Origin of the sequence: Kocuria rosea, from assembly GCF_006094695.1 — a bacterium.
Taxonomy (GTDB): Bacteria; Actinomycetota; Actinomycetes; order Actinomycetales; family Micrococcaceae; genus Kocuria; species Kocuria rosea.
This window is the reverse complement of record NZ_CP035103.1, coordinates 3,009,420-3,913,252: the sequence shown is the minus strand read 5'-3', so window position 1 is coordinate 3,913,252 and position 903,833 is coordinate 3,009,420. Positions and strand designations below refer to the sequence as shown.

At 73.1% G+C, this 903,833-nt stretch carries 799 protein-coding genes, 7 tRNA genes, 6 rRNA genes, 9 pseudogenes and 2 riboswitches (1 of these 823 only partly in view); of the genes and pseudogenes, 457 read left to right on the top strand and 364 right to left on the bottom strand.

The window, feature by feature from the left end; translation table 11 throughout:
- The first annotated feature begins 146 nt into the window (after positions 1-146).
- The 3 genes from dnaB to EQG70_RS18375 all read left to right on the top strand — a co-directional run bounded on the left by dnaB (position 147) and on the right by EQG70_RS18375 (position 4,793).
- The gene (gene dnaB, locus EQG70_RS17850; protein ID WP_109244488.1) at positions 147-2,747 is read left to right on the top strand and encodes a replicative DNA helicase; all 2,601 of its coding nucleotides are present in this window, start codon (positions 147-149) and stop codon (positions 2,745-2,747) included.
- A gap of 172 nt (positions 2,748-2,919) precedes the next feature.
- Entirely contained in the window at positions 2,920-3,660 is a 741-nt protein-coding gene (locus EQG70_RS17845; RefSeq protein ID WP_109269046.1) for an alpha/beta fold hydrolase, read from the top strand.
- A 185-nt stretch (positions 3,661-3,845) separates the two neighbouring features.
- Entirely contained in the window at positions 3,846-4,793 is a 948-nt protein-coding gene (locus EQG70_RS18375; RefSeq protein ID WP_017835039.1) for a helix-turn-helix transcriptional regulator, read from the top strand.
- Positions 4,794-4,971: 178 nt separating this feature from the next.
- Here the strand turns inward: EQG70_RS18375 and EQG70_RS17835 are convergent, their stop codons facing one another.
- Together EQG70_RS17835 and EQG70_RS17830 are read right to left on the bottom strand one after the other, a co-directional pair.
- Positions 4,972-5,178 (bottom strand): tautomerase family protein, encoded by a 207-nt coding sequence (locus EQG70_RS17835; protein WP_017835038.1) that lies wholly within the window; start codon positions 5,176-5,178, stop codon positions 4,972-4,974.
- A 66-nt stretch (positions 5,179-5,244) separates the two neighbouring features.
- Complete coding sequence (locus tag EQG70_RS17830) at positions 5,245-6,279, bottom strand: LacI family DNA-binding transcriptional regulator (RefSeq protein WP_017835037.1); 1,035 nt, start codon at positions 6,277-6,279, stop codon at positions 5,245-5,247.
- A gap of 188 nt (positions 6,280-6,467) precedes the next feature.
- Here EQG70_RS17830 and EQG70_RS17825 point away from each other — a divergent pair, with 188 nt between their 5' ends.
- From EQG70_RS17825 to EQG70_RS17815, 3 genes are all read left to right on the top strand, one after another.
- On the top strand, positions 6,468-7,436 hold the full coding sequence (locus tag EQG70_RS17825) for a dihydrodipicolinate synthase family protein (RefSeq protein WP_017835036.1): 969 nt from the start codon (positions 6,468-6,470) through the stop codon (positions 7,434-7,436).
- Positions 7,437-7,474: 38 nt separating this feature from the next.
- Complete coding sequence (locus tag EQG70_RS17820; protein ID WP_031283852.1) at positions 7,475-8,779, top strand: Nramp family divalent metal transporter; 1,305 nt, start codon at positions 7,475-7,477, stop codon at positions 8,777-8,779.
- A 192-nt stretch (positions 8,780-8,971) separates the two neighbouring features.
- Positions 8,972-9,685 (top strand): sulfite exporter TauE/SafE family protein, encoded by a 714-nt coding sequence (locus tag EQG70_RS17815; RefSeq protein ID WP_167508935.1) that lies wholly within the window; start codon positions 8,972-8,974, stop codon positions 9,683-9,685.
- A 149-nt stretch (positions 9,686-9,834) separates the two neighbouring features.
- On the opposite strand, the gene EQG70_RS17810 is transcribed toward EQG70_RS17815, so the two are convergent.
- A complete protein-coding gene (locus EQG70_RS17810) occupies positions 9,835-10,287 on the bottom strand; it encodes a hypothetical protein (protein ID WP_017835033.1) in 453 nt (150 codons plus the stop codon).
- A 259-nt stretch (positions 10,288-10,546) separates the two neighbouring features.
- Between EQG70_RS17810 and EQG70_RS17805 the strand changes: the two genes are divergently transcribed.
- Together EQG70_RS17805 and EQG70_RS17800 are read left to right on the top strand one after the other, a co-directional pair.
- Positions 10,547-11,584 carry a zinc-dependent alcohol dehydrogenase family protein gene (locus EQG70_RS17805; RefSeq protein WP_109269048.1) on the top strand — a complete coding sequence of 346 codons (1,038 nt, stop codon included), beginning with the start codon at positions 10,547-10,549 and terminating at the stop codon, positions 11,582-11,584.
- A gap of 567 nt (positions 11,585-12,151) precedes the next feature.
- The gene (locus EQG70_RS17800; RefSeq protein WP_232035214.1) at positions 12,152-12,889 is read left to right on the top strand and encodes a gamma-glutamyl-gamma-aminobutyrate hydrolase family protein; all 738 of its coding nucleotides are present in this window, start codon (positions 12,152-12,154) and stop codon (positions 12,887-12,889) included.
- A 118-nt stretch (positions 12,890-13,007) separates the two neighbouring features.
- Here the strand turns inward: EQG70_RS17800 and EQG70_RS17795 are convergent, their stop codons facing one another.
- The gene (locus tag EQG70_RS17795) at positions 13,008-13,727 is read right to left on the bottom strand and encodes an alpha/beta hydrolase (protein WP_109269050.1); all 720 of its coding nucleotides are present in this window, start codon (positions 13,725-13,727) and stop codon (positions 13,008-13,010) included.
- A 207-nt stretch (positions 13,728-13,934) separates the two neighbouring features.
- On the opposite strand from EQG70_RS17795, the gene EQG70_RS17790 reads away from it, so the two are divergent.
- A complete protein-coding gene (locus EQG70_RS17790) occupies positions 13,935-15,029 on the top strand; it encodes a DUF808 domain-containing protein (RefSeq protein WP_109269051.1) in 1,095 nt (364 codons plus the stop codon).
- 21 nt (positions 15,030-15,050) lie between these two features.
- Here the strand turns inward: EQG70_RS17790 and EQG70_RS17785 are convergent, their stop codons facing one another.
- Together EQG70_RS17785 and EQG70_RS17780 are read right to left on the bottom strand one after the other, a co-directional pair.
- Entirely contained in the window at positions 15,051-17,039 is a 1,989-nt protein-coding gene (locus EQG70_RS17785; protein WP_095650067.1) for a vWA domain-containing protein, read from the bottom strand.
- Positions 17,040-17,109: 70 nt separating this feature from the next.
- Complete coding sequence (locus EQG70_RS17780; RefSeq protein WP_035924417.1) at positions 17,110-18,525, bottom strand: magnesium chelatase ATPase subunit I; 1,416 nt, start codon at positions 18,523-18,525, stop codon at positions 17,110-17,112.
- Positions 18,526-18,655: 130 nt separating this feature from the next.
- On the opposite strand from EQG70_RS17780, the gene EQG70_RS17775 reads away from it, so the two are divergent.
- Both EQG70_RS17775 and EQG70_RS17770 read left to right on the top strand, forming a co-directional pair.
- Positions 18,656-19,300 (top strand): MSMEG_4193 family putative phosphomutase, encoded by a 645-nt coding sequence (locus EQG70_RS17775; protein WP_017835026.1) that lies wholly within the window; start codon positions 18,656-18,658, stop codon positions 19,298-19,300.
- A gap of 10 nt (positions 19,301-19,310) precedes the next feature.
- A complete protein-coding gene (locus EQG70_RS17770) occupies positions 19,311-20,006 on the top strand; it encodes an SCO1664 family protein (RefSeq protein ID WP_109269052.1) in 696 nt (231 codons plus the stop codon).
- On the opposite strand, the gene EQG70_RS17765 is transcribed toward EQG70_RS17770, so the two are convergent.
- On the bottom strand, positions 20,003-20,977 hold the full coding sequence (locus tag EQG70_RS17765) for a helix-turn-helix transcriptional regulator (protein WP_109269053.1): 975 nt from the start codon (positions 20,975-20,977) through the stop codon (positions 20,003-20,005). The genes EQG70_RS17770 and EQG70_RS17765 overlap by 4 nt on opposite strands.
- 5 nt (positions 20,978-20,982) lie before the next feature.
- Positions 20,983-21,942 (bottom strand): AraC family transcriptional regulator, encoded by a 960-nt coding sequence (locus EQG70_RS17760; protein WP_109244481.1) that lies wholly within the window; start codon positions 21,940-21,942, stop codon positions 20,983-20,985.
- Positions 21,943-22,173: 231 nt separating this feature from the next.
- Between EQG70_RS17760 and EQG70_RS17755 the strand changes: the two genes are divergently transcribed.
- On the top strand, positions 22,174-23,862 hold the full coding sequence (locus tag EQG70_RS17755) for an ABC-F family ATP-binding cassette domain-containing protein (RefSeq protein WP_109244482.1): 1,689 nt from the start codon (positions 22,174-22,176) through the stop codon (positions 23,860-23,862).
- A gap of 17 nt (positions 23,863-23,879) precedes the next feature.
- Here EQG70_RS17755 and EQG70_RS17750 read toward each other — a convergent pair whose 3' ends face one another.
- Positions 23,880-24,764 carry a serine hydrolase gene (locus EQG70_RS17750; protein ID WP_126346733.1) on the bottom strand — a complete coding sequence of 295 codons (885 nt, stop codon included), beginning with the start codon at positions 24,762-24,764 and terminating at the stop codon, positions 23,880-23,882.
- Between the two features lie 196 nt (positions 24,765-24,960).
- Between EQG70_RS17750 and EQG70_RS17745 the strand changes: the two genes are divergently transcribed.
- The 7 genes from EQG70_RS17745 (at position 24,961) to EQG70_RS17715 (ending at position 30,964) form a co-directional block, all read left to right on the top strand.
- A complete protein-coding gene (locus tag EQG70_RS17745) occupies positions 24,961-25,224 on the top strand; it encodes a hypothetical protein (RefSeq protein WP_109244484.1) in 264 nt (87 codons plus the stop codon).
- A 49-nt stretch (positions 25,225-25,273) separates the two neighbouring features.
- On the top strand, positions 25,274-25,954 hold the full coding sequence (locus EQG70_RS17740) for a YqjF family protein (RefSeq protein WP_109244485.1): 681 nt from the start codon (positions 25,274-25,276) through the stop codon (positions 25,952-25,954).
- 256 nt (positions 25,955-26,210) lie between these two features.
- A complete protein-coding gene (locus EQG70_RS17735) occupies positions 26,211-26,573 on the top strand; it encodes a hypothetical protein (RefSeq protein WP_109244486.1) in 363 nt (120 codons plus the stop codon).
- A gap of 237 nt (positions 26,574-26,810) precedes the next feature.
- Complete coding sequence (locus tag EQG70_RS17730) at positions 26,811-27,224, top strand: hypothetical protein (protein ID WP_126346732.1); 414 nt, start codon at positions 26,811-26,813, stop codon at positions 27,222-27,224.
- Positions 27,225-27,312: 88 nt separating this feature from the next.
- The gene (locus tag EQG70_RS17725) at positions 27,313-27,531 is read left to right on the top strand and encodes a hypothetical protein (RefSeq protein WP_109243967.1); all 219 of its coding nucleotides are present in this window, start codon (positions 27,313-27,315) and stop codon (positions 27,529-27,531) included.
- Positions 27,528-28,358 carry an FAD:protein FMN transferase gene (locus tag EQG70_RS17720; RefSeq protein WP_109269054.1) on the top strand — a complete coding sequence of 277 codons (831 nt, stop codon included), beginning with the start codon at positions 27,528-27,530 and terminating at the stop codon, positions 28,356-28,358. Before EQG70_RS17725 ends, EQG70_RS17720 begins: the two co-directional genes overlap by 4 nt.
- A 101-nt stretch (positions 28,359-28,459) precedes the next feature.
- Positions 28,460-30,964: an ATP-binding cassette domain-containing protein gene (locus EQG70_RS17715; RefSeq protein WP_109269121.1), complete on the top strand. Its 2,505-nt coding sequence runs from the start codon at positions 28,460-28,462 to the stop codon at positions 30,962-30,964.
- Between the two features lie 56 nt (positions 30,965-31,020).
- On the opposite strand, the gene EQG70_RS17710 is transcribed toward EQG70_RS17715, so the two are convergent.
- From EQG70_RS17710 to EQG70_RS17695, 4 genes are all read right to left on the bottom strand, one after another.
- A complete protein-coding gene (locus EQG70_RS17710) occupies positions 31,021-31,212 on the bottom strand; it encodes an antitoxin (RefSeq protein WP_306413708.1) in 192 nt (63 codons plus the stop codon).
- Between the two features lie 146 nt (positions 31,213-31,358).
- Positions 31,359-31,874: a nucleoside deaminase gene (locus tag EQG70_RS17705; RefSeq protein ID WP_109269055.1), complete on the bottom strand. Its 516-nt coding sequence runs from the start codon at positions 31,872-31,874 to the stop codon at positions 31,359-31,361.
- Between the two features lie 29 nt (positions 31,875-31,903).
- Positions 31,904-32,665 carry a YoaK family protein gene (locus EQG70_RS17700; RefSeq protein ID WP_017835012.1) on the bottom strand — a complete coding sequence of 254 codons (762 nt, stop codon included), beginning with the start codon at positions 32,663-32,665 and terminating at the stop codon, positions 31,904-31,906.
- A gap of 51 nt (positions 32,666-32,716) precedes the next feature.
- Entirely contained in the window at positions 32,717-33,445 is a 729-nt protein-coding gene (locus tag EQG70_RS17695; protein WP_051063850.1) for a FadR/GntR family transcriptional regulator, read from the bottom strand.
- 124 nt (positions 33,446-33,569) lie between these two features.
- Between EQG70_RS17695 and EQG70_RS17690 the strand changes: the two genes are divergently transcribed.
- The 6 genes from EQG70_RS17690 (at position 33,570) to EQG70_RS17665 (ending at position 40,405) form a co-directional block, all read left to right on the top strand.
- On the top strand, positions 33,570-34,949 hold the full coding sequence (locus EQG70_RS17690; protein ID WP_109221560.1) for a GntP family permease: 1,380 nt from the start codon (positions 33,570-33,572) through the stop codon (positions 34,947-34,949).
- A gap of 8 nt (positions 34,950-34,957) precedes the next feature.
- Positions 34,958-35,725, top strand: a complete 768-nt coding sequence (locus tag EQG70_RS17685; protein ID WP_109221559.1) for a glucose 1-dehydrogenase — start codon at positions 34,958-34,960, stop codon at positions 35,723-35,725.
- Positions 35,726-35,807: 82 nt separating this feature from the next.
- The gene (locus EQG70_RS17680; protein ID WP_109269056.1) at positions 35,808-36,830 is read left to right on the top strand and encodes a zinc-binding dehydrogenase; all 1,023 of its coding nucleotides are present in this window, start codon (positions 35,808-35,810) and stop codon (positions 36,828-36,830) included.
- On the top strand, positions 36,830-38,377 hold the full coding sequence (locus EQG70_RS17675; protein WP_109269057.1) for a gluconokinase: 1,548 nt from the start codon (positions 36,830-36,832) through the stop codon (positions 38,375-38,377). The genes EQG70_RS17680 and EQG70_RS17675 overlap by 1 nt, the downstream gene beginning before the upstream one ends.
- A 188-nt stretch (positions 38,378-38,565) precedes the next feature.
- Positions 38,566-39,981, top strand: coding sequence for an FAD-binding oxidoreductase (locus EQG70_RS17670; protein WP_232035213.1), 1,416 nt, complete (start codon positions 38,566-38,568; stop codon positions 39,979-39,981).
- A gap of 61 nt (positions 39,982-40,042) precedes the next feature.
- Positions 40,043-40,405 (top strand): antitoxin, encoded by a 363-nt coding sequence (locus EQG70_RS17665; RefSeq protein ID WP_035924449.1) that lies wholly within the window; start codon positions 40,043-40,045, stop codon positions 40,403-40,405.
- A gap of 112 nt (positions 40,406-40,517) precedes the next feature.
- On the opposite strand, the gene EQG70_RS17660 is transcribed toward EQG70_RS17665, so the two are convergent.
- The 3 genes from EQG70_RS17660 to EQG70_RS17650 form a co-directional block, all read right to left on the bottom strand.
- Positions 40,518-41,354, bottom strand: coding sequence for an alpha/beta fold hydrolase (locus EQG70_RS17660; RefSeq protein ID WP_017835004.1), 837 nt, complete (start codon positions 41,352-41,354; stop codon positions 40,518-40,520).
- 132 nt (positions 41,355-41,486) lie between these two features.
- Complete coding sequence (locus EQG70_RS17655) at positions 41,487-42,191, bottom strand: class F sortase (RefSeq protein ID WP_035924455.1); 705 nt, start codon at positions 42,189-42,191, stop codon at positions 41,487-41,489.
- Positions 42,192-42,212: 21 nt separating this feature from the next.
- Positions 42,213-42,983, bottom strand: coding sequence for a hypothetical protein (locus EQG70_RS17650; protein WP_017835002.1), 771 nt, complete (start codon positions 42,981-42,983; stop codon positions 42,213-42,215).
- Positions 42,984-43,276: 293 nt separating this feature from the next.
- Between EQG70_RS17650 and sigK the strand changes: the two genes are divergently transcribed.
- The 3 genes from sigK to EQG70_RS17635 all read left to right on the top strand — a co-directional run bounded on the left by sigK (position 43,277) and on the right by EQG70_RS17635 (position 46,705).
- On the top strand, positions 43,277-43,885 hold the full coding sequence (gene sigK, locus EQG70_RS17645) for an ECF RNA polymerase sigma factor SigK (RefSeq protein WP_158279186.1): 609 nt from the start codon (positions 43,277-43,279) through the stop codon (positions 43,883-43,885).
- Positions 43,882-44,664 (top strand): anti-sigma factor, encoded by a 783-nt coding sequence (locus EQG70_RS17640; protein ID WP_138976499.1) that lies wholly within the window; start codon positions 43,882-43,884, stop codon positions 44,662-44,664. The genes sigK and EQG70_RS17640 overlap by 4 nt, the downstream gene beginning before the upstream one ends.
- 1,087 nt (positions 44,665-45,751) lie before the next feature.
- A complete protein-coding gene (locus tag EQG70_RS17635) occupies positions 45,752-46,705 on the top strand; it encodes a PI-PLC domain-containing protein (protein WP_109269061.1) in 954 nt (317 codons plus the stop codon).
- A 52-nt stretch (positions 46,706-46,757) separates the two neighbouring features.
- Here EQG70_RS17635 and EQG70_RS18240 read toward each other — a convergent pair whose 3' ends face one another.
- The gene (locus EQG70_RS18240) at positions 46,758-46,916 is read right to left on the bottom strand and encodes a hypothetical protein (RefSeq protein ID WP_154676755.1); all 159 of its coding nucleotides are present in this window, start codon (positions 46,914-46,916) and stop codon (positions 46,758-46,760) included.
- Positions 46,917-46,995: 79 nt separating this feature from the next.
- Positions 46,996-47,634, bottom strand: coding sequence for a hypothetical protein (locus tag EQG70_RS17630; protein ID WP_017834996.1), 639 nt, complete (start codon positions 47,632-47,634; stop codon positions 46,996-46,998).
- Between the two features lie 163 nt (positions 47,635-47,797).
- On the opposite strand from EQG70_RS17630, the gene EQG70_RS17625 reads away from it, so the two are divergent.
- The 3 genes from EQG70_RS17625 (at position 47,798) to EQG70_RS17615 (ending at position 49,740) form a co-directional block, all read left to right on the top strand.
- The gene (locus tag EQG70_RS17625) at positions 47,798-48,934 is read left to right on the top strand and encodes a Gfo/Idh/MocA family protein (RefSeq protein ID WP_017834995.1); all 1,137 of its coding nucleotides are present in this window, start codon (positions 47,798-47,800) and stop codon (positions 48,932-48,934) included.
- A 63-nt stretch (positions 48,935-48,997) separates the two neighbouring features.
- Positions 48,998-49,342 (top strand): nuclear transport factor 2 family protein, encoded by a 345-nt coding sequence (locus EQG70_RS17620; RefSeq protein WP_017834994.1) that lies wholly within the window; start codon positions 48,998-49,000, stop codon positions 49,340-49,342.
- A 35-nt stretch (positions 49,343-49,377) separates the two neighbouring features.
- Positions 49,378-49,740, top strand: coding sequence for a YciI family protein (locus EQG70_RS17615; protein WP_017834993.1), 363 nt, complete (start codon positions 49,378-49,380; stop codon positions 49,738-49,740).
- 22 nt (positions 49,741-49,762) lie between these two features.
- Here EQG70_RS17615 and EQG70_RS17610 read toward each other — a convergent pair whose 3' ends face one another.
- Complete coding sequence (locus tag EQG70_RS17610) at positions 49,763-50,647, bottom strand: hypothetical protein (RefSeq protein ID WP_109269062.1); 885 nt, start codon at positions 50,645-50,647, stop codon at positions 49,763-49,765.
- 147 nt (positions 50,648-50,794) lie between these two features.
- Between EQG70_RS17610 and EQG70_RS17605 the strand changes: the two genes are divergently transcribed.
- The 5 genes from EQG70_RS17605 (at position 50,795) to EQG70_RS18235 (ending at position 54,249) form a co-directional block, all read left to right on the top strand.
- Positions 50,795-51,343, top strand: coding sequence for a CueP family metal-binding protein (locus tag EQG70_RS17605; protein WP_109269063.1), 549 nt, complete (start codon positions 50,795-50,797; stop codon positions 51,341-51,343).
- A 26-nt stretch (positions 51,344-51,369) separates the two neighbouring features.
- Positions 51,370-52,281, top strand: coding sequence for an alpha/beta hydrolase (locus tag EQG70_RS17600; protein ID WP_052132782.1), 912 nt, complete (start codon positions 51,370-51,372; stop codon positions 52,279-52,281).
- 58 nt (positions 52,282-52,339) lie between these two features.
- Positions 52,340-53,437, top strand: coding sequence for an FAD-dependent oxidoreductase (locus tag EQG70_RS17595; protein WP_109269064.1), 1,098 nt, complete (start codon positions 52,340-52,342; stop codon positions 53,435-53,437).
- A gap of 25 nt (positions 53,438-53,462) precedes the next feature.
- Positions 53,463-54,038: an NADPH-dependent FMN reductase gene (locus EQG70_RS17590; protein WP_109221548.1), complete on the top strand. Its 576-nt coding sequence runs from the start codon at positions 53,463-53,465 to the stop codon at positions 54,036-54,038.
- Positions 54,039-54,108: 70 nt separating this feature from the next.
- Positions 54,109-54,249: a hypothetical protein gene (locus tag EQG70_RS18235; protein ID WP_017834987.1), complete on the top strand. Its 141-nt coding sequence runs from the start codon at positions 54,109-54,111 to the stop codon at positions 54,247-54,249.
- 16 nt (positions 54,250-54,265) lie between these two features.
- Here EQG70_RS18235 and EQG70_RS17585 read toward each other — a convergent pair whose 3' ends face one another.
- Together EQG70_RS17585 and EQG70_RS17580 are read right to left on the bottom strand one after the other, a co-directional pair.
- Positions 54,266-54,571 carry a hypothetical protein gene (locus tag EQG70_RS17585; protein WP_017834986.1) on the bottom strand — a complete coding sequence of 102 codons (306 nt, stop codon included), beginning with the start codon at positions 54,569-54,571 and terminating at the stop codon, positions 54,266-54,268.
- Positions 54,572-54,642: 71 nt separating this feature from the next.
- Positions 54,643-55,140: a DedA family protein gene (locus EQG70_RS17580; protein ID WP_109269065.1), complete on the bottom strand. Its 498-nt coding sequence runs from the start codon at positions 55,138-55,140 to the stop codon at positions 54,643-54,645.
- 190 nt (positions 55,141-55,330) lie between these two features.
- On the opposite strand from EQG70_RS17580, the gene EQG70_RS17575 reads away from it, so the two are divergent.
- A complete protein-coding gene (locus tag EQG70_RS17575; RefSeq protein WP_109243981.1) occupies positions 55,331-55,726 on the top strand; it encodes a hypothetical protein in 396 nt (131 codons plus the stop codon).
- 10 nt (positions 55,727-55,736) lie between these two features.
- On the opposite strand, the gene EQG70_RS17570 is transcribed toward EQG70_RS17575, so the two are convergent.
- Positions 55,737-56,333 (bottom strand): LysE/ArgO family amino acid transporter, encoded by a 597-nt coding sequence (locus EQG70_RS17570; RefSeq protein WP_031283834.1) that lies wholly within the window; start codon positions 56,331-56,333, stop codon positions 55,737-55,739.
- Between the two features lie 70 nt (positions 56,334-56,403).
- Between EQG70_RS17570 and EQG70_RS17565 the strand changes: the two genes are divergently transcribed.
- A complete protein-coding gene (locus tag EQG70_RS17565) occupies positions 56,404-57,291 on the top strand; it encodes a LysR family transcriptional regulator ArgP (protein ID WP_017834981.1) in 888 nt (295 codons plus the stop codon).
- Between the two features lie 19 nt (positions 57,292-57,310).
- Here EQG70_RS17565 and EQG70_RS17560 read toward each other — a convergent pair whose 3' ends face one another.
- The gene (locus tag EQG70_RS17560) at positions 57,311-58,261 is read right to left on the bottom strand and encodes a fumarylacetoacetate hydrolase family protein (protein ID WP_109269066.1); all 951 of its coding nucleotides are present in this window, start codon (positions 58,259-58,261) and stop codon (positions 57,311-57,313) included.
- A gap of 3 nt (positions 58,262-58,264) precedes the next feature.
- Positions 58,265-59,284 carry a VOC family protein gene (locus EQG70_RS17555; RefSeq protein WP_109244066.1) on the bottom strand — a complete coding sequence of 340 codons (1,020 nt, stop codon included), beginning with the start codon at positions 59,282-59,284 and terminating at the stop codon, positions 58,265-58,267.
- Between the two features lie 262 nt (positions 59,285-59,546).
- On the opposite strand from EQG70_RS17555, the gene EQG70_RS17550 reads away from it, so the two are divergent.
- A complete protein-coding gene (locus EQG70_RS17550; protein WP_109269067.1) occupies positions 59,547-60,356 on the top strand; it encodes an SDR family NAD(P)-dependent oxidoreductase in 810 nt (269 codons plus the stop codon).
- 57 nt (positions 60,357-60,413) lie between these two features.
- On the opposite strand, the gene EQG70_RS17545 is transcribed toward EQG70_RS17550, so the two are convergent.
- Genes EQG70_RS17545 through EQG70_RS17525 form a run of 5 tightly spaced genes read right to left on the bottom strand, consistent with a single transcriptional unit; the run spans position 60,414 to position 65,596 of the window.
- Positions 60,414-61,364 (bottom strand): LysR family transcriptional regulator, encoded by a 951-nt coding sequence (locus EQG70_RS17545; RefSeq protein ID WP_017834977.1) that lies wholly within the window; start codon positions 61,362-61,364, stop codon positions 60,414-60,416.
- 28 nt (positions 61,365-61,392) lie between these two features.
- Positions 61,393-62,406, bottom strand: coding sequence for a fumarylacetoacetate hydrolase family protein (locus tag EQG70_RS17540; protein WP_109269068.1), 1,014 nt, complete (start codon positions 62,404-62,406; stop codon positions 61,393-61,395).
- 10 nt (positions 62,407-62,416) lie between these two features.
- Positions 62,417-63,463 carry an amidohydrolase family protein gene (locus tag EQG70_RS17535; protein WP_109269069.1) on the bottom strand — a complete coding sequence of 349 codons (1,047 nt, stop codon included), beginning with the start codon at positions 63,461-63,463 and terminating at the stop codon, positions 62,417-62,419.
- On the bottom strand, positions 63,460-64,584 hold the full coding sequence (locus tag EQG70_RS17530) for an FAD-dependent monooxygenase (protein WP_109243985.1): 1,125 nt from the start codon (positions 64,582-64,584) through the stop codon (positions 63,460-63,462). The genes EQG70_RS17535 and EQG70_RS17530 overlap by 4 nt, the downstream gene beginning before the upstream one ends.
- A gap of 52 nt (positions 64,585-64,636) precedes the next feature.
- Entirely contained in the window at positions 64,637-65,596 is a 960-nt protein-coding gene (locus tag EQG70_RS17525; RefSeq protein ID WP_232035359.1) for a cyclase family protein, read from the bottom strand.
- Positions 65,597-66,035: 439 nt separating this feature from the next.
- Between EQG70_RS17525 and EQG70_RS17520 the strand changes: the two genes are divergently transcribed.
- A complete protein-coding gene (locus EQG70_RS17520) occupies positions 66,036-67,241 on the top strand; it encodes an MFS transporter (protein WP_109269070.1) in 1,206 nt (401 codons plus the stop codon).
- Between the two features lie 154 nt (positions 67,242-67,395).
- On the opposite strand, the gene EQG70_RS17515 is transcribed toward EQG70_RS17520, so the two are convergent.
- Positions 67,396-70,170 (bottom strand): cation-translocating P-type ATPase, encoded by a 2,775-nt coding sequence (locus EQG70_RS17515; RefSeq protein ID WP_109269071.1) that lies wholly within the window; start codon positions 70,168-70,170, stop codon positions 67,396-67,398.
- A gap of 255 nt (positions 70,171-70,425) precedes the next feature.
- Here EQG70_RS17515 and EQG70_RS17510 point away from each other — a divergent pair, with 255 nt between their 5' ends.
- Entirely contained in the window at positions 70,426-71,571 is a 1,146-nt protein-coding gene (locus tag EQG70_RS17510; protein ID WP_109269072.1) for an AI-2E family transporter, read from the top strand.
- A 34-nt stretch (positions 71,572-71,605) separates the two neighbouring features.
- On the opposite strand, the gene EQG70_RS17505 is transcribed toward EQG70_RS17510, so the two are convergent.
- Positions 71,606-72,451, bottom strand: a complete 846-nt coding sequence (locus EQG70_RS17505; RefSeq protein WP_244296607.1) for a GmrSD restriction endonuclease domain-containing protein — start codon at positions 72,449-72,451, stop codon at positions 71,606-71,608.
- A gap of 92 nt (positions 72,452-72,543) precedes the next feature.
- Here EQG70_RS17505 and EQG70_RS17500 point away from each other — a divergent pair, with 92 nt between their 5' ends.
- A complete protein-coding gene (locus EQG70_RS17500; protein WP_017834968.1) occupies positions 72,544-73,245 on the top strand; it encodes a Pr6Pr family membrane protein in 702 nt (233 codons plus the stop codon).
- An 85-nt stretch (positions 73,246-73,330) separates the two neighbouring features.
- Here EQG70_RS17500 and EQG70_RS17495 read toward each other — a convergent pair whose 3' ends face one another.
- Both EQG70_RS17495 and EQG70_RS17490 read right to left on the bottom strand, forming a co-directional pair.
- Complete coding sequence (locus tag EQG70_RS17495) at positions 73,331-75,589, bottom strand: esterase-like activity of phytase family protein (RefSeq protein ID WP_109269074.1); 2,259 nt, start codon at positions 75,587-75,589, stop codon at positions 73,331-73,333.
- A 167-nt stretch (positions 75,590-75,756) separates the two neighbouring features.
- Positions 75,757-76,788: a zinc metalloprotease gene (locus EQG70_RS17490; protein ID WP_241975650.1), complete on the bottom strand. Its 1,032-nt coding sequence runs from the start codon at positions 76,786-76,788 to the stop codon at positions 75,757-75,759.
- Between the two features lie 164 nt (positions 76,789-76,952).
- On the opposite strand from EQG70_RS17490, the gene EQG70_RS17485 reads away from it, so the two are divergent.
- From EQG70_RS17485 to EQG70_RS17425, 13 genes are all read left to right on the top strand, one after another.
- Complete coding sequence (locus EQG70_RS17485) at positions 76,953-77,648, top strand: dienelactone hydrolase family protein (protein ID WP_109269075.1); 696 nt, start codon at positions 76,953-76,955, stop codon at positions 77,646-77,648.
- A 215-nt stretch (positions 77,649-77,863) separates the two neighbouring features.
- The gene (locus EQG70_RS17480; RefSeq protein ID WP_109269076.1) at positions 77,864-78,424 is read left to right on the top strand and encodes a TasA family protein; all 561 of its coding nucleotides are present in this window, start codon (positions 77,864-77,866) and stop codon (positions 78,422-78,424) included.
- Positions 78,425-78,512: 88 nt separating this feature from the next.
- Positions 78,513-79,145 (top strand): signal peptidase I, encoded by a 633-nt coding sequence (locus EQG70_RS17475; protein ID WP_244296605.1) that lies wholly within the window; start codon positions 78,513-78,515, stop codon positions 79,143-79,145.
- A 172-nt stretch (positions 79,146-79,317) separates the two neighbouring features.
- Positions 79,318-80,823 (top strand): Ig-like domain-containing protein, encoded by a 1,506-nt coding sequence (locus EQG70_RS17470; RefSeq protein WP_109269078.1) that lies wholly within the window; start codon positions 79,318-79,320, stop codon positions 80,821-80,823.
- Positions 80,823-81,203, top strand: a complete 381-nt coding sequence (locus EQG70_RS17465; protein WP_109269079.1) for a hypothetical protein — start codon at positions 80,823-80,825, stop codon at positions 81,201-81,203. Before EQG70_RS17470 ends, EQG70_RS17465 begins: the two co-directional genes overlap by 1 nt.
- 19 nt (positions 81,204-81,222) lie before the next feature.
- Positions 81,223-81,924 (top strand): response regulator transcription factor, encoded by a 702-nt coding sequence (locus EQG70_RS17460; RefSeq protein ID WP_109269080.1) that lies wholly within the window; start codon positions 81,223-81,225, stop codon positions 81,922-81,924.
- Complete coding sequence (locus tag EQG70_RS17455; RefSeq protein ID WP_109269081.1) at positions 81,917-83,155, top strand: sensor histidine kinase; 1,239 nt, start codon at positions 81,917-81,919, stop codon at positions 83,153-83,155. Before EQG70_RS17460 ends, EQG70_RS17455 begins: the two co-directional genes overlap by 8 nt.
- A gap of 100 nt (positions 83,156-83,255) precedes the next feature.
- Positions 83,256-83,444, top strand: coding sequence for a hypothetical protein (locus tag EQG70_RS17450; protein ID WP_109269082.1), 189 nt, complete (start codon positions 83,256-83,258; stop codon positions 83,442-83,444).
- Positions 83,445-83,491: 47 nt separating this feature from the next.
- The gene (locus tag EQG70_RS17445; protein ID WP_109269083.1) at positions 83,492-84,109 is read left to right on the top strand and encodes a maleylpyruvate isomerase family mycothiol-dependent enzyme; all 618 of its coding nucleotides are present in this window, start codon (positions 83,492-83,494) and stop codon (positions 84,107-84,109) included.
- 145 nt (positions 84,110-84,254) lie between these two features.
- Positions 84,255-85,661 (top strand): extracellular solute-binding protein, encoded by a 1,407-nt coding sequence (locus EQG70_RS17440; protein ID WP_165440208.1) that lies wholly within the window; start codon positions 84,255-84,257, stop codon positions 85,659-85,661.
- A complete protein-coding gene (locus EQG70_RS17435; RefSeq protein WP_207307482.1) occupies positions 85,658-86,608 on the top strand; it encodes a carbohydrate ABC transporter permease in 951 nt (316 codons plus the stop codon). Before EQG70_RS17440 ends, EQG70_RS17435 begins: the two co-directional genes overlap by 4 nt.
- A 28-nt stretch (positions 86,609-86,636) precedes the next feature.
- Positions 86,637-87,524, top strand: coding sequence for a carbohydrate ABC transporter permease (locus tag EQG70_RS17430; protein ID WP_109269085.1), 888 nt, complete (start codon positions 86,637-86,639; stop codon positions 87,522-87,524).
- Positions 87,521-88,864 carry a glycoside hydrolase family 32 protein gene (locus tag EQG70_RS17425; protein WP_109269086.1) on the top strand — a complete coding sequence of 448 codons (1,344 nt, stop codon included), beginning with the start codon at positions 87,521-87,523 and terminating at the stop codon, positions 88,862-88,864. Before EQG70_RS17430 ends, EQG70_RS17425 begins: the two co-directional genes overlap by 4 nt.
- Here the strand turns inward: EQG70_RS17425 and EQG70_RS17420 are convergent.
- The 7 genes from EQG70_RS17420 to EQG70_RS17395 form a co-directional block, all read right to left on the bottom strand.
- Positions 88,830-89,855 (bottom strand): LacI family DNA-binding transcriptional regulator, encoded by a 1,026-nt coding sequence (locus EQG70_RS17420; RefSeq protein WP_109269087.1) that lies wholly within the window; start codon positions 89,853-89,855, stop codon positions 88,830-88,832. The two genes, EQG70_RS17425 and EQG70_RS17420, sit on opposite strands and share 35 nt — an antisense overlap.
- An 85-nt stretch (positions 89,856-89,940) precedes the next feature.
- On the bottom strand, positions 89,941-91,290 hold the full coding sequence (locus tag EQG70_RS17415) for an SLC5/6 family protein (protein WP_109269088.1): 1,350 nt from the start codon (positions 91,288-91,290) through the stop codon (positions 89,941-89,943).
- Between the two features lie 213 nt (positions 91,291-91,503).
- The gene (locus tag EQG70_RS18230; RefSeq protein ID WP_017834952.1) at positions 91,504-91,668 is read right to left on the bottom strand and encodes a hypothetical protein; all 165 of its coding nucleotides are present in this window, start codon (positions 91,666-91,668) and stop codon (positions 91,504-91,506) included.
- Between the two features lie 312 nt (positions 91,669-91,980).
- Positions 91,981-92,817 (bottom strand): hypothetical protein, encoded by an 837-nt coding sequence (locus EQG70_RS17410; RefSeq protein ID WP_109269089.1) that lies wholly within the window; start codon positions 92,815-92,817, stop codon positions 91,981-91,983.
- A 148-nt stretch (positions 92,818-92,965) separates the two neighbouring features.
- Complete coding sequence (locus EQG70_RS17405; RefSeq protein ID WP_136340986.1) at positions 92,966-93,655, bottom strand: VC0807 family protein; 690 nt, start codon at positions 93,653-93,655, stop codon at positions 92,966-92,968.
- Between the two features lie 145 nt (positions 93,656-93,800).
- The gene (locus tag EQG70_RS17400; protein ID WP_109269090.1) at positions 93,801-94,421 is read right to left on the bottom strand and encodes a TetR/AcrR family transcriptional regulator; all 621 of its coding nucleotides are present in this window, start codon (positions 94,419-94,421) and stop codon (positions 93,801-93,803) included.
- A gap of 78 nt (positions 94,422-94,499) precedes the next feature.
- On the bottom strand, positions 94,500-95,351 hold the full coding sequence (locus EQG70_RS17395; protein WP_161976639.1) for a helix-turn-helix domain-containing protein: 852 nt from the start codon (positions 95,349-95,351) through the stop codon (positions 94,500-94,502).
- An 88-nt stretch (positions 95,352-95,439) separates the two neighbouring features.
- Between EQG70_RS17395 and EQG70_RS17390 the strand changes: the two genes are divergently transcribed.
- Together EQG70_RS17390 and EQG70_RS17385 are read left to right on the top strand one after the other, a co-directional pair.
- A complete protein-coding gene (locus tag EQG70_RS17390) occupies positions 95,440-96,024 on the top strand; it encodes a dihydrofolate reductase family protein (RefSeq protein ID WP_109269124.1) in 585 nt (194 codons plus the stop codon).
- A gap of 76 nt (positions 96,025-96,100) precedes the next feature.
- Complete coding sequence (locus EQG70_RS17385; RefSeq protein WP_109269092.1) at positions 96,101-96,472, top strand: VOC family protein; 372 nt, start codon at positions 96,101-96,103, stop codon at positions 96,470-96,472.
- A 35-nt stretch (positions 96,473-96,507) separates the two neighbouring features.
- On the opposite strand, the gene EQG70_RS17380 is transcribed toward EQG70_RS17385, so the two are convergent.
- Positions 96,508-97,128 carry a hypothetical protein gene (locus tag EQG70_RS17380; protein ID WP_109269093.1) on the bottom strand — a complete coding sequence of 207 codons (621 nt, stop codon included), beginning with the start codon at positions 97,126-97,128 and terminating at the stop codon, positions 96,508-96,510.
- Between the two features lie 102 nt (positions 97,129-97,230).
- Between EQG70_RS17380 and EQG70_RS17375 the strand changes: the two genes are divergently transcribed.
- On the top strand, positions 97,231-98,217 hold the full coding sequence (locus tag EQG70_RS17375) for a GlxA family transcriptional regulator (RefSeq protein ID WP_167508934.1): 987 nt from the start codon (positions 97,231-97,233) through the stop codon (positions 98,215-98,217).
- 35 nt (positions 98,218-98,252) lie between these two features.
- Here EQG70_RS17375 and EQG70_RS17370 read toward each other — a convergent pair whose 3' ends face one another.
- Positions 98,253-98,843 (bottom strand): GNAT family N-acetyltransferase, encoded by a 591-nt coding sequence (locus tag EQG70_RS17370; RefSeq protein ID WP_109244010.1) that lies wholly within the window; start codon positions 98,841-98,843, stop codon positions 98,253-98,255.
- A 192-nt stretch (positions 98,844-99,035) separates the two neighbouring features.
- On the opposite strand from EQG70_RS17370, the gene EQG70_RS17365 reads away from it, so the two are divergent.
- Positions 99,036-99,908, top strand: a complete 873-nt coding sequence (locus EQG70_RS17365) for an NAD(P)H-binding protein (RefSeq protein ID WP_109269095.1) — start codon at positions 99,036-99,038, stop codon at positions 99,906-99,908.
- A 34-nt stretch (positions 99,909-99,942) separates the two neighbouring features.
- On the opposite strand, the gene EQG70_RS17360 is transcribed toward EQG70_RS17365, so the two are convergent.
- Positions 99,943-100,533 (bottom strand): dihydrofolate reductase family protein, encoded by a 591-nt coding sequence (locus EQG70_RS17360; protein WP_109269096.1) that lies wholly within the window; start codon positions 100,531-100,533, stop codon positions 99,943-99,945.
- Between the two features lie 104 nt (positions 100,534-100,637).
- The gene (locus EQG70_RS17355) at positions 100,638-101,498 is read right to left on the bottom strand and encodes a phosphotransferase family protein (protein ID WP_109269097.1); all 861 of its coding nucleotides are present in this window, start codon (positions 101,496-101,498) and stop codon (positions 100,638-100,640) included.
- A 414-nt stretch (positions 101,499-101,912) separates the two neighbouring features.
- Here EQG70_RS17355 and EQG70_RS17350 point away from each other — a divergent pair, with 414 nt between their 5' ends.
- Together EQG70_RS17350 and EQG70_RS17345 are read left to right on the top strand one after the other, a co-directional pair.
- Positions 101,913-102,290, top strand: a complete 378-nt coding sequence (locus EQG70_RS17350; protein WP_109221529.1) for a TIR domain-containing protein — start codon at positions 101,913-101,915, stop codon at positions 102,288-102,290.
- 70 nt (positions 102,291-102,360) lie between these two features.
- Complete coding sequence (locus tag EQG70_RS17345; RefSeq protein WP_109269098.1) at positions 102,361-103,389, top strand: FAD-dependent monooxygenase; 1,029 nt, start codon at positions 102,361-102,363, stop codon at positions 103,387-103,389.
- 31 nt (positions 103,390-103,420) lie between these two features.
- Here the strand turns inward: EQG70_RS17345 and EQG70_RS17340 are convergent, their stop codons facing one another.
- Entirely contained in the window at positions 103,421-103,924 is a 504-nt protein-coding gene (locus EQG70_RS17340; RefSeq protein ID WP_095650125.1) for an SRPBCC family protein, read from the bottom strand.
- A gap of 293 nt (positions 103,925-104,217) precedes the next feature.
- Here EQG70_RS17340 and EQG70_RS17335 point away from each other — a divergent pair, with 293 nt between their 5' ends.
- Positions 104,218-105,168: an intradiol ring-cleavage dioxygenase gene (locus EQG70_RS17335; RefSeq protein WP_109269099.1), complete on the top strand. Its 951-nt coding sequence runs from the start codon at positions 104,218-104,220 to the stop codon at positions 105,166-105,168.
- A gap of 47 nt (positions 105,169-105,215) precedes the next feature.
- On the opposite strand, the gene EQG70_RS17330 is transcribed toward EQG70_RS17335, so the two are convergent.
- From EQG70_RS17330 to EQG70_RS17310, 5 genes are all read right to left on the bottom strand, one after another.
- Entirely contained in the window at positions 105,216-105,542 is a 327-nt protein-coding gene (locus EQG70_RS17330; RefSeq protein WP_109269100.1) for a GYD domain-containing protein, read from the bottom strand.
- Between the two features lie 155 nt (positions 105,543-105,697).
- On the bottom strand, positions 105,698-106,126 hold the full coding sequence (locus tag EQG70_RS17325; RefSeq protein WP_109269101.1) for a DUF1801 domain-containing protein: 429 nt from the start codon (positions 106,124-106,126) through the stop codon (positions 105,698-105,700).
- Between the two features lie 601 nt (positions 106,127-106,727).
- A complete protein-coding gene (locus tag EQG70_RS18370; protein ID WP_208746228.1) occupies positions 106,728-107,885 on the bottom strand; it encodes a thermonuclease family protein in 1,158 nt (385 codons plus the stop codon).
- Between the two features lie 327 nt (positions 107,886-108,212).
- A complete protein-coding gene (locus EQG70_RS17315) occupies positions 108,213-108,695 on the bottom strand; it encodes a hypothetical protein (RefSeq protein WP_109269102.1) in 483 nt (160 codons plus the stop codon).
- A 7-nt stretch (positions 108,696-108,702) separates the two neighbouring features.
- Complete coding sequence (locus tag EQG70_RS17310; RefSeq protein WP_109269103.1) at positions 108,703-109,449, bottom strand: hypothetical protein; 747 nt, start codon at positions 109,447-109,449, stop codon at positions 108,703-108,705.
- Positions 109,450-109,885: 436 nt separating this feature from the next.
- On the opposite strand from EQG70_RS17310, the gene EQG70_RS17305 reads away from it, so the two are divergent.
- Together EQG70_RS17305 and EQG70_RS17300 are read left to right on the top strand one after the other, a co-directional pair.
- Positions 109,886-110,650 (top strand): nuclease-related domain-containing protein, encoded by a 765-nt coding sequence (locus tag EQG70_RS17305; RefSeq protein WP_244296603.1) that lies wholly within the window; start codon positions 109,886-109,888, stop codon positions 110,648-110,650.
- Positions 110,651-110,831: 181 nt separating this feature from the next.
- Positions 110,832-111,101, top strand: a complete 270-nt coding sequence (locus EQG70_RS17300) for a hypothetical protein (protein ID WP_244296601.1) — start codon at positions 110,832-110,834, stop codon at positions 111,099-111,101.
- A 155-nt stretch (positions 111,102-111,256) separates the two neighbouring features.
- On the opposite strand, the gene EQG70_RS17295 is transcribed toward EQG70_RS17300, so the two are convergent.
- Together EQG70_RS17295 and EQG70_RS17290 are read right to left on the bottom strand one after the other, a co-directional pair.
- Positions 111,257-111,559 carry a hypothetical protein gene (locus EQG70_RS17295; RefSeq protein ID WP_109269104.1) on the bottom strand — a complete coding sequence of 101 codons (303 nt, stop codon included), beginning with the start codon at positions 111,557-111,559 and terminating at the stop codon, positions 111,257-111,259.
- A gap of 236 nt (positions 111,560-111,795) precedes the next feature.
- Positions 111,796-112,746 (bottom strand): helix-turn-helix domain-containing protein, encoded by a 951-nt coding sequence (locus EQG70_RS17290; RefSeq protein WP_109269105.1) that lies wholly within the window; start codon positions 112,744-112,746, stop codon positions 111,796-111,798.
- A 134-nt stretch (positions 112,747-112,880) separates the two neighbouring features.
- Between EQG70_RS17290 and EQG70_RS17285 the strand changes: the two genes are divergently transcribed.
- Positions 112,881-113,663 (top strand): SDR family oxidoreductase, encoded by a 783-nt coding sequence (locus EQG70_RS17285; RefSeq protein WP_109269106.1) that lies wholly within the window; start codon positions 112,881-112,883, stop codon positions 113,661-113,663.
- Between the two features lie 93 nt (positions 113,664-113,756).
- Here the strand turns inward: EQG70_RS17285 and EQG70_RS17280 are convergent, their stop codons facing one another.
- The 5 genes and pseudogenes from EQG70_RS17280 to EQG70_RS17260 form a co-directional block, all read right to left on the bottom strand.
- Positions 113,757-114,716, bottom strand: coding sequence for a 2-hydroxyacid dehydrogenase (locus EQG70_RS17280; protein WP_109269107.1), 960 nt, complete (start codon positions 114,714-114,716; stop codon positions 113,757-113,759).
- The gene (locus EQG70_RS17275; RefSeq protein WP_109269108.1) at positions 114,713-115,912 is read right to left on the bottom strand and encodes a pyridoxal phosphate-dependent aminotransferase; all 1,200 of its coding nucleotides are present in this window, start codon (positions 115,910-115,912) and stop codon (positions 114,713-114,715) included. Before EQG70_RS17275 ends, EQG70_RS17280 begins: the two co-directional genes overlap by 4 nt.
- Before the next feature lie 219 nt (positions 115,913-116,131).
- Positions 116,132-116,527 (bottom strand): annotated as a pseudogene (locus EQG70_RS17270) (NlpC/P60 family protein); the annotation flags it as partial.
- Between the two features lie 110 nt (positions 116,528-116,637).
- Positions 116,638-116,823: riboswitch (cyclic di-AMP (ydaO/yuaA leader) on the bottom strand.
- A gap of 554 nt (positions 116,824-117,377) precedes the next feature.
- A complete protein-coding gene (locus EQG70_RS17265) occupies positions 117,378-118,163 on the bottom strand; it encodes a TIGR03084 family metal-binding protein (RefSeq protein WP_109269110.1) in 786 nt (261 codons plus the stop codon).
- A 130-nt stretch (positions 118,164-118,293) separates the two neighbouring features.
- Positions 118,294-120,657 (bottom strand): HelD family protein, encoded by a 2,364-nt coding sequence (locus EQG70_RS17260; RefSeq protein ID WP_138976498.1) that lies wholly within the window; start codon positions 120,655-120,657, stop codon positions 118,294-118,296.
- A 132-nt stretch (positions 120,658-120,789) separates the two neighbouring features.
- On the opposite strand from EQG70_RS17260, the gene EQG70_RS17255 reads away from it, so the two are divergent.
- The 3 genes and pseudogenes from EQG70_RS17255 to EQG70_RS18940 all read left to right on the top strand — a co-directional run.
- Positions 120,790-121,050, top strand: coding sequence for a hypothetical protein (locus tag EQG70_RS17255; protein WP_138976497.1), 261 nt, complete (start codon positions 120,790-120,792; stop codon positions 121,048-121,050).
- Positions 121,051-121,065: 15 nt separating this feature from the next.
- Positions 121,066-121,377: a hypothetical protein gene (locus EQG70_RS17250; protein ID WP_109269113.1), complete on the top strand. Its 312-nt coding sequence runs from the start codon at positions 121,066-121,068 to the stop codon at positions 121,375-121,377.
- Between the two features lie 141 nt (positions 121,378-121,518).
- Positions 121,519-122,573, top strand: a pseudogene (locus tag EQG70_RS18940) (IS630 family transposase); the annotation flags it as partial.
- A gap of 50 nt (positions 122,574-122,623) precedes the next feature.
- On the opposite strand, the gene EQG70_RS17240 reads toward EQG70_RS18940, so the two are convergent.
- Positions 122,624-123,814: a hypothetical protein gene (locus EQG70_RS17240; RefSeq protein ID WP_138976496.1), complete on the bottom strand. Its 1,191-nt coding sequence runs from the start codon at positions 123,812-123,814 to the stop codon at positions 122,624-122,626.
- The gene (locus tag EQG70_RS17235) at positions 123,811-124,365 is read right to left on the bottom strand and encodes a DUF4365 domain-containing protein (RefSeq protein ID WP_167508933.1); all 555 of its coding nucleotides are present in this window, start codon (positions 124,363-124,365) and stop codon (positions 123,811-123,813) included. The genes EQG70_RS17240 and EQG70_RS17235 overlap by 4 nt, the downstream gene beginning before the upstream one ends.
- A gap of 197 nt (positions 124,366-124,562) precedes the next feature.
- On the opposite strand from EQG70_RS17235, the gene EQG70_RS18225 reads away from it, so the two are divergent.
- The 14 genes from EQG70_RS18225 to istB all read left to right on the top strand — a co-directional run bounded on the left by EQG70_RS18225 (position 124,563) and on the right by istB (position 146,907).
- On the top strand, positions 124,563-125,024 hold the full coding sequence (locus tag EQG70_RS18225; RefSeq protein ID WP_167508932.1) for a hypothetical protein: 462 nt from the start codon (positions 124,563-124,565) through the stop codon (positions 125,022-125,024).
- Positions 124,976-125,458, top strand: coding sequence for an McrB family protein (locus EQG70_RS18220; protein ID WP_167508931.1), 483 nt, complete (start codon positions 124,976-124,978; stop codon positions 125,456-125,458). The genes EQG70_RS18225 and EQG70_RS18220 overlap by 49 nt, the downstream gene beginning before the upstream one ends.
- Positions 125,419-125,703 carry a hypothetical protein gene (locus tag EQG70_RS17225; RefSeq protein ID WP_138976495.1) on the top strand — a complete coding sequence of 95 codons (285 nt, stop codon included), beginning with the start codon at positions 125,419-125,421 and terminating at the stop codon, positions 125,701-125,703. Before EQG70_RS18220 ends, EQG70_RS17225 begins: the two co-directional genes overlap by 40 nt.
- A complete protein-coding gene (locus tag EQG70_RS17220) occupies positions 125,687-126,844 on the top strand; it encodes an McrC family protein (protein WP_109269116.1) in 1,158 nt (385 codons plus the stop codon). The genes EQG70_RS17225 and EQG70_RS17220 overlap by 17 nt, the downstream gene beginning before the upstream one ends.
- A gap of 319 nt (positions 126,845-127,163) precedes the next feature.
- Complete coding sequence (locus tag EQG70_RS17215) at positions 127,164-128,114, top strand: hypothetical protein (protein ID WP_138976494.1); 951 nt, start codon at positions 127,164-127,166, stop codon at positions 128,112-128,114.
- A gap of 691 nt (positions 128,115-128,805) precedes the next feature.
- Positions 128,806-132,012 (top strand): DISARM system SNF2-like helicase DrmD, encoded by a 3,207-nt coding sequence (gene drmD, locus EQG70_RS17210; RefSeq protein ID WP_244296594.1) that lies wholly within the window; start codon positions 128,806-128,808, stop codon positions 132,010-132,012.
- Entirely contained in the window at positions 132,012-136,052 is a 4,041-nt protein-coding gene (locus tag EQG70_RS17205) for an Eco57I restriction-modification methylase domain-containing protein (RefSeq protein ID WP_109269119.1), read from the top strand. Before drmD ends, EQG70_RS17205 begins: the two co-directional genes overlap by 1 nt.
- Before the next feature lie 128 nt (positions 136,053-136,180).
- A complete protein-coding gene (drmA, locus tag EQG70_RS17200) occupies positions 136,181-139,771 on the top strand; it encodes a DISARM system helicase DrmA (RefSeq protein WP_341873661.1) in 3,591 nt (1,196 codons plus the stop codon).
- Complete coding sequence (locus EQG70_RS17195) at positions 139,768-140,172, top strand: hypothetical protein (protein ID WP_244296592.1); 405 nt, start codon at positions 139,768-139,770, stop codon at positions 140,170-140,172. The genes drmA and EQG70_RS17195 overlap by 4 nt, the downstream gene beginning before the upstream one ends.
- A gap of 65 nt (positions 140,173-140,237) precedes the next feature.
- On the top strand, positions 140,238-141,248 hold the full coding sequence (locus EQG70_RS17190) for an IS481 family transposase (RefSeq protein WP_126346240.1): 1,011 nt from the start codon (positions 140,238-140,240) through the stop codon (positions 141,246-141,248).
- Between the two features lie 50 nt (positions 141,249-141,298).
- Complete coding sequence (gene drmB, locus EQG70_RS17185; RefSeq protein WP_244296590.1) at positions 141,299-142,912, top strand: DUF1998 domain-containing protein; 1,614 nt, start codon at positions 141,299-141,301, stop codon at positions 142,910-142,912.
- Positions 142,884-143,666, top strand: coding sequence for a DISARM system phospholipase D-like protein DrmC (drmC, locus tag EQG70_RS17180; RefSeq protein ID WP_244296588.1), 783 nt, complete (start codon positions 142,884-142,886; stop codon positions 143,664-143,666). Before drmB ends, drmC begins: the two co-directional genes overlap by 29 nt.
- 860 nt (positions 143,667-144,526) lie before the next feature.
- Positions 144,527-146,125 carry an IS21 family transposase gene (gene istA / locus EQG70_RS17175; RefSeq protein ID WP_208746193.1) on the top strand — a complete coding sequence of 533 codons (1,599 nt, stop codon included), beginning with the start codon at positions 144,527-144,529 and terminating at the stop codon, positions 146,123-146,125.
- Positions 146,122-146,907 carry an IS21-like element helper ATPase IstB gene (istB, locus tag EQG70_RS17170; protein WP_109269538.1) on the top strand — a complete coding sequence of 262 codons (786 nt, stop codon included), beginning with the start codon at positions 146,122-146,124 and terminating at the stop codon, positions 146,905-146,907. Before istA ends, istB begins: the two co-directional genes overlap by 4 nt.
- 216 nt (positions 146,908-147,123) lie before the next feature.
- On the opposite strand, the pseudogene EQG70_RS17165 reads toward istB, so the two are convergent.
- Positions 147,124-147,604, bottom strand: a pseudogene (locus EQG70_RS17165) (transposase); the annotation flags it as partial.
- A 53-nt stretch (positions 147,605-147,657) separates the two neighbouring features.
- Here EQG70_RS17165 and EQG70_RS18665 point away from each other — a divergent pair.
- Positions 147,658-147,759: pseudogene (locus EQG70_RS18665) on the top strand (hypothetical protein); the annotation flags it as partial.
- A gap of 252 nt (positions 147,760-148,011) precedes the next feature.
- A complete protein-coding gene (locus EQG70_RS18660; protein ID WP_408669335.1) occupies positions 148,012-149,238 on the top strand; it encodes an IS30 family transposase in 1,227 nt (408 codons plus the stop codon).
- A 35-nt stretch (positions 149,239-149,273) separates the two neighbouring features.
- On the opposite strand, the pseudogene EQG70_RS18655 reads toward EQG70_RS18660, so the two are convergent.
- Positions 149,274-149,968 (bottom strand): annotated as a pseudogene (locus EQG70_RS18655) (transposase); the annotation flags it as partial.
- Between the two features lie 291 nt (positions 149,969-150,259).
- Between EQG70_RS18655 and EQG70_RS17145 the strand changes: the two are divergent.
- The 3 genes from EQG70_RS17145 to EQG70_RS17135 are packed head-to-tail and all read left to right on the top strand — an operon-like array spanning position 150,260 to position 156,533.
- Positions 150,260-151,471: a DUF6361 family protein gene (locus EQG70_RS17145; RefSeq protein ID WP_138976492.1), complete on the top strand. Its 1,212-nt coding sequence runs from the start codon at positions 150,260-150,262 to the stop codon at positions 151,469-151,471.
- Positions 151,468-153,336 carry a phospholipase D family protein gene (locus EQG70_RS17140; RefSeq protein WP_109268449.1) on the top strand — a complete coding sequence of 623 codons (1,869 nt, stop codon included), beginning with the start codon at positions 151,468-151,470 and terminating at the stop codon, positions 153,334-153,336. Before EQG70_RS17145 ends, EQG70_RS17140 begins: the two co-directional genes overlap by 4 nt.
- 23 nt (positions 153,337-153,359) lie before the next feature.
- Positions 153,360-156,533 (top strand): C-terminal helicase domain-containing protein, encoded by a 3,174-nt coding sequence (locus EQG70_RS17135; RefSeq protein WP_109268448.1) that lies wholly within the window; start codon positions 153,360-153,362, stop codon positions 156,531-156,533.
- Positions 156,534-156,636: 103 nt separating this feature from the next.
- On the opposite strand, the gene EQG70_RS17130 is transcribed toward EQG70_RS17135, so the two are convergent.
- The 4 genes from EQG70_RS17130 to EQG70_RS17115 all read right to left on the bottom strand — a co-directional run bounded on the left by EQG70_RS17130 (position 156,637) and on the right by EQG70_RS17115 (position 159,628).
- A complete protein-coding gene (locus EQG70_RS17130; protein ID WP_138976491.1) occupies positions 156,637-157,641 on the bottom strand; it encodes a hypothetical protein in 1,005 nt (334 codons plus the stop codon).
- Between the two features lie 544 nt (positions 157,642-158,185).
- Entirely contained in the window at positions 158,186-158,908 is a 723-nt protein-coding gene (locus tag EQG70_RS17125) for an EcsC family protein (protein WP_109268446.1), read from the bottom strand.
- A 55-nt stretch (positions 158,909-158,963) separates the two neighbouring features.
- The gene (locus EQG70_RS17120) at positions 158,964-159,338 is read right to left on the bottom strand and encodes a hypothetical protein (RefSeq protein WP_138976490.1); all 375 of its coding nucleotides are present in this window, start codon (positions 159,336-159,338) and stop codon (positions 158,964-158,966) included.
- On the bottom strand, positions 159,335-159,628 hold the full coding sequence (locus EQG70_RS17115) for a hypothetical protein (RefSeq protein WP_109268444.1): 294 nt from the start codon (positions 159,626-159,628) through the stop codon (positions 159,335-159,337). Before EQG70_RS17115 ends, EQG70_RS17120 begins: the two co-directional genes overlap by 4 nt.
- Before the next feature lie 247 nt (positions 159,629-159,875).
- Here EQG70_RS17115 and EQG70_RS17110 point away from each other — a divergent pair, with 247 nt between their 5' ends.
- Positions 159,876-160,361 (top strand): hypothetical protein, encoded by a 486-nt coding sequence (locus EQG70_RS17110; protein ID WP_109268443.1) that lies wholly within the window; start codon positions 159,876-159,878, stop codon positions 160,359-160,361.
- Positions 160,362-160,523: 162 nt separating this feature from the next.
- On the opposite strand, the gene EQG70_RS17105 is transcribed toward EQG70_RS17110, so the two are convergent.
- The 4 genes from EQG70_RS17105 to EQG70_RS17090 form a co-directional block, all read right to left on the bottom strand.
- Positions 160,524-161,291, bottom strand: coding sequence for a hypothetical protein (locus EQG70_RS17105; protein ID WP_109268442.1), 768 nt, complete (start codon positions 161,289-161,291; stop codon positions 160,524-160,526).
- The gene (locus EQG70_RS17100; protein ID WP_109268441.1) at positions 161,291-161,578 is read right to left on the bottom strand and encodes a hypothetical protein; all 288 of its coding nucleotides are present in this window, start codon (positions 161,576-161,578) and stop codon (positions 161,291-161,293) included. The genes EQG70_RS17105 and EQG70_RS17100 overlap by 1 nt, the downstream gene beginning before the upstream one ends.
- Positions 161,579-161,586: 8 nt before the next feature.
- Positions 161,587-163,047 (bottom strand): MFS transporter, encoded by a 1,461-nt coding sequence (locus EQG70_RS17095; protein ID WP_138976489.1) that lies wholly within the window; start codon positions 163,045-163,047, stop codon positions 161,587-161,589.
- A gap of 151 nt (positions 163,048-163,198) precedes the next feature.
- Entirely contained in the window at positions 163,199-164,260 is a 1,062-nt protein-coding gene (locus tag EQG70_RS17090) for an OmpA family protein (RefSeq protein ID WP_167508930.1), read from the bottom strand.
- A 1,032-nt stretch (positions 164,261-165,292) separates the two neighbouring features.
- Here EQG70_RS17090 and EQG70_RS17085 point away from each other — a divergent pair.
- From EQG70_RS17085 to EQG70_RS17075, 3 genes are all read left to right on the top strand, one after another.
- Positions 165,293-165,964, top strand: coding sequence for a DNA alkylation repair protein (locus EQG70_RS17085; protein WP_109268438.1), 672 nt, complete (start codon positions 165,293-165,295; stop codon positions 165,962-165,964).
- Positions 165,965-166,201: 237 nt separating this feature from the next.
- The gene (locus EQG70_RS17080; protein ID WP_109268437.1) at positions 166,202-167,491 is read left to right on the top strand and encodes a Glu/Leu/Phe/Val family dehydrogenase; all 1,290 of its coding nucleotides are present in this window, start codon (positions 166,202-166,204) and stop codon (positions 167,489-167,491) included.
- Positions 167,492-167,638: 147 nt separating this feature from the next.
- Positions 167,639-168,856 carry an MFS transporter gene (locus EQG70_RS17075; protein WP_109268436.1) on the top strand — a complete coding sequence of 406 codons (1,218 nt, stop codon included), beginning with the start codon at positions 167,639-167,641 and terminating at the stop codon, positions 168,854-168,856.
- Here the strand turns inward: EQG70_RS17075 and EQG70_RS17070 are convergent.
- Positions 168,851-169,399, bottom strand: a complete 549-nt coding sequence (locus EQG70_RS17070) for a hypothetical protein (RefSeq protein WP_109268435.1) — start codon at positions 169,397-169,399, stop codon at positions 168,851-168,853. The genes EQG70_RS17075 and EQG70_RS17070 overlap by 6 nt on opposite strands.
- 163 nt (positions 169,400-169,562) lie before the next feature.
- Between EQG70_RS17070 and EQG70_RS17065 the strand changes: the two genes are divergently transcribed.
- Positions 169,563-170,132, top strand: coding sequence for a dihydrofolate reductase family protein (locus EQG70_RS17065; protein ID WP_109268434.1), 570 nt, complete (start codon positions 169,563-169,565; stop codon positions 170,130-170,132).
- Between the two features lie 11 nt (positions 170,133-170,143).
- Here EQG70_RS17065 and EQG70_RS17060 read toward each other — a convergent pair whose 3' ends face one another.
- Together EQG70_RS17060 and EQG70_RS17055 are read right to left on the bottom strand one after the other, a co-directional pair.
- The gene (locus tag EQG70_RS17060; RefSeq protein ID WP_109268433.1) at positions 170,144-172,780 is read right to left on the bottom strand and encodes an AAA family ATPase; all 2,637 of its coding nucleotides are present in this window, start codon (positions 172,778-172,780) and stop codon (positions 170,144-170,146) included.
- Positions 172,777-173,916 (bottom strand): metallophosphoesterase family protein, encoded by a 1,140-nt coding sequence (locus tag EQG70_RS17055; RefSeq protein ID WP_109268432.1) that lies wholly within the window; start codon positions 173,914-173,916, stop codon positions 172,777-172,779. Before EQG70_RS17055 ends, EQG70_RS17060 begins: the two co-directional genes overlap by 4 nt.
- Before the next feature lie 106 nt (positions 173,917-174,022).
- On the opposite strand from EQG70_RS17055, the gene EQG70_RS17050 reads away from it, so the two are divergent.
- The 4 genes from EQG70_RS17050 to EQG70_RS17035 all read left to right on the top strand — a co-directional run bounded on the left by EQG70_RS17050 (position 174,023) and on the right by EQG70_RS17035 (position 177,050).
- The gene (locus EQG70_RS17050) at positions 174,023-174,676 is read left to right on the top strand and encodes a maleylpyruvate isomerase family mycothiol-dependent enzyme (RefSeq protein ID WP_109268431.1); all 654 of its coding nucleotides are present in this window, start codon (positions 174,023-174,025) and stop codon (positions 174,674-174,676) included.
- A gap of 206 nt (positions 174,677-174,882) precedes the next feature.
- Positions 174,883-175,521: an HD domain-containing protein gene (locus EQG70_RS17045; RefSeq protein WP_109268430.1), complete on the top strand. Its 639-nt coding sequence runs from the start codon at positions 174,883-174,885 to the stop codon at positions 175,519-175,521.
- Positions 175,518-176,534 (top strand): GlxA family transcriptional regulator, encoded by a 1,017-nt coding sequence (locus EQG70_RS17040; RefSeq protein ID WP_232035205.1) that lies wholly within the window; start codon positions 175,518-175,520, stop codon positions 176,532-176,534. The genes EQG70_RS17045 and EQG70_RS17040 overlap by 4 nt, the downstream gene beginning before the upstream one ends.
- Before the next feature lie 105 nt (positions 176,535-176,639).
- Positions 176,640-177,050, top strand: coding sequence for a VOC family protein (locus tag EQG70_RS17035; protein ID WP_167508928.1), 411 nt, complete (start codon positions 176,640-176,642; stop codon positions 177,048-177,050).
- Positions 177,051-177,221: 171 nt separating this feature from the next.
- Here the strand turns inward: EQG70_RS17035 and EQG70_RS17030 are convergent, their stop codons facing one another.
- Positions 177,222-178,289, bottom strand: a complete 1,068-nt coding sequence (locus tag EQG70_RS17030; protein ID WP_167508927.1) for a GAF domain-containing protein — start codon at positions 178,287-178,289, stop codon at positions 177,222-177,224.
- A gap of 197 nt (positions 178,290-178,486) precedes the next feature.
- Here EQG70_RS17030 and EQG70_RS17025 point away from each other — a divergent pair, with 197 nt between their 5' ends.
- Together EQG70_RS17025 and EQG70_RS18650 are read left to right on the top strand one after the other, a co-directional pair.
- A complete protein-coding gene (locus EQG70_RS17025; protein WP_109268427.1) occupies positions 178,487-180,295 on the top strand; it encodes a flavin-containing monooxygenase in 1,809 nt (602 codons plus the stop codon).
- A 275-nt stretch (positions 180,296-180,570) separates the two neighbouring features.
- The gene (locus EQG70_RS18650) at positions 180,571-181,506 is read left to right on the top strand and encodes a helix-turn-helix domain-containing protein (protein WP_109268426.1); all 936 of its coding nucleotides are present in this window, start codon (positions 180,571-180,573) and stop codon (positions 181,504-181,506) included.
- A gap of 16 nt (positions 181,507-181,522) precedes the next feature.
- Here the strand turns inward: EQG70_RS18650 and EQG70_RS17015 are convergent, their stop codons facing one another.
- The 7 genes from EQG70_RS17015 to EQG70_RS16985 all read right to left on the bottom strand — a co-directional run bounded on the left by EQG70_RS17015 (position 181,523) and on the right by EQG70_RS16985 (position 187,944).
- The gene (locus EQG70_RS17015) at positions 181,523-182,344 is read right to left on the bottom strand and encodes a hypothetical protein (RefSeq protein WP_109268425.1); all 822 of its coding nucleotides are present in this window, start codon (positions 182,342-182,344) and stop codon (positions 181,523-181,525) included.
- A 72-nt stretch (positions 182,345-182,416) separates the two neighbouring features.
- Positions 182,417-183,874: an amidohydrolase family protein gene (locus EQG70_RS17010; RefSeq protein WP_208746224.1), complete on the bottom strand. Its 1,458-nt coding sequence runs from the start codon at positions 183,872-183,874 to the stop codon at positions 182,417-182,419.
- Between the two features lie 86 nt (positions 183,875-183,960).
- Complete coding sequence (locus tag EQG70_RS17005) at positions 183,961-184,491, bottom strand: DoxX family protein (protein WP_109268424.1); 531 nt, start codon at positions 184,489-184,491, stop codon at positions 183,961-183,963.
- A 25-nt stretch (positions 184,492-184,516) separates the two neighbouring features.
- A complete protein-coding gene (locus EQG70_RS17000) occupies positions 184,517-184,882 on the bottom strand; it encodes a hypothetical protein (RefSeq protein WP_109268423.1) in 366 nt (121 codons plus the stop codon).
- Complete coding sequence (locus EQG70_RS16995; RefSeq protein WP_109268422.1) at positions 184,879-185,883, bottom strand: DODA-type extradiol aromatic ring-opening family dioxygenase; 1,005 nt, start codon at positions 185,881-185,883, stop codon at positions 184,879-184,881. Before EQG70_RS16995 ends, EQG70_RS17000 begins: the two co-directional genes overlap by 4 nt.
- Before the next feature lie 34 nt (positions 185,884-185,917).
- On the bottom strand, positions 185,918-186,736 hold the full coding sequence (locus EQG70_RS16990; protein WP_109268421.1) for a citryl-CoA lyase: 819 nt from the start codon (positions 186,734-186,736) through the stop codon (positions 185,918-185,920).
- On the bottom strand, positions 186,733-187,944 hold the full coding sequence (locus EQG70_RS16985) for a CaiB/BaiF CoA transferase family protein (RefSeq protein WP_232035204.1): 1,212 nt from the start codon (positions 187,942-187,944) through the stop codon (positions 186,733-186,735). Before EQG70_RS16985 ends, EQG70_RS16990 begins: the two co-directional genes overlap by 4 nt.
- Positions 187,945-188,139: 195 nt before the next feature.
- Here EQG70_RS16985 and EQG70_RS16980 point away from each other — a divergent pair, with 195 nt between their 5' ends.
- Positions 188,140-188,934, top strand: a complete 795-nt coding sequence (locus EQG70_RS16980) for an IclR family transcriptional regulator domain-containing protein (RefSeq protein ID WP_109268419.1) — start codon at positions 188,140-188,142, stop codon at positions 188,932-188,934.
- Positions 188,935-188,956: 22 nt separating this feature from the next.
- On the opposite strand, the gene EQG70_RS16975 is transcribed toward EQG70_RS16980, so the two are convergent.
- Positions 188,957-189,520, bottom strand: coding sequence for a GIY-YIG nuclease family protein (locus EQG70_RS16975; RefSeq protein WP_109268418.1), 564 nt, complete (start codon positions 189,518-189,520; stop codon positions 188,957-188,959).
- Between the two features lie 170 nt (positions 189,521-189,690).
- Between EQG70_RS16975 and EQG70_RS16970 the strand changes: the two genes are divergently transcribed.
- Positions 189,691-190,053 carry a PadR family transcriptional regulator gene (locus EQG70_RS16970; protein WP_109268417.1) on the top strand — a complete coding sequence of 121 codons (363 nt, stop codon included), beginning with the start codon at positions 189,691-189,693 and terminating at the stop codon, positions 190,051-190,053.
- On the top strand, positions 190,053-191,402 hold the full coding sequence (locus EQG70_RS16965; RefSeq protein ID WP_109268469.1) for a permease prefix domain 1-containing protein: 1,350 nt from the start codon (positions 190,053-190,055) through the stop codon (positions 191,400-191,402). Before EQG70_RS16970 ends, EQG70_RS16965 begins: the two co-directional genes overlap by 1 nt.
- A gap of 378 nt (positions 191,403-191,780) precedes the next feature.
- On the opposite strand, the gene EQG70_RS16960 is transcribed toward EQG70_RS16965, so the two are convergent.
- Complete coding sequence (locus EQG70_RS16960; protein ID WP_017834879.1) at positions 191,781-192,782, bottom strand: LacI family DNA-binding transcriptional regulator; 1,002 nt, start codon at positions 192,780-192,782, stop codon at positions 191,781-191,783.
- A 185-nt stretch (positions 192,783-192,967) separates the two neighbouring features.
- On the opposite strand from EQG70_RS16960, the gene EQG70_RS16955 reads away from it, so the two are divergent.
- From EQG70_RS16955 to EQG70_RS16925, 7 genes are all read left to right on the top strand, one after another.
- Positions 192,968-193,936 (top strand): asparaginase, encoded by a 969-nt coding sequence (locus EQG70_RS16955; RefSeq protein WP_109268416.1) that lies wholly within the window; start codon positions 192,968-192,970, stop codon positions 193,934-193,936.
- 28 nt (positions 193,937-193,964) lie between these two features.
- Positions 193,965-194,852, top strand: coding sequence for a polysaccharide deacetylase family protein (locus tag EQG70_RS16950; RefSeq protein WP_109268415.1), 888 nt, complete (start codon positions 193,965-193,967; stop codon positions 194,850-194,852).
- A gap of 26 nt (positions 194,853-194,878) precedes the next feature.
- Complete coding sequence (locus tag EQG70_RS16945; protein ID WP_109268414.1) at positions 194,879-196,219, top strand: MFS transporter; 1,341 nt, start codon at positions 194,879-194,881, stop codon at positions 196,217-196,219.
- Positions 196,216-196,995 carry an SDR family NAD(P)-dependent oxidoreductase gene (locus EQG70_RS16940; RefSeq protein WP_095650179.1) on the top strand — a complete coding sequence of 260 codons (780 nt, stop codon included), beginning with the start codon at positions 196,216-196,218 and terminating at the stop codon, positions 196,993-196,995. Before EQG70_RS16945 ends, EQG70_RS16940 begins: the two co-directional genes overlap by 4 nt.
- A gap of 20 nt (positions 196,996-197,015) precedes the next feature.
- Positions 197,016-197,768, top strand: a complete 753-nt coding sequence (locus tag EQG70_RS16935) for an SDR family NAD(P)-dependent oxidoreductase (protein WP_035923584.1) — start codon at positions 197,016-197,018, stop codon at positions 197,766-197,768.
- 62 nt (positions 197,769-197,830) lie between these two features.
- Positions 197,831-198,151, top strand: coding sequence for a hypothetical protein (locus tag EQG70_RS16930; protein WP_109268413.1), 321 nt, complete (start codon positions 197,831-197,833; stop codon positions 198,149-198,151).
- Positions 198,152-198,210: 59 nt separating this feature from the next.
- Positions 198,211-199,311, top strand: coding sequence for an oxidoreductase (locus EQG70_RS16925; protein ID WP_109268412.1), 1,101 nt, complete (start codon positions 198,211-198,213; stop codon positions 199,309-199,311).
- Positions 199,312-199,377: 66 nt separating this feature from the next.
- On the opposite strand, the gene EQG70_RS16920 is transcribed toward EQG70_RS16925, so the two are convergent.
- The 5 genes from EQG70_RS16920 to EQG70_RS16900 all read right to left on the bottom strand — a co-directional run bounded on the left by EQG70_RS16920 (position 199,378) and on the right by EQG70_RS16900 (position 203,745).
- Positions 199,378-200,343 carry a 5-oxoprolinase subunit C family protein gene (locus EQG70_RS16920; RefSeq protein ID WP_109268411.1) on the bottom strand — a complete coding sequence of 322 codons (966 nt, stop codon included), beginning with the start codon at positions 200,341-200,343 and terminating at the stop codon, positions 199,378-199,380.
- On the bottom strand, positions 200,327-201,235 hold the full coding sequence (locus tag EQG70_RS16915) for a 5-oxoprolinase subunit B family protein (protein ID WP_109268468.1): 909 nt from the start codon (positions 201,233-201,235) through the stop codon (positions 200,327-200,329). The genes EQG70_RS16920 and EQG70_RS16915 overlap by 17 nt, the downstream gene beginning before the upstream one ends.
- The gene (locus EQG70_RS16910; RefSeq protein WP_109268410.1) at positions 201,232-202,656 is read right to left on the bottom strand and encodes an acetyl-CoA carboxylase biotin carboxylase subunit; all 1,425 of its coding nucleotides are present in this window, start codon (positions 202,654-202,656) and stop codon (positions 201,232-201,234) included. Before EQG70_RS16910 ends, EQG70_RS16915 begins: the two co-directional genes overlap by 4 nt.
- Before the next feature lie 3 nt (positions 202,657-202,659).
- A complete protein-coding gene (locus EQG70_RS16905) occupies positions 202,660-202,899 on the bottom strand; it encodes an acetyl-CoA carboxylase (protein WP_017834473.1) in 240 nt (79 codons plus the stop codon).
- A 90-nt stretch (positions 202,900-202,989) separates the two neighbouring features.
- A complete protein-coding gene (locus EQG70_RS16900) occupies positions 202,990-203,745 on the bottom strand; it encodes a 5-oxoprolinase subunit PxpA (protein WP_167508926.1) in 756 nt (251 codons plus the stop codon).
- A gap of 280 nt (positions 203,746-204,025) precedes the next feature.
- Here EQG70_RS16900 and cspE point away from each other — a divergent pair, with 280 nt between their 5' ends.
- The 6 genes from cspE to EQG70_RS16870 all read left to right on the top strand — a co-directional run bounded on the left by cspE (position 204,026) and on the right by EQG70_RS16870 (position 208,390).
- The gene (gene cspE, locus EQG70_RS16895; protein ID WP_035923571.1) at positions 204,026-204,232 is read left to right on the top strand and encodes a transcription antiterminator/RNA stability regulator CspE; all 207 of its coding nucleotides are present in this window, start codon (positions 204,026-204,028) and stop codon (positions 204,230-204,232) included.
- A gap of 188 nt (positions 204,233-204,420) precedes the next feature.
- Positions 204,421-205,332, top strand: coding sequence for a phosphotransferase (locus EQG70_RS16890; RefSeq protein WP_109268408.1), 912 nt, complete (start codon positions 204,421-204,423; stop codon positions 205,330-205,332).
- Positions 205,333-205,400: 68 nt separating this feature from the next.
- Complete coding sequence (gene nagB, locus EQG70_RS16885) at positions 205,401-206,201, top strand: glucosamine-6-phosphate deaminase (RefSeq protein ID WP_052132706.1); 801 nt, start codon at positions 205,401-205,403, stop codon at positions 206,199-206,201.
- A 176-nt stretch (positions 206,202-206,377) separates the two neighbouring features.
- A complete protein-coding gene (locus EQG70_RS16880) occupies positions 206,378-206,902 on the top strand; it encodes an excalibur calcium-binding domain-containing protein (RefSeq protein WP_109268407.1) in 525 nt (174 codons plus the stop codon).
- Positions 206,903-206,930: 28 nt separating this feature from the next.
- On the top strand, positions 206,931-207,617 hold the full coding sequence (locus EQG70_RS16875) for a class F sortase (RefSeq protein WP_109268406.1): 687 nt from the start codon (positions 206,931-206,933) through the stop codon (positions 207,615-207,617).
- A gap of 203 nt (positions 207,618-207,820) precedes the next feature.
- Positions 207,821-208,390, top strand: coding sequence for a hypothetical protein (locus EQG70_RS16870; protein ID WP_109268405.1), 570 nt, complete (start codon positions 207,821-207,823; stop codon positions 208,388-208,390).
- Positions 208,391-208,490: 100 nt separating this feature from the next.
- Here the strand turns inward: EQG70_RS16870 and EQG70_RS16865 are convergent, their stop codons facing one another.
- On the bottom strand, positions 208,491-209,696 hold the full coding sequence (locus EQG70_RS16865; RefSeq protein WP_244296586.1) for an MFS transporter: 1,206 nt from the start codon (positions 209,694-209,696) through the stop codon (positions 208,491-208,493).
- A gap of 133 nt (positions 209,697-209,829) precedes the next feature.
- Complete coding sequence (locus EQG70_RS16860) at positions 209,830-211,332, bottom strand: GntP family permease (RefSeq protein WP_035923564.1); 1,503 nt, start codon at positions 211,330-211,332, stop codon at positions 209,830-209,832.
- Between the two features lie 188 nt (positions 211,333-211,520).
- Here EQG70_RS16860 and EQG70_RS16855 point away from each other — a divergent pair, with 188 nt between their 5' ends.
- Together EQG70_RS16855 and EQG70_RS16850 are read left to right on the top strand one after the other, a co-directional pair.
- Positions 211,521-212,282, top strand: a complete 762-nt coding sequence (locus EQG70_RS16855) for a FadR/GntR family transcriptional regulator (RefSeq protein ID WP_109268404.1) — start codon at positions 211,521-211,523, stop codon at positions 212,280-212,282.
- 1 nt (position 212,283) lies between these two features.
- Complete coding sequence (locus tag EQG70_RS16850) at positions 212,284-213,060, top strand: SDR family NAD(P)-dependent oxidoreductase (protein ID WP_035923560.1); 777 nt, start codon at positions 212,284-212,286, stop codon at positions 213,058-213,060.
- 133 nt (positions 213,061-213,193) lie between these two features.
- On the opposite strand, the gene EQG70_RS16845 is transcribed toward EQG70_RS16850, so the two are convergent.
- Positions 213,194-214,177: an aldo/keto reductase gene (locus EQG70_RS16845; RefSeq protein ID WP_095650194.1), complete on the bottom strand. Its 984-nt coding sequence runs from the start codon at positions 214,175-214,177 to the stop codon at positions 213,194-213,196.
- Positions 214,178-214,367: 190 nt separating this feature from the next.
- Here EQG70_RS16845 and EQG70_RS16840 point away from each other — a divergent pair, with 190 nt between their 5' ends.
- The 8 genes from EQG70_RS16840 to EQG70_RS16805 all read left to right on the top strand — a co-directional run bounded on the left by EQG70_RS16840 (position 214,368) and on the right by EQG70_RS16805 (position 224,674).
- The gene (locus tag EQG70_RS16840) at positions 214,368-215,408 is read left to right on the top strand and encodes a LacI family DNA-binding transcriptional regulator (RefSeq protein WP_109244179.1); all 1,041 of its coding nucleotides are present in this window, start codon (positions 214,368-214,370) and stop codon (positions 215,406-215,408) included.
- 171 nt (positions 215,409-215,579) lie between these two features.
- Positions 215,580-217,268, top strand: coding sequence for a ribulokinase (gene araB, locus EQG70_RS16835; protein WP_109268403.1), 1,689 nt, complete (start codon positions 215,580-215,582; stop codon positions 217,266-217,268).
- Positions 217,265-218,017: an L-ribulose-5-phosphate 4-epimerase gene (locus tag EQG70_RS16830; RefSeq protein ID WP_095650197.1), complete on the top strand. Its 753-nt coding sequence runs from the start codon at positions 217,265-217,267 to the stop codon at positions 218,015-218,017. Before araB ends, EQG70_RS16830 begins: the two co-directional genes overlap by 4 nt.
- Complete coding sequence (gene araA, locus EQG70_RS16825; RefSeq protein WP_109268402.1) at positions 217,992-219,506, top strand: L-arabinose isomerase; 1,515 nt, start codon at positions 217,992-217,994, stop codon at positions 219,504-219,506. The genes EQG70_RS16830 and araA overlap by 26 nt, the downstream gene beginning before the upstream one ends.
- A gap of 137 nt (positions 219,507-219,643) precedes the next feature.
- A complete protein-coding gene (gene chvE, locus EQG70_RS16820; RefSeq protein ID WP_095650199.1) occupies positions 219,644-220,762 on the top strand; it encodes a multiple monosaccharide ABC transporter substrate-binding protein in 1,119 nt (372 codons plus the stop codon).
- Positions 220,763-220,844: 82 nt separating this feature from the next.
- Positions 220,845-222,374, top strand: a complete 1,530-nt coding sequence (gene mmsA / locus EQG70_RS16815; protein ID WP_017833604.1) for a multiple monosaccharide ABC transporter ATP-binding protein — start codon at positions 220,845-220,847, stop codon at positions 222,372-222,374.
- A 93-nt stretch (positions 222,375-222,467) separates the two neighbouring features.
- Positions 222,468-223,631 (top strand): multiple monosaccharide ABC transporter permease, encoded by a 1,164-nt coding sequence (gene mmsB, locus EQG70_RS16810; protein ID WP_095650319.1) that lies wholly within the window; start codon positions 222,468-222,470, stop codon positions 223,629-223,631.
- Positions 223,628-224,674: an aldose epimerase family protein gene (locus tag EQG70_RS16805; RefSeq protein WP_109268401.1), complete on the top strand. Its 1,047-nt coding sequence runs from the start codon at positions 223,628-223,630 to the stop codon at positions 224,672-224,674. The genes mmsB and EQG70_RS16805 overlap by 4 nt, the downstream gene beginning before the upstream one ends.
- Before the next feature lie 213 nt (positions 224,675-224,887).
- Here EQG70_RS16805 and EQG70_RS16800 read toward each other — a convergent pair whose 3' ends face one another.
- The 4 genes from EQG70_RS16800 to EQG70_RS16785 all read right to left on the bottom strand — a co-directional run bounded on the left by EQG70_RS16800 (position 224,888) and on the right by EQG70_RS16785 (position 229,219).
- Positions 224,888-225,736 (bottom strand): formate/nitrite transporter family protein, encoded by an 849-nt coding sequence (locus tag EQG70_RS16800; protein WP_017833601.1) that lies wholly within the window; start codon positions 225,734-225,736, stop codon positions 224,888-224,890.
- A 185-nt stretch (positions 225,737-225,921) separates the two neighbouring features.
- On the bottom strand, positions 225,922-226,863 hold the full coding sequence (locus EQG70_RS16795; protein ID WP_017833600.1) for a sugar phosphate isomerase/epimerase family protein: 942 nt from the start codon (positions 226,861-226,863) through the stop codon (positions 225,922-225,924).
- An 89-nt stretch (positions 226,864-226,952) separates the two neighbouring features.
- A complete protein-coding gene (locus EQG70_RS16790; protein ID WP_017833599.1) occupies positions 226,953-227,729 on the bottom strand; it encodes an SDR family NAD(P)-dependent oxidoreductase in 777 nt (258 codons plus the stop codon).
- Positions 227,730-227,794: 65 nt separating this feature from the next.
- Positions 227,795-229,219, bottom strand: coding sequence for a GntP family permease (locus EQG70_RS16785; RefSeq protein WP_017833598.1), 1,425 nt, complete (start codon positions 229,217-229,219; stop codon positions 227,795-227,797).
- Positions 229,220-229,425: 206 nt separating this feature from the next.
- Between EQG70_RS16785 and EQG70_RS16780 the strand changes: the two genes are divergently transcribed.
- The 5 genes from EQG70_RS16780 (at position 229,426) to EQG70_RS16760 (ending at position 234,424) form a co-directional block, all read left to right on the top strand.
- Entirely contained in the window at positions 229,426-230,139 is a 714-nt protein-coding gene (locus EQG70_RS16780; protein WP_017833597.1) for a GntR family transcriptional regulator, read from the top strand.
- 177 nt (positions 230,140-230,316) lie between these two features.
- Positions 230,317-231,312: a 3-hydroxyacyl-CoA dehydrogenase family protein gene (locus tag EQG70_RS16775; RefSeq protein ID WP_109268466.1), complete on the top strand. Its 996-nt coding sequence runs from the start codon at positions 230,317-230,319 to the stop codon at positions 231,310-231,312.
- 95 nt (positions 231,313-231,407) lie between these two features.
- A complete protein-coding gene (locus EQG70_RS16770; protein ID WP_109268400.1) occupies positions 231,408-233,144 on the top strand; it encodes a dihydroxyacetone kinase family protein in 1,737 nt (578 codons plus the stop codon).
- A 9-nt stretch (positions 233,145-233,153) separates the two neighbouring features.
- A complete protein-coding gene (locus EQG70_RS16765; RefSeq protein WP_109268399.1) occupies positions 233,154-233,960 on the top strand; it encodes a triose-phosphate isomerase in 807 nt (268 codons plus the stop codon).
- Entirely contained in the window at positions 233,960-234,424 is a 465-nt protein-coding gene (locus EQG70_RS16760) for a ribose-5-phosphate isomerase (protein ID WP_017833593.1), read from the top strand. Before EQG70_RS16765 ends, EQG70_RS16760 begins: the two co-directional genes overlap by 1 nt.
- Before the next feature lie 82 nt (positions 234,425-234,506).
- Here the strand turns inward: EQG70_RS16760 and EQG70_RS16755 are convergent, their stop codons facing one another.
- A complete protein-coding gene (locus EQG70_RS16755; RefSeq protein ID WP_109268398.1) occupies positions 234,507-235,373 on the bottom strand; it encodes an alpha/beta fold hydrolase in 867 nt (288 codons plus the stop codon).
- Positions 235,374-235,507: 134 nt separating this feature from the next.
- Here EQG70_RS16755 and rocD point away from each other — a divergent pair, with 134 nt between their 5' ends.
- Positions 235,508-236,773, top strand: a complete 1,266-nt coding sequence (gene rocD, locus EQG70_RS16750) for an ornithine--oxo-acid transaminase (RefSeq protein ID WP_197723054.1) — start codon at positions 235,508-235,510, stop codon at positions 236,771-236,773.
- Positions 236,774-236,779: 6 nt separating this feature from the next.
- On the opposite strand, the gene EQG70_RS16745 is transcribed toward rocD, so the two are convergent.
- Together EQG70_RS16745 and EQG70_RS16740 are read right to left on the bottom strand one after the other, a co-directional pair.
- Positions 236,780-237,301, bottom strand: a complete 522-nt coding sequence (locus tag EQG70_RS16745) for a glutathione peroxidase (RefSeq protein ID WP_109268397.1) — start codon at positions 237,299-237,301, stop codon at positions 236,780-236,782.
- 93 nt (positions 237,302-237,394) lie between these two features.
- A complete protein-coding gene (locus EQG70_RS16740; protein WP_035923531.1) occupies positions 237,395-238,117 on the bottom strand; it encodes a GntR family transcriptional regulator in 723 nt (240 codons plus the stop codon).
- A 148-nt stretch (positions 238,118-238,265) separates the two neighbouring features.
- On the opposite strand from EQG70_RS16740, the gene EQG70_RS16735 reads away from it, so the two are divergent.
- From EQG70_RS16735 to EQG70_RS16680, 11 genes are all read left to right on the top strand, one after another.
- Positions 238,266-239,603, top strand: a complete 1,338-nt coding sequence (locus tag EQG70_RS16735; RefSeq protein WP_035923529.1) for an ABC transporter substrate-binding protein — start codon at positions 238,266-238,268, stop codon at positions 239,601-239,603.
- 54 nt (positions 239,604-239,657) lie between these two features.
- Positions 239,658-240,635, top strand: coding sequence for a carbohydrate ABC transporter permease (locus EQG70_RS16730; protein WP_109221449.1), 978 nt, complete (start codon positions 239,658-239,660; stop codon positions 240,633-240,635).
- A gap of 1 nt (position 240,636) precedes the next feature.
- The gene (locus tag EQG70_RS16725; protein ID WP_109221448.1) at positions 240,637-241,494 is read left to right on the top strand and encodes a carbohydrate ABC transporter permease; all 858 of its coding nucleotides are present in this window, start codon (positions 240,637-240,639) and stop codon (positions 241,492-241,494) included.
- 52 nt (positions 241,495-241,546) lie between these two features.
- Positions 241,547-242,335 carry a glucosamine-6-phosphate deaminase gene (nagB, locus tag EQG70_RS16720; protein WP_031283062.1) on the top strand — a complete coding sequence of 263 codons (789 nt, stop codon included), beginning with the start codon at positions 241,547-241,549 and terminating at the stop codon, positions 242,333-242,335.
- Positions 242,332-243,318, top strand: a complete 987-nt coding sequence (locus tag EQG70_RS16715) for a family 43 glycosylhydrolase (protein WP_109268396.1) — start codon at positions 242,332-242,334, stop codon at positions 243,316-243,318. The genes nagB (EQG70_RS16720) and EQG70_RS16715 overlap by 4 nt, the downstream gene beginning before the upstream one ends.
- Positions 243,315-244,202 (top strand): endonuclease/exonuclease/phosphatase family protein, encoded by an 888-nt coding sequence (locus EQG70_RS16710; RefSeq protein ID WP_109268395.1) that lies wholly within the window; start codon positions 243,315-243,317, stop codon positions 244,200-244,202. Before EQG70_RS16715 ends, EQG70_RS16710 begins: the two co-directional genes overlap by 4 nt.
- Positions 244,203-244,250: 48 nt before the next feature.
- The gene (gene nagA / locus EQG70_RS18645; protein WP_244296584.1) at positions 244,251-246,446 is read left to right on the top strand and encodes an N-acetylglucosamine-6-phosphate deacetylase; all 2,196 of its coding nucleotides are present in this window, start codon (positions 244,251-244,253) and stop codon (positions 246,444-246,446) included.
- 134 nt (positions 246,447-246,580) lie between these two features.
- On the top strand, positions 246,581-248,287 hold the full coding sequence (locus EQG70_RS16695) for a carbon starvation CstA family protein (protein WP_095650208.1): 1,707 nt from the start codon (positions 246,581-246,583) through the stop codon (positions 248,285-248,287).
- Between the two features lie 4 nt (positions 248,288-248,291).
- The gene (locus tag EQG70_RS16690) at positions 248,292-248,567 is read left to right on the top strand and encodes a cory-CC-star protein (RefSeq protein ID WP_052132674.1); all 276 of its coding nucleotides are present in this window, start codon (positions 248,292-248,294) and stop codon (positions 248,565-248,567) included.
- Positions 248,558-249,583: an ArsA family ATPase gene (locus EQG70_RS16685; RefSeq protein WP_109268394.1), complete on the top strand. Its 1,026-nt coding sequence runs from the start codon at positions 248,558-248,560 to the stop codon at positions 249,581-249,583. The genes EQG70_RS16690 and EQG70_RS16685 overlap by 10 nt, the downstream gene beginning before the upstream one ends.
- A gap of 13 nt (positions 249,584-249,596) precedes the next feature.
- Entirely contained in the window at positions 249,597-251,159 is a 1,563-nt protein-coding gene (locus EQG70_RS16680) for a molybdopterin-dependent oxidoreductase (RefSeq protein ID WP_109268393.1), read from the top strand.
- A 38-nt stretch (positions 251,160-251,197) separates the two neighbouring features.
- Here the strand turns inward: EQG70_RS16680 and EQG70_RS16675 are convergent, their stop codons facing one another.
- Together EQG70_RS16675 and EQG70_RS16670 are read right to left on the bottom strand one after the other, a co-directional pair.
- Positions 251,198-252,262, bottom strand: coding sequence for a LacI family DNA-binding transcriptional regulator (locus EQG70_RS16675; protein ID WP_244296583.1), 1,065 nt, complete (start codon positions 252,260-252,262; stop codon positions 251,198-251,200).
- The gene (locus EQG70_RS16670) at positions 252,223-253,950 is read right to left on the bottom strand and encodes a glycoside hydrolase family 13 protein (protein WP_109268391.1); all 1,728 of its coding nucleotides are present in this window, start codon (positions 253,948-253,950) and stop codon (positions 252,223-252,225) included. Before EQG70_RS16670 ends, EQG70_RS16675 begins: the two co-directional genes overlap by 40 nt.
- Positions 253,951-254,185: 235 nt before the next feature.
- On the opposite strand from EQG70_RS16670, the gene EQG70_RS16665 reads away from it, so the two are divergent.
- From EQG70_RS16665 to EQG70_RS16650, 4 genes are all read left to right on the top strand, one after another.
- Complete coding sequence (locus EQG70_RS16665; protein ID WP_109268390.1) at positions 254,186-255,415, top strand: sugar ABC transporter substrate-binding protein; 1,230 nt, start codon at positions 254,186-254,188, stop codon at positions 255,413-255,415.
- The gene (locus EQG70_RS16660; protein ID WP_017833563.1) at positions 255,415-257,046 is read left to right on the top strand and encodes an ABC transporter permease subunit; all 1,632 of its coding nucleotides are present in this window, start codon (positions 255,415-255,417) and stop codon (positions 257,044-257,046) included. The genes EQG70_RS16665 and EQG70_RS16660 overlap by 1 nt, the downstream gene beginning before the upstream one ends.
- Position 257,047: 1 nt before the next feature.
- On the top strand, positions 257,048-258,070 hold the full coding sequence (locus tag EQG70_RS16655) for a sugar ABC transporter permease (protein WP_017833562.1): 1,023 nt from the start codon (positions 257,048-257,050) through the stop codon (positions 258,068-258,070).
- 104 nt (positions 258,071-258,174) lie between these two features.
- Positions 258,175-259,191 (top strand): magnesium and cobalt transport protein CorA, encoded by a 1,017-nt coding sequence (locus EQG70_RS16650; protein WP_017833561.1) that lies wholly within the window; start codon positions 258,175-258,177, stop codon positions 259,189-259,191.
- 67 nt (positions 259,192-259,258) lie between these two features.
- Here EQG70_RS16650 and EQG70_RS16645 read toward each other — a convergent pair whose 3' ends face one another.
- Together EQG70_RS16645 and EQG70_RS16640 are read right to left on the bottom strand one after the other, a co-directional pair.
- Positions 259,259-260,068, bottom strand: coding sequence for an ABC transporter permease (locus EQG70_RS16645; RefSeq protein ID WP_017833560.1), 810 nt, complete (start codon positions 260,066-260,068; stop codon positions 259,259-259,261).
- Positions 260,065-261,108, bottom strand: a complete 1,044-nt coding sequence (locus EQG70_RS16640) for an ABC transporter ATP-binding protein (protein WP_208746222.1) — start codon at positions 261,106-261,108, stop codon at positions 260,065-260,067. Before EQG70_RS16640 ends, EQG70_RS16645 begins: the two co-directional genes overlap by 4 nt.
- Positions 261,109-261,170: 62 nt before the next feature.
- On the opposite strand from EQG70_RS16640, the gene EQG70_RS16635 reads away from it, so the two are divergent.
- Positions 261,171-262,187, top strand: coding sequence for a helix-turn-helix transcriptional regulator (locus tag EQG70_RS16635; protein WP_017833558.1), 1,017 nt, complete (start codon positions 261,171-261,173; stop codon positions 262,185-262,187).
- A 10-nt stretch (positions 262,188-262,197) separates the two neighbouring features.
- Positions 262,198-263,511 carry an MFS transporter gene (locus tag EQG70_RS16630; protein WP_306460805.1) on the top strand — a complete coding sequence of 438 codons (1,314 nt, stop codon included), beginning with the start codon at positions 262,198-262,200 and terminating at the stop codon, positions 263,509-263,511.
- A 144-nt stretch (positions 263,512-263,655) separates the two neighbouring features.
- Here EQG70_RS16630 and EQG70_RS16625 read toward each other — a convergent pair whose 3' ends face one another.
- Positions 263,656-265,098 carry a YfcC family protein gene (locus EQG70_RS16625; protein ID WP_208746220.1) on the bottom strand — a complete coding sequence of 481 codons (1,443 nt, stop codon included), beginning with the start codon at positions 265,096-265,098 and terminating at the stop codon, positions 263,656-263,658.
- A 316-nt stretch (positions 265,099-265,414) separates the two neighbouring features.
- Between EQG70_RS16625 and EQG70_RS16620 the strand changes: the two genes are divergently transcribed.
- A complete protein-coding gene (locus EQG70_RS16620; RefSeq protein WP_095650213.1) occupies positions 265,415-267,049 on the top strand; it encodes an ATP-binding cassette domain-containing protein in 1,635 nt (544 codons plus the stop codon).
- A gap of 139 nt (positions 267,050-267,188) precedes the next feature.
- Here the strand turns inward: EQG70_RS16620 and EQG70_RS18640 are convergent, their stop codons facing one another.
- On the bottom strand, positions 267,189-267,437 hold the full coding sequence (locus EQG70_RS18640; protein ID WP_244296582.1) for a hypothetical protein: 249 nt from the start codon (positions 267,435-267,437) through the stop codon (positions 267,189-267,191).
- 64 nt (positions 267,438-267,501) lie between these two features.
- Between EQG70_RS18640 and EQG70_RS18215 the strand changes: the two genes are divergently transcribed.
- Complete coding sequence (locus tag EQG70_RS18215; RefSeq protein ID WP_126349717.1) at positions 267,502-267,972, top strand: ferritin family protein; 471 nt, start codon at positions 267,502-267,504, stop codon at positions 267,970-267,972.
- 197 nt (positions 267,973-268,169) lie between these two features.
- Complete coding sequence (locus tag EQG70_RS16610) at positions 268,170-269,285, top strand: NAD(P)-dependent alcohol dehydrogenase (RefSeq protein WP_109268387.1); 1,116 nt, start codon at positions 268,170-268,172, stop codon at positions 269,283-269,285.
- Between the two features lie 49 nt (positions 269,286-269,334).
- Here EQG70_RS16610 and EQG70_RS16605 read toward each other — a convergent pair whose 3' ends face one another.
- Positions 269,335-270,009 (bottom strand): SDR family NAD(P)-dependent oxidoreductase, encoded by a 675-nt coding sequence (locus EQG70_RS16605; RefSeq protein ID WP_035923498.1) that lies wholly within the window; start codon positions 270,007-270,009, stop codon positions 269,335-269,337.
- Between the two features lie 520 nt (positions 270,010-270,529).
- Between EQG70_RS16605 and EQG70_RS16600 the strand changes: the two genes are divergently transcribed.
- Positions 270,530-271,090, top strand: a complete 561-nt coding sequence (locus EQG70_RS16600; protein WP_109268386.1) for a hypothetical protein — start codon at positions 270,530-270,532, stop codon at positions 271,088-271,090.
- Positions 271,091-271,157: 67 nt separating this feature from the next.
- On the opposite strand, the gene EQG70_RS16595 is transcribed toward EQG70_RS16600, so the two are convergent.
- From EQG70_RS16595 to EQG70_RS16580, 4 genes are all read right to left on the bottom strand, one after another.
- Positions 271,158-272,003, bottom strand: a complete 846-nt coding sequence (locus tag EQG70_RS16595; protein ID WP_244296581.1) for an IclR family transcriptional regulator — start codon at positions 272,001-272,003, stop codon at positions 271,158-271,160.
- A gap of 136 nt (positions 272,004-272,139) precedes the next feature.
- Positions 272,140-274,089 (bottom strand): BCCT family transporter, encoded by a 1,950-nt coding sequence (locus tag EQG70_RS16590; protein WP_109268385.1) that lies wholly within the window; start codon positions 274,087-274,089, stop codon positions 272,140-272,142.
- Positions 274,079-275,278, bottom strand: a complete 1,200-nt coding sequence (locus EQG70_RS16585; protein WP_035923494.1) for an aromatic ring-hydroxylating oxygenase subunit alpha — start codon at positions 275,276-275,278, stop codon at positions 274,079-274,081. The genes EQG70_RS16590 and EQG70_RS16585 overlap by 11 nt, the downstream gene beginning before the upstream one ends.
- Before the next feature lie 77 nt (positions 275,279-275,355).
- Positions 275,356-276,546 (bottom strand): NAD(P)/FAD-dependent oxidoreductase, encoded by a 1,191-nt coding sequence (locus tag EQG70_RS16580; protein WP_109268384.1) that lies wholly within the window; start codon positions 276,544-276,546, stop codon positions 275,356-275,358.
- A 351-nt stretch (positions 276,547-276,897) separates the two neighbouring features.
- Between EQG70_RS16580 and EQG70_RS16575 the strand changes: the two genes are divergently transcribed.
- The 4 genes from EQG70_RS16575 to EQG70_RS16560 all read left to right on the top strand — a co-directional run bounded on the left by EQG70_RS16575 (position 276,898) and on the right by EQG70_RS16560 (position 281,751).
- A complete protein-coding gene (locus tag EQG70_RS16575; protein WP_109268383.1) occupies positions 276,898-277,260 on the top strand; it encodes a bifunctional 3-phenylpropionate/cinnamic acid dioxygenase ferredoxin subunit in 363 nt (120 codons plus the stop codon).
- 48 nt (positions 277,261-277,308) lie between these two features.
- Positions 277,309-279,777: a GcvT family protein gene (locus EQG70_RS16570; RefSeq protein ID WP_109268382.1), complete on the top strand. Its 2,469-nt coding sequence runs from the start codon at positions 277,309-277,311 to the stop codon at positions 279,775-279,777.
- 133 nt (positions 279,778-279,910) lie between these two features.
- The gene (locus EQG70_RS16565) at positions 279,911-281,074 is read left to right on the top strand and encodes an S-(hydroxymethyl)mycothiol dehydrogenase (RefSeq protein ID WP_035923485.1); all 1,164 of its coding nucleotides are present in this window, start codon (positions 279,911-279,913) and stop codon (positions 281,072-281,074) included.
- Positions 281,071-281,751 carry an MBL fold metallo-hydrolase gene (locus tag EQG70_RS16560; protein ID WP_095650221.1) on the top strand — a complete coding sequence of 227 codons (681 nt, stop codon included), beginning with the start codon at positions 281,071-281,073 and terminating at the stop codon, positions 281,749-281,751. The genes EQG70_RS16565 and EQG70_RS16560 overlap by 4 nt, the downstream gene beginning before the upstream one ends.
- Positions 281,752-281,863: 112 nt before the next feature.
- Here the strand turns inward: EQG70_RS16560 and purU (EQG70_RS16555) are convergent, their stop codons facing one another.
- The 7 genes from purU (EQG70_RS16555) to glyA are packed head-to-tail and all read right to left on the bottom strand — an operon-like array spanning position 281,864 to position 290,573.
- The gene (gene purU, locus EQG70_RS16555; protein WP_017833543.1) at positions 281,864-282,706 is read right to left on the bottom strand and encodes a formyltetrahydrofolate deformylase; all 843 of its coding nucleotides are present in this window, start codon (positions 282,704-282,706) and stop codon (positions 281,864-281,866) included.
- A 52-nt stretch (positions 282,707-282,758) separates the two neighbouring features.
- Positions 282,759-284,162: an L-serine ammonia-lyase gene (locus tag EQG70_RS16550; protein ID WP_109268381.1), complete on the bottom strand. Its 1,404-nt coding sequence runs from the start codon at positions 284,160-284,162 to the stop codon at positions 282,759-282,761.
- Positions 284,162-284,839 (bottom strand): sarcosine oxidase subunit gamma, encoded by a 678-nt coding sequence (locus EQG70_RS16545; RefSeq protein ID WP_017833541.1) that lies wholly within the window; start codon positions 284,837-284,839, stop codon positions 284,162-284,164. The genes EQG70_RS16550 and EQG70_RS16545 overlap by 1 nt, the downstream gene beginning before the upstream one ends.
- On the bottom strand, positions 284,832-287,747 hold the full coding sequence (locus EQG70_RS16540; protein WP_208746218.1) for a sarcosine oxidase subunit alpha family protein: 2,916 nt from the start codon (positions 287,745-287,747) through the stop codon (positions 284,832-284,834). Before EQG70_RS16540 ends, EQG70_RS16545 begins: the two co-directional genes overlap by 8 nt.
- Positions 287,744-288,031, bottom strand: coding sequence for a sarcosine oxidase subunit delta (locus EQG70_RS16535; RefSeq protein WP_017833539.1), 288 nt, complete (start codon positions 288,029-288,031; stop codon positions 287,744-287,746). The genes EQG70_RS16540 and EQG70_RS16535 overlap by 4 nt, the downstream gene beginning before the upstream one ends.
- A gap of 14 nt (positions 288,032-288,045) precedes the next feature.
- Positions 288,046-289,263 (bottom strand): sarcosine oxidase subunit beta family protein, encoded by a 1,218-nt coding sequence (locus EQG70_RS16530; protein ID WP_017833538.1) that lies wholly within the window; start codon positions 289,261-289,263, stop codon positions 288,046-288,048.
- Complete coding sequence (gene glyA / locus EQG70_RS16525) at positions 289,263-290,573, bottom strand: serine hydroxymethyltransferase (RefSeq protein WP_109268380.1); 1,311 nt, start codon at positions 290,571-290,573, stop codon at positions 289,263-289,265. Before glyA ends, EQG70_RS16530 begins: the two co-directional genes overlap by 1 nt.
- 151 nt (positions 290,574-290,724) lie before the next feature.
- Here glyA and EQG70_RS16520 point away from each other — a divergent pair, with 151 nt between their 5' ends.
- From EQG70_RS16520 to EQG70_RS16500, 5 genes are all read left to right on the top strand, one after another.
- Entirely contained in the window at positions 290,725-291,384 is a 660-nt protein-coding gene (locus tag EQG70_RS16520; RefSeq protein ID WP_109268379.1) for a GntR family transcriptional regulator, read from the top strand.
- Positions 291,385-291,656: 272 nt separating this feature from the next.
- Positions 291,657-292,916, top strand: a complete 1,260-nt coding sequence (locus EQG70_RS16515) for a M24 family metallopeptidase (protein WP_109268378.1) — start codon at positions 291,657-291,659, stop codon at positions 292,914-292,916.
- A 116-nt stretch (positions 292,917-293,032) separates the two neighbouring features.
- A complete protein-coding gene (locus EQG70_RS16510) occupies positions 293,033-293,809 on the top strand; it encodes a creatininase (protein WP_035923472.1) in 777 nt (258 codons plus the stop codon).
- Between the two features lie 7 nt (positions 293,810-293,816).
- Positions 293,817-295,562: a BCCT family transporter gene (locus EQG70_RS16505; protein WP_109268377.1), complete on the top strand. Its 1,746-nt coding sequence runs from the start codon at positions 293,817-293,819 to the stop codon at positions 295,560-295,562.
- A gap of 168 nt (positions 295,563-295,730) precedes the next feature.
- Positions 295,731-296,561: an IclR family transcriptional regulator gene (locus tag EQG70_RS16500; RefSeq protein WP_081994055.1), complete on the top strand. Its 831-nt coding sequence runs from the start codon at positions 295,731-295,733 to the stop codon at positions 296,559-296,561.
- Positions 296,562-296,573: 12 nt separating this feature from the next.
- Here the strand turns inward: EQG70_RS16500 and EQG70_RS16495 are convergent, their stop codons facing one another.
- Positions 296,574-297,746, bottom strand: coding sequence for an acyl-CoA dehydrogenase family protein (locus EQG70_RS16495; RefSeq protein WP_035923467.1), 1,173 nt, complete (start codon positions 297,744-297,746; stop codon positions 296,574-296,576).
- The gene (locus EQG70_RS16490; RefSeq protein ID WP_017833132.1) at positions 297,743-298,417 is read right to left on the bottom strand and encodes a TetR/AcrR family transcriptional regulator; all 675 of its coding nucleotides are present in this window, start codon (positions 298,415-298,417) and stop codon (positions 297,743-297,745) included. The genes EQG70_RS16495 and EQG70_RS16490 overlap by 4 nt, the downstream gene beginning before the upstream one ends.
- 124 nt (positions 298,418-298,541) lie before the next feature.
- On the opposite strand from EQG70_RS16490, the gene EQG70_RS16485 reads away from it, so the two are divergent.
- From EQG70_RS16485 to EQG70_RS16455, 7 genes are all read left to right on the top strand, one after another.
- Positions 298,542-300,149, top strand: a complete 1,608-nt coding sequence (locus EQG70_RS16485; RefSeq protein ID WP_035923465.1) for a carboxyl transferase domain-containing protein — start codon at positions 298,542-298,544, stop codon at positions 300,147-300,149.
- On the top strand, positions 300,146-302,299 hold the full coding sequence (locus EQG70_RS16480) for an ATP-binding protein (protein WP_109268376.1): 2,154 nt from the start codon (positions 300,146-300,148) through the stop codon (positions 302,297-302,299). The genes EQG70_RS16485 and EQG70_RS16480 overlap by 4 nt, the downstream gene beginning before the upstream one ends.
- The gene (locus EQG70_RS16475; protein ID WP_035923460.1) at positions 302,296-303,456 is read left to right on the top strand and encodes an acyl-CoA dehydrogenase family protein; all 1,161 of its coding nucleotides are present in this window, start codon (positions 302,296-302,298) and stop codon (positions 303,454-303,456) included. The genes EQG70_RS16480 and EQG70_RS16475 overlap by 4 nt, the downstream gene beginning before the upstream one ends.
- Positions 303,457-303,466: 10 nt before the next feature.
- On the top strand, positions 303,467-303,955 hold the full coding sequence (locus EQG70_RS16470; RefSeq protein ID WP_109268375.1) for a MaoC family dehydratase: 489 nt from the start codon (positions 303,467-303,469) through the stop codon (positions 303,953-303,955).
- A gap of 59 nt (positions 303,956-304,014) precedes the next feature.
- Entirely contained in the window at positions 304,015-304,836 is an 822-nt protein-coding gene (locus tag EQG70_RS16465; RefSeq protein ID WP_035923457.1) for an HpcH/HpaI aldolase/citrate lyase family protein, read from the top strand.
- 83 nt (positions 304,837-304,919) lie between these two features.
- Positions 304,920-305,744 carry an electron transfer flavoprotein subunit beta/FixA family protein gene (locus EQG70_RS16460; protein ID WP_172604320.1) on the top strand — a complete coding sequence of 275 codons (825 nt, stop codon included), beginning with the start codon at positions 304,920-304,922 and terminating at the stop codon, positions 305,742-305,744.
- 67 nt (positions 305,745-305,811) lie between these two features.
- Positions 305,812-306,807 (top strand): electron transfer flavoprotein subunit alpha/FixB family protein, encoded by a 996-nt coding sequence (locus EQG70_RS16455; RefSeq protein ID WP_109268374.1) that lies wholly within the window; start codon positions 305,812-305,814, stop codon positions 306,805-306,807.
- 36 nt (positions 306,808-306,843) lie between these two features.
- On the opposite strand, the gene selB is transcribed toward EQG70_RS16455, so the two are convergent.
- The 3 genes from selB to EQG70_RS16440 form a co-directional block, all read right to left on the bottom strand.
- Positions 306,844-308,634 carry a selenocysteine-specific translation elongation factor gene (selB, locus tag EQG70_RS16450; protein ID WP_208746290.1) on the bottom strand — a complete coding sequence of 597 codons (1,791 nt, stop codon included), beginning with the start codon at positions 308,632-308,634 and terminating at the stop codon, positions 306,844-306,846.
- 2 nt (positions 308,635-308,636) lie between these two features.
- A complete protein-coding gene (selA, locus tag EQG70_RS16445) occupies positions 308,637-309,974 on the bottom strand; it encodes an L-seryl-tRNA(Sec) selenium transferase (RefSeq protein WP_109243182.1) in 1,338 nt (445 codons plus the stop codon).
- A gap of 65 nt (positions 309,975-310,039) precedes the next feature.
- A tRNA-Sec gene (locus tag EQG70_RS16440) sits at positions 310,040-310,134 on the bottom strand.
- A gap of 41 nt (positions 310,135-310,175) precedes the next feature.
- Here EQG70_RS16440 and selD point away from each other — a divergent pair.
- Positions 310,176-311,195: a selenide, water dikinase SelD gene (gene selD, locus EQG70_RS16435; protein WP_017833142.1), complete on the top strand. Its 1,020-nt coding sequence runs from the start codon at positions 310,176-310,178 to the stop codon at positions 311,193-311,195.
- A gap of 27 nt (positions 311,196-311,222) precedes the next feature.
- Here selD and nrfD read toward each other — a convergent pair whose 3' ends face one another.
- From nrfD to EQG70_RS16410, 4 genes are all read right to left on the bottom strand, one after another.
- Entirely contained in the window at positions 311,223-312,314 is a 1,092-nt protein-coding gene (gene nrfD / locus EQG70_RS16430; RefSeq protein WP_017833143.1) for an NrfD/PsrC family molybdoenzyme membrane anchor subunit, read from the bottom strand.
- The gene (locus EQG70_RS16425) at positions 312,311-313,315 is read right to left on the bottom strand and encodes a 4Fe-4S dicluster domain-containing protein (RefSeq protein WP_035923449.1); all 1,005 of its coding nucleotides are present in this window, start codon (positions 313,313-313,315) and stop codon (positions 312,311-312,313) included. The genes nrfD and EQG70_RS16425 overlap by 4 nt, the downstream gene beginning before the upstream one ends.
- On the bottom strand, positions 313,315-316,680 hold the full coding sequence (gene fdh, locus EQG70_RS16420; RefSeq protein ID WP_244296579.1) for a formate dehydrogenase: 3,366 nt from the start codon (positions 316,678-316,680) through the stop codon (positions 313,315-313,317). Before fdh ends, EQG70_RS16425 begins: the two co-directional genes overlap by 1 nt.
- A gap of 102 nt (positions 316,681-316,782) precedes the next feature.
- Positions 316,783-318,024, bottom strand: a complete 1,242-nt coding sequence (locus EQG70_RS16410) for a heparan-alpha-glucosaminide N-acetyltransferase domain-containing protein (RefSeq protein ID WP_109268372.1) — start codon at positions 318,022-318,024, stop codon at positions 316,783-316,785.
- Between the two features lie 429 nt (positions 318,025-318,453).
- Here EQG70_RS16410 and EQG70_RS16405 point away from each other — a divergent pair, with 429 nt between their 5' ends.
- From EQG70_RS16405 to EQG70_RS16380, 6 genes are all read left to right on the top strand, one after another.
- A complete protein-coding gene (locus tag EQG70_RS16405) occupies positions 318,454-318,912 on the top strand; it encodes a hypothetical protein (protein WP_017833148.1) in 459 nt (152 codons plus the stop codon).
- A 279-nt stretch (positions 318,913-319,191) separates the two neighbouring features.
- Positions 319,192-320,823 (top strand): peptide ABC transporter substrate-binding protein, encoded by a 1,632-nt coding sequence (locus tag EQG70_RS16400; RefSeq protein WP_035923437.1) that lies wholly within the window; start codon positions 319,192-319,194, stop codon positions 320,821-320,823.
- A gap of 83 nt (positions 320,824-320,906) precedes the next feature.
- Positions 320,907-321,830, top strand: coding sequence for an ABC transporter permease (locus EQG70_RS16395; protein ID WP_017833150.1), 924 nt, complete (start codon positions 320,907-320,909; stop codon positions 321,828-321,830).
- Complete coding sequence (locus EQG70_RS16390; protein WP_017833151.1) at positions 321,823-322,791, top strand: ABC transporter permease; 969 nt, start codon at positions 321,823-321,825, stop codon at positions 322,789-322,791. Before EQG70_RS16395 ends, EQG70_RS16390 begins: the two co-directional genes overlap by 8 nt.
- Positions 322,788-323,846 carry an ABC transporter ATP-binding protein gene (locus EQG70_RS16385; protein ID WP_244296577.1) on the top strand — a complete coding sequence of 353 codons (1,059 nt, stop codon included), beginning with the start codon at positions 322,788-322,790 and terminating at the stop codon, positions 323,844-323,846. The genes EQG70_RS16390 and EQG70_RS16385 overlap by 4 nt, the downstream gene beginning before the upstream one ends.
- The gene (locus EQG70_RS16380; RefSeq protein WP_095650242.1) at positions 323,839-324,873 is read left to right on the top strand and encodes an ABC transporter ATP-binding protein; all 1,035 of its coding nucleotides are present in this window, start codon (positions 323,839-323,841) and stop codon (positions 324,871-324,873) included. The genes EQG70_RS16385 and EQG70_RS16380 overlap by 8 nt, the downstream gene beginning before the upstream one ends.
- Positions 324,874-324,912: 39 nt before the next feature.
- On the opposite strand, the gene EQG70_RS16375 is transcribed toward EQG70_RS16380, so the two are convergent.
- Positions 324,913-325,899 (bottom strand): DNA-3-methyladenine glycosylase family protein, encoded by a 987-nt coding sequence (locus EQG70_RS16375; RefSeq protein WP_109268369.1) that lies wholly within the window; start codon positions 325,897-325,899, stop codon positions 324,913-324,915.
- 267 nt (positions 325,900-326,166) lie between these two features.
- Here EQG70_RS16375 and EQG70_RS16370 point away from each other — a divergent pair, with 267 nt between their 5' ends.
- Complete coding sequence (locus tag EQG70_RS16370; RefSeq protein ID WP_109221638.1) at positions 326,167-327,354, top strand: NRAMP family divalent metal transporter; 1,188 nt, start codon at positions 326,167-326,169, stop codon at positions 327,352-327,354.
- Positions 327,345-328,169 carry a putative hydro-lyase gene (locus EQG70_RS16365; protein ID WP_095650244.1) on the top strand — a complete coding sequence of 275 codons (825 nt, stop codon included), beginning with the start codon at positions 327,345-327,347 and terminating at the stop codon, positions 328,167-328,169. The genes EQG70_RS16370 and EQG70_RS16365 overlap by 10 nt, the downstream gene beginning before the upstream one ends.
- Here EQG70_RS16365 and EQG70_RS16360 read toward each other — a convergent pair.
- The gene (locus tag EQG70_RS16360; RefSeq protein WP_217905330.1) at positions 328,132-328,866 is read right to left on the bottom strand and encodes a GntR family transcriptional regulator; all 735 of its coding nucleotides are present in this window, start codon (positions 328,864-328,866) and stop codon (positions 328,132-328,134) included. The two genes, EQG70_RS16365 and EQG70_RS16360, sit on opposite strands and share 38 nt — an antisense overlap.
- 112 nt (positions 328,867-328,978) lie before the next feature.
- On the opposite strand from EQG70_RS16360, the gene EQG70_RS16355 reads away from it, so the two are divergent.
- On the top strand, positions 328,979-329,941 hold the full coding sequence (locus EQG70_RS16355) for an ABC transporter substrate-binding protein (RefSeq protein ID WP_017833158.1): 963 nt from the start codon (positions 328,979-328,981) through the stop codon (positions 329,939-329,941).
- 40 nt (positions 329,942-329,981) lie between these two features.
- Here EQG70_RS16355 and EQG70_RS16350 read toward each other — a convergent pair whose 3' ends face one another.
- Genes EQG70_RS16350 through EQG70_RS16340 form a run of 3 tightly spaced genes read right to left on the bottom strand, consistent with a single transcriptional unit; the run spans position 329,982 to position 334,148 of the window.
- Positions 329,982-331,712: an acetyl/propionyl/methylcrotonyl-CoA carboxylase subunit alpha gene (locus EQG70_RS16350; protein ID WP_035923430.1), complete on the bottom strand. Its 1,731-nt coding sequence runs from the start codon at positions 331,710-331,712 to the stop codon at positions 329,982-329,984.
- A 4-nt stretch (positions 331,713-331,716) separates the two neighbouring features.
- Positions 331,717-333,387 (bottom strand): 5-oxoprolinase subunit B/C family protein, encoded by a 1,671-nt coding sequence (locus EQG70_RS16345; protein ID WP_109268368.1) that lies wholly within the window; start codon positions 333,385-333,387, stop codon positions 331,717-331,719.
- Entirely contained in the window at positions 333,384-334,148 is a 765-nt protein-coding gene (locus tag EQG70_RS16340; RefSeq protein WP_035923428.1) for a LamB/YcsF family protein, read from the bottom strand. Before EQG70_RS16340 ends, EQG70_RS16345 begins: the two co-directional genes overlap by 4 nt.
- A 206-nt stretch (positions 334,149-334,354) precedes the next feature.
- Here EQG70_RS16340 and EQG70_RS16335 point away from each other — a divergent pair, with 206 nt between their 5' ends.
- Complete coding sequence (locus tag EQG70_RS16335; RefSeq protein ID WP_109268367.1) at positions 334,355-334,861, top strand: PTS sugar transporter subunit IIA; 507 nt, start codon at positions 334,355-334,357, stop codon at positions 334,859-334,861.
- Positions 334,862-335,002: 141 nt separating this feature from the next.
- Here the strand turns inward: EQG70_RS16335 and xylB are convergent, their stop codons facing one another.
- Together xylB and xylA are read right to left on the bottom strand one after the other, a co-directional pair.
- Positions 335,003-336,427, bottom strand: a complete 1,425-nt coding sequence (gene xylB, locus EQG70_RS16330; RefSeq protein WP_109268366.1) for a xylulokinase — start codon at positions 336,425-336,427, stop codon at positions 335,003-335,005.
- A gap of 151 nt (positions 336,428-336,578) precedes the next feature.
- Positions 336,579-337,802 carry a xylose isomerase gene (xylA, locus tag EQG70_RS16325; protein WP_017833164.1) on the bottom strand — a complete coding sequence of 408 codons (1,224 nt, stop codon included), beginning with the start codon at positions 337,800-337,802 and terminating at the stop codon, positions 336,579-336,581.
- Between the two features lie 148 nt (positions 337,803-337,950).
- Between xylA and EQG70_RS16320 the strand changes: the two genes are divergently transcribed.
- Positions 337,951-339,117: an ROK family transcriptional regulator gene (locus EQG70_RS16320; RefSeq protein ID WP_109243173.1), complete on the top strand. Its 1,167-nt coding sequence runs from the start codon at positions 337,951-337,953 to the stop codon at positions 339,115-339,117.
- Between the two features lie 82 nt (positions 339,118-339,199).
- Here the strand turns inward: EQG70_RS16320 and EQG70_RS16315 are convergent, their stop codons facing one another.
- The 5 genes from EQG70_RS16315 to EQG70_RS16295 all read right to left on the bottom strand — a co-directional run bounded on the left by EQG70_RS16315 (position 339,200) and on the right by EQG70_RS16295 (position 346,018).
- The gene (locus EQG70_RS16315) at positions 339,200-340,369 is read right to left on the bottom strand and encodes an endo-1,4-beta-xylanase (protein ID WP_109268365.1); all 1,170 of its coding nucleotides are present in this window, start codon (positions 340,367-340,369) and stop codon (positions 339,200-339,202) included.
- An 88-nt stretch (positions 340,370-340,457) separates the two neighbouring features.
- On the bottom strand, positions 340,458-342,815 hold the full coding sequence (locus EQG70_RS16310; protein WP_095650249.1) for a glycoside hydrolase family 3 N-terminal domain-containing protein: 2,358 nt from the start codon (positions 342,813-342,815) through the stop codon (positions 340,458-340,460).
- A 29-nt stretch (positions 342,816-342,844) separates the two neighbouring features.
- The gene (locus EQG70_RS16305; protein ID WP_081615855.1) at positions 342,845-343,759 is read right to left on the bottom strand and encodes a carbohydrate ABC transporter permease; all 915 of its coding nucleotides are present in this window, start codon (positions 343,757-343,759) and stop codon (positions 342,845-342,847) included.
- Positions 343,760-343,763: 4 nt separating this feature from the next.
- Complete coding sequence (locus EQG70_RS16300; RefSeq protein WP_017834650.1) at positions 343,764-344,669, bottom strand: carbohydrate ABC transporter permease; 906 nt, start codon at positions 344,667-344,669, stop codon at positions 343,764-343,766.
- Positions 344,669-346,018: an extracellular solute-binding protein gene (locus EQG70_RS16295; RefSeq protein ID WP_081615857.1), complete on the bottom strand. Its 1,350-nt coding sequence runs from the start codon at positions 346,016-346,018 to the stop codon at positions 344,669-344,671. The genes EQG70_RS16300 and EQG70_RS16295 overlap by 1 nt, the downstream gene beginning before the upstream one ends.
- Before the next feature lie 192 nt (positions 346,019-346,210).
- Between EQG70_RS16295 and EQG70_RS16290 the strand changes: the two genes are divergently transcribed.
- On the top strand, positions 346,211-347,251 hold the full coding sequence (locus tag EQG70_RS16290) for a LacI family DNA-binding transcriptional regulator (protein ID WP_109268364.1): 1,041 nt from the start codon (positions 346,211-346,213) through the stop codon (positions 347,249-347,251).
- Here the strand turns inward: EQG70_RS16290 and EQG70_RS16285 are convergent.
- The 6 genes from EQG70_RS16285 to EQG70_RS16260 form a co-directional block, all read right to left on the bottom strand.
- The gene (locus tag EQG70_RS16285; protein ID WP_109268363.1) at positions 347,238-348,455 is read right to left on the bottom strand and encodes an MFS transporter; all 1,218 of its coding nucleotides are present in this window, start codon (positions 348,453-348,455) and stop codon (positions 347,238-347,240) included. The two genes, EQG70_RS16290 and EQG70_RS16285, sit on opposite strands and share 14 nt — an antisense overlap.
- A 127-nt stretch (positions 348,456-348,582) precedes the next feature.
- Entirely contained in the window at positions 348,583-349,560 is a 978-nt protein-coding gene (locus EQG70_RS16280; RefSeq protein ID WP_095650251.1) for an AEC family transporter, read from the bottom strand.
- A gap of 19 nt (positions 349,561-349,579) precedes the next feature.
- Positions 349,580-350,908, bottom strand: a complete 1,329-nt coding sequence (locus tag EQG70_RS16275) for an enolase C-terminal domain-like protein (RefSeq protein ID WP_095650252.1) — start codon at positions 350,906-350,908, stop codon at positions 349,580-349,582.
- On the bottom strand, positions 350,905-352,530 hold the full coding sequence (locus tag EQG70_RS16270) for an aldehyde dehydrogenase (NADP(+)) (RefSeq protein WP_017834656.1): 1,626 nt from the start codon (positions 352,528-352,530) through the stop codon (positions 350,905-350,907). Before EQG70_RS16270 ends, EQG70_RS16275 begins: the two co-directional genes overlap by 4 nt.
- 49 nt (positions 352,531-352,579) lie before the next feature.
- On the bottom strand, positions 352,580-353,527 hold the full coding sequence (gene kdgD, locus EQG70_RS16265) for a 5-dehydro-4-deoxyglucarate dehydratase (RefSeq protein WP_017834657.1): 948 nt from the start codon (positions 353,525-353,527) through the stop codon (positions 352,580-352,582).
- A gap of 132 nt (positions 353,528-353,659) precedes the next feature.
- Positions 353,660-354,544, bottom strand: coding sequence for a LysR family transcriptional regulator (locus EQG70_RS16260; RefSeq protein WP_095650255.1), 885 nt, complete (start codon positions 354,542-354,544; stop codon positions 353,660-353,662).
- A 163-nt stretch (positions 354,545-354,707) separates the two neighbouring features.
- On the opposite strand from EQG70_RS16260, the gene EQG70_RS16255 reads away from it, so the two are divergent.
- The 4 genes and pseudogenes from EQG70_RS16255 to EQG70_RS16240 all read left to right on the top strand — a co-directional run.
- Entirely contained in the window at positions 354,708-355,709 is a 1,002-nt protein-coding gene (locus tag EQG70_RS16255; RefSeq protein ID WP_017834659.1) for a Bug family tripartite tricarboxylate transporter substrate binding protein, read from the top strand.
- A gap of 14 nt (positions 355,710-355,723) precedes the next feature.
- A complete protein-coding gene (locus tag EQG70_RS16250) occupies positions 355,724-356,332 on the top strand; it encodes a tripartite tricarboxylate transporter TctB family protein (RefSeq protein WP_229587592.1) in 609 nt (202 codons plus the stop codon).
- Between the two features lie 39 nt (positions 356,333-356,371).
- Complete coding sequence (locus tag EQG70_RS16245; protein ID WP_017834661.1) at positions 356,372-357,925, top strand: tripartite tricarboxylate transporter permease; 1,554 nt, start codon at positions 356,372-356,374, stop codon at positions 357,923-357,925.
- Positions 357,922-358,314: pseudogene (locus tag EQG70_RS16240) on the top strand (universal stress protein); the annotation flags it as partial. The gene EQG70_RS16245 and the pseudogene EQG70_RS16240, both read left to right, overlap by 4 nt.
- Here EQG70_RS16240 and EQG70_RS16235 read toward each other — a convergent pair.
- Entirely contained in the window at positions 358,309-359,307 is a 999-nt protein-coding gene (locus EQG70_RS16235; protein ID WP_031283663.1) for a LacI family DNA-binding transcriptional regulator, read from the bottom strand. The pseudogene EQG70_RS16240 and the gene EQG70_RS16235 overlap by 6 nt on opposite strands.
- Positions 359,308-359,460: 153 nt before the next feature.
- On the opposite strand from EQG70_RS16235, the gene EQG70_RS16230 reads away from it, so the two are divergent.
- From EQG70_RS16230 to EQG70_RS16210, 5 genes are all read left to right on the top strand, one after another.
- Positions 359,461-360,663 (top strand): Gfo/Idh/MocA family protein, encoded by a 1,203-nt coding sequence (locus EQG70_RS16230; protein WP_095650257.1) that lies wholly within the window; start codon positions 359,461-359,463, stop codon positions 360,661-360,663.
- Positions 360,660-361,925, top strand: coding sequence for a dihydrodipicolinate synthase family protein (locus tag EQG70_RS16225; protein WP_109268362.1), 1,266 nt, complete (start codon positions 360,660-360,662; stop codon positions 361,923-361,925). Before EQG70_RS16230 ends, EQG70_RS16225 begins: the two co-directional genes overlap by 4 nt.
- Entirely contained in the window at positions 361,922-362,821 is a 900-nt protein-coding gene (locus EQG70_RS16220) for a sugar phosphate isomerase/epimerase family protein (protein ID WP_017834666.1), read from the top strand. Before EQG70_RS16225 ends, EQG70_RS16220 begins: the two co-directional genes overlap by 4 nt.
- A 1-nt stretch (position 362,822) precedes the next feature.
- Positions 362,823-364,043: a glycerate kinase gene (locus EQG70_RS16215; RefSeq protein ID WP_244296575.1), complete on the top strand. Its 1,221-nt coding sequence runs from the start codon at positions 362,823-362,825 to the stop codon at positions 364,041-364,043.
- A gap of 152 nt (positions 364,044-364,195) precedes the next feature.
- Entirely contained in the window at positions 364,196-365,131 is a 936-nt protein-coding gene (locus tag EQG70_RS16210; RefSeq protein ID WP_208746216.1) for a carbohydrate ABC transporter permease, read from the top strand.
- A 15-nt stretch (positions 365,132-365,146) separates the two neighbouring features.
- Here the strand turns inward: EQG70_RS16210 and EQG70_RS16205 are convergent, their stop codons facing one another.
- Positions 365,147-365,980: an IS5 family transposase gene (locus tag EQG70_RS16205; protein WP_109268361.1), complete on the bottom strand. Its 834-nt coding sequence runs from the start codon at positions 365,978-365,980 to the stop codon at positions 365,147-365,149.
- Between the two features lie 87 nt (positions 365,981-366,067).
- Between EQG70_RS16205 and EQG70_RS16200 the strand changes: the two genes are divergently transcribed.
- The 4 genes from EQG70_RS16200 to EQG70_RS16185 all read left to right on the top strand — a co-directional run bounded on the left by EQG70_RS16200 (position 366,068) and on the right by EQG70_RS16185 (position 370,548).
- Positions 366,068-367,012, top strand: coding sequence for a carbohydrate ABC transporter permease (locus EQG70_RS16200; protein ID WP_172604323.1), 945 nt, complete (start codon positions 366,068-366,070; stop codon positions 367,010-367,012).
- Between the two features lie 97 nt (positions 367,013-367,109).
- Entirely contained in the window at positions 367,110-368,498 is a 1,389-nt protein-coding gene (locus EQG70_RS16195; RefSeq protein WP_109243162.1) for a Gfo/Idh/MocA family protein, read from the top strand.
- On the top strand, positions 368,495-369,460 hold the full coding sequence (locus tag EQG70_RS16190; RefSeq protein WP_109268360.1) for an NAD-dependent epimerase/dehydratase family protein: 966 nt from the start codon (positions 368,495-368,497) through the stop codon (positions 369,458-369,460). The genes EQG70_RS16195 and EQG70_RS16190 overlap by 4 nt, the downstream gene beginning before the upstream one ends.
- A complete protein-coding gene (locus tag EQG70_RS16185; protein WP_109268359.1) occupies positions 369,457-370,548 on the top strand; it encodes a mandelate racemase/muconate lactonizing enzyme family protein in 1,092 nt (363 codons plus the stop codon). Before EQG70_RS16190 ends, EQG70_RS16185 begins: the two co-directional genes overlap by 4 nt.
- 81 nt (positions 370,549-370,629) lie before the next feature.
- On the opposite strand, the gene EQG70_RS16180 is transcribed toward EQG70_RS16185, so the two are convergent.
- From EQG70_RS16180 to EQG70_RS16165, 4 genes are all read right to left on the bottom strand, one after another.
- Positions 370,630-371,694 carry a M24 family metallopeptidase gene (locus EQG70_RS16180; RefSeq protein WP_109268358.1) on the bottom strand — a complete coding sequence of 355 codons (1,065 nt, stop codon included), beginning with the start codon at positions 371,692-371,694 and terminating at the stop codon, positions 370,630-370,632.
- Positions 371,691-373,718: a DUF6807 family protein gene (locus EQG70_RS16175; protein ID WP_109268357.1), complete on the bottom strand. Its 2,028-nt coding sequence runs from the start codon at positions 373,716-373,718 to the stop codon at positions 371,691-371,693. The genes EQG70_RS16180 and EQG70_RS16175 overlap by 4 nt, the downstream gene beginning before the upstream one ends.
- Before the next feature lie 113 nt (positions 373,719-373,831).
- A complete protein-coding gene (locus tag EQG70_RS16170; RefSeq protein ID WP_043739617.1) occupies positions 373,832-375,106 on the bottom strand; it encodes an ABC transporter substrate-binding protein in 1,275 nt (424 codons plus the stop codon).
- 148 nt (positions 375,107-375,254) lie between these two features.
- Positions 375,255-376,388, bottom strand: coding sequence for an L-talarate/galactarate dehydratase (locus tag EQG70_RS16165; RefSeq protein WP_109268356.1), 1,134 nt, complete (start codon positions 376,386-376,388; stop codon positions 375,255-375,257).
- Positions 376,389-376,602: 214 nt separating this feature from the next.
- Here EQG70_RS16165 and EQG70_RS16160 point away from each other — a divergent pair, with 214 nt between their 5' ends.
- From EQG70_RS16160 to ligM, 3 genes are read left to right on the top strand one after another with little or no spacing between them, the layout of a single operon-like run.
- Positions 376,603-377,475, top strand: a complete 873-nt coding sequence (locus EQG70_RS16160; protein WP_109268355.1) for a methylenetetrahydrofolate reductase — start codon at positions 376,603-376,605, stop codon at positions 377,473-377,475.
- A 17-nt stretch (positions 377,476-377,492) separates the two neighbouring features.
- A complete protein-coding gene (gene purU, locus EQG70_RS16155; protein ID WP_109268461.1) occupies positions 377,493-378,347 on the top strand; it encodes a formyltetrahydrofolate deformylase in 855 nt (284 codons plus the stop codon).
- Positions 378,348-378,403: 56 nt separating this feature from the next.
- Positions 378,404-379,813: a vanillate/3-O-methylgallate O-demethylase gene (gene ligM / locus EQG70_RS16150; RefSeq protein ID WP_109268354.1), complete on the top strand. Its 1,410-nt coding sequence runs from the start codon at positions 378,404-378,406 to the stop codon at positions 379,811-379,813.
- Here the strand turns inward: ligM and EQG70_RS16145 are convergent.
- Genes EQG70_RS16145 through EQG70_RS16135 form a run of 3 tightly spaced genes read right to left on the bottom strand, consistent with a single transcriptional unit; the run spans position 379,810 to position 383,059 of the window.
- Entirely contained in the window at positions 379,810-381,912 is a 2,103-nt protein-coding gene (locus EQG70_RS16145; RefSeq protein WP_109268353.1) for a bifunctional anthranilate synthase component I family protein/class IV aminotransferase, read from the bottom strand. The genes ligM and EQG70_RS16145 overlap by 4 nt on opposite strands.
- 7 nt (positions 381,913-381,919) lie before the next feature.
- Complete coding sequence (locus tag EQG70_RS16140; protein ID WP_109268352.1) at positions 381,920-382,630, bottom strand: FadR/GntR family transcriptional regulator; 711 nt, start codon at positions 382,628-382,630, stop codon at positions 381,920-381,922.
- A 45-nt stretch (positions 382,631-382,675) separates the two neighbouring features.
- Positions 382,676-383,059, bottom strand: coding sequence for an avidin-fold protein (locus EQG70_RS16135; protein ID WP_017834682.1), 384 nt, complete (start codon positions 383,057-383,059; stop codon positions 382,676-382,678).
- A gap of 136 nt (positions 383,060-383,195) precedes the next feature.
- Here EQG70_RS16135 and EQG70_RS16130 point away from each other — a divergent pair, with 136 nt between their 5' ends.
- Both EQG70_RS16130 and EQG70_RS16125 read left to right on the top strand, forming a co-directional pair.
- Complete coding sequence (locus tag EQG70_RS16130; RefSeq protein WP_017834683.1) at positions 383,196-383,516, top strand: putative quinol monooxygenase; 321 nt, start codon at positions 383,196-383,198, stop codon at positions 383,514-383,516.
- Between the two features lie 82 nt (positions 383,517-383,598).
- Complete coding sequence (locus EQG70_RS16125; protein ID WP_017834684.1) at positions 383,599-384,396, top strand: IclR family transcriptional regulator; 798 nt, start codon at positions 383,599-383,601, stop codon at positions 384,394-384,396.
- A 22-nt stretch (positions 384,397-384,418) separates the two neighbouring features.
- On the opposite strand, the gene EQG70_RS16120 is transcribed toward EQG70_RS16125, so the two are convergent.
- Together EQG70_RS16120 and EQG70_RS16115 are read right to left on the bottom strand one after the other, a co-directional pair.
- On the bottom strand, positions 384,419-386,017 hold the full coding sequence (locus tag EQG70_RS16120; RefSeq protein ID WP_109268351.1) for a GMC family oxidoreductase: 1,599 nt from the start codon (positions 386,015-386,017) through the stop codon (positions 384,419-384,421).
- Positions 386,014-386,628, bottom strand: a complete 615-nt coding sequence (locus EQG70_RS16115) for a hypothetical protein (protein ID WP_017834686.1) — start codon at positions 386,626-386,628, stop codon at positions 386,014-386,016. Before EQG70_RS16115 ends, EQG70_RS16120 begins: the two co-directional genes overlap by 4 nt.
- Positions 386,629-386,758: 130 nt before the next feature.
- Between EQG70_RS16115 and EQG70_RS16110 the strand changes: the two genes are divergently transcribed.
- On the top strand, positions 386,759-387,196 hold the full coding sequence (locus EQG70_RS16110) for a GNAT family acetyltransferase (RefSeq protein ID WP_109268350.1): 438 nt from the start codon (positions 386,759-386,761) through the stop codon (positions 387,194-387,196).
- Between the two features lie 7 nt (positions 387,197-387,203).
- Here EQG70_RS16110 and EQG70_RS16105 read toward each other — a convergent pair whose 3' ends face one another.
- A complete protein-coding gene (locus EQG70_RS16105) occupies positions 387,204-388,130 on the bottom strand; it encodes a DUF5996 family protein (RefSeq protein ID WP_095650270.1) in 927 nt (308 codons plus the stop codon).
- A 230-nt stretch (positions 388,131-388,360) separates the two neighbouring features.
- Between EQG70_RS16105 and EQG70_RS16100 the strand changes: the two genes are divergently transcribed.
- Both EQG70_RS16100 and EQG70_RS16095 read left to right on the top strand, forming a co-directional pair.
- Positions 388,361-389,821, top strand: coding sequence for an MFS transporter (locus EQG70_RS16100; protein ID WP_109268349.1), 1,461 nt, complete (start codon positions 388,361-388,363; stop codon positions 389,819-389,821).
- Positions 389,822-390,011: 190 nt separating this feature from the next.
- Positions 390,012-391,592 (top strand): alpha/beta hydrolase, encoded by a 1,581-nt coding sequence (locus EQG70_RS16095; protein WP_109268348.1) that lies wholly within the window; start codon positions 390,012-390,014, stop codon positions 391,590-391,592.
- Between the two features lie 210 nt (positions 391,593-391,802).
- Here EQG70_RS16095 and EQG70_RS16090 read toward each other — a convergent pair whose 3' ends face one another.
- Positions 391,803-392,765 (bottom strand): DMT family transporter, encoded by a 963-nt coding sequence (locus EQG70_RS16090; protein WP_109268347.1) that lies wholly within the window; start codon positions 392,763-392,765, stop codon positions 391,803-391,805.
- A 93-nt stretch (positions 392,766-392,858) separates the two neighbouring features.
- Here EQG70_RS16090 and EQG70_RS16085 point away from each other — a divergent pair, with 93 nt between their 5' ends.
- The 3 genes from EQG70_RS16085 (at position 392,859) to EQG70_RS16075 (ending at position 396,696) form a co-directional block, all read left to right on the top strand.
- The gene (locus EQG70_RS16085; RefSeq protein WP_109268346.1) at positions 392,859-394,034 is read left to right on the top strand and encodes a PQQ-dependent sugar dehydrogenase; all 1,176 of its coding nucleotides are present in this window, start codon (positions 392,859-392,861) and stop codon (positions 394,032-394,034) included.
- A gap of 186 nt (positions 394,035-394,220) precedes the next feature.
- Positions 394,221-395,402 (top strand): glycosyl hydrolase family 8, encoded by a 1,182-nt coding sequence (locus EQG70_RS18800; RefSeq protein WP_109268345.1) that lies wholly within the window; start codon positions 394,221-394,223, stop codon positions 395,400-395,402.
- Between the two features lie 118 nt (positions 395,403-395,520).
- Positions 395,521-396,696, top strand: a complete 1,176-nt coding sequence (locus tag EQG70_RS16075) for a DUF418 domain-containing protein (RefSeq protein WP_109268344.1) — start codon at positions 395,521-395,523, stop codon at positions 396,694-396,696.
- Positions 396,697-396,750: 54 nt separating this feature from the next.
- Here the strand turns inward: EQG70_RS16075 and EQG70_RS16070 are convergent, their stop codons facing one another.
- Genes EQG70_RS16070 through EQG70_RS16050 form a run of 5 tightly spaced genes read right to left on the bottom strand, consistent with a single transcriptional unit; the run spans position 396,751 to position 402,055 of the window.
- Positions 396,751-397,803 carry a siderophore-interacting protein gene (locus EQG70_RS16070; protein WP_017834695.1) on the bottom strand — a complete coding sequence of 351 codons (1,053 nt, stop codon included), beginning with the start codon at positions 397,801-397,803 and terminating at the stop codon, positions 396,751-396,753.
- On the bottom strand, positions 397,800-398,765 hold the full coding sequence (locus tag EQG70_RS16065) for an ABC transporter ATP-binding protein (protein ID WP_017834696.1): 966 nt from the start codon (positions 398,763-398,765) through the stop codon (positions 397,800-397,802). The genes EQG70_RS16070 and EQG70_RS16065 overlap by 4 nt, the downstream gene beginning before the upstream one ends.
- Positions 398,762-399,841 carry a FecCD family ABC transporter permease gene (locus EQG70_RS16060; protein WP_109268343.1) on the bottom strand — a complete coding sequence of 360 codons (1,080 nt, stop codon included), beginning with the start codon at positions 399,839-399,841 and terminating at the stop codon, positions 398,762-398,764. The genes EQG70_RS16065 and EQG70_RS16060 overlap by 4 nt, the downstream gene beginning before the upstream one ends.
- Positions 399,838-400,929 carry a FecCD family ABC transporter permease gene (locus tag EQG70_RS16055; protein ID WP_095650278.1) on the bottom strand — a complete coding sequence of 364 codons (1,092 nt, stop codon included), beginning with the start codon at positions 400,927-400,929 and terminating at the stop codon, positions 399,838-399,840. The genes EQG70_RS16060 and EQG70_RS16055 overlap by 4 nt, the downstream gene beginning before the upstream one ends.
- Before the next feature lie 13 nt (positions 400,930-400,942).
- Positions 400,943-402,055: an iron-siderophore ABC transporter substrate-binding protein gene (locus EQG70_RS16050; RefSeq protein ID WP_242630517.1), complete on the bottom strand. Its 1,113-nt coding sequence runs from the start codon at positions 402,053-402,055 to the stop codon at positions 400,943-400,945.
- Between the two features lie 207 nt (positions 402,056-402,262).
- Between EQG70_RS16050 and EQG70_RS16045 the strand changes: the two genes are divergently transcribed.
- From EQG70_RS16045 to EQG70_RS16025, 5 genes are all read left to right on the top strand, one after another.
- Entirely contained in the window at positions 402,263-403,732 is a 1,470-nt protein-coding gene (locus EQG70_RS16045) for a pyridoxal phosphate-dependent decarboxylase family protein (RefSeq protein WP_109268342.1), read from the top strand.
- Positions 403,732-405,078 carry a lysine N(6)-hydroxylase/L-ornithine N(5)-oxygenase family protein gene (locus tag EQG70_RS16040; RefSeq protein ID WP_109268341.1) on the top strand — a complete coding sequence of 449 codons (1,347 nt, stop codon included), beginning with the start codon at positions 403,732-403,734 and terminating at the stop codon, positions 405,076-405,078. Before EQG70_RS16045 ends, EQG70_RS16040 begins: the two co-directional genes overlap by 1 nt.
- The gene (locus tag EQG70_RS16035; RefSeq protein ID WP_109268340.1) at positions 405,075-407,474 is read left to right on the top strand and encodes a GNAT family N-acetyltransferase; all 2,400 of its coding nucleotides are present in this window, start codon (positions 405,075-405,077) and stop codon (positions 407,472-407,474) included. The genes EQG70_RS16040 and EQG70_RS16035 overlap by 4 nt, the downstream gene beginning before the upstream one ends.
- A 95-nt stretch (positions 407,475-407,569) precedes the next feature.
- Entirely contained in the window at positions 407,570-408,682 is a 1,113-nt protein-coding gene (locus EQG70_RS16030; protein ID WP_109268339.1) for a hypothetical protein, read from the top strand.
- Positions 408,683-408,775: 93 nt separating this feature from the next.
- A complete protein-coding gene (locus tag EQG70_RS16025) occupies positions 408,776-409,792 on the top strand; it encodes a DNA topoisomerase IB (RefSeq protein ID WP_109268459.1) in 1,017 nt (338 codons plus the stop codon).
- A gap of 43 nt (positions 409,793-409,835) precedes the next feature.
- Here the strand turns inward: EQG70_RS16025 and EQG70_RS16020 are convergent, their stop codons facing one another.
- Together EQG70_RS16020 and EQG70_RS16015 are read right to left on the bottom strand one after the other, a co-directional pair.
- On the bottom strand, positions 409,836-411,071 hold the full coding sequence (locus EQG70_RS16020; RefSeq protein ID WP_109268338.1) for an FG-GAP repeat domain-containing protein: 1,236 nt from the start codon (positions 411,069-411,071) through the stop codon (positions 409,836-409,838).
- 279 nt (positions 411,072-411,350) lie between these two features.
- Positions 411,351-411,584, bottom strand: a complete 234-nt coding sequence (locus EQG70_RS16015) for a hypothetical protein (protein WP_172604889.1) — start codon at positions 411,582-411,584, stop codon at positions 411,351-411,353.
- Positions 411,585-411,991: 407 nt separating this feature from the next.
- Here EQG70_RS16015 and EQG70_RS16010 point away from each other — a divergent pair, with 407 nt between their 5' ends.
- Positions 411,992-412,516: a DUF6544 family protein gene (locus EQG70_RS16010; RefSeq protein ID WP_341873729.1), complete on the top strand. Its 525-nt coding sequence runs from the start codon at positions 411,992-411,994 to the stop codon at positions 412,514-412,516.
- 58 nt (positions 412,517-412,574) lie between these two features.
- Here EQG70_RS16010 and EQG70_RS16005 read toward each other — a convergent pair whose 3' ends face one another.
- A complete protein-coding gene (locus tag EQG70_RS16005) occupies positions 412,575-414,161 on the bottom strand; it encodes a DUF4389 domain-containing protein (protein ID WP_109268336.1) in 1,587 nt (528 codons plus the stop codon).
- A 164-nt stretch (positions 414,162-414,325) separates the two neighbouring features.
- The gene (locus EQG70_RS16000) at positions 414,326-415,324 is read right to left on the bottom strand and encodes a zinc-dependent alcohol dehydrogenase family protein (protein WP_017834710.1); all 999 of its coding nucleotides are present in this window, start codon (positions 415,322-415,324) and stop codon (positions 414,326-414,328) included.
- A 282-nt stretch (positions 415,325-415,606) separates the two neighbouring features.
- Between EQG70_RS16000 and EQG70_RS15995 the strand changes: the two genes are divergently transcribed.
- The gene (locus EQG70_RS15995; protein WP_109268335.1) at positions 415,607-416,470 is read left to right on the top strand and encodes a VOC family protein; all 864 of its coding nucleotides are present in this window, start codon (positions 415,607-415,609) and stop codon (positions 416,468-416,470) included.
- Between the two features lie 66 nt (positions 416,471-416,536).
- Here the strand turns inward: EQG70_RS15995 and EQG70_RS15990 are convergent, their stop codons facing one another.
- Positions 416,537-416,794 carry a DUF6480 family protein gene (locus EQG70_RS15990; RefSeq protein WP_017834712.1) on the bottom strand — a complete coding sequence of 86 codons (258 nt, stop codon included), beginning with the start codon at positions 416,792-416,794 and terminating at the stop codon, positions 416,537-416,539.
- Between the two features lie 288 nt (positions 416,795-417,082).
- On the opposite strand from EQG70_RS15990, the gene EQG70_RS15985 reads away from it, so the two are divergent.
- The 4 genes from EQG70_RS15985 (at position 417,083) to EQG70_RS18795 (ending at position 422,615) form a co-directional block, all read left to right on the top strand.
- On the top strand, positions 417,083-418,777 hold the full coding sequence (locus EQG70_RS15985) for an ABC transporter substrate-binding protein (protein WP_109268334.1): 1,695 nt from the start codon (positions 417,083-417,085) through the stop codon (positions 418,775-418,777).
- Positions 418,778-418,874: 97 nt separating this feature from the next.
- Entirely contained in the window at positions 418,875-419,879 is a 1,005-nt protein-coding gene (locus EQG70_RS15980; RefSeq protein ID WP_017834714.1) for an ABC transporter permease, read from the top strand.
- Positions 419,876-420,838 (top strand): ABC transporter permease, encoded by a 963-nt coding sequence (locus tag EQG70_RS15975; RefSeq protein ID WP_017834715.1) that lies wholly within the window; start codon positions 419,876-419,878, stop codon positions 420,836-420,838. Before EQG70_RS15980 ends, EQG70_RS15975 begins: the two co-directional genes overlap by 4 nt.
- A 13-nt stretch (positions 420,839-420,851) precedes the next feature.
- On the top strand, positions 420,852-422,615 hold the full coding sequence (locus EQG70_RS18795) for a dipeptide ABC transporter ATP-binding protein (RefSeq protein ID WP_109268333.1): 1,764 nt from the start codon (positions 420,852-420,854) through the stop codon (positions 422,613-422,615).
- A gap of 20 nt (positions 422,616-422,635) precedes the next feature.
- Here the strand turns inward: EQG70_RS18795 and EQG70_RS15965 are convergent, their stop codons facing one another.
- Positions 422,636-423,007 (bottom strand): fluoride efflux transporter FluC, encoded by a 372-nt coding sequence (locus tag EQG70_RS15965; RefSeq protein ID WP_035923369.1) that lies wholly within the window; start codon positions 423,005-423,007, stop codon positions 422,636-422,638.
- Complete coding sequence (locus EQG70_RS15960; RefSeq protein ID WP_095650291.1) at positions 423,004-423,414, bottom strand: fluoride efflux transporter FluC; 411 nt, start codon at positions 423,412-423,414, stop codon at positions 423,004-423,006. The genes EQG70_RS15965 and EQG70_RS15960 overlap by 4 nt, the downstream gene beginning before the upstream one ends.
- A gap of 81 nt (positions 423,415-423,495) precedes the next feature.
- On the opposite strand from EQG70_RS15960, the gene EQG70_RS15955 reads away from it, so the two are divergent.
- Positions 423,496-424,578: an FUSC family protein gene (locus EQG70_RS15955; protein ID WP_109243135.1), complete on the top strand. Its 1,083-nt coding sequence runs from the start codon at positions 423,496-423,498 to the stop codon at positions 424,576-424,578.
- Positions 424,579-424,627: 49 nt separating this feature from the next.
- Here the strand turns inward: EQG70_RS15955 and EQG70_RS18210 are convergent, their stop codons facing one another.
- The 5 genes from EQG70_RS18210 to EQG70_RS15930 all read right to left on the bottom strand — a co-directional run bounded on the left by EQG70_RS18210 (position 424,628) and on the right by EQG70_RS15930 (position 430,574).
- Positions 424,628-425,410, bottom strand: coding sequence for a hypothetical protein (locus EQG70_RS18210; RefSeq protein ID WP_167508924.1), 783 nt, complete (start codon positions 425,408-425,410; stop codon positions 424,628-424,630).
- A gap of 418 nt (positions 425,411-425,828) precedes the next feature.
- On the bottom strand, positions 425,829-427,238 hold the full coding sequence (locus EQG70_RS15945) for an MBL fold metallo-hydrolase (RefSeq protein WP_109268331.1): 1,410 nt from the start codon (positions 427,236-427,238) through the stop codon (positions 425,829-425,831).
- A gap of 113 nt (positions 427,239-427,351) precedes the next feature.
- Positions 427,352-428,509 (bottom strand): glycosyltransferase, encoded by a 1,158-nt coding sequence (locus tag EQG70_RS15940; RefSeq protein ID WP_167508923.1) that lies wholly within the window; start codon positions 428,507-428,509, stop codon positions 427,352-427,354.
- A gap of 8 nt (positions 428,510-428,517) precedes the next feature.
- On the bottom strand, positions 428,518-429,756 hold the full coding sequence (locus EQG70_RS15935) for an NAD-dependent epimerase/dehydratase family protein (protein ID WP_109268329.1): 1,239 nt from the start codon (positions 429,754-429,756) through the stop codon (positions 428,518-428,520).
- 50 nt (positions 429,757-429,806) lie between these two features.
- Complete coding sequence (locus EQG70_RS15930) at positions 429,807-430,574, bottom strand: methyltransferase domain-containing protein (RefSeq protein WP_109268328.1); 768 nt, start codon at positions 430,572-430,574, stop codon at positions 429,807-429,809.
- A gap of 129 nt (positions 430,575-430,703) precedes the next feature.
- Here EQG70_RS15930 and EQG70_RS15925 point away from each other — a divergent pair, with 129 nt between their 5' ends.
- From EQG70_RS15925 to EQG70_RS15905, 5 genes are all read left to right on the top strand, one after another.
- Positions 430,704-431,090, top strand: a complete 387-nt coding sequence (locus EQG70_RS15925) for a hypothetical protein (protein ID WP_017834724.1) — start codon at positions 430,704-430,706, stop codon at positions 431,088-431,090.
- Between the two features lie 25 nt (positions 431,091-431,115).
- Positions 431,116-431,907, top strand: a complete 792-nt coding sequence (locus EQG70_RS15920; protein WP_109268327.1) for a nitroreductase family protein — start codon at positions 431,116-431,118, stop codon at positions 431,905-431,907.
- Positions 431,908-431,988: 81 nt separating this feature from the next.
- A complete protein-coding gene (locus tag EQG70_RS15915) occupies positions 431,989-432,345 on the top strand; it encodes a PadR family transcriptional regulator (RefSeq protein WP_031283698.1) in 357 nt (118 codons plus the stop codon).
- A gap of 5 nt (positions 432,346-432,350) precedes the next feature.
- Entirely contained in the window at positions 432,351-433,370 is a 1,020-nt protein-coding gene (locus EQG70_RS15910; protein ID WP_109268326.1) for a permease prefix domain 1-containing protein, read from the top strand.
- 319 nt (positions 433,371-433,689) lie between these two features.
- Positions 433,690-434,217 (top strand): Lrp/AsnC family transcriptional regulator, encoded by a 528-nt coding sequence (locus tag EQG70_RS15905; protein WP_043739643.1) that lies wholly within the window; start codon positions 433,690-433,692, stop codon positions 434,215-434,217.
- Here the strand turns inward: EQG70_RS15905 and EQG70_RS15900 are convergent.
- From EQG70_RS15900 to EQG70_RS15880, 5 genes are all read right to left on the bottom strand, one after another.
- Positions 434,192-434,515, bottom strand: a complete 324-nt coding sequence (locus EQG70_RS15900) for a hypothetical protein (RefSeq protein ID WP_017834729.1) — start codon at positions 434,513-434,515, stop codon at positions 434,192-434,194. The two genes, EQG70_RS15905 and EQG70_RS15900, sit on opposite strands and share 26 nt — an antisense overlap.
- 126 nt (positions 434,516-434,641) lie before the next feature.
- A complete protein-coding gene (locus tag EQG70_RS15895; RefSeq protein ID WP_017834730.1) occupies positions 434,642-435,178 on the bottom strand; it encodes a hypothetical protein in 537 nt (178 codons plus the stop codon).
- A gap of 179 nt (positions 435,179-435,357) precedes the next feature.
- Positions 435,358-436,062 carry a response regulator gene (locus EQG70_RS15890; RefSeq protein WP_109268325.1) on the bottom strand — a complete coding sequence of 235 codons (705 nt, stop codon included), beginning with the start codon at positions 436,060-436,062 and terminating at the stop codon, positions 435,358-435,360.
- Entirely contained in the window at positions 436,059-437,291 is a 1,233-nt protein-coding gene (locus tag EQG70_RS15885) for a sensor histidine kinase (RefSeq protein ID WP_138976488.1), read from the bottom strand. The genes EQG70_RS15890 and EQG70_RS15885 overlap by 4 nt, the downstream gene beginning before the upstream one ends.
- A gap of 10 nt (positions 437,292-437,301) precedes the next feature.
- Positions 437,302-437,826 carry a hypothetical protein gene (locus EQG70_RS15880; protein WP_095650302.1) on the bottom strand — a complete coding sequence of 175 codons (525 nt, stop codon included), beginning with the start codon at positions 437,824-437,826 and terminating at the stop codon, positions 437,302-437,304.
- A gap of 249 nt (positions 437,827-438,075) precedes the next feature.
- On the opposite strand from EQG70_RS15880, the gene EQG70_RS15875 reads away from it, so the two are divergent.
- On the top strand, positions 438,076-438,912 hold the full coding sequence (locus EQG70_RS15875) for an SRPBCC family protein (protein WP_109268323.1): 837 nt from the start codon (positions 438,076-438,078) through the stop codon (positions 438,910-438,912).
- A gap of 96 nt (positions 438,913-439,008) precedes the next feature.
- On the opposite strand, the gene ilvD is transcribed toward EQG70_RS15875, so the two are convergent.
- Positions 439,009-440,700 carry a dihydroxy-acid dehydratase gene (gene ilvD, locus EQG70_RS15870; protein WP_109268322.1) on the bottom strand — a complete coding sequence of 564 codons (1,692 nt, stop codon included), beginning with the start codon at positions 440,698-440,700 and terminating at the stop codon, positions 439,009-439,011.
- Between the two features lie 188 nt (positions 440,701-440,888).
- Between ilvD and EQG70_RS15865 the strand changes: the two genes are divergently transcribed.
- Positions 440,889-441,791, top strand: a complete 903-nt coding sequence (locus EQG70_RS15865; protein WP_017834736.1) for an SDR family oxidoreductase — start codon at positions 440,889-440,891, stop codon at positions 441,789-441,791.
- Positions 441,792-441,826: 35 nt separating this feature from the next.
- Positions 441,827-442,249: a ChaB family protein gene (locus tag EQG70_RS15860; protein WP_017834737.1), complete on the top strand. Its 423-nt coding sequence runs from the start codon at positions 441,827-441,829 to the stop codon at positions 442,247-442,249.
- Positions 442,250-442,262: 13 nt separating this feature from the next.
- On the opposite strand, the gene EQG70_RS15855 is transcribed toward EQG70_RS15860, so the two are convergent.
- Positions 442,263-443,015: a sulfite exporter TauE/SafE family protein gene (locus tag EQG70_RS15855; protein WP_017834738.1), complete on the bottom strand. Its 753-nt coding sequence runs from the start codon at positions 443,013-443,015 to the stop codon at positions 442,263-442,265.
- 211 nt (positions 443,016-443,226) lie between these two features.
- On the opposite strand from EQG70_RS15855, the gene EQG70_RS15850 reads away from it, so the two are divergent.
- Complete coding sequence (locus EQG70_RS15850; protein ID WP_109268321.1) at positions 443,227-444,924, top strand: RecQ family ATP-dependent DNA helicase; 1,698 nt, start codon at positions 443,227-443,229, stop codon at positions 444,922-444,924.
- A gap of 21 nt (positions 444,925-444,945) precedes the next feature.
- Here the strand turns inward: EQG70_RS15850 and EQG70_RS15845 are convergent, their stop codons facing one another.
- A complete protein-coding gene (locus EQG70_RS15845; RefSeq protein WP_017834740.1) occupies positions 444,946-445,503 on the bottom strand; it encodes a dihydrofolate reductase family protein in 558 nt (185 codons plus the stop codon).
- 193 nt (positions 445,504-445,696) lie between these two features.
- Here EQG70_RS15845 and EQG70_RS15840 point away from each other — a divergent pair, with 193 nt between their 5' ends.
- Positions 445,697-446,923, top strand: coding sequence for an FAD-dependent oxidoreductase (locus tag EQG70_RS15840; protein ID WP_109268320.1), 1,227 nt, complete (start codon positions 445,697-445,699; stop codon positions 446,921-446,923).
- Between the two features lie 33 nt (positions 446,924-446,956).
- Here the strand turns inward: EQG70_RS15840 and EQG70_RS15835 are convergent, their stop codons facing one another.
- Positions 446,957-447,502, bottom strand: a complete 546-nt coding sequence (locus EQG70_RS15835; protein WP_031283706.1) for a TetR/AcrR family transcriptional regulator — start codon at positions 447,500-447,502, stop codon at positions 446,957-446,959.
- A 122-nt stretch (positions 447,503-447,624) separates the two neighbouring features.
- Here EQG70_RS15835 and EQG70_RS15830 point away from each other — a divergent pair, with 122 nt between their 5' ends.
- From EQG70_RS15830 to fmdA, 6 genes are all read left to right on the top strand, one after another.
- Positions 447,625-449,142: an MFS transporter gene (locus tag EQG70_RS15830; protein ID WP_017834743.1), complete on the top strand. Its 1,518-nt coding sequence runs from the start codon at positions 447,625-447,627 to the stop codon at positions 449,140-449,142.
- Positions 449,143-449,253: 111 nt separating this feature from the next.
- Positions 449,254-449,778, top strand: coding sequence for a mycothiol transferase (locus tag EQG70_RS15825; protein WP_017834744.1), 525 nt, complete (start codon positions 449,254-449,256; stop codon positions 449,776-449,778).
- A gap of 184 nt (positions 449,779-449,962) precedes the next feature.
- On the top strand, positions 449,963-451,723 hold the full coding sequence (locus EQG70_RS15820; protein ID WP_109268319.1) for a M23 family metallopeptidase: 1,761 nt from the start codon (positions 449,963-449,965) through the stop codon (positions 451,721-451,723).
- A gap of 111 nt (positions 451,724-451,834) precedes the next feature.
- Complete coding sequence (locus EQG70_RS15815) at positions 451,835-453,262, top strand: FAD-binding oxidoreductase (RefSeq protein WP_109268318.1); 1,428 nt, start codon at positions 451,835-451,837, stop codon at positions 453,260-453,262.
- Between the two features lie 162 nt (positions 453,263-453,424).
- Positions 453,425-453,709 (top strand): FmdB family zinc ribbon protein, encoded by a 285-nt coding sequence (locus tag EQG70_RS15810; protein ID WP_109221354.1) that lies wholly within the window; start codon positions 453,425-453,427, stop codon positions 453,707-453,709.
- Positions 453,710-453,749: 40 nt separating this feature from the next.
- On the top strand, positions 453,750-455,003 hold the full coding sequence (gene fmdA / locus EQG70_RS15805) for a formamidase (protein WP_035923336.1): 1,254 nt from the start codon (positions 453,750-453,752) through the stop codon (positions 455,001-455,003).
- 2 nt (positions 455,004-455,005) lie between these two features.
- On the opposite strand, the gene EQG70_RS15800 is transcribed toward fmdA, so the two are convergent.
- From EQG70_RS15800 to EQG70_RS15790, 3 genes are all read right to left on the bottom strand, one after another.
- Positions 455,006-455,947 carry a serine hydrolase gene (locus EQG70_RS15800; RefSeq protein ID WP_138976487.1) on the bottom strand — a complete coding sequence of 314 codons (942 nt, stop codon included), beginning with the start codon at positions 455,945-455,947 and terminating at the stop codon, positions 455,006-455,008.
- Positions 455,948-455,999: 52 nt separating this feature from the next.
- Entirely contained in the window at positions 456,000-456,533 is a 534-nt protein-coding gene (locus tag EQG70_RS15795; protein WP_017834750.1) for an alpha/beta fold hydrolase, read from the bottom strand.
- A 73-nt stretch (positions 456,534-456,606) separates the two neighbouring features.
- Entirely contained in the window at positions 456,607-457,254 is a 648-nt protein-coding gene (locus tag EQG70_RS15790) for a maleylpyruvate isomerase family mycothiol-dependent enzyme (RefSeq protein WP_017834751.1), read from the bottom strand.
- 75 nt (positions 457,255-457,329) lie between these two features.
- On the opposite strand from EQG70_RS15790, the gene EQG70_RS15785 reads away from it, so the two are divergent.
- The 5 genes from EQG70_RS15785 to EQG70_RS15765 all read left to right on the top strand — a co-directional run bounded on the left by EQG70_RS15785 (position 457,330) and on the right by EQG70_RS15765 (position 461,414).
- Positions 457,330-457,800 carry a MarR family winged helix-turn-helix transcriptional regulator gene (locus EQG70_RS15785; protein WP_017834752.1) on the top strand — a complete coding sequence of 157 codons (471 nt, stop codon included), beginning with the start codon at positions 457,330-457,332 and terminating at the stop codon, positions 457,798-457,800.
- A gap of 115 nt (positions 457,801-457,915) precedes the next feature.
- Positions 457,916-458,923, top strand: coding sequence for a zinc-dependent alcohol dehydrogenase (locus EQG70_RS15780; protein WP_095650311.1), 1,008 nt, complete (start codon positions 457,916-457,918; stop codon positions 458,921-458,923).
- Positions 458,924-458,950: 27 nt separating this feature from the next.
- Positions 458,951-459,370 (top strand): 6-pyruvoyl trahydropterin synthase family protein, encoded by a 420-nt coding sequence (locus EQG70_RS15775; RefSeq protein ID WP_017834754.1) that lies wholly within the window; start codon positions 458,951-458,953, stop codon positions 459,368-459,370.
- Positions 459,367-460,551 carry a glycosyltransferase family 4 protein gene (locus EQG70_RS15770; RefSeq protein ID WP_208746214.1) on the top strand — a complete coding sequence of 395 codons (1,185 nt, stop codon included), beginning with the start codon at positions 459,367-459,369 and terminating at the stop codon, positions 460,549-460,551. Before EQG70_RS15775 ends, EQG70_RS15770 begins: the two co-directional genes overlap by 4 nt.
- Complete coding sequence (locus EQG70_RS15765) at positions 460,548-461,414, top strand: class I SAM-dependent methyltransferase (protein WP_109268317.1); 867 nt, start codon at positions 460,548-460,550, stop codon at positions 461,412-461,414. Before EQG70_RS15770 ends, EQG70_RS15765 begins: the two co-directional genes overlap by 4 nt.
- Here EQG70_RS15765 and EQG70_RS15760 read toward each other — a convergent pair.
- Complete coding sequence (locus EQG70_RS15760; RefSeq protein ID WP_109268316.1) at positions 461,407-462,174, bottom strand: CDP-alcohol phosphatidyltransferase family protein; 768 nt, start codon at positions 462,172-462,174, stop codon at positions 461,407-461,409. The two genes, EQG70_RS15765 and EQG70_RS15760, sit on opposite strands and share 8 nt — an antisense overlap.
- Positions 462,175-462,268: 94 nt before the next feature.
- On the opposite strand from EQG70_RS15760, the gene EQG70_RS15755 reads away from it, so the two are divergent.
- Positions 462,269-463,174: a lysylphosphatidylglycerol synthase domain-containing protein gene (locus EQG70_RS15755; protein ID WP_017834756.1), complete on the top strand. Its 906-nt coding sequence runs from the start codon at positions 462,269-462,271 to the stop codon at positions 463,172-463,174.
- 39 nt (positions 463,175-463,213) lie between these two features.
- Here EQG70_RS15755 and moaA read toward each other — a convergent pair whose 3' ends face one another.
- From moaA to EQG70_RS15735, 4 genes are read right to left on the bottom strand one after another with little or no spacing between them, the layout of a single operon-like run.
- The gene (gene moaA / locus EQG70_RS15750) at positions 463,214-464,344 is read right to left on the bottom strand and encodes a GTP 3',8-cyclase MoaA (protein WP_109268315.1); all 1,131 of its coding nucleotides are present in this window, start codon (positions 464,342-464,344) and stop codon (positions 463,214-463,216) included.
- Positions 464,341-465,195 carry a xanthine dehydrogenase accessory protein XdhC gene (gene xdhC / locus EQG70_RS15745; RefSeq protein ID WP_109268314.1) on the bottom strand — a complete coding sequence of 285 codons (855 nt, stop codon included), beginning with the start codon at positions 465,193-465,195 and terminating at the stop codon, positions 464,341-464,343. The genes moaA and xdhC overlap by 4 nt, the downstream gene beginning before the upstream one ends.
- Position 465,196: 1 nt before the next feature.
- Positions 465,197-467,581 carry a xanthine dehydrogenase molybdopterin binding subunit gene (gene xdhB / locus EQG70_RS15740; RefSeq protein ID WP_109268313.1) on the bottom strand — a complete coding sequence of 795 codons (2,385 nt, stop codon included), beginning with the start codon at positions 467,579-467,581 and terminating at the stop codon, positions 465,197-465,199.
- The gene (locus EQG70_RS15735; protein ID WP_109268312.1) at positions 467,578-469,089 is read right to left on the bottom strand and encodes a xanthine dehydrogenase small subunit; all 1,512 of its coding nucleotides are present in this window, start codon (positions 469,087-469,089) and stop codon (positions 467,578-467,580) included. Before EQG70_RS15735 ends, xdhB begins: the two co-directional genes overlap by 4 nt.
- Positions 469,090-469,488: 399 nt before the next feature.
- Between EQG70_RS15735 and EQG70_RS15730 the strand changes: the two genes are divergently transcribed.
- Both EQG70_RS15730 and EQG70_RS15725 read left to right on the top strand, forming a co-directional pair.
- A complete protein-coding gene (locus EQG70_RS15730) occupies positions 469,489-469,986 on the top strand; it encodes a nucleoside deaminase (RefSeq protein ID WP_109268311.1) in 498 nt (165 codons plus the stop codon).
- A gap of 158 nt (positions 469,987-470,144) precedes the next feature.
- A complete protein-coding gene (locus tag EQG70_RS15725; RefSeq protein WP_109243103.1) occupies positions 470,145-471,752 on the top strand; it encodes a nucleobase:cation symporter-2 family protein in 1,608 nt (535 codons plus the stop codon).
- Between the two features lie 195 nt (positions 471,753-471,947).
- Here the strand turns inward: EQG70_RS15725 and EQG70_RS15720 are convergent, their stop codons facing one another.
- The 10 genes from EQG70_RS15720 to EQG70_RS15675 all read right to left on the bottom strand — a co-directional run bounded on the left by EQG70_RS15720 (position 471,948) and on the right by EQG70_RS15675 (position 485,652).
- Positions 471,948-473,333: an 8-oxoguanine deaminase gene (locus tag EQG70_RS15720; protein ID WP_109268310.1), complete on the bottom strand. Its 1,386-nt coding sequence runs from the start codon at positions 473,331-473,333 to the stop codon at positions 471,948-471,950.
- Positions 473,334-473,537: 204 nt separating this feature from the next.
- Complete coding sequence (gene allB, locus EQG70_RS15715; protein WP_109268457.1) at positions 473,538-474,857, bottom strand: allantoinase AllB; 1,320 nt, start codon at positions 474,855-474,857, stop codon at positions 473,538-473,540.
- Positions 474,858-475,321: 464 nt separating this feature from the next.
- Positions 475,322-476,488: a glycerate kinase gene (locus EQG70_RS15710; protein ID WP_109268309.1), complete on the bottom strand. Its 1,167-nt coding sequence runs from the start codon at positions 476,486-476,488 to the stop codon at positions 475,322-475,324.
- A 32-nt stretch (positions 476,489-476,520) separates the two neighbouring features.
- Positions 476,521-478,296 carry a glyoxylate carboligase gene (gcl, locus tag EQG70_RS15705; RefSeq protein WP_031283718.1) on the bottom strand — a complete coding sequence of 592 codons (1,776 nt, stop codon included), beginning with the start codon at positions 478,294-478,296 and terminating at the stop codon, positions 476,521-476,523.
- 59 nt (positions 478,297-478,355) lie between these two features.
- Complete coding sequence (locus EQG70_RS15700; protein ID WP_017834767.1) at positions 478,356-479,240, bottom strand: 2-hydroxy-3-oxopropionate reductase; 885 nt, start codon at positions 479,238-479,240, stop codon at positions 478,356-478,358.
- 76 nt (positions 479,241-479,316) lie between these two features.
- Positions 479,317-480,123: a hydroxypyruvate isomerase family protein gene (locus EQG70_RS15695; protein ID WP_109268308.1), complete on the bottom strand. Its 807-nt coding sequence runs from the start codon at positions 480,121-480,123 to the stop codon at positions 479,317-479,319.
- 232 nt (positions 480,124-480,355) lie between these two features.
- Positions 480,356-481,177 carry a bifunctional allantoicase/(S)-ureidoglycine aminohydrolase gene (locus EQG70_RS15690; protein ID WP_017834769.1) on the bottom strand — a complete coding sequence of 274 codons (822 nt, stop codon included), beginning with the start codon at positions 481,175-481,177 and terminating at the stop codon, positions 480,356-480,358.
- Positions 481,174-482,520, bottom strand: coding sequence for a DUF6986 family protein (locus EQG70_RS15685; RefSeq protein WP_109268307.1), 1,347 nt, complete (start codon positions 482,518-482,520; stop codon positions 481,174-481,176). Before EQG70_RS15685 ends, EQG70_RS15690 begins: the two co-directional genes overlap by 4 nt.
- A complete protein-coding gene (gene aceB / locus EQG70_RS15680) occupies positions 482,517-484,145 on the bottom strand; it encodes a malate synthase A (RefSeq protein ID WP_017834771.1) in 1,629 nt (542 codons plus the stop codon). Before aceB ends, EQG70_RS15685 begins: the two co-directional genes overlap by 4 nt.
- A gap of 91 nt (positions 484,146-484,236) precedes the next feature.
- Positions 484,237-485,652, bottom strand: a complete 1,416-nt coding sequence (locus tag EQG70_RS15675; protein ID WP_109268306.1) for an NAD-dependent malic enzyme — start codon at positions 485,650-485,652, stop codon at positions 484,237-484,239.
- Positions 485,653-485,835: 183 nt separating this feature from the next.
- Between EQG70_RS15675 and EQG70_RS15670 the strand changes: the two genes are divergently transcribed.
- Positions 485,836-486,609, top strand: coding sequence for an IclR family transcriptional regulator (locus EQG70_RS15670; RefSeq protein WP_109268305.1), 774 nt, complete (start codon positions 485,836-485,838; stop codon positions 486,607-486,609).
- Between the two features lie 74 nt (positions 486,610-486,683).
- Here EQG70_RS15670 and aceE read toward each other — a convergent pair whose 3' ends face one another.
- From aceE to uraD, 5 genes are all read right to left on the bottom strand, one after another.
- On the bottom strand, positions 486,684-489,404 hold the full coding sequence (gene aceE, locus EQG70_RS15665) for a pyruvate dehydrogenase (acetyl-transferring), homodimeric type (RefSeq protein ID WP_109268304.1): 2,721 nt from the start codon (positions 489,402-489,404) through the stop codon (positions 486,684-486,686).
- Between the two features lie 140 nt (positions 489,405-489,544).
- The gene (locus tag EQG70_RS15660) at positions 489,545-491,104 is read right to left on the bottom strand and encodes a nucleobase:cation symporter-2 family protein (RefSeq protein WP_109243096.1); all 1,560 of its coding nucleotides are present in this window, start codon (positions 491,102-491,104) and stop codon (positions 489,545-489,547) included.
- 235 nt (positions 491,105-491,339) lie between these two features.
- Positions 491,340-492,251 (bottom strand): factor-independent urate hydroxylase, encoded by a 912-nt coding sequence (gene pucL, locus EQG70_RS15650; RefSeq protein ID WP_017834775.1) that lies wholly within the window; start codon positions 492,249-492,251, stop codon positions 491,340-491,342.
- Positions 492,252-492,324: 73 nt separating this feature from the next.
- Positions 492,325-492,651: a hydroxyisourate hydrolase gene (uraH, locus tag EQG70_RS15645; protein WP_017834776.1), complete on the bottom strand. Its 327-nt coding sequence runs from the start codon at positions 492,649-492,651 to the stop codon at positions 492,325-492,327.
- Positions 492,648-493,145 carry a 2-oxo-4-hydroxy-4-carboxy-5-ureidoimidazoline decarboxylase gene (gene uraD, locus EQG70_RS15640; RefSeq protein WP_017834777.1) on the bottom strand — a complete coding sequence of 166 codons (498 nt, stop codon included), beginning with the start codon at positions 493,143-493,145 and terminating at the stop codon, positions 492,648-492,650. The genes uraH and uraD overlap by 4 nt, the downstream gene beginning before the upstream one ends.
- Positions 493,146-493,347: 202 nt before the next feature.
- On the opposite strand from uraD, the gene EQG70_RS15635 reads away from it, so the two are divergent.
- The 3 genes from EQG70_RS15635 (at position 493,348) to bcp (ending at position 495,005) form a co-directional block, all read left to right on the top strand.
- Entirely contained in the window at positions 493,348-494,130 is a 783-nt protein-coding gene (locus EQG70_RS15635; protein ID WP_043739609.1) for an SDR family oxidoreductase, read from the top strand.
- A gap of 149 nt (positions 494,131-494,279) precedes the next feature.
- Positions 494,280-494,465 (top strand): hypothetical protein, encoded by a 186-nt coding sequence (locus EQG70_RS15630; protein WP_095651226.1) that lies wholly within the window; start codon positions 494,280-494,282, stop codon positions 494,463-494,465.
- A 72-nt stretch (positions 494,466-494,537) separates the two neighbouring features.
- Complete coding sequence (gene bcp, locus EQG70_RS15625; protein ID WP_109268303.1) at positions 494,538-495,005, top strand: thioredoxin-dependent thiol peroxidase; 468 nt, start codon at positions 494,538-494,540, stop codon at positions 495,003-495,005.
- Between the two features lie 29 nt (positions 495,006-495,034).
- Here bcp and EQG70_RS15620 read toward each other — a convergent pair whose 3' ends face one another.
- Positions 495,035-495,874 (bottom strand): RibD family protein, encoded by an 840-nt coding sequence (locus EQG70_RS15620; protein ID WP_109268302.1) that lies wholly within the window; start codon positions 495,872-495,874, stop codon positions 495,035-495,037.
- Positions 495,875-495,878: 4 nt separating this feature from the next.
- The gene (locus EQG70_RS15615; RefSeq protein WP_035923297.1) at positions 495,879-496,415 is read right to left on the bottom strand and encodes a hypothetical protein; all 537 of its coding nucleotides are present in this window, start codon (positions 496,413-496,415) and stop codon (positions 495,879-495,881) included.
- 170 nt (positions 496,416-496,585) lie between these two features.
- On the opposite strand from EQG70_RS15615, the gene EQG70_RS15610 reads away from it, so the two are divergent.
- From EQG70_RS15610 to EQG70_RS15600, 3 genes are read left to right on the top strand one after another with little or no spacing between them, the layout of a single operon-like run.
- The gene (locus EQG70_RS15610; protein ID WP_017834783.1) at positions 496,586-496,849 is read left to right on the top strand and encodes a DUF3072 domain-containing protein; all 264 of its coding nucleotides are present in this window, start codon (positions 496,586-496,588) and stop codon (positions 496,847-496,849) included.
- A gap of 27 nt (positions 496,850-496,876) precedes the next feature.
- Positions 496,877-497,908 (top strand): NAD-dependent epimerase/dehydratase family protein, encoded by a 1,032-nt coding sequence (locus EQG70_RS15605; RefSeq protein WP_109268301.1) that lies wholly within the window; start codon positions 496,877-496,879, stop codon positions 497,906-497,908.
- 46 nt (positions 497,909-497,954) lie between these two features.
- A complete protein-coding gene (locus EQG70_RS15600; RefSeq protein ID WP_109268456.1) occupies positions 497,955-498,563 on the top strand; it encodes an SOUL family heme-binding protein in 609 nt (202 codons plus the stop codon).
- Here EQG70_RS15600 and EQG70_RS15595 read toward each other — a convergent pair.
- From EQG70_RS15595 to urtA, 19 genes are all read right to left on the bottom strand, one after another.
- The gene (locus EQG70_RS15595) at positions 498,523-499,863 is read right to left on the bottom strand and encodes an MFS transporter (RefSeq protein WP_109268300.1); all 1,341 of its coding nucleotides are present in this window, start codon (positions 499,861-499,863) and stop codon (positions 498,523-498,525) included. The two genes, EQG70_RS15600 and EQG70_RS15595, sit on opposite strands and share 41 nt — an antisense overlap.
- A 69-nt stretch (positions 499,864-499,932) precedes the next feature.
- A complete protein-coding gene (locus EQG70_RS15590) occupies positions 499,933-500,835 on the bottom strand; it encodes a hypothetical protein (protein WP_109268299.1) in 903 nt (300 codons plus the stop codon).
- Positions 500,832-501,536, bottom strand: coding sequence for a response regulator transcription factor (locus tag EQG70_RS15585; protein WP_017834787.1), 705 nt, complete (start codon positions 501,534-501,536; stop codon positions 500,832-500,834). The genes EQG70_RS15590 and EQG70_RS15585 overlap by 4 nt, the downstream gene beginning before the upstream one ends.
- Positions 501,536-502,951 carry a sensor histidine kinase gene (locus EQG70_RS15580; RefSeq protein WP_081994023.1) on the bottom strand — a complete coding sequence of 472 codons (1,416 nt, stop codon included), beginning with the start codon at positions 502,949-502,951 and terminating at the stop codon, positions 501,536-501,538. The genes EQG70_RS15585 and EQG70_RS15580 overlap by 1 nt, the downstream gene beginning before the upstream one ends.
- 105 nt (positions 502,952-503,056) lie before the next feature.
- A complete protein-coding gene (locus tag EQG70_RS15575) occupies positions 503,057-503,530 on the bottom strand; it encodes a hypothetical protein (protein WP_017834789.1) in 474 nt (157 codons plus the stop codon).
- 136 nt (positions 503,531-503,666) lie between these two features.
- Positions 503,667-504,614 carry an alpha/beta hydrolase gene (locus tag EQG70_RS15570; RefSeq protein ID WP_167508922.1) on the bottom strand — a complete coding sequence of 316 codons (948 nt, stop codon included), beginning with the start codon at positions 504,612-504,614 and terminating at the stop codon, positions 503,667-503,669.
- 91 nt (positions 504,615-504,705) lie between these two features.
- A complete protein-coding gene (locus tag EQG70_RS15565) occupies positions 504,706-504,927 on the bottom strand; it encodes a hypothetical protein (protein ID WP_109221332.1) in 222 nt (73 codons plus the stop codon).
- A 142-nt stretch (positions 504,928-505,069) separates the two neighbouring features.
- Positions 505,070-505,954 (bottom strand): urease accessory protein UreD, encoded by an 885-nt coding sequence (locus EQG70_RS15560; RefSeq protein ID WP_017834792.1) that lies wholly within the window; start codon positions 505,952-505,954, stop codon positions 505,070-505,072.
- Positions 505,951-506,604 (bottom strand): urease accessory protein UreG, encoded by a 654-nt coding sequence (ureG, locus tag EQG70_RS15555; RefSeq protein WP_109221331.1) that lies wholly within the window; start codon positions 506,602-506,604, stop codon positions 505,951-505,953. The genes EQG70_RS15560 and ureG overlap by 4 nt, the downstream gene beginning before the upstream one ends.
- Positions 506,605-506,652: 48 nt before the next feature.
- Positions 506,653-507,375 carry an urease accessory protein UreF gene (locus EQG70_RS15550; RefSeq protein ID WP_109243091.1) on the bottom strand — a complete coding sequence of 241 codons (723 nt, stop codon included), beginning with the start codon at positions 507,373-507,375 and terminating at the stop codon, positions 506,653-506,655.
- Positions 507,356-507,844, bottom strand: a complete 489-nt coding sequence (locus EQG70_RS15545) for an urease accessory protein UreE (protein ID WP_017834795.1) — start codon at positions 507,842-507,844, stop codon at positions 507,356-507,358. The genes EQG70_RS15550 and EQG70_RS15545 overlap by 20 nt, the downstream gene beginning before the upstream one ends.
- A gap of 66 nt (positions 507,845-507,910) precedes the next feature.
- Positions 507,911-509,623: an urease subunit alpha gene (gene ureC / locus EQG70_RS15540; RefSeq protein ID WP_109243090.1), complete on the bottom strand. Its 1,713-nt coding sequence runs from the start codon at positions 509,621-509,623 to the stop codon at positions 507,911-507,913.
- Positions 509,620-509,997: an urease subunit beta gene (locus EQG70_RS15535; protein ID WP_109243089.1), complete on the bottom strand. Its 378-nt coding sequence runs from the start codon at positions 509,995-509,997 to the stop codon at positions 509,620-509,622. The genes ureC and EQG70_RS15535 overlap by 4 nt, the downstream gene beginning before the upstream one ends.
- Positions 509,998-510,028: 31 nt before the next feature.
- Complete coding sequence (locus EQG70_RS15530; protein WP_017834798.1) at positions 510,029-510,331, bottom strand: urease subunit gamma; 303 nt, start codon at positions 510,329-510,331, stop codon at positions 510,029-510,031.
- A 142-nt stretch (positions 510,332-510,473) separates the two neighbouring features.
- Complete coding sequence (locus EQG70_RS15525; protein ID WP_035923281.1) at positions 510,474-511,166, bottom strand: ATP-binding cassette domain-containing protein; 693 nt, start codon at positions 511,164-511,166, stop codon at positions 510,474-510,476.
- Positions 511,166-512,044 carry an urea ABC transporter ATP-binding protein UrtD gene (gene urtD, locus EQG70_RS15520; protein ID WP_197722654.1) on the bottom strand — a complete coding sequence of 293 codons (879 nt, stop codon included), beginning with the start codon at positions 512,042-512,044 and terminating at the stop codon, positions 511,166-511,168. The genes EQG70_RS15525 and urtD overlap by 1 nt, the downstream gene beginning before the upstream one ends.
- Positions 512,041-513,234, bottom strand: a complete 1,194-nt coding sequence (gene urtC / locus EQG70_RS15515; RefSeq protein WP_017834801.1) for an urea ABC transporter permease subunit UrtC — start codon at positions 513,232-513,234, stop codon at positions 512,041-512,043. Before urtC ends, urtD begins: the two co-directional genes overlap by 4 nt.
- A complete protein-coding gene (gene urtB / locus EQG70_RS15510) occupies positions 513,231-514,115 on the bottom strand; it encodes an urea ABC transporter permease subunit UrtB (RefSeq protein ID WP_109243088.1) in 885 nt (294 codons plus the stop codon). Before urtB ends, urtC begins: the two co-directional genes overlap by 4 nt.
- Before the next feature lie 61 nt (positions 514,116-514,176).
- Positions 514,177-515,433, bottom strand: coding sequence for an urea ABC transporter substrate-binding protein (urtA, locus tag EQG70_RS15505; protein ID WP_109243087.1), 1,257 nt, complete (start codon positions 515,431-515,433; stop codon positions 514,177-514,179).
- Positions 515,434-515,705: 272 nt separating this feature from the next.
- Here urtA and EQG70_RS15500 point away from each other — a divergent pair, with 272 nt between their 5' ends.
- Together EQG70_RS15500 and EQG70_RS15495 are read left to right on the top strand one after the other, a co-directional pair.
- Positions 515,706-516,185 carry a substrate-binding periplasmic protein gene (locus EQG70_RS15500; protein ID WP_017834804.1) on the top strand — a complete coding sequence of 160 codons (480 nt, stop codon included), beginning with the start codon at positions 515,706-515,708 and terminating at the stop codon, positions 516,183-516,185.
- Positions 516,185-517,168, top strand: a complete 984-nt coding sequence (locus EQG70_RS15495) for a cation diffusion facilitator family transporter (protein ID WP_167508921.1) — start codon at positions 516,185-516,187, stop codon at positions 517,166-517,168. Before EQG70_RS15500 ends, EQG70_RS15495 begins: the two co-directional genes overlap by 1 nt.
- Positions 517,169-517,280: 112 nt before the next feature.
- Here EQG70_RS15495 and EQG70_RS15490 read toward each other — a convergent pair whose 3' ends face one another.
- The 5 genes from EQG70_RS15490 to EQG70_RS15470 form a co-directional block, all read right to left on the bottom strand.
- Complete coding sequence (locus EQG70_RS15490; RefSeq protein ID WP_109268298.1) at positions 517,281-518,864, bottom strand: thiamine pyrophosphate-binding protein; 1,584 nt, start codon at positions 518,862-518,864, stop codon at positions 517,281-517,283.
- 85 nt (positions 518,865-518,949) lie between these two features.
- Entirely contained in the window at positions 518,950-520,371 is a 1,422-nt protein-coding gene (locus EQG70_RS15485; protein ID WP_109268297.1) for an NAD-dependent succinate-semialdehyde dehydrogenase, read from the bottom strand.
- Between the two features lie 92 nt (positions 520,372-520,463).
- Positions 520,464-521,120: a cyclase family protein gene (locus EQG70_RS15480; RefSeq protein WP_095651243.1), complete on the bottom strand. Its 657-nt coding sequence runs from the start codon at positions 521,118-521,120 to the stop codon at positions 520,464-520,466.
- A complete protein-coding gene (locus tag EQG70_RS15475) occupies positions 521,107-522,621 on the bottom strand; it encodes a purine-cytosine permease family protein (RefSeq protein ID WP_109268296.1) in 1,515 nt (504 codons plus the stop codon). The genes EQG70_RS15480 and EQG70_RS15475 overlap by 14 nt, the downstream gene beginning before the upstream one ends.
- Positions 522,618-524,078, bottom strand: coding sequence for a sodium:solute symporter family protein (locus tag EQG70_RS15470; protein WP_109268295.1), 1,461 nt, complete (start codon positions 524,076-524,078; stop codon positions 522,618-522,620). The genes EQG70_RS15475 and EQG70_RS15470 overlap by 4 nt, the downstream gene beginning before the upstream one ends.
- Before the next feature lie 179 nt (positions 524,079-524,257).
- On the opposite strand from EQG70_RS15470, the gene EQG70_RS15465 reads away from it, so the two are divergent.
- The 6 genes from EQG70_RS15465 to EQG70_RS15440 all read left to right on the top strand — a co-directional run bounded on the left by EQG70_RS15465 (position 524,258) and on the right by EQG70_RS15440 (position 530,210).
- On the top strand, positions 524,258-524,824 hold the full coding sequence (locus EQG70_RS15465; RefSeq protein WP_109268294.1) for a helix-turn-helix domain-containing protein: 567 nt from the start codon (positions 524,258-524,260) through the stop codon (positions 524,822-524,824).
- A gap of 82 nt (positions 524,825-524,906) precedes the next feature.
- Positions 524,907-525,986, top strand: a complete 1,080-nt coding sequence (gene speB / locus EQG70_RS15460) for an agmatinase (RefSeq protein ID WP_109268293.1) — start codon at positions 524,907-524,909, stop codon at positions 525,984-525,986.
- Positions 525,983-527,206, top strand: a complete 1,224-nt coding sequence (locus EQG70_RS15455) for an aminotransferase-like domain-containing protein (RefSeq protein WP_109268292.1) — start codon at positions 525,983-525,985, stop codon at positions 527,204-527,206. The genes speB and EQG70_RS15455 overlap by 4 nt, the downstream gene beginning before the upstream one ends.
- Positions 527,207-527,272: 66 nt before the next feature.
- Positions 527,273-528,052, top strand: a complete 780-nt coding sequence (locus EQG70_RS15450; protein ID WP_109268291.1) for an alpha/beta fold hydrolase — start codon at positions 527,273-527,275, stop codon at positions 528,050-528,052.
- On the top strand, positions 528,049-528,927 hold the full coding sequence (gene ygiD, locus EQG70_RS15445; protein WP_197722656.1) for a 4,5-DOPA-extradiol-dioxygenase: 879 nt from the start codon (positions 528,049-528,051) through the stop codon (positions 528,925-528,927). The genes EQG70_RS15450 and ygiD overlap by 4 nt, the downstream gene beginning before the upstream one ends.
- A 206-nt stretch (positions 528,928-529,133) precedes the next feature.
- Positions 529,134-530,210 carry a DUF2267 domain-containing protein gene (locus EQG70_RS15440; RefSeq protein ID WP_126346578.1) on the top strand — a complete coding sequence of 359 codons (1,077 nt, stop codon included), beginning with the start codon at positions 529,134-529,136 and terminating at the stop codon, positions 530,208-530,210.
- Positions 530,211-530,246: 36 nt separating this feature from the next.
- Here the strand turns inward: EQG70_RS15440 and EQG70_RS15435 are convergent, their stop codons facing one another.
- From EQG70_RS15435 to EQG70_RS15425, 3 genes are all read right to left on the bottom strand, one after another.
- A complete protein-coding gene (locus EQG70_RS15435; RefSeq protein WP_109268289.1) occupies positions 530,247-531,473 on the bottom strand; it encodes an NAD(P)/FAD-dependent oxidoreductase in 1,227 nt (408 codons plus the stop codon).
- A gap of 9 nt (positions 531,474-531,482) precedes the next feature.
- Positions 531,483-532,655, bottom strand: coding sequence for a type III polyketide synthase (locus tag EQG70_RS15430; protein WP_109268288.1), 1,173 nt, complete (start codon positions 532,653-532,655; stop codon positions 531,483-531,485).
- A gap of 93 nt (positions 532,656-532,748) precedes the next feature.
- The gene (locus tag EQG70_RS15425; protein ID WP_017834824.1) at positions 532,749-533,360 is read right to left on the bottom strand and encodes a malonic semialdehyde reductase; all 612 of its coding nucleotides are present in this window, start codon (positions 533,358-533,360) and stop codon (positions 532,749-532,751) included.
- Between the two features lie 126 nt (positions 533,361-533,486).
- Between EQG70_RS15425 and EQG70_RS15420 the strand changes: the two genes are divergently transcribed.
- The 3 genes from EQG70_RS15420 (at position 533,487) to EQG70_RS15410 (ending at position 538,136) form a co-directional block, all read left to right on the top strand.
- The gene (locus EQG70_RS15420) at positions 533,487-533,909 is read left to right on the top strand and encodes a DoxX family protein (protein WP_017834825.1); all 423 of its coding nucleotides are present in this window, start codon (positions 533,487-533,489) and stop codon (positions 533,907-533,909) included.
- Positions 533,910-534,111: 202 nt separating this feature from the next.
- Positions 534,112-535,767 (top strand): S8 family serine peptidase, encoded by a 1,656-nt coding sequence (locus EQG70_RS15415; protein WP_109268287.1) that lies wholly within the window; start codon positions 534,112-534,114, stop codon positions 535,765-535,767.
- Between the two features lie 236 nt (positions 535,768-536,003).
- The gene (locus EQG70_RS15410) at positions 536,004-538,136 is read left to right on the top strand and encodes a S8 family serine peptidase (RefSeq protein WP_109268286.1); all 2,133 of its coding nucleotides are present in this window, start codon (positions 536,004-536,006) and stop codon (positions 538,134-538,136) included.
- A gap of 26 nt (positions 538,137-538,162) precedes the next feature.
- Here EQG70_RS15410 and EQG70_RS15405 read toward each other — a convergent pair whose 3' ends face one another.
- From EQG70_RS15405 to EQG70_RS15395, 3 genes are read right to left on the bottom strand one after another with little or no spacing between them, the layout of a single operon-like run.
- Positions 538,163-538,711 (bottom strand): TspO/MBR family protein, encoded by a 549-nt coding sequence (locus tag EQG70_RS15405; protein WP_109268285.1) that lies wholly within the window; start codon positions 538,709-538,711, stop codon positions 538,163-538,165.
- A gap of 3 nt (positions 538,712-538,714) precedes the next feature.
- Positions 538,715-539,356 (bottom strand): DUF2238 domain-containing protein, encoded by a 642-nt coding sequence (locus EQG70_RS15400; RefSeq protein ID WP_109268284.1) that lies wholly within the window; start codon positions 539,354-539,356, stop codon positions 538,715-538,717.
- Positions 539,353-540,156: a glycosyltransferase family A protein gene (locus tag EQG70_RS15395; RefSeq protein ID WP_109268283.1), complete on the bottom strand. Its 804-nt coding sequence runs from the start codon at positions 540,154-540,156 to the stop codon at positions 539,353-539,355. Before EQG70_RS15395 ends, EQG70_RS15400 begins: the two co-directional genes overlap by 4 nt.
- Positions 540,157-540,194: 38 nt before the next feature.
- On the opposite strand from EQG70_RS15395, the gene EQG70_RS15390 reads away from it, so the two are divergent.
- The 5 genes from EQG70_RS15390 to EQG70_RS15370 all read left to right on the top strand — a co-directional run bounded on the left by EQG70_RS15390 (position 540,195) and on the right by EQG70_RS15370 (position 545,980).
- Positions 540,195-540,800 (top strand): MarR family winged helix-turn-helix transcriptional regulator, encoded by a 606-nt coding sequence (locus tag EQG70_RS15390; protein WP_035923226.1) that lies wholly within the window; start codon positions 540,195-540,197, stop codon positions 540,798-540,800.
- 143 nt (positions 540,801-540,943) lie between these two features.
- The gene (locus EQG70_RS15385) at positions 540,944-541,966 is read left to right on the top strand and encodes a polyprenyl synthetase family protein (RefSeq protein WP_031283749.1); all 1,023 of its coding nucleotides are present in this window, start codon (positions 540,944-540,946) and stop codon (positions 541,964-541,966) included.
- Positions 541,963-544,449, top strand: a complete 2,487-nt coding sequence (gene crtI / locus EQG70_RS15380) for a phytoene desaturase family protein (protein ID WP_109268282.1) — start codon at positions 541,963-541,965, stop codon at positions 544,447-544,449. The genes EQG70_RS15385 and crtI overlap by 4 nt, the downstream gene beginning before the upstream one ends.
- Positions 544,446-544,802: a lycopene cyclase domain-containing protein gene (locus EQG70_RS15375; protein ID WP_109268281.1), complete on the top strand. Its 357-nt coding sequence runs from the start codon at positions 544,446-544,448 to the stop codon at positions 544,800-544,802. The genes crtI and EQG70_RS15375 overlap by 4 nt, the downstream gene beginning before the upstream one ends.
- The gene (locus EQG70_RS15370) at positions 544,799-545,980 is read left to right on the top strand and encodes a prenyltransferase (protein ID WP_109268280.1); all 1,182 of its coding nucleotides are present in this window, start codon (positions 544,799-544,801) and stop codon (positions 545,978-545,980) included. The genes EQG70_RS15375 and EQG70_RS15370 overlap by 4 nt, the downstream gene beginning before the upstream one ends.
- 44 nt (positions 545,981-546,024) lie before the next feature.
- On the opposite strand, the gene EQG70_RS15365 is transcribed toward EQG70_RS15370, so the two are convergent.
- Entirely contained in the window at positions 546,025-547,458 is a 1,434-nt protein-coding gene (locus tag EQG70_RS15365) for a phytoene desaturase family protein (RefSeq protein ID WP_109243072.1), read from the bottom strand.
- Positions 547,455-548,321, bottom strand: coding sequence for a UbiA family prenyltransferase (locus tag EQG70_RS15360; RefSeq protein ID WP_017834834.1), 867 nt, complete (start codon positions 548,319-548,321; stop codon positions 547,455-547,457). Before EQG70_RS15360 ends, EQG70_RS15365 begins: the two co-directional genes overlap by 4 nt.
- Positions 548,322-548,482: 161 nt before the next feature.
- On the opposite strand from EQG70_RS15360, the gene EQG70_RS15355 reads away from it, so the two are divergent.
- From EQG70_RS15355 to EQG70_RS15350, 3 genes are all read left to right on the top strand, one after another.
- Positions 548,483-549,676: a glycosyltransferase gene (locus EQG70_RS15355; RefSeq protein WP_109221301.1), complete on the top strand. Its 1,194-nt coding sequence runs from the start codon at positions 548,483-548,485 to the stop codon at positions 549,674-549,676.
- A gap of 186 nt (positions 549,677-549,862) precedes the next feature.
- On the top strand, positions 549,863-550,024 hold the full coding sequence (locus EQG70_RS18205) for a hypothetical protein (protein ID WP_167508920.1): 162 nt from the start codon (positions 549,863-549,865) through the stop codon (positions 550,022-550,024).
- A gap of 78 nt (positions 550,025-550,102) precedes the next feature.
- Complete coding sequence (locus EQG70_RS15350; protein WP_109268279.1) at positions 550,103-551,356, top strand: alpha-hydroxy acid oxidase; 1,254 nt, start codon at positions 550,103-550,105, stop codon at positions 551,354-551,356.
- A 220-nt stretch (positions 551,357-551,576) separates the two neighbouring features.
- On the opposite strand, the gene EQG70_RS15345 is transcribed toward EQG70_RS15350, so the two are convergent.
- From EQG70_RS15345 to EQG70_RS15335, 3 genes are read right to left on the bottom strand one after another with little or no spacing between them, the layout of a single operon-like run.
- Complete coding sequence (locus EQG70_RS15345; RefSeq protein WP_109268278.1) at positions 551,577-553,094, bottom strand: dihydrolipoamide acetyltransferase family protein; 1,518 nt, start codon at positions 553,092-553,094, stop codon at positions 551,577-551,579.
- A gap of 2 nt (positions 553,095-553,096) precedes the next feature.
- Complete coding sequence (locus EQG70_RS15340) at positions 553,097-554,146, bottom strand: alpha-ketoacid dehydrogenase subunit beta (protein WP_109268277.1); 1,050 nt, start codon at positions 554,144-554,146, stop codon at positions 553,097-553,099.
- Positions 554,143-555,318, bottom strand: coding sequence for a thiamine pyrophosphate-dependent enzyme (locus EQG70_RS15335; protein ID WP_017834840.1), 1,176 nt, complete (start codon positions 555,316-555,318; stop codon positions 554,143-554,145). The genes EQG70_RS15340 and EQG70_RS15335 overlap by 4 nt, the downstream gene beginning before the upstream one ends.
- A 241-nt stretch (positions 555,319-555,559) precedes the next feature.
- Between EQG70_RS15335 and EQG70_RS15330 the strand changes: the two genes are divergently transcribed.
- The 3 genes from EQG70_RS15330 (at position 555,560) to EQG70_RS15320 (ending at position 558,809) form a co-directional block, all read left to right on the top strand.
- Entirely contained in the window at positions 555,560-556,012 is a 453-nt protein-coding gene (locus tag EQG70_RS15330; RefSeq protein ID WP_017834841.1) for an Lrp/AsnC family transcriptional regulator, read from the top strand.
- Between the two features lie 113 nt (positions 556,013-556,125).
- A riboswitch (SAM riboswitch) is annotated at positions 556,126-556,247 on the top strand.
- A gap of 37 nt (positions 556,248-556,284) precedes the next feature.
- A complete protein-coding gene (locus tag EQG70_RS15325; RefSeq protein ID WP_109268275.1) occupies positions 556,285-557,613 on the top strand; it encodes an O-acetylhomoserine aminocarboxypropyltransferase/cysteine synthase family protein in 1,329 nt (442 codons plus the stop codon).
- A gap of 8 nt (positions 557,614-557,621) precedes the next feature.
- Entirely contained in the window at positions 557,622-558,809 is a 1,188-nt protein-coding gene (locus EQG70_RS15320) for a cystathionine gamma-synthase (protein ID WP_109268274.1), read from the top strand.
- Positions 558,810-558,862: 53 nt separating this feature from the next.
- On the opposite strand, the gene EQG70_RS15315 is transcribed toward EQG70_RS15320, so the two are convergent.
- Positions 558,863-559,990, bottom strand: coding sequence for a tellurite resistance/C4-dicarboxylate transporter family protein (locus EQG70_RS15315; protein WP_232035199.1), 1,128 nt, complete (start codon positions 559,988-559,990; stop codon positions 558,863-558,865).
- A gap of 87 nt (positions 559,991-560,077) precedes the next feature.
- Between EQG70_RS15315 and EQG70_RS15310 the strand changes: the two genes are divergently transcribed.
- Positions 560,078-560,977: a sulfurtransferase gene (locus EQG70_RS15310; RefSeq protein ID WP_109268273.1), complete on the top strand. Its 900-nt coding sequence runs from the start codon at positions 560,078-560,080 to the stop codon at positions 560,975-560,977.
- Here the strand turns inward: EQG70_RS15310 and EQG70_RS15305 are convergent.
- The 3 genes from EQG70_RS15305 to EQG70_RS15295 all read right to left on the bottom strand — a co-directional run bounded on the left by EQG70_RS15305 (position 560,943) and on the right by EQG70_RS15295 (position 564,867).
- Entirely contained in the window at positions 560,943-562,514 is a 1,572-nt protein-coding gene (locus EQG70_RS15305; RefSeq protein WP_109268272.1) for an SDR family oxidoreductase, read from the bottom strand. The genes EQG70_RS15310 and EQG70_RS15305 overlap by 35 nt on opposite strands.
- Before the next feature lie 131 nt (positions 562,515-562,645).
- The gene (locus EQG70_RS15300; protein WP_017834847.1) at positions 562,646-563,761 is read right to left on the bottom strand and encodes a fatty acid desaturase family protein; all 1,116 of its coding nucleotides are present in this window, start codon (positions 563,759-563,761) and stop codon (positions 562,646-562,648) included.
- 53 nt (positions 563,762-563,814) lie between these two features.
- Complete coding sequence (locus tag EQG70_RS15295; protein WP_035923198.1) at positions 563,815-564,867, bottom strand: ferredoxin reductase; 1,053 nt, start codon at positions 564,865-564,867, stop codon at positions 563,815-563,817.
- Positions 564,868-564,970: 103 nt separating this feature from the next.
- Here EQG70_RS15295 and EQG70_RS15290 point away from each other — a divergent pair, with 103 nt between their 5' ends.
- Positions 564,971-566,179, top strand: a complete 1,209-nt coding sequence (locus tag EQG70_RS15290; protein ID WP_306460804.1) for a PucR family transcriptional regulator — start codon at positions 564,971-564,973, stop codon at positions 566,177-566,179.
- A 19-nt stretch (positions 566,180-566,198) separates the two neighbouring features.
- Here the strand turns inward: EQG70_RS15290 and EQG70_RS15285 are convergent, their stop codons facing one another.
- Positions 566,199-567,014 carry a lysophospholipid acyltransferase family protein gene (locus EQG70_RS15285; protein ID WP_109268270.1) on the bottom strand — a complete coding sequence of 272 codons (816 nt, stop codon included), beginning with the start codon at positions 567,012-567,014 and terminating at the stop codon, positions 566,199-566,201.
- A gap of 248 nt (positions 567,015-567,262) precedes the next feature.
- On the opposite strand from EQG70_RS15285, the gene EQG70_RS15280 reads away from it, so the two are divergent.
- The 7 genes from EQG70_RS15280 (at position 567,263) to EQG70_RS15250 (ending at position 572,014) form a co-directional block, all read left to right on the top strand.
- Positions 567,263-567,661 carry a DUF4870 domain-containing protein gene (locus EQG70_RS15280; RefSeq protein WP_017834851.1) on the top strand — a complete coding sequence of 133 codons (399 nt, stop codon included), beginning with the start codon at positions 567,263-567,265 and terminating at the stop codon, positions 567,659-567,661.
- 161 nt (positions 567,662-567,822) lie between these two features.
- Positions 567,823-568,107 carry a hypothetical protein gene (locus tag EQG70_RS15275; protein WP_052132646.1) on the top strand — a complete coding sequence of 95 codons (285 nt, stop codon included), beginning with the start codon at positions 567,823-567,825 and terminating at the stop codon, positions 568,105-568,107.
- A 39-nt stretch (positions 568,108-568,146) separates the two neighbouring features.
- Positions 568,147-568,719 carry a hypothetical protein gene (locus tag EQG70_RS15270; protein WP_109268269.1) on the top strand — a complete coding sequence of 191 codons (573 nt, stop codon included), beginning with the start codon at positions 568,147-568,149 and terminating at the stop codon, positions 568,717-568,719.
- Positions 568,720-568,754: 35 nt separating this feature from the next.
- Positions 568,755-569,327, top strand: coding sequence for a hypothetical protein (locus EQG70_RS15265; RefSeq protein ID WP_109268268.1), 573 nt, complete (start codon positions 568,755-568,757; stop codon positions 569,325-569,327).
- 73 nt (positions 569,328-569,400) lie between these two features.
- Entirely contained in the window at positions 569,401-569,805 is a 405-nt protein-coding gene (locus EQG70_RS15260) for a hypothetical protein (protein WP_035923187.1), read from the top strand.
- Positions 569,802-571,361: a hypothetical protein gene (locus EQG70_RS15255; protein ID WP_138976486.1), complete on the top strand. Its 1,560-nt coding sequence runs from the start codon at positions 569,802-569,804 to the stop codon at positions 571,359-571,361. Before EQG70_RS15260 ends, EQG70_RS15255 begins: the two co-directional genes overlap by 4 nt.
- Complete coding sequence (locus tag EQG70_RS15250) at positions 571,331-572,014, top strand: ABC transporter ATP-binding protein (protein WP_109268266.1); 684 nt, start codon at positions 571,331-571,333, stop codon at positions 572,012-572,014. The genes EQG70_RS15255 and EQG70_RS15250 overlap by 31 nt, the downstream gene beginning before the upstream one ends.
- On the opposite strand, the gene EQG70_RS15245 is transcribed toward EQG70_RS15250, so the two are convergent.
- Positions 571,978-572,673, bottom strand: a complete 696-nt coding sequence (locus tag EQG70_RS15245; protein WP_109268265.1) for a response regulator — start codon at positions 572,671-572,673, stop codon at positions 571,978-571,980. The two genes, EQG70_RS15250 and EQG70_RS15245, sit on opposite strands and share 37 nt — an antisense overlap.
- 182 nt (positions 572,674-572,855) lie before the next feature.
- Between EQG70_RS15245 and EQG70_RS18200 the strand changes: the two genes are divergently transcribed.
- Both EQG70_RS18200 and EQG70_RS18790 read left to right on the top strand, forming a co-directional pair.
- Positions 572,856-573,041, top strand: coding sequence for a hypothetical protein (locus EQG70_RS18200; protein ID WP_035923179.1), 186 nt, complete (start codon positions 572,856-572,858; stop codon positions 573,039-573,041).
- Between the two features lie 86 nt (positions 573,042-573,127).
- A complete protein-coding gene (locus tag EQG70_RS18790) occupies positions 573,128-574,345 on the top strand; it encodes a sensor histidine kinase (RefSeq protein WP_167508919.1) in 1,218 nt (405 codons plus the stop codon).
- On the opposite strand, the gene EQG70_RS15235 is transcribed toward EQG70_RS18790, so the two are convergent.
- Positions 574,274-575,560 carry an MFS transporter gene (locus EQG70_RS15235; RefSeq protein WP_109268264.1) on the bottom strand — a complete coding sequence of 429 codons (1,287 nt, stop codon included), beginning with the start codon at positions 575,558-575,560 and terminating at the stop codon, positions 574,274-574,276. The genes EQG70_RS18790 and EQG70_RS15235 overlap by 72 nt on opposite strands.
- Before the next feature lie 56 nt (positions 575,561-575,616).
- Between EQG70_RS15235 and EQG70_RS15230 the strand changes: the two genes are divergently transcribed.
- From EQG70_RS15230 to EQG70_RS15200, 8 genes and pseudogenes are all read left to right on the top strand, one after another.
- Positions 575,617-576,255 (top strand): DNA-3-methyladenine glycosylase I, encoded by a 639-nt coding sequence (locus EQG70_RS15230; RefSeq protein ID WP_017834861.1) that lies wholly within the window; start codon positions 575,617-575,619, stop codon positions 576,253-576,255.
- A 58-nt stretch (positions 576,256-576,313) separates the two neighbouring features.
- Positions 576,314-576,523, top strand: a complete 210-nt coding sequence (locus EQG70_RS15225; protein WP_017834862.1) for a hypothetical protein — start codon at positions 576,314-576,316, stop codon at positions 576,521-576,523.
- 4 nt (positions 576,524-576,527) lie between these two features.
- Complete coding sequence (locus EQG70_RS15220) at positions 576,528-577,361, top strand: PhzF family phenazine biosynthesis protein (RefSeq protein WP_017834863.1); 834 nt, start codon at positions 576,528-576,530, stop codon at positions 577,359-577,361.
- 37 nt (positions 577,362-577,398) lie between these two features.
- Positions 577,399-577,575, top strand: a pseudogene (locus tag EQG70_RS15215) (acyl-CoA thioesterase); the annotation flags it as partial.
- Positions 577,576-577,645: 70 nt separating this feature from the next.
- The gene (locus EQG70_RS15210; RefSeq protein WP_109243059.1) at positions 577,646-578,515 is read left to right on the top strand and encodes an SMP-30/gluconolactonase/LRE family protein; all 870 of its coding nucleotides are present in this window, start codon (positions 577,646-577,648) and stop codon (positions 578,513-578,515) included.
- Between the two features lie 5 nt (positions 578,516-578,520).
- Positions 578,521-578,694, top strand: a complete 174-nt coding sequence (locus tag EQG70_RS18195) for a hypothetical protein (RefSeq protein ID WP_167508918.1) — start codon at positions 578,521-578,523, stop codon at positions 578,692-578,694.
- Positions 578,695-578,760: 66 nt separating this feature from the next.
- On the top strand, positions 578,761-579,555 hold the full coding sequence (locus tag EQG70_RS15205) for a MerR family transcriptional regulator (protein WP_109268452.1): 795 nt from the start codon (positions 578,761-578,763) through the stop codon (positions 579,553-579,555).
- A gap of 74 nt (positions 579,556-579,629) precedes the next feature.
- Positions 579,630-580,334, top strand: a complete 705-nt coding sequence (locus EQG70_RS15200; protein WP_017834867.1) for a TetR/AcrR family transcriptional regulator — start codon at positions 579,630-579,632, stop codon at positions 580,332-580,334.
- 1 nt (position 580,335) lies between these two features.
- Here the strand turns inward: EQG70_RS15200 and EQG70_RS15195 are convergent, their stop codons facing one another.
- Complete coding sequence (locus EQG70_RS15195) at positions 580,336-580,881, bottom strand: GNAT family N-acetyltransferase (RefSeq protein ID WP_167508917.1); 546 nt, start codon at positions 580,879-580,881, stop codon at positions 580,336-580,338.
- Positions 580,882-581,012: 131 nt separating this feature from the next.
- Here EQG70_RS15195 and EQG70_RS15190 point away from each other — a divergent pair, with 131 nt between their 5' ends.
- On the top strand, positions 581,013-583,139 hold the full coding sequence (locus EQG70_RS15190; protein ID WP_109268262.1) for a 3-hydroxyacyl-CoA dehydrogenase NAD-binding domain-containing protein: 2,127 nt from the start codon (positions 581,013-581,015) through the stop codon (positions 583,137-583,139).
- A gap of 46 nt (positions 583,140-583,185) precedes the next feature.
- Positions 583,186-584,424, top strand: a complete 1,239-nt coding sequence (locus EQG70_RS15185) for an acyl-CoA dehydrogenase family protein (RefSeq protein ID WP_035923166.1) — start codon at positions 583,186-583,188, stop codon at positions 584,422-584,424.
- Positions 584,425-584,499: 75 nt separating this feature from the next.
- On the opposite strand, the gene EQG70_RS15180 is transcribed toward EQG70_RS15185, so the two are convergent.
- Positions 584,500-584,838, bottom strand: coding sequence for a hypothetical protein (locus tag EQG70_RS15180; RefSeq protein ID WP_017834871.1), 339 nt, complete (start codon positions 584,836-584,838; stop codon positions 584,500-584,502).
- 633 nt (positions 584,839-585,471) lie between these two features.
- Between EQG70_RS15180 and EQG70_RS15175 the strand changes: the two genes are divergently transcribed.
- From EQG70_RS15175 to EQG70_RS15135, 9 genes are all read left to right on the top strand, one after another.
- A 16S ribosomal RNA gene (locus EQG70_RS15175) occupies positions 585,472-586,997 on the top strand.
- Between the two features lie 599 nt (positions 586,998-587,596).
- A 23S ribosomal RNA gene (locus tag EQG70_RS15170) occupies positions 587,597-590,724 on the top strand.
- 204 nt (positions 590,725-590,928) lie between these two features.
- A 5S ribosomal RNA gene (gene rrf / locus EQG70_RS15165) occupies positions 590,929-591,045 on the top strand.
- The 16S, 23S and 5S rRNA genes sit together here, the layout of an rRNA operon.
- 153 nt (positions 591,046-591,198) lie before the next feature.
- Positions 591,199-591,795 carry a superoxide dismutase family protein gene (locus EQG70_RS15160; protein ID WP_244296571.1) on the top strand — a complete coding sequence of 199 codons (597 nt, stop codon included), beginning with the start codon at positions 591,199-591,201 and terminating at the stop codon, positions 591,793-591,795.
- A 102-nt stretch (positions 591,796-591,897) separates the two neighbouring features.
- Positions 591,898-592,710: an alpha/beta fold hydrolase gene (locus EQG70_RS15155; RefSeq protein ID WP_109268580.1), complete on the top strand. Its 813-nt coding sequence runs from the start codon at positions 591,898-591,900 to the stop codon at positions 592,708-592,710.
- Between the two features lie 164 nt (positions 592,711-592,874).
- Positions 592,875-593,813, top strand: a complete 939-nt coding sequence (locus EQG70_RS15150) for an SDR family oxidoreductase (RefSeq protein ID WP_017834107.1) — start codon at positions 592,875-592,877, stop codon at positions 593,811-593,813.
- A 136-nt stretch (positions 593,814-593,949) separates the two neighbouring features.
- Complete coding sequence (locus EQG70_RS15145) at positions 593,950-594,759, top strand: ATP synthase F0 subunit B (RefSeq protein WP_138976485.1); 810 nt, start codon at positions 593,950-593,952, stop codon at positions 594,757-594,759.
- Positions 594,756-595,229, top strand: a complete 474-nt coding sequence (locus EQG70_RS15140; RefSeq protein WP_109268582.1) for a phage holin family protein — start codon at positions 594,756-594,758, stop codon at positions 595,227-595,229. The genes EQG70_RS15145 and EQG70_RS15140 overlap by 4 nt, the downstream gene beginning before the upstream one ends.
- Positions 595,226-595,873 carry a DUF3618 domain-containing protein gene (locus EQG70_RS15135; RefSeq protein WP_109243676.1) on the top strand — a complete coding sequence of 216 codons (648 nt, stop codon included), beginning with the start codon at positions 595,226-595,228 and terminating at the stop codon, positions 595,871-595,873. The genes EQG70_RS15140 and EQG70_RS15135 overlap by 4 nt, the downstream gene beginning before the upstream one ends.
- Before the next feature lie 100 nt (positions 595,874-595,973).
- Here the strand turns inward: EQG70_RS15135 and EQG70_RS15130 are convergent, their stop codons facing one another.
- Positions 595,974-596,813 carry a GDSL-type esterase/lipase family protein gene (locus EQG70_RS15130; RefSeq protein WP_109268583.1) on the bottom strand — a complete coding sequence of 280 codons (840 nt, stop codon included), beginning with the start codon at positions 596,811-596,813 and terminating at the stop codon, positions 595,974-595,976.
- Between the two features lie 76 nt (positions 596,814-596,889).
- Positions 596,890-597,909, bottom strand: a complete 1,020-nt coding sequence (locus EQG70_RS15125) for an LLM class flavin-dependent oxidoreductase (protein ID WP_095651331.1) — start codon at positions 597,907-597,909, stop codon at positions 596,890-596,892.
- 137 nt (positions 597,910-598,046) lie between these two features.
- Between EQG70_RS15125 and EQG70_RS15120 the strand changes: the two genes are divergently transcribed.
- The 4 genes from EQG70_RS15120 to EQG70_RS15105 all read left to right on the top strand — a co-directional run bounded on the left by EQG70_RS15120 (position 598,047) and on the right by EQG70_RS15105 (position 600,927).
- Positions 598,047-598,742, top strand: a complete 696-nt coding sequence (locus EQG70_RS15120) for an alpha-ketoglutarate-dependent dioxygenase AlkB family protein (protein ID WP_109222291.1) — start codon at positions 598,047-598,049, stop codon at positions 598,740-598,742.
- A gap of 22 nt (positions 598,743-598,764) precedes the next feature.
- Positions 598,765-599,316: a flavin reductase family protein gene (locus EQG70_RS15115; protein ID WP_035930494.1), complete on the top strand. Its 552-nt coding sequence runs from the start codon at positions 598,765-598,767 to the stop codon at positions 599,314-599,316.
- A gap of 170 nt (positions 599,317-599,486) precedes the next feature.
- Complete coding sequence (locus EQG70_RS15110) at positions 599,487-600,203, top strand: flavin reductase family protein (protein ID WP_017834100.1); 717 nt, start codon at positions 599,487-599,489, stop codon at positions 600,201-600,203.
- A gap of 127 nt (positions 600,204-600,330) precedes the next feature.
- Positions 600,331-600,927 carry a YceI family protein gene (locus tag EQG70_RS15105; RefSeq protein WP_017834099.1) on the top strand — a complete coding sequence of 199 codons (597 nt, stop codon included), beginning with the start codon at positions 600,331-600,333 and terminating at the stop codon, positions 600,925-600,927.
- Between the two features lie 93 nt (positions 600,928-601,020).
- Here the strand turns inward: EQG70_RS15105 and EQG70_RS15100 are convergent, their stop codons facing one another.
- Positions 601,021-601,251 carry a hypothetical protein gene (locus EQG70_RS15100; RefSeq protein WP_126346562.1) on the bottom strand — a complete coding sequence of 77 codons (231 nt, stop codon included), beginning with the start codon at positions 601,249-601,251 and terminating at the stop codon, positions 601,021-601,023.
- Positions 601,248-601,649, bottom strand: coding sequence for a cell division protein CrgA (locus EQG70_RS18605; protein WP_017834097.1), 402 nt, complete (start codon positions 601,647-601,649; stop codon positions 601,248-601,250). The genes EQG70_RS15100 and EQG70_RS18605 overlap by 4 nt, the downstream gene beginning before the upstream one ends.
- A gap of 142 nt (positions 601,650-601,791) precedes the next feature.
- Between EQG70_RS18605 and EQG70_RS15090 the strand changes: the two genes are divergently transcribed.
- A complete protein-coding gene (locus EQG70_RS15090) occupies positions 601,792-602,430 on the top strand; it encodes an anthranilate synthase component II (protein ID WP_017834096.1) in 639 nt (212 codons plus the stop codon).
- Positions 602,431-602,452: 22 nt separating this feature from the next.
- Here the strand turns inward: EQG70_RS15090 and pknB are convergent, their stop codons facing one another.
- The 7 genes from pknB to EQG70_RS15055 are packed head-to-tail and all read right to left on the bottom strand — an operon-like array spanning position 602,453 to position 612,226.
- The gene (gene pknB, locus EQG70_RS15085; protein ID WP_035930253.1) at positions 602,453-604,495 is read right to left on the bottom strand and encodes a Stk1 family PASTA domain-containing Ser/Thr kinase; all 2,043 of its coding nucleotides are present in this window, start codon (positions 604,493-604,495) and stop codon (positions 602,453-602,455) included.
- A 3-nt stretch (positions 604,496-604,498) separates the two neighbouring features.
- Positions 604,499-606,256 (bottom strand): protein kinase domain-containing protein, encoded by a 1,758-nt coding sequence (locus EQG70_RS15080; protein WP_035930249.1) that lies wholly within the window; start codon positions 606,254-606,256, stop codon positions 604,499-604,501.
- A complete protein-coding gene (locus tag EQG70_RS15075; protein WP_017834093.1) occupies positions 606,253-607,698 on the bottom strand; it encodes a peptidoglycan D,D-transpeptidase FtsI family protein in 1,446 nt (481 codons plus the stop codon). The genes EQG70_RS15080 and EQG70_RS15075 overlap by 4 nt, the downstream gene beginning before the upstream one ends.
- Positions 607,695-609,455, bottom strand: coding sequence for an FtsW/RodA/SpoVE family cell cycle protein (locus EQG70_RS15070; protein WP_109243679.1), 1,761 nt, complete (start codon positions 609,453-609,455; stop codon positions 607,695-607,697). The genes EQG70_RS15075 and EQG70_RS15070 overlap by 4 nt, the downstream gene beginning before the upstream one ends.
- Positions 609,452-610,948 carry a PP2C family protein-serine/threonine phosphatase gene (locus EQG70_RS15065; RefSeq protein ID WP_017834091.1) on the bottom strand — a complete coding sequence of 499 codons (1,497 nt, stop codon included), beginning with the start codon at positions 610,946-610,948 and terminating at the stop codon, positions 609,452-609,454. Before EQG70_RS15065 ends, EQG70_RS15070 begins: the two co-directional genes overlap by 4 nt.
- 3 nt (positions 610,949-610,951) lie before the next feature.
- Positions 610,952-611,449, bottom strand: coding sequence for an FHA domain-containing protein FhaB/FipA (locus EQG70_RS15060; RefSeq protein ID WP_109268584.1), 498 nt, complete (start codon positions 611,447-611,449; stop codon positions 610,952-610,954).
- A complete protein-coding gene (locus tag EQG70_RS15055; RefSeq protein WP_095651319.1) occupies positions 611,450-612,226 on the bottom strand; it encodes an FhaA domain-containing protein in 777 nt (258 codons plus the stop codon).
- A gap of 172 nt (positions 612,227-612,398) precedes the next feature.
- On the opposite strand from EQG70_RS15055, the gene EQG70_RS15050 reads away from it, so the two are divergent.
- The 3 genes from EQG70_RS15050 to rraA are packed head-to-tail and all read left to right on the top strand — an operon-like array spanning position 612,399 to position 615,215.
- Positions 612,399-613,127, top strand: coding sequence for a PepSY domain-containing protein (locus EQG70_RS15050; RefSeq protein WP_109268585.1), 729 nt, complete (start codon positions 612,399-612,401; stop codon positions 613,125-613,127).
- 4 nt (positions 613,128-613,131) lie between these two features.
- Complete coding sequence (locus EQG70_RS15045) at positions 613,132-614,694, top strand: MDR family MFS transporter (protein ID WP_017834087.1); 1,563 nt, start codon at positions 613,132-613,134, stop codon at positions 614,692-614,694.
- Between the two features lie 41 nt (positions 614,695-614,735).
- Positions 614,736-615,215, top strand: coding sequence for a ribonuclease E activity regulator RraA (gene rraA, locus EQG70_RS15040; RefSeq protein ID WP_017834086.1), 480 nt, complete (start codon positions 614,736-614,738; stop codon positions 615,213-615,215).
- 26 nt (positions 615,216-615,241) lie between these two features.
- Here the strand turns inward: rraA and EQG70_RS15035 are convergent, their stop codons facing one another.
- The 4 genes from EQG70_RS15035 to EQG70_RS15020 form a co-directional block, all read right to left on the bottom strand.
- The gene (locus EQG70_RS15035) at positions 615,242-616,870 is read right to left on the bottom strand and encodes an amidohydrolase (RefSeq protein ID WP_017834085.1); all 1,629 of its coding nucleotides are present in this window, start codon (positions 616,868-616,870) and stop codon (positions 615,242-615,244) included.
- Between the two features lie 135 nt (positions 616,871-617,005).
- Positions 617,006-619,042: an NADPH-dependent 2,4-dienoyl-CoA reductase gene (locus EQG70_RS15030; protein ID WP_109268586.1), complete on the bottom strand. Its 2,037-nt coding sequence runs from the start codon at positions 619,040-619,042 to the stop codon at positions 617,006-617,008.
- A 72-nt stretch (positions 619,043-619,114) separates the two neighbouring features.
- On the bottom strand, positions 619,115-619,663 hold the full coding sequence (locus EQG70_RS15025) for a hypothetical protein (protein ID WP_017834083.1): 549 nt from the start codon (positions 619,661-619,663) through the stop codon (positions 619,115-619,117).
- 29 nt (positions 619,664-619,692) lie between these two features.
- Complete coding sequence (locus tag EQG70_RS15020) at positions 619,693-619,917, bottom strand: hypothetical protein (RefSeq protein WP_017834082.1); 225 nt, start codon at positions 619,915-619,917, stop codon at positions 619,693-619,695.
- A gap of 225 nt (positions 619,918-620,142) precedes the next feature.
- Here EQG70_RS15020 and EQG70_RS15015 point away from each other — a divergent pair, with 225 nt between their 5' ends.
- The 4 genes from EQG70_RS15015 to EQG70_RS15000 all read left to right on the top strand — a co-directional run bounded on the left by EQG70_RS15015 (position 620,143) and on the right by EQG70_RS15000 (position 623,837).
- On the top strand, positions 620,143-620,706 hold the full coding sequence (locus EQG70_RS15015) for a Dps family protein (protein ID WP_109222284.1): 564 nt from the start codon (positions 620,143-620,145) through the stop codon (positions 620,704-620,706).
- Positions 620,707-620,789: 83 nt separating this feature from the next.
- Entirely contained in the window at positions 620,790-621,557 is a 768-nt protein-coding gene (locus EQG70_RS15010) for an endonuclease/exonuclease/phosphatase family protein (RefSeq protein ID WP_109268587.1), read from the top strand.
- A gap of 307 nt (positions 621,558-621,864) precedes the next feature.
- On the top strand, positions 621,865-622,590 hold the full coding sequence (locus EQG70_RS15005) for a DUF1028 domain-containing protein (RefSeq protein WP_017834079.1): 726 nt from the start codon (positions 621,865-621,867) through the stop codon (positions 622,588-622,590).
- A gap of 47 nt (positions 622,591-622,637) precedes the next feature.
- Positions 622,638-623,837, top strand: a complete 1,200-nt coding sequence (locus tag EQG70_RS15000; protein ID WP_241975666.1) for a CapA family protein — start codon at positions 622,638-622,640, stop codon at positions 623,835-623,837.
- Between the two features lie 3 nt (positions 623,838-623,840).
- Here the strand turns inward: EQG70_RS15000 and EQG70_RS14995 are convergent, their stop codons facing one another.
- From EQG70_RS14995 to serA, 3 genes are all read right to left on the bottom strand, one after another.
- Positions 623,841-624,728, bottom strand: a complete 888-nt coding sequence (locus EQG70_RS14995) for an endonuclease/exonuclease/phosphatase family protein (RefSeq protein WP_109268588.1) — start codon at positions 624,726-624,728, stop codon at positions 623,841-623,843.
- Between the two features lie 157 nt (positions 624,729-624,885).
- Positions 624,886-627,897 (bottom strand): glycosyl hydrolase family 65 domain-containing protein, encoded by a 3,012-nt coding sequence (locus tag EQG70_RS14990; RefSeq protein ID WP_109268589.1) that lies wholly within the window; start codon positions 627,895-627,897, stop codon positions 624,886-624,888.
- Between the two features lie 50 nt (positions 627,898-627,947).
- Complete coding sequence (serA, locus tag EQG70_RS14985) at positions 627,948-629,144, bottom strand: phosphoglycerate dehydrogenase (RefSeq protein WP_017834075.1); 1,197 nt, start codon at positions 629,142-629,144, stop codon at positions 627,948-627,950.
- Positions 629,145-629,415: 271 nt separating this feature from the next.
- Between serA and EQG70_RS14980 the strand changes: the two genes are divergently transcribed.
- Complete coding sequence (locus tag EQG70_RS14980; RefSeq protein ID WP_035925786.1) at positions 629,416-630,606, top strand: M14 family zinc carboxypeptidase; 1,191 nt, start codon at positions 629,416-629,418, stop codon at positions 630,604-630,606.
- 91 nt (positions 630,607-630,697) lie between these two features.
- Here the strand turns inward: EQG70_RS14980 and EQG70_RS14975 are convergent.
- Positions 630,698-630,784 (bottom strand) — tRNA-Leu (locus tag EQG70_RS14975).
- A gap of 147 nt (positions 630,785-630,931) precedes the next feature.
- Here EQG70_RS14975 and EQG70_RS14970 point away from each other — a divergent pair.
- The gene (locus EQG70_RS14970) at positions 630,932-631,789 is read left to right on the top strand and encodes a formate/nitrite transporter family protein (protein ID WP_109268590.1); all 858 of its coding nucleotides are present in this window, start codon (positions 630,932-630,934) and stop codon (positions 631,787-631,789) included.
- A 3-nt stretch (positions 631,790-631,792) separates the two neighbouring features.
- Here EQG70_RS14970 and EQG70_RS14965 read toward each other — a convergent pair whose 3' ends face one another.
- Positions 631,793-632,575: a metal-dependent hydrolase gene (locus EQG70_RS14965; RefSeq protein WP_109222273.1), complete on the bottom strand. Its 783-nt coding sequence runs from the start codon at positions 632,573-632,575 to the stop codon at positions 631,793-631,795.
- A 181-nt stretch (positions 632,576-632,756) separates the two neighbouring features.
- Between EQG70_RS14965 and EQG70_RS14960 the strand changes: the two genes are divergently transcribed.
- A complete protein-coding gene (locus tag EQG70_RS14960; protein ID WP_109268591.1) occupies positions 632,757-633,347 on the top strand; it encodes an alpha/beta fold hydrolase in 591 nt (196 codons plus the stop codon).
- Positions 633,348-633,372: 25 nt separating this feature from the next.
- Here the strand turns inward: EQG70_RS14960 and EQG70_RS14955 are convergent, their stop codons facing one another.
- Both EQG70_RS14955 and EQG70_RS14950 read right to left on the bottom strand, forming a co-directional pair.
- The gene (locus EQG70_RS14955) at positions 633,373-633,660 is read right to left on the bottom strand and encodes a hypothetical protein (protein WP_035925795.1); all 288 of its coding nucleotides are present in this window, start codon (positions 633,658-633,660) and stop codon (positions 633,373-633,375) included.
- Between the two features lie 77 nt (positions 633,661-633,737).
- Positions 633,738-634,385 (bottom strand): S-adenosyl-L-methionine-binding protein, encoded by a 648-nt coding sequence (locus EQG70_RS14950; protein WP_109268592.1) that lies wholly within the window; start codon positions 634,383-634,385, stop codon positions 633,738-633,740.
- A 211-nt stretch (positions 634,386-634,596) separates the two neighbouring features.
- Between EQG70_RS14950 and EQG70_RS14945 the strand changes: the two genes are divergently transcribed.
- Complete coding sequence (locus EQG70_RS14945) at positions 634,597-635,070, top strand: acyl-CoA thioesterase (protein ID WP_017834068.1); 474 nt, start codon at positions 634,597-634,599, stop codon at positions 635,068-635,070.
- A gap of 24 nt (positions 635,071-635,094) precedes the next feature.
- Here the strand turns inward: EQG70_RS14945 and EQG70_RS14940 are convergent, their stop codons facing one another.
- Both EQG70_RS14940 and EQG70_RS14935 read right to left on the bottom strand, forming a co-directional pair.
- Positions 635,095-636,960, bottom strand: a complete 1,866-nt coding sequence (locus EQG70_RS14940) for a bifunctional sugar phosphate isomerase/epimerase/4-hydroxyphenylpyruvate dioxygenase family protein (RefSeq protein ID WP_109268593.1) — start codon at positions 636,958-636,960, stop codon at positions 635,095-635,097.
- Entirely contained in the window at positions 636,960-638,417 is a 1,458-nt protein-coding gene (locus EQG70_RS14935) for an MFS transporter (RefSeq protein WP_109268594.1), read from the bottom strand. Before EQG70_RS14935 ends, EQG70_RS14940 begins: the two co-directional genes overlap by 1 nt.
- Before the next feature lie 172 nt (positions 638,418-638,589).
- On the opposite strand from EQG70_RS14935, the gene EQG70_RS14930 reads away from it, so the two are divergent.
- Positions 638,590-639,360, top strand: coding sequence for an IclR family transcriptional regulator (locus EQG70_RS14930; RefSeq protein WP_167508916.1), 771 nt, complete (start codon positions 638,590-638,592; stop codon positions 639,358-639,360).
- 15 nt (positions 639,361-639,375) lie between these two features.
- On the opposite strand, the gene EQG70_RS14925 is transcribed toward EQG70_RS14930, so the two are convergent.
- Genes EQG70_RS14925 through EQG70_RS14915 form a run of 3 tightly spaced genes read right to left on the bottom strand, consistent with a single transcriptional unit; the run spans position 639,376 to position 641,319 of the window.
- Entirely contained in the window at positions 639,376-640,332 is a 957-nt protein-coding gene (locus tag EQG70_RS14925; protein WP_017834381.1) for an aldo/keto reductase, read from the bottom strand.
- Positions 640,329-641,012, bottom strand: a complete 684-nt coding sequence (locus EQG70_RS14920; RefSeq protein ID WP_109268595.1) for a tetratricopeptide repeat protein — start codon at positions 641,010-641,012, stop codon at positions 640,329-640,331. Before EQG70_RS14920 ends, EQG70_RS14925 begins: the two co-directional genes overlap by 4 nt.
- A 43-nt stretch (positions 641,013-641,055) precedes the next feature.
- The gene (locus EQG70_RS14915) at positions 641,056-641,319 is read right to left on the bottom strand and encodes a PLDc N-terminal domain-containing protein (protein WP_035925812.1); all 264 of its coding nucleotides are present in this window, start codon (positions 641,317-641,319) and stop codon (positions 641,056-641,058) included.
- 146 nt (positions 641,320-641,465) lie between these two features.
- Between EQG70_RS14915 and EQG70_RS18360 the strand changes: the two genes are divergently transcribed.
- Both EQG70_RS18360 and EQG70_RS14905 read left to right on the top strand, forming a co-directional pair.
- Positions 641,466-642,521, top strand: coding sequence for a YsnF/AvaK domain-containing protein (locus EQG70_RS18360; protein ID WP_208746212.1), 1,056 nt, complete (start codon positions 641,466-641,468; stop codon positions 642,519-642,521).
- A gap of 280 nt (positions 642,522-642,801) precedes the next feature.
- Positions 642,802-644,997 carry a catalase gene (locus EQG70_RS14905; RefSeq protein ID WP_109243697.1) on the top strand — a complete coding sequence of 732 codons (2,196 nt, stop codon included), beginning with the start codon at positions 642,802-642,804 and terminating at the stop codon, positions 644,995-644,997.
- A 52-nt stretch (positions 644,998-645,049) separates the two neighbouring features.
- Here EQG70_RS14905 and EQG70_RS14900 read toward each other — a convergent pair whose 3' ends face one another.
- Positions 645,050-646,432: a TIGR01777 family oxidoreductase gene (locus tag EQG70_RS14900; protein ID WP_095651301.1), complete on the bottom strand. Its 1,383-nt coding sequence runs from the start codon at positions 646,430-646,432 to the stop codon at positions 645,050-645,052.
- 172 nt (positions 646,433-646,604) lie between these two features.
- Here EQG70_RS14900 and EQG70_RS14895 point away from each other — a divergent pair, with 172 nt between their 5' ends.
- The 3 genes from EQG70_RS14895 to EQG70_RS14885 all read left to right on the top strand — a co-directional run bounded on the left by EQG70_RS14895 (position 646,605) and on the right by EQG70_RS14885 (position 653,692).
- Entirely contained in the window at positions 646,605-647,183 is a 579-nt protein-coding gene (locus tag EQG70_RS14895; protein WP_109268596.1) for a histidine phosphatase family protein, read from the top strand.
- A 135-nt stretch (positions 647,184-647,318) separates the two neighbouring features.
- A complete protein-coding gene (locus tag EQG70_RS14890) occupies positions 647,319-652,241 on the top strand; it encodes an NAD-glutamate dehydrogenase (RefSeq protein ID WP_017834388.1) in 4,923 nt (1,640 codons plus the stop codon).
- Positions 652,242-652,249: 8 nt separating this feature from the next.
- A complete protein-coding gene (locus EQG70_RS14885; RefSeq protein ID WP_109268597.1) occupies positions 652,250-653,692 on the top strand; it encodes a phytoene desaturase family protein in 1,443 nt (480 codons plus the stop codon).
- Between the two features lie 7 nt (positions 653,693-653,699).
- Here the strand turns inward: EQG70_RS14885 and EQG70_RS14880 are convergent, their stop codons facing one another.
- Entirely contained in the window at positions 653,700-654,308 is a 609-nt protein-coding gene (locus EQG70_RS14880) for a lytic transglycosylase domain-containing protein (protein ID WP_035925826.1), read from the bottom strand.
- An 85-nt stretch (positions 654,309-654,393) separates the two neighbouring features.
- On the bottom strand, positions 654,394-657,030 hold the full coding sequence (locus EQG70_RS14875; RefSeq protein WP_109268598.1) for a multicopper oxidase domain-containing protein: 2,637 nt from the start codon (positions 657,028-657,030) through the stop codon (positions 654,394-654,396).
- A 156-nt stretch (positions 657,031-657,186) separates the two neighbouring features.
- Here EQG70_RS14875 and EQG70_RS14870 point away from each other — a divergent pair, with 156 nt between their 5' ends.
- On the top strand, positions 657,187-657,687 hold the full coding sequence (locus EQG70_RS14870; protein ID WP_035925832.1) for a DUF456 domain-containing protein: 501 nt from the start codon (positions 657,187-657,189) through the stop codon (positions 657,685-657,687).
- Positions 657,688-657,747: 60 nt separating this feature from the next.
- Here the strand turns inward: EQG70_RS14870 and EQG70_RS14865 are convergent, their stop codons facing one another.
- From EQG70_RS14865 to EQG70_RS14840, 6 genes are all read right to left on the bottom strand, one after another.
- Positions 657,748-659,115, bottom strand: coding sequence for a molybdopterin molybdotransferase MoeA (locus EQG70_RS14865; protein WP_017834393.1), 1,368 nt, complete (start codon positions 659,113-659,115; stop codon positions 657,748-657,750).
- Entirely contained in the window at positions 659,115-659,411 is a 297-nt protein-coding gene (locus EQG70_RS14860) for a DUF6457 domain-containing protein (RefSeq protein WP_109268599.1), read from the bottom strand. Before EQG70_RS14860 ends, EQG70_RS14865 begins: the two co-directional genes overlap by 1 nt.
- 39 nt (positions 659,412-659,450) lie before the next feature.
- Positions 659,451-660,044: a molybdenum cofactor guanylyltransferase gene (mobA, locus tag EQG70_RS14855; protein ID WP_035925839.1), complete on the bottom strand. Its 594-nt coding sequence runs from the start codon at positions 660,042-660,044 to the stop codon at positions 659,451-659,453.
- Between the two features lie 4 nt (positions 660,045-660,048).
- Positions 660,049-660,318, bottom strand: coding sequence for a MoaD/ThiS family protein (locus EQG70_RS14850; RefSeq protein WP_017834396.1), 270 nt, complete (start codon positions 660,316-660,318; stop codon positions 660,049-660,051).
- Positions 660,319-660,324: 6 nt separating this feature from the next.
- Entirely contained in the window at positions 660,325-661,503 is a 1,179-nt protein-coding gene (locus tag EQG70_RS14845) for a GTP 3',8-cyclase MoaA (RefSeq protein WP_109268600.1), read from the bottom strand.
- Positions 661,504-661,615: 112 nt separating this feature from the next.
- A complete protein-coding gene (locus tag EQG70_RS14840; RefSeq protein WP_167508915.1) occupies positions 661,616-661,945 on the bottom strand; it encodes a biopolymer transporter Tol in 330 nt (109 codons plus the stop codon).
- 49 nt (positions 661,946-661,994) lie between these two features.
- Here EQG70_RS14840 and EQG70_RS14835 point away from each other — a divergent pair, with 49 nt between their 5' ends.
- Together EQG70_RS14835 and EQG70_RS14830 are read left to right on the top strand one after the other, a co-directional pair.
- Entirely contained in the window at positions 661,995-663,227 is a 1,233-nt protein-coding gene (locus EQG70_RS14835; RefSeq protein WP_109268602.1) for a molybdopterin molybdotransferase MoeA, read from the top strand.
- Between the two features lie 146 nt (positions 663,228-663,373).
- Positions 663,374-663,760: a hypothetical protein gene (locus tag EQG70_RS14830; RefSeq protein WP_017834534.1), complete on the top strand. Its 387-nt coding sequence runs from the start codon at positions 663,374-663,376 to the stop codon at positions 663,758-663,760.
- Between the two features lie 4 nt (positions 663,761-663,764).
- Here EQG70_RS14830 and EQG70_RS14825 read toward each other — a convergent pair whose 3' ends face one another.
- On the bottom strand, positions 663,765-664,610 hold the full coding sequence (locus EQG70_RS14825) for an alpha/beta fold hydrolase (RefSeq protein WP_109268603.1): 846 nt from the start codon (positions 664,608-664,610) through the stop codon (positions 663,765-663,767).
- A gap of 209 nt (positions 664,611-664,819) precedes the next feature.
- Here EQG70_RS14825 and EQG70_RS14820 point away from each other — a divergent pair, with 209 nt between their 5' ends.
- Genes EQG70_RS14820 through EQG70_RS14800 form a run of 5 tightly spaced genes read left to right on the top strand, consistent with a single transcriptional unit; the run spans position 664,820 to position 673,036 of the window.
- Positions 664,820-668,545, top strand: coding sequence for a nitrate reductase subunit alpha (locus EQG70_RS14820; protein WP_109268604.1), 3,726 nt, complete (start codon positions 664,820-664,822; stop codon positions 668,543-668,545).
- The gene (gene narH / locus EQG70_RS14815; RefSeq protein ID WP_109268605.1) at positions 668,545-670,218 is read left to right on the top strand and encodes a nitrate reductase subunit beta; all 1,674 of its coding nucleotides are present in this window, start codon (positions 668,545-668,547) and stop codon (positions 670,216-670,218) included. Before EQG70_RS14820 ends, narH begins: the two co-directional genes overlap by 1 nt.
- Positions 670,215-670,907, top strand: coding sequence for a nitrate reductase molybdenum cofactor assembly chaperone (gene narJ, locus EQG70_RS14810; RefSeq protein ID WP_017832128.1), 693 nt, complete (start codon positions 670,215-670,217; stop codon positions 670,905-670,907). Before narH ends, narJ begins: the two co-directional genes overlap by 4 nt.
- A complete protein-coding gene (gene narI / locus EQG70_RS14805) occupies positions 670,904-671,764 on the top strand; it encodes a respiratory nitrate reductase subunit gamma (RefSeq protein ID WP_017832127.1) in 861 nt (286 codons plus the stop codon). The genes narJ and narI overlap by 4 nt, the downstream gene beginning before the upstream one ends.
- Before the next feature lie 24 nt (positions 671,765-671,788).
- On the top strand, positions 671,789-673,036 hold the full coding sequence (locus EQG70_RS14800; protein ID WP_109268606.1) for an MFS transporter: 1,248 nt from the start codon (positions 671,789-671,791) through the stop codon (positions 673,034-673,036).
- 95 nt (positions 673,037-673,131) lie between these two features.
- Here EQG70_RS14800 and EQG70_RS14795 read toward each other — a convergent pair whose 3' ends face one another.
- Together EQG70_RS14795 and EQG70_RS14790 are read right to left on the bottom strand one after the other, a co-directional pair.
- Complete coding sequence (locus EQG70_RS14795) at positions 673,132-673,599, bottom strand: pyridoxamine 5'-phosphate oxidase family protein (RefSeq protein ID WP_017832125.1); 468 nt, start codon at positions 673,597-673,599, stop codon at positions 673,132-673,134.
- Positions 673,600-673,681: 82 nt separating this feature from the next.
- Entirely contained in the window at positions 673,682-674,890 is a 1,209-nt protein-coding gene (locus EQG70_RS14790) for a globin domain-containing protein (protein ID WP_035925871.1), read from the bottom strand.
- A 170-nt stretch (positions 674,891-675,060) separates the two neighbouring features.
- Between EQG70_RS14790 and moaC the strand changes: the two genes are divergently transcribed.
- From moaC to EQG70_RS14750, 8 genes are all read left to right on the top strand, one after another.
- Positions 675,061-675,558 carry a cyclic pyranopterin monophosphate synthase MoaC gene (gene moaC, locus EQG70_RS14785; protein ID WP_109268607.1) on the top strand — a complete coding sequence of 166 codons (498 nt, stop codon included), beginning with the start codon at positions 675,061-675,063 and terminating at the stop codon, positions 675,556-675,558.
- Entirely contained in the window at positions 675,555-676,094 is a 540-nt protein-coding gene (locus EQG70_RS14780) for a MogA/MoaB family molybdenum cofactor biosynthesis protein (protein WP_035925874.1), read from the top strand. The genes moaC and EQG70_RS14780 overlap by 4 nt, the downstream gene beginning before the upstream one ends.
- The gene (locus EQG70_RS14775) at positions 676,091-676,543 is read left to right on the top strand and encodes a molybdenum cofactor biosynthesis protein MoaE (RefSeq protein ID WP_035925876.1); all 453 of its coding nucleotides are present in this window, start codon (positions 676,091-676,093) and stop codon (positions 676,541-676,543) included. Before EQG70_RS14780 ends, EQG70_RS14775 begins: the two co-directional genes overlap by 4 nt.
- Positions 676,544-676,548: 5 nt before the next feature.
- Positions 676,549-677,721, top strand: a complete 1,173-nt coding sequence (gene moeB, locus EQG70_RS14770) for a molybdopterin-synthase adenylyltransferase MoeB (protein WP_109268608.1) — start codon at positions 676,549-676,551, stop codon at positions 677,719-677,721.
- Positions 677,722-677,842: 121 nt separating this feature from the next.
- The gene (locus tag EQG70_RS14765) at positions 677,843-678,904 is read left to right on the top strand and encodes an acyl-CoA dehydrogenase family protein (protein WP_126346546.1); all 1,062 of its coding nucleotides are present in this window, start codon (positions 677,843-677,845) and stop codon (positions 678,902-678,904) included.
- On the top strand, positions 678,901-680,259 hold the full coding sequence (locus EQG70_RS14760; protein ID WP_232035195.1) for a PIG-L family deacetylase: 1,359 nt from the start codon (positions 678,901-678,903) through the stop codon (positions 680,257-680,259). Before EQG70_RS14765 ends, EQG70_RS14760 begins: the two co-directional genes overlap by 4 nt.
- Positions 680,253-680,966, top strand: coding sequence for a glycosyltransferase (locus tag EQG70_RS14755; protein WP_109268611.1), 714 nt, complete (start codon positions 680,253-680,255; stop codon positions 680,964-680,966). The genes EQG70_RS14760 and EQG70_RS14755 overlap by 7 nt, the downstream gene beginning before the upstream one ends.
- 106 nt (positions 680,967-681,072) lie before the next feature.
- The gene (locus tag EQG70_RS14750) at positions 681,073-681,531 is read left to right on the top strand and encodes an SRPBCC family protein (protein ID WP_017832116.1); all 459 of its coding nucleotides are present in this window, start codon (positions 681,073-681,075) and stop codon (positions 681,529-681,531) included.
- 68 nt (positions 681,532-681,599) lie between these two features.
- Here EQG70_RS14750 and EQG70_RS14745 read toward each other — a convergent pair whose 3' ends face one another.
- The gene (locus EQG70_RS14745) at positions 681,600-682,019 is read right to left on the bottom strand and encodes a VOC family protein (RefSeq protein ID WP_035925887.1); all 420 of its coding nucleotides are present in this window, start codon (positions 682,017-682,019) and stop codon (positions 681,600-681,602) included.
- 173 nt (positions 682,020-682,192) lie between these two features.
- Between EQG70_RS14745 and EQG70_RS14740 the strand changes: the two genes are divergently transcribed.
- Entirely contained in the window at positions 682,193-683,122 is a 930-nt protein-coding gene (locus tag EQG70_RS14740) for an NADP-dependent oxidoreductase (protein ID WP_109268612.1), read from the top strand.
- 24 nt (positions 683,123-683,146) lie between these two features.
- Here EQG70_RS14740 and EQG70_RS14735 read toward each other — a convergent pair whose 3' ends face one another.
- Positions 683,147-683,818, bottom strand: a complete 672-nt coding sequence (locus EQG70_RS14735; RefSeq protein ID WP_232035194.1) for a hypothetical protein — start codon at positions 683,816-683,818, stop codon at positions 683,147-683,149.
- 172 nt (positions 683,819-683,990) lie between these two features.
- Here EQG70_RS14735 and EQG70_RS14730 point away from each other — a divergent pair, with 172 nt between their 5' ends.
- Positions 683,991-684,800 carry an SDR family oxidoreductase gene (locus tag EQG70_RS14730; protein WP_109243716.1) on the top strand — a complete coding sequence of 270 codons (810 nt, stop codon included), beginning with the start codon at positions 683,991-683,993 and terminating at the stop codon, positions 684,798-684,800.
- 66 nt (positions 684,801-684,866) lie between these two features.
- Here EQG70_RS14730 and EQG70_RS14725 read toward each other — a convergent pair whose 3' ends face one another.
- The gene (locus EQG70_RS14725; RefSeq protein WP_017832111.1) at positions 684,867-685,601 is read right to left on the bottom strand and encodes a GAF and ANTAR domain-containing protein; all 735 of its coding nucleotides are present in this window, start codon (positions 685,599-685,601) and stop codon (positions 684,867-684,869) included.
- A 226-nt stretch (positions 685,602-685,827) separates the two neighbouring features.
- Between EQG70_RS14725 and EQG70_RS14720 the strand changes: the two genes are divergently transcribed.
- Positions 685,828-687,111: a glycosyltransferase 87 family protein gene (locus tag EQG70_RS14720; RefSeq protein WP_167508914.1), complete on the top strand. Its 1,284-nt coding sequence runs from the start codon at positions 685,828-685,830 to the stop codon at positions 687,109-687,111.
- A complete protein-coding gene (locus EQG70_RS14715; RefSeq protein ID WP_017832109.1) occupies positions 687,104-688,318 on the top strand; it encodes an MFS transporter in 1,215 nt (404 codons plus the stop codon). Before EQG70_RS14720 ends, EQG70_RS14715 begins: the two co-directional genes overlap by 8 nt.
- Before the next feature lie 25 nt (positions 688,319-688,343).
- Here the strand turns inward: EQG70_RS14715 and EQG70_RS14710 are convergent, their stop codons facing one another.
- From EQG70_RS14710 to EQG70_RS14690, 5 genes are all read right to left on the bottom strand, one after another.
- On the bottom strand, positions 688,344-689,096 hold the full coding sequence (locus EQG70_RS14710) for a PIG-L deacetylase family protein (protein ID WP_017832108.1): 753 nt from the start codon (positions 689,094-689,096) through the stop codon (positions 688,344-688,346).
- A gap of 101 nt (positions 689,097-689,197) precedes the next feature.
- A complete protein-coding gene (locus EQG70_RS14705; protein WP_109268615.1) occupies positions 689,198-689,878 on the bottom strand; it encodes a signal peptidase I in 681 nt (226 codons plus the stop codon).
- Positions 689,875-690,855, bottom strand: coding sequence for a hypothetical protein (locus tag EQG70_RS14700; protein ID WP_017832106.1), 981 nt, complete (start codon positions 690,853-690,855; stop codon positions 689,875-689,877). The genes EQG70_RS14705 and EQG70_RS14700 overlap by 4 nt, the downstream gene beginning before the upstream one ends.
- Before the next feature lie 22 nt (positions 690,856-690,877).
- Complete coding sequence (locus tag EQG70_RS14695; RefSeq protein ID WP_035925896.1) at positions 690,878-691,465, bottom strand: hypothetical protein; 588 nt, start codon at positions 691,463-691,465, stop codon at positions 690,878-690,880.
- A gap of 101 nt (positions 691,466-691,566) precedes the next feature.
- Positions 691,567-692,157, bottom strand: coding sequence for an alternate-type signal peptide domain-containing protein (locus EQG70_RS14690; RefSeq protein ID WP_017832104.1), 591 nt, complete (start codon positions 692,155-692,157; stop codon positions 691,567-691,569).
- 397 nt (positions 692,158-692,554) lie between these two features.
- On the opposite strand from EQG70_RS14690, the gene fdhD reads away from it, so the two are divergent.
- The 10 genes and pseudogenes from fdhD to EQG70_RS14640 all read left to right on the top strand — a co-directional run bounded on the left by fdhD (position 692,555) and on the right by EQG70_RS14640 (position 703,914).
- A complete protein-coding gene (gene fdhD / locus EQG70_RS14685) occupies positions 692,555-693,412 on the top strand; it encodes a formate dehydrogenase accessory sulfurtransferase FdhD (protein WP_109268616.1) in 858 nt (285 codons plus the stop codon).
- Between the two features lie 40 nt (positions 693,413-693,452).
- Positions 693,453-694,187 (top strand): glutamine amidotransferase, encoded by a 735-nt coding sequence (locus EQG70_RS14680; RefSeq protein WP_017832102.1) that lies wholly within the window; start codon positions 693,453-693,455, stop codon positions 694,185-694,187.
- A gap of 173 nt (positions 694,188-694,360) precedes the next feature.
- A complete protein-coding gene (locus EQG70_RS14675) occupies positions 694,361-695,677 on the top strand; it encodes an ABC transporter substrate-binding protein (protein ID WP_017832101.1) in 1,317 nt (438 codons plus the stop codon).
- A 64-nt stretch (positions 695,678-695,741) separates the two neighbouring features.
- On the top strand, positions 695,742-696,863 hold the full coding sequence (locus EQG70_RS14670) for a carbohydrate ABC transporter permease (protein ID WP_017832100.1): 1,122 nt from the start codon (positions 695,742-695,744) through the stop codon (positions 696,861-696,863).
- Positions 696,860-697,756 (top strand): carbohydrate ABC transporter permease, encoded by an 897-nt coding sequence (locus EQG70_RS14665; protein ID WP_017832099.1) that lies wholly within the window; start codon positions 696,860-696,862, stop codon positions 697,754-697,756. Before EQG70_RS14670 ends, EQG70_RS14665 begins: the two co-directional genes overlap by 4 nt.
- Positions 697,756-699,210: a GH1 family beta-glucosidase gene (locus tag EQG70_RS14660; protein WP_017832098.1), complete on the top strand. Its 1,455-nt coding sequence runs from the start codon at positions 697,756-697,758 to the stop codon at positions 699,208-699,210. Before EQG70_RS14665 ends, EQG70_RS14660 begins: the two co-directional genes overlap by 1 nt.
- Before the next feature lie 41 nt (positions 699,211-699,251).
- Positions 699,252-700,270, top strand: a pseudogene (locus EQG70_RS14655) (LacI family DNA-binding transcriptional regulator).
- A gap of 73 nt (positions 700,271-700,343) precedes the next feature.
- A complete protein-coding gene (locus EQG70_RS14650; protein WP_043738391.1) occupies positions 700,344-701,405 on the top strand; it encodes a Gfo/Idh/MocA family protein in 1,062 nt (353 codons plus the stop codon).
- Between the two features lie 76 nt (positions 701,406-701,481).
- Positions 701,482-702,585 (top strand): CPBP family intramembrane glutamic endopeptidase, encoded by a 1,104-nt coding sequence (locus EQG70_RS14645; RefSeq protein ID WP_017832095.1) that lies wholly within the window; start codon positions 701,482-701,484, stop codon positions 702,583-702,585.
- Between the two features lie 9 nt (positions 702,586-702,594).
- On the top strand, positions 702,595-703,914 hold the full coding sequence (locus EQG70_RS14640) for a M18 family aminopeptidase (protein ID WP_035925927.1): 1,320 nt from the start codon (positions 702,595-702,597) through the stop codon (positions 703,912-703,914).
- 136 nt (positions 703,915-704,050) lie between these two features.
- Here EQG70_RS14640 and EQG70_RS14635 read toward each other — a convergent pair whose 3' ends face one another.
- Positions 704,051-705,508, bottom strand: a complete 1,458-nt coding sequence (locus EQG70_RS14635) for a glyceraldehyde-3-phosphate dehydrogenase (protein ID WP_017832093.1) — start codon at positions 705,506-705,508, stop codon at positions 704,051-704,053.
- 210 nt (positions 705,509-705,718) lie between these two features.
- On the opposite strand from EQG70_RS14635, the gene EQG70_RS14625 reads away from it, so the two are divergent.
- From EQG70_RS14625 to EQG70_RS14605, 5 genes are read left to right on the top strand one after another with little or no spacing between them, the layout of a single operon-like run.
- Positions 705,719-706,648, top strand: coding sequence for a carbohydrate kinase family protein (locus EQG70_RS14625; RefSeq protein WP_035925929.1), 930 nt, complete (start codon positions 705,719-705,721; stop codon positions 706,646-706,648).
- Positions 706,649-706,695: 47 nt separating this feature from the next.
- Positions 706,696-707,214, top strand: a complete 519-nt coding sequence (locus EQG70_RS14620) for a YbhB/YbcL family Raf kinase inhibitor-like protein (RefSeq protein ID WP_017832091.1) — start codon at positions 706,696-706,698, stop codon at positions 707,212-707,214.
- Between the two features lie 14 nt (positions 707,215-707,228).
- Positions 707,229-708,107 (top strand): HAD family hydrolase, encoded by an 879-nt coding sequence (locus EQG70_RS14615; protein WP_229587237.1) that lies wholly within the window; start codon positions 707,229-707,231, stop codon positions 708,105-708,107.
- A gap of 10 nt (positions 708,108-708,117) precedes the next feature.
- Positions 708,118-708,942 carry a glycerophosphodiester phosphodiesterase family protein gene (locus tag EQG70_RS14610; protein ID WP_109268617.1) on the top strand — a complete coding sequence of 275 codons (825 nt, stop codon included), beginning with the start codon at positions 708,118-708,120 and terminating at the stop codon, positions 708,940-708,942.
- 40 nt (positions 708,943-708,982) lie between these two features.
- Positions 708,983-710,029, top strand: a complete 1,047-nt coding sequence (locus tag EQG70_RS14605; RefSeq protein ID WP_017832088.1) for an enoyl-CoA hydratase/isomerase family protein — start codon at positions 708,983-708,985, stop codon at positions 710,027-710,029.
- Between the two features lie 24 nt (positions 710,030-710,053).
- On the opposite strand, the gene EQG70_RS14600 is transcribed toward EQG70_RS14605, so the two are convergent.
- Positions 710,054-710,632 (bottom strand): hypothetical protein, encoded by a 579-nt coding sequence (locus EQG70_RS14600; protein ID WP_017832087.1) that lies wholly within the window; start codon positions 710,630-710,632, stop codon positions 710,054-710,056.
- A 272-nt stretch (positions 710,633-710,904) separates the two neighbouring features.
- Here EQG70_RS14600 and EQG70_RS14595 point away from each other — a divergent pair, with 272 nt between their 5' ends.
- Both EQG70_RS14595 and EQG70_RS14590 read left to right on the top strand, forming a co-directional pair.
- Positions 710,905-712,260: a phosphoribosyltransferase gene (locus EQG70_RS14595; RefSeq protein ID WP_031282285.1), complete on the top strand. Its 1,356-nt coding sequence runs from the start codon at positions 710,905-710,907 to the stop codon at positions 712,258-712,260.
- The gene (locus tag EQG70_RS14590; protein WP_109268618.1) at positions 712,257-713,582 is read left to right on the top strand and encodes an erythromycin esterase family protein; all 1,326 of its coding nucleotides are present in this window, start codon (positions 712,257-712,259) and stop codon (positions 713,580-713,582) included. Before EQG70_RS14595 ends, EQG70_RS14590 begins: the two co-directional genes overlap by 4 nt.
- A gap of 20 nt (positions 713,583-713,602) precedes the next feature.
- On the opposite strand, the gene EQG70_RS14585 is transcribed toward EQG70_RS14590, so the two are convergent.
- Positions 713,603-714,121, bottom strand: a complete 519-nt coding sequence (locus EQG70_RS14585) for a hypothetical protein (protein ID WP_126346532.1) — start codon at positions 714,119-714,121, stop codon at positions 713,603-713,605.
- Between the two features lie 284 nt (positions 714,122-714,405).
- On the opposite strand from EQG70_RS14585, the gene EQG70_RS14580 reads away from it, so the two are divergent.
- The 4 genes from EQG70_RS14580 to EQG70_RS14565 all read left to right on the top strand — a co-directional run bounded on the left by EQG70_RS14580 (position 714,406) and on the right by EQG70_RS14565 (position 716,431).
- On the top strand, positions 714,406-714,822 hold the full coding sequence (locus EQG70_RS14580) for an Hsp20/alpha crystallin family protein (RefSeq protein ID WP_244296567.1): 417 nt from the start codon (positions 714,406-714,408) through the stop codon (positions 714,820-714,822).
- A gap of 158 nt (positions 714,823-714,980) precedes the next feature.
- Positions 714,981-715,412, top strand: a complete 432-nt coding sequence (locus EQG70_RS14575; RefSeq protein ID WP_017832082.1) for a universal stress protein — start codon at positions 714,981-714,983, stop codon at positions 715,410-715,412.
- A 76-nt stretch (positions 715,413-715,488) separates the two neighbouring features.
- A complete protein-coding gene (locus tag EQG70_RS14570) occupies positions 715,489-715,917 on the top strand; it encodes a universal stress protein (protein WP_017832081.1) in 429 nt (142 codons plus the stop codon).
- Between the two features lie 85 nt (positions 715,918-716,002).
- Entirely contained in the window at positions 716,003-716,431 is a 429-nt protein-coding gene (locus EQG70_RS14565; RefSeq protein ID WP_109268619.1) for a universal stress protein, read from the top strand.
- Between the two features lie 9 nt (positions 716,432-716,440).
- Here the strand turns inward: EQG70_RS14565 and EQG70_RS14560 are convergent, their stop codons facing one another.
- From EQG70_RS14560 to EQG70_RS14540, 5 genes are all read right to left on the bottom strand, one after another.
- Positions 716,441-718,330: a heavy metal translocating P-type ATPase gene (locus tag EQG70_RS14560; RefSeq protein WP_109268620.1), complete on the bottom strand. Its 1,890-nt coding sequence runs from the start codon at positions 718,328-718,330 to the stop codon at positions 716,441-716,443.
- Positions 718,327-720,744: a phosphoenolpyruvate synthase gene (gene ppsA, locus EQG70_RS14555; protein ID WP_109268621.1), complete on the bottom strand. Its 2,418-nt coding sequence runs from the start codon at positions 720,742-720,744 to the stop codon at positions 718,327-718,329. Before ppsA ends, EQG70_RS14560 begins: the two co-directional genes overlap by 4 nt.
- Position 720,745: 1 nt before the next feature.
- A complete protein-coding gene (locus EQG70_RS14550; protein ID WP_017832077.1) occupies positions 720,746-721,171 on the bottom strand; it encodes a four-helix bundle copper-binding protein in 426 nt (141 codons plus the stop codon).
- A 37-nt stretch (positions 721,172-721,208) separates the two neighbouring features.
- Complete coding sequence (locus EQG70_RS14545; protein WP_109268622.1) at positions 721,209-721,610, bottom strand: hypothetical protein; 402 nt, start codon at positions 721,608-721,610, stop codon at positions 721,209-721,211.
- Between the two features lie 149 nt (positions 721,611-721,759).
- Positions 721,760-723,118, bottom strand: coding sequence for a uracil-xanthine permease family protein (locus tag EQG70_RS14540; RefSeq protein ID WP_017832075.1), 1,359 nt, complete (start codon positions 723,116-723,118; stop codon positions 721,760-721,762).
- 182 nt (positions 723,119-723,300) lie between these two features.
- Here EQG70_RS14540 and EQG70_RS14535 point away from each other — a divergent pair, with 182 nt between their 5' ends.
- On the top strand, positions 723,301-724,362 hold the full coding sequence (locus tag EQG70_RS14535; RefSeq protein ID WP_167508913.1) for an iron-containing redox enzyme family protein: 1,062 nt from the start codon (positions 723,301-723,303) through the stop codon (positions 724,360-724,362).
- On the top strand, positions 724,359-724,670 hold the full coding sequence (locus EQG70_RS18855) for a CDGSH iron-sulfur domain-containing protein (protein WP_109222238.1): 312 nt from the start codon (positions 724,359-724,361) through the stop codon (positions 724,668-724,670). Before EQG70_RS14535 ends, EQG70_RS18855 begins: the two co-directional genes overlap by 4 nt.
- 3 nt (positions 724,671-724,673) lie before the next feature.
- Here the strand turns inward: EQG70_RS18855 and EQG70_RS14525 are convergent, their stop codons facing one another.
- From EQG70_RS14525 to EQG70_RS14505, 5 genes are all read right to left on the bottom strand, one after another.
- Positions 724,674-725,558 (bottom strand): ABC transporter permease, encoded by an 885-nt coding sequence (locus EQG70_RS14525; protein WP_081994338.1) that lies wholly within the window; start codon positions 725,556-725,558, stop codon positions 724,674-724,676.
- On the bottom strand, positions 725,555-726,736 hold the full coding sequence (locus EQG70_RS14520) for an ABC transporter substrate-binding protein (RefSeq protein ID WP_109268623.1): 1,182 nt from the start codon (positions 726,734-726,736) through the stop codon (positions 725,555-725,557). The genes EQG70_RS14525 and EQG70_RS14520 overlap by 4 nt, the downstream gene beginning before the upstream one ends.
- Positions 726,733-727,485: an ABC transporter ATP-binding protein gene (locus tag EQG70_RS14515; protein WP_241975670.1), complete on the bottom strand. Its 753-nt coding sequence runs from the start codon at positions 727,483-727,485 to the stop codon at positions 726,733-726,735. Before EQG70_RS14515 ends, EQG70_RS14520 begins: the two co-directional genes overlap by 4 nt.
- Positions 727,461-728,552, bottom strand: a complete 1,092-nt coding sequence (locus tag EQG70_RS14510; protein WP_109268624.1) for an acyl-CoA dehydrogenase family protein — start codon at positions 728,550-728,552, stop codon at positions 727,461-727,463. Before EQG70_RS14510 ends, EQG70_RS14515 begins: the two co-directional genes overlap by 25 nt.
- A 125-nt stretch (positions 728,553-728,677) precedes the next feature.
- Positions 728,678-729,211, bottom strand: a complete 534-nt coding sequence (locus EQG70_RS14505; protein WP_017832068.1) for a DUF4242 domain-containing protein — start codon at positions 729,209-729,211, stop codon at positions 728,678-728,680.
- 226 nt (positions 729,212-729,437) lie between these two features.
- Here EQG70_RS14505 and EQG70_RS14500 point away from each other — a divergent pair, with 226 nt between their 5' ends.
- Complete coding sequence (locus EQG70_RS14500) at positions 729,438-730,136, top strand: metal-dependent transcriptional regulator (protein WP_052132863.1); 699 nt, start codon at positions 729,438-729,440, stop codon at positions 730,134-730,136.
- Here EQG70_RS14500 and pgm read toward each other — a convergent pair.
- Positions 730,126-731,760 carry a phosphoglucomutase (alpha-D-glucose-1,6-bisphosphate-dependent) gene (gene pgm / locus EQG70_RS14495; protein ID WP_109268625.1) on the bottom strand — a complete coding sequence of 545 codons (1,635 nt, stop codon included), beginning with the start codon at positions 731,758-731,760 and terminating at the stop codon, positions 730,126-730,128. The genes EQG70_RS14500 and pgm overlap by 11 nt on opposite strands.
- 174 nt (positions 731,761-731,934) lie before the next feature.
- Between pgm and EQG70_RS14490 the strand changes: the two genes are divergently transcribed.
- Positions 731,935-732,126, top strand: a complete 192-nt coding sequence (locus EQG70_RS14490; protein ID WP_109268626.1) for a hypothetical protein — start codon at positions 731,935-731,937, stop codon at positions 732,124-732,126.
- Here EQG70_RS14490 and EQG70_RS14485 read toward each other — a convergent pair.
- Entirely contained in the window at positions 732,123-733,634 is a 1,512-nt protein-coding gene (locus EQG70_RS14485; RefSeq protein ID WP_109268627.1) for an amidase, read from the bottom strand. The genes EQG70_RS14490 and EQG70_RS14485 overlap by 4 nt on opposite strands.
- 139 nt (positions 733,635-733,773) lie before the next feature.
- Here EQG70_RS14485 and EQG70_RS14480 point away from each other — a divergent pair, with 139 nt between their 5' ends.
- Together EQG70_RS14480 and EQG70_RS14475 are read left to right on the top strand one after the other, a co-directional pair.
- Positions 733,774-734,202, top strand: a complete 429-nt coding sequence (locus EQG70_RS14480; RefSeq protein WP_109268628.1) for a hypothetical protein — start codon at positions 733,774-733,776, stop codon at positions 734,200-734,202.
- 268 nt (positions 734,203-734,470) lie between these two features.
- Positions 734,471-735,424 (top strand): hypothetical protein, encoded by a 954-nt coding sequence (locus EQG70_RS14475; protein ID WP_138976484.1) that lies wholly within the window; start codon positions 734,471-734,473, stop codon positions 735,422-735,424.
- 150 nt (positions 735,425-735,574) lie between these two features.
- On the opposite strand, the gene gabT is transcribed toward EQG70_RS14475, so the two are convergent.
- The 4 genes from gabT to EQG70_RS14455 all read right to left on the bottom strand — a co-directional run bounded on the left by gabT (position 735,575) and on the right by EQG70_RS14455 (position 742,009).
- Positions 735,575-736,918, bottom strand: a complete 1,344-nt coding sequence (gene gabT, locus EQG70_RS14470) for a 4-aminobutyrate--2-oxoglutarate transaminase (RefSeq protein WP_035925976.1) — start codon at positions 736,916-736,918, stop codon at positions 735,575-735,577.
- 176 nt (positions 736,919-737,094) lie between these two features.
- On the bottom strand, positions 737,095-738,633 hold the full coding sequence (locus EQG70_RS14465) for an NAD-dependent succinate-semialdehyde dehydrogenase (RefSeq protein WP_197723048.1): 1,539 nt from the start codon (positions 738,631-738,633) through the stop codon (positions 737,095-737,097).
- Between the two features lie 296 nt (positions 738,634-738,929).
- Positions 738,930-740,471, bottom strand: a complete 1,542-nt coding sequence (locus EQG70_RS14460) for a PucR family transcriptional regulator (RefSeq protein ID WP_095651063.1) — start codon at positions 740,469-740,471, stop codon at positions 738,930-738,932.
- A gap of 68 nt (positions 740,472-740,539) precedes the next feature.
- Positions 740,540-742,009 carry an APC family permease gene (locus EQG70_RS14455; protein ID WP_017832058.1) on the bottom strand — a complete coding sequence of 490 codons (1,470 nt, stop codon included), beginning with the start codon at positions 742,007-742,009 and terminating at the stop codon, positions 740,540-740,542.
- A 218-nt stretch (positions 742,010-742,227) separates the two neighbouring features.
- Between EQG70_RS14455 and EQG70_RS14450 the strand changes: the two genes are divergently transcribed.
- The 3 genes from EQG70_RS14450 (at position 742,228) to EQG70_RS14440 (ending at position 744,032) form a co-directional block, all read left to right on the top strand.
- Positions 742,228-742,563, top strand: a complete 336-nt coding sequence (locus EQG70_RS14450; RefSeq protein WP_017832057.1) for a rhodanese-like domain-containing protein — start codon at positions 742,228-742,230, stop codon at positions 742,561-742,563.
- Positions 742,560-743,561 (top strand): prephenate dehydratase, encoded by a 1,002-nt coding sequence (gene pheA, locus EQG70_RS14445; RefSeq protein ID WP_167508912.1) that lies wholly within the window; start codon positions 742,560-742,562, stop codon positions 743,559-743,561. Before EQG70_RS14450 ends, pheA begins: the two co-directional genes overlap by 4 nt.
- A gap of 144 nt (positions 743,562-743,705) precedes the next feature.
- A complete protein-coding gene (locus EQG70_RS14440; protein ID WP_017832055.1) occupies positions 743,706-744,032 on the top strand; it encodes a hypothetical protein in 327 nt (108 codons plus the stop codon).
- A gap of 27 nt (positions 744,033-744,059) precedes the next feature.
- Here the strand turns inward: EQG70_RS14440 and EQG70_RS14435 are convergent, their stop codons facing one another.
- Positions 744,060-745,001: a diacylglycerol/lipid kinase family protein gene (locus EQG70_RS14435; RefSeq protein ID WP_035925994.1), complete on the bottom strand. Its 942-nt coding sequence runs from the start codon at positions 744,999-745,001 to the stop codon at positions 744,060-744,062.
- A 160-nt stretch (positions 745,002-745,161) separates the two neighbouring features.
- Here EQG70_RS14435 and serS point away from each other — a divergent pair, with 160 nt between their 5' ends.
- Both serS and EQG70_RS14425 read left to right on the top strand, forming a co-directional pair.
- The gene (gene serS / locus EQG70_RS14430; protein WP_017832053.1) at positions 745,162-746,466 is read left to right on the top strand and encodes a serine--tRNA ligase; all 1,305 of its coding nucleotides are present in this window, start codon (positions 745,162-745,164) and stop codon (positions 746,464-746,466) included.
- Positions 746,467-746,540: 74 nt separating this feature from the next.
- Positions 746,541-747,542 (top strand): HAD family hydrolase, encoded by a 1,002-nt coding sequence (locus EQG70_RS14425; RefSeq protein WP_109268630.1) that lies wholly within the window; start codon positions 746,541-746,543, stop codon positions 747,540-747,542.
- A gap of 10 nt (positions 747,543-747,552) precedes the next feature.
- Here EQG70_RS14425 and EQG70_RS14420 read toward each other — a convergent pair whose 3' ends face one another.
- Positions 747,553-748,977 carry a dihydrolipoyl dehydrogenase family protein gene (locus tag EQG70_RS14420; RefSeq protein WP_109268631.1) on the bottom strand — a complete coding sequence of 475 codons (1,425 nt, stop codon included), beginning with the start codon at positions 748,975-748,977 and terminating at the stop codon, positions 747,553-747,555.
- Positions 748,978-749,126: 149 nt separating this feature from the next.
- Between EQG70_RS14420 and EQG70_RS14415 the strand changes: the two genes are divergently transcribed.
- From EQG70_RS14415 to EQG70_RS14400, 4 genes are read left to right on the top strand one after another with little or no spacing between them, the layout of a single operon-like run.
- Positions 749,127-749,768, top strand: a complete 642-nt coding sequence (locus EQG70_RS14415) for an ABC transporter permease (protein ID WP_017832050.1) — start codon at positions 749,127-749,129, stop codon at positions 749,766-749,768.
- 4 nt (positions 749,769-749,772) lie between these two features.
- Positions 749,773-751,002: an ABC transporter ATP-binding protein gene (locus EQG70_RS14410; protein ID WP_109268632.1), complete on the top strand. Its 1,230-nt coding sequence runs from the start codon at positions 749,773-749,775 to the stop codon at positions 751,000-751,002.
- The gene (locus EQG70_RS14405; RefSeq protein WP_229588695.1) at positions 750,999-751,811 is read left to right on the top strand and encodes an ABC transporter permease; all 813 of its coding nucleotides are present in this window, start codon (positions 750,999-751,001) and stop codon (positions 751,809-751,811) included. Before EQG70_RS14410 ends, EQG70_RS14405 begins: the two co-directional genes overlap by 4 nt.
- Positions 751,808-752,788: a glycine betaine ABC transporter substrate-binding protein gene (locus tag EQG70_RS14400; protein ID WP_109268633.1), complete on the top strand. Its 981-nt coding sequence runs from the start codon at positions 751,808-751,810 to the stop codon at positions 752,786-752,788. Before EQG70_RS14405 ends, EQG70_RS14400 begins: the two co-directional genes overlap by 4 nt.
- Here EQG70_RS14400 and EQG70_RS14395 read toward each other — a convergent pair.
- From EQG70_RS14395 to EQG70_RS14380, 4 genes are all read right to left on the bottom strand, one after another.
- The gene (locus tag EQG70_RS14395) at positions 752,746-753,408 is read right to left on the bottom strand and encodes a hypothetical protein (RefSeq protein ID WP_035926011.1); all 663 of its coding nucleotides are present in this window, start codon (positions 753,406-753,408) and stop codon (positions 752,746-752,748) included. The two genes, EQG70_RS14400 and EQG70_RS14395, sit on opposite strands and share 43 nt — an antisense overlap.
- Positions 753,409-753,460: 52 nt before the next feature.
- Entirely contained in the window at positions 753,461-754,123 is a 663-nt protein-coding gene (locus EQG70_RS14390; RefSeq protein WP_126346521.1) for a hypothetical protein, read from the bottom strand.
- A complete protein-coding gene (locus tag EQG70_RS14385) occupies positions 754,120-757,749 on the bottom strand; it encodes a TM0106 family RecB-like putative nuclease (protein ID WP_109222225.1) in 3,630 nt (1,209 codons plus the stop codon). The genes EQG70_RS14390 and EQG70_RS14385 overlap by 4 nt, the downstream gene beginning before the upstream one ends.
- A 456-nt stretch (positions 757,750-758,205) precedes the next feature.
- Positions 758,206-758,733: an inorganic diphosphatase gene (locus EQG70_RS14380; RefSeq protein WP_017832043.1), complete on the bottom strand. Its 528-nt coding sequence runs from the start codon at positions 758,731-758,733 to the stop codon at positions 758,206-758,208.
- A 234-nt stretch (positions 758,734-758,967) separates the two neighbouring features.
- Here EQG70_RS14380 and dacB point away from each other — a divergent pair, with 234 nt between their 5' ends.
- From dacB to EQG70_RS14280, 20 genes are all read left to right on the top strand, one after another.
- Positions 758,968-760,422 (top strand): D-alanyl-D-alanine carboxypeptidase/D-alanyl-D-alanine endopeptidase, encoded by a 1,455-nt coding sequence (dacB, locus tag EQG70_RS14375; RefSeq protein WP_109268635.1) that lies wholly within the window; start codon positions 758,968-758,970, stop codon positions 760,420-760,422.
- Between the two features lie 45 nt (positions 760,423-760,467).
- Positions 760,468-761,649, top strand: a complete 1,182-nt coding sequence (locus tag EQG70_RS14370) for a zinc-dependent metalloprotease (protein WP_051063702.1) — start codon at positions 760,468-760,470, stop codon at positions 761,647-761,649.
- A 126-nt stretch (positions 761,650-761,775) separates the two neighbouring features.
- Positions 761,776-762,255: a hypothetical protein gene (locus EQG70_RS14365; RefSeq protein WP_017832040.1), complete on the top strand. Its 480-nt coding sequence runs from the start codon at positions 761,776-761,778 to the stop codon at positions 762,253-762,255.
- Positions 762,252-763,367, top strand: a complete 1,116-nt coding sequence (tilS, locus tag EQG70_RS14360) for a tRNA lysidine(34) synthetase TilS (protein WP_095650868.1) — start codon at positions 762,252-762,254, stop codon at positions 763,365-763,367. Before EQG70_RS14365 ends, tilS begins: the two co-directional genes overlap by 4 nt.
- Positions 763,357-763,908 carry a hypoxanthine phosphoribosyltransferase gene (hpt, locus tag EQG70_RS14355; protein ID WP_017832038.1) on the top strand — a complete coding sequence of 184 codons (552 nt, stop codon included), beginning with the start codon at positions 763,357-763,359 and terminating at the stop codon, positions 763,906-763,908. The genes tilS and hpt overlap by 11 nt, the downstream gene beginning before the upstream one ends.
- A gap of 194 nt (positions 763,909-764,102) precedes the next feature.
- A complete protein-coding gene (ftsH, locus tag EQG70_RS14350; RefSeq protein WP_035926025.1) occupies positions 764,103-766,223 on the top strand; it encodes an ATP-dependent zinc metalloprotease FtsH in 2,121 nt (706 codons plus the stop codon).
- A 12-nt stretch (positions 766,224-766,235) separates the two neighbouring features.
- Positions 766,236-766,991 (top strand): GTP cyclohydrolase I FolE, encoded by a 756-nt coding sequence (gene folE, locus EQG70_RS14345; protein ID WP_017832036.1) that lies wholly within the window; start codon positions 766,236-766,238, stop codon positions 766,989-766,991.
- A 4-nt stretch (positions 766,992-766,995) separates the two neighbouring features.
- Complete coding sequence (folP, locus tag EQG70_RS14340; protein WP_017832035.1) at positions 766,996-767,940, top strand: dihydropteroate synthase; 945 nt, start codon at positions 766,996-766,998, stop codon at positions 767,938-767,940.
- Entirely contained in the window at positions 767,937-768,398 is a 462-nt protein-coding gene (gene folB / locus EQG70_RS14335) for a dihydroneopterin aldolase (protein ID WP_017832034.1), read from the top strand. The genes folP and folB overlap by 4 nt, the downstream gene beginning before the upstream one ends.
- 1 nt (position 768,399) lies before the next feature.
- Positions 768,400-768,930 carry a 2-amino-4-hydroxy-6-hydroxymethyldihydropteridine diphosphokinase gene (gene folK / locus EQG70_RS14330; protein ID WP_017832033.1) on the top strand — a complete coding sequence of 177 codons (531 nt, stop codon included), beginning with the start codon at positions 768,400-768,402 and terminating at the stop codon, positions 768,928-768,930.
- A gap of 12 nt (positions 768,931-768,942) precedes the next feature.
- Positions 768,943-769,512 (top strand): DUF3180 domain-containing protein, encoded by a 570-nt coding sequence (locus tag EQG70_RS14325; protein ID WP_052132870.1) that lies wholly within the window; start codon positions 768,943-768,945, stop codon positions 769,510-769,512.
- Positions 769,513-769,522: 10 nt separating this feature from the next.
- The gene (locus EQG70_RS14320) at positions 769,523-770,035 is read left to right on the top strand and encodes a PH domain-containing protein (protein ID WP_031282261.1); all 513 of its coding nucleotides are present in this window, start codon (positions 769,523-769,525) and stop codon (positions 770,033-770,035) included.
- Positions 770,032-771,558, top strand: coding sequence for a PH domain-containing protein (locus tag EQG70_RS14315; protein ID WP_126346520.1), 1,527 nt, complete (start codon positions 770,032-770,034; stop codon positions 771,556-771,558). The genes EQG70_RS14320 and EQG70_RS14315 overlap by 4 nt, the downstream gene beginning before the upstream one ends.
- Positions 771,555-772,502 (top strand): Rossmann-like and DUF2520 domain-containing protein, encoded by a 948-nt coding sequence (locus tag EQG70_RS14310; protein WP_109268637.1) that lies wholly within the window; start codon positions 771,555-771,557, stop codon positions 772,500-772,502. Before EQG70_RS14315 ends, EQG70_RS14310 begins: the two co-directional genes overlap by 4 nt.
- On the top strand, positions 772,499-773,386 hold the full coding sequence (panC, locus tag EQG70_RS14305; protein ID WP_109268638.1) for a pantoate--beta-alanine ligase: 888 nt from the start codon (positions 772,499-772,501) through the stop codon (positions 773,384-773,386). The genes EQG70_RS14310 and panC overlap by 4 nt, the downstream gene beginning before the upstream one ends.
- Positions 773,387-773,430: 44 nt before the next feature.
- Entirely contained in the window at positions 773,431-774,954 is a 1,524-nt protein-coding gene (gene lysS / locus EQG70_RS14300) for a lysine--tRNA ligase (RefSeq protein WP_109268639.1), read from the top strand.
- Positions 774,955-775,029: 75 nt separating this feature from the next.
- Positions 775,030-775,245, top strand: coding sequence for a hypothetical protein (locus tag EQG70_RS14295; RefSeq protein WP_017832026.1), 216 nt, complete (start codon positions 775,030-775,032; stop codon positions 775,243-775,245).
- A gap of 261 nt (positions 775,246-775,506) precedes the next feature.
- Positions 775,507-775,839: a histone-like nucleoid-structuring protein Lsr2 gene (locus EQG70_RS14290; RefSeq protein ID WP_017832025.1), complete on the top strand. Its 333-nt coding sequence runs from the start codon at positions 775,507-775,509 to the stop codon at positions 775,837-775,839.
- Between the two features lie 304 nt (positions 775,840-776,143).
- Positions 776,144-778,708, top strand: a complete 2,565-nt coding sequence (locus tag EQG70_RS14285; protein WP_035926045.1) for an ATP-dependent Clp protease ATP-binding subunit — start codon at positions 776,144-776,146, stop codon at positions 778,706-778,708.
- Positions 778,709-778,840: 132 nt separating this feature from the next.
- Positions 778,841-779,368: an amino-acid N-acetyltransferase gene (locus EQG70_RS14280; protein WP_017832023.1), complete on the top strand. Its 528-nt coding sequence runs from the start codon at positions 778,841-778,843 to the stop codon at positions 779,366-779,368.
- Here the strand turns inward: EQG70_RS14280 and EQG70_RS14275 are convergent.
- Positions 779,352-780,329 carry an HhH-GPD family protein gene (locus tag EQG70_RS14275; RefSeq protein ID WP_109268640.1) on the bottom strand — a complete coding sequence of 326 codons (978 nt, stop codon included), beginning with the start codon at positions 780,327-780,329 and terminating at the stop codon, positions 779,352-779,354. The genes EQG70_RS14280 and EQG70_RS14275 overlap by 17 nt on opposite strands.
- Positions 780,330-780,449: 120 nt before the next feature.
- Here EQG70_RS14275 and EQG70_RS14270 point away from each other — a divergent pair, with 120 nt between their 5' ends.
- Complete coding sequence (locus EQG70_RS14270) at positions 780,450-781,109, top strand: hypothetical protein (protein ID WP_167508911.1); 660 nt, start codon at positions 780,450-780,452, stop codon at positions 781,107-781,109.
- A gap of 16 nt (positions 781,110-781,125) precedes the next feature.
- Here the strand turns inward: EQG70_RS14270 and disA are convergent, their stop codons facing one another.
- From disA to EQG70_RS14255, 3 genes are read right to left on the bottom strand one after another with little or no spacing between them, the layout of a single operon-like run.
- Positions 781,126-782,202, bottom strand: coding sequence for a DNA integrity scanning diadenylate cyclase DisA (disA, locus tag EQG70_RS14265; RefSeq protein WP_031282255.1), 1,077 nt, complete (start codon positions 782,200-782,202; stop codon positions 781,126-781,128).
- Positions 782,203-782,209: 7 nt separating this feature from the next.
- On the bottom strand, positions 782,210-783,637 hold the full coding sequence (gene radA / locus EQG70_RS14260) for a DNA repair protein RadA (protein WP_035926054.1): 1,428 nt from the start codon (positions 783,635-783,637) through the stop codon (positions 782,210-782,212).
- A 49-nt stretch (positions 783,638-783,686) separates the two neighbouring features.
- A complete protein-coding gene (locus EQG70_RS14255) occupies positions 783,687-784,073 on the bottom strand; it encodes an ArsR/SmtB family transcription factor (RefSeq protein ID WP_017832018.1) in 387 nt (128 codons plus the stop codon).
- Positions 784,074-784,157: 84 nt separating this feature from the next.
- Between EQG70_RS14255 and arsB the strand changes: the two genes are divergently transcribed.
- The 3 genes and pseudogenes from arsB to EQG70_RS18355 all read left to right on the top strand — a co-directional run bounded on the left by arsB (position 784,158) and on the right by EQG70_RS18355 (position 786,111).
- Complete coding sequence (gene arsB, locus EQG70_RS14250; RefSeq protein ID WP_017832017.1) at positions 784,158-785,249, top strand: ACR3 family arsenite efflux transporter; 1,092 nt, start codon at positions 784,158-784,160, stop codon at positions 785,247-785,249.
- A pseudogene (locus EQG70_RS18600) lies at positions 785,227-785,616 on the top strand (arsenate-mycothiol transferase ArsC); the annotation flags it as partial. The gene arsB and the pseudogene EQG70_RS18600, both read left to right, overlap by 23 nt.
- 135 nt (positions 785,617-785,751) lie before the next feature.
- Positions 785,752-786,111, top strand: a complete 360-nt coding sequence (locus EQG70_RS18355; protein WP_232035356.1) for an arsenate reductase ArsC — start codon at positions 785,752-785,754, stop codon at positions 786,109-786,111.
- A 28-nt stretch (positions 786,112-786,139) separates the two neighbouring features.
- Here EQG70_RS18355 and EQG70_RS14240 read toward each other — a convergent pair whose 3' ends face one another.
- A complete protein-coding gene (locus EQG70_RS14240; protein WP_017832015.1) occupies positions 786,140-787,288 on the bottom strand; it encodes an FUSC family protein in 1,149 nt (382 codons plus the stop codon).
- Between the two features lie 303 nt (positions 787,289-787,591).
- Here EQG70_RS14240 and pstS (EQG70_RS14235) point away from each other — a divergent pair, with 303 nt between their 5' ends.
- The 4 genes from pstS (EQG70_RS14235) to pstB all read left to right on the top strand — a co-directional run bounded on the left by pstS (EQG70_RS14235) (position 787,592) and on the right by pstB (position 791,788).
- Positions 787,592-788,707: a phosphate ABC transporter substrate-binding protein PstS gene (pstS, locus tag EQG70_RS14235; RefSeq protein WP_035926066.1), complete on the top strand. Its 1,116-nt coding sequence runs from the start codon at positions 787,592-787,594 to the stop codon at positions 788,705-788,707.
- A 175-nt stretch (positions 788,708-788,882) separates the two neighbouring features.
- Positions 788,883-789,818, top strand: a complete 936-nt coding sequence (gene pstC, locus EQG70_RS14230; protein ID WP_017832013.1) for a phosphate ABC transporter permease subunit PstC — start codon at positions 788,883-788,885, stop codon at positions 789,816-789,818.
- Positions 789,818-790,951: a phosphate ABC transporter permease PstA gene (gene pstA, locus EQG70_RS14225; RefSeq protein ID WP_017832012.1), complete on the top strand. Its 1,134-nt coding sequence runs from the start codon at positions 789,818-789,820 to the stop codon at positions 790,949-790,951. Before pstC ends, pstA begins: the two co-directional genes overlap by 1 nt.
- A gap of 57 nt (positions 790,952-791,008) precedes the next feature.
- The gene (gene pstB, locus EQG70_RS14220) at positions 791,009-791,788 is read left to right on the top strand and encodes a phosphate ABC transporter ATP-binding protein PstB (protein ID WP_095650878.1); all 780 of its coding nucleotides are present in this window, start codon (positions 791,009-791,011) and stop codon (positions 791,786-791,788) included.
- Positions 791,789-791,927: 139 nt separating this feature from the next.
- On the opposite strand, the gene EQG70_RS14215 is transcribed toward pstB, so the two are convergent.
- From EQG70_RS14215 to glsA, 4 genes are all read right to left on the bottom strand, one after another.
- Positions 791,928-792,944 carry an inorganic phosphate transporter gene (locus EQG70_RS14215; protein WP_035926070.1) on the bottom strand — a complete coding sequence of 339 codons (1,017 nt, stop codon included), beginning with the start codon at positions 792,942-792,944 and terminating at the stop codon, positions 791,928-791,930.
- Between the two features lie 4 nt (positions 792,945-792,948).
- On the bottom strand, positions 792,949-793,563 hold the full coding sequence (locus tag EQG70_RS14210; RefSeq protein WP_095650880.1) for a DUF47 domain-containing protein: 615 nt from the start codon (positions 793,561-793,563) through the stop codon (positions 792,949-792,951).
- A gap of 291 nt (positions 793,564-793,854) precedes the next feature.
- The gene (locus EQG70_RS14205) at positions 793,855-794,499 is read right to left on the bottom strand and encodes a hypothetical protein (RefSeq protein ID WP_017832008.1); all 645 of its coding nucleotides are present in this window, start codon (positions 794,497-794,499) and stop codon (positions 793,855-793,857) included.
- Positions 794,500-794,542: 43 nt separating this feature from the next.
- Positions 794,543-796,414 carry a glutaminase A gene (gene glsA / locus EQG70_RS14200; protein ID WP_017832007.1) on the bottom strand — a complete coding sequence of 624 codons (1,872 nt, stop codon included), beginning with the start codon at positions 796,412-796,414 and terminating at the stop codon, positions 794,543-794,545.
- 134 nt (positions 796,415-796,548) lie between these two features.
- On the opposite strand from glsA, the gene EQG70_RS14195 reads away from it, so the two are divergent.
- A tRNA-Lys gene (locus EQG70_RS14195) sits at positions 796,549-796,621 on the top strand.
- Positions 796,622-796,730: 109 nt separating this feature from the next.
- Here the strand turns inward: EQG70_RS14195 and EQG70_RS14190 are convergent.
- Together EQG70_RS14190 and EQG70_RS14185 are read right to left on the bottom strand one after the other, a co-directional pair.
- Entirely contained in the window at positions 796,731-797,015 is a 285-nt protein-coding gene (locus EQG70_RS14190) for a hypothetical protein (protein WP_035926082.1), read from the bottom strand.
- A 165-nt stretch (positions 797,016-797,180) separates the two neighbouring features.
- Positions 797,181-797,435 (bottom strand): hypothetical protein, encoded by a 255-nt coding sequence (locus tag EQG70_RS14185; RefSeq protein ID WP_035926085.1) that lies wholly within the window; start codon positions 797,433-797,435, stop codon positions 797,181-797,183.
- A 162-nt stretch (positions 797,436-797,597) separates the two neighbouring features.
- On the opposite strand from EQG70_RS14185, the gene EQG70_RS14180 reads away from it, so the two are divergent.
- Entirely contained in the window at positions 797,598-797,822 is a 225-nt protein-coding gene (locus EQG70_RS14180) for a hypothetical protein (protein WP_017832004.1), read from the top strand.
- On the opposite strand, the gene EQG70_RS14175 is transcribed toward EQG70_RS14180, so the two are convergent.
- A complete protein-coding gene (locus tag EQG70_RS14175) occupies positions 797,819-798,901 on the bottom strand; it encodes an ArsO family NAD(P)H-dependent flavin-containing monooxygenase (RefSeq protein WP_109243846.1) in 1,083 nt (360 codons plus the stop codon). The two genes, EQG70_RS14180 and EQG70_RS14175, sit on opposite strands and share 4 nt — an antisense overlap.
- 23 nt (positions 798,902-798,924) lie before the next feature.
- Complete coding sequence (pstS, locus tag EQG70_RS14170) at positions 798,925-800,073, bottom strand: phosphate ABC transporter substrate-binding protein PstS (RefSeq protein ID WP_052132873.1); 1,149 nt, start codon at positions 800,071-800,073, stop codon at positions 798,925-798,927.
- Positions 800,074-800,193: 120 nt separating this feature from the next.
- On the opposite strand from pstS (EQG70_RS14170), the gene EQG70_RS14165 reads away from it, so the two are divergent.
- Positions 800,194-801,486 carry a DUF2254 domain-containing protein gene (locus EQG70_RS14165; protein ID WP_052132874.1) on the top strand — a complete coding sequence of 431 codons (1,293 nt, stop codon included), beginning with the start codon at positions 800,194-800,196 and terminating at the stop codon, positions 801,484-801,486.
- Between the two features lie 9 nt (positions 801,487-801,495).
- On the opposite strand, the gene EQG70_RS14160 is transcribed toward EQG70_RS14165, so the two are convergent.
- Positions 801,496-803,022: an MFS transporter gene (locus tag EQG70_RS14160; protein ID WP_109268642.1), complete on the bottom strand. Its 1,527-nt coding sequence runs from the start codon at positions 803,020-803,022 to the stop codon at positions 801,496-801,498.
- A 160-nt stretch (positions 803,023-803,182) separates the two neighbouring features.
- Between EQG70_RS14160 and EQG70_RS14155 the strand changes: the two genes are divergently transcribed.
- The 6 genes from EQG70_RS14155 (at position 803,183) to EQG70_RS18190 (ending at position 812,413) form a co-directional block, all read left to right on the top strand.
- Positions 803,183-804,979, top strand: a complete 1,797-nt coding sequence (locus tag EQG70_RS14155) for an AMP-binding protein (protein ID WP_109268643.1) — start codon at positions 803,183-803,185, stop codon at positions 804,977-804,979.
- Positions 804,980-805,556: 577 nt separating this feature from the next.
- A complete protein-coding gene (locus EQG70_RS14150) occupies positions 805,557-807,743 on the top strand; it encodes a RecQ family ATP-dependent DNA helicase (RefSeq protein WP_109268644.1) in 2,187 nt (728 codons plus the stop codon).
- A gap of 54 nt (positions 807,744-807,797) precedes the next feature.
- Complete coding sequence (locus EQG70_RS14145) at positions 807,798-808,913, top strand: glycosyltransferase family 2 protein (RefSeq protein WP_109268645.1); 1,116 nt, start codon at positions 807,798-807,800, stop codon at positions 808,911-808,913.
- Positions 808,914-809,413: 500 nt separating this feature from the next.
- The gene (locus EQG70_RS14140; RefSeq protein WP_109223276.1) at positions 809,414-810,661 is read left to right on the top strand and encodes an IS256 family transposase; all 1,248 of its coding nucleotides are present in this window, start codon (positions 809,414-809,416) and stop codon (positions 810,659-810,661) included.
- Between the two features lie 120 nt (positions 810,662-810,781).
- A complete protein-coding gene (locus EQG70_RS14135) occupies positions 810,782-812,140 on the top strand; it encodes a glycosyltransferase family 39 protein (protein ID WP_109269403.1) in 1,359 nt (452 codons plus the stop codon).
- Positions 812,141-812,239: 99 nt separating this feature from the next.
- On the top strand, positions 812,240-812,413 hold the full coding sequence (locus EQG70_RS18190; protein ID WP_170122266.1) for a hypothetical protein: 174 nt from the start codon (positions 812,240-812,242) through the stop codon (positions 812,411-812,413).
- Positions 812,414-812,425: 12 nt separating this feature from the next.
- Here the strand turns inward: EQG70_RS18190 and EQG70_RS14130 are convergent, their stop codons facing one another.
- Positions 812,426-813,892, bottom strand: coding sequence for a lipopolysaccharide biosynthesis protein (locus tag EQG70_RS14130; RefSeq protein ID WP_017831995.1), 1,467 nt, complete (start codon positions 813,890-813,892; stop codon positions 812,426-812,428).
- Between the two features lie 229 nt (positions 813,893-814,121).
- On the opposite strand from EQG70_RS14130, the gene EQG70_RS14125 reads away from it, so the two are divergent.
- The 4 genes from EQG70_RS14125 to EQG70_RS14110 all read left to right on the top strand — a co-directional run bounded on the left by EQG70_RS14125 (position 814,122) and on the right by EQG70_RS14110 (position 816,390).
- Positions 814,122-815,222: a glycosyltransferase gene (locus EQG70_RS14125; protein ID WP_241975672.1), complete on the top strand. Its 1,101-nt coding sequence runs from the start codon at positions 814,122-814,124 to the stop codon at positions 815,220-815,222.
- 62 nt (positions 815,223-815,284) lie between these two features.
- A tRNA-Ser gene (locus tag EQG70_RS14120) sits at positions 815,285-815,373 on the top strand.
- Positions 815,374-815,544: 171 nt separating this feature from the next.
- Entirely contained in the window at positions 815,545-815,967 is a 423-nt protein-coding gene (locus EQG70_RS14115; RefSeq protein ID WP_017831992.1) for a spore germination protein GerW family protein, read from the top strand.
- A gap of 12 nt (positions 815,968-815,979) precedes the next feature.
- Complete coding sequence (locus EQG70_RS14110) at positions 815,980-816,390, top strand: phage holin family protein (protein WP_017831991.1); 411 nt, start codon at positions 815,980-815,982, stop codon at positions 816,388-816,390.
- 13 nt (positions 816,391-816,403) lie between these two features.
- On the opposite strand, the gene EQG70_RS14105 is transcribed toward EQG70_RS14110, so the two are convergent.
- Entirely contained in the window at positions 816,404-818,521 is a 2,118-nt protein-coding gene (locus EQG70_RS14105) for a prolyl oligopeptidase family serine peptidase (protein ID WP_109269401.1), read from the bottom strand.
- 64 nt (positions 818,522-818,585) lie between these two features.
- On the opposite strand from EQG70_RS14105, the gene EQG70_RS14100 reads away from it, so the two are divergent.
- The gene (locus EQG70_RS14100; protein ID WP_051063701.1) at positions 818,586-820,550 is read left to right on the top strand and encodes an FAD/NAD(P)-binding protein; all 1,965 of its coding nucleotides are present in this window, start codon (positions 818,586-818,588) and stop codon (positions 820,548-820,550) included.
- A 40-nt stretch (positions 820,551-820,590) separates the two neighbouring features.
- Here the strand turns inward: EQG70_RS14100 and EQG70_RS14095 are convergent, their stop codons facing one another.
- The 3 genes from EQG70_RS14095 to EQG70_RS14085 form a co-directional block, all read right to left on the bottom strand.
- A complete protein-coding gene (locus tag EQG70_RS14095; RefSeq protein WP_109269400.1) occupies positions 820,591-823,218 on the bottom strand; it encodes an ExeM/NucH family extracellular endonuclease in 2,628 nt (875 codons plus the stop codon).
- 55 nt (positions 823,219-823,273) lie between these two features.
- A complete protein-coding gene (locus EQG70_RS14090; RefSeq protein ID WP_167508910.1) occupies positions 823,274-825,400 on the bottom strand; it encodes a bifunctional metallophosphatase/5'-nucleotidase in 2,127 nt (708 codons plus the stop codon).
- A gap of 148 nt (positions 825,401-825,548) precedes the next feature.
- A tRNA-Ser gene (locus EQG70_RS14085) sits at positions 825,549-825,636 on the bottom strand.
- 95 nt (positions 825,637-825,731) lie between these two features.
- On the opposite strand from EQG70_RS14085, the gene EQG70_RS14080 reads away from it, so the two are divergent.
- The 4 genes from EQG70_RS14080 (at position 825,732) to EQG70_RS14065 (ending at position 829,234) form a co-directional block, all read left to right on the top strand.
- A complete protein-coding gene (locus EQG70_RS14080; protein ID WP_167508909.1) occupies positions 825,732-827,168 on the top strand; it encodes a cryptochrome/photolyase family protein in 1,437 nt (478 codons plus the stop codon).
- 108 nt (positions 827,169-827,276) lie between these two features.
- On the top strand, positions 827,277-828,260 hold the full coding sequence (locus EQG70_RS14075; RefSeq protein ID WP_109269398.1) for an NAD(P)H-quinone oxidoreductase: 984 nt from the start codon (positions 827,277-827,279) through the stop codon (positions 828,258-828,260).
- 129 nt (positions 828,261-828,389) lie between these two features.
- Positions 828,390-828,854: a hypothetical protein gene (locus EQG70_RS14070; protein ID WP_035926120.1), complete on the top strand. Its 465-nt coding sequence runs from the start codon at positions 828,390-828,392 to the stop codon at positions 828,852-828,854.
- 59 nt (positions 828,855-828,913) lie between these two features.
- A complete protein-coding gene (locus EQG70_RS14065) occupies positions 828,914-829,234 on the top strand; it encodes a hypothetical protein (protein WP_126346511.1) in 321 nt (106 codons plus the stop codon).
- A 25-nt stretch (positions 829,235-829,259) separates the two neighbouring features.
- On the opposite strand, the gene EQG70_RS14060 is transcribed toward EQG70_RS14065, so the two are convergent.
- The 5 genes from EQG70_RS14060 to EQG70_RS14040 all read right to left on the bottom strand — a co-directional run bounded on the left by EQG70_RS14060 (position 829,260) and on the right by EQG70_RS14040 (position 833,907).
- Positions 829,260-829,898 (bottom strand): glycosyltransferase family 2 protein, encoded by a 639-nt coding sequence (locus tag EQG70_RS14060; protein WP_109269396.1) that lies wholly within the window; start codon positions 829,896-829,898, stop codon positions 829,260-829,262.
- 219 nt (positions 829,899-830,117) lie between these two features.
- Positions 830,118-830,549: an ATP-binding protein gene (locus EQG70_RS14055; protein WP_109222200.1), complete on the bottom strand. Its 432-nt coding sequence runs from the start codon at positions 830,547-830,549 to the stop codon at positions 830,118-830,120.
- On the bottom strand, positions 830,542-830,874 hold the full coding sequence (locus EQG70_RS14050) for an STAS domain-containing protein (RefSeq protein ID WP_017831980.1): 333 nt from the start codon (positions 830,872-830,874) through the stop codon (positions 830,542-830,544). Before EQG70_RS14050 ends, EQG70_RS14055 begins: the two co-directional genes overlap by 8 nt.
- Entirely contained in the window at positions 830,858-832,813 is a 1,956-nt protein-coding gene (locus EQG70_RS14045) for a glycosyltransferase family 2 protein (RefSeq protein ID WP_109269395.1), read from the bottom strand. The genes EQG70_RS14050 and EQG70_RS14045 overlap by 17 nt, the downstream gene beginning before the upstream one ends.
- On the bottom strand, positions 832,810-833,907 hold the full coding sequence (locus EQG70_RS14040; protein WP_109269394.1) for a PP2C family protein-serine/threonine phosphatase: 1,098 nt from the start codon (positions 833,905-833,907) through the stop codon (positions 832,810-832,812). The genes EQG70_RS14045 and EQG70_RS14040 overlap by 4 nt, the downstream gene beginning before the upstream one ends.
- A 78-nt stretch (positions 833,908-833,985) precedes the next feature.
- On the opposite strand from EQG70_RS14040, the gene EQG70_RS18785 reads away from it, so the two are divergent.
- Complete coding sequence (locus EQG70_RS18785) at positions 833,986-835,803, top strand: sensor histidine kinase (RefSeq protein ID WP_269149910.1); 1,818 nt, start codon at positions 833,986-833,988, stop codon at positions 835,801-835,803.
- 785 nt (positions 835,804-836,588) lie between these two features.
- Here the strand turns inward: EQG70_RS18785 and EQG70_RS14030 are convergent.
- Positions 836,589-836,661: transfer RNA gene (locus EQG70_RS14030), tRNA-Thr, on the bottom strand.
- A gap of 221 nt (positions 836,662-836,882) precedes the next feature.
- Between EQG70_RS14030 and EQG70_RS14025 the strand changes: the two genes are divergently transcribed.
- A complete protein-coding gene (locus EQG70_RS14025; protein WP_109269393.1) occupies positions 836,883-837,602 on the top strand; it encodes an HAD-IA family hydrolase in 720 nt (239 codons plus the stop codon).
- Positions 837,603-837,642: 40 nt separating this feature from the next.
- On the opposite strand, the gene EQG70_RS14020 is transcribed toward EQG70_RS14025, so the two are convergent.
- The 3 genes from EQG70_RS14020 to tmk are packed head-to-tail and all read right to left on the bottom strand — an operon-like array spanning position 837,643 to position 841,131.
- Positions 837,643-839,232 (bottom strand): alpha/beta hydrolase, encoded by a 1,590-nt coding sequence (locus tag EQG70_RS14020; RefSeq protein WP_109243831.1) that lies wholly within the window; start codon positions 839,230-839,232, stop codon positions 837,643-837,645.
- Between the two features lie 43 nt (positions 839,233-839,275).
- A complete protein-coding gene (locus EQG70_RS14015; protein WP_109269392.1) occupies positions 839,276-840,415 on the bottom strand; it encodes a DNA polymerase III subunit delta' in 1,140 nt (379 codons plus the stop codon).
- Positions 840,412-841,131 carry a dTMP kinase gene (gene tmk / locus EQG70_RS14010; protein WP_109269391.1) on the bottom strand — a complete coding sequence of 240 codons (720 nt, stop codon included), beginning with the start codon at positions 841,129-841,131 and terminating at the stop codon, positions 840,412-840,414. Before tmk ends, EQG70_RS14015 begins: the two co-directional genes overlap by 4 nt.
- Positions 841,132-841,212: 81 nt before the next feature.
- Between tmk and EQG70_RS14005 the strand changes: the two genes are divergently transcribed.
- The 3 genes from EQG70_RS14005 (at position 841,213) to EQG70_RS13995 (ending at position 843,556) form a co-directional block, all read left to right on the top strand.
- Positions 841,213-842,382 (top strand): trans-sulfuration enzyme family protein, encoded by a 1,170-nt coding sequence (locus tag EQG70_RS14005; protein WP_109269390.1) that lies wholly within the window; start codon positions 841,213-841,215, stop codon positions 842,380-842,382.
- Positions 842,383-842,392: 10 nt separating this feature from the next.
- Positions 842,393-842,707 (top strand): DUF2516 family protein, encoded by a 315-nt coding sequence (locus tag EQG70_RS14000; protein WP_229587767.1) that lies wholly within the window; start codon positions 842,393-842,395, stop codon positions 842,705-842,707.
- Positions 842,708-842,797: 90 nt separating this feature from the next.
- Positions 842,798-843,556: a phosphoglyceromutase gene (locus tag EQG70_RS13995; protein ID WP_017831968.1), complete on the top strand. Its 759-nt coding sequence runs from the start codon at positions 842,798-842,800 to the stop codon at positions 843,554-843,556.
- A 105-nt stretch (positions 843,557-843,661) separates the two neighbouring features.
- Here EQG70_RS13995 and phoU read toward each other — a convergent pair whose 3' ends face one another.
- Positions 843,662-844,360, bottom strand: coding sequence for a phosphate signaling complex protein PhoU (gene phoU / locus EQG70_RS13990; protein ID WP_017831967.1), 699 nt, complete (start codon positions 844,358-844,360; stop codon positions 843,662-843,664).
- Positions 844,361-844,580: 220 nt separating this feature from the next.
- Between phoU and EQG70_RS13985 the strand changes: the two genes are divergently transcribed.
- Both EQG70_RS13985 and EQG70_RS13980 read left to right on the top strand, forming a co-directional pair.
- Positions 844,581-845,849 carry a sensor histidine kinase gene (locus EQG70_RS13985; RefSeq protein ID WP_035926156.1) on the top strand — a complete coding sequence of 423 codons (1,269 nt, stop codon included), beginning with the start codon at positions 844,581-844,583 and terminating at the stop codon, positions 845,847-845,849.
- Positions 845,846-846,526 (top strand): response regulator transcription factor, encoded by a 681-nt coding sequence (locus tag EQG70_RS13980; RefSeq protein WP_035926161.1) that lies wholly within the window; start codon positions 845,846-845,848, stop codon positions 846,524-846,526. The genes EQG70_RS13985 and EQG70_RS13980 overlap by 4 nt, the downstream gene beginning before the upstream one ends.
- An 80-nt stretch (positions 846,527-846,606) precedes the next feature.
- On the opposite strand, the gene EQG70_RS13975 is transcribed toward EQG70_RS13980, so the two are convergent.
- Positions 846,607-847,158, bottom strand: a complete 552-nt coding sequence (locus tag EQG70_RS13975; protein ID WP_017831964.1) for a hypothetical protein — start codon at positions 847,156-847,158, stop codon at positions 846,607-846,609.
- Between the two features lie 155 nt (positions 847,159-847,313).
- Between EQG70_RS13975 and EQG70_RS13970 the strand changes: the two genes are divergently transcribed.
- The 6 genes from EQG70_RS13970 to glgX are packed head-to-tail and all read left to right on the top strand — an operon-like array spanning position 847,314 to position 853,814.
- The gene (locus EQG70_RS13970) at positions 847,314-847,796 is read left to right on the top strand and encodes a CarD family transcriptional regulator (RefSeq protein WP_017831963.1); all 483 of its coding nucleotides are present in this window, start codon (positions 847,314-847,316) and stop codon (positions 847,794-847,796) included.
- A 7-nt stretch (positions 847,797-847,803) separates the two neighbouring features.
- The gene (ispD, locus tag EQG70_RS18585) at positions 847,804-848,634 is read left to right on the top strand and encodes a 2-C-methyl-D-erythritol 4-phosphate cytidylyltransferase (RefSeq protein ID WP_244296566.1); all 831 of its coding nucleotides are present in this window, start codon (positions 847,804-847,806) and stop codon (positions 848,632-848,634) included.
- A 3-nt stretch (positions 848,635-848,637) separates the two neighbouring features.
- A complete protein-coding gene (gene ispF / locus EQG70_RS18580) occupies positions 848,638-849,129 on the top strand; it encodes a 2-C-methyl-D-erythritol 2,4-cyclodiphosphate synthase (RefSeq protein ID WP_244296565.1) in 492 nt (163 codons plus the stop codon).
- A gap of 35 nt (positions 849,130-849,164) precedes the next feature.
- Positions 849,165-850,595: a cysteine--tRNA ligase gene (cysS, locus tag EQG70_RS13960; RefSeq protein ID WP_017831960.1), complete on the top strand. Its 1,431-nt coding sequence runs from the start codon at positions 849,165-849,167 to the stop codon at positions 850,593-850,595.
- A gap of 35 nt (positions 850,596-850,630) precedes the next feature.
- The gene (gene rlmB, locus EQG70_RS13955; RefSeq protein ID WP_095650907.1) at positions 850,631-851,608 is read left to right on the top strand and encodes a 23S rRNA (guanosine(2251)-2'-O)-methyltransferase RlmB; all 978 of its coding nucleotides are present in this window, start codon (positions 850,631-850,633) and stop codon (positions 851,606-851,608) included.
- Positions 851,595-853,814, top strand: a complete 2,220-nt coding sequence (glgX, locus tag EQG70_RS13950; RefSeq protein ID WP_109243828.1) for a glycogen debranching protein GlgX — start codon at positions 851,595-851,597, stop codon at positions 853,812-853,814. Before rlmB ends, glgX begins: the two co-directional genes overlap by 14 nt.
- A 148-nt stretch (positions 853,815-853,962) precedes the next feature.
- Here the strand turns inward: glgX and glgP are convergent, their stop codons facing one another.
- A complete protein-coding gene (gene glgP, locus EQG70_RS13945) occupies positions 853,963-856,560 on the bottom strand; it encodes an alpha-glucan family phosphorylase (protein WP_109269389.1) in 2,598 nt (865 codons plus the stop codon).
- Between the two features lie 157 nt (positions 856,561-856,717).
- On the opposite strand from glgP, the gene EQG70_RS13940 reads away from it, so the two are divergent.
- The 6 genes from EQG70_RS13940 (at position 856,718) to rrf (EQG70_RS13915) (ending at position 871,201) form a co-directional block, all read left to right on the top strand.
- Entirely contained in the window at positions 856,718-859,171 is a 2,454-nt protein-coding gene (locus EQG70_RS13940) for an alpha-1,4-glucan--maltose-1-phosphate maltosyltransferase (RefSeq protein ID WP_017831956.1), read from the top strand.
- 109 nt (positions 859,172-859,280) lie between these two features.
- On the top strand, positions 859,281-861,047 hold the full coding sequence (gene treS / locus EQG70_RS13935) for a maltose alpha-D-glucosyltransferase (protein WP_017831955.1): 1,767 nt from the start codon (positions 859,281-859,283) through the stop codon (positions 861,045-861,047).
- Positions 861,048-861,100: 53 nt separating this feature from the next.
- Positions 861,101-865,039, top strand: a complete 3,939-nt coding sequence (glgB, locus tag EQG70_RS13930) for a 1,4-alpha-glucan branching protein GlgB (RefSeq protein ID WP_109269388.1) — start codon at positions 861,101-861,103, stop codon at positions 865,037-865,039.
- 575 nt (positions 865,040-865,614) lie between these two features.
- Positions 865,615-867,140 (top strand): 16S ribosomal RNA (locus tag EQG70_RS13925).
- A gap of 599 nt (positions 867,141-867,739) precedes the next feature.
- Positions 867,740-870,867: ribosomal RNA gene (locus EQG70_RS13920) — 23S ribosomal RNA — on the top strand.
- Positions 870,868-871,084: 217 nt separating this feature from the next.
- Positions 871,085-871,201 (top strand): 5S ribosomal RNA (gene rrf, locus EQG70_RS13915).
- Between the two features lie 132 nt (positions 871,202-871,333).
- Here the strand turns inward: rrf (EQG70_RS13915) and EQG70_RS13910 are convergent.
- Genes EQG70_RS13910 through EQG70_RS13900 form a run of 3 tightly spaced genes read right to left on the bottom strand, consistent with a single transcriptional unit; the run spans position 871,334 to position 874,618 of the window.
- Complete coding sequence (locus tag EQG70_RS13910) at positions 871,334-873,007, bottom strand: FAD-binding oxidoreductase (RefSeq protein WP_035930276.1); 1,674 nt, start codon at positions 873,005-873,007, stop codon at positions 871,334-871,336.
- Positions 873,008-873,047: 40 nt separating this feature from the next.
- A complete protein-coding gene (locus tag EQG70_RS13905; RefSeq protein WP_017832787.1) occupies positions 873,048-873,833 on the bottom strand; it encodes a lysophospholipid acyltransferase family protein in 786 nt (261 codons plus the stop codon).
- A complete protein-coding gene (locus EQG70_RS13900; RefSeq protein WP_031282649.1) occupies positions 873,830-874,618 on the bottom strand; it encodes an SDR family NAD(P)-dependent oxidoreductase in 789 nt (262 codons plus the stop codon). Before EQG70_RS13900 ends, EQG70_RS13905 begins: the two co-directional genes overlap by 4 nt.
- A gap of 148 nt (positions 874,619-874,766) precedes the next feature.
- Here EQG70_RS13900 and EQG70_RS13895 point away from each other — a divergent pair, with 148 nt between their 5' ends.
- Together EQG70_RS13895 and EQG70_RS13890 are read left to right on the top strand one after the other, a co-directional pair.
- The gene (locus EQG70_RS13895) at positions 874,767-877,025 is read left to right on the top strand and encodes an HAD-IB family phosphatase (protein WP_017832785.1); all 2,259 of its coding nucleotides are present in this window, start codon (positions 874,767-874,769) and stop codon (positions 877,023-877,025) included.
- Between the two features lie 36 nt (positions 877,026-877,061).
- A complete protein-coding gene (locus EQG70_RS13890) occupies positions 877,062-877,637 on the top strand; it encodes a TetR/AcrR family transcriptional regulator (protein WP_017832784.1) in 576 nt (191 codons plus the stop codon).
- Between the two features lie 22 nt (positions 877,638-877,659).
- On the opposite strand, the gene EQG70_RS13885 is transcribed toward EQG70_RS13890, so the two are convergent.
- Positions 877,660-878,862, bottom strand: coding sequence for a DUF4032 domain-containing protein (locus EQG70_RS13885; protein ID WP_095650815.1), 1,203 nt, complete (start codon positions 878,860-878,862; stop codon positions 877,660-877,662).
- Positions 878,863-879,023: 161 nt separating this feature from the next.
- Between EQG70_RS13885 and EQG70_RS13880 the strand changes: the two genes are divergently transcribed.
- Together EQG70_RS13880 and EQG70_RS13875 are read left to right on the top strand one after the other, a co-directional pair.
- Complete coding sequence (locus tag EQG70_RS13880) at positions 879,024-879,845, top strand: MurR/RpiR family transcriptional regulator (protein WP_017832782.1); 822 nt, start codon at positions 879,024-879,026, stop codon at positions 879,843-879,845.
- A gap of 168 nt (positions 879,846-880,013) precedes the next feature.
- A complete protein-coding gene (locus EQG70_RS13875) occupies positions 880,014-880,217 on the top strand; it encodes a hypothetical protein (RefSeq protein ID WP_017832781.1) in 204 nt (67 codons plus the stop codon).
- 80 nt (positions 880,218-880,297) lie between these two features.
- Here EQG70_RS13875 and EQG70_RS13870 read toward each other — a convergent pair whose 3' ends face one another.
- The 3 genes from EQG70_RS13870 to EQG70_RS13860 form a co-directional block, all read right to left on the bottom strand.
- A complete protein-coding gene (locus EQG70_RS13870; protein WP_109268847.1) occupies positions 880,298-881,437 on the bottom strand; it encodes an ABC transporter ATP-binding protein in 1,140 nt (379 codons plus the stop codon).
- A 135-nt stretch (positions 881,438-881,572) separates the two neighbouring features.
- A complete protein-coding gene (gene otsB, locus EQG70_RS13865; protein ID WP_109243224.1) occupies positions 881,573-882,379 on the bottom strand; it encodes a trehalose-phosphatase in 807 nt (268 codons plus the stop codon).
- A complete protein-coding gene (locus EQG70_RS13860; RefSeq protein WP_017832778.1) occupies positions 882,379-883,881 on the bottom strand; it encodes an alpha,alpha-trehalose-phosphate synthase (UDP-forming) in 1,503 nt (500 codons plus the stop codon). The genes otsB and EQG70_RS13860 overlap by 1 nt, the downstream gene beginning before the upstream one ends.
- Before the next feature lie 165 nt (positions 883,882-884,046).
- Here EQG70_RS13860 and EQG70_RS13855 point away from each other — a divergent pair, with 165 nt between their 5' ends.
- From EQG70_RS13855 to EQG70_RS13825, 7 genes are all read left to right on the top strand, one after another.
- Complete coding sequence (locus tag EQG70_RS13855) at positions 884,047-884,910, top strand: DsbA family protein (protein ID WP_109268846.1); 864 nt, start codon at positions 884,047-884,049, stop codon at positions 884,908-884,910.
- Between the two features lie 175 nt (positions 884,911-885,085).
- Positions 885,086-885,162: transfer RNA gene (locus EQG70_RS13850), tRNA-Thr, on the top strand.
- 444 nt (positions 885,163-885,606) lie between these two features.
- Complete coding sequence (locus EQG70_RS18185) at positions 885,607-886,254, top strand: hypothetical protein (protein WP_167508907.1); 648 nt, start codon at positions 885,607-885,609, stop codon at positions 886,252-886,254.
- A 408-nt stretch (positions 886,255-886,662) separates the two neighbouring features.
- Complete coding sequence (opgC, locus tag EQG70_RS13840) at positions 886,663-889,101, top strand: OpgC domain-containing protein (RefSeq protein WP_109268845.1); 2,439 nt, start codon at positions 886,663-886,665, stop codon at positions 889,099-889,101.
- Between the two features lie 230 nt (positions 889,102-889,331).
- Positions 889,332-890,387: a glycoside hydrolase family 26 protein gene (locus tag EQG70_RS13835; RefSeq protein ID WP_109243228.1), complete on the top strand. Its 1,056-nt coding sequence runs from the start codon at positions 889,332-889,334 to the stop codon at positions 890,385-890,387.
- A gap of 155 nt (positions 890,388-890,542) precedes the next feature.
- On the top strand, positions 890,543-891,190 hold the full coding sequence (locus EQG70_RS13830) for a hypothetical protein (RefSeq protein ID WP_109243229.1): 648 nt from the start codon (positions 890,543-890,545) through the stop codon (positions 891,188-891,190).
- Between the two features lie 20 nt (positions 891,191-891,210).
- Positions 891,211-893,403 (top strand): L,D-transpeptidase family protein, encoded by a 2,193-nt coding sequence (locus EQG70_RS13825; RefSeq protein ID WP_109268844.1) that lies wholly within the window; start codon positions 891,211-891,213, stop codon positions 893,401-893,403.
- Between the two features lie 70 nt (positions 893,404-893,473).
- Here the strand turns inward: EQG70_RS13825 and EQG70_RS13820 are convergent, their stop codons facing one another.
- From EQG70_RS13820 to EQG70_RS13805, 4 genes are all read right to left on the bottom strand, one after another.
- Positions 893,474-894,076: a TIGR03085 family metal-binding protein gene (locus EQG70_RS13820; protein WP_017832772.1), complete on the bottom strand. Its 603-nt coding sequence runs from the start codon at positions 894,074-894,076 to the stop codon at positions 893,474-893,476.
- A 102-nt stretch (positions 894,077-894,178) separates the two neighbouring features.
- Complete coding sequence (locus EQG70_RS13815) at positions 894,179-894,634, bottom strand: DUF3817 domain-containing protein (protein ID WP_017832771.1); 456 nt, start codon at positions 894,632-894,634, stop codon at positions 894,179-894,181.
- The gene (locus tag EQG70_RS13810; RefSeq protein WP_109243232.1) at positions 894,621-896,579 is read right to left on the bottom strand and encodes an ABC transporter ATP-binding protein; all 1,959 of its coding nucleotides are present in this window, start codon (positions 896,577-896,579) and stop codon (positions 894,621-894,623) included. Before EQG70_RS13810 ends, EQG70_RS13815 begins: the two co-directional genes overlap by 14 nt.
- Complete coding sequence (locus EQG70_RS13805; protein ID WP_109243233.1) at positions 896,579-898,312, bottom strand: ABC transporter ATP-binding protein; 1,734 nt, start codon at positions 898,310-898,312, stop codon at positions 896,579-896,581. Before EQG70_RS13805 ends, EQG70_RS13810 begins: the two co-directional genes overlap by 1 nt.
- Before the next feature lie 227 nt (positions 898,313-898,539).
- Here EQG70_RS13805 and EQG70_RS13800 point away from each other — a divergent pair, with 227 nt between their 5' ends.
- The 4 genes from EQG70_RS13800 to ptsP form a co-directional block, all read left to right on the top strand.
- Complete coding sequence (locus EQG70_RS13800) at positions 898,540-899,331, top strand: DeoR/GlpR family DNA-binding transcription regulator (protein ID WP_109222563.1); 792 nt, start codon at positions 898,540-898,542, stop codon at positions 899,329-899,331.
- On the top strand, positions 899,328-900,302 hold the full coding sequence (locus tag EQG70_RS13795) for a 1-phosphofructokinase family hexose kinase (RefSeq protein WP_109243234.1): 975 nt from the start codon (positions 899,328-899,330) through the stop codon (positions 900,300-900,302). The genes EQG70_RS13800 and EQG70_RS13795 overlap by 4 nt, the downstream gene beginning before the upstream one ends.
- 69 nt (positions 900,303-900,371) lie before the next feature.
- A complete protein-coding gene (locus EQG70_RS13790; RefSeq protein ID WP_095650825.1) occupies positions 900,372-902,495 on the top strand; it encodes a PTS fructose transporter subunit IIABC in 2,124 nt (707 codons plus the stop codon).
- 69 nt (positions 902,496-902,564) lie between these two features.
- Positions 902,565-903,833, top strand: the 5' portion of a protein-coding gene (ptsP, locus tag EQG70_RS13785) for a phosphoenolpyruvate--protein phosphotransferase (RefSeq protein ID WP_031282639.1). It continues 432 nt past the right edge of the window; the window shows 1,269 of its 1,701 coding nt (coding positions 1-1,269); the start codon lies at positions 902,565-902,567; the stop codon falls past the right edge of the window.

Below are 903,833 nucleotides of genomic sequence, written 5' to 3'. Positions count from 1 at the left end.
CCATGGTGTCCACGGACGGGCCCGGGCGGCAAGCGGTGTCCGCGGTCGGTGCGAGAATGGAGGGGCTGCCCGGAAGATCGGGGCGGCGTCGTCGTGTGCGCGCTCCGCTGTCCGCGGGTGCGCGGGGAGAGGTGGACCAGGTGTCGATGGTGTCGGAGCGCTCGTCCGGGAGCGACCGGGAGTACGGCCGGACCCCGCCGCAGGACAACGTCGCGGAGCAGTCCGTGCTCGGCGGGATGATGCTGTCCAAGGACGCGATCGCGGACGTGGTGGAGGTCCTGCGCGGCGTCGACTTCTACAAGCCCGCCCACGAGTCCATCTACGAGGCCGTGATCTCCCTGTACGGGCGCGGCGAGCCCGCGGACGCCATCACCGTGGCGGACGAGCTGACCAAGCGCGGCGAGATCGAGCGCGTCGGCGGTCCCGCGTACCTGCACACCCTCATCTCCTCCGTGCCCACCGCGGCCAACGCGGGCTTCTACGCCGAGATCGTGCGCGAGCGCGGCGTGCTGCGCCGGCTCGTGGAGGCCGGCACCAAGATCGTGCAGCTCGGCTACAGCTCCGACGGCGAGGTCGACGACATCGTCAACGCCGCCCAGGCCGAGATCTACCAGGTGGCCGAGCGCCGCTCCTCCGAGGACTACACGGTGCTCAAGGAGGTCATCGAGTCCACGGTCGACGAGATCGAGGCCGCCGGCTCCCGCGGCGAGGGCATGCGCGGCGTGCCCACCGGCTTCATCGAGCTCGACGAGCTGACCCAGGGATTCCAGGGCGGTCAGATGATCGTCATCGCGGCCAGGCCGGCCATGGGCAAGGCGCTCGCCCTGGACACCGCGATCCCCACACCCACGGGGTGGACCACCATGGGCGAGGTCCAGGTGGGGGACGAAGTCATCGCCGCCGACGGCACGCCGTCCCGTGTGGTCGCGGCCACCGAGGTCATGACCGAACGTCCCTGCTACCGCGTGAGCTTCGACGACGGCTCCGAGATCGTCGCCGACGAGCAGCACCAGTGGCTGACCGATACACGCTCGTCCCGGAGATCGGCCCAGGCCGCAATCGCCAATTACGGCCGGGCGAAGAACCAGCAGACCTTTGCCGCGATCCGGACGACGGCTGACATTCGTTCGACATTGCGATGCACCACCAAGGAAGCCAGGCTCAACCACAGCGTAAGGAACGTCACGGCATTGCAGTTGGCTCCACAGGAGTTGGCTGTTGGGCCGTACACGCTCGGCGCGTGGCTCGGTGACGGTCACTCGAGGGCGGCACGTATCACCAGCGCCGATGAGGAGATCCTCATGCGTGTCTCTGCGGAGGGGTACGAGCTTCATCCTGTTGCAGGGATAACTCATGCCATCGGCCTTCCTCCGGAAGAGCGGGTTCTGCATGGTCGGTGCGAAATCTGCGATCAGCCCTTCACTCACACGGACAGGAACGTCCGAACGTGCTCCAAGACTTGCGGCGGCAAGCTCAAGGGCGAGCTGGCGACCAAGGTGCGAGCCACGTGCATTGACTGCGGTGGTACCTGTACCGGAGGTCTGCGGTGCATGGTCTGTCACCAGGAAAAGGCATCTTTCCAAGGCCGCCTGCGTGCTCTGGGCGTGCTCGGCGACAAGCACATCCCCATGTCGTACCTGCGAGCCAGTGAAACTCAGCGCCGAGAACTGCTTGCTGGATTGTTGGACACCGACGGGACCGTGACCAATGCAGGATGCGTACAGTTCGCGGTGACAAACCGACGGCTGGCACAGGACGTGCGTGAACTGGTCCATTCACTGGGGTACCGATCAGGTTGGGCCGAGAAGAGAGTCAATGGGCGAAGCGAGGCCTCATCCACCGCCTATCTTCTGACGTTCTCGACGTCCGATCAGGTGTTCGGCCTGAGTCGTAAACAAATCATGCACAAGGAGCGAGACGCGCGGGCTACGCCGAAACGCTCTCAGCGCTTCATCACCTCGGTCGAGCCGATCGACTCCGTGCCGGTGCGGTGCATCGAGATCGACCATCCCTCGCACCTGTATCTGGCCGGCCGGACGTTCATCCCCACGCACAACTCGACGCTGGCCCTCGACGTCGCGCGGTCCGCGGCGATCAAGCACAACCAGACCACGGTGATCTTCTCCCTCGAGATGAGCCGCAACGAGATCGCCATGCGCCTGCTCTCCGCCGAGGCCACGCTGAACATGCAGGACCTGCGCAAGGGCCGGCTGCAGGACGAGCAGTGGGCCAAGATCGCCACCACGATGGGCAAGATGGACTCCGCTCCGCTGTTCATCGACGACTCCCCGAACATGTCCCTCATGGAGATCCGGGCGAAGTGCCGCCGGCTCAAGCAGAAGCACGATCTCAAGCTCGTGGTGCTCGACTACCTCCAGCTCATGAGCTCCGGCAAGAAGGTCGAGTCCCGCCAGCAGGAGGTCTCGGAGTTCTCCCGTGCCCTGAAGCTGCTGGCCAAGGAGCTCGAGGTCCCGGTCATCGCGCTGTCGCAGCTGAACCGTGGCTCCGAGCAGCGCCAGGACAAGAAGCCGATGGTGTCCGATCTTCGTGAAAGTGGATCCATCGAGCAGGACGCGGACATGGTGATCCTGCTGCACCGCGACGACGTCTACGACAAGGAGTCGCCGCGTGCCGGTGAGGCCGACGTGATCGTGGCCAAGCACCGCAACGGTCCCACCAAGACGATCGTGGTGGCGTTCCAGGGCCACTACTCCCGGTTCGCGAACATGGCGCACGAGGGGCTCTGACCCGCACACAGGCCGAGGAGTGCTTCCGGCTGCTCGCCTCGGGGTGCCCGCGGAGCGGCGCGGCCGTGCTGCTCCGCGGGATCGGTCCCCAACGATCGCCCAACGGACGTTGTCGGGGCTGCCGGCCGGGGGGACCATAGTGGTGTCGGATCTCGGAGACGAGGAGCCTGCCATGCCGAGCATCCACGTCGAGCACTGGGGCGCCGGTCCGCCCGTGCTGCTGGTCCACGGCAGTGTCACCGGCGGGGCGATGACCTGGGACGCCCAGCGCCCCCTGGCCCAGCACTGGCATCTGATCGTGGTGGACCGGCGCGGCTACTTCCCCAACCCGCCGGCCGAGGTCGAGGACTTCGAGGTCGACGCCGGGGACGTCGCCGAGCTGCTCACCGAGCCCATGCACCTGGTCGGGCACTCCTACGGCGGCGTCGTGGCCCTGCTGGCGGCGGCTCAGCGCCCCGGGATGGTCCGGTCCCTGACCGTCAACGAACCGCCGGCCTTTGGCCTGCTGCCCGACGACCCGATCGTGCGCGACTACGCCCGGGGGCTGCGGGAGCTGTGGGACCAGGGCCCGGCCGACCCCACCGCGTTCCTGCACGCGTTCATCGGCTACGTCGGCAGCGCCGTCACCCCGCCGAACCCGCTGCCGCCCGCGCTGCTGCAAAACGCGCAGATCCTCCGGCACGAACGCCTCACCGACGAGGCCCGGATCCCGCTGGGCGCCCTGCGGGAGGCGCCCTTTCCGAAGCTGGTCGTCTCCGGCGGTCACAGCCCGGTCTTCGACGCCGTCTGCGACGTCCTCGAGTGCGAGCTCGAGGCCCAGCGGGCCGTTGTGCCCGGTGCCGGCCACAGCGTTCAGCGCACCGGGGCGCCCTACAACGAGGTGCTCCACCGCTTCCTGGCCGCAGCGCGCTGACGCGAGAAGCAGGCATCCCGGAGGCCGGCTCCTCGTCGCCGTCCGGGGCGAACTGGGCGGCATGGGCGAGCGGGTCGTCGAAGTGTCGGGTCACAATGGTGCGGGCCCTCCGGCAGATCTGGAGAATGGTCCTTCGGAGCAGAGCCCCCGTGGGGTGGGCCCTGGGCGGGAGGCGGTGCTGACTCATGGGTGAGATGTTCCGCCACGAGCTCACGATCCTGGATCCCGAGGTGCTGCCCGCGCTCGGCGAGCGGACCGGCATGCGCTTCGGCTACAGCTCCACCGATCCGGGGTTCTCCTACCGGTTGTCGAGGGCCGGGGACGGCCAGGTCGCCCTGTCGACGGTGCACGTGGGCGGAACGATGTCCCTGTGGGGGGACACCGAGGTCTTCACGGTGGCCCACGTGCGAGGGGTCCGGTACGACTGGCAGATCCGTGCGGAGATCGGCGCCGCGGCTGCGGGCTCATCGGTGCTGTTCCGCCCCGAGCACCCGTCCCTGGTGGTGGCGCAGGACGTCGACGTGACCATGGCGCACCTGCCGGTGGACCTGGTGCAGGCCACGGCCGACACCGTCTACGGCCACGAGACCCCGGTGGACTTCAGCTCGTCCGCCCCGGTCAGCGCCCGGCTCGGCGAGTACTGGGCGGGCCTGGTGCGCCGTGGTGCCGACATGCTGGGGTCGACGGTCTTCGAGGAGCCCATGGTGCGCGCCGACCTGACCCGCCACCTGGCCGTGGGTCTGCTGGAGTGCTTCCCGCTGCTCGGGGACCGGGAGGCGCGGTACCTGTCCATGGAGGCCCAGTCCCGCCGCTACCGGATCGCGGCGCAGTTCTTCGACGACCACGCCTCGGACCCCATCACCGTGGAGGATGCCGCCCGCGCCGCCCGGACGACCACGAAGGTCCTGGTGCGGGCGTTCCGGGCCAACCATCCCCTGGGACTGACCCCGGCCCAGTATCTGCGCCGGACGCGGATGGACGCCGCCCACCGGGACCTGCAGGACGGCGACCCGGCTCGCGGGGACACCGTGAAGGGGATTGCGGCCCGATGGGGCTTCACCCATGCGGGACGCTTCGCGCAGTACTACCGGCAGCTCTACGGGACGACACCGAGCCGCACCCTGGACCGCTGAGGGCCGCCGTCGGAACGGTGGGCCCGCGCCCGGCCACTATTGGCGAGGTGATTCGCCAGTGCGAGCACTGCACGAGGGACGGCGGCTGCGGCTCTATCGCCCTCAGCGGCCGCCGGGGCACTCGTGGAGCACCTCGGCCTGGCGGGAGCCGACCACGCCGAACGACCTCATGGGCTGCTCAGGACGCAGGGGCGGAGGGGCGCTCGTCGCTCTTGAGGGTGGTCCCGACCGTCCACAGCTCCGGGTCGACCTCGTTGACCAGCACCCGGACGGAGGACAGCGGGGCGTCGAGGGTGCGCGAGACCGTCCTGGCGACCTCGCGCAGGCAGTCCTGGACCACGGCGCGGTCTCGACCCGCAACCATGTTGATGGTGACGATGGGCATGCTGTCTCCGTTCTGCAGGCTCCCGAGAGCCGGCGGTGGTGGGTTGTGCTGCCGGCCGGTGCGGCCTCAGGCAGTGCGTGCGGCAGGGGGCCGGGCGGTGGACTGGCGCGGAATGAGAGTGGGGGTGACCACTCGGCGCGGTTCGCCGAGGGCGCCGGTGCGCTGCTGGGTGAGCAGCTCCACGGCGTTGGCGGCGATCTGGTCGAAGGGCACCCGCACGGTGGTCAGGGCCACGGGCAGGCGGGCCGAGACGGGGATGTCGTTGTAGCCGACCACCGACAGATCGCCGGGCACGGACAGCCCGGCGGCCTGGGCGGCGGCCAGCACGCCGATGGCGGTGTTGTCGTTGACGGCGAAGATCGCGGTGGGCCGGTGCGCGCCGGCCAGGACGGCCCGGGCGACGGTCTCCCCGGAGTCCATGCCGAAGGTCGACTCGTGGACGAGGTAATCGACCTCGGTCAGGCCGGCCTCGGACATGGCGCGGCGGTAGCCGGCCTGCCGGGCCACGGCGGTGGAGGCGTAGGAGGGCCCGGCGACCAGGGCGATGTCCCGGTGGCCCAGATCCAGCAGATGGCGGGTGGCCAGATACCCGCCGAGCTCGTCGTCGCCGGTGGCCGAGGGACTGATGTGATCGGTGCGCAGCGCCAGGACGTGCGGCACCCCCTGCGCCCGCAGCTGGGCGGCGACGGGGTCCTCCAGGCGGGCGGTGGTCAGGATCAGCCCGTCCACGCGCTGGCGCAGCAGGGTCTCCACGGTGGCCCTCTCGGCCTCGGGCCGGTCCTCGGTGGTGGCCACCATGGCGAAACCGGCCTGGCGCGCACACGCCCGGGCGACCTCCTCGAAGAACACCGCCATCACCGTGTCCGACAGCCGCGGGACCAGGACCCCGACGGTGCCGGTGTGCTGGCGGCGCAACCCGGAGGCGTAGGCATCGGGGCGGTAGCCCAGCTCGGCCGCGGCAGCCCGGACGCGTTCGGCCGAGGGGGACTTCGAGGGCGGGTGGCGGTCGTCGAGCACCCTCGAGACCGTGGAGATGCTCACCCCGGCGACCCGGGCGACGTCACGGATCGTCACGGTGCGTGAGCCCGCCTGCTCAGTCATGCCCGTCCTGGTCCATGGCTCGGACGATACCAAAGCCCTTGGCAGGACAGGCCCTGAGGCGGGCCCGAGCGGTGGGGTCCCATGAGCTGAGTCACAGAAAGTTTCGGCGGAGGTGTTGACAGGTGTCATGAGTCACATCATAGTTGAAAACGTTCCCGCAAACGTTCTCAACCCAGAAGGAACCTCAAATGTCTCTCGATCTCCGCGGTCTCGTTCCCGCCCCCGTCACCCCGTTCACCGCCGACATGGAGGTCGACCACGACGCCGTGGCGAACCTGACCCGCTGGCTCGCCTCCGTGCCGGGCGTGAAGGGCCTGGTCTGCCTCGGCCACGCCGGGGAGGGCACCTACCTCACCGCCGAGGAGCAGGTCGACGTCATCCGCACCATGGTCGACGCCGCCGGCGAGGTGCCGATCATCGCCGGCATCACCGGCGAGGGTGACAAGGTCGCCGGCCTCGAGGCCGCCCGGGCCGCCGAGGCCGGGGCCAAGGCCGGACTGGTCTACCCCTCCCACGGCTGGCTGCGCTTCGGCTACCAGGACGGCGCCCCGCAGCAGCGCTACCGGATCATCCACGAGGAGTCCGACCTGCCGCTGATCCTCTTCCAGTACCCCGACGCCACCAAGGCCACCTACAACCTCAGGACCCAGCTCGAGATCGCCGCCCAGCCCGGGGTCTTCGCCACCAAGAACGGGGTGCGCAACATGCGCCGCTGGGACACCGAGATCCCCGTGCTGCGCAAGGAGAACCCGGAGCTGCAGATCCTCACCTGCCACGACGAGTACCTGCTGCACACCATGTTCGACGTCGACGGCGCCCTGGTCGGCTACGGCGGACTCGCCCCCGAGCCGCTGATCGAGCTGATCGCCGCGGGCAAGGCCAAGGACTACGCCGCCGCCCGGGCGCTGCACGACAAGCTGCTGCCGGTCACCAAGGCCGTCTACCACCGCGGCTCCCACATGGAGGGCACCGTGGCGCTGAAGATGGGCCTGGTCGAGCGCGGGGTGCTGCCCAACGCCGTGGTCCGTCCGCCGCTGCTGCCCCTGGCCGAGGGGGCGCGCGAGGAGATCTCCGCCGCCCTGACCTCCGCCGGGCTCATCGGTGACAACGCCCACTACACGACGACCCGCGGCTTCCAGGCCACCAGCGTGGTGTGATTTCCCAACCAGGACGGTGGAGAACGACGATGACCAGCATGACTGCTCGATCCAAGAAGTCCGCGCACTCGGTCACTCACGAGGTGACCGACTCCGAGACCCCCGCACTCGGCACTGAACCCCCCGCCCGACCCAACCGCCGATCCCGGCTGCTGGGCGCGCTGGCCCTCATGGGCCCGGGGTTCATCGTCGGGGCCTGGCAGTTCGGCCCGGGCAACCTGACCTCGGCAGTCCAGGCCGGCAGCCTCCACGGCTACGACCTGATCTGGGTCATCGCCGTCTCCACCCTCCTGATGCTCGGCTTCACCGACATGAGCGTGCGGATCGCCCTGGCCTCCGACCGCTCCCTGATCCAGATGATCAAGATGCACCTCGGCAAGATCACCGGGGTGGCCGCCGGCATCGGGGTCTTCCTGATCACCCTGATGTTCTCCGTGGGCAACGCGGTGGGCTCCGGGCTGGGGATGTCCATGGTCTTCGGCGGCTCCCCGACCCTGTGGACCCTGGCCTGCACCGTGCTCGTGGGCGTGGTGGCCTGGGCACCGAACTACTACAAGCTCTTCGAACGGGGACTGCTGGCGATCATCGCCCTGATGGCCGCCGGGTTCCTCGCCTCGGCGCTGCTCACCCAGCCCGACTGGGTCGAGGTGTCCGACGGATTCATCCCGTCCCTGCCCCCCGGAGCCGGGATGCTGCTGGTGGCCCTGGTCGGCACCAACTTCTCGATCAACGCCGCCTTCTACACCGGCTACGCCTCGAGGGAACGGGGCCTGCGCCCCGAGCAGTACAAGGCCACCACCCTGGCCGACACCATCCCCGGCATCGTCGCCCCGGGCATCATGACCATCCTGGTCATCGTGGTCGCGGCCACCGCTCTGCAGGCCACCGGCGGCACCGCCGCCACGCTGGGGGACCTGTCCAAGGTCCTGGAGCCGTTGGCCGGGCCGATCGGCACGACCGTCTTCGGCCTCGGGTTCACGGGGGCGGCGTTCTCCTCGATGATCGCCAACGCCACCGCCGGAGGCACCCTCATCTCGGACACGCTGGGCTGGGGCAACAAACTGGACCGCCACCGGGTGAAGGCCATGATCTGCGTGGTCCTGGCCTTCGGCCTGGCCGTGACCCTGCTCGCCCAGGGCTCCCCGATCCAGCTGATCATCACCGCCCAGGCGCTGACCGTGATCGTCGCCCCGCTGCTGGGCGTCCTGCTGCTGATCATGGCCACCCGCCGCGACGTGATGGGCCGCTACGCCAACCGCTGGTGGCAGACCGCCCTGGGCCTGCTCGGCCTGGCCGCGATCCTGGCCACCTGCTACCGGCTCCTCACCACGCTGATCGGCTGACCTGCACCTCCAGCCCACACGGAACGCAGAGGGCGGGAACCACACCAGTGGTTCCCGCCCTCTGCCATCGGCCCTACCCAGCGGGGGATGATCGCCGTGCAAGGCCCCGGTGGATGCACGGTTGGCCGTGATGGCCTCGTTCCACCCGGGAAAATCCGACCGACCAGCCCCGAACCGTATGAAGGTGCAGACATGAGTGGTGTGGAGCTCGTCATCATCGGCGTGGTGATCGTCCTGGCGGCCTGCCTGCAGGGGGCGATCGGATTCGGACTGGGGATGCTGGCGGCCCCGGCGATCGCTCTGGTCGATCCCTCGCTGCTGCCGGGGTCCATCGTGCTGCTCGCAGCCGGCGTCACCGTGCTCGGGGTGCTCCGGGACCGCACGGCCATCGACCTGTCCGGGACCGGGTGGGCCCTGCTCGGACGTGTCCCCGGCACGGTGATCGGTGCTGCCCTGGTGGCCTTCCTGCCCGCCCGCGGGCTGGCGTTGACGCTGGCCGGCACGGTGCTGCTGGGTGTCCTGCTGAGCATCTGGGGTTGGCGCCCCGCGCCCCGTCCCGTCACCGTCGCCGTCGCCGGGGCGGCCTCCGGGGTGCTCGGGACCGCCACGGCCATCGGGGGCCCGCCCATGGCCCTGGTGTGGCAGGGCTCCTCCACCGCACAGCTGCGCGGCACCATGAGCGCCTTCTTCCTCGTGGGAGCCCTCATGTCCCTGGTCGGCCTCGCCGCGGTCGGAGCCCTGGATCAGCACATCCTGCAGTTCGCCGCGATCCTCACCCCGGCGATGATGCTGGGGTTCGCCCTGTCAGGGCTGGTCAACAAGCGCCTGGACCGGCAACGAGTGCGCCGCGTGGCGCTGTCGGTCTCCACGCTGGGCGCGGCTCTCGTGCTGTGGAACTCCCTGTAGCGCCTGGAACGCCCACTGCTCCGCCCCGGGGACCTCGGTGACCGACATCGTGCCCGTGCTGCGCGCAACGGGCCGCCGGGCCGCGGACGGGCGCCAATGCCGCCCGGCGCGAGGTGACGATCAGAGGACGGGGCGGGAGAAGGCCTTCGTCAGCGGTCGCTCCCGAGAGCCGGGGCTTCGATGTCGAGCAGGAGCAGGTCCCACCCGCCACCGCGGTGACCGAGCCGGGCGACCATGCTCCGGTCGTCGTTCCTCCACCGCAGGGCTCCACCGGCGGTGTCCACGCGGTACCCGCACTGATCGGCGATCCACACCGACTCCTCGACGGCGCGCGCGCGACTGGCCGACCACCGTCCACGGTCGATCTCGGCCAGGGACGCCAGGGCCACGCCGGAGATCGCGACCAGGAGTCCCGACAGCGCCGGCAGGGCGGGGGTGGTGAAGGAGAGGGCCGCGCCGATCACCGCGACGAACATGATCGTCACCGGGTGGTTCCACCACGTCGGGGCCGGGGTGCGCGGGGTGTCCGCCACGCCGGCGAAGACCCGTACCGAGGGGGAGGCGGTCCGGCTCCGGCCGTAGGCGTCCAAGAACTGCTTCACACTCAACGGGGCTCCTCCGGGCACGGGCTGATGGGGAAGGCGAACAGCGAGGAGAGCGGCGGCGCGCTCCCCGGGCGGAGCCGGGATCGCTGTCACGGGCCCGACGGGGGCAGAATGCCCCAGCAGGTCGCGCCGCACGGTCAGCACACGGTGTCTCCAACGACCGGTCTACCACCACGGCGCCGAGTGACGCATCGACGAGCGCTGTCTCCTTGCTCACACCCCTGCCGGTGCCGCACGGGCGTGGGAGAGTGGGGGCATGCGCGCAGTGGTGATCGATGCTGTCCGGGGCCGGCCGGAGGTCCGTGACGTCGCCGAGCCCACGGCACCGCCCGACGGGGTGGTCGTCCGGGTGGAGGCCACGGGCCTGTGCCGCAGCGACTGGCACGCCTGGGCTGGGCACGACGAGATCGCGCTGCCCCACGTCCCCGGGCACGAGCTGGCCGGGGTGGTCGTCGCGGTGGGGGCGGGCGTGCGCCGGTGGAGCACCGGGGACCGGGTGACCGTCCCCTTCGTCTGCGGCTGCGGCCGGTGCGAGTGGTGCCGTTCCGGCAACGCGCAGGTCTGCCCCGATCAGCAGCAGCCGGGGTTCACCCACTGGGGGTCCTTCGCCGAGTACGTCGCCCTGCACGGGGCCGACACGAACCTCGTGGCCGTCCCCGAGCACGTCGACCTCGCCACCGCGGCCGCGCTGGGGTGCCGGTTCGCCACGGCGTACCGGGCCCTGGCCGACCGGGCGCGCCTCGCCGAGGGGGAGTGGGTCACCGTGCTCGGAGCCGGCGGGGTGGGGCTCAGCGTGGTGATGATCGCCCGGGCACTGGGCGGACGCGTGATCGCGGTCGACCGCAACCCGGAGGCGCTCGCCCTCGCCCGCGAGCTCGGCGCGGAGCACACGCTGCGCGCGGACGGGCGCGACGTCCCCGCGGCGGTCGCCGCCCTCACCGGCGGGGGCGGCCACGTCGCCGTCGACGCCGTGGGCAGCGAGCAGACCTGCGCCGACGCGGTCCTCAGCCTGCGCCGGCGGGGCCGGCACGTCCAGATCGGCCTGCTGCCGCCGGTCGAGGGCCATCCGCGCGTGCCGATGGCGCGGGTCATCGGCTGGGAGCTGGACCTGCTCGGCAGCCACGGCATGGCCGCGGCCGACTATCCGGCCATGATGGCGCTCATCGAGCAGGGCGCACTGCATCCCCAGAAGCTCATCGAGCGCACCATCGGGCTCGACGAGGCGGCGGCGCTGCTGCCGGTGTTCGACACCGCGACGGTCGCCGGCATGACGATGATCGATCCCGCGCTGTAGACCCGCTCGGAGGCGGCGTGCGGGCGTCCCGCCCGGCCCGAGGGAACGCCCCGGCGCGGATCCCGGGGCGCACGGGCGCGAGCGGACCGACCCCGGCGCCGGGGACCGCCCGCCGCTGCCCGGGCCCCGTCCCCGCATTCCGACAGCCGATTTTCGTGGATCGTGAAGAATCGGCAATGTTCTTCCGGAAAAGAGGGGCGCACCCCCTTCCGCCTCGGGCAGAGTGATCTGCACCACTCGGGGGACGCGAACTTCCCCGGTGCATCGCGTGAAGGGCGACCGCCGTTCACCCCGGTGTCCGCCGCTCCCATCCCGGTCGGCTCCACCGCCACCGTTCAGCTCCGCAACAACTCACCAGGTGCCCCCGAAAACGCTTCGGGCCTGAACTCCTCCTCCCTCCGACCGCCCCGGCGGCGCCGCGTGCGCCCGCCACCCGGCACGGAGCGAGGACCTCATGATCGAACAGGAGATGACAGCATGAACCGACAGGCCGTTCATCTGAATGCGCACGAGGTGACTCCCGTAGGACTGTGGAGCCTCCGTGCCAGTGCGCCCACCGTGGCGACCGTGGTGTCGCTGAACTTCCCGGGCCTCACCCCGCAGACCCGGGACCTGATGCGCCGCCGCACCCGCACCGCGCTGCAGTGCCTGGTCAACACCGGGGCCCGGCCGATCCTGGTCGACTCCAGTGCCCGGGAGCTGCCGGACCCCGCCGTCACCGCCTCCGCGGACGCGGTGCTGGTGCTCGGAGGAGGGGACGTCGACCCTGCCCTCTACGGGGCGGGCGGGCCCGTGCCCAACGGGTACGGGGTCGACCGGCGCGCCGATCTCTACACCGTGGACCTCCTCGAGCAGAGCCTCGACCGCGACGCCCCGCTGCTGGCGATCGGACGGGGGGCCCAGTTGCTCAACCTGGCCTGCGGGGGAACTCTCGTCCCTGATCCCGGCACCGGCCACGGACACCGCGGTGCGCCGGGGGACCCGGTGTGCCCCGAGGAGGAGGTCGCCCTGGAGCCCGGGAGCAGGCTGGCCGCCGTCTTCGGCGGCCGGCGGCTCACCGTCCGGTCGGGCCACCACCAGGCCATAGGGGTCGTGGCCCCCGAGCTGCGCGTCACCGCCGTGGCCGAGGACGGCGTGGTCGAGGCGACGGAGCACCTGGACCGCACCTGGGCCGTCGGGGTGCAGTGGCACCCGGAGGACTCCCACGGCTCGGCCGCGGACCGGGGGCGGCTGTTCTCCGCGTTCGTGGAGCAGGCCGGGTCCGGGCGGCGCCGCGTCCCCAGGTCGCGCGTGCTGGCCGCGTGAGCCGGTCCGTCTTCCGGTCCGCGCCGAGGAGCGCCACGCCGCGGCGCGGACCGGAGGGGCGGCGGCCGGACCCCGGGCGGGTGGGCCTGCTCGAGGGTGCGTCGGCGGCCGACAGGCCTCACCGGGCGGCGGGCGGCGTGACGTCCTCCGCCAGGCCGGCCAGCCACGCGGCGCACAGCGCCGGCCAGGCCGCGGGCTCACCGGTGCCGCCGGCCAGTCCGAGACCGTGCGGTCCGCGGGGAAAGACGTGGAGGGCGTGGGGCACGCCCCGGCGCGCCAGCGCCTGGGCCAGCAGGTAGGAGTGCTGCACGGGCACGGACGCGTCGTCGGCGGTGTGCCACACGAAGAAGGGCGGCGCGGCCCGGGTCACCAGCCGGTCGAGGGACGTGGCCGCCCGCACCTCGGCGGCGGGCCCCGGGCCCAGGAGCTCCTCCTGCGACCCCCGGTGCGTGTCGAGCTGCATGGACACCACCGGGTAGCCCAGGACCACGGCGTCGACCCGCTCGGGCCCCGAGGCCGGTGCGGTGAGCGCGGCGTGCCCGGCCAGGTGCCCGCCGGCGGAGAACCCCAGCAGGACGACCCGCCCGGCCCCGGCCGCCCTGACCCGGCGCACCTCGGCGCGCACCGCGTCCACGGGGGCGGGGTGCCTGGCGTGCACGGGATAGCGGAGGACGCCGGCGGAGAGGCCGAGGCCGCGGAGCCACTCGGCCACGGGTTCGCCCTCGTGGTCCGCGTGCCGGGCGTACCCGCCGCCGGGGAGGACGACGACGTGCGGAGCGGGCGACGGCGCGGGCGGTCGCGCCCCCGCCGGTCCGGCGGCAGGGTGAACGGGGTCCATGCGGGGTGCCTCCTGGTCGGTGCTACCTGGTCGGGGGTGGACGGTCCGGCGCCGGGCGCACGGCACCGGCTCCGCGGAACGGCAGGACATCGGTGCCCGTTCGTCCCGCGCGGGAGCATCCGGGCGTCCGAGGCCCTACTCTGTCATCATGCTGATCACCACCGCGGCTCCGCCCGCCCCTGTTGAGACCGCGCCGGAGGCCCTCCGATGAGCGGCGGTCTGATGGCCCTGCTGGACGACGTCGCCGCCCTGGCCCGCGTCACCGCCGCCTCCGTGGACGACATCGGCGCGGCGGCGGGCCGGGCGAGCATGAAGGCCGCCGGCGTCGTCGTCGACGACACCGCCGTGACCCCGCAGTACGTCCAGGACGTCTCCCCGGCCCGCGAGCTGCCCATCATCTGGCGCATCACCAAGGGCTCGCTGCGCAACAAGCTCATCTTCATCCTCCCGGTCATCCTGCTGCTGAGCCAGTTCGCGCCGTGGCTGCTCACCCCGATCCTCATGCTCGGCGGCAGCTACCTGTGCTTCGAGGGGGCCGAGAAGATCTGGTCGAAGATCTCGGGCCACGGGGCCAAGACCAAGACCCCCGTGGTCGAGAAGGGCAAGGACGCGGAGGACACGATGGTCGGGGGCGCGGTGCGCACCGACCTGATCCTCTCGGCCGAGATCATGGTCATCTCCCTCAACGAGGTGGCCGGCGAGCCGCTGCTCTCGCGGGCGGCCATCCTGGTGGTCGTGGCCATCGGCATCACCGTCCTGGTCTACGGGGTGGTGGCGCTGATCATCCGGATGGACGACTTCGGCCTGCACCTGGCCGGACGGTCCTCCCCGACCACGCAGAAGATCGGCCACGGCCTGGTGAAGGGCATGCCCGGGCTGCTCACGGTCATCTCGGTCGTGGGCACCGCCGCCATGATCTGGGTGGGCGGGCACATCGTCCTCGTCGGCCTCGACGACCTGGGCTGGCACGCCCCGTACGAGGCCGTCCACCACGTGGAGGTGCTCGTGCACGACGCCGTCCCCGGCGGTCTCGGCGCGGCGCTCGCCTGGCTCACGAACACCTTCTTCTCCGCCGTCCTGGGCCTGGCCTGGGGCGCCGTCCTGGTGCTGGTCTGGGAGCTGCTGCCCTTCGGCAAGGGCGAGCACGAGGCCGAGCACGCCGCCCACGGCGCCCACGAGGCGCAGGACGAGCACCACGGGAAGCACTCCTCGGCGGCGTCCTCGGGGGAGGAGGGCGCGGGACCGTCCGGCCCGTCCGACCCCACCCCGCCGGCCGACGGGGGCTCCACCGCGGCCCGCTGACCGGGCTCGCCGGGAGTCCGCTCAGAGATCGTCGGGGTCCCCGGCGCGGGCGTTGAGGTACTCGTCCAGGACGGCGGAGCCCAGATCCCCCGGGTCCGGCGCCACCACGCGCCCGTCGATCCGCTCGGCCATCCGCCGCAGGAACCGCTCCAGCCCCGGGTCGTCGCCGAGCCGGAAGAACGTCGCCTGGGCCCCCATGCGTCCCAGCCGGTCGAGCTCCTCGACCGTGGCGCGCAGGGTCTCCGGCTCCGTGGGCCAGGAGAACCAGCTCTCGCCGTCGGGCAGCAGGTGCGCCGTGGGCTCCCCGTCGGTGACCACGAGCAGGACGGGCTGCATCGAGGGGTGCTTGCGGAAGAACCGCGTGGCGAGCAGCAGGGCGTGGTGCAGGTTGGTGCCCTGCTCCCGCACCGGCGGCAGCCCCGTGAGCTCGTCGACCGGCAGGGCGCGGGCGTAGCGGCCGAACGCGACGATCTGCAGCTGGTCCCCCCGGAACCGGGTGGAGACGAGGTGGTGGAGCGCGAGCGCCGTGCGCTTCATGGGCACCCAGCGCCCCTCGGCGGCCATGGAGAACGAGGTGTCCACGAGGAGGACGACGGCGGCCTGCGTGCGCGCCTCGGTCTCGGCGACCTCGATGTCGCGGACGTCGAGGCGCAGCCCGCGCCGGACGTCGCCGCCCTCGGCGGCGGTGCGCCGGATCGCGTTGGTGATGGTGCGGGTGGTGTCCCACGGCTCGGCGTCCCCGAACTGCCACTCCCGGGTGGCGCCGGAGGGCTCGCCGGCCGCACCGGCGAGGCGGGTGTCGCGCTGACCGGTCCGGGAGGACAGGTTCTGCGCGGCGTCCCGCATCAGCGCCTTCCCGATCCGGCGCACGGCGCGGGGCGAGAGCCGCAGGTCCCCGTCGGCGCCGCGCTGCAGGTAGCCGCTGTCCCGCATCGCCCGCTCCAGCTCGGCGAGGGTCCGGGCCGAGACCGCGGCGTCCTCGCCCAGCTGCCGTGCGAGCGCGTCGAGGTCCATGTCGTCCAGGTTGGCGCCCCGGTGGTGCTGCGCCAGCTGCTCGGCGAGGGAGTCGAGCTCGGCGATGTCCTGGAGCACGCCCGTCCCGTCGCCGAGGCCCAGGCCGTCCTGGCCCTCGAAGCCCTCCGACCCGCCCCAGTCCTCGCCGGGGCGCAGTCCCTGCAGGTTGGCGTCGAGCCGGCCGAGCTGGTCCATCAGCTCGGGGGAGCCGAACGCCTGGGCGGAGAGCTGCATCAGCTCCTGGCGCTGCTCGGGGGACATGGAGTTGAGCATCCGCTGGGCCGCCGCCGCGCGCTGGGCCAGGGCGTCGATCAGCTCGTCGACCGACTGCGGGTTCTCGGGGAAGTGCTCCCCGTGCTTCGCCATGAAGTCCTGGAAGTCCTCCTCGGTGTCCTCGCCCCGCCCGTGCTTCTCGAGCAGCTCGTTGAGGTCCCGGAGCATCTCGGCCACGGCCTCCCGGTCGGCGTCCGTGGCGTTCTCCAGGGCCTGCTTCATCCCGGCGAAGCGCTGGTCCAGCAGCTCGCGGCCGAGGAGGTCCTTGATCTGCTCGTAGGCCTCCCGGGCGGACTCGGACTGCCAGTCGTAGGACGCGAGCTCGCTGACGGCGGCGGCCGTGGAGCTCGGCAGGCCGTCGAGCTGCATCTCCCGGAAGGAGCGGTCCATCGGGTCCATCCGGGCGTCCCGCAGGAACTGCTCGCGCTCCAGACGCAGCGCCTTGTCCAGCAGCTTCTTCGCCTCCTCGAGCGTGCCGCCCAGGCCGTGGCGCTTCAGCAGCTCGCGCCGGCGCTGCTGCAGGCGCCGGGACAGGTCGTCCAGGCCGTCGCGGCCGCGGCCGCCCCGCCGGAGGAACTCGCGCAGCGCGTGCTCCGGCGAGTACCCGGCCATGACGTCCTCGGAGACGGCCTCGAGCGCCTCGGAAAGGTCCACCGGCGGGGCCAGCGGATCGGGTCCTCCGGTGTACCGGCCGTACCTCGAGGACCGGTGGTGTGCGGGCATGACGCCCCCTCTGTGTCTTCTCTGTGTCCCGGTGCGGAACCCGGTGCGGGTCCTGGTGCCGGCCGTGCGGTCAGCCGTAGACGGTGCCGGCCTCGTCGGCGTCCTTGGAGATCTTCTGGGCGAGGTAGAGCCCCTCCAGCGCCAGCTCGATCGCGCTGGCGCGCTGGCCCGGCGTGCTCGCGCCGAGCCGCGCGGCGATCTCGTCGTAGGCGGTCGCGGCCCCGTCGTCGTCGGAGGCCGTCAGCTCGGGCAGCCCGGCGAGGAAGTCCTGGGCGGAGACGTCGTCGCCGGTGGACACGGTCGTGCGGCCGTCGAAGGCCTCCACGACCGGGCCGAGGTCGAGACCGCGGAAGCGGCCGCGGACGGTCTCGGCGGTGGCCCGGCGGAGCAGGTGGTCGAGGATCGCGCGCTCGCGGCCCTCCTCGCCGGACTCGAACTCGATCTTGCCGGCCAGGACGTCGGTGGCCGTCTCCATGTCCACCATCCGCGCGACCGCCTCCGCCTCGCCGCGGATCGTGGCGCGGCGCAGCGCCGCGGCCGCGACCGTCTCCGCGCCGGCGATGGCGAAGCGCGCCGACACCCCCGAGCGCTGGTCCACCGCGGAGGACTCCCGCAGGAGGCGGGTGAACCGGGCCAGGGTCTCCAGGATCGTGTCCGGGACCTCGGCGATCAGCTCGGCCTCCTGGCGGATCACGGCGATCTCGTCCTCCAGCTCGAGCGGGTAGTGGGTGCGGATCTCGGCGCCGAACCGGTCCTTGAGCGGCGTGATGATCCGGCCTCGGTTCGTGTAGTCCTCGGGGTTGGCCGTGGCCACCACGAGGACGTCCAGCGGCAGCCGCAGGACGTAGCCGCGGATCTGGATGTCCCGCTCCTCCATCACGTTGAGCATGGCCACCTGGATGCGCTCGGCGAGGTCGGGCAGCTCGTTGATCGCCACGATCCCGCGGTGCGAGCGGGGCACGAGCCCGTAGTGGATGGTCTCCGGGTCCCCGAGCCGCCGGCCCTCGGCCACGCGCATCGGGTCCACGTCCCCGATGAGGTCCGCCACGGACGTGTCCGGGGTGGCGAGCTTCTCGACGTAGCGCTCCGACCGGTGCCGCCAGACCACGGGCAGCTCGTCGCCCTCGAGCAGGATCCGGCGCCGCGACGCCTCGGTCAGCGGCTCCAGGGGGTGCTCGTTGAGCTCCGACCCCTCGATGGCGGGGGACCACTCGTCGAGCAGGCCGGCGAGGGTGCGCAGCAGGCGGGTCTTGCCCTGGCCGCGCTCGCCCAGCAGCACCACGTCGTGGCCGGCGAGCAGGGCCCGCTCGAGCTGCGGCAGGACCGTGCGCCCGAGCCCGTGCAGGCCCGGCCAGGGGTCACCGCCCTCGGCCAGCGTGCGCAGGAGGTTCTCGCGGATCTCCTCGCGCAGCGTCCGGTGGGTCACGCCGGCGGCGCGGAGCTCGCCGAGCGTGCGAATGTCAGGGTGATCGGTGCGATCAGTCACAGCGCCAACCTAACCCCGGCGTCAAGAGGGCGCCCCCGGGCCGGGGCCGGCGTCGTCGCAGGCGGCGCCCGACGACGACGGGCGCGGGGCCCCTGTGGCCCCGGGGCCCCCGCCAGTACGCTGGTGCATCATGGTCACTCGCAAGGCACCACGGAGCACCCTCGTCCTGCTCGTGCGGCACGGGGAGACCCCCACCACGGGCAAGGTCCTGCCGGGGCGGGCCCCCGGCCTGCACCTCTCCGAGCGCGGCCGGGCCCAGGCGGACCGGGTGGCGGAGCGGCTCGCGGGCGTGCGCGTCGACGCCGTGTACACCTCACCGCTCGAGCGCACGCGCGAGACCGCGGCGCCGACCGCGGCCCGGACCGGCCGGGAGGCCGTCGTGGAGCCGGGACTGCTCGAGTGCGACTTCGGGGAGTGGACGGGCGAGGAGCTCTCCCGCCTCTCCCGGCTCAAGGCGTGGTCGACCGTCCAGCGGGCGCCCTCGACCTTCCGCTTCCCCGGCGGCGAGAGCTTCCCGGAGATGCAGGCGCGCACCGTGGGCGCCGTGGACCGGGTGCGCGCCGCCCACGAGGGCGGGGTGGTGGTCTGCTTCTCGCACGCCGACCCCATCAAGGCGGCCCTCGCCCACGCCCTGGGCACGCACCTGGACCTGTTCCAGCGGATCGTGGTCAGCCCGTGCTCCGTCTCGGCGATCTCGTACGCGCCGGGGCAGGCGCCGGCCGTGCTCACCGTGAACTCCACGGACCAGCCGCTGGCCGGCCTGAGGGTGTCGTGAGCGGACGCTGATGGGCGAGCTCGTGCTCCTGACGGAGGGCCGGTTGGAGCTCCTCGGACTGATCCGGGAGAGCAGCAACTCGGCGCTGCTCGTCGAGGTCACGCTCGAGGAGGAGACGGCCTGGGGGATCTACAAGCCGCTCGAGGGCGAGCGGCCGCTGCTCGACTTCCGCCCCGGCCTGCACCGGCGGGAGCGCGCCGCGTACGTGCTGAGCGAGTTCCTCGGCTGGGGCATCGTCCCGCCCACCGTCCTGCGCCAGGACGGCCCGTTCGGCTCGGGGTCCCTGCAGCGGTTCGTGGAGCACGACCCGCGGCAGCACTACTTCACCCTCTACGACACCGCCCCCGACACCCACGACGCCCTGCGCCGGATCGCGCTGTTCGACCTCGTGGCCAACAACGCCGACCGCAAGGGCGGCCACGTGCTGCGGGGCGCCGACGGCCGGATCTGGGGGATCGACCACGGTCTGTGCTTCGCGGCGGCGTTCAAGCTGCGGACGGTCGTCTGGGACTTCTCCGGCGAGCCCGTGCCCGAGGACCTGCTGCGGGACATCGCCCCGCTGGCCGACGACGTCCCCGCCGAGCTCGCCGAGCTCCTCGACGCCGAGGAGGTGGCCGCGCTGCGGCGGCGGGTGCGCCGGCTCCTCGACGAGGCGGTCCTGCCGGTCGACGTCACCGGCCGCCGGATCCCCTGGCCGCTGCTCTAACGGCGCAGGGTGGCGGCCGGGTTCTCGCCGTAGGCCTGCCGGTGGCGGCGCGCGAAGTCGCCGGGGTGGTTCATGCCCCAGCGCCGGGCGATGCCGCGCACGGTGTCACCCCGGGCCGGGTCGCCCTGCACCAGGTCGTCGTGGGCGGCCACCAGCCGCAGCTCGCGCAGATAGGCCCCCGGCGTGGTCCCGGCGTGGGAGCGGAAGGCCCGGACGAGCTCCACGGTGCTCACCCCCGCGTGGCGGGCGACGTCCTCGACCGTGATCGGCGAGGACGCGGCGGCGTGCAGGAACTCGACCGCGTCCCGGTAGGCCGCCTGCTGCCCGGCGGCCGACGCGCGCCGGGCCACGGGCTCCCCGGCGAAGGCGAACGCCTCCAGGGTCGCCACCGACATCCGCCGCCGCAGATCCGCGCGCAGCAGGGGGAGGGAGGCGACCTCGGGGTCGGCCAGGACCTGCTGCGCGAACGCGAAGGTGCTCCTCCAGTGCCTCTCCCGGGCGGGGGAGTGCGGGCGCGGTCCGTGGAAGGCGACCTCGAGGGTCTCGTCCCCGTGGACCGTCCGGGCGGTCTCCCGCAGCGTGGACCGGTCGATGGTGACCGAGTCGACCAGCAGCTGGTCCACCTCGCCGCAGTACTCCTGGCCCGGCTGCAGCAGGAACACCCCGAGCCCGCTGCCCCTCCGGCCGTCGATGCTCCAGTCGACGCCCCCGGCGCGGGGCACGACGACCGAGAACATGTCGTCGAGCACCATCCGGCCGGCGATGCTGCCGCGGAAGGTGAGCCGGCCCAGTTGGAGGTCGGCGTCGCCCAGCACGTCCTGGCGGTACAGGAAGGACGACTCGTCGGTGATCGTGCCCATGCGCGCACTGGTGTAGATCTGCTGCAGCGCCTCGTTCGCCACCTCCGGGTCGGTGGTCGCCATGTGCAGGCGGATCGGCGTCCCCGGCGCCCGCTCCGTCTCCTGGGGCATCCCGGTCAGCTCCGCAGGGTGGTGGCGGGGGCCTGGCCGTGCCGGTCCCGGTAGGCGGCGGCGAAGCGGCCGCGGTGGCCGAAGCCCCAGCGCGCGGCCACCGCCTCCACGGTCGAGCCGGTCGTGGGGTCGGCGGCGAGCAGCTCCCGGTGGACGGCGTCGAGCCGGGCGTCGCGCAGGTAGGCCATCGGGGTGGTGTCCAGCTCCCGGCGGAAGGCCGCCTGGAGACCGCGCACGCTCATCCGGGCGGCGGCGGCGATGTCGGCCGGTCCGACGTCCGCGGCCACGTGCTCCTCGATGAAGGCCACCGCCCGCCGCACTCCGGCCGGAGCCGGGCGGGTCTGCCCGGTGGCCGTCCCGCTGCGGTCCAGGAAGCTCCCGGGAAAGGTGTGCAGCAGGACGGTGGCGAGGGAGCGGGCGGCCTCGGAGCGGATCAGGGGGCTGCTCATCGCCCGGGAGTCGGGCAGGAGGTCGCGGGCGAAGTGGGAGACCGTCCCGCGCCAGTACTGGGTCATGGCCGGCGACACCGGGCGGGTCCCCGTGAACTCCAGCCGGAAGCCCTCGTTCCCCAGCAGCCGCCGGGCGTGGTCCTCCACTGCGGCAGGGTCCAGGGACACGGTGGTCGCCTCGAGGTCGTCCCACCAGCTGGTGAAGGTGCGCTGCGGGAACAGGAAGGGCCCGGTGCGGGGGAAGCGGTCGCCGGCGCTGGTGGCGCTCAGCACGCCCGCCGTCACGTGGCACACCCGCAGCACGCCGGCGCCGTCCGTGCGGCCGGTGCACGAGGAGCCCTTCAGCCGGACGCGCTCGTAGGCGACAAAGTCGATCCCGGTCGAGGCCAGGGTCATGTCGAAACTGCCGTCCGGGGAGCGGCGCACGCCCCGGATGGCGAAGACCTCGTCGAGCACCGCGATGCCCTCGGCCGGGTCGCGGGTGCTGAACACGGCCCGCTGCACCTGGGAGTCCATGGTCCGCAGGCTACGCCCGACCGCCGAGGGAGTCGACCGCGGACCGCCGGCGGTCCGCCGGGACCCTTGCCCGCGGCGCCCGCCCGGGCGTACCTTGGTGGGCATGTTCCTGTCCTGATGCCCCGGCCCGCGTCCGCGGCCGGCACCGTCGATCCGAGCCCAGAGGGCTCCGCGCATCCGGTGCCGCACTCGCCCGGCGGGCCCGACCCCCAGCATCGACAGGACCGCACCGTGACCACCACCGCCCCCTCGGCGGCGACCGCCGCCCCGCACCGCCCCGCCCACCTGCGCCTGGACGGCATCGGTGTCAGCCACCCCGGCCGCCGGGTCCTCACCGACGTGTCCCTGACCGTCGCCGCCGGTGAGCGCACCGGCCTGATCGGGGAGAACGGCGCCGGCAAGACCACCCTGCTGCACGTGGCGGCCGGGCTCCTGGTGCCGGGCACGGGCACCGTGCACCGGCCGGAGCGCACCGGACTGCTGCACCAGGAGCTCGACCTCCCCGCCGCCACCACCCTGGAGCAGGTCGTCGAGCGAGCCGTCCGAGAGGTCCGCGCCCTGGAGCACCGGCTGGCAGCGCTCGCCGTCGGCATCGCCGCGGCGCCCGACGACCCCGCGACGGCGGACGCCTACGACACCGTGCTCCGGGACGCCGAGCGCCACGGGCTGTGGGCCCTCGACGCCCGCATCGAGACGGTCCTGAGTGGACTCGGACTGGCCCGGCTGCCGAGGAGCCGGGCGGTCGGGGAGCTGTCCGGCGGGCAGCGGCGCCGCCTCGCGCTCGCGGCGCTGCTGCTCGCCCGGCCCACGGCGCTGCTGCTCGACGAGCCGACGAACCACCTCGACGACGACGCCGTCGACTTCCTCGCGGCCGAGCTGGCCGGCTGGCGTGGCCCGGTGCTCCTGGCCAGCCACGACCGGTGGTTCCTGGACGAGGTGGCCACCGGGGTGGTCGACCTCGACCCCGCCCTGGGCCCCGACGAGTCCGCCGGCGGCCCGCCCCGGCAGGGCACGGCGTCCACGGGCGGCTACAGCTCCTACCTCCGGCAGCGGGAGCTCGCCCGCCGCCGCTGGGCCGAGCGCTTCGCCGCCCAGGGGCAGGAGCGGGAGCGGCTGCGGGAGATCGCCGAGGTCTCCGGCCGGGAGATCTTCCACACCACGGCCCCGAAGTCCGAGGGCCGGATCACCCGGAAGTTCTACAGCGACCGCGCCGCCAAGACCATCGGCGGCCGGGTGCGCTCGGCCCGCCACCGGCTGGCCGAGCTCGAGCGCACCGCGGTCGGCGCCCCGCCGGCACCCCTGCGCTTCGCGGGCTTCCGCCGGGGCGCGGACACCGGGGCCGACGCCGACGTCCCGCTGGTCCGGCTCACCGGGGCACATGTGGACGGACGACTGGCGCCCACCGACCTCGAGCTGCGCGCCGGGGACCGGCTGCTGGTCGAGGGCCCGAACGGCACCGGGAAGTCGACGCTGCTCGCCGTGCTGGCGGGGGAGCTGCGCGCCGACGGCGGGACCGTGGAGCGGCAGGGCCCCGTCGTCGTCGGCCGCCTGGCCCAGGACGACTCCTGGCCGGACCTGGCGTGCCCGGCCGAGGCGGCCTTCCGCTCCCGGCTGCGGGACGGCAGCGGCGCCCCGACGCTGGAGGAGCTCGGCCTCCTGCGCGCCGGCGACGCCTGCCGCCCCCTCGGGGAGCTCTCCCCCGGGCAGCGCCGGAGGGTGGCGCTCGCGGTCCTGGTCGCGGAGCCGGCCCCGCTGCTGCTCCTGGACGAGCCCACCAACCACCTGTCGCTGGCCCTGGCCGAGGAGCTCGAGCGGGCCCTGGAGGACTTCCCGGGCACGGTGGTGCTGGCCACGCACGACCGGTGGGTCCGGCGGCGCTGGCGGGGCCGGGTGCTCCGGGTGCGCTCCGGGACGGACTGACCGCCCGAACCCCCCGCCTACGGTGCCGCGGCCGGGCGGGGGGAGGTGCCGGTGTCCTCCCGCACGTACGCCTCGATCTCCGGCCCGGCGTCCCCGAACCAGGGCGCCGACTCCTCGTAGTCGGACCACCCGTCGGTCAGGACGGCGACGACGTAGTCGTGCCCGCCGAGCTCGACGATCCCGGCGTCGTGCGAGACGTCCACCAGCAGGCCGGTCTTGTGCGCGAAGCCGACGTCCGGGGAGAAGCCCGAGGAGAGGGCGTAGTCGAGGTGCTGCTCCTCGAGGAACCCGAGGAGCAGGGCGGCGGAGGGGCCGGAGAGCAGCTCACCGCGGCGCAGCCGCTCCAGGAGGGCGGCGACGTCCGCGGGAGTGGTGGTCATCGCGACGACGTCCTGCGAGCCGGTGTCGGGGTCGAAGGTCGTGGCCGTGAAGCCCTGCCCGTGCGCGAAGGTCTCGACCTGCTCCCACCCGAGCCACTGGCCCAGTGCCGCACCGGAGGCGTTGTCCGACCAGCTGATCATCACGTCGAGGGCCTGCTCGACCGTGAGGCCCAGTCCCGGCACGACGTCCGAGAGGGCGAGGGCGCCCCGGTCGGCCCGGTCGAGGACCGCATGGGCCAGGAAGAGCTTGTAGAGGCTCGCGCTCGTGAACGGGCGGTCCGCGTTGCGGGCCACGACCTCCCCGCCCTCGGGGTCGAGGAGCACGACCCCGAGTTCACCGGGCACCTCGGCGGCGAGCTCCTCCAGGTCCGCCGCCAGGCCCGCGGCGGCGGCCTCGGCCGTCGGGGCGGCGACCGGTACGGCCCCGTCCCCGTCCCCGCCGCAGGCGCCGAGGAGGAGGGCGAGGGCGAGGCCCAGCGCCGCGGCGCGGCCGGATCGGGCCCCTCGACAGCTCGTGCGCACGGTGCGCCTTTCGTTCCCGGACGGACGGGGACGCGGGCGGTTCGCCCCGGCGGCAGGCGCCGGTCCCGTTCCCGACCGTACCGGCGCCGTCCTGGATTTCCGCTGAGCATCTTCCGTCAATCCTGTCCCCTCTGTTGCACCGGTTTGGAAAGCGTGCTTACCTTTGATGCTCATGCAGAACCACGGAGGAGGGGTCATGACAGCAGCTGCGGGCGAGAGCTGGTGGCGCAGGACGCTGGCGATCGGGTTCCTGTCCGTCGCCGCCCTGGGACTCGCGGGGTGCGACGACCCCGGGTCCGGCGGCGAGGAGGGCACGGAGCAGGAGGCCCCCGCCGGAGGCGAGGAGACCGCCGAGGACGAGGCCACGGACGCCACCGAGGAGGAGAACACGACCGGGCCCATCAGCCCCACGGAGGGCGAGGGGCCCATGGAACAGGATGACGAGCAGGACGACGGCTGATCCGGCGGCTCCCTGGCCCGCGGCGCCGGGGTTGCCGCGCCCCCACCTGATGGACCAGCGCTGGGAGGACGCCGTCTTCCTGCACTGGCGGATCCCGGTGCCCGCCGCGGCGGCACGGATGCCGCCGGGCGTCCGGGCGGACGTGGTCGACGGCTCCGCCTGGGCGGGCCTCGTCGGCTTCCGGATGGAGCGGATCCGGCTCGGCGCCGCGGTGCCCCTGCCGTGGTGGGGAAGCTTCCCCGAGATCAACGTGCGCCTCTACTCCCGCGAGCCGGACGGCACGCGCGCCGTGGTGTTCCTGTCCCTCGACGCGCCACGGCTCGCGGTCGTCCTCGGCGCCCGCGCCGCCGGCCTGCCCTACGTGTGGTCGCAGTGCCGGGCCGCCGCCCCCGACGGGGCGGATCCCTCTTACGGGTACGACGTCGTCCGGCGCCGCGGACGGACGACGTCCTCCTTCGCCGTGCACCCGGACCGCGCTGCCCGCGCCGACGACGAACTGTCGCTGGAGCTCACCGCGCGGTTCGGTCTGCACAGCCGGTTCGCCGGCCGCACGGTGCACGTCCCTGTCTCGCACGAGCCGTGGCCGCTGCACCCCGCGGCGGTCGCGCACCTCGAGGACGGCCTGCTGGCCGCGGCCGGCCTCGACGTCGACGGCCCGCCCGAGTCCGTGCTGTTCTCACCGGGCGTCCGGACCCGGATCGGGCGGCCCCGGACGATGCACGGCCCCTGATCCGCCGGCCCGGCCCCGTCCGCCGGACCGCGCCTGCCCGCGCACCGTCCGCGGCCGTCCGGGCCCTCCGTCCCCCGGATCGTGCCGCCCGGCGCCCGACAGCCCCACAAGAGTGGGCAGGCCCGGAGCGCGCGGGAGGTCCAGGATGGAACCAACTCCCGCAGGAGCGACCGGGGGGACTCCGGTCGAGGTCGCTCCCGGAGCCGCTCAGCGCCGGGACCGTTCCACCGGGGGAGCCGCACGCGAAAGGCCCGCCGTGACCACTCCGCTCGTTCCCGAGCTGCCCCAGCTGCCGGACTTCTCCGGCCGGTCCTCGACCGAGCCGGGGGCCGACCGCCCCGGTCGCGCGTTCGAGCCCGCGGCCACGGGCGCCCTGCTCCTGCTCCTCGCGCTGACCGTGGTCCTGGCCGTCCTCGTCCGCGCCGTGCCCCTGGGGCCGCTGCTCACGGTGGTGCTCCTGCTGCTCGTGTCCGTCGGTGCGCTCGCGCTCGGCGCCCGGGGCGGCGGCGACCTCCCGGCGGAGCCGCCGGAGGACCCCGCCGACGGGACACCGGAGACGCAGGGGGTCTACTACTACGACCGGCACGGCCGGCCGGTGGCCATCGACGACGCGTTCTGAGCGGCGCCCCGTCCGGCGCCTCCCGGTCCGGGCCGGTGCCCGGCGGCCGCAGTGGCACCGGCACCGTGTCCGAATCGTGTCCGTCATCTTCACGCACGGTGGCCGATGCACCCTGACCTGCGCCTACGTTGGTGACGTCGCACCAGACACGGGGCCCGGGGGCGTTCGGGGGAATGCGCCGCGGGCCGGCACCAGTCGCGAAGCGCTTCTCGCTTCTCCACCGGATGGGACAGAACCATGAGAAGAACCACCAGGGCAGTCACGGCCGCCGCCTTCGCGGCAGGAATCGGTCTCGTCGCCGCCGCACCGGCGCAGGCGATGGAGATCTACGAGATCAGCGACGCCACGCGGATCGCCGAGGGGGCGGCCGTCGAGGGCACCTACAAGGTCTCGTGCACGGCGGGGAGCAACATCTTCGTCTCCCTCAGCGTGACCCAGCGGGTCTCCGAGGGGCGGATCGCCAACGGCAGCTACTTCCAGCAGTGGGTCTGCGAGGGCGGCGAGGTCGAGCTGGACTACCAGGCCGTGGCCTTCAACATGGCCTTCGACGAGGGACCGGCCGTGCTCTCCGGGTTCATCCAGGAGTGCCAGGCGGAGTTCTGCGGGACCGGCACGAACCTGCCGCTGCAGGTCATCCAGATCGCCGACTAGCGGGACCCGCGGACGGGCCCGTTCCTGCGCCGGCGTAGGAACGGGCCCGTCCCGCGTCCCCGCCTGCGCAACTCTGCCCGAAAGTCCAGTGACCGGCACCACCCCCGGTCCTATAGTCGAAGTCATCGACCGCACACCTCTCCCCCCACGCCCCCCGCAGCGGCTCGACGACCCCGCCGTCCCCGTCCTCCAGGAGGAGGCCCTCACGAGACGGCCGGCGCGCGTCGACGTCGTGAGCGGCGCCGCCCCCGCCGTGAAGGGCTACCGCACGGTCTGCCGGGAGCTCCTCGAGCGGGCCGGGCTGTGAGCGCCCCCGCCGTCGAGCTGCGTCGCCCCGAGGGCCGGTGGCACCGCCACCGGGAGCCCGTCTGGGGCACCACCGTGACCGTCGACGTCCGCGCCGGCGAGGAGGGGCTGCCCCCCGAGCCCGCCGTGCAGCACGCCCTGGACACGGCCGTGGCCAACATGCGGTGGGTCGACGCCGTCTTCTCCACCTACCGACCCGACTCGCTCGTGACGGCGCTCCGCTCCGGCCTGCTCGACGAGCGCCGGCTCAGCCGGTGGGACGCCGCCCAGGGCGCCCTCCTCGACGTGCTCCGGCGTTGCCGGGAGGCCCGGGAGCTGACCGACGGCTGCTTCGATCCGTGGGCCGTGCGCGGCGGCTTCGACCCCTCCGGCTACGTCACGGCGTGGGCCGTGGAGCGGATCGCCGACGACCTCGTCCGCGCCGGGTGCGCGAACGTCTGCGTGGAGGCCGGCGGGGACGTTGTGACCCGCGGGTCCGCCGGACCCGGGAGGCCCTGGACCGTGGGCATCCGCCACCCCGACGACGCCGGCGCGGTGACCTGGACCGTGCTGCCCGGCAACGGCGCGGTGTCGACCTCGAGCACCGCCGAGCGTCCGGCGCACATCGTCGACCCGCGCACGGGGCGGCCCGCGGCGGGCGCCCGGTCCGCGACGGTCGTCGGCCCGGACGCACGGCTCGCCGGAGTGCTGGCCACGGCCCTCGTGGTCGCCGGCCGGGACGGGGCCCGCTGGTTCGCCGGCCTGGACGAGTGGTCCGCCTGGGGCGTGGACTCCGCCCCCGCGGACACGGCCTGGTCGATCGGCCGGGAGCACCACCTGGCCCGCTGAGTCCGCCCACGGCCCCGCCGGTGGCTAGGGTGGAGGCGGTGAGCACCCACCCCGACACCGACCCGGCCCCCGACACCGTCCCCGGCACCACCCGCACCGGCATGGTCCGGGTCCGGGGAGCCTCCGAGAACAACCTGCGCCACGTGGACGTGGACGTCCCCCGCGACGCGATCGTCGCCTTCACCGGCGTCTCAGGGTCCGGGAAGTCCTCCCTGGCCTTCGGCACCATCTACGCCGAGGCGCAGCGGCGCTACCTCGAGTCCGTGGCCCCCTACGCACGGCGCCTGATCCAGCAGGGGCACAACCCCGCGGTCGAGGGAATCACCGGGCTGCCGCCCGCCGTCGCCCTGCAGCAGCGGCGCGGCGCGCCCAGCTCGCGCTCCACCGTGGGCACCCTCACCACGCTGTCCAACTCGATGCGCATGCTCTTCTCCCGGGCGGGCACCTACCCGGACTCCGCCGCGGGCAGCCTGGACTCGGACGCCTTCTCGCCCAACACCGCCGCCGGCGCGTGCCCCCGGTGCTCGGGCCTGGGCACCGTGCACGACGTCACCGAGCCCTCCCTGGTCCCGGACCCGGGGCTCAGCATCCGGGACGGGGCCGTCGCGGCGTGGCCCGGCGCGTGGCAGGGCAAGAACCTGCGCGACATCCTGAGCCACCTGGGCCACGACGTCGACGTCCCCTGGCGCGAGCTGCCGCGGGAGGAGCGCGACTGGATCCTGTTCACCGAGGAGCAGCCGGTCGTGGAGATCACCCCGCAGCGGGACCGGGTGGCGAAGCCGTACAAGGGCCGATTCTGGAGTGCGAAGAGCTACGTCCTGCACACCCTGGCGGACTCCGCGAGCCAGCAGATGCGCGAGCGCGTCCTGCAGTACGTGGTCACGGGACCCTGCCCCGCGTGCGCCGGCAGCGGCCTGCGTCCCGAGGCGCTCGCCGTGACCTTCGCGGGCCGGAGCATCGCCGAGCTCAACGGGGCGTCCCTCGGCGAGCTGGCCGAGGTGGTCCGGCCCACCGCCGCCCTGGAGCACGCCGGGACCGCCTCCCGGGCGGTGTCCTCGGGGGAGCGCAGCGAGGCCGCGGTGACCATCGCCAAGGACCTGCTCGCCCGGCTGCAGGTGCTGCTGGACCTGGGGCTGGGCTACCTGAGCCTGGACCGGTCCACGCCCACGCTCTCCCCGGGGGAGATGCAGCGGCTGCGGATCGCCACTCAGCTGCGCTCCGGGCTCTTCGGTGTGGTCTACGTGCTCGACGAGCCCTCGGCGGGCCTGCACCCGGCCGACGCCGAGCCGCTGCTGGCCGTGCTCGAGGAGCTGAAGGCCTCCGGGAACTCGGTGTTCGTGGTGGAGCACGACATGGCCGTGGTGCGGCGCTCCGACTGGGTCGTGGACGTGGGGCCCCAGGCCGGGGACCGCGGCGGCGCGGTGCTGTACAGCGGCCCCGTGCCCGGCCTGGCCGACGTGGCGGAGTCTGCCACACGCCCCTTCCTGTTCCCGGACGGCCCCCCGCACGGTTCCCCTGACGGCTCGCCTGACGATCCTCCGGGCGGCACGGCGGCGGAGCGCACGCCGCGCCCGGTCGAGCGGCGGCTGCGGCTGCGCGGCGTCACGCGCCACAACCTGGTGGACCTCGACGCGGAAATCCCCCTGGGCGTGCTGACCGCCGTCACCGGGGTCTCCGGCTCGGGCAAGTCCACGCTGGTCAGCCAGGTCCTGGCCGAGACGGTCGGCCGGCACGTGCACGGCGGGGCGGCGCCCGTCGACGCCGAGGACGACGCCGCGCCCGCCGCCGGGGCACGGGTGGGTGCCGTCGAGGGCCTGGAGCACCTGGACCGGCTGATCCGGGTGGACCAGCGGCCCATCGGCCGCACCCCGCGCTCCAACCTGGCGACCTACACGGGGCTGTTCGACGCGGTCCGCAAGCTCTACGCCGCCACCGACGAGGCGCGGGCCCGCGGCTACGGGGCCGGACGGTTCTCCTTCAACGTGACCGGCGGCCGGTGCGAGACGTGCCAGGGCGAGGGCTTCCTGGCCGTCGAGCTGCTGTTCCTGCCCGGCACCTACGGGCCCTGCCCCGACTGCCAGGGCGCCCGCTACAACCCCGAGACCCTGGAGGTGACCCACCGGGGCCGGAGCATCGCCGACGTCCTGGGCATGCGCGTGGAGACCGCCGCGGAGTTCCTCGCGGACGTCCCGGCCGCCGCGCGCAGCCTGCGCACCCTGCTCGACGTGGGGCTCGGCTACCTGCGGCTCGGCCAGCCGGCCACCGAGCTCTCCGGGGGCGAGGCGCAGCGGATCAAGCTGGCCACCGAGCTGCAGCGGGCCCGTCGCGGCCACACCCTGTACCTCCTGGACGAGCCCACCACCGGCCTGCACCCGCAGGACGTGCAGCTGCTGCTGCGCCAGCTCAACCGCCTCGTGGACGCCGGCAACACCGTGGTGGTGGTGGAGCACGCCATGGACGTGGTGGCGTCCTCGGACTGGGTGATCGACATGGGCCCGTCCGGCGGCGAGGCCGGCGGGCGGATCGTGTGCGCCGGCACCCCGGCCGAGGTCGCCGCGTGCCCGGCCAGCCGCACGGCGCCCTACCTGGCCGCAGCGCTGGCCTGACAGGCCGCGGCCCCGCGCGCCGGGAGGCGGGCGGGGCCGAGGTCAGCGGCCACGGATCAGTTCTGCTGCTGGTCCTTCTCGTCGGCGCCGAGGAAGCCGCCGGCCTTCTCCTGGGCCTGGTCCACCTGGCCCTCGTACTTGTTGCCGGTGCGCTCGTCGACGGCGTCGCCGCCCCGGTCGATGCCCTGCTGCACCTTGTCCGGGTGCTGGTCCGCAAGGTCCTTCGCCTTGTCCGCGAATCCTCCCATGTCCACCATGATCGTTCCTCTCGTCGAACGGTTCCGGCGGGCGCCGCCCACCGGAGGTACCCCTCCATCCTGGTCCCCGGACGGGGCCCCTGGCCACCCCGCGCCGAGATTGCGGCTGACGGCGACGCAGCCGGGCGCGGTGGCCGTCAGCTGCGACCTCGCGGGTCGGTCCCGGTCCTTTTCCGGGTGAGGTGCAGCCGGCGGTGCAGGTCGCGCACCGCCGGCGCCAGCTCGGGGCAGGGGCCGTCCACGGGCACCCCCGGGGCCACCTGGGTGATCGGCAGCGCCGCGACGGGGGCGGGCGGGGCGCCGAGCTCGTCCAGCCACCGTCCGAGCTGCGCCGAGGAGGAGGCGTGGACGATGCGGCCCAGCCCCACCCAGGCGTGGGCCGCCGAGCACATGGGGCAGTGCTCGCCCGAGGTGTAGACCGTGGCTGCGGAGCGCTGCTCCGGGGTCAGGTGGGCGGCCGCCCACCGGGCGATCTCGAACTCGGGGTGGCGGGTCGCGTCACCGCCGGCCACCCGGTTGCGGTCCTCGAACAGGACCTCCCCCCGCGCCGAGACCAGCACCGAGCCGAACGGCTCGTCCCCGGCGTCGAGGGCCTCGCGGGCCAGCTCCACGCAGCGTCGCAGGTGTCCGCGGTCGGTCTCCGAGATGCCCATGGGCCCAGCCTACGGGCGGGGGCGCCGGCTCACAGGAACGCGCGGGCGGGCGGGCGCCTGCGGGAGAGGTCCCGGGCCACCGGACGGTAGGCCAGGACCAGCAGCAGCAGGGCGACCGGCACCAGGAAGGAGAACCCCGCGGCCAGGTAGCCGACCGTCCCGGTCACGCCGCCCAGGAAGAACAGGCCCACGAGGGTGGTCAGGACCCGCAGCTTCCTGCGGTCCGCCCGGACCGGTTCCGGACCCGGTGTGCGGTGGGGGTAGAGCATCCTGCCGAGCTCGATCGCGATGTCGGTGACCATCCCGGTGACGTGGGTGGTGCGCACGGGGATGTCGGCGACCTTGCTGAGGAGCGCGTTCTGCATCCCCATGGTGAAGCACAGGACGGCGACGGGCACGAGGCCGCGGTGGTCGTCCTCGACGGCCTCGGCGGTCAGGCTGAACACCAGGATCAGCGCGCCCTCGAAGGCGAGCACGTTCGCGAACCGGCACCCGAGCCCGCGCCGCCGGCCCCAGGTGAAGAGCAGCGAGCACCAGATGCCGCCGAGCACGAACGCGCCCAGTCCCACCGCGCCGAGGGACAGCAGCTCCACGTCCCCGTCCACGAGGTGGTCGGCCATGGTCGCGGTCAGGCCGGTCATGTGGGAGGTGTAGAGCGCCACGGCCACGAAGCCCGCAGAGTTGAGCATGCCGGCCACGAGGATCAGCAGGCAGGCCAGGTGGAGGTCGTAACGGGGGCTCCGGCGGGGCCCCGAGACCCGGGACAGGTAGCCGGTGACGGGTGTGGCCATGCGCTCAGCCTAGGAACGGCGCGGCCCGGGCCCAGCAGACCATCGGCCAGATCAGGCGGTGTTCTCCGTCACGTCGACGACCCCCTCGAGCACCTCCACCACCACGGCGCGCGCCCGCGCCTCGGCCTCGGCCGCGTTTCCGGAGGCGACAGCGGCGGCCGTGGCCTCGTGGTCCTCGAGCGCGCCGGGGTCCGGGGAGCGGGGCATGAGCCCGAGCGCCGTGCGGCCGGAGAGCACCTCGGCCACCACGTCCTGCAGGGCGGCCAGCATCGGGTTGCCGCTCGCCTCCAGCAGCAGCGCGTGGTAGGCGGTGTCCACCTCCAGGTACTCGGGGTCGGTGCCGCGGCGTGCCTCGCCGAGCTCCCGCAGCCGGGCGGCGAGCTCCACCAGGCGCCGCCGGGTGGGCCCGTCGGCCCGGACCGCGGCCAGCCGGGCGGCCACGGGCTCGATGGCGGTCCGCAGCTCGGTCAGGCTCCGCAGCTGCTCGTCGCGCCCCGGGCCGCCGAGCCGCCACCGGATCAGCCGGGGGTCGAACGGGTTCCAGTCCCGCGGCGGGCGGACGGTGACGCCCACCCGCCGCCGGGACTCCACCATCCCCATGGACTCGAGCACGCGCACCACCTCCCGCACGAGCGTGCGGGAGACCCCGAACTCCTCCTCGAGGGCCGCGAGCGTCAGGACCGTTCCCGGCGCCCGCGCCCCGGAGGCGATGCTCTCGCCGAGCCGGTCCAGCACCCCGCTGTGCTGCTCCACCCCGTGCATGGACGCTCCGTCCGTCATGTGCGGCGCGGTCGCGCCGACCCTGTTGCCAAAAGTATGATCTTTCTGTCAGCCTAGCGTGTGTCGTGGCTCACGACGAGACCCCAGGGCCTGCCCGCAGGCACGAGATCAACGGAGAAACTCAGTGGAAGACTGGACACAGACCCTCGGCACCGCGCCGCTGCTGACGATCGCGGCAGCCGCCATCGCACTGATCCTGGTCCTGGTGATCAAGTTCAAGCTGCACGCCTTCCTCACCCTGATCCTGGTGGCGCTGCTGACGGCGTTCGCCACGGGCATCCCCACGGGGATGATCGTGGACACCGCGGTCACCGCCTTCGGCGGCACGCTCGGCTCGGTGGCCCTGCTCATCGGCCTCGGCGCCATGCTCGGCAAGCTCGTGGAGCACAGCGGCGGCGCCCGGGTGCTCGCGGACAAGCTCGTGGACATCTTCGGCGAGAAGCGCGCGCCCTTCGGGCTCGGCATCGCCTCCCTGATCATGGGCTTCCCGATCTTCTTCGACGCCGGCCTCGTGGTCATGCTGCCGATCATCTTCGCCGTCGCCCGCCGGGTGAGCGGCAACAACGTCCTCCTGTACGGCATCCCGGCCGCCGGTGCGTTCTCGGTCATGCACGTCTTCGTGCCGCCGCACCCCGGTCCCGTGGCCGCCACGGAGCTCTACGGCGCCGACCTCGGCATGGTCCTGCTCATCGGCCTGCTGCTGGCGTTCCCGCTCTGGTACGTCTCCGCGTACCTCTGGGGCAAGCGCGTGGGCACCAAGTACGTCCTCCCCGTCCCGGGCTTCTTCGGCGACGTCGACGACGACCAGCCCGCCAACCCGCCGCGAGTCGGCACCATCATCGCCCTGCTGCTGCTGCCCCTGGCGCTCATCTTCATGAACACCGGCCTGGACTTCCTGCGCGCCGCCGGCGCCGTCTCCGAGGACGCCGAGTGGTTCCAGGTGCTCTCCGCCCTCGGCGAGTCCCCGGTCGCCCTGCTGATCTCGGTCCTCGTGGCCCTGTTCGTCCTCGGCACCCGCCGCGGCGAGCACGGCACCGCCCTGGAGAAGGTCATCGACTCCTCCCTGGGCCCGGTCGCCTCCGTCATCCTCATCACCGGCGCCGGCGGCATGTTCGGCGGCATCCTGCGCGCCTCCGGCATCGGCGACGCGCTGGCGTCCTCGCTGGACGGCATCGGGCTGCCCGTCATCTTCGCGGCCTACATCATCGCCGTGGTCCTGCGCCTGGCCCAGGGCTCGGCCACCGTGGCCCTCGTCACCGCCGCCGGGCTCATGGCACCGGCCGTGGCCGCGGGCAACTTCAACTCCGTGGAGGTCGCGGCCGTGGTCCTGGCCACCGCCGCCGGCTCGGTCTTCGCCGGGCACGTCAACGACTCCGGCTTCTGGCTCGTGGGCCGGCTCATGGGCATGGACGTCAAGACCACGCTGAAGACCTGGACGGTCCAGCAGGCCCTCGAGTCCGTCCTCGGCTTCGCCATCGTCCTCGTCATCTTCTACATCGCCTGAGGCCCCGGATGCGCAACGTCTTCGACATCACCGGCCGGCTCGCCCTCGTCACCGGCTCCTCCCGGGGGCTGGGGCGGGCCCTGGCCACGGGCCTCGCCGAGGCGGGGGCCCGCGTGGTCCTGCACGGGCGCGACGCCGACGCCCTCGCCCGGGTGTGCGACGAGATCGCCGCCGGCACGGGCACCGCCCCGGTCACGGCGGCCTTCGACCTCACCGACGCCGAGGCCGTCCGGACGGGGATCGACGCGGTCCTCGCCGAGCACGGCGTCCCGGACATCCTGGTGAACAACGCCGGGATCCAGCGCCGCGCCCCCTTCGCCGAGTTCGCGGCCCAGGACTGGGAGGACATCGTCGCGGCGAACCTCTCGAGCGTGTTCCACGTGTCCCGGGCCGTGGTCCCCGGCATGCAGGAGCGCGGCTCGGGCAAGATCGTCAACATCGGCTCCGTGCAGTCGGTGCTCGCCCGGCAGACCATCGCCCCGTACTCGGCCACCAAGGGCGGGGTGGTCATGCTCACCAAGGGCATGGCCGCGGACCTCGCCCGGCACAACATCCAGGTCAACGCGATCTCGCCCGGATACTTCGCCACCGAGATGAACCAGGCGCTGATCGAGGACGAGGCGTTCAACCACTGGGTGGTCGAGCGCACCCCGGCCCGGCGCTGGGGGCAGGTCGAGGAGCTCGTGGGCACGCTGGTCTACCTGTGCTCGGACGCCTCCAGCTTCGTCTCGGGGCACAACGTCCTGGTCGACGGCGGCATGACCTCCGTCCTCTGACCCGGGTCCGCCGCACCACCCGCAGTCCCACCCGGCACGCGCCGCACCGCGGCGCCCCGGGGACGCACCAGGAGGAGAGCTCATGAGGGCCATCGTGATCCACGGCAAGGACGATCTGCGCGTCGAGGAGGTGCCCACCCCGGAGCCCGCCGAGGGGCAGGTCCGGCTCCGGATCGCCTACGGCGGGGTGTGCGGGTCGGACCTGCACTACTGGGCCGAGGGCGCCAACGGCGAGTACGTGGTCCGGGAACCCCTCGTGCCCGGGCACGAGGTCTCCGGGACGGTGGACCTGGACCCCGCCGGCGAGCTCGCCCCCGGCACCCCGGTGACGGTCCACCCGGCCACGTTCGGCACGCCCCAGCCCGGGATCGAGGACCGGCGCCACCTCTGGCCCGGCGGGGCCTACCTGGGCAGCGCCTCCACCCGGCCGCACACCCAGGGCGGGATGAGCGAGTACCTGCTGGTCCGCCGGGACATGGTCCGGGTGCTCCCGGCCGGCCTGCCGCTGCGCCGGGCCGCGCTCGCCGAGCCGCTGGCCGTGGCCCTGCACGGGCTCACCGTGGCCGGGGACGTGACCGGCCGGCGCGTGCTCGTCTCCGGGTCCGGGCCGATCGGCCTGCTCACCGCCGCGGCGGCCCTGGCCCGGGGCGCGGCCGAGGTCGTGGCCACCGACGTCCTCGAGGGCCCGCTCGAGCGGGCCCGGGCGCTCGGCGTGCACGGCACCGTCCGGGTGGGGGCCGAACAGATCCCGTCCGGGGCGTTCGACGTGGTGCTCGAGTGCTCCGGCGTGCCCGCGGCCGTGAGCCCCGCGCTGGTGGGCGCCCGCCGCGGCGGCGTCGTCGTCCAGGTGGGGATGGTGCCGGACGAGGCGCGGCCCGTGAACCTGGCCCCGCTGGTCTCCAAGGAGCTCCAGCTGCGCGGGTCCTTCCGGTTCGACGACGAGATCGACGAGGCGATCGGGCTGCTCGCCGACCGCCCCGGGATCGAGGACGTGGTCACGCACGAGTTCCCCGCCGACCGGGCCGTGGAGGCGTTCGCCACGGCCCGCGACTCCGCGGTCTCCGGCAAGGTCCTAGTGTCCCTGGCCCCCGGGGAGCCGCGCTGATGCCGGGGCCGGCCGGCACCGGGCACCCGGAGCCCGTGGTGGTGGGCGTCGACATCGGCACCACGAGCACCAAGGCCGTGGCCTTCGCCGTGGGCGGTGAGCAGCTCGCCGCCGCCTCGGCCGGCTACCCCCTGGAGGAGCCGCACCCCGGCCACGCCGTCCAGGACCCCGAGCTGATCCTGCAGGCGGTGCTGGACACCGTCCGCGCGGTGGTCGGGGAGGTCGGGGCGGAGCGCGTGGCCGGGCTGTCCTTCAGCGCCGCGATGCACAGCCTGCTCGGGCTCTCGCCCGAGGGAGAGCCCCTCACCCCGCTCGTCACCTGGGCCGACACCCGGGCCAGCATCCAGGCGGAACGGCTGCGCGCGAGCGCGGGCGGCCTCGCCCTGCACCGGCGCACGGGCACCCCGGTGCACCCCATGTCGCCGCTGCCCAAGCTCGTCTGGTTCCACGACCAGGAGCCCAAGCTGTGCGAGCGCGTCGCCTTCTGGGCCGGCATCAAGGAGTTCGTGCTGCTGCGGCTGTGCGACGCGCTCGTGGTGGACCACTCGGTGGCCTCGGCCACCGGTCTGATGAACATCCACGAGCTGGCCTGGGACGGCGAGGCCCTCGCCCACGCCGGGATCCTGCCCGAGCAGCTGCCCGAGCTGGTGCCCACCACCCACGTCCTGCCCGGGCTCACGGACGAGGGCGCCCGGGCCACGGGGCTGCCCGCCACCGTGCCCGTGGTGGTGGGGGCCAGCGACGGCCCGCTGGCCAACCTCGGCCTGGGCGCGGTCCGGCCCGGGGTGGCGGCCTGCTCGATCGGCACGAGCGGCGCGCTGCGCGTCGTCGTCGACCGTCCCGTGGTGGACCCGCTGGGACGGGTCTTCTGCTACGCCCTGACCCCGGGGCGCTGGGTGGTCGGCGGGGCGATCAACAACGGCGGCGTGGTCCTGGGCTGGGCCGGGGACGCCCTCGCCCCCGACCTGGGGGAGGAGCCGGAGGAGGAGCTGCTCGCGCTCGCGGGGAGCGTCCCGGCCGGGTCCGGGGGGCTGCTCATGCTGCCCTACCTGCTGAGCGAGCGCGCCCCGCACTGGAGCTCCCTGCCCAAGGGCGCCTACGTGGGGCTGACCCGCGCCCACCGCCGCGCACACCTGGTGCGCGCGGCCCTGGAGGGGGTGTGCCAGCAGCTCGGCCTGGTCCTGCAGTCGATGCGCTCGGCCGGTCTGGCCGTGGAGCAGATCCGCGCCACCGGCGGTTTCGCCCGCAGCCCGCTGTGGCGGCAGCTGCTCGCCGACGTCCTCGGCACGGACATCTCCTTCGCCTCGGGCCACGAGGGCTCCGGGTTCGGCGCCGCGCTGCTCGGGATGCAGGCGCTCGGGCTGATCGAGTCCGTCGACGTGGCCGCGGACCTGGTGGAGGTCGAGTCCGTGGTGCGCCCGGACCCCGCCGACGCCGCGGTCCACGCGTCCCTGCAGCCGGTGTTCGAGCAGCTCTACGAGGCCCTCGTGCCCACGTTCACGTCCCTGCGCCGGCTGGCGCCCGCCCTGCCGCTCGAGCGCGACTGACCCTCCCCGCGGCCCCGCCCCGTTCCGGCCGTGCCGTCCGGGCCGTGCCGGCCGGCGCCCCGTGACGATTCCGTGCACGCTCCGGAGGGCGCACCGGCGGGCCCGCGTGGGAGAATGGACCTGTTCTGCGGCGCCTGCGGGCCCGAGCGGCCCCGCACCGCGGATCGCCGGTGCCGAGGGGGCCCGCGATGATCTCGAGAACGGACGTGGAAGAACTCCACCGGCAGGTCCGCGGTCCGGTCCTGCTGCCGGACGAGGCCGGCTTCGCGCAGGAGGTCGCCGGCTTCAACCTGGCCGCCGTCCACCACCCGGACGCGGTGGCGGGCGTGACCGACGCCGCCGACGTGGTGGCCGTGATGCGGTGGGCCGCCGCCCACCACGAGCCCGTGGGGGTGCAGTCCACGGGCCACGGCGCGGACCAGCCCATGGAGGGCGGCGTGCTCGTCACGACCCACCGGATGCAGGAGATCGAGGTCGACCTCCGCCGCCGGACCGCTCGGATCGGCGCCGGCGTGCGGTGGCGCCGCGTGATCGACGCGGTCGCGCCCCACGGCCTCGCGGTCCTCACCGGTTCGGCCAGCGACGCCGGGGCGGTCGGCTACACCCTGGGCGGCGGGCTGCCGGTGCTCGGGCGGATCTTCGGCTTCGCCGCCGACCACCTGCTGGGCCTCGAGGTGGTGACCCCCGACGGGCGGCTTCGCCACGTGGACGCCCGGCACGAGCCGGAGCTGTTCGCCCTGCTGCGCGGGGGCAAGGGCAACCTGGGCCTCGTCACCGCGATGACCATGGGCCTCGTCCCCCTGGAGGAGCTCTACGGCGGCGGGATCTTCTACCCCGGCACCGACGCCCAGGAGGTGCTGAGCGCGTTCAGCCGGTGGGCGCCCACCCTGCCGGAGCGCGCCTCGACGTCCGTGGCCCTGCGCTGGATGCCGCACGACCCGACCGTCCCCGAGCAGCTGCACAAGCGGATGCTCGTGCACCTGCGCTTCTGCTGGGTCGGTCCGGAGGAGGAGGGCGCCCGGGTCCTCGAGCCGATGCGGGCGGTCTCCCGGCCGGTCCTGGACCTGGTGGGGCCCATGGACTACCGGGACATCGACCAGGTGCACATGGACGCCACCGAGCCGGGTCTCTACGTGCTCACCGGGGAGTTCCTGCGGGAGTTCGACGCCGCCGCGGTCATGACGCTGCTGCAGAGCGCCGGGCCCGGCAGCCGGTGCCCGCTGCCGGAGGTGGGGATCCGGCTGATGGGTGGAGCCTTCGCCCGGACCGACGGCGTCGAGGACGCGGTCTCGGGGCGGGACGCGGCGTTCTTCCTGGAGCTCATCGGCTGGCTCGCGCCCCACGTGGCCGCGGCGACGCCCCGGGCGCTGGCCGAGATCCTGCAGGCCATGGCCCCGTGGTCCACGGGCCGGGCCTTCGTGAACATGCACGGGGTTCCGGGCGGGGAGACCGAGCACGCCCGGGCGTGGTCCGAGGAGGTCTACGCCCGTCTGGTCCGGGCCAAGGCGCTCTACGACCCGGACAACCTGCTGCGCTTCCAGCACGTGGTCGGCCAGGAGCGCCGGCCTCCCGGCCTCGGCCAGCCGGCGGACAGCTCCGCGTGATGGACTGGCGGCAGCACCGCGGCGCTCCCGCGCGCGGTGACCACTCTCGGAAGGAGACGTGATGGTGAACTTCAAGGGGCTCACGGCCAAGGCCAAGCAGCTCGCCCAGCGCAACCCGGACAAGGTCGACAAGGTCCTCGACCAGGCCGGCAGCTTCGTGGACAAGCGCACCGGGCACAAGTACGAGCGCCACGTGGACACGGTCCAGCAGAAGGCCCGCCAGTTCCTCGGCGGGGGCCGCGCCCCCGGCGACCGGACCTCCGGCGGCCCGGCCACGGGCGGCCCCAGCACGGGCGGCCCGGCGACCGGCGGCCCGACCACGGGCGGCCCCGCCGCCGGCGAGCGCCCGGACGGGCAGCCGGGAGGACCGGCCGGGACCGATCGCCCCGGTGACGTGCCCGGCCACGAGGGCCCCCGCCACTGACGGTTCCCGGGCCCCGGGAACGGAGCGGACCCCGCCCGCCGCGCCTCGAGCGCACGGCAGGCGGGGTCCGTCGTCGTCCGGCGGAGGGCCGTCCCGCCGGGGGCAGGGGCGGCTACCGGGCGAGGAAGTCCAGCAGCGCCTCGTTGACCTCCGCGCCGTGGGTCCAGAGCAGCCCGTGCGGGGCGCCCTCGATCTCGACGTACTCCGCCTGCGGGAGGGCCTGGTGGAACTGCCGGCCGGTGGCGTCGATGGGCAGGATGTTGTCCGCGGTGCCGTGCACGATCAGGGCCGGCACGTCGATCTTGGGGATGTCGGCCCGGAAGTCGGTCAGCCAGGCGGGCTGGGCGGCCACCGACGCCACGGCCCCGGAGCGGGCGGCGATGTTCCGACAGGCGTCCACGACCTCCTGGCTCAGCCGGTCCGTGCCCAGGAACGTGTCCGTGTTGAAGAAGTTGCCGAAGAACTCGGCGAAGAACGCGTAGCGGTCGGCGGTCACGGCCGCGGCCAGGCCGTCGAAGACGTCCTGGGGCACGCCCGTGGGGTTGTCCTCGGTCTGCAGCAGGTACGGCTCGAGCGAGCCCAGGAAGGCCGCCTTGGCCACCCGCGAGGATCCGTAGGTCCCGAGGTAGCGCCCCACCTCCCCGGTCCCCATGGAGAAGCCCACCAGGACCACGTCGTTCAGGTCGAGGGTGCTCAGGACGGTGTCGAGGTCGGCGGCGAAGGTGTCGTAGTCGTAACCCGTCGTCGGCCGGCTCGAGCGGCCGAAGCCGCGGCGGTCGTAGGTGATCACGCGGTAGCCGGCCCCGAGCAGGGCGGCGGTCTGCTTCTCCCAGGACGAGCCGTCCAGGGGGTACCCGTGGATGAGGACGACGGGCTGACCGCTGCCGTGGTCCTCGTAGTACAGCTCGATGTCGGTGCTGTTCTCGGTGCCGACGGTGATGTGACCCATGGAGGCTCTTCCTCTCGCTGGTGCGACAGATGCAGAGAACGGCCGTTCCCTGCGCAGAAGCCTAGGGAAGGGTCGTTCTCCGCGCGAGGCCGGGGCGGTGGGCACCAGCGCTCGTTCCCAGGGCTGCGCCGCTCAGGGCACCAGGGACGCGTAGACCACGTAGTTGTCGTCGAACTCCCCGGTGGCCGGGTCGAAGCCGTCGCAGGTGATCAGCCGCAGCTCGGACCCCTCCGTGTTGCCGTAGACCTCGAGGGTGGGGAAGTCGTCCTTGCCGTACTGCTCCCCGCGGTCGACGGCGAAGACCGCCGTGGACCCGTCCTCCCGGGCCACCTCGATCGCGTCGCCGGGTTCCAGGGCCCGCAGCCCGGCGAAGACCCCGGGGCCGCCGCCGGTGGCGTTGACGTGGCCCAGCAGCACGGCCGGGCCGCGCTCGCCGGGGGTGGGGGACCCGGTGTACCAGCTCGCCGGGGAGCCGGGCCCCTCGGGCGGGACCTCGAGCGAGCCGTCCTCGCGCAGGCCCAGGTGCAGCAGCTCGGACTCGGTGCCGGTGGCCGGGACGGACAGGGAGACCGGCTCCGCCGCGCCCAGGACTGCCGGGCCGTCCGCCGGTCCGTCAGTTGCGGCGGCGCTCGGCCTCCCGTCCGCGGGCGGGGCCGACACCGCGCCCGAGGGCGCCGAGATGCTCGACGGCGAGGCGGTGCTCGAGGCCGCCGGCGCGGTGCTGCCGGCCGCCGGCGCGGTGCCGTCGTCGGACGCGGCGCAGCCGGTGGCGAGCAGGACGGCGGTCGCCGCGGAGGCCAGCAGGCCTCCGCGACGACCGGTGGTCGATCCCGTCACAGCAGGAACCGTCCCGTCGGATCAGCCGCGCGCGGCGCGACGGCGCAGGGCCCACGCGGCGCCGGCCGCGGCGGCCAGGACGCCGCCGCCGAGGGCCGCGGCCTGGGCGGTGGACCCCGTCTCCTGGGCCACGCCGGTGTCGGCGCCGCCCTCCGGCATCGCGCCCATCTGCGAGGCGGTCAGCGTGCCGCACGCGGCCGGGAGGGTCGCGGCCGCGGGCAGCGCCGGGTCGAGGTCGCTCATCTTCTCGGCGGCCGCGGCGGGCATCTTCGCCGGGTCCACGCCGTGGACCACGACGACCGCGGTGCCGTTCTGCAGGGACTCGGCGGTGGCCTCGTCCAGCTGCAGGGTCCGCTCGTAGGTGTACGCGGAGCCGCCCGGGAAGCGCTCCACGGCCAGGCCGGAGTCGGGGCTGGTGTCGCCCTCGGTGGTCAGCGAGGTGCCGATCATGCCGTAGAAGGGGTGACCCTCGGTGGTGTTGACCACGCCGTCGCCGTCCGCGTCCGCCTCCGGGCCCGGGCAGGTGCCCTGGCCGTGGATGTGGATGTGCTGGGCGTGCGGGAACGGGCCGTCCATGAACGTCTCGGCCGCGCCGCTCACGTTCATCGTGACGGTGGCCTCGGTGCCGTGGACGTCGACCATGACGTCGCCGGTGGTGCCGGAGTTGTTCAGGGTGCTCAGCGCCGCCTGGGCGGACCACATGTCGGAGTCGTGGGCGGCGGCGGGCGCGGCGGCCATGGTGAGCGCGCCGAGGGCCAGGGTGGGGACTGTGAGGAGCATGGACTTGCGCATCAGATTCTCTCCTGTGTCGTACCGGGGGGTCGTGCCGGGTGCGCACTTTCGGTGTGCGCACGGTGAGTTCGGCGCCGGAACGGGCCCGGACGGGTGCGGGGGCAGAAAAGTTTCCGGCGCGCCGGAACGGACCGCCGACCCGTCCGGTGCCGGCCCCGCGACGAACAACGGTCATGGAGACGACGAGTGTGTCGATGGCATCACATCGACCCGGTGTGGCAAGGTGCAGTGCGACACTGCTCCCGCCCGGACCCCGGGCGGGGCGCCGCTCTCCGAGTGAACAGCGAGACCGCGTGAGCCCAGGACCGACCGGCCGGAGCGGGAGAGCCGGGGCCCCGGTCCCCGTGCCCGGGCGGACCGAACAACAGGTCGAGCTGCTGCGCCGCGTGGCGGGCGGTGACGAGGACGCCTTCGCCCAGCTGTACGACGCGACGTCGTCCACGGTCCACGGACTCGTGCTGCGGCTGCTCCGCTCCCCGGAGCTCGCCGCCGAGGTGGTCCAGGAGGTCTACCTGATGGCATGGCAGCAGGCGGAGCGCTTCGACGCCGGCCGCGGCACGGTCCTGGCGTGGTTGTGCACCATGGCCCACCGCCGCGCGGTGGACCGGATCCGGCAGAGCCAGCGGGAGCGGGACCGGGACCAGCAGTACGAGGTCCGGCGGGCCGAGACGCCCTCCGACTCCACCTGGAGCGAGGTGGAGCAGTCCCTGGACTCCGAGGAGGTGCGGGCCGAGCTCGGCGGGCTCAGCCCGCTCCAGCGGGAGGCCGTCTGCCTGGTCTACTACCGGGGGTACAGTCACCGGCAGGTCGCGGAGCACCTGGACGTCCCGCTGGGCACGGCGAAGGCCAGGATCCGCGACGGACTCACCAATCTGAGATCGGCACTGGGGGTGCGGCAGTGAAGGACATCCAGGGGGACGACCGGGCCGGCGATGTCCACGCCGACGCGGCGCTCTACGCCGTGGACGCCCTCGAGCCCGGCGAGCGCGCCGCGTTCGAGCTCCATCTGCGCGGCTGCGCCGCCTGCCGGGAGGAGGTGGCCGCGTTCGGGGAGGTCGGGGCGCACCTCGCCGCCGCCGTGGCCGAGCCGCCGCCGGCGGCGCTGCGCGGGGACGTCCTCGCGGCCGTGCGCAGGACGCCCCAGGAGCGTCGGCCGGAGGAGCGGGCCGAGGACCGGGCCGACGATCAGGCCGGGGCCGCGCCCGTGTCCCTGGCGCAGCGGCGCCGGCCCCGGCGCCGCTGGCTGGCCGCCGCCGCGGCCGCCGTGCTCCTGCCGGGTGCGGCCCTGGGCGGCTGGGCCGTCGGCACGCAGACCGAGCAGCGGGAGCAGCAGCTCGTGGCCCAGGAGCAGGACCGGCAGAACCGGCTGCTGAGCGCCCCGGACGTCACCACCCGCCAGCTCGACGTGGACGGCCGGCCGGCCACCCTGGTGGTCTCGGCGCAGGCGGACGCGGCGCTGTTCGTCGCCTCCGACCTCGCCGGACCGGGGGAGGGCCGGGAGTACCAGCTGTGGCTCGTGCAGGACGAGACCCCGGTGCCGGACGTGCGCTTCGGCGGCGGACAGGTGCAGGTCTGGCTGGACGGCGACGTCGACCGGGCCGGGGCGGTGGCCATGACCGTGGAGCCCGCCGGCGGCTCCGAGACGCCCACCCTGCCGGTGCTGGCCGCCGCGGAGATCTGAGCGCGGCTCCTGCCAGAATGAGGCCATGACCGAGGCAGAACCATCCGGCGGCGGCGCGGCCCGGGCGGCCCCGGCACGCCCGTCGTGAGACCCCGGCCGGGCGGGAGGCGCCGGCACCCCCTGCGGTGGGTGCTGTCCCGGGAGCTGGTCCTCGACTGGCTGCGCTCGTTCCGCACCAGCCGCAGCGCCCTGTACTTCCGGGTCCGGAACCGCTTCTCGGACGCGCCCGTGCGGGGGGACGCGCCCGTGGTCGTGAGCCTCACGTCCTACGGGAGCCGGATCCGGGCGGTGCACCTGGCCGTCGAGTCGATGGTGCACGGCACCGTGCGCCCGCAGCGGCTGATCCTGTGGCTGCGCGAGGCCGATGTCGTGGCGGACCCGCCCCCACCGTTGGCGCGGCTGGTGCGCCGGGGCCTCGAGCTGAGGTGCACCGAGGACTGGGGCCCCCACCAGAAGTACTACCCCTGCGTCCGGTCCCGGGCGCGGCACGAGCTGCCGCTGGTCATCGCGGACGACGACGTGCTCTACGGCCCGGCGTGGCTCGAGGAGCTGCTCGCGGTCCACGCGCGGCACCCGCACGACGTGGTCGCCCACCGCACCCACCGGATCCGCCTCGGCGGAGGACGGATCCTGCCCTACGCGACATGGAGCCCCGGCGCCCCGGCGGGAGCGTCCGTCCGCACCTTCGCCACGGGCACCTCCGGCGTGCTCTACCCGCCGCACCTGCTCGACGCCCTGCGCGAGCTCGGCACCGCGTTCACCGCGTGCGCGCCGATGGCCGACGACGTGTGGCTGCACGCCGTCGCCCTGCGCCACGGGACCGGCGTCCGGCCCGTCCGGGACGGCCGCACCGCCTACCGGCCCATCCCCAGGACGCTCTTCCGGGGCCTCAGCACCCGCAATGTCCTGCGCGGAGGCAACGACATGCAGATCGCAGCCACGTATTCGGCCTCGGACGTGGAAGAGTTGGAGCGTGCACGGGTGGCCGAGGGCCCCCGAGCACGTGGACGGGCGGTTCCCCCGCTTCCCGTCCGCCGGCCGTCCCCCCACGGCCGCTGTCCGCGCTCCCATCCCCCCAGGAGTTCCCATGCCGAAGAACTACCGCCGCCCGGACTCGCCGGACCACGTCGCAGCCGACGTGCCGGCGCGCGCAGCAGGGCACTCGATCGTCTTCGACTCGCCGGCCGAACTGGCCGCCTACACCCGCCACGACCGCCTGTCCGCCGACGGGCCCCTCCTGCTCGCCCGCCGCGCCGGATTCCACCCCGACGGGCCCTGGCCCTGCTCGGCGCTCGAGTCCGCCCAGAACGTCCTGGCCACCCGGGCGCGCACCATGATCGAGATCGAGCTGCGCACCACGGTCGACGGCCGGTGCGTGGTCCTGCACGAGGCCGTCATGGGGCACGGGAGCACCGGCGCCGGCCCGGTGAGCGAGCAGTCGGCCGACTACGTGCTCAGCCAGCACCTGGTGGACAACTACGGCGAGGTCACCCGGTTCCCCATCCGGGAGGCCGGCGAGTTCCTCACCTGGGCAGTGCTGGCCGGGGCGGTGCTGTGGCTCGACGTCAAGAACGTGACCCCGGAGGCCGTCGTCGAGCTCGTCCGCACGCACCGGGCCGAGGGCCAGGTGGTGGTGAGCGTGCACGGGCTGACGGAGCTGGCCGTCTACCGCAGGATCGCCCCCGACCTCGTCTACTTCGTCCCGACCCACCCGGACGGCCTGCCCACGGTCGAGGCCGTCCGGCGGGAGGTGCCCGACCTCCGCCGGGTGATCGGCTTCGCCGGCCACTACGTCCCGGACATGGAGGAGAGCCTGCGGATGCGGAGCTGGAACGTGCCCATGCGCCTCGAGCTGCACCGCTACGACGAGAACCTGTCCGCCGACGCCCTGGACGTGCACTACTACCGCCGCGCGGTCGAGGCCGGCTTCGGGATCCTCTCCACCAGCCACTACCGCGAGGTGGCCGACCTCCTCGGCCTGTCCGCGTGGGCGCCGAAGAACGCCTCCGCCCGGGACGACCGGGGGCTGACCCGGCACTGATCCCGGGCGCTGCCGCCCTCGGCGGGGCGCCCGGGACCGTCCGTGCCGGGGATCAGTCGTCGCCCGGCGCGTCCTCGGGGGCGTCCCCCTCGGCCTGGGAGGGCTTGTTGTCGTCCGGGTCGACGGCCGACTGCACGCTCTGGTCCTCCGGCACGTCCCCCTCGGCCTGAGAGGGCTTGTTCCGGGCCGGGTCCGGGGTCGTCTCGCTCATGCCGCTCCTCGTGCGCTCAGCAGGGTGATGGTCCCGGCTCACGCTACGCCGGGCCCGGGGCCCCGACAAGAGGATCCCGCTACGCGGCCCGGCCGGCGCGGATCGCGGCGTAGAGCTGGGCGGGGATCAGCCCGGTCCGGTGGGCGCGCTCGACCGCGGCGAAGCCCTCCTCGGTCTCCTCGTACGGGAAGTGGATGAGGTCCGCCGCGAGCTCCCAGTGGTCGATCATCCCGCCCGCCCAGAGCTGGCAGATCGCCCACGGGGTGTCCGCGGAGAACGCGGGGACGTCCGGCAGGACGTACTCGTCGGCCGGCACGCGCCAGGCCTCGAGGCTGTCCAGGTCCGCCGCGAGGTCCTCGAGGGTGTCGTAGTGGCCCGCGCGGTCCGGGTCCACGGAGCCGTTCGGGTTGGCCAGCTCGACGTCGTAGCCGCCCTCGGCCGCGGCGAAAACGGTGGTGGGCCCGGGCTCCCCGCCCACGCCGGCGTCGAGGGGCAGCTGGGACGGCAGCCACTCCCACCCGTCGCCGAGCTGGTCCATCTCCAGGTCCCGGTAGGCCACCCAGCCGCGGGCGACGAGCAGCTCGTGGGCGTCGTCGTCCCAGGTGCCCTGGGCGGCGCCCTCGATGTCGACGGTGCGGGCGCCGGCCGCGGCGTGGAACTCCCGCCGCTGCTGCTTCTTCTTGGCGGCGGCCTTCTTGCGGGGCTTGCTCTTGGGCACGGATCCTCCTGACGGGCGGGGACGGACGCGTGCGCGGTCCCTCGGACCTCCCATGATCGCGCATCCGGCGGGATCCGGGGACGCCGGGCCCGCTCCGCCGGGCCGGGACCCCGCGGGGCTAGTCTGGCCGGGACCGTCCGTCCCGACCGCGAAGGATGCCCCCATGACCTCTCCCCGGACCGCCCCCTCGACGAACGGCCCCGTGCGCTACGCGGTGGTCGGGCTCGGCCAGATCTCCCAGCAGGCGTTCCTGCCCGCCATGGCCCGGGCCGGCAGCTCCGTGCTGGCGGCGCTGGTCACCGGCACCCCGGACAAGGCCCGGGAGCTCGCGGCCGAGTACGGCGTGCCCGCGTACTCCTACGAGGACTACCCCGCGCTGCTGGCCTCCGGGGACGTGGACGCGGTCTACGTGGCCACGCCCGTGTTCCGGCACCGCGAGTTCGCCGAGCCGGCGCTCGAGGCGGGCGTCCACGTGCTGGTGGAGAAGCCGATGGAGACGTCCGTGGCGGACTGCCGGGCGATGATCGACGCCGCCGCGCGCGGCGGGGCCCGGCTGATGGTCGCGTACCGGCTGCACCACGAACCCGGCACGCTCGAGCTGATCACCCGGGTCCGGGACGAGGGGCTGGTGGGCGACCCCCGGCTGTTCACCGCCGTCTTCACCCAGGACATCGACGAGGCCAACCACCGCGGGCACTCCGGGTACTGGGGCGGGCCCATCCCGGACATGGGCAGCTACCCCCTCAACGCGGTGCGCCACCTGTTCGCGGCCGAGCCCCTCGAGGTCCACGCGATGGGGGTGCGGACCCCGGGGCGCGGCTTCGACTTCGACGACACCGTGGCGGTGACGCTGCGCTTCCCCGGGCAGCGGGTGGCGCAGTTCACCATCAGCTACGCGGGCGAGGCCACCGAGCAGTTCACGGTGGTGGGCACCGGGGGCGTGGTCGCGGCGCAGCCGTGCTTCGGCTTCGGCCCCGAGGTGGGCATCAGCTGGACCGTGACCCGCGACGGGCGCAGCGAGACCCGCACCCACGACCCGGTGGAGCAGTTCGCGGGCCAGACCGAGTACTTCTCGGACTGCATCCTCACCGGCACCGATCCCGAGGCCGGCGGGGAGGAGGGGCTGATGGACATCCGGGTGCACGAGGCGGTGCTCGCCTCCCTCGAGACGGGCCGGACCGTGCGCCTGGAGCCCGCGGACCGCGCGGTGCGCCCCGTCGCGGAGCAGGCCCGGGCCCTGCCGCCCGTGGCGGAGCCCGGCGACGACGAGCTGGTGGCCCAGGTCCCGCAGAACGGCTGAGCCCCGGCGGGCGGACCGGCTCCGGTGCTTGTCCCGCACCCCGCCCGGGAGTAGCTTGCGGGCATGACCAGCAGCAGCACGGACGTCGTCCGGCGGCTCTTCGCCGCCTATCTCGCGCAGGACGAGGCGGCGGCCCGCGGGCTCGTCGGGGACGGATTCCGGTTCACGTCCCCGCAGGACGACCACATCGACCGGGCCGCGTACTTCGAGCGGTGCTTCCCCACGGCGCAGCGGGTCTCCCGGCAGGACCTGCTCCAGGTGGTCGAGGCGGAGCCCGGCCTGGTGCTCGTCCGGTACGAGTACGAGCTCCGGACCGGGGGGACCTTCCGGAACATGGAGGCGATCACCGTGCGCGACGGGCAGGTGGTGGACGCCCAGGTCTATTTCGGCGGGCCGCCGCGACCGTAGACTCCGAGGACCATCCGACGCCCAGGAGGCTCGCCATGAAGCACTACCTGCTCAGCATCGAACAGCCCGACGGCGGACCGGCGGCCCCGGAGATCCTCGAGCCCGTGATGCGGGACGTCGCCGCGTTCAACGAGGAGCTCAGGGCGGCCGGGGCGTGGGTCTTCGCCGGGGGCCTGGACCGGGCGGAGGCCTCCGTCGTCGTGCGCTTCCACGGCGAGGACGTGGTGACCACCGACGGTCCGTACGAGCGCGAAGACGAGCACGCCGGGGGCATCTGCATCGTGGCCGCCCCGGACTACGACGCCGCCATCGAGTGGGGCCGCAAGCTGGCGCAGGCGACCACGCTCCCGGTGGAGGTGCGCGAGTTCCAGGGCGAGCCGGAGGAGCATCTGGCGTAGGGCCCGCCCCGGTCCCGGCGGCTCACCGGCCGATCTGCTCGGCCTGCGCCTCCCACGCGGCGTGGGCGTCCCGGGGCCGGGCCGGCCGCCGGGTCTCCCGCAGGGCCCGGAGCGCGGCGTTGCGCTCGCGCGCCAGGAAGTCCGCGGCCGCCCGGGCGGCGGCGTCCTCGCGGACCTGGGCGCGGACGGCGGTAATGGTGCCCATGATGGCCTCGACGCCCTGCGAGCCGCCCGCCAGGTAGGCGGCCCGGACCTCCCGGTCCGGGTGGTACAGGTAGCGGTCGTCGATCTGGCCGCGGTGGGTGTCGAACTCCTCGTCGGTCAGCTCCGAGAGCATGGCGGCCACCCGGTCCAGGCGGGCCTCGACCTCCCCGTGCAGGGGCGTCCTGGCGGCGGCGTCCCGGACGGACCACAGGGCCTGGCCGTGCCGCCGGAGCCGGGTCGCGTCCCAGTCCGCGTGCGGGACCTCGGCCAGCCGGACGGCGATGAAGCTCGCGTCCCCGTGCCGCTGCTGCGGCGGCAGGACGCCGAGCTGCCAGCGGATCCACGCGGTGCGCATGTCCTCCGCGGCGGTCAGCCGGGCCTGCTCGGCGGTCCTCACGATCGACTTCCCGCTGTTCTTCCGGGGGCTCTTGCCCGGAATCCTCGCGGTGGCCCTGCAGGCCGTCCGCGCACCGGACCCGGTAGGGCTTCGCGACGTGCCGTGCAGCCGCTCCCGCGCGCGCTCCGTCAGGGAGCGGGCGAACTCCCGCACGAACATGCCGAGCAGCCACAGGACGGCCCCGGCCAGCAGGAGGAGAAGGATCGTGCCCAGGTTGACGAGGACGAACGAGACCACCGACAGGACCACCGCCCCGGCGATCAGGAGCACGATCCCGGAGACGTCGTTGTTCTCGGTGTTCTGCACGGCGGATCCTCCCGAACCCCTCACACCACTGGACATCCACTCTAGCCGCCGGGGCGGGATCTGTGACCGGTCCCACAGGAAACTCCCGGCATCCCGGGGCGGCCGCGGAGGGGCCGGCGACAGGGGCCGCCCCGATATCATGGACCCATGCGATCCGCCGTGCTGTCCGTGTCCGCCGCCGTCCTCCTCCTCGTCTCCGGCTGCGCCGGCGGGGGCTCCGAGCAGGACGACCTGCTCCGGGCGCACGGGCTCGAGGGCGCGAGCACGCAGGAGGTCGTCGAGCAGCTGGACCGCACGCACGAGGACCGCGACGCCGGGCTCGCCGGCTCCGTGACCTACGACGAGGTGGTCCTCGACGACGGCACCGCCGAGACGGCCCTGCCCATGCCGGAGGACCGCTTCTACCTGGCGGTCGCCCCGTATGCCACCACGACCCACGAGTGCTTCTTCCACAGCCTCTCCGGGTGCCAGGGCGAGCTCGTGGGCGAGGACTTCGACGTGCGGATCACCGACGGCTCCGGGGCCGTGCTCGTGGACGAGAGCGTGACCAGCTACGAGAACGGGTTCGTGGGCTTCTGGCTGCCCAAGGACATCACCGGCACGCTCGAGATCAGCTCGGAGCGGGGCCGGGCGGTCCAGGAGTTCGAGACCTCCCCGGACAGCCCGACCTGCCTCACCACCCTCCAGCTGGCCTGAGCCCGGCGCGAAGGAAGGGTGACCGGATGAGCATCAGCATGGCCCTGACCTCCCAGGCGGTCCGGCTGCGGGCGCGCCTGCAGCCGTGGACCCCGGTGGAGCAGCTGCACGGGCGCCGGTACCCGGAGCCGGCCAGGATCCCCGCCGACCTGCGGCGCTCGCACGCCGTGGAGCGCACCGAGGTGGCCGGGCGCCCGCTGCTGCGCCTGACCCCGCGCGCCGGGGCGGACGGGTCCCACCTGATCTACCTGCACGGCGGGGCGTTCGTGAACCCGCTGCTGCCGGCGCACTGGTGGATCGTCCGCGAGCTCGTGAAGGACACCGGGACCACGGTCACGGTCCCGCTGTACCGGCTGGCCCCGGAGGGCCACGTGGACGAGGGCTACGACTTCCTCGCCGCGGCCTGGGCGGACCTCGTGGCCCGGCCCGCCGCGGACCGGATCGTGGTGGCGGGGGACTCGGCCGGTGGGTGCCTGGCGATCGGGCTGGCCATGCGCCTGCGGGACGCCGGGCAGCGGATGCCCGACCACGTGGTGGGCTTCTCCCCGGCGGTGGACGTCTCCGCCACGCACCCGGCCGTGCGGGAGATCGATCCGCACGACCCCATGCTGAGCACCGACCGGGTGGTGCCCATGGCCGCGGCCTGGGCGCGGGACCGCGAGCTCACCGACCCGCTGGTCAGCCCGCTCTACGGGGACGTGGCCGGGCTGCCGCCGGTGCACGTGGTCCAGGGCGGCAAGGACATCCTGGCCGCCGACGTCCTGGCCTTCGCGCGGGACCTGGCGCGGGCAGGCAACCCGGGGAAGCTGATCTACGAGCCCGGCGCCTTCCACGTCTACGTGGGCGCCTGGTGGACGCCGGAGGCCCGGCGGGCGGTCCGGCACGTGCGCTCCCTGCTCGGGGAGCACGCCCCGGCGGCGGGGCGGGCCCAGGAATAGCTCGGCACCCCCGGCCGTTCCCTGATTGGTGATACATCAACCAAAAAGGGGAGCGGGCATGAAGGTCGTGGTCATCGGGGCGGGACAGGCCGGGCTGTCGGCGGCCCACCACCTGCGGCGCCGGGGACTGGTCCCCGAGGAGGACTTCGTGGTCCTCGACGCCAATCCCGGCCCCGGGGGAGCGTGGCGGCACCGCTGGCCCTCGCTCACCTTCGGCGGCGCCCACGGGATCCACGACCTGCCCGGGCTGCCCCTCGGGGTGCCGGACCCGGCCGAGCCGGCCTCCGCCGTCGTCGCGCGCTACTACGGCGAGTACGAGCGCCGCTTCGCGCTGCCGGTCCACCGTCCCGTCGCGGTGCGGCGGGTCGAGGCGGCGTCCGACGACGGGCTGCTCGAGGTGGTCACGGACACCGGCACCTGGCGGACGGAGCTGGTGATCAACGGCACCGGCACCTGGGACCGCCCCCACTGGCCGTACTACCCCGGGCGGGAGTCCTTCCGCGGGCGGCAGCTGCACACCCACGACTTCCGCTCGGCGGAGGAGTTCCGTGGCCGGCACGTGGTGGTCGTGGGCGGCGGCACCTCGGCCGTGCAGTTCCTGCTCCAGCTCGCCGCGGCGGGCGCCACCACCACGTGGGTCACCCGCCGGCCCCCGCGCTTCACGGACCGGGAGTTCGACCCGGACTGGGGGCGGGACGTCGAGCGCCGGGTCGACGAGCGGACCCGCGCGGGGCTGCCGACGGCCAGCGTGGTCTCGGCCACCGGGCTGCCCCGGACCGCGCAGTACCGGGCCGGGATCGAGGCCGGGATCCTCGTCTCTGCCGGGCCGCTGGGGGCGGTGACGCCGGAGGGCGTCCGGCTCGCCGACGGCCGGGAGGTGCGGGCGGACGCGATCCTGTGGGCCACCGGCTTCCGGCCCGCCCTGGACCACCTGGCACCCCTGGGGCTGCGCGAACCTGGCGGCGGCATCCGGATGGACGGGGTGCGCGTGCTCCGGGATCCGCGGGTGCTGCTGGTCGGCTACGGCGCCTCGGCCTCGACCCTCGGCGCCACCCGTGCGGGGCGGGCGGCCGCCCGCGAGGCCGTGCGGCTGCTGTCCGCGGCTCCGGCCGGGAAGCAGCGGCCCGCAGCACGTGTTGCCACTGTCAGCACCTGATCCGAGACCCTCGGGAGGGATCGCCATGGTCCGCATCGGCATCATCCTCGGCAGCACCCGGCCGAACCGCAACGGCGGGGACGTGGCCCGCTGGGTCCTCGCCCACGCCTCCGGGCGCGGCGACGCCCGGTTCGAGCTCCTCGACCTGCGCGAGCACCCCCTGCCGCACTTCGACGAGCCGGTGCCGCCCTCGGCAGGGAAGTACCAGAACGAGCACACCAGGCGGTGGGCGGCCACGATCGATCGCTTCGACGGCTTCGTGGTGGTCACCCCCGAGTACAACCACGGCGCGCCCGGGGTGCTGAAGAACGCCTTCGACTACCTCTACGCCGAGTGGAACAACAAGGCCGTGGGCTTCGTCTCCTACGGCACCGCCGGTGGTGTGCGCGCCGTGGAGCAGCTGCGGCAGGTGGCCGGGGAGTTGCAGCTGGCCGACGTGCGCCAGCAGGTGTCGCTGTCCCTGCGCACCGACTTCGAGCACTACCGCACCTTCGCCCCGGCCGAGCACCACCGGCGCTCGCTGGCCACGATGCTGGACCAGGTCGTGGCCTGGTCCACCGCCCTCGCGCCGCTGCGCGCCCCGGCGGAGGACGCCGGCTGAGCAGGGCGCCGTCGTAGTCTGGGGACACCGCGCCGATGCGGCGCACGCCATCCCGACGAAGGAGCACCCCGTGAGCGAGCAGCCCACCTCCAGCCCGGACCCCATCGAGGACGCCGCCTCCAACGACGACGCCGACATGACCACCGAGATGACCCCGATCCCGCACGAGCACGGGGACGCCAAGAACGAGGAGTCCGAGCAGCGGGACTGAGCCCGTTCCGCTGGGCTCAGGCGGCCGTTCCGAAGAGCGAGGCGCGAAGAGCGGACAGGGGCGGGGCGTGCTCGGCCAGCTCCTGGAGGTAGCCCAGGTCGTCCAGGTCGCCCAGGGCGGCCGTGAGCTCCGCGCAGGTGAGCTGGGCGTCCTCGGCGACGACCTCGAGGGCGGGGGCCTCAGCGGCCGTGACGTGCTCGGCCAGGGCGTCGAGGACGACGACGGCGTCGACGCTGACGTGCTCGTCGTGGATGGCCTCGACGAGCAGCCGCTCGGCGGCGTAGACGGGCGCGGCGAACATGTGGGGAACGGGAGACTGCATCGGTGACATCACTGCCGGAACACTACCCCCGGTTCATAAGAATTCTCTGAGACCGGACGGTGGGCCGGGGGTCACCGGGAGATCGGCAGGTCCTCGTCGCGGCGCTCGCGGCGGGCCCGGCGTCGCGCGCGGATCCTGTGGCCGAGCAGCAGGAGGAGCACAGCGACGACGACCGGCGCGACCACCCACGGCTGCTCCAGCCACGCCCAGACGACCGCCATGCCCACGGTGCCGTAGATGACACCCCAGATGAGGGTGCCCACGAGCATCGCGGGGATCCAGCGACGCAGGGGCATGCCCGTGACGGCGGTGGTGAGGATGACGGCGGTCTGCAGACCCACGGTGAGGAAGCAGGCCGGGACGGCCAGGACGCCCCAGCGGTGCACGAGGCGCTGGGCCCGCCGGTACACGGCGGTGTCCATGAGCTCGCGGACGCGGTCGGAGCGCCGGCTCCCGCCGGTGGCGGCGGCACGGCCCAGGGCGAAGATGGTGGTGGTCCGCACGACGGCCCCGGCCCAGAAGAACAGAATCGCGGCCCCGAGGGGGAGGGACTCCAGCCAGGCCTGCACCCGTTCAGTCTAGGGAGCGGGCCTGACAACCGCTGACGACAGGGTGTCACTCCGCGACGGGGTGTGCCCGCCCGGGTGGCGCGGATCCGGCCGGCAGAGGGTCTCCTCCGGTCCTGCCGTGCCGCCCGGGGGTACTCTCGCCGTACGGCCGGCCCGCTCCGGAGGCCGGAGCCCCGACCGAGGAGGACGCATGAGCGTGGAGATCGACGAGCGCGGGACCGTGACCGCCGACGGGCGCCCCGTGGACTACGCGACGGCCTACGCCTGGTGCGTCGACTCGCCCGAGACGATCACCGAGCTCGTCCACGACACGAAGGCGTTCGCCACGGTGATCGCCGCCGCCGAGCACGCCGGTCCCGAGGAGCAGGCCGAGGCCGTCCGGCAGGCTTTCGCCGCCGGGACGCCCCGGGAGCCCGGTGCCTCCTGGACCGAGGCGACGTCGGCGGAGCCGGTGGCTGAGGAGCCGGCCGCCGAGGAGCCCACGACCGAGGAGCCCACGACCGAGGAGCCGTTGACCCAGGAGCCGCCGCTTACCGGGGAGCCTGCCGCCGAGGAGTCGGTCACCGAGGAGCCGGCCGCGGGCTGAGACCGCGGGATCAGCCCCGCACCAGGTTGACGGCCAGGGCGAGCATCACCACGCCGATCACCAGGTCCACCACCCGCCAGGTGCGCGGGCTGCTGAGCACCCCGGACAGCGCCCGGGCGCCGTAGCCCAGGGCGGAGAACCACACCACGCTGCCCACCACGGCACCGAGGGCGAAGATCCACCGGGCGTCGGTTCCGTGCTGGTTGGCGAGGCTGCCCAGCAGCACCACGGTGTCGAGGTAGACGTGGGGGTTCAGGTAGGTCAGGGCCAGTGTGGTGGCGATGACCGATCCGCGGGAGCGCGGGGCCTCGGCGGTCAAGGAGGACGGCTTCAGGGCCGAGGCGAAGGACCGCACGGCCCACCACGTCAGGTAGGCGGCCCCGCCCCACCGCAGCACGTCCAGGGCCTCCGGGAACCGGGAGACCAGCGCCCCGATCCCGGCCGTGCCGCCGAGGATCAGCACCGCGTCGCTGACCGCGCACAGTGCCACCACCACCCCCACGTGCTCGCGGCGGATGCCCTGCCGCAGCACGAACGCGTTCTGCGCGCCGAGGGCGACGATCAGCGCCAGCCCGCTCATCAGCCCGGTACCCCAGATGCTCCACATGGCCTCGACGGTAGCCAGCTCTCGCGATGCAGACAAACGAAAGAATTGACGGGTGCGTTAGCTTTGCTTCATGAACTTCGAGCATCTGCGCGCCCTGACCGCGATCGTCGACGAGGGCACCTTCGAGGCCGCAGCGGACGCCCTGGGGATCACCCCGTCGGCCGTCAGCCAGCGGATCAAGGCCCTGGAGGCCTCCGTGGGCCAGGTCGTGGTGCGCCGCGGCGCGCCCTGCACTCCCACCGAGGCCGGGGCCGTGCTGCTGCGCACCGCCCGCCAGGTGCAGGTGCTCGAGGCGGAGGCCCTGCACTCCCTCGGCCACGGGGTCTCCTCCCGGACGGTGACCCCGGTGGCCGTCAACGCCGACTCCCTGGCCACCTGGTTCGTGCCCGTCCTGCAGGAGGCCGCCGGCTGGTCGGACACCACCCTGGACCTGCACGTGGAGGACCAGGACCACAGCAGCCGACTCCTGCGCCAGGGGGACGTCATCGGCGCCGTCACCGGCGACCCCGCCCCCGTGAGCGGGTGCCGGCTCGAGCGGCTGGGCTTCATGCGCTACGTCCCGGTCGCCACCCCCGCCCTGCGCCGGCGGTTCACCACCGAGGCCGGCGTCGACTGGGCGGACATGCCGGTGCTCCGGTTCAACGCCAAGGACGACCTGCAGCTGCGCGCACTGCGCGCCCGCGGCGTCGACCGGTCCCCGCCCACCCACACCGTCCCGTCCGCTGAGGGCTTCCTCGCCGCCGTCCGGGCGGGTCTGGGCTGGGGCATGCTCCCGGAGCTGCAGCTGGGCACGGACCTCGCCGACGGGTCCCTGGAGCTGCTCGAGGACCACGCGCACCACGACGTCGCCCTCTACTGGCAGAGCTGGGCCCTGGACTCCGAGCGGCTGCACCGCATCACCGAGTGCGTCCGCCGGGTCGCCCGGGAGCACCTGCGTGCCACGGCGCAGGACGGGTGAGCGATCGCCGCCGCCGCGGTCACGCGGCCCCGGCGACGCAGCGCACCGTCTGGGTGCCCAGCCCCGTGACGGTGGCCTCCATGACGTCGCCGGCGCGCAGCAGGCGTCCCCAGTGCATGCCGTTGCCGGCCGGGCTGCCGGTGAGCAGAAGATCGCCGGGCAGCAGCGGCATGGTCCGCGAGGCCGCGCTGATCAGCCGGGCGACGTCGAAGATCATGTCCGCCGTCGACTCGTCCTGCATGACCTGCCCGTTGAGCCGCAGGGTGACCCGCAGATCCTGCGGGTCCCCGACGAACTCCGCCGGCACGACGACCGGACCGGCGGGCAGGAAGCCGGGAGCGTTCTTGGAGCGGTACCAGTCCGTCCCGATCTCCGGCATGTCCTTGCGGAAGACGAGGTCCCTCGTAGTGATGTCGTTGACCACCGTGTAGCCGAAGACGTGCTCCAGCGCCTCCTCGGGGGACACCGCCTGCGCGCGCCGGCCGATGACGACCGCCAGCTCCAGCTCCCAGTCGTGCTTGTCGCTGTAGCCGGGCAGCACCAGGTCCTCGGTGGCCGAGGCCAGCGCGGTGGGCATGCCGACGAAGAAGTACGGGGTCCCCTCGGCGGCGCGGCGGTCCATCATCGCGGCCGTCTCCGCCCGGGCCTGTTCCTCGCTGCGCGGATCGTCCGGCTCCCGGTGGGCCAGGACGAGGTCGATGACGTGGGTGCGGTAGTTCGCCCCGGCCTGGACGATCTGGCGCGGTTCCACCGGCGGCAGCAGGGTCAGTTCCGCGGTGTCGGACCACGGGCCGCTCCCGTCAGCGGCCAGCGCCTCGACGGCCGGCTGCCGCTCGGCCCAGTGCTCGATCAGACCGTTGACGTCCGGGGCGAGGTCCGCCGGGAGGAACCGGACCCGGTCCCCGTCCACCAGGGCGGTGGCCGGGAGCCCGGTGTCCGGGTGCAGGAAGCGTGCGATGCCGTAGCTCACGGGTCAGCCTCGTCCCTGCACGGCGTAGGGGTTGAGCAGCTCGGCCTTCATCTCCTCGGAGGCGCCCTCCTCCGTGGCGGTGAAGCCCTCGGCGTGCGGGAAGGACTCGGTCATCGAGTGCGGCATGGCTCCGTTGCGGTAGAAGTTGTTGGAGCCCTCCGAGGGCTTCCAGGTGTTGGGCGACCAGTCCGGGACGTAGTTGCGGTAGCCCCCGGAGTTCAGCTCCACCCTCAGGTCGGAGGGCTCGCGGAAGTACAGGAAGTTCTGCTCGCCGATGCCGTGGATCGAGGGCCCGTACTCCATCGGGGTGCCGTGCTCCATCAGGACGTCGGCGGTGCGCAGGAGGTCCTCGTGGGTGTCCACCCAGAACGCGATGTGGTTGACCCGCCCGGCCCGCTCGGAGGTGTCCAGCACCACGCCGAGGTCGTGGGACTTCTCGTTGGTGGTCAGCACCGAGAACACGGTGATCGGGGCCTCGTCCAGATCGGTGAACGCCATGGTCCGGAAGCCCAGGGTCTCAGAGTACCAGGCCGCGAAACCGCGCACGTCCGAGGTCGCCACGGTGACGTGGTCCAGGAACCGGGGGGCGGCCGCGTGCAGGCTGCGCTTCTCCGGGCGGTCCGGGTAGATCGAGGCGAGCTCCGACGGCGCCGCGTACTTCTCGACGTCCCAGACCAGGCGCATGGGGTGCCCGTAGGGGCCGGTGAACTCGTAGGCCCGGCCGTAGCCGTAGCCGCCCTCGGACCAGGTGCCGGTCACGCCGGCGGCCTCCACGCGGGCGGCGGCGGCCTCCAGGGCCTCGGGGGAGGTGGTGCGCCAGGCCATCCGGGCCAGGGCGGGTTCGTGGCCGGGGACGACGACGAGGCTGTAGGTGTCGTAGTCGCCCCAGCAGCGCAGGTACACCCGGCCGCCGGCGCGGTGCACCTCGCGCATGCCGAACTTCTGCACGTAGAAGGCCGCCGAGGCCTCGACGTCGGGGCTGGTGATCTCCAGGTGGCTCAGGTGAGCCAGCAGCTTCTCCACGACGGGGAACCTTTCGTTCGAGAGGGCGGGACCGGACGCGGTCCCGAGCACCATCCTGGGAGCGGATCCTCGGTGGGGGAATCGGCGCCTGCGCATAGGAAGTATCAGCGCGGCAAATGCCCGGGCGAGGCGGGCGGCCTCTGACCTGCGGAGAGATCTGCGCCGTCGATACCAGGCATCCGTGCGGTGCAGACCCTTCGAGCGGGGGCGGCCCCAGGATGGAAGGAGCGGCAGGACGTGCCCGCACGAGCGAGGAGCAGACATGAACGGGAGGGCCTCCACCCGCGGCGCGGTCGGCCGGGGCGCCGATCTGACCGGGCGGGTCGTCGTGGTGACCGGCGCCGGCGGTGGCCAGGGGCTGGCCGAGAGCCGCCTGCTGGTCGCCGCGGGCGCGGTCGTGCTGGCGGCCGACCTGGCCCCGGAGCCCTCTCCCGGTCTGCAGCAGGTGATCGCGGAGCACGGATCCGCCCTGTCCTACATCCGTCTGGACGTCACCGCGCCCGGGGACTGGACGGTCCTGGCCCGGGGTGCGGAACGGGAGTTCGGGCGGATCGACGGTCTGGTCAACAACGCCGGCGTCACCCGCAGACCACGTCTGCTCGAGGCCACGCCGCAGGACGTCGCCGCGGTCGCCGACGTCAACGTCTCCGGACCCCTGCTGGGCATCCAGGCCTGCGTGCCGCTGATGCGCCCGGGCTCCTCGATCGTCAACGTCGGCTCCGTCGCGGCCCTGACCGGCCACTACCCGGTGGCCTACACCGCCAGCAAGTGGGCCCTGCGCGGACTGTCCGCCGCCGCGGCCACGGAGCTGGGACCCCTCGGGATCCGGGTCAACACGGTCCACCCCGGGTTCATCGACACTCCCATGACCGCCGGAGCGCATCCGGCGTTCCGGCGGGCCACGGTGGCCGAGACACCGCTGGGACGCACCGGCAGCCCGGAGGAGGTGGCCGCCGTGGTGGCCTTCCTGCTCAGCCCGTCGGCCTCCTTCGTCACCGGGGCGGAGATCCCGGTCGACGGTGGCCAGAGCTGCCACGGCGGGGCCAAGTCGATCTCCGACGCACTGCGCTGAGCCGGAGCCCCGCCCCGGGCACGCAGCCCCGGACACGCAGCTCCGGGGACGCTCGGCTCAGGAGGCCGTCACGGGCACGGGGTGGGCGGTGAACGCTCCGGGCTCCAGTTCCTGTGCGGCGCGGCGCACCAGCGAGCGCAGCCACAGGTTCGCCGGGTCCGAGGTCTGCAGGGGGTGCCAGTACATGGCCTCGACCAGTGGGACCTCCAGCTCCTCGGCGAACTCCACCACGGCGATGCGCTGGGACCGGGCGGCCCGGGCCGCCAGCATGCGCGGCACCAGTGCCACCAGGTCGGTGCCCTCGACCACGGTGGGCAGGGCCTGCAGACCGGCCACGCGGGCCGCGATCACCGGGGAGGCGCCCATCCGCTGGAAGAACTGCATCGGGGGCGTGACGATGCTGCCGCCGAACTCGCCCACCGCCTGCGGCGCGGTGGCGATGTCGTGCACCGTCAGTCCGTCCCGGGCGAGCAGCGGGTGCTCGGCGTCCATCACCAGGACGAACTCGTCCCGGAACAGCTGCCGGGAGGTGCCTGCCAGGTCGAAGCCCATGGGGCCGACCAGCAGGTCGATGTTGCTGAAGGACTCCAGTCCGGGCTTGATCCTGGCGCGGGAGGTGGGCACGAAGTCCACGGTGATGCGGGGCGCCTCCGCGGCGATGAGGGCCCGCAGGTGCCGGATCAGCACCCCGGTGACGTAGTCGGAGGCGGCGAGCACGAACGTGCGGTCGCTGACGGCCGGGTCGAAGTCCGAGCGCAGCTGCAGGGCGTCCTGGACGTCGGCCAGCGCTTGGTCGACCCGGGGGGCCAGGGCCTGGGCGAACGGCGTGAGCTCGTAGCCGCGCCCGGCTCGGACCAGCAGCTCGTCGTTGAAGTGGCGGCGCAGCCGGGAGAGCGCGGCGCTCATGGCCGGCTGGCTCAGGTGCATCCGCTCGGCGGCCCGGGAGACGTTGCGCAGCTCCAGCAGCGCCTGCAGCGAGGGCAGGAGGTTGAGGTCGACGTCCTTCATGCCCCGATTCTGCCCTGCTCCACCGGTCTCACCGGTCCACCAGGGCAGGGCCCGGAGGCGCTCCCGCGCGGGACCGGCCGCGGCGCCGGGCGCGGGCCGCAGGCACGCCGTCGCGGCGGCGCCCGATCGTGTTCTCGATCTCCCCGATGCCCTCCACGACCAGGCGCACCCGGTCGCCCTCGCGCAGCGGCGGAGGCACCAGCTCGCCGTTCCGGCCCCACAGCTCGGCCAGGCACCCGCGCCCGGAGGTGCCCGAGCCCAGCACGTCCCCGGGCACCACGAGGGAGTCCTGGGAGGCGTAGGCCACCAGCTCCGCGAAGGGCCAGCCCATGTGCGCCAGTGAGTCCGTGCCCAGTGGCTCACCGTTGACGTACGCGGTCATCGCCAGGTCCAGGAACCCCTCGGCGTCGTGACGGTGCTCGAGCTCGTCGGCGGTGACGATCCACGGGCCCAGGGTGGAGGCGAAGTCCTTGCCCTTGCACGGGCCCAGCCGCACCTTCATCTCCCGGGCCTGGACGTCGCGGGCGGACCAGTCGTTGAGGACCGTGTACCCGAAGATCATCCGGTGCGCGTCGGCGGGCTCGAGGTCCGTGCCGGTGAGCCCGTCCACGGCACCGAGGACGACAGCGACCTCGGTCTCCAGGTCCATCCGGGAGCAGCCGGCCGGCGCGGGGATCGTCTCCCCGGCGGCCCGGACGGTGTGCGGGTTGGTGAAGTAGAAGGTGGGCGCCTCGTACCACTCGTCGACCACGCCCCCGGCGCCGTCGATGCTGGCGGTGACCCCCTCGACGTGCTCCTCGAAGCTGACGAAGTCCCGCACCGTCCGGGGGGCCAGCGGCGCCAGCAGCCGCACCTCGCCCAGGGGCGGGGCGTCCCCGGGTGCGTCGGCGACGGTGCGGGCGGCCAGCTCCAGGGTGGCCTCCAGCCCTGCGTCGAACAGGTCCTGCGGGGTGGTGTCAGCGGGCAGGGCCAAGCAGCGGTCCTCGTGGACGAAGCCGGTGCGGACGGTGCCGGCGTGGGCCCAGTGGGCGATCGTGACCATGGGGTTCCTCTCAGGCGGGCAGGACGGTGGGGTGCAGGCCGAGGGCGGCGGCGTTGCCGGTCAGGATCAGCCGTTCGGCCTCCGGGTCCAGGCCCGCGGTGCGCAGGTCCTCGACCGGGGTGTCGGTGCCCATGTCGAAGGGGAAGTCCGAGCCCAGCAGGACCCGCTGCGCGCCGGCGACCCGGACGAGCTCGGCCAGCTGGCCGGGGTCGTGGGTGAGGGAGTCGAAGTAGATCTGCCGCAGGTAGGACGAGGGCGGACGGGCGCAACGCCGCGCATCGGGCCGGACCCGCCAGGCCCGGTCCGAGCGGCCGATGGCCGTGGGCAGGTAGCCGCCGCCGTGGGCGGCGAGCACGACCAGGTCCGGGTGGCGGTCCAGGACACCGGAGAAGACGAGGTGGGAAAGCGCCACGGCGTTCTCAGCCGGCTGGGAGACCGTGTTGGCCAGGTAGAACCGGTCCAGCCGCTCGTCGAGGGAGCAGCCGAAGGGGTGCAGGAAGACCAGGGCGCCCAGCCGCTCGGCCGCCGCCCAGAAGGGCTCCAGAGCGGGGTCCGAGAGCTCCACGGTCCCGGCCTGCCCGCCGTCGGGGGCGGCGCCGTAGGAGCCGATCTCCACCCCGCGCAGCCCGCACCCGGTCACGGCGTGCTCCAGGGCCTCGACCATGTGCGCGGGGTGCTGCAGGGGTGCCAGGCCCAGTCCTTTCAGCCGCTCCGGGGCCTGCGCCACGAGGTCGCGGACCGCCTCGTTGGCGCGGCGGGCGACGTCGAGGGCGTGCTCCGCCCCGAGGTGCGGGTAGTAGTGGGACGGGGACGGGGAGACGAGCTGGACGTCGACCCCGGCCCGATCCATGGCCGTCAGACGGGCGTCCAGGTCGGTGAGCAGGGGCCACCGCTCCCGGATCATCGGTCCCGAGACCGCCATCGACTCCGGCCCGTTGCGGCGGACCTCGAGCTCCTGGGCGGCGGTGGAGCCGGCCGGGTCCAGGGCGGCGGCCCGCTGCTGGAGTTCGGGCAGCAGCACGTGGGCGTGCACGTCCACCACGGGTGCCGCGCTCACACCGGCACCTTCACGGTGTCGGACACGAGCTGCATGAGCCCGGGGACGTCCCCGTCCCGCTTGCCGTCGAGCATCCACTGGCCGAGCTGGACCGAGGCGTCCACCACGGTGCGGGCCCGGGGGAGGCGGCGCTGCCAGTACCGGGTCAGCACGGCGTCCTCGAAGGCCTCGGCGCGGACGAGCTCGTCGGCGAGCACGGCGGCGTCCTCCACGGCCATGGCCGCGCCCTGGGCGATCGTGGGCGGGCAGCTGTGGGCGGCGTCGCCGAGCAGGACCACCCGTCCCCGGTGCCAGGGCCCCTCGACCAGGTGGGTGGTGAAGTGGGTGTAGTTGACGTTGGCGGTCCCGTCCAGGCTCTGCCGGATCTGCCGCCACGGCCCGCCGTAGCCGGCGGCGAGCTCGCCCATGACAGCCGGGCCGTCGGCGCCGTGGCGCTCCTGGGCGTCCTCCACGAGGTACGCGTACATGGTGTCGGGCCCGGTCGGGCAGTAGCCGGCGATGTAGGCCCGCCCCCCGTAGTACAGGTCGGTACGGATGACCTCGGCCGGGCGCGGCACGAAGGCCCGCCAGATGCCCATGCCGGTCCGGCGCGGCCGGTCCTGGATGCCGATCGCGCTCCGCACCGCGGAGTTGAGCCCGTCGGCGCCCACCAGCAGGTCGTAGCGCAGCTCCTCGCCGGAGGTGGTGCTCACGTGCACGGCGTCCTCGGTCTGCTCGAGCCCGGAGACGACGGTGCCGTAGCGGATCTCCGCGCCGGCCTTCGCGGCGCGGTCGCGCACGACGGCGGCCAGCTCGGCCCGCGGCATCCCGAGGGTCGCCGGCAGGTCCTCCCCGCCAACGCGCACGTCGTCGAGCACGGCGATCACCGTGGCCTCGGGATCCGGGGCGCGCAGCCCCAGGGTGTCGAAGGGGAAGCCCTTCTCCTGCAGCTGCGGCCAGATCCCGAGGCCGCGCAGCACGCGCAGGGCGTTGCCCTGCAGGGTGATCCCGGAGCCGAGCACGGAGGGCCCCGCGGCCTTCTCCAGGACCTCGACGTCGAGGCCGGCGTCGGCGAGCAGGGCCGCGAGGGTCAGTCCTCCGATCCCGGAGCCGACGATGCCGACCTTCTGGACTGCGGACATGGTGGTGGTCCTTCCTGGAGGGACGGTGGCCGTCGCCGGTCACCGCACGGTGCTACTTGAGGGCGATGGGATTGAGCGGGGAGCCGACCGCTCCGGTGATCGGCAGCGGCGGCGCGGACAGCAGGAACTCGTACCGGCCCTCGGCCGCGCAGTCCGCGGCGAGCTCGTCGAGGTTCCACATCTCGCCGATGAACAGGCCCATGTGGGGGATCACGATCTGGTGCAGCGGCTGGAACGCGTCGTCGAACTCGTTGGGACGCACCTCGAAGCCCCAGGTGTCGGTGGCCGCCGCCGCGACCTCACGCTCGTGCAGCCAGGGCGCGGCATCGAAGGACAGCCCCGGGGCCGGTCCGCCGGCGTAGGCGCCCCAGCCGTCGCGGCGGGTGCGGGCGTACTGGCCGGTGCGGATCAGCAGGATGTCGCCGCGTCCCACGGCCGCGGAGGCCCCCTGGGACTCGATCGTGGCCTGAAGGTGCTCGGGCGTGATCGCGAACCCGTCCGGCAGCTCCGGGTGCTCCAGGCCCAGTTCCTCCGCCAGCGCCCGGCCGACGTCGAGCAGCACGCCGCGGCTGACCACATGCGCGGCCGCGGTCTCGATGCCGGTGACCTGGTCGCCGTCCGAGGTCACCACGGAGCCGGCGCGGCGGCCGTTCCAGGCGCGGCCGCGGTCAAAGATGTGACCCAGCCCGTCCCACTGGGTGGAGCACTGCAGCGGCATCGCGATCACGTCGTCCGCCCCGCCGAAGCCGTGCGGGAAGCCCTGGTCCCCGAACTCCGCCTCCGTGCCGGTGTCGGTCATGGTGTGCACCGGGTTGGTGCGGCGCCGCCACCCGTTCTGCGGGCCGTTCGTGTCGAAGGCCTGGGCCAGCGAGAAGGTCCGGCCGGTGCGCACCAGACCGGCGGCCTCGACGCGCTTGGCGTCGTCGACGAAGTTCAGGGTGCCCAGCACGTCGTCCTCGCCCCACCGCCCCCAGTTGCTGCACCGGGCGGCCATGGCCTCGATGCTGCCCATCGCATCGCTGCGCTCCACGTGGTCTCCTCGCTCGTCCGTCGGTGCAGGTCCGCTCCTCGGTCGCTCGTCCGAGGACGTGCCACCGGGCAAGCCCCCTGTGATGCCTGTCACCCACTCTGCCCAGGAAAAGCGGGGGGCAGAAGTCACACGTCCGGATGCCACCTATCAGCCGCGTGGATAGCGGCCGGTGCGGGGGTGGAGTCGCCGCCCGTCCGTTCCCGGCGACTCCACCCCTGCGCACGGGAGCGCCCTGACGAGGGGGCATTCGCCGCGGGCATACCTGGTATCCGGACGGCGTGCTTCCCCGCGGCGGCGACCCCCGTGACAGTGAGGTGCATCACCTCCTGCCGCGGCGGGGCCTCCGCTCACCCCACCCGCTCATCCCACCCGCTCACCTCACCCGTTCATCTCACCCGCTCATCTCACAAGGGGAAGTTCCATGGACAGCGTCTCGATCGAACCCACGGCGCCGCCGGCGCCGGACACCGCCGGGCGGGCAGGCCGTCTCCCGGTGGTCCTGCTGCTGGCCGGCAGCTGCATGCCCGTGCTCGGCGCGGTGCTGCTGGCACCCGTCCTGCCCTCGATGACCCAGGCGTTCGCCGGCACGCCGGGCGTGGAGATCCTCGTTCCGGTGGTCCTCACGGTGCCCGCCCTGATGATCGCCCTGTTCGCCCCCATCGCCGGGGCCGTGGCCGACCGGGTGGGCCGCAAAACCCTGCTGCTGATCGCGATGGTGCTGTACTCCGTCTTCGGCACCATGCCGCTGTGGCTGGACTCGCTGACGGCGATCGTGGCCTCGCGGGTCGGCGTGGGCATCGCCGAGGCAGCGATCATGACCGTGTGCACCACGCTGATCACCGACTACTACACCGGCAAGCAGCGCGACAAGTACCTGGGCATGCAGGTGCTCGTGGCCTCCCTGGCCGCCACGGCGTTCTTCGCCCTGGGCGGGGCACTGGGCGCCCAGGGCTGGCGGGTGCCGTTCTGGCTCTACGCCTCCGCGGCACTGATCGCGATCCCCATGGCCCTCGTGCTCTGGGAGCCGGTCCGGAGCACGCGACAGGCGGAGTCCACGCCCGTGCCCTGGCGCCAGGTCGCGGTGCCCTCGCTGGTCACCCTCTTCGGCGGCGTCGTCTTCTACGCCCTGATCGTGCAGCTGCCCTACGTCCTCACCGATCTCGGGGTCACGGACGTGGCCGTCATCGGCGCCGGCACCGCCGTCGCGTCCCTGGCCACCGCCACCGGCGCGTTCGGCTTCCGCTTCGTCTCCGGGGCCGGCCCGGCCCGGCTGCTGCCGGTGGCGTTCGGGCTGGCCGCGGTCGGTCTGGGCGTGCTCTGGTTCGCGTCCTCGGTGCCGGTCGCGCTGGCCGGCGCGGTGGTCACCAGCGCCGGCACCGGCCTGCTCCTGCCCACCCTGCTGACCTGGGCGGTGTCGGGCCTGCGGATCGAGCAGCGGGGGCGCGGCACCGGGATCTGGACCGGTTCGCTCTACATCGGCCAGTTCGTCTCGCCGATCGTCCTGGGCGTCGCCGCGGCCGCCCTCGGCGGCCTCCCGGTGGCGCTGGGCGTGCTCGGGATCCTGGCGGCAGTGGCGGCGGTGGCCGCCGCCGTGGGGCGTCCGCAGCGGGCGGTGGCGGCGGACTGACCCGTCCGGCGCAGGGCTGACGCGGGCGGGGCCGGTGCCGGGGAGCACGGGCCCCGCCCGTTCCACGGGCCGGAGGTCCCACCGTCGAGGTGCGGGCACCACGGATCGACCGTCCGTCCCGGTCACACTCTCCCGGGCCGGCAGCTCGGCGGGGTCACACTGCGGCGGATCGCCCTGTTGCGTGGCGCGCGCCGGAGGACGGTGGGCTGCGGAACCGACGGTGTGCCCGTCCGGTGAGCTTGCGCACCTCCTCGACCCACAGCACGAGCGAGCCGACGGCCACGGCGGTGAGCCACTGGGCGGAGTCCAGGCCGGTGGTGTCGAACAGCCCCTGCAGCACCGGGGCGTGCACCACCGCGACCTGCAGCACCACGACGGCGGTCAGTGCCACCCAGATGGTGCGGTTGGTGAAGGTCTGCGCGGAGAACACCGAGCGGATCTCGGAGCGGACGTTGAACAGGTTGAAGACCTGGAAGAACACGAACGTCGTGAACCCCAGACTCGTGATCCCGGTCGTCGAGATGCCGGGGAACCACTCGCCGGCCAGCAGCAGCACGGTCAGGGTGCCGGTGGTCATCACCGCGGCGGCGAGCAGGATGCGCACCACGCGGGGCCGGGTCAGCAGCGGCTCCTGGGCGGGGCGGGGGGCGCGATGCATGACGTCGGGCTCGGTGCGTTCGACCCCCAGGGCCAGGGCTGGGGGTCCGTCCATGATGATGTTCACCCACAGGATCTGCAGGGCGGTGAACGGGGCGCCGCCGGCGATGCCCAGGACTCCGCAGATCAGGAACAGCAGCACGAAGCCCCAGGAGGTGGAGAGCTGGAAGCACACGAACTTGAGGACGTTGTCGTAGATCCCGCGTCCTTCCCGGACGGCGGCCACGATGGTGGCGAAGTTGTCGTCGGAGAGGACCATCCGGGCCGCGCCCTTGGACACGTCGGTGCCGGTGATGCCCATGGCCACCCCGATGTCGGCCTGCTTCAGGGCTGGGGCGTCATTGACCCCGTCACCGGTCATCGCGACCACCTGACCGCGCGACTGCAGCGCACGGACGAAGCGGATCTTGTGCTCGGGGGCCACCCGGGCCAGCACCCCGTAGCCGGGGGCACGATCCGCCAGCTCGGTCTCGTCCATCCCGTCGAGGGCCGCACCCGAGGCGGCCTCGCCGGGGATCCGGAGGGAGGCCGCGATGGCTGTGGCGGTGCGCAGGTGGTCGCCGGTGATCATGTGCACGGCGATGCCGGCGGCGTGGGCCACGGCGATGGCCTCGGCGGCTTCCTTGCGAGGAGGGTCCACGATGCCCACGAGGCAGTAGAGGGTCAGGTCCGTGACGAGGTCCTGCATCCGGACACCGTCGGCGGGGAGGGAACTGGTGCCGGGTGCGTCGTCGTCGAGGCGGCGCCCGGCGATCATCAGGGTGCGCAGTCCTTCTCCGGCCAGGTCCTCGACCTGAGCCAGAATGCGGGCTCGGTCCCGGTCGCTCAGGGGGCGGGGGCCTGCAGCGGTGAGGAGGGAGCCCGCCCGCTCCAGCAGCACCCCCGGGGCGCCCTTGGCGAAGATGCGGTAGTCGGCGTCCTGGACGTCGCCGATCCGGAAGCTCTGCTCGTGGAAGGTGGCCTGGAACTTGTACTCGGAGTCGAAGGGCACCTCGGCCAGACGAGGATGATTCTGGCGTGCCCCGTCGACGTCGAGGCCGCCCTTCTCGGCCAGCACCACCAGCGCGCCGTCGGTGGGGTCCCCGACCAGGGTCCCGTCGCGGACGGTGGCGTCGTTGCACAGGGCCATCGCCAGGTAGGCGTCCGGATAGCTCCCGGCCGTGGTGTCGTCGGGGCTGAGGATCCGCCCCTCGGTGGAGTAGCCCTCACCCGTGATCCGGAAGGTGCGGCCGTCGACGAGCAGCCGCCGCGCGGTCATCTCGTTGAGGGTCAGGGTGCCGGTCTTGTCCGTGGCGATGTGCGTGGTCGAGCCGAGGGTCTCCACCGCGGAGAGCTGCTTGATGATCGCGCCCCGCTTCGCCAGGCGGTTGGCGCCCATCGCCAGGGTGAACGCCACGACGGCGGTGAGGCCTTCGGGGATCGTGGCCACGGCCAGGGACACCGCGATGAGCAGCAGCTCGGTCCAGGACTGTCCGCGCACCAGCCCGAGCACGAAGACGATGCCGACGACCACGAACGCGATGATCGTCAGCAACCCGGCCAGGCGGTCGATCCGGCGCTGCAGCGGAGTGAGGCCTTCCTGGGCGGTCCCGAGGAGGCCGGCGATCGCGCCCATCTGCGTGTCCATGCCGGTGGCGGTGACCACCATGACGCCGCGACCGCGGGTGATCGCCGTGTTCATGAAGACCATGTTGGACCGGTCGCCCAGGGGCGCGTCCGGGTCGGTGAGCGGGGCCGGGTCCTTGTCCACCGGCTGGGCCTCCCCGGTCAAGGACGCCTCGGCGGCCTGCAGCCGGGCGGACTCCAGGAGTCGGCCGTCGGCCGGCACCGAGTCCCCGGCCTCCAGCAGCACGATGTCCCCCGGCACCAGCTCCGCCCGGTCCACCTGGGCCTCGCGCCCGTCGCGGCGCACCCGGGAAGTGCTCACCGACATCTTCCGCAGCGCCGCCAGCGAGCTCTCGGCCCGGGTCTCCTGCACATAGTTGAGCACCGTGTTGAACACCACGACGACCAGGATCACCACCGGGGTCTCCCACTGCCGGGAGACCACCGCGGAGACGACCGCCGCGATGACCAGCACGATCGTCATCCGATCCGAGAGCAGAGCGAGAACCTTGCGCCAGGCCGGCGCCCTGATCGCCCCGGCCAGGACGTTGGGGCCCTCCCGCTCCGCCCGCACTGCGACCTGCTCGCCCGAGAGCCCCACGGCCGGGTCCACCTCGAGCGCTTCCGCCACGGCGGCAGGACTGCGGGTGCACCAGGAGGAAGTCATGGAAACCTCATTCGCTCGACGAGGCACCCAGGCTATCGCCGAGACCGGCGGCCCTTCTCCGCCGGTCCTCGGCGCGCGGGCGCAGGGCGTTGCTGTGCGGGCACCGAGTCGGCGGGGCGGCGCGGTGACCTGTGCGGGGACGGTGGCTGCACCGGGGCACCCGGGTCTCGGACGGTCCGTGGTCCTGGTATCCACGGCTCGGTGGGCGCATTCTGAACCCAGGTCAGCAGCATGACCCGAGGGAGATCGATACCGATGACGCGTCCACGGCACTCCAACGGCTCGCGCACCCGTGACCTGTGGGCGGATCCGCTGGGGAGGGCGACCACCCGGGCCCTGCAGGGGCTGGTGCTGCTGAGTGCGGGGACGGTGGTGGTCTACGGGCTGATCCAGCTCAAGCTGCTGGTGATCCCGCTGCTGGTCGCACTGATCCTGGCCGCTGCGCTGCACCCGGTCGTGGCGCTCTTGCACAGGCGGGGCGTGCCCGGGGCGCTGGCGACCTGGATCGTGTTCCTGGCGGCGATCGTGCTCCTGGGCGGGGTGGTCACCGGCATGGTCTTCGCGGTGCGCAACGAGTGGGCGGAGCTGGTGGCCTCCGCGGTGGGCGGGCTGGAACGGCTGCGGGAGTTCATCGTGGCCGGGCCGGTGCCTGTCGGCCAGCAGGCCCTGGACGAGGCCATCACCGCGGTCGTGGACTTCATGGCCAGCCCCCAGTTCGGCGCCGGGGCGCTGCTGGGCATCTCCGCGGCCACCCAGGTGGTCACCGGGACGGTGCTGGTGGCCGTCATCCTCTACTTCTTCCTCCAGGACGGGTCCAGGATCTGGGCGTTCTTCCTGCGTCGTTTCCACGGCGAGACCCTGGAGAAGCTCCTCACCTCGGGCAGCACCACCCTGCACGTGCTGGGGGGCTATGTGCGCGGCACCGCGGTGGTGGCGCTGCTGGAGGCGGTGGTCATCGGGGCCACCCTGCTGGTGCTGGGGGTGCCCCTGGCCCTGCCCCTGTCGGTGCTGATCTTCCTGGGCGGCTTCATCCCCATCGTGGGGGCCGCCCTGATCGGGGGTGTCGCGGCTCTGGTGGCCCTGGTCGCCAACGGCCCCGTGGTGGCGCTGGTCGTCGTGGCGGTGGTGGTGGCCATCAACCAGCTCGACGGCCGGGTGCTCCAGCCGATGGTGCTGGGCCGGGCGCTGAGCCTGCACCCGCTGGTGGTGCTGCTCGCCCTGGCCGGCGGCGGGATCCTCTCCGGCATCGCCGGGGCCGTGCTGGCCGTGCCGCTGACCGCGGTGGGCTGGGCCCTGATCCAGATCTGGTTCCCCGACCCCCGCGCCCCGGAAGCGCCCGCCCGACCAGCCTCGCTCCCCGGGGCTGTGCCGCCGGACCCGCCCGCACCCACCGGCGCTTGAAGAGCGCCGCCGCGCCGCACCTCGGTTCCCGCCGTCACTCGCAGGCCAGGCCCTCGGCCCCGCCCCGGTCCAGCTCCGGCCGGTAGCCGGGCTGGTCCGAGCGCAGGGGCGCCGCACCCGCGGCGCGGACCGCGGCGCAGTCGGCGTAGTGGACCTCCTCCGCCGGTGACGGCCCCGCGGCGGTGTTCCCGGCGGGCGGGACGTCGGTGGGCACGTCCTGGTCCGGGCACCCGGCCAGCACGTCCGCCATGGCGTCCCGCTCGGGAGCCGTCACGAACAGTTCGTAGCGGGTCTTGACCGCGATCTGGGTGGCCACGTACTCGCACCGGAAGGACTCGTTCGGCGGCAGCCACCCGGCGGCGTCGGAGGCGGACTTCTCCCCGTTGGTCGGCCCGTCCACGGCCCGCAGGTTGAGCGGGTCGTTGGCCAGGGCCGTGCGCTCCTCCTGGGTGAGCCGATCGGCCCCGGAGATCCACGCGTTCTTCAGCGCCACCACGTGGTCGATCTGCACGTCGGCGGAGGTCAGCGGTCCGCGGACGAACTCGATCGTCCGCCCGGTGTAGGGGTCCTCGAGGGTCCCGGAGAGGACCCTGCACCCGTCGTCGTGGAGGACGTCACCGGTCAGGTCCCGGGCCAGGACGTCGTTGCGGGCGTCGCAGCCGTTGCCATCGGGATCGGCCCAGTCCCCGAACTGGGCGAGCCGGTCGTAGTCCTCTCCGCCGCCGGCGTTCTCGACGGGCAGTGCCGCGAGCGCCCGTGCGGCGGGGGAGGTGGCCTCCACGGCCTGCGGTGTGCAGCCGGTCAGGACGCCCAGGGCGACCGCGAGCGGGACGAGCGCCGTCTGCCGGGCACGGGGCTGCGGTGGCTCGAACCTGCGCACGGTGTTCCCTCCGCTCCGGCCGGTGGTGTCGGGACCCCTATTCTCGCAGGTCAGCCGTTCGGGGTAGATTGCGGCACCGGAGGAAGGCAGACATGAGACGGTGCTTCGCCGCGGCCCGCGTGCTGATGGGCCTGGCCCTGGTCGTGGCCGTGGCCGGGCGGCTGCAGGCGTACCTGCGGTTCTGGATCGAGCGCGGGGACCGGGCCATCGCGGTCGACGTCGCCAACTTCTTCAGCTACTTCACCATCCAGACGTCGCTGTTCCACGCCGTGGTGTTCGGGTTCGGCGCGTGGTCGCTGCTCGCCCGGCGGGGCGCCGACCCGCCGTGGTTCGGGGCCCTGCGCGCCGCGGCCACGACGTACACCGTCACCACCGGGGTGGTCTACAACGCGCTGCTGCGCGCTCTGCCGCAGGAGGCGGCCCTGGAGCAGCCGTGGGCCAACGAGGTGCTGCACACGATCGTCCCGGTCTACGCGCTGCTGGACTGGCTGCTCGCCCCGGGGCGGAGCCCGGTCCGGTGGCGGACGGTCGGCGGGATCGTGGTCTATCCGGTGCTGTGGGCCGTCTACACCCTGGTGCGGGCGCCGTTCGTGCTGGACGAGGGCACCGGCAACCCGTGGTGGTACCCCTATCCGTTCCTGGACCCGCACGAGGCGGCCGGCGGCTACGGGTCCGTGGCGGTGTGGATCGCGGTGCTCGCGGTGGCGATTACGGCGACGGCCTCGGTCCTCGTCGGGTTCTCCCGGCTTCGCACCAGGGCTCCCGCCGACGACGGGGCCGAGCGCCGCCGGTGACGGGCCGGGCCGCGCAGGGGCCGCCCGGTGCGGCCCGGGCGGCCCCTGGAACGCCGGCGTCAGGACAGGGCGCCGGAACGGGTCGTCAGGACAGGTCCTCGAGGGCCGCCGCCGCGTGGTCCGGGTGGTCGGAGAAGAGTCCGTCCATGCCGGCCTCCACGAAGGCCCTGATCTCCCCCGCCAGGTCGCCGTGCGCCCGCGGATCGGCGCCGGCGCGGTGCTCGGCGGGGAGGAAGAAGTTCTCCGCCCGGAAGGTCCAGCCGTGGACCTCGAGACCCGCGGCGTGGGCGTCGGCGATCACGGCCGTCGGCTCGCCGAGGGTGTCGTCAGTCTCCCGCGGGATCATGACGTCCTTGCAGGCGCCGAGGATGTCGGCGTAGGACGCGATCTCCGCCAGACCCTCCGCCGTCGTGAGGTCCGCGTAGCCGCGCGGATCGCCGGCGGTAGCGAGGTCGAACGGCGCGCCCGAGCAGTCGACCAGCTGGGCGAGGCGCACGTCGGTCATCCCGTCGAGCTCGCGCAGGTTGGCGGTCTCGAAGCTCTGGAGGACCACCGGGTCCGCCTCGTCGCCGTAGCCGTTGGCCTCGAGCACCTCGACCGTCCTCTCCTCCAGGGACAGGCCGATCGAGTCGAAGTACGTGGGGTGCTTGAGCTCGGGCGCGATCCCCACCGGCTCGCCGTCGCAGGTGCGCGAGCGGCGGGCGAGGTCCACGACCTCCTCGAACGTCGGGATCGGGTACAGGCCGTCGAAGGCGGTGCTGCCCGGGCGCAGCTCCGGGATGCGCTCCTCCGCGCGCAGGGTGCGCAGCTCGGCCAGCGTGAAGTCCTCGGTGAACCAGCCGGTGACCTCGGTGCCGTCGACCACCTTGGTGGTGCGCCGCTCGGCGAACTCCGGGCGGTCCTCGACGTCCGTGGTGCCGCCGATCTCGTTCTCGTGCCGCGCCACGAGCTCGCCGTCCTTCGTGGGGACGAGGTCGGGCTCGACGACGTCGGCGCACTGCGTGATGGCCAGCTGGTAGGAGGCCAGCGTGTGCTCGGGGCGGTAGCCGGAGGCGCCGCGGTGACCGATCACCTCGGGGCCCGTCCCGGCCGCGGGCTCGAGGCGCTCGCGGTCCAGCACGATGAGCTCGGTGTCGTCCGGGGTGCCCGGGACGCGGGCGTCGTTGCCCGGGTAGTTGTTGTCGTTGCCGACCAGCAGGCGGCCGTCCCGCAGCTGCAGGACCACCTCGACCGACTGCTGGGGGAAGGAGAACTGCGCGCCCACGCCGTAGGCGCCGGGGGAGGTCCCGGTGCCGATGCCGGCCGGGTTGTCGATGGCCAGCAGATCGGCCACCAGCTCCTTCTCGAGGCGACCCGAGTCCTCCGTGCGGCGGAGGTCGACGGCGTAGACGCGCTTGGTGACCGCCGCGGGGCCGTCGAGGTCGTCGCGCTCGAGGACCAGGAGCCGGTTCTGACCCGTCAGGAACGCGTCGCCCACGAGGTTGGCGTCGGTGTCCGTCTCGTAGTCCCACGTGCGGCCGGTGTACTCCCGCGTCCTCGTGTCGAACTCCAGGACCAGCCGGCGGCGCGGATCGTCGTCGTCGGCGAGGGCGCCCTCCAGGATCGGGTAGAGGTAGCGGCCGTTCCGCGAGCCCGCCATGGCCTCGAAGCCCTTGCTGGCGCCGACGGCGGGCCGCTCCCCGTCCTCGAGGTAGGGGCTCTGCGGCGACTCGAGCGTGCCCGTCCCGCCGTCGCGGACGTCGGCCAGCGGCACGGGCTCCTCGAGCACCACGCCCTCGGCGTCCACGTGCAGCAGGAAGGGCCCGAACTCCTCGCCGATCCAGAAGGTGCCGTCCAGCTGGCGGACCACGGACTCGACGTCGAAGTCGTTGCCGGTCAGCAGCCGCTCCTCGGTGTCCTCGTGCACCACGGGGAAGGGGATGCGGTGGTGCGGGTCCCGCAGCGACACGTGGTCCTGGACCTCGATCTCGCCGCTCCCGCCCTCGGCGGTCTCCCACTGCGGGGCGATGCGGTAGAGCCGCAGCAGGAAGTCGGCGGAGTTCTCCTGGTTGCCGAAGCCGTTGTCCGGCATAGCCCAGAACGTGCCGTCGCCGTTGTCGACCATGGCGGAGAAGCCGGGGATGACCTGTCCGTCGAAGGGGCCGGTGCGGCCGTTCGCCGGCGTGGCCGCCGCCCCGGAGGGCGGGCCCTCGGCGAGGTGGTCGGCGGAGAGGGTGGCGCGCTGCTCGAGCACGGGCGCGCCGGCGGGCCCGCGGCCCGGATCGCCGTTGTGGGCGAGCGCCCCCGGCGTGGAGGTGAGGAGGACGGCCGCGGCCAGTGCGGCGGCTGCTGGGACTCTGCGCATGCGCCGAGCGTAGGACCGGGGCGTGGCCGGCCGGTGGCATCCGGGGAACATGTCGGCGAACGACGCCGCGCCGCTCGTTCACCCACCGGGCGTCCGCCCACCGCGCTCCGGCCTGCGGCTCCGCTCCGGATCCGGGCACGGCGGGCGGCACGCCGGCGCGGTCCGGGTCAGAGCCGCGGCACGCACGGCCCGGCGCCCAGCTTCGCCAGGCCGGCCCGGTCCCCGGCCGAGAGCACCGTGGCCCCGCCCGCCGGGTGCATCATCTGGGTGGGGTCGTCGACGTGGGCGAGCCCCACCACGTGCGCCAGCTCGTGGATGATGGTCGCGCGGACGTGGGCCGCTCCGTCCGGGTGCTCCAGCACCGGCGCCAGACCGGGGGCGTCGAGGGCGGCCTGACCGGTGACGTAGGCGAACGGCCCCCCGGGCGCCTGCCGGGCCGTGCTGCCGCCGAGGCCCACCACGTTGCCGGCCAGCCCCGGCACCTCGGTCTCGTCGGACCACGCGATGAGCACGGGCGCCCACTGCCGGCCGTACCGGTCCGGCTGATAGGGCGCGCGCTGCTCGGCGGGCGCCTCCGTCGTCGTCCCCGCGGGGACGAACCGCAGACCGGTGGCCGCGGAGATCTCGGCGACCGCCTCCTCGACGAGCTGCCGGCCGCCCGGCGGGGCGCCGTCCGGGCGCACGACGTAGTGCACCGGACGGCACGGGTCGTAGGCGACCATCGGCTGGGCGGGGTCCGGGGAGTCCATGAAGCGGTGGCCCCCGACGTCCTCGACCACCGGGGGCGCCCCCAGCGGCGCCGGTGCTGCCCCGACCCCGGGCGGGGGCGCCGACGCGTTCGGCAGGTAGGGGCGGATGACCGGCAGCGCGTAGTCCTGGAGGAGCCCGGGCGTGAACCAGAGCATCAGCAGCACCACGACGCCCACGGCCGGGGTCGCCCGCCACGCCGTGCTGCGCCTCCGCGGCGCCCTCGCCCAGCGGCGGGCGGATGCCCTGGCCGCCCGGGCGGCGCGCCGGTCCCGGCGCCGGCGCGCGCCCGGGCCCAGCAGGGCCTCGCGCTGCTGCTCCAGCGCCTCCTCGAGCACCCACTGCGGCGTCCGTCCGCTCGGGGACCGCGGGAGGCGCGCGGCGGCGGCGTGCTCGTCGCGGGTCCGGGGCGACGCTCCCCGCTGCGGCGTGGTGCCACCGGGCTGGTGCATGGTTCCTGGCTTCTGTGCTGGATCGGGCCGTCACCCGGCCCACACTGAAGTGTACGAAAGCAAACGCCTCGGAGGATCCCGCACCTGCCCTGTGATGGGGAATCGCCTGTCCACACTCCTGCCTACACTGGCCCGACGCAGCCCCGATCCGAAGGAGCACCGCAGTGGAGACCACCCCGCACCAGAACGTCACCTTCCCCTCGGCCGGGGGCCGGGCCCACGGCTACCTGGCGCTGCCGGCCGCCGGCCGCGGTCCCGGCGTGCTCGTGATCCAGGAGTGGTGGGGGCTCACCGACCACATCCGGGACGTGGCGGACCGGCTCGCCGCCGAGGGCTTCGTGGCCCTGGCCCCCGACCTCTACGGCGGGTCCATCACCCACGACGGCGAGGAGGCCGCCGAGATGATGTCCCGGCTGCCCGAGGAGGAGGGTGTGCGGCTGCTCGCCGGCTCCGTCGACTTCCTGCTCGGCCACGAGGCCGTCACCAGCTCCACGGCGGGGGCGATCGGCTTCTGCATGGGCGGCGGGTTCGTCCTGGCACTCGCCACGGACCAGGGCGAGCGGATCGGCGCCGCGGTGCCGTTCTACGGCGTCGGCCAGGGCGTGCCGGACGCCTGCCACGGGGTGCGCGCGGCGGTGCAGGGCCACTACGGCCGCGAGGACTCGTCCTACCCGGTCGAGAAGGCGCAGGCGCTCGAGGAGCAGCTCCGCCGCGAGTCCTCCGCACCCGTGGTCGAGTTCCACTACTACGACGCCCCGCACGCCTTCCACAACGACCGGAACCGGGCGAACCACCGCCCCGACGCCGCGGCCGCGGCCTGGGAGCGCGCGGTCGCCTTCCTGCGCGAGCACGTCCGGTAGTCGACGACGAGGGCTGTCCCCCGACCCGCCCACAAGGGGAAACGTCCTGCTGCGCGGGTTGTTACCAGGATGTAGGAAACGGTGGCGCCCGGCGTCGGGTGTGGTGGAACTGGGGCTTTGCGGAGGCAAATGCGTGGCCGAGCGGTGGAACGGCGCTCCGTAGTTTTGGAGTCAACAACCCACCGCAGCGCACCACCGAACGAAGGGCTCCTCCCATGACCGCCACCGCCGTCGCCACCGTCTCCCGCCCCCGCCGCTACCGCGTCCTCGTCCCCCTCGCCGGCCTCGCCGCCGCCGCCGCGCTCGCCGTGGGCTCCGGGGCGGACTTCACCTCCAACTCGGTGAACTCCGCCAACGCCTTCAGCACCGGCTCGCTGACCCAGACGAACTCCAAGGCCAACAGTGCGGTGTTCAACCTCGACAACATGAAGCCCGGCGACACCCTCAACGGCTCGGTCACCATCACCAACTCCGGCTCCCTCGGCGCCGGCTTCAAGCTCACGGAGACCGCGACCAACGGGTTCACCACGAAGTCCAACCTCCGGCTCACGATCACCGAGTCCGGCTCCACCGCGCCGGTGTGGACCGGTACCTTCGGCGAGCTCACCGCCGCCGGCCCGCTGGTGCTGGGCGATTGGGCCCCGGGCCAGGCCAAGACGTTCGTCTTCAGCGTCACCCTCGACTCGAAGGCCGACAACACCGAGCAGGGCAAGACCGCCACGGCTACCTACAGCTGGGACGCGGTGCAGTCCGCGGGCACCACCACCGACCAGTGACCCGTCCGGCGGGGCCGGCCCTGACGGGCGGGCCCCGCCGTCCCTGCTCGACACGACCGCGGGCGTGCGCCCGCAGCAGGAGGACACCGTGCGTGCTGTGCGGATCGCGGCCCGGACCGCCTCCCGGGTGCTGCTGAACCTGGCGGCGCTCGTGGTGCTGGCCCTGGCCCTGGCCATGCTCGTGCCCGGTGCGCTGGGCTACGAGCGCTACGTCATCACCGGCGCGTCGATGTCCGGGACCTTCGAGAAGGGCACCCTGGCCATCGAGAGCGCGGTGCCGGTGGCGGACCTGGCCGTCGGCGACGTCATCACCTACCTGCCCCCGCCGGACTCCGGGCTCACCGAACTGGTCACCCACCGCATCCTCACCGTCGAGGAGTCCGAGAGCGGGCCCGTGTTCCGGACCCAGGGCGACGCCAACGCCGACGCCGACCCGTGGACCTTCCAGCTGCCCGGTCCCACCCAGGCCCGTCTGGACCACGCCGTCCCCCACCTCGGCTGGGTGTTCATCGCCCTGTCCGAACCGCAGGTCCGGCAGCTCGTCATCGGCATGCCGGCCGGGCTCATCGCCCTCCGCTGCGCGATCGAGGTCGTGCAGGTCCTGCGCCGGCCCCGGCCCCGCACCGAGACCCCCCAGCCGTCTGCCGCCACGGCGCGGAAACACCTCGACGGCCCGCCGAGACGCCCCGTCCCGGGCCGGAGGACCGCCGCCGCGGTCTGACCCGCGGCGGCACGGCATGCCGTATGCCCTGCCGCGGAGGTGTTGCCGAACTGTGGAACTGCGAACGGCCTCTGTTCCCCGGCTGTTGCCACCGGCTCTCTAGCGTGGGAACCGACCACCCGGTCCTCGCCCACACCGACCTCGACCCACGCTTCGGGAGCCACTGATCGCCATGACCGCACGAACCGCCGCGACCGCCGTTCTCGTCGTCGTGCTCGGTCTGCTCCTGGGCCTCAGCAGCACCGCCGAGTTCTCCTCCGCGTCCTTCACGAGCCGCTCGGCCAACCCGCAGGGCACCGTCCGGGCCGCCGCGGACTGGACCCCGCCCACCACGTCCCTCACCCCTCCGGGCGCAATCCTGGCGGGCTCGGTCGTCCTCACCGCGTCCGCCGCAGACGCCGAGACCGGGATCGACACCGTCGCGGTCCAGTACCGCTCGGCCTCCGGAGGCGAGTGGCGCACGGTGTGCACCACCGCCTCGGCCCCCTACCGCTGCACGTGGAGCACCCCCGGTGTCGTGGACGGCTCCTACGCGCTGCGCTCCGTGGCGACCGACCGGGCCGGGTACTCGGCGGTCTCCGCCGTGGCGACCACCGTGGTGGACAACACCGGGCCCGTCGTGACGATGATCGATCCCGGCACGCTCCTCGGCGGCACCCGGACCTTCGAGGCCACCGCGGCCGACCCCGGCACCGGTGTGCAGAAGGTGGTCCTCCAGTACGCCCCGAGCGGCTCGAGCACCTACCGGGACCTGTGCACCGCGACCGCCGCCACCTACTCCTGCCGCTACGACACCCGGCAGCTGCCCGACGGTCGCTACGACCTCCGGGCGGTCGCGACCGACCGCGCCGGCAACGCCACCACCTCCGCGGTGGTCGCGAACCGGGAGGTCGAGAACCCGGTCAGCACCGTCACCCTGGCCGCCCCGAAGACCTACCTGTCCGGCGGCACCACGCTGAGCGCCACCGCTGCCTCCACCGCGGGGGTGCAGGCGGTCCGCTTCCAGTACGCCCCCGCCGGCACGACCACCTGGAGCACGGTGTGCACCGACACCACCGCGCCGTACAGCTGCGCCTGGACCACGACCGGTGTGGCAGACGGCGCCTACGACCTCCGCGCGGTCCTGGTGGACAGCAAGGGGCGGGAGACCGCCTCGGCGTCCGTTCCCGAACGGCACGTGCTCAACACCGTGGTCCGCGGCGTGGACGTCCAGGCCGCCAACGGGGGCAGGGCCGGCACGATGGACGCCGGGGACACGATCACCTACACCTACAGCCACCTCGTGGACCTGAACACGATCAGCACCGGGTGGGACGGCAGCGCACTGGCGACCGCGCTGAACATGCAGAGCGGCTGGTTCGCCGACAGCAGCATCACCGTGGCCGGCTCCGCCCGGGCCGATTCCGTGGGCTCCGTGAACCTGGGCGCCGACTACCTCTCGGTCTCGACGAGCGCCCGGTTCGACGCCACCATGACGGCGGAGGCGGTCGTCGTCGACGGCCGTCCGCGCACGGTGCTCACCGTGACACTGGGCCAGAGGACGGGCGGCGGCACGCCGAGCACGAACAGCACGCCGACGATGGCCTGGACGCCCAGCACCGCCGTCAAGGACCTCGCCGGCAAGGCCGTGTCGTCGGCAGCGGTCAACGAGACCGGCGCCGCGGACGGGGACTTCTGATGCGCCGTCCGCGCGCCCGCCGGGCCACCGCCGTGGCCGCGGTGCTGCTCGCCGCAGTCCTCGCCGTCCAGGCCGTGCTCATCCGGGACGAGGCCGCCTACCTGAGCGTGCTGCTCTTCGCCGGTGCCGCACTGGGCGTCGTGGGCGCCGTGCGCCTCCGGCTCCGCGGCTGCTTCGCGGCCCGCTTCACCCTGGTGCTCGTGGCGGCGCTCGTGCTCTTCGGGGAGGGCCTGCTGGCGGCGCTCGGCCTGCCCGGGCTCGGTCACGCGGGCGCACGGACCGGCCTCACGGTGACGGGAACAGCGGCGATGGCGGGCGCCGTCGTCGTCCTGGTGGGCCTGCGGCCGAAACATGACGCGGGACACCGGGCAGTCCCATGAGAATGGATATGCTTTTGCAATGGTCCCCAGCATCCTCCTGGTGGAGGACGACGACGGCATCGCCCTCCCCCTGACCCGCGCCCTCGAGCGGGAGCAGTACGCCGTGGAGCGGGTGAGCACCGGCCAGGCCGCCCTCGCGAGCGCCGCCACCGGGCGGTTCCCGCTGGTGGTCCTCGACCTCGGGCTGCCGGACGGGGACGGACTGGACGTGTGCCGGCAGGCCCGCGAGGACGGCTACACCGGGGCCGTGCTCATCCTCACCGCGCGCGGCTCGGAGATCGACCGGGTGGTCGGCCTCGACGTGGGCGCCGACGACTACATGGCCAAGCCCTTCAGCCTGGCCGAGCTGCTGGCCCGCGTCCGGGCGCTGCTGCGCCGGCAGAACGGCCCGTCCACCGCTCCCGTGCCGCAGCCGCAGACCGCCCCGGGGCTGCGGGTGGACCCGCGGTCCCGGCAGGCCTTCGTGGCGGACACGGTCCTGCCGGTCACCGCCAAGGAGTTCGACGTGCTGGCCGAACTGGACGGTGTCCGCGGGGACGTGGTCACGCGGGAGCACCTCATGGACCGGGTGTGGGACGAGAACTGGTTCGGCTCCACCAAGACCCTCGACGTCACCGTGGCCCGGCTGCGGCACAAGCTGGCCGACTCCGGGGCGCCGGCCCAGATCGTCACCGTGCGCGGGATCGGCTTCCGGCTCGAGGACGGCCCGCCGGATGCGTGACCGGCTGGTCACGGCGCTCGTCGGTCTGGCGATCGCCGTGATCGTCCTGTACGGCGGCCCGCGGGCCTACATGGTGGCCGAGCAGGCGCAGACCACCGTGGTCCAGCAGACCGAGCGCTCCGCGGACCTGATCGCAGCCGTGCTCACGGAGCGCTCGCGCGGCGGTGGACCCGTCGACGAGGACCTGGACGCCCTCGTGCACGACGGGGAGGTCCTGGTCCACCGGGCTGCGGACGGCCGGGTGCTGGCGTCGGCGGGCGAGGCTGAGGGCCACGCCGCGGACGTGGTGGCGACCCGGCGGCTGCCGGACGGCAGCGCCCTGGAGCTGACCCGCTCCGGTGCGGCGGTGAGCGAGCGGATCACCGATGCCGTGATGCCGATCGTGCTCATCGGCCTGGGGGTCGTGGTCCTGGCCGTCCTCGCCGCGGTGGTGCTGGCCCGCGGGCTGGCGCGGCCCTTCCAGCAGCTGGCCGACGCCGCCCGCCGGCTGGGGGACGGGACCTTCAGCCTGCCGCCGATGGACTCCACGCTGCCCGAGGCCCGGGCCATCGGGGTGGCGCTGCAGACCAGCTCCCGGCAGCTCGAGGCCCTGCTGCACCGCGAGCGGCAGTTCGCGGCCAACGCCTCCCACCAGCTGCGGACCCCGCTCACCGCCCTGCGCCTGGAGCTCGAGGACCTCACCTACTGGCCCGAGACCGCCCCCGCGGTGTCCGAGCAGCTCGACCGGGCGCTGGGAGAGCTGGACCGGCTCAGCGGGACCGTGACCGAGCTGCTGGAGCACTCCCGCGGCCGCCGTCTGGAGCGCCCGGTGCCCGTGGACCTGGCGCTGCTCACCGCCGAGACCGCCGCGCGCTGGGACCGGCAGGCCGGTGCGGGGGGCCGCACCGTCACGGCGATGGCACCGCGTCCCGCCCGCGTCCGCACGCATCCCGGGCTGCTGCAGCAGATCCTGGACGTGCTCATCCACAACGCCCTGCGGCACGGCCGCGGAGTCGTGCGCGTACGGGCCAGGGATGCCCGCACGCACTGGGCGATCACGGTCCAGGACGAGGGGGACCGACCCGTGGACCGGGGCATCTTCGACCGCCACGTCAGCACCGGGGAGGGGGGCGAGGGCATCGGACTGACGGTCGCCGCCGAGCTCGCCGAGTCCCTCGGCGGCAGCCTCACCCTCGAGTCCGCCCCGACCACCACGTTCCTGCTGCGGCTGCCGGCGGCGCCGTCGACCTGAGCCGACGCCCAAGCACCGCCGGTCGCGGTGACAGCTCCGGCACAGCCTGCCGTGCCAGGCTCGGCCCCGGAGCACGCCCGAGACCACCCAGGGAGAACCGATGACGCAGACGACCACCCGGACCATGACGCGCACCGCGACCGCCGTGCTCACCGCGGCACTGGTCGCCCTGGCGGTGGTGCTGCAGCAGCCGGAGCCCATCACCGCGGCACTGCTCGTCGTCGTCCTCGGCACCGGCTGGGACCTGCGCCGGACCCGGGAGCTGGCCCGGGTGCGGGTCCGCCCCTGACCCCACCGCCCCGAGCACGCCGGGCGCCCGAGCACCGAGGAGTCCCCATGACCGAGATCTGGCCCGTGGTCCACGCCGAGCGCCGGGCGCTGATCCGGGACCTGGAGGACCTCCCGGCGCGGCAGTGGGCGACCCCCTCGCTGTGCCCCGGCTGGGACGTCCACGACGTCCTGGCCCACCTCGTCGACGATGCGCGGACCACGCGCCTGGGCTTCCTCCGCCGCCTCGCGGCCGCCCGCTTCGACTTCGACCGCTGCAACGCCCGCGGCGTCGCGCGGGAGCGGCGTGCCGACCCGCGGGACACCCTGGCCGCGTTCCGCGCGGTGAGCGCCCGCACCACGAGCGCGCCGGCGGCGCCGGCCACCCGGCTGGTGGAGGCGTTCGTGCACGGGGAGGACATCCGGCGCCCGCTCTCGCTCACCCGGGACCGCCCGGCCGGACCGGTCGCCGAGGCCCTGCGCCACCAGCTGCGGACCAGCACGAAGCTCGGCGGCGGGAAGGAGCGGGCGGCGGGCCTGCGGCTCGTGGCCACCGACGCCGACCTCGACGCCGGGACCGGCCCGGAGGTGCGCGGCGGCGTCCTCGCGCTGCTGCTGGCGGTGTCCGGGCGCCCGGTCGGCCCGGAGGAGCTCACCGGCCCCGGAGCGGCGGCACTCGTCTCCTGAGTGCTCGCCGTTCCGGACGGCCCCCGATGCAGTCTTGTGACGGCCCGGCACTGTGATCCTTGACACCTCGCCCCGGATGTCTCTACTCTCCTAACACGTGTCAGGAACCTGACACGTGTTAGTTCAGCAGAGTGAGGACACGCGGATGACTGCAGCGAGCAGCATGACCCGTCGCGCGCTACTGGGGGTCGGGGGCGTCGCCCTGGCCGGGGCCACCGTCGGGGCGTGGCCGCGCCTGACCGCCTCCGACATCCCCGGTCGCGGGGATGACGTCCTGACGGTGGCGATCCAGGGCACGTCCCAGGACGCCGCGAAGCGCCAGCAGCTGGTGGACGAGTTCCGGGCCGAGCACCCGGACATCCCGGTGCGGATCCAGGCCGTCCAGAGCGCCGACTGGGGCGACTTCTTCTCCAAGATCCTCACCATGGTCGCGGCCGGCCAGGCGCCGGACCTGGTGTACGTGGCCACGGAGGGCACCCAGCTGTTCGCCGACCGGCTCGCGGTGCCCCTCGACAGCTTCGTCCAGCGGGACGCCGCCACGATGGGCGAGTACTTCCGCGACGTGCACCCCAGCCTCGTCGAGGCCTTCATGTACAAGGGGAACCTGTACCAGCTGCCGCTGGAGTTCAACGCGGCCAACATGTACCTCAACACGGCGGCGCTGCGCCGGGCCGGGGCGGAGCGGCCCGCCGACGACTGGACCAAGGACGACTTCACGGGGCTCATGCGCGCCATGCAGCGCTCCAACGAGGGCTCCTTCCGCCCCTACTACTGGACGAACCGCCTGTTCGGCGGTGTGGTCCCCTGGCTCTACGCCAACGGCACCAGCTTCCTCACCGAGGAGAAGGCGCCGGGCGGCGGATGGCTGTGGAACGGCTTCTACGGGGACCACCCGGCGGGTGCCGACCGCCGCGGCGGCTACCTGTGGACGGGCTCCAACGTCCGGGACGAGCGGGTCACGGAGACGTTCGACTACCTGCGGGAGCTCGTGCAGGAGGGCCTCGGCGTGCGCCCCGAGGAGGGCGGCGGCAACGCCCTGATCGGCCTGTTCGCCTCCAACCGTGTGGGCGCCACCCCGGCCGGCGGGTACTGGGCGCAGGGGCTGAACGAGGCCGGGATGGGGCCGGAGGCCTTCGACGTGCAGTTCTTCCCGCGCTGGCGCACGCAGCGGCACCAGTTCGGCGGCGCCGGCTACGCGCTGATGAAGACCTCGGAGCGCAAGGACCAGGCGTGGGAGTGGATCAAGTTCACGGCCCGCAAGGAGTCGATGCAGCTGGCCACCCCCCACCCGAACACCACGCCGAGCCGGCGCTCCATGGTCACCGCGGACTTCTACCGCGGGGCCGGCCCGGAGCACTGGCAGGTCTTCTACGACACGCTGGACCGCTTCCCCAGCACCGGTCCCATTCCCGCCCCGCCGCAGCAGGCCGCCGTCGAGTCCGCGCTCATGAAGAACGTGGCGGTCGCCATGGGCGGCGGCGCCGGCCAGATGACCTCGGCCCTCGACCGGCTCGACACCGAACTCGCTCTCATCCTCGGGGAGGACTCATGACCACCATCGCACCGGCACCGGACGTCGCCCGCACCACGGTCTCCGCACCGGTGCCGTCGCCGCGGCGGACCCGCTCCCGGGCCGAGAGGTGGATGACCGTCGTCTTCCTGGCTCCGACCGTCATCGGGATGGGCGTCTTCACGGTGCTGCCCATCCTGGCCTCCGTGGTGCTGGCCTTCTTCCAGTGGGACATCATCTCCGCGCCCGAGTTCGTGGGGCTGCGCAACTTCACCGAGCTCGTCACGGACCGGACCGTGCGGGTCTCCTTCCTGAACACGATCGTGTTCGTGGTGGTCGCGGTGGCTCTGCAGCTGTCCCTCGCGATGACCCTGGCGGTGCTGGTGCAGGGGAAGATGCCGGCCTGGTTGCGGCTGTTCTTCCGCTCCACGTTCTTCTTCCCGCTGATCCTCTCCGCGGCCAGCGTCTCGATCTTCATGCGCTACATGTTCAACGAGCAGTTCGGCGTCGTGAACTGGCTCCTCACCAATGTCGGCCTGCCCGCCGTGCCCTGGCTGACCACCACGACCGGGGCCTCGCTCGTGGTGGTGCTCGTCTACGTGTGGCAGAACTTCGGCTTCACGTTCCTGATCCTGCTCGGCGGGATCGCGTCCATCCCCAAGGAGCTCTACGAGGCGGCCGACCTCGACGGCGCCAAGGGCTGGTCCAAGTTCCGCAACGTGACCCTGCCCCTGGTCAGCCCGACCCTCCTGGTCGCGTCCGTGACGGCGATCATCACGGCGCTGCAGGTCTTCGACCAGCCCTACGTGCTCACCCGCGGCGGCCCCGGGGACTCGACCCGCTCCGCCGTGATGGTCGTCTACCAGACGGCGTTCCAGCAGCTGGAGTTCGGCAGGGCGTCCGCCATCGGACTCGTGCTGATGGTGCTGATCATGCTCGTCACCCTGGCGCAGTTCCGCCTCTCCCGGCGCTACGTCCACTACCAGTGAGCTCTCCCGACCGACGAAGGACCACCTCATGTCTGCACCCGCTCACACCCCGTCCCGGACGGCCGGCCCCGCGCCCCGCCGTCGTCGGCGCCGGGGGCTGCCCACCCCGGGACGCGTCGCCGGCTTCCTCTTCCTGATCGTCGCCGCCGTCGCGGTCCTGGGACCCGTCATGTGGACCCTGTCGACGTCGCTGCGCAGCCCCAGCGAGGCGTTCGACCTCCCGCCCAAGTTCTTCCCGACCGATCCGGACACCACGGCCTACGCCGAGGTCGCCCGGCAGATCGACCTGGTGCGGCTCGTCCTCAACAGCGCACTGGTCACCGCCCTCATCGCCGCCGGGCAGATGCTGACGGCGGCCATGGCCGGGTACGTCTTCGCCCGCATGCGCTTCCGGGGCTCCGGGCTGATGTTCGGCGTGGTCCTGGCCACCATGATGGTCCCGGTCCAGGTGACGATCGTGCCCGTGTTCATGCTGGTCCGCGGCATGGGCCTGGCCGACACCCTCCTGGCGCTGATCATCCCGGCCATCCCCACCGCGTTCGGCACGTTCCTGATGCGCCAGTACTTCATGGGGCTGCCCAACGACTTCGCGGAGGCCGCCGCCCTGGACGGGGCGAGCCCCTGGCGGACCTTCTTCTCCATCTACGCGCCGCTGTCCCTGCCGGGCATGGCCATCGTGGGCATCCTGGCGTTCAACTACCACTGGAACGAGTTCTTCCGGCCACTCATCCTGACCATCTCGGAGCAGAACTTCACCCTCCCCCTGGGCCTCGTGTCCCTGCAGGGGAACCTGGGCACGGGCTCCATCTCCGTGGTCCTGGCCGGCGTCGTGATCTCCATGATCCCCGCACTCATCGTCTTCGTCTTCGGGCAGCGCTATCTGCGCGAGGGCCTCACCGCAGGAAGCAGCAAATGACCCTCTCTCCCAGCACCGCCTCCGCCGTCCTGCCCACCGGCCGGGCCTTCCCCCGCACCCACCCCCGGCCGGCCCGGGGCTGGCTCAACGACCCCAACGGGCTGTGCCGGGTCGACGGCACCTGGCACGTGTTCTTCCAGTACAACCCCGGCTCCGCGCGCCACGACGCCATCCAGTGGGGGCACCTGTCCTCACCGGACCTGGTGACGTGGCAGGAGGAGCCGGTGGCCCTGCGCCCGCAGCAGCACGGCCCCGACGCGTTCGGCTGCTGGTCCGGGGTGCTCACCGTCGACGAGGGGTGCCCGGTGGCGGTCTACAGCGGTGTCGAGGCCGGCGACGACCGGTCCCGGGTGACGCTGGCCACCGGCTCGGAGGACCTGCGGTCCTGGCGGCAGGAGGGCGTCACGGCGGCGGAGATGCCCGCGGACCCTGACGTCGTCGCGGTGCGCGACCCGTTCCTCTTCCGCTGGGCGGGGCGGCGGTACGCCCTCCAGGGCGCGGGGCTGGCCGACGGCCGGGCGGCGATCCTGCTCTACGACGCCGCCGACCTGGAGCACTGGACCTACCTGGGCGTGTGGCTGACCTCGGACCACCCCGTGCTCAGCGCGGACCTCGACGCCTCGATCTGGGAGTGCCCCCAGCTCTTCGAGGTGGTCGAGGGCGAGGTGTCCCGCTGGGTGCTGATCGTCTCCCGGTGGATGCGCCAGGAGGACGGGTCCGGCCGGCTCCAGGACGTGCGCTACGTCGTCGGGCGCATGGACGAGGACCCCGACGACGACGACGGGGGCCGGGCCCGGGGAGCCGCCCCCCGCTTCACCCCCGAGGCCTGTGGCGCCGTGGACACGGGGCCGGCCTTCTACGCGCCCCAGGTGCTGGCGCTGGAGGACCGCACCCTGCTGTGGGGCTGGTCGTGGGAGACGCGCCCGGAGGAGGTCAGCGACGAGGAGGGGTGGGCTGGTCTGCTCACCTGGCCGCGCGAGCTCCGCCTGGACGGCGACGTCCTCGTCCCGGCACCCGCCGCCGAGTGCGCGGGGCACCGGCGCGAGCCCCTCGAGCCGGCGTCCGCGGACGGGACGGTCGAGCTGCCGGACGCCGCCGAGCTCCGCGCCACGGGCCCGGACGCCGCCGTGCGCCTGCTGCTGCGCGGTCCCGCCGGCGAGCGCGAGGTCTGGTCGGGGCGCGCGGCGACGGTCGTGGTCGACGGCTCCCTGGTGGAGGTCTACGCGCAGGACGGGCCCTCCCACACCCTCCGGGCCTATCCGCAGGACGGCGAGACCTGGTGCGCGGCGGTCGAGCCGGGCGCGGTCACCGGGTGGGCGCTGGGCCCGTCGACGCCCTGACGATCAGCGGGCAGTCGATGCGCTCCACCGCGGGCGGGACCTCGACGCCGTGGAGCTGCTCCAGGAGCAGCTCCACGGCGCGCGCCCCGATCCGCAGGTGCGGCAGGGCTACGGTCGTCAGCGCGGGGACGAGCTGGTCGGCCACGCTCTGCTGGTCGTCGACCCCCACGAGGGAGAGGTCCTCCGGGACCCGCAGGCCGGACGCCGCCGCGCAGAGCAGCACGCCCGTGGCGGTGCGGTCGTTGGACGCGAGGACCGCCGTCGGCGGCTCGGGCAGGGCGAGCAGCCGCTGCGCCGCCCGGTAGCCGTCCTGGATCTCCCAGCCGGTCGGCTCGACCGTGAGCCGCAGGCCCTCGCGGCCGAACTCCGCGCAGGCCGCCTCGAAGCCCTGCCGGCGCAGCGGCGTGGCCGGCGAGTCGGACGTGCCGGTCAGCAGGGCGATCCGGCGGTGCCCCAGGCCGAGCACGTGCTCGGTGGCACGGCGCATCCCGGTCACCTCGTCCGGGATCACCGCGGCGAGCCGTTCCTGCGGGTCGTAGCAGTTGGCGAGCACCGCGGGGCGGTGCAGCAGCGCCACGGGCGGGTCCAGCTCCACGAGGCCGCCCGTGGCGTAGACCAGCCCGTCGACGTGCCGGTGGATCAGGGCCTCGGCGAGCTCGAGGTCGCGCCCCGGCACCCCTTCCGTGTCGGCCACGGTGAGCACGTAGCCCGCCGGGCGGGCGACGGAACCGGCGCCGCTGATGATCCGGCCGGCGAAGGGACTGGTCACGATCTCGTCGGTGATCACGCCGATGGTGTTGGTGCGCTGGCTCTGCAGGGCGACCGCCACCGCGTTCGGCACGTAGCCCAGCCGCTGCACGGCCTCCCGGATCCGCTGCTGGGCGGTGGGCGAGACGTTGCCGTCGGCGTTGTTGTTGAGGACCATCGAGACCGCGCTCCGGGAGACCCCGGCCTCGCGCGCGACATCGGCGGCAGTGGGGTTGCGGGCCATGTTCCTCCGGCGGTAGCACCGGTCTCGAACCGGGTCGGTGTGCGGCCCCCAGTCTATCGGGGACGTCCCGCCCAGGGCCGGGGGCTCAGCGGACGAGGGTGAAGAGGATGCCGCTGATGGCCACGAGCCCGGCGACGGTCACGAACACGTTGGAGAGCTGCCCCCGGTAGGGCGCCAGCGCCGGGATCCGGCGCACGGCGTACATCGGCATCAGGTACAGGATCACGGCGATGACGGGCCCGGCCAGGGACTCGATGAGGGGCAGGATGCTCGGATTGAGCACCGCGGCCGCCCACGTGGTGAGGAAGATGAAGACCGCGATCCCCCGGCGCAGCGTCCGGTCCTGCGGCTGCCGGATCCGGGCGGGGAGCATGCTGCGCACGATCCCCGCCGCGCCCTCGCTGGCGCCCAGGTAGTGGCCGAAGAACGAGGAGACGATCGCCACGACCGCCACGGCGGGGCCGAGGTAGCCGATCCAGGGGTTGTCCTGCACGTTGGCCAGGTGGGAGAGCACCGGGAGGTTGGCCTCGCGGGCCTCCTGCAGCCCGGTGGTGCCCAGGGACAGGACGCAGGACCAGACGAAGCCCATGGTGAACAGCACCAGCAGGACCGTGGTGCGGCGCAGCACGCGGGACGCCGCCGCGGGCGCGTCCGTCCCGTGCTCGCGCTGCATCGCCAGGGAGAACTGGGAGATCGCGGGGGAGTGGTTGAACGCGAACACCAGCACCGGGATGATCAGCCACACCGACAGCGTGAGCTCGCCGGCGGACGGCACCACGGCGAGGTCGCCCACCTGCCAGGTGGGGACGAGGTAGATCGTCACCCCCAGCAGGGCGAGGATCAGCGGGTAGACCAGCCACCGGGTCACCGCGAGCATGAGGCGCTGACCGGCGACCATGACCAGCATCATCAGGGCGATCAGCACCCCGGAGAGCAGCACGCGGGGCACCTGCGGCAGGCCCAGCTGGTTGACCAGCAGGCTCTCGACCGTGTTGGTGATGCCCACCCCGTAGATCAGGACGATGGGGTAGATCGCGAGGAAGTACAGGACGGTGATCACCCGCCCGGCGCCCTCCCCGAAGTAGTCGCGGGCCACGACCGTGATGTCCTCGCCCTTCCGCGGCGAGGCGCAGACGAAGCGTGCGAGGGCCCGGTGGGACAGGTAGGTCATCGGCCCGATGAGGACCGTCACCACGAGCAGCGGCCACAGGCCGCCGGCCCCCGCGTTGATCGGGAGGAAGAGGATGCCCGCGCCGATGGCGGTGCCGAACAGGCCGAGCATCCAGCCGGTGTCGACCGCGGAGGGCCGGCTCCGGGCACCGGGTGCCGTGGCCGAGCGGTCCGGGGCGGGGTTCGTGGTCGTCGGCGTGGTCGTGGGGGAGGGAACAAATTCTGCGTCGGCGGAGATCGTCCGCGGGGCAGGGGAGCGCGACATGGTGGTCCTCGCTGGGTGCACATGGGGTGGACCTCAGGGACGATACCAGCCGGACCGCGTCCCTCCGGGCCTCGGGCGGCGTCACTCCCGGGCAGCGGCACCCGCGCCCCGGAACCGCCGCCGGGACGACGACGGAGCGTCGGCCCGGCACGACCGGCGTGCCGGGCCGACGCTCCGTCGGTGGGTCAGGACCGGCACCTCGGTGCCGGCGGGTCAGTGCTGTCGCAGGGGGCGTCCCACGATCCCGGTGGACACCGCGAAGTACGCGGCCGCCGCGAACAGCAGCGTGGCCCACCCGTAGGCCTGGGACCCCAGGGCCAGGACGGCGCCGTTGGCGACGAACAGCATGACGGCCGCGACCGTCAGCCACTGCGCCACCTGATTTCCGCGAACCTCTCGAACCCCTGCCACTGTCATCCCCTTCGTCGATCGCCTCCCGCCTGCGACCGCAGCCGGGATGAGGCCAAGTTAGGTGCCTTTCGGGACATATGTCAGTCGACTTAAGTCCAGACCTCGTGGGAGCCGCGCCAACATCGGGCCTGGTCAGGGGCAACAGGCGAACATGACGAAAGATGGCGCGACCGGCTCCTCCTCCTGGACGCCGGCCGCGCCGGGAGAAGGGGCCGGCACGGGAAGGGGCGGGGACGTGGTGTCCACGTCCCCGCCCCGGTCCTTCCGGTGTGCTGCCGTCTACGGCGCCGCGGGCACCGCACCGGCGTCGGCGCCCGGCACGGCCTGCTCGGCGGCCGCGCCGGCGCCCGGCTGGACGGTGTCGGTCTGCCCGCTCTCCGACTCCTGGCCGCTCGTGTCCGGGAGGGTGCCGCCGGTCGTGGTGTCGTCCTCGGTCACCGCTCCGTCCGTGGGGGCGACCTCGCCCGGAACGACTCCACCCGGGGCCACGGTGACCTCCGCGTCGGGGACGGTCCCCTCGGCAGGGGCCACCTCGCCGGTGCCGGCGGCCGGGTCCTCGACCGGGGCGGGGGCAACGTCGCTGCGCACGGAGACCGACTCGCTGCCGGTCACGGTGCGCTGGATCGTGCCCGTGCCCCCGGAGAGCTCGGTGCCGGTGAGCGCCTGGATGCCGAAGATCGCCGCGACCGCGAGGCCGAGGACGGCGCCGGTGGAGACCAGGACGGGCTTCAGGCGCGGGCGCAGGGCGGTCCAGCGGCTGCCGGCGGCCACGGCGGTGCTGCCGTCCGACTCGGAGGAGTCCAGGCCGGGGCGGGCGAGCACGCGCTGGGCCACGGTGGTCTTCACCTTCTTCAGGCCGCGGCGGCTCTTCTCGAGCGAGGTCGAGTAGATGACGATGGCGATGCCGGAGACGATGCTGGTCAGTGCGGCGCCGAGGACGGTGCCGGCGACGCTGAGGTGGCCGCCGATCACGGACATGGTCGCGGCGGTGGCGGCGCCGGCGAGCAGGCCCGGGATGTTCAGGGCCGGGCTCTTCTTCTCGGACTGCTCCTCGGCCGGTGCCTGCGGATGGTCCTCGGCCGCGGGGGCCTCGGTGCGTGGTTTTTCCAGAGTCATGCTGTCCTGCTTCGGTTGCGGGGAAGGGGGTGCTGATCCCCGCGACGATGCTCGGGCCAGCCTTCCCCATTATCCGGACTGACCTGGGAAAGCACAGGCCGAGTGGGAACTCTCACACCTTGCGGTCCCCTGTGGGCGCAACGTGGCGTCAAAGGCCCAGGTCACCGTCCGGTCCGCTCCGGGCGCCCGGACCGCCGGGCGCCGGGGGCGGCCCGGCCGCCGTGGCCGGCGCGGCGGGCGGGCCCAGGTGCCGCCGCCCGTACGCCTTGCCGGCCTGGACGACGGCGACCAGCAGCACCAGCAGCAGCGCCGCGGCGGCGACCGGGACCGCGTCGACGGGCAGGGTGTAGGCCATGACCGCTCGGGCGCCGGTCCCGATCAGGAAGGCGGCTCCCCAGCCCGCGGTCATCGCCCGGAAGATCCGGCGGAACACCGGGTCCTGCTCCCAGCCGTGCCTCCAGCGGGTGGCGGCCTCGGCGGGCATCAGAGCCACGGTGGCGTCGAAGAGCGCGGACCGGCCGCCGGCGAGACTCGTCAGCAGCCACGCGCCCAGCAGTGCGGTGAGCCAGCCGCCCAGGGCCATCAGCAGCCGGGCGTCGGCCGTGATCAGCCCCACGGCGGTGTTGAGGGCCAGCACGGACAGGGTGAAGGCCCCGAGCCGGTCCAGCCGGCGGGTGCGGGCCGCGGCGCCCAGCACGCGCAGCAGCGGGGCGAGCCCGCCGAGCACCAGCGCCACCCAGGGCTCCGCCCCGGCCAGTCGCAGTCCGTAGTACAGGGCGAAGGGCAGGACCAGGCCTGCGCCCAGCAGTCCCACCAGCGGGTGACGCCGGCAGCTCACCGGCGTTCCGCCCGGGACCGCACCGCCGCTCGGGACCGCACCGCCGTCCGGGGCCGGCGACGGCGCAGGGTTCCGGTCCGGTGGTGTCCCGGCAGGGGGAACGGTCGGCCGCGGGATGGGGTCCGGGACGCTCACAGCGCTCTCCTCAGGGTCTCTTCCGGGTCGCGAGCCCGATCACGGAGACGAGCTCGCGGGTGTAGGTGCCCAGGTCGAAGTCCGGGTCGGTGACCAGCCGCCCGGAGGCGGTGTCGATCGCCCCGCGGACGAGGATCGCCAGGGCATGGGCGTCGAAGTCCCGGAAGGCCCCGGTCTCCTGCCCGTCGCGCAGCAGGCGCTCCAGGTGGGCCAGCACCGGGTCGGCCCCGGACGGGGTGAACCGGGGGGCGCCGTCCGGGGCGCGCAGGTTCATCACGATCTCGGTGACCGCCCGGAGGTCCGCCGGATGCCGGCCCAGGAAGGCGAGGTTCGCCTCCACGTAGGCGGTCAGCACCGCCGAGGGGTCGGTCTCGGCGTCGGTGCGGGCCGCGATGGCGGCCCCGGCGCGGCGGTAGACGTCGATCACCACCTGGGCCAGCAGCTCGTCCTTGGACGTGAAGTAGTAGGAGACCACGCCCTTGCTCACGCCGGCGCGGCGGGCGATCTCGGCCAGGGAGGCCCGCCCGTACCCGGACTCGGAGATGGCCTCGATCGCACACGCCAGGATCTGGGCCCGGCGGGCCGTCTCCGTGAAGGTCGGGGAGTCACCCGAGGCCTCGTTTGACCGCATGGTCAAAATATAGGCCGCGCGGTCAACCCAGGAAAGGGGAGGGCCGAGTGTGACGCCCCGCGGTCGGGACAGGACTCGTCACACCGTCTGAGAGGTCGGAGAGGGAAGAGGGCGTGTCCCGAGCAGGGTGAACGCAGTGGGCCGCCGTGCCCGCGCGAGGGCGAGGGGCGTCTCGCCCGCGAAGCGCCGCACCTCCCGGGTGAGGTGGCTCTGGTCCGAGAGGCCGTGCCGAGCGGCGAGCGCCCCGAGACTCCGGCTCCCCAGCTCCGCGTGCAGGCGCTCGAACCGGATGATCTGTGCTGCGACCTTGGGCGGGACCCCGGTCACCTCGTCGAAGCGCGCGCGCACGTGCCGCACGCTCCAGCCCGAGCGCCGTGCCAGATCCGCGATCCGCGCCTGTCCGCCCGTCTGCTGGAGCTCCGACCACGTCCACTCCACCAGGGCATCGGCCGGTGCCCCGGACCCGGCGAGCCGCACCAGTTCGTCGACCACGATCGCGAAACGCTGGGACCAGCCCGGCGCCTCGGCGAGCCGGTCGGGCAGGTCGTGGCCCCATCGCGGCACCAGGTCCGCCAGTGGCAGGACGTGCCCGGCGGTCTCCCGGCCCGGCACGCCCAGCAGCCGGCAGGCGCCCGGTGGGGTCAGATAGACCTGCACGGAGGCGTGCCGGTCGAAGAAGACCGTGCGCACCGGACCGGGCATCAGCCCGGCGAGGAAAGCACCGTGAACCGTCTCCGCTGCCGCCGGAAGCGCCCGGACGTGCAGCGGTGAGGTGAAGGAGATCTCCAGCACCAGGAAGCTGCCGACCGGCTGCACCCGGGACCGTCCTCCCGGCGGAGCGAGTTCGTCGAAGCCCACGATCCCCGCCACCAGCCCCCGCAGCGGAGGCGGAACGGCCTGCCGGAGGACCGTCGGTGCGGACCCGCTCACGTCTGCCCTCTGTGCCGTGCCGCTTTCTTCAAGACCCCCTCGGCCCCGGAGTTCTACCGTCGGAGGAGGACGAGGAGAGGACCCCACGATGGGCGCGCTGGTCATGATCGAGTTTCTGACGGTCGACGGAGTCATGCAAGGGCTGGGGTCACCCGGGGAGGACCCGGAGGGCGGGTTCGTGCACGGCGGCTGGGGTGCCCCCTATGCCGGGAGCGTCCATCAGGTCACCGCATCCGCGGGGTTCGCGAGGACCTCGAGCTACCTCTTCGGGCGCCGGACCTACGAGAAGATGGCCGCGTTCTGGCCCCACCAGCCGGCCGACAACCCCGTGGCCGCGCATCTGAACGCCACCCCCAAGTACGTGGCCTCCCGGACCCTGACCGAGGCCGCGTGGCCGGGGACACGGATCCTCTCGACGGACGCCGTCGACGCGGTGCGCGGGCTGAGGGCGGGCGAGGACGGGGACATCGCCGTGCTGGGCAGCGGCGTGCTCTGCCGGGAGCTGCTCGCGGAGGACCTGGTCGACGAGATCCGGCTGTTCGTCCACCCCTTGCTGCTCGGATCCGGCAAGCGGCTGTTCGGCGAGCTGCCGGTCCCACGCCGGCTCGCGCTGAGATCGGTCGCCAGGACGGACCTCGGGACCGTCGCGCTCGTCTACGGCACACGGGCGTGAGCGGCCCGTCATGATGGGGACCTGAGGCCGATCGACCTCACCTGTCCATGGGAAAGAGCTCACACAGGAGGAACTCATGATCACGAACGTCGCGGCGGCGGTGCTGTACGTCGGCGACCAGGACGAGGCCCTGGCGTTCTACCGGGACACCCTGGGATTCGACGTCGTCACGGACGCCGACATGGGCGGGGGCGCTCGCTGGATCGAGGTCAGGCCCCCCGGCGCGCAGACGTCCATCGTCCTGTCGGCGGCCTCGGCCTCCGGCAAGGATCCCGGCGAGGGCGCCCACCTGACCTTCACCGCCGACGACGTCGCGGCGACCGTGGCGGAGCTGCGCTCCAGGGGTGCCACGGTGTCCGATCCGGTCAGCGAGCCGTGGGGGACCTACGCCACCGTCGAGGCGCCGGACGGACACCGGCTGCAGTTCCACGAGCGTCCGGGCCGCTGACGACCGCCGTGCACTCCCTCCCGGTCGGCCGGGGATCATCCGGCGAGGGCGAGAGCGAGGACGCCGACCCCGAGGGCGAGGTCGAGGGCACCGCACCACTCGGCCAGCGACCGCGAGACCACCTCGTGGCGGTGCCAGTGCACCAGGTCCCACGCGGCGTGGCCGATCAGGCCGGCAGCGACCAGCACGCGCCCGGCCTCCGGGGAGAGCCAGAGCGCACCGAGTCCGAGCGCCATGAACCCGATGGCGGCGAACGGCTGCCAGCGATAGGCCCCGGGCCGCGAGAAGGTGCCCCGGACCGCGCCGACGCCGACGGCGCTCAGCACGACCGCGGTCATGGCGGCCAGTTCGACGACCGGCCCCGCCCCGGCGAGCCGGGCGGTGACCACGAGGACGACCAGGACGGCGAGCACCGGCCAGGACCAGCGGGGACGGACGAGCACGGCGATCACCACGTACCCCGTCGTCGCCAGCACCAGCACCAGCACCAGGAGCACGGCTGTGACGCTGTGCGGGTCGTCGGTGGCGAGGTTGAACGCGGCGAACGCCAGGCCGAGGATCGCGGGCCACCGCCGTGCGATCGCCCGGACGGGTCGGGGCGCCGACGATGTCGGCGCCGGAGCGGAGAGGGTTGCGGACGGAGGCCGGTGGTTCATGCCACGAGGGTAGGAGCGGCCGGACGTCACTCTTCGGGCCCGTCCTCCGCTGCGTCCGGAATCCTGGGATACTCGTCCCACACCGGGTGACAGGGGAACCTGATGGCTGATCGTGCCACGGCGGTGATCGCCTACGACGGGGCGGAGCTGCTCGACATCGCCTGCATCACCACGCCCCTGGCCCTGGCCAACATGATCGGCCGGCCGCGCGACCCCTACCGGGTGCAGGTGCTGAGCCTGCGCGGGGTCCCGATCCGCTGCGAGACCGGTCTGACCCTGCAGGCGGACGGCGCCCTCGAGCACGTGCTCGGACCGGTCGACACCATGATCGTGACGGGCGGCCTCGGCCACCACCGCGCCGCCGACGCCGAGCCCCTCCTGCGGCACGTGCGGCGCCTCGCGGCCACGAGCCGGCGGGTGGCCTCCGTGTGCACCGGCGCCAGCGTCCTGGCCGCCGCGGGGCTGCTCGACGGGCGGCGCGCCACCACGCACTGGCGCTTCGCCGCCGACCTCGCGCGCCGCTATCCGCAGGTCGAGGTCGATCCGGACCCGATCTACATCCGCGACGGGCGGATCGCCACCGCGGCCGGGGTCACCAGCGCCCTGGACCTGACCCTGTCCTTCATCGAGGACGACCACGGCGTGCCGCTGGCCCGCCAGGTGGCCCGCAACCTCGTGACCTACCTGCAGCGGCCGGGCAACCAGGCCCAGATGAGCCTGTTCACCGGCGTCTCCGGAGGAGGCAACGACGTGGTGCAGCAGGCGATCGGGTTCATCACCACCCACCTGGACGCGGACCTGTCCACCGCGGCCGTCGCCGACCGCGTCGGGGTCAGCCCCCGTCACCTCACCCGCCTCTTCGACGCGCACCTGGGTCTGCCGCCGGCCCGGTTCGTGCGGGAGGCCAGGACCGACGCCGCCGCCCGGCTGCTGGAGTCCAGCTCGTTGCCGGCGGCGGCGATCGCCCAGCGGTGCGGGTTCGGCTCCGCCGAGGCCCTGCGGCAGAGCTTCGTGGGCCGGTACGCGATCTCGCCCACCGACTACCGGGCCCGCTTCAGCCGCCCGCCCCGTGCTGCGCCCGCGTCCTGACCGCGTGGCCGGTGCGGGCCACGCTCAGGCCCCGCTCACCGCAGCGGCAGCCGCATGAGCACGCGCGGGAACCCGTTGAGGACCGAGGTGGTGTCGGCGGCCTGGGTGAAGCCGGCGCGCTCGAACATGGCGCGGGTGCCGACGTAGGCCATCGTTGTGTCGACCTTCTTGTCCCCGTTGTCCACCGGGTAGCCCTCGACGGCCGGTGCGCCGTGGCCGCGGGCGTGCTCCACGGCGCCTTCGAGCAGGGCCTGGGCCACACCCCGGCCCCGCTGGCCGCCGCGCACCCGGAAGCACCACACGGCCCAGACCGGGAGGTCGTCGACGTGGGGGATGCGCCTGCTGTGGGCGAAGGAGTGCAGCTCGGCCCGCGGGGCCACGCCGCACCAGCCGACCACCGTCCCGCCGTCGTAGGCGAGGACGCCCGGCGGGATCGGCCGGGCGCACAGCTCCTGGACCCTCTGCGCCCGTTCCCGGCCGGTCAGCGCGCGGTTCTCCTTGGAGGGGAGCCGGTAGGTGAGGCACCAGCAGACCGCCGAGTCGGGGTTGCGGGGGCCCAGGACGGTGGCGACGTCGTCGAACCTCTCGCTCGTCGCCGGTCGGATCGTGAACGCGGTGGAAGTCATGGTCGTTCCTCGCTGCTGGGCGGAGTGGCGCCGGCCGTGCTCCTCACCCTCGGGAGAGCCCGCCGTCCGGACCACCCTACGGGCGGACCACCCTCCGGCGGGTGCGGACGGCGGCGGCACCCGGTGCGCCGGGGCGGCCGGAGTCGTAGCGTGGGGGGTGCACCGGACTGCTCGAGGCAGAGGGGACCCGTCATGAGGATCGTCGTCACCACGCCCACAGGGCACGTGGGCTCCCGGGTCGTGCGGCTGCTCGTGCAGGCCGGGCAGCGGCCCACCGTGCTCGTGCGCCGCGCGTCCCGCCTGGACCCGGACCTGCGGGCCCGGTGCGAGGTGGTCGAGGGGGACCAGGGTGACCTCGCCGCCGTGTCCCGGGCCACCGCCGGGGCCGACGCCCTGTACTGGGTGAACCCGCCGACGGACGACGACGACCCCGTCGTCGGCTACGCCCGGATGGGCGAGGTCGCCGCCGCGGCGGTGGCCGGGAACGCCGTGCCGCGAGTGGTCTTCCAGAGCAGCGTCGGCGCCGAGGCCCGGCACGGGTTCGGTGAGATCGACGGCCTGGCCCGCACCGAGGAGCTGCTCGACGCCACGGGCGCGCACGTCACCCATCTGCGCTGCGGGTACTTCTTCACCAACCTGCTGCTGGATCTCGAGTCGGTGCGGTCCGGGGTGCTGAGCACCATTCTGCCGGTCGACCACCGGATGCCCTGGGTGGACCCGCGGGACATCGGGGACGTCGCCGCCGTCCGGCTGCTGGCCACCGACTGGACCGGCCGGCACACGCAGGGCGTGCACGGGCCCGAGGACCTCTCCTTCGCCGAGGCCGCCCGGGTCGTGGGGGAGGCGCTCGGGCGCCAGCTGACCGCCGTCCAGGTGGCCGAGGCCGAGGTCGCCGGGATCCTGCGCTCGGCCGGCCTCACCGACGCGCAGGTCGAGGGGGTGCTGGGGATGTCCCGGGGGCAGCGGGGTTTCACCCCGGAGAACCCGCGGGAGCCGCTCACCACCACGCCCACTCCGCTGGGCGCCTGGGCCCACGCCGTCCTCCGGCCCGCGCTCGCGGCCTGAGCCGCCCGCCGACCCCGGAGCGGTGCCCGCCGGGTCAGGACGAGGGGGCCGGGCGGCGGTCCCAGGTCAGGACCACGTGGCCGCCCTCGAACGTGCTGACGTCCGTCAGGTCGAACCGGGCGGGCGAGAACTCCCCGGCGTCGAAGGCCGGCCGCCCGGCCCCGGCGAGCACCGGGTAGAGCTTGACGACCACCCGGTCGATCTCCGGGAGCACCGCCGCGGCCAGCGACGCACCGCCGACGAGACAGACGTCGAACGGCGAGTCCTCGGCCTTGAGCGAGCGCACGAGCCCGGCCGGGTCCTCGCGCACGACCGTCACCTCCGGGGTGAGCTCCTGCTGCGTGGTCGACACGACGTACTGGCGCAGGTGCGCGTACGGACTGACCACGCCGATCGCCAGGGCCGGTTCGTAGGTGCGCCGGCCCATGACCACGGTGTCGAAGTGCCGGTGGGGCGCGTCGTCGAGGCCGAGGTGGGTGCGGACGTGGGTCGGGAGGGTTTCGGGGAACTCCTCGCCCAGCCAGGCGCCGTAGGCGTCGGAGAGCGGGAAGAAGTCGGTCTCGTCGTGCGGGCCGGCGATCCGGCCGTCGATCGAGACGCCGATGAAGTAGGTCAGTCGTCGCATGCTGCCATTCTCGGCCGGTGCACCGGGCGACGTCACGGCAGTCCCGGACGACGACGGGCGCGGTGGCGCGCGGCCGCCGCCGAGGGTCCGCTCCGGGGTCCGCTTCACCGCCCGCGCCGGACGCGGTCGAAGGTCTCCCGGGCGACCTCCCACGTGGTCTTGCCGACGTCGAAGTGGTCGGTGAGCATGTACACCCCGATCCAGCGCTGGTACGTCCAGGCGCGGTCGAGGAGCCCGGGGTCCCTCGGCCCGGTGTAGCGCTCGTGCACCGCGCGGACGAAGTCCTCGCCGTACTCGTGCAGCTCCGCGAAGTCCACGGCCGGGTCACCGACACACATGTCGCTGAAGTCGATCACGCCGAGCCGGGCGTCGTCGTCGTCCCAGAGCAGGTGCCGGCTGTAGACGTCGTTGTGGACGACCACCTCGGGGAGGTCGGCGGCGAGGAGCGCGTCGACGTCGGTCAGGATCCGCTCCACCTCGTCCAGCTCTGCCGGGGTCAGCACGGCGGGCAGGTGGACGGCGGCCGCGCTGCGGACGTCGTCCTGGTCCTCGGCCAGGAAGGACGCCGGCACCTGCTCCAGCGGCGTGCCGGGGACGGGTGCGGTGTGCAGGGCCGAGAGGAAGCCGGCCAGCTGGTCCACGAGCGCGTCGCGCGCCGTCCCGTCCAGGGAGGCCAGCACCTCCGGCTGGAGCGTGCGGCCGGGCAGGAGCGGGTACCCGGCGAACGAGCCGTCCGGCGCCACGCGGTCGTAGCGCGGGATCCGCACCGGCAGCCGCGGGGCGAGGTGGTCCAGCACCGCGATCTCCCGGCCGAGCGCCTCCGTGTACGGCGCCTCCTGCGGGAAGCGGAACACCAGGGCCTCGTCCAGGACGACGATGACGTGGTCCCAGCCCTCGGTGATCCGCCGCGCCCTCGACCACGTCAGTCCGGGGAACGCCGCGTCGATGCGCTCCAGCTCGTCCATGCCGCTCCTTCGTCGTCCTCCGGATCCGTCCGGCGCGGGCTCCTTGCGCGCGGTGGTGCCGGTGCCGAGCGCGCGGGTCACGTCGGGCCGCAGTGCTGGGCCGGCGGGCGGATTCCGGTTCGTCGCCCACCGGCCGGTCCCGTCGACCTCTCGTGCCCCGGTGCGCGGGGGTGTTCTCGGGACCGCGGTGCTCGACGGGCTCAGCCCGGGTGCGGGGCAGGCGCAGCACCATTTTCCCACCCCGCCCGCGAGCAGACCAGAGCGCACGGAGGGCGTTCGGGCCGCGCACTGCACATCGGGACATCAGAGGTCTTCATGAAGGGATGTTGCTCGGCCCCGCCCGCCGGACGGCGCCGACCGCATATGGTGCCTTGCACTAGGACAAACTTTCGATGTGGCAGGGAGTTGACGGCAATGGCGCCGAAGACTGTATTTCTGGCGTTCGCGGAGCAGGACGAGCTGTTCCGGAACCTTTTCACCGCGCAGTGGGACCGGGCCGGGGACCAGGCGCGGTTCGTGGAGCCGCCCGGGAACGGGGCGAGCGCGGACGAGTGGAAGCAGGACGTGCGGGACCGGATCCGCCGCAGCGACGGCGTGATCGCGCTGATCGGCGGCGGCACGCCGGCATCGGACGCGGCGCGGTGGCAGATCCGGTGCGCGGTGGCCGAGGACAAGCCGCTACTGGGTCTGTGGGTGGAGCCCGAGGCGCGGAAGAAGCCGGCCGAGATGGGCCCCGCCCGCTGCGAGACCTGGACGTGGGAGAACATCGGGAACTTCCTGGACCGCCTGTAGCCCGGCCGCCTGCAGCTCGACCGCCCGGGGCACGTCTCGGGACCGGGACCCGCCGACCACAGGAGGAGCCGTGCGCGGATCGGCCGTCGTCATCGGTGCGGGCATCGCCGGCCTGGCCACCGCCCGCGGCCTGCTCGGCGCGGGCTGGTCCGTCCGGGTGCTCGAGCGCTCCTCGGGCCTGCCCGGCGCCGGCACGGCGCTGGGCATGTGGCCCGAGGCGATGCGGGCCCTGGACCGACTGGGGGTGGGCGAGCAGGTCCGGGCCGCCTCCGTGGAGCAGCGGGGGGCGCGGCTCCTCCGGCCGGACGGCACCGAGATCGCCCACCTCGGCCCCGGGCGCACGGCCCGGCTGGTCCCCCGGCCGGCGCTCCTGGCGGCGTTGGCCCAGGGCCTGCCCCCGGACGTCATCGCGTGGAACGCCCCGGTGACGGACCACGGCGCCCTGCCCGCGGCCGACGTCGTCGTCGCGGCGGACGGCGTCCACAGCCCCGTCCGCGCCGCGCTCTTCGGCGTCGCCCCGCGGCCGCTGGGCACGGTCGCCCTCCGCGGCACCGTCCCGGGCCCGGCGGACGGCGTCACGGAGACCTGGGGGCCGGCGCGGCTCTTCGGGATCACCCCGCACGACGCCGAGCGCACCAACTGGTTCGCGAGCGTCCGCGCCGACGTGCTCGCCGCCGCCGCGTCCGGGCGCGACGACGCCCAGGCCCTCCAACGCCTCTACGGCGACTGGCACCCGGACGTGCGGCGCGTCCTGGCCGCCCTCGGGAACACCCCGATCGACCGGCGCACGCTGCTCGACGTGCCCCCGCTGCCGTCCTACGTCCGGGGGCACACCGTGCTCCTCGGCGACGCCGCCCACGGCATGGCCCCCAATCTCGGCCGGGGCGCCTGCGAGGCCCTCCTCGACGCGACGGCGCTCGTCGAGGCGCTGAGCGCGGCCTCCGACGTGCCCGGCGCCCTGCACCGGTACGACGCCGTACGCCGCCGGCCTACCGTCCGCACGGTGCGTCTGGCCCGTCTGGCGAACCGCGTGGGCACGGCGCGGCACGGGCTGGCCGTGCGCAACGCCGTGGTCGCCGCGGCGGCCCGCCTGAGCTGACCGGGTCAGGCGCTGGTCCCGACCCCGTCCGTCACGGTGCGGAGGACGACGACGCGGCGTCGGCCTCGGCCACGCGCTTGAGCCGCTGCAGGCTCTCCCGCAGACCCTGGCGCATCGTGGTCATCCGGTCCCGGTCCCGGCCCAGGGTGCCGATGATGAACCAGCCGATGCGGCCGACCGGGCGGGCGATCTCGTAGGACTCCGTCACTCGGGTGCCGGTGCCCTCCGGCTCGAACCGGTAGCGCCACACGAGGGTGCCGGCGAAGCGCTCGGTGCGGGCGAAGGCGAACTCCCGGCCGGGCTCGGCGGCCATGACGATCGGCGTGTTGTGCCACGGGAACCGGGAGTCGGGCGGCACCCGGTTGCGGGCCCGGAAGCGTGCGCCGACGCGGGGTCCGCCGTCGTCGAGCCAGACGACCTCGTCGACCTCGGGACTGTACTCGGGGGTGCGGGTGACGTCGGCGACGAGGTCGTAGACCGTCCGCGGCGGCGCCTCGACGTGGATGGAGTCCTCGGCGCGGCCCAGTGTCTGCATGGTGGTCCTCCGTGCGGTGTCCGAGTGACGGGGCCTGGGCACCCCGGGGGGAGCGGCGGGCCGGGTGCTCCCACGGTAGGACCCCGGTGCGCCGGGTCCGTCCGGGTGAGACCGGATCGTTGCTCGCCGCGGCTGCGTGTCGCCGGCGGAGCGCGGCCGGCGCGCTCCTCGCAGACAGAGTGTCCGCACCGGCCCATGAATCCGCACACGCGGAGCTGTGTCCCGGCTCAGCCGCGGCACAGCACCCGTTCCTAGCGTGGAGGCCGACCACGACCCGAACCGATGGAGGATCCATGGACCGCAGCACCCCGCACGAGACGGCGCTCAGCTACGAGGGCCGCCGGCTGCCGCGCCCCGAGGAGGAGGTGGTGGACCAGGGGCTGGGCTTCGACATCGGCACCCTGATGAACCGGCGGAAGGTGCTGACGGTCTTCGGTCTCGGCGCCTCGGCCTTCGGACTCGCGGCCTGCGGGGCCGGAGCGGGCGGCAGCGGCGCGAGCGCGTCGTCGTCGGCCTCCACGTCTCCTTCGCCCTCGGCCACGGCCCTGGCGGTGGACGAGATCCCGGACGAGACCGCCGGGCCCTACCCTGGGGACGGCTCCAACGGTCCCGACGTGCTCGAGCAGAGCGGGATCGTGCGCAGCGACCTGCGCTCCAGTTTCGGGGACGCCGGCGGGACCGCCGAGGGCGTGCCGATGACGCTGGAGCTGACCATCGCCGATCTCGCCAACGGCGGGGTGCCGTTCGCGGGAGTGGCCGTCTACGTCTGGCACTGCGACCGGGAGGGCCGCTACTCCATGTACAGCGAGGGCGTCACGGAGGAGAACTACCTGCGCGGGGTGCAGATCGCCGACGACGACGGGAAGGTGCGCTTCACCAGCATCTTCCCGGCCTGCTACACGGGCCGGTGGCCGCACATCCACTTCGAGGTCTACCCGGACCAGGCGTCCATCACCGACTCCACCACCGCGATCGCCACCTCGCAGGTCGCCCTGCCGAAGAACGCGTGCGACGCCGTCTACGCCACCACCGGCTACGAGTCCTCCGTCAGCAACCTGGCCCAGCTCACCCTGGCGAGCGACAACGTCTTCGGCGACGACGGCGGGGTCAGCCAGCTGGGTGCCGTCACCGGCAACGTCGCCCAGGGCTATACCGTCACCCTGACCGCCGGGGTGGACACGACCACCACGCCCACCGGCGGAGGCATGGCGGGAGGGCCGGGCGGGCCGCCCCCGTCTCGCTGAGTGATTCAGCGGTCGGTCTGCTTCTGGGGTTCCCTTGGCAGACGAGATCAGGTCCCGGGAGACCGGTACTTGATCTGCTCGGCCCGGCGCAGGGCCTCCAGTGTGTCCTCGACGCTCATGAGCACCGTGGTCTCCAGGGAGCTGAGGGCGCCACCACCGCTGATGGCCAGGACGACAGCGGCCATGGACACGTTGTCGGGCGCCTCCCACAGGTTGTAGCCGTCGTGCTCGCCGAACGCGTACCAGAACCCGTGCAGCTTCCCGCCGACGGATTCGATGTAGTCCTGGGCGGCCTGGCGACGGTCCTCCGGGTGGGCGATCAACCGCGCCCAGGTCTCCGGGGTGTAGCTGAACTTGGACAGGTAGAGCGGCATCGTCTCGTCCCCTCGTGTGGTGGTGTCCGTCCGGCCGGTTCCGATCAGGCGTGTGCTGACCGTAGGCCCCCGCACGGGCACACTCCAGGGGATCGCCCGGATCGTCGCCGGCCCGTGACTCATGTCGCCTCCGTGTCGGAGGCGGCGGCGTCCGCTCAGTCCGGGGCGCCGTCCCGAGCGCGGTCCGTCCAGGGGCCGTCGCCGAGCTTCGCGTACGAGGCGGCGACGATCTGCTCGAGGACGTCCAGGTCCACCGCGCCGAGATCCTTGAGGTAGATGCAGCCCACTCCGGTGGTGTGCGGGCCCAGGCGCGCCAGGTTCTCCCGGTGGGCGTCGACGCCGTCGTACACGTAGACCGTCGTCGCGGCCTTCCGCGCGGCGAAGCCCGCCGCGGGGGCGTCGCCCTCGTGCCCGCTCGCGTACCTGTAGTGGTACTGGCCGAAGCCCACGATGGTGCCCCACATCTCCGCCGGCTGCCCGGTGACCCGGGTGAACAGGGGGATGAGACGCTCGGCGTCCGCCCGCCGCTTCGCCGGCGTGACCCCGGCAAGGTACTCCTCGACCGGCTGACCTGTCTTCTCCACGGTGGGCTCCTCGGGGTCGCTGGGACGTCGATCGTCTCAGGCCCCAGGGTCCTCAGCCGGTCCGACACGGCAGCGCGGACTCCGCTCGCATCCTGGGCGACGAAGACGCCGGCCGGTCATCGAGGGCTCAGGCGCGGCGTCCGGGGCGTGCGGCGAAGTCGTCCGAGCGGACGAGGTCTGGTCGGAACGTTGGTCACCCTGTCGTCTTGTCCAACTTTGTCTGAACAACATTTTACAAGAGGCGGGAAAGACCGCGATTCACAGTGCGGTCACGCCTGGTCGTCGCCATCGGGCGCTTCAAGTCCGCGGGAGCAGTGGCAGAAATGCTGTCAACGACGCCGAGCACCCTGGTGCTCGGCGTCGGCAGGCCACGGCCGTGCGGTGGGTGGCGCTGACGACGGGGCCGACAGAGAGGTGCTCCTGATTTCCGACACCGACACCGGCCCCCACCCCGGACAACCCGAGGTTGAGCCTTCCAGGTCGCGTCCTCCCGAGTTAGGGTGAAAGTACTGGATCCCCCTCGCCTCTCCACGATGCGCACCCGGGGGATTTTTCATTTCGGGGTCATCACCACTTCCGTGACCAGATCCTGTCGCCGGGATCAGCAGGGCTTGAAGAACTTCCCGCCGGGCGCGTAGCAACGAGGTCCCGTGTAGCCGGGAATGTCCGCGTAGTAGCCGGGCGGGGCCTGGTTGACGATGTTGGCGCCCGGGTTCGGGGCGGGCTTCGGCGCAGGGGCGGGAGCGGGAGCGGGAGCAGGCGCCGGGTTCGGCGCGGGCGCCGGCGCGGGTGCGACCGCTCGACGGGCGGCGTCGGTCGCTGCCTGCCGTGCCGCTTCCGCCTGGCGGTCCAGCTCAGCCTGCTGGGCGGACTCCGCCTGACGGGCCGCGTCCGCCTCCGCCTGTCGTCGCTGGTCCTCGGCCGCCCTGCGCTCCGCTGCCTTGGTCTCCGCCGCGCGGCGCTGCTCAGCGGCACGTTCCTGGAGGGCCGCGACGTCCTGGCGGACGCCCGAGATCCCGCTCGTGAGCGACGGCAGGCCGACCAGATGGCGGATGTGCGGGTGCGCGTCGCCGTCGACCGCGTCGAGCGCCGCCAGGAACGCGACGGCGGCCGCGACCTCACCGGCCGCATCGGCGAGATCCGCCGGCGCGGCGTCGGCGAGCGCGCTCGTCGCCTGCTGGAGCTGTGCGGGAATGGTGCAGCCGTGGGCCGGGTCGAGCAGGCCGGTCCGCTGCTGCTCGGCCTCCGCGAAGGCCTCCTCGACGGGCGGCAGGAACCGGCCGTTCGGCGCGATGTAGAGCGGTGTGCCCAGGCCCTGGCGGGCGATCTCGGCGTTGACCAGCGTGCCGTCCTCCAGGAAGACCCCGGCCAGGGTGCGGTCGTAGCGGTCGGTGCGCTCCTGGTCGTACTCCAGGCCCACCACGGTGCCCGGCGGCAGGAGCTCCTCCAGCAGCGCGGTGGCCTCCGGGCCGAGGCACTCGACGATCTCGTTCGGGTCCTTGGTCTCCGGGGTGTCGATGTTGAGCAGCCGCACCCGCACCACCTCGCCGTCCCGCTGGACGTCGACGGTGTCGCCGTCGATCACCCGCTCCACCACGGCGCGATCGCCGCGCAGTTCCGGGGCGGCGGAGGTCTCGGTGGAGGCGGCGTTCGACGACGTCGTGTCGCTGGAGACCGCCGACCCGCCGCAGCCGGTCAGGAGCAGGAGGACGAGCGCGGAGGCGCCCAGGCGGAGAGAAGCAGAAGAGGAGGGAGCCACGGGAGTCCTGTCAGGAAAGCGTCAGTTCCCCTCCAGCCTATGGATGCATCTGCAATCACCGGGGAGGCTGGTGTCCCCAGTTCTGCGGCCGCAGGCTCAGGCGCGGTAGCAGGAGGGGACGTGGGGACGGGGCTGCCGTCGTCGGCGCGGTCCTCGACGGTGCCCGGGGAGTCAGTGATCCCGGCGGATGTTGGGGAATGTCGTTATTCCCGCCGTGCGGCCTCCTGCATCTCGGATGGTCCCCGGCACGATCTGGCCGGTGGCGTGCTCCGGCGCGAGTGCTGCGAGGGCCGCCACCGGCAATGAGGCCAGGTCTCAGCGCAGCGGCTACGGTGCCGCGGCGAACGCGGCGGCGATGTCGACCGTCACCGCGGCCGGCGGCTCCCCGCTGTCCAGGGGCACTCCATGGGTGAACTGCCGAGTGCTGTTGGCGACCTGGATCCGCGCGGTTGCCCCGTCCCGGTGCACGGAGACCAGCCGCAGATCGGGGTCGGCGTGGGAAAGGTCAGGGAGGTAAGCACCTAGGTCGTCCAGGAGTTCGCTCCACAGTTGCTGGGGGGCGGGGGTGTCCGGGTAGGTGTCGGGATCCTGCGCGGCCGGCGGGGTGATGGGTCCGGCAACCGCGCTCAGCAGCTGTGCGATGCGAATCCGCCCGGCCGTCAGCGGCACGGTCACCGACGGTCCCGTCACGCACTGCACATCGGCGGTCTCCTGGGCCAGCGTGACGCCGGTGATGAGGCTGTGGTGTTGGGCGCGTTCGACCATGGACAGCTCGTGCAGGAAGGATCCGCCGGTCACGGTCACGTCCATCAACCCCTCAGATGTTCAGAGCGTTCTTCACGAAGTCAGGGCACGCTCCTGCGTATCCCTGACAGTACGTCGTCGTCACTCCGAAGGGGCGGCCGTCACTGGTGTTGGTGCGGAAATCCACCCCCGCCATCACCGTGACCGTTCGCACCACCTTGCACGTGCGCCACCACAGGATGCCAGAGCACCTGACTTCGTTCACCGGGGTGCTGTAGTTGTACTTGGAGCCGGAGACGAACCACTTGTGCTGGGGATACTTCGTCGTAGCTCGCGCGACCCGGTAGTTGACGTTGTGGGTGTTCACGATCTTGGTGTTGATGTTGCTGCGCAACGTCACGGTCCTGCCGTCACGATCCAGCCAGCTGTAGAGCACGGGCGCGTTGGCGGCGGCCACCATCACCCGGGGAGCCGCGACTGTCGAGGCCACGAACTGCTGCTGAGACTGCAGAACGGGCTGATCCGATGGCAGAGCGGCCTCCTCCGGCAGCAGCAGTTCGGGCACCGTCTCCGGCTCCTCGAGCACCGCCTCGGCGGCCCCTTCCTCCACGCCGACCTTTTCCAGGTCAGTGGCCTCCACGGTCTCGCCGACCACCACGTCCATGTCGCCGACCACGGCGAAGGACACCTCGGCGAACTCCTGGCCGATCTCCGGTGCAGGAATCGGGGTCTCGATCCTGGTGGCGGCTGCGGGAGTGCCCAGCAGACCCACCACCAGGACGGTGGCGATCGTTCCTGTGGTGATGCTTCTGAGCCTCATGGACCACTCCTTGCGCCGGGACGACCCTGTGACCGTCGTGGATGACGCTGACGCTATCCACTGTGTTTGCAATCGACATCATCCGAAAGGAGGGGGCAGTACGACGCGGACGTGTCTCGTCGGTCGGAACATGCTGGCCTGCGCCGAAGTGCTGCGGAGCAGGGGGTCGCGCTGCTGGCGCTGATGGCGTCACACAACGGAACGAAGGCGCTGCCACTTGCCGTGTACTAAAGCAAAGACATGAGATGCAGGGAGACCTTTTCGTCCCGTTCGAAAGTTGACCATCATGACGCCCTCCGTCGACCCTGCGCTGCCACCTCCTGCGCCCATCCGCACCGCGGGATTCGCCGCCTTCGGGCTGCTCGGGCCGCCGGCGGAGGCCCGAGCCCCGATGCCGGAGTCGAGTCTGGCGAACCGACGAGCAGGCCAGGCGGTGATGGCCGAGACGCTGCGGATCCATGACGGAGATCCGCCCCGGTCGTGGTGGCGACGTCTGGCCGGAGCCAGCCCGCTCAGCGCCGACAGCCGGCCCTGGTTCCAAGGGGCGCTCGGAGAGATCGCGGTCGGGCAGATCCTCGGCCGCCTGGGCCCGGAATGGACGGTGCTCCACGCCGTTCCGGTCGGCGCCGGGGTCTCGGACATCGACCACGTGCTGATCGGCCCGGCAGGCGTGTTCACGCTCAACACGAAGAACCACGCGGGCAGAAATGTCTGGATCGGCGAGCGCGCGATCCTGGTCGACGGGCACAAGCAGCACTACCTGCCCCACGCCCGGCACGAGGCGGCCCGAGCGGCGAGGCGGCTGAGCGCGGCGGTGGGGGAGTCGGTGTCGGTCACCCCGGTGCTGGTGCTGATCGAGCCGGGAAAGCTGACGATCAAACAGCGTCCCGCCGACGTCAGAGTTGTCACCGATCGTGAGCTGCTGCGCTGGCTGAAGCGTCGTCGTCCCGTCCTGGCTCCCGAGCGGATTGCCCGGATCGCTGCCGCAGCCGTGGTTCCGGGGACCTGGCACCACCATCCCGCGCCGCCCGAGGACCCGGTCGCGCTGCAGGAGCGCTTCGCGGAGCTGCGGCACACCGTGCGGAGCGCGCGACGCCGCCGCAGGCTGTGGGGCCTCGGGATGATCTTCGGGGGCACTGCAGCCGCCGTCAGCTACGGCTCAGACCTCCTGACGGCACTGCTCAGCGCCGGACTGTCCTGAGCGGCAGGGCGGCGGACGGGCACGCAGCACGGCGCTAGTGACGAGGCGCCCTCCCGGCCTTGGTGAGCTCTGGCATGGGACATCTACTCGACCCGGTCCCACCCACGTCAAATGTCGGCGGCTTTGCGGGGGAGCCGGGTCCTCTCTTGCTGGTGGCTGTCTCGAGGCGCACAGTTCTCCTATGAGAACGACGACGCCGTTGTTCGTGGTGGCTGTGGTGATCGCGGCCCTGGCCCAGTTGGTGGTCGGGTTCTTCTACATGGCCAGCGGTCTGATGGCTCCGCTGTGGGCCATCGTGCTCCTGGGCGTGTGGTGGGTGCTCCTGACCTACGTCGGGGTGCGGCTGGTGCAGCGCCGGTCCTACCTGGTGCTCCTGGTTCCCCTGGTGGCCGTCGCGACGTGGTTCGGCGTCATGACGTTCGGGGAAGCGGTCCTCGGCTGGACTCCCTGAGACTCATCAGCCCGTGCCGCATGCGCCGCCGGAGGTTCACACCGCTGCCCGCGGTGTTCTGCGGCCGGCTGCTGTAGCGCCTTTCGGGGTAATGCCCTCGTCCGGCAGGAGGCGCTGGACCTGCCTGCCGGACGAGAGTACCTCCCAGGTGAACCTCACGAGCAGGTTGCGGGCCCGGACAGGGGCCGTGCGTTCCTCGGGATGTCGTCAACCACGGCGGCCTGCCAGGCCGACGACGCGGCGACGACGTTCGACGGACTCGCCGCGTGACCGGCGCCCACGCGCGGGGCCACGTCGCCCAGGAAGACCAGGCTGCGTCGCAGCGTGTGGACCCAGCCGTCCCAGCCGAGGTCGCGCCACGGCACCCGCTCCTCCGGGGGTGCGGCCAGGCGGCCGATCACTGTGTACACCGACAGCACAGCGGCTGCGGCCAGCACCAGGAACACGAACGAGATCATGATGAGCTCCTTGCCTGCGGTGTGCCGGCCGATCCGGCTCACCCTCACGCTGACAAGCCTCGTCGCCTGGAACCTGTTGCGCGAGTGGCAGAAATGACTGCCTCCGGTCGTTTTCTGCCAAGTCTGTCGACGCTCTGCCACGGAGTCCCGGATGAGCGGAACGCTTGTTCGAGATCGCGGCCATGACGGAGCTCGTCGGCCGCGCTCTCGCGGCCGAGGTGCTCAGCAGGCGGCGCTCAGGAGGTCGTCGCGAAGCGACGGCGGTACTGCTGCGGGCTGAGGCGGCGGATCCGGGTGAAATGGTGGCGCAGGGTGGCCGCGTTGCCGAAGCCCACGTCCGCGGCGATGCGCTCGACGGGCAGGTCGGTTTCCTCGAGGAGCTGCTCGGCCCGGTGCAGGCGCCGCGCGGTGATCCAGGCATGCGGGGTGGTGCCCGTCTCGTCGCGGAAGCGGCGGGCGAAGGTGCGCGGTGACATCGCGGCGCGCCGGGCCAGGGCGTCGACGTCGAGCGGTTCGTCGAGGTGGCCCACGATCCAGGTGAGCAGCGGGTCCAGCGTCTCGGCCCGGCGTTCGGGGACCGGGTCCTTGATGAACTGGGCCTGTCCGCCCTGGCGCTGCGGCGGCACGACCATGCGCCGTGCCACGGTGTTGGCGGCCGCCGAGCCGAACTCCTGGCGCCACAGGTGGAGGCAGGCGTCGAGACCCGCGGCGGTGCCGGCGCTGGTGAGGACGCTGCCGTCCTCCACGTAGAGGACCTCGGGCACCACGTGTGCGGCGGGGAACCGCTCGGCCAGCTCCGCGGTGTGCATCCAGTGGGTGGTGCAGCGGCGGCCGTCGAGCAGCCCGGCGGCACCCAGGATGAAGGCGCCCGAGCAGATGGACAGGAGCCGGGCGCCACGGTCGTGGGCCGCGCGCAGCGCGTGGATCACCTCGGCCGGGACCGGGATGTCCCGGGACATGGCCGGGAGGACCACGAGATCCGCCGCAGCCACCCGGTCGAGGCCGTGCTGGACCGCCACGTCGAAGCCGGCGATCGTGCGGACCGGCCGCCCATCGGGGCTGCATACAGCGAAGTCCATGACGGGCAGGCCGTCGCCCGAGCGGTCGATCGCCCAGGCCTCGCAGGCCACCCCGAGCTCGAAGGGGGAGACCTCGTCGAACACGATGACGGCCACGTTGTTGATCATGGGTCCATGCTCCCAGCGGACCGGCAGGAAGTCGACGACAGTATGAAAAGTGTCAGTCGCGACAGGAGCGGCACGCGAGGAGAATCGGTGCCAGCAGCACCGAGGCACGGACGGCGGGAAGAGGACGGTGGGCCATGGAGAGCACGGGCGAGGGCGAGCGCCGGAAGGTGACGGTCCTGGGAGCGACCGGGCAGCTGGGCGCACGGGTGGTGGCACAGCTGCGTGAGCGCGGGGTCGACGTCGTCGAGGTCTCCCGCGGGCAAGGCATCGACGTCTGTTCCGGCGAAGGCCTGGACGCCGCGTTCGAGGGGGTCTCCACCGTGGTGGACTGCCTCCACCTGGCGACACTGTCCCGCAAGCGCGCCGTCGACTTCTTCACCACCACCGCACGCAACGTGGTGGCGGCGGCACAGCAGGCAGGGGTGTCCCGGATCGTGTGCGTCACGATCCTCAACGCCCGGGAGCCCGAGGTGCACCGGTGGATGGGCTACTACGCGGGCAAGGCCGCCCAGGAGCAGACCTACCGTGCCGGGCCCGTCCCGGTCACGTTCGTGGCCTCGGCGCAGTGGTACGAACTGGCCGAGACCCTGCTGTCGCAGATGCGCATCGGCCCGCTCTCCGCGGTGCCGGGGATGCGCTCCCGGCCGCTGGCCGCCGACGAAGCCGCCGCGTTCGTCGCCGACCGTGCCCTGGAGCCCGGCGGCTCCACAACCTCCGACGACGCCGTCATCGCCGGGCCCGAGGTCCGCGACATGGCGGAACTCGCCCGTGCGATCGATCAGCACCGAGGAGGACGCCGGAAGGTGCTCCGGGTGCCGGTGCCGTTCACCGCTCTCGGCAACGGTGGCCTGCTGCCCCGCGGAGACTTCACGACCGCCCCGACCCGGTTCGAGGACTGGCTCCGCAGCACCTCGTGAGGCATGGCGGCCCGCGTCACCGCCGCGGCCGTCCTGCCGGGGACGTGGCCCCGGAATCCCACGCCACTCGAGGTGGAGCCGGCGGTCCTGCAGCTAACCGATCGGTGCAGGCGGTCGTTCACCGGCGAGCACGGCGAGCACGTTCTCGGCGGCGAGCACCGCCATCGCGGTGCGCGTCTCCACGGTGGCGGAGCCCAGGTGCGGCACCAGCACCACGTTGTCGAGCTCCAGCAACTCGGGATGCACCTGCGGCTCGTGCTCGAAGACGTCCATTCCGGCACCCGCGATCCGGCCCTCGCGCAGCGCGGACGCGAGTGCCGCTTCGTCGACGATCGGTCCGCGCGCGGTGTTCACGAGGTACGCCGAGTCCTTCATCGCCGCCAGCTGCTCGGCGCCGATCAGGTGGTGCGTGGCGTGCCCGTAGGGACAGTGCAGCGACACGACGTCGGAGACGCTCAGCAGCTCGTCGAGATCGACCCGCCGGGCGCCCAGCTCGGCGGCGAACCCGGGATCGATCTCGCTGCGCGACCGGTAGACGATCTCCATGCCGAAGGCCTTGGCCCGCCGCGCGGTCGCCTGACCGATGGCGCCCATGCCGACGACGCCGAGGGTCTTGCCCTGCAGGCTGCTGCCGAGCAGGAAGAACATGCCCCACTTCCAGTCCTGGCCGGAGCGGATGAGCCGTTCCCCCTCGCCGAGCCGGCGGGTCGCCATGAGGATCAGACCGAAGGCGATGTCGGCAGTCGCCTCCGTGAGCACACCGGGGGTGTTGGTGGGCACGACGCCCCGCTCGGTGCAGGCGGGCACGTCGATGTTGTCGTAGCCGACGGCGACGTTCGCGACCACTTGCAGCTGCGGGCCGGCGGCGTCGAGCAGCTCGGCGTCGATGCGCTCGGTGAGCAGACTCACCACGGCATCCGCCCCGGCCACCCGGCGCAGGAGCGCCTCGCGGCCGATCGGCTCCGGATCCGGCCACATCTCGACCTCGTGGGCGGCGCGGAGCTTCTCGATCGCGGCGTCGGGCACCCGTCCCGTGACGACGACCCGGCTCATGCCGTCTCGATCCACTCGCGCAGGCGGCCGAGGCCGTCGCGGATGTCGGCGACGTCGATGCCCGAGTAGGCGAGCCGGATGTACTGCCGGTCCTCGCTGGGCTGGCGCCGGCCGAAGTGCTCACGCGTGCAGAAGGAGGCGCCGGTCTGGTGCAGCGCTGCCGTGGCGAAGTCACCGACTGCCGTGTAGCCCATGCTCTCCATGGTCTGGGTGACGTCGGGGAACAGGTAGAACGTCGACTGCGGTACGGCCACGTGCATGCCGGGGATGGCGTTCACGAGCTCGCAGGCGGCATCCCGGCGCTCGCGCAGGATGTCGAGCGTCTGCTGCACGGGTTCCTGGGGGCCGCGGAGCGCTTCGATGCTGGCCCACTGCACGTAGTGGGTGGTGCACGACTCGTCGTTGGTGTTGAGGGTGCTGAGCACCTTGGCGATCTCGAGCGGTGCGACGGCGCAGCCGAGGCGCGAGCCGGTCATGGCGAACTTCTTGCTGAACGTGTAGAGGATGACGGTGCGCTCCGCCATGCCGGGGAGTGAGGCGATCGAGCTCGAGACCCCCTCGTAGCGGGTCTCGAAGTAGGCCTCGTCGGAGAGCACCCAGAGATCGTGCTCCTGGGCGAGCTGCGCGACGGCCTCGCGCTCGGCCGCGGTCGATTCGGCCGAGATGGGGTTCTGCAGGTCGTTGTAGATGATGGCGACCGTGTTCGGGGTGATCGCCGCGCGCACCTGGTCGAGGTCGATCGCGAACCCGTCCTCCGTGGGGAGGTAGCGGTACGGCACGGCCGTGCCCCCGAGGTACTCGATCTGCGACTCGTAGATCGGGAAGCCAGGGTTCGGGTAGAGCACCTCGTCGCCGGGGTTCATGACCGCCTGCAGGAACTTCGTGATGACGGGCTTGCCCCCCGTCATCACGACGACATTCTCGGGAGTGAGGCCGATGCCGCGGCGCGAGCCGATGTCCTCGGCGAGGGCCTCGCGCAGCTGCGGGATGCCGGGGCCGGGGCAGTAGCCCGTGTGGCCGTCGGCGATGGCCCGGTCCATCGCCTCGATGATGTGCGGGGCTGTCGGGATGTTGATGTCGCCGAGGTGGAAGGGGTACACGCGGTTCCCCTTCGCCGTCCAGGCGGCAGCGGCCTGGGCGACGCTGAAGGCGGTCTCGGTGCCCAGCCGTTCGAGCCGGTGCGCGAGTTGGCGCATGCTGTCCCACTCCTCGTCGAGTTGGCGATCGATCCTCCGGCGGATCCGGATCGAGCCTACGAGCCATGCATCTGGCTGTGAAGGGTGATCCGCCGATGGATCCGCACCGTGGACATCGCCGCGAGGCTTTCTGTGTCCAAGGGTCGTCCTCGTGGGACTCGGGAGTGCGGTTCCCGTCGGGACGGCCGGGAACCGCACTCCCCGCTCACGGGCGTGGGGTCAGCGCACGCGGAGGTAGACGGGACCGGAGCCGACGTTGACGGTCTGGATGACCGTCTGGTTGCCGTTCCAGCCGCCGTGGACGGCCTTGCCGCCGCCGATGTACACGGCGATGTGGGCGAAGCCCATGCCGCCGTTGGCGTAGTAGACCAGGTCGCCGGGCTGGGCCTGGGCGGCGGAGACTCGGGTGCCGAGCTTCAGGTAGGAGGCCGGCCAGCCGTGGTGGTTGATCCCGGCCGCGCGCAGGGACTTGGTGACCAGGGCGGTGCAGTCCTGGCCCACGCCGAGCTGCCTCTTGGCGGCGGCGGCGATGGTCGCGGCCTTGCCGGACTGGGACTGGATACTGACGAGCTGCTGGGGGGCTGCGGCGGGGGCCGCCTGGGCCGGGGCCACGCTGCTGAGCGCCAGGGCGCCGCCGGCGACCGTCAGGATCGCGGCGCGTCCGAGGCGGAACGAACTCTGGGCGCGGTGGCGGGGCGTGCGGGACTGGAAAATGGGCATGAGTGATGTCCTCCCTCTTGCCTGCGAGGTGAGCTGTCGGATGCGGGTGGGAGACACCCGGTCGTCAGGATGGGGGCCCTGACGACTTAACCCCTAGGTCCCGGGGGAGGGACCGTTCATGGTTCCCCCGCTTCTGCCGAGCGATATGTCTGGGGGCCCCGGGCACCGGCAGAATTCGGCGATGTGCACGGGGATACCGATCGGTGAGGCGATCGGCACGGAGAGAACACTAATCGAAAGATAACGGAAAAGTCTCGCTTTGATCACGGGCGTGTCTCGGCTTTTGTGTCGGCCGGGCAGCGCGCCTCCGCACCCACACGACGTTGCTCGGTGAGGGGCGCCGCGGGAGATCTCCAGGGAGGCTCAACTCGAGACAAAAGTGGTCTTGACCTGGGGCTCTGTATAGGTCGTGCTGGCGGGTGAGCACGCTCCTGTCATGGAGCGGGATGTCCGGTGGTGACACTCGTGTTATGGCGCGACAATTCACCGGGAAAGCTCCACGGATTCCTCGAGTGTCGCCATGAAGGGCCCTGTCCCTCCGGGCGAAAAGGACAACTTATTAGTACCTCCTATGGTCCAGCGATGAATTCACAAAAAGAAAGATCTGTGTTCGTGATGATTGTTCGGCGTGGGTCGGCTTTCGTTTCCGGGCGCGTCCGGGGAGCGTGCTCTGCATCGCGTGCCGCGTGTGCATCGGGGCGGCGCTCGAAGAGCCTTCCCGCACGTGTGCCCATTTCTCACCTGCCTACGACAGCGGGGGTCGCCCCGGGCCTGGCCGGCCGGCGAAGGCCTGGACGATGTCGAGCCAGGCGTCGGCGTCGGGGCCCTCCGCGACAAGGCTCCCGTCCTGGCGGTGCCGCCGCCGGGTGGCGAGCAGAGTGAAGTCCAGGGCCGGGCCGTGGACGCGCTGACCCGCCTCGGTCGGCCCCCAGGTCCAGGTCTCGTCCTCGTGGGTGAGCTCGACGCGGAACGGTTCGGTCGGCGGGGACAGCCGGCGCTGCCGGTAGGCGTAGTCGCGGGTGGCCACGCCCAGGTGGGCGACGTGCCGCAGCCGGTGCGAGGCGACCGGGGGAACCCCGAGGGCGTCGCGGACGTCTTGGCCGTGGGCAAAGGTCTCCATGATCCGGGCGCTGGCCATCATGGGCGCGCCCATGGGTGGGCCGATCCACGGGATGCGCTTGCCCTCCGGCACGGCGGCGAGCCGTTCGAGCACCCGGCGTCGGCTCTCCTGCCAGGACGCCAGGATCTCGGCCGGGGCACGTGTGGCGCCTTCTGCGGCGGCGCGGTCGACGACGTCGGCCTCCCCCCCGAACCGCTCCCTCAGCTGCGCGAAGACCTCCGGCTCCTCGAGGGCGGTCAGGACGGTCCGCTCCGTCCAGCTGAGGTGGGCGACCTGGTGGCGGATCGTCCACCCCTCCGCCGGCGTGGGGCGGTCCCAGTCCTCGGCGGACAGCGGCCGCAGCATCTCCTCGAGCAGGTCCCCCTCCTGGCGAAGGTCGGCCAGAAGGGCGGCGGAGTCGGGGCGGGTCATCGGCTCATCACGGTGCGGAGCTCCTTGAGGATCTTGCCGGTCGCGTTGCGCGGAAGGTCCTTGAGGAGCGCGCTTTGTGCTCTCTTGCCGATAACGCTGCTAGCGGATGAAACGAGCTGGGCCCGCGGCATCACTCGGTGTCGGTTTCCGGTCCCAGGAAGTGGTGGTACATCTCCTCGACGATGGCCTCGATCATATTGGGGCCGTAGTCCCCGTTGCCGAGGTGGGCGAACTGCTCCTGGAGATAGTTCTCGACCACGGGCTTGGCCCACGATGGCAGGGCCTCGAAACGCGCCCCCCTGTCGTTGCTCAGGTCGGGACGGACAGCAGCAGTGCTGGCTGGCGTCGTCGCGCTGTGTGCCGGTCCGGAGGGGGGGAGGTCGGTGTTCTCGCCGACCGCGGGCTCCGGGACCAAGGTGTGGTGTGGCTCGGGCACCGGCAACGCCGGGATCTCGGGGGCGATGCCACTGAGGATGTCCGGCAGACGGTCTCGTGGGACGACCATGTCGAGCAACGTGGTGCTACGAGTGATGGAGATGTAGAGGAGACGCAGGCCGTGGGGCATGTCGATGAGCCGCTGCGGGTCGACGACAATGACCGAGTCGAACTCCAGGCCCTTGGCGTCCTCCGGGGTCACCAGGTTGATGGCGCTGGACAGCTCGCCGGACGTGGACTCGGCCCAGTTGATACCGGCCTCCGTGAAGGCCTCCCGGAGAGACTCCCAGTGCTCCGGATGGGCAATGACCCCCATGAAGAAGCCCCGGCTCCGTTCCAGCACGGTCTGCGCCACTGCCGCGGCCAGGTCCGCGGACGCTGGGAACGACCACTCGGGGGAGCGCGGCGCATCGCGGAGAATCACGGGTGCCGCCACGTCGGGGGCGGCCTCACCGAGGACCGGTCGGGCCACATCGAAGACCTGCTTCGGGACGCGGTAGCCGTACTCCAGTTCGGCGATGTCCTGCGACTGGCCCATGTCGAGCCCGTGCGCCACCTCCGTCCAGGAGTCGTGGGCGTGCGGTCCCGTGGACTGGGCGAGGTCGCCCACGACGGTCATCGAGCCGAAGGACGACCGGTGCTTGAGGGCCGTCAGCTCCATGTGGCTCAGATCCTGTGCCTCGTCCACGACGATGTGCTTGTACTTCCGGTCCACGCCGTTCATCAGCACGTCCACGTAGTCGATCACCGCAAGGTCCTCGCGGGTCCACGGCTCTTCGTTCATGGACTGGCGCGCCGGCCGGTGCAGGAGCGTGAGTTCGTCGTGGCCGAACAGACCGACCTTGTTGGCCTTGGTCAGGCGTGAGATCGAATCGTAGAGGTCCCGCACGAACTGCTGCGGGCTGAGCTGCTTCCATACGCGTTCGACGGCCTGCTCCAGGGAAGCCGGGACGACCGAGTCCTGTGCCCTGCGGCCCTTCTGCGGCTCCTGGTACTCCAGGCAGTAGGACCTCAGCCGCTGCGCGAGTCGCTCTCGACCCTTGGCGTAGGGCAACTGGTCCAGACCGTCGACCAGAGTCCTGAGTGCTTCCTTGGACACCTGGATCCGCTGGAAGGAGCCCATCTCCACGGTGACTCCGTCCGCAGGGACGGTCACCCGCTGAAACAGCGCCCGTCTGACGAAGATCGCCATCCGAGGGGAGCCCTTGATCGCCGCCACGGAATGCCCGTCCGTTCCCCGACGCGACACCGTGCCCCCGAGGAGCTGCTCCAGGGACGTCTGGCGGACGTTGTCGTCCCCCAGGCCCGGAAGGACTTTCTGGATGTACCGAGTGAACGTCTGGTTGGGGCCGACGACGAGGACGTCCTGCGGGTCGATCTCCTGGTCGTAGGTGAACAGCAACCAGGAGACCCGGTGGAGGGCCACGGCGGTTTTCCCCGTCCCCGGGCCGCCCTGGACGATCAGCAACTGGTCCTTGTCCGCGCGGATCAGCTGGTCCTGCGCCGCCTGGATCGTCGAGACGATGTCCGTCATCTCGCCGGTGCGCTTTCGGCGGAGTGCCTCCAGGAGCGAATCCTCGGGGGAGTGGAACTCCGCGACCTCTTGCAGGTTCTCCAGCTGCTCCGCGATGTGCTGGAAGACCAGGTCGGAGAAGTCCTGGATGTGGTTGTCGGGGGCCGTGAAGCTGCGCCGCCAGAGCAGTCCCTGGGGATTCTGGGCTGTGGCCTGGTTGTACCGGGCGGCCACCGGCAGCTGCCAGTTGATGACCAGGAGGTTCTTCTCGGAGTCGAAGATCGGGGCCTTGCCGATGTAGAAGGATTCCCCGGTCTCGTCGACCATCCGCCCGAAGGCAATAGGCTCGCTGGCCGAGGGTACGCGGCGCTTCGAGGCCATCTGCTTAAGGGCCCGCCGTTCGGCGGCCGTGCCCCCTGTCAGCACCGCACGGGACCACCGCTCGTCGGCGGCCATCATGCAGTCGAAGGCGTGGTCGAAGTACTGCTGTTCCTTCTGGATGACGACATCCTTGTCGGCGGTCCCTGAAGAGTCGCTGTGAGCCATGATGGCGCTCCGAGTGGCTGAAATTACTGACGAGTACAGCGACAGGATAACGATGAAACCGAAATTATCGTCTCTGTGACGCGCCACGACCGGTCCACCGTCACCGGCGCACGAGATGGTGAGAATGGCACCATGGGTAACGACGACTCCGCGATGACCGGCCGATCCAGGGTGGTGCTGCCGTCCGCGCAGAAGATGTACTGGGCAGCGGACCAGTGGCGGGACCACTTGCTGGTCGACGACCGCAGCCTTTTCAGCGGCGAGCCGCTCAATGGCGCCGATGCGGCGCAGGAGCTCGTGGAGGCGTTCGTGGGGCAACACTATCTAGGCGCCGGAACCTTCTACGAGAAGCTCGAAACCCAGCTGTCCACGGTCAGCGCGGACGCGGTGTAGCTTGCCGCCGAGCTCATGTACGTCTACTACCTCATCGTCACCACTCGGGCGGCGCGGGCCAAGACGAAGCGCGACCAGATCCAGATGATCCTCGACTACCGCGATGCCGGCACCACGGATCTGCCGGACGAGTTCGCCGAGGCGCTCGCCGGTGGTGTCGCTCATCCCGGAACTGGCTACAACATGTTCCGGTGGAAGGTGTTTGCCTACCTCATCCGGGTCTACGAAACGGCGAAGAAGCTACCTTGCGCCGAGCGAACCGGCGTCTTCACGGACTGGAGTACTTTCCAGCGCTTCATGGGCGGCATCGACGACCAGTCCGTGTGAACCGACTGACGTAAGACACATAGGCAATGGTGAGATGCAGTGCTCCGCTGGCGATGAACTCTTGCCCACTCGTCGCTGGCTCTGCTCCTATTGGCCCGTCTTCGAACTGCTTGAACGCTTAAAGGGGTGGGATCATGGGTTATGGCAAATCATCCTGCGGCCCCGCTGCTGTTGCGCCAAGGCGACAGGGAGAAGCTGACCCGGCTGGTGCACTCCACTTCGGTGCGGGCGGGGCTGGCCCAGCGGGCGCGCATGGTGCTGCTGGCCGCCGACGGGGTTTCCAACACCGAGATCGCCGAGAAGGTCGGGGCCACCCGCACCACGGTGATCGCCTGGCGGACCCGCTACATCGAGGCCGGTATCGCCGGGCTGGCCGACCACGACCGGTCCGGGCGGCCGCGTCGGATCGACCACCGGGCGATCGTCACCGCCACGCTCAGGCCGCCGCCGAAGAAACTCGGCGTCACCCAATGGTCCTCCCAGCTGCTGGCGTCCCGGTTGGGAATCGACCACAGCACGGTCGCGAAGTCCTGGCACGAGTACGGGGTGGCCCCGTGGCGGGAGGGGACCTTCAAGTTCTCCACCGACCCGGAGCTGGTGGCCAAGGTCGTCGACGTGGTCGGGCTCTATCTGGCCCCGCCCGAGAACGCGGTGGTGCTGTGTGTGGACGAGAAGTCCCAGATCCAAGCCCTCGAGAGGACAGCCCGGGCCTGCCGATGCAGCCGGGCAAGCCGGCGGCGCGCACCCACGACTACGTCCGCCACGGGACGTCTACGTTGTTCGCGGCATTGGAGATCGCCACCGGCCACGTGACGGCCGTGTGCAAGTCGCGGCATCGGCGCCAGGAGTTCCTGGCCTTCCTCAAGCAGGTCGCCCGGGCCTACCCGGACCAGGAGCTGCACCTGGTGATGGACAATTACGCGGTCCACAAGACCCCCGAGGTCAAGGCGTGGCTGGCTGAGAACCCCCGATTCCAGGTGCACTTCACCCCGACCTCGGCCTCGTAGCTGAACCTGGTCGAGGTGTGGTTCGGGATCACCGAGCGCCAGGCCCTGCACCGGGCCGACGTCGCCTCGGTACCCGAGCTGAACAAGCGGATCCGGGCCTTCGTCACCGGCTGGAACGACCGCTGTCACCCATTCGTCTGGACGAAAACCAGCACCGAGATCCTCAAGAAAGCCAACCGCCCAACGACTTCAAAGACGGCGCCCTTTGGCCGCCCATCAATCCTCTGCAGTAGAGACCATCAACTGTTTATAGGAACCAATTCAAATGAGTGGACCGTTATAAATGTCCGACGCCTCGCGGAAATTTGCACGTCTCCGGTAACAAGAACTTCATATGGACCGCCGTGTGCGCGCCACGCTGCCTCATAATCTTCTTCCCCAAGGTTCAATTTGTACTTTCTATTATGCCCTTCATCACCCGCAGTGCTCATTATAGAAATGTTGCCCGCACCGAATGCACCATCCCTATGAAGATCAGTCACCTTGCCGCGAACCGTGAGGTTCTCACGAATTTCATCGGCGCGCAGGAGGGCCGAAGCGCCCTCTAGAATGTCTAGTTGCTTACGCGAAAAGGTTTTCACCTGGGGTGGCTTCTTTAATTCTCGCGACAACGGGCTTTGTGCAAGCCGGAAGGAATAGCCAACAGCCAATTCACCGGTATCGCCGATTTTGCTAAGGCCGTCCAACTCCACGGTGTTGAACCCCTTGAATCGGTCTGCGTCAATTACCGATTCTTGACCTTGAGCATGCTCGTTACTAATTTGCCATGCTCCAGCAATTACTGCGTCAATGCGATCTGATACCCGTCGCCCATATGGTGCCACATTGAATAATTCGGGCTGGGTGTCATCTTGCTCAACGATGGGCGCATTGGTATCCGCCAAAGGTAGGGCAAGATTAATTATGAAGCTACCTGGCTGTGTCGAGTACCGCGCCTCTTCCGCATATCGCTCAGCCCTTATGGGCCGCCGGGATGGTAGGACAGGGCGATTTTGATACGTCAAGGAACAAGCAGCTCCTACGAGAAGATCATGAAGGCCATCAGCAGAGTTACGCGCAAGCCCCAGTGGAGCTTCTCCACTGGGTGTATCAGGCTGGAGTCTGATTGAGATACTGTCTGATCCGCCGCATGACAGATCATCTATTACTTCTTTGCGCTGCCGTTTTTCCAGATAACTGAGGAGGTTCACTGCATCCTCGTACAGTTCTTCAAAGTCTAGGAATAAATGGTTTGCGGGAAGTAAGATTTGATACGGAGTACGCCTTGACTCGACCTCAAGCTTATCCAAATAAGCCGTAGTGGGCTTCCACAGTTCACTGTTCTTATCGAAGTCCAGGGAAACCCAACCAGTAGCCGTCAAATAATCCCTGATAGCGGACAGGCTTTTTTCGGCAGTGGGGGCGACGTAGCTATGTATGGATGAAGTCACGACTGCCCCTCCCATATATCCACAGGAGGTGCCTTAGTCGTCCGAGGCACTCCATAGGTACGCATAATGTGCCGCAATCCCTGTTCGTCCAGGCTGTTTTCCGCCGGGATGAGAACTGTCTGGCTTTCTTTATTTTCCGAGGGTGGTGCATCCTCCAACGAGATCCAGTGCGCTTTCCCCCGTAGCAGCGTCCCTTCATCGGTGAACTGAATTCTTTCATGCCGGGACGGCATGTTGACCACAACGAGAATTCTACGGACTGCGGATCTCTTACAAAGCACTCGATGAGTATCAGCGTCCAACGCATAACGAAGGTCTCCGTTATCGTTCGTCGGCACCTCAACTTCTGTCTTCACTTGAACCTTCACAGAGGGAGCGTCATAGCCGTCTATTTCGCCGTAGTGAGTAAGGGTGAGGTCAGATTTGTGGAGATCGGACCGATCTGAGGGCGCAGCACCGAGGTCGAGGGCAGTTGCGACCACTTCCACCCAAAGTTCCCCAAAGTCACCCTGGAGCCGATTGGTCAGCCCAGCCCCTGTCTCGCCAGCCATGGGACAACCATAGTCGCGAGACTTATGCGTAGCCGCATGCAACTCGCCGCAGGCCACTCGGGCGATCCCACGTGACTTCCGGTACATGCGGACATCCTTGCACCCGCGCCCGACCACCTAACCAACTGCCTCGTCAGCGCCATGGAGCAATGGGAGACAGAGGTTCTCCCTTCGACCTAGCCACGGGCGCCTCCACGGTGGGAGAGAACTACGTTCTCTACCTCGAGCGACTCGACGCGACTCGCGTTGGCCTCGGAGCGCCGGATGACCTCTGGGGTACCCGCCTCGACGTAGCTGTGCTCGCTGACCTCCTCGTGCGGACAGGTCGCACCGAGGGGTGGGAGGACACCGAGTGGCGAGCCTTCGACGCCTGGCGCACCGGCAGGACCGTCGTACTGACCACGCAGGACAGCGTTTCGGCGGCTGGGGTGGTCAGTGCGTCGGCAGAGATCCCGGCTGCGGAGGTGTCGTCGTCGAACTCGTTCGAGGACCTTACGGCCGCGCTGTCCCTGGACGAGGTGGGCGCCGAGTGGCTGGAGCAAACTCTCGAGCCGCTAAAGCTGAAGAAGCAACTGATCCTGCAGGGCCCTCCAGGCAGGGGAAGACCTACGTGGCGCGCCAGCTCGCGGAGTTCCTCGCTGGCGACCCGGAGCGGGTGACGCTCACCCAGTTCCATCCGGGGACCAGCTACGAGGACTTCATCCAGGGTCTGCGCCCGGATCCGGAGAATCCCACGTCCTTCCGGGTGGTCGACGGCCCGCTGCTCCGCATCGCGAAGGAGGCGCGGGCCCATCCGGAGGACACCTACGTCCTGCTCGTCGATGAGATCAACCGCGGCAACGTCCCGGCGGTGTTTGGAGAGCTCTATTACCTCCTCGAGTACCGCGATCAGGAGGTCACCCTGACCTACGGCCAGGACTTCAGCCTGCCGGGCAACCTCTTCCTCATCGGCACCATGAACACCGCCGACCGCTCCATCACCGCCCTAGACTCGGCGCTGCGCCGGCGCTTCTACGTCCGCGACCTGCAACCGGGCGAGACCCCGTGGACGGCATGCTCCGGAACCACCGCGCCCAGCACGACGCCGAGCTGAAGTGGCTCGCCGAACTCCTCGACCGGGCGAACGGCATCATCAAGGACAAGGACCAGCACGTCGGCCCCAGCCACTTCATGGGCCGGCAGATGGACGAGACCCGGGCCCGGCGTGCCTGGGACTACACCGTGATGCCGACCCTGCGGGAGGTCTTCTACCGCCGCCCGGAGCTCCTGGACCAGCTCGAGTTCGCAACCCTCAAGGCGGCCGTGACGCACACTGCGGGCGATGCTGCAGCTGACTGAGTGGGAGACCTCCGGGCCCCTGACCCTGACCTCCTCCCAACGGCACGTTCTGGAGACCCGCTTCGAGGCCGTTTTCCGCGCGACCGGCAAGGACGATGAGGTCACCGTACGCCCCGGCGGGGTGGTGGGCAGCGTGAGCGTCGGCGGCATCCCGATCGTGGTGCGGCCCAGGATTCCGATCGACCGGGTGCTGTTCATGACCGCCTACGCCGCGGACCCGTTCCGGTGGGAGGAGAACTGGTCGGCCATCGCCGGCGTCGACGACCTCGAGGACGGCATGGCAGCCCTCTTCGTCGCGGCGTGCCGCCGGACGCTGCAGCGCGGGCTGCTGCGCTCGTACCGGACCGTCGAGGCCAACCTCCCGATGGTCAAAGGCTGGGTGCGCTGGAACGTCCAGGCACGGCGACCGGCGCCCCTGCCCATCGCGTCCCGCTTCGAGGTGCACGATGACGACATCACGGAGAACCGGATTCTCCGCGAAGCTCTCGCGTTGCTGCGCCACAGTCGTCTGACGAACCCCGCGTTCTCGGCCGGTGTGGATCGTCTGTGGCGAAGCCTCGAGCACGCCCGACCGCTGCGAGAACCCCTCGCAGCGCTGGATGCGGTCGGCTGGACCCGCCAGAACGAGCACTGCCGCCAAGTCCTTGGCCTGGCACGGGTTGTGCTGGAGAACTGCATGGCGGACCTCGCCGGCGGTGCCGTGGGCACGGTCGGCTTCACCTTGCGTCTGCACGACGTCCTCGAGCAGTTCGTGCGCACGGCCCTCCGTGAGGTTGCCGGGTGCACGGAGATTGAGTTCCCCAACAGCTGGCGGGGCAGGGGGCTGTTCCTAGCTGAGAGTGGACAGGTCCCGTTGGTCCCGGACCTCGGGGTGCGAATCGGTGGACAGTGGCGGTTCGTGGGCGATGTGAAGTACAAGCGCGATGTCGGACCCGGCCACGAGCCTGACCTTTACCAGTTACTGGCCTATGCCACGGCAACTGGGCTGCCGGAGGCAACGTTGATCTACGCGGAGGGACCATTAGCACCTGTTGTTCACGAAGTGCGGCATGCAGGGAAACGGCTACGCTTGCGACACCTTGACCTGTCCGTTCCCCCGCCGGAAGTAATCAGACAACTCCGTAGAACAGAAGTCCGGTGAGGGCACCAGAAACATTTCCCATACTGGGAGATGTCGTCGGACAGTGACCTGCACGCTATCGTCCACTGACTCGCGCGGACGGAGCGAATGGCCTCAATGGGAAAATTCTCGAAATTGAATTAGTCCGCGATGATGACCGACGCGGAGCCGGAGCGGGTTCACGAGTTTGCCGAATTAACGCTGGTTCCGGAGAGCAGGCCGGTCACCGGTTCGGCGCGGCCGATCGTTAGGTGCCAACTGGAAAGGTTGCGAAATAAGACCGTTACTACGTCATTCTGGGGTTTTCGCGGATGAGTGGGAGTGGGTGCACAATTAAAGTGTGCCGAGCGATGGGAACACCTTTTTGCGCAAAATGGGAGATTTAGTGATGGATCAAGTACCTTACGGATACCGAACCCAACGAACCGATGTGATGCAATTGGCCGCCGATATTCGCCACTATGCTTTTGGCCATCGAATGGAATGCGAGTTGAGTGAAATTGCAGGTCGAATTGCCAAGCATCTCGACACTGGAACCCCTCCAAGGCCAGGCGGCTCCCCTCGCATTATTGTGGATCACACACGGGTAAATTTATTTGAAGCCGCTTGTCGAAGCTATCAATTTGAGCAGGACTACATAAGTGAGATTTCGCCCGCGTATAACCCATATCGCTTTGCCGTGCAAATTATTGAGGACGGGTATGGACTAGCAGTGGTCGGTGATTGGTGGGAAGTATCCTACGACAGCTTGATGTCGGAGCCCGAATTTGAGTGGTACGGATACGGCGGCCATGAGAATTATGGAAGAAATGCATTGTCCGATGCTGAGGAAGCGAGTCGACGTACTTATTGGGCCAACCTTATTGGGGGTGAGAACCTCAACAATACCGGGGTCAGCGTAGTCTTAGATATGCCCAATGATCCACGCATTAATCTAAATGACCATCTCAACATGGTTTCGGATTATCAACCATGTGTCGAGGAGCGTGCTAAAACCATTCTCGTCCCTGCAGTACTTTCTCGAGTTATCGATCGTCTACGAGATGCAGGAGAAGATTTTGTTTCCTATCGGGCCGCTCCGCTGTTCGCAGCGGCTCGTCAGGCAGCTCAAGTTTACGGAGAGGCGGTCACTGGAATTGTCGAACTCACCGATGAGAATATTGTCACATGCGCTTATCTGCCGCCTGCTCCGGTGATTGACGAGCGAGGCTTGGTCGCAGCTGTAGAGGCGGTCCTAAAAATCAATAATCGCTTGAGGTGCGAAGAGGTAAATGCGAATCCGGGTGTATGAACAATCCACTCACGAACTGGTGTCATGTCTTGCTGGTGGGAACTTCAGTTTAGGAGTTAGATTTTGATCTATTGATTGAGCATCGAAACGTAGAGTGAACTGCTTTGCGATTTTCCGGTAGGGGAGAATAAATATAGGCACACTCGCTGGTACGATTATTGTATCCTCCAACATTTAGGTGTGATTCTTGTGGGTTTAAATGTCATTTTAAATCACTTTATGCGGGCGGTTTAATCTCCATATCAGGGCGGTGTTGGCTGTGCCATGAAGATGGCATGAAGGTTTGATCGCCTATTTATGGGAATATTCAATCCATGCTTGCTAATCTTCCCTTGGTTGATTTGTGCTAATTCCAGTGTCCGTCCTGGAGTGAAAACAAGATGTTTCGCTTTTGAGGCCGTTCATGTGGCCATGGGGTGAACTGAAAACTGGGCGTATGTAATGTGGGGCCTCCTGACTCCGCAGCTTTGTCCGTGGCGTCGAGACGCGGGAAGGTAGCGCTCCCGCTTGACCGACGTAAGCATCAATTTGCCTTAGCATGAGAGCACGTCGTGGACCGAGCGATCCAACTGCGTTTGCCCCTGGTGGTTCTGGGGACGAAGGCAGCTTGCCGGACAGGCCCGCGCGCCTCCCCGCGACGTTCTGCACGTCGCGCGGACGAGGGAGAGCGGGGCGGCCGATGAGTGCCGTAGTGGAGAGCGTCATCACGGCGCCGGAAGAAACCGAAGTGCACTCTGGGAGCGGGCTCCCGCCTGTTCCTGAGCCGGGCCAGGTCGTCGAAGTGCGCGGCTCGCGATGGGCCGTTGCCGACATCCAGGTCCAAGGCCTGAACCGCAGCCCCGCGGACGAAACCGTGGCCCGGATGGAACATGTCGTCTCATTGCAGTCCCTCGACGAGGACCGTCTCGGTGAAGAACTCGACGTCGTGTGGGAGCTGGAAGTCGGCCACACCGTCGCTCCGGACCAGGGACTCCCGGAGACCATCACACCGGAAGGTTTCGACGACCCCAACACGCTGGCTGCCTTCGTGGACGCCGTGCGGTGGGGTGCCGTCACCTCCGCCGACGCCAAGGCCTATCAATCACCCTTCCGCTCCGGGGCGACCGTCGAGGCCTACCAGCTGGAGCCGCTCCGCCGAGCGCTCCAGGCGCCCCGCACCAACCTTCTGCTCGCCGATGACGTCGGTCTCGGCAAGACCATCGAAGCGGGCCTGGTGGTCCAGGAACTCCTGCTGCGCCATCGCGCCCGGTCCGTGGTCATCGTCTGCCCGCCCAGCCTGTCGCTGAAGTGGCAGGACGAGATGCGGGACAAGTTCGGTCTGGACTTCGTCATCGTCAACAGCGACCTTATGGCCGAAGTCCGCCGGACGCACGGCCTCAACGCCAACCCGTTCAACCTGTTCCCCCGGGTGATCGTCAGCATGGCTTGGCTTTCCGGCCTCCGGGCACAACGGCTCCTCCGTGACGCCTACGCCCAGGTGCGTGACGCCAACAGCGCTCGCCGCTTCGCCTTCGACATCCTCGTGGTCGACGAGGCGCACCACGTCGCCCCGGCCAGCCCGAGTGCCGCTCCCGGCAGCCGCGGTTACGCCGTCGACAGCGATCGCACGCGCACGGTCCGTGCGCTGGCCGAGAAGTGTGAGCACCGTCTCTTCCTCAGCGCCACACCTCACAACGGACACCCCGAATCCTTCACCGCTCTGCTGGAGATGATCGACAGCCGGCGCTTCAGCCGCGGGGCCACGATCGACGAGCGAGCCCTCAAGGAGGTGGCGGTCCGGCGCCTCAAGTCCGAGATCAAGGACAAGGACTTCAAGGCCCGCCAGGTCAAGACGCTTCCCTTCACCCCCGACGCGGACGAGCAGGAACGGTTCGAGAAGCTGGCGCGGATCCTGGCGGACAGCGCACGGGCCAACGGGAAGAAGTCCTCCGGTGACATCGTCGCGATGCTTCTGAAGAAACGCTTCCTGTCCAGCCCGTGGGCTTTTGCCCGCACTCTCAAGCACTACGAGGCGGCATCCGGCGTCGGGCGCTTGTCGGACCTCGACGACGAGGACTACTACGAGGAGGTCCTCGGCAGTGGTGCCTCCGACGAGGAAGAAGGCCTGTTCGACCAGCCGGAGTTCACCACGCTGAGGCAGAGCAAGAAGTCGGACCCGCTCAGCACCGCAACTTCTGCGGAGATCCGAGAGCTCACCGCCTGGGGCAGCAGCTACGAGCACCGCCCGGACTCTCGTCTGCAGGCGCTTATCGAATTCCTTGACGCCGTCTGCCGCCCCGACGGCACATGGACCAACGAACGGGTCGTGGTCTTCACCGAGTACGCCGACACCTTGGACTGGATCGTGCGCGTGCTGCAGCAGAAGGGTTACAGCGACGACGTGCTCGCCGTCATCCAGGGCTCCACCCCGGCCGAGGAGCGCGAGGACATTCGAGCCCGCTTCAGCACCGACCCCACCACCGAAGGCACCGAACAGCTTCCGCGCGTCCTGGTCGCCACGGATTCCGCCGGCGAGGGCATCGACCTCCAGGCCTACTGCCACCGACTGGTGAACTTCGACATCCCCTTCAATCCGTCCCGGCTCGAGCAGCGCATCGGCCGCGTCGACCGCTACGGACAGAAGCACACGCCCGAGATCTACCACTTCGCGCCGGCGTCGAAGTCCACGACGTACGCGGCCGACATGGACTTCATGCGCCGCATCGCCGAAAAGATCGGCAACGTCGCCCAGGACCTCGGCTCAGCTAACCAGGTCATCGACGCGGAGGTCCAGAAACACTTCACCGGCTCGAGCCGCACTCGTAAGGCGGCCAAGTCGGCGCAGGACACCGGCAACGCCATCATCACGCGCACGCTGGCCGGGGGCATGAACCTCAGCCGACAGCTCACGGAACTCTCCCAGTCCTACGCCGAGCGCAAGGTGGAGATGCACCTCACCCCCGGCAACGCCCGGCGAGTGCTGGACACTGCCCTCGCACTCACCACCCAGCCCCAGCTCGAGGAGATCGGGGACGAGCGGACTGACGCGCAGGTCTTCGCGGTCCCGACGCTCGGCCCCTCCTGGCAGACGGCCCTTCGCGGACTGGACACCCGACTCACGCCCGGACGGTGGCGTCCGATCACCTTCGACGACCAGGCCGCCGCCGATCGGGACGATCTCGTCTACGTCCACCTCGGCCACGCCCTGATGCAGAAGTCGGCGCGCCTGCTGCGCTCGGCGCTGTTCAGCACCGACTCGCAGGTCAACCGCGTCACCGCCGTGGTGGTCGACGACCTGCCGCAGTCCTGTGTGGCGGCGGTGTCCCGCCTCGTCCTCGTGGGACGTGGCGGCATCCGCCTCCACGAGGAGGTGTTCCTCACCGGTATCCGGATCGGCGGGCAGGACATCGCCGAGGCCAAGGTCGAGGACCTCCTCAACGACACGCTGGACGCAGAGAAGCTTGCGCTCGCCGATCGACCGGTGCGCGAGTATCTCGCAGAGCAGTGGAACGCCGACAACTCCTACCTCCGGGAACGACTGCGCTCGGCCATGGAGCGCCGCGCTGAACGCCATCAGCAGCGCGTCACCGCCGCGCTCGAGGAACGGCGGGACGCCGACGTTGCACGCGCCCGGGAGATCTTCCAGGCCTTCCGCCTCAATCTCACCGAGTCCCGGCAGCGTCTCGCCCGGGAAATTCAGGAAGAGGAACAGACGCTGCTGCCCGACGACCAACAGCGTCAACGACGACGGGACATGCAGGCGATGGAGCAACGACTGGCCAGCCTGGCCGAGGAAGAGCAACGCGAAGTGGACGCCATCCGGGAACGCTATGCCGAGATCAAACCGCACGTCTCCGCGGCCGCCGTGGTGTTCGCGCTGACGCCGGCGGACGCGGTGGCGGGGAAGGTGGCCCGCTGATGCTGCGCCGAATCGACCGACGCCCGCGAGACGGGGCCGAGAGCCACCGGTACTGGCTTCAGCTCGTCGACACCGACGGACCGTTCCTGTCCGTGCCCGCGCTCAAGAGCGTGTGGGGATACGGCATGCCCTCGATGGACAGTGACGTACTCGCCGTCCTCAAGCAAGCCAAACCCCTCTTCGAACGAGCTTGGGAACGATGGGACGCCCATCGCGATGACATCAGCGTTCTGAATACCTACCGCCAAGCGCAGCAGACATGGGTCGAGACGGTGCTCAGGGACGTCCTGGGCTGGGGCAATAGCTACGTCACCGACCTCGCACTACCCGCAGTCGCTGATGCTGCCTCGGGAGTGCGCTCGCCGAACCACGCCGTCACCGTCCTCCCCTCGGGGGCCCTCGTCCACGGTGAGAATGTCGGGGCGCTGGTTCTCGAGGTCGATCCCGTCGACTCCCTCCGTGCGGCCCTCGACGACGGATGGGCCGCGAGTCCGATCGACCGCATGGAAGAGCTGCTGCGCCACAGCGGGGTGCGCATCGGGGTGGTCACCGACGGACGGTGGTGGGCCATCGTCAGCGCCCGAGAATCCACGATGGTCGCCTCCGGCGTCGTCGACTCCCAGACGTGGATCGAGGAGCCGGCAACCCGCAACGCGTTCGTCGAGCTGCTGCAGCGCAAGCGGCTGCTCGGAGGCAAGCCGTCCGAGCGGCTCACCGAGTTGTTTGGAGCCTCTGTGGCGGCTGCCGAGGAGATCACAGACGCCCTTGGCGTCCAGGTCCGGAAGGCCGTGGAGCTCCTCGTTCAGGCGTTTTCAGAAGCCGGTCTTGAGGCCAAGCGCCGCGGCGATCCGGACCCCCTCCCTGAGAACCGCGGTGAGGTGTACGAGGCTGCGGTCACCGTGATGATGCGCGTGGTCTTCCTCCTCTTTGCCGAGGAACGAGGGCTCTTACCGCAAGGGCGCCTGTTCGCCATGGGCTACGGCATCAGTGACCAGTTGGACCTCCTCGATCAGCGCGCCCGGGACGAGGGCGCCGAATCGTTGGATGCCACCCATCTCACCTGGCACCGGCTCCTCGCCACCTCACAGGCCCTGTACCGGGGCGCGTCGTTCGAGGACATGCGCCTGCCTTCCTACGGCGGCTCACTTTTCGACGCCGCGCGCATGCCCTTCCTCACTGCCCGCACAGAGCGTGGAACGCTTGCCGTCACGGTGAGCGATCGTGTCATGCTCGAGATCCTTCGCTCCGTGCAGGTCACCGAGCTCAAGGGCGAGCCGGCCCGCCGGATCTCCTTCCGAGACATCGACGTCGAGCAGATCGGCTACATCTACGAGGGTCTGCTGGGCTACTCCAGCCGAGAGGTCGACCGAGTGGTCGTCGGACTTCTGGGGACTGACGGAGTGGAGCCGGAGATTCCTCTGAATGTCCTGGAGGACCTCTCCGACGGCGAGCTCGACGACACGGTGATCGCCAAGGCGATCCTCAAATGGGTCAAAGACAACCAGCCGGCGGCCAAAGCACCGACCCAGTCCAGGCTCGCCAAGGCGTTAGCCTCGGGCGACAATCAGGAGGACGCCGTGCGCGCCCTCCTGACTGTGACGGGCGCCGACGAGGAGCTCCGCACCCGATTGCGGAGCTGGATCGGCATCATCCGTCGTGATCTGCGCGGCCGTCCGGTGGTCATCGCACCCGGCGGTCTGGCGGTGGTGGAGACGCCGTCTCGGTCCACGTCCGGGGCCCACTACACACCCCGCTCCCTCGCCGAGGAAGTCGTGGAGCACGCCCTGGAGCCGCTCGTCTACTCACCGGGCCCGCACCAGACTGCTGAGCGGAACCAGTGGAAGCCTGTTTCCTCGGACAAGATCCTCGACCTTAAGGTGGCGGACATCGCCTGCGGTTCTGGGGCGTTCCTCGTGGCGGCTGCTCGTTACCTCGGCAAGCGTCTCGTCGAAGCATGGCATCGTGAGGGCGTCGCACGAGGAAGCGCTCAAAGTTTGGAGACGCACGCGGTGCGACAAATCGTGGCGAGCTGTCTCTACGGTGCCGACATCAACGAGATGGCCGTAGAGATGTGCAAGCTCTCGCTGTGGCTGGTGTCCCTGGATCCCAAACTGCCGTTCTCATTCGTCGACGACAAGGTTCTCCACGGCAATTCGTTGCTCGGTCTGACCGACGCCAAGCAGCTTGAACGCCTGCACATCGACCCGAAGGCCGCGTCCCAGAATGTCAGCTTCTACGATCTCGACGTCTCTGGAATCCTCGTCGACGCCGCTAGCCTGCGTCGCCGACTAGCCACGGAAATCGATGACTCTGATCCTCAGCGTTCGGCGGCGACGAAGCGGCGCCAATGGCGAGAATATCAGAACCTCACAGCCAAGCTTACTCGTATCGCCGATGGCGTGGTGGCTGCTGGTTTGAAGGTGGGCGGGAAGCCCGGGCGTGCGCTTAATGAAACGTATGAGAACTTGCGCATCGCTGTTGAAAGGGCATACCCCGCCATAGGAGAGTTGGCCAATTCGTCCATGCTCAACACCATCATTGCCAGCGGACTCACTCCTACGGTGACGACTGACTATGAGCGGTGGAAGCCTCTTCACTGGATTTTGTCAGTCCCAGATGTCATGGCCAGTGGAGGATTTGACGCTATCATTGGAAATCCACCATTCCTGGGTGGTCAAAAACTGACTGGCTCTATGGGAACTAATATACGAGACTGGCTCGTTAATGTGCTGGCTGAAGGCAAAAAGGGAAGCGCGGACTTTGTCGCATATTTCTTTTTGCGTGCCATGTCACTCTTGCGGGGCGGCGGAACTCTCGGCTTGATCGCAACAAATTCAATCGCCCAGGGTATCACCCGAGAAGTAGGATTGGATCGCATGGTTGCTGACGGATTCACTATAAATCGATCAATTCAAAGTCGAGCTTGGCCCGCGCGTAGCGCCAACCTTGAATTTGCAGCAGTATGGGGTATTTTTGGTGAATTATCAAGACAAGCCCATAGGGTTGCTGACGGTTTGGCGGTCAACGATATATCTACCAAGCTCGAGCCAGCGAGCAAAGTTTGCGGTGCACCGTATCGCCTGGCGGAGAATTCTTTGTTTGCTTTCCAGGGTTGCATTGTTTTAGGCAAGGGGTTTGTCCTCGGCGAAAAAGAGGCGCTTGCTTGGATCGAGGAAGACTCTCAGAATGCGGATGTACTATTCCCTTACTTAAACGGAGATGATATCAGTGCGCGCCCCGATGCTTCGGCGTCACGCTGGGTGATTGATTTTTATGATCGCTCGGAACTCGAAGCCGCAAAGTATGCTTTGCCATACCAGCGGCTTGTTGAAAAAGTCAAGGGGGAGCGGCAAGAAGTAAATCGCAGGGCGCTTCGTGAGCGTTGGTGGCAGTATGCGGAAAAACGGCCCGGGATGCGTAAGGCAATTTCTGCACTAGGGGAGGTCTTAGTAATCGCACGCGTTAGCAAGTCGGTAATGCCGATAAGAGTGCCAGCAGCGCAAATTTTGAGCGATTCGCTGACTGTGTTTGCTACTGACTCGTACCAAGACCAAGCGGTAATTTCGTCAAGTCCCCATCAAATTTGGGCTATTGCATACGGTTCCACTCTTGAAACGCGAGTCCGATATGCTGCATCTGATGTTTTTGAAACTTTTCCGCGGCCCGTACTTAGTGATCGAGTTGAGAAAGCGGGCAAAAATTTGGATGCTGAGCGTCGAAAAATTATGTTAACCCGACATTTAGGATTGACGAATCTTTACAATATGGTAAATAATCCTGCAATTACTAGCCATTCTGACGCTGATGTGGCTCGGGTCCGAGAATTGCATGTTGAAATAGATAAAAGCGTAATGGCTGCTTATGGCTGGGGAGATGTCCACCTCGACCATGGTTTCCACATCTATCGTCAAACGCAGCGTTGGACTGTCAGCCCTGCCGCGCGCGTGGAAATCCTCGATCGCCTTCTTGAAGAGAATCATCGCCGTGCTGCCGTGCGGAGCAATGTGCCGTCGCCCGTCCGGGAAGTTCTGGAGGAGTAGAACGCATGACGATATCCGTAAGTCACAAAAATGCCCAGTCCAGGGGGTGGGCAGAGCGTGCTCCCTACGAGCTCAACTTTGAACCCGACAATCGCTCATGGACGGCTCGCGAAAACCTCACAGATATCTTGGAGCGTGAACTCCTCGGCCCGGCAGGCGGGGACGAAGAAATCCTCGACGGTCCTCCGGACGTCGCCTACCTTGTCGGACGAATTGCTCCGGTGCGCTTGACCGGCGGACCGGTAGATCCTGTGGAGGAAGGATCGGAAGAGGCTGCCACGGACGTGGGTGACGCCGTGGCGGCGTCTGAGAGCCGTGGTGTTCCCGTGACGGCAGTCGACGACAGCACCGCTGACGCCGATGAGGACGACGTGGATGACGACCCTCAAAAACGTGGCCTCATGGTTCCGGCGTCCATGGGCCTGCGTTTCCAAATCCCCTTGGATTGCGCGTCCTTCACGGTCACAGCATCGTGGGGCGTCTACAAGAGCATGCCTGGCGAAGAGCCCGGCACGACACGCTACAAACGGACGCCGGTGGACATTCCCGTCGTCGTGGAGGTCGCTCAGCTCAAGGCGAGGGAGACGACGACGTTCCCGCTCATGGACGACGTGGTGTTGCGCGTCGACCAGTACGAAGAACCCGAACTCAAGCGGCGCTTGGTGGAAGTAGCGCTCTGCAACGACCGCGAGACGTCGCGGAAGATCCCCGTGGATGCGTGGCTGTACCAGACCAAGCTCTACGCGGACGTGGGGGGCGAGGATCTCTTCCTGCCAGTGCGTGACGTCTTGGAGGACGAACGGTTCGAGCGGGACACCGAGCTGCGCCGGCTGAATCTCCAGTACAGGGACCGCCTCGAATTCGCGGTCGGGCGGACCTGCTCCGTCGACTGGCACGTCGCCAAGGGATCGCGCCGCGCGACCAAGGTATGGACCACTTGGTTGCCCACCTCCGAGACCCCGCAGACCACAGCCGAGGAGATCGAGGCAGCCACCCTCGACATGACGGTGCTCGCCAAGGCCAATGTCCGTGAACTCAGGGAGGGCCTCGAACCGATCGTCACGGGCTACGCCCAGTGGCTGGATCAGCAAGGGCATCGCGTGTCCGATCTACCCCGTCATCTACGGGATGATGCATGGGAGCTCATCGAAGAGGCCGGGCAGGTGCAGGAGCAGCTCGCGGAGGGCCTTGAGCACCTGCTCAGCAATGAGGAAGCGCTGCGGTGCTTCAGGTTCATGAACGCCGTCATGGCCGATCAGCGCATCCAGACCCAGGTCGCCAGTGACCGCGCCACGGACTCCAGCGCTGGCATTTTCGACGCCCGGCAGAAGGTGCTGGCTAGGGGCCCCCTGGCTCACTCATGGCGCACGTTCCAGCTCGCCTTCATCCTCATGCAGCTGCCCCTGCTCACCGATCCGGCGTCCACCGCTCGATCGGGGGATCTGGCGAAAGCCCAGTTGTTGTTCTTCCCCACCGGTGGCGGTAAGACCGAGGCTTACTTGGGGTTGGCCGCCTATACCTTCGCCATGCGCCGTCGGCAGGGCATTGTCACGACGGCGGATGGCGAGCTCAACGGTTTGTCCGGGGTCGCCGTGCTGATGCGGTACACCCTGCGGCTGCTCACCGCCCAGCAGTTCCAGCGGGCCACAGCCCTCGTCTGCGCCGCAGAGATGGTCCGTCGGGCCGATCCTGAGGCCTGGGGCGCCGAGTCTTTCCGGATCGGCCTGTGGGTGGGCACCGATGTCAGCCCCAAGCGGTTCGACGAGGCCGAGAAGCAGGTCGCCAAGGCCAATGACAACAAGGGCGGACGCGTGACCGTCCTGCAGTTCAAGCGGTGCCCGTGGTGCGGCACCCGGATCACCGTCAGCAATGTTCGTCCCGAGAAGGCCACCCGGAGGGTCCACGTCTTCTGCGGTGACGAGTTTGCTGACTGCCCGTTCTCCGAAGGAGGTACGGCAGAGGAAGGACTTCCCGTCCTCACCGTGGACGAGGAGATCTACCGCCTCACACCTGCCTTCCTCATCGCCACCGTCGACAAATTCGCCCGATTGGCCCGTGAAGGGGAAGCGGCGTCCCTGTTCGGGTACGTCCGCAAGCACTGCGAGCGCCACGGTTACGTCCACACGGATTACCGACACTGCGAGATCCAGGACGGCAACAAGCATCCTGCGTCTCAGGACGGCGGACCGCCTGCGGCCGTCCGCGCCGTCGGTCGGCTGCGCCCACCGGATTTGATCATTCAGGACGAGCTCCATCTCATCACGGGGGCCTTGGGCACGACGGTGGGTCTCTTCGAGGTGGGCGTCGACCTCATGTGTTCCTGGCGGGATCAGAACGGCACCCCCGTGCAACCGCTGGTGGTCGCTTCCACGGCAACCGTGCGCAACGCGGCCGACCAGGTGCGGGCTCTCTATGGCCGTGATGTCACGGTGTTCCCCCCTCAGGTGCTGGACGTAGGAAACACCTTCTTCTCCACCGAGCGAGAGGTTTCGGAGGAGTATCCCGGACGTCGATATGTCGGGGTCAGCACCACGGGGGTCCGCCTCACCACGGCGGAGATCCGCGTGGCGGAGATCCTCATGGCTGCGGGCCAGTTGCTCCTGGATCGTGCGGGAGAAGTCGCCGATCCCTATCTGACGCTGGTCGGGTACTTCAACGCGACCCGTGAGCTTGCCGGCATGGCCCGGTACATGCTCGACGACGTACAGACGTTGTTGAGCGGAGGACGACGCTGGTCTTCACTGCCCCGGCGGCGGGGGACGGACTACGGCAACCTCCACCTCGCCGAGCTGACCTCCCGGGTGTCGAGCGACGACATCACCACCACGCTGGACGACATGGCAGTCGCCTTCGACCCTGCGTTCGACTCAACGAAGGGGAGGACGGAGCGTGCCGAGCTGGTCAAGGCCGCCAAGACGCCGGCCAAGCGCGACGTGAATCCGTTCGACGTCGTCCTGGCGACGTCGATGCTCCAGGTTGGTGTGGACGTCACCCGGCTCGGGCTCATGCTGATGGTGGGCCAGCCGAAGAACACCGCGGAGTACATTCAGGCCTCCTCCCGCGTGGGCCGTGACCCCGGCCGTCCGGGGCTCGTGGTGAGTCTGGGCAACTGGGCCCGTCCCCGGGACCTGGCCCACTTCGAGCAGTTCCGGCACTACCACGAGACCTTCTACGCAAAGGTGGAGGCCCTCTCGGTCACGCCGTTCTCTGCGACGTCCATGGATCGTGGACTCGACGGTGTGCTCGTCAGCGCGACTCGTGTCTTGCAGGCTGCTCGCGCAAGTGGGCTCTCCCCCGAGAAAAGCGCTGGGCAGATCGATGCGGAACAAGACGCAGTTGGCGCGCTCATCGAGGCGTTGACCGCCCGCGTGAAGCGGGCCTCGGATGAGACGTCGGCAGAAACGGCGCGCAACCGGTTGAAGAATCGACTCGACCAATGGATCAAGCGGCGGCAGTACCTGGCCCAGGAACAGAAGAATCTGGTCTACGAACGCGTCACTGATGAGGGCAAGGCCGGACCGCTCATCATCAGCGCAGAAAATGTGCGGGCACGGGACCAGTCAAAGGACGTTTCGCCGTTCGTGGTGGCCAACTCCATGCGAGAGGTGCAACCGGAGATCAATCTGCTGGTCAGCCCCATCAAGGACCGGCTGTTCGTCCGCGAAACAGAGAAGACTCCCGGCTGGCAGATGCCGAGCGGAGAAGAGGACGCCTCATGACCACCAAGCTCGTTTACGACTCTCAGCAGGAGCTCGATCCACTCGGTGACGCCGAGCAGGAAGCCGAAAAGGGAACCAAGCACAACCGCGCCAAAGTGGGCTCTGGACGCCCTTCCTCGCTGATCTACACCTACGGTCCTGGTGCGATCATGGACCTGCCCCAGTTCACGATCATGCCCGCCGGACTGGACGACTGGGACCGGATCTGGGCGCGTCGCGACGGAGTGCCGGTCATTCACGCTCCCCGTCTCCGGGACGTCGTCCGCATGATGCTCAAGTCCCCGGACGTGCAGCTCAGGCCGTTCCCGTGGCAGCCAAAGAAGATGTCCATGTCGCACGAAGGCGAAGATCTAGGTGTTGTGGGTCATGAGGTTCTTGGCGTGGGTGCGTCGATGAGATGAGGAACGGGCTCCTCGTCACAGGATGGAAGTTCCTACACCGTCCGTCCGCGCGAGAGAGCCCGTTCATGACCCACGTTAACGCACCCCTGACCCCGACCGGCCGGCTGCGCATGGTGTTGCGCCACCTCGACGACGGCATCCCCAAGGCCCACGTGGCCGCGGAGTTCCGCGTCAGCCGGCCCACCGTGGCGACCTGGGTGGCCCGCTACCTCGAGTCCGGCGAAGCCGGGCTCACCGACCGTCCCTCGACCCCGCGGCACAGCAGCACCCGCACCCCGGCGGCGGTCGTGGACCTCATCGAGCGCTGGCGCCGCAAGCACAAGTGGTCAGCGCGGCGCATCCACCGCCACCTGGTCGACCGCGCCGTGGCGATCAGCCTGCGCACCGTCGGCCGCTGGCTGCACCGGCTCGGGATCTCCCGCCTGCGCGACCTCACCCCCGCCGGCGAGAACACCCGCAGGACCCCGGGACGGATCCGCGCCGCCTGGCCCGGGCACATGGTCCACCTGGATGTGAAGAAGGTGGGCAGGATCCCCGACGGCGGCGGCTGGCGGGCCCACGGCCGCGGCTCCACCGCCGCGAAGGCGGCCAAGCGCGGGGCCGGGGCCAAGGTCGGCTACACCTACCTGCACTCGGCCGTGGACGGCTTCTCGCGGTTGGCCTACACCGAGGCCCTCGAGGACGAGAAGGCGGTGACCACCATCGGGTTCTTCTGCCGGGCGAGAGCCTTCTTCGCCGCCCACGGCATCACCCGATTGAACCGCGTCGTGACCGACAACGGCGCCAACTACCGGGCCAAGGACTTCACCCGCTGCGTGGAAGCCCTGGCCGGCCGCCACCAGCGCATCCGCCCCTACACGCCGCGGCACAACGGGAAGGTGGAGCGGTACAACCGCCTGCTGGCCGACGAGGTGCTCTACGCCCGCCCCTACGCCAGCGAGCAGGCCCGCCGGTACGCCATCGGGGTCTGGGTGAACCACTTCAACTACCATCGGCCCCATACCGCCTGCGGCGATCAGCCCCCGGCCTCACGCACCCCGGCCCGTGCCAATAACGTCATGCCCTCTTACATCTAGGTGTTCCCTCGCGGGTCTTCCCTCAGTGGTTGAGATGCACCGGGTGCGACATGCTCGCCTCCCTTCCTCAATTCGATTACAAGAACACGCATCCTTTCCGTACTGATGAAGCCCGCTTCGAGCATGCGAAGTGCACCGGTAGACCAGGGTCCGGCCCGCGCAAGGCCCGGCGACAGACGGCCGTGCCGGCCCGATATTTACTGGCTTGCATCGATGGGCACCTGGACGAATTTCCTTACAACGCCTGGGTGCACCACGGGCAGAAGTGCCCTAAAGCGGAATTTCCGGCGCTCCGGATGGTGGACCGGACCAGCGGCAAAGGCGCGTCGGCGATCATCGCATGCGAGTCGTGCCAGGCCCGGCGCCCCATGAACGAAGCGCAGGGCGAGGTCGGTGCATCAAAACTGCCCCATTGCCGCGGCCGCCACCCACACTTGGACGCTTTCGCTCCCAATTGCGAGAACAAGACCAAACTTATGCTGGTGGGGGCCTCCAACCTGTGGTTCGCTGCAACGCAGTCCATCATCGTGATGCCGGAGTCCAGCACCGAGGAAGAGGCTGAGCTAGCCGATCAGATTCGCCTTGAGATTGGGGAGGACCTGGAGGACATTGCCGACAATCTCAACTTCGTCAGGAAACTTCTGAAGAAAACATCTGTGGATGTCACGGATCTTTCGGACGATGATCTGGCGGAGGCAGTTGCCAAGGCCATGGCTCCTCCGCCGTCCGAGGAGGAACAGGACGAGAAGATCCAGACGTGGGACCCCGTCAATCTGCTCGTCCCCGAATGGAACTATCTCCTGAAGGACCCACTGGGCGATCGGCACGAAGACCGCGCCAGCGGACTCACCTTGTCCACCCGTCAACGTGGTCCCCAACTGCGTCACGAGATCACGCGAGTCCTCGCGGTCGAACGGCTCCGCAAGGTCAACGCCCTCCTCGGCTTCACCCGCATCGACGACATGGACCGGGTGGGAGACCTGCCCCGACGACTCGTGCCCCTGACCCGTACCTCAAGGCCGGCATGGACTGTCGCCACCGAAGACCGCGGTGAGGGCGTGTTCCTGCAGCTGGACGAGAACGAGGTTGAGGCATGGGAGAAGCGGATCTATGCGAGCGACACGTGGGAAGCTCATCGTGACGCCCATCGACGGAACTTCAACCGGCGCTTCTCGGAAACGGCCGCCGACGTCAACCCGGACGAGCGCCTCAAGCCGCCGCGCTACTGGCTGATTCACACCCTCGCCCACGTCCTTCTGCGTGAGATGGCAATGACATGCGGCTACTCGGCTGCGAGCCTCACCGAGCGGCTCTACGCCTGGGAAGGTGTCGAAGGCCGCCCCCCAGCCGCTGGAGTTCTCATTGCCACTACCGCCTCGGACAGTGATGGCACGCTTGGTGGACTGGTGCAGCTCAGCGAACCTGCTCGCCTCGAGCAAGTGGTGAAGGGAGCGCTGTACCGTGCCACTCGGTGCTCCTCGGACCCAGTCTGCGCGATGCGTACTCCGACGGATCCTGAGGACTTCTTGCACGGTGCCTCCTGTCACTGTTGCTCCATGGCATCCGAGACATCTTGCGAGCGAGGCAACAGGTTCCTGGACCGGCGCTTCCTCGTCAATCTCCCTGGGAGCACCCTTGGCTTCTTCGGAAATATCGACGGCTGAGAACGCGCCGGCCTTTGACCTCGGGCGCTTCCTGACCGGAACCGAGGCGAAGGAAGTGGCCGACCGCCTCGCGTCCGGTGCCACTATCACCATGGCCTTGAACGCTGTTGCACCCGGCCGGCGGGAAGTTGCCAGTGACCTGTTGAGGCGCTCAGGGCTCGGGGCCGTGGATCGCGAACGGACCGTGCTGGTCCTGCGGGCGCTGCACGGTGCACGTTCCACTGCAACTGCCGTTGAACCCCGTTGGACCATGCCTGGGCACCTGGCGCAGTCCGGCGCGTTGACGGGGTCCGTGTCTCGGCTAGTGGAACATGCTCGCACGTCTATCACGTGCTCCACGTTCAACTTCCAACGGTCATCGATACTGTGGAAGGCCTTGGGAGACGCTACCAAGCGCACAGAGCTCACCGTGCGGGTCTATCTCGATACCGGTGCAGCCGACACAGAACCTCATGAGTGGTCGCCTACGACTCAGGAGGTGGCGGATCACCTTCGCCCGGCCACCGTGCTGCGCACCAGAACATTCGACGGGACGCTGGTACGCAACCACGCCAAGTTCCTGATCATTGACCACCGATTTCTATTGGTGACCAGCGCCAATCTTTCCAAAAGTGCCGAATGGAACAACGTCGAGTTCGGGGTGTATTTGGACAATGCCAACTTGGCGGAAATGGTGGAATCTGAGATGCGAGAAGTCGAGGGCTTTCTATACGAGCTTGTACACGGTTCCGACCTCAACCCCAACCTGCAGTGACAGGAGGTCACATAAGGGTGATGACCGGGGTCAATGAACAGGCCCCGGTCATCGTATGACTGCGGGGCCTGTTCACTTACGTCTCTACTGCTCCGGCGTGCAGGTTTCCCCGGCTCCATCGTTGTCACCAGAAAATTATTCATCACGTCGTTGACGTTGATCTGGTCCTCTGGTGTAGCCAAAGAACTTTGGACCGCCTGACAGATACTCATGGCCGTCTCAACGTCCTGGGGCTTTTGAAGGTTAGTTTGCACGATAAAGGTGGACGGGTTGCCTTCCACGGGGTTCTCGCGTTTCGTGATGCTCGTAATCGTTCCCGTGTGCGGTGCTCCCCCGGAGTGGCAACGAACGTAGACAAGAGGTCACCTGACGGGTCTGCAGTCGGTTCCTGAGCCAGTGACACAGACGGGGCGGAGGACGGCTGAGTGTCGTCACTTCCACTAACCATGAGCGCGCTGCACCCGCCGAAAAGCAGTATCGCAAGAGCAATGAGCAAGAGGCATCCGCATCCCGCTTTCTTGCCAGCGGTGCTCTTTGGCGTCCCCTCGCCACGTGTCGTACTGGGCCGTTTCTTGGTCATGCAGACATCCTCCTGTGCTTGTCCCCCCGAATGGGCACCATGCCACCTTTAGGGGGCCAACTGAGCGCCGTAGGCACCACACTTCGCGCTCTGTGTCAGGTAGTGCTAGCGGACATGCCAATCTCCCTGTAGGCGGACACGTACCTCCCTGCTGACGGACAGCTGATCTCCCTGTTCTCAGCCCCGGGGCCAGGCTCGTGTCGGTCCCCATGCAGACGTCCCTCCGGGGGTTCGCTCGAGGTCTCTGACCACCTTGAGCCATCACCCGCCGGAGGGACGCATGAAGAAGTCTGACAGGGAGATCATGGAAATTCTCGAAGCATATGACGCCACCGGCTCCGCGCACTCGGCCGCGGCCCTGGCCGGGGTGGATCCGAAGACGGTCCGCCGTTACGCCGCCGCCCGGGACGCGGGCCGGCCGGTGACCGGCCCGGGCCGTCGTCCTCGGATGATCGACGCCTACCTGCCGAAGATCGAGGAGTGGGTCGAGCGCAGCCAGGGCACAGTCCGCGCCGACGTCGTCCACGCCCGCCTGGTCGCGGTGGGGTTCCCGGGGACCGAGCGCACCACCCGCCGGGCCGTGGCGCAGGTGAAGGCGGTATGGCGGGCCGGGCACCGGCGCACCTACCGGCCCTGGATCACCGAGCCGGGTCTGTGGCTGCAGTTCGACTGGGGCGAAGGCCCGAAGGTGCCCGGCGCGGACGGGGTGCCGCGGCGCACGTGGCTGTTCTGCGCCTGGCTGGCGTGGTCACGGTTCCGGGTGGTGATCCCTGTATGGGACCAGACCCTCCCGACGCTGATCGGGTGCCTGGATGCGACTCTGGCCCTCATCGGCGGGGTGCCGACCTATGTGCTCACCGACAACCCGAGAACCGTGACCGTCGATCACGTGGCCGGGGTTGCGGTGCGCCACCCGCAGATCGTGGAAGCCGGCCGGCACTACGGCACGCAGGTGCACACCTGCGTGCCGTATGACCCCGAGTCCAAGGGCGGGTCGGAGTCCACGGTGCGCATCGCCAAGGCCGATCTGGTGCCCACCGAGGCGAACCTGCGCGCAGCTTACGGCTCCTTCGCCGCACTCGAGGCCGCCTGCGCGGCGTTCTGCGCCAAGGTCAACGGGCGCACCCACCGGGAGACGGCCAAGATCCCGGAGCACGCTTTGGCCGAGGAACAACGACGGTTGCACGTGCTGCCGGCCGCCCCGCACACCACCGCCCTGGGGGTGACCCGCACGGTGGGCACCGACCAGACCATCCGGTTCGGCTCGGTGCGCTACTCCACCCCACCGGGCCTGGTCGGGGCCGAGGTGTGGGTGCGGGTCGCAGCCGAGGAGCTGGTGGTCGTCGCCGACCTCGACACCCTTCCGGTGGCCCCGGGGTGGGCGGCCGGGCGTGCCGGGCTCACCGAGGTCGCCCGCCACCGCCTCTCGACCCCGGGCAATCCGCGGATCGACCTGGCCCACTACCCCGACCACCCCCAAGACCCCACTGGTGCCCCACGCCCGCCCCGGCCACGAGCCCGCAGCGCGGCGGAGAAGGACTTCCTGGCCCTGGGCGCCGGGGCGCACACCTGGCTGATCGAGGCCTCCGCGGCCGGGGCTACCCGGATCCGGGCGAAGATGGCCGCCGCGGTTGAGCTCGCCGCCCTCATCGGGGCCGGGCCCGTGGACGCCGCCCTCGGGATCGCCGCGGCCGCCGGGCGCTTCAGCGAAGGGGATCTGACCGCGATCTGCGATCACCAGGCCACCGGGGCCACCGCCGCCGGACTCGTGGCCGCCGACGAGACCCACTCCGCCCAGCCCGGCACCGCCGCCTGGGCCACCTTCGGCGCCACCACGACAACCAGCACAACCACCACAACCGAGGAGACCGCTCGATGAACACGGCCACCACCGCCCCGGCAGCACCGCCGCTGCCCGAAGACCTCGCCGCGGTGCTCAAGCGGATGCGGATGCCCTATCTGCGCGCGGCCGCCCCCGAGGTGTTGGCCACCGCCCGTTCCCAACGGTGGGACCCCACCGAGGTCCTGCGGGTGCTGCTGGCCGAAGAGGCCCGCGGGCGTGATGAGGCCACTCGGGCCGCACGCCGCAAAGCCGCCGGACTGCCCGCCGGGAAGACCTTCGCCTCCTGGCGCGAAGCCGATTCCTCGATCCCGGTCCCGACCCAGTCGGCCCTGGCCACCCTGGAGTGGGTGGGGCGGGCGGAGAACCTCGCGATCTCGGGGCCTTCGGGCACGGGCAAGACCCATTTCGTCGAGGCCCTGGCCCATCAGGTCATCGACGCCGGGATGCGGGTCTCCTGGTTCACCCTCGAGTCGCTGACCGCCGCGATCGGCCGCGCCGGGGCGGACGGCTCGATCGGCAAGACCATCGCCCGGATCACCCGGGCCGAGCTCATCGTCGTGGACGACATCGGGATGCTGCCCTCGGGCCAGGCCGCCGCCGAGGCCTTCTACCGCCTCGTCGATGCGACTTATGAACGCCGCAGCCTCGCGGTGACCTCGAACATCCACCCGGCCGGGTTCGACACGATCATGCCCAAGACCCTGGCCACCGCCGCCGTGGACCGGCTCCTGCACCACGCCCACGTGATCATCACCGAGGGCACCTCGCTGCGGCTCACCGAGGCCACCGCCGGACGCGGGGTGGTCCCACTGAACTGACCGGCAGGGAGGTCAACTGACCGCGGACAGGGAGATCAGCTGTCCGCAGACGGGGAGATCACCTGACCGCCTACCGGGAAGTCCCGCTGACCGTTGACAGGTAGAGGTAGGAACATTGGGGGTCCCCTCGGGGAAGCACACTTGCGCATCGGTCACCCTGTGTCACTGGGGACTGCCCCGACTTTCCTTGACTCCTTGACCTGCCCCACGGTTCGCTTACCTCGTGAGGTCTGAAAATCGGGCGGGGATGGATGGTGCTTCGTAGCGTAGTTCGTGGGTGACCGGGGACTCGTAGTTCAGCTGGGAGTGACGCCGTTGGCGGTTGTAGAAGATCTTGATGTACTCGAAGATCGCGTTGGCCAGGTCGATCCGGGTGCGCCACCTCTTCCGGTTCAGCAGCTCGATCTGCATGGAGGACCAAAACGATTCCATCATCGCGTTGTCATAGCCGTCCCCGATCGTCCCGATCGAGGGCATCAGGCCCGCCTCTCGGATGCGGTGGGTGAAGGCCCAGGAGGTGAACTGCACACCGTGGTCGGCGTGCACGATCCCGCCCGGTGTGGGCCGGCGGTTCTTGATGGCCATGTCGTGGGCGTTGACCACCAGGGGGGAGTCCTGATGGTTGTCGATGGACCAGCCGACGATCGAAGCGGGAGAACGCATCCAGCACCGCGCAGCAGTAGATTTTGCCTTCTCGCGCTTGGATTCCAGCGGTCGTCGCAACACCCTGACTGATAGGGAGTGACGACGATGGGTGCTTCGTCACCACGGAAGCGAAGTCGGCAGTACAAGGCGGCCGAGAGGGCAGAGTTTTTCCGGCGTCTGGACCGAGGTGGCACGATCCGGGCGGTCGCGGCCGAGCTGGGGCTGAGCCCGGACACTTGTTACCGGTGGCGCCACGAGTCGGGGACCTCCACCGCCCGCGGGATTCCTCGGACGTACACGGCCCAGGACAAGGCGGAGTTCTTCCGCCGGCTGGCGCTGAATCCGAACGTCTCTGCGGTGGCCCGGGAACTCGGCTTCGTGCGCGTGACCTGCTACAAGTGGGCCCACCAGGCCGGGATCTTCACCGGCAAGGACGTCACCGCCCAGCGTGAGGAATTCCTGCGCCTGCGCGCCGAAGGCCTCAGTCGCGCCCAGGCCGCGGCCCGCGTCGGCGTGGACAAGCGCCGCGCCCAGGACTGGGATAAGGGCATCCGGCAGTTCTACGGCGGCCGGGTCTATCCCGACGGTCGGGTGGTGCGGTACGGGCAGGCCGGAATACTGGCAAACGTGAAGACACCGCGCACCGCGTACACGCGAGGAGTCCCGGATGACCTGCAACGGCTCGAGCGCCCAATCAGTGACCGGTATCTCAGCCTCGAAGAGCGGGAGCAGATCCACGACCTGCACGTGCGCGGGGACTCGGTCCGGGCCATCGCCCGGGTTCTGAATCGGGCGCCGTCGACGATCGGGCGGGAGTTGACCCGCAACACCGCCACCGCCGCCGGGTACCTGCCCTACGCCGCGCACCGTCTGGCCGTGGCCCGCCGGCCGCGGCCACGACAAGGAAAGCTGCAGGTCCTGGCGGTGCTGCGCGGCTACGTTGCCACGGGACTGGACCAGAAGTGGTCGCCGGAGCAGATCAGTCACCGGATGGTCATCGACTTCCCGGCCGATCCCCGGATGCGAGTCTGCACGGAGACGATCTACCAAGCGATCTACGCCCCCGACCGCACCGGGCTGACGCGTGCTGCGGCGCCGGTGCTACGTTGCCGGCGCGCCGCCCGCAGGCCACGGCGCGACCCGGCCCGACGCAGAAGCCGGTTCGTGGAACCGATGGTCCCGATCACCGACCGCCCCGCCGAAGCCGAGGACCGCACCGTGCCCGGGCACTGGGAGGGCGATCTCATCCTCGGCACACTGAGCGGATCCGCGATCGGCACCCTGGTGGAGCGCGCCACCCGCTACGTCACTCTCGTGCACCTGGCCCACGACCACACCGCCGAGACAGTCCGGGACGGGCTCATCGCCACGGTCAACCAGTGGCCACCCGGGCTGCGCCGTTCCCTGACCTGGGACCAAGGGGCGGAGATGTCCCACCACGCCAGCCTCCGCCGCGCCACCGGCATCGACGTGTTCTTCTGCGACGCCGCCAGTCCCTGGCAGCGCGGATCGAACGAGAACATGAACGGTCTGCTCAGGCAGTACTTCCCGAAAAGCACCAACCTGTCGGCGCACACCGTCGAAGATCTCCACAACGTCGCCCGGGAGCTCAACAGCCGCCCTCGGAAATCCCTCGGATGGGCCACCCCGACCGAACGACTCCGTGCTCTACTGGAACCTGGCTGAACGGCATGTGTTGCGACGACCGCTGGAATCCAAGGCGTGGGATGTTCGGTGATGTCGGTGACCCACAGCTCGTTGGGCGCCAGCCGGTGGAACTTGCGGTGCACCAGGTCATCGGCGGTGGCCACACCCTTGAGCTTCTTCACCTTGGCCGGGCCCAGTAACCCGGCGATCCCAGCGAGACTCATCAGCACGGCCACCATGTTCTCGCTGACCACCACGTCCATGCCGCGAGTGAGATCGGCGTGGACCCGGCGGGAGCCGTAGGTGCCGCGGGACGCCGTGTGCACTTCCCGGATCAGCCCCGTGAGCCACTGCCGGCGCATTGCCGTGGGCGACAGCGGCCGGTTCTTGTACTGGTAGTAGCCGGGACTGCTGACCCCGAGCAAAGGGCAGCAGACCTTGACGGGGTGCCCGGCGTCGACGACCTGGCCGATCACCGGATAAATCCTTTTGGGGCCGGACGGTCCTCCCCGAGCAGCTTCGCGGCCCGCTTGAGTATCTCGACCTCAGCCTCGAGCTGGCGAATCCGCTTCTTCGCCTTCGCCAGCTCCGCCGACTCGTGGGTGGTGAGCCCGGGCCGTTCGCCGCGGTCGATCTGGTCCTGACGGACCCAGTTGTGCAGGGCACCGGTGCTGATACCCAGCTCAGCGGCGGTGGCGGTGATGGTCTTGCCGGCACGCACGAGGGCGACGGCACGGAGACGGAACTCGGCAGGGAAGGGTCGCGGCATGGTCGGAGCCTCTCGAGGAGATGCACCGATCTTCACACCCACAGGGGTAACCAAGCCGTGGGGCAGGTCAAGGAGTCAGGTGAACCGGGGGCAGTCCCCTGCGTCGCACTGGTGGCATGTTTCGCCGCGACCACCCTTTTGGGAGGCCTTGGCGTGCTGAATATACACGCGCCTGCCGCTCCAGCGCGCCGGTGGGCAAAGCCTCTTTGCGTGTGGAATATTCATCGAGGTATTGGGTTGCGCAGAACCCTGGCTTGCCATGTTGAACGTAGCGACAGAAGGATGTGCTCCTTGACCTCTCTACTGTCCTGGCTCGACACCGATTCCCGCCAGCGTGATCAAGCCATGGCTGTCCTCGACGCGTTCCGGGACAGAACCACCGTGGACGAGCTCGGGGTCGGCAGCATCCGCGACGCCATCACCCAGCAGCTGTTCCCCGGTTCCTCGGTCCTGCACACCCGGGCCCGGTACCTGCTGTTCATCCCGTGGCTCGTCGCCGACGCCATGGCGACCAAGGACGCCGACGCGGCCGTCGCCGACCTGCGGCGGGGCGAGATCCGGCTCATCGACGTGCTGGCCGACAGCGACGACCAGCAGGGGCTGATCGGCGGGCAGGCCCGGGCCGATCTGCGGCGCATGCCGTCGGCCATGTACTGGGCGGCGCTGCGCAACTACGGCATCACCACCAGCCGCTCCTCGATCGCCGGCCTGCTCCGGGACGGCGTGGCCTTCACTGCAGAGACCCGGAGAGCGCCGCGTGAGGCCGACGACGAGCACGGGCCTGCGCTGCTCCGTCCCGGCATCGATCCCCATGCGCTCCTCCTCCGTCCGCAGGACTGGCTGCAGGGGACGAGCTTCGCCCTCGCCCCGGCCGAGGCGGACTACCTGCGCGGGCGGATCATGACCTCGCACCCGGAGAGCCTCTACGCCTGGTTCCTGCGCGAGGAGGTCGAGGTCGGGACCGCCAGGGACTTCGTTTGGGAGCACCCGCGGGCCGGCGAGTTCCCGGCCGCGATGGCCGCGTGGGTCGAGCACGGCCGAGCGTTCTCCGTGCTCAACCGCGGGGCCGTCCTGCTCTACAACCTCCAGCTCGCCGAGGCCTCCGAGGACGTGGAGCGCACCGAGCGGTACCGCGCGGACCTCCTCGAGTGGCGCGCCCTCGTCGACAGCCCTGACGGTCTGCGGAACTGGAACCTCGATGCCTTCTGGCGACTGCTCTCCGGAGGAGGTGCCCGGATCAGCCGCCCCACACGCACGTTCGTGGACCGGTGGCACGAGCTCGTCGTCTCTGGGACGGGGATCGTCGACGACGACGGCGCCCGCGAGCTCATCGCCCACCGCGAGCGCTCGCTCAAGGGCCCGCGCGCCCGACTCGTGAACCCGAGTGCACTCAACGCCTGGAGCGGCGCTTCGGCGCTGGCGCAGCTGCAGTACAACTGGCCGACCGCCCGGCGGATCCTCAACGACATCCAGGCCGGCGCCCGCGTGGAGGTCTTCGCATGAGCCTGGGACCCGAGGACCGCAAGCTCCTCACCGACGCGCTCGAGCCGCCGCCCGGCATGGAGCTGGACCGTGCCGTCACCACGACCTACTCCCTGGACCTCGTGGCCTTGCTGCTCGTACCGCTGACCTTCGCCGCGATCGACCAGCGGGGGAGCGAGGAAGGGCCTGGGGACCCGGACCAGGGCGTCGATCCCGTGGCGCTGCTGGAGTCGGTGCGCCGCTACGCGGACCGGCTGACCGTGCTCGTGCAGGCGGGCGGCATCGCGGTGCCGGCCAAGTACCGGCCGATGCTGACCTACCTGGAGAACTCCCTTCTTCAGGTGGCCGTTCCCGAGACCGGGGGAGTGTTCCACCCCAAGGTCTGGGTGCTGCGCTTCCGCGACGCCGAGGAGAACTGCGTCCACCGGGTGCTCGTGCTCAGCCGCAACCTGACCTTCGACAACTCCTGGGACACCATCCTGGTCCTCGACGAGTCCGACGACCCACGGGAGAACCTGCTGCCCGGCGGAGAGTTGGCGGACTACTTGTCCACCACCGCCTCCTGGGCCGTTGCCCCCGGACTGAGCGCCGAGCGGCGGGAGGAGTTCGCCGACCTGCACGCGTCGCTGCGCGAGGTCTCCTTCGCGGCGCCTGCCGGGTTCAAGGGCGCCGCGTGGGTCGCCCGCACGGGCGAGCGCTCCGTGCACTCCCGCTCCCTGTGGGACGACGTGACCGGCGGAGTCCACGCCCAGGACCGCGCCACCCGTGCCCTGGTGATCTCTCCCTTCCTCGACACCTCGCTCGCCGACCTCGTCGATCGGTGCGGGAAGGTCCGGCTGCTCTCTCGCGCCGAGAGCCTCGACGCCCTCGGCGATCTGGGAGACCGGGTCGAGACCTTCGTCTTGGACCCCTCGGCGGATCTGGACGCCACCGAGGAGGAGGCCAGCGAACGCAGCGCGGGACCGATGGCGGCCGGCCGGCTGGCCGGACTGCACGCCAAGATCTACTTCGTGGAACGAGGCCACAGCACCACCCTGTACGTCGGCTCGGCCAACGCCACCCGCGGCGGCTTCGGCCGCAACGCCGAGTTCGGCGTCCGGTTGATCGGACGCAAGGGGCTCATCGACGACATCTGGACCGGCGCCCACGGCAATCTCGGCCTGTCCGCGGTCTGCCAGCCCTACGACCCGAAGCCGCCGGACGAGACCGCGATCGCCCGGCAACGGGCCGAGCGGGAACTCGAGCGCTTCCACGCCGCCCTCGCCGGTGCCGGGCTGCGCCTCGACGCCGCCGAGGACGCCGACGACACGTACACGCTCGACGCCTCCCTCAGCGGCGCGGTCGATGAACCGGAGAGCGTCACGACGACCGTTCGCCTGCTCTCGCTGCCCGCCCAGGAGCGGACGCTGAGTGAGGAGCTGACGTGGACGCGCGTCGACGCCTCGCGGATCACGCCCCTGCTGTGCGTGCGCAGTCGCATCGCGGTGGGGGACGTCGTCGTCGAGCGCTCTGCGGTGCTGGTCGCGGACCTGCACGGCGCGCCGGAGGACCGGTCCGCGCGCGTGCTCGCCGAGCTGCTGAAGACTCCGGAGGACGTGCTTCGCTACCTGGCGTTCCTGCTCGGTGACGTCGCCCTCTCCCTGGCCCTGCGCTTCGGCGCCACCACGGGCGCGGCGGCCTTCTTCGGGGCCGGCGGCACCGGGCACAGCGCCGAAGTGGTCCTGTTCGAGCCCCTCATGAGGGCCGCCGTGCAGGGTAACGCCGACGCCCTCGGGCGCATCGACCGGCTCGTCGGGGAGCTCAGGACCGTGGAGGCCCTGCATCTGTTGCCGGACGGGCTGGAGGAGCTTGTCACTGTGGTCCGCGAGGCGGTGACCACTTCGTGAGCGCAGTACCGCACCGTCCCGACGTGGAACGGGAACTGAACGGGCTCAAGGACTTCCAGCGCCGCACCGTCGAGTACGCCCACCGCCGGCTGTGGGAGGACGAGGACTCCAGCCGCCGCTTCCTGGTGGCCGACGAGGTCGGCCTCGGCAAGACGCTCGTCGCACGGGGTCTCATCGCCAAGACCATCGACCACCTCTGGGAGTCGCAGGACGTCGACCGGATCGACATCGTCTACATCTGCTCCAGCCAGCAGATCGCCGCTCAGAACATCCGCACGCTGGATGTCGCCGACTACGGCATCTCCAAGGTGGATCGGTTGACGATGTTGCCCACGCAGGTGCGCAACCTCGCGGCGAACAAGGTCAACCTGCTCAGCCTCACCCCGGGCACGTCCTTCAACATCAGCCAGTCCGGCGGGCGCAGCGAGGAGCGCGTGCTGGTCCAGCACATGCTCGCCCAGGTCCTCGGCGAGCACGTGGTGGAGCGGCCGGAGTGGCTGGCCTTTTTCTGCGGGACCAAGCGGACGCAGAACTACGCGGCCGAGGTGGCAGGCTTCAACCCCGGCACTATCGACGCCGAGATTCTCGAGCGCTTCCGGCTCGCTGTTCGCCGGGACCCAGGACTGGGCCACCGGCTCGAGGAAACCGCCGCCGAGTTCTCTTCGGTGACCGGCAATCCGGACTGGCCGCTCTCGCACCGTCGCTACCGCCTGATCGGGAAGCTGCGGAGTCTGGTCGCCCAGGCCTCCGTCGACGCCCTGGAGCCGGACCTCGTGATCCTCGACGAGTTCCAGCGCTTCAAGAGCCTCCTGCACGAGGACACGGAGATGTCCGAGCTCGCCGACGCGGTCTTCAACCACGAGAGCGCCCGTGTGGTGCTGCTCTCCGCCACGCCCTACAGCATGTACTCCGTCCCGGAGGAGGGCGTGGGCGACGACCACTACGGCGACTTCCTCAAGACCTACCGCTTCCTCACCGGGGCGTCGCGCGACGCGCTCGCGGGGGAACGGGGCGACGACGGGTTCACCGCGGTCGGCTCGGTCACCGCTCTGCAGACCGGCCTCCGCAGGATGCGGGACGCGGCCCTGGCTGACGACGTGGAGGACGGCACCGCCGCCGCTGCACACGTCACCGAGCTGCTGCGCGCCGTGATGTGCCGTACCGAGCGCCTGGCGGCGTCCCCAGACCGGGACGGCATGCTCGTCGAGAAGCCGCTGCCGCCGGCCCGGCCCACGGCCGACGACGTGCGGGCCCTGCGCCGGCTGCATGAGGTCGCCCAGGAGGTCGGCAGCCACCGCGATGTCCTGGAGTACTGGCGCGTAGCACCCTACGTCCTGCAGTTCATGGACGGCTACGACCTCAAGCAGAAAGCGCTCCTGCACGTCGAGACGGACGCGACCGGCTTCGCGGAGCGGTCGCTCGCCGGCGCGCAGCGGTTGCGCGGCGAGGAGATCGAGCGCTACGCCCCGGTCGATCCCGCCAACGGCCGGCTGCGGTGGCTGCTGTCTGACCTGGACGCCTACGGCTTTGCCGACGTTCCCTGGATCCCCGCCTCCCTGCCGTACTACGCCGTGCCCGAGACCAGTCCTTTCCACCGGGCGACGACGACGGGCCTCACCAAGCGGCTGATCTTCTCCGCCTGGAACGTCGCACCGAAGTCCATCGCCGCGATGACCAGCTATCACGTGGAGCGGAAGCACCACCGGCCCGAGGATGCTCACGCCTACTCCGACCGGCACAGCTATCTGTTGCGTTGGCGGAAGTCCCCGGACGGCCGCCTCGCCAGCATGCCGCTGCTGCCGCTCGTGCTGCCGCTGACCGTCCTCGGCGCCGCAGGCGATCCCGTGGCCGCCGCCCGGGAGCTCGGCACGGCGCAGGCGCCACTGCACAACGTGCGCGCGGTAGTGCGGGCCAAGGTCGAGACTCTGCTGGCCGACCTGCCTACAGGGCATGCCGAAGGGCGGGGGAGCGAGCAGTGGTACTGGGCAGCTCCGCTGTTCCTGGAGAAGGCGCACTCCCCGGAGCTCTTCAAGATCTCGCTGGATTCGCTCAAGTGGGCCAATCATGCGGACGACGAGCGCGACGGTGGCAAGACGTCCGCACTCGCCCTGCACATCGCGCGAGCTCGTGAAATCGACGAGCATTTCCTCGCCGACCTCGGCCCGCGGCCGGACGACCTGGCCGATGTGCTGACCGACCTCGCGCTCGCCGCGCCGGCTACCGCGGCAGAGCGGGCTCTGTGTTCAGCAGTGCCCGCGTGCGTCCGGGCGGATGCGGTCTGGCGCTCGGTGCGCATCGCCCTCGGTCTGCGCACCCTGCTGGACGCCCGTACTGTGGCACCGATGCTGCGCGGCTGGGCCGGCGAGTCGGCACCGCAGTGGCGCAACGTGCTGGCGGCCTGCCTCGAGGGAAACCTCCAGGCAGTGCTGGACGAGTACTTCCACGTCCTCGACGAAGCCTCCCGGATCGGCAGCGTCGCCCCGATCGACCGGCTCCAAGCACTGACCGAGGCCCTGGTAGACGCCGCGCAGAGCGGTGGCTCCATCTCCTTCGACGAGATCGTTCCCGACGGGGACTCCCATCGAGTGGAGCGCCGACGCCTGCGGGCCGATGCCGCTGCCCGCTTCGGCCGCGTGGAGAGCGACCAGGGCGTCCGCGCGGACACCAGCCTCCGGGACGGCTTCAACTCGCCCTTCTGGCCGTTCGTGCTGGCCTCCACGAGCATCGGCCAGGAGGGCCTGGACTTCCACCGGTACTGCCACGCCGTCGTCCACTGGAACCTGCCCAACAACCCGGTGGACATGGAGCAGCGGGAGGGACGCGTGCACCGGTACAAGGGGCATGCCGTGCGCAAGAACGTGGCGAAGGAGTTCGCTGCCGCAGTGCTCGACGACAAGGCCGAGGCCAGTCCGTGGGACGCTCTTTTCGCGGCGGGAGAGCGGGCACGCCCGGACGGTGAGAGCGAGATCTACCCGTACTGGGTCTGCCAGACCGAAGGCGGAGCGAAGATCGAGCGCTACGTCCCGCAGGCGCCACTGAGCACGGAACGGATCAAGCACAAGAACCTGCTCCGCGCCCTGGGTCTCTACCGCATGGCTCTCGGTCAGCCGCGCCAGGAGGAGTTCCTGCAGGTCATCGGCAAGGACGCCGAGTCACGGGATCTGGGCTGGATGCGGTTGGACCTGGGGCCCTGCTGACCGTTTGCGAACTGCATGGTGAGACCTGACGATGCGCTCAGAATCGATAAAGCCGAGGAGAAGTTCTGTCCCGACGCCCATGAGTCACCCGTAGTCGGAATGGTTACCAATTGATGGGCTGGGTGGCTAGTGCAGGCTCGTCTCCGCCGGGGCGCACGCTGACGATGTGGGGGGCATCTGGAAGTTCGGCCACGATATAGGACACGTGGGAAACGATTGCATCGGCTTCATCATCCGTGGTCCATGCCGGCACCAGAACCTGCAACTCCCCGTAGGTCGTGGCATGGAAGGTGGTGATAAGGCTTTGGACCATGTTCGTCGGAGCGTCAGCGAACTCAGAGTAGCCATCCTCGGCCAGATAGCCGTCCTCGAGATCCTCGGCCCACCGGTCGATGTCGCCAAAGGTCATGCCGGCCGAGGGGTCGTCCGGTATGGACTCGGCGTCGAAGTTGTCCGGGAAGGCTTCGTCGGAGGCCTCGGATCCGGACGTGACCGGGGGAGGCGGGCCAACGGTCAACGACTGGAGGATAGGCAAGATCTCCTGCTGGAACCGCATGCCCTCGGCAAACTCCTGGGTCTCCGCCGCGAGATCGACCTGATCATAGGGACCCAGCTGCAGACCACCGGACAAGGACAGTAGATGAGTATTGCCCCACCGCAGTTCGAAGAGTGAGGTGTCCGCACCGGTGCCTGCAGCCAACCCATAGACCACGCCGGTGCTTGAACCGTCATGACCCGGAGTGCCCGCCACGACCGTTTGAACCGGGTTGCCGAGCCCGTCCAGGACCCCCGGAACCGACCCCTGCGGCAACACTGATTCCAGCGGAGGAGGACCAGCTGGCGCACGCCACTCTTGCACGCGAAGTGACAATGCCAGTTGCCCGTCGTCGTCGTGGATCTCCCACCCGGCGTTTTCGTATCCTCCGGTGTCCCCGGTTTCATTAGGGGTGACATTCCAGCCCGTGGGGTACCGGAAGCTCAACGAGCCGTCAGGCGTGCTGAATTCCTGACCGAGCGTCGCCGCTGCCCCACTTACTTCGTTTGCCGTCGGAGTGGTGGCTCCGAGGCTGGAAGCCGCACCCGATACATCGACGGTTGGCTCCTCCAAGATGGAGGTGGTTGCTTCCTCGGAAGCACACCCGCTCAGCGCAAAGGCAATAGCGGCAAGAACGGCGGGAAGCGAACGGCGCAAAAGGACCCCTAGGTAGGCAACCCGCCTATGTTAGTGGGCTCGACCGGGTCGGAAAGAACGTTACGGCGTTCTCCTTCCGCCCTGAATCGGATCAAGTACTGCGAATGCGGTGCGAGCGCCGAGAATGAGAAGGCGCTCTACGAGAAGACGCCCGACCGGCCCGCCGTGGCATCGGGAGTGCAGAAGAGCCGACAGTCGCCTACAGCGCCATCGTCGACGAACACACGGACGTATTCCACATCGGGGCGGCGTAACGGAGACCCGGCCCCGGTCAGCCGTCGAGAGGATGTCGTCCAGGTCCCCGATGGCCTGTTCAACGCCAGCGACTCGAGTAGTCGCAGGCGAGTTGCTCCACGACTTTGGGGTCTACCGCGGAATGGGTGATCTTGTTCTGCGCGCGGCGACCGTTGTGCCGGGTCAGCACTGAGACCGAGGGGCTGGTAGAAAGCGAATCAATCAATCAGTCGACGGGGAACATCGCTTTCGCGGTGCGGCCGACAACGCTGGTCATGGTCGCGTCCACCGCGCCGCCGATCACTCCACCGACGAGCGGTACACCCTTCGCCAAGGTAACGACCGAACGCTTCGTACCGTACTTGGCCAGGAGCATGAAACCGGCCTTCTTGTTGATCTGGTAAATCAGCGCCATGGGGAGCTTCTTGATCGCCTGAATTGCCACCTTCTCGCCGACCTTGATGCCGAATGCCTTCGCGACCTGCTGCGCGCTGGAGCCTACCGCGATCAGCGTGGCCACCGTGCTGACGTGGGGGTCCTTGGGGTCGTACCCGCGTAGGTAGGCGATTGCGGCGGCGAGACGTGCATTGATCACGAGTGCGCCGGCCATGTTTGCGGGAATGGTCACTGGCATTGTGATGAACCCCCCAAGTCCGGTCACGAAGCCGTTGACACTGGCAGCTTCGACCGACTCGAGGATCAGCCTCTTGATCACCTTCTCGATATCGTCGCGCTCGTCCGGCCTGACTGTCCTTGTCGGTTCGGCGTTGGGCTCATAGCGGCTTCCCTGGGCACGGGCCAGCCGGTTTTCCGCCCACTTGATCGACCCCGTTAGCGGACCGATATCTGTGTCGATCACTTTGCCGACCAGCTTCAGAAGCTGCTCGGACGCCTTCTCGGCGGTAGACGTCGACGTCTCCTCGGGTTCAAAGGTGGTCGTATTGGTCATCAGAATTCCTCTCCGAGATTTTGCGTGAGTGCAGCCAAGGCAAAAAGCGTGTGGTTCACGGTGTGTCCACTCCGTAGTGATCGCGGTGCTGGTCGCACTGGTCGACGCAGACGTGTTTGCGGCGCGGTTGTCGCGGGTTGACGATGTCGTGGACCCGGTAGAAGCGGTAGTAGGCGGGGATGAAAGCGATGATGGCCGGCCACATGGCGTTGAGGAGTACTCCGGCGACGGGCATGAACCAGGGTTGCGTGTAGAGCCCGCCCTGCAGGCCGACGACCATGAGCAGGAATCCGGCCGCGGATACACGCCAGGAAACTTTGTAGACGGCCCGCTCCCACGCCTTCCACGGCATTCGGTCCCCGGGTCGGTAGTCCAGACCCTTGTCCGCTAGGTATTCATCAACGGCCTGCTGTTGTGGGTCCTGGCTCATGGCCAGCCCCGGTACTCGCGGTCTCGCATCGCCACGGTGATGCGGGTTTCGTCGTCGTGCAGGCGGATCTCAGTACCGGCGTACATCGGGTTGGTCGTGTCGAGGTCCTGTTCCTGTTCCCACCTTGGGGGTGCGCTGGCCAGACCATCGGTGAGCTCAGGGGCGACCATATTCATGATCACCTGGTAGACAAGCGTCATGGTGATCGCGGCGACGATCACCGCGCCGGTGAGGAGAACAAACTCCCGGATGAGTTTTTGACCTAGCGTGCGTTGGGCGCGAGGCGACATGGAGGCCTTTCAATGGAGTAATTCCCTCATCGTAACTATCGCAAACTGTTTCTTGCTGGAAGCCGGTGCATTACGCGTCCTTCAAATCCGAGTGGGGGTATGGGCTTGTGTCCAGGGCCGGAAGCCACATACTGCGAATAGGGCGCATAAGCGGTAGCTGTCGACGCTTCGGAAACGCCGAGCATCAAGGTTCGCTTCAGGCCTGTTCGCATGCAGTCGTGCGCCCAGACGATGACATGATGACCGGATGTGGAACACGTTCTGGCCGGACTTCTGGGTGGCAATCATTGCGGCCGTGGTGGGATCTGTCCTGACCGTGGTGATCGCGCTGATCACCTATCGGCTGCAACGACGGAGCAATGAGAAGCACGCGCTACGGCTGCTGGTAGACGAGATCCACCACCGGAGGGCGTTCGCTGTGATCGCCAACGTCAGAGACGTTCCCGGCGCGCAGAGGTTGGACGACTGTCACAACGTGAACGCCAGCGTCCTGGACATCCACGATCGCATCCGCCTGGCGCGCGAGCAGGCTCGTCCGGAGTCTGGTGCCCAGAAACCCCTCTCCGACATGACGAGGGCCTGCAACCGGTACCGCCAAGCCACAGCTCACCAGCCGGACAGGTCCCTGCACGACCTCATGTCTCTCCGAAATAACTTGTGGCAGAGCATCCGGGAGATGGCGGGGGAGGTCCGAGGCGTTCGAGCCCTGGAGCCGGCGGCAGCGGCTTACTGATTGGCCCGTGATGGGGGCGGGCGTCACCACTGCGTTCGGTCATGGCGAGGGGGGTTGTCCACCACGCGGTCACGAAGTCGCGGTCCATCGTTCAGTACAGGATTGGGCGGATCGGACTGCTGCGGCAGCCGATCAGCTGCTTCCCCGACGAAACAGTCCCGGTCAGCGGCTCCCGGAAACCGAAGGGGTCAGGCGGTCCAAATTCCAGGGCAGGTGGGCCCAGCGCAGCGTGGGCTGCTGCTGGGGATGGACCTCGGTGACGGTCACCGGGAGCTGCCCACCCGCGAACCACGCATGCTTGGGCTCGTATGAGGGCATGGGCAGGTTCCCGGGATCCTTGACCGTCAGCGGCGGGGCGAAGAAGCGGCGGGTCAGCGCGCGGACGAACCCTGCACGGTGGTACGCGGCCAACCGGTCGAAGCGGGCGATCCAGGAAAAAAGGACGCCGGCCGCGGTGGAATGCAGATGCTCGCGCTGCTGGCTGAGCTCGGCGACCTCCCGTTGAAGCTGGTGCAGTTCCTCGAGGGCAGCGGCGCGGCGTTCCTTCTGCCGGTGGAGCATCTTCTCCTGCTCGCGCACGTTCTCCTGCTCGGCGGCGCTCATCGGAGCTCGGGCCACGGGGGGCTCGGCGGGAGGTTCGGGCGGGAGGTCGTCCGTGAGCAGGCGGATCTGCGCTTCGGCGGGGGCAATCCGTCGGTCGAGACCTTCCACCGCCTTGATGAGGGAGGTGTGGATCCACGCCTCGATCTCGGCGATCTCCGCTGCCATCGCGCGGGTGGCCGGGTGGTGTCCCTCGGTGTCGGGCACGGTCGTCGCAGCGCTGCGCTTGCCTGCGCGCACAGCGGATCGGCGTTGCCAGAAACCCACACGGGAGGCCATGGGCGGAGCACCCGCCAGCAGATGACCGGACGGCACCAGGAAGCGACCCATCACGCTGTCCTTTCGTTCTTGAGGTAGTAGGCCCACGACAGGTTGCAGTGGGTACAGGTTTGACCCAGCCGGCACTCGACGCACAGCTGTTCCCGCCACTGGCCCCCGCAGTGCGAGCAGCCGACGAGGTTGCCAGAGCAGGCGGGGCAGGGAGAGGTCTCGGTGTCGGGCTCATCTCCGCTGCGGGCGGCCAGCCAGCGCACGAGCAGGACGATTGCCGCCAGGAGGAGGAGCGCTGTGAGCACCAGGATCGCGGTACCCACGCCGGCTGAGAGGATGTCGTTCATGGCGGCGCTCAGCCGTTCCTGGCCATGGCGGGAGGAGCCAGCGGGTTCTCGTCCAGGTAGGTCAGGTACTCGGCCACCTTGGCCGCTGCGACCTTCTCATAGCGAACCATGTAGGTTTCCGTTGCCTCGTGGAGATGGGCGGTCACCGTGGGATCGGCCATGGCCTGCTCCAGGCCCTGGAGATAGCGCAGGAACCCCTCCCGGATCATCTCCGGCAGCGACTGCAGGTGGGCCCGGGTGCGCTGATCGATGGCCAGCTCGTTGAGCATGACGTTCTCCCGGGTGGCCCTGGCCTGCGCCTCCTCGGCTCGGAGCACGACGACCGTCTCCTGGAGGACCTGACGGCGCAGCCGCAGCCCCCTGAGGTGGCTGATGAGCTGGCCACGCTGGTGCTGCAACTGGTGCTCGGCCTCCGAGGCCTTCTTCTCGGCCTCGGCCCGCTCCGTGCTCTCGGCCTGAAGTCGGTTCAGGTCGGCTTCGCTCAGGTGCTTCCTGGAGGACGCTTTCGTGGGCCAGCGTGTCTCGAGAAGGGCGATGGCGAGGGTCAGGGCCAGGGGCAGGGCGGTCCACATCGAGTACAGCAGCGCATCGCCGAACCAGGGCAGGACGACGTCCACGACGGAACGGTCGGTAGCGTCCTCCGCCAGTTCCAGCACGTCGGGTAGGGAGGTGAGATAACGCAACCATCCCAGGGCCACGATCGTGACCACGTAGAGGGTCACCGCGATCCAGCCGACGGTTTTGCGGGAAGGTGAGGCGTTGCGGTCCAGCAGCGGGGGAATGGCGAACGAGGCGATCGCCACCGAGAGCCCGGCGACGGACAGCGCCAGCAGTTGTCCGGTCAGCTGGTCGTCGCCGAGACGCTGGGTGATCCCGTAGATGAGTCCGACCTCGCCACCCACCAGGGCGAGCCACAGGAGCGTGTACAGGTACGGGCGGCTCCAGAACCACAGTGCGACGCGACGCACCGTGTGGAACGCCGGCCGCAGGCTCTTCCGCGACTTCTTGGCGGCCTTCTGGTCCACCGGCTCGGTGGAGGACAGCATCTCGGCGAGCGGCTCATAGAGGGGGTGACCGGGGTCGTCGAGGATCGCCCGGGTCTCGTCCATCCTGCCCTCGACCTCGGCGAGCTCCTCCTCGGCGTGATGGAGCCGGCCCTGTGCCCGCACGAGATCGGCCTCGGTCCGGGCGGTGATGTCCCGAGCCGTGTACAGGTCCTCGTGCCGCTGGTCGATCGCCTTGCCCAGGGCGAAGCCCAGCCAGCTGGAGCAGCGGTGCTCGAAGGTGGTGGGAGCCTGCGACGTGAAGGAGTGCTTGTCGAAGATGCCGCGGGCGGCGTCCGTGAGACCGTCCTGGAAACAGGCGTCGGTGAACTGGGCGTGGTTGGGGCGTTCCGGGATGTCCGGCCCCGGGACGGTGCGGGACCCGGCTGAGTCGGTGCGCAACTCGTCAGGGGGAGCAATGCTCATCGTGGGGTTCCTTTCCCGATCAGGGGTCGCCGAGTTGTTGCCGAGGGCTGTCGTGGGTGTGGCTCATGGGCGCAGCCTGATCGCGCCGGAGGCCGCTCACAGCTCCGTCGCAGGGTGCTCCCTGTCCGGTGTGGTGGAAGGGGGTGTTCCGTCAGTCCTGGAGGGCTGCCGGGGAGAGTTCGGTGGAGGTGATCAGCACCCGGCGGTTCTTGGCCTGAGCTGCCTCCAGCCCCGCACTTCCGGCGACCTCAGGGGTGCGCCCGGGACAGTCGGGGCCCATACCCTGCACGTGCAGCTCCGTGCTCAGTCCGGCGCTCTTCAGCGACTCAGCGATCGTGCGCGCCCGCTGTTCGGACAGCCACTGCATCTGCTCGGTGGAGACACCCTCGGGGTTCGCCGTGCATCCCGTCACCCACAGGGACTTGGCCGAGGACGACTCCAGGGAGGAGACCAGCTCGGTCAGCGTCTGCTCCGCGGCCGCGGGGTCGACGAAGTCCGCAGTGTCGGGTTGGAAGGAGACCTGGGACTCCGGGAGAGTCACGGACACCGGCTTCGCCACCACGTCGCTGAACGTCACCGGGGTGACCTCAGGCAGGTCGCCGGACGGGGCGGTGGCCTGCACGGTGTCGTCGTGGAAGACGACCGACCCTCCACCGGCCTCGACGACTGCCGTCCAGAGCTCCTGCAGCTTGGTCCGGGCCCACACCGGCACGGTGGCCTGCGGGTCGAGGACTTGACCCATGCCCCACCAGTGCAATTCCACGCCGTCCAGGTGCGGAATGTTGCCGGCGTCCTGGAGCTGCGCCACGATCTCGGCGACGTCGGTCTGCGGTCCGAGCAGGCCGTTCTGCATGGCCAGGGGTCCGGCGGTGGATACTCCACTGTCGTAGACGTAGAGGACCTTGCGCTCGGAATCCGCAGTGGGCCGGCCGCCGAGGTCGAGAGCGCTCAGGACGTCGGACTCGCCGGAAGAGGCCTGCAGGTCCGCCAGGTTCTCGCTGAGGTCCTCCAGCCGCTTTTCCGGGGACTCCGCTCGCTGGGTCGGATTGTCGGTGTCGAGCTCGTAGATCTCGGTCTGCGCTGTCTGCGGATCCCCGTCGGCCGGGATGACGGACACCGTCATGTCACGGTCGAAACGATCCATCAACTGCTCGCGCAGTGAGGCGATGACGATCTCTGGATCGCGGCCCGACTCGTCCACGATGGATGCCATTCCCTGCCGGTCTCCGGCAATCAGCACCATCTGTCCCGCCGAAGGCACCGCCTCGGCCTCTCCGCATCCTGTGACCAGCGCTGCCGTCATCAGCAGAGCCGAAGCAGCCACCAGCCGCCTGTTCCCCATGTTCATTGCCCCTCGCTCTCGCACTACTGAATAGTAGATTGCATTTGCAATCACATGCATCTAGTGGGCGAAGACCAGTTCCATGCTTTGTCACAAACCGGCACACTCGTCCTCCCCATGCCCCCATCTGCGGCGATGCCCTCCCATCGCGCCGTCCTTCGTCGGCTCGTGAGACCCCAGAGTCGTGGTGCCGCTGTTCGACGCACACGGCCGATGCTGTGGTGGTGTCCTCCGCCCCCGGGACGCCGGCGCCGAGGATGGACATGCAAGGTGCGATGGTCGACTGTCGGATCGTGGGGCCGACGCTGGCTGAAGGACTGTCGCTACCCGGGCAGTCCCTCGATGAGCCGGGGCTCGCGCGCGGTGAGTTCGCCTCTGCGCTCGGCGTCACCAGCATCGGGTGCCGCCTGGCGCCCCCGAATTCATTGGCCCCCGCACCCAGGGTGGAGCCACGACGGGGATGTCAGGCGCGGGGCAGGCGCGCTCCTGTCGCAGCTTCAGCGCACGTCAACGGGAGCCGGGTTCCTCGCTCGAGGACGGCGGACGCTCGCTGCTCCCCGCGATCGACTCCGGGTACTGAGCGTCGCCCTCCCAAACTGTGGAGCTGTTTCCCGGGCTCCGCCAGATGCTCCGCGACGCTGGCGGGAATGTCGTATTCGGATTGGACTCGGTGATGGGCCCTCGGGCTGCTCGGCGCGGGTGGTGCCGCCCCATCGAAGTAGAGGACGGCCCCGACCGCACGCATCCTTCGGGCGGGGCGCCTCCGTCCGTCCGATGGGCGGGCCACGGGGTCCGCCTTCTCTGCACGTCGTGTACGCCGGGAAGGTCGACGGCGACGCATGCGACGGCCGGCCCGACCCACCTCCTAGGCTGGCTCTCACACGCGAGGAGCAGGAGGCCGGAATGGCCGAGACAACGGTGGCCGAGGTGATGGCCGAGCTGGCCGCGCTCGAAGATCCGAGGGCGCGCGCCGTGAACGAGCGGCACGGCGACGACCACGGGGTGAACCTCACCCAGCTGCGGGCGGTCGCGAAGCGGCTGAAGGCGCAGCAGGACCTCGCCCTCGAGCTCTGGGGAACGGGGGACACCGCGGCGAGACTGCTGGCGCTCCTGATCTGCCGACCGAAAGCCTTCGAGCGGGACGAGCTGGACGCCATGGTGCGCGAGACGCGCGTCCCCAAGGTGCACGACTGGTTCGTGAACTACGTGGTGAAGAAGAGCCCGCACGCCGAAGACCTGCGATTGGCGTGGCTGGCCGATCCGGACCCAGTCGTCGCGAGCGCCGGGTGGGCGCTGACCGCCGACCGCGTGGTGAAGAAGCCCGAGGGGCTCGACCTCGCCGGTCTGCTCGACGTCATCGAGGCGCAGATGAGGGCCGCCCCGGAGCGCCTGCAGTGGGCGATGAACACCTGCCTGGCGCAGATCGGGATCGAGCACCCCGAGCACCGAACCCGGGCTCTCGGGATCGGTGAGCGCCTGGGGGTGCTCAAGGACTATCCGACCCCGCCGAACTGCACGTCTCCGTACGCCCCCGTGTGGATCGCCGAGATGGTGCGCCGACGGGACGATCGGTAGGAGGGGCGCCGGTGCTCGTGCCGTGGCTCCCTGGAGTGCGGGGCGGGCCGGGGCGACCGGGAGTCGCCGGGTGGCGGGAGGGATTTGATAAGCGTTCCTGATGATTCATGCGCAGAATTCATCGCTGTTGTTGACGCTTCCGAAGGCTCACACTGGTGTTGTGCACGTCACACTCCGCAGCGCGGAGTCCTTCGTGCCGCGACCTCCCCTTCACTGCCTTCAGGAGAACCTGCCGCCATGACCACCGACGTGTCGTCCCTGCCCGGGATCGGTACCACCTCCCACACCGTGGGCCCACTGGTCGATGCCCAGGCGCAGCTGGCCTCCGCCGTGGCCACCCTGGACTACGAGCCCGGTCTGCACGCCCTGCTGGCGAGCCCGCGGCGGGAGATGACCGTGAGCATCCCGCTGCGCCGTGACGACGGGTCGGTGGAGGTGCTGACCGGCCACCGGGTCCAGCACAACGTCTCCCGGGGCCCGGCCAAGGGCGGGGTGCGCTACAGCCCGCAGGTCGACCTCGACGAGGTCCGTGCCCTGGCGATGTGGATGACCTGGAAGTGCGCCCTGATCGACGTCCCCTACGGCGGGGCCAAGGGCGGCATCACCGTGGACCCCCGCCGCTACTCCCGTCCCGAGATCGAACGGCTGACCCGCCGCTACACCTCCGAGATCCTGCCGATCATCGGCCCGGACAAGGACATCCCCGCCCCGGACATCGGCACGGACGAGCAGACCATGGCCTGGATGATGGACACCTTCTCGGTCTCCTCCGGCTACACCGTGCCCGGGGTGGTCACCGGCAAGCCGGTGAGCCTCGGCGGGTCCCTGGGGCGAGCCTCGGCGACCTCGGCCGGGGTGGTGCACATCGCGCTGGCCGCCCTCGAGCACGTCGGCATCACCGCGGCGCGGGCCACCGCGGCGGTGCAGGGCTTCGGGAAGGTGGGCGCCGACGCCGCCCTGTTCCTCACCGAGGCCGGGGTGAAGGTGGTGTCCGTCTCCGACCAGTACGGAGCGGTCCACCGGGCCGACGGCCTGGACATCCGCGCCCTGCAGGAGCACGTGGCCGTCATCGGCTCCGTCGTCGGCTTCCCCGGGGCCGAGACGATCCCCGGCGAGCAGCTGCTGACCCTCGAGGTGGACCTCCTGGTGCCCGCGGCGGTGGAAGGGGTGCTCACGGGGGCCAACGCCCACGAGGTCCGAGCCCGGGTCGTCGTCGAGGGCGCCAACGGTCCCACCACGGCCGAGGCCGACCGGGTCCTCGCCGAGGCCGGGGTGCTGGTGGTGCCGGACATCCTGGCCAACGCCGGGGGTGTGGTCGTCTCCTACTTCGAGTGGGTGCAGTCCAACCAGGCCTACTGGTGGTCCCGCCAGGAGGTCGACCACCGTCTCGAGCACCGCATGCTCTCCGCCTGGCACCACCTGCTCGACGTCGCCGCGGCCCGGGGCCTCACCCTGCGCGAGGCCGCGACCGTCACCGCGGTGGAGCGCGTGGCCGACGCCCACCGCACGCGGGGCCTCTACCCCTGATCGGCCGGGGACGGGCCTCCTGAGGAGTCGGGGCGGGGCGAGGGCATCCCGCCGGGGCGGAGTGGGTCCCCAGGGGTCCACCGGCGGGGCTACCGTGAGGTTGACGCGACGACATCGCGTTCCCTGGTCCGTCCCGAAAGGCCCTGCATGTTCCTCCGCTCCGGCGCCGCGCCCCGTCGTCGTCCCGTGCTGTCCGCGAAGGCGGCGTTCTGGGTGCAGGCGTCCGTGCTGGTGGTGGTCATGGCCGCCTCCAGCGCGCCCAGTCCGCTGTATCCGCTGTACCAGGACCTGTGGGGCTTCCCGCCGGTCGTGCTGACCGTCATCTTCGCCGCGTACGTGGTGTCGCTGCTCGCCGCGCTGCTCACGGTGGGGGCGCTGTCCGACCACCTGGGGCGCCGCCCGGTGCTGCTGGTCGCCCTGGTCCTGGAGATCGCCGCGATGGCGGTGTTCGTGCTGGCGGACAGCGAGGCGACCCTGGTGGTGGCCCGGCTGGTCCAGGGCGTGGCGACCGGCACGGCGACCGGCGCGCTCGGCGCCTACGTGATCGAGCTCGAACCGGAGGAGCGCCGGGGGCTGGGGACCGTGATCACCGGGGCAGGGCCGGTCCTCGGCCTGGCCGGCGGGGCGGTGGCCTCGAGCCTCATCGTCGCGGCCGCCCCGCAGATGATCGACCTCATCTTCCTCGTGCTGCTGGGACTGCTCGTGCTGCAGCTCGTGGGCACAGCACTCGGGCCCGAGACCGTGGAGCGCGCCCCCGGGGCGCTGGCCTCGCTGCGCCCGCGCGTCTCCTTCCCGCCGCAGGTGCGCCGCTCGGCGGTGTGGGTGCTGCCCGCCACGGCCGCGTGCTGGTCCCTGGGCGGGCTGATCATCTCCCTGGGGCCCAACCTGGTCCGCTCGCTGACCGGGGCGGACTCCGTGGTCCTCACGGGCCTCGTGGTCGCGGCGCTGACGGGCACCGGCGGGATCGCGATCCTGCTGTTCGGCAGGACCGCGCCGGAGCGGGTGCTCGCCGTGGGCATGAGCGTCCTGGTGGTGGGCATGGCCGCCACGATCGCCGCACTCGTCGTCGGATCCGTGGGGCTGTACTTCGCCGCCACGGTGGTGGCCGGCGTCGGCTTCGGCGCCGGCTTCCTCGGGGTGCTGCGCACGCTGCTGCCGCAGGCGGCCTCGCACGAGCGGGCGGGGCTGCTCTCGGCGATCTACGTGGTCAGCTATCTCTCTCACAGCATCCCGTCGGTGGCGGCCGGTGCCGTCGCGGGCGAGGTCGGTCTGGTGCCCACAGCGATCGGCTACGCGGGCATGGTCCTGCTGCTGGCCGTGGTCGTGCTCCTCGGCCTCCTGCGGAACCGCCCGCGCTGCTCATGACCTCCGGCGGTGGTGCAGGACGAGCAGCCGCGCGTAGCCGTCCGTGAGGTGGTCGATGAGATCCACCTTCAGGTACTCGTGCTCCGAGAGCCGGCGCACGGTGTGCAGCGAGATCCCGTCGTACTGCACGGGGTGGGGCAGCTCGCCCCGCCCACCGGGAGGCTCCACGTCCAGCCGCCACGCGTCCAGGTCCTTCTGCGGCGTGGGGTCGTGCAGCGGCGTGCGCGTCCACAGCCGGCCGTCCGTGCCGACGACCAGGCCGCGGATGACGTGCCACCCGTAGCCGCACGCGACCCGGGAGAACGCGTGGCCAATCAGGGGATAGGACCTGGCGCCGCGGGGGACGTGCACGAGCTTGGCCGGCTTCAGCCCCTCTCTGCGCAGCAAATCGCTCGCCTCGACCCCGACCTTCCGCACCTCGTCCAGGGCCCGTTCCAGGCCGGCCTCGCGTGCGCCGCGGTCGTGCGGGGTGCGGCGGCGCGGCTGCGGCTCGTGCGGTGCCCGGGCGGCAGCGCGGGTGCGCCGTTCGTCCTCGATGCTCATGCCGCCTCCTCGCGTCGGTGACCATGATTCTATGTGGTCCACCTCACGTGAGCGGTCAGAGGATTCCGTGCCTTCCGGTCCGGCTGCTGCTGCGCGATGCTGGAGTCACCCCCGGTTCCGGCGATCCGATCGACGGGTTGCAGCGACGCACAGGAGGCCTCCGATGACCCGCACCGTCTTCTACACCGCCACCACCCTGGACGGCTACCTCGCCGACGAGCAGGACTCCCTGGAGTGGCTGTTCCGGCAGGACTCCGACCCCGAGGGCCCGTTCCGCTACGACGAGTTCATCGCCGGGGTCGGGGCGGTCGTGATGGGCCGCACCACCTACGAGTGGGTCCGCGCGCACCTGCAGGCCTCCGGCGAGGACTGGCCCTACGACATGCCCACCTGGGTGGTCACCCACGCCGAGCTGCCGGGGATCGCCGGGGCCGACCTCCGCTTCGCCCAGGGAGAGGTGGCACCGATCCACGCCGCCCTCGCGGAGGCCGCCGGTGGGAAGGACATTTGGGTCGTCGGCGGCGGCGACCTGGCCGCCCAGTTCGCCGAGGCGGGACTGCTGGACCAGTTGATGGTCTCCATCGCGCCGGTCACGCTCGGGGCGGGCCGCCCCCTGTTCCCCCGCCGGTTCGACCTGGAGCTGAAGGACGTGGCCCGCAACCGCGCCTTCGTCTGCGCGACCTACCGCGTGGTGGGCCCGATGGCGCCCTCGGGCGATGGGCCGGCCTCCTGAACCCGAGGGGGTCACATCTCGATCCGGTGGGCCTCCCGCAGGTTCACGAAGCGCTCGGGGTTCGAGGTCAGCACGATCACCTGGGTCCGCTCCCCGGCGGTGGTGATGGCCGAGGCCAGCCGGCGGAGCCGCTGCGGGTCGGAGTGGCCCAGGGCGTCGTCGAGCAGCACCGGCACCCCGTCCTCCGGGTCCACGAGCAGGGCGGTGGCGAGCCGGATGAGGATCACCAGCTGCTCCTTGGCCCCGGTGGAGAGGGAGTGGAAGGGCAGCCAGTCGCCGTCGAGCTTGCGCTGCTCCACCTCCAGGGACCCGCTCACCTGGACCTCGAAGTCCGGGCCGTAGACCGACCGGCCGAGGTGCTCCACCTCGGTGCGGAACGGCTGGACGTACTGGGCGTGGGCGCGCTCGCGGTGCTCCAGCAGCGTCCGCTCCAGGAGCAGGGCGGCCTCGGCCCGCCGCTCGATCCCGGCGAGGTGGCGCCGGGCGGCCTCGAGCCGTGTCTCGGCCTGGTCGTGGGCCAGCTGCACCCGGTCCCGGCCCATGCCCTCGAGCCGGCCCGCCAGGGACTGGTGGCGGCCCCGCCGCTCGCCCAGCAGGGAATCGAGCCCCTTGATCTCGTCCGCGACGTGCTGCTGGTCGGCGAGCACCCTCTCCGCGTCGAGGCCGGCAAGGGCCGCCTCGTGCCCGTCGATCTCCGCCTGGACGGCGGCCAGTGCCTCGGCCTCCGCGGTGGCGGCGCGGTCGAGGTCTTCGTCGAGGACCTCGCGGCGGGCGTCCTCGAGCCGGGTCCGGGAGCCGGCCAGGGCGCGCTCCTGCTCGAGCGCGGCGCCCTGGAGGGAGTGCAGCGTCGTCTGGGCGGACTGCAGAGCGGACCGGGCCGCCTGGGCGGCGGCCTCGGCGCGGAGAGCGGCGTCCTCAGCGTCATTGAGGGCGGCCTCGGTTGCCTCGACCGTCTCCTGGGCGGCGCCGGCGGTCTCCGGCAGGGGAGCGTCGTCGTCCCGTCGCTCGCCGTACTGCTCGATCGCGGCGGCGAGGCGGTCGCGGTCGTCGCGCAGCCGGCTCTCGTCCTCGCCGTCGAGCAGGCGGTCGCGCTGGGCCACGGCCTCGCGCACCTGCTGCGCCAGGTCCTGCGCTGCACGCCACTCGGCGCGGGCCGCGGCGACCGACGCGGCCCCGTGCCGCGCCAGCAGCGCGGTGAACTTCTCCCGGGCCGTGCGGGCGGCGTCCCGGCGGGCCGCGATGCCCTGCTCCGGGAAGACCCGCAGCCGCCACTCGCCGGGGATCTCGACCTCGACCTCGTCCGTCACCGGCACGGTCCACGGCTCGTCCGGGGAGACCTCCTCGGTGCTGTCGCCGCGGGTGATCGGGCGGGCGCGGCCCAGGGCGGTCAGCTCCACCCGGGCGCTGCCGGCCGCCAGCTCCGCCTCGGCCTTCTCCGCCGCCCGCTCGGCCCGCTCCAGCTCGTCCAGGACGCCCTCGTCGATCTCCGTGCCGGGACGGGCCCGCAGCTCGGCCAGCTGCGCCCGGACCGCCTCGAGGGAGTCCAGGATCTCGAGCACGCGGCGGTGGCGCTCGACGTCGTCGAGGTGCTTCCGGTCCTCCCGGGCGGAGCGGTGGGCCGCCCGGGCCTCCTGCACGGCGGTCTGGGCCGCGGTCCGGCGCTCCTCGGCCTCTTCGGCGTGCTCGTGCACCGGGGCGAGCTCCTGCTCGCAGGACCGCAGCTCCTCGGCCAGCGCCGCGCTGCGCTCCTCATCGGCGGTGAGTGCGGCCACGAGCTCCGCACGGCGGGCCGAGTGCTCCCGGGCGCGGTCGAGCCCGCCCTGGGCGGCGTCCTTCCGGCGCTGGGCCTCCTGCCGCTGCCGCTGGACGGCCTCGATCTCCGCGGCGGCACGGTCCAGTTCCGCCTTCTCCGCCCGGGCCGTCCCGAGCTTCCGGCCGGTGGCGGCGATCTCCTCCGTGAGCTCGGCGAGCTCCTCTTCGACCACCGCGATGCCCCGCAGCTCCTCGGCGGCCTCCGCGGCCGCGGTCCCGGCCGCACGGCAGTCGGTCTCGGCCTGGAGGTACTTGGCGTTCTTCTTCCGCGTCGAGGTCCAGTACCTGTCGCACTCCGCGCTCACGCGCTCCAGGAGGGAGGCGACCTCGCGGTCGTCGCCCTGGGCCTGGCCGGCGTGGCACTCCAGGGCCCGGCGCAGCGCAGCGCTGTCGGTGAGGGCGTTCTGGGTCAGTCCGCCGGCCTGCATGAAGCGCAGGGCCTTCCACAGCGCGGTGTCGGCCCCGCCCCACAGCTGCTCGGCGGCGTCGTGGGCCTCGCGGCTCGTGAGCTTGTGGCCGCTCCGGGGGCCCGAGATGTACTCCAGGGTCGTGGACGGCCGCTTCAGCCACTGCTTGGTGTAGACCACGCGGGTGGTCCCGATCGAGAACTCCGCCTCCACGAGGACGGGCACGTCCCGGCCGGCGGGCTTGGCCTCGGCGATCTTCTTGTGCCGACTGCTGTCCGGAAGCTCGATCAGCGCGTCCAGGGCGTCGATCATCGAGGTCTTGCCGATCTCGTTGCGGCCGGTCAGCACCACGACCCCCGCGTCCGGGAAGACGACCTCGCGGGCGGTCACGCCGCGGAAGTTCTCCAGCCTGAGACGGTGCAGCTTCATCGGGTCGCTCCTCCCACGAGGCGGTACAGGAGCCGGAGCGCGTCCCCGGCGGCGGGTGCGTCCGCGGACTCCGAGGCCGCCAGTTCGCGCAGCTCGGTCACGGCGTCGGCGGCGTATCCGCCGACGTCCAGGTTCTCGAACTCGTGCTCGTCCGGGATCACCACCAGGTCGGTGTGCCGCTCCCACGCGTTGAGGCTCGCGAAGATCTCCGCCTGCTCCTCGAGCAGATCGTCCAGCTGCGCGGACTCGGAGAGGTTCAGGGTGCCGGTGAAGACGGTCTTGAGGATGATCCGCTCCTTCGGGGTGAGGGCGGCGAGCTCGGCCCGCAGCGTCCCGACGTCGTCGGCGCCGTCGAGCTGCCGGGTGAGGACGCGGTGCTCCCACTGGCCCACCTCGTGGGAGGTGACCTCCACGGTGCTCCCGTCCAGCGCCACCTCGAGCACGTGGCCGCGGCCGTGCTCGCGGAAGCCCGTGGACTCGTGGGTGCCGGAGTAGTGGATCGCGCCGCGGTCGTCCTCGGGCCAGCGGATGTGCCGGTCGCCCAGCGCCACGTAGTGGATCGCACCGCGGGCCAGGGCCTCGTCCAGGGGCGAGCGCCGCACGGTGACCTGGGAGGTGCGGTCCGGGTCCAGCTCGTCCAGCATCCCGTGGCCGACGACGACGCGCAGCGTCCCGTCCGGCTCCAACCCCTCGAGGGCCGGGGCGACCGAGTCCGCGTCGGGCCGCTTGCTGCGCCAAGGCGCGGCCACCAGCTCCACGCCGTCGGCGACCGGCCAGGGGCCCACCTCGTCCAGGAGCACGACGTTGTCCGGCCTCGCGCCGACGAACGAGTCCTGGGCGTAGATCGACCCCGGCCCGAGCGGGTCGTGGTTGCCGGGCAGCAGGTACACCGGCAGCCCCACCGAGCCCATGGCGTCCAAGGCGCGCCCGACGTCCCGGCGGCTGAGGTTGGCGTGCTCGAAGACGTCGCCGGCCACCACCACGAACGCGCATCCCCGGGCGCGGGCCAGCTCCCCGATGCGGCGGATCGTCTCGACCCGGTCGCCCGTGTACCGGGACTGGGCCTCGCCCTCGAGGTAGTGCCGGGTCATGCCCAGCTGCCAGTCGCTCGTGTGGAGGAATCGGATGCTCGTCATCGAGGCTCCTCGTGCGGTCGGGGGGTGCTCTCCCAGGGGTGGGTCCAGTGCCACGCTATCGGGATCGGCGGACACCGAAGGCCCCGGCACCCCGGCGTGTGCTTCGATGGGGCTCATGGAGCCGAGCAACCGGAACGACCTGTGGGCTGCCATCCACGCCGAGCGCGCGCGCCTGGCCGAGGACCTGGCCGGACTGGACGAGGCGCAGTGGGCGGCGCCGTCCCTGTGCGGGCGTTGGACCGTGGAGGACGTCGTCGCGCACCTGACCGCGGCCGCGAGCATCGGCCGGCTCCGCTGGCTCCGGAGCGTGCTGGGCGCCCGCTTCGACTTCGACCTGCACAACCAGCGCCGCCTCGAGGAGCACCGGGGCGCCACTCCGGCCGAAACGCTCCAGGGGTTCCGGGCCGTGGCCGGCAGCACCGCGGCGCCCTCCAAGGACACCGCGGCGTGGCTGGGGGAGGTCGTGGTCCACGGCCAGGACGTCCGCCGGCCGCTGGGGCTGCCGCGCACGCCGCCGGTCGGGACCGTGACCGCGGTGGCGCGGTTCTACGTGGGCAAGGACTTCGCGGTGCCCAGCCGCAGCGCCGCCCAGGGCCTCCACCTGGTGGCCACCGACGGTCCGTTCGAGTCCGGCGCCGGGCCCCTGGTCAGCGGGACCACGCTGGCGATCGTCATGGCGCTGGCCGGCCGCGCGGCGTACTGCGACGACCTGACCGGCGAGGGCATCTCGATCCTGCGGTCCCGCTGCTCGCTCGCCTGAGCGCGTTTCTCCGAGCGCGTTTCTCCGAGCGGGGGACACCGGCGGTGCCCATGGGGCGCGGGGTGGAGCCGTCCGGAATGTCCGGATCTGTGGGACGGTCGTCCGGTCGGACGCTGGGCATTCCGCCACCGGTGGGAGAGAGTGAGGAGAGGGTCGGCCGCGCGCCGGTCCCGCACGACACCACACACCCGAGCAGAGGAGACACCTTGGCCGAGACCATCGCCGGCATCACCGTTCCCGACTCCGCCCTCGTCCTAGAGACCACCGAGCTGGTCCGGCGAGCCGCCGACGAGAGCCTGTTCAACCACTCCCGCCGCGTCTTCCTCTTCGGCATGCTCAAGTCCGCCGCGCGCGGGCTCGAGGTGGACCCGGAGCTCGCCTACGTGGGCGCGATGTTCCACGACCTCGGGCTCACCGACGAGTACCGCACCCGGGACCAGCGCTTCGAGATCGACGGTGCCGCGGCGGCGCAGGCGTTCCTGCGCGACCACGGCCGCTCTGCCGAGGAGGCGCGCAACGTGTGGCTGGCGATCGCCCTGCACACCACGCCGGCCATCCCGCTGCACCTAGAGCCCGAGGTCGCTGTGGTCACCCTCGGCGTCGAGACCGACGTGCTGGGCCTGGACCTGGACCAGATCTCCGAGGAGCACCGCGCCGAGGTCGTCGCCGCGCACCCCCGGCCGGACTTCAAGAACAAGATCCTCCGCGCGTTCTACGACGGCATGGCCGACCGGCCCGAGACCACCTTCGGCACCATGAACGACGACGTGCTCGCCCACTTCGACCCCGACTTCCACCGGGAGGACTTCGTGCGCATCATCCAGGAGAACGCCTGGCCCGAGTGAGCCCGAGCGCACCGGCGGTGGGGAAGAGCGGGGCCGCGACGACCGGTTCCCGGCGGGTGGTGTTCCTCGTGTTCGACGGCGTGAAGATGCTCGACGTCGCCGGCCCGGCCGAGGTCTTCGCCGAGGCCAACACCCTGGGCGCCGACTACGCGCTGAGCTACGCCTCGCCGTCCGGGGAGCCGGTGCGCACCTCCGTCGGGGCCCTGCTGCCGGTGGACGCGCCCGTCGCCGAGCTGTCCGACGCCGACACGCTGATCGTCGCCGGCGGTGACGGCCTCGTCTCCGCGCCGCTGCCCGAGGAGCTCGTCGACGCCGTCCGCGCATCCGGAACCCGGCCCCGGCGGCTGGTCTCCATCTGCACCGGGTCCTTCGTGCTCGCCGCCGCAGGGGTGCTCTCCGGCCGGCGGGCCACCACGCACTGGCGCCACGCCGAGCTCCTGGCGCGGGCGCACCCCGACGTCCGGGTGGAGCCGGACGCGCTGTTCGTCGAGGACAACGGGGTGTTCACCTCGGCCGGGGTCTCCGCCGGCATCGACCTGGCCCTTGCCCTCGTCGAGCGGGACCACGGGCCGGAGCTCGCCCGGGACGTCGCCCGCGGCCTGGTGATGTTCATGCAGCGCCCCGGCGGCCAGTCCCAGTTCTCCGCCCCGCTGCAGGCCCCGCCCCCGCGGACACCGGTGCTGCGCGCCGCCGTCGACCGGGTCTGCGCCCAGCCCGCCCTGGACCACAGCGCCGAGGCGCTGGCCGCCGCCGTCGGTGTCAGCTCCCGCCACCTCTCCCGGCTCTTCGCCGCCGAGCTGCAGAGCACCCCGGCCAAGTTCGTGGAACGCACCCGCCTGGACCACGCCAAGGGCCTCCTGGACGCCGGGCACAGCATCGCAGAGACCGCCCGCGCCGCCGGCTTCGGCAGCACCGAGACCCTGCGCCGGACGTTCGTGGCCCGGTTCGACGTCTCGCCCAGCCAGTACCGCGCCCGCTTCGCCAGCACCGGCACTGAGGACCGGCCCCGCTGAACGGTGCCGCCCACCGTGCACCGCAACGGGGCGGTCACACCGTTGTGCCGATCGGAGGGCGGGGGGAGCATGGAGACCCGGCCCGCCGAAGCTCCAGGAGTTCCCGTGGCGTACAAGTTCTTCCCCCACATCCCCGTCGCCGACCTGGAGCGCTCGCGGTCCTTCTACCAGGCCCTGGGCTGGCGGACGGCCCCCGGCATGGCCGAGGGGCACAGCCTGATCCTGGACCTCGGGGAGGACTTCGGGGTCACGCTCGTCGAGCGGCGGTTCATGCAGCAGGCCGTCGGCGAGGACCAGGAGCTCGCGGATCCCCGCCGGACGGTGAGCGGCAGCTTCGCCCTGCTCGTCGACATCCCCGAGGAGGTCGACGCCCTGGTCGAGCGGGCGGTCGCCGCCGGCGCCACCGCGGGGCACCGCAAGGATGACAGCTACACGAGCCACCGGGTGTTCGCCGACCCGGACGGCCACCGGTGGAACATCGTGTGGGCGGACCCGATCGTGACGACCCGGGAATGAGGCCCGCTCCGGACGACGAGCCCGGACGCACCGTGGCCGGAGGTCTCAGGTCGGAGCCCCGCCCGGAGCGAGATTCACCGGATTCACCGACGTTCACAGGGGTCGTGAACGGTGCGGGGGAGCGCCGGCATCCGGCCGGTCCGGTCGGCGCCGTCGTGCCCCCGTCCCGGCTCATCCGCGCCGGTAGGCGTGGCCCATCTCGGTGTGGGACCAGCGGGTCTCGATCCGGGCGTCGCCGCTGCGCCGCACGGCCTCGGCGGTCTCCCGGTCCAGCTCGGAGCGCCACTCCTCGATGGTGAGCAGGTCGGAGGAGCGCAGCAGCGGCTGCCGGTAGATGTTCAGGGCCCGGGTCACCTCGCCCTGCTCGAGGGCGGTCCGCAGCTGCAGGACGTCGCTGGTGACGGCGGACGGATCGGCGAAGCGGTAGGGGCCGGTGGTGATCACCGCCCCGAGCCGGCGGCGGACCCGGTGGATCTCCGTGCGGACCGTGCCGGGGGTGCCGTGCTCGCCGTAGAGCTCGTAGGCCATCTCCTCGGCGCTCCACCCGCGCTCGCGCAGGCTGAGCAGCGCGAGGATCTCCGCAGAGCGCGTCGGCAGGGGGAACCAGTCCCCGCCGCCCACCCGGGCCGCGGCCGGCTCGGCGAGCAGGCGCAGCTCCAGGGGAGGCGTGCCGGTCGTGCCAGCGGGGTGCCGTGGGTCCGTCCGGGCGGCGAGCAGCGTCTCGACGACGCGCGCGGCCGAGCGGACCAGGGCCCTGGTGTCCGGGGTGGCGGTGCCCCGCGGCCCGGACAGGTCGATGACGCCGAGCACCTCCCCGCTGCCCGGGTGGCGCACCGGGGCGGACGTGCAGTCCCAGGCGCTGTGGGACCGGGCGAAGTGCTCCGTGCCCCGCAGCTCCTCCGCGGCCCCGCTGCGCAGCGCCTGGGCGATCGCGTTGGTGCCCACGCCGTGCTCGTCCCAGCCGGCGCCCTCGACGAAGCCGAGCCCGTCGGCGCGTCCCAGCGGCGAGCGTCCCCCGCGCCGCCACAGCACGGTGCCGTCGGGGCCCGTGAGGACGGCGACCCGGGCCTCGGCGGCATCACGGACGACGCCCAGGAGGTCGGCGACGACGTCGACGTGCGCCCCCAGTGGGGAGAGTGCGCGCAGCTGCTCGACCTCGTGGTCCGGGAGCACCTCCCGCGGGCCGTCCAGGTCGCGGGACATGCCCCGGGCGGCGCACCGCTCCCACGCCGAACGCACCCGTTCCGGTGTCCTCGCCGATCCGCAGCTGTCCACAGCGCGCTCCTCCGTCCTCTGCGTCCGTCCCGATGTCACGGGGCCCGTCACGGCGTCCGTCCTGATGCAACGCCGGGGAAACCCCCTCGGCCCCACAGTGGTGACACGCATCACATCGGACCCTATGCCACTGGGCGTCCGGCGTACACCGAGGAGGAACCATGACCACGATCGACACCGGCGTGGGAGCCGGCACGGACACCGCCCGCTCCTGGCTGGCCGCCCTGGAGGACGCCCTCGCGGCCGGCAACGCGGACGCCGCGGCTGAGCTGTTCGCGGAGGAGAGCTACTGGCGCGACTTCCTGGCGTTCACCTGGAACCTGAAGACACTGGAGGGCCGCGAGCAGATCTGCCGGATGCTCGCGCAGACCCTGCCGCACGTCCGGCCCTCCGGGTGGGAGGTCGAGGGCGAGCCCACCGAGGCGGACGGGGTGACGGAGTGCTGGGTGCGCTTCGAGACCTCCGCCGGCTCCGGGTGGGGCTACCTGCGGCTGCGCGACGGGAAGGCGTGGACCCTGCTGACCACCCTGCAGGACCTGCGCGGCTTCGAGGAGCAGAAGGGGCCGCGCCGGGACCGCGGGGTGGTCCACGAGATCACCCGCGAGCGCACCACCTGGCTGGAGCGGCGCCGGGCGCGGGAGGAGGCCCTCGGCCGGACGGAGCAGCCGTACTGCCTCGTCGTCGGCGGCGGCCAGGGCGGGATCGGCCTGGCCGCGCGGCTGCAGCGCCTCGGCATCCCCACGATCGTGGTGGACAAGCACGAGAAGGCCGGGGACGCCTGGCGCAACCGCTACAAGTCCCTGCACCTGCACGACCCGGTCTGGTACGACCACATGCCCTACCTGCCGTTCCCGGACGACTGGCCGGTGTTCCCTGCCAAGGACAAAGTCGCCGACTGGCTGATGCACTACGCCGACATCATGGAGCTGAACTACTGGGCGAGGACCGAGTGCCGGTCGGCCGAGTGGGACGAGCAGACCGGGACCTGGACCGTCGTCGTCGACCGCGACGGCGAGGAGGTCGTGCTGCACCCCACCCAGCTGGTCTTCGCGCTGGGCGTCTCCGGGTACCCGAGGATCCCCGACTTCCCGGGCGCCGACGTCTTCCGGGGCGCGCAGCACCACTCCTCCGCCCACGCCGGCGGCGACGACTGGGCGGGCAAGCGGGCCGTGGTCATCGGGTCCAACAACTCCGCCCACGACATCTGCGCGGACCTCTGGGAGCACGGGGCCGAGGTCACCATGGTCCAGCGCTCCTCGACCCACATCTCCCGCAGCGAGTCGCTCATGGACCTCGTCCTGAAGCCGCTCTACTCCGAGGACGCGCTGGAGGCCGGCATCACCACGGAGAAGGCGGACATGCTGTTCGCGTCCTGGCCGTACCGGGTCCTGCCGGACGTCCAGCGGCCCGCGTTCGAGGCGATGGCCGAGCGGGACCGCGAGTTCTACGACGCGCTCGAGGCGGCCGGCTTCGACCTCGACTTCGGGGAGGACGGCTCCGGGCTGTTCCTGAAGTACCTGCGCCGGGGCTCCGGGTACTACATCGACGTGGGCGCCTCGCAGCTGATCATCGACGGGCGGGTCCAGCTGGCCACCGGCCAGGTCGACCGGCTCACGGAGGACGCGGTGGTGCTCGACGACGGGACCGAGCTGCCGGCGGACCTGGTCGTCCACGCCACCGGCTACGGGTCCATGAACGAGTGGCTCGCGGACCTGATCTCCCCGGAGGTCGCCGACCGGGTGGGCAAGTGCTGGGGCTACGGCTCCGACACCACCCGGGACCCCGGGCCCTGGGAGGGCGAGCTGCGGAACATGTGGAAGCCCACCAACGTGGAGAATCTCTGGATCCACGGCGGGAACCTGCACCAGAGCAGGCACTACTCCAAGTACCTCGCCCTGCAGCTCAAGGCCCGGATGGAGGGCCTTCCCACCCCGGTGTTCGAGCTCGCGGAGTCCCACCACCCCCGGTGATGCCGGCCCGGGCGCGTTGACGGGGCGCCGGGACGGATCGACCGTTCCGGCGCCCCGTCCGCGGGCGGCCGGGACAACTCCCCGGTGGGAGGGGATTGTCCGGTGCCCCGGTCGAGGTGATGATGGAGATGGCCCGCCGCGGTCGGCCCGCGCGCTGTGGCCCAGGAAGGACATCTCATGCCTGCCCACCATCGGGCTTCTGCTCCTCTGCCCGCTCTCCCTCCGGCCGCTCCGCCGGTGACGTCCTCGGTCGGCGGCCCGCGATGAGCGGCGTCGTGCGCCACGAGGCGACGGTCACCAGTTCGGAGGCGGTGCGGGCACTGTTCCAGGACGTCGGCGTGCCCTTCTCCTTCGAGCCCATCGGCGAGGCCTTCAGCTACCAGCAGCGCCACGACGGCGACGACAGCCTCACCGTGGTCCAGCTCGACCTCGACGGCGCCTACTCCGCGTGGGGCGAGACCGAGGTGTTCTGTGCCGCGGACGTGCGCGCGGCCCGCTACGACTGGCGGACCCGCGACGAGACCGGCAGCGGGACGCGGGGGCCGGCGCTGTTCCGCCCCGGCGACCCGGTCCTCGTCGTGGGCGCCGCGGTGCGGGTCACCAACATCAACCTCGCGCCCCGGCTGCTGCAGGAGGTCGCCGAGACCGTCTACGGCACGGACGGACTGCCGGTGCGCTTCGCCTCCGTGGAGCCGGTCAGTCCTCGGCTGGGCGAGTACTGGACCCGGCTGTCACGGGTCGCCCGCGAGGCCGTGAACTCCGGCGCCTTCGACGCGGACCTCGTCCGCGCCGACCTCACCCGTCACCTGGCCGTGGCCGCCCTGGAGTGCTTCCCGCTGGCCGGGGACCCGCGGGAGCGGACCCTCTCCATGGAGGCCCAGGCCCGCCGGTACCGGATCGCGGCCCGGTTCCTCGACGACCACGCGTCCCTGCCCATCAGCGTGGAGGACGCCGCCCGTGCGGCGGGAACCACCACGCCCGCGCTCGTCCGGGCGTTCCGTGCCAACCACCCGCTGGGCCTGCACCCGCTGCAGTACCTGCGCCGGGCGCGCCTGGCGGCGGCCCACGCGGACCTGGTCGCGGGCGATCCGTCCGCGGGGGACACGGTGCGGGAGATCGCGCTGCGGTGGGGCTTCGCCCACCAGGGCCGCTTCGCGGCGGCCTACCGCCGCGTCTACGGGGTCAACCCCCGGGAGGTCCTCGACCGGTAGTGCCGGCCGGCGCGGGTCACTCCTCGAGCTTCCGGGCCTGTTCATCCCAGGCGGCGCGGGCGTCCCGGCCCGCGGTGGGGTGGTGGGTCTCCCGCAGGGCGCGGAGCGCGGCGGTGCGCTGCTGGGCCAGGGCCTCCGCGGCGGCCCTCGTGGCGGCGTCCTCGCGAGCCTGGGCCCGGGCGGCGGTCACGGCGTCCATGATGAGGTCCACACCCAGGGCGCCGCCCTCCAGGTAGGCGGTGCGGACCTGCCGGTCCGGGTGGTACAGGTACTGGTCGTTGACCTGGCCGAGGGCGGTGTCGAACTCGGCGTCCGTCAGGTCGGAGATCATGGCGACCACCCGGTCCAGGCGGGCGTCCAGCTGGTCGAGCAGGTCGTGCCGCCGGGCGCCGCGGCGCAGGGACCACAGCGCGCGGCCGTGCGTGCGGAGCCGGTCCACGTCCCAGTCCGCCTGCGGCACCACGGACAGGGTGCCCGTGAGGAGCCGGGGATCCCGGGAGTCCTCCGGCGGGGGCAGGGAGCGGAGGTGCCACGAGATCCAGGCCGTGCGCATGTTGGACGCCCCGGCCGCCCGAGCCTCCTCCACCGACGTCCGCCCGGTCTGCGGGCCGGCGAGCGGCGGCCCGGCGTCGTCGTCCTCGGGCGCGTCCTGCCCGGCGGCGCGGGTCCGGCTCGTGATGACACCGGCGCTGAGCCAGATCAGCAGGCCGAGCAGGACCAGGCCGAGGAGGGCCACCCCGCCGAGGAGCACGAACCGGAACAGGCCGACGGCGACCACAACGGCGATCAGGGCCACCACCCAGACGGCGGCTCCGCTGCTGCTCCCGGTGTTGTTCATGACGGCCCCCGAACGACCACGTGCGAGTTGGGCGCCCATTCTACCGCCGCGTCGGCTGCCGCACGGGGTCCCTCAGGTCGCCTTCGCGTGCGTGGAGGCGTCCCGGTAGTCGGTGTACATGTACGGGTTGTCCAGGATCTTGGTCTCGGGGATGTCGGGGTTCATGCCCTTCGCCCAGGCCTCCTCCCCGAGGGTCGAGCGCAGGTGCTCCACGGTCGCCTCGACCTTCGAGCGCAGGGACCGCAGGTCGACGTCGAGCAGGCGGTGCTCGTGCTTGACCGTCCGGCCGTTGACCAGGACGGTGTGCACGTCGCCGCGGCCGGCCTGCAGCGCCACGTGACCGTACGGGTTGAGCATCGGGAAGGACGCGGGTGAGGTGTCGTTCTTGATGAGCACCACGTCGGCCTTCTTCCCGGGCTCGAGGCTGCCCACCGCGTGGTCCAGGGACAGCGCGGTGGCCCCGCCGCGGGTGGCCCATTCGACGACGTGCTCGGCGCGCAGGGCTGAGTGCGTCACGGTCTCGCCGGCCTCGTGGGCGCGCAGGTGCTCGTAGGAGCGGTCGGCGCCGAGCGTGGCGCGCATCGCGACGAACAGGTCGCTGCTGAACCACACGCTCGTGTCGATGGACAGCGACATCGGGATGTCGTGCTGGCGCAGCACCCAGGACGGCGGGTAACCCTGGCCGCAGCTCTGCTCGCTCTCCGTGGAGAGGGACACGGACCCGCCCGTGGCGCCGATGCGCTGGTAGGAGTCGTGGCTGAGGGTCGCGGCGTGGACGTAGACCGTGCCGGGGGTCATGAAGCCGTGCTCGTGCATGAGCCGCACGCCGTCGTCGTTGGTGGCGCCCCAGACCCCGGCGTGCGTGGTCACGGGGAGGTCCAGTTCCCGGGCCACCTCGAAGGCGCCCTTCTCGGGGAAGGACGGGTCGCCGGTGACGTCGAAGGCCAGCTGGAACTTCAGCATGTCGGAGCGCGGGTTGCGCCGCTCCACGAAGTTCTTGAAGTCCGGGGAGGCGGTCCACTCGGCGGGTCCGGCGAAGATGTTGCCGGGGGCGAAGACGAAGCGCCCGCCGGTCCCCTCGAGCGCCTCCAGCGCGGCCTCGGCATGGTCCAGGGTGCTCAGCCCGTGGGACCAGTCCACGCTGGTGGTCACGCCCGCGTCCAGGGCGTCGTAGGCCGAGAGCAGGTTGCCCGCGGCGATGTCCTCGGGGCGGAAAGCGGTCCCGTGCTCCAGGTAGTACCAGACGAAGTACTGGGTGAGCGTCCAGTCGGCGCCGTACCCGCGCATCGCGGTCTGCCACATGTGCCGGTGCGTGTCGATCATGCCCGGCATGATCACGCCCCCGGCGGCGTCGATCTCGAAGGTGCCCTCGGGCACCTGCAGCGCGTGGCCGACGGCCTCGATGTTCTCGCCGACGACAAGGACGTCGGCGTCGGCGAGCACCCGCTTGGACGCGTCCATCGTCAGGACGGTGCCGTGGCGGAACACGACGGGCTGGCCGGGGGCGGGAGTACGGGTTTCAGCGGTCACGGTCGACTCCTAGGTGGTGGGTGCTGCGGAACGGGCGGGAAGGTCGAGGAGGGTGCGGGTGGGGTCGCCCCCGGGCTGCGGCGGGCTCACCCCGGACGAGGAGCGGGGCTGCGGCGGAGGACGACCCACAGGAAGAGCAGAGCCGCGCCTGCGGCCAGCAGGAACGCGGCCACGCCGGTCCCGGTGCCGCCGAGGAACGGGGCCAGTCCCGGCGAGACGCCGCCGAGCCACGCGTCCACGGACCAGGCGCCCGCGCCGGTGAAGGCCAGGACGAGGGCGGCCACGGCGAGCACGTACGGGTACTCGCCGCCCTTCCGGGCGTTCCAGAACGAGCCGGCGCTGAGCTGCGAGGTGGCCCCGGCCACGGCCATCGTCCCGGCCGCGGCCGCCGCCCCGAGCGGGGTGAGCGCACCGAGCAGGAGGGAGATCCCGGCCAGGGCCTCGGTGATGGAGGCCACGAGCACCATGACACGCCCCGGGCGCAGCCCCAGGGACTCGAAGGCCCCGGCCATGACCGTCAGTCCCAGGCCCTGGAACCAGCCCAGCGACTTCTGTGCGGCGTGGGCCAGGAGGACCAGGCCCAGCAGGACCCGGAGGAGCAGGATTCCCTCGTCCACGGCGACCTCGTTCCGTCCGGGCCGGCTACAGGGCGACGGACGGGTAGGTCTGCCCGGTCCAGGCCTCGAGCTTCTTCGCCCAGTCCCGCTGGTAGGACAGCGGACCCTGGTCCTGCGCCCAGTCCTCGTCGAAGAGGCCGATGAACAGGGTGAGGTAGAGGAAGAAGTGGGCGCCGTAGCCGAACAGCCACTCGTAGTCGTAGGTCTCCAGGGCGCGGCGCTCGTCCTCGGTGAAGGAGAGCCAGGTGGTCCGCTCCGCGGCATTGAGCCGGGTCCCGACCTCCGCCTCCCACGCCGTGATGGTCGCCACCGGGTCGGCCTTGTACCGGGCCACCCACGCGGGGTCGCGGTCCACGGTGTAGAGGAACTTGTTGACGTAGTACTTGCTCATGCCGAAGCGCCTTCCTTCGAGGTGTCCTGCACGGTGACCTGCGCCGTGTCGTCCGCGGTGCCGGTCGCGCTGTCCGCGGGGGCGAGGACGGGGCCGAGGACGGCCCCGGAGGACTCGGCGGCCCGCGCAGCGGCGGCGGACAGCTTTTCGGTCCTCGCCGGGTACCAGGTCATGAACATCTCCCGGGTGTGGAAGAGGTCCAGCTGGTCCACGTAGTCGGCCTCCTCGGGGCCTGCGATGCCCATCATGAGGATCAGGTCCATGAACCCGTGGGTGGCGTTGCCGGCCGCGGCCATGGACTCGTGGGTGACGTCGGCCAGGATCGCCTCGATGTTGCCGGTGGACAGCCACTCGATGGCTCGGGCGTCGAAGTCCGGGTCCGGGCCGTGCTCGCCGAACATCCGCGGCCCGCCCAGTTCCAGGGACAGGTGGCCGGTGCCGATGGCCGCGACCTTCTTGTCGGAGGGCCAGGCGTCGATGATCTTGCGGATCGCCCGTCCCAGGTCCCAGAACCGCTTCGGCGAGGGCAGGGGCGGGGCGAAGATGTTGGTGTAGATCGGCACCACCGGCAGGTCCGCCTGCGGGCGGACGGTGATGATGGGGCAGACGATGGAGTGGTCGATCTTGAGCTCGTGACTGAAGGAGAAGTCGAAGCCGGCGTCCAGCAGCCCCTGGTGCAGGTGGTTGGACAGCTGAACGTCGCCGTCGAGCAGGTACTCGGGGAGCCCGAACTCGCGCACCTCGTTGTAGAAGGTCGCGTCGTACTTCTCCTGCTTGCCGATCAGGAAGGTCGGGTAGTTGTCCAGGAAGAACTGGTGGAAGTGGTCGGCCCCGACCATCACGAGCACGTCGGGCTCGGCGGCGGTGAGGGTCTCGCGGTAGGCCTCGACCTTGCGCTGCCACTCGTCGGCCTGCGGCATCCGGTGCTCCGAGTGGTCGGTGGTGGCCCTGAGGTAGAACGGGTGGTGGGTGCTGGCCAGCACGGCCGTCAGATCAGCCATTGGTCGTCTTCTCCTGCTCGGGCGATTCGGGGTCTCAGGCGTTCGGGGCTTCGCCGGGGGCGACGTAGACGGCGTGGCGGTCCACGGTCATGTAGATGTCCTGGGCGATCGGACGGCGCTTCTCCTCGGCGATCTGGCCCAGCAGTCCGGCGGAGCGGGCCAGGAGGGCGAAGCCGCGCAACAGGTCGGTGGGCAGGCCGAGATCGGCCAGCGCCGCTCCGCAGACCCCGGCGCCGTTGAGCGGGAGGTTCCGCCCCAGGATCGGCCCGCTCATCCGCCCGATCGCCTCGAACAGCCGCAGGTGCGGGCCGCGCAGGCCCTCCTCCTGGGCGATGCCGATGAGCACCGGGGTCCGCGGGTCGCCGTCCTTGTGGTTGGGGTGGCCCAGCCCGGGCACGAACTTCCCGGCCGCCTTCTGGGCGCGGATGGCCTCGGCGGCCATGTCGTCCCAACCGGCCTCCGTGTCCGGCAGCTCGCCCTCGTGGGCGGCGAGGGTGGCGGCGAGGAACTGCCCGCAGTCCTCGGTCACGCCCAGGAAACGGGACCCGCCGCCCAGCAGGCCGGCCGCCATCGCGCCCTGGACGGAGTCCGGAGCGCTGAGGTAGGTGACCCGGGCGGTGATGGCGGTGGGGGTGAAGCCGTGGTCGGCCAGGGCCACGAGCACGGACTCGAAGACCCGCACCTCGCCCGGGGTCGGCCGGCGCATCGCCACCAGCCAGAACGCCAGCTCGCCGAAGCCGACCTTGCCCATGAGGTCCTGGGCGAGGTCCTGGCCCAGGAGCCGGATCTCCGTGGCGCTCGAGGTGCCCAGCGAGGTGGGGAAGCGCAGCGTCGGCTCGGGGTCGGGGGTCATCGGTTCTCCTCCTGGGGTCCGAGGGGCGTGGTGGCTCTCGGGCTGCTGAGCCAGGCGCGGACCTGCTCGGTGTGCTCGCCCAGCTCCGGCGGGGCGAGGTCGTAGCGCGGTGGGGTGACGGAGAACGTCACCGGGTGGCGGACGACCGGCACGGCCCGCTCGCCCTCCCCGGCGGTGACCACCGGCTCCAGGCCCAGCTCCTTGGCGTACTCCACGCCCTGCCCGATCGTGTTGATGGGTCCGTTCGGCACGCCGACCGCGTTGAGCGCGGCGAACCAGTGCTGGGCGGGGTGCTTCCGCAGCTGCTCCACCAGCAGGGGCCGCAGCTGCTCGCGGTGCGCGGTGCGGTCGCCGTTCTCGGCGAACCGCGGGTCCTCGGCCACCTCGGGGATGCCCAGCACGGTGCACAGCTTGCGGAACTGGGTGTTGTTGCCGGCGGTGACGATGAGGTCGTCGTCGGCGGTGGGCAGCGGCTCGTAGGGGAAGAGGCTGGGGTGGGCGTTGCCCATCCGCTGCGGCACCACTCCGCCGGCCACGTAGGCCGAGGTCTGGTTGACGAGCCCGCTCATCGCGGAGGCCATGAGGCTGGCCTCGAGCTGCTGGCCGAGCCCGGTGGCGTCCCGGTGGCGCAGGGCGGCGAGGACGGCGATGGTGGAGTGCAGCCCGGCCATGACGTCGAAGACGCTGATGCCCGCCCGGAACGGCGATCCGTCCGGGTCGCCCGTGAGGCTCATCAGGCCGGACATGGCCTGGACGATGAGGTCGTAGCCGGGCAGGGACGCGCCGGCCGCGGAGCCGAAGCCGCTGATCGAGCAGTAGACGACCTGAGGGTTGGTCTCCCGGACCGTGGCGTAGTCGAGGCCGAAGCGGCGCAGACCGCCGGGCTTGAAGTTCTCGATCACCACGTCGGCACGCCGGGCCAGCGCCTGGGCCGTGCTCAGGTCCTCCTCGTCCGTGAAGTCCAGGACCACGGACTTCTTGTTGCGGTTGATCGCGGAGTAGTACGTGGAGACCCCGTCGGGGCGGACCGGCGGAACCCAGGTGCGGGTGTCGTCCCCCGCGGGGCTCTCCACCTTGATCACCTCGGCGCCCAGATCGGCCAGCAGCATCGTGGCGTACGGGCCGGCCAGCACGCGGGAGAAGTCGGCGACCACGACCCCCTCCAGCGGGCGGGTCCCACCGCCTGGCCGGTCCTCTGTGCTGTTCACGAGCGCCTCCGAAACTCCCGCTGTCCGCGATGCGGATAGCTGTCCGTTGTGTTGGGGATCACTTTCACTCACATTCGGTGACATGTCAAGAGTCGGCGGAGGCGTCACCGGACGGTCGGGTGGCGGGTGCCTACACTGACTGGTGGCCGGGCCGCTCACCGGGGGCACGGCCACCACCACCGGAAGAGGGCGCACATGTCGGGACGCAGTGAGACCACGGGCTTCGTCGAGGCGCTCGCCCGCGGTCTGGACGTCATCCAGGCCTTCGGCTCCGACCACCCGCGGATGTCCTTGAGCGACGTGGCCTCCGCGACCGGGCTGGCGCGGCCCACCGCGCACCGGCTGCTGCTGACTCTCAAGGAGCTCGGGTTCGTGCGGCAGGTCGACCGGGAGTTCCAGCTCACCGTCCGCGTCGTCGACCTCGGGATGTCCTACGTGGACTCCCTGGGGCTGTGGGACATCGCGCGGCCCCACCTGGAGGCGCTCGTCGGCCGCACGGGGGAGTCCTCGTCCATGGCCCAGCTGGACGGCGCCGACATCGTCTACACCGCCCGGGTGTCCGTGCCCAAGATCATCGCCCTGCGCGTGGAGCTCGGCACGCGGTTCCCCGCCGCGGTGACCTCCCAGGGAAAGGTGCTGCTCGCCGGGCTCGAGCCCGCGGAGGTGCACGCCGCGCTCGACACGCCGTCCCGGTCCTCCGTCCGGATCGCACCGGTGGACCGCGAGCGGCTGCTCGAGGAGCTGGCGCTCGTGCGGGACAGGGGGTGGGCCGTGGCCGACGAGGAGCTCGCCCCCGGGGTCCGCTCCATCGCGGCCCCGGTGCTGGGCGAGGCCGGGCGCGTCCAATCCACCGTCAACATCACCGTCCACGCCGCGGAGACCCCGCTCGGGACGCTCACCGGCGAGTACCTGCCGCACCTGCTGCGCACCGCGGCCGCGATCTCCGCCGACTGGGCGCAGTGGCGCCGGCGCCCCCGCCGGGACGTCTGAGCGTCCGGGTGGGCTCGGGGGCTCAGGACCGCTGGGGGAGGCCCTCGCGGAAGACCCGCTTGAGCTCGGTCAGCTCCGGGCCGTGGCCGGTGCCCTCGGTGTTGAGCGCCGGCTGGTGCGCGGCGACCCAGTGCTGCTCGAGGGCGTCGACGTCGTCCTTCGTCCCGCACTCCGCCCAGCCGAGGAGCAGGTGCTCCTGCATCCACGCCGTGAGCCGCTGCTCGTGCGCCTCGTCGAGGACCACGCGGCCCCGCCCATCCACGGCGGCGCCGTCTCGCCAGGACGGGTCCCCGGGGAGGAGGGCGGAGAGCAGCGTGCGCCGCAGCGCGGAGGAGCGGGTGCGCCGCAGGTGCTGGCCGCTGATCCGCCGGTGGAGGTCGCGCCGGGCGCGGCCCACGTAGAGCAGCTCGGCCGTCCCTGACGAGTGGCGGAGCCGCGGCACCGCGGGCAGGTGCAGCCCGGCCGCCTCCGGGGTGGGGGAGCGGTCGGTGTCCAGCCACCAGGCGTAGACGCCGCGGGAGGGGCGGACCTCCGCCTCCGGCGGCGTGCTCAGTGGGAGCGCGGCGAGGCCGGGCTGCGTGCTCACGGATCACCACCTCCTCGGGGCGTTCTCTTCTGCAACTCTGCTTCGACTGTAGGCGCAGGAGGCGGTGGTGCCCACCCCGCCCGACTCGCGCCGTCGTTTCCGGCGCCGCACTTGCATACCTAGCGCTGCTAGGGTGCAATGCGTAGCACACCTAGGTATCAGGAGGCGCAGTGCGCATCGACAAGGACCTGGTCGCCGCCTCGGCCACCCCGCTCGTGCTGGGGATCCTGGCGGACGGCGACCTGTACGGCTACGCGATCCTCAAGCGCGTCAGCGAGCTCTCCGGCGGCTCCATGCAGTGGACCGACGGCATGCTCTACCCGCTGCTGCACCGGCTCGAGCGCCTCGGCCACGTGTCCTCCTCGTGGGGCACGTCCGAGGCCGGGCGCCGGCGCAAGCACTACGCGATCACGACCTCGGGCCGGGCCGCGCTCGCCGACCGGCAGGAGCAGTGGACGGTCGTGGCCGACGCGCTGCGGCAGGTGTGGCAGGCCGCTCAGCAGCCGCCCGCCACGACCGAGCGGTGGGCGTGATGGAGCTGCACGCGGAGCAGGAGGCCCAGATCGGGCGGTGGCGCGGCTGGGTCCAGCGCCGCCAGGCGATCTCCCCGGCCGACGTGGACGAGCTCGAGGACCACCTGCGCGAACAGGTCGCCGACCTGCGGGCCACCGGGCTCGACGACGACGAGGCCTTCCTCGTCGCGATCAAGCGCATGGGCAATCTCGACGCCGTCTCGCACGAGTTCGCCCGCGAGCACTCCGAGCGGCTGTGGAAGCAGCTCGTGCTCCTCCCGGAGGACGCCGAGGACGCCGGCGCGCCGCCGTGGCGGGAGCTGGGCATCGTCCTGGCGCTCGCGGTCGGGGCCGGGCTGGCGGTCAAGGCCGGCACCGCCTGGCTCGGCGACGAGGCGGTGCTGGCGCGCAACCTCGGCCTGCTCGTCCTCCCCTTCCTCGCCGGCTACTTCGCGTGGAAGCGCCGGCTCACCGCGCGCGTGGTGGCGGCGCTGCTCGTCCCGTTCGCGCTGCTGGCGGTGGTGCTCAACGTCTATCCGTTCGTCCCCGGCGGGTCCACCGAGCTGCTCGCCGCCCTGCACGCCCCGGTGGTCCTGTGGCTGTTGGCCGGGATCGCCTACACGGGCGGGAGGTGGCGCTCCGACAGCCGGCGGATGGACTTCGTCCGCTTCACCGGCGAGCTCGTGATCTACTACACGCTCCTGGCCCTGGGCGGGGCGGTACTGGTCGGGCTCACGTTCGGGGCCCTGCAGGTCCTCGGGATCGACCTGGAGCCGGTGCTGGAGGACTGGATCCTGCCGTTCGCCGTGCCCGGCGCCCTCGTGGTGGCCGCGTGGCTGGTCGAGGCCAAGCAGAACGTCGTGGAGAACATCGCCCCGGTCCTCACCCGGGTGTTCACGCCCCTGACGATCCTGATGCTGCTGTCCCTCCTGGTGGTGCTCACGGCGGCCGGCGGGCTCGTCGACGTCGACCGCGGGCTGCTGATCCTGATGGACGCGATCCTCGTGCTGGTCCTGGCGCTGCTGCTCTACTCGATCTCCGCCCGGGACCCGCTCGAGCCTCCCGGCCTCTTCGACGGCCTGCAGCTGGTGCTCGTCGTCGCGGCGCTGGCGGTGGACGCGGTGATGCTGACCGCCATGCTGACCCGGATCGCCGAGTTCGGCTCGAGCCCCAACAAGATCGCCGCGCTCGGGCTGAACCTGCTGCTGCTGGTGCACCTGGTGCGGGCCGCGTGGCTGAGCGCCGGGTGCCTGCGGGGACGCCGGCCGTTCGTGGAGCTCGAGCGCTGGCAGACGCGCTACCTGCCGGTCTACGGCGTGTGGGCCGCGGTCGTGGTGGTGGTCTTCCCGCTGGTCTTCGCCTTCGCCTGACCGGCGGGCTGCCTGACCAGCGGGCTCCGGGTTCGCACCGCGGGGCGGCTGCTGCGGGCGGAAAGGGGCCTGCGCGTCCCGGTGGCAGGGGAGTCGCCCCCCGACGACTGACCAGATGGTCCGAGGCCCGCTGCCACCAGGACGGCGGCATCATGATCGTCGTCGTGCCGGCGGCCTTGCGGCCGGTCGTCCCGACGCGATCCTCACGCGGCGGCTCAGCCCCCCGGCTGATCACCTGCGTGATGCATCAACACTAACACCGGCCTACTACCTGATCGATTCGCATTCTGTCCACAGTTGCGCCGACTTGCCCCGGAGCCCAACCCCGCACCTGACGGCCTGCTGGTCCTCCGGTCCTGCGGTGGGAGCGACCGGTGCTCAAGCGCTCGTGCGCACGACGAGCTCCGGGGGGAGCCGGACGCTCTCCACGTCCCGGCCGTCGAGAACGTCCATCAGCATCTCGAAGCCCTGCCGGCCGATGCTGTGCATGGGGGAGCGCACGGTGGTGAGCCCCACGCTGCCAGCCAGCGGCGTGTCGTTGAACCCGACGAGGGCCATGTCCTCCGGGACCGTGACCCCCTCCCGGGCGAACACGCCGAGCGCACCGATCGCCGCGAAGTCGTTGACCGCGAACACCGCCTCGGGCAGCGGCCCGACGGCCAGGATCCGGGCGGCGGCCGCGCTGCCGGCCGGGGCGTCGAAGCCGCCGGGGACCACCCGTGCCGGGTCCACCCCGAGGCCGTGCCCGGCGAGCGCGTCCAGGAAGCCGGCGCAGCGGTCGATCGAGGTCGAGGCCCGCGGATTGCCCGCGATGAGCCCGAAGGTCCTCCGGCCGGACGCGACGAGGTGCTCCGCGACCATCCGTCCCCCGGCGTAGTCGTCGCAGGTCACGGACCGGTGCCCCGGGGACCGCCGGCTCACCAGCGTGAAGGCCACGCCGCGCTCGGCGAGCTCGTCCAGGAAGGGGTCCTCGAACAGGGCGTCGCCGAAGATCAGGCCGTCGGCACGGCGGTCCAGCAGCTTCTCCGCCTTGGCGCGGTGGGCGGCGGCGTCGTCCAGGGAGTTGGAGACCACGGTGAAGTAGCCGTGCTCGGAGGCGGCCTCGTCGATGCCCTCGTACATCGTGGCCAGGACGTAGTCCTGCAGGCGGGGCACGACGACCCCGATCATGTGCGACTTGGCCGTGCGCAGCGACGCGGCGTAGGGGTTCTTGCGGTAGCCGCGCTCCTCCGCGAGCGCGAAGATCCGCTCCGTGGTGTCCGGCGAGGCCCACTTGGAGCCGAGGCCCTTGGGGTCGTTGAGCACCCGGGAGACCGTGGAGGGATTGAGGCCCAGCTCGGCCGCCAGGGCCTTCAGCGTGACCGCCGGTCGTGCGCCCATGTCCACCTCCTCGCGGCTGTTTCCACACAGTAACGGACGTTAAATTCTCGTGAATGTGTTGCGCATCACTCTAGAGGCGCTCTATGGTCGATCCCAACATCGTACGCAATCGATTGCGGCATTCGTTTGCATAGACCGTTGACGCTCCCGCGGAGCGGGACGACCCCACGGAAGGGAGGCGGCACGTGACACACATCCAGCTGCTCGGCACGGGGGGCACCATCGCGTCCCGGGGCGGCGGGTCCACGGGCTCCGTGGCCACGGACACGGCGGCCGACCTGTCCCGCAACCGGTACGGCGAGCTCACCGTCTCCGCCCGGGACGTCCTCACCACGGGCAGCTACCGGCTCACCCTGGGGGAGCTGCGGGCGATCGCCGAGGCGGCCCGGGACGCGCTGGCCGATCCGGCCAACGACGGCGTGGTGGTCACCCACGGGACCGACACCCTGGAGGAGACGGCGTTCCTGCTGGACCTGGTGCACGGCTCCCCGAAGAGCGTGGTGCTCACCGGCGCCCAGCAGCCGGCCGACAGCCCGGCCCCGGACGGCCCCCGCAACGTCGAGGAGGCGGTGCTGGCCGCCGCCTCGCCCGAGCTGCGGGGCAGCGGCGTGCTGATCTCCTTCGACGGGACGGTCCGCTCCGCCCGCGGCGCCCGGAAGGCGCACACCACCGCGAGCAGCCCCTTCCAGGGTGGCGCCGAGGTGGCGCACATGGCCGGGTCCGGGCTCGTCGTCACGGCCAGGCCGGTCCGCCGGGATCCGCTGCCGCTGCCGCCGGCGGCCTTCGACAGCACCAGGGTCGAGATCATCACGGCCCACACCGGCGCCACCCCGGACCTCTTCGACTTCGCCGTGCGCTCCGGCGCGCAGGCCGTGGTCCTCGCCGGATCGGGCGTCGGCAACGCGGGCCCCGGCTTCGCGGAGTCGGTGGCCCGTGCGGCCGGGGCCGGCTGCGCCGTGGTGCTCAGCACCCGTGCCCCGTGGGGACCCGTCGTCCCGCTCTACGGCAACGGCGGGGGCACCGACCTCGTGGCGGCCGGCGCCGTCCCCTCCGGGGACCTCAACCCGCTCCAGGCGCGCATCCTCGCCGCCCTCCTGCTCTCCCTGGGGACCTCGGCCGCCGAGTTCCCCGGGGCCTTCACCGCCCACCTCTAGAACACCACCCACCACCAGAGGAGACATCATGTCCAAGAAGATCTACGTGTCCGTCGGCATCGACGTCGACGCCGTCGGCGGCTGGCTCGGCTCCTACGGCGGCGAGGACTCCCCGGGCGACATCTCCCGCGGCCTCTTCGCCGGCGAGGTCGGCGTGCCGCGGCTGCTCCAGCTCGCCCAGCGCCGCGAGATGCCCGTGACCTGGTTCTGGCCCGGCCACTCCGTGGAGACGTTCCCGAAGGAGTTCGACGCGGTCGTCGCCGCCGGTCACGAGATCGGCGTCCACGGCTACAGCCACGAGAACCCCATCGCGATGACCCGCGAGCAGGAGACCGAGATCCTCGACTACTGCACCGACCTCATCGAGCGGCGCTCCGGGAAGAAGCCCGTCGGCTACGTGGCGCCCTGGTGGGAGTTCTCCGGGGTGACCAACGAGATCCTGCTCGATCGCGGCTTCCTCTACGACCACTCGCTCATGCACGACGACCACACCCCGTACTACGTGCGCGTCGGGGACACCTGGACCAAGATCGACTACGAGGCGGCCTCGGCCAAGGAGTGGATGAAGCCCCTGGTGCGCGGCGAGGAGACCGACCTCATCGAGATCCCCGCCTCGTGGTACCTGGACGACCTCCCGCCGATGATGTTCATCAAGTCCAGCCCGAACAGCCACGGCTTCGTGTCCCCGCGGGACATCGAGCAGCTGTGGAAGGACCAGTTCGACTGGGTCTACCGCGAGATGGACTACGCCGTCTTCCCCCTCACGATCCACCCCGACGTCTGCGGCCGCCCGCAGAACCTGCTGATGCTCGAGCGCCTCTTCGACCACATCCAGGGTCACGACGGCGTGGAGTTCGCGTTCATGGAGGACGTCGCCCGCGACTTCGCCGCCCGCAGTCCCCGCACCTCCGCCTGATCCCACCGGCACGAAGGAACATCGCCATGTCCGCTCTGCGCTCGAACCCGACGCCCTCCGGCGTCGAGCCCTGGAACGTGCCCATCACCCCGAAGGTGGTCAAGCAGGTCTCGATCGTCTGCTTCATCGCCTGGGTGGCCTCCGTCTACGACTTCACCCTCTTCGGCACGCTGCTCCCCGTGATCGCCGAGGACTTCGGCTGGTCGGTGGCCGAGTCCACCGCGATCAACACCTACGCCACGATCGGCGTGTTCCTCGTGGCCCTGGCCGTGGGCACGATCATCGACAAGATGGGCCGCAAGAAGGCGCTCATCGTGCTCATGCTCGGCGGCGCCGTGGCGTCCGGTCTCACCGGCGCCGCCATCGGCGCCGCGAGCCTGGTCATCATCCGCTCCTTCTCCGGCTTCTCCATGTCCGAGGAGGTCGTCAACGCGGTCTACCTCAACGAGATCTACAAGGAGGCCAAGAGCCGCGGCCTCATGTACTCGCTCGTCCAGGGCGGCTGGCCGGTCGGCGCGCTGGTCTCCGCGGGACTGTCGGCCCTGACGCTCCCGCTCATCGGCTGGCGCTGGAGCTTCGTCGTCGCCGCGGTGCTGTCCCTGATCGTCGTCGGCCTGGCCCTGCGCCTGCCGGAGTCCCCGACCTTCGCCGCGATGAAGGAGGTCCGGCGGCGCCGGGCCGCCGGCGACACCGCCGGTGCCCACGCGCTGGCCGACGAGCACGACCTCGAGGAGGCGGCCCACCACGCCACCGGCGTGAAGGACGTCTTCACCCCGGAGCTGCGTCGGCACACGACCTGCCTGTCCCTGGCGTGGTTCTTCAACTGGTTCGGCATCCAGGTGTTCTCCGTCCTGGGCACCACCATCCTGGTCGAGGCCAAGGGCGTCTCCTTCGACAACGCCCTCATCATCCTGGTGCTCTCCAACGCGGTGGGCTTCGTGGGCTACGTCTTCCACGGCTGGCTGGGCGACAAGATCGGCCGCAAGCCGACCGTGGTCCTCGGCTGGATCGCCGGCGGCATCGTCAGCCTGGCGATGCTGCTGGGCCCGGGCACCTCCGGCTACATCATCCCGCTGTACGCCATGACGCTGTTCTTCCTCACCGGCCCGTACGCGGCGCTGCTGTTCTACATGGGCGAGTCCTTCCCGCCACAGGTGCGCGGCATGGGGGCGAACGTGGCCCACGTGATGGCGCCGCTCGGCGGCATCGCCGGCTCCGGGCTGCTCACCATCCTGCTGACCGCAGGGGTGGACACGGCCACGGCGGCGATCATCACCGGCTCCGGCGGGCTGATCCTCTCGGCGCTGTGCATGGCCGGGACCCGCACCCTGAAGGACGCCCACCTGAAGACCACGGTGATCGCATGATCCGCGACGACGGACTCGAGGGAAAGGTCGCCGTCATCTCCGGCGGCGGCAGCGGGATCGGCCGGGCGCTGGCGGTCGCCTACGCCCGGGCCGGGGCGCACAGCGTCATCGGCTACCTTCCCTCGGACCCCCACGACGCGACGGATACCGTCCGCGCCGTGGAGGCCGCGGGCGGGCGCTGCACGGCCGTCCCCATGGACGTGCGCAGCTTCGAGGACACCGAGGAGCTCGCCCAGGCCGCGCTCGACGAGTTCGGCCGGCTGGACATCTCGGTGGCCGCGGCCGGCATCCTGCGCCGTGCCGCGCTCGCGGACATGACCGACCAGGCGTGGGACGACATGATGGCCGTCGACCTCTCCGGGGTGATGCGCGTCTTCCGCTCCTGCAGCACGCGGATGACCCGCGGCGGGGCGATGGTGGCGACGTCGTCGATCGCCGGCGGCGTCTACGGGTGGGAGGAGCACAGCCACTACGCGGCGGCGAAGTCCGGGCTCATCGGCCTGTGCCGCTCGCTGGCCGTGGAGCTCGCCCCCCGGAAGATCCGGGTCAACGCCGTCATCCCGGGGCTGATCGAGAGCCCCCAGTCCCTGGACCCGGTGAACTCGCTGGGCCGCGAGGGCCTCGACGCCGCGGGCTCGATCATCCCGTGGGGCCGCGTGGGCAACGTCGACGAGGCCGCGCGCACCATCCGCTTCCTCACCGGCGACGACTCGGCCTACGTCACGGGCCAGCAGCTGATCGTCGACGGCGGGCTCACCGTCCGCTGGCCGAGCTGAGCCCACCAGGAAAGGCAGACATGGAACAGCAACTGACCGGAAAGGTCGCCGTCGTCACCGGCGGCGGCAGCGGCATCGGCGCGGCGATCGCCCTGCTCTTCGCCCGGGAGGGCGCGGACGTGGCCGTGCTGGACCGCGACGAGCAGCACGCGGCGGCCGTCGCGGAGGAGAGCGGCAGCTTCGGCGGGCGCACCACGGCGATCGCCGTGGACGTCACCGACGGCGAGGCGGTGCAGCAGGCGATGGCACGGGTCGTCGAGGAGCTCGGCGGGATCGACGTCCTCGTCAGCGCCGCCGGCATCCTCGACGAGACGCCGCTGCTGGAGATGACCGAGGCGACGTTCGACAAGGTCCTGGCCGTGGACCTCAAGGGCGTCTTCCTGGCCGCGCGCTGGGCCGCGCCGCACATGGTGGAGCGCGGCGGCGGGCGGATCATCAACATCGCCTCCCAGCTGGGCATCAAGGGCGGCACCGGCCTGACGCACTACGTGGCGGCCAAGGCCGGGGTGATCGGCATGACGAAGGCCATGGCGCTGGAGCTCGCCGAGCACCGCATCCTCGTCAACTCGATCGCGCCCGGTCCGGTCGTGACACCGCTGATCGAGGGACTGTCCGAGGAGTGGAAGGCCGCCAAGCAAGCCGAGCTGCCCATCGGCCGCTTCGGCCAGGCCCACGAGGTGGCGCCCACCGCGCTGCTGCTGGCCTCCTCGCCCGGCGGCGACCTCTACACCGGCCAGACGCTGGGCCCCAACAGCGGCGACGTGATGCCGTAGCCGGCCCGGGAGGAGATGCCACCATGTGCGCAGGATGCCCCGGAGGGCGTGCGGTCTCGAAGGTGACCGCCTACATCAACCTCAACGGGATGAAGCAGGCCGTCCTCGCGGAGCTGCGGCGCAGCGTGGGGCGCCGCGCGAGGATCACCGTGCTCGGCGACCGGTGGGTGCTGGGCTCCCGCACGGGCGCCCAGCAGGTCTTCCCCGACGTCGAGACGCTGGCGGACGCCCTGGTCGACCAGCACCTGGTCGACCGGCGCCTGCTGCCGGACGACGGCGGCGCGGAGTTCGAGCGGATCCTCGCCGCCGGGACCCACAGCGCCCCGCCCCTGGACGCGGGGCGGCTCGTGCGGGCGCTTCTCCTCAGCGCCGACACCGTGTGAGGCTGTCAGAGGCACCCGCCGACCGAACCACCCCTGAACGACTGTCGAAGGAGACGCACATGCCGGAACTCGACCCCCTCTGGTCCCCCCTGCAGATCGGTCCCGCCGCACTGGAGAACCGCGTGGCGCTGGCGCCGATGACCCGGATCAGCGCCACGGAGGAGGGCCACGCCACCGAGCGCATGGTCTCCTACTACGAGGCCTTCGCCCGCGGCGGCTTCGGGCTGCTGATCACCGAGGGGATCTACCCCGACGCCGCCCACGGGCAGGGCTACCTGTACCAGCCCGGGATCGCCACCGACGACCAGGCCCGGGCGTGGGCCGAGGTGGTCGGCGCCGTCCACGCCGCCGGCGCGAAGATCTTCGCCCAGCTCATGCACGCGGGGTCCCAGGCCCAGGGCAACCGGTTCGTCGACTCCACGATCGGACCCTCCGCGGTGGCCCCCAAGGGCGAGCAGCTGGGCTTCTACCGCGGTGAGGGCCCGTACCCCGTGCCCGCGGAGATCACGGCGGAGCAGATGGCGGAGGTCCGGCAGGCGTTCGTGGACGCCGCGCTGCGCGCCCGTGACGCCGAGTTCGACGGCGTCGAGATCCACGGCGCCAACGGGTACCTGCTCGACCAGTTCCTCACCGACTACCTCAACCTCCGGACCGACGAGTACGGAGGATCGCCGGAGAACCGGGTGCGGTTCGCCGCCGAGGTCTGCCGGGCCGTGCGCGACGCCGTGGGGCCGGACCTGGCGGTGGGGATCCGCATCTCCCAGGCCAAGGTCAGCGACCACGACCACCGGTGGAGCGGCGGGCCCGACGAGGCCGAGGTGATCTTCTCGACCCTGGCCGCCACCGGGATCGACTTCGTCCACACCACCGAGTACCGGGCGACCGCCCCGGCGTTCGGCGACGAGGGGCCCTCGCTCGCGGCGCTGGCCAAGCAGCACTCGGGTCTGCCGGTGATCGCCAACGGGCACCTGGACGACCCGGAGACGGCCGTGTCCATGCTGGCGGACGGCACGGCCGACGTGGTCGCCCTGGGCAAGGCGGCGCTGGCCAACCGGGACTGGCCGCAGCGGGTGCGCAGCGGCCGGCCGCTCGCCGAGCTCGACGGCAGCCTGCTCGCGCCCCTGGCCGACGTCAAGGACTGGGAGCTGGAGCTCTCCTGAGCGGACGCACCGCGGCGGGCGGTGCCGGTGCGGCACCACCCGCCGCGGGCCGCGAGCCCCGGCCGCTCACAGCGCCCAGATCTCCTCCAGCCGCTCGGCCCGCTCGTGCCGCGCCTGCAGGGCCTCCTCCATGGACACCGCGCGGAACCGGGTGGCCGTGCCCGGGGCGGCGCGGGCCAGCAGGTCCATGTCCGCGGAGATCACGGTGCCCACCATGGCGTAGCCCCCGCCCGAGACCGCGTCCCGGTGCAGCACGATCGGCTGGGTGCCGCCGGGGACCTGGATGGAGCCCACGGCGTAGCCGGCGTCCACGATGTTGGAGGGGTCCGAGCCCGCCCCGAACGGCTGCCGGCGCTGGATCCACTCCACGCCGGGGCCCTCGAAGCGCAGGCCCATCCGGTCCGCCACGGGGGTGAGCTTCCACTCCTCCTCGACCAGCCGGCGCCGGCCCTCGTCGGTGAGCAGGTGGTCGTAGAGGCCCCACATGATCCGCAGCTCCAGCGACCTCCCGAAGCCCGGGCGGAGCCGCTCCGGGATCTCCTCGACCTCGGGCAGCAGGCCGGTGGGCTCGCCCACCGGCACCACGTCCCCGGCCTCCAGCTTCCGGCCGTCCAGTCCGCCCAGCCGCCCGATCGCGTAGGTGGAGCGCGAGCCGAGCACCTCCGGCACGGCGATGCCGCCGCGGACGGCCAGGTAGAACCGGGCGCCGCCGCGGAGCACGCCGAACTTCACGGCGTCCCCCGCCGCCAGCTCGATCCGCCGCCACGACGGGCGCTCCTCGCCGTTGACCAGCACGGGGAGGTCCGCGCCGGTCACGGCGATCGTCGTCGGGGCGTCCACGGTGAAGGCGGGGCCCGTGTAGGTGCACTCGAGCACGGCCTCGACCGCGGTGTTGCCGACCAGCTTGTTCGCCGCCTGCGCGGACTCCTGGTCCATGGCCCCGCCCTGCGGGATGCCCACGTGGTAGTACCCGATCCGTCCCTGGTCCTGGACGGTGGTCAGCAGTCCGGGCTGCTCAATCGTCAGCGCCATCGAGGGCCTCCAGAAGGGTGCGGTTGTAGCTGTCGGGATCGGCGAGCGCGGCTTCGACGTCGAGGGTCACGGGCGCCTGCCGGTACCGCCAGGTGCCGTCCTCGACCTGCTGCTGGATGGAGCGGTACTCGGCCTCGTCGACCGGCCGGAACTTCACGAGGTCCCCGGGCCGGAACAGGATGAGGAAGTCCCGGAAGTCGCGCAGGTGCTGCTCGGGGTCGTAGATGGGGGCGGCGGCGATGCCGAACATCTGGTAGCCGCCGGCGCCGCGCACCGAGTAGATGCACGCGAAGCACCCGCCGTGGCCCACGGTCAGCGGGGGAGTGTCGGTGCGGGGGCTGAGGTACTTGGGCACCTCGAGCTGCCGGTCCCTCGGCACGAGCTGGTACATGAACGGCAGCCCGGCCACGAAGCCCACCATGGACACCAGCCACGGGGACTCGTGGTGGCGGCGGATGAACTCGGCGGCGTCCGCGAGGCCGTTGACCTTCGCGGCGTAGTCGAGGTCGGTGCCGGAGGGGTCCTGGTGGTAGCCCTCGCGGAAGCGGGCCACGACCTCGGCGGTGTAGGGGTCCTGGTACCAGACCGGGACCTCGATGATCCGGGTCTCGGCGGTGTACTGCGTGGACTCGCGGGCCTGCCCCTCGAGCTCCTGGGTGCGGCGCTTGAGGTCCTCGGCCCGGATCACGTCCGGGTCGAAGCGCACCAGCAGGGACGCGTTGGCGGGGCAGACGTCCACCACGCCGGGCAGGTCCAGGGCGGAGAGGCCGTGCGCCACGGTGGTGGCCAGGTAGTTGGCGGTGAGGTTCATGGCCTCGTCGAACTCCACGAACAGGAACTCGTCACCGCCCCACGTGTACCGGGCGGTGGGCAGGTACAGGGTCTCGGTCATGGTGCGCTCCCCTCACTGGGAATGTCGCCGGGCTCGTCGCCGGGCTCGTCGCTGGGTGCGCCGCCGGCCCGGCCGGTCAGCAGCTCGGTCTCGATCCAGGTGGTGTGGTGCGCCACGGCCGCGAACTCCGGGTCCAGCACGAGCCGCCGCAGCAGCGGCACCGTGGTCCTGATCCCCTCCACGTGCGTGGCGACAAGGGCCGCGCCCATCCGCTGCACGGCCGTCTCCCGGTCCTCGGCGTGCACGATCAGCTTGGCCAGCAGCGAGTCGTAGTACGGGGCCACGGTGTCGCCGTTGCGCACGCCGGAGTCCACGCGGTACTCGGACCCCTCCGGCCAGTCGAGGCGGTTGATCGTGCCCGGGCTCGGCATGAACCCCTTCTCCGGGTCCTCGGCGTTGATCCGGCACTCCACGGAGTGCCCGGCGAAGGAGATGTCCTCCTGCCGCAGCTCCGTGCGCCCGGTCGAGGCGATCGTGAGCTGCTCGGCGACCAGGTCCACGCCCGTGACGAACTCCGTGACCGGGTGCTCCACCTGCAGGCGGGTGTTCATCTCGATGAACGCCGCCTCGTGCCGGACGGGGTCGTAGAGGTACTCGACCGTGCCCACCCCGGTGTAGGAGCACAGCCGGGCCAGGTTCACGGCGGAGTCCCGGATGCGCTCGCGGACCTCGTCCGGCAGGTCCGGGGCGGGGGCCTCCTCCACGATCTTCTGGGAGCGGCGCTGCAGGGAGCAGTCTCGGTCGCCCAGGTGCAGGAAGGTCTGCCCGTCGCCGAGGACCTGGACCTCCACGTGCCGGGCCCGCTCCACGAACCGCTCCAGGTACACGGTGGGGTCCCCGAAGCTCGCCCCGGCCTCGGACCGGGCGGTGTCGACGGTCCGCAGGAGGTCCTCCTCGGCGCGGACCAGGCGGATGCCGCGCCCGCCGCCACCGGCCGAGGCCTTGATGACGAGCGGGTAGCCGACCTCCCGGGCCAGCGCCAGGACGGCGTCGTCGTCGCCCTCCAGGGGCCCGTTGGACCCGGCGAGGACGGGCACCCCGGCGGCGATCGCGGCCTCCAGGGCCCGGGTCTTGTGGCCCATGAGGTCGATGACGTCGGGGGCGGGGCCCACCCACGTCAGCCCCGCTTCCTGGACGCGCCGGGCGAACGCGGCGTTCTCGGAGAGGAAGCCGTAGCCGGGGTGCACGGCGTCGCACCCGTGCTCCAGGGCCGCGGCCACGAGCGCCTCCGCGTTCAGGTAGGACTTCTGGGCCGGGGCGGGGCCCACCACGGCCACGGCGCCGGCGAGCTCCGCCGCCATGGAGTCCTGGTCCACCTCGCTCACGGCCAGCACGGTGCGCAGGCCCATCTGCTGCGCCGAGCGCAGGATCCGGACCGCGATCTCGCCCCGGTTGGCCACCAGGAGCGTGGAGATCGGCACGGCTCAGCTCTCCGCGACGACGGCGATGACGTCCCCCGGGTTGACCATGTCGCCGTCCTCCACCTCGAAGGCCTGGATCGTGCCGGCGGCGTCCGACTGGACCTCCGAGAACTGCTTCATCACCTCGATGAGACCGATGACCTGGCCGGCCTCGACCGGGTCGCCGTCCCGGACGAACGGGTCCTTGTCGGGTGAGGGGCGGCGGTAGAAGACACCGGGGAGCGGGGACTGGATCTCGGTCATGGTGCGGGTCCTTTCGGTCGGGTGGGGAGACGTGGGGTCGGCGGGCACCGGGTCCGGGTCGGAAGGCCGGGACGACGGCGGCCGGGCGGGTCAGGTGCCCGTCGCCGCGTGGGCGTCGATCGCCGCGCGGACGGCGCGGGCCACCGCGGGCGCCCCCGGGGCGTCGGAGTGCACGCAGACCGACTCGAAGCGCATCGGCAGCTCCGTGCCGTCCTCGGCCCGCACGACCCCCTCGGCCAGGGCCTGCGCCACCCGGTCCGCGGCGGCGCGCGGGTCGGTGGCGTGGGGCGTGCGCTGGATGATCAGCCCGCCCTCGGCGTTGTAGTCGAGGTCCACGTAGAGCTCGGCCACGAACGGCACGCCGCGCTCGGCGCACACGGACTCGTGGGCGGTGCCGGCCATGCCGAGCACGGGCACGCGGTAGTCGGCGGCCACCGCCGCCACCGCCTCCATGAGCGCCGGGTCCTTGGCGACCATCCCGTAGAGCGAGCCGTGCGGCTTGAGGTGGTGCAGGTCCGCCCCGTGCTGGAGCAGGAAGCCGGTGAGGGCGCCCACCTGGTAGCGGACCAGGGACTCGACCTCCTCCGGGGCGAGCACCATGGCGCGGCGGCCGAAGCCCCACTGGTCGGGCAGGGAGGGGTGGGCGCCGATCGCGACGTCGTGGGCCACGGCGGCGGCCACGGTGGCGGACATGATGTCCGGGTCCCCGGCGTGGAAGCCACAGGCGACGTTGGCGAGGTCCACGACCTGCAGCAGCTCCGGGTCGTTGCCGAAGCGGTGCAGGCCGATCCCCTCGCCCATGTCCGAGTTGACGGTGGGCCGGGTGCGGGTCTCAGGTGTGGCCATGGTCACAGCCTATGGACGCGACGCGCCCGTGGGAACGGCCTCGGGGCGATCCCCCGGCGATCTCGGGGTGTCCGCGGGGGCAGTGGGGCCCGTCACTGTGCTTTTCCCCGAACACCTGTAGAGTCATCACCAGTTGTTGAAGTTTCGTTCTTGCAGTTCAAGCAGTTCGCCCGGACATCGGGCGCAGCAGTTTTTCTGAGAAGACGTTTTGGCAGGCATCGCAACGCCCGAGCACCCCGATCGCCGGGGACGCTCCGTTTCCCAGAAAGACAGGTTCCCCATGACTACTGGCACCGTGAAGTGGTTCAACGCCGACAAGGGCTTCGGCTTCATCACCCCCGAGGACGGCTCCAAGGACGTGTTCGCGCACTTCTCCGCGATCAACTCCGGCGGATTCCGCTCCCTCGAGGAGAACCAGCGCGTCGAGTTCGAGACCCAGGACGGCCCCAAGGGCCCCCAGGCCGCGAACATCACCGTGCTTGCGTGATCACGCTCTGATCTCCTCGTGAGATCTCCGGCGCGGGGCTGAACGCCCCGGCGTCGACCTGACATCGCCACCCGGCTCCGGCCGGGTGGCGATGTTTTTTTCTGCCGGACCCCCCGCACCGGGTCCCGGGTCCGGCAGCCTGGATCGGGGTGCGCCCGAGCCGACGCAGCCGGGAGGAGGGGTGGACGATGCCCGAGGTCGAGGTGCAGCCGACGGCCGCCCAGGTGCGCCGCCTGCTGGCGGCGCAGCTGCCGCGGGAGCTCCGCGAGCTCCTGGACCAGACGCCGACCCCGGTGGCGCAGGGCTGGGACAACGTGCTGTTCCGGCTCGGCCCCGCCCACGCGGTGCGCCTGCCGGTGCGCCGCGCCGCCGTCCCGTGCCTGCTCCACGAGGTGCGGTGGACGGCCGTGGCCGGCGCACCGCTGGTCGCGCTGGGGATCGCCGTGCCCCGGCCGGTGTTCCGCGGCGTCCCCGGCGCCGGGTACCCGTGGCCCTGGGCAGTGGTCCGGTGGATCGAGGGCGAGGCCGTCGCGACCCTGCCGGTCGCCCGGCGCGGGCGGCTCGCGGAGGACCTGGCCCGGGCCCTGTCCTCGCTGCACCGGCCGGCACCCGGGGAGGCCCCGCGCAACCCCTACCGGGGCGTCCCGCTCGACGCGCGGCTCCGCGCGGCGGCCCCGTCCTGGCCGGCCGCGGCCGCGCTGCTCGGGGCGCGGCGCACCGAGCGGCTCCGCGGCGTCGTCGACGACGGCCTGCGCGCCGCCCCGTGGTCACGGCCGGCGGTCTGGCTGCACGGGGACCCGCACCCCTGGAACCTCGTGCACCGGGGCGGGCGACTGGCCGGTCTCGTCGACTTCGGGGACGTCTGCGCCGGGGACCCCGCGTCCGACCTCGCCGGCGCGTGGCTGGCCTTCGACGCGGACCAGCGCTCCGCGTTCCGCGCCGTCACGGACAGCACCGGCCGGTACGACGACGACGTGTGGCGCCGCGCCGCCGCCTGGGCCGCCCTGTACGTCGCGGCGCTGGCGGCGAGCCCCGGCGCCGGCCCGGACTTCGGTCCCGTGCTCCGGCACGCGGCCGCGCAGCTGGACCCCGGCTCCTGAACCCCGCTGGATCGCCTGCCACCGGTCCGAGGACAATGGGCCTCCCAGTGCACGAGGAGGGGCAGCTCATGGACATCGTCATCGTGCCGACCGCCGCGGACGTCGCCACGTACGCGGCCGACGTCGTCGCCGGCCGGATCGCCCAAGAGCCGGACACCGTGCTGGGGGTGGCCACCGGGTCGTCGCCGGTCGGGATCTACCGGGAGCTGGCCCGGCGCCGGGCCGAGGGATCGCTCGACCTCTCGCACCTCACGTGCTTCGCCCTCGACGAGTACGTCGGTCTCCCGCCGGAGCACCCGCGCAGCTACGCCGCGTACCTGGACCGGGAGGTCGTCCGGCCCTTCGGCCTGGCCCCGGAGCAGGTCCGGGTGCCCGACGCCTCCCGCGCCGATCTGGGCGGGGCCGCCGAGGAGTACGAGCGGGCGATCGCCGCGGCCGGCGGCATCGACCTCCAGGTCCTGGGGATCGGCACGAACGGCCACATCGGCTTCAACGAACCGATCTCGTCGCTGTCCTCCCGCACCCGCGTCGCGGCTCTATCCGCGCAGACGCGCGCCGACAACGCCCGCTTCTTCGACCGGCCCGACGACGTCCCCACCCACTGCCTCACCCAGGGGCTGGGCACGATCCTCGAGGCACGCCAGGTGCTCCTGGTCGCGCAGGGGGAGCGGAAGGCGGCGGCCGTCGCCGCGGCCGTGGAGGGTCCGGTGGCCGCCCGGTGCCCGGCGTCGGTGCTGCAGTTCCACCCCCGGACCACGCTGGTCCTCGACGAAGCCGCCGCGAGCGGGCTGACGCTCGGGGACGGCCACAGCCCTGTCCCGGACCAGGGGGATGGGCGAGGATCGGACGGTTCCGCGCCCGCGTCATGAAACTCACAGAATGCACCGCGATGCAACCAGTCAGAGCGGAAATGGCAGATTTCCGCCGGAAACCGGGCCCGCCGCGCCGCGCGGACGCCGGCATCACTATCCGACCCGTGACGTTGCAGTGGTGAACCTCCTACGATGCGCTTGCACATCAGCACTCCCAGAAGCGAGGGAACACCATGAAGAACAGTGCAGCGGGCGTGGCGGCGGCGGTGATCGGGCTCGTGGTCCTGACGGCGGGACCGGCGACGGCCGCGCCCGGTGACGCGATGGTCTTCACCGACTGCGCCACGGCCGCCGGGTACGGCGTCCACAACATCCCGGTGGGCTCCGTCAGCTACAGCACGAGCCTCGTCGACGACGACGGCGACGGCGTCGTGTGCGAGAGCGCCGAGTGGCCCTACGACCCCACCCGCATCCCCGTGGAGAACGCATCGGGGGGCTGGAGCCACACCGTCATCGACTGGGTCCCCGGCGCCGGCCCCGGGCCGGACGCCCAGCCCGGCGAGGTGCCCGGGGAAGTGCCTGCCGAGGACCCGTACACCCAGGTGGACGAGGTGCCCGTGGGCGGCGCCGACACCGGTGCCGCCGTGGACGCCGGTTCCGGAGCCCCGGTCCTCGCCGGCGGTCTGGCCCTGGCGGCGGTGGCCTCGGCGGCGGCCGCCGCGGTGGCGGTGCGCCGGCGCGGTGCCGGCCGGGCCTAGGCCGGGCCGGGCGGAGGGACCGGTCCCCGTGCCGGATCCGACCGCCGACCGCCGCAGGGGCCGCCTGGTCCCTGCGGCGGTCGTCCTCCTGCTGCTCAGCGGCTGCGCGGGCGGGTCCCCCGCGCAGCCCCCCGCCCCGTCGTCGTCGGCGGTGTCCGCCGCGCCGGCGCGGACGCCGGCGCCGGGTGCGACGGCCGCGCCCACCACACCGGCTGCCGCACCGTCCGCCGCCCCGGCGCCCGAGGCGCTGCCGCCGGTGCTGCCGGAGTCCGCGCCCGTGGCGGTGCGGATCCCCGCGGTGGGGGCCTCGTCCGAGCTGCTGCACCTGGGCCTGCGCCCGGACGGGTCGCTGGAGGTGCCGCCGACCGGCCCCGGGGCCCCGGCCTCCTGGTACACGTCCTCGCCCACGCCGGGGGAGCGGGGGCCGGCCGTCCTGCTCGGCCACGTCAACGCGACCGACGGCGGGCCCGGTGTCTTCGCGGGGCTGCGCGGGCTGGCCCCCGGCGACACCGTGGAGATCACGCGGGCGGACGGCAGCACGGCGGTGTTCGTCGTCGACCGCGGGGAGCAGCACGCCAAGAACGCCTTTCCCACACGGGCCGTCTACGGCAACACGGCCGGGGCGGAGCTGCGCCTGATCACGTGCGACGGCTACGACCCCGCCACCGGCCTGTTCGACGACAACTACGTGGTCTACGCGACCCTCGCCACCTGACCCCTCCCTTCTCCCGCGAGATGGCAGCTGCCGGCGACCGGGGGCGCCGCCGTCGCCGACACCTGCGATCTCGCGGGCCCCAGGGCGCAGGGCCCGGGGCGGGGGACACGCCTCGTCCTGAAGACGGAGGTGCGATCGCACACCGCGGGGGAGGATGGGAGGGCGCATCCTGTGCCGTTGCCGTTCCACCGAAGGAGATCCTCATGAGCAACCCCTATCCCCAGCAGCCCGAGGGCGCCCGCGGCGGCCCGCCGCAGTACCAGGCCGGCGGCGACCAGTACGGAGCCCATCAGGGCGGGCACCCCGGCGCCGCGCCCCCCGAGGTCAAGCGGCTCCTGACCCTGACCCTCGTCTCCGCGGCCGTCTACCTCCTCAACGACATCGTGGGGATCATCGTCGCGACCACCGTGGACACCACCGAGATGTACCGGGAGATGGGCCTGTCCGCCGACCAGATCGCGGCGGCCGACCAGGCCTCGGGCATCGGGCAGATCACCGGCATCGTGATGCTGGTGATCGCCCTGGGCCTGTACGCCCTCGTCTACGTGTTCCTGAAGAAGGGCAAGAACTGGGCCCGCGTCCTGGGCATCGTCCTGTCCATCCTCAGCGTGGTCGGGACGCTGATCGGCCTCCTCGGCGCGATGGCCTACGGCGGGCTGGGGATCGTCCTGCTGGTCCTCGGGCTGGTGCTGGTCGTGGTGAACGTCCTGTGGCTGGTCACCGCGTTCAAGGCCCCGGTCAAGGAGTGGTTCGCCCCGCGCCGCATGGTCTGATCCGCTCCGGCGCCCCTCGGGCGCCCGGCAGTCCCCACCGGAACGCCGCCCGGCCGCCGCGGCCGGGCGGCGTTCCGCCGTGACGGGCGGCGCGGACCGCTCAGCGGCCCGGCCCGATGACGCGGTCGCGCCCGGCGAAGAGGGCCACGACGCACAGCACCGCCATGAGACCCGCCATGAGCAGCAGCGGCGGCTCCCACCGCCCTCCGGCGTCGTAGAGGGCGCCGAAGACGGCGGGGGCGATCGCGGCCAGCGCGTAGCCCACGGACTGGGCCATCCCGGACAGAGCCGCCGCCTGGCGGTGGTCGGTGGACCGGAGGCTGAACAGGGACAGCGCGACGACGATGAGGCTGCCGCAGCCGATCGACCCGAGCACGATCCACAGCAGCGTCAGCTCAGGCGCGGCGGCCAGCCCCGCGAAGGTGGCCAGGGCCAGGGCGCTGCCCGCGAAGGCCACGGGCCGCTGGTCGCCCAGCCGGTGCATGAGCGCCCCGGTGCCCAGGCTGGCGCCCATCCCGATCAGCAGGAACAGCGCCATGTGCGTGCCCGCAGCGGTCGCCGAGACGCCGTGGCTGCGCTCGATGCTCGGCAGCCACGCCATGAGCACGTAGAACGCCACCGACTGCAGGCCCATGAACAGGGTGACCTGCCAGCCCAGCGCCGACCGCCACGGGGACCGGTAGGGGCCCAGTTCCGCCGCGGGGACCGCCGGGCCGGAGCTCCCGGTCCGCAGCCCGGGCGAGAGCACCACCAGCGCCACGACGGCCGGCACCGCCCACACCGCCAGGGCCAGGCGCCAGCCCGCCGGCCCGGAGTGGGCGATCGGGACCACCAGCGCCGAGCCGGCCGCGGCCACCGCGCCCTGGATCGACGTGTACACGCCGGTCACCTGGCTCACGCGCAGCGGGAACTCCCGCTTCACCAACGAGGGCAGCAGCACGTTGAGGAACGCGATGCCGATGCCGATCACCGCCGTGCCCACCCACACGGCGCCCTCCACCGGGGCGGAACGGCCGGCGATCCCGGCCGCGAGCAGCAGCAGCGACAGCCACAGGGCCCGGTCCAGGCCGGTCCGGGCGGCCACCGCCGGGGCCACGGGGGAGAACAGGGCGAACATGGCCAGCGGCAGCCCGGTCAGCAGCCCGGCCTGGCCCGCCGAGATGCCGAGGTCGCGGCTGATCTCCTCGAGCAGCGGCCCCACGGTCACGAAGCCGACCCGCAGGTTGACCGCGATCAGCACCACGCCGAGGAAGCCGAAGCCGAGGCGGGCTCGCCGGCCCGTGGCCGATGACGCGTTGGTGAGCACGGCACACCCTTTCAGGACGCGGGAGGGAGGATCTCCGGACAGCGTAGACGGGGCGGCGTGCCCCGGCACGCCGCCCCGTCCCGACCGGTGCTGTCCGGTCCTGTGCCGGAGACCTGTCGTCGTCCTGCCGCGGTCAGCCCAGGATGAGGTTGAGGACGAACAGCAGCGGGATGGACCCGGCCCAGACGGCGGTGGTGATCCCGGACCAGCCCTTCAGCGCGTCCGTGCCCTCCAGCCCGGTGAAGCGGGTGACCACCCAGAAGTAGGAGTCGTTGAAGTAGCTGAACACCATGGAGCCCGCCGTGCAGGCCACGGCGGCGACGACGGGGTCGATGCCCAGGGTGGTCACCAGCGGCGCCGAGACGGAGGCCGCGGTGATCATGGCCACCGTGCCGGAGCCCTGGGCGATGCGCACGAGGGTGGCGATGAGGAACGGCACGAGGAACGCGGGCAGCGGGGTGGAGGCGATGGCCTCGGCCAGGGCGTCGCCCACGCCGGAGCTGCGGAGCACCTGGCCCAGCGCGCCGCCGGCGCCCGTGATGAGCAGGATCAGACCGGCCGAGGCCGCGGCCTCGGCGAACCAGCCGTGCGCCTTGTTCCGGGGCGTCCACCGGGGCAGGAGCACGTAGAGGGCCAGGACCATGCCGATGATCAGCGCGACCACCGGGTTGCCGATGAAGGCGAACGGGACCGCCCAGGCGGAGGGCTCGTACCCGTCGCCGCCCACGACCCCCTGGGCGTTCTGGTCGATCGCGCCGGTGACCGTGTTGAGGATGATCAGCAGCAGCGGGATGACCAGCGGCAGGGATCCGACGAACGCGCCGATCCGGTGCGGCTCGGCGCCGGCCGGCGGCTCGCCGAGGTCGTGGGACGGCTCCGCGGCGGGCGCCTGAGCCGCCTCGTCGTCGAGACCGTCCCGGGGGCCGTCCTCCAGGTCCGTGCTCCCGACACGGGAGCTGCCCCCGACGCCGGCCGTGGCAACGGTGCCGTAGACGGCCTCGCGCACGTGCTCCTCGATCTTGGGCTCGAGCTGGGGGCCGATCCACTTGGCGTAGAAGACCACGACGGGCAGCAGGAGCACGGTGAAGGCCAGGCCGACGAGGATGATCGCTCCGATGTCCGCGCCGAGGATGCCGGCCACGGCCAGGGGGCCCGGGGTGGGCGGCACGAGGTGGTGGGTGAGCGTCATGCCGCAGCCCAGCGCCAGGGCGAGGGTCACGTAGCCGGCGCGCTTCACCCGGGCGATGGACCGGGCGAGCGGGTTCATGATCACGTAGCCGGAGTCGCAGAACACGGGGATCGAGACCAGGGCGCCCACGCTGCCCATCGCCCATGGCTCGCGGCCGTGGCCGAAGACGCGGAGGAAGGCGAGGGCGAGCGCGTTGGCGGCCCCCGACACCTCGAGGATCTTGCCGATGCCCACGCCGAGGCCGATCACGATGCCGATCGAGGCCAGGGTGTTGCCGAAGCCGGTGGTGATGGCCGAGACGATGTCGAGCACCGGCTGGCCCGCGACCAGACCGGTGACGAGGGCGGCGATGAGCAGCGCCACGAACGCGTCCAGGCGCGTGCGCAGCACCAGGACGATGATGGTGGCGATGCCCAGCACGAGTGCCAGGAGTAGTTGCAGATCCACGGTGATCGGCTCCTCGGGGACGTGGGACGGCCGGGCTGCTGCCCGGGCGCGGGAATTGACGAGAGCGGCGCTCCATGTGAGGCTAGTCACACATATGACGTCTGACAAGAGGCAGGTACGCGCCGTGAACCCCGATCCCGACGTGCGCACCGCTCCCCCCGTGAGGGCCGCGGCGCGGCGGCGAGCCGATGGCTAGGAAGTCGCTGGTCGAGGCCGTCGCCGAGGACCTGCTCGAGCGCATCCTCGAGGGCGAGGTGGGCGCGCACGAGGCTCTGCCCCCCGAGGCGGAGATCGCCCGGGAGTCCGACGTCAGCCGGCTCACCGTGCGCGAGGCCCTCAAGGCGCTCCAGGCGCAGAACATCGTCTACGTGCGGCGCGGCCTCGGGACCTACGTCAACCCCCCCGACGCGTGGACCGGCCTCGAGGCGATCCTGAAGGCCGCCTCCCGGGGGGCGACCTCCCACCAGGTGGCGCTGCGGCTGCTGGAGGTGCGGCGCATGGTGGAGACCGGCTCCGCGGAGCTGGCCGCCGTGCACGTCACCCCGGAGGACCTCGCCGCGATGGAGACCGCGGTCCGGGACCTCCAGCGCGCGCACGAGGCGCAGGACCTGGACGAGGTCACCCGCGCCGACATGGCCTTCCACGACGTGGTGCTCCGGGCCTCGGGCAATCCGTTCGTGTCCGTCCTGCTGGCCCAGCTCTCCCAGCTGCTCTACGCCGAGCGGCGGGCGACCTCCGCCTTCCCCGAGGTGCAGCGGCACGCCATCGAGCACCACCGGCTCGTCCTGGAGGCCATCGGCACCCGCGACCCCGAGACGGCGCGCAAGGCCATGGAGGCCCACATCGACCAGACCTACGCCGACTATGAGCACTACATCGGCGGCGGGACCGCACCCGGCGGTCCCGACCCGGCAACCGGACCCTTTCCCCACAGCACAGGAGACGACTGACATGACCGAGACCATCGCCTTCCCCGCCGAGCGCACCGCCGTGCTCACCGGCGCCGCCTCCCCGCGCGGCATCGGCCGCGCCACCGCCGACCTGCTCGCGAGCCAGGGCTGGAACGTCGCCGTCCTCGACATCGACGGCGAGGCCGCCGCGGAGGCCGCCCAGGACATCGCCGGACGGCACGGGGTGCAGGCCCTCGGGCTGCGCACGGACGTGTCCGACCAGGCCTCCGTGGACGAGTCCGTCGCACGGGTCGAGGCGGAGCTCCCGCCGATCGTGGCCCTCGTCAACCTCGCGGGCATCAGCTCGCCCACGGAGTTCATGCAGGAGACCCGGGAGGCGTGGGACCGGGTCTTCGCCATCAACATGACCGGCACGTTCATGATGACCCAGCGCGTGCTGGCCGGGATGATCGAGCGCAAGCTCGGCCGCGTGGTCAGCGTCTCCTCGATCTCCGCCCAGCGCGGCGGCGGGACCTACTCCAAGGTGGCCTACAGCGCGTCCAAGGCCGCGATCATCGGCTTCACCCGGGCCGTGGCGCGCGAGATGGGCGAGCACGGGATCACCGTGAACTGCATCGCCCCCGGTCCCGTGGACACCGACATCATGGGCGGCACGCTGAGCGACGAGCGCAAGGCGGACATGTCCAAGGACATCCTGGTGGGGCGTGTGGGCACCGTGCGGGACATGGCGGCCCTGCTCGCGTTCCTCGTGGGACAGGACGCCGGATTCATCACCGCGGCGACATACGACATCAACGGGGGGCTGCAGATCTCCTAGCCGCACCGCATTTCCCGGTCGCGGCGGCTGCCCCGGTCGTCGCCCGGAACGACGCCGGGACGGCGCCGGCTCGGCACTGCCCCGGCGTCGTCCGGCACCTCCCCGGGCTCTTCCGGGGAGGTGCCGGAGGGGCTCACCAGCGGGGGTGGATGTCCGCCCGGAAGTACGCGTCGTAGATCCTGCGGACCCCGGCGTCGATCTCCCGGCCCAGGTCCCCGGTGTCCGCCGCCGAGGCGTTGCCGCGGACCTGCTCCACGCTGCGCGCCCCGGGGATCACGGTGCTGACGCCGTCCTGGGCGATGATCCACGCGATCGCGGCCTGCGCCGTGGTCACCCCGTCCGGGAGCAGCCCGGCGAACTCGCGGACGGCCTCGAGGCCGCGCTGGAAGTCCACTCCGGAGAACGTCTCGCCGACGTCGAAGGCCTCGCCGCCGCGGTTGTAGTTGCGGTGGTCGTCGGCCGCGAACCGGGTGTCCGCCGTGTACTTCCCGGACAGCAGCCCCGAGGCCAGCGGCACCCGGGCGATGATCCCCACCCCGGCCTCCTTCGCCGCCGGCAGCACGGCGTCCAGCGGCTTGAGCCGGAAGGCGTTGAGGATGATCTGGACGGTGGCGGTGCTCCCGCGGGCGATGGCCGCGAGCGCCTCGTCGGTGCGCTCCACGCTGACGCCGTAGTGGCGGATCGCGCCCTCCTGGACCAGGGTGTCCAGGGCGTCGTAGACCTCCTGGTCGCTGTATACCGGCGTGGGCGGGCAGTGCAGCTGGACCAGGTCGAGGGTGTCGGTGCCCAGGTTCCGGCGCGAGCGGTCCACCCACTGCCGGAAGTTCGCGAGGGTGTAGTTCTCCGGGACCTGGTCCGCGCGGCGGCCCATCTTCGTGGCCACGGTGATGTCCAGGTCGGGGCGCTCGCGCAGGAACGCGCCGATGGTCTGCTCGCTGCGGCCGTCGCCGTAGACGTCGGCGGTGTCGAAGAACGTGACCCCCGACTCCACGGCGGCCTCCAGGACGGCGGTGGCCTCGGCGGGGTCGACGTCCCCCCAGTCCGCGCCCAGCTGCCACGTGCCCAGGCCCACGGTGGAGACCTTCCGTCCGGTCCTGCCGAGTGTGCGTTGCTCCATGCGTAGAATCCCGTTCCGCGATCGGTGGAGGGTCTCCCGGGGGCCCGGGGGACGGCGGCCCGGGTTCCGGGGGCGCCGGGGACCACCATGCGGTGCGACGTGTCCGCCGCGCAAGCACCGGAGGGGTGGAGGTCCCTCCCGGGGACCCCTCCACTGGGTCCGTCCGGTGCCGTGCAGTACCGTTCTGGCCATGACCGTTGAGGGTGGTGCGAACTCCGCACGGCCTCCGCGCGCCCCCAACATCCGGGACGTGGCCCGCGCGGCCGGGGTCTCCCACCAGACGGTCTCCCGGGTGATCAACGGGCACCCCGCGCTGCGCGACTCGACCCGGCAGCGGGTGCTGCAGGCCATGGAGGAGCTGCGGTTCCGGCCCAACCGGGCCGCCCGCGCCCTGGTCACGAGCGAGTCGAGGACCATCGGCGCCCTCGTCTCCTCGGGCGCCGAGTACGGCCCGTCGGCCAGCCTCCGGGCGGTCGAGACGGCGGCCGACGAGGCCGGCTACGTCGTGGACACCGCCCACATCGACCACGCGGACCGCGCCTCCATCGAGTCGGCCCTGGACCGGATGGTCGGCCACGCGGTGGAGGGGCTGGTGATCCTCGCGCCGCAGTCGCGCACACTGGAGGTGATCGAGCAGTTGTCCATCCGGATCCCGTTCGTCACCGTGCACTCCCTGCACAGCGAGGACCACCGGATGTCGGTCGACCAGCTGGCCGGGGCCCGGCTGGCCACCCGCCACCTGCTGGAGCTGGGGCACCACCGCGTGGTCCACGTCCCCGGCCCCGAGGGATGGGTCGAGACGGACGCCCGCCGCCAGGGCTACCGCGAGGAGATGACCGCCTGGGGGTTCGAGCCCGTGGTGGTCCCCGCCGGGGCGTGGACCGCGGACTCCGGCTACCGCGCAGGGCTCGGACTGCGCGGGCGCCGGGGGCTCAGCGCGGTCTTCTGCGGCAACGACCACATCGCGCTCGGTCTCGTGCACGCGTTCGCCGAGGCCGGGCTGGGCGTGCCCGGGGACGTCAGCGTGGTGGGCTTCGACGACGTCCCGGAGGCCGCGCACTTCCTGCCGCCGCTGACCACGGTGCGCCAGGACTTCCCCGAGCTGGGCCGGCGCTGCATGGCCGTGCTGCTCGCGGAGCTGCGGGGGGAGCAGCCGGTCCGGCCGGGGGACGTGGAGCCCGTGCTCGTGGTCCGCGAGTCCACGGCCGCGCCCGCCGCCGACCAGGGCTGATGGACCCCCGGCCACGCCGTTACCAAACTGTTATCAAGTGATGTGGGACACGTGCTTCCACGCTGCGGTACGTTGGCCCGAACATCAGATGTGACCGTTCACATTCCGAGGTGGGCCGGCCGGCGGCCGCCCCTTTCGGAACGTGCGGCTCGAACGACAACGAGGTCCTCCGTGAGCCAGCCCAGCCCAGATCCCACGTACGTCATCGGCGTCGACTACGGCACCCTGTCGGGGCGGGCCGTCGTCGTGCGGGTGCACGACGGCGCCGAGATGGGCTCCGCGGTGCACGAGTACGAGCACGGCGTGATGGACACCGTGCTCGCCGCCACGGGGGAGGCCCTGCCGCCCGAGTGGGCGCTGCAGGTCCCCGCCGACTACGTGGACGTCCTGCGGCACGCGGTGCCCGCCGCCGTCCGCGCCGCCGGCGTGGACCCGAGCGCCGTGGTGGGCGTGGGCACCGACTTCACCGCGTGCACCATGGTCCCCGTCCGGGCCGACGGCACGCCCCTCAACGAGCTGCCCGGCCTGGCGGGCCGCCCGCACGCCTACGTGAAGCTGTGGCGCCACCACGCCGCGCAGGGCCAGGCGGACCGCATCAACGATCTCGCGGCCCGGCGCGGAGAGCGCTGGCTGGCCCGCTACGGCGGTCTCATCTCGAGCGAGTGGGAGTTCGCCAAGGGCCTGCAGCTGCTCGAGGAGGACCCGGAGCTGTACCACCTCATGGACCACTGGGTGGAGGCCGCCGACTGGATCGTGTGGCAGCTGACGGGCAGCTACGTGCGCAACGCGTGCTCCGCCGGGTACAAGGGCATCCTGCAGGACGGCGAGTACCCCGACCGCGAGTTCCTCGGCGCCCTGAACCCCGGGTTCGCCGACTTCGCGCAGGACAAGGTCGACCACCCGATCGGGGCCCTCGGCACCGCCGCGGGAACGCTCAGCGCCCAGGCCGCGGAGTGGACGGGCCTGCCCGCCGGCATCGCCGTGGCGGTGGGCAACGTCGACGCGCACGTGAGCGCCCCCGCCGCCCGGGCCACCGCGCCGGGTCAGATGGTGGCGATCATGGGCACCTCCACCTGCCACGTCATGAGCTCCGACACCCTGCGCGAGGTCCCCGGGATGTGCGGCGTGGTGGACGGCGGGATCATCGACGGGTTCTACGGCTACGAGGCCGGGCAGTCCGGGGTGGGCGACATCTTCGGCTGGTTCACGGCCCACTTCGTGCCGGGGCGGCTCCAGGAGGAGGCCGCCGAGCGCGGGCTGAGCGTGCACGAGCTGCTCACCGAGCAGGCGAGCCGCGAACCGGTGGGCGCGCACGGGCTCCTGGCCCTGGACTGGCAGTCCGGCAACCGGTCCGTGCTCGTGGACCACGAGCTCTCCGGGCTGCTCGTCGGCCTCACCCTGGCCACCCGCCCGCACGAGGTCTACCGCGCCCTGCTGGAGGCCACCGCTTTCGGGACCCGCACGATCGTGGAGGCCTTCGCCGCCTCCGGGATCCCCGTCACCGAGTTCGTGGCGGCCGGCGGGCTGATCAAGAACGCGTTCCTCATGCAGATCTACGCCGACGTGCTCGGCATGCCGATCTCGGTGATCGGCAGCGACCAGGGCCCGGCCCTGGGCTCCGCCATCCACGCGGCCGTGGCCGCCGGCGCCTACCCGGACGTCCGGACGGCCGCCGCGGCGATGGGCCGGCTCGAGCGCAACGCCTACACCCCGAACCCCGCGCACACCGAGGCCTACTCCGTCCTCTACGAGGACTACACCGCGCTGCACGACCACTTCGGCCGCGGCGGCAGCGACGTCATGCGCCGGCTCAAGGCGCTCCGGCGCAACGCCCGTTCCACCCAGGAGGTCTCCGCGTGAACGCCCTGACGCCCGAGCTCGAGGAGCGGATCGCCCGCGTGCGGCGCGAGGTCGCGGACCTGCACGCCGAACTGGTCCGCTACGGGCTGGTGGTCTGGACGGCGGGCAACGTGTCCGGGCGGGTCCCCGGCACGGACCTCTTCGTGATCAAGCCCAGCGGGGTGAGCTACGACGACCTCGGCCCGGAGAACCAGATCCTGTGCGACCTGGACGGCCGGCCGGTCCCCGGCACCCCCGGTGCGGAGCGTTCGCCGTCCAGCGACACCGCCGCCCACGCCTACGTCTACCGGCACATGCCGGAGGTCGGGGGAGTGGTCCACACCCACTCGCCCTACGCCACGGCCTGGGCGGCCCGCGGCGAGGCCATCCCCTGCGTCCTGACGGCCATGGCGGACGAGTTCGGCGGGGAGATCCCCGTGGGGCCCTTCGCGATCATCGGCGACGACTCGATCGGCCGCGGCATCGTGGAGACCCTCTCCGGCCACCGCTCCCGCGCGGTCCTCATGCTCAGCCACGGACCGTTCACCATCGGCAAGGACGCCCGGGACGCCGTCAAGGCCGCGGCCATGCTCGAGGACGTGGCCCGCACCGTGCACCTCTCCCGCCAGCTGGGCGAGCCGCTGCCCATCGACCCCGCGCACGTCGACTCCCTGTTCGACCGCTACCAGAACGTCTACGGCCAGCAGCCCGCGGCCGTCCCCACCACCCCAGGAGCGCTCACCCGTGAATCCTCAGCCCACCGCCCTTGACCACTACGAGGTCTGGTTCCTCACCGGCAGCCAGGACCTCTACGGCGAGGACACCCTGCGCCAGGTGGCCGAGCAGTCCCGCGAGATCGTCCGCGTGCTGGGCGAGGCCGGGCTGCCCGTCGAGGTGGTCTGGAAGCCCACGCTCAAGGACGCGGACTCGATCCGCCGCACGGCCCTCGAGCTCAACGCCGCGGACGGCGTGATCGGGGCGATCGCCTGGATGCACACCTTCAGCCCCGCCAAGATGTGGATCACCGGCCTCGACGCCCTGCGCAAGCCGCTGCTCCACCTGCACACCCAGATCAACGTCGAGCTGCCGTGGGGCGAGATCGACTTCGACTTCATGAACCTCAACCAGGCCGCGCACGGCGACCGGGAGTTCGGCTACATCCAGACCCGGCTCGACGTCCCGCGCAAGACCGTGGTGGGCCACGTCTCGACCCCCGGCGTCACCGCGCAGATCGCCTCCTGGCAGCGCGCGTGCGCCGGCCGCGCGGCGGTCCAGGGGCTCAGGGTGGCCCGGTTCGGCGACAACATGCGCAACGTCGCCGTGACCGAGGGCGACAAGACGGAGGCCGAGCTGCAGTTCGGGGTCTCCGTGAACACCTGGGGCGTCAACGACCTCGTGGCCGTGGTGGACGCCCAGTCCGAGGACCGCGTGGACGAGCTCGTCGCCGAGTACGAGGAGCTCTACGACGTGGCCCCCGAGCTGCGCCGCGGCGGGGAGCGCCACGAGTCCCTGCGCTACGGGGCCCGGCAGGAGCTCGGGATGCTCCAGTTCCTGGAGGAGGGCGGCTTCGGGGCCTTCACCACGAACTTCGAGGACCTCGGCGGGCTGCGCCAGCTGCCGGGCCTCGCCGTGCAGCGGCTCATGGCCCGCGGCTACGGGTTCGGGGCGGAGGGCGACTGGAAGACGGCCCTGCTGGTGCGGGCGGCCAAGGTCATGGGCGCCGGGCTGCCCGGGGGCGCGTCCCTCATGGAGGACTACACGTACCACCTGGTGCCGGGGGAGGAAAAGATCCTCGGCGCCCACATGCTGGAGGTCTGCCCGAGCCTCACCACGGCGCGCCCCTCCCTCGAGGTGCATCCGCTGGGCATCGGCGGACGGGAGGACCCCGTGCGCCTGGTCTTCGACACCGACGCCGGCCCCGGCGTGGTCGTGGCGATGTCCGACATGCGGGACCGGTTCCGGCTCACCGCCAACACCGTGGACGTCGTGCCCCCGGACGCCCCGCTCCCGAACCTGCCCGTGGCCCGGGCCGTCTGGCGGCCGCACCCCGACCTCGCGACCTCGGCCGCGGCCTGGCTCACCGCCGGCGCCGCCCACCACACGGTCCTCAGCACCGCGGTGGGCGCCGACGTGATCCGGGACTTCGCCGACATGACCCGGACCGAGCTGCTCGTCATCGACGACACCACCACCCTGCGGGAGTTCCAGCGCGAGGTGCGGTGGAACGCGGCCTACTACCGGCTCGCCCAGAAGCTCTGAGCGGGACGACCGGGACGGCCGGAACGACCATGATGACCAGGACCCCTGACGACCACCACGAGATCTCACCAGCACCGACCTCGCTCGAACACTCCCACCACCGGGCAGTGCGGCCCGGACCGACGAAAGGCACGACCATGACCCCGAAGATCGACCTGAAGAAGACCCTCACCGGGGTGACCGCCCTGACCCTCGCCCTGGGCCTCACGGCCTGCGGCGGCAACCGCGGCGGCGGCGCGGAGGAGGGCTCCAACGAGGGCGCCAAGATCGGCGTGGCGATGCCCACGCAGCAGTCCGAGCGGTGGATCGCCGACGGCGAGAACGTCAAGGCGCAGCTCGAGGAGCTCGGCTACGAGGTGGACCTCCAGTACGCCAACGACGACATCCCCACCCAGATCTCCCAGATCGAGAACATGATCAACGGCGGGGCCAAGGCCCTGGTGATCGCCTCGATCGACGGCACCACGCTGACCAGCGTGCTCGACACGGCCGAGACCCAGGAGATCCCCGTGATCGCCTACGACCGCCTCATCAACGAGTCGGACACCGTGGACTACTACACGACCTTCGACAACTACGAGGTGGGCGTGCAGCAGGGCACGTCGCTGCTCACGGGCCTCGGGGTCCTCGACGAGAACGGCGAGCCCACCGGCGAGAAGGGCCCCTTCAACGTGGAGCTCTTCGCCGGCAGCCCCGACGACAACAACGCGACCTTCTTCTGGGACGGCGCGATGGACACCCTCAAGCCCTACCTGGACGACGGCACGCTCAACGTCCCCAGCGGCCAGACGGAGTTCGAGCAGGCCGCCATCCTGCGCTGGCTGCCGGACACCGCCCAGGACCGGATGGAGGACCTCATCACGGTGGGCGGCGGCGACCAGCTCGACGGCGTGCTCTCCCCGTACGACGGCCTCTCGATCGGCATCATCTCCGCGCTGCGCTCCGGCGGCTACTCCCAGGCCGAGCTGCCCGTGGTGACCGGCCAGGACGCCGAGGTCGGGTCCGTGAAGTCGATCGTCAACGACGAGCAGTACTCCACGATCTTCAAGGACGTCCGCGAGCTCGGCGAGCGCGCGGTGCTCATGGTGGACTCCCTGATGAAGGGCGAGGAGCCCGAGGTCAACGACGAGGAGACCTACGACAACGGCGTGAAGGTGGTCCCCGCCTACCTGCTCGAGTCGCAGATCGTCACGAAGGACAACTACCAGGAGGTCCTCGTGGACAGCGGCTACTACGAGGCGTCCGAGCTCGAGTGATCGCGACCGGCCGGGCGGCACTCCGCCGCCCGGCCGGTCCGTCCCGTCCACCCACCCACCAGCTCGAGACGAGGAGGCCCGCATGAGCGAGCACGTTCTGGAGATGCGCCGGATCAGCAAGTCCTTCCCCGGCGTCAAGGCGCTGCAGGACGTCACCCTGGCCGTCGCCCGCGGCGAGGTCCACGCGATCTGCGGGGAGAACGGCGCCGGCAAGTCCACCCTCATGAAGGTCCTGTCCGGCGTGTACCCGCACGGCACCTACGAGGGGGACATCGTCCTGGAGGGCGAGACCGTCTCCTTCCGGGACATCAAGGACAGCGAGCGCAGCGGGGTGGTCATCATCCACCAGGAGCTGGCCCTGTCCCCGTTCCTGTCCGTCGCGGAGAACATCTTCCTCGGCAACGAGCGCGCCACCCGCGGGTTCATCAACTGGAACGAGACCAACGCCAGGGCCGCCGACCTGCTCCGGCGCGTGGGCCTCGACGTGAACCCCAGCGTCCCGGCCGGGGACATCGGGGTGGGCAAGCAGCAGCTCGTGGAGATCGCGAAGGCGCTCTCCAAGGACGTGAAGCTGCTCATCCTCGACGAGCCCACGGCCGCCCTCAACGACGAGGACTCCGCGCACCTGCTGGGCCTGGTCCGCGGGCTGCGCGAGGACGGGATCACCTGCATCATCATCAGCCACAAGCTCAACGAGATCCGGGCGATCGCCGACTCCGTGACGATCCTGCGCGACGGGCAGACCATCGAGACCCTCAGCCTGCACGACGGGTCGGTCACCGAGGACCGGATCATCAAGGGCATGGTGGGCCGCGAGCTCACGAACCGGTACCCCGAGCGGGTTCCCGACATCGGCGCGGAGGTGCTCCGCGTCGAGGACTGGACCGTGCACCACCCCCGGGAGCACTCGCGGGTGGTGGTGGACAACGCGCACCTGTCCGTGCGGGCGGGCGAGATCGTGGGCATCGCCGGGCTGATGGGCGCCGGGCGCACGGAGCTGGCCATGAGCATCTTCGGGCGCAGCTACGGGTCCAACATCACCGGGCGGATGTACAAGAACGGCGAGGAGATCACGGCGCGGACGGTCAGCGAGGCGATCCGGCACGGCATCGCCTACGCCACGGAGGACCGCAAGCGCTACGGGCTCAACCTCATCGACGACATCAAGCGGAACATCTCCTCGGCGGCGCTGGGCAAGCTCACGTCCGCGGGCTGGGTCGACGGCGGGCGCGAGACGCTCGTGGCGCAGGACTACCGCACCAGCATGAACATCAAGGCGCCCTCGGTGTCCTCGATCACCGGCAAGCTCTCCGGCGGCAACCAGCAGAAGGTCGTCCTGTCCAAGTGGATGTTCGCCGACCCCGACGTGCTCATCCTCGACGAGCCCACCCGGGGCATCGACGTGGGGGCGAAGTACGAGATCTACACGATCATCAACAGGCTGGCCGCACAGGGGAAGGCGGTGCTGGTCATCTCCTCCGAGCTGCCGGAGCTGCTGGGGATCTGCGACCGGATCTACACGCTCGCCGAGGGCCGGATCACCGCCGAGGTGCCCATCGCCGAGGCCACCCCCGAACGACTCATGCAGCACATGACCAAGGAAAAGGACTGACCCATGGCTTCCACCCTCGTCGACGAGGACCGGGCTCTCGACAGCCGGGGCCCGCAGAAGGCCTCCACCGTGGCCGGCGCCGGCCGGTTCCTCATGAGCCGGCTCCGCCAGATCGGCATCTTCCTGGCCCTGCTGGTGATCGTGACGCTGTTCCAGGCCCTGACCGGCGGCGCGCTGCTGCAGCCGGACAACGTCTACAACATCATCGTCCAGAACAGCTACATCCTGCTGCTGGCGATCGGCATGGTCATGATCATCGTGGCCGGGCACATCGACCTGTCGGTCGGCTCGGTGGCCGCGTTCGTGGGCGCCATGTCCGGGATCATGATCCGGGACTGGAGCCTGCCGTGGTGGGTGGCCCTCCTCGCCGCCCTCGCGGTCGGTGCCCTCGTGGGCGCCTGGCAGGGCTTCTGGGTGGCCTACATCGGGATCCCCGCCTTCATCGTGACCCTCGCCGGCATGCTGGTCTTCCGCGGGCTGACGCAGATCGTGCTCGAGAACCAGCGGATCACCGGCTTCCCGCCGGAGTACCGCCAGCTCGGCGGCGGCTCCCTCTTCCCGGGGCTGTTCCCGCCGGCGACCAACATCCTGGACTGGACCACGGTGGGCATCGGCCTGATCGCCACGGCCATGCTCGTGCTGAGCCAGCTCCGGGGCCGGGCCAACCGGGCGAAGCTCCACCTCGAGGACGAGCCGCGCGCCTGGTTCCTCACGCGGCTGGTCTTCGGCGTCGTCGTCATCCTCGCGCTCACCTTCCTGCTGGCCAGCTCGCGCGGCGGGACGCCGATCGTGCTCGTGGTCCTCGGCGTGCTGGTGGTCGCCTACAGCGCCGTCATGAACCGGACGGTGTTCGGCCGCCACGTGTACGCCCGCGGCGGCAACCTCCAGGCAGCCCAGCTGTCCGGTGTGAACACCAAGCGCGTCGACTTCCTGCTCTTCGTCAACATGGGCGTGCTGGCCGCGCTGGCCGGGCTGGTGTTCACCGGCCGGCTCAACTCCGCCGGGCCGGGCGCCGGAAACCTGTTCGAGCTGGACGCGATCGCCGCGGCCTTCATCGGCGGCGCCGCCGTGACCGGTGGCGTGGGCACCATCATCGGCGCCATCACCGGCGGTCTGATCATGGGCGTGCTCAACAACGGCATGTCCCTCATGGGCGTGGGCATCGACTACCAGCAGTTCATCAAGGGCCTGGTGCTCCTGCTGGCGGTCGGGTTCGACGTGTTCAACAAGCGCCGCGCCTCGAACGCGCTCAAATGACCGCGCCCGCCCCGCGGTCCTTCGGGACGCTGCCCGACGGTCGGGAGGTCACCGCGCACACCCTCGCTACCCCGGGCGGGCTGAGCCTGCGCGTGCTCGACCTCGGCGCCGCGGTCCAGGCCCTGCACCTGCCCGGCCCGGCCGGGGGCCCCGGCACCAACGTGGTGCTGGGGCACCCGGACGCCGCCGGCTGCGCGGCACCCCCGGAGGCCTTCCTGGGGGCGGTGGTCGGCCGCTGCGCCAACCGGATCGCCGGGGCCCGCTTCGACCTCGACGGGACCACCGTGGAACTGGCGGCCAACGAGGGCGGCAACACCCTGCACGGCGGCCCCGACGGATTCCACCGTCGCACCTGGCGGACGGTCTCCGCGAGCCGCGACGTCCTGGTGCTGGAGCTGGTCAGCCCGGACGGTGACCAGGGCTTTCCCGGCGAGGTGGTCCTCCGGGCCCGGTACGCCGTCACGGACGACGTCCTCGCTCTGGACCTGGAGGCCCGCACCGACGCCCCGACCGTGGTCGGGCCCGCGAGCCACGTCTACCTCAACCTCGCCGGGGAGGGGTCGGGGAGGGTCGACGACCACACGCTCACCGTCGAGGCCGACCGGTACCTGCCGGTCGGCCGGGACGGGGTGCCGCTGGACGGCCTCGCCGCCGTGCGCGGGACGCCGCTGGACCTCACCGCCCCCGCCCGGCTCGGGGACCGGGTGCGGGCGGAGCACCCGCAGATCGCGGCCGTGGGCGGGATCGACCACTCCTTCCACCTGCGCGGCACCGGGCTGCGCGCCGCCGCCCGGCTGGAGCACCCGGCGAGCGGGCGGTCCGTGGAGCTGTGGACCGACCAGCCGGCCCTGCAGGTGTACACGGGCAACGCCCTGGACGGCATCATCACCGGCACCGGCGGGCGCGCCTATCCGCGGGGAGCGGGGATCGCCCTGGAGCCCCAGTACCACCCGGACTCGCCGAACCGGCCGGAGCTCTCCGACCCGGTGCTGCGCCCGGGGCAGACCTACCGCTCCCGCACCGAGTGGCGCTTCCGGTACTAGCGGCCGCCGGCCTTGTTCTCGCGCCGCTTCGCCATGATGCGGCCGAAGACCGCGGTGCCGACCATGAACAGGATCCTTCGCATGCTGGTGCTCCTTCTTCTCGCTGGGGTGCTGCTCGGATGACGTGCCCGGTCCACGCTACGGGGTGTCCCGGCAAAAGGTAAGTGAGCTGAAGAGTTTTCGGCCGAGAGCGAGCACGCCGGGGGCCCCGCGTCAGCGGGTGCGGGGGCGGTAGCCGGCGTCGTCGTTGACGTACGCGTAGTAGAAGCCGATCAGGACCCCGCCGCCCAGGAAGTTGCCCAGGAGGGCGATCCCCACGTTGGCGCCCGCGGCCCCCACGTCGAGTCCGTCCTCCAGTCCCACCACGGTGAACAGGACCGTGTTGGCCACGGAGTGCTCGAGACCCAGGAACGCGAAGAGGAAGACGGCCACGATCATGATCAGGCTCTTCATCAGGTCGTCCTTCACCAGGCCGTTGTAGACGAGCAGCATCGCCAGGTTGATGAGGAAGTTGCACAGCACCGCGCGCAGGAACAGGTCCGTCCACCCGGTGCCGCCGCTGGTGACGAACTCGAGCTTGTGCGCCACGGCGGCCTCCATCTCCGCGTGCGCGGGCCCGTCCGTGATGGTGCTGAAGCGCAGCACCACGGCCACGAGCAGCCCGCCCAGGAAGTTGCCCAGATAGCACAGCCCGAGCAGCCGCACCGCCTTGAACCACGAGGTGCGGCGGTAGTAGGCGCCGATGGAGACGATCATCATGTTGGACGTCAGGAGCTCGGACTTCGAGTAGTAGATGAAGACCAGCGCCCAGCCGAAGGTCACGGCGCCCAGCAGGCGTCCCAGGGGGCGCAGCGTCGCGTCCCCGGCGGGCACGGCGTCGAACGCGGCGACGACGGCGAAGTTCGCGGCGAACAGGACACCGATGATCATCCCGGCCATCCCGGCGCGCTGCAGGTAGCGCCGCGCCAGCTCGCCGGACATGGTCGTCTTGGTCTCCAGCGCCGCGAGGACGGTGCTGATGAACTGCTTGCCCGGGAACAGCTGCTGCGGGTCGGAGGTCATGCTCGGCGCCCGTCTCCAGAGGTGGCCGTGGACCCGGGCGGCGTCCAGGAGCCGCCCGGTGGGACCATCCTAGGCGCGGGCCCGCGCCCCCGGTCCCGGGGACCCGGCGCCGGCGCCGCCACCGGCATCGACGACGGAACGGCCCCGGTGCCGCACCGGAGCCGTTCCGTCCGTCCTGCCGGAGATCATGCCTCCGGGAGCTTGGCCGCGAGGATCCCCCGGATGTAGTCCCGGTTCATGGCCGTCACCGTGAGGCCGTCGCCGCCGTAGTGCTCCACGCACATGGGGCCGTCGAAGCCGGCCTCCAGCGCCATGCCGATGGCCTCGCGGTAGTCGATGAAGCCGAGGGCCAGCGGCGCCGGCGCCGAGGCGTAGGAACCGGTCGCGGGGTCGTGGTCCCGGAAGTAGTTCTTGAGCTGCCAGTAGTTGGTGTGGGGAAGCATCTTGGTCAGCATCTCCCGCCAGTCCTCGACCTCCCGGTGCAGGCGGACGATGTTGCCGATGTCGGGGCACAGCCCCACGTTGGTCAGGTCCACGGCGGTGACGAGCTGCACGGAGCTGTCGGCGGTGCCGAGGAAGGTGCCCTCGTACATCTCCAGCGACACGCTGACCCCACGCTCGGCGGCGTACTCGCCGAGCTCGCGGAAGCGGGCGGCGGCCTTCTCCCGGTTCTCCGGGGTCTCCTCGTCCTCGGCGCCCTCCGCGAGCCAGAACCAGGTGGCCTGCTTCTGCGGCTCGGTGAACGGGTCGTGCAGCCCCAGGCACACCATGGGCACCTCGAGGTCCGCCGCGGCGTCGATGGTCCGCTTCGTGTAGGCCATGTTCTCCCGGGCCCGGTCCTCGTCCGGGGTGATCACGCTCTTGCGGGTCACGGCGATGTCGCTGAAGGCGAGGTCGTAGGAGCGGGCCGTCTCGAGCAGCCGGCGGCGGCCGTCGGTGTCGAGGTCGGCGGGCCGGACCCAGGAGTCGGTGAGGTCGACGTGGTCGAAGCCCGCGAGGCGGACCTCGCGCAGCGTCTGCCTCCAGGCCTCGGGGCCGGCGGTGGTGCGGTCGCGGCCGTCGGCGGTGGTGCCGGTGAAGTTCAGCAGGGCGGCGCCGATCGGCCAGGTCTCGGGGGTGTGCGGCATGGTTCTCTCCTTGTCGGGCGCCTCGTCGGGCGCCGTGCTGGGTGGTGTCCGGGGTGCGCGGTGGCACCGGTGCTCGGGGCGGCGCGGGCTCACACCATGTGCTTGCCGCCGTCGATGAAGTACGAGGCGCCGTTGACGAACCCGGCCTCGTGGCTGGTCAGGAAGGCGACGAGGGCGGCCACGTCCTCCGGCTGCCCGACGCGGCCGGCGGGGATGCCCGCGGACATGGCGGACTTGCGGTCCTCGGTGAGCGCCCCGCCCATGATGTCCGTGTCGATGGGGCCCGGGACGAGCGCGTTGCAGGTGATCCCGTGCGCCCCCAGCTCCCGGGCGCCACCGCGGGTCAGACCGAGGACCGCGGCCTTCGCCGCGGCGTACCCGGTCTTCGAGAACGTCCCGCCGCCGTCGTAGGCCGTGATCGAGGACGTGTTGACGATCCGGCCGCCGTGGCCGCCCTCGACCATGCGCCGGGCCGCCGCCTGCATCATGAGCAGCGTGCCCGTGGCGTTGACGTCCATGACCCGGGTCCAGACGTCCCTCGTGAGCTCGAAGAAGGAGTGGGGGCTGGCGATGCCGGCGAGGTTCACCTCGGCGAGCACGGGCGGCAGGTGGGCGTCGATCTCCTCGAACGCGGCGTCCACGGAGGCGGGGTCGGCGACGTCGACCGGGATGCCGCGCACCGGGCTCTCCGTCCGTCCGGCGAGCTCGGCGGCGAAGGAGCGGACGCCGTCGGCGTCGACGTCCAGCACCGCCAGGGCCCACCCCTCCCGTGCCAGGCGGCGGGCGACGTGGCGGCCGATGCCGCGCTCGGCCCCGGCGCCGGTGACCACCGCCGTCCGGTGCGCGGGGAACTGTCCGTCGGTCATGAGAACTCCTTCGGGGCGATCAAATGCGGGGCGATCAGGTGCGGGGCGTGGTGTCGGTGGCCGGCTCACGCGGCCAGGGCGTAGACGACCCAGGCCAGGGCGAAGGCCATGAAGCCGATCGCGGTGCCGACCACCGACCAGGTCTTCAGCGTGGTCAGGGTGTCGAAGCCGCAGAACTTGCCGATGAGCCAGAAGCCCGAGTCGTTGACGTGCGAGAAGGTGATGGAGCCCGCCGCGATGCCGACGACGATGGCGGCCAGCCCGACGCCGGACAGGCCCAGCTCCGCGACGGCGGGCGCCATGATGGAGCCTGCCGTGGTCGCGGCCACGGTGGCCGAGCCCTGGGCCACGCGGAAGGCGATCGCCACGAGGAAGCCGGCCAGGATCACCGGGAGCCCCATCGCGTCCAGGCCGCCGGCGATGGTGCCGCCGATCCCGGTCTCGGTGAGCACCCGGCCGAAGGCGCCGCCGGCGCCCGTGATGAGGATGATCGAGCAGACCGGGGCGAGGGCGTGGTCGACCAGGTCCTCCAGGGCGCCGCCGATCGAGCCGCGGCCGCGCCGCGGCCGCAGGTACAGCAGGTACATCGCGAACAGCGTGGCGATCAGCAGCGCGATCGGGGTGTTGCCGATGAGCCGGGACAGGCGGAACAGGACGTTGTCCTCGCCCACGGACCCGCTGGCCTCCAGCGTGGTGAACAGCGTGTTGAAGAAGATCAGCACGAGCGGCAGCAGCAGGACGAAGATGATCGTCCAGAAGCCGGGCCGGGGCATGTCGTCCTCGAGCTCCACCTCGCCCAGGAGGTTCGGCACGGGCATGTCCGGGTAGCGCTTGGCGATGACCAGGCTGAGCCGGTAGCCGGCGAGGTACCACGTGGGCAGGCCGACCAGGAGCGAGACGAGCACGACCATCCCGACGTCGGCGCCCATCACCGTGGCGGCGGCGGTGGGGCCCGGGTGCGGCGGGGTGAGGGCGTGCATCATCAGGAAGGCGCCGATGGAGGGCAGCACGTAGAGCATGAAGGAACCGCCCAGACGCCGCGCCACCGTGTAGATGATCGGCAGCATCACGATGAAGCCGGCGTCGAGGAAGATCGGGAACGCGTAGAAGAGGGAGGCCACCGCCAGGGCGAGCGGGGCCCGCTTCTCCCCGAACCGCCGCAGCATCGCGTCGGCGAGCACCTGGGCGCCGCCCGAGACCTGGACCAGGCGGCCGAGCACCGCGCCGAAGCCCACGAGCAGGGCCACGTTGCCCACGGTGGTGCTGAACCCCGCGACCACCACGCCCACGACGTCGGCCACGCCGATGCCGGCGGCCAGCGCCGTGAGCAGGCTGATGATGATCAGGGAGAAGAACGCGTGGACGCGGAGCTTGATGATCAGGAAGAGCAGCGCGGCGATGGCCGCGACCGCGATGGCGAGCAGAGCCCACGTGGGCCTCTCCGCCAGGACGAGCGCGTCCGCCGTGGCGGCGGGAAGAAGGATGTGCATAGCTGAATCACCTTTGATCAGAACGCGGGCGGGCCACCCTGATGCTGTGGCGTGGACCACATTCAACGGCCATTGGCCAATACCCTATAGGATATTGGTTAACTGTCCAGTGGGTGGGGCGTTGTCAGGAGCGGTCCGGCCGCCCTCCGCGCCCGCTACTGCGTGGGACAATGCCTGTTACGGCGGACGCGAGTGAGGAAATCGGCATGGACACGACTGTTCCGGGCGGGACGTGGGTGCAGCGCAGCATCCTCGCGGACCAGGTCTACAAGGAGATCCTCGCGCGCCTCATGGACGGTGACCTGAAGTCCGGGGACCCCATCAGCATCGACGGCACGGCGCGCGCGCTGGGCGTCTCGCCGACCCCGGTCCGGGAGGCCTTGGCGCGGCTGGAGTCCACGAACATGGTGGTCCGCGCCGCGCTGCGCGGCTACCGCGTGGCACCCCTGCTCACGCACGAGGAGCTGCTGGACCTCATGGACGCGCGCCTGCTCATCGAGCCGTACAACGCCGAACTGGCGTGCGGCCGCGCGGACGCGACCTTCCTGGAGTCCCTCGAGCGGTCCATCGACGACCTCCGCGAGGCGCCGAACGGGCCCCACTTCTCCGACTACCGCTCATACTGGGAGGCGGACGAGCGCTTCCACCGGCTCATCGCGGAGCAGGCCGGCAACAAGTTCGTCCTCGGCGCCTACGAGTCCCTCGGCGGGCACGTGCACCGGTTCCGGCTCTTCAGCGGACTGGGGGTGCAGGACGCGCGGAGCGCCATCGAGGAGCACGCGCGGATCCTCCAGGCGCTGCGCCGCGGCGACCCCGCGGCCGCGCGGATCGCCATGGCCGGGCACATCTGCGGCGTGCGGGAGCGGGCCATCCACGAGCACGAGAGCGCCGGCCAGGACGCCCGGAGCGAGAGCGCCTGAGGCCCCTCCCGCACCCCTCGACACCTCCCGGTGTGGTTGACACCACACTCCGGTGCGTGGATCCTATAGGAAACACGGCGAAGACCTGATCCGGTTCCCGCGGTCGCTCGCGACCCGCGCTCCGATGCCGCCGTGTCCCACGGACAGAACATGTGCACATCAGAGGAGATGGGGATCATGGCTCAGCGCTCGGTAGCAGTAGTCGGTTCGGGATACATGGGCGGGGGCATCGCCCAGGTGCTCGCCCTCGGCGGCGCGCGGGTCGCGCTCGCCGACATCTCGCAGGAGATCGCCGAGAAGAACCTCGAGCGCCTGCTCGGGGAGGCGGAGCAGTTCGTCGCCGACGGGCTCTTCCCGGCGGACGCGGTCGAGCGCCTGCGGGAGAACCTGTGGGCCGCTCCCAGCATCGAGGAGGCCGTCGCGGACGCCTCCTACGTGGAGGAGGCCGTCCCGGAGAAGCTCGACATCAAGCACGGCACCCTGCGCCGGATCAGCGACGCCGCTCCGGCGGACGCCGTGATCGGCTCCAACACCTCCACCATCTCCATCGCCCAGCTCGCCGAGGTCGTCGAGAACCCGGGCCGCTTCCTGGGGGTGCACTTCTCCAACCCCGCGCCGTTCATCCCCGGCGTCGAGGTCATCCCGCACGCGACCACCACGCCCGAGACGGTCGCGGCGGCCCAGGAGATCGTCGAGCTGACCGGCAAGAAGTCCGCCGTGGTCAAGGACGTCACCGGTTTCGTGCTCAACCGCCTGCAGTACGCCCTCTTCCACGAGGCCGCCCAGCTGGTCGAGGAGGGCATCGCCACCGCCGAGGACGTCGACACGCTCGTGCGCACCACCTTCGGCTTCCGGCTGCCGTTCTTCGGCCCCTTCGCGATCGCGGACATGGCCGGACTGGACGTCTACTCCTTCTGCTACGCCTCCCTGCAGACCTCCTTCCCCGAGCGCTTCGCCACGCCCAAGGCCCTCCAGGACCTCGTCGACGCCGGGAAGCTCGGCACCAAGTCCGGCGCCGGCTTCCTGCAGATCCCTGCCGAGCGCTCGAACGACCTCGTCGCGTACCGCAACAAGGCGTACGTGGCCATGGGGCAGCTCCTGAACGACCTGGGCCCCAGCCCGGTCGACGAGGAGACCGCCCAGCAGGGCGGCGCGTCCGCCCCCGCCGGCTGAGCCGGCGCCACCGCACACCCCGCCGGCCGGAGCGGCGCTCGACGTCGATCGCCGCTCCGCCCGGCCACCCTTCCGAGACCACCGAGGCTGGAACGATGACTTTTCTTGTGAACGATCCTGCGGAGTTCGCGTCCGACGCGCTGCGGGGCTATGTGGCCGCCCATCCCGAGCACGTGGTGGCCGCCCACGGCGGGGTGGTGCGCGCCTCCGAGACGCCCGCGGGCCAGCCGGCGCTGGTGATCGGCGGGGGGTCGGGGCACTACCCGGCGTTCGCCGGGTGGATCGGGCCGGGGATGGGCCACGGCGCCCCGTGCGGCAACATCTTCTCCTCGCCCTCCGCCTCCCAGGTGTACTCCGTGGCGCGCTCGGCGGAGAACGGCGGGGGTGTGGTCCTGGGCTTCGGCAACTACGCCGGGGACGTGCTGCACTTCGGCCAGGCCGCGGAGAAGCTGCGCGCCGAGGGCGTGGACGTGCGGATCATCCGGGTCTCCGACGACATCGCCTCGGGCCCGGCCGAGGCCCACCGTGAGCGCCGCGGCATCGCCGGGGACCTGCCGGTGTTCAAGATCGCCGGGGCGGCGATCGAGGCCGGGGCCGATCTGGACGAGGCCGAGCGGGTGGCGTGGAAGGCCAACGACGCGACCCGGTCCTTCGGGGTGGCCTTCGAGGGCTGCACCCTGCCCGGTGCCGGCGAGGCGCTGTTCCACGTGCCGGCCGGGGAGATGGCGATCGGGCTCGGGATCCACGGCGAGCCCGGCGTGCGCGAGGTGCCGATGGGCACGGCCGACGAGGTCGCCGACCTGCTGCTCGACGGGGTGCTGGAGGAGGAGCCCGTCCGGGTCGAGGGCGGCTACCAGGGGCGGGTGGCGGTGCTCGTCAACGGTCTGGGCACGGTCAAGTACGAGGAGCTGTTCGTGGTCTACGCCCGGGTGGCCGCCCGGCTGGCCGAGAAGGGACTCACCGTGGTGGCCCCGGAGGTCGGGGAGCACGTCACCAGCCTGGACATGGCAGGGTGCTCGCTGACCGTGGTGTTCCTCGACGAGGAGCTCGAGCGCTACTGGCTGGCCCCGGCCGACACCCCGGCGTTCCGCCGGGGTGCCCCGGACACGGCCGGGCGGCCGGCGCGGACCGGGGTGCACACCCCCGGCGCGGAGGAGGTGCCCGAGGCCACCGCGGAGTCCCGGTCGGCGGCCGAGCGGGTCGTGGCGGCCCTGGCGGTGCTGGAGGCGACCGCGGCCGAGCACGAGGAGCACTTCGGCAAGCTGGACGCCATCGCCGGCGACGGCGACCACGGCCAGGGCATGGCCTACGGGACCCGGGGCGCGCTGGCGGCCGCCCGGGACGCGGCCGAGGCCGGTGCCGGGGCGCGGACCGTGCTGCTGCGCGCCGGGGATGCCTGGGCCGAGGAGGCCGGCGGCACCTCCGGTGCCCTGTGGGGCGCGGCGCTGACCGCGGCCGGCGGGGTCTTCGACGACGCCGCCGGGGCCGGGTCGGACGAGGCGGTGGCCGCCCTGGTGGCCGGGATCGACGCGGTCGTGCGGCTGGGCGGGGCCCAGCCGGGGGACAAGACCATGGTCGACGCCGCCCTGCCGTTCCGCGAGGCGCTGCTGGCCGAGTTCGAGACCTCCTCCGACCTGGCGGGCGCCACGAAGAAGGCCGCCGCCGTGGCGCGGGAGGCCGCCGAGGCCACCGCGGACATCACCGCCCGCCGCGGGCGCTCGAAGGTGCTGGGCGACAAGAGCCTGGGCACCCCGGACCCCGGGGCGCTGTCCTTCTCCGTGCTCATGGACGCCCTGGGCGATCTCTTCGCCCGGACCCCGGACGCCCGGTAGGAGGCGGTCGTGACGGTGTGGGTCGGCACGAGCTGGAAGATGAACAAGACCCTGGCCCAGGCCACGGACTGGGCCCGGGGCCTGGCCGAGGCCCTGGCCGGGCGGGACCTCGGGGACGTGCAGCCCTTCGTGATCCCCCCGGCCACGGCGATCGCCGCGGTGGCGGCGGCCCTGGCGGAGGAGCCCCGGGTGCTGGTCGGGGCGCAGAACGCGCACTGGGCCGAGGCCGGTGCCTGGACCGGGGAGGTCTCCGTGCCCCAGGTCGCCGACGCCGGGGCCCGGATCGTGGAGATCGGCCACTCCGAGCGCCGCGAGCACTTCGGCGAGACGGACGAGACCGTCCGCGCCAAGGTCGCCGCGACCCTGGCCCACGGGCTCGTCCCGCTGCTGTGCGTCGGGGAACCGGCGGAGGTGCAGGCCGCCGGCGGTTCCGGCGCGCACGTCCTCGGCCAGGTCGAGCGCGCCCTGGCCGGCCTCGAGGCCGAGCAGCTGTCCCGGGTGCTGATCGCCTACGAACCGATCTGGGCGATCGGCGAGCACGGCCGCCCGGCCACCGTCGCGGAGCTGGCCGAACCCTTCGCCGCCCTGGGTGCGCACTGGGGGTCCCGGGTGCGCGGGCTGCTCTACGGCGGGTCGGTCAACCTGGACAACGCCGCGGACCTGCTCGGCATCGACCACGTGGACGGCCTGTTCGTCGGCCGCACGGCCTGGCGGCTGGAGGGCTACCTGCGCCTGCTCGAGATCGCGCGGAGCGCTGAGGCGGCCCGCGCGAGGACCACCAACGACGAGAACGACGACAAGGAAAAGGTGAAGTGATGAGCGAGAAGAAGCTGCGGATCGTGATCGGCGGCGACGACGCCGGGTTCGACTACAAGGAGGCCCTGCGCCGGGACCTCGAGGCCGACGACCGCGTGGAGAGCGTGGTCGACGTCGGTGTCTCGAAGACCGAGAACACGGACTACCCGCACGTGGCCGTCGAGGCCGCCCGGAAGGTCGCCTCCGGGGAGGCCGACCGGGCGCTGCTGATCTGCGGCACGGGCCTGGGCGTGGCGATCTCGGCGAACAAGGTCCCCGGGATCCGGGCGGTGACCGCCCACGACTCCTACTCGGTGGAGCGCTCGGTGCTCTCCAACAACGCCCAGGTGCTGTGCATGGGCCAGCGGGTCGTCGGCCTGGAGCTGGCCCGGCGCCTGGCCAAGGAGTGGCTGGGCTACACCTTCGACACCACCAGCGCCTCGGCGGCCAAGGTCGAGGCCATCACCGGCTACGAGAACGGCTGACCGCACCCCGGCACCAGCCCCGCCGGGCCCCGGCACGGGACACCGTGCCGGGGCCCGGCGCGTGTCCGTGCCGGGGCCGCGACTACGTCCGCGCAGCACGCAGGTGCGCCAGGACGGCCGCCCCCACCTCCTCCGGCCGCTCCTCGGCGAGGAAGTGGCCTGCGTCCACGGCCCGCCCCGTGGCCCGCGGGAACTGCCGCCGCCACAGCGCGAGCGGGTCCTCCCGCGCGCCGACCCGCCCCCGGGCGCCCCACAGGACGAGGGCGGGCAGGTCCCGCTGCTCGTGCTCGTCCGCCTCGTCGATCTCCCGGTCCGGGCCGGCGGCCGCGCGGTAGTCGCGGCACCAGGCGTCGACCACGGCGGGATCCCGCGCCGCGTCCTCGTAGGCGGCGAGCGCCGCCGGGTCGAACGGGACCTGCGTGCCGCTGAGCCCCTGGAGCGTCCGGCGCACGAAGTACACGGGGTCGTGGCCGATCAGGGTCTGCGGCAGGCCCTCGCCCTGGGCGAGGAAGGCCCAGTGGTAGTACTGCAGGGCCATCCACGCGTCCATCGACCGCCACACCTCCAGGGTGGGCAGGATGTCCAGCAGGGCCACGGACGCCGCCGCGCCGGGGGCGTCGAGCGCCATCCGGTGGGCGGTCCGGGCGCCGCGGTCGTGCCCGACGACGGAGAACCGCTCGTGGCCCAGCGCCCGCATGAGCTGCACCTGGTCGGCGGCCATCGCCCGGAAGGTGTGGTCCTCGCTGCTCGTGCGCGAGCCGCCGTAGCCGCGCAGGTCGGCGGCGACCACGGTGAACTCCTCCGCCAGCACGGGGGCGAGGTGGTGCCACATGGCGTGGGTCTGCGGGAAGCCGTGCAGCAGGAGCACGGGCGGGCCGTCGCCGCGCGTGCGGGCGTGGATCGTGCCGTCGGCCACGGGGACGTCGTGGGCGGTGAAGTCGGGGAACACGGTTCCTCCTGCAGGTCGGGGACGGGCCGCGCGGCGCGGGGCCGGGACTGTAATGCGGGCCCGGCGGCGTTGTACGTGATGGGCTGGACCGCACACGCTCCAGACAACACCAGCGAGGAACCGGGAGAAACCCCATGAACCACGCCCCGACGCAGTTCGTCGACCCCGCGGCCGGCACCGGTCACGGCACGAGCACGCGGGAGCTCGTGGAGACCGCCGAGCGGTACACCGCGCGCACGTACTCCCCGCTGGACGTGGTGGCGGCCCGGGCCCAGGGCACCACCGTCACGGACGTGGAGGGCCGGGAGTACCTCGACTTCCTCGCCGGCTACTCGGCGCTGAACTTCGGCCACGGCCACCCGGCGGTCCTCGAGGCGGCCCGGACCCAGCTGGAGCGCGTGACGCTGACCAGCCGGGCCGTCCACAACGACCAGCTCGGCCCCTTCGCCCGGGAGCTGTGCGAGCTGCTCGGCCAGGACATGATGCTGCCGATGAACACCGGCGCCGAGGCCGTGGAGTCGGCGATCAAGGTCGCCCGCAAGTGGGGCTACGAGCGCAAGGGGGTGGCCCCGGGCCGGGCGCAGATCGTGGTGGCGGCGGGGAACTTCCACGGCCGCACCACCACGGTCATCAGCTTCTCCGACGACGACGAGGCGCACCGCAACTACGGCCCCTACACGCCGGGCTTCGTGACCGTCCCGTTCGGGGACCTCGCAGCCCTCGAGGCGGCCGTCACCGAGGACACCGTCGCGGTGCTGCTGGAGCCCATCCAGGGCGAGGCCGGGGTGATCGTGCCGCCGCCGGGGTACCTGCAGGGCGTGCGGCGGTGCACGGCCGAGCGCGGCGTCCTGCTCGTCGCGGACGAGATCCAGTCCGGGCTGGGCCGCACCGGCCGGACGCTGGCGTGCGAGCACGAGGACGTGGAGGCGGACCTCTACCTGCTGGGCAAGGCCCTGGGCGGGGGAGTCCTGCCGGTGTCCGCGGTGGTGGGCCGGGCGGACGTGCTCTCGGTGCTGCGGCCCGGCCAGCACGGCAGCACGTTCGGCGGGAACCCGCTGGCCGGCGCCGTCGGCCGCGCCGTCGTCGCCCTCCTCGCCACCGGGGAGCCCCAGGAGCGGGCGCGGGTCATGGGGGAGAAGCTGCACGCCGGCCTGGCGGAGCTGGCGCCGCTGGGCCTGACCGAGGTGCGCGGGCGCGGGCTGTGGGCCGGGATCGACATCGATCCGCGGCTCGGCACCGGCCGGGAGTGCTGCGAGCGGCTGGTGGCCCACGGGATCCTCGCCAAGGACACCCACGGCTCCACCATCCGGCTGAGCCCGCCGCTGGTGATCACCGACCGGGAGCTGGAGCGGGGCCTGACCGCGCTCGCGGACGTGCTGCGGGAGATGGCCGGCCGCTGATCCGCCTCAGCCCGTCCCGGCGGACTCCGTCCCGGCGGGCGCCTCCCCGTGGGCCAGCGCCGACTCGATGCTGCCGGCGAGCTGCGCCGGCGAGGTCTTCGGGGCGAAGCGGCGGATCACCCGCCCGTCCCGGCCCACGAGGAACTTGGTGAAGTTCCACTTGATGGCGTCGCCCATGATCCCGCCCCGCTCCCCGCGCAGCCACGACCACAGGGGGTGGGCGCCGGGGCCGTTGACGTCGACCTTCTCGAACATCGGGAACGTCACGCCGTAGTTGCGGCTGCAGAAGTCGGCGATCTCCTCCTCGCTGCCCGGCTCCTGGTGCCCGAACTGGTTGCAGGGGAAGCCCAGGACCACGAGCCCGTCCTGCCGGAAGTCCCGCCACAGCTGCTCGAGGCCCTCGTACTGCGGTGTGAACCCGCACTCGCTCGCGGTGTTGACCACGAGCACCACCTTCCCGGCGTACTCGGACAGCGGCTGCTCGCGCCCGTCCAGGGTGGTGGCGGTGAAGTCGTGCAGCGTGGTCATGGGAGCCTCCGGAGCGGTCGGGGACGGCGGTCTGCTCCCATTCTGCCGCCGACGCGCCGCCCGCGCCCGCGAGAGCGCCCGCGATCCCGCGGGTCAGTGCTGCGGCCCCTTCATCCGGGCCAGGAAGCGGAACCTGTCCCCGCGGAACACCGAGCGGGTCCACTCCACGGGGGAGTCGTCAGCCGTGAACCCGAGCCGGTGGATCAGCAGCAGGGGAGCCCCCATCTCGATGCCCAGGAGCCGGACGTCGTCCGGGCCGGCGAGCCGGGTCTCCACGGTGTCCTCGGCCGCCACGATGTCGATGCCGTAGTCCTGGCGCAGCGCGGTGTACAGGGAGCCGGTCCGGTCCAGGTGCGCCGCCAGGCCGGGCAGCGCTCCGGCGAGCAGGGCGACCTCGTGGGCCAGCGGCTCGCCGTTGATGAGGCGGATCCGCTCCACCCGCGCGAGCTCGGCGCCGACGGGCACGCGCAGCCGGGCCGCTGCGTCGTCGTCGGCGGCCGTGCGGCTCACGTCGAGGACCGTGGAGGAGCTCACGAGGCCCTGGGCGTCGGCGTCGTCGCTGAACGAGGTGAGCTGGCGGACGTAGGTGAACCGCGGCGGGGCCACGAAGGTCCCCCGGCCCTGGGCCCGGCCCAGCACCCCTTCCGCCACGAGCTCGCCGATGGCCTGGCGGACCGTGGTCCGGGAGGTGGCGTACTGCTCGGCGAGCGCCCGCTCCGTGGGGATGAGCGCGCCGGGGGTCGCGTCCCGCACGAGCGCCCGGAGCTGCTCCTTGAGCAGGTAGTACTTCGGGACGGCCCGCGGCTCCGCGCTCATGGGGCCAGCATATCGACCGCGCCGCCCGGTCCTGCGGGCACCGTTTCCCGAGGTGTGAGCATTGACACACAAATTGGTCTAGTCCAAGCTGGGGGAACGACAGCTGTGACGATCGCGAACACTGCGGCCGAGAGAAGGGGAACTGCTCATGAGTGCACGAACGAGGCGCCGGTCCCGGGCCGTGGTGCTGGGGACCGGCCTGTCGATGGCCGTGGTGCTGGCCGCCTGCGGCGGCGGTGGGGAGAGCGCGAGCGGCAGCGGGGAGGGCGACGGCGTGATCGAGGTCTGGGCCCACAGCGGCCAGGCGGCCGAGGCCGAGGCGCTCGAGGCCCTCGTCGCCGAGTACAACGACTCGCAGGAGGACGTCAGCGTCGAGCTGACCCTCATCCCCGAGCCGGACTACACCAGCACCGTCCAGGCGACCGCCGCGGAGGACCTGCCCGACGTGATGGAGATGGACGCCCCGACGATGGCGTCCTTCGTCTACGACCGCAAGCTCGTGCCCCTCGACGACGTGGTGTCGCAGGAGACCCTCGAGAACCGGATCGAGGGCGTGCGGGAGAGCGGCACGTACCAGGACCAGACCTACGCCGTCGGCATGTTCGACGTCGGGCTCGGGCTGTGGGGCAACCAGCAGCTCCTCGACGCCGCGGGCGTGGAGGCCCCGGCCACCGCCGACGAGGCGTGGACGGCGGAGGAGTTCGAGCAGAACCTGCAGAAGCTGGCGGAGGTCAGCCCGTCGGGCAACGCGATCGACCTGGGCGAGGCCAACGGCTTCGCCGCCGAGTGGGGAACCTTCACCACCTCCCCGGTCCTGTGGTCCAACGGCGGCACGCTGATCCGGGACGGCGCGGCGGAGGGTGTGCTCAACAGCGCCGAGAACGTGGAGGCCCTCGAGGAGTGGGCCTCGTGGAAGGAGCACACGGACCCGAACACCAGCGGCACCGCCTTCCCCGACGGGGACGTCGCCCTGACCTGGACGGGCAACTGGATGTACCCCACCTTCAGCGAAGCCCTCGGCGAGGACCTGGTCCTCATGCCCCTGCCCGACCTCGGCAACGGCACCAAGGCGGGCCACGGCTCCTGGCAGTGGGGCGTGACGCCGGCGGCCGGCGGCGACCAGGCCGCGGCCGGTGCCTTCCTCGACTTCCTGCACTCCGACGAGAGCATCGCCACGATGGTCGAGGCCAACGCGGCGGTGCCCGGCACCACGAGCGCCCTCGAGGGCAGCGAGCTCTACGGCGAGGGCGGGCCGCTGGAGCTGTTCGCGTCCAACCTGGCCTCGGCATGCAGCTCGGAGGAGGTCACCCCGGAGTGCATCGCGGTGGCGCGGCCCATCACCCCGGGCTACCCCACGGTCACGAGCTCCTACGGCAGCGCCCTCGCGGCGATCTGGGGCGGGGCGGACCCGCAGGAGGAGCTCGACAGCGCGGCGCGGGCCATCGACGCCGACTTCGAGGACAACAACGGCTACCAGGACGAGTGACCGCCGCGGCGGGGCCGCCCAGCGGCCCCGCCGCGCACCTGCGAGGAGTGCACCATGACCACCACACCGGGCCTCGCGGCCCCCGCGTCCGCCCCGGCTGACGTGCTAGAGGCTCCACCGCCCCGCAGGGGGCTCCGGCGGGACGGGCTCGCCGGGGTCCTCATGGCGGGTCCCGCCGTGCTGCTGCTCGTCCTGTTCGTCGCGGTCCCGTTCGTCGCGGCCATCGGCTTCTCCTTCCACAACGTCCGGCTCGGCGACCCGCGCGATCCCGCCTTCATGGGGCTGACCCAGTACGCCCGGATCTTCACCGACCCCGACGTGTCCAGCCGGTTCCTCAGCGCGCTGCTCCACAACCTGGTCTTCGCGGCCGTGGTGGTCCCGGTGCAGACCGCCCTCGCGCTCGCGCTGGCCCTGCTCGTGCAGAAGACCGTCCGGGGGGTCGGGATCTTCCGGTCCGTCTTCTTCCTCCCCGTCGTCTTCCCCATCGCCCTGGTGGCCCTCATCTGGCGGCTGATCCTCGCCCGCGGGGACGACGGCCTCCTCAACTCCCTGCTCGGGTTCTTCTCGGGCGGTGCCTTCGGGGCCCAGGACTGGCTGGGCTCCGAGCTCACGGCGCTGGCCTCGGTCATCGTCCTGTCGATCTGGCAGGGCGTCGGCTTCCAGATGGTGATCCTGCTGGCGGCCCTGCAGCAGGTGCCCGCCGACCTCTACGAGGCGGCCCGCCTGGACCGGGCCGGTGCGTGGCAGCGCTTCGTGCACGTCACCCTGCCCGGGATCAACACCACCCTCGTCTTCGTGGCGCTCTACACGATGATCCTGTCGCTGCGCGTGTTCGACCAGATCTACGTGCTGGCCCGCTCCGGCGGGGGGCTCAACGAGGACGCCACCCGCACCGTGATGTACGAGGCGGTGACGTCGGCGTTCGACGAGAACAACATCGGGCGCGCGAGCGCCATCTCCGTGGTGTTCTTCGTGATCGTGGTGGTCCTGTCCCTCGTCCAGCGCCGCGCCACCCGCGAACGGGAGGACTGACATGACGCAGACCGCCGCCCCCGCCGCCCGCCGCCGCAGGACGGACGTGCCCCGCTACGCGGTGCTCGTCGTCACGAGCCTCCTGTTCTTCGCCCCGGTCGCCTACATGGTGGCGGCCTCGCTGGCCCCCGCCTCCCGCACGCTCGCCGGCTTCGAGGTCTTCGACCCGCGCGAGTGGGGCCTGCACAACTACACCGGCGTGGCCTCGAGCCTGTCCTCGGACAGCACCGGCCACCTGTGGCGGTTCTTCTTCGTGTCCGTCACCGTCACGGTCTGCGTGGTGGGGCTCGGGCTGGTCGTGAACTCGATGGCGGCCTTCGCCCTGTCGCGGCTGACCTGGCGGGGCAGGAACCTGGTGCTCCTGGGCGTCCTGCTGCTGCTCATCGTCCCGTTCGAGGCCGTGGCCGTGCCCATGTTCTACCTCTACAACGACGCCCGGAACACCCTGTGGATCCAGATCGTCCCCTTCATCGGCAACGCCCTGTCGATCTTCCTCTTCTACTCGTTCTTCTCCGGCATCCCCCGCAGCATCGACGAGGCCGCGCGGATGGACGGCGCCGGGCCGCTACGGGTGTTCTGGCAGATCATCGCGCCCATGAGCAAACCCGCGTACGCGTCGGTGGCGGTGCTGACCTTCCTGACCCAGTGGGGGGCGTTCCTGTGGCCGGTGCTGATGATCTCCGAGCCGAACCTGCGCCCCCTGCCCCTCCAGATCAGCGTCTTCGCGGGCCAGCTCCCCCCGGCGTGGGGCGAGGTCATGGCCTTCGGGGTGCTCCTGGTGGTGCCCGTGATCGTCGTGTTCCTCGTCTTCCAGCGCTGGTTCATCGAAGGCGTGGCGAGCTCCGCCGTCAAGGGCTGAGCCGGACCGCCCCGGCACCGCCCACCTCCACCCGTCGTCCGGAAGGACCCCCATGCAAGTGCTCGTCCTGCCCACGGCCGGCGACGTCGACGCGCGCGCGGCGGACCTCGTCGCCGAGCAGGTCTCGCGCCGGCCGGACACCGTGCTGGGCGTGGCCACGGGCTCGTCCCCCCTGGGGGCCTACCGGGAGCTCGCCCGCCGCCAGGCCCACGGTCTGCTGGACCTCACGCGGCTCCGCTGCTTCGCCCTCGACGAGTACGTCGGGCTGCCCTCCGGGCACCCGGCCGGCTACGCCGCCGTCCTGGAGCGCGAGCTCGCCCGGCCCTTCGGCCTGCCCCCTTCCCGGGTGCAGGTCCCGGACGGCTCCCGGGGCGACCTCGGAGCGGCCTGCCGCGACTACGAGGAGGCCGTCGCCCGCGCCGGCGGCATCGACCTCCAGATCCTGGGCATCGGCGCCAACGGCCACATCGGCTTCAACGAACCGGGGTCCTCGCTGTCCTCCCGCACCCGGGTCAAGGCGCTGTCCGCGCGGACCCGTGCCGACAACGCCCGGTTCTTCGAGGCCCCCGACCACGTCCCCACCCACTGCGTGACCCAGGGGCTGGGCACGATACTCGACGCCCGCCGGGTGCTGCTCGTCGCCCAGGGCGAGCGCAAGGCCGCCGCGGTGGCCGCAGCCGTGGAGGGGCCCGTGTCCGCGATGTGCCCGGCGTCCGTCCTGCAGTTCCACCGGGCGGTCACGGTCGTGGTGGACGAGGCGGCGGCGAGCCGGCTCGTCCTGACCGACTACTACCGGTTCGTGGCCGAGGCCGAGCACCGGCTGCCCCGGGAGGAGGGATGACGTTCCGCCTCGCGGACCACTGGGTCTGGGACAGCTGGCTGGCCGACGACGGACAGGACTACCACCTGTTCTTCCTGCGGGCCAGCCGCGCCCTGCGGGACCCCGACCGGCGTCACCGCCGGGCCTCGATCGGGCACGCCGTCTCGGCCGACCTGGAGAACTGGACCCTCCTGCCGGACGCCCTCGTGGCCGGCGACGAACCGTCGTGGGACGACATGGCGACCTGGACGGGCAGCACCGTCCAGGGCCACGACGGCCGCTGGCACCTCTTCTACACCGGTGTCAGCCGCGCCGAGGACGGGCTGCGGCAGCGCATCGGATCGGCCGTCTCGGACGACCTGATCAGCTGGGAACGCACCGGTGCGGGCCCGCTCGAGGCGGACCCCCGCTGGTACGAGAAGCTCGGGGAGGGCACGTGGCCGGACGAGGCGTGGCGGGACCCCTTCGTCTTCTACGACGACGACAGCCGGCAGTGGCAGATGCTCGTGACGGCACGGGCCGCCACGGGGGACCCGGACGCCCGCGGCGTGGTCGGCCACGCCGTGAGCGACGACCTGGAGCACTGGACGGTCCGCCCCCCGCTGACCGCGCCCGCCGGCTTCGGGGAGATGGAGGTCGTCCAGTCCCAGGTCGTGGACGGGACCGCAGTGCTCATCTTCTCCTGCCTCCCGCGGCTGGCGCCCGGTATCCCGTTCTCGGAGACGAGCACCGGGACCTGGATCGCCCCCGGCGCCGGCCGGCTCGGGCCGTGGGAGCTCGAACGGAGCTCCAGCTTCTTCGTGCCCGGCGTCTACGCCGCCCAGCTGGTCCGCAGACGCGACGGCCAGTGGATCGTCTTCGGCTTCCAGAACGGGGTGGACGGCAGCTTCGTCGGCGAGATCGCGAGCCCGGTGCCCCTGGCGGACCTGCTGACGGAGGGGCGGCTCTTCCCCGTCCACGAACGACCACCCATCCCCACCCCCTGCACAAGGAGCACCTCATGATGAAGAAGCTGATGGCCGTGGGATCCGCGGCCGCCCTGCTCGTGACCGCCGGCGCGCTCGGCGCGTCCCCCGCCGCGGCGGCCCCGGGCCACGGCCCGGACCGCAGCACCGACCTCCGCGTCATGTCCTTCAACATCCACCACGGCGCGGACGGGGACGACGTGCTGGACCTCGAGCGCACCGCCGCCGTGATCGAGGCGTCGGGCGCGGAGGTGATCGGGCTGCAGGAGGTCGACGACGCCTGGTCCTCGCGCAGCGACTTCGAGGACCAGGCGGCCCGCCTCGCGGAGCTCCTGGACATGCACTACGTCTACGGCGCGAACCTGGACGCAGCGCCCGCCGAGGGGCGGACCGAGAACAGTCGGTACGGCAATGCGATCCTCAGCGAGCACCCGATCATCGACTCCGAGAACCATCTGCTGACCAGCATCGAGTACGCGGAGCAGCCCACCGAGCAGCGCGGTCTGCTGGAGGCGGTGATCAACGTGAAGGGTCACCACGTCGGGTTCTACAGCACCCACCTCGACCACCAGCGCGCCGAGCAGCGCGAGCTGCAGGCCCGGGAGATCCTGCAGATCACCGGCGAGAGCTCGCGCCCGGCGGTGGTCGTCGGGGACCTCAACGCCGAACCCGACGCCCCGGAGCTGCAGGGCTTGTTCGAGGTGTTCACGGACGTCTTCGCGGCCCTGGGCCAGGACGACGCCTACACCTTCGCTCCCGACGGCGCCCCGGTCGAGGACGCCGGCCTGCGGATCGACTACGTCCTCGTGTCCGAGGACGTGCGGCCGCGGGCCGCGCACGTGGTGCGCACCTCCGCGTCGGACCACCTGCCGATCGTCGCCGACCTCGCGATCCCGCGGTCCCCGAACGGGCTGGTCCGGTAGCCCCCCCGCCGGTTCGACGTCCCGCACCACCGGAAGGAGGAGAGGCCCTTGGTCACCGAGGACTCCCCGCGCAGGACGGTCCTCTCGGGCCGCGTGCACACGGGGCACACCGAGCACCCGGACGGTCTCGTGGTCGTCGAGGGGGATCGCGTCGTCCACGCCGGGCCGCGGTCCGGCCACCCCGGTGGCGACCCGGGGGAGCACCACGTCCTGGGCCCCGGGCAGACGGTGCTGCCGGGACTCGTGGACGTGCACTGCCACGGTGGTTTCGGCGCGGACTTCTCCTCCTCGGCGGAGGAGGAGATCCGCGCCACCCTCGAGCACGTCCACCGCCAGGGCACCACGACGCTCGTGGCCAGCCTGGTCACGGCCTCACGGGAGGACCTGCTGGGCGCCGTGCCGCTGCTGGCGGCGCTCACCGGGGAGGGGCTGATCGCCGGGATCCACCTCGAGGGCCCGTTCCTGTCCACGGCCCGGTGCGGGGCGCAGGACCCCGCATGGATGCTGGAACCGGACCTCGGGCTGGCCGCCGACCTCGTCGCCGCCGCGGCGGGGACGCTCCGGACGATGACCTTCGCCCCGGAGCTGCCCGGTTCCCGGGACCTGGCCGAGCTGCTCGTCGACCACGGCGTAGTCCCCTCCCTCGGGCACACCGACGCGGACACCGCGACCGTCGACGACGCGCTGCGCCACCTGCAGGGCCTGCTCCGCGATGCCCCCGGGGACGGCCCGCCCCGCTCGCCCACGGTGACGCACCTGTTCAACGCCATGCCCGCCATCCACCACCGGTCGCCCGGGCCGGTGCCGGCCTGTCTGCGCGCCGCGGCGCAGGGCCGGGCCGTCGTCGAGCTCATCGCGGACGGCACCCACCTGGACCCCGGCATCGTGCGGTGGGCGTTCGAGCTGGCCGGCGCGGACAGCATCGCGCTGGTCACCGACGGGATGGCCGCGACCGGGCTGACGGACGGCACCTACACGCTCGGTGCGGCGGAGGTGCGGGTGCAGGACGGGGTGGCCTCCCTGGTCTCCAACGGCTCGATCGCCGGAGGCACGGCCACGATGCTGGAGGTCCTGCGCCGGACGGTCGCGGCGGGTGTCCCCCTCGGGGACGCGCTGCGCTCGGCCACCGTGGTCCCGGCCCGCGTCCTGGGCCTGGCCGGGGAGGCCGGGAGCCTGACGGCGGGCGCGCTCGCGGACCTCCTGGTCGTGGGGGGAGGACCTCCGGCTGGAGGCCGTCATGCGCCGGGGCGAGTGGATCTCCGGGGACCCACCCCGCTGAGTCGGCCCCGGCGGCGCCGAGGTCGCAGCCGACGGCCACGCAGCCGGGCGCGGTGGCCGTCGGCTGCGACCTCGCGGGGCAGAGGCGGGGCGCGGGCGCAGGTGGGTAACGATCCCCCGGGCGGCTCCTGTGGGCCCCGGGGGCGCGGCGTACCCTGGCCGTGTCGGAAGGAGCCCGTCATGACACAGCGCAACGAAGCGTGGCCCGCCGGAACCCCCTGCTGGGCCGATCTGACCGCGTCCGATCCGGGCCGCACGCAGGACTTCTACCGTGCGGTGCTCGGCTGGGAGTACGACGAGCCGCGGCCGGAGCACGGCGGGTACCGCAACGCCCTGGTCGGCGGGAGACCCGTGGCCGGGCTCTCCCCGGCGGCCCCGGACCTGACGGGCGTCCCGCACGTGTGGCAGGTCTACCTCGCCTCGGACCGGATCGACCTCTGCGCCGAGCGGGTCCTCGCCGCGGGCGGCACCCAGCTGATGGAGCCGGTGGAGGTGGGCGGGGCCGGCCGGATGGGCGTCTGGCAGGATCCCACCGGGGCGTCCTTCGGGATGTGGCAGGCCGGGGAGCACATCGGCTTCGCCGTGCTCGACGTGCCCGGCAGCGTCGCCTGGTGCGACCTCATGACCCCCGACCACCACACCGCCCGCGACTTCTACGCCCACGTCTTCGGCTACCACTACGAGGACATCGGCGAGGACGGCGTCGCCTACGCCACGTTCACGGTGCCGCACGGGGACCGCCCGGCCGGCGGCATCGGCGGGACCGACCCCGCGGCGGAGAACGCTCCCGCGGTCTGGTCGGTCTGCTTCCAGGTCGACGACGTCGACGCGGCCGTCCAGCGGGTGCGCGACGCCGGCGGAGCGGTCATGGAGGACCCCTTCGACTTCGCGTACGGGCGGCTGGCGGTCGTGGCCGGCCCGGACCGGGAGTCCTTCGCGATCATGACCCCGGGGGAGCCGATGTAGGTCGTCGGCGCGCCCCGCTCCGCCCCCTGCGGGACCGTGGCGGAGCGTGCGCGGGCGGTCCGTGATCCCGGTCACCCGGCGGTAGCATGGTGATCCAGCGGACATCCACCCACCTCCCCAGAGATCGGAGCGACATGAACTCCATCGTCCTCGCCGTGGTCGGTGTGGCCATGATGATCCTCGGGTACATCCTGTACTCGAAGTTCGTGGCCCGCCGGATCTACCAGCTCCAGGACTCCTTCGTCACCCCCGCCCACGAGCTCGGCGACGGCGTGGACTACGTCCCCACCAACAAGTACGTGCTGTGGGGCCACCACTTCACCTCCGTGGCCGGTGCGGCCCCCATCGTCGGCCCCGCCATCGCCGTCATCTGGGGCTGGGTGCCCGCCTTCCTCTGGGTGACCCTCGGCACCGTCTTCTTCGCCGGCGTGCACGACCTCGGCGCCCTGTGGGCGTCCAACCGGCACCGTGGCAAGTCCATCGGCTCGCTGTCCGGGCAGTACATCGGCCACCGCGGCCGCAACCTGTTCCTGGTCGTGATCTTCCTCGTGCTGCTCATGGTCAACGCCGCGTTCGCCGTGGTGATCTCCAACCTGCTGGTCGGCACCCCCACCTCGGTCATCCCCACGTGGGGCGCCATCGTGGTAGCGCTGCTCATCGGCCAGGCGGTCTACCGCTACAAGTGGAACCTCGCCGTCGTGTCCGTGGTCGGCGTCGTGGCGCTCTACGCCCTCATCCTGCTCGGCGACCGCTTCCCGGTGGTCCTGCCGGAGACGGTCCTGGGCCTGCCGGCCAACGCGTTCTGGATCGTGGTGCTCTTCGTCTACGCGGGCATCGCGTCCGTGCTGCCCGTGTGGATGCTGCTGCAGCCGCGCGACTACATCAACGGCCTCCAGCTGTTCATCGCCCTGGGCATCCTCTACGGCGCCGTCCTGATCTCCGCCCCGACCGTGGTGGCGCCCGCGTTCAACACCTCCGTGCCCGAGGGCACGCCGAGCATCGTGCCGCTGCTGTTCGTGACCATCGCCTGCGGCGCGATCTCCGGGTTCCACGGGATCGTGGCCTCGGGCACGTCCTCCAAGCAGCTGGACAAGGAGACGGACGCCCGCTTCGTCGGCTACTTCGGCGCCGTGGGCGAGGGCCTGCTGGCACTCGGCGCGATCATCGCGACCACCGCCGGGTTCCGCACCCTCGCCGACTGGGAGGCCGTGTACAGCGCGTTCGGCCAGGGCGGCGTGGCCGCGTTCGTCCAGGGCGGCGCCTCGGTCGTCAACTCCGGGCTGGGCATCCCGCCGTCGCTGAGCGCGACCATCCTCGCCACGATGGCCGTGCTCTTCGCGGCCACCACGATGGACACCGGCATCCGCCTGCAGCGCTTCGTGGTGCAGGAGGCCGGGCACATCATGGGCGTCAGCATCGGCAAGGTGGTCTCCACCCTCATCGTCCTCGCGGTGGCCATGGGGCTGACCTTCAGCGCCGGCGCGGACGGCTCCGGCGGCATGCTGATCTGGCCGCTGTTCGGCACCTCCAACCAGCTGCTGGCCGGTCTGACGCTGTCGATGATCGCGGTGATCCTGCTGCGCAAGGGCCGCCCGGTCCTGCCCGTGCTGGTGCCGCTGGTGTTCCTGCTGGTGATGTCCGTCTACGCGCTGATCGTGCAGCTGGGGCAGTTCTGGGCCGCCGAGAACTGGTTCCTGCTCGTGCTCGACGTGATCATCCTGATCGCGGCCCTGTGGGTCATCGTGGAGTCCGTGGCCGCCATGAACGCGGCCCGGAAGAGCCCGCCCGAGCTGGACGAGGAGACCGTCAGCACCTCGGCCGGGGAGAACCGCTCCCTGTGAGCCGGTGAGGGCCCTCGACCGGCTGCGCTCCGTGCAGGCCCGCCTCGGTGCGGGCCTGCACGAGTTCTACGTGGCGCCCTACCGGCGCACCTTCGCCCGCGCCCAGCGCGACGAGGAGGACCTGTTCATGATGCTGGTCCTCTCCGAGGCCCTGGGCGTGCCCAACCCCGCCAGCTACTACACCGTGGAGCTGCTGCCCGTGGTCTACGACCGGTTCCACGACTGGCACCGGCGGATGGGCATGGAGCGCTCGCCCCTGGAGCACATCTCATGCTGCTAGAGCTCGCCGCCGCCCGCCGGGTCCTGTTCGTGGGCGGCAAGGGCGGCGTCGGCAAGACCGCCGTCGCCTCCGCCACCGCCCTCGCCCAGGCCCGCGCCGGCCGCCGGGTGCTCGTCGTCTCGACCGACCCCGCCCACAACCTCGGGCACCTGTGGGAGCGCCCGGTGGGTGACCGGATCACCCCGCTGGCCCGCGATCTCGGCGGCGGCGCCCTCGACGGCATCGAGGTGGACCCGGTCGCCACGACCGACGCCCACCTCGCCGCCGTGGGCGCCACCATCCGCCGGCTGATGCCCGAGCACCTCGCCGCCGAGGTCGACAAGCACATGGAGCTCGCCCGGGACTCGCCCGGCACCCACGAGTCGGCGGTGCTCGAGCGGATCGCGGAGCTCGTGGACACGGGCCTGGACGACTACGACCTCATCGTCTTCGACACCGCACCCTCCGGGCACACCGCCCGGCTCATGGCCCTGCCCGAGATCATGTCCGCCTGGACCGAGGGGCTGCTGCGGCGCCGCGGGAGGGCGGAGAAGTTCGGGGCCGCCCTGCGCGGCCTCGAGGACCGGGACGCCGCGAGCGAGAGCATCGTGGGCACCGGCCGGCCCCGGGACCCCCGCGAGGAGCGGGACCTCGAGATCCGGCGGATCCTGCTGCGCCGCCGCGAGCGCTTCGAGGCCCTGCGCGAGGTGCTGGTGGACGCCGAGCGCTGCAGCTTCGTCATCGTCCTCGCGGCCGAACGGCTGCCCGTCCTCGAGACCGCGGAGCTGCACGAGCAGCTGGTCCGCGCCGGCGTGCACGTGGGGGCCCTCGTGGTCAACAAGCGCTCCCCGGCGGACGCCGGGGACTTCCTCGCCGAGCGCCGCGCGCTGGAGGAGGTGCACGTCGCCACCCTGCGCGGCGCCCTCCCGGGCGTCCCGCTGCTGCAGGTCCCCCTGCTGCCGGGGGACGTCGTGGGCCAGGATGCGCTCGAGCGGTTCGGGGCCGCGCTCGCCCAGGCTGATCCCAGGGCCCCATGACACGCTGACGCGCATGACCTCCACCGCGGACCGTCCGGACACCGGGCGACGACGACGGGCCCCCGTCGACCTCGGCCCCTGGATCCTCGCGGGCGTCGCCGCGACCGCGCTCGCCGTGGGCCTGGCCGAGCTGCTCGCCTGGGTGACCGGGCCGGTCGGCGCGCCCCTCACGGCGGTGGGCGGGGTGATCGTGGACGCGGTCCCGGCGCCGGTCAAGGACGCGGCGATCGCCCTGTTCGGCACCGCGGACAAGCTCGTGCTGCTGCTCGTCATGGCCGCCGGACTCGTGGCGGTCGGCACGGGCATCGGGGCGGCCCAGCGCGCCAACCCGCCGATGGGCACGGTGCTGCTCGGCGTGCTGGGGCTCCTCGGGCTGCTGGCGGTGCTGACGCGGGCGGGGCCGACCGTGGCGGACACGGTCCCCGTCGTCGTCGGCACGGGGGCAGGGGCACTCTTCCTGACGGTGCTCACCCGCCGCACCGCTCCGTCCGCACAGCCCGGCGCCGCCCTCGACCGCCGCGGCTTCGTCCGGGTCTCCGCGGCCGCCGCCGTGCTGGGCGCCGCCGCCGGTGTCGCAGGACGCTGGGCGGCCGCGGCCGCGGCCCGGGCGCCCGCCGCCCGGGACCTGCTGCGGATCCCCGCCCCCGCCGTGCGGGACCCGGTCCCCGCCGGGGCCGACCTCGGCGTGGCGGACGTGGAGCCCTGGCTCACGCCCGCCGACGACTTCTACCGCATCGACACGGCCCTGTCCGTGCCGCGCATCGACGTGGACGCGTGGGAGCTGCGCATCCACGGCATGGTGGAGCGCGAGCTGACGCTGCGCTTCGACGACCTCACGGCCCGGCCGCTCCTCGAGCGGATCGTGACGCTGGCGTGCGTGTCCAACCCCGTGGGCGGCGACCTCGTGGGCAACGCGGTGTGGACCGGCGTGCCGATCCGGGACCTGCTCGCCGAGGCCGGGCCCTCCGCCGAGGCGGACATGGTGCTCTCGACCTCCGAGGACGGGTTCACGGCGAGCACCCCGCTCGAGGCCCTGACCGACCCCGGCCGGGACTCCCTGCTCGCGGTGACCATGAACGGGGAGCCGCTGCCGTTCGAGCACGGGTACCCCGTGCGGATGGTCGTGCCGGGGCTCTACGGCTACGTCTCGGCGACCAAGTGGGTCGTGGACCTCGAGGTCACCCGCTTCGACCGGGCGGAGGCGTACTGGACCTCGCGCGGCTGGACGGCCCGGGGACCGATCAAGATGTCCTCCCGCATCGAGGTGCCGGCCGAGGGCGGGCGCACGGAGGCCGGGCCCGCGGTCCTCGCCGGCACGGCCTGGGCCCAGCACACCGGGATCGCCGCCGTGCAGGTCAGCGTGGACGGGGGGCCGTGGCAGGACGCCGAGCTGGGCTCCGTGGGCACGGACGACACCTGGCGGCAGTGGGTCCTGCGCGCCGACCTCCCGGGCGGCCGGCACACCGCGCGGGTGCGGGCCGTGGACCGGGACGGGACCGTCCAGACCGCCGAGCAGGCCCCGCCCGCCCCGGACGGCGCCTCCGGGTGGCACGAGCGGACCTTCACCGTGGCCTGACCGGCCCGTCCTGCGCTCCCTCCGCGCCGACCGCCGGGTCAGGGGCGGTGGTCGGAGGCCGGGGCCGGGCCGGTGGAGGAGCGGGCGACGAAGTGGGCCGGGAAGAGCTCGTTCGACGGTTCGCGGCTCCCTCCGGCCAGGTGCTCGAGGAGCCGCTCCACAGCGCGGGTGCCCTGCTGCCGGGCGTGCTGGTCCAGGGTCGTCAGGCCGAAGGCCTCCCCGATGGGGTGGGCGTCGACGCCGATGACGGACAGGTCCCCGGGCACGGTGAGCCCGAGGTCCCGCGCCGCCAGGATCGTCCCGGCCGCCATCTCGTCGGACGAGGCGAAGATGGCGGTCGGGCGGTCGGCGGGGTCCGCCAGGAGATTCTTGGCCTGCTGGTACGCGTCGGTGAACGTGTAGTCCGCGACGAGCGACCACGCGGGTTCCACGGCCAGCCCGGCGTCCGCCATCGCCTGCTCCCAGCCGTCCCGGCGGTCGCTGGACATGGGGAAGTAGCGACTGCCCTCCTCGGCCCCGCCGAGGTGCGCGATCCGCCGGTGGCCCAGCCCGATGAGGTGCTGCGTCGCGCGGCGCCCGACGTCGAGGTCGTCGATGCTGATGGTGGGCGCCCCCACCAGCGGGCCCCCGACCCCGACGAGGGGGATGCCGGCGGCGAACATCTGCTCCGTCTCCGCCGGGTCCAGGTGCAGGGACACCGCCACGGCCGCGTCCAGGCGCTTGCGCAGCAGGAAGTCGGTCAGCACGGTCTCCCGGTAGCGGTCCCCCTCGAAGTTGTAGAGGGTCAGGTCGTACCCGGCCTCCATGAGCGCGCCGGCCACTCCTTCGAGGACGGTGGAGAAGTACCACCGGTCGACGTGGGGGAGGACCACCCCGATGTTGCGGCTCCGGCCGCTCGCCAGGCTCGAGGCGTGGTAGGACACGACGAAGCCCAGCTCCTGCGCCGCCTCGCGGACCCGGGCCCGGGCGCGGGGCGAGACGTGCCCCTTGCCGCTGAGCGCGCGGGAGACGGTCGCGGTGGACACGCCCGCCCGCGCGGCGACGTCCTGGAGCCGGGGTGGGTTCATCGTCCGGTCGTGCCGGGGTCCTCCGTCTGCAGCCATGCGCACTCCTCCGGGTCCAGGATATGCGGCGCGGAGGCCGGGGACCCGCTGCGGAGCAGGACCGGCAGGTCCGGCAGCTCGACCGGGGCGGAGCCCGTGTTCAGCAGCACCAGGACGCCGTTGTTGACGAGCCCGAGACACTCCGGGCCCGTGAGGTCCTCCGCCCACGCGAGCGAGCCCGAGCCGAGCCCGTGCTCGCGCCGCAGCGCCAGCGCGGAGCGGTAGAGGGACAGCGTGGACGCCGGGTCGTGGCGCTGCGCCTCGCGCGAGAGCTCCGCCCAGCCCTGGGGCTGCGGGAGCCAGGCCTCGCCCGTGGCGCTGTAGCCCAGGGACGCCCCGGTGCTGGTCCAGGGCAGCGGCACCCGGCAGCCGTCACGGCCGAGCCGGCTCCCGCCGGTCCGGTGGTAGGTCGGGTCCTGGCGGACGTCGTGGGGGAGGGTCGTGTGGTCCGGCAGGCCCAGCTCCTCCCCCTGGTACAGGTACACGCCGCCCGGCAGGCCGAGCATGAGCAGGGACGCGGCACGTGCCCGCCGCGTGCCCAGCACGTGGTCCGGCTGCTCGTCCTCGGGCCCGCGGCCGTCACCCGGGCGCGGGGAGTCCGCGGTCAGCGCCAGGCGGGTCGGGTGCCGCACGACGTCGTGGTTGGACAGCACCCAGGTGGTGGGGGCCCCGACCGCGTCGAACGCCTCGAGGGAGGAGGTGATGATCCGGCGCAGCTCCGCGGCGTCCCACGGCGCCGCCAGGTAGGAGAAGTTGAACGTCTGGTGCATCTGGTCGGGGCGCACCCAGTCGGCCAGGCGGTCCAGCGGGTCCACGCTCGCCTCGGCGCAGAGGATCCGCTCGCCGTCGTACTCCGCGAGCACCTCGCGCCAGCGCCGGTAGATGTCGTGGATCTGCGGCTGCCCGAACATCGGGGCGTCGGTGAACGGGTAGCCCGGGATGCTCCCCCCGTCGGCCCGCCCGTCCCAGTCCGGGAGGCCCTCCGCCTTGATGAGCGCGTGCGCCACGTCCACCCGGAAGCCGGCGACGCCGCGGTCGAGCCAGAAGCACAGCACCCGCTCGAACTCCTGGCGGACCAGCTCGTTGTCCCAGTTGAAGTCGGGCTGCGACGAGTCGAACAGGTGGAGGTACCACTGGCCGGGCTGCCCGTCGGACTCGGTCACCCGGGTCCAGGCCGGGCCCCCGAAGTGGGACTGCCAGTTGTTGGGGGGCAGCTGCCCGGACGCGCCGCGGCCGTCCCGGAAGACGAACAGGTCGCGCTCCGGGGCGTCGGGACCCGCCGCGAGGGCCTGCCGGAACAGGACGTGCTCCTGCGAGCAGTGGTTGGGCACGAGGTCGATGATCACCCGGATCGACAGGGCGTCCGCGGCCGAGACCAGTGCGTCGAAGTCCGCGAGGGTGCCGAAGGAGGGGTCGACGTCGCAGTAGTCGCTCACGTCGTAGCCGCCGTCGAGCTGCGGGGAGGGATAGAAGGGGGAGAGCCAGATCGCGTCGATGTCCAGCTCCGCCAGCTGTCCCAGCTCGGCGGTGATGCCGGCGAGGTCGCCGACACCGTCCCCGTCGAGGTCCCGGAACGAGCGGGGATACACCTGGTAGATCACCGAGGAGCGCCACCACTTCGGCTCCTGGTCGCGGTCGTGGACGGGTGTGAGGCGCAGGGACTGCAGCGCACCGTAGGTCGTGGACATGCGGTCCATCGTAGAGCGGATCCCCACAGACTGGAAGCGCTATCACATCGAGTGCATTGGCAAGGCGGGTGCTGTATCGGGTGTGGACAGCCGTGGTGGTAACGCTTACAGTAGTGAGCCAACTCACCTCCCGGGTGAAGCCCCCGGCGGCAGCAGCCCCACCGACCCGCACCACCCCCGCAGACCGACGGCCGTCGCGACCGCGCGACCACGGAAGACATCGAGGAACCCCACCATGAAACACCTCCACCGGGCGGCCTGCGCCGTCGGTGCCGTGCTCCTGCTCGCGGGGTGCTCGTCGGCGCCCACGGCCGGGGTCGCCGGCCTGGCCGGCGGGCCGGGCAGCATCAAGATCCAGGCGGGATCCGACGAGATCCCCGCCCTCCAGCAGATCGCCGAGGAATTCACCGCCGACACCGGGGTGGAGGTGGAGTTCGTCCAGCGGGAGATCAACGCGCAGGCGATCTCCAACTTCATCTCCCAGTCGCCCACGGGGCAGGCCCCCGACATCATCGTCTCGCCGCACGACAACCTCGGGCAGCTGGCGTCCAACGGCGTCGTCGTCCCCGTGGAGATGGGGGACCGGGCGGAGGACTTCACCGAGAACGCCCGGGAGGCCGTGGTCTACGACGGGGTGAGCTACGGGGTGCCGTACGCGATCGAGAACGTGGCGATGCTGCGCAACAACGAGCTCGCCGCCCAGGACCCCGCCACGTTCGACGAGCTACGGGCGATCGGTCACCGGCTCATGGAGGAGCGGGGCATCGAGTACCCCTTCACGGTGAGCCAGTCGCCCGAGGCCGGCGACCCGTACCATCTCTACGCCCTGCAGACCTCGTTCGGGGCCGAGGTGTTCGAGCGCACCGCGGAGGGGGAGTACACCGGCAACCTCACCATGGGGGGCGAGGACGGCAACGAGTTCGCCCGCTACCTGCAGGAGCTCGGAGCCTCCGGGGACCTGCGCACCTCCATGACCCCGGACATCGCCAAGGAGTCCTTCCTCAACGGCGAGTCCGCCTTCCACCTGGGCGGCCCGTGGGAGCTGACCGATGTCGAGGCCGCCGGGATGGACGTGAGCGTCCTGCCCGTGCCCCCGGCCGGGGGCGAGGAGGCCCGCCCGTTCGTGGGCGTCCAGGCGTTCTTCGTCAACGCCAACGCGCAGAACCCGATGGCGGCCCAGGACTTCGCCGCCAACTACCTCACCCGCCCCGAGGCGCAGACGGCCATGTACGAGAGCACGGGCCGGCCCCCCGCCAGCCAGGTGGCCGTCGACCGCATGCAGGGCGACCCGCTGCGCTCCGCCTACGCGGAGATCGCCGAGACGGGTCTGCCCATGCCGGCCATCCCCGAGATGGGCGCGGTGTGGAGCTTCTGGGGCACGACGCAGAACGCCGTCGTGGACGGCCGCGGGGACCCCGTGGAGCTGTGGAACCGCATGATCGACAATATCGAAGGACAGATCTGATGAGCACGCGCACCCCCATCCGGGGCGGGACCGCCGCCCCCGGAGCGACCGGCGGGGGCGCCGGCCTCGGCGCCCCCCTCGAGCTCCAGCACGCCCATTCCCGCGGATTCGGCGTGGGCTTCGTGGTCAAACTGGTCCTGATGGCGCTGATCAACGCGTTCGGCCTCTTCGGCATCCTGGCGGCCTGGGCCGCCGGCAGCTGGGGCATCCTGGCCTTCCTCGTCGTCGCCCTGATCGCAGCCGATCTCGTGTACTTCCTGCCGACCAGGAAGCTGCTGCCCGCGAAGTACCTGTTCCCCGGGCTGATCTTCCTGCTGGTGTTCCAGATCTTCGTGCTGATCTACACCGCCGCCACGGCGTTCACGAACTACGGCGACGGCCACAACGCCACGAAGGACGCGGCGATCACGCAGCTCACCACCACGTACGAGCAGAGGATCGAGGGCTCCGGGGCCTACCCGGTCACGGTGCTCGAGGGCGCCGACGGCCTGGCCCTGGCCACGGTGCGCGACGGCCAGGTGCTCGTGGGCACCACCGGCGAGCCGCTCGCGCCGCTCGAGGGGGCGACCGCCGCCGACGGGCGCGTCGCTGAGGCGCCCGGCTACGAGATCCTCGACTACGGGGGCGTCGTGGCGGCCGCCGGCGAGCTGGCGGACCTGCGGGTGCCCGTGGGCGAGCAGGAGGCCGAGGGCGTGCTGCGCACCGACGACGGCCGGACGGCCTACGCCTACGAGCCCACGCTCGTGCACGACGAGGCGGCCGACGCCATGGTCGCCGACGACGGCACCGTGTACGCGAACAACGGCGAGGGCGCGTTCGTCAGCGCCGACGGCGAGGCCCTGCGACCGGGCTGGCGGGTCTTCGTGGGCCTGGACAACTTCGGGGCGATCTTCGACCCGGAGGTCCTGGGCGGCCCGTTCGTCTCCGTGACCCTGTGGACCTTCGCCTTCGCGATCCTCTCGGTGGCGCTGACCTTCTTCCTGGGGCTGCTCCTGGCGATCCTGTTCAACGACGAGAAGCTGAGGTTCCGCAACGTCTACCGGGCCGTCATCTTCCTGCCGTACGCCTTCCCCGCCTTCCTGTCCATCCTGATCTGGGCCGGTCTGCTCAACGCGGACTTCGGCTTCGTCAACCAGGTCCTGCTGGGCGGCGCCGGGGTGCCCTGGCTCGAGAACCCCTGGCTGGCCAAGCTCTCGCTGCTGCTGGTCAACCTCTGGCTGGGCTTCCCGTACATGTTCCTCGTGACCACCGGCGCCCTGCAGGCCATCCCGGGAGAGCTCTACGAGTCGGCCGAGATGGACGGTGCGGGGCCGGTGCGCCAGTTCGGGGCGATCACCCTGCCCATGCTCATGGTGGCCGTGGGCCCGCTGCTCATCGCGTCCTTCGCCATGAACTTCAACAACTTCAACGTGATCTACCTGCTCACCGGCGGCGGTCCCCAGGACCTGGAGTCCACCACCGGGGTGGGCGCCACGGACATCCTCATCTCGTTCGTCTACAAGATCGCGTTCGCCGGCGGCACCAACGACTACGGTCTGGCCTCCGCCCTGTCCATCCTCATCTTCATCATGGTGGCCGTCATCTCCGCGCTGACGTTCCGCCGCAGCAAGGCTCTCGAGGAGATCAGCTGACATGTCCACTCCCACCGCACCCACCCCGGGCGACCGCCCCGGCCCCGACGGCACGGACCGCGCCCCCTGGGCCGCCGCCGCGGCCGCGCCGTCCGCCGGAACCCCGACCACCCTCCAGCCGACGGACACGCTGCGGCCTCCCGGCGCCGCACCCGGGGCTCCCCGGCCCCGCCGGCGCCGCCGCTCCGCCCGCGGCGGGTGGAAGCACCTCGCCGCGATCGCCGCGTGCGTCTTCGCCCTCTTCCCGCTGGTCTACGCCTTCTCGGCCTCGCTGTCCGCCTCGGGCTCCCTGCTCGGGTCCAACCAGCTGTTCTCGGACGTCACCGGCGCCAACTACACCAACCTGCTCAACGACCCGCAGAACCCCTACCTGACCTGGTTCGGGAACTCGCTGTTCGTCTCGGTCACCACGGCCGTGGGCACCGTGCTCATGGGTGCGGCCGCCGCCTACGCGTTCTCCCGGTTCCGCTTCCGCTCCCGCAAGGGCGGGCTGCTGGCACTGCTGGTCATCCAGATGTTCCCGCAGCTGCTGGCGTTCGTGGCGATCTTCCTGCTGCTGTTCGCGATCTCCGGGGTCTACCCGTTCATGGGCCTGAACTCCCGGCTGGGACTGGTGGCCGTCTACCTGGGCGGGGCGCTGGGCGCCAACACGTTCCTGATGTACGGCTTCTTCAACACCATCCCCAAGGACCTCGACGAGGCCGCGGAGATCGACGGCGCCTCGCACGCCCAGATCTACTGGACGATGATCCTGCCGCTGGTGACCCCCATCCTCGTGGTGGTCGGGATGCTGTCCTTCATCGCGTCCTTCTCGGACTTCCTGCTGGCCCAGATCGTGCTCCAGGACCCGGACAAGTACACGCTGGCCGTGGGGCTGTATCAGTTCGTCTCCGTGCAGTTCGGGGAGAACTGGGGCGTCTTCACCGCCGGGGCGATCCTGGCGGCGATCCCGGTGGTCGCGCTGTTCCTGTTCCTCCAGCGCTACATCGTCTCCGGGCTCACCGGCGGCGCCGTGAAGGGCTGACCACCCGCCCGCCACCTGCGCCGCACCCACCGGTCCGGCCCGGGGGACGGGCCCTGTCATGATGGGGCGGGACGGGCGACGGACAGAACGGGAGGTGGCACGCGGTGACGCTGGTGGACAACGTGGTGTACGTGGAGGGCCGGCGCACGTCGACCCCGGAGGACCTCGACGAGACCTACGCGGCGCTGCGCGGGCGCGGCGGGATGGCCTGGATCGGTCTCTACCGCCCCGAGCCGGCCGAGGTGCAGTCCGTGGCCGCGGAGTTCCGGCTGCACGACCTCGCGGTGGAGGACGCCCTGAAGGGCCACCAGCGCGCCAAGCTGGAGCGTTTCGGGGACACCCTCTTCGTGGTGCTGCGCCCGGCCCGCTACCTGGACGACGTGGAGAAGGTCGAGTTCGGGGAGCTGCACGTGTTCGTGGGCCGCGACTTCGTGGTCACGGTCCGCCACGCCGAGTCCCCTGACCTGGCCGCGGTCCGGCGCCGGCTGGAGGCCGCGCCGGAGCTGCTGGGCACGGGCCCGCAGGCGGTGCTGTACGGGATCCTGGACGAAGTGGTCGACGGCTACGCCCCCGTGGTCGCGGGACTCGAGAACGACATCGACGAGATCGAGGACGAGATCTTCGGCGCAGACCGGGACGTCTCCCGCCGCGTCTACGAGCTCTCCCGGGAGGTCATCGAGTTCCAGCGCGCCGTCCACCCGCTGGTGGCCATGCTGGAGGCCCTGCAGCACGGGGCGGAGAAGTACGGGCTCGACCTCGAGCTGCAGCAGCGGCTGCGGGACGTGCAGGACCACGCCATCCGGGTGGCCGAGCGCGCGGACGCGTTCCGGGTGCTCCTGCAGAACGCCCTCACGGTGCACGCGACCCTGGTGGGCCAGCGGCAGAACGACGAGATGCAGCGGCTCACCGAGTCGGCCCTGGCGCAGAGCGAGGAGGTCAAGCGGATCTCCTCCTGGGCCGCGATCCTCTTCGCCCCGACCCTGGTGGGCACGGTGTACGGGATGAACTTCGAGCACATGCCCGAGCTCGCGTGGACGCTGGGCTACCCGCTCGCGCTGCTGGCCATGCTGGGCATGGGGGTGGCCCTCTACGGGGTGTTCAAGTGGAAGCGGTGGCTCTGAGCGTCACCGGGCGACCTCCGCGGCGACCCTCCCGGCGACCTTCCCGGCGACCTTCCCGGTGGGCCCCTCAGATGCTGTTGCGCATCGCCCGGATCCCCACGGTCAGCCCCAGCGCGGCCAGCACGACCGCCGCGAGGGCCCCGGCGGCCACGGCCGGATCACCGAACTGGCCGTTGAACAGGGCCCGCTCGGCGTCGACCATGTAGGTGAGCGGGTTGAACCGCGAGAGCACCTGCATCCACCCCGGACCGGCCTCGAGCGGCAGGAGCATCCCGGAGAGCAGCATGAGCGGGAACAGCAGCCCCTGCTGCACGGTCCAGAACATCCAGTCCCGGTTCCGGGAGACGATGGCGAGGGCGTAGCTCAGCGCCCCGAGCCCCACCCCGAAGACCGCGAGGATCGCCAGGCCCACCACCATGCCGGGCAGGGACGGGCGGAAGCCGAAGAACGCGGCCACCCCGGAGAGCACCAGGGCCTGCAGGACCAGCGGCACCATCTCCTTGCACGCGCGCCCCACCATGAGCGCGGAGCGGGTCACCGGCGCCACGAGCATCCGCTCGTGCGCCCCGGACTGGATCTCGAACAGCAGGTTCGAGCCGGTCATCGCGGTGCCGAACAGCGCGATCATCACCACGATGCCCGGCACGAACCACTGGAACGCCTGGTCGAGGGGCCGCCCGGTCATCCCGCCCAGGAGCGGGCCGAAGAAGGCCAGGAACATCAGCGGCTGCATGAGCGAGAACACCAGGCTGAAGGGATCCCGGACCACGGGCCGGAGCTCGCGGACGAAGACGCTGACGGAGTCGTGGACGATCCCTGCCGGGCGGGCCCGGTCGGTGCCGCCGGGGGACTCGCGGGTGGTCGGAACGGCGGTCATCGGGGTGCTCCCACGCTCGTGGCCTCGGCGGCCGGGTCGGTCTCGGACGCGTCGGCCCGCTCCTCGCGCAGGCTCCGGCCGGTGAGCCGGAGGAAGACGTCGTCGAGGGTCGGGCGGGTCAGCTCGGCGGTCCGCACGGCGTGGCCGGCCCGGTCGAGCTCGCGCAGCAGGGCGGGCAGCACGCGCTCGCCGTGCTCGACCGCGACGACCACGCGGGTGCCCTCCCCGGCGGGACCGCCTCCGGCTCGGCGCCGCCCCGCCGCGGCGGCCGCGCGCCGGACGGCCGCCGCGGCGGCGGGCGGGTCGGCGTCCAGGGTGAGGGCGATCCGGTCGCCGGCCAGGTCCGTCTTGAGCCGGGACGCGGTGTCGTCGGCGATGATCCGTCCCCGGTCCACGACCATGACCCGCTCGGCGAACTGGTCGGCCTCGTCGAGGTAGTGGGTGGTGAGGAACAGCGTGGTCCCGTAGCGGCGGCGCAGCTCGAGGATGTGCTCCCACAGGTGCGCGCGGGACTGGGGGTCCAGCCCGGTCGTGGGCTCGTCGAGGAAGAGCAGCTGGGGGCCGGGGATCAGTCCCAGGGCGATGTCCACGCGGCGGCGCTGGCCGCCGGAGAGCTTCATCGTGGGCCGGCGGACGAGGTCGCCGAGGCCGAGCGCCTCCACGAGCTCGTCCACGCGGCGCCGCGTCTCCGCCCGGCTCAGCCCGTACAGGGCGCCCTGGCTGAGCAGCTCGTCGCGGACCCGCTGGTACTGCCCGGCCCCGTTCTTCTGCCCGATGTAGCCGATGCGGGCGCGCACCTCGGCCGGCTGCCGGGCGACGTCGAACCCGCACACGGTGGCGGTGCCGCCGGTGGGCCGCAGCAGCGTGGTGAGCATGCGCAGCGAGGTCGACTTGCCCGCGCCGTTGGGCCCGAGGAACGCGGTCAGCGTGCCGGGCGCCACGTCCATGGTCAGGTCGGCCACCGCTTCGACGGTCCGGCCGCCGGGCCCGCGGAAGCTCTTGCTCAGCCCGCGGGCGCTGATGATGGGTGGGGTGCTCATGGGTCCACGGTAGAGCGCATTCAGGCCACCAGCTGTCCGCAGGGGGGCATAGATTGCGGGTCATGTCCGATCCGACGTCGCGGGTGCTCCGGCTGCTGTCCCTGCTGCAGACCCACCGCTACTGGTCCGGGCCCGAGCTCGCCGAGCGGCTGACGGTCTCCGAGCGGACGCTGCGCCGGGACATCGACCGGCTGCGCGAGCTCGGCTACGAGGTCACGGCCCGCCCCGGCACGGCGGGCGGGTACCAGCTCGCCGGCGGCACCAGCATCCCGCCGCTGCTGCTCGACGACGACGAGGCCGTGGCCATCGCCGTGGGGCTGCGCACCGCCGCGGTGCACGGCGTCGGCGACGGCGAGCAGACGTCGCTGAGCGCCTTGGCCAAGGTCCAGCAGGTGCTGCCGCGGCACCTGCGCCGCCGGGTCGCCGCGCTGCAGGCGCACACCGTCCCGGTGGCCCGCACGGACGCGCACGTGGCCACCGAGGTCCTCGCCCAGCTCGCCCTGGCCTGCCGCGACCACGAGCGGGTGCGCTTCCGCTACGTCGATCGGCAGGGCCGGGAGAGCGCCCGGCTGGTCGAGCCGCACTCCCTGGTCCCGCGGGACCGGTGGTGGTACCTCGTGGCCTGGGACGCCGACCGCGCCGACTGGCGCACGTTCCGCATCGACCGGCTGCGGAGGCTGGCGGGCACCGCCGTGCGCGTCGCGCCGCGGGAGCTGCCCGCCGCGGACGCCGCCGAGTTCGTCCTGGCCGCCCACGGCGCGGACGCCGCGCGGCACGAGCTGACGGTGCGGATGACCGTGGGCCTGGACCGGGTCCGGGAGCACTTCGGGCCGTGGGCGGCCACGGCGGTGCAGGGTCCCGGGGACACCGTCGACTGGACCGTCACCGGCGGCTCCGTCCCGGAGCTGCTGATGGCGCTGCCCTGGATCCCGGCGGACGTGCCGTGGCGGCTGCTGTGCTCGGACGAGGTGGCCGAGGCCGTGCGCGGGTTCCGGGACCGCCTCGGCGACGCCCTGGACGGCCCGTCGCCCCCTGACTCCAGCGGGCCGGGGGCGGAGGCGGGGGAACCCAGCCCTTAGAGTCGTGGACGTGACCGTCCAGACCACCGCCCTCGACCCCGCGCGGGTCCGGCGCGCCCGGATCGCGGTGTCCGCGTTCTTCCTCACCAACGGCGCCCTCTACGCCAACCTGCTGCCGCGCCTGCCGGAGGTCAAGGACGCGTTCGGGCTCTCCAACACCCTCTACGGCCTGCTGGTCGTGGCGTTCCCGCTCGGGGCGATCCTCGTGGGCGCCCTCCCCGCCCGGGCGATCCGCCGCTTCGGCTCCGGCCGGGTGGCGGCCCTGGGCACCGTCCTGCTCTCCGTGTGCCTCGCGGCCGCCGGGGCCGGGGCGGGCCTGGGCGCCGGCACGGGGCTGGGCGCGGGGGTGTTCCTCGCGGCGATGTTCCTGGGCGGCGCCCTGGACGCCCACGTGGACACCGCCCAGAACGCCCAGGGGATGGAGGTCCAGCGCGCCCGCGGCCGCTCGATCATCAACTCCCTGCACGCCCTGTGGAGCCTGGGCGCCGTGGTCGGCGGGCTCATGGGCACCGCGGCGCTCGCCCTCGGCGTGCCCCTGGGGTGGCACCTGCCGGCGAGCGGGCTCGTGTGGAGCGCGGTCGCCCTCGTGGCGCTGCGCGCCGCGCTGAGCCCGGCCGAGGGGCAGGAGCTGCGCACGGTCAGCTCGGACGACCCGCCGCCGGAGGATCCGCTTCCGGATGGCACGACGACGACGGGCCTGGGCACCACCGGCTCCCGGCCGGACCCCGGCTCCGGGCCCGCCGGGACGGGGCGGCGGTCGGCGGGGCGCATCGTCGTCGTCAGCCTCCTGCCCGTGGCCGTGATCGCGATGGCCGGGGTGATGGTCGAGGACGCCGGGCAGAACTGGTCGGCCGTGTACCTGAACGCCGAGCTGGGCGCCCCGCTGGCCACCGCGGGGCTCGGGCTCGTGGCGCTCATGGCGGCGCAGTTCGTGGGCCGGATGCTCGGCGACCCCATGACCGACCGCTGGGGCCGGGCCGCGGTGGTCCGCGCCGGCGCCGCGCTGAGCGCGGCCGGGATGCTGCTCGTGGTCCTCGCCCCGGCGCCGGGCCCGGCCGTCGCGGGCTTCGCGCTGGCCGGCTTCGGCTGCGCCACGCTCGTGCCCGCGGCCTTCCACGCCGCCGACGACATCCCCGGGCTGCGGACCGGGACGGGCCTGGCCCTGGTCAGCTGGCTGATGCGGATCAGCTTCCTCGGCCTGTCCCCGGCCGTCGGGGTGCTCTCCGACGCCGTGGGGCTGCGGGCGGCGCTGCTCGTGGTCCCGGTCTTCGCGCTCGTCGCGGCCCTGATGGCCGGCGTCCTCCGGGAGCGCCGGACCCCCTGACCTGGGGCCCCACACCCACCTTGCCCTGAGCGTCGAGTCCCCCGTGTGGTCGCAGTTCCCCCCGATCGAGCGGGGGGAACTGCGACCACACGGGGGACTCGACGGGGTCGGCGGGTGGGGAGCAGGGCAGGGCAGGGAAGTGTGTCAGCCGTTCCACTGGGTCAGCTGCGCGAAGACCAGGAACAGCGCGCTCAGCACCACCCAGATGCCGAACAGCGGGAGGAAGAACCGGACCCACTTCTCCCACCGCACGCCGCCGATCGCGAGGGCGGCCATGAAGTACCCGGAGGTGGGGTAGAGGATGTTGGACGGGCCGTCGCCCAGCTGGTAGGCGAGCACGGACGTCTGGCGGGTGACACCGACCAGGTCGGCCAGCGGCGCCATGATCGGCATGGTCACCACGGCCTGGCCGCTGCCCGAGGGGACCACGAAGTTGAAGAGGGTCTGCACCGCGAACATGCCCAGCGCCGCGAGCGCGGCGGGCAGCGCGTCCACGGCGTTGCCGAGGGCGTGGACGACGGTGTCCAGGATGTTGCCGTCCTCCAGCACCACGGCGACGGAGCGGGCGACGCCCACGATGATCGCGCCCTCGAGCACGTCCCGCATGCCCTCGGTGAAGGCGGCGCAGACCTCGTTGACGGACAGGCCGGCCACGAGCCCGACGACGACCGACAGGACGATGAACATCCCGGCCATCTCGAGGAAGAACCAGCCCTGGGTGAGCACGCCCCACACCAGCACGCCGACGATCGGCGCGGCGGTGAGCAGCGCGGCGCCCTGGCGCCGGGCGAGGACGAGGGGCTCGCCGGAGTGCCCGTCGGCGTAGAGGCGGCGCTTCTCCGCCTCGGCCGGCTCGTCGTGCAGCAGGCCCCGCTCCGGGGAGCGGCTGATCCTCCGGGCGTAGCGCATGACGTACACGGAGCCGGTGACGACCAGGACCAGGAGCACGAGGAGACGGAGACCGAGTCCGGAGAAGGGCTCCAGACCCGCGATCTGCTGGCCCAGCCCCGTGTTGATGGGGTTGAGGACGCCCGCCGTGAAGCCGGCGGTGGTGCCCACGAGGGCGACGGCGACGGCGGTCAGGGAGTCGTAGCCGAGGGCGATCATGACCGGCAGGATCACCGGGATGTAGACGAGGGCGAGCTCCTGGGTGCCGATCAGCGAGGCGATCACGGCGAAGGCGGTGATGAGCACGGGGATCAGCAGCGTCCGCCGGGACGCGAAGCGCCGGCTGGTGCGGTCGAGGGCGGCCTCGATGATGCCCGTGCGCCGGAGCACCATGAACGTCCCGCCGATGACGAACGTGAAGAACACGACCTCCGAGGCGTCGACGAGCCCCCGCGGGATCGCGGTGACGAAGTCGACGAGGGAGGTCGGCGAGGACTCGACGGCGCCGTAGCTGGACGGGTCGATCATCTCGCGGTCGTCCGGTCCGAGGACGCGTTCGTACCGGCTGGCCGGCACGAGGTAGGTGGCCAGGGCGGCGAGTCCGGACAGGACGAAGAGCACCACGTACACGTGGGGCATCCGGAACCGCGGGCGGTCGCCGGCCGGTCGCCGGTCGAGCGGGGTGGCTGTGGTGGCCATGGGAGTTCCTTCGGTGGCGCGGGAGGAGGGCGACAGCCACGGTATGGAACCCGCGTTTCATCGACGCCGCCACAAGATGTCGCAATCGTTTAATGCAACTCGGTTTGTGCTGGAACGATCGTTTCATCCGGGCGGGGCCCCCCGGTGGTTGCCCACCCGGGCTATCCTGGGGCGACCATGTTCCACCACTTCTTCCTCTGACGGGTTCCGGATCCCGCCGCGCGTCCGCCGCGGCGTTCCGTCGTCCTGCCCACCCGTCCCCTCGTCAGGAGCCCCGGCCGTCCGGCCGCGCGCGGCTCCGCACCCCGGAGGAAGCATGTCCGCCGTTCCCGTCCACCGTCCCGCCGTGCCCGCGGGCGAGCACGCCCAGCTGACCGCCACCGGGATCCGCGTGGTCCGCGGGTCCCGCACCGTCCTGGACGGGCTCGACCTCACGATCACCCCCGCCACCCGCCTCGGCGTGGTGGGGGAGAACGGCCGCGGCAAGACCTCGTTGCTGGAGGTGCTCTCGGGCGCCCTCCTCCCGGACGCCGGCACCGTCCGCCGCACCGGCACGCTCGCCGTGGTCGACCAGGAGCTGCCCGTGCCGCCCGAGGGCACCGTGGGGGACCTCCTGGACCTCGAGCTCACCGCCGAGCACACCGCGGTGGCGCAGGTCGAGGCCGCAGCCCGCGCCCTCGCCGCGGACCGGCCGGGCGCCCCGGAGCAGTACGCACAGGCGCTGGCGGTCGCCCAGGCCCTCGACGCCTGGGACGCCGACCGGCGGGTGGACCTCGCCCTGCAGGCCCTGCACGCCGTGACCGACCGCTCCCGGGTGCTCGGCACCCTCTCGGTGGGCCAGCGCTACCGGGTGCGCCTGGCCTGCCTGCTCGGCACCGTCCACGACCTCCTGCTGCTGGACGAGCCCACCAACCACCTCGACGCCGCGGGGCTGGCCCACCTGGGGGCGGCGCTGCGCGAGTTCCGCGGCGGCGTGGTCCTGGTCAGCCACGACCGGCGGCTGCTGGGCCAGGTCGTGGACACCGTCCTGGACCTGGACCCCAGCCGGGACGGCCGCCCGCGGTGGTACGGGGGCGGGGTGGCGGGCTGGCGCGCCGGCCGGACCGCCGAGCGCTCGCGGTGGATCCACGACCACCGGGAGCAGCAGGCCGAGCACGCCCGGCTGGCCGGGAACCTCCAGCGCGCCCGCTCCCGCCTGGTCGACGGATGGCGCCCGGACAAGGGCACCGGCAAGCACACCCGCGCCACCCGCGCCCCGGGGCTCGTCCGCTCGGTGCACCGCCGGCAGGAGGACCTCGAGCGGCACCGCGTGGACGTCCCCGAGCCCCCGCTGGAGCTGTCGGTGCCGGAGCTGCCGGCGCTGCCCGGCGTCGAGCTGGTGCGCGCCGAGGGCGTCGCGGTCACGGGCCGGCTGCTCCGGCCCGTCGACGTGCTGCTGGAGTCCGGGGACCGGCTGGTCGTCGCAGGCCCCAACGGGGCGGGCAAGTCCACCCTGCTGCAGGTGCTCGCCGGTGCGCTGGCTCCCGACGTGGGGCGGCGCACCGCAGCCCCCGGGGCGCGGATCGGCCACCTGCTGCAGGACGGGGTCCGGCACGGGGCGCGCTCGGCCCAGGAGGTCTACGAGCAGGAGCTCGTCCGGCTCGTGCTCGCGGACCGGCTGGCCGAGCACGAGGTGGCCCCCCTGGAGTCCCTGGGACTGCTGGCGGCGCGGGACCGCGGACGCCCCGTGGCGGAGCTGTCGGCCGGGCAGCGGCGGCGCCTCGAGCTGGCCGTGGTGCTGGCGTCCCGGCCGCACGTGCTGCTGCTGGACGAACCGACCAACCACCTCTCGATCGCCCTCGTGGACGAGCTCACCGAGGCCCTCGCCGCCACGGCCGCGGCCGTGGTGCTGACCACCCACGACCGGCAGCTCCTGCGGGACACGAAGGGCTGGCCGCGGCTGACGCTCTGACGGCCCCGCCGTGGGCGGGGGCAGGACGGGCCGGCCCCGGACCGCGGAGCAGAGGGTCGGTCGGACGTCGTCACAGAGAGGCGCGGAGGCGTCACACCTCTTGCTCCCGCATACCCCCTGGGGTATGTTGTGATCGGCGTCACCGCAGACTGTCGAGACGAGCGACCCCGCCGGGCCGCTCCTCCCAGGATGGAGAACGGATCATGCACCAGAGACTGATCGTCCCGGCCGCCGCGGTGCTCCTCGTGACGGCCGTCAGCGCCTGCGGTCCGCAGGCTTCCCCGCCGACCGGGGACGGCACCGTCCCGACGTCGAGCCCGTCGAGCCCGTCGAGCTCGGCGACGACGAGCCCCGCGTCGCCGGGCCCGACCACGACGGGCCTGACCACGACGGGCCCGACGACGCAGCCCGGAACGGCGCCCGCCCCGGGCGCTGCCGGGGCGGTCCCCTCGGTGTCGATTCCTCCGGCCGCGGCCGACCCCATGGCCGCGGCCGCGTGGGAGGCCCTGATGTCCCCCGAGGGCGAGTACGCCGCCTCGGCGCAGTACCGGGCGGTCGTGGACGAGTTCGGACCCGTCGAGCCGTACGCGAGCATCCAGGCCGCCGAGGAGCAGCACGTCGACGCCCTGACCCGCCAGCTGGAGCGGCTCGGTGTCACGGTCCCGCCGAACCCCTACACCGGGCGGATTTCCGCGCCCACCGACCTCGAGGCCGCCGCCACCGCCTGGGCGGCCTGGGAGACCGACAACATCGCGCTCTACGACCGGCTGCTGGAGGAGGTCCGCGGGGACGAACCCCTGACCCGCGTCTTCACCAACCTGCGCAGCGCCTCCCAGGAGATCCACCTGCCGACGTTCGAGGCCGCGGCGGCCAACGGGGGCCGGCTCACCCCGGAGCAGATGCGGGACCTGGGCCACGGCTGACCCGTCGCTCCTCCTGCAGGAGGAGTGCGCCGCGGCCGCCCGCGGGCCGTCCGCCGCCTCCCGCGCGGATCGGCTCCGGGCGGACTCGTCATGTCCGGTCGGGACTGACCTCCCCCGGAGACCGTGCCCGCCCCTAGACTGCCGAGCAGGGGGCGCGTGAGCCGCGTCACCGCACCGGGAGTGCCGAGGAGGACACCATGAGGATCCGCGCCGCCGTCGTCGAGGGGATCGGGGCCCCGTTCGAGCTGGAGGACGTCGAGCTCGCCGAGCCCGGCCGCGGGGAGGTGTTGGTCCGGATCGTCGCGACCGAGGTCTGCCACACCGACGCCATCACCCGTGCGGGTGACATGCCGCTGCCGCTGCCGGGGATCCTGGGCCACGAGGGCGCGGGGATCGTGGAACGGGTCGGCGAGGGCGTCGGCGCCGTCGTGCCCGGCGACCGGGTCGTCATCGGGTGGCCCTCGTGCGGAGCGTGCCGCAACTGCCTGGACGGGCAGCCCCGCTACTGCGCCCGGACCGGAGAGGCTCTCGTCTCGGGCCGCCGCTTCCGGGGCGAGGGCGCAGGGACCTCGGCCTACACGCGGGCGGACGGCTCGGAGGTCTCCGGGCACTTCTTCGGCCAGTCGTCCTTCGCGACCCACTCGATCGTCCTCGCCGACGCCCTCGTGAAGGCGCCCGACGACGTGCCGCTCGAGCTGCTCGGACCCCTGGCCTGCGGGCTGGGCACGGGCGCCGGCGCGGTGCTCAACGAGGCCCGCCCGGAGCCGGGCTCGTCCCTGGTGGTCTTCGGCGTCGGGGCCGTGGGACTGGCCGCGATCATGGCCGCCCGCTGCACCGCCGCCACCACGGTCGTCGCCGTGGACCTGCACGACTCCCGGCTCGAGCTGGCCACCCGCTACGGGGCCACCCACGTCATCAACTCCCGGGACACGGACGTCGTCGCGGAGGTCGCCCGGATCACGGGCGGCTCCGCCGACTACGCCTTCGAGTGCACCGGGGTGGTCCCCGTCGTGGAGCAGGCCGCGGACTGCGTGGGCATGCTGGGCACGCTCGTGCTCATCGGCGGCGCGCCCGCCCAGGCGCGCTTCAGCCTCGACCACATGCACACGCTGTGGGGCAAGCGGATCGTCGGGGTCCTGGGCGGCGGCAGCCGCAGCGGGAAGTTCATCCCCGCCCTGATCGACCTCCACCGGCAGGGGCGGTTCCCGTTCGACGAGCTGGTGCGCTTCTACGAGCTCGACGAGATCGAACAGGCCCTCGCCGACAGCGGGTCCGGCGACGTGGTCAAGCCCGTCATCCGCATGCCCCGGTGACGCGGCGCCTCCACCGCCGCGGCGGCTCCGGCGGGCACGGGCACCCGGTTCAGTCGATCCGCAGCTCGTGGACGCCGCGCTCGAGGCCGCGCTCCACCGCGGCGATGACGTCGTCCACGTTGTGCCCCGGCGGCAGCCGGGGCGGCAGGCCGGTGAGCGCCCGGTCCACGAGCCCGGTGTCCATGTGCGGCAGCCGGGCGTCCATCACCGCGATCCGACGACGGCGCAGCTCCCGCCGCAACGACCCCAGCCACGAGGCCATGGCCGCCTTGCTGGCGGCGTAGCCGGCCATCCCGGCCAGCGGCAGCTCCGCGACCACACCGGTGAGGACCGCGACCGCGCCGCCGTCCGCGACGTGGGGCAGGGCCGCCCGGATGACGGCCATGGGGCCGAGGGCGTTGACCTCGAACAGCTCCTCCACGACGGCCTCGTCCTCGTCGGCCGCGGGGCCGAACGCGGCGACCCCGGTGGCGATCACCACGGCGTCGAGCCCGCCGAGCTCCTCGGCCGCGCGGCGCACCACCTCCGCCGCCTCGTCGTGGTCCACGAGGTCGAGGGCGTGGGCCGCGCGCAGGCCGAGACCGCGCCGCAGCTCCTCCGCCGCAGAGGCGGAGCGGCCCGTCACCACGATGTCGGTGGTGCGCTCGCTCAGCCGTTCGCACAGCCGCCGCCCGAGGACGCCGGTCGCCCCCACCACCAGGATCCTCGCGCCGTTCAGGTCCATGGCCCCACTCCTGTCCCCGGTGCGACCCCGGAGCGGGCCGTGCCCCGAGCGTACCCACGCTCTCCGACAGCGCCCAGGAATTTGCGATCCCACAACGATCGCCGGGCGCCCGCCGCCCGCCGTTGCCGACCGCGAACCGGGCGGCGTAGCCTGCAGTCCTCGGAGCCGGGCCGGGCGCACGCCCGGGGCGCTGGTGCTCCGCGATCGGGGGGCCGTCCACATGTCACCGACCACGTCACGATCGACCCGGGCGCTGGGCGCGGCCGCCGCGGCCCTGCTCCTCCTGGCCTCCTGCGGCACCCCGTCCGGAGGGGACCCCTCCGCCGAGGGCACGAGCCCGGCCGCGTCGCCGGCCGCCACGGCGGCGGAGTCCCCGACGGCCACGGAACCAGCCACAGAACCAGCCACGGAGAGCCCGTCGCCGACCGCCGAGAACCCGACGGCCGGTCCGACGGAGGCCCCGACCAGCACGCCCACCGCGAGCCCGACGGCGAGTCCGACTGGGGCTCCCGCGGAGCTCGTGACCTACTCCGGCACGGCCGCGGACGCCGCCTTCGCCTTCGAGCTGCCCGCGACGTGGAGCGTGGACGGGGACTTCTCGGACGTCGGCGGCACGGTGACGGTGCTCGGGCCGGACGGTGCTCCCGTCGGCCACCTGTCGGTCCTCATCGCCTGGGGCGCCGAGTGCGGCCCCGACTGCTCGATGCCGCCGGTGGCCCACCTCGGGGACGTCCCGGGGAGCGTGCCGCTGTCCAGCAGCGGGGAGTTCGTGGTGCGCTCCGTGGCCATGGACCTGACGTCCTCGCCGGAGCTGCGCAACGCGTACGGCTGGCCGGACGCCGTGCGGCTCGTGACCTCGCTGACCGATGCGGACGCCTCTCCGCCCACCACGATGCTGCCGCACGTCCTGTACGGCCTGGGACTGGTCGAGACCGGGGTGGTCGCGCCCAACGGCATCACCTACCGGACGGTGATCTTCAGCTCGGTCCACGACTTCCCCACGCTCGAGGCCGCCCGGGAGTACGCCGGATCGGAGCAGCACCGGCAGGTCGAGGCGATGATCGCCTCCTTCCGCGCCTGAGTGCTCGAGAGGCCGTCCCGGGCGCCGTGGACCACGTCGTGCCAGGGGCGAGGCGGCGCGGATGCTGCTACGCGGAGTCGTCGAGGGGGGCGTACCCCATGCGCCGGCTGACCCGCAGGCCGGCCTCCTTGAGGTCCTCGACCAGGTCGGCCATGTGCTGCTCCGTGAACCGGAACGCCGGTCCCGAGACGCTGATCGAGGCGATGACCGTGCCGAGATGGTCCCGCACGGGCACGGCGACGGAGTTCAGCCCGATCTCGAACTCCTCGCACACGGTGGCGTAGCCCCGGGCGACCACGTCGATCAGCTGTCGCTCCAGCTGCTCCCTCGACGTGATCGTGCGCGCGGTGAGGGCCGGCATGCCCTGGTCGCGGAGGACGTGGGCCCTCTCGTCGGACGGCAGCCCCGACAGCAGCACCTTCCCGCTGGCGGTGGCGTGCAGGGGGGTCAGGCTCCCGATCCAGTCGTGGGTCGCGACCGAGGAGGGGCCCATCTCCTGGTCCACGTTGACGGCGTGGCCCTCCCGCAGGACCGCCAGGTTGACCGTCTCGGAGTGGGTCCGGGCCAGGCCGCGGACCTCGTCGCGCGCCTCGGCCACCACGCTCAGCCGGCCGGGGATCGCGTGCGCCAGCCGAAGGATGCCGAACCCGAGCTGATACGGGCTCCCGTCGCTCGGGTGGTGCACCAGGCCCCGGGACTCCAGGGCGCCGAGCAGCCTCGACGCGGTGGACTTGTGCACGCCCAGCTCCGCGGCCACCTCGGTCACCGTCGAACCGCCGGTCCGGGCGAGGACCTCGAGCACCGTGATGGCCCGGTCCACGGACTGCACGCCCCCCGGGGTGACCCCGTCCGTGCCGGGCTGCTCCTTGGCGGCGTCGGGGACGGTCGGGGGTCTGGGGCCGGGGGAGGACATGACTCCATGGTAGTCAATCGTCATTGTCGCGCTCCGTCCGGTCCGTCCGCTCCACCCCGGCCCGCCGGGGTGGAGCGGGCCGGGCGCCCGGTAACGTGCCGTGCGGGCCGGGCGCGTCCCGGACCGTCCCGCGGCGTCATGGGCGGGCCGCCTTCTTCTTCCGGACCTGGCCGTTCTCCTGGCCCTTCACCCGGGCGTAGATCGGCTGACCGGCGGCCGTGGCGTCCACGGCCTGGATCTGGCCCGTGGGCGGATCCGTGCTCTCCTGGGTGACCAGGGTGAACTTCTGGTGCCCGTACTCGTCCACAGCGGTGCGGATGGCGCGGCGCACCACGGAGTCGGACAGCCGCTGGCGCAGCCACATCGGGTCCGCGCGCAGGTCGCGGGTCAGGGCGATGCACAGGACGCACATCACGAGGACGAACGGCAGCGCGGCGACGATGGTGAGCCGCTGCAGACCCCCCAGCGCCTCCGCGGGGGTGTCCCCGCCGGCCAGGAGCATGACGGCCGCGACCGCCCCCATCAGCACGCCCCAGAAGATCACGACGGGCTTCGACGGCTCGAGGCTCCCGCGGGAGCTGAGCGAGCCCATCACGATGGACGCCGAGTCGGCGCCCGTGACGAAGAAGATGGCGGTGAGCACCATGGCCAGCACCGCCAGGCCGATGGTCAGCGCCTGCGGAGTGCCGAGGCTGTTGAACATGTCGTAGATCGCGCCGTCGAAGGAGATGGTGGGGACGCCGTCGACGACCGTGGCGATCCCGTCGCCGGGGTCGGGGGTCGCGTTCGCCGTCCGCTGGATGTGGATGGCGCTGCCGCCGAAGACGGCGAACCACAGCAGGGACACCAGGGAGGGCACCAGCAGCACGCCGGTGACGAACTGGCGGATGGTGCGACCGCGGCTGATGCGAGCGATGAACATGCCCACGAACGGCGTCCAGGAGATCCACCAGGCCCAGTAGAAGATCGTCCAGCTGGACAGCCACGCGCGCATGTCCTCGCCGCCGGAGGCCTCGGTGCGGGCGGCCATCTCCGGCAGCTGCTGGAGGTAGGAGCCGATCGCGTTGGGGATGAGGTTGAGGATGAACAGGGTGGGCCCCACGACGAAGACGATGAGGGCCATGACCACCGCGAGCACCATGTTGGTGTTGGCCAGGAACTGGATGCCGCGCTCGATGCCCGACACCGCCGAGGCCACGAAGCAGAAGGTGAGCACCGCGATGATCAGCACGAGCATCGGGGTGGCCACCTCGCCCACCACGCCGTTGAACTGCAGGCCGCTGCCGATCTGGAGCGCGCCCAGCCCGAGCGAGGCCGCGGAGCCGAAGAGCGTGGCGAAGATGGCCAGGATGTTGATGATCTTGCCGCCGGCGCCGTCGACCGCCCGCCGCCCGAACAGGGACACGAACGCCTCGGAGAGCAGGTTCTTGCGGCCCAGCCGGAAGGTGCCGTAGGCGATGGCGATGCCGAGCACCGCGTACATGGCCCAGGGGTGCAGCGTCCAGTGGAACAGCGACGTGGCCATGGCCGTCTCGACGGCTTCGGCCGTGCCGGCGTCGACCGTGGCCGGCGGCGGGGAGATGTAGTAGTAGAGGGGCTCGGCGACGCCGTAGAACATCAGGCCGATGCCCATGCCGCAGGCGAACATCATGGAGATCCACGAGACGGTCCTGAACTCGGGCCGTTCGCCGTCCTTGCCCAGCGGGATGTTGCCGAACCGGCCCAGGGCCAGCCACAGGACGTAGGCGACGAACAGGGAGGACAGCAGCACGAAGATCCACCCGGTGTTCTCCAGGACCCACCCGAGCGCCGCGGTCGAGACGGTGGACAGGTTCTCCGTGCCGACGAAGCCCCAGACCACGAAGGCGACGACCAGGGCGCCGGTCACACCGAAGATCACCTTGTCCAGGCCCCGGGGCTCTCCCTGGAGCGCGCTGCGCCGTTCCTGGACCCCCTCCCTGAGCTCGCCGAGGATCTGGGTCTCCTCGGCCTCCGCCTCGTGGAGGTGCGTCGTGTCGTCGACGGGACAGGCCGGCGGGGCCTCCGCGTCCGACGACGGAACCAGTGGTGGATTCTCAGTGCTCATCGTGATCCCCTCCCGGGAACAGGTGCTGCGGCCCGGTCCCGGAGGACCGGGGTGGCGCCGTCCCGACGACGTCGCCGACCTTGTCGGTGATCCAGTCGTGGAAGGCGCCGATGTGGTGCTCGGAGGGGACGAGGACCCCGCCCTTGGCGTAGATCTTGGAGTTCATGGCGGGCTGGCAGCGTTCGCAGGCGTCGAAGTCCTGCTGGTTGACGCGGTGGAAGAGCTCCACGGAGGTGGAGACGTCCTTGCCGGAGTCCACGACCGAGGGGAGGTAGAGCCAGTCGCACTCCACGACGGTGTGGTCCGGAGCCAGCGGGAACATGCGGTGGATGATGACGTGGTCGGGGACGAGGTTGACGAACACGGTGGGCTTGACGGTGATGGCGTAGTAGCGGCGGTCGTGGTCGTCGTCGACGCCGGGGAGCTTGTCGAGGCCCTCGGAGCCGTCGATGGTGAAGCCGCGCACGTCGTCGCCGAACTCGGCGCCGTGTCCGACGAAGTACTGGGCGGCGAGGCCGTCGGCGAACTCGGGCAGCACCTCCGTGAGCTCGGGGTGGATGGTGGCGCAGTGGTAGCACTCCATGAAGTTCTCGATGATGAGCTTCCAGTTGGCCTTCACGTCGTAGGTGATCCGCCGGCCCAGGGAGAGATTGGCGATGTCGTAGCCCTCGATGGCCTGGGTGTCCCCGAGGCGCTCCTGGATGTCGCCCATGACGTCCTCCTCGAAGGACGGAGGGGTCTCGGCCAGGCAGACCCAGACGTAGCCGAGGTACTCGCGGACCGGGATGGTGACCAGGCCGTACTCCTGGCGGTCGATGTCGGGCATCTTGGTGAGGTTGGGGGCGGCGATGAGCTTGCCGTCGAAGTCGTAGGTCCAGGCGTGGTACGGGCACTGGAAGGAGCGCGCGGCTTCGCCGGCGTCCTCCATGCACAGCTTCACCCCGCGGTGGCGGCAGATGTTGTAGAACGCCCGGATGCCGTGCTTCCGGTTGCGGGTGATGATGATGGACTCCCGCCCGACCTGGACGGTGCGGAAGGCTCCGGGCTTGTCCAGGTCGGCGGCGCGCACGGCGCAGAACCACATCTGCTCGAAGATGCGCTCCTGCTCGGCGCGGAAGACTGCCTCGTCCACGTAGGTGGAGCCGGGCAGGGTGGAGATCAGGGACTCCGAGACAACGTTGATCGACAACACGAACTCCTGGGTTCGGACAGTGCGCAGAGCGCGGGGTGGGAGAGGGAGGAGGAGTGGCAGGGCTGCGTGGGCGGTCAGGCCGCGAGCGACTGGACCGCGGCGACGGCGAGCTTCTCGAGGGTCTTGCGCCAGCGGCAGAAGAGCCTCGTCTGGTTCCAGGCGAGCACGGCGACCGGCTCGTCCCCGGCGTAGTAGACGGCGAGCAGGGAGTCCTGGCCCGGGCCGCCGTGTTCGTAGGCCACGCGGTCGGCGCGAGAGGCGTCGCCGGCGAACTGCAGGCGGGTGCCGTACTGGTCGGACCAGAAGTAGGGGGGCTTGACGGCGGGCAGCCCGGCCGGGTCGGTGCCCAGCAGGGCGCCCACGGCCACCGCCGGGCGCTCGGCGGCCCCGGTCCAGTGCTCCACCCGGTGGTGGCGGCCGGTGCCCGGCTCCCACCACGCGGCGCAGTCGCCCACGGCGACGACCCCGGGGATGCTGGTGGCCCCGACGGCGTCGCACAGCACGCCGTTGCCCAGCTCGATCCCGGAGCCCTCCAGCCAGGCGGTGTTCGGCGCCGCGCCGATGCCCACGACCACCACGTCGGCGGGCAGCACCCGGCCGCCGGCCAGGCGCACCGCGCTGACCGACCCGCCGGTGAACTCGAACTCCTCGATGTCGACGCCGCAGATCAGCTCCACGCCGGCGCGTTCGTGCAGCCCGGCGACCACCCCGCCCAGCTCGGTGCCCAGCGGGCCGCACAGGGGGGTGGGGGACTTCTCCAGCACCGTGACGTCCAGACCGAGGGCGTGGGCGGTGGAGGCGACCTCCGCGCCGATGAAGCCGGCGCCCACGACCACGAGCCGCCGCCCGGCAGCCAGCAGCCCGCGGAGCCTCTGCGCGTCGGCGACGGTGCGCAGGCTCACCACGTTCGCGCTCCCGGCGAGCTGCGGCAGCGACCGGGGCGAGGCCCCGGTGGCGATCACCAGGCCGTCGGCGCGCACCGACCGCCCGTCCTCCAGGTGCACCAGGCGGGTGGTCGCGTCGAAGGACACCGCCCGGGTCCCGAGGATCCACTCGGCCTCCAGGGCCTCGTCGTCGGTCTCCAGGGCCAGGTCCTCGAGCTCGATCCGGCCGGCGAGGAAGTCCTTGGACAGCGGTGGGCGGTCGTAGGGGCGCTGGGGATCATCACCGATGATCACCAGTCGTCCGGCGAACCCGAGGTTCCGGGCGGCCCGGGCGGCGGACAGGCCCGCCAGCGACGCTCCGACAATGACGAGGGACTCCATGAGGGACCCCTTTCAGATCTTCGTCCTGAATGACCCGGAGCAAGGGCGGGGAGGTCCGAGGTCCGGACGTCCTGTGCGCTTCGTGCAACACGGCTCACAATGTGAGAATCAGCGTGAACCTCGTCCCCGGCCCCGTCAAGGGGTCCGGCGAATTCGACCCGGGGAATTTACATTGCGTCCCCGTGCGGCCCGGCGCGGGTTCCGAGTGGGCCCCGGCTCTTGACAGGGTTCGGTGGAAGTCCTCACGATGTTGCACATTGCAACACTTGTTGCTCATCGTGAGGCAGTGCGGTCGAGGTGGCAACGCTCGGCACAGCAGGCCCGAGCCACCTCAGGAAAGGATCCGCTCCGATGCACCAGGCCTGCCCCCTCAAGGACCTCGCCCCCGGTGACGCCCTGCGCCTCGACACCGTCCCGCCCATCGCCGTCTTCCACACGGAGGAGGGCGAGCTGTTCGCCATCGACGACACCTGCACCCACCAGGACGCCTCGCTCGCCGACGGCTGGGTGGAGGGGTGCGAGGTGGAGTGCCCGCTGCACGCGTCCAAGTTCGACCTGCGCACCGGCGCGGTGGACGCCCCTCCGGCCAAGCTGCCGGTGCGGGCCCACGAGGTGAGCGTCGTGGACGGCATCATCATGGTCGAGGAGTCGTCCGAGGCACCGAACCTGCCGCCCGGTCTCACCGTCATCGGCCACGAGTCCCGGCCGAGCTGAACCCGGCCGAGCCCCCGCACGACATCCGCAGGTCAGGAGAACCGCCCCATGAGCACCACCCCTCGCGTCGTCATCATCGGCGCCGGCATCGTCGGCACGAACCTCGCCGACGAGCTCGTCCAGCGCGGCTGGACGGACGTCACCGTCCTCGAGCAGGGTCCGCTGCCCCTTCCCGGGGGCTCGACGTCGCACGCGCCCGGACTCGTCTACCAGACGAACCCGTCACGGACGATGACCCACTTCGCGCGGTACACCGTCGAGAAGCTCGTCTCCCTGGGCTGCTTCAACCAGGTCGGCGGTCTCGAGGTGGCCACCACGCCGGCGCGGCTGGAGGAGCTCAAGCGCAAGGTGGGCTACGCGGCCTCCTGGGGGATCGAGGGCCGGCTGCTCACCCCCGAGGAGGTGCTCGCGCAGCATCCCCTGGTCAATCCCGAGATGGTGCTGGGCGGCTACCACGTGCCGACGGACGGGCTCGCCCTGGCGGCCAAGGCGGTGCAGGTGCTCATCGAGCGCACCACGCGCGCCGGCGTGACCTACTGCGCCGAGACGATCGTCACCGGCATCGAGCGCTCGAACGGCCGCGTGACCGGCGTGACCACGTCCGACGGAACCGTGCCGGCGGACATCGTCGTCTCCTGCGCCGGATTCTGGGGACCCGCGATCGGCGAGATGGCCGGCATGCCGTGCCCCCTCCAGCCGCTGGCCCACCAGTACGTCTTCACCTCCGCGGTCCTGGAGCTGGTCGGCAAGCACGACGCCCCGAACGGCGCGACCCTGCCGATCCTCCGGCACCAGGACGCGGACCTCTACTACCGGGAGTGGGGGGACCGGATCGGCATCGGCTCCTACGCCCACCGCCCGATCCCGGTGGACCTCGCCGACCTGCCGCACTACGCGCCCCGCGACATCGCCCACGACCGGATGCCCTCCCGCCTGGACTTCACGCCCGAGGACTTCACCGAGCAGTGGGCCGAGAGCCGGCGCTTCCTGCCGAGCCTGCGCGGCAGCGAGGTGGCCGAGGGCTTCAACGGCATCTTCTCCTTCACCCCGGACGGGGGCCCGCTCATCGGCGAATCCCCGGACCTCGCCGGGTTCTGGGTGGCGGAGGCCGTGTGGGTCACGCACTCCTCGGGTGTGGCCAAGGCCATGGCCGAACTGCTGGTGGACGGCGCTCCGGAGACGGACCTGCACGGCTGCGAGGCCACCCGGTTCGACGACGTGCAGCTCTCCCCGGAGTACGTCGAGGAGACGGGCAAGCAGAACTTCGTGGAGATCTACGACGTCCTCCACCCCCTCCAGCCCCGGGACTCGCCGCGCAACCTGCGGGTCAGCCCCTTCTATCCCCGGGAGCTGGAGCTCGGCGCGTTCTTCCTGGAGAGCCACGGGTGGGAGCGCCCGCACTGGTACGAGTCCAACGCCGCGCTCCTGGAGCAGCTGCCCGAGGAGTGGCGCGAGCCGGAGCGCGAGCCGTGGGCGGCCCGGTTCCACTCGCCGATCGCGGCGGTCGAGGCCTGGAAGACCCGCACCGCCGTGGCGATGTACGACATGACCCCGCTCAAGCGCGTGACCGTCGAAGGTCCCGGGGCCGCCGCTCTGCTGCAGCGGCTCACCACCGGCAACGTCCTGCGCAAGCCGGGCGCCGTGACGTACTGCCTCCTGCTGGACGAGAAGGCCGGGATCCGCAGCGACATCACCGTGGCCCGGCTCGGCGAGAACCTGTTCCAGGCCGGCATCAACAGCAGCGTGGACGTGGCGTACCTGTCCGCCGAGGCCACCCGGCAGAGCGCCGCGGACCCCACGGCCTGGGCCCTGGTCCGTGACACCACCGCCGAGACCTGCTGCATCGGGCTGTGGGGGCCGAAGGCCCGGGAGGTCATGGCGAAGGTCTCCCGCGACGACCTGTCCAACGACGGCCTGAAGTACTTCCGCACCAAGCAGATCCGGGTGGGCGGCCTGCGGGTCACCGCGATGCGCCTCTCCTACGTGGGCGAGCTCGGTTGGGAGCTGTACACCACCGCGGACCAGGGACTGCGGCTGTGGGACCTGCTGCACGAGGCGGGCCAGGAGTTCGGCATCGTCCCCGCGGGGCGCGCCGCCTTCAACAGCCTGCGCGTGGAGAAGGGCTACCGGTCCTGGGGCACCGACATGACCACGGAGCACACCGCCCTGGAGGCGGGACTGGACTTCGCCGTCAAGAAGGACAAGGGCGAGTTCGTGGGGTCGGCGGCCGTGGCCTCCGACGGCCAGGTGCGGCGCCGGCTGCGCTGCCTGACGGTCGACGACGGCCGCTCCGTGGTGATGGGCAAGGAGCCCGTGTACGTGGACGGCGCCGCCGCCGGCTACGTCACCAGCGCCGTCTTCGGCCACACCGTGGGCCGCCCGGTCGCCTATGCCTGGCTCCCGCCGGAGCTCTCCGAGGGGGACGGCGTCGAGATCGAGTACCTCGGCGAGCGCGTCCCCGCCACGGTCAGCGCCGAGCCGCTCGTGGACCCCGGCATGGAGCGCATCCGCGGCTGAGGCCCCTGCCGTCGCGGCCGGGGCGTGCGCCGCTCCGGCCGCGGCTCTTCGTCCCGACCTCGGGACTTCCCAGTACGACTTCTGCGATCGAGCACCGTTACCGGTGCCGACGACGACGAAAGGCAGTTCCAGCATGCACAAGGTCAAGGGCGTGGTGTCCAAGGGCAAGAACCAGCCGGTCAGTGTGGAGACCATCCTGGTGCCGGACCCCGGACCGGGAGAGGTACTGGTGGACGTGCTCACCTGCGGGGTGTGCCAGACCGACCACCACTACGTCCAGGGCGGGGTGGGCGACGACTACCCGTTCCTGCTGGGCCACGAGTCCTCGGGCGTGGTGTCGGCGATCGGGGAGGGGGTGACGGAGGTCGCCGTGGGCGACCACGTGATCCTGAACTGGCGGGCGGTGTGCGGCGAGTGCCGGGCCTGCCGCAGGGGCGAGCCCTGGTACTGCTTCGCCACCCACAACGCCACCCAGAGGATGACGCTCGAGGACGGCACCCCGCTGACCCCGGCCCTGGGCATCGGGTCGTTCGCCGAGAAGACCCTCGTCGCCGCCGGGCAGTGCACGAGGATCGAGGCCGACCTCGAACCGCACCAGTACGCGGCCGTCGGGCTGCTCGGGTGCGGCGTGATGGCCGGCATCGGCGCGGTGCTCAACACCGGCGCCGTGAAGCGCGGGGAGTCCGTGGCCGTGATCGGCTGCGGTGGGGTCGGGGCGGCCGCGGTCGCCGGTGCCGCACTGGCCGGGGCCACCACGATCGTGGCCGTGGACCTCGACGACGAGAAGCTGGCCACCGCGGAGCATTTCGGCGCCACCCACGTGGTCAACTCGAAGGAGCAGGACCCCGTGGCGGCGATCCGGGCGCTCACGGGCGGCAACGGCGCCGACCTGGTGATCGACGCCGTGGGCATCGCCCCCACCTTCAAGCAGGCGTTCGAGGCCCGTGACCTGGCCGGCCGGATGGTGCTGGTCGGGGTGCCCGCCCCCGGCACCACGTGGGAGATCCCGCTGGACGAGGTCTTCGGCCGCGGCGGGTCCATCAAGTCCGCCTGGTACGGCGACACCCTCCCCTCCAGGGACTTCCCGATGCTGGTGGACCAGTACCGGCTCGGCCGGCTGGACCTCGACGGGTTCGTCACCGAGCGCATCGGCCTGGACGACGTCGAGGAGGCCTTCGCGAAGATGAAGGCCGGCACCGTCCTGCGCTCCGTCGTGGAGTTGGACCGCTCGGCGACCGGCGCGGAGGAGCGTGGCCTGGAGACCGGCGTGACCGCCCCGGCCGGAGCGGCCCGATGACCGCGCGGCAGGATGTGGGGCAGCGCACGGACGCCACGGGCCGGGTCCGGGTGGAGCACCTGGTGACCTCGGGGACGTTCTCCCTGGACGGGGGCACCTGGGAGGTCGAGAACAACGTGTGGATCGTGGGCGACGACGAGCAGTGCGTGGTCATCGACCCGGCCCACGCCCCGCAGCAGGTCGTGGACGCCGTCGGCGGCCGGGCAGTGGTGGCCATCCTGCTCACCCACGGCCACGACGACCACATCCGCGCCGTCGTCGAGGTCGCCGAGCAGCTGCGGGCACCGGTGCACCTGCACCCGGACGACACGATGCTCTGGGAGCAGGTCCACCCCGCCCGCCGCTTCGACCGCATCATCCGCGACGGTGACGTCTACTCGGTGGGCGGGGTGCGCCTCACCGCGCTGCACACCCCGGGCCACTCGCCGGGCTCGGTGTGCTTCTGGGCGCCGGACCTGGGCGAGGGCGGAGTGCTGTTCTCCGGGGACACCCTCTTCCAGGGCGGTCCCGGCGCCACCGGCCGCTCGTACTCGGACTTCCCCACGATCGTCGACTCCATCCGGGACCGGCTGCTCACGCTGCCGGGGACCACGGAGGTGCTCACCGGCCACGGGGACACCACCACGATCGGCGCGGAGGCCCCCCACCTGCAGGAGTGGATCGACCGCGGCCACTGAGCCGGCAGGAGGCCGGCCCGGGTGACGTTCCGGAGCACGCACGACGTCCCGGAGCACCCACGACGGAGCGCCGCCCCCGGGATCCCCGGGGGCGGCGCTCCGTCGTGCGTGCTCAGCGCAGGACGACCGTGCGGTTGCCGTGCAGGATGACCCGGCCCTCGCAGTGCCACTTCACGGCGTTGGACAGGGCCTTGCACTCGGTGTCCCGCCCCGCGGCCACGAGGTCCTCCGGGCCGTAGGTGTGGTCCACGTCCACGAGCTGCTGCGCGATGATCGGGCCCTCGTCCAGCTCGGCGTTGACGTAGTGCGCCGTGGCGCCCACGGTCTTCACCCCGCGCTCGTAGGCCTGGTGGTACGGCTTGGCGCCCTTGAAGGACGGCAGGAACGAGTGGTGGATGTTGATCACCCGTCCCTCCATCCGGGTGGCCAGCGAGTCGCTGAGCACCTGCATGTAGCGGGCCAGGACCACGAGGTCCACCTCGAAGCGGTCCACGAGCTCCAGCAGCCGGGCCTCGGCCTCGGGCTTGGTGTCCCGGGTGACGGGCACGTGGAAGAACGGGATGCCGTGCCACTCGACGAGGCGCTGGTGGTCGCGGTGGTTGGAGACCACCGCGACGATGTCCACGGGCAGGTCCCCGGTCCGGGCGCGGAAGAGCAGGTCGTTGAGGCAGTGGCCGAACTTGGAGACCATCACCAGCACCCGCCGCTTCGCCCCGTGCTCGCTGAGCTCCCAGCGCATGTCGAACCGCTCGGCCACCGGGGCCAGGTCCGCCCGGAGGGCCTCGGGGTCGAGGCCGTCCTCCGTGGCGGAGGCGACGTGCACGCGCATGAAGAAGTGGCCCAGCCGCCGGTCGTCGAACTGGGTGAGCTCCACGATGTTGCACCCGTGCTCCAGGAGCACCCCGCTGACGGCGTGCACGATCCCCGGTCTCTCCGGGCAGTCGAGGGTCAGCACCAGCTCCGTCGTGGGTGGAGCGGTGGTGACGGCCTGCGGCTGCAGGCGCTGCTCAGCATTCGATGACGTTGACGGCCAGTCCACCACGGGAGGTCTCCTTGTACTTGATCTTCATGTCGTTGCCGGTCTCGCGCATGGTCTTGATGACCTGGTCGAGCGAGACCGTGTGCTCGCCGTCGCCCTGGAGGGCCAGGCGTGCGGCGTTGATGGCCTTGACGGAGGCGATCGCGTTGCGCTCGATGCACGGGATCTGCACGAGCCCGCCCACGGGGTCGCAGGTCAGCCCGAGGTTGTGCTCCATGCCGACCTCGGCGGCGTTCTCGACCTGCTCCGGCGTGCCGCCGAGGACCGCGCACAGGCCCGCGGCGGCCATGGAGCAGGCCGAGCCCACCTCGCCCTGGCAGCCCATCTCCGCGCCGGAGATGGAGGCGTTCTCCTTGATCAGGATGCCGACGGCCGCCGCCGTCAGCAGGAACTCCACCACGCCGTCCTCGTCCGCCCCGGCGACGAACCGGTCGTAGTAGTGCAGCACGGCGGGGATGATGCCCGCCGCCCCGTTGGTCGGGGCGGTGACGATCCGCCCGCCGGAGGCGTTCTCCTCGTTGACCGCCAGGGCGTAGAGGTTGATCCACTCCATGGCCTGCAGCGGATCGGACGCCGGCCGGACGGCGCACGCGTCGGCGGCCGCCTCGGCCTCGCGCAGCCGCGCCCGCAGGCCCGGCGCCCGGCGGCGGACCTTCAGCCCGCCGGGCAGCCGGGCCTCCGTGCGCGTGCACCCGTTCTCCACGCACTCCTGCATGACGGCCCAGAGGCGCAGCAGGCTCGAGCGGAGCTGCTCCTCGCTGCGCCAGGACAGCTCGTTGGCGAGCATGATCCCGGCGATCGAGGTCCCCTCCCGCCGGCAGTGCTCCAGGAGCTGCCGGCCGGTGGTGAACGGGTACGGCACCTCCGTGGTGTCCTGGACGATGCGGTCCGCCCCGGACACGTCCCCGTCCACCACGAACCCGCCGCCCACCGAGTAGTAGGTCCGCTCCCGCACCGGCTCGCCGTCCGCCCCGAAGGCTGCGAACGTCATGCCGTTGGGGTGCGCGGGCAGCGACCTGCGCCGGTGCATGACGACGTCCTCGGCGCGGTCGAAGGGGATCGGCCGGACCCCCGCCAGGCACAGCTGCCCGCGCTCCGTGCTCGTCCGCACCTGGTCGTCCGCCGTGTCGGTGTCCACGGTCTCCGGGTCCTCGCCCTGCAGCCCCAGGATCACGGCCTTGTCCGAGCCGTGCCCGTGACCGGTGGCGCCGAGCGAGCCGAACAGCTCGGCCCGGACCCTGGCGACTCCCTCGAGGAGGCCGGCCCCGGCCAGCCCGTCCGCGAACAGCCGGGCGGCCCGCATGGGGCCCACCGTGTGGGACGAGGAGGGGCCGATGCCGACGGAGAACAGGTCCAGGGCGGACAGCGCCATCAGGGCACCTCGGGAGAGGCGAACTCCGTCATGCCGTCCAGCAGCCACCGGGCGGTGTACTCGGCGAAGGAGGCCCGCGGCATGATCCGCCACGTCAGCTCCTCCGTGCGCCACAGCAGCACCTGCACCGGGCCCAGGGTCGTGGCCACGGCGGTGCCGACCGCGAAGGCCCGCGGGTGGAGGTCCAGGTGGCAGCTCTTCTCGAGCACCGCGCGGGCCGAGGGCCCGGACAGCTCGAGGGTGGTGCGGTTGGCGGACAGGTCCACGGCCTGCCCGGGCTCGGTGCCCAGGGCCCCGGCCAGCCCGGCTGCGGTGCCGGCGTCGTCGGTGCCCGCCGCTCGGAGGTCGCTCCCCGCAGGGCCGATCTCCGCGGGCCCCACGCCCTCGGGGCCGACGAGCAGGAACTCGTCGGGCCCGATCCACAGGATCGCCGTGGCCCCGGCGGTGCCGGTGACCCGGCCGTGGCCGGTCGGCAGGGGCATCCCGGCCGCGGCGGCGACCGCCTCGGCGGCCGGAGTGCCGGGCGCCACCCGGATCCCGACCATGGTCAGGAACGGGATCTCGCGCAGGGCCACGCCCCGCTCGCCCGTCACGGTCTGCTCGTGCATCTGCTGCGCGAGGTGGGCGAGGGGACTGCGGCGCAGGGCGGTGGTGTCGGTCAGGAGCTGCTCAGCCATCACGGCGGTTCCCTTCGGGGTCGTAGAGCACGGGTTCTGCGATGACGACGTCCACGAGCCGCCCGTCGAGCGGGGCCTGGAGCGTCTCACCGATGCGGTTGCGGCCGTTCTCCACCAGGGCGAGCCCGAAGGTCCGGTCCAGGGCGGCGCTGCGGTAGCTGGAGGTGACGTGGCCGACCATGGGCACGGGGGCGACCTCCGGGGTGATGGGCGTGCCGTGGTCCACCAGCTGGGCGCCCTCCGGCAGCCGGAACGTCCGGTCCACCGGCAGGACCGCGACCAGCTGCTTGCGGTCCGGGCTGGTGGCGGACGGGCGGTCGTAGGAGCGCCTGCCGATGAAGTCCTTGGTCTTGGACACCACCCACTCCATCCCCAGGTCCTGCGGGGTGACCGTGCCGTCGGTGTCCTGGCCCACGATGGGGAAGGCCTTCTCCGCGCGCAGCACGTGCATGGTCTCGGTGCCGTAGGGGGTGATGCCGTACTCGGCGCCGGCCTCCGCGACGGACTCCCAGACCGACAGGCCGTACCAGGAGGAGACGTTGATCTCGAAGGCCAGCTCCCCGGAGAAGGAGATCCGGCAGATCCGTGCGGGCACCCCGGAGGCCAGGACGGTCTCGCGGAAGGCCATGAACGGGAACGCCTCGTTGGACAGGTCCAGCTCGGGGGCGAGCTTCTCGACGACGGCCCGGGACTTCGGGCCCACGACGGCGACGGTGGTGTACTGCTCCGTGACCGAGGTGAAGGTGACGTCGAGCTCCGGCCACTCGGTCTGGGACCACTCCTCGAGCCAGTCCAGGACCTTGGCCGCGCCACCGGTGGTGGTGGTCATGAAGTACCGGTCCTCGTCCAGGCGCAGGGTCACGCCGTCGTCGAAGACCATCCCGTCGGGGGTGCACATGACCCCGTACCGGCCCATGCCGGGCTTGAGCTTCTTGAAGGCGTTGGTGTAGACGCGGTTGAGGAACTCCCCGGCGTCCTTGCCCCGGATCTCGATCTTGCCCAGGGTGGTGGCGTCCATGAACCCCACGGACCCGCGCACGGCCGCGCACTCGCGCAGCACCGCCGTGTCCATGTCCTCCCCGGCCTGCGGGTAGTACCAGGGCCGCTTCCACTGCCCGACGTCCTCGAACAGGGCCCCGTGGGCCACGTGCCAGGGGTGGACCGAGGTCAGCCGCGCCGGGTCGAACAGGTGGCCGAGCCGTCGTCCGGCCAGGGCCGTGAAGGCCACCGGGGTGTAGGGGGCGCGGTAGGTGGTGGTGCCGATCCCGCCGACGTCGGTGCTGTTCAGCGCCGCGGCGATGACGCCGATGGCGTTGACCCCGGAGGTCTTGCCCTGGTCGTTGGCGGTCGAGATGGAGGTGTAGCGCTTGACGTGCTCCACGGACCGCATGCCGGCGCCGGTGGAGCGCAGCACGTCCGCGACCGTCTGGTCGCGCTGGAAGTCGACGAAGTGGCGGCTCCAGCCGGCGGACGCGCCCTCGGGCCCGGGCACCAGCCACAGCGGGCGGACGGGCGAGGACTCGACGCTCTCCGCGTGCGGGGTCTCGGGCTGGGTCTCGAAGCCGGCCCGGCCGGCGGCCTCGGCCCCGGCGAGGGCCCCCTCGGTGAGGCACCACGCCAGGTCGGTGGTGCCGTTGACCGAGCCCGCGGTGTGCTGGTCCCGCACGGGGGCGCCCGGCACGAACGCCGCGAGGCGCTCGTCCCAGGTCAGCTTGCCCTGCCGCTGGCTGTGCAGGTGGACCACCGGGGTCCACCCGCCCGAGACGGCGAGCAGATCCGTGTCCACGGTGGTGGTGGGGCCGGTCAGCGCGCCGGAGCCGTCGATCCCGCCGATCGTCGCGGCGCTGATCCGCCCGTGCTCGCCGTCGCCGGCGGTGTCCACCACGGCGCTGCCGGTGATCAGGCGAACCCCGGTGGCGGCGGCGATGTCGGCGGCCCGGCCGTGGAGCTCCGGGCGGGAGTCGACCACGGCCGCGACACGGACCCCGGCGGCGGCGAGGTCGGCCACGAGGTCGTAGGCGGAGTCGTTCGTGGTGGCCACGACCACCGACGTGCCGGCGGCGACGGCGTAGCGGTTGAGGTAGGTGCGCACCGATCCGGCGAGCATGATGCCGGGGCGGTCGTTGTTGGCGAAGACGACCGGCCGCTCGTGCGCGCCGGTGGCGAGCACGATCTGCTGCGCCCGCACGTGCCAGATCCGCTCCCGCGACACGCCGGGACCCGGGGCCTCGGCGAGGTGGCCGGTGCGCCGCTGGACGGCGACGACGTAGTTGGCGTCGTAGTTGCCGAACGCCGTGGTGCGGTGCAGGACAGTGACCTCGGGCTCGGCCTCCAGGGCGGTGAGGGTGCGGGCGACCCAGTCGCGGGCGGGCAGGCCGTCGACGACGTCGTCGCGGCCCGACAGCAGGGAGCCTCCGGCCTCCGGCTGCTCGTCCATGAGGATGACCCGGGCCCCTGACTTCGCGGCCTCCCGGGCCGCGGCCAGCCCGGCGGGGCCGGCGCCGACGACGAGGACGTCGGTGTGCACGTGCTTGTGGTCGTAGACGGCCTCGTCCTTGCGGGGGTCGAGCTGTCCGAGACCGCGCAGGTAGGACGCCTGCAGACCGTCGGTCAGCTCGACCGTGGTGGCCGGGAGCATGGACTCGTCGACGTCGGCCTCCGTGCGCGCGGCGACCTTGACCAGCGCGTTGGGCTCCTCCACCCCGGCGGACACGATCCCGCGCGGACGGCCCAGGTACATCGAGTCGCCGCAGTGGATGCGCCCGGCGGCGAGCAGGGCCGAGGCCAGGGTGTCGCCGGCGTACCCGGTGTGCTCCTGCCCGTCGACGGTGAAGCGCACCGGCGTGGTGCGGTCGATGCTGCCGGGCGCACTCTGCTGCGCCGGCAGGCGGTGGGTCTGCGCGCTCACTTGACGCCTCCGATCTCGGGCTTGGGCTCGTCGATCCTGTAGACGGCCTTGATGTCGTAGGTCACGGTGTCGCGGACGACGTTGAACCAGCGGCGGCAGCCGACGGCGTGGGCCCACCGTTCCGCGATCAGACCCTTGGGGTTGTTGCGGTAGAAGAGGTACTCCGCCCACTCCTTGTCGGAGAGCCGGCTGGGGTCCTCGGGGTAGGGCACGTGCGCCTCCCCGCCGTACTGGTACTCGGTCTCGTCGCGCGGCCCGCAGTTGGGGCACTCGATCAGCAGCATGGTGTTCCGGCCTCCTAGTGGGCCACGGCGGCGGCGCCGTGCTCGTCGATGAGGACCCCGGTCTCGAACCGCTCCAGGGCGAAGGGCTCGTTGAGGGGGTGGGGCTCGTCGTGGGCGATGGTGTGGGCGAAGGAGTAGCCGGCGCCGGGGGTTCCCTTGAACCCGCCGGTCCCCCAGCCGCAGTTGACGTACATCTGGTCCACGGGCGTCTTGGAGACGATCGGGGAGGCGTCCAGGGTGACGTCGACGATGCCGCCCCACGTGCGCAGGACATGGGCGCGGGCGAAGATCGGGAAGAGCTCCACCGCTGCCGCCATCTGCTCCTCGATGACGTGGAAGGCGCCGCGCTGGCCGTAGCCGTTGTAGGCGTCCACGCCGGCGCCCATGACCAGCTCGCCCTTGTGGGCCTGGGAGACGTAGACGTGCACGTGGTTGGACATCACCACGGTCGGGTGCACGGGCTCGTGCAGCTCCGAGACCAGGGCCTGCAGCGGGTGGGACTGGATCGGCAGCCGGAACCCGGCGAGCTCCGCCAGGACCGAGGAGTGCCCGGCCCCGCAGAGTCCGACCTTGCCGGCGTTGATCCGCCCGCGGGACGTCTCCACGGCCACCACCCGGTCGCCGTCCTTGACGAAGCCGGTGACCTCGCAGTTCTGGATGATGTCCACGCCCATCTCGTCGCACTTGCGGGCGAAGGCCCAGGCCACGTGGTCGTGCTTGGCGATGCCCGCGCGCGGCTGGTAGGTCGCCCCCATCACCGGGTAGCGGATGTCGTCCCCGATGTTGATGATCGGGCACAGCTCCTTGACCTGCTCCGGGCTGATCCACTCCGCGTCGATGCCGTTGAGCTTGTTCGCGTTGACCCGGCGCACCGACTCGCGGACGTCCCCCAGGGTGTGCGCCAGGTTCATCACGCCGCGCTGGGAGAACAGGAAGTCGTACTCCAGCTCCTCGGGCAGGATCTCCCAGAGCTTCAGGGAGTGCTCGTACATCGCCGCGGACTCGTCCCACAGGTAGTTGGAGCGGATGATCGTGGTGTTGCGGGCCATGTTCCCGCCGGCCAGCCAGCCCCGCTCCAGCACGGCGATGTTGGTCATGCCGTGGTTCTTGGCCAGGTAGTAGGCGGTCGCCAGCCCGTGTCCGCCGCCGCCGACGATCACGGCGTCGTAGGAGGACTTCGGGTCCGGGTTGCGCCACAGGAAGTCCGGGTGCTCCGGCAGCAGGTCGGCCATCAGAAGGCTCCGTTCAGGGCGGGGGCGGACAGGTTCGGGTAGAGCGGGAACCGCTCGGCCAGGGCGGTCACACGATCGCGCAGCTGCTCGACGAGCTCGTCGGTCAGCTCCTGGATCAGCGCCTGGGCGATGATGTCGGCCACCTCCGTGAACTCCTCGACCCCGAAGCCGCGGGTGGCCAGGGCCGGGGTGCCGATCCGCAGACCGGAGGAGACCATCGGCGGGCGGGGGTCGAAGGGCACGGCGTTGCGGTTGACCGTGATCCCGATGCGGTGCAGCCGGTCCTCGCCCTGCTGTCCGTCGAGCTCGGAGTTCCGCAGGTCCACCAGCACCAGGTGCACGTCGGTGCCGCCGCTGACCAGGTTGATCCCGGTGGCCATGACGTCCGGGGACAGCAGCCGGGTGGCCAGGATCTTCGCGCCCTCCAGGGTGCGCACCTGGCGGTCGGTGAACTCCTCGGCCGCGGCGTGCTTGAAGGCCACGGCCTTGGCGGCGATCACGTGCTCCAAGGGGCCGCCCTGCTGACCGGGGAAGACCGCGGAGTTGATCTTCTTCGCGTGCTCCTGCTTGCACAGGATCACCCCGCCGCGCGGGCCGCCGAGCGTCTTGTGCGTCGTGGAGGTCACCACGTCGGCGTGGGGCACCGGGTTGGGGTGCAGCCCGGCGGCGACGAGCCCGGCGAAGTGCGCCATGTCGACCATCAGGTACGCCCCGACCTCGTCGGCGATCGCGCGGAACGCGGCGAAGTCCAGCTGCCTCGTGTAGGCGGACCAGCCGGCGATGATGAGCTGCGGGCGGTGCTCGCGGGCGAGCCGGGCGACCTCGTCCATGTCGACCCGGTGGTCGTCCTCGGAGACCCCGTAGGCGGCGACCTGGTAGAGCTTGCCGGAGAAGTTGAGCTTCATCCCGTGCGTCAGGTGCCCGCCGTGGGCGAGGTCCAGACCCAGGATGGTGTCGCCGGGCTGGAGCAGCGCGGACATGGCCGCGGCGTTGGCCTGCGCCCCGGAGTGCGGCTGGACGTTGGCGTGCTCGGCGCCGAACAGGGCCTTGAGGCGGTCGATCGCCAGCTGCTCGATCACGTCCACGTGCTCGCAGCCGCCGTAGTAGCGCCGGCCGGGGTAGCCCTCGGCGTACTTGTTCGTGAGCACCGAGCCCTGGGCCTCCATGACCGCCGCGGGCGCGAAGTTCTCGGAGGCGATCATCTCCAGCGTGGACTGCTGGCGCCGCAGCTCGGCGTCGACGGCCGCGGCGACCTCGGGGTCGCTCTCGGCCAGCGGCTGGTACAGGGAGTGGTCCTCGTGCACGGTCATGTGCCCTCCTGGGAAGTCTTCTGTGTGCAACTGATATATCAGTTGTTCAGGCCTAGTATGTGACGAGGGGCACGGCGGGTCAAGCATGACTTCCCGTCCCGTCGTCATCCGGCGCTCGGGCCCCGTCACACACGCCGCAGGAAGGGCCCGCATGCTGCAGCACACCGACGAGACCGCGGCGGGCGGCCGGTCCCTGGCCGACCAGGCCTTCCTCCGGCTGCAGGACCGGTTGATCCTGCTCGACATCCCGCCCGGCAGCCCGCTCAACGAGGCCCGCCTGAGCGAGGACCTGGGCGTGGGGCGCACTCCGCTGCGCGAGGCGCTCAAACGGCTGGAGTCCGAGCACCTCGTGGTGACCTATCCGCGCCGGGGGACGTTCGCGACCACGGTGGACATCACGGCCCTGTCCGAGATCTCCCAGGTGCGCGAGGTGCTGGAGCCGCTGGCGGCCCGTCTGGCCGCCGCGCGGCGCGGGGGTGCCGCCCGCGAACGGCTGGAGCGGCTGCGGGAGCAGCTCGAGGAGCCGGCCGCCGAGGACCGCGAGGACACCCTGCGCTGGGACGTGGCCATCCACCGGGCCGTGTACGCCGCCGCCGGCAACGCGCACCTGGAGACGACCCTGACGCGCTATGGCAACCTGGCCACCCGCATCTGGTGCGTGGCCGCCGACCGGATCCCGCAGCTGCAGGAGCACATCTCCGTGCATGCGGCCCTGCTCACCGCGGTGCTGGAGGGCAGGGGTGACGAGGCCGCCACGATCATGCTCGAGCACATCCGCGACTTCGAGGAGCAGGTGCGGCGGGTCCTCTGAGCGGCCAATTGTTGCGCTGATCACAACTTCGATGCGTCGCCGCCGCACCACGGGCGGCTGAATGTCTCTCTGTGTGACCGGGTCTAACCTCGCAGTAACGCGAATTAACGTCACGGCCATTGACGGTGAGCTGGATCACTCCCTACATTGAGGCAACGCTGTTGCATTGACAGCAACGCACTTGCGCCAAGAGGCGCTCCTCTTCCCCGGCTCCCAGGCCGTTCGGCACGGATCCGCTCCGTGCCACCAGGAGCACCCACGAAAGGACGACCATGACCACCTCGCCCATCACCGCCCCCGCTGCCTCCGTCGCCGAGCTCGAGCGTTTGAAGACCCTGCACAACGGGCAGAAGGAGCAGCTGACCTTCTCCGACGCCGAGTTCGAGCGCCGGCTGGACGGCCTGCGGCGGATCATGGCGGAGCAGCAGCTCGACGCCGTCATCCTCACCAGCTACCACGGCATCAAGTACTACTCGGACTTCCTCTACACCACGTTCGGGCGCAACTACGCCCTCGTCGTCACCGCCGACGACTCCGTCACGGTCACCGCCAACATCGACGCCGGCATGCCGTGGCGCACCAGCTACGGCGACAACATCGTCTACACCGACTGGCGGCGCGACAACTTCTACTACGGCCTCCAGGAGGCCCTGCGCCGGCGCGGTGTGCAGGCCCGGCGGATCGGCGTCGAGGACGACGCCCTGCCGCTTCTGACCCGCCGGCGCATCCAGGCCGCGTTCGAGGGCGCGGAGCTCACCGATGTCTCCCAGGACGCCATGCGCCAGCGCATGATCAAGTCCGCCGAGGAGATCGAGGTCATCAAGCACGGCGCGCGCATCGGCGACCTCGGCGGCGAGGCCATCCGCGCGGCGATCCGCGAGGGCATCACCGAGTACGAGGTCGCACTGGCCGGCACCGAGGCGATGGTCCACGAGATCGCCCGCACCTTCCCGCACCGCGAGGTCCGCGACACGTGGGTGTGGTTCCAGTCCGGGATCAACACCGACGGCGCCCACAACTGGGCCACTACCCGCAAGCTGCAGCGCGGAGACATCCTGTCCCTGAACTGCTTCCCGATGACGTCGGGCTACTACACCGCCCTGGAGCGCACCCTGTTCCTCGGCGAGCCGGACGCCCGCTCGCGCGAGCTGTGGGAGATCAACGTCGAGGTCCACGAGCGCGGCCTCGAGCTGATCAAGCCGGGCGCGGTGTGCAAGGACATCGCCGCGGAGCTCAACGAGATCTTCATCTCCCACGGCCTGCTCGCCAACCGCACCTTCGGCTACGGCCACTCCTTCGGCGTGCTCAGCCACTACTACGGCCGCGAGGCCGGCCTGGAGCTGCGCGAGGACATCGACACCGTGCTGGAGCCGGGCATGGTCGTGTCCATGGAGCCGATGATCACGGTCCCGGAAGGCGAGCCGGGCGCCGGGGGCTACCGCGAGCACGACATCCTCGTCGTCGGCGAGGACGGCGCGGAGAACATCACCAAGTTCCCGTACGGCCCCGAGCACAACATCATCTCCGCCTAGGCACGGAACGACGACGGCGGCGGCGCCCCGGTGCGCCGCCGCCGTCCTCCCCGGCAGCTCCTCTGCCGCAGCCGCACCCCGCGGCACCGCCACATCCACTGCACGGAAGGACCACGGTGGTCACCACCCGTTCGCTCGAAGACCTCGACGCCCACAGCTACCAGGAGTACGTGGCCACCGGTCAGGGGCTGGTGCTCATCCCCACCGGGGCCACGGAGCAGCACGGGCCGCACATGCCGCTGGGCGTGGACGCCATGCTCTCCCGCGCCATCTCCCTGGCTGCGGCGGAGGACCTCGACGCCCTGGTGGCGCCGGCCTTCTGCTACGGCTACAAGTCCCAGCCCCGCTCCGGGGGCGGCAACCACCGCGCCGGCACCACCAGTCTCTCGGCCCAGGCCCTCATCGCACAGACGAAGGACGTGGTCCTGGAGTTCTTCCGCCACGGCGTCCGCCGGATCGCGGTGGTCAACGGCCACTTCGAGAACTACCAGTTCCTCTACGAAGGACTCGACCTCGCGGTGCGCGAGGCCCGGGCCGGCGGCCTCGACGACAGCCGGGCCCTGCTGCTCTCGTACTGGGACTTCGTCGACGAGCAGACCCTGGCGGTCGTCTTCCCCGACGGCTTCCTCGGCTGGGACATCGAGCACGGAGGCGTCCTCGAGACCTCGCTGATGCTCCACCTGCACCCCGAGAAGGTCGACATGTCCCGGGCCCCCGACCATCCCCCCGCTGACCTGGCCCCCTACGACGTTTTCCCCGAGGACCCCGCTCGCACCCCGAGTTCCGGGTGCCTCTCCTCTCCAGCAGGCGCGACCGCCCAGCGCGGCGAGCTGCTGCTCTCCACCGTCCGCACCGGCATCGTCCGGGCGGTCACCAGCGAGTTCGGGAAGTGAGAAACACATGAAGAAGTCACACGCCTCCGCGGCGGCCGCCACCGAGGCCGTGACCGTGCCGCGGTTCCGGGGGCGGCACCTGCCGGCCCTGGACCGGCTCGTCATCACGGTCCTCCCGCCCCTGCTGATCATCGCCGTGCTGGTGGTGGTGACCATGGACCCGGGCGGCGCCGCCGAGGCCATCTCCACGGCGCGCACCTTCGTGACCGGGAACTTCACGTGGCTGTTCATCCTGTACTCGCTCGTGGCGGTCGCCGTGTGCGTGTGGCTGGTCGTCAGCCGCGTCGGCTCGATCCGCCTCGGCGGCCCGGACGCCCGCCCGGAGCACGGCAAGTTCGCCTGGTACTCGATGCTCTTCGCCTGCGGACAGGGCATCGGCCTCATCTTCTGGTCGGTCGCCGAGCCCATCCTGCTCCGGGACGACAACCCCGTCGTGCCCGCGGGACAGGACGGCGCGGCCGAGGGCGCCATGGTGTGGTCCTACTTCCACTGGGGCCTGACGGCCTGGGCCATGTACTGCGTGGTGGCCGTCTGCCTCGCCTACTCCCACCACAACCTCGGCAAGACCCTCACCTTCCGCGAGGCCACGGTCGACATCCTGCCGAAGTGGTCGCAGCGCGGGGCCGGCGTGGTCGTGGAGCTGCTGGCCATCATCGCCACCGTCCTGGGCCTGGCCACGTCCTTCGGCTTCGCCGCCATGCAGTTCAGCTCGGGACTCGCGTCCTTCACGGGGCTCTCGCCGAGCTCGGGCGTCTGGCTGCTGGTGATCCTGGGCCTGGGCGGGCTCACCGCCGTCTCCGCGTTCTTCGGCATCAACAAGGGCATGAAGCGGATCAGCGAGCTCAACTCGGTGCTGAGCATCGTGCTGCTCGTGGCCGTGTTCGTCTTCGGCCCCACGATCTTCCTCATCTCCAACATCACGCAGACCTTCGGCTCCTTTTTCACCAACTTCCTGCCGATGAGCTTCTGGACCGACGCGGGGACCGCGGGTCAGGACATCGGCACCTGGCAGGACAGCTGGAACGGCTGGTGGACCGTTTTCATCTGGTGCTGGGTCATCGCCTTCAGCCCGTTCGTCGCCGGCTTCATCGCCCGCATCTCCCGGGGGCGCACCATCCGTGAGTTCGTCATCGGTGTCACGGTGGTCCCCTCCCTGATCGTGATGGCGTGGATCGGCGTGATCGGCTCGGCGGCGCTGCACTACGACGACCGCAGCGACCGCGGCATCTCCGCGGCGGTCGCGGCGGACACGTCCAGCGGACTGTTCGTCATGCTGGAGTCCGTGCCCGTCGTCGGCTCGCTGCTGCTCGTGGTCGCCACCGTGCTCGTCGCCACCTACTACGTCACCTCCCTGGACTCCGGCGCCCACGCCCTGGCCGAGTTCGTCTCCGCGCCGCGGAGGGCCGGGCCCCTCTTCCGCGTGGTGCTCGTGGCCAGCATCGCCGCCGTGGCGGTCACGCTGCTCACGCTCGGCGGCACCGCGGTGGTGGACACGGTGCAGACCGGCACCATCATCGGGGCCTTCCCGTTCTCCTTCGTCATCCTGTTGATGATCGCGAACCTGGTCCGGCGGCTGCTCACCCGCACCCCGGAGACCGAGCGCCTGGAGCGCGAGGTCAACGACCCCTCGCCGGACGCGCCCGGCGGCGGGGACGCCACGGTGGTGGAGCGGGCGGTGCCGCGGCCCCCGGCCCGGCCGGCCGCGGTGCCCGCCGGACGGGAGCCGGTCCCGGACGCGCTCGCGCGGCCGTGATCCCCGCCCGCGGGACGGTGGCCCTGACCGCGGTCGCGGCGTGCCCACCGTCCCGCGGTGCGAGCGCCGGCGCACGGCCTCCGGGCGGCGGGGCCGCGACACACGGCCCCGCCGCCGGGACGGCCGTGCACGGCGGACCCGCCCCCGTGCAGGAGAATGGAGAGTCCTATGACTGAATCACCGGCCAGCGCCTCCTCGAGCGAAGCCCGCGCGGCGTCCGTCGTCTCCCACGCCCTGCGGGTGCTGCGGTGCTTCTCCGCGGCCGAGCCCACGCTCGGGGTGACCGAGATCGCGGCGCGCGTGGGCCTGCACAAGAGCACCGTCTCCCGGCTCCTGACCACCCTGGAGCGGGAGGACGTGGTGGAGCGGGACCCGCAGACGCGGCGCTACCGCCTGGGGCTCGGCCTGATCTCCGTGGCCGGCCCGCTGCTCGCGGAACTGGACGAGCGGCGGGTGGCGTACCCCGTGCTGCTCGAGCTGACCGAGCAGACCCAGGAGACCAGCGCGCTGCTGGTCTGGAACGGCGACCAGGCCGTGTGCGTGGAGCAGATCCCCAGCCCGCGGCAGATCAAGCACACCACCCCGCTGGGCACCCGGTACGACACGGCCCTGAGCGCCTCGGTGCAGATCTTCCTCGCCGAGCAGCCGCCGGAGCGGGTCCGGGCGCTGCTGCTGTCCGGGATCGTCGAGCTGCCCGATCCCACCGAGGCGGGCATCGAGCTCTACCTGGAGTCCCTGCGGCAGGTCGCCGAGGACGGGGTGGCCCTCAACTACGGCAAGACCTCCGTGGAGGAGGTCGGGGTCGCCGCCGCCGTCCGCGACCACCGGGACCAGCTGGTGGCGGCCGTCATGGTCGCCGCGCCCCGCTACCGGGTCACGCCGGAACAGGCCGAGCTGCTCGCGGCCGCCACCGTGGCGGCGGCCCGGGAGGTGTCCCAGCGGCTCGGCGCGGCACCGGCGGCCCGCCGGGCCGGGCGGGCGTCCCTGGAGGTGCGCTGACCGGGGCGCTCCTCACGCCTCGTCGGCCACGGCCCGCCCGATGGTCTCCCGCAGGATCTCGCTGGTGCCCCCGAAGATCGTCAGCAGCCGGGACGCGAGATAGGCCTGCGCCACCGGGTAGTCGAGGATGTACCCGTAGCCGCCGTGCAGCTGGAGGCACCGGTCGGTGACGGAGCGCGCCCGCTCGCCGGCCCAGTACTTGGCCTTGGACGCCCCCACCACGTCGAGGGTCCCCGCGTTGAACGCGTGCACCGCCCGCTGCACGTAGGCCTCGACGACCTCCACCTCGACCGTCAGCTCCGCGAGCTCGAACCGGGTGTGCTGGAAGTCCAGCACCCGGGAGCCGAAGGCCGTGCGCTCGCCGGTGTACCGGAGGGTGTCCGCCAGGGTCGAGCGGGCGACGGCGCTCGCGGCCACGGCCACCGCCAGCCGCCCCTGCGGCAGCACCTGCTGGATCTGCCGCAGCCCGCCGCCCTCGGCGCCGACGAGGTTCACCGCCGGGACCCGGACGTCCTCGAAGAACAGCTCGGCGGTGTCCGAGGCCCTGACCCCCATCTTGTCGAGCTGCTTGCCCGTCCCGTAGCCGGGGGAGTCCGCCTTGTGCACCAGGAACAGGCTGAGGGCGTCCTCCCCGGCGCGCCCGGTCTCCCCGTCCGTGCGCGCCAGGACGAGGGCGGCGTCCCCGCTGATCCCGTTGCCGATGAACGTCTTCTGACCGGTGAGCACCCACTCCTCGCCGTCGCGCACGGCCCGGGTGCGCACCCCGCGCAGGTCGGAGCCCGCGCCCGGCTCGGTCCAGGCCACGGAGGTGACGAGCTCCCCCGTGAGCATGCGCGGCAGCCACCGCCGCTTCTGCTCGTCGGTGCCGTGGGCGAGCAGGTGGGGCAGCACCCAGTCGTCGTGCAGGTGCAGGGCCAGGGCCACGCCGAGGGCGCCCTGGCGGACCAGCTCCTCGTCGAGCACGGCGCGGAACCGGTAGTCCGTCAGGCCCATGCCGCCGAACTCCTCGGGCACGGCGAGGCCGAGCAGGCCGGCCCCGCCGGCGGCCGTCCACAGGCTGCGGGGCATCATGTGCTGGGCGTCCCACGCGGCGTAGTGCGGGGCCACCTCGCGGGTCGTGAACTCGCGGGCCACCTCGCGGAACTCCTCGTGCTCCTCCTCGTAGAACGCCGGGGTCTCGGTCACGGGGTGCCTCCTGTGCTGGTGGGGGTCGGGGCGAACGCGGTGCGCAGCGCGGCCCAGGTCATCTCCTCGAGGGCGGCCCGGGCCGCGTCGAGCCGCCCCGCGTCCTGCGGGGCGCGCAGCCGGTGGGCCGTCCGCAGGGAGTGGGGGGTCGAGTTGATGAGCCCGAAGGCGGCCTGGGCGCGCAGGGTGAGCTCCGCGACGTCGCGCGCCGGGGCCAGCTCCTGCAGGGCGTCCACCCACAGCGTCACGTAGCCGCGCTGCAGGACGCGGACCGCGCGGCGGTCCTCCTCGGTCAGGTTCGGCAGCTCCCGGTCCTGCACCACGATCACGGCGGGACGGTGCAGCGCGAACTCCACCTGGAAGGAGATCAGCGCCCGCAGCCGCCGGGCCGGATCGGGGGAGCGGGCCACCACCTCGCGGCCCCGGTCGAGCAGGTCGTGGCTGACCTCGAGCAGGATCGCGCCCAGGACCGCCTGCTTGCGCGGGAAGTGCCGGTAGACCGCGGGCCCGCTGACCCCCGCGGCGGCGCCGATGTCGTCGATCGAGACGCCGGCGAAGCCGCGCTCGGCGAAGAGCGTGGCGGAGGCGGCCAGGAGGTCCTGGCGCCGCCGGGCCTTGGCCTGCCCGCGCACGGTGGTGGGCGGGCCGGGGCCGCGCTGGGTCTGGGTCACGGGTCCTGCTCTCGGGGTCGGATTCCTGGACATTCTAGTGAGCCACCACTAACCTGAACCCCAAGTTAGTCGTGATTAACCGAAATGGCATCCCCGGACGGCCGGCCCGGAGCGGAGGGAACCCATGCGCGTGCTGAGCACCCAGGTCGATCCGGGCGGCGCGGAGTTCGCCGCCAACGCGGCCGCCCAGCAGGGGCTCGCCGAGGAGCTGACCCGGCGCCTGGAGCGGGCGGCGCAGGGCGGGCCCGAGGCCTCCCGGCGGCGGCACGTGGCGCGCGGCAAGCTGCTGCCGCGCGAGCGGGTGGATCATCTGCTGGACGAGGGCAGCCCGTTCCTGGAGCTCGGCGCCCTGGCCGCGGAGGGGATGTACGACGACGAGTGCCCGGGGGCCGGCCTGATCGCCGGGATCGGCCTGGTCCACGGCCGGCAGGTGATGGTCGTGTGCAACGACGCCACGGTCAAGGGCGGCACCTACTACCCCGTGACGGTCAAGAAGCACCTGCGCGCCCAGGAGATCGCCCTGGAGAACCGGCTGCCCTGCGTCTACCTCGTCGACTCGGGCGGGGCGTACCTGCCGCTGCAGGACGAGGTCTTCCCGGACCGGGAGCACTTCGGGCGGATCTTCTTCAACCAGGCCCACCTCTCGGCGGCGGGCATCGCGCAGATCGCGGCCGTGCTCGGCTCCTGCACCGCTGGCGGGGCCTACGTCCCGGCGATGAGCGACGAGACCGTCATCGTGCGCGGGCAGGGCACGATCTTCCTGGGCGGCCCGCCGCTGGTGAAGGCCGCCACCGGCGAGGAGGTCACCGCCGAGGAGCTCGGCGGCGGAGAGCTGCACGCCCGGACGTCCGGGGTGGTCGACCACCTCGCCGAGAACGACGCCCACGCCCTGCAGATCGTCCGGGACATCGTGGCGACCCTGCCGCCGCCGGGCCCGCGGGCCTGGCCGGTGAGGGAGCCCGCGCCCCCGGCCGTGGCCGAGGACGAGCTCCCCGGGGCGGTGCCGGTCGACCCCAACTCCGGCTACGACGTGCACGAGGTCATCGCCCGGCTCGTGGACGGCAGCCGCTTCGCCGAGTTCAAGGCCGAGTACGGCACCACGCTGGTCACCGGCTTCGCCCACGTCCACGGCCACCCGGTGGGCATCGTGGCCAACAACGGGGTGCTCTTCGCGGAGTCGGCGCTGAAGGGCGCCCACTTCGTCGAGCTGTGCGACCAGCGCGGGATCCCCCTGCTGTTCCTGCAGAACATCACCGGCTTCATGGTGGGCCGCGACTACGAGGCCGGCGGCATCGCCAAGCACGGCGCCAAGATGGTCACGGCCGTGGCCACCACCCGGGTGCCCAAGCTCACCGTGGTGATCGGCGGCTCCTTCGGGGCCGGCAACTACTCCATGTGCGGGCGGGCCTACTCCCCGCGCTTCCTGTTCCTCTGGCCCCAGGCGCGGATCTCGGTGATGGGCGGGGCCCAGGCCGCCTCGGTGCTGGCCACCGTGAAGGCCGACCAGCTGGCCGCCCGCGGACAGGAGTGGGACCCGGCCGAGCGCGAGGCGTTCATGGCGCCCGTCCGGGCCCGGTACGAGGCCCAGGGCAGCCCCTGGTACTCCACCGCCCGGCTCTGGGACGACGGCGTGATCGCCCCCACCGACACCCGGGAGGTGCTCGGGCTGGCCCTCGAGGTCTGCTCCCGGACCCCGCTGCCCGAGCCGGCCTTCGGCCTCTTCAGGATGTGATCCCCGTGACCGCCGGCACGCCGCCGCGCCGCTTCGACGTCGTCCTCGTGGCCAACCGCGGGGAGATCGCCCGCCGGGTCCTGCGCACGCTCCGGGCGCTGGGGATCCGCTCGGTCGCGGTCTACAGCGAGGCCGACCGGGACGCGGTGCACGTGCGGGAGGCCGACACGGCCGTGTGCGTGGGCCCGGCGGCCCCGGCCGAGAGCTATCTGCGCATCGACGCCGTGATCGGGGCGGCGCGGGCCACCGGCGCGCAGGCGATCCACCCCGGCTACGGGTTCCTGTCCGAGAACGCCGCCTTCGCCCGGGCGTGCGCGGACGCGGGGATCGTGTTCATCGGCCCCGGCGTGGAGGCCCTCGAGACGATGGGCGACAAGATCCGCGCCAAGCGGCACGTGTCCGCCGCCGGGGTGCCCACGGTCCCCGGGGTCTCCGAGCCCGGTCTCGACGACGACGCCCTGGCGGCCGCGGCCGCCGGGATGACGTACCCGATCCTGATCAAGCCCTCTGCCGGGGGCGGCGGCAAGGGCATGCACGTGGTGGCGGCCCCGGGCGAGCTGCCGGAGGCCCTGGCCACGGCCCGCCGGGTGGCCGCGGCGGCCTTCGGCGACGACACCCTGCTCCTCGAGCAGCTCGTCGAGTCCCCCCGGCACATCGAGGTGCAGGTCCTCGCCGACGCCCACGGGGCCGTGGTCCACCTCGGGGAGCGGGAGTGCTCCCTGCAGCGGCGGCACCAGAAGGTCATCGAGGAGGCGCCCTCGCCGCTGCTGGACCCCGCCACCCGGGAGCGGATCGGGCAGGCCGCCTGCCGGGTGGCCCGCTCCGTGGGCTACACCGGTGCGGGCACCGTGGAGTTCCTGGTGCCCGCCGCGCAGCCCGGCACCTTCTACTTCATGGAGATGAACACCCGCCTGCAGGTGGAGCACCCCGTCACCGAGCTGGTCACCGGCACGGACCTCGTGGCGCAGCAGATCCGCGTCGCCGCGGGGGAGCCGCTGGACCTGGTGCAGGAGGACGTGGTGCTCACCGGCCACGCGGTCGAGGCCCGGCTCTACGCCGAGGACCCCGCCCGCGGCTTCCTGCCCACCGCCGGCACCGTGCTGGCCCTGGAGGAGGCCTCCGGCCCGGGGATCCGCGTGGACTCCGCGCTGGCACCGGGGCTGACCGTGGGCTCGGACTACGACCCGCTGCTCGCCAAGGTCGTCGCCTGGGGCGCCGACCGGGCCCAGGCCCTCGACCGGCTCGACCTGGCCCTGGCGGACACCGTGGTGCTCGGGGTGGGCACCAACACCGAGTACCTGCGCGCCCTGCTGGCCGATCCCGGGGTGCGCGCCGGGGTCATGGACACGACCCTCATCGAGCGGCGCCTGCCGGAGCTGGAGTTCACGGCACCCGACGAGAGCCACTTCGCCGCCGCGGCCGCCCACCTCGCCCGGCACCGGCCCGCCGACCCGCGCCCCGCCGGGGACACGGGCCCCTGGTCCCGCCCGGACGGCTGGCGGGCCGCCGGCCGCGCCCGGCCCACGGTGGTGCTGGCCCACGGGCTCGAGGAGCCCCGGCGGACCGCCGTGGACCCCGCCGTGCGCCTGACCCCGCTGCCGGGCCGCCCGGCCGCGCACCTGCTCGAGAGCGGCGGGACGGCCCGGGTGGTCCACGTGGCCGCGGGCGCGGACAGCGTCTGGGTGGGCGAGGGCGGCTGCGCCTACGAGCTCCGGGTGCTGACCCGCGAGGCCCGGCTCGAGCGGTCGCTGGCCGCCCTCGAGCGCACGGCCGGGCCCGCCGCCCCGGAGCTGCACTCGCCCATGCCCGGCACCGTGGTCGCCGTCCCGGCCGCCACCGGGGACCGGGTCGCCGAGGGGCAGACCGTGGTGGTGGTCGAGGCCATGAAGATGGAGCACCGCCTGACCGCCCCCACCGCCGGCACCGCCGAGCTCTCCGTGCGGGCCGGTGACCGCGTGGTACTGCACCAGCTGCTCGCCCGCGTGGTCCCCGACGTCGTCCCCGAGGGCGTGCCCGCACCGGTCCCCGGGGACGCCCGCGACGACGTGCCGGACGGCGCTCCCGCCGGGACGCCCGGCGGCGCCCCGGAGGACCCCGGCACCCGCCCACAGACCGACCCCCGTCCGACCGACCAGGAGCGCACCCCATGAACTTCGAGCTCGACGAGGAGTACCAGGACCTCTCCGACACCGTCCGCGACTTCGCCGACGAGGTGATCGCCCCGGTCTCCGCGCGGTACGACGCCGCGCACGAGTTCCCCTACGACATCGTGGCGCAGATGGGGGAGATGGGCCTGTTCGGCCTGCCCTTCCCCGAGGAGTACGGGGGGATGGGCGGGGACTACTTCGCCCTGTGCCTGGCGCTGGAGCAGATCGCCCGCGTCGACCAGTCCGTGGCCATCACCCTCGAGGCCGGGGTGTCGCTGGGCGCCATGCCCATCCACCGCTTCGGCACCGAGGAGCAGAAGCAGCGGTGGCTCCCCGACCTCGCCGCGGGCCGGGCGCTCGCCGGGTTCGGGCTCACCGAGCCGGAGGCCGGCTCGGACGCCGGCGGGACCCGCACCACTGCGAAGCGGGAGGACGGGCAGTGGGTGATCGACGGCGCCAAGGAGTTCATCACCAACTCCGGCACGGCGATCACCCGCCTGGTGAACGTCACCGCGGTCACCGGCACCACGGAGCTGCCGGACGGGCGGGTGCGCAAGGAGATCTCCACGATCATCGTCCCCACGGACACCCCCGGCTTCCGCGCCGAGCAGGCCTACGACAAGGTCGGCTGGAACGCCTCGGACACCCACCCGCTGTCCCTCCAGGACGTCCGCGTCCCCGAGGAGAACCTGCTGGGGGAGGAGGGCCGCGGCTACGCCAACTTCCTGTCCATCCTCGACGAGGGCCGCATCGCCATCGCGGCCCTGGCCACGGGCGCGGCCCAGGGCTGCGTCGAGGAGTCCGTGCGCTACGCGCGCGAGCGGCAGTCCTTCGGCCGCCCCATCGGGGACAACCAGGCCGTCTCCTTCAAGATCGCCCGGATGCAGGCCCGCGCCCACACCGCCCGGCTGGCCTACTACGACGCCGCGTCCCGGATGCTCGCCGGGCGGCCGTTCAAGACGCAGGCCGCGATCGCCAAGCTCGTGGCCGGGGAGGCCGCGATGGACAACGCCCGGGACGCCACCCAGGTCTTCGGCGGCTACGGGTTCATCAACGAGTTCCGGGTGGCCCGCCACTACCGGGACGCCAAGATCCTCGAGGTCGGCGAGGGCACCACCGAGGTGCAGCTCATGCTCATCGCCCGCGAGCTCGGACTCTGAGGGGGCCGCCGTGACCGAGGAGCGCCGGGTGGTCCGCCAGCGCGGGCTGTGGTTCGAGGAGTTCGAGGTCGGCACCGTCTACGAGCACGCCCCGGGCCGGACCGTGACCGAGGCGGACAACGTGCTGTTCACGACCCTCACCATGAACACCCAGTCCCTGCACCTGGACGCCGCGTGGTCCGGGCGCCAGCCCTTCGGCCGGCGGCTCGTGAACTCCATGTTCACCCTCTCGACCATCGTGGGGGCGTCCGTGGCCCAGCTGACCCAGGGCACCATCGTGGCGAACCTGGGCTTCGAGGAGGTCGCCTTCCCGCAGCCGCTCTTCCACGGGGACACCCTGTACTCGTCCTCCGAGGTCCTCGGCGCCCGCCCCTCGGCCTCCCGGCCCGGGCAGGGCATCGTCCGCGTGAAGCACGTGGGCCGCAACCAGGAGGGGGTCGTGGTGGCCGAGTGCACCCGCTCGGTGCTCGTGTGGTCCCGCGATGCCGGCCCGCAGTGACAGCGCACCGTGATGCCCCACCGCGACACTCCGCCGCGACCCCCGGCCAAGGAGCCCCGATGACCGACCCGTTCACCCTCGGACCCGCCCTGCTGTTCTGCCCGGCCGACCGCCCCGAGCGCTACGCCAAGGCGGCCGAGCGCGCTGACGCCGTGATCCTGGACCTCGAGGACGCCGTGGCGCCCTCCGCCAAGCCCGCCGCCCGGGACGCCCTCGTGGCCACGCCCCTGGACCCCGCCCGCACGATCGTGCGGATCAACGCCGAGGACACCGAGGACTTCGCCCACGACCTCGTCGCCCTGCGGCACACCGGGTACACCACCGTGATGCTGCCCAAGACCGCCTCCGCGGAGCGGCTCGCCGTCGCCGCCGAGCTGGGCCTGCACCGCGTCGTCGCGCTGTGCGAGACCGCGGAGGGCGTGGTCAACGCGGCCGAGATCGCCCGGTCCCCCAACGTGGTCGCGCTGATGTGGGGCGCCGAGGACCTCGTGGCCTCGCTCGGCGGCAGCTCGTCCCGGCGCCGGGACGGCGCCTACCGGGACGTGGCCCGCCACGCCCGCTCCGCCGTCCTGCTCGCGGCCGGCGCCGCCGGCCGGCCCGCGATCGACGCGGTGCACGTCGACCTCGCCGACCACGACGGGCTGCGCGAGGAGGCCCTCGACGCGGCGGCCTCCGGCTTCGCGGCCACCGCCTGCCTCCACCCCGGGCAGGTCGAGACCGTCCGCGCCGCCTACCGGCCCGGTGCCGAGGAGGTCGCTGCCGCCCGGGAGCTGCTCGCCGCCGCCCGCCGCACCCCCGGCGTCTTCGCGTTCCGCGGGCGGATGGTCGACGCACCCCTGATCCGCCACGCCGAGCGCCTCGTGCGCCGCGCGGACGCCTGAGACCCCGTCCGTCCGCGCGGACCGCCCGTCACCACCCCGTCACCGCCCCGTCCCGTCCATCCCCGTCCCGCCCGGAGGAGACCATGAGCCAGCCCCTGACGATCGTCGTCCCCGTCAAGCACGTCCCCGACGCCGCGGGGGACCGCGTCCTCGCCGGGAGCCCGCCCCTGCTCGAGCGCGCGTCCGGGATCCTCTCCGAGCTCGACGAGTACGCCCTCGAGGCCGCCGTGCAGATCGTGGAGACGCACGGGGGCGCGGCGGCCGGGCACCGCGTGCTCGCCCTCACCCTGGGACCCGCGGGTGCGACGGGCGCGCTCAAGCGCGCCCTCCAGCTGGGCGCCGACGCCGGGTTCCACGTGCTCGACGACGCCCTCGCCGGCTCCGACGCCTGGGTCACCGCCCGGGTGCTCGCCGCGGCGGTGCAGCGGATCGCCGCGGCGGAGGACCGGGCCGTGGACCTCGTGCTCACCGGCATGGCCTCCACCGACGGCGAGACGTCCCTGGTCCCCGGTCAGCTCGCCGAGCGGCTCGGCCTCGCCCACGTCGGCTTCGCGAGCTCCCTGGCGCTGGCCGAGGACGGCGCCTCGCTCACGGCCGTCCGGCACACCGAGACCGAGGCCCTCCGGGTCGCCGCGGACCTGCCGGCGCTCGTGGCCGTGACGGACCAGGTCAACACCCCGCGCTACCCCACCTTCAAGGCGATCATGGCGGCCAAGAAGAAGCCCGTGCAGACGTGGTCCGTCGCCGACCTCGGCCTGGACACCGGGGACGTGGGCCTCGCCGGCTCGCTCACCGAGGTGCTCGACGCCGTGCCGCGCCCGCCCCGGACCGCCGGGGAGGTCGTGGCCGACGACGGCGAGGGCGGCATCCGCCTCGCCGAGTTCCTCGTGGCCCGGAGGCTCGTCTGAGCACCCGGCCGCACCCCGCCGGACCCCCATCGCACGCGCCCGCCCGCCGGGCAGGAGGAGGACGACCATGACCACGACCACGACCGTCGCACTGGTGGTGCTGGCCACCACGGACCGGCTGCGCCGCGCCGACCGGGAGCTGCTCGTGCTCGCCGGCACGCTGGGCGAGACGCACGTCGTCGTGCCGGACGCGCCCGGCGACGCCCTGCTCGGCGAGCTCGCCGCCCACGGGGTGGGCACCGTGCACGCCGCGGAGGGCGGGCCCGGCGACCGGCTCACCACGCCGGCGGTCGCGCTCGCGGAGGCCGCCGCCCGGGAGACCGGCGCCACGGCGCTGCTGCTCGCCGCCACCCCCGAGGCCAAGGACGTCGCCGCGCGCCTGGGCGTGCGGCTCGGGGCCGGGGTGGTCACCGACGTGGTCGCCCTCGACGCCGACCTCGTCGCCACCAAGTCCGTCCTCGCCGGCGGGTGGACCACCCGGTGCCGGGCCACGAGCCCGGTGCTGATCGCGACCGTCCGCCCCAACTCGGTCGAGCTCCCCGCCGACCCCGCGGCCCACGCCGCCGCGGGCGCCCCCGGCGCGGGGTCTGCCGGGGTGCAGCGCCCGCGGGTGCGCACGCACGCGCTCGAGGACGCCGTGCCCGCGGCCCGGGTGGTGGGCCGGTCCGCGCTGCCGGCCTCCGGGCGCCCGGCGCTGGGCGAGGCGCGCGTGGTCGTGGCCGGCGGCCGTGGCACGGGCGGGGACTTCGGGCCGCTCGAGGCGCTCGCCGACGTCCTCGGCGGCGCGATCGGGGCCTCCCGCGCGGCGGTGGACGCCGGGTGGATCGGCCCCGAGGCGCAGGTGGGCCAGACCGGGCGCACCGTCTCCCCGCAGCTCTACGTCTCGTGCGGGATCTCCGGGGCCGTCCAGCAGCGCGCCGGGATGCAGACGGCGGGCACGATCGTGGCCGTGAACAAGGACGAGCAGGCGCCGGTCTTCGAGATCGCCGACCTCGGCATCGTGGGCGACCTGCAGAAGGTGCTGCCCCAGGCGGTCGAGCACCTCAGGGCGCTGCGCGGATAGGGACCGGGCGGCGGAGCGGCCGGCAGGGCCGTGGGCTCAGCGCGCCACGGTCCGGTGGCCGGCGTCCAGCCGCCGGGTCCAGCCGCGGGCGTCGAGGTGCTCGAGCAGCGGGATCGCGACGCGCCGGGAGGTGCCGAGCGCCTGGCGGGCCTGGCTCGTGGTGAAGGGCTGCGGCAGCCGGGCGAGCTCGCGCATCGCCAGGGCGGGGGCGGTGGGGAGCAGCACGACGCCGTCCCCCAGCCGGAGCAGCCGGCCGGTGCGCTCGGCCGCGGCGAGCTCGCGGGCGCCGAGCCGCAGCGCCATCAGCTCGTCGGCCTCCGGGCTCCGGAAGGGCTCGGCCCCGAGCCGCCGCTCCAGCTCGAGCACCGCGGTCTCGTGGGCGCCGAGGCCGCCGCGGTGGTGCGGGGACCGGATGTGCCCGCCGTCCTGCTCCAGGCCGGCGCCGCGGACCACGGGGTCGACCAGCGCGGCGTCGGGCAGCGCGAGCAGGTCGCGGGCGGCGCCCCGCGAGAGCCCCGCGGCCAGGGGATCCCGGGCGTGCAGCTCCTCCACGGCGGTGCGCAGCCGCTGCGTCCAGGACTCGAGCACGGGGGCGTGCACCCACCAGCCCCCGAGCGCGCGCACGTCGCCGGGCGGGGCGGCGTCCGCGGTGGGCAGCAGCCCGAGGCGGTGCAGGTGCTGCGCCTGGACCGCGCCGCGGCGGGCCACCTCCGCGCCGACGTCTCCGCGCAGGTCCGTGCCGGCGAGCCGGACGGCGCGGCGCGCCCGGTCGCCGCGCCGCCGCAGCGCGGGCGGGTCGGCGTCGAGGACCTGGGCGCCGCCGAGCACCGAGCGGCTGCCTGGGTCGCGGAGCACCAGGCGGTCCCCGAGGACCAGGGGCAGGGGCCGGTCCAGGACCAGCCGGGCGTGGTCGTCGTCGAACGGGCTCAGCCGGGCGGGCACGGCCGCGGTGCCGGCGTGGACCACGAGGTGCTCGGCCGTGTCCGTGAGGGCGGGGCCGGTGGCCCGGCGGACGTCGAGGACGTCGGTGAGCGGCCACGTGCCGGGGGTGACCAGGGCGTCGCCGCGGTGCACGTCGGAGGCGGAGACCCCCCGCAGGTTGAGCGCCACGCGGGTGCACGGCTCCAGCGCGGTGTGGGCCACGTTCCGGCTGTGCATGCCCCGGACCACGACCGGCACGGCTCCGCCGTGGCCGAGCAGGTGCAGCCGGTCGCCCTGCCGGAGCGATCCCGCGGCCAGCGTGCCGGTCACCACCGTCCCGGAGCCGGTGATCGTGAAGGACCGGTCCACCCACAGCCGCAGCCGCCCCTGGGCGGGGGCGGGCGCCCGCGCCAGGACGTCGTCGAGGACGGCGCGCAGCTCGTCGAGGCCCGTGCCCTCGAGGGCCGAGACGGTGACCACCGGCGCGTCGTGCAGACCGGTCCCGGCCAGCTCCGCGCGCACCTGGGCGAGCACCTCGCCGGTGCGCCCGGGGGCCCGGTCGGCGCGGGTGAGCACCACCACGCCGTGCTCGATGCCGAGGGCCGCGACGGCGTCGCGGTGGTCGCCGGACTGGGCCTGCCAGCCCTCGTCGACGGCGACCACGAAGCAGACCACGGGAGCCGGGCCGAGACCGGCGAGCATGTTGCCGAGGAAGCGCTCGTGGCCCGGGACGTCCACGAAGGCCACGTCGCGCCCGGACGGCAGCGCGGTCCAGGCGTAGCCCAGGTCGATGGTCAGCCCGCGGCGGCGCTCCTCCTCCCACCGGTCGGGCTCCATCCCGGTGAGGGCCCGCACCAGGGTGCTCTTGCCGTGGTCGACGTGCCCGGCCGTGGCGACGACGTGCACGCTCACCGGGTCCCTCCCGGGCCGCCGTCCGCCCCGGTCAGGGCGGTCAGGGCCGCCTGCACCGCCGCGCGCAGGCGCTCGTCCTCGGACTCGGGCACGCAGCGCAGATCGACCAGGCACGCGCGGTCGTGGACCCGGGGGAGCACGGCCGGGCGGCCGGTGCGCAGCAGCGGGGCCGCCGCCTCGGGCAGCCGCACCGCCCACCCCGGCAGGGGCATGCCGGGCGCGCCGCCGCCGCCGACACGGCCGTCGTGGGCGACCACGGGTGCGCCGACGGCCGCGCCGAGCCGTTCGGCCCGGTCGCGGAGCCGGTCCGGGTCCGCGTGCAGCGCGGTCGTGACCGGGGCGGGCCCCCCGATGAGCGTGGCCTCCAGGGCCGCGAGCGCGAGCTTGTCGGCGCGGACCGCCCGGGCGAGGGGGTGGGCGGCCAGCCGGGCGACGGCTTCCGAGCCGCCGAGCAGCAGCCCGGCCTGCGGGCCGCCGAGCAGCTTGTCGCCGCTCGCGATGACGAGGTCGGCACCGCCCTCGAGGGCCGAGGCGGCGTCGGGCTCGGACGGCAGCTGCGGGTCCGGGACGAGGAGCCCGCTGCCGAGGTCCGCCACGAGGGGCAGGCCGTGGGCCCGGGCCAGCGGCCGCAGCTCGTCGACCTCGACGGCCGAGGTGAACCCCTCCAGCCGGAAGTTGCTCGGGTGCACCTTGAGCAGGCAGCCGGTCTCCGGGCCGATCGCCTCGGCGTAGTCGCGCAGGTGGGTCCGGTTGGTCGTGCCCACCTCGCGCAGCCGGGCGCCGGTCGACTCGATCAGCTCCGGCAGCCGGAAGCCGGCCCCGATCTCGACGAGCTCGCCGCGGCTGATCACCACCTCGCGGCCGGCGGCCAGGGCCGTGGTGGCCAGCACGAGGGCGGCCGCGCCGTTGTTGACGACCAGGGCGTCCTCGGCGGGTGGGCAGGCGGCGAGCAGGGCCGCCCGGGCGGCGGCGCCGCGGCGGGAGCGGGTGCCGCTCACCAGGTCGAGCTCCACGTCGACGTACCCGCCGGCCGTGACCAGCGCGTCGAGCGCCGCCGCGGACAGCGGGGCGCGGCCGAGGTTGGTGTGCACCACCACGCCGGTGGCGTTGAGCACCGGCGTCAGGCTCGAGGCGGAGCGGGCCCCGAGCGCGGCGAGCACCGCCGGCTCGACCTCGCCGGGGGCGATCTCGCCGCGCCGCGCCCGGTCCTGGGTCTCGCGCACCAGCGCGCGGACGACGTCCTCGCTCAGCCGCTCGAGCGCCCGGCGGACGGGCGGCAGGGCCAGGAGCTGGTCGGTGCGCGGGATCAGGCGGCGCGGGTCGTCCAGGGCCACAGTCCCTCCTCGTCGGGCGGCACGCGGTGCGGGTGGTCGGTGCGCGGGTGGGCGGCGCAAAGAGTTGGCGGAGGCGGACGGGAATCGAACCCGCCAGGCCGAGGTGCTCGGCCTCACCGGTTTTGAAGACCGGGGGGCCCACCAGGACCCGGACGCCTCCGTCACCCAACCTAGCACCGCCGTCACCAGTAGGCTGACGACATGGAACAGACCCGGACGCCGACCCCGCCCCTGCCAGCGCCCGGGACGGTCCGCCTGACCGGCTTCGCCCACGGCGGCGGATGCGCGTGCAAGATCCCGCCCGGCGAGCTCGAGGACGCGGTCCGGGGCCTCACCGGCCAGGCGGGGGACGGCGTGCTGGTCGGTCTCGACGACGGCGACGACGCCGCGGCCGTCCTGGTGCGCGAGGACCTCGCGGTGCTGTCCACCGCCGACTTCTTCACCCCGGTGGTCGACGACGCCTACGACTGGGGCCGGATCGCCGCCGCGAACGCGCTCTCGGACGTCTATGCCATGGGCGGGCGCCCGGTCATGGCCATCAACCTCGTGGGCTGGCCCCGCGACGTGCTGCCCATGGAGCTGATGACCGAGGTGCTCCGCGGCGGCCTGGCGGTCGCCTCCGAGGCAGGGTGCCCGGTGATCGGGGGGCACTCCATCGACGACCCGGAGCCGAAGTACGGCATGGCCGTGACCGGCGTTGCCCACCCGGACCGGCTGCTGCGCAACGACGCCGCCGCACCGGGGCTGCCCCTGACCCTCACCAAGCCCATCGGCGTGGGACTGCTCAACAACCGGCACAAGGCGACCGGCGAGGTCTTCGCCGAGGCGCTCGCCACGATGACACGGCTCAACCGGGACGCGGCCGAGGCGGCGCTGGCGGCCGGGGCCCGGGCGGCCACGGACGTCACCGGCTTCGGCCTGCTCGGGCACCTGCACAAGATGTGCCGTGCCTCCGGGGTGGGCGCGGTGCTCGACCGGAGCGCCGTGCCCCTCGTGGAGGGCGCGGCCGAGGCGCTGCGGGACGGCTACGTCTCCGGCGGGACCCGCCGCAACCTGGACTGGGTGCGCCCGCACCTGCGGGCGGGGACCGGTGTCACCGAGGACGACCTGCTCCTGCTGGCCGACGCGCAGACCTCGGGCGGCCTGCTCGTGGTCGGCGAGGTGCCGGGCTACCCCGTGGTGGGCCACACCGTGGCCGGGTCCGGACTCCACGTGCGCTGAGCCCCGCCGGGGCACGGCGCCGGGCGCTCAGCCGACGGTCGTGATCGAGTCGTCGGTGATCCCTGCGGCGCGCCGGGCGGCCAGCCGGGCCTTCTGCGGCTCGATCGTGTAGCGGGGGTCCACGGCCGAGTGCAGACCGGCCTCCATCACGCCGAACCGGGTGAGCGCCGAGGACGCCAGCAGCGCCAGCCCCGAGACCGCGGCGACGGCCCGGTGCCGCCCGCCCAGCAGCGTGCCGAGACCGCCGGCGACCGCCAGCCGCTCGCTCCACGCCAGCATGGTCCCGGCCTGGCCGTGGTGCAGCGGCTCGGCCGCCACCGGGTCCATCCGGCGCTCCATCAGCTTCGTGGCGATCAGCTCACCGGCCACGCCCAGCAGGGCCAGCCGCCTGGCGGGGCCGGCCTCGCCGACCGAGGTCGTGACCATGGCCAGGCCGCCCGAGGCGAGGCTCGCCGAGCTCACGAAGACGAACGCCAGGTCCTCGCGGGCGGCGTTCCAGGTGGGCGTCGCCGTGTCGGAGAGCAGCGCCGCGGTGTACGCGGCGAGCGGGCCCGCGAAGACCGCGGCCTCGACGCCGGCCGGGCCCTCCACGGCGCGCAGCACCGGGCGCAGCGGGCCCAGCGGAAGGCGGGAGCCGGTCATCCGATCCACCTCGGACGCGACCGCGGTCCCCATGCCGGCCCCGAACGCGCTGAGGATCCACGTGCCCATGCTCATCGGCGAGGTCGGCTTGAACGTGCGCAGCATGTGCAGGAAGCGCTCCGGGCGGCCGAGGTCCGCGACCAGCGCCGCGCCGCCGAGACCGAGCGCGGTCACCGAGCCCAGCCGGGCGTTGCGGCGCAGCTCGGCCCGGCCCGTGAGCTGACCGCCGAGCGCCAGCAGCGCGGAGCCGCCGGCCACGCCGCCGAGGAACAGGTACGCGGCGACCTCGTGGCCCCAGGGCGCCGGCTTGACCACCGGGCGGCCGTAGTAGGAGCCGAACTCCGGCTCCGGGACCATCGGCATCTCCCGGGAGCCGTCGCCGCCGCCCTGCCCGGCGCCCCGGCGGCGCGGGCCGTCCCGCCGCCGGCGGCGCGGCGGCTCGGGCGGACGGTAGCCGTCGAACTCGGACAGGCTCACGAGCGGCCCCCCGCGAAGGCCAGGGCGGCGGCGGCGAGCATGCCCGCCGCGGCCAGTCCGGCCCGCTGGTACATCCGGGGCAGGTCCGCGGTCGGCACCCGCGGGTCGGGCGGGAGCCCGTAGACCTCCGGCTCGTCGAGCAGCAGGAACACCGAGCCGGTGCCGCCCACGCCGTCCAGCTCGTTCGCGCCGTAGAGCCGCGCCTCGGTGCGCCCCTGGGCGTGCAGCTCGGCGACCCGGTGCCGGGCCGTCTCGACCATGTCGTCGTGCTCGCCGTACTTGATGGACGTGGTGGGGCACGTCTGCGCGCACGCGGGCGTCTGGTCGTCCACCATGCGGTCGTAGCACAGGGTGCACTTCTGGGCGACGCCCACGTTCTTCACCGCAGGCTTGTCCGGCTTGCCCGGCTGCCCGTCCCGCTCCGTGCGCGGGGCGGCCGTGCCGTCGGTGCGCCGCTCGATCACGCCGAACGGGCAGCCGGCCACGCAGGTGCCGCACCCGTTGCACACGTCGTCCTGGACCACCACGGTGCCGTGCTCGGTGCGGAACAGCGCCCCGGTGGGGCACACGTCGAGGCACCCGGCGTGCGTGCAGTGCTTGCAGACGTCCGAGGACATCAGCCAGCGGAACTCCTCGGTGTTCGGCGGGGTGGTGTCCCCGGCGGCCGGCTGCGGGCGCGCCTCGGGCGGGCCGACGCGCGGCATGCCCAGGCTCACGAGCTTGCGCCCGGACTCGCGGGCCTCCTCGATCCGCTCGCTGTCCTGCTCGACGAACGCCACGTGCCGCCAGGTGCTGGCACCCAGGGCGCCGGTGTTGTCGTAGGAGGACTCGAGCAGCTCGAGGTCCCCGTCCTGGGGGTTCTGGTTCCACTCCTTGCAGGCCACCTCGCAGGCCTTGCACCCGATGCAGATCGAGGTGTCCGTGAAGAAGCCCTTCCGCGCGTGCGCGTGCTCCCAGTGCGCGTCGGCCGTGGGATCGGTCGGTCCGGCCAGCTGGCCCATCAGTGCTCCCTCATCGGGTCGGTGGTCGGGTCGGTGCCCGGATCGGTGCTCCGGTCGGTGCCGGGGACGTCGATCCGGGTGTTGCCGGTCTCCACGGTGGCGCCCGCGCGCTGCTGGTACTCCAGGACCAGGTCGAGCAGCTCGGGACCCCGCGGCCGGCGGCCCGGGCGGATGTGGCACGAGCCCACCTTGGAGTCCTGGATCTGCACGTTGGGCTCGAGGGTCAGGCCCAGCAGGTCGTTGGCGGAGTCGCCGCTGACCACGGCGTCGTCGCCCACGCCCCAGTGGTACGGGAGGCCGATCTGGTGCACGGTGTGCCCGCGCACCACGAGCGGGGTCATCCGCTCGGTGACGAGCACCCGCACCTCGATCGCCGCCCGGGGCGAGACGATCGTGGCCCAGCCGTACGGCTCCAGCCCGCACTCGGCGGCGAGCTCGGGGGAGACCTCGCAGAACATCTCCGGCTGCAGCTCCGAGAGGTACGGCAGCCACCGGCTCATGCCGCCGGCGGTGTGGTGCTCGGTGAGCCGGTACGTGGTGAACACGTAGGGGTACACGTCCGCCCCCGGCTCCCCGGCGCTCGGGGCGGTGAGGTTGTCCTGGCGGGCGAACAGCACCCGGGAGGGGTTGCGCTGCTGGGTGTACAGGGCGTTGGCGACCGGCGACTCCTGCGGCTCGTAGTGCGTGGGCAGCGGCCCGTCCAGCACGCCCTTGGGCGCGTACAGCCAGCCCTTGCCGTCGGCCTGCATGATGAACGGGTCGTCGCCGGCGAGCGCGGCCGCGCCCCCGGAGTCGGGGTCGGGGCGGGTGCCCGGGGCGAGGTGGAGCGGGAAGTCGGGCACGTCGTCCCCGACCCACTGGTCCTGCTCCTCGTCCCACCACACGAGCTTTTTGCGCTCGCTCCAGGGCCGGCCCTCCGGGTCCGCCGAGGCGCGGTTGTAGAGCAGCCGACGGTTGGCCGGCCACGCCCAGCCCCACTCGAGCGCGGCGGGGCCCTGTTCCCCGCCGGGTCTGCGGGCGGCGGCACGGTTGACGCCGTCGGCGTAGACCCCGGTGTAGATCCAGCAGCCGCCGGAGGTCGAGCCGTCCGCCCGCATCTCGGTGTACGAGGACAGCGGCTTCCCGGCGTCCGGGCCGGTGAGGTGCCGGCCGTTGATCTCGGCGAGCACCGCCTCGGGGTCCGGCTCGCCGTGCTCGTCGACGGGGTAGTCCCAGGTGAGGTCGAGCAGCGGGCGGTCGCGCTCGTCCCCGGACCCGGCCAGCCGCTCCCGGATCCGCCGGCCCAGCTCGAAGAAGAACTGCAGCTCGCTCTGGCACTCGCCCGGCGGGGCCACGGCCTGGTGGCGCCACTGCAGCAGCCGCTGGGTCTGGGTGAAGGTGCCCGACTTCTCCACGTGCGTGGCCGCGGGCAGGAAGAACACCTCGGTCTCGATGTCCTCGGTGCGGAGCTCGCCCGAGGCGATCTCCGGGCCGTCCTTCCACCAGGTCGCCGACTCGATGAGGTTGAGGTCCCGCACCACCAGCCACTTGAGGTGGGACATGGCCATCCGCTGCATCCGGCCGTTGGAGGAGCCCACCGCGGGGTTCTGGCCGAGCAGGAAGTAGCCCTCCACCTCGTCGTCGAGCATCTTCGTCAGCGTCTGGAAGGTGCCGTGCGCGCCGGTGAGGCGCGGGAGGTAGTCGTAGGCCCAGTCGTTGTCCGCGGTGGCGGCGTCCCCCCACCAGGCCTTGAGCAGGCTCGTCGTGTAGGCGTCGGCCTCGGCCCAGTAGCCCTTCTGCTTCTTCGACGCGATCGCGGCCAGGTAGTCGTCGAACGTGTCGTGGGTGCCGGCCACCGGCATGGGCAGGTAGCCGGGCAGCAGGTTGAACAGCGTGGGGATGTCGGTCGAGCCCTGGATGCTGGCGTGCCCGCGCAGGGCCATGATCCCGCCGCCGGGGCGGCCCATGTTGCCCAGCAGCAGCTGCAGGATGGACGCGGTGCGGATGTACTGCGCGCCCAGGCTGTGCTGGGTCCAGCCCACGGCGTAGGCGAAGCACGTGGTCCGCTCCCGCCCGGAGTTCTCCGTGATGGAGCGGGCCAGGTACGCGAAGTCCTCGGGGGAGACGCCGCACACCTCCTGCACCATCTCGGGGGTGTAGCGCGCGTAGTGCCGCTTGAGGATCTGGAACACCGTCCGGGGGTCCTGCAGGGTCTCGTCGCGCTGCATGCGGGCGTGCTCCATCGGGGCGCCGCCGCTGCCGAGCTGCTGGCCGGCGGCCTCGTCCACGGCCTCCGCCCCCTCCTCGGCGCCGTGGTCGGGGTCGCCCGCGGGTGCGTCCACCCGGCCGTCGTGGTCCCCGGCGCCGCCCTCGTTCTCGGCGTAGGCCCAGGTGGACATGTCGTACTGGCCGGTCTCCGGGTCGAACCCGGAGAACAGCCCGTCGAGGTCCTCGGCGTCGCGGTAGTCCTCGTTCACCAGCGTGGCGGCGTTGGTGTAGGCGCGCACGTACTCCTCGAACCACAGGTCGTGGGTGAGCACGTGGTTGACCAGGGCGCCGAGCAGGACGATGTCCGAGCCGGCCCGGATCGGGACGTGCTTGTCAGCGACCGCCGAGGTGCGGGTGAAGCGCGGGTCGACGTGGATGACCCGGGCGCCGCGCGCCTTGGCCTCCGTCACCCACTGGTAGCCCACGGGGTGGCACTCGGCCATGTTGGAGCCCTGGATGACGATGCAGTCGGCGTTGGCCATGTCCTGCAGGGACTGCGTGGCACCGCCACGTCCGAACGAGGCTCCCAGACCGGGAACCGTGGCGGAGTGTCAAATACGGGCCTGGTTCTCGATCTGGATCGCTCCCGCGGCGGTGAAGAGCTTCTTGATGAGGTAGTTCTCCTCGTTGTCCAGCGTGGCGCCGCCCAGGGCGGCGAAGCCCATCGTGCGGCGCAGCGGACGGCCCTGCTCGTCGGCGTCCTGCCAGCCGTTGCGGCGGGCCTCGAGGACGCGGTCGGCCACCATCTCGAGGGCGGTGCCGAGGTCCAGCCGCTGCCACTCGGTGGCCCGGGGCGCACGGTAGAGCACCTCGGTCTGCCGGCCGGGGGCGTTGACCAGCTGCTCGCTGGCCGCGCCCTTGGGGCACAGGCGTCCGCGGGAGATCGGCGAGTCCGGGTCGCCCTCGATCTGGACGACCTTCTCGTCCTTGACGTACACCCGCTGGCCGCAGCCGACCGCGCAGTACGGGCAGACGCTCTGCACGACCCGGTCCGCGGTGGTCGTGCGCGGGCTCGTCGTCCGGGTGCGCTCCGAGGTCACCGCCGGTCCGCGACCGAGCAGGTCGCCCGAACGGATCTGCCGGAGGACCGGCCACTCCAGGGGACTGAATCGTGACATGTCAGGAGCATAGCCCGCCGGTGTGTCAGGAGCCACACCGGCGGGCGGCGCGGACGCAGGCGCCGCCGGCGCGCGGAACCCGCTGGTCCCGTGGGGACTCCGCTAGGCCCGCGGGGACTCCGCCGTCCGGGAAGGGGTGCCCAGGACCAGGCGGCGGGTGCCCCGGACGGCGGCCGCGATCACCCGCTCGAGCGGTCCCTGACCGAACGTCGCCTGCCAGAGCACGGCGAAGCCGGCGGCCACGGCCACGTGCACGGCGAACCAGAGCACGCGGTCCTCGTAGTGGAGCGTCGTGGCCAGGGCGAGCAGGTGGGCCGAGTACAGGGTCAGGGTGCGGGCCCCCATGGCGCCCAGGGTGGTCCACAGCCGGTTCGGGCGCGCGACGAGCAGGAAGAGCCCCAGCACGGCCAGGCCGGTGCCCAGGTCCATGAGCAGCGTCACCGGGGTGTTGCTGTGCGGTCCGGGGGTGAGCAGCCACCACCACGTGGAGGTGGGCAGGTCCGGGCTCGGGCCCCAGACGAGGATCTCGTCGACCTGGTCCTCGCTCAGCCACGGGGTGTGCCGCAGCAGCTGGTCGTAGCCGCCGGCCTGCAGGACCAGCACCCAGTAGACGAACCAGGCCCCGAGCGCCAGGACCACGCCGGCCACGGCGATCCGGACCCGCACCACGACCTCGTGCAGGTCGGTCCGGCCGAGGAGCAGACCGGCGCAGAGGTACGTCAGGTAGGGCACGGCCGGGTAGGTCCCGGTCAGCAGCACCTGGGCCAGGGTGGCGCCCGGGTCCGCGAGCGCGCTGCCGAGGGTGGGGTTGACCGCCTCGGCCTGGGGCAGGGCGGGGCCGAGGACGTGCACGAGCACGGGGCCCAGGACTGCGGCGAGCGCCGCGACGGCGGCCAGCGTGCGGCGCCGCAGGCCCAGCAGCGGGACGGCGAGCAGGAAGAACGCGCCGTAGTAGACGAGGATGCCCAGCGCGGGCGCCGGGGACGGCATGACCTGGTTGATCGCCAGCCCGGCGGCGGCGATGAGCAGGGCCCGCACCACCAGGCCGGCGCGGGTGGCCGTCAGCGCGCGGCCCCGGTGCGGGGCGCGCCCGCCCGAGGAGAACGCCAGGCTCAGCCCGGCCAGCAGGGCGAACAGCGCCGCGGCGCGCCCGCCGAACAGGGTCCACTGGAGGGTGGGCTCGAAGGTATCGGGGTCGTGGGCGGGCAGGATGTGGACCGCGATCATGCCGATCAGCGCCAGGCCGCGGGCAGCGTCCACGGCGATGAGGCGGGGTCTGCGGGCGGGGGGCGCAACGGTCGTGCTGATGGTGCCGGTCGTGGGGGCTTCGGACGTTCGGCTCATGGGATCTCCGGGGGGCGGGGGCGCGCAGGGGATCGTGACCGCTGCCGGCGGGGACCGGTGCGGCCCGTGCGCGGGGGTGCGCAGGGGTGCGCGCGGACGGGGCGGCTCGCGGGGATCCGGGCGGCCGGCCGGTGGGACGTCCGGCCGGCCTCCGGGGGAGGGGCCGGTGCGGACGTCGGTGCGCCCGGGCGGGGGCCCGGTGCGGCGGCGGTCCCGAATCCCCCTCGGGCCGCCTCCGACCCTAGGAGCCGGATCCTCTCCTGTCCACTTGGCGCGTTTGCATTGTCCCAGGTCACAAGGCGTTTGCGACGTGTTCACCGACGCCCCTCTGGAAGTCCGCCGGGGTCGCTGGTTCCATGGGAGCAGGCCTCTCCGACCCGCGCCGGGCGCCGGGTGGAGGGCGCGGTCGCAGGTCCTGAGGAAGGTTCGATGATGAGCAGTGCACTGTCCCCCCGGCCGGCGTTCCGGTCGGTCGACCCCGTCCACGTCCCGCTGCTCCCGGAGCACCCCGACGACGCTGCCCCCGACCGCCAGGACGACGGCCTCGGTCTGCACCCCGCCGGGCTCCTCCAGCGGGTCTTCACCGCGGCGGGAGAGGTGGAGGCCGCGGAGTGGGCGCTCGACCACGTCCTCGACGCCGTGGCCTCCGGCGAGGAGGTGGGCATCGGTCTCGACGTCGCCCCCCTCGACGGCGCCCTCGAGTCGGCGCGCTGGGCACTGGACCGGGCGGTGGGCGCCCTGCGCGCCGAGATCCGCTGGGCGGCGCGGCACGGCGTCCCGCTCTGCCTCCTCGCCGAGGCCTCCGCGACGGAGCTGGACGAGGTGCGCTCCGTGCTGCGCTCCGCCGCTCTCGGGGCGGGGACAGGGGGACTGGCCGTCGCCGGCTGAGCCGACCTCCGCCCCGCGGGGGCTCGGAGCCCGGCCTTGTTGTTACGAATGGGTAACTGATACCGGCGGTTCCTGTTTCTCCTGGCGTGTCTGCTGTCGTCCCCCGAACGGACCACATAGACTTCTTCTGGGTGCGGCGGACGGTGATCTCCGTCACGTCGGACCCGGAGCCCCGTGCTCCACGACGCGAGCCCCGTGCTCGCCCCGGCGTGGCCCCGTCCCCCTCGGACTGCGAACCCAGCACTCCTGGCGGGCCCGTATCGACCCATGGAGGAAACGATGAGAACGAAGCGGATCGCGGGCACGTCAGTGGCGCTCTCCGGAGCCCTGCTGCTCACCGCGTGCGGCGGGGGAGACGGCGGGGGCACCGCCGCCGAGGGCGGCGGCGACGGCACCTTCAGCGTGTACATCGGGGAGCCCGAGAACCCGCTGCTGCCCGGCAACACCGGCGAGACGGAGGGCGGTCAGGTCGTCGACGCCCTCTGGACCGGCCTGGTCGAGTACGACCGGGAGTCCAACGAGGCCGTCTACACCGGCGTCGCGGAGTCGATCGAGTCCGAGGACCAGACGACGTGGACGGTCAGCCTCAAGGACGGCTGGACCTTCCACGACGGGTCCCCGGTGACCGCCCAGAGCTACGTGGACTCGTGGAACTACGTGGCCAACAGCGAGAACGCGCAGGGCAACTCCTACTTCTTCTCCAACGTCGAGGGCTACGACGCCCTCCAGGGCGAGGAGGGCGCGAGCCCCACCGCCACCGAGATGTCCGGCCTGCGCGTCGTCGACGAGCAGACCTTCGAGGTCACCCTCAGCGAGCCCTACGCGCAGTGGCCGACCACCGTCGGCTACACCGCGTTCTTCCCGATGCCGGAGGCGTTCTTCGAGGACCCCGAGGGCTTCGGCGAGCAGCCGATCGGCAACGGCCCGTTCAAGGCGGACGAGGCCTTCCAGGAGGGCCAGGGCATCACGCTCACCCGCTACGACGAGTTCGGCGGCGACGAGCCGGCCAAGGCCGCCGCCGTGGAGTTCCGCGTCTACACCGAGATCAACACCGCCTACAACGACCTCCAGGCCGGCTCGCTCGACGTGGTCGACCAGATCCCGCCGGACGCCATCGCCTCCGCCGAGGACCAGTTCGGCGAGCGGTTCAAGACCACCCCGCGCGGCGACATCACCGCGCTCGGCTTCCCGACCTACGACGAGCGCTTCGCCGACCCGGAGGTCCGCCGCGCCTTCTCCATGGCCATCGACCGGCAGGCGATCACCGACGCGATCTTCCAGGGCTCCCGCACCCCGGCCGCGTCCTTCGTCTCGCCCGTGATCGACGGCCACCGCGAGGACGCCTGCGACGCGTGCGAGCTGAACGTCGAGGAGGCCAACCGGATGCTCGACGAGGCGGGCTTCGACAAGTCCGAGCCCGTGGACCTGTGGTTCAACGCCGGCGCCGGCCACGAGGAGTGGATGCAGGCCGTCGGCAACCAGCTCCGCGAGAACCTGGGCGTCGAGTACCAGCTGCGCGGCGACCTCCAGTTCGCGGAGTACCTGCCCAAGCAGGACGAGAAGGGCATGACCGGCCCGTTCCGCTCCGGCTGGATCATGGACTACCCGGTCATGGAGAACATGCTCGGCCCGACGTACTCCACGGCGGCCCTGCCGCCGGCCGGCTCGAACGTGACGTTCTACTCGAACGAGGAGTTCGACGCCAAGCTGCAGGAGGGCAACGCCGCCGACTCGATCGACGCGGCGATCCAGGCCTACCAGGAGGCCGAGGACCTGCTCGTGGCCGACATGCCGGCCACGCCGCTGTTCTTCGGGCTCGTGCAGTACGCACACTCGGAGAACGTGGAGGAGGTCTACGTCAACAGCTTCGGCCGCGTCGAGGTCGAGGACGTCGTCGTCACCTCGGAGTGATCCGACCCTGACCCGGGGCGCCCCGCACGGGGCGCCCCGGGCCCACCTGTCCGCGCAACACCTCCGCACACACAAGGAGACCCATGGGGCGGTACGTCCTCCGCCGTCTGCTGCTGACCGTCCCGGTGCTGCTGGGCGCGTCCCTGCTCATCTTCTCGATGGTCTACGCGCTGCCCGGCGATCCCATCCGGGCGCTGGCCGGCGACCGGCCGCTGTCCGAGGCCGTGCAGGCGCAGCTGCGCACCGAGTACAACCTCGACGACCCGCTGCTGATCCAGTACGCCAAGTACCTGGGCGGCCTGGTGCAGGGCGACTTCGGCACCGACTTCTCGGGCCGTCCCGTCCTCGACACGATCGTGGACCGGCTGCCGGTGACGGCCCGGCTGGCCCTCGTGGCCGTGGCCTTCGAGATCCTCATCGGCATCCTCGCCGGCGTGCTGGCTGGCCTGCGGCGCGGATCCTTCTTCGACAACCTCGTGCTGGTCTCCACCACGGTGGTCGTGTCCATCCCCGTCTTCGTCCTCGGCTTCCTCGCCCAGTACGTCTTCGGCGTACGGCTCGGCTGGTTCCCCATCGCCGGCATCTCGGACGGCTGGTACAGCTACGTCCTGCCCGGCTTCGTGCTCGCGGCGCTCTCGCTCGCCTACGTGGCCCGGCTGACCCGCACGAGCCTCGCGGAGAACCTGCAGAGCGACTACGTGCGCACGGCGCGCGCCAAGGGCCTCAGCGAGGTGTCGGTGGTCGGCAAGCACACCCTGCGCAACAGCCTCATCCCGGTGGTCACCTTCATCGGCGCCGACCTCGGCGCCCTCATGGGCGGGGCCATCGTCACCGAGTCGGTGTTCAACATCCCCGGTCTCGGCCGGGCGGTCTACGACGCGGTGCTGCGGCAGGAGGGCGCCGTCGTCGTCGGGATCGTCACCCTGTTCGTCTTCTTCTACATCTTCTTCAACCTGGTGGTCGATGTCCTCTACGCCGCCCTCGACCCGAGGATCCGCTATGAATGAGCCGCGTCCGGAGAGCGTCCGCGAGGAGCGGGACGCCCACCACGAGACCTTCTCCGACCGCGTGGACGACCGCGCCGACGAGATCGCCTCGGCGGCGGTCGCGGGGGACATCGAGCAGGTCAGCCTGTGGCGGGACGCCTGGAAGGGCCTGCTCCGCAACCCCTTCTTCCTGGTGGGGGCCCTGCTCTTCGTCGTGTTCGCGGTGATGGCCCTCGCCCCGCAGGTGTTCACCTCGGTGGACCCGCGGGCCTGCAGCCTCGGCCGCTCGGGGGAGGGCCCGCAGCCCGGGGCGCCGTTCGGCTACGACGTCCAGGGCTGCGACTACTACTCGAACGTGGTGCACGGCGCGCGCATCTCCCTGGCCATCGGCTTCCTCGCCGTCCTGGGCACCCTGGCCATCGGCGTGGTGGTGGGCGCGCTCGCCGGCTACTACGGCGGCTGGCTCGACTCGCTGCTCGCCCGGATCACCGACATCTTCTACGGCCTGCCGCTCATCCTGGGCGCCATCATCCTGCTCTCCGTGCTGCCCGAGCGCGGGGTGCTCGAGGTCTCCCTCGCGCTGATCGCGTTCGGCTGGATGACGGCCATGCGCCTGGTCCGCTCCAACGTGATCGGGGTCAAGGAGGCCGACTACGTCCAGGCGGCCCGGGCGCTGGGCGCGCGGACCGGCCGGATCCTCACCAAGCACATCCTGCCCAACGCCGTGGCGCCCGTCCTGGTCTACTCCACCATCGCGGTCGGCACGATCATCGCCTCCGAGGCGACGCTCACCTTCCTGGGCGTGGGCCTGCAGCTGCCCGAGATCTCCTGGGGTCTGCAGATCAACGCGGCGCAGAACAGGCTGCGCGACGCCCCGCACCTGATCCTCTTCCCGTCGCTGTTCCTGTCCCTGACCGTGCTCTCGTTCATCCTCATGGGCGACGCGCTGCGCGACGCCCTCGACCCGAAGTTGCGCCGATGACACCCTCCTCCGTCCCCGCTCCCACCCCCGCCCCCGTGCCCGCGCCGCCGGGCGGCGCGGCGGGCCCCGTGCTCGAGGTCGACGACCTCGCGGTGGAGTTCCGCTCCCGCCGGCGCACCGTCCGGGCCGTCAACGGGATCAGCTACACCGTCCGGGCCGGCGAGACCCTCGCGATCGTCGGGGAGTCCGGCTCCGGCAAGAGCGTCAGCGCCCAGGCCGTCATGGGCATCCTCGACATCCCGCCCGCCCGCATCACGCACGGCGAGATCCGCTTCCACGGCGAGGACCTGCTGGGCATGAGCCGCCGGGACCAGCGGGCGGTGCGGGGGCCGGGCATCGCCATGGTCTTCCAGGACGCCCTCTCCGCGCTGAACCCGGTCTTCTCCGTGGGCCACCAGATCGGCGAGCTGTTCCGCGCCCACCGGGGCGCCTCCCGGCAGGAGGCGAAGGCCCGGGCGATCGAGCTCATGGAGCGCGTGGGGATCCCCGCGGCCCGGGAGCGCGTGGGCGACTTCCCGCACCAGTTCTCCGGCGGCATGCGCCAGCGCGTGATGATCGCGATGGCCATCGCCCTGGACCCGGACATCCTGATCGCCGACGAGCCGACCACCGCGCTCGACGTCACCGTCCAGGCCCAGATCATGGACCTGCTCACCGAGCTCCGCACGCAGACCGGGATGGGCGTCATCCTCATCACCCACGACCTGGGGGTGGTCAACGAGGTCGCCGACCGGGTGGCGGTGATGTACGCGGGCAGCATCGTGGAGAACGGCACGGTCGACGAGGTGCTCTCGGCGCCCCTGCACCCCTACACCCGGGGGCTGATGTCCTCGATGCCCAGCCTCGAGTCCCAGGGCGAGCGGCTCCTGCCCATCGCCGGGACCCCGCCGGACCTCCCCGCCGGCTGCGCGTTCCACCCGCGCTGCCCCATGGCCCGGTTCGGGCGGACGGCGGCACCGGGCAAGGACTGCGCCGCGGACGTCCCGGTGCTGCGCGAGGTCGTGCCGGGCCGGACGGCCGCGTGCCACTACAGCGAGGAGCTCGAGCATGAGTGACACCCTGCCGACGACGACGGCGGACGCGCCCCTCCTGGAGCTGCGCGGGCTCACCAAGCACTTCCCCCTCACCCAGGGGGTGCTGCTGCGGCGGACCGTGGGCCAGGTCCAGGCGGTGGACGGCGTGAGCATGACCCTCGGCCCGGGGGAGACCCTGGGGCTCGTGGGCGAGTCCGGCTCCGGCAAGTCCACCGTGGCGAAGCTCATCATGGCGCTGCAGCAGCCCACCGCGGGCCAGGTCCTGTACAAGGGCCGGGACGTGGCCGCGATGTCCTCGCGGCAGCTGCGGGAGTACCGCCGCAACGTGCAGATCATCTTCCAGGACCCCTACTCGTCCCTCAACCCGCGGATGACGGTGGGGGACATCGTGGCCGAGGCCTGGGACGTGCACCCCAACGCCGTGGCGCGGCAGGACCGCGCGGCCACGGTCCGGGAGCTGCTGGAGCGGGTGGGGTTGCGGCCCGACTACGCCAACCGGTACCCGCACCAGTTCTCCGGGGGCCAGCGGCAGCGCATCGGGATCGCACGGGCCCTGGCCCTGCGCCCCGAGGTGATCATCTGCGACGAGCCGGTCTCGGCCCTGGACGTCTCCGTCCAGGCGCAGGTCATCAATCTGCTGCAGGACCTGCAGAACGAGTTCGGCCTGTCCTTCCTCTTCATCGCCCACGACCTCTCGGTGGTGCGCCACCTCAGCGACCGGGTCGCGGTGATGTACCTGGGCAAGGTGGTGGAGACGGGCGACCGGGACGCGATCTACCACCGGGCCGCCCACCCGTACACGCAGGCCCTGCTCTCCGCGGTGCCGGTCCACGAGCCCGCCCTGCGCGGGGGGCGCGAGCGGATCATGCTCAGCGGCGACCTGCCCAGTCCCGCGAACCCGCCCTCCGGGTGCCGGTTCCGGACGCGGTGCTGGAAGGCGCAGGACGTGTGCGCCGAGCAGGAGCCGGAGCTCGTGGACCGCGGCCAGGGCCACCCGGCGGCCTGCCACTTCGCCGAGAGCCGGGACCTCGTGCCCGGCTCGGCCTAGCAGCCGGCCCGCGCGGCAGACCCGCGCCGCCGGCCGGGCTCAGCGGGCCCCGGACCCTCCGGACCCTCCGGGGCCGGGTCCGCCGGGCGCTGCGCGGTCCCCGCCGGCGGGCAGGGCGGCCGAGTCCGGGAACGCCGCGCGGGCCCACAGCCGCATCACGGCGTAGCTGCGCCAGGGGCTCCAGGCGGACGCGGTCGCCGCGGCGGCGGCCGCCCCGGCCGCCCCGAGCGCGCGCCGCAGGACCAGGTCCTGGGGCAGGAAGACGTCGGGGTCGCCCAGGACGCGCAGCGAGATCGACCCGGCCGTCCACGGGCCGATGCCGGGCAGGGCCAGCAGGCGCTCGCGCAGCACGGCGGCGTCCTCCCCGGCCGGCACGCCGGCACGTCCCGGCGGGGCGTCGAGGACGAGTCCGTCGCGGACCGCCACGGCGAGCGCGTGCACGGTCGCGGCCCGGCGGGTGGTGACGCCCACGTCCCGCTGCAGCCGGGCCGGGTCCGTCCCGGCGATCCGGCGGGCCGTCGGGAAGGCGGTGGCGCCGCCGGTCACGGGCGTGCCGTGGTGGCGGACCAGGCGCCCGGCGAAGGTGCGGGCCGCGGCGAGGGAGACCTGCTGCCCCAGTACGGTCAGGACCGCCGTCTCGAAGCCGTCCGGTGCACCGGGCAGCCGGATCAGGGGCCAGGCGCGCACGTCCGCGGCGAGCACGGGGTCGGCCGCCAGGGCGCGGTCCGCCGCGGGGGACTCCGTGCCCTCGCCGAGCCAGCGGCGCACCCGCTCCAGCACGGGCTCCAGGGTCTCCGCCGCCCCGGGCCCCACGCGCACCGGCAGACCGGCCGGAGTGAGGCCCCTCCAGTCGACCGTCACCGTGCGGACCGCTCCGTCCGCCACGACGGGGCGCCGGTGGGCGCCGCCCGCGAGGTCGTCGCACCCGGGCACGGCCTGGGAGGCCAGGAAGTCCCGGAGGAACCCGGGGGACGCCGGCGCCGGGAGCAGGACGTCCACGGCACCCGCGGACCCGTCGTCGTGCATGCGCTGCTCCCGGTCGTCGATGGGCGGGGATCCGGACCCAGCCTGTCCCGGGGGCCACTGCGTGTCCAGGCGGAGAAGCGGCGGAGGCCCTGTTCAGATTGTTCAACAATCACTACACTGGCACGAGAGTGACCGCGGCCACGTCCAGGGTGGCCGGCGCCGTGCCCCGGCGCAGGTCGCCCCCGTCCCGAGGAGGCCGCATGTCCAGCTCCGCCCCCCGTCCCGCCCGTCCCGGAGGGCCGCGGCGCCGTCAGCAGCCCCGCGGCGATGCGGGCCGTGAACCGCTCCGCCCTGCTCGGCGCCCTCTTCCTGATGGCCACCAGCGCCATCGGCCCCGGGTTCATCACCCAGACCGCGAACTTCACCGTGCAGCTGGGCGCCGCCTTCGCGTTCGCCATCGTCATCTCCATCGTCGTCGACATCGCGGTGCAGCTGAACGTGTGGCGGATCATCGGCGTCTCCGGGCTCAAGGCGCACGAGCTCGGCAACCGCGTGCTGCCGGGCCTCGGCTGGTTCATCGCCGCGCTCGTGGCCACCGGCGGGCTCGTCTTCAACATCGGCAACACCGCCGGCGGCGGGCTCGGCCTCGACGCGCTGCTCGGCCTCGACCCCACCTGGGGAGGCATCATCACGGCGCTGATCGCGGTGGGCGTGTTCGTCAGCAAGCGCGCGGGCGTGGCCCTGGACCGGATCGTGGTGGTCCTCGGCGTGCTCATGATCCTCGTGACGAGCTACGTCGCGTTCGTCTCGCGGCCCCCGGTGGGGGAGGCGCTGCGCAACGTGGTGCTGCCCGAGAACGTGGACTTCCTGATCATCACGACCCTCATCGGCGGGACCGTGGGCGGGTACATCACCTACGCGGGCGCCCACCGCATCGTCGACGCCGGGATCACCGGCGTGGAGAGCGTCAAGCAGATCTCCCGCAGCTCCGTGGTGAGCATCGTGCTCACCGGGGTCATGCGCTTCCTGCTGTTCCTGGCGATCCTCGGGGTGGTCGCCGGCGGCGCCCAGCTCACGGGCGAGAACCTCGCCGCCCAGGCGTTCCGCTCCGCCGCCGGGGAGGTCGGCCTGCGCCTGTTCGGGGTCATCCTGTGGGCCGCGTCCATCTCCTCGGTCATCGGCGCCGCCTACACCTCGGTGTCCTTCCTCACCACCTCCCGGACGAAGCCGCGCACCCGGAACCTGATGACCATCGCCTTCATCCTGGTCTCGGCCACCGTGTTCGCCCTGCTCGGCCAGGCGCCGTCCACGCTGCTCATCGTGGCGGGCGCCGTCAACGGGCTCATCCTGCCGCTGGGCTTCGCGGTGCTGCTGTGGGTGGCCTGGCGCCGGCGGGACCTGCTGGGCGGCTACGAGTACCCCAAGTGGCTCGCGCTGATCGGCACCGTGGTGTGGCTGCTCACCATCTTCCTGGGCTACCAGTCCCTCAGCGGCATCGCCGCGCTGTGGGCGTGATCGCCGTGGGACCGGACAGCACGCAGGCCCGGCGGGACCGGGCCGCCCTGGCCCCGGGCGCCGCCCGGGCGATGTTCCGCAGCGGCCTGGTCACGCCCACGTCGGGCTGGTGCGACGGCTTCGCGCAGGCCAACCTGATCGTCGTCCCCGCGGACTGGGCCTTCGACGTCCTGCTCTTCGCCCAGCGCAACCCCAAGCCGTGCCCGGTGCTCGGCGTGCTCGAGGCCGGCGAGGTGACCGGGCCGCTGCTGGGCGGCGGCGACGTCCGCACCGACGTCCCCCTCTACACCGTCTACCGGGACGGAGAGGCGGCGGGCACCCGCACCGACCTGCTGGACGTGTGGCGCGAGGACCTCGTGACCTTCGCCCTCGGCTGCAGCTTCACCTTCGAGGCGGCCCTGCAGGAGGCCGGGATCCCGATCGCCCACATCGACCAGGGCGTCAACGTCCCGATGTACCGCACGAACGTCCCGTGCGCGCCCGCCGGGCGGCTGTCCGGCCCGCTGGTCGTGTCCATGCGGGCGATCCCCGCCTCCCGGGTGGCCGACGCGGTGCGCATCACCTCCCGCTATCCCGCCGTGCACGGCGCCCCGGTGCACGTCGGCGCCCCGCAGGAGCTGGGCATCCGGGACCTCGGGGCCCCCGACTACGGGGACGCGGTGCAGATCCCGGACGGCCACGTCCCCGTGTTCTGGGCCTGCGGGGTGACGCCCCAGGCGGCGGTGCTCGAGTCCGGGGTGCCGTTCGCCCTCGGCCACGCCCCGGGCCACATGCTGGTCACCGACCTGCCCGACTGGCAGTACCAGGTCCCCTGAGCGCGGCCGGCGCGGGGCCCTCCAGGACGTCCAGCAGCTGCTGCCGGGAGGCCTCCAGGTAGTCGTGCATCTGCACGGCGGCCTCCTCGCGCCGGCCCTGCTCGAAGAGCTCGAGGATCCGGGCGTTGCGCTCGATCCAGGGCGCGTGGAAGGACGGGTCCTGGCGCATGGAGTAGAACACCAGTCGCATCTCCGCGAGGGTCCGGGACATCAGCTCATCCTGGCGCGGCGAGCCGGCCAGCTCCACCACGCCGCGGTGGAACTGCTGGTTCGCGTCGGCCATGCCGGTGACGTCCCGGCGGTCGCGGGCGGCGCGGCCGTCCTCGACGGCGGCGTGCAGGCCCGGCTGCGGGACCGGGTCCGACCAGCGCAGCGCCGAGGTCTCCAGCGCGAGCCGCACCCGGTGGATCTCCCGCACGTCGTCCGCGCCGGGCCGGGCCACCGAGACGCCGCGGTTGGGCACCCGCACCAGCAGGTTCTCCCCGACCAGGATCGTGAACGCCTCGCGCAGGGTGTTGCGGGAGACCCGCAGCGCCTCGCTGACCCGGGCCTCCGAGAGCCGGGTCCCGGGCGGCAGCCGGCCGGCCACGACGCCCTGGCGCAGCACGTCCACCGCCCACGGGATGGCCTCGCCCTGCGGGGCAGGCCCGGCCTGGGCGACGGCCGTCGTCAGGAACTCGTTCTGCACGGTGTTCATCGATCCCCATCCTGACATCCCGGGGGCGCCCGGCCGTGCGGCGGCACCCTGGTGGCGGACCAGGCCGTCCTCTACGCTGTCAGGACGTCCGACCCACTCCCTGGAGGCTTCGATGCAGAAGACCGGTGCAGCACTCGCCACGGCGGCCGTCCTGACGGTGACCGCGTGCGGGGGAGGGGAGTCCGGCGGCGGAGCGGCCGGGGACGGCGAGCTGACCAGGGTCGGCGTGGGCGTCATCGCGAGCACCGACGTGGCACCCCTCTACCTCGGGATCGAGCAGGGCTTCTTCGAGGAGGAGGGCCTGGAGCTCGACATCACCCAGGCCCAGGGCGGTGCGGCCATCGTCCCGTCCGTGGTCAGCGGGGAGATGGACTTCGGCTTCAGCAACGTGACGTCGCTGATCGTCGCCCGGTCCCAGGGGCTGCCGCTGCAGATCATCGCCAACGCCAACAACTCCACCGGGGTCCAGGGCGAGGACTTCGCCGACGTCCTGGTGCGCGAGGACAGCGACATCCAGGACGCCGCGGACCTGCAGGGCAGGACCGTCGGGGTGAACACCCTGAACAACATCAGCGACACCACCATCCGCGCGGCCATCGAGGCGCAGGGCGGGGACCCCGGGGACGTCGAGTTCGTCGAGGTCCCGCTCCCCGACATGCCGGCGGCCCTGGAGCGGGGCGAGGTGGACGCGATCGGCTCGATCGAGCCGTTCCGGACCATCGCCATGCAGGACGGGGCGCGCTCGGCGGTCTCCAACTACGCGTTCCCGATCGAGGACCTGACGGTGGCCGTGTACTTCACCACCGAGGACGTGCTGGCCCAGGAGCCCGAGACCGTCGAGGCGTTCCGGGCCGCCATCGAGAAGTCGCTGCAGTTCGCGCAGGACAACCCCGACGAGGTCCGGGCCGTGCTGCCCAGCTACACGCAGCTCGACGAGGAGCTGATCGACCAGCTCGTCCTGCCCGCCTACCCCACCGAGGTGAACCGGCAGTCCGTGCAGGAGCTCGCGGACCTCGCCGTCCAGCACGGACTCATCGAGGAGGCCCCGCCCCTCGAGGAGCTGCTCCCCGAGTGAGCCCCCGGGGAGGTCCGGGCACCCCGGGGACGGAGCCCGGTCAGGAGAGGCGGGCCAGCACCTGGTCGGCGGTCACCGCGTCCCCCGGTCCCACCGCGAGCTCCCGGACCGTGCCGGCCCGCGGCGCGGACACCCGGGTCTCGGTCTTCATGGCCTCCAGCACGGCGACGTCCTGGCCCGCCTCGACGTCGTCCTGCTCGGCCACCAGCCACGAGACGAGCGTGCCCGCGAAGGGCGCGGTGACGGCGCCGTCGTCGGCGGGCTGCGCCCCCGCGGGGGCGGCCTCCGACGCCGCGGGGGCGGAGCCCAGGGCCGCGGCGAGGGCGTCGGGGATCCCGATGCTCACGCGCCGCCCGTCCACGTCCACCGTGAAGCGGGTGCGGCCCGGCTCGTCCGCGCGGGCGTACTCGGCGTCCGGGGCGAGCCGGCCGGCGAACTCGTCCTCGATCCACGTGGTCCACACCCCGAGCCCCTCGCCCCCGGCGAAGGCGGGGGCGTCCAGCACGGCGCGGTGGAACGGGACCGTGGTGGCCACGCCGTGCACCCGCAGCTCGCGCAGGGCGGTGCGGGCCCGCACGAGCGCCTGCTCGCGGGTGGGTGCGCTGACGACGAGCTTGAGCAGCAGCGAGTCGAAGGTCGTGGCCACCCGGGTGCCGCGGTGCACCCCGGAGTCCACGCGCACGCCCGGGCCGGTCGGGGTGTCGACGGCCTCGACCGTGCCCCCGGAGGGCAGGAAGCCGCGGCCGGGGTCCTCGGCGTTGATCCGGAACTCGAACGCGTGCCCGCGCGGGACCGGGGTCTCGAGCACGGGCAGCGGGTCCCCGGCGGCCACGGTCAGCTGGGCGCGGACCAGGTCCACGCCGTAGACCTCCTCGGTGATCGGGTGCTCCACCTGGAGCCGGGTGTTGACCTCCAGGAAGGAGATCAGCCCGTCCGGGGCCACGAGGAACTCGGCGGTGCCCACCCCCACGTACCCGGCCTCCCGGAAGATGCCCTCGGCGGCGGCCGCGATCCGCTCGCGCTGGTCGTCCGAGAGGAACGGCGCGGGGGCCTCCTCGACGAGCTTCTGGTGGCGGCGCTGCAGGGAGCAGTCCCGGGTCCCGAGCACGACGACGTGGCCGTGGGAGTCGGCCACGACCTGCGCCTCCACGTGCCGCGGGCGGTCCAGGAAACGCTCCACGAAGCACTCGCCGCGGCCGAACGCGCTCTGCGCCTCGCGGGCGGCCGAGCGGAAGGCGTCCTCGACCTCGTCGAGCTCCCGGACCACGCGCATGCCGCGGCCCCCGCCGCCGTGGGCGGCCTTCACGATCACCGGCAGGCCGTGCTCCTGCGCGAAGGCCCGGGCGTCCTCCGGCGACTCGACCGGGCCGTCGCTGCCCGGCACGAGCGGGGCGCCCGCGCGCCGGGCGATCTCGCGGGCGGCGACCTTGTCCCCCAGCAGCACGATCGTCTCGGGGGAGGGGCCGATCCAGGTGAGGCCGGCCTCGATCACCGCCCGGGCGAACCCGGCGTTCTCGGAGAGGAACCCGTAGCCCGGGTGCACGGCGTCGGCGCCGCACCGGCGCGCGATCGCGAGCACCTCGTCCCCGTCCAGGTAGGTCTCGGCGGCCGAGGTGCCCTCCAGGGCGTACGCCTCGTCGGCCAGGAGGACGTGCGGGGCGTCGGCGTCGGGGTCGGCGTAGACGGCCACGGACTCGAGGCCGGCCTCGGCGCAGGCGTGGACGACGCGGACGGCGATCTCCCCGCGGTTGGCGATCAGGATCTTGCGCACGGTGCTACTCCCGGGAGGTGTCGGTGGACATGTCGGTGGACATGTCGGTGGACGTGCTGGTGGCGGTGCTGTCGGGTTCGGCCTGCGCGGTGGCGGGCCCGGGGTCCTCCGCGGGCGGCGGGCCGAGATCGGGCGCCGGCAGCCGGACGAAGCGCAGGCGCCCGCCGGGGCGCAGCTGGGCGAGCACGGCGAGGTCCTCCGGGTGCACCACCCCGAGCACGGGGTAGCCGCCGGTGGTGGGTGCGTCCTGCAGCAGGACGACCGGCAGGCCCGCGGGCGGGACCTGGACGCAGCCGGGCACGGTCCCCTCGCTGGGCAGCTCGTCCGTGCGCACCCGCTCCAGCGGCTCGCCGGAGAGCCGGGCGCCCACGCGGTCGGAGGACGCGGTCAGCTCCCACTCCTGCGCGAAGAAGGAGGCCACGGCGGCGGGGGTGAACCAGTCGTCGCGGGGGCCCGGGACCACGCGGACCGCGGGCACCGCGGCCGGGGCGGGCGCCGGCTCGGGAGGCCGGACGGCGGTGCCCGGCTCCGGTCCGACCGGCAGGGCGTCGCCGGCGGCCAGGGGGGCCGGGCCCAGCCCCGCGAGCGTGTCCGCGGAGCGGCTGCCCAGCACCGGCGGGACCGTGATCCCGCCGCGGACGCCCACGTAGACCCGCGCCCCGGCCGTCACGGTGCCGACGGCCAGCCGTTCGCCGTCGCGCAGGGCGAAGGGGGTGCCGGGCGGGGGCCGCCACGGGGCCGGGCCCGTGACCGTCAGCGCCGCCCGCGCGCCGGTGACCGCCAGGACGTGCTCCCCGTGGGCGGTCAGCTCGAGCCCGCCGAGCAGGTGCTCCAGCACCGCCGCCCCCGCGCCGTTGCCCACGAGCCGGTTGGCCGATCCGGCGGCGGTGGCGTCGAGCGCGCCCGAGGGGGACACGCCCAGCGCGGCGGAGCCCGCCCGGCCGCCGTCCTGGACGAGGGTCTGCAGCCCGGGGGCGCCGACCGTCAGGTGGGGCCCCCGCACCGGGGCGGTCCGGGCTGCGGTCGCGGCGACCTCCACGAGCTCGCGCACGGGCCGGTAGCGCACCCGGTCCCCGGGGCGCAGCAGCGCGGGGTCCTCGCGGTCGAGGTCGAACATCCGGGCCGCGGAGCGGCCGATGAGCTGCCAGCCGCCGGGGGAGCTGCGGGGATAGACGGCGGAGAACCGGCCGGCCAGGGCCACCGAGCCGGCGGGGACGGCGGTGCGCGGCGTGCTCCGGCGCGGGACGTCGGGACCGTCCTCGCCCACGCAGTAGAAGAAGCCGGGCGCGAAGCCGGCGAAGGCGGCCGTCCACGCCTGCCCGGTGTGGAACCGGACCACCCCGTCCGCGCCGAGGCCCGTGAGCTCGCCGACCGCCTCGAGGTCCTCGCCGTCGTAGACGACGTCGATGGTCACGGTGCGGGCCCCGCCGGCCCCGGCGCTCCCGCGGGGGACGGCGCGGGCGGCGCGGACGACTCCCCGCAGCGCATCGGTGGTGCTCGCGCGCACCACCACGGTCTCCGCGCCGGCCACGCAGTCCACGAGCCCGGGCAGGTCCGCGGCGGCGAGCCGGGCGTGCACCGCCACGGCGTCGTGCAGGTCGGCGCACTCGACCAGCGCCGCCCGCGGGCCGAGCGGCCGGACCCGGCGGGGCCCCGCGGGGGCCGGCCCGCTCACAGGAAGCTCCCGACCCGCAGACCGGCCTCCTCGAGGGCGCGGCGCACGCGCTCGGCGATGGCCAGCGCCCCGGGGGTGTCCCCGTGCACGCAGATGCTCTGGGCGTCCACCGCCACGAGGGAGCCGTCGACGGCCTCGACCACGCCCTCGACGGCCATCCGCACCACGCGGGCGGCGATCTCGTCGGCGTCGTGCAGGACGGCGCCGGCCTCGGTGCGGGGCACGAGCGTGGCCTGCGGCGTGTAGCCGCGGTCGGCGAAGGCCTCGCGGACCGTGCGCAGCCCGGCCGCCCGCGCCTGGCGCTCGATCTCGGAGCCGGGCAGCACCAGCAGGGGCAGGGCGTCGTCGACGTCGCGCACGGCGTCCACCACCGCTCCTGCGTGCTCCTCGTGGTGGACGATCGCGTTGTACAGGGCGCCGTGCGGCTTGACGTAGCTCACCCCGGTGCCCGAGGCGCGGGCCAGGGCCTGGAGGGCGCCGATCTGGTACACCAGCTGGTCGGTCAGCTCCGCCCGGGGCACGGCGATGAAGCGGCGGCCGAAGCCCTTGAGGTCGTCGTAGGAGACCTGCGCGCCCACGGCCACGCCCTGCTCGGCGGCCACGGTGCAGGTCCGGCGGGCGACCGTCGGGTCCCCCGCGTGGAAGCCGCAGGCCACGTTGGCGCTGGTGACCACGTGCAGGACGGCCTCGTCGCCGGCCATGGCCCAGGCGCTGAGCGACTCGCCGCAGTCCGCGTTGAGGTCGATGTCGGAGGGGGGCATGCTGTGCTCCTTGTCACGTCGGTCCCTCCAGCATGCCCTGTCCCCCAGGATTGTTCAACAATATTTGCCGTCGGGATCGGAATCCGCGCGGATCGGTGGACGCCGGGGCCCGGCCGCCGTAGGTTGGCCCGCACGAGGGCGCAGCGGTGCCGCGGGCAGCGCGGTGGGACCGCGCCGCCCGTCCACCTCCACCGATGGGACAGCACATGAGCGACAGGACCTCCCGCGCCGAGGACGACTCCCCGGGGCGCTCCGGCTCCGTCCTGGACCACCTGAGCGAGTCGACCGTGCTCCTGGACGTCCGCGGGGCGGACCGGGACGGCGTCATCCGGCAGCTCGCCGAGCTCGGCGCGCACACGGGGCGGGCGTACGACGCCGACAGCACCGTCGCGGCGGCCCTGGCCCGGGAGGAGGAGGGGTCCACCGGGGTGGGCAACGGCGTGGCCCTGCCGCACGCCAAGTCCGCCGGTGCCGAGCGGCCGATGATCGCGTTCGCCCGCAGCCGGGACGGCGTGGAGTGGAACGCGCTGGACGGCGAACCGGTCCACCTGGTCTTCCTGATCTCCCTCCCGGAGGAGCGCTCCGGGGAGGAGCACCTGGAGCTGCTGGCCGAGCTCTCCGAGGCCCTGGCCGGGGAGTCCTGCCGGCGGGCCCTCCTCGACGCCGGGAGCGCGTCCGAGGTGCTGGCCGCGCTGGAGGAGGCGCTGGGCTGACCGGTCCGGCCGGGCAGGTGCGGGGCCCGGACCGCGGCGCCGAGGTCGAGCGCCCGCGGGCTCAGACCGACCGGGGCGGCCGGGGTGCGGACGGTGGTCTCCCGCCCGTCGGGCGGCGCCCCGCCGGACCGCGGGCCGGTCTCACCGCTGGGGGTGGGCGCCGGCCGGGGGCCGGGACCAGCCGGCGGTCCGATCGCGCAGCGTGCGGTAGGCCTCCAGGACCCCGGGCGTCGGCTCCGCCTCGTACTGCCGGGCGCCGGCGAGCGCCCAGGCCGGGGGCTCGTCCTCGCCCGAGAGGGCCCAGGCGGCCTGCCGGGCGGCACCGAGGGCCACGTACTCCGCCGGGGCGGGGACGAGCACGGGACGGCCGAGCACGGCCGGGGCGAGCCGGCGCACCGCCTCGGACTGCGCGCCGCCGCCGATCAGGAGGATCCGCTCCGCAGCGGTGCCGGTGGCCCGCTCGAGCGCGGCCACGCCGTCGGCGAGGGAGCAGAGCAGGCCCTCCACGCAGGCCCGGGCGATGTCCTCCCGGCCGGTGCGCGAGGACATCCCGTGCAGGGTGGCGCGGGCCTCGGGCCGGTCGGGCGTGCGCTCCCCGTCGAGGTAGGGGAGCAGGGTGACGCCGCCCGCCCCGGGATGGCCCGCGAGGGCGAGCTCGGCGAGGCCCGCGTGGTCGACGCCCAGCACCCGGGCCCCGAACTCCAGGATCCGGGCGGCGTTGAGGGTCGTGGCCATGGGCAGGTAGCGGCCGGTGGCGTCGGCGAAGCCGGTCACCAGCCCGCTGGGGTCCGCGGTGCGGGTCTCCGAGACCATGGCCGCGACCCCGGAGGTGCCGATCGACAGGGACACGTCGCCGGGGCCGAGCGTGACGCCCAGCGCGGCGGCCATGTTGTCGCCCGTGCCGGCCGCGAGCACCGCCCCCGCGGCCGTGCGGCCCATGACCGCGTTCGGGGCGGCGGCCACCTGCGGGAGCTCGAGGTCGTGGCCGAGCGCCTGCTCCACGAGGGCGTGGTCCCAGGCGCCGGTGCGCGTGGAGAAGTAGCCGGTCCCGGAGGCGTCGCCGCGGTCGGTGAAGAAGGACGACCGGCCGGCGTCGAGGTGGTGGGACAGGTAGTCGTGGGGCAGCAGCACCCGGTGGGTGCGGGCGGCGTGCTCCGGCTCGTGCTCCGCCATCCAGCGCAGCTTGGTGGACGTCATGGACGCGACCAGCACGCTGCCGAGCTCCTCGGCGCAGGCGGCCGCACCGCCCATCTCCTCGACGAGCCGGCGGGCCTGCGGCGCCGAGCGGGTGTCGTTCCACAGCAGGGCGTCGCGCACCACGGCGTCGTGCTCGTCGAGGGCGACCATCCCGTGCTGCTGGCCCCCGACGGAGACCGCGGCGGCCTCCGCGAGGAAGGGCCCGGCGGCGTCGTCGAGCGCGGCGAGCCAGGCCCGGGGGTCCACCTCGGTCCCGTCCGGGTGGGGGGCGCGGCGCTGCGCGAGGACCTCGCCGGTGCCGGCGTCGACGAGGAGCGCCTTGGTGGACTGGGTGGAGGAGTCGATGCCCAGGACGGTGGTGCGTGCCATGAAGAACCTCGGTGCGGGGTCGGGACGGAGCGGCGAGGGCGCCGCGGGACGGGACGCGCAGTGCCCGGCCCGGCGCAGGGGGGGATGTGCGCCGGACCGGGCCGGGACGGGGCCGGCACCCCGGAGGGGGTGGGTGCCGGCCCCGGGTGTCTCAGCCCCGGGCGCCCATGAGGTGCTCGACGGCGAGCTGGTGCAGGCGCACGAAGCCGTAGTTGCGCTCCGACGGGCCCGTCAGGTCGAGGTCCTCGTAGGCGCTGCGGTCGGCGAGGAACGCCTCGAGGTCCTCGCCCTCGGCGAGGGTCGGCTCGCCGAGCTCGAGGATGCCGGACTGCTCCATGGCCTCCTGGACGTCGGGGTCCTGGCGGAAGGCCACCGCCCGCTCCTTCAGCAGCAGGTACATCCGCATGTTCGCCGCGGCCGAGTCCCAGACGCCGTCGAGGTGCTCGGTGCGGGAGGGCTTGTAGTCGAAGTGCCGGGCCCCCTGGTAGGCGCCCGGCAGGGACGGGAACCCGTTCTCCAGCAGGTCCACCGTGAAGAAGGCGCTGATCAGGTTGCCGTGGCCGAACACCAGGTCCTGGTCGTACATCGGGCCGTTCTGCCCGTTGAGGTCGATGTGGAACAGCTTCTCGCACCACAGCGCCTCGGCGAGGCCGTGCGTGTAGTTCAGCGTGGCCATCTGCTCGTGCCCGGTCTCCGGGTTCACGCCCACGACGTCCCCGTTCTCGAGCCGGTCGATGAACGCGAGGGCGTGCCCGATGGTCGGCAGGAAGATGTTGCCGCGGGGCTCGTTGGGCTTCGGCTCGAGGCCGATGCGCATGTCGTAGCCCTGGGACTTGATGTACCCGGCCACGGTGTCGATGCCCTCGGCGTAGCGGTCCAGGGCGGCGTAGAGGTCCTTGGAGGAGTCGTACTCGGTGCCCTCGCGCCCGCCCCACATCACGAAGGTCGTGGCGCCGAGCTCGGCGGCGAGGTCCACGTTGCGGAGCACCTTGCGCAGGCCGTAGCGCCGGACCCGCCGGTCGTTGGACGTGAACGCGCCGTCCTTGAAGATCGGCTCCGCGAAGGTGTCCGTGGTGACCATCTCGCAGACCATGCCGGTCTCGTCCATGGTCTGCTTCAGCTGCCCGATCAGCTTCTCGCGCTGGGCCTCGGTGGCGTCGAAGGGGATCAGGTCGTTGTCGTGGAAGGTGAAGCCCCAGGCGCCGAGCTCCTTGAGCTTGCGCACGGACTCGAGGGGGTCGAGCTCGGGCCGGGAGGCGGTGCCGAACTGGTCGCGGGCGGCCCAGCCCACGGTCCACAGGCCGAAGGAGAACTTGTCCGCGGGGGACGGGGTGAGTGACGGGGCGAGGGAGGTCGCGGGGGAGGAGGTGGGCATCGGAGGTCCTTTCCCAGTTGGTTAGTTTCCGTTACTTACTATAGGAGCTGGGATACCGTGGGGGAAGACCGCCGGCGGATTTTCTGCCGTCCGGTCGGCCGGGATCCGCGCCGGACCCGGTCCTCTCGGCACCAGAGGAGAGTCGTCCGTGCAGTCGAGCCACCTGCGGGAGCACAACCTCTCCACCGTGCTGCGCGCCGTCGCCGGGGCGGACGCGCCGGTCTCGCGCGCCGCGCTCGCCAAGCTCACCGGGCTCACGAAGCCCACCGTGTCCAAACTGGTGCAGGAGCTGCTCGAGGCGGGTCTGCTCGTCGAGGGCCGGCAGGCGGCCGCGCGGGTGTCCGGGCGGCCGACGATCCCCCTGACCGTGGCCCGGGGGACCGTGCTGGGCGTGGGCCTGGAGATCGCCGCCGACCACCTCGCGTGCCTCGTCACGGATCTCGGCGGCCGCGTCCTGCACGAGGAGTCCCGTTTCGGGGCCTTCGCCGGGGCGTCCGTGGACGAGGTCGCCTCCGTGCTGGCCGGTCTGCTGGACACCGCCCTGGCGCCCCGCCGGGACGTGCCCGTGGCCGGGATCTGCGTCTCGGTCCCCGGCCGGCTCTCCACGGACCGCGCCACCGTGCTCTCCGCCCCCAACCTCGCCTGGCAGGACGTCCCGCTGGTCGAGCGGCTCCGGGAGCACCCGGCGTTCCGGGGCCCGGGGCTCACCGCCGGCAACGACAGCATGCTCGCCGCGCGCACCGAGGTCCTGCGCCGGCCGGGCGCGTCCTTCCTCTTCCTGCACGGCCAGACCGGCATCGGCGGCGCCGTGGTCCTGGAGGGGCGCATCCTCCGCGGTGAGCACGGCTGGGCGGGGGAACTGGGCCACGTCACGATCACCCCCGGCGGGGAGCTGTGCCGGTGCGGGCGGCGCGGCTGCCTCGAGGCCTACGCCAGCTACCACGCGCTGCGGGGCCGGACCGGCCTGCCGGAGGACGTCCGGATCGAGGACCTCGTGGCGGCCACGGCGGAGCGGCTGCAGAGCCGGGAGGCGGTCATGGAGATGATCGGGCGGCCCCTCGGCGTGGTGCTCGCGAACTCGATGAACGTCCTGGACCTGTCGACGGTCGTGCTCTCCGGGTACTTCGCCCCGATCGCCCCGGAGCTGGAGCCCGTGCTGCGCGAGGTCCTGGAGGCGCACGCGCTCACGGCGGAGGTGGGGCCCGTCGAGATCCAGCGCTCCGCCGCGGAGGCCCATCCCGCCCTGACCGGCGCGGCCGCCACGGCCCTCGAGGCCATTTACGACTCGCCGGCCCGCTGGATCGACCGGCGCTGACCCGCTCCCGTCCGGGGACGACGACGGGGCCCGCTCGCACGAGCGGGCCCCGTCGCGCTCCGGCCGGGGCCGGGCGATCGGCTCAGCGGAACGCGGGGTGGTGCTCCCACTTCGCGTCGCCGCCGGGCTGCGAGCGGACCAGGGCCTCCTGGAGGGCGTCGTAGGCCGGCTTGCGCTCGTAGTCGCCCTCCATGGTCAGGGCGTCCCCGTAGCCGGGGAAGGTGTTCGGCACCCAGGAGTGCTCGTCGAGCACGCCCCACACGGTGAAGGAGTTGCAGTCCTCCACGGCCAGGCACGCCTCGAGGGCCGTGCGGTACCAGTCGGCCTGCTTCCGGCGCAGCTCGTCGGTCATCCGGTCGTCGCCGTCGACCGGTCCGCGGACGTCGATCTCCGTGACGGCCGTCTCCAGCCCCAGGTTGTCGAAGCGCTGGAGGTTCTGCTGCATGCGCCCGTCGAAGCCGTACTGGAGGCCGAGGTGGGTCTGCATCCCGAAGCCGTGGACCGGCACGCCCTGCGCGAGCAGGTCCTGGATCAGCGCGTAGTAGGCGTCGGACTTCGCGTTGATGCCCTCCACGTTGTAGTCGTTGAAGAACAGCTGGGCGTTCGGGTCGGCCTCGTGGGCCCAGCGGAAGATGTCGGCGATGATCTCCGGGCCCAGCTCCCGCAGCCAGATGTTCTCCTGCAGGCGCAGGTTCCCGCTGTCGTCGAAGATCTCGTTGGCGACCTCCCACTGCTGGATGCGGCCCTCGTAGTGGCCGACCACCGTGTGGATGTGCTCCTTGAGGATGGCGCGCAGCTCGTCGGGGGTGTAGTCGCCTTCCTCGAGCCAGTCGGGGTTCTGGCTGTGCCAGAACAGGGTGTGGCCGCGCACGACCTGCCCGTTGGCCTCGGCGAAGTCGACGATGTCGTCCGCGGGGCCGAACTCGTAGACCCCCTCCTCGGGGTGGATGAACTCCCACTTCATCTGGTTCTCGGGGGTCAGGGAGCTGAACTCCCGCGCCAGGACGGAGCGGTACTCGGGGTCGGAGGGGAAGGGCTCCGGGTAGTCGGCGCTGGTGTGGTGGCCTCCGCCGGCCACGGCGCTGCCGATGCGGAAGTCCTTCGGGGTGTTCCAGCGCAGGGTGTCCTGCTTCGCCAGGCCGGGGGGCCGGGTCTCCGGGGCGGCGCTCGCGGCCTGGGGGACCGCGGTGAGGCACAGGGCGGCGACGGCGGTGGCCGCTCCGGCGCGGAGGAGGGGGGCTCGTCTGCTCATGTCGGGGGTTCCTTCATCAGGGGGGGTGGGGGATTCGCGGGGACGGGTGGGACGGGGCGCGGGCCGCACGGCGGCCCGCGCCCCGGGCTCAGGAGGCGTCGGCGGACGCGGCGAGGGCGCGGTCGGCGACGCGGACCTCGACGGGGGTCGTGAGGACGCGGTCGGCGTCCTCCACGTCCCGGACCGTGCCGGTGACCGTGAACCGGCCCTCGAGGGGCAGGTCCTCGCTGGAGGTGCCGGCGCGCAGGACGAACTCGCCCGGCTCCACGATCCGGCGCACGGCCCGGCCCGTGAACGAGGTGCGGTCGGCGTGGACGGAGAAGACCACGCGGGCGCTCTGCCCGGCCTCCAGCGCGATCTTGGCGAAGCCGACGAGCATCTTCAGCGGCCGGACGACCTGGGCGACGGGGTCGCTCAGGTACAGCTGGACGACCTCCTGGCCGGCCCGGCCGGAGGTGTTGGTCACGGTGACCGCGGCCTCCACGGTGCCGTCGGTGCCGATCTCGGCCGCGGACAGCTCGAGCGCGTCGTAGGAGAAGCTCGAGTAGCCGATGCCGTGGCCGAACGGGTACAGCGGCCGAGGGTCCAGGTTGGAGACGCCCTCCGAGTATCCGCCCAGGGCGGGGGTCAGGTAGGTGCCGGGCTGCCCGCCCACGTGCCGGGGGATCCCCACGGGCAGCCGCCCGGAGGGGTTCACCCGCCCGGAGAGCACTCCGGCGACGGCGTGCCCGCCCTCCTCGCCGGGCATGAAGGCCTGCACCACGGCCGCGCAGCGGTCGTCGAACGCGCCGAGGCTGTAGGGGCGGCCCGTCACGAGCACGAGGACCACCGGGGTGCCCGTGGCGAGCACGGCCTCGACGAGCTCGGCCTGCCGGCCGGGCAGGGACAGGTCCACGACGTCGCAGCCCTCGCCGGAGGTGCCCGTGCCGAAGAGCCCGGCGAGGTCGCCCACGGTGACGACCGCGAGGTCGGCCTCCTCGGCCGCGGCCACGGCCTCGGCGATGCCGCTGGTGTCGGGGTCGGTGAAGTCGACGCCGCGGGCGTGCCGGAAGGTGGTCCCCCCGTCCGCGAACTCCTCGGCGAGGGCGTCGACGATCGAGGTGATCTCGATGCCGGTGCCGGACTCCCCGAAGCGGGACAGGACGTGGTTGGTGAAGCTGTAGCAGCCGAGGAACGCGCGGGGCTGCCCGGCGCTGGGGCCGATGACCGCGACCTTCCGGGCGGTGTCGCGGGCCAGCGGCAGGACGCCCTCGTTCTTGAGCAGGACGACGGACTCCTCGGCCATGCGCCGGGCGAGCCGGCGGTTCGCCGGGGAGTCGAGGTCGACGGCCCCGCCCGCGGTGCCGGGGTCGAAGCCCGGATCCAGCAGGCCCAGCTCGACCTTCTGCGTCAGCACCCGCCGCACCGCGCGGTCGAGCAGGGACTCGTCGAGCGCGCCGTCGCGCACGGCGCCGGCGAGGTCCGCGAAGCAGCCGGTCTCGGGCAGCTCCACGTCCATCCCGGCCGCGAGCGACTGGACGCCGGCGTCGCGGGGGTCCGCGGCGACGTGGTGCATGGACTCCAGGAAGCTCACGGCCCAGTAGTCGGAGACGACCGTGCCCTCGAAGCCCCAGGTCTCCCGCAGGAGGGTGGTGAGCAGCTCGGGGTCGGCGACGGGCGGGACGCCGTCGACGTCCGCGTAGGAGTTCATCACCGCGCCGGCCTGCCCGAGCTTGACGGCCATCTCGAAGGGCACGAGGACGACGTCGCGGAACTCGCGCGGTCCGATCGAGACGGGGGCGTGGTTGCGCCCGGCGCGGGAGGTGGAGTAGCCCGCGAAGTGCTTCAGGGTGGCGATCACGCCGGCCTCCTGCAGCCCCCGGACGTACTCGGTGGTCAGGGTGCCCACGAGGTAGGGGTCCTCGCCGACGGTCTCCTCGACGCGGCCCCAGCGGTAGTCGCGGACGACGTCGAGCACGGGGGAGAGGCCGAGGTGGACGCCCACGCCCTTCATGTCGGCGCCGATGTGCCGGGCCATGGTGCGGACCAGCTCGGGGTCGAAGGCGGCGCCCCAGGCGATCGCGGCCGGGTAGCAGGTGGCCCCCAGGGTGGTGAACCCGGTGAGGCACTCCTCGTGGGCGATGGCCGGGATCCCGAGCCGGGAGGTCTCCACGACCTGGCGCTGCAGGGTGCGCAGGTGCTCCACCCCGTCCGCGGCCGAGATCGGCGCGCTGCCGAAGGCCCGGGTGATGTGGCCGAGACCGTGCGCGATCGCGGCCTCGAAGGTCGAGCGGTCGTCGGCGAAGGCGGACTCCATGGGGGCCGCGCCGCCCGTGGCCTCCTCCGGGTCGGGGCGCAGCCAGTAGCTGCCGAGCTGACCGGCCTTCTCCTCGAGGCTCAGCTCCTGCAGCAGGGCGTCGACGCGTTCGGCGACGGGGCGGGCGGGGTCGTTCCAGGGTGCTGTCATGGGGGTGTTCTTTCTGCTCGGTGGGCGCGTCACTTGCCGAAGCCGGCGGTGAGCCCGGCGACGAGGTGCCGGCGCCCGAAGACGTAGAGGACGAGGATCGGCAGCGCCGAGAGGACGACGGCGGCCAGGACGGCGGGGATGTCGGCCTGGAACTCCCCCTGGTAGGTCCACAGGGACAGGGGCAGCGTGCGCTTCGCGGAGCTCTGCGTGAGGATCAGCGGGAACAGGAAGTTGTTCCAGCTGTTGAGGGCGTTGTAGACGCCCACGGTGGTGATGGCGGGCAGGCTCAGCGGCAGCACGAGCGTGCGGAAGACCTTCCAGTCGCCGGCGCCGTCGAGGGTCATGGACTCGTAGAGCTCGTTGGGGATGTCCCGCATGAAGTTCGTCAGGATCAGGACCGTGATCGGGATCCCGGACGCGATCCCGGGCAGGATCAGGGCGGCCAGGGTGTCGTAGAGGCCGAGCTGGACGATGATCAGGTAGATCGGGATGATCGTCGCCTGGATCGGGATGGCGATGCCCAGCAGGAACAGCCGGTTCGAGAACACGGCCAGCCCGCTCCGGCTGCGCACGATCACGTAGGACGCGAGCAGGGACAGGAAGACGATCCCGGCCACCGTGAACACGACCACGACCACGCTGTTGAGGAAGTACTGGACGAACTGGTTCTGCAGGACCGTGGCGTACGGCGCGAACGTCGGGGACGAGGGCAGCAGCGGGTTCGTGGAGTAGTAGTCCTCGCGGGGCTTCAGGCTCGTGATGGCGATGTAGTAGATCGGGATGATGATCGCGCCCAGCCACAGCCAGCCGCCGACGGCCGCCGGGATGTTCGGGAGCCCCCGGCGCCGGCGGGCGGGACGGGCGGCCGCCGGCCGGGCGTCCGGGCGGGGCGCGCCCCCGGGCCGCGTGCGCACGGGAGGGGTGTCCGTGGTTCGTGTGCTCATGGGACTACGCACCTTCCGCCTGGCTCTCCATCTTTTCGGCCCCGGTGAGCCGTTGCAGGCCGAGGGCGAGGGTGAGCCCCACGGCGACGAGGATGACCGCCAGGACACTGGCCTCGCCCATCTGGTTGCTGCGGAATCCGGTCAGGTACATGTCCAGGGGCAGGATCCGGGTCGCGGTGCCCGGCCCGCCCCCGGTGAGGGCGAAGACGAGGTCGAAGTAGGTCAGGGAGCCGACCAGCATCAGCGTGGAGGACGTCACGATGGTGTACTTCAGCTGCGGCAGCGTGATCGAGAAGAACTGCCGCACCGTGCCCGCGCCGTCGATGGTGGCGGCCTCGTACATGGTCCGCGGGATCTGCCGGACCCCCGCCTGGTAGAGCAGCGAGTGGAAGGGGATGAAGGACCACGAGATGACGACGACGACGACGTAGAACGCCAGGCTCCCGTCACCCAGCCAGTCCTGCCGCAGCAGCGCCGCGTCGAACGCCCGCGACAGCCCGAAGTTCGGGTCGAGCAGGGCCTTGAAGGCGATGCCGATCGCCGCGGCCGAGAAGAGCATCGGCAGGAAGTACAGGACGGAGAGGAACTCCCGGTACCGCTGGCGGCCGGCCATGAACACGCCGAGCAGCAGACTCAGCGGGAACTGCACGGCGTAGCTCAGCAGCGTGAGCTGGACCGTCAGCACCATCGCCTGCCGCGAGACCGGGTTCTCGAGCACGGACACCCAGTTCTCGCCCCCGGTCCACTGCGGGGTGCCCAGGCCGTCCCACTCCATGAAGGACAGCACCAGGACGCCCAGCAGCGGACCGATCGCGAAGATGCCGAAGAAGACCAGGGCGGGCGCCAGCATCCAGTTGCTGGGGCCGGCGCCCGCCCGGGCCCTCCGCCGGGTGGAGGAGCGCACGAGCATCAGAGCGTCCCGTTCATCGCGGTCTGGAACTCCTCGGGGCTCATCTCGCCGGCGAAGACCTGGCTGAGGTTGGTCAGCAGGGCCTGTCCCTGGTCGGCCGGGAGCGCCTGGTCCCAGGAGAGCTGGAAGTTCGGCGCGTCCTGGACCATCGAGTAGGCGAAGTCGAGGTACTCCGGGTGCTCGGTCTCGGCGATCCTGTCCTCCACGCCGTCCACGGCGGGGATCAGCCCGGCGTCGAAGAGCGTGTCGACCGCGGCGTCGTCGAGGTTCATGTCGTCGAGGTACTCGAGGGCCGTGGCCTGCTCCTCCTCGGACGCGTCCGCGGACACGGCCCAGAAGTTCGCCGGGTTGCCCACGATGTTCTGCGGGTCGCCCTGTCCGCCCTCGATCTCGGGGAACGTGGTGTAGCCCAGGTTGCCCTCGGCGGTCCACTCGGGGGCGTCGGTGAGGAAGCTGGAGTAGACCCAGCTGCCGTGCAGCATCATGGCCGCCTGGTCGGTGTGCACGAGCGCCACGTCGGCGCCCGCGTCGGCCACCACGGATCCGTAGGCGTCGCCGAAGCCGCCGGCCTCGACGAGCTCCTGGATCTTCTCCAGGGCCTGGGTGATCGCCGGGTGCGACCACGCGTCCTCCTCGCCGTCCACGACGGCCTGGAACACCTCGGGCCCGCCGATCCGGTCGGTGAGGTACTGGATCCACATCAGGTACGGCCACTGGCTGGAGCCGGCCACGGAGATCGGCGTGACGCCCTCGGCCTTGAAGGCCTCCACGGCGTCCAGCATCTCCTCCCACGTGGTGGGGACCTCGACGCCGGCCTCCTCGAAGAGCTTGGTGTTGTAGTACAGGATGACGGGCTGGGTGTTGTTGTTCGGGACGGCGTAGAGCTTCCCGTCCACCTTGCCGGTCTCCAGCACGGAGTCGAGGGCGCGCTCCTCCATCTCGGGGATCTCCCCGGTCAGCTCCACCACGCTGCCGTTCTCGACGTAGCTCTCCAGGGTGTCGCCGCCCCAGTTGTAGATCAGGGTCGGCGCGTTGCCGGAGCCGACGCTGGTGCGGATCTTCTCCTTGAAGGCGTCGTTCGCGAAGTACTCGGCGGTGATCGGGCTGTCGCCGTTGGCGTCGTTCCACGCCTGGAAGGAGCTGCGGAACGTCTCCTCGGCGCCGCCGGTCAGCGTCCAGGCGCTGGCGCCGCCCTCGCCGCCCCCGCCGCCGGGCTGGGCCCCGGCGCTGCACCCGGCCAGGGTCAGGGCCGCGGCGCCCACGAGCGCGATGCGGGACAGCGAGCGGGGGGAGAAGGGGCCCCGGTGCGCGCCGGCGGGCGCGGGGCGGAGGCTGCGGTGGGTGGTCATGGCGTTCTCCTCGTCGTCGAGCAATGCATTGCGCCTACGAAACTTTTCGTATAGCGTTTCGTTGCGAGAAGAGTAAGTGGCCTGTTTCACACCCGTCAACCCCCTGGTGTGACCGGGGCCACTGCGGCGAAGTGCGTCGAAACGTTTCGCCGTCCGCCCGTGACCCGCCCGCGTCCGAGGAGATCGTCCCGCATGAAGAGAACCACGCTGAGCCAGGTGGCCGCCCAGGCCGGCGTCTCCAAGGGCACGGTCTCCAAGGTGCTCAACGGACGCCCCGACGTGGGGGAGGACACGCGGGAGCGGGTCCGGGCCGCGGTCGCCGACCTCGGCTACACGGGCTCGGCCGCCCGCCGGCCCCGGACGGCCATCGTGCTCGTCTTCGACACCCTCGAGAGCAACTACTCCCTCCAGGTGATGGCCGGCGCCGTGGACGCCTGCGGCCGCGCCGAGGCCGACCTCATGCTGAGCACGCTGCCGAGCCTCGAGCAGGGCGACGTCTCCCCGTTCTCCGAGGACTGGTTCGCCCGCTGCGGCCGCACGGGCGAGACCGCGGTCATCGCCGTGACCACCCCGCTGACCGCGGAGCAGGTGGCCGCCGCGGCCCACGCGCAGGTCCCGCTGGTGGCCATCGACCCCGTGAACAGCCTGCCGTCCACGGTTCCCAGCATCGGCTCCACCAACTGGGCCGGCGGGCACGAGGCCACCACCCACCTCCTGGGGCTCGGGCACCGCCGGATCGGCCACCTCAGCGGCGCCGGGGGCTCGGTCCCGGCGCGCGAGCGCCTGGCCGGCTACCGCAGCGCCCTGGAGGACGCCGGGGTGCCGCACGACCCCGGCCTCGTGACGGGCGGCGGGTTCAGCTACGAGGCGGGCTTCGCCGGCGCCCAGGAGCTGCTCGAGCTCGAGGACCCGCCCACGGCCCTGTTCGCGGCCTCCGACGAGGCCGCCCTCGGCGCCTTCGAGGCCGCCCGGCAGGCGGGGCTGCGGGTGCCCGAGGACCTCAGCGTGGTCGGCTTCGACGACACGCTGCTCGCGCGCTGGGCCTCGCCCAAGCTGACCACGGTGCGCCAGCCCCTGCACGCCATGGGCGAGATGGCCGTCGAGCGCGCGATCACCCTGCTGGCCGGCGGGTCCCGCCGGGTCCACCCGCTCCAGCTCCAGACCTCGCTCGTCGAGCGCTCCTCCACCGCCGCGCCCCGGGGCGCGGCGGACGGGGTGGTCACTCCCGGATGAGGCGGGCCCGGCCGGCCTGCCAGCCGAAGACCGCCGCGAGCGTGCCGACCGCCGCGAACATGACGCCCGCCGCGGCGAAGCCCCCGGTCCAGTGCAGCAGCTGCCCCACCAGGAAGGTGCCCGAGGAGCCCACGCCGTAGCCGACGCCCTGCATCATGCCCGAGAGCCGCACCGCCATGTGGCTGCTGCGGGTCCGCAGCGCGATCATCGTCAGGGCCACGGCGGTGAGGCTGCCCTGGCCCAGCCCCAGCAGCCCGGTCCAGACCCAGATCAGCTGGAGGGGCCCGAAGATCGAGAGCACGAAGCCGCCGCCGGCCATGAGGGCCACCGCGGCGTTGAGCACCCGCTGGTCGGCCATCCGCGCGGCCAGGACCGGGGCGAAGAGCGAGCCCGTCATCTGGAGCAGGATGGACACGGCCACGATCAGCCCGGCGGCGGCGCCGTCGATCCCGCGGTCCCGCAGGATGGGGGCGAGCCACGCGAAGACGCTGAAGGACATCATCGCCTGGAAGACCATGAACAGGGTGATCTGCCAGGCCACCGGCGAGCGCCAGGGGCCGGGCCCGTCGGTCCCTGGCGGCGGGGGGCCGGGCGCCCGGCGGCGGAGCGCCACCGGCACGAGCAGCGCCACCACCACGGCCGCGGGCACCGCCCACACCGCCAGGGAGCCCCGCCAGGAGCCCGTGGCCTGGAACACCGGGTAGGTGAGGCCCGCGCCGAGGGCGGCGGACGCGCAGATCGCGGTGGTGTAGAGCCCGCTCATCAGGCCGATCCGGTGGGCGAAGTCCCGCTTGACGATGGACGGCAGCAGCACGTTGCCCAGGGCGATCGCGGCGCCGCACGCGACCGTCCCCGCGAGCAGCAGCGGCAGGGCGCTCGCCCCGGGCAGGGGCAGCCCGCGGGCCACCAGGCCCAGGGTCAGGACCACCATCGCGCCCAGCAGCACGTTCTCGGACCCGAACCGGCGGGCCAGGCGCGGCGCGAACGGCGCGAAGACGCCGAGCAGCGTCACCGGGGCGGTGGTCAGCACGGTGACCGCCCACCCGGGGAGGCCGGCGGCCGCGGTGATCTCCGGGAGGATCGCGGAGAAGCTGGAGAAGACCGTGCGCAGGTTCAGGCCCACCAGGACCACGCACACGGCGAGGTAGACGAGCGCCCGGCGGGACGTGGGGGCGCTCGGCGGATCGGCGCTCGGGCTCGGCACGGGGAGGTCTCCTCGGGGCTGGCGGGCAGGCCGGCCCCGCGAGGGGCGGCCCGGACAGGCTCCACGGTACTGCGACAGCGCTCCGACCCCGTGCAGCGCCGGTGCCGTGCACGCGGGGCGCCCCGGGTCAGTGCAGGAGCAGGCCGGCGAGGAGGACGGCCGGGAAGGAGAGGAACGAGCTGAGGAGGATGATGTCGCGGGCGGCGTTGGCCGGCATCCGGAACTGGGACGAGAACAGGAACACGTTCTGGGCCGTGGGCAGGGCCGCCATGACGACCACGCCCAGCAGCTCGGTGCCGCCCAGGCCGAACCCGAACCTGCCGATCGCCCACGCCAGCACGGGCATCGCGACCACCTTGACCAGCGTCCCGCCGAGCACGTCCGGCACGAGCGCGCGGTTCCGGAACGGGCGCTGCCCGTGCAGTCCCATCCCGAACAGCAGGAGCAGCAGGGGGACGGACGCCTGGCCGAGCATCTCGAGGGGGGCCCACAGCACCTCGGGCACCTCCAGGCCGGTCGCGGAGAGCAGCACTCCGGCCGCGGTGCCGACCGTGACGGGGTTCGCCACCGACCGCACGATCGTGCGGCCGGTCGAGGTGCTCGTCCGCCCGGGGGCCGCCGTCCGGATTGCCGCTCCCGGACCGGCACGGCGCGACGGGCGGGTGGCCCAGGAGAACACGAGCAGATAGAGCGGGGCGATCACCAGCAGCTGGGCCAGCAGCACGGAGACCACGGGCGCGGCGCTGCCCACCGCGTAGAGCGCGATGGGCAGCCCGATGTTCCCGGCGTTCACGTAGGAGGAGGCCATGGCGCCGACCGCCGTGCGGGCCGCTCCCCGGCGCAGCACCAGGCCGCTGTACAGGGCGAAGAGCGCACCCGCCACCGCGGCGGTGGCGAGGGCGATCGGGGTGTAGACCCCGAGCACGGCCCCGAGGTCGGTGCCCGCCACGAGCACCACCATCAGCGCCGGATTGGTCAGGTAGTAGATGACGGGGGTGAGGCCCGCACGCATGGTGCGGGCCTCACCGGGCAGCAGCGCGGCGGTGGCGAAACCGACGGCCGTGAGCACGGCCACCACGCCGAAGCCCAGCAGCACCCCCGTCATCCGGCCGCTCCTCTCCGGCTCAGCGGACCAGGCAGGGGCGCTTCGGGTCGAAGCTCCAGCCCTCGATGAGGTACTGCATGGCCGCGGCGTCGTCGCGGGCGCCCAGCCCGTGCTCGAGGTAGAGCTCGTGGGCCTCCGCCAGGCGCTCGCGGTCCAGCTCCACGCCGAGGCCCGGGCTCGCGGGCACCCGGATCTCGCCGTCGCGGATGCGCAGCGGCTCCCGGGTGAGGCCCTGGCCGTCCTGCCAGATCCAGTGCGTGTCCAGCGCGGTGATCTCGCCCGGTGCCGCCGCACCCACGTGGGTGAACATGGCCAGGGAGATGTCGAAGTGGTTGTTGGAGTGGGAGCCCCACGTCAGCCCGAACTCGTGGCACAGCTGGGCCACGCGCACGGAACCGGCCATCGTCCAGAAGTGCGGGTCCGCCAGCGGGATGTCCACGGCGCCGGCACGCACCGCGTGGGACATCTCGCGCCAGTCGGTGGCGATCATGTTCGTCGCCGTCGGCAGGCCGGTGGCCCGCCGGAACTCCGCCATCACCTCGCGGCCGGAGAACCGGCCCTCGGCGCCGCACGGGTCCTCGGCGTAGGCGACCACGCCCTGCATCCGCCGGCCCAGCCGGACGGCCTCCTCGAGCAGCCAGCCGCCGTTGGGGTCGAGGGTGACCCGGGCCTCGGGGAACCGCTCCTTGATCGCCGTGACGGCGTCGACCTCGAGGTCGCCGGCCTGGACGCCGCCCTTGAGCTTGAAGTCCTTGAAGCCGTACCGCTCCCGGGAGGCCTCGGCCAGGCGCACGATGCCCTCGGGGGTCATCGCCTCCTCCCGGCGCACCCGCTCCCACTGGTCCGCGCCGTGGGGCTCGCGCAGATACGGCAGGCCGGTGCTGTCCGGGTCGCCCACGAAGAACAGGTAGCCCAGCATGGGCACCGAGGCGCGCTGCTGCCCGTCGCCGAGCAGCTCGGCCACCGGCACGCCCAGGAACTGCCCGTGCAGGTCCAGGAGGGCGGACTCGATGCCGGTCACGGCGTGCACGGCGGTGCGCAGGTCGAAGGTCTGCAGGCCGCGCCCGCCGGCGTCCCGGTCCGCGAAGGCCGCGGCGACCCGGCGCAGCAGGGTGCGGAACAGCGCCACGGGCTGCCCCGCCAGCAGCCCGGCAGCCTCCTCGATCGTGGCGCGGATCGCCTCCCCGCCCGGGACCTCGCCCAGGCCGGTCCGCCCGTCGGAGTCCGTCACGATCACCACGTTGCGGGTGAAGAACGGCCCGTGGGCGCCGGAGAGGTTGAGCAGCATGGAGTCGTGCCCCGCGACGGGCACGACCTCGAGCCGTGCGACGGTGGGCTGGGCGCTCATGCGCGGTCTCCTTCCTGGGGGCCGGCCAGCTGGATGCGGCCGTCGACCCGGCGGTTGAGGTGCCACGGGTTGTCGTCCTGCACGGGCGCGGGCAGCAGGGCGGCGGGGATGTTCTGGTAGGCCACGGGGCGGAGGAACCTTTCGATCGCGAGCGTGCCCACCGAGGTGGTCCGCGAGTCGGAGGTCGCCGGGAACGGGCCGCCGTGGACCATCGCCTCGCCCACGTCCACGCCGGTCGGCCAGCCGTTGGCGAGGATCCGGCCCACCTTGCGCTCCAGCACCGGAAGCAGCGGGGCCGCGGTGGGGACGTCCTCCTCGGACAGGAACAGGCTCGCCGTCAGCTGGCCCTCCATCCGGGCCGCCGCGGCCACCAGCTCCTCCGCGGAGCCGTAGCGGATCGCCAGGGACGAGGCGCCGAAGATCTCCTCCTGCAGCACCGGGTTGGTGAGGAAGGCGGGGACCTGGGCGCCGAAGACCACGGGGGCGGGGGCGTTCTCGGTGGGGCCCTCCTTGCCGCGGGCCACGATCTCGACGTCCTCCTGGGAGCCCAGGGCGTCGATGCCCTCCCGGCAGGAGCGGGCGATGCCGGGGGTGAGCATGGTCGCGCCCTCGGCGTCGGCCAGCACGAGCCCGACGGCAGCCAGGAACGCGTCGCCGGCCTCTCCCTCGGGCACGAACAGCAGACCCGGGTTGGTGCACAGCTGCCCGGAGGAGCCCGTCAGGGAGGTGACGTAGGCGCGGGCGAACTCCTCGGCGTCACCGCGCAGGGCGGAGTCGAAGAGGAAGACGGGGTTGATGGAGCTCATCTCGGCGTACACCGGAATGGGCTCGGGACGGGCCGCAGCCGTGGCCATCAGCGCCGTGCCGGCGCCGCGGGACCCGGTGAACCCGACGGCCTTGATGGCCGGGTCCCTGACCAGGGCCTGGCCGATGCTCGCGCCGGGACCGTAGATCAGCGAGAACACCCCCGGGTGCAGGCCGCTCTCGCGGACCGCGTCCGTGAGGGCGCGGCCCACGATCTCTCCCGTGCCGGGGTGGGCGTTGTGCGCCTTGAAGACCACCGGGCAGCCGGCTGCCAGCGCGGAGGCGGTGTCGCCGCCGGCGGTGGAGAAGGCGAACGGGAAGTTGCTGGCCCCGAACACGGCCACCGGGCCCAGCGGGACCTTGCGCTGGCGCAGGTCCGGGCGGGGCAGGGGGGTGCGCTCCGGCAGGGGCGGCTCGATGCGCACGCCGCGGTGGTCGCCCTGCCGCACCACACGGGCGAACAGCCGCAGCTGCCCGGTGGTGCGCGCCAGCTCGCCCTGCAGGCGGGGCTTCGGCAGTCCGGTCTCGGTCGAGGCGCGGTCCACCAGCTCGGGGCCGGCGGCCTCGATGTTGGCGGCGACCTTCTCGAGGAAGCCCGCGTGGGTCTCGGGGTCGAGGCTGCTGAAGGACTCGAAGGCCTCTTCGGCGGCCGCGGTGGCCTGGGCGAGCTGGGCCTCGTCGACCAGGGAGTACGCGGGCTCGAGCTCGGCGTTGGTCGCCGGGTCGATGCCGTGGGTGGTGCCGCCGGTGCCGACGACCTGGCGGCCGGCGATGATCGAGTGGCCGGAGAGGGTGGTGGTCTGGGTGCTCACGGACATGGGGTTCCTTCGCTGTCTGTGCGTGCGGTCTCTTGGGGAGAGGCTGGTGTCAGGCCCGCTGCAGGGTGTCCGCCGGGGTGCCGGTGGGGAGGGCGTCGATGAGGGCGGTGAGGTCGGCGAGGTCGGTCTCGGTGAGGTCCTGCAGCGGGGGGCGGACCCCGCCGGCGTCCCGGCCCACGGCCTTGAGCCCGCCCTTGACGATGGAGACCCCGTAGCCCTTCACCCGGTCGCGGATCTCGATGTAGGGCAGCACGAACCGGTTGAGCTTGTCCGTGACGGCGGCCCGGTCCTGGGCGCGGACGTCGGCGTAGAACTCCAGGGCGAACTCGGGGACGAAGTTGTACATCGCCGAGGAGTAGGTGCTCATCCCCAGCTGCAGCAGGGGCAGGGCAAAGGTCTCCGCGGTGGGCAGCCCGCCCAGGTAGAACAGGCGGTCCCCGTTGGTGGCGTAGACCTTGGTGAGGTGCTCGATGTCGCCGACGCCGTCCTTGAAGCCGATGAAGTTCTCGTGCCGCTCGGCCAGCCGGGCGATCGTGGCGGCGGAGTAGATGGCGTTGGCCCGGTTGTAGGCGATGACCCCGAGGTCGGTGGCCTGGCACACGGCCGAGGCGTGGGCGAGCAGGCCCTCCTGGTCGCACTCGGTGAGGTAGGGGGGCAGCAGCAGCAGGCCCTCGGCCCCGGCGGCGGACGCGTCGGCGGCGTTGCGCACGGCCTGGGCGGTGTTGCCGGCCGCCGGGGCCAGCACGGGGACCCGGCCGGCGACCTCGTCAACGGCCGCGGCCACCACGGTGGCGGTCTCCTCGGGGGTGAGGGAGAAGCCCTCCCCGGTGCCGCCGGCGGCGAAGAGCCCGGCCACGGGGTAGGAGGCCTGCCAGGACAGGTGCTGGCGGTAGGCGCTCTCGTCGAAGAGCAGGTCCTGGTCGAACGCGGTGACGGGGAAGGACAGCAGGCCGTCCTTGAGCTTGTCCGCCAGTTCCCGGGGAGTGTGTGTGGCCACGGTCGTCGTCCTTCGCATGGGTCGAGGTGAGGCGTTCTGCCTGTGAATCACGTCTCACCCTAGGGAGGACTTTTGATGCTGTCCAAGGCCGTTTTTGAATGGAGTCATGCACTGAGGGCATCGATGCTGTGCTCAGTGCGGCTGGGTGCGCAGGAGGTCGAGCAGGTGGTGCAGGGCGGGATTCTTCGAGGTGCGGTCCCACAGGGCGTGCAGCTCGACGGAGCCCGAGGAGCTGCTGGCCAGCCGGTGGTAGGACACGCCGTCGATGCCGAGCAGCCGGGCGGACTCCGGGACGAAGGCGATTCCTCGCCCCGCGGCCACGAGCGCCACCATGGTGAGGACCTGGCTGACGGTGTGGACGACGTTGCGGTGCTCCACCTCCACGAGCCGCACCACGTGGTCGTAGAAGTACCGCGCCTTGGTGGGGGAGTGCATGATCAGCGGGAGGTCCTTGAGGTCGGCCGACGTGACGGGCCGCCTGAGGATGCTCAGCGGGTGGTCGGCCGGGGCGGCGACGTACAGGTCCTCGGCGAGCAGCAGCTGCGACTCGAAGAGCTCCGTGTCGAAGGGCGGGCGGGCGAGCCCGAGGTCGAGGTCGCCGTTCTCGAGCGCCTGCAGCTGCTCGCCGGTCACCAGTTCCTGCAGGTCGACGTCGACGTCCGGCAGCACCCGCTCGATCTCGCTGAGCAGCGGTCCCAGCAGGCTGAACCCGGAGGCCGCCGTGAAGCCGATCCGCAGCACCCCCGAGCGCCCGGCGGCGATCCGGCGCGCCAGCAGCGGCGCCCGGTCGGCGGCGACCACCAGCTTGCGGGCCTCGACCAGGAACGCCCGCCCGGCGGCCGTGAGCGCCACCCGGCGGTTGTCCCGCTCCAGGAGCTCGACCCCCACCGTCTTCTCGAGCTTCTGGATCTGGCGGCTCAGGGGAGGCTGCGTCATGTTGAGCCGCACGGCGGCGCGGCCGAAGTGCAGCTCCTCCGCGACGGCGATGAAGCTCCGTGCCTGATCGAGTGTGAACATCATGTCCTCCGGGTATTACTCAATGCACGAATTGGCTTGGACAGGCATCATCATCCCTCTTTAGGCTCGGGAACCGATCCGCTTGTGATGCCACTCACAGGGGTGCGAGTCCTCTCGCGCCCCGGTCGGGCGGTTCCGATCCCTCACCCCTTCAGGAGAACCCATGAAGAACACCTCGTTCCGCACGGCGCTCGTCGGCGTCACCGCAGCGACCTCGCTCCTCGCGCTCAGCGCGTGCGGCGGCAACGTCGGCGGGGGCAGCAGCGCCTCCGGGGCGGACTTCCCGACGGATCCCATCACCCTGACCGTCGGCCAGGCCGCCGGCGGATCCACCGACCTCATCGCCCGCGCCGTGTCCGACGCCGCAGCGGAGGACCTCGGGGTCCCGATGCCGGTCGTGAACAAGCCCGGCGCCAACGGCGCCCTCGCCACCCAGGAGGTCGCCGGCGCGTCCCCCGACGGCCAGAATCTGGTGCTGCTCAACGCCTCGCTGATCACCATCACGCCGCTGGCCGTGGGCGAGGAGGAGGCCGTGTCCCTGGACGACGTCGAGGTGCTCAAGGGCCTGTCCCAGGACGACTACGTGATGGTCGCGAGCAAGGAGTCCGGCTTGGAGTCCCTCGAGGACGTGCAGGGCGCCTCGGGCTCGTTCAGCTACGGCACCACCGGCGTGGGCACCGGCTCCCAGCTGGCCCAGACCGTGCTGTTCGCGCAGGCCGACATCACCGGCACCGAGGTGCCCTTCGACTCCGGCTCCCCGGCGCTGACCGCCGTGCTCGGCGACCAGGTGCAGGTCGCCACCGTCCAGCTGGGCGAGGCCAAGCCGCAGATCGACGCCGGCGAGGTGACGCCGATCGTGGTGTTCTCCGAGGAGCGCAACGAGTTCCTGCCCGACGTGCCCACCGCCGTCGAGTCCGGCTACGACGTCCCCGTCTCCCAGTACCGGGCGGTGGCCGCTCCCGAAGGGCTCCCGGACGACGTCAAGGCGCGGCTGGTCGAGGCCTTCGACGCCGCCGTGCAGTCGGAGGCCTACCAGGACTTCAACGAGCAGAACCTGCTCACCCCGTGGGAGGTCTCCGGCGAGGAGGTCGAGGCGGAGTGGACCGAGCTCGCCGAGCGCTACGAGCAGCTCGTCGAGGAGCACGACATCTCCCTCGCCGAGTAGGGACCGGCGCCGCCATGACCACCACCACGGCCCTGCCGACCACTACAGCCAGGAGCGACTCCATGAAGCAGTCCCGCCCGGACGGCACGGCCTCCGTCGCCGACGTCCTCCACGACCCGGAGACGGCGGTCGAGGAGCTCACCCCGGAGCAGCTCGCCGCCCGGTGGGAGGCCGAGGGCCCGCCGCCCGGCGGCCGCGCGGCGGCCCTCGGCTCGACCCTGGCGGTCACGGTGCTGGCGGCTGCCGCGGCCGTGCTGTCCCTGCGCATGGGACTGGGCACACCGCAGCAGCCGGCCCCCGGCATGTGGCCGTTCGTGGTGAGCGTCGTGGCCGTCGTGATCGGCCTGTCCCACCTGGTCCTGGGCCGGCGCGGAGGAGAGGGGGAGAAGTTCACCCGGGAGTCGCTGCTGGCCGCCTGCGGGCTCGTGACCCTCGTGGGGCTGGTGCTGCTCATGCCCGTGATCGGCTTCGAGATCCCCGCCCTGCTCCTGTCCTTCGTCTGGATGAAGTTCCTGGGTGGCGAGACGTGGCGGGCCGCGGCCCTGTACTCCGCGCTCGTCGTCGTCGCCTTCTACCTGATCTTCATCACCGCCCTCGGCACGTCGATCCCGCACCTGTTCTGACGGCCGCCGCCACGGCGGCCACCGACCAAAGGCTCCCGCATGGACTTCCTGCAACCCGCCCTGGACGGCTTCGGCGTCGTCCTCCAACCGACCAACCTGCTGTACTGCCTCCTGGGCGTGACCATCGGCATGCTGATCGGCGTGCTGCCCGGCCTGGGCCCCGCCGCGACCATCGCCATCCTGCTGCCGCTGACCTACGGCATCGAACCGGTGACGGCGATCATCATGCTGGCCGGCATCTTCTACGGGGCCCAGTACGGCGGGACCATCACCTCCGTGCTGCTCCGGCTGCCCGGCGAGGCCAGCTCCGTGGTCACGGTCTTCGACGGCTACATGCTGGCCAAGCAGGGCCGTGCCGGCACCGCGCTGGGCATCGCCGCGATCGGCTCCTTCATCGGGGGCACCGTCGCGATCGTCGGCCTCACCTTCCTGGCCCCGCTCGTCGCCGGCTTCGCCCTCGACTTCGGTCCGCCCGAGTACACCGCGCTCGCCCTGCTCGGCATTCTGCTGGTGGCCACCATCAGCAACGGCAACAAGTCCAAGGCGCTGATCGCCGCGTGCTTCGGGCTGCTGCTGGCCACGGTCGGCCGCGACGTCTTCACCGGAGCCGAACGGCTCACGTTCGGCAACCTCAACCTGGCCGACGGCATCGACTTCGTGCCCGTGGCCATGGGGCTGTTCGGCCTCGGCGAGATCCTGCACAACCTGGAGGAGCGCCACCGTGCGGCCAAGGCGCCCGACAAGGTCTCCAACGTCTGGCCCTCCCGGGCGGACCTCAAGCAGTCGTCCGGGGCCATCGGCCGCGGCTCGGTCCTGGGCTTCTTCCTCGGCATCCTGCCCGGCGGCGGCGCCACGATCTCCTCGATGGCCGCCTACGCCATGGAGAAGAAGCGGGCCAAGCAACCCGAGCGCTTCGGCAGGGGCGCCATCGAGGGCGTCGCCGGCCCGGAGACCGCCAACAACGCGGCGGCCACCAGCTCCTTCATCCCCCTGCTCACCCTGGGCATCCCGGCCAACGCCACAATGGCCCTGATGTTCGGCGCCCTGCTCATCCAGGGCGTCACGCCGGGCCCGCAGCTCGTCCAGCAGGACCCCGAGCTGTTCTGGGGCGTGGTCAACTCCATGTACGTCGGCAACATCCTGCTGCTGATCATGTCGATCCCCCTCATCGGGGTCTTCGTGCGCATCCTCCGGGTGCGGGGCGCCATCCTCGCCCCCATCACCGTGCTGATCACGATGCTGGGCGCCTACACGATCAACAACTCGATGTTCGACGTCATGCTCGTCGTGGTCTTCGGCGCCGTCGGCTACCTCATGAAGAAGTTCGGCTTCGAGCCCGGCCCCCTGGTGCTGGCCTTCGTCCTCGGCTCCCTGCTGGAGTCCAACCTGCGCCGCTCCCTGCTCGTCTTCGAGGGAGACGTCACCGGGTTCTTCACCCGCCCCATCTCGGCGACCCTGCTGCTGCTGTTCGTGCTCGTCGCCGTGCTGCCCGTCATCCAGTCCGCCCTCCGCCGTCGCAGCGCCTCCGGGACGTCCCCCGCGGGACCGTCCGTCGAGGACTCCGACCGCACCCCTGTCAAGGAGAACGCATGAGCATCCTCGTCGGTTACGTCCCCACCCCCGTCGGCGAGGCCGCCGTCCGCGCCGCCATCGAGGAGGCCCGGCTGCGGGGGGAGCGGCTGCTGATCGTCAACTCCGTGCGCGAGGGCGCCCTGGCGGACAAGTCGGTCGCCTCCGACGACGACCTGCGCCGCGTCACCTCCGCCGCCGAGTCCGCCGGTGTCCCGCACACCGTGCTCCAGCCGTCCCACCGGGACGACCTCGCCCAGGAGATCCTCGACCTCGCCCGGGAGCACGACGTGTCCCGGATCGTCATCGGCCTGCGCCAGCGCTCCCAGGTGGGGAAGTTCATCATGGGCTCGCACGCCCAGCGGATCCTCCTGCAGTCCGACCGGCCGGTCCTGGCCGTGCGGGGGTCAGGCGCTCTCGCGCCGCACGATCTCGCCCACCACGTGCTCGATCCGGACCTGGTCGTGGCTCAGGGCGATGTCCGCGGCGGTCTCCCCGATCTGCTCCAGGGGGAAGCGCACGGTGGTCAGGCCCGGGGAGAAGTCCCGCAGGTTGGGGATGTCGTCGAAGCCGGCCACCCGCAGGTCGTCCGGCACCACGAGCCCGGCGTGCCGGAAGCCCGCGATCGCGCCGAGCGCCATGACGTCGTTGCCGACCACGACCGTGAGCCCGCGCACGGCGTCGGCCCCGAGCCGGTCCACCAGCGCCCGTGCGGCCTCGTAGCCGCCCTGGCTGTTGAAGTCCTCCGTGACCTCGGCCTCCGGCTCCAGGCCCGCCCGCTCGAGGGCCGCGCGGAAGCCCGCCCGGCGCTCCGCCGCGCTGGCGAGCTCGTCCGGCCCGCCGAGGAAGGCGAAGCGGGTCCGGCCCGTCCCGATCAGCATGTCCGTCAGGTCGTCGCCGGCGCTGCGGTTGTCGATGGTGACGGCGCCGGCGCCCTCGAGCCAGGCCTGGCCGATGGTCACCACCCGGCCGCCGTTCTTCTGGTAGCGGGTGAGCTCGGCGAGCAGCCGGGGGTCGATCTCCCGCCGCCGCGAGCCCGCCATGATGATCGCGTCGGTGCGGTGGGACGCGAAGGCCGCGACGGCGTCGAGCTGGTCGGTGCCGTCGGTCGCGGCCAGCAGCAGCTGGTGCCGGTCCGTGCGGGCCCGGCGCTGCACGCCCTTGGCGATCGAGGAGAAGTAGGGGTCGGCGATGTCGTGGACCACGAGCCCCACCAGTCCGGTGGTGGACCGCGCCAGCGCCTGCGCCTGGGCGTTGGCCACGTAGCCGAGGGACTCCGCGGCGTCCCGGACGCGCTCCGCGATGTGCTCGGCCGGCCGGCGGTCCGATCCGTTGAGCACCCGGGAGGCCGTGGCCAGGGACACCCCGGCCTCCCGGGCCACCTGGGAGAGGGTCACTGCGCTCATCGTCCGGTCCTGCTTCCTCCTCACCGCATCCGGTGGGCGTCTCGCCCCCGCGCCGGGGAGTCCGGGACCGGGAACGTGTTGACAGTCACACTGAGCCAACCCTAGAGTGGAAAGCGCTTTCCTACAAATTTCCCGAATCCTCTGGAGTTGATGATGTCCGAGCCCCGAGTTCTCCGCATCGCCATGAACGGCATCACCGGCCGCATGGGCTACCGCCAGCACCTGCTGCGCTCGATCCTGCCCATCCGGGACCAGGGAGGAGTGACCCTGCCGGACGGCACCCGCGTGACCGTCGAGCCGATCCTCGTGGGCCGCAACGAGGCCAAGGTCGCCGAGCTGGCGCGCCGGCACGGCGTGGAGCACTGGACCACCGATCTCGACGCGGTCATCGAGGACCCCACCGTGGACGTGGTCTTCGACGCCTCCATGACCAGCCTCCGGGCCGAGACCCTCAAGAAGGCCATGCGCGCCGGCAAGCACGTCTACACCGAGAAGCCGACCGCCGAGACCCTGGACGAGGCGGTCGAGCTGGCGCAGATCGCCCAGGAGCGCGGCGTCACCGCCGGCGTGGTCCACGACAAGCTCTACCTGCCCGGTCTCGTGAAGCTGCGGCGGCTCGTGGACGAGGGCTTCTTCGGCCGGATCCTGTCCCTGCGCGGCGAGTTCGGCTACTGGGTCTTCGAGGGCGAGCACCAGGAGGCCCAGCGCCCGTCCTGGAACTACCGGCGCGAGGACGGCGGGTCCATGACCGTCGACATGTACTGCCACTGGAACTACGTCCTCGAGGGCATCGTGGGCCCGGTCCGGTCCGTCACCTCGACCGCCGTGACGCACATCCCCGCGCGGTGGGACGAGCAGGGCCACGAGTACCCGGCCACCGCGGACGACGCCGCCTACGGCGTCTTCGAGCTCGAGACCCCGGACGGCGACCCCGTGGTCGCCCAGATCAACTCCTCCTGGGCCGTGCGCGTGTACCGCGACGAGCTGGTGGAGTTCCAGGTGGACGGCACCCACGGCTCGGCGGTCGCCGGGCTGAACAAGTGCGTGGCCCAGCAGCGGGCCCACACGCCCAAGCCGGTCTGGAACCCGGACCTGCCCGTCACCGAGTCCTTCCGCGACCAGTGGCTGGAGGTGCCGGCCAACGCGGAGCTGGACAACGGCTTCAAGGCGCAGTGGGAGGAGTTCCTGGCCGACGTCGCAGCGGGCCGCGAGCACCGGTTCGGGCTGCTCTCCGCCGCGCGCGGGGTGCAGCTGGCCGAGCTTGGCCTGCGCTCCTCGGCCGAGCGCCGCACCATCGACATCCCGGCGATCGAGCTCTCCCCGGCCGAGCGGCGCACCGCCGAGGCCGTCCGGTGAGCGCCGTGCTCCTGCCCGACGGCAGCGGATCCCGCACCGAGCACGTGCTCTCCGGGCCGGGGAGCTGGACCCGGCCGCAGGCGCCCCTCACCGCGCGCAAGGCCTACGCCGCCGCGCACGTGGTGCCCCTGGTGCTCGCGGACAACACCCCCGGGGCGCCGGCGCAGCTGGACTGGGACGCGACCCTGGGCTTCCGCCACGACATCTGGTCCTACGGGCTGGGCGTGGCCGACGCCATGGACACCGCCCAGCGGGGGATGGGCCTGGACTGGCCGGCCACCCAGCAGCTGATCCGGCGCTCGACCGCCGAGGCCTCGGCGGCGCTGGCCACCGGCAGCCCGGCCCTGGCGGGCAGGACCGTCCGCGACCTCATCGCGTGCGGGGCGGGCACGGACCAGCTGGACCCGGCGGGCGTCACGCCCGGCGAGACCGGGCTGCGCGCCGTGCTCGAGGCCTACCGGGAGCAGGTCGAGGTGGTCGAGGGCGCCGGGGCGAAGGTCATCCTGATGGCGTCCCGCGCACTGGTGCGTGCCGCCCGGGACGCCGACGACTACCTGCGGGTCTACTCCCAGCTCCTGGGCGAGGCCCGGCACCCGGTGGTCCTGCACTGGCTCGGGACGATGTTCGACCCGGCGCTGGCCGGCTACTGGGGCAGCGACGCGGTGGACACGGCCACGGAGACCTTCCTCGAGCTCATCCGGTCCCACCCGGGGCAGGTCGACGGCGTCAAGGTCTCCCTCCTGGACGCCGCGCACGAGACCCGGCTGCGGGCGGCGCTGCCGGAGGGGGTCCGCCTCTACACCGGCGACGACTTCAACTACCCCGAGCTCATCGACGGCGACGGCACCCGGCACTCCGACGCGCTGCTGGGGATCTTCGCCGGCATCTACCCGGCGGCGTCCACCGCGCTGCAGGCCTACGACGCCGGGGAGCCCGGCCGGGCGCGGGCGATCCTCGACGCCACGGAGGAGCTCGGGCGCCACGTCTTCAGCGCCCCGACCTTCTACTACAAGTGCGGCATCGCGTTCCTGTCCTGGCTCAACGGCAGCCAGCCGGGGTTCCAGATGGTCGGCGGACTGCACTCGGGCCGCTCCGTGCCGCACCTGGTCGAGGTGTTCAGGCTGGCCGACCGGGCCGGGCTGCTGCTCGACCCGGAGCTCGCCGCGCGGCGGATGAGCACCTTCCTCGACGCGGCGGGCCTCGGCGCGCCGGTCCTCGCACCGGCTCTCGTGCCGGCCGGCAGCACCGGAGGTGCGGCATGAGCGCGGACTTCCAGCTGTCGCTGAACACGGGCACCACCCGCGGCCTGACCCTGCAGCAGGCGGTGGACGCCACCGCCCGCGCCGGGCTGGGGCACATCGGCGTGTGGCGCGACCGCGTGGCCGAGGCAGGGCTCGAGAACGCGGCCCGGATCATCGAGCAGGCCGGGCTGCAGGTCTCCAGCCTGTGCCGCGGCGGCTTCCTCACGGCGGCCGACGAGGCCGGGCAGCGGGCCGCGCTCGAGAGCAACCGGGCCGCCATCCGGGAGGCCCAGGTCCTGGGCACGAGCGAGCTGATCATGGTCGTGGGCGGCCTGCCCGCCGCCGCCCACGTCCTGGGCGGCGAGGGCGACCGGGGCGACAAGGACGTCGTGGCCGCCCGCGAGCGCGTGGCCGAACGGCTCGCCGAGCTCGTCCCCTACGCCCTCGAGCACGGGGTGCGCCTCGTGCTCGAGGCGCTCCACCCCATGTACGCGGCCGACCGGGCCGTGCTCTCCACGCTCGGACAGGCCCTGGACCTCGCCGCCCCGCACCCGGTGGACGCCGTGGGCGTGGTGGTGGACACCTTCCACGTCTGGTGGGACCCCGGGCTGGAGACCCAGATCGCCCGGGCCGGCGCGGAGGGCCGGCTGGCGTCCTACCAGGTCTGCGACTTCAACCTGCCGATCGCCTCCGACGCCCTGCTCTCCCGCGGGATGATGGGGGACGGGGTGATCGACTTCGGCACGATCGGGCGCTGGGTCGCCGCCGCCGGCTACACGGGCCCGGTCGAGGTCGAGATCTTCAACCAGGAGATCTTCGACCAGGACCCGGACGTCGTGCTCGCCGTGATGAAGGAGCGCTGGGAGTCCCTGGTGCTGCCGTCCCTGACCGGCGCACCCGCCCGCGCCACCGCCTGACGTGGGGCCGCACGTGCTCGGCGAGCGGCCCCGGGTGGTCGTGGCCCCGGACAAGTTCAAGGGGTCGCTGACGGCGGCCGAGGCCGCCGCCGTGCTCGCGGCCGGGGTGCGCGATCACCGGCCCGGGGCCCGGATCCGGGCGGTGCCCCTGGCCGACGGGGGCGAGGGCACCGTCGACGCCGCGGTGGCGGCCGGGGCGCGGCTGCGCCGCACCCTCGTCCGGGGCGCCGTGGAGGGCAGGGTGCGGGCGCGCTGGGCGCTGCTCACGGCGCCCTCCGGCGCCACCACCGCGGTCGTCGAGTCCGCCCAGGCGAGCGGGCTGGACCAGGTGCGTCCGAGTCCGGCGACGGCCCGGGCGGCGCACAGCTACGGCTGCGGCCAGCTGATCCGGGCGGCGCTGGACGCCGGGGCGACCGACGTCGTCGTCGGGCTCGGCGGCTCGGCGATGACGGACGGGGGCTCGGGCGCCCTGCGGGCGCTCGGCCTGGACGTCCTCGACGACGACGGCGCGCCCGTCCCCCTGGGCGGGGAGGGGCTGCTGTCCGCCGCCCGCCTGGACGTCTCCGCCCTGGACCCGAGGCTGCGCACGGTGCGGCTGCGGCTGGCCGTGGACGTGCAGAACCCGCTGCACGGCCCTGACGGCGCCGCGCACGTCTTCGCCCCGCAGAAGGGCGCGAACCGCGATGCCCGGCGCGAGCTGGACGCCGCGCTCCGGCGCTGGGCCGGGCTGCTGGCCGGTCTCGAGGGCGCCCGTCCGTTCCTGCTCCCGGGGGCCGGCGCCGCCGGCGGCTTCCCGTCCGGCTTCCTGGCCCTGACCCCGGCGACGCTCGAGCGCGGCTTCGACCTCGTGTCCTCCCTCGTGGGGCTCGAGGAGCAGCTCGAGGACGCGGACCTGCTCGTCGTCGGCGAGGGGTCGCTGGACGCCCAGTCGCTGCAGGGCAAGGCGCCGCTCGCCGCGGCCTCGCTGGCCGCGGCCCGGGGGGTGCCCGTCGTGGCCGTGGCCGGGCGGCTGGGCCTGTCCGCGGAGCAGCTGCGCGGCGCGGGGGTCCTGGCGGCGGCCTCGCTCGTGGGCGTCGCGCCGTCCGTCCGGGCCGCGCAGGACGAGGCGGAGCGCTACGGCCCGCCGGCGACGGTCGAGGCGCTGCGGCTCCTGGCCGGGCTCCCGTCCGACGGCGGGTCGGCCCCGCGAGTGGGCGCCGACACAACCGTTGATTGTGGTTGACGTCACAGGAACCGGCCACTAGCCTGGACGCAACGCAGCTCTGGAAAACGCTTTCCCACACGCTTCGAGGAGATACCGATGACAACGACGCACATCGACACCGAACCGCTCCGGGTCTCCCGGGCGCGGCTGCGCCGAGGGGCGGTCCCGGCATGAGCGTCGTCGAGGAGCTGACCCGGGAGCGCCTGCCCGGGAAGCGGGCCAAGCGTGCGGCCGGCCGGCGGAAGCCCCGCGCCGACAGGCGGGACAACAAGGCCGCGGCGGTCTTCCTGGCACCGTGGATCGTGGGACTGGTGGTCATCACCCTGGGCCCCATGCTGATGTCCCTCTACCTCTCCTTCACCGACTACAACCTCATGCGGGCGCCCGACTGGATCGGGACGGAGAACTTCTCCCGGATGCTCGCGGACGAGCGGCTGCACAACTCGCTGCAGGTGACCTTCACGTACGTGCTCGTCGGGGTGCCGCTGCAGCTCATGCTGGCCCTGGCGATCGCCATGGTCCTCGACCGGGGCCTGCGCGGCCTCGCGTTCTACCGCTCCGTCTTCTACCTGCCCTCGCTGCTCGGCTCCTCGGTGGCCATCGCCATCCTCTGGAAGCAGCTCTTCGGCACCACCGGACTGGTCAACCAGCTCCTGGCCCTCGTGGGCATCGAGGGCATCGGCTGGATCGCCGACCCCCGGACCGCGCTCGGCAGCATCATCCTGCTGCACGTGTGGACCTTCGGGGCGCCGATGATCATCTTCCTCGCGGGCCTGCGCCAGATCCCCACCATGTACTACGAGGCTGCCTCCATCGACGGCGCCGGGAAGATCACAAAGTTCTTCCGGATCACGCTGCCGCTGCTGAGCCCGATCATCTTCTTCAACCTGGTGCTGCAGATCATCCAGGCGTTCCAGTCCTTCACGCAGGCGTTCATCGTCTCCGGCGGCCGAGGAGGTCCGTCCGACTCGACGATGTTCTTCACGCTGTACCTGTACCAGACGGGCTTCGGCCGCTTCGACATGGGCTACGCCGCAGCCATGGCCTGGCTGCTGCTCCTCATCATCGGGGCGTTCACCGCCCTCAACTTCATCGCGTCTAAGTAAGTGTTGGGAAAGGGGTCAGCCCGCGGTTTTCGGTTGCCATGGTCGGCGTCCTGGTGCTGGTGCCAAGCGGCGGGTCATCAGCCCGATCATGGACCACTTGACCATGGCTTCGGCGTGGGCGGGGAGGCGTTCGTAGTCGCGGGCCAGGCGGCGGGTGCGCATCAGCCAGGACAGGGTGCGTTCGACGACCCAGCGGCGGGGAAGGACCTCGAAGACGGGCCGCTTGTCGGTCCTCTTGATGATCTGCACGGTGATGGACAGATAGTACTGGGCGAAGGCCAGCAGCTTGCCGGCGTAGCCGCCGTCGGCCCACACCACCACGATGGAGGGCATCGCCATTCGTGCCCGGTTGAGCACCAGCCGCCCGCCGTCACGGTCCTGCAGGGCCGCGGTGGTGACCAGTACGACGACCAGCAGCCCGAGGGTGTCGGTGACGATGTGGCGCTTGCGGCCGTTGATCCTCTTGCCCGCGTCGTAGCCGCGCGAGTCCGCCCCGACGGTGTCGGCGCCCTTGACCGACTGGGAGTCCATGATCCCGGCGCTGGCCATCGGGTCCCGTCCGGCGGCATCGCGCACTGCGTCGCGCAGGGCGTTGTGGATCCGGTCGGTGGTGCCCTCGGTGTTGAAGCGCTGGAAGTACCAATAGACGGTGTCCCAGGGCGGGAAGTCGTGGGGCAGTGATCGCCATGAGCACCCGGTGCGGTTGACGTACAAGATCGCCTCCACGATCCGTCGCCGCGGGTGCTTGGCAGGACGACCGCCGGGTTTGACCGGCACCATCGGTTCGATCAGCGCCCACTGCTCATCGGTCAGGTCCGAGGGATACGGGCGCGGGGAAGAAGACGCCATGCCACCACGATCCACTCCTCCGTCCCGACAGTCACGCGCAAGCGCATCACGCTTTCCCAACACTTACTAAGTATTGGGTGTTCTACGATGACTAATTCGACAATCGCCGACAGCGCCGTCCGGACGGCCGACCAGGACCTCGTCCCGGCGCAGACCGAGGGCTCGCAGAGTGCCCCGGCGCCGAAGCCCCGCGGTCCGGGGACCCGGGCACGGATCCGCTCCCTGCTCAAGCACCTGGCGCTGATCCTCACCGGCGGCGTGATGATCTACCCGCTGCTGTGGATGGTGGCCAGCTCCCTGCGCCCCGACGACATCATCTTCCGCGAGCCCGGGATCCTGCTGCAGACGCTCGAGACCGCGAACTACTCGGACGGGTGGGGCGCCCTGTCCAGCCCGTTCAGCGTGTACCTGTTCAACTCCGCGGTGGTGGTGCTCGGGTGCATCGTCGGCAACCTGGTCTCCTGCTCCATGGCGGCCTACGCGTTCGCCCGGCTGGAGTTCCGCTTCAAGAAGCCGGCCTTCGCCCTCATGCTCCTCACGATCATGCTGCCGTTCCACGTGGTGATCGTGCCGCAGTACATCATGTTCTCCCAGATCGGGTGGGTGAACACCTTCTGGCCCCTGATCGTGCCGAAGCTGCTCGCCACCGACGCGTTCTTCGTGTTCCTCATGGTGCAGTTCATCCGCGGCATCCCGAAGGACATGGACGAGGCGGCGCGGATCGACGGCGCCGGGCACGCCCGGATCTTCGGGCAGATCATCCTGCCGATGATGGTCCCGGCCCTGGCCACCACCACGATCTTCACGTTCATCTGGACCTGGAACGACTTCTTCAGCGCCCTGATCTACCTGACCGACCCGAACATGTTCACCGTCCCCGTGGCGCTGCGGGCCTTCGTGGACGCCTCCGGGGAGTCCTCGTGGGGATCCCTGTTCGCGATGTCGATCGTGTCCCTGCTGCCGGTGTTCATCGCCTTCCTCGTGGGACAGAAGTTCCTCGTGAAGGGCATCGCCACCACGGGCATCAAGTAGCCGGCGACGGGCCCCGGTGTCCCCGGCCCGCCCGGGCCGGGGACACCCGGCCGCCGGCCCCCACCCCCGCACACCCCTCCAGAACCAGGAGCAACCGATGGACAGCGCAGAGCACAGCGGCACGGACGGCACGGCACGGCAGGGGAGGCGGACCCGGTACGTCCTGGTCGGCACCGGCAACCGGTGCGAGATGTACCTCCGCTCCCTGCTGGACGACCACGCCGACGTCGCCGAGCTGGTGGCGGTGGGCGACACCAACCCCGGGCGGGCCGAGCACTACCGCCGGCTCGCCGAGGAGACCTCGGGCGTCCGGATCGGCGTCCTGGACCCCGCGGAGCTCACCCGGACGATCCGCGAGCAGGGGATCGACCGGGTCATCATCACCACCCCCGACCTCACCCACGCCGACTACATCTGTCAGACGCTGCGCGCCGGGGCGGACGCCGTCGTCGAGAAGCCCCTGACCGTGGACGCCGAGGGCTGCCGCCGGATCACCGCGGCCGTCGACGAGACCGGCCGCCACGTGGTGGTCACCTTCAACTACCGGTACTCCCCGCGCAACACCGCCCTCAAGGACGTCGTGCAGTCCGGGGCGATCGGAACGGTCACCTCCGTGGACTTCAGCTGGATGCTCGACACCGTGCACGGCGCCGACTACTTCCGCCGCTGGCACCGGCAGAAGGAGAACTCCGGCGGGCTGCTGGTGCACAAGTCCTCCCACCACTTCGACCTCGTCAACTGGTGGCTGGCCGACACCCCGGAGCGGGTCTTCGCCTCGGGCGGGCTGCGGTTCTACGGCCGGGACAACGCCGAGGCCCGGGCGCGCGCGGGCGCCCCCGCACGGGACGCCGACGGGGGCGACCCCTTCGCCCTGGACCTGCGCACCGACGAGCGGCTGAGCCGGCTCTACCTCGACCACCAGCACCACGACGGGTACCGCCGGGACCAGGACGTGTTCTCCGACGGGATCAGCATCGAGGACAACCTGGCCCTCGTGGTCGACTACGCCCGCGGCGCCACCCTCTCCTATTCCCTCAACGCCCACTCCCCGTGGGAGGGGTACCGGGTGGCCGTCAACGGCACCGAGGGCCGGGCCGAGCTGGAGGTCGTCGAACGGGCGGCGGTCCTGCCGGCGAGCGGCGGCTCCCCGGTGGACCCCTCGGTCACGGTGGGCCCCCACCGGGGCGGTGCCCGCAGCCGCGGCGAGCGCCTGACCGTCCAGCGCCACTGGGGCGCCGCCGAGGAGGTCGTCATCAGCAACGGGGCGGGCAGCCACGGCGGCGGGGACCGGCTGCTGCTGGCCGACGTCTTCCGCGGCCCCGGCGAGGACCCGTACGGGCGGCCCTCCGGCTACCGGGACGGCGTGGCGGCGGTGGCCGTGGGCATCGCCGGCAACCGCTCCCTCGAGTCCGGGCTGCCCGTCCGGATCGCCGAGCTGGACCTGGGGGCGACCTCCGGGGCGAGCCGGAGCGAGGTCCCGGCATGAGCCGCGTCCTCGTCACCGGCGGCGCGGGCCGGCTCGGCCGCAGCGTGGTCGCCGGGCTGGCGGAGGCCGGCTACGACGTCCTCAGCGTCGACCGGTCCCTGCCCGCGGACCCCGCCGGCTCCCACCCCGCCGTGGAGCACCGAGGCGCGGAGCTCACCGACCCGGACGCCGTGCACGCGCTGATGCGCGCGGTCCGCCCGGACGCCGTGATCAACCTGGCGGCCATCGCCGTCCCGTTCAGCGCCCCCGAGCACGTCATCCTGCAGACCAACGCGGTGATCGCGCACAACGTGGCCGGCGCGGCGACCGAGGCCGGGGTGCGACGGATCGTCATGGCCAGCAGCCCCACGGTGCTGGGCTACGGCTCCCCGGCGGGCTGGTTGCCGCCCGCGTTCCCGCTCACGGAGGAGACCCCTCCCCGGCCGTGGCACGCCTACGGGCTGTCCAAGCACGTGGCGGAGCAGGTGGCACAGATGTTCGCCGCCGCCCGGGGCGAGGCCGTGCGCTACGCGTCCTTCCGCCCCTGCTACGTGATCGCCCCCGAGGAGTGGGAGGGCGCCCCCACGCAGCAGGGCCACACCGTGCGGGAGCGGCTCGACGACCCCGCGCTCGCCGCGCCGGCGCTGTTCAACTACGTGGACGCCCGGGACGTCACGGCCTTCCTGGAGGCGCTGCTGGAACGGATGGGCGCGATCCGCAACGGCGACACCTTCCTGGTGGGCGCCGCCGACGCCCTGGCCCGGCGCCCGCTCGCGGAGCTGCTGCCCGAGTTCGTCCCGGGCAGCGAGCAGCTCGCCGCGGGGCTGACCGGGACGGCCCCCGCCTTCAGCATCGACAAGGCCCGCCGGGTCCTGGACTGGGAGCCGGCGCGCAGCTGGCGCACCGAGCTCCGGGAGGAGCCCGTGGCCGCCGCGGCCGGGGAGCCCGCGGGCGCCGGCCGGCACGGGAAGGACACCGCATGAGCATCGCCGCCCTGCACACGGAGCTCATCACGGCTCGGCTGCCGCGCAGCTGGGGGCCGGAGGCCCCGCAGAACCACGTCGTGGCCGTCACGGTCGTGGCCGACGACGGCGCCACCGGCACCGGCTTCTCCTGGACCCCGACGATCGGGGCGACGGCCGTGAAGGCGCTCCTCGACGACGACCTCGCGGGCTTCGTGCGCGGGCGCACCGAGAACCCCGAGGCCCTCTGGGACGACGCCTGGAAGCACCTGCACGAGGGTGGCACCGGGCTGACCGGGGTGGCGCTCGCGGGCGTGGACCTCGCGCTGTGGGACCTGCGGGCGCGCCGGGCCGGGGTCTCGATCACCGCGCTGCTGGGCCGGCGGCAGGAGAGCGTGGCCGTCTACGGCTCCGGCGTGAACCTGCACTACACCCTGGAGGAGCTGCAGGCGCAGGTGCGCCGGTGGGTCGCCGCCGGCTTCGGCGCGGTCAAGATCAAGGTGGGCAGGGCCGACCTGCGCGAGGACGTGGAACGCGTGGCCGCCGTCCGGGAGCTGCTCGGCCCGCACCGCGGGCTCATGGTCGACGCCAACCAGCGGTGGGACCTGCCCACGGCGCGCCGGGCCCTGGACGCTCTCGCCGAGTTCGGGCCGTCGTGGCTGGAGGAGCCGCTGCGCGCCGACGACCTCGAGGGCTACCGGCAGCTGCGCCGGTTCAGCCGGGTCCCCATCGCCCTGGGGGAGAACCTGCACAACGTCTACCGCTTCCGGGACTTCATCGCGGCCGGCGCCGTGGACGTCGTCCAGCCGAACATCGTCCGGGTGGGCGGCATCACGCCGTTCCGGCGGATCGTGGAGCTCGCGCGCACGCACAGCGTGGGGGTCGCCCCGCACCTGCTGCCGGACCTCTCCGGGCAGCTGGCCCTGACCCTCGCCGAGCCCACCACGGTCGAGGTCGTGGAGGACGCCGGGTTCGCGGACCTCGGCATCCTGGACGGGCCGTCCCCGGTCCGGGTGACCGGCTCGCGGCTGGAGACCCGGGACCTGCCCGGTCTCGGCCTGGTCCTGCAGCAGCAGGCGCTGCCCGCCCTGGACGGTGCGCGTCCCTGAGCACCGGAGCCAGGACCGCCGGAAGGCCCGCACCCCCGGGGGTGCGGGCCTTCCGGCTCCGTGCGGGCGGACGGGGCCGCCTCAGCGCTCCAGCACGGCCGGGCGGTCCCGGCCCCGGACCCGGACCACGGGCCAGCGCGGGTCCACGGACAGGGGCACGACGCCGCCGGGACCCAGCAGCACCGTGTCCTCGATCTTCGTGCCCGGCGCGGACGGGTTCCACGTGAAGGCCTGGTGCTCGTGCACGAGGTCCGGCACCCCCGGGGCGAGCCGCGGGTCCCGCCCGGCGTACCCGGCGGGCCCGCCCTGGTGGTGGCGGGTCCACTCCTCGGCGTCGAAGCCGTGGCGCGGATAGGCGTGCCGGAGCACCGGCAGCAGGTCGGCGAGGGGCAGCCCCGGGCGCAGCGCGTCGAGGACGTCGGCCTCGACCTCCGCGATCCTCGCCTCCGCGTCCGTCTCGGCGGGCTCGGCCGGGCCGAAGCGCACCCATCGGGTCGCGTTGGCGATGAGTCCGCCGCGGCGGGCGCAGACGACCGCCATCGCGCGCCGCCCCAGCGGTCCGGCGGTCGGCAGGGGGTGGCGGTGGGGCAGGCGGTCGGCGCCCCCGCACAGCACCACGAGGGGCTCCGCGCCTGCGCGCACCAGGCCGGCGGTCAGCTCGGCCGCGAGCTCCCGCTCGGTGGTGCGCGGGGTCGCCCGGGTCAGCGCCCCGGTCAGCACCGCCGCGGCGTCCCGGCACAGCCGCGCGTAGCGCTCTGCCTCGCCCGGGAGCAGGGAGGCCCGCGCCGCCCGCAGCGGTGCGGCGACGCACTCCTCGGCGGCCACGGCCATCGCGCGCGCCCCGGGGAACCAGTCCTCCGGTGCCGCGAGGGACCCGTGCCAGGGCACCTCGTGCAGCCGGACGCCCTTGGGCAGCTCCTCGGCCACCAGGCGGGCGGCCTCGTTGGCGGAGGTCACGACCTCGTCGCCGTCCCGGTGCACCAGGACCGCGGCCACCGGCGGACCGGCGAGCGAGACGTGCACGCGCGCGCCGTCGAGGTACCAGGACACGGCGGAGTGGCTCTGCAGCAGCACGGCGTCCACCCCGTGTGCGTCCAGCACCCGCAGGACCCGCCGGCGCTTCTCCGCCCGCTCCGGGGCGCTCACGCGGTCCGGCCCCGGGCCGCGTCCCCGAGCAGGGCCTCCACCCGGGGGGTGTCGAGACGGCCGTCGACGACGAGCACGCGCACCTCCCGCTCGACCGGCCGGTCCGTCGTCGTCGTGACGGGCGCGTCCCAGGCCAGGGCGAGGCCCACCCCCGGGTACCCGGCGTGCCGGACGAACCAGGGGTCGGCCGAGTCGTCGCCGCGCCGCAGGACGAGGGTCGCGGGGCGCCCCGCGAACTCGGCGGAGAAGGCGAGCCACGGGGAGGTGCTGCCGTGCACGGCCTGCTCGCCCGCCGCGTCCGCGGTGAACACGTCCGCGTCGGTGCAGGCGGGGAGCCGCCAGAAGAATCCTCCGTAGCCGCCGCCGGCCCGCCCGTTGGAGCCGGGGCTGCCGAGCCGCACCGGGTGGTCGCCGGCGGGGGAGAGGCGGAAGCGCAGGCCGAGCTCCCAGGCGCGCTCGTGCACGGGCCGGAACGTCCAGCGGCGCTCCTCGGTCAGCACCGCGGCGCCGTCCGGGCCCGTCCAGGCGAGCTCCTCGTCGAGGCGGTCGTCGGCGTGGTGCGCCGCGACCCGGAGCACGCGGCCGTGGTCCTCCCGCCACACGTAGCGCTGCGCCTCCCGGGTGTAGGTGCGCCCGCCCCAGAAGTTGAGGCCGTCCACGTCCTGGAGCGCCGTGCCGACCCCCAGGTGCCAGACGTGGTCCAGGGGCTGCTGGTCCGTGAGGACGACGCCGCCGAGGGTCCGCACGGGGTGCAGGAACGGGCGGGGGGAGGAGGTCGGGGCGACGTCCTCGCCCGTGCGGACCTGCGCCACCTCGCGCTCGCCGAGGAGCACGCTCCCGCTCGTGGCGGCGGGTTGCGCCCAGGGGGCGCCCAGGCCGGCGAAGTCCGACTGCGCCCTGACCGCCCGCGCCGCCCAGTCCTCGATCCCGTCGAGGACGGCGCGCGGCGCCGTCCCGTCCTCCTGGTGCCAGCGGACGTGCTCGGGGGCGATCGGGACGGGGTCCGGGGCGGTGCGGACGGCGTCCAGCACCCGCACGAAGGCCCCCGTGGCGACCAGCGGGCACAGCAGCGCGGTGCCCCGGGCCCGGGCGTCGATCAGGTTCTCGAGCAGGTTCGTGCGCCCGGACTCGACAACCCGCGTCCCCTCCGGGCCCGTGACGGTCAGCCGGTCCTGGGTGTAGTGCAGGACGGCCTGCCCCTCCGTGCCCTCCACGGTGATGAACGGGTCCTGCTGCTCGGCGGCGCACAGGGTCAGGGCACACGTGACCGGGATCCCGGCCGCGGTGCGCACCCGGACCACCGAGGTGTCGTCGGACTCGATGGCGTTGGCGCGGTAGAGCTCGGTGCTCAGCTCGGCGACGTCCTCGCGGGTGCGGGCACCGGCGAGGTGCAGGGCGGTCATCACCGCGTGGGCCAGCGGGTTGGTGACCACGCCGTCCACCACGTCCACCCCGCCGATGCGGCGCCGCCCGGCCCACGGGGACCGGGTGAAGTAGTCGGTGTCCCGGGACCACAGCCCCGTGGCGCCCACCGCGCGCAGCCGCCCGATCTCCCCGCTGGCGAGCAGTCGCTCGACGACCTCCAGGGAGTGGGAGCCCAGGCTCTGGAAGCCCACCTGGACGAGCCGGTCCGCCGCCCCGGCGGCCTCGAGGAGGCGGTCGAACTGGTCGAGGCTGGCCACGGGGGGCTTCTCGAGCAGGACGTCGGCCCCCATCCGGAGGGCGGCCAGGGCGAGGTCGAAGTGGGTGTCGATGGGGGTGGAGACCACCACGACGTCCACGTCCGGGCCGGCGTCCTCCAGCTGCGCCAGGTCGCCGAACATGGGCACGTCCGGTCCGAGCACCCCGTCGTCGTCGACCCGCCGGTCGACGGCCGCCACCAGGCGGACACGGCCCTCCTCCTCGAGCCGGCGGATGTTCGCGAGGTGGCGTCCGCCGAAGCCGCCGATCCCCACCAGGCAGACGCGCACGGGTCCCTCCGGCGCGGTGCGGGCGGCGGGGGCGGACACGGTCTGGGTCTGCACAGGTTCTCCTGGATTCGGCGGGCGGGTTCGGCGGGCGGGTTCGGCTGTCGGAGGCAGGTGGAGCCGCGGGCGCCGGACGGTGCCGTCCGGCGCCCGCGGAGTGTGCGGGGGGGTCAGCTGATCGCCGACTCCATCTCGGACATCATGCGCTCGGCGGCCTCCTCGGGGGTCGAGCGCTCGAAGAGCACGTCGAGCTCGTAGCGGTAGATGATCTCCTGCAGGGTGCTGAAGCCCAGCGGCGGGACCGGCAGCGCCTCGCCCAGCTCGGGCTGGATCTCCTCGACGAACTCCGCGGCCGCGGTGTCCGCCTCGCTGAGCTCGGGCAGCACGGCCTCGCGCACCGTCTCGTTGGCGGGCAGGCCGCGGTCCGCGAGGTTGATCTTGCCGGCCTCCTCGCTGTTGACCATGAAGTCGATGAACGCCTTGACCTCCTCGGGGTGCTCGGTGCGGGCGGAGGCGGACATGAACATGGCCGACTTCTGGAAGAGCTGCGCGCCGCCCTCGGTGCCGTCGGTGCTCGGGAAGCGGAGCGGGACGAGCTGGTTGCCGGACGCGGCGTTGAGGGCGCTCAGCTGGTTGGTCCACCACATGCCCATGGCCGCGCCGTTGGTGCCGGTGAGCGACTGGTCGGGGCCCGGCTCCTGGTCCTCCGTGACCACCGAGGCCGGGGGCAGGGCGCCGTCCTCCATCATCTGGTGCCACATGCCCAGGTAGCCGGCGGCGTCGCTCGCCTCGAAGCCGAGCTGCCCCTCGGGCGTGGTGAGCTCCTTGCCCTGCTGGCGCAGCCAGATCTGGAAGCCGGCCGGCTCGTTCGGGCCGCTGGTGCCGTGGACGTCCGTGTTCTCGGCGATCTGCTGGGAGACCTCGGAGAAGTCGTCCCAGGTCCACGTGGAGTCGTCCGGCAGCTCGACCCCGGCCTCCTCGTAGATGGTGGGGTTCGCCATCATCGCCATCACGTTGACGCCCGTGGCCACGCCGAAGAGGCCCTCCTCGGTCCGGCCGCTGTCCACGACGCCCTCGTCGAGCTCGGCGACGTCCACGTCGGAGAGGTCCAGCAGCGCGCCGTTGTCCGCGTACTCGCGCAGGTACTTCTCGTCCATCTGGATGATGTCCGGGGCGTCGCTGGAGGCCGTCTGCGTGGCCAGCTTGTCCCAGTAGCCGCCGAAGTCGCCGTACTCGCCCACGATGGTGACCCCCGGGTTCTGCTCCTCGAAGGCGTCGATGATCTCCTGCGTCTGCTGGTGGCGGGTGTCCGAGCCCCACCAGGCGAAGCGCAGCTCGACGTTGCCGTCGGCGTTCGCATCGTCGGCGCCGCCGCAGCCGGTCAGGGCCAGCGCCGACACGCTGAGGACGGTGGCGGCCTTCGCGAGGGTTCCCGTTCGCTTCATGCTGATCATGTCTCCTATGGGTCGAGGCAACGCCTTCTGGAAAGCGTTTTCCCGAGCGTAGCTGTGACCTGCCTCACGGGTCAAGGGCTCGCTCGGATTTCGTCGGCCGTGTCGCGCCGGCGCCCGCCGGGGGCGCCGGCCGCGGTGCCTACGACCGGCCGAAGGCCACGCTGTCCGTGGTCCAGGCGCGGGCCTGACCGCTGAGCGTGACGCCGAGCCCGGGGCGGTCGGGGACGAGCATGCGCCCGTCCCGGGTCTCCAGGCGCTCCTCGAAGAGGGGGTCGAGCCAGTCGAAGTGCTCCACCCACGGCTCGCGCGGATAGGCCGCCGCCAGGTGCAGGTGGATCTCCATGGCGAAGTGGGGGGCCAGCCCCAGTCCGCGCTGGTCGGCCAGGGCCGCCAGGCGCAGGAACTGGGTGATGCCCCCCACGCGCGGGGCGTCGGGCTGGATGATGTCGCAGGCCCGGGCGTCGATGAGCCGGACGTGCTCCGCGACGGAGGCGAGCATCTCGCCGGTGGCGATCGGCGTGTCCAGGGCCGCGGCCAGCTGGGCGTGGCCCTCGGCGTCGTAGGCGTCAAGGGGCTCCTCGATCCAGACGAGGTCGAACTCCTCCAGCCGGCGGCCCATGCGCAGGGCCGTGGCGCGGTCCCACTGCTGGTTGGCGTCGACCATCAGGGGCACGTCCGCGCCGATGTGCTCGCGGACGCCCGCCACGCGGCGCAGGTCCTCGGCGGAGTCGGGCAGGCCCACCTTGATCTTGATCCCGCCGATGCCCTCCTCGAGGGAGCGGGTGGCGCGGTCCCGGACCTCCTCCAGGGAGGCGTTGAGGAACCCGCCGGAGGTGTTGTAGGTCCGCACGGAGTCCCGGTGGGCGCCCAGCAGCTTGGCCAGCGGCAGCCCGGCGCGCTTGGCCTTGAGGTCCCAGAGGGCCACGTCGATCGCGGCCAGCGCCTGGGTGGCCACTCCGGAGCGGCCCACGGAGGCGCCCGCCCACAGCAGCTTGTCGTACACCCTGGCGATGTCGTTGGGGTCCTCGCCGATCAGGCCCTCCGCCACCTCCTTCGCGTGGGCGTACTGGGCGGGGCCCCCGGCGCGCTTGGAGTAGCTGAAGCCCATCCCGGTGTGCCCCTGCGCCGTGCTGATCTCGGCGAAGAGGAACACGACCTCGGTCATCGGCCGCTGCCGGCCGGTGAAGACCTTGGCGTCGGAGATCGGGGTGCTCAGCGGCAGGGTGGCGGTGGAGAGCTGGACGTGGCGGACGGTGTCCGGGGTGTACGGCATGGCGGGATCCTCGAGGGTCTCGGCGGCGGCGGTCAGAATGAATAATACAAATAAATAACTTGTATGACTAGTGCTCGTGGGTGCACCCGGGCCGCTCGGCACCGAAACACTCTGTACATAGTTATTGTGACCTGCAACACTGGCGGCGAGACCGTGTGAACCCCACGCCCGCGCCGCGCCCCCCGGGCACGCACCGCGGAAAGGATGTGGACCGATGCCGATCGACCCGCCCCACGCCGGACCGGCCGCCGCGCTGCTCCAGGACTTCTCCCTCGAGATGACGGGCAAGGACGTGCCGGCCCTGGAGGAGGCCGCCGCCGTGGTCCCTGCGGGGACCCGGATCAACGTGACCTTCCTCGGCAACGAGGACCTGGGCATGCGCGTGGACGCGGCCCGCGCGGTGCGCGAGCACGGCTTCGTCCCCGTGCCCCACCTCTCGGCGCGGAGGCTGCACTCCCAGGGCGAGCTCGAGGAGTTCCTCGCGGCGCTCGCGGAGGTCGGCGCCGCCGAGCACGTGTTCGTGGTGGGCGGGGACCCCGAGACCCCCGAGGGCCCCTACCCGGACTCCCTCTCCGTCATCCGCACCGGAGTGCTCCCGCGGCACGGCGTGCGGGGGGTGGGCGTCAGCGGCTACCCGGAGGGCCACCCCGGCATCGACGACGCCGCCCTCTGGTCCGCCCTGACCGACAAGACGGCCGCGATCCGCGAGCAGGGCCTCGAGCCCGAGATCATCACCCAGTTCGGCTTCGACAAGGACCCGGTCCTGGAGTGGCTGGCCGAGGTGCGCCGCCGCGGCGTCGACACCCCGGTGCGGATCGGGGTGCCGGGGCCGGCGGGCGTCCGGCGGCTGCTCGGCTACGCGCGCCGCTTCGGCGTGGGCACCTCGGCGGGGATCGTCCAGAAGTACGGCTTCTCCCTGACGAACCTGCTGGGCACCGCGGGCCCGGACCGCTTCCTGCGCGACCTCGCCGCCGGCCTCGACCCCGCCGTCCACGGGCAGGTGCTGCTGCACTTCTACACCTTCGGCGGACTCCGGGCCACGGCCGAGTGGGTCCGCGAGTTCGGGACGGACGGGGGGACCCCGTGAGCGCGGCCCGCCCGTCGATGCTCCGCCCGGACCACGCCAGCCTCGTGGTGCACGGCCGGGACCAGCCGGGGATCGTCGCCGTCGTCACCGACGTCCTCGCCCGGCACGGGGCGAACATCGTGGCCCTCGACCAGCACTCGGACGACCCCGAGGGCGGGGCGTTCTTCCAGCGCACCGTCTTCCACCTGCCCGGCTACCCGGCCCTGCGGCCGGCGCTCGAGCAGGACCTCGGCGCGGCCCTCGCGGACGGGTTCGAGCTGGAGTGGCGGTTCACGGACCTCTCGGTGCCGCGGCGCGTGGCGATCTTCGCCTCGAAGTCCGACCACTGCCTGCTCGACCTCGTCTGGCGCCAGCGCCGGGGCGAGCTGCCCATGACGATCTCCATGGTCGTCTCCAACCACCCCGACATGGCCGAGGACGTCCGCGGCTTCGGCATCCCCTTCTTCCACGTCCCCACCCAGGACAAGGCCGCGGCCGAGGCGGAGCACCTGCGCCTGCTGCAGGGCAACGTCGACCTCGTGGTCCTCGCCCGCTACATGCAGATCCTGTCCTCCACGTTCCTGACCGAGGTCGGGGTGCCGGTGATCAACATCCACCACTCGTTCCTGCCGGCCTTCATCGGGGCCGAGCCGTACCGCAAGGCCAAGGAGCGGGGTGTGAAGATCATCGGCGCCACCGCGCACTACGTCACCGAGGACCTCGACGAGGGCCCGATCATCGAGCAGGACGTGGTCCGGGCCTCGCACCGGGACTCCGCGCAGGAGCTCGCCCGCCGCGGCGCGGACGTGGAGCGCCAGGTGCTCTCCCGCGCCGTGCTGTGGCACTGCCAGGACCGCATCATCCGGCACGACCGCCAGACCATCGTGTTCTGATCCCCGCCCCGGCCGCGCCGTCGCGGCGGGGCACCACCGCAGAGAAGGAGTCAACCGTGGCACCCCGCACTCTCCAGGACGTCCTCGACGCCTCGAACGGCACCGTCGAGCTGCTCCGCAACTCGCAGATCGGCGCGTACGTCTACCCCGTGGTCGCGCCCGAGTTCCACAACTGGCGCAGCGAGCAGAAGGCGTGGCGGGAGACCGCCGTGCTCTACGACCAGTCCCACCACATGGACAACCTCTTCATCCGCGGCAAGGACGCGCTGCGACTGATCTCGGACACCGCGATCAACAGCACGCGGACGTTCCCCGTGAACAAGGCGAAGCAGTACGTGCCCACCACCCCGGCCGGCCACGTCATCGGCGACGGCATCCTGTTCCACCAGGAGGAGGACGAGTACGTCTACGTGGGCCGCGCCCCGGCCGCCAACTGGCTGCTCTACCACGGCGAGACCGGCGGCTACGACGTCGACATCGAGGTCGACCGCCGCTCCCCGTCCCGCCCGATGGGCAAGCCCGTGGTCCGGAAGTACTGGCGCTTCCAGATCCAGGGCCCCAACGCGTGGCAGATCATCGAGAAGCTCAACGGCGGGCCGCTCGAGCAGCTGAAGTTCTTCACGATGGACCGCATGAGCGTGGGCGGCGCCCGGGTGCGCACCCTGCGCCACGGCATGGCCGGCGCCCCCGGCCTGGAGATCTGGGGCCCCTACGAGTCCTACGACCAGGTGCGGGCCACGATCCTGGAGGCCGGCGCCGAGTTCGGCATCGTGCCCGTCGGCGCCCGGGCGTACCCCTCCAACACCCTCGAGTCGGGCTGGATCCCGTCCCCGCTGCCGGCGATCTACACCGGGGAGGGCACGGCGGACTACCGGAGGTGGCTCGGGGCGGACAGCTACGAGGCCACCAACGCGCTCGCCGGCAGCTTCGTCTCCGAGAACATCGAGGACTACTACCTCACGCCGTGGGAGCTGGGCTACGGGTCCTTCGTGAAGTTCGACCACGACTTCATCGGCCGCGACGCCCTGGAGCAGGTCGACCCCTCGACCCAGCGCCGGAAGGCGACCCTGGCCTGGAACGCCGAGGACATGACGAAGATCTTCGCCTCCCTCTTCGACACCGAGGGCCCGGACTACAAGTACTTCGACCTGCCCCTGGCCAACTACGGCTCGTCCAACTACGACGCGGTGGTCGACGCCGACGGCCGCACGGTGGGCCTGTCCATGTTCACCGGCTACAGCTACAACGAGCGCAAGGGCCTGTCCCTGGCGACCGTCGACCCGAACGTGCCCGAGGGCACCGAGCTGAAGGTCGTCTGGGGCGAGCCGGACGGCGGCAGCCGCAAGACCACCGTGGAGCCGCACGAGCAGCTCGAGGTCCGGGCCGTGGTCAGCCCCGTGCCCTACTCCGAGGTGGTCCGCAAGGACTACCACGGGGGGTGGCGGACCGCCTCGGCGAAGGGCTAGCCGAGGAGCGGTCCGAGGGCGCGCAGCACGGGCCCGGGGTCCCAGCGCCCGAGGCCGTCGACCGCCCCGACGGGGTGCACGCCCGCCACCGAGTTGGTCACGAACACCTCGGTGGCGCGGGCGAGCTCCGCCCACCGGACCGGGCGCTCGCGGACGTCCGTGCCGGCGGCGCGCAGCGCCGCCAGCACGCGGGCGCGCACCACCCCGGGCAGGATCCGGCCGTCCGCGGGCGGGGTGAGCACGGCGCCGTCGACGACGACGAAGACGTTCGCCCGGCCCGTCTCCAGGAGCATGCCGTCCGCGTCCACGAGCAGCGGGTCGCAGCTGCGCGACCACAGCCCGGGGACCGGCTCGTGGGCGAGCACCCGGCGGTCCGCCCACTTGTGCCCCCCGAGGCCGCCGGGCAGCCGGACGGGGACGAGCCGCCACGGCGGCACCGGCTCCGGGGGGAGGGCCGTGGCGGTAACCGTCACGGTCACGGCGCCCCCCGGGGCGGGCACGGCCGTGATCCGCAGCCGGTGCGGACCGGGCAGCGCGGCGGCCCGGTCCAGCACCTCGCCGCGGACGCCCGCGGGCAGGGCCGCGCCGCAGCAGGCGAGGCAGCTGGCGCCGAGCCGGGCGAGGTGGGCCTCGAGGTCCACGGGCGCGCCCTCGCGCACGAGCAGCGTGGTGAACACCCCCTCCTCCCGGGCCGGCGGGAGGACCGGCAGCGCCGGGAGGAGCTCGAGCACGGTCGCGGGCCGGTGCCCGTCCCAGTCCCGCCGGAGGTCCTCGTCCAGCACGGCCCCGACGGCGTCGAGCAGGGGCACCGCCTTCACGAGCGTCTCGTGCGCCTCGTCCGCGGGGTCGGAGTCGGCCACGATCCCGCCGCCCACCCCGAGCCGGACCCGGTCGCCGGTGAACTCGAAGGTGCGGATCGCCACGTTGAGCACCAGACCGGCCGGGCCCGCGCGGCCGATCGCCCCCGTGTAGACCTCGCGGGCCGCGGGCTCGAGCGCGTTGACGATCTCCATGGCCCGGATCTTGGGCGCACCCGTGCAGGACCCCGGGGGGAACGTGGCCCGCAGCAGCGCCCCGTCCCCCAGCCCCGCGGGCAGCCGCCCGTGCACGTCCGCCACCAGGTGGTGGACCCCGGTGTGCGGCTCGACCCGGGGCGTGGCCGGGGCGCGCACCGACCCGGGCACGCACGCCCGGGAGAGGTCGTTGCGCATCAGGTCCACGATCATGACGTTCTCCGCCCGGTTCTTCGCCGAGCCGTGCAGCGCCGCGGGGTCGCTCGCGGCCGGTGCGGTGCCCTTGATCGGGGACGTCAGGACCGTGCGCCCGGTGCGGCGCAGGAACAGCTCCGGGGACAGGCTCGCCACCGCGGCCCCCTCCGGGAGACGCAGGAACGCGGCGAAGCGCGGGGCCAGGGCCTCCTGGCCGGCGCAGAACAGGTCCAGCGGGTCGCCCCGGAAACCCGCCTCGAGACCGCGGCAGACGTTGGTCTGGAAGACGTCGCCGTCGCGGATGCGGCCCAGCACCGCGGTCACGGCGGCGGCGTGCGCGGCGGCCGAGGCGTCGGCCGTGAAGGGCCCGCACCGGTAGGGCGCCGGTGCGTGCGGGGCGTCCTGCGCCGTGCGGGCGAGCTCCCGCGCGGCCGCCACCCGGGCCGGGTCCGTGCCCGGCAGCCACTCGAGCACCCAGGCGCCGTCCGCGGCGCGGTGGCGCAGGACGTGGTCGTAGTACCCGAGGTGGTGGTCCGGCAGCCGCGCGGGGCGCGGCGGGGCGGCGGGGAGCCGCTCGAGGCGCCGGGCCAGCTGGTAGCCGAGGTAGCCGATCCAGCCGCCGCCGAAGGCCGCCTCCTGGGGGTCGTCCGGCGGGGGATCCCCCTCCGGGGCGGCATCCGGCAGCGGGGTGCCCGGAATCGGGACCCGGGCGTCCAGGGCCGCGAAGGGGTCCTCGCCGGCGCCCAGCACCCGGAGCGGCCGCACACCGATCACGGTGTCGCCGCCGGACCAGTCGCCGAACAGCCCCACCAACCCGGGCTGGTCCCGCAGGGCCCGCAGCATCTGCACCGGGGACAGGCGGACCCCGGTGAGGACCTCCTGCGTCGTCACGGCCGCCTCAGCCGTTCCCCGGGGCGGCCGCGGACGGCCCGTCGCCCGCCTCCGCCTCGAGCCGCCACCGGGAGTTCGCCAGGTGCGCGCGCATCGCCGCCGACGCGGCGAGCGGGTCGCGGGCCCGGATCGCGTCCAGGACCGACCGGTGCTCGGCGGCGACCCGGGCCGCGCGCCCACCGCCGGGGGCGCCGTCCAGCCGGCGCGGCGGCATGGTGATCATGGCGGGCCCGAGGCCGGTCAGGGCGTCCACGTAGTACGGGTTCCCGCTGGCCTCCGCCACGGTCCGGTGGAACTCGAAGTCGTTCTCCAGGGACGCGGCCGGGTTGTCGACCTCCTCCTCGGACCGCGCCAGGGCGTCCTCCATCCGGGCGAGCTGGTGCTCCTCCCGCGCCGTGGCCGCCAGCGCCGCGGCCTCGGACTCGACCCCGGTGCGGAAGGCCAGCAGGCGGCGCCGGTCCTGCAGGGTCCGCACCGGCCGGCTCGTCCCGCCGGGCGCGGCCGGAGCGGTCAGCACGAAGCTTCCGCTGCCCCGCCGGGTGTGCACGAGTCCCTCCGCCTGCAGCCGGGCGACGGCCTCGCGCACCACCGTGCGGCTGACCCCGTGCTCCGCGATCAGGGTGCTCTCGCTGGGCAGGCGCTCGCCGGGGGAGATGCGCCCGTCCACGATGCGCGCCCGGAGGTCGTCCACGAGGGTGGAGGTGAGGTTGCGGCTCATGGGGACATGATCCCACCCCGGGAGCGGCCCCCGCAGCCCGGGGCGTCAGGGCCGGCGGCCGACCTCCTCGACCACGCTGCGCCCCGTGCCCGCCCGGGACTCCCAGGCCCAGGTCTCGTGCAGGCGCACCCTGCCGTCCCCGAGCACCTCGATGCGGGACGTGCACGCCCCGCCGGCGGTCTCCCCGGCACGGTCCAGGTGCGAGTAGCGGAAGCTCAGCCCGTCCCCGGCGCGCGTGCCGACGAGGAAGCCCCGGCGCACCGAGCCGCCCGCGTACTCGGCCCACACGAGGTCGTCCTCCTGGTGGTAGTCGAAGACCGTGTCGGAGCCGACGTCCCCGTCGGCGGCGTTGGACACGCCCACGAACGTCCTCCCGTCGAGGTCCACGGCGTCCGGCGCGGTCGGCGGGGTGCGGTGCAGATCGGTCATGGGTCCACCGTACGGTGCGCCGGGCGCCGTCGTTATCGGTCCGCGATAACCTCCCTTGGCGGGCCCTTCCACGGGCCGCGACACTGGCACCGAGAGTCCCGGGGTGAACCGGGACGTCCGCGAGAGGGGAGCAGGGATGATCTTCATCGTCGTCAAGTTCAAGGTGAAGCCGGAGTGGGCCGACCGCTGGGTCGAGTTCTCGAAGGAGTTCACCGAGGCCACCCGCGCGGAGCCGGGCAACCTGTGGTTCGACTGGTCCCGCAGCGTGGAGGACCCGCACGAGTTCGTGCTCGTCGAGGCCTTCGCGGACGACGGCGCGGGCCCGCACGTGAACAGCGACCACTTCAGGAAGTTCACGGCGGAGGCGCCCCAGGCGCTCGTGGAGACCCCGCAGATCATCAGCGAGCAGATCTCCGCCTCGGGCTGGAACCGGATGGGGGAGATCACGGTCGGCTGACCGTCCGACGGCGCGCCGCCGGCCCGGGAGCGAGGCTCCCGGGCTGTTGGCATGTGAAACCCGGCACGCCACAATGTGAGGCATGACCGCACGCGACACCGGCATGGCCTCCGTCCAGAAAGCCTTCGCCCTCCTGGACGTGGTCGCGCGGGACCCCCGCGGCGCCACGGCCAAGGACATCAGCACCGAGCTCGGGATGCCGCTGCCCTCGGTCTACCGGCTGCTGCAGACGCTCGTGGCCTCCGAGCACGTGGTGCACCTCCGGGACCAGCGCCGCTACGGCCTGGGCTACAAGCTGCACGCGCTCGACGCCTCGCTGCGCCAGCAGGTCGCGACCCCCGCCACCGTGCAGCGCGCGGTGCGGGAGCTGCACGGGAGCGCCGACGCCGCCGCGTACTTCGCGGTCTACCGCGGCGACGCCGTGGTGGTGGCGCACGTGGTCGACTCCCCGCGCCGGCCGCGCATCGACCCCATGGACTTCGGCTTCACGGGCGGCGCGCACGCCACGGCCTTCGGCAAGATCCTGCTCTCCCGCATGGACGACGACGAGGTGGCGGACTACCTCGGCCGCCACGGGATGCGCCCCCTGACGGACCGCACGCTCACCACGCCGGACGAGCTGGGGCGCGAGCTCGGGCGGGTGCGCGCGGAGGGCGTCGCCGTGGAGCGCGAGGAGTTCGTGCCCGGCGCCTCGTGCCTGGCCGCGCCGGTGGTCGACTCCGCCGGGCGCACCCTGGGCTCCGTGGCCGTGTCCCTGCGGCCCACCGACTTCGAGCGGCGGCACCGGGCGATCGCGCCGGTCCTGCGGGACGCCGCGGACCGGGTGGGACGGGCCCTGCGCGCCGCGGAGGGCTGCCCGGTCCGGTCCGCGACCGGCTGAGCAGCCCTCCGCCGGCCAGCGGCTACAGGTGGCGTCCCGCCAGCTGCTCGGCGATGTAGTCCGCCTGCCGGGTTGCCAGGGCCACGATCGTCAGCGTCGGGTTCGCCGCCGCGCCGGTCGTGAACAGCGAGCCGTCCGCGACGAACAGGTTCGGCACGTCGTGGGTCTGGCCGAACGCGTTGGTCACCCCGTCCTCGGGGCGCTCGCTCATCCGGGCCGTGCCCATGTTGTGCGTCGACGGGTAGGGCGGCGTGTGGTGCACGGAGGTCGCGCCCACGGACTCGTAGAGCAGGGACGCCTGCTGATAGCCGTGGTTGCGCATCGCCACGTCGTTCGGGTGGTCGTCGAAGTGCACGTTGGGCACGGGCAGTCCCAGGTGGTCCGTCACGGAGGAGTTGAGGGTCACCCGGTTGCTCTCCTGCGGCATGTCCTCGCCCACCACCCACATCCCGGCGGTGTTCTCGTAGCCGTCCAGCAGGGCCGTGAACTCCGGCCCCCAGGAGCCGGGGTCCACGAAGCTGGCGAGGAAGGCGGGGCCCAGGGAGATCGTCTCCATGTAGTAGCCCCCGGCGAAGCCGCGGTCGACGTCGTGCCGGGACTCGTCCGCCACGAGCCCGGCCATCGTCTCGCCCCGGTACATGTGCACCGGCCGGTCGAACTGCGCGTAGATCGAGCCCGTGGTGTGCCGCATGTAGTTGCGGCCCAGCTGCCCGGAGGAGTTCGCGAGCCCGTCCGGGAACAGCGGGGAGCCGGAGAGCATGAGCAGCCGGGGCGTCTCGATCGCGTTGCACGCCACCGCCACCAGCCGTGCCCGCTGCCGCTGGACCCGGCCCTCGCCGTCGACGTAGAGCACGCTGTCGACCAGGCCCTTCTCCGTGTGGGTGATCTGCACGGCGTGGCAGTCCGGACGCAGGTCGAGGTTCCCGGTGCGCAGGGCCTTGGGGATCTCCGAGACGAGCGTGGACCACTTCGAGCGGTTCTTGTCGCCCTGGAAGTTGAACCCGTCCTGGACGGACGCCGGCCGCCCGTCGTAGGGCTCCGCGTTGGTCCCGTAGGGGCCGGTCGCGTAGTGCCGGTAGCCGAGCTTCTGCGCGCCCGCGGCGAGCACCTTGTAGTTGTTGTTCGCGGGCAGCGGCGGCCGGCCGTGGCGGTGGGTGCTGCCGATCTTCTGCTCGGCCCGGTCGTAGTACGGGGCGAGGTCCTCCAGGCCGATCGGCCAGTCCAGGAGGTTGGCGCCGTCGACGCGCCCGTAGACGCTGCGCGTGCGGAACTCGTGGGCCTTGAACCGGGGCGTGGCCCCGGACCAGTGGGTGGTGGTCCCGCCGACGGCCTTGACGATCCACGCCGGGAGGTTGGGGAAGTCCCGGGCGATCCGCCACGACCCCGTGGTGGTGCGCGGGTCCAGCCAGGCCATCTGGTGGAAGGCCTCCCACTCGTCGTTGACCCAGTCCTCGCTGGTCAGGTGCGGCCCGGCCTCGAGGAGCACCACCTTGACGCCCTTCTCCGTGAGCTCGTGGGCGAGGGTGCCTCCGCCGGCTCCGGAGCCGATGACGACGACGGCGGAGTCGTCGTCGAGCTCGATCCGTGCGGCGCGCTGCTGGTCCTGGGGCGTGGTGGTCATGCGGTCTCCCCGTGCTCGATGACGTCCGACCCCTTGAAGAGGTCGCTGAAGGGCTGCTCGGTGGTCTCGGAGGCGCCCTGCTGGTCCAGGTTCCACCCCTCCTTGGGGGCCGCGGTCGCCACCGGGTAGCCGAGGGGCCCGCACTCGGCCAGCTCCTCCTCGGACTCCTCGACGCGCGGGTCGGGCAGCCAGTCGAGGTCGTCGAAGCCGCGGTGCAGGTAGCCGCCCTTCGAGAAGGACTCGCCCTCGTAGCCCAGGGCCTCCCACACCTCGTGGTCGTCGTAGAGGTGCAGCACGGTGGTGCGGCGGATGAAGCCGAAGAACTCGAGGTCGGCGATCCGCTTGAGCACCTTCAGCGCGGCGTCGTCGGACAGCTCCACGAACGGTGCGTCGCTGAGCGAGTTCAGGGTCAGCAGCCCCTGGGTCAGGGCCATCCGGAACCACGTGGAGTCCTCGGCCTCGGCGGCGATCTTCTCCGCCATCCGTTCGTACGGGCCGTCGGGGATCCGGGGGTGGGGGAACGCCACCCGGATGACGCGGGTGAGGGTGCGCTTCGCCTCGTCCGTCAGGGCGAGGGCGTTGAGAGCGGAGTACTTCGCGGGATAGACCATGGGTCTCCTCCTCGTCGGCGGTGACGGGTGTGTCTCAGAGTGTGAGCCAGCGCACGTCCGCGGGCCAGGTCCGTTATCGCAGGACGAGAATCGGCGCCCGTGAGAGCATGGGCCGACCGAAGGAGGCCGTGTGATCGTCGAACGACTGCCGGAGCACCTGCACGAGGACGCCGTGTCCCTGTGGGAGGAGGCGGGGCTGACCCGCCCCTGGAACGACCCGCGGGCGGACCTGGACCGGGCGCTCGCCGGCCCGACCTCCACCGTCCTGGCCGCCGTCGAGGAGGGGCGTCTCGCCGGCACCGCCATGGTGGGCCACGACGGCCACCGGGGGTGGGTGTACTACGTGGCCGTGCACCCGTCCCGCCGGGGCCAGGGGCTCGGCCGCGAGCTGATGGCCGCCGCCGAGGGGTGGGTGGCCGGGCGCGGCATCCCGAAGATGCAGCTCATGGTGCGCAGCACGAACACGGGGACCCGGGAGTTCTACGAGCGGATGGGCTACGCCGTCCAGGACACCGTGGTGCTCGGGAAGTTCTTCGACTCCGAGCGGCAGGCCCGGCAGAGCGGCTGAGCCCGGCTCAGCGCAGAGGGTCGGTGACGCCCTGGGGGCAGTCGTAGCGGGCGAAGTCCCAGGCGCTGCGGCGCGCCCCCGCCCGGTAGGCGCTGTCCCAGAACTCCAGGACGGCGCCGTGCGGATCGGGCAGCGCCCGCACGTCGTCGTAGCGCAGGACCGCGAGGTGGCTGCCGCCGCGCTCGCGCCAGGACGCGGCGGCCGGCCGCAGGGGCTCACCGGCCAGCCCGTCGGGCTCCGGGGCGGTGTAGGAGTAGAAGGCCGGTTCCGGGAACGAGGGGTCCCCGAACCAGAACCCGGAGCTGATGACCTCCCGGGAGTAGGCCTCCCGGGTGACGGGGTCCGTGCCGGGCGGGGGATCCACGAAGCGGTCCGCGAAGCGGGTCACGGCGATGTCGAACGTGTGCCAGAAGTGGTGCACGGGGCTGGTCTTCCCGGACCAGCCGGCCGCGAACTCCTCCAGCAGCAGGTTCACCTGGCCGAGGACCTGCCAGTAGCGGGTGACGGCGGCGGTGTCGTAGGCGGCGTGCTCGGTGTCGGCGCCGAACGGGCGCCCGGAGTCGGGCAGGTCGAACGGGTGGGGACGGGCGATCGTCACCTCCACCCCCACCGCCTCCAGGGCGTGCAGGACCCGGGCGTGGAACTCGGCGACGGACAGCCCCGGCAGGGCGAAGGAGTGCCGGGCCCCGGCGGCGGTGCTCACGTCGAGGCGGTGGTCCAGGAGGTCGAGGTCGACGGCGAAGACCGGGTCCCGTCCCATGGGACGGGTGGTGATGCCGCGGCCGGTCAGGTGGAACGGCACGTTCCACCAGTGGTTGCGCCGCGGCGCGGACGCCAGCCGCACCTTGCCGACCACCTGCGCGAACCGGTGGAGGGTGTCCAGGGTGTCCCGCCAGGACTCGTAGGGCATCTCGGGGAACGCGACGTGGGTCATGGTGCCTCCTGCGCCCCAGTGTGCTGCCCCACCGGGCGGTCCGTCCAGGGTGCCCGGGCCGCGGGCACGGGACCGGGGGTCCTCCCGGTGGGACACTGGGCGGGAACGATCCGGTGACGGCGCGGGGGTGGTCCGGCGGGGCCCCGTGCCCGACCCCGTGCCCGACCTCGTGCCCGACCCCGGGACCGACCCCGGGACCGACCCCGGTACCGAGGAGGAACGAGCTGCCCATGGTGCGATCCTCCGGCGACGGCCCTCCGTCCGAGCCGCTGGCCTGGGGCGAGCGGCGGGCCCGGTGGGTGCTGGCCGCCACCGTGCTCGGCTCGGCCCTGACGTTCATCGACACGACGGTGGTGAGCATCGCCCTGCCGTCCGTCGCCGCCGATCTGGGTGCGGGGAGCACCGGTCTGACCTGGGTGGTCAACGGGTACACGCTGACCCTGGCCGCCCTGGTCCTGCTCGGCGGCTCGCTGGGGGACCGGTACGGCCGGCGCCGGATCTTCCTGATCGGCGTCGGCTGCTTCGCCGGGGCCTCCGCGCTGTGCGGCCTGGCCCCGGACGTCACCGTCCTCGTCGCCGCGCGGGCCGTCCAGGGGATCGGCGGCGCCCTCCTGGTGCCGACCGCGCTCGCGATCCTGCAGGCCTCCTTCGCCCCGGAGCACCGTGCCCGCGCCATCGGCGCCTGGTCCGGGCTCACGGGGGTGGCCTCGGCCGTGGGGCCGTTCGCGGGCGGCTGGCTGGTCCAGACCACCTCGTGGCGGTGGGTGTTCCTGGTCAACCTCCCGGTGGCGCTCGCCGTGGCGCTGATCGCCCGCCGGCACGTCCCCGAGTCGAGGAACCCGGCGGCGTGCCCGCAGCTGGACGTGCCCGGCGCGGCGCTGCTGGTGGCCGGTCTCGGGGCGCTGACGCTCGGGCTGACCGCGGCGTCCGGCGACGACCCGTCGGTGCCGGCGGCGAGCGGGGCGCTCGCCGCCGGGGCCGTCCTGCTGGCGGCGTTCCTGCTCCGGGAGCGGCGTGCGAGGTCCCCGCTGCTGCCGCCCGCCCTGTTCCGCCGGCGCCTGTTCGTGGCGGCGAACGTCATCACCTTCGTGGTCTACGCCGGCCTGGGCTCGGTCTTCTTCGTCCTCGTCGTCGCCCTCCAGGTGGGGGCCGGGTTCTCGCCCGTGGCCGCCGGGCTGTCCCTGCTGCCCGTCACCGTCCTGATGCTGCTGCTCTCGCCGTCCGCCGGGGCCCTGGTGCACCGGGTGGGTCCGCGAGTGCCGATGACGGCCGGTCCGCTGATCGCCGCGCTCGGGGTGCTCCTGCTGGGGCGGGCGGGACCCGGGGCCCACTACCTCCTGGAGGTGCTGGTCCCGGCCGCGGTGTTCGGCGCCGGACTGACCCTGCTGGTCACGCCGCTGACCGCCACGGTCCTCGGCGCGCTGCCCACGGAGCAGGCCGGGCTGGCCAGCGGGGTCAACAACGCCGTGGCGCGCACGGCGGGCCTGCTCGCGGTCGCGGCGATCCCGCTGGTGGGCGGGCTCGGGGAGACCGGTCTCACCGACCCGGCCCGGCTCCGTGCGGGGTTCCCCGTGGTCATGGCGCTGTGCGCGGGCCTGCTCGCGGCGGGCGGGCTGCTGTCCGCCGTGGTCCTCCGCCCGCCCGGGGCGCGGGGCGGCCCGGGAGGCCTTCGCGCCACGACACATCCTTGACCGCCCGATCGGCGCGATCCTAGCCTGAAGCCCCTGGTGGCACGGCGGTGGGGTGCGGAGGCTGCGGGGCGCGGGGGCGTCCGAGGGCCTGGCGGGCCGCGAGGCCGGTGGCAGGGGTCATGACGTGCGCGTCCGCGCTCGTGCTCGCGCACCGGCGTCCGGCCGGTCCGACCGAAAGCAGTGGTGAGCCATGCGTGCTCCCGAGAACGACCACCGCCCCGACTCCGGCCCCGGTGCCCGCGACCGGAGGCGCCGGCGCACGCGCCGAGCGGGCTCCGCGCTGGCCCTGGCCGTGCTCCTGGCGACCGCTCCGGCGACCGGGACGGCCACGGTCGCCGCACCGGCGCCCGGCGTCCTCGTCACCGCCCAGGTGCCGCCCGGGCTCGAGGAGTTCTACGCCCAGCAGCCGGCCTGGACCCCGTGCGGGGCGGCGGCGCAGTGCGCCCTGGTGCAGGTGCCGCTCGACCACGAGAACCCGGCCGCAGGGCAGATCCAGCTGGCGGTCACCCGGGTGCCGAGCACCGACCCCGCCGCCCGGCAGGGCTCCCTGCTCGTCAACTTCGGCGGCCCGGGCGGTTCCGGGACGGCTTCGATCGAGGCGTGGGCGGCGGGTCTGGACCCGCAGGTCCGCGCCGCGTACGACATCGTGGGCTTCGACCCGCGGGGAGTGGGCAGCTCCACCGCGGTGGAGTGCCTCGACGACGCCGCCATGGACGCGAGCCGGGCCACCACGGTCGACCCCGACACCCCGGAGGGCCTGGCCCAGGCCGTCGCGGCGGCCGAACGGTTCGCCGCGGCGTGCGCGGCGAACACCGGCCCGCTGCTCGGCGAGGTCGACACGGTCAGCGCCGCCCGGGACCTGGACATCCTGCGGGCGGTGCTCGGCGACGACGAACTCGACTACCTCGGCTACTCCTACGGCACCCTGCTCGGCGCCACATACGCCGACCTCTTCCCCGAGCGGACGGGACGGTTCGTCCTCGACGCGGCCATGGACCCCTCCCTCGACGGCTCCGGGCTGATCCTCGGCCAGGCCGCCGGCTTCGAACGTGCCCTGCGCGTGTACGTCGAGACCTGCCTCCCGCAGGACGGGTGCCCGTTCGAGGGGACCGTCGACGAGGGGCTGGCCGAGATCGAGGCCCTGCTCCGGCAGGCCGAGGCGCAGCCGCTGCCGACCGCCGACGGTCGGCCGCTCACCGTGGACAATGCGGTCAGCGGGCTCATCAAACCGCTCTACGATCCGCGCATCTGGTGGTTCCTGACCCAGTCCCTCACGCTGGCCACGGAGCACGGGGACGGGTCAGGACTGATGCTCCTCGCGGATCTGGCGTACGGCCGGGGACCCGACGGCACCTACGCCAACTCCTTCGAGGCGAACATCGCCATCGACTGCCTCGACCGTCCCGAGGACGACGACCCCGCCGCGATGGCGGCGCTGGACGCGCAGCTGCAGGAGGCGTCCCCGACCCTCGGCGACTGGTTCAGCCACGGGGAGGTCACCTGCGGGGCCTGGCCGCACGAGCCCGTCGGCGTGCCCGCCCCGATCGACGCCGCCGGTGCCGGGCCCATCCTGGTGGTCGGCGGCACGGGGGACCCGGCCACGCCCTACGCGTGGTCGCAGGCGCTGGCCGAGCAGCTCGAGGGCGGGCACCTGCTGACCCGGGTGGGCGAGGGGCACGGATCCTACGCAAGCGGCAACCGGTGCATCGACGAGACGGTCACCGCTCATCTCCTCGAGGGCGTGCTGCCCGCGGAGGAGCGGATCTGCTGAGCCGGAGGGCCCGCGGCGGAGCGGGCAGAAAGCGGCCGGTACGAGATCGCCCCCGCACCGGCCCAGCCACCAGGGAAATCAGGAAGATCCGGCGGCCTCGCCCCATCCTACTGAGACGCCGGTCACGGATCACCCCTTGATTTTCCCGACCGCGTGCGAACCGGCGCGGACCGCCGCCGCCGATCGACCGGCAGGACGTCCGGCGGCAGCTCATGAAGAACCGTGACGGGCTCCGCGGCCGCTGCGGTGTGGTCCGTCTCCGCCCGGGCGGGACCGGCCGGCGTCCCCGCGGCGGAGCCCGGCGCGGGGCAGCCCCGGCAGCTGTCCCGCCAGGGACGCGACGAGGGCCAGGCCGAAGCCCGCGGCCTGGAGGCCCGTGAGCGTCTCGTCCAGCAGCAGGAGACCCAGGACCGCGGCCGTCACCGGCGTCAGCGGGATCAGCAGGGTCAGGCTCGTGGCCGGCACGCGCCGGCCGGCGTGGAACCACGCGGCGTAGGCAATGGCGCCGCCGGGCAGCGCCAGCCAGGCGTAGCCGAGCACGGCCGGCAGGTCCAGGAAAAAGGCACCGGTGTCCAGCAGGGGCACGAGCGGGGTGATCATCAGACCGCCCAGGGTCAGCTGCCAGCCGGTCGCCGCGAGCCCGCTCATGCCGTCGGGCAGACCCCACCTGCGGGTCAGGACCACCCCGGCGGCCATGACCGCGGTTCCGGCGAAGGCCGCGGCGAGCCCGAGTGCGTCCAGGATGACGGTCCCGGCGAACACGGCCACGGACACGCCCGCCACTGCGGCGAGGGCCCACAGCATCCGGGGCAGCGGCGTGCGCTGCCGGAAGGCCAGCAGCAGCAGGAGCGCTGCGACCAGGGGCTGGGCGGAGCCCACGACCGCGGCGAGACCGCCCGGCAGGCGGTAGGCGCCGAGGAACAGCAGGGGGAAGAACGCCCCGAAGTTGAGCAGCGCGAGCACCGCGAACCGTCCCCACCAGTCCCGCGGCGGCCGCTGCCGGGTCAGGGCGAGCAGCAGCAGCCCGGCGGGGAGGGCCCGCAGGAGGGAGGCGGTCATGGGCCGGTCCGGCGGCAGCAGCTCGGTGGTGACCACGTAGGTGGTCCCCCACACGACCGGCGCCACGGCGCCCAGGAGGATCAGCCGGGCACGACCGGCCGGGGCGTGGTCCACCGGCGCACCTCCGATCCGCTCCGCGCCCCGTCCGGGGCAGGATGCCCCGATCCTACGGGTCCGGCCCGGTGCCGACCGGAGTAGATTGCCACCATGGACATCCGCGGGGGGATCGTGAGCACGCTGTCCGTGTTCGTGCTGCTGCTGAGCGCCTGCGCCCCGGAGGGTGGCGGGACCGTGGCCACCGGCGAGCGCCTGGGCGCCCCGGCGGACGCCCCCGCCCTCGACGTCGAGGTCGTCGTGGACGAGCTCGAGCTCGCGTGGGACGTGGCCCGCACCCCGGAGGGGACCGTGCTGGTCACCGAGCGGGGCGGCCGGCTGCTGGCCCACGACGAGCAGGGCACGCGGGAGGTCGCGGCCGACCTGGACGACCTGTTCGTGGGCAGCGAGGCCGGGCTGATGGGCCTGGAGGTCTCCCCGGACTTCGGGCGGACCCGGGAGATCTTCCTGTGCCACGCGACGCGCACCGGGGACGGCCGGCCGCAGGACGTGCGGGTCACCCGCTGGCGGCTCGACGAGGGCGCCGCGGCGGCCGAGCGCACCGGGACGGTCGTCGACGGCCTGCCCATCAGCTCCGGCCGGCACAGCGGCTGCCGGCTGCGCTTCGTCCCGGACGGCACGCTCCTCGTGGGCACCGGGGACGCCGCGCAGGGCGCGAACCCGCAGGACCCCGACTCGCTCGGGGGCAAGACGCTGCGGCTGCACCCCGACGGCACGGTCCCGGAGGACAACCCGTTCGCCGACCGGGACGGGCCCGGGGCCGCCGTCCACACCCTGGGCCACCGCAACGTCCAGGGCCTGGCGGTGCAGCCCGGGACGGGCACGGTGTGGTCGGCGGAGCACGGCCCCGGCACCGACGACGAGATCAACGTCCTGGAGCCCGGCGCCAACTACGGGTGGGACCCGGCGCCCGGCTACGACGAGTCCGTGCCCATGACCGATCTCGAGGAGTTCCCGGACGCGCTCCCGGCCGCGTGGTCCTCCGGGCGCCCGACGGTCGCCCTCAGCGGGGCCGCCTTCCTCGAGGGGGACCAGTGGGGGGCGTGGGAGGGCGCCCTGGCGGTCGCGGAGCTGAAGAACACCGGCGTGGGGGTCTACCGGGTCGAGGACACCGCGGTCACCGGGCTGACCCGCATGGCGGAGCTGGAGAACGACTACGGCCGGCTGCGCTCGCTGACCCTCGACGACGAGGGCGCGCTGTGGGTCACCACCTCCAACGGCGACGACGACGCCGTCCTGCGCGTCACGGCGAGCGCCGGCGACTCCTGAGCGGGGCGCACGACACGCCGGAGGGCGCCGGTGCCGCCCGCCCGCCGGGCGGCTCCGGTTGACTGGCGCCTGACACCGTCCCCCGAACGGCCCCCGCGGAACGGTCCCCCGGTGACGCGGCCCCCGACCTCGTCACGATCCCCCTCCCGCACCCCCACCCCCCTCTCGGGCCCAGGGAGTTCCCCCATGCACCGCCGCACCCTTCTCGCGCTGGGCGCCGCCCTCGCGACCGTCCCCGTCGCCGCCCCGACGACCCCCGCACAGGCAGGAACCACGCTCAGCCCGAGCAGCACGACGCAGCGGCAGCTGGACGCCGCGATCCGCACGCTGTGGGCCGACTGGACGTCGCTGCTGCGGCACGACGCGGCCCGCGGCTGGTGGGCCGTCCGTGCCGATGCCCAGAACGGGGCCAACCCCTACGTCGCGGAGGGGCAGGGGTACGGGCTGATGCTCAGCGCCCAGCTGGCGCCCCTCGACCCCCGGGCCCGCGGCTACGTCGACGGGATCACCCGCTACGTCCTGGACCACCCCTCCCGGATCGACCCGGGCCTGCACGCCGCCGAGCAGGACGACCGCATGGTCTCCCACCACGGCCGGGACAGCGCCACCGACGGCGACCTGGACCTCGCCATGGGGTGGCTGATGGCGCACCAGCGGTGGGGCTCCGGGGGGACGTACGACTACCGACGGCTGGCCCTGAGCCGCATCGCCGCGATCAAGCGCTCCCTGATCTCCCCCACCACCGGGCTCCTCGAGCTCGGGGACTGGTCCAACGGGGCCTGGCAGAACGTCTCGCGCCCGAGCGACTGGATGATCGGGCATTTCGGGGCGTTCCACCGCGCCACGGGGGACGTGAGCTGGGCGGCCGTCTGGGGGCGGCACCTGGCCGCGGTCCGGCGCCTGCAGTCGGTCCACGCTCCGCGCACCGGCCTGCTCCCGGACTTCACCGTGGGCTCCGCCTCGACCATCGCCCCCGCCCCGGCCCACACCCTGGAATCCGGCCACGACCGGCACTACTACTACAACTCGTGCCGCGTCCCGCTGCGGCTGGGGGCGTCCCGGCACCCGGAGGCCCGGGCCGCCGCGGCCCGCATCTCCGGCTGGGCGCGGACGAAGTGCGGCGGTGATCCTGCCCGGCTGCCCTCCGGCTTCACCCTGGACGGAGCGACCCTGCCGGGCGGGGGCTACCAGGACCTCGCGTTCATCGCGCCCCTGCTCGTGGGTGCCCGCTGGGGCGGCGACCAGGCCTGGCTCGACGCCCTGGGCCGCTGTCTGGCGGCCCGCACGGAGTTCACGTCCTACTACTCCAGCTCGATCCAACTGCTGTCCATGGTGAGCGTCTCCCGCGCCTACGCCCTCCACCCCTGAGCCGGCGCGGCCCGCCGTCCGGCGCGTCGCCCCCGCCCGGTCGACGGCGGACCGTCGCCCCGCCGGGCTCCGCCCCGGGGCGGATCCGCCGCGTGCCGGGGCCGGGCAGAGTGGACCCATGCCCGCTCCCGCCCCCTCCCGCATCGCGGCCCTCGACGTGGCCCGCGGTCTCGCGATCCTCGGCACGCTCGCCACCAACATCTGGATCTTCAGCCACCAGGGCGGCTTCCTCGGCTACCTGACCGATCCGCTGGCCGGCACCGACGGCGGAGCGGCGCGCGCTGCCCAGGCGCTGCTGATGGCCGCGGCCAACGGCAAGTTCCTGGGCCTGCTGATGCTCCTCTTCGGGATCGGCCTCGCCGTCCAGCACGCCTCCGCCCGGCGGCGCGGACTCGCGTGGCCCCGGTCCTACCGGGTGCGGGCGGGGATCCTGTTCCTGGACGGGCTGCTCAACTACCTGCTGATCATCGAGTTCGACGTCCTGATGGGCTACGCGCTCACGGGGATGGTCGTGGCGTGGCTGGTGACCACCTCGGAGCGGGTGCAGCGCGGCGTCGTCCTGGCGTGCGCCGCCGCGCACGTCGCGGTGATCGGCGCGCTGACGGCCGTCCTCCTCGTCGTCCCCGCCGGGGACCCGGCCGAGGCACTGGCCCGGCCGAACCCCTACGCCGACGGCACGTGGTGGGAGCTCGTGCTGCTGCGGCTGGATGCCGTCGTCCTGTTCCGCGCCGAACCCGTCCTGATCCTCGGACTGGGGGTGGTCATGTTCCTGGCCGGGCGGTTCCTGTGGCGGGCCGGTCTCCTCGTCCCGGACGGGGGCCGGTGGCGGCGGCGGCTCATGGTCCTGGGCCTGGGGGCCGCCCTGCCCGTGGACCTCGGCCTGAACGTCCTGGGCGGTCAGGCCGGTGCCTTCTTCGCCCGCTACACCACCGCCCCGGTCGTGGCGCTGGGTCTGCTGGCCCTCGTGGCCCACCTCGGTGTGCGTCGCCCCGGACAGCCGCCGTCCTGGGCCGCACGGAGGCTGGCAGAGGTCGGCCGGACCGCCCTGAGCTGCTACCTGCTGCAGAACCTCCTGGCCTCGGCGCTGTTCTACGGCTGGGGCGCGGGCCTGGCCGTGGCCGCGGCCCAGCACCGGCTGCCCGCCACGGTGCTCGGCTGGCTGCTGGTGTGCGCCGCCGTGCTGGTCTTCGCGCACCTGTGGCTGCGGCGCTTCCCGCGCGGCCCGCTGGAGGAGCTCACAGCGCGCGCCGCCGGCGCGCGCCGGGCCCCTGCGGCCGTGGCCCGCCAGAGCTGAGACCTCGGACCCCGGCGTCGGCTCCGGCGGCCGGGCGGCCCGGCGCGCGGCCGCTCAGGACTCCGCCTGCCCCTGCCGCCAGTAGCCCATGAAGGAGACGTGCTCCTTGGGGATGCCCGCGGCGTCGACGCACAGCCGGCGCAGCGCCTTGACGGTGCCGGACTCGCCGGCGAGGAACACGTAGGGGGCGTCGGCGCGCGCGGGGGCGGCCACCGACCAGGCCCGGGGCTCCGCGGCGTTCTCCGCGACCGCCAGGGCGGGCGTCCCGCGGCCGCGCTGCGGGCGGCGGCCGGCCAGGACGTCGTCCACGGCTCCGCCGGGCAGCTCGAGCAGGCGCGCGAGGCGCACCGCGGCCCGGTGCCCGTGCCCGGCCGGCTCGGCGCCCCCGGCGCGCGGCAGGACGTGCAGCCGGACGTCCGGAAGGTCCGCGGGCAGGCGGTGGGCGGCGACGTCCTCGGGGTGCGGGACCTCGAGCACCACGTCGAGGCGGGGGCGGGTCCCGCCGGCGGGCAGCCCGTGATGGGCGTCCGTGAACTCCTCCGCGACGGACATCAGGGCCGGGGCTGCGGTCTCGTCCCCGACGGCGAGCACGCGCTGGGCGCCGCCGTGGTCCCACGCCGCCCAGGGCCGCTCCTGGGGACCGGGTCCGAGCAGGTACACGCGCTCGCCGGGGGACACGGCGGCCGCCCACCGGCTGCCCGGGCCGTCCTGGGCGTGCCCGCCGTGCACCACCACGTCGATCACGAGCTCCGGGACCACCATCCCGCAGAACGTGGTGCGCCGGACGCCGCGCACGGTGTAGGTGCGCATCCACCCGCGCTCCTCGGCGGGCCGGGCGAACCAGCCCTCCCGCAGCCCCAGGGACAGGTCCGCCCGCTCGGGCTCGCGGCCGGGGGGCGGGACCAGCAGCTTGATGTAGGCGTCCCGGCACCGGGTTCGGTCCCCGGCCCCGATGAGCGCGGGGGACAGGCCGGCGAGCTCCGGGCCCGCCAGGGTGATCCGGCGGAAGGACGGGCACAGCTGGGTCACGGACGTCACGGCGGCCTCGACGCACAGCACGGGGTCCGCGCGGGCACCGGTGGCCTCGGGGGTGGGGATGACGGTCACGGCAGGGTCCTTCCGATCTCGGCGGCGGCCCGGGGCGCGGGCTCCAGGGCCACGGGTGCGGCGGGCGGTACGGGGTGGGAGCCCTCGCGGGCCCGCCCGCGGGGCAGGACGACGGGCCGGCCGCCCACGGGGTCCCGCGCGACGTCCGCCCGGAGCCCGAAGACCTCGGCCAGCAGCTCGGGGGTGAGCACCTCGGCGGGCGTGCCCACGGCCACGATCCGTCCCGCGGCCATCGCCACGAGCCGGTCGGCCACGCGCGCGGCCAGGTTCAGCTCGTGCAGGACGGCGACGACGGTGGCCCGGCCGGCACCCGGCCCGTCCGGGTGCTCCAGCCCCCGGAGCATGTCCAGCAGGTCCACCTGGTGCGCCAGGTCGAGGTAGGAGGTGGGCTCGTCGAGGAGCATCGTGCGGGCGCGCTGGGCCAGGGTCAGGGCGATCCAGACCCGCTGGCGCTGCCCGCCGGAGAGCTCCTCCACGGGGCGCGCGGCCAGGGCCGTGAGCTCGGTGAGCTCCATCGCCCGGGCCACGGCCGCGTCGTCGTCGGGGGAGGGGGCGCCCCACCACCGGCGGTGCGGGTGCCGTCCGCGCTCCACGAGCTCGGCGACGGTCAGGCCCTCCGGGACCACGGGCGACTGCGGCAGGAGGCTGACCGAGCGGGCGTACTGGCGGGCGTGCCACTCGCGCACGCCGCGGCCGTCCGCCTCGAGCGTGCCGGCGAGCGGGCGCAGCTGCCGGGACAGGCCCTTGAGCAGCGTGGTCTTGCCGCAGCCGTTGGCGCCGATGAGCACGGTGGTGGCCCCGTGCGGGATGTCGAGGTCCACCTCCCGCACCACGGTGCGGTCCTGGTAGCCCAGGGACAGGCCGCGCATCCGGAACGCGGGGACGCCGGCGCCGGGGTCCGCCACGGGCTCCTCCACGGGGCGCAGGCCGGGGCGCACGTCGTCGCGCAGCTCGGGGCTCATGCCAGGGCTCCTCTCCGCTGCCGCACGAGCAGCCACAGCATCACGGGGGCGCCCACGGCGCCCGTGACCACACCGGCCGGCAGCTGCACCTGCGCCACCAGGCCCGCGCCGACGGCGTCGGCGACCACCACGACCACGGCGCCCACGAGGGCGCACGCCACGATCGAGGTCCGCCCGCGGGTCAGGGCGGTGGCCACCGGGGTGGACATGAGCGCCACGAAGGCGAGCGGGCCGGTCGAGGCCGTGGCCACGGCGGCCAGCAGCACGCCCAGGCCCAGGGCGAGGGCCCGGCTGCGCGCCGGGCGCGCCCCGAGCCCGGCCGCCAGCTCCGGGCCGAGCTCGGCGGGCTCGAGCGCGCGGTGCACGGCCACGGCCGCGGGCACGGCCAGCAGCAGGCACGCCCCGAGGACCGTGATCCGGTCCCACGTGGCGGCGTTGAGGGAGCCCGCGGTCCAGAGGGCGGCGTCCTGGGCGGAGTTCAGGGACAGCCGTGCCAGCAGGGCCGCGGTGAGGGCCTGGGCGAGCGCGGCCACGCCGATGCCGGCGAGCAGGAAGCGCTCGCCCACGATCCCCCCGGTGCGCAGCCGCACCGAGGCGGTGGCGATGAGGGCCGCGGCGAGCAGCGCCCCGGCCAGGGCGGTCCAGGACACGGCCGTGCCCCGCAGACCCCACAGCGCGGTGCCGGCCACGGCTCCCGCCGCGGCGCCGTAGGTGATGCCCAGGATGTCGGGGCTGGCCAGGGGATTTCGGAGCACCCGGCGGAACAGGGCGCCGGAGCAGCCGAGGGCGGTCCCGGCGAGCGCGCCCAGCACGGCGCGCGGCAGCTTCTCCTGCAGCACGATGAAGCTCGCCCCGGGGATCTGCTCCCCGGCGAGGATCGCGAAGAAGTCGGGGACCGTCACGGTGTAGCGCCCGAGCAGCACGCGCACGGCCAGGGCCGCGAGCAGCGCCAGGGCCAGCAGGGCGACCGCCCGGCGGGTGCGGCGGGTCCGGTCGCGGCGGACGCCCCGGACGAGCTCGGCGGCGCCGGGCTCCGCGGGGGCGGCGGGCGCGGGGGTGAGCACGGCGCCGGTCACAGCGTCACGCTCCGGCCCCGGCGCAGCAGCGCCAGCAGCACGGGCACGCCCAGCACCACGGTGGTGACGCCCACGTGGATCTCCTGCGGCGGGGTCAGCACCCGGCCCAGGACGTCGGCCGAGAGGAGCAGCACGGGGCCCAGGACCACGCTGAACAGGACGATCCAGCGGTAGTCGCCGCCGAGGAGGCGGCGCACGGCGTGGGGCACGAGCAGACCCACGAAGGCGATGGGGCCCGCGAGCGCCGTGGCCGAGCCGGAGAGCAGGACCACGCCCACGAAGACGAGGACGCGCTGCACGCCCAGGTCCACGCCCAGCCCGTGGGCGAGCTCGTCGCCCAGGGCCATGGCGTTGAGCCCCGAGGAGCCGCCGAGCACGAGGAGCACGCCGAGCAGCACGAGCGGCGCCACGGCGGCGAGGTCCGTGGTCTCGGCGCGGGCGACCGAGCCGATGCTCCAGAACCGGAAGCGGTCCAGGACCGCGGGCAGCATCAGCACCACGGAGGAGGTCAGCGCGGTGAAGCCGGCGTTCACGGCCGCGCCGGAGAGGACCAGGCCCGCGGGGGTCGGGGCGCCGCCGCCGAGCCGGGAGGAGCCGAAGACGAGCACCGCGGCCACGGCCGAGCCGGCGAGGGCCAGGGCGGTGAGCTGCCACGTGGCCACGAGGCCGAGCCAGCCGATCCCAAGGACCACGGCGCACGCCGCGCCGGCGGTCAGCCCGAGCAGCCCCGGGTCGCCCAGCGGGTTGCGGCTGACCCCCTGCATGCCGGCGCCGGCCACGGCCAGGGCCGCCCCCGCGAGCACCGCGGTCAGGGTCCGGGGGATCCTGCTCTGCACCACGGCGGCGTCGATGCCCAGGCCGGCGGAGACCTGCGCCCAGCCGCCCTCCAGAAGGTCGGCGGGCAGCCCGGTGAGCACGGCGACCACGGTGGCCGGGTCCACCGAGCGGGCTCCCCAGAACAGGGAGGCCGCGGCGGCGAGGACCAGCAGCAGCACGGCCGCGGACAGGGCGAGGCCCCGGCGCCGCTGCGCGGTGCCGGGGGCCTGCCGGGTGGCCCGGGCGGGGGAGACCGTGCTCGTGCTGCTCACCGGGACCGGGGTCTCACCGACCGCCGGCGGACGCGGCGGCCTCGGCGATGTCCGGCAGCACGTTCTCGAGCGCCCACGGGATGCTCAGCGGGGAGGCCGCCGAGACCGAGAGCACCTCCTGCTGGTCGCTCTGGAGCACCAGGGCGTCGTTCTCGACCGCGGGGACGCGGCTGAGCAGGGGGTCCTTCTCGATGGCCTCGCGCACGCTGTCGTCCTCGGCCCAGCTGACGAAGACGTCGGAGGTCAGCTCGTCGGCGCGCTCCGGGGACCAGGTGACGAAGAACTCGTCCTCCTTGCCCTCGGCGGCCTCCGCGACCGCCTCGGACTGGACCATGCCGAGGGACTCGAGGAACTTGGGGCGGTTGTCCACCGCGGTGTAGGCGAAGATCTGGTCGGCCGCGGACGGGTCGAGCGTGCCGTACACGAAGGACGTGCCCTCGAGCTCCGGGTGCTCGGCGGCGGCGTCCTCGAGCTGCTGCTCGACGTCCGCCACGACCTCGGCGGCCCGCTCCTCCCGGCCCAGGGCCTGGCCGATGAGCTCCGTGGAGTCCTGCCAGGACGTCCCGTAGGCCACGGCGTCCTCGGGGAAGCCGACGACGGGTGCGATCTCGGAGAGCTTGTCGTAGTCCTCCTGCGTCAGCCCGGAGTAGGCGCCCAGGATGACGTCCGGCTGGAGCGCGGCGATCGCCTCGAAGTTGATGCCGTCCGTCTCGGCGTAGGTCTCCGGGGCCTCGGCGCCGGACTCCTCGAGCGCGGCGTCGAACCAGTCCGTGGAGCCGTTCTCGTTGGCGCCGAAGTCCAGGGCGGGCACCCCGACCGGGACCACGCCGAGGGCGGTGGCGACGTCGTGGTTGACCCAGGACACCGTGGCCACGCGCTCGGGGGCCTCCTCGATCGTCGTCTCGCCGAAGGCGTGCTCCACGGTGCGCGGGAACTCGCCGGTGGCGCCCTCCGCGGACGCGGACCCGCTCCCGGACTCCCCGGCCGCCGGGCCGGTGGAGCACCCGGTCAGGACCAGGGCCCCCGCGGCCAGCACGGCGGCCGGGGCGAGGACGCGGCGGCGCACGGCGGACGGAGCAGGGGACAGCGGGCGCGGAGCGCGGGGGAGCAGAGAGGCCACGGCCACCCTTTCGGACGTCGACGGCGGAACCGTCGGTGGGACGCGAGGTGAGGCAAGGGTTGCCTAACCCGGAAGACAGGGATCACCCTAGGGCGTGATCCGGCGAATACGCAACACGAGCATGATGTAATCGCTCCGCCGATGTGGTTAGGTATGCCTTGCCTAACTCCACGAGGGGCCCGAGCGGCCCCGTCCACCCCCTGCGAGGAGCCCATGCACGACTTCCTGCTGACCCACGACACCCCGGCGCAGTACGCCCGCGCCCTGCACGAGACCGTCGACGTGCTCGCCGTCCACCTCGCCGGCGCCCGGAGCCCCCGCTCCGCCGCCACGCCCGAGGAGCTCGAGGAGCTGGTCGCCGCGGTGGACCTCGAGCGGCCCCTCGGGGACCTCGGCGCCGTGGTCGAGGAGACCCGGCGGCTCTACCTCGACCACGCCGTGCACTTCCACGCCCCGGGCTACATGGCCCACCTCAACTGTCCCGTGGCCATCCCGGCGGTGGCCGCCGAGGCGCTCACCGCCGCGGTGAACACGGCGGTCGAGACCTGGGACCAGAGCACCACCGCCACCCTGGTCGAGCAGCGGATCGTGGACTGGACCGCCGCGCGGATCGGCTTCCCCGCCGCGGGCGAGCCGGACGGCGTGTTCACCACCGGCGGCACCCAGTCCAACCTCCAGGCGCTGTTCACGGCCCGGGAGGAGCGCCTGTCCCGGGCGCACCCGGCGTCCCGCGGGGAGCGGCTCGGGCGGCTGCGGATCGTGGCGGGGGAGCACGCCCACTTCAGCATCGCGAAGGCGGCGCACCTGCTGGGCCTGTCCGCGGACGCGGTCGTGCCCGTGCCCGCCGCGCGGGGCGGAGCCCTGGACCCGGTCGCCCTCGAGCGCGTCCTGCACGAGGTCGCCGCGTCCGGCGCGGAGGTCGCCGCGGTCGTGGCCACGGCCGGCACCACGGACCTCGGGGCGATCGACCCCCTGGCCGACGTCGCCCGGGCGTGCTCCGCCCACGGCGTCTGGCTGCACGTCGACGCCGCCTACGGCGGCGGCCTGCTCGTCTCGCCCGCCCACCGCCACCGGCTGGACGGGATCGAACGGGCGGACTCCGTCACCGTGGACTTCCACAAGTCCTGGTTCCAGCCGGTCGCCGCCTCCGCCCTGCTGCTGCGGGAGGGGCGGAGCCTGCGCTTCTCCACGTGGAGCGCCGAGTACCTGAACCCCCGGCACGCGGTGCGGCCCAACCTCGTGGACAAGTCCCTGCAGACCACCCGCCGCTTCGACGCCCTGAAGCTGTGGATGACCCTGCGCACCGTCGGCGCCGAGGGGATCGGCCGCGCCCTCGACCGGGTGCTGGAGCTCGCCCAGGAGGCGGGCCGGATCGTGGACGAGACCCCCGACCTGGAGCTGGTGGCCGAGCCCGTGCTCTCGACCGTCCTGTTCCGGCACCGGTCCCCGGACGCCGACGACGACGCCGCGGACCGGCTCGTGGAGACCGTGCGGAGCGCGCTGTTCGACTCCGGCCGCGCTGCGGTCGCCTCGACCGTCCTCGACGGCCGCCGGTGCCTGAAGCTCACGCTCCTCAACCCGGCGACGACCACCGAGGACGTCCGGGGCGTGCTGGACCTCGTCCGGGCCGCCGCCCGCGGTGCCGCGCCCCGCCCGCTCGAGGCCGCGGCGGGGGCCCGCTGATGGCCCCCGCGAACGGGCACGTCCACGACCTGCTGGGCATCGGGATCGGCCCCTTCAACCTGGGCCTGGCCTGCCTCGCCGCACCGCTGGAGGACCTCGACGCGGTGTTCCTCGACGCGAAGGACGCCTTCGACTGGCACCCCGGGCTGATGCTCGAGGACGCCACGATCCAGGTCCCGTTCCTCGCCGACCTCGTCACCCTGGCCGACCCCACCTCCCCCTACTCCTTCCTCCACTACCTCAAGCGGACCGGACGGCTGTACCCGTTCTACATCCGGGAGGACTTCAACCCGCTGCGCGCCGAGTACAGCGCCTACTGCCGGTGGGCGAGCGAGCAGCTCGGCAGCCTGCGCTGGGGCCGGGAGGTCGTCGGCGTCGAGCGCGACCCCGCCGACGACGCCTACGTGGTCACGGCCCGGACGGCCGCCGGGACGGAGCAGTGGCGGACCCGCCGGCTGGTCCTCGGCGTCGGCACGGTGCCCGCAGTGCCCGCGGGCGTGGACCCCGCCGCCGGCACCGTCCTGCACACCAGCGACTACCTGCCCCGGCGCGAGGAGCTGCTCGGGCGGGGGAGCGTCACCGTGCTCGGCAGCGGCCAGTCCGCCGCCGAGGTCTACCGCGACCTGCTCGAGCGCTCCGGCGCCGACGGCCCGCGGGTGGACTGGATCACCCGCTCCCCGCGGTTCTTCCCCATGGAGTACACGAAGCTCACCCTCGAGCTGACCTCCCCCGAGTACGTGGACCACTTCCACGGCCTCGGCGCGGACCGGCGGGACCGGCTCAACCGCGAGCACGCCAGCCTCTACAAGGGGATCAGCGCGGAGCTGGTGAACGACATCCACGAGCTGCTCTACCGCCGCTCGGTGCACGGGCACCCCGCCGGCCTGCTGACCACGAGCACCACCCTCACGGGTGTCGAGCAGGACGGCCGCGACCTGGTCCTGGCCCTGCACGACGACGAGCTCGAGCGCGGCTGGCGGCACCCCACCGGCGCCCTGGTGCTGGCCACCGGATACCGCGCCGAGGTGCCCGGCTTCCTGGCCCCGGTCCTCGACGACATCGCGTGGGACCCCGCCGGCCGCTACGACGTCTCCCGCGACTACGCGGTCGACCACGAGCGCTCCCGGATCTGGGTGCAGAACGCCGAGGTGCACACCCACGGCCTGACCTCCCCCGACCTCGGCATGGGCGCCTACCGCAACAGCGTCATCCTCCGGGCCGTCACGGGCCGGGAGGTCTACCCGGTCGAGCCCGCCATCGCCTTCCAGACCTTCGGCGTCCCCCGGGGCGCCGCCCAGGACGTCCCCCGTGACGTCCCCCGCGACATCCCCCAGGAGACCGCATGACCGCCCGCCCCGCGCCCGCCCGTCTCGCCACCCCCGGCGGCGTCCTGACCCTCGAGCCGCTCGTCCCGGACGCGACCACCGTCGAGCTCCTGCACGCCTGGCTCACCCACTCCCGGTCCCGGTTCTGGGACCTGCTCGACGCCGACCCCGAGCGCGTCCGGCGCACCTTCGCAGCCGTCGCCGAGGACCCGCACTGCGACGCGTGGCTGGCCCGCCTCGACGGGGTCCCGCTCGGGCTCGTCGAGACCTACGACCCCGGCGCGGTGCTCCTCCCCGGCCACTACGCGCACCGGCCCGGCGACGTGGGGATGCACCTGCTCCTCGCCCCCGCACGGACCCCCGTGCCGGGCACGAGCGCCGCCCTCATGGCCGCCACGCTGCGCTGGCTCTTCGAGGCGCGCGGGGCCCGGCGCGTCGTCGTCGAGCCCGACGTCCGCAACACCGCCGTCCACCGGCTCAACGCCCGCGCCGGCTTCGAGGTCCACGGCCCGCTCGAGCTGCCGGGCAAGACCGCCCTGCTCAGCACGTGCACCCCCGAGGGGTTCGCGGCCTCCGAGCTGGGCCCCGCGGCCGCCGTGGTCCCGGCCGTGGTCCCGGCCGTGGTCCCCGGGGAGGAGGCCGACGACGGGCCCGCCCACCTCGGCCTGCACCCGATGCGGATCGCCCACCGCCACCTGTGCTGCAAGGCCCTGGCCGAGTTCGCCCACGAACGGCTGATCGCCCCCGAGCCCGTGGGGGAGGGGCTCTACGAGGTCCGCACCGGCGGGGACCGGGTCCGCTACCGGTTCCGCGCCCGGCGCACCGCCCTGGAGCACTGGGTGCTGGACGAGGGCTCGCTGCGCCGTTCCGTGGACGGCGCGGACGCCGAGCCGGACGCCCAGGCGCTGGTCACGGAGCTGGCCCCCGCGCTCGGCATCCCCCCGCACCTGCTGGCGACCTACCTCGAGGAGATCGCCGGGACCCTCGCCTCGGCCGCGTACAAGCTGGTGCACCGGACCCGGCCCTCGGCCGCGCTCGCGGAGGCGGGCTTCCAGGACGTCGAGGCGGCGATGACCGAGGGGCACCCGGGCTTCGTGGCCAACAACGGCCGGATCGGGATGGGCGTCACCGAGCACGACCGCTTCGCCCCCGAGGCCGCCCGTCCGGTGCGCCTCGTGTGGCTCGCCGTCCGCCGGGAGCTCAGCCGCCTCGACACCGGGCGCGGCCGCACCGAGGAGCAGCTGTGGGCCGGCGAGCTGGACCCGGCCGTGCGGTCCCGCTTCCGGGCCCGGCTGACCGGTCTGGGCCTGGACCCGGAGGACTACCGTCCCCTGCCGGTGCACCCCCACCAGTGGGAGCACCGGATCGCGGTGACGTTCGCCCCCGACCTCGCCCGCCGGGACCTCGTGCTGCTGGGCACCACCGGGGACGAGCACCGGGCGCAGCAGTCGATCCGCACGTTCTTCAACGTCTCCCGTCCCGACCGGCACTACGTGAAGACCGCCCTGGCCGTGCAGAACATGGGCTTCCTCCGGGGGCTCTCCCCCCGGTACATGCGCGACACCCCCGCGATCAACGACTGGGTCGCCGACGTCGTCGCGGCCGACCCGGTGCTCGCGGAGGCCGGGTTCTCGGTCCTGCGGGAGGTGGCCGCGGTCGGCTACACCGGGGACGCGTACCACCGCGCCGCCGCCTCCGGCCACGGGGAGGAGGGCCCGCACACGAAGATGCTCGCGGCGCTGTGGCGGGAGAGCCCCGTGCCCCGCCTCGCGGACGGGGAGCGGCTCGCGACCCTCGCGTCCCTGCTGCACGTCGACGCCGGCGGCACGCCACTGGTCTCCGTGCACGTGCGCGCATCCGGGCTGGACGCCGCGGAGTGGGTGCGGCGGCTGCTCGCCGTGTACCTCGCCCCGGTGGCCCGGTGCCTGCTCGCCCACGACCTCGTGTTCATGCCGCACGGCGAGAACGTCGTGCTCGTGCTGGACGGGCACGTCCCGCGGCGGGCGGTCATGAAGGACATCGGCGAGGAGGTCGCCGTCGTCACGGACCGGCCCCTCCCGGAGGGCCTCGAACGGATCCGCCACGTGGTGCCGCCCGCCACGGCGGCGCTGTCCGTGCACACGGACGTGTTCGACGGCGTGCTGCGGCACCTCGCGGGCCTGCTCGAGGCCGACGGGCTGCTGGCCGCGGACGAGTTCTGGGACCTCGCGGCACGGTGCCTCCAGGACGTCGCCGACGCCGACCCGGCCGGCGCGGACCGCGTGCCGCTCTTCGCGCCCCGGTTCGAGCACTCCTGCCTCAACCGGCTGCAGCTGCTCAACACCCTGCAGATGGTCGACCTGACCGACCAGGCGGCGTCCCTGCAGTACGCCGGGACCCTGGAGAACCCGGTGGCCGGGCGGGTGCCCGTGCACTGAGCACGACGCGGCCCCACTCGGGGTCCGGGCGGGCGGGGCCCCGCCCGCCCGGGCCCCGAGTGGCGTTTCCCCGGGACCTGCCCCAGGATTGAGCGGTGCCCGACGACCGTTCCGCCACCGCCGACCCTGCCCCCGGCCACGAGCCCGCCCACGACTCCGTGCCCGAGCTGCTGGTCGGCCTCGTCCTCTCCCCGCAGATCGCGGGCGCCCTGCCCCGGGATCTCGCGGCCTCCCTGCCGGGGCCGCTGCACGCGCGCTATCCCGGGGTGCGCTGGCGGGTGGCGGCGGTGACCGACCGGCTGGTCGTCCCGCCCGCCGACGGCCTGGACCTGCTCGAGGCCGCTCGCGACCGGATGCTGGACGAGGACTGGGACCTCGTCGTGGTCCTCACGGACGTCCCGCTCAAGGACGGCCGCAGCCCGGTGCTCACGCAGCTGAGCCCCGTGCACGGCGTGGGCCTGGTCGCCGTCCCGGCCCTCGGCGCCCTGCACGTGGGGCAGAAGGTGCGGCAGACAACCGTGCGGGTGGTCGGCCACCTGCTCGGTCACGACACGGAGGACGCGGACGACGCCGACGCGCAGGAGGAGCTCGTGCGGCGGGCGCGGCAGCGGTCGGAGGACCTGGAGGACCGGCCCGAGGACAACGCCGTGCAGTTCACGGCCCGCGTCCTCGGCGGCAACGTGCGCCTGCTGCTCGGGATGATCCGCGCCAACCGGCCGTGGACCCTGGTCGTGCGGCTGTCCCGCACGCTCGCCCTGGCCGCGGCGACCGGCGTGCTCACCCTGGTCGCCTCGGACCTGTGGCTGCTCGCCGCCGCCTACGGGCCCTGGCGGCTCGGGCTGCTGGGTCTGCTGTCGATCGCCGCGGTGACCGGCGCCCTCGTCGTCGGCGCCCGGCTGTGGGAGCGCCCGCGCCGGCGGGCCGAGCGCGAGCAGGTGGCCCTGTTCAACCTCGCCACCGCCGCCACCGTGGCCATCGGCGTCTCCGTCTTCTACCTCGCGGTCTTCGCCCTGTCCTGGTTCGGGGCGCTGCTGCTCGTGGACGGCGGAGTCTTCGCGGCGGTGATCGGCGCCCCGGCCGGGGCGGTGGAGTACGTCAAGCTCGCGTGGCTGACCGCCACGCTCGCCACCGTGGGCGGGGCCCTCGGCGCCGGGCTCGAGGACGACGACGCCGTGCGCGCCGCGGCGTACACCCGCTCGGAACCCTGACCGGGCCCGCCGCCGGCCTCGTCCGTGCGGACGCCGACAGTCAGTAGACTTGGTGTTCCCGGGGTGCTCCCGGAGCCGACCCGGGAGGACACCATGGCCGCCGCGCAGCAGAGCCCCGCGAAACCCCGCACGCCCCGCACGCCGCGCCTGCGGCGCAGCAACTGCAGCCGTCCCGGGATCACCCGCCGCGGGTACGGCAAGGGGTTCGCCTACCGGCACGCCGACGGCACGAAGGTCCAGGACGGGGACGAGCTCGACCGGATCCGCGGGCTGGCGATCCCCCCGGCCTGGAAGGACGTGTGGATCAGCCCCCGGGCCAACGGGCACATCCAGGCCACGGGCGTCGACGGCGCCGGACGGCGCCAGTACATCTACCACCCCCGGTGGCGGGAGCTGAAGGACCGCGAGAAGTTCGACCGCGTCCTCGACTTCGGCGACACGCTCCCGCAGGCCCGCCCAGCCGTCACCCGGCTGCTGCGGACGGAGGGCGCCACGGAGGAGAAGGCCTGCGCGGCGGCCTTCCGGCTCATGGACGAGGCCGCCCTGCGCATCGGCAACGAGGAGTACGCCCAGTCGAACGGCTCCTACGGCGTCACCACCCTGCTGGTCCGGCACGTCCGGGTGGACGGCCGGGACGTGCACCTCGACTTCCCCGGCAAGAGCGGGCACCGCTGGACGCTGGACCTCCGGGACGCCGACCTCGCCGCCGCGCTCGCGCCCCTGCTGGAGCGCGGCCCGGACGAGACCGCGCTCGCGTTCCGCGACGAGGACGGGCAGTGGGCCGGCATCACCAGCGCCCGGCTCAACGACTTCGTGCGGGACCGGTGCGGCCCCGACTTCACCGCCAAGGACTTCCGCACCTGGCAGGGCACGGTGACCGCCGCGATGGCGCTCGCCGCCCGCGCCGACACCCGCCCGAGCGAGAGCGCCCGGAAGAAGGCCGTGTCCGCCGCCATGCGGGAGGTCGCCGAGCACCTGGGCAACACCCCCGCCATCGCCCGCAGCTCCTACACGGACCCGCGCGTGATCGACCGGTTCCTGGACGGCGAGACCATCGACGCCGCCACCTACCGGGCCGCGGAGCGGTCCCTGCGCGGATTCCTCACCTGAGCCGCGGGCCCGGGGTGGCCGGGCGGCCGCCCCGGGCCCGTGCTCAGGACAGGCCCACGTAGGTGGCCGAGTAGCCGAAGCCGACGACGTCGTCGCGGCCGTCGCCGTCGACGTCCCCGAGCAGGCGCGGATACCGCGCCGGGTCCCAGCCGGCCGCCCAGCCGAAGGAGCTGGACGTCAGCTCGGGCCCGGTCAGGAAGTCGTCGTCCCCGTAGGCCACGAGCACCCCCGCATTGCCGAAGCCGACCACGTCCAGGATCCCGTCGCCGTTGATGTCCGCGAGGTCCCGGGGGTGCCGGTCGGTGCGCCAGCCCTGGGCCACGCCGAAGTCGGCGAGCTCGAGCGAGACCGGCTGGTACCTGGGCTCGCCCGGGTCGGAGGGCCGGGAGTAGGCGGCGAGGACCCCGCGGTGGCCGAAGCCGACCACGTCCGGGGGAAGGTGACCGCTGACGTTGCCGACGACCCGGGGGTGCTGGTCGACGCGCCACCCCTGGGCGTAGCCGAAGTCGCGGATCTCCAGGGCGGGCTGGGTGAACGTGTCCCCGAGCGCCGAGAAGTAGGAGACGTAGGTGCCGGCGTCGCCGAAGCCCACGATGTCGGCCGTCCCGTTGCCGTCCATGTCGGCGAGCATCCGGGGGTTCTTGTCGATCCGCCACCCGCGGTCCCAGCCGTAGCTGTCGATCCGCTTGCCGGTGCCGTCGAAGGTGCGGTCCGCCCGGCCGTGGGAGACGGTCACGCCGGAGTACCCGAAGCCGACGATGTCCGCCGTCCCGTTCCCGGAGAGGTCGGCCAGCTCGCGGACGTGCCGGTCGACCCGCCAGCCCTGGTTCCAGCCGAACTCGCGGACCTCGAGCTGCGGCGCGGTGAAGCTGCCGTCGGGCTGCGCGTAGGAGACGATCACGCCGGCGTAGCCGAAGCCGACGAGATCGTCCCGACCGTCGCCGTCGACGTCGGCGACCGTGCGCGGGTGCCGGTCGGTGCGCCAGCCCTGCGCGGTGCCGAAGTCGCGGACCCTCAGCACCGGCGCGGCGAACGTGCCGTTGGTCTGGCCCAGGGCGACGAAGACGCCGGGGTCGCCGAAGGCCACGACGTCGGCGCGGCCGTCCCCGTTGACGTCGGCGAGCTCGCGCACGTGCTGGCCGACCCGCCAGCCGTCGACGTAGGAGAGGAACCCCTGGGTGGACACGGCGTGGGCCGGTCCGGCGAGAGCGATGCCGGTGGTGGCCAGCGCCGCCGCGGAGAGCCCGGTGAGCAGCCGGGCCGTCGGTGAGCGTTTCATGGTGGAACCTCCAGGTTCCGTGGAGCGGAGAACTCGGTCCGGAGCGCCGGACGGCGGGTGGGACGCCGGTCGGCCCCCACCGCCCGGCGATCGGCCGTGCGCTCGGCCGGGGTCCCGGGACCGTGGGTCCACCGGTGACCGCCCTCTGCCGAACGGACGGAACTGCTGGTGGGACCAGTCTAGATCCGCGCGTATGCGATCGCTAAGTGTTCTCCGTGCCATGCTGAATCGTTATCCCGGATCCGTGGCCGGAGGCCCGGGTCCCCGTCCCGGGGCCGCTCAGCGGCGGATGCCGCGCCGGAAGTACAGGACCGGGCCCACGAAATTGACGGCGATGATCGCGGCCCACTTCCCCTTGCCGCCGTTGACCTCCGCCGCGGGCCGCAGGGCGAGGTCCGTCCAGGCGGTGGCCGCCAGCGAGACCTGCACGGACGCCAGCGTCAGCAGCGCGGTCCGCTGCCCCGGCGTGAGGTCCTTCCACCGGGTGCTCCTCCTGGTGCCGATGCGCGTCATGGTCGTCCTCCCGGTGCTCGGGGACTCGGGGTCCCGGCGGCCGCTCCGCGGGCGGCCCGTGGCACTCATGCTGGTGCGGGCGCCGCCGGCAGTCAACGCCTGACCGGCACGCGGGCCCCGGGCGCCGGTGCACGCGCATGGGGACATCCTCCTCCACCGCCGGGTCCCGTGTCCGAGTGCGACCGAGGATTCAGGGCGTCGGCGGGCTCCGGCGTCCGCCGCGGGGCCGGCACCGGTCCGGCGGTCTAGCCTGGGAGGCATGACCCGGTCCCGGACCTTGTCGCCGTCCGTTCCCGTCCCCGTCCCCGTTCGGGGGCCGGGCGCCCGCGCGGCCGCCGCCGTGCCGCTCGGGGTCCAGCCGTGACCGGGCGGTTGCCGCGCGGCGCCCCTTCTCCGCCCGGCAGCTCATCACCCCCGGGATCGGCTTCGTCTGGGCCGCCCGCACCCGGGTCCTCGGCCTGCCGGTCGCGGGCTACGACCGGTACGGGCCCGGCGGGGGCGAGCTGCGGTGGCGGCTGCTGGGCCTCGTGCCCGTGCTGTCCGCCGCGGGACCGGACATCACGCGCAGCGCCGCCGGGCGGCTCGCCGGCGAGGCGGTCGTCGTGCCGTCGGCCTGCCCGGCCGCCGCGTGGTCGGAGGGGCCCGTCCCGGACACCGCCGTCATGACCTGGGTCCTCGACGGGGAGCGCGAGGACGCCCTGATCCGGGTCGACCCGGACGGCCGGCTCCGGGAGCTGAGCATGCAGCGGTGGGGCGACCCCGACGGCACCGGGTACGGCCGCCACCCCTTCGGGGTCGCGTTCTCCGAGGAGGCCGATCTCGCCGGCGTGCGCGTGGCCACCGTCCTGCGCGCCGGCTGGGCCTGGGGCACCGACCGGCAGGCCGAGGGCGAGTTCTTCCGGGCGCGGATCGAGGGCGTCCGGTTCCGCTGAGCGGCCCTCCCGGGACGGGACTCCCCGAACGGGGCGACCTGCCCGGGAGACCGTGCGGTCAGCGGTTCGGTCCCTGGTCGACCGGTCCGTCCCCGGGCCGGTCCTGCGGCCGGTCGTGCGGCCGGTCGGGCACCGGGGAGGACCAGGGCACCGGCGCCGCCGCGGGGGACCGGGGCTCGACCGGCCCCTGGTCGAGCCGGAACGGCGGGTACTCGTCCCGCAGGAGCAGCACGTAGGCGAGGACCCGGTTGACCCAGCGGTTGATGCCCATGACCAGCGCGAACAGCTCGGGACGGTACCGGCCCGTGAAGAGCAGGACCACGGCGGCCACCAGCACGAGCAGCCCGAGCAGGGACGGTCCCCAGCTGGTGGTCGTCGTGCCGTCGTCGCCGCTGCGGGTGGTGCTCCACGTGCCTCCGCCCGTGAGCACCCCCACGATCAGCAGGTGCGGGATCGCCAGGAGCCACCACTTCACGAGCACGAGACCGCGGGAGAGCCGCTCCGGGTAGGCGACCTCCAGCTGCGCCGGATGGTCCGCACGGGCCAGGGTGAAGGGCGGGTACCGGTCGGTGCCCAGGGCCGAGTAGGAGTAGAACGCCACCCGCCAGCTCCACCGCAGGACCCCCACGCTGAAGGAGAACCACGAGGGCGGGTACCGGCCCGTGAACAGGATGGCGAACCCGGCGGCGACCGTGGTGACCACCAGGGCGAACCACAGCACGGCCAGCACGATCAGGTGCGGGATCACCAGCAGCCACTTGACCAGCCACAGCCACCGGGACAGCCCCGCGTCGAGGAAGCCGGTCAGGCGCACGGGCGAGACCGGCGGCGGGGTCCGGTCCCGCCCCGGGTCCTCGGCGAGGGCCGCGCCCGGGCCCGTGCCGCGCGGCGGGGTGCGCGGGTCGATGTCCCGGCCGAGTCCGGCGGCGCCGAGCAGCAGCAGCGGGAGACCCACGACCAGCCCGGCCAGCCCGCCGACCAGCTGGCCGCCGGCCAGGGGGCCCAGGAGGTCGGAGCGCGCCCCGAGCTGCAGGTCCGCCCAGACCGGCCGGGTGGCGTCGGCGTTCATCACCACGAGCGTCCAGCTGCCCGAGCGCAGGTCCAGGGTCAGCTCCCGGGTGCCGGGGCCCTGGTCCGAGTCGGCCCAGAAGGTCTGGTTCCCGGGCCGGTCGGGCACCCGCTCGCCGGGCACCCGGGCCCGCGTGTCGTCCCCGGACTCCGTGGCGCGGCCGAGCTCGGCGTGGGCGACGCCGTCGAGGTACCGGTCGACGTCGGCGGTCTCGGCCACGCCCACGAAGATGTCCTGCTGCGGGTCGGCGGCCGTCACGCGCACCTGCACCCTGCCGAGCTGGTCGAGGAAGGGCACGGGGGAGAGCTGGGCGTCGCCGACGTCGAGCACGGCGGGCGGGCCCACCAGGGCGTAGGTGATGGTCTGGTGCCGGTCCGGGGACGCGGTGAGGAAGCGCCCGTCCTGCTGGGCCGCGGCCGCGCCGGCGAGGACCAGACCGCTCACGAGCGCCGCCAGGCCCAGGGCGGTCAGCAGGGTGCCCAGGACCAGCAGCACCCACTGCCCGGGTCTGGTGCGGCGCGGAGCGTCCTGCCGGTCGGCCGGACGGGGTGGGCGGGAGGCGGGATGCTCGTTCACAGGAGCTCCTGAGGAGTCGGACGGTGGCCGGAGCCCGGTGCGGGGCGTCCGCGGGATGTCGGCGGGTGGTCTCTTCGATGTGCTTCCCGGGTCCGCTGCCCTGCGGTGCGGTCCCTGCGGTGCGGTTCGGTCCCGGCCGGGCCCGGGGCCTGTGGGGCCGGGGCTCACCCGCGCAGGACGGCGGCCCCCGTGATCCGGTCCGCGGCCAGGTCGGCGAGGGCCCGGTCCGCGGCGCGCAGGGGGTAGGGGACGGTGGTGGGCCGCAGCCCCAGCCGGGCGGCCAGCCGCAGGAACTCCTCGCCGTCCTGCCGGGTGTTGGCGGTCACGCTGCACAGCTGCCGCTCCTGGAAGAGCTCCGCGGCGTAGTCGAGGGCCGGGACGTCGCTGAGGTGGATCCCGGCGACGGCCAGGGTGCCGCCCCGGTCCAGGGCCCGCAGCGCCGGGGGGACGAGGGTGCCCACGGGGGCGAAGAGGATCGCCGCGTCCAGCGGCACCGGGGGAGGCTCGTCGGCCTCCCCCACGAAGGCGGCGCCCAGGTCGCGGGCCAGCTCGCGCGCCGCCTCCGAGCGGGTCATGACGTGGACCTCCGCGCCCTGGTGCAGGGCCACCTGGGCGGCGAGGTGGGCGGACGCGCCGAAGCCGTAGATGCCCAGCCGGCCCCCGGGCGGCAGCTGGGCCCGCCGCAGCGCCCGGTAGCCGATGATCCCGGCGCACAGCAGGGGGGCCGCGTGCTCGTCGTCGAACTCCTCGGGCAGACGGTAGGCGAAGGCCTCCGGGGCCAGGGTGAGCTCCGCGTAGCCGCCGTCCTGGTCCCACCCGGTGAAGCGCGGGGCGGTGCAGAGGTTCTCCCGGCCGCGGCGGCAGAACCGGCAGCGGCCGCAGGTGTGCCGCAGCCACGCGACGCCCACGCGCTCGCCCTTCCGGAACCGGGCGCAGCCGGGACCCGCGCCCACCACCTCGCCGACGATCTCGTGGCCCGGGATCACCCCCGCCCGGTGCAGCGGGAGGTCGCCCTCCACGAGGTGCAGGTCGGTGCGGCACACCCCGCAGGCCCGCACCCGGAGGAGCAGCTCCCCGGGCCCCGGCACGGGGTCGGGGCACTGCCCGAAGCGCATCGGCCCGCCGGCCGCGGGACCGGGCTCATCGATCCACCACGCACGCATGCTGTCCTCGTCGATCCCCCGGGGAGGGCTCCGGCCGCGGCCGTGACCCCTGTCCTGGCTCCGAGTCTAGGAACGGATCGGGGGCGCCGTCAGGAAACGAGGAATGTTAATGCACGGCCCCGGAGCCCGGGGCCGGGCGGGCCGCCCCCGCTTCTCGGCGGGAGGTGTTCCCAATCGGGACGTGGGGGACGAGCATGGGGGGACGAAGGCCCGCGCGGGTGCGGCCCGCGTCGCAGGCACCCGGGCGGAACCCGATCCGGCGCGCGACGAGAGGACTCAGGGATGACCGAGCGCATCGACCGATGGCCCACGGGGGCTCCGTGCTGGGCGGACATCATGGTCTCGGACCTGGACCGTTCCATGGACTTCTACGCGAGCGTGCTCGGGTGGCGGTTCACGCCCTCGGACCCGGAGTACGGCGGCTACTGCAACGCCCTGGTGGACGGCCAGCCGGTGGCGGGGATGTCCCCCGCGCTGCCCGAGATGGAGGACGACCCGCACGCGTGGGCGGTCTACCTCGCGTCCGACGACATCGTGGCCACGGGCAGGGCCGCGGTGGCGGCCGGTGCCCGGCAGCTGTTCGAGCCGATGGCGGTGGGCAGCTTCGGCACCATGGGCGTGTGGATCGACCCCACGGGGGCGGCCTTCGGGGTGTGGCAGCCGCAGGAGCACACCGGGTTCAGCATCGTCGGCAAGCACGGGACGGTGGCCTGGTGCGACCTCCTGACCACCGACCAAGCGGCCGCCGAGCGGTTCTACGCCGAGGTCTTCGGCTACACGTACCAGGACATCGGGACGCGGCACGAGGCGTACGCGGTGTTCACGGTCCCGGGCATGGACCGTTCGGCCGGCGGCATCGGCGTGGCCGCCGAGGACGTCGACCACCTGCAGGAGGCGCCGCCGCTGTGGTGGGTCTGCTTCGAGGTCGACGACGCCGACACCGCCGCCGAGCGCGTCGTCGCCGCGGGGGGCGCGCTGGTCCAGGAGCCGGAGGAGTTCGGCTACGGGGAGCTGGTGTTCGCCGCCGGCCCGGACGGCGAGCGCTTCGCCATGATGGGCCCGTCCTCGGAGGACTGGACGGAGGAGGACGACGAGGACGCCGACCCGGACGACGACGGCGCCGACGGGGACGCCGGCCGGCCGTGAGCGCCGTCCCGGCCCGCCCCCGCCCGGCGGCGGGCCGGGACGGTCGGGTGCCTCAGGTCGGCGGGCTCAGAACATCCCGACGACGGCGCCGACGAACCACAGCACCACGAACAGCGCCACGAGGCCGATGATGACGGCCAGCGCGAGCTTCCCCTTCGAGGAGTCGCCGGGCCGGTCGACGTCGAGCTCGGGGTTGGTGGGGCCCACGCCCGAGCCGGCGTCGGGAGGGGTGTCGCCCTCGATGCTCAGGCCGGACTCCTCGTTCAGGGCGTCACCGGCCTTCTTCGGGTCGTTGCGTGCCTGCTCGGGATTGATCTCGGCCACGGGGTCCTGCTCTCTTCCGGTGGGACGTGCTGGAACGGGTGCTCCCAGCAGAATAGCAAGCTTGCTGGTGAAACGGTCGGGGTCGCCCGGGTGCGCCGGGAACGGACGAACCGGTGTGCGCGATCGGAAACATGCCCGCCACGCGGGCATGAGATGACTTGAGTGCAACTCGTGGTATCACTTGTACCGTGTGGTACCCGTCACACGCCTGCCGGCAGTCCGGGGACCCGCGTCCCCGCTCCGCCACCCGGAGCCGGTCCTGCCGCTCGCCCCTCGAGGAGTCCGTTCATGTCCACGCCATTCCGTCCGGTGCGCGCCCGCCGCCCCCTCGCCGTCACCTCCCTGGCCGCCGTGGCCGCCCTCGTCCTCACCGGATGCCTCTCCTCGGACCGCGAGGAGGGAGGAGCCGACGCCACCCAGGCCGCCGGCGGCGGCGACGTCGACGGCACGTTCGTCTTCGCGGCGTCGTCCGACCCCAAGACCCTCGACCCGGCGTTCGCGCAGGACGGGGAGTCCTTCCGCGTCTCCCGTCAGATCTTCGAGGGTCTCGTGGGCGTGAAGGAGGGCTCGGCGGACCCCGAGCCCCTGCTCGCCGAGTCGTGGGAGCAGTCCGAGGACGGGCGGACCTACACGTTCCAGCTCCGGGAGGGCGTCACCTTCCACGACGGCACGGCGTTCGACGCCGAGGCCGTCTGTGCGAACTTCGAGCGCTGGTACAACTTCGAGGGCCTCCTGCAGTCCGAGAACATGGCCTACTACTACGGCTCGCTGTTCAAGGGCTTCGCGGACGCCCCCGAGGACGCCATCTACTCCGGCTGCGAGGCCACGGGGGAGGGGGAGGCCGAGGTGACCCTGAACAAGCCGTTCGCCGGTTTCATCGCCGCCCTGTCCCTGCCGGCGTTCGCCATGCAGTCCCCCACGGCCCTCGAGGAGTACGGCGCGGACACCGCCGGCGGCACGGAGGAGTCCCCGGAGCTCTCCGAGTACGCCCAGGGCCACCCGGTGGGCACCGGGCCGTTCCGGTTCGACTCCTGGGACGTGGGCAACCAGGTGGTCCTGGCCGCCCACGACGACTACTGGGGCGAGCAGGGCCAGGTCACCGACGTGATCTTCCGGATCATCGACGACCCCCAGGCCCGCCGCCAGGCGCTCGAGTCCGGCAGCGTGGACGGGTACGACCTGGTGGCCCCGGCCGACACCCAGGCCCTGACGGACGCCGGCTACAACGTGGTCACCCGCGACCCGTTCACGATCCTGTACCTCGGCTTCAACCAGGCGCAGGAGGAGCTCGCGGACGTCGACGTCCGCCGCGCCATCGCGCACGCCATCGACAAGGAGGCCCTGGTCTCCCAGACGCTGCCCGAGGGCACCACGGTGGCCACCCAGTTCATCCCGGAGTCCGTCAACGGCTACAACGAGGACGTCACCGAGTACGAGTACGACCCCGAGCGGGCCCGCGAGCTGCTCGCGGAGGCCGGCTACGCCGACGGCCTGGAGCTGGACTTCAGCTACCCGACCGGCGTCTCCCGCCCCTACATGCCGAACCCCGAGCAGACGTTCACCACGCTCACCGCGCAGCTGGAGGAGGTGGGCATCACCGTGAACCCGCAGCCGGACAAGTGGTCCCCGGACTACCTCGACCGCATCAACGGCACCGCGGACCACGACCTGCACCTGCTCGGCTGGACCGGCGACTACAACGACACCGACAACTTCGTGGGCGTGTTCTTCGGCCGGGAGAAGCCCGAGTTCGGCTTCGCGGAGCCCGAGCTGTTCCGGGCGCTGGCCGAGGCCCGCGAGCTGACCAGCGTCGAGGAGCAGACGCCGGTCTACGAGGACATCAACGAGCAGATCATGCAGCTGCTGCCGGCGGTGCCCCTGGCCAACCCGGCGCCGTCGCTGGCCTTCGATCCCCGGGTGGAGTCCTACCCGGTGAGCCCGGTCAACGACGAGGTCTTCAACAGGATCGAGCTCAGCGAGTGAGCCCGGGTCCGGGGCGGCGCAGCGCGCCGCCCCGGGCCGCCCCCGCCGTCCTCCCGGCGGTCCTCCCCTCTGCCCCTCTCCGTCCGGAAGGACCGGAATGCTCCGCGTCATCGGCAAGCGGCTCGCCCTGCTCGTCCCCACCCTCCTCGGCCTGTCGGTCCTGCTCTTCGCGTGGGTCCGCGCCCTGCCCGGCGGGCCGGCCACCGCCCTGCTGGGGGACAAGGCCACCCCCGAGGCCGTGGCCCGCATCAACGAGGTCTACGGCTTCGACCGCCCCCTGCTCGAGCAGTACGTCGTCTACACGGGCCAGCTCCTCCGGGGGGACTTCGGCGCCTCCATCGTGACCGGCCGGCCCGTGGTCGAGGAGTTCCTCACCCGCTTCCCCGCCACCCTGGAGCTCTCGCTCGTGGCGCTGGTCTTCGCCGTGGGCATCGGGGTCCCGCTCGGCTACGTGGCCGCCCGCCACCGCGGCAGGCTCCTGGACCACTCCTCGGTGGTGCTGTCCCTGCTGGGCGTCACCGTCCCCGTGTTCTTCCTGGCGTTCATCCTCAAGTGGCTGCTCGCGATCCAGGTCCCGCTCTTCCCGGCGGACGGACGGCAGGACCCGCGCATCGACGCGACGCACCACACCAACTTCTTCGTCCTCGACGGCCTCCTCACCGGCGAGTGGGACGCGGCGTGGGACGCGCTCCTGCACCTGGTCCTGCCGGGTGTGGCCCTGGGCACCATCCCGCTGGCGATCATCGTGCGCATCACCCGGGCCTCGGTGCTGGAGGTCCAGAGCGCGGACTACGTGCGCACCGCCCGCGCCAAGGGCCTGACGCGCGGTCTGATCCGCGGCCGCTACATCCTGCGCAACGCCATGCTCCCCGTGGTCACCACCATCGGCCTGCAGACCGGCCTGCTGATCTCCGGGGCCGTGCTCACCGAGACCGTCTTCGCGTTCAACGGCATCGGCCGATTCCTGCGGGACGCGATCTTCACCCTCGACTACCCCGTGCTGCAGGGCTTCATCATCTTCATCGCCCTGGCCTACTCCCTGATCAACCTGCTGGTGGACATCTCCTACAGCCTCATCGACCCCCGGGTGCGTGTCCAGTGAGCGCCACACTTCCTCCTGCCCCCTCCGGCCCCTCGCACACCGAGGGCCCCGAGGCCGTCACGACCACCCCGGGCACCACCGCGGCGGTCGGCACGAGCCTGTGGAAGGACGCCTTCCGCCGGCTGCGCCGCAATCCCGCGGCCATCGCCGGGGCCGTGATCGTCGGCGTCTTCCTGCTCGTGGCCCTCCTGGCCCCGTGGCTCGCCCCGTTCGGCGGCGAGGAGCTGCCCGGGCGCACCGAGATCACCCCCACCACCATCCCCGGCCCCGGCGAGGTCGAGGGCTATCCGCTGGGCCTGGACCGCTTCGGCGGGGACCTGCTGTCCAAGCTGATCTGGGGGGCCCGCGCCTCCCTGGTGATCGGGGTGGTCTCCACCGCCCTGGGCCTGGTCGGCGGAATGGTCCTCGGCCTGCTGGCCGGCGGCCTCGGCGGCTGGGTGGACAGCGTGATCATGCGCTTCGTGGACATCCTGCTCTCCGTGCCCAACCTGCTGCTCGCGGTGTCCATCGCCGCGATCATGGGGCAGAGCCAGTGGGCCGTGATGATCGCGATCGGCGCCTCCCAGGTGCCCATCTTCGCCCGCCTGCTGCGCTCCTCGATGCTGTCCCAGCGGGGCGCCGACTACATCCTCGCCGCCCAGACCCTGGGCCTGTCCCGCCGCACCATCACCATGAGCCACCTGCTGCCCAACAGCACCGGGCCGGTCATCGTCCAGGGCACCCTGACGCTGGCCACCGCGGTGATCGACGCGGCCGCCCTGTCCTTCCTGGGCCTGGGCGGCGGCGTGCCGCAGACGGCGGAGTGGGGCCGCATGCTCACCTACGCCCAGGCCGAGCTGTCGATCGCCCCGCAGCTGGCGTTCCTGCCCGGCCTGTGCATCGCCGTCACCGCCCTGGGCTTCACCCTGCTGGGGGAGTCCCTGCGCGAGTCCCTCGACCCCAAGTCACGAACCGCGTGAGGTGCACCGACCGATGAGACCGGAGAACCACGCCCCGGGGGCGGACCCCGCCCCGCTGCTCGAGGTCGGGAACCTCGCCGTGGCCTTCAGCACGATGAACGGACCGATCCAGGCCGTCCACGAGGCGTCCCTGATCCTGCGCGAGGGCCGGACCCTCGCCATCGTGGGGGAGTCCGGCTCGGGCAAGTCCACCACCGCCATGTCCGTGATCGGGCTGCTGCCCGGCAACGGCCGGGTGACCGGCGGCTCCGTCCGCTTCGCGGGCCAGGAGCTCGTGGGCCTGGACGAGGCGCGGATGCGGCGGATCCGCGGCCGGCAGATCGGTCTCGTCCCGCAGGACCCCATGTCCAACCTCAACCCCGTGACCACGGTCGGCCGCCAGGTGGCCGAGACCCTGCTCGTGCACGGACTGGCCACCCGCCGGGACGTGGACGAGAAGGTCGTGGCGGCGCTCGCGGCCGCGGGGCTGCCCGAGCCCGAGCGGCGCGCCCGGCAGTACCCGCACGAGTTCTCCGGGGGCATGCGCCAGCGCGCGCTCATCGCGATCGGGCTCGCCTGCCGGCCGCGGCTGCTCATCGCCGACGAGCCGACGTCCGCCCTCGACGTCACCGTGCAGCGCACCATCCTGGACCAGATCGAGCGGATGACCGAGGAGATCGGCACGTCCGTACTGCTCATCACCCACGACCTGGGCCTGGCCGCGGAGCGCGCCCAGGACATCGTGGTGATGCACCGCGGGCGGATCGTCGAGGCCGGCCCGTCCGCCCGGGTGCTCGAGGACCCGCAGGACGAGTACACCCGCCGCCTCGTGCAGGCGGCGCCCTCGGTGGCCGCGGCCCGGGTGGGCCGGCAGAACGCCCCGTCGCCGGGCCGGACGGGAGCGGGGACGACGGCGGCGGCTCCGGCGGCGGCCGGTCCGTCGGCCTCGGGCCCGACGGCGGGAGGCGTCGCGGCCCCCGCCGCCCAGGAGGCGGCCGGGGCCGCCGCCCGGGAGCCGCTGGTGGTGATCGAGAACCTCACCAAGGTCTTCAAGGGGCGGCTGGGCCAGGCGGACTTCACCGCGGTCCAGGACGTCTCCCTCACGGTGCCCCGCGGCAGGACCGTGGCGATCGTGGGCGAGTCCGGGTCGGGGAAGACGACGACGGCGCGGATGCTGCTGAAGCTCTACGAGCCCACCTCCGGGTCGATCCGCTTCGACGGCCAGGACGTGACAGGACTCCGGGGCAGGCAGCTGGCCGCGTTCCGGCAGCGGGTCCAGCCGATCTTCCAGGACCCGTACTCGTCCCTCAACCCGATGTTCACGATCGGGCGGATCGTCGAGGAGCCGCTGTCCACCTACGGCCGCGGCACCCGGGCGGAGCGCCAGGACCGGGTGAAGTGGCTGCTCGAGGAGGTCGCCCTGCCGCCCTCGACGGTCAGCCGCTACCCCAACGAGCTCTCCGGCGGCCAGCGCCAGCGCGTGGCGATCGCCCGGGCGCTCGCCCTGCAGCCGGAGCTGATCGTGTGCGACGAGCCGGTGTCCGCGCTCGACGTGCTCGTGCAGAAGCAGATCCTGGACCTGCTGGGGCGGCTCCAGGACGAGTTCGGGCTGTCCTACCTGTTCATCTCGCACGACCTCGCGGTGGTCCGGCTGATCTCGGACGAGGTGTGCGTGATGAAGGACGGCCGGCTGGTGGAGGCCGGCGCCAGCGAGGAGATCTTCACCGACCCGCAGCACCCGTACACCCGGCAGCTGCTGGCCTCCATCCCCGGCAACGAGCTGCGCGTAGGGGTCTGAGACCGGCCGGGCGGCCGCGCTCAGCGCAGCGGTGCGGTCGCGGCCAGCCCCGTGAGCACCGCGAGCACGGTCAGCGCGCCGGTGCCCGCGGCGTTGAGCACCGCCCGGAGCGTCCTGCCGTCCCGGACCAGGCGCACGGTGTCGGCCATCGCCGTGGAGAAGGTGGTGTAGCCGCCGCAGAAGCCGATCACGGCGACCGACGCCGCGGGCCCGCCCAGCACCCCGGCCAGTGCGGCCCCGGACAGGAGGCCGGCCAGGAACGAGCCGCTCACGTTGACGACCACGGTCCCGGCGGGGAAGGACGTCCCCCACCGCTGTCGCACGGTCCCGTCCACCGCGAACCGGGCCATCGCGCCCAGTCCGCCGAGGAGGCAGATCAGCAGGGCGGTCACGCGCGCCGCCCGCGGGCCGCGAGGACGGTGCCGGCGAGGCACGCCAGGAACCCGCAGAACAGCGAGATCCCCACGTAGGCCAGCGCCTGTCCCGCGGCCCCGCCGGTCAGCAGCCGCTCCGTCTCGAGGGCGAGCGAGGAGAACGTCGTGAAGCCGCCCAGCGCCCCGGTGCCCGCGCCGAGGCGCAGCAGCATCCCGCGGGGGGTCTCCGCACCGCGCCGCAGGAGGACCTCCAGGAGCATCCCCAGCAGGAACGCCCCGAGCAGGTTCGCGGTCAGGGTGGCCAGGGGCCAGCCGGCCACCGTCGGCACCAGCTGGGCGAGACCGTGGCGGGCGCCGGTGCCCAGCGCCCCGCCGGCTCCCACGGCGAGGACCAGCAGCAGGCGCCGGTGCGGCGGTCGGCTCATGGGGGTGCTCCTCGGGGGCGGGCTCCCCGGGGGGAGCGGTCGGCGGGCTCGATCCTACCGGCCGGTCCGTAGGATGTCCGGGTGCAGACGATACGCGGCGCCCGGATCCTCCTGGCCCTCAAGACCTCGCTCGCCGTGGCCCTGTCCTGGGTCGTGGCCCAGCGGATGCCCGGGGTGATCGACGACTACCCGTACTACGCCCCGCTGGGCGCGATCTCCGCGATGTACCCGACCGTGCTGGGCTCGGTGCGCGCGGGGCTGCAGACGGTGGCCGGCATCGCCCTGGGCATCATGCTGGCCGCAGGAGTCCTGCTGGTGGGTGACCCCAACCTCGTGACGGTCTCGGTGGCGGTCGGCGTGGGCGTGCTCCTGGCGGGCATCCGCCGGCTCGGGGCCGGGGCAGAGTACGTCCCGGTCGGCGCCCTGTTCGTCCTCATCGTCGGCGGCCAGGACGCCGAGGGCTTCTCGGCGGGCTTCCTCGTCCAGATGTCGGTGGGCGTGGCGATCGGGCTGCTCGTCAACGTGACGGTCCTCCCGCCCCTGGACTTCCGCACGGCCCGCCTGCAGCTCGACCGGCTGCAGAACGTCGTCGTCGACTACCTCGAGGACGTCGCCGGGGAGCTCGCCGAGCCCGGGACCACCGGGGGACGGGACTGGCGCCGGCGCAACCACTCCCTGGTGCGGATCACCGGCGAGGTGCGCGAGGCGGTCGACGAGTCGGCGCGCAGCGCCCGCGGCAACCCCCGGATGGTGCTCCGGCGGCGGCGGCGACCCGCCGCGGACCCGGGGGACCCCGGCTACGACTCCCTGCTGAAGCTCGAGAACGTCATCTTCCACCTCCGGGGCTTCACGGACGCGGTGCGCGAGCTCTACGACCACCAGGCGCACGACTGGCTGGTGCCCGCGGCCCTGACCGCCCGGCTCGGCGAGGCGGTGCAGTCCGCCGCCGACGCGGTGCGGGCGTGGGCCGCGGATGAGGATCCGGAGGAGGCCGCCGAGCGGGTCCGCTCCCTGGTGGGCCGGCTCCACTCCGATCTGACCGACCCCTCCCGGGCGGAGGACCGGCTCGTCATGGCCGCGGCCCAGGACCTCGCCCGGCTCGTGGCGGTCCTGGACCCGCCGACCGCCCCGACGGCCGGCAGCAGCGCCGTGACCCGGGGATAGGGGTCTCCGCCGTCCCGGGGCCCGTGGGGCCACCGGGACGGCGGGCGGCTCAGGACCGGCTGCGCCGCCGCAGGCGCAGCGCGCCCGCCGCGCTCGCGGCGATCCCCGCGGCGAGCAGGCCCGCGGCCAGGCCGGCGCCGGGACGCTGCTCCGGCTCCGCGACGGCCGTCTGCATGTTGAGGCCCGGGTTGACCTCCACCGGCGCGGTCTCGGCGGGCACCTCGACGGGCGCCGCCACGACGGGGGCCGGGGCGGGCTCCGCCGGGGCCGGGAGCACCGGCGCCACGGGGGCCGGGGCGGCGGGCGCCTCGCAGGCCAGGACGGCCTGCTCGAGGAGCACGAGGAACTGGTCGACCGCGCTCTCGTCGAGGGCCAGCTCGGCCAGCAGCGCCTCGAACGCCACGGAGGCCTCGGCGACGGCCTGCTCCGCGACGGCGGGGTCGAGCGTGCCGAGCGCAATGGTGAGCTGCTGGTCGAGCTCCACCAGTCGGGCCTCGGCCAGGGCGACGGCCTCCGCGTCGCCGGACTCCTGGGCCGCCATCAGCGCGGCCGCGGCCGCCTCCAGCTCCTGCAGGCTGGGTCCGCCGGCGCCCTCGACGAGCGCGGCGTACTGCGCCTCGGCGGCGGACACGGCCTCGGCCGAGAGGTCGAGCGCCCCGAGCGACTCGGGGGAGAGCCCGGCGCCCGCCAGCGCCGCGTCCAGCTGTGCCGTGGCCTGCAGGCAGGCGGGGTCCCCCGGGGCCGCGACGGCCGCCGGGGCCCCGAGGAGGAGGCCTCCGGCCAGCATCGCGGCGGTGGCGCCCGTGGCCGCCCATGTCTTTCCAGCAGTCATGTCCGGTGTCTCCTGTGCTCGGTCGTCGCCCCGGGGTCGCCCCGCGGCCGGCAGCGCGCGGCAGGACCTCCCCCCGCGTCGCCGGTCCGCGCGGCGGCGGGGGCGACAGGAAATGTCGTGCTGCTGGTCGTGCGGCGTGCACCGCGGAGCTCGCGGAGATCCGGAGCGCGTCCGACGGACTGCTGTGCCGTCAAACTACTTGCCGGTAGTCCGTGTTGACAATAGTGAACGGGCCGGCCGCGTACGGGCCCCGGCCGCTGGGCTCCGGCGGCGTCCTGCGCGCCCTGGGTGTCCCCGGTTGCCGTCCTGCGCGCACAGGACGGGAGCCGGGTACGCAGGACGCCGCGTCCCCCCGGTGCGGTGGCACCGGGGGGACGCGGCGTCAGGGGCGGGGCTGCCGTCCGAGGGGGGGCGGGGCTCAGCCGGCGGGGGTGGTCTCCAGGGCCTCCTGCCCGGCGGACCAGGCGGCGTAGGAGCCCTCGAGCTCCACCACGTCGTAGCCGGCGTGGCGCAGGGTCGAGGCCACGACCGAGCTGCGCAGCCCGCTCTGGCAGTAGGTCACGATCGTGCCCTGCTCCGGGAGCCGGTCCAGGTTCCACAGGACCCGGCCGCCGTGCAGCTGGGTGGAGCCGGGGATGTGGCCGGCGGTGTGCTCGCTCACGGCGCGCACGTCCAGCAGGACGGACTTGTCGAAGGTCTCGACCTCCTCGGGGGAGACCAGCCGCGGGGTGGTCTGCGGCAGGCCATCGATCCCGGTGACGTAGCCGGCCACGGCGTCGATGCCCACGCGCACCAGGTGGTCCCAGAACTCCTGGGCGGCCTCCTGATCCGGGGCCAGCAGCACCAGCGGCCGGTCGTCGGCCTCGGGGTTCACGGCCCAGGCTCCGAAGGTCGCGATGGACTTCCCTGCCGGGATGTTCAGCGCCCCGGTCACGGTCCCGGCGTGCACCTCGTCCGCGGAGCGGGTGTCCACGAAGGTCACCTCGCCGGCCGCCAGCCGCTGTGCGACCTGCTGCGGGTCGAGCTCGGGCAGGGGTGCCCGCTCGCCCATGACGGCCGGGCCCCGGCGGTTCTGGTTCTTCATCCGGCCGAAGTAGAACGGGGCGTCCGGCTGGCCGTCGAGCAGCTCGGCGACGAAGCCGGCCTCGTCGTCGGCCGCCAGGTAGGGGCCCCACCAGGCGTAGAGGCGCTCGTAGCCCACCGTGGTCGACGGGATCGCGCCCAGGGCCTTGCCGCAGGCCGAGCCCGCGCCGTGGCCGGGAAAGACCTGGACGTGGTCGGGCAGGGTGAGGAACTTCTCCTTGAGGCTGGCGAACATCTGCTTCGCGCCGAGGAAGCGGGTGTCCACCCCACCGGCGGCCTCGTCCAGCAGGTCCGGGCGGCCCAGGTCGCCGGAGAACACGAAGTCGCCGGTGAGCAGGTAGCCCGGGGCGTCGGCGAAGGCGCCGTCGGTGACCAGGAAGGACAGGTGCTCGGGGGTGTGGCCCGGGGTGTGCACCGCGGCCACCACGATGTTGCCGATGCGGATCTCGTCGCCGTCGTGCAGGCGGGCGGCCTCGAACTCGTACTGCCAGTCCTCCCCGCCCTCGCCGGAGACGTGGATGTCCGCGCCGGTGGCCGCGGCCAGCTCGCGGGTGCCGGAGAGGTAGTCGGCGTGGATGTGGGTCTCGGTGACGGCGGTGATCTCCATGCCGTTCTTCGCGGCCATGTCCCGGTAGACGTCGATGTCGCGGCGGGCGTCGACCACCAGCGCCTGGCCGGTGCGCTGGCACCCGATGAAGTAGCTGGCCTGGGCGAGGTCCTCGTCGTAGATGCGCTCGATCAGCATGGGATTCTCCTTCGTTCGATGGCTGATGACGCGTGTCCGGAAGGGGTTCCCGCGTCGTCCTGAGCACAACGATAATACCCCTGGGGGTATAGCGCAAGTACCCCCGGGGGTATCTAGTCGGAGGGGTGCCGGGGCGCCGGCCGGCGGCTCCGGTGCCGGCGGACCGCCTCCTCGTAGGAGGCCACGAGGAACTCCGTCGCGGCCCGCCAGCCGAGGCCCTCGGCCTCCGCGCGGCCGGCGGCGCCCATCCGCGCGCGCAGGGCCGCGTCGTCGAGCAGCCGGGCCAGGCCGGCGGTGAGCGCGTCCGCGTCGCCGGGCGGCACGAGCAGCCCCGTCCGCCCGTGGGCCACCGCGAACGGGATGCCGCCGGCCCGGGCGCCGACCACCGGCACCCCGCTCGCCAGGGACTCCAGGGCCACGAGACCCAGCGTCTCGGTGGTGGACGGGAACGCGAGCACGTCCGCCGAGGCGTAGGCGGCCGCCAGCTCCTCTCCGGCGAGCCGGCCCGGGAAGACCGTGGGGGTGCCCGCGAAGCGCCGTTCGAGCTCGGGCCGGTGCGGGCCGTCGCCCACCACGGCGAGCCGGGTGCCGGGCAGTCGCCGGATCGGCTCGAGCAGCGCCGCCACGTTCTTCTCCCTCGACAGCCGCCCCACGGAGAGCACCAGCCGCTCCCCGGGGTGCCCGCCGGTGAGCCGGGACCGCATCGCGGCGGAGGCTTTGGCGGGGTGGAACAGGGCGGTGTCCACGCCCTTGGGCCACAGCGCCACGCGGCGCACGCCCAGGGCCGCGGCCCGGTCCACCATGGGCCCCGACGTGCACAGGTTGACCTCGGCGAGGTTGTGGGTCGTGCGGATCCACCGCTCCACGGGCCGGCGCAGGGCGCCGAGCCCGTGCCCGAACACGCTCAGGTACTGCGGCACGTCGGTGTGGAAGGACGCCAGCAGCGGCAGGTCCCGCGTCCGCGCGGAGAGCGCGCCCCACGCGCCGAACCACACCGGGTTCACGGCGTGCACCACGTCGGGGCGGAACGCCGACACGGCCCGCTCCGTGCGCGGGGACGGCAGGCCTCCCCGGACGTCCCGGTACCAGGGGAACGTCACGGACGGGGCCCTGACCACCCGGTGCGGACCCCAGTGCCCGGGCGGATCCCCCGGCGTGAGCACGAGCACCTCGTGGCCGAGGTCCCCGAGCTCCTCGAGGGTGCGGGTCAGGCGCGTCACCACCCCGTCGACGTTCGGGGCGAAGACGTCCGTCCAGAGCGCGATCCGCATCCGCCGGCTCAGGCGCCCGCGGACATGGGCGCGGGCGTGGACGGGACCGCGGAGCGGGCCAGCCGCGCCGGGATCCCCGGGCGCCGGCGGGCGTTCCACACGGACGTCGCCGGGATGCGGGAGCGGTCCACGCGGTGGGCCCAGCGCACGGCGGTCCGCTCGACCTCGAGCAGCAGCCCCTCCGACAGGGTGGTGGGCCGCAGGCCGAGGTCCAGGAACGCGTCGTTGTCCACGTGCAGGTCGTTCTCCGCGGACTCCTGCCGGGGGTTGGGGACCATCTCCACCTCGGCGCCGGTGAGTCCGGCCACGAGCTCCGCGAGGTCGCGGACCCGGTGGGTCTCCGTCATCTGGTTGAAGATCTTCACGCGGTCGCCGGCCGCCGGGGGGTGGAGCAGGGCCAGCTCCACGCACCGGACCATGTCCTGGAGGTGGATGAACGCCCGGGTCTGCCCGCCGGTGCCGTGCACGGTCAGCGGGTGGCCGACCGCCGCCTGGACGAGGAAGCGGTTGAGCACCGTGCCGTAGTCGCCGTCGTAGTCGAAGCGGGTGACGAGCCGCTCGTCGAGCGCCGTCTCCGCGGTGCCGGTGCCCCAGACGATGCCCTGGTGCAGGTCGGTGATCCGCAGGCGGTCGTTCCTGGCGTAGAACGCGAACATGGTCTGGTCCAGGACCTTGGTCATGTGGTACAGCGAGCCGGGGCGGGAGGGGTAGAGGATCTGCTGGGGCACCGTGCCGTGCGGTCCGGGGACCTCCACGTCCAGGTAGCCCTCCGGGATGCGCATCCCGGCGGTGCCGTACCCGTAGACCCCCATGGTGCCCAGGTGCACCACGTGGACGTCCAGCCCGGACTCCACGACCGCGCACAGCACGTTGTGCGTGGCGCCGACGTTGTTGTCCACGGTGTAGCGCTTGGTGGCCGGGGTGCGCATGGAGTACGGTGCCGCCCGCTGCTCCGCGAAGTGCACCACGGCGTCCGGGCGCTCGATGACCAGGAGGTCGAGGAACGCCTCGTAGTCCTCGGCGAGGTCGATCTCGGCGACCCCGATCCGCCGGCCCGTCAGCTCCTGCCAGGCCGCGCGGCGCTCGTCGAGGCCGCGGATGGGCGTCAGCGACTCCGTCCCGAGCCGGACGTCGATGGCGCGGCGGGAGAAGTTGTCGACCACCACCACGTCGTGGCCGCGCGCGGACAGGTGCAGGGCCGCGGGCCAGCCGCAGAAGCCGTCGCCGCCGAGGATCGCGATCTTCACTGGTGCTCCGTTCCCGGGCCGCTGCCGGGCCCGTCGTGTCGGTCTCGCGCTCAGCGTGGAGGACGCACGTGAACCGCGAGTGAACGGTCCTGGACCAGCTGCTGGTGCCCGAACGAACCGGGGAGCACCTCCCAGCCCGGACCGGTCAGCTCGCGCAGCTCGTGGGGCAGGTAGGCACGGCGCAGGGACCGCAGCCCGTCGGTGCGCAGGAAGGAGCCCGGGGCCAGGGGCAGCACGCCCACCGAGTACAGCCGGTAGGCCGCCGGGCTGCGCACGAGGTCGTTGTGCAGCACGAGCCGGCCGGCCAGGTGCTCCGAGTCCGCCGCGAGGTCCCGCACCGGCCCCGGGTCCAGGTGGTGGAGCAGGTGGTTGGAGACCACCACGTCGAACGTCTCGCCGGCCGCGACCAGCTCCCGGCTGGTGACCCGCCGGAAGACCGGGGGCACTGCCCGCGGGTGCCGGGCCGACCAGCGGCGGGTCCGCGCCGAGGCCCACTCGTGGGCGCGGGCGTCCGGGTCGATGCCGGTGACCCGCAGGTCGATCCCGTCCCGCTGCGCCCACCGGGCCAGGGCGCGTGCCACGTCCCCGCCGCCGGCGCCGACGTCCAGGAGGGTCAGCGGCCGGCCGGGCACGGCCAGGGGCCGGATCCGGCGCCGGTAGGTCGCGGCCCACCCGGCGACCAGGGAGTTGACCACGTCGAAGCGTGCGTAGGTGCGCCGCAGCGCGGCGAGGTCGCAGCAGGGGTCGTCCATGAGCTCGCGCAGCTCGGCGTCCCGCCGGGAGAGGTCGGGCCGGGCGCGCGGCTGGACGGAGGGCATCTGCCCATTCTCCGCGGGCCGACACGATCCGCCAAGGAGCACGGCGGGCCGGGGGCGGCGCGGGGTGCCGTCACTAGACTGGGGCTCCCGGCCGGTGCCGGGCAGGACCGGACGGCAGGAGGGGACCGCGTGGGACACACCGTGCACGCCGTGGGCTCGCGACCCGGCCCGTGGATCGGCCTCGCGAGCGCGTGCTGGGCCGCCAACGCCGCCCTGGGGGCCTCCGTCGGCGCCGGGATCGTGCGCACGGGCCGGTTCCGCTGGATCCACCACGCCCTCTACGTCACCACCACCACGACGACGGCGCTGGCCGCGGTCCTCGCCGCCGGCTCCTCCTCCGCCTCCGGGCGCGCGGCGGGCCGGGCCCTGGCGCCGGCGCTGCTGCCCCTGGCCGCCCTGCCGCACCTCGGCACGCCCGCCCAGGGGCACCCGCGCCGCCACGCGCTCGCCGCGCTGTCCGCGGCGCCGTTCTACGCCACCGCCCTGTTCCGAGCCCGCGCCGCCCGCGCCGGCTGAGCCGCCCGACCTGACCGGAGAGCACATGGAGTTCCTCGACGTCGTCTTCAACCGCCGCACCACCAACGGCCCGTTCCTGCCGGACCGGGTGTCCCCGGAGCATCAGAAGCTGCTGCTGCGCACGGCGGCGGCCGCACCCTCCCAGTTCAACAGCCAGCCGTGGCGCTTCGTGCTGGTCGAGGACCGGGGGACCATCGACCGGATCGCCCGGATCAGCGCCGACTCGATGACGCAGGTGATGGCCGAGGGGAGCTTCTTCGACCGGTACAAGCGCTACTTCCGCTTCAGCAGGCAGGAGATGGAGGAGCAGCGCTTCGGGATGCTCTTCGACAAGCTGCCCGCGGTGCTGCGCCCCTTCACCAAGAAGGCGTTCACCCCGGGCGGGCAGGCGATGATGAACCGGCTGCGGGTGCCCCAGACCCTGGGCGCGGAGAACCACAAGCTCGTGGCGGGCTCCCCCCTGCTGATCGGCGTGATGCTCGACCGCCGCGAGTACCGGCCCGGGGAGCTCTCCGGGTTCTACTCGCTGTTCTCGATGGGCGCGGCCATGGAGAACCTCTGGCTGACCACCGTGGAGCTCGGCATGGGCATCCAGTTCATCTCCTTCCCCATGGAGGCGCCCGCCCGGTGGGCCGAGGTCGTGAACCTGCTGGACGTGCCCGAGGACCTCGAGCTCATGGCCGTCTACCGCCTGGGCTACGTCCCCGAGGAGCACCGCCGCCCGGCCATCGACTGGTCCAGCCGGGAGCGGCGCCGGATCTCCCAGTACGTCTTCCGGGAGTCCTGCGCCACGCCGCAGGAGGGCTGGGACGACTGAGCGCCGCCCGCCGGCGACGAGAGCCGCGGCGTGGGGCGGGCGGCTCTTCCATTAGTGTGTGACACACACTATCGTGTGGTCATGGCAGCTGAACCGAGCGACCCGATCGTGGCCTCCCACTTCCAGGAGCTGCGCCGCGGCACGGTGGTCCTGGCCTGCCTGCTCGTCCTGGACGAGCCCCGCTACGGCTACGCCCTGCTCCGGACCCTCGGTGACGCGGGGCTCGACGTCGAGGCCAACACGCTCTACCCGCTGCTGCGCCGGCTCGAGGCGCAGGGCCTGCTCGAGAGCGACTGGAACACCGACGAGTCCCGGCCCCGTAAGTTCTACCGGATCACCGGTCCGGGGGCCCGTGTCCGGGACGCCCTCGAGGCCGAGCGGCTCCGGCTGCACGCCGCCCTGTCCACCCTCGCCCGCCCCACTCGTCCCGAGGACTGATCGCCATGTCCGCCAGCACCCTCCCCCCGCGCACCGAGAGCTATCTCCACGAGGTCGCCCGGCGCCTGCCGCCCCGAGCCCGCGAGGACGTGTCCCGGGAGCTGCGGGGCACCGTCGCCGACATGGTCGACGACGGCGTGGCGCACGGCCTCCCGCCGGCCGAGGCGGAGCGCCGCGCCCTCGAGGAGCTCGGCGACCCCGCCCTGCTGGCCGAGGACTACGGCCCCGGCCCGCGGCACCTGATCGGGCCCGAGCACTACCACGACTTCCTCGAGCTGCTGAAGGTCCTGGTGCCCGTCCTGGCCGGCCTCTTCGGCGGGCTCACCCTGATCGGCCGGCTCTTCGGGGAGGCGGGGCGCGAGGACCTGGTCACCTACCTCGTGCTCTCGCTCGCCCCCGCGGTCGGTGCCGCGATCCAGGGGGCGCTCATGGGGGCGGGCATCGCCGTCGTCGTCTTCGCCGTGGTGGAGCGTACGGAGGTCGCGGAGGCGGTGGAGCGCGGCTCCCGGGGGGAGACCGGGGCGGCGGCGGAGGCGCCCCCGCGCTGGACGGTCGAGCAGCTGCCGCCGCCGCGCCCGGAGCGGGACTCGACCGTGGGGGAGCTGGTCTGGGCCACCATCGCCCTGGGCCTGGCCTTCGCCGCGCCGTTCCTGCTCTCGCGGCCGCTGCTCCGTGAGGGCCCGCTCGCCGGCGAGCCCCTGCTCGACCCCGCCGTGTGGACGCCCTGGGTGCCGCTCTACCTGGGGATCGTGCTGCTGGCCTGGGGGTGGGAGCTGCTGCGCTTCTTCCGCCGCCGCTGGTCCTGGGCGCTGTTCGGGGTCGGCGCCGTCCTGGACCTCGCCATGGCCGCGCTGCTCATCACCGTGCTGCGCACCGAGTCCGTGGTGAACCCGGTCTTCCGCGAGCGCGGCTGGGTGGGCGAGGAGTTCGCGCAGATCGGGGTCGCGCTCGTGGTGGTCGTCACCGTCTGGGACCTCGTGGCGAGCTTCCTCGCCTGCCGCCGGTCGACGGGCCGGCGGCGCTGAGCGGCGGCGCCCACCGGCGAAGGCGCCCGCCGCTCCTGTCCGCGGGAGCACTGAGCCGGTGGCAGCACTCGGCCCGCGGGAGCTCCGAGGAGCTCCCGCGGGCCGGAAGGGGGCCTCTGCCGCCGCGGGGTGCCGGGCAGCGCGGGACGCGGGACGCCTCGTGGGCGACCGGCGCCGGCCGGGATGCACCGAACCGGGTCAGGTGGCGCATCGTGTGACCATCATTCGACACCCTGGTCGGCACTGTGCGCAAACGTCTACTCTGGAACCGGTCAGATCGATCAGATCGAGGCGGGGAAGTGGGGCTGCGGTGGTCAGCATGACGAACGGCGGGGCGGCAGCGGGTCCGCTGGACGCGACGGACCGGAGGATCCTGGCGGCGCTGGACGAGGACCCGCGGATGACGGTGCTGGCCCTGGCCCAGCGCACCGGTCTGGCGCGCGGGACGATCCACGCCCGGCTCGAGCGCTACCGCGCGAGCCCCGCGCTGCGCCCGCACAGCACCCGGGTGACGCCCGCGGCGCTCGGCTACGGCCTGGCCGCGAGCGTGGCCGTGGAGCTCGACCAGCACCAGCTCGACGAGGCGATCGCGGGACTGCAGGCGATCCCGCAGGTCATCGAGGTGTTCGCCCCCGCGGGGCAGACGGACCTGCTGTGCCGGGTGGTGGCGAAGGATCCCGAGGACCTCTACCGGGTCTCCGAGGAGATCCGGCTGTGCCCCGGCATCCTGCGGACCTCCACGAGCATGTTCCTGCGCACGGTCATCCCGTACCGGGTGGCGCCGCTGCTCGCGGGGGACGAGGTCCTGGGGAGGGGCGGGGTCAGTTCCGGGCGGCCGCGCCCATGACCTCGGCGCGCAGCCGGTCCAGGTCCACGGCGTCCCCCTCGTGCAGGCCGTGGGTGCGGACCCACGCGCGGGCGCTGAGCATGATGTCGTCGTAGTGCTGGTGCGTCTCGCAGTGGGCGGCGCCGATCCGGGCCTGGGCGCGGTGCTCCCGGTCGTCCTCCGTGAAGGAGATGACGGCCACCGGGCTGAGGGCGAGTCCCACCACGCCGCGAACGGCCGTGATGGTGCGCCCGTGGAAGGTGTCGCCGGGAGCGAGGTCCCAGGCCCTGGCGGCGGGGTGCTGATGGGTGAGGTCCATGATCGGCTCTTGTGGTGTCGGGAGGCCGTCCCCCGCGCGCAGTGCCGGGGGACGGCCTCGGGGGCGTCGGGAGGAGGAGCGGTCCGGGGGTCGTCCGGTGTCCGGCCGGCCCCCGGTGCCGTCCGGTCAGTGGCCGAGACCGGTCCAGTGGCTGGTCTCCTGGTACCAGGGGGACCAGTGCTTGCCGTCGTAGTAGCGGTACTTGACCACGTGGTAGACCTTCTTGGCGTCGTGGTGGTCCAGGTGCTTCCAGTGCTCGCCGCCCCAGGAGCCGCCCCAGTAGTAGTCGTGGTGGCCGCCGGTGTAGTAGTGGTGGTCGTGCTTGTCCACCGCGTAGTAGTACTGCTTGACCTCCACCTTGTATCCCTTGTGGCACTTCACGTGGAAGGGGTACTTGACGTACTTCTTCCCGTGGTGCCACGTCCAGGACGGCTTGTGGGCGTCGACCGAGCAGTGCTTCTGGTGGGGCTTGTGCGACGCCGTCTCGAGCACCGAGGACTGCGTCGAGGCGGCCTGGGCCGGTGCGGCCTGGGCCGGGGCGCCCAGCAGCGGCAGGGCGCCTGCGGCCAGGGTCAGGGAGGCCAGGGACAGCACCGCCTTGCGGGCGTGGCGGCGGGCGCCGGCCGGCTGCGGGGCTGCGGTCGTGCTGGTTTCGATGGACATTTCGGGTCTCCTGCGGGACAGAGATTTCGTGGGTGCCGGCGGTTCCTGCCCGGGGTCCGGAGGGGAACTTCTCGAACCGACAGGACCAGGGTCGCAGTGGGGGGCACCTCCCGGCGTCCACCCGGGAGGTGAACTCCGGCGTACAACCGGGGTGGTACGCGCGGGACCGGGGGCAGGGCTCAGAAGCGGTCGGTGGGCTTGACGAGCCCGCTCTTGAACGCCGCCGTGACCGCCTGGGCGCGCTCGCTGACGCCCAGCTTCAGGAAGATCCGGTGGACGTGGGTCTTCACGGTCGCCTCGCTGAGGAACAGGCGCCGGGCGATCTCCGAGTTCGTCAGGCCGTGGGCGACGGCGACCAGGACCTCGCGCTCCCGCCGGGTCAGCTGCTGCAGCCGCTCCGGCGGAGGGGCGGAGGGGTCGGGCCCGCGGCCGAACTCGGTCAGGAGCCTGCGGGTCACGTCCGGGTCCAGCCAGCCCCCGCCGCGGGCCAGCGAGCGGACGGCGTCCGCCAGGACCTTCGGCGCGGAGCTCTTGAGGATGAAGCCGGAGGCGCCCGCCCGCAGGGCGGCGTGGACGGCGGCGTCCTCGTCGAAGGTCGTCAGCACCAGGACGGCGGGGACGTTCGGCACCCGGTCCAGGAACGCGTCGGAGGTGAGCACCCGGGTGGCGGCCACCCCGTCCGTGCCGGGCATGCGCACGTCCATGACCACCACGTCCGGCTGCAGCCGCGCGGTCTCCTCGACGGCCTCAGCGCCGTCGGGGGCCTCCCCGACGACGATCAGGTCCGGCTCGGCCGTGAGGAGCATGGCCAGCCCGGAGCGCACCATCGCCTCGTCGTCCACCAGGAGCACCCGGACGGGTGCGGGTTCCGCGCCCCGTGTCATCCGGTGCCCTCCCCGCGGCCGGTGGCCGCCGTGGTCGCCGCGGCGTCCTGCGCCGCGGCGTCGCCGGGGCCGGGCGGCCGGACGGGCAGCCGCGCGGACACCAGGTACCCCCCGTTCGGATCGGGCCCGGCCGTCGCCTCGCCGCCCACCGCCCGGGCCCGCTCCGCCATCCCCCGCACCCCGTGCCCGGTCGACAGCCGCGCGGAGAGCCGGCCCCGGGCCCCGGCGCCGTCCGTGCGGACGGAGAGCTCGACGTCCCGGGGGCCCCAGTCGAGGGCGACCCGGACCGGGCGGTCCGGGGCGGCGTGCTTGACCGCGTTGGTCAGCGCCTCCTGCGCGATCCGGTACGCGGCCTCGTCCACCGCCGGCTCCAGGGCCCCGGGCTCGCCCGCCACGCAGAGCTCCACCTCACGGCCCGCCGTGCGCAGGTGGTCGAGCAGGCTGTCCAATCGCTGCAGGCCCACTGGCTCCGGCGCGGTCTGCGCCGCATCGGACGGCGCCGGGGAGAGCAGGCCCAGCATGCGCCGCAGCTCCGTGACGGCCTGCTCCCCGAGCTCGTCGACCTGCCGCAGCGCCGCCCGCGCCCGCTCCGGGTCCCGGTCCATCACGCGCTCGGCCCCTCCGGCCTGCAGCACCATGAGGCTCACCGCGTGGGCCACGACGTCGTGCAGCTCGCGGGCGATGCGCTGGCGCTCCTCGGCCTCGGCCCGGGCGGCGGCCAGCCGGGCCACGAGCGCCCGCTGGGCCACGCTCCAGCGGACCCACCGGCCCACGCCGAAGACGACCACGTGGGCCACGGTGAGGAACAGCGCGGCGACGACGAACGTGGCCACCCGCATCGACAGGTCGGGAGTGTCCCGGACGGTGGCCTGCACGCTCGTGGCGACCGGCAGGAACGCGAGCGCCAGGCCGAGGAGGGCGTTCCGGTCGGAGCAGTGCGCGGCCGCCGCGAAGAGGGCCAGCCAGACGCAGAAGACGGGGTGGAACGCGAAGCCGAGCAGGGGGACGGCCACGGCGCCCAGCGACACCAGGGCCAGCACCGTCAGGGGCCGGCGCCGGCGCCAGAACAGGGGCAGGTACAGCAGCGCCGCCGTGAGGACGACCACCCAGGTGGCGGTCGCGTCCGGCTCCGCCGTGCGGTCCCACGTGATCTGGAGCTCGATGCCCCACAGCACCGGTACCGCGACGAGGTCCACGGCCAGGCGCGAGGGGTGCCTCCGGGATCTCATCGGGTCCCGCTCAGCTGCACACGGACCTGCCGAAGACGGTGCAGATCCACATCCGCTCGACGGGAGGAGCGGGCAGCCGGCAGTCCTCCACGATCGAGTGGCGCCGGATCTCCTCCCACGCCACCACGGGTCGCAGGGCCTCCTCGGTGCTGTCCGGGGCCTCCTCGGCCGGGGCCGGGCCCAGCACCGTGTCCACGGCCGAGCACAGTTCGGCGCCCGTGGCGAGCCGGCGCTCGGAGCCCGCGCCGTCCGGTGGGCCCTGGGCCGGGCACCCGGACGGGTGGTCGAGCCGGATGCCCGTCATCTCGGACGCGGGGTCGTGCAGGACGCCGTGCAGCTGGATCCGGGCGATCCTGATCCGCTCGACCTCGTCCGTCCGCCCCGACACGACCCGGGCGATCAGCACCTCGGGGTCGACGTCCCGTCCCAGCCAGTCCGGCGGCCCGTGCACCAGCACGTAGTCGCTGTCCACCAGGCGTCCCCACGCCAGGTGTCCCTCGACGGCATCAGCTGCCCGCGCGTCCTGGACGGACACCAGTGTCCGGAATTCTGTCTCGAGATTCGCCATGTCGAGCCCCCCGCAGGTCGTGCGGCAATTCTCCCCGTCCGCCCACGTCAAGTCCATAGTCCTCCGTGGGGCGCCCCGGGCCGGTGTCGGCCGGCCCGGGGCCGGCCGGGCCGCCGACCCCTGGTCACACCGCGCGCCCAGCGGTATCGTAAGCACACTGGCGAATCGGCGACGCTTCGCCGCCCCTGATCGTCGAGACGGATCGAAGGAGATGCCATGAGCACCAAGGTCGAGAAGAATGTCGTGGTCGACGTGCCGCTGAGCACCGTGTACAACCAGTGGACCCAGTTCGAGGACTTCCCCCACTTCATGAACGGCGTGCAGAGCGTGACCCAGCTCGGCGCCGACCGCCTCCAGTGGGTCGCCGAGCTCGGCGGCGTCCGCCGGCAGTGGGATGCGAAGATCGTGGAGCAGGTCCCCGACAGCCGGGTCTCCTGGGCCGCCACCGAGGGCGCCACCAACGCCGGCACCGTGACGTTCCGCGACGCCGGCAACGGGCGGACCGAGGTGCACCTGGTCCTCGAGTACGAGCCCGAGGGCCTCGTGGAGAAGGTCGGCGACAAGCTCAACGTGGTCGAGAACCAGGCCGAGGGCGACCTCGAGCGGTTCAAGAAGTTCATCGAGGCCGAGGGCTACGCGACCGGCGCCTGGCGGGGCTCCGTCAACGAGGGCGCCCCGGTCGGCACGCCCGGCGTGGAGCACGCCGCGGCCTCCCGCGGTGACGACGGCAAGGCCGGGGTCTCGGGCAAGGCGGTCGCCGCGGGCGTCGCCGCGGCCGGGGTGGCCGCCGCCGGGGTCGCGGCCGCGGCGAAGAAGAAGGACTCCGGCCCGGACACGGAGCCGGTGACCTTCGAGTCGACCGCGCCCCCGGCGGCGCCGGCCGCACCGGTGGCACCGGTGGCGCCGGGGGCTCCCGGGGAGACCGTGACCGGGGAGGTCCCGCCGATCCCGCCCGTGGACGAGACGCTCGCCGACGGCACCGTCGACGCGGACCCGGGCGTGGACCCCGCCACCCGGCGCATCGACGACCGCCCCGCGGGCGGCCCGCTCTGATTCGTCCCCGTGCACGCACCGGGCCCCGACCGCACGCGGTCGGGGCCCGGTGCGTGCACGGGGCGTCCCGTTCGGCGGGGCGGCGGAACCGGCCGGTCAGCCGGTGACGGCGCCCAGCGAGGCCGAGCGCACCAGCTTGACGTACTTGCCCAGCACGCCGCCCTCGTACTGCGGGCGCAAGGGGGCCCAGCCGCTGCGCCGCCGCGCCAGCTCCTCGGCGTCCACCAGCAGGTCCAGGGAGCGGGCCGTCAGGTCCACCCGGATCCGGTCGCCGTCGCGCAGGAACGCGACCGGTCCGGCGTCGACGGCCTCCGGCGCGATGTGGCCGATGCACAGACCCGTGGTGCCGCCCGAGAACCGGCCGTCCGTGAGCAGCAGGACGTCCTTGCCCAGCCCCGCGCCCTTGATCGCCCCGGTGATGGCCAGCATCTCGCGCATGCCGGGGCCGCCCTTGGGGCCCTCGTAGCGGATCACGAGCACGTCCCCGGCCGTGATCTCCCCGGCCTCCAGGGCGTCCATCGCGGCCTGCTCGCGCTCGAAGACGCGGGCCGGGCCCTCGAAGACCTCGGCGTCGAAGCCCGCGGACTTCACCACCGCGCCCTCCGGCGCCAGGGAGCCGTGCAGGACGGTGATCCCGCCCGTGCGGTGGATCGGGTTGTCGAGCCTGCGGATCACGTCGCCGTCCAGGGGCCCGGGGTCCAGGGCGGCCAGGTTCTCGGCCACCGTGCGGCCGGTCACGGTGAGGGCGTCCCCGTGCAGCAGCCCGGCGTCGAGCAGGGCCTTCATGACCACCGGGATGCCGCCGTGCCGGTCGACGTCGTTCATGACGTACCGGCCGAACGGCTTGAGGTCCGCGAGGTGCGGGACGCGGTCCCCGATCCGGTTGAAGTCCTCGAGGGTGAGATCCACCTCCGCCTCGTGGGCGATGGCCAGCAGGTGCAGGACGGCGTTGGTGGACCCGCCGAGGGCCATGAGCACGGTGACGGCGTTCTCGAAGGCCTCCTTCGTCAGGACGTCCCGGGCCGTGATGCCCTGCCGGAGCATCTCGACGACGGCCTCCCCGGAGCGGTGGGCGAACTGGTCGCGCCGCCGGTCCGCCGAGGGCGGGGCCGCGGAGCCGGGCAGGCTCATGCCCAGGGCCTCGGCCACGGAGGCCATCGTGTTGGCCGTGTACATCCCGCCGCAGGCGCCCTCGCCCGGGCAGATGGCCCGCTCGATGCGGTCGAGGTCCGTCCTGCCCATCAGGCCCGCCTTGCACGCGCCCACGGCCTCGAACGCGTCGATGAGGGTGACGTCCTTCTCGGTCCCGTCGGTGAGCTTCACCCACCCCGGGGCGATGGTCCCCGCGTAGAGGAACACCGAGGCCAGGTCCAGGCGCGCGGCGGCCATGAGCATGCCCGGCAGGGACTTGTCGCACCCGGCCAGCAGGACGGACCCGTCGAGGCGCTCCGCCTGCATCACCGTCTCCACGGAGTCCGCGATGACCTCGCGCGAGACCAGCGAGAAGTGCATCCCCACGTGGCCCATCGAGATCCCGTCCGAGACCGAGATCGTGCCGAACTGGAGGGGGTAGCCGCCGCCGGCGTGGACGCCCTCCTTGCAGCCCTGGGCGAGCCGGTCCAGGGAGAGGTTGCAGGGGGTGATCTCGTTCCAGGAGCTCGCGATGCCGATCTGGGGCTTCTCCCAGTCGGCGTCGCCCATGCCCACGGCGCGGAGCATGCCGCGGCTGGCGGTCGCGTCGATGCCGTCGGTCACCTGACGGCTGCGGGGCTTCATGTCGGGGCTCATGCGGTCTCTCCCGGGTCGTCGGTGCGCGGTGGGGTGCGTGCCGCGAACCTATCAACGGAACTCGAGGAGCGTCGAGGGGTGTCCACGGCCGGCGCGGAAGATTGTGCCCCCGGGGGAAGACAAGGGGGCGCCCGTCCTCCTAGGGTGGGAGAAGCAAACGATAAGCAACCTGATCGAAGGAGCCCGACATGCCCGAGGCACCCGTCTCCCAGCACGCCCGCGCGATGGCCGACGACGAGGGCGGGATGCCCGAGCAGCAGCAGACGCCCCCGGGGCTGACCGCCGCCATGGACCCCGTCCCCGACCACGGCGAGGCGTCCTGGGAGGGCAGGGGCCGGCTCGAGGGGCTCAAGGCCCTCATCACCGGCGGGGACTCCGGGATCGGCCGCGCCGTGGCCATCGCGTTCGCGCGGGAGGGGGCCGACGTCGCGATCAACTACCTGCCCGAGGAGCAGGAGGACGCCCAGGACGTGGTGGGGTGGATCGAGAAGGCCGGCCGCACCGCCGTCCTGGTCCCCGGCGACGTGCGCGAGGAGCAGAGCTGCCGGGACATCGTGGACCGGGCGGTCGAGGGCCTCGGCGGGCTCAACGTGGTCGTCAACAACGCGGGCTTCCACTGGGCCCGCGGGGAGGCGGGGCTCAAGGGCCTCGCCACGGAGGACCTCGAGCGCGCCGTGCGCACCAACCTCTACGGCACCCTCTGGATCAGCCGGGCGGCGCTGCCGCACCTCGGCCGCGGGGACAGCATCATCAATACCACGTCCGTGCAGGCCTACGACCCGTCCGTGTCGATGATCGACTACGCGGCCACGAAGGCCGCGCTGAACAACGTCACCGCCAACCTCGCCGCCGAGCTGGGGCCCGAGGGCATCCGCGTCAACGCGGTCGCCCCCGGACCGGTGTGGACCCCGCTGGGGCCCGCCACGAAGGAGCCCGGAGCGGTCGCGAACATGGGCAAGGAGACGCCCCTGGGCCGGATCGGCCAGCCCGCCGAGCTGGCCGGCGCCTACGTCTTCCTCGCGAGCCCGGCCGAGGCCAGCTACGTCAGCGGCACCGTCCTCGGCGTCACCGGCGGCATGCCCGTCTTCTGAGCCGCGCCCCCACACCCCTACGGAAGGAGCACCTCGTGCCCAAGACCGGCAAGGACGACCACGCCAAGAAGAGCGAACTGCCCTCCACCCTGCAGCGCTCGGGGCAGAAGGCGCAGGACACGTTCGCCAAGACCTACGACTCCGCGCTCGAGGAGTACGGCGACGAGGAGCGCGCGGCGCGCACGGCCTACAGCGCGCTCAAGCACACCCACGAGAAGGTCGGCGACCACTGGGAGGGCAAGGAGGAGTACGGGCCCTCCGACGAGCACGCCGCGGGCGGCCGCGACTCCCGCGCGGAGACCGCCGGCGGGGTCGACGCGAACTCCTCGAAGGAGCACCTCTACGAGGTGGCGAAGCGGCTCGACGTGGAGGGGCGCTCCTACATGACCAAGAAGGAGCTCGTCGACGCGATCCGGAAGGCCAACGACGCCGCGACGCGCCGGGCCCGCGAGGACTGAGGGGCGGCCGGGCTCAGAGCACGCCCAGCAGCCCGCGCACCAGCGTGATCGCCCCGCCCAGCCCCGCGAGGACCAGAGCGACCGTGCGCGCCGTGCTCAGGGACACGCGGCGGGCGACGACCCCGCCGATCCGCACGCCCAGCACCACCGTGAGGACCACGCCGGGGGCCACCCACCACGGCGGCATCCCGCCGGTCCCCGCCGCGCCCAGCAGGGTCTTGGTGAGCACCGACAGGGCGCCCATCGTCATGAACACCGGCTGCAGGGTCGCGGCGAAGGAGCGCTGCTCCCAGCGGGCCAGCCGGGAGTGGATCACCATGACCGGTCCGGCCACCCCCGCCGTGGTGTTGAAGAACCCCCCGATCGCCCCGGCGAGCACCGTGGGCAGCCGCCCCGGCCACTCGGGCAGGCGGGGGAGCCCGAACATGGTGGTGAGGGCCAGCAGCACCACGCCGCCCACCAGCACCTGCAGCCAGGCGGCGGGCAGCTCGCGGACCACGAGCGCCGCCGGCACGGCGCCCACCGCCGCGGCCGGGGCGATGAGGGCGAACCGCCGCCAGTCCACGTGGCGCCACACCGAGAGCATGATGAGGAAGCCGGAGACGGTCGTCGTCGCGTTGGTCACGAGCACGCCCGTGGCGGGGCCCAGCAGCAGGGCGAGGGTCGGGGCCACGACCAGGCCGACCCCCGTGCCCGAGACGCGCTGCAGGACCGAGCCCACGAGGATCGCGAGGGCGGCGATGACGATGATTTCCACGGGTCCCATTCTGCGCCTCCGGCAGCCCGGCCCCGGACCGCACACGGGCCCGCCGTGGTGATTCCCGGATCCGGTGCCTACCCTGGCCGTGAGGAGAGACGGCCGCAGGGTGCGGCAGCGGACGGGAGCGGCACCATGGGCACCAGCCGGGACCTGGTCGACGACGACGAGGGCGGGCACGGGCCCGCGACCGTCCTCGCCCTGATCCCCCGCTGAGCCGGTGGGTGCCGCCACGGGCGCGGGCGGGCGCGCCGCACCGGTCACCGCGGAACGGCTCCGGGAGGTCGCCGCGTCCGGCTTCGGCATCACGGAGTTCCGCGAGGGCCAGCTCGAGGCGATGGCGGCGGCGGCGGCCGGCCGGGACGTCCTGGCGGTGATGCCCACCGGCCACGGCAAGTCCGCGATCTACCAGGTCCCGGGCGCCGCCCTGCCCGGGACCGCCGTGGTGGTGTCCCCGCTGATCGCCCTCCAGCACGACCAGGTCGAGGCGATCAACGAGGACCTCGGGGCGGAGGTCGCCTTCGCGGTGAACTCCGCGGTGGGGGCGCGGCGCGAGCGCGCCGCCTGGGACGCCGTGGCGCGCGGGGACGCGAAGTTCCTCTTCCTCGCCCCCGAGCAGCTGGCCAGGGAGGAGATCACCGAGCGGCTCGCCGCGCACCCGCCGTCCCTGTTCGTGGTGGACGAGGCGCACTGCATCTCCTCGTGGGGCCACGACTTCCGCCCCGACTACCTGGTGCTGCAGGAGGCCGTCGAGCGGATGGGGCGCCCGGCCGTCGTGGCCCTGACTGCCACCGCCTCCCCGCACACCCGGGCAGAGATCGTCGACCGGCTGGGCCTGCGCGACCCCCTGGTCCTGGTGCACAGCTTCGACCGGCCCAACATCGAGCTGCGGGTGGTGCGCCACCACCAGGCCTCCGACAAGCGCCGGGCGGTGCTCGACGAGGTCGCCGGGCTCGCCGGCCCGGGGCTGGTCTACGTCGCCACCCGCCGGGAGACGGAGGACTACGCCGCGGAGCTGGTCCGGCGCGGCGTGCGTGCCGAGGCCTACCACGCGGGACGCCGGAGGTCCGAGCGGGACGAGGTGCACGCCCGGTTCCACGGCGACGAGCTGGACGTGGTGGTGGCCACCACCGCCTTCGGGATGGGCATCGACAAGCCGGACGTGCGCTTCGTGGTGCACGCGGACATCCCCGACTCCCTGGACAGCTACTACCAGGAGATCGGCCGGGCCGGCCGGGACGGGAGGCCTGCCCTCGCCGTGCTGCACTACCGCTCCGAGGACCTGGGGCTCCAGCAGTACTTCGCCGGCGCCGCCCCCGAGCGGGCGGACCTCGAGGAGGTCCTCCGCGCCGTCCTCGGGCACGGGCCGGTCCGGGCCCGCGAGCTGCGCGAGCACACCGGCCTCGGCCCCCGCGCCCAGGCCCGGGCCCTGCACCTGCTCGAGCACAGCGGCGGCGTGCTGGCCCGGCCCGAGGGCTACCGGGCCGTAGACGGGGTCGCGCCGGAGGACGCCGTCGCCGCCGCGCTCGCGGAGGCCGAGGCCCAGCACCGGATCGACCGCTCGCGGATCGACATGATGCGGGGCTACGCCGAGACGGACGGGTGCCGGCGGGACTGGCTGCTCCACTACTTCGGCGAGGAGACCGACGGCTGGTGCGGCAACTGCGACACCTGCTCGGAGACCGGCTCCGCCGCCGAGGCCGCGGAGCGGTCCGCCGCCACCCCGCACGGCTGGGAGATCCAGAGCCCGGTCACCCACCGCGAGTGGGGCCACGGGATCGTGATGGGCGCGGAGCCGGACCGGATCACCGTGCTGTTCGACGCGGTCGGGTACAAGGAGCTGTCCCTGCGCCTGATCGAGGAGCACGACGGGCTGCTGGTGCGCGGCTCCGGGGAACGGCCGGATGAGGGACCGTGAGCCCCGACGGGCGGCCGCCGGTCAGCGGACGACGTCGTAGACGGACTTGAGGACGCCGTTGGCGTAGGCCTCGTGCTCCACCAGTTCCAGGGTGCGGAACGTGTCGGTGCTGTCGTCGAAGAGACGGCGGCCCGCGCCGAGCAGCACGGGGAACACCAGCAGGTGGTACCGGTCCACGAGATCCGCGGCGGCGAGGCCCTTGGCCAGGGTGGCGCTGCCGTGCACGAGGATCGTGCCGTCGACCGTGGCCTTCAGCCGCGCGACCTCGTCGAGGGAGCGCAGCACGGAGGTGTTGTGCCAGCGCGGGTCCTCCAGGGTGGAGGAGACCACGTACTTGGGCATGGCGTTGTACTCGGCGAACTCCTCCATCGACGGCCAGACGGGGGCGAACTCGTCGTAGCTGACCCGGCCCATCAGCATCGCCGCCGCCTCCTTCTGCTCCCGGTCCTTGAGCTCGTAGGCCGCCTCGTCATAGGTCACGTGCCGGAAGCTCCAGCCCGCGTGCGGGTGCGGGCCGCCGCCGGGGGAGTCGACGACGCCGTCGAGGGTGATGAACTCGGTGACGATCAGCGTGCCCATGGGGATCTCCTGTCGGTGCGGTCGGCGTCCGGCGCTGCGGTTCCCACTCTCGCGCTCCCGGTCGGCCGGGGGAAGGGGGCGGCGGGGATGACGCGTCCGGCCGGGACGCGGGCCGGGCCGCCTCTTGCGCGACCGCCACCCCGGTGGGATCGTCGGCAGGGACAGCGGACGAGCGAGGGCCCGGGAGGCACCCGTGGCGGCGGAGCGGACGACGGAGCAGGTGCGGACCACGTGCTGCGTGGTGGGCGGCGGCCCGGCCGGGCTGATGGCCGGGGTGCTGCTCGCGCGGCAGGGCGTGGACGTGGTGGTCCTGGAGAAGCACGGGGACTTCCTGCGCGACTTCCGCGGCGACACCCTGCACCCCTCCACCCTCGAGCTGATGGCCGAGCTCGGCTGGCTCGAGGACGTCCTGGCGCTGCCGCACACCCGCGTGGAGCGCGCCACCGTCTCCCTCGGCGGCGAGACGGTGGTGGTCGGCCGGTTCGACCGCCTGCCCGTGCGCTGCCCGTTCATCGCGTTCCTGCCGCAGTGGGACTTCCTGGACCTGCTCGCCGAGAAGGGCGAGGCGATGCCCGGCTTCCGGCTGCTGCGCTCCACGGCCGCCGACGGCCTGCTCGTCGAGGACGGCCGGTGCACCGGCGTCACGGCGCACGACGACGACGGGGCGCCGGTGCGGATCCGGGCCGAGCTGGTGCTGGCCGCCGACGGCCGCGACTCCGTGCTGCGGGCCGCGGCCGGCCTGGTGCCCAGGGCCTCGCCGTCGCGGATGGACGTGCTGTGGTTCCGCGTGCCCCGCCACGAGGGGCAGGAGCAGCCGCTGTTCAACGCCGGGGACGGCGCGGTGGTGGCCCTGCCGCGCACCGGCTACTGGCAGGCCGCCATGATCGTGCGGGCCGGCGAGCACGACGCCCTGCGCGCCCAGGGACTGGACGCCTTCCGGGAGAGGGTGCGCGCGCTCGCCCCCGGGCTGGGGGAGGGGGTCACCACGATCGAGGACTGGGACCAGGTGAAGCTGCTGCGCGTGCGCGTGGACCGGCTGCGCCGCTGGTGGCGGCCCGGGATCCTGTTCCTCGGCGACGCCGCGCACGCGATGTCCCCGGCCGGGGGCGTGGGCATCAACCTCGCGATCCAGGACGCGGTCGCGGCGGCGAACCTGCTCGGGCCGCGGCTGCTGCGCGGCGGGGTGCGGGCGCGGGATCTCGCGCGGGTGCAGCGCCGGCGGGCGTGGCCGGCGCGCGCCACCCAGCTGTTCCAGCTCGTGCTGGCCCGCCGGCTCGTGCCGGCCCGGACCGGGGCGCGGCCGCGGCCCCCGGTGCCGCTGGGCCTCGTCCGGGCGCTGCCGTTCCTGCCCCACCTCACCGGGCGGGCGATCGGCATCGGTCTGCGGCCCGAGCACGTGCGCCCGCTGCCCCGCGCCTGACGGGGGCCCTCCCGCCCGGCCGGCGCGGTGCGCTCAGGGGCGTGGGCTGAGCCGGTCCACCGCGGCCAGGAGGTGCTCCAGGATGGTGTGCCGCCTGGCGCTGCCGTCGGGCAGCAGGCCGATCGACGCGTTGTGGTAGAGCCCGTCGCCCATCTGCTGGACCGCGGTCGCCACCACCGGGTCGCCCACGTCCGCGAGGATCAGCTCGTACCATGCCACCTCGAGCCGCTTCAGGGCGGCCCGGGCGTTCTCGTCCCCGGCCTGGACGAGCCGGGAGGCCACGATCAGGGCCCGGTCCAGCCGGCTGTCCTCGAACAGGGACGTGACCAGGAAGTAGCGCGCGGCCCCGTCCGGCGCCGCCGCCATGGCCTCGAGGTCCAGCTGCATGAGCTCCTCGAGGCGCTGCAGCGTCGCGTCCACGAGGGCCTGGCGGTGCGGGAAGTGGTAGAGCAGACCCCCCTTGGACACTCCGGCGGCGGCGGCGACGGCGTCGAGGGTCGCGGCGCGCTCGCCGTCGTCGAGGACGATCTGCTCGAAGGCGGCCAGGAGCTTGTCCCGGGCCACGGGTGGGCGGGGCATGTGAGGAAGACCTCCCTGGGTCGGACGTGGTGCCCATTGTGTCAGCTCGCCCATAACTGTACCGTCTAGACGGTACATTTACTGAGGCTGTCCGCTCCCGATCCGTTCCCCGGAGGTGAACCATGACCACTCTGCTGACGCCCCGCCCCACGGCCGGTGCGCGCGAATGGGCCGCGCTCGCGGTCCTGATGATGCCCGTCCTGCTCGTGTCGGTCGACAACACGGCCCTGAGCTTCGCGCTGCCCACCATCTCCCAGGCGCTGCACCCCACCGGGGCGCAGCTGCTGTGGATCGTGGACGTCTACCCCCTCGTGCTCGCCGGCCTGCTCATCCCCATGGGCTCCCTGGGGGACCGGATCGGCCGCCGGCGGCTGCTGCTGATCGGCGGCACGGGCTTCGCCGCCGTCTCCGCGGCGTCGGCCTTCGCGCCCACCGCCGAGCTGCTCGTGGCGGGGCGGGCCGCCATGGGGCTCTTCGGCGCGATGCTGATGCCTGCGACCCTGTCCCTGCTGCGCAACATCTTCCTGGACCCGGGGCAGCGCCGGATCGCGATCGCGGTGTGGGCCGGCGGCTTCAGCGGCGGCGCCGCACTGGGCCCCATCGTCGGGGGCTTCCTGCTCAACCACTTCTGGTGGGGCTCGGTGTTCCTGATGTCCGTGCCGGTGCTGCTGCCCCTGCTGGTGCTCGGCCCCCTGCTGGTGCCGGAGTCGCGCGACCCCCGGCCCGGGCCGGTGGACGTCCCGTCCGTGCTGCTCGCCATGCTCGCCATGACCCCCGTGGTCTACGGCATCAAGGCGGCGACGGCCTCCGGGGAGCTCTTCCAGGGCCTGCTCAGCGCGGCCTTCGGCGTGCTGGCCGGTGTGCTGTTCGTCCGGCGCCAGGCGGTCCTGGCGCACCCGATGCTGGACCTCGGCCTGTTCCGGCACCCGGGCTTCCGCGGCGGCGTCACCGTCAACGTGCTCGGCAACGTGGGGCTCTACGGGTTCTTGTTCATGCTGACCCAGTACCTGCAGCTCGTGGTCGGTCTGGACCCGATGACCGCGGGCCTGACCATGGTCCCGGGCCTCGTCCTCACGGTCCTCGCCGGCTTCGTGGCCGTGCGCGCCGTGCGGTGGCTGAGCCCCCGGACCGTGATCACGGCGGGGATCCTCCTGTCCTCGACCGGCTTCCTCGTGGTCACCCTCGCGGACCTCTCCGCGACCGCCGGCGCTGTGGTGGTCCTCGTGGCCTTCTGCCTGGTGGGCACCGGCATCGGGCTCGCCGAGACGCTGTCCAACGACCTCGTCCTCACGGCGGCCCCGCCGCACAAGGCCGGCGCGGCCTCGGCGATCTCGGAGACCGGCTACGAGGTCGGTGCGGTGCTGGGCACGGCCGTGCTCGGCGGACTGATGACCGCCTTCTACCAGCGCCACCTCGACCTGCCCACGGCCCTGGACGCCGGCTCCTCGGCCGCGGCGCACGAGACCCTCGGCGGAGCCGTCGAGGTCGCGGAGGGCGCCGGGGCGCTCGGTCCGGCGGTGCAGGAGGCGGCGGTCGCTGCGTTCACGGCGGGCATGCACTGGACGGCGCTGGTCATGACGGCCGTGGTGGTCCTGGCGGCGTTCACGGTCGCCCGCATGCTGCGGCCGGCCGTGCGCTGACCCGCCCGCACCCGGGCCGTCACTTCATCGGGACCCGGCGCCACGGCCCCTGGGGGACGTAGGCTCGGCGGCAGGGGCCGGCCCGGCCCCGGCGAGGAAGGAGTGGTCGCGATGACGCCGCAAGAACTGTTCGAGGACGCCGCCCGCCGCCCGTCCGAGGTGGCGGAGCACGTGCTCGAGGGCATCTCGGCGGAGGTGCTGCACACCATGCCGGGCGGGACCGCGAACTCCGTGGTCTGGCTGGTGTGGCACGCGTCCCGCCAGCAGGACGCACAGGTGGCCCAGCTCGCCGGCACGGAGGAGGTGTGGACCGCCGAGGGATGGAGCGGGCGGTTCGGCCTCGACGTCCCGGACTCCTCCATGGGCTTCGGAGACGGGCCGGAGGACGTCGCGCGGATCCGGGTGGCGTCCCCCGACCTGCTGCGCGGCTACCTCGACGCGGTGGTCGAGCGCACCGTGACGTACGTGCACGGACTCACGGAGGCTCAGCTGGACGACGTGGTGGACCGGTCGTGGACCCCGCCCGTCACCCGGGGCGCCCGCCTGGTGAGCACGGTCGACGACGCCGCGCAGCACCTCGGCCAGGCCGCCTACGTCCGCGGTCTGCTCGAGGACGGGTGGTCGGGGCCCTACTGACCGTCCGACCCGAGGCGTTTGCGTTTGCATCAAGTCGTCGCATGACAAGGCGCTGATGTGGGGACGGGAGTTTCCTCGGTGGTCAGACTCCGTTCGCTTAAGCTGATCACGCTGGGTCCCAGCACCTCGAACTCCTGCACGATCTTCACGTCGCTCGTCGCGACATCCTGGGGGAAACACCGTCATGCCCCGCGACTCCTCTCGCCGTTCCGCCCGCCCCGGTCTGCGCCAGCGCGCGTCCTCGCCGGTGACCGCGCTCACCGCGTTCTCGGCGCTGGTGGCCGTCAGCGTGGCGGTCAGCTCCGGCATCAGCCCGGACACCGGGCAGGGCCGGGGCTCGGCCTTCGGCGCCCCGGCGGCCTCCGCGGAGCGGACGGAGCAGCGGGACAGCGGATGGAGCCTGCTCGCGGCCGGGCAGGAGCGGCCCGCTCCGCCGGCCGGGCCGCTGCGGGACGACCGCACGACCTCGCCCGTGCGGGACGGCGGCGCGGGCCAGGGCTCCTGGCGGGCCGGGACGGGCCGCGGTGACGGGGGGCGCGAGTCGGCCTCGACCGTGCGCCCGGGCCGGCAGGCGCCGAAGCTGTACCAGGGCGAGCTGCCAGTCAACACGATCATCGCGCCGGCCCGTCCCGGCGCCGTCCTGCCCGGCGGCCAGTTCGGCTGGCGGATCGCCCCGGACCGCGGCGGGCGCGAGTTCCACAACGGCACCGACGTCTCCGCCGCGGCGGGCCTGCCCGTCGTCGCCGCCCTCGACGGCGTGGTGACGGCCGTGTTCTGGGACGTCTGGGGCGGCAACCGGGTGGAAGTCACCCACGCGGACGGGATCAGGACCACCTACAACCACCTCGAGGACGTCCGGGTCCGGACCGGGGACCGGCTCGCCGCCTCCGAGCAGCTCGGCACGGTGGGGGCCACCGGCGTCCGGGTCACGGGCCCGCACCTGCACTTCGAGACCTGGGTGGACGGGCAGGCCGTCGACCCGCAGTCCTTCGACTGGGTCGACGGCATGCGCGTCATCCCCGCCTCCCGCAGCAAGTACTCCCTCGAGGTCCCCGTCCCGGACACGGTCGAGGACCCGGCCGTGCAGCAGGCGGAGGCCGCGAAGAAGGCCGATGCGATGAAGAAGGCGGCGGCCGCCAAGAAGACCGAGGCGGCGAAGAAGGCAGGGGCCGCGAAGAAGGCGGCGGCCGCGAAGAAGACCGAGGCTGCGAAGAAAGCCGATGCGGTGAAAAAGGCGGAGGCCGCCAAGAAGGCCGAGGCCGCGAAGCGAGCAGAGGCCGAGAAGGCCGGAAACGCCAAGCCGCCCGTGCAGCAGGCGGAGGCCGCCCCGGCTCCGGATACCCCACCCGTGCCGGCCATCCCGGCCGTGCCGGCTGCCCCATCCGTGCCGGCTGCTCCTCCGGCCGATCCTGACGTGCCCGAGCCCGTTCCGGCCCCGCCGGTACTCGAGGAGCCAGAGCTGCCTCCGGTGGCACCCGAGCCCGTGGTGAAGCCCGCGCCTCAGCCCGACGTGGAGCCCGAGCTCGAACCGGGAGTCGCCCCGCAGATTCCGGACGCGCAGCGGGACACCGACAAGGACGGGATCCCGGACGTCGACGACGACAACCTGGACGGCGACCTCCTCGACGGCGCCCCCCTGCTGAACCACGAGGACCCCGATCTCGACGGGGACGGCTTCCCCAACGACGAGGACCCGGACCTGGACGGCGACGGCCTGCGCAACGAGGACGACCCGGACCGCGACGGCGACGGGATCCCGAACGACCAGGACGCGGAGCCGGACAGCCCGGCGCCGAAGGCCGCGGCCGGGCCGGCCACCGGCAGGACCGGGACCACCGACCCGGCCGATCCGGCCGGCCCCGCGGAGGGCGCCGGTGCCGCCGGGGCGGCTCCGGCCGCCGAGCTCCGGCCGGCCGCCGGAGCGGACGGGACCGTCCGTCCCTGACGTCCCGCGCGGAGTTATGCAGGCGTGACGAGGTCATCTGCCGAGTCGGGAACGCGGACGACTAGAATTTGCCCCGGGCCGACGAATTATTTTCGCGCGGGAGCGGGAGCCATGAGCACCACCGACCACGGTGCGCCGGACCACGGGACGACCAGGGCGCTCCAGGAACTCCGGGGCCGTCTCGCCGGGGCGCTGGTGGAGCCGGGGGACGCCGACTACGACAGGGCCCGCCGCGTCTGGAACGGCCTGATCGACGCCCGTCCCCGGGCTCTCGTGCGGGCCGGGGACCTCGCCGACATCGACCTGGCGCTGGCCGCGGCCCAGCGCACGCGCCTGCCGCTGGCGGTGCGGGGCGCCGGGCACGGCGTGGCGGGCCACGGCACGGTCGAGGGCGGCCTGGTGCTGGACCTCGGGCGGCTGCGGGGCGTCGTCGTCGATCCCGCGAACCAGCTCGTGAGCGTGGAGCCCGGCACCACCTTCGCCGCTCTCGACCGCGCCACGGCCCGGCACGGCCTCGCCGTTCCCGGCGGCCTCACCGGCGCGGTGGGCGTGGCGGGGCTGACCCTGTGCGGGGGCATGGGGTGGCTGACCCGCAGCAACGGGCTGAGCCTCGACAACCTGGACTCCGCCGACGTCGTGACCGCAGCCGGCGACCACCTGCACGTCAGCGAGGAGGAGAACGCCGGGCTGTTCTGGGGGCTCCGCGGCGGCGGGGGCAACCTCGGGGTGGTCTCCTCCTTCACCTTCCGGGCCCGCCGGCTGCCGTCCACCGTGCTCGCGGGGAACCTCCACTACCGAAGGCCGCGCTGGGCGGGCGCCCTGTCCGCCTTCGCCGCGTGGTCGCGCGGTCTGCCGGACGAGATGAACCCGGTCCTCACCTTCGCGATCCCGCCCCCGGCGGCCGGGATGGGCGAGGAACCGGTGCTGACCGTGGGGTTCAGCTGGGTCTCGGAGGACCACGCAGCAGGCCTGGACGTCGTCGACGGACTGCGGGAGGACGCTCCGCCCGACGCCGAGGAGATGGGCCCGACGCCCTGGCTCGCGTGGCAGGGGGCGCGGGACGGGCTCTTCCCCCGGGGCTCGCACGGCCACTGGCGCAACCTTCCCTTCTCCCGGCTGGACGACGAGGTCGTCGACGTCCTCGTCGGGCTGGCCTCCGGGATCACCTGCCGAGGCACCGGCATCGACGTCCACCACCTCGAGGGCGCCTTCGGCAGGGTGCCCGAGGAGGCCACCGCCTTCCCCAACCGGTCCGCACGGTACTGGCTGACGGTGCACGGCGTCCGGCACGACCCGGCCGAGGACGAGCACCTCGCAGCCTTCGTGCGGACCGTGCGGGACACGATGCAGCCGTTCGCCGAGCACGGCGAGTACGTCGGCCTCATGGGGCCCGACGCCGAGCTCGGGGGCGACCCGGTGGAGGCGGCCCGCCTGGCCTACGGGCGGGAGAAGCACCAGCGGCTGGCCGCCCTCAAGGACCGCTACGATCCCGGGAACCTCTTCCGGCACAACCTGAACGTGCCGCCCGGCCGGCCCTGAGCGCACGTCCGGCAGGGCCTCCTGGTGCGGGCTCGCGCCCCGAGGAACCTGCGGCCCCGCCCCGTCATGTCCGGGCGATGTCGATGGCAGCCCTTCCCCGGCCACGGACCCCGCACTAGGGTCGTCAGTCCAGAGACCCCGCGTTCCCGGGAGGCGCCCCGCATGCCGATCTACGAGTACCGGTGCCGGGAGTGCGGCGACTTCGAGGTCCTGCTGGGCATGGGCGCGGCCACGCGCGAGAGCGACTGCCCCGGCTGCGGCTCCGCGGCGCGGCGGCTGATGAGCGCGCCCGGGCTCTCCCGGGCCGGCACCCCCGCGGCCCGGCTGATCGAGCGCACCGAGCGCACCGCCGCGGAGCCCGACGTCGTCGCCGCGCCCCCGCCCGGCTCCCGGCGAGCGACCCGCACCACCGGCAACCCCCTGCACCGCAGACTTCCCCGGCCCTGAGAGGCACACCACCGCAGCACAGCCGCCAAGGAGGCACGTCATGCCGGAGCTCATCTTTCCCCTGGACTCGTCACGGCCGTTCGAGGACCAGCAGCTGGTCGGGCACAACCGGTGGCACCCGGAGATCCCCCCGGTGGCCACCGTGCGACCGGGGGACACGTTCCGGGTGCACTGCCGGGAGTGGTTCGACGGCGCGATCGTCAACGACGACTCCGCCGAGGACGTCCTCAACGCGCCGCTGACGACCGTGCACAAGCTCTCCGGCCCGTTCGCGGTGCAGGGCGCCCAGCCGGGCGACCTGCTCGTCGTCGACATCCTCGACGTCGGCCCGATCCCGCAGGAGGACTCCGGCCCCCTGGCCGGGCAGGGCTGGGGGTACACCGGCGTCTTCGCGCGGTCCAACGGTGGCGGCTTCCTCACCGACCGGTTCCCGGACGCCTACAAGGCGATCTGGGACTTCCGCGGCCAGACTGCGACCTCCCGGCACGTCCCGGAGGTCTCGTTCACCGGCATCGTCCACCCCGGCCTGATGGGCACCGCGCCCTCCGCGGAGCTCCTGGCCCGGTGGAACGCGCGCGAAGGGGCGCTCATCGCCACCGACCCGGACCGGGTCCCGCCCCTGGCGCTGCCGCCCGAGCCGGAGAACGCCCTGCTCGGCGGGGTTCCCGGCCCGGACGTCGAGCGGGTCGCCGCGGAGGCCGCGCGCACCGCGCCGCCCCGCGAGAACGGCGGCAACCAGGACATCAAGAACCTCACCAAGGGCACCCGCGTCTTCTACCCCGTCTTCGTGGACGGCGCGAACTTCTCCGTGGGCGACCTGCACTTCTCCCAGGGCGACGGCGAGATCACGTTCTGCGGCGCCATCGAGATGGGCGGGTTCATCGACTTCCACGTGGACGTCATCAAGGGCGGGATGGAGACCTACGGGGTCACGGAGAACGCGATCTTCCTGCCGGGCAGGACGGACCCGCAGTACAGCGAGTGGATCGCCTTCTCCGGCACCTCGGTGACCCTCGACGGCGAGCAGCGCTACCTCGACTCGCAGCTGTCCTACCAGCGGGCGTGCCTGCACGCCGTCGACTACCTCACGAAGTTCGGGTACTCCCCGGAGCAGGCGTACCTGCTGCTGGGCGCCGCGCCGATCGAGGGCCGGTTCTCGGGGGTGGTGGACATCCCCAACTCCTGCGCCACGGTCTATCTGCCCACCGCGATCTTCGACTTCGACGTCCGGCCGTCCGCGTCCGGACCGCACCGGGTGGATCCGGGCGCGGGGGCGCCGCACGCGGCCGCGTGAGCTCAGCCGGTCCCGAGCGCGAGGTACAGGTCGACCACGGCGGTGGCCACGTCCTGGCCGCAGGCCGCGGAGGGGTAGCCGGAGCCCAGCACCGCGATGTGGTGGGCGGTCCCGCCCGACACCGTGCGCCCCACGCTGTGGGTGTCCCACGCGCCGCCGGCGTCCGGCAGCCACCCGTTCTTGACGAGGGAGTCCGCCGCCCCGGACCCGTCCGCGCGGGCCGCGCCCACGCCCCAGGTCTGGGACGGATGGGTGGGCCGCATCTGCTCCCGCAGCCAGGCCAGGTCCTCCTCGGGCAGCCAGTCCGCCCCGTGGACGACCGTGCCCAGCACGGCCAGCTGGTCGGAGGCGGTGGTCAGGTTGTGGCCCCAGCCGCCCGAGGACCGGGTCGAGCTGACGCCCATGAGGTCGTAGGTCTCGTTGAGCTCGCCCTCCATGGCGGAGAGCGTGGGCCCGAGCGCGCCGTAGAGGGCGGTGGTGGACTCGTTGCCGCTCTCGTGGACGCTGTCGCGGATCAGGGCCCGCTGCTGCTCCGTGAGCCGGCCGTCCCGCTCGGCGGCCAGGCGCATGATGGTGAGGGCCAGCGGGACCTTGGAGAGGCTGGCCTCCATGCCGGACACCTCGGGGCGGTGGGCGAAGACCGTGCGGCCGTCCGCGTCCTGCACCAGCAGCCCGATCTCGGCGCCCACCGCCGCGCTCAGCCCGTCCAGCGCGGTGGTCAGGGCGCGCCGGTCGTCCTGCGCCGCGGGTCCCACCGCGGCGGGCAGCGGACCCGCGGCCGGACCGCAGGAGGCGGGGACGGTGACCGCCGCGGTCGTGGCGGCCGCGCCGCCCGGGGCGTCCGGGAGCGCCGCCGCGGGGGCCGGGACGGTGAGTCCCAGGAGGAGCGCGGCGGCCCCCAGGGTGCGGACGGTCCTGCGGTGCTGCGGGTGCGATCGGCTCATGGTGCCCATGCTCTCGCACGGCGGCCGTCCTGCCGAGCCGGGCGGGTCCGGCTCACGCAATGAGACCCCGGTCCGTCCAGGACGTCGGCAGGTGCCCACCGGAGGGGAGCAGCACGAGCTGGGCCGAGGGCAGCCGCTCGGTGAGGCAGCGCGCGTGGGCGGGGGGCACCACGTCGTCGTCCTCGGCGTGGACCACGACGATCTCGAGGTCGGCGAGCTTCCGGCCCACGGTGGAGGGCAGGGCGAAGCCCTGCTCCTCCACGTCCGGGTGCTCCGGGCACCAGCACGGGGCCGCCACGGTCACGACGCGCTGCAGCAGGGTGGGGATCCGGTGGCAGAGGAAGCGCAGGGCCTCGGACCCGCCGAGGGAGTGGCCCACGATCACCCAGGGCTCGTCCGGGATGGCGCGGACGGCCCGGCCGATCGCCTCCTGCCACTGGTCCGGGTCGGGGTCCTCCGGGCTCGGGAGGTCCGGGGCCACGAGGTCGGCATCGGGCCACTGCCGCCGCACGGCCTCGAGCACCGGGTTGTCGCCGGTGCGGGGCTGGGGCCCGGCACCGTGCAGGAAGAGGATGCGCTGGACCATGGGTCACCTCGGGGACGGGGGAGGTGACGGCGGACGCCGCCTCCACCAGCGTCCCCGCCGCCGCGGCGAGGTGTCAAGAGCGGCGGGAGGCTCCCGGGCCCGCTCCCACGACGTCGAGGCCGGGCCCCTCGAGCCGGTCCAGCGCCGCGGTGCGGCCGGTCAGCAGCAGCAGGAGCGCGTCGATGGCGCCTCGGACCTCGGGGCCGCTGCCGGCGCGCCAGTCGACGTCGGTTGCGGTCAGCGTCACCCCGCGCAGTCTCCGGCGCGCCCGGAACGGGAACGGCATGGACCACACCCGGTCGGCGGCCGTGCGCGCGGCCTCCGGGGGCATGGCGTGGTGCCGGCCCAGGGGCAGGACGATGTCCTGGGTGTGGACCAGGACGTCCAGCAGCGGCTCGCGGACGGTCGTGCCCGGCGGGTGGCGCCTCGAGCCGTCCAGGCGGCGGTAGTCGGCGAGGATCGACTCGACCGGCCGGCGACCGCGGGCCCGGGCGTCCAGGTACAGGGCGCGGTTGTAGTCCCCGCGGCCCCGCCACAGGGCCGGGACGAGATCGGCGAGACCGACCTGGGGCGAGGCGATGACGTGGGCCGCGACGTCCCGCACCGCCCATCCCGAGCAGAGGGTGGGGTGGTCCCACTCCTCGGGGCGGAGCGTCTCGAGCAGGTCCGCCAGCGCGGACCGCTCCCGGTGGACGGCGTCCCAGATGGCGTCGCGGTCCATGATAATCTCCTCCAAATGGTCAGGTTTCCTGACTGAATTTTCCGGCGGCGACGGCCAGGCTGTCAAGGGGTGGGCATGCACGAGGACGCGAGGACCAACACCGGGCTGCTGCTGTACTACCCGTACCGGGACATGGAGATCCGGGTGGTCGAGGCCCTGCACGCCGCCGGCTTCGCGGACCTCTCCTACGCGCAGGCCCGGATCTTCCAGCGCATCGGCCCGGGCGGCACCCGCACGGTGCAGCTGGCGGAGCAGGCCCGGGTCACCAAGCAGACGGCCAGCCTCCTCGTCCAGGCCCTGGAGGAGGAGGGGTACGTGGAGCGGCGCCCCGATCCCGCCGACGCCCGGGCGCGGCTCGTGAGCGTCGCCGAGCGCGGCCGGGCCGCCCAGGCGGTGGCGGCCGGGGTGGTCGCCGAGGTGGAGGAGCAGTGGCGGCGCCGGCTCGGGGCGCGGCGCTATGCCGCGCTGCGCCGGGCGCTCGCCGAGCTGCACGAGGAGCCCGGCGACGTCCGCTCCCCGCCGGCCGACCACGGGGCGCCCGGCTGACCCGGCAGCGCCCGGCCGACCCCGCGGCGGCGTGGTCGGCCGGGGGCACGGGGGTCACGGGGGCGCGCCGTGGTCACCCGGTGGCGCGGCGCGGCCGTCAGGACACAATGGGACCATGACCGACGCCGCTCACCCCGCCCCGCCGGAGGACCCCCGCACCGGCCGCGCCTACTGGACCGTGGAGCCCGGCCGGGGAGAGCTGCGCACCGCGGAGCTGCCCGTCCCGGGCCCCGAGGACGTCCTGGTGCGGGCGCTGCGCTCCGGGGTCAGCCGCGGCACCGAGTCGCTCGTCCACCGCGGCCTCGTCCCGGCGCGCGTGCACGGGCGGATGCGCGCCCCGTACCAGGAGGGGGACTTCCCCGGCCCCGTGAAGTACGGCTACCTCTCCGTGGGCGTCGTGGAGCAGGGGCCGGAGGACCTGGTGGGCCGGCGGGTCTTCAGCCTCCACCCCCACCAGGACCGCTACGTGCTCCCGGCCTCCGCCGTGACCCCGGTGCCCGACGACGTCCCCTCCGGGCGCGCGGTGCTCGCGGGCTCGGTGGAGACGGCCGTCAACGCGCTGTGGGAGGCCGCGCCCCGCTTCGGGGACCGCGTGGCCGTGGTCGGCGCCGGGATGATCGGCGCGTGCACGGCCGCGCTGCTGGCCCGCTTCCCGCTGGCCCGGCTGCAGCTCGTGGACCCGCAGCCGTCCCGCGGGGGGCTCGCGGCCCGGCTCGGCGTGGAGCACGTGCTGCCGGAGGACGCCGCGGGGGAGTGCGACGTCGTCCTGCACGCCTCCTCCACCGCCGCCGGCCTGGCGCGGGGGCTCGAGCTGCTCGGCGACGAGGGGGAGCTGATCGAGCTGTCCTGGTACGGCGACGAGGACCCTGCCGTCCCGCTCGGCGCCGACTTCCACGCCCGCCGGCTCCAGCTGCGCGCCAGCCAGGTGGGCGTCGTCGCCCCCGCCCGCCGGGCCCGCCGCACGACCGCCGACCGGCTCGCCACCGCGCTGGACGCCCTCCGGGACCCCCGCTTCGACGCCCTGCTCTCCGGGAGCTCCTCGTTCGAGGAGCTGCCCGCCACGATGGCACGGCTCGCCGCAGGAGCCCCGGACGTCCTGTGCCACGTGGTGCACTACGACTGACCGCCCCCCACCGACCCGAGGAGCTCCGTGTTCACCCTGACCGTCCGAGACCACATGATGATCGCCCACAGCCTGCCGGACCCGTTCTTCGGCCCCGCCCAGAACCTGCACGGGGCCACCTACGTGGTGGAGACCACCTGGTCCCGGCCGGTCCTCGACGAGCACGGGGTGGTCATGGACATCGGCGTGGCCAACGACCTGCTCGCGGGCGTCCTCGACGGGCTGCGCTACCGCAACCTCGACGAGCACCCGGACTTCGCGGGGCGGCTGTCCACCACGGAGGTCCTGGCCCAGTACGTCGCCGAGCGGCTCGCGGCGGGGGCGGCGTTCGTCGAAGGGCTCGAGCGGCTGACCGTGACCCTCCGGGAGACCCCCGACGCCTGGGCCTCCTACACCCTCGAGCTGCCCGTGCTCAGCGAGCGCGGCGGGCCCGCCCCCGCCCGGTGAGCACCGCGCGCGCGGGCATCGACGTGGTGGTGCCCGACGACGGCGGGCGGCCCACCGGCGGCTCGCTCTACGACCGCCGGCTCGTGGCGGCGCTGGACGCCCTGGGGCGCCCGGCCCGGCTCGTGCCGGTGGCCGGGTGCTGGCCCGCGCCGGACGGTGCCGCCCGGGCCCGGCTGCGGCGCGCGCTGGGCGCACCGGCCCCCGGGCGGGCGGTCGTCCTCGACGGCCTCGTGGGGTGCGCGGCACCGGAGGCGGTCGACGACGCCGTGCGCTCCGGGGTGCCCGTGCACCTGCTCGTGCACCTGCCCCTGCCCGCCGAGACCGGGCTGGAGCCCGCGGCCGCCACGGAGCTCGCCCGGCGGGAGGCGACCGCTCTCGCCGCCGCCACCGGCGTGCTGGCGCCCAGCGCCTGGGCGGCCCGCGACCTCCTCCGCCGCTACGGCACCGCGGACGCCGTCGTGGCCGAGCCGGGGGCCGAGCGCGGACCGGTGGCCGCGGGGTCGCGCCCGCCGCGGCTGACCTGTCTGGCGTCCCTGACCCCGCGCAAGAATCAGGGCCTCCTGCTGGAGGCCCTCGCGCCGCTGACCGCCCTCGCCTGGACCCTCGACCTCGTCGGCCCCGAGGGCGACCCCGGGCACGTCCGCACCCTGCGTGCGGCAGTCCGGGACCTCCCCGATCCGGGGCGCGTGCGCTGCCCCGGTCCCCTCGAGGGCGCCGCGCTGGCCCGGCAGTGGGCGCGCACCGACCTGCTGCTGCTGCCCTCCACGACCGAGACCTACGGCATGGTCGTCACCGAGGCGCTCGCCCACGGCGTGCCCGCGGTGGTCGCGGCCGGCACCGGTGCGGTCGAGGCCCTCGACGGCACGCCGGGGCCCCGGGGTGCGCCCGACACCGGTGTTCCGCCCGGCGCCGGCCTCCGGGCCGGTGCCGCCCTCGACCTCGCCGACCCGTCCGCCTGGACCGCGGTGCTGCGCGACTGGCTGACCGACCCCGCCCTGCGCGCGCAGTGGCGGGCCGCCGCACTGGTCCGCCGCGACCGCCTGCGCAGCTGGACGGACACCGCCCGCGACGTCCTCGCGGCGATCGGCCCGCACCTCGACCCGCCCCTCGACCCGTCCGATCCCCTCGGGCGCAGTCCCGACCCCGACCACGACCACGACCGCACCAGGAGACCGTCATGACGAACCACTCCGCCCCCGACCGTCCCGTCGCCGGCGACTGGCTGGCCCTGCGGGAGCCCGCCGACGCCGCGGCCCGCGAGGACTCCCTGCCGCTGATCGCCCGCATCGTGCGGCACTGGGAGCAGCTGCCGCCGGCCGCGGCCCCCGGCGCCGCGGACACCGAGCCGGTCGTGGTGGTGGACCTCGGCGCCGGGACGGGCGCGAACCGGGCCTGGCTCGCCCGGCACCTCCCCGGCCCCCAGCGCTGGATCCTGCTCGACCACGACCGCGAGCTGCTCGACCAGGCCGTGGCCGCCGCCCGGGCGGAGGGGGCCGACGTCGTGCCCGTCCTCGCCGGGGTCGAGGAGCTCGGCCGAGTGCTCGCGGAGCACCCGGCGGCCCGCCGGCTCGTGACGTGCTCCGCCCTGCTCGACCTCCTGACCCGGCAGCAGCTCCGGGACCTGGCCCGGGTGCTCTCCGAGGAGGCCGTCCCGGCGCTCCTCGCCCTGACCGTCGACGGCGAGGTCCTCCTCGACCCGCCCCACCACCTGGACCCCTCGGTGCTGGGGGCCTTCGAGGACCACCAGCACCGCGGCGAGCTCGCCGGGACCGACGCCGTGCGGCTGGCCGCGGAGGCCCTGCAGGAGCGCGGCATGGTCGTGGACGTGACGCCCACCCCCTGGTGGATCTCCGACCAGGCGTGGGCCCGGCCCCTCCTGGAGCGGTTCCTCGCCGACCGCGCGGACGCCGCCGTGGAGCACCGCCCGGACCTCACGGCCGAGGCCCACGCCTGGCTGCGGACCCGCCTGGTGGACTGCGCCCGCGGCCGGCTGCGGGCCACCGTGGGGCACGCGGACGTGCTCGGCCTGCCGCCCGTCAGCTGAGGCCGCGGGCGCACCGCTCCAGCCACAGCACGTCCCGGCCGAAGGACACCAGCAGCAGGACGAGCGCCACGACGGTCGCCGTGACGGCCAGCGGCAGCGGGATCAGCGGGACCAGGGCGCCGAGCAGGACGCCGCCCTGGATCCCCGCCACCACCCGCCGGTACGAGGAGAAGGGCAGCTCGCGGCGCCACGCCGGGCGCACCCGCAGACCCAGCAGGAAGAGGTAGCGCAGGGCGCCGATCACCACCACCCACCACGCCTCCGGCAGCCCGATCCGGGCGGCGACCGCCACCGAGAGGAAGAGCAGCAGCACGGCGTCGACCTCCTGGTCGAACCGGGCCCCGGCGCGCGTGGCGGTCCCGGTGCGGCGCGCCACCCACCCGTCGATCCCGTCGAGCAGCCACGCGGGCAGCGCGACGGCGAACACGGCCCAGCACCAGGCGTCGGCGGGCCGGCCCCCGTCCTGCCCCAGCACCGGGGCCAGCCCCACGGGCAGGAGCCCGGCGGCCAGGGCGACGAGCACGGAGCGGCCCACGGTGACCCGGTCGGCCGGGCCGTAGGGCTCGCCGCGGCGGCGCACGGTGCTGCGCACCACCGCGCCGAGCACGGCGAGACCCAGCAGCACCGAGCACACCAGCACGGGGAGCGGCGCGTCCGCCAGGAGGAGGAGCGCCGCGAGGGCTCCGCCCAGCGCCACGAAGGCGAGCAGACCGTCCCGGCGCGCCGAGGGGTGCGGGCCGGTGGAACGGGCCAGGGGCATGCGGTCGCCTTCCGCGTCGGGGGGTCTTCATCCTGGGCGGGCCCGGTCCGCCGCGTCAAACCGGGCGACGGCGGGCGGTGGCTAGACTGCGCCCATGCCCGCCGAGACCACGCCCGCCCTCACGCGGCGGCGGCCCGTTCTCCGCGTGCTGCTCGCCGCCGGGCAGGCGGTGGCCGGGCTGGTCCTCCTCGCCATGCTGTTCCGCGTGCTCGGCACGGACGCGGTCCGCAGCGCCGTCGGGATCCTCACCCCCGCCACGGTGGCGCTCGCCCTGGGCGTCGGGCTCGTGGCCACCGCGGCCCAGGCCCAGCGCTGGCGGCTGGTGGCCCGCAGCCGGGCCACGCCGATCGGCTTCCGGGAGGCGCTGGGCGAGTGCTGGGCGTCCGGGCTCGTCAACCTGCTGCTGCCCGGGGGTGTGACCGGGGACGCCGTGCGGGTGCTGCGCCGCCGCCGGCGCGGCGACAGCTGGCCCGGCGCCGGCGGCTCCGTGCTGGGCGAACGGCTGGCGGGGACGTCCGTGCTCCTCGCGGCCGGGGTCGTCCCGGCCCTGGCGGTCGGCGGCTGGCTCGCCGCGGCCCTCGGCCTCGGGGCGCTCGCCGTCGGGGCCGTCGCCTGGCGCTCCACGAGCGGCGCCCCGGCGCGGGACCGGGCCGGGGTCTGGGCGCTGTCCGTGCTCGCCTGGGCCTGCTACCAGGGGCTGTTCCTGCTGGCGGCCGTGCGCACCGCACCCCAGGAGACCCTGGCGAACCTGTGGGGGACCACCGTGCTGGGCCTCGCCGGGATGTCCGTGCCCGTCGGGGTGGGCGGCTGGGGTCCGCGGGAGGGGATCACCACCCTGGCCGCGATGGCCCACGGCCTGCCCGCCGGGACCGGCTTCGCGATCTCGATCGGCTACGGGCTGCTCGCCCTGATCTCGGCCCTGCCGGGAGCCGTGGTCCTGGCGGGCTGGCTGCTGCCCCGGCGCACCGGCTCTCCCCGCGCCGGTTCTCCCCGCGGCTGACGAGCCGGTCCCCCGGCGTCGGGAGGCCCGTGGTGCGCGTCAGCCGCCGATCGCGCTCATGGGGCGTTCCGGTTGGACGTAGTCGGAGGAGTCCAGGCCTACGTGGTCCATGCCGTGGGCGGCCGGTTTCGCCCACATCGCGGCCCGCCAGCGCTCGGCCAGCTGGGCGTCGGTCGCACCGGTGCGCAGCAGCGGCAGCAGCTCGACCTCCTCGTGGGAGAACAGGCAGGACCGGATCCTGCCCTCGGCGGTGATCCGGGTCCGCTTGCAGTCGCCGCAGAAGGGCTCGGTGACCGAGGCGATGACCCCCACCGTGCCCAGCGGTGCGCCACCGGAGCCCCCGGCGCCGGCGGCCCGGGTTTCGTCCGGGGTGGGGGTGCGGGGGTGCACGTCCCACAGTTCGGCCGGGGCGCCCTCGCGCGGGCCCGGGTGCGGGGTCAGCCGGTACCGCTCACCGAGCCGGTGGCGGATCTCGGCGGCGGTGACCATCTCCGCCCGGGTCCAGCCGTGGTCGGCGTCCAGGGGCATCTGCTCGATGAACCGCAGCGCGAAGCCGCGCGCCAGCGCCCAGGCGAGCAGGTCGGGGGCCTCGTGGTCGTTGACCCCGCGCATCAGCACCGCGTTGATCTTCACCGGGGTCAGCCCGGCCGCGGCCGCCGCCTCGGCCCCGGCCAGCACCTGCGCCAGGCGGTCCCGGCGGGCCAGGGCGCGGAAGGTCGCCGCGTCCAGGGAGTCCAGGGAGATGTTGATCCGGCTCAGCCCGGCCTCGGCCAGGCCCTGGGCGCGGGCGGCCAGACCGATGCCGTTGGTGGTGAGCGAGACCGGCAGGTCCGGGTGGGTAGCACGGATCCCGGTGATGATGTCCTCGAGGTCGGCCCGGACCAGGGGTTCCCCGCCGGTCAGGCGCAGCTCGGTGACCCCGAGCTCGGTCACCCCGACGTGGACGATCCGGGTGATCTCGGCGGGGGTCATCAGCTGGGCGGCGGGCAGCCAGGGCAGACCTCCGGCGGGCATGCAGTAGGTGCAGCGCAGATTGCACTTGTCGATCACCGACAGTCGCAGGTCGGTGGCGCGGCGGCCGTGGCGGTCCATCAGCCCGGCCCCGGCCGGGGCGCCGCTGGGGCCCGGACCGGTGCTGCGCAGCCGGGGCAGTCCCAGGGAAACGCTCATGTCACCGCCTCGATCGTCTCGGACGGGCGTCCAGGGTCCGCGGGCGCCGCAGCCGGTGCGCCGGCGAGGTCCTGGAGCAGGCGGGCGGCGACGCTGATCGCGATCACCGCGGGCGCCTTGCCGGGGATGCCCGGGAGACCTATGGGGCACGTGATGCGATCCACGGTGCTCTCCGCATGGCCCTCCGCGCGCAGCCGCTGCCGAAAGCGGGCCCACTTGGCCCGGGAGCCGATCAGGCCCACGCTGCCGAGGTCGTCCCGGCGCAGCGCGGCGTCGCACAGCACGAAGTCCTCGGCGTGGTCGTGGCTCATGATCAGCACGTGCGCCCCGGCCGGCAGCCCGGCCAGCACGTTCTCCGGGACGGGGCTGTGGTGGAGGCGGACCTGCGCGGCCCCGTCGGTGACGTCGGCCAGCCGGGCGGGGGCCAGCTGACCCTCCCGGCTGTCCACCAGGTGCAGGTTCAGGGGCAGGCGGGACAGCACCCGGGCTAGCTCGTGACCCACGTGGCCCACACCGAACACGGCTACCACGGGGCGGGCGCCCTGGGGCTCGAGCAGCACGCTGACCACGCCTCCGCAGCACTGGCGCCCGTGCTCCACGGCGGCGTGCTCGTTGAGCGAGAAGGTCATCGTCTCCGGATCCGTGGCCCCCGCTGCGAGGAGGACCCGAGCCCGCTCGACCACGGTCGCCTCGAGGTTGCCGCCGCCCACGGTGTCCCACGCGGCGGACTCGGACACCACCATCTTGGCCCCGGCCTCCCGGGGGGCGTGCCCGCGCACCTCCGTGACGGTGACGAGCACCCCCGGCGCGCCCTCCGCGCGCAGGTGCTGCAGGGCGTCCAGCCAGTCCACGTCAGCGCGCCGCCGGAGCGGCCGGAGCGGCCGGAGCGGCGACGTCCGCCACGGGCAGGGCGCGGCGCGCCTCCTGGACCGCCCAGAACACGGCCTCCGGGGTGGCGGGGCTCGCGAGCTCGGTGCTCCGCCCGCCCGGCCCGAACGCGGCCGCGGCCTCCCGCAGCGCCTCGCGCACGCTGAAGGCCAGCATGAGGGGCGGCTCCCCCACGGCCTTGGAGCCGTAGACGACGCCGCTCTCGGTGGCCTCCTCGAAGAGGTGCACGTTGAACTCCTCGGGCATCTCCGAGAAGCTCGGCAGCTTGTAGGTGCTCGCCGCCTGGGTCGCCAGCCGGCCCCGGTGCGGCCCGTCGGACTCGTCCCAGCGCAGCTCCTCGAGCGTGAGCCAGCCGGCGCCCTGGACGAACCCGCCCTCGATCTGCCCCACGTCGATCAGCGGGGAGAGGCTGTCGCCCACGTCGTGGACGATGTCGGTGCGCAGCAGCCGGTACGCGCCGGTGAACCCGTCGACCTCCACCTCGGAGACGGAGGCGCCGTAGGAGAAGTACTTGAACGGCTCGCCCTGCATCCGGGCCGCGTCCCAGTGGAGCCCCTCGGTGCGGTAGTAGCCGGCGGCCCACAGCGAGATCCGCTGGAAGTAGGCGTCGTGGGCGAGTTCGGCGAAGGACATCTCCCGGTCGGAGAAGCCGATCCCGGTGACCGTGCCGTCGACGAACCGGACGTCGTCGGGGTGGATGTCGAACTTGCGGGCGGCGACCTCGGCCAGCCGGTCCCGGATCTGCTCGCACGCGTTCTTGACGGCCCCGCCGTTGAGGTCAGCCCCGGAGCTCGCGGCCGTCGCGGAGGTGTTGGGCACCTTGTCCGTGCGCGTGGGCGCCAGCCGGACGGCCTCCAGCGGCACCCCGAGCGCGGTGGCCGCGACCTGGCGCATCTTGGTGTGCAGGCCCTGGCCCATCTCGGTGCCGCCGTGGTTGATGAGCACGGACCCGTCCTTGTAGACGTGCACGAGCGCACCGGCCTGGTTGAAGGCCGTGAGGTTGAAGGAGATGCCGAACTTCACGGGGGTGACCGCGAGCGCCCGCTTGGTGTCGGGGTGGGCGGCGTTGAACGCGGCGATCTCCTCGCGGCGGCGCTCCACCTCGGCCCGGTCCAGCAGCTGGGTCCAGATGGTGCGCAGCCGCTCGGCGTGCCGGACGGGCTGGCCGTACGGCGTGGCCTGGCCGGGGACGTAGAGGTTGCGGTGGCGCAGCTCCGTGGGATCCAGTCCGAGCAGCGGGGCGCAGCGGCCCATGACCTCCTCGATCACCAGCATGCCCTGCGGACCGCCGAAGCCGCGGAACGCGGTCTGGGAGGTCTTGTGGGTCTTCGCGATCCGGCCGTGGACCTGCACGTGAGGGATCCAGTAGGCGTTGTCGATGTGGCACAGCGTCCGCTGCAGCACGGGCTCGGAGAGGTCCAGGCTCCAGCCGCCGTCGCTGGTGACGGTGGCCTCCAGGGCCTGCAGATGACCGCCCTCGTCGAAGCCGGCCTCCCACCGGGCGTGGTACGGATGACGCTTGCCGGACAGCGTGAGGTCCTGGGTGCGGTTGAGCCGCAACCGCACCGGCCGGCCCGTCAGCACCGAGCCGAGGGCGGCGACGGCGGCGTAGCCGTGCGGCTGCATCTCCTTGCCGCCGAACCCACCGCCCATGCGCAGGCACTGCACGGTGACCTCGTGGCTGTGCAGACCCAGGACGTGGGCGACGATCTCCTGGGTCTCCGTGGGGTGCTGGGTGCTGCAGTGCACCAGGACCTGCCCGCCCTCGTCCACGTAGGCGAAGGACGCGTGGGTCTCCAGGTAGAAGTGCTCCTGGCCGCCGAACTCGAACTCCCCGCTGAAGCGGTGGGCGGAGCCGGCCAGCGCCGTGCCCGTGTCCCCGCGGCTGACGGTGGGCTGACCGCCCTGGAAGCTGCCGGCCTCGACGGCCTCCGCTACGGTGACCAGCGACGGCAGCGGCTCGTAGTCGACCTCCACGGCGTCGGCGCCCAGCCGGGCGGCCTCCTGGGTCTCGCCCAGCACCCAGCACACGGCGTGCCCGTAGAACATGACCTCGGCGGGGAACAGCGGCTCGTCGTGCTTGGTGCCGGCGTCGTTGACCCCGGGCACGTCGGCCGCGGTGAGGACCCGGACCACCCCGGGGACCGCCAGGGCCGGGGCGGTGCGCAGGTCCTGCACGCGGGCGTGGGCGTGCGGGGCCTGCACGGGCCAGGCGTGCAGCACGTCCTGGTGGCGCACGATGAGGTCGTCGGTGTACAGGGCCGTGCCGGTGACGTGCAGGGCGGCGCTCTCGTGCGGGACGGGCACGCCCACCACGGGGTCGACGGGGCGGTCGGCGAGGGACTTCAACGGGACACCTCCAGATCGGGGGCGGGCGCGTGCTGCGCCCAGAACTTGAGCAGGGCCTGCTCGAGCATGGCCGAGCGGTAGCGGGCGCTGGCCCGGTGGTCGTCGATCGGGGTGCCCTCCCCGGCCAGTGCGGCCGCCGCGGCGACGACCGTGTCGCGGGTCCACGGCGCCCCGTCGAGGAGGCGCTCCGCGCCGTGCGCCCGGATCGGGGTGGCCGCCACGCCGCCCAGGCCGATCCGCGCGGACGAGACCGTCCCGGCGTCCACCTGCACGGCGATGCCGACGGCCACGCTGGAGATGTCGTCGAAGCGCCGCTTGGCGATCTTGTGGAACCCGCTGTGCCGGGCGAGAGGCAGCGGGATCCGCACGGCGCGGATGATCTCCCCGGGGCGGCGGACGCTGCGCCGGTACCCCGTGTAGTACTCGTCCAGGGGCACCTCGCGCTCGCCCCCGGCGGAGGCCAGCACCACGGACGCGCCCAGGGCCAGCAGGGCCGGGGCCGAGTCCCCGATGGGCGATCCGGTGCCGAGGTTGCCGCCGAACGTCGCGGCGTTGCGGATCAGGCGGGAGGCGAACTGCGGGAAGAGCTGGTCGAGCAGGGGCACCCGTCCGGCGAGGCCGCGCTCGACCTCGGACAGGCTCAGGGACGCCCCGATCTCGATCCGCTCCTGTCCCACCTCGAGCGTGCGCAGCTCCTCGAGCCGGTCCACGGCGAGGGACAGCGGCGGACGGGTGTGGCGGATGTTGACGTCCACGCCCGCGTCCGTCGAACCGGAGATCAGCTGGGCCCCCGGTTCGCGCTCCAGGTGCTCGAAGAGCTCGTCCAGGGAGCCGGGACGGACGAACCGTGCGCCGTCGGCCTCCACCTGGGTGGGCGGGGCGGGCTGCGCGGGCCGCTCCTGGCGCCGGAGCAGGGGGTCGGCGTCGGCCGGAGCCCCCAGGGCGTAGGCGGCGTCGCGGATGGGCCGGTAGCCGGTGCAGCGGCAGAGGTTGCCGCTCAGGGCGTGCAGGTCGAACCCGTTGGGCCCGCACTCGTGATCGGCCGCGTGCTCCTCGCCGGTGACCGCGGTGCCGGTCTGCGCCTCGTCGGCCGCGCCGGAGGTGCCGCGCTCGGGGCGGTAGTACTCGGCGGCCATGGCGCAGACGAACCCCGGCGTGCAGTAGCCGCACTGGGAGCCTCCCCGGAACGCCATCTCCTGCTGGACGGGGTGCAGCGCCGCGGGCGCGCCGGCCCCGGGGGCGGACCCGAGCCCCTCGGCGGTGACGACCTCCTGGCCATCGAAGGCGACGGCGGGGGGCAGGCACGCGTTCACGGCGGTCCACCGACTGCGCCCTTCCCCGTCCGGCCGGGCGACCAGCACCGCGCAGGCACCGCACTCGCCCTCGGCGCAGCCTTCCTTGGCCCCGGTCAGGCCCTCGCCGCGCAGCCAGTCCAGCAGCCGGGTGTGCGGGCCGAGCCCGTCACAGCTCCGGGTACGACCGTTGACCGTCACTCGGATGTCGCTCATGCCTGCTGCTCCTCGGTGCATGCCACTGGCCGCGACCTGGAGTCAGGTGGTTCCCCGGGGGTACCGGGAGCTCTCTGGCGGCGGACCAGCGCGATTCGTCGTTGCTCGCCCGGTAGATAGTCCGCTTCAGGACCCGCCGTAGGCTGAGTCACACCATAACCACGCCGTGACGGGGCCGCAAGAGTTTGGGCGCCACGACCGGGCCACGGCGGATCTGGAAGAATTCTTCCACAATGTGTTGTACCTCACGTCCAACTGCTCTACGTTGGCCTCAGCCACAGGCGGGTCCCGCTCGATCGGGACTATCTACCGGGCATGATCTGACAGCCGGGTGGGCCCGCCGACGGACATCAGCCGTTCCCCGGGTCCCCCCCCACGATCCGTGAGGACCTGAGCAGCATGTCGACCGTTCACGAAGAGACCACGCACCTCCAGACCCACCTCCAGCACGCCGTCGACCTCGCGGCGGAGAACGCCGCTGTCGACGGCGGACCCTTCGGGGCCGTCGTCGTGACCGCGGACGGGCGGGAGTTCCCCGCCGTCAACCGTGTGACGGCGGACCACGACCCCACAGCGCACGCGGAGGTCATGGCCATCCGCAGCGCCTGCCGCGAGCTGGGGACCTTCGACCTCAGCGGGGCCGTGCTCTACACCAGCTGCGAACCGTGCCCGCTGTGCCTCTCGGCCTCGCTGTGGGCCCGGCTGGACGCGGTGTACTTCGCCGCCGACCGGCACGACGCCGCGGCCGGCGGATTCGACGACGCCGAGTTCTACGAGTTCTTCGCCCGGAGCGCGCAGGAGCGGGACCGGGCCCTTCCGGTCCGCCACGTCGCCCTCGCCACGCGCACGGAGCCGTTCGAGGCCTGGGCCGGCAACGCCCAGCGCACCGCGTACTGATCCGAGCACCCCGCCGCCCCGGTCGGCTCCTACCGGGACCATCAGATCTGGACACTTCACGGGAGCCCCGCCGGCAGCGGCCGGGCCCCGGAAAAACAGAGGATCGCCGGACCTTGCGCAGCAGAGCCGACGCCTGCGCGCTGAAGGAGGCACCTTCCATGTCATCGACCACACCTGACCGTCCGACCGACGCCCGCACGACCGCGGCCCGCACGATCCGCCGTGGGCGCCCGGCGCCCGCGCCCGGACCGGAGGACGAGCGGCTGCCGCTGGGGCGGACCACCGCCTACGGCTTCCAGCACGTCCTCACCATGTACGGCGCCATCGTCGCCGTCCCCCTCATCATCGGGCAGGCCGCCGGGCTCTCCGGCGAGGAGATCGCCCTCCTCATCAGCTCCTGCCTGCTCATGGGCGGGGTCGCCACCGTCCTGCAGAGCTTCGGGGCGCCCTTCCTCGGCTCCAGGCTGCCGCTCGTGCAGGGCGTGTCCTTCGCCGGGGTCGCCCCCATGCTCGCGATCCTGGCCGGTGGCAACGACCTGACCACCATCTTCGGGGCCGTGCTCGTCTCCTCGGTGGTGGGCTTCCTGCTCGCCGGCGCGTTCTCCCGCGTCCTCCGGCTGTTCCCGCCGGTGGTCACCGGAACGGTGATCACGGTCATCGGCATCTCCCTGCTGCCGGTCGCGATCTCCTGGGCCGCCGGCAGCGGGGAGGGCGGAGCGGCCGATCCCCGCAGCCTCGCGCTCGCCGGGATCACCCTGCTCATCGTGCTGGTGCTGTCCAAGGTGGGCGTCGGGATGATCTCGCGCCTGTCCATCCTGCTCTCCTTCGTGCTCGGCACCGTGATCGCCCACACGATGGGGATGGTGGACTTCTCCGGTGTGGGCCAGGGCGGTATCGTCACCTTCCCAACGCCCCTGGCCTTCGGCCCCCCGACCTTCGAGGTCGCCTCGATCATCTCGATGCTCATCGTGGTGCTCGTGACGATGACCGAGACCACGGCGGACATCCTCGCGGTGGGCGAGATCACGGGGGCCAAGGTCGACTCGAAGCGCGTGGCCAACGGCCTGCGGGCGGACATGCTCTCCTCCGCGGGGGCGCCGCTGCTGAACTCGTTCACCCAGACGGCCTTCGCCGCCAACGTCGGTCTCGTGGCGGTGACGGGCGTCCGCAGCCGCTTCGTGGTCACGGCCGCCGGCGTCATCATGGTGGGACTGGGGCTGTTCCCCGTCATCGGCGAGGTCGTCGCGGCCATTCCCACCCCGGTCCTCGGCGGCGCGTCGATCGTGCTCTTCGGCACGGTGGCCTCCTCCGGCGTGCGCACGCTGGGCAAGGTGAACTTCAACAACTCGATGAACCTCGTCATCGTGGCGGTCGCCTTCGCGTTCGGCCTCATCCCTGTGGCCGCGCCCCAGTTCTACGCCGGCTTCCCCTCCTGGACGCAGACCATCCTCGGCTCGGGGATCAGCGCCGCAGCACTCGTGGCCATCGCTCTCAACCTGCTGTTCAACGAGCTGGCCGCCGGCAACTCCCGGCACCAGTCCGTCATGGCGGCGGCGCCGGTGCGGGTCGTCCGGGCGGACACCCTGGCGCACCTGCGGGAGGGCGACCGGATCCAGGACGGTGCCGTGGTGGACAGCGACGGAGCCGAGGTGGCGGTCGTGGCGGAGCACCACTTCGACGACGTCCGGAGGATGATCGACGACGGGGAGATCACGCACACGGGACAGATCCGGACGGTCCTCGCCGCCAAGGACGCGACGGCCTGAGCACCCGGGCTCGCACCCCACGTGCGAGGCCTCTACCAGGGGCGTTCCCCGCCTCCGCCCGGCGCACCGCCGGGCGGAAGCGGGGAACGCCCCTGCGACGGTGTCCGGGCCGGTCCGCTCAGCTCGCTGCCACCGGGCCGCGGCGCCCCGTCCCGGCCCGGCCCGCGAGCATCGGGCCCGGCGGGGCCGGGAGCTTCAGGCGTTCACCAGGCGGCGGGCCGCCGCGGAGTGCTCGGCGGTGAGCGCCTCCACGTCCAGACCGGTGATCGCACCGTCCTCCACGAGCCAGCGCCCGCCCACCATGACCCGGTCCGCGCGCTCCGCGCCGCACAGCAGCAGCGCGGAGAGCGGGTCGTGGGCGCCGGAGAAGCGCAGCCCGTCCAGCCGGAACATCGCGAGGTCCGCCTGGGCGCCCGGGCGCAGCACACCGAGGTCCGGGCGGCCGAGCAGGCGCGCGGAGCCGCGCGTCGCCCAGCCGAGGGCCCGCTCCGGGGTCACGGCCTCCGCCCCGTAGCGCAGCCGCTGCACGTACAGGGCCTGCCGGACCTCCTGCACCAGATTGGAGGCGTCGTTGGAGGCGGACCCGTCCACCCCGAGTCCCACGGGGGCTCCCGCCTCCTCGAGCTCCACGGCCCGGCAGATCCCGGAGGCCAGGCGCATGTTGGACGTGGGGCAGTGGGCCACGCCCACCCCGGCCGCGCCCAGGCGGGCCACCTCGGCGTCGTCGAAGTGGATGCCGTGGGCCAGCCACGTCCGGTCGGTGAGCCAGCCCGTGGACTCGAGGTAGTCGACCGTCCGCAGCCCGAAGCGCTCCCGGCAGAAGTCCTCCTCGTCGATGGTCTCGGCGAGGTGGGTGTGCAGCCGCACGTCCAGCTCGCCGGCCAGGACGGCGGTGTCCCGCATGATCTCCCGCGTCACCGAGAACGGTGAGCACGGGGCCAGGGCGATCTGGGTCCGGGCGCCGTCGCCGCGCTCGTGGTAGGTCCCCACCAGGCGTGCGCTGTCGGCGAGGATCGTCTCCGCCTCCTGCACCGTCTGCTGCGGGGGCAGCCCGCCGTCGCGCTCGCCCAGGCTCATGGATCCCCGGGAGAGGACGGCCCGCATGCCGAGGCTCCGGGCGGCCTCGACCTGCACGTCGATCGAGTGCTCCATGCCGCCGGGGAACAGGTAGTGGTGGTCGGCCGCCGTGGTGCAGCCCGAGAGCAGCAGCTCCGCCATCGCCACCGTGGTCGCGAGCTGCAGGTCGCGGGGGCGCAGACGGGCCCACACGGGGTAGAGGTCCCGCAGCCACGGGAACAGGGGGACGCTGACCACGGGCGCCCAGGCACGCGTGAGCGTCTGGTAGAAGTGGTGGTGCGTGTTGATCAGCCCGGGCACCACCACGTGCTCCCGGGCGTCGAGGACCCCGCACGGAACGGTCGGGGCTCCGCCGGCCGGGACCAGCTCCACCACGGTGCCGGAGGCGGTGTCCACCACGACACCGCCGGCCGTGTCCGCGGAGGTGTCCTCGCCGGTGTACAGGGCCAGGGGCTCGCGCAGCCACAGCAGGTGGGAGCCGGAATTCGAGGTGTGGGGACGCACAGGGTTCTCCGATCGGTCGCAGGTCTCGTCACCGGCGCCGTGCGCCTCGTGTGTTCCGAGGGCGGCACGCGGCGCCGCCAGCTCAGTGAGGTCCTGTCTGCTGATCCAGGAGACCGCTCCCGCGGTCCCGGTGACCGTAGCACCGGCGGATGTTCGCCTTCAACCGTCCGGGCCCCGACGACGACGGGCCCGGACGGCGTCCGGTCAGCTCTCCCCGCGCCGGATCAGTCGGCCCGACGGAGTCCGGAAGTCCACGGAGCTGCCCCGCAGATAGGTTCTGCGCACCTTTCCGGACAGCGCCTTGCCCTGGTACGGGGTGATGGGGTTCTTGTGATGCAGCTTCCCGGCGTCCACGACGAAGGCGTCGTCGGGCGCGAAGACCACCAGGTCGGCGTCGTAGCCGATGGAGACCTTGCCCTTGGCGCGCAGGCCGGCCCGCTGGGCCGGCTTCGTCGACATCCACTCCACCACGCGGCCCAGGTCCACTCCGCGGCGCCGGGCTTCCGTCCAGATCAGGGACAGCCCCAGCTGCAGCGAGGAGACCCCACCCCAGGCCACCCCGAAGTCGCCGTTGTCGAGGTCCTTGAGGTCCAGGGTCGAGGGGGAGTGGTCGGAGACGATGAAGTCGATGGTCCCGTCGATCAGGCCCTGCCACAGCAGCTCCCGGTTGCCGACCTCCCGCACGGGCGGGCAGCACTTGAAGGCGGTGGCGCCGTTGGGCACCTCCTCGGCGAGCAGGGTGAGGTAGTGCGGGCAGGTCTCCACCGTGATGTCCAGGCCGTCCCGCTTCGCGGTGGCGAGCATGGGCAGAGCGTCCGAGGAGGACAGGTGCAGGATGTGGGAGCGGGCGCCGGTCCAGCGGGTGCGCTCGATGACCTCGGCGATGGCCAGGTTCTCGGCGCCGCGCGGGCGGGACTTCAGGAAGTTCTCGTACACGTCCCCCTCGGGCCGCGGGGCACGGTCGATGGCCCGGGAGTCCTCTGCGTGCACGATCATCAGCGAGTCGAACGTCTTGATCTCGGCGAGGTCCTCCTCCATCTCGTCGGCCTCCAGATGGGGGAACTCGTCCACGCCGGAGTGCAGCAGGAAGCACTTGAAGCCGAAGACGCCGTCGTCGTGCAGCTCGCGCAGGTCGGGCTTGTTGCCGGGGATCGCCCCGCCCCAGAAGCCGACGTCCACGAAGACGTTGTTCTGGGCGAAGAGGCGCTTGTACTCGAGGGCCGGCACGTTGACGGTTGCCGGGACCGAGTTGAGCGGCATGTCCAGGACCGTGGTGACGCCCCCGGCGGCGGCCGCGCGGGTGGCGGAGGCGAACCCCTCCCACTCGGTGCGGCCGGGCTCGTTGATGTGCACGTGGGTGTCCACCAGGCCGGGCAGCAGGTGCTCGTCCTCGGCCAGCTCCACGACCTCGCGGCCGACCAGGCCGGCGCCGAGGGGTTCGATGGCCACGATCCTGCCGTTGCGCACGCCGACCTCGCGGGGAGCGAAGTGGTCCCCGCAGGAGACGTTCTGCCCCCGCACCACGAGGTCGAACTCGCGGTGGCCGTGCGCATCGGTGCCGGCGTCACCCGACGCCGGGCGGGAGGCCTCCGCGGCATCGGCAGGCATCCCGTGCTCCCGCTTGTAGTCGGCGATCAGCCGGCGCACGCGCTCGGGGTCGTTGACGTCGTGGCTCACGTCCAGCTTGTGCGCCTGCTCGGCCTCGAAGGCGCTCCGGGCGGCGGCCGGCTTGGTGGCCGCGCGGGCGGAGTCCTCCCGGGCGATCGCCGCAGGGTCCGCACTCACCTGCTGCGCACGCCCTGCGGCGTCAGAAGCGTCGTCCGCGCGCTGTCCGGGCTCCGCGGACGGTTGACCCGGATCCGGTCGGTGCCCCTGCTCGTCGCTCTGCTTCCCGCCCCGGTCGGTGGTCCCCGGCCGCTGCGGCGTCTTCTTCTCCGTCATTCGGAGCTCCTCCTCGTCTTCGGCGTCCGCGCGGGCCGCCGGATCGATCAGTTGGGTCGGGTCCCCGTGAGCAAAGCGGGGAGCTCGAGGGCGAGCCGGGCGCCCACCTGCTCGAGCAGCCTGCCGGCCTCGCGCATGCTGACCCGCGGGTCCGGCTCGAGCTCGGTGAGGGCATAGGTGCGCACGAAACCGGCGGCCCTGCGGGTCTCCTCGTCGAGGGTGGTGCGGCCGCACACGGCCACCACCGGGACGCCGGCGGCGTGCGCGGTGGTGGCGACCCCCATGGGGGTCTTCCCGCCGAGCGACTGCTCGTCGAGGCTGCCCTCCCCGGTGACGACCAGGTCGGTGCCCGCCATCCGGTCGGCGAGCCCCACGAACTCCAGGACCACGTCGATGCCGGGGCGGCGCTGGGCCCCGAGCACGGCGAGGGCCGCGTAGCCCACGCCGCCGGCGGCTCCGGCGCCGGGGGCCCCGGCCGCCGTCAGGGCGGCCGGGCCCAGGGCGTCCGCCAGCCGGTCCCGGAAGACCGTCAGCGCGGCATCGAGGGATGCGACGAGATCCGGGTCGGCGCCCTTCTGCGGGCCGAACACGGCCGCCGCACCGTTGCTCCCCGTGAGGGGGTTGTCGACGTCCGCGGCCAGGACGAACTGTGCGTCCCGCACCCGGGGATCCAGCCCGGTGAGGTCCACCCGGGCCAGCCGGGCGAGCTCGGCGCCTCCGCGGCCCAGCTCGGCGCCCTCGTCGTCCAGCAGGCGAGCGCCGAGGCCCTGGAGCAGCCCCGCACCGCCGTCGGTGCAGGCGCTGCCGCCCACCCCCAGGACGATCCGGGTGGCTCCGGCATCGAGGGCGGCGCGGACCAGTTCGCCGGTGCCGCGGCTGGTGGCGCCCCCGGCGTCGAGCACGGGTGCGCCGTCCTCGTCCACGGGGAGCGCGGCCAGTCCCGAGGCCAGGGCCATCTCCACCACCGCGGTCCGGTCGAGCAGGGCGAACCCTGCCGCGACGGGGTTCCCGGCGGGACCGGTCACGGTGGTGGAGCAGGCGACGAACCCGGCACCGACGGCGGCGTCGAGGGTGCCCTCGCCGCCGTCGGCCACCGGGACGGCCACGACCGTGGCGGACGGCTCCACGGACCGGATGCCCGCCGCGAGGTGCTCCACCACGTCGGTGGCTTCCAGCGAACCCTTGAACTTGTCCGGGGCGACGACGATGCGCACGGGGCGTGCCTCCTGTTCTGTGCGGACGGGGATCAGTCGAGCAGGGCGATCGCCGTCGGGGCGTCCACGCCGCTGACGGCGAGCTCCTCGAACTCGACCACGTTGTCGATCTCGGTCCCCATGGAGATGTTGGTGACCTTCTCCAGTATGACCTCCACCACCACGGGGACCTGGTGCTTCTCCAGGAGGACCCGCGCCTGGCCGAAGGCCTCCTGCAGCTTCTCGGGATCGGTCACGCGCAGGGCCTTGCAGCCCAGGCCCTCGACGACCTTGAGGTGGTCCACGCCGTAGCCCTGGGTCTCCGGGGAGTTGATGTTCTCGAACGCCAGGGAGACGTTCTGCTCCATCTTGAACCCGCGCTGGGACTGGCGGATGAGGCCCAGGTACGAGTTGTTCACCACCACGTGGAGATAGGGCAGGTTGAACTGCGCCCCGACGGCCAGCTCCTCGATCATGAACTGGAAGTCGTAGTCCCCGGAGAGCGCTACGACGGTGGCCTCGGGCTTGCCCCGGACGACGCCGAGGGCGGCGGGCCCGGTCCAGCCCAGCGGGCCGGCCTGGCCGGCGTTGATCCACTGGCGGGGGCCGTGCACGTGCAGGAACTGGCCGCCGGCGATCTGGGAGAGCCCGATCGTGGAGACGTAGGTGACGTCCGTGCCGAAGGCGGTGTTCATCTCCTCGTAGACGCGCTGCGGCTTGACCGGGACCTGCGTGAAGTGCGTCTTGCGCTGCATCGAGCCCTTGCGCTGGGCGCAGTCCTTGACCCACACGGACCAGTCCGGCACGGAGAACCGCTCCTTCCGCTCCCGGGCGACCTCGATGAGGATCTCCAGGGCCGCGCCGGCGTCGGAGACGATGCCGAGGTCGGGGGAGAAGACGCGTCCGATCTGGGTGGGCTCGATGTCGATGTGCACGAACGTGCGACCCCGGGTGTAGGTGTCCAGGCCGCCGGTGTGGCGGTTGGCCCACCGGTTGCCGATGCCGAGCACGAAGTCGGACTCGAGGAACGTCGCGTTGCCGTAGCGGTGGGAGGTCTGCAGGCCCACCATGCCCGCCATCAGCGGGTGGTCGTCCGGGATGGCGCCCCAGCCCATGAGGGTCGGGATCACGGGCACGTCCAGCAGCTCGGCGAGCTCGACCAGCTGCGCCGAGGCATCGGCGTTGATGATGCCGCCGCCGGCCACGATGAGCGGACGCTGCGCGGAGGAGAGCATGTCCAGGACCTTCTCGGCCTGCGCGCGGGTCGCCGCGGGGCGGTGGACGGCCAGGGGCTCGTAGACGTCGATGTCGAACTCGATCTCGGCGAGCTGGACGTCCAGGGGGAGATCCAGCAGCACCGGACCGGGCCGGCCCGAGCGCATGAGGTAGAAGGCCTTCTGGAACGCCCCCGGCACCTGGCCGGGCTCCAGCACCGTCATGGCCATCTTGGTGACCGGCGCGGCGATCGAAGAGATGTCCACGGCCTGGAAGTCCTCCTTGTGCAGCTTGGCCACGGGGGCCTGGCCGGTGATGCACAGGATCGGGACGGAGTCCGCCCACGCGGCGTAGAGGCCGGTGATCATGTCGGTGCCCGCAGGCCCGGACGTCCCCACGCAGATCCCGATGTTGCCGGGGGCGGCCCGGGTGTAGCCGTCGGCCATGTGCGAGGCGCCCTCGACGTGCCGGGCGAGGGTGTGCCGGATGCCGCCGTGGGCGCGCATCGCCGAGTAGAACGGGTTGATGGCGGCGCCGGGCAGGCCGAAGGCCTCGGTGGCGCCCTCCTTCTCGAGGATGGCGACGACGGCGTCGACCGTGCGCATTCTGGCCATGATGAACTCCTTGGAAGCAGGACCCGGGATCGGGTCGGGAAGCGGTGGGGTGGGGAAGGTCAGCGGCCCGAGCGGCCGGAGAGCTCCTCGACGAGCTTGAAGAGACCCGAGTGGTCGAGTCCGCCGTCGCCCTTGTTGACGGTGGCGGCCACGAGCTGGGCGACGATCGCGCCGAGCGGCACGGCCACGCCGGCCTCCCGGGCGGCGGAGGTCACGATGCCCATGTCCTTGTGGTGCAGCTGGAGCCGGAAGCCCGGGTCGAAGTTGCGGTCCAGCATCTTCTGGCCCTTCTGGTCCAGGACCTTGGAACCGGCCAGGCCGCCCCCGAGGACCTTCAGCGCGGCGTCCGTGTCCACGCCGTAGGCCTCGAGGAAGACGACGGCCTCCGCGAGCAGCTGGATGTTGCCGGCCACGATCAGCTGGTTGGCCGCCTTGACGGTCTGCCCGGAGCCGGCGGGGCCCACGTGCACGATCGTCTTCCCGACGGCCTCGAGCACCGGGCGGGCGGCCTCGAAGTCCGCGGCCTCGCCGCCGACCATGATAGAGAGCACGGCGTCGATGGCGCCCTGCTCCCCGCCGGAGACCGGGGCGTCCAGCGGGCGCAGCCCGTGCTCGACGGCCTCCCGGGACAGGCGCGCGGCCACGTCCGGGCGGATGGAGCTCGCGTCGATCCAGACGGTGCCCTGCGCGGCGTGGGCGAAGACGCCGTCCTCGCCGGTCACGACGCCCTCGACGTCCGGGGAGTCCGGGACCATCGTGATCACGACGTCGGCGTTCGCGACGGACTCGGCCACGCTGGACGCGCCCTTGCCGCCGGCCTCGACGAGCTGGTCGATCTTGTCCTGCGAACGGTTGAAGCCGACGACGTCGTAGCCGGCCGTGACGAGGTTCTTGGCCATGGGCAGGCCCATGATGCCGAGTCCGATGACGGTGACGTTGGTCATGGTGGGATTCCTCACTGTGGGAGCCCGTGCGGTGCGTACGACGGGCCGTGGTGGCAGGTGCGGGGGAGGAGCGGCGTCAGGCGCCGGCGCGGGCCGCGGACCACGCGGCGGTCCAGGCGAAGGGGTCCTGCTGCGACGCCTTGTACTCGAGGCCCACGTAGCCCGAGTAGCCGAGCTCCCGGCTGCGCTCGATCCACTGCTGGAGCGGGAGCTCGCCGGTGCCGGGCTCGTTGCGCCCTGGGGCGTCGGCGATCTGGATGTGGCCGAAGTCAGCGGCGTGCTTCTCGATGACCGTGGAGACGTCGTCACCGTTGACCGACAGGTGGTAGAAGTCGGCGAGCAGCCTGATGTTGTCGGCGCCGGCGGCCCGGACCTCCGCGATGACGTCGAGGGCGTCCTGGGCGGTCTTCAGGGGATAGGCCTCGGTGCCGGAGACCGGCTCCAGCAGCACGGTCCCGCCGATGCGCGCCACGCCCTCGGCGGCGGCCACGAGATTGCGCACCGCCAGCTCGTCCTGGGCCTCCGGCGTGTGCTCGGGCCGGCGGTTGCCGTAGAGCGCGTTGAAGGCTCGGCAACCGGTGCGCTCGCCGATGGCGGCGACCACGGCGATGTTCTCCTTGAACTCCCCGCAGCGGCCCTTCCAGGACACGAGGCCCCGGTCTCCGCCCGGCATGTCGCCTGCGTTGAAGTTCAGCCCGCTCAGCTGCACCCCCGCGTCCCGGATCGCGTCCACGAAGGCGTCGACGTCGCGGTCCGCGGGCACGGACTCCGCGAAGGGCCACCAGAACTCGACCGCGTCGAAGCCGGCGGCCTTGGCGGCCGCGGGGCGCTCGAGCAGGGGCAGGTCGGTGAGAAGGATGGAGCAGTTCACGGTGTAGGACATCTGGATCCTCCTGGTTCGGACGGGGCCGCCACGTATTTCGGGATGTGGAAGTCAATTTCTGTCTTGTGAAACAGCGTACGATCCCCGGTGACGCAGGTCAATCCCTGATTGGAAGAATTATTTCAGGATGTGGAAACTGTGGGGTGTGGTCCGATGGCATGGAAGGACCCCGTGCCGCCGCGGTGGCAGGGCGGTACGGGGTCCGGTCGGTGGGGACGGGATCGCCGTCCGGTCAGCGCAGCTTCATCTGCCGGTTGACGTCCTTGTAGAGGAGGTACCGGAACCGGCCGGGGCCGCCCGCGTAGCAGGCCTGGGGGCAGAACGCCCGCAGCCACATGAAGTCGCCGGCCTCGACCTCGACCCAGTCCTGGTTGAGCCGGTAGACGGCCTTGCCCTCGAGGACGTAGAGCCCGTGCTCCATGACGTGGGTCTCGGCGAAGGGGATCACCGCCCCCGGCTCGAAGGTCACGATCGTCACGTGCATGTCGTACCGGACGTCGTCCGGGTCCACGAAGCGCGTGGTCGCCCACTTGCCGTCGGTCCCCGGCATGGCCGTGGGCTCGACCTCCTGCTCGTTGGTGACGAACGGCTCCGGCACCTCGATGCCCTGCACGTACTCGTAGGCCTTGCGGATCCAGTGCAGGCGGGCGGGCTCGCCGCCGCGGTTGCGCACGGTCCACTCGCACTCCGGCGGGAGGAAGGCGTAGCCGCCGGGGACGAGCTCGTGCTCCTCCCCGTCGACGGTCAGGACGAGCGCCCCCTCCATGAGGAAGAGCACGCCCTCCACGCCGGCCTCCGTCTCGGGCCGGTCGCTGCCGCCGCCGGGGCCGACCTCCACGATGTACTGCGAGAAGGTCTCCGCGAAGCCGGACAGGGGCCGGGCGAGCACCCAGACCCGGGTGTCCTCCCAGAACGGGAGCCGGCTGGTCACGATGTCCCGCATGGTCCCGCGCGGGATCACCGCGTAGGCCTCCGTGAACATCGCCCGGTCCGTGAGCAGCTGGGTCTGGTCGGGGTGGCCGCCGTGCGGCGCGTGGTAGGTGGTCTCGGTCATCTCAAGTCGCCTCCGGTGGTCGATGCGGCCGGTGCCGCCGCCTTGGGGTGGGCCAGGGAGAAGAGCTCGTGCTCGCCGATGCCGGCGCTCTCCTCGAGCTCCTCCCCGGAGATCGCGCCGCACAGCACGCCGCGGTGGACGAAGCGGGCCAGGGCGCGGGCGGTGGCCGGTTCGTCCATGATCTCCGACTCGATGCCGTGCACGTAGTTCTTCAGCCGCAGCGCCGCCGCGGGGAAGCCCTCGCGGTAGAAGAAGTACGTGGCCAGGTAGCGGGTGGGCAGCTGGTGCGCGTGCAGGTCCCATCCCTGGTAGTAGCCCCGCTCCAGGGAGCGGCGCACCAGACGGGCGTGCAGCCGCCAGGCGGCCAGCTTCTGCCGGTCGCTCCCGGTGGGCAGGATGTTCGTGGAGCCGTCGGACAGCCGCACCCCGGTGCCGGCCACGGCGACCTGCATGACGGCCTTGGCGTGGTCGGCGGCCGGGTGCTCCATGGACTGGTACTGGGCGGCGATCTGCAGGGAGTCGGAATAGTCGTAGGTCCCGTAGTGCAGGGCCTCGACCCGTCCGTCCGTCCGGTGGAGCATCACCGGGATGGGGCAGGTGCCGTCGGTCCCCAGGATCATCGGGGCCGTCTCCATCTGCACCTCGAACCGCAGCCGCCCGGCCGGCAGTCCGAGGCCCGCCTCGAGCTGTTCGCAGGCCTCGACCATGACGTCGACCTGCTCCGTGGTGCTCACCTTGGGCAGGGTGAGGACGAGGCCGCGGGGGAGGCCGTCCTCGCTGTGCCCGGCCTCCCGCAGCCCGCCCTCGCGCACCAGGGTGGTGACGAACAGGTCGAGCGTGCGCAGGCCGCGGTCCCGGGTGGCGGCCTCGAAGCACTTGAAGCGGATCCCGATGTACGGCGGCGCGGTGCCCTCCCGGACGGCCAGGGCCACGGTGCGCGCCGCGCGCACGGCCCACTCGTCCTCCTCCTGGTCCCCGCGGTCGCCGAAACCGTCCTCGAAGTCCAGACGGACGTCCTCGATGGGCTCGGTGGCGAGCTTGTGCTCGACCGCTCGCGCCACCCGGTCGACCAGACCAGGGTCGGCACCCTCGGGGGCCACCTCCTCCGCGAGGGAGGCCGCACCGAGCCCGGCCACGGACTGGGCGGCGCGCTCTCCCCACTGCCGGGCGGTCTCCGGGGTGAAGCTGTCGGCGGGGAGGTAGACGGTGTGCACGGGCTGGCGTGTACCCGGGTCTCCCGGGTAGGACCGCTGGAGCAGCGCGTCGGTGCCGGCCAGCCGCTCCGCAGCGCGCTGCCGGAAGGCCGTGCCCAGCGTCCCGGTGTCCAGGTCGCCGGCGCTCACTTCGTGGCCACCCGGTCGCGGTCGGACTGCTCGAGCAGCTCGTAGGCGGGCAGGGTGAGGAAGTCGACGTAGTCCTCGCCCAGCACCAGATCGGCGATCAGGGCGGCCGCCGGCTCGAAGTGCGCCTCGTAGGACTGCGGGTCGACCTCCTCGCGCAGGACCTCCTTCTGCCGCTGGAGCTCCTCGGCCACGAGCTCGCGGGTCGCGGTGTTCCCGGTGTCCTCGTAGACCACGCCGTTGCGGATCTGCTGCCAGATCTGCGAGCGGGAGATCTCGGCGGTCGCGGCGTCCTCCATGAGGTTGTGGATGGCCACGGCCCCGTTGCCGGAGAGCCACACGGCGGTGTAGCGGATCGCCACGTAGAGGTTGGCCGCGAGCTCCTTCTGGGTGCTCACCCGCCCGGCGCTGGCGACGTCGAGCAGCTGCTCGGCGCTCACCCGCACGTCCTCGCGCAGCCGGTCCACCTGGTTGGGCCTCTCGCCGAGGACCCCGTCGAAGACCTCGCGGCAGGTGGGCACCAGGTCCGGGTGGGCCACCCAGGAGCCGTCGAAGCCGTCGTCGGCCTCGCGGGTCTTGTCCGCGCGCACCTTGGCGAACGCGGCCTCGGTGGCCTCCTGGTCCCGGCGGTTGGGGATGACCGCGGCCATGCCGCCCATCGCGAAGGCCCCGCGGCGGTGACAGGTCCGCACGAGCAGCTCGGTGTAGGCCCGCATCAGCGGGGCCGTCATGGTGATGGTGGAGCGGTCCGCCAGGACGAACTTCTCGCCGGCGTCCCGGAAGTACTTGATGATGCTGAACAGGTAGTCCCAGCGTCCCGCGTTGAGCCCCGAGGCGTGCTCGCGCAGCTCCCAGAGGATCTCGTCCATCTGGAACGCCGCGGGGATCGTCTCGATGAGCACGGTCGCCCGGACGGTGCCGTGCTCGATGCCCAGGTGCTCCTCGGCGAACGTGAACACGTCGTTCCACAGCCGGGCCTCGAGGTGGGACTCCAGCTTCGGCAGGTAGTAGTACGGTCCGTGCCCGTTGGCCAGCAGGAGCTTCGCGGTGTGGAAGAAGTGCAGGCCGAAGTCCACGAGCGCGCCGGAGGCCGGCTGCCCGTCCACCGTGACGTTGTGCTCCGGCAGGTGCCAGCCGCGGGGCCGGGTGACGACCACGGCGAGCGGGGCGTCCTGGCGCAGGGCGTACTGCTTGCCCTCCGGGGACGTGAAGCTCAGGGTGCCCCGGGCGGCGTCGCGCAGGTTGAGGACGCCGTCCACCTGGTTGTGCCAGGTGGGGCTCGAGGCGTCCTCGAGATCGGCGAGCCACACCTTGGCCCCGGAGTTCAGCGCGTTGATCGCCATCTTGGCCGGCGAGGCGGGCCCGGTCATCTCGACCCGGCGGTCCTGCAGGGCCGGCGGCGCCGGGGCGACCGTCCAGTCCCCCTCACGGATCTCCCGGGTCTCCGGGAGGAAGTCCAGGGTGCCGGTCTCGGCGGCCCGGCGGCGGTTCTGCTCCCGGGCGCCGAGCAGCTCGGCGCGGCGGTCGGCGAAGTGGTGGTGCAGGGCCTCCACGAAGGAGAGGGCCTCGGCGGTGAGGATCTCGCTCGCGCGGTCCAGGCCGGCGGGGGTGGTGAACTCGATGGCCATGGTGGTCTCCGTTCGGTGCTGGGTTCGGTGGGCGTCGCCGCCCGTGGTGCCGGGCGGCGACGCCCGGTGGTGCGGACTCGGTGCCGCGCTGCTAGCGGGCGGCCACCGGTGCGAGCTGACGGGTGTCCTGCTGGGCCGCCTGCTGCACGGCCTCGGCCACGGCCGGTGCCACGTGCTGGTCGAAGACACTGGGGACGATGTAGCTCGCGTTGAGCTCGTCCTCGGCCACGCAGTCGGCGATGGCCTGCGCGCCGGCGACCAGCATGTCGGTGGTGATGTCGGATGCCCCGGCGTCGAGCAGGCCGCGGAACAGGCCCGGGAAGGCCAGGACGTTGTTGATCTGGTTCGGGAAGTCCGAGCGGCCGGTCGCGACCACCGCGGCGTGCTCCGCGGCGACGCCGGGATCGATCTCGGGGTCGGGGTTGGCCATGGCGAAGACGATCGCGCGGTCGTTCATGGCGGCCACGTCGGCCCCGTCGAGCAGGTCGGGGGCGGAGACGCCGATGAAGACGTCGCTGCCCACCACGGCCTCCTTGAGCGAGCCGGAGAACCCGGTCTCGTTGGTGTTCTCGGCGATCCACTGCCGGTGCGGGTCGTCGTAGCTCTCCCCGCGGTGGATCGCGCCCTTGCGGGAGCAGGCGATGATGTCCTGCACTCCCTGGGCCTTGAGGAGCTGGATGATGGCGTGCCCTGCGGCGCCCACCCCGGAGACCACGACCTTGATGTCGCCGATCTGCTTGTCCACCACACGCAGGGCGTTGAACAGCGCGGCCAGGGCCACGATCGCGGTGCCGTGCTGGTCGTCGTGGAAGACCGGGATGTCGAGCTCCTCGCGGAGCCGGGCCTCGATCTCGAAGCAGCGCGGGGCCGCGATGTCCTCGAGGTTGATCCCGCCGTAGACGGGTGCCATGGCCTTGACGATGCGCACGATCTCGTCGGTGTCCGTCGTGTCGAGGCAGACCGGCCACGCGTCCACGCCGGCGAACGCCTTGAACAGGGCGGCCTTGCCCTCCATGACCGGCAGGGCGGCGGCGGGGCCGATGTCGCCCAGGCCGAGCACCGCGGTGCCGTCGGTGACCACGGCCACCGTGTTGCGCTTGATCGTCAGCCGCCGGGCGTCCTCGGGGTTGTCGTGGATGGCCATGCAGACCCGGGCCACGCCGGGGGTGTAGGCGCGGGAGAGGTCGTCACGGTTGCGCAGCGAGACACGGGGGGTGACCTCGATCTTGCCGCCGAGGTGGATCAGGAACGTGCGGTCGCTGATCTTGCGCACCTGGACGCCGTCGAGCGCCTCGAGGGAGTCGCGCACCTCGTCGCGGTGGGAGGCGTCGGAGACGTTGCAGCTGACGTCGACGACGACGTGGTCTGCGTGGGACTCCACGATGTCGAGGGCGGTCACGGCCGCGCCGGCCCGAGCGGCGGCGGCGGCGAGCTCGCTGGTGACGGTGAGGCCTGCCGGGGCCTCCACACGCAGGATCATCGAGTATCCGGGACTGGGCGTGGCCATGGTTCCTCCAAGGGCTGTGGTGCGACCATTTCAGTCGCATCGTGGAATGAAACTTTCGTATTATGGATATTATGGGAGCCAGCCGAGGTTGGCAAGGATCTTTCGTGACACCTGTCACGGATCCGGCCGCCGAGATCTCGCCCGGCGCACGAGGCGGCCGGGCTGTACCGACGGGAGATGGCCATGACCACGACGACCACACGAGCCGGTTCGGGCGGGGTGCAATCGGTGGAACGCGTTTTCGAGCTCCTCGAGGTGATCACCGCGGCCGGTGGGGAGATGTCGCTCAGCGAGCTCTCCGCCGCCGTGAAGCTTCCGCTGCCCACCATCCACCGGCTGCTGCGCACGCTGGTGCCCTCCGGCTACGTCCGTCAGCTCCCCAACCGCAACTACGCGCTGGGGCCGCGGCTGATCCTGCTGGGGGAGGCCGCCGGGCGGCAGTTCGGTTCGGCGGCCCGTTCGCGTCTGGACGAGCTGGTGGCCGAGCTCGGCGAGTCGGCGAACATGGCCGTGCTCGACGGCCAGGAGGTCGTCTACATCGCCCAGGCCCAGTCCAACCGGTCCATGCGCATGTTCACGGAGGTGGGCCGCCGGGCCGACACCCACGACACCGGTGTGGGCAAGGCCATGCTCGCCACCCTGCCGGACGAACGGGTCCGTGCCATCGTGGGCGCGGCGGGCATGGCCACGCCCACGCCCAAGAGCATCGGGACCCTCGAGGAGCTCTTCGCGGACCTCGACCGGATCCGGGAGCGCGGTTACGCGATCGACGACGAGGAGACCGAGCTCGGCGTGCGCTGCTACGCGATGGCCGTGCCCGGGGCGCCGACCCCCACGGCGATCTCCGTCTCCGGACCGGTGTCCCGGGTGGACGAGGAGTTCGGCCGCCGGGCCGTGCCCGTGCTGCGCCGAGCGGCCGAGGCGATCGCCGCCGAGCTGATGCCCGTCACGGCCTGACTCCCGGGCGCGACGACGACGCCCGCCGGCCCCCGAGGGGCCGGCGGGCTTCGCTGTCGGAGGCGGGTGCGGGATCAGGCGTCGCCGCCCGCGTTGCCGGTGGTGCCGGCGGTGACGTCGTCCAGGCGGTAGCGCTCGAACGCCCGGGCCGGGGCCCCGGCGTCCACCTCCCCGCGGTCGGCAAGCATCTGCAGCGCCCGCACCACGATGGAGTGCACGTCGATCCCGAACCAGCGCCGAGCCGCGGCGCGGGTGTCCGAGAAGCCGAAGTCGTCGGCACCCAGGGTGGCGAAGTCGTTCGGCAGGTACTGCCGGATCCGGTCCGGCAGCTCCGAGACGAAGTCCGTGGAGGCGATGACGGGCCCTTCCGCCCCTGCGAGCTGCTGGGTCACGAAGGGCACCCGGCGCGGTGCTGCCGGGTTGCGGAACGCCTCCTGCTCGGCGGCCAGGCCGTCGCGGCGCAGCTCGTTCCAGGAGGTCACCGACCACACGTCGGCGGAGACCCCCCACTCCTCGGCCAGCACCTGCTGGGCCTGCAGGGCCCACGGCACCGACACGCCCGAGCCGAGCAGCTGCACCTTCGGGCCGGGGTGCGCGGAGCCGGCGACCCGGTGGATGCCGCGCACGATGCCCTCGACGTCGACGTCCTCCGGCTCGGCCGGCTGCTGGTAGGGCTCGTTGTAGACCGTCAGGTAGTACATGACGTTCGGGTCCGCCGAGTCCGGGCCGTACATCTGCTCGAGGCCGTGCCGGACGATGTGGGCGATCTCGTAGCCGTAGGCCGGGTCGTAGCTGCGCACGGCCGGGTTCGTGCCGGCGAGCACGGGGGAGTGGCCGTCGGCGTGCTGGAGGCCCTCGCCGGTGAGCGTGGTGCGCCCGGCGGTGGCCCCGATGATGAACCCGCGGGTCATCTGGTCGGCGGCGGCCCAGAAGGAGTCGCCGGTGCGCTGGAAGCCGAACATCGAGTAGAAGATGTAGAACGGCACCATGGGCTCGGCGTGGGTGGCGTAGGAGGTGCCGGCGGCGGTGAAGGCCGCGACGGCGCCGGCCTCGTTGATCCCCGGGTGGAGCAGGACGCCCTGTGGGGACTCCTTGTAGGCGAGCATCAGCTCGCGGTCCACGGAGAGGTAGTTCTGCCCGTTGGGGTTGTAGATCTTCGCCGTGGGGAAGAACGAGTCCATGCCGAAGGTGCGGGCCTCGTCGGGGACGATGGGCACGATCCGGTGGCCGAAGTCCTTGCTCCGCATGAGATCCCGCAGGACGCGCACGAAGGCCATGGTGGTGGCCGCCATCTGCTTGCCCGATCCCTTCTTGCCGGACCGGTAGGCGTCGTCGCCGGGCAGCACCACGGGGGCGTGCTGGGCCCGGCGCACGGGCAGGCCTCCGCCCAGCTCCATGCGCCGCTCGAGAAGGTACCGGATCTCCGGGGCGTCGGGACCGGGGTGGTAGTACGGGGCGCCGTAGAGGTCGTCGTCGATCTGCTCGTCGGTGATCGGGATGCGCAGGTGGTCGCGGAAGGCCTTGAGGTCCTCCAGGGTCAGCTTCTTCATCTGGTGGGTCGCGTTGCGCGCCTCGAAGGAGGCGCCCAGGCCGTAGCCCTTCACCGTCATCGCGAGCACCACCGTGGGCTTGCCCCGGAACTCGGCGGCCGCCCGGTAGGCGGCGTAGACCTTGCGGTAGTCGTGGCCGCCGCGCTTGAGGGCCCAGATCTCGTCGTCGGTCATGTCCGCGACGAGCTCCTTGGTGGTGGTGGACCGGCCGAAGAAGTGGTCGCGGACGAACCCGCCGGACTCCGCCTTGAAGGTCTGGTAGTCCCCGTCGAGGGTCTCGTTCATGACCCGGACCAGCTCGCCGTCCGTGTCGGCCGCCAGCAGGGGGTCCCACTCCCGTCCCCACAGCACCTTGACCACGTTCCAGCCGGCGCCGCGGAAGAAGGCCTCGAGCTCCTGGACGATCTTGCCGTTGCCGCGCACCGGCCCGTCCAGGCGCTGCAGGTTGCAGTTGATCACGAAGTTGAGGTTGTCCAGCTTCTCGTTGGCGGCCAGCTGGAGGAGCCCGCGCGACTCCGGCTCGTCCATCTCGCCGTCGCCGAGGAACGCCCAGACCTGCTGGTCGGAGGTGTCCTTGATCCCGCGGTGGTGCAGGTAGCGGTTGAACTGCGCCTGGTAGATCGCGTTCATCGGGCCGATGCCCATGGACACGGTCGGGAACTGCCAGAAGTCCGGCATGGACCGGGGGTGCGGATAGGACGGGATGCCGTTGCTGCCCTTGGACTTCTCCTGCCGGAACCCGTCCAGCTGCTCCTCGGTGAGCCGCCCCTCCAGGAACGCCCGGGCGTACATGCCCGGGGAGGCGTGGCCCTGGAAGAAGACCTGGTCCCCGCCGCCGGGATGGTCGGGGCCGCGGAAGAAGTGGTTGAAGCCGACCTCGTAGAGGGTGGCCGCGCCGGCGTAGGTGGAGATGTGCCCGCCCACGCCGATCTCGGGGCGCTGGGCCCGGTGCACCATCACGGCGGCGTTCCAGCGCAGCCAGCGGCGGTAGGTGCGCTCGATCTCCTCGTCGCCGGGGAACTCCGGCTCCTGGTCCACGGGGATCGTGTTCACGTAGTCCGTGGTGACCGTCGGCGCGGCCGGGCCAGCGGACCCGGGTCGTGGTGCCGATGACTGCAGGAGGTACTGCGTCCGCTCCCGCACCTGCTTCTCGACGAGGTCCTCGAAGGAACCCAGCCACTGCGCGGCTGCGGCCGATGTGCTGTCCGGGGCCTCGGGGGTCGGCCGGTTGCGGTGTTCAACCATGTGCTCAGGGGTCACGTCAACTCTTTCTCAGGGGTCATGGGTGGAGAAAGCCAGGGGTGGAGGAGAGGCGCGTCCGACCGGCCTCCTGCGGCGCCGGGATCCCCGGCGCCGCAGAAGACCGGTGGAGGTTCGTCGGCGGGTCAGTGTGCGGACGAGCCGCCGGAGCCGTCCTGGGGCTTGCAGACCCTGGTGTCGATGATCTCGCCGGCGGCGGTGATGACGGGCACCTCGTTGCCGTCGCAGTCCACGAGCTTGCCGTTCCTGACCGTGTCGCCCTCCTGGAGGTGGCCCTGCAGGTGCTCGATGCTCTCGTAGCGCACCGCGCGCACCGGGGCGTTGGCGAAGACGGAGCCGGTGCCCCGCGGTGGGTTGCCGGCGCGGAACTCGTTGAACAGGATGTTGAGCAGGATCGCCATCACGGCCGCCGAGCTGATGCCGGAGTGGAAGATCGTCTCGAACCAGGCCGGGAAGTTCGCGTAGATCTCGGGCACGGCGATGGGCAGCATGCCGAACCCGAGGGAGGTGGCCACGATGATCAGGTTGGCGCCGTTGCCGAAGTCCACCTTCGCCAGGGTGCGGATGCCGGAGGCGGCCACGCTGCCGAAGAGCACGATGCCGGCCCCGCCCAGCACGGGCGGCGGGACCGCCGCGACGACCCGCCCGAGCACGGGCAGCAGGCCGAGGGTCACGAGGATGAGGCCGCCGGCCGTGACCACGAAGCGGCTCTTGACGCCGGTGATGGCCACGAGCCCCACGTTCTGGGCGAAGGCGCTCTGGGTGAAGCCGTTGAAGAGGGGGGCCAGGGCGGAGGAGGCCATGTCCGCGCGCAGGCCGTCGGCGATGCGCTTCTTGTCGACCTTCGTGTCGACGATCTCGCCGACCGCGATGATGTCGGCGGTGGTCTCGGTGAGGGTCACGAGGATGACGATGAACATGGAGAGGATGGCCGCCACCTCGAACACGGGGGGACCGAAGGCCAGTGGCTGCGGGACGGCGAAGATGTCGCCGCTGAGCACCTGGCTGAAGTCCGCCATGCCCAGCGCCGCGGCCGCGGCCGTGCCGAGCACCAGGCCGATGAGGATGGAGAGCCGGGAGATGGCGGCGCTGCCGAGCTTGGAGAGCAGCATGATGATCAGCAGGGTCAGGCCGGCCAGGGCGATGTTGCCGACCGAGCCGTACTCGGGGGACTGCGCGTTGCCGCCCATGGCCCAGCGGGCCGCCACCGGGAACAGCGTGAGGCCGATGGATGTGATCACCACGCCGGTGACGACCGGCGGGAAGAAGCGGATGATGCTCACGAAGAACGGGGTGATGAGGAAGCCGACGACCGAGGCGACGATGACGGCGCCGAAGACGGCCTGGATGCCGCCGCCGCTCTGGACGATCGCGGTCATGGTGGCCACGCCGGCGAAGGAGGTGCCCTGCACGAGCGGCAGCTGCGAGCCGAAGAACTTGAAGCCCCAGGACTGCAGGACCGTGGCGAGCCCGCCCACGAACAGCGAGGCCGCGATGAGCAGACCCTGCTCCTGCGGGGTCATGCCGGCGACCCCGCCGATGATGAGCGGCGGCGCGATGATGCCGCCGTACATGGTGAGCACGTGCTGCAGCCCGTAGCCGAGGCTGGCGCCCGCGCCGAGGTACTCGTCCTCGGGGCGGGCGCGGGTGGTGGTGGGCGGCTCGGCGGTGCGTGACCTGGCCATGGTGTTCTCCTAAGGATCCTGGTGACGGGAGAGACCCGGTGCCGGCGTCGGAGCGGGACCGGGGCGGAGCGAGGAGGTGGAGAGGTGCGCGATGCGCGGTGGGCGCCGCGGGGCGCCGGGCGAGCCGGCAGCGTGGGCGCCGCCCGCAGGAGGGTGCGGGGCCCGCCGTCGTCGCGCACGGACGACGACGGACCCCGGCCGGTGCCGCCGTGGGCGGCACCGGGGAGTGCGGTGCTCAGCAGAAGCCGGCGATGCCCATCCAGGCGGACTCGTTCTCCGCGGCCCCCTTGCGCTGGATCGTGGCCTCGATGAGTCCGTAGGGGCGGTCGGCCGCCCAGTGGGTCTCCTTGTCGTTCTCGAGGCCGCAGAAGCCGAGGTCGTACACGAAGTGGTGCTTGTTCGGGCACGAGAACTTGATCTCGTCGATCTCCGGGTGGGCCTCGATGACAGCCTTGCCCATCAGGTAGAGGGTCTCCTGCAGGGCCTTGGAGTAGTGGTCGGTGAACTTGGTCAGGATGATCTTCTTGACGTTCTCGTAGACGGCGTCGTAGTCCACGTCGGTGGTGTTGTAGCGCCACCGGGTGGCCACGTCCGTGGACATGATCCGGTCCTCGGTCTCGGGCAGGACCGTGTACTTGTCCTTCGGGTAGCCCGTGAAGCCGGACTGCGTGGACTTCAGGACCGTGAGGTCCTTGAACCCGGAGATCACCGTGCGCTCCTCGCCGTCGGCGACGACCACCGCGGTGCGCACCTCGTCCTTGTGCTGCACGAAGCAGTGGTCGTGGTCGTTGATGCGGTTCCACGCGTACTCCTGGGCCGCCCAGCGACCACCGGTGATCCACTCGAACTCGCCGGTGAAGTGGTCGGCGAGCTTGAGCAGGAACTGCTCGGGGGACTCGATCCCGTACTGCTGGGCGAAGGCGAACACGGTCTGCTTCTGCGTGTCCGTGGGCACGCAGTGGGCGTTGTCGCCGAGGGTGTGCACCTCCTCCAGGTCGCCGCGCAGCTGCGAGGTGACCACGAGGTCGCGGATCTCGTGGCGGTCGGTGTCGCGGTTGATGCGCACCACGTGGTTCTCGGCCTTGCCGTACTGGTTCTTGCCCAGGACGACGGTGTCCGTGGTCTTCTCGGTGATGACGTCGGTCATGACGTTTCTCCTTGCACTCGAGGTTTCTGCTGATCGGGGCGGTCGAAGACGGGCTGACCCGTCGACTCCTGGGTCAACTGCCCCGGTAGGTGGAAAAGGCGAACGGGCTCAGCAGGAGCGGCACGTGGTAGTGCCTCTCCTCGGCCTGCACCGTGAAGTTCACCGTCACGAACGGGTAGAACGTCGGCTGGTTCCGGCCGGCGAAGTACTGTCCCGTGGCGAAGGTGATCCGGTAGTCGCCGGATTCCAGGGTCTCTGGGCCCAGTTCGGGCACGCGTCCGTCGGCGTTGGTCTCGGCGGTCGCGATGGAGGTGCCGTCGGCGGCCTCGAGGGCCACGGCGATCCCCTGGGCGGGGGTGCCGGTGACGGAGTCGAGGACGTGGGCGGTGACGTAGCTCATGGGGTGACGAGTCCTTCGAGTCGGAGGAGGGCGATCTGGCGCAGCTGGTCGGCGACCACGGCCTGCTCCGTCCCGGGGTCGTTGTCCATGCGGGTGGAGAGCTGGTCGAGGATCTCCTCGGGTGTGCGCCCGGCGGCGCGGATGAGGAACACCTGGCCGAACCGCTCCTCGTAGGCGAGGTTGCCCTCGCGCAGGCGCTGCTGGACGTCGGTGTCCGTGGGGTCGACCGCGGACTGCTCCGCTCGCGACAGCCCGGCCTCCGCGTGGTCGCCCTCGGCCCGTTCGCCGATGCGAGGGTGGTGGGACAGGGCTCTCTCGATCTCCTCGGCGCCGAACGGTTTCGCGGCCGTCCGGGCCGTGCTGAGCAGGGCATCATGGTGGGCGTAGGGCCGGGCGTCGACCACGGCCTCCACCCAGCGCGGGATGTCGAGCGCCGGACGGACGACCTCGGCCGCCTGGGTCCTGTTGAGGGAGTTGAACGCGGTGAGCTTCATGGAGTGTGCCTGTCACCTCTCTGTATTCCGTAATGTGGAAGAAAACTTTCACTACGTATAGTGAACTGGCTCACAAGCTGGAAGTCAATGGTCGCATCCTTGTGTTACTGATTTTTTGCAGAGAGATGCCGGGAGTGAAACTTCGGTTTCACCGCGGGGCAGGAGGATTGCGGCCATGCCGAGGGAGTGCGGAAGGAACGTCATGGATGGAGCAGGGGATCGGCACGGCGGTCCGGGTGCGGAGGACAAGGTGCTCGTGGTGACGGGAGCCGGTTCGGGGATCGGCCGCGCGGTGGCGCGCGCCTTCCTGGCGGCCGGGTGGGTGGTGGTGCTGGCCGGCCGGCGGCGTGCCGCCCTGGTGGAGACCGCCGCCGGGGCGCCGGGCGCCCGGATCGTCCCGGTGGATGTGGCCGACGCCGAGAGCGTGGCCTCGGCCTTCCGGGAGATCGAGGAGCTGACCGGGCGGATCGACGTCCTGTTCAACAACGCGGGCACGTTCGGGCCCCGCGGCGGGGCGGACGAGATCGATCCCGCGGAGTGGCAGCGCACCCTGGAGGTCAACCTCACCGGCACGTTCCTGTGCTCGGCACAGGCCGTCCGGATCATGAAGCGGCAGCAGCCCCGGGGTGGGCGGATCATCAACAACGGCTCGATCTCCGCGCACGCGCCCCGGCCCCTGTCCGCGGCCTACACCGCGAGCAAGCACGCCGTCACCGGCCTCACCCGGTCCCTGGACCTGGACGGGCGCCCCTACGGCATCACCTGCGGGCAGATCGACATCGGCAACGCGGCCACGGAGCTGCTGGCGGGCCTGGGCACGGACGGCGGCGCCCTGCAGGCCGACGGCACGCTGCGACCGGAACCGAGCTTCCCCGTCGAGGAGGTGGGGCGGGCGGTGCTGATGATGGCCGAGCTGCCCGCCTCCGCCACGGTGAACTCGCTCGTGCTGACCGCCTCGGGGATGCCGTTCGCCGGCCGCGGCTGACGGATCGGTGCCGCACTCCGCGCCGGGGACCTCCGCGACACTGTCTCCGGGGGCACCCGTTCTCGCGACCCCTCTTGACGAGCGCCCCAGGAGGTACTAATTTCATATTGTGGAAACTTAATTCCATAGTACGAATCCTGGAGGAACCCGTGAACCACACCGCGCCGTCGCCCGCACCCGCGATCTTCTTCGACTACACCGCCATCGACTGCGACCCGGACCTCAGCCGCCCGCTGCACCGGCACCGGCGGACCGCACCGCTGTGGGCGCTCGCGGTGTCCTCGGCCTGCGTGGGCGCGATGGTGGGCCGCGCGGCCGCTCGACGCCTCCCGTAACCACGTCCTCCAGGAGCCGGTGCAGACCAGCGCGCCGGCTCGCTCCACCGATCCACCCCTCGAGGAGAACCCATGACCCAGCAGATCCGGACCGGCCGGCAGGCCCCCGACCTCGCACTGACCGACCACGAAGGACAGCAGGTCCGGCTCTCCGAGCTGCGCGACCACAAGGTGATCGTCTACTTCTATCCCAAGGCCTTCACCCCCGGCTGCACCTCCGAGGCGTGCGACTTCCGGGACAGCCTCGCCTCGCTCCAGCACCTGGGCTACACCGTGCTCGGGGTCTCCGGGGACGACCCCGAGACCCTGTCCCGATTCGCCGAGGAGTACCACCTTCCCTACCGGCTGCTCTCCGACCCCGACGGTCAGGCCGCCCGGGCATGGGGTGCCTGGGGGGAGAAGACGGTCAACGGGGAGACCCGGACCGGCCCGCTCCGCTCGACCTTCATCATCGAGCAGGACGGCACCGTGAGCTCCGCGGAGTACAACGTCCAGGCCGAGGGCCACGTCAAGAGCCTGCGGGAGCGGCTGGGCGCCTGAGCCGCACCGGTCGTCGGACCCGGATGGGCTCAGGCCCGGAAGGTCAGCTCGGTGCAGAGGTCGTCGCCGAGCACGAAGCGGCGCACCGGGGCGCGCAGCGCCCCGGAGAGGTGGTCCGCGCCGGGGAACCGGATGCCCGGCACCCCGTCCCCGATGAGCATGGGCGCGGTGGTGAGGTAGAGACGGTGCAGCGTCCCGGCCGCGAGGAACCCCGAGACGGTGCGCCCGCCGCCCTCCACGAGCACCCGCCGCAGGCCCCGCCGGGCCAGCGCCTCGAGCACGGCCCGGGGTGCCAGCCCGTGCTCGCCCACGGGCACCCGCAGCACCGCGACGTGCGGCGCCGGCGCCGCGGGCACGTCCGCGTCCTCGCCCACGACCCACAGCGTGGGCGCGGCTCCGTCCGTGAGCACGGCCGAGGTCAGCGGGGCGCGCGCCGAGGGGTCCAGGACCACCCGGGTGGGATGGGGGCCGGGCACGGCGCGGACGGTCAGCCGGCAGTCGTCGGCGACCACGGTGCCGACGCCCACGACCACGGCCTCCACGAGTGCGCGCAACCGGTGCAGGTGCTCCCGGTCCTCCGGGCCGGTCACGAACTCGGCGTGCCCGGTGCGCGAGGCGATGAACCCGTCCAGGCTCTGTCCCAGCTGGGCGAGGACGAGGGGGCCCCGGTGCGCCACGAGCGGTCCGTAGCGTTCGACGAGCTCCGCCCCCGGCGGCGGCACGGGGCCGGTCCGGCCGGCGAGCAGCGCCTCCCAGGCGGCGGCGGGGGAGGCGTCCGGGGCGGCCGGGCCGGAGGCGTCGTCGTCCGCGGGCGGTGGGGCGGCCCCGGTGCCGCGGGGCGCGGAGCTGTCGGTCACGGCTTCGGTCACGGGGTCAGTCCCGGGCGAGGAACCGGTCCCGTGCCGTCTCCGCGGCGATGGCCCGCAGGCGGTCGTACTGGTCGGCGGCCCCGGCCTCGAGGGTCCTCAGCTCCTCGGTGTCGAGGCGCGGCTCGGCGGGGGCGAGCTCCAGGAGCGTGACCCACATGCTGCGCTTGGCGACCACCAGGGACTGCAGCATCTCGAGCTCACCGTGGGCGGCGATGCCGGTCCGCTCCCGGATCCGGCTCAGCGGATTGAGCCGGGAGGCAATGCCGGTGACGGTTCCCAGCCCCTTGGCCACCGTGCGCCGGCCGGAGCCCAGACGGTCGATCATCGCCTCGAGGCGGCCGATGTCGTCCTTGATCTCGTCGACGAACGCCGCGAACCGGCCCTCGTAGGGGGTGCCGGCCCACGTGGTGGCCGCCTCGTCGAAGAGCCGCACCCCGGAGAGGGCCCCCATGTAGTGCCCGAGCATGTAGGCCTCGAGCTTGTCGGACCGGACTCCGGCGCCCGCGGCGCCGTTCGGGCCGGTGGGCGGCTGCTCGCTCATCTGCTACTCCTCGCTCGTGGGAAGGGCGTCGCCGGGGCCCAGCACGGATCTCCCCGGGGCCACCAGCCTACTGACTCCGTCCCCCTCGCGGCAGGAGGGGTGCGGCAGGACGGGGTGCGGGGCCGCCGGGCCGGGCGGAAACCATAAGGGATGTGACTATCATGGGGCGCATGACTGAGAACGCGAGCGGATCCCCGGACCCCGACGAGCAGCAGACCATCGGCGCCTCCAGCCCCGAGCCGGGCAGCGGGCTCGACCGCGACCCGGACGAGTGGGCCACCGGCGAGGAGCCGATGACCAGCGCGCAGCGCAGCTACCTCGACACCCTGGCCCGCGAGGCCGGCGAGGAGCTGCCGGCGGACCTCACCAAGGCCGAGGCGTCCAAGCACATCGACCGCCTGCAGGGCGAGAGCGGCAGGGTGCAGGACCAGTAGGTCCTGCACCGGCGGAGGGGGAGCACCGTGAAGATCGTCGTCCTGGGAGCCACGGGCAACGTGGGCACCGCGGTGCTCCGCCGGCTGCACGCCGCGCCGGAGGTCACCCGCATCGTCGGGGTCTCCCGCGAGGGGCCCGAGCGGGGCGGGGAGCCCTACGACGGCGTGGAGTGGCACACCGTCGACGTCGCCGCGAAGGAGTCCACCGCGGCGCTGGCGGAGATCATGGCCGGCGCGGACGCCGTGATCCACCTCGTGTGGCTCATCCGCCCGAACCGGGACTTCGCGCTGATGCACGAGACGAACGTGGACGGCCTCGTCCACGTGCTCGACGCCGTGGTGCTCGCCGGCGTGCCCCAGATCGTCTACCCCTCCTCGCTCGGCGCCTACAGCCCCGGCCCCAAGGACCGGGCCGTGGACGAGTCCTGGCCGGTCGGCGGGGTCGAGACCTCGCACTACAACGTGCAGAAGGCCGAGACGGAGGCGCTGCTCAACCGGTTCGAGGAGGCCCACCCCGGGATCGTGGTGACCCGGCTGCGGCCCGGCTTCCTGTTCCAGGCGGACGCCGCCCCCGAGATCGGGGACTACTTCTTCGGCGCCCTCGTGCCCAGGAAGCTCATCGCCCGGCTGCGCCTGCCCGTGCTGCCGTTCCCCGAGAAGTTCCGCTTCCAGACGCTGCACACCGACGACGTCGCGGACGCGTTCTGGCGGGTCGTCCAGCACCGGGCCGGCGGGGCGTTCAACGTCGCCGCCGAGCCGGTGCTCGGCGCCGACGGCGTGGCGAAGGTGCTCGGCGCCCGGCGCGTGCTGCCCGTGCCGCCGGCCCTGGTGCGCGCGCTCGTGGCGATCACCTACCGGCTGCGGCTGCAGCCCACCGACCCCGGATGGATCGACCTGGCCGGCGCCGTGCCGATCATGGACACCACGCGGATCCGCGAGGTCACCGGCTGGTCGGAGAGCGTGAGCTCGCTCGAGGCGCTGCGGGAGCTCGTCGACCACCTGGACGGCCGGGAGGGCCTGGGCAACAAGGAGCACCGGCCCAAGTCGCCGCTGGTCTAGCCGGCCGGTCCTTCCCGCTGGAGGCGTCGTGGCGTACGGTGCCGCCATGACCGAGCAGCAGCCGTACTCGACGGTGCGGCACTACCCAACGTTCGACCTGCGGCACTACCCGGAGCACGTGCTCGCGGAGGTCGAGGTCCACGGGTCCTTCGAGCGGGCGGGCAACGCCGCCTTCAGCGCCTTGTTCCGCTACATCAGCGGCAACAACCAGGGGCGGCGGGAGATCCCGATGACCGCTCCGGTGCTCCAGGGCGGGGCCGGGCCCCAGAAGATCGCGATGACCGCTCCCGTGTGGCAGCGGTCCGCGTCCGGCGGGTCCGAGGACACGGCCGGCGCGCACGTGGTCGCCTTCGTGCTGCCCTCGTCCGTCACGGCGGCGACGGCACCGGTGCCGTCCGACCCCGCCGTGCGGATCAGGGTGGAACCCGCGGTCCTCGCCGCCGTGCTGCGCTACCGGGGCCGGTGGACGCGCAGCTCCTACGAGAAGCACCGGCTGCGGCTCGAGCGGGCGGTCCGGGAGGCGGGGCTCGTGCCCGTCGCGGCGGCCCGCTTCGCGCGGTTCGACCCACCGTTCACCCCGGCCTTCCTGCGCCGCAACGAGGTGGTCCTGCCCGTCAGCGACCCCGCCGCCGGAGCACGGCCAGCACCGCGCTGATCAGCACCATGGCGCAGGCCGCGCCGACCGCGGCGGCGAACGCGCCCCGGTGCCCGGCGGTCTCGGCCAGGAGCCCGGCCGACGCCGCGCCCACGGCGGAGCCGAGGACCACGCCGCTCGCGAGCATCGTCATGACCGTGCCCAGCCGCTCCGGCCGGGCGACGTCCCCGCCGATGGTGTAGATCGTGACCATGGCGGGCCCCAGCGGCAGACCGGCGAGCAGCAGCACCACGAGCATCGACCCGATCCCGCTCGGCAGCAGGAACAGCAGGCTCAGGGCGGCCATGGCGCCGGAGCTGACCAGCCAGCGGGAGGCGGGCCGGAAGCGCTGCGGCCACCACGCCACCGACAGGGCCGCGGCCGCCGAGCTGATGCCGAGCACGGCGTAGAGCAGACCGGTCGCGCTCTGGATCCCGAACTCGCCGCCGAAGGCGTTGAGACCGTTCTGCACGGCGCCGAAGAACGCGCCCATGGCCACCATCCCCAGGACGGGGAGCAGCACGAGGACCCGCTCCCGGACGGGAACGGGACGGGCCGCCGCCCGGCGCCGGTCCTCCCGGGAGACGGCCGGGACCGCCAGGCGCGTGGGGTGCACGGCGAAGGTCGTGACCATGGTGAGGGTCAGGGCGGCCGCGAGGACGAAGGGGGACCAGGGGGCGACCAGGGAGGCCAGGACACCGACCAGGGCCGGGCCGAGCACGAAGGTCAGCTCGTCGGCGGTGGACTCGTAGGACAGGGCGGTGTCCAGCTCGCGCCGGTTCCCGCCGACCAGGCCGCGCCACCGCACCCGGGCCAGCGGGCCGACCTGGGGGCAGGTGGCGCCCACGAGCAGGGACGCGCCGACGAGCAGCGGCACGGCCGGCGCGTCCGGGCCCGCGGGGGCGTAGGCGGTGACCAGCAGCAGCGCGATGGCCACGGCGTGGGCGAGGGCGGAGACCAGCAGCACGGCCTGCTGGCCCAGGCGGTCGGCGAGGTGGCCCATCAGGGGCCCGCCCAGCGCCGAGCCGACCCCGACGGCGCCGGCGGCCAGCCCTCCGACGACGTAGGAGCCGCTGACGGCGGTGGCGAGGGTGAGCGCCCCGACGGTGAGCATGGCCAGGGGCAGGCGGGCCGCGAAGGCGATCGGCAGGAAGTCGCGCCCGGCGAGCTGCACGAGCCGGGCGTACCGGCCGCCGGACGAGGGCGTCGTCCGGCGGCCGGTGTCGTGCGGGGCGGCCGCGGGGTGCTCCGCGGCGGGGGCCGGGGCGGCGGGCACGCGGGCCGCGCGCTCGGCCGTGGAAGGGGTGGTCAGGGGGTTCACAGGGGTCCTCGGAGGATGTGCGCACCGTCCCCCCTCCCGGTGCGCCCGACCCGGACAACAGGGTCCAGTCTACCGCCCGGACGCCCCGCTGCCAGGGGCGGCGGACCGGCCGCCGTAGGTGATCTCCGCCGCGCCCACGGCCGAGGCCACGTACAGGCAGGGGCGGTCGTCGGGGACGGCGGCGCAGACCGTGGCCGCCGTGAGGTCCTCGGGGTCGCGGTCGTCCGCGCCGGCCACCGCGGGGGTCCACCAGTCGGCGTCCGGGACCGCGGCCTCGACGGCCCCCGCCCGGGTGGTGACGGCCACGCGCCGCGGGGCCTCGCCCACGAGCCGGACCTCGGTGGCCCCGACCTCGGTGTGCACGTCCAGGTCCTCGCGCACCCGGATCCCGTCGAGGTCCACCGCGCCGACCTCCGAGGACGCCCACAGGGTGCGGGCGCTGCCGCTCGCCTCGATCACGCCGGCCTCCGTGTCGAGCCGGACGTCGCCGAAGTCGCCCTCGACGCTCAGGGCGCCGGCGTCCCCGGAGAGCCGCAGGTCCACGGGCTCGTTCCCGGCCGGGACGGTGATCCGCACGTGCATCCCGCTGCCGGCGCCCGGCCAGGAGCGGGACGGGAGGGCGTCGATGCTCAGCCGGCCGTCCTCGACCCGGGGCTCGGGGGCGCTCTCGAGCCTGAACCCGGCGTACACGGACTCCACCCGCAGATCGGGGATGTCGGCCGTCACGACCTCGACGACCGCCGACCGGCTGTCGACCACGACCGTGTCCACGGACTCGGTCACGGTGGTGTCCACCCGGTGCTCCTGGACGGACAGGGACGCGGCGGCCGTGGCGCCGCCGGCGCCCAGCAAGAGGAGGGCGCCGATGCCGCCGAGCACGGCGGTGGGGACGAGCCAGGCCGTGCGCTCGTTGTCGCTGACGACGTCGTGGGAGGAGTCGTGGGCGGCGGGGTGCTCGGGGTGGGTGCTCATGGCCGGTGCTCCTGGTGGGACGGGTTTGCGGACGGGGTGTGGCCGGGCCCGGGGTCCGGGTAGCCGAGGTAGCGCAGGACCGCACGGACGCGGCGGTTGCCGCCGTCCTCGTGGGCGAGGCCCAGCTTGGTGAACACGGAGCGGATGTGCTTCTCCACCGAGGACTCGGTGAGGAAGAGATTCGCGGCGACCGAGGCGTTGGAGAGCCCCTGGGCCATGAGCCCGAGCACCTCGTGCTCCCGCGGGGAGAGGAGCTCCAGGTCCTGGCGGTGCCGCGAGCGCACGAGCAGCTGGGAGACGACCTCCGGGTCCAGGACGGTGCCGCCCGCGCCCACGGTCTCCACGGACTCGAGGAACTGGTCGACGTCCGCGACCCGGTCCTTGAGCAGGTACCCCAGCCCGTCCCGGCGGGACGCGATGAGCTCCGAGGCGTAGCGCTCCTCGACGTACTGCGAGAGCACGAGCACCGCGATCCGCGGGTGCTGGGAGCGGACGAGGACGGCGGCGCGGATGCCCTCGTCCGTGAACGTCGGCGGCAGCCGCACGTCCACGAGGGCGAAGTCCGGCTCGTGCTCCTCGACGGCCCGGAGCAGGTCCTCCGCGGTGTCGACGTCGGCGACCACCTCGTGGCCGGCCTCGGTGAGCAGGCGGACGAGGCCCGCGCGCAGGAGGACGGCGTCCTCGGCGATGACGATGCGCATCAGGATCCCGCCCCCCGGTCGACCGGCAGCTCGACGGTCAGCTCGGTCGGCCCGCCCGCGGGGGAGTCGAGGAAGAAGTGCCCGCCCGCGGAGCGGATCCGGTCGGCGATCCCGGACAGGCCGCCGCCGGGGACCACCACGGCGCCGCCGCGGCCGTCGTCGGCGATCCGGGCGACCACGCGGGTGCCTCCCGCGGGATCGGTCTCGAGGCCCACCCGCACCGACGCGGCGCCGGCCTGGGCGTGCTTGACGATGTTGGCGATGCCCTCGGAGACCGCGAAGTACACGGCGGCCTCGGTCTCCGGCGCCAGCCGCGGCACCCGCACGTCCACGGCGACCGGGACGGGGGACTGGGCGGCCACGGCGGAGAGGGCGGCATCGAGGCCCCGGTCCTCCAGGACCGCCGGGTGGAAGCCCCGGGCCAGGCGGCGCAGCTCGGCGATCGCGGCCTTGGTAGTGGCATGCGCCTCCCCGATGAGGTCCTTGGCCCCGGCGGGGTCGTGGTCGATCCGGCGCTGGGCCATCGACAGGTTCATGGCCACGGACACGAGCTGGGGCTGCACGCCGTCGTGCAGGTCGCGTTCGATCCGGGAGCGCTCGGTGCGGGCGCCGCGGACGGCGGTCTCGCGGGCGGCCGCGGCCTCGGCGGCCCGGCGGCGCAGCTCTGCCGCCTCGTCCACCCGGAGCAGCAGCCGGGACAGGCCCCGGTGCGCGGCCACGGCGAGGACCACGACGAGCAGCCCGAGGAGGGTCAGGGTGATCCCGGTCAGGACCACGGCCCAGTCCGGCCAGGTCCCGACCACCTCGGAGGGCCAGAGCGGGTTGTTCGGCGCCGCGTAGAGCGGCGCGAAGGCCAGTGCGACGGCGGCGCCGGTGCCGGCCAGGGCCGCCACGGCGACCCAGCCCAGGACCGTGGTGAGGAGCAGGTGCAGCAGTCCCGTCCAGAACGCGGCGTCGGAGACGTCCAGCCACCACTGGTGGACGATCCGCCAGCCGTCGGTGCGGGGCGAGCGGCGCCGGCGCGGGGCGGGCAGGTGCAGCCCGAACGCCGCCTGCGTGCGGCGGCGCTCGACCCACTCGATCCCGCGGACCGCGTAGATCGCGGCCACGAGCAGGACCACGCCCACCAGGGCGGCGAGCGAGGCGAAGCCGGCGGAGACCAGGGAGACGAGGGCCGTCAGCCACAGCGTGCCGAGCGCGGCGTCCACCACGAGGTCGGTGGTGCCGAAGAACAGGGTCCTGGGGGACCACGGTCCCCACTCCCGGGACCGGGCCCCGGCGGCGGGGCCCGCGGGCCGGGAACCGCCTGCGGGGCGGGGGGCGTCGTCCGGGGTCCCACGACCGCTGCCGGGATCGGTGCCGGGGCTGCCCCACGGTACGGGTGGAAGGGGCCGGGTCTCGTGCGGTGTGCTCATGCCTTCACGCTACGGTCGCGGGGGTCGTCGCCGCAGCGACGTTCTCCACCTGGTACGCCTGCGGTTTTCCGCACCCCGGCCCGGCGCTCCGGGCGCCGGCGCGGCTCAGCCGGCGTCCAGCAGGCCGACTCCCATGGCCGCGAGGGTGCCGAAGGCGACGCCCCACAGGACGATGGAGACGATCTGCCACCGGATGACGGCGTTGCGGTCCGCGCCGAAGGAGACCATGGCGGTGGCCGTGATCTGGCTGGGCAGGATCGTTTGGCCGAGCAGGCTCACGCCGGCCACACCGTACTTGTCGAAGGCCCGGCGCAGTCTCTGCTGCCGGGGCGAGGGCTCCCGGGGGTCGCCGGCGAACCTGCGGCGGAGGCCGTGCGCGCCCAGGACCAGCGCCAGCATGGAGGCGACGTTGCCGACGACGGCGGCCCCGACGGCGATCGCCGGGTCGAGGCCGGCCAGGACGCCGACGACGGACCCGAAGTAGGACTCGACGAACGGGATCGCTCCTGCCACCACCACCCCCAGCCACTGGAGCAGCGGCGGCAGGGAGGAGGTGAATTCCTGCAGGGCGTCGATCATCGGGGTCCTTCCGGGGGAGGTCGGCGCGGCCGGCCCGCGTCCGTCGCCGGGGCCGCTCCCAGCACGCTATCGGCGCGGCCCGCCCCGGGGCCTCCCCCGGCAGACGGAGCCTCGGCCGCTCCGGGCGAGGGAACCGTCAGCGGCCGCCGGCCGGCTCCGCCCCGGGGCGGAGGTGGCGGACCAGGAACCGGGCCTGGTCCTCGAGCACGCGCGAGCGCACGGGGTCCTCGTAGACCGCGAAGTGCCCCACCGGGTACGTCACGACCTCGCCCCGCGGCGCCGCCCGGGCGATCCGCGCGGCCCGCCGCGGATCCGTCTCGGTGTCCTGCTCCGCGACGCACACGAGCAGCGGCGCCCGCACCCGTTCGGCGGTGCCCGGCAGGTACACGGGAGGGTGTAGGAGCAGCCGGGGCGCGAACTCGTTGCGCCAGGACGGACCCGTCCTCACGGCGTGCTCCAGGTACCGGTCGCTGTCCGGGTCGATGATCGCGCCCACGTCCCCGGGGAGCGCGAACACCGGGATGCAGCGCGGGGGGAGCCCGCGCCGTCCCCGCAGCTCGTCGCGGACCGCGGCGGCCAGCAACCGGACGGTGGTCCGCAGGAGCAGCCCGAGCGGGATGTGCTCCTGCTGCTTCTTGACCCGGATCTCGCCGGCCGTGCCCTCGGAGCCCTTGCCGAACTCCGGCACCTGGGCGACCACGGCCCGGGTCCGCCGGTCCTCGGAGGCCAGCCGCAGGACGTGCCCGCCGGACAGCGAGCTGCCCCACAGCGCGGTGCGGGCCGGGTCGAGGCCGGGCAGGGAGCGGGCCAGGCGCACGGCTGCCCGCCAGTCCTCGAGCTGTTCCGCGGCGTCCACGATCTGCCGGGGTGCGCCGCCGCTGCGGCCGAACCGCCGGTAGTCGAAGGTCAGCACGGCCAGGCCGTGCTCCGCGAGGCCGGCGGCGTGCTCGGCCAGCTGGTCCTGGGTGCCGGTGAAGCCGTGGCCCATGACCACGCAGGGCACCGCGGCGCCGGCCGGCGCCGGGCGGTACAGCGCGGCGGCGCACGGGACGCCGCCCGAGTCGAACGTGAGAGCCTCTGGCATCGTGTCCTCCACCGGCCGCGGCGGACCCTGGTGCCCGCCCGTGGGGTCCATCGTGCGCGCGTTCCGGCGCCGGTGCCAGGGCCCCGGGCGGTCAGGCCGAGGTCACCAGTTCGGACCGGCGCAGCCGGTGGCCCCGGATCGAGACCAGCCGCCGGAGTCCCGTGCGGTCCTCGAGGACCCAGGCGATCCCCAGCTGCGGGACCACCTCGCTGACCGTGCCGGTGAAGCGGGGCTGCCGGTGCTCCCAGGCCTCGATCCGATCACCCGGCCGCACCCGGGCCAGGCCCAGGATCCATCTGCTGCTCGCGGTCATGGGGAGCCCCTTCCGTCTCGTGCGCCCGGTTCCCCCATCCTCGTCCCGGCATGTGGCCGCGGCGTTTCCGGCGGGTTGACGTCCCATGTCCTCTCCTCGGTCCCGGGGGCCGCCCCGGGCCCGGAGGGAGGGCCGGCGGGGTTCAGTACTTCCGCAGCGCCACGCGCGGCTGTCCCGTCCACCGCGCGCGCAGCAGCGCCGAGACGTCCAGGAGCAGGTCCGTGAGCTCCGCGGAGCCGGGGCCCAGGGCGCGGACCACGAGGCCGGGCACCGGCAGCTCGGAGACCCCGCACCGCAGCCCCGGCACCCGGGCCTCGGCCGCGGCGAGCAGGCCGTGGACCTCCTCCACCAGCTCCCGGTCCGCCCGGGGGTCCACGACCAGCAGGGAGCCGAGGTGCGTGCGTCCCTCCAGGAAGCCGAGCCCGGCCACGGCATCCTCGCCCGGGCGCAGGCGGAGGTTGTCGAGGACCACCGTGCGCCCGCCCATCAGCACCTCGGTGCGCAGCACCACGCCGCGGTAGCGGAAGACGGTGCCGTCCGGCGCCCACCCGGGGGTGACCACCTCGCCCGCCACGAGGCAGGCCGAGGGGTCCATCGTCACGGTCGTGGACTGCACGTAGTCGGCGTCCTCGTAGGCGATGAGCTGGTCCGGCAGGTACTCGAGGACCGCGCCGGGACCGAGCGCGAGACGTACGTCCTGGCGGGCGGGAGCGGCCGGGGTGCGGTAGACCTTGGTCGCGGACTGGGTGGTGACCAGAGCGGTGCCGGCGGCCCCGACCGTGACGTCCAGCTCGTAGCGGTCCCCGCCGAGGTACCCGCCGCCGGGATTGACGACGACGAAGCACGGCTGCCCCGACCCGTCCAGGTGGTGCGGGCGCAGCACGCGCAGGGCGCCGGCGTGGAACTGGTGGGCCGCCACGGTCCGGTCCCCGCGGGGCACCAGCACCAGCTCGAGCCGGCCCGTCGGCGCGGAGGCCGGCGCGGCACACCGGCCGGGTGCCGCGGCGGCGGGCGCGGCGGCGGTCACGGGACCATGTCCAGCATCAGCACGTCGTGCCGGATCCACGCGAGGATCCGCTCGAGGCCCTCGTCGGTCCGGAGGTTGGTGAAGCAGAACGGGCGGTCCTTGCGGAACACGGCGGAGTCCGCGGCCATGACGTCGAGGTCGGCGCCGACGTGCGGGGCGAGGTCGGTCTTGTTGATGACGAACAGGTCGGACTTGATCATGCCCTGCCCGGCCTTGCGGGGGATCTTCTCGCCCTGGGCCACGTCGATGATGTAGATGGAGAAGTCGACCAGCTCCGGGCTGAACGTGGCGGAGAGGTTGTCCCCGCCGGACTCGACGAACACGATCTGCAGGTCCGGGTGCTGGGCGCACAGCTTCTCGATCGCGGCCTCGTTCATCGAGGTGTCCTCGCGGATCGCGGTGTGCGGGCAGCCGCCGGTCTCGATGCCCACGATCCGGTCCAGCGGCAGCACGCCGTTGCGGGCCAGGATCCTGGCGTCCTCGATCGTGTAGATGTCGTTGGTGATCGCGGCCATCGAGACCTCGTGGATCAGCGCGCGGGTGACCCGCTCCACGAGCTGGGTCTTGCCGGCGCCCACGGGCCCGCCCACGCCGATGCGCACGGGGCCGCGGCCGGTCGGCGCGGAGGGGGCGGGGGAGACGGTGGTCATGGTGAGCTCCTGGGTCGGTGCGGTCGGTGCGGTCGGTGCGGTGGTGGGTCAGGACATGAACATGCGGGCCCGCTGCCAGGCGTGGCGCATCTGGGCGATCTCCAGGCCGGGACTGGTCGCCCCGGCCTCGTGGTCGGCCATGGACCCGATCCGCTCGACGCCGCGGGCGACGTCCTCGTGCAGGGCGCGCAGCACGCGCTGGCCCGCGTTCTGGCCGATGGGGATGCCGCGCACGGCGTTCTGGGTCAGGGAGGTCACGGTCGAGAAGAGGTACGCGCCGGCCAGCTGCTCCCAGGTCACGCCCATGCCGGCGCCCACGAGCGCGAAGGCCACCGCGGGACTGCCGCGGCTCGTCCCGGCGCGCTGGCGCTGCGCGTAGGCCAGCAGCCGGGGGGAGGGGAAGTTCTCGGCGCCGATGTCGGTCATCCGCCGGCCCATCGCGGTCGCGGCGTCCCGCACCTGGACGGGCAGGGCCTGGGCGGCCAGCAGGTCGTCGGCGCGCCACACGGCGTCGTCGTCGGCCGCCGTGGCGACCGCGCGCACCGCCCAGCCCTCCGCCGGCACCACCTGGTGGTGCAGGCAGTGCCGGACCCAGGCCAGGAAGCTCGGCTCGTCGTGGACCGTGCCGTCGTCCACGTAGGTCTCGAGCCCCAGGGAGTGGGCGAACGCGCCGGTGGGCAGGGCGGAGTCGGCCAGCTGCAGCACGGCGAGCGTCCCGGCGAGCGATCCGGCGGCGCCCGCGGGGGAGTGCTCAGTGGGTGTGCTCGGCATGGCGGAAGGGGACCTCCATCTGCCGCTCGACGCGAGCGAAGCGCACCCCGGCGCCCTGCAGGAAGGCCTCGGCCGTGTGGTCGTACTGGAGCACCATGACCCCGTCGTGGCCGGGCAGCTCGGGGACCCCGGCCGCGGGGCCGAGGAACTGGGCGGGCAGGTGCCGGTTGCCCAGGGAGTGGGCCACGAAGCCCATCTGCTCGATCGTGGCGGGCGCGACCACCAGGACGTCGGTGGGCAGGGTCGAGACGACGACGGCGCTGTGGCCGTCCCGGTGCAGGATGTCGCCGTCCCTGAGCTCCCGCCGCGAGCTCAGCCGGATCCCCACCTCGGTGCCGTGGTCGGTCACGACCCGCTGGACGCGCTTGCGCAGCTCGGGCCCGGAGAGCGCGACCCGCTCCAGGTGCAGGCCGGCGCGCTCCGGCTCGGTGAGCTCGGCCAGGTTGCCGAGGACGGCTTCGACGATCACGGGTGCGGGTCCTCTCGTGGGGCTTCGGGGTGTCTCAGGGTGTGCGGGGCCCGGGCGGCGGGCCGGTCAGAACAGGAAGTAGCGCTGGGCCATAGCCAGCTCCTCGGCGGGCTCGCACGTGGCGATCTCGCCGTCCACGCGGACCTCGTAGGTCTGCGGGTCCACCTCGATCTCCGGGGTGGCGTGGTTGTGCCGCATGTCCTGCTTGGTCAGGCCGCGGATCCCGCCCACGGGCAGCACCCGCTTGCGCAGGCCCAGGCGCTCGCCGACGCCCGCCTCGACGGCGGCGCGGGACATGAAGGTGATGGAGTTGGCGTGCGGGGCGGTGCCCTTCGCGCCGAACGCGTCCCGCATCAGCTGCGGCTGCGGGGTGGGGATCGAGGCGTTGGGGTCGCCCATGAGCGAGTGCACGATCTGCCCGCCCTTGAGCACGGCGTGCGGTTTGACCCCGAAGAACACCGGGTCCCACAGCACGAGGTCCGCGAACTTGCCCGGCTCGACCGAGCCCACGACATCGGCGATCCCGTGCGCGACCGCCGGGTTGATCGTGTACTTGGCCACGTAGCGCTTCAGTCGGGCGTTGTCCCCGCGGCCCGTCTCCTCGGGCAGGGGCCCGGTGCGCCGCTTCATCTGGTCGGCGAGCTGCCAGGTGCGCAGCACCACCTCGCCCACGCGGCCCATGGCCTGGGAGTCGGAGGAGGTCATGGAGAACACGCCCAGGTCGTGCAGCACGTCCTCGGCGGCGATCGTCTCGGGCCGGATCCGGGAGTCCGCGAACGCCACGTCCTCCGGGATGTCCGGGTTGAGGTGGTGGCAGACCATGAGCATGTCCAGGTGCTCCTCCGCCGTGTTCCGGGTGAAGGGCAGCGTGGGGTTCGTCGAGGACGGCAGCACGTGGGGCAGGGCCGCGATGCGGATGATGTCCGGGGCGTGGCCGCCGCCGGCGCCCTCGGTGTGGAACGTGTGGATGACGCGCCCGCCGATCGCGGCCACCGTGTCCTCCAGGAACCCGCACTCGTTGAGGGTGTCGGTGTGGATGGCCACCTGCACGTCGAACTCGTCGGCCACGCCCAGGGCCGTGTCGATCGCCGCCGTGGTGGCGCCCCAGTCCTCGTGGATCTTGAGCCCCACGGCGCCGGCGCGGATCTGCTCCGCGAGGGGCTCGGCGGCGCTCGCGTGGCCCTTCCCGAGCAGCCCGAAGTTCATCGGGTAGCCGTCGAGGGCCCGGAACATGCGGGCGAGGTGCCACGCGCCGGGGGTGATCGTGGTGGCGTTGGAGCCCTCGGCGGGGCCCGTGCCGCCGCCGAACATCGTGGTGATCCCGGAGGACAGGGCCGTGCCGATCTGGTCGGCGCCGATGAAGTGGATGTGGGAGTCGATCCCGCCCGCGGTGAGGATCCGGCCCTCGCCGGCGATCACCTCGGTGGAGGCGCCGATCAGGATGTCGACGCCGTCCATGATGTCCGGGTTGCCGGCCTTGCCGATCCCGCTGATGTGCCCGTCCCGGATGCCGACGTCCGCCTTGTAGATCCCGGAGGCGTCGAGCACCACGGCGTTGGTGACCACGGTGTCCACCACGCCGTCGTCCCGGGTCAGCCGCCCGTTGTGGCCCATGCCGTCCCGGATCACCTTGCCCCCGCCGAAGACCACCTCGTCCCCGGGGACCGTGCGATCGTGCTCCACCTCGAGGAACAGCTCGGTGTCCGCCAGGCGCACCAGGTCCCCGGTGGTGGGCCCGTAGAGGCTCGTGTACTGGGCGCGGGACATCTCGTGGCTCATGCCTGCTCCTTCCCGGAAGCGTCGGGGCGGGGGCCGCCGTCGGTGCCGGGGGCGTCCGTGCCGGGGGCGTCGAGGGGCCCGTTCACCCGGTTCGCGAGGCCGTGGACCTCGCGGCGCCCCGCCAGGGCGACGAGCCGGACGCGCTTGCGGTCGCCGGGCTCGAAGCGCACCGCGGTGCCGGCGGGGACGTCCAGGCGGAAGCCGCGGGCCGCCGTCCGGTCGAACTCGAGGCCGGGGTTGGCCTCGGCGAAGTGGAAGTGCGAGCCCACCTGCACGGGGCGGTCGCCGCGGTTGACCACGTCCAGCTCCATGGTGGGCCGGCCGGCGTTGATCACGACGGGCTCGGGCCGCAGGACGTACTCTCCGGGGATCACGGGCGCTCCTTCGGTGCCGGGGGCGGGCGGGTCAGCGGATGGGGTCGTGGACGGTGACGAGCTTGGTGCCGTCCGGGAAGGTCGCCTCGACCTGGACGGAGTGGACCATCTCCGGCACGCCCTCCATGACGTCCGCCCGGGCCAGGATCGTGGAGCCCCAGGACATGAGCTCGGCCACGGTCCGGCCGTCCCGGGCGCCCTCCAGCAGCTCGGCGGTGATCAGGGCGACCGCCTCCGGGTGGTTGAGCCGCAGCCCCCGGTCCCGGCGCCGCCGGGCGAGGTCGCCGGCCACGACGACCAGCAGCTTCTCCTGCTCACGGGGTGTCAGGTGCACGGCTCTCCTCGGGACGGCGGGTGCTCAGGGACAGTCGTCACCGTAGGGGCTCCGTGTTTCGGCGAGGTTCACCGGGTGTTTCCGGCACGTGCCGGGGCGCGGGCGCCCGGGCAGGCGCCCCGGCGCGTGCGCCCGCGCCGGCTCACAGGGCGAGCGCCGCCCGGGCGTGCTCCTCGGCCCGCTCCCCGGCGCGGCCGGAGGCGCTGACCCGCCCGGAGTCCAGGACGTACCAGTCCGTGGCCGAGCCCAGGGCGAAGCCGATCCGCTGCTCCACCAGCAGCACCCGGATCCCGGTGCCGGCGGCCAGCTGCAGGATCTTCTGCTCGATCTCCTGGACCACGGACGGCTGGATGCCCTCGGTGGGCTCGTCGAGGATCAGCAGGGACGGCTCGGTGATCAGGGCGCGGGCGATCGCCAGCTGCTGGCGCTGCCCGCCCGAGAGCAGCCCGGCCCGGCGCTCGAGCAGCCCCTCGAGGGCCGGGAACATCGCCAGGGACCGGTCGACGGCGGCCCGCCCGTTCCGCCGGCCGTCGGCCACCACCTGGAGGTTCTCCCGGACGCTGAGCCCGCCGAAGGAGCGCTGGCCCTGCGGGACGTAGGCCATGCCGCGGCGGACCCGGGCGTGCCCGCTGAGCCCGGTGATGTCCTCGCCGTCGAGCAGGATCCGGCCGGAGGTCACCCTGTTGAGGCCCACGACCGCCCGCAGCAGCGTGGTCTTGCCCGCCCCGTTGTGGCCGAGGAGGGCGACCACGGCGTCCCCACCGACGGTGAGGTCCACGCCGTGGACCACCTCGGTGCGGCCGTAGCCGGTGTGCACGTCCTGGAGCTCGAGCATCAGGAGTCCCCTTCCCGGGAGTCGGCTGCGGTGGCGGCGGCGGTGGCCGCGGTGCCCAGGTAGATCTCCTGGACCCGCGGGTCGGCCTGCACGTGGGCCACGGAGCCCTCGCTGATCACCCGGCCGTCGGCCATCACGGTGACGGAGGTGGCGTAGCGGCGCAGGAACTCCATGTCGTGCTCCACCACGATCGTGATCCGGTCGCCGCCGATCCGGCGCAGCAGCTCACCGGTCTGCTCCCGTTCTTCGTGGCTCATCCCGGCCACGGGCTCGTCGAGCAGCAGAACCTGCGCCTTCTGCACGAGCAGCATCCCGATCTCGAGCCACTGCTTCTGCCCGTGGGCCAGCACCCCGGCCGGGACGTCCCGCAGGGCGGAGAGGTTGATGATCTCGAGGGCCTCCTCCACCTCCCGGGACACGGACCGCCGGGCGGCGAGCAGGGACAGGGGCGGGCGGCCGGCCTCCGCGGCGATGTCGAGGTTCTGGAGGACCGTGAGCTGCTCGAAGACGCTCGCGGTCTGGAAGGTGCGGCCCACGCCCAGCCGGGTGATCCGGTGCGTCCTGCGGCCCACCAGCTGGTGGCCGTCGTGGTCGATCGACCCGCGCGCCGGGACGAGCCCGGTCACGGCGTCGATGAGGGTGGTCTTCCCGGCGCCGTTGGGGCCGATGAGGAAGCGCAGGTCGCCCTGGTTGACCACGAGGTCCACGCCGTCCACGGCCGTGAAGCTCCCGAAGGACACGGTGAGGTCCGTGATCTCGAGGTAGGAGGGGCGGCCCGTGCGCAGCCCGCCGGGCTGCGGCGGGGTGCGGCCCAGCAGGGAGCTCCTCCACTCGGGGCGGCGCGCGGACAGCATCTCGGGGCGTGCGGCGGCGTTCATCGGGCCTCCTCCGCGGCCAGGGCCGCTGCCGGGGTGGGGACGGGGTCGTCGGGGGTGGTGGCCCCTCCGGGGCCGTGGCCGTCGCCGTCGCCGGGGGCGGTCGCGGGGGTGCGGCGACGACGCCGGAGCACACCGGGCAGCGAGGCGATGCCGCCGGGCAGGAACCCGACCACCAGCACGAAGAGCAGGCCCTGGAGGTACACCCAGAAGGACGGGAACGCGGAGGCCAGGGACGTCTCGGCGAAGGACACGGCGATCGAGCCGAGCACGGGCCCGAGCAGGGTCGCGCGGCCGCCGACGGCCACGCCGATGAGGAACGCGATGGACGGGATCACCCCGACGTCGGCGGGGGAGACGATCCCCACCACCGGGACGAACAGCGCCCCGCCGATCCCGGCCATCACCGCGGCCAGGACGTAGGCGGCGGTCTTCACGAGGGCAGGGTCCCGGCCGAGGAAGCGCACGCGCTCCTCCTGGTCCCGCACCGCCACGAGCAGCTCGCCCCACCGGCTGCGGTGGAGCTGCCAGGTGAGGGCCACCATGGCCAGGAGCAGCGCCGCGGTGACGAGGTAGAGGAGCAGCTGGTTGCGCGGGTCGGCGAGGTCGTAGCCGAACAGGGAGCGGAAGCTGCTCAGCCCGTTGGAGCCGTTGGTGAGGACGGGCTGCCCGATCAGCCAGACCGCGAAGGCCGCGGCGAGGGCCTGGGACAGGATCGCGAAGTAGGCGCCCTTGACCCGCCGGGTGAAGATCGCCAGGCCCAGGGCCGCGGCCACCGCTGCCGGCACCAGGACCACGCCGAGCACGGCGGCCACCGGGTGGGCGAACACGGCCCACACGGCGGGCAGCTCGGTGACGCCGTTCTGCCGCATGAACTCGGGGACCTGCTCGCCCAGCAGCCGGGTGTCCGCGAGCTGCAGGTGCATGGCCATGATGTAGGCGCCGAGGCCGAAGAACAGGCCCTGGCCCATGGTGAGCATCCCGCCGCGACCCCAGGCCAGGCCGATGCCCACGGCCACCATGGCGATGCACAGGTACTTGCCGAGCAGGCCCAGGCCGAACCCGCCGAGGGTCAGGGGGGCCAGGACGAGCAGCAGGAGCGCGCCGAGGGCCAGCCCGGCGGCGGCTCCCCGGGGCCCGGTGAGCCGGTCGCGCCACGCGGCGGCGGGACGGGGTGCGCTGGTGGTGCTCATGCCAGACCTCTCGTTCGGACGCTGAAGATCCCCTGGGGGCGCAGCTGCAGGAAGGCGACCACGGCGACCAGCACCAGGACCTTGGCGATCGAGGCGGTCGTGGAGTACTCGACGAAGGCCTGGAGCACGCCCAGGCCCGCCGCGGCGAGCACCGCCCCGCGGATCTGGCCGATGCCGCCGGCGACGACCACGAGGAAGGCGTCCACGATGTAGGTGGTGCCGAGGGTGGGGCTGGTGGAGCCCACGAGGGTCAGCGCCACCCCGGCCACGCCGGCGAGCCCGGAGCCGATGAAGAACGTCAGCTGGTCGGTGCGCCGGGAGGAGATCCCGCTGACCTCGGCGAGGTCGCGGCTGAGCACCACGGCGCGGACCCGGCGGCCCAGGGAGGTGCGGTGGAGCACGAGCGCGAGGGCTGCGACCACAATGACGGCCAGGGCCAGCAGGAACACGCGGGACGCCGGGACCGGGACGCCCAGGACCTCCACGGGGCCCTGCAGCAGCTCGGGCAGCCGCACGTCCACGCTGGGGGCGCCGAAGACGTCCCGGGCCACCTGCTGGAGGACCAGGGACACCCCGAAGGTGACGAGCAGCGTGTCCAGCGGCCGGTGGTACATGCGCCGCAGCAGCAGCCCCTCGACCAGCAGGCCGAGGGCCCCGCCCACGAGGAACGCGATCGGGATCGACAGCAGCAGGGAGACCCCGGCGTGGCCGAGCACCTGCTGGACCGTGAACGCGGTGTACGCGCCGGCCATGATGAACTCGCCGTGGGCCATGTTGATGACGCCCATCTGCCCGAAGGTCAGGGACAGCCCCACGGCCGCGAGGAGGAGGATGGAGCCGAGGCTGAGCCCGGCGGACAACTGGCTGACGATGACTTCCATGGACGGCTCTTCTCTCGGTCTGCGGGGCGTCGGGGGGCGGTGCCGGCGGCGGCGGGGCGGCTCAGCCGGAGACGCCGTCGGCCCAGTCGTAGCCGGTCAGGAACGGGTCGGGGACCACGGGCTCGGCGGCCTCCTCGACCGTCTCGATCAGCCCGTCCTCGCGGATCCGGCCGATGCGCGGGGTCTTGGTGACGTGCTGGGTCTCCCCGTCCACCTCGACGGTGCCCTCGGGGGCCTCGACCACGGTCCCGTCGGCGGCCTCGCGCACGGCGTCGACGTCGAAGGACCCGGCCTTCTCGACCATCGCCCGCCACAGGTGCACGGACGTGTAGGCGGCCTCCATGGGGTCGCTCGTGACCCGCCCGGCGCCGTACCGGTCCTGGAACGCCCGCACGAACCGCTCGTTCTCGGGGGTGTCGACGGTCTGGTAGTAGTTCCAGGAGGTCAGCTGACCGGCGACGTTCTCCACGCCGATCCCGGGGACCTCCTCCTCCGCGACCGACACGGACACCACGGGCATCTCGCCGGCCTCGAGGCCCACGGAGGTGTACTGGCGGAAGAACGCCACGTTGGAGTCGCCGTTGAGGGTGTTGAACACCGCGTCGGCGTCCGAGGCCAGGAGCTTGTTGACGATGGTCGAGAACTCGGTCGAGCCCATCGGCACGTACTCCTCGCCCACCACCTCCATGCCGTGGGCCGCGGCGTAGGCGTTGATGATCCGGTTCGCCGTGCGGGGGAAGACGTAGTCGCTGCCCACCAGGAAGATCCGCCGGTGCCCCTGCTCCCGCAGGTGGTCGAGGGCCGGGACGATCTGCTGGTTGGTGGTGGCCCCGGTGTAGAAGATATTGGGGGAGGCCTCGAGCCCCTCGTACTGCACCGGGTAGAACAGCAGCGAGTCCTGGGCCTCGAAGACCGGGAGCATGGCCTTGCGGCTCGCGGAGGTCCAGCCGCCGAACACCGCGGCCACGCAGTCCTGCCGGATCAGCTTGGCGGCCTTCTCCGCGAACACCGTCGGCTCGCTCGCGCCGTCCTCGGTGACGGGGTCGAGCTCCTTGCCGAGCACCCCGCCGTCGGCGTTGATCTCCTCGATCGCCAGGTTCAGGGAACGGTTGACGGTCGTCTCGCTCACGGCCATCGTGCCCGAGAGGGAGTTGAGCAGCCCCACCTTCACGCTGTTCCCGGAGGTGTCCACGCACGAGCTCGAGGGCGCCTGGGCCGCCTCTGCGCTCGGCCGCGGGTCGTACTTCGCGCCGCACCCCGTGAGGAGCGTGGCGGCCACGAGGGCCGGGATCAGAGCGCGCCGTGCGGGGACCGTCATGCCGTCCTGCTTTCCGGGGGAGGAGTCGCTGGGTGCCGGGCGGTGGTCCTGCGGGCAGGACCCGGTCCGCCGGGATGGGAGCGACGCTAGCCAGCCGGGATTTCCGGGGTGCGGCGCAGAGGTTTCCCGGCGATGTCGGACGCGGCGCCCGGTTTCGGGCGTGTGTCGACCGGTCCCGCAGCGGCGCCGTCCGACGCAACTCCGTATGCTCGGGACCGATGGAGAGCGCGGTCCGCCGGGACCGCCCCGGTGCTTGGAAAGGTCGTGCGGCGATGTCCCCCTCGGTGCGCCCGCTCGCGGTGGCGGTGCTGACCGCGGCCCTGGTCACGGGGTGCGGCTCCGGGTTCCCGAAGGACCCCGAGGGCACCCTCGACCGGGTGCGAGGCGGTGAACTGCGGGCCGGGGTCTCGGAGAGCCCGCCCTGGACGGAGGTCGCCGACAGCGGCCGTCCCTCGGGGGTGGAGGTCGAGCTGGTCGAGGAGTTCGCCGAGCGGATCGACGCCGAGGTCGTCTGGACCTCCGGCGCCGAGAGCCACCTGATCCGCTCGCTCGAGGGCGGCGACCTCGACGTCGTCGTCGCAGGCCTCACCGAGACGTCCCCCTGGGAGAAGCACGCCGCGCTGACCCGCCCGCACACGGAGATCGAGACGGGAGACGGCCGCACCGAGAAGATCGTGCTGGCCACCCGGCTGGGGGAGAACGGCTTCCTCACCGAGCTCGAGACGTTCCTGGTGGAACGGGAGGAGGGGTGATGTCGCAGTCCGGGGCGAAGGCCCGGTTCGGGTCCACCGAGCTCACCGGCGCCCAGGCGCGCACCCTGGCGCGTGCGGTGCGCCTGGAGAAGATCACCCTCGGGGTGCTCGCCGTGACCGTGGCCGTCGTGGCGCTCGTGGCCGGGCAGTCCCAGGCCATGAAGGTCGCCTGGATCGAGGACTCGCTCTCGTTCCTGCCGCCCCTCGCCTTCCTCGTGGCGGTCCGCGTCGCCGGCCGGCGCCCTACGCCCCGCCACCCCTACGGCTACCACCGCTCCGTGGGCGTGGGCCACCTCGTGGCGGCGGTCGCGCTCCTGGCGATGGGCGCGTTCCTCGTGGTCGACTCCGGCTCCGGGCTCCTGCGGGGCGAGCGGCCCCCGATCGGGGTCACGAACCTGTTCGGCACGCCGGTGTGGTCCGGGTGGCTGATGGTGGCGGCGATGACGCTCACCAGCATCCCGCCCGTGATCCTGGGCCGGATGAAGATGAAGCTCGCGGAGGAGCTCCACGACAAGGTGCTCTACGCCGACGCCGACATGAACAAGGCGGACTGGATGACCGGCCTGGCCACCTCGGTCGGTGTGCTGGGCATCGGGATGGGCCTGTGGTGGGCGGACGCGGTCGCGGCGCTCGTGGTCTCCACGTCGATCCTCAAGGACGGGGCCACGAACCTCAAGGGGGCCGTCGCCGACCTCGTGGACTCCCGCCCGACCACCTACGACGACGCCGCGCCGCACCCTCTCCTCCAGGAGATGGAGACCGTGCTGCGCCAGCAGCCCTGGGTGCAGGACGTGGGCGTCCGGGTCCGCGACGAGGGCCACGTCTTCCACGTGGAGGCCTTCGTGGTCCCGGCCGAAGGGGTCGTCCCGACGCTCGAGCAGCTCGCGGCCGCCCGGAAGCGCTGCGCGGACCTGGACTGGAAGATCGAGGACGTGGTGCTCGCCCCCGTGACGGAGCTGCCGGAGGACCAGGTCCCGCGCTGACCCGCTCCCCGCCCCTGCGCGAGGGGTCTCGTCCCGAGGCCGTCCGGGCTGTGTTCCGACAGGAGGCGACCCCTCGGCAGGGATGTGGGTGGAACCGGACCCCTCGGCGGGGTCAGATCTTCAGGTGCACCAGGCTCGGCCCCTCGACCGCGAGCGCCTCGACGACCTTATCGGCCAGGTTCTCCGGGGTGGCCTCGAACCCGACCGCGCCGAAGGCCTCCGCGAGCGCGGGCCAGTCCGGCTGCCGCAGGTCCACGGCGAGCGGGTCGATGTCCCGGTCGGTCATGTTCTGCCGGATCTCGCCGTAGCCGCCGTTGTCCACGCACACGATCGGCAGGTCCACGCCGAGCTCCACGGCGGTCATCAGCTCCTGGATCGAGAACATCAGGGCGCCGTCGCCCACGAGGCACAGCACGGGCCGGTGCGGGGCGGCGAGCTTCGCCCCGATCGAGGCGGGCAGGCCGTAGCCCAGGGTCGCGTAGGTCCCCATGTAGAGCAGGGAGTGCGGGAGCTGGGCGCGGAAGAACGTGGTGGAGCCCAGGTAGGTGACCTGGGAGGAGTCGCCGCCGATGATCGTGTCCTCGGGCACCACCGCCATGATCGTCTCGTTGAGCGCCGCGAGCTCGGGCGCGGTGCGGCGGCCCTCGTCGTCGAGCCGGGCGAAGACCTCGGTGAGGTCGCGCGGGGGGCGCGGGGCGAGCGGGCCGATCGCCTCGAGGAGCTGCGGGACCACGGCCGCGGAGTGGCCGGGCAGCTCGATGTCCGGGTCCAGGTTGCACAGCATCTGGTCCCGCATGATGTCCACGCGCACGACCGGGCCCCGCGGCGTGATGTCCCCGCCCCACAGCTCGGCCTCGCCCACCTTCGAGCCGATCACCAGCAGGGCGTCGGCGGAGCGCAGGAACTCGTGCGCGGTGGACAGGCGCAGGTCGGCGCCCAGCGAGAGGCGGTGCCGCTCGGGGATCGCGCCCTTTCCGTTGGTCGTGGTGATGACCGGCGCCTCGAGCAGCTCGGCGAGCTCGAGCAGCCGCGCGCCGGCGGCCAGCGAGCCGCCGCCGGCGAGGATGACAGGGTGCTCGGCGTCCCGCAGCACCTCGGCGGCGCGGCGCACGTCGTCGACCGGCGCCGGCTGCGGGGCGCCGAGCCGGCGCGGGGCCACCTGCCGGTCGGTGTAGTCGAGCTCCGCCTCCAGGACGTCCAGCGGGATCTCGATGTGCACCGGCCGGGGGCGGGAGTGGGCGAAGTCCCGGAAGGCGTCGTGGACCATGGTCACGGCCTCGGCCCCGCTGGTGACCCGGCGGCTGCGGCCGACGATCGCGTCCACGGCCGCGGACGGGTTCTTCGTCTCGTGCAGCGAGCCGATGTCCCGGAAGTCGTGGCCCACCGGACGGCCGGGGGACAGGATGATCATCGGGCGGGACTCGGCGTAGGCCGTGGCCGCCCCGGACAGCGAGTTGAGCAGGCCCGGCCCGGACGTGGTGATGACGACGCCCGGCAGCCCGGAGACCTGGCTCCACCCGTCGGCGCCGTACGCGGCGCCCTGCTCGTGGCGGGTGGTGACCGCCCGGATGCCCAGCTCGCGCAGCGGGCGGTAGAACTCGAGCGAGTGGGTCCCGGGGATGCCGAAGACGGTGTCGACGCCGTAGCCCCGGAGCGTCTCCAGCACGGCACGGGCGGTGGTCCTGCGGGCGGTCATGAGCGGTCCTCCAAAGGGTGGGGCGGGTGGTGCGGGGCGGGTGGAGCGGGCGGAGCAGGGCGGGACGTGCGGCGGACGCCGGCGGTCAGCCCTCCCCGGCGGGCCGGTCCTTGACGTAGAGCAGGCGCTTGTTGACGAACTCGTCCATGCCCAGCGGGCCCAGCTCCCGGCCGTAGCCGGAGCGCTTGACCCCGCCGAAGGGCATCTCGGCGCCCTCGGCCTCGGCGGCGTTGACGGCGGCCATGCCCGCGTCCAGGCCCTCGGCGAGCCGGCGCGCCCGCTCGGGGTCCGTGCTGAAGACCGCCCCGCCGAGCCCGTAGGGGGTGTCGTTGGCCAGGGCGAGCGCCTCCGCGTCGTCGGCCACCCGGTAGACCACGGCCACGGGGCCGAAGAGCTCCTCGTGGTGGGCGGCCATGTCCGGGGTGATCCCGGTGAGCACGGTGGGCTCCAGGTACGCGCCCGGGCCCTCGAGCAGCCGCCCGCCGGCGTTCAGGGTGGCGCCGGCGTCCACGGCGGCCCGGATCTGGCGGGCCAGTCCCTCGGCCGCGGCCCGGGAGGACAGGGGGGCGAAGGTCCCGGGGGCGGCCTCGGCCGGGTCGCCCGGGGTCAGCGCCTCGGCCTGGCGGGTCAGCTCGGCCACGAACTCGTCGTAGAGGTCCGCCATGACGATCATCCGCTTGTTGGAGTTGCACGCCTGGCCCGTGTTGCCCATGCGGGTGGCGAAGGCCGCGCGGGCGGACTCGCGCACGTCGTCGGTGTCCAGCACCACGTAGGGGTCGGAGCCGCCGAGCTCGAGGACGACCTTCTTCAGGTTCCGCCCGGCGATCTCGGCGACCTTCGCCCCGGCCCGCTCGGACCCGGTCAGGGACACCCCCTGGACCCGCGGGTCGGCGATGATGTCCGCGACCTGGTCGTGGCTCGCGAAGACGTTGGCGTAGGCGCCGGCCGGCACCCCGGCGTCGTCCATGAGCTGCTGGAGGGCCAGGGCCGCCCGTGGGCAGGACTCGGCGTGCTTGAGCAGGATCGTGTTGCCCAGCACCAGGTTGGGGGCCGCGAAGCGGGCCACCTGGTAGTAGGGGTAGTTCCACGGCATGATCCCCAGCAGCACCCCCACGGGCCGCTTCTGGACCACCGCCCGGCCGCCGCCGGAGGCCGTGATGGGCTGGTCCGCGGCCAGGGCCGGGCCCTGCTCGGCGAAGTAGCCGAAGATCTCGGCGCAGAACGCGACCTCGTCCCGGGCCTCGGCGAGCGGCTTGCCCATCTCCTCGGTGATGACGGCGGCCAGCTCCTCGACCCGTTCGGCGAACAGCGTCCCGACGCGGGCGGCGACGGCCGCCCGCTCCTCGATCGGCAGGGTCCGCCAGGCGCGGAACGCGGCGTCGGCGCCGGCCAGGGCCTCCTGCACCTGGGCATCGGTGGCGGTCGGGTGCTCGGCCAGGACCCGGCCGGTCGCCGGGTTGACGGACCGGTAGGCGGACGGGGCGGTGGATCGGGCGTCGGCGGTCATGGCGGGGTCTCCTCGGGAGTGATCGGATGTCGGCGTCGGCGTCGGCGGCGTCGTGGTCCCGGGGCGGGGACCGGGCAGCGGCGGCGCGGGGCTCACGGCTGCATCGCCACCGCCCGCACCGGGGAGCCGTCCAGTCCGCGCAGCCGCAGCGGCAGTACGCTCACCAGCGGGTCCCGCCAGTCGACGGCGTGCAGGTTCGTCAGGTTCTCGACGATCGCCCCGCCCGCCCCGAGGACCGCCGCGTGCACCGGCAGCTCGGGCGGGCCGGACGCGCCGGCGTCCGGGGTGCGGTCCGGGTTGAGGGTGTCCGTGCCGAGCACGTGCACGCCCGCGGCCAGCAGGCGCTCGGCGATCTCCACGTCCAGCACCGGGTGCGCCAGGTAGCGCGGGGTGCCGAAGTGCCGGGACCAGTCGGTGCGGAACAGCACGATCGTGCCGGCCCGCACGTCCTCCAGCTGTGCGCGGACGTGCGCCCAGCGGATCACCTCGTGCTCCCGGAGCTCCGGCACGTGCACGATGCGCGCCGGTCCCACCAGGCGGGCGAGGTCGAGCTCGTCCACGGGCGAGCCGCCGTCCACGGTGTGCAGCGGGGCGTCCACGTGCGTGCCGCTGTGCGTGCCCAGGTGCAGCTCGGCCACCTGGAAGCCGTCCCGCGGGACGGACGCCGCGAGCCGGGAGTCCACGGCCGGGTCCCCCGGGAAGACCTGCATGCCGGCCTCCACGGGGTGGCTCAGGTCAACGAGGCGCATCGGCGGCCTCCTCCGGCCTGCCGGCCGCGCCGACAGTGCCGACAGTGCCGACAGTGCCGACCGTGCAGGGTCCGCCGGTCCGCTCGGGCGCGGCGGCCCCGTCCCGCGCCCCGGCCCCGTCCGTCCCGGTCCTCCCCGCCTCGGCGAGGTGTCGCTGGACCGGCCGGCCCGGCACGATCCGCTTCGCCGCCAGGGCCCAGAGCAGGTAGAGCGCCGCGGAGAGGACGAACGTGGGAATGGTCGCGCCCACGGGGCTCGGCAGCACGTAGGTGAGCACCAGCGAGCAGACCGCGCCGACGGCCCACACCGCCACGGCGGCGGGGTTGACCCCGCCCCGGTACCAGTACCGGCCGCCGCGACCGCGCAGGATGTCCGCCGCGTAGGCGCCGCGCTGGACCACGTAGTAGTCCACCAGCATGATCGCGAAGACGGGGATGAACAGCGAGCCGATCAGCACCAGGAACTCGGTGAACTGGTCCAGCAGGCCCAGCCGGGTGGACCCGAGGACCGACACTGCCCCCAGCACGAGCGCCGTGGGCAGGAACCGCAGCCTCCGCGAGGGTGTCAGGTTCACCACCGAGGAGACCATGCCGTAGACGACCATGGTGTTGGTGGCCATCACCGACAGGAAGACCACCACCGCCAGGGGCGCGCCGAAGGCGGCGACGAGCACCGTCGGGTCGAACCCGACCGCCTCCCCGCCGTCGAGCACCACGTAGGCGACGGCGGTGGCCCCGAGGCTCATGGCCGCGACCGTGGACAGGACGTACCCCGCGCCGGAGCCGATCATGCCCGCGGACTGCCGGCGGGCGAGCCGGTTGAACTCCGCGGAGAGCACGGTCCAGGAGATGGCCGTGGCGATGACGACGTCGAGGACCGCGATGGGGGACCAGCCCGCCCCGGGGTCCACGGGCAGGGCGGCGAAGTCGGCCACGGGGTAGGACGTGAACGCCACCGTGAACACCCAGGCCATGATGCCCAGGATCACCACCGCCAGCCACGGCTCCACCCGGGCGATGCCCTCGTGGCCGAGGACGGCCAGCGCCACGACCAGCGCCTGGCAGAGCACCGAGAACAGCACCGGGTTCGAGTAGCCGGTCGCCTGCGCCACGAGGAAGTTCACGGTGACGCCGGCGAGCATCGCCTGCACCCAGCTCCAGCCCATGAGGATGACCACGTTCGCGGCCACCGGCAGGAAGGACCCGCGCAGGCCGAAGGAGCCCTTGGTCAGGGACATGGTGGCGAGACCGGTGCGGGTGCCCATGTTCCCCACGAGCACCAGCACCGCCCCGCCGATCAGCGTGCCCAGGACGATCATGGCCAGAGCCGTGGGCCAGGACACCCCGGGCACGAACAGCGTCCCCGTCAGCAGGGTGGTCACCACCAGGTTCGCCGCGAGCCAGATCATCCCGATCCGGCCCGCGCCCAGCGTGCCGCGCAGCGGGCCGTAGCCCTCGGAGTTCTCGTCCAGGTGGTCCGAGAGCCGGGACCAGGCGCTCACGGGCGGGCCTCCGCGCGGTCGGCGCCGGAGCCCGCGAGGCGCTCGTTCCACTGCCGCAGCACCCCGGCGTGCGTGGGGCGGGACAGCAGTGAGACCACCACGTAGACCAGTGCGGAGCTCGCCAGTCCCAGGTAGATGGGGGCGTTGGCCAGCACGCCGAAGACCGCCATGGACGCCACGGTCACCACGGACCCGACGAGCATGGACAGGGCCGCGCCGAGGCTCGTGCCGCGCCGCCACAGGAGCCCGCCGAGGATGGCGACGAGCAGGCCGCCCACCAGGATGTCGTAGGCGATGGTCAGGGCGGTGACGGTGTCCGAGACGAAGATCGAGATCACCGTGATCACCACGCCGAAGACGAGCACGTAGATCCGGTCCCCGCGCAGCGCCTCGGCGGTGCCCTCCGGGGCGGGGGCCGCGTGCCGGGTGAGCAGGGACCTCAGGGTCGGCACGACGTCGACGCGGGCCACCGTGGCCGCGGCGATGAGCGCGCCCGAGGCCGTGGACATCATGGCGGCGACCCCGGCCGCGAGCACGATCCCGCCGAGCCCGGCCGGGACGTACTGCTGCGCCATCGTGGCGAACGCGTCGTCCGGGGAGGAGAGGTCCGGGGCCACGGCGGCGGACGTCATCCCGATGACGGCCCCGGCCACGCCGTAGAGCGCCACGTAGGCCGCGGAGGCGAGCCCGCCCCAGCGGGCGACCTGCGGGGAGCGGGCGGTGAAGACGCGCTGCCAGATGTCCTGGCCGATCAGCATGCCGAAGCCGTAGACCACGAACTGGGTGACGATCGCCTGCGTGCCCATGCCGTCCCAGGTGAAGAACGTGGCGTCCAGCCGGTCCTCGAGCCCGGTCCAGCCGCCCGCCGCGGAGAGGGAGAACGGCAGCAGGACCAGGAAGATGCCGACCGTCATGAACACGAACTGCATCATGTCGGTGAGCGTGATCGACCACATCCCGCCGAGCACGGAGTACGCCACGACCACCACGCCGCCGAGCAGGATCGCCCACGACCGGTCGAGCGGGAAGAGGACCGAGAAGATCGCGGCGTACGCGGAGGTGGAGGTCACCGAGAGCATCACGGTGTAGGCCAGCATCACGAACGAGGACGCCTTGGCCCCGCCGCGCTCGCCGTAGCGCAGCTGCAGCATCTGGGAGACGGTGAACACCTTGAGGGACTGGATGCGGCCGGCGAAGAACAGGCTCAGCGCGGCCAGGCCGGTGGCGATCGCCACCACCAGCCACATCCCGGAGATGCCGTAGGTGTAGCCGAGGCCCACCCCGCCCACGGTGGACGCGCCGCCGAGGACCACCGCGGCCATCGTCCCGGTGTAGAAGCCGGGGCCCAGGCGGCGGCCGGCCACCCGGTAGTCCTCGGCGTCGTGGGCCCGGCGGCTGGCCCAGAGCCCGACCGCCACCATGGCGACCAGGTACAGCACGATGATCAGCACGTTCATGGGTGTCGCTGCTTCCTCGGGGCGCGGGCGCCCACGGGGTCGATCGGGAGCCTCCCCGGAACGGGGTTGCTCTACAAGAAACAAAAGTTGTCCCACATAGTATGATGCAGATCATGTTTTGGGAACGGGTCCGGGTCGTGACGGGCGGGTAAAACCGTCCGGGAGGAGGCGTCGTCGTCGTGAAAGCACTGCCCATCGAGAGCTCCGGGCACACCGCCGCCGTGGGGTCGCGGCTGCGCAACCACCGGCGGCGCAGCCACATGACCATCGACCAGCTCGCCTCCGCCGCGGGCCTCACCAAGGGCTTCGTCAGCCGGGTGGAGCGGGACATCACCTCCCCGCCCGTGGACTCCCTGGTGCGGATGTGCCAGGTGCTGCGGATCGACGTGGGCGCGCTCTTCGCCGGGCCCGCCGACGTGGAGCTGGTCCGGCTCGAGGACGCCCCGCACATCGACCTCGGCGGCGAGGGCATCGAGGAGCAGCTCGTCACGCCGTCGGCCCAGCGCCAGGTCCAGGTCATCCGGGCCCGCGTGGCCGCCGGGGGCCGGGGCGAGGACGCGATGTACAGCATGGACTGCGAGACCGAGGTGCTGCACCTGATCAGCGGCCGGTTCCGGCTGCACGTCCCGGACCGCACCTTCGACCTGGCGGCCGGGGACACCGTCACCTTCCCCGGCTCCGAACCGCACACCTGGGAGAACCCCGGCACCGAGGACGCCGTGCTGCTGTGGATCCTCGGCTCGTGAGCCCCCCGCCCGGCCCGTCCGCCGCCCCCGCCGGCACCCCCGTCAGCACCCCCGTCAGCATCCACCGAGAGGACCGCACACCATGAACCCCGAGCGCATCACCGGCACCACCCCGGACGGCACCCCCGTCGTCGGACCCGTCAACGCCGCACTGACCCCGCGCTGGGCGGGGCTGGGCACGTTCGCCCGCCTGCCGCGCACGGACGAGGTCGAGCACACGGACATCGCGGTGGTGGGCGTGCCGTTCGACGCCGGCGTCTCCTACCGGCCCGGCGCCCGGTTCGGGGCCAACCACGTCCGGGAGTCCTCGCGCCTGCTGCGCCCCTACAACCCCGCGCAGAACGTCTCGCCGTTCGCCGGGGCGCAGGTCGCCGACGCCGGGGACATCGTGGCCAACCCCTTCGACATCCCCGAGGCGATCGCCTCCATCGAGGCCCAGGCCAAGGAGCTCATGGGCGAGGACACCCGGCTCGTGGCGATCGGCGGCGACCACACCATCGCCCTGCCGCTGCTGCGCGCCGCCCACGCGCGCCACGGCGAGGTCGCGCTGCTGCACTTCGACGCCCACCTGGACACCTGGGACACCTACTTCGGCGCCGAGTACACCCACGGCACCCCCTTCCGCCGGGCGTTCGAGGAGGGCCTGCTCGACACGGACGCCGTGTGCCACGTCGGCACCCGCGGGCCGCTCTACGGCACCGAGGACCTCGACGACGACGCCCGCTTCGGCTTCGGCATCGTCTCCTCCGCCGACGTCATGCGGCTGGGGGTGGACGCCGTCGTCGCGCACCTGCGCGAGCGCGTCGGCGACCGCCCGCTCTACGTCTCGCTGGACATCGACGTGCTGGACCCGGCCCACGCCCCCGGCACCGGGACCCCCGAGGCCGGTGGCATGACCAGCCGGGAGGTGCTCGAGATCCTGCGCGGGCTGCGCGGGACGAACGTGGTCGGCTGCGACGTCGTCGAGGTCGCCCCGGCCTACGACCACGCCGAGATCACCGGGGTGGCGGCCGCCCACGTGGCCTACGAGCTCATCAGCCTCCTCGCGCTGGGGCCCGGCGCGGCGCCGGGCGGACCCGCCTACGGGCTGGCCGGGCACGTCTACGGGGACGCCGTCCCGGCGCAGGCCCCGGTGCAGGGCCCGGCGGGGGAGGACCGGTGACCGGGGGCGCGGCCGTGACCCCCCGGCCCGACTACACCTCGCTGTTCGCCCACCGCTCCGAGGAGTTCCGCCCCTCCCCGGTCCGGGCCGTGTTCGAGATCGCGATGCGCCCCGGGATCATCTCCCTGGCCGGCGGCAACCCGGACATGAGCGTGCTCCCGCACGACGTGGTGGCCGCGATGTCGGCGCGGATCCTCGCCGAGCGCGGCCCCGAGGTGCTCCAGTACGGCTCCGGGGCCGGGATCGGGCGCCTGCCCGGGCTGGTCGTGGAGCTCATGCGCCTGCAGGGCGCGGAGACCACGCCGGACACGATCCAGATCACCGCCGGGTCCCAGGCGGGTCTCGACCTCGTGACCAAGCTGTTCTGCGACCCGGGGGACGTGGTCGTGGCCGAGGGCCCCACCTACGTGGGGGCCCTCGGCGTCTTCGGCAGCTACGAGGTCGAGGTCGCCCACGTGGACGTCGACGACGACGGACTGGACCCCGAGGCGGTCGCCGGGCGGATCGACGGGCTGCGGGCCGCCGGCCGGAGCGTGAAGTTCGTCTACACCATCCCGAACTTCCACAACCCCACCGGGGTGACCCTCACCGAGGAGCGGCGCCGGCGGCTCGTGGAGGTCTGCGCCGAGCGCGGGGTGCTCATCCTCGAGGACGACCCGTACGCGCTGCTCGGCTTCGACCGCGCCCACCGGCTCCCGTCCCTGTACTCGCTGGACCCGGGCACCGTGATCCATCTGGGCAGCTTCTCCAAGATCTTCTCGCCCGGGCTGCGGGTCGGCTGGATCGCGGCGGCGCCGGCGGTGCGGGCCCGGCTGCAGATCGCGGCCGAGGCCGTGACCATCCACCCGTCCGTGCTCGGCCAGGAGCTCGCCGCCGAGTACGTGGCCAGCGAGCACTGGCGGCCCGCCCTGGACCGGGCGGTGGACCTGTACCGCGCGCGCTGCGCCGCCATGATGACCGCCCTCGAGCGGTTCATGCCCGAGGGGGTGCGCTGGACGCGTCCCGCCGGCGGCTTCTTCACGTGGCTGGACCTGGACCCGGCCCTCGACCACGGGGACCTCCTGGGCCGGGCCATCGGGCACGGCGTGGTGCTGGTGCCCGGCGGCGCCTGCTACGCGGACGGGCGCGCCTCCACGAGCCTGCGCCTCGCCTACTCCGCGGCCTCGCCGGAGGACATCACCGAAGGGGTCCGGCGGGTGGGGGAGATGCTGCGCGACTGACCTGCTGGGCCTCGGCGCCGCCCCCGGAGCTGGTGCGGTGTCCCCGGGAGGGGCGATACTGACCGCATGAGCGAGGAGCGGGCCGGGGGACTGTGGTTCTGCGCCCGGGGGAGCGGGCCGGAGTTCGTCCTGCTGCACCCCGGGGGCACGGACTCCCGAGCCCTGGGCCCGCTGGTCGCGGAACTGGCCGGCCGGTACCGGGTGATCACCCCCGATCAGCGCGCGCACGGCCGCACCCCCGACCGGGAGGGCCCGCTCTCCTACGCGGCGATGGCCGAGGACACGATCGCCTTCCTCGAGGAGGAGGCCGGCGCCCCGGTGCACCTGCTGGGGTACAGCGACGGCGCCGTCGTCGCCCTGACCGTGGCGCTGCGCCGTCCCGACCTGGTCCGGGACCTGGTGCTGGCGGCGGGGGTGCACCACCGCGACGGGTGGGAGCCCGGCGTCCTGGCGGGCGAGGCGGAGGTGCCGGCCTTCATGGTCGACGCCTACGCGGAGGTCTCCCCCGACGGGCGCGAGCACTACGGCGAGGTCGCGGCGAAGCTGCGGCGGATGCACGAGGAGGGACCGGTCTTCCCGGACGCGGACCTGGCGGGCCTCGACCTCCCCGTCCTGGTGCTCGTCGGCGACGACGACGAGGTGCGGCTCGAGCACGCCGTGGCCGCGTACCGCGCTCTGCCCCACGGGGAGCTGGCCGTGGTCCCGCACGCCTCCCACGGCGTGCTGGTCGAGAAGCCGCAGCTGTGCGCGCGCCTGATCACCGACTTCCACGCCGCCGACAAGCCGGCCACGTTCGCCCCGAGACGGCGCCGCTCCCTGGGGGCCGGCGCCGAGGAGGCGCAATGAGCACGCAGAGCCCCGGCGCGGGCGTCGTGATGCCGGCGGCGTTCTTCGGGCACGGCAACCCGATGAACGCCCTGGAGGTCAACCGGTACACCTCCGCCTGGCGGGCGTTCGGGGCCTCGGTGCCGCGGCCCCGGGCGATCCTGGTGGTGAGTGCCCACTGGTACATCAACGCCACCGCGGTCACCGCGATGCCGGCCCCGCGCACCATCCACGACTTCTACGGCTTCCCGCAGGAGCTCTTCGACGTGCAGTACCCCGCCCCCGGGCTGCCGGGCCTGGTCGAGGAGATCAGCGACACCGTCCACCCCACCTGGATCGGCGCCGACGTCGACAGCTGGGGGATCGACCACGGCACCTGGTCCGTGCTCACCCACGCCTTCCCGGACGCCTCGGTCCCGGTGCTGCAGATGAGCATCAACGCCGACAAGCCCCTGGGCTACCACCTGGACCTCGGGGCCCGGCTGGCGCCCCTGCGGGAGGCGGGCGTGCTGATCGTCACCAGCGGCAACATCGTGCACAACCTGGGCGGGATGGACTGGACGCGCACCGACGACGGCTACGACTGGGCGCGGCGCTTCAACGAGGACGCCAAGGAGCGCCTCCTCACCGACCCCACCGAGCTGGCAGCCCTGGACACCCACCGCGACTGGGACCTGGCCGTGCCCACCCCCGACCACTTCATCCCGTCCCTGTACCTGGCCGGGCTCGCCGGGGCCGCCGGCTCCGCGGACACCGCGGTGCTCGTCGACGGGTACTCCTACGGCTCGCTGTCGATGACCGCCTACACCCTGGGCATGGACTGCCCCCAGTCGGCCGGTGCGGGCGGGTCCTCCCGGCCGCCGGCCGACCTTCCTCCGGACGCCTCCAACATCTGAGCCCGGAGGCCCGGGGCCGGCGACCTGTCCGGTGGACGCGGGGGCTCCGCAACGGCGGCCGGCTCCTCGCGCACCGGCGCCCCACCGGGCCCGTCCGGTCGTCGGCCTGCCGATGGCTAAGCTCGGGGGGACGACGTCGAGCTGCTCCGCGGGGCAGCCTCCGAGGCCGCGGCACCACGTGCCGTGCGCTCGGGGGAGGAGGCCATGTGCAGTCACTGACCGTAGGGGTTCTCGCTGATCCGGGGCTGCCGGAGAAGGTGGCCCGCCGGGTGGCCGAGGACCTGCCGCGGGCGCTCGCGGAACGCTCCGGCCCGGAGATCTCCTGGACGGTGGAGGTCAGCCGCGAGACCTTGCCCCTGACGGCCGAGGGGAACATCCCGCTGCTGGACAAGGCCGGCCGGCTGCGCGAGGAGCACGGGTGGGACTTCGTGGTGTACCTGACGGACCTGCCGCGCGTCCACGACGGGGAACCGCTGCTCTGCGAGGTCGGCGCGGCCGACGCCGCAGCGCTGGTTTCGCTGCCGGGCCTGGGCGCCGACCACTTCTCCCGCAAGGCCTGCCGGCTGCTGGCCGCCCTGGTCGGCGCGATCCGGGACGGCGCCGAGGACGCCCCTTCGCCGTCCGCGGTGCACGGGGCCCTGGGACGGGCGGCGGCGCGCAAGGTCTCCTCGGGGGAGGCGGGAGGCGCGGCCTACGTCGTGCTGCCCGGGCGGATGAACCGGCTGCGGCTGCTGATCGGCATGATCCTGAGCAACCAGCCCGGGCGCCTGCTGCCGGCCCTGGCCAGCTGTGTGGCGGCCGCGGCTGCCACCGGCGCCTTCGGCATCTTCTACGCCTCCATCTGGAACATGTCCGATGTCCTGTCCCCGCTCCGGCTGGCCACGATCAGCGTGGTGGTCACCGCCGCGCTCAGCGGCTGGCTCATCATCCACAACGGCCTGTGGAACCGTTCCGCGGACGACGGCGAACCCTGGCGGTCCCGGTCGGACAACGCCTCCACCGTCATCACCGTGTGGCTGAGCGTGGCCCTGATGTACGTGCTCCTGTGGGCGATGCTGCTCCTCGTGGGCCTGGCGGTGATCGAGGCCGGCTACCTCGAGTCCCAGCTGGGCCATCCCGTCGATCTCCTCGACTACCTGCACCTGTCCTGGCTCGCCGCGTCGCTGGGCACCCTGGCCGGCGCCCTGGGCTCGAACTTCGACAGCGACGAGGCCATCCGCGAGGCCACCTACAGCCGCCGGGAGCACCAGCGCCGCCGGCTCGCCGACACCTACGACGACTGACCCGGCGCGGCCGGGTCACCCCCGCAACCCGCGGGCTCAGGCCAGCAGGGCCTCGGCCGCGCGGCGCCCGGAGCGCAGGGCGCCCTGGGTCGAGCCGTCGGTGCGGTGGTCGCCGCACACGTACAGGCCGTCGCCGAGGGCGGCGGGCCGGTCGGCCACGAGCCCGGGCGGCTGCTCCGGCAGCGCCCGGCGCACCTCGTGCACGGTCAGCAGGTCCCAGGCGGCGGCGTCGGCGGACCAGATCGTGCCCAGCTGCCGGCGGACGTCGGCCTCGGCGGGGAGCTCGGCGCCCCGCGGCAGGAGGGCGGTCGCCTGGATCAGCGCCCGGCCGTCCGGGGCGTAGCTGGGGGCGGCGTTGCTGACCACGGCCGTGTCGACGAGCGGGCCGGTCGACTCGCCCGGCAGGACCAGGCACCCGAGGTCGGAGGGCGCGGCGTCCGCCGCGAACCACCAGGTCGCCTCGCCCTTCATGGGGGTGTCCGGCAGGTCCAGGAGCCGGGCGGCGGCCGGGCCCTCGGTGGCCACGACCACGGAGGACGCCCGCCAGGCGGCGTCCCCGGCGCCCACGGTCCACCCGTTCCCGGTGCGCTCCACCGCTTCCACGCGGGCACCGAGGACGGCCGGGGACCGGAGCCCGTCGTGGATCCAGGCCGGGAGCGCGCCCATGCCCCCGGAGGGCAGGCCGGGGGTGCCGAGCAGGAACCAGCCGACGAGCTCGCGCACGAAGGCGGCCGAGGTGCGGCCCTCGTCCTCGAGGATCACGCCGGCCAGGAACGGCTCGAGCACCAGGTCCCGCAGCGGTCCCCGCACTCCTGCGGCGTCGAGGGACTCGTGCCAGGGCAGGTCCCGCCGCTCCCGGCGCCGTGCGCGGAGGTCCAGGCCCGGGGCGAGCCAGGCCGCCAGGGCGGGCAGCCGGCGCAGCTCCACGAGCGGGCTGCGCAGCGTCCCCGGCAGCCGGGAGGGGACGCGGCGGGGGTCGGCGAGGACGTCGATGCCGTCGCCGCGGCGGACCCCGGCGGCGGCGTCGAACTTCTGGATCCCCAGGGCCGCGACGTCCACGTTGCGCCGCAGCTCGGTGTAAGCGGGGTTGAGCACCTGGAACCCGCGGTCGCAGCGGAAGCCGTCGACCGTGTCGGTGCGGATCCGGCCCCCGACGCCGTCGGAGGCCTCCAGCACCACCACGTCCAGTCCGTGCCGTTCGAGCAGGTGGGCGCACTGCAGGCCGGCGAGCCCGGCGCCGACGACGACGACGTCGTGGTCCACGGGAACCTCCTAGCGGATCGGGACGGCCGCGGCGGGATCGAGTTCCGCGGCCGGTGCCGCGGCCCGGGCGGGGATCGTGAACAGCGCCGACTCTACGGTCAGGCCCGGCCCGAACGCCAGGGCGCAGACGGTGCGGGTCTCGTCCGCCGGGGCCGCGTCGATCACCTGGCGCAGGACGTGCAGGACGGTCACGCTGCTCATGTTGCCGCGCGTGGCGAGCACGTCGCGGGACTCCCGCAGCACCTCGGGCGGCAGCCCCAGGGTGTCCTCGAGCTTGTCGAGGATGCCGCGGCCGCCGGGGTGGAGGGCCCAGTCGGTGATGCGGTCCCGGTCGACGGGCCCCTCCGGCCCGTCCAGCAGCGCGGCGAGGGCGGTGTGGATGTTGTCCTCGAGGACCTGGGGCACCGCGGCGCCGAGGATCATCTCGAACCCGGCGTCGCCGATGGTCCAGGCCATGGCGTCCTCGCCGTCCGGGATCACGAGGGTGCGGAACCGGTCGAGCTCGAGCAGCGGGGTGACGCCCTCGGGGGCCCGCGCGCTGACCACGGCCGCCGCGGCGCCGTCGGCGAAGAGCGCGGCCCCCCGGATGGCGTCCGGGTCCCGGGCCGGGCGCAGGTGCAGCGTGCACAGCTCCACGGCCACGAGCAGGACGACGGCGTCCGGGTCCGCCGTGGCGATGGCCGCGGCCTGGCGCAGCCCGATCAGCCCGCCGTGGCAGCCCATGAAGCCGATGTGCGCACGGCGGACGGCCGGGTCGAGGCCGAGGTCCCGGACCAGCTGGTAGTCGGGGCCCGGGGCGAAGAAGCCGGTGCAGGAGACGGTCACCACGTCGGTGACGGTCGCGGGGTCGAGCCCGGGGCAGCGGGCGAGGGCGTCCCGCGCGGCCTCGGCGAAGAGCGCGGGGGCCTGCTCCACGTAGGTCCGGTTCCGGACGCCGGTGAGGGGGGTCAGGAACCGGCCGTCCTCCGTGATGTACGGGGATCCGGCGCGGGCGCCGTCCTCGACCAGCTCGGACAGCACCGTGTGCCGGCGCTGGACCCCGGAGGCGCCGAACACCGTGCGCAGCAGCCGGGCGTTGAGCCGGTCGGTGCCGGGCTGGGCCTGGTAGAGGTCCTGGGCGTCGGTCTGCTCGAGCACGTGCGGCGGGAGGGCCGTGCCGAGGGACAGGAGTGCGGGCGTCATCCCGTCCAGTATCCGTCCTCGGGCCGACAGGTGCCACGGAGGGCGCGCGGGGGCCGGGCGGACCCGCGGCCGGCGGGTCCGCCCGGGGCCGCCTCAGACAGTGCGGGTCGCGGCGTCGAAGTCCAGGCGCGGCAGCCGGTCGTGGCGCGGGGCGGCGGGGGCGCCGATGTTCACGACCATCAGCGCGCGCAGGCTCGTCCCCGCGTGGAACTCGGCGTCCACCCCGGGGGCGTCGAAACCGCCCATGGGGCCCGCGGCGAGACCGACGGCGCGCACGGCCAGCACGAAGTACCCGGCCTGCAGGTGGGCGTTGTCCCGGCCCATCTGCGCGCGCAGCTCCTCGTTGCCCGCGAACATCTCCTGGTTGCCGGCGGCGGGCGGGAAGACGACGGGCAGGTGCTCGTGCCAGTCCACGTCGTAGCTGAGCACCGCGACGGCGGGCGCCGCGGCGGTCTTCGCCCGGTTGCCCTCGGCCATGTGGGGGAGCAGGCGCTCCCGGGCCTCCGCGGAGCGGATCCACGTCACGCGCAGCGGCTGGATGTTCATGGCCGTGGGGCCCATCTTGGCGAGCTCGAAGGCCGCCCGGAGCTGCTCGTCGGCCACGGGCTCGTCGAGGAACTCCGAGGCCGTGCGGGCCTCGCGGAAGAGGAGGTCGGCGGCGAGGGCGTCGAGGGTGAGCTGGTCCTGCAGGGTCTCGGGGGCCACGGGGTGTCCTTTCGGAGGCACGGTCATCTTGATGTACACGTCAACAAAGAGCGGGGCGGGTCTATGCCGGAGACGTCGTGTGCCGTCCGTCACGTCGCGGCGCCTCCCGCTGGGTACCCTGGCCCCATGCCCCTCCGTCTCCCGCAGCTCCTGTCCGGACCGGACCGCCGCGCGGCCCGCTCCGGCGCCGAGGCGGCACGCGCCCTCCGACTGGGCGCGGCCCTGTGCGGGACGGGCGTGCTCCACCTCGTCCGGCCCGCGCTCTTCGACGGGCTGATCCCGCGGTCCCTGCCGGGCCCGCCCCGCGCCTGGACGCTGGGCTCCGGGGCGGCGGAGATCGGCGTCGGGGCGCTGCTGCTCCGTCCCGGCACCCGCCGCGCCGGCGGCTGGGCCGCGGCCGCCCTGTTCGTGGGCGTGTGGCCGGGCAACGTCACCATGGCCTGGCGGGCCCGCCGCGGCTCCCCGGTCCGGCGGGTCGTGACGCTCGTGCGGCTCCCCCTGCAGGTCCCCCTGATCGCCACAGCCCTGCGCATCGCCCGGGCGGGCTGAGGGCCCGCCGCCCGGCCCGGGGCGTCCCCCGGACCCCGGTCCACGGGGTTCGCATTCGGTCACACACGCACACCGTCCCTACGCTGGGCAGAGCACAGGAGTGGGGGCTCCGTTTCCGCAGGGGGATCGCTCTCGCTCCAGTCCATCGGGGGGTGGGCCGTGCGCACCATGCCGCCTCCCGTCCCGACGGCCGGAGGAATCCTTGACCACCACCCGCAGCACCACCGCTTCCCTCGCGCTCGCGGCCGCCCTCGCCCTCGTCCCGCTGGGCTCCGCCGCGGCGGCGACCGGGGCCGCCGCGACCGCGGGCCAGGCCGTCCAGCCGGTCCCGGCGGCCACCGGAACCGCTCCCGGTGCCGACTCGGCAACGGCGGCGGCGACCGACCGCGTCGTCGTGAAGTTCCGGGACGGCGCCGCCCTCGAGGACTCCCGCGACGTCGTGTACGCGCAGGCCGCCGGCCGGTCCGGGGGCGCCGGGCTCGTGGAGACCACGGCCACCGCGGACGGCGCCCAGGTGGTGCGGACCGACGGGATGCTGGCCGGCGCCGAGCTCGACGCGCTGACCACCGCCCTGGAGCAGGACCCCGCCGTGGAGTACGCGGAGCCGGACCTCCTGGCGACCACCACCGCCGTGCCGAACGACCCGTCCTACGCCGCGCTGCAGTGGAGCCTGTGGGACGACCCGGCCGGACTGGGCATGCCCCTCGCGTGGGACCGGGCCACCGGCGCCGGGCAGACCATCGCCGTCGTGGACACCGGCATCACCGCCCACCCCGACCTGGACGCCAACGTCCTGCCCGGCTACGACTTCGTCTCCACGGCCCAGAACGGCCGGGACGGCGACGGGTGGGACGCCGACCCGACGGACATGGGCGACTACCCCGACGCCGTGCTGTGCCCCAACAGCCCCATGCCCCCGAGCTCCACCTGGCACGGCACCCACACGGCCGGCATCGCCGCGGCCGACGCGAACAACGGACTGGGCGTCGCGGGGGTGGCCCCGGACGCGAGGATCCTGCCCGTGCGCGCCGTGGGCGCCTGCAGCCAGGGATACATCACCGACGTCGCCGCCGGCGTCCTGTGGGCCGCCGGCGCCCCGGTGGCGGGCGCCGCCGCCAACCCGAACCCCGCGACGGTCATCAACCTCAGCCTCGGCGTGCCGGGGGAGTGCCCGGCGGTGCTGCAGTCCGCGATCAGCGAGGCCGTGAACCGCGGGATCCCCGTGGTCGTGGCCGCGGGCAACCAGGCCGTGGACGCCGCGCAGTCCGCGCCGGCCAACTGCGCCGGCGTGATCTCGGTCGCCGCGACGGACGTCTCTGGCGCGCTGGCCCCCTACTCCAACTTCGGCTCGGTCACGGTCGCGGCCCCGGGCGGGGACCCCTACGCGCAGATCCTCTCGACCGGCAACGCCGGGGCGCAGGGCCTCGGCGCGCCCACGTACACGGAGCGCAACGGCACGTCCATGGCGGCCCCGGCGGTCGCCGGCACCGTGGCGCTGCTCCGGGAGCTCGCTCCGGGGCTGGGCGTGGCGGGTCTCCAGGACGCCCTGACCTCGACGGCCCGGCAGGCCCCCGGCGGGTGCGCGCCCGGCTGCGGCGCCGGCATCGTCGACCCGGTCTCCGCGCTGGTCGCGGTGCAGGGCGGCGAGCCCTTCAGCACCGCGGGCGGCATCGGGGCGCTGCACCGGAAGATCGGCGCGACCACCGGCGAGGCCCGCTCCCGGGAGCTGTGCGCCCTGGGCGGCACGCCCTGCTTCCAGGAGTTCGCCAACGGCTGGATCGTCTGGAACGCCGGCCTCGGGGCCCGCTGGCAGCAGGTCCTCCCGGCCCAGTGGTGGGCGATCCCCGCCGCCGGCTGACCCTCGCCCCGCCCGCCGGCGCCGTCCACCCGCTCGGGGTGGGCGGCGCCGTCGTCGTCCCCGGGCCGTTCCTCCGGGGCGACCTCAAAGTCCAGCGAAAAGCATGGATCTTCCCATTCGGTAACACGAGCAGACGCTCCGTACGCTGAGCGCAGCGGCGCCGACTCCCCTTCCCGTGGTCGGCGCGCCGCAGCTCCCCCGCTGCGCGCTGCACCCCCCCACCGGCTGGAGAGTCCATGACGTCCTTCCACGGCCGCGCCCTGACGGCCGCCCTGGTCCTGATCCTGGCCGGCGCCGCGGCCCCCGCCGCGGCCCGGCCCCCGGCCGAGGCCACCGTGCCCGCCGCACCGGCGCCCGCGCCCGCGCCCGCTGCGGAGGGGGCCGGGAGCCCCGGCGCGACCGACCGGGTGATCGTGAAGTTCAAGGACGGCGCGGAACCCGCCCCGCGGGCCCGCGAGCGCGTCTACGCGGAGGCCGCGGAGCGGATCGCGCCCGGGGGCGCGGCGGCGGGCGAGCCGGCGGCGGCGCCCCTGCTGGACGAGATCAGCCGGACCGTGGACTCGGCCCGGGTCGTGGCGGCGGACGGGCTCCTCGACGCGGAACAGCTCGAGACCCTGACCGGCGCCCTCGAGGAGGACCCGGCCGTCGAGTACGCCGAGCCGGACCATCTCGCGAGCATCGCCGCGGTGCCCGACGACCCGTACTACGCGACGTCGCAGTGGAACCTCCAGCCCGCCGCGGCAGGCCTCGACCTGCCCAGCGCCTGGGACCGGGCGACCGGCAGGGGCCAGACCATCGCGGTCGTGGACACCGGGATCACGTCCCACCCCGACCTGGACGCCAACGTGGCACCGGGCCACGACTTCGTCTCCCTGCACGCCGGGGGCGTGCAGCCGGGCCACTCCCGCGACGGGGACGGCTGGGACCCGGACCCACGGGACGAGGGGGACCACGCCGGTCCCGGCGAGTGCGGATCCGGCTCCGCCGCCCGCTCCTCCTCCTGGCACGGCACGCACACGGCGGGCATCGCGGCGGCGCGGGGCAACAACGGCACCGGTGTGGCCGGTGTCGCCCACGGCGCGACGCTCCTGCCGGTGCGCGCCCTCGGGGCCTGCGGGGACGGGTACGTGTCCGACATCGCCGTGGCGATCGCCTGGGCCGCCGGCGAGGACGTCGACGCCGTCCCGACGAACCCCCACCCGGCGACCGTGGTGAACCTCAGCCTGGGCTTCCTCTCCAGCACGTGCCCGGCCGCCCTGCAGGACGGGATCGACCGGGCCCTGTCCCGCGGGGCGAGCGTGGTCGTGGCGGCGGGCAACCACGATCGCGACGCCAGGATGGAGTCCCCGGCCAACTGCCGGGGGGTGATCACCGTGGCCGCCAGCACCGCCCAGGGCGCCCGCGCCGGGTACTCCAACTGGGGCCGGGTCACGCTGGCCGCCCCGGGCGGGGACCCCTCCCGGCAGATCCTGTCCACCGCCGACACCGGGAGCGCCCGGCCCGGCGGCGGCACCTACTCCTACAAGTACGGCACCTCGATGGCCAGCCCCACGGTCGCGGGGGTCGTGGCGCTGGTCCGCGAGACGGACCCGTCCCTCTCCCCGGCCCAGGTCAAGGAGGTCCTGGCCGCCACGGCCCGGCCCCTGCCCGGGTCCTGCCCGGGCGGCTGCGGCGCAGGGCTCGTGCACCCCAGGGCCGCCGTCGCCCGGGCCACGCTCCAGGAGGGCTACCGCACCCAGGGCGCCATCGGCGCCCTCCACGCCCGGATCGGCGCGTCCACCGGGGCGCCGCGCTCGCACGAACGGTGCGGCCTCGCCCAGGACGGCTGCTACCAGGAGTTCGAGCGCGGAGCCGTCTACTGGAGCGCGGACTCGGGCGCCCGGTGGGTGCACGGCGGTGTGCGCGGCGCCTGGAACCGCGCCGGCGGCGTGAACGGCCTCCTGGGCTATCCCCGGACCGGGGAGCGCGACAACGGCGCCGGCGGCGTCCACCAGCACTTCCAGCGGGGCACGGTCGTCTGGAGCGCCGGGACCGGTGCGGCCCCCGTGCACGGCGCCGTCGGCGCGCGCTGGGCGGCCCTCGGCGCGGAGACGGGTCTGCTGGGGCACCCGCTGGGCGGTGAGCACCGCGGCCCGGCCGGCGGGGCGCACCAGTCCTTCGAGCGGGGCAGGATCCTGTGGTCGCCCGCGACCGGCGCGCAGCCCGTGCGCGGGGCGATCGGCCGGGCCCACGCCGACCTCCGGGGCGAGCACGGCCGCCTGGGCTACCCGGTGACCCCGGAGCAGCGCTCCGGGGACACGGTCGTCCAGCGCTTCCAGGGCGGATCGATCGGCTACCGCCACGGCGCGATCACGGTCTCCGCCCGCTGAGCGGGCCCGGGCCGCCCGGACCCGCTTCAGGAGTTGAGCTGGTGGATGCGGGCGCTCAGGACCGTGGCGAAGCCGCACCAGCCGGCGTAGGGGAGCAGGGCGGCGCCGTGCAGGGGCCGTGCCTGCGCCGCCCGGCGCGCGAGATCGGCGGTGCTGACGGTCAGCGCCGCGGCCGTGACCGTGGCCAGGCCGGTGTCGTGCTTCGTGAAGAAGACCCAGCTCCACCCCGCGTTGAGGGCGAGGTTCAGCGCGAGCGCCCGGCGGTAGCCGCGCTCGCGCCGTGCCGCCTCGGACGGGACGCACCCCGGGCGCCGGATCGTCCGCACCCGCGGTCCGCGGCGGTGCGCGCCCGGGCGGGTCTGCCGCTGCAGCTCGGTGAGCACGGCCGCGGAGGTCACCGCGAGATCCGCGTAGAGCACGGTCCACACGACCGGGAACACGGCGGCCGGCGGCTGCAGCCCCGGCTTCCGCAGGTCCCGGTACCAGGGGCTGTCCACCCCGGCGGAGGCCGCGGTGCCGGCCGCGGCGGCCGCCCCCGTCTGCGCGCTGGTCTTGAGCAGGTTCGTCCAGAACATGGGTCAGTCCTTCGTCTCGGTGGTGTCCGGGTCCTCGGCGGCGTGCCGCCTCCCGACGGCGTCCCGGGGGCCGGTGCGGTCCGGTGGGCCGGCGGCGTCCCCGTCCGGACGGGTGCCGCCGGAGGCGTCCGCCCGATGCCGGGCCCAGGTGCCCAGGATCCCGGCGACCACCGCCCCGGCGTGGCCGGCGGCCATGTCGCCCATGGTGTCCAGGTAGCCCACGTTCACCTGGGGGTCCACGAGGTAGTAGCCGGCGAACTCGAGGTACTCCCACACGAGGGCCAGTGCCGCGCCCAGGGAGCTGACCAGGACCACGTGGGAGACCGGGCCGGGGGACGAGAGCCGGGACCAGCGCTCGAGGGCGCGGAACGTCAGCTCGGCCAGCACCGCGGTGGCCGCGAAGTGGACGACCAGGTCCCAGTGGTCGTACCTCTCGTAGAGCAGGAACACGGAGCTCCAGGCCGCGACCAGCAGCGTCAGGTCCGTGGTGATCTCCAGGGCCGCGGGCAGCCGGGCCCGCCACGTGATGGTGATGGCCAGGCACACGAGCATCATCACGGAGGCGCCCACGGCGTCGAAGAACAGGGCGGTGAGCAGCACGGAGAGCGGGCCGAGCCACCGCACCGCCAGGGCGAGCCGGCTCATGCGCGGCCCCCCGGCAGCCGGTGCCCCAGGCGCGCCTGCCACCGCTCCCACGGGCGCTCGTCGGCCCAGTTGAGCCGGATCGTCCGGAAGGCGCGCGCCAGCCGGCGGACGGCGGGGCGCCCGCCCCGCAGCGCCCGCGGGGACATGCCCACGGACAGGCCGGGCCGGAAGAGGATCCGGTGCGCCGGGTCCAGCCGGAAGCTGAGGTCGAAGTCGTCGTGCAGCTCCGGGTCGTGCCGGTGGACGCCGTCCCGGACCTCGAGCCACCAGGAGCGGCGCATCGCCATGTTGGTGCCGAACAGGGGAGGGTGGGCCAGCGCGGCGGCCGTGCTGAGCACGTACAGGCCGATGTAGAGGGCGGAGAGCAGCCGGTCGAGGCCGGGCGGCAGGCCGTGGAAGCGGCCCGGGCCGGCCACGGCGACCACGTCCGGGCGGGACGCGAGGGCCGCGAGCAGCCCGGCGATCCACTCCGGGCCGGGGACGGTGTCCGCGTCGCAGCGCACCACCACCTCCCCCCGGGCGGCGTCGTAGCCGGTGGCCGCGGCGGGCGGGATGCCCGGCGCGGGCTCGTACACCACGCGGGCCCCGGCGGCGCGGGCCACGTCCGCGGTGCCGTCGCTCGAGGCGTTGTCCACCACCACGACCTCGTCCGGCGGCCGGGTCTGCGCGGCGAGCAGCCGCAGGCAGCGCGCGAGGTGCACGGCGTCGTCCCGGGCCGGCACGACCACGGACACCGTGGGGGCACCGGGCGCCCCCGGGGGCGGGAGGTCCGGTCCGGCGGGGTCTCTGCTCTCCGTCATGGCCCCATTCTCTCGCGCCCGCGCCCTAGAATCGGCACATGCAGTCCGACGAGGGCACGATCAGCACGTCCGGCGCCGCGGCGCCGGGCGGCAGCGCGCACCGGGGGCGGCGCGGATTCGACGTGCTCTTCCTGCTGCAGCAGTTCAGCACCGAGGCCGAGCGGTACGCGGACCAGGTCCGCCGCCGCTTCGGGCTGGCGCACAAGGACGTCCACGCCCTCAACGAGGTCATGCAGGCCAACCGCGCCGGCCGCCCGATCCGCGCCGGGGACATCGCCCGCCGGCTCGTGCTCAGCGGCTCGGCGACCACCACGGTGATCAAGCGCCTGGTCGCCGCGGGGCACCTGGTGCGCGCGGTCGACCCCCGCGACCGGCGGGAGGTCAGCCTGCAGGCCACCGAGCACGCCTACCGCTCCGGCCGCCAGATGTTCTCGGCCATGGGCGAGGAGGTCCTGGCGGTGCTCGACGACTGCACCGACGAGGAGATCGACGTCCTGCGGCGGCGCCTGCCCGAGCTCACCGAGGCGGTCCGCCGGGCCGGCCACCGGGCGGGGGAGGGCGCGCCCGAGGACGGGGCGGCGACCGGGGGGACCCCGCCCGCGGCGGCTCCGGAGGGTTCCGGGGCGGCTCCGCGCACGGCGTGACACGGACAATTGATTCGATTTTCGAAGGACTGTGGTGGAATGGGGGAATGGTGACGGTCTTCTCGCGCGAATCGGCCTTCTCGAGCGCTCGTCCGGGCACCGGGACGCGGACCGGGCACGGCGGGGGGCGAGAGCCTGCCCGGGTGCCCGTCCTGGAGGAGTTCCTCGCCGAGGCCACCGGCCGCGCCGAGGCCGTGGACCCCGGCTTCGCCCGGCTGTGGGGCGAGGTCGCCCGGCTCAGCTCCGGCGGCAAGCAGATCCGTCCGCACCTCGTGCGGCTCACGGCCGGCGCCTATCCCGCGCCCGAGCCGGACCCCGTGGTCGAGTCCGTCGGGGCGGCGTTCGAGCTGCTGCACACCGCCCTCATCGTGCACGACGACGTCATCGACCAGGACGAGCTGCGCCGGCACCAGCCCACCATCAACGCCGCCGCGGCCTCCCGGGCGTTCGCGTCCGGCTCGGGGCCGGACCAGGCGCGCCAGTACGGCGCGAGCGTGGGCGTCATCGCCGGGGACCTCGCCCTGGCCGGCGCGTACCGGCTCGTGGCCCGCTCCGGGCTCTCGCCCGAGCGGCTGCCCCGGGTCCTCGACCTGCTCGACGCCGCCCTGTTCTCCTCGGCCGCGGGCGAGCTGCTCGACGTCGACCACACCCTGCCCGGGGCCCGTCCCGGCCGCGAGCAGATCCTCGCGGCCACGTGCCTGAAGACCGCGGTCTACTCCTTCGAGACCCCCCTGCAGGCCGGGGGAGTGCTCGGCGGGGCCCCCGACCGGGACGTGGAGGTGCTCGGGCGCCTCGGCCGGACCGTGGGCACCGCCTACCAGCTCGTGGACGACCTGCTCGGCGTCTTCGGCGACCCGGAGGCCACGGGCAAGTCCGCGGTCAGCGACCTGCGGGAGGGCAAGCGGACCATGCTCGTGGCCGCCGCCCAGCGCACGCCCGCCGGTGAGGAGCTCGACGCGATCCTGGGCCGCCACGAGATCAGCAGCGAGCACGCCCTGCGCGCCCGCGACCTGCTCGAGCAGTGCGGGGCGCGGCAGGAGGTCGAGGACATGGTCGCCGGGTGCGCGGCCGAGGCCCGTGCCCTGCTCGACGCCGCGGGGCTGCCCCCCGCCCTCGAGGAGGACCTGCGCCGCATCGTGGCCGGGGCCACGGAGCGCATCCGGTGACCGCCGCCCAGCACACCGGGTCACCGGCCGAGGCCGCCGCCCGGTACGACGCCACCGCCCAGCAGGCCGCCGCGACCGTCATCCGCCGCTACTCCACGTCCTTCGGCCTCGCCTGCCGGCTGCTGGGCCCGGAGATCCGCCCGCACGTCTACGCCGTCTACGCCCTGGTGCGGATCGCCGACGAGATCGTCGACGGCGCCAGCGCCGGCGCCGGCGTCCCGCCCCGGGGCTCGCGGGAGCTGCTGGACGGCCTCGAGGACGAGACGTACGGGGCGATCGAGCGCGGCTTCAGCAGCAACCTCGTGGTGCACGCCTTCGCCCGCACCGCGCGCCACGCGGGGATCGGCCCCGACCTCGTGCGCCCGTTCTTCGCGTCCATGCGCGCCGACCTCAGCGAGGACCGGCACAGCGCCGACTCCCTCGACGAGTACGTGTACGGCTCGGCCGAGGTCGTGGGGCTGATGTGCCTGCAGGTCTTCCTGGCCGGCCGCACCGTGCCCGAGCGGCGCCGCGCGCAGCTCGTGGCGGGGGCCCGCCGCCTGGGCGCGGCGTTCCAGAAGGTCAACTTCCTGCGCGACCTGGCCGAGGACTACGGGGAGCTCGGCCGCGTGTACTTCCCCGGCGTGGAGCCGGGGGAGTTCTCCGAGACCGAGAAGAACCGCCTCCTCGACGACATCGACGCCGACCTCGCGGCCGCCCGCGCGGTCATCGACGACCTGCCGGGGTCCTCCCGCGCCGCCGTCCTCGCCGCCCACGACCTGTTCCGGGAGCTGTCCGTGCGGATCCGCGCCACCCCTGCCCGGGAGCTGCTGAGCTCCCGCATCCGCGTGCCGAACCCCCGCAAGGCCGCGCTCGCCGCGGCCGCCGTGGTCAGGGCGCACACCCGCCGCCGCCCCACCGGGCCCCGGGGGCGGCACGCCGTGGTGGTGGGGGCCGGAATCGCCGGGCTCGCCGCCGCGGGCCTGCTCGCGAAGGACGGGTGGGACGTGACCGTCCTGGAGCGCGGGAGCACGACGGGCGGGCGCGCCGGACGGCTCGAGCGGGACGGCTTCCGCTTCGACACCGGGCCCTCCTGGTACCTCATGCCGGAGGTCTTCGACCACTTCTTCCGGCTCATGGGCTCCAGCGCCGCCCAGGAGCTCGAGCTGCTCCGCCTGGACCCCGCCTACCGGGTCTGGGGCGAGCGCTACGAGCAGCCCATCGACATCCGCTCGGACCTCGAGGACACCGTGGCGCTGTTCGAGTCCGTGGAGCCCGGGGCGGGCGAGCGGATCCGGGCGTACCTGGCCTCCGCGAAGCGGACCTACCAGCTGGCCGTCGACCACTTCCTCTACACCTCCTACGCCTCGTTCACGCCGCTGCTCACCCGGCCGGTCGTGCGGGGCCTGCCCGAGCTCGCCCGGCACCTCACCGGCTCGCTGCACGACTTCGCCGCCGGCACCGTGCAGGACACGCGGCTGCGGCAGGTGCTCGGCTACCCCGCCGTCTTCCTGGCCAGCGCGCCCCGGATGACGCCGTCGCTCTACCACCTCATGAGCCACATGGACCTCACGGACTCCGTCCAGTACCCGCAGGGCGGGTTCCGCCGGGTCGTCGAGGCCGTCGAGCGGCTCGCCGTCGCCCACGGGGCACGGATCCGGACGGGCGCGGACGTGGTGCGGATCAGCACCTCCCCGGCCGCCGAAGGCCCCGTCCGGGCCACCGGCGTCGTGTGGCGGGACGCGGACGGGGCGGAGCACGAGCTGGCGGCGGACGTCGTCGTCTCGGCCGCGGACCTGCACCACACCGAGACCGCGCTGCTCCCGCGCGAGCTGCAGAGCTACCCGCAGCGGTACTGGGACCGGCGCCAGACCGGCCCCGGCGCGGTGCTCGTGATGCTCGGGGTCCGCGGGGAGCTGCCCGAGCTCCCGCACCACAGCCTGTTCTTCAGCGAGGACTGGGACACGAACTTCCGGGCGATCTTCGAGGAGCCCACGAGCGTCCCGGACCCCGCGTCCGTCTACGTCTGCAAGCCCTCGGCGACCGACCCCGGCGTGGCCCCGGACGGGCACGAGAACCTCTTCGTGCTGATCCCGGTCCCCGCCGACCCCGCGCTGGGCGCGGGCGGACCGGACGGCACCGGCTCCCCGCGGGTCGAGGCCGTCGCGGACCGGGTGATCGACCAGGTCGCGGCGTGGGCCGGTGTGCCGGACCTGCGGGAGCGCGTGGTGGTGCGCCACACCGTGGGCCCCGAGGACTTCCGGCGGGACTTCAACTCCTGGCGCGGCAACGTGCTCGGTCCCGCCCACGTGCTCAAGCAGTCCGCGTTCTTCCGGGGCGCCAACCGCAGCCGGAAGGTCGCCGGCCTGCACTACTGCGGGGCCTCGACGATCCCCGGCATCGGCCTGCCGATGTGCCTGATCAGCGCGGAGATCCTGCTCAAGGACCTGCGCGGGGACACCTCCACCGGGCCGCTGGCAGAACCCCTGGTGCCGCGCGGATGAGCTTCGTGTACCTCGGCTTCCTGCTCCTCAGCCTGGCCGGGATGGTGCTCCTCGACGTGCGGGAGCGGCTGTTCTTCGCCCAGGACCCCCGCCGGGCGGCCCTCGTGCTGCTCGCGGGCCTGGTGTTCTTCCTCGCCTGGGACGTCGCCGGGATCAGCCTGGGGATCTTCTTGCACAGCCGCAGTGCGTGGGCGACCGGCTGGATGGTCGCCCCGCAGATCCCCGTCGAGGAGGTCGTGTTCCTCGTGTTCCTCTGCTACCTGACGATGAACCTCGTCCGGCTCACGGAGAAGGCGCTGGCGCGCCGCTCCTCCGCGGCCGGTCCGGCCCGCGGAGGAGCGGACGCCCCGTGACCTACGCCCTCGTCATCCCCGTCTTCCTCGCGCTCGCCCTGACCCCGGCCACCCTGCTGGTCCGCCGGCCCTCCCCGGCGCCGCCGCGGCGCCGGGCCCTGGCCGTGCTCGGGATCTCCTTCGCCGTGCTCGCGCTGCTGACGGTCGTGTTCGACAACCTCATGATCGCCGCCGGGTTCTTCGACTACGGGGCCGGGCACATCACGGAGCTGCGGATCGGCCTCGTGCCGGTCGAGGACTTCGCGTACCCGCTCGCCGCGCTGCTGCTGCTGCCCTCGCTGTGGTGGGGGCTGGCCGAGCGCGGCCGGCTCACCGCCACCGTGCGCACCCTCGTGGCCACCTCCCGGCCGGTCTCCTGGGTCAACACCGCCTACCCCTTCGCGGCGGCCTATGTCCTGACCACTGGCCGGGTGGACCTGCCCCTGGTGGTGGGGACGCTGTTCTTCCTCTTCCCGTACAACCTCCTGATGTACGGGATCAACGACGTCTTCGACTACGAGTCCGACCTCCGCAACCCCCGCAAGGGCGGTGTCGAGGGCGCGCTCGTGGACCGCTCCGAGCACCGGACGGTCCTCGTGGGCTCGGTGCTGACGGCGCTGCCGTTCCTGGCGTACCTGTTCCTGGCGGGCGGGGCCGCCGCGGCGGGGGTGCTCGGGGTCAGCCTGTTCGCGGTGGCGGCCTACAGCCTGAAGGGGCTGCGCTTCAAGGAGGTCCCGTTCCTGGACTCGGCGACCTCCGCCACCCACTTCGTGTCCCCGGCGGTCTACGGCCTCGTGCTCGCCGGCGCGGCCTGGTCGGGGGGCCTCGTGGCCCTGTGCGCCGGGTTCTTCCTGTGGTCGATGGCCTCGCAGGCGTTCGGGGCCGTGCAGGACGTCCAGGCGGACCGGGAGGGCGGGCTGCGCTCGATCGCCACCGTCCTGGGCGCCCGCCCCACGGTGTGGGCCGCCGCGGCCCTCTACCTCGCCGCCGGGGTGCTCCTGCTGCTCGCCCCCTGGCCCGGGCCGGTCGGGTCCCTCCTGGTGCTGCCCTATCTCGCCAACCTCGTGCCGTTCCTGACCATCACGGACGCCGGCTGCGAGCGCGCCAACCGGGGCTGGCGGCGGTTCCTGTGGCTGAACTACCTCACCGGGTTCCTCGCGACGCTGCTGCTGCTCTGGGCGTGGGAGCTCGCCCGCTGATCGGCCGCCCGGCCCGGGGCGGGGACCTGCCGGGGGCTCCGGCCCTACCCTAGGCGCTTCAGCAGCTTGTCGGTCGAGATCATGGCGCCGCCCAGCACCGCGGGCAGCCCGCCGCCCGGGTGCACGGAGGCGCCCACCCGCCACAGCCACGGCCGCAGCGGACTCGTGTGGGCCGGGGCGTGGAACGGGCCGCTGCGCCACGCGGGGCGCACGGCGCCGTAGAGCGCCCCTCCTGCCGAGCCGTGCGCGGCGAAGTACGCGGGGTCCAGGATCTCCGCGCTCCGGAAGCGGTCCGTGATCGGCCCGGGCAGCCCGAGCACCCGCGCCGTGCGCTCGAGCTCGCGCGCGACGAACGGGTCCTCGAGGGTGTAGGACTTCCCGTTGGCCGGCGCGGTCAGCAGCAGGGCGAGCGTGGCCGCGCTGTTGGGGTGGCCCGCGTGCGCCGGGTAGTGGTTGGCGAAGGCCATGGTCTGCTCGGGCTCGGTCCCGGCCTCCAGGTCGGCGTAGAGGTCGGCGGGCCGGTCGGGCATGATCACCCCGTGCCGGGGCGTCCCCTCGGGCAGCTCGTGGTCGAGCACGGCGTAGACCGCGATCGCCGAGCAGCTGAGCCGGCGCGGGGCCCGGGGCGCGCGCCCGGCGAGCAGCCCGTCCAGCCGGTGGGCGTCGAGCCCGCTGACGACGGCGTCGGCCGGGTACGCGCCCCGGGCAGTCAGGACGCGCCGGCGGGCGACGGAGGTCACCGGCTCCCCGGTGCGGAGCTCGACCCCGGCGTCCACGGCGAGGCGCCGGAGCGCCTCGACGAGCTCGTAGACCCCGCCCCGGGGGATCCAGACGCCGTCGCGCGCCATGACGGCGGGCATGCTCGCGTAGAGGGCCGGGGTCCGTGCCGGGCCGACACCGGCGTTGAGGGTGTGGATGGCGATGACCTCGCGCAGGCCCTCCGGCATCCAGGTGAGGCTGTCGAGGTAGTCGCGGGTCGTGAGCCGGCGCCCGTACAGCGTCCCGAGCCGGCCCAGCGCGGGATAGGCCGCCCGGTCCAGCACGTCGGTGGTCAGCAGCCGGGTGATGTCCGGGCCGAGCACGCCGTGCTCGGCCTCGAATCGGGTCCAGGCCGCGTGCCAGGGGTGCCCGGGCGGGACGGGCAGCTCGCACCGGGTGCCGCGGTAGTAGTACGTGCCGACCGCGGGCAGGCGCTCCAGCTCCAGCCCGGCGGTCTCCTCGGCCCTCGGCGCTCCGGCTCCCGCGGTGCCGGCGTCCCGCAGCCGGTCCAGGCGGCGGAGGAGCTCCTCCCACACCCCCGGGAAGGTGAAGAGGGACGGTCCGGTGTCCAGGCGCTGCCCCTCGGCCTCGAGCCGGCGGCTCTTGCCGCCGAGGTGGTCGGCGGCCTCGAGGAGGGTGACGCGGTGACCGGCGTGGCCGAGCAGCACGGCCGAGGTCAGCCCCCCGATCCCCCCGCCGACGACGACGACGCGGCTCACGGGTACAGCCCGAAGAACAGCGCCACCGTCAGCTGCACGCCGGCCACGGCGCCGGCGACGTAGGGGAACGCGATCGAGTACCGGTACAGCCGGTGCCCGGTCCCCGGCCTCGGGTCCCGCAGGAGGGAGACCACGAGCCACCCGGCGATGAGCGCGTTGACCGCGGCCACCGGGAGGCTGACCAGCGCGAAGCCCAGCGTGGACACGGCCCACCAGCCGCCGCTCCACAGGGCCGTCCCGCGCGCGCCCAGCCGGACCGCCGTCGTCGTGATGGCCACCGCGCGGTCCTCCTCGATGTCCTGGACGGCGTCGAACGCGTGCTTGGCCACGCTCCAGGCCATCAGGCCGAGGGCCGCGGGCCACACGGGGGCCGCCCCGAGCGCGTGGGCGACGAAGACCAGCGGCAGCGCGTAGGCGGCGTTGCTCAGGGAGTCGAGGTATGCCCGGGCCTTGAAGCGCAGGGGAGGGGCCGAGTAGAACACGAAGACCAGGACGTACAGCGCGATCCAGCCCAGCGCGGCCGGGGGCAGGGTCACGGCGAACCAGACGACGAACGGCACATTGGTGACGAGCACCGCGGTCAGGATCGTGCGCACCTCCTCGGACCGGATGAGGGCTCCCTCGAGCGAGCCCTTGCGGGGGTTGAGGGCGTCGGTGTCCTGGTCGAAGACGTCGTTGACGCCGTAGATCAGCAGGTTGAAGGGGAGGGTGAGCCACAGCAGCAGCGGCAGCGCCTCCCACTGCCAGAGCGAGCCCGCCAGCCACATGCCCACCACGCCGGTGCCCAGGGCGTTGATCCAGAGCACCGGTCGCGAGATGTGCACGATCCGCTGGAGCGCGGGGGCGAATCCGGCCTGGGGCACGGCGGCGGACCTCCTCGGACGTCAGGTGACCCGGGGGTCCGGGTGCACCCCACACTACGTCGGTTCCGGGGCCGGTGCGGCGGCGGGCCCCGGCGGTCCCGGGGTGCTCCGCCGGTCCGTTCGTGCGCCGTCCCGCCGCGGGGCAGACTGTGGGGGTGCGCATGATGCTGCTGACCTCCGGAACCCGCGGCGACGTGGAGCCCTTCGCGGCCCTGGCCCGGCACGCCGCCGCACAGGGCCACCGGGTCCGGCTGGGGGTGCCGGAGAACTCCGGGGTGGACCTGGCCGGGATCGACACCGTCGGCCTGGACGTGGACTTCCACCGGCTGATGGACGCCCCCGGGGCCTCGCCGCGGGCGGCGGTGCACCACGTCCGCGCGGAGGTCCGCCCCGGGATGCGGCGGATGTTCTCCGCGGCGGTGCGCGAGACCCTGGCGTTCGACCCGGACCTGGTTCTGCACCACCCGCTGATCCTCAGCGCGCCGGCCGTGGCCGACGCCCTCGGCGTCCCCCGCGCGCTCGCCGAGTTCGTGCCCGTGGCGACGCCCACCCGGGAGTTCTCCGCACCGGGCGGGCCCACGGTCTCGAAGGACCTCGGGCGGTTCAACCGGGCGACCTACGCGGTGCCCCGCGGCGGCGCCCGGCTGTTCCGCCGGGACGTCGAGCACGCGTGCCGGCAGCTGCCCGGCGGCCGGGCGCCCCGGCACCCCGCACCCTCCCGCGCCACGCTGATGGGGATCAGCCCGCAGCTGCTGCCCCGGCCCGCCGACTGGCCGGCCCGGGTGCACCTGACCGGTGCCTGGCACCCCGGCGCGGCCGCCCCCGCCCCGGACCCGGCGGTGGCCGAGTTCGTCCGGGGCGGGCCGTGCCTGGTGGCGACCTTCGGGTCCATGGCGGCCGGGGACCCGTCCGCGCGGGGGAGGACGGTCGTGGACAGCGCGCGCGCCCACGGGCTGCGGACCCTCCTGGTCACGGGCTGGGGCGGTCTGTCCCTGCCGCCGGACCGCCGCGGCGAGGACGTGCTGGTGGTGCCGGCCGCCCCGCTGGGCACCCTGCTCCCGGACGCCGCGGTGGCGGTCCACCACGGCGGGGCCGGGACCGTGCACGCGGTGGCCCGTGCGGGCGTCCCGTCCGTGGTGGTGCCCTTCCTCGTCGACCAGCCCTTCTGGGGCCGGCAGCTGCACCGGCTCGGCATCGCCGCGGCCCCCATCCCGCGCCGGTCGCTGACGGCGGAGGCCCTGGTCCCCGCCGTGGGCGACGCCCTCGCCCGCCGGGAGCGGGCGCAGCGCGTGGGGCGCGCGGTCCGGGCGGAGCAGGGCCTGGACACCGCCCTCGACGTCCTCACCGGCCTCTGAGCGCGGGCCGCCTCCCGGGGCACGTCCCCGGGATCTCGCGGCCGGGCCGGCGACCCCGGGACGAATCATCAGCGGGGCTGACGGATCAGCATGGGAAAACATCGCTGTTCCGCACGGATGACGCCCCCGATACTGGAGGGACCGGGCGACGCCCCGCCCGCCGCCACCCTCCCGGAGGACTGCACCATGACCGTCGACCTGCTCCCGCCCCGTTCCCCCCGGACCTCCTCGCGCCCGGACGGCGCCGCCGGCCGCGGGTCGGCGGCACCGCTCCTCCGGGGCGGGCGGCACAGCTGGGCCGACGTCGAGCAGGACTGCCCGTACTGCGCGGGTCCCGAGACCGACTGAACGGCGCCCCGCCCAAGGCGTCGTCGGGGCCTCCGACGTAGTGTGGTCGGGAACACCCCGACCGTGAGGAGGTCCGCCGTGGAGCGGCGTCTGCCCCAGTGGTCCGAGCTGCGCCCGCTCCTGCAGTTCGAGCCCCCCGCCCTCGACCGCCGCGCGGCCCGGCTGGCCCGGGCCGCGGACCTCTGGGACCTGCGCCGGATCGCCCGCCGCCGCACCCCGCGCCCGGCCTTCGACTACGCGGACGGCGCCGCCCAGCGCGAGCTGACCCGCCGGCGCTCGCGGGAGGCGTTCGACGCGGTCGAGCTGCTGCCCCGGATCCTGCACGGCATCGCCGCTCCCGACCTGTCCACGCCGATCGCCGGGGCGCGGTCCGCGCTGCCGTTCGGGATCGCCCCGACCGGCTTCACCCGCTTCATGCACGCCGAGGGCGAGATCGGGGGAGTCCGCGCGGCGGAGCGGGCCGGGATCCCCTTCACGCTGTCCACCATGGGGACCCGCTCGCTGGAGGAGGTCGCCGCGGCCGGACCGGACGCCACCCGCTGGTTCCAGCTGTACCTGTGGAAGGACCGGGCCCGGTCCCGGGACCTGCTGGAGCGCGCCGCGGCCCACGGCTACGGCACCCTGCTCGTCACCGTGGACACCCCGGTGGCGGGCCAGCGGCTGCGGGACGTGCGCAACGGCATGGTCATCCCGCCGAGGCTGACGCTGCGGACGGTGGCCGACGCCTCCTACCGGCCCGAGTGGTGGTTCAACTTCCTCACCACGGACTCCCTGAAGTTCGCGTCCCTCTCCAGCACGAGCGCCGACCTGCCCACCATCACGAACTCGATGTTCGACCCGACCCTGTCCTACGCGGACCTCGAGTGGATCCGCTCCGTGTGGCCGGGGAAGCTCTTCGTGAAGGGGGTGCTGACCCGGGACGACGCCCGGCAGTCCCTGGCCGCGGGGGCCGACGGGCTGGTGGTCTCCAACCACGGCGGCCGCCAGCTGGACCGCGCCCCCGCCTCGCTGCACGCGCTGCCCGAGGTGCGGGACGAGGTGGGGGAGGGCGTCGAGCTGATCCTCGACTCCGGGGTGATGAGCGGCGCCGACGTGATCACCGCCCTGTGCGCCGGAGCGGACTTCGTGCTCATCGGCCGGGCCTACCTCTACGGGCTGATGGCCGGCGGGCAGCAGGGCGTGGAGCGGGCGATCGGGCTGCTGGCCGAGGAGGTGCGGATCAGCATGCAGCTGATGGGCGCCGAGACGGTCGCCGACCTGGGCCCGCACCTGCTCGGCGCCCGCCACCACCCCGCCCCCTCCCGCCGGGACACCCCGGCCGACCGGCGCTGAGCCACCGGCCCCCGCACCGAGGAGTCGCGTTCCGCCTCCGCCACCGGCCGAGGGGTCGCGTTCCGCCTCCGCCGCTGCCGAGGGGTCGCGTTCCGCCTCCGCCGCTGCCGAGGGGTCGCGTTCTGTCGACAAGTGACCGCGATACCGGCCGAACGCGACCCGTCGCGATGGGGGTGCGCCGGACGCGACCTCTCGCGGGCGGCGGCGGGCCGGCGGGCCGCTAGAGGTCCGCGAGCACCGACACCGGGTTCTCCACCGCGTCGGCCACCATGCGCAGGAAGCCGCCGGCGGCCCCGCCGTCGCACACCCGGTGGTCGAACGCGAGGGAGAGCTGGGTGACCTTGCGGACGGCCAGCTGCCCGTCGACCACCCACGGGCGGTCGATGATCCGGCCGATCCCGAGGATCGCGACCTCCGGGTGGTTGATGATCGCCGCGGCCCCGTCCGTGCCGAACACCCCGTAGTTGTTGAGGGTGAACGTGGAGCCGGACAGCTCGGCGGGCCCGGCCTTCCCGGAGCGGGCGAGCTCGGTGAGCCGCCGGAGCTCGGCGTCGAGCCCGCGGGCGCTCAGGGTGTGCGCGCCGCGGATGTTCGGCACCACGAGCCCGCGGTCGGTCTGCGCCGCGAAGCCGAGGTTCACGCCGTCGAAGCGCACGATCTCCTGGCTGCCGTCCTCGAGGGTCTCGATCCGCGTGGCGAGCTCGGGGTGGCGGGCCAGGCCGGCGAGCACGAACCGCGCGATCAGCGCCATGAGCCCCGGGGCGGTCGCGGGGTCCTGGGCTTTGAGCTCGGCGCGCAGCTCCACCAGCCTCGTGGCGTCCACGTCCACCCAGACGGTGGCCTCGGGGATCTCGGCGCGGGAACGGGTCATGGCCTGCCCGATGACCTTGCGGATCCCGGAGACCGGGACCCGCTCCGCGACCCCGAGCCCCGTGCGGGCGTCCACGGCGGACGGCGCCGCGGTGGTGGACGGCACCGGGGCGGGGGCCGACGACGTCGGGGCCGTGCTCTCCCGCGCGGCCGGTGCGGCGGGGGCGGCCGCCGCGGTCACCACGTCCCGGCGCAGGATGAGCCCGCCGGGGCCCGAGCCGCGCACGGTGGAGATGTCGACCCCGCGGTCCTTGGCGAGCTTGCGCACGATCGGCGAGACGACCGTGGGCGCCAGGCGCGGGGCCGAGGCCATCGCGTCGTGGGCGGCGCCCGCGGCCTGCGCCGCCTGGGCCGCGGCCTGCTCCGCGGCCCGCGCGGGGGCAGGCTCGGGGACCGGCCGGGCGGCGGAGGCGGCCGGGCCGGTGGCACCGGCCCGCTTCGGCCGGCGCCGGCGTCCGGCCGTGCCGCCGGCGGGCGTGCCGTAGCCGATGAGCACGCTGCCCGATCCTGCGTCGTCGTCGGAGGCCTCGGCGGCCGCCGCGGGGTCCGCCCCGGCGCGCTCCTCCTCCCGGTAGGACTGCCCGCCCTTCGGGCCGCCGCCCTGCGGGGCGGGCGTCCCGGCCCGGTCCGCGGTGTCGACGGAGATCAGCGGCGCGCCGACGTCGAGGGTCTGCCCCGAGGCGCCGTGCAGCTGGTGCACGGTCCCGGCGAAGGGGCAGGGCACCTCCACGGCGGACTTGGCGGTCTCCACCTCGGCGATCGGCTGGTCCACGGCGACGGTGTCGCCCACCTGGACGAGCCAGCTCACGAGCTCGGCCTCGGTCAGTCCCTCGCCGAGATCCGGCAGGGTGAACGTCTTCACGGTCATGGTCAGTCCTCCCACTGCAGGTCGTCCACGGCGTCGAGGATGCGGTCGACGCTCGGCAGGTAGTGCTCCTCGAGCTTGGGCGCCGGGTACGGGATGTCGAACCCGGTCACGCGGCGCACGGGCGCGGCCAGGGAGTGGAAGCAGCGCTCCTGGACGCGGGCCACGATCTCGGCGGCCACGGACGCGAAGCCCGGCGCCTCGGCCACGACCACCACGCGCCCGGTCTTCCGCACCGACGCGGCGACCGTCTCGTCGTCGAACGGGACGATGCTGCGCAGGTCCACGACCTCGAGCGAGCGACCCTCGGCGCCGGCGGCCGCGGCGGCCGCCACGGCGGTCGGCACGGACGGCCCGTAGGCCAGCAGCGTGGCGTCCTCGCCGGCGCGGGCGACGACGGCGCGGCCCTCCCGGCGCTCGGGCGCCCCGTTCTCGTAGCGGTCCCTCAGTTCGGCCAGGTCCACGGGGGCCTTGGACCAGTAGAGCTTCTTGGGCTCGAAGAACACGACGGGGTCGTCCGAGTCGATCGCCTCGCGCAGCATGAGGTAGGCGTCCTCGACCGTGGCGGGGGTGAACACCTTCAGGCCCGGGGTGTGGGCGTAGTAGGCCTCGGAGGAGTCGCAGTGGTGCTCCACGCCGCCGATGCCGCCGGCGTAGGGGATGCGGATGACGATCGGCAGGCGCACGGCGCCGCGGGTGCGGTTGTGCATCTTCGCGATGTGCGAGGCGACCTGCTCGAAGGCCGGGTAGGCGAAGGCGTCGAACTGCATCTCGATGACGGGGCGCATCCGGTTCATCGCCATGCCCACGGCCATGCCGGCGATCCCGGACTCGGCCAGCGGGGTGTCGAAGCACCGGGTGCGGCCGAAGCGCTTCGTCAGCCCGTCGGTGATGCGGAAGACGCCGCCGAGGGTGCCGACGTCCTCGCCGAAGACGACGACGGCGGGGTCGGCGGCCAGCGCGTCGGCCAGGGCGGTGTTGAGCGCCTGGGCGAAGGTGGCGGGCTTGACCGCCGGGGCCTCGCCGGCCGGGGCGGGGGCGTGCAGGGTGCTCACTGTCCGGTCTCCTCTCGGGCGAGCTCGGCGGCCAGGAACTGCTCCTGCTCGGCGAGCTGCGGGGTCTGCTCGGTGTAGACGTGGCGGAACAGCTCGAGCGGGTCGATCTCCACGTCGGCGTTCATGCCGTCGCGCAGGGCCGTGGCGACGTCCTCGGCGGCGGCGGCGATGCGCTGCTCCGCCGCGTCGTCGAGCACGCCCTCGGCGCCGAGGTAGGCGCGCATCCGGGTCACCGGGTCCTTGGCGATCCACTCCTGCACCTCGGCGTCGTCCCGGTAGCGGGTGGCGTCGTCGGCGTTGGTGTGCGCCTGCATGCGGTAGGTGTGCGCCTCCACGAGGAGGGGCTCGGACTCGGAGCGGGCCAGGTCCACGGCGCGCCGCAGGGTGGCGAGCAGCGCCACGAGGTCGTTGCCGTCCACGCGCTCGCCGGCCATGCCGTAGCCGACCGCCTTGTGGGCGAGGCTCGGGGCCGCGGACTGCTGGGACAGGGGCACGGAGATCGCGTAGCCGTTGTTCTGCACGAAGAACACGACCGGCAGCTTGAACACGGCCGCGAAGTTCAGGGCCTCGTGGAAGTCGCCCTCGCTGGTGGCGCCGTCCCCGCACATCGCCAGGACCACGGTGTCCTCGCCGCGCAGCTTGGCGGCGTGGGCCACGCCCACCGCGTGCAGCAGCTGGGTGGTGAGCGGGGTCGACTGGATGCCCACGTGGTGCTCGTGCGGGTCGTAGCCGCTGTGCCACTCACCGCGGAAGATCGCCATGACCTGCATCGGGTCCACGCCCTTGGTCATGACCGCCACGGTGTCCCGGTAGGTGGGGAACAGCCAGTCGCCCTCCTCGAGGCACAGGGCGGCCGCCACCTGGCAGGCCTCCTGGCCGTGGCTGGACGGGTAGACGGCCATCCTGCCCTGGCGGACCAGCGCGGAGTTCTGGTCGTTGACCCGCCGCCCGACCACCAGCTTCTCGTAGGCGCCCAGCAGGACGTCCGGGGCCGGCAGCGGGTACTCGTGGCCGGGGCCGGTGCCCTGCTCCTCGGGGGCGAGCAGCCGCCCGCTCGGGTCGACCATGCGGATCTCACCGCGGGCCGGGAGCATGTACTGCTCCGGTGTGATGCCGAAGCTCTGGGAGGCCCGGAGGATCGGGTCCTCGGGGGTCTCGACGGTCTGGCTCATGGTGTCCCCTCGGTCGGTCCCCGGTGCGGCCGCGGTCCGGGGAGGGCAGGAAGGTGGTGCGGCTCTGTCTCCCCAGTATGGGAACCGGGCATGGTTCGTATCCACAGAGTGGGGAAAATGCAGAAGTCTGAGACGGACAGTGCACCGCGCGTGGACGAAATGTTCTAGTGTGGCGTGGAGCACACGCATTCGTCCGACACGTTCCGGGCCCCGCGCCCGACCCGCCCCGAAGGAGCCCGCCGTGCCCTCGACCCCCGTGCCGCTGGACGAGACCGACCGGAAGATCCTCGCGGAGCTGTCCCGGGACGCGAGGCAGTCCGTGACGGCGATCGCCGCGGCCGTGCACGTCTCCCGCGCCCACGCCTACGCCCGGATCAACCGGCTCCGGGACGAGGGGGTGATCCTGCGCTTCAGCACCGTGATCGACCCGGTCCGGGCGGGCCTGCAGGCCTCCGCGTACGTGACGCTCAAGCTCCAGCAGAACACCTGGCGGGAGCTGTGCGCCCAGCTCCAGGCGATCCCCGCCGTGCACCACATCGCCCTGGTGGGCGGGAACTTCGACGTCATGCTCCTCGTGCGGGCCGTGGACACCGTGCACCTGCGGCAGGTGATCTTCGAGCACGTCCAGCAGCTGCCCGGCGTGGTGGACACCCAGACGTTCCTGATCTTCGAGGACATCGACACCCGGGCCTGACGCGCCGGCCCCGCGCCGGGCCCGGCGCGCACGGCCGGCGTCACGAACCGTCACGGTCGTCATCTTCCGACGCGGAGGGACACCCACTACCTCTGCGCATAGTGTTGTTCCAGCTTCACGAGACGTGACCGCCAAGCTCCGACTTGGTCACGCACCAACCCCATGCTCATTGGGTGGTTCGGATGAGGAAGCGGCCTGCATCTTCCGCGGCGTGCCCACCGGGCCCGCGCGGATGACCGGTGCGGGTAAGAGCAAGGCACAGGAGCAGCGCCATGTCCATCCCCGTGACCGACCACGACCTCGCGACCCGGCAGATCCACGCCGGCACCCACGACCAGGTCGTCCAGCGCACCCTGACGGTGCCGATCTACCAGACCGCGGCCTTCGAGTTCCCGGACTACGAGGCGGCCCGGCAGATGTTCGCCCAGACCCGGCCGGGCTTCACCTACACGCGCACCGGCAACCCCACGGTGGCCGTGCTCGAGCAGCGGATCAGCGACCTCGAGGGCGGCGCGGGCGCCGTGGCGACCGGTTCTGGCCAGTCCGCCGTGGCCGTGGCGCTGCTGGCCCTGCTCGGCCAGGGCGCCGGGAAGCACCTCGTGGCCTCCGAGAAGCTCTACGGGGGCACGGTGGACCTGCTCACCGACTCCTTCGCGGACTACGGCATCGAGGTCTCCTTCGTGGACCCCACCGCCCCGGGGGCGTGGGCCGCGGCCGTGCGCCCCGACACCCGCGCGTTCCTGCTCGAGTCCATCGGCAACCCGCTGGCCACCCTCCCGGACCTGCCCGGGATCGCCGACGTCGCCCGGGCCGCCGGGGTGCCCGTCGTCGTCGACAACACCCTCGCGTCCCCGGCCCTGTACCGGCCGCTGGAGAAGGGCGCGGACATCGTGGTGCACTCGGCCACCAAGTTCCTGGGCGGGCACGGCAACGCGCTCGCCGGGGCGGTCGTGGACGGCGGGACCTTCGACTGGTCCGCCCGGCCGGACAAGTGGCCGCAGTTCACCCAGGCCCGCGCCCGCTGGGGCGGACTCAGCCTCGTCGACAAGTGCGCCGCCGCCAGCCCCTACCTGCACCTGGTCCGGGCGAAGTACGTGCACGACCTCGGCACCACGCTCTCCCCGTTCAATGCCAGCCAGATCCTGCAGGGCACCGAGACCCTCGACCTGCGCGTGGCCCGCCACACGGCCTCGGCGCTGGCGGTGGCCGAGTTCCTGGCCGGGCACCCCGCCGTCGCCCGCGTCCACCACCCCGGCGTGCCCGGGGACCCCGGCGCCGGGATCGCGGCCCGGGACTTCCCGCGCGGGACCGGCTCCGTGTTCTCCTTCGACCTCGCCGCCCCGGACGGCGCCGTGGGCCCGTTCATCGACGCGCTCCGGCTGTTCAAGCTGGTCGCCAACATCGGGGACACCCGCAGCCTCGTGGCCCACCCGGCGGCCATGACGCACTGCCGCCTGACCCCCGAGCAGCGCCGGGCCGGCGGGATCGCCGAGACCACGATCCGGCTCTCGATCGGCCTCGAGTCCCCCCAGGACCTCGTGGCCGACCTCGGCCAGGCCCTCGACACCGTCGTCACCGCCGTCCAGACCACCCGGAAGTGAGCCCCGCCATGACGTCCCCCACCGAGACCCGCACCCGCCACCGGGGCTTCACGACCACCGCCGTCCACGCCGGCCAGGAGCCCGACCCGCTGACCGGGGCGGTCATCCCGCCGATCTACCAGACCTCCACGTTCGCCCAGGACGGGATCAACGTGCTGCGCGCCGGGCACGAGTACAGCCGCGGCTCCAACCCCACCCGCAGCGGCTTCGAGGAGCAGCTCGCGGCCCTGGAGCGCGGCGAGCGGGGGTTCGCGTTCGCCTCGGGGATCGCGGCAGAGGACGCCCTGCTGCGCGCCGTGCTGCGCCCGGGCGACCACATCGTGCTCGGCGCCGACGGCTACGGCGGCACCAACCGGCTGATCACCCGGGTCCTCGCCCCGTGGGACATCGGGCACACGCCCGTGGAGATCACGGACCTCGACGCCGTCCGGGCGGCCGTGCGCCCCGGCGCCACGAAGGTGCTGTGGCTCGAGACGCCGTCCAACCCGCTGCTCGGCATCGCCGACGTGGCGGCGTGGGCGCAGCTGGCCCGGGACGCCGGGGCGCTGCTCGTCGTCGACAACACCTTCGCGTCCCCGTACCTGCAGACCCCCCTCGAGCTCGGCGCGCACGCCGTGGTGCACTCCACCACGAAGTACATCGGGGGGCACTCGGACGTGCTCGGCGGCGCCGTGGTCGTGGGCGCGGCCCAGTGGCGCGGGGCCCCGCTCGCCGAGGCGGTCGGCTTCCAGCAGTTCGCCGCCGGCGCCGTGGCGGGCCCCCAGGACAGCTACCTGGCCGCCCGCGGGCTCAAGACCCTGAGCCTGCGGATGGAGCGCCACCAGGACAACGCGCAGCGGATCGCCGAGTGGCTCCTGGAGCGCCCCGAGGTCGCGCAGGTGCTCTACCCCGGGCTGCCCGGGCACCCCGGCCACGCGCTCGCCGCCGCGCAGATGCGCGGGTTCGGCGGCATGGTCTCCTTCCGGCTGACCGGCGGGGAGGCCGCGGCCCGGGCGGTGGCGGAGGGCACCCGGCTGTACTCGCTGTCGGTGAGCCTGGGCGGGGTGGAGTCCCTGGTCTGCTACCCCTCGGAGATGACGCACGCCTCCGTGAAGGGCACCGCGCTGGCCGTGCCCGTGGACCTGGTGCGGCTCTCGGTGGGCATCGAGGACGTCGAGGACCAGCTGGAGGACCTCGAGCGCGCGCTCACCGCCTGACCGGTCCTTTCCGCCCGGTCGGCTGCGCCGCCGGCGCCGCCGGTTCCGCCGGGTCAGCGGGCGGCGCCCGGTCCGCCCCCTGGGTCCGGCCTGACGGATGCGTCCGGCTCCGGCCAGGCCGGAGCCGGATCCTCCCGGCCGAGGAGCAGCCGGCGGACCAGGTGCACGAGCATGGCAGTGAACACCATCGCCCAGGCGCTCAGGGCCACCCACAGCCAGACGGCCCCGACCAGACCCACGATCGGCAGGTCGTCCGCGCGGCCCAGATAGATGCTGGCCACGGCGTACATCCCCAGCGGGAAGACCACACTCCACAGCGAGGACTCGTAGCGCAGCGGCACCCGGTGCACGCGGTGGCGCCACCACCCGGCCGCCACCAGGGCCGGGATCAACCAGGTGGCGAACGCCCAGAAGACCAGGCCCAGACCCGCCACGAGCCCGCGGACCACGGCGACCATCGGGGTGTCGGACATCTCCACGATCCGGGAGGCCGCCAGCACGGTGATGGCGCACGCGCCCATCGCCACCCAGTACGGCGGGGTCAGGTCGACCGGCCGCAGCGGATAGAGCATCATGCGCAGCGTCACGAGCACGCCCGCCGCGGCGTAGAGGAACAGCCCCACGGACCAGCCGGCGACCGCGACGACGGAGAGCACGTGCCGCCAGGCGTCGCTGCCCACCACCGGGTCCAGGGCCGCGGCGGCCACGGCCACGGACTGGCTGGCCACCACCCAGATGAACCAGGTCCCGTTGGCGGTGCTGACCACGGGGCGGGTGCGCCGGGAGAGCACCGCGCTCCACGGGACCACGTAGCCGAGGCCCAGCCACACCGCCCCCGCGAGTCCTAGGAGCGCGGCCGTGGCCCCGTGCCAGCCCGTCGTCGCGAGCCGGGACGCCAGCACGTTCGTGCCGGCCACGAAGGTGAAGAAGCCGAACGCGCGGCGAGGGTCGAGGAACTCCACGACGAACTCTCGCCGGAAGACGGCGAACCGCCAGACGGTGAGCAGGCACAGCGCCGCCCAGCTGCCCGCGCACACCGCGAGCAGGGCCGTGGACAGCGCGGCGAAGCCCTGCATCTGCAGGCCCACCGAGAGGATGCCGCTGGCCATGACGAGGGCGAAGTAACCGGGCGCCAGGCCGCGGACGCCGCCGAGGACACGTTGTCGGAGCGATTCGGCCACCTGCCCAGGCTACCGGGGCCCCGCCCGCGGCCCCGCCCCGTGCGGCTGCCGGGACGGTACTGCCCCGGCGGAACTAGCCTTGGACGCATGAGCACCGGCACCCGGAACGACGACATCAGCGCATCGCTCGAGCTCCCCGGGCCCGTGGTGAGCACCCACTGGCTGGCCGAGCACCTCCAGGACCCCCGGCTGGTGCTCGTGGACGCGAGCTCCACGCTCAACCGGACCGACGAGGCCCTCCCCGGGGCGGTGCTCCTGGACCTGGACGGGGCCTTCTCGGACCCGTCCTCGGACCTGCCGCACACGGCGCCCCCGGCGGAGCAGCTGAGCGCGGCGGCCCGGGCGCTCGGCATCTCGCACTCGAGCACGGTGGTGGCCTACGACGCCAAGGGCGTCTTCGCGTCCGCCCGCGTCTGGTGGCTGCTCCGGACCGCGGGCTTCGACCGGGTCGCCGTCCTCGACGGCGGCCTCCCGGCGTGGGCCGCGGAGGGCCGGCCCACGGGGGCGCACGCCGCGCCGCCGGCCGAGCCCGGCGACGTGGAGCTCGTGCCCCGTCCGGGCGGCTTCGTCGGGGCGGAGGACGTCGCCCGCGCCCTGGCCGACCCGGACGCCACCGTCCTGGACGCCCGCTCCGCCGGCCGGTTCGCGGGCACCGAGCCCGAGCCGCGGCCGGGCCTGCGCCCCGGGCACATGCCGGGGGCGGTCAACCTGCCCTACACCGACCTGCAGGACGGGCAGGGGCGGCTGCTGCCGCTGCCGCAGCTGCGGGAGCGGATCGCGGCGGCCGCGCCCGAGGGGCGGCGGATCGTCACCAGCTGCGGCTCGGGCCTCACGGCGTGCGTCCTGGCGCTCGGCGCCCACCTCGCCGGCCGCGAGGACGTGACGGTCTACGACGGCTCCTGGAGCGAGTGGGGCCGCCCCGGTCCCCGGCCCGTGGCGGGCCCCGAGGGGCTCAGCCGCGGGCCGGGGTCTCCCCGGCAGGACTGATCCGCGCCGCGGCCTCGTCGGCCTGGGCTGCCTGGTCCGACTGTCCCGGGGCGCCGGGGGCTGGGTCGTCCAGCGCGGCGGCGGTGGCGAGGATGTTGCGGGCCATGGACGGGAAGATGAAGCCGTGGAAGGGCCACACGCCCCACCAGTAGAGCCGGCCCGGCAGGCCCCGGGGGAAGAAGATGGCCCGCTGCGTGTACCGGCTGCCCTCGCCCTCGGGCTCCACGGACAGCTCGAGCCACGCCCGGCCGGGGGCGCGCATCTCGGCGTGCAGGAGCAGCTTGTGCCCCTCCTCCATGGCCTCGACGCGCCACCAGTCCACGTACTCGCCCACCTGCAGGTCCGTGGCGTCGCGGCGGCCGCGGTTCAGGCCGGCCCCGCCCACGAGCTTGTCCATGACGCCGCGGACCTGCCACGCCAGGGGCAGCGAGTACCAGCCGTTGCGCCCGCCGATGGACTCGACGACCCGCCACACCTGCTCGGGCCGCGCCGGGCCCGTGCGGCTGCGCTCGTCCACGAACACGGTGCGCCCCGCCCAGTCCGGGTCCGAGGGCAGCGGGTCCGCGGCCGCCTCGGAGGAGCTGTAGTGGACGTCCCACGTGGTCTCCACGGAGTTGTCCTCGATCTTCTTCAGCGCGAGCGCCACGGCGCGGCGGTAGCCGGCCAGCCCCTCGGGGGGCGGCGGGATGTGGTCGTCGATGTCGTGCTCGCCCGACACGGCGTCGTGCTGCAGCGACTGCACGAGCGGCACGGCCAGGCCCAGGGGGATCGGGGTGACCATGCCCACCCAGAACCCGGACAGCCGGGGCGCGGGGAGGGGGAAGTGGAAGACCACCCGCCGGCGCAGCCCGGCCACCCGGGCGTAGCGGCGCATGGCGTCCGCGTAGGTCATGACGTCGCGGGAGCCGATGTCGAAGGTGCGGTTGAGGCCCTCCGGCAGGTCCATGGCGTGGATCAGGTAGTACAGCACGTCACGGACGGCGATGGGCTCGATGCTGTTGGTCACCCAGGACGGCGCCGGCATGATCGGGAGGGTGTCGCCGAGGTGGCGGATCATCTCGAAGGACGCCGAGCCGGAGCCGATGACCACGCCGGCCTGGAAGACCACCGCCGGGACCGAGCTCGCGAGCAGGATCTCGCCCACCCGGACCCGGGAGCGCATGTGCTGGGACAGCTCCACGCCCTGGGGGTGCAGCCCCGAGAGGTAGACGATGCGCCGCACCCCGGCCCGCTCCGCGGCCCGGGCCACGGTCCGGGCCATCTCGGCCTCCTCCTCCTCGAACTCCCGGGAGCCGCCCATGGAGTGCACCAGGTAGTAGAGGGTGTGCACGTCCTGGCACGCGGCGGTCATCCCGTCGAGGTCGTTGAGGTCCGTCTCGGCGACCTCCACCCGGTCCCGCCACGGCACGGCGCGCAGCTTGCCGGGGGACCGGACGGCGACGCGCACGGTGTGCCCGGCCTCCAGCATCCTGGGCGCCAGGCGCCCTCCGATGTAACCGGTGGCACCGGTGATGAGGACGCGCTGGGGAGAGCTCATGGCCTGCCTTTCGTGCGGGTCCCGCGAGCCTACCAACGCCGCCCGACAGGAGCCCGGCCCGGTCCCGGCACGCGGAACGGCCGCGTGCCGGAGCATCGCGGCCGTTCGGTCCGTCGTCGTGCGGGGACGGATCAGGGCAGGGCCAGGCGGAACACCTTCGCCCACGCGGAGGCGACCTGCTTCGGCAGGGGCCCGGTGGTGTAGGGCAGCTCGTAGCGCTCGCAGATCTCGCGCACCTTGACGGCGACCTCGGCGTAGCGGTTCGAGGGCAGGTCCGGGAACAGGTGGTGCTCGATCTGGAAGGACAGGTTGCCGGTCATGAGGTGCATCAGCCTCGACCCGGAGATGTTGGCCGAGCCGATCATCTGCCGCACGTACCAGTCGCCGCGGGTCTCGCCCTCGATCTGCTCCTCGGTGAACGTGTCCGCCCCGGCGGGGAAGTGGCCGCAGAAGATCACGGCGTGCGCCCAGACGTTGCGGACGGCGTTGGCGGTCAGGGTCGCGGTCAGGGCCTGCTTCCCGGAGCCGGCCAGGGCCGCGGCGGCGGGGGTGGCCACGTAGTCCTTCGCGGCCTGCTTCAGGAACTTCGCCCCGAGGGCCTTCAGGCTGCGCCGGAGCTCCGACTTCGGCTTGCGGCCCTCGCGGTACTCGTCGAGCTCGAGGTCGTAGATGGCGATCCCCCACTCGAAGACCGGGGCGAGCAGCGCGTTGTACACCGGGTTGCCGAGGTTCCAGGGCTTCCACTCCTGGTCCTCGTCCATGCGCAGAATGGTGTACCCGACGTCCCGGTCCTTGCCGACCACGTTGGTCCAGGTGTGGTGCAGGTCGTTGTGGGTGTGCTGCCACGCCCGGGACGGGGTCACGAAGTCCCACTCCCAGGTGGTGGAGTGGATGTCGGGATCGCGCATCCAGTCCCACTGCCCGTGCAGCACGTTGTGCCCGATCTCCATGTTCTCCAGGATCTTGGCGACGGTCAGCATGCCGGTGCCGGCGAACCAGGCGGGCTTGTGCTTGGCGAACAGCAGCGTGGCGCGCCCGGCCAGCTCGAGGGAGCGCTGCGTGGCGATGACGCGGCGGATGTAGGCCGCGTCCTTCGCCCCGCGGGTGGCGATCACGGACTCGCGGAGGGCGTCGAGCTCGCGGCCCAGCTCCTCGACCTGCTCGTCGGAGAGGTGCGCGGCGGCGGAGGGCTTGGCCGACTCGGTGGGGCGGCCCGAGTCGAGCAGGAAGGGGGTGACGATCGTCATGGTGTCGGTCCTTTCGGAACGGGGTCGGGGAACGAGTGCTGGAAGCTTCGGGGTCAGGCGTCGAGGCTGACGGGACCGGCGGCCGTGGACACGCAGGTCTGGACGAGGTGGCCGGGCTCGCCGTGGACCTCGCCGGTGCGGGTGTCACGGACCTGCCCGGAGAGCAGCGGGGTCACGCACGCGTGGCAGATGCCCATGCGGCAGCCGCTGCGCATCATCAGACCGGCGTCCTCGCCGGCGGCCAGGAGGGTCGTGGCGCTGTCGGCCTCGACCTCCTTGTCGGACTTCTCGAAGGTCACGCGCCCGCCCTCCCCGCCGGAGCCGGGGGCGACCACGGCGGCGAAGCGCTCGACCCGCAGCTCGCCCTCCTCCCGCTGCCAGAGCGCCTCGGCGGCGTCGAGGAAGTCGGCGGGGCCGCACGCGTAGGCGGCGCGGTCGCGCCAGTCGGGGCACGCGGCGTCGAGGTCGGCGGTGGCCGCGAGGTCGAGGCGGCGGCCGCGCTCACCGGTGAACCACTGGACCAGGCGGAAGCCGGGGAACTGGTCGGTGAGCTCCAGCAGCTCCTCGCGGAACAGGGACTCCTCCGGGGAGCGCGAGGAGTGCACGAGCACCAGGTCGGCGTCCGGACGGCGGGGCACGAGGGTGCGGATCATGGACATGACCGGCGTCAGGCCGCTGCCGGCGGTGAGCATCAGCAGCGGGCGCGGGCTCTCGGGGAGGACGAAGTCGCCCTCGGGCGGGGCGAGGAACAGCACGTCACCGGGCCGGGTCCCCCGGACGAGGGCGGTGGAGACCTTGCCCATCGCCGTCACCGTGATCGCCGGGTCCTGGCCGGCGCCCGTGCTGAGGGAGTAGGAGCGCCAGTGCCGCACGCCGTCGATCTCCACGCCGATGCGGGCCCACTGGCCGGCCTCGTGCGCGTTCCAGCCGCGGCCGGGGCGGAAGCGGATCGTCACCGAGTCCGCGGTCTCGGGCACCACGGCGGTCACCAGGCCGCGCAGCTGGCGGGCGCTGGCCAGGGGGTCGATGAGCCGCAGGAAGTCCTCGGGGGAGCGGGGCGTGGTGAAGGCCGAGGCCAGGCGGGTGAACAGTCGCAGTTGGGGCACGTAATAACTGTGCCCCAAATCCGACGGCAGTTCTCGTCCCGTCGCGTACTCTTTCAGCAGAGAAATTGTGGTGTCGGAATGAAAGCGGGGGATCGTGGAGCGGGTGGACCACACGACGGAGCACGCGCAGCCGGGGCGGCGGGCGGACCGGGAGCTGCCGTGGACCTCCCTGCCGCCGGCGCTGACCCCCCTCCTGGTCCCGCACCTGCCGGCGGTGACGGAGGAGCTGCTGGACGCCGTGCGGCTCGACGTCCCGGTCTACGCCCGGCCGCTGGAGGGCCTGTTCGGCGACAGCATCCGGCGCGGGGTCGAGGTGGCCCTGACCCGGTTCCTGCAGCTGCCCGGCACCCAGCAGCCGGCGCTGATGGGGGACGACCGGCGGGTCTACGAGGGGCTCGGCCGCGGCGAGGTGCGCGAGGGCCGGCCGATGGACGCCCTCTTCGCGGCCTACCGCTCCGGGGCGCGCACCACGCTGCGCTCGCTCTCCCGCGTGGCCATGGACGCGGGGTTCGAGGCGTCCGTGCTGATCGGCCTCGCGGAGTCCGTGTTCGCCTACATCGAGGAGCTCTCCGCGGCCAGCGCCGAGGGCTATGCCATGGAGCAGTCCGAGCGTGCCGGGGAGCGGGACCGTCTGCTGGACGCGCTCGCGGACATGCTCGTCCGCGGCCACGTGGTGGAGGACGCGGTGCGCACGGCCGCCGCCGCCGCGGGGTGGCCGGTGCCCGACCGGGTGGTCGTGGTGACGCTGGCCGCCGACCGGCGGGTGGGGCTGCGCTCGCGCCTCGGGGAGCGGGCGCTGCTCACGTCCCGCCCCGGCGACGTGGTGGCGGTGGTCCCCGAGCCCTCCTCGCCGACCGGCCGCCGGGAGCTGGAGCGCGCGCTCACCGGCCGGGGAGCGGTGATCGGCCCGGGCCGGCCCTGGTACGCGGCCCCCGAGTCCCTGCGCCTGGCCGTGCTGACCCGGGATCTGCTGCAGCGGGAGGAACCGGCCGACGCCGGGCCGCTGTGGGTCTCGGAGCACCTCATGGAGCTCGTCCTGCACAGCGAGCGCAGTGTGGTCGCGGACCTCGCCGCGCAGTGCCTGGCCCCGCTGGACGAGCTCAAGGCCGGGCAGCGGGAGCGGCTGGTCACGACCCTGCTGTGCTGGCTCGAGCACCACGGGCAGCGCGCGGCGATGGCCGCCGAGCTGAACATCCACGAGCAGACGGTGGGCTACCGGGTGAACCAGCTCCGGGAGGTCTTCGGGGACCGCCTCAACGACCCCAGGAGCCGGTTCCAGCTCGAGCTGGTGCTGCGCGCCGGCTTCCGCTGAGACGGTGCCCCGGCCGGGCTCAGCCGGTGCGCTTGTAGGCCTCCCGCTCCCGGGCGTCGGCGTCGATCTGCTCCTGGACCGTGATCGCGCTCCCGCCCCGGTGCGCCGGCATCCACCACGCACCCGGCTCCGGGGTCACGGGGTAGCTGTCGATGCACCGGTCGATCCCCTCCTGCAGCACCGCGCGCAGCCGGGCGCTCGCGGCGCGGACGTCCTCGTCGGGGTCCACCCGCAGCACCGGGCCGACGTGCACGCGCACCGGCGTGCGCCACACGTCGCGCAGCCGGATCCGGCCGCGCCCGCGGGTGAGCATCCGGTGGCCGCCCCACACGGACACCGGGATGACGGGCGCGCCGGTCTCGGCGGCCATGCGCACGGCGCCGGTGCGCAGCGGGCGCACGGTCCAGCTGCGGCTGACCCCGCCCTCCGGGAACACCGCGAGGAACTCGCCGCGCGCCAGCTTGGCCACGGCCTCGGCGTAGGCCGGGGCGCCGTCGGCGCGGTCGACCACGACGTGGTCGCACAGCCGGCACACCGCCGTGACGAAGGCGCTGCCGGTGTGCTTGCGGGTGATGAGGAAGCGGGAGTGGGCCCGCAGCCGGCGCCAGACCACCAGCTGCGCGAAGACGAAGTCGAGGTAGCCGAAGTGGGTCACCGCCACGACGGCGCCCCGGCCGGGGCGGACCTCCCGCTGCAGGCCGCGCACCACCTGGTCGGTGGGCAGGTGCTCCTCGCCCGAGGCCAGCAGGGGCACGCGGAAGAGCTTCACCGCGGCGAGGCCGGCGAGCACGATGGCCCGGTAGGCGTACTTGTTGGGGCGCAGCTGCGGAGCCACGGGCCTCCCTCGGGAAGAGGCCCGCGGGGGCGGGCCGGGAACGGTCTGCCGAGAATCGTAGACCAGCGCGCGTCGCGTCGTCGTCGTCGGTGCCGTGCGTGACGGCGGGGATCCGCCGCCGTCATGTGCGGTCTTCCCCCATACCGGGCGCGGGCCCGGCCCCGATACGCTGGCTGCACCGCGCCGGTCCGGCGTCCGCGGCACTTGGTGCCGCGACCGGTTCCGCCACTGCCCACCAGGAGAACCCCATGTCCTACCTTCCACCGTCAGCACCCCGTCCGCAGTACCGGGCGCAGGGGGACGACCGCACCATCGCGGTCCTCACCCACCTGTCCGGACTGATCGGCGCGCTGGTCTCCGTCGGGTGGCTCGGATTCGTGGGTCCCCTCGTCGTCTGGCTCGTCCACCGGGACAAGAACGCGTTCCTGCGCGCCACCTCCGCCGGGTCGTTCAACTTCAACCTGTCCATGTGGCTGCTCAACGTGGTGGCGTGGGTGTGCCTGTTCACCGTGATCCTGATCCCCGTGGCGATCGTGCTGTGGATCCTCGCCGCGGTGCTGCTCGTGGTGTGCCACGTCCTGGCCGTGCTCAAGGCCAACAAGGGCGAGGTGTACCGCTACCCGCTCCAGCTGCCGGTGCTGCAGTGACGTCCTTCCGGACCGGCCGGCGGCATCCTCCGGACGGTCCGGAACCATTCCTTCGGCCGATGGCCGCGGCCTCCCGGCTCTCGTAGATTCTGAGCCATCACCCGGGGAACCCGCCGGATGATGCACCCCCCACAGAAACCTCGGGAACACAGGAGCTCTTCATGACCACCCCCCGCACCCCCTCCGTCCGCACGGTCCTGCCCGTCTCGGCCGCCGCCTCCATCGCCGTCCTCGGCCTCGTCCTCGGCGGTGTCGGCATCGCCTGGGTCGCTGGCTCCCTCGGCATCTCCGCCGCGTCCGCGAGCCAGATCGTGGCCGCGGTCGAGGCCGGCGGCTGGGCGCTGACCCTCGTGGCCGCGATGTTCGGCTTCGGCATCGGCGGCGCGGTCGTCGGCACCATCCGCTGGTACCTGTCCAAGAAGGCCCGCAGCCTGGCCATCGCCTGAGCCGCCGCCCGCTCCGCTGACGCTGCCTGGACCCCCGCCATGAAGACCGTGCCCACGGACCTCCGCACCGCTCCCCGCGACGCCCGCGCAGCGCGCCGCGCCCTCGGGTGGGCGGCGGCGGCCGCCACGGCGCTCTTCGTGGCGGGGTTCCTGGTGGGCTACGAGAGCATCTCCCGCGTCCCCGCGACCCTGCAGGACACGGCCGGCGCCGGTCAGGACCACGACGGGTCCTTCGGCGCCATCCTGGCCCGCAACCTCGGCGCCGCCGCCCTGCTCTACAGCGGCGTGCTCACCGGCGGCCTGCTCACGGGCACGTCCCTGGCACTGCTGTCGGTCTACGTGGGCGCCACGGCGAAGATCGGCGTGCTCAACGTCGGCGCCGCCGCGCTCGCCGGTGCGGCCGGCTGGTACGCGGGGCTCGAGTTCCTCGGCTGCCTCGTGGCCGCGGCCGCGGGCCTGCTCCCCCTCACCGCCGCCCTCACCGCCCGCCGGAACGGCCTGGTGCGCAGCTACCTCACGGCGCTGCCGGCCTCCCTCGGCGTCCTCGCCCTCGCCGCAACCCTCCTGCTCGCCGCCGCGGGGATCGAGGCGGCGCTCATCGCCCGGCGGTGAGCGCCGCCGTTCCCCCCGCTACCGGAAGGACCCCGATGTCCAGCCTCCACGTCTCCGCCCACCCCGGCGCCGGGACCCCTGCCACCCGTCCGCTGCCGGCGACCACCCGGCCCGTCCGGACCGTCCTCTGGGCGGTGGGGCTCGGGCTGCTGCTGCTGCGGCTGCCGGCGACCACCGACCAGATGCAGGACCAGGCCGCGGCGGCCGTGACCGGCGAGCTGCAGGGGGTCGACCCGTCCCTGATCGAGCTCTCGGTCAACGTCGCCGTGCTCGTCGGCGTCCTGGTCTTCGCCGTGGTCCTCGCCCTGTACCTCTGGTTCGCCGGGCTCCTCGAGAGCAGACTCCTCCCGCAGGGCCTGCCGCTCGGCGGCGGACAGCGGATCGGGCTCTACACGCTGGTGGTCGGCGGCCTCACGGTGCTGTCCCAGGGCTTGGCCCTGGCCACCGGGCGGATGGCGGAGGGACCCGTGGAGGCCGCCGCGGTGCTGGTCCTCGCCCTCGCCGCGGCGCTGCTCTACCGCGGCCGGTGGAGATCCTGCGGCGCCGGCCGCCAGGTGCTCGTGGTCGTCGTCGCCGTCGCGACCGCCGCGCTCGTCGCCATGGTGTGACCCGGCCACCGTTCCCGCCGCCGGCCCCGCCCCCCACCACTCATCAGATCCTCGACCACCAGGAGTGCCCACCGTGCCGACCCTCACCCAGAACCACGTCCGACTGGTCCTCGTCACCGTGGCCGTCCTGAGCGCCGCAGCCCTGACCGCGATCCTCCTCGAGGGCCGGGGCACCAGCACCGTCCCGGTCGGGCTGTGGTCCCTCCTCGTGGGCGGGCTGGCGGTCGCCGGGGTGCTCCTGCCGCTCGTGGCCGCCGCGACCCCGCTGTCCCGCCCGCGCTCCGTGGCACCGGCCGTGCTGCTGTTCCTGGCCATGACGGCCCACGCGACCTTCCTCGACGAGCAGCTGAGCGGGTTCCCCGTGGGCTGGCTGTGCACCATGGGCGTGGTCGTCGCCCTCGCGGGCACGGTCGTGCTCCTGTTCAACGCGCTCGGGCTGCGCCGGGAGCGGTCCGGGACGCGCAGCAGGCTCTCGTGACGACCAGCGCGACCGCGAGCCCCACGAGCGGGTCGGTGCGGCGGCGGCCGCCCGCCCCGCCGGCCCGCCGCCGTCTCCGGCTCCTGGCGGACCTGCGGATCGCGGACCTGCTGCAGGCGCTGGGCACGTCCGTGCCGGTGGACACCGCCCGCCGCATCGTGGTCGGGGCCGCGGCAGGGGCCGTGCTCCTGGCGTTCGCGGCCGGGATCCTCGCGGCGCGCGCGGCCGCGGTGCTGGCGCCGGGCGCGGACGTGGTCGGGCTCTTCGTGCTGCTCTGCGCCTACGCCGGGCTCGGCGCCCTCGCGGGCGAGACCCTCGGCCGGTTCCGCAGCTGCGTCAGCGACCACCCGCAGCGGGACTTCTTCGTGGGCCTCGACGTCCGGGCCGCGGACGTGTTCGTCGTCCACGCCCTCCCGCGCGTGGCCGTGGCGAGCGCCGTGTGGGGCGCCGCGGGCCTGGGGGTGCTCGCCGGGTCCGTCCTGGCCGGGCACGGGCCCGGGGCCGCGGGGACGGCACTGCTGCTGGGGACGCCCGTGGCCTTCGGCGCGCTGACGGCCGCCGGGGCGCTGCGCTCCGCCGCCCGCCCCGAGAACGGGCGCCGGCACTTCCCCGCGGTGCTCGCGGCGGCGTCCGTCCTGGCCGGGGCCGGGGCGCACGGGGCGGTGCTGCTGCTGACCCCCCTCGTCCCCGGCGCCCTCGCCCCGGCGGCCGGTGCGGCACCCGGTCCCGCGCCGGGGCTGCCTGAGCCCGTCCTCCTCGCCGGCCTCACGGCGGTCACGGCCGTCGGCGCGGCCGGTGCCGTCGCCGGCCGCCGCGCCCTCGCGGCGGTGTCCTTCCCGGCCCGGCGCGCCGCGCCCCCGGTGCGCCGGCCGCGCCTGAGCGGTCCCGCGGTCCTGCAGTTCGCCCGGGTGCTGGGCGTCCAGCGGGCGCACGGGTGGCGCCTGCGGGCCCAGCAGCGGATCACCGCCGCGGTCGCCGCCGCGACCGCGGCGCTGCTCGGGGCGACCTCCGCCGGTCTCCGGATGCCGCCGCTGCCCGCCGTGCCGGACGCGGCGTGGGAGGCGGCGCTGAGGCCCACCCTGGGCTTCGCCGCCCTCATGACGGGCCTCGCTCTCGCGGAGCTCGTGAGCTCGGACATCGGCGCCTTCCGCTACGGCCGCCACCTGCGCACCGCCGTGGAGTCCGGGGCGTCCCGCTCCTCCGTGGCGCTGGGGCACCTCACCGCGCTCACCCTGCCGCTGCTGCTGCCGGCCCTGCTGCTCGTCGTCGCGGCCCGGGTGCTGACGGGGACCCTGTCCGCGGCGCCCGCGGCCGTGGTGCTGGGCGCGGTGTGGGCCGCGACCGTCGCGGAGCACCTGCTGCCCCCGCCGCGCACGGTCGAGGGGACGGGCGCGGACAGCCCGCTCACGGGGGTCCTCACCGTCGTCCTCGCCGCCGCGCCCGTGGCCGTCCCGCTGACCTTCCCCGCCACCGACCCCTGGATCGTCCCCCTGCTCGCCCTGACCCTCGCCGGAGGTGCCCTCGCATGCCTGCACCGCTCCCTCACCCACCGCTGATCCACGTCGAGGCGGTGAGCGCCGGCTTCGACGCCGGGCGCCCCGTCCACCGGGGGCTCACGCTGCGGATCGACGCCCCCGGGCTGACGCTGCTGCAGGGGCCCAACGGCTCCGGCAAGTCGACGCTCGTCGAGGTCCTCAGCGGGCACCTGCCGCAGACCGCGGGCACGGTCACGCTCGCCGGCGTGGACGCACGCTCGCCGGAGGCCTCCCGGGTGCGCCGGATCTGCCGCACCGAACCGGCGCTCTACCCCACGATGACCGCACGGGACCACGTGGTGTTCGCGAGCGGCTGGTGCGGCGCCGACCCGCAGGAGGGGCTGCGCCGGGCGGAGCGCCACGGGCTCGGACCGTGGCTGGACGAGGCCGCCGAGCACCTGTCCACGGGCAACCGGCGCAAGCTGTGGACGATCGTGTGCACCAGCGGCGACTTCGACGTCGTCGTCCTGGACGAGCCGTTCAACGGACTGGACGGCGCGTCCACGACGGTGCTCTGCGAGGAGCTCACGGAGTGGGCGGCGCGGCGCGCGGTCCTGGTGGTGTCCCACCGCCCGCCGGCGCAGCTGGCGCCGGACGCGGTGCTGACCTTCCCCGGCGGCGCGGACCCGCGGGCGGCTCAGGACGAGGGGATCGTCACCAGCCCGGTGCGGTAGGCCTTGATCACCACCTGCACCCGGTCCCGCACCTCCATCTTCGTGAGGATGTGGCTGAGGTGGGACTTGACGGTCGGCTCGGACACGAAGAGCGCGGCGGCGATCTCGCGGTTGCTGAGGCCCTCGCAGAGCAGGGCCACGACCTCGCGCTCCCGCGCCGAGAGCCCCTCCACCGCGGCGACGTCCTCGGGGCGCGGCGCCGCCGGCTCCGGGTCCGCGACGACGCTGCGGACGAGGGTGGCGGCCACCCGCCGGGAAATCGCGGCCTCCCCGGCCAGCACGCTGCGCACGGCGCCCACGATCTCGTGGGGCTCGGAGTCCTTGACCACGTAGCCGCTCGCCCCGGCCCGGAGCGCGGGGGTCACCCAGTCCTCCGAGTGGAACGTGGTCACGGCCAGCACCTTCACCTCCGGGTGCTCGTGCGTGATCGCACGGGTGGCCTCGATGCCGTCCAGGACCGGCATCTGCAGGTCCATGACCACCACGTCCGGACGCAGGGCGCGGCACTGCTCCACCGCCGCCCGGCCGTTGCGGGCCTCGCCCACGACCACGAGGTCCTCCTCGGCGTCGATGAACACGCGCAGGGCGCGGAGCATGAGCTGCTGGTCGTCGACGATCAGGACCTTGACGGGGCTCGCCGCCGGCGCGTGCTCGTTCATGGCTCTCACCGTAGCGGAGAGGGGCCACGGCGCCGGCGGGACGGGGCCGCCCGGCGCGCGGGTCCGCCCAAGGGATGACCCCCGGCCATCCTCCCGGATGACCCCGCGGACCCCACCCCTCGGCGACCATGGTTCGCGACCGCACACCGATCGGGTGCGGCGCCCTGCCGGAAGGACCCCCCGTGAACACGCTCTCCGCCGCCTCGCTGCTCGCCGCACTGCTGCTGACCGCCGGCGGTGTTCCCACCGCCGCGGCCCAGGAATCGCCGGTCGCCCTGGCGCCGGTCCTGAAGGTCGACCCCGGCACCGACAGCCCGGACGGGCACACAAGCCGCGGGTGCTCGTTCCTCTTCCTGCGCTGGTGCTGATCCGGCGCGCTCCCGGACGGGCCCGGCACCCGCGGCTATCCTCCGAGGTGGACCGGAGCACCGGGCCACCGCACCGGAAGGACCGCATGGCACGCCGCGCAGCGCAGCAGGACCGCCGGCCCGGCCTGGGCACGCTCCTGCCGCAGGGGATCGCCCGGGCCCGCCCCCTGCACCGGTGGGTGCGGGTGGCCCTGCTGCTGTTCATCACGGTGAGCGCCCTGGACGCCGTCCGGCTCGTGCTGACCGGCCCGGGCCTGGGGTTCGGGGACCGGGACTACGAGCTGCTGCTCGTGGTCCTCGAAGCCGCCACGGTCGCCGTCCTGGCGCTGCGCTCCAGCTGGACGTGGCTGCCGCTCGCCGCGCTGCTGGTCCTGCTCCACCCACAGACCAACCCGGGCAGCTACATGGTCGTGATCCCGCTGGTCCTGGCCTTCACCGCCTACGGGGCGGCCCTGCCCGGACTCGCCGCGGCCGTCGGGGCCTTCCTCGTGTGGCAGACCTCGTGGGCCGTCAACGTCTCGGTCGTGGGCCCGCAGTTCCTCTGGAGCTACGTGCCGCTGACCCTGGTCCTCCTCCTGCCCGGTCTCGTCCTGCGGGCCCTGAGCGCGCAGCAGGAGCTGGACCGCGTCGAGATCGCCGCGGGCCAGGAGCGCACGGCCCACGCCCTCGAGCAGCAGCGCCTCGAGCTGGCCCGGGAGCTGCACGACATCGTCGCCCACGACCTCACGCTCATCGCCATGCAGGCGCGCTCGGGGGCCTACTCCCGGGACCCGGAGACCATGAAGGAGGCCCTGGACGTGGTGGGCGACTCCTCCCGCGCGGCCCTCAAGGACCTGCGCCGGCTGCTGGGGATCATGCGCGTGGAGCCGGGCGCCGGGCTCGCACAGGACTCCAGCGCCGCCGCGGCCGTCGACACGGGCCGGGGCCTCGAGGAGGCCGCGGCCGCGCTGCGGGAGGTCGGGTTCCGCACGGACACCCGGGTGCGGGGCGACCTCGCGCGGATCCCGGAAGGGGTGCGGCCCACGGTCCAGCGGGTCCTCCAGGAGGGGGCGACGAACATCATGAAGCACGCGCCCGCCCGGACGAGCTGCGTGCTGGCCGTGCAGGTCGACGAGGCCGACGTCGTGGTCGAGGTGCACAACGCCGCGGGGCCGGGCTCCGGGCCCGGCCTCCCGGCCTCGGGGTACGGGCTGCTCGGGCTGCGCGAGCGCGTCCAGCCGCTCGGCGGGGAGCTAGCGGCGGGACCGGCGGACGGCGGCTGGCGCGTCGGCGCCCGCATCCCGCTGGGTCCGGCCGCCGTGTGAGACCACCACGACCGCCACGAGGACGAGCAGGGCCGCGCTGAGCCCGTCGAAGCCGATCAGCGCCAGCACCGGTCCGGCGAGCGCCCCGCCGGTCGCCCCGGCGAGGTTCATGAACAGGTCCGAGACGCCCTGCAGCTTCGGCCGCTCGGCCGGCGGGACGGCCTCGGCCACGAGCGTGGAGCCCGCGACCGTGGAGGCGGACCAGCCGAGCCCGAGCAGGACCAGGCTGACCGTCACCAGCACGGGGGACGTCGAGCCGAACCAGGACAGCACGAGGGACGCCACGAACAGGGCCTGGCCGAGCAGGACGGTGGGGCGGCGCCCGGCCCGGTCCGCGAGCCAGCCGAACACGGGGGCGAGGGCGTACATCCCGGCCACGTGCAGGCTGATGGTCAGGCCCACGACGCTCAGCGATGCCCCGTGGAGGGTCAGGTGCACGGGCGTCATGGACATGAGCGCCACCATGACGGCGTGGCTCAGCGCCACGGTGAGCACGGCCCGGCGGGCCGGCGACGAGGCCCGCAGCACCGCCAGCCCGCCCGCGGGGGAGGGCTTGCCCCTGCCCGCGGCCTCGCCGTCGGCCACGGCCAGCAGCAGGGAGTCCGGCCGCAGCGCCGTGAGGTAGACCAGGGCCCCGAAGGCCTGCGCCACGAGGGCGATGACGAATCCGCCCGTCAGCGCCGGCAGGCCCAGGGCCCGCCCGAGCAGCTCGCCCGGCTCGAAGAGGTTGGGGCCGAGCACCGCGCCGATCGTCGTGGACCAGACCACCAGGGAGAGGTCCCGGGCGCGGGTGTCGTCCGCGGCCAGGTCGGTCGCCGCGAACCGGGACTGGAGGTTGAGCGCCGAGCCGGCGCCGAGCAGGGCCAGGCCCAGCAGCAGGACGGGGAAGCTCGAGAGGACGGCGGCGCCGATCGTGATCGACGCGCCCGCCATGGCGGTGAACGCCCCGGTGCTGAGCGAGATCCGCCGGCCGCGGGCCTGGGCGAGCCGCGCGAGGGGGACGGCGAGCAGGGCCGCGCCGAGGGTGTTCATGGTCGCGGCCATGCCGGACCAGGCGGAGGAGCCGGAGACCTCGGTGACGAGGAGGGCGCCGAGGGCCAGGGTGGCGCCGACGCCCAGCCCACCGAGGATCTGGCCGAGGGCGAGGACGCGGACGACCCTCCGCTGCAGGGCGCGCCGGTCCACGGCGGGGTTCGTCGGGTGCATGACCGCCATCCTATACCCCTGGGGGTACTCGCCCCGGGTGTGTCGGAGCCTCTCGGTGTGGTTCGATGCTCGGCATGAGCTCCCTGCCCGATCCCGCGACCGGACTCGTCCTCGGCGAGGACGGGCTCGCCCGCCCCGTCTGGGCCGCCACGGACCCGCTCCTGCGCGAGTACTACGACACCGAGTGGGGCGTCCCCGTGCGGGACGAGCGGGGGCTCTACGAGCGGATCTGCCTCGAGGGCTTCCAGTCCGGGCTGTCCTGGGCCACGATCCTGCGCAAGCGGCCCGCCTTCCGGGCGGCCTTCGCGGACTTCGACCCGGACGCGGTCGCCGGCTTCGGCCCGGCCGACGTCGACCGCCTGCTGGGCGACGCCGGGATCGTGCGCCACCGGGGCAAGATCGAGGCCGCCGTCGGCAACGCCCGCGCCACCGTGGCCCTGCGCGCCGAGGGCGGGCTGACCGAGCTCGTGTGGTCGTTCCGCCCGGCGCGGACCCCGCGTCCGCGCACGGCGGAGGAGGTCCCGACCCGCTCGCCGGAGTCCGAGGCCCTGTCCCGGGCCCTGCGGGCGCACGGCTTCCGCTTCGTGGGGCCGACCACGATGCACGCGCTCATGGAGGCGGTCGGGATCGTCGACACCCATCTGCTCGGCAGCCACCGCCGGGGTAGCTCCGGGGTGTGGCCGGAGGCACCGGAGGGTGCGTAGGATTCCTGGCACCGAACCCGACGACGCCCCGCGTCGCCTTCCGGCAGGAGGCCCGGCCATGTACGACAACAGCGAGCAGCGCAGCGCGGTGCTGCCCCTGGTGCTGAGCACCGTGGGCTCCGTCCTGGTCGGCCTGGTGGTCCGGAGGCTGCGGGAGGACCGGGCGGCGGCCCGTGGCGGGACCGCCGCCGGGCCCGCCGGCCGGGACGCCCGGCGAAAGGGACGGGCCCGGCCCGCCCGGAGGAACACGCGCGGGCCGGTGCTCTGAGACCATGACGAGCCACGCGATCAGCTGGGTGGACGTCTTCTCGCCGGCGCCGCTGGGCGGCAACCCGCTCGCCGTCGTGCACGGGGCCGACGCCCTCGACGAGGACACGATGGCGCGCTTCGCCCGCTGGACCAACCTCTCCGAGACCACGTTCCTGCTCGAGCCCACGGTCCCCGGCGCCGACTACCGGGTGCGGATCTTCACCCCCGGCGGGGAGCTGCCCTTCGCGGGTCACCCCACGCTCGGGACGGCGTCCGCCTGGCTCGCCCTCGGCGGGGAGCCCGCGGGAGCGGACGTCGTCCAGGAGTGCGGGGTCGGGCTGGTGACCGTCCGGCGCCGCGAGGGCAGGCTCTCGTTCGCCGCCCCGCCCCTGACGCGCTACGAGCCCGTGGCGGAGCCCGCGCTGCTGGACCGGGTGGCGCGGTCCCTGCGGCTGGACCCGTCCGCGCTGCTCGACGTGTCCTGGCTGGACAACGGCCCCGGCTGGATCGGGGTGCGCGTGGCCGACGCCGGGACCGTGCTGGGCGTGCGTGCGGACTGGTCCGCCATGGCCGGGCTCAAGCTCGGCGTGGTGGGCCCCCACCGCGAGGGCGCCGAGTGCGCGGTCGAGGTGCGGGCGTTCGTGGGGGACTGGGTCGTGGAGGACCCGGTCACTGGCAGCCTCAACGCGGGCCTGGCCCGGTGGCTGACGGACAACGGGTGGGCCCCGGAGCGCTACGTCGCCGCCCAGGGCACCGTGCTCGGGCGCACCGGGCGCGTGCTGCTGGAGCGGGACGCGGACACCGTCTGGGTCGGCGGCCAGGTCAGCCCGGTGGTCCGCGGGACCGTGGAGCTGTAGCCGACGGTGCGGAGGGCGCCCTCGGTATCGTGGGGGCATGACCACCCAGGACATCACCTTCCGCACCCGCAAGTGGGTCAAGCCGGAGGACCTCAACGCCAACGGCACCCTGTTCGGCGGCAGCCTGCTCCGCTGGACCGACGAGGAGGCGGCGATCTACGCCATCGTCCAGCTCGGCAACCAGCGCGCGGTGACGAAGTACATGTCGGAGATCCTCCTGAACCCCGACCGGGACCGGATCCCCACCACGGCGCTGCCCGCGGTGCACGAGAAGGGACTCTGAGATGGCGGCACGGCGGCTGCGCGCCGAGCGGATCACCGACTCCGTCACCTACCACGGCGAGGGGCCGTGCTGGTCGGAGTCCTGGGGCGGGCTGCGGTGGGTCGACATGCTCGCCGGGGACGTGCTGTCCCTCGGCGCGGACGGCGAGGTGCTCCGCAAGCACGTCGGGGACGTCGTGGCCTGCGTGCGCCCGCGCGCGACCGGGGGAGCGGTGCTGGCCCTGGAGACCGGCGTGGCACTCGAGGACCCGGACGGCACCGTCCACCCGGCCGAGCAGCTCTGGGAGCCCGGGGCGGTCCGGATGAACGAGGGCGGGGCCGGCCCGGACGGCTCCTTCTACGTCGGCTCCATGGCCTGGGACCAGACGGAGGGCGCGGCCACGCTCTGGCGCGTGCACCCGGACCTGCGCGGGGAGCCGGTCCTGGAGGGCGTCACCGTCTCCAACGGCATCGCCTGGTCCCCGGACGGCACGCTGGCCTACTACAACGACACGCCCACCGGGAAGGTCGACGTCCTCGACTGGTCCCCGGACGAGGGTCTGCGCGGGCGCCGCACCTTCGTGGTGCCCGAGCTCGCGGAGGGGGACGTCCATCCCGACGGGCTGACCGTCGACGCCGAGGGCGCAGTCTGGGTGGCGCTGCACGGCGCCGGGCAGGTGCACCGCTACACGGCCGACGGCGCCCTGGACACCGTCGTGGAGGTCGGCGCGCGCCAGACGACCGCGTGCTGCCTGGGCGGGGAGGACCTGCGCACCCTCTACGTCACCACGTCCCGGGAGAACCTCGCCCCGGACGAGGACCCCGCCGCGGGCTCCCTGTTCGCGGTCCGGGTCGACGTCCCCGGCCTGCCCGTCCTGCCCTTCACGGGCTGAGCGCGGTGCGGAACCCCAGGCGCACCGCCGGACTGCTGTGGCTGCTCGTGCTCGTGTGGGCCGTCGCCCTCGTGGGCTCCCTGCTCAGCGGGGGCACCTCCTCGGCGCTCTCCTTCGCCGTGCTCGGGGTGCTGTGCGCCGCCGGGGCGGTGCTCTTCGGCGCCCGGGCCCGCCGCTGACGGGCTTGACCCTCACGCGACGGGAGGGCCCAGAGTGGAGGACCGGGAGGGCCCAGAGTGGAGGACATGGACGGACAGCGCCCCGTGACGGCGGACGAGAAGCTCACCGTGGGACAGGTCGCGGAGCGTTTCGGCGTCACCGTGCGCACGCTGCACCACTACGACGACGTCGGCCTCCTGCGCCCGAGCGAACGCTCCGCGGGCGGATACCGCCTCTACACGGAGGACGACCTGCTCCGGCTGCGGCACGTGGTGGTCTACCGCCGGCTCGGCTTCCCCCTCGAGCGCATCGAGGAGCTCCTGGCCGCGGCGGACCCCGGTTCTGTGCTGGTCCACCTGCGCCGGCAGCGCGAGTCCGTCCTGGCGAGACAGGCCGAGCTGGCCGACCTCGTCACCGCGATCGACCGAGCACTGGAGAAGGAAATGACCGGAATCGACCTGACCCCGGAGGAGCGCCGCGAGCTCTTCGGCGAGGGCTTCAGCGACGAGTACGCGGCCGAGGCCGAGCGCCGGTGGGGCGGCACCGACGCGTGGGCGCAGTCCCGTCGGCGCGCGGCCGGACACGACCGGGAGGACTGGCGGCGGATCGCCGCCGAGACCACGGCGATCAACGAGCGCTTCGTCGCGGTCAAGCGCGCGGGGCTCCCCGCGGACTCGGCCGAGGCGATGGACGCCGCGGAGGCCGCCCGGCGACAGATCCACGAACGCTTCTACGACCTCTCGCCCGAGTTCCACCGGGCCCTGGGGGACATGTACGTGGCCGACCCGCGGTTCACGAAGACCTACGAGGACCTGGAACCCGGGCTGGCGCAGTACGTCCGCGACGCCATCCACGCCAACGCCGACCGCGCCACGGGCTGAGGTCCTCCCGCCGCCCGGGGCGTGCGGGCGGTCCGGCGGGCCGCCGGACTACCATCGTCAGCGAGGAGGCACCCATGACCGAGACCCCCCGGGCGGCCCCGGACGTCGTCACCGGCTCGATCCGCCTGCTCGCGGAGCAGGGCTGGGACGCCACGACCGTGGACCGGCTCGCGCTCGCCGCGGGCATCAGTCGGGCCACGTTCTTCCGCAAGTACGGGTCCAAGGAGGACATCGTCTTCGCGGACCACGCCGCGAACCTCGAGCGCCTCGAGCAGCAGCTGGCCCGGGCGGGGGAGGAGCCGGGCACCGATCCGGCCGTCGCCCTGCGGGACGGCGTGCTGCTGGTCTTCCGCCACCACCTCGACCACCGCGAGCGGGCGCTGGCCCGCAACGCCCTGCTCCGGCAGGTCCCGCAGCTGCGGGACCGGGAGCTCATCACGTCCCACCGCTACGAGCGGGTCCTGCGGCGCTACCTGCGCTCCGCGCTGCCCGACTCGCCGGGGCGGAGCACGCTGGCCACGGCGCTGTCCGCCGCCGCGGTGGCGGTGCACAACGCCGCCCTGCGGGCCTGGCTGCGCGCACCGGACACCGACCCCTCGGCCGAGCTGGCCGGGCAGCTCGAGCGCCTCGCGCACACGCTCGTCTCCGGCTACGAGGACGGCGCGGCGCGGCCGGCCGCCGCGCCCGGGGCCCGCCCCGCCGTCGTCGTCACCGTCCTGGACCCCGGCGCGGACACGGAGGAGATCCTGGCGTCCGTGCGGGACGCCCTGCGCCGATGACTCAGACCTCGTCGGCGAGGATCGCGTAGATCAGCTCGTCGCGCCACTCGCCCAGCTGGCGGTGGCTCTCGCGCAGGGTCGCCTCCAGGCGCATGCCGATGCGCTCGCAGACCTTGGCGGAGCTCACGTTGAGGGCGTCCAGGCTCGCGCAGACCCGGTGGGCGCCCAGCTCGGCGAACGCGAACTCGATCGCGGCGCGGGCCGCCTCGGAGGCGATGCCCCGGCCCGCGTGGTCGGGGTGGACCACCCAGCCGATCTCGACCTGCGCGGCCGCCGCGTCCGTGAGGGTCAGCACGATCTCGCCCACGAGCTCCCGCGAGCCCCGGGGGGAGACGGCGAAGCGGACGGAGTCGCCGTCCCGGCCCCACGGCCGCAGGCCGCTGTTCTCGGCCAGGGTGCGCTCGCACTCCTCGCGCGTGCGCGGGCCCCGCCACGCGTACTGCGCGTAGTCCTCGCGGCTCTGGTAGGAGTGCATGGGCTCGAGGTCCGCGCCGTCGAAGCGGCGGAACGCGAGGCGCTCGGTCTCTGGGGGCAGCACGTCGATCATCACCAGCCAGAATACGGCCTGAACGCCCCGGAACCGCACGCCGCACCACCACACTGAGACTCAATCCCTTGACCTGAGACTCGGTATCAGTCAGAGTGGTGACGATCACACCACTCGTCAGGAGTCCGCCCATGGCACCCGCCGCGCCCGCCCCGTCCTTCCCCTCCACCGTCGCGGTGGACGTCGAGCAGCTGGTCCTGCCCGGACGCTCCGCGCCCGTCGCCCTGGTGCGGCTGGACTCCACCCCGCCGGGCGGGCTGATCATCTGGGGCTCCGCGGCCCTGGAGCAGCTCCGGGACGTCCTGGGCTCGATCGACCAGTCGGCGGTCGAGGCCATCGTGGTCACCGGCAACGCCCGGTCCTTCGGCGCGGGGGCCAACCTCAAGGAGATCCGCCACGCCCAGCTCAGCGGCGTCTCCGACCGGTACGTGGGGCTCGGCCACGAGGCCTTCGGCGTCCTGGCCGACGCGAGCGTGCCCACCTTCTCCCTGCTCACGGGTCAGGCCCTGGGCGGCGGGCTCGAGCTCGCCCTGCACACGGACTACCGTGCGGCCCACCCGCGCACCGGCCCGCTCGGACTGCCGGAGTGCAGGCTCGGCTTCTTCCCCGGCTGGGGCGGCGTGCACCTGCTCCCGCACCTGATCGGCCCGGCCGCGGCGCTGCGCGTCATCGTGTTCGACTCCCTGCGGGGCCGGAACACCAAGGCGGCGGAGGCCCTCGAGCTCGGCCTCGTGGACGTGGTGCTCGACGCCGCCCCGGGGACCGGGGAGTGGGACACCGCCTGGCAGCGGTGGGTGGCCGGCACGCTCGACGCGCTCGACGCGGGGGAGACCCGCCGCCGCGCGGGCACGCCCGGCGGCACCGGGGAGCAGGAGTGGCAGGACGCCGTGGACCAGGCCCGGGACCGCGCCGAGCGCACCTGGCACGGCGCCGCGCCGGCACCGCTCGTGGCGATCGACCTCGTGGCCGACGCCCGGACGGAGTCCCGCACGGAGAACGGGACGAAGGCCGTGGCCGCCTTCGCCGAGCTGGTCCGCGGGGACGTGGCCAAGGCCTCCCTCTACGCGTTCGAGCTCGTCTCGGCCCGCTCCCGGCAGGCCGCGGACGTGCCCGCCGCCGAGCCCGTGCCCCTGCGCAAGGCCGCCGTGATCGGCGCCGGCCTGATGGCCGGCCAGCTCGCCTCCCTCATCGCGAGCGGCGCCCGGATCCCCGTGGTCATGACCGACCTCGACGACGAGCGGCTCGCCGCCGGCGTGGCCCGGACCCGGGAGCGCTTCGCCGCGCAGGCGGCCAGGGGCCGGATCAGCGCGGAGCAGGCCGAGCAGCTCGGCGCCCTCGTCACGGGGGCGAGCGGGCCGGAGGACCTCGCCGACGCGGACTTCGTGATCGAGGCCGTCTTCGAGGACCTCGACGTGAAGAAGAAGGTGTTCGCCCAGTGGGAGGAGGTCGTGCGCCCGGACGCGATCCTCGCGACCAACACGAGCTCCCTGTCCGTCACCGCCATGGCGGAGGGCCTCCGGCACCCCGAACGGGTGGTCGGCTTCCACGTCTTCAACCCCGTGGAGGTCACCCCGCTCCTCGAGATCGTCGCCGGGCGGCGGACCGGCGACGCGGCCCTCGCGACCGCCTTCGAGCTCGCCGCGGCGCTGCGCCGCACGGCGGTGCGCGTCCAGGACGCCCCCGGCTTCGTGGTCAACCGGGTGCTGACCCGGCTGTTCGACGTGATCGTCCAGGCGATCGATGCGGGCACGGACGTGGCGGCCGCCGACCACGCCCCCGATCCGATGGGCCTGCCCATGACCCCGCTGCGGCTGCTCGACTTCGTGGGCCCGGCCGTGCTGCACCACGTGGACGAGACCATGCACCGGGCCTACCCCGAGCGCTTCGCGCGGTCCCCGTGGATGGACGCGGTGGTCGGGGCGGGCCTCACCCACGTGCTGCCCACCGAGCAGGCCCCGGGGACGGGCGCGGACGGCTACCTCGCCGCCGACGCCGCCCGGCTGCTCGAGCGGACCCGGGCGGAGCACCCCGCCGACGCTCCCGTCCCGGCGGAGGAGCTGCTCGTGCGGGTGCAGGACGCCCTGGCCGAGGAGATCGGCGCGATGCTGGCCGAGGGCGTCGTCGCCGGGCCCGAGGACGTGGACCTGTGCATGGTCCTCGGCGCCAACTACCCCTTCCACCTGGGCGGGATCACCCCGTACCTCGACCGCACGGGCGCCTCCGAGCGCGTCCTCGGCCGCCGCTTCCACCAGGAGTGACCTTGTCCCCGACCTCCCACCAGCCCACAGAACGAAGGACCCAGCCATGACCGCCACCCCCGAGACCGGCGCGACCCTGTTCCCCGCCGGCACCGTGGAGCCCGACTACGTCCTCGACAAGGCCCTCGACACCGACGCCGCCGGCGCGTTCGACGCGGTCTCCGACACCGACCGGGGGCACTGGATGCGCGCCCGCCGGTTCGTCCAGGAGGACCTGCTGCCCGTCATCGGCGAGCACTGGGACCGCTCGGAGTACTCCCTCGACCTCGTCCGCCGGCTCGGGGAGCTCGACCTGCTGCGCGACGGCGTGGCCGTCGACGGCTACGAGCAGATGTCCAAGACCGCCGCGGGCCTGATCAGCATGGAGCTCTCCCGCGGCGACGGGTCCATCGCGACCGTCTCGGGCGTCCAGGGCGGGCTCGCGATGCGCTCGATCGCCATGTGCGGCTCCGAGGAGCAGCGGCAGCGCTGGCTGCCGCGGATGGCCACGGGCGAGCTCCTCGGCGCGTTCGCCCTCACGGAGCCCACCCACGGCTCCGACTCCGTCAGCCTCGAGACCCGTGCCACCCCGGTGGACGGCGGCTGGGTGCTCAACGGGGAGAAGAAGTGGATCGGCAACGGCTCGATGGGCGGGATCACCGTGGTGTGGGCCCGCGCCGACGAGGACGGCCAGGTCAGGGGTTTCGTGGTCCCGCAGGAGAGCGAGGGCTACACCGGCACGACCATCCGTGGAAAGCTCGCCCTCCGGGCCATCCACCAGGCGCACCTCCGGTTCGAGAACGTCTTCGTGCCCGAGGAGAACGCGCTGCCGGCGGCACGGTCCTTCAGGAACACCGCCGACGTCCTGTTCGCCACCCGCATCAGCGTGGCGTGGGGCGCGGTGGGGCACGCCCAGGCCTGCTACGAGACCGCCGTGCAGTACGCGGCCCAGCGCGTGCAGTTCGGCCGCCCGCTGGCCGCATCGCAGATCGTGCAGGAGCGGCTGGCCCGGATGCTGAGCGAGCTCACCCAGATCCAGCTCCTCGTGGCACGGATGACCGAGCGGGAGGAGGCCGGCCGACTCACCGCCGAGCAGGCGTCGCTGGCGAAGTACACCTCCACGCGCACGGCCCGCTCGATCGCGGCCAACGCCCGGGACCTCCTGGGCGGCAACGGCATCCTCATCGAGAACCGCGTGGCCCGCCACTTCGCGGACATCGAGGCGCTGCACACCTACGAGGGCACCGAGACCGTGCAGGCCCTCATCATCGGACGCGGGATCACCGGCATCTCCGCCTTCGCCTGAGCTCGTCCGGGTCCACATGACGACGGCGCCCCGGCCATGCAGGCCGGGGCGCCGTCGTGCTCGGTCCGGCCGGGCTCAGAGGTCGGCGCCGCCGTGGAACGAGTCGTTGCTCGGGTCGACCTCGTCCTCGAACGCGGGGTCCTCGGGGACGTCGAGGTCCGCGATCGCCTCGCCCATGCGGGGCTCCTCGGGCGGGACCTGCTCCTCGCCCGCCTCGTAGCGGGCCTCCGCCGTCTCGTCCCGGAGCTCCTGCTCCGAGGGGACCTCCGGGTGCTCGGGGTCCACGCGCTCGTCCTGCGCGCCGGCCTCGGCGCCCTCGATCAGCGGATCCTCGCGCCAGTGCTCGGGGTCGACCTCGGCGGCGCCCTCGTAGGTGTCGGGGGTCTCCGGCAGCTCTTCCGGTGAGGTGCTCATCTGCTGTCCTTTCGGGTCGGGGCATCGATGTGCCATCAGCCTACGCACTGCCGTCGCCGCCGCTCCGGCCGCCGGTCCTCCGGGGTTTTGACGGTCCTGCGGGGCGTGTGTAATGTATTCCGAGTCGCCGCAAGGGACGCGAGAGATCGCCCCGGACGGCAACGCCGAGTCCGGCGGACCGAACCCCTCGAACCATCAAGCCGATCATCGCTGCGCGGTGGCCGACAGCTTGTGGGCCGGGACCGGGTCGGGTACGCTGGTGGAGCTGTTTCGGGCAGCAGCGAGAAATCGCTGCGGCCCACGGCGCCGAATCCGGCAGATCCACGAATTCTCCTCCCGAAGGACTTTTACGCCGCTGAGCGACGGAAAAGCGATTTGGGAAAGCGGAGAAGATCGGGATAAGCTGAGGAGGTCGCCGCGGGGAGAGCGAGAGATCGCGAGAACCGAGCGAAAAAGAATTCCAACACGGTTTCCGGGTGTGGTGCCTGGTTGCTGGTCTGTTGTTTGAGAACTCAATAGTGTGCCATGTTTGTTGATACCGGATGTTTTATTCGGTTGATTGGTTGTCGCCGTCCTGCCTCCGTGGGGTGGTGGCGACATTTTCAGCCGGGGTTTGATGTTTTCGTTGTTTTTTTGACGGAGAGTTTGATCCTGGCTCAGGACGAACGCTGGCGGCGTGCTTAACACATGCAAGTCGAACGATGATGCCCAGCTTGCTGGGCGGATTAGTGGCGAACGGGTGAGTAATACGTGAGTAACCTGCCCTTGACTCTGGGATAAGCCTGGGAAACTGGGTCTAATACTGGATACTACCTCTTACCGCATGGTGGGTGGTGGAAAGGGTTTTACTGGTTTTGGATGGGCTCACGGCCTATCAGCTTGTTGGTGGGGTAATGGCTCACCAAGGCGACGACGGGTAGCCGGCCTGAGAGGGTGACCGGCCACACTGGGACTGAGACACGGCCCAGACTCCTACGGGAGGCAGCAGTGGGGAATATTGCACAATGGGCGGAAGCCTGATGCAGCGACGCCGCGTGAGGGATGACGGCCTTCGGGTTGTAAACCTCTTTCAGTAGGGAAGAAGCGAGAGTGACGGTACCTGCAGAAGAAGCGCCGGCTAACTACGTGCCAGCAGCCGCGGTAATACGTAGGGCGCAAGCGTTGTCCGGAATTATTGGGCGTAAAGAGCTCGTAGGCGGTTTGTCGCGTCTGCTGTGAAAGCCCGGGGCTCAACCCCGGGTCTGCAGTGGGTACGGGCAGACTAGAGTGCAGTAGGGGAGACTGGAATTCCTGGTGTAGCGGTGAAATGCGCAGATATCAGGAGGAACACCGATGGCGAAGGCAGGTCTCTGGGCTGTTACTGACGCTGAGGAGCGAAAGCATGGGGAGCGAACAGGATTAGATACCCTGGTAGTCCATGCCGTAAACGTTGGGCACTAGGTGTGGGGGACATTCCACGTTTTCCGCGCCGTAGCTAACGCATTAAGTGCCCCGCCTGGGGAGTACGGCCGCAAGGCTAAAACTCAAAGGAATTGACGGGGGCCCGCACAAGCGGCGGAGCATGCGGATTAATTCGATGCAACGCGAAGAACCTTACCAAGGCTTGACATTCACCGGACCGCCCCAGAGATGGGGTTTCCCTTCGGGGCTGGTGGACAGGTGGTGCATGGTTGTCGTCAGCTCGTGTCGTGAGATGTTGGGTTAAGTCCCGCAACGAGCGCAACCCTCGTTCTATGTTGCCAGCACGTGATGGTGGGGACTCATAGGAGACTGCCGGGGTCAACTCGGAGGAAGGTGGGGATGACGTCAAATCATCATGCCCCTTATGTCTTGGGCTTCACGCATGCTACAATGGCCGGTACAAAGGGTTGCGATACTGTGAGGTGGAGCTAATCCCAAAAAGCCGGTCTCAGTTCGGATTGAGGTCTGCAACTCGACCTCATGAAGTCGGAGTCGCTAGTAATCGCAGATCAGCAACGCTGCGGTGAATACGTTCCCGGGCCTTGTACACACCGCCCGTCAAGTCACGAAAGTTGGTAACACCCGAAGCCGGTGGCCTAACCCCTTGTGGGAGGGAGCCGTCGAAGGTGGGACTGGCGATTGGGACTAAGTCGTAACAAGGTAGCCGTACCGGAAGGTGCGGCTGGATCACCTCCTTTCTAAGGAGCCGTTGACCGCCGTGTGGTGGTCGCCCCCGCCCTAGTGCCCGTCCGTGGTGCTGGTGGGGTGAGCTCATGGGTGGAATATCAACGAGCAAGTGGCCGCACTCCTCCTGTGCTTCCCGGGTTCCGATCCGGCGGGTGTGGGGGTTGCCGGCCGGGTCGGGTCCTAGTACCTGTCCCATCGTGGTGGACCCTGTGGGGTTCGTGCGGTGTGGGTGGTGGAAGAGAACCGGTCCGGTGGTGGGTGTGGTCCGTGGCGCACTATTGGGTCCTGAGACAACAGGCCCCGTCCCCTTTGGTGGGGGGTGGGGGTGTTGTGTCGCAGGTTCCCGGCGTCCTGCCGGTGGTCGTGTCCCTTTCGGGGGCCGCTAACCACCAGTGTGCGGGGTGTGCGGGTTGTTGTTTGAGAACTGTATAGTGGACGCGAGCATCTTAAGAACAGGTGCCGCAGGCAGCCGGACGGCTTCCTCTTCCCGCAAGGGTTGGGGGTGTGTCTGGTGGGTTGTGGTGCCGTGTTCGTGATTGATCGCCGAGATACCGCTGCCGTGCCCCGTTGGGGTGTGGTGGTGGTGGTATCGGTGTGTTCTGTGATCATGTGGCAAGTTTTTAAGGGCGCACGGTGGATGCCTTGGCATCAGGAGCCGATGAAGGACGCGGTAATCTGCGATAAGCCTCGGGGAGCTGATAAACGAGCTGTGATCCGAGGGTCTCCGAATGGGGAAACCCCGCCGCGTGTTATGCGTGGTGACCCGCACCTGAATTCATAGGGTGTGTGGAGGGAACGTGGGGAAGTGAAACATCTCAGTACCCACAGGAAGAGAAAACAACAGTGATTCCGTCAGTAGTGGCGAGCGAACGCGGAAGAGGCCAAACCGATGGTGTGTGATACCCGGCAGGGGTTGCATCATCGGGGTCGTGGGGCGTGTCGTCCTGGGTCTGCCGGCCCGGGCGTGTGAGTGCAGGGCGATAGTCGAACCGGTGTGAGTGCCGGACCGGAGAGGGTGAGAGTCCCGTAGACGAAATCGTTGCTGCCGCACGGTACGCGTACCCAAGTAGCACGGGGCCCGAGAAATCCCGTGTGAATCTGCCAGGACCACCTGGTAAGCCTAAATACTACCTGATGACCGATAGCGGACCAGTACCGTGAGGGAAAGGTGAAAAGTACCCCGGGAGGGGAGTGAAATAGTACCTGAAACCGTGTGCCTACAAACCGTCGGAGCCCTACAAGGTGACGGCGTGCCTTTTGAAGAATGAGCCTGCGAGTTAGTGTTACGTCGCGAGGTTAACCCGTGAGGGGTATCCGTAGCGAAAGCGAGTCTGAATAGGGCGAGTGAGTGGCGTGATCTAGACCCGAAGCGAAGTGATCTACCCATGGCCAGGTTGAAGCGCGTGTAAGAGCGCGTGGAGGACCGAACCCACTTCAGTTGAAAATGGAGGGGATGAGCTGTGGGTAGGGGTGAAAGGCCAATCAAACTTCGTGATAGCTGGTTCTCCCCGAAATGCATTTAGGTGCAGCGTTACGTGTTTCTTGCCGGAGGTAGAGCTACTGGATGGCCGATGGGCCCTACAAGGTTACTGACGTCAGCCAAACTCCGAATGCCGGTAAGTGAGAGCGTAGCAGTGAGACTGTGGGGGATAAGCTTCATAGTCGAGAGGGAAACAGCCCAGACCACCAACTAAGGCCCCTAAGCGTGTGCTAAGTGGGAAAGGATGTGGAGTTGCTTAGACAACCAGGAGGTTGGCTTAGAAGCAGCCACCCTTGAAAGAGTGCGTAATAGCTCACTGGTCAAGTGATTCCGCGCCGACAATGTAGCGGGGCTCAAGTACACCGCCGAAGTTGTGGCATTGCACCAATGATACCCAACCGGTCTTCGGACCGGTTCAGGTGGTGCGATGGGTAGGGGAGCGTCGTGTGGGCAGTGAAGCTGCGGGGTGACCCAGTGGTGGAGCCCACACGAGTGAGAATGCAGGCATGAGTAGCGAATGACGGGTGAGAAACCCGTCCGCCGGATGATCAAGGGTTCCAGGGTCAAGCTAATCTGCCCTGGGTCAGTCGGGACCTAAGGCGAGGCCGACAGGCGTAGTCGATGGACAACGGGTTGATATTCCCGTACCGGCGAAGAACCGCCCCTATCGAACCGGGGACACTAACCACCCGAACCGGGCCATGCGGTGACCATTGGTCGCCGCCGGCACCGGGGAGCGTGGGACCTGAACCGGGGAGGTAAGCGTATTAACAGGTGTGACGCAGGAAGGTAGCCGAGCCGGGCGATGGTAGACCCGGTCTAAGCGTGTAGGGCGATCCGTTGGCAAATCCGCGGATCATTGAGCCTGAGACGTGACGGGACCCCCATTCGTGGGGGGATTCGGTGATCCTATGCTGCCGAGAAAAGCATCGACGCGAGGTTCCAGCCGCCCGTACCCCAAACCGACACAGGTGATCAGGTAGAGAATACTAAGGCGATCGAGAGAATCATGGTTAAGGAACTCGGCAAAATGCCCCCGTAACTTCGGGAGAAGGGGGGCCCCGACCGTGGACACCACTTGCTGGTGCGAGCGGGTAAGGGCCGCAGAGACCAGGGGGAAGCGACTGTTTATCAAAAACACAGGTCCGTGCGAAGTCGCAAGACGATGTATACGGACTGACTCCTGCCCGGTGCTGGAAGGTTAAGAGGACCTGTTAGCCTCACGGCGAAGCGGAGAATTTAAGCCCCAGTAAACGGCGGTGGTAACTATAACCATCCTAAGGTAGCGAAATTCCTTGTCGGGTAAGTTCCGACCTGCACGAATGGAGTAACGACTTCCCCGCTGTCTCAACCATGAACTCGGCGAAATTGCAGTACGAGTAAAGATGCTCGTTACGCGCAGCAGGACGGAAAGACCCCGAGACCTTTACTATAGTTTGGTATTGGTGTTCGGTGTGGCTTGTGTAGGATAGGTGGGAGACGGTGAAGCGGGCACGCCAGTGCACGTGGAGTCAACGTTGAAATACCACTCTGGTCACTCTGGACATCTAACTTCGGCCCGTGATCCGGGTCAGGGACAGTGCCTGATGGGTAGTTTAACTGGGGCGGTTGCCTCCTAAAGAGTAACGGAGGCGCCCAAAGGTTCCCTCAGCCTGGTTGGCAATCAGGTGTCGAGTGTAAGTGCACAAGGGAGCTTGACTGTGAGAGCGACAGCTCGAGCAGGGACGAAAGTCGGGACTAGTGATCCGGCGGTACATTGTGGAATGGCCGTCGCTCAACGGATAAAAGGTACCTCGGGGATAACAGGCTGATCTTGCCCAAGAGTCCATATCGACGGCATGGTTTGGCACCTCGATGTCGGCTCGTCGCATCCTGGGGCTGGAGTTGGTCCCAAGGGTTGGGCTGTTCGCCCATTAAAGCGGTACGCGAGCTGGGTTCAGAACGTCGTGAGACAGTTCGGTCCCTATCCGCTGCGCGCGCAGGAAATTTGAGAAGACCTGTCCTTAGTACGAGAGGACCGGGACGGACGAACCTCTGGTATGGCAGTTGTACCGCCAGGTGCACCGCTGCTTCGCTACGTTCGGAAGAGATAACCGCTGAAAGCATCTAAGCGGGAAGCTCGCTTCGAGATGAGATTTCCATGCACCTAGTGTGTGAGAGGCCCCCAGCTAGACCACTGGGTTGATAGGCCGGAGGTGGAAGCACGAACCAACGACGTGTGCAGCCGACCGGTACTAATAAGCCGACAACTTACACCACACCCCCACCCCCAACACGTGTGGGGAACATGGGTGGGGTCACCACAGAACACCGCGTCCACTATACGGCTCCCAACCAACAACCCCGCCCGTCGCTCTGGCGGCGGGCACAGGGAACCGCAATTGAATACCGCCCACCACGGGCGGACAACCACAGTGACTTACCCACCCCCGCCGGCACCGGCAGGGGTCGGGCACCAGAGTTACGGCGGTCATAGCGTGGGGGAAACGCCCGGTCCCATCCCGAACCCGGAAGCTAAGACCCGCAGCGCCGATGGTACTGCACCCGGAAGGGTGTGGGAGAGTAGGACACCGCCGGACCACACCACCAGGGTCGAGCCCCCGCACCACACGGTGCGTGGGCTCCCCGCATTTAACACCCATCGTCTTCGTTGAATCCCCTCCGACCACGGCTTATGGTCGAGGACCAGGACCCGGTGACGACGAGGAGGAGCCGTGCGACGGAGCAGGCTGATGGCAACAGTGATCGGAACGACTGCTCTGGTGCTCGCCGGCTGCGGCGGGGGCGGTGACGACAGCGCCGTGGTCGAGGAGACGTCGGCCGCCCCGGAGGCGGCTCCCGGCTCCCGCGCCGTCCTCCAGGACGCCGAGGGCGCGGAGGTCGGCAGCGTCAGCTTCTCGGAGGTCGCCGCCGGCACGGAGGTCGTGGCCGAGGTGCAGGGACTCGAGCCCGGCTTCTACGGACTGCACGTGCACGCGACCGGCCTCTGCGAGCCCGACAGCACGGCCCCGGGGGACCCCGGCACCACGGGCGCGTTCCTCTCCGCGGGTGGCCACCTCGGGAACGAGGACGCCGAGCACCCCGGCCACCGGGGCGACCTCCCCGGTCTCCTGGTGACGGAGGAGGGGGCGGGCTTCCTCACGACGGTCACCGACCGCTTCGGTGTCCAGGACCTCGTGGCCGACGACGACGGCAGCGCCGTGGTGGTCCACCCGGGCCCCGACAACCACGCCAACGTCCCGGAGCGCTACGCCCCCGGCGGACCCGACGAGGCCACGCTGGGCACGGGCGACGCCGGCTCGCGGCTGGCCTGCGGCGTCGTCGAATGACCGCGGGCCGTTCCGGCCGCGGGTGAGACCCGGCCCTGCGGCGGCGTCCTTCGCTACCCTGGGAGCGTTCCTGCCGTACGCCCGAGAGAGGGGTCTCCCACCATGCCCGACGTCAGTCCCGCCACCGCCCGGATCAACGGGGTCACCATGACCTACACCGACCGGGGGGAGGGGCCGGTGCTCCTCCTGCTGCACGGTCACGCCTACGACCGCAGCATGTGGACCCGTCAGGTCGAGGTGTTCGCCTCCCGCGGCTGGCGGGTGATCGCCCCCGACCTGCGCGGCTTCGGCGGGTCCGAGGTCACCGAGGGGATCGTCTACACCGAGGAGTTCGCGGACGACGTCGCCGCGCTGCTCGAGCACCTGGCCGTCGACCGGGCGGTGGTGGTCGGGTTCTCGATGTCCGGCCAGATCGCCATGGAGCTCCTCCACCGCCACCCCGGCCGGGTCCGGGCGCTGGTCGTCAACGACACCGTCCCCGAGGCGGAGGACGCCGCCGGCAGGCGGCGCCGCCACGTCGCCGCGGACGCCATGCTGACCGGCGGCATGGAGGCCTACGGGCGCAATGTCCTGGGCAAGATGGTCGCCGAGTCGACGGTGGAGACCCGCCCCGAGGTGGCGGCCGAGGTGCTGGCCATGCTCCAGAACGCTCCCGCGAAGGGGGCCGCCGCGGCCATGCGCGGGCGCGCCGAGCGCCGGGACTTCACCGAGCTGCTCCGCGGCGCCCGGATCCCCGTGCTCGTCGTGGTGGGCGCGGACGACGCCTTCGACGGCGGCGCCGGCCTGCGGATGACCGAGCTGGCCCCCGGGGCGGAGCTCGTCGTCGTCCACGGCGCCGGGCACACCCCCAACCTCGAGCAGCCCGCCGCGTTCGACGACGCCCTGGAGAACTTCCTGCACCGTCTCGACGCCTGAGCGCGGTCACCCCGCGGCAGTACGCTCCTGCGCCCCGTGCCCCTCGGCGGTCCCTCCGTCACGGGGGCGCGGGGTGTCCTGTTCTCCCACAGAGAAGCCGTTGTCCTGCCGACCGCATCATCAGTATGCTGTCCAGATCAGTGCACGACGAGAGGAAGTGGAGCATGGCCGAGACGAACAGCGGCAACCCCGAGAACGCCGACCGCGAGACGGTGGACCAGCTCGCGTTCCAGAACCCCGTGACGCGATACCCCGTCCTGTCGCCCCCGAAGCAGGACCAGCCCGAGCCGGGCCTGGACGTCGAGCTCGAGCCCAGGACCGACCGCGGGGAGCTCTCCTACCGGGGGACCGGCCGCCTGGAGGGGCGCAAGGCCCTGATCACCGGGGCGGACTCGGGCATCGGCGCGGCCGTCGCCATCGCGTTCGCCAAGGAGGGCGCCGACGTCGCCCTGAACTACCTCCCGGACGAGGAGCCCGACGCGCAGGTGGTCAAGGCCGCCATCGAGAAGGCCGGTCGCACGGCCGTCCTCCTCCCCGGGGACCTCACCGACAAGGACTTCTGCGCGGCCCTGGTCGACAACGCCGTGGACGGGCTGGGTGGCCTCGACATCCTCGTCAACAACGCCGGCAAGCAGGTGGCGGTCGAGAGCCTCGAGGACCTGAGCGACGAGCAGCTGGTCGACACCTTCACCGTCAACATCGTGGCGATGTTCCGGATCACCAAGGCGGCGCTGCGGCACCTGCCCGCGGGCTCCTCCATCATCAACACGACGTCGATCCAGGCGTACCAGCCGTCGCCGGACCTCCTCGACTACGCGTCGACCAAGGCGGCGATCAACAACTTCACCAAGGGCCTCGGCCAGCAGCTGGCGCCCAAGGGCATCCGCGTCAACGCCGTGGCGCCGGGACCGTTCTGGACGCCTCTCCAGGTCTCGGACGGGCAGCCGAAGGACGCGCTGCCAGAGTTCGGGCAGTCGACGCCCCTCGGCAGGGCCGGCCAGCCCACGGAACTGGCCCCCGCCTACGTGTTCCTCGCCTCCTCCGAGTCGAGCTACGTCATCGGCGAGACCCTCAACGTCAACGGCGGCAGCCCGTCGCCGTGAGGGACCCCTCTCGCCGGATCGCCGCGAAAGGCGCGCCGATCCGGCGGAGGGGCTTGGTTCCGCGGGGCGTCCGGCCTACGCTGGGACCAGCCCGCACCATCAGTGGACTTATGAAATGTTCCAGAAAGGCGGAATCATGACCACCAACCCCTATGACCCCACCCCCTACGACGCCGGTTCGAGCCACGCGGCGCAGACCGGCACCTCGTCCAAGAAGGACGTCGCGGCGGAGCAGGGCAAGGCCGAGGCGAACCAGCTGAAGCACGAGGCCGCCGGCTCCGGCCAGCGCGTCAAGGAGACGGCGAAGGAGCAGGCCGGAGCCGTCAAGCAGGAGGCCACCGCCCAGGCGCAGAACCTCCTCGGCCAGCTCCGGAGCGACCTGAGGGACCAGGTGGCCCCCCAGCAGGAGCGCATCGCCTCGAGCGTCCGCTCCGTCAGCGACGAGATCAACGCCCTGTCCCGCGGTGAGAAGCCCGAGACGGACTTCGTCACGGGTCTGCTCGGCAGCGTCTCCGGGCGCGTCGACTCCGTGGCCTCCTCCTTGGAGAACAAGGACGCCCAGGACCTGCTGCAGGACGTCCGCCGGTTCGCGGCGCGTCGCCCCGGGACCTTCCTGGCCCTGGCCGCCGGCATCGGGCTCCTCGCCGGTCGCGCCACCCGCGGCGTCAAGGACAGCGACGAGATCGCGACCGACCGCCAGGGCGCCAAGGAGTACTTCGGCGTCTCCGGCCGGCAGGGCCAGGGCACCGCGGCCGGGACGGGCGTCGCCACCGGCGCCGTCTACGACCAGGGCTACGACCGCAACCTCACGGCGACCGAGACCTCGGGCTACACCCCGGCCGACCCCTACGCCTACCGCTCCGACGAGCAGGGCGAGGCGGCCCGCACCTACACCGACCGCGTGCCCGGCACCGTCTACCCGGACCAGGAGGGCGACCGTCGATGAGCCATCCCATTCCCCCCTCGAACGCCGAGAACAGGGCGGAGCACGAGTCGCTCGGTGAGATGTTCAAGTCGCTGAGCACCAACCTCTCCACCCTCATCCAGCAGGAGATCGCGCTCGCCAAGGCCGAGACGACGCAGGCGGTGCAGGAGGCCAAGCAGTCCGCCAAGGACACGGGCAAGGGCGCCGGCATGCTCGCCGGGGCCGGCGTGGCCGGACACTTCGTCCTGCTCTTCCTGTCCCTCGCCCTCATGTGGGGACTGAGCAACCTCGTGGGCCTGGCCTGGTCCTCGGTCATCGTGGCCGTGCTCTGGGCCGTCATCGCCGGCATCCTCGCCGCGATGGGCAAGAAGAACCTCAACGAGGGCAAGCGGGAGATGACCGAGGCGACCCAGGATCCGCTGCCCCTCACCCGCGAGACCGTCTCCGAGATCCCGGACACCGTGAAGCCCTCCAAGAAGGAGAACCGATGAGCCAGCAGAACCCCGAACAGATCCGCGCCGACATCGAGGCCACCCGCGCTCGGCTCGGCTCCGACGTCGACGCCGTCGCGGAGAAGGTGACGCCCGAGCGCGTCGTCGAGCGGCAGAAGGACAAGGTCCGCGGCAAGGTCCAGGACACCGTGCACGGAGTGAGGGAGCGAGTCATGGGTTCTTCCGACGACGAGTTCACGGTGGGCGGCTACTCCACCGGCGACGTCCGGGACGAGGCGGCGTACCGCGCCGACCAGGCCCGCGGCGCCGTGCAGAACGCCCCGGCCACGGCCCGGGCGAAGACCCGGGGCAACCCGCTGGCCGCCGGTCTGATCGCCCTCGGCGCCGGCTGGCTCGTCGGCTCGCTGCTGCCCTCCACGCAGAAGGAGCAGGAGCTCGTCGCCGACGCGGCGGACCGGGTGCAGCCCCACGCCCAGCACGCGGTCGAGTCCGCGAAGAGCGCCGCGCAGGAGGTCGCCCAGGACCTGAAGGAGCCGGCGCAGGAGGCCGCGCAGTCCGTCAAGGAGACCGCGCAGTCGGGCGCCCAGGAGGTCAAGCAGCAGGGCCAGGGCGAGGCCCAGCACCTGAAGTCCTCCGCCCAGGACTCGGCGCAGTCCGTCAGGGACGAGACGAAGAACGCCTGACCCGCGCCCGGCCGCACCCCGGCCGGGCGCCGGTGACGCACCGGCCACGACGCAGGCCCCGGACCGACGGTCCGGGGCCTGCGTCGTGGCCGGCGAGCGGTCAGCGGGCCCGGGCGGCCTGCCCGAGGAGCCCCGGGAAGTAGCCGGAGAGGTACCCGCGCTCGGTCGGGTGCAGGTTGTGGCTGCCGGCGTCGGGGCCGAAGAGGATCCACGGGTCCGCCGAGCCGACGCCGTGGCCGCGGAAGCGGTCGGTGACGTCCACGAAGACGGCGCCCTCCTCCTCCACGCCCGCCGCGAGAGCCGCGTTGAGCTCGTCGGTCCAGTCGTTGAGCTGGGCGGCCCGCTCGGCGGAGATCAGCGGGCTGTCCGCACGGTCGTCGAAGAGGTGCGGATAGCCCAGCACCACGATGCGCGCGTCCGACGCGGCGTCGACGGCCGCGACGGTCTCGGCCGCGGAGGCGGCGGCGGACGCGATGAGCGCGGGGGCCTCCGCGAGCTTGGCGTCGCACGGCGCCGGGCCGTAGGCGGCCTCGGCGGGGGCGCTGCACGCCTCGACGAACCCGCCCCACCCGATGTCGTTGCCCCCGAGGGTCAGTGTCGCCAGGTCGGCCGAGGCGAGGGCGTCGGCGACCGGCTGCGCGGCGACGAGGTTCCGCACCTCGTGCGTCTCGTAGCCGGCGCACGCCGCGTCCAGGGTCACCTCGATCCGGGGGTGCGCGTCCAGCTTGTCGACGTGGTCCCGTCCCGTGCCCTGGACGCAGCCGGGAACGCCCTCGACCGCCTGGAGCCCGCCCGTGCCGAAGGCCGCGGAGTAGGAGTCGCCGAGGTTGACGACCTCGACGGTGCGCGGGGCCGCGGCGGCGGGGGAGGCGGCCGCGCCCGAGAGGGCGAGCGCCGCGGCCAGGGCGGTGACGGTGCGTCGGGCGGTGACTGAGGACATGGCGGGGACCTTTCGGGGGGCGGTGGCGCCTCCCGGGGGCGGCGCCGTGACGGCGGACGCCGGTGACTCCCTGAATTTACAGTCGCGACGCGGCGGAGGGAAGGTCTGTCCCGGCGTCCTGACCCCAGGCCCCGGCCAGGAGCTCGAGGGAGCGCAGCACCTGCTCCTGGGTGGGGGACGCGGGGGCGATCATGAGCTCGTCGGCGTCCGCCGTGACCGCGAAGTCCTCCAGGGAGGACCGGACCTCGTCGCCCGTGCCCGCGGCCGACCAGTGCAGCATGTGCAGGATCTGCTGCCCGGCGGGGCTGTCCATCACCATGTCCAGCTCAGCCTCGCTCAGCTCGCGGCCGCGGCCCACCATGGCGCGCACCCGTTCGCGCCGGGCGGTCCCGAGCTGTTCGGCGGCGTCCTCGGCGGTGTCCGCGGCGATGACGTTGACGGCCGCGACGACGTACGGCTCCGCGAGCTGCTCGGAGGGACGGAACCCGGCGCGGTAGGCGGCCACGGCGTCCACGAGCGCGTCGGGGGCGAAGTGGGAGGCGAAGGCGTAGGGCAGCCCGTAGGCGGCGGCGAGCTGGGCGCCGAACAGCGAGGAGCCCAGGATCGTGAGGGGCACGTCCGTCCCGGCGCCCGGCACGGCGCTGACGCCCGGGACGATCGAGCGGCCGCTGAGATAGCCCTGCAGCTCGCGGACGTCCTGCGGGAACTGCTCGGCGGCGGAGGGGTCCCGGCGCATGGCCCGCACCGTCCGCAGGTCCGTGCCGGGGGCCCGGCCCAGGCCCAGGTCGATCCGTCCGGGGTGCAGCTCGGCGAGCGTGCCGAACTGCTCCGCGATCACGAGGGGGGAGTGGTTGGGCAGCATGACGCCGCCCGCGCCCAGGCGGACGGTGGAGGTGTGCGCGGCGACGTGGGCGATCAGCACGGCCGGGGCCGAGGAGGCGATCGTGGGCATGTTGTGGTGCTCCGAGTACCAGACCCGCAGGTACCCCAGGCGCTCGGCGTGCTGGGCGAGGCGCACGGAGTCGGCGAAGCTCTCGCCCACGGACGCGCCCTTGCGGACGGTGGCGAAGTCGATGACGGACAGGGGCAGCGGCACGGCGGACCTTTCACGGTGATCGGGAGAACCTCCACGCTACTCCTCTCCGCCCGGGGCCGCCGTGGCGGGGCGCACACCGGTGCCGCCGCCCGCGGTGCCGGTGCGCGGTGTCGGCGGTCGCGGCTACGCTCGGCAGCATGATCGACCCCTCGACCCCGTTCTCGGCGCCCGAGCTGTTCGAGCTGCCCCGGGAGCGCGCGGAGATCGCCCCCGGCGCCGTCCACGTGCCGGGGTGGCTCGGGCCCGAGGAGCAGCGGGACCTGGTGCTCCGCTGCCGGGAGTGGGCCGTGGGCCCGGTGCCCATGCGGCACATGGTGCTCCCGGGCGGCGGCCGGATGTCGGTGCGCTCCACGACCCTGGGCTGGGACTGGGCGCCCTACCGCTATCTTCGCACCGGGGAGCGCAAGCGGGCACCGGACATGCCCCCGTGGCTGACCGAGCTGGGCCGCCGGGCCGCCCGGGAGGCCTACGGCCCCGGCAGCCCGGACGCGCAGGACTACCGGCCGGACACCGCCCTGGTGAACTTCTACGACGCGGACGCCCGGATGGGCATGCACCAGGACAGGGACGAGGCCTCCGCCGCGCCGATCGTCTCCCTCTCGCTCGGGGACACCTGCGTCTTCCGCTTCGGGAACACGCAGACCCGCTCGGCGCCGTACCGGGACGTGGAGCTGCGCAGCGGCGACCTCTTCGTCTTCGGCGGACCCTCCCGCTACGCGTTCCACGGGGTGCCGCGCATCCGCCCCGGCACGGGGGCGGCCGCGCTGGGCATGAAGGGCGGGCGGCTGAACCTGACCCTCCGGATGACGGGACGGTCCCGGCCGGAGCGCTGAGTCCCCGTGCCAGACTGGCGGGATGGAGCTCCCCGATCCCGCACCGGCCCACCTGATCGACCCGGCGGCGCCGGACGCCGAGGACGTCGGCGCCTACCGCCTGCTCGCCGCGGACATCGCCTCCGGCGTGGCGGTCGTGGCCGCCCGGCACCGGCGGCGGGACGTCGCCGCGACCGTGACCGGGTTCCTCGACGTCTCCTACGACCCGCCCACCATGCTCGTGAGCCTCTTCGAGGAGGGGCGGATCTGCGACGCGGTGGAGTCCTCCGGCGCGTGGACGCTCTCCGTGCTGCGCCGGGACCAGGAGGGCATCGCCAACTGGCTCGCGAGCCCCGGCAATCCGGTCGAGGGCCTGCTGGACGGCGTGCCCTTCCGGCGCGCGCCGCGCTCGGGGGCGCCCGTCCTGGACGGGGCGCTCGCGTGGTTCGAGCTCTCCACCGTGGCCGTGCACACCGCCGCGACGCACCGGGTCGTCGTCGGCGAGGTGACCGCGATGGGCCGCGGGGTCGCGGAGGCCCAGGCCGACGACCCGCTGGTGCACTACGCCCGCGGCTACCGGGGCCTGACCCGGTGACCCGGGGGCGCCGGACACGACGACGGCCCCCGTGCAAGACTGTGACGTCGGGTTTCTCCCGCCCCGTCAGCGGCGGAATCGATTGACTTCCGCTCCGGTTCCGGACGTAGCGTGGACCGGTGGGGCCGCCCGGCGGCACCGTTCCCACGGCTCTCCACGGAAGGACACTCATGGCGGCCCAGCACCACGAACGCCGGCCTCGTCGGGGGCACGGCGACGACGCGCCGGCCGGCGGCGCACCGGAGCAGAGCCCTGCGCGGACGCCCGAGCGGACGGCGGAGGAGCCGCGGCTGAGCGCGGTCCCGCGGCCCGGCCCCCCGGCCGAGCGCGCGGCCGCGTCGGTCGCCGACCTCGAGGTCCCGGCAGACCACCTCCAGGACCTGGAGCACGTGGGCGAGGCGTTCAAGGCGGCCTTCGCCCACCACCCCGCGGGGGTCGCGATCATCACCGCGCGGGGCCCCGAGGGGCCGGTGGGCCTGACGGCGTCCTCGGTGTCCTCCGTGTCGGCCGTGCCGCCGATCCTCGGCTTCTCCCTGCAGGCCCGTCAGGGCTCGGCCGCGCTGCTGGCCGAGGCCGACTCCTTCCTGGTGCACCTGCTGGACGCCGAGAACCTCGACCTCGCCCGGTCCTTCGCCGTCTCCGGGGCGCCGCGCTTCGGGGCGGACATGCCCTGGGAGTACCTGGAGACGGGGGAGCCCCGGCTGCTCAACGTCGCCCGGGTCCTGCGCGCGGTCCCGCTGGCCCGGATCAAGGCCGGGCCCGCCCTCGTGTTCAACGCCGCCGTGGTCGACGTCCTCGGCCACGAGGGCACGGGCGTCCCCCTCGTCTACCACCGCCGCCGGTTCCACGAGCTCAACGACCGCTCCGCCCTGGACCCCGAGGCCTGAGCACCCGGAGACGGGCCCCGAAGTCCCGGAAGAACTTCGGACTTTGTTGTTGACACATCACCAAGGTGCTCCTAGAGTAGTTGACGAAGCAACAACCTGCTCGCCACCGATCCCCAAGGAGAACACCATGTCCCAGCTCAACGGTCTCGTCCCCGGTTCCTGGACCTTCGACCCCGCCCACTCCGAGGTCGGCTTCACCGTCCGCCACGCCGGCATCTCCAAGGTGCGCGGCACCTTCGGCGAGGTCGACGCGCAGCTCGAGGTCACCGACCCGGTCGAGAGCTCGACCCTGAACGCCACGGTCCAGATGGCGAGCATCGACACCAAGAACGCCGACCGCGACGCCCACGTGCGCAGCGCCGACTTCTTCGCGGTCGAGGAGCACCCCACGATGACCTTCACCTCGACCGCCGTGGCCTTCGACGGCGAGGAGGGCACGATCACCGGTGAGCTGACCATCAAGGACGTGACCCGCACCGTCGAGCTCGCCACCGACTTCAGCGGCGTGGTCGTCGACGCCTTCGGCGTGACCCGCGCCGGCTTCTCCGCCGAGACCACCATCTCCCGCAAGGACTTCGGCATCACCTGGAACGCCGCGATGGAGGCCGGCGGGGTCCTCGTCTCCGACAAGGTCGTCATCAGCCTCGACGTGGCGTTCACCGCGCCGCAGAACGACCCCGAGGAGACCGTCGAGGGCCAGGAGGCCGCCTCGGCCCAGGCCTGATCCCCGACGGGCGCGCACGGGAGCGGCCCGCACCCCTGCAGGGGTGCGGGCCGCTCCCGTGCGCGCCGTGACCGGTGCCGCGGGCCGGTGCGGCTAGCGGAGCTGCTGCACCAGGAACCAGATCGCGGGACCCGCGACCAGCAGCAGCAGCGCCCACCGGCGCAGCCGCACCTCGAACGTGGCGGCGTTGAACCGCCGCCCGTCCTTCGGCCGGGACTCGGCGATCTCGTCCTCGAGCGGCTTGGGGGAGGGCTCCTGCGACTCCTCGTGCGGGTCCTGGTGCGGGTCCTCGGGGCCGGTGCCGGCAGGGGGCACCGAGGTCACCGCCACTTCGTGGTCATGATCAGCCCCACCATCATCAGGGCCAGGCCCACCCCGATGTTCCACGTGCCGATCCCGGGCACGGGATAGGTGCCCTGGAAGAGGTAGTAGACGATGAGCCACAGCAGCCCGGCCACCAGCAGGCCCAGCATGATGGCCTTGTACCAGGTGGGCGTCGGGGCGTGGGTCTCCGGGGAGCCGTGCCGGGAGCGCTCGGTGAGCTCCTGCGCCACCGCGTTCGCGGCGGCCTCCGGGTCGAACGCGGTGGAGCCGCCGGGCAGCCCCTCCGCCGCCAGCCGCGCCAGCTCCGCGTCGACGGGCGGGGCGGCGGCCGGCGTCGACCGTCCGGAGCCGCCCGGACGGCGGGCCGGCTTCTTGCGGCGGTTCTTGGACTCGGGCACTGATCCTCCTGATCACCAAGCGGGCCGTCTTCACGGCGGGGGGTCCGGTGCACCAGTCTAGCCGCCCGGTGCGCGCCCTCCTGCGGACGCGTAAGCTGGACGGGCGCACGCGCCGAGAGGCACCCCACTCCCAGGAGATCCTGTGACCGTCAAGATCCTCGTCGTGGACAACTACGACAGCTTCGTCTACACCCTCGTCGGCTACCTCGAGCAGCTCGGTGCGAAGACCACGGTCATCCGCAACGACGACCTCGACGAGACCGCCGCGTGCGCGCTCGCCGACGAGCACCAGGGCGTCCTCCTCTCGCCCGGCCCGGGCGCTCCCGCCGACGCCGGCGTGTGCACCGCCCTGATCCGCCACGCCGAGCGGACGGGGCAGCCGCTGCTCGGCGTCTGCCTCGGCCACCAGGCCCTCGCGGAGGCGTACGGGGGAACCGTCACCCACGCCGAGGAGCTCATGCACGGGAAGACCTCCCGGGTGGAGCACAACGGCACGAGCGTCTTCGGCGCCGTGCCCAGTCCGTTCACCGCGACCCGCTACCACTCGCTCGCCGTCGTGGACCAGTCCGTGCCCGACGTCCTCGAGGTCACCGCCCGCACCCCGAACGGGGTGATCATGGGGCTGCGCCACAAGAGCGCCCCGCTGCACGGGCTGCAGTTCCACCCGGAGTCCGTCCTCACCGAGGGCGGCTACCTCATGCTCGGCAACTGGCTCGAGCTCGTAGGGCTCAAGGGCGCGGCGCGGGCCGCCATGTCGCTGTCCCCGCTGATCGCCGTCTGACCCTCGGCCGCCGGCCCGGACGTCAGTCGCGCCGGGGCCCTCGGTCCGCGCCCTGCTCGAGCGCCTCGCGGGCCCGGTCGGCCGCCTGCTGGGGGATCCCGTCCTGCTCGTCGTCGTCGCGCGCCTCGGTCTCGGGGGAGTCCTCCGGGGACGTCTCGGCGGAGTCGTCCGGGGTGCTGCCGGGCTCGGACTCCTCCTCCTCCGGTGCGGCGGTCTCCTCGGCCTCCTCCTCGTCCTCGGTCGCCTCCGGGGAGGGGGACGGGGTGGGCGAGGGGCTCGGCTCCGGAGCGGGCTCGGGCTCCGGGGCGACCGCCACGGTGAGCGTGATCGTCGAGCCCTGCGGCGCGGACTGTCCGGCGTCGACGCTCTGGTCCACGACCTGCCCGGCGGGCACTCCGGCCCGGGGGGTGGTGACGACCTCGGACGAGAGGCGGACCGCGTCCGCGCCGAGGGCCGCGACCGCCTCCTGCCGGCTCAGGCCCACGAGCTGCGGCACGGTCACCCGCCCCGTGGACAGCACGAGCTGCACCTCCGAGCCGCTCGGAACGGTGGTCCCGCCGGCCGGGTCGGTGGCGACCAGCATCCCCTGGGGCACCCACGGGCTGTTCGCCGTGCGGGTCGCCCCGGCCTCGAGCCCGGCGGCCTCCAGGGCGTCCCGCACGTCCTCCTCGGACCGGCCCGCGAGGTCGTCGGGGACCTCCACCTCGGCGGGCCCCCGCGAGACCGCGAGGACCACGGCGGAGCCCTCCTCGACCTGTGTGTCGGCCGTGGGATCGGTGCCCACGGCGTCGCCCTCGGGCACCTCGTCGTCGAAGACCTCCTCGCGCTGCGGCACGAGCTCCGCGTTGCGCAGCGCCGTCTCGGCCACCGCCGCGTCCATCCCCGCCACGTAGGGGACGGCGACGAGCGCGGGTCCGCCGCGCTGGTCCTGGACCCACTGGAGGGCCACGACCCCGAGGACGGCGAGGACCGCGAGGGCGAGCAGGCCGATCAGCGCCGCGCGCAGCGGTCGCCGTCGGCGGTCCCGCGCAGGGGTCGAGCCGCTGCCGGGGTCGTCCGCCGGCACCGGCGCCGCGGCGACCGCCGTGCCCGCCGCCGTCGGCGGAGCGGCCGCCCCGGCGGGCACGGGGACGGGCGGGAGGGTCTTGGTGTCCTCGTCCCGCTGCCGCACCGCGTGCAGGGGCTGGGTGGCCTCCAGGTCCCCCGGCACCGCGGGGCGCAGCTCCCGCAGCGCCCGGCGCATCTGCCCGGCGTCCTGGAAGCGGGCGGAGCGGTCCTTGGCGAGGGCCTTCGCCAGGAAGTCGTCGACGCGCCCGCCGAGCCGCGGGTCCAGCTCGGAGGGCGCGGGGGGATGGTCCCGGACGTGCTGGGCGGCGATGTCCACCGAGGACCCGCCCACGAACGGCGCCCGGCCCGTGAGCATCTCGAAGAGCACGCACGCGGCGGAGTAGAGGTCGGAGCGGGCGTCCACGGACTCGCCCCGGGCCTGCTCCGGGGACAGGTACTGCGCGGTGCCGAGGACGGCCTGGGCCTGGGTCAGGGCCGGCGAGGTGTCCTCCACGGCCCGGGCGATGCCGAAGTCCATGACCTTGATCTGCCGCTCGGGGGTGACGATCACGTTGGCGGGCTTGATGTCCCGGTGGACGATGCCGGCCCGGTGGCTGTACTCCAGGGCGTCGAGGATGCCCAGGGTGATGTCCACGGCCTCCTGGGGCGTCACGGCGTTCTCGTGGATCAGCTCCCGCAGGGTCCGGCCGGGCACGTACTCCATCACGATGAACGGCCGGTCCACGCCCTCGTCGGTCGTCGCGAGGATCTCGCCCGTGTCGTAGACCGAGACGATCGAGTGGTGGTTCAGGGCGGCCACGGACTGGGCCTCGCGCTTGAACCGCTCGTGGAAGGTGCCGTCCCGGGCCAGTTCGGGGCGCAGCACCTTGATGGCCACCCGCCGGCCCAGCCGCAGGTCCCGCCCCAGGTGGACGGTGGCCATCCCGCCGCGGCCGATGGTCTCGCCCACCTCGTAGCGGTCGTTGATGAGGGAGGGGACGGGGTTCCGGCCCGGCACGGCTCAGCCCTCCTGGCCGGGCCCGGTCGGTGTCGCGGTGGGCGAGGGCGATCCGGTGGTGGGGGCGGTGGTGGTCTCGGGCGCCGCGGCGACCCACATCTCGATGGTGTCGCCGGGGCGGACGGTGGACCCGCCCAGGGGCTGGGTGCGCAGCACGGTCCCGGGCTCGGCGTCCTCGGTGGTCTCGTCGTAGCGGATGATGTTCACGCCCAGGAGCCGGATCTCGTCGATCAGCGGGTCGGCCGGGCGGCCGACCATCCCGGAGGGCAGCTCCACGGTGTCCGGGCCGGTCGAGTAGACCACCGTGATGGTGGTGCTCCGCGCCACCTGGCCCACGGGGTTCAGGGACAGGACGGTGTTCTGCTCCTCGTCCGCGGTGCGGCCCTGCCGCTCCACGGGGAAGCCCAGGTCGGAGAGCTCCTGCACCACCTCGTCCACCGGCCGGCCCTCGTAGCGGGCGGCGAGGACCTCCACGGTGTCCGCGCCGGGCTGCTCCGCCGCCGGGGGCGTCGGCTCGCCGGGCACCGTCGAGGTCGAGACGGTGCCCGTGGGGGAGGGCTCCTGGCTCACGGGCGCCGGCTCGCGCAGCAGGAAGAACCACAGCAGCCCCGCCACGAGGAGCAGCACCAGGAGCACCGGCAGCAGCCAGGCCCACACCGAGCGGCGCTCCCGGCGCTCCTCGGGACGGGCCGGACCGGTGCCGGGGTCCTCCCCGGGGCCCTCCCCGGGGCCCTCCGGGCCGTCGACGACGTCCAGCTCGGCGGTGATGGGCCGTGGCCCGCCGGCGGCGGCGGCTCCGGTCGCCGCGGCGGCCGCGGTGCGGTCCCGGTCCAGCACCTGCGTCGGCTCGTCGCGCACGGGCTCGAACGCCTGGGTGGCGTCGTCGTCGGGCAGGTCGAGGAAGGGGCGCATCCCGGGGACGGCCGCGACCGCCGCGTCCTCGTCCCCGCGGCGGATGGCGTCCACGGCGGTGGCCAGGGCGCCCGCCGTGGCCGGGCGGTCCTTGGGGTCCTTCGCCAGCATCGACATCAGCAGCGCCCGCACGGTCTCGGGCACGCTGTCCTTCAGCGGCGGCGGCGGGTCGTTGACCTGCGCGAGGGCGATCGCGATCTGCGACTCCCCGGTGAACGGGCGGCGCCCGGCCAGGCACTCGTAGCCGATGATGCCCAGCGAGTAGATGTCCGAGGACCCCGTGGCGGTCTGACCCGTGGCCTGTTCGGGCGCGAGGTACTGGGCGGTGCCCATGACCTGCCCGGTGGCGGTGAGGGGCACCTGGTCCGCGAGACGGGCGATGCCGAAGTCCGTGACTTTCACCCGGTTGTCCGGAGTGATGATGAGGTTGCCGGGCTTCACGTCGCGGTGCACCAGGCCCTGGGCGTGCGCGGCCGCCAGCGCCCGTGCGGTCTGCCCGATGTAGTTGAGCACGGTGTCGGGGGCGAGCGTCTTCTGCCGCTCGATGATGTTGGACAGCGGCTCGCCCGGGACCAGCTCCATCACGAGGAAGGCGGAGCCCTCCTCCTCGCCGTAGTCGAAGACGTTGGCCACCCCGGGGTGGTTCAGGAGCGCGGTGTGCCGGGCCTCGGCGCGGAAGCGCTGCAGGAAGTTCGGGTCCCCGTTGTACTCCTCCTTGAGGATCTTCACGGCCACGATCCGGCCCAAGACCCGGTCCTTGGCCTTCCACACCTCGCCCATGCCGCCGATCGCGATCCGATCGGTCAGTGCGTAGCGCCCGCCCAGGACGGTGCTCGACGATGGTCTCACTTGTTCAACACCGCCTCGAAGAGTCGCTTGGCACCGGGACTGGTCAGGGAGGCGCCCGTCGCCACGTCCACGTCCTCGAAGACGACGGCGAGGGCCACCTGGGGGTCGTCGGCCGGCGCGAAGCCCGTGAACCAGGAGTCGTTGAGGCCTTCGTCCGAGCCGATCTCGGCGGTGCCCGTCTTCCCGGCCACCTCGACCCCCGGGACGGCCGCGCCGCGGGCGATGCCGTCCTCGACGACCTGCACCATCAGGTCCGAGACGGTCCCGGCGACGTCCGCGCTCGTGGAACGGCGCAGCTGCTCCGGGTTGAGCTCCTCGATCACGGACAGGTCGGCGGAGCGCACGGTGCGCACGAGCTGGGGCTTCATCTGCACGCCGTTGTTGGCGATCGTGGCGCTCATCATGGCCACCTGCAGGGGCGTGGTGCGCACGTCGTACTGGCCGATCGAGGACAGCGCGAGCTGGGCCTCGTTGAGCTCCTCGGGGAACACCGACGGGGTCACCTTGAGCGGCACGGAGAGGGGCTCCCCGTAGCCGAAGTTCCGGGCGGTCTCCCGGATCGCGTCCTCCCCGAGGTCCAGGGCGATCGAGGCGAACGGCGTGTTGCAGGACTGCTCGAGCGCGAACTCCAGGTCCGCCTCCGCACGGGCGGTGCAGCCGCCGCCCACGTAGTTGGGCAGGGTCACGTCGGTGGCGGGCAGGGGCAGCTCCTGGGGGTTCGGGATCAGGGTCTCCGTGGTGTAGTCCCCGGACTCGAGGGCAGCCACGGTGTCGATGATCTTGAACGTCGAGGCGGGGGCGTAGAGGTCACCGGCGACGGCCCGGTTGACGAGGGGCGCGTCGGGGTCCGCGTTGAGCCGTTCCGCGGCGGCGATCACGGAGCCCGAGTCGTGCGAGGCCAGCTCGTTGGGGTCGTAGCCCGGGGTGGAGACCATGGCGAGGATCGCGCCCGTCTCCGGGTCGAGGGCCACGATCGAGCCCTTCCGGCCCTCGAGCACCTCGGCCGCGGTCTGCTGCAGCACCGGGTCGATGGTGAGCTCGACCGACGCGCCCGTGGGCTGGTTCCCGGAGAACATGGAGACCACGCGGTCGTAGAACTGCTCGTCGGAGGCGCCGGAGAGCTCCTCGCCGAGGGCCGCCTCGAGCCCGGTGGCGCCGTAGACGAGGGAGAAGTAGCCCGTGAGGTGCCCGTACGTCAGCGGGTCCGCGTAGACGCGCTGGTACTCGAAGTCGTCCTCCGAGGGCACGGAGGACGCCTTCGGGTCCCCGTCCACGAGGATCGCCCCGCGGTCCGCGCCGAACTGGTCGTAGAGGCTGCGGTTGTTCCACGGGTGCGCCTCGAGGGTGCGCGCCGCGACGAACTGCACGTAGGTCAGCGCGAGGAGCAGCACGGTGAAGATCGCCACGCCGGCCACCCAGGTGTGTCGGATCGCCCGGTTCACGATGCTCCTCCGTTCTCGGTGCTCCGGGACCCGCCGGGGCCCCTGCGGTCCTTGTCGGTGAGGCGGGACATCGCCTCGGTGGGGGTGCCGCCGTGGTGGTCCGCGTCCTCGGCGTCCCGGTGCCCGTCGAGGCCCGCGGCGGCGATCGGCTCGGTGGCGGCGGTGTCGGCGGGCACCGCCGGGCCGCGGGCCGTGTCGGCCCCGGTGCCCCGCCCTCCGGCGGCGCGGTCCACCCCGTCCGCCTGCCCCGCGTCCTGCTCGGGCCCGTCCGGATCCGTCCCGGGACGGCGGTCCCGGCGGCGTCCCGGGCGCTCGGCGCGCTCCTGCTCGTCGCGCCGCGCCGCCTCGCGCAGCGCGGCCTCGTGGGCGGCGATCTCGGCGAGGTCGGCCTCGGTGGCCGGACCGGTGACCACGGGCCGGCGGGCCGTGTGGGAGATCGCCAGGATGATCGCCGCGATGATCCAGTTGGACAGCAGCGAGGAGCCGCCCGCGGACATGAACGGGGTGGTCAGCCCGGTCAGGGGGATGAGCCGGGTGACCCCGCCCACCACCACGAACAGCTGCAGCACGATGACCGCGGACAGCCCCGCCGCCAGCAGCTTGCCGAAGGAGTCACGGGTGCCCAGGGCGGCCCGGAAGCCCCGGGTGACGAACAGGAAGAACAGCACGAGCACGGCGCTCAGGCCGATGAGCCCCAGCTCCTCGCCGAACGCGGTCATGATCATGTCCGAGTTGGCGTAGGAGACGAGGTCCGGCCGGCCCTGGCCGAGCCCCTGCCCGAAGAGCCCGCCGGAGGAGAGCCCGAACAGGCCCTGGACGATCTGCCCGGAGCCGCCCGGGGCCCGGTTGTACACCTCCGGGTCGAACGCGTTGAGCCAGGAGTCCAGGCGTGCCGCCACGTGGCCGAAGGTCTGGCTCGCGAAGAACCCTCCGACGGCCACGAGCAGCAGCCCGATGACGATCCAGCTGAGCCGGCTCGTGGCGAGGTAGATCATGGCCAGGAAGAGGCCGAAGAACAGGATCGCGGAGCCGAGGTCCCGCTGGAACACCAGCACGCCGATCGCGATGATCCACGCCGCGAACATCGGCGCCATGTCCCGGAACCGCGGCAGGCGCACGGGGCCGATCTTCTTGCCGGCCAGCAGGATGAGGTCCCGGTTGGTCGAGAGGTAGCCGGCGAAGAAGACGGCCAGGGTGATCTTGGCGACCTCCCCGGGCTGGAAGGTGCGCCCGCCCACGGAGATCCAGATCCGGGCGCCGTTGAGCTCCAGGCCGAGACCGGGCAGGAGGGGCAGGAGCAGCAGCAGCCCGCTGAGCACCAGGCAGATGTAGGTGATCCGCCGCAGCACCCGGTGGTCCTTGAGGAACCAGAGCACCAGGCAGGCGGCGGTCATGGCGAAGGCCGTCCACACCACCTGGGAGCCCGCGGCCGTCTGGTCCGTGGTGAGGTCGATCCGGTGGATCATGGCGATGCCCAGCCCGTTGAGGGCCACCACGATCGGCAGGACATAGGGGTCCGCGTACTTGGCCCGCAGCCGCAGCACCACGTGCAGGACCAGCGCGCCGATGCCCAGGACCAGCCCGGAGACGAGGAGGTGCGGGTCCCCCGAGCCCACCTGGTCGGGGTCCACGAGGACGTTCGCGCCCACGCCGATGCCCACGGCGAGCACGAGCAGGAGCAGCTCGGTGAGCCGCCGCGGCTTCTGGCGGGGCTCGGCCTGCTCCTCCCGGGGGGAGGTCGCGGCGGGGGCGCTCATCCGTCACCCCCGGGAGAGGCCGCGGGCGAGGGGGTGGGCGAGGCGGTGGGGGAGGCGGTGGCCCGCTGGACGGTGCCCGTCGGGCGCGGCTCCGGGCCGGGCGTCTCCTCGGGCACGGACTCGCGCAGCTCGCCCACGATCCGCTCCGCCTCCTCGAGGCTGCCGGCGGGGATGGCGTTGCGGACCCGTTCCTGGGCGAAGCCCGGGAGGTCCTCGACCCGCAGGTCCGTGGCGCGCTCGAGGTCGCTGAGGCTCACGGGCCCCAGCGACTGCGAGACGCCGTTGTAGATCGCCACGTTGCCCTGCTGCTCGCCGACGTAGTACTGCGAGCTGATCCAGCCGCTCGTCAGCCAGCCCCCGGCCACGAGCAGCAGCCCTGCCGTGGCCAGCGCGAGCACGGCCACGGCGCGCCGGTGGCGGCGCCGGCGCGGGGACGGGACGGTGGCGTCGGCCCGGTGCAGCGCCGACTCGACGTCCCGCGGATCGGCCAGCGTGTCCGGGGCGGAGGTCTGCAGGAGGGTCGCGCGGCGCTCCAGGACGCTGTCGCTCACGGTGGGGATGCGCCCGGTCTGGGTGGCGTTGGCGGCGGCGCCCACCAACAGGTGGGGGCGCGCGGCGAGGTCGCGGCGCAGCGCGGCCGCCGAGGACTCGGCCTCGGCGGTCCCCTGCGTCCCGGCGTCCCCGGTGATCTCGTCCGAGGTGCGGGCGAACTCCGGGTCCGGGACGGCGCCGCGGGCCTCGCCGGCCTGCGGCACGGGGGCGGTGTCGTCGGTCTCGAAGACCTGGACGACCACCACGGTCACGTTGTCGGGGGCCCCGCGGTCCAGGGTCAGCTCCACGAGCGTGTCCACGATCTGGTTGAGGTCGTCGGTGGAGCCCAGCACCGAGTGGATGGTCTCCGGGCGGACCACGGCGTTGAGCCCGTCGGAGCACAGCAGCCAGCGCTCGCCGCGCTCCGGGCGGAGGGTCTCCACGTCGATCTCGGGGGAGGCGTCGACGTCCCCGAGCACGCGCATGAGGACGTTCTTGTGCGGGTGGGACTCGGCCTCGTCCGGGCGCAGCCGGCCCTCGTCGATGAGCCGCTGGACGAAGGTGTGGTCCTTGGTGACCTGGCGGAACTCGTCGCCCCGCAGCCGGTACGCGCGGGAGTCCCCGATGTGGGCCACGACGAGCTCGTCCTGGTCCGCGAGCAGGGCCGTGACGGTGGTGCCCATGCCGCCCAGGCGGGCGTTGCCCAGGACCAGCTTGGCGAGGTTCTGGTTGGCGTTCTGGATCTCGTCCGTGAGCACGGTGGCGCCGTCGCCGTGGTGGTCCGGGCGGTCGAGGCTCGTGAGGTCCATGACCGCGGAGGCCGAGGCGACGTCCCCGCCCACGTGCCCGCCCATGCCGTCGGCGACCACGGCGAGGTGACGGCCCGCGTAGGCGGAGTCGTCGTTCTTCGAGCGGACCCGGCCCACGTCGGAGCGCGCCGCGTAGCGGAAGGCGATCGCCATGCGTCAGGACCTCAGTTCCAGGACGGTCTTGCCCACCCGGAACGGGGTCCCGGGGTCGAGCGGCACGGCCCGGGAGAGGCGCTGCTGGCCGACGAAGGTGCCGTTGGTGGAACCGAGGTCCTCGAGGAACCAGCGGGAGCCCTGCGGGAACAGCCGGGCGTGGCGCCCCGAGGCGTAGTCGTCGCCGAGGGGCACGGTGGCCTCGGGGGAGCGGCCCAGCAGCACCGGGGCGTTGCCCAGCGGGTAGCTGCGGCCGCGGAGCGGGCCGTCGAGGACGACCAGGGTCTGAGGGCGGGAGCGCTGCCCGGTGCTGGGGCCCGCGGCGGGCGGCACCGGGTCCTCCGCGGCGCCCCGGCGCTCGGCGCGGGACCTCGTGAGCACCGCCGGGAGCTTCCCGCCGACCGCCAGGTCACGCCCCTGGCTGGCGACGATGCTGAAGATGAAGATCCAGAGCAGCGCCAGGAAGCCGAAGCGGAGCAGGGTGACGGTGAGTTCGGACATTCAGCGGTTCCCCTTCGGGGTCAGGAGGCGGAACGTGATCCTGGTCCGACCCATGGTGATCACGGAGCCGTTGACCAGCTCGGTGCGGCCGATCACCCGCTCCCCGTCCACGTAGGAACCGTTGGTGGAGCCGAGGTCCACGGCCACGAAGTGCTCGCCCTGCCGCCGGATCTCGAGGTGCTTGCGGGACACGCCGGTGTCCTCCACGGTGATGTCCGCCTCGGCGGAGCGGCCCAGCACGATCGAGTCCGCGTTGAGGGAGTAGCGCGCGCCGTCGACGTCGAGCACCGGGATCCAGTGCTGCGCGGGCACGGAGCGCGTCGGCTCCCCCTCGTCCTCCTCCCGGCGGTGGCCGCGGGCGATCCGCTGCCCGCTGGGGGTGGCGGGGGTGTTGGGGGACTCGGCGGTGCGCTGGGCCGAGGAGTGGACGCGGAACTCGCCGGCCTCCACCTCCGGGTTGCGGGTGAAGGACACCTTCACCGCCCCCTGGAGCGTGTAGGCCTGGCTGCGTGCGTGCTTGATGACGACGTCGCACAGCTCCTCCGCGAGCGGCGTGCCCCAGTCCTGGGCGCGCGGGAAGTCCTCGTCCGAGAACTCCACGACGAAGACGTTGGGGGCCATGGTGCGGCCGGCGGAGATCGTGAACGCCTCCTGGTCGAGCTCCCGCCGGAGGGCACTGGCGATCTCGACGGCCTCCACCCGCTTCCGGGAGCCGGTGGAGAAGGTGGCGCGGACGGCCTTCTCGATGTTCTTCTCGAGGCTCTCGAGGAATCCCATGCCGCCTCCTTCCTGGCGTCGATCACGGTGCGCATGCACCCGGTCCCGGGTCAGGCGTTCTCCAGGATAGTAGACGCGACGCCTGTGAGCCCGGTGGGGTGTCCGCGCCGGGCGGGTCAGCGCCCCGGTCACGTCCTTGCCAGGGGGTCCGCAGGGGAGAAGAATCCCGGGTATGAAGCACACTGACCGAAGGCACCTGTCCCTGGCGGCGCTCGCCCTCTCCGCCCTGCTCCTCACGGGCTGCGGCGGCGACGGGGGTGACGGCGGCGCCGGAGGGGACGGCACCACCGCCCCGGCGGAGACCGGCGCCCCGGCCGACACCGCCACCCCCGACGACAGCGCGAGCCCGGACGACACCGCCACGCCGGACGACAGCGCGAGCCCCGACGACAGCGCGAGCCCCGACGACGACGGCACCGCCACGGCCTCCGGCTCGGCCTCGCCCTCGGAGAGCCCCAGCGACGACGCCACCGGCGGGTCCGGCGGCGAGGCGGCCATCGTGGCCTCCGCGGTCGCCGCGGCCGAGGACGCGGTGGGCGGTGACGCCCAGGCCTTCGAGATCGGACGGGAGGACAGCCCGGCCAGCTGGGAGATCACCGTCGCCGCCGACGACCGCGAGCACCAGGTGTACGTCTCGCAGGACGGCGAGGACGTGATCAGCCAGGAGGAGGAGGGCGGCCTCGACAGCGACGACGGCGAGAAGCTCGCCCAGGTCCGGGTGCCCCTCGACGAGGGGCTGGCCACGGCGCTGGAGACGGTCAACGGCACGGTCGACGAGGCGCAGCTCGAGACGGAGGACGGCACGACCGTGTGGGAGGTCGAGATCGACGAGCCGGACGGCAACTCCGTGGACGTGTTCGTCAACGTCGAGGACGGCTCCGTGCTGAAGATCGACCGCTGACCCCGTGGTCGCGGACCCCAGCCGCACGGAGCGCCGCCGGCTGCGGCTGACGTTCCTGGGCCTGCTCATGGCGGTCCTGCTGGCCGCCCTCGACCAGACGATCGTGGCCACGGCGCTGCCCTCGATCGTCGGGGACCTGGACGGGCTCGACCGGATCTCCTGGGTGGTCACGGCGTACGTGCTCGCCGCCACCGTGGGCCTGCCGGTCTACGGGAAGCTGGGCGACCTCTACGGGCGCAAGCGGATCTTCCTGCTGGCCGTCGTGGTCTTCCTGCTCGGCTCCGTGCTCTCGGGCGCCGCCCAGGACATGACGCAGCTCATCGTCCTCCGCGCGCTGCAGGGCCTGGGCGGCGGCGGCCTCCTGATCGGGGCGCAGGCGATCATCGCGGACCTCGTGCCGGCCCGCGAGCGCGGCCGGTACATGGGCGTGATCGGGGCGGCCTTCGGTCTCGCCTCGGTGAGCGGGCCGCTGGTCGGCGGGTTCCTCACGGACCTCGTGAGCTGGCGGTGGGTGTTCTACATCAACCTGCCGCTGGGCCTGGTGACGCTCCTGTTCATCCCCCGCTTCCTGCACCTGCCGCACGTCCCCCGGGGACGGGTGCGCCTCGACGTGCTGGGCACGGCGCTGCTGGCGCTGGGCAGCGTGGCGTTCGTGCTCCTCACCACGTGGGCCGGCACGGCGTACGCGTGGTCGAGCCCGCGGATCCTCGGCCTCGCCGGGGCGGTCCTGGTGCTCGGCGTGCTGTTCGTGCTGGTGGAGCGCCGCGCCGCGGAGCCGATCATCCCGCTGCACCTGTTCCGCGTGCGCAACTTCGTGGTGCCCACCGCGGCGGCCGTCGGCATGGGCGTGATCATGTTCGCGACCATCACCTACCTGCCCACCTACCTGCAGATGGTCGACGGCGCCTCGGCCACCACCGCCGGCCTGATGATGATCCCCGTGACGGCCGGGATGCTCGTCGGCACGATCGGCACCGGCCGCCGCATCGCACGCACGGGGCGCTACAAGCACTGGCCCGTGCTGGGCTCCGCGGTGATGGCCGCCGGGCTCGCGCTGCTCTCGCTGATCGACGAGTCCACCCCGTACGCCCTGACGGCCGCGGGGATGGCCGTCACCGGTCTCGGCATCGGCTGCCTCATGCAGAACCTCGTCCTGATCGTGCAGAACGCGGTGCCGCCCGCGGAGCTGGGGGCCGCGACGTCGTCGTCGAACTTCTTCCGCCAGATCGGGGCGTCCTTCGGGATCGCCGTGTTCGGCTCCGTCTTCGTCGCCCGGCTCGACGACGCGCTCGGGGGCCGCGCCGTGCCCGCCCTCGACCTCGACGCCCTGAGCCCCCAGGTGCTCGCGGGACTGCCCGCCCCGGTGCAGGAGGCCGTCGCGCAGGCCTTCGCCCAGGCGCTGCCGCCGATCTTCCTGTGGGGTCTCCCGGTCGCGGCGGCGTGCCTCGTGCTGTCCCTGCTCATCGAGGAGATCCCGCTGGGCACGACCGTGCCCGCCGCGCGGGAGGAGGCGCCGGGGCCGGCCGCGGCGCCCGCCGGGGCCGAGCGCGGCGGTTCCGCTGGCTAGGCTGGTGCCGGAACCACCACCGGATGCCTCAGGAGCAGCTCATGACCGATCCGCGCCCGTTCACCACCGCCGACCTCTACGACGAGCGCGGGGAGCAGCTGATGTCCTGCCCGCGCCAGTTCCTCGACCTGGGCGGGACGGCCGCGTTCACCGGGCCGGTGCGCACGGTCCGCTGCTTCCAGGACAACGGCCTGGTGAAGGCCGTGCTCAACTCCCCGGGGGAGGGCGCGGTCCTCGTCGTGGACGGCCACGGCTCCATGGGCACCGCGCTCATGGGGGACATGATCGCCGAGTCCGCGGTGCGCAACGGGTGGGCCGGGGTCATCATCAACGGCCCCGTGCGGGACCGGGTCGCCCTGGCCGGGCTGCCCCTCGGGGTCAAGGCCCTGGGCTCCAACCCGCGCAAGTCCGCCAAGGACGGCGTCGGGGAGCAGGACGTGCCGGTCGTCATCGAGGGCGTGACCTTCCGCCCGGGCCGGACGGTGTGGGCCGACGAGGACGGGATCCTCGTGGAGGGCTGAGCGCTGTCCGCTCCGTCCGGCGCCGTTCAGCCGGCGCGGTGGGTGAGCCGGCCGCCGCGGTAGGTCGCGCGCACGCCGATGTGCTCCACCGACCCGCCCCGCCGGTGCACCTCGAGGGGGTTCTCCTCCAGCACCACCAGGTCCGCGAGCTTGCCCGGGGCGAGCGAGCCGATCCGGTCGAACATCCCCAGCGCCTTCGCGGCCTCGGACGTGTAGGCGGCGAGGGCCTGCAGCACGTCGAGCCGTTCCCCGGCGGGCCCGAAGCGCCGTCCGTCACCGTCGAGGCGGTCGGTCCAGGCCTGGACCGAGCGCAGCACGTCGCCGTCGGCGACCGGCCGGTCGGAGCTGCCCGCCAGCCGCACCCCGGCGTCCAGGAAGCTGCGGCCCCGGTAGGTCCAGTCCGTGCGCTCGGGGCCCAGGAGCCGGCGGAACTGGGCGGCCATGGGGCGCAGGAAGCCGATCTGCGGGGTCACCACGATCCCCGCGGCCGCGAGCCGCGGCAGCTGGTCCGGGCGGGTGATGCTCGCGTGCTCGATCCGGTTGGGCAGCCGGTGGCGCCCGTGCTGGTCCTGGCAGCGGGTGATCACGTCGATCGCGAAGTCGATGGCCCGGTCCCCGATCGCGTGGGCGGCCACCGACCAGCCCGCGCGGTACGCCGCGTGGATCGCCTCGGCCATCTGCTCGGGGTTCTCCTGGAAGTAGCCCGTCGAGTGGCCTCCGCAGAACGCCTCGGTCACGGCGGCGGTCTCCCCGAGCAGCGAGCCGTCCACGAACACCTTGACCGGTCCGAGCCTGAGCTCGTCGTCGCCGAAGCCGGTGCGCAGCCCGAGGTCGAGCCCGCGCTCGGAGCCGTCCCCGAGGCCGCTGATCCCGTGCAGGACGTCCAGCACGGGCATCACCTGGGCCCGGGCGTGCAGGACGCCGGCGTCCCGGGCCTGCTGGTAGGCCTGCAGCTCGGAGGGGTTGTGCCCGATCCACCCGGCGCCCACCCCCGCCTCGGCGAACGTGGTGATGCCCTCGGCGGCGTAGCGGGCGGTGGCGCGGTCGAGCGCCGCCACGATCCGGTCCACCGGGTAGGGGCGGAACAGCTCCTGCACCACGGCCTGGGCGGTCTCCTCGACCAGGCCCGTGGCGCGGCCGGTGTCGTCCCGCACCACCCGCCCGCCCACCGGGTCCGGGGTCCCCGGGGTGAAGATCTCCGCCCGCCGCAGCGCCTCGGAGTTCACCACCGCCGCGTGGCCGGACGTGTGCCGGACGAACAGCGGCGTGCGGCCCGTGATGCGGTCGAGGACGTCGATGTCGGGCAGCGACCCGCCCACGGTGGCGGGGAGGAAGCCGGTGGCCATGAGCCACTCCTCGTCCCGCGGCTTCGCGGCCATGCCGCGCTCCAGGGCCGCGTACAGCTCGTCCAGGGATGTGCAGCCGGAGAGGTCCACCTCCGCCAGGCCGAGCCCGAACCACGCGGTGTGGCAGTGCGCGTCCACGAACCCCGGCAGCACGGTGGCCCCGCCGAGGTCCACGGTCTCGGCCGCCGGCACGTCCGGGTCGTCGAGGACCACGATCCGCCCGCCGTGCACGCCGAGGCTCGACGCCGTCGGGCGGTCCGGGTCCATGGTCAGGACCGTGGCGTTGACGAGCAGGAGGTCGAGCTGCATGGGGATCCTTTCCGCGGGAGTGACCCCATCGTGGCACCCGGGGCCCGGTCCCGCACATCGCCGCACGGCGCGGCCCGCTCCTGGCCCGGCCCCGCCCGGCCCTGCCCCGCCAGGCCGGGCCCGGGCCGGGAGCGGTCAGCCCAGGGCGGCGACGAGCTCCGTGGCCTGCCGGATCGCCCGCTTGGCGTCCAGCTCGGCCGCCACGTCCGCCCCGCCGATGAGGTGCACCGGTACGGCGCCGGTGTCGTGGCCGGTCCCCAGCAGCGTGTCGTGCAGCCGCCGCAGCGGCTCCTGGCCCGTGCACAGCACCACGGTGTCGACCGGCAGCACCTGCTCGACCGGCTCCGTGCAGTCGGGTCCCGGCGCGGTGAGGTGCAGCCCGTCGTCGTCGATCCGCCGGTACACGACCCCGCTCAGGGTGCGGACGCCGCCGGCCCGGAGCGAGGTCCGGTGGATCCAGCCGGTCGTGCGGCCCAGGCCGGCCCCGAGCTTGCCGGGGGAGCGCTGCAGCAGCGTCACCTCGCGCGCCGGGCGCCCGGGCCGGGGCGGGACCAGCCCGCCCCGGGCGGACAGCGTCGTGTCGACGCCCCACGCGCGGTAGAAGTCCGTGCCGGCGGAGTGCAGGAGGAACTCGGCGACGTCGAAGCCGATGCCCCCGGCGCCCAGGACCGCGACCCGGCGTCCCACGGGCGCCCCGTGCTGCAGGACGTCCCGGTAGCCCACGACCGAGGGGTGCTCCACCCCCTCGATCGCGGGCACGCGCGGTTCCACGCCGGTGGCGAGCACGAGCCGGTCGAAGCCGCGCAGGTGCCCGGGCCCGGCCTCCGTCCCGAGCCGCACCTCCACCCCCAGCTCGGCGAGCCGCACCCCGTAGTAGCGCAGCGTCTCCGCGTACTCCTCCTTGCCGGGGATGCGCAGCGCCATCAGGAACTGCCCGCCGATCCGGTCCGCCGCCTCGAAGAGGGTGACGGCGTGCCCGGCCTCCGCGGCGCCGACGGCGAAGGCCAGCCCCGCGGGGCCCGCGCCGACCACGCCGATCCGCTCGGCCCGGCGGGTGGGGCCGAGGCGCAGCAGGGTCTCGTGCCCGGCCCGCGGGTTGACCAGGCAGGACGCCGTGCGGCCCGCGAAGGTGTGGTCCAGGCACGCCTGGTTGCACGCGATGCACGTGTTGATGGTGTCCGCCCGGCCGCGCGCGGCCTTGACCACGAAGTCCGGGTCCGCGAGCAGGGGCCGGGCCAGGGACACCATGTCGGCGTCCCCGTCCGCCAGGATCCGCTCCGCGGTCTCCGGGGTGTTGATCCGGTTCACGGCGACCAGCGGGATCCCGACCTCGCCCTTGAGCCGGCGCGTCACCCAGGAGAAGCCGCCGCGGGGGACGACCGTGGCGATCGTGGGGATGCGCGCCTCGTGCCAGCCGATGCCGGTGTTGAGCAGGGTGGCGCCGGCGGCCTCGACCGCCCGGGCCAGTGCCACGACCTCCTCGAGCGTGGAGCCGCCGGGGACCAGGTCCAGCATGGAGAGCCGGTAGATGAGGACGAAGTCCGGGCCGGTGCGCTCGCGGACGCGGCGGACGATCTCCACGGGCAGGCGCATCCGGTTCGGGTAGCACCCTCCCCACTCGTCGGTGCGGTGGTTGGTCTCGGCGGCGACGAACTCGTTGATGAGGTAGCCCTCGGAGCCCATGATCTCCACGCCGTCGTAGCCGGCCTCCCGGGCGAGCGCGGCGGTGCGGGCGAAGTCCTCGATGGTCCGCTCGATCTCCTCCGCGGTGAGCTCGTGCGGCACCACGGGGCTGATGGGGGCACGCAGGGAGCTCGGGGCCACGGCGGCCGGGGCCTTGGCGTAGCGGCCGGAGTGCAGGATCTGCAGGGCGATCCTGCCGCCCTCGGCGTGCACGGCGCCGGTCACCAGGCGGTGCCGGGCCACCTCCTCGGGGGTGCGCAGGAGAGCACCCCCGGCCCGGGTGGCGCCCTCGGGGTTCGGCCCCACGCCGCCCGTGACGATGAGTCCCACCCCGCCCCGCACCCGCTCCGCGTAGAACTCCGCGAGCCGCTCGAATCCTCCGGGCAGCTCCTCGAGACCGGTGTGCATCGATCCCATGAGCACCCGGTTGGGCAGGGTGGTGAAGCCCAGGTCCAGGGGTGCGAGCAGGCGCGGATAGGGCACGGTCATCTGATACTCCTCGTCTCAGGTACTTGGTCACCGTAGGCGAGGAGTGAGCCGCCTCACAAGCGCGGCGCGGGCTCAGAGCGCGGCCAGCAGGTCCTTCCAGGCCGCGCGCCACCGCACGACGTCCTCCGCGGAGGCCAGGCCGGTGTGCGCGAGGGCCACCGTGGCGCGGCCACCGGCCTTGGCGCCGATGTTCGCGGAGACCCTGGACCCGTCGGCGAGGCGAGCCCGCCAGTAGCGCCACTTCGCGGTGGCGGCGGTGGTGGGCGGCTGCTGGAACGGGACGCCGCCGACCTCCGTGCGGCCGGCCATGAGCGCGCTCCACCGGGCGAGCGCCTCCTCCGGGGTGCCGGTCACGGTGCGGCTCGCGCTCGCCCCGAAGGTGCCGTCCCCGGCCTGACCGGGCCGGCGGGCGCCCGTGTGCTGCTCGTAGGCCACCGCGACGGCCTGCGCCCACCACTCGTGGTTGTCGACGGCGCCCTCGAGCTGCTCGGCCACTCGGCGGGCGAGCTCGGCGTGGCCCATCGTCCGGGCGCCGAGCTCGTCGAGCCGGGCCGTCCAGGTCTCCCACGGGACGCCGGTGGCCCGCGCGATCCCGGCGGTGCTGGTGCTGCGGGTGCTCATGGGACCCAGGGCAGCGGCGGCGCGCCGGGTCAGTCCCCGGCCGTGGGGCCGGGGCCGCCTGCGCCCGCGCCGAAGTCCGGGTCGGCGGGGTCCGCGGCGTCCCCCGCGCTCGGCACGCGCTGGCCGGCGTTGGTCTGGCCCAGGGGGTCCGGGGCCGTCTCGAGGTCGCGCGCCGGGGTGTCGGGGACGCCGACGTCGTCGGCCAGGTGCGGGTCGTCGGGGAGCTGGTCGCCGGAGGCGGGAGTCGTGTCCATGGGCCCCAGCCAATCAGTGGCTCCGCGTCCTGGCAAGGCCCCGATCAGGCGTCCTGCGGCGGGCGCGCATCCCCTGGATATCGCGGACAGCGAAGCGAATGGACAGGGTGCTGACAGTGGGTGGGAGGCGTGCCATAGTGGGGGCAGAGGCCCGTCCCGCGGGCCGCCCGCAGTTGTCGAGCCAGGCCGCCGCCCCGCGGCGGCCGGAAACACGGAGACGAACTCATGGCCACCCCGAACCAGCGCACCGCCCCCTACACCGTGCCCGGCCTGTCCACCGAGAACGGTCACGAGGTCGCCCAGACGCTCCAGCAGCGCCTGCACGCCCTCAACGACCTCCAGCTCACGCTCAAGCACGCCCACTGGAACGTGGTGGGCCCCAACTTCATCTCGGTCCACGAGATGCTGGACCCGCAGATCGAGCTCGTGCGCGGCTTCGTCGACGAGCTCGCCGAGCGCATGGCCACCCTGGGCGTGGGCCCCTCCGGGCTGCCGGGCGATCTCGTCCAGGCCCGCACCTGGGACGACTACTCGGTCCACCGCGCCACCGGCGTGGAGCACCTCGCCGCCCTCGACATCGTCTACAACGGCGTGATCGAGGACCACCGCGATGCGATCCAGAAGGTCGGCGAGCTCGACCCCGTCACGGAGGACATGCTCATCGGCCAGGTCAAGGAGCTCGAGCTCTTCCAGTGGTTCATGCGCGCCCACCTCGAGAACAGCGGCGGCGACCTCCAGCACGGCGGCACCCGCACGGAGCAGGGCGCGGCGGAGTCCGCCGCCCAGTAGTCCGCCCCGCGACCGTGGCAGCCCACGCCCGCCCCGGCCCCGCCGACCCCCGTGGTCCGCGGGGCCGGGGCGCGTTCACGGCCATGACCTTCAACGTCCGGCGCCCCCTGCCGAAGTACGGCCGGACGGCGCCGGACGCGTGGTTCACCCGGGCCCCCGCCGTGCAGGCCGTGCTCCGGGCCCACCGGCCGGAGCTGGTCGCCCTCCAGGAGGTCCTCCCGCAGCAGCTGCACCCCCTGCAGCAGGCCCTGGGGCCGGACCACGTCCTCCTGGGCGGGGGCCGGGACGCCGACGGCGGCGGCGAGCGGTGCCTGCTGGCCGTGGACACCACCCGCTTCCGGATCGAGCGCTGGCAGCAGCGGTGGCTGTCCGCGCTGCCGGAGGTCCCGGGGTCGAAGGTGCCGGGGGACCTCTTCCCCCGCACCCTGGTGCTGGCCGACCTCACGGACCGGCGCACGGGAGTGGCCTGGCGGGTGGGCGCCACCCACCTCGACCCGTGGCCGGAGCGGGCGCGGCTGCGCCAGCTGGCCGCGCTCCAGGGCCTCCTCCTCGGGTGGGACGGCCCCCTGGTGCTCCTCGGGGACATGAACGCGGCTGCCGGCCGCTCCCGCACCTGGGACGCCGCGCTCGCCGGCGGGCTGCGGGACACCCTGCCCCCGGACGCCGCGGGGACCTTCCCCCGCTACCGGGAGCCCGGGGCCAGGACGCCGCGCCTGGACTGGATCCTGTACGGCGGCCCGGTCCGCGTGCTCGACGCCCGGGTCCTGGCCGAGCGTCCGCGCGGGGTGTGGGCCTCGGACCACTTCCCGGTGCGGGCCGAGCTCGAGCACGACGGCGGCCCCGCCTCCTGAGGCCGGGACCGCCGTGCCCGGCACGCGGCGCTCCCCAGGGCGGCGATCCGTGCTCCGCGTGCCATCCGCCGCCTCCCGGTGGTAGGAATGAGCCGTCCGCCCGGGAGCACCCGGCAGGTGCTCCGTGCGGCCGCCCTGCCGGTGCGCACCCGGTCGTGGGTGTCGTCCCACCCTGTGCACCCGGGACGGCCCGCCACCAGCACCGCGGGCCCGGCGTGCCGGGGTGGAGGACGTCCCGCCCCGGTCCGCGCGGGGCATCCATCGACAACGAACCGGCCGGCACGGACGTGCCGGCCAGGAGGTGCTCGTGACCTACACCGTGATCGCCCGGAGCGCGGACTCCCGCCTGCTCGGCGCCGCCACGGCGAGCTGCTCGCTCGCCGTGGGCAACGCCGTGCCGGCCCTCGTGCCCACCGCCGGGGTGGTCGCCTCCCAGGCGTGGACCAACCGGCGGCTGCGCTTCGAGATGCTCCGCACCCTGCACCACGGGGGCACGGCCGAGGAGGCGATCGCGGCCCTGACCGACGCCGACCCGGACCTGGCGCTGCGCCAGGTGGCCGTCCTGCCCGTGGCGGGGCCCGGCGCCCACCTCACCGGCAGCCTGTGCACGCCCTGGGCGGGGGGCGTGGCCGGGGCCGACTTCGTGGTGATCGGCAACTACCTGACCGGCCCGGAGGTCGTCGAGTCGATGCGCGCCGCGATGGACGAGGCGCTCACGGGGTCCGGGCCGACCAGCACCGAGATGGCCGGCGCGCTCCTGGCCTGCCTGCGCGCGGGCCGGGACGCGGGTGGGGACAGCCGGGGGCAGCAGAGCGCCGCGGTGCTCGTGGCCGACACGCTCGCGGGCTTCCAGTACCCCGTGCTGCTCGACGTCGACCTGCGGGCCGACAACTCGCCCACCCCGCTGGAGGACCTGGAGGAGATGCTCGCGCTGAAGGGCAGGGCCCACCCGGCGCCGGCCGAGGTGGTGCCCAGCACCGAGGTCCCGCACCGTCCCGAGGACGAGGGGCTCTGGTCGACGGTCCTGTCCTGACCTCCCTCGGGTGGGCGGCCCCCGCCGGGGTGGCCTACCCTCGGTCCATGAGTTCTCGTCGTGTCCTCCCGCCGGTGCGCTACGGCCCCGCGGCGGGCCTGACCGCGGTCCTCCTGGCGGGGGCGACGGTCCTCGCCGGCTGCTCCCCGGAGCCGGCCGGGCCGCCGGCGAGCGCTCCGGACGGGACCGGGGCGGCGTCGTCGGCCCCCGCGGCGCCGGAGGCGGCCCCGGACCGGCTGGAGGTCGTGGTCACCGGCGACGTCCTGCTCCACCCGGGGCTGTGGGCGCAGGCCGAGGCGGACGGGGACGGGGAGCTGGACTTCGGCCCGCTCGTGGAGGGCCTGCGCCCGTTCACGGAGGACGCCGGCCTCGCCGTCTGCAACATGGAGACCCCGCTCGCCGCGGCCGAGGGCCCCTTCTCCGGGTACCCCTCGTTCGAGGTTCCGCCGCAGATCGTCCCGGCGCTGGCGGACCTCGGCTACGACGCGTGCACCACGGCCTCGAACCATGCGGTGGACGCCGGCCCGGAGGGCCTCGAACGGACCCTCGACGTCCTGGCCGACGCCGGGATCGCGACCACCGGCACGTACCGCGCCGCCGAGGACGCGCGGGAGCCGCTGGTCCTGGACGCGGACGGCGTGCGGGTGGGCCTGGTGACCGGGACCTACGGGCTCAACGGCAACGTCCCGGACGCCGCGTGGCGCGTGGACCTGCTGGACGTCCCCGAGATGGTCCGCAAGGCGCGCGCGGCCCGGGCGGCGGGGGCGGAGATCGTGCTGGCCGCGGTGCACGCCGGCGAGGAGTACTCCTCGGCGCCCGACCGGCAGCAGTTCGAGGTCACGCACGCGCTCGCCGACAGCGGGGAGTTCGACTTCGTCTACGGCCACCACACGCACTCGGTGCTGCCGATCGAGAAGCGCGGGGACACCTGGATCGTGCACGGCCTGGGCAACAGCGTCTCGGAGCACGCCACCCGGGTGCCGGTCAACAACGAGGGCCTGACGGTCAGCATGTCCTTCGCGCGCGAGGACGGGGAGTGGGTGGCCGGGGACCCGGTGTGGACCCCGCACATCCTCACCCTGGACCCGATCCGGTGGTGCGCGCTGCCGGCCGAGGACGTCTGCCGCTCCCGCGAGGAGGACGCGGCGTCCCTGGCGCGCACCGCGCGGACCGTGGGGTCGATGGGGGCGGAGGCCGACGGCGCCCGCCCGTGGCGCCCGCTCGCCCTCGGTCCCGCAGGGGAGTAGCGCTCAGTCCCGGTCGAGGGTGACGAGCACCTGCACCGGGGCGTGGTCGCTGGGGTGGCCCCCCGCGAAGCGGGCGGTGTTGATCGCGGCGCGGCGAACCCGGACGCCGGGGCCGGCCAGCACCCAGTCGATCCGCTCCTCGCCCTCCACGGCCTCGCCGTAGTCCGGGAAGGTGCCCCACGCGGGGGTGAGCCGTTCCTCGGCGGCCGTCCAGGTGTCGGCGAGCACCCCGGAGCCCACGAGCGTCTCGTACGCCCCGGAGTCCCCCGCCTCCGCGTTGAAGTCCCCGGTGACCAGGGTGGGGGTGTGCGGGTGGAAGCTGTGCACGAGCTCGACCAGGGCCTCCGCGCTGCGGTCCCGGGCGGTCTCGGAGTCGTGGTCGAAGTGGGTGTTGACGAGCACGAGGTCGGTGCCGGTGCCGCGGTCCAGGAAGCGGCCCCAGGTGACGATGCGCGGGATGTCGTTGCCCCAGGTGGTGGAGCCGATGAGCTCCGGGGTGCCGGAGAGCCAGAACTGGTCCCACTCCACCAGCTCCAGGCGCCGGGCGTCGTAGAAGATCGCGGAGTACTCGCCCTTGCTGCCCCCGGCGCGCCCGTATCCGACCATCCGGTAGCCGGCGGGCAGCGCCCGCTCCACCGCCGGCAGCTGGTGGTGGAGGGCCTCCTGCACCCCGAGCAGCGTGGGCTGCTCGAGCTGCAGCAGCCGCGCCAGCCGGGGCGCGCGGTCGGGCCAGTGGTCCGGGTTCCCAGCGTGCGTGCCGCTGTGGTGGAAGCGGATGTTGTAGCTCATCACGTGCAGGGCGCGGCCCGTGGCGGGACCGATGAGCGGCACCGCGGGATCGGCGACGCCGGGGGTCGTGGAACGGTCGAGAAGGACGGTGTCTGAGGACATCACTGCTCCAGGGTGGGGGAGTGCGGGGGCGTCGTCGTCCCATGGTGGACCGGGCGGCCCGACCACGGTGCCACCGAGGGGGAACCCCCGGTGATCATCCGGTGAACTCGTGGGGTCCTCCACGGGGACCGCGGCCCCGTGGCCGGCGGTGCACGGCTCAGGCATCGGTCACCGCCACGGGGAAGTGCCGGATCTGCCCGGCGGCGAGCTCGTGGACCTCGCCGTCGACGTTCACGCGCACGGGCTCGGCGGGGCCGGGGGCGAGGTAGAGCCGCAGCCCGGCGCGGGTGACCTCGACCTGGATGGGCTGGTCCCGGTAGCTGATCGAGAAGGACACCTTGGGCAGCTGCGGGGGGATCGCCGGGTGCAGCCACAGCATGTCGTCCCGGACCTCCAGGCCCGTGTAGCAGCGGGTGAGGATGTCCACGGAGCCGGCCATGGCCCCCAGGTGCACCCCTTCGCGGACCGTGTCCCCCTGGGCATCCACGAGGTCGCTGTTGAGCGCCCGGGTGAGGAAGGACCAGGAGCTGGGGCGGTCCCGGCGGGCCTCGACCCAGGAGTGCACCACGTTGGAGAGCGTGGACCCGTGCGAGGAGCGGTCGCAGTAGAAGGCGACGGTGGCCCGGACCGCCTCCGCCGGGAAGTCGTAGCCCATCTGCCCCAGCAGCTCCCGCAGCTCCTCCGCGGAGAACAGGTACAGCAGCATCAGGACGTCGGCCTGCTTGGCCAGCCGGTAGTCGTTCGTGGAGCGCCCCTCGGCGTCGAGGATGAGGTCGAGGCGCCCGATGTAGCCGTAGCGGGCCCGGTAGTCCTCCCAGGCGAGCTCCGGCAGCTCCTCGTAGCCCTCGAACTGGGCGAGGACGCCGCCGGCCAGGAACGGCACCCGCAGCCGGGTGCGGACCCGCTCCCAGCGGGCCACCTCGTCCTCCCGCAGGCCCAGGCGCCGCCACAGGGGCCCGCCGTAGTCCTGGCCGAGACGCTCGACCATCTCGACCGCCCGCGCGAGCAGCCACGCCGTCATGACGTTGGTGTAGGCGTTGTTGCGCAGCCCCGAGCCCGGCGCGCCCGGGGCGCCGTCGTGGAACTCGTCCGGGCCCATCACCCCCGTGATCACGTACCGGTCGTCCTCGGGGTCGTGCACCGCGAGGCTCGAGAAGAACCGGGCGATCTCCACCACGAGCTCGGCGCCCTGCTCGATCAGGAAGCGGGTGTCGCCCGTGGCCTGGTAGTACTGCCACACGCTGTGCGCGACCGCCAGCCCCACGTGGCGCTGCAGCCGCGAGTGGTCCGGGATCCACCGGCCGGTGCGGGGGTTGAACAGCGCCCGCGGGGTCTCCTCGCGGCCGTCGCTGCCGCTCTGCCACGGGAACATGGCCCCCTCGTGGCCGGCCGCGCGGGCCGCCGCCCGCGCCTCGGGCAGGCGCCGGTACCGGTAGGCCAGCAGCGCCCGGGTCCACTCGGGCCGGCGGAGGGTGAGCATGGGGTAGACGAACATCTCGTCCCAGAACACGTGGCCGCGGTAGCCCTCGCCGTGCAGCCCGCGGGGCGGGACGCCGGCGTCCAGGTCCGGGTGCGCGGCCGCCACCGACTGCAGGACGTGGAAGGTGTTGAGGTTCACGGCCAGGCCCTGCTGGCCGCCGGCGTCGGTGGCCACGGCGAAGGCGGACCACAGGGCCTGCCACGCGACCACGTGGGCGGAGAGCAGCTCGTCGAAGCCGCCCGCCCGCTCCAGCAGCGTGGACGCGGCGTGCGCGGGCGTGGCGATCGCCCGGTCCTGCGAGGTCACGAGGGCGACGACCTTCTCGACCCGCACGGCCCGCCCCGGGTCCATCCGCAGCCGCAGCTCGTGGCCCACCACGCCGGGCGCGGGCCGGGACGGGACCCGGGAGAGCAGCCGGTCCTCCGTGCCGCTGCGGAGCACCCGGGTGCGGGCGGCCACGGCGATCCGGACGCCGGACCAGGACGTGGCCACCTCGACCCGTGCGGTCCCGTGGCCCAGGTCCTCGAGCCGGGCGTCGGCCAGGTGCCGGCCGGCCAGGGCGGCGTGCTCCGCGACGTTGCGGTTGCGGACGTCGGCGTCCACGAGGCTGCGCACGGTCAGGGTCCCGCTCCAGTCCTCGGCCTCGAAGACCGTCTCCTGCCCCGCCAGGTGGCGCTGGTCCTGGGAGACGAACCGGCGGGTGGTCACGCGGGTGGTGCGCCCGGCCTCGTCCCGGAAGCGCAGGGCGCGGGTCAGCACCCCGGTGCGCAGGTCGAGGTCCTGGTGGTGCTCCAGCACGTTGTCCGGGGTGGGCTCGAACCAGTAGCCGTCCTGGACGCGGTACTGCACCAGCAGCCAGTTGGGGGCGTTCACGAGGTCCTCGTGCTCCAGGACGAGACCGGCGGCCTCTGAGCGCAGCCGGTTGTAGACGCCCGCGAGGTAGGTGCCGGGGTAGTGCGTGCCGTCGGCCCGGGACTCGCTCGCGGCGCCGCGCACGGCCATGTACCCGTTGCCGAGGGTGCACAGCGACTCCCGCATCCCCTCGCGCGGCGGGTCGAGGTCGGCGTAGGTCAGGTTCCACGGGCTGCCCCCGCCGCAGCCGCCGGCCCAGTCGGAGTCCCCCGGGGCGGTGGCGACCGGGATGTCGAGGTCCGTGAGGTCGTCCACCACGAGGTGGGCGCCGGCGGCGAGCAGCCGGCCCCGCCGGCCCGCGCCGTCGAGCCCCACGACGAGCCCGAAGCCGTGGGTCACGGCGGTCCGCACCAGGCGGTCGCTGTCGCTGACCACCACGATGTGCTCGGGCTCCACCGCCAGCCGGCGGGAGGCGAGCAGCAGGGAGGCGGCCGGCGGGTGCGGGTCCGGCCCGTCCCGCCCCGCGGTGCCGTCCCGCGGCGGATCGGCCGCGACCACGATGTCCGCCGGCGGTCCCGCGCCCAGCTCCGGGTGGGTGGTGACCAGGGCCGTGAGCACGCCCTCGGCGCGCAGGCGGGCGAAGAGCTCGGCGGCCCCCGCCTCGTGGCGCGGGTGCAGGACTCCGCCGGCGGGGCGTATCGGGACCGGGGCGGCGTCGTCGCCGGCGCGGGCGGTGTCGTCGGGGCCCGGTGCGGCCCCCGCCGGTGCGAGGGCGAGCACCACCGCTCCGTAGGTGCTCCTGCCGTGGACGGCAGGCTGCTCCAGGACGCCGCTCATGCGGTCATTGTGCCACCTGCCTCCGTCAGGAGCCGGAGGCGGGCGGTGCGTCAGTTGATGGTGCTGAGGCGGATGGTCTCGGGCAGCCCCAGGATCTGCTCGATGACCTCCCGGGTCACGCCGTTGCCGGCGTCCGTGACGAGGTAGCCGGTGTCCCCGCGGGTGGACAGCTGCTGACGGTCGATGTTGATGCCGTGGTCGCCGAGCACGCTGTTGACGGTCGCCAGCACGCCCGGGACGTTGCGGTGCAGGTGCAGGATGCGGGTGCCGTTGACGGCGGTGTCCAGCTGGACCTGCGGCATGTTCACCGACAGGGTCGTGGAGCCCGAGGTCGCGAAGGACGAGAGCTTCCCGGCCACGAACCGCCCGATGTCCACCTGCGCCTCCTGCGTGGAGCCGCCGATGTGCGGGGTGAGGATCACGTTGGGCAGGCCCTGCAGCACCGAGGTGAACGGGTCCCCGGCCACCTTGGGCTCGTTGGGGAAGACGTCCACCGAGGCGCCGGCGATGTGCCCGCTGACCAGGGCGTCGCGCAGCGCGTTGTAGTCGACCACCATGCCGCGGCACAGGTTCAGGAACAGGGACCGGGGGCGCATCCGCTCGAACTGCTCCCGGCCGAAGAGGTTGTTGTTGCTGGTGCGCCCGTCCACGTGCAGCGAGACGGTCTCGACCCGTTCCAGCAGCTCCTCCAGCGTGTCGCAGCGCTGGGCGTTGCCCAGGGGCAGGCGGTCCACCACGTCGTAGTAGTAGACCCGCATGCCGAGGGTCTCGGCGAGCACGGACAGCTGGGAGCCGATGTTGCCGTAGCCCACGATGCCGAGGGTGCGGCCGCGGACCTCGTGGGCGCCCTCGGCGGACTTGTCCCACACGCCCTCGTGCATGCCCTTGTTCTTGTCCGTGAGGTGCCGGGCCATCGAGATGATCTCGGCGATCGCGAGCTCCACCACGGACCGGGTGTTGGAGTAGGGGGCGTTGAAGCACGTCACGGCGTGCTCGGTGGCGGCCGCCAGGTCGATCTGGTTCGTGCCGATGCAGAAGGCGCCCACGGACAGCAGCTGCGGGTGGGCCTCGAACACCTCCCGGGTCACGTGGGTCTTCGACCGGATGCCGAGCAGCTCGACGCCCTCGAGGGCGTCGACGAGCTCTCCGGTGTCGAGGGCGCCCTTGCGGGTCTCGACCTCGATGCCCTTCTCGGACAGGATGCGTTCGGCCTCGGGGTGGACGTTCTCCAGGAGCAGTGCTTTCACAGTCGCCCAGTCTATGGCTACGGCGCAGGGGATCGCGACGCCGGGCGTCACCCCGCGGCCGATGTGGTCCGGATCACCGGGCTCCGCGGGGGGCCGTCCCGCGCGGAGCCCGTGGACGTTCCGCCGGCGGACGCGGGTCTACCGAGCAGTACTTCCACTGTTGCGGGCCGGCCGGTGACGGACGTGTGCCATCGCGAATAGCATCGCGAGCACCCCCTCAGGCGCGGCCCCGGGCCGCACCGGCAGCCCCATCCCCCAGGAGGACCAGCACATGATCCCTCAGCACCGAGACCCCGCGACCGCACGCTCCTCGGGCCGCCCGCGCCGCCGGCGCCGGACCGCGGCGGCGCTCGCGCTCGCCGTCGCCCTTCCCCTCGGTGCGGCCGCACCTGCCGCCGCGGACGCGAACTTCCCCGCCACGGAGGGGAGGACCAGCATCTCGAGCATCCTGACCCCCGACGACGTGGAGCGGGAGCTGCAGAAGCTGGAGCGGACCAGCCGCCACGGTGTCGACGCCTTCACCCTGGCCGAGGCCGGCATGGAGGTGAGCACCTCCGAGCAGGGCCGGGACCTGTGGGTCGCGACCGTCGGCTCGGGGACGGAGCACGTGTGGCTCCAGGGCCGGATCCACGGCAACGAGCCCTACGGCACCGACGCCCTGCTGAGCCTGCTCAAGGAGCTCGGCACCAACGGCTCGTCCGAGTACGAGCTGCTGCGCTCGAGGTTCACCTTCCACATCATCCCCATGTACAACCCGGACGGCGCCGAGGCCAACATCCGGCACACCGTCCTGTGGGACCAGGTCTCCGGCGCGCCGGAGGGCGGGACGCCGCAGCGCATCGACCTCAACCGCGACTGGACGGCCGAGGGCTTCGCGGCCGACGAGTCCCGCGCCTTCTACGAGTACTGGACGACGGTCGACCCGGCCTGGGGCGTGGACATCCACCACCAGGGCCTCAAGACGCAGTACGGGACCGGCGACGACGTCACCCTGTCCCTGGGCATCTCCCTCGCTCCCGGCGGACCGACCCTGCCGGGGCTCGAGGGCGGCGCCTACGACCGGCTCACCCGGCAGATGAACGTGCACGTCTACGACGAGCTCTCGAAGTACGGCTCCATCAACATCGACCGCTACCAGGTGGGCGGCAGCTACGAGATCGACATCAAGGGCGGTGTCGTCTCGGCGATGATGCTCGGCCTGGACCACGGCGGGCTCAACCCCGAGGGGCACTCCCACCCGGTGGTGTTCTTCGAGACCTCGGGCAACTCCTCGGACGGCAGCCTCGGCCAGAAGGCCCGCGGCAAGAGCGTGCGGCAGAACGTGCTCGCCGTGAAGGAGCTGCTGCTCGGCCTGGCCACCGGGGAGGTCCAGCAGGAGGACCCGGAGCGCTGGGACGAGATCCCGCACGCCCCGGTCACCGGCTACCAGACCGACTACGCCGGGGTGATCCCGGTCGGCTGAGCCCGGCCGCCGGGGCCCGGCTGCTCCGGCCGGTCCGGGGGCATCAAAAAGGCGAAGCGGGACATCCGTCGGATGTCCCGCTTCGCCTGTGTGGTGCGCGAGGGGGGAGTTGAACCCCCACGCCCTTTCGGGCACACGGACCTGAACCGTGCGCGTCTGCCTATTCCGCCACTCGCGCTGATGGATCACAGCGGCGGACCGCTGTGGGCAACGACGACAATCCTACCCACAGTCGCCCCCGTTGGCCAATCGTGGTCTCCGGCCTGCTGTCAGTAGGCTTGCCGCATCCCGGTCAGGGGTCGACGAGGGCACACAGGGGGCACGGATGGAACCCGACAGGGAGAATCTCGAGGAGAAGCGCAAGGAGCTGGGCAGGACGGACGAGCCGCTCGAGGACGAGCTGGTCGAGGAGTTCGAGAACACGGTCACCGAGGGCGCCGAACGCCTGACCCGCACGTGGCGGGCGATGACCATCACCGGACTCTTCGGGGGCATCGACGTGGGGGTGGGCATCCTCGCCTACCTGGCGGTCAAGGAGGCCACCGGATCGGACCTGCTGGCCGGCGCGGCGTTCGGCTTCGGGCTGCTCGCGCTCCAGCTCGCCCACTCGGAGCTGTTCACGGAGAACTTCCTGGTGCCCATCTACGCCGTCGTCTCCCGGCACAGCACCTGGTGGCAGCTGGCGCGCTTCTGGACGGTGACCCTGCTGACCAACCTCCTGGGCGGATGGCTGTTCACCTGGTTGATCGTGGCGGGGTTCCCGCAGTTCCACGACGTCCTTGAGGAGTCGGCGACCAAGTACCTCGAGGGGGGCCTCACCGTGGAGTCGGCCGCTCTGGCGCTGCTGGCCGGCAGCACCATCACGCTCGGGACGCGGATGAGCCAGGGATCCAGCAACGAGGTGGTGCACACCGCCATCGCGCTCATCGACGGCCTGCTGGTCGTCGGGCTGGGCATGCTGCACGGCGCACTGAACTCGGCGGTCATCTTCGGGGCGATGCACGCGGGCGCCGACATCTCCTACACGGAGTGGCTGGTGTGGATGCTGTGGGTCATCCCGCTGAACATGGTGGGCGGGCTCGTCATCATCACGATGCCGCGGCTCATCCGCACGCTCGAGCTGATCAAGAAGGAGCGCGGGCAGCAGGAGCGCGAGCACGCCGCCGACGGGCGGGTGGTCTGAGGCTCAGGCGACCACGAGCCCGGTGGTCAGGGCGAAGGCCCCCCACAGGCCCGTCAGGGCGAAGAGGGTGATCGGGGCGAGCAGCGCGATCTCCGCGGCCGAGCCGGCGTTGCCGATCAGCGGCACCGTGAGGAAGGACCGGTTCTTGTACACCGACCGGGGCAGGGGCAGCGGCATCCGCAGCGGGTAGAGCAGGTGGATCCCGCGCGTGGTCACCAGGTCCCCGGCCAGGTGGGCGACCACCCCCGTGGCCACGGCCGCGGCGAACCACCACTCGTGGGCGGGCGGGTGCAGCCCCACCAGGACGCCCAGCCCGATCCCCACGACCCAGTTGAGCTTCGCGACCCGGTCCGGCACGAAGGCGAGCACCTGCACCGCGAAGGCGATGAGGAGCACGGACATCACCGCGGCGAGCGGCCACACCCAGCCGAGGCCCTCGACCGGGATCCCGATCTTCTGCGCCGCGGCGGCCAGGCCGGTGAACACCGCCACGCCCAGCACGGAGTGGGTGCCGCGCCGGTGCCCGCCGGAGAGCCGGCAGATCCCGCGGGCCAGCCAGGTGGAGAGCGGGCGCAGGGACCGGGCCACGGTCCCGTCCGGGTGGTCGAGGTCCGGCAGCAGCGCCGCCCCGGCGGTGACGAGCGCCCCGGTGAGCACACCGGTGTCGCCGACGTCCAGGACGCCCCAGCCGATCGGGACGGTGAGGTCCTGGAGGTGCAGCTGGTAGTCGGCGGTCAGCGCCACCCATGCGGCCGCCCCGCAGGCCGCATGGCTCGGTCCCATCATGAGAGTGATGTCCTCCTCGGATTTTCGGTGCGGTGGGGTCAGGGCGACCTCACCAGCGGAAACACTAGGGTCCCGGCCGGACAGCACAGCGCCGGGGGCCGCCCGACGGGCGCCCGGTGACACCGGATCCCCCGGGTCCGTAGGCTGACGGCCAGGACTCCGCCGACGGAAGGACAGCGCCGTGCTCCGATCCGATCGCTCCGGTTCGGGGGCGCCCACCCTGCTGCTGCTCCCGGGGCTGCTGTGCACCCAGCGGCTGTGGGACCGGGCGCGGCCGCTGCTCGAGGCCTTCCACGACGTGCTCACGGTGGACCTGCCGGGCGTCGGCGGCGGCGACCTCCCGGAGGGAGCCGCCGACCTGGAGGCGTACGCGGACCGGGTGTGCGAGGTGCTCGACGCCGTGCGGGAGCACGGCGTCGCCGCCTACGCGGACCGGCAGATGCCCCGGACGTTCCGGGAGGACGCCCGCGAGGAGGACGTCGAGGCCGCGCTCCGGCAGGCCCGGGACTGGCCGGAGGACGCCGTGGTCCGGGCCCTGGAGGCCATGCGGGACCGGCCGGACCGCACACCCCTGCTGCTCGAGCACACCGAGCTGCCGGTGCTGCTCATCCAGGGGGACGACGACCCCGCGATCGACGCGCTCGACCCGGAGGAGGGCCACGTCACGCGGATCGTCACGGACACCGCGCACATGGGCGTGCTCACCGACCCGCACACCTTCGCGGGCATCGTGCACGGCTGGGTGGCCGACGAGCTCGAGCGCTCTGCCTGACCGGCCCCCGTCGGGGAGCGGGGCGTCAGGGGGCTGCCACGGACCGCCACCCCGCGGAGTCCACCTCGACGACGACGGGTGCCCGGCCGCGCACGCTCCGCCGCCGCAGCGCCGCCTCGATGTCACCCGCGGGGGCGGCGACCACGAAGGTCTCGCCGCGGAACAGGTCGGCGGAGTCCTCGACGAGCGAGACCAGCTCCTCGGCGCCGCGGGCCGTGAACCGCTCGGCCACGCGCAGGCGCGCGGTCCACGGCGGGGGAGGGACGGCGTCGTCGAGCAGGACGGCCGTGGCGGGGCACTGCAGGTCGGTCATGGGCCCAGTCTTCCCCTCGGGCTGCGGCGGGGGAAGGCGGGAGCCGCAGAGCACGGCCACCGGTCCCGGCCGACCGCTCAGTCCAGGGACTTGGGCCGCCACGGCAGCTGCTGGTCGCAGCCGGGGGTGAGCCAGGCCTTCACGAAGCCGCCGGACTGGTAGACGAACTCCCGCAGGTGACCCCGCGGCACGGCCGGGTAGTCGAAGGAGAGCACGTCCAGCTCCCCGGCGTAGCAGCGTTCCAGCAGCAGGCGGGAGCGGGCGACGTGCTGACGGTAGGTGAGGGCGCTGACGTGCTCCCACCCTCGCTGCTCGCTGAGTGCGCGCAGCTCCATGGCCTCGCCCTGGGTGGTCGAGGGGTCGGGGCGGAAGCAGATCACCTCGTAGTCCTGCTCGCCGCCCCCCGCGCAGGTCTGCGCGGCCCGCGTGTAGTACACCCGGCCCGAGGCGTCGCCGAGGTCGCCGGTGCCGGGGTTCGCCACGACCAGCACGGGCGCCACTCCGGCGTCCATGAGCCGCAGCGCCTCGGCCATGCGGGTCCGGTCCGGCGGGCCCAGCACGAGCAGGGCGTCCGAGCGCGCCGGGACGTCGGTCCGGGGGTGCTGGAACGCCGTCCAGCCGGCGACCAGCCAGACCAGGAGCAGCGCGAGCACCGGGACGAGCACCCAGGTCGCCCGGGCAGAGCGGAGGACGGGGCGGCGGGTGGTGCGGGCACTGCGGGGCATCGGGGCCGCTCCTCGCCGGTCGTGGGGACGGAGTCCGGATCAGCCGACATTGTCGCACCCGCCGCTGGGCGCGGCCGCCGTGTGACGGGCCGAGGCCGCCCGGGCGGGCCGGTGCGGGCCTACGATGTAGCACGCCGGTGCGGTGCGCGCGGGCGTGCCGCGCGGACGTGCCGTGCGCACGGCAGGTCGAGGACCGAGGAGGACGGACCGCATGACGGTGGAGGACGAGACCGGGGTGCTGTGCCGGGTGCCCATGCGCTGGGGCGACATGGACCCGTACGGGCACGTGAACAACGTGGAGGTCGTGCGGCTGCTCGAGGAGTCGCGGATCGCGGCCCTGGGCGTGCCCGTGGGCACCGGCGACCAGGTGGAGCCCCCGCTGATCCCGTTCTTCTCCGCGCTGCCGGAGGGCACCCAGGCGCTGATCACCGAGAACCGGATCAGGTACCTCCGCCCCCTCGAGTACCGCAACACGCCGGTGGAGGTCCGGGTGTGGGTCGTCTCCGCCCGCGGCGGGGCGCTGACGCTGGGCTTCGAGATCACCGACGTGGTCTCGCGCCGGGCGTGCGTGCGGGCCGAGACCCAGCTCGCGTTCTTCGTGCCCGCCACGGGGACGGTGCTGCGCATCTCGGCGGAGCAGCAGGAGCTCCTCGCCCCGCACGCGGGCCCGCGCGTCTTCCGCTGACCCGCGCGCCCCGCGGCGGGGTGCTCAGGCCTCCGTGCGCGCCCGGTGGGCCGCCTGCGAGCGCCGGTACTGCGCCGCGAGCCGGACCGGGGCGTTGGGCGCGCCGAAGCCGGAGTACCCGTTGCGGCGCTCGACCACCTCGAAGAACACCGTGCCCAGGGTCTCCGTGTAGAAGTGCAGGAACTCGCCCTCGGCGTCCCGGTCGTAGAGCAGGTGCAGCTCCTGCAGGGAGGCCACGAACCCGGCGTCGAGGTCGAAGCGGGCGTCGAGGTCCTCGTAGTAGTTCTGCGGCACGGGCAGGAACCGCAGCCCGCGCCGGCGGGCCCGCCGGGCCGCGGCGAAGACGTCCGTGCAGGACAGCGCCACGTGCTCGGGGTAGGCCGCGCCCACGAAGGAGCCCTGCTCCGCGGCGGTCGGGGCCACGTTGAGCGGCATCCGCACCGCCCCGTTGGCCGAGCGCATCACCTGGCTGCGCACCAGCCCCGAGGGGCCGGGGACGTCCTGGGCGGCCTGCGCCTCCAGCGCCAGCACCGAGGTGTAGAACAGCACGGCCTCGTCGTAGTGCTGCCACGGCTGGGCCATGTTGACGTGGTCCACCCCGGTGACCAGGGCCCCCGTGTCGAGCTCGTCGTCCGCGCCGAACTCGCCCAGCCACCCCGGGACCCCGTCCGCCGTGCGCTCGCAGAAGAAGATCTCCGTGCCGTCCGGGGCGAACACGCCGCGCAGGACCTGCTCGTCGTCGCGCTGGGAGCGGGGCACGGGCAGGGCCTTGAGCCGGGCGGCCCGGTCGACGGCGGCGTCCGGGTCGGCGACGTCGAAGCCGAGCGCGGCGACCTCGGTGGGGGAGCCGTCCGGGACCGCGTCGTTGACGACGACCCGCACCGGTCCCTGCACCCACACCTGCACGTTCTCCTTGGACTGGTGGTGCCCGCCCAGGGCGAAGCCGAGCTGGTGCAGGAGCCGGGTGGTCTCGCCGAGCCGCCCGGTGCGGATCTCCACGAAGTCGTGGCCGGCCGGCTCCTCGACCGCGGGCAGCGGCTGGAGCTCGAGCGTGTCCCGGGTCCGCTCCCCGGCCAGGGCCCGCCGGGTCTGGTCCTCGAGCCAGCGCAGGGAGCGCAGCCCGTCCACCGCCGTGCGGTTGACGTCGGCCTGGCGGAAGGCGTCGTTGAAGATCTCCAGGGACACGGGGCCGTCGTAGCCGGCGCGGACCAGGTGGGACATGAAGCCGACCATGTCGAAGTCGCCCTGCCCGGGGAACACCCGGTGGTGGCGGGACCAGGACAGGACGTCCAGGCTCAGCAGCGGGGCGTCGGCCAGCTGCACGAAGAAGATCTTCTCCGCCGCGATGTCCTCGATCGGGGCCGGGTCCCAGGCGCGGGAGAGGATGTGGAAGCTGTCGAGGCAGGTCCCCACGCTCGGGTGGTCGGCGAGGTCCACGATCCGCTGGGCGCGCTCGAAGTCGTTGACGAACCTCCCCCAGGCCAGCGCCTCGTAGGCCAGGCGCACGCCGTGGCGCGCGGCGAGCTCGCCGAGCCGGCGCAGCTGCCCCGCCATGACCTCGTCGTCGTCGATCTCGGCCGTGGCCACGTTGGAGCACACGAGCAGGGTGGTGATGCCCAGCCGGTTCATCAGCCGGAACTTCGCTTCGGCGCGCCGCAGGTTGGCGGCCAACAGCTCGGGGCCCACGGCCTCGAAGTCCCGGAAGGGCTGGTAGAGGTCAAGGCTCAGGCCCAGCTGCCCGGCGAGCTCCCGGATCTGCTCGGGGGAGGAGGGGGAGACGACCAGGTCCTGCTCGAAGACCTCGATCCCGTCGAACCCGGCGGCCGCGGCGGCGTGCATCTTCTCCTCGAGGGTGCCCGAGAGGCAGACCGTGGCGATCGAGGTGCGCATCAGCGTGCCGCCCCGGCGGCGGCCGGCTCCGCGGCGCCCTCCTCCGCGGCGCCCTCGTTCTCGGCGCCCCGGCCCCGGGCCTCGAGGGCGCGCAGCTCGGCGGCCTCGGTGCGCGAGGTGTGCAGCGCGTCGATCTCGTCGAGGGACTTCCGCGCCGTCTCCTTCGCGGTGAGCGCGGCGCCGCCGGAGATCAGGCACGCGACCGTGACGAACACGGCCACGCCCAGCCAGTTGTCGCCGGCGGGACCGGCCACGGCGGAGGCGAGGACGGGCGCGAAGCCGCCCGAGACGGCGAAGCCGATCTGGGTGCCCAGGGCCAGGCCGGTGACCCGGACCCGCAGCGGCAGCATCTCGGCGTAGAACGAGGGCCAGATGCTGTTGGCCATCGAGTAGAAGCACCCGGACATGACGGCGCCGAGCACGAAGATGAGCGGCCAGTTCCCGGCGTGGACCGCCGAGAGGTACGGGTACATCAGCACGGCGGGGCCGAGGACCCCCGCGAGGAAGACGGGCTTGCGGCCGATGCGGTCGGCGAGCACGGCCACGACCGGGATCACGAACAGGGCGACGGCGTTGGCCAGCACGGAGACCCACAGCATGGTGGAGCGCTCGAGGCCGACCACGGAGGTGGCGAAGGAGAGCGACCACACCGTGAACACCACGTTGACGGTGTTGATCATGGCGGCAGCGGCGATCCGGACCACGGCGGCCCGGTGGTGCCGCAGGAGCACGCGCAGCGGGGACTCCGGCTGCTCGGCGGGGGTCTCGGCGCGGGCCTCCCGGAAGGCTGGGGGCTCCTCCAGGTGGCGGCGGATCAGGTAGGCCACCACCACGACGACGGCGGAGAGCCAGAACGGCACGCGCCAGCCCCAGCTGAACAGCGCCTCCTCCGGCAGGAGGGTGAACGGGATGAACACGGCGGTGGCGAGCAGGGTCCCGAACTGGGTGCCCTGCAGGGTCCAGCTGGTGGTGTACGCGCGGCGGTCCTCGTCGGAGTGCTCGAGCGACATGGAGATGGCGCTGGCCTGCTCGCCCGCGGCGGACAGCCCCTGGACCACGCGGCACAGCACGAGCAGCACCGGGGCCAGCATCCCCACCTGGTCGTAGGTCGGGAGGCAGCCGACGGCGAAGGTCGCCCCGCCGATCATGAACAGGGTCAGCATGAGCACGAACTTGCGGCCGAACCGGTCGGCCAGCGGACCCATGACGAGGGCCCCCAGCGGGCGGACGACGTACGCCACGCCCACGGTGCCCATGGCGAAGAGGATGGCCACGCCGGGGGACGTCTCGGCGGGGAAGAAGAGGTGGTTGAGCACCAGGGCGGCGGCGGTGCCGTAGACCGCGAAGTCGTAGTACTCGAGGGCGCTGCCGATCCAGCTGGCCAGCGCGGCCTTGCGGGGCGTCCGGCCGGAGGGCGGCGGGGCCGTGGTCCCGGCGGTCGTCGCTGCTGAGCTCATGGAGGTCCTTCGGGTCGGTCCACAACGCGATCTGGTTCTCATATTGTGGAAGTCACTGCTACTGTGTGATCATGATCTCTGTGAGCTGGTCCACATGTCAACCGCAGGACGGACGGAGCGCTGCTGTGCGAGCGTCGATCAGGACCGCCCTCCCCGGCGCCGGGGGCCCCCGGTGACGGCCCCGGCGCCGGCGGGGGCCGCCCGCCAGGACATGGTGGGCAAGGCCCTCCGGCTGCTCGAGCTGCTGGGGGAGCACCCGGACGGGCTGACCGCGGCCGAGGCCACCAAGATCTGCGGCTACCCCTTCAGCACCACCTACCGGCTGCTCAACGCGCTCGTCCGGGACGGCTTCGCCGAGCTGCAGGAGGACAGGCGCTACGTCCTGGGGCTGAAGATCTTCCACGCCGCCCACAGCGTGGCCCAGCGCCTCGGGATCACGGGGACGGTCGTGCCCGTGCTCCGGCGGATGGTCGAGCGCACGGGGGAGTCCTGCCTCTTCGCCGTCCTGGACGGCGACCGCTTCCACACCCTCGCCAAGGAGGACGGGCCGGACTTCCGGGTCACCTCCGACCCCGGCTACCGCGGCGCGCTGCACTCCTCGGCCCTCGGGCTGTGCCTGCTCGCGTTCGCCCCGGAGGACGTGCGCGAGCACCTGCTCGGCACCATCGAGCTCGAGGCCCGCACCCCGGCCACGCTCACGGACCGGGACGAGCTGCGCCGGCGGGTCGAGCGGATCCGGCGGGAGGGCTGGGCCACCCAGGACCAGGAGCACGACGTGGGGATGGTCGCCGTCGCGGTGCCCGTCCTGCGGCCGGGCGGGGGCTGCATCGGCTCGCTCGCGCTGTCCGCGCCGGTGTTCCGGCACCGGCTGGAGGACCTCGTGGACATGGCGCCCGCCCTCCGGGAGGCGGCCGGCGAGCTGGGCGCGCGGCTCACGGGCTGAGCGGCCGGGGCGGGCTCAGGGGACGGACTGGCCCCGCGCCGCCGTGAGCAGCGCGTACCAGTCCTCGTGGCCGAGCCGGGACGCGAGCTCCTCCGCCGCGGCGCACGCGGCGATCCGCTCCGGGTCGGTGGTCCCCAGCACCGGGCGGATCCCGCCGGGGTGCTTCATGAGCCACGCGAGGACCACCGCCTCGCCGGGGACGCCGTGCGCCGAGGCGATCCGGTGGACCGTCTCGGCGGTGGCCGCGGCGTGCTGGTCCTCCGGCGGGATCGGCGCACCGGTGTACAGGCCGCGGGCCAGGGCGCCCCACGCCTGCACCTCGATGCCGTCGGCCGCGCAGTACTCCAGGAGCCCTTCCGGGAAGGAGTGCTCCGCGCCCTCGGGGTGGTTGGCCAGGATCTGCTGCTCCACGAAGCTCCGGTGCCGCAGGCTCAGCTCGAGCTGCACCGCGGTGACGGGCGTGCTGAGCACCTGCTGGTAGCGGGACACCTGGCGGGTCGACATGTTGGACAGGCCCACGGAGCGGATCAGCCCCTCCTTGCGCAGCTCGTCCAGGGCCCCCGCGACCTCCCGGGGATCGGCCAGGGGGTCCGGCCGGTGCAGCATGAAGCGCTCCACGGAGTCCACGCGGAGCCGGCGGAGGGACCCCTCGAGGCCGCGCCGGATCGTGTCCCGGTCCAGCCGGTAGTGGGTCGGCGCGCCGGGTGCCGCGGTGTTGCCCGGCAGGCGCACCCCGCACTTGGTCTGGAGGCGCACCCTCCGGCGCAGCTCCGGGTCCTCCGCGAGGAGCTCGCCGAAGACCTCCTCGGACTTGCCGTGGGCGTAGATGTCGGCGTGGTCGAAGTCGGTGATGCCGGCGTCCAGCGCCGCGTGCACCGCGGCCCGGGCACGGTCCACGGTCCCTGCGCTCGGCGGGGCGTCGTCCCACGACCCCCCGATGGTCATGCAGCCGTAGATCAGGCGCGAGCTCATGAACGGTCCTCTCCGTCGGGCACCCCGGCGTCCCGGGTGGGGCTCTGCTGCTCCAGGCGCTGCTGCTCGGCGGACCAGCGCAGGCGGGCGGCCGCCGCGTAGGCGGCCCCGGACTCCTTCATCCGGCCCGCGCGCTCGTAGAGCCGGCCCAGGGCGGTGAAGCACTCCGCCTGGTCCGTGGCCGTGGCCTCGGTCTCCTGGTAGAAGTCCAGCGCCCGGTTGTAGGCCGTGATGGCCTGGGTGTGGCGCTCGCCCAGCTCGTACACCCGTCCCAGGTTGACGTGGCACTGCGCCTGGTCCTGCGCCTCGTGCGGGGCGTCGAGGTACTGGCCCAGGGCGTCGAGGAGGTGCTCCTCCGCGTCGTGGGCGCGGTCCAGCTCGAGCAGCAGGCTGCCCAGGATCAGGTGTGTGCGGGCCAGGTGCTTGCCGCTGCCGGGGATGCGGCAGAACAGCCCGAGGGCGTTCTCGTAGGCGGTGACGGCCCGGCCGGGGCGGTTCATCCCGAGGTAGAGATGACCCAGGTTGTAGTGGCAGGCGGCCTGCTCCTGGAGGGAGTCGCCCTCCTCCTCGAAGAGCACGATGGCCTGCTGGTAGGCGGTCTCGGCCTCGTCGAGCCGTCCGCGGTCCTCGGCGTCCAGGGCCCGGGTGAAGAACCCGTGCCCGTCCTGGGTGTAGCTCATGCGGAGTCCTTTCTCGGCCGGGTCCTGCGGGGGTGTCGGCGGGCTACGCGGGGTGCGGGTCCTGCGGGCGCGGGGCCCGGCGGCCCAGCGCGAACCACAGTCCCGCGCCGGCGACGGGGAACGCGAGGATCACGAGCAGCCACAGCAGGCGCAGCACGGGATCCAGGGCCGGGCTGCGCAGCAGGGAGACCGTGGCGGCCACCATCAGCACGACGACGACCGCTCCGGCCACCGTCGCACCGCTCTCCCACGCCCCCGTCCGCACGGCCTCGGCGCCGCCGGCCGCGAGGGCGGTCCAGGTGCTCATGCATCGATCCTCGCACCGTGGGCCCGGGCGGACAAGGGCGGGCGCTCCGGCGCGCCGGTCCCCGGTCCCCCGTAGAGTGGAATGCGCCACAGCTCAGCACGCTGATAAAATGTGGCTGTCGACTGCAACCCCGAGGAGAGTCCACGATGTCCACCTCCGACGACCGCCCGTACGACCAGGAGTCCGCCCACGAGGAGCCCACCGCCGGGCGCGCCGGCGGGCGGGACGCGGACGACACCGGGGTGGAGCGCCACCCGCCCAGCTCGGCGACCGAGCTCTGGGACCACAACGCCTACGGGCGGGAGGACGGCGACATCGGCGGCTCCGCGACCTCGGGTGCCACCGACACCCGCGACCCGCGCGGCGGGGCTCCCGCCTACAACATCGACGCCGGGGACGACGACGCCGTCCGTCACGGCGACGACTCAGGCCGCGACGACGGCTCGCCCGTGCGCGGGACCGGCGAGTCGCTGACCGGGGCGGACGCCACGGCCGGCCACGACCGCGAGAGCGTGGGCGACGATCGGCCTGACGACCGGCGCGACCACGGCCGGCGCGACGAGCCGTCCGGCGCCGGCGGAGGGGCCTTCGACCAGGAGGCGACCGGCCGGGACGCCACCGGCCGGGACGTCACCGGCCCGGACACCGCCGACCTGGACACTGCCGACCTGGACACTGCCGACCTGGACACCGTGGAGCGGGACGCCACCGGCCCGGACACCACGACCCGGGACACCACGGACCGGGACACCACGACCCGGGCCGGGGCGGAGCGCGGTGCCGGCCGCCACGCCGCCGGGGACGCGACCGGTGACCTCGGGGTCGGTGGTCGCTCCGGCGAGACCCCCTCCGTGGTCCGGCACGAGGAGCGGCTGCAGGTCGGGACCGAGCGCGTCGAGTCCGGGCGGGCCCGGCTGCGCAAGTACGTGGTGGAGGAGCCGGTGCGCGCGGAGCAGACCCTGGCGTCCGAGGACGTCGAGGAGGTCCGCACCCCCGTCACCGAGGAGGAGCGCGAGGCGTTCCTCGCCGGCCGGGAGCTGCCGGTGGGGGAGGACGAGGTCATCCTCTACCGGGAGGTGCCCGTGGTGCAGACGGTGTGCGTGCCCTACGAGCGGGTGCGCCTGGTGGTGCGCCGCACGGAGCGTACGGAGGTGGTCGAGGAGACCGTGCGCCAGGAGCGGGTCGACGTCGAGGAGGACTGAGCCCCTCCGTCCCGGACCCCCTCGGCCACGGCGCCGAGGGGGTCCGTTCCGCTCCGTCCGGGGAGTCCGCCCGGGGCGCGGTCGGCTGTTCACCCAGCGCGGAGGCGGGTCCGGTGACTTGTGCCCTGCCTCACGGGAGTGCACTAATGGTAAGTGAGCTGGTCGTTCCCGTCCGTCCGGACCGGGACCGGCCGGTGTCGACCGCACTTCGACGACCGGGAGGTCCATCATGCGCAAGAGGCTGAACAGGAAGAGGCAGAGGACCGAGGGGCAGGCGCCCATGGCTCCCGGCGTCCCCGGCAGCGAGACCGCCCCGCTCGCGGAGCCCACCACGCCCCGCCCGCCGCTGCCGCCCAAGCCGGACCAGGGCACGCCGGAGCCGGTGAGCCCCACGGGCCAGGACACCGGGATCGACCCGACCCTCAACGCCCAGGGCGGCGAGCACCTGACCACCGCCCACGGCTCCCGGCGCGCCGACACCGACCACTCCCTGAAGGCGGGCCGGCGCGGTCCCGTGCTCCTGCAGGACCACCACTTCCGGGAGAAGATCAGCCACTTCGACCACGAGCGCATCCCGGAGCGCGTGGTGCACGCCCGCGGCGCCGGCGCCCACGGCGTGTTCCGCTCCTACGGCACCGCGAGCAGGATCTCCTCCGCCGCCGTGTTCGGCAAGGACGTCGAGACCCCGGTCTTCGTGCGCTTCTCCACCGTCCTCGGCTCGCGCGGGTCCGCCGACCTCGCCCGGGACACCCGCGGCTTCGCCACGAAGTTCTACACCTCCGAGGGCACGTGGGACCTCGTGGGCAACAACATCCCCGTGTTCTTCATCCAGGACGCCATCAAGTTCCCGGACGTCATCCACGCGGGCAAGCCCCACCCGGACCGGGAGATCCCGCAGGCGCAGTCCGCCCACGACACCTTCTGGGACTTCGTCTCCCTGCACACCGAGGCGCAGCACCACACGATCTGGAACATGTCGGACCGCGGCATCCCCCGGTCCTACCGCACCATGGAGGGCTTCGGCGTCCACACGTTCCGGCTCGTCGACGACGCCGGCCGCAGCGTGCTCGTGAAGTTCCACTGGAAGCCGAAGCTCGGCGTGCACTCGGTGCTGTGGGAGGAGGCGCAGATCGCGATGGGCATGGACCCGGACGTGCACCGCCGGGACCTCGCGGACGCCATCGAGGCAGGCGCCCACCCCGAGTGGGAGCTCGGGGTGCAGGTCTTCGAGGACAACGAGGAGCAGGTCTTCGAGGGCATCGACCTGCTCGACCCCACGAAGATCGTCCCGGAGGAGCTCGCGCCCGTGGAGCCGGTCGGGCTGATGACGCTCAACCGCAACCCGTCCAACTACTTCGCCGAGACCGAGCAGGTCGCCTTCAACCCGAACAACCTGGTCCGCGGCATCGACGTCACCAACGACCCCCTGCTGCAGGGCCGGCTGTTCTCCTACCTGGACACCCAGCTCAGCCGGCTGGGCGGGCCCAACTGGACCCAGCTGCCGATCAACCGCCCGCACGCCCCGGTCAACGACATGCTCCGGGACGGGATGCACCAGACGGCCGTGCACAGCGGGGTGGCGCCCTACCACCCGAACTCGCTGGACGGGAACAACCCCTTCCCCGCCGACGAGCCGGCCCGCCCCTTCATCGACCACCCGGCCCCGGTCGCGGAGTCGGTCAAGGAGCGCGGGAACCCCGTGACCTTCGAGGACCACTACACCCAGACCCGCCTGTTCTGGCTGTCGATGAGCGACGTCGAGAAGGAGCACATCGCGCAGGCGTACACCTTCGAGCTCGGCAAGTGCTGGGAGCAGGCGGTCAAGGAGCGCCAGCTGCAGGCCCTGGCCAACATCGACGAGAAGCTGTGCGCCGTGGTCGCCCAGGGCCTGGGCCTTCCGGCGCCGAAGCCGACCGTCAAGCACGGGAGGATCAAGCCCAGCCCCGCCCTGTCCCAGGTCGGCGGGCAGTGGCCCCTCGACGGCCGGCAGGTCGGGATCGTGGTGGGCCCCGACCCCGACGAGAACGACCTCCTGGCCGTGGTCTCCGCGATCGACGACGCCGGGATGGTGCCGCTGGTCATCGCCCCGCACGGCGGGCCGGTCGGGCGCGGCGGGAAGGTCGTGGCCCACCGGACCTACCTCACGGCGCGCTCCGTCGAGTTCGACTCGGTGCTGGTGGCCGGCGCCGTCCCGCCGGCCCCGGACGCCCAGCAGGGCCTCGACGCGAAGGCCGGAGCCGTCGCCCCCGGCGGCGTGGACCCGCGCGTGCACCTGCTGCTCGGCGAGGTGTTCCGCCAGGCCAAGGCCATCGGCACCTGGGGCGCCAAGGGCCAGGTGCTCGCCGCGGCCGGCCTGCCCGAGGGCGCGCCCGGCGTGGTCTCCGGCAAGGACGCCGCCGCCGTGGTCGAGCAGGTGGTCACGCTCATGAAGAGCCACCGCGCCTGGGAGCGGTTCCCGGTCTCCGGCCGCCTCTGACGGCCGTCCTGCCGCTGACCCACCACGTCGGCGGCGGGCGGGCCGGGGCGGGTCAGAAGCGGCCCAGCTCCTCCCGCAGCGCCGAGCCGAGGTCGGGGTGGCGGAACCGGTAGCCGCGGTCGATGGCCCGGTCCGCCGAGACCCGCTGGTCCGCGAGCGCCATCAGCTCGGCGCCCTCGGAGCCGAGCACGAGCTTCGGCCCGAACCCCGGGGTGGGCAGCAGGGCCGGCCGGCCGAGGACCTTGCCGAGGGTCCGGGCGTAGTCGCGGCCCGTCACCGGCATCGGGGCCACGGCGTTGACGGGCCCGTGCAGGCCGGGGGAGAGCACCGCGTGGGCGAACAGACCCACCGTGTCGTCCAGCGAGATCCAGCTCAGCCACTGGTCCCCGGAGCCGAGCCGCCCGCCCAGCCCCGCGAGGAACAGGGGCAGCTGGGCCTTGAGGGCGCCGCCGGCGGGGCTCTGCACCACCCCGGTGCGCACCGTGACCACGCGGGTGCCGATGGCCTCGGCCTCCTGGGCGGCACGCTCCCACGCCGTGCAGACCTCGGCGAGGAAGTCGTCGCCCGGCGGGGACTTCTCCGTGACGCTCTCCCCGTGCGTGTCCGCCCCGTAGTAGCCGATCGCGGAGCCGTTGACCAGCGCGGCGGGGGCCTCGTCGCCGAGCGCGACGAAGGCGCGGACGAGCAGCCGGGTGCCGAGCACCCGCGAGTCGTGGATCTGCTCCTTCGCGGCGTCCGTGAGCCGCCCCCCGATGCTGCGCCCGGCGAGGTTCACCACGACGTCCACCCCCCGCAGCGCGGCGGGGTCCAGCTCCCCGGCCGCCGGGTCCCACGAGATCTCGAGGGGGGTGCGCGCCTCGCGGCGCACGAAGCGCAGGACCGTGTGGCCCCCGGTGCTCAGCAGCGCGGCCAGCTGCACGCCGATGGTGCCCGAGGCCCCCGTGACGGCGACGGTCAGCGGCCGGCCGGGATAGCGGCTGTGGAGGTCGAGGTCGGCGGCCAGCCGCCGGGCGCGGGCCTCGAACTGGCGGCCCAGCGCCGGGCTCATCAGCCGGTCCCCGAACGCCCTGCTGCCCGGCAGCGCCGCGTACTCCACGGTGTCCGTGACCACGGTCCCGCCGTGCCCGTCGTCGTCGAACCGGTGGTGGTGCTCCCACGAGGCGAGCGGGCCCTTCACCATCCGGTCCCGGAACTCCCGGCCGGGGACGAAGCCGTGGTGCTCCGCGGTCCAGGGCACCGAGGCCAGCCCGTAGGAGCCCGGCACGGCCACCCGCAGCCGGGACCGCGTCCCGTCCTGCAGCGGGGGCGAGGACTCCTCCACCACGGAGCCCGTCCACGCGGGCGTGAGCCGGGTGAGCGCCCCCGGGCGGGCGTGCCAGGCGAAGACGTCCTCGACGGGGTGGGGCACGCGGGAGCTGAACGTGAAGGTGGTCATGCGTGCCACTCAACCCGCATTGCCCCGGTTCGTCCAGGACCTCGGGCCGCGGGCCGTCCGTGTCCTGGCCCGGAGGGCCGGCGGCGGCCGGGTGCGGTGCCCGGGCCCCCGCGGACCGGGGTTCCCGCCGTCCCGCTTGCCCCCCGGCGGGCCGTCGCCCAGAGTGGGGGACGTGAACACCCCCGGACGCATCGTGCTCATCCGCCACGGCCAGACCGACTGGAACCTCGAGGAGAGGCTCCAGGGCGCCACGGACGTCCCGCTCAACGACGCCGGGCGGGAGCAGGCCCGGGTCGTCGCCCGCCACCTGCACGCCGAGGCCCTCGGCTGGGACGTCCTGGTCTCCTCGCCGCTCGGCCGGGCCGTGGAGACTGCCCGGATCATCGGCGAGGCCCTGGGCCTCGAGCTCGCGGCGACCTACGACGAGCTCGTGGAGCGCAGCTTCGGCCCGCTCGAGGGCTCGCGCCTGGCGGGTCTCGAGGGCGCCGCGCGGGAGCAGGTGCTCTCCGCCGGGGAGCCGCCGGAGGCGGTCGTCCGCCGCGGTCTGGCGGCGCTGCGCCGGATCCACGCCGACCACCCCGGGCGCCGCGTGCTGGTGGTGGCGCACGGCTCGCTCATCCGCCTGACGGTCTCCGAGCTCAACGGGGAGGCCCATCCCCGGGTCGGCAACTGCGAGGTGGTCCCCGTGCGGACGGAGGCCCTCGGCGCCGCGCGCCTGCGAGATGACGCGTCGGAGTCCACCGCACCCTGACAGTCCCGGCTTCGTTCAATAAGCTGGGACCCACCAGGGACGGTCCCACGAGGTGCCGTCCACCCCCTGGGGCGGCGAGGGCGGCGCACGGACCGTGCCCCCTGCCGTCCACGGCGACGAAGGCGTGATGCGGCTGTGGCCTCTGACCAGTACACGATCCCCGACGAGGACCGGACCGAGGCGCTGCAGGTGATCCCGCGGGCCCCCGAGTGGTCCGGGGACCGGGCGTGGATCAACGAGTACTACCGCCACGTGCCCCAGGAGGACCTGCTCGCGCGCACCGAGGACCAGCTGCGCGAGCGGGCCGACCACCACCACGAGGTGGGCCGGGTCCGCGCGCCCCGGGAGATCGCCGTGGGCGTGCGCCAGGAGGACTCGACCTCCGTGGTCTTCGTGGTCACCGAGGACGTCCCCTACCTCGTGAGCACCGTGTCCGCGGAGATCGCCGCGAAGTGGGGCGGTGCCCGCCTGCTCATCCACCCCGTGCTCGTCGCCGCCCGGGACGCAGGGACGCACGAGCTGCGCGAGCTCCAGCAGGTCCCGGACTTCTCGGCCACCTCCAGCGGCGACACCACCGCGCTGCCCAGCCTGGCCGGGTTCCGCTCGGACGGGGGCACCACGCACGTGGTGGAGTCCTGGATCTCCGTGGAGCTCTCCCGGCAGATCTCGGACGAGACCGCCCAGGAGCTGGTGCACCGGCTCACGAGCCTGCTCGAGGACGTCCAGCGGGTCGACGACGACCAGGTGGAGCTCAAGGAGCGCGTCGGACGGCTCGCGGACGAGCTCGACCGGCTGCGGCGGCTGGACCTGCCCGAGGGCGGGCACCCGCCGCTGGTCGGACCGTCCCAGGAGTTCCTGCGCTGGCTGGTCCGGGGCAACTTCATCCTCATGGGCTTCAAGGAGTACGACCTCGAGGACTCCGGCGACGGCCTCTCCCTGGTCAGCCGTCCCGGGACCGGTCTGGGCCTGCTCGTGGAGCACGACCGCAAGCCGCACCGGCAGGTCCTGACCGGGCTGGGCCGGGAGCACGCCCGCGAGGCCGGCACGCTGTTCATCACGAAGGCCAACCGCCGCTCCTCGATCCACCGCCGGGAGTACCTGGACTACATCGGCGTCGCGAAGTACGACGACGAGGGCCGGATCGTGGGCGAGTACCTCGTGCTGGGGCTGTTCACCCGCCGCGCCTACAACACCCCGGCCCGCGAGACGCCGCTGATCAAGGACAAGATGGCCGAGGTCGCCGAGCGGTTCGGCTTCCTCGAGGACTCGCACTCGGCCCGGGACCTGATGGGCAACATCGAGGACTACCCGCGCGACGAGCTGTTCCACATGACCGCGGACGAGCTCTACGACATCATGCGCGGCGTCATGGGCCTGGACGAGCGGCGGCAGACCCGGCTGTTCCTGCGCCAGGACCACTTCGGGCGGTTCATGTCCGCGGTCGTCTTCCTGCCCCGCGACCGGTACAACACGTCGGTGCGCGGGCGGATCGAGGCCGAGCTCAAGCGCACCTTCGACGCCGAGTCCATCGACTTCGACGCCCGGCTCACCTCCTCGACGCTCGCCCGCCTGTTCTTCCGCATCCGGCTGCCCTACACCGGTCAGGTGCAGTCCTTCGACCGCTCGGGCCTGGAGGCGCGGCTGCGGGCCGCGGTGCGGTCCTGGTCCGAGGCGCTGGCGCGCGCGATCCACCGGGACTTCTCGGAGGAGCTCGCGCGGACGCACGCCGAGAACTGGGCGGAGGCGTTCCCGGACGCCTACCGGGCGGACTACGAGATCGAGGAGGCGGTCGAGGACCTCCAGCGCTGCGAGGAGCTGTGGGGACGGGACCCGGACCTGCCCGCGGAGGTGCGCGTCGTCGACGACCCCGGGGGCGTGCGGCTGAACATCTACCTCACCCGCTCCCTGTCCCTGACCGAGCTGCTGCCGATGCTGCAGAACCTCGGCCTGACGGTCCTGGACCAGAAGCCGTACGAGGTCACCCCCGCCGACGGCCGCCACTTCCAGCTCTACGACTTCGGGGTGCGGCTGCCGGAGGGCGTGGACGCGACCGGCCCGGAGGACGCCAAGACCGAGGACCTCATCGAGGACACCCTGTGCGCGGTGCTGTCCGGGCGCTCCGAGTCCGACTCCCTGAACCGGCTGGTCCTGACGGAGCGCATGACGTGGCGGACCGTGGCCGTGCTGCGCTCCTACGTCCGGTACCTCCTGCAGCTGGGGCACCCCAACTCCTTCGACTACATCGCGGACACGCTCCTGGGCTTCCCGCGGGTCACCCGGGCGCTGGTCGAGTTCTTCGACGCGAGCTTCAACCCGGCGCTCGACGACGCCGTGCGCGGCTCCCAGCGCGACGCCGCGCAGGGGCGGCTCACCGAGGCCCTGGACGAGGTCCCCACCCTGGACGCCGACAAGCTGCTGCGGGCGCTGGCCGAGTGCATGGCCGCCACGCTGCGCACCAACGTGTACCGGCACCGCCCCACCATGGCGTTCAAGCTGGACCCCCGGCGGATCAGCACGGCCCCGCTGCCGCACCCCATGTTCGAGGTCTGGGTGTGGTCCCCGCGGGTCGAGGGCACGCACCTGCGCTTCGGGCCCGTGGCCCGCGGCGGCCTGCGCTGGTCGGACCGCCGGGAGGACTTCCGCACCGAGGTCCTGGGCCTGGTGAAGGCGCAGATGGTGAAGAACTCGGTGATCGTCCCCAACGGGGCGAAGGGCGGGTTCTACCCCAAGCAGCTGCCCGAGCCGGCCGCGGACCGGGACGCCTGGGTGGCGGAGGGCCGGGAGGCGTACAAGCTGTTCATCGCCTCCCTGCTGGACATCACCGACAACCTCGTCCGCGACGCGTCCGGCCAGGACGTCGTCGTGCACCCCGAGAACGTGGTGCGCCGCGACGGCCAGGACTCCTACCTGGTGGTGGCCGCGGACAAGGGGACGGCGTCCTTCTCGGACACCGCCAACGCGATCTCCGCGGAGTACGGGTTCTGGCTCGGGGACGCCTTCGCCTCGGGCGGCTCGGTGGGCTACGACCACAAGGCCATGGGCATCACGGCCCGGGGGGCGTGGGAGTCGGTGAAGCGGCACTTCTTCGCGCTGGGCGTCGACACCCAGGCGGAGGACTTCACCGTGGTGGGCGTGGGGGACATGTCCGGCGACGTGTTCGGCAACGGCATGCTGCTGTCCGAGCACATCCGGCTGCTGGCCGCGTTCGACCACCGCGACATCTTCCTCGACCCCGACCCGGACCCGGCCGTCTCCTACGCCGAGCGCGAGCGGCTGTTCGGCCGCCCGCGCTCCTCGTGGCAGGACTACGACCCCGAGAAGATCTCGGCCGGCGGCGGCGTGTACTCGCGCACCGCGAAGTCCGTGCCGATCTCCCCGCAGGTCCGCGAGGCCCTCGACCTCGACGACGGCGTCGAGGAGCTCTCCCCGATCGAGCTGATGCGGGCGATCCTGACGGCGCCCGCCGACCTCCTGTACAACGGCGGGATCGGCACGTACGTGAAGTCGGCGCAGGAGACCTCCACGGACGTGGGGGACAAGGCCAACGACCCGATCCGCGTCGACGGCGGGGACCTCCGGGCCAAGGTCGTCGGCGAGGGCGGCAACCTGGGCTGCACCCAGCTCGGCCGCGTGGAGGCCGCGCTGAACGGGGTGCTGATCAACACGGATGCGATCGACAACTCCGGCGGCGTGGAGTCCTCCGACCGCGAGGTCAACATCAAGATCCTCGTGGACCGCATGGTCGTGGCGGGCGAGCTCTCCGCGGCGGAGCGCGCCGGCTTCATCGAGGCCATGACCGACGAGGTCGCCGGACTGGTGCTCGAGACGAACGTGGCGCAGAACGTGCTGCTCACCACGGAGCGCTCGCGCGTGCGGGCCCTCAACGAGGCCTACATCCGGTTCCTGCACTGGCTCGAGGACGAGGCCGACCTCGACCGGGGCATCGAGTTCCTGCCCTCCGACGAGCAGCTGCGCGAGCGGGTCCGCACCGGCCACGGGCTCACGTCCCCGGAGCTGTCCGTGCTGGCGGCCTACGCCAAGATCCAGCTCTCGGAGGCGCTGGTCGAGGGCGGTCTCGCCGAGGACCCGTGGTTCGGGGAGGTCCTGGAGGCCTACTTCCCGGAGCAGATCACCCAGCGCTTCGGCGAGCTCGTCGGCACCCACCCCCTGCGCGCCGAGATCATCTGCACGATGGTGGCCAACCAGATGGTCAACTACGGCGGCATCCCGTTCGTCTACCGCGTGATGGAGGAGACCGGGTGCGGGCCCGTGGAGGTGGCCCGGGCCTTCGTGGCGGCCGTGCAGATCTACGAGATCGACCGCTACGCCCACCAGCACCGGGAGCTGCCCGCGGAGGTGCCCACCGAGGTGTGGGACCGGATGTTCCTGGACATGCGGCGCCTGCTGGACCGCGTGGTGCGCTGGCTCATCAACCGGGAGGAGACGGCCAACCCGGTGGCCGAGGTCATCGACCGCTACAAGCCCACCGTGGACATCCGGTTCCTCGAGGACCGGCTGCTCGGGGAGGACTCCCGGCAGCGGGTCGACTCGCGGGCGGAGGCCGCCGCGCGGCAGGGCGTCCCCGGGGCGCTGGCCACGGAGTGGTCTCAGCTGCTGGACGCGTTCGCGCTGCTCGACGTCGCCCGTCTCGCCCACGCCTCCGGCGAGGCGATCGCCGAGGACGGCGGCCTCGACGAGGAGCAGATCAAGACCATCGCCAAGGTCTACTTCCGGCTCTACGACCGCTACCGCATCGAGAGCCTGCTCAACCGCATCACCGGCCTGCCGCAGACCACCCGCTGGGAGAACCTCGCGCGGATGTCCATGCGGGAGGACGTGTACGCGACCCTGGTGGCCCTCGCCGACCAGGCGCTCGAGGCCCCCGGCCGGGACGCGCGGGAGAAGGTGGAGTCCTGGGAGTCCAGCAACGAGTCCCGCCTGGGCCGGCTGCGCGAGGTGCTGGGGGAGATCGAGGCCGAGGACACGGGCGAGGCCTCCGCGGAGCTCGCGTCCCTGTCCGTGGCGCTGCGGACCATGCGCAGCGCCCTGGTCGGCTAGGACGGCCCGTGCAGGGGACGGCCGCGGTCGTCGGCTCGGGGCCCAACGGGCTCGCCGCGGCCGTGGTGCTGGCCCGCGCGGGCCTCGACGTCACGGTCCACGAGGCGGCGGGCTCGGCCGGCGGCGCGGCCCGCTCCGCGGCCGTGCTCGGCCCCGGCACGGTGGTGGACCTCGGCTCCGCCGTCCACCCCTTCGGCGTGGCCAGCCCGCTGTTCGCGCAGCTGGGCCTGCACCGGCACGGCCTGGAGTGGCTGCACCCGCCGGTCGTGGCCGCGCACCCGCTCGACGACGGCCCGCCGGGCCTGCTGCACCGCTCGCTCGAGCGCACGGCGGCGGGGCTGGGCGCGGACGGCCGGGCGTGGTCCCTGCTGCACCGCGGCGTGGTGGAGCGCTGGGAGGAGACGGTCGAGTCGGTGCTGGGCCCGCTCGTGCGCGTGCCCGAGCACCCGCGGGCACTGGCGTCATTCGGTCTGCGCGCGCCGTGGCCCGCCGCGGCCACGGCGCGGGCGCTGTTCCGCACCGAGCAGGCCCGGGGGCTCTTCGCCGGGTCCGCCGCCCATGCGGTGCTGCCCCCGCGGCACGCGCTGACCTCCGCCTTCGGGACGCTGTTCGGCGCCGCCGCCCACGCCACGGGGTGGCCGGTGGCCCGCGGCGGCACCCAGGCCGTCGTCGACGCCCTGGTGGCCGATCTCGAGGAGCACGGCGGGCGGGTGCTCGTCCACTCCCCGGTGACGGACCTCGCCCAGGTGCGGCCGGCCGACGTCGTCCTGCTGGACCTCACGCCCCGGCAGGTGCTGGGCCTGCGCGGGCTCGAGCTGCCGGACCGGTACCGGCGGGCGCTCGCCCGGTGGCGCTACGGCACGGCCTCCTACAAGGTGGACCTGCTGCTGGACGGCCCCGTGCCGTGGCGGGACCCGCGCGTGGCGGAGGCCGGGACCGTGCACGTGGGCGGGACGCTCGCCGAGATCGGCGCCGCGGAGCAGCAGGCGCGGGCGGGCCGGCTGCCGGAGCGCCCGTTCGTGCTCGTGGCCCAGCAGGGGGCCGCCGACCCGTCCCGGGCCCCCGCGGGCCGGCAGGTGCTGTGGGCCTACGCCCACGTCCCCCACGGGTGCGACGACCCCCGGGCGGGGGAGCAGGTGCTCCGGCAGCTCGAGCGCTTCGCCCCCGGGGTGCGCGACCGGATCCGCGAGCGCGTGGACACCTCCCCGGCCGGGCTGGAGGCGTGGAACGCGAACCTCGTGGGCGGGGACATCGGCGGCGGCTCCCTGGACGGGCTGCAGCAGCTGTTCCGGCCGGCCGTGCAGGCCGACCCCTACGCCACCGGCGTGCCGGGGGTCTGGCTGTGCTCGTCGTCGACGCCCCCGGGCGGCGGGGTGCACGGCATGGCCGGGTACCACGCCGCCCGCAGGGCGCTGCGGGGCCTCGCGAGGAGCCGGCGGCCCGCCGGCTGACGAGCGCTCAGGCGCCGACCCCGGCGTACGTCGTGGCCGCGAGCTCGCGGATCTGCGCCACGTAGCCGCGGGTCTCCGCGAACGGGGGGATCCCGCCGTGCCGCAGGACCGCCGTGGGCCCGGCGTTGTAGGCGGCCAGCACGAGGTCGATCTCCTCCCGGGCCGAGGCGGGCGCCAGTCCCCGCACCATGCGCCGCAGGTCCTTGAGGTAGAGGCCCTGGGCCCGGATGGCGGCCCGCGGGTCGAACGGGTCGCCCCGGCCGTAGCGCTTCCACGTGTCCGGCATGAACTGGGCGAGGCCCTGCGCCCCGGCGGGGCTGACGGCCCGGGGGTCCCAGCGGCTCTCGACGTCCAGCTGGGCGGCGACGATCTCGGGCGGGAGCCCCGAGAGCTCGGCGGCGGCCAGGACGTCATCGCCCCACGGCTCCGGGACGGGCGCGGTGCGGATCGGCTCCTCGCCGAGGGACGCCCCGCAGCACCCGGGGGCGTTGGCGTGGAAGAGCCCGCCGGTGCCGATCAGGAGCAGCACCACGGAGGCCAGCAGGAACCACCGGGAACCGCGCGGGGCGAGTTCCTCGGTGCCGGGGCGCGCGGGGTCCAGGACGGTGGTGGCCATTTGTTCCAGGCTAGGGCGGCCCGCCCGCCCCGGTCTGCGGCCTCTTGGGGGGACAGCCTCCACGCCCGCCCGGTGGACGGGAGGGTCAGCCGGTGACCTCGATCAGGCCGCGGGCTCCGCGCTCGGCCTCCACGAGGGAGTGGTTCACGAAGGGATAGGTGCCGGGCTCGGAGAACTCCAGCTCCACGAAGCCGCCCTGGGCAGGGGCGAGGTCGAGGGCCTGGGCCCCGCCGGATCCCGCGCCGCCGCGCTCCAGGAGGTAGGCGCCCTCCTTGTGCACGGTGTCGAACTGAGCGCCGACCACGTGGAAGCTCAGCCCCGTGGACGGCCCGGCCGCGAGGACCCGGATCCGCACCCGCTCCCCGGCGCGGGCGGTCAGCGGCTCGTGCAGGTACTGGGTGGCGTGGCCGTTGAAGACCGTGAAGCTGGGGACCCCGCCCGGGATCCTGGCCGGGTCCACGGCGGCGTCCACCCCCGTCCCGTCGCCGGCGTCCTCCCCGGGCGGGCCCAGGTACGTCTCGTTCTGCACGAGGAGGTAGTCGCGGTCCACCTCCGGGAGCCCCGGCGGGTCGATCACCACGGCGCCGAACATGCCGGCCGCCACATGCGTGCTCATCGGCGCGGTGGAGCAGTGGTAGAGCCAGATGCCGGAGCGCACCGCCTCGAAGCGGTAGACGAGGGAGTCCCCCGGGGCGAGGGTGCGCATGTTCTCGTCGGGCGCCACCGTGCCCGCGTGGAAGTCCACCGAGTGGCCCATCGTTGCGCCGTTGGTCAGCGTGATCTCGAAGACGTCGCCGACCTCCCCGTGCAGCGTGGGCCCCATGTAGCGGCCGTTGTACGTCCACGCCCGCATGCGGACGCCGGGGGCGATCTCGTGCTCGCCCTCCGAGACGTCGAGGTCCACCCGGTGCACCCGCCGGCCGTCCTCCTGGACGCCCGCGCCGACGGGCTCGAGCACGGGGGAGCGGACCTCGACGCCCTCTCCCGGGGCGGCCCCGAGGTCCGCGCCGTCGGCCGGATCGGTGCCGGCGGGGACCACGCCGGGCGCCCCGCGCCGCTGGCCGGCCGCGGAGGGCGCGTCGAGGGGAGCGCCGTCCGCGCCGACGGCGACGACGTCGAGGGTCATCCCCATGCTGCGGTGCCCGACGATCGAGCACCACGCCTCCAGGGGTCCGTCGACCACCCCCGCCTCCACGGTCACCGTCTGTCCGGGGCCGACGCGCCCGGAGCTCGTGCCGGAGGCGAGGACGAGGTCGTGCACGTTGGTCGGGTCGTCGTTCGTGAGCTCGATCACGAGCTGGTCGCCGAGCGGGACCTCCACGACGGAGGGCTCGAAGCGCATCCCCTCCCGGGCACTGACCTGCACGGTGGTCGTCCCGCCCGTGGCCGGGGCCCCGGAGCCGCCGCCGCGCAGGTCGAACCCCGCCGCGGCGGGGTTCACGGCGATGCCCGCCGCGACGCCCAGGGCCACCACGAGCACCCCCGCCAGCGCCTCGCGGGCCGGCCGCGGAGGCGCGGCGGGGGCGACGGCCTCCGGCACGGGCACCGGCTCCCCGGCCCGGCGGGCCATGGCCGCCCGGCGCCCCGCCAGCGAGGTCCGGGCGGCGGAGACCATGAGCGGGACGAACGCGAAGAGCGCCGCCGCGCCCAGGACGGAGACCACGGCCCGGACCCAGGAGGGCACCGCACCCGGTGGGAGCGCGAAGAGCAGCACGCACAGGTTGACGACCACCGCGCGGAACGTCCCGGCGCGGTTGATGGCCCGGTGGGCCGCCCGCACGGTCGCCGGCCCTCCCCCCATGGTCACCGGCAGGAGGTAGGTCATGGCCCCCAGCAGCACCTGTACCAGGAAGCCGGCCACGAACGGGACGGTCAGCTGTCCCAGCGCCGCCGCGTCGAAGCCGTGCAGGGCCACCACGAGGACGGCGGCCACCACGGTGACCGTCCACCACAGGACGCCGGCGGCCACGGACCAGCCCGCGTAGTCGGAGGGACGGGCCCGCACCGCGGTCCGGGCCATGACCGCGACCACGGCGCCCAGCCCCGCCGCGTAGACCGCCAGGCCCGCCGCGGCGAGCACGGGGGACCCGGCCAGTGCCGCCGTCCCGGTGAGCACCAGCCCCCCGGTCAGCACGGGCAGCGCCGCGGTGCTGACCCGGGTGGAGAGCTCCGGCATGCGCGTGCGCAGGATCGTGGGCCACAGGGTGAGCGCGGTCCCGGCGACGGTCAGGCCCACGAAGCCCAGGACGTTGGTGACCTCGTGGGCGAGGAGCAGGCGCGCGTGCCAGGCGCCGGCGGGGCCGGTGGCCAGGAGCGCGCCGAGGACCGCGCCCACCGGCAGCAGGAAGGCCGCGACCACGTAGTAGCGCACGGTCACGGCGAACCGGGACGGCAGCGCCGTGCGCAGCTGCCGGAGCAGGGCCGCCCCGTGCCAGGCCACCGCGGCGCCCACGGCGGTCGAGGCGACGAGCACCAGCACGTACCAGCCGGTGAGGATTCCCACGACGAGCAGCACGGTGCCGGCGTTGAGCAGCCCGATCCGGGCCAGCTGCCGACCCCGGGCGTCGTCGGGCACCCGGTTCTTCAGCAGGGAGTCGGTGAAGTGCTGTGACCACACCAGGACCGAGTTGGTCACGAGCCCCAGGGTGACGAGGTGCACCAGCAGCCACCGCGTCTCCGGGAGCCAGCGGTGGAAGAGCACGACGAGGAGCAGGGCCGCCATCCACAGACGGACCGGTCTGCCGGCCCGGCGGTGCCAGGACGTCCGTCCCCGGGGGCGTGCGGATGCGTGCACGGAGCTCACCTGCCCAGTTAATTTGCGACTCAGATACCAGTATAGGGTGCGGCTGTCACCGGGGGTGCCGCCTACGATGAGGGCGTGACTGCCGAGATCATCGCGACCCTCATCACCGCCGCCCTGCTCGTCGTCGGGTGCCTCGGCATCATCGTGCCGGTGCTGCCGGGCTCGATCCTGATCGTGGTCGGCCTCCTCGTCTGGGCCCTCACGGTCCAGGCGGTCGAGGGCTGGACCGTGCTGGGGATCGGCTCCGCGCTGGCGATCGCCGGGATGGCCGCGAGCGCCGTGCTCACCGGCACCCGGCTCAAGCGCCGGCAGATCCCCAACCGCTCCCTCCTCTACGCCGCGGCCGGCGCCGTGGTGGGGCTGTTCGTGATCCCGGTGGTCGGGATCTTCGTGGGGTTCTTCGTGGGCCTGCTGCTGAGCGAGACCGCTCGCCAGCGGGACCTCCGGGCGGCGCTGGACTCCAGCTGGGCGGGTCTTAAGGCGGCGGGCCTGGGGATCGTCGTGGAGTTCGCGTGCGCGCTCGCCGCCTCCACGGTCTTCGTGCTGGGCGCGCTGGTCCTCTTCACGACCGCCTGAGCCCGCGAAGCCGGGGACGCCGAGAGCCCGGACACCACCGGTGTCCGGGCCCTCGGCGCGTCAGCGCCAGGGCAGGGGGACCACCTCGACGTCCTGCCCGGCGGTCACGCCGCCCGGCGGGACCACGGCGATGACGTCCGCGTGGGCGAGCCCGCGGAGCATGTTCGCGCCGACCCGGTCCCGGGGGGCGACCGTCCCGTCCCGGAGGTAGGCGGGCACCAGGGCGGTGACCTTCTGGCCCGGCAGGTCCTCGGCCGCCGGCAGGGTGCGCGTGGCCGGGGGCCGGTCGCTGTGCAGCTTGGCGAGCAGGGGCTGGGCCACCGTGAAGATGCTGGTCATCGCGGCCAGCGGATTGCCGGGCAGGCCCACCACGAAGGGGCCGTCCTCGGGCAGCCGTGCCAGGAACGTGGGGTGGCCCGGGCGCTGGGCGAGGCCGTCGAGCAGGAAGACCGCCCCGAGCTCCTGGAGCGCCGAGCGGACGTGGTCGGCGTCGGAGTGCCCGGTCCCGCCGGTGGTGATGACCACTTCGGTGCGGGCATCGAGCACCGACGCCATGCCGGAGGGCGCCTCGGTCAGGGCGGAGAGCATCGCCTTCGCGGTGTCCTCGACGCGCCGGAGCTGGTCCACGGACCCGCCCAGCATCTCCACGAACGTGGGCAGCTGGGGGCCGAAGGCGTCCCGGACCTGGCCCGGCTCGGGGATCCCGTCCTCGACCACCTCGCTGCCGGTGAGCAGGATCGTCACGCGCGGACGGCGGCGGACCGGGAGCATGTCGTGGCCGCTGACGGCGGCGAAGGCGATGTGCGCCGGGTTGAGCAGGCAGTCGGCGTGCAGGATGACGTCCCCGGCCGCGACCTCCTCGCCGGTGCGGCGGATGTTCTGCCCGTAGGGGATGTCCTCGGCCGAGGGGGCGTGGGCCGCGATCGTGAGCACGGTGCCCTCCTCGGACAGCTGCGCGTACTCGTCCCGCAGCACGGCCCGGGCCCCGGCGGGGACGAGTCCGCCGGTGACGATGCGGGTGGCCTCGCCGGGCTCCAGGTTGAGCACCGGGCGGTAGAGCTCCCGCGGCGGGATGGTCAGCATCTTGCGGGGGTCGGTCTCCACAGGCTCGGGGAAGACCACCGTCCACGGCTGGGGGCCGGCCACGGCGTAGCCGTCCATGGCGGAGGAGGCGTAGTGCGGGACCGGGATCGGGGCGGTGACGTCCTCGGCGAGGACCTCGCCGAGCGCCTCCTGCAGGGGCAGCCAGTGGCTGGGCAGCGCGGTGGCGATGTCGTAGGAGAACTGCCGGGCCCGGTGCCAGTCGGCGTCGTGGACGGTCTCGACCTCCTCGGGGGCGCTCTCGGGCGTGCCGCTGTCGTCCTCGATGACGGGCAGCGCGTGCGTGTAGGGGCTGTTGGTGTCGTGGGGCAGGGGCAGTCCGGACATCAGTTCTCCTCGGGGGTTCGGCGGGCGGCGGGGACGAGACCGTCGACGGTCTGCAGCGCGCGGTCCAGGACGCGGTGCTCGTCCTCGCCCGCGGCCGCGGCGCGGCCCACGTGGTAGCCGAGCAGGTAGGCGGTGGGCGGGACGGCGGGGCGCACGGTGCCGTGGGCGATCCTGCCGGTGAGTCCCAGCACGGCGTCCAGGGGGAGGCCGGCGTCGGGCACGTCCAGGGCCGCCCGCACGGCCTCGACCCACCGTTCCAGGATCTCGTGCTCGGACGGGCTCAGGTCCTTGGGCATGCGCCGCTCCTCCCGGGCGGTGGGGCCGCCCGCTCGTGGTCAGGTCAGGTGGTGCCTGTGCACATCGTCCCACGTATCGACGTCCGCGGTGGCGTCCTCGGGCACGGTGACGTCCCGGAGCGGGAGCTCGCGCACGAACGAGAACACGGACCGGTCCGCGGCGTCCTGCCCCGCGAAGGCCCGGCGCAGCACGTCGCTGCGGTAGAGGGCGGCGAGGGGCTGGCGGTGGCCGTCGGGCGGGACCGACACGTAGCCGGCGGCGCCGTCACCGGTCCGGGCCGCCTCCAACAGGAGGGGCACGGCCCGTGACACCCCGGGCATGTCGCACGCCAGGGTCAGGGTCCACTGTGCGGCGGGCAGGGCGTCGAGGGCGCGCAGCCCGGCGGCGATGCCCGCGGCCGGGCCGGAGAACGGCGGGTCCTCCCGGGTGCGCAGCACGTGCGCGGGGACGGCCGGGTCCGCCGGGCCGACGACGACGACGCCCGCCGCCTCCCGGACCGCGTCCAGCGTGAGCTCCAGCAGGGTGCGCCCGGCTCGCCGCAGACCGGCCTTGGGCCGGCCGCCCAGGCGGGCGGAGCGGCCGCCCGCCAGGACCACGGCGTGGAAGACCGGGGCCGGTCCCGGGGCGCTCACGCGCTCATCCGCCGGAGAAGGGCGGCAGGACGTCGAGCACCGCCCCGGACGGGACCGGGGTGTCGGGATCAGGGCAGGCCACGCCGTCGAGCAGGAAGCTGGACCGGGCCAGCACCTGCGCCAGCGGAGGCTGTCCCGGTGGCGGCTCGGGGTGGGCCCGGGCCAGCAGGTTCTCCACGTCCCGGCGCGTGCAGGGCCGGTCGTCGGGGACCTCCAGGGTCTCGGCGTCGGTGCCGGCCGCAGCGCGGGCGGCGGCGAAGTAGCGGATCAGCATCCCTGCTCAGCCTCCGATCGCGCTCATCGAACGCTCCGGCTGGACGTAGTCGGAGGAGTCCAGGCCTACGTGGTCCATGCCGTGGGCGGCCGGTTTCGCCCACATCGCCGCCCGCCAGCGCTCGGCCAGCTGGGCGTCGGTCGCACCGGCCCGCAGCAGCGGCAGCAGCTCGACCTCCTCGTGGGAGAACAGGCAGGAGCGGATCCTGCCCTCGGCGGTGATCCGGGTCCGCTTGCAGTCGCCGCAGAAGGGCTCCGTCACGGACGCGATGACGCCCACCGTGCCCAGCGGCGGGTCCTGGGCGCCGGGGCGCAGGGCGGAGGCCGCGGCGGGGGGCGCCGCGGACGTCGCGTCCGAGGTCGCGCCGGAGTCCACGGGGGCGGCGCTGGCCGTGCGGGGGTGCACGTCCCAGAGCTCGGCCGGGGCGCCCTCGCGCGGACCCGGGTGCGGGGCCAGCCGGAACCGGCCGGCGAGCCGGTGGCGGATCTCGGCGGCGGTGACCATGTCCGCCCGGGTCCAGCCGTGGTCGGCGTCCAGGGGCATCTGCTCGATGAACCGCAGGGCGAAGCCGCGCTCCAGGGCGAAGGCGAGCAGGTCGGGGGCCTCGTGGTCGTTGACCCCGCGCATCAGCACCGCGTTGATCTTCACCGGGTCCAGCCCGGCCGCGGCCGCCGCCTCCGCCCCGGCCAGCACGTCGGCGAGCCGGTCCCGGCGGGCCAGGGTCCGGAAGGTGTCGGCGTCCAGGGAGTCCAGGGAGATGTTGATCCGGCTCAGCCCCGCCGCCGCGAGGGTCCGGGCGCGGGTGGTGAGGCCGATGCCGTTGGTGGTGAGCGAGACCGGCAGGTCCGGGTGGGTAGCACGGATCCCGGCCACGATCTCCTCGAGGTCGGCCCGCACCAGGGGCTCCCCGCCGGTCAGGCGCAGCTCGGTGACCCCGAGCTGCTCGACGCCCACGCGCACGATGCGGGTGATCTCGGCGGGGGTCATCAGCTGGGCGGCGGGCAGCCAAGGCAGGCCTCCGGCGGGCATGCAGTAGGTGCAGCGCAGATTGCACTTGTCGATCACCGACAGGCGCAGGTCGGTGGCGCGGCGGCCGTGGCGGTCCATCAGCCCGGCCCCGGCCGGGGCGCCGCTGGGGCCCGGACCGGTGTCGCGGAGCCGCGGCAGTCCCAGGGAAACGCTCATGTCACCGCCTCGGTGGTCGTCCCCGGCCCGCACGGTGCTCGGCGTGCCGGGATGGTCCGCCCAGTGTAATCAGTCCCCAGCATGCCGAGAACGCCCCGGGCGCCGTACGGCGTCACGCCGGCTCCGGCGGGGCCTGCTCGTCCAGCCGCGCGAGAGCATCCGTCCACCGGGCCTCCTGCTCGGCGGGCGACTGCTCCCACCACGGCGTGCCGCGCTCACCGAGGCCCAGCTTGGCGAGTCCCACCCTGTCCCGCACGGCCCGCAGCTCCTCCTTCGTGCCGTCCCGCCGCACCGTGCGGACGGCCGCCCGGGCCCGGCCCAGGTGGGACGTCAGCCGGGCCGCGACGTCCTCGGGCAGCCCGGGATCCTGGCGGCGCCACCGCCGGCCGTCCACCACGATCCACCGGCCGTCCGGCGTGTGCTCCACATCCCGTTGCGTCATGGCCCCGATCCTGCCAGGACGGGCGCGCCCCGGCACCTACGCTGGAGGAATGAGCAGGCACGCGCAGCACCCGGTCCGCAGCGTCGACGAGCACCGCCGCGCGGTCACGGAGGCCCTGCGGGGTCTCCGCGTCCGGACGGAGACCGTGCCGCTGGCGGCCGCGGCGGGCCGGGTCCTGGCCGAGGACCTCGTGGCGCCCCTGAGCCTGCAGCCCTTCGACAACTCCCAGATGGACGGTTTCGCGATCCGTGCCGCCGACAGCCGGACGGCGCCCGGGGAGGACGGGCGCACCCCGTTCGTCGTCGTCGCCCCCGTGCCCGCCGGCCACGTCCCCGGCCCGCTCGGCCCCGGGGAGGCGGCCCCCGTCATGACCGGCGCGCCCCTGCCGTCCGGCGCGGACGCCGTGGTGCCCGTCGAGGAGTCGCTGCCGGGGGGCTTCCCGGCACCCGGGGCGCGCCTGCGGCTCCCGGCGGGCCAGCCGGCCGGGAGGTTCGTCCGCCGCGCGGGCGAGGACGTCGTCGCCGGGGACACGGCGCTGGTCGCGGGGCAGCGGCTCACCCCCGCCCGGATCGGGCTCGCGGCCGCGCTGGGGTGCGCGGAGCTGACCGTGCGCGCCCGCCCCCGGGCCGTGCTCTACACGACGGGCGACGAGGTCGTGGCGCCCGGCGCCGCGCGCGGCCCGGCCCAGATCTTCGACGCGAACGCGGCGATCCTGCGCGCCCAGCTCGCGGAGGCGGGCGTGGACGTGGTCGGCGCCCACCTGCTCTCCGACGACGCCGGCGCCTTCGCGGCACGCCTGGCGGAGGACACCGCGCGGAGGCCCGACTTCTTCGTCTCCTCCGGCGGGGTCAGCGAGGGCGCCTACGAGGTCGTCCGGCAGGTGCTCGCGCCCCACGGCGAGTTCGTGCACGTCGCGATGCAGCCCGGGGGGCCGCAGGGTCTCGCGGCGCCGGGCGGCGTTCCCTTCGTCTGCCTCCCCGGCAACCCCGTCAGCACCCTCGTGTCCTTCGAGATGTTCCTCCGCCCCGCCCTGACCGGGACCGTGGGCGCCCCGGCGCCGCGGGCCCGCCGCACGGGGCCCCTCGCGGAGGCCGTCCGGCCGCTGCCCGGGCGGACCCAGGTGCGCCGCGCCGTCTGGGACGGCGCCACGGTGCGGATGGCGGGCGGGTCCGGCTCCCACCTGCTGGCCGCCGCGGCCCGGGCCAACGCCCTCGCGCTCGTGCCGGCGGGCGGGGCCGAGCTGCCGGCGGGGACCCCGGTGGAGCTGCTGCTGCTCGACTGACCCGGTGCGCGCCCGGCCCGCGGGACCGCAGGGCCGCACCACCACCGGGGCGGCTCCGGCCCGGCCCGGGGCGCCGCGGCGGTGTCCCCGCCGCTCGCTAGACTGGTCCGCGCCCCCGCCCGGACGATCGCACAGAACAGGTCCCCATGACGTCCCTGCTCGCCCCGCTGCTCCTCGCCGCCACCGCCGTGATCCAGGCGCTCGGCCGCTACGAGTACCACCAGAACGGCATCACCGTGGTGGGCCAGATGCTCTTCCCGATCTTCTTCGCCGTCCTGGCGCTCTTCCTCGCCCGCCGCGGCGAGCGGGGCGCCTTCGGCACCGCGCACCTCGGGCTGCTCGTGCTCGGCGGCATCCTGTTCGTGCTCACCCTGGTGGGCTGGAACGGCACCGTCCCCCAGCTCTACCCCTCCGTGGGGATCTACTACGCGGCGTTCGCGCTGCTGGCGGTCCAGGCCGCGCTGCGCATCGCGGGGACCCCCCGGCGCCGGCGCGAGGACGCGCCGTCCGAGGGACCCTCCCCGCGGGGCTGAGCCGCTACGGGGTGTTCGCGGTCCCGCCGACGCGCTCGAGCACCAGTCCCGCCAGCTCCTCGGCACGGGTCTCCGGCAGCCAGTGGCCGGCGTCCAGCTCCACGAACCGGTAGGGCCCCCGCACGTGCTCGGCCGTGAGCTCCGCGGCCCGCCGGCCCAGGGCGGGGTCCCGGGCGCCCCACGCGTACGTGGTCGGAACGTCCACCGGTCCGGTGCGCAGCCGGGACAGCGGCAGGGCGCGGTACCAGTTCAGGGCGCCGGTGAGCGCGCCGGGCTCCCGCATCCGGGCCGCGTAGCGGGCGGCCTCCGCCGCGGGCAGGCCGGAGCGGCGCAGGAGCTGCTCGAGGCGCGGACCGAGCAGCGCCTCCGGGAGCCGGGGCAGCTGGAAGGCCCCGACGTAGGCCGAGCGCAGCGCCTGCGGCGAGCGGGTCAGGGAGCGGGCGAGCGCCCGGGGGTGCGGGACCGAGGCCACCGTCAGGGACGCCATCCGCTCCGGCCGGTGGGCCGCGAGGGTCCACGCCACGATCCCGCCCCAGTCGTGGCCGACGACGTGGGCGCGCTCCAGCCCGGCGGCGTCCAGCAGCGCCACGGCGTCCTGGACGAGCAGCTCGAGCCGGTAGGCGCGGCGACCCCGGGGCCTGGTGCCGGGGGAGTAGCCGCGCTGATCGGGCACCAGCGTGCGCAGGCCGGCGCGCCGCAGCACGGGCGCGACCCCGGACCAGCTCGTGCCGTCCTGGGGGAAGCCGTGCAGCAGCAGGACGGGCTCCCCGTCCGGGGGCCCGTCGTCGCGCACGTCGAGGCGCACGCCGGGGCGGAGGTCACCGGGAGGGCGGAGGGTCGGTCGGTCCATCCGGCCAGGCTAGTCCCGGCCGGCGCCCGTCCGCGCGAGAGCCGGGGCTCGGTCATCCCCTTTCCGCCGAGAAAAACAAGGGTGCCGGAATTCTTGACGGAAAATGAATTCTGAAATTGATGTGTCATGAATTCTTTTCCACCGAATTGCCGTTCATTGGTCCACAAGAAAATCCTAATTCAGAATGCCGAATTCGATAGGTTGGCACCATGGTTGCCAGCTCCGTTCCGCCGGGCACCGATGGCCCCGCGTCCCACGCCCTGCTCAAGCTCGGGAAGTTCTTCACCCGCTGGGAGGAGTCCCCGGACGGCCGCGCGGTCTACCGCGAGGGCGGGCGGGCCGGTGACGCGTTCTACCGGAACCGGTGGAGCCACGACAAGGTGGTCCGCTCCACGCACGGGGTGAACTGCACGGGCTCGTGCTCCTGGAAGGTCTACGTCAAGGACGGGATCATTACCTGGGAGGCGCAGGAGACCGACTACCCCTCGGTGGGCCCGGACCGCCCGGAGTACGAGCCGCGCGGCTGTCCCCGCGGGGCCGCCTTCTCCTGGTACACCTACTCGCCCACCCGGGTCCGTTACCCGTACGTCCGCGGGGTGCTGCTGGAGATGTACCGCGCGGCCAAGGAACAGGTGGGCGGGGACCCCGTGCTGGCGTGGCAGGCGGTGGTCGGCGACCCGGAGAAGCGCCGGGCCTTCCAGCAGGCCCGCGGCAAGGGCGGCCTGGTGCGCTCGAGCTGGCAGGAGGCCCTCGAGATGACCGCCGCCGCCCACGTGCACACCGTGAAGACCTACGGCCCCGACCGGTGCACCGGCTTCTCCCCGATCCCCGCGATGTCCATGGTCTCCCACGCCGCGGGGGCCCGGTTCATCAACCTCATCGGCGGTGTGATGAACAGCTTCTACGACTGGTACGCGGACCTGCCCGTGGCCAGCCCCCAGGTCTTCGGGGACCAGACCGACGTCCCGGAGTCCGGCGACTGGTGGGACGCCACCTACCTCATGATGTGGGGCTCGAACGTCCCGGTCACGCGCACCCCGGACGCGCACTGGATGGTGGAGGCCCGCTACCGCGGCACGAAGGTCGTCTCGGTGAGTCCCGACTACGCGGACAACACGAAGTTCGCCGACGAGTGGCTGCCGGCCCAGGCCGGCACGGACGCCGCGCTCGCCATGGCGATGGGCCACGTGATCCTGCGGGAGAACTTCGTGGAGCGGCGGGTGCCGTTCTTCGAGGACTACGTCCTGCAGTACACCGACCTGCCCATGCTCGTCACCCTCGACGAGCGCGAGGACGGCACCGTGGTGCCCGGCAAGTTCGTCACCGCCGCGGACCTGGGCGGGGGCGAGGCGACGGCCTCCGACGCGGCGTTCAAGACCGTGCTGATCGACCGCGACGCCGGCACGCCGGTGGTCCCGAACGGGTCCATGGGCTTCCGCTACAACGAGCAGGACGAGGGGAAGTGGAACCTCGACCTGCAGGGCGTGCGCCCGGCGCTCTCGCTCGCGGACGCCTCCTCCTACGAGGGCTCGGTGAGCGCGGTGCACCTGCCCGCCTTCACCGACGCCACGGGGGAGGGCTCGGTGCTGCGCCGCGGCGTGCCCGTCACCGAGGTCGCCGGACGGACGGTCACCACGGTCTTCGACCTGATGCTCGCCCAGTACGGCGTGGGCCGCGAGGGCCTGCCGGGGGACTGGGCGGCCGGGCTCGACGACGTGGCGACCCCCTACACCCCGGCGTGGCAGGAGGAGATCACCTCGGTCCCGGCCCGGGCCGTGATCCGCACAGCCCGCGAGTTCGCGGCCAACGCGGAGAAGTCCGGCGGCCGGTCGATGATCATCCTGGGGGCCGGCATCTGCCAGTGGTACCACGGGGACGTCACCTACCGGGCGATCCTCGCGATGCTCATGCTGTGCGGGTGTCAGGGGCGCAACGGCGGCGGGTGGGCGCACTACGTGGGCCAGGAGAAGGCCCGCCCCATCACGGGCTGGGCCGCGATGGCCGCGGCCACCGACTGGACCCGCCCGCCGCGCTTCATGATCGGCACCGCGTTCTGGTACATGCACACCGACCAGTGGCGCTCCGACGGCTACTCGTCCGACTCCCTCCAGTCGCCCCTGGCGGAGGGCCACCTGAAGGGCATGCACACCGCGGACGTGGTCGCGAAGTCCACCCGGATGGGCTGGATGCCGTTCTACCCGCAGTTCGACCGCAACTCCCTCGACGTCGCGGACCTCGCCGCCGAGGGCGTGGCCCGGGGGGAGGCCCCCGACGAGGCCCGGTGGGTCGCGGACCGGCTGAAGTCGGGGCAGCTGCGCTTCGCCGTCGAGGACGTCGACGCCCCCGAGAACTGGGCCCGCACCCTGGTGCTGTGGCGCTCCAACCTGCTGGGGTCCTCCGCGAAGGGCGAGGAGTACTTCCTCCGGCACCTCCTCGGCACGCACCACAACGTCATGGGGCAGGACCACTCCGCGTCCCGGCCGCGGGACGTGACCTGGCACGAGCAGGCGCCTGAGGGCAAGCTCGACCTGCTGGTCTCCGCGGACTTCCGGATGACGAGCTCCACCCTGCTCTCCGACGTCGTCCTCCCCGCGGCCACCTGGTACGAGAAGCACGACCTGTCCTCCACGGACATGCACCCGTACGTGCACGCGTTCACCCCGGCGATCGACCCGCCGTGGGAGGCCAAGACCGACTACGAGCTGTTCCGGCTGCTCGCCGAGGAGTTCTCCCGCCAGGCGCGGACCCACCTGGGGGTGCGCAAGGACCTGGTGGCCACCGCGCTCACCCACGACACCCCGGGGGAGATCGCCCAGCCCGGCGGGCACGCGCCCGACTGGAAGCACACCGACCTGCCGGCCGTGCCCGGGAAGAACCTGCCCAACCTCGCGGTCGTGGAGCGGGACTACACCGCGATCGGGGAGAAGTTCTCGGCGGTGGGGCCCCTGGCCGAGCGGCTGGGCTTCACCACGAAGCACATCACCTACGACGTCTCCCACCAGGTGGACCAGCTGGCGCGCCTGCACGGGGTCTTCGACTCCGGGGCCGCGGCGGGCCGCCCGGCCGTGGACACCGACGCGCGGATGGCGGAGGCGATCCTGCTCTTCTCCGGGACCACCAACGGGGAGCTGGCCGTGCAGGGCTTCGAGACCCTCGAGAAGCGCACGGGGGTGGAGCTCGCGGACCTCGCCCGCGGCTCCGAGGAGAAGCGGATCAGCTTCGCCGACACCCAGGCCGCCCCGGTCCCGGTGATCACGTCCCCGGAGTGGTCCGGCTCCGAGACCGGGGGACGGCGCTACGCCCCGTTCACGGTCAACATCGAACGGCTCAAGCCCTTCCACACCCTCACCGGGCGGATGCACTTCTTCCTGGACCACGACTGGATGAAGGACATGGGCGAGACCCTGCCGATCTACCGCCCGCCCCTGGACATGCACCGGCTCTTCGGCGAGCCGCAGCTGGGGGAGCGGGGGGAGCTGTCGATCGCCGTGCGGTACCTGACGCCGCACAACAAGTGGTCGATCCACTCGGAGTACCAGGACAACCTGTTCATGCTCTCCCTGGCCCGCGGGGGCACCACGGTGTGGATGAGCCCCCAGGACGCCGCACTGATCGAGGTCTCCGACAACGAGTGGGTCGAGTGCGTCAACACCAACGGCGTCTACGTGGGCCGGGCCATCGTGAGCCACCGCATGCCCGCCGGCGTCGTCTACGTCCACCACGCCCAGGAGCGCACCATCGACGTGCCGAAGTCCGAGGCGACCGGGCGCCGCGGCGGGATCCACAACTCGGTCACGCGCATCCTCGTCAAACCCACCCACATGATCGGCGGCTACGCGCAGCTGTCCTGGGCCTTCAACTACCTCGGGCCCACCGGCAACCAGCGCGACATCGTCTCCGTGGTCCGCAAGCGCTCCCAGGAGGTCCAGTACTGATGCGAGTCATGGCCCAGGTCGCCATGGTGATGGCCCTCGACAAGTGCATCGGGTGCCACACCTGTTCGGTGACGTGCAAGCAGGCGTGGACGAACCGCGCCGGCACGGAGTACGTGTGGTTCAACAACGTGGAGACCCGTCCCGGGCAGGGCTATCCCCGCCGGTACGAGGACCAGGAGAAGTGGAAGGGCGGCTGGGAGCTCAACCGCCGCGGCAACCTCAAGCTGAAGTCGGGCGGGCGCTGGGCGAAGCTCGCGGGCCTGTTCGCCAGCCCGGTCCAGCCGGAGCTCGACGACTACTACGAGCCGTGGACCTACGACTACGAGACCCTCACCAACGCCCCCGCCGGCACCGACTTCCCCGTGGCCCGCCCCAAGTCCCTGATCACCGGCGAGGACATGAAGATCTCCTGGTCGGCCAACTGGGACGACAACCTCGGCGGCGTCACCGAGGCCGGCCACCTGGACCCGATCGTGGAGAAGGTGCGCCGCGAGTCCGAGGAGAAGATCAAGTTCGAGTTCGAGCAGACGTTCGCGTTCTACCTCCCCCGGATCTGCGAGCACTGCCTGAACCCGTCCTGCATGGCCTCCTGTCCCTCCGGCGCGATCTACAAGCGCACCGAGGACGGGATCGTGCTGGTGGACCAGGACCGCTGCCGCGGCTGGCGGCAGTGCGTCACCGGCTGCCCGTACAAGAAGATCTACTACAACCACAAGTCCGGCAAGGCCGAGAAGTGCACGTTCTGCTACCCCCGCATCGAGGTCGGGATCCCCACGGTGTGCGCCGAGACCTGCGTGGGCCGGCTGCGCTACATCGGCATCTTCCTGTACGACGCGGACCGGGTCACCGAAGCCGCCGCGACCCCGGACGAGCGGGACCTCTACGAGGCCCAGCTGGACCTGATGCTCGACCCGCACGACCCGGGGGTGGTCGCCGCGGCCCGCGCCGAGGGCGTCCCGGAGGACTGGCTCGACGCCGCGCGCCGGTCCCCCGTCTACACCCTGGCCAAGGAGCTGCGGGTGGCGCTGCCGCTGCACCCGGAGTACCGGACGATGCCGATGGTCTGGTACGTCCCGCCGCTGTCCCCGGTGGTGGACCTGCTCAAGGACCAGGGCCACGACGGCGAGGACGCGGGCAACCTGTTCGGCGCCATCGACTCGCTGCGCATCCCGGTGGAGTACCTCGCCGAGCTGTTCACGGCCGGGGACACGCAGATCGTCACGGACGTGCTGCGCAAGCTCGCGGCCATGCGCTCCTACATGCGGGACATCGCCCTCGGGGACGCCCCGGACGAGTCGATCGCCGAGGGCGTCGGGATGACCGGCTCCGAGATCCAGAAGATGTACCGGCTCATGGCCATCGCCAAGTACGACGAGCGCTACGTCATCCCCTCCGCCCATCTGGAGGACGCCCACAACCTCGAGGAGATCGGCTGCTCCCTCGACGTGGACGGAGGGCCCGGGATGGGCCAGACCGGCGTCTTCGGCGAGGCCTCCGGGCGCCCCACGCCCGTGGCCGTGGAGAACTTCAACGCCCTGCGGGCGCGACAGACCGGCGAGTCCGCCACCTCGGAGCAGCAGATGGCCGGGCGCGTGAACCTGCTCAACTGGGACGGCCGAGGGGCGCCCGCGGGGCTGTTCCCGCCGCGCTCCGAGGACGGGGACCGGCCGTGAGCCTGCTGGAGAGGCTGCTGGGCAAGGCCGGCAGGGGAACTCTCGACCCCGGGCGCTGCACGGACCGGCACCCGCGGCGCAGCGCGGTGGCCCGGCAGGCCGCCGCCGTGCTGCTCGGCTATCCCGACCACGAGCTCCTGGTCATGCTGCCCGTCCTGCGGGAAGCCCTCGAGGAGGTGGGCGCGCCCGTGCCCGAGGACCTCCTCGACTGGCTGCGCGCCCGCCCGCTCGAACAGGTGCAGGCCGACTACGTCCAGGAGTTCGACCTCTCCCGGCGGCACAGCCTGCACCTGACCTACTGGACCGACGGGGACACCCGGCGGCGGGGCGAGGCGCTCGCCGCCTTCAAGGAGGTCTACCGCTCCCACGGCGCGCAGCTGGACGGGGCCGAGCTGCCGGACTACCTGCCGCTCGTGCTCGAGTTCGCCGCGAAGGTCTCCCCTGAGGACGGCTACGAGCTGCTCCAGCGCTACCGGCCGTCCCTCGAGCTGCTGCGGCTGGCGCTGCGCGACGACGGCCTGCCGTACCACGGCGTCGTCGCCCTCGTGTGCTCCACCCTGCCCGGGGTCTCCCCGGAGGACCGGGACGCCGCCCTGCGGATGGCCGGCTACGGTCCGCCCACGGAGTCCGTGGGCCTCGACCCGTACGACCCCCGGCTGCTGCCCGTCACCGAAAGGAACAGCGCATGACCGCCACCGCCGCGAGCCTGCTCGCGCCCGGGACCTCCCTCCCCCTCGAGGCGGCGGCCCCGGCCGCCGCCTCCGTGGGGGTCGGCGACATCCTGCTCTGGGGCGTGCTGCCCTACGTCGTGCTGGCGGTCGTGATCGGCGGCACCGTCTGGCGGTACCGGTACGACCAGTTCGGGTGGACCACCCGGTCCTCGCAGCTCTACGAGTCCCGCATCCTGCGCATCGCCTCCCCGCTGTTCCACTTCGGCATCCTCGCCGTGCTCGCGGGCCACGTCATGGGTCTGATCATCCCGAAGACCTGGACCGAGGCCGTGGGGGTCACCGAGGGGATGTACCACTTCCTGGCCCTGAGCATCGGGCTCGTGGCCGGCGTGGGCACGCTGCTCGGGATCATCATGCTCATCTGGCGCCGGCGCACCACCGGACCCGTGTTCATGGCGACCACCAAGAACGACAAGTTCATGTACGTCATGCTCGTGGCCGCGCTGCTCACGGGGCTGGGCACCACCCTCATCTCGGTGTTCGACCACTCCGTGCCCGACTACCGCCAGACGGTCTCCCCGTGGTTCCGCTCGATCTGGATCCTGCAGCCGGACGTCGCCGCGATGACGGCCGCCGGGATCTCCTTCAAGGTGCACGCCCTGTGGGCCATGGGGCTCTTCGCCGTCTGGCCGTTCACCCGCCTGGTGCACGCGTTCACCGCCCCCGTGCACTACCTGTTCCGGCCGTACATCGTCTACCGCTCCCGGGACCACCGGTCCACAGGGTCCGTGCCGGTGCGCCGCGGCTGGGACCCCGTCGGGACCCAGGACCGGGACAGGAGCGCCCACCGCAACCGCGCCGGCACCCGCCGCTGACCAGCCCCATCTGCGAGGACCGCCATGTCATCTTCGTCGTCGTCCGCCGCCTCCCCGGGCACCGCGGCCCCGGACCTGCGCTCCGGCCAGCTGCGGAACCTGCTCCTCGCCACGCTGGCGTCCACCGCGGGCTTCTGGGCCTGGACCATCGTGGGCCCGCTGTCCAGGCGCTACGCGGAGCAGATGGAGCTCAGCTCCTCGCAGACCGCGCTGCTCGTGGCGATGCCGATCTTCGTCGGCTCCATCGCCCGGGTGCCCGTCGGCGCCCTGACGGACCGCTTCGGCGGGCGGGTGATGTTCACGGCGATCCTCGCCCTGACCGCCCCGCTGGTGCTGCTCACCGCCCTCGTGGGCCAGCTGGGCAGCTTCGGGCTCCTGCTGGTCGTCGCGTTCTTCCTCGGCATCGCCGGCACGGTCTTCGCCATCGGCATCCCGTTCTGCTCCGCGTGGTACGAGTCCCACCGCAAGGGCTTCGCCACCGGCGTGTTCGGCGCGGGCATGGCCGGCACCGCGGTCTCCGCGTTCGTCACCCCGCGCCTGGTCGCGGGCATCGGGTACCTGGGCGCCCACGCGGTCATCGCCGCGATCGTCGCGGCCATGGCCGTGGTCTGCTGGCTCGGGCTGCGCGAGTCCCCGGTCCGCGCCGGCGCCGTGCCGCAGCCGGTGCTGCCCCGGATCAGGCACGCCTTCACCCTGCGGGTGACCTGGCAGCTGTGCTTCCTCTACGGCGTGGTCTTCGGCGCGTTCGTGGCGTTCTCCAACTACCTGCCCACCTACCTGAACACCGTCTACGGCTTCGACGCCACCGCGGCCGGGACCCGCACCGCCGGCTTCGCCCTCGCCGCGGTGGTCGCCCGCCCGGTCGGCGGGATCCTCGCCGACCGCCTCGGCCCGAAGATCGTCACGATCACCTCGCTCGTCGGCACGGCGGTCCTCGCGATGGTCGTGGCGCTGCAGCCGATCCAGGAGGTGGCCTACGGCGCCACGTTCCTGGCCATGGCGGTGTTCCTCGGCCTGGGCACCGGCGGCGTGTTCGGGTGGGTGGGACGCGCCGCCCCGGCGAAGGACGTGGGCACGATCGGCGGCATCATCGCGGCCGCCGGCGGCCTGGGCGGCTACTTCCCGCCGCTCGTGATGGGCGCCACCTACGACGCCGAGAACAACAGCTACTTCGTGGGGCTGACCCTGCTGGCCGTGTTCGCGGTGACCGCCCTGGTGCTCACCTTCACCGTGCGCAACGGGGGCAAGGACGACGAGCGGGCCCGGACCTGACCGCCGTCCGGGCGCCGGACGCGCGGCCCGGACCGCAGCCGGCGGTCAGCTCGGGAGCGGGGCGGCCCGGCGGAGGAGCACGTCCCGGCGCAGGCTCACTCGTCGGGGGAGCGCCGCACCCCCGACAGCGGGGTGCGCCACACCTCCGGGTCCGCGACCGGGAACCGGCGGCCGGTCACGAGGGACGGCACGACCCGGACGAAGATGCCCTTGCGCCCCGCCTGCCACGGGAACAGCGGGAGGTCGAGGGTGTCCGTGAGCTCCTGGACCTGCTGGATGCGCTCGGCGCGGCCCTTGACCACCACGCTCCACGCCTTCCCGGCGGGCTCGTCGTACCCGTCGATCTCCACCGCCACGGGGACGTCGGTGAGGGCCCCGGCGACCTTCGTCCCCTCGGCCGAGCGGAAGACGAGGGTCCCGTGGTCCACCACGAAGTTGATCGGGAAGATGTCCGGGTGGTCCTCCACCCACACGGCGAGGCGGCCGACGCCCGCGTCCCGGAGCAGGTCCCAGCAGCTGTTGACCGCCAGCTCCTCCACGTGGTTGCCGTGCGTGTCCGTCATCGTGTCCTCCGTCGTCGTCATCCGGCCCTCGGGCCGTGTCCTGGTCCTGCCCCGGTCGTTCTCCCGGGGCCTGCACGGCCGGTCACTCGAAGTCGGCGAGCCAGAGGTCCGGGCCGAACACCTCGTACTGGATGTCCCGGGGCGGGACTCCGCGGGCGACGAGCGCGCTGCGCACGGCCTGCATGAAGGGGAGCGGCCCGCACAGGTAGTACTGCGCGTCGTGCGGCAGCTCCACGGCGCGCAGGTCCATGAACCCCTCGTACTCGTTCTCGGCGCGCTCGCCGGCCGCCCGCGGCTGCTCGAACCAGGCCTTCAGGGAGCCGTCCTCCAGGGCGGCGAGGTCCTCCTCGATCTGCCCGCGCAGCGCGAACGTCTCCGGGGAGGCGTCCGCGTGCAGGAACTGCACGGTGCGCTGGGAGCCGTCCTTCACCAGGTGCGAGAGCATGCCCGCCATCGGCGTGACGCCGATGCCCGCGCTGGCCAGCACCAGCGGCCGGTCCGAGTACTCCAGGACCACGTCGCCGGAGGGCACCGAGAGCACCACCTCGTCCCCCACCTGCACCGTCTCGTGCAGGAGGGTGGACATCTCGCCGGCCGGCGTGCCGTTGCCGCGCACCCGCTTCACCGCGAAGCGCCGGTGCTGTCCGTCGTCGGCGCGGGTCAGGCTGTACTGCCGGGGCTGCAGCACGCCGTCGGGCATCTCCATCCTGAGGGTCACGTACTGGCCGGGCAGGGACCGCTTCACCTCCCGCTCGTCGACGCGCTCCACCACGAAGGTCGTGACGTCCTCGGTCTCCGGGATCTTCTCGACCACCCGCCAGGTCCGCCAGACGGTCTCGGGGGAGAGCCGGACCGCCTCGTAGAGGCCGCGCTCCTGGTTGATGAGCACGTTGGCCATCAGCCAGTAGACCTCGTCCCAGGCCGCGGCGACCTCCGGGGTCACGGCGTCGCCCAGGACGTCCACGATGGCCCACATGAGGTTGTCGTGCACGATCTGGTACTGGTCCGGGTGCAGCCCCAGGGACACGTGCTTGTGCGCGATGCGGGACAGCAGGTGGTCCGGGAGCTCGGTCGGCTTGTTCACCAGGTAGCCGGCGAAGGCGGCCACGGACCCGGCCAGCGCCTGCTGCTGCCGGCCGTCCGCCTGGTTGCCGCGGTTGAACAGCCCGTCCAGCAGCTCGGGGTGCTCGCCGAACATGTGCGCGTAGAAGCGCCGGGCGATCTCCTGGATGTTCTCCCCGACCACGGGCAGCGTGGCCTTGACGACGGGGTACGAGGTGTCTGACAGCACGGTGGCTCCTTCCGAGTGCCGGCGGCGTCGACGGCACTCTGGTCGCGTTCCGTCAAGCTAGCACCGCGCCCCGGCACGGGACCAGACATGACGCGGCGGTGCGCGGCGCGGGGGTGGGCCAGAATGGGAGGGACGCACCATCCGGGAGAGCCGAAGGGGACCGAACCGACATGACCGAGCAGCAGCAGAGCCTCACGCACGTCCGGGCGGACGGGTCCGCGCACATGGTGGACGTCTCCGACAAGGCCGTGACCACCCGCGAGGCCACCGCGACGGCCACGCTGCGCACCCGCCCCGACGTCGTCGAGCAGGTCTTCGCCGCGGACCTCCCCAAGGGGGACGCCCTGCCGGTGGCCCGGGTGGCCGGCATCATGGCGGCCAAGCGGACCCCGGAGCTCGTCCCGCTGTGCCACCCGCTGCCGATCAGCAAGGTGACCGTGGACTTCGAGCGGCTGGCGGACGGCGTGCGGATCACCGCGACGGTGCGCACGTGCGGGGTGACCGGCGTGGAGATGGAGGCGCTGACCGCGGCCTCGGTGGCCGCCCTGACCCTCTACGACATGATCAAGGCCGTGGACAAGCTGGCCGAGATCGACCGGGGCAGGGTGCTCGCGAAGTCCGGCGGCAAGTCCGGGGACTGGGCGCGGACCGACGGGGACGCCGCATGAGGAGCGCCGCCGTCATCGTCGCCTCCACCCGCGCCGCCGCCGGGGTCTACCAGGACCGGAGCGGGCGGATCGCCGCCGACTGGTTCGGCTCCCACGGCTTCGAGGTCGAAGGTCCGTTCGTGGTGGCCGACGGCGAGGACGTGCGCGCCGAGCTGGAGCGGCTGCTCGTGACCCGGGCCCCCGCGGACCGCCCCCGGGTGGTCGTCACCAGCGGCGGGACCGGCCTCGGCCCGGACGACCTCACCCCCGAGATGACCCGGCCCTTCCTCGACCGCGAGCTGCCCGGCATCATGGAGGCACTGTGGGCGGAGGGCCGGAGGACCACCCCCCTGGCGGTGCTCAGCCGCGGGCACGCCGGGGTCAGCGGCGCCACCTTCGTGGTCAACCTCCCCGGCTCCACCGGCGGGGTCTGGGACGGGCTGAAGGTCCTCGAGCCGATCCTCGACCACGTCTGCGACCAGCTCGAGGGCCACCGCGACCGCGGGCACGACGGCCCCCGCCACGACCCCCGACCGCACGAGGAGACCGACCGATGAGCACACCAGGACCGATCCAGGCGGAGACCGCCGTGGTCGGCGCCTTCGTCACCGAGGAGCCCCTGGACCACGCCCGGGCCGTCGAGGCCGTGCAGGACGAGCGCACCGGCGCCGTGGTCTCCTTCAGCGGTGTCATCCGCGACCACGACGGCGGCCGCCCCGTCACCAGCCTCGACTACACCTGCCACCCCGGCGCGGACCGGGCCGTCCAGGACGTGGCCCGCCGGGTCGCCGAGGAGTTCCCCGGGGTGCGGATCTGGGCCGCCCACCGGGTCGGCCACCTGCGCGTGGGGGACTCCGCCCTGGAGGCCGCCGTGGCCGCCGCCCACCGCAAGCTCGCCTTCGCCGCCTGCGACGCGCTCGTGGACCGGATCAAGACCGAGGTGCCCATCTGGAAGGAGCAGCGGTTCGCGGACGGCTCCACCGAGTGGGTCGGACTGGACGCCTGAGCGCCGTGGACCTCTCCCCGCTCGTCGAGCCCGCCGCGGAGCTCACCGACGCCGAGCTGCGCCGCTACGCCCGCCACCTGACCGTCCCCGAGATCGGCGAGGAGGGCCAGCGGCGGCTCAAGAACGCCCGGGTGCTGTGCGTGGGCGCGGGCGGCCTCGGCTCCCCGGCCCTGCTCTACCTCGCCGCCGCGGGCGTCGGGACCCTCGGTGTCGTCGACGACGACGACGTGGACGCCTCCAACCTGCAGCGCCAGGTGATCCACGGCGAGGGGACCCTCGGGGCGCCCAAGACCGCCTCGGCCGCCGCGCGGATCGCCGACCTCAACCCGCTGGTGCGCGTCGTGGAGCACCGCGAGCGGCTCACCGCGGAGAGTGCGGAGGAGGTCCTCGCCGGGTACGACCTCGTCCTGGACGGCACGGACAACTTCGAGACCCGCTACCTCGTCTCCGACGCGTGCGAGCTGGCCGGTGTCCCGCACGTGTGGGGCTCGATCCTGCGCTTCGACGGCCAGTACTCGGTGTTCTGGGGCGCGCACGGGCCCACCTACCGCGACCTCTACACCGTGCCCCCGGCGCCGGGCACGGTGCCCAGCTGCGCCGAGGCCGGGGTGCTCGGCGTGCTGCCGGGACTGCTGGGCACCGCCATGGCGGTCGAGGCCGTCAAGCTGGTCACCGGGATCGGCACCACGATGCTCGGCCGGGTCGCCACCTACGACGCCCTCTCGGCGCGCTGGTGGGAGATCCCGCTGGTGCCCACGCCGGGCCGCGCGCCCGTGACCACCCTGGCGTCGGCCGGCGACAGCGCCCCCGCCTGCCCGGCGCCCGGCCCGCAGCCGGGAGGCGTCCCCACCGTGACGGCCCCCGAGCTCGCGGAGCTGCTGGCGGCACGGGAGCGCGGCGCCGCGGACTTCGAGCTCGTCGACGTCCGGGAGCCCTACGAGGCCCGGCTCGCGGCGATCCCCGGGGCACGGCTGCTCCCGCTGGACCAGTTCGAGTCCGGGGAGGCCCTCGCCCGGATCGCCCCGGGCCGCCGGGTGCTGCTGCACTGCAAGGCCGGGGCGCGCTCCGAACGGGCCCTGCACCTCCTGCGCGCCGCGGGCCGCACCGACGTCGCGCACCTCGAGGGCGGGGTGCTGGCGTGGATCGAGCAGGTGGACCCGTCCCAGCAGGCCTACTGACCCGGTCCGCCGAGGCCCGCTCGCGGGTCCTCGCCGGAGCGCTGCGGAGGGGGGGCGCGAGCGGGCCCGGCGGGCAGGACGTAGGCTGATCGTCTCCCTGCCGCCGACCGATGGACACCGCATGCCCCCGCCGCACCCCCGACCCGCCGCCGGCCCCGGACGCGCCGAGGAGGCCGCGGCGGCCCTGCGCGCCGGCACCCCGGGCGCCCTGGACCAGGCCCTGGGCGTGGCCCGGGCGCTCGGCGAGGAGCTCCCCCTGCCCGGCGCCGGCCGCACCGGACAGCTGTGGCGGCGGCTCGCCGAGCTCGCCCGGCTCGACCTGTCCCTCGCCCGCGTGGTCGAGCCGCACCTGGACGCCCTCGCGATCCTGCACCAGGCGGGACTCGAGGAGCTCGCCGGTCCGCCCGCCGCCTGGGGCGTCTGGGCCGCCGAGGCCCCCGGTCACGAGCTCGTGGCCCGCCACGGGACCGGCGGGTGGGAGCTCACGGGCACCAAGGCGTGGTGCTCGCTCGCCGCGCACCTCGACCGGGCCGTGGTCACCGCGAGCACCGGCGGAGGCCGCCGCCGGGCCTTCGCCGTGGACCTCGCCCACCCCGGGGTCGTCCCCGGGAGCACCGAGGACTGGCGGCCGGCCGGGCTGCGGGACGTGCCGACCGGCGCCGTGCGGTGCACGGCGGTGCCGGCCGTGCCGGTCGGCGAGGACGGGTGGTACCTGGAGCGCCCCGGCTTCGCCTGGGGCGGGATCGGCGTGGCCGCGTGCTGGTACGGCGGCGCGGCCGGGGTGGCCGACGTCCTGTGGGGAGACGCCGTGCGGCGCCGGGCCCCGGACGTGCGGCCGCTGGACCAGGTGGGGCACGCGGCGCTCGGCGTCGTCGACACCCTCCTGCACTCCGCCCGCACGGCCCTGCGCTCGGCGGCGGAGCAGGTCGACGCCGGCCGGGCCGGCGGGGAGCGCGGCGCGGTCCTGGCCCTGCGCACCCGCCGCGTCGTCGCCCGGACGGCGGAGGCCGTGACCGCGGAGGTCTCGGCCGCCACCGGGCCGGGCCCGCTCACCGGCGCGCCCGAGCACGTCCGCCGGGTGAGCGCCCTGCAGGTGTACGTCCGGCAGGAGCACGCGCAGCGGGACGCCGCGGCACTGGGCCGGGCCCTGCTCGAGGGCGCGGCGGGGGACCGCCCGTGGTGACGTTCGACCACCGGGACCCCGGCACCCCCGAGGCGGTGTGGGCGCGGGCGCCGCGCCTGCACGCCGCGCGCCCGCTCGAGCTCGACGGGATCGACCGCCTCGTGGTCCTCGCCGCCCACCCGGACGACGAGAGCCTCGGCGCGGGCGGCCTGATCTCCCTCGCGGCCCGGGCGGGCGCCCGGGTGCGGGTGGTCGTGGCGACCCTGGGCGAGCAGTCGCACCCGCGCTCGCCGACCCGGACCCCCGCCGACCTCGCCCGGGTGCGCCGGACCGAGGCCTCCGCCGCCACGGACCGGCTCGCCGACGGCGTGGTCCCCGAGCTCCTGGGGCTGCCCGACGGGGCCCTGGCGTCGGTGGGGGAGGCGCTGCGCGCCCCCGTGGCCGAGGCCGCGGCGTGGGCCGCCGCGGGGCGGCGTGGCGTGCTGGCCGCCCCGTGGGGCGACGACGGGCACGTCGACCACGAGGTGCTGGGCCGGGCCGCCCGGGCGGCCGCCTCCGTCCACGGCGTCGAGTGCCTCGAGTACCCCGTCTGGCTGTGGCACTGGGGCGGGCCCGAGGACCTGCCCCCGCACGGGATCCGGGTCCTCGCCCTGGACGCCCCCGCGTGCGCGGCCAAGGAGCAGGCCCTGGCCGCGCACGCCTCGCAGGTCCTGCCGCTGTCCCCGGCCCCGGGCGACGAGGCCCTCCTGGGCCCCCACGTGCTGGCCCGGTTCCGCCGCCCGACCGAGCACTTCTTCGTGCTCCCGCCCGCAGGGCAGGCCCCGGACGCCGCCGCCGTGTTCGACGACGTCCACCGCGGCGCCGAGGACCCCTGGGACGTCGACTCATCCTGGTACGAGCGGCGCAAGCGCGCCGTGACCCTCGCCGCGCTGCCGCGCCCCCGGTACCGCCGGGTCCTGGAGGCGGGGTGCTCCCTCGGCGCCCTCACCGCCGAGCTCGCGGACCGGGCGGAGTCCGTGCTGGCCGTGGACGCGAGCGGGGTGGCGGTCGAGCGCGCCCGGCAGCGGCTGGCGGAGCTCCCCGGCGTGCAGGTGGAGCAGCGCAGGCTGCCCGGGCAGTGGCCGCCCGGGCGGTTCGACCTCGTGGTGGTCTCCGAGACCGGCTACTTCCTCGACGCCGCGCAGCTGGGCGGGCTCCTCGACCGCGTGGCCGGGTCCCTCGAGCCGGACGGCCACCTCCTGCTGTGCCACTGGCGCCACCCGATCGAGGGCTGGCCCCTCGACGGGGCCGACGTGCACGCCGCCGTGCACGCGGACGCCCGCTTCGGGCCCCTGCTGCGCCACACGGAGCGCGACTTCCTGCTGGAGGTCTTCGAGCCCGTGGGGCCGCAGACCGCCGGCGCGGGCACGTGCTGACCGGGGTGGAGCGGGTGGTCGTGGTGGTGCCGGTCCGGAACGAGGAGCGGCTGCTCGGCCGGTGCCTGGCCACGGTGCAGCACGCCGCCGCCCGGGCGCGGGCGGCCCGGCCCCCGGTGCAGGTGGACGTCGTCGTGGCCCTGGACCGCTGCACCGACGGCAGCGCCCGGATCGCCGCGGCGGCGGGGGCGGACGTCGTCGCCGGGTCCTGGGGCACCGCGGGGGCGGCCCGGGCCGCCGCGGTGGCCGCCGCGGGAGCCGCCGGGGCGCGCACCTGGATCGTGTCGACCGACGCCGACAGTGCGGTGCCCGCGCACTGGCTCACCGGCCACCTGGACGCGGCCGGGCGCGGGGCGGAGCTGCTCCTGGGCACCGTGGAGCCCGACCCCGGGGACCTGGCCGCGGGTCTCCTGGCGCGCTGGCACGCCCGGCACCGGCTGGAGGAGGGGCACCCCCACGTGCACGCGGCGAACCTGGGCGTGCGCGCCGACGTGTACGCCGCGTGCGGGGGCTTCCCGGCCCTGCCGCACGGCGAGGACGTCGGGCTGGCGGAGGCGGCGCGGGCGCGCGGGCACCGGGTGCTCGCCACGGACCGGGTGCGGGTGCTGACCTCGGGCCGGAGCACCGGCCGGGTCGAGCGGGGATTCGCCGGCTATCTGCGGGCGCTGGCGGGGGAGCCGCAGGGCCTCGGCGCGGGGCAGGGCTGAGCGCACGGGCCGGACCCGGCTACGCGGGGAGCGGACAGCCCTGGCCAGGGACCGGCCCCGTCTGCCTACGGTGGGGCCGTACCGTTGCCGACGAGAGGAACCACCCGTGTCCGAGAACAGCCTGTCCGCCAGCCGCGTCATCGACGCCCCCGCCGACGCCATCTTCGACGTCCTCAGCCTGCCTTCGCGCCACCGGCAGATCGACGGCTCCGGCACGGTCGTCTCCGGCGACGACCAGCGCATCCAGAAGGTCGGCCAGGTGTTCGTGATGAACATGAACGGCGAGCACATGGGCGGCGACTACGTCATGGAGAACACCGTCTCCGGCTACGACGAGAACAAGCTCCTCGCCTGGAAGCCCAAGCCGCAGGGCGCCGAGCTGGAGGGCTGGGAGTGGATCTGGGAGCTCGAGCCCCAGGGCCCCGGCGCCACGCTGGTCACCGAGACCTACTCGTGGGAGCACGCGACCCCGGAGGCCAAGAAGGCCGTGTCCTTCCCGCTCTTCGAGGAGGGCGCCCTGGAGCACTCCCTCGAGCGGCTCGCGGCGGCCGTCTCCGAGAAGTGAGCACCTGAGCCGCCGAGACGGGACGGAGCCCGGTCACCCGTGGTGACCGGGCTCCGCCGTGCCCGCGGTCACCGCCGGCGGGCGGCGCGGACGGAGGCCGCTGCGGGATCGACCCACAGGATCTCCCACTGGTGGCCGTCGGGGTCCCGGAAGCAGCGCGAGCGCAGGAAGCCGTAGTCCTGGGCGTCGCCCTCTGTCCCGCCGGCGCGGACGGCGCGGTCGACGATGACGTCGATCTCGTCCGGGGAGTCGACGCTGAGCGCGTTGACCACGGAGGCGTCGGCCGGGGTGCCGGGGGTCCCGGGCCCCACCAGGCGCAGGTGGCGGTCCTCGCTCAGGACCATGACGTGCTCGTCCTCGCGGATCTCGACGGTCCCGGCGCCGGTGCCCTCGAACGCGGGGTGCAGCCGCCAGCCGAGACAGGAGTAGAACCGTTTCGATCGCTCCAGGTCCGAGACGGGAAGGGTGATGAAGTCTGTCGGTGCCATGGTGCTCCCCTTCGTGGTGCGGCGGGACCCGCCCTCAGCATGGCCCCGGACCGGCGGGGCCGCAACGGTGTGACGGGATCCTCGCCCGCATGTCAGGACGGCATCGGAACGGCATCGGAACGGCATCGGTGCGGAGCCGGAATGGGTGCGGGCGCCCCGGGGTTGGAACGGGCATGCGAGTCATCGGAGTCGAGACGTTCGGAGGGCCCGAGGTCCTCGCCGTCCACGAGGTGCCGGACCCCCACCCCGGCCCCGGAGAGGTGCGGATCCGGGTCAGGGCGGCCGCCGTCAGCCCCACGGACACCCTGCTGCGCGCGGGCGGTCAGCCCGTGGAGCACCTGCGGCCGCCGTACGTGCCGGGGATGGACGCGGCCGGGGTCGTCGACGAGGTGGGGGAGGGCAGCGCCTGGCGGGTGGGGGACGCGGTCATGGCCATCGCCCTGCCGCGCGGGGAGCACGGGGGCGCCTACGCGGAGCTCCTGGTCGCCCCCGACGACTCGATCGCCCGCCTCCCGGCGGACACGGACTTCGCCACGGCCGCCACGCTGCCCATGAACGGGCTCACGGCCCTGCAGGTCCTCGAGGTGCTGGACCTCCAGCCCGAGCAGTCCCTGGCCGTCACCGGGGCCGCCGGGACCCTCGGCAACTACGTGGTGGAGCTCGCCAAGCACGAGGGCCTCACCGTGATCGCGGACGCCGCGGAGCAGGATCTGGAGCTCGTCGACAGTCTCGGCGCCGACCACGTGGTGGCGCGCGGGGACGACGTCGCCGAGCGGATCCGGGAGTTCTTCCCCGACGGGGTCGACGCCCTCGTGGACGCCGCCGTGCTGAGCGAGAAGGCGGCCCCTGCCGTCCGGGACGGCGGAGGGTTCGCGACCGTGCGGCACTGGACGGGGGACCCGGGCCGGGGGATCACCGTGCACCGGATCAGCGTGCCCCAGGAGTACCACTCGGGCGCGAAGCTGGACCGGCTGCGCCGGTACGTGGAGGAGGGGGTGCTCTCCCTGCGCGTGGCCGCCGTCCTGCCCGCCGCGGACGCCGCCGAGGCGCACCGCCGGCTCGAGGCCGGGGGCGTGCGGGGGCGGCTCGTCCTCGAGTTCTGACCCGCCCCGGTCCCGGAAGCGGTCCTAGAAGTGCGAGCGGTACTGGTGGTCGATGCCGACCTGGTCCACCTTCCGATGGAAGCGCATCCCGGCCAGGCCGCCGAGGACCGCCGCGAGCAGCGGGATCAGGACGGCGACCACCAGGGCGATGATGCCGCCCGTGGTCAGGGCGCCCTCGCCGATGGGGATGCGGGGGAAGCTGTTGAGCTCGCGCAGCACGTTGAACTGCTCGCCCGCCACCGCGCCCAGGACCGCCAGGACGATCGCGATGAGGACCGCCCACACCCACACGGCGACCCCCTGCTTGGCGCCGTCGAACCGGGCCATCCGCCCGGCCACGTAGCCCCCGGCGAAGTAGGCGACGAAGAGGACCAGGGCCAGGGCGATGCCGCTGACGAGGCCCACGGTGCCGGCGTCCTGCGCCACCTGCTCCGCGATCTCGCCCGGGTCCGAGCTGGTCGCCACCCCCACGCCCGCGCCGATCGCACCGAGCAGGGCGGTGAGCAGCACGGCGATGCCCGTGGCGGTCATCCAGCCGAAGAACGCGGAGCCGAACTTCACGCCCCCGAACTCCCGCTTCTCCGCGGCGACCACCTCCTGCCGCCGCCCCCGCGGGGTGGAGGCGCCCGGCCGGTCCTTCCCGGGCTCCCGGGGATCCTCCGGGACGGTCGATCCTGACGGGTCCTGGTGTGCCATGACGCTCTCCTCGTCTCCGACCATCAGCTTGCTCAAGAGCTTCCTCTCCTCGGTCGCGGTCCGCAACGGCTCCGGCCGGGGGTGTGCGCCGCGTCACCGCCGGGAATAGGCTGGTGCCCCCGGGCCGTCCCGCACGGCGGTCCGCGCTCTGCACGGAGGGAAGGCGACGACCATGGAGCACGCTCCCGACTTCGAGCCCCGCACGGCCGTGGTGACCGGCTCCGACTCCGGCATCGGGCGTGCGACCGCCGTGGCGCTCGCGGCGGCCGGCATGGACGTGGGGATCACCTGGCACCGGGACGAGGAGGGTGCCGAGCGGACGGCGGAGGAGGTCCGGTCCTACGACCGCCGGGCCGTGGTGGCGCGGCTGGACACCACGGAGCCGGAGCGCTGCGGCGCCGTCGTCGACGGCCTCGTGGAGGGCCTGGGCGGCCTGGACGTGTTCGTGCACAACTCGGGCACGGGGGCGAACGTCCCGTTCCTGGAGACGTCCCTGGGCACGTGGCGCAAGGTGCTCGCCACCGATCTCGACGGCGCGTTCGTGTGCCTCCAGGCGGCGGCGCGGCATCTGGTGGCCGCCGGACGGGGCGGGCGGCTGATCGCCGTCACGAGCGTCCACGAGCACGTGCCCCGGGTCGGCTCGAGCGCCTACGACGCCGCCAAGCACGGCCTCGGAGGACTCGTGAAGACCATCGCGCTCGAGCTGGGGGAGCACGGGATCACCGCGAACTCGGTGGCCCCGGGGGAGATCGCCACCCCCATGACGGGGCAGGAGGACGAGAACCCGAGGGCCGCCCACCGTCCCGGCGTGCCGCTGGGCCGGCCCGGGGACGCCCGCGAGGTCGCCGCGGTCATCGCGTTCCTCGCGTCCCCGGCCTCCGCCTACGTCACCGGGGCGTCCTGGGTCGTCGACGGCGGCATGGTGCAGATGGGACCGCAGGCGGGCTCGCACCTGACGAGCGACGAGTGGCGGAAGGGGTAGCCGCTCCCGCACGCACGCGGCCCCGGTCCCTCCGCGGGAGCGGAGCAGTGCCCGCCGGAGGGGCCCTCAGCGGTCGAAGTGGGTGGTGGCCGGGCCCTGCCCGACGGTCGCGACCAGCTCCGCGGCCAGGTCGCGCAGCTTGACGTTGCGGTGGCTGGAGGCGGACCGGAGGATGTCGAAGGCCTGCTCCTGGGTGCAGCGGTTCTGGCCCATGACGATGCCCACGGCGAGATCGATGGTGGTGCGCGAGGCCATGGCCGCCTTCAGGTCCGCCTCGGCGTCCCGGTGCTTCTCCATCCGCACGGCCAGGCGCAGCGCGCTGGAGGCGGAGGCCACCTCGCGCTGGATGACCTCGATCGTCGCCCGGTCGAACTTGTGCGGACGGTCGGCGTAGACGTCCAGGGCCGCCGAGGCTTCGCCGGCGAGGTCCAGGGGCACCCCCAGGGCGGAGAGGATGCCGTGGGCGGCGGCGGCCCGGCCGTACTCGGGCCACCGGGGATCGGAACGGGTGTCCGGGACGTGGACCAGCCGGTTCTCGCGGGACGCCGTGAGGCACGGCCCGTCGCCGTAGTGGTACTGGATCTCGTCCAGGGCCTCGGCCGCGGGGCTCGAGGAGGCCACGGTGGAGGACCGCTTCGGCCGGAGCAGGGTGACCGCGCACCACACCTCGTCCCCGTCGGTGGACAGGGCCTGGGCGATGCGGCCCGAGAGGGCGTCGAGGAAGGACGCGATGTCCTCGCTCTCGAGCAGCAGCTCGTGCGGGGACGCCCCCGCCGGGCCGCCCGTCTGGTGCTCCGTCATGGTTCTCCTCCGGTGCTCGCGGCAGGCACGCGGTCCCGGTTGCCCGGGGGCCGTGCCGTCGCGGTGTCTCCGACGTGTCAGGGTCCATCATGCCGTGTTCCCGGGCCGTCGGTCCCGGCCCCGGGCCGACCGGGACGGGAGACGGGGCCGGGCGGGCTTAGAGTGGGGGCCGCAACCTCCGCCTGCGTCCGCTCCGGCACGCACCGACCCGAGAACTGAGGCCCTGGTGAGCGTTCCGTCCGCCGCCGTCGCGTCCCGCACCGGACGCTCGACGGCGCTGACCGGCCTGGTGTGGCTGCTGCTGGCGGGCGTGCTGGTGCGGTCCGTGTGGCTGGTCCTCGACAGCAGCATCGACCTGGACGTCTACCGGCTCGGCGGGATGGCCGTGGTGGACCGGCACGGCTTCGACGACGAGCTCTACGGCCCCGGGCTCAGCCCGGACGGCGACGGCGGGCTGCCGTTCACCTACCCCCCGTTCGCGGCGCTGCTGTTCGTGCCGCTCGCCTTCCTCCCCGAACGGCTCACCGAGCTCGCCCTGGGTCTCGCCTCGATGGGCGTCGCCGCGGTCCTCTCGGCCGTGCTCCTGCGCCGGGCGGCCGCCCACGGCCGGCCGCTGCCCCTGCAGGCCCTGCTGGGCCCCGCCACCGCCGTGGCCGCCGGCACCGCCGTGCTGCTGTGGTCGGGGCCGTGGATGCGCAACGTGGGTCTCGGGCAGATCAACGCGCTGCTCATGGCCCTGGTGCTCTACGACCTGCTGCGCACCCGCGACGACACCCTGCTGGGCCGGATCCCGCGCGGGTTCTGGATCGGCCTGGCCGCCGGCATCAAGCTGACCCCCCTCGCGTTCGGGCTGGTGTTCCTCGTGCGCGGACAGCTGCGGCCGATCCTCACGATGGGCCTCACCTTCGCCGCGACCGTGGTGATCGGGTTCCTGGCGCTGCCGCGGGACGCGGTCGTGTTCTGGACCGAGGCCGTGCTCAGCGACGAGCGCGTCGGCGACACCGCGTACGTCGACAACACCTCGCTGCAGGGGGTGCTCCTCCACCTCGGCGTCCCCGGGGAGCCGGAGCCCCTGCTGCGCGGGGTCCTGCTCCTCGCCGCGGTCGTGGGCGTCGCCCTGCTGATCCGGGTCCTCGCCGCCCGGGGGATGATCCTCTCCGTGGTGGCGGTCAACGCCCTCCTCATGCTCTACCTGTCCCCGGTCACCTGGTCCCACCACCACGTGTGGTGGGGGCTCGTGTGCACGGCGCTGTGGGTCGAGGCGTGGCCGGCGTTCCTCCGGGACGGTCCGCGCCGGCTCGCCCTGGTGCTGGGCGGGGTCGCGCTGGTGGGCCTGTACGTCGGGCCGATCCGCTGGGACGCGTGGCTGAGGCCGGTGGGGGTCCCCGGGCCGGCGATCGACGCCGTGGCCGCGCTGCCCTATCTCGCCCTGTTCCTGCTCCTGGGCCTGTGGGTGGTCACCGGGCTGCGGGCCGGGGCCCGGGAGAACCGCGGGGCCGGTCGTGGCTGAGCCCGGCGGCTGGACCGGCTACGACCGCGGCAGCCGGGGCTACCGCCGGGTGCTGCTGGCGCTGCTGTGCGCCGGCGTGGCGACGTTCGCCCAGCTCTACTCCGTGCAGGGCGTGCTGCCCCTCCTGGCCGCGGACCTCGGGATCGACGCCGCGCGGGCCTCCCTGGGCGTCTCCGCCGCGACCTTCGGCCTCGCCGTGGGCGTCCTGCCGTGGTCCGTGGTCTCCGACCGGTGGGGCCGGCTGCGGACCATGGTCATGGCCGTCGTCTCCGCCACGGTCCTGGGGCTCGTCATGCCCCTGGCGCCGAGCTTCGAGGCCGTGGTGGCGCTGCGCTTCGCGGAGGGCATCGCCCTGGGCGGGATCCCCGCCGTGGCCATGGCCTACCTCGCGGAGGAGCTCGACCGCCGGCACGCCGCCGTGGCCGCCGGCACCTACGTGGCGGGCACCAGCCTGGGCGGCCTCGCCGGGCGCATCATCGCCGCACCCGTGGGCGACGCGTTCGGCTGGCGGACCGGCACGATCACCGTGAGCGTGCTCGCCGCGCTCGCCGCCGTGGTCTTCGTCCTCATCGCCCCGCGCCAGCGCGGGTTCGTGCGCCAGACCGTCCGGCTCACCGGGCCGGCCGGGCTGCTCGGGCGGCTGGGGGCGAATCTGGCGGACCGCGGTCTGCTGGTGCTCTACCTGCAGGGCTTTCTGCTCATGGGCGGGTTCGTGGCGATCTACAACTACCTGGGCTTCCACCTCGGCGAGGAGCCGTTCGGGGTGTCCCAGACCGTGGTGAGCCTCCTGTTCCTCGCCTACCTCTCGGGCACCTGGTCCTCCGGGACGGCCGGCCGGATCGCGGCGGCCCACGGGCGCCGGGTGGTCCTCGCGAGCAGCGGGACCGTGATGCTCGCCGGGCTGCTGGCCACGCTGGTCCCGTCGATCCCCGTGATCGTCGTGGGGCTGCTGCTGTTCACCGCGGGCTTCTTCGCCGCGCACGCCGTGGCGTCCGGGTGGGTCCCGGTTCGCTCCCGCACCGGCAAGGCGCAGGCCTCGTCCCTCTACACGCTCTTCTACTACGCGGGCTCGTCCGTGCTGGGCACGGCCGGCGGGGTCTTCTACACGGTCACCGGCTGGGCCGGGGCCGTCGGCTTCGTGGCGGCCCTCGTGGTCCTCGCCGTGCTGCTGGTGCTCCTGGTCCTCCGGGAGCCCGAGCCGGCCTGAGCGCTCCGCGCCGGCGGAGCCGGGCTCAGTCCTCCGTGCCGCCCCACCGCAGGGGGAGCACCTCGAAGGAGCTCGCGAGCGGCACCCCGAGCCGCTCGCCCACGGCGGCGGCGTTGCCCCGCAGGAAGGCGTCCGGGTCGAAGTCGGTCCAGCCCAGGCCCTCGAGGTAGGCGCCGTGCGCGCGCAGGGACTCCACGCCGGCGTCGAAGGTCTCCGTGACGTCCGCCGCGTGCCGGGAGTCGGGCGAGGCCGCCGCCCATACCGCCAGCACGTCGGGCCACGGCTGCAGGCCCGCCTCGACCTGCTCCGGGAAGACCCACCGGTTGCCGGCGTCCCGCACGGCGTCCAGGGTGGCCCGGCCCGTGGCGATGTGGTCGGCCTGGTTCAGGTTGGTGGCGCCGTCCCAGGTGTCGCGGAAGTTGTTGGTGATGACCACGTCCGGGCGGTGCCGGCGGACCACCTCCGCGATCCGGCGCCGCAGCGCCACCCCGTACTCGAGCACCCCGTCCGGCAGGTGCAGGAACTCCACCTGCTCCACGCCCACGACCCGGCAGGACTCCCGCTGCTCCGCCTCCCGCAGCGGACCGCACTGCTGCGGCTCGAGGCCGTCGATGCCGGCCTCGCCGCTGGTGACGAGGCAGTACACCACGTCCTTGCCCTGTCCGGTCCAGCGGGCCACGGCCGCGGCGGCGCCGAACTCCATGTCGTCCGGGTGCGCCACCACCACCAGGGCGCGCTGCCAGTTCTCGTCGACGTGCGTGAGCGGGGTCTCGGTCATGGTCCCCATCATGGCCCCGCCGCCGGGGACCGGCAACGGCGGCTCGCCCGGCGTCGACGGTCCGGCAGGCCGCCCCGGCCCCCGGGCGAGCGCTGCGCCGCTCAGCGGCCGGCGGCGGCGGGCACCAGCGGCAGCGCCTCCGTCGGGGCCTCCGCCGGGGACGTCTGCTCCCCGGCCGGGAACTGCTCCGCCACGCCGCCGGCGCCGTGGTCCCGCTCCGCGTCCCTGTCCGCCTCCGCGCTCTCGTCCGTGGGTCGGGCGCGGTCCCGGACGGCGCCCACGAGCTGCCACAGCGCGTAGCCGAACAGCGCCGCGGCGACCAGCACGATCCCGCTGCGCTTCTGCTCCGCGTCCAGGAGGGTGGCGGCGTAGCCGGCCCAGGGCACGTGGTACTTCACCAGGCCGCGCAGCTGGGTGGCGGTGACCGGCTCCGCGTCCGGGGCGGCGTTGGCGTCGCCCTGCGTCGTGAAGCTGCGCCGCCCCTCTCCGTCCACCGCGACGCCCACGATCCGGTGGGTCACGAGGGTCGGGTCGTCCGGACGGGGCATGAACGTCACGACGTCCCCGGTGCTCAGTCCCGCGGCGTCGTCCTCGCCCTCGAGCGGGGCGACCACGACCTGGCTGCCGGTCGGGACGGTCGGCTCCATCGAGCCGGAGAGCACCGTCAGGGGCACCCAGCCGAGCGCGAGCGGGAGGACGACGACGGCGAGCAGCAGCGCGGCCACCGCGGCCAGGGCGAGCACGAGCAGCGGGTGGAGGGTCTTGCGGAGCACGGTGGTCATGACGGGAGTCCTTCACAGTTCATCTTGCCGCTTCCGCCGGGCGTCTTGAGCTTCCACGCGTAGGCGCTGTCCGCGTGGGACGCGGGCCCCGTGGCGAACACTGCCCGCACGAGGGTCTCGTAGTCCTGGCTGGGCCGGTTGTCCGATGAGGCCGGCAGCTCGGAGACGGCCACGTGAACCGTCCGTGCCGCTCCGCCCGAGACGGTCTTCACCCGAGTGGGCGCCGCCGTGGTGCCCAGCGGGCGCATCCAGATCTCCCATGCGGTGACGGCCGGAGCATCGGCGCCACCGGACCAGGTCCACCGGAGCAGCGCGGCTGGCCCGTCAACGCTGCACTGTCCCGCCGCCGGGCGGGGAGGAGCGGTCGTCGGCTGCTCCTCGGCCGGCATCTTCAGGACGAGCGGCACTGTCCACGGGCGGGTCGCGGGCCAGGCACCCTCCTCGAGCGAGGCGGCCTCCACCTGCGTCACGACCCGCAGTTCCTGCTCGTTCAGCGCACGCAGCGCGGCGACCGGAACGGCCTCGGTCGAGACGGTCAGGCACAGCCCGGCAGGCCGGTCGTGCTCCAGGGACGCCCGCGTCCCGCCGTCGACGCGGGCCGGGGCGGATCCTCCGGGTGCGGTGGCGGTCCACTCGGCCGGCGCCGCGCCGTCGTCGCAGGCCGCGCCGGTGCGGTACGCGAAGCGCATGCCCGCCGGCGCGGCCACGGACCGCCCGGCGGAGTCCACCAGGGAGACCTGCACCGGCCGGTACCGGACGTCGAAGCCGGACGTGCTGGTCAGGGTCGCGGCGCCTCCGGCGCCCTCGACCGCGGCGATCTCGAAGCCGATCCGGCCCGTGGTCATGGTGGGCACCTCGGCGAGGGCGGTGGCGGACCAGCGGGCGTGGGTCCCGCCGTTCGGGGTCGTGAGCACGATGACGGCGAGCAGGACGAGGACGCCGAGCACGTAGGCCGTGGGAGTGCGGTACTGGCTCATGGGAGCTCCTGGGGGAGGGGGGTCAGTGCTGGGTGAGGGCGACCGTGAGCGGGCCCGGCGTGACGGTCGTGCCCTGGGCGGCGGGGTCCGGGGACACCTCGTAGGAGACGGTGACGTCGTAGACCGCGCCGTCGTGGGCCGAGGTCACCGTCCAGGAGGACGGCCCGGGCTGCGGCGGCGCGCCGGAGACCGGCACGAGCTCGACGCGGGGGACGACCGCGCCGCCGGCCGGCACGCCGGGATCGACCGTGAGGGTCGCGGCGAGGTTCGCGCCCTCGACGTCGAGGACCGCGCGGGTCGTGACGACGACCGTGTCGCCGGGGGCCAGCGCGGACAGGGCGTCCGCCGCTCCGGTGAGGTCGGTGGTTCCGCGCCGGAGGGCACCGGTCGTGGGATCGACGTCGGTGCGGTGGAGGGTCGCCCGCGCGGGCTCCAGCGCCACGTCGAGGGTGCCGGTGCTGACGGCCTGCGTCTCGAGCGGTGCCGTGTCGGACCACCGGGCGGCCGTTCCGAGGCTGTTGCCCAGCAGGGTCAGCGCCAGGAGCGCGGCCGCGGCGGCGGCGAGGGCGCGGCCGGCGGTCGAGGGGCGGAAGCGGGGAGTGCGCGTCATGGGGGCCTCTGGGGGTGAGACGGAGCGAGACGGGGGCGGGGCACCCCGGTGCGACATCGTCGCTACACCGGGGTGCCGTGGGGCCGGTCGGCCCCGGGTCGTCACTGCTGGGCGAGGACGAGCTTGGTGCCGCTCAGCGACTTGGACACGTTCTCGCCGTCGCTGCCGGTGGTCATGTCCGCCTTCCAGGTGAACGTGGCGACGGCCGTCACGGTGTCCCCGTTGTCGTCCTTGGTGACCGGGAACGAGTTCTGGGCCGACTTCTCGTCGCTGGCCAGCGTCACGTCGTAGGACACGTAGCCGGCCTTCTCGAGCGCGTCGATCTCCTGCTGCAGCTGTGCGGGGAGCTGCAGCTCGAGGGACCCCTTCAGGTTGGCGCCCACCGCGATCACCGTGGTGGAGGCGTGGAGCTGGACGGTGTCGCCGGGGACGATCTTGTAGACGGCCGGGTTGATGCCCTTCCCGGCGCCATCCGTCCAGGACACCGTGGTGTTCTTCATCGAGAGCTCACCGGCCGTGATGCTGTCGGCGGAAGCAATGGCCTGCTCCTCGGACCACTTGGCGAAGGTCCCGCCGCCGGCGGCGAGGAGGCCGACGGCCACGGCGCCGGCCAGGACGGCCTTGCCGGCGCGCCGGTTCCGGCCGGCCTTCGCGGTGGACTCGGACAGGGGGGTCTGCGCTGCAGTGTTCATGGTTCCGCCTTCGAGCGAGAGAGGGGTGAGAGGAGAGGCCGCGCGGGATCGGTGCGCGTGTGGTGCCGGGCATCCGGTGGGGTGTCCGCGGAGGCGGCGTGCACCCGGTCCCCCCGGATCACGGGGGACGGGGTGCCCGCTGCGACGGCCGCGCCTCGGCGCGCCGGCCCGTGGAACCGCAGTGGATCGCCCGGGGGATCCGCCGGCAGCCCTGCCGCCGAATTCCCTTGACACGTCAACTCTAGACAAAAGTCTATGAATAAGAACAGAACGTGCCTGTCCCCACTTCGCCCGACGTTACTGCTCGGTAATGCCGCCGCTTCGGCCCCCGCGGGCCGCGCCCATAGGATGCCGGGGGAGGGCTCCCACCCGGTGGAGCCGGGACCGGAGGACCGCCATGACCCGAGCTTCCCAGCGGCGCCGCGTGCACCGGTACACCGCCGACGGCGGCGGGACCGGACGCGCGGACACCCTGGCCGGTGAGGAGCCCCTGGAGATCCGGCTCGACGGCAGGCCGTTCACCGTCACGATGCGCACCCCGGGTCACGACTTCGACCTCGTGGCCGGGTTCCTCGTCTCCGAGGGCGTGGTGCGCGCGCCGGCCGAGATCGTGCAGATGGACTACCGCAGCGGCGTCGGCCCGGACGGGCAGCGGACCTACAACGTGGTGGAGGTGCGGCTCGCGCCGGGGGTCGCCCTGCCGGACACCTCCATGGAGCGGCACGTCTACACGTCGTCGTCGTGCGGGGTCTGCGGCACGGCGTCCATCGAGGCCGTCACCAAGGTCTCCTCGTTCGACCCCGCCGCGGACCGGACCGGGCTCCCCGTGCCCGCGCTGCTCGCCCTGCCGGACCGGCTGCGCACCGGGCAGAAGCTGTTCGCCACGACCGGCGGCGTCCACGCCGCGGGGCTCTTCCGCTTCCCGGACGGCCCCGACGGCGACGGTGCCGGCGAGCCCGAGCTGCTGTGCGTGCGCGAGGACGTGGGGCGGCACAACGCCGTGGACAAGGTGGTGGGCTGGGCCCTGCGCGAGAATCTCCTGCCTCTGGGCTCCACCGTGCTCCAGGTCTCGGGCCGCGCCTCGTTCGAGCTGGTGCAGAAGGCGTACATGGCCGGCGTCCCGGCGCTCGCGGCCGTCTCGGCGCCCTCGGCACTCGCCGTGGACCTCGCGGAGCAGACGGGGGTCACCCTGCTCGGCTTCAGCCGCGGCACCTCCTTCAACGCCTATGCGCACCGGGAGCGCCTGGTCCCCTGAGCGGGCGGGGGAGCGCCCCGCCGCTGGCTACGATGGGGTCATGAAGCCCTTCCTGCTGCTCGCCACCCGCGCCGAGGACGACGTCGCGGACGAGGAGTACGAGACCATCTGCCGCTTCAGCGGCCTGCAGGAGAGCCACCTCCACCGGGTCCGGCTGGAGGCGGGGCCCATGCCGCCGATCGACCTCGAGCGCTACTCCGGGGTCGTCATCGGCGGGTCCCCGTTCAACTCCTCCGACCCGCCGCAGCTGAAGTCGGAGGTGCAGCGGCGGGCCGAGTCCGAGATGCGGGACCTGCTCGACGAGGTGGTCGCCCGGGACTTCCCGTTCCTCGGCGCCTGCTACGGCGTCGGCACCCTGGGCACGCACCAGGGTGGGATCGTGGACCGCACCCGCGGCGAGGAGATCGGCGTCATCGAGGTCACCCTGACCGAGGAGGGGCTGCGGGACCCGCTGCTCCGGGAGTTCCCGCCGGCGTTCCACGGGTTCGTGGGGCACAAGGAGGGCACGCGCACCCTGGCGCCCGCAGCCGTCCTGCTCGCGACCGGCGCGGACTGCCCCGTCCAGATGTTCCGGATCAAGCAGAACCTCTACGCGACCCAGTTCCATCCCGAGCTCGACGCCCCCGCCCTGCTCCGCCGGATCGAGGCGTACAAGGAGCACGGGTACTTCCCGCCGGCCGAGGCCGAGGACGTCAAGGACCGGATCCGCACGGGGCCGCCCGTGACCGAGCCCGAGAGGATCCTCGCCGCCTTCGTGGACCGCTACGCCCGCTGACGCGTCGCGGACGGGCCCGTCCCGTCCTCGCCGCACGACGCGGAGCGACTTCTCCGAGATCTGAGAGAGCGCTCTCTTGACGGTGTGAGCCACGGCACATACAGTCGAGGCACAGCGGAGAGAGCGCTCTCTCAAGAGCAGCTCCTCTCCAGCCCTTCACACAAGGAGTGACCGTGGGACACACGCGACTCAAGCGAACGACAGCCCTGGCGGGTGCGGCGGCACTGGCAGCCGTCGCCACGGGGTGCGGCGGGGGCGGAGGCGAGCCGGCCAGCGCCGACAACCCCGTCGAACTCACCGTCACCACCTTCGGGACCTTCGGCTACGACGACCTCTACGGCGAGTACGAGGAGCTGAACCCGGGCGTGACCATCAAGGCCACGAACATCGACCGCGGCTCGAACGCGCGCACGGACGCCTTCACCAAGATCGCCGCCGGGTCCGGGCTCAGCGACGTCACCGCCATCGAGGAGGGCTGGCTCGGCTCGATCATGGAGGTCTCCGACCAATTCGTGGACCTCAACGAGCACGGCGCGGCCGACATCAAGGACAACTGGGTGCCGTGGAAGTTCGAGCAGGGGACCGACCCGGAGGGCCGCGTCATCGGGTACGGCACCGACATCGGCCCCCAGGGCCTCTGCTACAACGGAAAGCTCTTCGAGGAGGCCGGTCTGCCCAGCGACCGCGAGGAGGTCGCGGAGCTCTTCGGCGGCGACGACGCCACCTGGGAGACCTACTTCGAGCTCGGCCGCGAGTACCAGGAGACCACGGGCAAGGCCTGGTACGACCAGTCCGGCTTCGTGTGGAACTCGATGGTCAACCAGCTCGACGAGGGCTACTACACCGCCGACGGCGAGCTGAACGTGGAGGGCAACGAGCAGCTGCGCGAGCGCTTCGACCTGCTCGCCGCGGGCACGCTGGACGGCCTCTCCGCCAACCAGACCCAGTTCGACTGGGGCAACGGCCAGGCCTTCGTGGACGGCTCCTTCGCGACCTTCGTCTGCCCCGGCTGGATGCTCGGCACCATCGAGGGCCAGCTCGAGTCCGCCGGCGGCGGCGAGGGCAGCGGGTGGGACTTCGCCGACGTCTTCCCGGGCGGCGCCTCCAACTGGGGCGGCGCGTTCCTCTCCGTCCCGGAGACCTCCGAGCACCCGGAGGAGGCGGCGAAGCTCGCGGCCTGGCTCACCGCGCCCGAGCAGCAGGTCAAGCAGTCGGCCAAGGCGAACAACTTCCCCAGCACCATCGAGGCCCAGGAGAAGCTGGTCGAGGACGCCGAACCGAACCCCGTGTTCAACGACGCACCCACCGGGGTGATCCTCGCGTCCCGCGCCGAGGGGGTCGTCGCCCAGTTCAAGGGCCCGCACGACTCCGTGATCCAGGAGAACGTCTTCCTGCCGCCGCTGAAGCGCCTCGACGCCGGGACCGCCACGGCCGACGAGGCCTGGGACGAGGCCCTCGCGCTTCTCGACGACCTGGTCGTCAACAACTAGCAGGACCCGGCCACGGGGCCTCCGGAATCCGCCGGAGGCCCCCTCACGGAAGCGCGAGACCCTCATGACCACGACAGCCCACCGCCCCGCCGCCGCGGCGCCCGCCGCGCCGGCGCCGAGTCCGCCCAGGCCGACCCGCAGACAGCGGCTCATCGTCCTGGACCTGAAAGCCTCCCCCTACCTGTACATCGCGCCCTTCTTCGTCCTCTTCGGAGTGGTGGGGCTCTTCCCGCTCGGGTACACGTTCTTCGTCTCGCTCTTCGACTGGCACCTGCTCACCGGCCGGGGCGAGTTCGTGGGGCTGGGCAACTTCACCGAGGTGCTGCGGGACCGGTTCTTCTGGAACTCGCTGTTCAACACGGTGAGCATCTTCCTGCTCTCGAGCATCCCGCAGCTGGCGGCCGCGGTACTGATCGCGGCGGTCCTGGACCAGAACCTGCGCGCCAGGACGCTGTGGCAGATGAGCGTGCTGCTGCCCTACGTGGTCACCCCGGTGGCCGTGGCCATGATCTTCACGAACATGTTCGGCGAGCAGTACGGGCTCATCAACAACATCCTCGGCAGCTTCGGGGTCGACCCGATCCTGTGGAAGAACGAGACGCTGCCCAGCCACATCGCCATCGCCGCCATGGTCAACTGGCGCTGGACCGGCTACAACGCGCTGATCCTGCTCGCGGCGATGCAGGCGGTGCCCCGTGACCTGTACGACGCCGGCGCGATCGACGGCGCGGGCCCTCTCCGCCGGTTCTTCAGCATCACCCTGCCGAGCATCCGTCCCACGATGGTGTTCGTGGTCATCACGACCACCATCGGCGGCCTCCAGATCTTCACGGAGCCGAGGCTCTTCGACCCCGTGGCCGCGGGCGGCACGCAGCGCCAGTTCCAGACCACGGTCCTCTACCTCTGGGAGATGGCCTTCCAGCGGCAGAACTTCGGCAAGGCCGCGACCATCGCTTGGCTGCTCTTCCTCCTCATCCTGCTCTTCGGCCTGGTCAACTACCTGGTCTCGCGCCGCATCGCGACGGCGTCCGACGGGGGGAGGCCGCCGCGCAGGACCGGGCGCGGGGCCGGTCGGCGGCGGAGGCCGCGTGCGGTGGACGCCGTCGTCCCCGACGCGGCGGCGAACACCGGCACCGGCGCGCCACGGGCGGCCGCAGCACCGACGACCACGAGGAGGACACGATGACCGTCACCGGCGCACCCACGAGGACCAGGACGCGGCGGCCGCGGGCGGTGCCCGTGCGCCGGCGGATCTTCGGGGACGGGCACCGCCCCGGCTTCCTCACCTACGGCCTGCTGTCCGCGTTCTTCCTGGCCAGCGCCTATCCGCTGTGGTGGTCGGTGATCATCGGCAGCCGCTCCAACGAGGCCCTCGGGCGCACCTGGCCGCCGCTGCTGCCGGGCGGCAACTTCTGGACGAACGTGGGCGAGGTCTTCGACACCATCCCCTTCTGGCTGGCCCTCGGCAACAGCGTGCTCATCTCGGGGATCATCACCGTCTCGGTGGTCACGTTCTCCACCCTCGCCGGGTACGCGTTCGCCAAGCTGCGGTTCAAGGGGCGCGACGGCCTCATGGTCGCGGTCGTCGCGACCATGGCCATCCCCACGCAGCTCGGCATCATCCCGCTGTTCATGCTCATGCGCGAGCTCGGCTGGACCGGCGAGATCGGGGCGGTCGTCGTGCCCACCCTCGTCACGGCGTTCGGCGTGTTCTTCATGCGCCAGTACCTCGTGGACGTCATCCCCGACGAGCTCATCGAGTCGGCCCGGATGGACGGGGCGTCGATGATCTCCACCTTCTGGCACGTCGCGCTCCCCGCGGCCCGCCCGGCCATGGCCATCCTCGGCCTGTTCACCTTCATGACGGCGTGGACCGACTTCCTGTGGCCGCTGCTCGTCCTCGACGCGAGCAACCCCACCCTGCAGACGGCGCTGAGCCAGCTGCAGTCGGCCCGCTACGTGGACTACTCGATCGTCCTCGCCGGCGCCGTCATGGCCACGCTTCCCCTCCTGGCGCTCTTCGCCGTCGCGGGCAGACAACTCATTTCCGGAATCATGCAAGGAGCAGTGAAGGGCTAATGCCGAACAACGCAGAAGACGCAGCCGTGCACCACCGCAGCTGGCCCGAGGGCTTCCTCTGGGGCTCGGCCACCGCCGCGGCCCAGGTGGAGGGCGCCGGGCACGAGGGCGGCAAGGAGGACTCCGTCTGGGACGCCTTCGCCCGTCTGCCGGGCGCCGTGGCCAACGGCGACACCCTGGAGGACGCCGTGCAGCACTACCACCGGATGCCCGAGGACGTGCGGATCATGAAGGAGCTCGGGCTCGGCTCCTACCGCTTCTCCACGAGCTGGGCGCGGGTGCGTCCCGGTGACCGGGCCCCGAACCCCGAGGGCCTGGACTTCTACTCCCGCCTGGTCGACGAGCTGCTCGAGGCCGGCATCCTGCCCTGGCTGACCCTGTACCACTGGGACCTGCCGCAGGCGCTCGAGGAGAAGGGCGGGTGGGCCCACCGGGACACCGCGCACCGTTTCCTCGAGTACGCCGACGACGTGCACTCGGTGCTCGGCGACCGGGTGCGGCACTGGACCACGTTCAACGAGCCCTTCTGCTCGTCGCTGCTCGGCTACGCGGCCGGGGTCCACGCGCCCGGCCGGCAGGACCCCCGGGCCGCCGTCGCCGCCGTGCACCACCAGCACCTGGCCCACGGCCTCGCGGTCGAGCACCTGCGGTCCCGCGGTGCCGAGCACCTGGGCATCACCCTCAACCTCAGCAACTCGATCCCCCGAGACCCCTCGGACCCGGTGGACCTCGACGCCGCCCGGCGGTTCGACTCCCTGCAGAACCGCCTCTTCCTGGACCCCATCCTGCGCGGCGCGTACCCCGAGGACACCCTCGCGGACCTGGACCGGTTCGGCCTCCGCGATCTCGTCCGGGACGGTGACCTCGCGACCATCGGGGCGCCCCTCGACTTCCTCGGCGTGAACCACTACCACGACGACCTCATCAGCGGGCACCCGGAGTCCTCCGGCGGCGACGGCCACTCCGGCGGCGCCAGCCGCCCCACGTCCTCATGCTGGATCGGCTCCGAGGACATCGCGTTCCCGAGCCGCGGCCTGCCGCGCACGGCGATGGACTGGGAGGTGAACCCGGACGGGCTGCGGAAGCTCCTGGTGCGCCTGGGCGAGGAGTACCCCGCGCTCCCGCCCCTGTACGTCACCGAGAACGGCGCCGCCTACGACGACGTCGTCAGCGACGACGGCGCCGTCCACGACACGGAGCGCACCGAGTTCGTCCTCGGCCACATCGCGGCCGTGGGGGAGGCCATCGACCAGGGCGCGGACGTCCGCGGCTACTTCGTGTGGTCGCTGCTGGACAACTTCGAGTGGTCGTGGGGCTACGGCAAGCGCTTCGGCGTGGTCCGGGTGGACTACGGGACGTTCGAGCGCACGGTCAAGGACAGCGGTCGCGCCTACGCCGGGGTCATCGCCGCCGCCGCGGACCGCACGCCGGTGGCCCCGTCCACGGGCGCCTAGCATTGATGCCAGCCCACCCGCCGAGAGCACCGGAGATGATCATGACGCAGCGCGCAGGCGGCCCCCGGCCCGTGCCGACGCTCGAGATGGTGGCCGCGCTGGCCGGGGTCTCGCGGGCGACCGTGTCCCGGGTGGTGAACGACTCGCCCAGCGTCGACCCCGAGCTGGCGCAGTCGGTGCGGAAGGCCATCGAGGCCCTCGACTACACCCCGAACCGGGCGGCGCGTTCGCTGGCGAAGCGACGGGCCAACTCGGTCGCCCTGATCATCCCGAGTCCACGTCCAAGGTGTTCGCGGACCCGTTCTTCACGACCGTGGTCCAGGGCATCGCGATGTACCTGACGGACACCGACTTCACCCTGAACATGGTCATCGCGTCCGAGGCGAAGCCCGAGAAGACCCGCAGCTTCCTGCTCGGCGGCAACGTGGACGGTGCCCTGGTGGTCTCGCACCACAGCGGCGACCACTCGTGGACCCACCTCTCGGGGTCGCTGCCCATGGTGTTCGCGGGTCGCCCGCTCGTCGGCGCCGAGGACGCCTACTACGTGGAGGTCGAGAACGAGGCTGCCGCCTGCAGCGCCACCCGGCTGCTCACCGCGAGCGGGCGGCGGAGCATCGCGACCATCGCCGGGCCGCAGGACATGCCCCCGGGCATCGACCGGCTGGCGGGCTGGCGGACCGCGGTGCGGGAGGCCGGGCTGGACGAGCAGCTGGTGGAGGTGGGCGACTTCACGCTCGCCTCGGGGGCCCGGGCCATGCAGCGGCTGCTGGACCGCGGCCGGCCGGTCGACGCCGTGTTCGCCGCGAACGACCAGATGGCGGCCGGGGCGTACACCGTGATCCAGGGCCGCGGCCTGCGCATCCCGGAGGACATCGCCGTGGTGGGCTTCGACGACGACTCCTTCGCGACGTCGGTGACCCCCGCGCTGACCACGGTGAACCACCCGATCGTCGAGCTCGGCCGGAAGATGGCCGAGACCCTCGTCGACATGATCGAGGGCCGGCCGACGGACCGGGTGACCATCATGTCGACCTCGCTCGTGCTCCGGGACTCCGTCTAGTCCTTCCCGCCCCGAGCCGGGCGACGCCCCGGCGCCGTCGTCGGCGTCCCCGGATCCTCCCCGAAAGGCCACCATGCCCCCTCCAGCCCTCCCCGCCCCGGTGACGGGCGACGACCCCGCGACGGCGACCGGCCGTCCCGTGCACTGGGGCGTCGTCGCCACCGGGTCGATCGCCGGCCGCGTGGTCGAGGACCTGGCGCTGCTCGACGACGCCGTGCTCTCGGCCGTCAGCTCCCGCTCCCGGTCCTCCGCCGAGGCGTTCGCCGAGCGCTTCGGCGCGGCCCGGAGCCACCACGACCACGATGGCACCACCGGCTGGGAGCGCCTCGTCGCGGACCCCGCCGTGGAGGTCGTCTACGTCGCCACGCCCCACGCCCAGCACCACGCCGTGGCCCGCGCGGCCCTCGAGGCCGGCAAGCACGTGCTCTGCGAGAAGCCGCTGACCATGAACGCCCGGGAGGCGGGGGAGCTGCGGGAGCTCGCCCGGGCGCGCGGGCTGTTCCTCATGGAGGCGGTGTGGACGCGCTTCCTGCCGAGCTTCGGGCGCGCCCTCGACATCGTCCGTTCCGGCGAGATCGGCCGGGTCCGCTGGCTCCAGGCGGACCTCGGCGCCCCGGTGCCGTACGACCCCGGGTCCCGGCTCTGGGATCCCGCGGCGGGCGGAGGGGCCCTGCTGGACCTCGCCGTGTACCCGCTCACCTGGGCGCTCGCGGCGCTCGGCGCACCGGCCGGCCTCACGGCCCACGGCGTCCTCCACGAGGACGGCGTGGACCTGCACAACGGCCTGACCCTCACCTGGGCGGACGGCGCGCACGCCCACCTCACCACGTCCATCGAGACGGACTGCCCGGGCACGGTGACCATCAGCGGGACGGACGGCTGGCTGCGCACCGGGGCGCCCCTCTACCACCCCGGTGAGCTCGTGGTCCGGTCCGGGGGAGCCGCGCCGCGGACCGAGCGCTTCCGGGCCGCCGGGCACGGCTTCGCCCACGAGCTGCGGGAGGTGACCCGGTGCCTCCAGGCCGGCCTGACCGAGAGCCCGCGCATGCCGCTCGCGGACACCGTGCTGGTGCTGGAGCTGCTCGACGACGCGCGCCGGCAGATGGGCCTGCGCTACCGCAGCGACCTGCCCTGACCGGCGGGCGCCACGACGGGGCGCCCCCGAACTGTCGCGTGTCCGGAAGGGACCGGCTGCGGATACCGTGGGAGGCATGACCACGCGCGCCGCCCCCTGGAGGCAGGGATCCCTCGACGACGACCCCTCGGGCCCCGGGCCCCGGCTCCTGCCGTACCACCGGCTCGGCCACGCCGACCCCGACCACCGGTGGTGGAAGCCGCTCGTGGAGCTGCTGCTCTTCGGCGCCTTCTACGGGGTGCTGGCCATCGTGTTCGGCATCGTGTGGGCCGTGGGGCTCGTGGCCGTGCGCGGCGAGGAGGCCCTGGACGAGGTCTTCCTCGGGGGCACGGAGCTGGACATGATGGACCCGGCGATCTTCTTCATGCTGTTCTTCTCCCTGGTCCTCATGATCCCGGCGCTCCTCGCGGCCCGGGCCATCACGGGCCCCCGCCCCCTCGGGCTGCTGCTGTCCGTGACGGGACGGCTGCGCTGGGGCCTCCTCGGCCGGTGCCTCCTCGTGGCCCTTGCCGTCTACGCGGTGGGCCAGGCGGCCGCCCTCCTCGTGGAGTACGCGCTGCTCGGCTCGCTGACCGCCCCGCAGCCGGTGGAGGGCTTCTGGTGGCTGATCGCCATGATCGTGCTGGTGGTCCCGCTGCAGTGCGCGGCGGAGGAGCTCGTCTTCCGGGGCTACCTGCTGCAGACCGTGGGACGGTGGCTGCGCCGGCCCGTGTTCGCGATCCTGCTGCCGGTGCCCCTGTTCACGTTCGGGCACCTGTACGACGCCTGGGGGCTGCTGGCGGTCGCGGTCATGGCGGTCGTCGCCGGCTGGCTGACCTGGCGCACCGGCGGGCTCGAGGCGGCGATCGCCCTGCACGTGGTCAACAACGTCATCGCCACGCTCTTCGGCGCGCTCGGCCTGGCCGACCCGGACGCCGAGGAGTCGTCCTGGGTGGCCCTCGCCCTCTCGGCGGGCCTGCAGCTGCTCTTCGCGTGGCTCGTGGTCCGCGGCGCGCGCCGGCGCGGCGTGGAGGTGACCCGGACCGTGCACCCGCCGCGGCCGGCCCTCCTCCTCGCGGCCGGCCCCGGACCCGGTGGGGAGGGCCGTGGGCCCGGAGCCTGGGTGTGCCCCGGCCCGCCCGCCTGTCCCGGTCACTGGGCGGGACAGGCGCCCGGACGCGCGCCCCAGCACCTTTCGTAGACTGACGGCATGGAACCCCGCACCGCAGTCGACCCCCGGTCCGCCGTCGAGGACCTCGGCCGCTACGTGATGGAGTCGCCGAGCTCCTTCCACGCCGCGCACGCCGCCGCCGCCCGGCTGGAGGAGGCGGGCTTCGTCCGCCTCGACGAGACGGAGGACTGGGCCCGGACCGGCGTCCGCGGGCGGCGCTACGTGCTCCGCGACGGGGCTGTCATCGCGTGGGCCACCCCGGCGGAGGTCCCCCCCGCGGCGGGGTTCCGGATCCTCGGTGCGCACACCGACTCGCCGGGCTTCAAGCTCAAGCCGAGGCCCACCACCACGGCCCACACCTGGCACCAGGCCGGGGTCGAGACCTACGGCGGGGCGCTGCTGAACTCGTGGCTGGACCGCGAGCTGCGCCTGGCGGGCCGGCTCGTGGTCCGCGGGACGGACGGCGCCCCGGTGGAGCACCTGACCGCCACCGGCCCCGTGGCCCGCATCCCGCAGCTCGCCATCCACCTGGACCGCGAGGCCAACAAGGGCCTGCAGCTCGACCGCCAGCAGCACGTGCAGCCGATCTGGGGAGTGGGGCAGCCGGAGGACGCGGACGTCCTCGCGCTGCTGGCCGAGCACGCGGACGGCGGGCCCGTGGACCCGGCCCGCATCGTCGGCTACGACGTGGTGCTGGCGGACGCCCAGCCCCCCGCCGTGTTCGGGCAGGGCGGTACGCTGTTCGCCTCCGGGCGGCTGGACAACCTGTCCTCCGTGCACGCCGGGCTGAGCGCGCTCGCCCGCGAGGCCGAGGCGGTCGAGCAGGGCCGGCACATCGCGGTGCTCGCCGCGTTCGACCACGAGGAGATCGGCTCCCGCACCCGCTCCGGCGCCGCGGGACCGTTCCTCGAGGACGTGCTGGTGCGCATCGGTGAGGGCCTGGGCCGCTCCGCCGCCGAGCACCGGCGCTCCCTGGCCGGGTCCGTGTGCCTGTCCGCCGACGCCGGGCACCTGGTGCACCCCAACTACCAGGGCCACCACGACCCCGTGAACCAGCCGGTGCCGGGGGCGGGGCCGCTGCTGAAGATCAATGCGGACCAGCACTACGCCACGGACGCCGTGGGCGCCGGGATCTGGGCCGAGGCCTGCGCGCGCGCCGGTGTGGGCTACCAGGAGTTCGTCTCCAACAACCGGGTGCCGTGCGGGTCCACCATCGGGCCCATCACCGCGGCCCGGCTGGGGGTGCGCACGATCGACGTCGGCATCGGCCTGCTGTCGATGCACTCGGCCCGGGAGCTGTGCCACGTGGACGACGTCGCCGCCCTCGGGGCGGTCGCGGGGGCCTTCTACACCGCCTGACCCGCCGCGCCGCCGTTCGAGGGGCGCCGTCTGCTCGACCTGCTGCGCGGGGGGTCGCCACTGAACGGTGCGAGTCGGTCGTTCCGTTCGGTGGCGACCCCTCGGCGCGGACGGTCCGCTGCCGGTGAGGGGCGGCTCAGCCGGGGATCGACGCCGTGCCGACCGCGACCCGCTCGGCCGGGAACTGCGGCATCGCGATGTCGGCCATCCGGGCGAGCACCCGCACGACCTGGCAGGAGTAGCCGAACTCGTTGTCGTACCAGACGTAGAGCACCAGCGAGCTGCCGTTGACGATCGTCGCGAGACCGTCGACGACGCCCGCGCGGCGGGAGCCCACGAAGTCGGTGGACACGATCTCGGGGGAGTCGGTGTAGTCGATCTGCTTGCGCAGGGACGAGTTCAGCGAGATGTCCTTCAGGTACTGGTTGACCGCGTCCTCGGACTCCGGGGCCTGCTCGAGCTGCAGGTTGAGGATGGCCATGGACACGTCCGGGGTGGGGACGCGGATCGCGTTGCCCGTCAGCTTGCCGGCCATCTCCGGCAGGGCCTTGGCCACGGCCTTCGCGGCGCCGGTCTCGGTGATGACCATGTTGAGGGCGGCGGAGCGGCCCCGGCGGTCGCCCTTGTGCCAGTTGTCGATGAGGTTCTGGTCGTTGGTGTAGGAGTGGACCGTCTCCACGTGGCCCTGCGCGATGCCGTACTTGTCGTGCAGGACCTTCACGACCGGGGTGATCGCGTTGGTGGTGCAGGACGCGGCGGACAGGATGGTGTCCTCCGGGGTGATGACGTCGTCGTTGACCCCGCACACGATGTTCTTCAGGTCGCCCTTGCCCGGTGCGGTGAGCAGCACCTTGGCCACGCCCTTGGCCTGCAGGTGCTTCGAGAGCCCGGCCTCGTCGCGCCACACGCCCGTGTTGTCCACGACGATCGCGTTGTCGATCCCGTAGGCGGTGTAGTCGATCTCGGTGGGGTCGTTCGCGTAGATGAACTTGATGGCCACCCCGTTGGCCGTGATGACGTCGTTCTCCTCGTCGACGTGGATGGTCCCGTCGAACTTCCCGTGCACCGAGTCGCGGCGCAGGAGGGAGGCGCGCTTGACCAGGTCGTTGCCCGGCTTCTTGCGCACCACGACGGCGCGCAGGTTCAGGCCGGTGCCGTCGTTGCGGTTGATGAGGATGCGGGCGAGCAGGCGGCCGATGCGGCCGAACCCGTAGAGCACCACGTCCTGGGACTCCGGGGAGTTCTGGGCCCTGCGGTCCACCACGGGGGCGAGCTCCTCGCGCAGGAACGACTCGAGGTCCTGGTCCGACTCCTGGGCGAGCCGGTTGAGCTTGCCGAGGTCCACCGCGCAGGTGCCGAGGTTCAGCCCGGACATGGCCTCGAGCAGGCGGGTCGTGTCCTCGAGGGGCAGCTCCTCGCCGTCGATCCGGCGGGCGAAGCGGTGCGCCTTGATGATCTGGGTGACGGACTTGTGCACCAGGGAGCGGCCGTAGACCGTCGGCACGACCTTGTTCTCACGGTGCAGGCGTCCGACCAGGGGGACGATGCCCTCGGCGAGCGACTCGCGGTCGGCCCAGCTTTCAGGAGTGCTCAAGAATGACTCTCTTCCTCGGCCGGGGACGTCATCGTGTCCGGCCGTGACGTGCCGCGCCTCGTTGCGCGGTCGGGTGCGCGCCGCTGCGGTTCGCGCAGGACGCCGCCCTCCATTCTAGGGGCACCGGGGGCGGGAAGGGCTCCCGTTACGGGCCCGGCGGGCCGGTCCGGTGCCGGGGGCGGCGGGGCCGGCGGGTGCTACCGTGAGAGCATGCTGACGGTCATCGGTGAGGCGCTCGTGGACGTGGTCTCGAAGCGCGGCCAGGAGCCCCGCGCGCACGCCGGGGGAAGCCCCATGAACGTGGCCGTGGGCCTGGCCCGGCTCGGCCACGAGGTCCAGTTCCTCGGCCGCTACGGCGAGGACGAGTACGGCACGCAGGTCGAGGCGCACCTGCGGGACAACGGCGTGCTCCTGCCCTTCGACGCCGACACGCGGCCCACCTCCGTGGCCGAGGCCGTCATCGGGGAGGACGGCGCCGCGACCTACGACTTCCAGCTCGACTGGTCCCTGGACCTCTCGGACGAGCAGCTGGCCGAGCTGCTCCGGGACACCTCCCTGCTGCACGTCGGGTCGATCGGGGCGATGCTCGAGCCCGGCGCCTCGAAGGTCCTGCACGCCGTGGAGCAGGCCCACCGCTCGGCCCTGATCTCCTACGACCCCAACTGCCGGCCGTCCATCATCCCGGACTCCTCGGACGCCCGGGCCCGGGCCGAGCAGCTCGTGGCCCTCGCCGACGTCGTGAAGGCCTCGGACGAGGACCTCCTGTGGCTGTACCCCCACCGCAGCGTCGAGGAGAGCGCGGGCGCCTGGCTCAAGGCCGGCGCGGAGCTCGTCGTCGTCACCCGCGGGCCCCTGGGGCCCTGGGCCCGCACCCGCGCCACCGGGCCGCGCGGGGTGGAGGTGCCCGCCGCCCGCACCACGGTCGTGGACACCGTGGGGGCCGGGGACTCCTTCATGGCCGCGCTGCTCGGCTGGCTCACCGACCACGGCTACACGGGCGCGCCGGCCCGCGAGCGGATCGACAACCTGGACGAGCAGCAGGTCGGCGAGCTGCTGCGCTACGCCGCCGCGGCGGCCGGCGTCACGGTCTCCCGCGCCGGCGCGGACCTGCCCCGCAAGGACGAGCTGCCCGCGCCCTGACCCGTCCCGCCCCGACCCCCACCCGGTCCCGTCCCGAAGGAGAGCCCGTGCCCGAGCGCGATCCGTACGCCGACCTGCCCGACCTGCCGAGCTTCACCCTCACCTCCGAGGACATCTCCGACGGCGGCCCGCTCGCCCCGGCCCAGCTCTCGGGCATCATGGGCGCCGGTGGCCAGGACGTGTCCCCGCAGCTGAGCTGGTCCGGGGCCCCGGAGGGCACGAAGAGCTACGTGGTCACGGTCTTCGACCCGGACGCCCCGACTCCCAGCGGCTTCTGGCACTGGTGCCTGTCCAACATCCCCGCCGACGTCACCTCCCTCGCGCGCGGCGCGGCGTCCGACCCTCCGGCCGGGGCGGTCAAGCACCGCAACGACGGTGGCACCGACGAGTACGTGGGCGCCGCCCCGCCCCCCGGCCACGGGCCGCACCGCTACATCGTGTGCGTGACCGCCGTGGGCGAGGAGCAGATCGAGGTCGACGAGAGCGCCAGCCCCGCCGTCGTCAACTTCCAGCTCTTCAGCTCCGGGATCGCCCGCGCCTGCCTCACCGGGACGCACGAGGCCTAGGTGGCAGTACACCCGTGAGCCCTGATCCGGAGGTCCCCGGGACGGCGCCGATCCGGATGATCGCCAGCGACCTCGACGGCACCGTCCTGGGGCACGACTTCCGCTTCCGCCCGCGCACCGTCGACGCGATCCGCGCCGCCCAGGACAGCGGCATCCACGTGGTGTTCGTGACGGGCCGGCCCATGCGCTGGCTCGACCCGCTGCGCGAGCAGCTCGGCCACGAGGGCGTGGTCATCTGCTCGAACGGGGCGGTGGTCTACGACCTCAGCGCCGACCTGGTCGTGGAGTCGAGCCTGTTCCCGGCCCGGGACGCCTTCGCGGTCATGGACGAGGTCGCGGCCCGGCACCCCGGCACGCTGTTCGCGGCGGAGACCCTCGAGGGGGTCTTCACGGACCACGGGTGGGCCAGGACCGACCGGATGGAGGTCGGCGCCCCCCTGGTCGGGGCGCTGCGGGACCGGCTGCCGGAGGACCAGGGGCTGGTGAAGTTCCTGGCCAAGCTGGACACCGCCGAGCCGCAGGAGTACTTCCGGGCGCTCGCCGAGCTCGTGGCCGGCAGGCTGTCCGTGACGCACTCCGTGGCGGCGGCCCCGCTCGTGGAGATGGGGCAGAAGGGGCTCACCAAGGCGCGCACCCTCGAGCAGTACGCGGCCGAGCGCGGCATCCGCCCGCACGAGGTGATGGCCTTCGGCGACATGCCCAACGACCTCGAGATGCTCACGTGGGCCGCCCACGGCTACGCCATGGCGAGCGGGCACCCCGCGGTCGCGCGGGCCGTGGGCCGCACGGCCCCGCCGTTCGAGGAAGACGGGGTGGCCCAGGTGATCGAGGCCCTGCTGCGCGGCGGCCGACCTGGCGCGTCATGGGCGGGACAATCCGCTACCACGGGGTAACAATAGGGGGGTGACCCCTCCAGCGCGCCGGCGCGACGCCCCCGCAGCCCTGGCCCACCGCGGTTTCTGCCGGGACGGTGCCGAGAACACCCTCGACGCCTTCCGGGCGGCCCGGGACCTCGGCTACGAGTGGATCGAGACGGACGTCAACACGACGGCCGACGGGGTGGTCCTGTCCTTCCACGACGAGACCCTCGACCGCGTCACCGGCGGCAGCGGGAAGGTCTCCGCCCTGACCTGGGCGCAGATCAGGGCCGAGCGCGTCGCCGGCGTCGGGCGCATCCCCCGCTTCGCCGACCTGCTGACGGAGCTCCCCGAGCTGAAGTTCAACGTGGACGTCAAGGACGAGGCGTCCGTGGCGGCCCTGCCGGCGCTGCTCCACGAGCTCGGCGCCGTGGACCGGGTGCGGGTGACCTCCTTCTCCGAGAGCCGCCGGCGCCGCACGCTGCGGCGGATCCGCGAGCTGGACGGCCGGACCGTGCCCACGTCCTCCGGCAAGGAGGGGATGCGCCTGCTGCTCGTGTGCTCGTGGCTGGGCGGGCCCACCTGGCGTCTCGCGCGGCGGGCGGCCGCCCGGTGGATCGAGCCGTTCGACACCGTGCAGATCCCCCGCCGGTACCGGGTGCGGGGCGGGGCCGAGGTCCAGCTCGTGACCCCCCGCTTCCTGGACTTCGCCCACCGGCACGGCATCGACGTGCACGTGTGGACCGTCAACGAGACGGCCGAAATGGCGGAGCTGCTCGAGCTCGGGGTCGACGGGATCGTCACCGACCGGGCCGACCTGCTCGCCTCCCTCCTGGCGCAGCGTGGACAGTGGCCGCCCTCCGGCGTGTGAGCCGTGGCACGGCGGCGCGACCCGTGGCAGGGTGGGAGCCATGACCGACACTGCCACGACCGGCACCGCGCAGCACGTCCTGACCGAGGTCCGCAACGGCACCGGGCACATCGTGCTCAACCGGCCCCGTCAGCTCAACGCCCTCACCGCACAGATGTACCGGGACCTCAAGACCGCGCTCGACGCGTGGCGGGACGACGACGCCGTGCGCCACGTGCTCGTCACCTCGGCCTCCCCGCGGGCGTGGTGCGCCGGCGGCGACATCCGGGAGGTCCGCGACGCCGTGCTCGCCGGGCGGACGGAGGAGGCCACGGGGGTGTTCGCCGTCGAGTACGCCCTCGACTGCCTGATCGCGGACTACCCCAAGCCCTACGTGGCGCTCATGAACGGGATCTGCATGGGCGGCGGCATGGGCATCTCCGTGCACGGTTCCCACCGCGTGGTAGGTCCCTCCACGGTCATGGCGATGCCCGAGACGAAGATCGGCTTCTTCACCGACATCGGCGCCTCCTGGTTCCTGCCGCGCGTCTCCCGGCCGGACCACCGCGGCGAACCGGGCCTGGCCGTGGGCCGCTGGCTCGCCCTCGGCGGGCAGCGGCTCGGCGGCGCGGACGCCGTCGCCCTCGGGCTGGCCGACGTCCTCGTGGCGGACGAGGACTTCGAGGCCCTCGCCGGGGCCGTGGTGGAGGAGGGCCCGGAGGACGCCCTCTCCCGCTTCGCGCGCGAGCCCGAGCCGTCCTCCGTGGTGGCGCGGTGGGAGGAGATCGAGGAGCGCTACGGCGCCCCGACCCTCGAGCAGATCGTCGCCGCCGCGCCGGAGGACCTCGCGGGGATGAGCCCCTCCTCGCTGGTGCGCACCTTCGAGCTGCTGGAGCGCGGCGCGGCCGACGACAGCGTGCGCTCCTGCCTCGAGCGGGAGCTGCGCCTCGCCGCGGACACGATCGCCCGCCCCGACTTCGCCGAGGGCGTGCGGGCGGTCCTCGTGGACAAGGACAACCGGCCGGCCTGGGAGCACGCCTCCGTCACGGACGTCGACGTCGCGGCCGTCCGGGCCGTGCTCGACGAGAAGCTGCCGCTGCCCCGCTGACCGGCCGGCACCGGCCCGGCGCGCTCAGCGGCGGGACGGGTGCTTCCCGTTGTCGCTGACCACCGGCCGGGGAGGACCCCACCGGTCACCGGCCGGGGTGGGGCGGTCCACGAACCGGCGGTAGCCGAGGTACAGCACCACGGCCAGCGCCACGGTGACCACGGCGAACGAGGCGACGGTGTCCTGCGAGACCAGGCTGCGGACCACGCTGTGCAGCAGCGTGAACAGACCGCCGAGCAGCACGCCGTGGGCGAGCACCGGTCGGCGCCGCTCCACCGCCAGGCTCGCCCCCAGCAGCACGACGGACGCGACCAGGGCGATCACGCCGACGTCGCGGCTGTGCCGCATGTGCTCGACCTCCCACGCCCCCCGTTCGCGCTCGTAGGCCGCCCACTGCTGCTGCTCCTCCGGGGCGAGCTCGCGGGTCTCCCGCGCCATCGCGACCGCCGGGGGCGGCGCGGGCTCCTCCGGGCCGGGGTGGACCGTGGCGACGCCGAGACCCACGAACAGGGCCAGCAGCAGCCCCAGGAAGAACGTGTAGACCGTCCGCATGACCCTGCCGTCCGTGCGGTCCTCGGCGCTGTCCTGCGTGCGGTCCTTCATGCGGCGTGCTCCGTCTCCCCCGCCGGTGCGGGACGTCCGTCCAGGGCGCCCGGGTCCGCGGCCGGCCGGCCGCCGGGGCGTGCTCACATTGTGGGGCGGGCCTGCTCCGTTGTCCACGTCCGTCACCTGGCCCGCGGGCCTTCCACCGTGTTCCCCGCCTGCCTACGCTGGAGTCCTCCGCGGCGGCCCACGGGACCCGGGGGGCGCGAACGGAGCCGGGCGAGCACCGGAGGGCGGTGGGCCGCGCGCCCGCCGGAGAGGCGGTGGGGACCATGGTGGTCTTCGAGAACAGGGTCGAGGCCGGGCGGCAGCTGGGGAAGCGGCTGAGGTCCCTGCGCGGGCAGGACGTGGTGGTGCTGGGACTGCCCCGCGGCGGGGTGCCCGTGGCCCACGAGGTGGCCCGCATCCTGGACGCGCCGCTGGACGTCATCGTGGTGCGGAAACTGGGGGTCCCCTCCCAGCCCGAGCTGGCCATGGGCGCCATCGGGGAGGAGGGCGCCCGCGTGCTCGACGAGCGGACCCTCCAGTACTTCGGGGTGACGGACGCGCAGCTCGAGCAGATCGAGGCGCGGGAGCGGGCCGTGCTCGAGGCGCGGACGGCGCGCTTCCGGGAGGGCCGGGAGCGGGTCGATCTCACCGGGCGGACCGCCCTGGTCGTCGACGACGGCATCGCCACCGGCTCCACGGCCCGCGTGGCCTGCCGGATCGCCCGCCAGCTGGGCGCCGCGCGCGTGGTGCTGGCCGTCCCGGTGGCCCCGCAGGAGGCCCTGGGCCGGGTGGTGGAGGCGGACGAGGTGATCTGCCTCGCGACCCCGCCGTACTTCACGGCCGTCGGCTACCACTACCGGGACTTCTCCGCCACCGAGGACGACGAGGTGGTGGCCCTGCTGGACGCCGCCAGGCGCCGCCACCAGCCGGAGCTGCCCGCGCCGCCCCGGGCGGGGCCGGCCGCGCACGGCTATCCGGTCGACGCCGACGTGCGCATCCCGGCCGGGAGGGAGCAGCTCGAGGCGCACCTGCACCTGCCGGCGCCCGGCGCCGGGGTGGTGGTCTTCGCCCACGGCAGTGGCAGCAGCCGGCGCAGCCCGCGGAACCAGTACGTGGCCTCCGTCCTGCAGCAGGCGGGGCTCGGCACCCTGCTGCTCGACCTGCTCACCCCCGGGGAGGAGACGGACCGCGGCAACGTCTTCGACATCGGCCTGCTCGCCGAGCGGCTGCTCCTGGCCACGGCGTGGCTGCGCGAGCAGCCCGGTTCCGCGGCGTCCCCGGTCGGGTACTTCGGGGCGAGCACCGGCGCCGGCGCCGCCCTGTGGGCCGCGGCCGAGCCCGGCGCGTCCATCGCGGCCGTGGTCTCCCGCGGCGGCCGGCCGGACCTCGCGGACGAGCGGCTGCGCTCGGTGCAGGCACCCACCCTGCTGATCGTCGGCAGCGAGGACTCCGAGGTGCTCGGCCTCAACCGGTGGGCGCAGGAGTCGATGCGCTGCCCCACCCGGTTGGCCGTGGTGGAGGGCGCCACGCACCTCTTCGAGGAGCCCGGCACGCTCGCCGAGGCCGCCGCGCTGGCCCGGGACTGGTTCCTGCGCCACCTCTCCCCGGCCGGGGAGCACGGCGACGGGACGTCCCGGTGAGCCCGCTCGGGCGCGGCCCCTCCCGGGAGGCCGGGGTCCTCGCGGAGATCCGCTCCCTCGCCCGGCCGCTGGAGACGGCGCAGGACCTCGACCCGCTCGTGGAGCGCTGCGCCGGCGTCCGGTTCGTGTGCGTGGGGGAGGCGTCCCACGGCACGCACGAGTACTACCGGTGGCGGGCCCTGCTCAGCCGCCGGCTCATCGAGGAGCACGGCTTCACCTGGATCGGGGTCGAGGGGGACTGGCCGGACTGCTGGCGGATCGACCGGTGGGTGCGCGGCGAGGCGGACCAGGACCTCGACGCCCACGGCGTCCTCGCGGGCTTCGAGCGCTGGCCCACGTGGATGTGGGCGAACGAGGAGGTCGCCGAGTTCCTCGACTGGCTCCGGGAGGAGAACGCCCGCCGGGCCGGCCACGAGCAGGTCGGCTTCTACGGCCTGGACGTCTACTCGCTGTGGGACTCGCTGCGGGAGATCATCGGCTGGCTCGGGACGAGCGCCCCCGAGGCGCTGCCCGCCGCGCTGCAGGCGTGGCAGTGCTTCGTCCCCTTCCACGAGGACCCGCACCGCTACGCGTGGCGGACGCGGATCGTGCCCGAGAGCTGCGAGGCCGACGTCGTCGCCCTCCTCGCCGAGGTGCGCCGGCGCACCATGGACCGGACGGCCGGGGACCCCGCCGCGTTCGACGCCGTCCTCAACGCCATGGTGACGGTCGACGCCGAGCGCTACTACCGGACCATGGTGCGCGGCGACCGGCAGTCCTGGAACGTGCGGGACGAGCACATGGCGGACACCGCGGACCTGCTCTCCCGCCACCACGGGCCCGGCGCCAAGGGCCTGGTGTGGGAGCACAACTCCCACGTGGGGGACGCCCGGGCCACCGACATGTTCGACGCCGGGCTGGTCAACGTGGGTCAGCTGCTGCGCGAGCGCCACCCCGCGCACGAGGTGGTGCTGGTCGGCCTCGCCTCCTGGACCGGCACGGTGGTCGCGGCGGAGGCGTGGGGCGCGGCCGAGGAGGTGCTCGCCGTCCCGCAGGCTCGTGCCGGCAGCCACGAGGACCTCCTGCACCGGGCGCTGGAGGAGGACGCGGTGCTCGTCTTCGGCCGCGACCGCTCCGGGCCCTGGCTCTCCGGGAGGTTCGGCCACCGGGCCGTCGGGGTGGTGTACCACCCGTGGCGCGAGGCCGGCAACTACGTCCCCACCCGCATGGGGGAGCGCTACGACGCGCTGCTGTGGTTCGGGACGACCGCCGCCCTGCGGCCCCTGCACCACGAGGCCCCGCCCGAGGAGCCCGAGCTGGAGACCGAGCCGACGGGCTTCTAGAGGCGTCCCGGCGGAGCGGCTCAGACGCCGCTCTGCTCCCGGTGCGCCTCCTCGGGCGCGCCCGCCGGGGGACGGTCCTGGAAGAAGCGCCGGTGGCCGAGGACCAGCACCACCGCCAGGCCCACGCTCACGGCGACGAACGTCATGGTGGTCTCGCTGGAGGCGAAGCTGCGGCCGATGGCGTAGATCAGGGTGAACAGCCCGCCCAGCATCACCCCGTTGGTCAGCACCCTGTTGCGCTTCTCCAGCACGAGGCTGAGACCGAGCAGCACCACGGAGGCGCCCAGGGCCACGACCGCCACGTCGCGGCTGTAGCTCTGCTGCTCCTCCTGCCACTGCCGCCACTGCCGGTCGTTCTCCTCCATCTCCGCGCGCTGCTCCTCGGTCGGAGCGCCCCCCTCGGGCACGAACTCCATCCCCGCGGTCGGCTCCGGCATCTCCGGCCCCGGATAGAACGTCTGGATCCCCAGGCCCACGAACAGGGCCAGCAGGGCCCCCAGGAAGAACGTGTAGACGATCTTCATCACGTTGTTGTCCACCGCGGACACCCCGCTCTCTCCCGGTCCCCGGGGTGGCCGCCGGACGGCGACAGAACCCGTGGGGATGCCCCGATTATCGCCCTGTCGCACCTGCGAATCCAGTGTCCCCGGGGGCCGGTGGAGCGGGCCCCCGTCATCATGCGTCCCGGACCCCGCGGCCCTTACGCGCCCGGTCGGCGGTGTCTACGCTTGAAGGGTCGAGGCGGACCGCACCGGTCCCGCCGGCCGTCCGGGACGACGTCCCGGACGGCCGCGGCACCGGTGCCACGGGAAGGAGTCAGGTCATGGCCGGATTGATGCGCAGGGAGGGGCTGGAGATGCTCGAGCCCCTCCGACGCCTCCTGGAGGGGGACGTCGAGGCCTCCTGGCCCCGTGTGGAGGAGTACCGGGACGGCCACACCGTGGTGATCCGGGCGGAGCTGCCCGGCATCGACCCCGAGCAGGACGTGGAGCTCACGGTGGCCGACGACGTGCTCCACCTGCGGGCCGAGCGCAGGGAGCGGACCGAGCACAAGGACAAGGGCGGTTACCGCTCGGAGTTCCGCTACGGCTCGTTCTCCCGCGCCCTGCCGCTGCCCGCCGGGTGCCGGGACGAGGACATCAGCGCCGCGTACCGCGACGGCGTGCTGGAGGTGCGCGTGCCCGTCGCCGGGCACGTCGAGCCGCCCGCGACCCGGAAGATCCAGGTCACCCGCGGCTGAGGACGCCGCGCGTCGCCCGTGCGACGGCAGGCGGGGCGGTGCCGCCCGCCGGCCGTCATGCGGGCCCCGGGACCGGGGATCCGTTGTGACGCACCTCACCGGGTCCTATCGTGGAGACAGGCGGACCGGCCGGCCCGCCGGGAACAAGGGGGAACACCATGGGCGAGCCGTCGTCCGGAGGCCGGATCGTCGTGGGAGTCGACGGGTCCGGGTCGTCCAAGGCCGCGCTCCGGGAGGGAGTGCGGCTCGCCGAGGCCCTGGGCGCACCGCTCGAGGCCATCATGTGCTGGGAGGACCCGCTGCTCTACGAGAGCTACCGCGTGGTGGACCCCGAGGAGTTCCGCCGCGGCAGCGAGCAGCTGTTCGAGAGCACCCTCGAGGAGGTGTTCGGGGAGCAGCGCCCGGCGAACCTGACCACCCGGCTCCTGCGCGGCCAGCCCGCCGCCCGGCTCATCGAGGAGAGCGAGGAGGCCCGGATGCTCGTGGTGGGCCGGCGGGGAACGGGCGGGGTGCTGGGGATGATCCTCGGCTCCGTCTCCTCGGCCCTCGTCTCCCACGCCAAGTGCCCCGTCCTCGTGGTGCGGCACTGAGCGGTCCGCCAGGTTCCTGGCGGACGGAGCGCGCCCCGGGCACGGACCGCGGGCGCCGGAACGAAGGAGCTCGGCCATGGAGACACCGTCCCAGCAGCGGATCCTCGTCGGCATCGACGGATCGGACTCCTCGAAGGAGGCCCTCCGGGCGGGGGACAGGATCGCCCGCGCCCTGGGCGTCCCGCTGACCGCCCTCATGTTCTGGGAGGGGCCGCCCCTCTACGAGGGCTGGGAGACCGTCGACCCGGACCGGCCGCCGGCCGGCAGCGTGGAGCTGCTCCGCTCGACGGTCGCCGACGTGTTCGGCGCGGACCCCCCGGAGCACGTGCGTGCCGAGCTGCTCCACGGACGGGCCGCGGCCCGCCTGGTCGAGGAGAGCGAGAACGCCCTGATGCTGGTGCTCGGGCGCCGCGGCCACGGAGGCCTGCGGGGCTCGGCCCTGGGCTCCGTCTCCAACGCGTGCATCGACCACGCCCACTGCCCGGTGCTGGTCGTCCGGCACTGACCGGCCGGCGCCGGCCACCCGGCGCGGGCCACGCGGCACCGACAGGCCGGCTCCCGGCAGCCGGCCCGGACAAGGAGGTTCGGTCATGAACGCACCGACGGACCAGCGGATCCTCGTGGGGATCGACGGCTCGGAGTCCTCGATGGAGGCCCTGCGGCTCGCGTCGAGGCTCGCGGAGGCCCTCGACGCCCCGCTCGAGGCGATCGCGTGCGCGGGGGACCCCACCGTGCTGGACGCCGAGCTCCTCGTCGACGAGGAGGCGCTGCGCGCCAACCACGAGCGGATCCTCGCGCGCACGGTCGCGGCCGTCTTCGGGGAGGACGTCCCCGGCCGTCTGACCACCACGGTGACGCACGGCCGCCCGGCAGGCCGGCTCATCGCGGAGAGCGAGACCGCGCAGCTGCTCGTGCTCGGCCGGCGCGGCCGCGGCGGGCTGCTCGGCTCCTCCCTGGGGTCGGTCTCCCACGCGTGCGTCTCCTACGCCCACTGCCCGGTGCTCGTCGTCCGGCACTGAGCCGGCCGGTCACCGTTCGCCGCGGGGCCCGCGGAGGGCGCGCAGGGCGTTGAGGATGGCCAGGAGGTCCACGACCTCCTGGCTGAGGGCGCCGAAGATCGCGGGGATCGCCCCGGTGGCGGCCACGAGCATGAGCACCACGGACAGGGCGATGCCCAGCCAGATGCTCTGCAGGGCCACCTGCATGGTGCGCCGGCCGATCCGCACCGCCGTCGCGGTCCTGGCGAGGTCCTCGGTGAGGATCACCACGTCGGCGGACTCGCTGGCGGCGGTCGCGCCCCGGGCGCCCATCGCGACGCCGACGTCGGCGGCGGCGAGCACGGGGGCGTCGTTGACGCCGTCGCCGACCATGAGCACCGGACGGTGCGGGGCGCTGCGGACGGTGCGGACCTTGTCCTCGGGCAGGCACTCGGGCAGCACCCGGGTGATGCCCAGCGCCGCGGCGACGTGCTCCACGGTGGCGCGGGCGTCACCGCTGAGCACGAGGATCTCCCGGACCCCGAGCGCGGTCAGCTCGGCCATCGTGGCCGCCGCGTCCTCGCGCACCTGGTCGCTCATCACCAGGGTGCCGGCGAAGCGGCCGTCCACGGCCACGTAGACGGCCAGCTCGCCCGGCCCGAGCGCCTGCTCGACCACGTCCGGGGCGGAGCGGGCCACGTGGGCGCGCTTGCCGACCACCACCCGGCGTCCCTCCACGGTGGCGGTGACCCCGTGGGTGGCCTCCTCGTGGGCCTCCTCGGCCGGGGCCGGCGCGAGCCCCCGGGCGAGCGCGGCGTCCCGCACCGAGGCGGAGAGCACGTGGGAGGAGTACTGCTCGGCGGACGCCGTCAGGCGCAGCAGCTCCTCCTCCGGGAACGGGGGGCGGGCGTGGACGGCCAGCAGCTCGGGGCGGCCGTAGGTGATCGTCCCGGTCTTGTCGAAGGCCACGGTGCGCACCGCGGCGAGCCGCTCGAGGGTCCCGGCGTTCTTGATGATGACGCCGTTGCGCGCCGCCCGGCTCATCCCGCCCAGGAACGCCACGGGGGCGGCGATCAGCAGCGGGCAGGGGGTGGCCACCACGAGCACCTCCGCGAAGACCACCGGGTCCCCGTGGTACCACCACGCCAGCCCGGCCACGAGGAGGGCGAACGCGGTGAAGGGCACGGCGTAGCGGTCGGCCAGGCGCACCACCGGCGCTCGGGACTCCGCGGCCTCCCGCACCATCGCCACGATCTGGGAGTACTGGCTGTCCGCCGCGGTGGCGGTGGCCCGCAGCACCACGGCCTGCTGCTCGTTGAGGACGCCCGAGAGCACCGGCTCCCCGGCGCGGCGGGTCACGGGCAGGCTCTCCCCGGTGATGGAGGACTCGTCGAAGTCGGCCTCCGCGCCGACCAGGCACCCGTCCACGGGGACGACCTCGGCGGGGCGGACCAGCAGCTCGTCCCCGGGGCGGACCTCCTCGACCGGGACGTCCTCGACGGACCCGTCCGGGTGCCGCCGGTGGGCCAGCACCGGAGCCCGCTCGAGCAGCGCGTTGAGCTCCTTGCGGGCCCGGTTCGCCGCGTAGTCCTCGAGGGCCTGGCCACCGGTGAGCATGAGGACCACCACGAGGGACGCCAGGTACTCGCCGACCGCCACGGTCGAGCTGATCGCCGTGACGGCCAGCAGGTCCACGCCCCAGTGCCCGGCGACGACGTCCGCGACCATGCCCCACGCCACCCGGGCGGCCACGACCAGGGCCCACCCGGAGCCCAGCCACTGCGCCGGCCCCGGCTGCCCGGCGACCAGCAGTCCCACGACCACGGCGCCCACGGCCAGGGTCACGGCCACGAGCGGATAGCGCCGCGGGAACTCGAGCAGCCGTCCCGCGCGGCCGGGCTCGACGTCCAGGTCGGGGCGTGCGCCCACCGAGAGGCTCATGCGTCCATTGTGCCCCCGGGCCCGGCCGCGAGGCGCCGCTCGGTCTCGGCGATCCGCCGCGCGGTGCGCAGGAAGCTGTCCGGGTTCAGGGAGATCGAGTCGATCCCCTCCCGCACCAGGAACTCGGCGAAGTCGGGGTGGTTGCTGGGCCCCTGGCCGCAGATGCCGATGGGGATGCCCGCGGCGTGGGCCTTGCGGATCGCCTCGCTGATCATCCGGGTCACGGCCTCGTCCCGCTCGTCGAACAGCGCCCGCAGGGCCTCCGCGTCCCGGTCCACCCCCAGGACGAGCTGCGTGAGGTCGTTGGAGCCGATGGAGAAGCCGTCGAACCGCGTGGCGAACTGCTCTGCCAGGACCACGTTGGAGGGGATCTCGCACATCATGTACACCTTCAGGCCGTGCCGCCCGCGCTCGAGGCCGTGCTCGGCCATCGTGGCCAGGACCCGGTCCGCCTCGCCCACGGTGCGGCAGAAGGGAACCATGACCACCACGTTGTCGAAGCCGATGCGCTCGCGCACCCGCCGCAGCGCCCGGCACTCGAGGGCGAAGCCCTCCCGGTACCGGGGGTCGTAGTAGCGGGAGGCCCCCCGGAAGCCGAGCATCGGGTTCTCCTCGGGCTCCTCGAAGGCCGCCCCGCCCACGAGGTGGGCGTACTCGTTGGACTTGAAGTCGCTGAGCCGCACGATCACCGGCCGGGGGTGGTACGGGGCGGCGAGCTTGGCGAGGCCCAGCGCCAGCGTCTGCACGAAGTACTCCTGGCCGTCCGGGAAGCCCGCCGTCAGCTCCGCGATCCGCCGGCGGTCCGCCTCGTCCCGGACCCGCTCCGGGTGAACGAGGGCCATGGGATGGACCTCGACGATGTTGTTGACGACGAACTCCATCCGGGCCAGACCCACCCCGTCGGCCGGCAGCCGCCACCAGCGGAAGGCCGCGGCGGGGCTCGCCACGTTGACCATGATCGCGGTGCGCGACTCCGGCAGCTCCCCGAGGTCGACCTCCTCGACGTCGAACGGGAGGGTGCCCTCGTAGACCGTGCCCCGGTCGCCCGCCGCGCAGGAGACCGTCAGCTCCTGGCCCTCCGGGATGGTCCGCGAGGCGTCCCCGGTGCCGACGACGGCGGGCAGGCCCAGCTCCCGGCTGACGATCGCCGCGTGGCTGGTGGTCCCGCCGTGGTCGGTGACGATCGCGGCGGCGCGCTTCATCACCGGGACCCAGTCCGGGTCCGTCATCTCGGTGACGAGCACCGACCCGTCCCGGAAGGACTCGATGTCCGCCGCGGTGCGGACCACGCAGGCCGGGCCGGTGGCCACGGCGTCCCCGACCGCGGCGCCCACCGCGAGCACGCGCCCCTCGCCCCGGAGGTGGTGGATCGTGAAGCGGGTCCCGCTGCGACCGGCCTGGACGGTCTCCGGCCTGGCCTGCAGGAGGAACAGCTCTCCCGTCAGCCCGTCCTTCGCCCACTCCAAGTCCATGGGGCGGCCGTAGTGGTCCTCGACGAGCACGGCCCAGCGGCCGAGCCGCAGGACGTCGTCGTCGCCGAGCACCCACGCCTGCCGCTCCGCGGGGGAGGTCTGCACGAGCCGGGTGGCGGCGGCCCCGGCAGGGGCGTCGTCGTCGTGGACGAGCTTGTGCAGCTTGGCCCCCCGGGTCCGCTCCACGATCGGGGCCTCCGCCACGTCGAGGAGGGGCTTGAACACGAGGTACTTGTCCGGGTCCACGGTGCCCTGCACGACCGTCTCGCCCAGGCCCCACGTCGCGCTGATCACGGCCACGCGCGGGAAGCCGCTCTCGGTGTCGATCGAGAACATCACCCCGGAGCAGCCGAGGTCCGCCCGGACCATCTCCTGCACGCCGACGGACAGGGCGACGGCGAGGTGGTCGAACCCCTTGAGCTCCCGGTAGGTGATGGCCCGGTCCGTGAACAGGGACGCGTAGCACCGCCGGCACGCCTCCAGCAGCTCGTCCTCGCCGACCACGTTGAGGAACGTCTCCTGCTGGCCGGCGAAGCTCGCGTCCGGGAGGTCCTCGGCGGTCGCGCTGCTGCGCACGGCCACGGACAGCCCGGCGCGGCCCGTGCGCGCGGAGAGCTCCCGGTAGAACTGCCGGATCTGCCGTGCCGTCCCCGCGGGGAACTCGCCGCGCAGGAACAGCTCGCGCACGGCGGCGCCGGTCTCCCGCAGCGTGGCACGGCCCGCGCGGTGGTCCTCGAGCCGGTCCCGGAGGGCGGGCCCGATCCCGTTGGCCTCCACGTAGGACCGGTACGCGTCCGCGGTGGTCGCGAAGCCCCCCGGCACGCGCACCCCCCGCGAGGCCAGCTCCCGGACCATCTCCCCGAGGGAGGCGTTCTTGCCGCCCACCCGGGGGACGTCCGCGATCCCGAGCTCCTCGAACCAGTGGACCTCGGGGGCGGCCACGTCAGCTCCTCCGGCTCAGCAGGTCCGCGCAGGCCTCGTCGCACCGCTCGCACGCCTCGGCCACGAGGGCGCAGTGCTCGTAGACCTCGGCGTGCCGCCGGCACGCGTCCCGGCACGCCCGGGCCGCGGCCCCGCACGCCTCGAGCAGCGGCACCAGCACGGCCCGGCCGTCCCCGGGCTCCGGGAAGCCGAGGCGGGCCAGCACCTGGGCGGTTGCCGAGCCGATCACCGCGCAGTCCTGCTCGGCGCGCAGGCAGTCGCGGAGGTCCGCGACGGCGTCCTCCTCCACGCAGGCGTCGGCGCCGATCCGGCAGATCTGGGCGGCCTCGAGGCACGCCTCGATGCACCGGACCTCCGCCGCCCGCTCCTCGCGCGCGAGCTCGGGGGCGGCGGGGTGCGCCATCAGGGCGCGGCTGATCGTGCTCACGGGGTGTCCTCCCTCTGGTGGGACGGTACGGGCCGGTTCAGCCCGCGAGGCGGGACCGCGGGGCGGCTCCGCTCCGTGCCCCCCGGCGCGCGGGCTCGGGGGCCCCGGGGCGGCGCCGGGCGTTCGCCCACCCGGCGAGCCGGGTCACGGTGCCGTGGCCGGGGAGCTCGGCGGGGAGGACGAAGTCGACGGCGGGCGTGCCGCGCACCGCGTCCTCGTGCTCCGCGGCCCAGCGCAGCAGGTCCACGGCGACCGGTTCGACGTGGTGGGCGGTGGTGAGGTCCAGGACCACGGCGATGTCCGGGGCGAGGGTGCGGGCACGGCGGACGAGGGGGCACAGGGCCCGGTGGTTGAGCTCGGTGACGCACCCGCTGACGACGAGCCGGATGTGCCGGCCGTCGAGGTCGACCTGGACGAGAACGGACGGTTTGTGGTGCATGGTCTCTCCCCTGCAGCTCGTGGTGCGCGGCCGGCTGCTCGGCCCTCCCGCACTCCACGCTAGGGGAAAGGAGACCTGGGTCACCAAGAAAGGCGGCCCCTCACCGGCACATTTCGTCTACCGACGAGTAGAGGGGTGTCCGGCGCAGCTCAGCCCAGGGGGGAGGGCAGCCGCGTGGTGTCGGGGGCGAGCGGGTCGCTGCCCACCGTCCCCCGCACGCGGGCCAGGAACGACATGAGGTGGTAGACCACGAGCGTGGCCGCCGTGCCGAGGGCGATGCCCGCGAACTGCAGCCCGGAGGCCTCCCACGTGTAGTCGGCGATCCCGATGATCATGGCCACCGCGGCGGTGGTGAGGTTGACCGGGTTCGAGAAGTCCACGCGGTTCTGCACCCAGATCCGCACGCCGAGCATGCCGATCATCCCGTACAGCACCGTGGCGGCGCCGCCCAGGACCCCTGCGGGGACCGTGGCCACCGCGGCGCCGAAGACCGGGAAGACGCTCAGCAGGATCGCCACCACGGCGGCGACCCAGTAGGCCGCCGTCGAGTAGACGCGCGTGGCCGCCATGACGCCGATGTTCTCGGCGTAGGTCGTGGTGCCCGAGCCGCCGCCCGAGCCGGCGATCATGGTGGCGAGCCCGTCGGACATGATCGCCCGCCCCATGTACGGGTCGAGGTCGTCGCCGGTCATGAGCGCCACGGACTTCACGTGCCCGATGTTCTCGGCGACCAGCACGAGGATGACGGGGACGAACAGGCCCATCAGGGGCAGGTGGAACTCGGGGGTCTGGAACGGGGGCAGCCCGAAGAGGCCCTGCTGCTGCCAGGCGGTGTCGATCCGGCTGAAGTCCACCTCGTCGCGCAGCACCGCGGTGACGTACCCGATGGCCACGCCCAGCAGGATCGACAGGCGCCCGGGCAGGCCGCGGAAGAGCACCGAGACGAGGATGATGGAGGACAGCGTCACCAGTGCGGTGACGGGGGCCTCCATGAAGTTGTCCTTCGCGGACGGCGCCAGGTTGAACCCGATGAGCGCCACGATGGTGCCCGTGACCAGCGGCGGCATGAGCTTCTGGAGCCAGGCGGTGCCCGCGAACTGCACCACCAGGCCGATGAGGAACAGCGCCGCGCCGGCCATGAGGACCCCGCCCAGCGCGCCGCCGGGACCGTACTGGTTCATCGAGGCGGTGATGGGGGCGATGAAGGCGAAGGACGAGCCGAGGTAGGAGGGGACCCGGCCGGCGGTGACCACCAGGAACAGGATCGTGCCCACGCCGGAGAAGAACAGCGTGGTGGACGGCGGGAAGCCCGTGATCAGCGGCACCAGGAACGTGGCGCCGAACATGGCGACCACGTGCTGCGCGCCGATGGTGACCGTCCGGGGCCAGGTGAGCCGCTCGCGCGGCCTGACGACCTCCCCGGCAGTGACGGTGCGGCCGTCGCCGTGGAGGCGCCAGCCCAGGCCGAGGCGGGTGGCGATGGTGCGTCCGGGCACGGGGGAACTCATGCGGGTCTCCTCGACGGCGGGGTGGGAGCCCGGATCCGGGCCTCCACCACTGTACTCGGTGCTCCGCCGGGCGGAGCGGGGGGCCGGACCCGGCGCTGTCGGAGGCCGTCCATATGATCAGCACGGTGATGGAAACTATGATGGTGGGCGATCACCCCCCGCGTCCGGACAGGAGTCGACACATGCGTCAGCCACAGCCACGAGGGCCGCTCGGCGAGGACCTCCTCGCGGTGCTCCGGGAGGAGCCCGGCACCCCCGGGGCCGAGGCCCGGGCCGGGGCGCTGCCGGCGGCCGCCCGCGCCGCCGTGTCCCGCGCGGACGGCGTGCTCGCCGACGACGACGTCCAGCTCAGCCTGTTCGTCCTGCACGCCCTGCACTACCAGGGCGTCGACGGGGTCGACGACCGCTGGGAGAGCGACCCCGAGCTGCTGCGCGCGCGGGAGGTCCTCTCCGGCGCGCTCGAGGTCGAGCTGCGCGCGGAGCTGCCCGCCGACACCGTGCCCGGCACGCCGCAGGCGGTCGCCGACGCCCTGTTCGCCATCGCCGCCGACGACGACGGGCCGAGCCTCGCGCGCCACCTCTCCGGCCGGGCGGACGCCGAGCAGGCCCGGGAGTTCCTGCAGCTGAAGTCCGTCTACCAGCTCATGGAGGGCGACCCGCACACCTGGGGCATCCCCCGGCTGAGCGGCCGGGCGAAGGCCGGACTGATCGAGATCCAGGTCGACGAGTACGGCGGCGGCGACGCCGCGCGCATGCACTCGGCCCTGTTCGCGGCCGGGATGCGCGAGGCCGGCCTCGACGACTCCTACGGCAGCGCCGTGGACCGGGTGCCCGCCGAGTGGCTCGCCGGGGTCAACACCGTCACGATGTTCGGTCTGCACCGCCGGCTGCGCGGCGCGGTGGTGGGGCACCTGGCGATGTACGAGATGACGTCGTCGGTGCCCTCCAAGTTCCTGGCGCGCGGCTTCCACCGCCTGGGACTGCCCGCCGCGGCGGCGTTCTACGACGAGCACGTCGAGGCCGACGCCGCCCACGAGCAGATCGCGGCCCGGGACATGGCCGGCGGCCTCGTGGTCGACGAGCCCGCCGTCGCGGCGGACGTCTTCTTCGGCGCGCGCTGCGTCCTGCACCTGGACGCGCTCGCCGCCCGCCACGCGCTCGCGCGGTGGGAGGCGGGGGAGTCCGCGCTGCGCCCGGCCGCGGCGGAGCCGTCCCGGCGCGGCGCCGCGGAGCTCGTCCGGTGAGCGCGGCGCACCGCCCCGAGGACGTCCGGGCGGTCCCGGGCCCCGCCCCGGCCGCCGAGCCCGTGCCCGAGTCTGCGCCGGTGCCCGACCCCGGACCGGCCGCTGCTGCCGGGTCCGGCGCGGCGGCGACGATCACCGTGTGCCCCGACGGCCCGCTGCTGGTGCGCGGGGGCTACGAGCTGCTGGACGGCGACGACCGGCCCATCGACCCCGGGCGCGCCACCGTGGCGCTGTGCCGCTGCGGGGCGTCGTCCATCAAGCCGTTCTGCGACGGCTCGCACAAGCGGGCCCGGTTCCGGGCCCGCTGAGGCTCAGCGGCGCGGTCCCGGCTCGCGCAGCAGCCACTGGGCGAGCTGGTCCAGCGCCATGCCCAGCAGGCCGATGACGAGGATCACCACGAGCATCTCGTCGTAGGCCAGCCGGTCCCGGGCGTTGAGGATCTCGTAGCCCAGGCCGCTGCTGACCCCGAGCATCTCGGCCGGCACGATGACCACCCACGAGATCCCCAGGGCCAGCCGCACCCCGGTCATGACGAACGGCCGGATGCTGGGCAGCACCACGGTGCGCAGCCGCTCGACCGGGGTGGCCCCGAGCGTCTCGGCGACCCGCAGGTGCAGCGGGTCCAGGGCCTTGACGCCGGCGGCCGTGTTCATGGTGATCGGCCAGACCGCGGCGGCGGCCACGAGGAAGACGACGGGGGCGTTGCCCACCCCCAGCAGCGCCACGGCCACCGGCGCCCAGGACAGCGGGGAGACCATGCGCAGGAACTGCACCACCGGGGCGCTGGTCCACCGGAAGCGGCGGTAGGAGCCGATGAGCAGGCCCAGCGGCACGCCCAGGCCCGTGGCCACGGCCAGCCCGCACAGCAGGCGCCACAGGCTGGTCAGGCCGTCCTGGACCACCACCCCCCGCTCGGCCAGCGAGGCCACCGCACCGGGCATGCGCTCGGGCTGGAAGGAGGCGATCATGGTGTTCGCCCCGGCCGCGGCGTGCGTGAACGCCCACCACACGGCGATCGTGACCAGCACCCCGAAGGCCCCCCAGGCCGGGCCGGTCCAGCGGGACCCGGTGCGCCGGGGCGTCCGCGCCGGGGCGGGGCCCGCCGGGCCGGTCCCGGCCGGAGCGCCGCGGGCGGCGTCGTCGAGGTCGGTGGGGGACGCCGGGGTGTCGTGCGGGGCGGGGTGCGGCGCGCTCATGCGCTGATCTCCTCGGTCCGGGTGGTGCCGGTCATGCCGAAGGCGGCGAGGCCGCCGGCCTTCTCGATGCTGCGGGTCACGAGCGTGTCGTCGACGAGCTCGCGGTGCACGAGCGCCGGGTCCAGTCCGTCGAGGAACCCCGCCGGGGCGTCGACGACGGTGTCCTGCATGGCGCGGACCAGCTCCTCGGTGAAGCTCGCGTACGGGTAGGGCCGGAAGTCCAGGCGCTCGCCGTGCCAGTCCGGGTGGTGCAGGGCGTCCCCGTGCGCGGCGGCGGAGTAGGTCAGGGCCTGCTCGATCACGGGCCGGGGCTGGGGGAGGTAGCCGGCGGCCAGCAGCGCCGCGGTCTCGGGGCGGTTCTGCCGGGCCCAGGCCTGGGCCCGGACGAGGGCGTCCATGAACCCCGCGGCGTGCGCGGGACGGTCGCGGAGGAGCTCGCCGCGCATCATGGTCACGCAGCACGCGTGGTCCCGCCACACGTCGCCGAGGAACCGGTGGATGTGCCCCACCTGCCGCGCCTCCGCGGCGGCGTTGAACGGGTCGGCCACCACGTACCCGCCGATCACGCCGTTGTTCAGCGCGGGGAGCATGTCCGAGGGCGCCATGGGCAGCAGGGCCACCGTGCGCCGCTCCCGGGACGGGTTCTCGCGCATCACCGGGGTCAGGCCTGCGGCCCGCAGCAGCTTCTGGACCACCACGTTGTGCACGGACCACCACGCCGGGATCGCCACGGACTCCCCGGCCAGGTCGGCGATCTCCGCCACGTCCGGGCGGACCGTCAGGGCGGAGCCGTTGGTGTGGTTCCACGCGGTGATCCGCACGTCGGCCCGCAGCCCGTAGCGCATGTACAGGGCCATGGGCATCAGCAGGTGGATCGCGTCCACCTTGCCCGCCACGAACGCCTCGGACAGCGAGGACCAGCTGCGGAAGAGCACGGGGTCGGCCACCGGGACGGCGGCGTCCTCGTAGTACCCGTTGGCGTGGGCGACCAGCAGGGGGGAGGCGTCCGTGATCGGGAGGTACCCGATCCGCACCGGGCGCTCCGGGTCGGCCGCGCCGCGCGCCTCCTGCTGGCTGTCCGCGTAGAGGGAGCCCGCGCCCCAGCCGAGCCCGGTGAGGGCCGCGGCCCCCGCCCCGGCCCGCAGCAGGACCCGCCGGCTCGGCCCGCCGGCGCTCATATGACCCAGTTCCCGGAGCCGTCGTCGGCCCCGCGGTAGTGGGCGAGGATCTGCTCGGCCGTCGTGCCGTCCTGCGCCGGGACCCACTGCCGGCGGAAGCCGCGCGGACCGGCGAAGAAGCCGATCCGGTCGCCGAGGGTGATCGCCTCGTCGACGTCGTGGGTCACGAGGAAGACCGTCAGGTCCAGCTCGGTCGCGAGCCCGCGCAGCCACAGCTGGAGGTCCTTGCGGGTCGCCGGGTCCAGGGCGCTGAACGGCTCGTCGAGCAGCAGCACGTCGGGGCGCACCGCGAGCGCGCGGCCCACCGACACCCGCTGGGCCTGCCCGCCGGAGAGCTCCTGGACGGGGGTGTGCGCGAGCGGGACCAGGCCGAGGATCTCGAGCAGGTCGTCCACGCGGGCGTCCTCGAAGCGGTCCCGGTTGCGCCGGTATCGCCCGCCGAGGGCGATGTTCTGGCGCACCGACAGCCAGGGGAACAGCCCGGGGTCCTGGAAGACGACGGCGAAGCGCTCATCGGCGCAGCCGAACTCGATGCTGCCCCCGTCCAGGGGCTCGAGCCCCGCGATCGCCCGCAGCAGCGTGGACTTCCCGGACCCGCTGGGGCCCAGCACCGCGAACGTCTCGCCGCTGCGCAGGGTCAGGTCCACCCCGTCGAGGGCGGGCGCGGAGGCCCCCGGGTAGCTCTTGCGCAGCCCGCGGACGGTGAGCGCCGGCGCGGCCGGGCTCAGGCCAGGTTCTGCAGCACCCACCGCAGGTGACCTTCCGTGGGGGACTGCACGGGCAGGAACGCGGCCTCGCGGGCCCGGCGGGCGGTGGGGGAGGACATGGCGTAGCCGCGCCCGCCCACGACCTTCCCCTCGATCCGGGTCGCCCGGCCCGTGAGCAGCGCGGCGTCCAGCCTGAGGGAGAACAGCTCCCGGGGGGCGGTCTCCCGGGGCGCCTCCGCCAGACGCAGGAGGTCGGCGCGCAGGCGGCGGTACTCGGCGGTCGCCTCCTCGAGCTCCTCCCGGAACACCTCGGCGACGCCCTGCAGGGCCTCGTGCGCGGCGGTCAGCGCGGCGGCCGAGAGGCCGAGGCAGAAGGCGGTCTGCAGCAGCAGGAACGGGCCGCGGACGGCGGCGAGGAAGGACGGGACGTCCTCGCTCAGCAGGTCCTCGGCGGGGTCGACGGCCACGCCCTCGAGGACGAGAACGCCCGAGGCCGTCGCGTTGAGCGCCATCAGGTTCTCGAGCAGGCGCACCGTCACCCCCGGTGCCGAGACCCGGGTCCGGACCACCACGCGGGTGCCGTCCTCCCGGACGGCGGGCAGGACCACGACGCCCTCGGGGTACAGGTTGGAGGCCCACGGCACGGTGCCGTCGAGGACCGGTCCCGCCGCGCCGGCGGTCAGCGTCACGGGGATCTCGCCGATGCCGGCGGCGTCCTTGAAGGCCGGCGCCATCGCCGAGCAGCCGGGCACGGCCCCGGAGCGCACGTCCGCGGGGATCTCCGTCCCGGTGGCGGCGAGGTACTCGACGGTCGCCCGGTGGGCCCACAGGGAGAACGCCGTGGCGGTGCACTCGGTGGCGAGGTCGAACACGACGGCCGCCTGCGGGGCCAGCGACCCGGTCAGGCCGAGGTCCAGGAGCCCCCGGGCGCCCAGCTCGCGCAGGGTCCCCAGCGGGGAGGCGGCGGCCGTGTCGACGTCGCGGGCCCGCGCCGCGGCGGTGCGGCGGACGAACTCGTGCTCGGGGTAGTCGACGAGCGGCGCGAGCAGGGGCCGGCTCTCGGGGTCCGGCCCGCCGGCCGTGGACGGGGAGCGCGTGGACTGGGTCATGGTCTTCCGTTCTGCCGGGGAGTGCGGGGCGGGGCTCGTCCGCTCGGCGGGCGGGCCCGGGCGTCGAAGCACCACGGCGGCCCCCGGCTCGCGGGGACCGCCGTGTCGTCGTGTGCTGCGGCCCGTCAGACGTTGAGCTTGAACAGCCGGTCGAACGGGGTGCCCACGGCCTGGCGGGCCCGCTCCACGGCCGCCTCGTCGGGGGCGTTGTAGAAGCACAGGCACTTGGCGGTGTCCTCGCGCACGTAGGTGCGCAGGAAGGAGACCTCGGGGACCTCGGCGTACTTCGGGGAGTTGGCCTTCTTGCGCGCCAGGTACTGCTCCATGGTGATCTCGGCGGGGATGTCCCACTCCACCAGGTACTGCGCGTCGCCCTTGAGCTTCTTGATGTCGTCGAGCTCGGCGCCCACGAGGCGGACGGCGTCGGGGCCGGTGACCTCCGCGGCGGCGTCCCCGGCGGCGGTGCGCACGGTCTGGGCGAGGCCCTCGGCGCTGTCGGCCTCCACGATCACGAACACCCGTCCGTGGTCTGCCGTGACCTGGGACTCGATGAACTCGGCGCCCGCCGCGGAGACGGCCTCGGAGACCGTGGCGATGAGCTGGGTCACGGCGTCCTTGGACGCGGAGGCGGGAACGATCTCGAGCAGGTGGAGCGACATGGGGGTTCCTTCCGTCGGGTCGGGGCGGCGTCGTCGCCGCTCGGGCACTCCTGCCAGGCTAGGCTCCTGCCCCCGGAAGGTCCCGGGATCCGTCACACTTCGCAACACGGGGCGTCCGGGCGGGTTCTCCTCGTGCCGGGGGCTCGCAGGGTGCACAATGCGCCCCGGTCCGCCCGCCCGGGGTCGGCGCCGGGCGGCGCCGTCTGCGGGTCGCTAGCCTGGGGGAGTGCGCGCGGAAGAAGTGAACCGGTCCGTCCAGGACTGCCTGAAGACGGTCTGGCTGGCCCAGGAGTGGTCCTCGGACGCCGTGACCACCACCGGGCTGGCCCAGCGGCTGGGCCTGTCCCCGTCCACCGTCTCGGAGGCCGTCAAGAAGCTCACCGCGCAGGGGCTGCTGAGCCGGCCCGCCCACGGCGGGATCGTCCTCACCGACCGCGGCCGGGACGTCGCCGTCCAGATGGTGCGGCGCCACCGGATCCTCGAGGCGTTCCTCACCGGCCACCTGGGCTACTCCTGGGACGAGGTGCACGAGGAGGCCGAGGTCCTCGAGCACGCGGTGAGCGAGAAGTTCGTCGCCCGGCTGGACGCCCTCCTGGGCCATCCGGAGCGGGACCCGCACGGCGACCCGATCCCGCGGCGGGACGGCACCGTGCCGTCCGCCCCGGCCGTGCTCCTCGCCGACGTCGCCCCGGGCAGTCCCGTGGTGGTGGCCCGGGTCTCGGACGCGGATCCGGCCGTGCTGCGCCGGCTCGGAACCGCCGGCATCCGGCCGGGCACCGAGCTCGTGCTCGGCGAGCACCGGTTTCGCGCGGTGCCCGTGGTGCTGGACGGGGACGTCGTCGAGGTGGACGTCCTCGCCGCGGAGGCGGTCTGGGTCCGGCCCCGGGACCGGCCCGGACCGCCTCCGGGGCCCGTCAGGAGATGACGCCGTCCACCAGCGCCTTGGCCTCCCGCTGGACCTGCTGCAGGTGCTCCTCGCCGAGGAACGACTCCGCGTAGATCTTGTAGACGTCCTCCGTGCCGGACGGCCGGGCCGCGAACCACGCGTTCTTCGTGGTGACCTTCAGCCCGCCGATCGCCGCGCCATTGCCGGGGGCGTTCGTGAGCTTCGCCGTGATCTGCTCGCCGGCCAGGGTGTCCGCCTCGACCTGGGCCGGGGAGAGCTTCTTCAGGGCGGCCTTCTGCTCCCGGCTCGCCGGGGCGTCGATGCGCTGGTAGATCGGGGCGCCGAACTCCTCGGTGAGCTCCGTGTAGCGCTGGGACGGGGTCTTGCCGGTGCGGGCCGTGATCTCCGAGGCCAGCAGGGCCAGGATGATCCCGTCCTTGTCGGTGGACCACACGGAGCCGTCCCGGCGCAGGAAGGACGCGCCCGCGGACTCCTCGCCGCCGAAGCCGATCGAGCCGTCCATCAGGCCGGGCACGAACCACTTGAAGCCCACCGGCACCTCCACGAGCTCGCGGCCCAGCGAGGCCGCCACCCGGTCGATGATCGAGGAGGACACCAGGGTCTTGCCGACCCCGGCGTCCGGGGACCAGCCGGTGCGCTCGCGGAAGAGGTAGTCGATCGCCACCGCCAGGTAGTGGTTCGGGTTCATCAGCCCCGCGTCCGGGGTCACGATGCCGTGGCGGTCGGTGTCGGCGTCGTTGCCGGTGGCGATGTCGTACTTGTCCCGGTTGCCGATGAGGGAGGCCATGGCGTTCGGGGAGGAGCAGTCCATCCGGATCTTCTCGTCCCAGTCGAGGGTCATGAACGCCCACTGCGGGTCCACCTGCGGGTTCACCACGGTCATGTTCAGCCCGAAGCGCTGGGCGATCTCGCCCCAGTAGGCCACGGAGGCCGAGCCCATGGGGTCCGCGCCGATGTGCAGGCCGGAGTCCCGGACCACGTCGAGGTCGACGACCTCCGGCAGCGTCCGCACGTACTCCTCGAGGAAGTCGTAGGCGCCCGTGGTCTCCGCCGCCCGCGCCCGCTCCAGGGAGACCCGGCGGACCCCGGACATGCCGTTCTCGAGGAAGTGGTTGGCCCGCTGGGCGATCCACTCGGTGGCGTCGGAGTCCGCGGGGCCGCCGTTGGGCGGGTTGTACTTGAAGCCGCCGTCACCGGGCGGGTTGTGCGAGGGGGTGATGACGATGCCGTCGGCCACCGCCTCCGCCCGGCCCGCGTTGTGGGTCAGGATCGCGTGGGACAGCGCCGGGGTGGGCACGTAGCCGTCCCGGGAGTCCAGCAGGACGGTGACCTCGTTGGCGGCCAGCACCTCGAGCGCGGTGTCCTGCGCGGGCCCGGACAGGGCGTGGGTGTCCTTGCCCATGAACAGCGGGCCCGTGATCCGCTGGCCGGCGCGGTACTCCACGATGGCCTGCGTGATCGCCGCAATGTGCTGCTCGTTGAACGAGGCCTTGAGGGACGAGCCGCGGTGCCCGGACGTGCCGAACGCCACGCGCTGGTCCGGGTCCGAGGGGTCGGGCACGACGTCGGTGTAGGCGTCGAGGAGCTTGCCGAGGTCGACGAGGTCACTGGGTTGGGCGACGGTGCCCGCACGATTGGTCATGGCGCCCAACCTACCGCCGGGCGGCGGGCCCGCGGAGGCTGGCACGCGATCGGGTCGCCAGGTTTCGTGCTCCGTGCCGCGCGGGAGGCCCGCGCGGGGGTGGAGGAATCGTGGCCGGTGGGACAGGATGAGGGCACCAGACAGGGCAGGACCGAACGAGGAGGCAGGGACACCATGAGCGACGCACCCGGCGGGACGACCGAGGGCTCGGGCAAGGGCCCGGAGGGCACCGTCCCGGACAACGAGCAGGGCATCGGGCTGACCACCGACGAGAACGCGACCGGCTTCGAGCCGGAGGAGGACCCCCAGGCGGCCACCGATCCGGACGACCCCGACTCGGAGGAGGAGGCCCTGGGCCACTCCTAGGCGGTGGCGCGGGGGCCGGGGCGGCCCTGGTCCTCGAGCTGGGCGACGACGGCGAGCAGCTGCGCCTCCGCGCTCGGGTGGCCGATGAGCTGGACGCCCATGGGCACGACCGGCCCGTCGTCGTGGCTCGCCGCGCGGGTCCACAGCGTCGGGACGGTCACGGCGGGCAGGCCCACGACGTTCACGACCGAGGTCCACGGCGTGTACCCGCACTGGCGCCGGTAGTCCTGGTCCGCGCCCGCGGGGTCCGCGAGGTCGTAGCCCTCCCAGTACCAGCCCAGCGGCCGCGGTGTCATGGCGAGCGCGGGCGTCAGGACCACGTCCCAGGCGCCGTAGGCCCGGACCACGTCCTGCTCGATCCGGCGCAGGACGCCCACGGCCTGCGCCAGCTCGACCGCCGACCGGCGCAGGGCGCGGGCGCGGAAGGCCCCCGCGAGGCCGGTGAGCCTCCCCGCCTGCTCGTCGTCCAGCGGGGCGGTGCCCATCGAGGTGGTCCACACGTCGAAGAAGGCCCCCGGGTACTCGGGGTCGTAGGACAGCTCGGCCTCCTCGACCTCGTGACCGGCGGCCCGCAGCAGGGCGACGCCCGCGTCGAGGGCGGCGCGGGCCTCCGGGGAGACCTCGATGTCCTGGACGGCGTCGAACGGGGAGGCGGTGCTCACCCCGATCCGCAGCGGCCGGTCCCCCCACGGGAGGTCGCCCCGCCGGGCCGCGCGCACACCGTTTAGGAAGGACCCCTGCGGGGCGGCGCGGACTGCCCGGCGCACCACGTTGCCGTGCGCCGGGCCGGGCGCGGGGGCGCACAGGACGTCGAGCAGCAGCGCCGCGTCCTCGGCCGTGCGGGCGAGAGGGCCGTTCACCACGAGCTGGGCGGCGTCCGACTGCGCGTCCGCGGTGGGCACCCGGCCGCGGTTGGGCTTGAGCCCGACCAGCCCGCACACCGCCGCCGGGATGCGCACCGACCCTCCGCCGTCGGATCCCGGCGCCACCGGGAGCAGCCCCGCCGCCACGGCCGCCGCCTGGCCGCCCGAGGAGCCGCCGGCCCCCGTCGACGGGTCGTGCGGGTTCCGGGCGGGCGGGGCCACGAGGTTTTCGGAGTAGCAGTTGAGGCCGAACTCGGGCACCTGGGTCTTGCCCAGGCACACCGCCCCGGCCGCGCCGAGCACGGCCGCGAGGTCGTCGTCGGCCTCCGCCACGGGCGCGCCGCCGCGCCGCCCGGCCACGGCGGCGGAACCGTAGGCGGTGGGCATCCCGGCGACGTCGTGCAGGTCCTTCACCGCGAGCGGCACGCCGTGCAGCGCCCCGCGCGCGGCCCCGGCGGGCAGGGCGTCGAGCGCGCGCGCCCGGTCGAGGGCGAGGTCCGCCGCGACGTGGACGAACGCCCCCAGCGCCGGATTGCGCGCCTCGATCCTGGCCAGGAAGTGCTCGGCGGTCTCCACCGCGCCCAGCTCGCCGCGCGCGAGCGCGTCCCGCAGCTGCACGGCGCTGAGGTCTCCGATCGAGGTCACGGCAGGCTCCTGTCCGACGGTCGCGCGGTCTCCTCCGGGGATCCGCAGGGCGCTGAGCCCAGGCTAGTAGGCTGGCGGCTGTCCGGGGCGTGCCCGCGCGCCCCGGTTCCCGATCTTCCCCGACCCGCAGGAGACCCCCGTGCCCACCGCCTGTGCGCCCCGTCCCGCGGCGATCCGCGCGGCGGCGACGGCGTCCGTCCTGCTCCTGGCCCTCGCCGGCTGCTCGTCCTCCTCCTCCGACGGGGACAGTGCGGCCGGCACCGGGCCGGATGCGACGGCGTCCGCCGCCGCGAGCGCCCCCACGGCCTCCGGCGGGGCCTCGCCGGCCACCGTCCAGGAGACGTGCGCCCGCGTGCTCGAGACCGTGCGCACCGCGCCGCAGCAGCTGCGGGACGATCCCGCCGGGCTGTTCACCGACGTCGACGAGCTCGCGGCCACCGCCCCGGACGAGCTGTCCGGGCAGCTCACCTCGGTCCGTGAGGCCGTCGCCGGCTTCCGGCAGGGCGAGCGCTCCTTCATCAGCGTGGTCCAGGAGGTCAAAGGCCTGCAGGAGCGCTGCTCCGGCTGACCTCCCACCGTGCGCGAGGGGTCGCGTTCGGCACTCCCGGGGCGCGAGGGGTCGCGTTCGGTGGGAAACAGCGTCGCGGAGGGTCCGGCAGCGACCCCTCGGTGATGGCGACGTGCAGGACCCGCCCCCTCGCCCTGGAGGGGCCGAAGAATGCCGGGCGGCGCAACCGCACTCCACCGGGGCACGATGACGGTCCGGGAGAGCAGGACTGCGCCACTCCGTATGCTCGCGCCCTCCTCCGCCCGTCCACGGCGGTCATGCTCTCGGCGTGAGACACCCCGGGCCCCTGCCGCCCGAACTCCGTGGCATCGGCTTCTCACGTCAGGAGGCCCTCGCCCTGGGCGTCGCGGAGCACCGGCTCCGGGACGCCGACCTCACCAGTCCCGTCGGCAGGGGAGTGCGGGTCCCCGCCGGCTGTCCCGCTCCGCTGCTGGAAGCGGCACGGGCACTGACCCGCCGGTATCCGGGGACGGTGATCAGCCACCGCTCCGCGGCGCTGCTCCACCGGATGCGGGTTCCTGACCCCTGGCAGCGGTCCTCGGAGCTGTGGCTCACGCGCGCCGACGACTCGAGGGCCCTGAGGCGGCCCGGCGTCGTCTGCCGGAGGGGACGCCTCGGCCCGCACGAGGTGGTCCGCGTCCACGGGGTGGCCGTCACGTCACCGGTGCGCACGTTCCTGGACATCTGCGCCGAGCTCACGGTGACGGAGGCAGTGGTGCTCGCCGACGGACTGGTCGACGCCCACCGCCACGGGATCCGCCGGGCCGTGGCCGCGGTGTGCCGGCCGGACGAGCTCGAGACCGGGGTGCGGGCGCACGCCGGGCGGCGTGGCATCCGCACGGCCCGCGCCGCGGTCGAGCGGATGCGGGTGGGGTCGGACTCGCCCGGCGAGACACGGCTGCGGCTGCTGCTCGAGGACCACGGGATCCGGGGCCTGGTGCTCGACCATCCCCTGCTGGGGCCCGACGGGACGCTGCTGGCGCAGCCCGACCTCGCCCTGGAGAGCCACCGGCTCAGCCTGCAGTACGAGGGTGCCCACCACGACCGGGCGGAGCAGCGAGTGCTGGACATCAGGCGGTTGCGGGCCACGGAGTCGGCGGGGTGGCGGGAGCTCCGGATCTGCGCTCACGACCTGCACCGGCACACGACGACGACGCGGGGCCGGGTGCCGGTGGCGGTCGCCCTGGTGTGGGAGGCCATGGGGGTCGCGCACCGCCGGTGACGGGGCCGAGCCGGGGTGCGCGGGGCGAGGGGTCGCGACCGGCCGCCCGCCGCGCCGAGGGGGCTCGTCCGGACGGAATGTGACTGACTGACCGTGCGAACGAGACCCCTCGGCGTGAGGGGGATGCTGAACGAGACTCCTCGAGCTGGCCTAGGCCGCCGCGTTGCGGACGGCCTGGGCGAGCACCTGCAGGCCGTCGCGCAGCAGCTCCTCACCGATGACGAGCGGGGGCAGCAGGCGCACGATGTTGCCGAAGGTCCCGCAGGTCAGGATGATGACGCCCTGCGCGAGGCACTCCGCGGCGATCGCCTTGGCGGCGTCGGCGTCGGGCTCCGTGCCGCCGGGCCGGACGAACTCCAGGGCCATCATCGCCCCGCGGCCGCGGATCTCGCCCACGGTGCCGGTCTCCTCGGCCACCGGGGCCAGCTCCTCCCGGATGATCTCCTCGATCCGGCGGGCGCGGGCCACGAGGTCCCACTCCTCGATGGTCTGCAGCGCGCCGAGGGCGGCGGCGCAGGCCACGGGGTTGCCGCCGTAGGTGCCGCCGAGGCCGCCCGCGTGGACGGAGTCCATGATCTCGGCGCGGCCGACCACGCCGGACAGCGGCATGCCGCCGGCCACGCCCTTGGCCACGGTGATCAGGTCGGGGACGACGCCCTCGTGGTCCACGGCGAACCACTCGCCGGTGCGCGCGATGCCGGACTGGACCTCGTCGACGACGAACACGGCGCCGTTGTCGGTGCACCACTCGGACAGCGCGGGCAGGAAGCCGTCGGCCGGCACGATGAACCCGCCCTCGCCCTGGATGGGCTCGATCACGACGGCGGCCACGTTCTCGGCGCCGACCTGCTTCTCCACCTGGAGCAGCGCGCGGCGGGCGGCCTCGGCGCCGGTCATGCCCTCCGGGTCCCGGAACGGGTAGGACACGGGCACGCGGTAGACCTCGCCGGCGAACGGGCCGAAGCCCTGCTTGTAGGGCATCACCTTGGCGGTCATCGCGAGGGTCATGTTCGTGCGCCCGTGGTAGGCGTGGTCGAACACGACCACGGCCTGGCGGCCGGTGTGCACGCGGGAGATCTTCACGGCGTTCTCGACGGCCTCGGAGCCCGAGTTGAACAGCGCCGCCTTCTTCTGGTGGTCGCCGGGGGAGAGCTCGGCGAGCTTCTCCGCGACGGCCACGTAGCCCTCGTACGGGGTGACCATGAAGCAGGTGTGGGTGAAGTGCGCCACGGCCTCCTGCACCTTGGCGACCACGGCGGGGGCGGAGGCGCCCACGCTGGTCACGGCGATGCCGGACCCGAGGTCGACGAGCTGGTTGCCGTCGACGTCGAGCACGATCCCGCCGTCCACGTCCGCGGCGTAGGCGGGCACGGAGGAGGCGACTCCGGAGGCGACGGCCGCGGCGCGCCGCTCGGACAGCTCGCGGGACTTGGGGCCCGGGAGGGCGCCGTCGAGGCGACGGACCTGCTCGAGCCGGTACTGGATCTCGGTCACGACGAGATCTCCTTTCGGTGGGGACGGGACGGTGAGGACGGGACGGTGAGGACGGGACGGTGAGGACGGGACGGAACGGTCGGGGGCGCCGGGCGGGAGTGCCCCGGCACGGGACGGCGGCCGCCGCAGCTGCCTGCGACGACCGCCGTCCCGGTGCGGGAACGCGGGTCAGGACCTCAGGCGGGGGTGCCGGTGCCGGGGTTCGGGACGTTGGCCCAGGGGTTCTCCACGCCGATGTACTGGGTGGTGGTGTACTCGTGGAGGCCCTCGGCCCCGCCCTCGCGGCCCAGGCCGGACTGCTTGACGCCGCCGAACGGGGCGGCCGCGTTGGAGATCACCCCGACGTTGAGGCCCATGAGGCCGAACTCGATGCGGTCGCCGATGCGCAGGCCGCGGGAGATGTTCTCGGTGAACACGTAGGAGGCCAGGCCGTACTCGGTGGAGTTGGCCAGGGCCACGGCCTCGTCCTCGTCCTTGAAGGTGACGACCGGGGCCACGGGGCCGAAGATCTCCTCGGTCACCGCGCGGGCGTCGACGGGGACGTCGCGCAGCAGGGTGGGCTGGAAGAAGTAGCCGGGCCCGTCCACACGCGCCCCGCCGACGACGACCTTCGCCCCGCGCTCCACGGCGTCGGTCACGAACTCCTCGACGGAGTCGCGGGCCTTGGCCTCGACCATCGGGCCCACGCTCACGCCGTCGTCCACGCCGTTGCCCACGGTGAGCGCGGCCATCTTCGCGGCCATCTTCTCGACGAACTCGTCCACCACGTCCTCGTGCACCAGCAGCCGGTTGGCGGCCGTGCAGGCCTCGCCCATGTTGCGCATCTTCGCGGCCATGGCGCCGGCCACGGCCTTGTCGATGTCGGCGTCCTCGAAGACGATCAGCGGCCCGTTGCCGCCGAGCTCCATGGAGGTGCGCAGCACGTTGTCCGTGGCCAGCTTCATCAGCTGCTTGCCCACCGGGGTGGAGCCGGTGAAGGAGACCTTGCGCAGGCGCGGGTCGGCCATGATCGGCTCGGAGACCGCCGCGGCGGACTTGGAGGAGACGACGTTGAGCACCCCGGCCGGCAGGCCCGCGTCCAGCATGAGCTGGGCGAAGTACTGGGAGGTGAGCGGGGTCAGCCGGGCGGGCTTGAGCACCATGGTGCAGCCGGCGGCCACGGCCGGGGCGACCTTGCGGGTGGCCATCGCCAGCGGGAAGTTCCACGGGGTGATCAGCAGGCACGGGCCCACGGGCTTGTGGGTGACCAGCATGCGCAGGTTGCCCTCGGGGGTGTCGAGGTAGCGGCCGTAGTCGCGCACGGCCTCCTCGGCGAACCAGCGCAGGAACTCCCCGCCGTACTTGACCTCCCCGGCGGCCTCGGCCAGCGGCTTGCCCATCTCCAGGGTCATCAGCAGCGCAAGGTCCTCGGCGCGCTCCTGCACGAGGTCGAACGCGCGCCGCAGGATCTCCGAGCGCTCCCGGGCGGGGGTGCGGGCCCAGGACTCCTGGGCGTCGGCGGCGGCGTCCATCGCGGCCTGGGAGTCCTCGCGGGTGGCCGAGGCCATGGTCGCGATGACCTCGCCGGTGGCCGGGTTCTCCACCTCGAAGGTCCCCCCGTCCGAGGCGTCGCGCCACTGACCGTTGATCAGCAGTCCCGTGGGGGTCTTGGCGAGGACCGCCTCGATGCGGTCCTTCATGCCGGTGGCCGCGGGGGCCTTGTCCGTGGTGCTCATGTATCAGCCTCTCTTCTCGACGCGCGCCGGGCCACCGGGCACCGGTGGCGCTGCGCTGCGTCAGGGGGTTCGTCGGACGGGCGGGCGACAGCACTGGGCCCGCCCGTCCATCGTAGGACTCCGGACGGGCTCCCCCGCGGGGACGTCGTCACCGGGTGACGCCGAGCCGGGGCGGAGCCGGCGCCGAGGGGCCGCCACGGTCCCCCGACTGCTCCAGGCTAGCGCCGGGGCGACCCAGCAGGATGCTGAATCTTCGTGACGTCGTCGTGCACAGTGCACAGAGGAACGACGGCGGGCTACGGCGTCGACCGGTCGGGCCGGTCGGACAGCCGCAGGGCGATCCACAGCTCCGCGCGCAGCTGCGGGTCGTCCACGGACCGGCCGAGCGCCTCCTCGATTTCCTGCAGCCGCTGCTGCAGGGTGTTGCGGTGGATCCCCAGGGCCTCGGCCGTCCCGCTCCGGTTGCCGTTGTGGGCGAGGAACGTGCGCAGCAGGGACAGCCGCCCGGCCCCGTCGAGGGGGCCCAGCAGCTGCCGCGCCCAGGCCCGGGCGGTCTCGGGCGGGAGGAGCCCGGCGACGCCGCCCGCCACGAGGTCGTCCCACGTGCCGACGCGCTGGCGGTCCGTGGTGCGCTCCAGCGCCTCGCGGGCCTCCCGGTCGCTCGCGTCCGTCTCGTGCACGGCCGCCGGGCCGCCGATGCCGGCCCGCAGCCCGGAGGCCTCGGCGGCGGCACGCACCTCGGCGAGCCGCTCCGGGAGGTCCTCCAGCAGCACCGCGACGGTCTGCTCGCCGCCGGGCTCCGTGGCCGGCGCCCCGACGAGCACCGGTCTCGCGCCGTGGGCGGCCTGCGCCTCGAGGCGCCGCACGCCGTCCCGCAGCTCCTCGGCGCCGCCGCGCAGGCGGGCCACCCGCACCCGGGGCGCCGTCGACCACGTCGTGTCGTCCGCCACCCCCAGCAGTGCGTCCGCCGAGCGCACCTCGCCGTTGAGCAGGAGGGCGAGGGCCCCCGCGCGGACCCGGCGGCGGAACAGCGCCTGCTCCGCCGCGCGCTCCGCGTGCAGCGAGAGCAGGGCCACGGCGGTGGCGATGACGCCGGTCCGGACGGGGTCGGCCGGGCCGGGCAGGACCACCACGAGGTAGCTCTGGGGGGCGCCGTCCACCCCGAGGGGGTGGACGACCACCGCGCCGGCCGGGCCGGACTCGCTCAGGGACCCGCGCAGCCCGGCCGGGCGCAGCCGGTCGAGGAGCTCGGGGAGCGTCCGGCCCGCGGGCAGCTCGGGCAGCCCGGGGCCGGAGCGCTCCACGATCCGGGCGTCCGCCGCGCAGACGCCGGCCCACCCGCCGCCGAGCACCGACACCAGCGTGCGCACCACCCGGGCCGGGCCGTTCCGCCCCACCGCGGCCCGGGTCAGGCGCCGCTGCTCGGAGAGCATCGCCTCGAGGGCGGTGCGCGCCTCCGCCGCGCGCATCTCGGCCGCGGCGCGGATGATGCCCAGGAAGGGCGTGCGCTCGGGGACCCGGAACAGGGTCAGCCCGGCGTCCCGGCACGCCGCGGCGAGTGCGTCGGGCACGCGGAGGTAGGACAGCTGTCCGCCCACGCCCAGGCCCAGCGCCACCACGCCCCGGTCCGTGAGCCGGCGGACGTACTCCGTCCAGGAGTGCGCCCGGGCGGAGGTGTGGAGGCCCGTCAGGAGGAGGACCTCTCCGCCTTCGAGGTACGGGGTGGGGTCGGCGAGCTCGCTGGTCACCACCCAGCTCACCGGCAGGTCGGTGGCCGCCTCGACGACGGGCTCCAGCCCGAGCCCGGGCAGGCCGAGCACCTGGGCGACCGTGACCATGGGCAGTCCTCCTCTTCCGCAGTCCTCGCTGTCCTTCCCGGCGCGCCGGGGACCGCCCGGCGGCCGTCTCAGCTCCGCTGCCTGCGGCGCTCGACCTCGGCGACGAGCCGGTGCTCGGCGTCGGCGCCCGGCCGGATCCCGGTGGGGATGCGCAGCAGGAACACGAGCCCGAGCAGCCACCACAGCCCGAAGATGGTCCAGGCGGGCGCGCTGAGGAAGGCGGGCATCCCGGGCAGGTACAGGCTGATCAGGGCGAGGCACAGCACGACCGAGAGCACGCCGATCGCCGTTCCGCCGTGGCCGTGGCCGCCGATCCGGAAGGGGCGTTCCATGCCGGGCTCGCTCCGGCGCAGGATCACGAAGACCACGGAGACCAGGGCGTAGGCGATCACGATGGACGGGGAGCCGGAGTCCACGAGCCAGCCCAGCATCTCGGCGCCGAAGAACGGGGCCACGAAGGAGAGGGCGCCCACGAAGAGCAGGGCGTTGGCCGGGGTGCCGTACTTCGGGTGGAGGCGGCCGAACCACTGCGGCACCATCCGGGAGTTGCCGAGCGCCCAGAGCAGGCGGGACGCCCCCATGAGGAGCGAGTTCCAGGACGTCAGGATGCCGGCGAGGCCGCCGGCGATGAGCAGGTTGGCCACGGCCGTGCTGGAGAACATGGCTCCCATGGCGTCCGCGACCGCGATGTCCGCGCCGGCGATGTCCGCGCCGGACATCGCCGAGGACGTGGTGAGCACGACCATGACGTACCAGGCCGCGGCGAGCAGGACGGAGACGATGATGGTCCCGCCCAGCTGCTTGGCCGGCAGGTGCATCTCCTCGGAGACCTGGGGGATGACGTCGAAGCCGACGAACAGGAACGGGACGGTGACGAGCACGAGGAAGAAGCCGGCCGTGCCGCTCGTGAAGAACGGCTCCATGGTGTCGACCGAGCCGCGGGTGAACGCCCCGAAGATCATCATGAGTCCCACGATCAGCAGGAAGAGGATCACGAAGATCTGCACCATGGAGGCGTGCTTCACGCCGCGGATGTTGATCGCGGTGATGATGACGGCGGTCAGCGACCCCACCAGCGCCCAGGTCAGGTTCACCTCGAAGCCTGCCACGGTCCACAGCGGGATCTGGCTCAGGCCCGGGAAGATGTACTGCAGGGTGCGGGGGACCGCCACGGCCTCGAAGGCCACGATGGTGATGTAGCCGCCGGTGATGGCCCAGGACCCGACGAAGGCCCACCGGGCGCCCATGCCGCGCAGGAGGTAGTTGTGCTCCCCGCCCGCGTACGGCATGGCGGCGACGAGCTCGCCGTAGACGAGTCCGACGACGGCCATGATGAGCCCGCCGGTGACGAGGGCCAGCACGGTGCCCATGGTCCCGGCTTCGGCCAGCCAGTCGCCGGTGAGGATGACCCAGCCGAAGCCGATCATCGCGCCGAAGCCGAGGGCGATCGCGTCGAGGCGGCCGAGGACCTTCTTGAAGCCGTGGTCCTCGCGGTCCGGGGCGTCGGGCCCCGCGCTGCGGGGTTCGCTGGTGCTCATGGGAGTTCTTCCTTCTGTCGAGGACACCCGGACGAGGTGCCTGGTCGTACCCGCCGCACGGCACTCCCGGCGGCGAGGGCACAATTTATACAGGGATTGTTTCGTCCCTGTGTGCCGCCTGGAAGCCCCCGTCCGCCCGCGGGGTGGGCGCACCGGCCCCCGCGCCCGCGGACTAGGCTGGTCCGGGACAGCCCGTTCCCGACGAGAGGACCCGGACCATGGACAACCTGGACAGCCTGCCGAGCGCCTCGGTGGAGGAGATCCCCGAGGGCGCACGCGTCCTGGACGTGCGCGAGGACGAGGAGTGGGAGGCCGGGCACATCGCCGGTGCCCAGCACATCCCGCTCCGGCAGCTCCCGGAGCGCTACGGCGAGGTGCCGGTGGACGAGGACGTGTACGTGATCTGCCGCTCCGGCGGCCGGTCCCTCAAGGCCACGGCGTACCTCCAGCAGTACGGCTTCGACCCCATCAACGTCCTGGGCGGCATGGGGGCGTGGATGGACGCCGAGAAGCCCATGGTGTCCGAGACGGGCGAGACCCCGAACGTCCGTTGAGGTACGCCTACCTGGGCCCCGCCGGCACCTTCACCGAGGCCGCGCTGCTGAGCGTGGCGGGCGCCCGTGAGGCGGAGCGCCTCCCCGTGTCCTCCGTGCCCGTGGCGCTCGCGGCCGTCCGCTCCGGCGAGGTCGACGCCGCCATGGTGCCCATCGAGAACTCCGTGGAGGGCGGCGTGACCGCGACCCTCGACGCGGTGGCCACCGGCAGCGAGCTGCGCATCGTCCGTGAGGCGCTGGTGCCCATCAGCTTCGTCCTCGTGGCCCCGCCGGGCACGGCGCTCGCCGACGTCCGCTCGGTCTCCACGCACTCCCACGCCTGGGCCCAGGTGCGGGGCTGGATGGACGAGCGGCTGCCGGGCGTGGACTACGTCCCGGCGTCCTCCACGGCCGCCGCGGCGCTCGCGCTGCTCCCCGGCGGGGCGGGGCGCGAGGGGCCGGCGTCCCGGGCGGGCTTCGACGCCGCGGTCTGCTCGCCCGTGGTCGTCGAGCAGCACCCCGAGCTCGAGGTGCTGGCGCAGGACATCGGGGACAACAGGGCCGCCGTCACCCGGTTCGTGCTCGTGGCCCGGCCCGGGGTGCCCCTGCCGCCGCGCACGGGCGCGGACCGCACCACGCTCGTCATTCCCCTGTGGGAGGACCGCGCCGGGGCCCTCATGGAGATCCTCGAGCAGTTCGCGACCCGGGGGGTCAACCTCTCGCGGATCGAGTCGCGGCCCACGGGCAACTTCCTCGGGGAGTACTTCTTCAGCGTGGACGTCGACGGTCACATCCTCGACGCCCGGGTGGCGGACGCCGTCGAGGGTTTGCGCCGCGTCTGTCCCAGCACGCGCTTCCTCGGCTCCTATCCGCGGGCCGACCACAAGGTGGCGACCGTGGCCCCGCACCACTCCGACGACGCCTTCCGCGAGGCGGCCGCCTGGGTCGCCGCCCTCCAGGACCGCGACCGCCGGACCCCGGAGAACCCGCCCGTGCAGGGCGCACCGGGCGGCGCGTAACGCGAGGACGCGCACCGCACCCCCGCTTGTTAGCAATTGCGAATACATGCACCATGGGGAGTGCGGGCGCGTCCGTGCCCGCGATCTTCAGCCGGTGTCGATCGACCCCCCGGGTCGGGACCGAGCCCGACCGGAGGTGCCACCATGCCTGCTCCCGCCGTCCGCCGCCTCGCCCTCGCCGCCGCCCCGGCCCTCCTGGCCTGCGCGCTCGCCGCTCCGCCGGCCGCGGCGGCCGCGCCGCCCGAGCCGAGTCAGGTGGTCCGCGTCGAGATCGGCCCGAGCCCCGTCGTCGGGGACCCCCGGACCGCCGACGCCCTCGACCTCGTGCCGGCCTCCCGGGTCGTCCCGGAGCCGGTCGCCTCGGTCACGGACCGCGGGCAGGGCCCGCTCGTGGCCGTGGGACTGGCCGTGCTCGCCCTCGTGGCCGCGTTCGTGGCGGGCCTGAGCCGCCGGCCCGATCCCGCCGACTGACCCGCGGGGCCCGGGCGCCCGTGCGGGTCAGTCGCCCTGGGAGGGCGGAACCCGCACGGAGAGCGCGCCCGGGAGGATCTCGGACTCGAACCCGTTGATCAGCCCGGTGCCGTCCCCGTCCATCTGGGACTCGATGGGCTCGTGGAACTCCACGCGCACCTTCTTCGCGGCGAAGAACTCGATCACGGGCAGGTCGCGCCGCTGCCGGAACACGACCTTGGCGGCCATCAGCGCCCACTCCAGCGTGCTGCGCGGGGACATCACCACGAGGTCCAGCAGGCCGTCGTTGATCTTGGCCTGCGGCACCAGGATCAGGCCCGCGGTGAGGATCCCGCAGTTGGCGGCCATCACGGAGCGGACGCGGCGGCTCTGCCACTCGCCGTCGTCGATCCGGAAGCGGGCCCACCGCGGGGGCGCGATCAGGTGCCGGACCCCGGCCTCCCCGTAGGCCGCCCAGCCGACCAGCTTCTTCAGCTCGTCCCGGGTGTCCGTCATGATCTGGGCGTCGAAGCCCGCCCCGCCCATGACGCAGAACGCGTGGTCCCCCACGGTCCCGTCCTCGAGCTCCACGCGGAACGTGGCCATGTCGATGGCCCGCTCCGCGCCGAAGAGCGCGATGTCCACGTTGCGGTGGGGATCGCCCAGGTCGGCGCCCAGGTTGCGGGCCAGGAGGTTGCCGGTGCCCAGCGGGATGAGGCCCAGCGGGGTGTCGTGGCCGACCAGCGCCTCCGCCACGGCCCGGACGGTGCCGTCGCCGCCGGCGGCGATGACGAGGTCGGCGCCCTGCTCGAGCGCCTCGCGGGTCATCGAGGAGCCCGGGTCGTCCTCCGCGGTCTCGTAGAACACGGGGTCGGGGAACCCGCCCTTGCGGCACCCGATGATCACGGCGTCGCGGGCGACGTCCGCGTCGGCCTTGATGGGGTTGATGACGACGGCGACCCGTTTGGGGGCCACGGGAGTGGCGGTCACGGAAGGACTCCTCGGTTCTGCGGCGCCGGGGACCGGTGGCGCCGTGCGGTGGGGCGGTGGCGCCGCGGCACGGCGCCGCGGGCCCGCGGCGCCGGGCGGATCGCGACGGGCCTCCACCCTAACCCCCGTCGCGTCCGGAGGACTTGGGTACCCTGTCAGGGTGATCGACATCAACCAGCTCCGTGAGAACCCCGACGTCTTCCGCGCCTCGCAGCGTGCCCGCGGGGCGGACGACACCCTGATCGACCGGATCCTGGAGGCGGACGTCGAGCGCCGCCGGCTGATCACCGAGTACGAGTCCCTGCGGGCCGAGCAGAACGCCTTCGGCAAGCAGGTGGCCCGGGCCCAGGGCGAGCAGAAGCAGGCGCTGCTCGCCGAGGTCAAGGAGCTGGCCGCCCGGGTCAAGGAGGCGCAGGCGGCCGCGGAGGCCGCCCGTGCCGGTCAGGACGAGCTCGTCGCGGTCGTCGACAACCTCGTCCTCGACGGCGTCCCCACGGGCGGGGAGGACGACTTCGTCCTGCTCCGGACCGTCGGGGAGCCCCGCGACTTCGCCGCGGAGGGCGTCGAGCCCAGGGACCACCTGGAGATCGGCGAGCTCGTGGACGGCATCGACATGGAGCGGGGGTCCAAGGTCTCCGGCGCCCGGTTCTACTTCCTCAAGCGCGACGTCGCCCGGCTCGAGACCGCCCTGCTGCTCATGGGCCAGGACCAGGCGCTGGACAACGGCTTCGTCCCCATGACCACCCCGAACCTCGTGCGCCCCGAGATCATGAGCGGCACGGGCTTCGACGTCGCCCACTCCGACGAGATCTACCACGTGGGCAAGGACGAGCTGTACCTCGTGGGCACCTCCGAGGTCCCCCTGGCGGGCTACCACGCCGACGAGATCCTCGACCTCTCCGACGGCCCGCTGCGCTACGCCGGCTGGTCCTCCTGCTACCGCCGCGAGGCCGGCTCCGGGGGCAGGGACACCCGGGGCATCATCCGCGTGCACCAGTTCAACAAGCTCGAGATGTTCGTCTACTGCTCCCCGGAGGACGCGGAGGCGGAGCACGCGCGGCTGCTCGCGTGGGAGGAGGAGATGCTCGCCAAGTGCGAGCTCGCCTACCGGGTGATCGACACCGCCGCCGGGGACCTCGGCACCTCCGCGGCCCGCAAGTTCGACTGCGAGGCCTGGGTCCCCACCCAGGGCAAGTACCGGGAACTGACCTCCACGTCGAACTGCACCACCTACCAGGCGCGGCGGCTCAACATCCGGGAGCGGCTGCCCGAGACCACGGACGCCGCCGGCAAGGTCCGCAAGGGCGGCACCCGCACGGTGGCCACCCTCAACGGGACGCTGGCGACCACCCGCTGGCTGGCCGCCATCCTCGAGACCCACCAGCAGGCCGACGGGTCGGTGCGCGTCCCCGAGGCGCTGCGGCCCTACCTGCGCGGCCAGGAGACCATCCCCGTCCGGCGCTGAGCCGCCGGGAGGCGTTCGGCTCCCGTTCATCTCACATCGACATCTCGGCCATCCTGTCGGTGTGATGTGGCACCATGTCCCGCATGACAAAAGAAAAGACCGCTGGCACCGAGGACCAGCACGAACTCGTCGGCATCAACTCCACCGTCCCGCTGAAGGTCGAGCACTCGGAGGACCTCAGCGACACGGCCGGCGGCACCACCGCGCCCGCGCGCTCCGCCGCCGACGTCCGGATCCCCCTCAAGGTCCAGCCTCCCCGCTCGAACGGGTGGAAGAAGGAGGCGGGCGTCCAGTACCTGGTGGCCCTCGACGTCGACGGCACGCTCGTCGACCACGACGGCCACATGTCCCGGCCGGTGCGCGAGGCGGCCCAGGCCGTGCTGGCGGCCGGCCACCACGTGGTCATCTCCACCGGGCGCTCCAAGGGGGCGACCCTGCCCGTGGTGGAGCTCATCGGCCAGGAGCGCGGCTACGCCGTGTGCTCCAACGGCGGCATGACGCTCGAGCTGGACCCGGAGCTGCCGGCGTACCACCGGGTGCTCGAGTGCGTCTCCTTCGACCCCGGCCAGGCCCTCGAGGCCCTCGAGCAGCGTCTGCCCACCGCGAAGTTCGCCCTCGAGACCGAGGACGGGTCCTTCTACTCCACGGAGCGCTTCCAGGACGCGTCCTTCGGCATCGAGGCGATCGGCGTGGACCTGCACCAGCTGGCGCGGATGAAGGCCGTGCGCATGGTGGTGTACAGCACGGAGCACACCCCGGAGGAGTTCGCCCGGGCGATCGACGAGGCCGGGCTGCGCGGCGTCACGTACTCCGTGGGCTGGAGCGCCTGGCTCGACATCGCCGCCAACGGCGTCTCCAAGGCCAGCGCCCTGGAGCAGATCCGCCGCCGGCTCGGCGTGGACCCGTCCCACACGGTCGCCGTCGGCGACGGCCGCAACGACATCGAGATGCTCGACTGGGCCGCCCGCGGCGTGGCCATGGGCCAGTCCCCGGACGAGGTCGCGGCCGCGTGCCACGAGGTGACGCACACGGTCTACGAGGACGGCGTCGCCCGGATCCTGCGCTCCCTGCTCTGAGCCCGGCGGCTCAGAGCCCGTACTCCTCGAGCAGCCGCAGCCAGACCTCGCTGATGGTGGGGAAGACGGGCACCGCGTGCCAGAGCCGCTCCAGCGGCACCTCGCCGACCACGGCGACGGTCGCCGCGTGCAGCAGCTCCGTCACGTCCGGGCCGGCGAAGGTCGCGCCCACGAGGGTCCGGCGCCGGCGGTCGACCACGAGCTGGGCCCAGCCCCGGTAGTCGTCGCGGTGCAGGAGCGCTCCGGCCACGTCGATGGCGTGCTCCACGACGTCCACCTCGAGGCCGTCCGTGCGGGCCTGCTCGGCGGAGCGGCCCACGGAGGCCACCGCGGGGTCGGTGAAGACCACCTGCGGGACGGCGCACCCGTCGGCCGTGGACGCGTACGGGGACCACGGGGGCGCGGACGCTCCCAGCCGGCCGGCCGCGCGCGCCACGACCGCGTCCGCGACGGCGCGCGCCTGGTACTTCCCCTGGTGGGTCAGCAGGGGCCCGCCCGCCGCGTCCCCGGCGGCGTAGAGCCAGCCGCCCTCCGCACCCGCCACGAGGCCCGAGCCGTCGACCCGCAGCGCGGAGGGGTCCAGGCCGAGCTCCTCGAGGCCCAGGTCCGCGAGCGCGGGCCGCCGCCCCGTGCTCACCAGCAGCTGCTCCGCGGACACGGTCCCGCCGCCCTCGAGGTCGAGCTCGACACCGCCGCCGGCGGACCGGACCCGCTCCGTGGCCCGCCCCTCGACGACCGTGACGCCCTCGGCGTCGAGGGCCTCGGCGACCAGCCGCGCGGCGGTGGACGGGAAGACGCTCAGCAGCCGGCTGCGGGCGACCACCGTGACCCGGGAGCCCAGGCGGGCGAAGGCCTGCGCGAGCTCCGTGCCGGCCACGCCCCCGCCGAGCACCGCCAGGGACCCGGGGACCTCCTGGGCGGCGGTGGCGTCGCGCGTGCCCCAGAACGGCACGTCCCCGAGACCCGGGACCGGGGGCACGACCGGCCGCGAGCCCGTGGCCAGCACCACGGCGTGCCGGGCCTCGAGCACCCGGACGCCGCCGTCCTCGGCGGTGACCCGGACCCGCCGGGGCCCGGCCAGCGCGCCCCGGCCCCGGACCAGGTCCACGCCGGCCCCGGCCAGCCACTCCGCCTGGCCGGTGTCGTCCCAGTGCGCCGCGAACCCGTCCCGGCGGCGCAGCACCGCCGCCGCGTCCGGCGGGCCGGTGACGGCCTCGGCCGCCCCGGCCACTCCGCGGGCGGCCTCGAGGGCCGCGCCCGGGCGCAGCAGCGCCTTCGAGGGCGTGCACGCCCAGTAGGAGCACTCCCCGCCCACGAGCTCCGCCTCGACGAGCGCGGCGCTCAGCCCGCCCCGCACCACGCGGTCGGCCGCGTTCTCGCCGACCGGACCACCGCCGATCACCACCACGTCGTACCTGTCCCGGGGCTCTGTCATGCCCCGAGTCTGCCAACGGGCGCGCCGCCCGACAACAGCCCCGACGGCGCTCGGGCAGGTGTGATCCGGGCCATCTCCATGAGAACGGAGTGCTAGCCTTCTTGCCAGGCCGGGTGACCACGTCATCGACGACGACCGAAGGGTGTGCCGTGATCGAGTACGTCTCCGACCGGTGGGAACAGATCCTCTTCGCCAGCTGGCAGCACTTCTCCCTGGTGGTCCAGTGCCTGGTCCTGGCCACGGTCCTGGCGGTGGCCCTCGCGGCGCTGTGCTACCGCTCGCCCCGGCTCACGACCGTGGCCAACAACGTCTCGGCCGTGGGGCTGACCATCCCGTCCTTCGCGCTCATCGGCCTGCTGATCGCCCCGCTGGGGTTCGGGGTGGCCCCCGCCGTCGTCGTCGTCACCTTCTTCGCCGTCCTCCCCGTCCTGCGCAACGCGCTCGTGGGGCTCGCCGGGGTCCCGCAGGCCACCGTTGAGGCGGCGCGCGGGCTCGGCATGAGCAGGGCGGCGACCTTCCTGCGCGTGGAGCTGCCGATGGCGTGGCCGGTCATCCAGGCCGGCATGCGGGTCTCGGCGCAGATGGTGATGGGCGTGGCCGCCATCGCCGCCTACGTGCTCGGCCCCGGCCTGGGCGGCTTCATCTTCTCGGGCCTGTCGCGGCTCGGGGGCGCCAACTCCTTCGCGTCGGTCGTCACCGGCGTCGTGGCCGTCATCGTCGTCGCACTCATCCTGGACGGGCTGCTCGTGCTGCTCGGCCGGCTCACCACATCGCGAGGTATCCGTGTCTGACTCCATGACCACCCCCCGCACAGACTCCTCCGTCACCGGGGCCCGGATCCTACTGGAGAACGTCTCCAAGCGCTACCCCGGGCAGGCCAAGGCCGCGGTCGACGGCCTGACGCTCGAGATCCCCGCGGGCAGCATCGTCATGCTCGTGGGCCCCTCCGGCTGCGGCAAGACCACCACGCTGAAGATGATCAACCGGCTCATCGAACCCACCGAGGGCCGGATCGTCATCGACGGCCAGGACGTGACCTCGATGAACGGCGACGAGCTGCGCCGCGGCATCGGCTACGTGATCCAGGCCGGCGGGCTGTTCCCGCACATGAGCGTGGCCACCAACATCGGCATGGTCCCGAAGATGCTCGGCTGGGACAAGCAGCGCATCGCCGCCCGCGTGGACGAGCTGCTCGAGCTCGTCTCCCTCGACCCGGCCGTCTACCGCGACCGGTACCCGAGAGAGCTCTCCGGGGGTCAGCAGCAGCGCGTCGGGGTGGCCCGCGCCCTGGCCGCGGACCCGCCCGTGCTGCTCATGGACGAGCCGTTCGGGGCCGTGGACCCCATCACCCGCCAGCGGCTCCAGGACGAGCTCATCAACATCCAGCACGAGCTGCAGAAGACCATCGTGTGCGTGACCCACGACTTCGACGAGGCGGTCAAGCTCGGCGACTGGATCGCGGTCTTCGACGAGGGCGCCCGGATCGTCCAGTACGACGCCCCGGAGCGCGTCCTGGCGGAACCGGCCGACGATTTCGTGGAGGACTTCATCGGCTCGGGCGCGGGGCTCAAGCAGCTCACCCTCACCCGGGTCCGGGAGGTCGACCTCGTCCCCGCGGTGACCACCCGTCCCGGCGAGGACGTCCGGGCGGTGCTCGGGCGGATCGACGAGGCGGGCACCCGGGACGTCGTCGTCGTCGACGAGCGCGGCCGGCCGCTGTCCTGGCCCTCCCGCCGGCAGCTCGAGCGCTTCGGGACCGTCCCCGGGGAGCGCAACGACCGCCTGCCCCTGGTCGGCACGAGTTCCACGCTCAACGACGCGCTGGACACCATGCTCGTCTCCAGCACGGGGGCGGCGCTCGTGGTGGGGCCGCGGGACCGGTTCGAGGGCGTCATCTACGTCGAGACCGTCATGGCCGCGATCACCGAGGCCCGCCGGGCCGTGGCCGCGGAGGACGCGCCCCTCGGCCACAACACGGGTGAGATGCCCGCGGTCAGCGCGAGCCCGGGAGGCGGGGACCGATGAGCGCACAGACCGAGCGCCCCGCCGCCGCGGAGCCGGAGCCCGCCGACGACCCCGTGTCACGCCCGGCCGCGGCCGACCCGGACCAGCGCACCTGGAAGGGCCTGCTCCTGCAGCCCGTGGCGATCCTCGCGGCGCTGGGCCTGCTCGTGCTCTGGCTGACCACGGCGGAGCTCACCGAGACGGAGGCCGTGACCCTGAGCCCCGCATCGCTGTGGGCCCTGACCCTGGAGCACCTGCAGCTGACGGTCGTGGCCACGGTGGTGGTCCTGCTCATCGCGATCCCGGTCGGCATCCTCCTGACCCGCAGACCGTTGCGCTTCCTCACGGGCCCGGTCATCGCGCTGGCGAACGTCGGCCAGGCCGCCCCGGCGGTGGGCCTCGTCGTCCTGTTCGCCTTCTGGTTCGGCTTCGGCTTCCGGGCGGCCGTGGTCGCCCTGATCGTCTACGCGATCCTGCCCGTCCTGAAGAACACGATGGTGGGCCTCGACGGGGTGGACCGCAGCCTCGTCGAGGCGGGCCGGGGCATGGGGATGAGCGCCGCCGCGGTCCTATTCCGGGTCGAGCTGCCCCTGGCCGTGCCCGTCATGCTGGCCGGCGTGCGCACCGCCCTGATCCTGGTGGTCGGCACCGCGACCCTCGCCACGTTCATCAACGGTGGCGGGCTCGGGCTGCTGATCACCACCGGGGTCAACCTCAACCTCGTGCGGGTGCTGATCGCCGGCTCGATCCTCGTGGCGCTGCTCGCCCTCGCCATCGACTGGGTCGGCCGTGTCGTGGAGCACGTCGCGCGGCCGAAGGGACTGCGATGAGAACCTCCCGCGCCGCCGGCGGCGCCCTGCTGCTCTCCTGCGCCGGCCTGCTGCTGACCGGCTGCGGGCTCGAGCCGTCCACGGCCTACGTGCCCGACGCCGCGCCCGGCTCCATCCGGCCCGTCGAGGGCGCGGAGGGGACCGAGGTGCGGGTGACGTCCAAGAACTTCACCGAGCAGCTGATCCTCGGCAAGATCGGGGTGCTCGCGGTGCAGGCCGCCGGCTTCGAGACCGAGGACATCACCAACGTGCCCGGGTCCCAGCCGGTGCGCGAGCTCATGCTCTCCGGGGACGCCGATCTCACCTTCGAGTACACCGGCACGGCCTGGCTGACCTACCTCGGGCGGGCGGAGGGCATCCCGGACCAGCAGGAGCAGTGGCGGGCCGTGTACGAGGAGGACCTCGGCAACGGGCTGACGTGGGGCGCCCCGGCGGCCCTCAACAACACCTACGCCATGGCCGTGCGCTCCGAGTACGCCGAGGCCAACGACCTGGCGACCGTCTCGGACATCGCGGACCTGCCGGTGGCCGAGCGGACGTTCTGCGTGGAGTCGGAGTTCAACTCCCGCAGCGACGGGATGACCCCCCTGCTGGCCCACTACGACCTGGACCGCGGCAGCGAGGTGCCCGAGGGCAACATCGGCATCTACGACACCGGCGCGATCTACTCGGCGACCGACGACGGGGAGTGCAACTTCGGGGAGGTCTTCTCCACGGACGGCCGCATCCCGGCCCTGGACCTGACCGTGCTCGAGGACGACCGGCAGTTCTTCCCCGCCTACAACGCCGCCCCCGTCTTCAGCACGGAGCTGCTGGACGAGTTCCCCGCGCTCGAGCAGGTCCTGGAGCCGATCGCCGCGGCGCTCACCGACGACGTGATGCAGGAGCTCAACCGGCAGGTGGACGTCGAGGGGCGGGACCCGGCCGACGTCGCCTACGAGTGGATGATCTCCGAGGGGTTCATCGTCGAGCCCTGAGCCCCGCCCGCCGGGCCGCCCCGGGCCGGCTCGCACAGGCCCAGCAGCCGGGCCGCCGCGGGCCGGGCGTCCTGCTCCTCCTGCCACAGGGAGCGGGCCACCGCCTTGGAGACCGCCTGCGGGGAGATGCCGAGCTCGGCGGCCACGGCCTTCTGCTGGCCGCGGGCCCCCGGCACGAGCAGGTCGACCACGCGCCACTCCGCGTCGCTGCGCTCCGCCACGATCCGGCCCAGCAGCCGCAGCACGGCCTGCGCCTGCGCCGCGGCGGGCGCGTCCTCGGCGACCACGCGCACCGGCACCCGGCCCGCGGCGGCCTCGGCGGCGGCGCGCGCGTGCGCCGTCCCGGGGCCGTCGGCGCGCAGGCCCGTCCGGCCCTCCGGGTCGGTCGCCGTCTCCAGCCGGACCGGCCCCACCCCGACCCCCACGCTCCAGGCCGATCCGCGCAGACCGGCGAGCGCGGCCGCGACCGCGGCGCCGGGATCGGCGGTGATGCCCTGCACCGCGTGCGCCCGGGCGCGCTGGAACGGCACCACGGTCTCGAGGTCCGCGAGGCGGCGCAGGAGGCCCGGCACGAGGTCGCCCGCCTCGCGGCGGCGCTGGTCCAGGGTCACGACGTACACGGTCCCAGTATCGGGCACGGGGGCCGCGGGGGAGCGGGGGCGCGGCGGGGACTCACTCCCAGAACCGCGGCTCGATGTCGACCCCCTGCACGATGAGCTCGTCCTCGAGGGGCTCCCGGCACACCACGGGCAGGCGCAGGCAGCCGATGCGGTCGTCGGGGCCGAAGTAGGCGGTGAGCCGGTCGAAGCCCTGCCGGAACGAGGCCAGCTCCTTGGCCGTGGCGGCGACCTCCGCCAGGTCGGCGTCGGAGCCGAGCACCCAGAAGGAGTCCGGGTCGGTCAGCTGGAGCAGTCCCACGGCCACCCCGGCGTCGTTGTTCTCGGTCCCGGCCCAGCCCGGGACCCGCAGCCACCCGCCCGGTGCCGCCGCGCCCAGGGCCGGCGCCAGGGGGTCGTACTCCCACGCCCGGGCCTGCTGCAGCCACGCGGGCGGCGCCGGGAGGTAGAGCGGGCCGTCGAGGTCCACGGGCCACCGGGCGGCGGCGAACGCCCCGGCGTCCACGCGGTCCCAGAACTGCTCCGCGGTGAGGTCGGTGCCCACGCTGTTGAGCGCCGCCCCGGGATCGTCCTGGTGCATGCCGTGCCAGTAGGTGGGGCGGGTCCGGACGTCGGCGCGCCGCAGCAGGGCGTCCAGCTCCTCCAGGTGGGCCGGCTCGCCGAGCACCACCGTCCTGGACTCGAAGTGCAGGACGTAGGGCACGCGCTCGGTGCTCACGGCAGCCCCGCGGGCCGTCCGCGGCGGCACAGCCGCGTGAAGCGGCCGAGCACCTGCAGCGCCTCCGGGGTGGCGGGCAGGTAGTCCGTCAGGGCGGGGGAGCGCACCACCACGGCGCACCACTGCCCCCGGGAGACCGCCACGTTGAGCCGGTTGGGGGAGAGCAGGAACTCCATCCCGCGGGGGCCGTCGGCCGCGGAGGCGGCCATCGACACGATCACGACGGGGGCCTCCTGGCCCTGGAACCGGTCGACGGTGCCCACCCGGACCCCGCCGCCGTCCTCGTCCCGCAGGCCCGCGGCGGCGAGCTCCCGGCCGATCAAATCGACCTGGGCGTTGTACGCGGCCACCACGAGCACGTCCTCGGGCGCCAGCGGCACGGGGGGTGCCCCCGGACCGGAGCGCCACGGCGTCCCGGCGAACTCGTGCACCAGCTCCACGACGCGCCGGGCCTCCTCGGGGGAGGCCGTGCGGTTGCCGGTGTGCTCGACGTAGCAGGTGCGCAGGCCCGGGGCCACGCCGGTGAGCTCTCGGCGGCCCGCGGCCGGGGCGGACCCGAGCCGCCCGGCGTAGGAGAGCTCGGAGACCGGTTCGCACAGGGCCGGGTGCATCCGCCACGTGCGGTCCAGGAAGTAGCCGTGCTCGGCGGGCAGGGTGGGCGAGCCGTGGGAGAGCCAGCCCAGCGCCGACTCGTCCACGGGCAGGGGGTGGGTGCCCTGCGAGACCTGCGGCAGCTGCTGCGGGTCGCCCAGCAGCAGCAGGCGCCGCGCGGCCCGGGACACGGCCAGGGTGTTGGCCAGCGAGTACTGCCCGGCCTCGTCGACCACGAGCAGGTCCAGGGCCTCGTCCTCGAGGTGCTTGGCGTTGGAGAAGTCCCACGCGGTGCCGCCCACCACGGCGCCGCCGTCCGCCAGGAACGCGGCGAAGTCCTTCCCCGGGACGTCGCGCCACGGCGTCTCCCGGTCCGCGGGCCGGCCCGAGGGCGGCTTCTTGCCGACGCGCTCGGGGGCGACCCCGCCCTTCTCGAGCACCCCGGTGAGGAGGTTCTCGACGACGGCGTGGGACTGCGCCACCACGCCGATCCGCCAGCCGGCCTCCACGAGCCGGCCGATCACGTGGGAGCCGAGGAACGTCTTGCCGCTGCCCGGGGGCCCCTGGACGGCGAGGAAGCTGCGGTCGAGCGAGCGCAGGGCACGCACCACGGCGTCGATCGTGCCGTCGGGGCCGTCGTGCGGGCGGGGCAGGGGGCTGCCGTCCGCGGGCCGCGGCGCCCGGCGCTGCAGCAGCTCGAGGCCGGGCTGCCGCGGGAGCTCCGGCAGGGCGTCGGCCGTGCGGGCGGCGAGGGTCTGCAGGGACTCCTCGAGGGAGCGGGTGGCGATCGGCTGGGCCGGGCCCAGTGCGATCGGCAGCTCCGCCCAGGGCTCGGGGGCCGGGGCGTCCCGCGGCTTCTTGAGCCGTTCGCGCACGGTGAGCACCGCCGTGCCGTCCTCGTGCTCCTCGACGTGCTCGAGGGCGGCGGTCCAGTCCCCGGCGCGGCCGCTGCCGCGCGGGGCGGCGTCCTCGGCCAGGTGCGCGGGCACGGGGGCCCCGTACATCAGGAACAGCCCGGCGGTGCCGGGTCTGGGGGTGGAGCCCTCGCCGAACCGGCCCGCGAGGCGCAGGAGCCGGGTGGGTGCGGCGCTGCTGCGCTTGCCCGGGTCCTTCGCCCAGTCCTCCAGGACCTCCGCGCGCCGGACCACGAACACGTCGCGGGTGTCCTCCCAGTCCTCCACGGGGCCCTCGAGGCGGTCGAAGTGGGACCACCAGTACTGCTTGCGCTCGCGCCGGTGGTAGCCGGTGGCGGAGGCGACCATCGCGACGGCCGTGCGCTGCTCCTCGGTCAGGACGTCCCGCGCGGACGGGTCGTCCAGGTGCTCGTGCAGGCGCTGCTCGGCACCGGTCATCCCGGCGTCCGGCAGCTCCTCGGGCAGCTCGAGCCGCTCCTGGGCGGGGCGCGGCGGGTGGTCCGCCGGGTCCGGGGAGATCCCGGCGAGGCCCAGCAGCCAGTCCCGCAGCCGCAGGGTCGAGAGGCAGTCGTAGGCGTTGTAGTCGGCGATCCCGGCCAGCAGCCGCGCCGCGTCCTCCTCCCGCCCGGCCGCCCGGGCCGTGCACCAGTCGGCGTAGGCGACCACCGACGCACCGGCGTCCACGACGTCCCCGGTGCGCAGGTGCTCGCCCATGTAGAGCGGCTCCAGCTTCTTGATGGAGTACGAGCTCTCCGACAGCCGCAGGCTTCCCCGCACCGTGTCGTAGAGGTCCACCAGCACGTTCTCGCGCAGCAGCTCGTCCACGGCGTCCTCGCCCACGGCGTGCACGAGCGAGAGCCGGCGCAGGGCCGCCTTCTCGTAGTTCGCGTAGTGGTAGACGTGCATGCCGGGGAAGCGCCGGCGCCGTTCGGCCACGTAGTCGAGGAACGCCCGGAGCGCGTCCCGCTCCTGGGCCCGGGAGTGCGCCCAGAACGGCCGGAAGACGGGGGCGGCGCCGGGCTCCGGGGGCTGCTCCACGACGCCGAACAGGTACTCGAGCCCCCAGGACGTCGCGTCCCCCGGGTCCTGCCACAGCGGGTCGCCCTCGAAGTCGAAGAACACGTCCCCGGCGTCCGGGGCGGGCAGCCGCCGCACGGGGTCCGTGGCCGTGACCCGGTAGGCGATCCGGCGGGTCCCCCCGTCCTTCCGGTACTCGACCGAGCCGTCCTCCCCGCCCCGGCCGGTCTGCATGGCCGCCTGGTCCCGCAGCCGCCGCAGCGCGGCGGGGAGCCGCCGGTCCTCCAGCAGCGCGAGCTCGTCGACGGTGCGCACGCCGTGCCGGTCGCGCAGCGTGCGGCGCACCCGCACGGACAGCCCCGCCGTCAGCAGCAGGTCCCGGTGCTCGGCGACGGCCCGGGCGCAGTGCTCGCACCGGCCGCAGCGGGCGACGTCGTCGTCCTGCCAGTCCACGGGCCCGGGCCGCGCCCGGTGCGCGGCGGCGGCCGCGACGAAGCGCTCCCGGCGCTCGCGGTAGACCGCCAGGTGCTCGGAGACGGGGAAGACCGCCTCCCGCTGGTCGCCGAGGACCAGGGTGACCTCGGGGGCCACGTCCACCCCGGCCCGCTCGAGCTGGTCGGCGTAGGCGGCGAGCTGGAGCAGGGCGGTGACCTTGGCGTGCCGGGCGAGCTTGGTGTCGTGCACCGCGTACGCGCCGTCCGGGCGGCGGACGAGGAAGTCGGCGCGGCCGTGGAAGGCACCGTCGAAGAAGGAGGCCTGGAAGACCACGTCGGCGCCCGCGCGCAGGGCGTCCAGGGACTCGGCGTGCTTGGCGGTCAGCTCGTCCCGGTCCATCCGCCGGGCCGGCTCGACCTCGTGCACCCCCCGTCCGGTCGCCGCGTCCCACGGGCCGAACGCCGCCAGGTGCGCGGCCAGGACCCGGTGCTCGTGGGCGTCGCCCAGCTCGGCCGTGCGGGCGAGCATCGCGTCCCGCTCCGGGGCCCGGCGCGGCGCCCGCCCCAGCTTCTCGTCCAGGACGCACAGGCTCGCGTAGGGGCACTCGGCCGCGCGCACCAGGTCGCTCGCGGAGAAGACGAGGTCCGCCTCGGGGCCCAGCAGGAACATGCGCATCCTTCCGACGGCGCCGGGTCCGTCCCGGGTCCGCGTCCATCGAACCACAGGGACCGGACGTCACAAGGAGGGCGGGACCGGCAGCGCAGGACGGGGATCGGCCGGCAGGTCCTCGGACCTGCCGGCCGACTCCCGGGGGCCGGTGACCGGCCCGCCGGGATGGACCGGGAGAGATCGATGGGATGCGGCGCGGGTGGGGGGACCCCCGCCGCCACCGGGCACCTCGCGGGTGCGCTCCGGCGACCTCGATCCCGGTCGGCGGCCCGGATGCCGATGGGGGGATGCATCCTGGGGCCGTCGGGCCGGCTGAGCCGGCCGATCCCAATATAACGAAATTCATGGAATCCCTGTAGGGCGCACGTCACGCGCCGACCCGGGTCGGGCCCGGGGCCCCGAACGCGCGGGGGCCGGGGACCCTCCGGTCCCCGGCCCCCGCGCGTGCCCGTCCGCTCAGTCGGTGGACGGGGCCTTCTCCTCGGCCTCGGCGGCCGAGTCGTAGTGGGACTGCTCGAAGCGCTCGCGGGCCTCCTCGACGAGGCGCTCGGCGGTCTCCCGGCCCTCCCAGCCCTCGCCCTTGACCCACTTGTTGGGCTCGAGGTCCTTGTAGCGCTCGAAGAAGTGCTGGATCTCCTTGAGCTTGTACTCGTCGATGTCGTCGAGACCCTGGATGTGGTCGTAGCGCTTGTCCGTGGACACGCACAGGATCTTCGCGTCCCCGCCGGCCTCGTCGTTCATGTTGAACACGGCGATGGGGCGCGACTCCACGAGCACGCCCGGGACGATCTCGAAGTCCAGGAGCACGAGGGCGTCCAGGGGGTCGCCGTCCTCGCCCAGGCTGTCCTCGAAGTAGCCGTAGTGCGCGGGGTACTGCATCGACGTGAACAGGACGCGGTCCAGGCGGAGGCGGCCGGTCTCGTGGTCGATCTCGTACTTGACGCGCGATCCCCGGGGGATCTCGATGGTGACGTCCAACTCCATGGTGCTTCTCCTCGTGCTGGATGGGCCCGGAAGGGCCGGAAAGGGCTGACAGCGGCCGAGCGCGGCCGCACCACCCGGGCGGGGTGGGGCAGATCCGAGACCCACGATAGCGGCGGCCCCGCGGGCGGCGGTAACCGTCCGGCCCGCCACGGGGCCGCGCCCGGCCCGCCGCGGCGCCGCTCCGGGGCCGGCGCCGGTCCGCCGCGGCGCCGCGGACCGGGCCACAATGGGGGCATGAGCAGTCCCCGACGCCACGGTCCCCCCGCCGGGCGACGGCGGCCGCGGGCCCGTCCGGGCCCCGGTCACCGCGCCCTGACGGCGCTGCTCGCCGCCGGCTGCGTGGGCGTGGCGGGCTGGCTGCACCCCCACTGGGCCCCCGCGCTGGGCCTGGCCGGGAACGACCTCCCGGCGGCCCGAGTCCTCCCCGCGGAGGCGCCCGCCCCCGCCGGGGCCGTTCCCCCCGACCCGGCCGCCCCCGTGCCCGGCGCCGCCGAGGTGGCCGCGGCGGTGGAGCCCGTGCTCGCAGGCACCGCCGGACGGCGCTCCGTCCTCGTGGCCGACGCCCTCACCGGGGAGCCGCTGCTCGAGCGGGACGCGGACGCGCCCCTGGTCCCGGCCTCCAACCAGAAGCTCGTCACGGCGCTGTCCCTGCTCACCCACGCCGACCCCGGCCGGCGCCTGCGCACCACGGTGGTCGAGGGGCCGGAGCCGGGCACGGTGGTGCTGGTGGCCGGCGGGGACACCCTGCTGAGCCCGGGCGGCTCCGACCCGGACGCCGTGCTGGGCCGGGCCGGGATCCGGACCCTGGCGCAGGCGACGGCCGAGGCGCTCGCCGAGCGCGGGGCGGCCGGGCCCACCGCCGTGCGGTGGGACGCGAGCCTGTTCGCCGGACCGGACGTCAACGAGGACTGGGCCGCGGGTGACGTCGCGGCGGGGCAGATCGGGCCGGTGGCGCCCATGGCGTTCTGGTCCCACCGCGTGCCCGCGGGGGAGGGGCCGTCGGCGGAGCGGCCCGTGGACGCGGCGCAGGACGTCGCCGAGGTCTTCGCGGCCGAGCTCGCGGCCCGGCTCCCCGGGGGCGGGGCGCCCTCCGTCCCCGCGGTCGCGCCCGGCCGGGCGCCCGAGGGTGCGGCCGAGCTGGCCGCCGTCGAGTCCGCGACCCTCGCCGAGCAGGCCGAGCTCATGCTGCAGGACTCCGACAACCACCTCGCCGAGGTCCTCTCGCGGCTCGCGGCCCGGGCCGCGGACCGGCCCGCGAGCATCGCCGGCGGCCGTGCCGCCGCGGCCGCGGCGCTCGAGGCGCACGGCGTCCCGGCGCCGGGCGCCGTGCTCTCCGACGCGTCCGGGATGTCCCTGCGCAACCGCATCCCCGCCCGCGCGCTCGAGCAGGTCGTGCGGGCCATGGTCACCGACCCCACGGGGGCGCTGACCCCCGGCGCCCGGGCGCTCCCGGTGGCCGGCGGCAGCGGGACCCTCGCCGGCCGGTTCGACGACGACGCCGAGCGCCCCGGGCGAGGCCTGGCGCGGGCGAAGACAGGCACGCTGAACTCCGTGGTCGCCCTCAGCGGGCACGTCAGCACGGACGGGGGGCGGCTGCTGACGTTCTCCGTGGTGCTCAACGAGGTCGCCGACCCCGCCGCCGCCCGGGACGCCGTGGACCGCGCGGTGGCGGCCCTGGCCCTCCTGTGACGGCCCGCGCCGGGCGCTCCCAGGCGCGTGTGGTTGCATGAGGCCATGAGCGCAGCACAACGACCGCCGGAGACGGACGCGCCCGGGATCGTCCGGTGGGACCTCGCGGCCTCAGCCGCCGCCCGGCTCACGCCGCCGGGGCCGAGGATGTCCGCCCGGGCCATGCAGGCGGCGGTGGCCTCCATGCGCCGCCACGCCGAGGCGTCCGTGGACCACGTCCACCGGATCACCGGGCTCGAGGCGGCGCGGGACCTGCGGGACTCCACCGTGCTGGTCGTGGACCGCGCCGGGTGGTCGAAGGCCAACGCCCAGGCCTTCGAGGTGCTCATGGAGCCGGCGGTCGAGGCCCTGCGCCGGCGCCGCCCGGAGCAGTTCGGCGCGGCCGCCACCGCCCTCGGCGGCACGGCCACCGCCATGGAGATGGCGGCGGTCCTCGGGTTCCTCTCCGCGAAGGTCCTGGGCCAGTACGACCCGTACGCCGGGCTGGTCTCCGCCGTGGCCGCGCAGCGGCACCCCGGCGGGCGGCTGATGCTCGTCGCGCCCAACATCCTCACGGTCGAGCGGGAGCTCAACGTCGAGCCGGAGGACTTCCGGCTGTGGGTCTGCCTCCACGAGCAGACCCACCGCGTCCAGTTCGCCGCGGCCCCGTGGCTGCGCGAGCACATGATCGAGCAGATCAACGAGCTCGCCGACTCCCTCATGGGGCACGCCGAGACCCTCGGGGCGCGGCTCACGGAGGCGGTCCGCTCCCTGCCCGGGCGCGGCGCGGGGGCGGAGGAGCCCCGGGCCTCCCTCGGCGTGGTGGGCCTGCTCATGGGGCGGCGGGAGCGGGAGGTGCTCTCCCACCTCACCGCCGTGATGAGCCTGCTCGAGGGGCACGCGAACTTCGTGATGGACGGGGTGGACGCCTCCGTGGTGCCCTCCGTGAAGACGATCCGGCGGCGCTTCGAGCGGCGCTCCGAGCTCCAGGGCAGCCTCGACCGCTTCGTCCGGCGCCTGCTCGGGATGGACGCGAAGATGCGCCAGTACAGCGACGGCCAGCGGTTCGTCACGACCGTGGTGGGGACCGTGGGGCTGGAGTCGTTCAACCGGATCTGGGAGGCCCCGGAGCACCTTCCCACGGAGGTCGAGATCCACGCCCCGGAGCGCTGGATCGAGCGCGTGCTGGGCCCGGGCGCACCGCCGCGCCGGCTCCTCCCCGCCCCGGAGCCGCCGGGAATGTGGTAGACACCACGCACCCCCGTTTGACATGCAGATTCATACACATTACGGGTGGGGCGCCCCGCCTCGGAGACCTCGGTCACAGCGCGACACGCGGTAGGTCGGATCACCTTTGTGTGACAAAATCTTTACGTGAGCACAGAGAATATCGAACAGCAGGTCAAGCTGTACGGCCAGCCCCTGTCGGAGCGCTTCGGCACGGTCGTCCAGGCCTACGGCATCACGCAGCGGCGACTGGCCGAGGTCCTCGGCCTCTCCGCGCCCATGCTGTCGCAGCTCAACAGCGGCCGCCGGATCAAGATCGGCAACCCGGCGGTCTACGAGCGCCTGGTGATGCTGGAGCAGCGCATCGGCACCCCGGACATCGAGGAGGTCCTCGCCGCGGTCGAGGCCTCGCAGCCCGTGCTGTCGACCACGCAGATCCAGGCCGGCATCCACAGCGAGACCAACGCCGTCGCGGCCCTCGCCCACGTGGTCCCGCGGCACGAGCTCGAGGCCGCCCTGGACCTGCTCGGCGAGACCGCCCCGACCCTCGCCAAGGTCGTGCGCCTGGCCGTGCGGGAGTCGCAGAACCAGCAGGCCGCGAGCGACCGCGAGGACGCCCGCCGGTGACCCAGTTCGCCCGCCGCGGCCGACTGTCCCCGGACGTCGCCGCGGGGCGGCGCCGTGTGCTCGACTCCGTCCGGCAGCACGTCCCCCGGACCTCCGCGGAGCCCCCGCTCGTGCTGGTGGCCTGCAGCGGCGGCCCCGACTCCCTCGCGCTGGCCGCCGCCGCGGCCCACTTCGCCCGGCGCGGCACGCTGCGCGTGGGCGCCGTGGTGGTCGACCACGGCCTCCAGGAGGACTCCGCGGCGGTCGCGGCCCGCGCCGCCCGCACGCTCGAGCAGACCGGGCTGGCGCCCGTCGTCGTCACGGCCGTGACCGTGCGCCGGGACGCGGGCGGCCCCGAGATGGCGGCCCGCACCGCCCGCTACGCGGGCATCGCGGAGGTCGTGGGGCGCACGGGCGCCGACGCCGTGCTGCTCGGGCACACCCTGGACGACCAGGCGGAGTCCGTCCTGCTGGGCCTCGCCCGCGGCTCCGGCACCCGCTCGCTGGCCGGGATGCCCCCCGTGCGCGAGCTCGACGGCGTCACCTACCTCCGCCCGTTCCTCGACCTCTCCCGCGCGCAGACCCTGGAGATCTGCGCCGCCGAGCAGCTCGAGCCCTGGCACGACCCCACGAACCGGGACACCACCCTGATGCGCTCCCGGGTCCGCCACCGCGTGCTCCCGCTGCTGGAGGACGAGCTCGGCCCCGGTCTGGCCCGTGCCCTGGCCCGGTCCGCCGCGATCCTCGGCCCCGACGCGGACTACCTCGACGGCGCCGCGGGGGAGCTGCTCGAGCGCGCCCGCGCCGCCGCCCCGGAGCTGCCCGGCTCCCTGGCCCTGGACCTCGCCACGGTGCGGGCCGCGCACCCCGCGCTGCGCCGCCGCGCCCTGTCGGCGGCCGTGGTCGCCGCCGGCGGACAGACCCCGGCCTACGAGCGGCTCGGCGCGCTGGACGAGTTCGCCGCGGGACACGGGGCCGCGGGGCCCGTGCAGATGGCGGGTAAGGTGTCGGTGTGGCGCCGCCGCCCGACGGCGGGCACCCGTGGCCCGGGGCACCTGGAGCTCGTCCGCCCGCGGCCCGCGAGCGCCACCCGACCCGCATCCGCATCACCCGAGGAGCGCCGTGAAGGCTGAGGACGTCCAGGGGGATCTCACCGAGGTCCTGTACAGCAAGGAAGACATCGACACGAGGATCGCCGAGCTGGCGGCCGCCGTGGACGCCGACTACCGGGGCCGGGACGTCCTGCTCGTGGGCGTGCTCAAGGGTGCGGTGATGGTCATGGCCGACCTGTGCCGGGCGCTCCAGGGCCAGTACCCCATGGACTGGATGGCCGTGTCCTCCTACGGCTCCGGGACCAAGTCCTCGGGCGTGGTCCGCATCCTGAAGGACCTGGACACGGACCTCACAGGGCGGGACGTGCTCATCGTCGAGGACATCATCGACTCGGGCCTGACCCTGTCCTGGCTGCGCGCCAACCTCGAGTCCCGCGGCACGGCCTCGGTGGAGATCTGCGCCCTGCTGCGCAAGCCCGAGGCCGCGAAGACCTCCATCGACGTCAAGTACGTGGGCTGGGACATCCCCAACGAGTTCGTGGTGGGCTACGGGCTCGACTACGCCGAGAAGTACCGCAACCTCGACTGCATCGCGACCCTGGCGCCGCACGTCTACGAGTGAGCCGGCGCCCCCGGCGGGCGTGCGCCGCGGCGGTTCCCGGGCCGGGTGTCCGCTGACAGGGAACTCCCGGCCCGTCCGGGGCCCGACCCCGAGTCCGGGCTGTACATTGTAGGTCTGCGTCCCCTGGACCTCCGGCCCTGGGCGGGCACGGGCTCGAGGGGGCCCGGACAACCATCCACGGGAGGATCAGCGGCTTGGCCACGGCGAAAAAACCCAACAACTTCTTCAGAGGACCCTGGTTCTGGGTCCTGCTGGCCGCTCTGATCCTCTTCCCCCTGGTGGGCACGCTCACCACGGGCTCCTCCGGGCGCGTGGACACCAACGTCGGCCTGCAGCTGCTCCGCGAGGGCCAGGTCGCCGAGGCGAAGATCTACGACGGCCAGCAGAAGGTCGAGCTCCAGCTGGAGGAGGACCTCTCCCTCGACGGCCGCGACCTCGGGCGCAGCGTCGAGTTCTACTACGTCACCCCGCGCGGGGAAGAGGTCGTCGACGCGATGAACGCGGCGGACCTCCAGGGGTTCACGGACCAGCCCGTCGAGTCGAACTGGTTCACCAGCCTCCTCGGCTTCATGCTGCCGTTCCTGATCATCCTCGCCATCTTCTGGTTCGTGTTCTCCCGGATGCAGGGGGGCGGGTCCCAGGTCATGCGCTTCGGCCGCTCGCGGGCCAAGATGTTCGACAAGGACAACCCCACGGTGACCTTCGCCGACGTCGCCGGCGCGGACGAGGCCGTGCAGGAGCTCGACGAGATCAAGCAGTTCCTGGTGGAGCGGGAGCGCTTCACCGCCCTCGGCGCGAAGGTGCCCAAGGGCGTGCTGCTCTACGGCCCTCCCGGCACCGGCAAGACCCTGCTCGCGCGGGCGGTGGCCGGCGAGGCCGGCGTGCCCTTCTTCTCGATCTCCGGCTCCGACTTCGTCGAGATGTTCGTGGGCGTGGGCGCCTCCCGGGTCCGCGACCTGTTCCAGCAGGCCAAGGAGAACGCGCCGGCCATCATCTTCGTGGACGAGATCGACGCCGTGGGCCGCCAGCGCGGCGCGGGCATGGGCGGCGGCAACGACGAGCGCGAGCAGACCCTCAACCAGCTGCTCGTCGAGATGGACGGCTTCGACGCCACCACCAACGTCATCCTGATCGCCGCGACCAACCGCCCCGACGTCCTGGACCCGGCGCTGCTGCGCCCGGGCCGCTTCGACCGCCAGATCGGCGTGGAGGCCCCCGACATGAAGGGCCGCCTGCAGATCCTCCGGGTGCACTCGCAGGGCAAGCCGCTCGCGGACAACGTGGACCTCGCCGCCGTGGCCAAGCGCACCCCCGGCTTCACGGGCGCCGAGCTCGCCAACGTGATGAACGAGGCCGCGCTGCTGACGGCCCGCTCCCACGCCCAGCTCATCGACGACCGCGCCGTGGACGAGGCGATCGACCGGGTCATCGCCGGTCCGCAGAAGCGCAGCCGGATCATGAAGGAGCTCGAGCGCAAGGTCACCGCCTACCACGAGGGCGGGCACGCGCTCGTGGCCGCGGCCCTGCGCAACACGGACCCGGTCACGAAGATCACCATCCTGCCCCGCGGCCGGGCCCTGGGCTACACCATGGTCATGCCCATGGACGACAAGTACTCGACCACCCGCAACGAGCTGCTCGACCAGATGGCCTACGCCATGGGCGGGCGCGCGGCGGAGGAGATCGTGTTCCGGGACCCGTCCACCGGCGCGTCCAACGACATCCAGAAGGCCACCGACACGGCCCGCAAGATGGTCACCCAGTACGGCATGAGCGCCCGCGTGGGCTCGATCAAGCTGGGCGGGGACAGCTCCGAGCCGTTCCTCGGCCGGGACGCCGCCGGCTCGGGCCGGGAGTACTCCGAGCGCACCGCCGCGATCGTCGACGAGGAGGTGCGGGCCCTGCTGGACCAGGCCCACGACGAGGCGCACGCGATCCTCATGGACAACCGTCCCGTCCTCGACCGGCTCGCCCTCGAGCTGCTCGAGAAGGAGACGCTCAACGAGGCGCAGATCGCGGACCTCTTCCACGACATCCGCAAGCGGGACCTGCGGCCCGTGTGGCTGTCCAAGGACACCCGGCCGCTCTCCGAGGACCCGCCCGTGGTCACGCAGGCCGAGCGCGAGGAGGCCCGGCGGCTGCACGCCCAGGACCCCGCGACCCTGGCCCCGCAGGACCAGGCGGCCGCCGCGAAGCCGGAGCACCCCCTCGAGGTCCCGGAGCGCGGGCACTCGGTGCCCCCGGGGGAGGGGGCGGGCTCCTCGAGCACCACCGGACCCTCCGCGGAGCGCGCCCCGGGGGCCGGCACGGACTGAGCCGGGCCTAGGATGGAGCGACAGCCGGTCGCGTCCGCCGACTCCCGTCCCGTCCGGCAGACCCCGCCGCACCGGCAGATCCCGAAGGAGGGCGCGTTGCCCCACGAGGCCCGCACGAAGCAGACGAGCGCGCACGACCTGCGCGCGGAGGCGTTCGACCCGCCGTACCCCGACCCCGCCCCCGCGCTGGAGGCCGGCGCCGGGGCGGTCGACCAGCCGCGCGTCGCGGCGGCCGTGCGCGAGCTGCTGCTGGCGATCGGCGATGACCCGGACCGGGACGGCCTGCAGGGCACCCCGGGGCGCGTGGCGCGGGCGTACGCGGAGATGTTCGCGGGCCTGCACCAGGACCCCGCCGAGATCCTCGGGACGACCTTCGACATCGGCCACTCCGAGATGGTCCTCGTCAAGGACATCCCCTTCTACTCGACCTGCGAGCACCACCTCGTCCCGTTCCACGGGCACGCCCACGTGGGCTACATCCCCGGCCACGACGGGATGGTCACCGGCCTGAGCAAGCTCGCCCGCCTCGTGGACCTCTTCGCCCGCCGGCCCCAGGTCCAGGAGCGGCTGACCACCCAGGTGGTGGAGGCGATCATGGAGCACCTCCAGCCGGCCGGGGTGATCGTGGTGGTCGAGTGCGAGCACCTGTGCATGTCCATGCGCGGGGTGCGCAAGCCGGGCGCCAAGACCGTCACCTCGGCCGTGCGCGGACAGCTGCGCGAGCCCGCCACCCGCGCCGAGGCGATGAGCCTCATCCTGGGGCGCTGAGCACATGACGCCCCCCCTCCGCACCGACCCCGCGCACCGGCCCTCCGGCTGGGGCTCCTTCGAGAACCTGCCCACCGGGCGCACGCTGGTCATGGGCATCCTCAACGTCACCCCCGACTCCTTCAGCGACGGCGGCGAGCACGCCGGGCACGAGGCCGCGATCGCGCACGGGCTGCGCATGCTCGCCGAGGGCGCCGACATCGTCGACGTCGGGGGCGAGTCCACCCGGCCCGGCTCCGAGCGGATCGACCCCGCCGAGGAGCGGCGCCGGATCCTGCCCGTGGTCGAGGCCCTCGCCGCCGCGGGCGCGGTGCTCAGCGTCGACACCCTCCACGCCGGGACCGCCGAGGCCGTCCTGGACGCCGGGGCGCACATCGTCAACGACGTCTCGGGGCTGCGCGCGAGCCAGGACATGATCGACCTGGTCGCCGAGCGGCAGGCCCCCTACGTCCTCATGCACGCCCGCGGCCTGCCCGACGTGCAGGACTCCCGGGCCGTCTACCACGACGTGGCCGGGGAGGTGCTCGGGGAGCTCGAGGCGCTGACGGAGCGCTGCCTGGCCGCCGGCCTGGCCCCCGAGAAGCTGGTCCTGGACCCCGGGCTGGGCTTCGACAAGCGCGGGGCGCAGAACTGGGAGCTGCTCCGGGCGCTGCCGCGCTTCACGGCCACCGGCCACAAGGTGCTCGTGGCGGCGTCCCGCAAGCGCTTCCTCGGCACCCTGCTCGAGCAGGACGGCGCACCGCGCCCCGCGGCCGGGCGGGACGCGGCGACGGCCGCGATCAGCGCGCTGTCCGCCCACGCGGGCGCGTGGTGCGTGCGCGTCCACGCCGTGCGCCCGAGCGCCGACGCCGTGGCCGCCGCGCACGCCTGGCGCGGCGTGGAGCCGGCCCTGCTGCGCCCCGCCGCCGACGCCGGCGTGCTGCCGGCGTCCTCCGGAGCGGACCGGTGAACCGCGTGCCGCGCGAGGACGCGGACGCCGCCCGGATGCGCGCCGGGGACCGGGCCGGCCGCCAGCACGTCCCGGTGTCCACCACCAGGGCCCCCGACCGCCGGGACCGGATCAACCTCCTGGGCATCGGCGCGGTGGGCTACCACGGCGTCTTCGACCAGGAGAAGCGCAGCGGCCAGCCCTTCTTCGTGGACCTCGTCATGTACCTGGACCTGGCCGCGGCGGGGGCCTCGGACGACGTCGCCCTGACCGCCCACTACGGCGAGGTCGCCGAGGAGGTGCGGGACATCGTCATCGGCCCCAGCGTCAACCTGCTCGAGACCCTCGCCGACCAGGTCGCCCGGCGGCTGCTCGCCCGCTTCCCGCTCGACGCGGTGGAGGTCACCGTGCACAAGCCCAAGGCGCCCATCGAGGTGACGTTCTCCGACGTCTCCGTCACGATCTACCGGGAGCGCTGAGGTGGGCACCCGGGCCGTCCTCGCCCTCGGCGCCAACCTCGGCGACCGGGAGGCCACCCTCCGCGGCGCCGCCCTCGAGCTGGCCGCCCACCCGCGGATCACGCTGGTCCGCGCCTCGCCCATCGTGCGCTCCCGGCCGGTCGGCGGACCGGCCGGCCAGGGGGACTACCTGAACGCGGTCGTCGAGGTGGAGACCGAGCTGAGCCCCTTCGGGCTGCTGCGGGCGTGCCAGGAGGTGGAGGAGCGCCACCACCGGACCCGGACGCAGCGCTGGGGCCCGCGCACCCTCGACGTCGACATCGTGGTCTACGGGGACCTGCGCCTGGACGAGCCGGACCTCACCGTGCCCCACCTGCGCGCCGGCACCCGCGCGTTCGTGCTCGTGCCCTGGGCCCTCATGGACCCCGGCGCGACGCTCGAGGGGCGCAGCGTCGCCGAGCTGGCCCGCCGGGCGGAGGACCTCGGCGGCCTGGGGCCGGACACGATCCCCCTGCTGCCCGAGGACCCCGCTCCCGGCGGGGACGGGGACTGAGGGGGAGCCGCCGTGCACGTGCTCACGGTCCCGGCGCTGCTGATGTGCGCCGCCGCCGCAGGCGCCGTCGGCTGGACCGCCAACCGGCTGTCCACGGGCGCGGGCGGGCCGCTGCTGATCCTGCCGTGGGCCTCGCTCGCGGCCCTCGCCGCCGTGGCCGCGGCCCTGCTGGTGCTGGGCGTGCGGGTCAAGCGGCACCAGGACGGAGCGCGCCCGGAGCGTTTCGACCCGCTCGTGGCCGCCCGCACCGCGGCCGGCGCGCAGGCGGTGGCCTGGGCGGGGGCGATGCTGACCGGCTGGCACGCCGCCGTGGCCGTCGAGCAGCTCGCGCTGGTGACCGTGCGCTCCGAGCAGGGCCCGCTGTGGGCCAGCCTGGTGCACGCCGGGGCCGGGCTCGTGCTCGTGGTGGTGGGCTGGATCGTGGAGGGCTTCTGCAAGCTGCCGCCGGACGATCCCGACGCGGAGGAGGGCGCCGAGTACCGTAGGGGGCGGCAGAAGGAGCTTCCCGAGGGAGAAGGTGGTTATGCCCGAGAGATCCGCCCACGGGCCCGTCGGCGGCCCCGTGGCGGGGACGCCCGGTGACCGGGTGCCCCTGAGCAACCCCGCGATCGACCCCGAGGGCCTGGCCTGGACCCGGGTCTCGCCCAAGCACCTCTCCGTGGTGGTGCTCTCCACCCTCCTCAGCACCCTCTTCTGGCTCGCCGCCCTCGGCTGGCCGGCGGTGCTGGCGGCCACGGGCGTGTGGTCCGGCGCCCCCCTGGGCCTGCTGCTGCTGCCGCCCGCGGCCGTCCTGGCGGCCGGGCTGCTCTCCGTGCTCCTGGCCCCGCGGCGGGTCCGGGCGATCGGCTACGCCGAGCGCGGCGAGGACCTGCTCGTGCGGCGCGGCCTGCTCTACCAGCGGGTCACGGTGATCCCCTACGGCCGGATGCAGTACGTGGACGTGTCGGTCTCCCCGCTGCAGCGCAGCTTCGGCCTGGCCACCGTGAAGCTGCACACCGCCGCCGTGGGCAGCCACGCCGAGATCCCGGGGGTGGAGCACGCCGAGGCGTCCCGGCTGCGCGAGCGGCTCACCGCGCGCGGCGAGGCCCTCCTGGCGGGCCTGTGAGCGCTGCCCCCGCCCCCGCGCCGGCCCCGCAGTGGCACCGTGTCCACCCGCTGACCCCGGTGGTCAAGGGGTGGCTCGCGATGGTCGTGATCGCGGGCGCCTTCGTCAACATCCTCCTCGACGACTTCCTCAACGCCTTCCTCGGCCGCGGGGACGCCGTGCCGCCCCAGGACTTCGACCCGGCCCGGATGGGCGCCGTCTTCTGGTGGGTGCTGGCCGGGCTCGTGGCGGTCGTGCTCCTCGTGTTCGCCGCGGCCGTGCTGGTCTCCTGGTGGTTCACCCGCTACCAGGTGACCCCGGAGCACGTGCGGATCCGCTCCGGGGTGCTCTTCCGGCAGGAGCGCCAGGCGCGGCTGGACCGGGTGCAGGCCATCGACATCCACCGCCCGTTCCTGCCCCGGCTGCTGGGGCTGGCGGAGCTGAAGTTCGAGGTGGCCGACGCCGGGCAGTCCGCGGTGTCCCTGTCCTACCTCACCCACCCCCAGGCGCGCGTGCTGCGCGGGGAGCTGCTGGGCCGGCTCGGCCTGGCCGCCCCGGGCCAGGACCCCGCCGCCCCGGCACCCGGTGCGGCGCCCGGCCTGCCCGCGCGGCGACCGGCCCCCTGGGCGGTCACCGGGGACCAGGAGCGCCCGGTGCTCGGCGTGCCGGTGCCGCGGCTGATCGGCTCCGTGCTCGCCTCGGGCTCGTCGGTCGCCCTGGCCGTGCTGCTGGCCGCCGCACCGGCCGCCCTGCTGGTGGACGCCCGTGCCGCCCCGGCGATGCTCGCCGCCTGGCTGCCCGGGCTGATCAGCTTCGGTGCGGTCTCCTACCGCCGGGTCGAGCAGGGCTACCACTTCCGGCTGCTGCGCGTCCCCGAGGGCATGCGCGTGCGCTACGGCCTGTTCAGCGTCCGCTCCCAGACCGTCCCGGCGGGGCGGATCCAGGCGGTGGGCGTGGACCAGCCGCTGCTCTGGCGGCCCTTCGGCTGGTACCGGGTGCGGGTCAACGTGGCCGGCTACGGGCCCGCGGCGGGGGAGGGCGACGCCATGCGCTCGACCCTGCTGCCCGTCGGCACCCTGCCCCAGGTGCACCAGGTCCTGCACCTCGCGCTGCCCGGCGCCCGGGACGGTGACCTCGCCGCGCTGCTGCGGGAGGGCCTGCACGGCCTGGGCGCGCAGGGCCGGTTCACCACCTCTCCGCGCCGGGCCCGGTGGCTCGACCCCCTCGTGCACCGCCGGACCGGCTTCGCCGCGACCGAGGACGTCCTCGCGGTCCGGTCCGGGCGGCTGAGCCGGCGCACCGCCGTGCTGCCGCACGAGAAGACCCAGTCGGTGGCCGTGAGCCAGGGCCCGCTCGAGCGGGCCCTGGGGCTCGCCGACGTCCAGCTGCACTCCACGCCGGGGCCCGTGAGCGTCATGGTCCCGCATCTCGACGCCGGGGACGCCCGGGCGCTCGCCGCGGCCCAGGCGGTGCACGCGGCCGGGGCCCGTAGACTGGCCGACGGCCCGAGCCACCCCCACACCCCCCGCCAGGAGAGACCATGAGCCACCCGTCCGACCGCCCGGGACGCCTCGGGGTCGGGGTCGTCAGCGCCGGGAAGGTGGGCGCCGTCCTGGGCGCCGCGCTGCGCGCCGCCGGCCACGCCGTCGTCGGCGTCAACGCCGTCTCCGAGGCCAGCCGGGACCGCGCCGAGGCCCTCCTGCCCGGCGTGCCCGTCCTTGAGGTCCCGTCCGTGCTCGAGCGCGCCGAGCTCGTGCTGCTCGCCGTGCCCGACGACGAGCTGCCCGGGCTCGTGCAGGGCCTCGCCGACGCCGGGCTGTGGCAGGCCGGGCAGCTCGTGGTGCACACCGCGGGCCGCTGGGGCACCCGCGTCCTGGACCCGGCCCGCCGGCTCGGGGCGATCCCGCTCGCGATCCACCCGGCCATGACCTTCACGGGCATGAGCCTGGACCTTGCCCGGCTGAGCGACTGTTCGTTCGGGATCACGGCCCCGGGACCGGTGCTGCCCATCGCCCAGGCGCTGGTGGTCGAGATGGGCGCCGAGCCGGTGGTCGTCGCGGAGGCCGACCGCCCGCTCTACCACGCGGCCCTCGCCCACGGCGCCAACCACCTGATGACCGTCGCCGGACAGTCCATGCAGGTGCTCCGCGACATCGGCGTCGAGCGCCCCGACCGGATGGTGGGGCCCCTGCTGCGCGCGACCTTGGACAACGCCCTGGCCGCGGGGGAGTCCGCGCTCACGGGACCCGTGGCCCGCGGCGACGCCGGGACCGTGGCCGCCCACCGGGACGCCCTCGACGAGTACGCCCACGGCCACGGGAGCGACGACGTCCTGCTCGCCTACCTGGACCTCGCCCGCGTCACCGCCCGCCGTGCCCTGGACCGCGGCCTGCTCGACCGCCCGCGCTACGACGCCGTGCTCGCCGCCCTCGAGCTCACCCGGGACACCGACGGCACCGGCGGCACCGACGGAGAGGAGACCCCGTGAGCGACCCCACCGGCGCCCCCACCGGCGTCCCCCGCGTCTGCCGGGGCATCGAGGAGTTCCGGGCCGCGCTGGCCGACCGGCTCGGCGCGGCCCGGGACGGGGCGCCCGGTGAGCGGGCGTCCCTGGGCCTCGTGCCCACCATGGGCGCCCTGCACGAGGGGCACGGCCACCTGGTGCGCCTCGCCCGGCAGGAGAACACCGTGGTCGCGGTCTCGGTCTTCGTGAACCCGCTGCAGTTCGGCCCCGACGAGGACTTCGAGCGCTATCCGCGCACCCTCGAGGCAGACGTCGAGCTGCTCGGCCGGTTCGGCGCCGATCTCGTCTTCGCCCCGTCGACGGCGGAGATGTACCCGGACGGGGAGCCCCTCGTGCGCGTCACCTCCGGCCGGCTCGGTGCCGTGCTCGACGGCGCGAGCCGCCCCGGCCACTTCGACGGCGCCCTGACCGTGGTCAACAAGCTGCTCAACATCACCGCCCCGCCCGGGCCGGCCGCGTTCCGGGCGTACTTCGGGGAGAAGGACGCCCAGCAGCTGCTCCTCGTGCGCCGGATGGTCGCCGACTTCGACCTGCCCGTCACCGTCCGGCCCGTGCCCATCGTGCGCGACGAGGACGGGCTGGCCCTGTCCTCCCGCAACCGCTACCTCGACGCCGCGCAGCGCCGCTCCGCGCTCGTGCTCCCGCGCACCCTGCGGGCGCTCGCCGCCGGGGAGCTGGAGCTCGAGGCCGCCCGGCGGCGGATCGACGCCGAGGACGGGGTCCGGCTCGACTACCTCGTCGTCGTCGACCCCCGCACCCTGGCGCCGGTCGAGCCGGCGCCCGGCGCCCTTGCCCTCGTGGCCGCCCACGTGGGCGGCACCCGGCTGATCGACAACCTCGTGCTGTGAGGGCCCCGGCCGGGATTTGACCCTCCCCGTTATCCTGGACAACTGTGACCAACGCGCAGAACACCTCCCCGACCGCCCAGGCAGAGGCCGAGCAGGCCGAGCTCTCGGACCAGATGCAGTTCCGCCTCGCCAAGCGCGCCCGGCTCCTCGAGTCGGGCCGGGAGGCCTACCCCGTGGGCGTGGAGCGCACGCACACCCTCGCCGAGGTGCGGGAGGCCCACGGCCACCTCGAGCCCGGCGAGGAGACCGGGCAGTTCGTCGGCGTGGCCGGGCGCGTGGTCTTCGTGCGCAACACCGGCAAGCTGTGCTTCGCCACCCTCCAGGAGGGGGACGGCACCCGCCTGCAGGTGATGCTCTCCCTGGCGAAGGTGGGGGAGGAGTCCCTGGGCGAGTGGAAGTCCCTCGTGGACCTCGGCGACTTCGTCGCCGTGCACGGCGAGGTGATCGCCTCCCGCCGCGGCGAGCTCTCCGTGATGGCCGACGCCTGGACCATGGCGTCCAAGGCGCTCCGGCCTCTGCCCACGCTGCACAACGAGCTCAGCGAGGAGACCCGGGTGCGCCGGCGCTACCTCGACCTCATCGTCCGGCCCGAGGCCCGCGACGTCGTCGTGCAGCGGGCGCGGATCATCCAGACGGTGCGCAACGTCCTGGTGGAGCGCGGCTACGTGGAGATCGAGACGCCGATCCTGCAGCTCGTGCACGGCGGGGCCACGGCCCGGCCGTTCGAGACGCACCTCAACGCGTTCGACCAGGACATGACCCTGCGCATCGCCACGGAGCTCTACCTCAAGCGCGCCGTGGTCGGCGGGATCGAGCGGGTCTTCGAGATCGGGCGGGTCTTCCGCAACGAGGGCGTCGACTCCTCGCACAGCCCCGAGTTCACCACCCTGGAGGCCTACGAGGCCTACGCCGACCAGTTCACGATGGCCGAGCGGATCAAGGAGATCATCCTCGCGTGCGCCGACGCCCTGGGCGTCGACACCATCGAGACGGACAAGGGCACGATCGACCTGCGCGGGGAGTGGCGCTGGCTGTCCGTCTACCCCGCCCTCTCCGAGGCCGTGGGGCAGCGGATCACCCCGGAGACCCCCGTGGAGACCCTGCACCGGATCGCCGAGGAGCACGAGGTCCCCGTCGGCCCGATGTGGGACTCGGAGAAGTACGTGCTCGAGCTGTTCGGCGAGATCGTGGAGCCCACCCTGGTCCAGCCGACCTTCGTGTGCGACTACCCGCCCTCGGCGCAGCCGCTCGCCCGCCAGCACCGCTCCGAGCACGGCCTGATCGAGGCGTGGGACCTGATCATCGGGGGGATGGAGCGCGGCACGGCGTTCTCCGAGCTGATCGACCCCGTGGTCCAGCGCGAGCGGCTCACCGAGCAGTCCCACCGGGCCGCGGCCGGCGACGACGAGGCCATGCGGCTGGACGAGGACTTCCTGCGCGCCCTCGAGCACGGCGCCCCGCCCATGGGCGGCCTGGGCCTGGGCCTGGACCGGCTCATCATGCTCTTCACCGACCTGGGGATCCGGGAGACCATCCTGTTCCCCCTCATGAAGCCCGAGCAGGACTGAGCCCGGGCCGCGGCCGTGCCGCGGCCCCTCGCCGTCCCCAGCCTCCGCCCAGATCTCCCCGGGAGAATCGCACCCATGGAATACATCGCTGTCCTGCTGCCCTCGATCAGCATCGGCATCATCTTCTGGTTCATCCTCCGCTGGATCTTCCGCGGCGACCGCACGGAGCGCGCCGTCGAGTCCCGCTCGCAGGAGGACGCCGAGCGCTGGTACGAGGAGCTCAAGCAGCGCGACGGCGAGGACCTGCCGTTCGGCCACTCCCCGCGCCGCGGCCGCCGGACGGAGCGCTGAGCTCCCGGCCCCCGCCGCACCGTCTTTCGAATGAATTCGAATTGGCGCCCTGTTTGTCCGCCTTTTCGTGCTGTTGAATTCCGCCCGGTAATTGTAGGATAAACTCGACGACGCCGGGTGTTCGGGTCCGTCGGAGTTCTCCGGAATTCACGATCAGGATCATCCGGTATCACACGGGGGAATCAGCACCGCCTCAGGAAGCGCCGCTCTCGGCGCGGCCGGGCAGAGACGAGCGCCGAAAGGCGGAGGAGAGTTCCAGTTATGGCACAGACCGTGCAGATCATTCTCGAGGACGACCTCGACGGCGGGCCCGCGGAGGAGACCGTGCGCTTCGGCCTCGACGGCGCGCAGTACGAGATCGACCTCTCCGAGGAGAACGCCGCCAAGCTGCGCGACGCCGTGCGGCCCTTCATCGCCAAGGCCCGGCGCGCCCAGCAGGGCAAGCAGACGTCCAAGCAGGCCCGGCCCACCGGGAAGTCCAATCCGGACACCGCCGCCATCCGGCAGTGGGCCCGAGAGAACGGCCACCCGGTCTCCGACCGCGGCCGTATTCACCAGGACGTGCAGAAGGCGTACTACGACGCCCACAAATAAGAGCGCGCGTTCCGCGTCCGGCGGAATAGAGGAGGGGCCGGTCCGCCGGTCCCTCCTTTCCCTTTTCCTTCCGCCGGGCCCGTGCCCCTATCGGCCGCCGCGGGGCCCGGGCACGAAATGTCCCGGCATTCTTTTGATGACCTGCGCCTTTGCCGGTGCGGACGCGAACACCGGCATTTCCCCCGGGCTGTTCCGGGGACGGCCCGCGCCCCGGCCGTCCGGTCTTCTCGCCGGTGGCGAACAGCCCCCCGATCACCCCCTCGGGTGCGTAGCATCGGGTGCAGACATCGACTGAGGAGTATCCATGTTCGAACGCTTCACCGACCGCGCCCGCCGGGTCGTGGTGCTGGCCCAGGAAGAGGCCAGGATGCTCAACCACAACTACATCGGCACCGAGCACCTGCTGCTCGGGCTGATCCACGAGGGCGAGGGAGTGGCCGCCAAGGCGCTCGACTCGATGGGCATCACCCTCACCGGCGCCCGCGAGCAGGTCCAGGACATCATCGGACCGGGCCAGCAGGCCCCGTCCGGGCACATCCCCTTCACCCCCCGGGCCAAGAAGGTCCTCGAGCTCTCGCTGCGCGAGGCCCTCCAGCTCGGCCACAACTACATCGGCACCGAGCACATCCTGCTGGGCATCATCCGCGCGGGCGAGGGCGTGGCGGCGCAGGTGCTGACCAAGCTCGGCGCGGAGCCCCAGAAGGTGCGCTCCACCGTGCTGGAGCTGATCTCCGGCTACCAGGGCGGGGGCACCCCCGAGAAGGAGGGCGCCGGCGTGCGCTCGGCCGGCCAGTCCGAGGGCACGCCCGCGGGCTCGGCCGTGCTGGACCAGTTCGGCCGCAACCTCACCGCGGCCGCCCGCGAGGGCAAGCTGGACCCCGTCATCGGGCGGTTCCGCGAGATGGAGCGGGTCATGCAGATCCTCTCCCGGCGCACCAAGAACAACCCGGTGCTGATCGGCGAGCCCGGCGTGGGCAAGACCGCGGTGGTCGAGGGCCTGGCCCAGGCCATCGTGCGCGGCGACGTTCCGGAGACGCTCAAGGACAAGCACCTCTACACCCTGGACCTCGGCTCCCTGGTGGCGGGCTCCCGCTACCGCGGCGACTTCGAGGAGCGGCTCAAGAAGGTGCTCAAGGAGATCCGCACCCGCGGGGACATCATCCTGTTCATCGACGAGATCCACACCCTCGTGGGCGCCGGCGCGGCCGAGGGCGCGATCGACGCCGCCTCGATCCTCAAGCCCATGCTGGCCCGGGGCGAGCTGCAGACGATCGGCGCCACGACCCTCGACGAGTACCGCAAGCACATCGAGAAGGACGCGGCTCTCGAGCGCCGCTTCCAGCCGATCCAGGTGGACGAGCCCTCCGAGGCGCACGCCGTGGAGATCCTCAAGGGCCTGCGCGACAAGTACGAGGCGCACCACCGCGTCTCGATCTCGGACGACGCCCTCGAGGCGGCGGTGCACCTGGCCGCCCGGTACGTCTCCGACCGGTTCCTGCCGGACAAGGCGATCGACCTGATCGACGAGGCCGGTGCGCGCCTGCGCATCAAGCGGATGACCGCCCCGCCGGAGATCAAGGAGCTCGACGACCGCATCGTCGAGGTCAAGCGGCTCAAGGAGGCCGCGATCGACGGTCAGGACTACGAGAAGGCCGCCTCGCTGCGCGACACGGAGCAGAAGCTCATCGCGGAGCGGGACGACAAGGACCGTGCCTGGCGCGAGGGCGGCGACGAGCTCGCCGAGGTGACCCCCGAGGTCATCTCCGACGTCCTCTCCGCCTCCACGGGAGTGCCCGTCTACAAGCTCACCGAGGAGGAGACGGGCCGTCTCCTGCACATGGAGGACGAGCTGCACAAGCGCATCATCGGCCAGGACGACGCCATCAAGGCGCTCTCCCGGTCGATGCGCCGCACCCGGGCGGGCCTGAAGGACCCCAAGCGCCCGGGCGGGTCGTTCATCTTCGCCGGGCCCACGGGCGTCGGCAAGACCGAGCTCGCGAAGGCGCTGGCGGAGTTCCTGTTCGGGGACGAGGACGCCCTCATCACCCTGGACATGTCCGAGTACCAGGAGAAGCACACCGTCTCCCGGCTCTTCGGCGCCCCTCCGGGCTACGTGGGCTACGAGGAGGGCGGCCAGCTCACCGAGAAGGTGCGCCGCAAGCCGTTCTCGGTGGTGCTCTTCGACGAGGTCGAGAAGGCGCACCAGGACCTGTTCAACTCGCTGCTGCAGATCCTCGAGGACGGTCGCCTGACCGACTCGCAGGGCCGGGTGGTGGACTTCAAGAACACCGTGATCATCATGACCACGAACCTGGGCACCAAGGACATCTCCCGTGCCGTCCCGGTCGGCTTCCAGACCGGCGTGGACCCCGCGTCCAACTACGAGCGCATGCAGGCGAAGGTGCAGGACGAGCTCAAGGAGCACTTCCGGCCCGAGTTCCTCAACCGCGTGGACGAGATCATCGTCTTCCCGCAGCTCACCGAGAACGAGATCGTGCAGATCGTGGACCTGTTCGTGGCCCGGCTGCAGGAGCGGCTGCGCGACCAGGGCATGTCGATCGAGCTCTCCGACGCCGCGAAGCGGTGGGTCAGCCGCAAGGGCTACGACCCGTCCATGGGCGCCCGCCCGCTGCGCCGCACCATGCAGCGGGAGATCGAGGACCAGCTGTCCGAGAAGATCCTCTTCGGGGAGATCAGCACCGGGGAGAAGATCTTCGTGGACACCGAGGGCGAGGGGGACGCGGAGAAGCTGACCTTCTCCTCCACCCCGATGTCCGACCTCACCGGCGACGGCATGGTCGACCCGATGGGCGGCCTCGAGGACGTCGACGTCGCCCGCGGCGACGGTGAGAACCGCTCCGAGGGCTGAGCCGGCCCGGTGCCCGCCGAGGGGCCCGTCGCGCAACCGCGCGGCGGGCCCCTCGGCGTCCGCCCAAGTGGGGACGGTCACGCAGGCCGGCTCCGGCGGGCCGGCGGAGTTCGCAAGCGTACACTGGGGGTCGTGACCGACCTGCGCCTCCGACCCGCCCGCACCTCCGACGTCCCCGCCATCAAGGACCTCGTGGCCCCCCTGGCGCGCGCCGGGGTGCTGATCAACAAGGACACGGTCGCCTACTACGAGGGCATCCAGGAGTTCCTGGTGGTGGAGGCGGTCGGCGACGAGCAGGCCGGTCTCGTCGGCTGCGGCGCCCTGCACGTGATGTGGGAGGACCTGGGCGAGGTCCGCACCCTGGCCACCTCCGACGAGTGGCGGGGCCGCGGGGTGGGACGCACCCTGCTGGCCGGGCTGATCGAGCGGGCCCGCGCCGTGGGGGTCTCGCGCGTGTTCTGCCTGACCTTCGAGGTCGACTTCTTCAGCCGGCACGGCTTCGAGGTCATGCCCAACCAGAACCAGGTGCACCCCGACGTGTTCGCCGAGCTGCTGCGCTCGCACGACGAGGGCGTCGCCGAGTACCTGGACCTCGCCCGGGTGAAGCCCAACACCCTCGGCAACACCCGGATGCTGCTCCAGCTCAGCCCGGAAGACTGACCCCGGACGGTCCCGCGGCGGCCAGCCCGTCCCGCAGCAGCCCGTCCAGGGCGCGCCGGCGCTGCTCCTCCGGGGCGCCCAGCCCGTGCAGGGCGTCCAGGGCCCGCAGGGCCTCCGGCGCCAGTCCCGCGCCCGTGGCGACGTCCACGGGGCCCGTGAGGGAGGGCGCCGGCACCGGCGCGGACCCGGCCCGCAGCACGGCCATGATCGCCCCGCGGACCTGGCGGTCCGTGCCGTGCCAGGCCTGGCCGCGGGGCGCCTCGACGGGCTCGGGCCGGCCCGCGGCGACCCACGCGCACGCGTCCCGCACCGGGCACTGCTCGCAGCGGGGGGAGCGGGCCGTGCAGACGAGGGCGCCGAGCTCCATCACGGCCTGGTTCCAGCGCACGGCCAGGGCGTCGTCGGCGGGCATCAGCTCCTCCGCGAGGCGCAGCTCCGCGGCGGTCAGCGACCGCGAGGGCAGGGCCCGCCCCGTGACCACCCGGGCGTGCACGCGGCGGATGTTCGTGTCCACCACGGTCTGCCGGTCGCCGAAGGCGAAGACCGCGATCGCGGCGGCCGTGTAGGCGCCCACCCCGGGCAGGGCCAGCAGCAGCTCGTGCGCGGCCGGCACCCGGCCCCCGTGCTGCTCGGTGATCTCGACGGCGGCCGCGTGCAGCCGCAGGGCCCGCCGCGGATAGCCGAGCCGGCCCCAGGCGCGCACGGCCTCCCCGGTGCTCTCCGCCGCGAGGTCCGCGGGCCGCGGCCAGCGCTGCATCCACGCCCGCCACACGGGCAGCACGCGCACCACGGGCGTCTGCTGGAGCATGAACTCGCTGACCATGACCCCCCACGGGGAGCAGGACGGGTCCCGCCACGGCAGGTCCCGGGCGGCGTCGTCGAACCAGTCGGTCACGGCCCGGTGCAGGCCCGGCGGAGCGGGCTCCGCGGCGGCGGTCGGGGCAGTGTGCGGGGAGCTCATCGCAGTCCACTGTAGCCTGGGAGCATGGCGCAGAAGGGTTCCGGGAGCACCCCCCACGGACGGTCGGGGAACGGTCACGACGACGACGGACGAGCTCCCCGCGACCCCGGATCCCGGCGCTTGAGCCCCGAGGTGTACCGGCGCCGCCGGCTCGTGGCGGCCCTCGCGGCGGGCGTGCTGCTGGTGCTCGTGGCGGTGGGACTGGTCTCCGCGGTCGCGGGCATGCTCGGCTCCGGGGAGACGGAGGACGTCCCGGCGCCGGAGGCCGCTACCGCCTCGGCCGCCGCGGCCTCGGAGGAGCCCTTCGCGGACTTCACCCCGCGGCCGGACGAGAGCGCGTCGGCGTCCGGGTCCGCGTCCGGGTCCGCGTCCGCGCCCGCCACGGAGGGGCCGGTCGAGGAGTGCGGCCCCGACCTCGCCGTGCGGGCGTCGACGGACCGGGAGAGCTACCCGGAGGACGTCGAGCCGGTCCTCGAGCTGACCCTGGAGAACACCGGGGAGGACCCCTGCCGCGTCAACGCGGGCACGTCCCAGATGGTCTACGAGGTGACCTCGGGGGCGGACACCGTCTTCGACAGCAGGCACTGCCAGGCCGGCTCCGAGGACGCGGAGGTGACGGTCGAGCCCGGACAGGAGAAGGTTGCCCGGCTGACGTGGAACCGCCTGCGCACCGCTGAGGGCTGCGCGGAGGCGGGGGGCGAGGCCCAGGCCGGGTACTACCGTCTCGTGACGTCCCTCGGGGAGCGCACCGCGGAGCCCGTGCCGTTCGTCCTGGAGTGAGCGCGCCGCGCGCGGCTCACATGAAGCGTTCGAGCAGGCTGGTCTCGGCCATCCGGGAGAGGGACTCGCGCACCGTGCGGGCCCGCTGCTCGCCGATGCCCTCGACCGCCTTGAGGTCCTCCAGGTTGGCGGCCATCAGGGACTGCAGGCCGTCGAACTGGCGCACCAGCCGGTTGGCGACCGCCCGCGGCATCGATTTGATGCCCTCCAGCAGCCGGTAGCCGTGCGGGTGCAGGTCCGTCTCGAGGCTGCCCTGCGGCTCGACGAGACCCACCGACACCGCGATCCGCTGCAGGTCGATGAGCTCCGTGGGCGTGAGCTCGGCCAGCCGCCCCAGCCCCTCCTCGATGCCCTCCGCGGGGGTGCCGTCGGGCAGGTAGTCGCGCAGCACCACGTCCGGCCCCGGGCCGGTGCCCGCGGTGAGCTCCTCGAGCTGCAGCGCGATGAGCCGCCCGTCCACGCCGAGCTCGAGCACGTACCAGCCGATCTCGGAGGAGATCCGCCGGACCATCTCCATGCGCTGGAGGGTCAGGGCCACGTCCCGCACCGTCACGGACGCCTCGATCTCGAGCGAGGAGAGGTTGCCGAGCACCTGCTCCATCCGGTGGCTGTAGTGCTCGAGGGTCTGCAGGGCCTGGTTGGCGCGGGCCATGATCGACTGGGAGCCCTCGATGGCGTACCGGGTCTCGCCCACGTAGATCGTGATGACGCTCATGGACTGGCTCACGGAGATCACCGGCACCCCGGTCTCCTTGGCGGTGCGCTCCGCGGAGCGGTGCCGGGTGCCGGACTCCGTGGTGCCGATCGAGGCGTCGGGGACGAGCTGCACCCCGGCCTTCAGGATGCGGGTGGCGTCCCGGTCGCAGATGATGGCGCCGTCCATCTTGGCCAGCTCCCGCAGCCTGGGCGCGGTGAAGTCGGTGTCGATGTCGAAGCCGCCGGAGCAGATGGCCTCGACGGAGCGGTCGAAGCCGAGCACGAGCAGCCCGCCCGTGCGCCCGCGCAGGATCCGCTCGAGACCGGTGCGCAGTTCGGTGCCGGGTGCGATGCGGGCCAGCGTCTTGCGCAGTGCGTTCTCAGGGGTCTTCGCCACGGTCACATCATACGGCCGCGGCGGTCTGCCGGTTCCGTGCGGGCGCGGCGGCGGACCGGGGGAAGAGCAGCTCCATGGCGTCGCTGATGGTGGTCACCTCCCGGACGGTGAACCCCGCCGGGACGGGGCCCGGGCCGGTGGGGCTCGCGGGCACGACCGCGTGGGTGAAGCCCAGCCGGGCGACCTCCTGGATGCGGCGCCCGATGCCGGGGACGGGCCGCACCTCGCCGGCCAGGCCCACCTCCCCGAAGCACACCAGGCGCTGCGGCAGGGGCCGGTCCTGCGCGGCCGAGGCCAGCGCCATGGCCACGGCGAGGTCGGTGGACGGCTCCGTGAGCCTCACCCCGCCGACCGTGGAGACGTAGCAGTCCAGCCCCGCCAGGTTCACGCCGGCCCGCCGCTGCAGCACGGCGAGCAGCATGGCGACCCGCTGGGAGTCCAGGCCGGCGGTGGCCCGCCGGGGCTGGGCGGTGGAGGAGCGGTCCAGCAGTGCCTGCACCTCGGCGAGCAGGGGCCGGCGGCCCTCCAGGGTCACCGTGAGGCACGTGCCGGAGACGGGCAGGGCCGTGCGGGAGACGAACAGGCCCGAGGGGTCCTCCACGCTCGTGATCCCGGTCTCGGTGAGGTCGAAGCAGCCGACCTCGTCCGTGGGGCCGTAGCGGTTCTTGACCGCCCGCAGCAGCCGGATCCGGGAGTGCTTCTCGCCCTCGAACTGGCACACGACGTCCACCAGGTGCTCGAGCAGTCGCGGCCCGGCGATGGAGCCGTCCTTGGTCACGTGCCCCACGAGCAGCGTGGTCATGTTCCGCTTCTTGGCCGCGGCGATCAGGGAGGCGGCGACCTCCCGGACCTGCGTCACCCCGCCCGCGGAGCCCTCGACCTCGGCGCTGGCCAGCGTCTGCACGGAGTCGACCACGAGCAGGCGGGGGGAGATCTTCTCGATGTGGCCCAGCGCCGTGGCCAGGTCCGTCTCGGCGGTGAGGTACAGGGTGGGCGCCACGGCGTCGATCCGGTCCGCGCGCAGCTTCACCTGCGCCGCGGACTCCTCGCCGGTGACGTAGAGGACGTCGCGGGTGCCCTCGCCCGCGCCCTCCGCGAAGCGTGCGGCGACGTCGAGCAGCAGCGTCGACTTCCCGACCCCGGGCTCGCCCGCCATCAGCACGACCGCGCCGGGGACCAGTCCGCCGCCGAGGACCCGGTCCAGCTCGGGCACCCCGGTGGGCGCGGAGGCCGCCACCGTGGCGTCCACCTGGGCGATGGGACGGGCGGGCTCGGCGATCGACCGGGCGGCCGTGGTGCGGGCCTTGTGCTCGCCGATCTCCTCGACCGTGCCCCACGCCTGGCACTCCCCGCAGCGGCCCACCCACTTGGCGGTGCTCCAGCCGCACTCGGTGCAGCGGTAGGCGGGGGAGTTGCGGCGGGTGCGGGTGCTCATGGCGTCCAGGCTAGCCGCCGCCTCGGACGGCCCAAGCGCCGCGGCCGGCTCAGCGCAGGTCGAGGAAGGCGCGCAGCTCCGCGAACGCCCCGGGCACCACGGAGTAGTGCGCCCACTTGCCGCGCTGCTCGCGGGTGAGCAGCCCGGCCTCGACCAGCTTCTTCATGTGGTGGCTGACCGTGGGCTGGCTGATGCCGAGGTCGTCCGTGAGGCTGCAGACGCACACGGTGTCGCAGCCCTGGGCGGCCACGTGGGAGAGCAGGCGCAGCCGGGTGGGGTCGGCCAGGGCCTTGAGCAGGCCCGCCACGCGCCGGGCGTCGTCGTGACCCATGGGCCCGCCCGAGAGCGAGCAGCACTCCGTGGCCGGCGCGCCGGGGGCGCACCGGTCGGCGGTCCCGGCGTCGGCCGTGCTGTCGAGGTCCGGAGCGGGAGTCATCCCCCCATCCTACATTGACGGGCGTCGATGTGACCCGTACTGTGCGGGATAGATGACCGTCGATGTGAAGAGGTTCGCCCGCCCATGAGCACCACCACCGCCCCCGCTGCCTCCCACGGGGTGATGAAGGACCTGTCCTTCCTCGACCGCTGGCTGCCCGCCTGGATCATCGCGGCCATGGTCGCCGGCCTGCTGCTCGGTCGCTTCGTCCCGGGCTTGAACACCGCCCTGGAGGCCGTGCGGATCGGCGAGGTGTCGCTGCCCATCGCGATCGGGCTGCTGGTGATGATGTACCCGGTGCTGGCCAAGGTCCGCTACGACGAGACCCACCGCGTGGCCGGCGACAAGCGCCTGATGGGGGCGTCCCTGGTGCTGAACTGGATCGTCGGGCCGGCGCTGATGTTCGCCCTGGCCTGGATCTTCCTGCCCGACCTGCCCGAGTACCGCACGGGGCTGATCATCGTGGGCCTGGCCCGCTGCATCGCGATGGTGCTGATCTGGAACGACCTCGCCTGCGGGGACCGGGAGGCCGCCGCCGTGCTGGTGGCGGTCAACTCCGTGTTCCAGGTCATCGCCTTCGGCGCCCTGGGCTGGTTCTACCTCCAGGTCCTCCCGGCCTGGCTGGGCCTGGCCACCACCTCGGCCGAGTTCTCGGTGTGGTCGATCGTGCTGAGCGTCCTGGTGTTCCTCGGGATCCCGCTGGTCGCCGGGTTCCTCACCCGCACCCTGGGCGAGAAGGCCAGGGGCCGGGAGTGGTACGAGACCACGTTCCTGCCCAAGCTCGGTCCCTGGGCCCTGTACGGGCTGCTGTTCACCATCGTCCTGCTCTTCGCCCTGCAGGGTGACGCCATCACCTCCAACCCCTGGGACGTGGCCCGGATCGCCCTGCCCCTGGTCGTCTACTTCTTCCTCATGTTCGGGGTGGCCCTGCTGGCCTCCCGGGCGCTGGGACTGAACTACGCGAAGTCCACCACCGTGGCGTTCACCGCCGCCGGCAACAACTTCGAGCTCGCCATCGCCGTGGCCATCGGCACCTTCGGAGTCACCTCCGGACAGGCCCTGGCGGGCGTGGTCGGCCCCCTCATCGAGGTGCCCGTGCTCGTCGCGCTGGTCTACGTGTCCCTGTGGGTGGGCCGGAAGCTCTTCCCCGGCGATGCCACCGTCCCCACCCGCTGACCCCCAGATCCAGGAGCAACCGTTGAGCGAGACCACCCAGCCCTCCGTCCTGTTCGTGTGCGCCAAGAACGGCGGCAAGTCCCAGATGGCCGCCGCCCTCATGGAACACCACGCCCGTGGGGCGGTAGAGGTCCACTCCGCCGGCACGAAGCCCGGCAGCAAGATCAACGCCCTGTCCGCCGAGGTGGTCGCCGAGGTCGGTGCGGACATGTCCTCCGGAACGCCGAAGCCCATCGACCCCGAGCTGCTGCGCCGGGTCGACCGGGTGGTCGTACTGGGCGATGAGGCGAGGGTCGAGCCGGTCGAGGGGATGACCGGAACGATCGAGACCTGGCACACCGACGAGCCCTCCGTCCGCGGCATCGAGGGCGCGGAGCGGATGCGCCTGGTCCGCGACGACATCGACACCCGGGTCCGGCGGCTGCTGGACGAGCTGACCGCGGAGCGCACGGACCGGCCCAGCGTCCTGTTCGTGTGCGTGCACAACGCCGGGCGCTCGCAGATGGCCGCCGCCTACCTCAGCCACCTCTCCCGGGGGCGCATCGAGGTGCGCTCGGCCGGCTCCGCGCCGGCGGACTCCGTGAACCCGGCCGCCGTGGCGGCGATGGCCGAGGAGGGCATCGACATGAGCGCCGAGACCCCCAAGGTCCTCACCGACGAGGCCGTGCAGGACTCCGACGTGGTCATCACCATGGGCTGCGGGGACGCGTGCCCGTTCTACCCGGGCAAGCGGTACGAGGACTGGGCGCTGGCGGACCCGGCGGGGAAGGGCGTGGAGTCCGTGCGCCCCATCCGGGACGAGATCAGGGCCCGGATCCAGCAGCTGATCGCGGAGCTCCTGCCCGGCGAGACCGCCGGCTGAGGGGCCTCGGGGTCGAGACCGTCCCGGCTCAGGCGCGGTCCCAGCCCTCGAGCCGGGGGAGCTGGTCCCGCGCCTCGTCGTGCGTCATCCCGGCCGCCTCCAGCAGGTCCACGACCATCGGGCGCATGTCCAGCACCAGGGTCTCGCCCTCCATGGTGCGCACCCCCATCTGCCCGGGGTGCAGGCGCCCGGCCACGTTCGCCAGCTCGTTGCGGGCCTGGCGAAGGTAGCTCTCCCGGGAGCCGGGGGAGGCCACCGCGAGCGCGTTGCCCAGGGTGACGACGGCGTCCGCGAGGTCCTCGAGGGCGGCGCTCATGGCGGCCACGGCCTCGTCGGAGAGCGTCACGTGGTTGAGCACGGAGGCGAGGCGGCGGGTGAGCACCCGGGCGTTGCGCACGGCGAGGTCCAGGTAGCGGATGGAGTGGGCGATCCCCTCGACCTCCGCGCGGCGGCCGCGGTAGAGCGGCGAGGCCGTGGCGATCTCGAGGGCCGACTTCAGTCCGGACGTCACCGAGTCCACCAGCGGCTGGGTCTGCCGGGCACGCACGAGGGCGTGCCAGGCGGCGGTGGCGTCGTAGTCCTCCATGGCCCGGCTCGCCTCCCGGAGCACCCCGGAGAACTCGTCGACGAGCGCCCGCAGGCCCTGGCGCGGCTGGCTCCGCGGGTCCGTGGGCACGAAGTAGGCCATGGCCAGGGCGCACAGCCCGCCCACGACCGCGTCCGTGGACCGCGCGAAGACCCCGTCCTGGGACGGCGGCAGCAGGACCACGAGCACCGACTGCAGCCCCATCTGGGTGGTGAACAGCGTGCCGTTGTCCAGGAAGCGGGCGAGCAGGATCGAGGTCATCAGGACCACGCCGGCCTGCCAGACGCCCGTGCCCAGGACGTGGATCAGCGTGTCCCCCACGGCGATGCCGAGGGTGCAGCCGATCGAGACCTCGAGGACCCGCCGGTAGCGCAGCCCGTCCTTCGCGAAGCCCAGGGCCACGAGGGCCGCGGTGGCCGCGAAGATGGGCCCGGAGTGGCCCAGCAGCTGCTCCGCGATCACGTAGGCGCCGACGCTGGCGACCGTGATCTGGAAGCTCTGGAGCAGCCCCGTCCGGACCCGCGTCACACCGATCCGGGTGCGGCTGCGCACCGCGCGGGCCGCGGCTCGCGCACGGTTGCCTGGCTGCATGGGGCCATCCTAGGCGAGCAGCACGGGACCGCCGGTGCGGGGGGCCGGAGCCCCCGCACCGGGCCGGGATCGGGTGGGCGCGGTGTGAGATGTGCAACGACGGCACGGCTGCGGGGGGCGGTGTTCACCCTCCGTTCACCTTCACGGGCCAATCTGGCCACCTGCGCTCCCTAGCGTCTCTCGGTGAGAGGTCCGCGGCCCGCCCGCAGATCCACCTCTCGCACCGGCCCGGAACTCTGCCGGCGCCACATCGAACGACGGCCCCTCGACGGGGCACCACTGTGATCTGAAGGGGCTACTCAAGTGAAGGTTTCCCACCTCGGCCGTTCCGCAGCCGTTCTCGCCATCGGCTCGCTCGCGCTCACCGCGTGCGGTTCGGACAACGCCACGGGCGAAGGCTCCGGCTCCACCGAGACCTCGGCCGCCGGCGCCGGCGTCTCCGGCACGCTGACGGGTATCGGCGCGTCCTCGCAGCAGGCCGCCATGACCGCGTGGCAGAACGGCTTCCAGGAGGCCAACCCCGAGGCCACGGTGCAGTACTCCCCGGACGGCTCGGGTGCCGGCCGCGAGGCCTTCACCGCCGGCGGGGCGGACTTCGCGGGCTCCGACGCCTACCTCGACGACGAGGAGTACGAGGCGTCGAAGGAGGTCTGCGGCCCCGACGGCGGCTTCCACGTCCCGGCCTACATCTCCCCGATCGCGGTGGCCTTCAACCTGCCCGGCGTCGACACCGTGAACATGGACGGCGAGACCATCGCCCAGGTCTTCACCGGCGAGATCACCGAGTGGAACGACCCCGCGATCGCCGAGCAGAACCCCGACGCGGAGCTGCCGGAGACCCCGATCACCGTGGTGCACCGCAACGACGAGTCCGGCACCACCGAGAACTTCCAGGAGTACCTGGCCGCGGCCGCCCCCGGGGTGTGGACCGAGGAGGTCTCCGGCAACTGGCCGTCCCAGTGGGCCGCGGAGAACAACAAGGGCACCGCCGGAGTGGTCCAGTCCACCACCGCCACCGAGGGCGCCATCACCTACGCGGACGCCTCCGCCGTGGGCGACCTCGGCACCGTGGCCGTGGGCGTCGGCGAGGAGTATGTGAACTACTCCCCGGAGGCCGCCTCCGCCGCCGTCGAGAACTCCTCCCCGGTCGAGGGCCGCGCCGAGTACGACATGGCGATGGACCTGGAGCGCGACACCACCGAGTCCGGGACCTACCCGATCGTGCTCGTGTCCTACGAGATCTTCTGCCCGCAGTACGATTCCCAGGAGACCGCTGACCTCGCGAAGGCGTTCGGCGAGTACGTCATCAGCGAGGAGGGGCAGCAGGCGGCGTCCGAGGCCGCCGGTTCCGCTCCCATGTCCGAGAGCCTGCGCACCGCCGCGCAGGAGGCGATCGACCAGATCACGGTCGCCGGCTGATCCAGTTCTGCTGGTCCCGTTCGGTGCGGGCCCGGGCCCTTCCGCCCGTGCCCGCACCGAACGGGACATTCGTGTGTGAGGCGCCTTCCCCGTGAGGCGCGTCACCGGACCCACGCGCCGGGGCACCACCCCGTCCCGGCGCCATCCGTGTCAGGCAATCGAAGGGGCACCCGACATGTCCACCACCGTCACCACCAGGAAGACCGCCGCCGGCGGCAAGGCGGGCGACTCGATCTTCTCCGGGCTCAGCCTCGGGGCCGGCGTGCTGATCCTCGCCGTCCTGGCGGCCGTGGCGCTGTTCCTGTTCCTGCAGGCGCTGCCCACCTTCCAGGCCCCGGCCGAGGAGATCTCCGGCGGGGCCGGCTTCTGGTCCTACATCTGGCCGATGGTCATCGGCACGGTGATCGCGGCCGTGATCGCCCTGGTGATCGCCACCCCGATCGGCGTGCTGGTGGCCCTGTACATCTCGCACTACGCGCCGGCACGGATCGCCAAGCCCGTGGGGTACGTCATCGACCTGCTGGCGGCGATCCCGTCGGTGATCTACGGAGCCTGGGGCACCACGGTCCTGGCCTCCTCGGTGGTGCCCTTCTACGACTGGCTCTCGACCAACCTCGGGTTCGTCCCGATCTTCGGCGGCCCCGCGTCCCAGACCGGCAAGACCATGCTCACGGCCGGGATCGTGCTGGCCATCATGATCCTGCCGATCATCACGGCGATGTCCCGGGAGCTGTTCGTGCAGACCCCGAAGCTCCACGAGGAGGCGGCGCTGGCCCTCGGCGCCACCCGGTGGGAGATGATCCGGATGACGGTGCTGCCCTTCGCCCGCCCCGGCATCATCTCCGCGGTGATGCTCGCCCTGGGGCGCGCGCTGGGTGAGACCATGGCGGTGGCCCTGGTGCTCTCGAGCGGACCGCTCACCGCGTCCCTCGTTCAGTCCGGCAACCAGACCATCGCGGCGGAGATCGCCCTCAACTTCCCGGAGGCCTACGGCCTGCGGCTGTCCGAGCTCATCGCCGCCGGACTGATCCTCTTCGTGATCACCCTGGTCGTGAACATGATCGCCCGCGCCATCGTCGCCCGCTACAAGGAATTCTCGGGAGCCAACTGATGTCCTCCACCGCCTTCCGCAGTCCCACGCCCGTGCGCCCGTCCTCGCCCCGCCGGTCGATGCTCACCCGCAACCAGAAGCCGAAGTGGCTGGTGCCCGTGATCGGTGCCGGCGCCGTGGTGGTGGGCGCCGCCCTCGCGGCGCTCCTGGGCTTCTCCACGGCCCTCTGGGCCGTTCTCGCCGCCGCGGTCTTCCTGGTCGCCGCGCCGATCGTCGTCTCGATGATCGAGGGCGGGCGCAAGGGCGCGGACTCCCTGATGACCTACCTCGTCTACACGGCCTTCGTCCTCGCGGTGATCCCGCTGATCTCCGTGATCTGGACGGTGCTCGCCAACGGGCTCCCCGGGCTGACCTCCAACCTGCTGCTGACGTCCATGAACGGTGTCACCGGCGCCACGGACAACGCCGCGGCCGCCGGGGACGGCCCGGTGCTGGGCGGTGCGTACCACGCGATCGTGGGCACCGTGTCCATCACCTTCTGGGCCACCCTGCTGTCGGTCCCGATCGGCCTGCTGACGGCCATCTACCTCGTGGAGTACTCGCGGGGCGGCTGGCTGGGGCGGGGCATCACGTTCTTCGTGGACGTCATGACGGGCATCCCCTCCATCGTGGCCGGCCTGTTCGCCGCGGCCCTCTTCGGCCTCCTGTTCGGCCCGTCCACCCGCTTCGGCTTCGTCGCGGCGGTCGCGCTGACCGTGCTGATGATCCCCACGGTCGTGAAGAACACCGAGGAGATGCTGAAGATCGTCCCCAACGAGCTCCGCGAGGCCGCCTACGCCCTGGGCGTGCGCAAGTGGCGGACGATCCTCAAGGTGGTCATCCCCACGGCGATCTCCGGGATCGCCTCCGGCGTGACCCTGGCGATCGCCCGGGTCATCGGGGAGACCGCTCCGCTGCTCGTCACCGCCGGCTTCGCGACCGCCATCAACTGGAACTCGTTCTCCGGGTGGATGACCACGCTGCCCACGTTCATCTACTACCAGATCATGACGCCCACGTCCCCGACGAGCCCGGACCCCTCGCAGCAGCGGGCGTGGGCCGCGGCGCTGCTGCTGATCCTGATCGTGATGCTGCTCAACCTCGTCGCCCGACTGGTCGCGAGGGCGTTCGCCCCCAAGGTCGCCGGCCGCTGACGCGCCCCGCACCCCGATCCCGCACGCACCCCTGCGAGAAAGAAGCAAGGAACACACATGTCCAAGCGAATCGACGTCGACCACCTCAATGTCTACTACGGCGACTTCCTGGCCGTCGAGGACGTCGGCATGGGGATCGACGCCCGGTCGGTGACCGCGTTCATCGGCCCGTCCGGCTGCGGCAAGTCGACCTTCCTGCGCACCCTCAACCGCATGCACGAGGTCATTCCCGGCGCCCGCGCCGAGGGCCAGGTGCTCCTCGACGGGGAGGACCTCTACGGCCCCGGCGTGGACCCCGTGGTGGTGCGCTCCATGATCGGGATGGTCTTCCAGCGCCCCAACCCGTTCCCCACCATGTCCATCCGCGACAACGTGCTCGCGGGCGTGAAGCTCAACAGCAAGCGGATCTCGCGCGGTGACGCCGACGCGCTCGTGGAGAGCTCCCTGCAGGGCGCCAACCTGTGGAACGAGGTCAAGGACCGCCTCGACAAGCCCGGCTCGAGCCTCTCCGGCGGCCAGCAGCAGCGCCTGTGCATCGCCCGGGCGATCGCGGTCAAGCCGGACGTGATCCTCATGGACGAGCCGGCCTCCGCCCTGGACCCGATCTCCACGCTCGCGATCGAGGACCTGATCAACGAGCTCAAGCAGGACTACACCGTGGTGATCGTGACCCACAACATGCAGCAGGCCGCGCGGATCTCGGACCGGACCGCGTTCTTCAACATCCAGGGCACCGGCAAGCCGGGCAAGCTCATCGAGTACGGCCCCACCTCCGAGATCTTCAGCAACCCCCGGGAGAAGCAGACGGAGGACTACGTCTCCGGCCGCTTCGGCTGAGCCGCCCCGGCACCGACGACGACGGGCGCCGGTCACCTCCGCGGAGGCGACCGGCGCCCGTCGTCGTCGGTGCGTCCGCCCCGGCAGGCAATGCTCCGGGGCCGGCGGCCCGGGGCCCGCGGCGGCGCCGCCGCGGCGTCTAGAGCAGCGGTGAGAGGGCGAGCAGGAGCGTCCCGGAGAGCACGCCGCAGGCCGGGACGGTGAGGACCCACACCAGCAGGACCCGCCGCACCACCCGGACGTTGACCGTGTGGAAGCGCTGCTGCCGTCCCGCGCCCAGGATCGCGGCGGCCGTGGTCTGGGACGTGGACATCGGCACGGGGATCAGCGTCCCGCCCAGGAACAGCAGGGACCCGGCCACGCCCTGGGCCACCGCGCCGCGGAACGGGTCGATCGTGATCATCCGGGAGGACAGGGTGTAGGCGATCCGCCAGGCCCCGAACAGGGTGCCCACGGCCAGTCCGGTCGCCACGAGCAGGAACAGCCAGGGGCCGGCCCCGCCCGCCAGCGGGTCCTGGAGGCCGGCGCACAGCAGCAGCGTGGCGAGGACCCAGACGGCTCGGCGGCCGTGGTGGATGCCGTGCCCGAAGGAGACGGCCGCCGCCCCGATGGCCAGGACGAGCCGGGAGCGGAACGTGGTGGCGTCCGGCTCCGAGTGCCGCAGCAGGTGCAGCAGGGGGACCACGAGCACCCAGGCCGCGGCGTAGGCGACCAGCGGCGCCAGCACCAGGGGCACGACGACCTGGTAGAAGGCCGTGGCCGTGAGCGGGTCCACCGCCGGGAGCCCCACGGCGCGGGCGCCCAGCAGGGCGCCGAGCAGCCCGCCGGCCAGTGCCGTGGTCGAGGAGCTGGGCATGCCCCACCGCCACGTGAGCAGGTTCCAGCCGATCGTGGTCACCAGGGCGCAGACGATCGTCGCGGAGCCCACCACGCTGTGCGGCACGGGGACGCCCGTGATGACCCAGTCCGCGAGCAGGTACGCGGCGGCCCACACGCCGGCGACGTTGACGAGGGCGGTGAACACCAGGCCCACCCGGGGCGTGAGCGCGCGGAAGCGCACCGGCAGGGCGAGGGCGTTGGGGGCGTCGTGGAAACCGTTGACGACGGTGTGGGTCACGGCCAGGGCGATCCCGAGGACGGTCAGGGCCGTCAGCACGGGCTCAGGACTCCGCCACGACGATGCGGCCCACCTCGGTCGAGACCCGCACCAGGGCCCGGGCGGCCCCGGCGAAGCGCCGGACGGCGCGCTCGCGCCGCATCGCGGGGATCGCCTTGTGGTTCTCGAGCAGGTGGCCCATGTGCAGCTGGTAGATGCGCTCGGACTGCTTGCCCAGCCGGAGCATCTCGTACCAGTAGTCGTCCAGGCCCTGGAGGCTGCCGAGGTCGCGCATCGCCCGGGTGGTCAGCTCGGACATCCGCTCGATCACCCCGAGCTGGTCCGTGGCGTAGGAGGGCGGCCGGCTGAGGGCGTAGGCGACGTGCGCCTCCGCGACCGCCAGCAGCTCCTCCGCGGCCTTGTTGAGCCAGTGGCCCAGGATGTAGACGTCCTGCCGGGGGATGGGGATCACGAACGTGGAGCGCACCGTGGTCATCACGGAGAAGTACAGGTCGGTGGAGCGGGCCTCGCACTCGCGGATCGCGTCGAGGGTCGCGGTGTCCGTCTCGGGGGAGCCCATCAGCTCGGACAGGAGCCGCACGGTCTCCGTCACCTGTCCCGACATGTCGGCCAGCAGGTCCAGGACCAGCTCGTCCTCCGGGAAGATGCGAAGCGCCATGTGTTGACCGTCCTGGGCGTCGTGACCTGCGCCGCGGAGCACGGCGGATCCCACTGTACATGGGGCCGCCGGGCGGCCCGGGGGCGGCCCGTGGTCCCGGAAGGAGGAGGGGGCGGTGCCGGACCGGGAGCGCCTCTCGGCGGAAGGCCGCTCGTGGCGGCTATGTGATGGAGCCCGGGGCTGCCGCGGCCCGGCACCTGGGTTCCATGGTAGTCGACGTGCTCGTGGGGCCAAGTCCTGCGGCTGTGGGCTCCCGCACGGCGGGACCTCCGCACGCCCGGACGGCGGGGCTCAGTCGAGGTGGCCGCGGCGCCACTGGTGCGCCGCGGCCTCGAGCTCCTCCGCGGTCCGCTCGAGCCGCTGGGTGAGGGCCACGGTGCTCGGCGCCCGGGCCGCGTCCGGGTCCACGACCGGCATCTGCCCGGTGTCCGCCAGCCGGATCCGGCCGAGGGCGATCACGCGGCAGAAGGCCGCGAACCGGTCCAGGGCGACGTCGAACTCCCCGTTGAACGCGCCGGAGAGGATCGCGTCCGCCATCGAGGTGATCTCGTCCGCCCCGGGGGGCTCCGCGACGCCGGCCACCACGTGCGAGACCTGCGCGGTGCCCCGTCCCGCCGTGAAGTAGCGGCCCATCCGCACCGGGTCCTTGCGCACCCCCGCCCGCAGGGCGTAGAGCCGCCAGAGGGCCCCGGGCAGGGACACCGCCGGGGCCTCGGCCCACATCTCGGCGATCCCCTCCAGGCCCTGCTCGTCGGTCAGCTCGATGAGCCGCCGGCTGATCTCGGGATCGTCGCTGGCGCGCCCGCGGGAGACCAGGGCGTGGGCGGCGAGGTGGGCCGCCTCGGACACGCGGGCCGGGTCGGGGCCGCCCTCGTGCGCTTCGAACTGCTCCGGGGAGAACTTCACCGGCTTGTGGTGGCGGGGCGCGTCGCTCATGCGTCCAGCGTACGGCCGTGGCCCGCGGCGGGCCACGGAGCGCTCACCAGTCGCTGGTCGAGGCGTGCACCGCCGCGTCCCGCCACTGCTGGTCGGTCTGCTCGAAGCCGTCCCGGGCCAGCGCCTTCCACAGCCGCAGCCCCAGGGCGGGCTCCTCCTGCTCGAGCTCCGCGAGCGCCTGCGGGAGCAGCACCCGCGCGGTGACGTCGGTGACGGCGCTCAGGGTCGCGTGCTGCTTGTTCCCGGTGCCGAGGGCCAGCTCCCCGAAGCTCATCCCCGGGCCGAGGACCTGCAGCTCGATCCGCTCGCCGGTGGGCGTGCGCAGGGACATCGACACGCTGCCGCTGACGATGAGGTGGATGCCGGCGAAGTTCTGCCCCGTGCGCAGGATGTTCTCCCCGGCCGCCCACGTCCGCTCGACGGTCCGGGCGCGGAGGTCCCGGGCGTCCTCGGGGTCCAGCCGGGAGAACAGCTCGGACTCCACGGGCTTCACCCGGGACGGGGTGCACTCCGGGCCGCCGTGCTCCTCGAGCAGCCGGTCCTCGACCCACTTGATGGCCGCGGCCCGGCTGGGGAACACCTCGAGCGGCGGTTCGCCCCCGAAGGAGCCGGCGAAGCCCGGGTCCGTGGCCACCGCCACCACGGTGCGGCCCGCCGCCTGCAGCTCGGCCCGGGTCTTGGCCAGGAGCGGCATCGCGTACTCCGCGATCACGTCCACCCGGCGCATGTCCACCACCACGTACGAGGCCTCGTAGGCGACGTCGCGGACGGTGCGGATCGCGGTCTCCGTGCCCGTGAACAGCAGGTCGCCCTGGAGCTCCACGACGACGGCGTCCTTGCCGTGGTCGGCCAGCACCGCCTCGGCCTCGGCGTTGCGGCGGACCAGGGAGGGGGACTGGTCGATCGGGTAGCTGGCGCGCACCGTGGAGCGGGCCACGCGGGCGGTGTGGGTGAAGTGCAGGTCGAGGTCCTGGGAGAGCCGCTCGCAGGCGAGCACCCCGCGCACGCTGTTGCCGTGCCGGTCCAGCGCAGGGGAGAAGGTCGCCACGGCCAGCTCCCCGGGCAGGACGGCGATGATGCCGCCGCCCACCCCTGACTTCGCGGGCAGGCCCACCCGGACCATCCACTCGCCGGCGTCGTCGTACATGCCGCAGGAGCTCATCACGGACAGCACCCGGGAGACCGTGTCGACGTCGAAGACCTCGTCCCCGGTCAGCGGGTTGGTGCCGCCGTTGGCGAGGGTCGCGCCCATCAGGGCGAGGTCGCGGCACGTGATCAGCACCGAGCACTGGGCGAAGTAGTCCTCGAGGGCCTGGGTCGGGTCCCCCTCGATGATCCCGGCGGAGGCCAGGAGGTAGCCGAGGGCGCGGTTGCGGTCCCCGGCGGCGTGCTCCTGGGCGAGGACCTCGGGACTGATCGCCAGGTCCCGGCCCGCGCACCGCGAGTAGGCCTCGCGGATCCGGTCCCGGCGCAGGTCGCGGTCGCTGTCGGGGACGAGCCACGTGGAGGCGATCGCACCGGCGTTGATCATCGGGTTGGCGGGGCGTCCCGTGCCGGGCTGGAGGGAGATCTCGTTGTAGGCGTCCCCGCTCGGCTCCACGTCCATCTTCGCGTGCACCGCCTCCGCCCCGAGGTCGGACACGGCGAGCGCGTAGGTGAACGCCTTGGAGATCGACTGGATGCTGAACTCGTCCCGGGTGCTGCCGGCCTCGTACACGTGGCCGTCCGCGGTGGCGATGACGACGCCGAAGCGCTCGGTGTCGGCCTGGGCCAGGGCGGGGATGGAGGAGCTGGGCTCGCCGCCGCGGACGTCCCGCAGCTGCTCCACCACCTGCTCGAGGTACTCGGTGACGGCCGACGGACCGAAGAGCTCCGTCTCCGTGCGTGCTTCTTCCTCGGTGCTCGGGTGCGGCACGGTCGGTCCTCCGGTCGAATCGGCATGGGTGGCACGGGACTGCCCACCACTCTAGGCGTCCGGCTCCCGGGGGGACCGTGCGGTAGAGTGGTGCCCGCTCCGGACCGGCCGCCCCGCGCTCGCCGGTGGAGCACGGGCCTCTAGCTCAGCTGGTAGAGCAGTGGACTTTTAATCCATGGGTCGTGGGTTCGAGCCCCACGGGGCCCACCCGCGACAGAACCCCATCGCTCCCGGTGCGCCCGGGGCCGGTGGGGTTCTCTGCTCCCCCGCGGCGGGCGACCCGGTGCGCGGGGGGCGCCCGGCGGCGCCGGTGGTGCTACCGGTCGAGCAGTGCGAGGGCCTCGCCGATGCGGTCGTGCAGGGCCCTGGCCTGCTCCACGGTCCACGCCTCGTGGCCGATGTGCAGGACGAGCCCGTCACGGTGGGCGTAGGAGCCGTCCGCGGTGGTGATGACCTCCCAGGTCTCCAGGAGCGCGACCGCCGACGGGCCGGCGAGGGACCGGGCGGGCAGCTCCCGCGAGTTGGTGACCGTCTCGGGGTCGGTCAGCTCCTGATGGGTGGCCCAGCGGGGGCGGGGAACGAGAGCGGTGTTCTCGTACATGGGGGAACCTTCCAGGGAGAGGGGGTATGCCCATGTTTATGCATGTGAGAGCCCGGGGGGACCCGTGGCCCGCGCGTGTCGCCGAGGGATCGAGGTGTGGACATCCGTCGGCATCCCCTGCACTTTTGTCCGGCCGGACGCCGGCGTCCTCCCGCCCGGGCCGTGCTACGGCCCGTCGAGCTGCTCGGAGGGGGTGGGGACCGACTCGGGGCCGGGCGGGTCCGGGGCCGGAGCCGCGGACCCGGTGCCCGGATCCGTGGGCAGGCCGTCGGGCGTCGGGGTCGGCGTGGCGGTGACCGGGGGAGGAGGACTGAAGGAGGTGGGGGAGGCGCCGGGGGTGCTCGCCACCTCCTCCGGCCGGTCGTCGCACCCGGTCAGCGTCAGCGCGAGCAGGGCCACGGCGGGAAGGGTGCGGCGCATCGGGGGAGCCTCTCTGTCGGGGACCTCTCCACGGTAGCCCGACGGCCCGCCGTGTCGGGGGAAGGGCGGCGGATGACGTTCCCGGACCGGAGCCCCGCAGGACGCACCCGTCCGGGATGTGCGAGGATCCGGGGACCAGGACGCCGACCGGCAGGAGCCGCCATGTCCGAGCGAAGCAGCGAGCGCACCGCGCTGATCCTGCTCTCCGCGACCGCGGTGCTGCTGCTCGCGGGCCAGCTGCTCACCTGGTCCTCGGAGGACGGGGTGTTCAGCGCCTTCGTGTTCGTGCTGCTGCTGCTCTGGGCCGGGGTGATCGCCGTCCGGGTGGTCCGCTTCGTCCGGCGCGACCGGCGACCGGAGGACCTCGGACCCGACGACCCGGTCTAGGGGGCGGCCGCGCGCTGGTCCCAGCCGCCGGCGAGCCGCTTCCGCACCGCCGCGACCGTGTCCCGCGCCGAGCGGCCGACACCGACGAGGGTTGCCGATCCCGGGCCCGTCCAGTCCCCGTACCCCACGAGGTACAGGCCGGGCACCCGGGTGGAGGCCGTTCCCTCGGTGCGGATCCGCCCGTCGTCCTCCCGCAGGTGCAGGGGCCGCAGGTGCCGGAGGGCCGGGCGGAACCCGGTGCACCACACGACGGCGTCCACGGGCTGCTCCCGGCCGTCCGTCATGACCACGCCGTGCGCGGTGAAGCGCGTGAACATCGGCCGGGGGTCGAGCACCCCGGCGTCGCGGGCGCGGCGCACGGAGGGAACGGCCACCACGTCGCCGAGGCTCGCCACCCCGCCGGGATCCGGCCGGCCCGCGGCGAGGGCCTGGGCGCGCAGCGTGGCCACGCGGAACAGCTCGCGCCCGTCGACCTCGTCGGGGAGGTAGCGGGGCGGGGCGTTGGTGCACCACGTCAGCTCGCACACCTCGGCGAGCTCGGCGGCGATCTGCGCCCCCGAGTTCGCCCCGCCGACCACGAGCACGCGGCGGCCGCGGTACCGCGCCGGCCCCTCGTAGTGGGCGCTGTGCACCTGCTCGCCGCGGTACTCCCGCTGCCCGGGGAGGGCAGGACGGAACGGCTGCGACCACGTGCCGGTGGCGCTCACGACGGCGCGCGCCCGCAGCTCGCCGTCGTCCGTCACCAGGCGGAACCCCGCCCCGTCACGGTGCACGGCCCGCACCCGGACCGGTCGCCGGACGGGCAGCCCGTAGCGCTCCTCGTACCGGGACAGGTAGTCGACCACGTGCGCGGCGTCCGGGGCCGCCCCGGCCGTGTCCGGCATCGGGTGCCCGGGCAGGGACGAGTACGCGGCGGGGGAGAACAGCCGCAGCGACGGCCAGACGTGCCGCCACGCCCCGCCCGGCGCCTCCTGCTCGTCGAGGAGCGCGAAGGACAGGCCGGTGCGCCGGAGGTGGTAGCCCACGGCCAGTCCGGCCTGCCCGGCGCCCACCACGGCGACGTCGAGGACCTCGCCCACGTCCGTGCTCCCGTCCCGGCCGGTCAGCGGAGGGTGATCGAGTCGAGGGCGGCCTGCGCCTCGGCGGTCAGGTTCTCCGGCAGCGGGGCGCTCTTGACGGCCTCCGAGGAGGCCTGCTGGCCCTCCTCGCTGACCACGTAGTGCCCGAACTCCTTGGCCAGCTCGAGGACCTCCGGGTCCCCGTAGCTGCTGCAGTAGATGTGGTAGGAGACGAGGACCACCGGATAGGCCCCGGGCGCGTCCGGCTCGCGGTCCAGCTCGAGGGCGATGTCGTGCCGGCCGGTGCCCTCCACCCGGGAGGCCTCGCCGACCGCGGTGCCGGCCGCCTCGCCGGACACGGCCACGTACTCGGAGCCCACCTTCACCCGGGCCTTGCCGAGGGAGTCGTCCACGAGCGAGTCGTCCGCGTAGGTGACGGCGCCCTCGGTCTCGGCCGTGAGGCTCACCACCCCGGCGTTGCCCTGGGAGCGCTCCGTGGGCAGCCCCGCCGGCCAGCCGCCGTCCTCCTCGTCCGTCCACACCTCGGGGACCACCGAGTGCAGGTAGTCGGTGAAGTTCTCGGTCGTCCCCGAGTCGTCCGCGCGGGCGATGGGCGTGATCGGCAGGTCGGGCAGCTCCACGCCGGAGTTCTGGGCGGCGATGGCCGGGTCGTCCCACCGGGTGATCTCGTGGCGGAAGATGCCCGCGATGGTCGCGGCGTCGAGGTCGAGCTCCTGGATGCCGGGGAGGTTGAAGGCCACGCTGATCGGGGAGATGTAGACGGGGATGTTCAGGGCGCCACCGGGGCCGCAGAAGTCCCGGACCTCGGCCTGCTCCTCCTCGTCCAGGTAGGCGTCCGAGCCGGCGAAGTCGGTGCCGCCCCCCACGAGCGCGCTGCGCCCCGCCCCGGAACCCGCGGAGAGGTACTGCACCTGCGCGTCCGGGTGCATCGACTCGAAGCCGCTCCGCCACGTCAGCATGGCGGCGTTCTGCGCCGAGGAGCCCACCCCGGTGAGGATCCCGGACAGGTCCGAGCCGCCCTCTTCCGCGGCGCGGCGCTGCTCCTCGCCGAGGGGGTAGTCCGAGCCGCACCCGGTCAGCGCCGCCAGGGCCAGGACCAGGGCCGGGGCCGCGCCGGCCCGCAGCGCACGGCCGGTCCTGTTCCGTCGGCGCGGTCGCGAAGCGTTGAGCATGGGGAGGTCTCCTCGAGGGCGGTCAGGTGGGGCGTCAGGGAGGTGGCGCGTCCGCGGGTGCGCGGGTCCGGGCGCCCAGCCTACCGCCACCGCCGGGAGGGGCAGGTCTAGGGTGGGCGCATGGACAAGCTCTCCGGCTCGTGGCGCCGGGTGTTCGACAGGTTCTGGTTCGTGCCCGCCGTGTGCGTTCTCGCCGCCGTCGTCCTGGCCCAGTCCGTGGTGGCCGTCGACCGGTGGCTGCCCGAGGACCTGGACTCCCCGTGGATCGCGTGGGTCTACGCCGTCGGCATCGACGGGTCCCGGTCGATGCTCTCCGCGATCGGCGGATCGATGCTGGGCGTGGCCGCCACCGCCTTCTCCATCACCATCTCGGTGATCGCCACGGCCAGCTCCACGTACGGGCCCCGGCTGGTGCGCAACTTCATGGCGGACCGCGGCAACCAGGTGGTGCTGGGCGTGCTCGTGTCCACCTTCATCTACGCGCTGCTGGTCCTGCGCACGATCCGCTCGGCCTCCGACGACCTCGCCCAGCCGTTCGTCCCGCACCTGGCGGTCAACCTCGGCGTGCTGCTGGCGGTCGCGGACGTCGCCCTGATCGTCTACTTCATCCACCACATCGCGGACTCCGTGCAGGTGGACACCCTCGTCCACGGCGCGCGCCGGCGCCTGCTGGACGTGATCGAGCGGTGGCACCCGGAGGAGACGCCGGAGGAGCTGGTCCGGACCGCGGGGCGCCGCAGCGGCGGGGGAGAGGTCCGTGCGGGCAGCGTGGGCTACGTCGTCGGCGTCGACTACGAGCGGCTCCGGGACCACGCCGCGGCCGGTGACGTCGTCCTCGAGCTCGTGCCGCGGGTGGGCGACCACGTCCTGGCGGAGGAGCCGCTGGTCCGGGTGTGGCCCGCGCACCGGGCCGGGGAGCTGGCGGACCGGCTGCGGCGCTGCGTGCGGGTGGGCGACTCGCGCTCGGCGCTCCAGGACGTCCGCTTCGCGGAGCAGCAGGTCGTGGAGCTCGCCGTGCGCGCCCTCTCCCCGAGCACCAACGACCCCTACACCGCGGTCAACGCCGTCGAGGAGGTCGCGTCCGGGATCGTCGCCGCCGTGGCCCGCCCGCTGCCGGGGAACACGGTGGTGGTCGACGGCGTGCACCGGCTGCGCTACGGGACGGTGGGGGTCGAGGAGATCGTGGACATGCCGTTCGACCAGATCGGCCCGCACGCCACCGGGCACGTCAGCGTCCTGCTGGCCCTCGTGGACCTCGCCGCCCGGATCGAGGCGGCCAGCGTCCACCCGTCCGTGCGGCGGCAGGCGCGCGAGCACGTCGACGTCCTGCTCGCCCGCTTCCGCGAGGGCGCACCCCACCCCCGGGACCTCGCCCGGGTGGAGCAGCACGTCAGGCTGCGCTCGGCCGACTGAGCGGGTCCGCTACCGGCGCCGGAGCCGCGGGACCCGGCGCAGCAGCAGGCTCACGGCCACGGCGGTCCCGGCCAGCAGGGCCGCGCCGATCCCGGCCGACAGGTGCACGCCGGCCTCGAAGGCCGCCACGGACGAGGCCAGCAGCTCCCCGGACGCGTCCGGGCCGAGGGCCGCGGCGACGTCGACCGCCCCGCCGACGGTCTCGGACGCGGTGGCGGCCTGCCCGGGGTCCAGGCCCGGCGGGACCTCCACCCGGGCGGCGTAGGTCGCGGTCACGGCCGTGCCCAGGACGGCCACGCCCAGCCCGGCCCCCAGCTCGTAGGCGGTCTCCGAGATCGCGGAGGCGGCGCCGGCCTGCTCGGAGGCCACCTCGGTGAGAATCAGGTCCCCCGCGATCGTCTGAGCCGCGCCGGAGCCCAGCCCGATGACCACGAGGGCCACCACGAGCACGGCCCCGCCGGAGAGGTCCCCGAGCAGGACGAGCAGGAAGCCCGAGGCCATGACCAGCAGCCCGCCGCCGAGCACGAGCGCGGGGGGCACGACGCCGACCACGTGCACCACCAGCAGCCCCGAGACGATCGTGACCACGGCCCCCGGCAGCAGGGCCAGGCCCGCCTCCAGGGGCGGCAGGCCCTCCACCAGCTGCAGGTACTGGGAGACGAAGAACAGGAAGCCGATGAAGGTGGTCGAGGCCACCAGGTTGTTCAGCAGCCCGCCGGTGAACGGGGCGTGGCGGAACAGCCGCAGGTCCAGCATCGGCACCGGGCTGCGCAGCTGGCGGCGCACGAACAGCGTCCCGGCGGTCACGGCCAGCACCGCGGCCGCCAGCACGCCGGCGGACGGGCCGTGGCCGCCGAGGTCCTTGATGCCGTGGACCAGCGCCACCATGGCGGTCATGATCAGCGCGGCGCTGGGCACGTCCACCGGGCCCGGCGCCGGGTTGCGGGACTCCGGCACCAGCACCGGCGCCAGGACCAGCAGCGGCAGCAGCACCGGGACCGCCAGGAGGAACACGGAGCCCCACCAGAAGTGCTGGAGCAGGAACCCGCCCACGACCGGCCCCAGGATCCCGCCCGCCGAGAAGCCCGTGGCCCACACCGCGATGGCCGCCCGCCGCTGCGTCGGGTCGTGGAAGATGTTGCGCAGCAGGGACAGGGTCGCGGGCATCAGCATCGAGCCGAAGAGTCCCAGCAGCGCCCGCGCGGCGACGAGGGCCTCCCCGGTCGGGGCGAACGCGGCGAGCGCGGACACCGCCGCGAAGCCCGTGCTCCCCACGAGCAGCAGCCGGCGGCGGCCCACCCGGTCCCCGAGGGCGCCCATGGGCACGAGCAGCCCGGCGAGCACCAGCGGATAGGCGTCCACCATCCACAGCAGCTGCGTGCCGGTGGGGCGCAGCTCGCGGGAGATCTCCGGCAGCGCGAAGTTCAGCACCGTGTTGTCCACCGAGATCAGCAGCACCGGCAGCATCAGGACCACGAGGGCGGCCCACTCGCGGGCGCCGGCGCGGACCGGGACGTCGGGTGCCGGGGACAGCATGGCGGGACGGGCTCCTTCCGGGCGGGGGTGCGGCCCCCATCCTTCCAGAGCCGGCACCGGGCCCGCCCCCGGGACGGGGGAGGGGCGCCGCACTAGACTGCACGGGATGGCCCGCCGGACGGTTCCGTCCGGCCCGCAGCGACAACCATGGAGGTCCCCGATGGCCGAGCCGGTCCCCACCAGTGCGACGTCCGACGCCGCCCCCGGCGTCTCCGAGCAGTACGAGGCGGCACGGGACCGCGTCCTGGCGCTGCGCGAGGACTACGACCGGGCCCGCGAGGAGTTCCGCTGGCCCCGGATGGAGCACTTCAACTACGCCCTGGACTGGTTCGACCACGTCGCCCGGGACCCGGAGCGCGGGGCCCGGGACGCGCTGTGGATCGTCGAGGAGGACGGCACGGAGCTCCGGCGGACCTTCCGGGAGCTCGCCGGGTCCTCGGCGCGCACCGCGAACTGGCTGCGGGGCCTGGGGGTGCGGCGCGGCGACCGCGTGCTGCTCATGCTCGGCAACCAGCTCGAGCTGTGGGAGACCCAGCTCGCCGGCATGAAGCTGGGCGCGCCCCTGATCCCGACCGCCGTGATGATGCCGCCGGCCGACCTGCTGGACCGGGTGCAGCGCGGCAAGGTCTCGTGGGTCGTCACGGACGCCGCCAACGCCCCCAAGTTCGCGGGCGTCGACGGCGACTACGAGCTCGTCGTCGTCGGTGCCGCCGCGGAGGTGGAGGCGGCGCGCGCACAGCTGCCCGGCCGTCCCGTGCACCCGTACGAGCAGGCCGCGGACGCGGACGCCGTCTTCGTCCCGGAGGGCGTCACGCGCTCCCGCGACCCCCTGCTGCTGTACTTCACCTCCGGCACCACGTCCCAGGCCAAGCTCGTGGAGCACACCCACGCCTCCTACTCCTTCGGGCACCTGTCCACGGTCTACTGGATGGGCCTGCGCCCCGGGGACGTCCACCTGAACATCGCCTCGCCGGGGTGGGGCAAGCACTCGTGGTCCAACTTCTTCGCCCCGTGGATCGCGGAGGCCACCGTGTTCGTCCACAACCAGTCCCGCTTCGACGCGGCGGGTCTCCTGGAGCAGATGGGCCGGGCCGGGGTGACGAGCTTCTGCGCGCCGCCCACGGTGTGGCGGATGCTCATCCAGGCGGACCTGCACCGCGTGCAGGACCCGCCGACGTCCGCCGTCTCCGCCGGCGAGCCGCTCAACCCCGAGGTGATCCGCCGGGTGCAGGACGCCTGGGGCGTGACCATCCGGGACGGCTACGGGCAGACGGAGACCACGCTGCAGATCGCCAACACCCCCGGGCAGCCGGTGGTGCCGGGGGCCATGGGCCGGCCCCTGCCGGGCTTCGTCGTCGACCTCTTCGACCCGCAGACGGGCGCACCCGCCGAGGAGGGGGAGATCTGCCTGAGGGTCGACGACGACCCGCCCGGGATCATGGCCGGCTACATCGACGAGCCCGAGCGCACGGCCGAGGTCGTCAAGGACGGCTGGTACCACACGCGCGACATCGCCCGCCGCGACGAGCACGGCGTCTACACGTACGTGGGCCGCACCGACGACGTGTTCAAGGCCTCCGACTACCGGATCTCCCCGTTCGAGCTGGAGTCCGTGCTCATCGAGCACCCCGCGGTGGCCGAGGCCGCCGTGGTCCCGGCGCCGGACCCGGTCCGGCACGCGGTGCCGAAGGCCTACCTGGTGCTCGCCGCCGGCGCGGAGCCCACCCGGGAGCTCGCCGGGGAGATCCTGCGCTTCGCCCGGGAGAACCTCGCCCCCTACAAGCGGGTGCGCCGGGTGGAGTTCACGGACCTGCCCAAGACCATCTCCGGCAAGATCCGCCGGGTGGTGCTGCGCGAGCGGGAGGAGGCCGCGGACCGCTCCGGCCCCGCGACGCCCGGGGCCGACGGGTACGGCGTCGAGTACACGGAGGCCGACTTCCCGGGGCTGCGCGGCTGAGCGCCCGCAATGTGACGCCGCGCACGGCGCCCTGCGTGCGCCCAACGGGGGACGCCGAGGGCCCCGGATGTCCCCACTTCGTGCCACGCCCGCCGCCCCCGAATACCCACCGGTAGCGAAAAGCCGCCACAGAACCCTCTGTTGACTAGTGCAAATAGATGAATCTGTCTGGATGTCCCCCGGATCGAATGTGACTTCACGGGCCGTGACAGGTCACAGAAACCCTGCCACCATGGTGGCAATTGGTTCACCCGATGGGGCGGAACCAACCGATCCGCCGGGGGGCGGATCGACTGCGGTTCATCGGGGGATGGGCCGCGTGCACGCAGGCATCGGGGGGTGCCGGTGCAACCGGTTCATCGGGGGGTGAACCGAATGGGAGCACCGCTGGGGGGCGGTACTCCCGCCAGGCGAGTCTCTGCTCGCCACCGGCCGTCAGGCCGGTCGATGCGCCCGCTGCGGGGGCCATCCGTTCGACGGATGGGCAGCGGGCGCATCGCTCTGTCCGGGCCCCGTCGCCACTGCACGCCCCGCCCTCCGGTCGGGCGGCGTCGGGGGGCCCTGGAAGACTGGGGCCATGACGACTTCCCCGGCCCACGACATCGCCGCCCACGACACCGCGCCGGACCCGGCCCTGCACGAGGACGCGCTCCACCTGCTGCGCGCGCTCACCGGCCGGCCGGACGCCGCCTTCCACCCCGGGCAGTTCGAGGCGGTCGAGGCCCTCGTGGGGCGCGGCCGGCGGGCCCTGGTGGTGCAGCGGACCGGCTGGGGCAAGTCCGCGGTCTACTTCCTCTCCGCCCTGCTCCTGCGGGCCCGGGGCCGCGGGCCCACCCTGATCGTCTCCCCGCTGCTGGCCCTCATGCGGGACCAGGTCTCCGCCGCCGCCCGCGCGGGGGTCCGGGCGGCGGCCATCAACTCCGCCAACGCCACCGAGTGGGGGCAGATCGCCGCGCAGCTGGAGGCCGACGAGCTCGACGTCCTGCTGGTCTCCCCGGAGCGGCTCAACAACCCCGTGTTCCGCGAGCAGCAGCTGCCGCAGCTGGTCGCCCGGCTCGGGCTGCTCGTGGTGGACGAGGCGCACTGCATCTCCGACTGGGGCCACGACTTCCGCCCCGACTACCGGCGCATCCGCGACCTCATCGCCCGGCTCCCGGAGCAGGTCCCCGTCCTGGCCACGACCGCCACCGCGAACGAGCGCGTGGTCGCCGACGTCGAGGAGCAGCTGGGCGTGCGGCCCGGCGGCAGCAGCACGGGGGAGGTCTTCACCCTCCGCGGCCCGCTCTCCCGGGCGTCCCTGCGCCTCGGCGTGCTGGACCTGCCCTCGGCCACGGCCCGCCTAGCCTGGCTGCTCGAGCACGTCGGGTCCCTCCCGGGCAGCGGGATCATCTACGCGCTGACCGTGGGGGCCGCCGAGGACACGGCCCAGGCGCTCGCCGACGCCGGGATCCCCGTGCGCGCCTACACCGGGCGCACCGACCAGGGCGAGCGTGAGGAGCTCGAGGCCGCCCTCAAGGAGAACAGGGTCAAGGCCCTCGTGGCCACCTCCGCGCTCGGCATGGGCTTCGACAAGCCGGACCTCGGCTTCGTGGTGCACCTGGGGGCGCCGTCCTCGCCCGTGGCCTACTACCAGCAGGTGGGCCGTGCGGGCCGCGCCACGGACAACGCGGACGTCCTGCTGCTGCCGGGCACCGAGGACCGCCGGATCTGGGAGTACTTCGCCACCTCGTCGATGCCCACCGAGCAGAAGGCCGCCGCCGTCCTGGACGAGCTGGGGGCCGCGGGCGGCGCCCTGTCCGTGGCCGTGCTGGAGTCCCGCGTGGACGTCCGGCGCAGCCCGCTCGAGCTGCTCCTGAAGGTGCTCGCCGTCGAGGGCGCGGTGGAGCGCGTGCAAGGTGGCTGGCAGAGCACGGGCGTGCCGTGGCGCTACGACGCCGAGCGCTACGGCCGGATCGCCGCGGCACGGGTGGCCGAGCAGAACGCCATGCTCGAGTACGAGCGCACCACCGGGTGCCGCATGGAGTTCCTCGCCCGGCAGCTCGACGACGCCACGGCCGAGCCCTGCGGGCGCTGCGACAGCTGCGCCGGCCCCTGGTACCCCACGACCGTCGACGAGTCCGCCACCGACTCCGCGGGCGCCGCCCTGACCCGCGTGGGCGTCGTGGTGGAGCCGCGCGCCCAGTGGCCCACCGGGATGCCGCGCCTCGGGGTCGAGGTCAAGGGCCGGATCCCCGAGGAGGAGCGCTGCGCCGAGGGCCGGGCACTCGCCCGGCTCACGGACCTCGGCTGGGGCAACCGGCTGCGCGAGGTGTTCCGCACCGACGAGGAGGGCGCGCCGGTCGACGGACCGGTGGACCCCGCCCTCGGCCGGGCGTGCGTCCAGGTGCTCGCCGAGTGGGGCTGGTCGGACCGGCCCGCGGCCGTCGTCTCGATCCCGTCCCGCTCGCGCCCCCGGCTCGTGCGCTCCCTGGCGGAGGGCATGGCCGAGGTCGGGCACCTGCCCTATCTGGGTGAGCTGGAGGTCCCCGAGGGCTTCCCGTCCGGCGGGCACGGCGGCAACAGCGCGTACCGCCTCGCGGCCCTGTGGGAGAAGTTCCGGGTGCCCCCCGAGCTCGCGGAGGGGCTGGACCGGCTCGGGGGGCGCCCGGTGCTGCTGGTCGACGACCTCGTGGACAGCCGCTGGACGCTCGCCGTGGCCGCCCGCGCGCTGCGCCGGGCCGGCTCCGGGCCCGTGCTGCCGTTCGTCCTGGCCTCCCAGGGCTGAGCCGCGGACCGCGCCGGGCGGGCCGCCCCGGCGCGGTCTTGTACGCTGGCCTGCGTGTCCTCTGCCCCCACGCCGCTCGTCGACGTCATCATCCCGGTGCACACCACCGCCCGGCCCGTGGACCGGGCCGTCGGCTCCGTGCTGGCCGGGGGGCTCCCGGTCGGCGACCACGGCGGGGTGCACATCACGGTGGTGTGCCACAACGTCGAGGCGGCACTGATCCGCGACCGCCTCGCGGCGGAGCACCGTCCGCTCGTCGAGCTGCTGGAGTGCTTCGACGGCACCGGCAACCCGGCCGGGCCCCGCAACCTCGCCCTGGAGCGCTCCCGCGCCCGGTACGTGTCCTTCGTGGACAGTGACGACACCCTCGCCCCCGGGGCCCTCGCGGCCTGGACGGCGACCGCCGAACGCCACGGCTCGGCGGCGGTGCTCCCGCGGCTGGTCAAGGACTCCGGCCGGCCGGTGCGCACCCCCGTGCCGCGGCCCTTCCGCCGCGCGGACCTCGACCCGGTCAAGGACCGGCTCGCCTACCGGACCCACGTCTTCGGGCTGCTCCGCCGGGAGCTCCTGGTGGACCGCGGGGTCCGCTTCAACGGCCGGTACGCCACCGGGGAGGACCAGGAGCTGGTGGCCCGGGCCTGGTTCGGCGACGGGCGGGTCGACCTCGCGCCCCGCGGCGCCGGCTACCTCCTGCGGGAGGGGGCCGCCGACCGGATCAGTGCCGCGCCCCGGCCCCTGACGGACGACCTCGCCGCGGCGACCGACCTGCTCGGCGGCTCCTGGTACGCCGGGCTGTCCGTGGAGCAGCGGACGGCGATCGCCGCCAAGATCCTCCGAGTCCAGGTCTTCGGCGCGGTCCGCGGAGGACGCCCACCAGGTGGGGAGCCTGCTCGAGCTGGTCAGGTCGCGCGCCCCCCGGGCGCTCGCCGTGCTGTCCTGCGCGGACCGGGAGGTCCTGGACCTCGTCGTCCGGCGGGGGGCGACGGCGGAGGCCATCCTCCGGGTGGACAACGCCCGTCGCCGCTTCGGCTGGCCCAGCACCCTGCTCACCCGGGACCCGCGCAGGGTCCTGCACCGCGAGGCCCCCCTGCGGTTCATGGTGGCTTCCGCGATTTGTGGTGGCACCCTCCTATGGTGGAAGCAGTGATCCTCCCCTTCGAAGACGGGTAAGGGTCAGGAAGTGCATCTGCGGTCGCCTGCAACCCTCCCGTCGGGGAAGCCGACCGAAGATGACTGCTGAAACTCGTCGTCCCCGTTACGACGGACGGAAAGGGCCGAGGGCGCGCGATTTCTTCTCCGAGGACCGAGTAGTCCTCCGGGCTGGAGGCTGCGTCGCGTCCGGTGATGGCGCGAGCGCGACCGTGCCTCTCGTGGGCGTTGTTGCTGAAGGGTCAAGGTCAATTTCTGCGGTCACGAAAGGCTGGGTGTGAAGAACTACATGCTGTCATCAGGAGTGTCTGTGGGCCGGGCAGGAAACTCTAAGGCCACTGGTCGATGGGATCGTCAGGAGATGACGCGTGCGATCCGACAATGTGCGACGAGCGGCACTAGTTGAGCCCCCGATAGTGGTGTAGCGCGGTGGCCCTGCTCGTCGTTGCGGACGAGGGCGCGGCCACCGTGAGATCTTTCGAGTTCACCTCTCACAGCACCCTCGAAAGGACATCATCACGATGACCGCTCCTCACATTGTCGACCCCACCGGCCTGCTCGGTGAAGCCCTGTCCGAAGCCTCGCCGGATCTGATGCGCAACCTGCTGCAGACGGTGATCAACGCGCTGCTCTCCGCCGACGCGGACGCGGTGGTCGGCGCCGAGTGGGGCCGACCCGCTCCCGAGCGGGTAACCCAGCGCAACGGCTACCGCCACCGCGACCTCGACACCCGCGTGGGCACGATCGACGTAGCCGTCCCGAAACTGCGGGCCGGCACCTACTTCCCGGAGTGGTTGCTGGAGCGCCGCAAGCGGGCCGAGTCCGCGCTGATCACCGTGGTCGCCGACTGCTACCTCGCCGGGGTCTCGACCCGCCGGATGGACAAGCTGGTGAAGACCCTTGGGATCAACGCCCTGTCGAAGTCCCAGGTCTCAAGGATGGCCGGTGACCTCGACGAGCACGTGGAGTCCTTCCGCCACCGGCCCCTCGGGGACGTCGGGCCGTTCACCTTCGTCGCCGCCGACGCACTGACGATGAAAGTCCGCGAGGGCGGGCGCGTGGTGAACGCGGTCGTGCTCCTGGCCACCGGGGTCAACGGTGACGGCCACCGTGAGGTCCTGGGCATGCGGGTGGCCACGGCCGAGACCGGGGCGGCCTGGAACGAGTTCTTCGCCGATCTGGTGGCCCGCGGCCTGGGCGGGGTCCGCCTGGTCACCAGTGACGCCCACGCCGGGCTCAAGGACGCGATCGCGGCGAACCTGCCCGGGGCGTCCTGGCAGAGGTGCCGCACCCACTACGCGGCCAATCTCATGTCGATTTGCCCGAAGTCCATGTGGCCGGCCGTCAAAGCCATGCTCCACAGCGTCTACGACCAGCCCGACGCGACAGCCGTGAACGCCCAGTTCGACCGGTTGCTGGACTACGTCGCCGAGAAGCTGCCCGCGGTGGCTGAATACCTGGCCGATGCCCGTGAGGACATCCTCGCGTTCACGAACTTCCCCAAGGACGTCTGGGCCCAGATCTGGTCCAACAACCCAGCTGAGCGGCTGAACCGGGAGATCCGGCGCCGGACCGACGCGGTCGGGATCTTCCCCAACCGGCAAGCCATCGTCCGCCTCGTGGGAGCCGTGCTGGCCGAGCAGACCGACGAGTGGGCCGAAGGCCGCCGCTATCTCGGCCTCGAGGTCCTCACCCGCTGCCGGCTCACCACCGTCGCGGACACCGGAAGCGAGGTGACCACCGACCCCCTGACCGCGCTCACAGCCTGACCCTTACACGAAAGATCGCTACACCACTCCAGGGGGCTTGACCGCGGCACTGTGCGGCCCGCATTGATCGGTGCAGCACTCACTTTGGTCGTGGCCCTAGTGGGAATTGCCCGACCCTCCGTGTGGTTCGACGAGGCGGCGACCATCTCCGCGGTCGATCGTGGATTCGGTTCCTACGTGGAGCTCATTTCGGCGGTCGACGCAGTGCACGGATTGTATTACCTGGTGATGATGCCCTGGGTCCAGGTCTTTGGTATCTCTGCACTGTCGATCCGCGCGCCATCTGCGCTTGTGCTGGCTGCCTGTGCGTTCTTCACGGTGAAGCTCACCATGCACTACACGGGCAAGGTGGATCGTGTGCGCGCGGTGCGAGCCGGATGGGCCGCTGCGTTGCTCTTCGCTGTGCTTCCCGGGCTTACATGGATGGGCCAGGACGCACGAGGATATCCCTTCGGGACGACCTGTGTGGTGCTGGGCCTCTGGTGCTACGAGCGTTGGTTGAGCACCAGGGACGACCGTTGGCTGGGTGCGTTCGTCGTCGCCCACACTGTCGGCATCTACTTCGTCCTCTACGCTGCCATGCTCGTTCCTCTGTACGTGGTGAGATCCTTTTGGCTCCACCGTGGTGCTGCCGCGCGGACATTTGCCGCCGCGTTAGCGATCGGCGCTGCCACACTGCCCTTGGTGTTCGCCGCGCTCCCTCAGCAGGGACAGGTCTCCTGGATCGGAAACACGGTTTCTGACGTCATGCGACGCGTGGCGACGAATCAATTCTTCATGGGGCAGCACAACAACGAGGCGCCCTGGTTCGAAACGCTCAAAGTCATGTCGTGGGCACTCTTTGCCCTGACGGTCGTGATCATCGTTGTGGGTCGGCGGGAACGAGGGGCACGGAGCAGCAGGATCTGGTTGCTGTCCTGGATCCTCTTTCCTGTCGCGATCCTGGTAGGCCTGCAGATGGCAGGCGGCCAGTTCTATGACGAACGCTATCTGGCCTTTACCGGCCCGGTTCTTGTGGTGCTGATCGCGATGTCGGTGACGCTGAATCGCCTTCCGCAGTCGGTTGGGCTCATCGCTCTAACCGTCATGGTATTGGCGTGCCTGCCGGCTGTTGCCGCCCAGCACGGAGAGGCAGCAAAATTCCGTTTCAATTACCAGGCAGCCGCCACTTTCCTAGGGTCCGCAGACACGATCTACTTCTTGGACCCATCGGCTCGGGGAATTCCTCTGGCATACCCGAAGCTAGTGGTCGCCCGGGAGCCCTTACTGGAATTCACGCCGGCCGAATCTGGAACGTTGTGGGGTGTTAGCCGACCGATCGACACGGTATTCGATGAGAAGCCGTCAGGTTCTGTGGCGATTGTGGACTACCGGAGCGGACGGTATGACGGCGTAGTGGCGCATTTCGTCTCCATCGGCTGCACACCGCTCGACACCTATGACGACACCCGTCACCGTGCAATCCTGCTCCGTTGCTGAAAGCAAAGTCGGAGTGTCTCGGATCCTCATACTGGATCGATCCGGCACATAATCGTCGCTCGACGGTGACGGACCGTCTCTCACTTGGTCAGCGTCGACATGAGCGACTGGATCTGCCCCGACGGCACGTGCTCGTCCCGGATCGGCAACCGCTGGGTCTACATGGACGACAACCACATGCCCCGCGACTACGTGGTCACGATGGTCCCGGCCTTCGCCGAGCAGTTCGACCAGCAGCTCGGGCAGCGGGCCCGGCCGCTGCCCGCGGGCTGAGCCGGAGCCGGCTCAGCGACGGAGCCGGGCGCCCGCGGCGCGCAGGGCCGGCCGCAGGTCCCGGGCGCTGAGCCCGGCCCAGACCGCGAGGAACACGGCGGTCGCCCCGAGCGCCGGCAGCACCCGGAAGTCGGGGCCGAGCACCTGCAGCGCGACCAGGATCATCGCGTAGCCGGCCACGATCCGCAGCAGGACCGTGCCCCACCGCATCCGGTCGAGCCGCCAGACCACCAGCAGCGGCAGCACCGCGCTCAGCAGCGAGCCCACGAGGTAGCCCACCGCGGAGGCGGTGATGCCGAGCTCCGGGCCCAGCAGGAGCATCGTCACCACGCCCACGACCAGACCCAGGCCGTTGGCGGCGGCGAGCACCTTGACCCCCCAGGGCTCGGTGCCGTTGAGCCGGGCGTTCGCGGCGTTGAAGCTGGTCGCCGAGACGGCCAGGAACAGCAGGACCAGCAGCGGCTCGGCCTCCGCGAACTCGGGGTCCCCGAAGTAGACCACCCGGAGCACCGGCTCCGCCCACAGGGCGCCCACGCCGAAGACCGGCAGGAACACCGTGACCATCGTCCGCAGGATCGTGTCCACCTGCCGGGTCAGGCCCGCGGTGTCCCCGGCGGCGTACATCCGGGCCACGCTGGGGGACAGCGCGGTGAGCATCGCCCCGGACAGCATGCTGGCGGGGGTGGCCAGGGACACCGCGGCGGCGTAGAGGCCGACCTCCGCCTTCGTGGCGAAGCTGTCGCCGATCACCAGGGACAGCTGCATCAGACCGCTCGCCGCCAGCAGGTGGGCCGATCCCCACGCGGTGAAGACCAGGATCTCCCGGCGCACCGCCGGGTCGAGGCGCGCCCCGGTGCGGCGGGGCCAGGAGGGCAGCGCGTAGACCGTGTAGCCGAGGATCAGGGGCAGCAGCAGGACCCAGTGCCAGCCGGCGAGCAGGACCAGCAGCAGCAGGGTGAGGGTGAGGAACGAGCTGATGGTGTCCCACGCCGTCGTGGTCACGAACTGGTTGTTGCCCGTGCGGACGCCGCGCACGAAGTTGTAGGCCGACAGGGAGAGCACGAGCAGGCCCGCCGAGAGCGCGAAGCCCCAGGAGAGCTCGAGCGCGAACGCGGCGTAGAGCACCGCCGAGACGGACAGCAGCGCCATGCCCGCGGACGCGCTGCTCGCGGTGAAGGAGGCCGTCGCCGCCTGCCCCTCGGGGTCCTGGCGGCCCCGGGCCATCGCGATGAACTTGGCGGCCCCCGTGCCCGAGGCCTGGGGCCACAGCAGGACGAGGAAGAGGGCCAGCGAGATCGTCAGGTTGACCTCGGCGAGCGCCTCCTGGCCCAGCAGGTTGCCCACCAGGACGCTGTAGCCGAAGCGGGACAGCCCCTGGACGAACACGGCCACCACGGTCAGCGCGAACGCCGACCCCAGGGGGTTGTCGGTGTTCGCGTGGTTGGGCGGCGGGAAGAGGATCGAGCGCAGCCGGGACATCAGGCGGCCGACCCGGGGGCTTGGCTGGTCATCGCGCCCGAGTCTACTCGCGCCCCGGCGCGGTGCCCGGAGCGCCCCGGCCGTGGCCCCGCCGATAGGGTGGCACCATGATCGCCGCCCCCACCCCGTCCAGCACAGTGCCCGGCACCGCGTCCGGCCCCCCGTCCGGCACCGCGCCCGACGCCGCCCCCGGTCGCACCGGCGCGGTAGGGGGCTGAGCGCCGTGCGCGTGCTCGTCGTCAGCACCTGGTACCCGTCGGGGGAGCGCCCCGGGGAGACGCCGTTCGTCCCCCGGCACGTGCGCGCCGCCGCCCGCCACCACGACGTCCGGGTGCTGCACCTGCGGCTGCTGCGCACCGGGCCGGCCGTCCCGGAGGAGTGGGACGGGGTGCCGGTGCTCCGGCTGCCCTTCCACCCCCTGCGCCCGCTCACGCTGCTGCGGGCGTACGCCGCGCTCCGCCGCCACCTGACCGGGGCGGACGTCCTGCACACCATGCCCTTCTCGGCGGCGCTCGTCTGCCTGCCGCTCGCAGGACGCCGCCCGTGGGTGCACACGGAGCACTGGAACGGCGTGCTCACCCCCGAGCAGAACGGGCCCGTGTGGCGGCTCCTCGCCGGGAGCCGCCGGATCCTGCGCGTCCCGGACCGTGTCACCGGCGTGAGCACCATGATGTGCGACGTGCTGCGCCGCTTCGCGCCGGCCGAGCGGGTGGAGCGGATCGGCAACGTGGTCGACCACGCCGCGCACGTCACGGACCCGCCGCGGGGGCACACCCTGGAGCTCGTCGCGGTCGGCGCCCTGCGCGAGATCAAGGACCCTCTCCTGGCCGTGGACACCGTGGCGTGGCTGCGCGCCGCCGGCCACGACGTCCGCCTCACCTGGTGCGGCTCCGGCGGCCTCGAGCAGGAGGTCCGGGAGCGGGCGCGCCGGCTCGGGGTGGGGGAGCGCGTGCAGCTCCTCGGCAGCGTGGGGGCGGACGAGGTGCAGCGGCGCCTGGCCGCCGCCGACGTGTTCCTGCTGCCCAGCCGGTCCGAGACGTTCTGCGTGGCGGCGGCCGAGGCCCTCGCCGCGGGCCGGCCGGTGGTCATGGGCGCCCTCGGCGGGCAGGGTGACTTCGTGCACCCGGGCAACGGGCGCCTCGTGGCCGAGCGCACCCCTGAGGCCTTCGGCGGCGCCGTGCTCGACGTCGTGGCGGATCCCGGCCTGCTGGGCCCGGAGGCCATGGCGGCGGAGATCCGCTCCGTCTACGGGTCCGAGCGGATCGGGGCGGACCTCGACCGGCTCTACCGCTCGGTGCTCGCCGGGCGGCACGGACGCCGTCGGCTTTGACCCCGTGCCCGGTCCTCCCTTAAGCTGGCCCGTGTTGTCCACCCGCGTGGTGGGCCACGGATGGAGACGTGCCAGAGCGGCCGAATGGACTTCACTGCTAATGAAGGGTCGGGGTTAAACTCGACCGGGGGTTCAAATCCCCCCGTCTCCGCGCTCGTGACGTCCCAGGACGTCGGAAACACCCCGGACCCGCGGTCCGGGGTGTTTCGCGTTCCGAGCCCGCGCCCGGGCCCGTCATCTGCGGCCGCCCCGTGACCGGGGGCCGGCGGCTTCCTAGACTGGGGCTCAGCGCGCCGCCGGCGCCCGAGCCCAGGAGGCCACCATGCCGGAGCAGGACCGTCCGCAGACCACGCCCGCCGCACCCGGTGCGCCCCGTCCCGCCCCCGCCTGGCGCGCCGGGCTCACGGACCGCTCCGTCCTCGAGGAGGCCGTCGACGCCGTGACGGTGCGCCGGGTCTTCGGGGAGGCGTACGAGGCGTACGGCACCACGGTCGTGCCCGTGGCCCGCGTCAGGGGCTGGGGCGGCGGTGGCGGGGGCTCGGGCGAGGAGAAGGACAGCTCGGGCAGCGGATCGGGCGTGGGCTACGGCGTGCACGCCGAGCCGGCCGGGGTCTACGTGGTCCGGGGGGACAGCGTCACGTGGCGGCCCGCCGTGGACGCGGGGCGGATCGCCCTCACCCTGGGCCTGGCGCTGTGCGGCGCGGCCGCGCTCGTGGGCTGGGCCGCCGTCACCCGCCGTTCCTGACAGGATGGGGCCATGTCCTTCCTGCTCCGTGTCCTCGTCAACGCGCTCGCCATCTGGGTGGCCGCCTGGATCCTGCCCGGGATGGGCATCGCGGCGGACCCGTCCGTCGTCTCGGCCGTCGGGGGCGAGACCACGGCGTCGGTCCTGGCCTACCTGTTCGTCGGCCTGGTCTTCGGCGCCGTGAACGCGGTCGTGCGGCCCGTGCTGACGATCCTGTCCCTGCCGATCACCTGCCTCACGCTGGGGCTGTTCGCCATCGTGGTCAACGCGGCGATGCTGTGGCTGACGTCCTGGCTGAGCTCCTTCACGCCGCTGCGGCTCGAGATCGACTCCTTCCTCTGGACGGCGGTGCTCGCCACCCTGATCATCGGGGTGGTGTCCCTCCTGATGGGCTGGGCCGTCCCGGACCGCGAGCGCCGCTGACCCGCGCCGGGGCTCAGCCCCGGTGCAGCGCCGTCCAGAGGAACTCGTGGGACAGCGCGTGCAGGCGGGCGGCCTGCTTGTTGTCGCCCGCGCCCGCGTGCCCGCCCTCGGTGGCCTCGTAGAACCACACGTTCTCGTAGCCCATGCCGAGCATCCGCGCGGCGGCCTTGCGCGCCTGGACGGGGCCCACGCGGTCGTCGCTCGTGGCGGTCCAGAACAGGACGTCCGGGTAGTCCCGCCCCTCCTCCAGCAGGTGGTACGGCGAGAACGTGCGGACGGACTCCCACTGCTCCGGGTCGTCCGGGTCGCCGTACTCCGCGATCCAGGAGTAGCCCGCGGACAGCTTCGTGTAGCGGCGCATGTCCAGCAGCGGCACCCCGCAGGAGATCGCCCCGAACAATTCGGGGTGCCCGGTGAGCATGTTGCCCACGAGCAGCCCGCCGTTGGAGCCGCCCGAGCACGCGAGCGTTCCCCGGGTGCACACCCCGCGGTTCTGCAGGTCCGCGGCGACGGCCGCGAAGTCCTCGTACGCCCGGTGCCGGTTCCCCTGCAGGGCGGCCCGGTGCCACGCGGGGCCGTACTCGCCGCCGCCGCGGATGTTGGCGAGGACGTAGACCCCGGACCGCCCGGCGTCGTCGGTGCGGGTCAGCCAGGACCGCCCGAGGGCCCCGGAGTAGGCGGGGGTCCGGGAGACCTCGAAGCCGCCGTAGCCGGAGAGCAGCGTCGGGTTCCGCCCGTCGAGGACCGGGTCGGCGGGGCCCACCTGGAAGTAGGGCACCCGGGTGCCGTCCGCCGAGACCGCGAAGTGCTGCTCGACCGAGAGCCCGGTCGTGTCGAAGAACGCGGGGGCGGTCCTCGCCACCCGCGGCGGGGCCGTCACCCCGCCGCGGGCCGGGAGGGTGCCGCGGGACACGGTGGTCGGGGTGAGGAAGCCGGTCGCCACGAGCCAGTAGTCGTTGCCCGCCTCCGGGTCCTCGTCGTCGACGGCGTAGGCGTCCACGCTGTGCAGGGCCGGCGCCCCGGGCAGCTCGGACGAGGTCCAGGGGCCCGGCTCGGCGACGCGGACCACCGAGGAGACGTCCCGCAGCAGGTTGAGGATCAGCCGGTCGGCCGTCCAGGACCAGGACTGCAGCGACGTGCGCGCGTCCGGGACGAACACGGCGGTCACGGAGCGGTCCCCGGCCAGGAACGCCTCGAGCTCGGCCACGAGCAGGCACCCGGCCGGGTGCACGGTCCCGTCCAGCTCGAGCTCCTCCTGCGGGCGCAGCAGCAGCCACTGACGGTGCAGGTCCACCGTCACCGAGTCGGGGACGTCGACGTGCACGAGCTCCTCCTCCCGCACCAGGTAGGTCCGGGAGGCGAAGAAGTCGGCCACGTCCACGGCCACGTCCCGGACGAAGCCCGGGGTGTGGTCCCGCACGAGCACCGCCTGCACGTGGTCCTCGGCCACCTCGAACACCTGCCGGGCCTCGGCGAGGTCCTGCCCGCGTCGCAGGACGCGCACGGTGCGGGGGTAGGAGGAGGTGGTCATCGAGCCGGGGCCGAAGTCGGTGCCCACGTGCAGGGTGTCGGCGTCCACCCACGTCACGGTGGACTTCGCCGTGGGGACGTCGAAGCCGCCGGGCACGAACCGGCGCTCGTCGAGGTCGAACTCGCGCACCCGCTTCGCGTCGCCGCCGTCGGGGGAGAGGCTGAGCAGCGCCCGCCGGTGCCGCCCGCCGGTGTACTGCGGGCGCAGCAGCCGGGCCCCGCCCCAGACCCAGTCGACGCCCTCCACGGCGGCCAGCGCGTCGACGTCGAGCAGGACCTCCCACTCGGTGTCCCCGCCGAGCCAGGACTCCCACGTGGTGCGGCGGAAGACGCCGCGGGGGTGCTCGGCGTCGCGCCAGAAGTTGTAGTAGTGCGGCCCGTGCTTGGCGACCATGGGGATCCGCTCGGTCGAGTCCATGACCGCGAGCACGTCGGCCTCGAGGCGGCGCAGCCGCGGGCTCTCGAGCGCCGCCAGGGTGCGGGCGTTCTGCCCGGCGACCCACTCCAGGGGCGCGTCCCCCGTGATCTCCTCCAGCCACAGGTTCTCGTCGTGCGGCTGCTCGGCGGTCGGGCGGGCGGCGGTCTGCGCGGTCTCGGTCATGTCCGCCATCGTAGGCGCAGCCCCGTGCCCGTGGCCCGGCGGGCGGGTCGATATCCTGAGGGCCATGAGCGCAACGGGCAGGCCAGGATCCGAACGACGTGTCACGGTGATCGGGGCGGGCCCGCGCGGGCTCTCGGCCGTGGAGCGGCTCGCGGCCCGCGCCGCGGCCTCGGGCGCCCGGGTGCGCATCGACGTCGTCGACCCCTTCCCGCCCGGTCCGGGGCACGTGTGGCGGACGAACCAGTCCCCGCTGTACCTCATGAACACGCCCTCGGTGTTCCCCACGGTGATCGCCGACGACGGCGTGCTGCCCGTGGACCCGCTCGAGCCGCTGCGGAACATGAGCTTCGAGCACTGGCGGCTCGCCGCCGTGGCGGGGACCATCGCCGTGGACCCCGACGACGCCGCGCACCTGACCCGGATGACGCCCCAGTCCTATCCGTCCCGGCGGATGTACGGGGTCTACCTCTCCTGGATCTTCCGCACGCTGCAGGACGCCCTCCCCGCCACCGTGCAGCTCGCCGTGCACCGGGCCGAGGCCGTGGGCGTGCACGTGCGGGAGCACGCCCGGCACCGCTACGACGTGGAGATCAGCGGCGGGCAGAACCTCCCGGCGGACGCCGTGGTGCTCGCCCTGGGCCACCTCGACGCCGACCTGCGCCCCGACCAGCGGGAGCTCGTGGACGGCGCCGCCGAGCTCGGGCTGACCTACTGGCCGCCCGCCGTGCCCGCCGACGTGCACTGGGACGACCTGCCCGCCGGGCGCACCGTGCTGGTGCGCGGCATGGGCCTGAACTTCTGCGACGTCCTGGCCCAGGTCACCGAGGGCCGCGGCGGGATCTACACCCAGGACGGGGAGCGCTACGTCTACCACCCCTCGGGGCGGGAGCCCGTGATCGTGGCCGGCTCCCGCCGCGGCGCCCCGTACCGCTCCAAGGCGGTGCTCGAGGGCTACTACGCCGGCTCCCTCGTCACCCGGTTCTTCACCCTCGACGCCGTGCGGGCGCTCGCGGCGCGGGCGGAGGGACCGCTGTCCTTCGGGACGGACCTCTATCCGCTGATCCGCAAGGACGCCCAGTGGAACTACTACTCCGTCCTGGCGCGGACCGCCCCGGACGCCTTCGAGACCGACCCGCAGGAGTTCCTGGCGCGCTTCGACGCCGTGCTCGGCACCGGCGACGACCACCCCGAGGGGCCCTGGACCTCCCGGGCCGAGCGGCTCATCGCGTCCGCGGTGGTCCCGGGACGGCAGCTCAACGCCCTCCGGCTGGCCCGCCCCTTCGAGGGGCTCAGCTTCGGCTCCCACGACGAGTACGCGGCGGCCCTGGTCCACCACCTGGACCGGGACGTGCACGGCGCGCTGGCCGGCGAGGACGACCCGCTGCAGATGGCCGTCGCCTCGCTCAACGCCGCGCGCACCGTGCTCAAGGCCGTGCTGGCGGACCTCGGGATCAGCGACGCCTCCTGGACCGACGAGCTGCGGCGCACGTTCGAGCCCTTCGTGGAGGGGCTCGCCTCCGGGCCGCCGGTGCTGCGGAACCAGCAGCTGGCGGCGCTGGCCCGTGCCGGCGTGGTGCGCTTCCTGGGCCCGGACCCGCAGTTCCTCGTGGACGAGGAGGAGGGCCGGTTCGTGGCGAGCTCCCCCTGGGTCAAGGACGAGCCCTTCCGCGCCGAGCACCTCGTGGAGGCCATGTCCCCGCCCAACGACGTCCGGCGCAACATCTCCCCGCTGCTGTCCGCGATGCACCGGGAGGGCCTGGTGCGGGTCCGGGCCATGGAGACCCGGGACGGCGTCGCGACCGTGCCCGGCACCGGGCTGGACGTCACCCGGCCCCCGTACCGGGCCGTGCGCGTCGACGGCGGCGTGGAGCCCGGCGTCCTCGTGCTCGGCCTGCAGCTCTCGGCCGTCCAGTGGGGCGTGGCGATCGCCGCGGAGGCCGGGGCGTCCGCGGAGCTGGGTGCCCGGACCCTGGCGGACGCCGACCGCATCGCCGCGGCGGTGCTGGGCCCGGCCCCGGCACGCGACTGACCCCGGGGGCACCGGGGCCGGCCGGCGCGCCGCGGCCGGGTCAGCCGAGGCGGCGGTGCAGGACCTCGCGGGCCCGGTCGTCGGCGTGCTCCCGGAGGCCCTTGCCGGGGTGCTCGCCGGAGTTGCCCCTGCCCGGTTTCTGCGGGCCGGCGGGCCCGGCACCGGCGGGGGCCAGGCCGATGATCTCCGGGTTGTGGTCGGAGGCCCGGTACGGGTCGGCCGCGTAGAGGTCGACCACGTTGTGGTTGTGCCGGCTGTACTCCAGGCCCACCGACTCGTGGGCGTTGATCTCCCAGATGTCCGAGCCCGTGACGATCCCGGCCGCGGCCGGAGAGGCCAGGACGTGGTCGAGGGAGCCGACCATCCCGCCGAAGGCGTAGGAGTGCTCGCCCGTTGGCGCCAGGTTCGTGTAGCCGGCCTCGTGCAGGACCCGCATCGGGTCCTCCTGGTCGTAGGAGTTGAAGTCACCGGCCAGGAAGACCCGGTCGGTGCCCTGGGTGGTCTTGAGCTCCTCGGCGAAGGCCACCAGGGCCCGGGCCTGGGCGGTGCGGTCGGCGTTCCAGGCCCCGGCGCCGTCCCCGGCGTCCGCATTGGGGCCGGTGGAGGGGGCGGAGCCCTTGGACTTGAAGTGGTTGACGACCACCGTGAAGTCGCCGCCCGCGTCCCCGCCGGCGGGGCGGAACGTCTGGGCCAGCGGCTCGCGGGCGTTGTCGAAGTTCTCCTCGTCGTCCAGGATCACGGACTCGCCCACGGTCTCGAGTGCGGCCGGCTGGTAGATGAACGCGGTGCGGATGACGTCCTCGTCCTCGACGGCGGGTCGCTCGGCCGGTGACGGCACGTACGCCCAGACCTCGGAGCCGGCGGCGGTGTTGAGGGCCTCGACCAGGTCGGACAGGGCCTGGTCCCGGTCCTTGCCGAACTTCGCGGAGTTCTCGATCTCCTCCAGGGAGACGACCTCGGCGTCCAGGGCGTTGATCGCGGCGACGATCTTGGCCTGCTGGCGCTGAAGGTCCTCCTGCTCGGCCGCCCCGCGGGCGTCGCAGCCTCCGCGCACCGAGACCGGGTCGCCGGCGCGGTCCGTGTAGTAGGTGCAGCCGGTCAGCTCGTCGCCGGTGGTGGTGAAGTAGTTCAGCACGTTGAACGTGGCCAGCTGCACGTCCCCGCCGACGTCCTCGGGGGCGGCGGTGCGGGTGTTCTCGGCGACCACGGGGGCGTCCTGGGCGTTGTCCCCGGTCACCCGGGTCGTGGGCTGGAGGCGCCACTCCTCGAACGAGTAGCCGAGCACCACCGGCGCCACGAAGTCCACGGGCGCGCCGATCCGCATCGGGGTCGTGGGAGAGAGGTAGGGGAGGGGGACCGAGGCGTTGGCGAAGTTGCCGTAGTTGGTCGTGGCGCCGTCGTCGAGCAGGACGGACCGGGCCTCGTTGTCCGCGGCCTGGGCGGCGGCCTCCGGCGAGCCGGGCGCGCCCACGGCGGTGGGCTGCACGAGCGGGGTGGTGCCGGCCGCCAGGCCGATCTCGCCGTAGCCGTTCAGGGCGTAGTTGTCGGTGATCACGAACTCACCGGCCGGGTCCAGGAGCATGCCCTCGAGGTCCTCGCGCTCCGCCTCGTCCGTGGGCCAGCCGACGGCGGCGGGCTCGACCGCCTCGGCGGCCTCGTCGAGGACCGTGACCCCCTCCGGGTGCACGCTGATCTGGGTCTGTCCGTGGTACTCGGCGACCGTCCCGGTGACCTCGACGAACTGGCCGAGCTCCACGTTCGCCACGGCCGAGGGTGAGTACACGAAGACGCCGTCGGAGGCGTCGTGGGCGGCGGTGTCCAGGTCGCCACCGGTGCCAGGGCTCTGGAGGTACCAGCCGTTGAGCCCGCCGGTGGCGTAGACGGCGGTGACCACGCCGCGGGTGGTCACGGCCTGTCCGGCCCTGGGGGAGACGTCGCCGGTGCCCTGGATGTCCCGGATCGCCAGCTCCACCGGCGGGGCGGCGGGCTCCGGGCTCGGCTCGGGGACCGGTTCGGGGGCGGGCTCGCCCCCGCTGCCACCGGAGTTCTGCGGGGTCACCGCGGTCGTGGCGGTGAAGTCGGCGGAGTTGTCGTCGGTGTCCACGCCGTCGGCGCGGGTCATGGACTTCGGGTCCGCATTCGCCGACGGGCCCGTGGCGGGCGCGGTCTCGTAGGTGTTGGAGGTGCCGTAGCCGAGCAGGTCCACGAGCCCGTCGGTACCGGTCACCGAGCCAGTGGGGGCGGCCAGGGGCTGCTCGCCGTCGGAGAGCACGATCGTCCCGGAGACGCCCGCCGGGTTGAACGAGGTGGCGAGGTCGGGGGCGGGCAACGCGGCACCGCTGCCCGCGTTGGACCCGCCCTGGACCAGGAAGTAGCCGCCCGGGGCGATGGTCCCGGACAGCGCCACCGTGCTGGTGACGGTTCCGGTGCCGGACGCGGAGCGGTACTGCAGGGTCCAGCCGGTGAGGTCCACCGGCTGGACCGTGGGGTTGTAGAGCTCGACGAACTTGTGGGTGTAGACGGCGTTGGCCGAGCCGCCGTTGGTGTAGGCCTCGTTGATGACCACGTTCGCCCCGTCCGGGGCGGCGTGCACGGGCACGGTCAGCGGCACGGCGAGCAGGGCCGCGGCCAGAGCCCCGCTCAGGGGCAGGGAGAACAGCTTGTTCACGGTGGGGAGTTCCTTCAGTGGGGGCAGGGGGAGAAGGGGAGAGAACGATCGGGGCTCAGCCGAAGAGGCGGCTGAGGACCTGGTGGGCCCGCTCGGAGCCGTGCTTCCAGGCGCCGCGGCCGGGCTCGCCCTGGCCGGGGTGCTCGCCGGAGTGGCCCGTGCCGGGTTTCTGCGGCTGGGTCGGCCTGTCGGTGGGCTCCGGCTCGGTGGCGCAGTCGCTGGGCAGGTCCAGGACAGCCTCCGGCACGCGGACCTGCGTGCCGGACGGCTCGGCGACCAGCCACACGGCGGCGTCGTCGGCCAGGCCGGTCGTGTCGAGGCTGACCGAGGTCGTGCCGTCGGTGACCGGTGCCGTGCCGAGTTCAGTGCCGTCCGGGTCGCCCGCGCGCACGCTCAGCCAGGTGTTCTCCGGTGCACCCAGGGAGGTCATGTCCAGGGAAGAGACGTCGAAGGTCACGGTGCAGCCGTCCGCGGCGGCCCCGGTCAGCGCCACGGACCGGCGGTCGAACTCGGGGGACAGCGGGCTGTTGGCGGCGAGGTACTCCATCCAGGCGTCGCGGTCGATCCGGCCGGTGTCGGTGACGTCGGTGCCCTCGGTCAGGGCGGTGAAGTTGTCGCCGCCCTCCACCAGGAAGGACACCGAGCCGATCACGTACTCGGCGGCCGGGTCGATGGGCTGCCCGTCGACCGTGATCGAGGTGATCCGGTCCCCGGCCGGGCGGGCGGCGTCGAAGGTGTAGGACACGTTCTCGGACAGCCCCAGCTGCAGGTACGGCCGGGACGATCCCTCGGGCTGCCACTGCTGCTCGAGGACCCGCTCGAACTGCTCGCCGGTGAGGGTCACGGTGGTGAGGTTGTTGGCGAAGGGCAGCACCTGGTTGGCCTCGGACTCCGTCACCACGCCGTCGCGCTCGCCGTCGATGGCCTGGCCGGGGTCGTCCGCCCAGAGGAGGTCGGCGCGCAGGCCGCCGGGGTTGATGAGGCCGATCTGCACGCCGTCCGACTCGTCCAGGCTGTCGCGGATGGACTCGGCGACCAGGTTGCCGAGGCTCGACTCGGCGCCGCGGTCGTCGCGGGCCTGCACGCCGTCCCGCAGACCGTAGGCGGTGGTGATGTCCCCGGTGATCTCGCCGACCGGGGTGCTGCCCCGCTCCAGGGCCACCGCCTCGGCGTCCGCGACGATCCCGGCGACCTCCGCGACGCGCGGATACCGGGCGACCAGCTCCTCCTCGGTCGCGGTGACGACCTCGTCGACGGCCAGCACGCCGGTGGTGAGGTCGACGTCGTCGGCGGCCTCGTCGTAGCTCAGGGAGATCCGCCCGAGGCTGCCGCCGTACGAGCCGGCCTGCAGGACCGCGCGGTCGAGGTCGCCGTCGCCGTCCACGTCGACGCCCTCGTCGTAGACCTGGTGGGTGTGCCCGTTGAGCACCACGTCCACGGTCGCGCTGGTGCCGGTCACCAGCCGATCGCCGAGGGCGTCGGCCGCGTCGGCGGCGCCCTCGTGGTAGACGGCCACCACGAGGTCGGCCCCGTCCGCCTCGAGCCGCTCGGCCTCGGCGTTGACGGCCTCGACGGGGTCGCCGAAGGTGATGCCCTCGATCGCGCCGGGCGAGACGAGCGTGGCGGTCTGCTGGGTGACGGCGCCGACCACGCCCACGCGCACGCTCTCGACGTCGAACGTCGCGGACGCCTCGGTGACGAGCTCGCCGTCCGGGCCGGTGACGTTGGCCGCCAGGTAGGGGAAGTCGGCGCGCTCGGTGATGCGGCCGGTCAGGTCGTCCGCGCCCCGGTCGAACTCGTGGTTGCCCACGGCGGAGGCGTCGAGCTCGAGCGCGTCGAGCACGTCGAGCGTGGGGTCGTCCTGCTGCACGGCCGAGACGTATTCGGAGGCGCCCACGTTGTCCCCGCCGGACAGCAGCAGCGTGCCGTCCTCGTTCTCCGCGCGCAGCTGCTCGATCGCGCCCGCGAAGAGGAGTGGGTCGGAGGAGAGCCGGCCGTGGTAGTCGTTGAAGTAGAGCAGCTCGACGGCCGTCTCCCCGGCCGCGGTCGCCCCCGCGCCCGGTGCCGGCGGGGGCGCCGTTCCCTGGGCGGACGCCGCGGGGAGGACCAGACCGGTCGAGGTGACCACGGCGCCGGCGGCGAGCGCGGCGAGCAGGGCAGGACGGTGCTTCTGGGGCGCCATGGGGGTCCTCCGGGGGATGCGGCGGTGCGTTGTCCCCATTTCAGCACGCGGAGGTGAACGGCGAGCCACGACACCGCGACATTTCTCCGGCCCCGGGACGGGACGGGGCCCCCACCGGCCGGTTCGCGGTGGGGGCCTCGTGCGGAGGCGGAAGGTAAGGGATTTGAACCCTTGGTACGGGGTCACCGCACACCGGTTTTCAAGACCGGCTCCTTAGGCCGCTCGGACAACCTTCCCCGCGCCCGCCCGGTCCCCGGCGGGGGCGGCGGAGCGCGCAGCCCATTCTTCCACGGCGCCCGGAACGCCGCCAAAGCCCCGGTAGGGTGAGCGCGTGGACGCACCCGAGAGCCCCGACCGCGGGACGACGACGATCGTGTGGTTCCGGGACGATCTGCGCGTCACGGACCACCCCGCCCTCGACGCCGCGTGCCGGCGCGGCGCGGTGGTCGCCCTCTGCGTCCTGGACCAGGAGTCCGAGGGGGTCCGGCCCCTCGGCGCGGCCGCGAAGTGGTGGCTGGACGGGTCGCTGCGGTCCCTGCGGGAGTCGCTCCGGGAGCTGGGCATCCCCCTGGTGCTGCGCCGCGGCCCCGCCGGGACCGTGCTCCCCGAGGTCCTCGAGCGCACGGGGGCGGGCGGCATCACGTGGAACCGCCGCTACGGCGGGCCCGAGCTCGCCGTGGACGCCGGAGTGAAGCAGTGGTGCGCCGAGCACGGGGTGGAGGCGCACTCGTTCCAGGCCGCGCTGCTGCACGAGCCGTGGACCCTGCGCACCGGCGCCGGCGGCCCGTACAAGGTGTTCACCCCCTTCTGGAAGGCGCTCCGGGCGCTGGAGATCCGGCAGCCGCTCCCCGTGCCCGGGCCGGGCCGGGGGGCCGCCGCGGAGGTGGCGGCGACCGCCGGCACCGAGGACCAGGTCGACTGGGACCTGGTGCCGTCCCCGGAGCGCGCGGCCGGGCTGGCCGCGGTGTGGACGCCCGGGGAGGCGGCCGCGTGGGAGCGGCTGGACGACTTCCTGGACCGCGTCGAGGACTACGCCGAGGGCCACGACCGGCCCGACCGGGACGGCACCAGCCGGCTCTCCCCGCACCTGCGGTGGGGCGAGATCAGCCCGTTCGCGGTCTGGGACGCGGCCGTCCGGCACCGGTCCGAGCAGGGGAGCAGCCCGGGGCTGGAGAAGTTCCTGGCCGAGCTGGGCTGGCGGGAGTTCAACTGGCACCTGCTCCACCAGGTGCCGGACCTGCACGTGCGCCACGTCCGCCCGGCCTTCGACGCGTTCCCGTGGCGGGACGCGGCGGAGGCGGCCGGCGACGTCCGGGCCTGGCAGGAGGGGCGCACCGGCTTCCCGCTCGTGGACGCGGGCATGCGGCAGCTGCGGGCCACGGGGTGGATGCACAACCGGGTCCGGATGGTCGCCGGGTCCCTGCTCACCAAGAACCTGCTGGTCGACTGGCGGGTGGGGGAGCAGTGGTTCTGGGAGACGCTCGTGGACGCCGAACCGGCGAGCGGGCCCGGGAACTGGCAGTGGGTCGCGGGCTCCGGCGCGGACGCGAGCCCGTTCTTCCGGATCTTCAACCCGCTGACCCAGGGCCGGAAGTTCGACCCCGAGGCCCGCTACATCCGCCGCTGGATCCCCGAGCTGGCCGGCGACGAGGGCGTGGACCCGCACGAGCCCGGTCTGCTCGGACCGTCGGTCGGCTACCCCGAGCCGGTCGTGGACCTGCCGGCCAGCCGCGGCCGCGCCCTCGACGCCTACGCCTCGATCCGCTGAGGGCGGCGCCGGCGTCCGCCTGTTCGCCACGGGCCGACGCCGGGTGACCGGGTGCCCGCCCCGCGACACAATGGGAGCGACCGTCGCCCCCGACCGGAAGGCCCCACCATGCGCGCAGTGCTCGAGACCACCCCCGGCGGACCGGAGGTCCTCGCCGTCGCCGAGGTCCCCGCCCCGGAGCTCACGCCCGACGGGGTGCGGATCCGGGTCCGGGCCGCCGGGATCAACCGGGCGGACGTCATGCAGCGGCTGGGCAGGTACCCGGTCCCGCCCGGGGCGTCGACCGTCTTCGGCCTCGAGGTCTCGGGCACGGTGCAGGAGCTCGGCCCCGAGGTGCCGGCCGTCTCCGGGTTCGCCCCCGGCGACGAGGTCGTCGCCCTCCTGGACTCCGGGGGCTACGCCGAGGAGGTCGTCGTCCCGGCCGGCCAGGTCCTGCCCGCGCCCGCCGGGGTGGACCTCGTCGCCGCCGCCGGCCTGCCGGAGGTGTGCGCCACGGTGTTCTCCAACGTCTTCATGGCCGCCGCCGCCCGCGAGGGCGAGACGGTCCTGGTGCACGGCGGCACCGGCGGGATCGGCACCAACGCCCTCCAGATGTGCCGGGCCCTCGGCCTGCGCGTGCTCACCACGGTCGGCAGCCCGGAGAAGGCCGAGGCTGCACGGCGGCTCGGCGCCGAGGCGATCGACTACCGGCAGGAGGACTTCGTGGCGCGCGTGCGGGAGCTCACGGACGGGCACGGCGCCGACATCGTGCTCGACGTCGTGGGCGGCTCCTACCTGGGGCGCAACCTGGACGCGCTGGCCACCAACGGCCGGATCGCGGTCATCGCCACCCAGGGCGGACGCACGGGGGAGCTGGACCTCGGCAAGCTCATGGCCAAGCGGGCCGCCGTGATCGGCACCACGCTGCGCCCGCGGCCCGTGGCGGAGAAGACCCGCATCATGGCCGCCGTGCGGGAGCACGTGTGGCCCCACGTCGAGTCCGGCGCCGTCCGCCCGGTCGTGGACCGCACCTTCCCCCTGGACGAGGTCGCGCGGGCCCACGAGTACTTCGACTCCGGCACGCACATCGGCAAGGTCCTGCTCGTCCCCTGAGCGCACCCCTCGGCACGGCCGCGGACGGCCCGGTCCAGGCCCGTCGCCGGGCCCGGCCCGCCCTCCGCGCGCACGGAGGGCGGGCCGGGCCGCCGTAGGATGGACTGTCTCCACTCGAAAGGACCGCCCGTGGCATTCCTGCGCGACTACCGCGCCGCTCGCCGTGACGAGGCCGAGCTCGGTCTGGGCGTGTGGCGCCGCGCCCACGACCGGTTCCGCCGGGGTCTGGACCGCTTCCACCAGATCCTCGAGAGCCTCCCGGACAAGACGCTCGCGCAGTCCGTGGTGCCCACCGCCAACGCGCTCGCCGATCTGCTGCCGGAGGTGCGGGCCGTGTGCGCGGCGGCGCAGCGCACGGCGCCGAGCAGCAGCCACGACATCCCGGCCTCCGCGGGCGGCTACCTCAACGACGTCCACCGTGAGCTCTCCCGGGCCGGCAACGCGATGGCCCAGGCGGCGGAGGCCCTCACCATGGCCCGGTTCGTGCGGGCCGACGAGGAGTCGTCCGCCCACCGGCTGGACGCGGTCGTCCGCCGGGCCGAGGCGGTGCGGGAGCACGTGGAGCGCGCCGAGGAGCTGCTGCGCCGCGGCTGAGCCCGTTCCCGGCGGCGACGGGGTGGACCCGACAGCCTGCTGATGGTTTGATGGGCGGCATGACCTCCTCCGGATACGACTACCGCGCGGCCGACGGCGAGTTCGACGCCCGTTGGTCCCGCTCGCCCCTCGGCCGACCCGGCCGCGGAGGCCCCGGCCGCTTCGGCCCGGGCTACGACCTGCCCGGCCGCCGGGGCGGGGGGTACGGCCGCCGTTCCGGCTTCCGGATGCTCCCCTTCCCCGGGTACTCCACCCGGACGCGCCGGGGCACGAACGTCACGGTGGGCGGTTGCTGCCTGCCCCTGCCGATCGGCTGCCTGACCACCACGGTCCTCGCGGGCGCGGCGGCCGTCCTCGTGGGCCGCACCGCCCGCGACTGAGCGTCCCGGCGGGCCGGGCGGCGGATCACGCGGCCACCGGCTCCGCCCGCAGGACCTCGATCGGGACGGGCACGACGCGCTCGACCGGGGCGGGGACGGCGTGCTCCGCCGGGACGGGCGCGAGGTGCTCGACCGGGACGGGCCCGTCCTCCTCGGCCTCCAGCGGCGGGCTGAGGCGCCAGCCGACGGCCTCCAGGTCGAGGGCGAGACGCGTCTGGCCGGTCACGGCGCCCTCGTCGCAGTAGCGGCCGAACGACCGGTGGACGTCCTCGAGCGCCTGCCAGCGGATCAGTGCGGCCGGGCCGCCGACGGCGGTGGACCGGGCGGAGACGGCGCCCACGTTGCGGTCCCGGAGGGCGGCCAGGGCGCGGGCCAGGAAGCCCGGCGGCAGCCGGACGCCGGGGTCGAGGACCAGCACCAGGTCGTCCGGCTCCATCCGGACGGTGTCCAGGGCCTGGTTGAGCGCCCCGGCACGGTGGTGCCGGTTGTCGACGGTGAGCAGGACCTCGGCGCCGGCGTGCAGGGCGACCTCGACGGTGGCGTCGGTGGAGTCGTCCGACATGACGAGGATGCGCTCCGGCGGACGGGTCTGGCGGTGGAGGGAGACGACCGCGTGCTCGACGCGGGCCGCCTCGTCGTGGGCGGGAATGATCGCGGCGATCATGACGACTTCTCTCGGCGTGCCCGGCGTGCGTCCCGCCGCTGACGTCCCCCTGCGGCGGGGCGCCCGACCGGCCCCTGAACGAGTGTTCTCGGTGACAACGTGAGCCCCCTGACGTGTTGTCCTGGACCAAAGTCTAGGCACCACGGCGGACAGTTCACATCCGCAAATCAGGGGACGTCCGCCCCGGCCGGACGCGGGTCCAGCGCCTCCCCGGGGGCGCTACACCTCGTCCCGGCCGCACTCCCGGCACAGCTTCCAGACGTTCGTGTCCCCGTGCCGCTCGAACACCACCCGGCTGACCAGGGCCTGGATCAGGGCGAGCCCGCGGCCGGACTCGCGGTGCTCCTGCGCCATGGCCCCCGTGAGGTCGACCTGCGCCGGTGCGGCGCCGATCTCGTAGATCCTCGCCTCCAGCCGGTGGGGGTCCGCGACCAGGTCCACGGACAGCTCGATCGGGTCCTCCGCCGCGGGCACCGCGTGCACCACCACGTTGCCGGCCGCCTCCACGACCGCGAGCGTGAAGGCCATCCGGTCGGTCTCGGGCACGAACGCGGCCTCCCCCCACAGCGCGTCCAGGTCCTCGTGCAGGGCGTCCACCGTCAGGGCGGTGGCCGGGCCCCGGCGCGAGCGGCGGGCCGTGGGCTCAGTCATCGGCGAAGGCCGCGTCGGCGGTGTCGTAGGGGGTCAGGACGCGGTGCATGCTGGTGAGCTCGAGGACCATGCGGACCTGGGGGCGGACGTTCGCGATCCGCAGGTCGCCGCCGGCCTGACGGGCCAGCTTGAGGCACCCGATGAGGGCGCCCAAACCGGACGAGTCCATGAACTCGGTGCCGCCGAGGTCGACCACCACGTGGTTGCTGCCCTCGTCGACGACCTTCGCCACGACCTCCCGGAGCTTGGGCGCTCCCACCATGTTGAGCCGTCCGGTGCCCGTGATGTGGGCGAACCTCGGCTTCTGCTCAATCGTGAACTGCATCGGCACTCCTCTCCTCGGGCTCGAAGCCCGTGTATCTCGCGGCGGTGACGAGCACGCTCAGCACCACCAGGTCGAAGGCGACCCAGGCCACGTTGACCAGGGTTCCCACCGGTTCGTTCAGCCCCACCGCCAGCCGGGCGGTCCCCACCAGGAGGGCCGCGGCCAGCAGCCCCATCACCACCAGCTGCGGGCGGATGAGGTGCCAGGCCGGGCCGGCGTCCTGCCGCACCTTGGGCGTGACGGCGAAGCCGAGGGGGCGGCCGAACCAGACGTTGCGGGCGGCCGTGGTGCACGCCCTGATCCAGATGGGGAACAGGGCCAGGCTGTACTGCTGACCGCGCCAGGTGGGGATGCCCCGGCCCACCACGAGGAACAGCAGCTGGTTCACCACCATGAAGGGGATGAAGCGGACGAAGAAGTCCCAGCTGAGGCTCGTGACGGGGAGGATGCCCAGCACCAGGTACACGATGGGCGCGGCGAAGTAGACGACGGCCGCGAAGCCGGACAGGTAGCTCCACATCGTGGCGAAGTACATGAGCCGCTGGCCCCACCCCAGCCGGCGCTGCAGCAGCGGGTTCTCCCGGAGCAGCACCTGCACCGTGCCCTGCGCCCAGCGCAGCCGCTGGGTGAGCATGGTCTTCAGGTCTTCGGGGGCCAGGCCGTGGGCGAGGACCTCGTGGTGGTAGACGCTGCGCCAGCCCAGGCCGTGCAGGCGCATCGCGGTGGCCATGTCCTCGGTGACCGAGATCGTCGCCAGCGGCATCACCGGCTGGGCCTCGCCGGGCCGGTCCACGGAGACCGCCTCGAGCACCTCCCGGACCGGTTCCACGGCGGCCAGGGGGGACAGGTCGCGGCGGGACATCCGGTCCACGGCGGAGGCGAGCTCGTCCGGCCACACCATGCCGTCCTCGGGGGGCAGGTCCAGGGCGGCGATCGAGGCGAGGTCCGCCTCGATCTGGGAGAAGTCCTGCGTGACGGTGCGCCGGGCCGCCGCGTCCACCTCGCGCTGCAGGCGGTAGGTCAGCTCGGTCAGGGGGACGCCGGCCTTCAGCTCGGCGCGGGCCCGCTCGGTGGCGGCCTCGACGTCGTCGAGCATGCCGGCAACGACGGGGTTCGCGGCCTCCGGGGACCGTCGCGCCCTCCGCAGGGCGGCCCGGGTGCGGGCGAGGGACTCCTTCACGTCCTGCTCGACCTCCTGGACGTAGCCGGAGAGGCCGAGCTGCATGAGCGCCTCGCGGCGCAGGATCGCGTTGGAGCCGCAGAAGAAGGCGGCGTTCCAGCCGTCCTTGCCCTGCTGGATGGGGCCGTAGAACAGGGGGGCCTGGCTGCCGAGCGGATCGTGGTCCGGCACGTTGACGAACCACTGCGGCGTCTGCACGAGCGCCACCCTGCGGTCGTTGAACCAGCCCAGGGTCCGGTCCAGGATCTCCGGGGCCGGGACCTGGTCGGCGTCGAGGATCAGCAGGAACTCGCCCTGGGTGAGCATCAGGGCGTTGTTGAGGTTGCCGGCCTTGGCGTGGCGCGGCCGGTCGGTCCAGTCCTCGCTGCGCGTCAGGTAGCCCAGCCCGTGCTCGGCGGCGAGCGCCTCGAGCTCGGGGCGGGCCCCGTCGTCGAGGATCCACGTGCTGTGCGGGTGCCGGATGGCCTGCGCCGCCAGGGCGGTGCCCATCACGAGGTCGAGGGGCTCGTCGTAGGTCGTGATGAACACGTCCACGGTGGCGCCCGCGGGCGGGGCGCCGGCCTCCCCGCGCCGCCGGAGCCGCCAGACGGTGAGCCCGAACAGCGAGACGTCGATCAGGCTGTACGTCTCGGCGAGCACCAGGGGAACGGCGATCCACCACGCCGACCAGTTCAGCGACTCGAGCCAGCGCCAGGCGATGTAGTTGACGCCCAGCAGGAGGGTCAGGACGACCAGGAGCCGGACGAGGAAGCGGTTCACGGGGCGGACCGGCGGCGGACGACCACGGCGGTGACGTCGTCGGTGCGGGTCTCCTCGCCGGCGAGGTCGAGGACCGCGGTGCAGGCGGACGCGGCGTCCTCGTGGCGGGAGACCACGTCCGCGACCGCTTGCACGGCGCCGTCGACGTCCTCGTACGCGTCGAGGAGGCCGTCGCTGACGACGACGAGGGCGTCGCCGGGCGCGAGCACGATCCGGCCGGGCACCCACTGCGTCCCGGGCACCGCCCCCACCGGGGGGCCGCCCGGGCGCAGCCGGTCGATCCCGTCCGCGCGCACGTGCAGTCCCAGCCCGTGGCCCGCGTCGACGTACTCCACGACCCCGTCGGCCGTGTCCAGGCGGGCGTGGAAGAGCGTGACGAAGGAGTCGGAGTGGGCGAGGTCGTGCTCGAGGTGCCGGCAGGTGTCGCCGAAGGCCTGCGCCATGTCCGGCTGCCCGGCCGCGGAGCGCAGCACGGCGCGCACGGTGGCGGCGATGAGCGCGGCCCCCATGCCCTTGCCCATGGCGTCGGCCAGCGAGACCTGGAGCCCGCCCTCGGTCGTGTACCAGTCGAAGAAGTCCCCGCCCACGCTGCGGGACGGCCGGCACGCCCCGGCCACGTCGTAGCCGGGCACGGCCGGGGCGGCGGCGGGCAGCAGGCTGCGCTGGACCTCGGCCGCGCGGCGCAGCTCCTCGGCGTCGGCCTGCTCCGCCCGGGCGCGCGGCCGGCGGAACATCGCCTCGATCCTGGCCTGCAGCTCCCGGGGGCTGAACGGCTTGCTGATGTAGTCGTCCGCCCCGCGCTCGAGGCCCTCCAGGCGGTCGATCTCGCCCGGGCGGGCCGTGACCATGAGCAGGTAGGCGTCCGAGAACTGCCGGACCCGCCGGCAGACCTCCAGCCCGTCGAGGTCCGGGAGGCTGAGGTCCAGGGTGATGAGGTCGGCGCCGTCGCGGCGCACGGCCTCGATGCCCTCGAGGCCGGTCGCGGCGGTCGTCACGGTGAAGCCGCGCATGCCGATGGTCTGGGCGAGGAGGTTGCGGATGTCGTCGTGGTCTTCGATCACGACGGCACGGCGACCCTGGGGGGAGGGGGTCATGGACCCATTAAGCCGCTATTCTTTGCAATTGTCATCCCGACCCCCCGAGGGTGACGCACCCAGTCGGAAGAGTTCCCCGTGGACCGCTTGCTCACCGTCCTCTCCCTCGACCGGATCAGCTTCCACGAGCTGTCGATGCGCCGGCGCGTGCTCCTCAGCCAGCTGCCGCTGTTCGTCACGACCGTCGCCCTCGTCGCCGGGATCTGGGTGGTCCACGAGCCGCTGCGGGGCGACCTGCGGGTGCAGCTGGCCCTGGCGCTCACGGTGGCGCTGACGGCCCTGTGCGTGCTGGTGCCGTGGGACCGGCTGCCCTACGGGGCGTTCCTGGCCGTCCCGGTCCTGGACTTCGTCCCCATCACCCTGCTGCGGGAGGGCACGCTGAGCACGGTGACCGGGGTGGGCATCATGGCCGCGTTCCCCGTCATCTGGCTCACCGGCTCCGGGCGGCTGCCCCGGGCGTCCGCCCCGCTGGGGTTCGTCCTGACCCTCGCCATGGTGTGGGTCCCGCTCCTGGTCCCGCCCCGGCCGCTGAGCGCGCAGCTGCTGACGGCCCCGCTGCTGATCCCCGTCATGCTGCTGGGCATCGGGCTCACCGTCCAGGTGCTGTCGAACAGCATGGAGCGCCAGAACGCCGAGCTCGGGGCCAAGGACGCCGAGCTGCGCCGGCTGCTGGGCGTGACCGCGCGGCGGGAGCGGCTGCTGAACACCGTCCTGGACACGGTGGACGTGGGCGTGCTGGCGATCGACGAGCACGGCCACGACATCCTCATGAACCGCCGCCAGCACCGGATCCACGAGCTCTCGCTGCCCGAGGGGGTGCGGGACGGCGCCGAGGCGGACCTGCGGGTCTACGCGGACGGGGACGGGACGCCGCTGCCCGTGGACCGGCGTCCCGCCCGCCGCGCGATCCGCGGCGAGTCGTTCTCCGACGCCCTGGTCTGGGCGGGGGAGCCGCCCCTGCAGCGGGTGCTCTCCGTGTCCGCCCGCGTGCTCCGGGACGAGGACGGCGGGGTCGAGGGCTCCGTCCTGTCGTTCAACGACGTGACCGAGCTGGTGGCGGCGCTGCAAGCCAAGGACGACTTCGTGGCCGGCGTCTCCCACGAGCTGCGCACGCCCCTGACGTCCATCCGCGGCTACACCGAGCTCTTGGCCATGGACGAGCGGCTCCCCGGGCACGTCCGCTCCGGGCTGGAGGTCGTCGAGCGCAACGCCGACCAGCTGCTCGTCCTGGTCGAGGACCTCCTCCGCACCGCGGGCCCCGTCCTGGCGCTGCAGCCGGCGGAGGCCGACCTCGTCCAGGTGGTCCAGCAGTCCGTCGCGGCGGCCGGGCTCCGCGCCGCGGAGGCGGGGGTGGACCTGCGGGTCGACGCCCCGCCCCGCCTCGTGCTGCCCTGCGACCCCGTGCGCCTGGGGCAGGTGCTCGACAACCTGCTCTCGAACGCCATCAAGTACTCCCCGGACGGCGGGCCGGTGACGGTCCGGGTGGCCCGGGCCGGGACGACCGTGCAGGTGCAGGTGGCGGACCGCGGCATGGGGATGCGCCCAGAGGACGCCGAGCACGTGTTCGGCCGGTTCTTCCGCAGCAGCAACGCCCGGATGAGCGCCATCCCGGGCCTGGGCCTGGGCCTGGCGGTCGTGCACGAGATCGTCGAGCGGCACGGCGGCACCATCCGCTGCGAGAGCGCACCGGGGGAGGGAACCGTCTTCACCCTGACCCTCCCGGCGGCCGGACCGGCGGGTGCGGAGGACCCCGGCCGGGCGGAGCAGGACGGATCACCGGCTGTACTCCAGGCGGACCGAGTCGTCGTCGGGCAGCACCAGGACCGTGCTGCCGGCGACCGTCCACTGCTCGGGCAGGAGGAAGTACCGGCCGCCCCGCAGCGTCAGGAGCCGTAGCCCGTCGTAGCGGTGGAGCGGGTCGTCGGGTCCGCCCAGCTCCTCCGTACGGACCCCGGGCAGGCCGATGTGCAGGGGCTTCTCGCTGTAGACGACCGCCCGCGGCATCGTCCCCAGCTCCTCCTCCAGGTCGTGGGCCAGGGCCCGGCCCATGGCCTCGGCCACCGACGACGTGCCCCAGAACACCAGGAGCGCGACCACGGACACCAGCGCGAAACCCCGCAGGAGCGGCCGCTCCGGCGCGGCGGGCCGCTCGTCACGGGCGGTGACGCGCCGCCGGAGGCCGGCGGCCCAGGCGGCGGCGAGGACGCACAGCGCCATGGCGAAGGGGATCACCCAGGCCTCCTCCTCCGGGACGGCGCCGCCCAGGAGCCGCACCGCGACCGCCAGCCCGATGAAGAACCACGTCCCCCGGCGCGCCCACCGCACCACCGGGGCGCGCCCGGAGCGGCGGGCACCGGCGGAGGACCGGAGGAGGGGCCGCAGGCGGACGTCGCCAGGGCCGCTCCGGCGAGGACGAGCGTGCCGAGGCGCTGTCGGGAACGGAGTTGCATGGTGCACCGCCCAAGTGGTCCGTGGCGGCCGATCGCGCCCGGTTGCCTCAGCGTACGGCGGGTCCCACCCGCCGAACACGACTGTGACCAGGGAGGACGCGACTGTGACGGCCGGTCCGCGCCGCCCGTCGCGCGGGATCGCGGGGTGGGGGCCGGCGGCAGGGCGGGACGAGCTCGGGCGGGACGACGAAGGCTCCGGACCCAGGGGGTCCGGAGCCTTCTTCCGGTGGGAGCCTCCTGTCGGAATCGAACCGACGACCTTTTCATTACGAGTGAAACGCTCTACCGACTGAGCTAAGGAGGCGTGCACGCGGCCGTCCGGGACGGCCTCAGTGCAGGTGAAACTGTAGCAGAGAGCGCGGGGGCGTCCCCAATCGGCGGGGCCGGGCGCGGTGCGCGCGTTCCCCGGGAGTTCACCGGCTCTTCGGCTCCCCGGCCTTACCGGCCCGCAGGGCCGGGGCGCAGCATGGACGGACACGACGACGGGGCCGGCCGCTGCGGTCCGCCCGGAACAGGAGCAGCCCAGTGCGCACACCGGACGGCGGCATCGCGCCGGATCTCGAACTGGCCTTCCTGGACATGTCCGGAACCGTGTTCCACGACAACGGGATCATGGAGCGGGCCTTCGAGCGCACCGTGACCGGTCTCGGCGTCGACCCCGGCTCGGAGCGGTTCCGGCAGATGCTCCACCACGTCCGGGACACGCTGGGCCAGTCGAAGGCGGGAGTGCTCGAGCAGCTGTTCGCGAGCGACCCCCACCGGGCACGGCAGGCGGTCCGGGACTTCGAGCGCCACCTCGACGAGCTGCTGGCCACCGAGGGGGTCATTCCCGTGGAGGGCGCGGAGCAGGCCGTCACGGCGCTGCGCGAGGCGGGCCTGCGGGTCTGCCTGGCCACCGGCTACAACCGGCACAGCCTGAACACGCTCCTCGAGCAGCTCGGCTGGACGGGTCTCGCGGATCTCAGCCTGTGTCCCTCGGACGCGGGGCGCGGACGACCCTGGCCGGACATGGTGCTCACCGCCGTGCTGGCGCTCGACCTCGGCGACGTCCGCCGGGTCATGGTCGTGGGGGACACCGCCGCGGACGTGCAGGCCGGCCTGCGGGCCGGCTCCGCCACGGTCGTCGGCGTCCGCACGGGCGCGCACGACGCCGCGTCCCTGCGCGCGGCCGGCGCCCACGTGGTGGTCGACTCGGTCCGGGACCTCCCCGGACTCGTCCGCACGCCGGTGCCCGGCGCGCGCTGACGCCCACCGTGCCGGCACCGGTCGCCCGGGTCGCGGCGGATCAGGAGCAGGTCGTCCCCTCCGCGGGGAGCTCGCCCTCCAGCAGGTAGGCGTCCACGGCGTCCTGCACGCAGCGGTTGCCGGCCGTGTAGGCGGTGTGGCCGTAGCTGTCGTAGGTCAGCAGCCGGGCGCTGTCGAGCTGCTCCACGAGGGCCTCGGACCAGTGGTAGGGGGTCGCGGGGTCGTGGGTGGTGCCCACCACGAGGACGGGATCGGCGCCGGCGGCGTCGAGCGGCTCCGGCAGGCCCGCCGGGTCGACCGGCCATCCCTGGCACGCTGCGTCGCCGTAGCCCAGGTACGGGCCGAAGGTCGGGGCGACCCGCTCGAGCTCCTCCTGGTGCTGAGCCATCTGCTCCGCCGTGACCGTCCCGTCGGGCCGGTCGAGGCAGTTCACGGCCGTGAACGCCATGGTGGTGTTGCTCGTGTACCGGCCCTCGGCGTCGCGCCCGTGCGTGGCGTCCGACTGGGCGAGCAGCGCGGAGAAGTCGCCGTCGAAGGCGGCGCCCAGGGACTCGTTGAGCGTCTCGTAGCCGGTGGTCGCGTAGAGGGGCCCCAGGATGCCCTCGACCACGTTGGTGGCGGTGACCCGCCGGCCGTCGGCGGCGGTCACGGTCTCCTCCTCGACGGAGGCGATGAGCTCCTGGATCCGGGTCATCGCCTCGTCCGTGGAGACGTCGGCCACCACGCAGTCCCGGATCTCGAACTGGCACTGCTGCACCCAGTGGCGCAGGTTGTCCTCGAAGCCCTCGGCCTGGTCGGCGGTGGCCTCCATGTCGCTCAGGGTGGGGTCCACGCCGCCGTCGAGCACGAGCCGGCCGACCCGGTCGGGGAACAGGTCGGCGTACACCGCGCCGAGGTGGGTGCCGTAGGAGAAGCCCAGGTAGGTCGTCCGCTCGTCGCCGAGCACGGCCCGGAGCACGTCCATGTCCCGGGCGGCGCTCACGGTGTCCATCTGCGCCACGAGCTCGCCGGAGTCCTGCACGCACGCGGCGCCGAGCTGCTCGTACTCCTCCTGGATCTGCTCGACCGGCTGCTCCTCGGGGTCGAACATCGGCTCGGCGCGCCACGCGTCCAGCTCTGCGTCGTCGAGGCACTCGATGCCCTCGGAGCGGCTCACCCCGCGCGGGTCGAAGCCCACGACGTCGTAGGCCTCGCGCACGTCGCCGGTGACCGTGTACTGCGCGTAGAGCATCGCGTCCACCCCGGAGGCGCCGGGCCCGCCGGGGTTGAGGAGCAGGCTGCCGCGGGCGTCCCCGCCTGCGGGCAGGCGGGACATCACCACGGTGGTGGTCGCCCCGCCGGGGTCGGCGTAGTCGAGGGGCACCTCGACGTCGGCGCACTGGAGGTCGTCCTGCGCGCCGTTGGTCTTTACCTCGAACGTGCAGTCCTCCCAGGCGACGGTCTGCGTGTAGTAGCGCTGGAGCTCCTCGGGGGTGCCCTCGACGACGGCGCCGGTGGCGCCCCCGGAGGTCGGCTCGCCCGTGGCGCCGGCCCCCAGGGACGAGCAGCCGCTCAGGAGCAGGCCGGTCGCGGCCAGCGCGGCCGTGACGGGCAGGAGGGCGCGGCGTGAGGGGGCGGCACGGCGGGTCATGGGGCTCCTCGAGGGGGTGGGGGGATGGGGGTCGGGGCCGGGGTCAGAGCAGGGAGACGGCCATGGCTTCGAAGGCCAGCTGCGCGCTGACGTTGGTGCGGATCCGGTCCCGGGTCCGGCTGATCACGTCGATGCGGTGCAGCGTCCGCTCGGGGGTCGAGTTGGACGCGTGGTCCTGCAGCTGCTGGGCCAGGTGCTCGTTGACCAGGGCGGAGCCCGTGCGCAGCTGGAGGGTCAGGACGTCGCGGTAGAAGGTGGTGAGGTCGATGAGGAAGCGGTCGAGGGTGTCCGTCTGGATCCGCCGGGACCGGCGCTTCTGGTCGGCCTCGAGCCGGTTGAGGGCTCCGCGGATGGCCGGCGGCACCCGTCCGGACTCCGGCGCGCCCAGGGCCACGAGCAGCTGCTTGCGCTCCGCCTCGTTGCGGGACTCGGCGTCCGCCTGGGACTCCTCCACGGCGATCTTGTGCAGCCGGTCCGCGGCGCGCACGGCGTCCGGCACCCCGGACAGCTTCAGCGGCATGGACACGACCTCCTGCCGCCGGGTGCGGGCGTCGTCGTAGAGGGCGAGCCGCTTCGCGATCCCCACGTGGGACTGCGCCAGCCGGGCGCTCTCCTCCGCGCGCTGCCGGGGCACCCCGTGCCGGCGGATCAGCAGCTCGGCCACGTCCTCCACGGCGGGCACCTTCAGCGTGGCCGGGCGGCAGCGGGAGCGGATGGTCACGAGCACGTCCATCGGGCTCGGGGCGCACAGCAGCCAGATGGTGTTGGGCGGGGGCTCCTCGATGGCCTTGAGCATCACGTTCGAGGTGCGCTCCGCCATGCGGTCGGCGTCCTCGACCACCATGACGCGCCAGCGGCCCACCGAGGGCCGGTCCTGGGCGCGGACCACGAGCTCGCGGGCCTCCTCGATGGTGATCTGCGGGTTCTCCGTGACGAAGTGGGTGAGGTCCGCGTGCGAGCTGGCCAGGACCGTGCGGCACGCGTGGCACTGCCCGCACCCGCGCTCGGCGGGGTCCTCCTGCTCGCACAGCAGGGCCGCGGCGAACGCGAGCGCCGCGTTGGAGCGCCCCGAGCCGGGCGGACCGGTGAACAGCCAGGCGTGGGTGGGCCGGTCCTCCTGGGCGGCGCGCCGCAGCTGCGCCACCACGGCGTCCTGGCCCAGCAGCTGGTCCCACACGCTCACGCGCCCACCTCCGCGGCCCGGGCGGAGCGGGCGAGCCCGGTGAGGCGCTCGCGCACGGCGGCCGAGAGCTCCCCTGCCGGCCGGGTGGCGTCGAGCACCAGGTAGCGCTCCGGAGCCCGGCCGGCGAGCTCGAGGAACGCCGCCCGGTTCGCGTCGTGGAAGGCGTCGGGCTCTGTCTCCAGGCGGTCGCCCGCGGTGCCGTCCCGGGCCTCCCGGCGGGTCCGTCCCGTGCCGGCCGGGACGTCGAGCAGCACGGTGAGGTCCGGGACGAGCCCGGCCGTGGCCCACGCGTTGAGCTCCGCGACGCGGTCCAGGCCGAGGCCGCGCCCGGCGCCCTGGTAGGCGGCGGAGGAGTCGGCGAAGCGGTCGCAGACCACGGTCCGGCCGGCGGCGAGCGCGGGGCGGATGAGCTGGGCGACGTGGGCGGCGCGGGCCGCGGCGAAGAGCAGGGCCTCGGCGCGGGCGTCGACGGGCCCGTGCGCCGGGTCCAGCACGAGCTCGCGCACCCTCTCGCCCAGCGGGGTCCCCCCGGGCTCCCGGGTGCGCAGGGTGTCGTGCCCCTCGGCGCGCAGGGCGTCCACGAGCAGGCCGACCTGGGTGGACTTCCCGGCGCCGTCCCCGCCCTCGAACACCACGAAGAGCCCGCGCCCGGACGGCGCGGGGGAGGACGCCGCGGCGGAGGCGGGCGGCGGGGCGGGGGCCGGTCGGGAGGTCACGGTCCCAGCCTATCCACCCGCGCGGACAGCGCCGCCGGTGCGCGCGCGGCTGGGGACGCCGCGGGCCGATAGCCTGGAACCATGACTGCGCGCCCCGAGACCCCGCCCGCCCACGGCTCCACCGACCTCCGCCCGGACACCGTGCTGGTCGCGGGCGGGCGGCCCGCACCGGAGCACGACGCGCCGGTCGGCCCGTCCATCGTCCTCACCTCCACCTACCGGGGCTCCGCCGGGCTCGACGCCGAGGACCGCACCTACGGGCGGTTCAGCAACCCCACGTGGGAGGACCTCGAGGACGTGCTGGCGCGGCTCGAGCGGGCGGAGCTCCCCGCACTGGCCTACGCCTCGGGACTGGCCGCCGTCGCGTCGGTGCTCTCGCTCGTCCCGGCGGGCGGCCGCCTGGTGCTGCCCCGGCACAGCTACCAGGGCTCCCTGGCCCTGGCCGCGGACCTCGAGTCCCGCGGGCTGCTCACCGTGCGGACCGTGGACGTCACGGACACCGAGGACGTGGTGGCCGCGCTCGACGCCGCCGACCTGCTCTGGCTCGAGAGCCCCACCAACCCCATGCTGGAGGTCGCCGACCTCCCCGCGCTGCTCGCGGCGGCCCGCGAGCGCGGCGTGCTCACGTGCGTGGACAACACCTTCGCCACCCCGCTGCTCCAGCGACCGCTGGAGCACGGCGCCGACATCGTGGTGCACTCCGTGACCAAGTACCTGGCGGGGCACTCCGACGTCGTCCTGGGGGCCGCCGTCACCTCCGACCCTGCCCTGCGGACCCGGCTGAAGGGGCACCGCTCCCTGCACGGCGCGGTCCCGGGCCCGTTCGAGGCGTGGCTCGCGCTGCGGGGGATGCGCACCCTGGCGGTGCGGGTCGAGCGCTCCGCGGCCACCGCTGGGGAGCTCGCCCGCCGCCTCCAGCAGCACCCGGCCGTGCGCGAGGTCCGCTACCCGGGCCTGCCCGGGGACCCCGGGCACGCCCGTGCCGCCGCGCAGATGGACGGCTTCGGCTCGATCGTGGCGATCGTGCCCGCGGGGGACGTCGCCGCCGTCGAGGCGGCCGTGGACGCCCTGCGCGTGTGGACCCCCGCGACCTCGCTCGGCGGGGTGGAGTCGCTGATCGAGCGGCGGCGGCGGCACCACGAGGAGCCGCCCAGCGTCCCGGAGACGCTGCTGCGCCTGTCGGTGGGCATCGAGAACGTCGAGGACCTCTGGGAGGACCTCGACCGCGTCCTGTGCGCGATCGACCGGTAGGCTGGGCGGCGTGGACATTCCCTGGGTCTTCTTACTCGTGCGCTTCATCGACATCGCGCTGGCGCTGGTCGTCGCCGGCCTGGCCGTGTGGGCCTTCGTGGACTGCCTGACCAAGGCGCCGGTGCAGTTCCAGCGCGCCTTCAAGCGCACGAAGGGCTTCTGGCTCGCGCTCACGGGCGGCTCCCTCGCGTTCACGGTCTTCACGCTGATGCTGCTGCGGCCCAGCCTGTTCGTCCTGCTCATCGCGGGCACGGCCGTGGGGGTCTACCTGGCCGACGTCCGCCCGGCCGTGGGCCTGGAGTCCAAGGGCCCCAACAACTGGTGACCGCCGGGCGCGCGGCGCCCGGCCCCGCGACACGGGGCGCCCGTGACGCCGGCTTGTCCCGCGCCGCCGCCCGGGTGGAAGAATGGCCCCATGGCTACCGAATCAGCACCGCACAAGCTCGTCCTGCTCCGGCACGGACAGTCCGACTGGAACGAGAAGAACCTGTTCACCGGGTGGGTGGACGTGGACCTGACCGAGAAGGGGCGGGAGGAGGCCGTCCGCGGCGGTGAGCTGCTCGTCGAGAAGGGGATCGCCCCGGACGTCCTGCACACCTCGCTCCTGCGCCGGGCCATCACCACCGCCCACCTCGCGCTGGACCGGGCGGACCGGCACTGGATCCCCGTGAAGCGGTCGTGGCGGCTCAACGAGCGCCACTACGGTGCGCTGCAGGGCAAGGACAAGACCCAGGTCCGCGACGAGTACGGCGACGAGCAGTTCATGACCTGGCGCCGCTCCTACGACGTCCCGCCGCCCGAGCTGGAGGACTCGTCCGAGTTCTCGCAGGCCGGCGACCCCCGCTACGCGGACGTGCCGGACGCGCCCCGCACCGAGTGCCTCAAGGACGTCCTGGACCGCTTCATGCCGTACTGGGAGCAGGAGATCGTCCCCGATCTGCAGGCCGGCCGGACCGTCATCGTCGCGGCCCACGGCAACTCCCTGCGCGCCCTGGTGAAGCACCTCGACGGCATCTCGGACGAGGACATCGCGGCGCTGAACATCCCCACGGGCATCCCGCTCTACTACGAGCTCGACGAGAACCTCCGCCCGCTCGTGGCCGGCGGCGAGTACCTCGACCCCGAGGCCGCCGCGAGCTCGATCCAGGCGGTCGCCAACCAGGGCAAGAAGTAGTCCCGGAAGGCTCCCGCCCACGGACAGGGGCCGGGTCCACCGTGCTGGTGGACCCGGCCCCTGTCCTGTGCCCGGGCGCGGCTCGGCCGGCGCCCGGGCGGGGGCTCACTCGCCCCCGTCGCGGCCCACGTGGCCGTGGCCGGTGGGGCGGTCGGAGCTCGCCGGGACCCAGTCCCCGGTCACCAGGTAGGAGACCTTGCGGGTCACCGAGACCCCGTGGTCCCCGATGCGCTCGAGGTACCGGGAGCACAGGGTGACGTCCACGGCGGTGGGCACCGACGAGTCCCAGCTCGGCGCGGCGAGCGCGTCGAAGACGGACTGGTGCAGCTGGTTGACCTCGCCCTTGAGCGAGTAGATGTCGTCGGCGAGGGAGAGGTCCCGGGTCTGGAGCACCTGGATGACCCGGTCCAGGATCTGCAGGTCGAGGTCGAACATCCGGGTGAACGTCTCCACGAGCGGCTCGGGGATGACCGGCTCGGGATAGCGGATGCGCACCGCCTGGGCCAGGTGCCGGGCGAGGTCGCCGGCACGCTCCAGGGAGGCGCTCATCCGCAGCGCGCCCACGATCATCCGCAGGTCCGAGGCCACGGGGCTCTGCAGCGCGAGGATGTCGATCGAGCGCTCGTCGAGGTCGTTCTGCAGGAAGTCGATCCGGGCGTCGTTGGAGATGACCTCCTCGGCGAGCTGGATGTCCGCGTCGAGGAGCGCGTCCTTGGCGCGGGCGAGGGCCTCGCGCACCAGGGTCGCGATCTGGATGAGCTCCTCGCCGACCTGGTGGAGTTCTGCCTGGAAAACCTTGCGCACGGATGCGTCCTTTCGAGATGCGGCGGCGTCCGCGGCAGCCGCGGCCGGGGTGCGGCGCGGAGCGGGACGGATGACATGGGGGCCGGGTGCGAGCACACCCGCCGCCACCGTCACAGCCAGGAGTGAACTTTCGCTCATCTTAGGATGAACGTTGGTTGAACCTGTAGCTCGTGACGCCCGGCACGGGGTCCCCGCGCCCCCGAGTGCCTAAGCTGGTTCCGTGAGTCCAACTGCCATCGCCGTCGCCGCGGGTCTGCTCGGCTTCGCCCTCGGGGTGAGCGGTCTGATCGCCCTCCGGGTGAGCGGACGGGGCCGCCGCGCCCGCGCCGACGTCCAGGAGCCCACGCTGCCCGACGGCACCGCGGACGTGCTCGCGGTGATCGGCCGCGCCTACGTGGTGGTGGACGGGGTCGACGGCGTGGTGCGCGCCTCCCCGGCCGCCTACGCCTTCGGACTGGTCCGCGGGCACACCGTGGTGCACGAGCAGATGCTCGAGATGATCCGCCGGGCCCGGCGCAGCGGCGTGATCGAGGAGCGGCGGGTCGAGCTGTCCCGCGGACCGTTCCAGACAGGCGCGGTGGTGCTCGACGTCCGGGTGGCCCCCATCGCGGAGGAGTACATCCTGCTGCTCGCCGACGACCAGACGGAGATCGTCCGGGCGCAGTCGATCCGCAACGACTTCGTCGCCAACGTCTCGCACGAGCTGAAGACCCCCGTGGGGGCGATCGGGCTGCTCGCCGAGGCGATCGAGGACGCGGCCGAGGACGAGGAGGCCGTGCGCCGCTTCGCCCAGCGCCTGCACAAGGAGTCAGCCCGGCTGACCGCCCTCGTCCAGGACATCATCGAGCTCTCCCGCCTGCAGGGCGCGGACGTGGTCACCGAGGGCCGGCCCGTGGACCTCAACCAGGTGATCGCCGACGCCGTGGACCGCAACCGGTTCCCGGCCGAGAACAAGGGCATCGAGATCGCGGTGGGCGGGCGCGTCACCCGGCCCGTGTTCGGCGACCCCGACCTGCTCGTCACCGCGCTGCGCAACCTCATCGACAACGCGGTGCACTACTCCCCGGAGGGCACCCGCGTGGGCGTCGGCGTCCGGGAGCGGGACGGGATGGCCCAGATCTCGGTGACCGACCAGGGCCCGGGCATCCCCGAGGACGAGCAGGACCGGATCTTCGAGCGCTTCTACCGCGTGGACGCGGCCCGCTCCCGCCGGACGGGCGGCACCGGGCTCGGACTGAGCATCGTCAAGCACGTCATGTCCCAGCACGGCGGCGAGGCCACCCTGTGGTCGCAGCCGGGCCGCGGCTCCACGTTCACCCTCAGCATCCCCCAGATCGAGGGCGCCGACGACCCCGGGGGGACCGCGCAGCCGGCCCCCGGCGCGACCGCCCGCCCGGTGCCGCAGCAGGCACCACCCCGCCCAGACGCATCGACCCCACGGCCCGCCGCCCCCGCGGCGCGCGCCGGGAGCACGGAGGACCGACAGTGACCCGCATCCTGATCGTCGAGGACGAGGAGTCCCTCAGCGACCCGCTCTCCTACCTGCTGGGGAAGGAGGGGTTCGAGGTGGAGGTCGTCGACAACGGCGTGGACGCCGTGGCGGAGTTCGACCGGTCCGGGGCCGACCTGATGCTGCTGGACCTCATGCTCCCCGGGCTGTCCGGCACCGAGGTGTGCCGGCAGGTGCGGCAGCGCTCCTCCGTGCCGATCATCATGCTCACGGCCAAGGACGCCGAGATCGACAAGGTGGTCGGGCTCGAGCTCGGCGCCGACGACTACGTCACCAAGCCGTACTCGTCCCGGGAGCTCGTGGCCCGGATCCGAGCGGTCCTGCGCCGGCAGGGAGAGCCCGAGGAGCTCGTCTCGGCGACCGTGCAGGCCGGTCCCGTGCGGATGGACATCGAGCGGCACGTGGTCAGCGTGCACGGGGAGCGGGTGGCCATGCCGCTCAAGGAGTTCGAGCTGCTGGAGATGCTGCTGCGCAACGCCGGGCGCGTGCTGACCCGAGGGCAGCTCATCGACCGGGTCTGGGGCTCGGACTACGTGGGGGACACCAAGACCCTCGACGTCCACGTCAAGCGCCTGCGCGCCAAGATCGAGCCCGATCCCTCCGCCCCGCGGCACCTCGTGACGGTGCGGGGCCTCGGCTACAAGTTCGAGGGCTGAGCCGGCGCCCCGGCAGACGGAAGGGCCCGGAACCCCGAGGGGTTCCGGGCCCTTCCGCTCGTGCGCGCCGGTGGGAGTCGTCAGTGGCCGCTCTCCTGGCCCACCATCTCCTCGACGGGCACGGGCGTGTTGGAAGGGTTCGCCGGGGTGCTCGGCGCGCCGCCGGGGATGAACTCGGCGTAGCGGGAGAAGGTGTGGTCCAGGACCGGGACCCGCTCGGTGAGGGACTCGCCGCCGGCGGTGAACTCGGTCTCGACCATGAGACCCGGCTCGGCGCCGGCACGGTCCACGGTCACGACCGGGTCGTCCTGGTCGAGGTCCACGGTGCCGCCGGCGGGGATCTGCACCTCGGCGGTGGCGCCGTCGACGTCCATCGACAGCGTGACGTCCTGGTCGCCGTCGTTCACCAGGGTGCCCAGCACGCGACCCTCCTGGTCGGCGCCGGTGGCCACGATCAGCACGTTGGCCAGCTTGACGTCCCCGACCTGCTCCACGATGCCGTCCGCGGCCGAGTACACCATGGTCGTGGCCGGCGGGTTGATGTAGGCGCATCCGGCGGTGGTCAGCAGGGCGGCCGCGGCGGCGGCACTCAGGCCTGCGCGACGCAGCTTCTGGCGGGCGGCGATCTTCACGGCGCGTACTCCTCGGGAGCTCAGGACGATGTCCCGACCAGCTTATCCGTTTGCCGACGGATCGTCCGCATCGACGGGCCCCCGGTCCCCGCCCGCCCCGGATCGGCGAATCCTACACCGTGTTAGAATGGAAGTTCTGAAAGGGGTATTTCCATATGGTTTTTGAGGTTGGCGAGACGGTTGTCTACCCGCACCACGGCGCGGCGACCATCGAGGAGATCAAGACCCGCACCGTCAAGGGCGAAGAGAAGATGTATCTCAAGCTCAAGGTGACCCAGGGGGATCTGGTGATCGAGGTACCCGCGGAGAACGTCGACCTGGTGGGCGTGCGCGACGTCGTCGACGAGGACGGGCTCAAGAAGGTCATCTCGGTCCTGCAGGCGAAGGACACCGAGGAGGCCAGCAACTGGTCCCGGCGCTACAAGGCCAACCTCGAGAAGCTCGCCTCCGGCGACGTGCTCAAGGTCGCCGAGGTCGTGCGCGACCTCTGGCGCCGCGACCGCGACCGCGGGCTCTCGGCGGGGGAGAAGCGGATGCTGACGAAGGCCCGCCAGATCCTCACCTCCGAGCTGGCGCTCGCCAAGAAGATCGACGAGGAAGAGGCCGAGAAGCGCCTCGACGACATCCTGGCGTCCTGACCGACCCGTGAGCGGGAACGCACCACGGTCCACCACGGCGAACCCGCCCTCCCCGGAGGGCGGGTTCGCCGTCGTCGTCGTGGCGGCGGGCTCCGGCACACGACTCGGGCACGGCATCCCCAAGGCCCTGGTGGCCCTCGACGGCCGCCCCCTCCTGGAGCACGCGCTGCGGGGCATCCGGTGCGCCGGGCTGACCGGGCCCGTGCTGGTGACCGTCCCGGCCGGGGACGTCGAGCTCTCCGCGACCGCCCGGGCGCACGGCGCGCGACCCGTGACCGGCGGCGCCTCCCGCGCGGAGTCCGTGCGCGAGGCGCTGACCGAGCTCGCGCGGTCCGAGCCCGCCTCCACCGCGGTGCTCGTCCACGACGCCGCCCGCTGCCTCACCCCGCCCGAGGTCTTCCGCACCGTCGTGGACCGGCTGCGCGCCGGGGAGCGCGCCGTGGTCCCGGTGCTGCCTGTGGCGGACACGATGCGCCGGGTGGACGACGCCGGACGGTCGCTCGGCACCGTGGACCGCACGGTGCTGCGCGCGGTCCAGACCCCGCAGGGCTTCGACCTCGCCCTGCTCCGGTCGGTGCACCGCGCCGCCGCGGAGGCCGGGACGGACCCCGGGTCCGTCACCGACGACGCCTCCCTCGTGGAGGCGCACGCCCCGGGGACCACCGTGCTGACGGTGCCCGGCCACGAGCACGCCTTCAAGATCACCCGCCCGCTCGACCTGGTGCTGGCCGAGGCCGTCCTGCGCGGCCGCGCACCGGGCACGGACGCGGCGGTGCCCGTCACCGCCGCTCCTACCCCCGGCCCTCACCCCGATCTGCTCGACCCCGAGGAGCCCTGACCCGTGATCCTGCCCCGCACCGGCATCGCCGTCGACGTCCACGCCTTCGGGCCCGAGGGCACCCCGCTGTGGGTCGCGGGCCTCGAGTGGCCGGGGGAGCGCGGTCTCGCCGGGCACTCGGACGGGGACGTCGTGGCCCACGCCGCCGCCGACGCCCTGTTCTCGGCCTCCGGCACGGGCGACCTGGGCGCCAACTTCGGCGTGGAACGCCCCGAGCTGGAGGGCGCGTCCGGGGTGCGGATCCTCACTGAGGCGGCCCGCATCGTGCGGGAGGCCGGCTTCGAGATCGGCAACGTGGCCGTGCAGCTGATCGGGAACCGGCCGCGGTTCGCGCCGCGACGGGCCGAGGCCGAGGCCGTGCTCACCGCCGCAGCCGGCGCGCCCGTCACGGTCAGCGCCACGACCTCCGACCGGCTCGGGCTCACGGGCCGCGGCGAGGGCCTCGCGGCCGTGGCCACCGCGCTGGTCGTGCCCGCGGACGCGCGCCGGGCCTGACCGGGGCGCCACCGCCCGCCCTTATGATGGGCCGTGTGACTCTGCGCTTCTACGACACCGCCACCGCGACCGTGCGGGACTTCGCGCCCGCCCACCCCGGCGAGGCCCGTCTGTACTACTGCGGCGCCACGGTCCAGGGCATGCCGCACATCGGCCACGTCCGCTCGGCCCTGGTCTTCGACCAGCTCGCCCGGTGGCTCGCCCACCGCGGCTACCGGGTCACCACCGTGCGCAACGTCACCGACATCGACGACAAGATCCTCGCGAACTCGGCCGCGTCCTTCGCCCCCGACTACGCCGGCGACCACCCCCGCGAGCCGTGGTGGGCGCTGGCCTACCGGTTCGAGCAGGCGTTCAACGCCGCCTACGACGCCATCGGCGTCGGCCGGCCCACCTACGAGCCGCGCGCCACGGGCCACGTCCCCGAGATGCACGCCCTGATCCGCACCCTCGTCGACGCCGGGCACGCCTACCCGGCGCCGGACGGCTCCGGGGACGTCTACTTCGACGTCCGCTCCTGGGAGCGCTACGGCGAGCTCACCCACCAGTCGGTCGACGACATGCAGGACGCCCCCGACGCCGACCCCCGTGGCAAGCGGGACCCCCGCGACTTCGCCCTGTGGAAGGGGCACAAGGCGGGCGAGCCCGAGACCGCCCGCTGGGACTCGCCCTGGGGCGCCGGCCGGCCCGGCTGGCACCTCGAGTGCTCGGCCATGGCCGCGAAGTACCTCGGCGAGCACTTCGACATCCACGGCGGCGGACTGGACCTGCGCTTCCCCCACCACGAGAACGAGCTGGCCCAGTCGGCGGCGGCCGGGCAGCGGTTCGCGACGCTCTGGCTGCACAACGGGCTGGTCACCTACGCGGGCGAGAAGATGTCCAAGTCGATCGGCAACACCGTCTCCCCGGCGGAGATGCTCGCCGAGGCCCGGCCGCTGGCCGTGCGCTACTACCTCGGCCAGGCCCACTACCGCTCCGTGCTGGACTACCGGCCCACCTCCCTCGCCGAGGCCACGGCCGCGGTCGAACGGGTCGAGTCCTTCCTGCGCGCGGCCCGGGACGCCGGCGCCGACCTCGACGGGGCGGCCGGGGACGTGCCGCCCGCCTTCGGCGACGCCATGGACGACGACCTCAACGTGCCCCAGGCCCTCGCCGTCCTGCACGAGACCGTCCGCGCCGGCAACTCCGCGCTCGCCGACGGCCTGGACGCCGCCGCGCCCGCCCGGGCGGTGCGCGCCATGACCGACGTCCTCGGCCTGACCGCGCTCATGGACCTCGGGGACGCCGCCGGGAACGCCGCCGAGCACGCGGCCCTCGACGCCCTCGTGCGCTCGCTGCTGGCCCAGCGCGACCAGGCCCGCGCCGCCAAGGACTGGGCCCGGGCCGACGCCCTCCGGGACGAGCTCGCCGCCGCCGGCGTCGCGGTGCGCGACGCCGCCGGCGGATCCACCTGGTCCGTGGCCTGACCGGGCCGCACCACACCGACCGAACAGAGGAACCCATGCCAACCCCCAAGCAACGTCCCGGCGCGATCCGCAAGAACAAGAAGGGCCCGCTGGTCGGCACCGGCGGCCACGGACGCAAGGCCCTCGAGGGCCGGGGCCCCACCCCCAAGGCCGAGGACCGCCCGTACCACAAGGCGCACAAGATGAAGAAGGCCGCCGACCGGCGGCAGGGCCAGGGCGGCCGCTCCCCGGCCCGCACCCGCGGCAAGGTCCAGGAGGATCTCGTCACCGGGCGGAACTCCGTGGTCGAGGCGCTGCGCGCGGACATCCCCGCCAAGGCCCTGTACGCGGCGAGCAAGATCGACGTCGACGACCGCGTGCGCGAGATCCTGCAGCTCTGCGCCGAACGCGGGATCACGATCCTCGAGGCCTCCAAGGGCGAGCTCGACCGGCTCACCAGCGACGCCGTGCACCAGGGCGTGGCCCTGCAGGTGCCGGCCTACGAGTACCAGGACGCCGTGGAGGCGGCCCGGAAGTTCATGACCCAGTGGGAGAAGCGGCACATCCGCCGCCCCCCGCTGATGGTCGCCCTCGACGGGATCACCGACCCCCGCAACCTCGGCGCCATCATCCGCAGCGTCTCCGCGTTCTCCGGCAACGCCGTGATCGTGCCCGAGCGCCGGTCCGTGGGCGTCACGGCCTCCGCCTGGAAGACCAGCGCCGGCGCCGCGGCCCGCGTGCCCGTCACCAAGGCGGCCAACCTCAACCGCACCCTCGAGGAGCTCAAGGCCATGGGCTACTTCGTGGTCGGCCTCGACGGCGGCGGCGACGTCGAGCTGCCCGGCCTCGAGCTGGCCACCGAGCCGCTCGTCATCGTGGTCGGCTCGGAGGGCAAGGGCCTGTCCCGGCTGGTCACCGAGAACTGCGACCAGGTCGTCTCCATCCCCATCGACTCCACGATGGAGTCGCTCAACGCCTCGATGGCCGTGGGCATCACCCTGTACGAGGTGTCGCGACGCCGTGCTGGTTCCTGAGCCCCGGCGGCAGGACACCGGTCGGCCGTACGTCTCCCACCCCTACCCCCTCGGGGTCCACCCCTCTCCCGAGCGCGACGGCAGCGCGAACGTGGCGGTCTACGCCCCGGGGATCCCCGACCTGGACATCGTCTTCCGGTTGCCCGGCGGCCGCTGGCAGCGGCGGCGGCTCACCGGCCGCACCGGCGGTGTGCACCACGGGACGATCCCGCCGGCCGAGCAGCAGCGGCTCTCGGAGACGGGCTTCGACTACCTGCGGCACCGGGACGAGGCCCCGGCCCTGCCCGCCGGCACGGAGTACGGGTTCGTGCCCGCCGACTCGCCGGTCGCCTCCCGCCACCGCTCCCCGGACCCGGCCGCCCAGCAGATCCTGCTCGACCCCTACGGCAAGGGGCTGCGCCGCGTCGCCCCGCCGCCCGGCGTCGTCGATCCCGGCCCCGACGCCTACGGGGGCCGCTACGTCTCCGTGGTCGTCCAGCAGGACTTCGACTGGGACGAGGACCGCCGCCCGGCCACCCCGTGGCGGGACACCGTCGTCTACGAGGCGCACGTCAAGGGCCTGACCGCCCTGCACCCGGACGTCCCGGAGGAGCTGCGGGGCACGTACGCCGGGCTCGCGCACCCCGCGATGACCGGGTACCTCACGTCCCTGGGCGTCACGGCCGTCGAGCTCCTGCCGGTGCACGCCCACCTGGACGAGCCGCACCTCACGTCCCTCGGGCTGAGCAACTACTGGGGCTACAACACCCTGGGCTTCTTCGCCCCGCACGCCGGCTACGCGACCGAGGCCGCCCGCGCCCGGGGACCGCAGGGCGTGCTGGACGAGTTCAAGGCGATGGTCCGGGAGCTGCACCGCGCGGGGCTCGAGGTCTACCTCGACGTCGTCTACAACCACACGGCGGAGGCCGGCCAGGAGGAGCCCGCCTACTGCTGGCGGGGACTCGGCGACGAGGCCTACTACCGCCACGGCGAGGACGGCCGCTACGTGGACGTCACGGGGTGCGGCAACTCCGTGAACTTCGGCAACCCGCGGGTGGTGCAGATGGCGCTGGACTCCCTGCGCTACTGGGTGGAGCGCTGCCACGTGGACGGCTTCCGCTTCGACCTCGCCCCCGAGCTGGCCCGGGACGAGCGCCACCGCTTCACCCGCAACCACCCCTTCCTCGTGGCCGTCGGCGCGGACCCCGCCCTGTTCGGGACGAAGCTCATCGCCGAGCCCTGGGACGTGGGCATGGGCGGCTGGCAGACCGGTCACTTCCCCGAGGGGTGGGCCGACTGGAACGACCGCTTCCGGGACACCGTCCGCGACTTCTGGCTCACCGGCCCGCGCAGCATGAGCCTGGGCGGGGACGGGGGCAACGCCGCCCGGCTCGCCGGGGCGCTCGCCGGCTCCTCGGACATGTTCGCCGCGTCCGGGCGCAGCGCCCTGGCGTCCGTGAACTTCGTGACCGCCCACGACGGCTTCACCCTGGCGGACCTCGTCTCCTACGACAACAAGCACAACCAGGACAACCTGGAGAAGAACCGGGACGGGACCAACGACAACCACTCGTGGAACCACGGGGTGGAGGGCCCGGCGCGCGACGTGCGGATCCGGGCCGACCGGGCCCAGACCATGCGCAACGTCATGGCCACCCTGCTCTTCTCCCAGGGCGTGCCCATGATCACGGCCGGGGACGAGTTCGGCCGCACCCAGCGCGGCAACAACAACGCCTACTGCCAGGACAACGAGCTGTCCTGGGTGGACTGGCGGCTCACGCCGGCGGACCGCGCCATGCTCGCGGCCACCCGATCCCTGATCGGCGTGCGCGGGGAGTTCCTGGCCGGACAGCCGTCCCACTTCCCGACGCGCCCCGACGAGGTGATGATGCACTGGTTCGGCCCCGACGGGTCGGCCATGACCGCCGCCGGCTGGCAGACCCCCGGGGCCCGGACCATCCAGGTGCTGATCGGGTCCCGCGGCGGCCGGGTGGCGGGGCTCATGGTGATCAACGGCGCGAGCGCCGACATGGCGATCACCTTCCCGAACCTCGCGGAGCTCCTGCGGCCGGACGAGCAGGGGCACCCCCTCGCGAAGGCCGACGGCGTCTACTCCCTGGTGCACAGCACGGCCTCCGTGCTGCACGGACGCTACGGGACGCGCTACCGGGCGGGCCAGGCGCAGGGCGTGCCCGCCGGCTCGGTGACGCTCTTCCGGGTGCTCTGAGCACCCGGGTGCGCTGAGGGGCCCGGTGCGCTGAGGGGCCCGGTGCGCCGAGCTTTCCGGTGCGCCGAGCTGCGGCGGCCCGCGCGCAGGAGGGGCCGCACCCGTGGATCACGGGTGCGGCCCCTCCTGCGCGCCGCGCGGCGGCGGCTCAGGCGTTGGTCACCAGTCCCAGCTCGGCCTTGTCGGCGAGCTCGGGGTGGGCGGGCAGCAACCGGACGGTGTAGCCGAACGGGCCCGAGCGGTCCACGGTGATCGTGCCGCAGAACTTGTGCCGCCCCCCGCCGAGGTCGCCGACGGGGCTCAGGCCCGCGTACTTGCGCTCGTGGATGTGGTCCGTCTCCGAGACCCGGCCGTACCCGATCTCCGCGCACACGTCCTCCGGGCTCAGCGAGCCGAGGGACACGTAGGCGCACACCGTGAGCTCGTCCCCGATCTGGGGCTCCTGGGCCACGCCCTCGGCGTCCACGTGCTCGACCGCCACCTGGCCCCACGCCTGGCGCACGCGCCCGACCCACCGGGACTTCGCCCGGGCGGCCGCGTGGCCGTCCAGCGCCGCCCGGCGGCCCGAGACGGCGGCCGGGACGTAGAGGTGCTGCACGTAGTCCTCGAGCATGCGCTTGGCGGAGACCTGCGGGCCCAGCGTCGCCAGGGTGTGCTTGACCATGGCCAGCCACTGGTGGGGCACGCCGTCGGTGTTCGGGTCCGAGCCCTCCGCCGTCTCGCCGTAGAACCGCGGGGCCACGTGATTCTCGATGAGCTCGTAGAGGGCGGCGGCCTCGATGTCGTCGCGCTCGTCCGGGTGCGCGCCCTCGTCGGCGGTCGGGATGGCCCAGCCGTTCTGGCCGTCGTACATCTCGTCCCACCAGCCGTCGAGCACCGAGAGGTTCAGCCCGCCGTTGAGGGCGGCCTTCATCCCGGACGTGCCGCACGCCTCGAGCGGGCGCAGCGGGTTGTTCAGCCACACGTCGCAGCCCGGGAAGAGGGTCCGGGCCATCGCGATGTCGTAGTTGGGGAGGAACACGATCCGGTGGCGCACCTCCGGGTCGTCCGTGAAGCGCACGAGGTCCTGGATCAGGCGCTTGCCCTGCTCGTCGGCAGGGTGGGACTTCCCGGCGACCACGAGCTGGACGGGGTGCTCCGGGTCCAGCAGGATCCGCTTGAGCCGCTGCGGGTCCCGCAGCATGAGCGTGAGCCGCTTGTAGGTGGGCACCCGGCGGGCGAAGCCGATCGTGAGCACGCCCGGGTCGAGGACCGAGTCGGTCCAGCCCAGCTCGGCGTCCGCGAGACCGCGCTTCTTCCACGACGCCCGCAGCCGGGCCCGGACGTCCTCCACCAGGCGGGTGCGCAGCTCCCGGCGGACGGCCCACAGCTCGGCGTCGTCGACGCCGTAGATCCGGCGCCACCGCGCCGCCCGGTTCAGGTCAGAGCCCATCGGGTCGAGGGCCAGCTCCGCCATGCGGGGGTCGATCCAGGTCATGACGTGCACGCCGTTGGTGATCGAGCCGATCGGCACCTCGTCGGCGTCGAAGCCCGGCCACAGCCCCTGGAACATGCCCCGGGAGACCATGCCGTGCAGCTTGGCCACCCCGTTGGCCCGCTGCGCCAGGCGCAGGCCCATGACGGCCATGTTGAACTTGGCGGGGTCGCCGCCGTCGTAGTCCTCGGCGCCCAGGGACAGGACCTTGGCCGTGGGCACGGACGGGGCGAGACCCGCGTTGAGGAAGTGCTCGATCTGCGCCTGCTCGAACCGGTCGATGCCCGCGGGCACCGGGGTGTGGGTCGTGAACACGGTGGCCGAGCGCACCGCGGTCAGGGCCTCGTCCCACGTCATCGGCTCGGTCCCGTCCGCCGGGTCCATGAGCTCCGCGATCCGTTCGACGCCCAGGAACCCGGCGTGGCCCTCGTTGCAGTGGAAGACCTCCGGGGCGGGCGCCCCGGTCAGCCGGGAGAAGGCCCGCAGCGCCCGGATCCCGCCCATCCCGAGGAGCAGCTCCTGCTGGAGCCGGTGGTCGCCGCCGCCGCCGTAGAGGCGGTCCGTGACGTTGCGGGCGTGGTCGTCGTTGTCCGGGATGTCGGAGTCGAGCAGCAGCAGGGGGACGCGGCCGACGTCGGCCCGCCAGATGTGGGCGGACAGGGAGCGGCCGTTGGGCAGGGGCAGGGTGATCCGGACCGGGTTCCCGTCCTCCTCCCGCAGCAGCGTCAGGGGCATGCCGTCCGGGTCGAGCACGGGGTAGGACTCCTGCTGCCACGCGTCGCGGGACAGGGACTGCTTGAAGTAGCCGTGCTGGTAGAACAGGCCGACGCCCACCACCGGCACGCCGAGGTCCGAGGCGCTCTTGAGGTGGTCGCCGGCGAGGATCCCCAGCCCGCCCGAGTACTGGGGGAGCACGGAGGTGACACCGTACTCGGCGGAGAAGTAGGCGATGGACCGCGGGGCGTCCTCCGCCTGCGTCTTCTGGTACCACAGGTCGTCGGTGAGGTAGCGCTCGAGATCGGCGTCCAGCTCCTCGATCCGGCGCACCGTGGCCGGGTCCTGGGCGATCTGCTGGATCTCCTCCCGGGTGAGGGAGCCGAGGAGCTTGACGGGGTCCCCGTGGACCGCGTCCCAGGCCTGCGGGTTCAGCTCGGCGAACAGCTGTTCGGTGGGCCGGTGCCAGGACCAGCGGAGGTTCCTCGCGAGTCGGCTCAGAGGGGCGATGGACTCCGGCAGCACGGTGCGCACGGTGAATCTACGGATTGCCTTCACGCCGTCAGACTACCGGTGCGGCGGCGCCGGACGGCGGTGCCGCCGCCCATCCGTCCCCCGGCGCGCCGCACCGCCCGACCGGGGCCGTGACACTGGGACGGCGACACCGTCCCACGGTTCCACAGCGGGCTTAACGATCGCCGGGTTTGTCGCTAACGTGGTCCAGGTGAGCCAAGCCAACACGCCGCCCCCGTCCGACCCGGCCTCGAGCCCGGCCGGCGCGCCCGCCCCCGACCCCTCGACGACGACGCCCGCCCTTCCCGGTGCCGGGACCGGTGCCGCCGCGGCGCCGGCCGAGCAGCCCGCGAAGAAGGCACCGGCGCGGCGCAGAGCGTCCACCGCCCGGAAGGCCCCGGAGCCCGAGGTCACGGCGCCCGTGGCCGACGAGCCCGGCATCGCCGTCGTCCCCGCGGCGGAGCCCAAGCCGCGTGCCAAGCGGACGTCCACGGCCAGGACGGCCGCGGCGAAGTCAGCCGCAGGGACGCCTGCGGCCAAGGCCGCCGGCACGAGGACGGCCACCGCCAAGAAGGCCACCACGCCGCGGAAGTCGACGACCACGCGCCGGAAGGCCGCCGGCTCGGCGTTCTCCCGCGAGGACCTGGTCTACGGCCGGATCCCGGTCGTCGGCGTGAGCCCCGTGGTCGAGGACGGCCGCTTCCCGGCGAAGGCCGTGCCGGGCGAGTCGATCCGCGTGGGCGCCACCGTGTTCCGTGAGGGCCACGACGCCCTGGGCGTGACCGCGGTGCTCTACGACCCGCAGGGCGCGGAGGCCGAGCGCGTGCCGATGCGCCTCACCACTCCCGGCACCGACCGCTACGAGGCGTGGCTGACGCCGTCGTCCGAGGGCGCCTGGACCTTCGCCGTGGAGGGCTGGGGAGACCTGTTCGAGACGTGGCGCCACGCCGCCGAGATCAAGGTGGGTGTCGGCCAGGACGTCGACCTCATGATGGCCGAGGGTGTCGTGCTCTTCGACCGCGCCGCCGCGGAGCCGGGCCGCCCGGACTCCGACGCCGAGCTGTTCCGCGCGGTCTCCCGCACGCTCGGCAACGGGGAGCTGCCCGCCGAGCACCGGCTCGAGGCCGGCACCTCCGCCGAGGTCCTGGCCGTGGTCGCCGAGCGGCCGTTGCGCGACCTCGTGACCGAGAGCCGCCGCTACCCGCTGAAGGTCGAGCGCGCCGCCGCCGGCCGCGGGTCCTGGTACGAGTTCTTCCCCCGCTCCGAGGGCGCCGTCTTCGACGCCGAGTCCGGCACGTGGGCCTCCGGCACCTTCCGGACCGCCGCCGAGAGCCTCGACCGTGTCGCGGCCATGGGCTTCGACGTCATCTACCTGCCCCCGATCCACCCGATCGGCACGGCGCACCGCAAGGGCCCGAACAACACCCTGGTGGCCGGTCCGCAGGACCCGGGGTCCCCGTGGGCCATCGGCGCCCCCGAAGGCGGGCACGACGCGATCCACCCGGACCTCGGCTCGTTCGAGGACTTCGACGGCTTCGTGGCCCGCGCCGGGGACCTGGGCCTCGAGGTGGCCCTGGACCTCGCCCTGCAGGCCTCCCCGGACCACCCGTGGGTCACCGCGCACCCGGAGTGGTTCACGACCCGCGCCGACGGCTCCATCGCGTACGCGGAGAACCCGCCGAAGAAGTACCAGGACATCTACCCGATCAACTTCGACAACGACCCCGAGGGCCTGTCCCTCGAGGTGCTGCGGATCGTGGAGCTGTGGATCTCCCACGGGGTGAAGATCTTCCGGGTCGACAACCCGCACACCAAGCCCCTGTGGTTCTGGGAGTGGCTGATCGGCACCGTCAACGCCAAGCACCCCGACGTCGTGTTCCTGGCCGAGGCGTTCACCCGCCCGGCCATGATGCAGGGCCTCGCCCGGGTCGGCTTCCAGCAGTCCTACTCGTACTTCACCTGGCGCAACACCAAGAAGGAGATCGAGGAGTACCTCGAGGAGATCAGCCACGAGACCTCGGCGGTGTACCGGCCGAACTTCTTCGTCAACACCCCCGACATCCTCACCGAGTACCTGCAGTTCGGCGGGCCTGCGGCCTTCAAGATCCGTGCCGTCCTGGCCGCCACCGGCTCGCCCCTCTGGGGCGTCTACGCCGGCTACGAGCTCTACGAGCACGTGGCCCGGGCCGGCGCCGAGGAGTACGTCGACAACGAGAAGTACGAGTACCGGCCCCGTGACTTCGCCGGCGCCGAGGAGCGCGGCGAGTCCCTCGCCCCGTACCTCACGCGGCTCAACGAGATCCGGCGCCGGCACGCCGCGTTCGGCGACCTGCAGAACCTGACGGTGCAGTCCACGTCCGACGACGCCCTGGTCGCCTACTCGAAGACGAAGACCGTCCGGCACGGGGGCTCGAGCTACAAGGACACGGTGATCGTGGTCGTGAACGTGGACCCGCACGCGACCCGGGAGGGCACCGTGTGGCTGGACCTGGAGACCCTGGACCTGGACGACGCGGACTTCAACGAGGACGGCAGCTTCTGGGTGGACGACCTGCTCAGCGGGAACTCCTGGAAGTGGGGCACGCACAACTACGTGCGCCTGGACCCGCACTACGACCCCGCGCACGTCCTGCACGTCCGCCGCAACGTCAAGTAGGGGCTCGACCGCACCCCGTCGGGGCCCTCCCGGGCGACGTCCCCGGGAGGGCCCCCTCCGCAAGCTCCGATGGCCTCCGTCCCACCTGTCCGAAAGGCGGCACCCCCGCATGAGCATCTCGCCGTACTCGCTCAACGCGCCCGGCATCTCCCACGACCCCGACTGGTTCCGCAAAGCGGTGTTCTACGAGGTGCTCGTCCGGGCGTTCTCCGACGCCAACGGTGACGGCTCCGGCGACTTCTCCGGCCTGATCGACAAGCTCGACTACCTGCAGTGGCTCGGCATCGACTGCCTCTGGCTGCCGCCGTTCTTCGAGTCCCCGCTGCGCGACGGCGGCTACGACATCTCGGACTACTACTCGGTGCTCGACGAGTTCGGCACGATCAGCGACTTCAAGCGCCTCGTGGCCGAGGCGCACGCCCGCGGCCTGCGGGTGATCATCGACCTCCCGCTCAACCACACGAGCGACCAGCACCCGTGGTTCCAGGCCTCCCGCGAGGACCCCGAGGGGCCCTACGGCGACTTCTACGTCTGGTCGGACACGGACGAGCTGTACCAGGACGCCCGGATCATCTTCGTGGACACCGAGGAGTCGAACTGGACGTTCGACCCGATCCGCCGGCAGTTCTTCTGGCACCGTTTCTTCTCCCACCAGCCGGACCTCAACTTCGAGAACCCCGCCGTGGTGGAGGCCGTCCACGACGTGGTGAAGTTCTGGCTCGACATGGGCATCGACGGCTTCCGGGCCGACGCGATCCCGTACCTGATCGAGGAGGAGGGGACCAACTGCGAGAACCTCCCCGGCACCCACGACTTCCTGGTCGAGCTGCGGCGCATGATCGACGACCAGTACCCGGGGCGCGTGGTGATCGCCGAGGCGAACCAGATGCCGCACGAGGTGGTGGAGTACTTCGGGAGCGAGCAGGACCCCGAGTGCCACATGTGCTTCCACTTCCCGATCATGCCGCGGATCTTCTACGCGCTGCGGGACCAGAAGGCCGCCCCGATCGTGGAGACCATGCGGGAGACGCCGGACATCCCGCGCGGCACCCAGTGGGGCACGTTCCTGCGCAACCACGACGAGCTGACCCTCGAGATGGTGACCACCGAGGAGCGCCAGGCGATGCTCGGCTGGTACGCCCCCGACTCGCGCATGCGCGCCAACGTGGGCATCCGCCGCCGCCTGGCCCCCCTGCTGGACAACTCGCGGGCCGAGATCGAGCTGATCCACGCCCTGCTCCTGTCCCTGCCGGGCAGCCCGTTCCTGTACTACGGGGACGAGATCGGGATGGGCGACAACATCTGGCTCGACGACCGCGACGCGTCCCGCACCCCCATGCAGTGGACCCCGGACCGCAACGCCGGGTTCTCCAAGGCGGACCCGGGCAAGCTGTACCTGCCCGTGGTGCAGTCGCTGGTCTACCACTACAACCAGGTCAACGTGGAGGCGCAGCTGGCGTCGTCGTCGTCCCTGCTGCACTGGATGCGCCAGATGCTCGCGGTGCGCAAGGCGCACCCGGCGTTCGGCCTCGGCTCGTACGTCGGCGTGGAGACGGACCACGACTCCGTGCTCGCGTTCCTGCGCGTGCTCCCCGACGAGGAGGCCGACGACGGGCGCGGCGAGACCGTGCTGTGCCTGTTCAACCTCGCGCACACCCCGGCGTGCGCCCGGATCCGGTTGCCCCAGTTCGCGGGCCGCGGGCTGCGCGAGCTCTTCGGCGGCGACCTGTTCGGCGAGGTGGACGAGGCCGGGGAGTACCGCATCACCCTCGGCAGCCAGGACTTCTTCTGGCTGCGCCTCCGGGCCGCTCCCCGCGACGACGGCACGTCCCCCCAGACCACGGCCATGCCGATCATCACCGCCACCAAGTCCTGAGCGCGTCCGTGCGTCCGGCCACCTCCTCGCCCGTCCCGGAAGGACCCGATCCCATGACCGACCAGCACCCCCACGAGCTCCTCGACCTCCTGCGCCGGTGGCTGCCGCGGCAGCGGTGGTTCCCCTTCGCGGACGGCGGTGCGGGCACGGAGCTGCGGGTCGTCGCCCAGCTGGCCCTCCCGGACCAGGAGGGCGCCGGCGCCCGGCTCCTGCTGGTCGAGGCCTCCGAGGGGGCGCGCACCGAGCTGCTCCAGGTGCCGCTGAGCTTCCGCGCCGCGCCCCTGGAGGGCGCCGAGCGCTTCCTCGTCGGCGAGCTGGCGCCCGCCGCGGCCGAGGACGCCGGGACGGGCGTCCCGGCGGAGGAGACCGCCACCCCGCGCCGGGCCGCGCGCTTCCTCCGGGACCGGGCCGCCCGCGCCGGCCGTGCCGTGGCCCACCGCACCGGGCTGCCGCTGCCCGGTGCGGAGGACGCCGTGGCCGGCCCCTGGGTCTACGACGGGGTCGGCGACCCGGCGTTCGTCGGGCCGGTCCTGGGGCTCATGCAGCGCGCGGAGCAGCTCAGCTCGGGCCCGCTGGGGCTGACCGTGACGGGCGCGCACGCCGACGTGCTGCGCGTCCCCTACGCGGTCGAGACGCCCGCGCAGGTCCGCGTGATCTCGAGCGAGCAGTCGAACTCCTCGGTGATCCTCACCCCGCCCGCGGGCCGGGCGGACGCCGACGCCGTGATCGTGAAGTTCTTCCGCGTGCTGGGGGAGGGCGACAACCCGGACGTGGAGGTGGGTCGCGAGCTCACCGCGCTCGGCTGCCCCGCGGTGCCGAGCACCTTCGGGTGGCTCGACGCCCGCTGGCGCACCGGGCTGAGCACCGTGCAGGGCCAGCTGGCCGTGGCCACCGAGTTCCTCGCCGGCTCCGCCGACGCGTGGGGCCGGGCCGTCGAGGCCGCGGAGCAGGGCACGGACTTCACCGAGGAGGCCCGCGAACTGGGCCGCACCACCGCGCGCGTGCACCGCGACCTGGGCCGCGCGTTCGGCGCGGACGTCCCCGACGACGACGCCCGCGCCCGCCTCCTGAACGACCTCGGCGGACGCCTGCGCTGGGCCCGCACGGAGACCGGCTCCCTGTTCTCGGAGCACTCGGCCGCCCTCGACCAGCTGATCACCTCCCTCGACGACGTGCCGGAGCTGCCCCCGCTGCAGCGCATCCACGGCGACTACCACCTGGGCCAGGTCCTGCAGACCGAGGACGGGCAGTTCAAGGTGCTCGACTTCGAGGGGGAGCCCCTGCGCGCCATCGAGGAGCGCACCCGGCCGGACGTCGCCCTGCGCGACGTGGTCGGCATGCTGCGCTCCTTCGACTACGCCGCCGCCTTCGGCGCCCGTGCCGGCGCGGCGGACGCCGAGGCGTGGGGCCGGCGCGCCGGCGACGCGTTCCTGGCGGGCTACGAGCAGGGCGCCGGGCACCCGGTGGACCGCGGTTCCCCGCTGTTCCAGGCGCTGTGGCTGGACAAGGCCCTGTATGAGGTCGTCTACGAGCAGCGCAACCGCCCCGACTGGGTGGACGTCCCGGCAGCGGCGGTTCGCCGTTCACTGGAGAGCCTCCGGTCGCGTAGCGTGAACCCTGATACCGCCGGTGCGGACCCCGCCCCCGGCACCGACCACGACGACGACAGCTCCCGCTCCGCGCGGCTCATCCCTGCGGCAGCGGGAACGGAAATCGAGGACGCAGTGAGCGCCAGCACTCCGCAGGACCGATCCGACCCCGTCCAGAAGTCCCGCGCCGTCCCGGCCGGCCACGACGTGGCCCCTGCGGGACCGGTGCACGTGGCCGAGCACGTGCTGGCCGCCGTGTCCGAGGGCCGCCACCACGACCCGCACAGCGTCCTGGGCGCGCACCTGAACCCGGACGGCAGCGTCACCGTGCGCACGCTGCGCCGGTTCGCGACCGCGGTCGCGGTCGTGACGCAGGACGGCACCTTCGAGCTCGAGCACGAGTGGGGCGGCATCTTCACGGGCGTGGTCCCCGCGCACGAGCCGGGCCGGATCCCCGACTACCGCGTGGACGTGACCTACCGGGACCTGGAGCCGCAGCGGCTGGACGACCCGTACCGCTTCGGGCCGACCCTCGGCGAGCTGGACCTCCACCTCATCGGCGAGGGCCGCCACGAGACGCTGTGGACCGTCCTCGGCGCGCACGTGCGCCGCTACCCCTCCGCGATGGGCGACATCACCGGCGTGGCCTTCGCCGTGTGGGCGCCCAACGCCCAGGCGGTGCGGGTCATCGGCGACTTCAACGGCTGGGACGGCAGCGAGCACGCCATGCGCTCCCTCGGCTCCTCGGGCGTGTGGGAGATCTTCGTCCCGGGCCTGGGCTCCGGCGCCACCTACAAGTTCCGCATCCTCGGCCGGGACGGCGGCTGGCGCGAGAAGGCGGACCCCATGGCCTTCGGCACCGAGGTGCCGCCGTCCACGGCGTCCCGCGTCTTCGAGTCCGACTACGAGTTCCAGGACGACGCCTGGATGGCGCGCCGGGCGGCGACCGATCCGCACAACGCGCCCATGAGCGTCTACGAGCTGCACATCGGCTCGTGGCGCAAGGGCCTCGGCTACAAGGACCTCGCGAAGGAGCTCGTCGAGTACCTCACGTGGCAGGGCTTCACCCACGTGGAGTTCATGCCCGTGGCCGAGCACCCGTTCGGCGGGTCCTGGGGCTACCAGGTGACGTCCTACTACGCGCCGTCCTCCCGCTTCGGCAGCCCGGACGAGTTCCGCTACCTCGTGGACAAGCTGCACCAGGCCGGCATCGGCGTGATCGTGGACTGGGTCCCGGGCCACTTCCCGAAGGACGAGTGGGCACTGGCCCGCTTCGACGGCGAGCCCCTGTACGAGCACGCCGACCCCCGCCGCGGCGAGCACAAGGACTGGGGGACGCTGATCCCCGACTACGGCCGCAACGAGGTCCGGAACTTCCTGGTGGCCAACGCCTCCTACTGGCTCGAGGAGTTCCACGTGGACGGCCTGCGCGTGGACGCGGTCGCGTCCATGCTCTACCTGGACTACTCGCGCAACGAGGGGGAGTGGGAGCCCAACGTCTTCGGCGGCCGCGAGAACCTCGAGGCGATCGCGTTCCTCAAGGAGGCCAACGCCACCGCGTACAAGCGCACCCCGGGGATCGTCATGATCGCCGAGGAGTCGACGTCCTACCCGGGCGTGACCCGGCCGACCGACGCCGACGGGCTGGGCTTCGGGCTCAAGTGGAACATGGGGTGGATGAACGACACCCTCGAGTACATGGCGGAGGACCCGGTCAACCGGTACTACCACCACAACAAGCTCACGTTCTCGCTGGTCTACGCGTTCTCGGAGAACTTCCTGCTCCCGATCTCCCACGACGAGGTCGTCTACGGCAAGGGCTCCCTCCTGCGCAAGATGCCGGGCGACCGGTGGCAGCAGCTCGCCAACGTCCGCGCCTACCTGGCGTTCATGTGGGCCCACCCCGGCAAGCAGCTGATCTTCATGGGCACGGAGTACGCCCAGGAGTCCGAGTGGTCCCAGGAGCACGGCCTCGACTGGTGGCTCTCGGAGACCCCGCCGCACAAGGGCGTCCAGGAGCTGGTCCGCACCCTCAACGGGATCTACCGGGAGACCCCCGCGCTGTACGAGCGGGACAACAACCCCGCGGGGTTCGAGTGGATCGACGCGGCCGACGCCGGGCGCAACACGCTGTCCTTCACACGCTGGGACGAGCAGGGCAACCCGCTCGTGTGCGTGGCGAACTTCGCTGGCAACCCGCACGAGAACTTCCGGCTGGGCCTCCCGTGGGCGGGGGAGTGGGTCGAGGCGCTCAACACGGACTCCGAGCTCTTCGGCGGTTCGGGCGTGGGCAACCTCGGCAAGGTCACCGCCACCGAGGGCGCCCACAACGGCAACCCCGCCTCGGTCGAGCTGACCGTCCCGCCGCTCGCCGTCCTGTACCTCAAGCCGGCCGAGCACTGAGCCGGCCCCGGCCGTTCCCGCGGGAGCCGGCCGGAGTCACGGGAAGGGCCCGGATCCTCGGATCCGGGCCCTTCCGCCGTCCCGGGACCGGATGCGGGGCGCCCGGAGAAACCGCCGGCGGGCGGCGGCGGCGGGTCCGGGAGGCCGGTTTGCACGGGCCGCGGAAACCGAGTAACTTCATCCAAGTCGTCGCGGCGAGGAACTCCTCCGGGAGATCCACGGGGCGGCATCCCCCACCGAACGGTCCCGACCGAGCAGCCAGCGAGTTGCACGGGAGCGGAAGAGTGTTAGGGTGGGAGATTGTGAGCTTCGCTGGAAGGCGGCGCCGTCACGATCAGGTAACCAAGAGTTCACCTGAGATTGACCGGGGTCGACCGGAAGGGCTAAGGTTGCAGAGCACTCCGGCAGCAAGGTGTCAAGCGAGACACGGCTGATCGGTCTGTTGTTTGAGAACTCAATAGTGTGCCATGTTTGTTGATACCGGATGTTTTATTCGGTTGATTGGTTGTCGCCGTCCTGCCTCCGTGGGGTGGTGGCGACATTTTCAGCCGGGGTTTGATGTTTTCGTTGTTTTTTTGACGGAGAGTTTGATCCTGGCTCAGGACGAACGCTGGCGGCGTGCTTAACACATGCAAGTCGAACGATGATGCCCAGCTTGCTGGGCGGATTAGTGGCGAACGGGTGAGTAATACGTGAGTAACCTGCCCTTGACTCTGGGATAAGCCTGGGAAACTGGGTCTAATACTGGATACTACCTCTTACCGCATGGTGGGTGGTGGAAAGGGTTTTACTGGTTTTGGATGGGCTCACGGCCTATCAGCTTGTTGGTGGGGTAATGGCTCACCAAGGCGACGACGGGTAGCCGGCCTGAGAGGGTGACCGGCCACACTGGGACTGAGACACGGCCCAGACTCCTACGGGAGGCAGCAGTGGGGAATATTGCACAATGGGCGGAAGCCTGATGCAGCGACGCCGCGTGAGGGATGACGGCCTTCGGGTTGTAAACCTCTTTCAGTAGGGAAGAAGCGAGAGTGACGGTACCTGCAGAAGAAGCGCCGGCTAACTACGTGCCAGCAGCCGCGGTAATACGTAGGGCGCAAGCGTTGTCCGGAATTATTGGGCGTAAAGAGCTCGTAGGCGGTTTGTCGCGTCTGCTGTGAAAGCCCGGGGCTCAACCCCGGGTCTGCAGTGGGTACGGGCAGACTAGAGTGCAGTAGGGGAGACTGGAATTCCTGGTGTAGCGGTGAAATGCGCAGATATCAGGAGGAACACCGATGGCGAAGGCAGGTCTCTGGGCTGTTACTGACGCTGAGGAGCGAAAGCATGGGGAGCGAACAGGATTAGATACCCTGGTAGTCCATGCCGTAAACGTTGGGCACTAGGTGTGGGGGACATTCCACGTTTTCCGCGCCGTAGCTAACGCATTAAGTGCCCCGCCTGGGGAGTACGGCCGCAAGGCTAAAACTCAAAGGAATTGACGGGGGCCCGCACAAGCGGCGGAGCATGCGGATTAATTCGATGCAACGCGAAGAACCTTACCAAGGCTTGACATTCACCGGACCGCCCCAGAGATGGGGTTTCCCTTCGGGGCTGGTGGACAGGTGGTGCATGGTTGTCGTCAGCTCGTGTCGTGAGATGTTGGGTTAAGTCCCGCAACGAGCGCAACCCTCGTTCTATGTTGCCAGCACGTGATGGTGGGGACTCATAGGAGACTGCCGGGGTCAACTCGGAGGAAGGTGGGGATGACGTCAAATCATCATGCCCCTTATGTCTTGGGCTTCACGCATGCTACAATGGCCGGTACAAAGGGTTGCGATACTGTGAGGTGGAGCTAATCCCAAAAAGCCGGTCTCAGTTCGGATTGAGGTCTGCAACTCGACCTCATGAAGTCGGAGTCGCTAGTAATCGCAGATCAGCAACGCTGCGGTGAATACGTTCCCGGGCCTTGTACACACCGCCCGTCAAGTCACGAAAGTTGGTAACACCCGAAGCCGGTGGCCTAACCCCTTGTGGGAGGGAGCCGTCGAAGGTGGGACTGGCGATTGGGACTAAGTCGTAACAAGGTAGCCGTACCGGAAGGTGCGGCTGGATCACCTCCTTTCTAAGGAGCCGTTGACCGCCGTGTGGTGGTCGCCCCCGCCCTAGTGCCCGTCCGTGGTGCTGGTGGGGTGAGCTCATGGGTGGAATATCAACGAGCAAGTGGCCGCACTCCTCCTGTGCTTCCCGGGTTCCGATCCGGCGGGTGTGGGGGTTGCCGGCCGGGTCGGGTCCTAGTACCTGTCCCATCGTGGTGGACCCTGTGGGGTTCGTGCGGTGTGGGTGGTGGAAGAGAACCGGTCCGGTGGTGGGTGTGGTCCGTGGCGCACTATTGGGTCCTGAGACAACAGGCCCCGTCCCCTTTGGTGGGGGGTGGGGGTGTTGTGTCGCAGGTTCCCGGCGTCCTGCCGGTGGTCGTGTCCCTTTCGGGGGCCGCTAACCACCAGTGTGCGGGGTGTGCGGGTTGTTGTTTGAGAACTGTATAGTGGACGCGAGCATCTTAAGAACAGGTGCCGCAGGCAGCCGGACGGCTTCCTCTTCCCGCAAGGGTTGGGGGTGTGTCTGGTGGGTTGTGGTGCCGTGTTCGTGATTGATCGCCGAGATACCGCTGCCGTGCCCCGTTGGGGTGTGGTGGTGGTGGTATCGGTGTGTTCTGTGATCATGTGGCAAGTTTTTAAGGGCGCACGGTGGATGCCTTGGCATCAGGAGCCGATGAAGGACGCGGTAATCTGCGATAAGCCTCGGGGAGCTGATAAACGAGCTGTGATCCGAGGGTCTCCGAATGGGGAAACCCCGCCGCGTGTTATGCGTGGTGACCCGCACCTGAATTCATAGGGTGTGTGGAGGGAACGTGGGGAAGTGAAACATCTCAGTACCCACAGGAAGAGAAAACAACAGTGATTCCGTCAGTAGTGGCGAGCGAACGCGGAAGAGGCCAAACCGATGGTGTGTGATACCCGGCAGGGGTTGCATCATCGGGGTCGTGGGGCGTGTCGTCCTGGGTCTGCCGGCCCGGGCGTGTGAGTGCAGGGCGATAGTCGAACCGGTGTGAGTGCCGGACCGGAGAGGGTGAGAGTCCCGTAGACGAAATCGTTGCTGCCGCACGGTACGCGTACCCAAGTAGCACGGGGCCCGAGAAATCCCGTGTGAATCTGCCAGGACCACCTGGTAAGCCTAAATACTACCTGATGACCGATAGCGGACCAGTACCGTGAGGGAAAGGTGAAAAGTACCCCGGGAGGGGAGTGAAATAGTACCTGAAACCGTGTGCCTACAAACCGTCGGAGCCCTACAAGGTGACGGCGTGCCTTTTGAAGAATGAGCCTGCGAGTTAGTGTTACGTCGCGAGGTTAACCCGTGAGGGGTATCCGTAGCGAAAGCGAGTCTGAATAGGGCGAGTGAGTGGCGTGATCTAGACCCGAAGCGAAGTGATCTACCCATGGCCAGGTTGAAGCGCGTGTAAGAGCGCGTGGAGGACCGAACCCACTTCAGTTGAAAATGGAGGGGATGAGCTGTGGGTAGGGGTGAAAGGCCAATCAAACTTCGTGATAGCTGGTTCTCCCCGAAATGCATTTAGGTGCAGCGTTACGTGTTTCTTGCCGGAGGTAGAGCTACTGGATGGCCGATGGGCCCTACAAGGTTACTGACGTCAGCCAAACTCCGAATGCCGGTAAGTGAGAGCGTAGCAGTGAGACTGTGGGGGATAAGCTTCATAGTCGAGAGGGAAACAGCCCAGACCACCAACTAAGGCCCCTAAGCGTGTGCTAAGTGGGAAAGGATGTGGAGTTGCTTAGACAACCAGGAGGTTGGCTTAGAAGCAGCCACCCTTGAAAGAGTGCGTAATAGCTCACTGGTCAAGTGATTCCGCGCCGACAATGTAGCGGGGCTCAAGTACACCGCCGAAGTTGTGGCATTGCACCAATGATACCCAACCGGTCTTCGGACCGGTTCAGGTGGTGCGATGGGTAGGGGAGCGTCGTGTGGGCAGTGAAGCTGCGGGGTGACCCAGTGGTGGAGCCCACACGAGTGAGAATGCAGGCATGAGTAGCGAATGACGGGTGAGAAACCCGTCCGCCGGATGATCAAGGGTTCCAGGGTCAAGCTAATCTGCCCTGGGTCAGTCGGGACCTAAGGCGAGGCCGACAGGCGTAGTCGATGGACAACGGGTTGATATTCCCGTACCGGCGAAGAACCGCCCCTATCGAACCGGGGACACTAACCACCCGAACCGGGCCATGCGGTGACCATTGGTCGCCGCCGGCACCGGGGAGCGTGGGACCTGAACCGGGGAGGTAAGCGTATTAACAGGTGTGACGCAGGAAGGTAGCCGAGCCGGGCGATGGTAGACCCGGTCTAAGCGTGTAGGGCGATCCGTTGGCAAATCCGCGGATCATTGAGCCTGAGACGTGACGGGACCCCCATTCGTGGGGGGATTCGGTGATCCTATGCTGCCGAGAAAAGCATCGACGCGAGGTTCCAGCCGCCCGTACCCCAAACCGACACAGGTGATCAGGTAGAGAATACTAAGGCGATCGAGAGAATCATGGTTAAGGAACTCGGCAAAATGCCCCCGTAACTTCGGGAGAAGGGGGGCCCCGACCGTGGACACCACTTGCTGGTGCGAGCGGGTAAGGGCCGCAGAGACCAGGGGGAAGCGACTGTTTATCAAAAACACAGGTCCGTGCGAAGTCGCAAGACGATGTATACGGACTGACTCCTGCCCGGTGCTGGAAGGTTAAGAGGACCTGTTAGCCTCACGGCGAAGCGGAGAATTTAAGCCCCAGTAAACGGCGGTGGTAACTATAACCATCCTAAGGTAGCGAAATTCCTTGTCGGGTAAGTTCCGACCTGCACGAATGGAGTAACGACTTCCCCGCTGTCTCAACCATGAACTCGGCGAAATTGCAGTACGAGTAAAGATGCTCGTTACGCGCAGCAGGACGGAAAGACCCCGAGACCTTTACTATAGTTTGGTATTGGTGTTCGGTGTGGCTTGTGTAGGATAGGTGGGAGACGGTGAAGCGGGCACGCCAGTGCACGTGGAGTCAACGTTGAAATACCACTCTGGTCACTCTGGACATCTAACTTCGGCCCGTGATCCGGGTCAGGGACAGTGCCTGATGGGTAGTTTAACTGGGGCGGTTGCCTCCTAAAGAGTAACGGAGGCGCCCAAAGGTTCCCTCAGCCTGGTTGGCAATCAGGTGTCGAGTGTAAGTGCACAAGGGAGCTTGACTGTGAGAGCGACAGCTCGAGCAGGGACGAAAGTCGGGACTAGTGATCCGGCGGTACATTGTGGAATGGCCGTCGCTCAACGGATAAAAGGTACCTCGGGGATAACAGGCTGATCTTGCCCAAGAGTCCATATCGACGGCATGGTTTGGCACCTCGATGTCGGCTCGTCGCATCCTGGGGCTGGAGTTGGTCCCAAGGGTTGGGCTGTTCGCCCATTAAAGCGGTACGCGAGCTGGGTTCAGAACGTCGTGAGACAGTTCGGTCCCTATCCGCTGCGCGCGCAGGAAATTTGAGAAGACCTGTCCTTAGTACGAGAGGACCGGGACGGACGAACCTCTGGTATGGCAGTTGTACCGCCAGGTGCACCGCTGCTTCGCTACGTTCGGAAGAGATAACCGCTGAAAGCATCTAAGCGGGAAGCTCGCTTCGAGATGAGATTTCCATGCACCTAGTGTGTGAGAGGCCCCCAGCTAGACCACTGGGTTGATAGGCCGGAGGTGGAAGCACGAACCAACGACGTGTGCAGCCGACCGGTACTAATAAGCCGACAACTTACACCACACCCCCACCCCCAACACGTGTTGGGAACATGGGTGGGGTCACCACAGAACACCGCGTCCACTATACGGCTCCCAACCAACAACCCCCACGGTTGTCGGTGAAGACCCACAACTGAATACCGCCCACCACGGGCGGACAACCACAGTGACTTACCCACCCCGTACACCGGCCCACGGCCGGCACGCCCCAGCGGCGCACGGGGTCGGGCACCAGAGTTACGGCGGTCATAGCGTGGGGGAAACGCCCGGTCCCATCCCGAACCCGGAAGCTAAGACCCGCAGCGCCGATGGTACTGCACCCGGAAGGGTGTGGGAGAGTAGGACACCGCCGGACCACACCACCAGGGTCGAGCCCCCGCACCACACGGTGCGGGGGCTCCCCGCATTTAACACCCCGAACAACAACAGAGCAGGCCCCCACCGGCAACGGTGGGGGCCTGCTCTGCTCTGTACGGGCCCGGGAGGGTCAGCCGACGATCTTGCCGGGGTTGAAGTTGCCGCCCGGGTCCGCCGCGGCGAACAGGCTGCGCAGGAGCTGCACGCCCTCGGGGGAGACGTCCTGCTCCATCCAGGGGCTGTGCTCGAGTCCCACCCCGTGGTGGTGGGACAGCGTGGCGCCGGCGTCGATGAACGCCTGCTGGATCGCGCTCTTGATCACGGCGTACTCGGCGTGGGGGTCCTCGCCGATCTCGTAGCCGAAAGTGAAGTAGAGGCAGGCGCCGGCGTGGTACGAGTGGGACATGTGGGACATGATCCACCCGGTCTTGCCCTGCGCCTCGAAGGCCCGGTGCGCGGCGTCATAGACAGCCTGGTGCACCGTGGTGAGCTTGGACCATGGTGCGGCGGTCTCGGAGACGTCGCCGATGGTGTTCTGCTCGAGCAGGAAGTCGCGCAGGTACGGGGTGTCGAACTTCTTCTGGTCGTAGAGCGCGCCGGGGCCCGCACCGAGCACCAGGGCGCCCTGCTTTTTGACGATGCCGGCCACGGCCTTCTTCCGGCGTTCCACCTCGGGCTTGGCGCCCTCGAAGCAGACGTAGGCGATGCACATGGCGTCGGTGTCCCAGCCGCGGCGCCGCATCAGCTCCCACAGCACGTCCTGGCCCTTGGCCGTGACCTTCTTCTTCAGCGTGGCGGGGGCCTTCTGGGTGGAGAGCGAGAACGCGGTCTCGTGCGCGTCGGAGACGCGGGCGAACGTGGTGCTGATGCCGGACCGGGCGATCTCGCGCATCGCAACGAGCGCCTGCTGCCACGTGGGGAACATGTACGCGATGACCTCGCGGTGCTCGGCGATGCGGTGCACGTGCACGTCCAGCTGGGTGATCACGCCCAGCCTGCCCTCGGAGCCGATCATCATCTCCCGCAGGCTCGGACCCGTGGAGGTCGAGGGGAGGGGGCGCAGCACCACGGTGCCGCCCGGGCGCACCACGCGCAGCCCGCGCACGATGTCGGCGATGTCCCCGTACTTGTCCGACTGCATCCCCGAGGAGCGTGTGGCGGCCCAGCCGCCGAGGGTCGAGTGCGTGAAGGAGTCCGGGAAGTGGCCCAGCGTCCACCCGCGGGCGTTGAGCTGCTCCTCCATGTCCGGGCCCAGCACGCCGGCCTGGATGGTGGCCAGCCCCGACGTCTCGTCGAGCGAGAGGACCTGGTTCATCCGGCCCAGATCAAGGGAAACGATCGTTCGTTCCTCGTGGGGATCCGGCTGGAGACTCCGCGAGATGCTCGTGCCGCCGCCGAAGGGGATGACCACGAGGTCGCGCTCCACCGCGAGCCGCAGCACCTGGGCGACCTCCTCCTCCGTGCCGGGGTACACGACCACGTCGGGCACCCGCGCGAAGTCCCCGGCCCGGGTGAGCAGCAGCTCGGTGACGGACTTGCCGGCCCAGTGCACGATCCGCAGCTCGTCGTCGAGGGTCAGGTGCTCTGCGCCGGTGATGGCGGCCAGCGCCTCCAGGAGGGGCTCCCCGGCGCGGGAGGCGGGGACGCTGACCGTGGAGAAGTCGATGGTGTCGCGCTGCCGGGGCCGCAGGTCCACGTCCAGGGCGTTCTTGACGAACGGGGCGAAGGCGGGCTTGTTCGCGTACTCGAAGTGCACGCCTTCCTCGCCCCACCCCCACCACTTCATGTGCTTCACGTGTGCCATCTGCGCAGTACTCTCCTGGTTCTCGGGGGGTGACGGTGGTTCAGGCGTCGATGCGCGGACGGTGCTCGGCGTAGAGCGCCCGCACCGAGGCCTCGATGCGGTCGTTGAAGGACGAGGTGGGCTCCTTCTCCCGGGCGACCAGCGGCTCGCCGACGGCCACCACCACGCGGGGGCGGCCGCGGCGCGGCCAGCGGGCGCCGCGGGGCATCGCCTCGTAGGCACCGATCAGGGCGACGGGGACCACCGGCACTCCCACGGCCTTGGCCAGGCCGGCGGCCCCGATCTTGAAGGACCCCATCTTCCCCGTGCGGGACCGGGTGCCCTCCGGGAAGATCAGCAGCGGGACGCCGGCCTTCAGCAGCTGCTTGGACAGCCCCCGGTTCGCTCCGGTGCCCGTCCGGTCCACCGGGAAGGCGTTGAAGATCAGCTCGGTGAACATGCGCTTGTGCGGGGCGGTGAAGAAGTAGTCCGCGGCCACCCCGGTGGCGAGGTCCCGGCGGATGCGGCGGGGCACCGAGCCCAGGACGAGCGGCGCGTCGAGGTGGCTCGAGTGGTTGGCCACCACGATGCACGCCCCGTCCAGGGCGTCGGCCGCGGGGTGCGTCACCACGGTCCGGCGGACCGTGCGGTACGCGAGGCCCTGCAGGAACACCCGCTGGGCGATCCGGCGGGCGAGGCGGCGCCGCGGGTCACGGAAGCGGTCGGGGCTCAGCTGCGCGGAGGACGCGGGCGGGGCCTCCGGCGCGGCCTCGGGGGAGGAGCCGGCGCTGCCGCCGTCGATGGAGCGCTGGACCGGGACCGGGTCCTGGGGGTCGCGGCGGGTCACGAGCCGGCCGCCCGTTCCTTCTGGCGGGCCGAGGCGACGAGCCCCGAGATCCGGCGCACCGCGGCGCGCGGCAGGTGCCGCAGGGCGAACCCGAGGAGCCGGTAGCGCTTGGTGGGCATCGAGAGCACCTTGCCGCGCGCGACGTCGTCGAGAGCCTCCTCGACCACGCGCTCGGGGCTGAGCCACATGAAGGAGGGGATCGAGGAGCCGCTGATGCCGGCGCGCTCGTGGAACTCGGTGCGCACCCAGCCGGGCAGCAGGGCGGTGACGTGGACGCCCGTCCCGTGGAGCTCCACGGCGAGGGCCTCGGTGAACGCGGTCGTGTACGCCTTGATCGCCGAGTACGAGCCCATCGTGACCAGGCCCGCGGTGGAGGAGACGTTGATGATCCAGCCGGAGCCGCGCGCCGTCATCGCCCGTGCCGCGGCCGAGGAGAGCACCAGGACGGCCCGGCACATGACCTCGAACGCGCGGTCGTGGGCGCCGGTGTCCGGATCGGCGAAGCTGGTCTTCACGGAGAACCCAGCGTTGTTCACGAGCACGTCCACGGGTCGCTCGGGGTCCTCGACCCGGGCGGCGACGCGGTCCACGTCGGTGCGGTCGGAGAGGTCCGCGGGCAGGACCTCGACCGGCACGCCGTGCTCCGAGCGCAGCCTGGAGGCCGTCTGCTCGAGGCGGTCCGCGTCGCGGGCCACCAGGACGAGTGCATTTCCCCGGCGGGCCAGGGCTTCGGCGAACGCGGCGCCGATGCCGGACGTCCCCCCGGTCACGAGAGCGGTAAGCATGAGATCTAGGCTACACTACGGTAGCCGTAGCGCAGCCGGGTGCGGTCCGCTCGAGGGGCGTCGTCGTCGCCCGCCGGGCAGGGCCCGCCCGCAGCCCCCCGCCCGCTCCGCACCGGCGGCGGACCAGCACACCACCGGAGGAACACCGTTGACCGAGACCCCCACCACGCGCGTCCTGCTGACGGGAGCCACCGGCTTCCTCGGGCAGGCGGTGCTCGAACGGCTGCTGTCCGCCCACGAGGGTGTGCACGTCACCGCCGTCGTCCGTCCCAAGGGCAGCATCAGCGGTGAGCAGCGGCTGCGGCAGCTGCTGCGCAAGCCCGCCTTCCGCACCTGGCGGGAGAGCGTGGGCGACGACGAGGCGAAGCGGGTCTTCGCGGAGCGCACCGCGGTCCTCGAGGGGGACCTGTCGGCACTCGCGGGCATCACGGAGCCGTTCGACGTGGTGATCCACTCGGCCTCCACCGTGTCCTTCGACCCGCCCATCCACGAGGCCTTCAGCACCAACGTCGGCGGCGCCACCGGTCTCTACGACGCGCTCCTGGCCTCCGGGCAGGACCCGCACGTCATCCACGTCTCCACCTGCTACGTCGGCGGGATCGCGAAGGGCCTGCGCCCCGAGGCGGCCGTGGACCACGAGGTCGACTGGGCCGCCGAGTTCGAGGCCGCCCAGCGGGCGCGCGAGGAGGCCGAGATGGCCTCCCGCACCCCGGAGCGGCTGCAGGCCATCATCGACGCCGCCACCGCGGACCACGGCAAGGAGGGGCCCAAGTCGGTGGCCCGCGCCGCGGAGGCCGCGCGCGAGGAGTGGGTCCGCACCCGCCTCGTCGAGTACGGGCGCACCCGGGCGCAGTCCCTCGGCTGGACCGACATCTACACCTTCACGAAGGCCCTGGGCGAGCGGGTCGCCGAGCAGAAGTGGGCGGGCGCCGGCCACCGCCTCTCCGTGGTGCGTCCGTCCATCATCGAGTCCGCGCTGCGCCACCCGTACCCCGGCTGGATCGACGGCTACAAGGTGGCCGACCCGCTGATCATGGCCTACGCCAAGGGCGCCCTGCCGGAGTTCCCGGGGCTGCCGGACTCCGTGCTCGACGTCATCCCCGTCGACTTCGTGGTCAACGCGATCGTGGCGCTGGCCACGGGCGGGCACCGCGCCCCGTCGGGCGCGGCCACCCCCGACGGGCAGGCGGACCCCGCCCCCGCGTACTACCAGGTCTGCTCGGGCGCCTCGAACCCGCTCCCGTTCCACCAGATGTACGAGAACGTCCGCTCCTTCTTCCTCGCCCACCCGCTCGAGGACGCCGACGGCAAGCCCATCCGAGTGCCCGAGTGGAAGTTCCCGGCCAACAACGCCGTGGAGCGCTCGCTGGCGGTCAAGGAGCGGCTCTCCGCCGTGGGCGGCCGGATCACCTCCGCGCTGCCCGCGACCTCCCGCACCCGGGAGTGGTCGACCTCCCTGCACCGGATGCAGTCCGGCCTCGGCTCCCTGCGCACCTACGTGGACCTCTACCAGTCCTACACGCGCACCGAGATGATCTTCGACGACGCCAGCACGCGGCAGCTCAACGACTCGCTGCCCGCCGGCACGCCGGAGGACCGGACCTTCGACGTCCGGTCGATCGACTGGGCCGACTACTGGAAGAACGTGCACCTGCCGGCGCTGACCACGATGACCAAGGCCTACGGCCGGCTCCAGGCGGCGTCCAAGCGGCGCGGCACGACCCGGCGGGGTCTCAGCGAGGGCACGGACGTGCTCGCGGTCTTCGACCTCGAGGGCACCGTCCTGGACTCCACGGTCATCCGCCAGTACCTCCAGCTGCGCCGCCGGACGCTGCACCTGGCGAAGTGGCCCGCGGAGGTCGCCGACCTCGTCTCGAGCGCCCCGACCTACCTCAAGGCCGAGAAGCGGGACCGGGGGGAGTTCATCCGGGCGTTCATGCGCCGCTACCAGGGCGTGCCCGCCGGGACCGTGCGGGAGCAGGTGGCCGGGCCGCTCGGCGAGGACATGCGGCGCCTCCTGCGCCCCGGGGCCCTGAGCCGGATCGAGGAGCACCGCGCCGCGGGGCACCGCACGGTGCTGGTCACCGGGTCCATCGACCTGCTCGTGGAGCCGATCGCGCACCTCTTCGACGAGGTCGTGGCGGGCCGGATGGACGAGCGCGACGGCGTGATGACCGGCTACCTCGCCGCTCCGCCCCTGGTCGACGAGGCGCGGGCCCAGTGGCTCAAGAAGTACGCCGAGCAGGGCGGCTACGACCTCTCCCGCTCCTACGGCTACGGGGACTCCCACGCGGACGCCAGCTGGCTGCTGCTCATGGGCCACCCGTACACGGTCAACCCCGACCTGCCCCTGTACCGGCTGGCCCGGAAGAACCACTGGCCCATCGAGGACTGGAAGACCGCCTGAGCGCTCCGGCGGCGGACGGCGAGCAGGAGGGCACCGATGGGCGACGACGACCGGACCGATCCGCGGACCGTCACCACCGACAAGAAGATCACCGCGGCGGCACTGGCCCTCCTGCGCGAGGGCGGACCGCACCGGGTGACCATCGAAGCGGTCTCGGCGGCCTCCGGCGTGGCCAAGACGTCGATCTACCGCCGCTACGCGAACAGCCTGGAGATGCTCGAGGGGGCCCTCGAGGACGCCGTGGCCACGTACTCGCCGCAACGGCCGAGCGCCCCGGCGAGCTGGGACGAGGGCCTCGCCGAGGCACTGGACTTCCTGCTCCACGACATGGGCATCGGGGTGGCGGTCTCCCTGCTGAGCGACCCGGAATCGGAGACGTCCCGGATCCTGCGCGCGCACCTGGTCCGCCCGCGCGTGGAGCGGCTCAAGGAGCTCCTCGCGGCGGAGACGGCGGCGGGACGGCTGAGCCCGGACCTGGACGTCGACGTCGTGCTGGACTTCGTGCTGGGCTCCGCCTACTCGCACGTGGCCCGGTACGGGAGCCTGGGCGACGACTGGCCCCGGCGGGTGCACCGGACCCTGACCGGGGTCCTCGAGACGCACCGGCCCTGACCCGTGCGGGCCGACTCCCGGCTCAGAAGACCTCCCGCTCGTCCGGGCGCTGGGCCAGCTCCGAGGCCACGTAGTCCTCGACCGCCGTGTGCGTCGCCACGTCCTTGCCGGCGCGCTCGGAGAGGAACCACCGGTGCTCGAGCACCTCGTGCACGATCTCGGCGGGCTCGAGCTTGCGGCGCATCGGCGGGGTGACCGCCTCCATGATCGGGGAGAACACCTCGCGCATCCACAGCTGGGCCACGAGCTCCTCGGGCAGGCCGGGGTAGAGGTCCTGCCCGAGCTGGGCGATGTCGGTCAGCAGCCGGCGCGCCTGGTTCTCGTGGGCGCCGAGGCCGGTGAGCCGCTGCAGGCGGCGGGTGTGGTGGCCGGGCTCCACGACCTGCGGGCGCAGCCGGATCCGCCCGTCGACCGTGTCCATGGACGCCTCCTCGACGTCGAAGCCGAGCTCGTTGAGGCGGCGCACCCGCTCGACCACGCGCCAGCGCTCGTCCATGCTGAAGGTCTCCTCGACCGTCAGCTCCCGCCACAGGAACTCGTAGGTGGCCACGAGCCGGTCGGAGACCTCGAAGGGGTCCACCACGTCCGCGATGTCGTGGCCCTCCTCGACGGCGCCCGCGAGCAGGTCCATGATCTCCCCGGCCACGTTGGTGCGGGCCAGCTCGATGTCGTACCCCCGCTGGCCGCGCGTGAGCTCCGGGTGGATCTCGCCGGTCTCGGCGTCCACCAGGTAGGCGGCGAACGCGCCGGCGTCCCGGCGGAACAGGGTGTTCGAGAGCGAGACGTCGCCCCAGTAGAAGCCAGAGAGGTGCAGCTGCACGATGAGGGAGGCCAGCGCGTCCACGAGCCGCTCGACCGTGGCGGCGCTGGGGCCGGCGGAGAAGATGGCCCGGTAGGGCAGGGAGAAGCTCAGGTGGTCGGTCACCAGGGCGGCGGGCAGGGGCTCGCCCTCGGGCGTGTACCGGTCCGTGACCACGGAGTCCGGTACCACGGACGGGATGCCCATGCGCTGCAGCCGGCGCAGGGTGGCGTACTCGTGCCGGGCGTAGTGGGGGACGGTCTCCTTGACGGCGACGATCTTCTCGCCGGCGTGGGCGAAGCGCACCACGTGCCGGGAGATGCCGCGGGGGAGAGCGGCGAGGACGTCCTCCGGCCACTGCTCGAGGGGGGTGTCCCACGGCAGCTCCAGGAGCACGGGGTCCGGGAAGGCCGTCTGGATGGACACGCTCCCGGACCGTCCGCCAGGGGCGGTACCGTCCTGGGGTGCGAGGGGGAAGTGTGGGGCCAGGGAACCCTTCATACCTGGTCATGCTAGCAACCGGCACGGGCCGGAAGTCCCCGCGGGGCCTCCCGCGCCCGATCCCGGCGGTCGCTAGGGTGGGGAGGGTGTCGATCGAACAGCGCATCCATGCGCACTACGCCGGGCTCTCGCCCCAGGAGCAGCGGGCCGCCGACCTGATCCTGGACCACCTGGACGACCTCGCCCTGTACAGCTCGGCGGAGCTGGCGCAGATGAGCGGCGTCTCCCGCGCCACCCTCTCCCGGCTGTACCGGCACCTGGGCTTCGAGTCCTTCACCGACCTCCGGGAGACGGCCCGCACCCTGCGCCAGCAGGGCGTGCCGCTCGGCCCCGACGCGGACCCGGAGCTGAGCCAGCACCTGGAGCAGGAGCTCAAGAACCTGCGCAAGGTCCTGGACCCGGCGGGGGAGGACCGCCCGGCCCGGGCCGTGCGCGCGCTCGCCGACGCGGGAACGGTCCTGGTCGTGGGCCTGCGCAACAGCTACCCGGTCGCCCTGCACCTGAAGCAGCAGCTGCAGCAGGCGCGGGACCGCGTCCGGCTCGCCCCGCTGCCCGGCCAGACCCTCGGCGAGGAGCTCGTGGACGTGGGCGAGGGCGACGTCGTCGTCCTGCTGGGCTTCCGGCGGCGCCCCCGCGGGTTCGAGCGCCTGGTGGAGGTCTGCGCGGCCACGGGGGCGCGGACCGTGCTCGTCGCCGACAGCACGGCCCGGCGCCACGCCTCGGCCGTGGACCTGTGGATCGAGTGCCCCCTCGACGGCGTGGGCCCGTTCGACTCCTACGCGGCGGCCATGAGCCTCGTGTCGGTGCTCGCCGACGGCGTGCTGGCCGCCGCGGGTCCGGACGGGCGACGACGGGTGGGCCGCACCGCCGAGCTCTACGAGGAGCTCGAGGAGCTGGACCTGCGCTGAGCGCCCGGCGGTGCCGAGGAAAGGGCCACCGGGCGCCGCGTCCACCACGGCGGTCCCGGCCCGACCCTGGGTCGGCAGTGCGCGGCCCCGCAGCATCCACTAGAATTCGTCAGTTGGCTGATCACTCCGGGTCCTGAGCGACCCGGTCCGTCCCGAGAGGAACCCGCCATGCATGAACCCCAGGCGCTCGCCCAGGCCGAGACGCACCTTCTCCACGTGCTGGAGCACTCCGATCCGCCGCGCGACGCCAGTCGCTACAACGTGACGGCGGCCGCACGGGACTACCACGACCGCACCGGCACCTGGGACGTGCAGGACGCCGACCCGGACCTCGTCGAGCAGGTGCTCGCCGCTCACCCCGCCGACGACTGATCCGGCCCCGGACGCGCCACGGCGCCCTCCCCGTCGGGGGAGGGCGCCGTGGCGTCGGTGCGGTCGGTCGGCCGCTGGGGTCAGTCGGGGAGGCGGTTGCCGGTGGCGGTGTCGAACAGGTGCACGTGGTCGAGGTTCGGGGCGACCCAGATCGTGGCCCCGGCCCTGGGCGGGGTGCGGCCCTCGACCCGGACGATGATCTCGTGGGCCCCGGCGGCGTCCTCCTCCACGGTCCCGGTCGGGTCCACCGTCACGACCGTGTTCGCCGCGGTGACCGGGGCGAGGTGGCCGTAGACGAAGGCGTCGGCGCCGAGCTCCTCGACCACGTCGGCCTCGATCGGCAGCCCGGTGCCCTCGGCGGCCGGGTGCAGGTCCTCCGGGCGGATCCCGACGGTGACCTTGTCCCCGGTCAGGGCCGCCTGCTGCGCGGCGGTGAGCTCGATGCGCATCGTCCCGAAGGTCGCCGCCCCGCCCGCCACGGGCACCCGGAAGAGGTTCATCGCCGGGGACCCGATGAACCCGGCCACGAACTCCGTGGCCGGCCGGTCGTAGAGCGCCCGCGGGGTGTCGACCTGCATCAGCAGCCCGTCCTTGAGCACCGCGACCCGGTCGCCCATGGTCATCGCCTCGACCTGGTCGTGGGTGACGTAGACGGTGGTGACCCCCAGCCGGCGGGTCAGGGAGGCGATCTGGGTGCGGGTCTGCACGCGCAGCTTCGCGTCCAGGTTCGACAGCGGCTCGTCCATCAGGAACACCTGCGGGGAGCGCACGATGGCACGGCCCATGGCCACGCGCTGGCGCTGCCCGCCGGACAGGGCCTTGGGCTTGCGGTCGAGGTAGTCGGTGAGGTCCAGGATCTTCGCCGCCTCCTCGACCCGGCGGCGGCGCTCCTCGGGGCTGATCTTGGCGATCTTCAGGGCGAAGCCCATGTTCTCGGCCACGGTCATGTGCGGGTAGAGGGCGTAGTTCTGGAAGACCATCGCGATGTCGCGGTCCCGGGAGGGGACGTCGGTGACGTCGCGGTCGCCGATGTAGATGTTGCCCCCGGTGACCTCTTCCAGCCCGGCGAGCATCCGCAGGGTGGTGGACTTCCCGCACCCGGAGGGGCCGACCAGGACGAGGAACTCCCCGTCGGCGATGTCCAGGTTCAGGTCGGTGACCGAGGGCCGCTCGGCCCCGGGGTACTGGCAGGTCACGTTGGCGTAGCGCACAGAAGACATGGTTCGAGGCCTCTTTCCCGGCAGGCACGTGCCGGACGATCCGAAGGAGAAGAGCTGCCCCCTCAGGTGATGGGGGCCACAGTGATCCTAATCACCTTCGGGGCGTCTCCGCCATCGGCGCGCCGTCATCCGAGGTCACGGCAGCGCGCCCCGGCGCAGTTCGGACAGCCGGATCAGGGCCGCGGCCAGGTCCTCCGGGGACGCGACCCGGTGCGCGGCCACGCTCTGCCCCGTGCCCACCTTGATGCCGAGATCGGCGGGGCCGAGCTCGCGCATCGCGTTCTCGTCCGTCACGTCGTCGCCGGCGAACAGGGTGACGTCGGCGCCGGTGGCCTGCATGAACGCCGTGATGCCCTCACCCTTGGTCGCGGAGTGCACGGAGGACTCGACCACGTGCTGGCCCGGGGTGATCTTCAGCCCCTCGAGCTGCTCGAACTGCTCGACCATCTCCTGCTCCGCGCGGGCGCACAGGCTCTGGTCCGCCATCGTGCGGGTGTGGAAGGCGGCCCCCGTCGGCTTGAGCTCCAGCCTGGACCCGGGGTACCGGTCCACCTGTGCCTCCACGAGCGCGGTGGCCTGTGCCAGCAGCTCCAGCTGGGCCGGGGAGAGCTGCAGGGCGGTGTCGGCGGCGGCGTCCCCCAGGGCGTCGAGGAGCAGCTCCGCCCCGTGCGAGCCGGAGAGGAGCATCCGGCCGTCCGGGTCCACCACGGAGCGGAGGAACCGCATCGGCCGCCCGGAGATGACGGCCACGTACGTGCGGTCCAGCGTCAGGAGCTCCTCCAGCGCGGACCGGGCCTCCGGCAGCGCGCGGCTGTCGTCCGGGTCGTCCGTGAAGGGCGCCAGGGTGCCGTCGAAGTCGAGGGCGACCAGCAGGGTCCCGGCCTCCGCCGCGCGGGCGAGGGCGTCCTCGAGCGCCGGGCGGGTGTCGTCGTGCGGGGCCATCACTGCTCCTCCTCCTCGGTCGTCCCGGGGCGGGTGCGGGCGAGGTCCCGCAGGAACGCCTCGGACCAGTCGTTGACGTCGTTGCCCAGGACCTGCCGGCGCATCGAGCGCATCCGCTTCTTCGCCTCGGGCGCGGGCATGTCCTTGGCCCGCAGCATCGCGTCCTTGAGTCCGTCGATGTCGTGGGGGTTGACCAGCAGCGCCTGCTTGAGCTGCTCGGCGGCGCCGGTGAACTCCGAGAGGACCAGGGTCCCGGACCCGTCCGTCTTGGCCGCCACGTACTCCTTCGCCACCAGGTTCATGCCGTCCCGGAGGGAGGTCACGAGCATGACGTCGGTCGCCAGGTACAGCGCCACCATCTCCTCGAACGGATAGCCGTGGTGCAGGTAGCGGATCGCGGTGTGCGAGATGGTGTCGTGCTGGCCGTTGAGGTGGCCCACGAGGCCCTCCACGTCCTCCCGCAGCTGGACGTAGGACTCCACGCGCTCCCGGGAGGGGTTCGCCACCTGGATCAGCACCGACGGCCCCACCGTCAGCCTGCCGTCCTCGAGCAGCTCGCCGTAGGCCTTGATGCGGTGCAGGATGCCCTTGGTGTAGTCCAGGCGGTCGACGCCCAGGAACACGGTCTCCGGGTCGCCGAGCTCGTGCCGGATCTCCCGGGCCCGGTCCTTCACCTCCGGCCGGGAGGCCAGCTCCTGGATCGACTGCGCGTCGATGGAGATGGGGTAGGACGCCGCGCGCACGGTCCACGCGTCGTCGTCCGTGCCGAACCGGGCCGCTCCGTTCTTGAACGGCACGTCCAGGAACCGCCGCACGCAGCGCTGGAAGTTCTGGGCGTCACCCGGGCGCTGGAAGCCGATGAGGTCCGCGCCCGAGAGCCCGTCGAGGACGGCCCGCCGCCAGGGCAGCTGCGCGAAGATCTCCAGGGGCGGGAACGGGATGTGGTTGAAGAACCCGATCGTGAGGTCCGGCCGCAGCTCGCGCAGCATCTTGGGGACCAGCTGCAGCTGGTAGTCCTGCACCCACACCGTGGCGTTCTCGGCGGCGATCTCGGCGGTCCGCTCCGCGAAGCGGCGGTTGACCTGGCGGTAGCTGTTCCACCACGTGCGGTGGAACTCCGGCGGCGCGATGACGTCGTGGTAGAGCGGCCAGAGGGTCGCGTTGGAGAAGCCCTCGTAGTAGGCCTGCACCTCCTCGGCGGACAGCGGCACGGGGGCGAGGTGGAAGACGTCGTGGTCGAAGCGCTCGAGCGTCTCGTCAGGGGCCCCGTGCCAGCCCACCCAGGCGCCGGCGTTGCGGGCCATGACGGGGGACAGGGCGGCCACGAGGCCGCCGGGGGAGCGGCGCCAGGAGGACTGCCCGTGCTCGACGACGCGCTCCACCGGCAGCCGGTTGGAGACCACGACGAAGTCGTAACCGGCCTCCTGCGGCACGTCCGTCCGGGGTTCCGGCACCTCCTCCAGGTCGGCCGAGGAGGCGGTGGGGGGATGCTCTGCACTCACGGGATGTCCTTCCGGTAGGTCGTCGTCGTCCTCGTCCCAGTCTATTCATCAGCGTGCTCACGGTTCTGCCTGGGGATCTCCTGAGTCGGCGGCCCGGGAGGGGGTCCGATAATCTGGGCGACGACACCTCCCCGTCCACCCCCCAGGATCTTTCGAAGAGGACCCATGGCAGCCAGCAGCAGCACCACCCCCGATCCCCGGAACCGCGACGCCGCCCGGGAGCGGGCTCGGCAGGTCGCGGACCAGCACGCACGGCAGGACAAGCGCTCCCGCCGGATCCTGCAGCTGGGCATCCTCGCCCTGGTCCTCGTGATCGTCGCGGTGATCGGCGTCGTCGTGGCGCAGAACCGGGCCCAGCAGATCCCCGAGGCCGGGCCCGTTCCCGCCAGCGCCAACCAGTGGGGCGGCACGGTGCTGACGGCCGACGGGATCCGCACGGGCGAGTCCGAGGTCGAGGAGCGCGACCTCGCCGAGGTGCCCGAGGCCCCGGAGGCCCCGGACGACTCCGCCGTCCCGCCGGGCGTCGAGGCCTCGGGCGACGGCGAGCCCGTGCAGGTCGTGATCTTCCAGGACTTCGAGTGCGTGCACTGCGCCGACTTCGAGGCCGAGAACGCCGATGCGCTCGAGGAGGCCGTGACCTCCGGCGACATCGTCCTCGAGTACCGCAACCTCAACTTCCTCGACCGCTCGACGCCGACGCAGTACTCCTCGCGGGCCGCGGCCGCCGCCTACGAGGTGGGCAACCAGTCCTCGGCCGAGCAGTACCTGGCCTTCGTCGAGGAGGTGTTCAGCCACCAGGGCACCGGTGGGCTGGACGACGAGCAGCTCGTGGAGATCGCCTCCTCGCACGGCGCCGACATCGCGGGCGCGCTCGAGGAGGACACGTGGCGGCCGATGGTCAACGTCGTCTCGCAGGAGTCCCTCGCCAACGGCGTGTCCGGCACCCCGACCGTCTTCATCGACGGAGAGCGGCTGGGCAACGAGGCGTTCCAGGAGGCCCTCGACGCGGCCGTGAAGGCCAAGGAGTAGGGTCCCCGCTCCGCCGGAGCAGCGCGACGGCGCCGTGCCCCCGCGCGGGGCACGGCGCCGTCGCGCTGTGCGGACCGTCCGGGCGCCCGGGGATTTCGGGGTCCTGCAACGCGTCCGATATCCTGAGGAACCGGCCGCCGGGGCCGCACCCGTGCGGAGGCCCGAGGGCCGATCCGCCTCCTTAGCTCAGCTGGCCAGAGCACCTGTCTTGTAAACAGGGGGTCACCGGTTCGAATCCGGTAGGGGGCTCCACCGGTCCGCGACGTTGCACTCGCGACCGCTCATGACGTCACATGTTGCGCCGCGGTCTCGGTGCGGGGTGTGCGCATGCTGATGTCCGTGTCCCGGCCGGGCTGCGGCGAACTCGCTCCTGACCCCCTCGGAAGATGTGCGGTGGCAAGGGGTGAGCCGGAGATCCGCGCCGTCACGGGGATTCTGCCGGTCCGGCTTCCGGGGTTGCCGGCGGCCCGACCGCGCCGGGACCGCACCGGCGAGGGTCCGGACAGGACATGCCGCTCCGGGGATGCGACGAGACGGAACCGTGATCGTGATCGCCCCGGCCGGAGTCTTGAACCGTGACTCAGCTCACTCCTACGGTGTTCCTACCTATCTCATAGGTGAGACCTCTTGCCCAGGTCTCGGAACATCTCGATCGCATGACGATCCCCATGTCATGCCCTCTCCACAGGAGCAGCAATGAGCAGTCTGCGGAAGACCCTCGTCGGCGCGGCCATGGCCGTCGCCCTCGTGGGAGGAACGGTTGCCACCCCGGCGGTCGCGGGGTCAGATCAGGATAACGGCAAGAGCCGTGGAGACCACAGCGAATCGCATGAAAGTCGTCACGACCGCGGCGATCGCGGCGACCGCGGCGACCGCGGCGATCGAGGCGACCGCGAGGATCGCAGGGACCGCGGTGACGACGAGGAGCGGAAGTACGCATACCATCGCGGCGGCAACGGCGACGACGACCGGGGTCGCGACGAGGAGCGCGACCGGGACGACCGGGACCGCCGGGATCGCGAGGACCGCAGGGAGCACCGGGACGACAAGTACGACCGGGACGACCACGACGGCAAGTACGACAAGGATGACGAGGACGACAAGGACGGCAAGTACGACCGGGACGACGAGGACGACCACGACGGCAAGTACGACCGGGACGACAAGGACGACGAGTACGACCGCGACGACGGCGATCACCAGGACCACTGGTGGTACTGCGAAGAGCACGAGAAGTGGCACTTCTACGACGACGACGACTGGAGGAGCAGGAAGCACCACGACGACATGAAGGACGAGGGCGAGCACTCGCACCAGAAGGGCGATGACGACGGCGAGCACTGAGCGGGCCGGCACCGGTTCGGCGTGTCCGGTCGGAGCGGCTCCCGGCGACAGCGACGGAGGCGTCCGAGCGCACGGCCCGTGACGCCAAGGTCCAGGGCGTGACCGACCCGGGGACGGCACCGACGGATCCCGCCGGTCGAACCCTCCGGCGCGGCCCGCACGGAGCCGGGGGAAGCCGCTGGGGGAGCCTCCGGGGACACGGCCCGAGCCTCCGCGCATCCGGGGCCGCACCGTGATGATATCGGTGGACGCACGCGGGGCCAGTCCTCCCGCGTGACGTCCGTCGTCCGCCGCAGGCCCCCCCGGCCGCCTCGGCACCCCCGGGCGACGGTCCCCCCCCTGCGAGCGGACGACGCCGCACGCGGACCGACCCTGGAGGGCACCCTGGTACCCATCGTCCGAGGACGCGTGCGCACCCCGGCCGCCGCGGCGCTGATCCTGCTCCTGCTCGCGCTCCTCCTCGTGCCGACCGGGGCCGCCCGGGCCGCGGAGGACGAGGGCCCCGAGGGCCCGTACCTGGGGGCCCTGCTGGACTGGGGCACGGACACGGCGGCCGGCCACGCCGAGCGTCTCGGCGCGCCGGCGGCCGTCTACGGCAGGCCCGTCCCGCTGCCGATGGACGACCAGGAGCAGGGCCACCTGCGGGACTACCTCTCCCAGGTCTCCGCGCAGGGCGCCCACGCCCTGCTCACCGTCCGCCCCGAGATCGCGCTGGACCGGGTGGACCAGGCGCAGGCCGCCGTCCTGGCAGGACAGCTCGCGGACGCCGCGGAGGGGTTCCCCGGCACGGTCTTCGTCCGCTTCGCCCCGCAGATGAACACCACCTGGGTGCCGTGGGGGCAGCAGCCCGAGGCGTACACGGAGGCGTTCCGCACGGTGGCGAGCGCGCTCGACGCCGAGCTCCCGGACCCGGTCATGGTCTGGTCGCCCACGGTCGGCACGGACTACCCCTTCCGGGACCCGCCCAGCGCCCCGGCGCAGGGCGGTGGACCGGCCGCCCCGGACACGAACGGCGACGGCGTCTGGGACCGGGAGGACGACCCCTACGGTCCCTACTACCCGGGCGACGACGTGGTCGACTGGGTGGGACTGGTGGCCTATCTCGACGAGACCGGCACGGGTCCGGCCCGCAACGTCCTGCCGGAGGCGGGCTCGTTCGGCGCCATGCTGGGCTCCGGGGAGCCGGCCGCATCCGCGGGGCAGGACGAGTTCTACGCCGCGTACGCCGTCGGCCGCGAGAAGCCGCTCATGGTGGAGACCGGCGCCTTCTACGATCCGGGGACGGGGGGCCCGTCCGAGCGCGACATCAAGGAGGCCTGGTGGGACCAGGTGCTCGCGACGGTCGCCGCCGGCGACCACGACCGCATCCGCGCGATCGTGTGGAACGAGACGGTCGAGCAGCGCGACGACGGTGCGGTGACCGTCGACTGGCGCGTCACGGCCGATCCCGGGCTGGCCGCGGCCGTCGGCGAGCGGCTCCAGGACTCGGCCCTGGTCAGCGGGCCGGTGACGGCAGCGGCGCCGCTCCCGGGCGCCGGTCCGGCGGCGGCGGGGGCCGTCCTCGAGGGGCCGGCCGCCTGGGGCGCGGCGGCGGCCGTGCTCGCCGCGGGCGCGCTCCTCTGGCTCCTGGCGCGGCGGGGGCCGGCCCGGGCCTGGGCGTACGCCGAACCCGCCCGGCGCGACAGCCGGATCGACATGCTGCGGGGCCTCGCGATCGTGTTCGTCGTCGTCAACCACGTGGGCCTCACCTCGTTGTTCCAGCTGCTGACCCAGGAGACCGTGGGCGTGGTCTCGGGGGCCGAGCTGTTCGTCCTGCTCTCCGGGGCCGTGCTGGGGATGGTCTACGGGCCCCGGACGAAGGACGACCTGGGGACCGTCGTCGACCGCACCGCCGCGCGGGCGTGGAAGCTCTACGTCACCGCGCTGGTCGTCGTGCTGCTCGTCTACGGACTCAGCCTGCTGCCCTTCCTGGACGCGGGCGCCGTCACCACGTTCACCGACCAGGGCACCGGCGCCGCCGGCAGAGGGGCCTCCGGCGCCACGTACGACCTCTACGCGGGCATGGACGGGCTCCTCCAGTTCCCCGTCCAGGCACAGCTGATCCCCGCCGTGCTGCTGCTGCAGGTCGGCCCGTGGCAGTTCAACATCATGGGTCTCTACGTGATCCTCCTCCTGGTGAGCCCCCTCGTGCTCGCCGCCCTGGCCCGGGGCTGGGCCTGGCTGGTCCTGCTGGTCAGCGCCGGGCTCTACGCCGCGGGCACGGTCTTCCGGATCCGCCTGCTGCCCTCCCAGTTCGAGGACTCGTTCCCCCTGCTCGTGTGGCAGGTGCTGTTCGTGCTCGGCATGGTCACCGGGTTCTACCGGCGGCAGATCGTCACGTGGTTCGCCGACCGGCGCCGACGGCCGCTGCTCGTCGCCTGCCTGCTGCTCGCCGTCGCCCTCGCCCTGTTCTCCTGGTCGAGTCCCTATGCCAGCAGCGCCTACGACGTCCGGCTGGCCCTGCTGCCGGAGTCGGTGTTCCGCACGGTCTACGACGCCTACTTCGGCCGGACCTACCTGGGGATCGGCCGGCTGCTGAACGTGCTCCTCGTGGTGATCGCCGGCTACGCCGTCCTCAGCGCCTACTGGAGGCCGCTCGAGCGCGCGCTCGGGTGGTTCCTCGTCCCGCTGGGACGGGCCACCCTCTACGTGTTCATCGTGCACGTGTTCCTGATCCTGGCCGTGGCCAACGTGCCCGCTCTCCAGCAGGGGCACGTGTGGCTCAACACCGCCGCCTACGTGGTGGTCCTCGGCCTGCTGTGGGTCATGGTCCGGACCCGGTTCCTCTTCCGGCTCGTCCCCCGGTGAGATGCCGCGGGCGGCCCGGCCCGGCCCGGGCCGTGGTCCACTGCCGGCCCGCGTCGTTCCGTGACGGAGGGACCCCCCGCCCGGTCAGCGCGTATGACGCGGCCGGCGGGCAGGTGGGGGAGCGGCCGCCCGCGGGTGGTAGTTTGCGCTCGCTAATTCTCGTTGCCCCGTGCGAGACCCCCCAGCGCGCTCGCCGTCGGCGGGGAGCCCGCTCCCGTCGGAAGAACCCCATGCCTGCTCCCGTTCCCCCTCGTGTCCTGTGCACCCTCACCGCGGCCGCCGCCGCCGTGGCCCTGGGGCTCGTCGCCGTGCCCGCGGCGCACGCGGCGCCCTCGGCCCACCTCCCGGCCGGACCGGCGGCGCTCGCCCCGGCGAAGAAACCGGTCAGGACGACCGCCGTCGTGCCGGCCGAGCCCCAGGTCCGCACGTGCCCGCTGCGCTTCGGCGTCGGCACGGCCGGTGGTCCCGCCGCCTCCACCGAGCTCGCCGAGGTGGCGTCCCTGACCGGTGAGAAGCCGTCGATCGTCCTCTCCTACAAGGACTTCGCCCAGCCCGTTCCCTCCTGGGAGCTCGAACAGACCCGCGCGGCCGGAGCCACCACCCTGCTGACCTGGGAGCCGTGGGTCTGGGGCGGCGGGATCGACCAGCCGGCCCACTCCCTGGACGCGATCGCCTCCGGCGCCCACGACGCCCACATCACCGACTGGGCCACCCGCCTGGCCGACTGGGGATCCCCGGTGATGCTGCGCTTCGGCCACGAGATGAACGGGAACTGGTACCCGTGGGCCGAGGGGGTCAACGGCAACGGCGCCGGGGACTACGTCGCCGCCTGGCGCCACGTCCACGACATCTTCACCCGCGCGGGGGCCGACAACGTCCAGTGGGTCTGGAACCCGAACGTGCCGTACTACGGGTCCACGCCCCTGGACGGGCTCTACCCCGGCGCCGACTACGTCGACGTCGTGGCCCTGGACGGCTACAACTGGGGCACCTCCCAGAGCTGGTCCAGCTGGCAGCAGCCGTGGGACCTGTTCGCCTACGGCCTGTCCGAGATGCGGCGCCTGGCCCCGGGCAAGGAGATCGTCGTCGCCGAGACCGCCACCGCGGAGGCCGGCGGGTCCAAGGCCGAGTGGAACGCGCACCTGGTGTACTACCTCGCGCAGCAGCCCGACGTCACGGGGCTCGTCTGGTTCCACCTCGACAAGGAGGTGGACTGGCGGATCAACTCCTCCACCGCCTCGGCCCAGGCCCTGGCCGCCGAGCTCGCCAAGCGCCCTTGCCCTTGAGCACCGCGGCGCCGCGCGCCACACCGGGTCATGCGAATCACAAAAGCAAACGGCGCGTGTAGCGTGACCCCCAACGACCGGCGCCGCGCCACCGCTCATCCGGAGGCGGCGCGGCGCCGGTCGGTCCCCCCAGGACCGTGTCGAGGAGTCCCCCCATGGCAGTTCCCCTCACCCCGCCCCCCGGCCGCCGGCTCGGACCCGTCTGCGCGGCGCTGCTCGTCGTCGCGCTGGCGGGCTGCGCCGAGGACCGGGGGACCGGCACCACCGCGGCGTCCAGCGCGAGCCCGCCGGCGGCCACGGCCGGTTCCGCGCCCGCGCCCGGGGCGACCGGAAGCGCGACGCCGGAGACGCCCCGCGACAGCCCGGCCCCGCCGGGCAACGACGTGGCCCCCTACGACGACACCGCCACCCGGGACGCCGCCGGATCCTTCGGCGCCGCCCAGCGGCTCGACGACTCCCTCGAGGCGGTCGTGGAGGGCCCCCGCCCCGGCACCACCGGCGAGCGCCCCGTCCGGGCCGCCCCCGGCACCCCGGTGCAGGTGTTCACGCTGACCCTCACCAACACCGGGGCCGCCCCGGTCGACGCCGTGCCGTGGTCCTTCCCGGTCGCCGTCGACGGCGAGGCCCCGGCGCCCCCCGTCTTCGACGACTCGCTGGGCGTGCCGATGGAGACCTTCCCGACCATCGCCCCCGGCGGGAGCGCCTCCCTCGAGGTCGCCTTCTCCGCGGAGCACGACGCCGACCTGGCCGTCCGCGTCTTCGACAACACCACCCCCGACCACTACGTCGAGTTCACCGACTGAAGCCCAGCAAGGGACCCCCCATGAAGATCTCAGCTCTGCGCATCCCCGCCGCGGTCGCGGCCTGCTTCGCGGTCGTCCTCGCCGGTGCCCCGGGGGCGTCCGCGGCGCCGTCCGCGCCCGCCCCCGGCGTCTCGGCCGGTCCGACGACGACCCCCGGACCCACGGCGGGTGCCGTCGCGGCGACCGTGCGGCTCGAGCCGGTGGACGACGAGTCGACCGTGCCCGAGCGGGAGACCTCGCTCGTCGACGTCCTCGCCAACGACGGCCTCGAGGACCCCGCGACGGTGCGGCTCCTGCTCGTGGACCCCGCGGCCCGCGCGGCCGAGGACGAGCTCGTCGACGAACTGCGCACGGATCTCGGGTCCCTGCGCGTGGTGTCCCCGGACACGGAGCCCGACGCCCTGCCCGAGGGCTGGGAGGTCCCGGACCACCCGGTCCTCGCCCTGACGCCCGCTCCGGATCGGCCCGCCGACGCCGCCTCGGTGGAGGTGGCCTACGCCGTGCTGGGCGCCGGGGGCGAGGCGGCCCGGGCCGTGCTCACGGTCGCCCCGGACCAGGAGGCCCCCGGGGCCTCCGCCGCGCCCACCGCCTCGGGGGAGCCGACGGAACCGGCGGTCCCGGCCGAGCCGACGGACGGCGCCGAGCCGACGACGGAGCCCTCCCCGGGCGCGGAGCCCGCCGAGGAGCGGCCGGCCGCACCGCGGCCGGAGTCGCAGGAGACCGCCGCCGCGGCCGCCGCGGAGAACGCGGACGTGCCCGCCGAGGTCCGGCAGGCCCTGGAGGCCGCCGCGGCCCGGGCGTCCGCCAGGACCGGGGAGCCGACCGGGGAGATGCGCCCCTGGAAGGGGGGCTGGGAGTGGCCGCACCAGAGGGGCGTGGTCCTCTGGTCCGAGGCGCACGGCGCGCACTTCGTGCAGCTGCGGGGCGCGATCGGGCACCGGTGGAGCTCCACGGGCGGCGTGGACGTGCTGGGCTGGCCCGTGGACGACGAGTCCTGCCTCCTGACGGGCGGCGGGTGCCGGCAGTCCTTCTCGAAGACCCGCACGATCTACTGGAGCTCCTCCACCGGGGCGCGGACCGTCAACACCCGGGGGGCGATCGGCCACCAGTGGGTGCTCGGCGGGCGCGAGGCCGGGGCCTACGGCTACCCCACGACCGACGAGGTCTGCGGGGCGGCCGGCGGGTGCCGCCAGTCCTTCGCGGGAGACCGGACGATCTACTGGACCTCGTCCACCGGGGCGCGGACGGTCAACACCCGGGGCGCGATCGGCCACAAGTGGGTCCTCGGCGGGCGCGAGGCCGGGAGCTACGGCTACCCCACGACCGACGAGGTCTGCGGGCTGACCGGGGGCGGGTGCCGCCAGTCCTTCACCAAGGCGCACACGATCTACTGGAGCCCCGGGACGGGGGCCCGGGCGGTCAAGACGAAGGGCGCGATCGGGCAGCGGTGGATCGCCACGGGACGCGAGCGGGGGTCGCTCGGCTACCCCGTCACGGACGAGGTCGGCACCGGCACCGTGCACCAGAAGTTCCAGCGGGGACTCGTCACCTGGAGCCGCGCCACCGGCGCCCGGACGCACCTGTTCCGCGGCGAGTGCCACCACCTCAACACGGGGCGCTCCGTGCAGCCGACCCGCAACGCGGCGCGCGTGTCCCTGACCATCGCCGAGGGCTACGGGCGCTCGCAGGCCACGTTCGTCAACTGCGTGCGGATCGGCGGAAGCTACGTCGAGGAGTGGCGGACGTCCGCCTACGTGGGGGCCAGCGGATTCAAGCGGCCCGGGGTGCCCTCGGGGCACACGCAGTACCTGTTCTCCCCGCAGGGCTCGTACTCGGTCACGGAGTCCTTCGGGGTCTACAACCCGGGCACCGCGCTGCCCTACCGGCAGCTCAACCCCAACTCCCGGTGGGGCGGCCGCCTGGGCACGCTCTACAACAAGTACTTCGAGTCCACCGGCTACACCTGGCCGGACGAGAACATGTGGTACTTCTCGCTGTCCGGCGACTACCGGCTCGGCGTGGTGATCAACTACAACCGCCCGCCCGACTCGTCCATCGTCCAGGGCAACGGGTTCGCGATCTTCCTGCACGCGAACAAGAAGCCCACGGCGGGGTGCATCGCCCTGCACGAGCACGAGGTCGCCCGGTACATGCGCACCGCGCGCCCCGGGGACCGGATCATCATGGGCGTCCGGGCGGACCTGTTCCGCTGACGGACCGGGGACGTCAGGAGGGGGACCGCGCGGCGCGCGGTCCCCCTCCGTCGTCGGTGCGGGTCACGGGCTACTCGACGGACTGCTCCACTCGGGCCTGCTCCCGGCGGCCCAGGGCCCACAGCACCAGCTCGCTCGGCACGGCGCGCAGCACGCGCACGGTCCCCGTCCTGCCGCGGCCGCCGCGCACCGCGCCGTAGGACGGGGCGATGAGCACCACGGTGTCCTCCTCGTCCTTGAGCACCACCTTGGCCAGCAGGCTCAGGGACCGCCACAGGGCCTGCTCCTCGTCGTGCAGCAGCGGGCGCTCGTGCCAGTCGGGCTGGGCCCGGCGGACGTCCTCGTGGTGGACGAAGTACTCCACGGTGTTGATCCGCTTGTCCACCGGTCCGAGCCGCGCGGGCGAGTACAGCGGCGGGTGCTCCACCTTCCGCACGAGCTCCTCCCAGGGCTGGCCGGCGACGGCCTGCTCGGCGCGGCGGGCGCGCTCGCCCAGCACGGGCACCCGCGGGAGCACCTGGCCGGCGAGGACGTCCGGCCGCCCGGAGCGCACGACGAGGTGCACGGCGAGGTCGCGGGTCCTCCAGCCCTCGCACAGGGTCGGGGCGTCGGGGCCCAGTCGGCGCAGGAGCGCGGCGAGGTGCCGGCGCTCGACGTTGGCGAAATTGGTCACGTGGATCCTCCTCGTGGCGCCGCCGTCGGTCGGCGGGGCCGTCCTGCCGTCCACGCTATACCGGGTGCGGGCCCGCCAGGAACCGGCGCGGCCGGGCCGGGCTCAGCCGCGGGGGACGGGCGGTCCCAGGTACAGGAGCACCGAGGTGAGGCCCGCCACCACGACCGCGCCCGCCGCCACGGCCAGCCACGGGCTGCGGAGGGACCAGGCCTCCAGCCGCTCCGGCACGGTGGCGGGACGGTCGCCGCCGGGGGCCAGGCGCCATCCGCCGGCGAGCCGGCCCGTGCGCTCGGCGCGGCGCTCGAAGGGGATCGTGGCCCAGGGGACGACCGCGCTGGCCAGGCCCAGGGCCCCGAAGCCCGCCGACCACCGCTGGTCCACCCAGACGAAGCAGGTCACCACGCAGTAGCCCAGGAACACGACCCCGTGCAGCATGCCGAAGACGGGCACGAAGGCCTCCGAGACCCCCGTGTACTTCAGGACCATGCCGAGGATCAGCAGCGTCCAGGTCACCGCCTCCGCGAGGGCGAAGCGGCCGTAGAGTTCACGGGGTGTCATGGGTGGTGCTCTCCTGCACGTCGAGGGGCTGCTGGTCGGTGGGGGCGTCGTCGGGGACCGCCGGAGCCGCGAACTGGCTCGCGTGCAGCGCGGCGTACGCGCCCCGGGCGGCGAGCAGGTCGTCGTGGGCGCCCCGCTCCACGATCCGGCCGTCCTCCATCACCAGGATGATATCCGCGTCGCGGACGGTGGAGAGACGGTGCGCGATGACGAACGAGGTCCGGTCGCTGCGCAGCGCGGCCATGGCCTGCTGCACGAGCACCTCGGTGCGGGTGTCCACCGAGGACGTCGCCTCGTCCAGGATCAGCAGGGAGGGGTCGGACAGGAAGGCCCGGGCGATGGTGATGAGCTGCCGCTCGCCCACGGACACGTTGCTGCCCTCCGGGTCGATCACGGTGTCGTAGCCCTCCGGCAGCGCGCGCACGAAGCGGTCCACGAGGGTCGCCCGGGCGGCCTCGAGCACCTCCTCGTCCGTGGCGTCCAGCCGTCCGTAGCGGATGTTCTCCCGGATGGTCCCGCCGAACAGCCAGGCGTCCTGCAGGACCATCCCGACCCGGGAGCGCAGCACGGCGCGGGAGAGGTCGGTGATGTCCACGCCGTCCAGCGTGATCCGCCCGGCGTCGAGCTCGTAGAAGCGCAGCACCAGGTTCACGAGCGTCGTCTTGCCGGCGCCGGTGGGCCCCACGACGGCCACGGTCCGGCCGGGGAGCGCCTCGAAGGTCAGGTCCTGGAGGAGCGGGGTTCCCGGGACGTAGGAGAAGGAGACGTGCTCGAAGCGCACCCGGCCGGGGGAGCGTGCGGGCAGGCGGGCGCGGGCGGTGTCGGCCTGCTGCTCCGGGGCGTCGAGCAGCTCGAAGGCGCGCTCCGCGGAGGCCACCCCGGACTGCAGGGTGTTGGCCATGCCCGCCATCTGGGACAGGGGCTGGGTGAACTCCCGCGAGTACTGGATGAACGCGGTCGCCGCCCCGAGGCTCAGCTGCCCGGAGGCCACGCGCAGCCCGCCGAGCACGGCGATGCCGACGTAGGAGAGGTAGGAGATGAACTGCATCACGGGCATGATCGTGCCGGAGACGAACTGTGCCCCGAAGGCCGCCCGGTACAGCTCCTCGTTGCGCTCGTCGAAGCGCTCGGCCATCTCCTGCTCGCGGCCGAAGACCCTGATCAGCTCGTGGCCGGAGAACGAGTCCTCGATGTGCCCGTTGAGGGCGCCGGTGGCGCGCCACTGCTCCGTGAACAGGCGCTGGGCGCGCACCCCGATGAACCCGGCGGCCCCCGCGGACAGGGGGAGGGCGACGAGGGCCACGAGCGCCAGCTGCCACGACACCACGAACATCATGATCACGATGCCCACCACCGTGAGCAGGGACTGGACCAGCTGGGCGAAGGAGTGCTGCAGCGCCGTCTGGACGTTGTCGACGTCGTTGGTCACCCGCGAGAGCACGTCCCCGCGCTCACGGGTGTCGAACCACCCCAGCGGCAGCCGGTTCAGCTTGTCCTCGACCGCGCTGCGCAGGTCGTGGACCACCTGCATGACCAGGCGGTTGAGCAGCCAGCCCTGCGCCCACATCAGCAGCGAGGCCACCAGGTACATGACCAGCACCGCCGCGATCAGCCGGGCGAGCGCGGAGAAGTCGATGCCCGCCCCGGGGACGACGTCCGCGGCGGAGACCAGGTCCGCGAGGTTCTGCTCGCCCCGGTCCCGCAGGTCCTGGGCCACCTCCTCCCGTGTCGCGCCCGCGGGCATGTCCCGGCCGAGCACCCCCGTGAAGATCACGTCCATCGCCCGGCCCAGGACGAGCGGGGCCCAGACGTTGAGCGCCACGGACACGGTCCCGGCCAGGAGGACGAGCGCCAGCGCCCGCCGCTGCGGGGCGAGCAGGCCCAGCAGCCGTCCGGCGGAGGACCAGAAGTGCTGGGGCCTGCGCGGCGGGGCGGGCGCGGCCATCAGGCCACCTCCTCCGCGCGGGTCTGCGACTCGACGATCTCCCGGTAGGTGCCGGAGGAGGCCAGCAGCTCGTCGTGGGTCCCGCGCGCCGTGATCCGCCCGGCGTCCAGGACGAGGATCTGGTCCGCGTCCCGGACGGTGGACACGCGCTGGGCCACGACCAGGACGGTCGCGTCCCGGGTGGCCGGCACGAGGGCGGCGCGCAGCCGGGCGTCGGTGGCCACGTCCAGGGCGGAGAACGAGTCGTCGAAGAGGTACACCACCGGGCGGGCCACCAGCGCCCGTGCGATGCACAGCCGCTGCCGCTGCCCGCCGGAGACGTTGACGCCGCCCTGGGCGATCGGGGCCTCGAGCCCCCCGGGCATCCGGCGGACGAAGTCCTCCGCCTGCGCGGTGCGCAGCGCGGTCCAGAGCTCCTCGTCCGTCGCCCCGGCGTCCCCGAGCCGGAGGTTGGAGGCCACGGTGCCGGAGAACAGGTACGGCCGCTGCGGCACGAGGGCCACCCGGGCGGCGATCTGCTCGTGGGACAGCCGGGGCAGCGGGACGCCGTCGAGCTCCACCGTGCCCCCGGTGGGGTCCAGCAGCCGGGGGACGAGGTGCAGGAGGGTGGACTTGCCCGACCCGGTGGCGCCGACGACGGCGGTCGTCCGGCCCGGTCCGGCCCGGAAGCCCACGCCCTCCAGCACGGGCAGCTCCGCCCCGGGGTACCGGAACGTCACGTCGCGCAGCTCCACCGCGCCGGTCCGGGAGGCGGGGACCACGGGCGCGGCGGGCTCCCGAAGGGAGGGCTCGGTGCGCAGGACCTCGGTGATGCGCTCGGCGCACACCATGGCGCGCGGGACCATCATCACCATGAAGGTCCCCATCATCACGGCCGTCAGGATCTGCAGGAGGTACTGCAGGAACGCGGTGAGCGAGCCGACCTGGATCTGCCCGGCCCCCACCCGCTGGCCGCCGAACCACAGCACGGCAGCGGTGGCCAGGTGCAGGATCATGGTGATGACCGGGAACATCAGCACGAACAGGGAGCCGATGCGCACCGACACGTCGGTGAGCTCCCGGTTGGCGGCCGCGAAGCGGCGGCGCTCGTGGTCCTCCCGCACGAAGGCCCGCACCACCCGGATGCCGACGATCTGCTCGCGCAGCACCGCGTTGATCCGGTCGATCCGCCCCTGCATGAGCCGGAAGAGGGGCATGAGCAGGCCCACCAGCACGCCCACCGCGATCCCGAGCACGGGCACCGACACCCACACGAGCCAGGAGAGCCCGGCGTCCTCCCGGAGGGCCATCACGATCCCGCCGGCGCACATGATGGGCGCCGCCACCATGAAGTTGAGCCCCATGAGCACGAGCATCTGGATCTGCTGGACGTCGTTGGTGCCCCGCGTGATGAGGGTGGGGGCCCCGAAGCCGTTGACCTCCCGGGAGCCGAAGGAGCCGACCTGCCGGTGCACGGCGCGGCGGAGATCGCGGCCGGTGCCCATCGCCGCCCGGGCCGCGCAGTACACCGCGGCGACGGCGGCCGCCACCTGCAGGAGCGCGACGCCGAGCATCACCTCCCCGACGCGCAGGATCAGGCCGGTGTCGCCCCGGACGACGCCCTCGTCGATGATCCGGGCGTTGAGGCTCGGCAGCAGCAGCGCGGCGATCGTGGCGACCAGCTGGAGCGCGACGACGGCCAGGACCCACGGCAGGTAGCGGCCGGTGTGCTGCCGGACGAGACGGAGAAGCATGGGCGTCCGCTCCTGGTGGCGGGACGGGCGGGGCGGACCGGGCGGTCCGTGATCCAGGCTACGCCGGGACGCGGACACCGTGCCCCGCCCGGTCGGCCGGGGCCTCGCCGCCGATTGCGGCCTTTCGTGAAGTGGATCACCACAACCCCTGGTAAAACCACACGAACTCACATAAACTCAAGGGAACGCAAAGACAGTCCATCGTTCCCGTCCGTGAGGTGCACGCCATGTTCGCAGAAGAACGCCAGGCCGAGATCGCCGAGCTGGTGCTCACGACTCGCCGGGTCAACGGCGCGGACCTGGCACGCCGCTTCGACGTCACCATGGAGACGGTCCGGCGCGACCTCGCGGCCCTCGAGGCCGCGGGCAGGCTCCGCAGGGTGCACGGGGGCGCCGTCTCCGCGGACCAGTCGACGTCCGACGAGAAGGCCATCTCGTCCCGCAAGCACCTGAACACCCCGGAGAAGCGGCGGATCGCGCAGGCGGCGTTCGACCTCCTGCGCACCAGCGGGGCGGGGGCCGTCGTGCTCGACGCCGGCAGCACCGTCGAGGCCCTGGCCGACCTCATCGTCCGCACCGACTCCACCCTGTCGGACGGGCAGGAGCAGCTCATCATCACCCACGCCCTGCACATCGCCGCCAAGCTCGCCGACGCCTCGGGCATCGGGCTCGAGCTCGTCGGCGGGCGCGTCCGCAAGCTCACCTGGGCCGCCGCCGGCGGACGGGCCGCGGAGCACTACACCCGCCTGCGCCCGGACCTCGCGTTCGTGGGCTGCAACGGGATCCACGCCGCGTTCGGGCTGAGCACCCCGGACCCCATCGAGGCGGTCGTCAAGACCGCCATCATCCAGACCTCCCGCCGGGTCGTGGTCCTCTGCGACTCGGCCAAGCACGATCAGGAGACCCTCATGCGCTTCGCGTCGCTCGACGAGATCGACACCCTCATCACCGACCGGGCCCCCGGCCCCGAGCTGGCCGCCGCCCTCGAGGAGGCCGACGTCGAGGTGGTGATCGCGTGATCCTCACCGTCACCCTCAACCCGTCCCTCGACCGCACGGTCGAGCTCCCGGCGCCGCTGCGCCGCGGCGCCGTCCAGCGCGCCGACGGCGCCCGGCAGGACGCCGGCGGCAAGGGCGTGAACATCTCCCGGGCGCTGCGCGCAAGCGGCGTCCCGACCCTGGCCGTGCTGCCGGGCGACCCCGGCGATCCGCTGCTGGCGGAGCTCACCGCGGCCGAGGTCCCCCACGAGGCGGTCCCCGTGGGCGCCCCGATCCGCTCGAACATCACGATCACCGAGCCGGACGGCACCACCACCAAGATCAACGCCCCGGGTGCGCCGCTGGGCACCGAGCACGTCGACGCCGTCGTCGAGCTCCTGGTGGACCGCGGCGCGGACGCCTCCTGGGTGGTCCTGGCCGGCTCGCTGCCGCCCGGCGCCCCGGAGGACGTCTACGCCCGGATCGTCCGCCGGGTCCGCACGGCCCTGGGGGAGCGCTCGCCCCTGTTCGCCGTGGACACCTCCGGGGCGGCGCTGCAGGGCGCCGTGTCCGGCGACGACGCCCTGCCCGACCTCATCAAGCCCAACGGCGAGGAGCTCGCCGAGCTCGTCGGGACGGTCGACGGCGAACGGCTCGAGGCGGACCCCGACCTCGCGGCCGCCACCGCCGCCGCGCTCGTGGACCGCGGCCTGGGCGCGGTCCTCACGACCCTCGGGGCCGGCGGGGCCGTGCTCACCGTCCCGGAGGGCTCCTGGCACGCCGTCCACGCCCCCGTGGCCGTGCGCTCCACCGTGGGCGCCGGCGACAGCTCGCTCTCGGGCTACCTCATCGCCCAGGAGCGCGGGGACGCGGCGCCGGAGTGCCTGCGGCAGGCCGTGGCCTCCGGGTCCGCGGCGGCCGCGCTGCCGGGCACCCGGGTCCCCACCCTCTCCGAGACCACCCCCGAGGCGGTCACCGTGCGGGAGCTCCCCGCGCGCGCCGTCTCCGGCTGAACCGAACCACTCCACCCCACCTCATCCGAACCACCCGGGCCACCGGCCCGGCCGCTCAAGGAGGACATCGTGTCCGAGCTCATCACTCCCGACCTGGTCTCGCTCGACCAGGACCTGGGAGCAGACAAGGAATCCGTCATCGGCCGGCTCGCCGCCCTGGTGCAGCGCACCGGCCGCGCCGAGCAGCTCGACGGGCTGCTGGCGGACGCCATCGCCCGCGAGAACAAGACCGCCACCGGCATCCCCGGCGGCATCGCGATCCCGCACTGCCGCTCCGCCGCCGTGACCGAGCCGACCCTGGTCATGGCCCGGCTCGCGCAGGGCGTCCCCTGGGGCGCCAAGGACGGCCCCGCCGACATCGTCTTCTTCATCGCGGCGCCCGAGGGCGCCGACCAGACGCACCTGAAGCTGCTGGCCAAGCTCGCCCGCTCGCTGATGAAGAAGGACTTCGTGGCCGCCCTGCGCGCCGCGCGGTCCGAGCAGGAGGTCGTCCGGATCGTCGACGACGCGCTGGGGCTCGGCGGGACCGCCGAGGGCGCCTCCGCGACCGGCCCGGCGACCGCCGGCGCCACGTCCGCCGCCGCGGTGCCCGCCTCGGTCGACGCCCGGGCCGCGGACGGGGGCGCCGCGCCGGCGTCCGCCGCCCCGGCCGCGGGCGACGCCGGCCCGCACGCCGGCAAGAAGATCGTGGCCGTCACGGCCTGCCCCACCGGCATCGCCCACACCTACATGGCGGCGGACGGGCTGACCTACGCCGCCGAGGACATGGGGGTCGACCTCCAGGTCGAGACCCAGGGCTCCGCCGGCTTCACCAAGCTGGACCCCGCCACGATCGCCGCGGCGGACGCGGTGATCTTCGCGACCGACGTCGACGTCCGGGACCGCGCCCGGTTCGCCGGCAAGCCCTTCGTCGCCTCGCCGGTCAAGCGCGGCATCGACGAGCCGAAGGTCATGATCGAGGAGGCCCTCGCCAACGCCGGGAACCCGAACGCCCCGCGCGTGCAGGGAGGGGCCGGCGGGGACGCCGACCAGGGCGCCACCGGCGGCGCGAACGAGGGCTGGGGGACCCGCATCCGCAAGGCCGTGATGACCGGTGTCAGCTACATGATCCCGTTCGTGGCCGCGGGCGGGCTGCTCATGGCCTTCGGCTTCATGGTGGCCGGGGCGGACATCGCCAACATCGCCGACGACGTGCTGACCGGCTCCACCATCTGGAACCTCGGCGAGTTCACCCTCGCCCAGTACATCGGCGCGGTCCTGTTCAAGATGGGCAACCTGGCCATGAGCCTGCTGGTGCCCGCACTGGCCGGCTACATCGCCTACGGCCTGAGCGACCGTCCCGGCATCGCCCCGGGCTTCGCGGCCGGCCTGGTCGCGAACTTCATGGGCGCCGGGTTCCTCGGCGGCATCGTCGGCGGTCTGCTGGCCGGTCTCGCCGCCTACTGGCTGGCGCAGCCCCGGCTGCCCCGCTGGCTGGGCTCGCTGATGCCCGTGGTGATCATCCCGCTGCTCGCCACGATCTTCGCCGCGGGCCTGCTGCTGCTGGTCCTGGGCGGGCCGATCGCCACCTTCATGGCGTGGCTGACCGAGGTCCTCAACGGCATGACCGGTGCCAGTGCGCTGGCGCTCGGCGCGATCCTCGGCCTGATGATGGGCTCGGACCTGGGCGGGCCGATCAACAAGGTCGCCTACACGTTCGCCGCCGCCGGCCTCGGGGCCGCGACCGTCGCCAACACCGCCCCGCAGGAGATCATGGCCGCGGTCATCGCCGCCGGCATGGTGCCCCCGCTGGCCATGGCCCTCGCCTCGACGGTGGCCAAGCGCTACTTCACGGTGGCCGAGCGGGAGAACGGCAAGGCCGCGTGGCTGCTGGGAGCCTCCTTCATCTCCGAGGGCGCCATCCCGTTCGCCGCGGCCGACCCGCTGCGCGTGCTCCCCGCGTCCATGGTCGGCGGCGCCGTGACCGGCGCGATCAGCATGGCCACGGGCGTCACCTCCGCCGCGCCGCACGGCGGGGTGTGGATCCTGCCGGTGATCGGCAACCCGCTGATGTTCCTGCTCGCGGTGGTTGTCGGTACCGTGGTCACAGCAGGCATCGTCGTCGCCCTCAAGCACGTGGGCGGTGCGCACGGCCGGGTGGCCGACGCCACCCGCTCGCGCGAGGATGCCGCCGCTGTGCCGACCACCGCCTGAGCGGTGCGCACGGGCCCCGACCGGGGCCCGTGCGCACCGATCCGAGCCTTCTCGAGGAAGAGGAACACGATGCAGACACTGACAGGCGTGGGGGTGTGCGCGGGCCGCGTCATCGGCGAGCTCGTGAGCATGCCGGAGCCGGTCTCCGAGCCGGCCGCGGGGCTGATGCTGCGGGACGAGGAGCCCGAGGCGGCGGTGGCCCGGCTGCACACGGCCGCCGCCGCGGTCAAGGCCGAGCTCAAGCGCCGCGCCGAGGTGGCGACCGAGAAGGACGCCGCGGACGTGCTCAAGTCCACCGCGCTCATGGCGGGGGACAAGGCACTGCTGAAGAACGCCGCGAAGCTCGTCAACGGCAAGGGGCTCGCCCCCGAGCGCGCCCTGTGGGAGGCCGCGAGCGACTACGCGGACCAGATGCGCGCCCTGGGCGGGTACATGGCCGAGCGCGCCGCGGACATCGAGGACGTCCGGGCGCGGCTCGTGTCCCAGCTCCAGGGGCTGCCCATGCCGGGCGTGCCGCAGCGGGACGTCCCGTTCGTGCTGACCGCCGAGGACCTCGCGCCCGCCGACACGGCGACCCTGGACCCAGAGATGGTCCTGGCCCTCGTCACCTCCGGCGGCGGCCCGCAGTCCCACACGGCCATCCTGGCCCGCAACCTCGGGCTCCCCGCGGTCGTGGCGGCCCGGGGCGTCGAGGCGCTCGCCGACGGCACCCGCGTGTTCGTGGACGGCGCCACCGGTGAGATCCGCACCGAGCCCGGCGCGGACGAGCAGGAGCTCGTGGAGGCCTGGGTGCGCAGCGCCGCGGCGCGCGAGGCCTTCGACGGCCGCGGCGTGCTCTCGGACGGCACCGAGATCCCGCTGCTGGCCAACGTGGGCACCCCCGAGGACGCCCGCACGGCGGCCGCGGCCGGGGCCCAGGGCGTGGGGCTGCTGCGCACCGAGTTCTGCTTCCTGGGCCGGGACAAGGAGCCCTCGGTCGAGGAGCAGGTGGAGCAGTACACCGCGATCCTCGAGTCCTTCGCCGGCAAGAAGGTCGTGGTCCGCACGCTCGACGCCGGGGCGGACAAGCCGCTGCCCTTCCTCACCGACACCGCCGAGCCGAACCCCGCGCTCGGGGTCCGGGGCTACCGCACGGACCGCTCCGTGCCGGGCGTGCTCGCCCGGCAGCTCGAGGCGATCGCGCTGGCGGAGAAGGCCACGGACGCGGACGTGTGGGTCATGGCGCCGATGATCGCCACGCCCTCCGAGGCCCGGGACTTCGCCGTGATGGCGACCGCCGCAGGCCTGCGGGTGCCCGGGGTCATGGTCGAGACGCCGTCCGCGGCCGTCACCGCCGAC

What these genes read in the sequence shown, in the direction of transcription:
- EQG70_RS13805 (WP_109243233.1), bottom strand. Translation starts at nt 898,312, where the DNA reads ATGCTTCTCCGTCTCGTCCGGCAGCACACCGGCCGCTACCTGCCGTGG.
- EQG70_RS16900 (WP_167508926.1), bottom strand. Translation starts at nt 203,745, where the DNA reads ATGGCCACACCTGAGACCCGCACCCGGCCCACCGTCAACTCGGACATG.
- EQG70_RS14255 (WP_017832018.1), bottom strand. Translation starts at nt 784,073, where the DNA reads ATGACTCCCGCTCCGGACCTCGACAGCACGGCCGACGCCGGGACCGCC.
- EQG70_RS16140 (WP_109268352.1), bottom strand. Translation starts at nt 382,630, where the DNA reads ATGAGCCGCAACCTCACCTCCACCCTCGTGGACGACCTCCGGGCGCGC.
- EQG70_RS17310 (WP_109269103.1), bottom strand. Translation starts at nt 109,449, where the DNA reads ATGAGGCTCAGAAGCATCACCACAGGAACGATCGCCACCGTCCTGGTG.
- EQG70_RS17290 (WP_109269105.1), bottom strand. Translation starts at nt 112,746, where the DNA reads ATGATCAACAACGTGGCCGTCATCGTGTTCGACGAGGTCTCCCCCTTC.
- EQG70_RS15070 (WP_109243679.1), bottom strand. Translation starts at nt 609,455, where the DNA reads ATGAGCGCCCCCGCCGCGACCTCCCCCCGGGAGGAGCAGGCCGAGCCC.
- EQG70_RS17085 (WP_109268438.1), top strand. Translation starts at nt 165,293, where the DNA reads ATGGCCGAGACAACGGTGGCCGAGGTGATGGCCGAGCTGGCCGCGCTC.
- EQG70_RS14735 (WP_232035194.1), bottom strand. Translation starts at nt 683,818, where the DNA reads ATGGCACACCAGGACCCGTCAGGATCGACCGTCCCGGAGGATCCCCGG.
- EQG70_RS15400 (WP_109268284.1), bottom strand. Translation starts at nt 539,356, where the DNA reads ATGAGCCGGCTCGCCCTGGCGGTGCGGTGGCTCGGCCCGCTCTCCGTG.
- EQG70_RS17415 (WP_109269088.1), bottom strand. Translation starts at nt 91,290, where the DNA reads ATGTCGCGCTCCCCTGCCCCGCGGACGATCTCCGCCGACGCAGAATTT.
- EQG70_RS15690 (WP_017834769.1), bottom strand. Translation starts at nt 481,177, where the DNA reads ATGACCGAGACCACCTACCACGCGCCGCACGGCGGCCACCCCGACCAG.
- EQG70_RS16280 (WP_095650251.1), bottom strand. Translation starts at nt 349,560, where the DNA reads ATGACGGGGGTGCTGCTGGGCTTCGGCGTGGTGGCCGTGCTCACGGCC.
- EQG70_RS15525 (WP_035923281.1), bottom strand. Translation starts at nt 511,166, where the DNA reads ATGCTCGAGCTCCAGGACGTGCACACCGGCTACGGCCGCACCGAGGTG.
- EQG70_RS14850 (WP_017834396.1), bottom strand. Translation starts at nt 660,318, where the DNA reads ATGCTGATCCGCTACTTCGCCGCCGCCCGCGCTGCGGCCGGCACCGAC.
- EQG70_RS15960 (WP_095650291.1), bottom strand. Translation starts at nt 423,414, where the DNA reads ATGAGCCGACCGCCGCACCGGCGCCTGCTGCTGGTCCTCGCCGTGGGA.
- EQG70_RS14455 (WP_017832058.1), bottom strand. Translation starts at nt 742,009, where the DNA reads ATGAGCACCAGCGAACCCCGCAGCGCGGGGCCCGACGCCCCGGACCGC.
- EQG70_RS16300 (WP_017834650.1), bottom strand. Translation starts at nt 344,669, where the DNA reads ATGCTCGTGCGCTCCTCCACCCGGCGGAGGGCCCGGGCGGGCGCCGGC.
- EQG70_RS17000 (WP_109268423.1), bottom strand. Translation starts at nt 184,882, where the DNA reads ATGAGCAAGTACTACGTCAACAAGTTCCTCTACACCGTGGACCGCGAC.
- EQG70_RS17605 (WP_109269063.1), top strand. Translation starts at nt 50,795, where the DNA reads ATGCGATCCGCCGTGCTGTCCGTGTCCGCCGCCGTCCTCCTCCTCGTC.
- EQG70_RS17295 (WP_109269104.1), bottom strand. Translation starts at nt 111,559, where the DNA reads ATGATCTCGTTCGTGTTCCTGGTGCTGGCCGCAGCCGCTGTGCTGTCG.
- EQG70_RS17075 (WP_109268436.1), top strand. Translation starts at nt 167,639, where the DNA reads ATGTTCCTCCGCTCCGGCGCCGCGCCCCGTCGTCGTCCCGTGCTGTCC.
- EQG70_RS17330 (WP_109269100.1), bottom strand. Translation starts at nt 105,542, where the DNA reads ATGCCGCTCTACCTGTCCAAGTTCAGCTACACCCCGGAGACCTGGGCG.
- EQG70_RS17465 (WP_109269079.1), top strand. Translation starts at nt 80,823, where the DNA reads ATGCGCCGTCCGCGCGCCCGCCGGGCCACCGCCGTGGCCGCGGTGCTG.
- EQG70_RS14465 (WP_197723048.1), bottom strand. Translation starts at nt 738,633, where the DNA reads ATGAGCACCACGGACAAGGCCCCCGCGGCCACCGGCATGAAGGACCGC.
- EQG70_RS17565 (WP_017834981.1), top strand. Translation starts at nt 56,404, where the DNA reads ATGAACTTCGAGCATCTGCGCGCCCTGACCGCGATCGTCGACGAGGGC.
- EQG70_RS14670 (WP_017832100.1), top strand. Translation starts at nt 695,742, where the DNA reads ATGACCACGACAGCCCACCGCCCCGCCGCCGCGGCGCCCGCCGCGCCG.
- EQG70_RS17060 (WP_109268433.1), bottom strand. Translation starts at nt 172,780, where the DNA reads ATGAAGCTGCACCGTCTCAGGCTGGAGAACTTCCGCGGCGTGACCGCC.
- EQG70_RS17190 (WP_126346240.1), top strand. Translation starts at nt 140,238, where the DNA reads ATGACCCACGTTAACGCACCCCTGACCCCGACCGGCCGGCTGCGCATG.
- EQG70_RS14995 (WP_109268588.1), bottom strand. Translation starts at nt 624,728, where the DNA reads ATGTCCTCAGACACCGTCCTTCTCGACCGTTCCACGACCCCCGGCGTC.
- EQG70_RS16805 (WP_109268401.1), top strand. Translation starts at nt 223,628, where the DNA reads ATGACCGCGCCCGCCCCGCGGTCCTTCGGGACGCTGCCCGACGGTCGG.
- EQG70_RS14835 (WP_109268602.1), top strand. Translation starts at nt 661,995, where the DNA reads ATGAGCAGGCACGCGCAGCACCCGGTCCGCAGCGTCGACGAGCACCGC.
- EQG70_RS17805 (WP_109269048.1), top strand. Translation starts at nt 10,547, where the DNA reads ATGCGCGCAGTGGTGATCGATGCTGTCCGGGGCCGGCCGGAGGTCCGT.
- EQG70_RS16220 (WP_017834666.1), top strand. Translation starts at nt 361,922, where the DNA reads ATGAGCGCGGACTTCCAGCTGTCGCTGAACACGGGCACCACCCGCGGC.
- EQG70_RS14210 (WP_095650880.1), bottom strand. Translation starts at nt 793,563, where the DNA reads ATGGCGCTTCGCATCTTCCCGGAGGACGAGCTGGTCCTGGACCTGCTG.
- EQG70_RS18800 (WP_109268345.1), top strand. Translation starts at nt 394,221, where the DNA reads ATGCACCGCCGCACCCTTCTCGCGCTGGGCGCCGCCCTCGCGACCGTC.
- EQG70_RS16485 (WP_035923465.1), top strand. Translation starts at nt 298,542, where the DNA reads ATGCGCGTGCTGAGCACCCAGGTCGATCCGGGCGGCGCGGAGTTCGCC.
- EQG70_RS13870 (WP_109268847.1), bottom strand. Translation starts at nt 881,437, where the DNA reads ATGTCTTCTGTGCGCTACGCCAACGTGACCTGCCAGTACCCCGGGGCC.
- EQG70_RS15050 (WP_109268585.1), top strand. Translation starts at nt 612,399, where the DNA reads ATGAAGCACACTGACCGAAGGCACCTGTCCCTGGCGGCGCTCGCCCTC.
- EQG70_RS16270 (WP_017834656.1), bottom strand. Translation starts at nt 352,530, where the DNA reads ATGTCCGTGAGCACCCAGACCACCACCCTCTCCGGCCACTCGATCATC.
- EQG70_RS14090 (WP_167508910.1), bottom strand. Translation starts at nt 825,400, where the DNA reads ATGGCGCCCCAGAAGCACCGTCCTGCCCTGCTCGCCGCGCTCGCCGCC.
- EQG70_RS13900 (WP_031282649.1), bottom strand. Translation starts at nt 874,618, where the DNA reads ATGCTTACCGCTCTCGTGACCGGGGGGACGTCCGGCATCGGCGCCGCG.
- aceE (WP_109268304.1), bottom strand. Translation starts at nt 489,404, where the DNA reads ATGGTTGAACACCGCAACCGGCCGACCCCCGAGGCCCCGGACAGCACA.
- EQG70_RS15140 (WP_109268582.1), top strand. Translation starts at nt 594,756, where the DNA reads ATGAGCCATCCCATTCCCCCCTCGAACGCCGAGAACAGGGCGGAGCAC.
- EQG70_RS16115 (WP_017834686.1), bottom strand. Translation starts at nt 386,628, where the DNA reads ATGGTCTATCCCGCGAAGTACTCCGCTCTCAACGCCCTCGCCCTGACG.
- EQG70_RS14105 (WP_109269401.1), bottom strand. Translation starts at nt 818,521, where the DNA reads ATGACCGAGACCGCGCAGACCGCCGCCCGCCCGACCGCCGAGCAGCCG.
- EQG70_RS17390 (WP_109269124.1), top strand. Translation starts at nt 95,440, where the DNA reads ATGGGCGCGCTGGTCATGATCGAGTTTCTGACGGTCGACGGAGTCATG.
- EQG70_RS16475 (WP_035923460.1), top strand. Translation starts at nt 302,296, where the DNA reads ATGAACTTCGAGCTCGACGAGGAGTACCAGGACCTCTCCGACACCGTC.
- EQG70_RS17365 (WP_109269095.1), top strand. Translation starts at nt 99,036, where the DNA reads ATGAGGATCGTCGTCACCACGCCCACAGGGCACGTGGGCTCCCGGGTC.
- EQG70_RS13830 (WP_109243229.1), top strand. Translation starts at nt 890,543, where the DNA reads ATGGCAGTTCCCCTCACCCCGCCCCCCGGCCGCCGGCTCGGACCCGTC.
- EQG70_RS15800 (WP_138976487.1), bottom strand. Translation starts at nt 455,947, where the DNA reads ATGAGCCGATCGCACCCGCAGCACCGCAGGACCGTCCGCACCCTGGGG.
- EQG70_RS15700 (WP_017834767.1), bottom strand. Translation starts at nt 479,240, where the DNA reads ATGACCAACGTCACCGTCATCGGACTCGGCATCATGGGCCTGCCCATG.
- EQG70_RS15280 (WP_017834851.1), top strand. Translation starts at nt 567,263, where the DNA reads ATGTCCTACCTTCCACCGTCAGCACCCCGTCCGCAGTACCGGGCGCAG.
- EQG70_RS14100 (WP_051063701.1), top strand. Translation starts at nt 818,586, where the DNA reads ATGAGCGCAACGGGCAGGCCAGGATCCGAACGACGTGTCACGGTGATC.
- EQG70_RS16410 (WP_109268372.1), bottom strand. Translation starts at nt 318,024, where the DNA reads ATGAGCCGAACGTCCGAAGCCCCCACGACCGGCACCATCAGCACGACC.
- EQG70_RS17400 (WP_109269090.1), bottom strand. Translation starts at nt 94,421, where the DNA reads ATGCGGTCAAACGAGGCCTCGGGTGACTCCCCGACCTTCACGGAGACG.
- EQG70_RS15405 (WP_109268285.1), bottom strand. Translation starts at nt 538,711, where the DNA reads ATGTTCTGGACGAACCTGCTCAAGACCAGCGCGCAGACGGGGGCGGCC.
- EQG70_RS14795 (WP_017832125.1), bottom strand. Translation starts at nt 673,599, where the DNA reads ATGACGGACACGCACGGCAACCACGTGGAGGAGCTGGCGGTCAACAGC.
- EQG70_RS14830 (WP_017834534.1), top strand. Translation starts at nt 663,374, where the DNA reads ATGACGTCCCTGCTCGCCCCGCTGCTCCTCGCCGCCACCGCCGTGATC.
- EQG70_RS17420 (WP_109269087.1), bottom strand. Translation starts at nt 89,855, where the DNA reads ATGGCCCGCAACCCCACTGCCGCCGATGTCGCGCGCGAGGCCGGGGTC.
- EQG70_RS18795 (WP_109268333.1), top strand. Translation starts at nt 420,852, where the DNA reads ATGAGACCGGAGAACCACGCCCCGGGGGCGGACCCCGCCCCGCTGCTC.
- EQG70_RS14075 (WP_109269398.1), top strand. Translation starts at nt 827,277, where the DNA reads ATGCGCGCAGTGCTCGAGACCACCCCCGGCGGACCGGAGGTCCTCGCC.
- EQG70_RS16105 (WP_095650270.1), bottom strand. Translation starts at nt 388,130, where the DNA reads ATGACCCACGTCGCGTTCCCCGAGATGCCCTACGAGTCCTGGCGGGAC.
- EQG70_RS14410 (WP_109268632.1), top strand. Translation starts at nt 749,773, where the DNA reads ATGACCACCCCCCGCACAGACTCCTCCGTCACCGGGGCCCGGATCCTA.
- EQG70_RS15765 (WP_109268317.1), top strand. Translation starts at nt 460,548, where the DNA reads ATGACGAACCACTCCGCCCCCGACCGTCCCGTCGCCGGCGACTGGCTG.
- EQG70_RS16845 (WP_095650194.1), bottom strand. Translation starts at nt 214,177, where the DNA reads ATGGAGCAACGCACACTCGGCAGGACCGGACGGAAGGTCTCCACCGTG.
- EQG70_RS16670 (WP_109268391.1), bottom strand. Translation starts at nt 253,950, where the DNA reads ATGTCCACGACCTACGGTGCGCTGCAGTCCCTGCGCCTCACACCCGTC.
- EQG70_RS14905 (WP_109243697.1), top strand. Translation starts at nt 642,802, where the DNA reads ATGGCTCCCGGCGTCCCCGGCAGCGAGACCGCCCCGCTCGCGGAGCCC.
- EQG70_RS14005 (WP_109269390.1), top strand. Translation starts at nt 841,213, where the DNA reads ATGACTGCGCGCCCCGAGACCCCGCCCGCCCACGGCTCCACCGACCTC.
- EQG70_RS14540 (WP_017832075.1), bottom strand. Translation starts at nt 723,118, where the DNA reads ATGAGTTCCCCCGTGCCCGGACGCACCATCGCCACCCGCCTCGGCCTG.
- EQG70_RS14420 (WP_109268631.1), bottom strand. Translation starts at nt 748,977, where the DNA reads ATGACAGAGCCCCGGGACAGGTACGACGTGGTGGTGATCGGCGGTGGT.
- EQG70_RS16780 (WP_017833597.1), top strand. Translation starts at nt 229,426, where the DNA reads ATGGACACGACTGTTCCGGGCGGGACGTGGGTGCAGCGCAGCATCCTC.
- EQG70_RS15810 (WP_109221354.1), top strand. Translation starts at nt 453,425, where the DNA reads ATGCCGATCTACGAGTACCGGTGCCGGGAGTGCGGCGACTTCGAGGTC.
- glyA (WP_109268380.1), bottom strand. Translation starts at nt 290,573, where the DNA reads ATGACCGTGCACGAGGACCACTCCCTGTACCAGCCGCTGGCCGAGAGC.
- EQG70_RS15120 (WP_109222291.1), top strand. Translation starts at nt 598,047, where the DNA reads ATGATCGACCCCTCGACCCCGTTCTCGGCGCCCGAGCTGTTCGAGCTG.
- EQG70_RS14440 (WP_017832055.1), top strand. Translation starts at nt 743,706, where the DNA reads ATGCCTGCTCCCGCCGTCCGCCGCCTCGCCCTCGCCGCCGCCCCGGCC.
- EQG70_RS17525 (WP_232035359.1), bottom strand. Translation starts at nt 65,596, where the DNA reads ATGGGCAGCATCGAGGCCATGGCCGCCCGGTGCAGCAACTGGGGGCGG.
- EQG70_RS15910 (WP_109268326.1), top strand. Translation starts at nt 432,351, where the DNA reads ATGTCCGCCAGCACCCTCCCCCCGCGCACCGAGAGCTATCTCCACGAG.
- EQG70_RS14950 (WP_109268592.1), bottom strand. Translation starts at nt 634,385, where the DNA reads ATGCCCCGCAGTGCCCGCACCACCCGCCGCCCCGTCCTCCGCTCTGCC.
- EQG70_RS17815 (WP_167508935.1), top strand. Translation starts at nt 8,972, where the DNA reads ATGAGTGGTGTGGAGCTCGTCATCATCGGCGTGGTGATCGTCCTGGCG.
- EQG70_RS17705 (WP_109269055.1), bottom strand. Translation starts at nt 31,874, where the DNA reads ATGGGCATCTCGGAGACCGACCGCGGACACCTGCGACGCTGCGTGGAG.
- EQG70_RS17350 (WP_109221529.1), top strand. Translation starts at nt 101,913, where the DNA reads ATGGCGCCGAAGACTGTATTTCTGGCGTTCGCGGAGCAGGACGAGCTG.
- EQG70_RS14935 (WP_109268594.1), bottom strand. Translation starts at nt 638,417, where the DNA reads ATGAGCTCAGCAGCGACGACCGCCGGGACCACGGCCCCGCCGCCCTCC.
- EQG70_RS15190 (WP_109268262.1), top strand. Translation starts at nt 581,013, where the DNA reads ATGGCACCCGCCGCGCCCGCCCCGTCCTTCCCCTCCACCGTCGCGGTG.
- EQG70_RS14240 (WP_017832015.1), bottom strand. Translation starts at nt 787,288, where the DNA reads ATGCAGCCAGGCAACCGTGCGCGAGCCGCGGCCCGCGCGGTGCGCAGC.
- EQG70_RS17665 (WP_035924449.1), top strand. Translation starts at nt 40,043, where the DNA reads ATGGTGAACTTCAAGGGGCTCACGGCCAAGGCCAAGCAGCTCGCCCAG.
- EQG70_RS13800 (WP_109222563.1), top strand. Translation starts at nt 898,540, where the DNA reads ATGTTCGCAGAAGAACGCCAGGCCGAGATCGCCGAGCTGGTGCTCACG.
- pgm (WP_109268625.1), bottom strand. Translation starts at nt 731,760, where the DNA reads ATGACCAATCGTGCGGGCACCGTCGCCCAACCCAGTGACCTCGTCGAC.
- rlmB (WP_095650907.1), top strand. Translation starts at nt 850,631, where the DNA reads ATGCCAACCCCCAAGCAACGTCCCGGCGCGATCCGCAAGAACAAGAAG.
- EQG70_RS16940 (WP_095650179.1), top strand. Translation starts at nt 196,216, where the DNA reads ATGATCCGCGACGACGGACTCGAGGGAAAGGTCGCCGTCATCTCCGGC.
- EQG70_RS16210 (WP_208746216.1), top strand. Translation starts at nt 364,196, where the DNA reads ATGAGCGTCGTCGAGGAGCTGACCCGGGAGCGCCTGCCCGGGAAGCGG.
- EQG70_RS14505 (WP_017832068.1), bottom strand. Translation starts at nt 729,211, where the DNA reads ATGTCGCTCCACCTGCTCGAGATCGTTCCCGCCTCCGCGTCCAAGGAC.
- EQG70_RS16355 (WP_017833158.1), top strand. Translation starts at nt 328,979, where the DNA reads ATGCAGAAGACCGGTGCAGCACTCGCCACGGCGGCCGTCCTGACGGTG.
- EQG70_RS18355 (WP_232035356.1), top strand. Translation starts at nt 785,752, where the DNA reads ATGGCCGCCGCCTACCTCAGCCACCTCTCCCGGGGGCGCATCGAGGTG.
- EQG70_RS15585 (WP_017834787.1), bottom strand. Translation starts at nt 501,536, where the DNA reads ATGCGCATCGTCATCGCCGAGGACGCCGTCCTCCTGCGCGCGGGCCTC.
- EQG70_RS17120 (WP_138976490.1), bottom strand. Translation starts at nt 159,338, where the DNA reads ATGAGCCAGGACCCACAACAGCAGGCCGTTGATGAATACCTAGCGGAC.
- selD (WP_017833142.1), top strand. Translation starts at nt 310,176, where the DNA reads ATGGAACAGACCCGGACGCCGACCCCGCCCCTGCCAGCGCCCGGGACG.
- EQG70_RS16405 (WP_017833148.1), top strand. Translation starts at nt 318,454, where the DNA reads ATGATGAGCAGTGCACTGTCCCCCCGGCCGGCGTTCCGGTCGGTCGAC.
- EQG70_RS15900 (WP_017834729.1), bottom strand. Translation starts at nt 434,515, where the DNA reads ATGGACCTCACCCATCAGCACCCCGCCGCCAGGGCCTGGGACCTCGCT.
- EQG70_RS14625 (WP_035925929.1), top strand. Translation starts at nt 705,719, where the DNA reads ATGCTGACGGTCATCGGTGAGGCGCTCGTGGACGTGGTCTCGAAGCGC.
- EQG70_RS13825 (WP_109268844.1), top strand. Translation starts at nt 891,211, where the DNA reads ATGAAGATCTCAGCTCTGCGCATCCCCGCCGCGGTCGCGGCCTGCTTC.
- EQG70_RS17775 (WP_017835026.1), top strand. Translation starts at nt 18,656, where the DNA reads ATGGTCACTCGCAAGGCACCACGGAGCACCCTCGTCCTGCTCGTGCGG.
- EQG70_RS14180 (WP_017832004.1), top strand. Translation starts at nt 797,598, where the DNA reads ATGTCCGAGCGAAGCAGCGAGCGCACCGCGCTGATCCTGCTCTCCGCG.
- EQG70_RS15670 (WP_109268305.1), top strand. Translation starts at nt 485,836, where the DNA reads ATGACCACGACGACCACACGAGCCGGTTCGGGCGGGGTGCAATCGGTG.
- EQG70_RS16520 (WP_109268379.1), top strand. Translation starts at nt 290,725, where the DNA reads ATGCTGCAGCACACCGACGAGACCGCGGCGGGCGGCCGGTCCCTGGCC.
- EQG70_RS15945 (WP_109268331.1), bottom strand. Translation starts at nt 427,238, where the DNA reads ATGCTGATCGAGCGCATCTACGACGAGGACCTCGCCCAGGCCAGCTAC.
- glgB (WP_109269388.1), top strand. Translation starts at nt 861,101, where the DNA reads ATGACCGACCAGCACCCCCACGAGCTCCTCGACCTCCTGCGCCGGTGG.
- EQG70_RS14900 (WP_095651301.1), bottom strand. Translation starts at nt 646,432, where the DNA reads ATGACCACCTTCACGTTCAGCTCCCGCGTGCCCCACCCCGTCGAGGAC.
- EQG70_RS14115 (WP_017831992.1), top strand. Translation starts at nt 815,545, where the DNA reads ATGCCGGAGCAGGACCGTCCGCAGACCACGCCCGCCGCACCCGGTGCG.
- EQG70_RS16190 (WP_109268360.1), top strand. Translation starts at nt 368,495, where the DNA reads ATGAGCCGCGTCCTCGTCACCGGCGGCGCGGGCCGGCTCGGCCGCAGC.
- EQG70_RS16675 (WP_244296583.1), bottom strand. Translation starts at nt 252,262, where the DNA reads ATGGCTGCAGACGGAGGACCCCGGCACGACCGGACGATGAACCCACCC.
- EQG70_RS15485 (WP_109268297.1), bottom strand. Translation starts at nt 520,371, where the DNA reads ATGACCGCCGACGCCCGATCCACCGCCCCGTCCGCCTACCGGTCCGTC.
- EQG70_RS14510 (WP_109268624.1), bottom strand. Translation starts at nt 728,552, where the DNA reads ATGACCCAGTCCACGCGCTCCCCGTCCACGGCCGGCGGGCCGGACCCC.
- EQG70_RS14945 (WP_017834068.1), top strand. Translation starts at nt 634,597, where the DNA reads ATGACGGTGGAGGACGAGACCGGGGTGCTGTGCCGGGTGCCCATGCGC.
- dnaB (WP_109244488.1), top strand. Translation starts at nt 147, where the DNA reads ATGGTGTCGGAGCGCTCGTCCGGGAGCGACCGGGAGTACGGCCGGACC.
- urtC (WP_017834801.1), bottom strand. Translation starts at nt 513,234, where the DNA reads ATGAGCACCACCAGCGCACCCCGTCCCGCCGCCGCGTGGCGCGACCGG.
- EQG70_RS15270 (WP_109268269.1), top strand. Translation starts at nt 568,147, where the DNA reads ATGAAGACCGTGCCCACGGACCTCCGCACCGCTCCCCGCGACGCCCGC.
- EQG70_RS14650 (WP_043738391.1), top strand. Translation starts at nt 700,344, where the DNA reads ATGCCCCCTCCAGCCCTCCCCGCCCCGGTGACGGGCGACGACCCCGCG.
- EQG70_RS16100 (WP_109268349.1), top strand. Translation starts at nt 388,361, where the DNA reads ATGGTGCGATCCTCCGGCGACGGCCCTCCGTCCGAGCCGCTGGCCTGG.
- EQG70_RS17275 (WP_109269108.1), bottom strand. Translation starts at nt 115,912, where the DNA reads ATGCGCCAACTCGCGCACCGGCTCGAACGGCTGGGCACCGAGACCGCC.
- narI (WP_017832127.1), top strand. Translation starts at nt 670,904, where the DNA reads ATGACCGCCACCGCCGCGAGCCTGCTCGCGCCCGGGACCTCCCTCCCC.
- EQG70_RS16695 (WP_095650208.1), top strand. Translation starts at nt 246,581, where the DNA reads ATGAACTCCATCGTCCTCGCCGTGGTCGGTGTGGCCATGATGATCCTC.
- EQG70_RS13835 (WP_109243228.1), top strand. Translation starts at nt 889,332, where the DNA reads ATGCCTGCTCCCGTTCCCCCTCGTGTCCTGTGCACCCTCACCGCGGCC.
- EQG70_RS17495 (WP_109269074.1), bottom strand. Translation starts at nt 75,589, where the DNA reads ATGCGCAGAGTCCCAGCAGCCGCCGCACTGGCCGCGGCCGTCCTCCTC.
- EQG70_RS15845 (WP_017834740.1), bottom strand. Translation starts at nt 445,503, where the DNA reads ATGGGCACGCTGATCGTCACCGAGTTCATCACCCTCGACGGCGTCGTC.
- EQG70_RS16660 (WP_017833563.1), top strand. Translation starts at nt 255,415, where the DNA reads ATGAGCACGCGCACCCCCATCCGGGGCGGGACCGCCGCCCCCGGAGCG.
- EQG70_RS16125 (WP_017834684.1), top strand. Translation starts at nt 383,599, where the DNA reads ATGACCGCACGCGACACCGGCATGGCCTCCGTCCAGAAAGCCTTCGCC.
- EQG70_RS15580 (WP_081994023.1), bottom strand. Translation starts at nt 502,951, where the DNA reads ATGAGCACACCGCACGAGACCCGGCCCCTTCCACCCGTACCGTGGGGC.
- EQG70_RS14690 (WP_017832104.1), bottom strand. Translation starts at nt 692,157, where the DNA reads ATGAACACTGCAGCGCAGACCCCCCTGTCCGAGTCCACCGCGAAGGCC.
- EQG70_RS16710 (WP_109268395.1), top strand. Translation starts at nt 243,315, where the DNA reads ATGATGAAGAAGCTGATGGCCGTGGGATCCGCGGCCGCCCTGCTCGTG.
- EQG70_RS16160 (WP_109268355.1), top strand. Translation starts at nt 376,603, where the DNA reads ATGCCGATCGACCCGCCCCACGCCGGACCGGCCGCCGCGCTGCTCCAG.
- EQG70_RS14020 (WP_109243831.1), bottom strand. Translation starts at nt 839,232, where the DNA reads ATGACCCGCCGTGCCGCCCCCTCACGCCGCGCCCTCCTGCCCGTCACG.
- EQG70_RS17435 (WP_207307482.1), top strand. Translation starts at nt 85,658, where the DNA reads ATGACCACCATCGCACCGGCACCGGACGTCGCCCGCACCACGGTCTCC.
- radA (WP_035926054.1), bottom strand. Translation starts at nt 783,637, where the DNA reads ATGAGCACCCGCACCCGCCGCAACTCCCCCGCCTACCGCTGCACCGAG.
- EQG70_RS14060 (WP_109269396.1), bottom strand. Translation starts at nt 829,898, where the DNA reads ATGATCGCCGCGATCATTCCCGCCCACGACGAGGCGGCCCGCGTCGAG.
- EQG70_RS17740 (WP_109244485.1), top strand. Translation starts at nt 25,274, where the DNA reads ATGGACCAGCGCTGGGAGGACGCCGTCTTCCTGCACTGGCGGATCCCG.
- EQG70_RS16605 (WP_035923498.1), bottom strand. Translation starts at nt 270,009, where the DNA reads ATGGACCTGAACGGCGCGAGGATCCTGGTGGTGGGGGCGACCGGCGTC.
- EQG70_RS15865 (WP_017834736.1), top strand. Translation starts at nt 440,889, where the DNA reads ATGCCCGAGGCACCCGTCTCCCAGCACGCCCGCGCGATGGCCGACGAC.
- EQG70_RS17110 (WP_109268443.1), top strand. Translation starts at nt 159,876, where the DNA reads ATGTGGAACACGTTCTGGCCGGACTTCTGGGTGGCAATCATTGCGGCC.
- EQG70_RS14745 (WP_035925887.1), bottom strand. Translation starts at nt 682,019, where the DNA reads ATGGCACCGACAGACTTCATCACCCTTCCCGTCTCGGACCTGGAGCGA.
- EQG70_RS16880 (WP_109268407.1), top strand. Translation starts at nt 206,378, where the DNA reads ATGAAGAACAGTGCAGCGGGCGTGGCGGCGGCGGTGATCGGGCTCGTG.
- EQG70_RS15855 (WP_017834738.1), bottom strand. Translation starts at nt 443,015, where the DNA reads ATGGGACCCGTGGAAATCATCGTCATCGCCGCCCTCGCGATCCTCGTG.
- EQG70_RS16425 (WP_035923449.1), bottom strand. Translation starts at nt 313,315, where the DNA reads ATGGGCCAGCTGGCCGGACCGACCGATCCCACGGCCGACGCGCACTGG.
- EQG70_RS17315 (WP_109269102.1), bottom strand. Translation starts at nt 108,695, where the DNA reads ATGGACGTGACCGTGACCGGCGGATCCTTCCTGCACGAGCTGTCCATG.
- EQG70_RS17125 (WP_109268446.1), bottom strand. Translation starts at nt 158,908, where the DNA reads ATGACCAATACGACCACCTTTGAACCCGAGGAGACGTCGACGTCTACC.
- EQG70_RS17440 (WP_165440208.1), top strand. Translation starts at nt 84,255, where the DNA reads ATGACTGCAGCGAGCAGCATGACCCGTCGCGCGCTACTGGGGGTCGGG.
- EQG70_RS14710 (WP_017832108.1), bottom strand. Translation starts at nt 689,096, where the DNA reads ATGACCGAGACCCCGCTCACGCACGTCGACGAGAACTGGCAGCGCGCC.
- EQG70_RS15790 (WP_017834751.1), bottom strand. Translation starts at nt 457,254, where the DNA reads ATGGACCGCGACGCCATCTGGGACGCCGTCCACCGGGAGCGGTCCGCG.
- EQG70_RS18190 (WP_170122266.1), top strand. Translation starts at nt 812,240, where the DNA reads ATGAGCGACTGGATCTGCCCCGACGGCACGTGCTCGTCCCGGATCGGC.
- EQG70_RS15150 (WP_017834107.1), top strand. Translation starts at nt 592,875, where the DNA reads ATGGCCGAGACGAACAGCGGCAACCCCGAGAACGCCGACCGCGAGACG.
- EQG70_RS16535 (WP_017833539.1), bottom strand. Translation starts at nt 288,031, where the DNA reads ATGCTGCTGATCGAGTGCCCCAACTGCGGGCCGCGCGACGAGACCGAG.
- EQG70_RS17520 (WP_109269070.1), top strand. Translation starts at nt 66,036, where the DNA reads ATGGACAGCGTCTCGATCGAACCCACGGCGCCGCCGGCGCCGGACACC.
- EQG70_RS14820 (WP_109268604.1), top strand. Translation starts at nt 664,820, where the DNA reads ATGGTTGCCAGCTCCGTTCCGCCGGGCACCGATGGCCCCGCGTCCCAC.
- EQG70_RS16315 (WP_109268365.1), bottom strand. Translation starts at nt 340,369, where the DNA reads ATGAGCAGACGAGCCCCCCTCCTCCGCGCCGGAGCGGCCACCGCCGTC.
- EQG70_RS17335 (WP_109269099.1), top strand. Translation starts at nt 104,218, where the DNA reads ATGGACCGCAGCACCCCGCACGAGACGGCGCTCAGCTACGAGGGCCGC.
- uraD (WP_017834777.1), bottom strand. Translation starts at nt 493,145, where the DNA reads ATGAAGCTCACCGCGTTCAACTCCCTCAACAGGACCCAGGCGGCCGAG.
- mmsB (WP_095650319.1), top strand. Translation starts at nt 222,468, where the DNA reads ATGAGCCGGCTCCGCCAGATCGGCATCTTCCTGGCCCTGCTGGTGATC.
- EQG70_RS16130 (WP_017834683.1), top strand. Translation starts at nt 383,196, where the DNA reads ATGATCTTCATCGTCGTCAAGTTCAAGGTGAAGCCGGAGTGGGCCGAC.
- EQG70_RS14110 (WP_017831991.1), top strand. Translation starts at nt 815,980, where the DNA reads ATGTCCTTCCTGCTCCGTGTCCTCGTCAACGCGCTCGCCATCTGGGTG.
- EQG70_RS16370 (WP_109221638.1), top strand. Translation starts at nt 326,167, where the DNA reads ATGCGGGCCGTGAACCGCTCCGCCCTGCTCGGCGCCCTCTTCCTGATG.
- EQG70_RS17795 (WP_109269050.1), bottom strand. Translation starts at nt 13,727, where the DNA reads ATGGACCCCGTTCACCCTGCCGCCGGACCGGCGGGGGCGCGACCGCCC.
- EQG70_RS17090 (WP_167508930.1), bottom strand. Translation starts at nt 164,260, where the DNA reads ATGGCATCCATCGTGGACGAGTCGGGCCGCGATCCAGAGATCGTCATC.
- EQG70_RS16945 (WP_109268414.1), top strand. Translation starts at nt 194,879, where the DNA reads ATGTCCGCTCTGCGCTCGAACCCGACGCCCTCCGGCGTCGAGCCCTGG.
- EQG70_RS16250 (WP_229587592.1), top strand. Translation starts at nt 355,724, where the DNA reads ATGACCACCACCACGGCCCTGCCGACCACTACAGCCAGGAGCGACTCC.
- pucL (WP_017834775.1), bottom strand. Translation starts at nt 492,251, where the DNA reads ATGACCGACGTCATCACCGAGAAGACCACGGACACCGTCGTCCTGGGC.
- EQG70_RS15025 (WP_017834083.1), bottom strand. Translation starts at nt 619,663, where the DNA reads ATGAGCACCCGCAGCACCAGCACCGCCGGGATCGCGCGGGCCACCGGC.
- EQG70_RS15920 (WP_109268327.1), top strand. Translation starts at nt 431,116, where the DNA reads ATGGAGTTCCTCGACGTCGTCTTCAACCGCCGCACCACCAACGGCCCG.
- EQG70_RS15020 (WP_017834082.1), bottom strand. Translation starts at nt 619,917, where the DNA reads ATGGACACGACTCCCGCCTCCGGCGACCAGCTCCCCGACGACCCGCAC.
- EQG70_RS14605 (WP_017832088.1), top strand. Translation starts at nt 708,983, where the DNA reads ATGACCGACACTGCCACGACCGGCACCGCGCAGCACGTCCTGACCGAG.
- EQG70_RS15375 (WP_109268281.1), top strand. Translation starts at nt 544,446, where the DNA reads ATGAGCTTCGTGTACCTCGGCTTCCTGCTCCTCAGCCTGGCCGGGATG.
- EQG70_RS14915 (WP_035925812.1), bottom strand. Translation starts at nt 641,319, where the DNA reads ATGAGCACCTGGACCGCCCTCGCGGCCGGCGGCGCCGAGGCCGTGCGG.
- moaC (WP_109268607.1), top strand. Translation starts at nt 675,061, where the DNA reads ATGACCGAGCAGCAGCAGAGCCTCACGCACGTCCGGGCGGACGGGTCC.
- EQG70_RS15265 (WP_109268268.1), top strand. Translation starts at nt 568,755, where the DNA reads ATGTCCAGCCTCCACGTCTCCGCCCACCCCGGCGCCGGGACCCCTGCC.
- EQG70_RS17550 (WP_109269067.1), top strand. Translation starts at nt 59,547, where the DNA reads ATGAACGGGAGGGCCTCCACCCGCGGCGCGGTCGGCCGGGGCGCCGAT.
- EQG70_RS14970 (WP_109268590.1), top strand. Translation starts at nt 630,932, where the DNA reads ATGGAACCCGACAGGGAGAATCTCGAGGAGAAGCGCAAGGAGCTGGGC.
- EQG70_RS14965 (WP_109222273.1), bottom strand. Translation starts at nt 632,575, where the DNA reads ATGATGGGACCGAGCCATGCGGCCTGCGGGGCGGCCGCATGGGTGGCG.
- EQG70_RS16335 (WP_109268367.1), top strand. Translation starts at nt 334,355, where the DNA reads ATGAGCGACAGGACCTCCCGCGCCGAGGACGACTCCCCGGGGCGCTCC.
- EQG70_RS15835 (WP_031283706.1), bottom strand. Translation starts at nt 447,502, where the DNA reads ATGCCCCGCCCACCCGTGGCCCGGGACAAGCTCCTGGCCGCCTTCGAG.
- EQG70_RS16870 (WP_109268405.1), top strand. Translation starts at nt 207,821, where the DNA reads ATGAGCAACCCCTATCCCCAGCAGCCCGAGGGCGCCCGCGGCGGCCCG.
- EQG70_RS16095 (WP_109268348.1), top strand. Translation starts at nt 390,012, where the DNA reads ATGCGTGCTCCCGAGAACGACCACCGCCCCGACTCCGGCCCCGGTGCC.
- EQG70_RS15030 (WP_109268586.1), bottom strand. Translation starts at nt 619,042, where the DNA reads ATGACCGTGCCCTATCCGCGCCTGCTCGCACCCCTGGACCTGGGCTTC.
- EQG70_RS17770 (WP_109269052.1), top strand. Translation starts at nt 19,311, where the DNA reads ATGGGCGAGCTCGTGCTCCTGACGGAGGGCCGGTTGGAGCTCCTCGGA.
- EQG70_RS13810 (WP_109243232.1), bottom strand. Translation starts at nt 896,579, where the DNA reads ATGGCCGCGCCCGCCCCGCCGCGCAGGCCCCAGCACTTCTGGTCCTCC.
- EQG70_RS15635 (WP_043739609.1), top strand. Translation starts at nt 493,348, where the DNA reads ATGGATGGAGCAGGGGATCGGCACGGCGGTCCGGGTGCGGAGGACAAG.
- EQG70_RS15820 (WP_109268319.1), top strand. Translation starts at nt 449,963, where the DNA reads ATGCCCCGCGACTCCTCTCGCCGTTCCGCCCGCCCCGGTCTGCGCCAG.
- EQG70_RS16960 (WP_017834879.1), bottom strand. Translation starts at nt 192,782, where the DNA reads ATGGGCGCACGACCGGCGGTCACGCTGAAGGCCCTGGCGGCCGAGCTG.
- EQG70_RS13910 (WP_035930276.1), bottom strand. Translation starts at nt 873,007, where the DNA reads ATGGCACACGTGAAGCACATGAAGTGGTGGGGGTGGGGCGAGGAAGGC.
- EQG70_RS17220 (WP_109269116.1), top strand. Translation starts at nt 125,687, where the DNA reads ATGCTGCAGCTGACTGAGTGGGAGACCTCCGGGCCCCTGACCCTGACC.
- EQG70_RS17260 (WP_138976498.1), bottom strand. Translation starts at nt 120,657, where the DNA reads ATGGCTCACAGCGACTCTTCAGGGACCGCCGACAAGGATGTCGTCATC.
- EQG70_RS16530 (WP_017833538.1), bottom strand. Translation starts at nt 289,263, where the DNA reads ATGGCCGACCTGCTGCCGGAGCACCCGGACTTCCTGTGGCGCAACCCG.
- EQG70_RS16310 (WP_095650249.1), bottom strand. Translation starts at nt 342,815, where the DNA reads ATGACAGCACCCTGGAACGACCCCGCCCGCCCCGTCGCCGAACGCGTC.
- EQG70_RS14050 (WP_017831980.1), bottom strand. Translation starts at nt 830,874, where the DNA reads ATGCAGTTCACGATTGAGCAGAAGCCGAGGTTCGCCCACATCACGGGC.
- EQG70_RS15980 (WP_017834714.1), top strand. Translation starts at nt 418,875, where the DNA reads ATGCTCCGCGTCATCGGCAAGCGGCTCGCCCTGCTCGTCCCCACCCTC.
- EQG70_RS17065 (WP_109268434.1), top strand. Translation starts at nt 169,563, where the DNA reads ATGACCCGCACCGTCTTCTACACCGCCACCACCCTGGACGGCTACCTC.
- EQG70_RS16065 (WP_017834696.1), bottom strand. Translation starts at nt 398,765, where the DNA reads ATGAGCCCCGAGCTGCGCGACGACGTGCGCCCCGGCCTGCGCCCCGTG.
- EQG70_RS17540 (WP_109269068.1), bottom strand. Translation starts at nt 62,406, where the DNA reads ATGGTCACGATCGCCCACTGGGCCCACGCCGGCACCGTCCGCACCGGC.
- EQG70_RS14740 (WP_109268612.1), top strand. Translation starts at nt 682,193, where the DNA reads ATGCGAGTCATCGGAGTCGAGACGTTCGGAGGGCCCGAGGTCCTCGCC.
- EQG70_RS17080 (WP_109268437.1), top strand. Translation starts at nt 166,202, where the DNA reads ATGACCACCGACGTGTCGTCCCTGCCCGGGATCGGTACCACCTCCCAC.
- EQG70_RS15905 (WP_043739643.1), top strand. Translation starts at nt 433,690, where the DNA reads ATGACGAACGGCGGGGCGGCAGCGGGTCCGCTGGACGCGACGGACCGG.
- EQG70_RS17280 (WP_109269107.1), bottom strand. Translation starts at nt 114,716, where the DNA reads ATGAGCCGGGTCGTCGTCACGGGACGGGTGCCCGACGCCGCGATCGAG.
- EQG70_RS17455 (WP_109269081.1), top strand. Translation starts at nt 81,917, where the DNA reads ATGCGTGACCGGCTGGTCACGGCGCTCGTCGGTCTGGCGATCGCCGTG.
- EQG70_RS15890 (WP_109268325.1), bottom strand. Translation starts at nt 436,062, where the DNA reads ATGACACGGGGCGCGGAACCCGCACCCGTCCGGGTGCTCCTGGTGGAC.
- EQG70_RS14160 (WP_109268642.1), bottom strand. Translation starts at nt 803,022, where the DNA reads ATGCTGTCCCCGGCACCCGACGTCCCGGTCCGCGCCGGCGCCCGCGAG.
- EQG70_RS14565 (WP_109268619.1), top strand. Translation starts at nt 716,003, where the DNA reads ATGAACGCACCGACGGACCAGCGGATCCTCGTGGGGATCGACGGCTCG.
- EQG70_RS17100 (WP_109268441.1), bottom strand. Translation starts at nt 161,578, where the DNA reads ATGAACGACATCCTCTCAGCCGGCGTGGGTACCGCGATCCTGGTGCTC.
- EQG70_RS15145 (WP_138976485.1), top strand. Translation starts at nt 593,950, where the DNA reads ATGACCACCAACCCCTATGACCCCACCCCCTACGACGCCGGTTCGAGC.
- EQG70_RS15550 (WP_109243091.1), bottom strand. Translation starts at nt 507,375, where the DNA reads ATGCCGAGCACACCCACTGAGCACTCCCCCGCGGGCGCCGCCGGATCG.
- EQG70_RS16025 (WP_109268459.1), top strand. Translation starts at nt 408,776, where the DNA reads ATGGCCGCCGCGCAGCAGAGCCCCGCGAAACCCCGCACGCCCCGCACG.
- EQG70_RS17650 (WP_017835002.1), bottom strand. Translation starts at nt 42,983, where the DNA reads ATGCGCAAGTCCATGCTCCTCACAGTCCCCACCCTGGCCCTCGGCGCG.
- EQG70_RS16645 (WP_017833560.1), bottom strand. Translation starts at nt 260,068, where the DNA reads ATGACCGCCGTTCCGACCACCCGCGAGTCCCCCGGCGGCACCGACCGG.
- EQG70_RS14520 (WP_109268623.1), bottom strand. Translation starts at nt 726,736, where the DNA reads ATGAGCGCCGGCGGGCCGAGCCGGCGGGTCCTGCTGCGGGCCGGGGCG.
- EQG70_RS16040 (WP_109268341.1), top strand. Translation starts at nt 403,732, where the DNA reads ATGGCCCCCGCGAACGGGCACGTCCACGACCTGCTGGGCATCGGGATC.
- pstC (WP_017832013.1), top strand. Translation starts at nt 788,883, where the DNA reads ATGTCCACCACCGTCACCACCAGGAAGACCGCCGCCGGCGGCAAGGCG.
- EQG70_RS14155 (WP_109268643.1), top strand. Translation starts at nt 803,183, where the DNA reads ATGGCCGAGCCGGTCCCCACCAGTGCGACGTCCGACGCCGCCCCCGGC.
- EQG70_RS15055 (WP_095651319.1), bottom strand. Translation starts at nt 612,226, where the DNA reads ATGGGATTCCTCGAGAGCCTCGAGAAGAACATCGAGAAGGCCGTCCGC.
- EQG70_RS15195 (WP_167508917.1), bottom strand. Translation starts at nt 580,881, where the DNA reads ATGATCGACGTGCTGCCCCCAGAGACCGAGCGCCTCGCGTTCCGCCGC.
- EQG70_RS17460 (WP_109269080.1), top strand. Translation starts at nt 81,223, where the DNA reads ATGGTCCCCAGCATCCTCCTGGTGGAGGACGACGACGGCATCGCCCTC.
- EQG70_RS14535 (WP_167508913.1), top strand. Translation starts at nt 723,301, where the DNA reads ATGCGTCAGCCACAGCCACGAGGGCCGCTCGGCGAGGACCTCCTCGCG.
- EQG70_RS15180 (WP_017834871.1), bottom strand. Translation starts at nt 584,838, where the DNA reads ATGAGCACCTCACCGGAAGAGCTGCCGGAGACCCCCGACACCTACGAG.
- rraA (WP_017834086.1), top strand. Translation starts at nt 614,736, where the DNA reads ATGACCGATCCGCGCCCGTTCACCACCGCCGACCTCTACGACGAGCGC.
- EQG70_RS14765 (WP_126346546.1), top strand. Translation starts at nt 677,843, where the DNA reads ATGCCCCCGCCGCACCCCCGACCCGCCGCCGGCCCCGGACGCGCCGAG.
- EQG70_RS15600 (WP_109268456.1), top strand. Translation starts at nt 497,955, where the DNA reads ATGACCGAGCAGCAGCCGTACTCGACGGTGCGGCACTACCCAACGTTC.
- EQG70_RS16085 (WP_109268346.1), top strand. Translation starts at nt 392,859, where the DNA reads ATGGACATCCGCGGGGGGATCGTGAGCACGCTGTCCGTGTTCGTGCTG.
- EQG70_RS15325 (WP_109268275.1), top strand. Translation starts at nt 556,285, where the DNA reads ATGTCCATCCCCGTGACCGACCACGACCTCGCGACCCGGCAGATCCAC.
- EQG70_RS16655 (WP_017833562.1), top strand. Translation starts at nt 257,048, where the DNA reads ATGTCCACTCCCACCGCACCCACCCCGGGCGACCGCCCCGGCCCCGAC.
- EQG70_RS17660 (WP_017835004.1), bottom strand. Translation starts at nt 41,354, where the DNA reads ATGGGTCACATCACCGTCGGCACCGAGAACAGCACCGACATCGAGCTG.
- arsB (WP_017832017.1), top strand. Translation starts at nt 784,158, where the DNA reads ATGAGCACCACCACCGCCCCCGCTGCCTCCCACGGGGTGATGAAGGAC.
- EQG70_RS15915 (WP_031283698.1), top strand. Translation starts at nt 431,989, where the DNA reads ATGGCAGCTGAACCGAGCGACCCGATCGTGGCCTCCCACTTCCAGGAG.
- EQG70_RS16200 (WP_172604323.1), top strand. Translation starts at nt 366,068, where the DNA reads ATGACTAATTCGACAATCGCCGACAGCGCCGTCCGGACGGCCGACCAG.
- EQG70_RS16950 (WP_109268415.1), top strand. Translation starts at nt 193,965, where the DNA reads ATGTCCAAGAAGATCTACGTGTCCGTCGGCATCGACGTCGACGCCGTC.
- EQG70_RS14645 (WP_017832095.1), top strand. Translation starts at nt 701,482, where the DNA reads ATGACCACGCGCGCCGCCCCCTGGAGGCAGGGATCCCTCGACGACGAC.
- EQG70_RS16340 (WP_035923428.1), bottom strand. Translation starts at nt 334,148, where the DNA reads ATGCCCCCCTCCGACATCGACCTCAACGCGGACTGCGGCGAGTCGCTC.
- EQG70_RS16995 (WP_109268422.1), bottom strand. Translation starts at nt 185,883, where the DNA reads ATGGCTGATCTGACGGCCGTGCTGGCCAGCACCCACCACCCGTTCTAC.
- EQG70_RS15395 (WP_109268283.1), bottom strand. Translation starts at nt 540,156, where the DNA reads ATGACGGAGAGCAGAGACCCCGCCGGACCGGACCTCCCGCCCCCGGGG.
- EQG70_RS16385 (WP_244296577.1), top strand. Translation starts at nt 322,788, where the DNA reads ATGACACCCTCCTCCGTCCCCGCTCCCACCCCCGCCCCCGTGCCCGCG.
- EQG70_RS18240 (WP_154676755.1), bottom strand. Translation starts at nt 46,916, where the DNA reads ATGAGCGAGACGACCCCGGACCCGGCCCGGAACAAGCCCTCTCAGGCC.
- EQG70_RS16905 (WP_017834473.1), bottom strand. Translation starts at nt 202,899, where the DNA reads ATGACCGAGATCCAGTCCCCGCTCCCCGGTGTCTTCTACCGCCGCCCC.
- EQG70_RS15590 (WP_109268299.1), bottom strand. Translation starts at nt 500,835, where the DNA reads ATGAGCACCCACCCCGAGCACCCCGCCGCCCACGACTCCTCCCACGAC.
- otsB (WP_109243224.1), bottom strand. Translation starts at nt 882,379, where the DNA reads ATGGCCCCGCACGACGACACCCGCCCGGCGCTCGAGGACGCCCTCGCC.
- EQG70_RS17670 (WP_232035213.1), top strand. Translation starts at nt 38,566, where the DNA reads ATGATCTCGAGAACGGACGTGGAAGAACTCCACCGGCAGGTCCGCGGT.
- EQG70_RS17225 (WP_138976495.1), top strand. Translation starts at nt 125,419, where the DNA reads ATGCTCCGGAACCACCGCGCCCAGCACGACGCCGAGCTGAAGTGGCTC.
- EQG70_RS15695 (WP_109268308.1), bottom strand. Translation starts at nt 480,123, where the DNA reads ATGTCCTACACCGTGAACTGCTCCATCCTTCTCACCGACCTGCCCCTG.
- bcp (WP_109268303.1), top strand. Translation starts at nt 494,538, where the DNA reads ATGACCCAGCAGATCCGGACCGGCCGGCAGGCCCCCGACCTCGCACTG.
- EQG70_RS16890 (WP_109268408.1), top strand. Translation starts at nt 204,421, where the DNA reads ATGCCCGAGGTCGAGGTGCAGCCGACGGCCGCCCAGGTGCGCCGCCTG.
- EQG70_RS17410 (WP_109269089.1), bottom strand. Translation starts at nt 92,817, where the DNA reads ATGACTCTGGAAAAACCACGCACCGAGGCCCCCGCGGCCGAGGACCAT.
- EQG70_RS17250 (WP_109269113.1), top strand. Translation starts at nt 121,066, where the DNA reads ATGTACGTCTACTACCTCATCGTCACCACTCGGGCGGCGCGGGCCAAG.
- EQG70_RS17585 (WP_017834986.1), bottom strand. Translation starts at nt 54,571, where the DNA reads ATGCAGTCTCCCGTTCCCCACATGTTCGCCGCGCCCGTCTACGCCGCC.
- EQG70_RS17490 (WP_241975650.1), bottom strand. Translation starts at nt 76,788, where the DNA reads ATGCACCAGCCCGGTGGCACCACGCCGCAGCGGGGAGCGTCGCCCCGG.
- EQG70_RS15675 (WP_109268306.1), bottom strand. Translation starts at nt 485,652, where the DNA reads ATGGCCACGCCCAGTCCCGGATACTCGATGATCCTGCGTGTGGAGGCC.
- EQG70_RS16665 (WP_109268390.1), top strand. Translation starts at nt 254,186, where the DNA reads ATGAAACACCTCCACCGGGCGGCCTGCGCCGTCGGTGCCGTGCTCCTG.
- istA (WP_208746193.1), top strand. Translation starts at nt 144,527, where the DNA reads ATGAAGAAGTCTGACAGGGAGATCATGGAAATTCTCGAAGCATATGAC.
- gcl (WP_031283718.1), bottom strand. Translation starts at nt 478,296, where the DNA reads ATGGCCAGAATGCGCACGGTCGACGCCGTCGTCGCCATCCTCGAGAAG.
- EQG70_RS15065 (WP_017834091.1), bottom strand. Translation starts at nt 610,948, where the DNA reads ATGGCGATCGCCTTCCGCTACGCGGCGCGCTCCGACGTGGGCCGGGTC.
- EQG70_RS14525 (WP_081994338.1), bottom strand. Translation starts at nt 725,558, where the DNA reads ATGAGCGCGCCGCACCCCGCCCCGCACGACACCCCGGCGTCCCCCACC.
- fmdA (WP_035923336.1), top strand. Translation starts at nt 453,750, where the DNA reads ATGCCGGAGCTCATCTTTCCCCTGGACTCGTCACGGCCGTTCGAGGAC.
- EQG70_RS15940 (WP_167508923.1), bottom strand. Translation starts at nt 428,509, where the DNA reads ATGCGGATCGCGCTCTGGACGGACGTCTTCGCCCCGAACGTCGACGGG.
- EQG70_RS14600 (WP_017832087.1), bottom strand. Translation starts at nt 710,632, where the DNA reads ATGAAGGACCGCACGCAGGACAGCGCCGAGGACCGCACGGACGGCAGG.
- EQG70_RS14285 (WP_035926045.1), top strand. Translation starts at nt 776,144, where the DNA reads ATGTTCGAACGCTTCACCGACCGCGCCCGCCGGGTCGTGGTGCTGGCC.
- EQG70_RS16790 (WP_017833599.1), bottom strand. Translation starts at nt 227,729, where the DNA reads ATGACCGACGGACAGTTCCCCGCGCACCGGACGGCGGTGGTCACCGGC.
- EQG70_RS14865 (WP_017834393.1), bottom strand. Translation starts at nt 659,115, where the DNA reads ATGTCCGGACTGCCCCTGCCCCACGACACCAACAGCCCCTACACGCAC.
- EQG70_RS17205 (WP_109269119.1), top strand. Translation starts at nt 132,012, where the DNA reads ATGCTGCGCCGAATCGACCGACGCCCGCGAGACGGGGCCGAGAGCCAC.
- EQG70_RS17575 (WP_109243981.1), top strand. Translation starts at nt 55,331, where the DNA reads ATGAGCGTGGAGATCGACGAGCGCGGGACCGTGACCGCCGACGGGCGC.
- EQG70_RS14595 (WP_031282285.1), top strand. Translation starts at nt 710,905, where the DNA reads ATGGTGGTCTTCGAGAACAGGGTCGAGGCCGGGCGGCAGCTGGGGAAG.
- EQG70_RS16035 (WP_109268340.1), top strand. Translation starts at nt 405,075, where the DNA reads ATGACCGCCCGCCCCGCGCCCGCCCGTCTCGCCACCCCCGGCGGCGTC.
- EQG70_RS15110 (WP_017834100.1), top strand. Translation starts at nt 599,487, where the DNA reads ATGGCGGCCCAGCACCACGAACGCCGGCCTCGTCGGGGGCACGGCGAC.
- EQG70_RS15390 (WP_035923226.1), top strand. Translation starts at nt 540,195, where the DNA reads ATGCAGTCCGACGAGGGCACGATCAGCACGTCCGGCGCCGCGGCGCCG.
- EQG70_RS16840 (WP_109244179.1), top strand. Translation starts at nt 214,368, where the DNA reads ATGACCGTTGAGGGTGGTGCGAACTCCGCACGGCCTCCGCGCGCCCCC.
- EQG70_RS16590 (WP_109268385.1), bottom strand. Translation starts at nt 274,089, where the DNA reads ATGAGCACTGAGAATCCACCACTGGTTCCGTCGTCGGACGCGGAGGCC.
- EQG70_RS17430 (WP_109269085.1), top strand. Translation starts at nt 86,637, where the DNA reads ATGTCTGCACCCGCTCACACCCCGTCCCGGACGGCCGGCCCCGCGCCC.
- EQG70_RS16625 (WP_208746220.1), bottom strand. Translation starts at nt 265,098, where the DNA reads ATGGCCACCACAGCCACCCCGCTCGACCGGCGACCGGCCGGCGACCGC.
- EQG70_RS16170 (WP_043739617.1), bottom strand. Translation starts at nt 375,106, where the DNA reads ATGAAGCGAACGGGAACCCTCGCGAAGGCCGCCACCGTCCTCAGCGTG.
- EQG70_RS17340 (WP_095650125.1), bottom strand. Translation starts at nt 103,924, where the DNA reads ATGCAGACACTGGGCCGCGCCGAGGACTCCATCCACGTCGAGGCGCCG.
- EQG70_RS14290 (WP_017832025.1), top strand. Translation starts at nt 775,507, where the DNA reads ATGGCACAGACCGTGCAGATCATTCTCGAGGACGACCTCGACGGCGGG.
- EQG70_RS16795 (WP_017833600.1), bottom strand. Translation starts at nt 226,863, where the DNA reads ATGCCGCACACCCCCGAGACCTGGCCGATCGGCGCCGCCCTGCTGAAC.
- EQG70_RS14725 (WP_017832111.1), bottom strand. Translation starts at nt 685,601, where the DNA reads ATGACGGAGCACCAGACGGGCGGCCCGGCGGGGGCGTCCCCGCACGAG.
- EQG70_RS16580 (WP_109268384.1), bottom strand. Translation starts at nt 276,546, where the DNA reads ATGGAGTCCCTCGTCATTGTCGGAGCGTCGCTGGCGGGCCTGTCCGCC.
- EQG70_RS13855 (WP_109268846.1), top strand. Translation starts at nt 884,047, where the DNA reads ATGGCAGCCAGCAGCAGCACCACCCCCGATCCCCGGAACCGCGACGCC.
- EQG70_RS15345 (WP_109268278.1), bottom strand. Translation starts at nt 553,094, where the DNA reads ATGACCGTGAAGACGTTCACCCTGCCGGATCTCGGCGAGGGACTGACC.
- EQG70_RS14780 (WP_035925874.1), top strand. Translation starts at nt 675,555, where the DNA reads ATGAGGAGCGCCGCCGTCATCGTCGCCTCCACCCGCGCCGCCGCCGGG.
- EQG70_RS14165 (WP_052132874.1), top strand. Translation starts at nt 800,194, where the DNA reads ATGGACAAGCTCTCCGGCTCGTGGCGCCGGGTGTTCGACAGGTTCTGG.
- EQG70_RS14560 (WP_109268620.1), bottom strand. Translation starts at nt 718,330, where the DNA reads ATGAGCCTCTCGGTGGGCGCACGCCCCGACCTGGACGTCGAGCCCGGC.
- EQG70_RS14405 (WP_229588695.1), top strand. Translation starts at nt 750,999, where the DNA reads ATGAGCGCACAGACCGAGCGCCCCGCCGCCGCGGAGCCGGAGCCCGCC.
- EQG70_RS14055 (WP_109222200.1), bottom strand. Translation starts at nt 830,549, where the DNA reads ATGACTGAGCCCACGGCCCGCCGCTCGCGCCGGGGCCCGGCCACCGCC.
- EQG70_RS15410 (WP_109268286.1), top strand. Translation starts at nt 536,004, where the DNA reads ATGACGTCCTTCCACGGCCGCGCCCTGACGGCCGCCCTGGTCCTGATC.
- EQG70_RS16290 (WP_109268364.1), top strand. Translation starts at nt 346,211, where the DNA reads ATGAAGAGAACCACGCTGAGCCAGGTGGCCGCCCAGGCCGGCGTCTCC.
- EQG70_RS17095 (WP_138976489.1), bottom strand. Translation starts at nt 163,047, where the DNA reads ATGAGCATTGCTCCCCCTGACGAGTTGCGCACCGACTCAGCCGGGTCC.
- EQG70_RS15830 (WP_017834743.1), top strand. Translation starts at nt 447,625, where the DNA reads ATGACCACTCTGCTGACGCCCCGCCCCACGGCCGGTGCGCGCGAATGG.
- pstA (WP_017832012.1), top strand. Translation starts at nt 789,818, where the DNA reads ATGTCCTCCACCGCCTTCCGCAGTCCCACGCCCGTGCGCCCGTCCTCG.
- EQG70_RS15035 (WP_017834085.1), bottom strand. Translation starts at nt 616,870, where the DNA reads ATGCAGCTCGACCTCCTGCTCGTCAACGCCACGGTCCTGACCATGGAC.
- EQG70_RS15735 (WP_109268312.1), bottom strand. Translation starts at nt 469,089, where the DNA reads ATGAGCGACATCCGAGTGACGGTCAACGGTCGTACCCGGAGCTGTGAC.
- EQG70_RS17530 (WP_109243985.1), bottom strand. Translation starts at nt 64,584, where the DNA reads ATGTCCGCAGTCCAGAAGGTCGGCATCGTCGGCTCCGGGATCGGAGGA.
- EQG70_RS16610 (WP_109268387.1), top strand. Translation starts at nt 268,170, where the DNA reads ATGAGGATCCGCGCCGCCGTCGTCGAGGGGATCGGGGCCCCGTTCGAG.
- EQG70_RS14940 (WP_109268593.1), bottom strand. Translation starts at nt 636,960, where the DNA reads ATGCGCACCTCGATCGCCACGGTCTGCCTCTCGGGCACCCTCGAGGAG.
- EQG70_RS16635 (WP_017833558.1), top strand. Translation starts at nt 261,171, where the DNA reads ATGTCCGATCCGACGTCGCGGGTGCTCCGGCTGCTGTCCCTGCTGCAG.
- EQG70_RS16045 (WP_109268342.1), top strand. Translation starts at nt 402,263, where the DNA reads ATGCACGACTTCCTGCTGACCCACGACACCCCGGCGCAGTACGCCCGC.
- EQG70_RS16915 (WP_109268468.1), bottom strand. Translation starts at nt 201,235, where the DNA reads ATGACCGAGACCCTGTACCTGCCCACCGCCCGGTACACGTGGGGCGGT.
- EQG70_RS16575 (WP_109268383.1), top strand. Translation starts at nt 276,898, where the DNA reads ATGCACCAGGCCTGCCCCCTCAAGGACCTCGCCCCCGGTGACGCCCTG.
- urtA (WP_109243087.1), bottom strand. Translation starts at nt 515,433, where the DNA reads ATGACGGTCCCCGCACGGCGCGCTCTGATCCCGGCCCTCGTGGCCGCC.
- EQG70_RS16000 (WP_017834710.1), bottom strand. Translation starts at nt 415,324, where the DNA reads ATGCGTGCGTGGTGGATCGATGAGCCCGGTCCCGCGGCCGGCGGGCCG.
- EQG70_RS15335 (WP_017834840.1), bottom strand. Translation starts at nt 555,318, where the DNA reads ATGAGCCAGACCGTCGAGACCCCCGAGGACCCGATCCTCCGGGCCTCC.
- EQG70_RS15135 (WP_109243676.1), top strand. Translation starts at nt 595,226, where the DNA reads ATGAGCCAGCAGAACCCCGAACAGATCCGCGCCGACATCGAGGCCACC.
- EQG70_RS15310 (WP_109268273.1), top strand. Translation starts at nt 560,078, where the DNA reads ATGAGCACCGGCACCCGGAACGACGACATCAGCGCATCGCTCGAGCTC.
- EQG70_RS17675 (WP_109269057.1), top strand. Translation starts at nt 36,830, where the DNA reads ATGCCGGGGCCGGCCGGCACCGGGCACCCGGAGCCCGTGGTGGTGGGC.
- EQG70_RS15015 (WP_109222284.1), top strand. Translation starts at nt 620,143, where the DNA reads ATGGCCACCCCGAACCAGCGCACCGCCCCCTACACCGTGCCCGGCCTG.
- EQG70_RS16390 (WP_017833151.1), top strand. Translation starts at nt 321,823, where the DNA reads ATGAATGAGCCGCGTCCGGAGAGCGTCCGCGAGGAGCGGGACGCCCAC.
- EQG70_RS16925 (WP_109268412.1), top strand. Translation starts at nt 198,211, where the DNA reads ATGCCGGAACTCGACCCCCTCTGGTCCCCCCTGCAGATCGGTCCCGCC.
- EQG70_RS17355 (WP_109269097.1), bottom strand. Translation starts at nt 101,498, where the DNA reads ATGGACGAGCTGGAGCGCATCGACGCGGCGTTCCCCGGACTGACGTGG.
- EQG70_RS14925 (WP_017834381.1), bottom strand. Translation starts at nt 640,332, where the DNA reads ATGAGCTCGCGCCTGATCTACGGCTGCATGACCATCGGGGGGTCGTGG.
- EQG70_RS17680 (WP_109269056.1), top strand. Translation starts at nt 35,808, where the DNA reads ATGAGGGCCATCGTGATCCACGGCAAGGACGATCTGCGCGTCGAGGAG.
- moaA (WP_109268315.1), bottom strand. Translation starts at nt 464,344, where the DNA reads ATGAGCGTTTCCCTGGGACTGCCCCGGCTGCGCAGCACCGGTCCGGGC.
- EQG70_RS17255 (WP_138976497.1), top strand. Translation starts at nt 120,790, where the DNA reads ATGGGTAACGACGACTCCGCGATGACCGGCCGATCCAGGGTGGTGCTG.
- EQG70_RS16685 (WP_109268394.1), top strand. Translation starts at nt 248,558, where the DNA reads ATGCTGCTAGAGCTCGCCGCCGCCCGCCGGGTCCTGTTCGTGGGCGGC.
- EQG70_RS15995 (WP_109268335.1), top strand. Translation starts at nt 415,607, where the DNA reads ATGACCGAGCGCATCGACCGATGGCCCACGGGGGCTCCGTGCTGGGCG.
- EQG70_RS15815 (WP_109268318.1), top strand. Translation starts at nt 451,835, where the DNA reads ATGAGCACCACCGACCACGGTGCGCCGGACCACGGGACGACCAGGGCG.
- EQG70_RS14665 (WP_017832099.1), top strand. Translation starts at nt 696,860, where the DNA reads ATGACCGTCACCGGCGCACCCACGAGGACCAGGACGCGGCGGCCGCGG.
- EQG70_RS17510 (WP_109269072.1), top strand. Translation starts at nt 70,426, where the DNA reads ATGACGCGTCCACGGCACTCCAACGGCTCGCGCACCCGTGACCTGTGG.
- EQG70_RS13815 (WP_017832771.1), bottom strand. Translation starts at nt 894,634, where the DNA reads ATGACACCCCGTGAACTCTACGGCCGCTTCGCCCTCGCGGAGGCGGTG.
- EQG70_RS16505 (WP_109268377.1), top strand. Translation starts at nt 293,817, where the DNA reads ATGAAGAAGTCACACGCCTCCGCGGCGGCCGCCACCGAGGCCGTGACC.
- EQG70_RS16980 (WP_109268419.1), top strand. Translation starts at nt 188,140, where the DNA reads ATGTCGGGACGCAGTGAGACCACGGGCTTCGTCGAGGCGCTCGCCCGC.
- EQG70_RS14140 (WP_109223276.1), top strand. Translation starts at nt 809,414, where the DNA reads ATGACCGCTCCTCACATTGTCGACCCCACCGGCCTGCTCGGTGAAGCC.
- EQG70_RS16360 (WP_217905330.1), bottom strand. Translation starts at nt 328,866, where the DNA reads ATGAACACCGTGCAGAACGAGTTCCTGACGACGGCCGTCGCCCAGGCC.
- EQG70_RS17380 (WP_109269093.1), bottom strand. Translation starts at nt 97,128, where the DNA reads ATGAACCACCGGCCTCCGTCCGCAACCCTCTCCGCTCCGGCGCCGACA.
- pstB (WP_095650878.1), top strand. Translation starts at nt 791,009, where the DNA reads ATGTCCAAGCGAATCGACGTCGACCACCTCAATGTCTACTACGGCGAC.
- ureC (WP_109243090.1), bottom strand. Translation starts at nt 509,623, where the DNA reads ATGAGCCACGAGATGTCCCGCGCCCAGTACACGAGCCTCTACGGGCCC.
- EQG70_RS16295 (WP_081615857.1), bottom strand. Translation starts at nt 346,018, where the DNA reads ATGACCACCCACCGCAGCCTCCGCCCCGCGCCCGCCGGCGCGCACCGG.
- EQG70_RS15780 (WP_095650311.1), top strand. Translation starts at nt 457,916, where the DNA reads ATGACCGACGCCGCTCACCCCGCCCCGCCGGAGGACCCCCGCACCGGC.
- EQG70_RS16305 (WP_081615855.1), bottom strand. Translation starts at nt 343,759, where the DNA reads ATGAGCACACGAACCACGGACACCCCTCCCGTGCGCACGCGGCCCGGG.
- EQG70_RS15320 (WP_109268274.1), top strand. Translation starts at nt 557,622, where the DNA reads ATGACGTCCCCCACCGAGACCCGCACCCGCCACCGGGGCTTCACGACC.
- EQG70_RS17050 (WP_109268431.1), top strand. Translation starts at nt 174,023, where the DNA reads ATGGGGCTCATGGAGCCGAGCAACCGGAACGACCTGTGGGCTGCCATC.
- chvE (WP_095650199.1), top strand. Translation starts at nt 219,644, where the DNA reads ATGACCCCGAAGATCGACCTGAAGAAGACCCTCACCGGGGTGACCGCC.
- EQG70_RS14190 (WP_035926082.1), bottom strand. Translation starts at nt 797,015, where the DNA reads ATGTACGAGAACACCGCTCTCGTTCCCCGCCCCCGCTGGGCCACCCAT.
- EQG70_RS16400 (WP_035923437.1), top strand. Translation starts at nt 319,192, where the DNA reads ATGAGAACGAAGCGGATCGCGGGCACGTCAGTGGCGCTCTCCGGAGCC.
- EQG70_RS14275 (WP_109268640.1), bottom strand. Translation starts at nt 780,329, where the DNA reads ATGAGCTCCCCGCACACTGCCCCGACCGCCGCCGCGGAGCCCGCTCCG.
- EQG70_RS14980 (WP_035925786.1), top strand. Translation starts at nt 629,416, where the DNA reads ATGATCCCTCAGCACCGAGACCCCGCGACCGCACGCTCCTCGGGCCGC.
- EQG70_RS16785 (WP_017833598.1), bottom strand. Translation starts at nt 229,219, where the DNA reads ATGCACATCCTTCTTCCCGCCGCCACGGCGGACGCGCTCGTCCTGGCG.
- EQG70_RS17570 (WP_031283834.1), bottom strand. Translation starts at nt 56,333, where the DNA reads ATGTGGAGCATCTGGGGTACCGGGCTGATGAGCGGGCTGGCGCTGATC.
- EQG70_RS15610 (WP_017834783.1), top strand. Translation starts at nt 496,586, where the DNA reads ATGACTGAGAACGCGAGCGGATCCCCGGACCCCGACGAGCAGCAGACC.
- EQG70_RS15760 (WP_109268316.1), bottom strand. Translation starts at nt 462,174, where the DNA reads ATGCCCCTGGCCCGTTCCACCGGCCCGCACCCCTCGGCGCGCCGGGAC.
- EQG70_RS14730 (WP_109243716.1), top strand. Translation starts at nt 683,991, where the DNA reads ATGGAGCACGCTCCCGACTTCGAGCCCCGCACGGCCGTGGTGACCGGC.
- EQG70_RS13875 (WP_017832781.1), top strand. Translation starts at nt 880,014, where the DNA reads ATGCATGAACCCCAGGCGCTCGCCCAGGCCGAGACGCACCTTCTCCAC.
- EQG70_RS17480 (WP_109269076.1), top strand. Translation starts at nt 77,864, where the DNA reads ATGACCGCCACCGCCGTCGCCACCGTCTCCCGCCCCCGCCGCTACCGC.
- EQG70_RS14380 (WP_017832043.1), bottom strand. Translation starts at nt 758,733, where the DNA reads ATGGAGTTGGACGTCACCATCGAGATCCCCCGGGGATCGCGCGTCAAG.
- EQG70_RS15250 (WP_109268266.1), top strand. Translation starts at nt 571,331, where the DNA reads ATGCCTGCACCGCTCCCTCACCCACCGCTGATCCACGTCGAGGCGGTG.
- EQG70_RS17025 (WP_109268427.1), top strand. Translation starts at nt 178,487, where the DNA reads ATGACCACGATCGACACCGGCGTGGGAGCCGGCACGGACACCGCCCGC.
- EQG70_RS14065 (WP_126346511.1), top strand. Translation starts at nt 828,914, where the DNA reads ATGACCTCCTCCGGATACGACTACCGCGCGGCCGACGGCGAGTTCGAC.
- EQG70_RS14570 (WP_017832081.1), top strand. Translation starts at nt 715,489, where the DNA reads ATGGAGACACCGTCCCAGCAGCGGATCCTCGTCGGCATCGACGGATCG.
- EQG70_RS15235 (WP_109268264.1), bottom strand. Translation starts at nt 575,560, where the DNA reads ATGGCGGTCATGCACCCGACGAACCCCGCCGTGGACCGGCGCGCCCTG.
- EQG70_RS14580 (WP_244296567.1), top strand. Translation starts at nt 714,406, where the DNA reads ATGGCCGGATTGATGCGCAGGGAGGGGCTGGAGATGCTCGAGCCCCTC.
- EQG70_RS16680 (WP_109268393.1), top strand. Translation starts at nt 249,597, where the DNA reads ATGACCTCCACCGCGGACCGTCCGGACACCGGGCGACGACGACGGGCC.
- EQG70_RS15230 (WP_017834861.1), top strand. Translation starts at nt 575,617, where the DNA reads ATGCTCGGCATGAGCTCCCTGCCCGATCCCGCGACCGGACTCGTCCTC.
- EQG70_RS15875 (WP_109268323.1), top strand. Translation starts at nt 438,076, where the DNA reads ATGAGCACCAAGGTCGAGAAGAATGTCGTGGTCGACGTGCCGCTGAGC.
- EQG70_RS17105 (WP_109268442.1), bottom strand. Translation starts at nt 161,291, where the DNA reads ATGGGTCGCTTCCTGGTGCCGTCCGGTCATCTGCTGGCGGGTGCTCCG.
- EQG70_RS18210 (WP_167508924.1), bottom strand. Translation starts at nt 425,410, where the DNA reads ATGACTGCTGGAAAGACATGGGCGGCCACGGGCGCCACCGCCGCGATG.
- EQG70_RS17600 (WP_052132782.1), top strand. Translation starts at nt 51,370, where the DNA reads ATGAGCATCAGCATGGCCCTGACCTCCCAGGCGGTCCGGCTGCGGGCG.
- EQG70_RS14700 (WP_017832106.1), bottom strand. Translation starts at nt 690,855, where the DNA reads ATGAGCCAGTACCGCACTCCCACGGCCTACGTGCTCGGCGTCCTCGTC.
- EQG70_RS15060 (WP_109268584.1), bottom strand. Translation starts at nt 611,449, where the DNA reads ATGTCCGAACTCACCGTCACCCTGCTCCGCTTCGGCTTCCTGGCGCTG.
- EQG70_RS15575 (WP_017834789.1), bottom strand. Translation starts at nt 503,530, where the DNA reads ATGATCGACGCCCTGCAGGAATTCACCTCCTCCCTGCCGCCGCTGCTC.
- xylA (WP_017833164.1), bottom strand. Translation starts at nt 337,802, where the DNA reads ATGCCCACCTCCTCCCCCGCGACCTCCCTCGCCCCGTCACTCACCCCG.
- EQG70_RS17445 (WP_109269083.1), top strand. Translation starts at nt 83,492, where the DNA reads ATGACCGAGATCTGGCCCGTGGTCCACGCCGAGCGCCGGGCGCTGATC.
- EQG70_RS15785 (WP_017834752.1), top strand. Translation starts at nt 457,330, where the DNA reads ATGCACGAGGACGCGAGGACCAACACCGGGCTGCTGCTGTACTACCCG.
- EQG70_RS15300 (WP_017834847.1), bottom strand. Translation starts at nt 563,761, where the DNA reads ATGACGATCGTCACCCCCTTCCTGCTCGACTCGGGCCGCCCCACCGAG.
- EQG70_RS17710 (WP_306413708.1), bottom strand. Translation starts at nt 31,212, where the DNA reads ATGGGAGGATTCGCGGACAAGGCGAAGGACCTTGCGGACCAGCACCCG.
- EQG70_RS17545 (WP_017834977.1), bottom strand. Translation starts at nt 61,364, where the DNA reads ATGAAGGACGTCGACCTCAACCTCCTGCCCTCGCTGCAGGCGCTGCTG.
- EQG70_RS15795 (WP_017834750.1), bottom strand. Translation starts at nt 456,533, where the DNA reads ATGGTCCAGCGCATCCTCTTCCTGCACGGTGCCGGGCCCCAGCCCCGC.
- EQG70_RS15985 (WP_109268334.1), top strand. Translation starts at nt 417,083, where the DNA reads ATGTCCACGCCATTCCGTCCGGTGCGCGCCCGCCGCCCCCTCGCCGTC.
- EQG70_RS17745 (WP_109244484.1), top strand. Translation starts at nt 24,961, where the DNA reads ATGACAGCAGCTGCGGGCGAGAGCTGGTGGCGCAGGACGCTGGCGATC.
- ilvD (WP_109268322.1), bottom strand. Translation starts at nt 440,700, where the DNA reads ATGAGCCCCGACATGAAGCCCCGCAGCCGTCAGGTGACCGACGGCATC.
- EQG70_RS14545 (WP_109268622.1), bottom strand. Translation starts at nt 721,610, where the DNA reads ATGCACCACAAACCGTCCGTTCTCGTCCAGGTCGACCTCGACGGCCGG.
- istB (WP_109269538.1), top strand. Translation starts at nt 146,122, where the DNA reads ATGAACACGGCCACCACCGCCCCGGCAGCACCGCCGCTGCCCGAAGAC.
- EQG70_RS14460 (WP_095651063.1), bottom strand. Translation starts at nt 740,471, where the DNA reads ATGGTCACGGTCGCCCAGGTGCTCGGCCTGCCCGGGCTCGGGCTGGAG.
- EQG70_RS13970 (WP_017831963.1), top strand. Translation starts at nt 847,314, where the DNA reads ATGGTTTTTGAGGTTGGCGAGACGGTTGTCTACCCGCACCACGGCGCG.
- EQG70_RS15185 (WP_035923166.1), top strand. Translation starts at nt 583,186, where the DNA reads ATGACCGCCACCCCCGAGACCGGCGCGACCCTGTTCCCCGCCGGCACC.
- EQG70_RS17115 (WP_109268444.1), bottom strand. Translation starts at nt 159,628, where the DNA reads ATGTCGCCTCGCGCCCAACGCACGCTAGGTCAAAAACTCATCCGGGAG.
- EQG70_RS18205 (WP_167508920.1), top strand. Translation starts at nt 549,863, where the DNA reads ATGACCGTCGACCTGCTCCCGCCCCGTTCCCCCCGGACCTCCTCGCGC.
- ureG (WP_109221331.1), bottom strand. Translation starts at nt 506,604, where the DNA reads ATGACCACCGTCTCCCCCGCCCCCTCCGCGCCGACCGGCCGCGGCCCC.
- EQG70_RS17450 (WP_109269082.1), top strand. Translation starts at nt 83,256, where the DNA reads ATGACGCAGACGACCACCCGGACCATGACGCGCACCGCGACCGCCGTG.
- EQG70_RS16075 (WP_109268344.1), top strand. Translation starts at nt 395,521, where the DNA reads ATGCCCGCTCCCGCCCCCTCCCGCATCGCGGCCCTCGACGTGGCCCGC.
- EQG70_RS17785 (WP_095650067.1), bottom strand. Translation starts at nt 17,039, where the DNA reads ATGCCCGCACACCACCGGTCCTCGAGGTACGGCCGGTACACCGGAGGA.
- EQG70_RS14310 (WP_109268637.1), top strand. Translation starts at nt 771,555, where the DNA reads ATGAGCCACCCGTCCGACCGCCCGGGACGCCTCGGGGTCGGGGTCGTC.
- EQG70_RS16455 (WP_109268374.1), top strand. Translation starts at nt 305,812, where the DNA reads ATGACCACGACCACGACCGTCGCACTGGTGGTGCTGGCCACCACGGAC.
- EQG70_RS14370 (WP_051063702.1), top strand. Translation starts at nt 760,468, where the DNA reads ATGAGCGCAGCACAACGACCGCCGGAGACGGACGCGCCCGGGATCGTC.
- EQG70_RS14845 (WP_109268600.1), bottom strand. Translation starts at nt 661,503, where the DNA reads ATGAGCGTTTCCCTGGGACTGCCGCGGCTCCGCGACACCGGTCCGGGC.
- dacB (WP_109268635.1), top strand. Translation starts at nt 758,968, where the DNA reads ATGAGCAGTCCCCGACGCCACGGTCCCCCCGCCGGGCGACGGCGGCCG.
- EQG70_RS16595 (WP_244296581.1), bottom strand. Translation starts at nt 272,003, where the DNA reads ATGTCCTCCCCCGGCCCCAGACCCCCGACCGTCCCCGACGCCGCCAAG.
- xylB (WP_109268366.1), bottom strand. Translation starts at nt 336,427, where the DNA reads ATGGCACGCACCACCGTCCTGGGCATCGACTCCTCCACCCAGTCCACC.
- EQG70_RS14875 (WP_109268598.1), bottom strand. Translation starts at nt 657,030, where the DNA reads ATGGCGGCCCTGCTCCTCGTCGTGCTCTTCCACCGCTGGCTCCCGGAG.
- EQG70_RS17425 (WP_109269086.1), top strand. Translation starts at nt 87,521, where the DNA reads ATGACCCTCTCTCCCAGCACCGCCTCCGCCGTCCTGCCCACCGGCCGG.
- EQG70_RS15420 (WP_017834825.1), top strand. Translation starts at nt 533,487, where the DNA reads ATGCCCCTCCGTCTCCCGCAGCTCCTGTCCGGACCGGACCGCCGCGCG.
- EQG70_RS14575 (WP_017832082.1), top strand. Translation starts at nt 714,981, where the DNA reads ATGGGCGAGCCGTCGTCCGGAGGCCGGATCGTCGTGGGAGTCGACGGG.
- EQG70_RS15160 (WP_244296571.1), top strand. Translation starts at nt 591,199, where the DNA reads ATGGCAACAGTGATCGGAACGACTGCTCTGGTGCTCGCCGGCTGCGGC.
- EQG70_RS16640 (WP_208746222.1), bottom strand. Translation starts at nt 261,108, where the DNA reads ATGAGCACCCCACCCATCATCAGCGCCCGCGGGCTGAGCAAGAGCTTC.
- EQG70_RS14825 (WP_109268603.1), bottom strand. Translation starts at nt 664,610, where the DNA reads ATGGACCGACCGACCCTCCGCCCTCCCGGTGACCTCCGCCCCGGCGTG.
- EQG70_RS17385 (WP_109269092.1), top strand. Translation starts at nt 96,101, where the DNA reads ATGATCACGAACGTCGCGGCGGCGGTGCTGTACGTCGGCGACCAGGAC.
- EQG70_RS16275 (WP_095650252.1), bottom strand. Translation starts at nt 350,908, where the DNA reads ATGAGCGCCCAGCCCACCGTCGCACGGCTCGAGGTCGTGCCCGTCGCG.
- EQG70_RS15205 (WP_109268452.1), top strand. Translation starts at nt 578,761, where the DNA reads ATGGACGGACAGCGCCCCGTGACGGCGGACGAGAAGCTCACCGTGGGA.
- drmB (WP_244296590.1), top strand. Translation starts at nt 141,299, where the DNA reads ATGCTCGCCTCCCTTCCTCAATTCGATTACAAGAACACGCATCCTTTC.
- EQG70_RS17305 (WP_244296603.1), top strand. Translation starts at nt 109,886, where the DNA reads ATGGCCGAGACGCTGCGGATCCATGACGGAGATCCGCCCCGGTCGTGG.
- EQG70_RS17760 (WP_109244481.1), bottom strand. Translation starts at nt 21,942, where the DNA reads ATGGACTCCCAGGTGCAGCGGGCCGTGTTCAGCACCCGCGACCCGGCC.
- EQG70_RS14800 (WP_109268606.1), top strand. Translation starts at nt 671,789, where the DNA reads ATGTCATCTTCGTCGTCGTCCGCCGCCTCCCCGGGCACCGCGGCCCCG.
- EQG70_RS14860 (WP_109268599.1), bottom strand. Translation starts at nt 659,411, where the DNA reads ATGCCCAAGGACCTGAGCCCGTCCGAGCACGAGATCCTGGAACGGTGG.
- EQG70_RS17820 (WP_031283852.1), top strand. Translation starts at nt 7,475, where the DNA reads ATGACTGCTCGATCCAAGAAGTCCGCGCACTCGGTCACTCACGAGGTG.
- EQG70_RS17700 (WP_017835012.1), bottom strand. Translation starts at nt 32,665, where the DNA reads ATGGCCACACCCGTCACCGGCTACCTGTCCCGGGTCTCGGGGCCCCGC.
- EQG70_RS14295 (WP_017832026.1), top strand. Translation starts at nt 775,030, where the DNA reads ATGGAATACATCGCTGTCCTGCTGCCCTCGATCAGCATCGGCATCATC.
- EQG70_RS16500 (WP_081994055.1), top strand. Translation starts at nt 295,731, where the DNA reads ATGACTGAATCACCGGCCAGCGCCTCCTCGAGCGAAGCCCGCGCGGCG.
- EQG70_RS17140 (WP_109268449.1), top strand. Translation starts at nt 151,468, where the DNA reads ATGAGCCTGGGACCCGAGGACCGCAAGCTCCTCACCGACGCGCTCGAG.
- EQG70_RS16760 (WP_017833593.1), top strand. Translation starts at nt 233,960, where the DNA reads ATGAGCGAGAAGAAGCTGCGGATCGTGATCGGCGGCGACGACGCCGGG.
- EQG70_RS15495 (WP_167508921.1), top strand. Translation starts at nt 516,185, where the DNA reads ATGTCGCAGTCCGGGGCGAAGGCCCGGTTCGGGTCCACCGAGCTCACC.
- EQG70_RS17615 (WP_017834993.1), top strand. Translation starts at nt 49,378, where the DNA reads ATGAAGCACTACCTGCTCAGCATCGAACAGCCCGACGGCGGACCGGCG.
- EQG70_RS15130 (WP_109268583.1), bottom strand. Translation starts at nt 596,813, where the DNA reads ATGTCCTCAGTCACCGCCCGACGCACCGTCACCGCCCTGGCCGCGGCG.
- EQG70_RS15210 (WP_109243059.1), top strand. Translation starts at nt 577,646, where the DNA reads ATGGCGGCACGGCGGCTGCGCGCCGAGCGGATCACCGACTCCGTCACC.
- purU (WP_109268461.1), top strand. Translation starts at nt 377,493, where the DNA reads ATGCTCCGCCCGGACCACGCCAGCCTCGTGGTGCACGGCCGGGACCAG.
- EQG70_RS16740 (WP_035923531.1), bottom strand. Translation starts at nt 238,117, where the DNA reads ATGAGCGCGGAGCCGCGGGCCGTCCCGAAGTACTACCTGCTCAAGGAG.
- EQG70_RS14705 (WP_109268615.1), bottom strand. Translation starts at nt 689,878, where the DNA reads ATGACCACCGTGCTCCGCAAGACCCTCCACCCGCTGCTCGTGCTCGCC.
- EQG70_RS15275 (WP_052132646.1), top strand. Translation starts at nt 567,823, where the DNA reads ATGACCACCCCCCGCACCCCCTCCGTCCGCACGGTCCTGCCCGTCTCG.
- EQG70_RS16395 (WP_017833150.1), top strand. Translation starts at nt 320,907, where the DNA reads ATGGGGCGGTACGTCCTCCGCCGTCTGCTGCTGACCGTCCCGGTGCTG.
- EQG70_RS16775 (WP_109268466.1), top strand. Translation starts at nt 230,317, where the DNA reads ATGGCTCAGCGCTCGGTAGCAGTAGTCGGTTCGGGATACATGGGCGGG.
- EQG70_RS15010 (WP_109268587.1), top strand. Translation starts at nt 620,790, where the DNA reads ATGACCTTCAACGTCCGGCGCCCCCTGCCGAAGTACGGCCGGACGGCG.
- EQG70_RS17765 (WP_109269053.1), bottom strand. Translation starts at nt 20,977, where the DNA reads ATGCCCCAGGAGACGGAGCGGGCGCCGGGGACGCCGATCCGCCTGCAC.
- EQG70_RS18375 (WP_017835039.1), top strand. Translation starts at nt 3,846, where the DNA reads ATGGGTGAGATGTTCCGCCACGAGCTCACGATCCTGGATCCCGAGGTG.
- ygiD (WP_197722656.1), top strand. Translation starts at nt 528,049, where the DNA reads ATGAGCACGCAGAGCCCCGGCGCGGGCGTCGTGATGCCGGCGGCGTTC.
- EQG70_RS15885 (WP_138976488.1), bottom strand. Translation starts at nt 437,291, where the DNA reads ATGAGATCCCGGAGGCACCCCTCGCGCCTGGCCGTGGACCTCGTCGCG.
- EQG70_RS16230 (WP_095650257.1), top strand. Translation starts at nt 359,461, where the DNA reads ATGTCCGAGCCCCGAGTTCTCCGCATCGCCATGAACGGCATCACCGGC.
- EQG70_RS15565 (WP_109221332.1), bottom strand. Translation starts at nt 504,927, where the DNA reads ATGACCGCGAGCAGCAGATGGATCCTGGGCCTGGCCCGGGTGCGGCCG.
- EQG70_RS14990 (WP_109268589.1), bottom strand. Translation starts at nt 627,897, where the DNA reads ATGAGCGGCGTCCTGGAGCAGCCTGCCGTCCACGGCAGGAGCACCTAC.
- EQG70_RS16255 (WP_017834659.1), top strand. Translation starts at nt 354,708, where the DNA reads ATGAAGAACACCTCGTTCCGCACGGCGCTCGTCGGCGTCACCGCAGCG.
- EQG70_RS17195 (WP_244296592.1), top strand. Translation starts at nt 139,768, where the DNA reads ATGACCACCAAGCTCGTTTACGACTCTCAGCAGGAGCTCGATCCACTC.
- EQG70_RS16770 (WP_109268400.1), top strand. Translation starts at nt 231,408, where the DNA reads ATGACTTTTCTTGTGAACGATCCTGCGGAGTTCGCGTCCGACGCGCTG.
- EQG70_RS16565 (WP_035923485.1), top strand. Translation starts at nt 279,911, where the DNA reads ATGCACAAGGTCAAGGGCGTGGTGTCCAAGGGCAAGAACCAGCCGGTC.
- EQG70_RS16465 (WP_035923457.1), top strand. Translation starts at nt 304,015, where the DNA reads ATGACCGACCCGTTCACCCTCGGACCCGCCCTGCTGTTCTGCCCGGCC.
- EQG70_RS17790 (WP_109269051.1), top strand. Translation starts at nt 13,935, where the DNA reads ATGAGCGGCGGTCTGATGGCCCTGCTGGACGACGTCGCCGCCCTGGCC.
- EQG70_RS16560 (WP_095650221.1), top strand. Translation starts at nt 281,071, where the DNA reads ATGACCGCGCGGCAGGATGTGGGGCAGCGCACGGACGCCACGGGCCGG.
- EQG70_RS16550 (WP_109268381.1), bottom strand. Translation starts at nt 284,162, where the DNA reads ATGGCGCTGTCCGCCCTGGACCTGTTCTCCGTCGGCATCGGCCCCTCC.
- EQG70_RS14840 (WP_167508915.1), bottom strand. Translation starts at nt 661,945, where the DNA reads ATGACGCAACGGGATGTGGAGCACACGCCGGACGGCCGGTGGATCGTG.
- EQG70_RS16850 (WP_035923560.1), top strand. Translation starts at nt 212,284, where the DNA reads ATGACCGAGACCATCGCCTTCCCCGCCGAGCGCACCGCCGTGCTCACC.
- EQG70_RS15115 (WP_035930494.1), top strand. Translation starts at nt 598,765, where the DNA reads ATGGAGCTCCCCGATCCCGCACCGGCCCACCTGATCGACCCGGCGGCG.
- EQG70_RS14880 (WP_035925826.1), bottom strand. Translation starts at nt 654,308, where the DNA reads ATGGCCACCACCGTCCTGGACCCCGCGCGCCCCGGCACCGAGGAACTC.
- EQG70_RS17070 (WP_109268435.1), bottom strand. Translation starts at nt 169,399, where the DNA reads ATGAGCATCGAGGACGAACGGCGCACCCGCGCTGCCGCCCGGGCACCG.
- EQG70_RS15895 (WP_017834730.1), bottom strand. Translation starts at nt 435,178, where the DNA reads ATGTCCATCGAAACCAGCACGACCGCAGCCCCGCAGCCGGCCGGCGCC.
- EQG70_RS16120 (WP_109268351.1), bottom strand. Translation starts at nt 386,017, where the DNA reads ATGACCACCACGCCCCAGGACCAGCAGCGCGCCGCACGGATCGAGCTC.
- EQG70_RS16800 (WP_017833601.1), bottom strand. Translation starts at nt 225,736, where the DNA reads ATGACCTCCGACCCGCAGCAGCTGTTCCCGGGCAAGCAGTTCATCAGC.
- EQG70_RS14920 (WP_109268595.1), bottom strand. Translation starts at nt 641,012, where the DNA reads ATGAGCTACACCCAGGACGGGCACGGGTTCTTCACCCGGGCCCTGGAC.
- urtB (WP_109243088.1), bottom strand. Translation starts at nt 514,115, where the DNA reads ATGGAAGTCATCGTCAGCCAGTTGTCCGCCGGGCTCAGCCTCGGCTCC.
- EQG70_RS16235 (WP_031283663.1), bottom strand. Translation starts at nt 359,307, where the DNA reads ATGAGCGCAGTGACCCTCTCCCAGGTGGCCCGGGAGGCCGGGGTGTCC.
- EQG70_RS14130 (WP_017831995.1), bottom strand. Translation starts at nt 813,892, where the DNA reads ATGTCCCGGCTGCGCTCGATCCTCTTCCCGCCGCCCAACCACGCGAAC.
- EQG70_RS17845 (WP_109269046.1), top strand. Translation starts at nt 2,920, where the DNA reads ATGCCGAGCATCCACGTCGAGCACTGGGGCGCCGGTCCGCCCGTGCTG.
- EQG70_RS16375 (WP_109268369.1), bottom strand. Translation starts at nt 325,899, where the DNA reads ATGCACGACGACGGGTCCGCGGGTGCCGTGGACGTCCTGCTCCCGGCG.
- EQG70_RS15755 (WP_017834756.1), top strand. Translation starts at nt 462,269, where the DNA reads ATGCCCGCCGAGACCACGCCCGCCCTCACGCGGCGGCGGCCCGTTCTC.
- EQG70_RS14040 (WP_109269394.1), bottom strand. Translation starts at nt 833,907, where the DNA reads ATGACCCCCTCCCCCCAGGGTCGCCGTGCCGTCGTGATCGAAGACCAC.
- speB (WP_109268293.1), top strand. Translation starts at nt 524,907, where the DNA reads ATGAACCCCGAGCGCATCACCGGCACCACCCCGGACGGCACCCCCGTC.
- EQG70_RS16185 (WP_109268359.1), top strand. Translation starts at nt 369,457, where the DNA reads ATGAGCATCGCCGCCCTGCACACGGAGCTCATCACGGCTCGGCTGCCG.
- EQG70_RS18790 (WP_167508919.1), top strand. Translation starts at nt 573,128, where the DNA reads ATGGCACGCCGCGCAGCGCAGCAGGACCGCCGGCCCGGCCTGGGCACG.
- EQG70_RS15500 (WP_017834804.1), top strand. Translation starts at nt 515,706, where the DNA reads ATGTCCCCCTCGGTGCGCCCGCTCGCGGTGGCGGTGCTGACCGCGGCC.
- EQG70_RS16165 (WP_109268356.1), bottom strand. Translation starts at nt 376,388, where the DNA reads ATGCCGTACACCCCGGACACCGTCCGCCACGTCCAGCTCTCCACCGCC.
- cspE (WP_035923571.1), top strand. Translation starts at nt 204,026, where the DNA reads ATGACTACTGGCACCGTGAAGTGGTTCAACGCCGACAAGGGCTTCGGC.
- EQG70_RS17470 (WP_109269078.1), top strand. Translation starts at nt 79,318, where the DNA reads ATGACCGCACGAACCGCCGCGACCGCCGTTCTCGTCGTCGTGCTCGGT.
- EQG70_RS14680 (WP_017832102.1), top strand. Translation starts at nt 693,453, where the DNA reads ATGAAGCCCTTCCTGCTGCTCGCCACCCGCGCCGAGGACGACGTCGCG.
- EQG70_RS14640 (WP_035925927.1), top strand. Translation starts at nt 702,595, where the DNA reads ATGGAACCCCGCACCGCAGTCGACCCCCGGTCCGCCGTCGAGGACCTC.
- EQG70_RS15470 (WP_109268295.1), bottom strand. Translation starts at nt 524,078, where the DNA reads ATGAACGTGCTGATCATCGTGCTGTACCTGGTCGCCATGGTGGCGGTC.
- folP (WP_017832035.1), top strand. Translation starts at nt 766,996, where the DNA reads ATGACGCCCCCCCTCCGCACCGACCCCGCGCACCGGCCCTCCGGCTGG.
- EQG70_RS17715 (WP_109269121.1), top strand. Translation starts at nt 28,460, where the DNA reads ATGGTCCGGGTCCGGGGAGCCTCCGAGAACAACCTGCGCCACGTGGAC.
- nagB (WP_052132706.1), top strand. Translation starts at nt 205,401, where the DNA reads ATGGACATCGTCATCGTGCCGACCGCCGCGGACGTCGCCACGTACGCG.
- EQG70_RS15930 (WP_109268328.1), bottom strand. Translation starts at nt 430,574, where the DNA reads ATGCCCTCCGTCCAGCCGCGCGCCCGGCCCGACCTCTCCCGGCGGGAC.
- EQG70_RS17515 (WP_109269071.1), bottom strand. Translation starts at nt 70,170, where the DNA reads ATGACTTCCTCCTGGTGCACCCGCAGTCCTGCCGCCGTGGCGGAAGCG.
- EQG70_RS14660 (WP_017832098.1), top strand. Translation starts at nt 697,756, where the DNA reads ATGCCGAACAACGCAGAAGACGCAGCCGTGCACCACCGCAGCTGGCCC.
- EQG70_RS14695 (WP_035925896.1), bottom strand. Translation starts at nt 691,465, where the DNA reads ATGACGCGCACTCCCCGCTTCCGCCCCTCGACCGCCGGCCGCGCCCTC.
- EQG70_RS15730 (WP_109268311.1), top strand. Translation starts at nt 469,489, where the DNA reads ATGTCGACCGTTCACGAAGAGACCACGCACCTCCAGACCCACCTCCAG.
- EQG70_RS16855 (WP_109268404.1), top strand. Translation starts at nt 211,521, where the DNA reads ATGGCTAGGAAGTCGCTGGTCGAGGCCGTCGCCGAGGACCTGCTCGAG.
- EQG70_RS14150 (WP_109268644.1), top strand. Translation starts at nt 805,557, where the DNA reads ATGACGACTTCCCCGGCCCACGACATCGCCGCCCACGACACCGCGCCG.
- EQG70_RS17595 (WP_109269064.1), top strand. Translation starts at nt 52,340, where the DNA reads ATGAAGGTCGTGGTCATCGGGGCGGGACAGGCCGGGCTGTCGGCGGCC.
- EQG70_RS16205 (WP_109268361.1), bottom strand. Translation starts at nt 365,980, where the DNA reads ATGGCGTCTTCTTCCCCGCGCCCGTATCCCTCGGACCTGACCGATGAG.
- EQG70_RS15660 (WP_109243096.1), bottom strand. Translation starts at nt 491,104, where the DNA reads ATGGCCAGGTCACGCACCGCCGAGCCGCCCACCACCACCCGCGCCCGC.
- EQG70_RS17360 (WP_109269096.1), bottom strand. Translation starts at nt 100,533, where the DNA reads ATGCGACGACTGACCTACTTCATCGGCGTCTCGATCGACGGCCGGATC.
- EQG70_RS14955 (WP_035925795.1), bottom strand. Translation starts at nt 633,660, where the DNA reads ATGACCGACCTGCAGTGCCCCGCCACGGCCGTCCTGCTCGACGACGCC.
- EQG70_RS14400 (WP_109268633.1), top strand. Translation starts at nt 751,808, where the DNA reads ATGAGAACCTCCCGCGCCGCCGGCGGCGCCCTGCTGCTCTCCTGCGCC.
- EQG70_RS15450 (WP_109268291.1), top strand. Translation starts at nt 527,273, where the DNA reads ATGAGCGAGGAGCGGGCCGGGGGACTGTGGTTCTGCGCCCGGGGGAGC.
- EQG70_RS16195 (WP_109243162.1), top strand. Translation starts at nt 367,110, where the DNA reads ATGGACAGCGCAGAGCACAGCGGCACGGACGGCACGGCACGGCAGGGG.
- EQG70_RS17590 (WP_109221548.1), top strand. Translation starts at nt 53,463, where the DNA reads ATGGTCCGCATCGGCATCATCCTCGGCAGCACCCGGCCGAACCGCAAC.
- EQG70_RS17055 (WP_109268432.1), bottom strand. Translation starts at nt 173,916, where the DNA reads ATGACGAGCATCCGATTCCTCCACACGAGCGACTGGCAGCTGGGCATG.
- EQG70_RS15825 (WP_017834744.1), top strand. Translation starts at nt 449,254, where the DNA reads ATGACGCCGCAAGAACTGTTCGAGGACGCCGCCCGCCGCCCGTCCGAG.
- EQG70_RS16730 (WP_109221449.1), top strand. Translation starts at nt 239,658, where the DNA reads ATGACCACCACACCGGGCCTCGCGGCCCCCGCGTCCGCCCCGGCTGAC.
- EQG70_RS18360 (WP_208746212.1), top strand. Translation starts at nt 641,466, where the DNA reads ATGTCCACCTCCGACGACCGCCCGTACGACCAGGAGTCCGCCCACGAG.
- EQG70_RS16570 (WP_109268382.1), top strand. Translation starts at nt 277,309, where the DNA reads ATGAGCACCACCCCTCGCGTCGTCATCATCGGCGCCGGCATCGTCGGC.
- folE (WP_017832036.1), top strand. Translation starts at nt 766,236, where the DNA reads ATGGAGCGACAGCCGGTCGCGTCCGCCGACTCCCGTCCCGTCCGGCAG.
- fdhD (WP_109268616.1), top strand. Translation starts at nt 692,555, where the DNA reads ATGACCCGAGCTTCCCAGCGGCGCCGCGTGCACCGGTACACCGCCGAC.
- EQG70_RS15430 (WP_109268288.1), bottom strand. Translation starts at nt 532,655, where the DNA reads ATGACGCCCGCACTCCTGTCCCTCGGCACGGCCCTCCCGCCGCACGTG.
- EQG70_RS16735 (WP_035923529.1), top strand. Translation starts at nt 238,266, where the DNA reads ATGAGTGCACGAACGAGGCGCCGGTCCCGGGCCGTGGTGCTGGGGACC.
- EQG70_RS14490 (WP_109268626.1), top strand. Translation starts at nt 731,935, where the DNA reads ATGAGCGACGCACCCGGCGGGACGACCGAGGGCTCGGGCAAGGGCCCG.
- EQG70_RS16135 (WP_017834682.1), bottom strand. Translation starts at nt 383,059, where the DNA reads ATGACCGATCTGCACCGCACCCCGCCGACCGCGCCGGACGCCGTGGAC.
- EQG70_RS16545 (WP_017833541.1), bottom strand. Translation starts at nt 284,839, where the DNA reads ATGGCTGAGCAGCTCCTGACCGACACCACCGCCCTGCGCCGCAGTCCC.
- EQG70_RS16245 (WP_017834661.1), top strand. Translation starts at nt 356,372, where the DNA reads ATGGACTTCCTGCAACCCGCCCTGGACGGCTTCGGCGTCGTCCTCCAA.
- EQG70_RS14425 (WP_109268630.1), top strand. Translation starts at nt 746,541, where the DNA reads ATGTCCCGCATGACAAAAGAAAAGACCGCTGGCACCGAGGACCAGCAC.
- EQG70_RS17830 (WP_017835037.1), bottom strand. Translation starts at nt 6,279, where the DNA reads ATGACTGAGCAGGCGGGCTCACGCACCGTGACGATCCGTGACGTCGCC.
- aceB (WP_017834771.1), bottom strand. Translation starts at nt 484,145, where the DNA reads ATGGCCATCGAGTTCACCACCCCCGCCGGCCTGGACCGCGCGAGCGAG.
- nagB (WP_031283062.1), top strand. Translation starts at nt 241,547, where the DNA reads ATGCAAGTGCTCGTCCTGCCCACGGCCGGCGACGTCGACGCGCGCGCG.
- EQG70_RS15480 (WP_095651243.1), bottom strand. Translation starts at nt 521,120, where the DNA reads ATGCGCCTCGTTGACCTGAGCCACCCCGTGGAGGCCGGCATGCAGGTC.
- EQG70_RS17730 (WP_126346732.1), top strand. Translation starts at nt 26,811, where the DNA reads ATGAGAAGAACCACCAGGGCAGTCACGGCCGCCGCCTTCGCGGCAGGA.
- EQG70_RS15725 (WP_109243103.1), top strand. Translation starts at nt 470,145, where the DNA reads ATGTCATCGACCACACCTGACCGTCCGACCGACGCCCGCACGACCGCG.
- EQG70_RS17825 (WP_017835036.1), top strand. Translation starts at nt 6,468, where the DNA reads ATGTCTCTCGATCTCCGCGGTCTCGTTCCCGCCCCCGTCACCCCGTTC.
- EQG70_RS16015 (WP_172604889.1), bottom strand. Translation starts at nt 411,584, where the DNA reads ATGACGCGCATCGGCACCAGGAGGAGCACCCGGTGGAAGGACCTCACG.
- EQG70_RS16380 (WP_095650242.1), top strand. Translation starts at nt 323,839, where the DNA reads ATGAGTGACACCCTGCCGACGACGACGGCGGACGCGCCCCTCCTGGAG.
- EQG70_RS16260 (WP_095650255.1), bottom strand. Translation starts at nt 354,544, where the DNA reads ATGTTCACACTCGATCAGGCACGGAGCTTCATCGCCGTCGCGGAGGAG.
- EQG70_RS17370 (WP_109244010.1), bottom strand. Translation starts at nt 98,843, where the DNA reads ATGACTTCCACCGCGTTCACGATCCGACCGGCGACGAGCGAGAGGTTC.
- EQG70_RS14450 (WP_017832057.1), top strand. Translation starts at nt 742,228, where the DNA reads ATGGACAACCTGGACAGCCTGCCGAGCGCCTCGGTGGAGGAGATCCCC.
- EQG70_RS17625 (WP_017834995.1), top strand. Translation starts at nt 47,798, where the DNA reads ATGACCTCTCCCCGGACCGCCCCCTCGACGAACGGCCCCGTGCGCTAC.
- uraH (WP_017834776.1), bottom strand. Translation starts at nt 492,651, where the DNA reads ATGAGCTACGTCACCGCCCACGTCCTCGACTCCGTCACCGGCACCCCC.
- EQG70_RS15305 (WP_109268272.1), bottom strand. Translation starts at nt 562,514, where the DNA reads ATGAGCTCTCCCCAGCGCGTCCTCATCACCGGTGCCACCGGTTACATC.
- EQG70_RS16020 (WP_109268338.1), bottom strand. Translation starts at nt 411,071, where the DNA reads ATGAAACGCTCACCGACGGCCCGGCTGCTCACCGGGCTCTCCGCGGCG.
- EQG70_RS15490 (WP_109268298.1), bottom strand. Translation starts at nt 518,864, where the DNA reads ATGACCGCCCGCAGGACCACCGCCCGTGCCGTGCTGGAGACGCTCCGG.
- EQG70_RS16920 (WP_109268411.1), bottom strand. Translation starts at nt 200,343, where the DNA reads ATGGCGCTGACGATTGAGCAGCCCGGACTGCTGACCACCGTCCAGGAC.
- EQG70_RS17695 (WP_051063850.1), bottom strand. Translation starts at nt 33,445, where the DNA reads ATGACGGACGGAGCGTCCATGCACGGGGTGGAGCAGCACAGCGGGGTG.
- EQG70_RS16620 (WP_095650213.1), top strand. Translation starts at nt 265,415, where the DNA reads ATGTCCGCCGTTCCCGTCCACCGTCCCGCCGTGCCCGCGGGCGAGCAC.
- EQG70_RS15105 (WP_017834099.1), top strand. Translation starts at nt 600,331, where the DNA reads ATGTCCCAGCTCAACGGTCTCGTCCCCGGTTCCTGGACCTTCGACCCC.
- EQG70_RS16965 (WP_109268469.1), top strand. Translation starts at nt 190,053, where the DNA reads ATGGAGCTGCACGCGGAGCAGGAGGCCCAGATCGGGCGGTGGCGCGGC.
- EQG70_RS15220 (WP_017834863.1), top strand. Translation starts at nt 576,528, where the DNA reads ATGACGAGCCACGCGATCAGCTGGGTGGACGTCTTCTCGCCGGCGCCG.
- EQG70_RS17235 (WP_167508933.1), bottom strand. Translation starts at nt 124,365, where the DNA reads ATGGCTGGCGAGACAGGGGCTGGGCTGACCAATCGGCTCCAGGGTGAC.
- EQG70_RS15000 (WP_241975666.1), top strand. Translation starts at nt 622,638, where the DNA reads ATGAGTTCTCGTCGTGTCCTCCCGCCGGTGCGCTACGGCCCCGCGGCG.
- EQG70_RS14385 (WP_109222225.1), bottom strand. Translation starts at nt 757,749, where the DNA reads ATGTTCCTGCTGGGCCCCGAGGCGGACCTCGTCTTCTCCGCGAGCGAC.
- EQG70_RS17620 (WP_017834994.1), top strand. Translation starts at nt 48,998, where the DNA reads ATGACCAGCAGCAGCACGGACGTCGTCCGGCGGCTCTTCGCCGCCTAT.
- pstS (WP_052132873.1), bottom strand. Translation starts at nt 800,073, where the DNA reads ATGCTCAACGCTTCGCGACCGCGCCGACGGAACAGGACCGGCCGTGCG.
- EQG70_RS17285 (WP_109269106.1), top strand. Translation starts at nt 112,881, where the DNA reads ATGGAGAGCACGGGCGAGGGCGAGCGCCGGAAGGTGACGGTCCTGGGA.
- EQG70_RS13995 (WP_017831968.1), top strand. Translation starts at nt 842,798, where the DNA reads ATGGCTACCGAATCAGCACCGCACAAGCTCGTCCTGCTCCGGCACGGA.
- EQG70_RS16745 (WP_109268397.1), bottom strand. Translation starts at nt 237,301, where the DNA reads ATGACCACGCTGCACGACTTCACCGCCACCACCCTGGACGGGCGCGAG.
- EQG70_RS15155 (WP_109268580.1), top strand. Translation starts at nt 591,898, where the DNA reads ATGCCCGACGTCAGTCCCGCCACCGCCCGGATCAACGGGGTCACCATG.
- rocD (WP_197723054.1), top strand. Translation starts at nt 235,508, where the DNA reads ATGAACCACGCCCCGACGCAGTTCGTCGACCCCGCGGCCGGCACCGGT.
- EQG70_RS15245 (WP_109268265.1), bottom strand. Translation starts at nt 572,673, where the DNA reads ATGAACGAGCACGCGCCGGCGGCGAGCCCCGTCAAGGTCCTGATCGTC.
- urtD (WP_197722654.1), bottom strand. Translation starts at nt 512,044, where the DNA reads ATGAACGCCGCCGCACGCCCCGAGATGCTGTCCGCGCGCCGCCCCGAG.
- EQG70_RS15200 (WP_017834867.1), top strand. Translation starts at nt 579,630, where the DNA reads ATGACCGAGACCCCCCGGGCGGCCCCGGACGTCGTCACCGGCTCGATC.
- EQG70_RS16935 (WP_035923584.1), top strand. Translation starts at nt 197,016, where the DNA reads ATGGAACAGCAACTGACCGGAAAGGTCGCCGTCGTCACCGGCGGCGGC.
- EQG70_RS16715 (WP_109268396.1), top strand. Translation starts at nt 242,332, where the DNA reads ATGACGTTCCGCCTCGCGGACCACTGGGTCTGGGACAGCTGGCTGGCC.
- EQG70_RS17635 (WP_109269061.1), top strand. Translation starts at nt 45,752, where the DNA reads ATGCCGAAGAACTACCGCCGCCCGGACTCGCCGGACCACGTCGCAGCC.
- EQG70_RS17265 (WP_109269110.1), bottom strand. Translation starts at nt 118,163, where the DNA reads ATGACCCGCCCCGACTCCGCCGCCCTTCTGGCCGACCTTCGCCAGGAG.
- EQG70_RS13890 (WP_017832784.1), top strand. Translation starts at nt 877,062, where the DNA reads ATGGGCGACGACGACCGGACCGATCCGCGGACCGTCACCACCGACAAG.
- EQG70_RS15225 (WP_017834862.1), top strand. Translation starts at nt 576,314, where the DNA reads ATGTACGACAACAGCGAGCAGCGCAGCGCGGTGCTGCCCCTGGTGCTG.
- EQG70_RS14185 (WP_035926085.1), bottom strand. Translation starts at nt 797,435, where the DNA reads ATGCGCCGCACCCTTCCCGCCGTGGCCCTGCTCGCGCTGACGCTGACC.
- EQG70_RS16725 (WP_109221448.1), top strand. Translation starts at nt 240,637, where the DNA reads ATGACGCAGACCGCCGCCCCCGCCGCCCGCCGCCGCAGGACGGACGTG.
- EQG70_RS15615 (WP_035923297.1), bottom strand. Translation starts at nt 496,415, where the DNA reads ATGAGCGAGCAGCCGCCCACCGGCCCGAACGGCGCCGCGGGCGCCGGA.
- EQG70_RS18185 (WP_167508907.1), top strand. Translation starts at nt 885,607, where the DNA reads ATGAGCAGTCTGCGGAAGACCCTCGTCGGCGCGGCCATGGCCGTCGCC.
- treS (WP_017831955.1), top strand. Translation starts at nt 859,281, where the DNA reads ATGAGCATCTCGCCGTACTCGCTCAACGCGCCCGGCATCTCCCACGAC.
- EQG70_RS17375 (WP_167508934.1), top strand. Translation starts at nt 97,231, where the DNA reads ATGGCTGATCGTGCCACGGCGGTGATCGCCTACGACGGGGCGGAGCTG.
- EQG70_RS17835 (WP_017835038.1), bottom strand. Translation starts at nt 5,178, where the DNA reads ATGCCCATCGTCACCATCAACATGGTTGCGGGTCGAGACCGCGCCGTG.
- EQG70_RS15355 (WP_109221301.1), top strand. Translation starts at nt 548,483, where the DNA reads ATGATGCTGCTGACCTCCGGAACCCGCGGCGACGTGGAGCCCTTCGCG.
- EQG70_RS14205 (WP_017832008.1), bottom strand. Translation starts at nt 794,499, where the DNA reads ATGAGCGACGCGCCCCGCCACCACAAGCCGGTGAAGTTCTCCCCGGAG.
- narH (WP_109268605.1), top strand. Translation starts at nt 668,545, where the DNA reads ATGCGAGTCATGGCCCAGGTCGCCATGGTGATGGCCCTCGACAAGTGC.
- EQG70_RS17015 (WP_109268425.1), bottom strand. Translation starts at nt 182,344, where the DNA reads ATGAACAACACCGGGAGCAGCAGCGGAGCCGCCGTCTGGGTGGTGGCC.
- EQG70_RS16515 (WP_109268378.1), top strand. Translation starts at nt 291,657, where the DNA reads ATGACCACCTCGCCCATCACCGCCCCCGCTGCCTCCGTCGCCGAGCTC.
- mmsA (WP_017833604.1), top strand. Translation starts at nt 220,845, where the DNA reads ATGAGCGAGCACGTTCTGGAGATGCGCCGGATCAGCAAGTCCTTCCCC.
- EQG70_RS17500 (WP_017834968.1), top strand. Translation starts at nt 72,544, where the DNA reads ATGAGACGGTGCTTCGCCGCGGCCCGCGTGCTGATGGGCCTGGCCCTG.
- EQG70_RS17685 (WP_109221559.1), top strand. Translation starts at nt 34,958, where the DNA reads ATGCGCAACGTCTTCGACATCACCGGCCGGCTCGCCCTCGTCACCGGC.
- EQG70_RS16460 (WP_172604320.1), top strand. Translation starts at nt 304,920, where the DNA reads ATGAGCCAGCCCCTGACGATCGTCGTCCCCGTCAAGCACGTCCCCGAC.
- EQG70_RS16990 (WP_109268421.1), bottom strand. Translation starts at nt 186,736, where the DNA reads ATGACCCCCGACCCCGAGCCGACGCTGCGCTTCCCCACCTCGCTGGGC.
- EQG70_RS15570 (WP_167508922.1), bottom strand. Translation starts at nt 504,614, where the DNA reads ATGCCAGAGGCTCTCACGTTCGACTCGGGCGGCGTCCCGTGCGCCGCC.
- EQG70_RS14775 (WP_035925876.1), top strand. Translation starts at nt 676,091, where the DNA reads ATGAGCACACCAGGACCGATCCAGGCGGAGACCGCCGTGGTCGGCGCC.
- EQG70_RS17300 (WP_244296601.1), top strand. Translation starts at nt 110,832, where the DNA reads ATGAGAACGACGACGCCGTTGTTCGTGGTGGCTGTGGTGATCGCGGCC.